The following is a 922,746-nucleotide window of genomic DNA, read 5'->3' on the forward strand; positions in this document are numbered from 1 at the left end:
TCAGTATGTGCAGAAAGAGCATCCATGTCAAAGGATACTTGACCACCTGTCATGGCAAGATAAACATCAGCTAAAATTTCAGCGTCGAGTAAGGCACCATGGAAAGTACGATCTCGTTGCGGAATTTCATAACGGCGAACTAGAGCATCCAAAGAGTTCTTTTGCCCAGGATGTTTGCTTTTCGCCATCGCCAAGGTATCAGTCACTTCACATACTTCTGAGAGTGCCTGTAGGCCACTGCGCTTAAACTCCATATCTAAGAAGTTCATATCGAAGCTTGCATTATGCGCAATAATTTCGCTGCCTTTTAAGTAGTCAAATAAAACTTGGGCAATTTCATTGTATTTTGGCTTATCTTTTAAAAATTCATCTGTAATACCATGGATGGCTTCTGAATCGCCAACTGGTTTCTCTGGATTAATATAAATATGAATCGAACTGCCGGTCAGTTTTCGATTGACCATTTCAATAGCGCCAACTTCAACAATTCGGTCACTGTCCTGATAATAGAAACCTGTGGTCTCCGTATCCAAAATAAACTGTTTAGGGCCATGTAACTTGACAGTAGCAGGTGTAATCACAATTTGTGGATGAATATCTCGCATTGCGGGTTGGCTCATTGCTGGCTCATCATTTTCATTGATATCTTGGGTTGATGGTTGTTCCATCACAATTTTATGCGCTGGCATGACATCCTGCTGAGGGCTAATTTCCGATTCTATCATTTCGTCTGATTCAATCAGGTCAAATCCAAAGGGATCGTCAAGCAGCCAGTCTTTTTCATCTTTTTTTTTATCATCAGCCACTGTCATAGGTTGAGTCAGTTTGGTTGGCGCAGTGTTGTTTTTTTTTGCGTCGAGTATTTGCTGTGTACCTAAATTCGCCAATTGGTCTGCCATCTCATTGCCTGCATGTCCGGCGTGACCTTTAATCCAGTTCCATTCAATTTTGCGACCTTGGCAGGTTTGATCAAGCTTTTTCCAAAGATCTGGATTTTTTACATCTTTCCAGTTTTTCTTTTTCCAACCCTCAATCCATTCGGTAATGCCACGTTTTACATAGTTTGAATCGGTCCAAAGCACTAATTTTGCTTCGATTGGGCAAAATGCGATCCCTTCGATGGCTGCGGTAAGCTCCATGCGGTTATTGGTTGTATCAAGTTCACCACCACACAACTTATGTTCTTCTGTTTCAGTGATGATATAAGCGCCCCAGCCACCAGGACCTGGGTTGCCTTTACAAGCACCGTCGACATAAAGTGTGATTGTTTGTGACATAGTAATAACCAATGAAAGTGAATTAAGAGTTGAACATCGCGGTTTAAGAATTTATTGTATACGCAAATCGGCGTTTTCTACGCATGAACTGAGATTTTTTTAATTTCTTGTAACATTTGTATGCAATTCGCATTCAAAATTTGCCTTGTAAGCGCGTTTAGCTCTACTAAAATGGCAATGATAAAATAATTTACTAAATGTTGTTCGGAACTCTTATGTTTAAACCTACCACAATGGTGTGGCAACCTACTGCGACTGTTTTCTTTAAATTATCATTATTAACATCTGCATTCGCAGCATTAGGGTTGACTGCAGGGTGTTCTTCAACGTCGACAACATCAAAAGTTCAAACATCAAAGTCAGCAGGTATGTTGGATGCCAGCAGTTTGGACTCTCTAGAAGATTTACTTTCTGCAACAGATATTCGTGCAGTAGAGGGCGATCGCCTGCTGATTTTAAAACACGGTGACGTATGGAAGCGGATGTCAGTCGGTTTTAAAATGGATGAAAATCATTGGGATCCTCGTATTGATGCGCAAAGGAGCTGGTTTGTTTCCCGCCAACCCTATATTGACCGTTTAAGCGCACGCGCATCACGCTATCTTTATCATACGGTGAAAGAGGCTGAACGTCGTGGTTTACCTACTGAATTAGCATTGTTACCGATTATTGAAAGTTCTTATGATCCAGCAGCAACCAGTAGTGCAGCAGCAGCAGGGATGTGGCAATTTATCCCAAGCACAGGAAAAATCTACGGTCTAAGACAAACCAGTTTATATGACGGGCGCCGTGATGTAGTTGAATCAACACGTGCTGCTTATGAGTTTTTAGGTAGTTTATACAATCAATTTGGCTCTTGGGAATTGGCTTTGGCCGCATATAACGCAGGTCCAGGGCGGATCCAGCAAGCAATTAACCGTAACCAAGCTGCGGGTTTACCAACAGATTATTGGTCATTGAGATTACCACAAGAAACCATGAACTATGTACCACGCTTTTTAGCAGTGGCGCAGATTATTAAAAGCCCATCTAAATATGGGGTGAGCTTACCACCGATTGCCAATCGTCCGCACTTTAGAGAAGTTGCGGTGCCACCAGGCGTACAACTCAATCAAATTGCTTCAATTACCAATTTAAGTCGTGCTGAATTATACGCGTTAAACCCTGGTCATCGTGGTGAAGTGGTTGACCCATCAAGTACCTTGCGTATTTTGATTCCTGCGGATCTTAGTCCGACGATTGATGCAAAATTAAGAGGGTTAAAACCGGGTTCTGATAGTGGGTTATGGGCAAGTAATACTGCTCCAACCACAGCTACACGAACTTTAACGCCTACAGCGGTAACCTCGACAGTCACTCAATCGATTACTCCAAGTAAAGCAACGCCACCTGCTTTAACAACAGCAAAAACCACAACCACAGGCTCATTGAGCACACTCAAAAATACACCACAAGGCTCGAATGCATTAGCGCAATTTGCTGCCAATGCTGATATTCCTAGTGCGCCACGTATTCCTGTTGCTGTGACAAATGCAGCCAATGTTAAACCTGTTGCAGCGGAACCTCCAATTTCTGCACATGAAAAAGCACAAATCCTTGCCGCAGTAAAAGCTGAAGGTGAAAAAGAAACGGTCAAGCAAGTTTTAGAACCTCAAGCCACTCAAGCTGAAAAAGAAGAAGTGGTCAAAGAGATTAAGGCGATTGCTCCACAAGGGACAGAAGTACTTGATCCATATGATGGTAAAATTAAACTGACTGCAATTCAAACCAGTCAATCTGTTGCAGAGGTTCAAGGTAAAGAAAATACGGTTGGATTCTCATATCCTAAAGGTTTAGCAGATACCACACCTGCAAACTCGGAAGAAGCCAAACTGAATCAGGATAAGAACTTTAAGAAAACTGAAACTGAAGTTGTGGTTGAACCACCAAGAGGTAAACGCAGTACTTATACCGTTTTGGCAGGGGATACTTTAGCAACGATTGCTTTAAAGAATGGCGTAAATTGGCGCGATATTGCCAAATGGAACCAAGTTGATCCAAATGGAACTTTATTTGTTGGGGCGACTTTGTATTTATATGATGCCAAACCACAAATTGATACCCCTGTGGTTTCTCGCAAAACCACGGATTCCGCTCCTACCAATTACGTGGTTAAACCAAATGACAGTTTAACCAGTGTGGCAAATCAGTTTGATTTATCTGTCTCACAATTGGCAAATTATAATAATCTGAATAGTAACAGTAATTTATTTGTCGGTCAGAAATTAAAGCTTAAAGATGCTTCAGATGATAAATTATCTGAAATCAATAAAGCAGTTGTTCGTGCGGATACCTCTAAGCCTGTTGCAAAAATCAAAACCAAGGCTTATGCAGTTAAACGTGGCGAATATCTTAAAGTGATTGCCGATCGTTATGCTTTATCCGTACATGAACTCGCTGATTTGACTCCAGGTCTAGATACCTCAAGTAGCTTATTTGTGGGGCAAAAGATCAATGTGCCACTCAGTGAAGTCAATGAGCCAGAAGCTAAACTTGACTCTAAAGTGATTGATCAAAGTAAGTTTAAGAATGTAAAAGCTGAAACAACCTATAAAACTGAGAATTATAAAGTTCAAAGTGGCGATAGCTTATCCAGTATTGCGGTTCAGTCTAAATTAAGCTTGGCAGAATTAGCTGAATTAAACAAAATTTCGACATCTAAAAACTTGCTTGTGGGTCAAATCATTAAGATCCCTGTTGGAACAACAACACCAGAAACCTATACAGTGCAATCTGGTGATAGCCTGATAGCGCTGGCAAATAAATATAATTTGCAAGTTAACCAAATTGCCGATTTAAATGGTTTAAAGAGTACATCTGGTTTATTTGTTGGGCAGAAATTGAAGTTGACTGGCACGCCTGAAAGCAGCAGTAAAGACAAAACACAAGCGAGAAATGAATCGAAATCAGAAGGCGCTAGTAAAGATATCCATGTGGTCAAATCAGGTGAAACACTGGCAAGCGTTGCAAAAAAATATAAACTGCAGTTGTCTTATTTAAGTGAATTAAATGGTTTGTCGCGTAATCAGGCTTTGGATATTGGACAACGCTTAAAGCTTGATGGGGAATTACCCAGTAAATCCACACTATCTAAAGAAAAAGAAGACCTAAAGGCGACTGCGAAAGCAACAGCTAAAGCTTCGAGTAAGAATACTGAAAGCTATGCGGTGAAGTCTGGTGAGTCGTTAAATGCGATTGCAAACCGTGTTGGTATGTCAGTTCAAGAACTGGCTGAATTGAATGATCTGAGCCCACGTGCGGGTTTACAACGTGGTCAATCTATTCGTATTCCTAAAACAGTGACTGAATACAAAGTGAAAAGTGGTGATTCATTGATTCGTTTAGCCAGCAAGTTTGGGATTGATACCAGTGCACTTGCTGAGATGAATGAAATAAAACCAAACGCGTCATTACGCATTGGCAGCATAATTAAAGTTCCGAATCTTTAAGCGCCATTTTATTGGAGCAACGTTTAAAGCATAACATTTCAAAAAATTTTTTGAATAAAGGAAAATAGGGGAATGCGCCTAAGTTTTGCATGTGTCAGCCCGATCGGGCTGGCATTGGGATTATATGTTGCAAGCTTAAATGTTGATGCTGCTCTACAGACAACAGCATATATTGCTGTACATAATGCTCCACAGTATGACAAAGCTCAGGCGATGCCTTATGCCAATAGCAATGCACCCAAAGGTGGCTATATCAGTACAGCGAGTATAGGCACCTTTGATAATCTCAACAGTATGAATGGCAAAGGCAGTTCAACTGAAGGGATTAATTATCTATTTGATAGCTTAATGGATAGCTCACTGGATGAGCCGGGTGTGTTATATCCGCTTCTCGCTGAAAAAGTCACTTATGATCCTGTTAAAACCAAATTTGTTATTTTCCATTTAAATCCTAAAGCCCGCTTTAGTGATGGTTCACCTGTCACGGCTGAGGATGTTAAATTTAGTTTTGATACCATTCAAAGTAAAGCCAATCTAGGCTTTCAAATGTATTTGTCTGATTTAGCCAAGACTGAGGTATTGTCTAAATACCAAGTGAAAATGACATTTAAATCAGACCACAATGCAGACATGCCCTTTATTTTGGCAAAAATTGCGATTTATTCAAAAGCAGATTGGAAAAATAAAGACTATAGCAAAGTGACCTTGCAACCGATTTTAGGATCGGGGCCTTATCTGATTGAACATATTGATTCTGGGCGCAGTATTAGCTATAAGCGCAATCCAAATTATTGGGCAAAGGACTTAGCCATCAATCGTGGTCGTTATAACTTTGATCGCATGAAATATGTTTATTATCGAAGCCCTGAAATCGCTTTTGAAGGGTTTAAATCTGGACAATATCGCTTTTATCAAGAAAAAAATGCCCGTAACTGGGTCACTGAATATAATTTTCCTGCGGTAAAACAAGGTTTGGTGAAAAAATATATTTCTAAGATTGAAACACCAGCGCTCACGCAAAGTTTGGTTTTTAATACCCGAAAGGCGCCATTCAATGATCTCAATTTTCGCCAAGCATTAACCTATGCTTATGATTTTGAATGGATCAACAAAGCATTGTTATATGGTCAAAATATTCGCTTGCAAAGCCACTTTCAAAACAGTGAGCTCGCTGCGACTGGAAAACCAAGCGCGAAAGAACTTGCAATTTTAACGCCTTATTTAAAGCAATTGCCCGCATTACAACGGCAAGGTGTATTGGCAGATTGGAAATACCCAGTTTCAGATGCCAGTGGTTTTAACCGACAGAATTTATTGATTGCACGTTCGATGCTATTAAAGGCGGGTTATCGTTTTCACAATGGACTATTGGTGGATAGACAAGGTCGCCCCATTCAAATTGAATTTCTGATTCATCAAGATGGTGCACTACGGACTTTGTTGCCTTATATTCGTAATTTAAAAAAACTTGGGATTCAGGCAAATATTCGTCAAGTCGATTTACCACAATATACAGAGCGTATGCGCCGTTTAGATTTTCAGATGACCGCTATCGATATGCCGCAATCATTAACACCGGGTGCTGAACAGGCACAGATGTGGGGCATTAAAGCTGCCGATGAAGTGGGCAATTACAATTATGCGGGGGTCAAAAGCCCAGTGGTCGATCAGCTGATTCAACAGATTATTTATGCACCAAACCGTGAACAATTGGTACTTCGTACCCGAGCACTGGATCGGGTATTACGTGCAGGCTATTATCAAATTCTGACTTATGGCAATGATAAAAACTGGTATGCTTATTGGAATATGTATCAGCAACCCAAAGTTAAACCAAAATTATCCCTCGGTTTAGAGTATTGGTGGGTAGATGCAGATCAAGCGAAAAAAGTAGAGCAATATTTAAAAAATCGAGCATTTAAAAAAGCATAATTTTAAATCTTCATGGTTAAAACATCAGTGGCTCAACGTGAGTGATGTTTAAATTGACATATCTACCCTCATGAGGTCATAAGGAACATCGTTTCAATGGGCACATATATACTCAAAAGGCTGTTACTGATCATCCCGACATTGTTCTTTGTTCTCTTGATCAATTTTGTTGTGGTTCAAATTGCACCTGGTGGGCCTGTTGAACAAGCGATTCAACAAGCAGAAAACTTCCAAGGGGTCAATATGACTGCTGGAGGTCTATCATCTTCGGTAAATAACCATGAGTATCGTGGTGCACAGGGCTTAAGCGAAGATATGGTCGATAAAATCAAACAGCAATATGGCTTTGATCGACCTGCACATGAACGATTCTGGTTGATGTTAAAAAACTATTTAGCTTTAGATTTTGGCACGAGTTTTTTTAAAGATAAACCGGTGACTGAACTGTTATGGGAAAAAATGCCAGTCACCATTTCCTTGGGTGCGTGGAGTACTTTTTTAATTTATTTAATCTCAATTCCTTTAGGGATTAAAAAAGCCAAACAACATGGCTTATTTTTTGATAAATCAACTTCATTACTTTTGGCTGTGGGCTATGCCGTTCCCGCTTTTGTATTTGCAATATTGTTGATCGTTTTTTTTGCTGGTGGTTCTTATTTACAATGGTTTCCTTTACAAGGTTTTGTTTCGGACAACTTTAACAGCCTCAATCTATTTGAAAAAATAGCAGATTATTTTTGGCACATGGCTTTACCTTTGTTGGCCATGGTGCTGGGTGGATTTGCGAGTTTAACCTATCTGACAAAATATTCATTTATGGAAGAGCTCAATAAGCAGTATGTGCTTGCAGCACGAGCAAAAGGCTTAACTGAAAATGACGTGTTATATAAACATGTGTTTCGCAATGCATTGTTGGTGATTGTTGCCGGTTTGCCTGAAGTATTGGTTGGGGTGTTTTTTGTTGGAAATCTACTGATTGAAATTATTTTTAACTTGGATGGCTTAGGCTTGCTGGGTTTTGAAGCCGTGCAACAACGTGATTATCCTGTGATTTTTGGTGCTTTGTTCTTTCTAACCTTATTTGGGCTGATTTTACGTTTAATCTGTGATGTGGTTTATCGTGTGATTGATCCGCGAATTGATTTTGAATCGAGAGGTGCAAAATAATGTCACTGGTCATGCAAGCACGAATACAGAAATTTAAGAATAATCGCTTGGGTTTTGTCTGTTTCATTGTATTTATCGTTTTATTTATCCTTTCAATTTCTGCCGAATTTATTGCCAATGATAAGCCCTTATTGGTCAAATACGATCAGCATTATTACATGCCAGTTTTAAAGGCTTATCCTGAAACACATTTTGGAGGGGTCTTTGAAACAGAAGCCGATTATCGTGATCCGGTGGTTCAGCAGTTGATTGAGGAAAAAGGCTGGTCGATTTGGCCACTGGTTCGTTATTCCTTCCAAACTCCCAATTTGGATTTAGCCGTTCCTGTTCCATCACCACCCAGCGCACAAAACTGGTTAGGTACAGATGATCAAGGGCGTGATGTATTTACCCGTATTCTTTATGGTCTACGCATATCACTGTTGTTTGGTTTGGCATTGACACTATTTGCTGCATTTATTGGAATTATTGTTGGCGCGATACAGGGCTATTATGGCGGATGGGTAGATTTAATTGGGCAACGTCTGCTTGAAGTTTGGGGTGGTTTGCCGACTTTATTTATGGTGATCATCTTGGTCAGTATATTTACCCCGAGTGTCTATTGGCTATTTCTGATTATGTTGATTTTTGGCTGGACAGAGTTGGTCGGTATAGTGCGCGCTGAGTTTCTTCGTGCCCGTCATTTAGATTATGTTCAAGCAGCACGTGCATTAGGGGTGAGTGATTTGATGATTATGTTCCGACATATCTTGCCCAATGTGATCAGTTCAAGTTTATCTCAACTTCCATTTATGCTGACTGCAAATATCACCGCACTTACTGCATTGGATTTTTTAGGTTATGGGCTTCCACCAGATGCAGCCTCCCTCGGTGAATTATTACTACAAGGTAAAAATAATTTAAATGCGCCGTGGCTGGCTTTATCCGGATTTTTTACTTTGGCCTTGGTGCTATCTTTATTGATTTATATTGGGGAGGCGACACGCGATGCATTCGATCCAAGACGTCAAAAATGATCAATCTTTGTTGTTGTCTGTCCAACATCTGCATATTGAAAATGAGCGTAAAGAGGTGCTGGTCAATAATCTTAACTTTGACCTACATGTTGGGGAAACTGTTGCGATTGTCGGGGAGAGTGGTTCAGGCAAATCAATTAGTGGTTTGGCGTTACTTGGCTTGCTTCCTGAAAATTTAACTGTGACTGGGCAAGCGTTATATGATGAGCAAAATCTATTGTCTCTTAATCAAAATGCGCAGTTGGCGATCCGTGGTAAAAAAATTGCCATGATTTTTCAAGAACCGATGACTGCACTCAACCCACTACATAAAGTTGAGCGGATTATTGGTGAGACTTTACTTTTAGATGGGATGTCCAAGGAAAAAGTCAGAAAGCGTGTCTATGATTTATTATGTGATGTCGGGATGGAAGAACCTGAGGATAAGTTGAATCGTTATCCACATGAGTTATCAGGTGGTCAAAGACAGCGTGTTTTGATTGCATCAGTTTTGGCCCAAAAGCCTGAAATTATTATAGCGGATGAACCCACAACAGCCTTAGATGTTACATTGCAATCGCAAGTTTTAAACTTATTACAACTGCTTATTCTAAACCATAAAATGGCGATGATTTTAGTCAGCCATGACTTGAATTTGGTGCGTAAATATTCCAATCAAGTGATTGTGATGAATCAGGGACAGGTTGAAGAAAAAGGCACAGTTCGAAATATTTTTCAAAACCCTAAAACCAGCTATACCCAATATTTATTGGATCATGATTTTGGTGAAGCCAATGCTTTACCACATAAACGTAACTTAGTTTTATCTCTGCATCGTGTTGGGGTTAAATTTCCAATAAGAAAGGGGATATTTAATCGAGTTAAAGATTATTTTGTTGCCGTTGAACCGATCAATTTACGTTTAGATCGAGCTGAGTCCATTGGCATTGTTGGAGAAAGTGGTTCTGGTAAAACCTCTTTGGCGTTGGCAATCGCACGACTTAAACAATGCTCGGGTAATGTTTTCCTACTCAATCAAGACTTGAACAGGTTGAGCCAGCGTAAATTACGTCCACTTCGATCCAATTTTCAGATTGTATTCCAAGATCCGTTAAGCAGCTTAAATCCACGTATGACTGTTGACCAGATTATTCGAGAGGGCTTAACACTACAACGTCTAAAAGAAGCTGAAATGCTGATTCGTATCAATGAAATTTTAGATAAAGTAGATCTCCCGATAACAGTTAAACAGCGTTATCCACATGAGTTGTCTGGCGGTCAACGGCAACGTGTGGCTTTAGCGCGTGCTGTGGTATTACGCCCTAAATTATTGATTCTCGATGAACCAACCTCAGCACTTGACCGGACCACGCAGCGTGCGATTGTAAAATTACTGCGTCAGTTACAACAGGATTATCAGATGAGTTATTTATTTATTAGTCATGATTTACAGGTTGTAAAAGCACTTTGTCAGAAAGTTCTGGTATTAAAAGATGCTAAAGTTATCGAATTTCATGACACTCAAGCCTTATTTGATAAACCTTTAAATGACTATACCAAGCGATTAATTGCCGCGAGTCAGTATTAACGCTGTATAGATGGTCTAGTTTAAAAAATATTCACATTAACAAAGTTGACAAAATGCATTGTCAGATTTACGCTTGAACTATTATAAATTTAAATTAGAGTAAAAGCTCTAATCACTAAAGAGATTTGACCATGAGCCATCTTGCACAAGCATTAGAAATAAAAAACACACCATTTAAAAACCGAATTATTAAAGGTGCGATGAGTGAAGCATTGGCCAACCATGCAGGGCAACCGAACCAATTGCATTTAGGTTTATATGATGCTTGGGGGAAAGGCGGCTTGGGTTGTGCCATTACGGGGAATGTGATGGTTGATTTCCGTGCTAAGAATGAGCCGGGTGTTGTTGTAGTTGAAACTGAACGTGATCTTGCCAAACTGACTGAATGGGCAAATGTGGGTAAAAAGCACGGGATGGTACAACTGATTCAGTTATCACATCCAGGTCGTCAGTGTCCAAAAGGGCTCAATAAAGAAACTGTTGCGCCTTCAGCAGTGCCTTTTAGTCCAATGTTGGCGACGACATTTGGTACACCACGTGCACTTAATGAAGCAGAAATTTTGGATATCATTCAACGATTTGCTGAAGCTGCGCGGATCTGTGAAAAAGCAGGATTTGAAGGTGTACAATTACATGGTGCACATGGTTATTTGATCAGTCAATTTCTTTCACCATTGACCAATAAACGTCAAGATCAATGGGGTGGTTCGATTGAAAACCGTATGCGTTTCTTATTAGAAATTTATGCTGCAGTGCGTGCTAAAACCTCAGAAAACTTTATTATTTCAGTCAAACTGAACTCTGCAGATTTCCAGCGTGGCGGAATCACAGAAGAAGAAGTGGTTCAAGTATTTAAAGCCATTGATACAGCAGGGATCGATCTGATTGAGATTTCTGGTGGTACCTATGAAGCACCGGCAATGGCAGGCGCAAAAGCGGATAAACGTAAGCAAAGTACGATTGCACGTGAAGCATATTTCTTGGATTTTGCAGAAAAAATTCGTAAAGAAGTCAAATGTCATCTTATGGTGACAGGTGGTTTCCGTACAGCGCAAGGAATGAATGCGGCTTTAGACAGTGGTGCGTGTGAATTTATTGGGATTGCACGTCCTCTTGCGGTAGAACCTGAAGTCAGCAACAACTTGATTGCTGGTCAGGATGTTCGATATGCAGTAGAACAAATCAAAACTGGTATCCCTTTTGTTGATAAAATGGCAATCATGGAAATTCTGTGGTATGCCGCTCAGTTTAAAGCAATTGGTGAAGGGAAGAAGCCAAATCCTAAGCTTTCTCCACTCAAGGTTTTCTTTAATTATGCAAAAAATAATATCAAAGCAGTGATTCAAGGACGAGTAAACTCGCGAAAATCAGCCTAATAAAGATTGGGAGAAGCGTAGTCGCGACTTAAAAAATTGATTTTAAGGTTGCTATTGGTCTGCTTTAGATCAATACGATTTAAATGTGTCAGCAGACCATTGTCCTTTCACTAAAGCCGTTTGAAAGGCGGGTCTGCTTTCTATTTGCAGAAGATAGCGCTGAATTTCAGTGAACTTTTGATATCTTGGGTGAGGTTCAAAACAGGCTTTGTTTCAACAAGGTCTAAATTAAAAAATGTTGAACTGCTTATTATTACAAAACAAAGCCCTAAAAGCAGCTAGGGCTTTGACAGAAAGCAATTAATCTAGCTATTGGACAATGGGTTAATGCGCACAAAAAGCCATATTAAAATATTCAAATAATTCAGGCGTATTTAACCACAGCATACTTGACAGCCCGAACAGAATAACAATAACCAACCAGATACTGAGCTTGAGCCACGAGAATGAATTAGTCATTAACCACAGCCTCTTCATTGACAAAGAAATGCACAATAACGCCGACTACACACAAGGCAATTGAGCATCCCCAAATGATGTTGTAGTTACCCGTTATATCATGATTTAAACCGCCTAGCCATCCACCAAAAAATGAACCGATTTGGTGAGTGAAAAACACTAGGCCGCTTAGCATGGTTAAGTATTTCACACCAAACATATTGGCCACAATGCCATTGGTTAGGGGTACAGTCGAAAGCCATAAAATCCCCATAACGATACCAAAGGCGTAAACAGTCCAAATACTCAATGGCAGCATCAGAAACGCAACAATCGCAACGCCACGTAAACCATATAAACCCATAAGCAGATGCGGTTTGGAATACTTACCACCAAGCCAACCTGCGGTATAGGTTCCGATAATATTAAATAGACCAACCAATGCAAGAAAGATCGTTCCAGTGGATGCATCAAAACCATGATCAATCAAATAACCGGGTAGGTGAATGCCTAAAAAAACCACTTGGAATCCACACACCGAGAAACCAAAGGCTAACCATAAAAAAGGTTTATGCTGAAAGGCAATTTTAAGAATCTGTTTAAAGCTTAAATTGGGTTTTATCGCTTGTTTAATTGCATTTGGCGGTACATACATAGGCGCTTTAAGCATCCATGCCAATGGGACAATCAGCACGATGAGTATTGCTGTAATGACTAGCGCAGATGACCAACCAAAGTTCTTAATGAGAAGTAGAGTGGTGGGCAACATAATGAATTGCCCAAATGAACCTGCCGCACTGGCTATACCCATTGCCATACTACGCTTGCTTGGATGCGCTGCTCGTCCTACGGCTGAAAGTAATACCGAGAATGATGTTGCAGAGAGGGCTAAGCCGATAATTAAGCCGACACTGATATCTAGTAACAGCACATTTGAACTGATAGACATTAACAATAGACCAATGGTGTAGAGCACCCCGCCTATTGCAACAATCTTTTTACTGCCATATCTGTCTGCAAGCGCACCAGTAAAAGGTTGTACTGCACCCCAGAATAGATTTTGTATGGCAATGGCTAAACTAAAAACCTGATGACTCCAACCAAACTCATGGCTCATGGGTACAAGATAAAGCCCAAAACCGTGACGTACACCTAAAGAGAGTGCCAAGATAAAAGCACTACCGATGAGCATATAAATGAGTGGTTTAGAGAAACGTGTGTCGTCGTATAGTGCTGACATAAGCTATCCATTGAATCATCATGCGAGAATTGTAGATGATTCAATGGGACTTCGCGATAGAATAAAAATTTATCAATCGATAAATTTCAGTGATCAGTCAGCATATGTTAACGAAAATAAATTTAATTTTTAGAAGCGATAACCCACACCGACATAAGTAATCAGAGGATCAATATCAATTTTGGTTTTGGCTGTAACAAGTTGTTTGTTGGTATTTGAGTCTGAAATGGTAATGGTCGCATCACTACTCATTGGTGCATAAGTGACAGAGCCTACTCCAAACCAGCGATCATTAAAATCATAGGTTGCACCCAGTGTGGCCATAGGTGCCCAAGCATCATCTGCTTCTACTTTAACTACAGGATTTGCAGATGATTTTTTGCCATCTAATGCTGCTCCAGCCTGTCCATCTAATACGTTCTGGATCATGTGACCTGCTGCAATCAGATCGTCTTTTGCGCCATTATCGACTTTTAGGTGAGTAAAATGTGCATACATGACACCTACACCCACATAAGGCCGAAGTTTATTCACACCAGATTTACCAAATTGATAATGTAGTTCTGCCGCTGGCAACCATGCAGTTGCAGATGCTGCTTTTGAATGTTTTGTTAAATCAGTAATCGCAATATCTTTTTTTAAGTCAATACTGCCAAGTGGTGTAGAATCTTTACCGGTCAATGGTGCATAGATTTGACCTTCGCCTTCAATCTCAACTTTAGGTGGAACACCTGCTTTAAACTCTAATGAAAGATTATCAGTGAAGTAGTAGTTTCCCATCAGGCCAAAAGTATCCACATCTTTTGCTGTTAGACCAGTACCTTCAGAGGTCCAACTGGATAGACCATTGACTGTGGCTGTGCCCGTTAAAGCGCCAGGAATTGTGTCACCCAAAAGGCCGATTGCACCATAAAGAAAAGGATTGGATTCTTTAACTGCTGCGTCTAAAACTGCCTTTTTAGAAATATCACCTACTTTAGATTGTGTTCCTTCTGCAACGGCAGTATTCACTTTGATCGGATTAGCGTTACCCTGTGGCATTGCATGTAGCCAACCTGCTGAAACAGAAAAGCGTTTAAACCCATCACCATCTTTAAGACTAAAATAAGGTGAATCTGCATGCGCCATCATCGGTAAAGTCATGCATGAGGTCATGATGCAAAGTAATGGTTTTTTCATAGGTTTGGACTCCATGTCCGTAATTGATACTAATTTTTATGCGTTTTTATTATTAGAAGTTTTTGCTGTTAATTAATGTAGTCTTTACAAAGGCTTTTTTTAAGTGAATGTTCTTTTTTTAATGTTTTATTTATCATAAGTTTATATATGTAATATAACTGTAATCATATTGTCATGATATTACATGCTAAAAATAAGTCACGATCTCGGTTAAAAACAATGATAAAACATTGACTTGGCAGAAAAGGAAAAATTCAAGTTATAACAAAAGGTCATATGAACATGACCTTTTGTTAAGCAGTATAAGTCATTTTAGTCAATGACTTTCATTATTTTTGAAAACGAGATAGATCTTCTTCAGGGCGCGCGGTTAAAACTTCTACACCGTCTTTGGTCACCAGCAGGGTATGTTCGTATTGAGCTGAAAGACTATGGTCTTTGGTCACCACCGTCCATTTATCACCCATTAAACGTGTTTGCCAAACACCCGCATTTACCATTGGCTCAATGGTAAAGGTCATACCTTCTTCTAAAACCATGCCTGAATTAGGTTGACCATAGTGAAGGACTTGTGGTTCATCATGGAATACGGTACCAATACCGTGACCACAATATTCACGCACTACACTAAAGCGTTCTGATTCAACATATTTTTGAATCGCCGCACCAATATCACCAATGGTTGAACCCGGTTTCACGGTTTCCATACCACGGTACATTGCTTCTTGAGCAACTTTACACAAACGTTCAGCAATAATCGATGTTTCACCACCAACCACATACATCATATTGGTATCACCGTGATAACCATCCTTAATCACAGTGACATCAATATTGAGAATATCGCCTTTCTTTAAAATTTTATTTGCAGATGGAATACCGTGACATACCACATGATTTACAGAGGTACAAATCACATGTTGGAATGCAGGGCGACCAGGCGCAGCGCCATAACCTAAACATGCAGGTATAGCGTCTTGTTTGTTGACAATATAGTCATGACAAATCGTATCCAATTCAAGTGTACTGACACCTGGTTTGATATGCGGTTTGATCATATCCAAAACTTCTGCAGCCAATCGACCTGCAACACGCATTTTTTCAATTTCATCTGCGGTTTTGATTAATCGACGTGGCGCTTCGTAAGTACTGTTCATGATCTTTAAAAACTTTTGGAAATTTGTATGTGACTATGGTATAAATAGCCGCCCAATTTATCAAATGCTTTCTGTGACTTTCTTTGTGAATGGTTTATGGAAATATTGATAAGGGTAATTTAAAAATCCGCACATATGTCGTCACATTACTCTGGGTGCCTGAAAGGGTGGAGAATGCGGACATATGGAGGCCTAACCCAAACTTTTAAGGTAAAGAAAATGGCAGATTACAACGTAAGCATGCGCGACCTTCTTCAAGCTGGCGCGCACTTTGGTCACCAAACTCGCTTCTGGAACCCAAAAATGCGTCAATACATTTTTGGTGCGCGTAACCGTATTCACATCATCAACCTTGAACATACTGTTCCTGCGTTAAATGATGCTTTGAATTTTGTTAACAATCTAGCAAGCAAAAAGAACAAAGTATTGTTCGTTGGTACAAAACGTGCTGCTTCTAACATCATTCGTGAACAAGCTCAACGCGCTGGTCAGCCTTATGTTGATCACCGTTGGTTGGGTGGTATGTTGACTAACTGGAAAACTCTTCGTCAGTCAATCAACCGTTTGAAAGATCTTCAAACTCAATCACAAGATGGTACTTTTGCTAAACTGACTAAACGTGAAGCATTAGAACGCGCTCGTGAAATGGAAAAACTTGAACGCTCTTTAGGCGGTGTTAAGAACATGGGTGGTTTACCTGACGCATTGTTCATCATCGACGTTGATCACGAAGCAATCGCGATTAAAGAAGCTAAAAACCTTGGTATTCCAGTAATCGGTATCGTTGATACAAACTCTAACCCAGATAACGTAGATTTCGTTATTCCTGGTAATGACGATGCGATCCGTGCTGTTACACTTTATGCTTCTGCAATGGCTGATGCAATTCTTGCTGGTAAAGAATACGCTCAAACTCAAGCGAATGCTCAAGCTAAAGGCGAAGAAGCTGCGAAAGAAGCTCCTGAGGCTTAATGCGTTTTGACGCAAGCTTGTCATTTTTGTGATTTAAAATGATGACAAATTGAGCGTCGAGAAAGCAAAGCGGCCCAGAGGAACCTTTGGGCCGTTTTTGTTGAACAGATTCATATTCTACCGTATTTAGGAGAACAACATGACTGCAGTTACTGCGAGCATGGTAAAAGAATTACGTGACCGTACTGGTCTTGCAATGATGGAATGCAAAAAAGCATTAACAGAAGCAGACGGTGACATCGAATTAGCGATTGATAATCTTCGTAAATCAGGTCAAGCAAAAGCAGCTAAAAAAGCTGGTAACATTGCTGCTGATGGCGCGATCACAATTGCTCAAGAAGGTAATAAAGCAATTCTTTTAGAAGTAAACTGTCAAACTGACTTCGTTGCGAAAGACGAAAACTTTGCTGGTTTCTCTGCGAAAGTTGCTGCTGCTGCACTTGCTGCTGGTGTAACTGATGCTGCTCAAATTGCTGAATTGAAACTTGAAGATGGTTCAACTGTTGAAGAAGCTCGTATTGCGCTTGTTCAAAAAATCGGTGAAAACATCCAAGTTCGTCGTGCTGCAATTGTTGAAGGTGAAAACCTTGCAGTTTACAAACACGGTTTAAAAATCGGTGTTGTTGTTTCTTACACAGGTTCTGCTGAAACTGGTAAAGGTATTGCAATGCACGTTGCTGCGTTCAACCCAGTTGCTGTAACTGCTGAAGATGTTTCTGCTGATCTTATCGCGAAAGAGAAAGAAATTGCTGAAGCTAAAGCGATTGAATCTGGTAAGCCAGCGAACATCGTTGAAAAAATGGTGACTGGTTCAGTTGAAAAATACTTGAACGAAGTTGTTCTTGAGCGTCAACAATACGTAATCGACAACGACAAAAAAGTTGCTGAAGTATTGAAAGCGACTGCAACAACTGTAGCTCAATTCGTTCGCTTCGAAGTAGGTGAAGGTATTGAGAAGAAAGCTGAAATGAGCTTTGCAGAAGAAGTTGCTGCTGCTCAAGCGGCTGCTAAATAATTTTTACTCACTGAGTATAATTATTGAAAACCCCTCCTTAGAGGGGTTTTTTTTGTCTGTAATTTAATTGAAGTAGATTCAGAAGAATTAATTCATACATATCTAAAAGATTATTCTTTTATAATTCCACAATGAACATTGATTAGACTCAAACTTTATGGCAAATAAAACTCAACTTGGTATTGGTGCTGTAATCGCAGTGATCGTCGCAGCTTATCTAGGCGTTGATCTTAATCAACAAAAAAATCAAGCAACTGAATCCTCTAAAGTTGAATCGATCGATCAGCAAAACAATCATTCACAAGACAATACACAGCATGTGAATGAGCAAAGTAAAGATAACCAATTTAAAGATAAGCCGTCTGCCAATAGTCAAAATCAAAATGGTCTTGAGGTTATTCGAAAAGCCTACGATGCAAAACTCAGTAATGTTCAAGTACAATCGATTGGTCGAGTAAAAGCCGTCTTGCGTGATGATAATGAAGGTTCACGTCATCAAAAATTTATTCTTGCACTGGATAATGGCTTAACTGTACTGGTTGCGCATAATATTGATTTAGCACCCCGTATCGATAATTTACGCAAAGGTGATACTGTCGAATTTTTTGGCGAATATGAATATAGTAATCAAGGTGGTGTAATGCATTGGACACACCATGATCCAAAACGTCGTCATCAAGATGGTTGGCTAAAACATAATGGAAAAACCTATCAGTAATCTATTGGTTATTCTCTTATGTGCACAAAAGATCTTTGTATTTTCCATGTCTAATCGTATAGATAGCAATTTTGTTCTATACGCTTTTTATAAACCTGCTATTTTTAAAATATTATCTAAAGTCTGAATAGAAAAAATGCAGGAGTGGGCAAGCTATTTTCACCTAAAAGAATTGGGTGGATTAGAGTTGTTAAAAGCACAGTATCACCATAAGCAATTTTCAAAGCATGCGCATGAAGGTTATTGTATTGGTGTGATTGAAGATGGTGCACAGAGTTTTTATCGGACTGGGCAGTTACATACAGCACCGAAGGGCGACATTATTTTAGTCAATGCTGATGAAATTCATACAGGTTCATCTGCTGTCGAGTCAGGCTGGAAATATCGTGCAATTTATCCAACGCCAGAAATGTTGTTAGATGCAGGGCAAGATTTTTTTAGTGTTAAAAATAGCGTACCGTGGTTCCCACAAGCAGTTGTGCAAGATGTTGGATTGGCACAGCAACTCTGTTTACTTTTTGATTTATTAGAACAAAAAGAAAATACTTTACTGAAAGAGAGTATGTATTTATCCACTTTAGCCCGCTTAATCAGTCGTTATGGTCGTGCCAAATTAACACCTGCTGAATTACCAGAAGCACAACGGAAAGTTGAAATAGTCAAAGATTTATTAAGCAGTTTTCCTGAGCATGATTATTCGCTCACTGATTTGGCGACATATGTAGGATTAAGCCCTTGGCATTTTTTACGTGAATTTAAAAAATATACGGGCTTACCGCCGCATAGCTGGTTGGTTCAAGTCCGTTTACAGAAAGCGCGCCAATTATTAAAACAAGGGCAGAGTATCGCAATGACTGCTCAAAATAGTGGTTTTTCAGATCAAAGTCATTTTAATCGTCATTTTAAAAAAGCAGTCGGGGTTACACCTTCTCAATATTTAAGCACATTAAATATTTAATAAATGTATTTGGGAATAGTCATTTAAACGTTCTACAGTCCCTCACCAAATAGCAATTTCATCCAAGCGATCACTGATCATTTATAAGATACTGCTTAAATTCTTAGATTTGGATTTTGCAAATGAGTGATCAATTTGAATCTTATACTGCCGACATTGAGCCGAAGTCTATGCAAAATAAAAAGGCTTTTTTCCAAGGTGTGGTGGATATTTTACCTTTATCTATTGCCGTACTGCCTTGGGGTATTCTGGCTGGATCAATGGCAATCAATGCTGGATTAAGCTTTGCACAAGCGTTCTCAATGTCCGCTGTTGTATTTGCAGGTGCAGCACAGTTGGTAAGTTTAGGTTTAGTCATGTCACATGCATCTGCCTTGACGATTATGATTACGGTATTTTTCTTAACAAGTCAGCATTTAATTTATGCGCTTAATTTTCGTCAAGATGTCAGTCGTTTTCCGTTTAAGCAACGCATATTAATTGGCTTCTTGCTGACAGATGAACTGTTTGCTGTCGGTATTGGCAAAGATAAACAACGCAACTTTGCTTATCTGTTTGGTGCTGGGCTATGTTTTTATTTGGCTTGGTGTCTATTTAGTGTATTGGGAATTGTACTGGCTAAATCAATTCCAAATTTAGAAAGCTTACATTTAGATTTTTCAATTGTTGCGGTATTTATTTTGATTATTGTGCCTATGGTGAAAAGTAGCGCAACTTTAGTGGGCGTCATATTTACCTTAGTATCTGCCTGTATTTTTAAATATTTTCAATTTGAAGCGGGCATTGTGCTATCTGGGATTTTGGGAATGTTTAGTGCGATGTGTACGGCAAAAATCGTCGGAGTAACAAACATAGGAGCACCAAAATGACATGGACTTTATTGTTAACTTTGGCAGGCATTGTATTGATTAACCGTTACTTTTTTTTAGAACCTAAAATCGCCCTGAAATTACCTCGTGTGATTGGAAATATGTTGCAGTATTCAGCGCCATGTTTGCTGACCGCTATTTGTGCCCCAATTGTATTTTTTAATGGAGATCAATTGCGTGCATTGCCTTTGGATGCCTATTTTTTAACAGCAATGATCTGTGTTGTTTTAGCACTTATTTCTAAGAAAATTCTAGTCAATTTAGCTTTAAGTTTATTGTGCTTTTACGGGTTATTTTATCTGTTAAATTGAAGAAAATGGAGGGAAAAGCCGAATTGAATTTTCCCTCTGGTTTATTTGCGCTAAAAAGCCAGTTTCTGGCGTGTTTTCCATTTGGGTAGTACTTTACCAAGATAGGCATCCATGCACCATACGGGGCCAATGAGGAGGAATTGAAGGTCTTTAAAGAAAGAAGGCTTTTTACCTTCGACTTTGTGACCATAAAATTGACCAATCCAAGCCAGAATAAATACCCCAATATAGAAACCAACACCGACTGGGAGTAAGTAAATGATCCATGCCATGACTGCAATTAATGCGGTCATTGCTACAGCAAGAACAATATCTAAACGGGCATAGAAAACGAGGGTTAGAACTAGAAGTAGTGCCGTAAGCAAAGCACTAAAATGTGCAAGAATCCCAATGATGGCAAATAAAATCGCGGGAACACAAGCCCAATGGATGGCTTTATTGGTTTTGTTTTGATGACTTTCGCTATATTCATCGAACCATTCGGTGATTGATTTTCTTAACATTCTTCATATCTCCATATAATCAATAACTTGGTATTTTTTACTTAAAATTCATATTCTTGTTAAAATTTTTCAATATTCATTAATACGCATTAACATGTATTAATAACTATTAATATGTATCTATTTACGCCATAATTTTACACCTTAAAGAAAAAACTTTAAAAGGCGTAAATGTGGGCACTATTTCTCAAAGAAAATTGACAGATGGCACTATTCGCTATCGAGCTGAAATTCGTATAAATAAACAAGGTGTAATTTATAAAGAATCCAAAACATTTGCAACAATGCGAACAGCTTCAAATTGGCTCAAAAAAAGAGAGGCTGAAATACAAGATAATCCTGAAATCATAAAAGGTAAAGTTGAAGCAAGTAAATTTACAATTGGGGATTTAATCAACAAGTATCTGATTGAGGTGGGGGATCAGTACTCGATAACCACAATAAGATCATTGCGTGTTTTATTAAAGCTTCCGATTAGTAAAATTAGTTCTGATAAATTTGGTGCAATGAATATCACTGAACATGTTAAAGCTAGAAAAATAGGATATCCAAAATTAGGCTTAAACCCCGTTTCCCCATCAACCATATTAAATGAATTACAGCATTTAAAGTCAGTACTTAATCATGCGAGATTATTGTGGGGTGCTGATATTAAATATACTGAAGTAATTGACGGTATGTTGCAGTTAAGAAAAACAAGACAAATCAATAGAGGTAATACGAGAGATAGATTGTATGAGAGAGCAGAATTAGAAAAACTTTTAAAATTCTTTACATCAACATGGAACCGTGGAAGATCTGTATACCCAATGCATCTACTTATGATATTTGCAATATTTTCATGTAGAAGACAGGCTGAAATCACTAGACTTGAGGTTTCAGATTACAACAGAGAACATAGGGTTTTTCTAGTTAGGGATCTTAAAAACCCAAATGGATCTAAAGGTAATCACAAAGAATTCATTGTTTCTGTTGAGCTGGAAAAACTAATTGATCTTGCATTAAGCCCGAAATATAGAAACAGAATGATTCTGTCTGAGTGTGAATCTAAGTATTTGTTCCCTTTGCGTGCTGGGTCTATTTCTACTGAATTTAATGAGACTTGCGCATTATTGGGAATTGAAGATTTACGCTTTCATGACCTGCGTCATGAGGGCGCAACCCGATTAGCTGAAAAGGGTATGACTATTCCTCAAATACAACAGTATACCCTTCATACCACATGGTCCAGTTTGCAGCGATATGTATCATTAAAAATTAGAAGAAATGTTATGACGTTTGAGGAGATGCTACATCTCATCGGTGAAATGTAGCATAGTCTTTGGCTGCTGTTTGATGCTCTTTATCAAGAGCATCAGCCAAATCTTTGAGATTTACAAAATATGGTGCTGTACGGCTTTTTTGATCAATCTTAAAAACAGGGAATGGAAATTCATTATCATTTGCCATTTTGTTAATTGTGGCTCTTTTCAATGCCGGGTAGTACTCTTCAGCCACATCCATGAGCTTTATGACTATTGATCTATGTTTCAAGAACAAATAATCATAAGTAGAAAATTCTAGAGCACCCATTCAACCTTCCTCCTTCACTTCAGAACGAATCACATCCTTGCCAAACTTAAAATCGGCAGTTATGTTTTTCTTCCCATCATCTGTCCAGTTAAAAAATTCCATCTGCCCATTTTCCAGTCCCATGAGCTCATGATTTGCTTTTAAGAATTCCAAACTAACAGCAAACTCTTTTAAACAATCTCCAATTCGATCGGTTGGGACTTTTAAGAAATCTGAAAGAGTTTTGATTTCATAAGTTTTAGTCATCAACCTTCCTCCTTTTCTTCTGTCGGCGGTTCGGGAATATACATCCAGTGAGTAATGAAAGTTCCATCATCACAATCATTAATCCAGTGTCGAGTCCCATCAACAGATAGTTCAAATGTGCCATAATGAGTGTTTTTGCTGTCATCTACCATCAATATATCTTCATGAGGATTAGGTATTTGAGTTTTGATATTTATCCAATTCACGCCACTTCTCCCAAACTCTTAACCACTTCACTAGGTAAACCATTCACTTCATTGATTACGATGAAATTCACAACAATGTGGTATAAATCATCAACTTGCTTTTTGCTTAATTTCAAAGTTGTTTCATCACCACTAATTACAAAGGGTGCTAACTGATCAGTGATTTCATGAGCTGTTTCAAGGATTTCTTCAGTTTGAATTGTCATGCTCAGGCTCCTTATGCTCAGTCACAATACCCACACCACAGAAAGGGCAAAAATTCAAAGCAACTCGATTTTTCTTAAATCGACCTGCGACAATTTCAAGACGAGAGGATTTTCGATCACTTGTTGTCATGACGTTCGCTTCAATATCACCGTAATGATGGGTAGTTACTTCTTTTAAAGATTCACACATATTTAACCAGTTGCCATTGTTCACGCATTTCTTAGTCATGACTTTGCTCCTGTGCTTCGAATTTCGTGCTTTCTGGATCTACTCCTAATTTTTCACAAATTCTATGGGCTACAGTGGAACCTACATTAAGCATTCGCACTACATGCACCCAATTTGTATTTGTTTTTAAAACCTTGGATGAGTTAAGTGATCTAGTTAAAAGGTCTATTAACTCGTATTGAACAAAACGACCTTTTTCTAGCTCCAAAACAAACCCTTCAGGGGGGGCTTTGGCTGCCTTCCAACCCAAAAAACGATCATTAATTTTTATGGCGTTGTCACAGATTTTCTTTTCTCTTACAAGTGGTACATATTTAAATTGCCACTGGACCCACATAACATTTTCAAACATCGATTTTGTACAGATTCCACTTGCTTCGAAATTTCTTCTTTCTAGATCAAGATCAATACTCATTCTATTTTCCATCTCATCACCTATGTGCAAAACCTTGCGCAAAATCCTATTTGTTTGATGATAATGCGCAGATTTTTGCTTGAATTTGTTGTTAAGCTACTTCTTCAATAGCGTCTTTTAATTGCTGTTTTTGCACTGGAAGCAAGGTTATTTGACCTTGAGTCAAATCCTCTACAAGCTTTGTGAAATAACCAATTGCATTACCAAGAGTGGTTTCGTCAGCTTGTGCTGGACGACGAATTAGAGTTTCTACAGCCTCAAGCAGAATTCGTTTTTCGTGTATTTCCATCACGCCACCTTCATATCTTTAAAATGCTTACAGACATTTTGGATGATTTTAAAAAGCCATTTTTCTTCACGTTGAGTTGTATGTCTTGAAGTGGCAGTAAAGACTTGAACCAAATGCTCAAGACACCCGCGCTCAATCCAAAGATCAACAAAATAATCTTCAATGCGATCAAAACCACAACTGCCACGGTACCCTGTCCATGCACAATCCCAACAACGTATCGTTACTTGAAATGCCTGCTTCCCATACCAAACTATGAATACATCAATTGGGTCTACACCATTGCTAGCAGGGATGTGGTGAGTACGAACTTCTTGAATTTCCATCACAACCACCACGCCATTGTTGAGTAAAGTTTTAGGAGGGTCATGCTGCGAGCTCCCACTTAAATCCGCGCTTATCTAGCAACTCGCAAAGCATGTCTTGAGCAACACGTGTTTTATTAAGAAGTTGCTTTTCACGCTTAGCATCACGTTCGCGGAATAACGTTGTGATTCGAAGTTCAGGAGCGATATGGCCAACAATGTGCCAGTCTTCAGGTTCATGCTTTTTGATTAAATGACTTGGAGTGTCCACCAAGCCAAAAACTAAACCTGAATTACCAATATCCCAAAGGTGCATGTATGTATCTAATTGCCATTCATACAGTTTTTTCTGACCTTCTTTTATCGTTAAAGGAAAGGTATCCTTTGAGTAAGAAGACTTAACATCCAAAATTAAATCTTCTTCAATTTCACAAATATCACACTCACCAGTGAGCAAATCAGAGGTTTTACGAACCTTGTTTTTGACATAAAAATTGCCAGAAACTTGATTGTAAAGCGCAATTGTTTGGTCTTCTACAACTCGACCTTTTTCAATTTCAAAGGTATTGAGGTTTGGTTTCCATCCAAGCATGATTTGTTTTTCAAGCTCATAGATGTGAGTTAAAGCACCATCAGCCAATGTATCTTTTTCAGGGTAAGTCATAAGCTTACCCACACTTGAAGCTCTAAACTGAATCATGATCAAGCACCTCAGTTTGAGCGCGAACATAGTGTTCTTGCTCGTCTGTGATTTTGTAGTGAGCTTTTAATGCTTCAAGATCACCTTGACCAGCTTTGATTTTGGTAATAGCTTTTTCAATTTGTGCGTCAGTTAGAGAAGGGCGAGAATCAGTCACTTTGGTTTCTTGAGCAACATCATTGCCAACAGTTATGATTTTTCCTTCCATTTCTTCCTTGGTATACTCGTCACCAATTTCTTCAGGAAAAGCTTTACGAAGTGCACCAGCTTCAGCGCATTTTGACAATTGACCACGCTTGCGCTTTGTCCACATGGAATTCAGGCCACCACCTTTTACTGTCGCGCATGCTTCTTCAAAATATTCTGTGTGAGAGAATGCGACCTTTTCGCCATGGATCATGCGATAAACAGTAACAGTACAGAACTCAGGAACAGTATGAGAAATCCCACCGAAATTAATATCAACCATTGGCCCAAACACTGGAGCTTCAATTCCTGCGTAACTGTTTGATCGAGAAGCAGTAATACGGTGTTCTGCAATTGATGGCATGATAATGTCACGCCATTCAGTGTTTCCTGTTTTAGAATCCTTCACATTCATTGGTACGATGTGACAAGGCTTTTTCATAATGTCGAGATTACGCGCTTTCGCATATTCAACTGCCATGACGATTGATTCAGGTTTCGCACCTGGAAAGATTGATGAGGTTAGGGCAGACCACATAGCCTGATCAACATCGTAATCTTTAAGCGAAACACCTAATTGATTTTCAACTTGAGCAACTGCATTCATCTTCTAATCCTTAAAACTTGATTGATACGTGTGGCACTTCACCTTTGTGAATCGCCTGTAAAATTTGTTTGCCCAATTCTTCTGAAACACCAATGCTCACAAGACCTTGAAGTGCCTCATTACAAATTTTCTTTTTGTGAGCTTTGCTGGCTTCTCGTGCTTGCTGTTCTTTAAGTTCAGCATCTGCCTTTGCTTTAACTTCCTGCTCAATACGCAAACGCTCTGCTTCAACTGCTTTTTGGCGATCAATTTCAGCTTGCTTTTCACGCTCTATAGCTTGTTGCTTTAATTGCTGTTCGCGCAATTCAGCTTGTTCTTTTTCAAGTTTTAGGCGCGCTTCTCGTTGTTCGGCTTCAAGCTTTTCTTGCTCGGCTCTTTTACGGTCTGCAAGTGCCTTTGCTTCAGCTTCAACACGAGCCTTGTCTGCAGCTTCACGTGCAATTTTTTCGTCACGTTCTTTCTGCTGGCGCTCGATTTCAGCTTGACGTAGACGTTCTAATTCAGCACGTTCAGCCTCAAGAGATTGGGTTTCAGAAAGGGCATTTCGCAAAGTTTCTAATGTTTCGAGCCTTGCTAATTTCGCTTGCTCTTCATATTCTTCGAATGATGAATCAATTACTTGATCATTAAGTGTTGCGATAGCGCCCTCAATCATTGAAGAATTTGCTGTGATTAAGGAATTGTTATTTGCAAAATGTTTAATTTCCTGAATAGCCGACTCATGCTTTGCCACACGATCTTTTTCCGCATTTTCCCAATCTGTTAATGGCTGGCGAATGCGGTCACGCTCAGTATCCAATTCATCACGCGCAAATTTTCGATCAGCATCAATTTTGTTGGTAACAACCGTGTATTGCTCTTTGAGTTTTTTGCCCTCAGCATCGATTGCAGATTTTGATTGAGCAACCTTATAAGCCAGTGAAGCAATTTCCTTGCGGCCTTTTGGAGTTGTCACATCAGGAACAATACTGCTTACTTGAGCTTTAATTTGATCAATGATTGCTTGAATGCCATTCGCATTGTTGAATGCAGAAACAATCACATTTTGTTCTAATACTTGTAGTTCCATTATGCTGCAACCCCTTTTAATTCATTAACTTTTTCTTCTTCAAAATGCGCTTTAAGCATTTCATTAAGTGTATAAACTTGGCTATTTGTCAGTGCAAATTGAAGTCCTTGAGCAGCAAAAATATCGTCATAATCTTCAACAATAGGACGGTGCCAAGTCGCTACTTCAAGCAAGTCATAATCAACATCAACATCGTTTTGCGGATCGCTTGTATTGTTCCAAGCTAATGAACTTGTAGTTTGGTTTGCTTCAACTACAGCAGACACGTAACAAGCGCTGTAATTCGGTACAATCAGCGAGAAGTGGACTGTTGATCCTTTAATATCAGGCTCATCAGCTACCACAAGATTTTGAAATGTAGGCGCTTCAGGAGCGTAATTAGAAAGCATATTCATTGTTGTGGCTCCTTACTCTTTAAAGCATTCTTTGCACGTTCAGCTTCAGCATATTCAGAACCAAGTATTTCTACACCAACCTTTAGATTGATACTGGTCTCAATATAGAAAGCACCTTGATATTCAAAACATTTGAATGAGCTAAAAAAGAAGCTAGAACCATCCAAGCCAAGTGTTGAATAAAATGAGTTTTTATCTACACGTTTCACTTGTGAAAAATACTTAGAATGAAGCTCATCCCATTTTGTTTTTTCAGCATCGAATTCACTTTGTAGGCTTTTCTTTAAAGGCTTTGTGCGAATCCAAGAATGACCATATTGACGTTCAGGTTTGGTCCAAACTTCACGATTAACCTTAGAGTTATCTTTAAATTTAATCCCACACAACCAAATACGATCAGAGTCTTGAAGAATCACAGGATCAGCTTCATATTCATCTGCAAATAGTTGAGCGTTTTTACGAAGCTCTAAACGATCTGATTCAAGTTTGTTGTAGGCATCTAGCGCTACTTGGTTGATGACTTTGTAAAACATCACTCACCCCCTTACCAAAGCGATATAGAACATCGCACCGATCAAAAAGATGATGATTGAGCCAAGGAGTAAGCTTTGAGCCTTATCCCATAAGCGACGATTCGAAATCTGTTCAATCGTCAGTAGACGTTGTGGTTTTTTGTGTGACATAATTACCTCGTACTGAGTACAAGCCCACTTGTGATTTGCCGTCTAAGTGGGCTTTTGTTTGTGTATGAGATAAATATAAGAAAACTTAGTTTTATTGTCAAGAATTATTCTAAGAAAACTTATATTTTTTTAGAAACTTATTTTATTTATGCTTTAATAGACAAAAGAAAACCCACGCTGGGTGGGTTGAGAGGAGTTTTTAATATTTAAAATCTTCTATCGTTTTGTTAGAATCTGAATCGCTTATAGTGTGACTGCTAGAGTGTGGAGGGTGTGATGATTAACAGTGAAAAAACTTTAGGTCCAGTAGATATACGCATTGCTTTGAGATGCTGGATAGAAAATCGATTTAAGATTAGTCAAAACGATTTACTGATTGATGAGTTAGGTTTTTCAAATAAAGATCCTAATTCCTCAGTGGATTCGACTTTTAGAGCTGATCTAGCTCTAGCTAATGGTCGTTTAGTTGGTTTTGAGATTAAGTCCGAGAAAGATAGCCTCAAAAGATGGACTTCACAAATGAAAGCATATTTAAATGTATTTGATGAGGTTTGGTTATGCGTACATGGTAAGCACTTAGAGTCTGCGCTAACTATTACACCAAAAAAAATAGGTATAATTGTTGTTGATAATTTCGAATCTTTAGCCCTTGTTAGAATGGCTAATAATCATGCGACAAATAATACCTACGACTTATCTGGATTGCTCTGGAAAGATGAACTTATCGATTTAGCGAAACAATATGAAATTAAGATTAAATCACGCACTACAAAAAATGAAATGCGTGAATTATTAGCAGATAGTCTAGATATTAACCTTGTTAGAGCCTTTGTTTTAAAACAATTAAAACTCAGAAAAAATTACCAGTCCTCTTCTTCTTCGCTTGCAACCTCTTGATTTGTTTTTGAGTGTAAAATCGCACAAATATGTTGGTGAATTTTATATTCATTCCATTGCTGTTGACCACCATAACCCTTTTTTGTTAGATCGGTAATATTGCTGATACGTCTAATTTCGGTATTAGACCAGCAAAATTCATCTCCATGATACCCATCTAGACTCAAGATGTTTTTAGCAATATCAACAAACTTTGTATACTCTTGAACCTTCCCTTGACTTTCAATGTACCAAGATAAACTATCCAACAGGTATGTTGCTGCTGGTCGCGGTCTCATATACTTACTAACTTGAACTACATCTGTTGGAGAGGTTGCAGCATAATCTCCATAGATAAAATTATGAGTGTCGACTTTTTCTTTTAATATTTCTTGCCATAGAAGGTCATAACATTCTTGGTAAATAGCACCAACTGGTTTAGCAGGATAAGAAGTGCTTGTTGTGACAATATTTTTTGGTGAAAGGTTATTTTGAATATATTTCAAAAAGGAAACTACGTGATCTTTTTCTATTTGGCTAGAATTATCAATTTTACCTAAATCCAAAAATATTGTTAAATTCTCCATTTCGCTAGATTCAAATGATAATAGAACTTTGTCCAATAGGTTCAAGATATCATTGTGATTTTCATGGTTTAAAGCAACTCTTAAACCAACACTATTAAAGTTTGCCTTAAATTTTTTAACTAATTGAATTAATTCTCTAGGTTTATTTACTGAATTCAAAGTAAGAACTGGTGATATATTTTCATTTAATGTTTTTAATTCACAGTATTTTTCAAATTTAAACAAGTAGTTATTAGAGCTGTCGTTTAATTGGTTATTAATAATTCCCTCTTCATCTAATTTAAAGGATGATGAATCAATCCATAATGGGTATTCATAAGCACTTATAAAGCTAGATACTTTCTCCCAATCATTACCCATTAAAAAAATTAATGGAGTGATCAGTGCTTTGCTTTCATTTGGTAAAGTTATTAATGCATTTATTTCAGATGCACCAGAGCGCAAACAAGGTACATATATTTTCCCATTTAACATTTTATTCTCCACCCGATCAAAAGACTGCGTCGGATTCGCAGTTTAAAAAACGATTGAAACCCAACAGAGGGCAACTGCAATAAGAATTATCCCTAGTTTCATGTAGTCAAATTTATTCATCTTAGATTCTTCTTATAAAAATTGCTTTTGGCTTATTAAGCTTCTGAATACTTTTCCAAAAACTCATCAATCCATCCTTGTGCTACTTCAAGATTGGTTATGTCAGTCAGCTTTAGATTTGTTTCTTCTGCCTCGTTAAAACCCTCAATAATGGCTTCAAAGATATTAGCTTCATTAATGACTTCTTGTGCAATTTCAGCAGGATCATAGCTTTGCTTTGCCTTTTTAAGTGATGCTATTTGTTTATCAATACCTGCGCCGATTTTAGCTAATGCTAGCTTGAAGTCTTGACGATTAATTGTTAGTGCAGTTTTTGATTTATTTAGTGTTGCGATCATAATATTCTCTTTTATATAAGAAATTTAATTTAATGAACTCACGCAAAGGCAGCCTTATTAACTCTTGCGCATCTTATTTCTGCGCTTTGATCTAAATACATATCTAATCGAGTCAACCACCTCTCCAACAAAAACACACTCTTCATCCAGCGGGATGATATTTGGTTTAAATTCAGGGTTTAGAGCCTGTAAATATCTTGAGTTATCAGTTTCGATAACCAGCCGTTTAAAAGTGGCCTCATCATGCTTTCTTACAACGATCACATCCCCTGACTGCATTTCATCATATTGCACTGTTGGATCAACAAGAATGTAATCCCCCTCATGAAATGTAGGGTAGTTACTTAATCCTTGAACTTTTAGATAAAAACATTCGTCACAATCATCAGGTAAAGGAAGCCATTCCTCGACCTGTGACATATCAACCGACTCTACGTTGGTAAACACGCCAGCCTGCACCCAAGAGAGAACTGGGGCCATTTTAGGTGAAACAGGCGCAACATTCCTTTCGCTTTTAAATTCACCACCCTTTCCAGTAAGAATATATTCAGTAGTAACGCCAAACTCATTCGCCATAGCTTCAAGTGATGCAGCCTTAGGTAAATAACTATCTTTTTCCCATTCAGTAACAGCAGGCGAGCTCACTCCGGCAACCTTAGCTAATTGCACTTGAGTTAATTTTTTCGAACGTCTAAGCGCACGTATGCGCTGACCAGCAGATTGTTTTTCCATATAAGTTATCTTACATATTGCTTTTATAAGTTTTCTTTGATTAAATACTAAGAAATCTTATTTTAAGGTGTTAGTGATGACCAAACATGAAGCATTGAAGTTGCTTGGGGTTAATGGTGTTGAGCTGGCTAAGCTTTTAGGTGTTGAACCATCAGCAGTTTATCAATGGCCAGAAAACAAAATCCCATTAGCTCGCGAATACCAAATCCGTGACTTAGCAAATGGAAAAGAACCAATTACACGCCACCAAGTGGCATAGGAAAAACCATGAGCCTTGAAAAAAAATCTACGCATGTGCGCTTATCTCCTGAGAATCACGAACGAGCAAAGGTTTTAGCTGAAATTAAAGGTAAAGACCTTGCTCAATATATGGCCTACCTGCTTGAAAAAGAAATTGCAGGTGAGTGGCATGTACTTAATTTACAAGCAAAATCGTTCGAGCGCTTGGGAGTATCAGCTTTGTTAAGGGATTTAAGTACAGAGGTCGAATTTCGAGAGGGATCCGAAGGGATTCACGGGGATTTAGACATTAAAAAAGCCTGATTTGCGAGATCAGGCTTCGTGTAATTCACCGCGTATTCAATAACCCCCTAAAGAATCATGGAGTATCGAATGAAAACAAATTTAGCACATGAACCACCAGAGCCGCAAGCAACCTATCGAGAAAGAATGATTGAGCAAAAAATCAGACTTCTTGAAGGTGCGCTCAAAGCAAATATGGAAAAGCCATGCTTAGACAATGCCATGGGTGTTGCCAAAGCTCGTTATGACCTTTTTGATTTTCTGCGAGGTGCTGTGTGAATACATCAATCTCAATGATTAAGCTGATTGAGGCTATGAACGATCAACCAATTGCGTTTAACAAACACTATGTTTTTATCGGGTGTGGAATTAATGGCGCACTAATGCTGTCGCAATTGGTGTACTGGACCGCACGTACTAAAAATTCTGATGGGTGGATCTATAAAACCCAACATGACTGGACTATGGAAACTGGTCTAACTCGCAAAGAACAGGAAAATGCCCGTAAAAAACTGAAAGACCTAAGTTTTTTAAAGGAAATGAAAAGGGGTGTACCTTGCAAGGTTTACTTCAAAGTTGAGCGTGAAAATCTATACAAAGCATTAATAGAATACTCTGAAAGCCTTGATTCATCACAGTATGCACCAAACGGGCAATCTAGTCTGAACGAAACGGGCGAACTAGTTGGCACCAAACGTACCAACAGTGTTGCACCAAACGGGCAATCTATTACAGAGAATACAACAGAGAATACTACAGATATTAATTTAGGCGCATCCGCACCTAAAGCACAAAAATTCTCTGCTAAAAAATTCTTATCTCAAAATGGAGTTTCAGAAGAAACAGCTCAAGAGTTTATTGATCTGAAAAACAAGAAACGTAAAACCATCACTGAGCGTGCTTTGAAAATCATTTTCAATCAAGCAAGCGAAGCACAACTTTCAAATGAACGTGTATTTCAGATCATTGTTTTACGTGGCTGGGAATCTTTCAAAGCAACTTGGGCATGGCATGAGACCAATAGTCAATTAGAGCAATTGGAAAATCCAAGAACTGCACATCCACAATCCAATCAACAAGAATCTCTAGAAGATTCATTTGTGGAGTTCTGATCATGTCAAACCTTCACAAGATGGAATTCGAACAAGCTGTACTAGCAACCTTGATGACTGTTGACAACAGCTACAACAGCCTTGAAGTAAAGCCGAGTGTTGAGGACTTTTACGCTACTCGTCACCAAGAAATTTTAAAGGCCATTGAAAACCTAAATATCCAAGGCAAGCCGTATGACGTGGTGATGGTTAAGGATTTACTTCAAGCCAACAACCAATTACATATCCTTGGTGGCGAGCAGTACTTGATGCAAATGATGCAAGAGGCACCAGCATCGTTTTACAACATTCCAAGCTACATCTTGAAGTTAAAGAAGCTTACCGAGTGCCGAAAAATTGAATCAGCTGGTAAGAAAATCATTGAGCTGGCTCAAAACACATTGACTGAAGACATGCCAATGAAAGCCCAAGAAATTGTGGCTGGTGTTGAGTCAGTGATTGCCACCGATACTCGTTACAACCTACAGGATTCAAGCGTTATGGCGTTTGAAGTACTGAACGAGAAGATCCAGCACAAGACCAACAAAACTGGTTTGGCTTATGGCGTAAATACAGGTTTACGTGACCTTGATGCAATGCTTGGAGATATAGAGCCAAGTCATTACATGGTAGTCGCTGGCGCACCAGGTGGCGGTAAAACAACAATGGCTCAGATGGTTTCACTCAATGCAGTTAAGCGGAACAACGCACCTACATTGTTTTTCTCAGGTGAAATGGCTCATTACGAAGTCACCAATCGAATTGTAAGTGCTTTGGGCAAGATCCCATTTGATCACATCAACAAGGGAAATATGACAAGTGATGATTATTCATCATGGGTTCATTTGACTGTCGATGTTTTCCCTCAATACAAGCTTGATATCGTTGATAAAACAGGTATCACAATTCAAGAAATCCGTGGAGAAATTAAGAAATCAATTGCAAAGCATGGACGAATCGGCTGTGTGATTGTTGATTACATCCAGTTGATGAGCGATCCATATTTCAAAGAACAATACGATGTTATTACCGCAGTTTCAAAAGGTTTGAAAAAGATTGCTAAGGATTTCAAGGTTCCAGTAATCGCTTTATCTCAACTCACAAAAGATGCCATTGGCAAAAAAATCACAATGTCTGATTTACGCGGATCAGGGCAAATCGCTCAGGATGCCGACAAAATTGTGATGCTCTATCCATGTCCAAATGCACAAGGCGTGATCGTTGCTGATGTTGTTAAAAACCGACAAGGCAAAAAAGGAGAGGTTCGTTTGAGTGATCGATTTGAGTATTGCCAGTTCGGAAATGTAGGCAGTGTTTTAGATGGTATTGAGAGCGGGTCAATGCAAGGGGAGCTGGTATGAATGCGGTTGAGTTTGTGAAAAAACACGGTTGGGAAGAAGCCAAGAAATTCTTGAATTTACCAAGTTACACGATAGACCAATTATTAATGCTCCAGTCTGGTCTGCGTTGCAATGAATTGCAAAAACTAGTCGATAGTTGGGAGTTAGTGGAGTCATGGGGAGGATTAGAAGATGCAAAACTATATGATTTATCTCCTTGTGAAAAAAAGCCTGAATCCGCAGGTTATAAGTTGAAAAAAGCCATTACTGACGTGGAAAGCGTAGGGGGTGGGGTGTGAGCGAATCTAAAACAACATTCGAAGATCATTTAAGTGTAGTGCTTTTTGCGTGCTATGCAACACAACCTTTTACGATCAAGGATATTCAAGAAGCAGTGCTAGATATTCATAGAGCTAATGTCTATCACTTGCTTCAAATGTTTGTGAAGCAAAGATATTTAGAGCGAGTTACGGACACGCATTACAAAGCAACACAGTACGCAAAAGACATCTTAAATGTTGAGCGCAATGAGGTGGCACTATGACAACTATAAACAACCTGACTATTGAGCAGATGAGAGAGATTGTGGATGGGGCGCCTGAACATGCGGAGCGATGGCTAAATGGGATGTATCTAAAACAAGGTGAGTGGACATGGTGGTGGTCTGGTTATGTAAGCAAATGGCTTCAATTTGAAAAGCATATTTACAGCAATAGCAAATTTGAAATAGCTATAGATTTAAACGACCTCCGCTCCGCCATTGCAGAGCATGACACTGCATGGATGGAGAAGAGATTCGGGATTAAGAAATGGTATCCAATTCCTGAACATCACATGTGCTCTGACAAGCGAACAGACGACACCACAGACCACGTCACAGACATTCGCAATCACGTTAGTCCGAGTACGGTTGTCAAGGACTTGGAGGCAGAACGTCATGGATAAGTGCAGAGAAGCGTTTGAGCGACAACAAGCTGATTTGACTGGTACAGATTATGAAGAGTTAAAAGCGCATTTTGATAACAATGAACAGTACTTTGGCTCACGTTATAACAAAGGCAGTATGTATGAGCGAGATTGGGGTATTTGGGAAGCATGTTGGCAATCCCGACAGGCCGAGCTAGACCAACAAAAGCTGTTAACTCGTGATTCAGAGCTTCATCTTGATGCTGCGAAAGAAGAGATTGAGCGATTAAAGGGTGTGGTTGATGAGAGGCACAAGCTGATTGAAGCGGCTTTGTCTGTTCTTAAAGGGCTTAAAGCTGAAAATGATTTGTGGGGATGTGATCAAGTAGAAGTGCAAATTGAGATTTTAGAAAAAGCCCTGCGAGGTGAGCATGAGTGATTATCTAAACATGACCCTCCAAGAGCTTCAGCAAGAGCATGCGGAACTTCTTTTATTCAATGAAGAGTTAGACCGTCGTTGTAAACATCACGAAGCACAGGCGAAGAAATATCAATTTAAATGCTGGTCAATTTCAAGTTTGTTCATTGTCCCAAAGGATGATCACGAAATGACAATCAAGGCCATCAAGACAATTTTGGAAAGGGTTGGTGAATAACAATGCAAATTCCTAAAGCTCGACCTCGCCAATCAAAATACAAGAACAAGACTATCGAATGTGATGGTCTAAAGTTCGATTCACTCAAAGAAGCTAGACGTTATCGAGAATTGAAGATTCTTGAGCGTGCAGGGGAAATCAGAGATCTACAGACGCAATATGCGTTTGTACTCGCTGAGTCGGTCAGATTTAGCAATGAGCCACGTAAGAAGCCAGCGCTTCGTTATATAGCAGATTTTGTCTATCTCAAAGATGGGTGCCAGATAGTTGAAGATGTCAAAAGCAAGATTTCAAGAAGTCTTGTTGAGTATCGAATCAAAAAGCATTTGATGATGTCAGTGCATGGGATTGAGATTTTAGAGGTTTAAGGGGCAATTATGAACGCAGTAGCAGAGAAGTTTGAACAATTCGAGTGGTTGACTCATGGCATCACTGCGAAGTCACCACAATTCAATGATGAGACAAAAGGCACAGGAGAGAAACCTTTGGACTATCAAGATCGCTTGGGTGCTATTGCGTCATTAGATACACCACTTGAAAAGGCAATCACTTCAATTGTAATTTTTGGAGAGAATGCAAAAGGGGATTATGATTTTCTGTTAAACCACTTAGCAGGGATTATGGTTAAAGAGGCAGCACAGGACGGCAAGAAAGATCCTGATAAGATGACCTTGAAGCACTTGGCTTCACTTATTGCTCGTATGGTCCTAGATTTTGCTATCAATCCAGCAATGGAAGATAACTTTACAGCTAAAGGGCGTTTGTACTATGCAGGGATTGGCGAGAATAAAATGAATTATGAAGCGTATAGAAAATCATGGAAGCAGTACGAAACTATGATGATCCTATCAATTGAAGGCGCAATCAAATGTGCATCTGAAGGTGTGGAAAAGTACAGAAAACAGACATATAAAGATGTGAAAAATTAAGCTTCCCAAAATAATGGGAATAGGATATATTAATTCATATTCTGGTCGTATTACGGTTCATCCGAGACCAAGACAGTTTTGATTTCCATGCCCACTGGTCCTATCAAGTGGGTATTTTTTTTGCTTAAAAACAAGTTGGGAATAAGTAATTATGTTAAATGTTGTTTCTCGTGTATAATATGTAAACAATTATTAAATAAGGTAGTAAAGTTATGTACTACTCTTTAAATGCAATGTTTTTTTTCGCTATATTTCTTATTCTTACATTATTAATGTATCTATTTGGTGGTCTAAATTCAGGTTTAGTATTTTATAGATAGCGTTTGTAACCTTACTTAAAGCTCACTTTCCAGTGGGCTTTTTGCATTTCTGCTATACCAAAACTGCATATCAGGTTTAAACTCCCACCGATAAATAGGAAAACACATGAATATTTGCATCGGTGGCGATCTTAGCGGTCAAGTTGTAGAGAAAAGCCCGAACGATTACTTCCAGCAGTCAATTGTAATTGGTGAAAAGACATATAAGTTTTGGTTTTCAGATAAAGTAAGTTTTCATGATGCTTTTGTTGAAGCTGAGAAGCTGGCAAGGCAAATCAAATAAGGGATTATCCCGTATTTAAAATTAAAGGCGCTTAGGCGTCTTTTTTTACGTCTAAATTTTATAAAGGTGCTTGTGACGTGCACAAGTGATCTATTGAGGATCGACTCATGAAAAATTGTTAGCTTTAGTAGCAACTTGGATTTGTGACGTTTGCCATAATAATGGTGAACTATAAGCGCAAACGGTGGGATGCAGAAACCAGCCGTATAAATCGGTTTGAATCCAATGTGATTTCGTCACACATTGAGTTAGCCTCAGAGCCTTAAAGCGTGGGTGACTCCCCGACCAATTGAATTGAAAGACACAGAGCAGATCAATAGCTAACTTTGAGATGTTTGTCGTGTTGAGTAGCGGTAGATCAGTTGCCGAGTTGATCAATATCGTAATCTAAGGCAAGGATGTGGCAGATCACCACGTCCTTTTTAATTCCAAGGAGAACAACATGCTCCGAATTAAACAAATTTTCTGCCGCCACGTTTGGGAATATTCAGATTTCTTTACGGTGAGAGAGTGTCGGAAGTGTGGGAAGGTTAGGCCTATTTAGATTTTAAAGAGAAGTGATTTATGCTGTATAGCGGATCAGGCAATTCTAATCGGTCACTTCATCTTTAAAATTGAACTATTCGGGAATTCCGAATAGCTGATAAGCGCAAAACGTGTAGCAGGGTAAATGTATGTTTAAGGGGGATGACATCAAATGTCACCCTTAATTAGGTGTAATCACACCATTTTAAACCTTTCGAATTCGAAACCTTTAACCACCTCAACGGTGGTTTTTTAATGCCTAGAGGAAAGTGGGATGAAATCTTTATTAATCACACTATGGTGCATGGTTCGTAAGCATTTTGGTATTTGCACACATCCAGTTCATGCAGAATTATCAGTAATGATAAAAGGTATAGAAATAAGAAGATGTCGCAAGTGCCAAGAATGCATTCAGCAACATGGTAAATACTGGGTACAGTCGGAGCGCTTATGGACAAAACCGAAGCACTAAGCAATCTCAAGCGATATGAATCTGAGATCAATAAATATCAAAGCTTATCTCGTGGCCTTATGACTCGTGATGAAATGATTGTCATTGATCGAAAGATTAGTCAGCTAAAAGAATGGTCTAAAACAATTAGAAGTATGTTGAGTGATTGATCTTACTTGGATAATTTGATAATTTATTGTTTCTAAATTAATTATAGAGATAATAATGAAATCAAAACAATATATCTTAGTAAATATTTGTGGAGATAAATTTGGATTCTCAGATATAAGTAATAGCGGGAATCTAGAACTTTATCTATCTGGTCAAGAATATGATAAGTCGTCTTTTGAATTTGAATCTGCAAGTATTATTCTTATATTTGAAGCCAACTTAGAAGATGACATAAAAGAGATGATCCATAAATCCTTTCGTAAGCAGTTAGTTGGTTAACAACTAAACCTCCTTCGGGAGGTTTTTTATTGGAGATTCCTTTATGGAAGATATAGAGCTTCCGAAAGGGAGTGAGCCACTTGAAGATGACCGTCGTGAGCGGTTAGCGCAAGAATATTTAAAATGCTTGAACATTGCCAAAGCTGGTGAATTGGCAGGGTATGCGGATAAGAGCACTTCTTGGAGGGCATTCGAACGTGATGAAGTTCAAGAGCGAGTTGCATATTTAAGCGCTCAAAGATTGGAGCGCACCCAAGTAGATGCGGATTATGTTTTAAGACGTTTGGTTGAGATAGATCAGATGGACGTTTTAGACATTATGGATGACTCTTATAACTTCAAACCAATTGGTGAGTGGCCTTTAATTTGGCGTCAATATGTTTCCAATATAGAAAATATTGAGCAATTTGAGGGCTTCGGAGAAGATCGTGAGCAATCAGGTTGGCTTAAAAAAATCAAATGGCCTGACAAAGTCAAGAACCTTGAGCTGATTGGTAAGCATGTAAGTGTTGGGGCTTTCAAAGACAAAGTTGAGCTTACAGGTTCTGTAACAGTTCAAACAATTTCAGATGTTATGGATGAGATAGGGGATGAAGATCTTTAAGGAGGTAATATGCTCTCAAATAAACAAAGAGAACTCCTTAAAAATCGGTTCTGGCGCTTAAATAATCTTTATTTTGTAGAAGATAAAAACGGAAAATGTGTCAGATTTAAAATGACACCTGAGCAGTTAGAATACTTTGATGGTATGCATGACCGTAATGTCATTCTTAAAGCTCGTCAGCTTGGTTTCACTACAGAAGTTTGCATTATTCAGCTAGATCTAGCGTTATTTCATCATAAGCATTGTGCTTTGATTGCACATACTTTACCAGATGCTGAACGCCTATTTCGCAATAAGACCAAATATGCTTATGACCGCTTAACTGATGATGTGAAGCAGGCGAATAAAGTTACCAAAGAAACAACCAGTGAAATTGTATTCAAGAAAGGTGGATCCGTTACTGTTTCAACTTCATTCCGTGGTGGAACGCTATACAGCTTGCATGTTTCAGAATTTGGGAAGATTTGTGCAAAGCATCCTGATAAAGCAAAAGAGATTGTTACTGGTGCATTTGAAGCTGTTCCACTTGGTGGTCGGATTACTCTTGAAAGTACTGCAGAAGGACGCAGTGGTTATTTCTATCAATATTGCCAAGACGCTGAAAAGTTAAAACTTCAAGGTAAAACTTTAAACCCATTAGAGTGGAAATTCTTTTTCTTCTCATGGTGGAAGAACTCTGAATATCAAATCCCAGCAACAGAGATATCGGAACGATTAAAGGAATACTTCTCAGATTTAAAAGTTAAGCACAATATTCACACCACACCTGAACAACAGTCATGGTATGCATCCAAAGAAAAGACTTTGGGTGATGACATCAAGCGAGAATATCCAAGCATTCCATCTGAGGCATTTCAGCAATCAGTTGAAGGCGCATATTACAAGAAGCAATTTAAATTCTTATATGCAAATGGTCGAGTTGGTGAGTTACCAAGTAATGATCATTTGCCAGTAATGACCTTTTGGGATTTAGGCGTTTCAGACTCAATGGCAATTTGGTTTATCAGGAAAATTTCTGATGAATGTTATCAAGTCATTGATTACTACGAGAACTCGGGTGAAGGCTTAAGACATTACTTTAAAGTGTTGAAAGATAGAGGCTACACATATTCAAAACACTACGCACCACACGACATCAAAAACCGTTCTTTAACAGGTGATGCTAAATCTCGTCTAGATATCGCTAAAGAAGGTTATGAAATCGATGGTGAAATCTATTCCGTTCGATTTGAAGTGGTTGAAAGCATAGGTGTGATGGATGGTATAGAACAGACTCGTGAGATCCTTAAATACTGTGAGTTTGATGAAACCAAGTGTGAAGAAGGTATTTCTCATTTAGAAAACTATCGTAAAGAGTGGGATGACAAAAAAGGGTGTTGGAAAGATAAACCTCTGCATGATCATACCTCTCATGGTGCTGATGCATTCCGCATGTTTGGTGTAGCGATGAATAAGCGAGAAAGAAAAGTCAAAACTCGAAGAATTCGAGGGATGGCTTAAATAGTATGCACCTTCGGGTGCTTTTTTTATTGGTATTAATATGGCAGTGACAGATCAACATCCGCAGTACGCAGCGGTCAAAAAGAGTTGGCAACTGATGCGAGATTCAAGCTCTGTTGCTGGCGAAGAAACCATAAAAGAAGCTACAACCAAGTATCTACCAAAATCAGCAGGTCAAATCGAAGCTGAAAAACAAAGTCCATTAGGTAAAGAGATTTACGCTGGATATTTGCAACGTGCTCAATATCCATTATGGGTCCAAGATTCATTGCGAACTATGATTGGTTTAGTTTCTAAACTTACTCCTGAAATTCAAATCAAAAGCAATTTGATGAAGCATTTAGAAGAAAATGCAACAAATGATGGATTCGGATTAAAGCAGTTATTCATTCGAATAGTTGAGCAGATTATTGAATTTGGCCGTTGTGGGCTTTACATCGATGTAGATGGTGATGGAAAACCTTATTTTGCTCTGTATGACGCACTGTCTATCATCAACTGGAAGGAAAACAGTGTTGGTGGTCGAAAGGACACCACTTTGGTTGTTTTAGAAGAACAACATAATGTGGGCGAGGATAAATACAGTCATACAACCAAGACTGTACAGCGCTCATTAGAATTGAATGATGGTACTTTTGAAGTGTTCCTGCACGACGGTGGGAAAACTGAAGAAAAGACTCCGAAAATTGGAGATAAAAATCTAGGTTTTATTACTTTTGTATTTATCGGTGCAACGAATAATTCGCCAAATGTTGGATCAATTCCATTGTTATCCATGGCAAAGGCTGCGATCAAGTATTACCAGTTATCAGCGGATTATTTTCAATCACTGCATCATACGGCTCATCCTCAACCATGGATTAGTGGCTTGTCCGATGATGACGAAATCAGTGTTACTGGTGTAATGGCTGTTTGGGATTTACCTCAGGATGCTGAATGCGGATATTTGGAGATTCAAGGCGTAGGAATTGATAAAACCAAAGCTGAAATGGATTCTCAAAAGAATGCTGCATTAGAAGCTGGTGCAAAGGTTATTGACACCAATACTCAAGAATCAGGTGAAGCACGTCGAGCAAGACAAGATGATCAGCACGCAAGTTTACACAGTATTGTGACTTGTGCTGCTGAAGGTATTGAGCAGGCATTAAAATATGCAGCGCAATGGCTTGGGCTAAATCCTAATGATTATGTGTTCACGGTAAAAGCTGAATTCTCAAATCAATCTTATGATATCAATTTGGCTAGGCAACTTTATGAAGGCGCATTGGCGGGAAAAAATTCATTCTCAACTTACTGGGATTACATTGCTACTGGCAAACTTCCTGAAGGTGGGTACCAAGAAGAATTGCTTAAGGTTGAACAAGAAACTGAAGGCACATTAAATATGGGTTAGACCATGAATAACTCGATTCAAGAGCAAGCGTTTCTAAATGCATTTATACAGCATCAAACTTATTTGCACCGGGCATCGAGTCAAACTGTTAATGAGATGTGGCAGGTTTTTAGCAATCAAACTAATGAAATGGTTGTGAAACTTCGTGATTTGCTGGATGAATTAAGCGATCAAGAGAAAGTAGCCTTATCTGGTGCACAATACACAACACCAAAGCTCAAAGAAGTGCGCAGCCTTATTGATGAATGGTTCCTAAGCTTGAGTGTCGCACTGCCTGAAACTTTTGCAGTAACAGCAACGGCTTTTGCTGTTTACGAGTCTATGTGGTTATCCAAGGCACTAAACAATTCAATTAAAGAGCCTGATAGCAAAAAACTGTATACAAAGATCAGGCACAAACCTTTAACTGGTGGTGCTTTGGTAGATAGTTTGCTTGAGAATATTGCCACTATAGCGCGCCAAAAAGTTGAATATACGATTCGAGATGGAATTAATTCTGGTCAAACTAATTATGAAATCATTAAACGAATTCGAGGTTATGACAAAACGATTGATGGAAAGAAAGTTCATTTTGATGGTTTGATCGATCAATCGTTTAAAGATGTGGATCGGGTGGTTAGGACCGCGCGAAGTCATGTGTCAAATCAATCTTATTTGTCTACTTGGGATGCTTTGGGATTTGATTTCTACAAGTTCTTTAGTGTGCTTGATGGTAGAACTTCATTACTGTGCGCGTCTTTAGATCAAACAACATGGCAAAAGGGTGATCCAAATATCAGGCATCCACCATTGCATCCCCATTGTAGATCAACTTTGCTTGGCGTAGATGCCGATGGGAAGGTTGCTGGATTAAGACCATTTGTGGCAGATAATCGAGCGATTAAGGATATTCCTAAAGATCAGCGTGATGGCAAGATAGGTCAAGTTGATGCTAATACTTCATATAAAGATTGGTTTCCAAATCAGAGCAAAGAATATCAAATTGAATGGCTTGGTAAGACTCGATATGAATTATGGAAAACTGGAAAATATCCAATTCAGCGATTTATTGACCCTTTGACTGATCGGAAATATACGTTGAAGCAGTTGAAAGAAATGGATCAAAAGACTTTCGAAGAACTTTTTATTTAGTGTAGTATATTTTTCAAGAATTGGAAAATTTTTGGAGCTTATATGAAATTCTCATACATTAATAAGGATGAAAAGAATGTTTCTGGTGAATGCGAAACATTTCACAATATAAATCTTGGGCATGGTAGTTCGTTGAAGGCTGCCAATATTGAAACAGATGTAATGGAAGCTATACTTGATGAAATGAATTTTTATCAGAAAACTAAAGGTATTGATTTTATTCCTGCTTTAAGATTTGCTGTTGATAATGAGGGTAATGTCTTTAATGCTGATGATTTGCCTGATTTAACTCCACTTGGATCAAAGTGGAAAATTATAGATTAATTTTTTAAGCCTAAAAGCACCCATCTGGGTGCTTTTTTATTGCCTGCGCAAAGCTCAGGTTCACAAATCCGCAAGGCGGTTATTCGAGGAATAGACAATGTCAGATGACAATAAAGTTGATTTAAACAACCCTGAAATTCAAGAAGCAATCAAAAATGCCGTAGATGAACAGGTCAAAGGCTTGAAGGCAAAAAATGATGAACTTCTTGGTAAGAACAAAGACTTAAACACTGAACTTTCAGGCATTAAAAAGCAGTTGGAAGGGGTGGATTTAACAGCAGTTAAAGACCTTCTTTCAAAAGCCAATATGGATGAAGAATCAAAACTGATTGCCGAGGGCAAGATTGATGAAGTCATTCAAAAGCGTACAGAAAAAATGAAGCAGGACCATGACAAACAACTACAGGCTGAAACTGAGCGGGCAAATAAAGCGGAAGCATATGCAAACCAGTTTAAACAGTCAGTAGTGAAAGGTCAGATCGCTCAAGCGTTCAGTGGTGTTGGTGGTTTATCAGAAGCGACAGACGATGTTACGGCTTTAGCTTTATCACAATTTGCTTTAGATGAAAAAGGCAATGCTGTGATGATCGATGCCAATGGCGAAACAATCATTGGGAAAGATGGCACAACACCATTGAGCCCTAAAGAATGGGTCGAAAGTCTGCGTGAAACCAAGTCTTATTTCTTCCCTAAAGCACAAGGCTCTGGTGCACCAGGTTCAGGAACATCAACTAAAAAATGGTCTGACTATACAGAATCAGAACGAGCAGCAATTGCTCGTGAAAATCCAAACGCATTTCAACAGTTATTAAAAACTAAGGAAAACTAATTTATGCCAGCTACTCGTATTGCGGATATTTTTGTTGGGGATTACTACCAAACATTAGATCCAGTGAACTCACCTGAAAAAACGGCAGTTTATCAGTCAGGAATCGTTACTAAAAACCCAGCTTTGAGTGATATTGCAAATAATGGTCAAGGCACTTCAACGATTTCTTACTGGCAGGATCTTGATGCCAGTGAAGAAGCAAACGTCTCTACAGACGATCCAGATCAAAAAGGTAAAGTGGGTAAAGCGTCGCAAGGCAAGATGCAAGCGCGTACTCTTTATTTGAACAAACCTTATGGCGTGTCAGATTTAACGACTGAGCTTGCCAACAGCGAACCAATGCAACACATTCGCAACCGTTATGGGAAGTATTGGGAGCGTCAATGGCAGCGTTATTTGTTAGGTGCTGCACGTGGTGTGATTGCATCTAACCTTGCCAATAATTCAGGCGATATGGTTATTGATGCTGGCGCAGCGATGACCGCGACAGCAATGCAAGATGCAGCATTTACCGCTGGTGATGCTGCTGATCAGTTTGCTGCAATTGGCGTGCATTCTGTTGTAATGAAGCAGATGGTGCAAAAAGACCTGATCGAGTATGTGAAAGACTCTCAAGGCAACATCATCTTAACTACTTACCTTGGTAAGCCAATCTTTATGGATGATGGTCTTACTTATGGTACTAAACAGTATCTTTCAATGTTCTTTGGTACGGGTGCCTTCGGTTATGGTGAAGGTACACCAACAAATCCAGTCGAAGTACAGCGTGATGCCTTAGGTGGTAATGGTGGTGGTTCTGAAATCATCGTAGAGCGTAAGACTTACATCTTACAGCCTGCTGGGTTCTCATGGAAAGGTGAGGAAGATCCAAATAAAACTCCAACAATTGCTCAGTATGCAAATGCTGCGAATTGGGAGCGTGTATTTGATCGTAAACTTGTGCCTTTTGCTGCGGTAATCTCAGGTACACCTTAATAAACTTGGCGGCTTCGGTCGCCTTTGCTTAGGAGAATAAAGTGAAAGTTATTTATACAAATACAATTCCTGAAAATCAGCAACCAAATATTTGCTACCGAACTTCATTTCTAGGTGTTATCTCTGCCGCAACTTCAGTTGAAGTCGATGATGAATTCCCAAATGCTGAGGCAGTAAAACAAGCCTATGCGTTCTTAAATGCTCAGGCTCTATCAGTTCAAGTTAATGTAGGCATCACGCCTGAATTACAAGCAGTTGTTGATGAAGCAAAAGCCGAGTGTGAAAAGGTGGTTGCAGAACGTGATGAAGCTTTAGACCAGCTTAAAACATCAAAAGGGGAATTTATTGCATTCCAAAATGATATTGAAGCAATGAAAGCCCGAATCACCGAATTGGAAGCAAACGCCGATAAAACGGATGATGAAAAACCGAAAACAACCAAAGCAAAGTAGGTGAGTCATGAGTTTTGTCACTGAATCAGAAGTTGAGCAAGCGCTTGGGGATACTTGGACCAGCCAAAGTGAAAGTGACAAGGCTCAACTTCTTAAGAAAAGTCGAGCATATTTAATCGCTCGCAATGTTAAAGATTATGAAAATGTTGATGATGTGCCACAAGATTTAAAAGATGCATCTTTTGAAATCATTAAAGGCATCATTGATAAAAAACTCTATATCGATAAAGACCAAGATCTTAAATCCAAACGAGTCAAAGCTGACAGTGTTGAAAGTGAAAAGGTATACCAAGATGGCTCCAAATCAATAAATGCAACTGAGCAATACATTTGGGATTTGATTAAGCCTTATACCAAAAAGTCTCGAGTTCAAATGGTAAGGAAATTGTGATGAATAACAACTACGTTCCAGAATGGCATATTTCACCTTTTGATCATTCAAAATACACACTTGTTCGCAATCAAGATCAGTTCGATCTACTGTTTGACGATGTAACTGATACACAAGAATTTATGCATTTGGGTGCTGGTGCTCAGGTTGATTATTACGACAAAGGTAAGCATTGCATTGTTCAATTGGGCGATTGCAGCGAAAGAACACTGATTGAAGTTCATGGGCTTTTACTACATGAAGCGGTTCATATTTGGCAGCGAATCAGAAAGCTAATGGGTGAGAAAAAGCCAAGCACTGAGTTTGAGGCATATTCAATTCAGCGTATCGCTCAAGATTTGTTTGCTATGTTTGAGGAAAGCGAGAGTTTGAATGGGATTGAGAGATGAACTACAAGCCGACATTGGAGAGGCATTTGATACTGATTTAGCTGATGCAATTACCACTTTCACTTGCTCCAAAGAAATCCAATCAGGTGATTTCGACTTTGAAACACAGACTTATCCCGTAGTGACTGTTGAGCAATATTCAGGACGTGGTGTTTTTGGCTCATATAAGCGTGATTTGGTAAAGCCTATTGATTACCAAATTGAAGATGTAAAAGCTACTGTGCTTCAAAATGAAGTAACGGGTGTGCCTCAGATTGATGATGTTTGGGTGGCAGGTGGTCAATTCAAAATTTTGAATGTAGGTAAAGATCCAAGCGGAAGTATATGGGTTTGCCAGTTGAGGAAAGTTTAGTAATTAGACAGTCTTTTATTTATCTGATAATTTTAATGTAATTCAAAAATGGGCATTCAACTTTGAACAAAAAAATCTTCATTTATTTCATCGTCGGATTAGTGCTTTCCTTTCAAGCTAATGCAGAGGTAAATAATACCTGTAATTGGATATCTGAATTAGCACAAAAGGTAATGAATAATAGAGTCAATGGAGTTCCCAAAAGTAAAATGATGGAAGAAATCCAAAAGCTAAGACTTGCTAGCGAAAATAGCTCTGATGAAAACAAGAAAAGATACTTGGCTGATCAAAGTGGCTTAACTGCAATGTTTACATCTGAGGTTTATGATATTGATGTACCTGAAGATAAAAAACTCAAAAAGCAAGCCGTAAAAAATTATCATGATAGTGTTTTTAAAGAATGTATTGCTGCTAATGAATAATTTATACCCACTTAGGTGGGTTTTTTAATGGGTGAAATATGTGGAAAGTGATCGAAATACATGACTCGATTCATGTAATCCCTGAAAATGACAAAAAACCTCATGACCAAAATCCTGACTGTAAATGTGATCCTATCTATGAAGATGGTGTTTATATTCATAATTCATATGACGAACGGGAGCTTACTGAAAATCTTTCGAGGTGTTAAATGGGCTGGAACGGATTACGACCATCACAATTCACACTCCAAGTATTGCGTGATGGCTCAGAACTACAAAGAAAAATAACCGCTGCAATGCTTCAAGGTGTTGTGCTTAAAAGTCCAGTCGATACAGGGGCTTTCAGAGGTAATCATCGAGTTTCAATTGGTAGTGTCGATTACACCAAAGATTTTCAGAAAATAGATAAATCAGGTACCACAACCATTGCTGATGGAATGGCTAAAGTACTGAGCGTCCAATTAGGTATGCGAGTTTTTATTAGCAATAATTTACCTTACGCAATTGCTCTCGAAAATGGACATTCAGGCCAAGCGCCTTTAGGAATTTATTCAATCACATTTCAGTCAGTTACGAGTAGATATAAATGATGACACTTACCGAGGCTGAAACAGTAATTCATAAGGAGTTACTAAGGATTGCAGTAAAAGAAGATTTAATAGTTGAAATGCCTAACAAACCACAAATCAATGGAAAGCCTTTTCAAGCACCAACCAAAAAAGCATGGAGTAAGGCATATATTCAATATGCGCACAGCAATATTGTTGGAATTGGAAATGAACCATGTGTACGTGACTTTGGGGCTATTTCCATTCAATGTTTCGCCCCTAAAGGAACAGGTCTGGTGGTGTTGTCTACGCTTTGTGATAAATGGAGACGGTATTTACAATCATTTAGAGTGGACGGTCTGGAGGTTTATTTAGTCCATGCACCACAAGATATGGATGATGATAATTTTTACGCAAAGATAGTTAGAGCTGAGTTTCGAGTGAACTAGTTTAATCACACAGCAAACCGGAATTACTTTTAAACGAACCTGTCCTTAGTGACAGGTTTTTTAATGCCTGAAATATGGCATCCAAGCCAACTAGGGTAGCTCCTGAAAGGAAGATGGTCGTTTCGACTACTCATTGCATCTTCTTGTTGGCTTTTTTCTTTATGAGTAGTCGGAGCATACCAATGAATGCAATTGTAAAAATTAAGTATGAAGATTATGACCAATCCTTTGATAACAATGGATGGTTTAATGCAACAGAAGCCGCGAAACAATTCAAAAAGCGTGCGAATGACTGGATCAACCTTGCTGAAACGAAATCATACATTCAAGCACTTTGTGAATACATGGGAATAAGTGAGCCAAAATCACTAATTAAAACTAAACGAGGTGGAAGTACCGTTACCAGTCAAAATGGTAACGCTCAAGGTACTTGGTTACATCCTAAATTGGCAGTCCCTTTTGCTCGTTGGCTTGATTCTCGTTTTGGGGTTTGGTGTGATCTGCAAATTGACAATCTAATTCGAACCAATCAAGCGCCACCTTCTGTACAAGATATGATTCGCCTGATGTTGTTGCCGACTGCAACTACATGGGAAAAACGTTTTCCTGATTCATATTACAAAGCCTTGGCAAAGATCACAGGAACAAAATTCAACAACCATATAGGTGGAAGTCCTGCAATTTTTGGGGACATCACAAATAAATGGATTTATCGAATCATTATGCCTAAAGAGGTTGTTACAGAACTTCGAGCAAATAAACGTGATGGTGAGAAAATGCATCAATGGCTTACAAATGGTGGTGAGCATATGCTTTCAAAGCAAATCAATGCAGTAGAAGTCATTGCAAACAGTTCCATTGATTACCAAGACTTTACAGCTCGGTGTTATCAAGCTTTCCCACAAGCGAAAGGTCAATTGAGATTAGTGATGCAGGAGTGCATGGCGTGAATGTGATTACGGGTAATGCCTATTTGATATTCGCATGTAGAAAAGCTTTTGAAAATGATACTGAAGTGGATTTTTTAATTGACGATGAAAAATATGTGATTCATGCAGCATCCAAAGCTAATCTATTTGATCTGAATGAAAAGCAAACTGAATTAGAGGCAAAATTCCCAAAGAGTAAAGTGATTATTACTCATAGACCATTATTCAATCTTATAGAAACTCTTGATCAGTTAGAGCAACTTGAATCTGCAATAGTTTCAGATGGCGGTCTAATTGATAGCAAACCTACAGGTCGAATAGTTGATGCATTCAACTGGGATCATAAGCACGATATTACAAAGCAATCTGGTCATTGTTGAGCAGACTTAAATCAATCCACCTCCTTAAAGGAGGTTTTTTTATGCCTAAATTAAGGAGAACTTAATGAGTTCTGGAGCTAAACAATTAACCCGAGTTGGTTTTGAAGCATCACCCGGTGTGATTGCAACCACTTGGAATACATTTGCATTTACCACAAATGGTTTAGATGCATCAGCACAAACTACAGAATCACAAACGATTAAAGATTCTCGTATTGCAGCTGGCACGTTGGTAACTGGTGTTGAAGTGCAAGGCGATATTGAGTCTGAATGGGCCTATGGCATTCAAGATGGAGTCTTAGAGCTAATTGCCTTCAATGCTTGGAATAGCAACGTTTTAACATTTGGTGGCACAACTCGAAAAACGCTTTCGATTATTCGTGGCTTTAGTGATATTGATAACTTCCAAGTTTTCACCGGTTGCCACATTAACCAATGGACTTTATCAATTCCTGATGGTGGCATTGTGACTTCTAAATTCGCAATTATGGGAATGAAGCGCACAGCTTATGAGGTTGCACCGACTGGTACCGTAACACCTGCAGTGGATGCAGTACCATTAACCAGTCTATCCACTGGTGACATCCTTATTGATGGTGAAAAGAAACCAGGAATGTGCATTACTCAGATTGAGCTAACCATTGATAATACAATGCAGATTCAGAAGTGCTTAGACTATGAAAATAACATTGCCGCAATCTTAGAAACCATTATGAAAGGCAGTGGTAACTTTACAATTGCATGGTCCAAAAACACTGCAGAGCTTTATGAAAAACAATTCTTAAATGAGCCGATCGGCCTTGAATATTCATTGAAAGATACTGCTGGTAATAAATACACGCTCAAACTACCTAAAGTTCAAGTATCTGCGCCTTTGCCAAGTGGTGGTGCTGGCGATGTATTAACTACCCAATTCTCGTTCACAGTCGCGGATGTTGCACCGACTCTTACACGTATTCCTGTAGTTGTGGGGCATTAATCATGTTAATTGAAATTGAAGAACAGAAGTCCATTGAATACGTTCAAGAATGGTTTGATTTTAAAGATGGCGTGAAACTACTCATTGCGAGTATTGATAAGCCATCATTTCAGCGCTCACTTGAACTCAATGGGATTCAAGCTGAGCAGGAACTTGCTGGTATTAAGGCGGTAACAGATGAAGGAGCGGTTAAGGCTAAATTAGGTTTTAACCGAGCTGTTTCACATTTGTTGCTAGGGTGGGTTGGGCTAGTCGGTAAGGATAAGAAGCCAATCGAATACAGCGCGCAAAATGCAGAGCTGATTTGTACAAGCTCAAAGCAATCACTTGAAATTATTGTCTTCATCATGGAAAAGGCTAAAGTGATCCATGACTCTAAGACTGAAGAGATTGCTGATGAAGTGGGAAAGTCATCAAGCACTACGAACAAAGAAACATCAAATGGTGCGAAGAAAAAACCGCAGAAGTCTACCAAAAGCTCGGCATAAAGCCACCTGAGCGATTAGAACCAAGCTTCACAGCAGATCACATGATTAAAGCCTTTAATTTAATTTCAAAGGCTCGACGGTTTATTGCTTTTCCGCAGGGTGGTGGGTTTTATGACTCACTCACTCTTGCTGATATCAAAAGCTATTTTGATGTGTACGGTTGTGACTTAAATCGAGGGCTTTTTGTTGAGTGTATTTTTGCGCTGGATGGGAAGTACTTGAGTGAAGTGAATAAAAAATGATGGTTCATTTGTAAAAAAGCTTAATACAAAACCAATCAAGTGATTTAGAAAAGCAAAAAGCCCATGATTCGCAGTCATTGGGCTTTTTTGTTTCCATCTCAACCGACAAGAGCAGAGAGAAAATAAATCTATGTCAGAGAAGAATACCAAATTTTTAGTGAAGTTTCTAGGAGCAACTATGGAAGCTATGAACTTAAAACCCGAAAGTTTTGTAAAAATTTTTTGGAATATCGCATTTATTGTAGTGTTAATAATGGTTGTGAATTTTATTTTGAAAGCCTCAGCCCACTATATTGGCATGTAATTTGGAGACATAGATGGGTGCCAAGATAAGCATAACTGGTGAAATGAGTCAAAAAGCTGCTGATAAAGTAAAAACCATCAACTCTCTTGCAAATTTGATACTTAAATTAGGAATAGCTAGTTCGGTTCTAATAGTTTCATTTGCATATTTTTACTCTCAAGTTCTGAAATAAACCGATCTTTTAAATGGTCGGTTTTTTATTGTCCGCAATGCGCCCTTAGGCGCTTTTTTTACGCCTAAAGGAAAAACCATGGCTGAACAACGCAGCACACTCATTATTGAAATTAGCTCAGAACAAGCAGCACGTAATGCACGTGCTTTAGATCGAGAGCTACAAAGTATCGAACGCACTGGTAATTACGCAACTACTTCAATGAACTCTATGTCAGTGGCAGCACGTCAATTGGCAGGGTATTTGGCAGGAGTTGTGACTGTTGGTACTGCGATTGCTAAGATGGATACTTATACTGGTTTAAATAACAAACTTAAATTAGTCACTAAGAGCCAATCTGAACTCAATAATGCAATGAACGATACCTTCAAAATCGCTCAAAACACTGCACAAGCATGGGATTCGGTTGCACAGATCTATCAACGTTTTTCCGACAATGCACAGCGTTTAAACATTACTCAAGCGAAAACTGCAGAATTAACTGACACAGTTGCTAAAGCAATCGCAATTAGTGGTGGTTCAGCTGCTTCGGCAGAAGCTGCATTAGTTCAATTTTCACAAGCTTTGGCTTCCAATGTTCTAAGAGGTGAAGAGCTTAACTCTGTTATGGAGCAAGCGCCTGGACTTGCAAAGGCAATTGCTCAAGGTATGGGAATCACAGTAGGTCAATTACGTTCAGTTGCTGCAGAAGGAAAGATTACAGGTGATGTACTTGTTGATGCTTTAACAAAGGCACGTGGCTCAGTAAATGAACTATTTGGCAAAACAGATTTCACTATTGCTCAGTCATTCACGCAATTATCCAATGAAGTCACTAAGTTTGTGGGCGAGGCTGGTAAAGGGAGTGGGGCTGCAAATGCAATTTCAGGATCTCTAACTTTACTCGCAGAAAACCTTAACAACGTAACCAACATTGCTATGATCGGTGGTGCTTATTGGGTCGGTACTTATATTCCAGCACTTTATAAAAGTGTAGTTGCAGGATATGGAAAAGCTACCCAATTAGTTGAACAAACAGCTATCCAATGGGCAGCGATTGAAGCTGAAAAAGTAGCCGCAGCACAAGAATTGGCTGGTGCAGAAGCTAAATTAGTAAATCTTCAAGCAACACGAGCTCAACTTGTAGAAGAGTTGAAACTTGAGTTAGCACGAAAGAAAAAACAAATTTCAGATCAAGGTGCAATTAATTCTGACATTAGAATGGGGCTTTTACGTCAACAACAAGCTGCTATTAATACTGAATTAACTGCCACTGAAAATGCTTTAGCAGCAGCTAGAACAAGATCAGCTGTAGCAAATAATGCAACAATGGGGGCTGGGCGTGGTTTACTCGGATTACTTGGTGGAGCTGGAGGATTAGTAGGTATTGTGGCAGCCGTTGGCGCATCAATGCTTTTAATGAGAGACAATACAGACTCAGCTACAAACTCCCTTAATATTCAAAAGCAATCGGTTAGAGAGATTGCAGCTGAATATAGTAAGTTATCAGCAGCTAAACTTATCTCAGAAATGGATGAAATTGATAAAAGAATCAAAAAATCACAATCTGATGCTTCAAAAGCTAGAGATAGCTTATTGGGAATGGTAACAGGTAATTCTGAGTCAATAAGTAATGAAGAAATTAAACGTCAAAACCTAATGCTTGATCAACTTAAAAAGATCAAGGAAGAAGGTTTAAGTACAGCTGCTGCACTTCAGAATCTGAGTAAATCAAAATTATTTACAGATGGGGAGATTAAAAGTGCGCAGCGTTATTTTGCTCAATTAGATGAGGGTATAAGTTCAGCACGTGAATTTGGTTATCAGAAAGAATTAGCAAACAGCTATATGGCTAAAGCTTCAGGTCTTTATGAGGAAAATGCAGACAAAATTTCAAAGCTCACAAACGAGTCTGAGCGTTTAAATGAGTCATATTCAAACTCTAAAGAGTCAATTGTTAAATCAGCTGAATCCTTTCTTCAAATCAGTGAAAATTCTGGTGCCTCAGCAAAACAATTAATTATTGCTAAAAATGCTCTAGATAGTTATAACAAAGGAACAATTTCAGCAACGCAATTATCGCGGATATTTTTGGAAAATCTTCCAATTCCTCAAAAAACAATTGATTCATTTATTGCTCAATCAAAGCAAGCTGATGGCTACAAGAATTCAGTAGCTGGTGTGAACGTTGAGCTTAAGAAGCAAATTGATTTTAGAAATACTTATTTAAGTCAGCATCAAGGTGTTTTAGCTGCTGAAAAAGAGGTAACCGAAGAGAAACGGAAGCAATTGGCCAATGAGCAGAGACTAAGTGAACTCCGAAAATCTGCCAACAAATCAATGCTTGACGATAATTATTGGATTAATACTTATAATCGAGAATTGAAAAATATTGGTGGTGATAAACAGAAAGCTTCAACTTTTGCTGATTTTGCACTTAATTGGCGAAAAGAGAACAAAATCGAAAGAGATGTTCAGTTAACCACCGAGCAAGCTAAAATTTTAAATGATCTGTGGGTCTTAGATCAGAAGCGTAAAACACTATCGGATGAAGCAAGTAAATCCGAAAAAGATCGAACCAAAGAAATGGAGGCTCAACAAAAACTGCAAGCCAAACAAGCTGTATTACTTGCGGGGAATAATGAACAGACTCGTAATATGCTTCGAGTTTATCAATCCTTTCGTAATGCAGGTTTAGGTGATAAACAAGCCCGCGTAATGACAGCTCAAGTTGGCCGTGAAAATGATTTTCGTAACAGTGATATGTTTGGAAGTCACAAGGATGCGAATAACGGCTATACAAATACTGGCTTTATCTCTTGGCAGAAAGGTCGTTCAACTCAACTCATGCAGTTTTTACAAGGGCAAGGTGTTCTTGATAAGAACGGTAAGATTCAACAATCTCAAGATGCTTTAGATGCAATGGCTAAATTCTTGATGCAGGAAATTGCAACTGGAAAAAGTTATGGGAAAACTAAGAACGCCTTAAACGATGACAATCTTAGTTATCGAGAGCTAGAAAAAATTGTTGGTCAAAACTTTATTGGATGGGACTACAACGGCAAAAAGTTAGGTAAAGATAAAGCTTCACAACATCTTTCTAAACAAGATAATTATTTTAATCAAATTAGTAAAATTTTAGGTGCAAATCCTGAAAATGTAATGAGTTCGATTAAAGATTTATCTAAGTTTGAAGATGAAGCTTTTAAAGCTCGCGCCAAAACAGAAGATGAAATTAAGCAACTTCAAGCTAAGTATGATACTGAAGCAATTACACGCTCCAAAGCGAGAGAAGAAGCAATTAATGAAGCGACTGTGTTGGGGCAGCTAGATTTACTCCCAAAAATCAAAGAACGCTACGATGCCCAAGATAAGTTGGCTAAACTCCAACAAGATTATGAGCTCAATGGCTATAAATATACCGAGGATCAAAAGCTAATCTATCAGCGTGATTCAGCTAAATTTAGTTTAGATTCAGAGGGCAAGTATAGCGACGATGTAAAAGCACTTCGTAAAAAGGCTTATGATGATCTTTATGATTATGAGCTTGAAAAGTCAAAACTTGCTAAAGAGCAGCAATTACTCCAAACAAAAGCATTTTATATGTCTGAGTTACAAATGGCTCAGGCAAAATATGATATTGAAAGGAGGCTTTTAGATCAGAGCAATGAAGATCCAAAAGAGCAAGCATTTAAATCACAAATGCTTGCTCTTCAACATCAAGCTGATTTAAGTACACGTTTAAGAGATGCCTCAACAGGTTGGGAATCTGTACAAGCCCAAATGAATGGATCTACAGGGCGATACCAGGTTAGCCAAGATAGACTGAGCCGAATGGGGGTTTCACAGAATTTACTTGAAACACAGAGTGCTGATGTTGAAAGACAGGAACAAGAGCCAGGCGCTGATTTACAAAAATTAGCTGAGGTTCGGGAACAAATTTGGGCTGATCACAATAAGCGAATGATTGATATTGAAAATCAGTATCAAACGGATTCATTGAATTTGCAATTAACCCAAGCTCAACAATTAACTGGTTCATTTGCAAATATGTTTAAAGGTATTCTTGGTGAAAGCTCAGGTGCATATAAAACAATGTTTGCAATGCAACAGGGCTTTGCGCTTACTCAAGCTGGTATGAATTTATGGTCGTCTGTTTCAGATGCTTATGCTAAAGAGCCAGGTACTGTATGGCAGAAAGTTGCCGCAGGTGCTAAGGCGGCTTTGGATCAAGGAACATTCTTAGCAATGATCCAAGCAATTACCCCTCAAGGTTTTGCAACTGGTGGACACATCACAGGTAAGGGCACTGGAACTAGTGATGATATTCCAATCATGGCATCCAATGGCGAGTTTATGATGCGTCAGTATGCTGCCTCTAAAATTGGTCTAGTTGCTTTAAATTATATGAATCAGACTGGAGAGATCCCATTTCAAAGTGAATATCTTGGTATGAAATCTCAGTACTTAGGTTCTGCTCAACCAGATTTAAATGTTCAAAAATTTAAAGATGGAGGGTTGGTTGGCGTTTCTCGTTTAAATAATGCTGATACAGAAAGAAGTCAGTTTAATTCGGTTCAGCAGACTAATATTGGATTATCTCAGCCAAAAGTCACAATTATTAATCAAACCTCGCAACCTGTAGAAGCTACAACTCAGTGGGATGGCAGTGAGTTACAAGTGGTTTTAAAGGAGATGCAAAAGCAAAATGAGGCACAAACCAAGTCTTTAATTTCTCAGTCTTGGCGAGATGCTGAACGTCAAGGTGGTGCTTTGGATAGAATAAAAAAAGGTAGATAGCCACCTCGGTGGCTTTTATTTTAATTTATTGATATTTTATAAGCACTTTAAGGAGTGCTTTAGAATGAGAAAATTATTACTGATTGGTGTTTTGGGTTTTAGCTCAATTTCCAGCAATGCTATTGCAAGCCAATTTTGCGACATGATTGAAAGAATTTCGTATCAAACCATGCTATCAAGACAGCAAGGCGCTCCATTATCTAAAGAAATGGGAATAATTAATGAAATAGCTAAGACAGAGAGTCAAGGCTCGAAAGCAACACAGATTTTAAAGAAAATTGTCATTTCTGCTTATGAAGAACCAAAATACGAAACTAAAGAAAATCAAGAAAGAGAAGCTCAAGAGTTTTCTAATGATTGGACTTTGGCATGCTACAAACTTGAAGATAATTATAAATAAAACCCACTTAGCTGGGTTTCTAGTTTTAGTTTACTAAATCTTCACTTTATCTTTACTCTTTGTTACATTGGTAGCACTTTATAACAATGGTTATTTAAATGAAAAAGTTGGTTTTAGCAGCATTAGTTGGTCTTGGTGTAGTTTTAAGCGGGTGTTCAACCACCATGCCTATTAATTATGTGGCATCCCCAACCATTAAAGGACAGGGGGATATTGGAGTGGGTGTATTCAAGTATATTCCAGCGGACAAGGGTTTGGTAAAGGCTAATGAGTTTCAAAAGCCCGCAGCTGCACTAGGAACAATGTATATGTCAGACAAGGCTGATGCATTGTTGAAATCCTCACTTACAAAAGAGCTAATTGCTGCGGGATTTAATCCAGAACAAAATGCAGAAATACAAATATCAGGTAATATTCAAAAATTTGAATATGACTGGATAGGCTTTATTGAGGTTGATTTTTACTTAGATGTTGATTATTTGGTAACTAAAAGTGGTCAAACTGTTTATACAAATACTATAAAAACTCATGTAGCTTCACCAAAAGCAATGGGTGGTACTGATTCAGAAGCTGTGAGATCTGCAATTTCATCAAATATTGGTGATTTATTTCAAGATTTGAGATCCAAGAAAATTCTATAAGGATTTACAAGATTTAAAAAACCCACCTAAGTGGGTTTTCTTTAATTCAATGAAAATAAAGTTTATCTTCTTTGGTGATATGTGATTCCATTCTTGCCCAAGGAAATGATCGATTAGTATTTGCCCTCAAGTGCATCAAGCCTAATTATTGAGTCATATTCAAATCCCTCAAGCCTTTCAACAATTTCTTCAAGTTTTTCAACACGAGCAAGAAGATCCTTAACCTGATCATCATTCTCAAACGTCATTTCAAGTCGTAGAATTAATTCGGCAGTCAAGGTTCTACCATTATCTTTAGCAGCATTATCTAGTTTATCTTTAAGCTCAGCTGGTATTCTGAAGTTAACTTGAGGGTCTGTCCGCGCCATTGTTTAATTGACCATTATGTTCATTTGAACAAACTATAGTGTGCTATAAAAAAATAGTCAAAAATTATTGACGCATTATAAAGCACGTGATTTAATGTGATTGTGATGTATATTTACATCACTTGCTATAAGGAGATGATAATGGCAAGACAAGATCCGCAGGTTAATGTGCGTATACCTGAAAAAACTTTGGAGCGATTTAAAGAGGAAACTCAAAAAGATCGAAGAACTATTACAGCTCAAGTGAACTTGATCATTGAAGAATGGTTAGAAGCTAGAGCAAAGAAAGAAGTGCAATTATGCAATCAATAGACATTAAAAAACCCCTAACTATCTTGGCGGATGAAGGGGCTTTTAAGGTCAACATAAAGGAAATTATTATGACTTCAAACAATTTACCACAAGTTGTTAAATTCAACAACCAAGATGTACCAGTGTTCTTTCACGAAAATAAGCCTTATGTTGCAATGAAACCGATTTGTGAAAATATAGGACTTGATTGGGTATCTCAGCATAAACGTATTCAACGAAATCATGTGCTTAATTCAACTATGGTCATAATGACCATAGTTGCTCAAGATGGTAAAAACCGTGAAATGGTTACTTTGCCAATTGGTTTTTTAAACGGCTGGTTGGCAGGTGTTGACATTAATAAGGTCAAACCTGAAATTAAAGACACACTCATTAAATACCAACTTGAATGCTATGATGTTTTGTATAAGCACTTCATGTCTAAAGTTGCTGAAATACACCCTAATACAATCACGGCAGAACAACAGCAAGCAATCAAAGACGCTGTGCTTCGTAAAGCGCAAAGAGATAAGCGAACTTATCAATCTATTTATCATGAGTTCTACAATGTATTTGATATTCCACGTTATCAAGAATTGCCATTAAGTCGATTTGATGAGGCGTTAAAGTGGCTGGGAGATGGCTGGTATCAGCACAAAGCACCAACGCAAAATGTAAGCAATGAACCATATGAATTGGTTCGTAAATTAACTGAAGCAATTCTTGCTCAGAATGGCGCTATGAACAATGTTTGGAAAGCGTTAGAGTTAGTAGCTCCAAATGATTTCATTTATTTTCATCAGTACATCATGGAATCCAATGTATTAGCTCGAAAGGTTAGTATTGGATTCGATTTCAAAACCAAGTGTGGCACACCATTGGTTGATCAATATTGTAGAACGATCAATTTTTCAACTGGTGCAAGAATGGGTGTGAATCCTAAATGGTTTAATGCGCCAGCGTGGTAATTTAACAAACCTCCCTCGGGAGGTTTTTTAATACCTATTTATTTGGATTGGTCGGAGGCAAAATGTTCTCTGCAATCTTATGACCTATATCTACCAATGATGGCATTCGATCTGTTTTAACCAGCCAGAACAAAAAAAGAATTCCGCAAATTATTAATATTGTCTTTCTCATCAGTACACCAAGAGATAATTGTTATGAAAATTGAAAGTATCGTATTAGTCGAAAATCGTCTACATGAAAATTCGACACAAATTTATTTTGAGAACTTATGTTTTGATGGAGATGAATTCTTTGTACCAGTTGGGAATTACACCCAACCGATTGGATTTTTGAAGTTTAAACAAATTGCTAAGAAAGGCTGCTTTGAATTATCCGAACTAGTGTGCCTAGATTATCCCAACCCAAATCCACAATTTTCGTTGTCAGGTGTTTTATACTCTCGGCAGGAAGCGATTCGAGCGCAGAAACTATTTGATTCTTTTGGTCGGGTGGTAGATTTGACTCATTAATGCGAGCTAAAAGTAACTGCCTAAACTGCTCAGTATCAATTTTTATAGTGACTGTGCTTAGAATGGCAGACAATCCACCATCATTTGCTAAAAAATCTAAACCATTTTGATTGATTGTAGGCATTCCAAATTGAAGCCTTTTAAGACCATCCATTGATTTTGAGCTCATTGTACTTCGCTCTTCAACAAGATTGTGTTGCTGCAAATAGTAGAGGTTAGAGATAGCTTTCTTATATTCCAAACTTCCTGATTGATAGTCTTCTGTGAAATCATAAAATTCAGGATATGCTGAACTCATTTTTTCCAATAATTCAAGTTGTGGTTGTCGGTCTAAAATCATCTAAACATCCTTGTTGAAAAAACTTTAATTTCATATAGTGGAAATTATATTGAAGTTATTTTGTTTTTTTTAAAGCTTCGATGCTTACTTGGAGACCACCAAAACGGAATGAAAGTTCTTCCATTAACTCTTCAGTAGGAATATCTCGAATACTTTGAGATTCATTTTTATAGCTAGCTTCTAGTCTTGCAATAACTTCTTGATTTATCGAGCGTGTGTTCTCTTTAGCTGAGAGTGCAATCTTTTCTTTAAGTTCATCCGACCAGCGCAAATTGTATTGGGTGGTAAGATTGCCGCCATTTTTACTCATTTAACAACCTACTAATGAATAGAGTTATAACGGTATAGATATTAAAGGTATTAAGCAGGTATTAGCAAATGTTTTAAAAACATTAGGTTTAAGTTTTAGCTAAACATTCCTTAAACCCATTGAGCGGATTTATATTAAACATTTTTAAAACATTAATAGAATAAATAATATGTATGAAATTTAATATTAATCAGGTATTGACAAAGTACCTGATTGGTGTGAATATCCTTATACCTGATTAATATTGATAGGAGTGAGCAGGTGTTGACCAAACAGCAAAAAAAAATTCAGTACAATCTAAGAATTGATCCTGAGCTACACAAGTGGTTGAAGGAAATTGCAAAAGATAATGAAAGGCCTGTGAATTATGTAATTAATCAAGCCATCAAAGGTTTTCGTAAAACAATCGAGAGTGCGAAAGCATGAAATCAACAGGCACAAAAAAACCTTGCCTTCCGCCAAGATTAAACAAGGTTATTTGAGCTAATACAGGAATATCAACTATGACAAGTTTAGCATTAAGTTTTAACGATGTAAATTTTTCACCAGTGGAGCAGAATGGTCAAATTTGGCTAACTGCAAGCGAGTTGGCTAAAGCCCTTGGTTATGCAAAATCGGATGCAGTGACTCAGGTTTATGAGCGTAATCAGGATGAGTTTAATTCATCAATGACAACGACCCTCAATTTAAGTATCAATGATTCTGTCGAGACCCTCAATTTGAGTGTCTCGAAGAAAAGCAAAAATTTAACTAAAACGATCCGCATCTTTTCACTTCGTGGCTGCCACTTAATCGCAATGTTTTCCAAAACAGATATTGCCAAGCAATTCCGCAAATGGGTACTCGACATTCTTGATAAAGAAGTTGGAAATCCAATTGCTAAAACTCACAAAGAAGAACGAGAACCCCTAACCAGTGCTGTAAATCTTCTCGTGGCTAAGACTAAACACTTAAACTACAGTGATGCATACAAGCTCGTTCATCAACGTTTCAACGTAAAACACATTGATGAGATTCCTTACGATGAAATACCAGTCGCTGTGGAATATGTTCACCACTTGATTGCTTTGTATAGTCAGACGGAAAAACAGGGCTCGTTGTTTGATAAAGATGATTATGAGTTGATACGCCAAATGACAGAGGCAATTCTTGCTCAGAATGGCGCTATGGACAATGTTTGGAAGGCTTTAGAGCTAATAGATCCATTGTTTATCAACAATTATGCCAGCTACATCTTAAAATCTAATTCATTGGCTAGAAAAGTTAGCGCTGACTTTGATTTTCGGAATAAACGCGGTCAGCCATTGGTTGATTCATTCTGTAGAACAATTAATTTATCATCAGGTCATCGAATAGGTGTGAATCCTAAATGGTTTAATGCGCCAGCGTGGTAATTTAACAAACCTCCCTCGGGAGGTTTTTTACTACTATTTAGTCTAATTAATGTTCACACCATCTTTACCATTTGTTACATTAGTAGCACTTTATAATAATTGGTATCGATATGAAAAAGATCGCATTGGGGTTGGTTTTAGCATTAGGTTTTGCTTCATTCTCTGATGCTGGGCGAGGTCGTCAACCTTGTTCGGGTAGTAAGGGTGGGGTAAAGCATTGTCAGGCAGGTAAATTTGTTTGCAATGATGGTTCAATTAGTGGATCTAAGAAAATTTGCGGAAAATAAGCAATGGGATTTAATTTTAGAAAAAGCATTAAAATTATGCCTGGTGTTCGTGTGAATCTCACTAAAAAGGGAGTTTCAAGCGTATCTGTTGGGAAAAATGGTGCAAGAGTTAATGTAGGTAAAAAGGGCACAAGAACTACAGTTGGATTGCCAGGAACAGGGTTATCCTATTCGTCTTATTCACCTAGAAATAAACAAAGTAAGGTGAAGACACCACTTTCATCAAATCAAGACTCTAGAGATGCTGGATCATTTAAGGGAGTGTTTAAATTCTTATTAATTTTAGCTGTCATCGTATTCTTTCTTTACTTGATTTTTTAATGCTAGAGCCTTTTAGAAAGCACCGTAGGGTGCTTTTTTAACGATTGCGATATTGCTTAAGAAGATGCTTTATGTCTGCTGTTAGTGCTTCAGCTTCTTGTATCGGAATTATTTTAGCAATGGCTATATTAATGTTTTTACAAAAGCCAATTGGTCATGAAAGTGCTGATGGCTCTAAGATTAATGAAGAGGAATCAACTTAGTATTTCTAAGTCCTATTATTACCAAACCCACTCATCTGAGTGGGTTTTTTATTGGACGCAATTTATGAGCAATGAAAAATTTACATTTCCATGTGATCTAGATGGAAACTCAGGCAAACAAAACTTCAATATTTTGACTTCTAAATTTGGAGATGGCTACGAACAGAATATCTCAGTAGGCATCAACAATAAAAAGGGGGAGTGGCCTTACAAATTCACATCTACCAAGGAAGAGATTCTTCAAATCAAAGCTTTTTTTGATCGACATAAAGGGGCTGATTCATTTCTATGGATTTCTCCATTGGATGGTGAGGTGAGAGTTAAAACAGATACAAGCTATACACCTAGTCAAGTAGGTGGAATGATTTGGACTATCTCCACCACTTTCACCCAAGTTTTTTACCCTTAAATTTAATCAACTTCACGCCCCACTAGCTGGGGCTTTTTAGTGAGAAAAATATGACTATTCAAACAATTAATTTAGGAACAGCACCAAGTGGTGCAGGTGGTGACACTTTTCGCTCTACTGGTGCAAAAGTAAATGAAAACTTCACCAATAACACGCACGCTGCGAGTCGATTAGTTGGAACTGCAGCTGGTAATTTAATGGAGGTCGGGGCGTTTGGTTTGGGTAAAAAGATTATTGGTGATTTGTCAATGTCTGATGTTTCTCCAAAAACCCCAACAGAACTTTATAACTTTTTAACAGGTAAAGGTGGTGGGTATGATTGCTATTACAATGTAAATAATGGGCAAGGTAGCGGAACTCCAGAGGGTTATGGCGCAATTCGTGGCTACCATATTACAAATAACAATTATTCATATAGCTGGCAAATATTTTCAGGTGTTGATGGAAAAAACCATTACATTCGCTCAGCATCTAGCGCAACAACATGGGGTGCTTGGTTCAAGTTTTTAACAAGTTCAAATACATCTACTGATTCAAATGGCTTTATTAAAGCAGCTTCACCCATTGTTAAGCTTTTTGCGGAAAAAATAGAACCCAATGATGAGGCATTAGAACAAGAACCTGTATTTGAAAAAGTAGATATTGGTCATTACCTGTTAAAAAATACAGAAGGTTTCTCTGTTAATGGCTGGTATATCGAGATGCCAAAAGATGCCAATGGAAATGTTTTGGTAGCCGTGCAATATCAGCAACTTGAAGATAAAACCATTGAAGTTAAAACCTTTGCTAAAAAGTTTGATGAAGAAACTGGCGATATTGTTCCAAATCTTGAAAAGCCTCGAGATATTCCTGCTGATCGCTGGATCGACATTCGTTTAAAAGAATTGCAAAAACCTGAAATTGAAATCTCAAATACACCACTTGAATTTCAACCAACTAATTTGGCACAAGCTGTAGCGGAGGCATTGAAAGATGACTCTGAACAGTGATTTTCAAAAGCTGTATGTAGATGGGTTAATCACATTATTCGAATTAGATGCCAGTGCTTTAGGTGCTGGCGTTTTACGTTTCCATGGTCATATTTCATATGAAGACTGGGAAAAGATTTATAGCTCAATCGGTTCAAATGGCTTGATTGGTTCAGATACTGGCTCAATTGGTAAACTTTATGATGTTGGTGATGAAAAGGTTTGGCACCGCAACATTATATTTAATGGCCAGACTTTTGAGCCAATGGCTTTACAAGTCGATGGTTTGGAAATGCGAAGTGATGGTAAAGCCTCGGCCCCGACACTCAGCATGGCAAATAACATCAAGGGTATCCAGGGCGCGGTAACTGCATACTGCTTACAGTTTGGTGATTTTGCAGGCGCAAAGCTCAAAGTCATTACCACATTAGCCAAGTATCTCGATGCTGAAAACTTTAGTACTGGTAATACCAGTGCGAATCCAAGTGAGAAGCGCGAGCAGATTTGGTTCATTGAACAAAAGACTTCTGAAAATGCTCAGCAAGTGACTTTTGAACTTTCTAATCCAGTGGATTTTGAAGGATTAAAAATACCTACAAGGCAAATCTCAAACTACTGCAATTGGGAATATCGAAGTGAAGAGTGCGGCTATATCGGGTCCGCAATGTTTACTGAAAAAGATGAGCCTACAGACAATCCAGCTTTAGATCGATGTAACTACCGAACATCAGGCTGTCGTTGCCGAGAGAATGAGCTTCATTTTGGTGGATTCCCTGCTTCTTCAATGGTGTAGTTATGATGAAATACTGTTTATGCGGTGGAACATACAAGCCAACAGGAATTGTATTAACTTCACTCCCGCCACAAATCCAATGTAAATGTGATAAATGTGGAAAGGTTAAAGGTTTTTATGAAACTCATACAGAAAGTAAAGGCTGATATTTTATCTCACGCTGAACAATGTTTCCCCGCAGAGTGTTGCGGGGTTATTGTTTCTAGTCGTTATATCGCGTGTCGCAATGTTGCTGAACATGGTCAGTTTCAAATTCATCATGAAGATTTGGCGAATGCTGAAGATCAAGGTGAGATTCAAGCCTATGTCCATTCACATCCAAATGCGACAGCACGCGCATCTGATTTGGACTTATTGCAAATTGAACTTCATGAAAAACCATGGGTGATATGTGCATTGCCAGAAGTGGATTTCCAAGTTTTTGAACCATGTGGTTATAAAGCCCCACTCATTGGTCGTGTTTACCATCATGGATATCAAGATTGCTATTCAATTGTTCGTGATTTTTATCATCGTGAGCTGGGTATTAAGTTGATAAATGTTGAACGTAAAGATGATTGGTGGAGAGATAAAAATCACAAATCCCTTTATCTAGAAAACCTAGACGCAGCTGGATTTTATGAGGTCAGTGAACCTCAGTATGGTGACATGTTGGTGTGTAATGTTGGCCGCACAGAACACCCGAATCATGCTGTGATCTGGCTTGGTAATCAGTGGCAACTCAAGTCAGAAGAAAGCACGAGTTGTTTTGGTGGACCATTAATCCTACATCATCCTTATGGTCGAAAGTCAGTGCGTGAAATCTTTGGGCAACAATGGCAAGAGCGTGTTGTCAAAATTGTGAGGCATAAGAATGCTTAAAACGATCAAATTATATGGCATACTCGGAAAGAAGTTTGGTAATGAATTTAAGCTTGCTGTTGAAAGTACCCGAGAAGCTGTAAGAGCGCTATCAGTCCAAGTACCCGGCTTTGAACAATTCATGCTAACCGCTCATGAACACGGACTTAGCTTTGCTGTTTTTCAAGATGATGAAAATATCTCTGAGGATCAGATTGATTTTGATACTGGCGCGACAATTATAAAGATTGTTCCGAAAGTTATGGGAGCTGGTGGTGATAGTGGAGTCTTTCAACTTGTGCTTGGAGCGATTCTGATTGCTGCATCATTTATACCTGGTATAGGTCAGGCTGCTCAAGTTGCATTGATTGGTGCGGGTGCTGGAATGGCTGTTGGTGGTGTTGTTCAAATGCTTACCCCAAAAGCGAATGAACAAGACCAAAACCAAGATGGAAATAAATCTAACTTTGGATTTGGTGGGGCAGTCACCACAATCGCACAAGGTAATCCAGTTCCGATTCTTTATGGTCAGCGTGAAGTCGGTGGATTCATTGTAAATGCTGGTCAATTTGCAGTAGATACCTTTAGTTCTGCTGATGCTGGTTATACAGGCGGTGGCAGCAGTGGTGGTAAGAAATAATCTCAAGAAGAATATAAGCGCATTAAGCGCTTTTTTATTGCGTGGGAAAAAGTATGCTTAAAACAGTAAAAGGCGCTAAAGGTGGCAGTCAAAGCCAAAGACAACCCAAAGTTGCAAATGATACCACTGCTTCAAAAACCTATGCACGTTTACAATATGGCATGAGTGAAGGAGAAGTCGAGGGCTTAGCAAATGGCTTTAAGTCAATCTTCCTTGATGACACACCAGTTGAAAACGATAGTGGTGCAAGAAACTTTCAAGATGTCACTCTAGATTTTCGTTCAGGTACCAATGATCAGGCATACATGGAAGGTTTTGAAAGTATTGCATCTGAAACTGCTGTAGGTGTTGAACTTAAAAGTGATACGCCTTGGGTGAAAGGTGTGACCAACCTTACACTTGATGCTGTGATTGTACGTGTTAGATTTGGTGCTTTAAAACAACAAGATCCAAGCAACGGTGATGTTTCAGGTATTGTTATTGATTACTCGATTGAAGTGCAGACTGATGGGGGATCATGGGAGTTAATGCTTGATACTCAAATGTCAGGAAAAACTTCAGCAAATTATGAACGTACCCATCGTATCGGCTTACCAAAAGCCAATAATAATTGGTTGATTCGAGTCACACGTAAAACACCGAATTCAAGCTCTGAATATGTCAGCGATAAGATGTATATTCAAGCCATTACTGAAGTTGTCGATCTTAAACTTGCCTACCCAAATACTGCCTTGATTGGCGTGCAATATGATGCTGAAACATTCTCGAATATTGCCAAAATTGCAGTAGATCTAAAGGGTGTAAAGATCAAAGTACCAAGCAACTATGATCCGGTAAGCCGAACTTACATCGGGATATGGGATGGCCTGTTTAAGCGTGCTTATAGCAATAATCCAGCTTGGATTTACTACGATTTATGCACCAATAAGCGATATGCACTTGGTAACCGCTTAACAGAGCCAATGATAGATAAATGGTCATTGTATCGTTTGGCTCAATATTGTGATCAGTTGGTGCCAGACGGCAAAGGTGAGCAAGAACCACGGTTCACTTGTAATGTGTATATTCAAAGTGCCGAATCTGCTTTTGATATTTTAAGCAAACTTGCAGGTTTATTTCGTGCAATCAGTTATTGGGATGGTAATTCAATCGTATGTGAAGCTGATTTGCCACAAGATACGATGTTTACTTACACATCAGCAAATATCATTGATGGTGCTCAAGGAATCAATTATTCAGGTACACGTGCACGTGATCGTCACAATGCAATCAAAGTGGCTTGGGATAATCCGCAAAATCGCTATAAGACTGAATATGTGTTCGTACGGGATGAAGTAGCGATTGCACGTGATCGAGGCGCAGTCAAATTACTTGAGCTTGAAGCATGGGGCTGTACATCAGAAGGACAAGCACAACGCACAGGTCAGTGGGCGCTAAAAACAGAACAACTTGAAACTCGAACTGTCACATTTAAAGTTGGATTGGATGGCTATATTCCATTACCAGGTAAAGTAATTGAACTTGCTGATGAGTTGTTAGCTGGTCGTGCAAATGGTGGGCGTATTTCTTCAGTCAGTGCTAATTTAAAACAAATCACCTTAGATCGTGATGATGTTGTATGCCGAGCTGGTGACCGTTTAGTTGTTAATGGTGAGAATGGAAAGGCACAAGCACGAGTTGTATCAAGTATTGCTGGTCGAGTTGTTACTGTGGTTTCAGCATTTGATAGTGTTGCTCCACAAAATGTATGGGTGATTGATGCACAAGATTTAGCGACGATGAAATTTCGTGTAGTTTCGATTTCACAAGATGAGCCACACCGATTTACCATCACTGCACTACAACATGCTGATTCTAAATTTGATGCGATTGATCATGGTGCATTTATTGATGATCGCCCGATCTCAATCATTAATCCTACAACTCAAGATCCTGTTGAATCAGTCAGCATTTCCAGTGAGCAAATGGTTCAGCAAGGAATGTCAGTTGAAACGATGGTGATCAGTTGGCCACAAGCCAAAGATGCAACCAAGTATCAAGTTGAATGGCGTAAAGATAACGGCACATGGTTAAAACTACCATTAACTGGAAGCAACTCAGCTGAGGTGGCTGGGATTTACGCAGGGCAATATGAAGCACGCGTATTTGCAATCAGTGCTTTTGATATTTCGTCCTTACCAACATATTCGGTTTTGACAGAGCTGAAAGGCAAGCAAGGCAAGCCACCAAAACTCGCCAATATACATGCTGAAGGTATTTTATTTGGCATGAAATTAACTTGGTTGTTTCCTGCTGTTGGCGCACTTGATACAGCATATACGGAGATTGAAGTTTCACCAGATAGCACATCAAATATTGCTCAACTGGGTTTGTTTGCTTATCCGACAACGGTGCACACAATTCAAGGCATGCAACCAAACTTACGCCAGTATTACCGAGGTCGTTTAATTGATCGTATTGGCAATGTAGGCGATTGGTCCGATTGGGTCAGTGGTGTGACTTCCGCAGATGCATCAGATGTACTTGATCTGCTTAATGATCAAATCTCTGAGAGTCAGTTAAATCAGGATTTGAAAACCAAGATTGATCACATTGAAAATATTGATACTGATATTTCAGGGCTTAAAACATCTGTACAACAAGCGAAAGAGTCAGCTCAAAAAGCAAATGATGATTTAGCGATTGAACGGACTGAGCGTATTGACTCAATCAATTCAACTACTTCAAAGATCAATACTGAAATACAGGATCGAAAAACTGCGATTAGTACTTTGGAAGATGGATTAACAAAGCAAATTAAAGCAGGTGATGATGCTGTTTTAGAAGTAGTGGATACAGTCAAAAAATCAAGTGACCAAGGTTTAGCGGCAGCACAATCAAGTATCAAGGTTGTTGCTGATGATTTGAAATTGACTGCAGAGAAGACTGATGGTGTTTACGCGCAACTAAATCCAAAATTGATTGGATCTTCATCTGATCTGATCGGCAATGATCAAGGTTTTGCCGGGACTTGGTCACTCCAATCTGCAATGATTGAAGGTGATCTAGCTCTTAGTAAACGAGTTGATACAACAGTTGCACAGATCAACGATGTACAAGCATTAGCACAGCAAGAAGTTCAGGCTCGTGTTGATGGAGATAAAGTGAATACCCTTGCTTTAAATAACTATATTTCTAGCAATAATTCAGCATTATCTTCAGTACAACAAAAAGCTGAAACCGCTGTAACACAATCAACAGCAAACAGTAGTTCTATTGAGGCATTAGATAGTCGCGTTGATGTTGCTGAATCTGATGCATCGACTGCAAAAACTAATGCAGCCAGTGCATTAAGCAAAGCAAATACTGCTGTTACTGATTCAAGTGCAGCAGCATCAATGGCGCAACAAGCCAACGCAACTGCAACTTCGGCAAAAAGTACAGCTGATAATGCATTAACTAATTCTGCAACTGCTTTATCAAAAGCTGATGTGGCTGTGACGAATGCAAGTTCTGCTGTATCGAAAGTGGATGCGGTAGAGGCAAAGCTAGGCAATTATGCGACAACGGGTGCATTGAGTACTGTTGATTCAAAAGTTGCTGATGTTGACAATAAATTGACAGCAACAACGACTAAGGTTGATGGTGTGTATGCTCAAATCAATCCACCATTGATTGGTTCAGAAACTGATCTGATTGGTAATTCTGGTGGTTATGCTGGTGTTTGGTCTGAACAATCAGCACGTATAGAAGGAGATTTAGCTCAGTCTATTCGCACTGACCAAGTTACTGCCCAAATGAATCAGAACGATGCTTTATATCAGCAACAGATTAAAGCAACGGCCGATGCAGTATCAGCCAATGTAAAATTGACTGAAACGCTTCAAACAAAAGTTGGAGACAATGCGGCTTCGATTCAAGAAGTTACTGAATCAACCAATGGTTTGTACGCGCAAAAATTTACTAAAATTGATGTGAATGGCAAAGTTATCGGGTGGGGAGGTGCTAATGATGGTGTAGAGGGACAGTATATCTTTGATGTTGACTCATTGGCTATTGGACGCGGTGATAGTGTCGGGTACTACCCATTTATATTTCGAACCACATCCTTTACCGATCCAGTCACAGGTACAGTATTTCCTGTTGCCGCATACTTGAAATCAGTGTTTATGGATTACCAATCTGTTAAGACTTCACATATAGAAGATTTGGCTGTCAAAACAGCAAAGATTGAAGATTTAGCCGTAACAGCAGGAAAAATCAAAGATTTAGCAGTTGGTACTTTAAAGATACAAGATGAAGCAGTCACTGTTCCAACATCAATCAAGTCAACAAGTGAAATCGTCGTTTCAGGAGCCTATAGTCCGCAATATAGCGATTATAATTCTCAACTTGCAGAGTGGGAGGCTAAATTCGGTAATTTATTAACAGCCACAATCAACCGTTCAGGAGGGAAATGCCGAATAGATGCATCTTGTATTGCTTTTAAGAATGAATACTTGACTGCGTATGCAGTGGATGGTGGATCGCTTTCATATTTTGAAAGGTTAAACCTTAGGGCAGTTGTTTCCATCTATAGAAATGGAACTTTAGTCGCCCGGCAGGAAACACCTCCGACTGATGTGATGAGCTCTGGTGGATTTTATTTCACTGGAACTTTTGCGGTGAATGCTGGTATAGAAGACATTTTTAGTGGGCCAGCTACGTACGTTCTCAAATTGGGTTTTGCAAATCGCAATACTCGCGCGATACGTATTACTTTAAACAGCACTACAGGTATTTTTAGCATTCAAAGTCCACAAATGATTCTGACGGAAATGAAGAAATGACAGCTATTATTTCAAAAAGAGGTGAGCTGCTACAGTTGATTTATGCAAATAAAGAAACCATTGCACTAAATAAACCGCTTGGTTGTTTGGCTGTTTCAGATCCTCCATCCTCAAATATGTATTACCGTGGGTGGTGGGCACATATACCCAAACAACCATCAACTCATCACGTATTCGATTATGATTTGAAACAGTGGATTGATCCTCGGTCATTAGATCAAGCTAAAGAGCAGAAATGGTCGGAGATCAAAATTCAAAGAGAAACCGCCGAATATGGCGGTTTTTCTTTTTTAAACTTTACTTTTGATTCGGATGTTTCTTCACAGGCCCGAATAATTGTGGCAAGTGAACTTGGCGCGGATGTGGAATGGACTTTAAAGGACAACTCAATCGTTTCGCTAAATGCAGAACAATTGAAAGGTTTTAGAATTGCGCTAGCTCAGCATGTTTCAAACTGTCATTCAAGAAGCCGAATAGCTCGGCAACTTATTTATGACTCAGAAAGTATTGAGCAAATAGAATCAATTCAGTTTTAGCACCTCTGGGTGCTTTTTTATTGCCAAAAATAGGGGGTTGTGTGGATAAAGAAACATTAAAAGAGATCGTTACAGGTCTCATTACATACGGTTGGATGATTGCTTTGGCAATGCTTGGAGGCTTGGTTGCTTTCATTCGCAGACTAAATCAGTCAAAAGAACCCAAGCCGTTGAAGGAGATATTTATGCGACTTTTCGGTGAGTTAATTATCTCTGCATTCGCAGGGATTATCACAGTTCTATTGTGTATTTATTGGGATATGCCGTTGGTACTTATTGGCGTACTTGCAGGCATGGCAGGTCATTTAGGTGGTAAAGCGATCGATACATTTGTGTTGATTTGGAAAGCAGTAGTTTCGGGAGGTAAGTTGCCATGAAAACAAGTAACTCAGGAATCAATCTAATCAAAGGCTTTGAAGGTAAACGTTTGAAAGCCTATGACGATGGTGTGGGCGTTTGGACCATTGGATTTGGAACAATTAAATATCCTAATGGAGTGCGTGTCAAAAAAGGCGATATATGCACTGAGTCTCAAGCAGAAGAATATCTTCGCAATGTCTTGGTCGCATTTGAAAATGCTATCAATCGCTTGGTGAAAGTACCACTTAATCAAAACCAATTCGATGCTTTGGCCTCATTCACTTATAACTTAGGCGAAGGCAATCTTAGCAAATCTACTTTGCTTAAAAAGCTCAATGCAAAGGACTATAAAGGTGCTGCAGCTGAATTTCCAAAGTGGAACAAAGCTGGTGGTCGAGTTTTGAATGGTCTTGTAAAACGCAGAAAAATTGAAATGGAGTTATTTTTAAAATGACATTATTCCTAATCATCTCAAAATGGCGAGAAATCTTAATCGGACTTCTCGCTTTTTTATTGATTGTTTGCCTTGCCTTGTTGAACCTGAAAGCAGGGCAGATCGATAAATTCAAGCAGACTGAAATTATTCTGCAAGCTGAAAATGCAAAGGCCAAAGCAGACTCAGCAATCAAAGAAAAACTATGGTCTGAACAACAGTTAAAAGCGGAGCAAAACTATAATGCTAAAATTAAACAAATTAAGTCTGATGCTGATCTTGCTCAGTCCAGCGCTGACAGCTTGTCAAAGCAGCTCAAGATTGCAAACAGTCGCTTGCCCAGCTCTACCAAAGAAACCATCATTGAGTACACAAATACCAACAGTGACATACTCGAAAACTGCATTACTGAATATCGAACAGTGGCAGAAAAAGCTGATGGACACGCAGCTGATGCGGAAAGATTGATTGAGGCTTGGCCTGATAATTAATGTAATAAATACACTATTTTGTAAAATGAATTTGTTTTAAATTTTACTAAATTTCTAGAAAATAAAACCAACCCAAGCTAACTTAGGTTGGTTAAAAAATTATTTATTTTTAGTGATGTAGATCTTGAACGGCTTAACTTTAGCTACAATACGACGACCATTTTTAGTGATTGCCCATCGTAAAATAAACGTGCCTTTTTTCATCTGAGTACATAGTGCACCTCATAAAAATAAGGGTGGCTATCACTTCAGAGAGTGTGGACAACATAATCCAACTTACTATAGAATTAACTTGTTAAGAGTAAGATTCTATTTAGTTGATCATATGTGAATAGCGGATAGAGGACTATTCAATATAAAGTATTGGTAGTACTTTATATTCCTAATGGTTTGGTTTAGTTGGTAGCTAATCCAAACCATTTTCATATAGAAGTCTTATTCTCAGTATCAGCTGATATGGGATTAGTCGCGTTCTTTCTTTCCTCAACGTCTTCCTCAAAATCTAAAGGTATATTGATTGGCTCTTCTGTTGAATTAATACTGTTCCAGTGGTCAGCATCTAAAGATAACTGCAAAGCATCACCAATAATCCCATCTCTTCGTTTTATAAGAGATTTTTGCATTAATGGTCTAGGTGCTTCATCAATATCAATCCACAAAGATTGTTGTGAGCCAAGTTTAGGCACAGCATGATTTGCACGATAAGGACGTCCAGTTGCTTTGTCAGTCCTAGTTTCTTCTCTAGCTGCTACTGCAATTTTCTTTGCTAATAAGTCGAACGGATCAACTGGTTCTGGAAGCTTTATCCCTAAATTAGTAACTGCAAATTTTGCTACTTCTTTTAGGTCTACTTCAGTTACTCCTGTTTTCTTCTTATAAAGCCGTATGGCTTCTTGGAAGGCTTGATTTTGATTCACTTAGTTTTTACCTCTCTAGTTTTCAAGTGGATATACATCACCCCAACCATCTTTAGTTGCGTAAGGGAGAATGATTGAGCGAATAGGAACCAGATGCTTTCTGAATAAATTGAATTTTTGAGTATGATGTTGTAGTTTTCCTGCGATGATACCTGGATGTACTTTAACTGTATTAGCTAAACCCATGATATCTAGTTCGCTAAAAAATGGATGTTTTCTAGCGATAAAACTTTTCATCTTTTGTTCAGATATCGCGAAATACGCTGCTGCTTCATTAGCAATTTTTTCTTCAATGTCTGCATCTGGATCATCTTTTAAATCAACATCAATCTTAGGAGAATCTTTACCATGACCTTGCAACACGTGTTCAAGTTCATGACGCAATACAAACCAAAAGTTATCAATGCGATCAAATCTCAAAGACATACCAATAACAGGGGATAAACCATCATTAATCCAAAAACAAACACCATCCATTTTCGAACCTTTTAATGATTCAACAATGACTAATCGAATACCGTGTTCAGCAAGAATACCTGGTACTTTTCTTATTTCTTCTGGTGAGTAAAGTAACGTTTTAAGTTTTTCAACTGCAGCCTCACCTTTTTTCTGAGTATAAGTAGGCACAATCATTTCTAAAGCAATACGTTGGACATGATTAATCCATGCTGATTGAATGGGTGTGGTCTGATCATATTCAGAAGATTTTTTTGCACTATGGGTTACAGGCTTTAGGATTTCTTCTAGAGATGAAGCTTTGAAAAGTTTTAATAATTCAGCTTCAATTTTAGTGAAGTCTTTTTTGTTTTCCACATCCAACCATGATCTATTGATCATTTCTGCAATTGGAAGGCTACCAAATAGCTTAGCTCTATATTCTCGTTGAGGGTCAGGGACTTGTTTAATACGCGCTTTTGCAATTTCATATTTGGATTGTAATATTAAAAACTCCTCAGCGGGAACTTTAAAAATATCTTCAAGCGTAAGAGCTAAATCAGGCGAAATCGCTTTTTTATCCTGTAATAAGCGATTAACACCAGATTCATCAATCTGTAAAATTCCAGATAAAACCCTTCCATTCCACCCCTTTTCATTCAAAAGTGCAGAAATAGCTTGTCCAGGCGTACGATAAGTATCAATGAGTGTATTCATAATATGCAAAATACATCAGTTTGCACAATTTCGCAAGTTACGAAATACTTTTATTAGGTTTATTTTATCTTTGTATTAACTGATCCCTTGCCCTAAACTCTTAAAACTTGAGTCAGGGCAGGGTAAAGAAATCACACTATGGATCATCGACACGGTTTCTAAATACAATGAGTGTAGCGCTTTGAATGATGTGAAGAATAAAGCCCTTAGTTGAGGGCTTTAATTACACCTAATTTACACCAAAAAAATAATAGCAATTGTAAGATATTGAAATTAAAAATAAATATTTAAAAGTAAAACCATTCGGTGATTGTTTTCATTTGGCGCTCCATGCATGTGGTTGGCTATATTTATTTTTTGCTGAAAACAATATAAATCAGAATAATGTTTTGGTCAAAATAGCGGCTTTAATTAACGTGAGTATGACTTAACTATATCTTTAACTTATTGAAAAGCAATGATCTCGACGGAGTCTTGCTGAGCTTACATTCAATTTCAGGATCAGCCTGCGGCTCGCCCTACTTTTCTTTCGGGATGAGGAGCGAAGCTCCGCAAGGGTAACCATCTTGCGCAGCTACATCGCTGCTCACCGCAAAACTCGTCGACCACCAGTAACGCATTCAATGAATCGCAGAAATAACACTTTTTTGAATGAAGTCCTGCCTCAGACAGTTGCGGATGACGTTTCCACGTATCATATTTCATCAAAAATTTTATATCGAAATCAGGTTAATTAAAAATAAGTGCTGGTCAGGGGATTTCAATGTGTTGCCTGATAGAAATTTAAAATATCACGTGCCCATGTTTGGTGTTCTGGTTTAAGTGTGACTTTGATTTCCTGAAAATTGGTGACATCGTTGCCATCGCTTTCATCGGCATAATAGGCGATTCCATGTGTTTTATTGGGATAGTTGGGAATTTGATAGCTAAAATATACTTTATTTTTATTGGCTTTGACGATGTTTAACAGGTGATTTTTATCTTCAATGGCACCAAATTCATTGTCTAAACTGAGCTTTTTGATATTGGGGAAATACAAACTTGCGCTATGCATGGCACAGCCAGCACACGCGGATGAATTATAAATGGTGATGGCTTCATCTTTTTTACGGCTTGCCAGCACAGCATACGCAATGCCAGAAGGTCCCATATCCGTACTGATCACTTGCCATGAAAGGGGGACAAGTACAGGACCAATACCCGGCAGTAAGATGATTTTAAAGTTTTTTGCTTGAGTCGCAGATAATGTATAACTGAACTGACATTTCACTTGTTGGGTATTGTTGATCTTACAGATGGAATCATCTTTGTAGAATCCTGTATCGTTAAAAGGATTGGGAATTGCTGCAATATAGGTATCCACTGTTACATTATTGCTGAGAGTAGCTGCGGGAAGTTGTTCAAGTTGGTGTTGTGGCTGAGGTGCTTGGTTGGTTTTTAGATCAGGAAAAGTGGCTTTGAAAATAGCGATATCTCCATAAGCAAAACCACTTAGGCCCAATAGTATGATTAAAAATTTCGAATTGAGCATGTCCTATCTCGACTATCCCTTACTGATCCTTATTGGGGACTTTGATAAATCAATTGACCTTCTTTATAGGTTGCCAATATTTTGATGTCTTTAATCTTTTGAGTGGGCACTTTTAATGGGTCTTGATCTATCACCACAAGATCCGCTAATTTGCCTTTTTCTAAGGTACCTTTGTCTTTTTCTTCAAAGTATTGGTATGCGGCCCAATCTGTGACGGATTTTAATGCAATATAAGGACTGACTTTTTGATTCTCACCTAATACATCTCCAGAACGGGTGGTACGATTGACGGTTGCATCAATCACCATCATATTTTTAGGAGGGATGACTGGAGCATCATGGTGCTCAGTAAAAATCATATTTTTTCTTAATGCAGAACCTGTAGGGGAAATTCGGTTGGCACGTTCTGCGCCGAGCGTTTCATGTTTATGCCAATCGCCCCAGTAGTAAGTATGTAATGAGAAGAACGAAGGAATAAGCCCTAATTTCTTGGCTTGATCTAATTGATCCTCACGCATGGTTTGCGCATGAATAATCACATTGCGGCGATCTGCTTGGCCATATTGTGCATTGGCTGTCTCAATAGTTGCGAGATATTGGTCAATTGCAGCATCACCATTGGCATGTGCAAGAATTTGCCAATGGTTTTTATAAGCCAGATTAATTGCATCTTGAACCATTTTTGTATCTGGGTAGGCTGGATAACCACGATAGTCTTTAGTTTTTCCTTCTGGTGGGATGAAGTAAGGCTGCGTTAGCCATGCGGTTTTGCCTTGCGGGGAGCCATCTAGACTGATTTTAACCCCACCAATTCTAAAATGATTTTGATAATTGAGGCTACTGTCATTTTTCAGCATGTAATCTTTTTCATTGATGATATCTGGATAAACCACGACATCAATATTCAATTGATTGATGGCCGCAAAACTTCGCCATAATTCAGCTGTACCATGATCTGCACGACCTTCTTGTACAGTGGTATAGCCATTTTTGATATAGGTATTCAGTGCTGTTTTTGCCATATTTTGCATGATTTCAGGTGGAACTTTGCTAAACGCAGTTGCCATTGCTGAAAAAACAGCAGCTTCTTCAAGTACACCATTGGGTTCTTGAGAATTTGCTTTACGACGAATAATCCCGCCAGTTGGATTTGGGGTATTTTTATTGATGTTTAAAAGTTCAAGAGCCTTATGATTGACAGAGGCTAAGTGTCCTGACTGATGTAAAACAATAATCGGGTGATTGGTGGAAACCAAGTCTAAATCATCTGCTGTAGGATGTCGTTTTTCTTTAATTTGGGCGTCATCATAACCATTTCCAATAATCCAGCCTGAGGTTGCTTTGATAAAGTCAGGATTGTTTTGTTGCCACAATGAAAGTTCATGAATTAATGATGCAATATCTGAAACGTTACCATCTGGCGTAGGGTAGAGATTTGCCACAGTTTGCTGTAGACCGACACTATTTAAATGACTATGTGCATCAATAAAACCAGGCAGCAGGGTATGACTGTTTAAGTTAACCTCTTGGGTATTTTTTTGTTTTAACTTTTGCGCTTGTTTTAAATCACCTGCAAAGACAATTCTTCCATCCTTGACCAGGAGCGCTTCGACATAATGGGGTGACATGCCTTGCATGGTTAAAATTGAGCCACCGTAAAATAGCGTGTTTGTTTGCGTCAATGTTGCAAGATCCGCGGGTGTATTCGTGTTTGTTGGAGATATTGTGGTACATGCGCTAAGCGAGCCAAGGCCAATTACGCAGATGATGGGTGCAATTGCATGGACAAGTTTTGATGGAACGCTGATTTGTAACATGAATAATCCCCCAATTTTGTTTTATTAAATATTGCTGAAAACAGATGAATTGAATTGTTTATTTTATTCAAACTAGCAAAGATTGTGATCTGCGTATAGATTTGATATGTGTATAAAAATAATGACTGTTTTTAAATTTTAGCAATGATCTTGATTCATCCTAAACGATTTTTTATTTATATACAGCCTAAATAAATCTTTTTCTAAAATAAATCACACACAACAGCGCCAGTGCTAAACCAATAAATGAGGGGCCATAACCGATAGGAGTAGCAAGTAAGCCAACAATTACTGCTCCTGCTACAGCCCCACCATAATTAAAAATATTCACCCGTGCGATAATTTCATCGCGTCGATTTTCATCTATACGACCTGCTGCTGAAAATGTCAGCGGGACTAATGCGCCTACAGCAACACCAGCCAGTGCAAAACCAGCAATGACAATCGCCAATGAATGCCCTAAGCCAGCGATTGCACAGCCCGTTGCACCAATCAGCGTTGTGATGAAGGCAACCCATGCAGCGCTTTTAAATTTTAAAAGATAATCCAGACTTAAACGTGTGAGTAAAATACCCATTTGGTAAGCAGCATAACCCAATGGGGCGACTGTGGCTGAGCTTGCTAAAATATCTTTAAGATAAATTGAACTCCACGTGCTGATTGCTGAATCAACAGTAAAGGCGATGAGAATGATCACACCAAAAATAAGCAATTGTTTATGCGGAATTGGCGAACGTTGTTGAGGATGTAGGGCAGCATTTTCTTTTTGTTGAAATAACCAACGTTTTGACACTTGCGATGTAATCAAACACATCACGACAGCAATGCACAATGCTGCTGTTGCCCCAAGTGTGGTTGAGACTGTCGCAGACATGATTAACGCGCCAAGGAAAGCAGCAGCGGTATAACAGGCAAAGAAACCGCCCAAGGCGCTTTTTCCAAGTTTTTGCTCCATCATGACAGCTTGCATATTCAATGCCGCATCTAAACATCCGAGTCCAAGCCCATAAAGTAAAAAACTAGCGACCATGATCATGACACTAGGACTAAATGCTGCAATTGCAATACCGATGCCTTCAAATAGCAAGCCGATAACAATAGCCAGCCTTGAACCTAGTTTCACAGCGAGTCGATCTGCCAAAATAGAACCCAACGCTGCTGCAATACAGACGCCAAGGATAATAATCGACAGTTGATCATCTGAAAGTCTGAATCGGTTTTTGATTGTAGGAAGCGCGGTCATGACGCTGGCATAACCCAAGCCTTGCGTGGCAAAACCAAGTGCGATTACTTTTTGGGTTTTGCTGAGGGATGTATGCGCGAAGTTTGGCGTTTTGCTGTTCACGTCCATGCATGGCTCACTTTTTTACTTTTAGAATTTAAACTTCGGTTTTCGTTTTGCTGTTTAGTGATACATCCTGTATCGACTCGCATTTTATTTTATCTGGAATGCATTTAAAGAAAAGGGGCATAACTGGAAAATTAAGGGGGCAATTCGGACATCTGTATTTTTATTTTTTGCAATAAAAAAGCCACTGGAAAGTGGCTTTTGTTAAATGCATGCAGTGATTTACGAGTTTGGACCATCTACGCGTTCAATATTAACGCGTGCTGTTCCTGAATTTGTAATACCTAAACGCTTAGCAGCGCCGTAAGAGAGGTCAAGTACACGGTTACCATGGAAAGGACCACGATCGTTGACTTTAACCACTACGCTTTTACCATTGTCTTTATTGGTTACACGAATAAAGCAGTTTAATGGCAAGCTACGGTGTGCAGCAGTCAAATCATTCATATCGAATGTGTCACCGCTTGCGGTTTTACGGCCGTGGAACTGACGACCGTACCAAGATGCAACACCAGTTTGGCTAAATTTGCGAACTGTGTTTGAAGCAACTTCATTAAGTTTATCAATTACTGAAGGCTCATCTTCAGGAACTTGAATCTTTGCTGCAATAGTTTGACGACGGACTTGATCGCCAGAACGTTCAGTAATTGACAAACTGTTTAGGTTTGAAAAATGAGAGTTGAAATTTGTTGAATCTTTGCTAATCACACGAGAAGCTAGACTCGAACTATCCGAATCATTGTTTAAGTATGATGACTGAACCATTTCTGAGTTGACCTGCGTCATACTCAGACCCATGGTCAGGGCCATCATATATTTTAGTGAAGCATGCATCGTTTAACTCCTTGGAACCTCAATTTTAACTTTCTAAGTCGCTGAAAATTAACCATAGAGGTCTGTAAATTCACTTGTGCAACTGCATTTAACGGAAAGGATAATATTCAAGCTGGAATAAATGTGTCTAGCATTATTTAAGAAACAGTTACAAAAAGGACAAATTCTTACAGGTTTTGATTAAAAAATAAACAATATTGTAACAAGATGTGCAAAAAGTATTAAATGTGATCAAATTAACATAAAAAAATATTGACTTATTTATTATTTAGGAAATTGCAAGTCTTAACGACTTACAATTTCGGTGCCTAAAAGCCATAAAGCGGTGGCATACATACGGCTTCTATTATATGTCGTAATCACTTGAAAATTAGGATAAGTAATATAATAAATAGGGCCATTGCTGTCCTGTAATTGAATCACATTAACCAAATCTAAGTCATCAATTTTGACGATTGGATTTAATGGAGAAATCCCTAAATTTTTAAGTGATCCATAGGGAACAGGCTGAGTTAAATCTTTTGCAATAACTGCTTCAGGATTGTTCCCTGTATAACGCGCTAAAAACGCAATAGGGCGATCACGCTGCCAGCCATGTTGAGCCAGATAGTTGGCAATTGAACCAATCGCATCGACCGCAGAGTTACGTAAGTCAACATGACCATTTCCATCGTAATCCACGCCAAATTTAGACACATTACTTGGCATAAATTGCGGATAACCTACTGCACCTGCATAAGAGCCAACAATCGAATTGGTTGGAACGCCATCTTTATATGACCATGCAATTAAAGCACCCAACTCATCTTGGAAATATTGCGCACGGCGAGGATAACCAAAACCGAGGGTTGCAAGTGCATCACGGGTGATAAAGGAGCCCTTATTTGAGCCATAACCTGTTTCGACCCCTAGAATGCCTAGGATGATTGCTTGAGGCACCCCAAACTGCTGTTCTGCGCGATTTAGCGTATCTGCATATTGTTGTTTAAAACGCACACCACGTTGGATGGTGCCTTCAGCTAAGAAATTAGTTTTGTACTGATACCAAGGCTTACTTTCACCTGGTCGTTCCATAATGCTGATGATATTGGGTAAATTGCGTGAGCCATTCATTGCCCAATCAATTTGTTCGCTACTTAAACCATAGGTTTGCATGGTTTTGGCTTTAAAATTATTGTATTCAGGGTTGCTAGCAAAATCATTGGCTTGGCAGAAACTGGTCAGTGAAAATGCAGCTGCACAAAAAGTGATGTTTTTAACCTTCTGTAAAAGCCCAAAAGTAAACATAGGTTATATTTCCTAATTATTTATGATAAAAAATTAACGATGTGTATGTATAGACATCACAATGCCAAAAGTGGCCATTAAAGTAATAATTGCAGTACCACCATAACTCATAAAAGGTAATGGCACACCGACTACAGGTAAAATACCACTGACCATGCCTGCATTTACAAATACATAAACAAAAAATGACAAAGCAAAAGTACCTGCGACAAGACGGCCAAAATTATGGAAGCATTGTAGACTCATTTGAAAGGTTCTAAAGATAATACAAAAGTAAATGATGATCAGAAGTAGGATACCAATCAGACCGAATTCTTCGGAAAATGCTGCAATAATAAAGTCAGTATGACCTTCAGGTAAAAAGTGTAAGTGTGACTGAGTACCTTCTAAATAGCCTTTGCCCATAAAGCCACCCGAACCTATCGCTGTTTTAGACTGTATAATGTTCCAACCTGTGCCTAAGGCATCAGCTTCCGGATTAAATAAAGTTAAAACCCGTTGTCTTTGATAATCATGGAGTAGAAACTCCCAAGCTATTGGAATAATCACTGCAACAGCACTCACTGCGCCTACAATCATTTTCCAAGAAAGACCACTCAGAAATAATACAAAAATTCCACTGGCTAAGATGAGTAGTGACGTCCCTAAATCGGGTTGTTCTGCAATTAGTATAAAAGGAATACCAATCATAATCAGTGATAAAAACACATTTTTAAAACTAGGCGGTAGAGGATTGCGAGATAAAAACCATGCAATCATCAATGGCATACCAATTTTTAAAAACTCACTGGGTTGAACGCTGCCAAAACCTGGAATCCCAATCCAGCGTTGAGCACCCATGCGAACCTCACCAAATACTTTGACCGCAACTAAGCAGAGCAGTCCAAACAGATAAAAGTAGGGTGCAAATGCTTGATAAACTTTAGGGGGAATTTGGGCTAAACCACACATGACGAGAAAACCGATACCAAAGCTCATGGCTTGTTTGTAAACCAGCCCCATATCTTGTGCAGAAGCACTATAAAGGACGGTTAAACCAAGCATCGCGTTTAAAATTAGAAATAAGCTCAACCAAGGGTCAATATGGAGTTTTTGCCAGCGTGAGGGGATCATGGCAGTACTCAGACCATCACGAGGAGATTGACGTAAAAATTTATATTGAGAGCTTGGTGCCATTGGTCTATTTTGTGCGGGAAATGTGTTTTGCGAATGCTATCACAATCCCCCTTGAAGGCAATGAATATCAATACTTTGCAACAAAATTATGACCTGAATTTTGTGATTATTTTGAGGTTGAAATATTTAAATTAGAAAATAGTAGGTTAAAGAGATTGAATTAAATGGTTTTGACTTTGAAAAGGTCTTATATGGATCTAGGGATAGTATTTTATAATGATTTTAAGTTTATGAATTTAATGGTTAATTACTATCCTTAAAAGCATAGCTCAGTAACTTTATAAAAAATGCCCTTACAAAGAAGGGCATTTTTATATTTAAAAATCCAATTGAATTTTAACGATCAATTAAAAAATAAAGTATCGTAATATTCTGCAACAGCTGTGATCTCATCTTTATTTAAATTTGGAATCAATTTGTCAATTGCCATGTGGACTGCCTTACCTACAGCGGAAGCCCCTATATCTGCAGCTTTACGTTTGATCATACCCAAATCGAGCGTTTTATTGAAATCGCGCATAAAATGGTTAATCGTCGCATCTGAGAATTGTTTGAATTGTTCAGACAAAACTGCACGATTTACATCACCATTTGCTTTGACTTCAGCAAAGCTATTTTTAAGATTGATGACTAAACTTGAGTCTAAATTCACTCCCACACGGAATTGACCTTGTGGATCTTTAAATAGGCTACGTTCGGAAAAATCTACAGACTGACGAACCACATCATTGTCTGCCTTACTTAACAATTGTTTAAGTAAAACAGCAACAGTTGATTTGACATAGCCTGCTAATTTTTCAGCAGTATCTCGTTTGTCGCTTGCAGGGAAGCGACGAACAAGTTCAATCAAAAGCGTATCAATAATTTCTTCATTAATGAGTAAGGCAGTTTGATCACGTAAAGGATAAAGTGGTTCGTTAGAGTTTTTTTTCTCAATACCAGTCTGAATGTTCTTTAATAGTTCTTCAGATGGTACAAAACCAAAAAAAGGCATGTTTTCAACCTCAATGTTTATTGTCGCGCCAATCGAATTGGGCTTGGCATCCATGATTCATCAGATACACGGCAGGGGTTAATATCTAAACCGCCACGACGTGTATACGTTGCATACACCATCAGCTTTTCAGGTTTTAAATTTTGCCAAATATCGGCAAAGATTTGTTCCACGCATTGTTCGTGAAAACCGTTATGCTGACGATACGAGATAATATAAGCTAAAATACTACGATAACAAGGTTTTTCGCCTTGGTATCGGATAAAAACAGTTCCCCAATCTGGTTGTCCCGTCACAGGGCAATTACTTCTCAATAAGTGTGAATACAGTTGAATTTCAACGTTTTCTCCGTCTTGTGTATTTTCTTGATCAAAGGTCAAAAGGCTTGCATCTGGATGATTGACCAGCTGGTCAGGTTCTTGATCATCAATACAAATACCCATTGGTTTGGTAATCTCTAAATCATCAACTTGAAATAAAGTTAGAGTCACTGCTGCTTGTGCAGCAGTAGATAAGTCTTTTTCAACAGTATTGATAAAAGCTTGATGAGAATCAAACTGGGTAAAGTTCATGCTATTAAAGTAGAGCTTTAACGACTTCGATTCAATCAAATTTGGTGATGTTGCAGGAAGCGCAATACGCCCAATGGCAACTTGCGGGATCCCTTTGGTATTTAGCCAAGAAATTTCGAATACATGCCACCAATCTTGACCTTTATATATACCCGCTATATCCGCATATTGCTCACGTGCTTGTGCACGTGCGATCGGGAAAAGAATTTCGGGTTGATAGGTAGTTGGGTAATCGGTTTCTTTACCCAATAAAGATTTTTCAACAGACATTATTCACGCATTCCTGAACCACGAGAAAGTAAATAGTAAGCAATACCATAAAGTACGCCACAGAAAAGAGTCACTATCAGTAAAGACAGAGAAACATTGACATCACTATGACCTAGAATTCCGAAACGGAAAGCATTGACCATATATACAATTGGGTTAATTAAAGAGAGATTTTGCCAAAATGGGCTTAAAGCACTGATTGAGTAAAATACACCACCTAAGTAGGTCAGCGGTGTTAATACAAAGGTTGGGATAATGGAAATATCATCAAAAGATTTTGCATATACAGCATTGATAAAACCCCCTAAAGAGAATAAGAGTGAGGTAATAATAACGGTATATATTGTAACGAAAATATTGTGTATATAAAGGTCAGTAAAAAACAAACTCATTGCTGTGACAATTGCCCCAACAAGAACACCACGAGCAACACCGCCAATCACATAACCACACAAGACCATATGTAATGGAACTGGACTCATGATCAATTCTTCGATGCTTTTTTGGAATTTAGCACTAAAGAAGCTTGAAGACACATTGGCATAACTGTTTGTAATCACCGCCATCATGATAAGGCCTGGCACGATGAATTGCATATAGCTAAATCCACCCATTTGCCCAATACGAGAACCGACCAAATTTCCAAAAATCACAAAGTACAAGCTCATGGTAATCGCAGGCGGTAATAAAGTCTGCGGCCAAATTCTCATAAATCTGCGAATTTCTTTTTGAACTAAAGTATAGAGTGCAATACGTAGTTGAGTAAAATTCATTCTGCAACTCCTTCAAGATTTTTCTCAACCAGTTTTACAAATAACTCTTCAAGACGATTTGATTTATTGCGCATACTGCGAACACGAATGCCCTGAGCTTCTAAAAGTTGGAATAAATCATTTAAAGAATGTGCTTTATCCATCGTGACTTCTAAGGTCATTGGGTCAATCAGGTTGAATTTCACACCAATAATATCGATTGTAATGGGTTCAATTGGATTTTCTAAATCGAAAATAAAAGACTCTTCGCTCAATTGATTTAAGAATGCTTTCATTGAGGTATCTTCTTTGATGACACCACGATCAATAATCGCAATTTGACGACACAGCATTTCTGCTTCTTCTAAATAATGCGTGGTTAAGATGATCGAGGTTCCTTTTTCATTCATCTCTGTAAGGAAATCCCACATTGAACGACGTAATTCGATGTCCACACCAGCAGTAGGTTCATCTAAAATCAAAAGCTTAGGCTCATGCATCATAGCACGCGCAATCATTAAACGGCGCTTCATACCACCAGACAACATGCGCCCTTGAGTATTACGCTTATCCCATAAACCTAATTTTTCTAAATATTCTTCAGCACGTTGTTGTGCAATTTTAGGCGGAATTCCGTAATAACCTGCTTGAGTAACTAAGATGTCGAAGATTTTTTCAAACTGACCGAAGTTAAATTCTTGGGGAACGACACCTAGGCATTGTTTTGCTTGTGAAGGATGCGTATCTAAATCATGACCAAAAATTTCCACAGTACCCGAGGTTTTCCGTGCCAAGGAACTGATAATACTGATTGTTGTCGATTTACCAGCGCCATTTGGTCCTAAAAGTGCATAAAACTCTCCTTCTGGAACTGTCAAATTGATTCCTTTGAGTGCTTGGAATCCATTTCTATAGGTTTTAGATAAATCTCTTAACGTCAGAGCATCAGTCATGAAATTCTCACTTGGTTTATGGAGTGTGTATTGTGAGCGATCTTTTTAAATAAACCAAGTAAGTTAGGAGGAATTCTGCATTGCAAATATGCGACATTGTTTAAAGCATGAGCATCAAGCAAAAGAGTTGTTTTATAAATGCTTTACCTAGCGGTTTTTTTTGTTATGATGTGCCATCTCAATTTAAGCGCCCATAGCTTAACTGGATAGAGTACAGGTTTCCGAAGCCTGTGGAGTGGGTTCGAGTCCCGCTGGGCGTACCATCTTTGTTTCAATTTGTCTCAAAACCCTTTATATTAAAAGCATCTAGACAATCCCTTTGTCGCATGATGTACCGCGATTTCTCAAGTTTTTAACGGTATACCGCAAAACCCAATAAAAATGTATCGTAAAAAATGGCAAAACTCGTTTTAAGTCTTACAGACTCAAAGATAAAAGCTGAAATCTCAGCTCAAAAAATCGCCTGATAAAGTTAAAAAGTTATCGAATGAAAACGGCTTAAACTTATATAGATAAAAAGTGAGGAACTTGCTGGCGCGTTTACTATGTTCGTTCAATCTCTAAGAAACGTGCAACATTTACTAATAAATAATGATGGATATAACAAGCATGGACCCATCATCACTTGTTATATTTTACAAATACTTTATCAAGGTTTGCTCGCTCTGATGAATTAAAAATGGGAAGATGTGGATCTTGAAAATTCTAAATGGTCCTATACACCATCTCAAACCGAAAATGCTTTAGGCACTCAAAATTGGTTGTACCTTTTTATTAAAGCAAGTCTTGTCTCTTTTTAAAGAACTGAAAGTAATTACAAGGCATAGTGAATATTGTTTAGCTAACCACGGGGGCAAAACAAGAATTCTTAGTGATCTCAATAAATAAGGCCTTTAAAAATCTAGGCTTCAATAATGGTGAGACTACAGACGATGAGTTTCGCGCACCTGTGCGTACTTTATTAAATGAAGTTAAAGGTGGTACGAAAAAGAGGTTAAATTAAATAGCATAATATTTTTTTATGACATAATTCTTTATATGAGATCAACTTTTAAGAAATCAGTATGGCAAGACTTCAAATGGAAAACAAAAAAAATGTTCAATTTACCGACGAGGCGCAAGAGCTGATATGTTTTGCAAAAATTTGTGATATCCAATCTTGGAAAGAAGTTCAGAATCAGTATATAGAACTAAAAAAGAAAATTGCTCCTAAAAAAGTTTTATTGCTTTTAGAGGATATCGGACAATGTAACTATACTTCGATGCATGCCTCTATGAGTGATGGGCTTTACTTTGATTTATCTGAATACCTTGACGAGGGTGAAAGCGAAAATATTAGCTACGAAAATGCTTTACCTCTTGAAGTTCAGTATCATATTAAACAACTCTTAAAGCCTGAGAATCAAGTAAGTGTTCGTGATTTGTATGGAAAATTCAGTTATAGCGATCAAGATTTATCTATTCTAATACAGATAAATATGCATCCTGAGAAAATTTTGGATAAATGTATTGAGGTAAAAGTATTAAGAAATACAACTGAAACTCAAAAATTTGCAGCCCAGCCTAATGGCTATTTTAGTTGTGATTTTAACCCATTTGAGTCTTTTAGTTTAATTCAATTTTTAGATAAAAATTTTGGCTTAGAGTATATTGGTCTAGGGGCAAGTTTATTATTTTTTTCTAAAACACCAATGTTTACATTAAGTAAATTAGATGACTTATTTAAAGAATTGGAAAAAATTTATAATTTTAATCAAACAATGAGTACACAGTTGAAGGAGCATTTAACGAACTATGATTATATCATTTTACCATATGTAGAATCGTTGGAAGTATTTGTTTTAGATTAAAAAAGTTACTAGAAGAGTTTGCTCAGTACAATATAAGCGGTTTGAAAAATATTAATAAGATTTTAACTAAACCTCCCTCGGGAGGTTTTTTAATATTTAATTCAACCAGCTTGAAAGCATATAGATCACAATTGCGAGTAAGAATAATCCTATTAAAATCAAAATATATATAGGTATTCTGCGATTTTCTTTAGCTTTCTCTGACCTTTCTTGAGAGCGTGTTTGGCTTTTATTAATTAGCATATTAACCTCTAAAAGTTTATAAAGCTGCTAATTGTATGTTGTGCTTATATTTGCATTACATTGTGAATATATGTAGTGCGATGGTTTGGTGTGCCCTCGAATTGGAGGGCTAGAAGTATTAACTAAAAATTTTCAAAATAGATTGGATGACCACAACGTTAACTAGATCAATAAAAAATGCGCCAACAAGCGGAACAATCAAAAAAGCTTTGTGTGATGGACCATACATATTAGTAATCGCCTGCATATTTGCAATTGCGTTAGGGGTTGCACCCATTCCAAAACCACATAGACCCGAAGCTAAAACTGCTGAGTCATAGTTTTTTCCCATAACACGAAAAGATATATATACTGCAAATAACCACATCGTAATAGACTGAGCAATCAATAGTATAATCATTGGAACAGCTAAATCTGCTAATTGCCAAAGCTTCAATGAGACTAAAGCCATCGCTAAAAATAGGGCAAGCGCAGTGTTGCCAAACACGTCAATTGAACGATCAAATATCGGTTGCTTAAAGCCAGTTTCAATCACGTTACGAAGTAAAATGCCACCACCTAAAGCCCATACAAAAGTAGGTAATTCAAACGCAGTACCAAGAGTTAAGTTCTTCATAATCTCTGCAAAAGCCAAAGCAAAAGCAAACATTCCCAAAGTTATAATAGCGTTATCTGCTGTAATGAGACGAACCTTTTGCGGGGCTTCAAATGCATATTCACTATCTGTCAATGGTGCACTTTTATTGTCTTGACGTACTTCTGTATTTAAAGGCGAAGCCAATTGATGCTTGCGGATTAAATATCGTGCTAACGGTCCACCCATTAGACCGCCAACTACCATACCAAATGTGGCACTTGCGATTCCCATAGGTAATGCACCTTCAACGGCATATTTTGATTCGAAAATCGGTCCCCAGGCACCTGCTGTCCCCAAACCACCGATTAAAGCAATTGAACCCGCAATTACGCCCATAAGAGGATCTAAACCAACCATCTTAGCGACAGCCATACCTACACCATTTTGCACTAAAACAAAGATAGATATTGCGATCAGGAAAATAACTAAAGGTTTTCCACCTTCTTTTAGCTTTACGAAATTAGCACTTAATCCAATTGATGCAAAAAACATCAACATGAATGTATCTTGCATCGGCTTATTTATTGAGATTGTGTATCCCATAAATTGATGAATTATATAAAAAATAATTGCGCCAACCAATCCGCCTGCCACGGGTTCTGGAATATTGTATTTTGTTAAAAAGGGAATATATTTGTTTAAAATACGTCCTGTATATAGAACCAACACAGCTAGCATGAGCGTATACGTTGGATTAAGTATTAAATCCATTAAATATCCTTAATTATTAGTTTGTTGTGCTCTATAGCATTGTGATTTAATTTAACAGATTAAGATGAAAACTATTAATATAAACTACAGAATAAATGCACTGTTCAAAGATAAAGCGATGTATTTCATACTTCTAATGCATTTTTATATTTTTCTATGCATTTTTTGCATAACAATTTACATAACTATGGAAATATCTTGGAATGATCAAAGTATCCAAGTAAGGTTGCTGATCGCTTATATTTAGATCATTTTTCCAAATTAGAGACAATTCATCTTTATTGTTTTGTACAGTTGGCTTTATGTAGAAGTATGGCTATTTGTTATAATTTTCGGATTTGTTAAAATAGCAATATTAAGGAATTGAAGCCCAATCTCTTTTTTATGGTAGCTAATACACTATGATTTAAAATTAATTAAATCATATAGATATAAGATGGTTGTTGTGGCCACTCTGCATACCATTTTAATAAAAAACCTTACTTCCGTGAGGGCAGTTGAAATTTAATGTATAAAAAATAGAGAGACAGTAATATTTAATTACCAAACTAAATTTATTACTCGCTATATCTCAAATAATGCTGAAGGATCAAGACTGACTGTTCTCAGCTAAAATTTACTTTCCGTAATTTTAAAATTTATCTCAAACAAACTTTGAGAAATTTTATTGAAGAGATCCTTTACCATATTAGAACAGTTTGCCCATGAAGAGATTTACAACAAGAATTTAGCAAATCAAACTCAATATTTAAAAATATTGTCGCTAGGTGGTAGGGAGTAAGCTTATGAAAAAATTAAATTATTTTGTAGAGATTAAAACATAAAGTGTTTTAGCCTCAAAAAGTAATGATCGCTTTAAATTTGAAGAAGAAGATATACTCTGTGTGAATATGATAAATGACTGATGGATACTTTAAAAAAGTATTAAAATTAATAATTATCCTGAAACAACTTTTGTGATTTATTCAAAAGAAAGATTAGGTGATTTGATCTTATAAATTTGAAAAAAGATTGGGAAAAGTTCTGTTCAATATTCTAAATGATGCTGTGAGACTAAATCTCTCATGTCATGAAGCATAATTTTATTCAAATAACATTGAAAAATGAGATTTTAATTAAGCATAAAATAAATTTTAAATATTTTTTTGTTTGCATTGTTATTTTTAGTTCAATCCTTAGAGCTGAGGGCGCAGGGGATCCTAAAAAGCATAAATGAGTAGTCAACTATAAGTCAGCGAAATATAACATGTGTCTATAAGTTTTCTTTTAGTCGAATGATTAAGCTAAGTATTTATAGATTTTAAATTTTCGTATCAACATGCATATTGGGTGTTTTTCACCGATTAAAAGAAAGCTCTAATAGTTGTTATATATTGCCACTGACAAGTAAAATCAAACCCTAGTAAAATAGTAGGTATTCCTCCTGTTACCGAATAATCGGTTTTTGCCTGTATTCTTTCCCCAAAGATGCAGGTTTTTTTTACCTCATTGTTTAGTTTTTTCTGTATATCATTTCAAATTTTTTTGTGTTGAAAATCATAGAAATCACAAGAATTTAGAATTTTGCTCAAAGTTCATAAAGTAAGCCTGAATGCGGTAGTATAGTAATTAACGACAAGAGTAGTCATTATGATGAATGAAACATTTAAATATTTGTATACCCATGTGGGTATATTTGGTTCTTTACCTACACATAAAGTGTTTACAAGCGATAAAAGTGATAGAACAAAACTAATTTTTGCTGATAATACATTTGTTTATAGTTTAATTTCTTCTTGGGCTTTGAGTAACTCAGATTTTGATAGTGGAAAAGAGACGTGGAAAGACGAGCCAGCAGATTATTTAGAAAATGAAATAAAAAAATTAGCTATTTATAAAGCGAATCATCCCTTATTTATCACTGAATTGTAATTTTATATTGTAGCTAGAATTGACTCGCAGCTGTTTAAAGATGGATTGAATACCTAGCTAAAAGCTTTAAGATTGTCTTGCAGAAATGTGAGGCATTCCTCATCTCTTAATTTTTCTTAATTCGCCAAAAAAATGTCATAAATGGGTGTTATATTGAATAAAACAAATGAGGGGAGCTAACATGAGCATTAATCTAAAAGAACTAAACAAGCAAATTGCTGATTTTAAAGAAAATAAGGAGCCAAAAAAATTAATTATCGGCTATAAAACTTATTCTAAATTGATGAAAGAGAGTAAGTTTTTAGATAAAATTAGCAAAGACGCAAATGATCCAATGATTAGATATTATAAAGAAATAAAAATAAAAATAGTGACCGAAAAGCATTTTTTTGAGATTGAGTAACTGATCGAGCTTTATGAAATCATTTGTGCGCAATAAAGTTGTGAGTCAAGTGCCTAAGATGTCATTTTAATCCCAAAAATTGATAAAGATATTTATGTATTATTCTAGAAAGGCTGTCATCAGACTAAAATGATAATTCTTATTTAACATTTTAAAAGTAATGGCGATTTGGAAGGTCTACATTTTTTTAATTTCGGTCGCAATAAATGTTGAAAATTCCACCTTATTAATGTATAATTAATGTACAAAAATAAAATAAGGTGATTACATGATATATAAATCTATAAACATCGCTTTTTTCTTCTTTATGTTTATTGTTCTTACTTTGCTTATACATTTATTTGGTAATATCCCTTCAGGGTTATGGGTGTATAAGTAAATACAACTGGATCTAAAAGCTCATCAAAAGATGGGCTTTTATGAGTTTTTTAATACTATATATATCCAGAAAGATGTTGTGTTTATGTTGACTATTAGCTGAATTGTCTATTTAAATTATTCTTTCTAGTTATAAATTTGGAATGCAACCTCGTCTAACCACTGTTAAGTGTCAGTGTAGTGTATAGAGTTGCCTAAAAAGATTAAAATATAGTTAATCTAAAAAATGATATTCTTCTGAGAAAAATTGTAAACATATATAAAAGTATAAAAATTGTGTGAATATAGCTGTTAAATCAGTCTTTTTAGTATATATATTTAATAATAGTTGTAATCCTTATCTTTAAAGCGTATAAAGTCACTTCGTTGATGCGGGATGGAGCAGTCTGGTAGCTCGTCGGGCTCATAACCCGAAGGTCGTTGGTTCAAATCCAGCTCCCGCTACCAACGAAAAAAGATTTAAAGTTTATAGCCTAGTTCGCTTCATGCTTACTAGGTTTTTTTATGTTTAAAATTTAACAAGATCAAACTCTAAAGTTATAGAAAAAGACGGCATGAAAGTGGGATAAATTAAGCCACTAATTTATTTTTTGTATTTGAAGATAAATAAAATAATGGTATTTATTGAGTTTTCACTTGTGCTTACATTTTCTATGGTCCAATCTAATTTATACAAATTGCCTGCTAAATATTGGAAAGGAAAGATATCGATTGGATATGGTATTGGATATTTTGAGGGGGCTGTCGGTGATAATTATCCACATCGTCATCACGCACATCAATTAAGCTTTGCAAAGGAAGAGGGAGAGCGTGTTCAGGTTGTTTATGAGGATGAAGATAAATGTATAATGAGTAGTGGGGTGTATATCGCAGCAAATACATCACATCATTTGCGACCAGGAAACTACTGTTCGATTTATATTGATCAAACACATTTCCTTGCAGATGTCATACAGCATTATTTACAAGGGTACCTACAATCAGACTCGCCCATTCGGGTATTGCCTGAAAGTCTGGTGATTATACTTAGAGAATTCTTTCTAGAACAAAATCATGCTATTGAATCTTTTCAAAAACTTATTAGTTATTGTAGTCAGAATGACTTCAAATATCAGAACATCAGAGCAAGACATCTTTCAGAATATCTTATTCTCAATAATCAAAAGAATTTAACAGGTAAACAAATTGCAGCAAAGCTCAATATCTCAGAAAGCCGTTTTAGTCATTGGTTCAGTGAAAATTTTGGTATTTCTTATCGTAGTTATCGGAAGTGGATACGCTTATTGCAAACCTTACAAGCAATAGAGCAGGACGTTAATTTAACAAGCATAGCTCATCAATCACACTTTTCTGATCAACCACACTTTAGTAGAACGTGTAAACAAATGTTTGGTATTCAACCCTCATTATTAAAATTTATTCCATTCATTGAACAGATGCCGATATTAGTAGTGCCATATAAACCATATTAACAAGACATTATAGCGGTTTCGTTCAATTTTTAGGGTATTCCAATCCGCATACTACTGAAGCGTATTATGATGATTGGAGTAATAAGTGAGCGCTTTTTTTAAAATATCTCTACAATATTTATTTTATCCGCTTTGTATGATGTTTACAGTATGGATCGTGATGTTGGTCGTCTCTGGGCAAATTCCGTATTGGCCAAGTTCAATAATTTTAATCTTACTAAGCGGTTTACTGATTGCATTGGTTGAATATTATTTGCCTTATCAACCCAAATGGTTAGATACACATAAAGATTTTCTTACAGATATAGTTCATGCAGTTTTTAATTTATTTTTGATTGTTTCTGTAGCAAAAATGATAGAGTGGTTGGATGTTTTTAGATTTATTCCTCGTTTATGGCCTGACCAAATTTCGGTATTTTGGCAGATTATAATTGTTGCTTTAATCATTGATTTTGGACTTTGGTTTATGCATTACATGAGCCACAAGTATCGATTTCTATGGAAATTACATGCGATTCATCACCATTCACGTCGGTTATATTGGTTAAATGCTGAAAAGAGGCATCCGCTGAGTGCAATTGTCCTTGCTGGGCCAAGTTTAACTGTACTGGCTCTTTTCGGGGCACCTAGTTTGCTGATTGGATGCTGGCTGATGTTTATGGCTGTACATTTGTTTTTCCAGCATGCCAATGTTGATTATCGGGTGGGTCCTTTAAAATATATTTTTGCTGTTGCCGAGGTTCATCGTAGTCATCATCAACATGGTCTTGGTCGTAAAAATTTTGGAGAAGTTTTTATATTTTGGGATATTATTTTTGGAAGCTTTTTTTATGAAGATAAAAAAGTTAAACATGATCAAGTCGGAGTGCGTATCCAAATACCAAATCAATATCTGGCTCAATTGCGCTGGCCTTTTAAAAAATAATCTTAAAGATGATTTTTACTTTAATCCCTACTAGCCAAAACTAAATCACTTGTTAAAGGTGATTTAGAAAACTTAAGTTACTTGGCAAAGCTCTCGTTTGAGAGCTATTTAAGTAGATAAGTTCCTCTTTAAGCTTAAAAGAAGTTAAATATATATAAGAAAGCTTGATTATTTTTTTTTTTCCTGTAAAGTAAAGACAACTAGAAAAAAGTCATGTTTTGGTAAATCTTCTCTAAGTATCGCAGTTTTAGTCATAATCCTTCGTTTTATTCAGATTTTAAGTTCAATTCTTTATTATTTTCGACGTTATCACTAGTCATAAAATGACTTAAAATTTTTAAATTTCAGTAGGATTGATTATGTCAAACTCAAATGTTGTTAAAGGTACTGTTAAATGGTTCAACGAAACTAAAGGTTTCGGTTTCATTCAACAAGAGTCAGGTCCAGACGTTTTTGCTCATTTCAGCGAAATCGCTAACTCTGGTTTTAAAACTCTTGCTGAAGGTCAACAAGTTGAATTCAGTATCACTCAAGGTCCAAAAGGTCCTAACGCTGTAAACATTACTGCTCTATAATTAGTAGTAAGTTAAAAAAAGCACGATATCGTGCTTTTTTTAGCTGTGCATTTTTATTTAAACTAAAATTTATACATTTTAATTATTTCGATAAAATTTTCTATTCTATTAGGTATGTTCATACTGAATCACAATGTTCATATCAAAGATCAATTAGGTCTTCAATACTATATCTAAGCCACAGTTGATGGTGATTTCGGCAATACCCAATCTTACTCTAATTTATGCTTTATCATAATTAGGGTAGAAGATATTTGCCAGATTTTGAAATGATTTTTCAATGTACTTTAAGTGGAAAATTATATAAATACATTCCCTTTTTATGAACATTACATCTCTGTAATCATTCACTTATCCTTGAAAGTTTAAGCATATCTAATGATTTGATGTATGTGCCTAGACTTTTACATTCTGTGGAATGTGATGCTGTTTCACTTATCGCTCAGGAAAAAAGAAACCTGCATCATGCAGGTTAGTTTCGAGTTTCTTTATTGTCATATAGACCACTCTCTCCAATGGTCATCGCTACTATACATCTGCTCACTAATAATAAAAACGCAGTAAAATAGTCGAGATAAATTTTGATAATCGTTAGGCTCGAAATGATAATTCGATTTTCTACTTTTAATTTCAATTATTTAAAGTAAATTAGCTGTGATTGGCTTTCTGCACTGGTTGTGTCGAGTATGTTACTGTTGCTTATTATTTTTATCTTCTGGACAATATTTAGTGTACTAAGTGCTGATTAGTACCTTAATTAAGCATCATATTTATGTTCTTTTGAAATTAAACATTCGATGAAGGATCTTGAAGTAATACTTAATTTATATAAATTAAGCTTGCATCACAGTTTTTGTAGATCCAACTACTTATTGTTGGTTATTTTTTATACATTTTATAAGAAGGTTAAGGCTGATTTAACTTTAACTTTACATTGTTATTTTACTAAAAATAAATAACAAAAAAACCTTAATCAGCGCAAAATTAAGGTCAAGCCTTACAAAAATATCAGGCTTTTGTATTGAACAATAGCATCTTGAGAACATAACCGGATTTTAAGCTTATAGATTAGAAACTATAAAATTGAACCTTATTAGCCAAATTTTATTACGATGACAAGTAAAATGAATTTGTTAGATTAATTGATGGGTACCAAGGAGATGAATGTAAGGAAAAAGTTAATTTTAGCAGTGTAATTGGTTGAGGCAACTTTAGAAGGTGACCATGTCACAAGAATGTTAATCGAAATTTTAGTTGGCTTTCTGATGGAAAGTGGAACTGTGAGATGTGAGGTTTATTTTCAATTTATTCAACAAACGAAAAAATATTTGATTGAGAATTCCAACGAGACCAGTGAATCTAAAGTAAAAATAATTGAAAGTATTTTTTGATCTTCATCTTGATGATTTAAAGGAGATAAAAGGATAGATATGAAAAGCGCTGAATAACATCTAAAACGATCTTTTGGGTAAACACTTAAAATGTAAGTAAATAAAAAAAATAATAACAATTGAATGTTTTTGCAGTATATTAAATCTCGTTCGATGAACAAGCATAAATTTAATAATCATTGAATGTTTAGGTACACAGTTTTAGCTATTTTTTAATTAATTTTTAAGGTGTTTTTTATGAATAAACTCGATATAAATGTAAAGGATCAATTTGGTAAGTGTTATGCAGTAGAAGCAACATTGGATGATGTTGTGGTAGATCCAAATAAAACCCATGAACGTATAAAATATATTATTGTTGAAAATGAACTTTTACGGCCTAACTTTGAAATGCTCTTTGAAAGTACTAAGAACGGAAAAATTTATAAGATACTGGAATCTATAGTTTAAATATGACCACCTGCGGGTGGTTTTTTAATTGATAAAATTTATATTTACATGCTTGGATTTATTTAAAATTATCATGATCAGTATCGTTTGAATAATCAAGTCGACTTATGCTGTGATTAAAAAGTGTAGAAAAACTTACAAATCATAGTAATTGTATTTAAAAAACCTAATTTATTAGTTTTGTATATTGAACGAAATTGGGTTTATTGATTTTGCCAGACTTGATAGCAACTTTTGCAATAACAGCAAACATGACTTTTTATTAAAAAATAAACGAGTAGTTAAGTGAATCAGTCTGAGATTTATTGATCAATTATTTATAAAATGTTTACATTATAGATATTCAAATTTTTATTTCTTTAGGATTTTATAGTTATTATCAACTATTAATCAGATCATTTTATATATTCTCATTTTTTATTTTTATTACATAGTTTAGTTAAAATAATAAATAAAGATTGATATACTGGATTTAAATTGTTGTCTGACGCTTACGTTATTCATATTCTCCTAAACATACCCTCATTTTAGTGAGTGTATTTCTTTGATACTTTGGATGTTTTTATGATATTTTGAAGTTAAGATCATGGACCAACAATAAGTGTCTTCTGAGTGGTTCGGCTTCTCATTCATAATTCTTTTAAACATATATTGAATAAAGGTTGTATTTCTCGTCTTTAAGGCGTATAAAGGTGCTTCGTTGATGCGGGATGGAGCAGTCTGGTAGCTCGTCGGGCTCATAACCCGAAGGTCGTTGGTTCAAATCCAGCTCCCGCTACCAACGAAAAAAGATTCAAAGTTTATAGCCTAGTTTGCTTCATGCTTACTAGGTTTTTTTTATGCTTTTAAATCAGTTAGCTTCATAAATTTATAATCAAAGTGCAAATAAATGCTGTGAAAAATTTTCAATTGAAGGCGCATTTCGTAGTTGCTGTATAAGTTAAAATAAAAATAATATGTAAAGCACGCTTTACATAGTGCGCTATTTGATCTAAATTTGTGTAAAGTTTACTTTACATGAGTACCGTATGAAAAAATATAGATCTCTGATTGAGTTTAGCGCATCAATACTGCTTTATATTGTTGTGCTTATCTGTACATTGAATTATTTAAAGAATGATAATATCCGTTATTCAACACAAATTTTTGTGACATTATTGCCTATAATTCCCTGTATTTTGGTGGGCTGGAGTGTGCTCAGGCAATTAGCGCGCCTAGATGAAATGCAACAACACATCCAATTACAAGCTTTTGCGCTGGCATTTGTGGGTACCGCACTCATCACATTTAGCTATGGATTTCTTGAAAATATTGGCTTTCCACATCTTTCTATGTTTTTGGTATGGCCTTTAATGGCAACGCTGTGGGGTGTTGGTATTGCAATTGGGAGTTGGCGTTATCGATGAAAAATATCTTATCTGAATTGAGAACGCAGCAAGGTTGGTCTCAGCAACAATTAGCAGAATATTTGGGAGTTTCTCGCCAGACAATTAATGCAATTGAAAAAGAGCGCTATGATCCTAGCTTACCTTTGGCCTTTAAAATATCTAAATTATTTAATTCACCCATAGACGTAATTTTTAAAGATGAATAGAATTTTATAGATGGGTTAAGCTTGGCCTGGGCAGAAATTTTTGACCACTAAAAATAGTATATTTAAAGCATTATATTCTTAGCCGTTAATAAATTTAGCTCAAGTATTCAACACTTTTCATGGAATTTGATCTGTAAAATGGGTAAACGAAGCCTGACGTGAGAGGAAACTTAAAAAACTTCGTGCTAGACCGTAAATTGTTAATGAAAGCCCACATTGAGAGGGCTTTTGTTTGAAGTCTTTATGTAAATTAATACTTATAAAAGGCATTTATCTTTTGCTTAAAGTTAATTTATTCCTAAAAACTGGAATGGTTTTGAGCTTTTAAAATAAGAGTTTGATTTTCCAGAATAGGTTATTGCTTGGTCTTTACCTAAAGCCAGTTTTTTGGTTTGCCCATCTTTGAAGTTAATCTCTTTTAAGTCTACCCAAAAAATATTTGGTGATACAGCAGATTCAAAAAAGTAAAGATTTCTCTTATGGTCAGCGACAGTACGCCAACGCGTAGAAGAAATATTTGGTTCTTCTGCGGTATTTAATCCAAATGGAACAGAGACATTTCTGATCACACCAAACACACTTGCGATAGAATGTTCTGATGACGCTTTTTTAGGTATTGCATTGATATAAAATGAAGCTCTTGCAAAGCGATCTGAAGCACGATTGGTTCCGGGTAACATGATTGTTCCGCCAATTTGCTGCCAATAGCTATTGAGCGCTAATTGTTGATCAAAGGTTGGGGAGTTGGTCATTACTTGATATTTACGGCTATGATGAATCACTTGTTTACCGCCAATATACTCAATAATTGCACTATCACCCGTTGCATCCGATATAGAAAGATGTAGAGTCGTTAAACGTGTATCACCTGGCACAGTATCTGTAACAACTATAAAAGGTTCCTTTTCTAAAGCATGTACTGCTTCGTCTACAGTTGCATAGTTGTCTAAGACATATTGAGCCCATAGAGAAATACTCAGAGGTGGTTTGCTATTCTTCTTAGTATCTGGATAATCAGATTCTACTAACCAAAGTAAGTTAGCCACTAAACCTTTTTCATTCATGCCATCTGTTGTGGCAACATCATAACCTGTTGCAACGACGCTACCATATTTAGCCGTCCATTGAATAGAATTCGGACCAGCTAAGCCTGTACGTTTGACATTACTTGGTAAAATCCATAAATCTGTCCCTACGTCTTGTTTCCAATCCATAGAACGTGCTGTAATCACTTCATTGTCACCTAAATATACGACACGTGTACAAGCAGTGGTAACTTCTGCTGCGACGAGAATTCCCGCGGCAAGTAATATCTTTTTCAAAGCATTATTCATCATCATTTCCTCTTAAAAAACGGTAAATTAATGTCCAAGACAGGGGCTTGTTGTCGAATATCCCAATGGAAGTTATTGCATTTATAATTTTGTTCAAAATAACTGTAGTCAGTTGTTAAATTTAGATTTCGATTCAAAAATAGAAATTCGATATCCTGTATATACATAGGCAGAAATCGTTTTTCTCCCCTCAAGGTCATTTTTGAAGCTAAATTCCAAGGTGAATCAAAATTGTATTTAAAGCGAGAACCTCTAAAAAACCATTCCATACGCTACCTATGTCTGTAGATTGATTTAAAGTACTAACTTTTGCTTTGGGTTTGGTGCAATGCATTCCAATTTTAGGTTCTATAATCGGCTTTGGTAGATTTTTGAAGCTAAAGGCAGGTGATATGTGTGCTCGATAGTAAGTTCCAGAACTGACCTGATCTAATTGATTATTTATAGAGATCGGTAAGTATCTTGTTTGTTTTTCTTGAGACGGTTTTATAATTTGTTGGTTAGCATAAATCCCCCATTTTCCCTTAATTAGTTCGGCATGTGCCATAAATGAATGGTCTAGCTCTTTTACTATTTCTTTGAAACGTTGATCAATATTATATTTAATTTCCTCTTTTTTGATTGGCTCATCCACATCTGCGGCAAAGGTGTATAAGTTAAGATTTGACTTTTCATGACTATCAAAGGAGTCTATGAAGCTTTCAGCATAGACTATTTTATTTAAAATAATACCAAATATCATATATAAATAATTATTAAATATCATTTAATTTCAAAATTTTTATATCATAATGTTGATGAAATTATTTTATTTAAGATTTTCTACATTAATTTATTAAAAATATTAATTATTGTATTTGTGTTATGGTCATCTATGCATATAATGAAATATAAATTTAGTGGCTAATACTAAAAATATTAAGTTTATCTTAGAATTCAGATTTTTAAATAAGTAATGGATTCTACATCTGTTTCTAAAGTATTTATTTTAGGGGCACATTTTTAATGGACATTGTCTAAACAATATTTATGAATTTTTATTGTAAAAATAAATATAAACCAATGATATTAATTTTTAAATATACCTTGATACATGTCGCTACTATCTATTCAGTTCATAAAGGTGCATGTTAAATGTACCATTAATATGAATGGTAAAAAAGAGATATCATTATGTCAAAATTTAACAAGCAAGTGAGTAGCAATCAGGGTAAACAACCTGATGCTAATGGTCATCAATCTCAAGCGCCACAGCAACAGTCAAATAAGGATCAGAATAAGCAACCTGACGCTAATCATGCTAATTCACTTCAACTACAGCAAAAGAAAGTTGAAGAAAGATGAGTGCAAAAAAAATAGCACTAGGTGTTTCAATGCGTGAAGAATAAATTGTAAGGATGAAACTTCTTTCAATTTATTAAGGAGTTAAAGTAATGATTAAGAAAGTAACGGTACATAAAATGTATGCAGAATTTCAACAGTTTCCAGTTATACAATATATAGGTGAATATGATGAGTCATTTAATTTAGTTAGGCTATTCAATTCTTTCAATCAGGAATTAATCAGAATATTTGGAACCTATCAGTGGACTTTAATTGGCACTGATGAGGTTTTTTTTGTAGAAGAAGATCCAGCCTTTCAACAGAGAACACACTAATCATATTTCGTGATATATAGTGAATATAAATGTTAGACTTGCTATATTTGTTGAAGGGAAGTATTTTTTATAAAAAGAGAATTTTCAGTTTTATGTTCAATAGGCGGAGTATGATCAGCTGTTTAAAAACTAGCAATTATTAAGTTTTATGATGTCTAGCCCAATTTTATTTTGTCTAGGATCAATGAATATCTTTTCTTGTTTATTATCTAATAAGATAATTAAAAATAGGCTTACTGTGGCGTCACTTATTTAGAGTTGAGTGTATAAATTTTTTAATCTGGTTATATAGGTCTATTGAGGCTCTTTACAAATATGAAAAATCAAGATGTACGTCATTTTAAGACGCGATGAGATTGAATAAAAACTGAATTAGTATTGTAATGTGTTCTCATTATTTTCAGAATCAAAGACTATGGCTAAAAAGCCAATAATTATATTTGATGATTTTACGCGTGAACAATTAATCTATTCGTTGAAAAAGTATGTATTAAAGGAACTAGACTTGGATCTAGGAAATTTTCCAGCGCAGTTTTTGTTTGATTTCATCGTAGAAGAATTTGGTCATCACTTTTACAATCAAGCACTCAATGATACCCATGAATGGTTGGCAGAAAGATTTGCTCATCTCAATGAAGACCTATTTTTATTATCTAAAGAAAAGGCAATAAAGTAAAATACGTAAGGTCTTAAAAATCATACTTTGAAAGCTTAGTGTTATAAGACAGGGTAAAGTGAGTGTTTAATGACAATTCATACTGAGAATTTTTTAGAACGCTTAAAGTAGAGAATTGCTGACCAGTGAGCATGGACTAAAACGGCCACACTTTTTAAACAAGTAAGTACGTCATTGCTTACTATTACTTTAGTTCAAGCACGCTTCATTTTTTTCAAATTGAGGAGCTATAGTTGAAACTAAGCAAGATGAGAATTTCGAATATTTATCCAGTTATTTTGCTTAACTCAGTAAGATGACCACGCAGAAGACTTTTTTGAATCATACTTACTCGACTTTTACGACAGGCATTTTATATAGACGATACCTGATAAAATGTTCATTGCTTAGGGTGACTTCACCATCCAATTTAAATCCAAGTGAGTAGATCCCTTTTAAATTTTTCCGTGTTGGCGGTAATAAAATTGTGATTGATTCAAAACCCATTTCGTTAAATGCTTTATTTATTATTTTATCAAAAATTTGTTTGCCAATTCCCCAATAATTAGGATGCAAAACTAAAGCTAAGTCAGCATCTCCATGCTCATATTGTAATCCTCCCCAACCTGCAAATTTGCCATCAACAATAAATGCCCATGGGCCATAGCCGTATTGTGTCCACTGATTTTCTTTATCATTGACCCACGCAATACATTGATCTTCATTAAAAATAGTCCCTTTGGCTAAGGGCATTTGTTTGAGGACGCGATCATTTGTGTTTAATTCAATAATCTCGGTCTTACTGACATTACTTAAATGGTCAAACTTGATCTCCACTATGATCCTCCTTAAATACCAATTGTTTGGATTCCTTCGATTGATTTTATAGTTTAATGCTAGATGGGGCGTATTTTAAATAATACAAAGCATAATGCGATTAAGGGCTAATATTTTACTGATTAAAGTCAATTTTCTAAATGATTTGTGCTATGGTTTCTCTAATTTTACTTTAATTGCATGATTGATTCGTTCAAAATTCGGCTTGGTTTTAGTCTATAAGTTCTTTAAGAAAGGTTTTAACAAAACTCCACTTAAGGCTTCACTATGAATTAACCTTGTTTGATTCGTGCTTATTTGTTGTAATCTAAATTTATGTTCTACATTAAATACTCCTTTAACGACTACATTTCAACACCAGCTGACCTCTGTGTTTTCTTGTTTTTCTAACACAATCATATTGAAAGACATTTTGTTTATTGCATTATTTTGTATGCTTAGCTTGATCTTGCCAGCTTTTTGAAACGCTCCAGACACGTTTAGGATAAATGGATTCCAATTCTTATAATCTTCAAAATTTGTAAGAGTTTTCCAAAAAATATCAATGGGTGCATGGATCAAAACTTCGGTTGTTATTTCAAATTTCATGTTAGCTTTTTCAACTGGTTTGTATTTTAATCACCCTACACTTGTTTCATCTTTTTAATATCGCTAAAATCAACGCTACTCAATTGATAGCTAAAACTAGTCAGTAAAATAATAATTATTGGAATATTTTGAGTTTTTTGTATTGGATATTTAGTTCTTTCCATTCTTTTATACTTGAAAAGTATTCACCTTAAATTATCAACTCAATATTTGAATCAAGAGAAAAAATAATTTAAACAATATCTTAGTTTAAAAAATTATAAATTTAGTTCAGTCATTTGAAGAAAATTGAACAATAAAAACTATAAAATTAATGTGATTTATGTCATGGTATTTAAATTTAATTTGAAATTTTATGCATTTTTGTATAATCTGTATCTGTGTTTTACGGCTTTATACAGGTAATTGTGATGATTTTTTATGATGGGGAGCATATTTTTCCTGAGCGTGCCAATGAATTTAAAAAATTTTTAAAAAAGTATTTGATTGAACATCAAGCTGAATATTTATTAGAACAAAAAACATTTGTATATGACAGTGATTGTGATGAGTTTTTTGAGTCAGATATTCAGGAATTTTATAAAATTTGGTTAATGGCTTAATAAAAAATGAGCTAATATTCAAGGCTTAAAAGCATTCAAAAGCCTGATAGGGTTTTGGGTAAGTAAACTCTGCTGTTCTATTGATTTTCCTTTATAGCCAAAAGCATTGTCAAAAATTAATAGTTGCTTTGACCTTAATAACTTTTTAAATAAATCAACAAGCCCTCTTGTAAATAACATCCTTTCTTGTAAATTATAAAAAACTACGGTTGATAGAAAATTGTAGAGCTTTTTGTTCTTAATTATTTTTACAATTAAATACTGTGTATAGTCCATATTTTAAGAATTTTATTCTTAATGTTAGGATAATGCTCATCTTAAGGCATGTCTAATATATTGGTGAAAAATAATATAATAAATATATTGATAAGTGGTGTATATATGGAAATATATTGTCTATGGAGCATTGATTTTTTATTTTATTTAATTTTCAAATCGTTGTATTTGAAGGGTTTTATTGTTTTTAAATTATGGTGTTTTAAATTGATCTATAAATAAGTATTTTATTTATATTTCTATTCATTGTTTTTATTGAATATAAATTCATATTAATAAATTTTTGTGTTGAGTTAAATATTTCACTTGTGAAGTAATATAGAGATAATTATTTGTTTATATTAAAAAAAGTTACAAATTATTATAATAAAATAATATTTTATTATAATTTTGTGGTATTTTTTAAACATGAGGGTGCTTTAGAAGTGGCTCATATTATCTCTTTTTAATAAAAGGCACATATAAATGGCTAAAATTGACTTAACAGCTTTAACAGAAATTGACGGATTCACAGCAGCAGCGCTTGTAGATAGTACAAGTGGTTTATCTTTAGCAGCACATGGAACAGGAATTGATTTGGAACTTGCCGCTGCTGGAAATACTGAAGTTTTAAGAGCTAAAATGAAAACAGCAGAAGCTTTAAATTTACGCGACACGATTGATGATATTTTAATTACATTAGGAAAGCAGTATCACTTATTGAGACCACTTGATAGAAACAGTAGTCTATTTTTATATTTAGTATTAGATCGCCAAAAATCTAATTTAGCTATGGCGCGACATGAACTTAGAATTTTTGAAAAAGAATTAGATTTCGCTTAAAATATAGACTTGGCTATTGCTTCAATATTGTCGTGATAGCCTTGTGACGATATTTAAATTGAAAAAATTCATAATAATTAATAATAAAAGTATTGTTTAAATATTAAAGTTTTATTAAAAAATGAAAATTAATTAGTCTCAATGTTTTTTTAAGTATTTTGATGAGTTGAGAGGCTATTTTAACTCTCAAGTTTTTAGAAAATAAAAATATCATTTACAAATATAAAAAATATCTTTAACCACAAAGTTGCAGCTAGAATGAGCAGCATCATGTTCGATAAATTTTGGTCACGTATGATCAAGAACATCCTCGATTATAAGGCTTTAATCATATTTGTTATGTTTATTGCATTAGGACTTAGCATTTTAATCAGATTACTCAGAAAAGCTGAATTTCCTTTTCAAAGAATGGTCACATTGAAAGGGAAGGTTTTGGTATTCAGATAACTGAAAATTTAAAGTACACACAGTCTAGACAGTATCCCACATGTTGAAAAAGTTAATTGAATTATAGCACCAGCAGGGAAGCTTAGAAAAAGTGTGTAGATCACGTGGAGGGGGAAGTCATTATAAAAATCCTATAGCTGTTAAGTATAAGAATCCATATACGAAATCTGCTATAAATAGATGCTTTTAATGATTTATGAGAGACAATATTATCGATAAAATATCAACAGAATAGACGATTTAGTAGGTCAAATTTATAAGACCCTTTTTAACGAAATATTGTAATTTAGATTTTTCATGTTTGAACGCGCAATAGATATAATCAATCAAACTTTCCTATTATCTACTCATAAAAAAAATATTCAATTTAATAATTGCTGTCATATCGTTCAATAATGTTGCTACATCTTGCAGATCTAAATGCATCTGACTATATTAAAATTACAGTAGGTCGCTAAGACGCTACGAAGTAGTTGGACAGATCAATGACGGCTTATTGAATTTGTGACTCCAGTTCAAATAAAAAATAAGCACTAGCTTTCCAACATAAAAAGCTCGCAGAAATGCGGGCTTTTCTTTTTGAAATGTCATGAAATAATTGAATTTGGTTGTATTTACACAAAGTATTTAAAGTAATTTATTGATTTATAGATATAAAAAACTATAATGTAGCTATTTTTTAACATTGCCATAAAATCTAACAACTTCAAAATAATTATTGCGTGATGTCATGGTATAAGAAAACAGTACATAAAAAAGAGGACACAAAAATGACTGAAATGATTACAGTAAGGGTCAAGGATCAATATAGCAATGAGCTGAATGCAATGGCTTGGTTAAACAAGCTACAAGAGCATGAAGACACAGAAAATTTATCTTTGTTCCAAAAAATTGATCACATCATTGTGGATGGTGAAAAAATACTACCCAGTATTGAATTGCTTTTTGAAAGCAAGGAAAGTGACAGCATATATCGTATTATTGAACAAGTGAGTTAATTTTGACCATGAATTAAAAAACGTGTTGGCTGGAAGCTTAACACGTTTTTATTTGTCATCGTTTTTAATAGTCGGATAAAATTAATTAAGCAGTTTTAAAATGATTAAGTACCACAGCAACAAGGTGATACAAAGCCAAACGATTTTGGTTGGCATGTTGAATTGCATTTTTTTCAATTTTTAACTTATCTTTAAGCGTCCCAAGATAATAGCTTTCGACCAATATATGTTGAGAAGAAATAGGATCATTTTTGATGCGTAGATCTTTTTGATATTTAATATTGGATACAGCCGTTAAACATTGTTCAAAAGTTGGATAAAAATTTGAAAGTTCTAAAGCTGTTTGATTTGTCGATTTTGTAAGATATTGCGTCATAATTGTCTAATTATTTTAAATAATAGGTTGGCTTTTGATTCTACAGAATGCTTGTAAAACAGACAATTTGATTTTGTAAATAGATATGAATCTTTGGAAGTTGTTTAAAATCATAACAAAAAAATTTCTAGTTGAGCTGATTAGAAATAATATCCCCATGCTTACTAAACTGAGCATACTCTTTAATTTATTAAAATTTGTCATTGTCTCTAGCTTATTTTGGGTATCATTAGCGCAATATAAAAAACCAAATACCAAACTGGATAAAAGACTTAGAATGACGCTAAAAGCACTAAATTTGTCATTCTAAGGGGTAAAATTGAAATCAATATTTATGATTGCTTTAAGATGATTGTAGGTGTTGTAAGGAATAATTGATCTGTTGCATAGTTAGGTTTAATTCATGTGGCGAAATTCGACTTTCTTGAAGCGCGGTAATCCATTGCATTTGGCAAAATTTAATATCTCGAATGGATTTGGCCTGTTGTATTTGTATTACCAACTGTTTTGTCATCAGTCCACAATGAGTTTGTAGAAGGGTAGACATTTTTTGCTTGATGTCATCAAAATTTATATAAATGAGCTCAGATGTAGATTCAACATGTGTTTCTTCTTCAGATATTACTGTGTTGGTAGCATGCGTAGTGGTATGTGAATCTGCTGATTTTGTATTTTCATTCAGATTTTGAGTGATAATACTTTTTAATTTATCAACTTCTTTTGGGAAAGGTAGGGGAGTAAGGTTAGTGCATTGATTTAAATGATGTAAGTGTTCTATCTTGAATGATTCAGGCGTTATTTTTGTCTTCATTTCAGATGAATGATCAGCATGATTCTGAAAAATTAAACCTAACTCTTCAAGTTGCTGAATAAGTTCTGGTGTTGCGAGTCTTTGTTTGAGTGGACTCTTTAAAATTTTAAAATCATCAGTGCCAATCAGAAGTAGTAACTGTCTTTGGCGAGCAGTGAGTTGAAATGAGCGGTTTTTTAATGCCTGAATTCCCAAGTCAGTTTTAAAATAGTGATCCATGAGTCAAATTATTCCCCAATAAATTGACCCTAGAATAAAGAATGAAAATTACACTAATATGACTTTCTTGTTACAAATCACAAGCTTAAAGTGTGACTATGTTTGCATTCTCTAAAGCCTTGCGTAAATATGGATCAAGCTCATCTTGACGAAGTAACCATTGTACATAGTCTTTAGGTAATTCTGAAATAGCGGTACCACGGTGCTTTCCAAAGTTAATACTACGTGGGATACGTGCATCTTCTGAAGCTTCATATAATTCTTCAATTGTTTGAATTTTCAATTGATAAATAATATGCATAAGGATGTTTGCAGTTAAAATAATATCTGCATCAGCACGATGCGCACCTTTTAACATTTCACGTGCTTTTTCGCTGCCTTTACTTATCATATAGATCAGTGCTGATATATTGTGTGCTTCAGCATCAGGCCAAACAAGACGAGCAAGCGCAAGTGTACAAATGGCTTTGATATGAGCTGTATCTACGCCACATTGTTGGATTGCGCGAATATCATAGTCAATATTGTGCCCAATGATGTAAAGGGTTTGTTGAGGAAGTTCAAAACAGGAAAAATTTGGTTGATTCGTAAGATCTGATTCTAATATATGATGAACAGCCATTGAGCCGAAAGAAATCTTTTCATTTCCAATACTGTAAAGCTGATCGAACATTTGTTCACGATCTAGACTCAATTTCCCTTCTTGAATTTGAATCGGCGCATAAGCAATTTCAATGGGTAAGCCATTGAGTGTATGAGTCTCAGTATCTAAAATGATTGCTTGCATGCCTTTGTTCCTCAACCAATATATAAATGGAAAGCTTCCTTAAACTAGCTTTTTTAGGCCCTAAATACAATTTAAAGTCATATAAATTCGAGATCAACATTGGATTTTGCTTAAATCCTATTCAATTATGGTTTTTAAATACATGCAGTCGGAAAAATATTCAAATTTAATTGTCTTAAATGCATTAGGCTTCTTTGATAAAGCTTTTTTAAAACTATAAATCAATATAAAAATCCCCTCATCCTAGCTTTCTCTTAAAATGAGAAGAAATTTTCAATACCAAAAGTCTTCACCCAACATGATCATTTTTTTATCTATCAAGGGGGGCTATGGGAATAAGGTGAAAAATACAAATAATTAGGGGGAAATCAAAGTTGTATTCTATTTTATGTTTTAGTTTTTGTGTGTCATGTAACACTTCCCAACTGTAGTATTTACATTAATTGATAAGAAAGTTGTTTGGCTTTATTTAAGTGCTGAAGAGCTACAGGTCTTTATGATATTGAATCAATGTTTAAAATCGGGATTAAAAAACTTGCTTAACATATTTTTTTGACGTATTGATAAAATAATTATACGCTTAAGCTCGTATAAATTAATTTTAAAAAATTGTGTTTTAAGGATAACTCACATGAAAAAAAAATTATTAACGGTTTTAATTTTAAGTTCTGGACTGGTTTTAACAGCATGTAAGAATGGTGGTAGTGGGGGAGGTTCATATGAATCGCCGTCAAATACTGATGTAAATAACATTACAAATCCTGTTGTTGGCACACCTACAGCATATAGCAAGACTGATTTTACTGCTGTTGCTGCAGATAGTGTGGTGATGACGTATAAGATGAAGGGAGTGAAGGGCACAGAAGTACAAGCAACGTCATTGGTATTTACTCCTAAAACTGCGCCACCAGCTTCAGGTTGGCCAATTGTGGTTTGGGCGCATGGTACAACCGGTGTCGCTGATATATGTGCGCCAAGCCGTAATGAGACAAATGTTTATATTAAAGGAATGATTTCTAAATTCCTTGCGGAAGGCTATGTGGTTGTTGCACCAGACTATGAAGGTTTAGGCGAGCCGAGTGGAACTGAACTCCATCCATTCTTAAATGTAAAAAGTGAAGCTTATTCAATTACAGATGCTGTGGTTGCAACCCGTAATTGGTTAGGTAACAAAGCATCGAAACAATGGGTGACTGTTGGACACTCGCAAGGTGGTCAAGCTGCTTTGGGGGCTGCACAATACGCAGATCGTGCAAGCTTAGATTATAAAGGTACGGTTGCTGTCGCACCTGCGTCACAACTGAATTTGATCCTAAATGCTGGAGAATCTAGCGTGGCAAATGCAACGCCTGATAAACAGATTCCAGTTTATGCATCTTTAGATACGTTTACCGCTCTGATCGCGGCAGGCTTACGTAATGCAAACCCAACTTTAGACTATAGCCAAGTCTTTAAAGTGCCGACTGATGCGATTGCTAAACAAGCAGAATCTGTTTGTTCTTCTCAACTAGGCGATAAGTTCGGGGGAGCAATGGGACAGTATGTTGCAATCAATGGGTCATTGAAAAATTATCCAAGAAAAACAGATACATTTATGTCCCTACCTGTGGTTCAAACTTTCTTGAATAAAGATTCTCAACCTTTACAAGTTCAAGTCAAAACGCCTGTAATTATCTACCAAGGTGGAGCCGATACCACTGTACCTCAAGCGGCAACAGATACCTTATATGGTACAGCTAAAGCACTGGCAACACCTGTGAATTATATTACCAATCCTGCTTGGGATCATAGTACAGCTTATGCCTTAAATATCGATAATATTGTGGCTGATGTAAAAGGAATGTTTGCAGCACAATAACTATTTTAAATTGTAGGTTTTAGCAAATGGCTTATGTTTTCAACATGAGCCATTTTTATTTAAAACGGAGTAAACTTCATTCTGTTTAATTACAAACTTCATGCTACAATACGCGCAATCTTAGCACGGCTTAAAAGCCCTAATTCATAGGACCTCGCTAATGTTCGCCAATATCTCTATTTCTGAATTTGATCCAGAAATTGCTCAAGCAATCACTCAAGAAGATGCCCGTCAAGAAGCTCATATTGAGTTAATCGCATCTGAAAACTATTGCTCACCAGCTGTTATGGAAGCACAAGGGTCAAAACTCACTAACAAATATGCGGAAGGTTATCCTGGCAAGCGCTATTATGGCGGTTGTGAATATGTTGATGTGATCGAACAATTGGCGATCGATCGTGCTAAAGCATTATTTGGTGCTGACTATGCAAATGTTCAGCCACACGCAGGTTCTCAAGCAAACTCAGCAGTTTATCTTGCTTTACTCAACCCTGGTGATACTGTTTTAGGTATGAGCTTGGCACATGGTGGTCATTTGACCCATGGTGCTAAAGTCAACTTCTCTGGTAAATCATATAATGCTGTTCAATATGGTTTAAATACAGAAACTGGTGAAATTGATTACGAAGAAGTTGAACGTTTAGCAGTAGAGCATAAACCTCGTATGATTGTTGCGGGTTTCTCTGCATATAGCCAAATTGTAGATTGGCAACGTTTCCGCGAAATTGCGGATAAAGTTGGTGCATATTTATTTGTAGATATGGCTCACGTTGCTGGTCTAGTTGCAGCAGGTGTGTATCCAAGCCCAGTGCAAATTGCTGATGTAACAACGACAACTACGCATAAAACTTTGCGCGGCCCTCGTTCTGGTTTAATCCTTGCAAAAGCAAACGAAGAAATTGAGAAAAAACTTCAATCTGCTGTATTCCCTGGTAACCAAGGTGGTCCATTGGTTCATGCTATAGCAGCAAAAGCAATTTGCTTTAAAGAAGCAATGATGCCTGAATACAAAGAATATCAAAAACAAGTGGTTGTAAATGCTAAAGCAATGGCTGAAGTATTGATTTCACGTGGTTATGATGTTGTATCTGGTGGTACAGAAAACCATTTATTCTTGTTGTCTTTAATTAAGCAAGATGTGACAGGTAAAGATGCTGATGCTTGGTTAGGCGCTGCTCATATTACTGTAAACAAAAATGCTGTACCAAATGATCCACGTTCTCCATTTGTTACTTCAGGTATCCGTATCGGTACGCCAGCAGTAACAACACGTGGTTTTGGTGAAGCGGAAGTTCGCGACTTGGCGGGTTGGATTGCGGATATCCTCGATGCAAAAGGTGATGAAGCTGTGATCAATGCGGTTAAAGCAAAAGTTGAAACGGTTTGTGCAAAATTCCCCGTTTATGCTAAATAAGCATTAACTTGAGAAGGCCTCCTCTCAAGGGGGCTTTTTTTATGGTTGTTCAATAAGCTTAAACATCGAAGTAAATATCTGTTATAAAAGAAGTAGATTATGGGAGTTTATTGATACTTCGTTTCATGTTTCCGACATATAGGTTGCATGCTGTAGTTTACGGCTTGTGGCTTAATTTATTTATAAAATGTCAACAGACCCATTATAAACATCGCTGCTATACCCAAATGATGTGAAAGATCGAAGGAATTAGGCACATGGCTAGTAAACCAAATATTATTATTTCAGAACAAGATTTACATCGCTTAGAAACGATGTTGGAACATCAGTCGAAGTTGACTGTGACGATGCAACATTTAGAAGAGGAATTGGCGCGAGCAGATGTGGTTGCGCCTCAAGATATGCCTCCAAATGTAGTAACCATGAATGCAAAAGTCTTAATCACCATTGCACCATCGACGGAAGCAACCGAAATTACTTTGGTTTATCCACATGATTTTCGTGGTGAGACAGGGCAGGTCAATGTTGTTGCACCTGTAGGTACTGCAATTCTTGGATTGGCAGAAGGGCAGGAAATTGAATGGCCACAGCCAGATGGTCATTTGATGAAAGTAAAAATTGAAAAAATATTGTATCAGCCAGAAAGAGAAGGCGATTATCTCTAATAAATGTCAAAATTAATGATATTTACGTGACCAAATTAAAGCCCAGTAATCACTGGGCTAAATTTTGTATAAAAACCGAAAGTTAAAACCCTGAAGTTCTCCCTTTGCTTGGATATTTAAATTGATGTTGAATATCTAATTTATAAATCTGTTTCGGATTTAAATCAATTTGCCATTGGTTGATATTGGGTTGTCCATTCCATTGTGTTGCAGTCGGTGGAATATTATAGGTCGATTGAGTGCTGAGTTTACCGTTCTGGCTTTGTGGTTCAGGTTCAAAAATCGTAACCTGAATTGGATAGTTATGCAGGTTCTGTACTGAATATTGCTGTTTTCGTATGGTTTCAGATTGAGTACCTTTGACTGGATTTTTTTTGTCGGTTAAATCAGTGACTTTAACTTGAATTTGATCATCTGTACCAAAGCTCATTTGAAGTGCTTCATCTACGCTATTGCTCCAAGCTCTTTGCCCAATATAGTCGCCATCACGATATAGTTTTACAATTCCAGAAGGCCAATTTTGATCAAGTTTTGAAATTTCAGCATTAATTGTGGCTTGAGTACTCTGTTTTGGAATCGCCCAAACTGAAAGTTTAGCCGCATATTGTTCAGTACTTAAAGGTAAATAGATTTGTTGTTGGCTGCTTGGAATGGATGCTTTGGTTTCTGAACGAAATTCAGTACTAAAATTTAAATCAGCCGTTTGAAACTGTGGAAATTGAGGGGGCGATTTTTTTACTGCGGCAGTGGACTTTCTATCATAACTCATTTCAGCCATTGCAATAGGTGCGGGTGCTGGATAAATTGGTCGTACTGGTTCTGGTTCATAATAGTTTACCCACCATTGTTGGGGTTGAACTTGTTGAATATAGTTTTGTGGGGTTGCTGTGGATAATGCCAATTTAACATTGTTCCAGTCTTCACCAGTTTTTTGAGCAATCATTGCCATACGTGTCAGCTTGATTTGCTTGGTTTGGGTGTTTAACTCAGCTTTATAGATCGGCTGCCAGCGTGCATAAGGAACCATATAGCTAATTTTAATTTCACCCCGTTGTGGGGCATTGACATAAAATTTTAGTGTTCGCTGATTAAACTCACTATCTCCAATGGCATTTAGATCCTGTTCAAGCTCTTGTAAGCGTTGTTGTAATTTTTCTTTCTCGGCCTTGGCTTGGTCAATGGCAATAAAAGCCTCGTAAGCCTGTTTACGGACTTTTGGCGCGGAACCTTTAATGACATTTTCTAAGAACTTATTTTGTAATTCAGCAGCTTGAATAATCGAGTTTTGTTCAGAAATCTGTTTTTTTATGCTTTCAATGTGATGACGTAATTGAGCAGATTCATTTCCTGCAGGTTTATCAATTGCACTATCTGTATGAGACACAGCATTGACTTCAATATTGCTACTTTGATATTGCAATTGGTCTATATTGAAGTTTGCTGCAAGCCCATTTAGTATAATGAGTTGTTCTCCTGCTTGTACTGGAAAGCTTCGTTCGATTTTTGCCAGTGTGGGATACAGGGTGACTTGTTGAATGGGGGCGTTGGATAAGTTAAGCGCAAAACAATATGTTGAAGGAGCGCATAAAATAGTGAGTTGGAGTGCTGTTTTTATATTCATTATGAGGGGCCCTAAAATACATTCGATTAATTTTAAAGCTAAAATGTAGCAGAAAGTCATACAAATCAAAATAGTGATATAAGCATTTAAGGATGCTTGAACGTAATTGAGTATTGAGGATTAGCTAAATTTTAGACCTAAGAGAAAGCTTATTTATATTTAACTTGATGGATTTTTCAGCTAGTTTTGAATAATTGCAAGATCAAGTCAAACAAATTAAAAAAATTAAGTTACACTGAGTCATCCAAAAATTGAAGGGCTGAACATTGAAACAATCATGCACAATACGGGATAAGAAATTTCCTCCTGAATTAAAAGCATGGTTGTATGCACAAGGTTCGCTGACTCAACAATTGACTGAGGCAGCAGGTGGGCGATTTAAAGTTCAACCGATTCATGAGCATTATCAAAGAATGACCTTGTTAGATAGTCAATGGATGCTAATGTCGCATCAACACACCTCCTGGGTGCGTGAAAGTTATTTATTTGGTTGTGATGAACAACCTTGGGTCAAGGCAAAAAGTATATTTCCCATTTTAAGTATCCATGGCAAAGCACGTTTGTTTAAGCACATCCGAACGCAGCCAATCGGAAAATATTTATTTCAACGTACCAATCCGTTATGTGAACGCCGTGTTTTAAAATTAGAAGAAGGTTGGACGCGGCAAAGTTGTTATACTTGGCATGGTTGTAAATTTATTGTTCAAGAAACTTTTTTACCTGCTTTTGAGCAATTTTTACATCAACAGAATATTTCAAAATAGAGTATTTAAGGACTGTCATGTCGATAGCGCAACAAACCACTTGGCGACAACGGTTAGAAGCTTATTATTATCTATGTCGCTTTGATAAACCCGTTGGAACAGAATTGGTTTTGTGGCCCACCATGTGGGCATTATGGATTGCTGCAGATGGAATTCCAGATATTGTAACGCTGGTTGCAATGGTCTTAGGAACCATCTTTATGCGTGCTGCGGGTTGTGCAATCAATGATTTTGCTGATCGTAAAGTAGATGCCCATGTAGAGCGGACTAAACATCGTCCACTCGCAACTGGAGTCATCTCTGCTAAAGAAGCGATTTGGGTCTTTATTGGCTTGGTTGCAGCGAGTGCCTGTACATTATTCTTCTTACCGATTGCGACTTTTTATTGCGCACTTGCAGGATTAGTGCTTGCATTTATTTATCCATTTATGAAGCGTTATACCCATTTACCGCAAGTGGTGTTAGGAATGGCATTTTCTTGGGGGATTCCGATGTCATTTACTGCAATGGGAAAACCCTTAGATTGGACCTGTTGGTTGCTTTATTTTGGGAATTTAGCATGGACAGTGGCTTACGATACTCAATATGCAATTACAGACCGTGAATATGATTTAAAAATTGGGGTCAAATCAACAGCTATTCTTTTTGGAAAATATGATATTGAAATCATCTCTTTGTTGCAATTGACCAGTGTATTGTTGATTGGTTCGGCATTATATTTAGAAAACATATTGATTCCGTTTGGCTTGATTACATTATTATTGGTTGTTGCTGATTTCATTTATCAATGGTCAAAAACTAAAGATCGTGATCCACAATTATGCTTTTGGGCATTTAGGCACAATCGTTGGGTTGGTTTAATCATCTTTATTGGAATTTTTATTGCATTAATTTGATTTTTTGAATTTAAATTTAAGATTACAATCTATATTTATCTATTATTTTACTATTTAGTTAAAAGCATTCTAGCAAGATGCTTTTTTTTATGCTTAATTAGTGGTGAACAGGGAGCTGTTCAAACAATAAAAACTGAGGACTTTTTAATGAAAGTAGGATTTAAACGGACACTATTAGCTATTACTTGCGGTTCAGCATTATTATTAACTGCATGTAATGATGATGATAATAACTGGAATAATTGGGGTTCAAATAAGGATTATGTATCTGAAAATACATATAATTCTGATGTAATCAATGAGGCTACATCGGTCAAAGTCATGACTTATAATATGCCAAATGTACTTGGTGAAACCAAGAAAGCCACAGCGATGGTTTTCATCCCCAAAACAACACGACCTGCAGATGGTTGGAAAGTTGTGGTTTGGGAGCATGGCACGGTGGGCGTTGGTGATAGTTGCGCCCCAAGTAGAAATAAATTTAACCCACGATTTAAAAATATGGCGCAAAGCCTGTTAAATGAAGGTTATGTGATTATTGCTCCAGATTATGAAGGCTTGGGTACACCAGGTATGCATCCGTATTTAAATCTAAAGAGTGAGGCTAACTCAGCGATTTATGCAGTGAAAGCATATAAAGAGCGCTATGGTAATCAGATCAATGGTCAATGGATGTCTGTCGGGCAATCGCAGGGTGGGCATGGTTCTTTAGGAACTGCTGAGCTTTCCAATAGTGATGCCAATTATAGAGGTGCTGTCGCAGGCGCACCTGCCTCAAGTTTGGGTTATATTATTTCTGTCGTTGCGCCACAAGCAATTCGAGATATTCTTCAAAAGGAACAAGCTGGAACAGCTCCAGTAGGGACTGCTGTTGAAGTTTATGCAGAATTATTGGCATACGCTGCTTATACCACAGTTGGTGTGACCGCTTATGAGCCTAAGTTTAATTATCGAGAAGTTTTTAAAGATCGTTCAAAAAATATTGCAGAATTTGCGGAAGGTTCCACAGGTGAAAATGGCTTATGTCTAGATGAATTGCATAATAAATTTGCCGATGATATCCGTGATTATATTGTTAAGAATGGAGGAAAAACTGTTTTAGACTATCCTGGATTGGTCGATAATTTCCAAGAAAATCCGACAGTAAAAAAATTCTTAGCTGAGAACCAACCTGCAACCAAAAAAATTAATAGTCCTGTGATGATTATCCAGGGGACTGCTGATATGGCAGTGCCTTATCCTGTGACGGAAGGATTGCAACAACGTTTAAAAGATATGGGTACAGATGTAACGTTCTTACCTGTGAAAGATGCCAGCCATACTCAAGCGATTGTTGAAAAAAATCCTGAATTGGTTGCCTTTATTAAAAAGCATATGCCAACCACAAAATAATGGTTTTAAGAGAAGCATTCAGTCATTTGCTTTTCTTGGCGGTTAAATAGAGCGTGGTAAGTAAAAAAGCAGAGCTTTTATTAAAGCTCTGCTTTTTTTACCTCAATGTATGGCCGTTTGTACATTTTTTACCGAAGATCGAACAGGTTTTTTACCAAATGAAAGGTGATTAAAGAAAATATTGAGTAATACTGCTGCTATACACGTTGCGCTTATTCCTGAATGAAATAAAGTTTGGAATACTTTGGGAAAGGCATGAAAGAAATCAGGGCTGATTAAAGGAATTAAGCCGACACAGATTGACACAGCAACGATGATGAGATTGGATTGGGTTTGATAATCCACTTTAGATAATGTACGAATACCACTTGCTGCAACACTACCAAATAAAACAATACCTGCTCCACCTAAAACAGGCATCGGAATCGCAGCAATTAAGCGTCCAAAAATCGGTAATAAACCAAGTACAACTAAAATAGCACCACCCGTTGCTACGACAAAACGACTTTTAACCCCTGAAATGGCAACCAGTCCTACGTTTTGGACAAAAGCACATTGCATAAATGAACCAAATAATGGCGCAATCGCAGAAGATAGCATGTCAGCTCTTAAACCATCTGCCAAACGATGACTATCCATTTTTGTATCAACAATTTCACCAATCGCTAATAGGCTGGCTGTTGTTTCAGTAAGGATCACGATGGTCACGATACACATGGTTAAGATCGCGGACATTTCAAAGCTGGGTAGACCAAAAGCAAATAGATGTGGGAAAGCAAATAAATCACCATTGCCCACTTTTGAAAAGTCAGCAACACCAAGCAGGATGGTAAAAATTGTACCAACAATAATTGAAATGAGTACGCCTAGTCGCGCCATTGTGGCTGAACCAAAGCGACTCACCACAAGTAGTACACCGAGGGTAAAGGCTGCAATCCCTATATTTTCTAGTGAGCCCCATTCGGGTGCTTTAGGGTTACCGCCCATAATCCAGCGGATTGCAACAGGTAAAAGTGAAATCCCAATAATAGTGATAATTGAACCCGTCACAATCGGTGGAAAGAAACGCACTATTTTTGAGAAAAAGGGGGTAATCAATATCCCGAAAATAGAACTGACAATCACAGCACCAAAAATCGTTTGGATATTTCCCCCAGTTGTACCAATCGCGATCATGCTTGCGACAGCAGCAAATGAAGTGCCTTGTACAATTGGAAGTTTTGCACCAAACCACTTTAGTCCAAGTGTTTGTAGTAATGTTGCCAAACCACCCACAAGAATAGACGCCGTAATTAATAAGGCAATTTCAGCTGCATTTAGACCAATCGCTGTACCTACGACCAAAGGTGCTGCAATCAGCCCACCATACATGGTGAGTACATGCTGTAAACCAAATGTCAGGTTCTTTCCCGCACTTAAAACTTCATCTTCAGGTTGAATTTTTTTAATTTCAGTATTCATCTTAAAACCTTTATGACTTTGCCGTCCCTGCATTACAAAGAGCAATTTATATGCCAAATGGTCAATAACTGTGAGCAAAGTGCTTTAAGTGAAAGCTAAAACTTATGTGTTTGAGATTGATATTTAAATTATTTGTTTGTGCAAAGCCGATTATTTTATGGTGGATAAAGCTTAGCATGTTTAGATTGGCGCGATTCTAAAACGAAGCACTAGGCTTCTTTCATCTGTCCTTTTTTAAAGCATAGATTTAGATAAAGCACCATCATCCTGATCTTTTTCAAAGGGGAGGAGAAGCTTTTAATAGCAATATGATTCACGCAACATGATTATTTATTTTAGCTTTTATGCAGTTGTGTTTGATGGGTTAGAGAATAGATAAAAAATTGTGCTGTACCTACAGCGAGTACACCTGAGGCAAGTATAAATTGCTGATGATAGGAGACACCCCAATGTTGCAAGCTACTAAAACAGATTCCACCAACCAATTGAGTTACAGCAAAAGCTAATGTCGCTATGCTCCATAGTTTTTTATAGGCCACATGATAAAGGTGTAAAATGGTATATGAGGTAAGGAAAACCACAGCAGGATTAAGCAAACCAGTAAAAAAGGATGATGTATAGGTAAGGATTGGATGAGTTGAAAAAATAGCAATCAAGATCGCAAAAACATACAGACTATATAATATTTTTAATGCGGTAGAATTGCCGAATTTTCGAGCTAATAAGTAAGCACTGATTGCACCTAAGGCACTGCCTGCACCATACAAAATCCAATTAAAGTTAATCAAATATAGATTAAGATGTAGGGTATTTTTAAGATAATCAATCCAAAACAATGAGTGAGGAACATAGGCAAAAGCACTAGAAGCATAGACAACCAGCAAACTAAAATACATACCATTAACTGTCCCTGTTTGATTGTTTGTTACGTTGATATGATCCAGATGATCTTTAAACTGATTGAGTAAATAAACAATGACCAAACAAATGACAGCAGAGAATGCAAATAAAATCATCCATGCAGATTGTGTGTTGATTCTGTCAAGATAAGGCAAAAACAGGGTCGCCAATAATACTCCAATGCCAATACCACTAAAGCCAATAAAATTGATGGTTAGCCGTTCTTCAGCTTTGCTGCAATGTGCAACGATACTGGGAGCTAGGATCATCAATAAGCCACCACTGATGCCTGAAATGACTCGCCAAAAGACATACCAGCTTTCGGGAAGACCTGAAAAAGCACAACTGAGTAAACTCACCGTTCCAGAAAATGCCGCTAAAATGATATATCGAGGCATGGTAAAGTTTTGAGGCAATTTCATTGCACAAAATGCACCAATTAAATACCCCAACAAATTTGCACTGCTTAATATACTGGCAAAGCTGGAGTCCCAATGATAAGCAAGACGGGTAGAGGGCAATAATGCAGTATAGGAAAATCGGAGAATGCCAATGCCTAAACACATACACAGGCATAGGAAGATACTCAGCTGAATTTTATTCGATCCGATCTTGGTCATTATGCAGATTATCCATTTTCCGTTAATTCACCTTAAGGTGAATTTAAAAAAATGACAATAAATAATCAGTATTTAGTTTAGGAATAATCAATGCTTATTCACACAACTTAACCAGAGGGTAAAATCGGAGCTTATTGCAGGATATGTACGATTAAGATCAAGGGCTAAGTCTCTTTAGATCATTGTACAATTATGAATTGAACATGATTTAAAACAGATTGGCCTATCGACAAGCAAAAATTCGTAAGGATTAAGCTTATAGATTGGCATCTACAGGATCTCCGATCGTATAGTAATGTCCACCTGCAACATGATGTAGGCTTTTCCATTCAGCACCAACTTCATGATAATACCAGTGACCATTTCGGAATACGCGATCATCCGCATATGCAGCGACGACTTTGCCTATAAATAAATCATGGCTTTGTTGATTATGCGGTTCAGGAATCAGTTCACAAATTAACCATGCAGCGCAGCCTTCAACCGCAGGGAGATGAAATCCCTCAAACTGGAAAAGTGGCGTATGGCAGTGTGAGAGTTTTTCAGGGTCATTAAACTGACTGATTGAGCCTAATTGTTGTACCAGTTTAAGTTGTTTGAGTGTCGGTACCTGTAGGATGAAATGCCCTGACTTTTCAACTAATTCACGAGTTTTTGTACTTTTGTCTAAAACCACACTCACTTTGGCAGGCACAAGTTCTAGGGCACAAGCCCAAGCTGCTGCCATAACATTGTTTTCGTTTTCATACTGGGCTGAGACAAGCACGGTTGGACCGTGATTTAACAGGCGATAAGCCTTAGAAAGTTCAACAGTTTGGATATGTGAATTCATAAGATGGCCTATATTCTGGGTGTTAGTCTTTATTTGTATAAGCTTATACAAAAAATTCATGAGTAAGCTAAAGTAATGTTTTTATTATTAATAGTACATGTTGAGAAAACAACACTTAAATATCAAAAAATGCTAAAGACTATTGGATATTTCACAATAAGCTTATAATAAAACGATCAAAACTATTGGAACTCGAATGAACTATACGCTCATTTTGAATATTGTCATATTCATTGCCTTGATCATACTGCTGATGCAAACCAGAAAGACAGATTGGAGTCTGGCTAAAAAAGTGTTTGCCGGTTTATGTTTAGGTGTGGTATTTGGGCTAGGATTACATTGGGTTTATGGTACAAATTCTGAAATTTTAACTGAGTCTATTCAATGGTTTAATATCGTTGGAAATGGTTATGTTAAGCTTTTACAAATGGTGGTGATGCCATTAGTGCTGGTCTCGATCCTGAGTGCTGTGATTAAGTTACATAATGCATCCTCATTAGGCAAGATTAGTATTTTTAGCATTGGTACATTACTAATTACCACATTTATTGCCGCTTTGGTTGGCGTGTTTGTGGTCAATCTATTTGGATTAAGTGCGGCTGGTCTTGTACAAGGGACACAGGAAACAGCACGTCTTGAAGCAATTCAATCTGAATATATTGGTAAAGTCACAGACTTAAATGTACCTGATTTTATTTTATCTTTTTTGCCAACAAATCCATTTGCTGAACTCACTGGGGCACATCCAACCTCAATCATTAGTGTGGTGATCTTTGCTACGATGCTCGGTTTGGCAGGGCTTAACCTGATCAGAGATGATGCCGAAAAAGGCCAACGTATCGTCACTGCAATTGATACTTTGCAAGCGTGGGTGATGAAGTTAGTTCGATTGGTGATGACGCTTACACCTTATGGTGTATTTGCCTTGATTACGAAAGTCGTAGCAAGTTCTAAAGCCGCTGATATTGTTAATCTTGGTGGTTTTTTGGTTGCCTCTTATCTGGGGCTAGCCATCATGTTTGCAGTACATGCAATTGTATTGTTGCTGACAGGCGTTAACCCAATCCGCTTCTTTAAAAAGGTTTTACCTGTATTAACCTTTGCTTTTACCAGCCGTTCGAGTGCTGCAAGTATTCCATTAAATATTGAAGCACAAACTCGCCGTTTGGGTGTGCCTGAGTCTATTGCTAGCTTTTCTGCTTCATTTGGTACAACGATTGGACAAAATGGTTGTGCGGGTCTATATCCTGCGATGCTTGCGGTGATGGTTGCCCCAACAGTAGGGATTAATCCACTTGATCCGATCTGGATTTTAACTTTAGCTTGCGTAGTGACTTTAAGTTCAATTGGCGTTGCAGGTGTCGGTGGTGGTGCAACCTTTGCTGCACTGATTGTTTTACCGATTATGGGTTTACCCGTAACTTTGGTGGCTTTGCTGATTTCCATTGAACCTTTGATTGATATGGGGCGTACTGCGTTAAATGTTGATGGTTCGATGACTGCAGGTGTTGTGACCAGTCAATTGATGGGGCAGACAGATCAAAGCATTTTGCTTTCAGATGAGAGAGAAGAGTTAAAACATAGTTAACCTATTTTTCAATATTATTTAAACGCCATAAAAAACACCTAAATTACATTTAGGTGTTTTTTTTCAACTAAAGTTTATCAGTCAAACTCTGATTCATTAAATGCATATTCATTACACGCTGATTTATTAAAACAAGTCAGAGTATTCACGACTATAAATAGCAGTTTATCACGATCATATTTCTGATAAATATGATGGTCTGCTGGGGCTAAAGCGTTCTATTTTGCAGCTTGATTACACTCAGCCAATTCTTTTGAATTTTTTGTCCAAATTTTTCCAGCAGAATTTTTATAGAAGGTGATTTTTCCAATTCGAGAGACCAAACTTTGGCATGAGTCGATTGAAAGTTGATTGCCCCAAGGACCAGACATTCGACATACAGTACCATCGCATTTCCAAACCACATTAGGGCCATTCTCTATAGGTACGGTAACTGTCCCTTTATGTGTGGTTCCAGCAATCCAAATGGTATCGGCTGCAAAAGTCAGTGGAGAACATAGGATTAGGCTGCTTATAACGACGCTTTTGAGTTTTATGCTTATTTTCATCGTGCTTATTCCATCATTATTGATCTAGGAAAGATTATAAACTTCAAATGAATCTATAAAACAGGTGTATTTTGAATGGTCAATACGATCAAGCTTCAACTGTAACCATTTTAAAACTTAGACTGTATCTGTAATCATTTTTAGTATTGCTTAGAATAGATTAAAATGAGGAGTTTTGACAATGAAAATGTACCAAGTTGATGCTTTTACACAAGAATTGTTTAAGGGCAACCCTGCTGCTGTATTGGTCTTAGATGACTGGCTGGATGATGCTCTGATGCAAAATATTGCCTTAGAAAATAATTTGGCAGAAACTGCTTTTGTCAAACGCATGGATGATGAAAATTATCAAATTCGCTGGTTTACACCACAGGTTGAAGTCGATTTTTGTGGGCATGCAACCTTAGCTTCAGCATTTGTTTTATTTAAAGACTATACCCAAGCGAAGACGATTCATTTTCATGTTAAAGATTTAGGTATTTTTATCATCCAGCAAGCTGAGGATGGAAAGATCCTGATGAATTTCCCGATTCGTCAGCCACAAAAAGTGATCGATTATCCAGCGTTATTGAATCATGTCATTGATCAGCCTTTTAAAGAAGTCTACCTCAATGCGCAAGCGTATATTTTAATTTGTGAATCTGCACAAGATGTGATTGATGCAACACCAAACTTAACCAATATCCGAAAAATTGCAGAACAGTATCATGTGAGTACCGCATTAACTGCTGAGTCTGCAGGCTATGATGTGACCATTACCGCAGCTTCAAACGATTATGATTATGTTGCTCGCTATTTTGCTCCACATAAAGGAATAGATGAAGATCCTGTAACAGGTTCAATGCATACTGGTCTAGCGCCCTTATGGGCTGAAAAGCTAGGTAAAACACAACTTATTGGTTATCAGGCATCAGCGCGCGGTGGAAAATTGTTTTGTGCTATTCAGGATAGTCAACGTATAGAAATTTCAGGCTATGCACAGTTATTTATGCAAGCTGAGATTTTTATTTAAATTGATTTTAAGATCGACATGTTCAAATCATTACAAAAGCCGTTGAAATAAACGGCTCTTTTTTCAAAACTTTACTATAAATTTTGTTCAGAATTTCTTAAGATGTTTAGCTTATAAATGTTTAAAATTTAAAAAATTCTGGATTCTCCTATGCTCATGCAGTTGAAAAAACTCACCTTGTCGCTTTGTATTCTTGGTTTTAGTGCGTCTAGTTTTGCTCAAGCCATCCTGGTTAAATCTGAACATAATATCGAAGAATATAAGCTAGAGAATGGCTTTAGAGTTTTACTTGCACCGAATGACAAAGAAAGTAAAGTCTTTATGAATACGGTTTATTTGACCGGTTCATTAAATGATCCACAAGGCAAAGGTGGTCTTGCACATTTACTTGAACATTTAGCCTTTAAAGGCACACAAGATGTAAAAGGTGAAGAATTTCAACGCCGTTTAGATCAATATACGTTAATGACCAATGCCAGTACCGATTATTATTCGACTAAATATACCAATATTGTACGCCCAGACCAAAACACCCTAAATGAAGTGATTTATTTAGAGTCACAACGTATGGACAAATTGGTGCTTCAAGAACAATTCGTTCCTTCAGAAATCAATATTGTGATGCGCGAACGCGAAGTGCGTATGGATCAGCCTTTTGCTGTGCTGATGGATCAAATGTGGAAAGCAGCCTATGGCAACAAGTCATTAGGTCGTTTACCAATTGGTGATCTTGCTGAACTACAGTCAATTAAAATGAATGAATTGAACAAATTCTATAAAGACTGGTATGCACCGAATAATGCGGTAATGGTGATTGCTGGTAAATTTGATAAAGCAGAAGTTTTAAAAGCCATTGATAAAAACTTTAGTGCGATAGCTGCACGTAAGATTCCTCAACAAGCAACAGTACCTTTACTTGATTCTTCAACCATAAAAAATCGTAATTTTGTGGTGAAAAAGGGCAGTGATCTTGCCAAATTCAATATTTATATGAATGGTAAGAATGAAAAAATTCAGCCAGTATTAGCACTTGCGCCATATTTATATACCTTACAACCGAGTGGTCATCTATATTCCAGCATGGTAGAAACTGGTGTAGCGACCAATGTTCAGTCGACAACATGGTTAGATGATGATTTTAATTTGGTGTTTATGGGGGCGATTTATGCACCAAACCATGATGCTCAAAAAATTGACAGTGCGTTGATTGCCGGTGTAGAAAAAAATAAAAGCTTTGATGATGTCGAATTAAAACGGGTTAAAAATCTAATCCAGAATGCCAACGAGAGTTTATTGACCAGTGCTGCTGCTGTTGGTGGTATGTTAAGTGATTATGTGGTGTCGTCTCATGGTAATTGGGCACAATATTTTAAAGATCAACAAGCCATTCAAAAGTTAAGCGTAGCTGAAACTAATGCAACTTTAAAAGCATTTTTAACTGAACAGCACCGTTTTAATGGTGATATTCAACCGACACCTGAAGACCAGAAAAAGGCCTTAGAGCAAAAGCAAGCTGCTGAAAAACCAAAAACTTTAGATCAACAAGCTGCTGCAGTAGAACCGTTAAAAGATGTCAGTGTTTATCAAGCGGAAGTTGCCCAATATGTTGAAAAATCGAAACAATATTTAACTGCAACAGAGAAAAAGATTCAACGTGGCACTTTAAAAAATGGGATGAAGTATGCTTTATTCCCAACCTCGACACGTGATGATAAAACCTATGCAACCATTGAGGTTAATTTTGGTACAGCTGAATCTTTAATGAATAAGGCACAAATTCTCGATTTTACGGCTTATTTATTATTACGTGCTTCTGAGCAATATAGCTTACAGAATATTGCAGATAAAACTATTGAAGCAAGTGGTGCAGCAACTGCGACGGCATCGGATAACGGGATTACTATTCAAATTTCAGCGAAAAAAGAAAAATTTGAAGAGTTCTTTAAATATATCGTGTCGGTGATGAAGAGCCCTAAGTTTGAACAATCACAATTTGATTTAATTAAATTACAAAGTTTATCTAGTTTGGATCGACCATATACTGAGCCTGAAACAGTATCCTCTTTAACCATTGCGCGCCTACTTGAAACCTATCAGCCAGGTGATTTACGTTATCATTTTGAACCAGAACTGGCTAAACAACAGATTCAAGCAGCAACCAATCAACAAGTTATTGATTTGTATAAAAAATACTTTGCAATGGACCATGCCTTTATTTCTATCACTGGGCAATATGATGCAAAACCGATCAAGAAGTTACTTGAGCAACAATTTGGAAATTGGTCAGCTAAACAACCTTATCAGCGTTTATCAACAGAATTTACCCCTTATAAAGCGCAGAAAGTGCATGCCCTTTCAGAACAACGTGAGTTTGGTAGTTATCAAGCTTTGCAGACCTTACCTGTAGGTGTAGACAATAAAGATGCCGCAGCACTGATTGTCTTTAGTTATATTTTGGGTGACTCGCAATTGTCTTCACGTTTAGGACAAGAGCTTCGTGAAAAAAATGCGTTGGTTTATGGTTTTGGTAGTCAATTAAACTTGGACTCTTTTAATGAAGCAGGTGCATTGTCGATCGAAGCCAATTACACAGCAGGAAAATCTGCTGAAGTATCGCAAGTGGTGCGTAAAGTGCTGAATGACTTATTAGCGACTGGAGTAACCAGTCAGGAGTTGGAAGCGGCTAAAGCCAATATCATGAAGCAACGTGTAACGTCTTTAGAAGATGAACGTGTGATTCATCGTATGTTAAACAGCCAGCTTGAACGCAATAAGAAAATGGATAGTCGTGCTTTAAGAGATCAAGAGTTTGCTCAACTGACCAAAGCGGATGTAGATGCTGTGATTAAGAAGTATATTAAACCTGATCAATTGGTTGAAGTGATGGCTGACCAATATGGTCAAGCTCAGAAAAATCTAAATTGATGATTTAATTACTCATTGACTTAAGGAAGCCATACATTTGTATGGCTTTCTTTTTTATAAAGATACAAGATTTATAAAAAAGAGCCGTCAAACTGTACTAATTTATATTCATTAAACTCAAAAAACCGAGGTATTGGACCTCGGTTTTCAGTTTAACGATGCTTGAAAAATAAATTATTTTTCAACAAATGCGCGTTCAATCACATAGTCGCCTAAAACACCCATTTTAGGTGATTCTTTGAGGCCGTGTTGATCAAGGAGCTCGACAACATCGTCAAGGAATGCTGGGCTACCACACAGCATTGCACGGTCAGTTTCTGGATTAAAACGTGGTAAGCCAATTTTTTCAAATAATGCACCAGATTCAATCGCAGTGGTTACACGACCTTGCGTATGGAAATCTTCACGGGTCACAGTTGGGTAGTAAACCAATTTGTCTTTAATACCTAGCTCTTCAAAAAACTCATTGTTTGGAAGTTCGTTGAGGATCAGGTCTTGGTAAGCCAATTCAGAAATAAAGCGTGTACCATGTACCACGATAACTTTCTCAAAACGTTCATAGGTTTCAGGATCGCGAATCGTTGATAAGAACGGTGCTAACCCCGTACCCGATGAAAGAAGGTATAAGTTTTTACCTGGATTCAAATCATCAAGTACCAAAGTACCTGTAGGTTTTTTTGAAATTAGAATTTCATCGCCAACTTTTACTTTTTGCAAAATAGAAGTTAAAGGACCATCAGGCACTTTAATTGAGAAAAACTCTAATTCTTCTTCGTAGTTAGCGCTTGCAATAGAATATGCTCGCATTAAAGGCTTACCATTGACTTCAAGACCAATCATCACAAATTGACCATTTTTAAAACGTAATGCAGTATCACGTGTGGTCTTAAAACTGAATAGAGTGTCATTCCAGTGGTGTACGTGAGTAATCTTTTCGACGTTGAAAGCAGCCATTAAAGGTCTCAATAAATTATCAAATTAGAACAGCCTGCTATTCTAATCTAAAATCATTCTCGATAAACTGAATATATTTAATTGAACTTATCAGAAAAAATGATTATGACTGAGTTAAGTCTCCCGATTATTGGGATTATGCGTTCTCCTTATGTTGAAAAATTTGGTATTCCTCGACAACCAAATCTGGTTCAGGTGGAGTCTTTTATCGAAATGCATGCACCCTACAACGTCTTGGAAGCATTTGAGGGAATCGAAGAGTTTAGTCATTTATGGTTGATCTGGCAGTTTCATGACAATAAAAATCAACAAGATAAAGATAAATTCCGTCCTCAAGTGAGGCCACCACGGTTAGGTGGAAATAAAAAAATCGGTGTATTTGCAACACGCAGTATGTATCGTCCTGCACCGATTGGCTTATCTGTAGTACAACTTAAAGCCGTTAAAAAAGAGGGTAATGCAGTTCGTGTATATGTGACAGGCAGCGACCTTTTAGATGGTACGCCAATTGTCGATATTAAACCTTATATTCATTATTCTGATGCTGTGGATGCGGCGCAAAGTGGTTATGCCCAGCATGAGCCTGTTCGTAAACAGGTTATTTGGTCTGAGCATGCACAGCAATTAAAAAGTAAATTTCTTCAAACAGCTGACATGGACCAAAAATATATCGCTGAACTTGAGTCGGTACTGGCTTTAGATCCTCGACCAGCTTATCAGCATGATGATGCACGTATTTATGGAATGCGTTTTGGGAAATTTAATATTAAATTTAGTTGTGTAGAAGAGGGGATCCTGATACAGGGCATTGAGTCGTTCAGTTATTGAAAACGTGATTCCATATCCTGCTTAAAACTTATGCGCTTTTGTTCGCAGTGATCGGAGCATCTCGGTTTAAAGAGCAGGAGAGTATCTACAATTACTCTAAAGTGGCTGTCTTGGCAAACTGCAGCAAATCTTGTTGTGATTTCAGCAAAAGCCGTTGCCGTTCTGCGGCAACCCAGCCCAAAGCAAACCAGACTTGGGGTTCTGTTTTGACCAATTTTTTTAACACATCTTCAGCAACAATCAGGTCATTGTAGAGACCTAAACTTTCTTGAGCAGGTTTAATGGCTTTTAAATATTTTTTGACTTGGCTTTTATCCGATAATGATGCTACAAACTCAATACTATAACGCAAACGCTTTAAGTTTTTACGAGTACGGTGCCGTGCTTCGATGTCTAAATTTAAATAGTTTTTCGCATCAGTTTGAATTTTGCGATGTAATTGCCTAACTTTTTTAAATGCTGCTTTATGTACAGCTATTTGAGATTTTTCATTTGATTCTTGGGCAATAAATTGAATCAGGGATAGGACTAAATAATTAAAATTAAAAGATCTAAACAGTTTGGTTAATTTTTGCGAATCAACATCTTGAGGTTCTGGAAGTTTAAACTTAGGTGCACCAGCCGCTTCAAGCTGAGGTAATAACTCTTCTCGAATCATATCTAAATCACGAGCCGAACCAAGTTGTCTAAATAGTTCGGTTAACTGAGTTTGCCAAGTGGGATCGATATGCAAAGACCAATTCGAAAAGGTTTTTAAAGCGCTTCTTAAGCGACGTATTGCCACACGTGCCTGATGAATATGTTTGGAATTAAAGTTTCCAGATGCAATTGCTGTACTGTTGGGGAGTAGATGAGATAGACAATTATTCACAATCTTTTTTAATGCATTCTCAGGATGATCCTTTGAATCAAGAATAAGTGGCGTTTGCAACTGTACGGGATTGTCTGGAGTATTTTGTGCAAGCTGAAAACCTTGTTGCGCTTTGCTACGGGTATCAAGCCATAAGTTATAGCGTTTCATCCGAGGTAAGATAAAAGAAATTAGATCTCGAACAGTACCTTGTTTCAGTTCAAATTCTAATTCACGTAATGCGAGATGCTGTTGATGGGCGATGATATGACCATGATCATAACTGACTTCAATTTCACTATTTTGAAATTTAAATAAACTGAGTTTTCTTTCGATGTCTGTTTGAAACTGAACTTCTAATCCGTCTTTATGTTGCTCTAATAAGCGTTTAATATTTTTAGCAATATGCTTATTACTGAGATAATTTTTTAGATCTAATCCTATTTCTGAGCTTCCGATGTTTTCCTCAAATTCTGCACGTTTGAGTCTTTGTTCTGTTGGAAGTTTGAGGGTTTGTACCCATTGCTTATTTTCTTGATCATCTTCAAGGCGTTGACGAAGCGAAATGGAATGCTCAGACAAAATAAATTGTGCCGTATCATAGTATTTGGCTTGTAAGTGCTGAATATTGGTATCTTTTCTTTGAAACGCTTTAATGAGCATTTCTTGCTTTTCTTCAGGTATTTGGAATTTCAATTCAATTTCAAACATGCTTATCGTTCCATTCTTATTACTTATTCTTTCGATTTTAATCCGATAAATTGTTTTTTTTGAGTTTTTAATGAATGATTACAAATTCGCAACGTGAATACTCACGCGACTACTATTCTTCAATTTTATGCAGTATTTAAAGAGATGATTTTATTCAATAACTTTAATCAATAAAACCATCTCTTCTTGCTGCTGATTTATTTTAAAAACTTACGGCTAACCAAGAACTGTTCTGTCGCTTCAAGCAGTTTTTCCGCATAAGCTTCTTGTTTTGCGGTAAGCCAGCCTAAGGCAAACCAATCACTGGCTTCTAGGTCGGTTTGTTGTAGGTAAGATGATGATGAAGCAAGCACTTGATATTGCTCACAAGCTTGTTGAGCATCATTTAAAGATTTCGCATATTTCTGTAAGTTCTTAACATCATAGATATTGGTTAGGATCGGAAAGCTAAATTTTAATTCATTTAAATGCTGAGCCAGCGCTTCTAAACTTTCAAGGTCAGATAGATCGGCTTCATTTAAACTTTCTTGTAACTGTCGATACTGATTTTGCAATGTATTTTGCGCAAACCATTTTAAGTCATGGGTTGGCGCTTTCGCAGACTGTCCTAAACTGAACATGAGTAATTCTAAATAGTGCTGCACATTTTGAGTTGATTTGACCAAATTGATAAGTTTTTCATTGGCATACAAAATATCCCGATCTAAACTTTGCGCCGTTTTCGGATTTTGCAGTAAAGCACCTAATGTGCGTTGCATATGTTCAAAATGCTGTAAGTTTTTAAAATGACTCTCAAACGCTGAAAGTTGATGTGACCATTTATCCGTTTTGGTATCTGTCCAATCCTTAAAAAGAGAAAGACTTAAGTGTAAATGGTGTAGGGCCGTCTGTGCTTGAATAATATGTTCAGGTTGGGCAACCTGTGCAGAAATCGCGGCAATATTTGGCAATAAATGTTGTAATTGACTGGCAATAAGCACTCGTAAATTTTTATCTGCAGTGTCTTTTTTATTTAAAATGGTTTCTTTGCTGAGCTGTGCTGGACTGACTTTTTGATCCACAGTTAATAAGTGTCCAAACTCAGCTTTGCTACGTACATCAAGCCACAAATGATACTTTTTAACCCACTCAAAACTAAAAGCTAAAAGCGATTGAATTGAGCCACTTTTTAACTCAAATTCAACCTCATGAATTTCTTGTTTTGAGGTTTCGGTTCTGACTTCACCAATATCGAGGCTGATTTCAATTTCAGCATCTTCAAACTGAATCACACGGATGGTACGTTGGATGTCGGTTTCAAATTGTAATTGGAGTTCATCAAATTTATCCCCCAATGCATTTTTTAAAACAGCAAGTGCTTCGGGTTTATTCTGGTAAATATCAATATCTAAATGTGGGGCTTCAGCAAGCTCACCTAAATCAATATTGTCTTCAAAGCGTTGTAAATGGCTTTTGGTGGCGGCTTTTAATGTTTGTACCCAACGTGTTCCTTCTAAGCGTTGACGTAGTGCAGCGCCGTGTTGGGACATCTGACGATCAGGTGTGTCGTAGTATTTTGCTTGTAATTGAATAATTTGGGATTTTTTAGGATCTAATGCTTTGAGGAGTGCATTGCGGCGGGCTTCCGGAATTTGAAACTTTAATTCAACTTCAAGCATGTGAGGGTCCTAAGTGTTAATCATGGTTATTAGATAATTAAACATTATTGAATGTTTAATCGGGCATTGTAACTTAAAATGTGTCATCAGAAGACTTGTATAGCATGCCATTTGAGTATTTTTTACCGCAATATCGTTACTCATTAAATATTTAGAATGACAAAATTTCCTATTTCGTGACTTGTATGGTCTGGGCAATACTTGAAGTCGTAAATATAGATGAATTGTCAACAGACTTGATATTGAATTTGGCTGTTATTGCAGCATAAAATAAACTAAGCTGATTAAAAATAAAACAGGATGATTGATCATGAACGCGTATGTTGAGCCTAAATCGGAATTAGAGCAAAACCCGAAGTTTGAATTACCAATTAAAAACTATTCAGAATTTTATCGTTTTTATTTAACTGAACACCGTAGCATGATGAGTCGCCGTTTGCATGCAGCTGGAAGTAGTGTCGGTATTTATTTTTTTAGCAAGGCAATTCGTCAACGTAAAGCAAAATACGTGGTCTATGGACTGCTTTCAGGCTATGCATGTGCTTGGGTGGGGCATTTTGTATTTGAGAAAAATAAGCCAGCAAGTTTTAAGCAACCATTTTATAGTTTTATTTCAGACTGGCGTATGCTTTCCGATATTGTACGTGGCAATTTAAGTTTAAAAGACCGTAGTCTAGATAAAATTGAGAGCTAATCTTGTCAGTATAGTAATAAATTAAACAAAAAAGCTTAGAGATTTCTAAGCTTTTTTGTTTTTGTCACATCTTCGCTGAGAAAACTTGCTTATAATCCATTTATTTGATTGTTTGAGAATATTGAATGCGCGGTCTTTACCTGATTACCAACGACGATCCAATCCAATTATTATTAGAAAAACTCGAAGCTGCTTTAAGCACTAAGCAAGTCGCTATTCTTCAGTATCGCCGTAAAAAAGTAGCTCAATCTGACCAAGCAAATGAAGTGAAGCAGATCAAGCAACTGTGTGAAAACTATCAGACACCATTTTTGATTAATGATGATTTAGATTTAGCTGAACAATTTAGTTTAGGTGTTCATCTTGGGCAGTCTGATGGTGAAATTTCAGATGCAGTGCAACGTTTACCACACGGTGTCATCATTGGGCGGACTTGCTTAAACTCAATTGAGTTGGCTGAAAAAGCAATCGCTGAAGGGGCAAGCTATGTGGCCTTTGGCGCAATTTATGCAACATCGACCAAACCTGAAGCAGGGAATATTGGCCTAGCGACATTACAGCAGGCATCTGAAAAGTTTGATTTACCTATTTGTGCTATTGGTGGTTTAACAGTTGAAAATTCTCAAGCTGTGATTGAGGCTGGTGCTGACCTTTGCGCTGTGATTAGTGATATATTAGCTTTATCAGTTGAAAATATTCCTGCCCGTGTCGCAGCTTGGGCACAGTTATTTGCAGAAACTGCAAAATCTTAATTTGTATCGTGATTTTTTATATCATTTTGAAATTTTAGTATTCTACAGGATTGAGTCGATTTATGAGCCTATCTCCAAAACAAGAGCAATTGTTTAAACAAGCCAGTAAACATATTCCAGGTGGAGTGAATTCTCCAGTACGAGCGTTTAATGGGGTGGGTGGTACGCCAGTATTTATCGAAAAAGCCAAAGGTGCTTATTTATACGATGTCGACGGCAAGCGCTATGTGGACTATGTGGGTTCTTGGGGGCCGATGATTTTAGGTCATGCACATCCTGATATTATCCAAGCAGTTCAAGAAGCAGCGGTTGATGGTTTAAGCTTTGGTGCACCGACGGTACATGAAACCACACTGGCTGATTTGATCTGTGAAATCATGCCATCAATTGAATTGGTCCGTATGACCAACTCAGGTACTGAAGCAACCATGACGGCTATTCGTTTGGCACGTGGTTATACAGGTCGTGACATGATTGTGAAATTTGAAGGTTGCTATCATGGACATTCAGATTCTTTATTGGTTAAAGCGGGTTCAGGCATGTTGACCATGGGTGAGCCAACATCAAAGGGTGTACCTGCTGATTTTGCCAAGCATACGGTGACCTTGCCATATAATGATATTGAAGCTGTTAAAGCTTGTTTTGCGAAATATGGTCAAGAGATTGCAGGGGTAATTGTTGAACCTGTTGCTGGAAATATGAATCTGGTTAAACCAATCACAGGTTTCTTAGAAACGATTCGTGAGCAATGTGATCAATACAAATCAGTATTTATTATTGATGAAGTGATGACAGGTTTCCGTGTAGCACTCGGTGGTGCGCAAGCATATTATAATGTAAAACCTGATTTAACGACTTTGGGTAAAATCATTGGTGCTGGATTACCAGTTGGTGCATTTGGTGGAAAACGTGAAATCATGGAATGTATCGCGCCTTTAGGCGGGGTTTACCAAGCAGGAACCTTGTCGGGTAATCCTTTGGCTATGCGAGCAGGGATCAAAATGTTTGAAACCCTTCGCCAACCTAACTTCTACAGCGATTTGTCTGCAAAATTAGATCAATTATTACAAGGTCTACAAGCGGCTGCAGATGAAGCTGGAATCCCATTCTTTACTCAACAAGCGGGTGGTTTGTTTGGTCTTTACTTTACTGATCAAACCGAAATTAGCAGTTTTGACCATATTTTAAAATGCGATATTGAAGCATTCCGTAAATTCTTCCATGGGATGTTAAATCGTGGTGTAAACCTTGCTCCATCTGCATTTGAGGCAGGCTTTATTTCAGCTGCACACAGTGATGAAGATATTCAGTTTACCATTGATATGGCTAAACAAGTCTTTGCTGAAATGCAAGCTTAAGGGGATTTAAGACCACTTCGATTGCTTGAATAAATGAGCAGAATGGACAGTCTTTTTGAATCAAGTTTGATTTAGAATAAAAGCCTGTAGTCCTTAGACTACAGGCTTTTTTTGTGATTTTAGACATTATAATTCAGGAAGAAAATATGCAAACCAAACACTATTTAACCTTATCTGATGCAGAGTTTTTATTGAATAAAGCACATCAATATGCAATTGATCATGCTTTTAATGTCAGTATTGCCATCGTTGATGAAACGGGCAATTTATTGGCAATGAAGCGTATGGACGGTACTTCTGCATTGACGTCGAATTTCTGTTTGGACAAAGCCAGATGCTCTGCATTAAGTCGTAGACCGTCAGGATCATATGAGACCCTTATCAAAAATGGTCAAATGGGATTTTTAACCATGCAGAGCGGCTCAGGGATGTTGGAAGGTGGTGAGCCTATTTTGTATCAAGGTCAGTTGGTTGGTGCAGTGGGTATTTCAGGAGTGAAATCATTTGAAGATGCTGAAATTGCACGACATGCAATTCAAGCCTTTCTTGCTCAATTTAATTAAAATTCTATACTTAAAAATTATGTGTATCAGTAAATAAGTTTGAAGAGGTGTTTAAGTAAACACCTCTTTTATCTTGTAAAATTACAAACGATAGAATTGTTTGGCATTATGGTGGAAGATATTTTCCAGTGCATTTTCATCATATTGCATCACGATATCACTAAACGCATCAATGATATTCACCAGACTGGTATTGACCCGATCCATTGGGAAATTGGAAGCGAACATCACCCGATAGGTGCCAAAACTTTCCAAAGCATGTAGAATTAGTGGTGCAACAAGATCAATGATTTGTTGCTTAGAGGCCAGTTGTTTTTTCTTATAAAATTGATGACCAAGCACTGGCATAAATAGACCAGACATTTTGGTATATACATTTGGATAAGCAGATAATTCAGCAATAGCATCTTGCCATTGATAAAAAATATTTTCACGTGCTGTTTTTGATAAGCCTGTATTTTGTCCAATTTTACCAAACAGGCCTGCTGGTGTACCAAGGTAGTCTAAAACAATTGAGGTTTCGGGGAACTTTTTTGCCAGCTCAATTACATCGGGAATTTGATGAGAATACACCCAAGCATCAAAACTCAGGTTATGTTGCGCGAGTTGTTCAAAGCCTTTTAAGAACTTTTTCTCAGTATATAGGTGTGGGAGATCCGTCCAATTATGCACACCTTTATCTTCATGAAAGGAAGCCATGCGGCGTATACCGCGCAAATGTTTAGATGCTTTTTGGTGTAACTTTAAAATCTTTTTGAAATTAGGATCGCACGGGTCCGCGGTAGCCACGATGCCACCAAGTTTTACGGTATTTTCATTAAAGGGTAAGGATTCAATAAATTCTGTTTCACCTACGACACCTTTGCCTTTCTGTTTGGCCCAACTGGCTTCAATATGCACCACTTGTTCGACCGTATATGAGCCAAGATCATGTTTATAGTCTTGTGGTAAATAGGGTCGGGTAATGTGTTCCGTTAGTCCAACCGTTTCAATCAAATCTTTAGCTTTGACTAAACGAACCATTTTATCAAGTAGGAATGGATGCTTGCCCAAAAGCTTTACCGCAAATGCTGCTGCATGAGGGGTGTTGTAGGGATCCCATTGGTGAATATGCGGGTCAATGATTGGAAAATTCAAATCTTGCATATAACGTCCAAATTGTTATTTATTATCAAAATACAATACATGAATTTTATAAAAGATGAATATTGTCGCTTGGTAAAATTTATGAAGTAAAGCCATTGGAAGGAGTCAGTTGATTTATTGTTTTGGGGTGACTGCCAAAACTGTTATAAAAAATAGCCTCATTAATGAGGCTATTTTATCAATGCTTAGATCAATCTAAGATGATTTAACTTACATTAGTGTTGATGATCATGGTCATCATGATCATGTTTGTGGGTATGAAAATCTTCGTTTTTACGGAAGCGGAGATAATTTTCAAACTGTTCACAATACTCATCATAGTTGTCTTCAAGCATCATTTGGAATTGTTGCAATATATAAGACATGACTTGTTCTTTGGCATCACGCATTTCATCACCATCTTTAAAGGTGTTTGCAGCAACCCAAGTATTAAAACGTGCAGTAGCGAAGAGCATTGCTGAGCTGACTTGTCCACGAAGTTCTTCTGGCTTAGGTTGCTGTCCTTTCGCTGGGCGGCAAAACTCATTGGCTTGTTTGATGAACTCATCCGCACGCTCAAAAAAAACAGCATTTAAGGCTTCTTCTTCGGTGACATCAGTAGCATCGATTTTTTGAGACATGACTTTTCCACATAGCGTATTTCATTGGTGCGCTATTATAGGCAATCCACAGGTTAAACGAAACGCTTTACTTCCTCTGTATCTGAATTTGAAAAATAGCTGTCAAAATTTTCTTGATATTCATCAAGATGATCTTCAAGCATGAGTTTAAATTGTTCCACGTAATAGTCTAAAATGACTTGGCGATCTGTTTTAAAATCTGGCGCTTGCTGGTAGGCGCATGCTGCATGCCAAATGCTATAACGGGCATTGGCATACATAAATGACGCACTGATCTTTCCCGGGTGTGCTGTCAAGTGAGACACTTGATGATTTTGATCTGCAAATTGATTGGCAAGTGCGATAAATTCATCCGCGCGCTCATAAAAATATTCGTCAGCTTCAACTTCTTCAGATTCTTCAAAAAAATCATTATTTTCGGACATTATCATTCCTTTTCATAGACTTGTTTCATTGATATAACTATAGCATACTCAAATAGCCTAAGCTTAAAAAATACTCAAGGAGTAGATAATGCAAGATGCGATTGCCATACAAAGCTTGAAAAGTGATATTGCATTATTACGTCAAAATATTTGGCCACCTGTAAACTTGAGCAATGTTGAAGGTTTGCCTATTTATTATGGGACACAATCGGAAGTAGATACCTACTATAAACAGTGGCTTGGTTTGGTTGAAAGGGCACAAATGTTGTATCAACCTTTTATGGATGATGAGGTTTTAGATGTTGCTCAATTACCTAGCCATTTAAATTTACCTTTGTTTTTCTTTCATGTAGATCGGATTCGGATTAATAAAACCCGTGCCAAAGAATCAAAGACTTTTCGTGGAATTGCTGCATTGGTAGAGAAATGTGGGCAATTTGAACCCAGCCAAATTAAAAATATGTCACAGTGGTTAAACAGTGATGATACCGCAGCCTTGGTTGCACATCGTGAGTTCATTGATTTAAGAACCTATATTTTTCAGTTTGGACAAAGTGAATATACGAGAACACGATTTTATGTGAATGGTTTAGTGCTGAGCACTGAAAAAGATTTTGAATTGGTGGATGCCCGCGATAAGCCGCGCAAGTCAAGAAATGATAGCTATGCTGATCCTTTAGCGGATAACAATCTCTGGAAAGTATTTGGCAAATATCGTTAGACTGTTGTGAAATAGAAGGTTGTAGATTTTGTTAAACCTGCTGTGATTTTTAACTTTGTTATTTTTCTAGCTACAAATTGAAACGAGTAAATTATTTTAAACACTGACTAAAAATAAGATTTAGTCAGTGTTATATAAAAGAATATCTTTTATTTTACAGCATCAATTGCAGCACTTGCTGTTTTGTTAAATAGCGTACATTCTGACTTTAAGCCATTTAGATAAGCTTCTTGTAACTGAGCATTTATACTGTTTTTACCAAACTCAGCAACAGCGTCTTGATAATCTCGTTCATATTGCTTAATTTTGTTTGAAAGTATGTCATATTCACCTGCAGTATAATAGTTTGCTGGGTAATAGTCAGAGCCGATTTTAGCTACAGCATCAACCGATGTATTCAGTTGCATGTCTCGGGATAAATCTAAGTTGAACTTTCCTAGCACCGTTGAAATATAACCGTCTTTAAAATATTTTGATGGGTCGTAATTATTCAGACGATAGCCTGAATAAAGATCAGCGAAGCTTATATTTGTTGAAGAGGAAATAGATCGTAAACATGTTGATCCAGACGGGAATGTTTTGCCTTTAAGTTTTTGCACATAATATGAAGAATAAGTGCCAACTATTGAGCTAAGCGCAATATTTGAGCCAGCATAATGCTCAAATCCATCGATATATGGACTAATTGCTTTGCCTGTTAAGTTGACTGTTTCAAATTTTTCAGTTAATTCTAATTGGTTATAGTTACGTGATGAATAAGGTGTAAATGTCCAAACTGTCGCTGTTTGCGATTTCAGCGTTGCATATTGATAGCCAAAATCAGTTTTACTTTTAGGCGCATCATAGAGTCCATCTGTTGCTAGATAATCACTTAAAAGATCAGATGAAAGGAACTGTGTTGAACCATCAACGTTATATTCACCATTGATGTACATTTGCTTATTGTTAAAACTAAACTTTACTTTAGTAAAGAGGTTAATGTCTTGGGTTGAAGCGCCAGTTTCATATCCAAACCATTCAGACTCATTGTTTGTTGTATAATCCCCAGCATCTGAATCACCTCCACATGCGGTTAAAAATAATGAAGAAATGATGGTAAAAGACAGTAATTTAATTTTCATGAATTATTCCAAATTATAAAATATTAAAATTTATGAGTATAAAAATTCTCGCTGTCATCATATTTCAACATTTTATTTTTTCAACATTTTTTTGATGAAATTTTAAAATTCTCTTAATTTTTATAATTATATATTGATCGAAATCTTAAAATAATTTTGCTGCTTTTCAATTTCATCCTTGCAAAAAGTGCTTTAATATTGAAGAACCCAAACAAAAACTGTAATAAACATCGTCATATGCAAAATTTGAATTGGAGCAAAGATCAAGGCATAGCGGCTGCCACCACTTAAAAATGCATTTATCGATTTCGCAATGGCATGTGCTGCTAAACCTAAAACAAAGGCGAGAGATAAGATGTGATTACTCGGTTCTCCCTGAATGACAATTGTGGCCAAAGCGCCATGAATTTCAAATAATGAGGCCAAAAGCGTACCTGCAATTAAACCCGCATCACCCAATAAAAGATTTAGCCCATATACACCCGCCTGAATCAAGGTTAACGACACTGCAATAATGGCTGCTTCATTTAGACTAAACATACGACTATCTACAAGCTGGTTATTCTCAATCGGTTGTGTGTGACGCATAAACCATAAGGCAAAAATGGTTAGTATCGCGATAGCGATTAGGCAGGGCAGTACAATGAGTTTGAACCAAGTAATACTGATACCAATCACAATAATCATGAGTTGTAGTAGGGTTGCCACGCAAGACATTAATGCTGCCCCAGCATTGGCTTTGGCTTCTGCACGTCCATTTCGGACTTCTAATCCTAAGCTGGCAATGGTAGCGGTACTGGAAACAAAACCTGAAGCAAGCGAAGACAACAGCATAGCATTTTTTGATGACAATAATCGTTTGGCAATATGTGCAAGTGCTTGCACTGCCAAGATTAAGGTGAGTAATTTTAAAATAACATAGGGATTAAGCACAGCACCCCATAAAGCTTTGTTTGGTGTCAGTGGCAATGCAATTAATAACAATGCCAGTAAGAAAATTCCATCTTTAAATTCAGATTCTGTAATCCATTTCCCGGCAATGCCATGCATAGAATGTTTGGTCATCAACAAGACGGTGAGGATGACCGATAAACCTGCGGCAAAAGAAATATTCCAAACGCACATTCCACCGATAAAATAAGTGAGTATAAATGCAATTTCAGTAGTTATACCGGGATCATCAGTTTGATTCTTTAAAGAATAAATGACGATACCACCTGTAATGAATGCACCCGCAATGCCAAAATAGGGGCCAAACAAAAAACAAACAGCACCAAGTAAAGCACAAATAGCAAAAGACCTTAAACCCGCAAAACTATTTTGATTTTCACGTTGCTGACTTCGTTCACGTTCAAGACCGATAAGTAGACCACAACCCAATGCAGCCGCAATGATGGTGAGGAAATCGGTATAAGAGCCAAATGAAAATGGATATAGCGATATAAAATTCATAGTGCTCTCCAAATAAGACCATGAATTAATAGAATGATTTCAATGTATCGCAAAGTTTTAGAAAAACAAAAGTTTATTTTTTAGCGTTACGTTAAATACATTATTGAATTTAGAAAATCCAAGAAATACAACAATTAATTTTGTTATAGTAGATTGAGTTTCGGGGATATAACAATGCAATTTAATTTTGAAATTGATACAGCTTGGTGTTTAGAACAATTATTAAAAGATGGTCGTATTACAGAACGTGAAAAACTATTGGTACAAACCACCCATCGACAACGCGATCAGTTGAAGTGGCATCCTTTGCAATGGATTGCCAGCTTTAAGCTCGTCGATGCTAAAAATCCAATAAAAAGGCTGACATTGACTACGCTAACAGAATGGTTAGCTGAAAAAGCCGAACTCAATTCATTTACGATTGATCCATTAAAGGCCGATGTGACTTCACTAACCAATGTCATGTCACAAGAGTTTGCAATAAGAAATAAAATTTTAGCAGTTGAAGTCAGTGCCGATAAAATTCTGATTGGTACAGCACAGCCTTTTATAACGGATTGGGTACATAATTTAGAACGTAGTTTAAGTCCAAAAAAAATCGAAAAAGTAGTATTGAATCCTGAGTTATTACAACGTTATTTAACTGAGTACTATCAAGTCAGTAAAGCGGTCAGCAACTCACAAAAATCCAGTGCTTATGATAAAGAAAATAAGGGTGTAGAAGCACTTTTACAATTGGGTGATACCCAGAATCCAGATGCCAATGATCAGCATATTGTGAAACTTGTCGATTGGGTTTTACAGTTTGCTTTTGAGCAAGGGGCGAGTGATATTCACTTAGAACCGCGTAAGGAAAAAGGTAAAATTCGTTTTCGTATCGATGGGGTACTGCATACAATTTATAATATGCCAGCCAATACCTTAACCGCAGTTATTTCACGGATTAAAATTTTAGGCCGTATGAATGTTGCAGAAAAACGTAAACCTCAGGATGGGCGTTTAAAAACACGAACACCGAAAGGGCAAGAAACCGAGCTACGTCTTTCAACTTTGCCAACTGCTTTTGGTGAAAAGTTGGTGATGCGTATCTTCGACCCAGAAGTTTTGGTACGAAGTTTTCAACAATTAGGTTTTGATGAACATTTATTGGCACAATGGCATGCTTTAACTCAACATAGTCATGGCATTATTTTGGTGACTGGCCCCACAGGTTCAGGTAAAACTACCACGCTTTATTCTTCGTTAAAACAATTGGCAACCGAGCAAGTGAACGTCTGTACCATTGAAGATCCAATTGAGATGTTGGAGCCAAGTTTTAACCAGATGCAGGTCAATCAAGGGATTGAGCTAGGTTTCGCTGATGGTATCCGTGCTTTGATGCGTCAAGATCCAGATATTATTATGGTTGGAGAAATTCGTGACCAAGATACTGCCAACATGGCCATTCAGGCTGCATTAACAGGTCATTTAGTGCTTTCAACTCTGCATACCAATGATGCGCCATCAAGTCTGACACGTTTGCATGATTTAGGTGTGCAACCTTTTTTAACCGCTGCAACGATTTTGGGAGTATTGGCTCAGCGTTTAGTGCGTAAGCTTTGTCCGCATTGCAAACAAGAAACCTTTATCAATGAACAAGAGTGGAAACATTTGACATTTGGCTATCAGACCAAAATGCCTAATTTTGTATATAAAGCAGTTGGGTGTGAGGAATGCCGTCAAACAGGTTATAAAGGTCGTGTTGGGATTTACGAGTTTATGCCAATTAGCCTTGAGGCAAAGCAGAGAATTAGTGCAGGCGTGACTTTAGATGATTTAAAAATGCAGGCAAAAAAAGAAGGCATTGAACCATTAAGAATTGCTGGTGCACGTAAAGTATTAGAAGGCATAACCACGCTGGAAGAAGTCCTTAGAGTTGTGCCTTTAAATTAATTTTGACTTAAAATAGCAAATGAAGAAATCCTAAGATTCACCTCATGTTGGTTTGTTTTAATGCTTCTATCGAAACGATGAACCGATATGAGGACACAACAATGAACATCATTGCGAAAACAATTTTAACCACAAGCTTGATTGGTTTAACAAGTTTTGCCACTGCAAACACAGCAGTAAATCAATCAGCGCTTACACCAAGTTTAACCACAGTAAAACAAGCTTTAACATTGAAAGATGATACCAAAGTGCAGCTTCGTGGTAACGTGGTCAAAGCAATCGGTGACGAAAAATATCAATTCCGTGATAGCACAGGTAGCATTACTGTCGATATTGATGATGAATTATGGCAAGGTAAACCGATCGCGGCAAATGCTACAGTGACATTGTTTGGTGAGGTCGATATCGATTATAAACCGACAAAACGTGTAGAAATTGATGTGGATGCCGTGAATTTTTAATTATTTTATCCATTAAAACAAATCACAGCAGATTCTAGTTATATTCTCTAAGACTACATGTGTATGCATGTGGTCTTTACCTATGTTCAATAAGTATGAACAGCAACAAACAGCAGATTTTATTTTGATCAAGGCTTTGTCTGCCTAAAAGGAGAGAGGTTCTATGCGAATTTTGCTCGCTGAAGATGATAGTTCACAAGCTGAAAGTATTAAATCTTGGTTGGAAATGGATGGCTACAATATAGATTGGGTTGAACGTGGTGATCATGCAATTTTAGCCATAGAACAGCATCAATATGACTGTATCTTATTAGATCGTGGTTTGCCCAAAGCCACTGGTGATGAAATTCTCAAACTGTTAAAACGTCAATTTCCAGAAATTCCTGTGATTTTTCTTACGGCGAGAGACAGTATTCAAGATCGTGTGCAAGGTTTGGATCTCGGTGCAAATGACTATCTGGTAAAGCCTTTTAGTTTAGAAGAATTATCTGCCCGAGTACGGGCACAGCTCAGACAAACTCAAGTCACAAATTTACATGAAATAAAATATGAAAATTTAGTGTTAGATACTCAAGCGAAAACGGTATTTCAGGATCAGCAAGTTGTTCATCTCACCGCAAAAGAATTTCAAATTTTATATAAATTGATGCAAAAGCCTGAACATATTGTGACACGTGAGCAATTGGAAGAATCACTTTATGCTTGGGGAGATGAAATTGAAAGTAATGCGATTGAAGTTTATATCTATCAATTGCGTAAGAAGATTGGTGGACATTTGATCAAAACAATCCGTGGCTTGGGCTATCGTATGAATAAAGAGCAAGATTGAATATTTCATCATTACTTTTAATGATTTCAATAGGATGAATATGACACAGGCAGTATCACTACAAACCAAGCTGATTAAGACCTCCATGCTCAGTTCAATTGTGGCAGGTATTTTTGCGCTGATACTTCTGGTGAGCCTTTCGATTTATCACAATATGAAGGTACAAGATGAAATCATGGATGAAGTTGCAGATATGCTTCTGATCTCAGATTTAAGTGCGACTTCTGGTTTTCAATTGGATGAGTTAAGTGATGAATTTGATATTCAGTACCGATTGATGAATGGTGAGGTGATGTTGACCCACTCACCCGAATTTGATTTGCAACAAGGTCAAGCCAATCTCCTATCTGAACATGAAGGAAATGGATATGGATTTATTTGGTCAAAGGGTAAGTTGTTACGTAGCTACCGAGCGATTGATCAAGATTCTCAGTTAAGCGTCTATGTTGTACAGTCCTTAAGTGTCCGTTTTAAAGACTTATTACAAAGTTTTATCAGCTATTTATTGGTTTTATTAAGTCTCTGGTTGCTGCAATGGCTGATTTTACATTTCTCAGTTAAAAAACAATTTAAATCCATTCAACTGCTTTCGACGGAAATTGCTGAGAAAAATGCCAATGATCTCAGCTTAATTCAGCGACAACCTGCATTTAAAGAACTTGAGCCGATGGTTAATCAGCTTAATCAAATGCTTGTTCGACTAGATCAAGCTTTAATTGCTGAACAACGTTTTACCGCAGATGCATCACATGAATTACGTTCGCCACTTTCTGCGATACAAATGCGTTTGCAGTTATTACAACGCAAATATGCAGAGGTTCCTGAGATTTATCAGCAACTCAATAGTATTCAAAATGATGTGAATCGAGGAACGCTGGTCCTTGAAAATCTTTTGCTTTTGGCACGATTAGATCCAGCGGATGCCAGTGAATTACCGAAGACTTGGATAAGTCTGGGGCAAATGACTCAGCATGTGTTAAATAGCTTGGCCCCATTTATAGATGACAAGCAGATTCAGATTCATATTCAAAGCGAAGATGTTCAGGTCTATGTAAATGAAGAATTACTGTTTATTTGTATTCGCAATCTTGTCGATAATGCAATTCGTTATACGCCATTACAGGGCAATATTTATATTCAGATTGGACCATTAAATAATTGTAATTTCTTTGAAATCCAAAATGATGGTGAGGGTATTCCTCAAGACATCTTAGATCGTTTAGGTGAACGTTTTTACCGAGCTTTGGGGAGCAAAACACAAGGTTCAGGCTTGGGTTTGTCAATTTGTAAAAAGGTGATCGATCTGCATCATGGAGAGATTCAGTTTACTGCTTCCGAATATGGTGGTTTGAGCGTTTGTGTTTATTTACGTTAAAGCTGTGCGATTAAATGGGCATTTTTATTGAATGTTTAACATTTCATTGGTGGATTGTTTTATAGAGATAGGGTGTTGTATAAAAATCAATAGACAAGCATTAAAATTCAACTGACAAAATTAAAAAGCAGTATGCGCTGATTCATACTGCTTGTTCCCACGTTTTTTGTTTTAACTTAATGTTTTTATAGTTATTTGGTCAAAATTAGACGATTGTTACGTGTTAAACGTAAGCGATATTCTTCTCCAGCATGCATGATGCGAATTTCGCGCCCTAATGCAAATAAGTTATTTGAATGTAACATCGGAAGAGATTGGTGAGCTTCTGTGTTACGTGTGAATAGGCTAAAAGGTGCGTTCATTATTGTTACTCCGTGTGGGGTGCTGTCTAAGTGATTTAAATGATAATCATTATCGAATAGATCTGTCAACGATAATTTTTATCATTTATAAAATTTCTATAATTGCTTACAATTCATTAAAAATTCAGGTGTCGATTTTTATGTCTAAACCCAATATTCATGTGGCTATTGCTTTATTACTTCATCGTGGGAAGGTGTTGGTCGGTTGGCGCAATGCAGATCAGCATCAGGGTAATAAATATGAATTTCCTGGTGGCAAAATTGAAGTAGGGGAAACACCTGTCGAAGCATGTCGTCGAGAGATCTTTGAGGAAGTTGGAATAGGTATCGAGCAATGGCGTGCTTTTGACCTAATTCATCATGTTTATGATGATGTTGAAGTGTTTCTCCATTTTTTTCATGCTACGGTTCCTGAACAATATTTGCATGATATTCAGAAACCTTGGACATGGTATGGACGTGATCAACTATTTGCGCTTAATTTTCCTAAAGCCAATCAAGCGATCATTCAACGCTTGTACTGGTCGCATCAAATTAAAATCTCCGAAAATCTTTCAGCATTGAGCATAGAAAAAAGTCCAAATGACAACGCGCAATTTTTTTATTTTAGAACGATTGCAGATCAGGTTGCTGTAACACAAATTTCACAGTTAGCTCCAAATGCCTTATCTCGCTTGATTGTCAATATAGAGCTGTGGCAACAGTTGTCTGAGCATCTTCAAAAAAGTATAGCTGCTGTACATTATAAACAGCATCAATTGATGGATTTACACATTGGGCAGTTACCAATCGGTCTACGTTGTATAGCAGCATGTCATGATCTGGTGTCTATACAGCGAGCACAGACATTGGGTTTTGATGCTGTGATTTTAAGTCCCGTATTTGCAACCCAGACCCATCCTGAAGCCCATGCGCTTGGATGGGAAAAATTTGCTGAATATGCCAAGACCTGTGATTTACCCATCTTTGCATTGGGCGGATTAAGCCAAGCTGATTTAGCGATTGCACAACAGCATTATGCATACGGGATTGCTGGGATTCGAAATTTTTAATCGAGCAGAGATATTGGCTTAAACAGTTATAAGCGTTGTAACTGTTTTTGCGCTTCTGCGATGCTCTGTTGACTTTTTAATTGCTGAGCAGCCTGCAAAATAACATTCCAAAAGGTTTTCTTTTGGGATGGACTTTGCGCATAACTTAACCCACGTCGCGCTAGAGATTCAGCATTCGCATACTGTTTCTTCTGATTGGCAATTTGAGCCAAATAAGAGAACACTTGTGCCGATTGTGGTGCTATACGTTGTGCATGGATTGCATAACGTTCAGCTTCATCCCATTGGCCCTTTTGATATGCGGTTTGAGTTTGTTGGATGAGCTGTTTAAATGCTGGGATATTTTCCCCATCCTCAAATTTTTGCGTTTGAGGCTTGGATTGCGGAGCAATCACGACAGGAACTTTTTCACGTTTAATTTCAGGGCGTTCATAAGGGGTAATTTTTACCCCATCTGGTGTAGCAACCCCATAGTCAGGTTGTTTAGATTTTGGCTTTTCAACAGATTTGCTCGGTTTAGAATTTTGTTGGGGTGTTGTTTGACACCCAGCCAAAGTTAATAGTCCGCTTAAACTTAGAATATAAGCGATTGTGCTTACATTTCGTTTCATCACAAATTCCTATTTAAAGCCAATTTACCCGTATATTTAACAGACCCTAGTTGTTATAACTACCACTCGAGATCACATGACCTCTTGAGTCCTGATCTAAACTGTCTTCACTTTCGCGAATATAGTTTTCTATACTATCACTTGAATGTGGTTGTGAAGTGTTTTGTTGCGTATCAGGTGTGGATTGAGGATCAACTTGATAATATGGCATGCCGCACTCTGTAGCACGATTAGGGACAGTGTGGCGTAATAATGGAATATATAGCGCGCCTTCACAGCCTTGTGCTGAAAGCTCCCCAGTTCGAGAGTCAATCCATTGCCATGAAATATCATCTGTTTGACGTAAATTCACTGGTTTTTGGCGTAATTGCTTCATGACATTGATCCAGACAGGTAATGCACCTGATGAACCTGTAAGCCCAGTAATTTTATTGTTGTCTAAGCCTAACCACACCACTGCTAAATTATTGCCTGAGTATCCAGCAAACCAAGAATCACGGGTATCGTTGGTTGTACCTGATTTACCCGCAAGTTTGAGGTCAGCTGGTAATGTGTTGTAAGCCGCTTTACCTGTACCTGCGGACATGACTTGTTGTAAGCCAAAGTTTAATAAGAAGGCAGCAGAAGGGTCTATGGTCTGTTGTACATTTAAACCAAAACGTTCTAATAAACGACCATTAGAATCTACAACAGTACGGATGGCTTTGGTTGGATATTTAAATCCACCTGTTGCAAAGTTACCATAAATACTCATCACCTCCATTGGTGACATATCAACAGCCCCAAGGAAAATAGATGGGTAGTTTGGAATCTTTGAGGTCACGCCAAATTTAGACAAGTTATTGCTAAAAGTAGAGATCCCAAATTCATTACCTAAACGCACAGCAGACAAGTTATATGAGTTTGCTAAAGCTTGAGACATCGGAACATAGCCATGACCTGTTCCACTATAGTTCTTTGGCGTCCAAGTTTGATTACCACTGACAGGTAAACTAATTGGCGCATCTTCGATTTGTGATGCCCAGTTATAACGACCTGATTCCAACGCGCTTAAATAAATCACAGGTTTAAGCAAAGAACCCACTTGACGTTTAGCATCTACAGTACGGTTAAAGCCAGTAAAGTCTTGGGTTGAACCAACAGCGGCAATTAATTCGCCATTTTCAGGGCGAGTAACTAAAACAGCGCCTTGTAGGTCTTTTAATCTTGCTGGGTTCGCATTGGCTAAACGGCTCACCGTTTCTCTAAAGCTCTTTTGCACTCTAGTTTGTGCAATTGGATCAAGTGTCGTAAAAATTCTTAAACCTTGGTTGGTTAAATCTGATTCTTGGTATTCAGTTTTAAGTTGACGACGTACAATATCTAAGAAGTCTGGGAAGCTTGCTGTACCTAATGTTGGTTTACGAACCACATTAAGCGGACGTGCAATTTCTTTTTCATATTGCGCTTGGTCTAAGTATCCCATCACCAGCATATTATTTAGTACAATATCGCGACGTTTTTTTGCGCCTTCAGGATTTTTCCAAGGGTTAAATAGGGTAGGACCTTGAACTAAACCGACCAAAAATGCTTGTTGTGAAATATTTAATTCGCTGAGTGGTAAGCCGAAATAGAATTGTGAAGCTAAGCCATAACCATTGACAGAATAGTTACCACTTTGACCTAAATTCACTTCATTTAAATAGGCTTCTAGAATTTCGTCTTTGCTGTAATGAAGCTCTAATAACAGCGACATCAGGGCTTCATTCACTTTACGTTTTAAGGTCTTTTCAGGGGTTAAGAAAAAGTTCTTAACCAACTGTTGGGTGAGTGTTGAACCACCCTGACGTTTACCACCGGTCACGTTACTGAGTAATGCACGCGCTGTACCACGGAATGAAATACCATGATGGCGATAAAAGTTTCTATCCTCTGTTGCGATTAAAGCTTCAATCAAAGGCTTAGGAACTTTATTTAATTTAATGAGGACACGGTCTTCATTGTGTTGCGGGTAGATACCCCCAATTAACATTGGCTCTAAACGTGCGATCCCAGTATTGGTCGGTTTGGTGGCTTTTACATCTGTAACAGTATCACCAGCAAAGGTCACTTGTAGGACTTGTTCTGGATCTACACTGTCACCAAAGTCAAAGCCACGTGTATGAACGTAAATTGTATTCGGTTGGGTAATATAGGTTCCCGATTTGGTATAGCTATCACTGTTTTTATAACCGAGTAATTTGAGTTCTTGTTCAAACTCTATTTGGGCAATTGGCGCAGTTGCATAGATTTCTAATGGACGAGCGAATACTTTCGCAGGAATATCCCAGCGATTGCCTTCAAACTTATCTCGAATAACATTGTCGAGGCGAATTAAGTAGACGCTAAATGCGAGAAATACTGCAATAATTAATACACAAAAAATCAGTGCAATTAAGCCTATACCACGTTCGGTCTTCATATACAGATAATAATACCCAAATTTATTTTCGCTAATCATGCGAAGCTTTTCTTAATTTTGCAATAATAAATCTGTGAAATACACAAATTTAAAGGCTTTTTAAACATTCTCGTTATTTTTCGTATATGAATGATTTTATAAACATATACTGAGAGTGTTATTATATCTCAGAATTTCAGTGGAGCTACCGCGTCTGTGCAAATTTCACCAAAGACCTTTCGTAATATCGGTTTAATTGGAAGACCAGATAAATCATCTGTGGTTGATACGCTTTGTCTTATACACGATCATTTATTAAGTTTGGGTCTGCATCCAGTTTTTGATACAGCTACAGCACAACTTGTACCTTATACCAATACACAAACTGTCAGTAAGAATCTGCTCGGTGAAGTGGTTGATTTGGTTATTGTTGTGGGTGGTGATGGTTCTTTATTACATGCTGCACGTGCATTGGTAAAATACAATATTCCTGTACTTGGGGTGAACCGCGGTCGCTTAGGTTTTTTAACAGATATAAAACCCACTGAAGTGCTGTTTAAGTTAGATCAAGTTTTAAAAGGTGAGTTTCAGCTTGATCGTCGCTTCTTATTGGAAATTGAAATTCGCAGTAAAAATGAAATAATTTATGATGCAATCGCTTTGAATGATGTGGTACTTCATTCTGGTAAATCTGTTCATATGATTGATTTTGAGCTGAACATTGATGGGCAATATGTTTATCGCCAACACAGCGATGGTTTAATTGTATCGACTCCGACAGGTTCAACGGCATATGCCTTATCTGGTGGCGGACCAATTTTACATCCAAGTATGGATGCGATTGCTTTGGTTCCAATGCACCCACATACGTTGTCATCAAGACCGATTGTGGTGGGTGGGCAAAGCGAAATTAAGATATTGATACGTGAAAACCGTGTGTTGCCGATGGTCAGTGCCGATGGACAGCATAGCGTTTCATTAAATGTCGGTGATAGTTTGCATATTCGTAAACATCCCTTCAAACTAATACTTTTACATCCACCAGGTTATGACTTCTATATGGCTTGTCGTACTAAACTTGGCTGGAATCAAGATTTTGATTCTTTTCAGCGGGATTGACCATGAATATTGAACAGATGCTTTCTATTTTAGATGCTGACATTGTTGAGCGTTTAAAAACTGCGGTAGAAATTGGTAAATGGCCAAATGGTGTGGCGTTGACTGCTGAGCAACGTCAAACCTGTATGCAAGCAGTGATTGCTTGGGAACATCAGAATATACCTGAAAAAGAACGTACAGGTTATATCGATAAAGGGCATAAAGAAGAAGGTGAGGAATGTGATTCGCATGTGCCTGAGCCAGAATTTAAACCGATTCGTTTTATCTAACTGAGCAAAAGAACCCTTGAATCACAAAGTAGTTTCACTTTGTGATTCAAACACTCAATTTAAAAAACAATAATATTTAAACTGTTTCAATCATGATGCTATTAAAAAGATAAATACGTTTAAACGAGAAGTGCGTAATAAGGTGATAAAGATATTCAGAATGATAAAAATCTTAAAAAAAGATAAAGAGATTAAAATGCTCAAGCTGCTCAAAACAATAACGCGACTAAAAACAATAAAGCTTGCTCGACTCAGTTTATTTTGTATCACTGCAATTTCGACCAGTGTATTCGCTGAGCGAACAAGTGATGCAAGAAGTATTCAATGTTTATTAGATGTTACCGTAACCGCAAGTCAAAATTTCCAAACGCCTGTTACACAATATACATCAATTAAAAATGATGGTTATCCCATGCTGTTAATTGGTATAAAGATCCGTAATGCTTATACAGCCGACGCATCAAAAAAGATAAAAACGCATCATCTGTATTGTTCAAGTCTGATTGGAAAGCAAAAAGATGCTTATTTATCTGGTCCTTATCAATCCAATAATATCGATGTCAAAATAGGTGATCAGTTGCAACTCATCAATATTCATTCCTCAGGAAAAAGTTATCCCTATTGGGCTGATTTTTATTTTATCCAAAAGCGTGATCAATAACGTTCACGCTTGTGTTTAAAGATGAAATTAGAAACGCGTGTTCCAAAGATGTTTTGCTTTACTCATGGCTTCTGGATAGTTATTTACAATACCCATGGTATATAAAGCAATGCCCATTGTTTCAGTGATGGCAATTTCTCCATACTCATGTGCTTGTTGGCCTTCCCAAACCGCTTTAAAAACAGCGAGATCAAGCTGTTCTTCTGTTGGGCTGCGGTTATCGGTTAATTTAGGCAATTCATGTTCATAAAGTTCACCATCTTGAATACCACAGATGAGGGTTTTGGCATCTGGATTGCGCTCAAACTCGCCACCTTCACCTTTAATCACAGCACTATTTTTATAACCTAATTGAAAGGCAGCTTGTTGATGTGAACTACGATAAGCAGGGTGGAAAATTGCCTGTAAGGTTGCTTTGGCATTGAATGGATTAATCAAACGAGCCAGTGTGTGAATCGGTGAGCGTAAACCCATCACATTCCTAAGATTGATCAAATCTGCCAAGATTGGAGAGATTACATTTAAAGGCAAATAAGCAAAATTTTGGGTGTCTAGTTGCTGTTTGACCTGTACTTCATTTTGGCAAATTGGAAAGCCTAAGTATTCTAAGACTTGTTCAGTATACACACGGTTCATGGTATGCCCTGATGCACCATGCATCACGATCTTATAGCCATGCTTTGAGAGTGTTAAGGCTGCCAATAAAAACCACGGGTAATGTTTGCGTTTACCTGCATAAGATGACCAATCTAAATCCACAGCAAGTGGTTGAAAATTCAATTGGTCTTTGGTCGCTTGGACAAAGCCTGTCAGTTCATCTACAGACTCTTCTTTGACCCGAAGCAACATTAAAAATGCGCCAAGTTGTACGTCTAAGACTTCATTTTTCAAAATCATTGAAAAAGCTTGATAAGCTTCATCATAAGTTAATGATCGTGCACCATTTTTCCCTTTACCAACAATTCGCACAAACTGCGCAAAAGGATGTTCAAAGTCTTTATAAAGATTGCGTTTTGTATTCATGTCAAATGGATCAAGGGAGAGGAGACAGTGGAATACACTATGCCATAAATGGATCTAAATCGTATAGATATAGACGATATTAGACTAAGGTCTAAGCATAAATTGCACAGATGTTAGGCGAAATTAACATTTGCATAGAGATTGATCATCAAAAATTAATTAAAATAGCCTTGAAGAGCGTTTTATTTTTTATCTCCTGTTCTGTATTTATTCTTTTGGCCAAGGTGCCAGCGAGAATAAATCTTAAATATCGTCATTCGTTGTCATTGTTTTGGAAAACTGTCGTTTTCTGAAGGAATTTTTATTTGCTAAAAACCGACTTCCCAGAAGTTTTTATCGGGATTTTGGGCTGTGTCAGCAAATGGTAGCATTAACATTGGATATTTCTTCAAACAGAAATATAGAAAGAAGTAATTATCATGGCTAAGAAACCGCTGTATAAGTCACTCTATTTTCAAGTGATTGTTGCCATTATTTTGGGTGTGATAGTAGGGCACTACTTTCCAAGTGGTACTCAATTGATCAATGGTGTAGAGAAAAGTGTTCCTGGTTTAGGCGAACAACTCAAACCTTTAGGTGATGCTTTTATTAAGCTCATTAAAATGATTATCGCCCCTGTGATTTTCTGTACCGTGGTCAGTGGGATTGCGGGCATGGAAAGCATGAAATCAGTGGGTAAGACCGGTGGTATTGCACTTTTATACTTTGAAGTCGTATCTACCATTGCCCTGATTATTGGTTTAGTTGTTATCAATATCGCCAAACCGGGCGTTGGTATGAATGTTGATCCTGCGACTTTAGATACCACTGGTATCAGTAAGTATGTGGAATCAGGTGCATCACAATCTACCGTTGATTTCTTTTTGCATATCATTCCAAATACCGTTGTGGGTGCATTTGCAGAAGGTGAAATTCTACAAGTTCTTTTATTTGCCTTATTGTTTGGTTTTGCATTACATAAACTTGGCGATGCTGGAAAACCAGTATTAAGATTGATTGATCAAATTTCACATGTGTTCTTTAACATTGTGAATATGATTATGAAACTTGCGCCAATCGGTGCTTTTGGTGCGATGGCATTTACCATTGGAAAGTATGGGATTGGTAGCTTAGCGCAACTTGCACAGTTAATTCTTTGTTTCTATATCACGTGTTTGTTGTTTATCTTTATTATTCTAGGTTCAATCAGTCGTTTCTGCGGATTTAGCATTTTAAAAATGATTCGTATGATTCGTGAAGAATTGTTGATTGTATTGGGTACATCTTCTTCAGAATCTGTATTACCACGTATGCTGAAAAAGCTTGAAATTGCTGGCTGTGAAAAGTCTGTGGTTGGCTTGGTAATTCCAACAGGTTATTCATTTAACCTTGATGGTACCTCTATTTATTTGACTATGGCGGCGATCTTTATTGCACAAGCAACCAATACTCAACTGGATATTTGGCATGAAATTACCTTGCTTGCAGTCTTGTTGATTTCATCAAAAGGCGCAGCAGGTGTAACTGGTTCAGGCTTTATTGTAATGGCAGCAACTTTGGCTGCTGTAGGTAATATCCCAGTCGCTGGTTTGGCTTTGATTTTAGGTATTGACCGTTTCATGTCTGAAGCACGCGCATTGACTAACTTGGTGGGTAACTCTTTGGCAACGATTGTGGTTGCCAAGTGGGTTGGAAAGCTGGATGTTGAGAAGCTCAATGATGCTTTAAATAACCCAGCTGAAGTGGATCGTAAAATGCTTGAAGAATCAAATCAACCTCAATTGGATTTGCAGAAGTCTTAATTTTATTCTGTTGTAAATCAAGGAAGCTCAGGCTTCCTTTTTTAATGTCAATATTTAGATATAGCTTGTTTCATAAATGGTTTTATTTGCAAAAGACAGTAAGCTGTGCCTACTCTTATATTGCTTTTGTGGACGCAAATTATCGATTTGATTTAACAAAATTCGATCAGCAATGACATAAATCGTAATATTCTGATCACCTACAATTATTAATAAATTTTGATCAGCATATAAATTAAAAACTTGTTGAGTTTGTTCGGGTATTTCCCAATAGTTTGCTGAATAATCATCGTCCCACATTGTTTTTGCGAGTGAAAGAAGATGTATTCCTGATCGATTTTTAGGTTCAGGTTTAAGGTCAAACTCTTCTTGATCCCACAGTTCAATATTCCAAATGGCAACATGTTGATCATCAAGCCAGCACATTAAAGCATTCCAGTTTTCTCGATAACATAATGTTTGGACACTTGAGCCATCTTCACTTTCAAAAGGGTTATGTTTAAACCATTGACTAAGTGACCAAACTTTGGGAGAAGCTACAGGATGCCATATCCAACCATCATCTAAAATATAATCATTGTTTGGACTGACATATAACGCGCCATGAAAGTAATCTAAATAGTGTTTAGGAGGTTCAGTTTCATAAGCTGCAATATAGCGCTCAGTCAAAAGCTGATTTGTGGTTAAATTAAATGCTTCAAGTCGATTCCAGTCACTTCTATAAATACAAATATCTTGTGAATTGAACTGTGTAAAAGCCAATGAGAAAGACACGGTATCTTCATAATAACTTTGACTATCAATGTGTAGAACTGTCTCCAGTGTTTGAGTATTTATTACAACTCCAAATTGCCCATGATCGACATAAACTGCGATAAATTTTCCATTGGTACTACATTTAATTTGGTATTTAGGGGTACCGTAATGACGGAGTTCTCGATTATTTAGAATTGGAAGCGGAAGGGGCGTTATGGATAGCTGTTGTAATTGCTGTTGAGTTAAGTTGTAGCAATATAAATAGCCTTTTTCGGTGACGATATAAATTTTGCATGTATCTGAATCAATAGCTGTAATATCTAAAATTTCGCTATCTAAACCTTTTAAATTATAGTGTTTTTGTTTCATGTAATTCTCTTTTTAACATATTTCTACTTCTTAAAACTGCGTATAGCATTGCCTCGCTCGATCAACGCGTGTTGTAAATGTTGAGCGTGTTTCTGATGGGCTTGCTGGCTCTCCATCTGTTGTCGTAGTTTGAGTGTAATCAACTCTTTTGCCACACGCTTATTGGCATGTTGGCTCCGTTCAGACATGACCTTTACACTTATTCCAGATGCAACATGAGTTGCATGAACAGCAGAGTCAGTTGTGTTGACTTGCTGTCCACCAGCACCAGAAGCACGACAGGCCTGAAAAGTGATGGTGTCATCTGGAGGGAGTTGCAACGGTGTATCGAAAAGCGTAATGCCTACAAACCAGTTTTTACGTTTATGTTGTGGGCGAATTGGACTTTGAAACTTCCATTGAATTGTACCGAGCCAAGTATTGAGCCATATTCGGGCATTCTCATCGATACTGAGCAGCACCGAAGAATAACCATGTTGAGTCGCATTGCTTTCAATTGGTTGGAGGTGGATCTTTTTTGTTTTGGCTTCTTTGTGTATTTCTTCAAGCGTATATTTTACAGCAAGTTCACATTCTGCGGGTCCAAGCGCAGCACTGAGTTGGACAATAGACAATATGAGTGTTCCTTAAAATTAATTTGAACGATCGAAAATCAAAAAAATGCATGCAAATAAATAGAAATTGTGAAATTCATAAAATTAAGAGTGATTTAATTTTGAATTATTGATTTTCATCTAACTGATTATAGAAAAATATGTGAATAAAAAACAATCGAAATCCAATAAAAATATGCATTATCAAGCCTCTGATCAAAAATGTTTAAGAAAATTCATGCTCAGCTGAATAATACTATTCGAGAAATTTTTGAAAATATGGCAGAATATGGGGTTTTAAAGATTTTAGAGGATTGGCAACATGCGCTTTGTTGATGAAGCAGTCATTACCGTAGAGGCTGGCGACGGTGGCAATGGCGTAGCCAGTTTTCGCCGTGAAAAATTTGTACCATTTGGTGGTCCAGATGGTGGTGATGGTGGTCGTGGTGGCAGCGTATATATTCAAGCTGACAACGATACCAGTACCTTAGTAGATTATCGTTATACCCGTAAATTTCGCGCTGAACGTGGTAAAAACGGTGCTGGCGCAAACTGTGCTGGTCGTGGTGGTGAATCAGTTATTCTGAAAGTTCCAGTAGGAACAACCATTGTAGATACAGAATCTGGCGATATTATTGGTGATTTGGTTGAAGATGGCCAAAAGGTTTTAGTTGCACATGGTGGCGATGGTGGTTTGGGGAATACTCATTTCAAATCATCGACCAACCGTTCTCCGCGTAAATGTACACATGGTATTAAAGGTGAATATCGTGAAATTCGTTTAGAGCTAAAAGTTCTAGCGGATGTAGGTTTATTGGGAATGCCGAATGCAGGTAAATCTACCTTTATTCGCGCAGTATCAGCAGCTAAGCCAAAAGTTGCAGATTATCCATTTACAACAATGGTACCGAATTTAGGTGTGGTCGATGCAGATCGTCATCGTTCATTCGTTATGGCAGATATTCCTGGATTGATCGAAGGGGCGGCGGAAGGTGCTGGTTTAGGTATTCGTTTCCTTAAGCATTTAGCACGTACACGTATTCTGTTGCATATTGTTGATGTACAACCGATTGATGGTTCAGATCCTGCCTACAATGCCAAAGCGATTGTGGAAGAATTGAAAAAGTTCTCACCTACATTGGCTCAATTACCGATTGTTCTTGTTTTAAACAAACTTGATCAATTAAGTGATGATACTCAAGAAGAATGGTGTAATCATATTCTTGAAGAATTACAATGGGATGGTCCTGTATTTAAAACTTCAGGCTTGCTTGAAGAAGGTACCAAACCTGTTGTGTATTACCTCATGGATCAAATCGAGCAACAACGTGAGTTGGAAGACGAAGATCCAGAGTATGCAGCGAAAATGAAAGCATTCCGTGATCAGCTTGAAGCTGAAACACGTGAGCAAACGATTGCTGCAAAAGAAGCTTATCGTGAAATGCGTCGTCAACAACGTCTTGCTGGTATTTTGGCAGAGGAAGAAGATGATGAGGATGACGATGGCGAGGATGATGGCGAAATGGAAGTGTACTACGTACGCTAATTTCTAAGGGTATCTATCATTTCCAAAGATACCCATTTAGAAAAGAAAGACCGAGGACAAGATGATAGAAGTGGTAGATGGGCAACGTCAGCTCAAGGCTTTAAAACGTATCGTTGTTAAAATCGGATCATCTTTACTCACAGCAAATGGGCAAGGTTTAGATTTGGATGCAATTTCGCATTGGGCGAAACAAATTGCAGATCTACACAATGCAGGACACGAGATTATTCTTGTGTCTTCAGGTGCTGTGGCTGAAGGGATGGTTCGTATGAAGCTAGAGAATCGACCCACCGATTTACCCAGTCTACAAGCTTGTGCTGCCATTGGTCAGATGGGGTTAATTCATACATGGTCAAGTGTGTTGGAAAAGCATTCTATCCAAACAGCACAAGTCTTGTTAACTCATGATGATCTTGCCGATCGCCGTCGTTATCTTAACTCATGTGATGCCTTGCAAAATTTAATAGATTGGAAAGTAATTCCTGTAATCAATGAAAATGACACAGTGTCTACTGATGAAATTCGCTTTGGTGATAATGATACGCTTGCAGCAATGGTTGCAGGGCAAGTTCATGCAGACTTACTGATTATTTTGACTGATCAGCAAGGGATGTTTGATTCAGACCCGCGTTCTAATCCAAATGCAAAATTATTCCATACTGTTCGTGCAATGGATGAAACCTTGTTTGATATGGCAGGCGGCGGTGGTAAGTTTGGTCGTGGTGGTATGTTGACCAAAGTTCGCGCTGCTCGTCTGGCTGCTAAGTCAGGTTGCCCAACGCTGATTGCCAGTGGTGAAAGTGACAATGTATTGGCTCGTTTAATGACGGGTGAATTATTGGGTACTTTATTCATTACCGATGATGATCGTGTTACAGCACATCAACAGTGGTTAGCTGCACACCTTCAAACTGCAGGGCGTTTGGTTTTAGATGATGGTGCTGTCAAAGCCATCAAGGAAAACCATCGTAGTTTGTTGCCTGTAGGGGTGAAAGCTGTTGAAGGGCATTTTGATCGTGGTGATGTTGTGGAATGTGTTGATCAGTATGGTCATCGAGTCGCGGTTGGACGAGTGAACTTTAGTTCGCGTTCTGCTGAAACTGTCAAAGGTTTGGCTTCGGATAAAGTGTATCAGGTGCTAGGTGAAGCACGTTCTTTAGAAATGATTCATCGTAATCACATGTCAATTTATTGATTGGTTTTAAGATTTCTAAGAAATATAACCTCGCTTTGGCGGGGTTTTTATTTGGGTGTGATTAATGGTGATTTTTCGTTGTATAAATCGGATTTAAAAACTTTATGGCCGACCCATGACTTTAAGTAAAAGTGTTGGTCATGGAAGCGAGAGCCTCCTTGTACGCCTTTGCCAAAATTTTCATCGTTATTTAATTTACGTTTGATCGCATTAAAAAAGCTTTTAATATTTTTATCGGGTGTTTTTGAGATGATTCTTAAACTTATTTTTTCTAACGTATCCTCTGTTTCTCGACCACCTTTACCTGCAATGGCATATATACAGTATTCATCTTTGTAGATTTTATCTTTACTGATGTATTGAGCTTGATCGAGAAAATAGAAGCCAAGATTTTGATGATCATATTGGCTAAGTTGTTCTTGTAAATTATCAGGAGTGGCAATTTTCATTTGAATTTTATGATCTGAATCAAAATATTCAATTGCCATTTCAATTTGATATTTCTCTAACTCATGTTGAATATAGGGATAGAATTCAGCGAGTGGCATGATGATATTGATATAGGACATTGAAAAATCTCAGTGCTGAATTAGGCAAATTTTTTTTCGTCTTCTAAATAGGGTAAAACCTGATCCTTGCCAACCATATATTGATAGTCGGCCAAATGAAGCATATCCAAATCTTCTTCACTGTTGCCATAGGCAAATATTTTGTCGTATTGGTCTAAATCATATTTTTCTAAGATGCGTACTCGTTTTTGTTCACAACTACAATCTGGCGTGGAATAGTGACCAGTAAACTTTCCATCTATAACTTCAGTACCCGTACAGATTAGATCTATATCCAATATTTGACAAATGATTTTGAGGTAAATATCTACTGATGCTGAAACTAATACAACATCATCACCATTATCTTGATGTTTTAATAATTGCTCATAAAGGTTTTGATCCAGTTCCCTGACCAAACGTTGGGCATATTCATTTGCAATATCTTGAATTTCATTGGCATCGGCTTGTTTAAACATTGCATTAAATAATTTGATACGCATGGAGTTGGCAGGGTAGATGTTTAAATAATAGGCCTGAATCCACGGTAAAATTTTGATGCCTTGCTTTACGATGTGTCTTTTTGATAAAGCATAGAAAATAAACCCTGTGAAACTGTCTTTTTTACACAAGGTACCGTCAAAATCAAATAATGCTAAATTTTTAAACGTTTTGCTCTGTGCATACATGTTTCATATCTTCCGTTTACGCGGCTTGCGTACCAGTTAGTATTATAATCACGACTCAATTTAGGCCCAGAAATGACAACTTCAGGCATTATGGCATACATTGGATCTTTGCCCGTTTTATTCTTATAAAGTTTAGATACTGCGATATAAGTTTGAGTTTTTTCAAAATCTTGCTGCTTTTCGTCCTTTAAATCACTACGTAACTGTCGAGGGGTAACTAAAATATTATTTTTTGAAAATAAAGCAGTAAGCGCCTTCTCTGTATCAGTAATCGCTGGACGTGGATCCCCATTTTTGTCATAAGAGAGCAAATCACCATCAAGTGCAAGATCAGCTTCAGTCAGCTTATCGATCATTTTTTGAAAAGCGGCATTTCGACTCGAATACATCCCTGAGTTATAGTCGGCAAAACGATAAATCGGTTTATCATAGTCTGCCGGATACATCATTAAACGATGAATTCCATAGTATAAACCACCAAATTCGGTATACAGGTCATCACGTAATTCATTGATGTTCATACTGCTACGTTTATGCTCTTTGGCATAATTGATATGAACCTGCATGGAACCTAATGTGGTGATTGGGTTCATTTTTTCAGCAATATCTTGACCAACAAATTTGGCCGCACCCGTCAGCGCACTCACATGATAATGCTTTGCCATATAGTCAAAGATTTCACGATAAAGTACGTCTAAATCTTTTTCAGTGCGGACACGGCTCATTTGTTTTAAATAGTTATCATTTGGCGAGGGCTGGTTTTTTAAAACATTCTCAAAATATGAAGCAACAGTACCACCAATTGTGGTTCCAAGTTTATCTTCAAATTTTTCATTTAAACGTGTGGTGACTTCTTTTACTGCTTTATCCCCCAAACCTGGTACAACAGGATTGGCAACAAAGTTAGATTCCTGATCAACCACCGCAATGATGGTGCAGATATTTTCTTTGTTGGTTGGAATTTTTAATTCATTGGAAATATCGTAGATGTCTTTTGCCCAAGAGTCACGTTGATTGACACGATTGGGAATCAGTTTTCTGATTTGCTCTTGTTTTAATTGTTCATCATCTTCATTGGCAAACCATGAACCTTTACCACAAGCAACTAGGCTTAAAGAAAGAGCTAACACGCTGAAAGATTTAAGAAATGCGTGATGTCGAACTAATTTTTTCATATCGAAGAAAACATACTCAGAAAATGATGAGCCACTATGGCAGATGCAGTATACTATGAAGGTCTAAAAATGTATGAATATATATGTATATTGGTCCTTATCAACTGTCAAATAATTTAATCGTTGCACCTATGGCTGGAGTTACAGACCGTCCGTTTAGGACACTGTGCAAATACTTTGGCGCTGGGCATGCGGTAAGTGAAATGATGACCTCTGATCAGACCTTACGTATGACCAAAAAGAGTTTATATCGGGCAAATTTTGATGGTGAATTAGCACCGATTTCAGCGCAAATTGCAGGGTCTGAACCAGATCAGTTGGCTGAGGCAGCACGTTATCAAGTTGCAAATGGTGCGCAAATTGTCGATATCAATATGGGATGCCCAGCAAAAAAAGTTTGTAATAAACTGGCAGGTTCAGCATTGCTGAAAGATGAAGATTTGGTTGCCCGAATTTTAGATGCAGTGGTTAAAGCGGTGGATGTGCCTGTGACGTTAAAAACGCGGTTAGGTTTTTTAAATGGTCATGAGAATATTATCCGTGTGGCGAAACGAGCAGAAGAAGCAGGAATTGCAGCCTTAGCCTTACATGGTCGTACCCGTGAGGATATGTATTTAAATACGGCACGTTATAGTTTGATTAAAGAAGTCAAACAGATGCTCTCTATTCCTGTGATTGCCAATGGTGATATCGACAGCCCTGAGAAAGCCAAATATGTATTGGACTATACTGGTGCTGATGCTGTTATGATTGGACGTGCAGCCCAAGGGCGTCCATGGATTTTTCGTGAAATTGCCCATTATTTAAAAACAGGTGAATATTTAGCAGCACCAGATATTCAAGAAGTAAAACAAGTTTTACTGGGCCATTTGTCTGAACTTTATCACTTCTATGGTGAATACTCAGGTTGCCGTATTGCACGCAAGCATATTGCTTGGTATACCAAAGGTTTACATTCAAGTAATGAATTTCGTCAAAATATGTATAAAGTGGAAAGTACAGTTGAACAAGCGAAAGTCGTTGAGGATTACTTTAATCACTTGCTTGAACAAGGCAATACGATGAGTGATGTACAGGTTGAATCGGTAAATTTATTGGATGTGTAATCAATAAGGTGTAATCAGTATAGGAGCGAACTCCCATACTGAACTACCCAATCACTAAATGTTTTTTAATGCATTATTTAAAGGATAAATACATTGTTTAGGCAAGAGTTTTTCAGCGTGATGATACTGTCCTAAACGTCGAAATTGCGCCATCTTATCTACAAGAGGGGTGATATCTTGGATTGAGTGAATCGCAGTGTTGTTAAACACTTGAATTAAAAAACGACTAATCCCAATTTGAATACTCCGCTGTTCAAGCTTAGTTCCTTTTAAATTCCGTTCAGGATCCCACTGAATATGTACCCTTGCATTTTCAAAAGCTTCAAACCATTGCTCACCATTTTTATGCCCAGAGAGTGTCGGGTCGGTATGTACACTTTGTTCTAATAAATATTCCCAAAAATCACGTTTGATACGGATTGCTAAGATATGATTTTGGTTGGATTTTGTCGCCCAATGACTGCGTCCCATTAGCCATAAAAATGAAGGTTTTATCCATGTCATTCTTTGAAAGGAAAAAGGTGAAACAAATTTTTGTTGTTGGACTGCTAAATGGGCAATATGTTGATTATAGGCTTGATAAACCGTAATCGTGTCACGGTCATATAGCGCACGTATTTGATGATAGGCAGACATGATAAATCTCACTTTTAATTTGAATAAGTTGTTGAAAATTTATAACTTAATCAAATAAGTGAAAAATGTTTCACAGATTGGCAAAAAATTTGATTTAACATGAGCATCAAGCTAGCTTTATTGATTTTATCGCTATACGAGTCAAAATGGCATTTTTATCAAGCTGATTATATTTTATACACCCATAATAATGGTTTATTTAAGTCATGAATAAAGATTCTTTGAGAATACTGGCACAATACAATATATGGGCAACCCAGCGTCTTTGTGAAAGTTTAAAAGCTGTGTCCGATGATGATTTTAACAAAAATGTTGGTCTTTATTTTAAAAGCATTGCTGGCACTTTGAATCATTTGCTATTGGGGGAACATTATCTTTGGTATTCACGCTTTAAGCAGGGTGTATCACCTGCAATTGCATTAGATACTATCATCCAAACTGAAAAAACCCTATTACTGGACGAATTACAAGAGAAGTCGAATAACTGGATTGAGTTTCTAGAGCAGTTAGATGAAAAAACCTTAAATGCAGATTTAACCTATAAACGAGTTTCTGGACAAGAACTGACTTTGCCTTATGCTGCTACTCTTATGCATGTATTTAATCATGGCACACATCATCGTGGGCAAATTACTGCTGCAATGACAGGATTGGGGTATGTATGCCCCGAATTAGATTTGGTGTATATGTTAGTTGAACAAAGCCAAGCATAATAAGTATAAATAGAAGCTGTCGCAGTTCAGCTTCTATTGACAGCTTAGTTAAGCATTAAGAATGGTTCATTTCTGCAACCAGTTGATTAACTAGATCTCGAGCTTCTAATTCACGGATCAGTCCAACATTACTTCCAGCCCAGAATGCACCAAAGCCAGTATCACCATGTTGAACAGCTAAGGATTTGGTGAAAATGAATTTGATTTAATTATGAATCATCAAATAAAACAAAGAATATTTAAAGGGTTAAGCGTGCTAGGACTAAACTTTAATTATAAAAATGATACTGGAGCAAACAACATGTAAAATAGAACTATTATTTCTTATAGTGTTAATTTTTAAAGTAATAATTAAGAAGAATGTTATTTATATCCCATTGTTATAATTTAAATAACTTTCGCTGTTCCCTTACTATCTTTATAAGATAGATTTAAATGAATGCTTAGTAAGACGGCTATTTTTTTCATTCTAAGAAGTATGTGGAGAATATTTAATTATTGAAAGAATTTAACCCTAGGTGATAAGCAGCCGCTTTCTATCAGTTGTTGATCCCATTCTGGAACAAGATCTAGTTTTTCCACTAGAAAATCGATTATGCAACGGATTTTGGTTAAATTTCTAGAGTTCGAAGGAAATACGGCTCTTAACCCATAATTAGGTAAAGGATAGTCAGTAAGTACTGGAATTAGTTTCTTTTTATAAAGGCTCTCACATGCGACGATTGTTGGTAGGCAAACAATACCGCCCCCTGTTAAAGCAAAATCATGTAATAAATGAATTGAGCTTGATGAGACTCTCGCATGAATAGAGAACTCTTGGAACTTATTATTGATCATAAATTTGATTTTGTTTCTTTCGGGATATCCAGAATAATAACCTAATTCAAACTGCTGAAGTTGGTGTGGGTTTTTGGGTTGGCCATGTTTTTCAATAAATTCTGGTGAAGCACACATCACACGGTTTACATTGAAAATTTTCCTCTCAATTAGGCTTTCTCCTTTAGGAGGAAACATTTGAAAAACAATGTCAAATCCAGAAGAAATAGGATCAATGACTTTATCGTATACAACAATATCTAATTCAATATCTTTATACTGTGCTGTGAACTGATATAAACGTTTACTGAAATAACTTAAAGCAAAACCAGGGGCCATATAAATACGTAATAGGCCATGTAACTCATTTTTTGCATGTGACATTTCATCAGCGAGTTGCTCGAAACGGCTAATAAGCTCGACACATTCGGGATAGTATTTTTCACCAATAGCCGATAACCTTACTGATCGGGTACTACGATGAAATAAAGGCGCATTGACAAACTTTTCCAGTTGTTGAATACGTGTACTGATCACTGAACGAGTAACACCAATTGATTCAGCTGCTTGAATAAAACTTCCACTTTGTGCGACTCTCACAAATGCTTCCATACATTGTAATTTATCCATAAGTTAATCCATCAACTATGAAAATAAGATATTGATTTTATATCCCACGAAATTTAAAGGATAAACTAAATTATCTAAAAATAATTGATTGTATATTAAGCAAAGTAAAAGCACCCACTATGTATTAATGTTGATTAGTTAAGAATTTATCCAATAATTTGGCTTAACTTACAGTCATTACTCACTATGAATGCTTTTTTATTAGATCAACATTATAACTTTTGAGTGGGTTCAATTTCATATACTTCAATAGACTGTACTTTACGAGGAGCAGTTTCTTTAATAAAAAAACTCATGCATATACCAATAATTGTACCTACTAAGCTTAAGTAAAAAATATTCTGGATACCATAGTTCTCAGCAATTATTCCAGAAATTACAGGTGCAATACCGCCACCAAAAATTTCACCTGCACCTACTACGAGCCCAATTGAAGATGCAACTAATCCTGCTGGTGCAGATTCTGCAGCTAAGGGGCCTGATAGTAAGGCGATTAATCCTAAACTAAAGAAGGAAAGCACAAAGAGTAATCCAAATAATATTGGGATAGATGCAGAAGCATTAGCAAATAAATAAATAAAAATAGTTGCTCCAATAAATCCTAGAATAGAAGCAAGGCGTCGACCAATCCAATCCGATGCGGCAGGAACAAGAAATTGCCCTAAAAAACCACCAAAACCGATAGCAGAAACAATTAATCCCATCTCTTGAGAGCTAAGTTTTAAGAAATTTTCTAAATACAAAGGAACCATTGCACTAATAACAAAAACACATGACATCGTACAAAAGAGGCCAATCATACTTAGTAAAATATTCCGTGTTTTGAGTAAATCAATCCAATTCACTTTTACTTGTGTTTCAACCTGTTTTTCGGTAATTAGTAATTGACCTCCTTGAGTATCTTGTGGCTCTTTTAGAATAAAAAATAAAAACACGGCTATAATAAAACCAGGAATTGCAACAACCCAGAATACCTCACGCCATGAGGGTACGATTAAAAGGAGTTGTGTAGCGATAATTGGCCCTAAGCCCAGACCAAATAAAGCAAAGCCACTTTGCTGTAATCCTTGCAAGGCACCACGACGCGAGGGTTTTGCTGCAACTGCAGTCGCAGCAAAACTTGTTGGACAGAATGCACCTTCTGAAATACCCATTATAGAACGAATTAGAATTAGACTGGTCAAACCCATTGCAGCTCCAGAGAAACCTGAAGCTAACGAAAAAACGACAAGAGATATTAGTAAAATCTTACGATGACCAATTTTATCTGATAACCTTCCTGCATATATTGCGAAGATTCCCCAAGTTATTCCCAAGGCACCAAAAATTAGACCAACATCTTGGTAATTTAAAGATAAATCTTTCATGATTGAAGGTAATAAGGGGGCAATAATCCAACGATCTAATCCCACAAGGCCAAAACTAAGTGTGAGAAGGAGTACAATCTTCCATTCGTAAGAAGTATCCCATTTTTGTATATTCATATTTATATCCTTTTCAATGAATTTAAAAAAAGAAAGTTAGGTCAAGTGAGTAAGACAGTTGATCATCTTCAGTGCCATTGACCAAAGGAGGTAATGCGTTGTCTTTAGCTGCAAATGGTTTGTAATTACCACTGTACCTGTCGTAACGAATTTCTGGGCGGATACGTAAGTATGGTTTCGGATTCCAAGTGACGTTGGCGGTTACGGCTTTGTAGATGCCTTCATATGGCACTAATACATGTACACCATCTGTATTAAAGTATTCGGCACGTAGGGCTGAACTGAGTTGCGAGTTAATCATATGGTTGTAGCTGACGTTGAGCCCGTACCAAGAAGCATCTTTACCGCCTTGTTTCGGAATACCGTAAGGTTCCTGATTAAAAATATCTGTCAATAATGCTTTTTCTTGATAGCCATAGGACGCTTCGGCGGTCACGATGTTTTTCGGGTCTAAAAATTTGGTGATGGTGAGATAACTTTGATAGCGGGTTAGGTAATCATCTTTTGCCAAGGCAGAGCTGGCAGGAATTGGTGAGCCGCAACCACATTTGCTAAAGGAGTCATCGGCGCCGTTGCCATAGATATTTTCAAAGTCGACCCACAGTGAAAAATCCTTGCTGCGCCAGCGCAAGTTGGCAATGGCATCCCAGTCATCATTGGGGTCTTGTAGGTTGTTGTAACCACGTACTGCACCAACTTCATAAGACAATTTTGCACTGTCTGGATTATTGAAAATATGGCTGCTCCATAGAGTACCCACATGTTTTGCTGGACCATGGATAAAGCTGTAAGGGTGGGTGTAAAAGGTAGTTGGTGCAGGTGCAGGCAAGGCAAAACCAATTTCATTGGCCAAAGGTGTATGAAATAAGCCGAGCATCAAATTACTACCACCTAAAACAGGGAAGTAAAATTCGGCATAGGCTTGGGTTAAGGAAGCATAAATATCCGATGAGTCAAAATTTCCCACCTTGTTGCTGCCCCAATCATCATCTAGGCCATAGGTTCGGAAGAAAAAGTTGTCGGCACCATACATGCCAGTGATGTTAAAACCCCAGTCAAAAGCTTTTGGCATGTCCCTTGGAAATGGTCCAACCCGACTGGCAATATTACTTTTGATCTTTTTTTCAATGGTGATGGCGGCTTGATCCAGCGTAATGCCTTCATCACGTCTTAAGATAGTGGCAGGTGTCATTTGCCCGCCATGATTACTGCCGGCAACACTGGCCTGAGCCAACCCCGAAACTTGAATGTCCAGCGGATTGTCATTGATAGATTGAAGTAGCCACCCCTGTGGTTGTGTTATATCTTCAGATGCGTTTGCTGACGCATGAGCAAGTGCAATAGCGAACATTGCACCCCCGAGAACTTTTAATCTGTCCATAGTACGTCTCAATAAATTTAAGAAAACTACCTTGTTTCCATGGTTGTTATAATTTTGTCCTTCATCCGAACGTTTTTTATTCAAGTGCAAAGTGTACTGAGCTGTCAATGTGACTAAACAGAGGTTTATTGTAGAAAATAATTGTAATATTTTGTTTTTTATATTTATTTTTCCATTGTTCGCAGATTGCAAACATTCATGTTGCTGCTTTCTTCATTGTCTTAATCGAGGGATTGGCGTAATTTCAAACTGTCGAGGAAAGACCATACACGAAGAATTTCAGTAAGGAATATGGAAATGAGTGCTTATACAACAAAGCTCGGTAGTTTGGAAAACTACGAAAAAGGTTCAATCCAGATTATTCAGGGTAAAGCTACTAATTATGCCTTTTCAAATATTTTTGAAGTGGCAGCAATGAGCAAACCTTATGAAAAAACAGTTGTTGGGATGAACCTCAAATTTGTCATTGAGTCTGTTCTGGCAGAAGGGCAATCTGCTTGGTATACGGCATCACATGATGAATTTGTGATCGTAATGGATGGTGAAGTTCGTGTCGATTATTTGAAATTAAAAGGCCCGATAGTCCCCCAGGATCAAGAGGGTACTCATCTTGCTGGAAAGAGACCAGATGGGGTACCAATGGGGTATGTTGTCTTGAAAAAAGGCCACCAAGCTATTTTACCAGTCGGATCAGCATATCGTTTTGAGGCGTCAAAGAAATCAGTGATGTTAATACAAACAATTAAAGGTCCCCTTTCTGTCGAAAAATGGAATGACATTTGTATTAAGTAATCAAGGAGAGATAAAAATGAATGCTATGCAAAATAAATTTGTTGAAGATGACGGGGTAACGATTACTGGATATGATGAAATTTCAGGTTATTCAACTTTCCAGTTAGGTAATTTTAAGTTCAGTCGTGATGAATACTTTGCCAAAGTAACATGGGAAGCAAAAGGTCAGGAGCATTCTCATTTAATATCTGTTGATGCATTTTTACGGGCTTTAATGAGAGATGTTGCTTGGGGGTTTTTCTATGGTTGGGTTAACTTCGATCATGTTATTGGTACTCAAAACCACTATGGTAATGTCGACTTATACGCTGGCACTTTTAATGGCGTATTAAAAGCAGCAGGCGTAGATTATGTTGAGAACTTTGAAACTCCACTAATCATGGCGACTTTTAAAGCTATTTTACATGATTGGGTAAGTAAAGGATTTGATCCATTTGCTGCCCCAGAAGAAACAGGTTCTGCTTTTGGTCGTAAGCATGGTGATAATTCAGAAGCGATTGACCGCTATCGGATTGCCACGAAGCGTATGCCAAGTTTACCTGATGATTCACCTTTACGTGATGATTTACCGGTTAACCGTCAGTTTGAAGATGTGGTTCAAGATGATCCAATTATATATTGTGAACCTGGTTTTGAAGGTCAACTTAGTGGTTTTAACTTATTTAAATATCTGTCGCGTTCAGACGTGACTTGGAACCCCTCTGTAACTTCTGTTTGTAAACAAAGTTTATTCTGTCCTACTACAGAAGAATATATTTTACCAATTTTTCATGGCAATGATCGCGTAGAGTGGTTCTTACAATTATCTGATGAAATCACTTGGGATATTGGCGATAAAGTAGATGGTAGTCCTATTGCCCGCGTCATTATGAAAGCAGGGGATATTGCTGCAATGCCAGCCAATATTCGTCATCAAGGATACTCAACTAAACGTTCAATGTTACTTGTTTGGGAAAATGCAACCCCAAATCTACCTGAACTTTATGAATCAGGTGAACTATCTCCTTATCCAATCCAATTCTAAGCATTCAGCTAGAGGCTGTTAAGTTCCTACATTTAACAGCCTCTGATACTCATTAGGTGAAATTATGAATAATCAATTATTTATTGATGGCCAATTCGTGCCTGCAAAAAATGGTGGCACCATTGATGTAGTTAACCCATCTAATGGCGAGTTAATTACTAAAATTGCAGCAGCTGAAGCAGAGGATATAGATATTGCAGTTGCTGTTGCTAAACGAGCTTTCCCATCTTGGGCAGCAACCCCCGCGACAGAGCGAGGCCGATTACTCCTTAAACTCGCTGATTTAATTGAAGAACACACAGAGGAATTAGCACAACTTGAATCTTTAGATACAGGGCATCCTATTCGTGACTCACGCCGTTTAGATGTACCGCGTACTGCTGCCTGTTTCCGTTATTTTGGTGGAATTGCCGATAAAATTGAAGGCTCAGTTATTCCAGTTGAACAAGGTTTTTTAAACTATGTTGTTCGTGAGCCAATTGGTGTAGTAGGACAGATTGTACCCTGGAATTTCCCATTAATGTTTACGAGTTGGAAACTTGGACCTGCATTAGCTGCTGGTAATACTGTGGTAATGAAACCATCTGAACTCACTCCTTTATCTACGTTGAAAATTGCTGAATTAATTAAAAAAGCTGGTTTTCCGGATGGCGTTGTCAATATCGTGGCTGGCTATGGACATACGGCGGGGCAACGACTGGCAGAGCATGAGGACGTTGGTAAAATTGCTTTCACCGGATCAACTTTAACTGGTCAAAATATTGTTCGTTCATCAATAGGTAATCTGAAACGTGTTCAACTTGAGCTCGGAGGCAAAGGTGCTAATATTATTTTTGAAGATGCCAATATTGATGCAGCTGTTAATGGTGCAGCATGGGCAATTTTTCACAACCAAGGGCAAGCATGTATTGCAGGTTCACGTTTAGTTTTACATGAAGCAATTGCAGATGAGTTTTTGGAAAAATTTATCAGGCTAGCTGAATCAATTCGATTAGGTGATCCTCTAGATCCCGATACTGAAATGGGACCACTCACTTCAGAAGCTCACCGCAATAAAGTGTTGTCATATGTCGAGGTTGCTAAAGAACAAGGTGGTCGTGTGTTAACTGGTGGTAAAGCACCAGAAGATATTAACTTGCAAAATGGATATTACGTTTTACCAACCGTGGTTGAAGCCAAACCAATGGATCGTGTTGCTCAAGAAGAAGTATTTGGTCCCTTTGTAACCGTATTGCGCTTTAAAACGGAACAAGAGGCTTTGGAAATAGCGAATTGCACTGAATATGGTTTAGGTAGTGGCTTATGGACACAGAATTTACAACGTGCTCATCAGTTTGCTAAAAACATCAAAGCTGGTATGTGCTGGATTAATAGTTATAAACGTGTAAATCCAGGTAGTCCATTTGGTGGTGTAGGTAAATCCGGTTATGGTCGAGAAATGGGTTTTGAAGCTATTCATGACTATACGGATGCTAAATCTATTTGGGTTAATGTGGATGCCAATATTCCACCTCATTTTCTGCGAGGATGAGTTGTATGAACGCATTTCATTATAAAGCTTTACCTTTGGATGTTTATTTTGATAATGGTAAGTCAAAAGAAACAAAAGAAATTTTAAATCAGCATGGTTATCAAAAAGTTTTAGTGTTAACTACACCAGAACAGGAAGATGCTGGTCAAGAATTAGTGCAACAATTGGGTGATATTGCAATGGGGGTTTATCCTCATGCCGTGATGCATGTACCTGTTGAAGTTGCAATTAAAGCCATTGATTTTGTTAAAGAGAATAATATTGATTGTTGTCTAGCATTAGGTGGTGGCTCGACTATTGGGTTGGCCAAGGCTATTGCCTTAAAAACTCATACCCCAATTGTGGCAATACCCACTACTTATGCTGGTAGTGAAATGACCACAGTATATGGTCTAACTGAAAACAACCTAAAAACGACTGGTAAAGACATTCATGTCTTACCCAAAGTGGTCATTTATGATCCTGAACTGAGTTTGACTTTACCAGCAGAAATTTCGGCTTGTTCAGGTATGAATGCTATGGCGCATGCGGTAGAAGCATTGTATGCGCAAGACAAAAACCCGATTATAAGTCTTATGGCAACTGATTCAATTCGGGCACTCAAAGCCGCATTACCTGCAATTGTCAAAGATACACATGACGTTGAAGCCCGCCAAAAAGCTACATATGGTGCGTGGTTGGCAGGTATCTGTTTAGGGTCAGTTGGGATGGCGATTCACCATAAAATCTGCCATACCTTGGGTGGTACCTTTAACTTGCCGCATGCGCAAGCACATGCCATCACTTTGGCGTACTCGGTACATTACAACCGTAATGCCGATGTCGAAGCCATGGAACGATTGGCGGGAGCATTAGGTGTAGCAAGTCGTGAAAATGTTGGTATGGCAATTTATCAATTAAACCAGTCTTTAAATATTCCATTGGCACTAAAAGATATTGGTTTACCAGAACAAGGGCCTGCTGAAGTAGCAAGAATTATTTGTGATAGCCCGTATTATAACCCCCGCGGTTATGACTACGAGGAGTTAGTTGATCTGCTCACCAAAGCTTATCTGGGGTTAGCACCGATATAAAATAAATCGAATTTCACCATAAATATCGGCTTAACCGCAGCATTATTTGCTGCGGAAAGGTGAGTTGTGCTGCCAAAAAGGAATTTATTATGAGTGTAACAACACAAGCTATTCAAAGCTTTCAAAACATTGATAATGCACGTCATCGTACTTTAATTACTGCCTTAGTTGAGAAATTGCATGACTATATTAATGAAGTGCAATTAACAGAAGATGAGTGGCTTCATGCAATTCAATTCTTAACTATAACTGGACAACTTTGTCATGAACAGCGTCAGGAATATATTTTACTTTCGGACGTACTTGGTATTTCTATGCTGGTTGATCAGATCAATCACCAGAAGAATGAAATACAAACTCCTTCAACAGTTTTTGGCCCCTTTTTTATTGAGAATATGCCAGTTCGTCAATTTGCTGATAGCATCGTGGTTGAGGGTGAAGAGCAAACTATTCCTTTGTTAATTACTGGTCAGATCAGAAATGAGTATGGCAAAGCTATTTCTAATGCTTATATAGATGTTTGGCAAACCGCGGATAATGGGATGTATTCGGGGCAAGATGCTATGCAACAGATTGACAATTTACGGGGTATATTTATTAGTCAATTAAATGGCTCTTATGCCATTAAGTCTATTTTGCCTGTAAGTTATCAAATCCCGTCAGATGGTACAGTAGGGCAACTTCTGAATTATGCTAAGCGTACTTTTTGGAGACCTGCGCATATCCATTTTAAAATTGTTGCAGATGGATATCAGTCACTTATAACTCATCTTTTTTTAGCAAATGATGACTATTTAAATAATGATGCCGTATTTGGTGTAAAAGATCGTTTAATTGTCAGTTATCAATTCACAAAGTTGGATGAGGAAAGCAAAGTTTTATATGGCCTTGATAGAGACTACTACCTGATCACATATGACTTTGTTCTTTCAGCAGAGTAATTATGAAAAATTTAATTAAACTCTGTGAAAATTCTGATTTTTTTCAAGAAATTTGTCTAAGAGTGGCGCATCCTGACGATCTTAAAAAAAGTATTATTGTGATTAAAGGTGGAGATAAATTTTATGCTTATGAAAATATATGTCCTCATTTTTCTGTTCAGTTAGATTATAAAACAGGTGTATTCAGTACTTATAAAAATAAATTAATTATGTGTGCGCATCACTCAGCGATGTTTGATATAACTACTGGATTGTGTGTTGATGGTCCCTGCAAAGGTCACTCTTTGACGTTGGTAAAAGTTGAAGTAAAAGATGGGGCAGTTTTTCTAAAACGTTAGCCTCTGCTTGAGACTAACGTTTTATTATTGAATTAGGAACTAAAAGGTGTTGCCTGATACATCATTAATTTTAGTTCTTTATGTTCTTTTTTCCATACTGATAATGCTCGGTTCTGTAATTTTCTAGGTTGTTGATTAATTAAAAGCTTTGCATAAAAATTAGCAGTAACAATTACGCAGTCCTGCATCTCTACAACAGTATCAATATCATATTCAATATGTTGATAATCATAATAACCGGCTTTGAGCTTTGTTATAAAAGTTGCTAAATCATCAACTGTACCGCTGGTATGTACATATCGAAGATTTGTATCGCACATATTCGCAAATTTTTCATAGTGTTTATCAATTAAGCTATCAAAGCGCTTTTTCTCTATTTGTCTAATTTGCATTTCCATAAATTCTTCATCCCTTAAAATTATTAGTCCCCTCATGATATTAAGTTTAAGGGTGTTCAATTGTTCTAAATTACAGAACATTGTATTTGCAGTTTTATAAGCTATCTTTTTATTTGAATAATCTACAATAAAGCATAATAATTTTAGAATAATGGATTGGCTATGATAAATAAAAGTGAGGCTTCACTTACCGAGGTTTTATCGCAGATTAAAGATGGCACAACCATCCTGATTGGTGGGTTTGGTACCGCAGGACAACCCGCTGAACTCATTGACGGACTAATTGAACTGGGTATTAAAGACCTGACTATTGTGAGTAATAACGCCGGTAATGGTGATTATGGCTTGGCTAAACTGCTTAAAGCCGGTTCAGTTAAAAAAGTAATCTGTTCTTTCCCACGTCAGTCAGACTCTTATGTGTTTGATGAACTGTACCGTGCTGGAAAGGTCGAGCTTGAAGTAGTACCGCAAGGCAATCTGGCGTGTCGTATTCAAGCCGCTGGAATGGGTTTAGGTGCAGTCTTTACCCCAACAGGCTTTGGCACATTATTGGCAGATGGCAAAGAAACACGTCATATCGATGGCAAAGACTACGTACTTGAATATCCGATTAAAGCAGACTTTGCACTGATTAAAGCACATCAAGGCGACTGTTGGGGCAACTTGGTTTATAACAAATCAGCACGTAACTTTGGTCCAATCATGGCGATGGCAGCAGACGTCACCATTGCACAAGTTTCAGAAGTGGTTGAGCTAGGTGGATTAGATCCCGAGCACATCATCACCCCAGGTATCTTTGTACAGCACGTTGTACAAGTACAGCCCGCACAATAAGCAATAAGGAGAAATAACATGAGCTACCAAAAACTAAGCCGTGACCAAATTGCTGAACGTGTTGCCCAAGATATTCCCGATGGTGCATATGTCAATTTAGGTATTGGTTTACCGACCAAGATTTCAAAATACTTGCCAACAGACAAAGATGTATTCCTGCATTCTGAAAATGGTTTATTGGCTTTTGGTCCTCCACCCGCCAAAGGTGAAGAAGATCCTGAGCTGATTAACGCAGGCAAAGAATATGTCACCATGCTAACGGGTGGCTCGTTTTTCCATCACGGTGATTCTTTTGCCATGATGCGTGGTGGACATTTGGATATTGCCGTATTGGGTGCATTCCAAGTGGCGGCCAATGGCGACCTTGCCAATTGGCATACCGGTGCGCCAGATGCGATTCCTGCGGTGGGTGGTGCAATGGATTTGGCTGTAGGGGCCAAGAAAGTCTTTATCACCACTGATCATGTGACCAAGCAAGGTGAACCTAAGATTGTTGAAGAACTGAGCTATCCAGTAACAGGTAAGCATTGTGTTGATCGTATCTATACTGACTTATGTGTGATTGACGTGACCCCAGAGGGTTTAAAAGTGCTTGAAAAAGTTGCAAGTCTGAGCTTTGAAGAATTACAGGCTTTGACGGGTGCTCCATTGATTGACGCGATACCGGATTAAGGATATAGACAACATGAAAAACGCTTACATCATAGATGCCATCCGTACTCCATTTGGTCGTTATGCCGGTGGTCTTGCGCCAGTACGTGCAGATGACCTCGGTACTATTCCAATTCAAGTATTGATACAACGTAATCCAACGGTAGATTGGCAACAAGTCGATAATGTGATTTATGGCTATGCCAATCAGGCCAGTGAAGACAACCGTAATGTCGGGCATGTCAGCATTATGAATGGTTCATTTCTACAACCAGTTGATTAACTAGATCTCGAGCTTCTAATTCACGGATCAGTCCAACATTACTTCCAGCCCAGAATGCACCAAAGCCAGTATCACCATGTTGAACAGCTAAAGCATTCAGTTGTTTAGCTAAATCATAGGCATAAGGGTAGGCGGCTACATGTGGACGGTCGGGCTGATCAATCCTCGCTTGCCAATGATTGATGATGCCACGTGCTGGGCGACCTGAAATGCTTGAAGTAATTTGAGTGAGTGGGTGATCAAATAAAGCCTTGCGGTATGCTGCATTGGCATTTGAAGATTTACATTGTACAAAAGCAGTTCCCAATTGAACGGCATCAGCACCAAGGTTTAACATGGTTTTAGCTTGTTGCCCATTCATAATACCACCTGCTGCAATGACAGGAAGTGAACTATATTTTTTGATGAGTTGGACTAAATCAGCGGTTTTAATTGCGCCATCAATTTGAGCATTAAAAATACCGCGATGTCCACCTGCTTCGATACCTTGAGCTACAATAATATCAATCCCTGCTTCTTCGATAGTGAGCGCTTCAGTTAGATTGGTTGCAGAAACAATTGTGATGATACCGGCTTGTTTTAATTTTTGAATTTGATATTCATGCGGGATGCCAAAGTGGAAACTTACTGCTTTGGGTTGAGTGTCTAAACAAAGGTTTAAAAAATCATCATTGTCTTTAAAGCTAGGGTAAATACATTTTAATTCTGTAGGTGGGCTTGCACCAAATTTTTCAAATTCAGTTGCTAAATGTTGACTCCATAACAGATTAGATTCAGTGTTTAATGCTGCTGATTCATGACAGAAAAAGTTTAATTGAAAAGGATGTGGTGTTAGTGCTTGAGTTTCATGAATTTGTTTTAATGCAGAATCTAGTGTATTTGCACCGAGTCCTAAAGCACCCAAAGCCCCTTGATTTGATACTTCTGCAGCCAATAGTGGGGTAGAAACTCCAGCCATTGGTGCAAGTAATATGGGATGTTTTATCCCTAATTGTTCTAATAAAGACATACTTAAGCTCCTTGTGTTTTAAGTTACTTTGCCGAAGCGGCTGCAAATTAGCAAATTATGTTCGGTATTTATTATAAAAATATAATTTAAATACATCTTTAAGTTGCGACTTATTTTATCAAGACATAAATTAAATTGGAGTGACTTGGAACAGTGAACCAATCCAGCTTGAGAACGCCATTGCGATAATTCCCCACACAGCCACACGGAAACTACCTTTGAGTATTGATGTACCAGCAAAATAGCTGGATAACGCACCCAGTATGACTAGAGATAAGATACCGACAACTAAAACAATTTTCTCTAAATATGCTTCCGGGCTAAACACAATTGATAATGTCGGAAATAATGCACCAATAGAAAAAGATAATGCAGAAGAACCAGCAGCCTGTAATGGTCTTGCAGCAGTTGCTTCATTGATCCCAATTTCATCACGTGCATGTGCTTCCAAAGCATTTTTTTCTGTGAGTTGAACAGCAACTTGATGCGCCAATTCAGGATCTAAACCACGTTGAATATAAATGTGGGTAAGTTCTTTAAGCTCTAAGTGCGGATTCTTTTCTAATTCTAGAGCTTCTACTTTTAGATCTGCTGCTTCAATATCTGACTGTGATTTAACGGAAATATATTCACCGGCAGCCATTGAGGTTGCACCAGAAATTAATCCTGCAATACAGGTAATCAGCAGGGTGTGGCTTGAGGCACCGCTTGCTGCCATTCCCATCACTAAACTAGTCACAGAAATAATGCCATCATTTGCACCTAAGACGGCTGCTCTTAACCAGCCTGTACGTTGTATAAAATGCTGTTCTAGGTGGTGAGAATGAGACATAAACAAAACTCCATGTGACTGAAAGTCGGTTAATTTATAATGTAAATATATGACAAATGAAAAAAAGCTCCTATATTTAGGAGCTTTTTTTCATATTAAAACTATTGGCTCGCTTTTTCTTTAACGTCAGCAGCACCTTTTTCAACAGCACCCGCAGCAGTTGCAGTGGCATCTTTAGCAGCATCAACAGTTGCATCTGCAGCATGGGCAGTTGCATCAGCTGCATGATCTACAGCAGTCGCAGTTGCATTTGCTGCATTATCCGCAGCTTTAGCAGTCGCATCCGCTGCATTTTGAGCCGCGTGTTCTGCATCATGTTTTGCTTGTTCTACGGCATTTGCAGCATGTTCACCTGTAGTCGCACCCGTTTCAGGTGCTTTGTCTTTATTACAACCAACAAGTGCAATCGTTGCAATCAGACCAAGAGAAAGTAGAAGTTTATTCATTGTCTTGTACCTTTTTTAAATTAATTTTTGGCATCCAGCAGTTGGATAAAATAAGGGCTCGTTAATATTTCATAAGTAGCTTGCGTTGTAGGCTAAAATTGAGCAAAGCTTGTATAAGTCACTAAGGATGAAACAAAAAGAATAACGGATCTCTTTTAAGTTTCATAACGCCAACAGAGCTAATTTTAGTTGCAACCAGAGTAAGAACAAAGCACTGCTTTATTGGCAGCACAAGGCGAAGCTCAGGGACTAGTGTATTTTTTACTGTTACCTTGTTACGAACTACTCATTTAGAAAGACTAAATTTCATATTTCGTGCCTAGTATCATCTAAAACACACACTGTCGCAAACATAGAGGAATGATCAACAAATCCAAATATAAACACAAAAAATAACCAAATCAAAAAATAAAATGTAAATTTTTTATAAGATCAATTTATCTTATATTGAATAATAACTGATCAACATAATTTTAATAAAAGTTTAATATAATATGAATACACTCGCTTTATATCTAAAACTCAAGTATCAATAAAATACTTAATGAAAAAATAAAAAAGTTGTTTCTATGTTTTATCGTTAAAATTAAATCAAGACATAGTTTAAGATCTAAACAATTTATGATATTAATCGATTAAAAGTGACGAGTAGTACTAGATCTGACAATTTTGAACTTTGGAGACAAAATCAGTGCTGTAAAAATAAATTAAAATTGAAAAAAAATATTTACAAGCCAATAAAAACAGATAGAATTGAGCTAAAATGTGAAGTATATCAAATAATTCTGTCACTAGAAAAAGTCTAGAAAACATGTTTTTCGGCTTTTAAAAATGCTTAATTTACAAATTAATTTATGGGGTTTTCTTGAATATGCTTGATCTAAACACATCTCGAAAAGTACCCGATGATTTTGTCATATATGCTGAAAAACAAATCAGACAACTTTTGAACTCGGTCAGTGGTGTAGAGTTCATCATGTTGTGTACTTCTGATGGTTTTGAAATTGCTTTAGCCAACAAGAAAAATATTAACAATTCTGGAAAAATTGCTGCAGTGAGTAGTTCGATTTTGGCCTTAGTGACAGCATTTGTTTCAGAAATCAATCTTGTTGGATGTCAAACAATTACCTTAGATGCAGAGAATGGAAAAGCGCTATTAACCGCAATTCCTCATCCAAAGCATCCGTTGGTTTTAGTGGCGATGACCAACAAAGATATTTTATTGGGGCAGATCCTATATGAGCTCAAATCTACTTCTGAATTACTCACGAGAAACATATAGGGAAGTTATTTTAAAATATGTGATGAGGTTCACATTTTTTTAAAAAATGAGATCTATACTGATTTTTTTTCGAAGCTGTTATTTTTTGGAATTTTTTGAAAGCTTTAAATAGTCAAATTAGTTATTTATTTTTTAAATTTCTATTGAATAATTAATATTTTTTATGCTATTTAAATGAGTGTGGAAATAATTAATTAAAATTGATTATCAAATAAAATTAAATGGGTATTCAAAAAGAATACTAATTTATCCATGTTAGTTAGAAATGAAAATTTTTAGCTATATAGTAAAGTGTTTTAGTAAAGCAAAATAAAAATTGAATTGCTAAAACGAACAACAATGTTGAAAGCAACGGGGATGCTCATGGCTCGTATCACACTAGATCAATTAACTGATATCGATGGTTTCGTTTGTGCTGCATTAGTAGATAGCGAAAGTGGTTTATCTTTAGCGACTGCGGGTGCAGGTTTAGACTTAGAATTAGCAGCAGCAGGTAATACTGAAGTTGTTCGTGCTAAGCGTAAAGTTGCAAAAGCACTAAAATTAGATGATGTAATTGAAGATATTTTAATTACATTAGGTAAGCAGTATCACTTGATTCGTCCACTTGATTCAAATGAAAATTTATTTCTTTATCTGGTTTTAGATCGTTCTAAATCAAACTTAGCAATGGCTCGTCACGAGTTAAAAGCATTTGAAAAAGGCTTAGATTTTTCTTAATTTAAAAACTGAAAAGCTTAAAAAACTCGTCCTCGGACGAGTTTTTTCTTTTACTATCCTGTATAACATAAGTATCGTATTTATTGTGTTGAGCATTCATGTTAAAAGCTGGAATTTATAAACATTATAAAGGTAATTTATACCAAGTCTTTCATGTCGCAACGCATAGTGAAACCCGTGAAAAAGTTGTGGTTTACCAATGTTTATATGAGGATTATTCAATCTGGGTTCGACCTTATGAAATGTTTTGTGAGCAAGTCACATTAGAAGATGGTCAAGTCCAAGCGAGATTTGAATTTTTACATGCTGTTTAATCCATATGCGTTAGACTTTATAGGTTGATTAAGTCATGTAATAAACCGTAACGATGTAACTTGTCAAAAGCTATGTATTGTCATAGCAATGACGTAAATGATTGAAATAATAACAATGATAGTGAAAAGGAAGATCTAAACATGAGTTTAAGTAACCCATTTTTGCAACGATTGAATGAACTATATCAATCCTTTATTAAGTTTGATGCCACACAGTGTGATCGTATTAAACGCTATCGAAATATCGAACCTGAATCAGCATTGTTTTTAGCCATGCAAGTGCGAATTCAGCAGTCTAAGAAAATTTTAGAGATCGGAACATCAACAGGTTATTCTACATTGTGGCTTGCGGATGCAGCCAAAGTGACAGGTGCGAAGGTGACAACGCTTGAGATCGATGAAAAAAGAACTCAGCAAGCACAACTGCATGCTCAAGAGTTAAAAGTTGATGACGTGATCGATTTTTGGGTGGGGGATGCGCAAAAATACTTAGAACAGTGTCAGGAACAATATGACTTTATTCTACTTGATGCTGAACGCAATGCTTATTTAAATTACTGGGTATATCTACAGAAGATGCTTGTAGAGCATGGCGGAGTTTTGATTGTTGATAACGTAATATCACATGCGGCTGAAGTTAAAAGCTTTATCAAAGAAGTTAAACAAGATGAAAGGTTTATGACAACAACCTTGTCGATCGGGTCAGGTCTGTTTATGGTGACATTAAAAAACTAACACAGTTTTTATATCAGGGAGAAATCTCCCTGACTTTACTTTAAAAGCGCCGCTCTAAAATTATAAAATTGAAAGCCTTTTAAAATGTAAATCATATTCTAGGTATTTATGCACGAATGCTGTTTTATCACTACATCGTAGTAAATTATTGTATATAAATTCTGGTACGGGATGGTAAAGTTCACCAGAACCATTGTTATAAAAAATTTTTAAATACCGTGAAGAAGCATTATACTTCCAAGAAGTCACGGTAATCATAGATCCCATAAGCAACCCCTTAAACTTTTGATTGTTTTACAGAAAAAATATTCTGTATCTTTTGAAATTAGTCTATTCACTTAAAGAAATGTATAGTGGTTTTGTAAAAATCCTAATGATTGTTTTGATAAGGTTATTCATATTTTGACATTGCGTATTTTTGCAAGATAAACGCTTAAAAATCATAATTAAACGAGATAACGAGTTTTTTAATAATTTAGGGATAGATTATGATTCTTGCAATAGATGTTGCCTATACAGAAAACGCTGCACAAGTTGCTGGCATTGTATTTGAGTCTTGGACGAGTTCTAGTATATCGAACCATTACCTTATCACCATCAAGCCAATTGCTGACTATGAGTCAGGTCAATTTTATAAACGTGAATTGCCGTGTATTTTAAAATTATTGGATTTGGTGAAAGAAACCATTGATATGATTGTGATTGATGGCTATGTTTATTTAGGTGTTGAACAAACAGTTGGTTTAGGACAGCATTTATATACTGCCTTAGCTGATAAAACTCCTGTAATTGGAGTGGCTAAAAATGAATTTAGGGGAACGCCAAAGGAATTTGAAATTCTACGTGGACAAAGTGTTAAGCCCTTATATGTCTCTGCCATCGGAATAGAATTAGCGAAAGCGAAACACAATGTGCAGTCCATGTATGGGAAATACCGTATTCCTGAGCTACTTAAGCAAGTTGATCGTTTGAGCAAAACAACGCAAAAATAATTACGCTATTCTAAATCCAGTGGTTTAAATGCATTTTTTATATGCTAATGCTTTGTTTTTTTATTAAAAAAATATTTTATAAATTTATGGTGAAACAGATATGGATCAGTCAGCGTCTCGTCAAAAAACTTCAATAAACTATATTGAATTTAAGGTGAAAGACATCCTCCAAAGCAAAAAGTTTTATCAAAACTTAGGCTGGACTTTTACTGACTTTGGTCCTGCATATTGTGAGTTTGATTCAGGGGAGATAAAAGGTGGCTTTACCCAATCTGACAATGTGCAAAGTTCTGGTGGGGCATTAATTGTCTTATATAGTATCCAGTTAGAACAAAGCTTAGCGTGTGTGAAAGAGGCAGGAGCAACTATCGTACAAGAGATCTTTAGTTTTCCTGGTGGGCGTCGTTTTCATTTTAAAGATTTAGACGGATATGAAATTGCAATTTGGTCTCATTAAATAAAAACCTATAAACGCAAAAACCTGCACATAAAATCCAATGTAAAAAAACCACGCTAAAAAGCGTGGTTTTTTTATGGGTTTAATCTAATTCAAGAATTAGATTTTACCGACTAAGTCGATTGAAGGTGCAAGAGTTGCATCACCTTCTTTCCATTTAGCTGGGCAAACTTCGCCAGGATGACCGTGAACGTATTGAGCTGCTTTAACTTTACGAAGAAGTTCAGAAGCATCACGACCAATACCACCAGCATTGATTTCGATGATTTGGATTTTACCTTCAGGATCGATAACGAAAGTACCACGATCAGCAAGACCAGCAGATTCAATTAAAACTTCGAAGTTTTTAGCAAGAACCCAAGTTGGGTCACCAACCATTACATATTCAATTTTTTTGATTTCTTCAGAAGAATCGTGCCAAGCTTTGTGCGTGAAGTGTGTATCTGTAGAAACAGAGTAGATTTCAACGCCTAATTTTTTGAATTCAGCATAGTTGTCTGCAAGATCACCAAGTTCTGTTGGGCAAACAAAAGTGAAGTCTGCTGGATAGAAGAAAACTACAGACCATTTACCTTTAAGATCGGCTTCTGTAACTTCAATGAATTGGCCGTTTTGGAAAGCTTGTGCTTTAAATGGTTTAACTTCAGTATTAATTAAGCTCATCATTATCTCCATGATTGAGGTGTTTATCTAATATTTAACTAGAATAATGAATTTCAGGTTATTGGGGAAATAGTATTTTTTTATCGCTAAGATCGGAAAATCAAATTAACGTGCTCCAGATACATTTCACCAAAAACCGTTGTTTTGTCAGAGTTTCATCAACTAAAGCAAATCAAGATGATGTTTGAATGACAAAGCATCCTTTTTTAATCTGTTACAAACATGATGCTTCTGGGGCTATATTTCAAGGGTGATTTCTAAAAAAGATATAAAATTTATTTCAATGTATAGAATTTGTTCATATAAGATAAATTGAACTTTAACTACATCACATTTCAATGTTGTGCATCGAGCAAATGATACAGGGACTGCTGTTTTGTGCTTGGGCATCACTTCAAGCTAGCTAGTTTTGTAGATCATATAGCAACAGATCTACGTCTATATGAATATTTGCAACCACAGCCAGTTGCGTAGTTGAGTAAACTTTAGCACCTTTTAAATATTATTTTTATAATACATGTATAACACAATGGTGAATTCACTTTGATTGGACTATCTCTCCTGTGCTTTACAGCGTAAAATATTCCGTTCAATTTTAAGTATTAGGATAATGCATCTGTGCCAAATCAGTTAAATGTCGATCAATGGGTTATGGTACGAGATCGCCATCGTTTAAATCGACTGAAAAAAGGAAAAGATGCTCATCCTGAAAAATTCCAAGAATTGTTTGAGAAATCAAATCATCAAGTCAAAAAAAGATTAGCCAGTCTACCGACAATCAAACTCAATCAGGATCTACCGGTTACCCAGTATGCAGATAAACTGATTGAAGCGATTCAGAAGCATCAGATTATTATTGTTGCAGGGGAAACGGGTTCTGGTAAAACTACGCAATTACCACAGATTGCAATGCTTGCAGGTCGTGGTTTAACTGGGATGATTGGTCATACTCAGCCTCGTCGTCTGGCAGCACGGAGCGTATCGCAACGAATTGCTGAAGAAGTTGGTGAAAAGCTGGGTGAAAGCATCAGTTTTAAAGTGCGTTTTAATGAGCAAGGATCAAATGATTCGATCGTTCGCTTAATGACGGATGGTATTCTACTTGCTGAACTTTCTAATGATCGTTATTTAAATAAATATGACACGATTATTATTGATGAAGCACATGAGCGTTCATTAAATATTGATTTCATCATGGGTTACCTGAAGCAACTGGTCAAAAAGCGCCCTGATTTAAAAATCATTATTACTTCAGCGACATTAGATGTGAATCGCTTTAGCGAATATTTTAATGGTGCACCAATTTTTGAAGTGGAAGGACGTAGCTTTCCAGTAGAACTGCGTTATCGTCCGATTTCAGAGATGACGATCGGCGGTAGTGATGATGATGACTTTGATGAGTTTGAAGAAAATTTACCACGCGCAGTGGTACAAGCTGTAGAAGAATGTTTTAAGGATGCTGAGTCTAAGGGACATCCTGAACATGCGGATATTCTTATTTTCTCAAGTACTGAACAAGAAATTCGAGAACTACAAGAGACCTTACAAAAATTTGGTCCTAAACACACGCAAATTTTACCTTTATATGCTCGTTTAGCTTTGGCAGAACAGCAGAAAATCTTTAATCCATCTGGTGGTGGTCGACGTATTATCATCGCGACAAACGTTGCTGAAACAGCATTGACTGTACCGAATATTCGTTATGTGATCGACAGTGGTTTTGCACGTATTTCTCGCTATAACTATCGTTCACGGGTACAGCGTTTACCGATTGAAGCTATTTCTCAAGCTGCTGCAAATCAGCGTAAAGGGCGATGTGGTCGTATTGCACCAGGTGTTTGCATTCGCTTATACAGTGAAGATGATTTTCAAAGTCGTCCAGATTTTACTGAACCAGAAATTAAACGGACCAATTTAGCATCGGTTATTTTACAGATGCAAAGTCTCGGTTTAGGTGCTGTAGAAGATTTTGATTTTATTGAGCCACCAGACTATCGTTTGGTCAACGATGGGCGTAAGTTGCTGATTGAATTAGGTGCTATCCATGACACGCAAAATTCAAATAATCTTCCTCAAGCAATGGCACAAAATGAAATTGCGGTTTCCAAGCAGGGAGCTGTAGGTGATGCTAAAGCAAAAAACCTTGCTCAACCTGCTACTAAAAAAGCCGAACTTCAAAATAACAGTTTAACCAAAATCGGTCTACAAATGGCAAAAATGCCAATAGACCCACGCCTTGCACGTATGATTCTTGGTGGCGCTCATTTTGGGGTACTGAATGAAGTTTTGATTATTGTTGCTGCGCTTGCAGTACAAGACCCACGCGAGCGTCCTGCTGATAAGCAAATGCAGGCGGATCAAAAACATGCATTATTTAAAGAAGCAGATTCAGATTTTCTATTTTATATTAAACTGTGGAATACACTGACTGAAAATCGTGAAACTTTGAGTGAAAGCAAAAGACGTAATTTTGCCAAACAGCATTTTCTTAGCTGGTTGCGCTTACGTGAGTGGAAGAAAACTCATGAACAATTACTGGATTTAGCACAAGGTTTAAAACTTTCATTCAATGAAAAGCAGGCCAGTTATGAAAATTTACACCGTGCCTTATTGACAGGACTATTGTCCTTTATTGCCAATAAAACTGACGAACGTAATATTTTCATGGCAGTTCGTCAGCAAAAAGCCCGAATTTTTCCTGCATCAACCTTACATAAAACCAATACCCCATGGGTAATGGCATTTGAAATGGTCGAAACCTCACAGGTGTATTTACGCACACTGGCAAAAATTGAGCCTGAGTGGATTCTTTTGGCTGCACCGAACTTATTAAAACATCATTATTTTGAGCCACATTGGGCGAAAAAACCGGGTGTGGTCAATGCTTATGATCAGATTTCATTATTTGGACTGATCATTGAACCGAAACGTGCCACCAATTATGAAAAAGTGGACCAGTTGGCTGCACATGAAATTTTCTTAAGAGATGCGCTAACTACAGGAAACTTGGGAACAACGCCACCATTCTTAAAACACAACCTATTAAAGCTTGAAGAAGTGGAGCGGGTAGAAGACAAACTGCGTCGTCGTGATTTAGTCGTCGATGAAGAAACCATTTATCAGTTTTATGCCGCTAAAGTGCCTACGGAAATTGCCAGCCGTCGTAGCTTTGAAGATTGGCGAGCAACAGTAGAACCGCAGAATCCTCGTTATCTTTTTGTTGATGATGATGATTTATGGATGAATGATCGTCCAACCACACAGCAATTTCCAGATTATTTACATAATGGACAATTGCGTTTAGCTGCCAGCTATCGTTTTGATCCAAGTCATGATGAAGATGGCGCAACTGTAAAAATTCCTGTACAGGCCTTAGCTCAAGTTGATGAAAATATTTGGTCTTGGGGGATTCCGGGTTGGCGTTTGGATTTAATCGAAGCTTTATTAAAAGCCTTACCAAAAGATAAACGTCGTAACTTGGTGCCGATTCCAGATACAGCCAATAAATTGATCAAAGCAGTCGATGCGCAACATTTGCGTCAGCATATTTTTGAGTTTTTGGCATTTCAATTACGTGGTGAACAAATTACCAATAAAGATTTTTCTTTTGAACGTATTGATCAATTCTTAATTCCATTTATCAAAGTAATTGATGAAAAAGGTCGCGTGATTGAAAAAGGCCGTGATCTTGCAGAACTTAAAGCACGTTGTCGAACTGAAACACACAGTCCTGTCAAACAGTTAAAAGGTGAGTTTACTACTTTTCCTGAAAGCTTTGTATTTGAAGCATCTCAGAAAGTAACTGGGGTTGTGGTTAAACAATATCAGGCACTGGTTCCAAGCAAAGACTTTGCTAAGTTAGAGTTGAAAGATGATTCTGGTATTGTGATTCAGACCTTTAATGATCAAAGTGAAGCGATTAAACAGCATCGTGAAGGCGTAATTCGTTTGATTCATATGCAATTGGGGGATTTGATTCGTCAATTGAAAAAGCAAATTTCCAAGCCACTGGCATTGGCATATTCTCCTTTGGGCGATAAAGCACAACTTGAGCAAATGTTGGTGTACGCAACATTACAAATGGCAATTCAAGATTTACCAATTAATGCTGAAGAATTTGCGATAGTCATGGCAGATGTGAAAAAGTCATTTTTAAGTTATGGTCAGGAAGCATTAAAGTTGATCAGTGAAATTTATATTCAATGGCAGGAAATACGCCAGCAATTGTTGATGCTGGATCAAGATGTATTTGCTAAAAATATGAATGATATTGAGGATCAACTCGATTTAATGAACTTATCCAATTTTGTTTATTCAAAATCTTCAGATATTTGGCAGGAATATCCTCGTTATTTAAAAGCATTGTTATTGCGTTTAGATCGATTGCCGAATAATCTAAATCGTGATGATGCTGCAATTAAAGAAGTAGATCCTTGGATGGATAAACTGTTTAAGTTTAAGTCGGATGTCCGTGTTAAAGAAGTCTACTTCATGGTTGAGGAACTACGTATTTCATTATTTTCTCAACCAATGAAAACCAAGATGCCGATTTCGTCAACCAGAATACAAAAAGTATGGGAAAAGCTTGGAATCGGTTAGAATAGAAATAATTTGAAATATTTGTGAATTTAAAAAGGAGTTTTACATGGGCATCCGTATTACAGGTACAGGTTTGTACCATCCTGAAGAAGTGATTACCAATGAAGAATTGGTGGATTGTTTAAATGCTTATGTGGAACAATTTAACAGTGAAAATGCTGAAAAAATTGAAGCGGGTGAAGTTGTTGCCCGTCGTGGTTCAAGTGCAGAATTTATTGAAAAAGCATCAGGTGTAAAGCGTCGTTATGTGATTGAAAAATCAGGTGTCCTAGACATTAATCGTTTACGTCCTCGTTTAGAAGAACGTTCAGATGAAGAGCTTTCAATCCAAGCTGAGTGGGGCGTGATTGCGGCAAAACAAGCGATGGAAAATGCAGGCGTAACTGCAGAAGACATTGATGTGGTGATTTTAGCTTGTTCAAATTTACAACGTGCTTATCCTGCTGTTGCAATTGAAATTCAAACTGCATTGGGGATTCAGGGCTATGCCTACGACATGAATGTGGCGTGTTCAGCTGCTACATTTGGTTTGAAACAAGCCTACGATGCTGTAAAAACGGGTGCACGTCGTGTGTTATTGGTCAATGTGGAAATTACCTCAGGCCATACTGACTATCGTTCACGTGACTGCCATTTTATTTTTGGCGATGTTGCAACAGCTTCAATTATTGAAGAAACGGATAGCAAAACAGGGTTTGAAATCGTAGATACCCATTTGTTTACCCAATTCTCCAATAACATCCGAAATAATTTTGGTTTCTTAAATGGTTCAGAATTAACTTCTCGTGATGATAAGCAATTTCGTCAAGATGGTCGCAAAGTATTTAAAGAAGTGTGTCCATTGGTTGCGAAAATTATTTCCACACAATTGGAAAAGAACAGTATTCAACCTGAAAATGTAAAACGTTTTTGGCTACATCAAGCCAATGCCAATATGAATGAATTAATTTTAAAACTCATTGTCGGCAAAGAAGTTGCAGAAGCAGATCCTGATTTGGTACCAATCATTTTAGATGAGTTTGCCAATACGTCTTCAGCAGGTGTGATCATTGCATTACATCGTAGTGCGGATCAGGTGAATGATGGTGAATATGGTGTGCTATGTTCATTTGGTGCAGGTTATTCTGTGGGTTCAATTCTTGTACAAAAGCACGTTGCTTAAATCATAATTTTATAAAATCTCCCCCCCTTGCGTCGCTAAAAGCATAGTTCAGCTACTTTGAAAAGAAGGGGGGATTATCCAAAATTTAACTTATTTTATTTGTTCAAAGCTCTTCCCTGAAAAAGGAGCAGTCATACACTTAATGGTAAGATCAAAAAATGTTGAAAAGTATTTTGTAGAGATACAACATGACTGAAAAAACCTTGAAAATACGCCACAACGCTAAACTAATTCGATTAATAAGCAGCTTACAGCGCTTTTACTTTCGTCCAACATTTTTAGGTACTGAAAATTTAGTACCGAATAAACCAGCCATGTATGTCGGTAATCACACCATCTATGGTGTTTTAGATTCTCCGATTCTGATTGATTATTTATTTACAGAGCATAAAATCGCTGTGGTTAGTTTAGCTGATCATATCCATTTTCATATTCCGATTTGGAAAGAGGTAGTTAAACGTGTCGGTGGGGTTGATGGCGTACAAGAATATGCCAAAGAAGCGATGCGACAAGGCTATTCGATTTTGGTTTTTCCAGGAGGTGGTCGAGAAGTTATTAAACGCAAAGGTGAAGCTTATCAATTGATCTGGAAGCAACGCTTTGGTTTCTTAAAGTTGGCTCAGGAATTTGGTTATGAAATAGCTCCTTTTGTGGCTTTAGGTGGTGATGAAGTTTTTGATTTGGCTTTCGATGTAAATATTCTGCTCAAACAAAAATGGTTTAATAAAATATTATCAAATCCCAAAATAGGTTCATTGCTTAGACAGGGTGAGGTTATTCCTTCGATTCCAAAGCATATTATTCCAAAGCGGATTCCTTTCTATTTCAAATTTATGCCACGGTTATCTATTGAACAGATTGGGAGCATGGATGATATGATTGTATTTCGTGATCAATTGCAAGCGAGTATTTATACTGAAATTGAGGCCTTAAAGTCCTATCGAGCAGATGATCTAGAACAAAAAACTTAGAACAAAAAACAATCTTTGAGAGCGCAATAATGTTTGAACTGCAAACCAATTTTAAACAGATACTTCAGCTATTAAATCCGCGAACTCAACCCATTCAAAGTACTGTGACTTTTCTTTCAGATCCTCATTATCTTGAATTTTTACAACAGTGTGGCGATACTGAAATTACCCCTGATATTGATTTATTTGGCTATGAAACTGCGATAAAGGAAAACCAGTATTTCGCAGAGCATGTGGAAAAATTATCCCAACAACTATGGAAAATTGGTCGTACAGGGCAAGGTGATGAATGGTTTTTAGATCGCAATAGTTTTGATATTTTATTCTATAATCATGATTTAGGCATGGATTTAGATGAGAGTTTAAAGCATGATCAGTTCCAGTCAATGCAAGTCAACTTTTTCCAATTTTTACAATTTGCTTTACTTCTGCAAGCAATGGATCAGCACTTGGATAAAAAACCATTGTCTACGATTGGATTGGAGCAATTTCAAGATACTGTAAATCGTATCCATCCTGAACTTTTTTCACATTATCCATTTGATTATTTATAAGTTATAAGTGTTAAAATTGCTCGATAAAATGTGTTTACTCACAATATAAAGGAATAAAAATGTATACAGCTTCTTGTCTTTGTGGTGGTATTCAACTGAAAATTCATAGTGAAATCCCTCAAATATTTGTTTGTCATTGTCAGCAATGCCAAAAAGCTCAAGGCACTGCATTTGTGGCGATTGCTCCTATTCAGACTCAAGATTTAGAGATTGTTCAAGGACAGGCACTATTTCAAGAATATTATGCCACTGAAAATAAAAAACGAACGTTCTGTAAAAGATGTGCATCCCCATTATTTAGTGCGCGTCTAGACTTACCAGAAGTAGTTAGATTACGTGTAGGTATTGTAAATGAGCCTGTTCAAGGCAAGATTGTTTCACATGCATTTACCGATAACAAAGCTGCTTGGTTTGAAATTTTGGATACTGCACCACAATTTGTCCAAGCGATTTGCTAAATAGTGAAGTTATATTTCAAAAGTAAGAATGCTGGATATTTATTGTTTAAATAAGATTTTGTGCGCTATCTTACTTTTTTAAGTATCTGAATTTTATATTTTTATAAATAATTCAGAAATTAGTTTAAGTCGTTTGTATATATAAATACCTTCTGTATAATTTTCAAAAAATACATTTTAAATCAATAGAAGGTATAAATGACAAGAATAGTCGTCGCTGCAAAACAAGACAAAATATTACTACAGGATTCTCAAGCAAAAACAGTCAGTTTAAATCAACCTGCTATTATTCAAATTGGTGTCACACAACAAGATGTGAAAACACTAGAGCGATTAGGTGATAAGCTGATTATTAGTTTAAATAATGGTGAGCAAATTGTTTTAGAGGGATTTTTTCAAACCAATGCAACTACAACCCATTCTTTAACTTTCCCTAAAGCGGATGGAAGTTTCTCACTTGCTCACTTTGATGATAATGGAAACTTTACAGACTATAGCGGTTTGCAAAAACTTGAGACTTTACTCTATGAAGGTGCCAATACTGCGGGTGTTCAACAAATCTCTGCTTATGAAGATTCAACACCTGAGTTTTCATTTTCAAATTTATTTTCTTCAAGCGCAGTGAAAGCAGGTGTCGGTCTTGCTTCTGCAATTGGTTTAGGTTTGGCATTGATTGATGATGGTAGAAGTAATCAATCAAAGGGGGTTACTGATATTATTGCACCGAAAACGCCGACTGCAACATTAAATTCAGAAGGTACTGAAATTAAGGGTACGGCTGAAGCGGGTGCGACTATTTATGTAATTGATAAAAACCAGAAAGTGATTGCTACAGCAGTGGTAGATAAAGATGGAAATTATTCATTGACACTGCCGGAGGCTTTGCTGAACAATAATACTTATTATATCAATGCAAAAGACAAAGCTGGAAATGCTTCAACCTATACCTCTGTTGTGGGTACTAAAGATACTATTGCACCCAATGAGCCTCAGGGGCAGTTAAATGAGCAAGGAAATATTGTTACTGGTAAAGCAGAAGCGAATGCCATAATTAATGTGTATGATCCAGCGGGTCAACTGATTGGTACTGCAAAAGCCAATGCACAGGGACAATTTTCTGTTGCTATTTCTCCTGCTTTAACCACAGGCCAGATTGGTACAGTCGAAGCGATTGATGCATCTGGTAATAAATCAGAAAAACATAATATTGAAGTCGGTAAAGATACTATAGCACCTGATCAACCTAAGTTTGATGTATTTAAAGATGGAACTTCAATACATGGAACCGCAGAAGTAAATGCTAAAGTGATCATTCAAGATTCAACAGGTACGGTGATTGCAACAGGTGTTGTAGACGCCAATGGCAAATTCAATATCACCATTTCTCCTGCTTTAGATGCAAGCAAGACTGGCAAAATTATAATTGAAGATGCTGCAGGAAATAAGTCGAGTGCTGTAGAAATTAAAGCTGGACAAGATGTTTTAGCACCAGATAAACCCGTGGCCAATTTAAATGCTGAAGGAACTGTGATCACGGGTACCGCTGAAGCAAATTCCAAAATTTCAGTTTATGACAGTGCAAATAAATTATTAGGCACAGCAACAACAGATGCAAACGGAAATTATTCTGTCACACTTTCAACAGCGTTGACTGAAGCAAAAGTCGGCAGTGTATATGCAACAGATGCAGCTGGAAATCAGTCAGCGCTTAGCTCTGTAACAGGTACCAAAGATGTAACCGCGCCTGCTAGTCCGAAAATCACAGATGTGGTTGATGATGTTGGGACAACTGTAGGTTCTGTTGCTGCAAATGGGACTACAGATGACAAGCGGCCTGTGATTTCAGGAACAGGAGAAGTTGGAGCAACTTTAATTATTTATGACAATAATCAGGCGGTAGGAAAGGTCACAGTTGGTGCAGATAGTAAATGGTCATTTAGTTTTGCTTATGATTTAACTCTGGGAAGTCACAGTATTACCACTGTACAAACGGATAAAGCAGGGAATACCAGTTTAGTAAGTGATGCACGAACATTTACTGTAATAGAAATCGCCACAAAAATGGCAGTTTTTGATGAAACGTCAGCTTTTCATGCTGATTTAGCTGATTCGAATATTGATTCAGTTAAAAGTGCTGATGCGATTGGGTCAGGTGTTTTAAATTCTGAGCCAGAAAGTAGCGCTCAAGTATTAGGGCAATCGACACCAATAGAAAATCAATTTTCGCAGCTCCATTCAAATGTTTCAGATTTAGATCATACTGCTATAGCTGGCAGTTCAGCTATTCTCAGTACAAGCATAGCGACTGTACTGCAAGATGCGCTTGAGAATAACAAAGTTGAAGATATCAAGGTTGACAATACCAATTCTCATGACAGCACGGCCATGTCAGTCGATGAATTGTTGGTAAATACTTCTGTCAATGATTTAACTACAAATCAAATTGATGACGTGCTTGCTCGAACAATTGATCAAAGCACTACAGCCATTGTCGATGATGCTAAAAGTACTGCATTGGTTGCTTTCAATAAAGTCGAAAATCTATCAGCGCAAGATATAGCGGTAATGCAATCTGATATGATCAAAGACTTGTTTGACCCACAATTACTAACCTTTTGATTGAAAATAAGCAGATCAGCACCTACGGGTGCTTTTTTATTGAAATGAATTTGGTATAAAGTAAAAAGATTGTATTCAAAATCAAAAAAAATTCTAGGATTAAAATTTTTATGTCAGATGCTGTTGAACAAAATCAATTCCAAATCTCTATCGATGCTAGCGCAAGTTTAAATTTTGTCTTTCAGCAGAATGCTATCCCTTTAATTCGCAGTATTTCTTTAACTAGTAGTAAGTTACTTCCTATGAGTAAGCTTATTATTCAAGCGAATCCTGAGTTTATTCAAAGTACAGAAATCCATATCGGGATGTTGGATGAACAACAAAGTACCCAAATCAATAATCCTAAACTGAATTTTGATATTCATTTTTTATTAAATTTATCTGAAAATATAAAAGTAAGTATAAGCTTTAAGTGGTTGAGTTTAGAAGATAATTTATTGGCAGAGCATCAACAAGAAATTCAAGTTCTAACTGTCGATACTTGGGGTGGAGAAAAACAACCGCTTGAACTATTGGCATGTTTTTCACAACCTAATGCTGCTTCGTTAGTACCTATTTTAAAACGTGCCAGTGAAGTACTGTTTGAAAAGAATCTTGGCAGTTTAAATGGTTATTCAGATAAAAATCCTGAACATGTTTTACAGCAAGTCAATGCGATTTGGCAGGCATTAAATGAACAGGATTTACGCTATATTGTAAATCCTGCAAGTTATATTCAACAAGGGCAACGGATTCGCTTTGCCAAACAAATTTTAGAAGAAAAAATGGCATGTTGCCTAGACAGTACGATGTTGCTCAGTTCATTGCTGGAACAAATCGGACTTGATCCGATTGTTATGTTGATTCAGGGGCACAGCTTTTTGGGAATTTGGCTACATGAAACACCACTCGTCGACATTTTGATTGATGATCTGCAAACATTACGTAAATGTATGGAACTCGGTGCAATTACGTTTATTGAAACCACACTGCTGACCTCAAAAAATAGTTTAAAGCAAGCGATAGAATCTGCTCAGGGCTTTTTACAAGTACCTGAAAAAACTGAACAGTTTTATGTTGCAATTGATATTCGACAAAGTCGTTTACGTGGAGTACGTCCGATTTCTTTGCAGTTGGATGTCAGAAAAAATCTTGATGATAATGAGATTACTTGGACACAAGCCTCATTGCCTGAGTATGCTAGTTATGATGAAAGTGAAAATGTTGCAACCCGCGTACAGCGTTGGCTAAGGCGTTTATTGGATTTAAGTTTAAGAAATAAATTATTAAACTTTAAAGATAATCGCCTAAGTATTCCCTTGCAATATTCTGAGAAAACCTTAGCCTCTTTGGAAGATGCTTTAGCAGAAAATAAAGGGTTTTTCTTCCATAGTATTGAGCATATTTCTTTAAAAAATATGACACGTGAGAATGAAGCTGATCATGTACAACACTATATTGATGAAAATTTGCATCGACAGCTATTATTTAGTGGTCTAGATAGTGAAACCTTAAATAAACGCTTGGTTGAAGTTTATCGGGCTTCACGGACGGCATTAGAGGAAGGTGGAGCAAATACATTATTTTTAGCCATTGGATTTTTGCAATGGAAAGAGTCAGAGAAAGCTCAAAGAAGCTTTAAAGCACCATTATTATTGATTCCTGTAAGAATGACGCGCGAATCTGCTAAGTCTGGTTATCGGTTATGGATGTATGATGATGAGCCACGCTTTAATTCAACTTTATTGCAGTTATTAAGACAAGACTTTGAAATGGAAATGAATGGCTTAGATCCATTGCCAACAGATGAATCTGGTGTGGATGTGAATGCTGTATTACAAATTGTACGCCGTGCGGTGGTCAATATGCGAGGATGGGAAGTCACTGCTGAAGCAGCAATTGGTCAGTTCTCATTTTCAAAATATTTGATGTGGCGTGATCTATCTTTACGTATGCAACAGCTGAAAGAACATGCTGTGGTCAATCATCTGATTGAAACACCACGGGAACCATTTAAAAAACAAGAGGCTTTTCCACATCCAGTCGAACTCGATAAAAACTATCAACCTCAGCAATTATTCACGCCCTTGTCGTCTGACTCCTCGCAACTTGCTGCGGTAATGTCAGCTGCATTGGGACGAACATTTGTACTTTCTGGACCGCCAGGTACGGGTAAATCTCAAACGATTACCAATATGGTGGCGCAATGTTTAGCAGATGGAAAATCAGTATTATTTGTTTCAGAAAAAATGGCGGCCTTAGATGTGGTTTACCGTCGTTTAAACCAGATTGGATTAGGCGATTTATGTCTACAATTACATTCTGCAAAAGCGCAAAAAATAGAAGTTTTAGATCAACTTCGTGAACGTGCCGAAAATAACAATAATCCTTATGTTGTTCAGCAAAAGCAAACCCAGCAAGCGTGGCAATTGCTTTCTCAGCAACTGGTGGAAAGCCGCGATGAGTTAAATCAGCATGTGCATATTTTACATCAACAGCATCCGATTGGTTGGAGTTTATTTGATGCCATGAGTGATGAGCTGCTACATCGGGATATAGACAACTTACGATTTGAACTTAACATTCAGCAGTTAACTGAACAATCTCGCAACCAGTTAAAAGCGCTCAGTACAAAAGCATTTTTACAATATCAACAAATTTCCCCATCCTCTTTTGAGATACTTAAGGGATTTGCAGAGGGAAGCCCACAGAATATTTGGAATTTGTTATGGCAAGATCAGTACCAACAACAACAACAACGTTTAGCTGAACTGGTTCCACAGTTGCATTTTTCAGTACAAGCTTGGCAAGAGTGTTGCCAATTTCCCCGTGCGGAAAATCTACAGCAACTACAAAAAGATCTCGATATTTATCAGACATTGCTTAATTTTGCTCAGCAGCATGATTTGAAATTATTAAAAATTGTTGATGCGATAGATATACGACAAATTTCTGAAGCAAAAGCGATTTGCACAGAAATACAGCAAAACCGTACACGCTTAATTTTTAATTATGATGCGTCTATTTACCAAGCTGAATTAAAACAAATCGAATTTAAATGGCGTGAAGCTGTTGCCAAATTTTGGCCTTGGTCTTGGTTTGGAAAATACCAGCTGAGAAATTTAATTCGGAGTTATCAGACGGAGAAACAACGTCCATCAACGATGGTGGTTGAAAATGACTTGCCAATCCTGATCAATATTCAAAATTATCAGCAGCAATTCCAGAGCATTGAAAATCAGCTGAAAGACCGTTTGGAATCTTATTGGCAAGCTGAAAAGACAGATTGGGTACAGTTTGAAAATATTTCGATCGCATGGACGCAACTGAAACAACAACTCTCAGAACGTATGAGTCAAATTTCAGTGATTCAGCAGGCAGTGAGTTTTGCAAGTCAGCACGATTTGGGGAAAATCACCCAATATGTAGATGAATTAAAAAAAATATATAGCCAGTTTTTAAGCGATCAACAGCTTCAAACTGAACACTTAGAAGGCTATTCAATGATCACTTTTGCTGAACTTATTGCACGTCAACGGCAATTACAAACTGTGATAAGTGAGTGGCGCCATTGGCTAAATTGGCAAGGTTTAAAAACTGAACTTAAACAACAGGGTTTAGCAAGTTTCAGCGAGTTTTTACAACATCAGCCATCCGAAGCAAACGTGCAATATGCTGCTCAAAAGTTAAGACAAGAATATGTGATATTGTTAATTGATATTAATCTTGCTCGGCAATGGATTATTCAGCAGTTTAGTCAACATCCTGAGCTCAACCAGTTTAATGGTGAATTGCAGCAGCAAAAAATTCAGAAATTTTCGCAGCAGGATCGGGAACATCAACAGTTTGCCAGTGAGGAAATTACCCGTCGTTGGTATAAAATCTTTGAAAACCCTAAAATGTTTAAAAAACAATGGGCTTTACTCAATAAAGAGTTGGGCAAAAAGCGTCGGCATATACCCGTACGTGAATTAATTAAGCAAATTCCCGATGTGATTACAGGTTTAAAACCGTGTATGTTAATGAGTCCACTTTCAGTCGCTCAATATCTAGATCCTGAGTCTAAGTTTGATGTGGTGATCTTCGATGAGGCATCACAGATTCCTGTTTGGGATGCGATAGGTGCTTTGGCTCGGGGCAAACAATCGATTGTTGTGGGTGATAATAAACAAATGCCACCAACCAGTTTCTTTGGAAAAGGCGATTCTGAAGCGATCGATGAGGATGTTACCGAAGATTTGGAAAGTATTCTGGATGAATGCTTGGCTGCACAATTGCCAGAATTGGTGCTCAATTGGCATTATCGTAGTCGTTATGAAAGCTTAATTCAGTTTAGTAATCAAAAATATTATAAGGGTGAATTATTGACGTTCCCGGCACCTGTGGCTCGGGATAGTGCAATTCAATTACACCCAGTTCAAGGGGTTTATGATAAAGGTGATACCCGTACCAATAAGGCAGAGGCACAAGCGATTGTGCAATTTATTATCCAGCATTTAACGACTCAACTCACGGCAGAGGTTAAACAAACAGTTGGTGTGGTGACATTTAATATTACCCAGCAAAAACTGATTGAAGATTTGTTAGACAATGAATTGGCAAATTATCCCGAGTTAGAGCAATTAAGCCGAGAGGGTTTCGAGCCATTATTTGTGAAGAACTTGGAAAATGTACAAGGTGATGAAAGAGATCTGATTATATTCTCAATCACTTATGCTGCAGATCAAAACGGTAAATTGTTGATGAATTTTGGTGCTTTAAATCGTCAAGGTGGACAGCGCCGTTTAAATGTTGCGATTACTCGTGCACGTCAGGGTTTGCATGTTTTTTCTACACTTCGTCCAGAACAGATTGATCTCTCGCGAACCAGTAGTGAAGGTGTACGGGATTTAAAAGATTTCCTTAGCTTTGCACAAACTGGGCAGATGGCTTATTACGCACAGTCTGTTGGAAAAGAAAAATCTAAAGATGAGCTGATGTTGTATTTGCAAACTCAATTAGAGCAGTTAGGTTGGAAAGTAGACTTAGCTGTGGGGAGTGGAGAAGGTCGGATTGATCTTGCAATTCAAGATCCTAAAATTGTAGGGCAGTATTTAACGGGCATCCTTGTAGATGGTGATGATTATGCCAAGGCTGCAACCGCACGAGATCGTGATCAACTGCGCCCAACAGTTTTAAAAGGTTTAGGTTGGCATATATTACAATTATGGACTGTAGAGTGGTGGCTTGATCCAAGAGGAAATCTTGAAAAGTTACATCGTCAATTAGAATCTTTGGTCAATAAAATGTCTTAATTGTTTTTAGTAGGTGTTTGTGAAATCGGATTTTATAGTGCTTGTTTGGCTTAAATTTGATGCATAGTGCTTTCCAATAAACGCTGAATAATTTCATTCAGCGTTTTTATTTTTATCTAAAACGTGAACTTATACATATAAAATACCCAATTTCAGGTATATCTCTATATTCCCCCATTTGATCTAATGATTGATATTTGATCAAAATGTGGATTTGGGGATTATCATGAACAAAATTTATAAAGTTATTTGGAATTCACAACTTAGGTGCTGGCAAGCAGTTTCAGAATTGGCAAAAAATCATAATACTTCACAAAGTACTGTAGACCATAAAAACGCACTGAAGGGCGGTGTTCATAAAGCATCAGGGATAAATTTAATCCGATTGGCTTTTTTGGGGCTGGCTTTATTGCCGTTATCGATTTATGCCGCAATTTCTAATACTGAACTGCCTACAGGCGCCAATATCACTCAAGGTTCAGCCAACATTTCCCAAAATGGCAACGTTTTAAATATTCATCAAAATAGTCAAAACCTTTCGACCAACTGGAATACTTTTAATATTGGTAAAGATGCAACGGTTAATTTTAATCAACAAAACCAGTCATCTATAGCCATTAATCGGGTTTTGGATAGCAATACATCGCAGATTATGGGGCGTTTAAATGCCAATGGGCAGGTGTTTTTACTCAATCCAAATGGTGTGGTTTTTTCTAAGACAGCTCAAGTGAATGTTGGTGGTTTGGTTGCTTCAACTTTAAGTTTGAACGATGCGGATATTCAAAATGGAAAATATACTTTAAAAGCCAATGCCAATAGCACAGCAACGATAGAAAATAACGGTAGTATTCAAACTTTATCAGGTGGAACTGTTGCGCTGATTGCGCCCAATGTTAAAAATACCGGCTCTATTGTGACACCGAATGGCGTTACTCATCTCACTGCTGCCAGTCAAGTCACTCTTGCTTTACAGGATGGTTCACTGACCCAGTACCAAGTTGATCAAGGGGTATTAAAAGGCTTGGTGGACAATGGTGGTGCAATTCTTGCCGACAATGGCGCTGTATATTTAACTGCAAAAGCCAAAGACAGTTTAAGTAAAGCCGTGGTCAATCATAGTGGGATTATTGAAGCGAATCGCTTAAGCCAAAATGCCAAAGGTGAAATCATTTTGTTAGGTGATATGCAAAATGGTGAAACAAATGTCAGTGGCCTGCTTAAAGCTGAAGGGAAAAATGGTCAAGATGGTGGGTTTATTGAAACTTCAGCAGCCAAAGTAAAGATTAATAATAATACGATAGTGTCCTCTCATTCTGAGGGCGGGAAAATCGGAAACTGGTTGATCGACCCTACCGATTTCAGTATTAATTCAGGTAATGCATCGGCAAGTAGTAGCGGCATAGGCGCAACCACTTTAGCAAGCAGTCTTGCAACCAGTAATGTCATATTGCTAACTAGCTCTACGGGTAACCAAAAGGGTGATATCAATGTGAATGCTGATGTGACTTGGGGGAGTGCGACCAGCCTGACTTTAAATGCACAAAATGACATCAACATTAATGCCAACATCACAGCGACCAATAACAGTGGCAAACTTAATTTGATATATGGACAAAATACAGCCAATACCAATGCTAATTACTATATTAACACTGGCGCAAAAATAAACTTAAAGGCTGGGCAGAATTTTAGTACCCAAAAAGGAACGGCTGCTACCATTAACTATCAAGTCATTACGGCTTTGGGCGCACAGGGTTCGACTACAAGTCAAGATTTACAAGGGATCAACGGTAACCTGAGTGGTAATTATGTGTTGGGTGCAGACATAGATGCCAGTAGTACATGGCAGTGGAATGGCTATACCGGATTCGACCCAATTGGCTTTTATAATGCAACTTTAAGTCCAATGGATCTATCACAACAAGCTTTTCGTGGACGGTTTGATGGATTAGGTCATGCGATTAGTGGATTAAGTATTGACTCTATGTATCAGGGCATTGGACTGTTTGCGATTACGCATCAGAATGCACTTATACAAAATCTTGGACTGAATAATATAAGTTATTCAGGTTATGGAAAAACAGGTGGGATCGTGGGGCTTAATCTTGGCACGATTAATAATGTTTATGTCAATGCTGGCTTAGTCACAGGTAATACCGAGCAGTATGGCGGATTGGTGGGTTGGAACTATAATTCAGGAAATATCTTAAATTCTTATGCCAATGTGACTGTAAAAGGAAAATATTCTAATAATAATTATATTGGTGGTTTGGTTGGTTATAGTGACGGAGTTGTAAGTTCTTCTTTTGCAACAGGTGCAGTGACAGGAAATAATTATATTGGTGGTTTAGTTGGTGGAATATCAGGGCAAATCAATAACTCTTATGCAACAGGTACTGTCATCGGAAATCAATATGTTGGAGGACTGGTGGGTTTCAATGGCGGAAGTGTTGACAAAAATTATTCTTCTGGAAGTGTAACTGGGAATACTTTTGTTGGTGGTCTCGTTGGTGGTGGTAATGGTACAACCACAAATAGTTTCTGGAACACCAGTACTTCTGGAAGAACAAGCAGTGCGGGTGGTATAGGAAAAACCACAACAGAACTTCAGCAAATTTCTACTTTTGCAGGTTGGGATATTGATGATGCAGGTGGTACAGGAAAAGTCTGGCGTATTTATGAAGGAAGATCTGCACCGTTACTACGTCATTTCCTTAAACCCTTGGTTACAGAAATTGTCGCTAATTTTTCTGACAAAATTTATGATGGATCGATAGCTTCTGGAACGCTGGCTTCAGGGCTGAATTATAAAACAACTGGTAAAAATGCAGGGATTTATAGTTTAAATGATGGCTCAATCCTGATTAGTGGTGTTCCAATCGCGGCAAATATAACACAGTTTGGCGATGATGTAATTTATAAAGAAAATGGTGGATCAGGTTCATTAACAATCGCGAAAAGAGATTTAAATATTAATGGCTTGAGCGTTGCTGACAAAGTCTATGATACATCAAAAGTAGCAACATTATCGGGTACTGCTGGAGTGACAGTGCTGTCAGGTGATTCAGTGACACTTTCGGGTATTGGATTTGGATCATTTACTGATAAAAATGTGGGCAATAATAAAAATGTGATTGTGTCGGGTTATACGCTGACTGGAACAGATGCTTTAAATTACAACTTGCTGCAGCCGACAAATCTTAAAGCCAGTATAACGCCTGCAGTTTTAACCATTAATGGAATAAGTGTTGCAGATAAAACGTATGATGGCTTGTTCAATGCGACCTTAAATGGTACTGCTTCAATCAATCCATTTGCTGGAGATTTTGTTGGATTGACTGGTAGTGGTATAGGTACATTTACAGATAAGAATGCAGGAATCCGATCTGTGATCGTAACAGGCTATAACTTAACAGGTGCGGATGCAGGAAATTATACTTTTAGTCAGCCTATAGGTTCAAGTGCCACAATTCACAAAGCACAAGCCATTGTAAAGGCCAATAGTTTAAATACGGTTTATAACGGTAAAGATCAAACGGCTGCTGGCTTTAGTGCAACAGGCTTGGTCAATGGCGAAACTACAACTGTATTGTCAGGCGTAACTGCAACAGTGACTGCTAAAGATGCAGGCAAATACACCAACACAGTAACAGGTGCAGACAAGAACTATGATCTGACACTTATTGATGGCTCATTAGATATTGCGAAAGCGAAAGCCACCGTAACAGCCAATAGCGTATCAACCACCTATAACGGTAAAGATCAAACGGCTGTTGGCTTTAGTGCAACAGGCTTGGTCAATGGCGAAACTACAACTGTATTGTCAGGTGTTTCGGCAACTGTCACAGGTAAAGATGCCGGTAATTATGCCAATACAGCCACAGGTACAGATAAGAACTATGAGCTAAGTTTTGTTAATGGCTCTTTGGATATCGCCAAAGCTAAGGCGACAGTAACAGCCAATAGTGTAACAACGACCTATAACGGTAAAGATCAAACGGCTGCTGGTTTTAGTGCGACAGGCTTAGTCAATGGTGAAACTGAATCGGTATTGTCAGGTGTTTCAGCCACGGTGACTGCTAAAGATGCAGGTCAATATACCAATACCGCAACAGGTATAGATAAAAACTATGAGCTCAGTTTTGTTAATGGCTCATTAGATATTGCTAAAGCTAAAGCTACTGTCACCGCCAATAGCGTATCAACCGTTTATAACGGTAAAGACCAAACGGCTACTGGCTTTAGTGCGAAAGGCTTAGTCAATGGTGAAACAGAGTCAGTATTATCAGGCGTAAGCGCAACGGTGATTGCTAAAGATGCAGGCAAATACAACAACACAGTAACAGGTGTAGACAAGAACTATGATCTGACGCTTATTGATGGCTCTTTGGATATTGCTAAGGCCAAAGCCACCGTAACCGCCAATAGTTTAAATACGGTTTATAACGGTAAAGATCAAACAGCTGCTGGTTTTAGTGCAACAGGCTTGGTCAATGGTGAAACTACAAGTGTATTGTCAGGTGTTTCAGCAACGGTGACTGCCAAAGATGCAGGCAAATACAACAACACAGTAATAGGTGTAGACAAGAACTATGATCTGACGCTTATTGATGGCTTATTAGATATTGCTAAAGCTAAAGCGACAGTAACAGCCAATAGCGTATCAACCACCTATAATGGTAAAGATCAAACGGCTATTGGCTTTAGTGCAACAGGCTTAGTCAATGGTGAAACTACAAGTGTATTGTCAGGTGTTTCAGCAACGGTGACTGCCAAAGATGCAGGCAAATACAACAACACAGTAATAGGTGTAGACAAGAACTATGATCTGATGCTTATTGATGGCTCATTAGATATTGCCAAAGCCAAAGCCACAGTAACTGCCAATAGCGTATCTACCACCTATAATGGTAAAGATCAAACTGCTGCTGGTTTTACTGCGATAGGCTTGGTCAATGGGGAAACCGAATCGGTATTGTCAGGTGTTTCAGCCACGGTGACTGCTAAAGATGCTGGCAAATACACTAATAGCGCAACAGGTCTAGACAAGAACTACGAGCTAAGCTTTGTTGATGGCTCATTGGATATCGCTAAGGCTAAAGCCTCTGTTACGGCTAATAGCGTATCAACTACCTATAACGGTAAAGATCAAACAGCTGCTGGCTTTAGTGCAACAGGCTTGGTCAATGGTGAAACTACAACTGTATTGTCAAGTGTTTCGGCAACTGTCACAGGCAAAGATGTAGGCAAATACACCAACACAGTAACAGGTGTAGATAAGAACTATGATCTGACGCTTATTGATGGCTCATTAGATATTGCTAAAGCTAAAGCCACTGTTACTGCCAATAGCGTATCAACCACCTATAATGGTAAAGATCAAACGGCTACTGGTTTTAGTGCAACAGGTTTGGTCAATGGTGAAACTGAATCAGTTTTATCAGGTGTTTCAGCCACGGTGACTGCTAAAGATGCTGGCAAATACACTAATAGCGCAACAGGTCTAGACAAGAACTACGAGCTAAGCTTTGTTGATGGCTCATTAGATATTGCCAAAGCGAAAGCCAATGTCACCGCCAATAGCGTATCAACCACCTATAATGGTAAAGATCAAACTGCTACTGGTTTTACTGCAACAGGTTTGGTCAATGGTGAAACTGAATCAGTTTTATCAGGTGTTTCAGCCACGGTGACTGCTAAAGATGCAGGTCAATATACCAATACTGCAACAGGTCTAGATAAGAACTATGAGCTAAGCTTTGTTGATGGCTCATTAGATATTGCCAAAGCGAAAGCTACAGTAACTGCCAATAGCGTATCGACTACCTATAATGGTAAAGATCAAACAGCTGTTGGCTTTAGTGCAACAGGCTTGGTCAACGGTGAAACTGAATCAGTACTCTCAGGTGTTTCAGCAACGGTGACTGCTAAAGATGCTGGCAAATATACCAATACTGCAACAGGTCTAGACAAGAACTATGAGTTAAGTTTTATTGATGGTTCTTTGGATATCGCCAAAGCTAAAGCCACTGTCACCGCCAATAGTTTAAATACGGTTTATAACGGTAAAGAGCAAACAGCTGTTGGTTTTAGTGCGACAGGCTTAGTCAATGGTGAAACTGAATCGGTATTGTCAGGTGTTTCAGCAACGGTGACTGCTAAAGATGCAGGTCAATATACCAATACTGCAACAGGTCTAGATAAGAACTATGAGCTAAGCTTTGTTGATGGCTCATTAGATATTGCGAAAGCCAAAGCCACCGTAACTGCCAATAGCGTATCGACTACCTATAACGGTAAAGATCAAACGGCTGCTGGCTTTAGCGCTTCTGGTTTAGTCAATGGTGAAACTGAATCAATTTTATCAGGTGTTTCAGCCACGGTGACTGCTAAAGATGCTGGCAAATACACTAATAGCGCAACAGGTCTAGACAAGAACTACGAGCTAAGCTTTGTTGATGGCTCATTAGATATTGCCAAAGCGAAAGCTACAGTAACTGCCAATAGCGTATCGACTACCTATAATGGTAAAGATCAAACAGCTGTTGGCTTTAGTGCGACAGGTTTGGTCAATGGTGAAACTGAATCAGTCTTATCAGGTGTTTCAGCAACAGTGACTGCCAAAGATGCAGGTCAATACACCAATAGCGCAACGGGTCTAGATAAAAACTACGAGTTAAGTTTTGTTGATGGCTCATTAGACATTGCCAAAGCTAAAGCCACTGTCACCGCCAATAGTTTAAATACGGTTTATAACGGTAAAGATCAAACAGCTGTTGGCTTTACTGCAACAGGCTTGGTCAATGGGGAAGATACATCGGTACTCTCAGGTGTTTCAGCAACGGTGACTGCTAAAGATGCAGGTCAATACACCAATAGCGCAACGGGTCTAGACAAGAACTACGAGTTAAGTTTTGTTGATGGCTCATTAGACATTGCCAAAGGTAAAGCCACTGTCACCGCCAATAGTTTAAATACGGTTTATAACGGTAAAGATCAAACAGCTGTTGGCTTTACTGCAACAGGCTTGGTCAATGGGGAAGATACATCGGTACTCTCAGGTGTTTCAGCAACGGTGACTGCTAAAGATGCAGGTCAATACACCAATAGCGCAACGGGTCTAGACAAGAACTACGAGTTAAGTTTTGTTGATGGTTCATTGGATATCACCAAAGCCAAAGCTACTGTCACCGCCAATAGTTTAAATACGGTTTATAACGGCAAAGATCAAACAGCTGCTGGCTTTAGTGCAACAGGTTTGGTCAACGGTGAAACTGAATCGGTATTATCAGGTGTTTCAGCAACTGTCACAGGTAAAGATGCAGGTAGTTATGCCAATACAGCCACAGGTCTAGATAAGAACTATGATCTTAGTTTTATTGATGGCTCATTAGATATTGCTAAGGCTAAAGCCACTGTGATCGCCAATAGTGTATCAACTACTTATAATGGTAAAGATCAAACAGCTACTGGCTTTACTGCAACAGGCTTGGTCAATGGTGAAACTGAATCAGTACTCTCAGGTGTTTCAGCTACTGTGACTGCTAAAGATGCAGGTCAATATACCAATAGTGCAACGGGTCTAGACAAAAACTATGAACTAAGCTTTGTTGATGGCTCTTTGGATATCACCAAAGCTAAAGCCACTGTCACCGCCAATAGTTTAAATACGGTTTATAGCGGTAAAGATCAAACAGCTGCTGGTTTTAGTGCGACAGGTTTGGTCAATGGTGAAACAGAATCGGTATTGTCAGGTGTAACTGCAACGGTTACCGGCAAAGATGCTGGCCAATACACCAATAGTGCAACGGGTCTAGACAAGAACTACGAGTTAAGTTTTGTTGATGGTTCATTAGATATCGCCAAAGCCAAAGCTACTGTGACCGCCAATAGCTTAAATACAGTCTATAACGGTAAAGACCAAACGGCTATTGGTTTTAGTGCAACAGGTTTGGTCAATGGTGAAACTGAATCGGTCTTATCAGGTGTTTCAGCAACGGTGACTGCTAAAGATGCTGGCAAATACACCAATACTGCAACAGGTCTCGACAAGAACTATGATCTTAGTTTTATTGATGGCTCATTAGATATTGCTAAAGCTAAAGCCACTGTGACCGCCAATAGTGTATCAACCACCTATAACGGTAAAGATCAAACTGCTGCTGGTTTTAGTGCTTCTGGTTTAGTCAATGGAGAGACAGAATCTGTATTATCTGGTGTAAGCGCAACGGTTACCGGCAAAGATGCTGGCAAATACGCCAATACTGCAACGGGTGCAGACAAAAACTATGAGCTAACTTTTGTTAATGGTGCATTGGATATTGCGAAAGCTAAAATTAACCAAGTGACAGACATTAGCGCCAATAATCGTATTTATGATGCAACCACCAACGCAACATTAAATACTGGATCAGCACAATTCACTGGTATGGTTGCAGGCGATGAATTGAAAGTTGCAACAGCAACTGGACAATTCGGTGATAAAAATGTGGGTATAGCAAAACAAGTCTCGATTCAGGGTGTCAGTTTAAGTGGTGCAGATGCACACAACTACGAGTTGGTGAATAACACTGCACAAACTACGGCAGATATTCGCCAAGCCAATATTCAAAACATTGCTGGAATTACGGCCAACAATCGTACTTATAATGGATTAACTGCCGCTGAACTTAATCTCAGCAACGCACAATTCAACGGGATCTACGCTGGGGATAATTTAAACGTTGCAACAGCAATAGGACAATTTGACAGTGCAACCTCAGGGCAAGCAAAAAATGTATCGATTACAGCTTTAAGTCTAGGTGGCTTAGATGCTCAAAACTACAAACTTGTGGATACCACCGCTGTGACCACAGCTGATATTTATCTGTTAACCCCTGCAGCGTATTTACAAGCCATACAATTCAAACGACCGCGTTATTTGCCTGAAACCAATAACGTCTTAAATACAGTTGATTTAGATGTACGCCAAGGTGGAGTTAACACTGCAGGTATTCAAATTTTGGCAGGGGAGCACTAATTGATGAAACAACAACACAATATTTTGGCAACATCTGTGGCTGCTTGTCTGATGCTTTTGACCAGCAGTAACCATGCAGCGCCAGCACCTAATGCGGGTCAACTGCTACAACAACAGCAACAAGGACAAAGCCTTGAACCACAGGCTGCTGTTCAGATAGAAAGTTCAGCAAGCAATAACGTACCTAACTCACCTGATATCCAAATTCCTGTACGCAAAATTGAAATCACTGGAAATAGTCGTTTTAGCACAGCGCAATTGCATCACTTAGTGGCGGATGCCGAAGGTAAACAATTGAGTCTTCAGCAACTTTGGCAAGTAGCCCAAAAGATTACCACTTACTACCAGCAACAGGGCTATGCCTATAGTCGGGCTTATCTGCCTCAGCAGAATCTAAGTCAGGGTGTAGTACGTATCAATGTACTCGAAGCGTATTATGATCAAACCCAGATTGATAATCAAAGTCGAACGCAAAACTGGCTAATTGAACAAACCGTTGCACCACTTAAACAAGGTGAGCGGATCAACAGTGACCAGATGCAACAACAACTCAAACTGCTCAATCGTTTAAATGGGGTCAATACCCGAAATGTTTTGACCCCTGGTGCAACAGTCGGAAGTAGCCAACTCAATGTTGAAGTACAAAATGCAGGCATGTTGAATGGTTATATTGGCGCAGATAACTTTGGTAATCGTTATACCAGTCAAGTGCGTGGAACCGCTGGAATTTCTGCCAACAACCTTGCAGGCTTAGGCGATGAACTGAGTTTAGATGTAATGACTGCAGGCAAACGCATGAACTACGGGCGCGTGGGTTATGCATTTACCTTTACAGGAATGGGTACTCGGGCAGGCGCAAGTTATTCTTATCTAGATTATGAACTTGGAAAAGAGCTAAAAAACATTGGCGCAGAAGGGAGTGCTGCACAAAGTAGCGTATTCATTAGCCAACCTGCCTTACTGACCAATAATGCAGAAGTCCTTCTCAGCTTACAATATGATCATAAACAACTGAAAGATGATATTCAGCTCAATCAATATTACAAACATCGAAATATTGACGTGGTGACTGCCCGACTGGATGGCTCGCAGTTCGATCAATTCTTGGGTGGAGGCTTAACCCAATATGGTGCCTCAACCAGTTATGGTCGTGTGAAATTTAAAAACGATGATGCCGCTGCTTTAGATGCGCAAACAGCGAAGACAGCTGGAGACTACTATACAGCTACATTGAATCTGTCACGCTTACAAAACCTAAGCAATAAGGGCACGCAAGGCTATTTGGGAGTTTATGGACAATACAGTCCTTATAATCTAGACAGTGCAGAGCAATATCTAGGTGGTGGTCCATTTAATGTTCGTGGTTATGAATCGAGTCAATTTGCAGGCTCTACAGGTTATTTGGCCACGGCAGAACTGAGACAAAGTTTATTTGCCGATGCAAAGCATCAGCTAACAGGGAAAGTATTTATCGATACAGCAGAAGTCACGTTAAATGCTAAGCGTTGGGCAGGTGTGACAGGCGATAATCAAGTTCAAATCAGTAGTGCAGGTTTAGGTTTGAACTGGACGAGTGCGTGGAATATTCAAGCCAATGCAGAAGTTGCCTTTCCAATTGGAAATACGCCAGAGCAGTTGCAAGACCGTGATAATCACCAGTACTGGTTGAGTTTAAGAAAGACTTTCTAATTTGATTGAATAAATAAGGAGGCTTTTGTCTTCTTATTTATGTCGCCACGCGATAGCAACACGCTGTATGGTTAAACTCAATTTATTTGAGTAACGAAAAACTCCCTCCTTCAAAAAAGGTGAGAAGTATTCACTTCGCAAGGGGGAGGATTCAAACAATCTGAGTAAAAACTTAGCAAAAGGGATTTAAAAATCTAGCTGATGAGATTAAAACTTACACAGCCACACTTTACATTTAAAGTTTAAATTCTTTTGCGTAGACGAAGTCAAACCTTGCGCTGCAAACAAAGCCGATTAATATTCGTTGGGTGACCGCTACACCATCTATGATTAAATGATGTAAAAGCAAAATGATTAAATGGATATAAGTTGGAATGCCATTGATGAGTAATGGATATTTTTATCATGATTATTTGTATAGGCTTGTATATACAAATAACATCGACTCAAGATACAATGAGTTAGAATATTTTGTATGAGTTTTAGCCAATGTCAAGAGCGTCAAAGCACAATGATCTAGACTTATCTCTAGAAGAAGATAGTCCTGTTCCTTTGTATTTGCGCGTGAAGCAAATGATTTCACAAAAAATTTATGAAGGAACATGGACTGTAAATAAAAAAATTCCTTCAGAAAGTGAGTTGGTGAATTTACTGGGTTGTAGTCGTATGACGGTCAATCGGGCATTGCGCGAACTGACCAGTGAAGGTTTATTGGTGCGTATACAAGGTGTTGGCTCTTTTGTCGCTGAAGGGCAAGGTCGTACAGCATTATTTCATGTGAATAATATTGCAGAAGAAATTATTGCGAGAAATCATAAACATCATGCTGAAGTATTGGTACTTGAACAAATTCAAGCCAATGAAGAACAAAGTCGATTAATGCAAATTCGAGAAGGACAACGACTATTTCACTCGATCATTGTGCATTATGAAAATGATGTGCCTGTGCAGATCGAAGATCGTTTAGTTGATCCCGTACTGATTCCAGATTATTTGGCACAAGATTTTAAAACTATCACGCCTAATGCCTATTTAATGTCAAAAGCACCTGTTACTGAAGGTGAGCATGTGGTTACTGCTATTCTTGCTTCAGCACAAGAATGTAAATGGCTAAAAATCAATAAAACAGAGCCTTGTTTATTGATCCGCCGTAGAACATGGTCCAATAAACAACTGATCTCCAGTGCAAGACTGATTTATCCTGGCAGTCGCTATTATTTGGAAGGTAAATTTACCCAATGATTGAGCTTTTAAAAGCCAGCCATTACAAAAAAATGCGATGGAAAAATGGGAAAGGCTATACGCTTGAAATCGCCCGTAGTGTCGGTGAAAGCTTAGTTGAGTTTGATTGGCGGATTTCGATGGCCGATGTGAAAACATCGAGTGATTTTTCCAAGTTTAATGGGATGAATCGCTTTTTGACGGTATTGGAAGGTCAAGGTCTTTCACTGCGTATAGATGATGATTTTAAGTATTTAAAAACATTGCAGTCCGTCGAGTTTCGTGGAGACAGCGTGGTCAGTTGTGAATTGCTGGCAGGGTACATTCGCGATTTTAATTTGATTTTTAATCCAAAAAAGTTTGATGCGCAGTATCAGTGGATTTTCTCTCCAGAAGCCTTAGAAATACCCATATTATCTGACGTGATGTTTGTTTTTAATCAGAGTGTTGAGGTGTTAGTTATCGAAATTGGTCAACAGATTTTTCATTTGGAACATCAGGACAGTCTTAAACTCGAAGATGAAAAATCATTAAAGACAATCATTTTAAATCAGCAATTTTTAAAGCAAACTTGTCTAATACAACTCACAAAAATCTAAATTTTATTGATTCTACTTAAACGCATACAACCTTAAGTTGTCTGCGTTTTTTGTTTTTATGAAAAATAAATCTATTTATTTTATATGTTTATAAATTTTTTTAAAAATAATTTAAAAAGCATCTTTTCAATATTAAAGATTTGTGTAGTATATAGATGTATATACAAGTTAGTACATTGCTATACAGTGAATGCAGTTTAATTTGCTGGTTTAAACTCAAAGGAAGGAGTCCTATTGTGACAACAACGACAACAAAATTTCGTGATGTAGAAATTCGCGCACCTCGTGGTACTAAGCTCAATGCAAAAAGTTGGTTGACTGAAGCTCCACTGCGTATGTTGATGAATAATCTTGATCCTGATGTCGCAGAGAATCCAAAAGAGCTTGTTGTTTACGGTGGTATTGGTCGTGCTGCACGTAATTGGGAATGTTATGACAAGATTGTTGAAACACTTAAAACTTTAGAAAATGACGAAACTTTATTGGTTCAATCAGGTAAACCCGTCGGCGTATTCAAAACACATAAAGATGCACCACGTGTTCTTATTGCCAATTCAAACTTAGTTCCACATTGGGCAAATTGGCAACATTTCAACGAGCTAGATGCCAAAGGCTTGGCAATGTATGGTCAAATGACCGCAGGTTCTTGGATCTATATCGGCAGCCAAGGCATTGTACAAGGCACCTATGAAACTTTTGTTGAAGCTGGTCGCCAGCACTACAACGGGGACTTAAAAGGTCGTTGGGTGGTGACTGCTGGTTTAGGTGGAATGGGAGGGGCTCAGCCTTTAGCTGCGACATTGGCAGGCGCATGCTCGCTTAATATCGAATGCCAGCAAGCCAGTATTGATTTCCGTTTACGTACACGTTATGTCGATGAACAAGCAACAGATTTAGATGATGCTTTGGCGCGTATCGACCGTTATACCAAAGAAGGCAAGGTGATTTCGATTGCGCTACATGGCAATGCAGCTGAAATTTTACCTGAATTAGTTCGCCGTGGCGTTCATCCGGACATGGTGACGGATCAAACCAGTGCACATGATCCACTCAATGGCTATTTACCCATTGGTTGGACATGGGAAGAATATCGTCAACGTGCCAAAACTGAGCCAGAAGCAGTGGTAAAAGCTGCAAAACAATCTATGGCGAAGCATGTACAAGCGATGTTGGATTTCCAAAAAATGGGTGTTCCAACCTTTGACTATGGCAATAATATCCGTCAAATGGCGCAGGAAGAAGGCGTAGAAAACGCATTTGATTTCCCTGGTTTTGTACCTGCTTATATCCGTCCATTATTCTGTCGTGGTATTGGACCATTCCGTTGGGTTGCACTTTCAGGTGACCCTGAAGATATCTATAAAACAGATGCAAAAGTTAAAGAATTGATTCCAGATGATGAACATTTACATCGTTGGTTAGACATGGCAAGAGAACGGATTAGCTTCCAAGGCTTACCAGCACGTATTTGCTGGGTTGGTTTAGGCTTGCGTGCAAAATTAGGTCTGGCATTTAATGAAATGGTACGTAGTGGTGAGCTTTCAGCACCAATCGTCATAGGTCGCGATCATTTAGACTCAGGTTCGGTTTCCAGTCCAAATCGTGAAACTGAAGCAATGCAAGATGGTTCCGATGCTGTATCTGATTGGCCATTATTGAATGCTTTACTTAATACAGCAGGTGGCGCGACTTGGGTTTCATTACATCACGGCGGTGGTGTCGGGATGGGCTTCTCTCAACACTCAGGTGTCGTGATTGTTTGTGATGGTACCGATGAAGCAGCAGCACGTATTGCTCGGGTATTGACCAATGACCCAGCAACAGGCGTGATGCGTCATGCAGATGCTGGTTATGATATTGCCGTCGAATGTGCCAAAGCGCAAGGTTTGAACTTGCCGATGATCACCAAATAAAAGACATGGACATTACGATGCTTTTTGCAATTGTGTAAGTAGCATCGTAAGAGAACAATATAGCGTAAAACAGGACGTCAAAATGGAACTCTTAATTCAACCAGGCAAGCTCACTCTCGCAGATCTTCGCCAAGCGTATTTAAATCCAATCAAAGTTAAACTTGATGACAGTGCTTATGCTGGCATCAATGCCAGTGTTGCATGTGTCGAAAAGATTGTGAATGAAGGACGCACAGCTTACGGTATCAATACTGGTTTTGGCTTACTCGCTTCAAGTAAAATTGCTCCTGAAGACTTAGAACAGTTACAACGTTCATTGGTACTTTCTCATGCTGCTGGTGTGGGAGTACCTTTAGATGATGCGATGGTTCGCTTAATTATGTTGTTAAAGGCCAATAGTTTGGCACGTGGTTTTTCTGGTATCCGTCCTAAAGTGATTGATGCAATCCTTGCCTTGATCAATGCAGAAGTTTATCCACATATTCCATTAAAAGGTTCAGTCGGCGCTTCAGGTGACTTGGCACCCCTTGCACATATGTCTCTGGTTTTACTCGGTGAAAGTAAAGCACGCTATAAAGGGGAATGGTTCCCAGCAGTTGAAGCACTTAAAATCGCAGGTTTAGAACCCATTACTTTAGCAGCCAAAGAAGGTTTGGCACTTTTAAATGGTACACAGGTTTCAACAGCATACGCATTACGTGGTCTATTTGAAGCTGAAGATTTATTTGCTGCTGCGACCGTTTGTGGTGGGTTAAGCGTTGAAGCTATGCTCGGTTCACGTGCGCCGTTTGATGCACGTGTCCATGAAGTTCGTGGTCAGCGTGGTCAAATTGATGTTGCCGCTGCATATCGTGACTTATTGACTGAATCAAGTGAAATTGCACATTCACATGAAGATTGTAGCAAGGTTCAAGACCCGTATTCACTGCGTTGTCAACCTCAAGTGATGGGGGCTTGTTTAACGCAAATTCGCCAAGCAGCAGAAGTATTAGCGATTGAGTCGAATGCAGTTTCAGATAACCCATTGGTGTTTGCGGCAGAAGGTGACGTAATCTCAGCGGGTAACTTCCATGCTGAACCTGTGGCAATGGCTGCTGATAATTTAGCCTTAGCGATTGCAGAGATTGGTTCACTGTCTGAACGTCGTGTTTCGATGATGATGGATCGCCATATGTCACAGCTTCCTCCATTTTTGGTTGCCAATGGTGGGGTGAATTCGGGCTTTATGATTGCTCAAGTAACAGCTGCTGCGTTAGCGAGTGACAATAAAGCACTTGCACATCCTGCCAGTGTTGATAGTTTACCGACCTCTGCAAATCAGGAAGACCATGTTTCCATGGCGCCTAATGCAGGAAAACGCTTGTGGTATATGGCTGATAACGTTCGCGGCATTCTTGCAGTTGAGTGGTTAGGTGCATGTCAAGGACTTGATTTCCGTGAAGGATTGAAAAGCTCTCCTAAACTTGAGCGTGCCCGAAAAATTCTGCGTGATCAAGTGGCGTATTACAGTGAAGATCGTTTCTTCGCGCCAGATATCGAACAAGCAAGTGAATTGCTCGCAAGTGGTTGTCTGAACGAATTGCTCATTGCAAAGCTACTACCGAGCTTGTCCGAAGTGTGATCAATAAAACGGTCACATGGAGTGACCGAATCTAACTAAATTTCCTCAAGGATTGGAGATTATAATGTCACAACACTCCACATTACAGCGGGGGTTAAACACCCGTCATATCCGCTTTTTGGCATTGGGTTCAGCGATTGGCACGGGGCTTTTCTATGGATCAGCAACGGCAATTAAAATGGCTGGTCCGTCTGTTTTAATTGCTTATATGGTTGCAGGGATTGCAATTTATATTGTGATGCGAGCATTAGGGGAAATGGCTGTTCATAACCCTGTATCAGGTTCTTTTAGTGAATATGCCTCAAATTATATTGGTCCTTTAGCTGGTTTTACCACAGGTTGGACCTACGTTTTTGAAATGATCATTGTCGCCTTGGCTGACGTGACTGCTTTCGGTATCTATATGGGGTTTTGGTACCCCGATGTGCCACGATGGATCTGGATTTTATCGCTGATTATGTTCTTAGGGGCAATTAACCTGATCCACGTTAAAGTCTTTGGTGAGGTGGAGTTCTGGTTATCCATCGTCAAGGTCAGTGCTATTGTTGCCATGATTTTGGGTGGTTTTGGTCTGATGTTCTATGGCTTCAATGCCGATCACACTGGTTTTGTACCAGGTATTCAAAACCTATGGATTCATGAAGGTTTTATGCCAAATGGGATTATGGGTTTAGTTGCCTGTTTATCTGTTGTGGTATTTGCATTCGGTGGCATCGAAATCATTGGGATTACAGCGGGTGAGTCACAAGATCCGAAAACGTCGATTCCTCGTGCGATTAATGCGGTTCCTGTGCGTATCTTACTTTTTTATATTCTGACGATTTTTGTATTGATGTCGATTTTCCCATGGAATCAAATTGGTAGCCAAGGCAGTCCATTTGTACAAATTTTTGAAAATTTAGGCATCAAATCTGCAGCAACTGTTTTAAATATTGTGGTCATTACAGCTGCAATTTCCGCGATCAATAGTGATGTATTTGGTGCAGGGCGTATGCTCTATGGTATGTCTAAGCATAAACAAGCACCTCAAGTGTTCCAGAAACTCTCACGTAATGGTGTTCCATGGATGACTGTAGTGGTGATGGCGGGGGTGTTACTTATTGGGGTAGTGCTTAACTATCTGATTCCTGAAAATGTATTTATTATCATCGCATCAATTGCAACATTTGCAACGGTTTGGGTATGGTTAATGATTTTACTTTCTCAAGTGGGCATGCGCCGTAAACTGTCTAAATCAGAAATTAAAGCATTAGATTTTCCTGTGATTGGCTGGCCTTATGCACCTGCATTTGCCATTGTATTTATGCTGTTTATTTTAGCCATGATGGGATATTTCCCAGACTCAAGACCTGCACTTTATGTCGGTATAACATGGTTGGTTTTACTCTGGATTGCTTACACGATATGGGTGAAGCCCAAGCAAAATTCAGTAAAAGAAAAACCAGATCTCCAACAAAACATCGAAATGGAAAGCTGATACTGAAGCTGCTCAAGCGTGCTTAAAGCATGAGCAGCAAGAGGAAATGTCAATGAAAAAACTTTGGACAAATTGTCATATTGCAACCATGCAAGATGGGCAATATTCCAGTATTGAATCTGCTGCAATCGTCACTTTAGCACAACATATTCACTGGATTGGCGCAGAAAAAGATGTTCCTGTAGATGACTATACTGAGATCATTGACCTCAATGGCGCATGGGTGACTCCCGGTTTAATTGATTGTCATACGCATAGTGTATTTGGCGGAAATCGCAGTGTTGAGTTTGAAAAACGTTTGCAAGGTGTCAGTTATGCGGAAATCGCAGCGAGTGGCGGTGGTATTGCAAGCACTGTAAGAGCAACACGAGAAGCAAGCGAAGAGCAGCTCCTTGCTTCGGCACTCAAACGTATTCGTTGTATGCTTAAAGATGGTGTAACCACCATTGAAATTAAGTCGGGATATGGTCTGGACTATAGCAATGAACGTAAAATGCTCCGTGTGATTCGTCAAGTCGCTCAAACTTTACCGATGACTGTAAAAAGTACGTGTTTGGCAGCGCATGCTTTGCCACCTGAGTATCAAGATCAAAGTGATGCTTATATTGAACATATCTGTACCGAGATGTTACCCAAACTGCATCAAGAAGGTTTAGTCGATGCAGTCGATGCTTTCTGTGAGCATTTGGCATTTTCACCTGCACAAGTTGAACGTGTTTTTAAAGCAGCTCAGGCATTAAACCTACCTGTTAAATTACATGCAGAACAACTTTCGTCCCTCGGTGGTTCAACGCTTGCTGCACATTACCATGCTTTATCCGCAGATCATTTGGAATACATGACTGAAGCTGATGCCAAAGCCATGGCTGCTTCAGGCACAGTTGCTGTGTTATTGCCGGGAGCATTCTATTTTCTGAGAGAAACCAAGTATCCACCTTTAGATAGTTTGCAGCAACATGGTGTACGTATCGCATTATCCAGTGATTTAAATCCAGGAACATCGCCAGCCTTGTCATTACGTTTAATGCTGAATATGGGTAGTACATTATTCCGTTTAACACCAGAACAAGCACTCGCAGGTGTCACAACGCATGCTGCTTATGCACTCGGCTTACAAGATACGCATGGCACATTAGAACAGGGTAAAGTGGCGGATTTTATTGCTTGGGATATTGAGCATCCATCTGAGATTGTGTATTGGCTTGGCGGTGATTTATCAAAACGAATCATCCAACATGGAAATGAAATCTTGATCTCAGCTTGAGATTGATTTTTATAAAGTGATATTAATAATGAATCATTCATTTAAGTGGCAAGGACGACAAGATGGGGAAGGTGATGCACATCTACGTCTCCATCAAGTGATCAATACCAGTCCTCAAGCATCTTTTGCTTTTATTGGTTTTAGTTCAGATGAAGGTGTTAAACGCAACCATGGACGTTTAGGTGCAGCGGATGCACCAGATATGATTCGTGCTCAATTGGCAAATTTACCTGTGCATCAACCTGTGACCATTATCGATTTAGGCACCGTGCTTTGTGATCATGCTGAACTTGAAATAGCGCAGGCGGAATTAGCGCATCAAGTTGAACGTAGTTTAAATTCCAACATGAAGCCCATTGTGTTAGGTGGTGGACATGAAGTTGCCTTTGGGAGTTTTTCTGGTTTATTTCAATACATTCAAAATAATCATCTGAATAAGAAAATCGGCATTATTAACTTCGATGCACACTTTGATTTGCGTGAAGCTGAACAGGTCACTTCAGGCACACCTTTTTTAAATGCAGCTAAACTATCAGAACAGTTTCATCAAGAATTTAACTACATGTGTATCGGTGTTGCCAAGCATTCAAATACTAAAATTTTGTTTGACACAGCAGAGCGTTTAAACTGTAATTATATTTACGATTATGAATTAAAACTGCAAAATGTTGAAAATTTAATCTTAAGAATAAATAATTTTATTAAAAAAGTAGACTATTTGTATATTACGGTTGACCTTGATGTATTTAACGCTAGCATTGCGCCGGGTGTCAGCGCACCTGCGGTGAAAGGAATCGATTTATCTATTTTTGACCCATTATTAGAAGCCATTAAAAAAACTGACAAGATCAAAGTTTTTGATGTGGCTGAATGTAATCCGCGGTTTGATTTGGACAACAGAACTGCCAAATTAGCCGCTTATATTATTTTTAACTACATATTTGATTGATGATTCAAGTGACTTCATCAAAAGGATAAGCAAAGTATGTCTAATTTATCTTATATCTCTCAAAATAACGGTCCATGGTCTACCTACCTCGAACAGATTGAGCGAGTTACACCGTATTTAGAACATCTGAAAGATTATGTCGACACCTTAAAGCGACCAAAACGTGCTTTGATTGTCGATGTACCGATTGTAATGGATGATGGCACAATCCGTCATTTCGAAGGCTATCGCGTTCAACATAACTTATCGCGTGGTCCAGGTAAGGGCGGTATCCGTTACCATCCAGATGTAGATCTCAATGAAGTGATGGCACTTTCTGCATGGATGACCATTAAAACTGCGGTTTTAAACCTACCTTTTGGCGGTGCAAAAGGTGGTGTTCGTGTTGATCCTCGTCAGCTTTCTCCACGTGAGTTAGAGCGCTTAACACGTCGTTATACCAGTGAAATTAGCCATATCATTGGCCCACAAAAAGATATTCCAGCGCCGGATGTTGGCACCAATCCTAACGTTATGGGCTGGATTATGGATACATATTCTTCGGGTCAAGGCCATACCGTAACAGGTGTTGTTACAGGTAAGCCGATTCATTTAGGTGGTTCTTTAGGACGTATTAAAGCAACGGGTCGTGGTGTATTTATTACCGGTCAACAAGTTGCCGCAAAAATTAAACTTCCTTTAGAGGGTGCACGAGTTGCTGTCCAAGGTTTTGGTAACGTTGGTAGTGAAGCTGCATATCTATTTGCCGATTCGAAATCTATTATTGTAACGATTCAAGACCATACAGGGACGATTTATAATCCTCAAGGTATTGATTTAGCTACTTTAAAAACTTATCTAGAAAGTAATCAAGGTGTGGGGGGCTTTGCTGGTGCTCAAGCGATTAGCGATGAAGATTTCTGGGATGTTGAAATGGATATCTTGATTCCTGCCGCATTGGAAGGTCAAATCACGGTTGAACGCGCACAGAAATTAACAGCGAAATTGGTACTCGAAGGGGCAAACGGTCCAACTTATCCAGAAGCAGATGATATCTTAATCCAACGTGGTATCACGGTTGTACCAGATGTGATTTGTAATGCGGGTGGTGTAACGGTCAGTTATTTTGAATGGGTTCAAGATATGTCGAGCTACTTCTGGTCGGAAGAAGAAATTAACCAAAGACTCGATAAATTAATGGTTCAAGCGATTAATGATGTATGGCAGACCTCAAATGACAAAGTATGTAGTTTAAGAACGGCTGCCTTTATTTTAGGTTGTGAGCGTATCTTGAAAGCACGTATGGAACGCGGTATTTTCCCAGGCTAATTTATTTGTTGTAAACGTGACCTTAGCGTATCTTCGCTAAGGTCATTTTTTTATCTATTTAAAATGTACTTTAATGGTCTATTTAAATAGTGAATTTTACAGAATCTATTGAATAATAATTATCTTATATAGCGTCTTGTATTGCACAGTAATAACATTTCAAAAATCTGAGTTCATCTTAGCATCAACTTTGTACTGCCTTATTTTGTATATAGATTTGTGCAGTTAATTTAGATAGTAGCAACACGCTGATCTCACGCGACACCTGATACTACAAGCCAAGCAGTGCTCAGTATGCAATGTGATAAAAAACTCATAGGCTTAAGGCCGAATTGTATGGATAAGACTAAATATAGTCTGAATAAAATGTCTTAAATTTTGTATAGTATTTGCCTTTTTGTGGTTTTAATTTCACATGAATTAAACTATAAAGTATATCTAGTATGTGAATAAATTATAGACACTTCTGCAATAAACCTTTTTAGAAAGTGGTTAAGAATATGAATAAAATATACTCAAAATACATCTATATTTTGAGCATTGGTAGTGTATGTAGCTTTGCGACTTTGTTATCAGCTGCACCGACATTGCAATACTCAAAAACCTACCAAAGCTGTATAAATACAGCAAAAACCACAGGGAACAAGCAACTGTGTATCAGTGCAGAGCATTTAGGTCAGAATGAAAGATTAAACTTGGCCGTAAAAAAACTAACACCCAAGCTCTCAGCATATCAACAAAGCAGATTAGCTGATGCTCAAGTAGAGTGGCAATCTTTGCAAAATTTTAAAGATGATCAATGTGATCAAGCTGTATTTGATGATGAAAATGCAGTTAAACCTTCGGGTAAAAACTTGACCGCATTGGATTGTGACCGACAGTCGCTTGAACGTGTGGCTGAACGCGCTTATGAATTGGAACAAGGCAATGTGCGGGCTGAATATTATCTTGATCCATAATTTATGATTGCTCATGATGTCTAAAGCATCGAAGTGTTTTATAAAAAATTTTATTGGTTTTAGTGTAGATAAATCATCAGCGTAAGCAAAAGGAAACTTTCTTATGATCAGTAAACAACAATTGACAATCAGTACAAGCAATAACCGACAACGCCAGAGTAAGGGAGATAAACATAGAGTCGCAGGTATTTTGGCTGTATTCACATTAGGCTTGTTACTCACTGGTTGTGTTTCAACACCTAATCCTGTGCAACAGGCTGCTGATAAATTGGTTGGGCAACATGTAAATAAAGCGATTGGTATCTTTGGATCACCCACTTATCGCGTTCCTGCAAGTAATAATGGTGGCTCTGCAATGTGGGAAAATTCGGTTGTTTCCCAACATGTTGTACAACAGTTTGTGCAAACAGGAACTGAATATGCAGGGCAGCGTGTTGTTGGACAAACTGGTGGGCAAGGTGTTGTTGGTGCTATTTATGAAAATCAATATCGCCCGACTGGATATTATCAAAATGCGGTACAAGAGCGTGCTCAGTATCTGTGTAATATCACGGCATTGACAGGTCCAGGTGATATTATAACGAGTATTTTAGTGATTGGATGTAAGCAGAGCAAAGATGGTTTGTGATCATCAAAACCAAACTACAGATTTAATCTGACAGATTGTCCATAAGTGGATATCTGTCAGATAGCGTTAATAAGAAGACACACTTACAGAAAATCACCTAGATCAAAATATTTTATCCAAACTCTCTAGCTTCAATTTAGCAAAATATTTTTTGCCAATTTCACTTTCCTATTTTAATTTTACCCCTTCGCTATCGCTATACCAAGTAAGTTAAAATAAGGAAGGTTCAGTGAGTAATTCACAGTGCTTAGAGGATTCTAGCCATTTTAATTATTCAACCAAATCGAAATTAAAATTGCAGTAACATGCTAAAAATGAAGCCTAACTCCGATCAATTTTTATTGGTCTTATCATATGAGTAGTATCTATCTCAAAGCATATATCTATGCAAAATAAAGTAATTGCAGTATTTTTCCTGTTATTTTTAGCTAATTTCCTTTATTTTTATTAATTAATATATTATTCATTTGCTTTCGTTTTCATCATTGATAGGCACCTTTGAAGTGGCTAAACTCCATTCACCAAAGCTAGATATTCTCTATGAATTTGGTATAAAGTATATTATGGGAAATCATTTAAAAATCATGAAAATAAATTAAACAATCATAAAAATATTGTAGTAATACTTAGAGAAAAAGAATAAAATTCAATCAAATGCTGTTTGCACATGACCTCATGAAACTGAAAAAACTCATATTTTGTCTAAAGTTAAATCTGAGAAAACTTATTCTATTTTTAGCAATATTCAGCATCGCTATTTTATTTATTGCTTCGCTTTTTGTGAATTATTCTATCCAAAAAAAAGAACTATTAGATACTTCGCTTTCGTTCAATATGGAATATGCCACAAAAATAGCCCAAAAAACTGATTCTCAAATTCAGACTGTGCTAAAACAGTTAAATTATAGTGCGTCTTTACTGGGTAATTCATTTAGTGATGAGCAATTTAAACAATCAGAAGTTGATCGACTTAAATTTCAATCTAATTACTTTGATAGTGTAATCATTTCAGATAAATATGGGCATGTGCTCAATTTCTCACCTTCAAAAATTGCCATTAATAAAAATGTAGTGAATTCCACACTGGGATTTAAACAATCCCTTAAAACTCAAAAGACCGTAATCACAAGCCCATATTATTCAATTAAAAATAATTTAATTGTTTTTATTTCTCAGCCTATTTTTGATAAAAACAAAAATTATCTGGGCTTTATTGGTGGTGCAATTTATTTAAAAGAAAAAAATATTATTAATGAGTTACTAACCCTAAGCTTTAACTATAAAGATAGTTATATGTATGTATTAGATAGTAATAGAAAAATCATTTTTCATCCTGATGCAAGTCGAATAGGCTCTCTTGCAACAGATAATACGGGTCTCAATTATATGACAAGTCATATGATCGGAAAAATAAGGCTCGTCAATAGCAAAGGGGTCGATAATTTAGCAGGCTTTGCAAGAGTAAGTCATACCAATTGGATCATCGTTTCCCAACAACCGACTCATAAGCTTTTAGAAAAAGTTCCTTATCTAATTTATAAAATTATTGCTTATATGCTTGTTTTTTATATTTTAATCTTTCTGATCATCTGGAAAATATCCTATTATATCTCAGCACCATTAAATCGCTTAGCAACAATGGCGAGTCATCTCAATAACCCAGAGACTGCAACTCAAATTAAAAATGTGGATGCTTTATATTATGAGGTAAGAAATTTTAAACGCTCACTGTTACAGAGCTCTTCAAATTTTAAGAAAAAAATATCTACACTCAATCACTATGTAAATACAGATCCATTAACAGGACTTTATAATCGCAGAGGAATGGAATTACATATTGAACGCCTAATGAAAAATGAAGCAGCGTTTGCAATTATCGCCGTTGATATCGATTATTTTAAAAAAATTAATGACCAATATGGGCATGAAAAAGGAGATTTAGTCCTGACAAAAACTGCACAAAATATTAAGGATTGTGTCAGGAGTATTGATGTTTGTTGTCGGATTGGAGGAGAAGAGTTTGTGATTCTGAGTCCTATCGATAGTCAAAATTTAAGTATTAATATTGCAGAGAGGGTTCGACAGGCATTAGAAGTAACGCCAATCGGAGAAATACCCGCGATTACCGTGTCGATAGGGATAGCGCATTGGCCTGAAATTTCTACAGACATCCATAAGGTGTTTAAAGCAGCTGATGAATATTTATATTTGGCAAAGAAGGATGGACGTAATTGTATTCGTTATAAAAAATAGTTTTAAAAACGACAATTTATCTTCAATATAAATGCATTTTTTGAGTTAATTTACGTACTATTTCAATCTTAGGATGAAATGTAACAGTGTGTTGGGACTAGATCTGCGTCTAAGGGTGACTTTCAGGTCTCTACAAGATAACAATAATCCCTAGGCTTGTATGAGAAAAAAGAAAGACAGTTTAATTTAAGGTATGCTTAACCTAAATATATTTTTAACTTATTGAAAAACAATGATGTTGGTGGAGTGTTGCTGAAATTATATTCAATTTCAGAATATTGCTTGACTTACTTTTTTTCGTAATGAGGAGCTAAGCTTCTAAAGAATAATCTTCTTGTGTAGCTAGGCTCACCGCAAAACTCTCGACCGTCAGCAAGCCATGTAATGAGTCGTAGAAATAGCCTCAGACAGTTGTGGATGACATTTCCGAATACCCTATTTTTTCAAGAATTTTATATTGTACTCATGTTAATTTATACTCAGTTTATTATGTTGATTGGCATAAATCAGGTTGATGCTTTAGTAACTCCAGTTACGATTAATTCAATAATTGAATCGCCATATTTTTTTAAACCCTTGATATCTTCAGGATTGGCTAAAAAACGTAGAGCCCCATTGGTAATCATCCCAATGATATTATGTCCAGTATTTTCACAATCTAAATTCTCACGAAAAAAACCAGAATCTACCCCATGCTTTAAATAGTTAGCAGTAAAAATACCCGCCATTTGCATCAAGTTTTGAATAAATCTGGTCATTTCAGCATCTATCGAAGTTGCTTCAAGTAATAATAATTTTAGAGTTAGAGGATTCTCTTGTGCAAAAAGACGCAAACGTTCAGAAATTCGCTGACACTGTTCACGGTATTCTTCAATATTATTCACCGCCTGAGGGGCATTTTCACCAGTAAGCAATGCCATGATTTTTTGCATAGTATCCGAAATAACATGCTGCAAAATATTGCGTTTATTTTCAAAATGGCGATAGAAAGTACCATGACCAATGCCTAAGCGTTTGGCAATATCTGAAATGGCTGTTTGATGGTACCCACGCTCAGAAAATTCTAAAAACGCAGCTTCTAAAATATCGGCTTGTAATTGGATACGTTGACGTTCTGCACGACGTAAAGTTGTTGGTTCATTCATAGGCAAAGAATACCAAATAAATATTCAAAATTGTTAAACAATGGAAATTGACAAGTCATTCCGTTTTTGACATTGTGTTCCTAGTGTTTATATTCTAAGCGATTTTCAACATGGAAAAAATGAAAAAAAATACAAAGGATGAAAACTTTTACAAAGTGATTATCGTGGGTGGCGGTTTTGCTGGTCTTGGTGCTGCGATCAGATTAAAACAAGCAGGGATTGAAGATTTCATATTGCTGGAAAAGGCTGCTGAAATGGGCGGGGTCTGGCGTGAAAATACTTATCCAGGCTGCGCTTGTGATGTACCATCCGCACTTTATTCATACTCATTTGAACAAAACCATGCATGGTCACGGGTATTTGCACAGCAAAAAGAAATTAAACAATATTTATTTGATGTGGTAGATAAGTACAAGGTCATGCCACATGTGCATTTGAATCGTGAAGCTTTAAAAGCACAGTGGTCAGATGTAGAAAAGTGCTGGAATATCCAAACCGAACAGGGTGAGTTGCGCTCTGAATTTGCAATTCTTGCTTGTGGTCCTATGCATGAACCTGTATTGCCTGATGTTAAAGGTATTGAAACCTTTAAAGGGGAAATTTTTCATTCTTCACAATGGCGGCATGATTTAGACTTAACCGCTCAACGAGTTGCGGTGATTGGAACAGGTGCTTCGGCCATCCAGTTTGTACCGCAGATTCAACCACAAGTTAAACAACTGACGATCTTTCAACGTACTGCACAATGGATTTTGCCCAAGTCAGACATGCCATTACTTGCGCCCGTTCGTACCATGTTTAAGCTGTTACCGCTGACTCAACAGCTGATGCGAGGTTCAGTGTATGGAATTTTTGAAACGATAAATGGTGGAATTCAAAGTCCTGCGGCAATGAATCAATTCCAAAAATTAGCCAAATGGCATTTAAATTACCATATTAAAAATCCACAACTACGAGAAAAATTAACCCCAAATTTTATTATGGGTTGTAAACGTATTTTGCAATCTAACAATTGGTATCCTGCTTTAGCAAAAAATAATGTAGAGGTGATTGCCAGCGGTTTATCTGAAATAAATGGTAATACTTTAATTGCAAGTAATGGTGAACGTTGTGAAGCAGACATAATTATTCTTGGTACGGGGTTTGAAATTGCAGAACCGCCAATCGCCAATCGTGTCTATAACCGTTTTGGACAGCGGATGTCAGATGTTTGGCAGGGGAGCCCTGAGGGCTATATGGGAACAATGATAGAAAATTGTCCAAACGGCTTTCTGATGTTTGGTCCAAATGTCGCTGTGAGTTCCTCAGCATTTATTATCATTGAAGCTCAGCTTGATTATATTATTGATGCTTTGAAACAGGCAATTCAATTCGGCATCAAGACTATTGAACCAAATCCAAAAATTACAAAAGTCTTTAATGAAAAAGTCCAAGCAGCTTTGCAAACTACGGTATGGAACAAGGGGGGATGTCAAAGCTATTTTATTGATCGCAATGGGCGCAACAGTACAGTTTGGCCGTGGTCAACCTATAAACTCCGAGCAAAGATGAAACATTTTAATTTAGCTGAGTATTTGATTAATCATCAACCTGAACCAAGCCCAGTGTTAAAGCAAGAAGATATTGTATGAAAAAGGGATTTTAATCTTCATCCTATTCAAGCCTATAAAAGAGGATAGATGTGAAATGTACCAAGATTTTAAATAAAGGATAAAGCAATGTTTAAAAAACAAAAATTAAAAGGCAAAGTGATTGCGATTACTGGTGCCGCACGTGGCATTGGTTTAGCAACCGCGGAAGCCTTAATTGCACAAGGTGCAAAAGTCAGTATTGGTGATCTTGATTTAGCACTTGCTGAAAAAGAAGCACAGCGTATTGGTGCAAAAGCTTTTAAAGTGGATGTGCGTGATCGTAAATCATTTGCCCAATTTATTCAAAACACCATTCAACATTATGGCAGTTTTTATGGTTTAGTGAATAATGCTGGGATTATGCCGATGGGGGCTTTTCTGGATGAAGATCCCGCTTTAGCAGATGCACAAATTGATATTAACTTTCGTGGTGTCATCATTGGCATGCAATTGGCACTTCCCGAATTGCTCAAATATAAACAAGGGCATATTGTGAATATCGCTTCACTTGCAGGCCGTTTTGCTTTGCCAGGTTCAGCGGTTTATTCTGGAACTAAATTTGCTGTGATTGGTCTCACTGAAGCAGTTGCAGGTGAGTTTCGTGATTCAGCTATTCAGTTCACTGCAATTTTACCCAGTAAAGTGCTGACAGAGCTCACCGCTGGAACTGAAAATGCTGCAAAAACGATTCCAGCTGTGACATCACAAGATGTTGCCAATGCAGTTTTGAGTGCTTTGATTAAGCCTCGATTATTTATTGCAGTACCTGATTACTTACAAACAGTACATAGTGCTTATGCCTTATTGCCGCAATGGGCGCAAACAGGCGCACGTCGCATCTTGGGGGATAATGGTATCTTGACTAAACTTGATCATTCTGCCCATTCAAGTTATGCCAAGCGAATTCATAAGTTGGCAGAATAATTGCTTATTAAAAAGAAACTTTTTAAATCAGTTCATTTGGCTCAAAGTAAATACTCCACTTTGAGCCATTTTTTATGGGTGTGGCTAAAATGGATATCATTACATCTATATTCAATCTGTCAAAAAACTCAGCCACAAGAGTAGAATTGATTTAATCAATATTATTAATTAAATTAACTATATGGAAGAAAATTTTTTGTTTATAAAAAAATTGCAATGCCACACCTTACATTGAAAGTTTAAATACCTTTGCGTAGGCGATGCATCACTTTTCGTAGGGGATGTCAAACTTTGCGCTGCAAACAAAGCTGTGCTTTGTTTTTACTCATGTGCGAGGGGTACGTGCTGTACCCCCCGCCCAACGGCGACATCCATGTTAGGATCACTATCTAGGATTCAAAAGTACAAAAACGAATGAATAGCCAACAGTTTCAAAAAGTTTATACGTAACTATAAGCGTCATTTATGATCAATGACTTGATAGAGGTTATTTGTATGAATAATTAGGTAGGTTGACTATACCTGAATGCGTATTACTGTAAAGCTGCTACTACCATATCTTACTGAGAACGTTTAAGTTTCTATTAGATTGATTTGTATTATTTTTTGGAGCTCAGCATGATTTGTGTTGCTAAGCCAAAAAATACTGTACCCATAAACCATTTTTGCATTTTTAACCAAAGCGCATGACGATTTAAAAGTTGGGTAAAAGAACTGGCAGAAAAAATAAACAACATGTTGATGAACAGACTAATCACAATTTGGACAAAACCCAAACTAAGCGTTTGCACTAAAACATCGCCTTGATGTGGTTTGATAAATTGTGGCAGCAAAGCTAAGTACATCATCGCAATTTTAGGATTCAGTAGATTAGTCAAAAAGCCCATCAAAAATAGTTTTGAATTTGAATAAGATTGGTTGCTGGTAATCTCAAAAGGCGAGTGAGGTGATTGAATGGTTTTCCAGCCAAGATAAATCAGGTAGAACGCGCCAGCAATTTTTAAAATATCGTATGCAACTGGAATCGTCATTAATAAAGCAGTAATTCCAAAAGCAGCACATAGCATATAAAATACAAAACCGAGTGCTGTGCCTCCCAATGAAACCATCCCCGCAGTTTTGCCCTGACACAAGGACCTTGAGACCAGATAAATCATATTTGGACCAGGGGTGAGAGCCATACCTAGGGCAATCAAGGCAAAAGCAAATAAAGTAGAATCCATATGTTCAATATCAATTATTCTGTAGGGTGATGTTTTGTTGGATACATTCTGCGAGTTTGACTTTATCTTGAGGATGCAAGGTAATGAAGTAGGCACCTACACGATATTGCTCGTTTTCAGCAGGTTCAGAGTACGCAATTTGTGCCGTTGCTGCAATATGGAAGAAATTTTCAGGATGGCTCAGGGTGACATGAATAAAGCTACCTTGTTTCAGGTATTGTTGGCTGGTAAAACTAAAGCCACTTTCAGAAAAATTGACTTTTTGTGGCGTTGGTAACATGGTTTGTACAATAGAATCGTAAAGAGAACCAGTAATAAGGTTTAACTTTTGGTTGAATAAGGATAAGATTCGAGCAATTTGTTGATCTTTTTCATTTAATTGTTCTAATTCGTAGTGAAGTGCATGATCAAATTGATCTAATTCTGCAAGTAGTAGAAAATAGCGCGGTAATACAAAATTAGCATCATATGGATCGTTCAGCGCAACTTCTTCAGAAATGATTTGATAGTTGATCCTTAACGCAGCATCGATTCGTGACATGACACGACGTTCATTTGCTTCATTTTGATGCTGTAACGCTTCCATAAAACACCTCGGACTAGAATGGTATGTTTAAACCAATCTCGCTGTATATAGGGTTGAGATACACTCGCGCACGGCGTAGTAATCACTTTATTTCTTTTATCGCTTTGGTTTCCATGATCGGTCTAACCTTAGGGGTTGCTGTACTGATTACAGTTTTATCTGTTATGAATGGTTTTGACCGAGAGTTAAAGAACCGTGTTTTAGGTATGATACCTCAAGCCACTGTTTCTTCAACACAAATTCTAACAGACTGGCCTGTACTTGCAAAGAAAATTGAACAACATAAGCATGTGACTGGTGTTGCTCCATTTACCCAACTACAAGGTATGCTTACTGCACAAGGACAGGTCGCCGGCATCATGGTGACTGGTATTGAACCTCAATATGAAAAGAAGGTTTCAATTATCCAAAATCATATGGTGGAAGGTAGCATAGATCAACTAAAAAAAGGTGAATATGGCATTGTTCTAGGCAAACAAATGACTGATGCGTTAGGCCTTGGTCTAAATGACAATGTCACCTTGGTTTTACCTGAAGCAACCCCTTCGCCAGCAGGGGTTGTGCCACGTTTTAAACGTTTTAAAATTGTGGGTATTTTTAGTATAGGTGCGGAAGTTGATTCGAGTTTAGGTTACATCGCACTCAATGACGCATCTACGCTATTACGTCTACCTGACGGTGCGCAGGGTGTGCGTATGAAACTGGATGATATTTTCCAAGCGCCACAGGTTGCCAATGAAATTGTTCGTGAGTTACCAAACGGATTCTATGCCTCAGATTGGACCTATACGCATGGTAATTTATTCAGCGCAATCCAAATGGAAAAGGCAATGGTCAGTCTATTGTTATTCCTAATCGTACTTGTTGCTGCATTTAATATTGTCTCTTCATTGGTCATGGTTGTGACGGATAAAAAATCAGACATCGCAATTTTGAGAACATTAGGCGCATCACCTGCAACAATTACCCGCATTTTTATGGTGCAAGGTACTGTGATTGGTGTGGTTGGAACTGTCGCTGGTGCAATCTTGGGGATTATCTCTGCCTTAGGAATTAGTAACTTTATTGGCTGGTTGAATACTGCATTTGGATTACATTTATTCGATGCTTATTTTATCAACTACTTACCTTCTTATTTAAGATGGCAAGATGTCGTGGTGATTGTGAGCTTGTCCTTGGGTCTCAGCTTTATTGCAACCATTTACCCAGCATTGCGAGCAGCTAAAATTCAGCCTGCGGAGGCGCTTCGTTATGAATAGTGCTACACAAAGTCCAGTGGTTTTAGAGGCACAAAATATCTATAAATCGTTTACTGATGGTAAGTCACATGTAGACGTGATTACAGGCTTATCCTTACAAGTAGCGCAAGGTGAGTTTGTCTCCATTGTGGGTTCAAGTGGGTCAGGTAAAAGTACGCTATTACATATTTTGGGAGGGCTAGATCGCCCTACCCAAGGTCTGGTAAATTTAAATGGCAGACGTTTTGATAACTTGGGTGAAGCTGAACGCGGTTTTTTACGTAATGAACATTTAGGCTTTGTCTATCAGTTTCATCATTTATTGCCTGAATTTACTGCACTTGAAAATGTCGCAATGCCGTTGATGTTAAGAAAAGATGCGGAGTATAAAAAGGTTAAAGAACGTGCTGAATATTTACTTGAACGTGTTGGATTATCGCATCGTTTAACGCATCAACCTGGTGAGTTATCAGGTGGTGAACGTCAACGTGTAGCTTTAGCACGTGCTTTGGTGACACAACCGAAGTTAATGTTAGCCGATGAACCGACAGGGAATCTAGATCGCAAAACAGCAAAATCTATTTTTGAATTACTGCGTGATTTACGTGAGGAGTTCAATATGGCAATGTTGATTGTGACGCACGATGAGCAACTGGCAAAATCAGCAGATAAAATCCTACATATGCAAGATGGTGTCTGGATTGATGGCTAATTTTAGCACTCATTTGATGATATCATTCTAAAGTGAGGTATATTTTTTAAACTTAAGCCCAATAACTGATTGGGCTTAATCAATAAAACACTGAAAACAATAAATAGAAAAACTATGTACATATATATTGCTTTAATTGGATGGATATTGGGTATCTCTTTTATGGGATACCATTCACCAGCTTCTTTAACTCTCTTGGTATGGATTAGCTTAGCCTTAAGTCTTTTGCTATTTAAATTTTATCGGTCGAAGTATAGATTGATTAATTCCTTGGTATTTAAACTGATCTATTTAAGCTTAGTCGGTATATCATGTGGTCTAATCGGTTGGCATTATGCAGATTCAGCACTCGAAAAAAGATTAAGCTTACGTGATACATCAGCTCATCAAATTGAAAAAATTATTTATATTTCTAGCATAAATACGATTAAGCAAACCAACTCATCCTTTAGTTCCCAACTCCCCCGTACTCAACAGCGTATTCAACAAAAAGTATTGTTACTCGGACTAAAACAAGCCACACAAATGTTAATGTATCTGGATGATTCACAGTCTGAAATGATCCAACTAGGCCAATATTATCGAGTAAGAGGGCAAATCAAACCAATTCACGGTTATGCTGTCGCTGGTGCTTTTGATAAAGAAAAATGGTTTCTACAACAAAACATTCTCGGTGTATTCAAGGCTCACTCATTTGAACACATCGATGAAATTCAAGTGAAACAGTTGGGTTATACACCCTTTATTCGTCAACAGAATACCTTACTATATAGAGCTCAACTCAGTATCGAAAAGTTACGTCTAAAATTTCGCCATTGGATTGCAGTTTCATCATTACATAATAAGGGATTGCTCTTGGCCTTATTAACCGGTGATGAAAGCTTATTGGCGAATGAAACACATGAGTTATTTAAAAAATTGGGCATCTCTCATTTACTTGCAATCTCTGGACCGCACGTATTAATTTTTGCAAGTTTGTTTTGTTTTTTGTTTAATTCAATCATTAAAAAAGCTTATCCACAGATTTTTTTGAGAATTCCACAACCTTATTTATTGATCTTTCCTTTTTTAGCCTGTGTGGTGTTTTATAGCGCTTTTGTTGGTTTTGAAATTCCCGCGTTAAGAACCATGCTGACAGTCACAATTTTGATTTTTATTATTTTATTCAAGCAAAAAATTCAACCTCTTAAGCATCTATTATTGACAGCCAGTATTTTATTAGTAATTGATCCTTTTAGTATTCTATCTTCTGCTTTTTGGTTATCCTTTGGTTCATGTTTTATTTTGATTCGTGTCTATCAGACTGTTCAGCAACATTCGAATCAAACTGTAGAGACATGGAAAACTAAGACTAAACTATTTATACGAGTATTAATTGATTCGCAATGGAAAATATTTATTGCATTATTACCAGTGGTGCTGTGGATATTTCAACAATTTTCATGGATCACACCCTTGAGCAATTTGATCGCAATTCCAATGATTGGTGCAATAATTGTTCCTATTGAAGTCATGGCGGCATGCATGAGTATACTTTTTGATCCTTTAGGTGGAGTACTCTTTAAAGTTTCTGATATTTTTTTGTCTATATTGTTGTATTTACTGGAAAAGTTGGATCAGTTTCTCAATTTTAAATTGAATTGGTGGGCATTCAATTCTTTGCAAATTATTTGCATTGCTTTGACTGTGTTTATTATCTTTCTGCCCAAAGGTGTGCTTCCCAAATTTTGGGCAATACTCTGCTTAGCACCGTTAGTAATATCACATAAAAATTCTTCAAGATTCCAACTTGATGTCATAGATGTTGGGCAAGGACAGGCAATTTTTTTAAATTTGCCTGAACATAAAATGCTGATTGATACAGGTGGCACATTTGATGAAGAGCAATTCAGTATTGGTAAAAAAGTCATTATTCCATATCTTATGCGACAAGGCATTGCTCAATTGGATCAAGTGATTCTGACCCATTTAGATCAAGACCATAGTGGTGCATTTGCAGAAATAGAGAAGGTCGTCAAAATTGACAAAGTTTATTCAAATGAAATAGATGAGCTTCTTAATCAGCATAAATTTGAGTATTGTCATCAAGGGCAATATTGGCAATATGAAGATGTTCGGATTTCTGTTTTGGCGCCTGCTAAAAATAGCCTAAGCAAAGCTCGGTATGACAGAAATGGACTCTCATGCATCATTTATATTCAAGTTCCTCAGTCGAAATCACATCAAAATTTTTTATTGATGGGGGATGCTGGGTGGGAAACGGAATATAATCTATTAGCACAATATCCAGATTTAAAAGTAGATGTCTTAGTGCTAGGTCATCATGGTAGCAAAAATAGTTCTTCATACGACTTTTTAAAGCAATTACAACCTAAACTTGCGATTGTATCGGCTGGATATGCCAATCGCTATGGTCATCCACATCCGATTGTATTGAAACGGCTAGAGGCTTTGAATATTCCAGTCAAAACCACTATTGAACAAGGTTCTATTCAATTTAAGCTAAATTCGCAAGGGCAGATGGAGTTGATAGGTTATCGGCAAAACTTAAAGTGGCTCGCTTCCCATGATCGTCTCATTGCGGATTGAATTGATCATTTCCATCGCTTCTTTATTGGGAACATTATAAATCTGTTTTAGTTTTGGGTGAGCTTTAAAACGTTTATAACTCCAGTGATAATGTTCTGGGTATTGGCAGATTAATTTTTCGAGCGCAGTGTAAATAATATGTGTGCCCTGATTTGCATCGACCTGATAGATATTTTCATCAATAGGTTGAACGACCATATCAAAACCCTGATTTTCGTTTCTAATAGCATATAGCAAGAGTGCTTTGGATTTGGTCTTTTGGATCAGCTTTGCACTTAAATTACTTGAAAAGAGTGGAATCCCAAAATACTCAATAAGTTCTCCCCCTTGATGTGGCGAATGGTCAGGCAAAATAACGGTGGTACCTCCTTGTTTTAAAGCTCTAAATATTTGCCGGACGCCAGATTCATCTGTTGGAACCAGTGTGGCATTTTCGCGACCTCGCGCAGCACGTACGAAACGATCTGCACTTTCATCTTTAATTGGTTCATACATAATGGTCATTTGTGTATATTGGGCAAACCATGCGTTCATAATTTCCCAAGTACCGAAATGAGGCACGACCAGTACAAGGCCTTTTTTTTCCGCAATTGCTTCATGGAAATGGTGCTCACCTTCAATATGGTGAATACGGTCGATATTTACTTGATTTGAACTTCCCCAAACCGTAAAAAACTCCATATAAGACTGTAATTCATTGCGAATTGCATGCTCTGTAATTCTTTCGCGTTTGGATTTATCTAGGTCTGGAAAGCAAATTTCAATATTTAAACGAATGGTTTCAGAGGTTTTGGTGATACGTAATAAGTTGACAAGTCCAGCCAAAATGCGCGCGATAAAACGTGCGATTGGGATCGGCAGTCGACTGAAAAAATTGAGAAGTCGCGAAGTTGAGGTTTTATCAGTCATCCGGATCTAAAATTAAAGCGCAGGTTAAGTAATAGTGAGATTTAGCAAATTATTATAAGTTAAATCGTAATGATTAAATAGATTATACGGATTCCGTGTATATAATGAAGCATGAATAATTAATTTGGATGGTATAAATGTCAGATTGGCCGCCGAAACCTCAAAATGACAATACAAATTTGAATTCCTCTGCGGGTCAACAGCCTACAGGACAGGAATGGAAGATCTTAGAGAAAGCTGTTCTTGCTTCAGTTGAAGAGCAACGCCGTACTCGTCGCTGGGGGATCTTTTTTAAAATACTCACTTTTCTTTATATTCTCTTTGTCTTAGTTGCACTGGGTAAGAGTTGTTCATTATCAGGGTCAGATGATGGAACAATAACTTCAGAGAATCATTTAGGGGTTGTCAATATCGTTGGTACAATTGATTCAAGTAGTCAAGGTGTAAATAGTACCGATACGATTAAATCATTAAAGAAAGCATTTGAAGCAAAGTCTGCTCAAGCTGTAGTATTGAATGTGAATTCCCCAGGTGGATCACCAGTTCAGTCTGATGATATTTGGCAAGAGATTCAGTACCTCAAAAAACAAAATCCAGAGAAAAAAGTATATGCTGTGATTGGTGATATGGGAGCTTCAGGTGCTTATTATATTGCATCAGCAGCAGACGAAATTTGGGTAAATCCATCGAGTTTGGTGGGATCAATTGGTGTGATTATGCCGAACTATGGGGTAAATGGTTTAGCGCAAAAATTAGGTGTTGAAGACCGAACGATGACTTCGGGAAGTAATAAAGACATACTGAGTATGACGAAACCGATTAATCCAGAACAACGCGCGCATATTCAAGCTTTATTGGACAATGTACATGATCACTTTATCGATGCTGTGAAAAAAGGCCGTGGTGAAAAGCTGAAATCGCAAGATCCAGCGATCTTCTCTGGTTTATTCTGGACGGGTGACCAAGCAATTAAATTGGGTATCGCAGATAAAGCAGGGAATATGGAAACATTAAAACGCGAATTAAAAGTGAAAAAGACAGTTAATTATACGGTTGAACGTAGCCCATTTGACTCAGTTCTAGGCCGTTTAGGTTCAGAAATGGGTCATGGTTTAGGTACAGCCGTGAGCCAGAAACTTGGTATGAATCAAGATGTGAAAATGCAATAGTTCAAGTCTGTTAGATCAGTAAAGAACAATATATTGTATTCTTGTTCTTTACTGAGCCATACAGGATAAAAAACAAAAATATGAAAAAAGAAGATGAAAAAAGAAGATGAAAAAATAAGTCCAACACGATTCTAAAGCTCTATTTTCTTCTTACTTTATGCCATTTTAGCTGGTTTAAACCTGTTTAAGTCATTTGAATGACATCGCTTATTGTAAAACAATAGCAGTGAGTTCACTTAAAATATTTAACTGAATCCAATTTATCAGCTACAGTATTTGCAATTCGTCATATTCAGAGTGTAACACAAGACATGGTTAGTCTATCTCACATGAAACCTGTTATTCATTTTGCCCATGCCAATGGTGTGCCATCTAAAGTCTATATGAAACTATTTGATTTATTGAAAGATCAATATGATGTGATTTATGTTTCTTTATTAGGCACAGATCAACGTTATCCTATTGATAACAATTGGTCGAATTTTGCAGATCAAGTGATTGATAGTATTGTGCAACAATCTAATGGACGTAAAGTCATAGGCTTAGGTCATTCATTAGGCGCTGTTGCAACTTTTTTAGCGTCGTTTAAACGTCCAGATTTATTTGAACAAGCAATTTTATTGGATCCTCCATTGATTATGGGAACCGCATCCTTTGTCTTTAATCTTGCAAAGAAATTTTATCCTCAAAAAATCGATGCGATGACACCAGCTCACCTCAGCTTACGCCGTCGAGATCATTGGGAATCGCGTCAACAAGCCGCAGAGTTGTTACGTCCAAAGGGGTTTTATCAGCATTTTGACGCAGATTGTTTTAAGGCTTATATCGATTATGCACTAACAGAAGATCATGTTCGTGGTGGCGTGACCTTGACCATTCCTAAGGATGTTGAAGTTGCAATTTTTAGAACTGGTCCTTCTTATTGGTGGTTACCTCATCCACAACCACAAGTTCCAGTAGATTTAGTTATTGGTTCTGAGAGCCCTTTTCTAAAACGTAAATTTCCACAAATTACCAAAAAGAAATTTAATATTCCTTTTACTCTGACGGCTGGAGGACATATGTTTCCTTTAGAACATCCAGTTGAAACTGTTAACTTAATTAAAAAGTTGATTCAACAAAATTTATCTAATACCCATTAATCAGTGTTGAATGGGTTACAGATTGTACCTCTCTCTATAGTCAACCTGTCAAAAAACTCGGACACAAGAATATAATAGATTTAATTAATATTTTTAATTAAATCTATTATATGGAAAGATAAATTATTTGATTGTAAAAAATTTGCAATACAAAATCTTACATTCAAAGTTTAAATATCTTTGCGTAGGCGCTGCCTCATTTTTGCACGACAAAAACCAGTGCTTTGTTCTTGCTCAGATGAAAAGATACCGTCTTAACTGTCAAGCAAATTATTTAAGGATTCATGCCTTATAATTTGCCTGATAAGGTTGTTGGTTTTTAAGAACACCATAGCAAAGATGAATTAACTTTCGCATAGCAGCAGCAATCGCTACCATTTTAGTTTTCCCTTTCGCTAAGAGCCGTTCGCTCAACTCTTTAATGTGAGGATTGTACCGAGTTGCAACAATGGCAGCCATATATAAACCCGATCGAATTTTAGGTGAACCGGCTTTAGATAAGCGACTTTTTCCAAGCACAGAACTACCAGATTGTCTATGAATGGGAACTAAACCCACAAATGCAGCAGCTTGGCTAGCTTTTTCAAAAGAATGAGCACGTAAAAAAACAAGCATTAATAAACTGGTACGCTCAGCAATTGCTGGAATGCTTTCAAGAAGCTTTTGATCACGTTTAAGCTCATGGTCTTGATCTTGATCAATATGGTTTTGAATTTGTGTATCTAGATTCTGAATTTGCCGAGTTAATGATTTAATATTAGTCTTAATAGACTTTAAAATTGGTACAACTATTAGAGTGGAGTTTGCTTTTTCCAAACGATTTTGTTCACGTTTTAAGTCGTTCGCAAGACTTGACCTTCTATCTAATAAAGCATTGAGCAATCGGATATTATCAGGAGTGGGTTGCCATAAATGTAAATCTACAGTCATTGCAAATCGCGCCAATACTTCACTATCGATTTTGTCAGTTTTATTAAGCTTAGAGATACTTTGAGCAAAATATCGAGTACGGGCTGGGTTAGCCACACAAACTTGAAATTTTAAATCAAATAAAAATTGAGCTAACATTTCATGATAGACGGATGTTGCTTCCATTAAGGCTCTAGTTTCTTCAGCAACAAGACCAAAACGATTTAACCATGATAACAATTGATGAAATCCTTTATTGCTATTGGAAAAGCATTTAGTTTTTATTTTTCCACTAGAGTCATCAAGAAATAAACAACAATCGAATTTAGCTTTAGAAACATCAATGCCAAGATAAAACATAGCTTCACCTAATTATTGATTGAATTAATATTAAAAAACCACAGTCTTTTCTTGTGAATGCAGCATCAAAGTGCTTAGTTACCGTCCAGATTTATGTCAGTGGTTAGGTGTAAATTGTAGGTTTAATCTTTTCAGGAAACTCGAAGTTTTGATGACAAACCAAACTCTACAATTTACGTGTAGTGATAGCTAATCACTACAAAGAACAAGATACAAGATGACAAAAATCTTCAGTTGGACGAGGGGTATGTCCTGTACCCCACATTCCTACATACATTGGGCGACATCCCTGTCTTCCTGCGATAGGACAACCATCTAGGATTGAAAAGTACAAAAAATGGTTTGATAACCAATAGTTTCTATAAGTTCAAACAAAAATATAGGCTACATTTATGATCAATAAATTGATGGAAATCACTTGTATGAATAATTAGGGGATTTGATTATAAGTAAAGGTTTTTGTTACGGCCTATCGTTAAAAAGTCCGCTGTTTTTCCCATAAATTGATTTCAATCTTTTTATGTAAAATGTAGCAGTTCAAGCGACTTTGCTATAAACCTATTGTTATCTAAGGTCACTAAACGGGCGAATTTTATATTAGATATAAAAAATGCATCCTTAGATGCATTTTTTGACAGTATTTTAAATCAAGCAAATCTTAAAGTTGGCAAAATTGAATTGGCTGTTTAAGTGCTTGTCCCTTATATAAAACCTGACCATTTTCCAAGTGTTGAATGGTGCCATTACAGATCCATTCAACCGCTTGAGGATAAATTAAATGCTCAAGTACATGGACTCGTGCTGCAAGCGATTGCACAGTATCATGCAAAGTAACTTTTAAAATACCCTGAGTCAAAGCTTGACCAGCGTCTAATTCAGCAGTAACAAAATGCACAGTACAGCCATGCAAAACATCACCTGTATTTAAAACACGTTGATGAGTATGCATGCCTTTGTAATTTGGCAATAGAGAAGGGTGGATATTCACCATTTTTCCTTCCCATGCTTGCACAAACTTTGCACTGAGAATTCGCATAAAACCAGCAAGAATGACTAAGTCAACATTCCAATCCTGTAATTGTTGATGCATAACATCATCAAAAGCTTCACGATTAGGGTAGTGTTTATGCTCAATCACAGTCGTTGCAATGCCTGCTTTTGTAGCACGCTCTATGGCAAATGCTTCAGGTTTGTTGGAAATAACCCCCACGATTTGCCCTGAAAGATTGGCATCAATCAAGGCTTGAAGGTTGCTTCCATTGCCTGAAACGAGTACAGCAATTTTAATCATGTGGGGAGCTTATGCAAAAATCACACGAATTTTTTCGTCTGCGCCTTCAATTGAAGCAGCATTTTCTTGGATATGACCAATGGTCCATGCTTTTTCACCTTGAGCAGTTAAAACTTCAATGGTTTTTTCAGCATCAGCAACGTCAACTGCAATGACCATACCCACACCACAGTTAAATGTACGGTACATTTCAAATTGTTCTACAGCACCTTCACGTTGTAAAAGTTTGAACAATTCAGGCCATTCCCACGATGATTGATTAATCACAGCTTGAGCACCATTTGGAAGTACGCGAGGTAGATTGCCTGGTAAACCACCACCTGTGATATGTGCCATTGCATGAACATCAACTTGTTTGCATAGCTCAAGTACTGGTTTTACATAAATACGTGTTGGTTCCATTGCAACATCTGCAAGCGGACGACCATCTACTATCTGAGTTAAATCAACGTTTTTCACGTCTAAGATTTTACGAAGTAAAGAGTAACCGTTTGAGTGTGCACCAGAAGATGCTAAACCGATGAGAACATCACCTGCTTTTACTTTAGAACCATCAATGATTTTACTTGCTTCAACCACACCCACAGAAAAACCTGCTAAGTCATAGTCTTCACCTTCATACATCCCTGGCATTTCAGCAGTTTCACCACCGACCAATGCGCAGCCTGCAAGTTCACAACCTTTACCTATCCCAGTCACAACATTTGCAGCAACATCAACATTTAAATGTCCAGTTGCATAATAATCGAGGAAGAATAGAGGTTCAGCACCACATACAAGAAGATCGTTTACACACATTGCAACCAAATCTTGACCAATTGTGTCATGACGGTTTAAGTTCAATGCTAAACGTAATTTTGTACCGACACCATCTGTACCAGATACAAGAACAGGTTCTTCATAACCTTTAGGGATTCTGCAAAGTGCACCGAAGCCGCCTAAACCACCCATCACTTCAGGGCGTGTGGTACGTTTAGCGACAGATTTGATTCGATCGACAAGTGCGTCGCCCGCTTCAATATCGACACCAGCGTCTTTATAGCTTAAACCAGTGTTTGGGGTAGAAGTTGAGTTGCTCATAATTGAAGTCTCCGCATTCGCGCGGGGATTATACCCGAATATACGAAACTCTTATGTTATTTCTGCACTAAAATGCTATCTTTATTAAAATATTTTCCCCTCTATAACGAATAAATTTGAAATAGGCGTGATTCAATGCACGATCGGACTTTAAAACGAATTTTTATCCTTGCTGGAATTGCTTTAGTTTTATGGATTTTATATTTATTAAAACCCGTAGTGATTCCTTTTGTCGCAGCTTTTCTCGTTGCCTATTTATTTAGTCCAGTGGTAGATAAGCTGTCTAAATTTTTGCCAAGGTGGTTATCTATTTCAGTGGTATTTATTGGAATAGGTGTATTACTGACTTGGGCGACTTGGTTTGTTGTACCCTTGGTTTGGAAACAATTAATCTATGCGCGTGACAGTATTCCCGCGGGAATCCATTGGGTGAATTCTACTTTTTTACCGTGGTTATCCAACAATTTCAATGTTGAACATATGGAGTTGGATACAGATCAAATATCTAAAGTAGTGATGGAGTATGTTCAGACCAACTATAGTGCGGATAGTATCCAATCGATGGCATTAAAAATTGCCCAATCTGGACTGAGTTTTATTTCGATCGGTGGAACAATTGTTTTAATTCCAATTATTGCGTTCTATTTCTTACTTGATTGGAATCGGATGTTGGAGCATTTAAAAAGTTTTATCCCACGCCAATATGAAAGTAATGTGCTTAAAATTGTTGGTGAATGCCATAGTGTTTTAGGTGCTTTTGTCAAAGGGCAATTCCTTGTGATGATTTTATTGGGAATTGTCTATGCTGTGGGCTTGCAATTGGTTGGTCTAGAAGTTGGATTAATTATTGGTATGATCGCAGGATTGTGCAGTATTATTCCTTATCTTGGCTTTGGTGTTGGTATTATAGCTGCTGTCATTGCCTGTTTTTTCCAGTTTGGTCTAGATCCAAAGCATTTATTGATGGTTTTAGCTGTATTTGGTGTAGGGCAACTCATAGAGGGATATATCCTTCAACCTTTCTTATTGGGTGATAAAATTGGTTTATCTCCTGTAGCCGTAGTATTCGCAGTACTTGCAGGTGCGCAGTTGGGGGGATTTGTTGGAATGTTGATTGCACTTCCAGTTGCAGCTGTTATCGTGGTTTTACTCAAGCATCTCAAAGAGTTATATCAAGAAAGTCAGTTTTTTAAGGCCAATGATACTTTGGTGACTGTACAAAATCATGGTACCACTGAAACAATTTCAGTCGAAAGCGACCAAGTTGATCTTGATATTGAAGTTAAAAACACGCAAGATACTGATCAATCGATTAAAAATGATCAAAATCCACTTTAGGAATGATTTGAATATATGCGTCAATTGCAGTTGGATATAGAACCACAACTGGATGCCAGAATTAGTGATTTTTCTGGACCAGGTTGGGGACCTGTAATTGATGCTGTGCGTCAGCTTCATGCAGGCCTGATGAATCGTTTCTATATCTATGGTAGCGCTGGAACTGGTAAAAGCCATTTACTCACTGCGATTTGTGATTCTTATTTAGAAATTGGTAAATCTGCGATAAAAGTATCTTTATTGGAATTGTTAGATGCGCCTATAGAAGCGATCACATCCTTAGAAAGCTATGACTTAGTTGCCTTAGATGATATTGAAGCAATTAGTGGCGTACCGCATTGGCAAAAAGCGGTATTCCATCTTATTAATAATAATAATGAAGATGGCGGGCAGTTGGTATTTTCATCACGATTTGCGCCTATTGAATTAAAATTAGAACTCCCTGACCTACAATCTCGACTTACACAGGCTGTCAGTGTAAAAGTACCCAGTGGGCACTCCTATGCTGATCGGCATGCTTTATTGCATTCAGTCTTAGAACGTCGGGGTGTACATTTTGACCCACAAATAACGGAATATTTGCTATTACATGGCCCACATCAAACGAGTACACTACTTCAATCTGTTGAACAGCTAGAAAAGTTATTGAAGGGTGAGAAAACTAAATTATCTCACGCAACTTTAAGACAGATCTATGCATTGATTGATGAATATAGACAATAGTTTTTTTTACTGTTGTTGAGTGCGCGTAACACAAATAGATGAAGTTAATCGATTCATCGATAAAAATTCTTGAGAATTTTTATCGCGTGTGACAAAGTACGCAAAAAGGACTGATAGCAAAGCGTAATGCTGGCTAATAAGAAATAATTAAAAGAAATCAAGGAGACTATAATGCTCAAACGGGGCATAGGCTTAGGATTATTATGTATTACCGGTCAAGCATTTAGTGCAAATATTACTGTGACAACGACAGATGATATTGTAAAAGCTGATGATCAGTGTTCATTAAGAGAAGCAGTCGAATATGTCAATCAGGGAATGCCTGAGGCTGGCTATAATGGTTGTGGTGGTGGTAAAGAGGTTACTGCAAATATCATATTACAAGGGAATAAAGAGTATTCACTGAATAGCCAAATCAGGATACTCAAAGATGTGACGTTTGGTTCGACTTATGAAAGCAACGTAAATAATACACAAACGCTTATAGGTAAAAACAATGCCATTATTAAAATGGTTGGAAAAGAACGTTTATTTCAGATTGAAAAAATCATAGATTCGGCAGTAGAGACACCACCTGCAATGCTCAAAGTTTCATTTAATGAAATTACCTTAAAAGGGTGTAATGAAGCGGTATGTGCTGATCAAGGTGGTTTAATCTATAACAAAGAGTCTTTAGGTATAAGTAATAGCCAGCTTTTAAATGGTCATGCAAGACAAGGTGGCGCAATTTACAATGCGGGTGTGTATGTTGCGAATACTTCATTAAGTTCTGTTTCTATAAACAAGACCTTAATGAAAGGTAATACAGCAGTAGAAGGAGGTGTTGTTTATACCGAACTACCAACATTTGTTATTACACAGTCATTAATTCGAGATAATGAAGTTACAAATTCAGCAAGTTCAAATTTTGAAACAAAAAATCAATTTTCAGAAGAGGCTTTAAAAACAATTGGCTCCTCAATTCCTTTTGGAATTATGAATAGTACGATCTTTAGCAATAAAGGCTATGTAGTCAAGATTTACGATGCCATGCAAATCAACAATGTCACCATGATTCTCAATACTATGGGACTTATTGTAAACGCGCCCCAAAAGAAAGGTTATGTTGCAAATAGTATTATTGCTAAAAATGGTACACAAGATTGTACGATTGTGGCTGGCGGAGAAGCGGAACAGATCAGTAATAACCTCTATTCATCAGGCTGTAGTGGTTTTAAATCTACAGCATTAGGCAATGTACAACTAATTGCTGGGAATACCACGGAAGGCAAGTGTGACTATAGTACCGATGGAATTTTATGTCCATTTACAGAGGCACCTACTGTAGCTTTAGGTTATTTTTTACCAAGAATTTTAGCAAGTTATAATTCAGCTGAAGATTCACTGATTATTAACCATGGTCCAGAAGTACAAGATAAAATATTGGCATGTTCATCAGTTGATCAGCGTGGTAAAAATCGAGATGTTAATTCACAATTATGTGATCGTGGTGCGATTGAATTGGTGATTAACACCACAGATGTTACAACTGTGGGGCAAGATATTTTATATGGTGAAACAGCTAAGTTTTCAATCGCAGATCAATTACAAGATGGTGAGTTGGTTAGTGTTGAAAAGTGTAAGCAGATTTTTAATCGAGAGTTGGATGACAATGGTAAGCCTTGGCAAATTGGCTGTTTAAAAGTCATCCAAACAAATACCCCATCTAAAGGAACAATGTCGATAAACCAGGCTGGTGATATTGTGTATACCCCAAATAGTCGTTGGCAAGGTTCAGATGAATTTAAAATCAATGTGGTGACCTCAACCACAAGTTTTAATAAATCAGATAATCCTTATATTACGATCCCCGCACGAATTGTACAAAGAAAGCCAGATGATTTTAAGAACTCTAAAGTAAAGACTTCAGGTGGAAGTTTAGGGTTTCTTTCAATCATTGGACTGGTCGGTTTAGCAGGCTATCGACGGATAAAATATAAGTAAAGGATCGGATATGAAAAATTATAAAAAGGGATTTCTAACACTTGTTATTTTGTCGACCATGTCTCTGATGGCGGCAGAAGATAAAACAATTTATGTGACTACCTTTGAAGATGAGGATGGAACAAATCCTGACAAGTGTTCAATCAGAGAAGCCTTACGAGCTGCTGCTACACATAAAGCTTATGGTGGTTGCAGTGCAGGACAAGTTTATTCGACAGTGCCCAATGTGATTCAATTAGAAGCGGGTGAATATAAGCTGACGAAAGAGTTAAGACCTAATTCAGATATTTCCATTGTTGGTAAAGAACCTGGTGATTATAGTCGGCCAGATGTATTAACTAATAATTTCCCTGCTTCAACGCCATTAAAAACTACAATTTCAGGCCAAGGGACCTCGCGTATTTTCAATACCATTTATGAAAATAAGCCAAGTTTAACGCTGAAAGATGTGATTTTAAAAGATGGCTCTAGCTTGAATGACACCAATAGCAGCGTGGGCGGAGCGATTTATGCAGGCGGTGCAACAACCTTAACCAATGTAACAATTATCAATTCAAATGCGAAAACTGGTGGTGCAATTTATCTAAATGATGCTTCAAGTTCACTTACAGTCAACTATGGCGTGTTTGACGCAAATAAAGCTGATCAAGGTAGTGTACTTGGAATGACATGCTCTGATAATTTGGTTTTTACAACACGAAGTATCGCAGTGAATGGCACAACTTTCATTAATAATGGATCTGCAAATAGCTTAAGTATGTTTAGTTTTTGTGGACAGCCTTCTGTGACATTTACTGCAAATACATTGACAAAGAATACTGCAAGTATGAGTCAAGGGAGCATCATTCAATTTAGCCAATTAACACCACAAGGAAAGGTTAATTTTAGTGATAGTTCTTCTTTATCACTGCTCAGCAATACTATTGTAAAGAATGATGCTTGGGCAACACTACTATATGGATACAATGGTTTAAAAACTTTAAGCAATAATATACTGGCTTATAATAATGGGAAATCTTGTCGTTATGCAGATGGTGATGTCAGTAAAGTTGAAGGCTCAGGTGTAGTGCTGGGCTATAATGCTTTAAAGCTTACTGCTGGTAATGATCAGTGTGAAGTTGCAGAGGCAGTGACTAAAGAGGGTAAAGACCATTCATTTGATGTAAGTAATATTGAGTTCTCATCTATTTTAAATGACTTAGAGCAACCGAGTGAATCCACTGGTTTTATGCCGATGTATTTCCCTAAAAACTTAGGCACAGATAAAGATTTAGTTGATATTGGTTATACTGGGTGTAGTGGATCTGATCAGCGAGGTGTCACCCGAGTGGTTGCGGAAAACTCTAATGGTCAAAATGATGTAGCGAACTCATGTGATATCGGTTCTACAGAGGTTTTACGTCTTACAGCAAATAACTTAAGCTCGACCAATGCATCAGTGGTTGCTGCACTTAGCAATTATCAGAACATATTGGATAATTATAATAAGTTGATTGCTGACCCAGCAACCAACCAAGACTTTATTCCTTTTTATAAATTTCAATCAGAGTTATATAGTAATCTAATAAAATACACCAAATCAGATCAGAAATATCGCACCATCTTTGTTGACCCTTTTGCTGCCAATCTGCCAGCAGAAATCATTACTAAAGGGCAGGATGGCAAAGATATTAGGGTTGTAAAACATCTAAGCGTTGACAATTATGATGTGATTGTTAAGCCACTTGGTGTGGGTTTATTGAATAGCGATAAGGTCTTTGCGGGTAAGGAAGATCCAAACTTTAAGTGTGAATGGAATGCCAACTTAAAAAGAATTATGTTATGGCGTATAGACGACAGCATAACCCCATCAGGTGATAATGAATTCTGTAGTTATCAACTACAGTTAAAATCTGAACCAAATATTACATCTTCAGCTTATGTGATTGGAACCTTTGCTAACATTGCACCCATCGTAGAGGATAGTAGTTTTAAAGTTGAATATGGTTCAACTAAAGCAATTGATGTGGATTTACTCCAATATGCCAATGATGATGGTGATGGTAATGCAGCAGCTTTAACTGCAAAACCCAATAAACCAAAATTTTATATCAATGCAGATGGTGTTGAATTACCTATCCGAATAGGTACAAATATTGACCCAATAGTTATTACTGCAGATCGTAGTGGTCCTTGCCCAGGTGTTGATAGTAAATATACCTGCTATGGTGGCAAAATTCATATCCAACTCAGAAACACATTGGACCCATTTAGCTACAAATTTACCTACTATGTGTATGATGCAGATGGTGTAATTTCCAATACTGCGACGGTAAAATTAGAAAACTCAGGTACAGCGCCCGGAAGTACGCGTACAAGTGGTGGTGGTGCATTGGGTTGGCTCAGTCTTCTTGGACTGTTAGGGTTGACAGGATATCGCCGCTATCAAACAAATAGACAACCAAAGCAATAATAGGCAAATAAATAAACTGGCAAATTAATGAATTTTACAACTTAGTGTATACAAAAAAACCAGTTTTTAGAAACTGGTTTTTTTGTATCTGTATGTTTTTTGCTATTTATATAGGCTTTCTTCATAATTTGTATTATAAGTTTTAAGTAGGAAGGGTTTGTTAATTGATTTCCCTTAAATCATTGAAAAGTTATTCATTTTGAACTGATATGAAACAATTTACTGTACTTACACCCCTTGAAAAGATCCCATGTAGTTCTGATGAATTACTTTCGATTAAAAGAAATGATTTGGTTCCATTACTCGACAATCAAACACGACTGAATTTATATGCTGATCAGTTAATTCAAGCACAATCGGTTCTGTTAAAAGCTATTGATCCAAGTTTAACGCAAAAACTGAGTCAAATTATTGCACAAATCATTTATCAATTATCTACATCCAAAAAAAAACTCAATCAACGTAAATTTAATGCTATACAAAAATGGTTAGGTTTAGATTTAGAGTTTAGCGTTGGACAAGTCAAATATTTACATGAATTAGAAAGTTTAATTGATGAAGCAAAGCATTTGAGTCAAAGATTACAAGTGGAAATTCAAAAGTCGGAAGCAAGATTTCAACAAGCCAATGGCTTAAGAGAGCAAATGGCGAAATATATTCGCGCCGCTCAGGAATTTTTACATGAATATCCTGATTTTATACACCATCGCCATCCTTTAGATAATTTTTCTGATCGGCTGTCTAAAAAAGTCAACACGTTACAAACGCTACAATCCAGTAATGATATTGCGTTAGCACAAATGCAGTTAACACAACAGCTTTCCTTGAGCTTACTTGATCGATTTAATGAAGCCCAAAATGTTCTGATTCCTGCATGGCAGTATCATGTAAAACAGAGCAGTACCCAGAATTCTTTTACAATGACGGAAGAACTTGATAAAAGTCGTGATAAATTAATTCAATCATTAAAGAAATCATTAGAAAATAAATAGGATACATGTATGAGCGATTCGAATTATCAAGCATTAAGCGCACAATTCAATACGCCATTGGAATTACAAAAGTTTGAACAATTGAATTTGAAAGAAATAGGTTTAAATACTGAAGATTTTAATGAGGTTGTAAATGCGCATAAAGACTTGGCCAATATTAATCATGCTTCCGTTGCTGAATACGGTAAAAATATTGCGACCAAAACATCTTCATATACTGATGAATTACTCAACTTAGTCAAAAATAAAGACTTAGATGTCACTGGGCAAAAATTAAATGAAGTCGTTCAAGTTGCTCAGCAATTAAATACATCGAGTATTTTAAATCAATCAAAAAATTCAGGATTTATTGGAAGCATACTCAGTAAGTTTAAAGGTGCTAAACAAAGTTTCGATCAACATTTTAATACCACCAAAGAGCAAATAGATTCATTGGTCAAAGAAATTGAAACATCACAAACAGGTTTAAAAGCACGGGTAGAAACATTAGATCGTATGTTTAATGGTGTTCAAGAGGAATATCGACAGCTGGGTGTTTATATTGCCGCAGGTCGAATTAAGCAAGTAGAAGTGCAGCAAGAAATTGCGACTTTATCTCAGCAAGAGCAAGATCCTAAAATCAATCAGCGTGTTTATGACCTTAACCATTTAGCCAACAATCTAGAAAAGCGGGTGAGTGATTTACAAGTCTTGCAACAATCTGCAATGCAAACCTTACCGATGATTCGTATTATTCAATCCAATAATATGATGTTGGTCGATAAATTTTATGCCATAAAAAATATTACTTTACCTGCATGGAAAAACCAGATCAGCTTAGCGATTTCTTTAAATGAACAACGAAATAGTGTGCAGCTTGCCAACACGATTGATGATGCAACCAATGAGCTATTAAAACGCAATGCAGATTTACTTCATCAAAATTCTGTGGATACTGCCAAAGCCAATCAACGTTCAGTGATTGATATTGAAACGCTTGAACATGTTCAAAATACCCTGATTAAAACTGTAAATGATGTTATTCAAATTCAGAAAGAGGGTATGCAAAAACGTGAAGAGGCTTCGACTCGGATTAAAGCGCTTCAATCGAATTTGCAACAGTTGGTATTAGATACCAGTACGCATCAATCCTAAGCCAAATTTTAAATCTTGGCACAATCTCATCTAAAGGTGTAAAGGTTGACTGAAAAAACGCAATATCCTGTAGATATTCAACAGATCGAACACGGACTAAAAATACTTCAGCATCGAAAACGGAATTTGATGGTTTCTGCTGTGGTTTTATCCTCTGTCGGTATCGCAAGTTTTGTTTCTGTTTTTTTTCAACAGGAATTGGTTTTTAACTTGTTCGGTGTGGCACAACAGGTTCATCAGTTACATTTGCCATATATTCTAGATCAGCAATTAAGAGAATATATCCATCAACCAGACTATCTTATGAATGCATTGTCATGGTTTGGTTGGCTGATCTTAAAATTAATTGTATCTTTTATTGGTGCATTTATTATTGTTGGTATATTAAGAAAAATTCGCTTTTTTAAGGTGCGCTTGCAATCTTTTATCCTTAAATTTGTTGCATGGCTTTTATCCTTGATTGTGCTATGGTCTGGTTTGACTTATGTGCAATATGATCTAAAAGATGATGAAGATAAAGAGTTAAAATCATTTATAAAGTATGATCAAAACATTCAGCAAAGCGACATTTATCAATATCTGCAAAGATCGGATGCGCCTGATACAGTACAAAGCTATTTATTGGCACAAACCGCCTTGATGCATAAACCTATTGATAAGGTTGTGGCTACGGTTTACGCAGAAAAATTAATTAAAGCTGAGCAATTTGATTCCCGCTTTTTAGAATACGGCTTTAAACCGGAGCAATTATGGACAATTCAATATCAGGTATTTAATCGAGCGCTTTCCCCGATTGCGCAAGGTGTTGAAGCGCAAGTGAATCGTGCAAGCTTCTGGTCGAACATTGTTGAAAAGGTTTTATGGGGAATTTCAGCACTCAGTTTATTTTTTAGCTTGATGATTTATTGGGTGGCAAGTCGAATTGCGAAACGTTTACATCGAATTGGCCATCGCATCGGTTAATGTAAGCCACAAAGCTTATGCTTTGTAAAAATCTTGATAAAAAGCACTTTTGCTGATCACAAAAGTGCTTTTTATTGTTCGAAAATTAAATCTCGTTGTACTAAGCGACATCTTTCGCTCTGTTGGTAATCAGGTCTTTCAGTTCTAAGGTGTCAAAGGTTTTATCCCAGATTTCACCATCTACAATATAGTAGGGAGTAGGATGTTTACCGAAACCTTGTACATACTGGGTGATCTCAGTTTGTTTGTCTGCGATTTCCTTATGTTGAATAGAACGTAGAACTTTCGTGCCATCCAAGCCCATACCTTCAATGATTTGTTTCAGAACTTCAGGGTTGGCAATGTCTTTACCATGGGCGAATATGGCGTGGAATAAAGCCTGCGTTAATGCGAATTGGTCAAAGATATTGTCTAAAGCCAATATCGCCTGATGGGCTAAACGGCTATTGGGCATACGCTTCATATGCTCAATATCCACGGTTAAATCTTGACTATAAGCAGCAAATTTTGCCATATCAAGTTTACGATTGGCTTCTTTGGTTCCATATCTTTCAGTCAGGTATTGATAAACATCTAAGCCTTGTTCTGGAATTTCGGGTAAAACTTGCACAGGTAATAATTCGATTTTTTTCGCCATCGGTTGATTCCAATGTTGTTTGAGTTTTTCAAACGCCACATAACTCATTGGATAGACGATATCGAATACGAACTCTATTTTCATTGTTTTACCTCTTCACTTATTTATACAGGAATTGTGAATAAGTACACCTTGTTGTACTTAATTGGAGAAACCACAACATAAATTTAGCTTAAAACTTTGTGGCTTAGCTGCGCATGATTTTTTGTAGAGAGATGGTCGAAGAAAATATTATTTTTGTTGAAAATTAATCTAATTTTAAGTTTCGAGGAAGTCGGTGATGTCTATTGATTTTCTTGCCAATGCCCATATATACCAGCATTAGAGAATTTAAATTTGAAAATAGGGGGATATGCTGATGAGAAGGTGGCTGATTTTTGTTAAACTAAAAAACCGATTGATTTAATAAAAACAAACTGTTTTATCTATTTTTTAAATAGACGTAATATACATTCAACGAAAGAAATTTACTCCCTTGGAGATTGTTAGCATGTTAGATACAAATACTTCTGCTCAATTAAAAACCTTGTTAGAGCGCCTTGAAAGCCCAATTGAAATTGTTGCTTCTTTAAATGGTTCTGATAAGTCAGATAAAATTAAAGAATTGGTGACCGAAATTGCTGCACTGTCAGATCAAGTGACTGCCCGTTACGATGGTCAGAATGATCGTAAACCGAGCTTTGGTATTGCAAAAGTAGGTGAACAACCTCGTGTATTCTTTGCTGGTTTACCGATGGGGCATGAGTTTACCTCATTAATTTTAGCTTTATTACAAGTATCAGGTTATGCGCCAAAAGTTTCTGATGAAATCTTGGCTCAAGTCAAAGGTTTAAATTTGACTGCGAATTTTGATGTATTCGTTTCTTTAAGTTGCCATAACTGTCCAGATGTTGTTCAAGCACTTAACTTGATTGCAATTAATAATCCTGGTACTACGGCAACCATGATTGATGGTGCATTCTTCCAAGATGAAGTTGAAGAGCGCAAAATCTTGGCTGTACCTATGGTTTTCCAAAATGGTGAACATATTGGTCAAGGTCGTATGACTTTGGAAGAAATCGTTGCGAAATTGGACAGTGGTGCTGCGGCTAAAGATGCTGAAAAGCTGAATGCTAAAGAAGCGTTTGATGTATTGGTGATTGGTGGTGGACCTGCTGGTGCAACATCTGCGGTATATGCTGCACGTAAAGGGATTCGGACAGGTATTGTTTCTGAGCGTTTCGGTGGTCAGGTCATGGACACCATGGATATTGAAAACTTTATCTCAGTACAAAAAACACAAGGCCCTAAGTTTGGTTCAGATATGGAAGCACATGTTCGTGAGTACGGTGTGGACATTATGAATTTACAAAAAGTGAAAAACATTGTTGGTGCTGATCAAACAACTAATGGTTTAGTTGAAGTTGAATTGGAAAATGGTGCAAAACTTGAATCAAAAACGGTCATCTTATCTACAGGTGCACGTTGGAGAGAGATGAATGTACCTGGTGAGAAAGAGTACAAAACACGTGGTGTTGCGTATTGCCCACACTGTGATGGTCCATTATTTAAAGGCAAGAAGGTTGCCGTGATTGGTGGGGGTAACTCAGGTGTAGAGGCCGCAATTGATCTTGCTGGTATTGTTGAACATGTCACATTGATCGAGTTTGATACTCAACTTCGGGCTGACCAAGTGCTTCAAGATAAATTGAATAGTTTGCCAAATACCACTGTGATTTTGAATGCACTATCTACAGAAGTGATTGGTGATGGTTCGATTGTGACAGGGTTGAAGTATAAAGACCGTGCAACAGACGAATTACATACCATTGAACTTGCGGGAATCTTTGTACAAATTGGTTTATTGCCAAACACAGATTTCTTAAAAGCAACTGCTGTAGAGCTTTCAAACCGGAATGAAATTGTGGTAAATGATCGTAATGAAACCAATGTAAAAGGCGTATTTGCTGCGGGTGACTGTACAACAGTACCTTATAAACAAATCATAATTGCAGCTGGTGAGGGTGCAAAAGCGTCTTTATCTGCATTCGATTACATCATTCGTTCAGGTCAATAATCTTTCAATGATTACACGTTGAAAAGCAAGCCAAAGTGCCGTAATGACAACTTTGGCTTGCCTTAACATTTATCCCATATTTTACCCTTAATAGGAATTGAGTTGCTAACAGCTCAATTCCTTTTTTTGTGTTGAAGGTTGAATACTATTGAATAGAGCTTGCAAAAATAAGCTTTGTTAATGTTGTAAATCTTGAACAAGCGCAATGGTTTTTCGTTCTGCGGCTTGGATCGATTGCGCTAACAACTCGCCACCAAATTCCTGATACTCAATTGCGATTTCATGAAATTTTTCGATACCTATAAAATTGAATGCTGTTTTTATTGCAGGTTCAGCATGATTGGGAAATGGCGCATCAGCTGAATCAAAGTCATGCCCACCACGGGCAGAAAGGATAATCATAGTTTTTTGATGATCCAAAAGCCCTGAGTACGGTTGCTCTTTGCTAAGATCAAATGAGTAGGTTTTATTCATTCTCACGATGTGATCAATATAGGCTTTTAGATGAGCAGGTGTCCCAAAGTTATACATCGGTACGCCAAGCACAATAATATCTGCCCAATATAATTCTTCGATAAACTCATTACTCAGTTGTAGGCGTTGTTGTGCCTTTTCTTCAGATTCTGCATAGCCAAATTCAGAAATGATCCACTCTTCATCAATATAAGGGGGTGGATTTCGACCTAAATCACGATGTTTAACTTGTACAGATGAATCAATTTCATTCCATTGATCAATAAATAATTCGGTTAAGCGTCGGCTTAAAGAACCATGTGGGTGCGTACCTGAGATACCTGTTCTTAAACTAGTATCTATTTTTAGTATATTTGCCATGATTGTTACTCAATTTGTTGTTTGTTCAAATTGATTTTTATCGAATATGAAAAAAACAACAAACGATAAAAATACATGTTATAACTGAATCCAATTCATTTATATTTTGCGCGGTGATCTTCTGTGATTTTGCATAATTCCTTGGAGCAATTGTTGGCTTTTCAGCATGTCGCTGAACAACTCAGCTTTAAAAAAGCAGCAGACCAATTGTTTTTAACACCTACCGCCTTAAGTCATCGTATTAAGAAGCTGGAACAGCAATTGAATATTCAATTATTCGAACGACGTACACGCTCGATCAGCCTAACGCCAGAAGGAGAGTATTTACTTAAGCATGTGCAATCAGGTTTTGGGCAGATTCAAACGGCTTTGTTTCAACTTGAGCAAAATAAACAAAGATTATTGACCATTACCACAACACCATCCTTTGCAAGTGAGTGGATTATTCCTTATTTGCCAGAGTTACAAAGTCGCTTTCCCAATATTATGTTTCGGGTACATGCAAGTTATGACCTCGTTAATATGACTTCAGGTCTCTATGATTTGGCGATTCGGTATGGTTCAGGGGGCTATCAAGATGTTGATGCGGAATTATTAGCAGTTGATGAATATGTTGCAGTCGGGCATCCTTCTTTGGATATTGCAACTATGAACTGGACGACTGTGCCATTGATTCACTTTACCTGGGGAGACGAATACTGTCCAAATCGAGTCAATTGGCAGAAATGGTTTGAAAAACAAGGCTTACATATTCAAGCAGGGCAAGCGCAGGTATTTTATACACAAGAAAGTCATGCAATTCAGGCTGTATTGTCTGGACAGGGTATTGCATTATTAAGCCGCATTTCAATTGCCAATGATTTACAACAAGGGCGGCTGAAAATTGTATCTCCATGTGTTGAAACTGCATGGAATTACTATTTTTTAACTTTGCCAGATGCTGATTTTATTGTAAATGAAGTCAAACAGTGGTGTAAGGAGAAGTTTTCGCAAAATTTTGCCCATGAATGAAGATCTATGAGTTTTTTCGTCGCTTAGCTTTTTGCTTATATTACCTATCTTGAAATTAAAATTTAAATCAAACATGATTTTTTCAATAAGAAAAAAGCCAAAGTGTTCCCCAAATACACCTTGGCTTTTCCCTAATATTGTTGTTTTCCCCTTTTTATGAGCTGTGTTGCCATACAGCTCAGCTCCATTTTCTTTATTGTTATTGTTATTTGGACCAATGCGTTAACTAAGCAAAATACGTTCCAAGATTAGAATTGGTGTCGGATTTTGTCTTAGCCAAACAAACTTAGATAATGAAAGCGATTTAATAATTGCGCTTTGCTTTCTATATGTTGTGGATTTTGAACAATACATTCAATCGGACAGACATCCACACAGGTTTGATGTTCATAAAACCCGACACATTCAGTACAACGCTGTGTATCAATTTCATAGAACTTTTCTCCCTCAAAAATTGCCTGATTGGGGCATTCTGGTACACACATATCACAATTGATGCACTGGTCTGTAATCATTAAAGCCATTTCGATATCCTAAACTGCTTGGTAAGCCAATGATGATGCTGAAATATCAGTAGTCGAATTTGGTAAGTTTCTAATTAATAAGGCATATTTCATATCAATATCAGCCGGAATTGGAATTTCTACAATATATCCTGAGCCTTTTGCCTCTATGATCGGTTGTCTGTTTTTATCTAAAATTTCATAAAGAATAAATGTGATGTTGCCAGATGTGGTCATGAGTTCCATAGAGTCACCCACAACAAAACGATTCTTTACCTCAATTTTGATGTAATCATCATTGCGTTCAAGTACTTCACCAACAAATTGTTGATGGTCAAACTGAGAAGAGCCAGTTGCATAGTTTTGATATTCGGTATGGACATGGCGACGTAAGAAACCTTCGGTATAACCTCGATTGGCTAAACCTTCGAGTTGTGACATTAACGCCCGATCAAAAGGTTTTCCCTGTAGAGCATCATCAATCGCTTTGCGATAAATTTGTGCTGTTCTAGCGCAATAAAAGTAAGATTTGGTGCGTCCTTCGATTTTTAAGGAATGAATGCCCATCTTGGTTAAACGATCTACGTGCTGAACTGCACGTAAGTCTTTAGAGTTCATAAAGTAAGTGCCATGTTGGTCTTCTTCAGCAGCAAACATGTCTTCTTTATGACGTTGTAATAAAACCGGTTCGCCAAATTGATGTTGTTGTATGGCGTGTTGCTCGTCGGCATCTTTATTGTTGCAACAGTCTGATGCTGTCTCCAGTTGTTGGACTGGAATGACATCCCCAAATGCATCTTCTGTTGCTTCGTGAATATTGTATTCCCAGCGACATGCATTGGTGCAAGCGCCTTGATTTGCATCACGTTTATTCATATAGCCTGAAAGTAAGCAACGACCGGAATAAGCCATACAGAGTGCACCGTGTACGAAAACTTCGATTTCCATATCGGATACATTCTGTTTAATTTCTTCAATTTCCTCGATAGATAACTCACGTGACAAAATGACACGAGTGAGTCCCATATTTTTCCAAAATTTTACGGTTGCCCAATTGACCGCATTTGCCTGTACAGAGAGATGGATGGATATTTGTGGGAAGTTTTCTCGAACCAGCATGATCAAGCCAGGATCTGACATGATCAGTGCATCAGGTTGCATGGCGACCACAGGTTCAAGATCGCGAATAAAATTTTTTAATTTAGCATTATGCGGTTGAATATTCACCACTACATAAAATTTTTTGCCTAAGGCATGCGCTTCAGCAATACCCACTTTTAAATGATCATGATCAAACTCATTATTACGAACTCGTAAGCTATAGCGAGGTTGACCTGCATACACCGCATCGGCACCGTAAGCAAATGCATAACGCATATTCTTCAATGATCCTGCTGGTGATAAGAGTTCAGTAATATGTGAGATGCTCATATAAATTTAAAAGGCATACTAAAAATATGGTTTTATTGTAAGGGTTTAAAAATAAGATTCAACCTAGTAAAACACTCAGGATTAATCGGGTTAATTTGTATTAAAATATATATTATTCAATATCTTATGTTTAATTAATTGGGTTTTTTGAAAAACCCTAAAAAATTATTTAAGCCTTTTTAATTGCTGATCGATAATAATTTCACCATCTTCTTTACTAAAAGCAGCACGCTGTGGCACAGATAAGAGATCTAAAACCAATTCAGAGGGTCGACATAAACGAACACCCAATTCAGTCACGACAAAGGGGCGATTGATTAAAATCGGGTATTGCAACATGAAATTAAGCAGTTGATCGTCAGTCCACTCTGTTTGATCTAGTTTTAAGGTTTTATAAACATCAACATTTTTACGCAGTGCATCTCGTACCGACAAAGCAGATTGCTGAATTAAATCGATGAGCTGAGTTTTGTTAGGTGGATACAGTAAATATTCGATCACTTCAGGTTCGATACCTGCATTTCGAATGAGTGCAAGGGTATTGCGTGAAGTCCCACAGGCAGGATTATGATAAATCTTAATTTGAGATGACATCGATCGACTCTCTGTTAAAAAGCAATATTGCATTTATATATGGATATGCGTATATTCGCAATAGTGAATATACTAAACCATAAAATTGAGTAATTGTGATGGATCAACCCGATTTCTTTAAGTGTTTATCAGATCCAACTCGTTTGGATATTTTAAAAATTGTCTTGGCACAGGGGAATGTTTGTGTTTGTGAAATCACTGAAGCGTTAAATTTAAGTCAGCCAAAGATTTCTAGACACTTGGCCTTGTTGAGAAATTTGTCCATTTTAATTGATCAACGCAAAGGCCAATGGGTGTATTACCGTTTAAATCCTGAATTACCAGAATGGGCCAATGCAGTATTAAACATAATTGCTGCGCAAACTGCGAATTCAGTTGTGGGTCGTTCAGACTTGATCCAAATCAACAGTTGTTGTGAGTAAGCTGTTATGAACTCAAATCAGCCAACTTCGCGGCTTTCTTTCTTAGATCGGAATTTAACTTTGTGGATCTTTATTGCGATGGGATTGGGGATCTGCATCAGCGTATATTTCCCGCAGGCTTCGGTGGCTTTAAATCGTTTAAGCCTAGATTCAGTCAATATACCCATTGCGATAGGTTTAATTTTGATGATGTATCCGCCACTTGCCAAAGTGGATTATGCGACCTTAGCGCAAGTCTTCAAAGATAAACGAACGCTGACTTTATCTTTGCTACAAAACTGGTTAATCGCGCCGTGCCTGATGTTTGCCTTAGCGATTGTGTTTTTACATGCTTATCCTGAATATATGACGGGTTTAATTCTTATTGGTTTAGCACGTTGTATTGCGATGGTCTTGGTATGGAATAATTTAGCATGTGGTGATAACCAATATGTCGCAGCTTTGGTTGCTTTTAATAGTATTTTCCAAATTGTCTTTTTTAGTACTTATGCTTGGTTGTTTTTAACAGTTCTACCACCGTATTTTGGTGTAGCAGGAAAAGTTATTGATGTTAGCTTCTGGACGATTACACATGCGGTTTTAATCTATCTAGGTATCCCATTTTTATTGGGCTTTCTAAGCCGGATCATTTTAGTTAAACGTAAAGGATTAGATTGGTATCAACATACGTTTATCGCTAAAGTCAGTCCGCTGAGTTTATTGGCATTGTTATTTACCATTGTGGCGATGTTTAGTTTAAAAGGGGCGGATGTAGTTAGCTTACCATTCGATGTACTGCGAATTGCCATCCCATTAACACTGTATTTTGTGGTGATGTTTTTCCTGAGCTTTTTTATGAGCAAATGGATGGGCAATGATTATCCTAAAACCACAGCGATTTCTTTTACTGCAGCAGGAAATAACTTTGAATTGGCGCTTGCTGTCGCGATTGCAACATTTGGATTGGCTTCACCTGTCGCATTTACCACGATTATTGGTCCTTTGGTTGAAGTTCCCATATTGATTGCCTTGGTCAGTGTATCGCTATGGCTGCGTAAAACTGTTTTTAGATAAATGTATTGGCACAATCAGTAACAGAAATAGTCGAAAGACTTATTTAACACAATGTAAAGTCAAACTGTCAAAAAATTAGGTACAAGAATATTATTTTTATTAATAAATATTTTTAGTTAAATCAATTGTATGGGGGGGTTTAGGTTTTAAAGCTTGCAATGCCGCACCATTTATTCAAAATTTAAATAACTTTGCGAAGACAATGTCTCCCTTTTCTTAGGGGATGACAAACCTTGCGCTGCAAACAAAACCTTGCTTTGTGTTTGCTCATGCTGAGCGAGAGGGACATCCTATATCCCCCCACTCAATGTCGATATCCATGTCGTCATGTGATAGCTGCACCTTGTATGATTTAAAAGGAAAAATGAGTTAATAACTAATGGTTTTTAAAAGTTCATTTAAAAATATACGCTTTATTGATGATCCATGATTTGATTTAAATCACTTATATGAATAATTGGTTGATTTAACTATAAATTATTCCGATGCTTCAAGTTTTTTGACAATCTGACAATGATCAATGGTGGTGTTCGAAGAGCAGGATTGACGTAATTCATGCAGTTGCGATTTAAAATGCTGTAATTCATATATTCGAGTTTCTACATGTCGAATATGTTCTTCAATCAATTGGTCAATGATTTTACAACCTTGTTCAGGATGTTGTAGATGCTCTAAAAGTTGAGTAATTTCATGTAAGGTCATATCTAATGCGCGGCAACGTTTAATAAAAATAAGCCGCTTTAATGTTTCATCATCATAATATTTATAATTATTATCTGCACGGTAACTGGATCTGATCAAATTTTTTTTTTCATAAAAACGCACAGTATCCGTCGACAGCTGAGTTTTTTTAGCGAGGTCACTAATTAAGTATTGCTGCATGGCTTATTTTCCTGAATCAACTTGACCTTGGACTAACTCCATAGTTTTAAATAGCAGTATAGCTGATTTTTTCATCATTTTTGACGCATGTGCTGATTTTCTTTAAAACGCCAACATGACTGAAAAATAAGCAGATAAGTCCATTTATATTGAATCAAGGAGAAGTGTCATGGTGTGTACGTGTAGTCATGAACCTGCACCACAGAAACCGAATAGCAAGTTTAGAACGGCTTTGTGGATTGCACTGTTTATTAACCTTGCCATGTTTTTTGTTGAATTAATTGGTGGGGCGTATGCACATTCTTCTGCACTTTGGGCGGATTCTCTGGATTTTTTTGGTGACTCGGTCAATTATGCCGTCTCTTTAGCCGTGTTAGGCGCAAGTCTGTACTGGCGTGCGACCGTTGCCTTATTTAAAGGGGCAATCATGGCAATTTTTGGTTTTGTCGTGATTGGCAAAACGATTTATGCCTATACGAAAGGGATCCCTCCAGAAGCGATTACCATGGGAGCGATTGGTGTATTGGCTTTAATCGCCAATGTGATTTCAGCCCTTGTGCTTTACGCTTTTAGAGATGGGGATTCCAATATGCAGTCTGTTTGGCTGTGTAGTCGTAATGATGCGATTGGAAATGTCGCAGTAATCTTTGCAGCAATTGGGGTGTTTGGTACAGGAAGCATGTTGCCAGATATTATTGTGGCTGTGATTATGGCGACTTTAGGCTTAACAGGCGGTTATCAGGTGATGAAGAAAGCATTACAAGAACGTAAACAAAATATGCCGACTCAACAAGTACTACAATGACGCTCATCTAAACCACAATAAGGTATTTTTGATCTCAGCAATGGGATCAAAAAATCATCATGAAGCAAGTACTTAAATTTCAACTATACGTGTTGCCATTTTGCTCCAAAAATTATTCCAGAGTTCTAAATACTCAGACTGGACTTGGTCCAAATACTGTTGGTTGTTTTGATCATAGCATTGTATCAGTAGGGTCCAAATGTCATCTTGGTGGTTGTCATCATTGGCAAGGGTCGCGTCATTCTGATCAGCCAGCCCATGACAAGCATAATAACCTTCAATAAATTTACTTTTGTAAATGGACATGTTGTTGCGGAGTGCTTCACTAAACTTTATGACTTGCAATTCTGTACAAGCCAAAATGAGCAATAATTCTGTATAAGAATTGATATGTTGGTGAATAAATTGAGCCAATGCGAAAGCTTCTATTTCAGTCTGTTGCTGATCTAATGGATCTAATTCCAACTGCTGCATCAATTTTAAAAAATAAACCAGATGTGATTTGGATGCAGCGCTTTTTTCGAGTTGGTGTGTATTGAAACCCAGTTCATCAATTAAGTTTAGCGACAGTAAGTAGCGTGCATATATTTTAGCTGCAATCCTATTTTCTGGATGAATATTATTGTTTTTCTCAAGACTGACGGCTTGATAAATCACCATGCTTAGTGCATCTGTAAAATTTTTAACAATGGCGGTAAAATAATTAATATGAATAAATTTAAGCTGTTCAAGCGTCAGTTGACTTTGATTCAACTGTACTAGTATTGGATGCTTGAATAGGACATGACAGTGTGTTTGTCGCTTTAAGTTTGCGATAGCTTGAGTATTTTGCTGCCATAATTCAGGTTGTAAGGAATTTTGAATGAAATGCAGCAACTCGAAACGAGTATGTTCAGATTGCGTGAAAGATAATATGCTCATATGCTGCATTAAAATTTTAATTTTGCCGTTTTTATAATAGTAAAAAACAATATGTTTTGCTAGTATTTATGCAGGTTTAATATTTTATATTTCATATACTTGCCTTTGTAGTTTTGATGTTTTTCTATAAAAACTCAGTATTCATATGAATTTAAGATATAATTCTTAGCATACACTTGAAGTAATTCGTATTTATGTGCTGTTCTTATAAGCTAATGCTTTAATTTTAATCTTAAATTTTTGTACATCAGGTAAAAACAAATGTCAAAAAAAGAGGACATCATTAATACAGCGTTGAATCTCTTTAATACATATAGTTATAATTCTATCGGTATAGACCGAATTATTAGTGAGTCTGGCGTTGCAAAAATGACTTTTTATAAATATTTTCCATCTAAAGCTAAATTGATTGAAGAATGTTTGATTACGAGAAATCTCAATTTGCAAGAATCGTTAGATGCTGCAATCGCTAAATGTGATCCACAAGATTATTTATCTCATATAAAAGCCATCTTCACTTGGTATAATGCATGGTTTCATACAGAAGACTTTAATGGTTGTATGTTCCAAAAGGCCGTAGAAGAGATTTCAAAAGTTTACCCATCATCACTCCAACCTGCAACTGATTATAAAGAGTGGTTAAAAGGGCATTTGAGTAATGCGTTGCGCCATTTAGGTGTCAAGCAAGATATTCAACTTGCTTCTTTCTTGTCAAGTCTTCTTGACGGAATGACGATTCAGGCGCAAATAGATCCTAAGCAAGTGTGTTTGGATGATTACTGGAGACGGGTAGAAACCCTGATTCAGATGGAATTGGCTTTAGACCAACCGAGTTCAGTTTAGAGTTTAAGTTTGTTGAGTAATCGCAGATTGCAAGCGTAAGCAATATTGATTTGCGTTTGCTGATCTGTTTAATTCACCACTTAAACTTGAAAATAAAAAAGCGCGATCACGTGAAGTGAATCGCGCTTTGCTGATAAGTTTTTTATATACCTGATCATTTATTGTTATAACGATAAATCATCAGGTAAAGAGATGCTTCAAGCATCTTCTTATATTTATTCTTATACCCTCTGAATGCACATGTCATTCGTTTTTCTCAGCAAATTATACAGACTTGTCTGTTTAGTTGGATTATAAAGATTTTGTTGTTTTTTACAACAGAATCTTTGTGAATTTGTTTGTTTTTTTATCAATCGACTTAAAGGTTAAAAAAAATATCTAATTTTTGGTACTTTGCGTTTAATTTTATCGGCAATGATCTAGTTTAAAAATCAGTTATGGACCTTGTTGGTTAGGCTAGCAGACTCCTATTTATCTTTAAATGGCAGTGAGTTGTTATACACGAAGCGTGTGGTCAAGAATTTGAAAATTGAAATGAATAATTGTAAATAAATATTAGAGATAAAAATAAAAGACCTTGAAAAATGCCTATACTGTTGGGAATATCAATATTTAAGCATTAGTGATTCATTCTTCGGGGTAAAATTCTAGGATCATTGCTATTGAGGATTTGTTCAATTTTGCCATTAGGGCGCTGAAGAATCGTTTGATCATGCGTATAGACTTTGCCATTGCGAGCAACCGCATTTTGATCATTGGGCGGGGTAAATAACCAAGTTTCATTTTGTGTTAAAGGATGAACCAATAAATTGAATTCAGTATTTGCTGGATATTGAATATCGCCTAAGGTTAATTTTTCTGTCAGTGTGCCATTTTCAATTCCGATGAGTTGTTTATTTTGATCCAAATAGACATTTGCCCATTGTAGGGAAACAGCTTTGTATTGGGTGAGAGGATTGTGAATCCGCCAGTAATCTGTAGAAACAAAGTTGTCTGGATATTTTTGATATTTAGAACGTTCAATATCTGCCTGTGCCACAAGTATAATATTTTCTAGCTGCGTATCTTGAGCAAGATTACAGTGCTCTAAACCAATGATGTTGCCAGCATCATCTAAATAGACTTGAATATAGCTCATCAGCTGACAATTCCAACCTTCGATCGTATCCTTACCTGTACCCATTAATGTGGTTGAACGATCATCAAAAAGTTCCAAATCAATACCACGAGGAATTTTCATGCTGTTAATTTGCAGCTTTCCAAATAATACGGGTTGGGGAAATTTGGCTTGTCTCAATGAGGTCAATTGATCGGGTGCAAATAATTCAAGTTCAGTCCCTTGTGGCATTTGAATGCCTAAAATTTTCTCAGGCGAACTTAATGTTTTATGTATGGAATGATGCTCTTTTTCAATCTCATTTTTTGTAAATAGAACAAGGAAATAAAGTATCAAGCTCAAAAAAACGCAGAGTACACTACAGACAAATAGAGACTGAATAAAAATATTGCCATGCCTAAGGGTATTTCTGAATTTTGAGCTAGATATTAATCCAATCGCAAATAGACTAAAAATAATGGTCCCAAAGCCAGCGACAAAGAAAATCTAAAGATAGTTAAAAGAAAGTGGAATCATGCGATTGAGAGTCGTATTTTTATATTTGCTAAGATTCAGGATATTATATGCATTATCCTGAATCTTTTGAATCAATCAAAAATTTTATGAAGCGCTTGGAATGGTAAAGTCACCACATCAAAAGCGACTGCAAATGGAAATAACACTAATTTATCTGCAGTTTTACTGCCTGCCTTTGAGTAATCTTTTACCTCTTGGGTGCTATAGATACTGACTTGATAGGGTTTGCTTAGTGCTTTTAGGGATGAAATATTAGAAGCAGAAGGATAAATTAGACCAGATAGGGCAATGTTAAAACAGAAGCGTTGTGCTTTTAGACGGTGATCACTTGAGGTGGTACATTCTTCTGCGCCATTTTCAATAAAGAATGCACGATCTTGTTTAGTGACATCCTCAGAAAGTTTGACATATTTGAGTGGCAGGGTTCCTGAAAAATGACCATCATTTTTTTCTGAATTGAAGGTAAGCGCTTTATCAATTTGAATAAATTTTGGATCTAGTCCTGTAATCACTTTAGCAAATCGAGTACCACCATTGGTAATGACATAACTATTTTTTTGTCCAGCAATTACAATGCTGTCTGAAGGTAGTGCAGAAATAGCCTGTGAGGGTTTGCCAAATGCTAAAACAGAATCATTGACCAATACAGTTTGAACGTTACGGGTGCGAACGCCATTGTCTTTATTTAAAAGGGTTGAAGTGGCACAGCCTGTCATGGAAAATGCTGAAATAATACAAATGGACAATGTAGATTTATAATTTAATTTATTCATATTCTGCTCATTTAACCTTAAGGTATTGTTTATACCATTAAAAAAATAAGCTGTTAAGTTTCTAGGCTACCAAAAAACTGACAAAAATTTATTCTTTCAATGAATTAATCCTATTTCCTCACAATTGATTGGCAAAATGTATCTATAGGTTTTGATTACTTTGTAAAATGCCAATGAATTTAAACCGATTGTACGATTTATTATTCTTTATTTAGAATAATCGAATAAATCAGATAATTTTGATTGTAATTTCATTCCAAGATTCTTAGAATTGCCTGCTTGTTTGCGTGATCATTGGAACTGAACCTTGAGTAATTTTCTAACCGAACACCTGATCCATCGTGATGATGATTTTATGGTGATCCATAAGCCAGCAGGCATACTCACAGTTCCAGGAAAAACAGCAGACTTACAAGATTGTGTAATCAATAGATTATTAAAAATCGAACCGAATACTTTACTCATTCATCGTTTAGATCGTGATACCTCTGGCATTTTGGTATTTGGCTTGAGTAAATGGGGACAAAAAAGTATTTCTAGACAGTTTCAAGAACGTCAAACCTCTAAAACCTACCAAGCTGTTGTTGTTGGAACTTTACAGGGTGAAGGTACAGTAGATGTGCCTGTGATTTATGATCCAGAACATCCTCCATTACATATTGCAGCTCCAGAACATAACAAGCCTGCATTAACGCATTGGAAAGCAATTCAACATTTTCAAATTCTAGGACAGGCGGTGACTCGTGTTGAGTTAACACCAGTTACTGGGCGGTCACATCAGTTACGTGTGCATATGCAATATTTAGGTCATCCAATTATTGGTGATACTTTATATGCCACTGTAGAGCAACAGCAACTTATGCCAAGACTTTGTTTACATGCACAACAATTGAGTTTTCATCATCCTAAAAAAGAGGAGCTTGTACAATTTGATTGTCCAGTTCCGTTTTAGTTTAGATTTTTAAGTTGAAATTAAGTGGCTCAAAATTTAATGAGCTTTATGTCAAAAAGTATTGCGTAATGGGTATAAACTTTGTTCAAATATTCTCCTGATTTGAGCAACCATGTTTTAGCCCTAACATGAGATAAAGGTGGAAAAATTGCAACAATTTGCTATAGGTCAACGTTGGTTATCGGACACAGAAACTGAGTTAGGTTTAGGTGTACTGATTGATGTCGATGAACGTTCAATCAGTATTCTTTTTCCAAAAAGTGACGAAACTCGTGTCTATGCACGTAATAATGCACCATTATCTCGTATTGTTTTTAATATCAATGATGAAGTTCAAGACCAAGAAGGCATCAAGTGGATTGTTGAGTCTTTAGATGATCGCAGTGGAGTAATTCGTTACAATGTTATTCGTACATTGGACAGTGGCGAACAAGAGAAAAAAGCGCTAAACGAAACGCGTATTGGCGCACAAATCCAATTATCAAAGCCTTTAGAGCGTTTATTGGCAAGTCAAATTGACTATAAAGAATGGTATGACTTACGTATTGAAGCGATGCAAATGCAAGCCAATATGCAAACGTCACCATTACGTGGTTTGGTCGGTGCGCGTGTAGGATTGATTCCACACCAGTTGTATATTGCACATGAAGTGGGTAAACGATTTGCACCTCGTGTATTACTTGCTGATGAAGTTGGCTTAGGTAAAACAATCGAAGCGGGACTCATCATCCATCAACAACTTAAAACGGGTCGTTCTGAGCGAATTCTGATTCTTGTACCAGATTCATTACAATATCAATGGATGATTGAAATGCGTCGCCGTTTCAATTTGAATTTCTCATTGTTTGATCTTACTCGTACAGCTTCAATCAAAGAGCATGATCCTGAACTCAATCCATTCCTGACTGAACAATGTATCATTGCTTCAGTAGATTTGATGATTGACCATGATGATTTGCGTGAGCAAGCCATTGAAGCTGGTTTTGATCTGCTGGTGGTCGATGAAGCGCATCATTTGATGTGGAGTGAAGAGGAAGGCGGTAATGACCGTTATGATCTGGTTGAAGAGCTTGCTGAAAAAACTGAAGGTGTGCTGCTTTTAACTGCAACACCTGAACAGCTAGGTGTAGAAAGCCATTTCGCCCGTTTACGTTTACTTGATCCACAACGTTTTAGTTCGCTTGATCGTTTCCTTGATGAAGAAGAACAATATCATCATACCGCTAAAATTGCTGAAGTGTTGATGTCAGATTTGCCACTCGAAGCGGAACATTTAGCAGCAGTTGAAAAATTATTAGGTCATCCGATTGAAGATCAGCCTGAACATCGTTTCCGTGCAATTCATGAGCTTTTAGACCGTCATGGTACAGGTCGTATCTTGTTCCGTAATACCCGTGAAGCAATTCAAGGTTTCCCTGGACGTGATTGCCAACCAGCACCATTACCAGCACCAGAAAATTGGTCTAAAGATGGAAAATTACGCGAACAAATGTGGCCAGAAGAGCTGCAACTTGATGGCGCATGGATGGAAACAGACCCACGTGTTATGTGGTTGATGGAACGATTACGTTCTGATTTAAAACATAAAAAAGTATTGCTGATTGCACGTAGTGGTCCAGTTGTTGAAGCACTTGAAAATGCTTTACGCATCCACGCGGGTATCCGCACCGCAATGTTCCATGAAGGCATGAGCTTATTGGAACGTGACCAAGCAGCGGCTTATTTTGCTGAAGATTCTTATGGTGCACAGATTTTACTGTGTTCTGAAATTGGTTCAGAAGGGCGTAATTTCCAGTTTGCTTCTGACCTTGTGTTGTTTGATTTGCCTGCAAATCCAGATGTACTTGAACAGCGTATTGGTCGTTTAGACCGTATTGGTCAGGAAAATCGTATTCAGATTCATGTGCCTTATCTTGTAGGTACAGCGCAAGAGCGTATGTTCCGTTGGTATAATGAAGCGCTAAATATTTTCAGTAATATTTCGCCTACAGCACAAACCTTACAAGAAAACTTTATTGTCGATTTAAAAGATTGCTTATTGGATGATAAAGGGCAAGTTTTTGAAGAGCTTCTTGAAGCGGTCAATGTACAGCGTCAAGCACTTGAAGTTGAATTGCAAGATGGTCGTGACCGTTTATTGGAATACAACTCATGTCGTCCGATCGTGGCACAAGAAATTGTTACAGCGCTTGAAGACTATGATGACAATACTTTGTTGCCAATGTTTATGAAGCGGTTTATGGCATCAACCAACATTGACTTTGATGAGCAAAGTAATGGTACGGTGATTATTAAACCAACCGATCAAATGCAAGTGCAAGGCTTGGATATTGACGAAGAGGGTATGACTGCAACCTTCTATCGTGATCAGGCACAGATCCGTGAAGACGCGCAATATTTAACACTTGAACATCCGTTTACTGAAAGTGTGATGGAAATTATCCGTACCCAATCTTTTGGTAGTACCAATGTTGCGATTCTAAAAACCAATGCACTTAAACAAGGCACGATTTTGTTGGAAGTTTGGTTTAAAGTGGATGTGGTTGCGCCTAAAGCATTAAATTTACCTTCTAGCTTACCAACACAATTGATTCGAGTGTTATTGACTGAAACGGGCCAAGATATTACTGCCAAGCTTAATCCAGAAATTATTAAGCCGTATTTACATCATTTAGATAGCAATAGCTGTCGTCAAGTGGTGAAAGCACGACGTGAAGTGATTGAAGAACGCTATGCACAAGCTTTAGATATTGCTAAAGGTGTTTTACCGCAGTTAAAAGAGCAAGCTAAAGAAATTTACGGTAGCAAATGGCAATATGAAATTGATCGTTTAAGCTACTTAAAGCAATTTAATCCAAGTATTCGTGCAGATGAAATTGAACGTTTACAGAAATTCCAGAAAGAAGGTTTAAGTCTATTGGAAGGTATTTCTGTGACGCCAGAAGCGATTCAGGTATTGGTTGTGGTTAAACCTTAATTTAGTGTAATTTTATCTAGATTCTAAAAGCTCCTTTGGGAGCTTTTTTGATGTATATGTTATGCATATTTAAATAATCAATTATTGGGTTATTTTTATTTTTTGATTTTAAATGTAAAAGTTATAACCATTTATAAAAACTAATTCCTATTATTGCACCATTTATATGGTCATATCTTGTATGAAGGGCTATAGACCATGCATCAATGTCACCACGCGATAGAAACGCCATGTATCATTGGATGAGATCTACTTTACAACAATAATCAATGAAGGATTTACAGGGAGTTTGTTGTATACATCGCAACCGTTTTTATGCTATTAAAATAGTGTACTTTGATCTCGATTTGTTCCTTAGAGATAAAGTTTACTCACCCATGTAATTTGATCATTTAGTATTGTGTATCCAAATAGACAAGTTCGAAAGCAACCGTCTATAGCCAAGATAAAAACTTAAAATAATGGAAGAAATGATATGGAAAACAAGGATTTTGTTGAGTTTCATGATACCCATGTGCACTATCTACTTCATTGGGAAAAGCAATTACCGCAAAAAGATGTGTTTGTACAACCATTGGCCAATGGCAATGTGGTGCATTACACATGGTCGGAAGTTGCACAACAAGTTCGCAGTATGGCGAGTTATTTACAGTCTTTAAACTTGCCTGAAAAGAGTGCGATCGCAATTTATGGTAAAAATAGTGCGCATTGGCTTATGGCAGATTTAGCGATCTGGATGTCAGGTCATATCTCAGTCCCACTCTATCCAACACTCAATGCGGAAGGTTCAGCTTATGTACTCAACCACAGTGAAGCAAAACTCTTATTTATTGGAAAATTGGACGGTAAAGCGGATAGCTGGAATGAGGTAAAAACAATCATTCCACAAGATTTAGCTTGTGTGCGTTTGGCATTATCACCTGAATTCGACGCACCGCAATGGAATGATATTGTGCAATCTGTTGCGCCACTAGAAAACCCAGTATTACCCAATAAAAATGATTTAGCGACCATCGTTTATACGTCTGGCAGTACTGGTGTACCTAAAGGGGTTATGCAAAGTTTTGCGACGCTTTTATCTGGCGCTCGTGAACTCAGATTGACTTATCAAGTGACAACATCTGATCGGGCCTTATCTTATTTACCACTTGCACATGTTGCTGAGCGTATTTTTATTCAATCTTCACTGATGGTTTGCGGTTTTACCGTGTATTTTGCAAACTCAATTGAAACCTTTGTCGAAGATTTGAATCGTGCCAAACCCACACTATTCTTTTCGGTACCACGCTTATGGACCAAGTTCTATTTGGGCGTTAATGAAAAAATACCGCTCCATATACAAAAGATTTTATTCAAAATACCTGTGTTGGGTAAATTGGTTAAAAAGAAATTACTCACCAAGCTCGGGCTAAATCATGTCCGTTATGCATTTACTGCTGCTGCACCATTACCTACAGATATTATTTTATGGTATCGAAATTTAGGTTTAGAGTTACTTGAAGTCTATGGTATGACTGAAAATTGTGGTTATTCGCATGTGACACGTGTGGGGCAGTTTGCCAGTGGTTATGTGGGGCATGCCCAACCTAAAGTGGAGTGTAAAATTGATGAAAATGGTGAAATTCTGGTAAAAAGCCCAGGAACTATGTTGGGCTATTATAAAAATCCTGAAAAAACTGCAGAAGATATGACCGAAGATGGATTTTTACGTACTGGGGATTTGGGCGAGATCGATGCAGAAGGGCGGTTAAAAATTACTGGTCGAATTAAAGATATTTTTAAAACAAGCAAAGGCAAATACATCATGCCAGTTCCGACTGAGCAAAAAATCGGCAATCAGGCATTAATTGAATCTGTATGTATTGGTGGTTCAAGCCAACCACAACCAGTTGCCTTTATTATGTTGGCTGAAGATATTCGTAACAGTCTGAAGCAGAACCCGAAGCGAGATGAAATTGAAAACACCTTAAAAGCATTAAGAGTGAAGATCAATGAAGAACTTGAGCCCCATGCAAAAATCAGCTTCTTTGTCGTAGTCAATGAACCATGGACCATGGAAAATGATTTACTTACCCCAACGATGAAAATTAAACGTAATAAAATTGAAAGTCGTTATGAGCCATTTTTAGATGCTTGGGCACAACAGAAACGAGAAGTGGTCTGGGAATAAAAGTTTTTAACTGCATTCGTATTATTAGGAAAAAAGCCTGAATTGTAACGTTGATCAGTTCAGGCTTTTTAATTCTCTTCTTTTACAAATTAATACTGCACACCTTTAAAAGAAGGGGTTCTTGATGACACAAGTGAATTGCGCTTTAAATCATTTCGGCTTGTTTAAGTTCTAACTTGATATAGGCATAGAAAATGGGTGCAACAATTAAACCCGCTAAGCCAAAGAACGACTCAAAGACTAACATTGCCAATAAGACTTCCCATGATGCTGCATGGATTTTTGTGCCAATAATTTTGGCATTAATAAAGTATTCTAGTTTATGGATAAAAATTAGATAAAGTAATGCGATACCTGCGGTAGATACTGAAATGGTTAAACCTGCCATAACAATAATAGTATTGGAGAGTAAGTTTCCGACAATTGGAATTAATCCAAAAATAAAAGTCAGGATCACTAAGGTATTGGCAAAAGGTAAATGTATATCAAAAACAGGGAGGATCAGGTGAGAGAAAATCAAAAATAAAAATGTATTGATTAAAGAAATTTTAAACTGAGCAAACACCACATTTTTAAAAGATGACGAAAGATTTTCAATACGTGTGATCATGGCACGTTTAAATTCTGGCTGATCCGGCTGTGGGCGCAGTTGGTTTAATGAGACAAGGATCCCCACAATCATACCAATCAACATGGTGGCTAAATTATGTAAAAAGCCTGTTCCGGTACTTTTTAAGGTTGATAAATTATCTTTGATTAAGTCAAAAGTTTGATCTTTTAATTCAGTGAGTGAATAAGGAATAAATCCGGGAATATATTGTGCCACTTCAAGTTGTAGCTTTTGTAAGGTTTTATCGACTTGGTCACTGATGGCATTGATTCCCGCACCTTGCAAATCATGTTGAACAAAGCTGATTAAGCCTGTGATGCTGAGCACAATCAAAGAAATAATAAAGATGGCTAGAATAATACTGATGGTCAAGCGAGCTCTTTGACCATCAATATATCTCTCCGTAATGCTACCTAAACTATTGATAATTTCAAAAACAACAAAACCTGCAAAAAATGACGCTAAAAGATGCAAGGGAATCAGTAAAGACAAAAAGATCAGCATGAGTAAGTAACTTGCAATAATACTTTGACGATCATTTAACAGTTTCATGTGAATAGAGCTCAATTATACAATTGATGTATAGGGGAATATAAAAATACCAAGTTAGATTTATATCACTCTAACTCGCGGCGAGATAGCTATTTTTAAATACAAAGCTTAATTCAATGTGAAAATATTTGGCCTGAATACTGTGTGAAAAGTCTTTAAAAACGTTATAAAGATAAAAGATCACTATCGTGAGATTGATCAGAAAAATTTCAATGCTGCGTACATTGAGCAGTATATTGAATAGTACATAGAACGCTATTAAAGTGAGTGGTTCAAATGAATCACGTCATGCATGTTATATAAGCCAGCGGGTTGAGAAATACACCACATTGCGGCTCGAATTGCACCAGTCGCAAAGTTCATCCGATTGCTTGCAATATGTTTGATTTCGACCTGTTCCCCATGACCATAAAATATCGTGTTATGTTCACCAACAATGTCACCACCACGTATAGCTTGTAAACCGATCTGTTGGGGTACTCGCTCAGCTACCACAGCATGGCGTTGATAGACCACTAAATTACTGAGCAATTGCGCTCTGACTTGAGCAATCGCTTCTGCATACATCAATGCAGTGCCTGATGGCGCATCTACTTTTTGTCGATGGTGTGCTTCGATGATTTCAGCTTCAAATCCTGCACCTAATAATTGGGCAGCAACTCGAACCAGATCAACACTGAGATTGACGCCAATGGAATAATTGCCTGAATGAACGATAGCAATATCTTGCGCGGCTTGAGCAATGTGTTGATTTAATTGCTCAGATAAACCAGTGATACCAATAATCATCGGTTTTTTAGCGTGCTGGCAAATTTTTAAATGTTGCGATAATGCCTTTGCTGTAGTGAAATCAATCACCACATCACAATGCTGAATGATGTCTTCCAAACGACCTGAAATAAGCACATTTAATGGTGCTAGATTGAGATACTGACCTAGTTCATGACCAATCGCTGCACTTGCAACTCTTGCTGTAGCAACAGTAATGTTTAGTCCTGCATTGAGACAGGCCTGAACCAGCATTTGTCCCATGCGACCAGTCACACCAAGTATGCCTACACGAATGTTTTGTTGATTGTGATTGATCATAGGGTACTGATACTTGTATTTAATAGGCTATGAAAGAATAGGTATTATTTAATTTGCGCTTCGTCTAAATGACGTGAGCCTTCGAGTAACATACGAATCATCACCATGGTTTGTTCAGCGACTTCTTTACGTTCAGCAATCGGCAAATCAATCACCTTGGCACCCATATTAAATACCAACTGAGTAATAGCTTTGGCGACTAAATCAGGATGGGTTAATTTACTGTGATTGATGCGTTCTATTCGAATCAAATCTTCTTGGAGTTCTTGTTGGAAATAATTAAGTTGTTTGTCTACAGCAAGTTTATATTGTTTTGATCCTGTATAACCTTCACGCAGGAGTAAGCTCAAATTACCTTCATCGGCATCGAGTTGTTCAATAAATACTTCAACTGAACTACGAATAATACTGCTTTGTCTGATTGCCTTAATTCGAGCTTCATGCAAAATTTGACGGAGCACCACACCTGAACGATCAATCAGTTCAATCGCCAACTCATCAATATCTTTAAAGTGACGATAAAAACTATTTGGCGCAATCCCAGCTTCACGGGCAACTTCTCTTAAACTTAAAGAGGAAATACTTTTTTGCGGTCCAATCAGATTTAAGGCAGCTTGGAATAATTCTTCTTTAGTAATAGTCGCTTTGCGTCCAACAGTACGTACAGAAACTTTTTCAAGCTCATGAATTTGATCTTGAAGGGTAGCTGGGTTCTGAGGTAATACGGACGTTGGATTCATAAAGTATCAAATAGTTAAAATATTTTTTTCATTATAGCCTTTGTCATTACATAAATGAAATGTCTAGATACAATACACACGTATATACAAATATATATACATGTGTATAATAATTAAAAATCACTCAGATGGTGAGCCTAGTATGCACGCTATTGAAAAGCAAAAATCTCCCGTAAACACTATATTTGATATGGTGTTAGGTAATAATGCGACTAATTTTTGGCTACAGAAAATTAATCCATTATGGTCAGTTCAACAAGCTTTGGGGAAAATTGTTGAAAAAGAACAATCCGCTGCAGATACGATCAGCTTAACCATCAAAATTAACCGCTTGTTTGAAATGGGGTTAGCAGGGCAACATCATCCGATCACTGTCGAAATCAATGGTCGTCGTTATGAACGTACCTATAGTCTGACTCAATTAGATACGCAACATGTATTACTCACGGCAAAAAAAGTAGAAAAAGGCGTTGTGAGTAACTGGTTATTTGAACATGCCCAAGTGGGTGAGGTGATTGAATTTGGCCGACCTTATGGTGATATGTTATTGCCTCAAGTTGTCAGTCCATTGATTCTGGTCGCTGCGGGCAGCGGTATTACACCGATGTATAGTTTGATTCAGGCATTGGCAGCGAACCAGCAGCTTGATCGTCAACCAGTACATTTAATGTATTGGGTTAAAAAAAATGCAGACGTTGCCTTTAAACAACAGTTTGAGCAATTAGCCCAACAACATCCCGATTTTAAATTTGATGTATTTTATACCCAAGAAGTACCTGCGGATGCACGTTTAAATAATGAATATTTACATATTATTAAAAATTTTGAGCAAAGCACAGTGTATGTATGTGGCCCTTCAGGTTTTGTGGCAACAGCTGAACAATTGTTTCAACAGGCCAAAGTACTTAAAAGCGAAGCATTTAGTCTAAGTCCAGCGATTTCTGATGACACAGGCTTTATCAATGTCACTTTAACCAAATCCAATAAAGTGGTTGTAATCCCTAAAGGTCAAGCCATTTTAGTTGGCTTAGAACAACAAAATATCAAACCAGAACATGGTTGCAGAATGGGGATTTGCAATAAATGCGCGTGTAATAAAGCACAGGGTGCCACAAAAAACTTAGTCAATGGTCAAGAAAATTTTGAACCGAATAATTTACTGAGAATTTGTGTGAATACTGCCAAAACTGATTTAGTTATTGATCTTTAAGCGAGTTTTATCATGAATATGCCAGTTAAAATTCAATATTTTAAAAACACCAAAAACCGTGAACTGACCCAGACTGAGCTGGATGCTTTAGCGCGTGAGTTGGATGCAATTAAGCAAGAAGTGTTAGATGATATTGGCGAAAAAGATGCCAAATATATCAAAAAAGTATATGCCGCGATTCGTTATAGCAGTATTTTAGGCCGAGCATGCTTATTTGCGGGTTGGTTTCCACCTGCATGGTTACTTGGTACAGGCTTACTGAGCTTTGCCAAGATCATGGAAAACATGGAACTCGGTCATAATGTTATGCATGGGCAATATGATTGGATGAATGATCCACGCTTTAAAGGTACAACTTACGAATGGGACATTGTTGGAACCTCTGACAACTGGCGCCAGACCCATAATTATAAGCATCATACCTATACCAATATCAAAGGGATGGATGATGATATCGGCTATGGTTTATTGCGTTTATTCCCAGAACAACGCTGGAAACCGGGTTTTTTATTGCAGCCTTTATATGCAATTCCGTTCTGTCTATTGTTCCAATGGGGCGTTGCGATTCAAAATCTTGAAATTGGTAAATTGGTTTATAAACGCAAAACTTGGGCGCAGTTTAAAGAAGAGTGGAAGCCGACCCAGAAGAAAATTGGTAGACAATTTTTTAAAGATTATCTGTTCTTCCCTCTGATTGCTGGCCCCGCAGCTTTACCTGTATTTACAGGTAATTTAGTCGCCAACGGTATCCGTAATATTTGGACATTTAGTATCATTTTCTGTGGTCACTTTACCAAAGATGTTGAAGTATTCCCTAAAACTGTTTTACAGGATGAAAGTCGTGGACATTGGTATATGCGCCAAATTCGCGGTTCTTCGAATTTAACCGGTTCAGAAGCATTTCATATTTTGACGGGACATTTGAGTCATCAAATCGAGCATCATTTATTCCCTGAAGTACCTGCTCGTCGCTATCGTAAAATGGCGCCCAAAGTTGAAGCGGTATGTAAAAAGTATGGCTTAAACTACAACAATGCAAGTTTGTTTAAGCAGTATGGTCAAGTCCTTGGACGTATTGTGAAATATGCATTTCCATTTAAAAAGTAGTTGATTTACTAAAGCCAAAGCCACTTTTAAGTGGCTTTTTTATTGTTAATGATTGGGTTTTTCAGTAAAGTTTATTTGACTGTTACTAGGGTTAATGAGAAGAACATGATTCAAAAACAATTAGAAAATATACAAAATTGGTTAGTGCAACATGCGGCAAAGATTGCAAATCAATCACTTAATCCCGCGGCAAGTATTGCTGATATAGAACAATTTGAACAAAGGCTTTCTAAACACTTACCTGATGATTTTAAACAGTTGTACTGTTGGCATAATGGGATGAATGAAGAGGAAAATTTAGGCAGTTTATTTTATGGCATGGAATTTTTATCACTCACTAATATTGAAACTAAACGCGACGATCTTGCAGATCTCGTTGATGAGTTGTTTGTACTTCAACATGCTGACCCACAAATCAATCCAACCAATGCCCACCATCGAGATTGGGTTCAGTTTGCGCACGATGGTGGGCGAACAGGTTTGTATGTGGATTTAGTACCCACCGCCGTAGGTCAAATTGGACAAGTGATCTTTATTGATCATGAATATGATGTTGGGATTTTGGTCGCTAACTCAATTACCAATTTTCTTCAACAATTTTCAGATGATTTAGACAATGACTTATATCAGTTGAATAAAGATGCTTTAGAAGATGAAAATGAGTTTTTAGAAAGTGATGCAGCTATTGATCTGGTCAATTGGCATATGAGTGAACGCTGGGCGCGTCCTGATTTTACTTAGCTTTTTTTAGAAAAATCATTTTATAAAATTATGTTTGAAAGCTTTACTAGTAAAAAGTATATCAATGGCGATTATTGCTACACACTCAATTTTGAACGCATTACATTTCTAATCGAATCAATTTTACAAAATCAAGTAAGCTCTAATTTTTAAACGAGCAAAATGATGAATCATAAAATAACGGTTGATGAGGTTGTAGCACGTTCAGTAAAAATCAGAGAACGTTATCATGAGCTAGAGCGAATAAATCATCATGCTGAATGGACAGTGCAAGAGGATGCGTTGGCATTTTTATCTGATGCTGGATTGGTTGGGAGATTAGTGATGGCGCAGACGGGGAAGTGGTTCCACAAAGGCGATGCTCAGCAAGAGTTGCAGCATAAGTTAGGTGAATGTGTCTGGTGGTTAGCCATTATTGCCAATGAATTAGATATGGATTTAACTGAAGCCACACAATACTTTTTAGATAAAGCTGAAAAGATTTAAATTTTTGGAAAAATGTTTATTGAACATTTTTTATGACCAAGCATTTGATCATTAATTATATAGTCAACCTGTCAAAAACTCAGACACAAGAATATAATTCTTCTTAATTAATATTTTAAATTAAATCAATTGCATGGAAAAATAAATTGTTTGATTATAAAAAGCTTGCAATGCCACACCTTAAATTCAAAGTTTAAATACCTTTGTGTAGGCGATGCCTCACTTTTCAGAGATGAAAAGATGACAAAAATCTTTCGTTTAACAGGGCTCTTGCGCTGCAAACAAAGCAGTGCTTTATTTTTGCTCATATACCCCCGCCCAACGGTGACATCCATGTCGCCCCAAGGTAGGATCACCATCTATGATTGAAAAGCACAACAACGAATTAATAATCAACAGTTTCTCAATGTTCATACAAAAACATAAGCTTTATTTATGCTCAATGAATTGATTAAAATTAATTCTATGAATAATTAGGTGGTTTAACTATAGAATTTTGGCGGGCTTCTTTCAATTTGTATATTTAGTATGAATGACTAATTGATAAATAAGTCATAGCCCATGCGACTAATTAAAAATACCAGTAGAATTAAAAAGAAAATACGAATAAAACCACTTCCATATTTAAATGCTAAAGCAGTACCCGCAAGAGAGCCTAAAACATTGCAAACTGCTAAAATGATGCCTGCCATCCATAAAATATGACCAGAAGGAATAAAGAAGAACATGGCAGAAATATTAGTGGCGACATTGACCAATTTTGCAGATGCAGAAGCATTTAAAAAATCAAAAGCAAATACTTTCACAAACAGAAAGAGCAAAAAACTGCCGGTCCCTGGGCCAAAAATACCATCATAAAATCCAATTAAGGCGCCAAAAAATAAACCTAACGCAATTTCTTTCTTACCCGTCTGTAAAACAGTATGGATTTTACCTAAGTCTTTTTTGGCAAAGGTGTAGATTGCAATCAAGATCAGTAAAAAGAATACGATATAACGCATCAACTCTTTAGGAATCAACGAAACGGACATTGCACCTAAAAAAGAAAATATAAATGCTGCCAACATTGTCGGTAGTATAAGTTTCCAATTGATCGTAACTTTCTTAAAGTAAGCAAATGCAGAAGATACAGTACCTGCCATGGCAATGATTTTATTGGTTCCAAAAACTGTGGCGAGACTTTGATTGGGAAAGGCATGCATTAGCGCTGGGAGTAGAACTAATCCACCTCCACCCACCGCAGCATCAATTAAACCAGCACAAAAAGCGAAGAAGCCTAAACTCAGAAGTATTGTCTCGTATTCCATTACAGATTGTTCTAACTGTTATTTAAGAGAATAATCATAGAATATATTCAAATAAAAGTAATTAAAAAGCGCTAATCTCAATCTATGAGATTAGCGCTTTCGTTTTAAATGCTTTGTAAATTTACACGTTTTTCAAAAATTAGAAATCAACAGACGTTTGTAGATAGAAAGTACGCGGCTGTCCTACATATTTACCACCTGTAGAGTCAGAGGAACGAGTAAAATATTCTTGATCAAATAGGTTTTTAATCCCGCCTGCCACTTTTAAACCGTAAAAATCTTGACCAAAATCATAAGCTGTACGTACCGCAAAAGTTGAATAACCAGGGATATCACCATTACGGCCATCTGCTGTTTCAACAGTTTGGTAAACATTGCCTGATCCCGGCGCATGTTGTTTAGATTGAGCAAACATATCAGCATTGACAGACCATTTGTCAAAGCTATAACCAAGGCCTAAATTTCCAACATGTCTTGAATAATAAGGTAAGTCCTTACCATCAAATTTACCTGCCTCAGACACTGCTTTGGTAAATGTATAGTTACTGTAGACTTTTAAGCCTTGCAGCGAGTCGTAGAGATTACCAAAGTCATAACTGAGACCAAGCTCTACTCCTTTATGACTGGTTGCACCTAGATTGGTCCATATGCCCGTACCAATATTATCAGGGCGTTCAAGTAATAATTCTTTATCAAAGTCTAAATAGAACACTGTAAATTCTGCATTTAAACCATTGCCTAGGTATTTGGTACCGATTTCATAGTTGTTGGATTTTTCAGGATGGAGACCATCTAAAGTGGTTATAGCTTTGTTGCTTTCGACTTTAGCCAACTGGTTATATTGCTGAGGGCCAAAAGAAACCGCTGCATTAGCAAAGACATTCCATTGTTCATTGAAATTGTATTGCACTGCAAGGCTTGGTAAAAACTCATCAGAATTAATTTTTGGATGCACCGTATTTATGAATTTACCATTTTGGTACGCGGTATAATCATTATGGGTTTTAATTGACTCAAAACGAACACCTGGAGTAAGGGTCAATGCACCGAGACCAAAACGGTTATCAATATACACAGCATGGGCTTTAGTTCCACCTTCACTGCTCGTGTTGGCAAGGCGTTCACCCGGTGTGCCTGTAACAGTGTTATATTGTGCTGTACGACCAGAAAACTCTGAACTGTCTTCTTGCAAGTAGCGATAACCTACCGTGACTTCATTATTCATATTGCCCAAAGTGTAGGCACGTGAATAACGCGGTTCAATGCCAAAATATTTATAATCACGTGGAGAGTTACTAATTCGACTATTTGCAGTACCTTCTACAGCAGACTCCAGATCACTGGTACGAAATGAATCGACATAATAACCAAGGATTTCAAAGTTATTTAATTCATCTTTATGGCTATATTTAACAGAAACATCTGAACGACGACCTGCAAAATAGTTACGGTATTGGTTCGACTGGTATGGGTTTTTGGCATAATCTGCAGTTGTTAAGCCTTCGGGCATTTCGCCACGGCCTTCATAGTGATGCAGATTAAGTGCAATCGAATCCGCATCTGTAAATTGATATGACGACTTTAACATCACGTCATCGATATCTATGTCGTTATTGGCTTCGCGATAGCCATTTCCTTTGGTTCCTGAATAAAGTAGCGCAAGGCCTAAACCATTATCCATAGTACCGCCGATAAAGAGGTTTGGACTGTACTTGAGTTGATCGGTACCTGTGGCGAATTCTGTAGTTAAACCAACAGAGCCTGATAGTTTTTCAGGGATTGCACGGGTATTAAAGTTGATAATCCCACCCACGTTTTGAGGCCCAAAGCGGACTGAACCTGCGCCACGAACAACGTCTACAGATTCAATATTGCCCATTGAAACAGGTGCCATAGACAATTGTGGTTGACCATAAGGTGCGAAGGATAGAGGGACACCGTCCATCAATACTGTAGAACGAGGTGATAGGCGAGAGGTTAAGCCACGGACACCTAGATTGAGAGAAACATCACTACCCCCTGTGCCATTGCTGTCTTGAACCTGAACACCTGGCACTTGTTTTAACGCATCACGTATAGAGGTTACCGCAGATTCGTCCATTTTTTTGCGATCGATAATGGTACGTGCACCTGCATGCTTGTGAACTTTTTCAGCATTGGCAGCTTCAAGCCAGTTTCCTTCAGCTTGTACGGTGATTGTTTTAAGTGTTTGTGTTGACGTTTCTTGATTGTCTTCGGCAAAGGCAGCATTGGATATAAAGCTAAGTGAAACAGCAATTGCAAGGCTGAGATGTGAGGGTTTAAACAGAGTGAAGTCAGGTGTTCTTTGGCTTGAAATTTTCATAAAAAAAATAGGCATTTGGAATTGTGCGTATCTTAATCTCTTCAAACATATTTTTAAATCAGGATGATTATCATTTAAAACTATTGTTTAATTCAAATTAATAGATTTTTTAATCAAATATTCACTTTTTTATTTTGCAATGGCAAATTTATAAAGCGCAATAGCAATAAACCGTGCATAAGCACGGTCTTTATATTAGGGTCTGTTGACAATTCGTCTACAACGCAAGCCATTTATGAAATGTCTACAGACCCTGATCAAAAACTTATTTAAACTGGATCGAACCATTAGCATTGACTGTGATTTTTGATTCGCCAGCGGCCATATTCTGACCACCAACGGCATCGGCAGCTTCAAACTTAGCCATAGATGCACGCGCTGCATAAACAGGTTGTGGATAAGAGTTGCTAGTATTGATGTTGATATTGACCAAGTTATAAGATGATTTATTCCACGCTTGCGTTAAAATTTGCGCACGTTGTTGGAAATTCTTTGAAGCCTCAACCATCAATTCATTTTCAACTTTTTTACGTTGTTCATCAGACACTGTGAAATTAATTGATTGTGTTTGAAAGCTGTTTTGCAACTCATTGATTAACTGGCTTGCTGCTTTAAAATCTTTACTTTCAATTTGAATTTCTGCACGACCACGCCATTCTTTCAGTTTTTGATTGTCATTGTCGTAAACTGGGTAAGTAGTTTGTGAGCCTGTTTCGACTTTAACTTGTGGATACTTTTTTGAAATGCTAATGGCTTGATTCATTAATTGGGTTATTTGAGAAGATAACTCAGCAGGTTGCTTGTTGTTTTTCTCAATAAAAAGTACTGCATGCATTTCATCATTAGACACTTGACGTGTCGCATCTGCTTGAACATTGACAATATTGTAATTTAACGGGTCATTTTCTGCTGCCATCGCCATTGTGCTCAGTGTAGTTCCCAAGAGTAAAGTAGTTAACGCTAAATAACGCATAATGAATCCTTAAAATTGTTTGACTAAAATTTATGACCTAAAGATATATTGTTTAAATTGAATCTGTTTTTAATCATAAATCTGGTTTGCGGAAAACTATGGCAGATTTTGTGGTGCATTTGTAATAATTTGCATATAAATTGCAATTTTATTTTGTTTAAAATTTTTTAAAAATTAAAAGCTTATCGAGTTTCGTTGTAAGGGAAATTTGTGGAATTGAGCTAGATTTAGAAATTCATTTTAATTATCGGCTTTTCTTTGCTTTGTCACATAGTATGATGATAATAACTAATTAGATTTAGCTAAATGTTTTTTTCGATAAATGGAGTGTGGATAAGTACATAAAAGATATTTATTTTCTTGTAAAAAACTGTATTATCGCGCTCCTAGTTATGAAGATTAAAAGCACTCTAACTAGATTTCTATAAAGCACCGAGTCAAAGGACCACAAGTCACCCGACTTATTTCTTTCAACCCATATCAGAGATGGTAATTCGATATGAGCGTTACTTCTGTAAATCCTGCTGCCACTTCCACAAACGAATACTACTTGACTCGCCAAAGTCAGATGGAATCGAATGTTCGTAGTTATCCACGTAAATTACCGTTAGCGATAGCGGAAGCACATGGTTGTTGGGTTACCGATGTTGAAGGTACAAAGTACCTCGATTGTTTAGCTGGGGCAGGAACATTGGCATTAGGCCATAACCATCCTGCGGTGATTAAAAGTATTCAAGACACTTTAGCGAGTGGTCTCCCTTTACATACTTTAGATTTAACAACGCCTTTAAAAGATGCTTTCACTGAAGCACTGCTTGCACAACTTCCGGGTGGGCAAGAAGAGTATTGCTTACAGTTCTGTGGCCCATCTGGTGCAGATGGTACAGAAGCAGCGATTAAATTGGCGAAAACCTATACAGGTCGCAATACAGTTATCAGTTTCTCTGGCGGTTACCACGGGATGACTCATGGCGCGTTAGCGATGACAGGTAATTTATCTGCTAAAAATGCGGTAAATGGCTTAATGCCAGGCGTACAATTTATGCCATACCCGCATGAATACCGTTGCCCATTGGGTGTTGGCGGTGAAGCAGGTGTTGATGCCTTAACTTATTATTTCGAAAACTTCATTGAAGATGTCGAAAGCGGAGTAACTAAACCTGCAGCTGTGATTCTTGAAGCAATTCAAGGTGAAGGCGGTGTGGTTACTGCACCAGCGAAATGGTTGCAAAAAATCCGTGAAGTGACTGAGCGTCATAACATTGTTTTGATTTTGGATGAAGTTCAAGCGGGCTTTGCACGTTCAGGCAAAATGTTTGCTTTTGAACATGCTGGTATTGAACCTGATGTTGTGGTGATGTCAAAAGCAGTGGGTGGTAGCTTACCATTGGCTGTTTTGGGTATTAAACGGAAGTTTGATGCTTGGCAACCTGCAGGTCACACAGGGACTTTCCGTGGTAACCAACTTGCAATGGGTACTGGTCTTGCAACGATCAATACCATTAAAGAGCAAAACCTTGCACAAAATGCGCAACAACGTGGTGATTTCTTACAAGCTGAATTGAAAAAATTAGCGCAAGAATTCCCATGTATTGGTAATGTTCGTGGTCGCGGTTTAATGATCGGTATCGAAATTGTGGATGAACGTAAGCAAGTGGATCATATGGGTTCTCTTCCTGCGGATTCACAATTGGCTGCTGCAATTCAAACAGCATGTTTTAACAATAAATTATTGTTAGAAAAGGGCGGCCGTAGCGGTACAGTGATTCGTTTACTTTGCCCATTGATCATTACCCAAGAAGAATGTGAAGAAGCTATTGCGCGCTTTAAGAAAGCAGTTGCAGAGGCTCTTATTGCAGTTCGAGGCGCTTAATTCATGGTAGATTTTGCAGAACATCGTAAAGCGTTACTCTGCAATGATGCTCAATCTATTGCTGACTATGAGTCAGCGATGGGTGAGGCGACTAAAGCGGTCGCAGCATGGTTGCAAAATGACAAAATGTACACAGGTGGGAGCATTAAAGAACTTCGTGAAGCGATTTCTTTTGCACCATCTAAACAAGGTCTAGGTTTACACCAATCGCTTGAGCGTATGGTTGAGCTTTTCCTGAACAAAAGTCTAAAAGTACATCATCCGCACTCTTTGGCACATTTGCATTGCCCAACTATGGTGACAAGTCAAATTGCTGAAGTATTGATCAATGCGACTAACCAATCAATGGACTCATGGGATCAAAGCCCAGCAGGTTCTTTGATGGAAGTTCAATTGATCGACTGGCTGCGTCAAAAAGTAGGTTATGGTGCAGGTCAGGCAGGTGTATTCACTTCTGGCGGTACCCAATCTAACTTGATGGGTGTATTGTTAGCACGTGACTGGTGTATTGCCAAGAACTGGAAAGACGAAAATGGTCTGCCTTGGTCTGTGCAACGTGATGGTGTTCCAAGTGACGCCATGCGTAATGTCAAAGTGATCTGTTCTGAAAATGCACATTTTTCTGTACAAAAGAACATGGCGATGATGGGCATGGGCTTCCAGTCAGTTGTGACTGTTCCAGTCAATGAAAATGCACAGATGGATGTTGATGCGCTAGAAAAAACCATGGCGCATTTACAGGCTGAAGGCAAAATTGTTGCTTGTGTTGTTGCGACTGCTGGGACAACCGACGCTGGTGCGATTGATCCATTGAAGAAAGTGCGTGAAATCACCAATAAATACGGCGCGTGGATGCATATCGATGCAGCATGGGGTGGTGCACTGATCTTATCGAATGACTACCGTTCAATGCTTGATGGTATTGAATTGTCTGATTCGATTACATTGGATTTCCATAAGCATTATTTCCAAAGTATTTCATGTGGTGCTTTCTTGTTGAAAGATGAAGCGAACTATCGTTTCATGCATTATGAAGCTGAATATTTAAATTCTGCTTATGATGAAGAACATGGTGTACCGAATCTAGTGTCTAAATCTCTACAAACTACACGTCGTTTTGATGCGTTGAAATTGTGGATGACGATTGAAAATCTAGGTGAAGAGCTTTATGGTTCAATGATTGACCATGGCGTTAAGCTAACTCGTGAAGTAGCAGATTACATTAATGCTACTGCTGGCTTGGAAATGCTGGTTGATCCACAATTTGCATCGGTATTATTCCGTGTAATACCTGATAATTATCCAGTTGAATTGCTTGATACTTTGAACCAAAACGTTGCAGATGAATTATTTGCGCGCGGTGAAGCCAATATCGGTGTAACTAAAGTTGGACAGCTTCAATCTTTGAAAATGACGACTTTAAGTCCAGTTGCAACTTTAGAAAACGTTAAGAATCTTCTTGCCTTGGTGTTAGAAGAAGCTGACCGAATTAAAGATGCGATTGCTGATGGTACTTATACGCCTGCAATTGACTAGATTGATATCCAGTTGATTTTGATGCTTGAAATTGATTGATTTTATTTAAAAAAACGCCCAATGTATTTCATTGGGCGTTTTTTATTTAAGGGTGTTTTGATCTAAAATATAGTCAATCTGTCAAAAACTTAGAAGCAAGAATATAATCTCTTTTAATTAAATCAATTGCCTGTAAGAATAAATTATTTGCTTATAAATAAGCTTGCAATGCTACATCTTACATTCAAAGTTTAAATACCTTTGCGTAGGCGATGCCTCACTTTTCAGAGATGAAAAGATACCGTCTTAACTGTCAAGCAAATTATTTAAGGATTCATGCCTTATAATTTGCCTGATAAGGTTGTTGGTTTTTAAGAACACCATAGCAAAGATGAATTAACTTTCGCATAGCAGCAGCAATCGCTACCATTTTAGTTTTCCCTTTCGCTAAGAGCCGTTCGCTCAACTCTTTAATGTGAGGATTGTACCGAGTTGCAACAATGGCAGCCATATATAAACCCGATCGAATTTTAGGTGAACCGGCTTTAGATAAGCGACTTTTTCCAAGCACAGAACTACCAGATTGTCTATGAATGGGAACTAAACCCACAAATGCAGCAGCTTGGCTAGCTTTTTCAAAAGAATGAGCACGTAAAAAAACAAGCATTAATAAACTGGTACGCTCAGCAATTGCTGGAATGCTTTCAAGAAGCTTTTGATCACGTTTAAGCTCATGGTCTTGATCTTGATCAATATGGTTTTGAATTTGTGTATCTAGATTCTGAATTTGCCGAGTTAATGATTTAATATTAGTCTTAATAGACTTTAAAATTGGTACAACTATTAGAGTGGAGTTTGCTTTTTCCAAACGATTTTGTTCACGTTTTAAGTCGTTCGCAAGACTTGACCTTCTATCTAATAAAGCATTGAGCAATCGGATATTATCAGGAGTGGGTTGCCATAAATGTAAATCTACAGTCATTGCAAATCGCGCCAATACTTCACTATCGATTTTGTCAGTTTTATTAAGCTTAGAGATACTTTGAGCAAAATATCGAGTACGGGCTGGGTTAGCCACACAAACTTGAAATTTTAAATCAAATAAAAATTGAGCTAACATTTCATGATAGACGGATGTTGCTTCCATTAAGGCTCTAGTTTCTTCAGCAACAAGACCAAAACGATTTAACCATGATAACAATTGATGAAATCCTTTATTGCTATTGGAAAAGCATTTAGTTTTTATTTTTCCACTAGAGTCATCAAGAAATAAACAACAATCGAATTTAGCTTTAGAAACATCAATGCCAAGATAAAACATAGCTTCACCTAATTATTGATTGAATTAATATTAAAAAACCACAGTCTTTTCTTGTGAATGCAGCATCAAAGTGCTTAGTTACCGTCCAGATTTATGTCAGTGGTTAGGTGTAAATTGTAGGTTTAATCTTTTCAGGAAACTCGAAGTTTTGATGACAAACCAAACTCTACAATTTACGTGTAGTGATAGCTAATCACTACAAAGAACAAGATACAAGATGACAAAAATCTTTTGTTGGGTGAGAGGTACATCCTGTACCTCCACCCAACGGCGACATCCATGTCGCCCCACGGTAGGATAACCATCTAGAATCCAAAAGAACAAAAAACGAATTGATAACCTAGTTTTTAAAGTTCATACAGAAACATAAGCTTTATTTATGATCAAATGCTTGTTCATAAAAAAGAGATCTCATCGATCTCTTTTATTGAGTATGGGGCGTTAAAAATTACACATTGAGCTATTACGGGTAAGATCAGGTCCCCAAGTACGATAACCTTGAGTATCAATATGGATTTGTCCTGAAGCATATAAGCCTAAGCCCATGTTTAAACTTTGGCCATACTGCGACCAGAACTGACATAATTTGAATTTTGTATGTTCAATATACGCATAATCTTGAGGTTGCGGATTTTCCGGCCCAATACGGAAATCAATGGCTGAATTGAATAAGTGACGTGAAGATCCAGCACCACCCGCACATTGGTTTAAAGGTAAGTCTCGATATACCGAGGTTACGGTAAAATCAGTCAGAACTTTAGATGCAACCAAGTATTTAAATACTTTTAATGTCGGTAATTGATTACTCCAAAGCTCACGGCTTGGAATCATATATTCAGACTTACCACACTTGTCCCAATCACGCGCAGTTTTAAATAACTCGAAACTAGGAATAATATTTCCAGCATTATTTTGTTCAAGGAAACGTTCATAATCACGTGCACGTGACTGATTGTCTCCATAGATCAACCATTGGCGATAAGATGAAGGCATCGTTTTAGGAGGAATTGGTCGCTCAATCGTAATTTTTTCTTCGGGAATGTAAATACGCTGACCATGCGACGTGCTAATTGTTGGATTCTTTTGAGGGGAAGATGTACATCCAGCCAGAATCATTGTAGTAACACCGACAGCAAGTAAACCTTTCAAAATAAATTTCATTCTCAATATTAGCTAAAAGCAAGTAACGGGTTATTTTAGTCTAGTTTGGTGCGTGTAATATGGATAAATTGCAAATAAATGTACAATTTACATATTAAAATGCAAAAAGATCAGCCTAAGCTGATCTTTTTTATACAATACTTATTTTTCTAAGTATTGTAATTTATCGGCTTTACCATTCCACTCTTCACGATCCTCAGGTTGATCACCGATTTGAGTAATGTTTGGCCATTTTTGAGCAAGTTCAGCATTTAATTCAATAAATACTTCTTGACCTTCAGGGAGTTCATCTTCAGAGAAAATTGCATTTGCAGGACACTCAGGTTCACATAGCGCACAGTCAATACATTCGTCTGGACTAATGACTAGGAAATTTGGACCTTCATAAAAACAGTCTACTGGACATACTTCTACGCAGTCTTGATATTTACACTTAATACAATTTTCAGTGACAACAAAGGTCATGGCGTCAGCTACCTAAAAATATGGTTCTAATTAATAATGCTGTATTTTAGGGAAAACGTCGCAAACTAACAATTGCTTTTATTGATATTTAATATAGAAGAACCTGCTAAATCAATTTTTTTTATAGAAAATTCTTCTAACTTGTGATGAATTATACATTTTTAAAAATAGGCGCTATTATTTTGATGTCGCCATAGGTGAAAAAATGCTAAACATATTCAAAAAAGAACATAAATATGAGACTAAATCACATAAGTGAAATGGGGTAATTACTTTTATGTGTTGTTTTTTTAGTCAGCTATCATTTTTAGAATTATTTGGAACTGTATTTTCAGGATCAGTAATGTCATCACAACGTATAGATAAGATGAATATCTTCAGGTTCTAATTCCAATAACTGCTGATCAGGTTTTTCTAAGACAAGCGCACCTTGTTTAAGATAAAAGTCGACAGTGCGCTGGGTTGGTGTTGCTGAAATATATAATTGTTTTGCACCAAGTTGATCGGCTGATTTTATCGCTGAATGCATCAGCTGTGTACCAAGACCAAGGCCTTGATGATTTGCATCAACATAAAAATACTGTAATAGCTTTGCTTCTGGATAATCTGCGATGACTTGATTAGATACCAGTTGGACACCAATTAATCTATTCAATTGATTGAATGCACCCACACATAGCCCACCTTGAATAAGATGTTGCTTTAATACAGGGGGATCATTTGCTAAATGATATTCATCCCAACTTTGCACATCATAAAAACAATCGACTAAATGTAATTTTTGCTTTTGTTGTAGATACATTTGAGTGATTAATTCACGACGATCAATGTGCTTCCAAATGAAGTCTATGTCAGAAAGCTGCAGGGGCTTGAGTGAAATATTGATATTATTCTCCTAAAACTTAGCACTCAATCACCTAGTATGAAGTGCTTTTAATTATCGTCTAGATTGGTATTTAAAGATCAATAGACTCAAGTTATTTCCAGTCTAAGTAAAGGAATTTTAAACCTGCTTAGACTGGGTAGTTGTTATTGCTTATGCATTTAGTGCCGCTTTTAATGCATAGAGGTGATCAAGTGCTTGGCGAGGCGTTAAATCATCGACATCAATATTTGCTAAAGCATCGAGTATAGGGGATGACTTTTCAACTTCGACGACTTTTTCAATTTCAATGATTTGTTCAAACTTTTCAGGTTCAACGGTTTCAACTTCAGCAAATAAGTCATTTTGCACAACGGATTGCAACTGTTGCTGTTGTTGTTTCTCTAAAATCTTTAACCGCTTTTGGGCTTCTTTAATCACTCCTGCAGGAATTCCTGCAAGTTTAGCAACTTGTAAGCCATGACTTTGACTGGCAGGACCTTGTTGCACTTTATGCAATAGAATCAAATTACCATTTAACTCTTTGGCCGTCACATGGTAGTTATCAATAGCCACTTCTTTTGAAAGCTCAGTTAATTCAAAATAGTGCGTGGCAAAGAGGCATAGACATTTGATTCGTTTGGTCAGATCAAGCACACATGCCCAAGCTAGAGATAGCCCATCATAAGTACTTGTACCACGACCAACTTCATCCATAAGTACCAAAGATTGATTGGTTGCATGATGTAAAATTTGAGAAGTTTCTGTCATTTCCACCATAAAGGTAGATTTACCTGTAGATAAATCATCAGCAGAGCCAATTCGAGTAAATATACGGTCAATCGGTCCTAACTTAGCCGTTTTAGCAGGAATGAAACTGCCACAATAGGCTAGTAAACTAATGAGTGCAGTTTGACGCATAAAGGTTGATTTTCCGCCCATATTTGGCCCGGTAATGATCGCCATTCGATGATTGAAATCGAGTAGGGTATCATTGGGGGTAAATGGCGTTTTACTGAGTGATTCGACTACAGGATGACGACCTGCTGTAATTTTAATCCCGATTTCTGGGCTATACTCTGGCCGATTCCAATTATTCAAACGGGCTTGATAAGCAAAGTTTGCCAATAAGTCGATATGGGCAATTGATGCGCTCATCATTTGTAAATTGCCAATATCAGCTCTTAACTCGTCTAACAACATTTCAAAGAGTAGTTTTTCTCGAGCAAGCGCACGCGATTCACTTGAAAGAACTTTATCTTCAAAGGATTTTAACTCAGGCGTGATATAACGTTCGGCATTTTTCAGCGTCTGACGGCGGATGTAATGATCAGGTGCTTGTTCAGCTTGAGCACGGGTAAGTTCGATATAGTACCCACTGACACGGTTATAACCAATCTTCAGGGTATTGATGCCCGTGTTTTCTCGTTCTTGGATTTCTAAATCAATCAGGAATTGACCTGCGTGATCACGGATTTTACGCAATTCATCAAGCTCAGCGTCAAAGCCTTCTGCAATTACATTGCCGTCGCGTAATAATACAGGCGGGTGTTCAACAATTGCGGACAGCAATCGTTGATGTAACCCATTAAAATCGCCTAATTCTTCATTTAATTGAATGATCAATTTAGATTGTTGCGTCTCAAGAATAGGTCGAATAGCATGTCTTAGGAACGGGATTTGTGCACAAGCTTGACGAAGCTGTACCAAATCACGAGGACGCGCACTGCCAAGCGCAATGCGACTCAAAACACGTTCAATATCCCCAATTTCTTTTAAAACTAAGCGAACAGGACTTTCATGATAGCCTTTGAGTAAAGTATCTGTCGCATCTAAACGTGAATCTAAAATTTGAGTATCACGGATCGGTTGCATCAATGTACGTGCTAGCAATCGTCCACCCATTGCAGTCTGGCAGTCATTGATCAAGCTAAACAGTGACGTACCATGCTCAAACAAAGGATCAATAATTTCTAAATTGCGGCGTGTAACTGGGTCAAGTGCAATAAAATCCGAGCTTTGTTCTAATTTAATTGAGCGGATATGCGGTAATGCCGTTTTTTGAGTTTCTTTGGCATAATGAATCAATGCAGCAGCAGCTGCCTTAGCCAGTGGTAAGTGGTCAATACCAAAACCAGAAAGTGTAGAAACTGAGAATTGGTCACATAAGGTTTTTTGTGCATTATTTAAATTAAAATCGACATTTGGCCGTTTGGTAATTGGACATTCAATTTGTCTTTTAATGTCTTCAATAATATTGGGGTCAACAATATCTTCATCCACCAATATTTCACTTGGCATTAAACGTGCCAATTCAATTGCCAAGCTCTCAGACTTGAAATCTTGCTGTTGAACTTTAAAAATACCCGCACTTAAATCCAGCAGTGCCATCCCAATTTGATTTTGTTGAAAGCATATTGCAACAAGATTAGATGCTTGGGTTGCGGTTAAGAGGGCATCATCGGTCAATGTTCCAGGGGTAATGATTCGTACCACACCGCGTTCGACAGGACCCTTACCAGTCACTTCACCAATCTGCTCACAGATAACGACAGCTTCGCCTTTTTTAACCAAACGAGCTAAGTAACCTTCCGCCGCATGGTATGGAACACCCGCCATTGGAATAGGTTCACCATTGGCTTTACCACGATGAGTGAGGGTAATCCCCAAAAGTTTTGCGGCTTTTTTTGCATCGTCAAAAAATAGTTCGTAAAAATCGCCCATGCGATAGAACATTAAAGAGTGTGGATGCTGCATTTTGACTTTTAGATATTGCTGCATCATTGGAGTGTGGGAGGATAAGTCAGCCATTGTTTCCATGCTATTCATGTATATTAAATCTCTAAATTTAAATAATAAATAAGTTTATTTTGAAAGTTTGGCTATCTAACCAATTCTAACAACTTCTGTGCAAATCTGACCTAAGTAAAGGAAAAAGCATAGCTTTAGTTTACTTTTATTAGTGCCAAAATTGAGTCAACAATGTGTGAGGAAACAAATTGATTTCTCTCGATCGCCATCTTAACAAATTGAGGCTGATTCACAAAAAGGAATCAGAAGATGAGTGCGGAAATTAGCAACAAAAAGAAAGTGGCATTATCTGCTCGTACTATTGATAAAATGAAGAGGAGAATGCCGTAAAGAGTGATATTGGTGAATATTATGATTTGATAGTGATTTGCGGAAAGACTAGATTGAAAAGTTTCGTCTACCGCGATAGGAGCCCAATAGATAATTCATTGAAAAAAATTACACTGGATAACTATCCTATCATTTGTTGGGGCACGAAAACTCAAAGAACAAATTGAAACAAGACGTACTTTATATGCTGATGTAGTTACGGTTTTAGGTCATAAACAAGCTGACCGTGTAATGAGAAAGGACATTGTCGATTTTATTAAAAAACTATTGATCGTGGAGCTCAGGTACAAGCAGGGTGTCGGTTATCAGAGTTAATCATTGCCTATGATTATGCAATCGGTTTAGGTTGTTTTTCTGAGAGTTTTGCTAATCCAGCTTTGCTAGCCAAATCTAGTTTAAAGCAAACGGGAATAAAACTTACCTCTAGTAAACGCACAAGAGTATTATCTGATTTCGAACTTAAACAGGTGCTTGCTTGGTTACCTATATTTGGGTTTTCTAAACATCATAAAAGTATATGACATATAGCTCTTTAGACTGGTGCAAGTAGAGGTGAGATTTGTTCAACTGAATGGAAGGATGCAGTGAGCAGTCCAAGATCTGAAAGTTCTGTATTGACTGCAGTTTCAATCATGAATTTTTTAAAAGCTGCTGTTATTTGGTTTAAGTCTTTTGGAGTTTTTAGACCTTTAGCCAATTCAGCAGCCATACCTTTGATTGTTGTTTCAGCCATGTGAAGTACCTTATGTAATTATCCTCTGAAGGATAAATGAAAATTAAGCACTTACACAAAATTTAGAATAGTTTCAGTTCTAATATTTACCAAGATGACTCTAATTGAATACCAAAATTAGAACCATTGCTGAGATTATTAAAACTGCTATCAACATAAAGTGAATCTCATTGACCTGACTTTGAAAATGTCTTGCAGTCAGTTTGTCCCCTAATAATTTGACGCAATGCATCTTGGTTTCAACCAAACTTCGGCGATGATAGCCAGACCAGTTTTTCCATATAGTCCTACCCAAATGTTTAACTGTTCGAAGCAGTTCATTGCGTTCTAACGAGCTAATTTTTGTATCTTTCCAAGGTTTAGCATTTTTTCTGGATGGGATTACTGCATGAGCTTGCCGATCGGAAATCACTTCTCGACATTGTTTCGTATCATAAGCTCCATCAGTATAAACGGAATCAATTGGTTCAGCTGGTGGAATCTGATTAAGTAAATCACCGAGTACCTGGGAATCACTGACGTTGTTTGTAGTGAGCTGAACTGCACGTATTTGCAGGGTTTCAGCATCGATACCAATATGTAATTTACGCCATTGTCGACGATATTCAGGCTGATGTTTCTTACGTTTCCACTCACCTTCACCTAAAAATTTCAAACCTGTAGAGTCAATGAATAGATGGAGTCCACCACTACTTCTTTGATAGCAAATCGAAATATCAATATGCTTTTGTCTTCTACAAAGGGTGGAGTAATCTGGTGCTGCCCAATCCAAGCCAAAAAGTTGAATGAGACTTTGAACAAAGCCAGTGACCATACGTAAAGACAGACGGAATAATGATTTAATCATTAAACAACATTGGATTGCTGTATCTGAATAGGTTTGATTTCGACCTTGTTTGCCATGCGGTTGTTCATACCACTGAGTATTTGGATCAAACCAAATGGCAATATTTCCACGATTAATGAGAGCTCGGTTGTATGAAGACCAATTAAGAGTACGGTAAACTTTAGGGCGAGGCTTATTCATTTGAAAATTATAGTGTGGAATCAGCCTTTAGAGATAGGTTTGTGCAACAAAGCCCCTTGAAATTAAAAATAAAAAATTATGTGGCTAAAATTATTAAAAAAATCCTTGAAAAATAAATACTTAAATAAGCACTTTATTCTGAATAAATAGGTTGAATTAAAATACTTTTATAAAAAATAAAATAAATGGGCTGTTTCAAACTTCGAAATTAAGTCATGAGTATTGAGTCTATTTTTGATGTTTTTATATTAACTTAAAGTTAATGAACTCTTATTGAGGTTGATTGATCAAAATCTAAGAAAAAGCTTTTATAGATTCAAAGCAAAATACAACATCAGGATAAGTCACATGGAAGGATCAGTTCAAAACAAAGAACGTGTCTGGAATACACGTCGACACGCAAAACAACTCAAAGTTGATATGGCACGTAAATATACCGATGGGGTGGTTATACCTACACAGGACATTATCAAGGTCTTGGAAACTTTGATTACGCCAGGCGATCGTGTCGTTCTTGAAGGGAACAATCAAAAACAAGCTGATTTTTTATCACGTTCACTGGCACAAACCAATGCTTCGGTTTTGTATGACTTACATATGATCATGCCCAGTGTTGGGCGTCCAGAGCATCTAGATTTATTTGAAAAAAGGATTGCCCGAAAACTGGATTTTTCATTTGCTGGGACACAGAGTTTACGCATCAGCCAGTTAATCGAAGATGGTTTATTAGAAGTCGGCGCCATTCATACTTATATCGAACTCTATTCGCGGTTATTGGTTGATTTAATTCCCAATGTTGTATTGTCAGCAGGCTTTATGGCTGATCGCCATGGCAATATTTATACAGGCCCAAGTACTGAGGATTCACCTGCTTTAATCGAACCTGCTGCATTTAGTGATGGCATTGTTATTGTTCAAGTCAATGAATTGGTTGATGACGTACAGGATTTACCACGGGTAGATATTCCAGCATCGTGGGTTGACTTTGTCGTGGTTGCGGATAAGCCATTTTATATTGAACCCTTGTTTACACGTGATCCCAAACATATTAAGCCTGTGCATATATTAATGGCAATGATGGCGATTCGGGGAATTTACGAACGCCACAATGTGCAATCACTCAATCATGGTATCGGGTTTAACACGGCTGCGATTGAATTGATTCTACCAACTTATGGTGAGTCATTGGGACTAAAAGGCAAAATCTGTCGAAATTGGACACTCAATCCGCATCCTACACTCATTCCTGCTATCGAAACAGGTTGGGTGGAAAGTGTGCATTGCTTTGGTACTGAGTTAGGGATGGAAAAATATGTTGCTGCTCGTCCAGATATATTTTTTACAGGTCGTGATGGCTCATTAAGGTCCAACAGGATGATGTGCCAGCTTGCGGGACAATATGCAGTAGATTTATTTATTGGTGCAACTTTACAAGTTGATGGTTCTGGACATTCTTCTACAGTTACCAAAGGACGCTTAGCTGGTTTTGGTGGTGCACCGAATATGGGACATGATCCGCGGGGTCGTCGACATGCCACACCCGCATGGATGGATATGCGTCCTACTCAGGTAAATGAGACTGATACCTTTTTGGCACGTGGTAAAAAGTTGGTGGTACAAATGGTGGAAACCTTTCAAGAAGGTGGCAAACCTACTTTTGTAAATACGCTTGATGCTGTGGATGTTGCGAAAAAAGCAGGAATGCCACTCGCTCCAATTATGATTTATGGAGATGACGTTACCCATTTGTTGACTGAAGATGGTATTGCGTACCTATACAAAGCCAGCAGTTTACAAGAACGTCAAGACATGATTGCCGCCGTTGCAGGAGTGACTGATATTGGCCTCAATCATAATCCAAAAACTACGGAACGCTTAAGACGAGAAGGACTGGTTGCATTTCCAGAAGATTTAGGTATTCGTCGTACTGATGCCACACGTGAGTTATTGGCCGCTAAAAATATTGCTGATTTAGTCACTTGGTCAGATGGTTTATATCAACCGCCTGCAAAATTCAGGAGTTGGTAATGAATGCCTATGTTCAATCATACTCACAACAACAATGTGCATTGTTGGCAGATTTAGCTGTAAATGCATTGATTGCCGAAGTTAATTTAACGCCGAAGCCTGCGTTGGTTGATCGACGTGGTAGCGGAGCACATGATGACTTAAGCCTAGTGTTGATGGAGCAATCTGCGTATAGCTTAAGACCTATGTTTTTACAAATGGCACAAGCTGCATTTCTACATGCTGACTGTTTGCAGACTTTACGAGAAGTGATTGGTGCAATAGGACGCGCTGGTGAAGTAGCAATGCTCGAAACCACACACGGTGTAAATACGCATCGTGGTGCAATTTGGGCTTTGGGGCTTTTGGTCACGGCGACAGCGCTAGCAATACATAATCAGTATTCTCTTTATGCTTATGATTTATGTCAGGTTGCTGGAAAAATTGCAAAATTAGAAGATAGGTTGATTCCTCTACAACAGTCAAGCCATGGGCAACAGGTACAGCAAAAACTCGGTATAAAAGGAGCTAAAGCTCAAGCACAAGAGGGTTTTCCTGCGATTGTCGAGCATGCATTACCTCAACTTCACTGCAGTCGAAAGATTTCTGGTAACGAGCTTGCTGCTCGAGTTGATGCCTTATTGGCTTTGATGAGCATTTTGGACGATACCTGTGTACTGTACCGTGCAGGGCGAATTGGGCTAAACCGTATGCAAAAAGGTGCACGTTATGTACTTCGTTGTGGCGGATATGCAACTGTTGCAGGGCAATCTGCGCTGAATTTTTTAGAAATGGATTTAATGCGACTTCGTGCTTCGCCAGGTGGAGCAGCAGATTTACTTGCAGCAACCTTATTTTTGGATTGGGTTGAGCATAATCTTAATGAGGAAGGAACGTAATGGAAATACTCAAATTTGAATTTGTTGCTGGCTCAGCACCAGATAAGCAGGTATTGGTGGGCTGTGTGGGTTCAGGAGACCTTGAAATTTTAATGGAACCTAATCTGGCAGGAAAACTTTCAATCGCAGTGACAACTTCAGTCGATGGCAGTGAACAACGCTGGAAAAATGTATTTGAACGTATGTTTACAGAGCAAACTCCGCCAGCAGTACATATTGAGATCCATGATTTTGGCGCAACACCAGGGGTTGTACGTTTACGTTTAGAGCAAGCTTTTGAGGAGGTGAACTGTGGCTAATTTAGAAATCTTACTGAACAAGCAAAGCTTTATCGAACTAGGTGCACGAGAACGTGCTAAAGCTTTACTTGATCAGGGAACCTTTCGAGAGTTACTTGATCCCTTTTCAAGAGTGATGTCACCGTGGCTGATCCAACAAAATATTGTACCGCAAGCAGATGATGGTGTAGTGGTTGCGAAAGGCTATTTAGAAAATCGTCCTGTGGTTGTTGTGGCAATTGAAGGTGGTTTTCAGGGGGGAAGCTTAGGTGAAGTCGGTGGAGCAAAAATTGCGAGTGCGCTTGAACTTGCTGTTGAAGACAATCAAAAGGGTATTCCAACTGCAGCTATTTTGTTATTGGAAACAGGTGGTGTTCGTTTGCAAGAAGCCAATCTTGGGCTTGCTGCAATCGCCGAAATTCAAGCCGCTATTGTTGCGTTAAGACAGTATCAACCTGTTGTTGCCATCATAGCTGGGAGTGTTGGATGCTTTGGCGGAATGTCAATTGCCGCTGCATTGTGTAGTTATTTGATCATGACTCAAGAAGGTCGCTTGGGATTGAATGGTCCACAAGTCATTGAGCAAGAAGCTGGTGTGAACGAGTACGATTCAAAAGATCGCCCATTTATTTGGAGTATTACTGGTGGCGAACAGCGAGTAGAAACAGGTTTAGCTGATGCTTTCCTCGAAGATGATCGTGAGCAGATTAAGCAACACATTATCGACTATTTGGAACAAGGCATTCCGCAACTTCATCGTAGTTCGAACTATGCGTTCTATTTGCCAAAACTTCAGCAGCTTGCAACGGAACAACAAGCAACCCCACAAAATGTACTGGATACATATCGAGGAGAACAGGTATGAATATGGATGTTCGTTCAGTGAAAGCCTCTCTTCGAGGTGAACACTGGTTTATTGCACTGAGTGAAGGTTTTCAGCAACAAACACAATATAGCAAATCTGTTTGGGTGGCTGATGGTCTATTGGGTGATCAGCCTACTCGTTTGATTGTAGTAGTTGCAAATACGGAGAACCAATTCCCTCGCGCACGTGCAGGCGAAGTCGGTTTATTGGAAGGTTGGACTTTGGCAAAAGCGGTAGATGAGGTGATACAAGTAGATCAGCATACCACTCAGAAACGCGCGATTGTTGCAATTGTTGATGTACCAAGTCAGGCCTATGGACGACGTGAAGAGTTATTCGGCATACATCAAGCCCTTGCCGGTGCAGTAGATAGTTATGCGCGTGCTCGGCTAGCACGACATCCTGTGATCAGCTTGTTAGTGGGCAAATCCATGTCAGGGGCATTTTTAGCTCATGGTTATCAAGCCAATCGTATTTTTGCACTCCATGATGATGGTGTCATGGTTCATGCCATGGGTAAAGAGTCGGCAGCTCGTGTCACACTTCGGACTGTAGAAGAGTTAGAAAAATTGGCAGCCAGTATTCCACCAATGGCGTATGACATTCAAAGCTATGCCACGCTAGGATTGTTGACAGCATGTCTTGATGTTGAAAATGCGGATCAGCCTACAGCAAATGATCTGACCCATGTAAAACAGGTGATCACACAAGCAATCACTGACATTCAACAGCAAAACTCGACTGGGCTAGAGCAACGTTTGAATGGTGAAAATAGACAAATGTCAAAGCGTGTACGTGAGTTAATGCGTGCACTGTGGTCGATCTAATGCAGCCACAGGCACATGATCTCCTCTGGGGGCTGACAGAGCAATATCTTCCTTTGGATGTGCCAGATTGGGTGAGTCATGTGATTCAAAGTGGCGATCCTGTAGTAGTTCGTCGTGCAGTTTGTGTATCAGGGATGATTCCTGTTGGGGTTCGGGGGCGGCAAAAATCCCAACGTTATGCTTTGATGATGCCTGAGCAGCAAATTGAAAAATGCATAAAGCCTGAACAACTTTGTAAGTTGGGAGTTTCGCAATTTCCGCATTGGGCAATGCAAATTCTGCACTTACAAATGCAGATGAACGTGCTTTTGTTGCCATGGGGCTACACGGGCAGTATGGGGTTCGAGTTAGCCACGGGGCGTAAAACTGTGACTGCACAGAGCGATCTCGATGTACTGATTCGTACGCCTAAAGATTTGACTAAAGCGCGAGCTTTGAAAATATGGCAACAATTGCAACTGACGGGTTTGCCCTTGGATGTTCAGTTACAAACGCCTTTGGGTGGTGTGGCATTAAAAGATTGGGTGAGAGCAACAGGGAAGGTCCTACTCAAACGCAACCAAGGTGCTGTTTTAGTCAATAACCCTTGGCAAGGATAAGGCAAGTCAATGAGTTCGATTTGGGTGTTTCCGGGGCAAGGTGCGCAAAAGCCTAACATGTTACATGACCTACCTCAGATAAAGTCGGTGCATCAATATCTTGAGCGTGCATCAGATATTTTGGGTCAGGATGTGTTGCTTCTAGATCAGCAAGCAGCTTTACAGTCGACTTATGCAGTACAACTTTGTCTTTATATCGCGGGTGTGGTCAGTGGACATTTATTGTCTGAACAGCAACTCAAACCTGATTATGTTGCTGGACTCTCAATTGGTGCATGGGCCGCAGCTACAGTTGCGGAAGTACTCAGTTTTGAAGATGGTCTAAAGCTGGTTGCTCGCCGGGCAACCCTAATGCAAGACGCATATCCGACAGGATATGGAATGATGGCATTGATTGGGGCGGATAAAGCCAGTGTAAGCGAGTGGGTAAAGGAGGTGCAGCAAGATCAACAAGATGTATTTGTTGCCAATATCAACTCTGTAAACCAGATCGTGATTTCAGGAGTAGACATTGCGATGCAACATGTCGCTGACATCGCACGCCAAAAGGGTGTGTTGAGCAAAAAGCTGAGCGTAGCAGTCCCATCGCATTGTGAGCTATTAAAGAACCAAGCTGAAGCTCTTGATGCTGAGGTTAAAAAAATCAGCACAGGTTCACCAAAAATTCGTTATTTAAGTGGGACGACTGCACGGCTACTGGTGCATCAGGACCAAATTATCGATGACATCACATTTAACATGAGCAGAATGATTGATTGGGAAAGTACCGTTCAATCTGCATGGGAAAGAGGAGTACGCTTACAAATCGAAGCATGGCCAGGAACTGTGCTGACAGGTTTGGCAAAAAAAATATTTACAGATGGAACCGTCATGTCTTTTCAAGGAACACGTTTAGATACGTTAATCGTTGAAATGCAAAAGGAACGCGCTCACACGTTTTAGTCAAAATTTAAAGCAGTGAACGGACAAAAATGTCAAAGGAAACAAGGAATTTATCATGATTATATATGGAGTTGGTTTGCTTGCACTCTGTACACTGGTTGGTGTCGTTGTAGGTGATATGTTGGGCGTATTATTTGGCGTAAAATCTAATGTTGGTGGTGTTGGTATTGCCATGATTTTACTTATTTTTATTCGTATATGGATGGATAAGCGTGGTCTAATGACCATAGAAACTGAAAAAGGGGTGGTATTTTGGGGAACCATGTATATCCCGATTGTGGTTGCAATGGCAGCACAACAAAATGTGATTTCAGCAGTTTCAAGTGGGCATATGGCAATTTTTGCTGCCGTCGCCACTGTTATCGTTTGCACCCTCACAATTGCAGGTCTGAGTCATTATAAAAAAGGTGAGCCTCTTCCAAAAGAAGAAGAGTTTAATTTGGCAGAGTTAGGAGGCAAAGCTCATGGCTGAAACGATTTTAAGCGGTTTAACTCATCTTGGATTAGTCACTGCATTTGCTCTAGTCGCATTGATTATGTGGCTCTCTACAAAGCTTTCTAAATATTTGACCAAAGGGCGAGTACATGCATCTGCAATCGCAATTGTGATTGGTTTAATTCTGGCTTATGTCGGTGGTAGTGTCACAGGCGGTCAAAAGGGTATCACCGATATTGCATTATTTGCAGGTGTTGGTTTGATGGGGGGGGCAATGCTGCGTGATTTTGCAATTGTTGCGACTGCATTTGAAGTGCAAGCATCAGAAGCAAAGAAAGCAGGCTTTATTGGTGTCCTCGCACTATTTTTAGGCACGATTTTACCATTTATCGTAGGGTGTATTTTTGCATGGTTATTTGGTTATCGTGATGCAGTCAGTATCACTACCATTGGTGCAGGTGCAGTGACTTATATTGTTGGTCCTGTTACGGGGGCTGCAATTGGTGCAAGTTCAGAAGTGATGGCTTTATCTATTGCGACAGGCTTGGTTAAAGCAATTTGTGTGATGGTGTCTACTCCAATGACTGCCAAATTTATGGGCTTAGATAATCCTCGTTCTGCTATGATTTTTGGTGGCCTTGCAGGAACTGTGAGTGGTGTATCCGCAGGTTTGGCAGCAACAGATCGCCGTTTAGTTCCATATGGTGCATTAACTGCAACTTTTCATACAGGATTAGGTTGTTTGATGGGACCTACAATTCTATACTTATGTGTCAAACTACTGGTCGGCTAAAATCCACCGTGTAAAATTAAAAAAGGCAATTCTCCTGACAAGGTGAACTGCCTTTATTTTTTAGTGTCGCAGCTTTTTGGTAAACATTCGGCATTCAGCGATCAGAGCCAGTAAATTTGGATCACGTTCTTTACTTTTTAAAAATACCAAGCCAATCTCTTGCTTAATTTTATAAGAAGTGTGTAGTGGGATAAGTTTGACGGAACTTTCATAAATGGTAGAAATACGTCCTGGCAATAAAGCAAACCCAACCCCCGAGCTGACCATACTAATCAAGGTGAATATATCACTGACTTCTAAGAAAACTTTTGGGTCAATTCCTGCTTTCTCAAAAATAACATCACTATCACTGCGAGTAGCAAACCCTTTTGCTAAGGTCAAAAAAGTTTCATTTTTAAGAAGACTTAAATCAATTTCTGGATATTGGGCATAAGTTGAATTTTTATTGACTGCTAAAAAAATTTCATCTTCAAACATAGATAAATGTTCAAAAACTTGATCTTGCGTCGTCTCATTGAGTGCAACAATAATCGCATCCAGTTCGGTCGCCTTAAGTTTTTTAACCAAGTCACGATTAGAACTTAATAACAGTTGAATATCCAGTTCACCGCGACGTAGTTTTAAACCACTGATCACACTTGGTAAAGTATTGACTGTTAACGAGTAGAGCGAGCCTAGATTGAGTACTTTAGCAGCAAAGCCTGCTGCTTCACGAGTTTTATTTACTGTGATGACAATATCTTGCACAATTTTTTGTGCGTGTTCTTGTAAAACATAGGCACTTTTTAATGGAATAAGTAGACGCCCTTCATTTTTAAACAGAGGGCAATGCAATGCACTTTCTAAGGAATGTAGGGCTTTGTGTACACTGACATTACTGAGGTCCATTTCAGCAGCGGTCTTAGATAAACTACCACAACGCATAAAAGCGAGAAATATCTGGATTTTTTTTAAGGTTAACTCTTCATCAATTTTCATTTCACAAATCCATTTTTTATTGAATATTATAGATAAAATTGATTGTCAATGATGTGTTTGGTTATGACAAAAATACAAAAATTTATATGCTGATGGAACCACAACACTGAATACCCACTGATTTTTTAGACACCTTTTAGTTGTATATGTCTAGAATTTTGGAGTCTATTCAAAGGGTACTTTTACGTGAAAATTACATACCCAAATAGTATATAAGTTCTCAATTAAATTTGTTATAAAGAATGATACAAAATTGATTTTGTACATTGTTTATAAATGGATACTACTCAATATTTTAAATAAAAGAGATTGGCGCATAATTTGCTAATTAAAACAAATATTGAGTGTTAGCTAGGTGAAAAGAATATGTTATCACTAAGCCAAGAGATGGATCTAAATCACTATTCCCGTCAGGCAGAATTTGCACACAGTTTAATGTCCTCAATATGTGGGGAGCACCATTTAGATACATGTGGTCGAAATGTCTTAGATTTTCATTATGAAGGGATTCGATTACCCCACAAGCGTATGGCAATCGGTAAGGTCAGTTATGGCGCAAATGTACTCATTAACACGTCTAATTTAAGAGCATATAGTATTAGTTTACCGATCCAAGGTAAGCAGACTTTAGCCATAAATGGTACCAATTATATTTCTAGTACTGATAAAGGGCTAATTTTATCTAATGCAGATTTACAAGATTTAGCGATTGATAAAGATTGTAAAAAATATCAAGTGGTTATTCCTGAGAAAAGTATGCAGAAGGTGTTAGGCGAATTACTACGACAGTCTGTTGAAGAGCCCGTGGTTTTTAATCCTGAAATGAGTTTGAATATTGATCAGGGGATCGGGATGTGGTGGCAAAATATTGATCATTTTTTGTTGCTTCGATCTCAATACAAAAGTATGCAGGGCTTACAACTTTGGTCAGAGGATTATGAAAATTTCCTGATTAAAGCTTTATTACTCTCGCAAGAAAATAATTATTCGAGCTTGTTAAGATCCTTATCTGATCAACAAGCGCCAGAATACTTACGTAAGGTGTGCGACTATATTCAGAAGTATGCCCATGAAGAGATTCGTGCAGAAGATCTGCTAAGATTAGCTGGCGTATCAAAGTCTAAATTATATGCTGAATTTCAACAGTATTATGGAACAAGTCCTTTGACTTTTTTACGTAGATATCGTTTACAACAAGTTTATAAGACTTTAAGTACCTCTATGGATAAACATATCTCCATTTCAAAATTAGCTTTTGATTGGGGATTTAATCACTTGGGCCGTTTTTCGCATGAATATCGTGAAGAATTTGGAGAGAATCCAAGTGAAACTAAGAATCGAGTAAAAATATAATTTGTTAATATATTCGTGCTTTTAAACTGATTTTATCCAAAATTTAAAAGCGCTATTAAACTACTTTAATCTCTTACTTAAAGTACGAGTCGTTGATTATTTTAAAATGGAATTAATCAGCATTCTTTACAAACTGGTGCTTTAATCATTCTTTTTAAACTTGTCATATCGAGAAGCAATTTTTCTCTATAGATCAGATGCTGATCTAACAAATTAACAACAACCTATACTCGCCATCCTTTTCAATGGGCGCTCGATGAACGCAAGGTAAAACCTGTTGTGTTGGATGATCTACTGCTAAGCGCCAAAGATGTCCTGATCCTAAGTTTACAGGTTCTGAGTCGGGTTTTGGCTGGTAATGCAGATCAAAAAAATACTCTTGCAGAAAGGTTTCAAATTCTGCTTCAGGACCGTCATGTAATGCTTTAAGCTTTTCCCTGATTTCTGGAATTAAAATCTTTTGTTCTACTTGATCATTGGAGATGATGTCACTGGCAGTGCCATGATAGGTACATAAAAAAGTATCTGTTTCAATGGGCGAACGATCAACATGAAACGAATACACATCTGTAGAAATGAAATCCAGATCTTGGTCCTGTTCATAATGTTTAAGTAAATTCAGTGAAGGCGATGCGCCGAAATCAGTTAGAAGCTGTATATCCCTTAAGATGATATCTCTTGCTAGAATGCCTTTTTCTGAAAGTTGTAATGCTAAAAGATCTTCAGTAGAAACTTCGGTAATATTTTCTTTTAATTCAAGTTTAGACACAATTTCTTTAAAATTACCCAGCAAATCTCTGTTCCAACAAATAGCATTTATCTCGCCTTGAAATGTCGTATTTATAAGTTCTGAAAAAGTCGTTACTACACGAACTTGATTGTTGTCAGAAAATGCAGGCTGCATATTAGAATTTAATAAATCAGAAACCATGTCTAATATATTCACTCAGCTTGGTAGAATCAGCTTTATAGAAGTTGGGACGAATCACACAGAAGCGTGCATTACATGTAGCGTTAGACATAGCTTACTGAACAACAGGGTATTGTTGCAATGTATTGCTAAGTGAGATGGTTTTAATAAGGAGTTCTATTGAGAAGTTTTGCAAAATTGCAGATTTATTTATTTAACTATGGCTTTCTGATCTGGTGAGCAAAATCTTGTTTAAGATAATGTTGTTCAGAATAGTAGATGACAAGATATTTATAAAAAGTGACAATCAGCTTCTATCATAAGTCCTTATTAAAACCATAATTCAACATAAAAGCCCTCTCATCCTCGTCTCAGCCCAAAGGTAATTTCAATATCAAAACGATTCGCTCAATATGCTCATTTTTTGATTTATGAAAAAGATCTAATGATTTCTAAAATAAATTTTATGCAATGAATTTGCATCTTTCATAGTATTCCGCACTGATTGGATAATCCTCGCAGATTTTGGACAGACGTTAAATACCTTTCACAGACATGATAACGCTAACGGTTAGGTCTGGAATGGATGAAATGTCAGGTCAATATATTGAAGTAAAAACACAAACAGGGAAGTCATTTGCTGGGTATTTGGCAAGTGCAGAAGGCGGAAAAGGGCCTGGAATTGTACTGTGTCAGGAAATTTTTGGTGTGAATGCAGCAATGCGTATCAAGGCTGATTTTTTGGCTGAGGAAGGCTATACCGTATTGGTTCCAGATTTATTCTGGCGTACTGCACCCCGCATTGAACTGGGTTATACCGAGCAAGATTTTCAAAAAGCCTTCGAGCTTTATCAACACTATGATGAAGATCAAGGTGTCGAAGATATTCAAGATAGCTTGAATTTTCTCAAAACTTTAGAGAGTTGCGATGCCAGTGCAGGCTTAGGTGTCGTGGGATATTGTCTGGGTGGAAAACTGGCGTATCTGGCAGGTTGTCGTATTCCTGAAGTGGCCTGTGCTGTGGGTTATTACGGGGTAGGAATCGAGAAGACACTCGATGAACTTGAAAATGCCAAAGGGCGAGTAGTTTTACATATTGCTGCATTAGACAAGTTTACACCGCCAGAGGCACGCCAAAAGATTCTGGATGCTACCACCCAATATAGCAATGTTCAGGCTTATGTCTATGAGGGTGTAGATCATGCCTTTGCCCGACCAAATAGCGAACATTATCACAAACCCTCCGCACGTTTTGCTCATGAACGCAGTATTACCGCACTGCATCAAAGTATCGGACCAGTTTATGATTTGGTTGCACTTTGGGAAGCGCATATCCGTTATGAATTTGATACACGCGATGTACCTGCCACTATGGCAACCATGGTGGCGCAACCCTATGTCAATCATATTCCAACATTGACAGGTGGTGTGGGATATAGCCAACTTGCCCGCTTCTATCAATATCACTTCGTTCATCAAAATCCTAAAGATATGAAGATCACGTCGATCTCACGCACTGTTGGTTCAACACAGGTGGTGGATGAATTCATTATGAGTTTTACCCATGACAGTGAAATTGACTGGTTACTGCCGGGTGTCGCGCCAACAGAAAAGTATGTTGAGATTCCTATGCTGGGTGTGATCCAGTTCCGTGGCCCAAAACTATGCCATGAACATATCTACTGGGATCAGGCATCCGTTCTGGTTCAAATTGGATTACTCAATCCTAAAGGGCTACCTGTTGCTGGTGTAGAAACTGCTCAAAAACTACTGGATGAAGATTTGCCATCCAATACCCTCATGCCATCTTGGTCAAGCAGCGAAGGCAAATCGTTTTAACTATCTAGGAGTGGAATATGGATATTCAATTGAATCAGAAAATCGCTGTGGTCAGTGGTGGCGCCACCCTGATTGGTCAGGCCGTGGTTCAAGCATTGGTCGATGCAGGCGCAAAAGTCATTATTCTGGATATTGACCAACAAGGGCAGCAAGTGGCGGATGCCATGCATGGGCAGGCGCAATTTATTCAAACTGATTTAAGCAGTGATGTGGCGATTGTAAACGCAGTAAAAACAATTCACGACAGCTTTGGCAAAGTTGATTATTTGGTCAATCTGGCCTGTACCTATCTGGATGATGGCTTTAAATCCTCACGTGAAGACTGGCTACAAGCATTGAATATTAATCTGCTTTCAGCAGTCGAACTGACCCGTGCGTTTTATCAAGATTTAAAAACCAAGCATGGTGCGATTGTCAATTTCACCTCGATCTCCGCCAAATTTGCGCAAACAGGGCGCTGGCTTTATCCCGTTTCAAAAGCAGCGATGCGACAACTTACCCAGTCCATGGCGATGGATTTTGCAGCAGATGGGGTTCGGGTTAATTCGGTATCACCTGGTTGGACATGGTCACGGGTGATTGTTGAAGTCAGTGGCAATAACCGAAGCAAAGCTGATGCCGTAGCAGCTGACTACCACTTGCTGGGACGTCTAGGTCATCCCGAAGAAGTGGCCAATGTGGTGCTGTTTTTACTCTCGCCAGCCGCAAGTTTTGTGACAGGCGCAGATTATTCCGTCGATGGTGGTTACTCCGTTATGGGGCCTGAAGGGAATCAACCTGCTATTCCACGTTTAGCCGATGACGCGTGATAGCAAATCAAACATTTAAAACACTCAATGAATTAAAAAATATGGGAGAACCATGATGCGTCGTATCGCTATAGTAGGAGCTGGTCAATCTGGATTGCAGCTCGGTTTAGGATTATTAGACACTGGTTATGAGGTGACGATTGTCACCAACCGTACTGGTGATGAAATTCGTCAGGGCAAAGTCATGTCAAGTCAGTGTATGTTTCACACAGCCTTGCAAACAGAGCGTGATTTTCGACTTAATTTTTGGGAAGAGCAATGTCCAGCGGTGGAAGGGATTGGATTTACACTGGTCAACCCAGAAACAAAACAGCCTGCCTTTGCATGGAGTGCGCGATTGGAGCGTTATGCACAATCGGTAGATCAGCGCGTCAAGATGCCGTACTGGATGGAAATGTTTGAGCATCGTGGTGGTCAGTTGATTATTCAAGATGTTGGGATAGAGGAACTGGAACAGCTCACTGCTGAATATGAGCTGGTCTTACTGGCCGCAGGTAAGGGGGAAGTAGTTAAACAGTTCGAGCGTGATGAAGCGCGTAGTTGTTTTGATAAGCCACAACGCGCGCTTGCCTTGACCTATGTGACAGGTATGAAGCAAATGTCGCCGTATTCACGTGTGACTTTTAACGTAATTCCAGAAGTGGGTGAATATTTCTGTTTTCCTGCGCTTACAGTTACAGGTGCTTGTGAAATTATGGTGTTTGAAGGCATTCCCGGTGGGCCGATGGATTGCTGGCAAGATGCAAAAACACCAGAACAGCATTTGCAAATGAGTAAAGATATTTTAAACAAATATGTGCCTTGGGAAGCAGCACGTTGTGAAAATATTGAATTAACCGACGCTGGTGGCTATCTGTCTGGACGTTTTCCACCGGGAGTGCGTAAACCGATATTAACCCTGCCATCTGGTCGTAAAGTTTTTGGTATGGCCGATGCGTTAGTGGTGAACGACCCAATCACTGGGCAAGGTTCAAACAATGCCGCCAAGTGTAGCAAAATTTATTTCGATGCCATTTTAGCGCATGACAATCAAACATTTACAGATGAATGGATGCAACAGACATTTGAACGTTATTGGGCATATGCCGAAAAAGTCGTGGCTTGGACCAACAGTTTATTGTTGCCACCACAACCGCACATGATTGAGCTTTTGGCGGCGGCTGAGCAGAACCATGCCATTGCTTCGAGTATTGCCAATAATTTTGATAATCCACGCAATTTTGCCCCATGGTGGTTTGATCCAGAACAGGCGCAGCGTTTTATCGAATCGAAAAGCTGTCAAAAAGTGGCTTAACAGGGAAGCAAAGTCAAAGGTGAATGTTATGAATATCAACACATCGCATGAACTGGATTTAAAACCGATTGATACGGAAAATCCAAGAGAAATTCGCAACCTGTTAGGGCAGTTCGCTACAGGGGTTACGGTGATTACAACCCGTGGACGAGATGGACGAAAGATTGGGATGACAGCCAACTCATTTTCTTCACTATCACTCGATCCTCCGCTGATTTTATGGAGTTTGTCAAAGACTGCACCAAGTTTATTAGATTTTACTGAGGCCGAATATTTTGCAATTCATATGCTGGCACAAGAACATCACTCACTTTCAGGGCATTTTTCCCGTGGTTCAGAGGATAAGTTTGCCAACATTGCACATCGTGAGTGTGAGCGCGGTTTACCGTTACTAGAAGATGTATTGGCAACATTGGTATGTAAAAACGTAAATCAATATGAAGGGGGGGATCATCTGATTTTTATTGGTCAGATTGAATATTATCAACATCGTATTGGTGAGCCTTTGGTGTTTCATGCGGGCAAGTATCGTATTGCTGCAGCGCATCCAGAACTGAGTATTTAACAGCAACAATCACGATCAATTTTGATCGTGATTTTTTTCGGGGATCGAAAATGAAAAATAATGTGATCAAAAGAGGTTTTCTTGCTGGAACAGTGGTCTTAACAGCGGTTGCAGCACAGGCATATGACTTGCCGACGGTGAATCTGGGCATGACCAGTTTTCTGGATGGTGGACTGCCTGCTGGGCCGGGATGGTATTCTCAAACTTATCTGCAAAATTATGATTCGAACAAGTTAAAAGACAATCAAGCTCATCGGTTAGCTTTACCCAAGACCGACTTAAATTATCAAGTCATTGTTGAACAAGTTAGTTATCTGTCCGATGTGCGTGTAGGTGAACACGCATCGTTAGGATTGAATGTGCTGATTCCATTTGTCAGCAAAATGGATATGGAGGATGGTTTAAATAATGCTGCGATTAAAGCCCAAGGGGGTTTTGGTGATCTGATGATTGGGCCATTTATCCAGTTTGACCCAGTCATGGGCAAAGATGGTCCTAAATTTGTACAACGTTTTGAATTTCAGGTCAATTTACCGACAGGGAAATATGATCAGAATAAAAATATTAATCCGGGCAATAATGCTGTCTCATTTGATCCATACTGGGCAGCAACTTATTGGTTTAATCCAAAGTGGACGGTTTCTACACGTCTGCACTATTTGTACAATTTTAAAAATGATGATCCAAATTATAGCTTCGGTCTTGCAGATGATATTCAGGCAGGGCAAGCGATCCATGCCAATTTTGCAACAGACTATGCGCTTACACCACAATTACGCTTAGGGATCAATGGTTACTGGCTCAAGCAAATTACTGACACGGAAGTAGAGGGTGAAAAATTAACAGGCACACGTGAACAAGTGTGGGCGATTGGACCGGGGGCGATGTATAGCTTTTCTAAACATGATCATATCGTGACAAATGCCTATTTTGAACAGGATGCAAAAAATCGTCCTGAAGGAACTCGTTTGCAATTACGTTATATTCATCACTTCTGATGTGAAACGCTATGGCAATATCCTGACAGATATACTTGACCTATTTAGATACGTCTAAATAGGTTTTTAACTTTTTATATTCAATAAAATCTCTTTAACTAAATCTCATCGGTTGCTTAAGAATATGGCCTAAACCTGAGATCTTGCTGTTCAAGGGTGCTACGGCGTGTACAAGAGGGTAATTCACCATAACGACGTTTATATTCCTGAGAAAAACGCCCAAGATGACTAAAGCCCCATTTAAACGCGACATCTGTGACTGAGACATGCTCATTTTGTAGGAGTTCCATATGCGCTTGTTCAAAACGCAATTCTTTTAAGTATGACATTGGAGTGGTGTTTAAAAAGCTTTTAAATCCTGCAAATAATGTACGTACGCTTACGCCTGCCTGTTCAGCCAATTGTTCAATGGTTAAATTTGCGTGTAGATTTTCACGCATATAGGCTTCAGTACGTTTGACAAAATAAGGTGAAATGGCTTTTTCTCTGTACTGATCGATTTGATGCAATAAGCTGTTGGGTTGGCCGTAAATCAGGGCATTGAATAGACTGGATTCAAACTGCTTAAATGCCATTGGGTGATGTAAGGGATGTTGTTCACAAGCAAGTGCATCCATCAATGTACGCATCAATTGGAAAAAATAGGCACCGCCTTGGGTAGAAAGATCAAGCTTGGGTTCAAAAATAGGAGGGTGCTGCTGTGCGTCTGGAAGATGCTGGCGGCAGTGCTGTAAAAGGTCATCTTTATCAATTTTGAGAATCAGCTGTGGGGAGTTGGCATGCCAGCGCATTTTTAGCGATTGTTCGGGTGAAATTAGAGAGGCAACTTGCGGATAAGAAATAAATTTTTGTTGATTCATTTCAATTTCTGCATATCCCTGTGTTGGGATTTGAATCAGATAAAATTTTTCTAAATGGTCAGGTTCAATATAGACATCGGCACTGTATTCAAGACGACTGATGGATAATCGTCCTGCTTTAAGATGGTGCATGGATGAGTGAAAATCATGTTGCTGTTGTACGATTTTTAATAGATGTGGTTTGAAGATTTGCCCAACACTTTTGCAGGTTTCGCCCAAGTCTTGATGGTGAAAGACTAAGTTTTGTGATGAAAAAATGGGGCATTGCTGTAAATGACGTCCATTGAATTCCATAGTAGGATCGACCTGACTCATAAATATTCCTTTTGGCTGGCTTGTTTATTACAGCTAATCTTTATGTCACATGATGACCTGATTAAAAATGCACTAAACAATACTTAAAACTTTAAGTGGCTGGCAGTGATATAAAGAGTTAAGCAAAAAATAGACCAAGTAAAATACCTCGATACAACATATTTTTAGTCTAGTTTGGCGTGATCAAATCAATAAAAACGTCATGGTATTTTTAAAAAAATAAAGGATAGCATTGATCATGCTTTGTACTCTTTATATGATCCTATTCCTTAAGATCTATCTCTATGTATAGCAAATCTGACTAAAATGATCAATTTGTTTTTGGTTGTTTTTATTGGATTAACTCATTGAATAATATAATTATATTAAAAATCCTCATATTATTGAAAATATCAGGATATCACCAAACTGAAATATTCAGGCCACGTAGAAAAAATATCCAAATTCCATCAATAAATCATTCTATGATCTCGCTATTTAATAAGTTTTTTTGCCCAATTAAGATTAGAATTATCTTGAGCTTAACCCTGCTGTGAGTTGGTGTCATATCTTAAGATATGACACGCATTTTGTTGTTAAAACTAAGTTCTAACAGTATTGCTCTGTAAGAATTTCTCACTGTAAATCGAACAATCTTCGATAGATTGCTCATCTAGCCAAGATTTAACGGCTTCGATCATCGGTGGCGGGCCACATAAGTACATGTCGAAGCGTTGTTGTTGAAGTTGTTGTTTATCCAGATGTTGATGGATATAGCCTGATTTTCCTTGCCATCGTTCTGAGGCGCTTGAAATGATCGGATGATAACTAAAGTCTTTGATCTTTTCTGCATAGGCGATCAAACGCTTTTGTTCACATAGATCGGCTTCTGCATTGACGCCATAATAGAGTTGCACTGAGGGTTGATTTGGTTGATCGGCAATACTATCGAGCATACCTAAAAAAGCCGATAAGCCTGTACCACCTGCAATAAAGATCAGAGGGCGTTCAGCTTCACGTAGGTAAAAACTACCTAAAGGTGCTTCCATCATCAGACTTTGTCCGATCTGACAACGTTCTCTGAGATAATTACTCATTACACCATCTGGCAGCAGACGAATTAAAAACTGAAGTTGATTGTTGGCATTGGGACGATTGGCAAATGAATAAGAACGCCAATCGTCAGTCTCTGGAATTTGTAAACGTGCGTATTGACCCGGTAAGAAATTCAGTTCTTTGTCAAAACTACTGGCATCCAGATGCAAGATCGCGGTGGTTTCTGAAACCAATTCAACAGCAGTAACCACCGTGGTAATTTTTAAAGTTTCACCCGCATTACAGATTTCAGAACTATGATCGAAATAAAAAGCGGCATTAGACTTAACCCGTGTTTGGCAAGCTAGCATTTTACGTTCAGCCAAATCACGTTCGCTTAATGCATCCTCATCGACATATTCTTGTTCATAAATACCCGTTTCACATTTTCCCTGACAGGTTCCACAAACACCTTCGCGGCAGTCGAGCGGGAGGTGGATTCCTTGACGAACCGCTGCATCCAACAGTAATTCGTCTTCCTGTACCGCGATAAAAAATGTTCTACCATCGGCAAAGTTGAGTGCAACAGAATGACTCATTGTATTTCTCCTTAGACGTGATAGAAATCGAGAACCGAATCTATCTTGTCATTAAGCAATACGCTATGTTGACGACGAATACGGAAGCTATCTTCAGTTGGACGGAGCAAATAAGTGGCATGACCATAAAAGCATGCTTCAAGGCCCTGACGATTATAAAGCGTGCGCCAGCTTACCTTTGCCTCAACCAAACCATCTTCTTGAGTCTTTACTTGTACATTGTGAATATTATGTTGAGTGCGCGGTAAAGGCATTGCAGAAGCTGCTTTTCCAGTGCGGATACGGAACACACGATCTTCAAGTCCTGAACGATCGGGGTAGTAAATATAGGACAAGCCTTGATTGGGATCTTGAACGTAGTGATGGTCATCAATCCATTGTGGGATATGATATTCGCTGTCTTCATCATAGAGTTCGAGGTAAGCATCCCAATCATAGCGATCACACAGTTCTGCCTTTTTATACAGGAATTGAGACACTGCAAAATGAAGTTCTAGAGACATGGTTACACCTCATCCATAACAGATTGATTTAAAAAAGTGACTTCTTGCATCTTAAGTGCTTTTTTATTGAGCCCATTGAGGAGCAGGCGTTGCCAGTGACCATGCTGGTTGACATATAGCCCTTCATGAGTAAATTCACGCCCTGTGATCACGGGTTCAATACCAAGATCTTGTGAATTTTGTGATGGGCCATAATTCCATTGGTGATAACCGCGTGAGATATCACTCCAGCGTTCTAAACGACCCTGAAAGCCTTTTTGTTGTTCGCGGAATTCCACTAGATCATCTGGCGTACCCAGTCCTGATACATTGAAAAAGTCTTCAAACTGACGAATACGGTTTCGACGTGCCTCCGCTGATTCACCTTTGACACCAATACATTGGCTAATGACTTCGGTTTTATTCCACGCCACAGGACGGACAATACGCAGTTGTGAACTGATCTGATCCATAAAGAACAGGCTTGGATAAAGGTTGAGGTTACGTAAACGATGCATGGCCCATTTAGCGCGTTTTTCCCCAAACCTTTCCAGCAGATAAGGCATCACCATATCATAACCAGGACGTACCGCTGGATTTGGCATATCACTAAACAGCACACTATGTCCATTTTTAAAGCTAAACCAGCCATCATCTGTTTCGGCATCACCCGCACCTAATTTACTATAATCAAGTGTGTCAAGTTCACTGCCATTGGCTGCGTTAACTTGCTGGCGATGTTGAACGGTGGAAACATAGTTATAATGCACGGTACTAACGTGATAGCCATCCAGACCATTTTCATTTTGTAGTTTCCAGTTGCCTGCAAAAGTATAAGCAGATTTACCTTGTAATACTTCAAGCTCACCGGTTGGTGATTGATCAACCATCAAGTCAAGGAACACCTTAGTATCACCTAAAAAGTCTTCCAGTGAATCTGTGGCCTGAGTATCCAGACTGACAAAAACAAATCCACGATAGCTGGCAATACGGCCTTGTTTTAAACCACGGCTGGATTTATCAAAATCTTCACAATATTCGTTTGGCGCTTTGACCTTAACCAAACGCCCATCAGACTTATAACACCAAGCATGAAACGGGCAGGTGAATACAGACTGATTGCCTTTGGCCACACGGGTCAAGGTTGCACCACGATGCTCACAGGCATTGACCATAGCATGTAGTTCGCCTTTACCATCACGGCTGATAATGATCGGCTGACGGCCAATTTGTACTGTAATGAAATCATTATTATTGGCAATTTCACTTTCATGGCAAGCATAAATCCAGACCTTTTCAAAAATGAGTTCCATTTCGAGATCAAATAGTTCTGGTTCGGTAAACATATCGCGAGCTATTCGATAAACACCATCATTTGGTCGAAAATCGATACAGCTGTGTACAAAATTTTGCCATTCGGCGAGGTTACGTGTACTCATGGGCTCTTCCTCTATTCAATCAGTCCTTTGTTTGATTGAACCGCGATTTAAAGAAGGGCTCTATCCAGATTTTCCATGTGTTTATCCACTTTATGCAGATTAAATGTTTGGATACATTTTTGTGGAGGAGATTGCGACAGGATTTTTCAATCTGTTTTATACATAACAAGATGCATACTTTTGAAATAAATAGGATCTGTTGACAATTCGTCTATGTTTGCGACTATTTTGAATTGGACTTCACCGTAATTTTGTTTTTAAGTAAAATTTTTAATGATGGGGATGAAAACAGACAAAGTATTTGCTAAAAGCAGTGTCTAAGCTTTAAGTCGCAACTCGATCATTTATATTCTAAATTGATATCTTATTGAACTTAAAGCGTTGCATTGAAAAATGAAGTTATTATGACTGACAATTATTTAAGGTAAAAAAGTTTCCTGTAAATAGCTCCACTGCATTTTTCCTTGAATTTCTTCAATAAGCGCACATGAACGTCGAACTAGAACTCCTGATTCCTTGGTATGTTTTTCAGTATAGGTGAGAACAATGCTTTGTTCAGTTTGCATCAAAATTTGTTCATCATAAATTTCGATCTGTAGATCTGGCATCTTGCCCTGATTATTGCTAAACAGACCTTTGACATCGGCTAAGGACAAGCGCTTTCCAGCTGCACCGACCATCTCAAAATGATCGGAAAAATATTCAATAAGTAGGGGAAGATCTTGTTCTGTATGTTTCCCGTTAAAAATACGTTCAATCAGTACGTGCATGCTATGTATACTTTCAATTGCATCTTGTTTTGACAGCGGCATATCCATTTCCTATGAGAGGTGTATTTTCTATATTATGTAAAAATAAATGTAAAATTCAATATTATTTTAAAATTAAATTTTTAACGTATGTTTCAAGAACCTTCCAAAAAATAATTTCCAATTTGTAAAATATATTATCTTATTGATATATAATAATTTAAATAAAATAAATTTGTTCAAGTTGAGCATTGTGAAGTAAAAGGTATAACTATATACTTAAAATAACATGGAAAATTCCATGTAAAAATAACTATAGTGGGTTAAGCTTTTATCAAGAAGGTGGATAGGAAATGGATATTTCCTTAAATACGCGACATCTTCTTAAAGATACCAATCATAAAAATGCATGGACAAGGAAGAAAAATGGATACTCATTCACCAGAGTCAACGGGCTCTCATTCAAATACATATGCATGGTATGTTGTTTCACTTTGCATGTTGGCTTATATATTTTCATTTATAGATCGGCAAATACTGGCATTGATGATTGAACCAATTAAGGCTGATCTAGGATTGTCAGACACCCAGTTTAGTCTATTGCATGGTCTCGCCTTTTCACTGTTTTACGCCTTTATGGGGTTGCCACTGGCCTATTTGGCAGACCGATTTTCTCGACCAAAAATTATTGCAGTCGGGGTAGTGTTTTGGAGCATTGCAACTGCATTTTGTGGCTTAAGTAAAAACTTTATTCAACTGTTTTTAAGCCGTATGGGGGTTGGAGTGGGCGAAGCTGCTTTATCTCCAGCAGCGTATTCAATGTTTAGTGATATGTTCAGTAAAGACAAATTAGGCCGTGCTGTTGCAGTCTATTCAATTGGTTCATTTGTCGGTGGAGGGATTGCTTTTCTGGTCGGTGGTTATGTGATTGGCTTGCTTAAAAATATGGACACCATTCAGGTTCCTTTATTTGGTGCATTAAGAGCATGGCAGGCGGCATTTATTATCGTAGGCTTACCTGGGGTGTTTATTGGCTTACTGGTGTTGCTTACGGTGAGAGAACCGCAACGCAAAGGTCAGCGTTTAAATGCACAAGGTCAAGTTGAAAAGACCAATATGAAAGATGCGTTTAAGTTTATCAAAAAACATAGTCGTACTTTTACTTGCCATTATTTAGGTTTTACTTTCTATGCAATGGCGCTGTATTGCTTGATTAGTTGGTCACCAGCATTTTACATGCGTAAGTTTGGCCTTACACCGACAGAAGCAGGCTATATGCTAGGCACGGTGTTATTGGTGGCAAATATTCTTGGCGTATTCTGTGCAGGCTGGCTCAATGACTGGTTTATTCAAAAAGGACGTAAGGACGCACCAATGATTACCGGTGTGATTGGAATTGTGGGATTAATTTTACCAATTATGGTCTTTACCCAAGTCAATGAGCTGTGGCTTTCTGTGGTATTTCTTGTCCCTGCCATGTTTTTTGCCTCTTTCCCAATGCCAATTTCAACCACAGCAATGCAAATGCTGGCACCGAATCAGTTGCGCGCACAAATCTCAGCTGTATTTTTGCTGATCAGTAATTTGGTTGCAGTTGGAATTGGTACCACGTTGGTGGCATTGATTACAGATAAAATTTTTGAAAATCCACTGATGGTGGGGATGTCTTTGTCTATCGTGGGTACGATTTCATGTGTGTTGGCATTTATCTTATTGAAAAAGGGCTGTAAGGCATTTAGTGCCAGTATGCAGCAGGAACATGCCTCTTAATTCAATGGTGTTCTCAATCAGTCACAACGCCCATTCTTTGTAATGGGCTTCGTGACTTGTTTGGTCAATCCATAATCAGGAAGTGAAAGAATGGAACAGTTTTTCAAATTGGATTATCTGGATGAACTGCTATTGTTTAAATCGGATGATTATCAAACCATTAAAGATCAGGTCAGTTATTATTTAAGCCCTCATCGTTTTGAGGTGGAAGTGCGTGAACCGCTAAATACCCGTTTAAATGGTTTTCGCTTTGGAAATTGTGCCTTGTACGATCTTAAATACAGTGCTCCTGTGATAATCACCATTGATGAGGTTTCTGATTTTTATTTATTTCGATTGACACTGGAAGGCCAATGTAAAGTCGGTATAGAAGACCAACAGGTGCTACAGTCAGTCGGGATTATGTCAATTACGCATCCACATACTCAACAGCAAATCCAGACCAATCAGCATTGCCGAAATATTATTTTAAAACTTGCTCAACATGATGTAGAAACCCAATTGTTTAAAATGTTGGGGCATACCAGTCATGAACCGGTTATCTTTGATATGAGTCTGTCCTGTACCGAGGAAGGCATAGACTCGATTATTGAAACCCTCAATTATTTGTGCCATGCCTATTATCATATTCAAAATTGGAGCTTTATCTCAGCAAGTTTTACCCAGTATTTAATTGAACTGATTTTATTAAAGATTCCAAATAACTATAGTGACCAGCTTAATTTGCAAAGACAGCATATTTTGCCCGGCTATCTAAAAAAAGCACAAAAATATATTCAGAATCATTTAGAACAACCGATTTCATTAGCGGATTTAAGCCAGTGTTGTGAGGTGTCGATCCGCACATTGCAAAAAGGCTTTAGTCAGTATTTACAACAAACCCCAGTCGAGTATATCCGTGATCAGCGACTTGAACGGGTACATTTGGCTTTACAACATGCACAAACCAATGAAACAGTGACGGATATTGTGCTGCGTCATGGCTTCCAAAGTTTAGGGCATTTTTCTACGCTGTATAAAAAACGCTATGGGTGTTTGCCCTCTAAAACTTTAAAAATGAGTCCTGTTCAAATGAGTACAATGCTTTCGTAACCCGAACACGTGTTGCGTGTTTGGATAAGCCAGCAGGTTATTGCGCTTCTATGATGAATTGAAATAAATCAGGAAGAGCAATGATGAAAATTACAGTTTTAGGTGGCGGCCATGGATGTTATGCAGCTGCGGCAGAAATGGCTGAAAAAGGGCATGAGGTGCTGTTATGGCGCCGTGATTCAGATGCTTTACAACAACTTGCTGCCACTGGGCAATTAAAGATTAAGGATTATCAGGGCGATCGTACTGTGACGGTGGGTTTTGAAAAGAGTCAGATTAATTTGTCTGATGATTTGCAAAGCGCCATTGAACATGCCGAGTTGATTATTATTCCATTACCTGCGACCACACATGATGATTTAGCCCATCAAGCAGCGCCATTTTTTAAAGCAGGGCAAGTGGTGTACTTACCACCAGCGACATTTGGTAGTTTTATCTTTGCCAAGGCGATGCAACACGCAGGCAACACTGCGCAAGTGGCATTTGCAGAAACGGGAACTTTGCCTTATCTGGTGCGTAAACATGGGGTGAATCAAATTGTGATTAGTGGTTATGCGACCCGGTTACCCACAGGCGTGTTTCCAAGCGTATTGTCACAACATGCATTTCAAGTGCTTAAGCAGGCATATCCTAGCGTTGAACCCGTTGAAGACAGCTTAAGTGGTGCATTGATGAATGCTGGACCGATTATTCATCCACCTCTGATTTTGATGAATGCAGGTCCACTTGAACATTTTGAAGCGTGGGATATTCATAACGAAGGTACTCAACCCTCAATTCGTCGTGTCACCAATCAACTCGATGCGGAACGAATGCAACTGCGTGAAGCATTGGGATATACAGCACCACATTTTCCTTTGGCGGATCATTATAATCATGAAGGTGAGGGTGATGAATGGATGTATGGAAGTGGGGCACATGGAAAATTAACCGACAGCGGTGACTGGCGTGAGGATATCGATTTAGATTCACATCGCTATATGTTAGAAGACACTCGTTTAGGATTATCTTTTTTAGTTTCTGTGGGACGTTGGGCAGGTGTTGCAACCCCTGTTGCTGAAGGATTGTTGAATATCGCGTCAGCGGTCACGGGTAAGGATTTATATCAACAAGGGCGTACTTTTGAGCGTTTAGGTCTTGCGGATAAAAGCCCAGCAGAACTGCAAGCGATTTTGCAACAAGGTGTCTAAAATGCAGATGATCGAAAAAATTGCGGTGCTTGGCGCTGGACGTATGGGCAAAGCCATTGCGATTGCATTTGCCTATGCAGGACTAAACGTTGATTTGATTGATGCAAAACAACGTAGTGAAGCTGAATTTGAACAATATCAAACTCAAATTCGTGCTGATTTACAGCAAGAGTTACAGTTGCTTGAGAAAATTCAGTTTATTCAAGCGGAGCAGCAAGTTTTTGTTTTGGATAAGATTGCGATTTTATCTAAACAAGCTGCTACAGGCATATTGCCAAGCTGTGCGTTGATCATTGAGGCTGTACCAGAAGTAAAACAAGCCAAACAAGAAATTTTTGCTTGGCTGGATCAATATCTTTCACAGCAGTGTATTGTGGCTTCGACCACCTCCACATTTTTAGTGACGGATATTGCGCAAATGATTTCGCATCCTGAGCGAGTAGTCAATGCACATTGGCTAAATCCTGCTTATCTCATGCCTATGGTGGAGTTAAGCCGTTCTGACCAGACCTCAAATGAGGTGTTGACTCAGCTTAAGCAATTTCTACAGGCGATTGGTAAGGTACCTGTGGTTTGTAATGCCAAGGCGGGCTATATCGTGCCAAGGATTCAGGCCTTGGCAATGAATGAAGCGGCACGTATGGTTGAAGATGGAGTCGCTTCGGCAGAAGATATTGATATTGCTATTCGTACTGGTTTTGGTTTGCGTTTTTCTGTTTTAGGCTTATTGGAGTTTATTGATTGGGGCGGTGGCGATATTTTATATTATGCCTCGCAATATTTGCAAAAAGAGCTGGGTGAGCGTTTTTGTACACCTGAAATTATTGCGGAAAATATGCGGCAGCAGCGTAATGGCCTTCGTGAAAAGCAGGGCTTTTATAATTATGCGGATGTGGATATTCATCAATATAAACAAGATGTCTTACGCACCTTTTCAGATCGAATTGAAAAAAGTAATTTAAAACCATCGTTCAATATTTTACAGTCCGCAACGTGATGAACCGAACAATTCGCCCATTGCATTCAGCTAATGGGCGTTTATTTACAGCTTTTAGCTTGATGGCATCAAATTGAATAGCTTTTTCAACTGTGCATTTAACTGATGCAATTCTTCATCTTCAAAGGCATTTAAAATCCCAGATAAAGTCACTTGGCTGATTTGATTGATCTGCTCTACCAGTTCTTTGCCTTTTTCTGTGAGCTTGACCATCGAAATACGTTCATCAGACTCTGACGAAAAAACCTGCACAATATCATCTTCAACCAAGCGATAAATGGCTTTAGTTGCTGTGGTCAATTTAAGGGTAGAGAGGTTGGCAATTTCGGTAATACTGGCTTGTTGCAAAGCATTGGTACTTAAAATGATTTTACGACGTGTATTGTCGATACCTAATTTTTTTATTGATTTTTCAATAAGTTGTGTATATTTACCATTCACTTGAGAAATCCAAAAGAAAGGATAGCTTTGTAAGCTGCTAGGTTCATTATTAGGTAGAAATTGTTCTAAATGAGTAAGCATAGCAAAGTGATAACTTTATAAAGATGAATATTCATCATTATACAAAAATTAAAGAAAAAATCTTTGCTCTTTCTGATAAAAATATCTTGACAATTACATTACTTTTTCCGATATTGGTATTAAGTACAAAAATACATGGAAAAGTGAATGAATATTGTTGTACAAGACGTACAAATAGGACACGGTGCTTTAAAAGTCATGGTGAAAGATTCTATTGATATTCAAGGTCTTAAAACCATGATCGGGAGCAAAGCCTTGATGGATAAGCCTTCTGCAACAAAAAATGCAGAAGTGGTAGATCGTATTTTGGCAGAGGATTGCCAAATTACTGCAAAAACCAATCTGCATGAGCTGGCTTTTGGAATTACCGGGATCAATCCTGTTTTTGGCACTGCAATCAATCCTCAATATCCTGATCTAATTCCAGGTGGTTCATCGAGTGGGTCTGCTGCTGCCGTAGCCGCAGGTCTGGCTGATTTTACTTTAGGTACCGATACTGGTGGTTCAATTCGTATGCCAGCGGCATGTTGTGGAGTGTATGGTTTTAAGCCGACATTCAATCGCGTCAGTCGTCAAGGGATACATCCAGCCATGAGTTCGCTGGATTGCGTGGGACCATTTGCCGCTTCGGTTGCAATGATTGAAACCGCGATGCAGATAATTGATCCAAGCTTTCATACTTTGGAAAAATTAGTGCATATGCCGAAACTGGCTTGGCTTGAGGTAAATGCGAACCCAACGGTATTGAACTGTATTCAGCATTTTCTTGCTCAGGCGAATTTGTCAGCTACACCAGTGAAATCTGAATGGTTTGAACCTGCTTATGATGCAGGGATGCAGATCATTAATTATGAAAATTGGCAGGCGTATGGTGAGTTAACCAAAACTGGTTTGCTGGGTGACGATATCCATGCTCGCTTGCTCAAATCTGCGCAAACCACGGCGCAACAAGTAAAAGAGGCGGAAGCGGTCAAAGTACAATTTATCAATGAAATTGACGGCTTATTGGAAAAATATGATGCCGTGTTACTGCCAACCCTTCCGCAAATCCCACCCAAATTAATCGATGCAGAACATATGGTTGCACTGTTGAACTTAACTTCATTGGTGCGTCCATTCAATTTATCTGGACATCCGGCAATTTCAATACCGCTCAAAACCAGCGAAGGACAACCAGTGGGTTTACAAATCGTGGCGAAACGAAATTCGGATGAGCTGCTGTGTGCAATTGCGAAATATATCGTGGATGCCGCGCAATAAATGACAAGGAGTTGGGTAATGAATAATTTATCGACAAAGGAATTTGTAATGGACACAACAATAACGGAATTAGAAGCACTCTGTCAGGAGATTCGAGAACGTGCTTGTACAGGCGAGTTCGATAACCAAGCGTATGTGAGTCAAGACATCATCGATAAGTTGAAACAGATTGGTGTTTATCGTGCATTGGTACCAAAACGTTTTGGTGGCAATGAATGGTCACCTCAACAATTTTGTGAATTGATTGAGCGTCTGTCTAAAGCGGATGGGTCTGTGGGATGGGTTGCGAGTTTTGGGATGAGCCCTGCTTATTTGGGTAGCCTGCCTGAAGCAACACTTGAAGAATTATATAAAGAGAGCCCAGATATTGTATTTGCAGCAGGTATTTTTCCACCGCAACCCGCAGATTTAAGAGCTGATGGTGTGGTGGTAAAAGGTCGATGGAAATTTTCAAGTGGTTGTATGGGGGCAGATATTATTGGGGTGGGGATTAGTCCACAGGTCAACAACACCACACAAGGTCTCCCACGCTTAGCAATTATCCCTGCAAAACAAGCGAAAATCGAAATGACTTGGGATACGGTCGGCTTAAAGGGAACAGGAAGTCATGATCTACTTGTGGATAATGTTTTTGTTAACAATGACTGGACCTTTATCCGTGGTGAACCGTCTAAACTTTCGGAACCATTTTTTAAATATCCATCACTGTCATTGGCAACACAGGTGTTAACTGTGGTCGGGATCGGTGTTGCAGCAGCAGCGTTGGAAGAATTCCAAAAGTTAGCACCTGGCAAATCATCCATTACAGGTGGTGCTGAAATTGCCAGTCGTCCAGTCACCCAATATGAATTTGCCCAAGTCGAAGCTGAGTTTAAAGCAGCACGTGTTTGGTTCTACGACACTATGCAAATCGTTTGGAATGAAATTATTGCAGGTGAGACTCCAACACCAGAACAGATCAGTAATATGCGCTTGTCTTGTACCCATGTTGCTCGAGTTTGCGCACGCGTAACGCGCAAAATTCAAATGCTGGCGGGCATGACTGCAATTTATACCCATAACCCATTTAGCCGTTTTGTGAATGATACCAATGTGGTGACTCAGCATGCCTTTATGGGCGATGCCACTTTACAAAATGCCGCTTTGGTGAGCTTTGGTATGCAGCCAGCACCCGGTTATTTATAAGCCGAATTTAAATAATCACGAGATGTCCAAGGATGATATGACATGAATAGCCAAATGGATTTGACCCTTATCTTACAACGCTTAGAGCAGCTCGAAGCGCAAAATGCGATTCGTAATTGTATTCATCGTTATATGGAAATTTGTGATGGATTAAATGCCAAAACTGACCTCAATGAATTAATGGATTTATTTGATCAGGACAGTATTTGGGAAGGGATTGGTGAGAAATATGCGCAATCTTTTGGTCGTTATGCTTCATGGCAAGCCATTTTTGACATGTTTAAAAGTTATACCCAAACCGAATCACATTTTGTGATGAATGCACATTTTGTCAGTTCAGAACAAATTTATATTGCAGGCGATCAGGCCAATGCAAGCTGGTTGATGTTGCAAACCTCGACCTTTCTCAATGGAGATAGCCATTTAAATGCCGCAAAACTCAGTGTGAAATTTAAACAGCAAACCGATGGTCTATGGAAGATCAAACATTTTCAGACTGAAAATATTTTTAGTCGCCCTGTGTCTCACTGGAACAGTACAGCGATATTGCCAGTACCGTCTCAGCAATAAGTTATGGATAAATTGAAAAGGATAATGGATATGAACAGTATTATTCCAATGCAGAATATTAATATTGATTACAGCGAGTTAGTTCAAAGTGATCGTGCGCATACCTCTTTATATAAAGATGCACGTGTCTTTGATGATGAAATGGAAAAGATTTATTACAGCACTTGGGTTTGGGTGGCACATGCCAGCGAAATTCCAGATGGTGGTAGCTATAAAACTATTAATATTGGTAAGCAACCTGTGGTCGTTGTACGTGACCGTAAGAAAAAAGTCCATGTATTGCTCAATCGTTGCCGCCATCGTGCAGCAACGGTATGTGAACATAAAAAAGGCAAAACCAACAGTTTTGTTTGCCCATATCACGGATGGAGCTATGCACTGGATGGTTCATTACGTGGTGTACCTTCACCTGAAAGTTATGGTGAATGTCTAGATAAATCAGAGTTTCCATTGATTAGCCTACGTGTTGAAGAATACAACGGTATGATTTTCGCCACCTTTAAAGATGATATTGAACCTTTAGCGGATTTCTTAGGTGCAGCGAAAAAATGGATTGATTTGTTTATGAAACAAGGCGCAGGTTATCCAATTAAAGTATTGGGTGAACATCGTTTCCGTTTCCCAGGCAACTGGAAAATTCAACTGGAAAACACCACCGATGCCTATCATTTTCCGTTGGTACATAAGTCATTCTTAAGTTCAGTCGATGAGAAGACTGAAGAATTATTTAATTTTGAAAATCAACCTGGCTATGTTGAAGATTTAGGCAATGGGCACAGTGTCATGGTGATGATTCCTGAACTGGTTGATTTAGATGAAGAATTGATGGAACGCCCAATTCAGGAACGTTTTGAAGAGCTCGCGCAAGCGTTACGAGATGAAGGACATGAAGAACTTGAAGTACGCCGTATTGTACGTGCTGTGGGCGGTTCTGGTTTTAACTTAAACCTGTTCCCAAACATTGCCTGTTCAATGGCTTTCTTCCGTGTCATGCAACCGATTTCAGTCAATGAAACTGAAATTCATCATTCTGTGATTACGATGGATGGTGGGCCACAGATTGCCAATCAATATCGCTTACGTCTACATGAACATTTCCAAGGTCCATTTGGTTTTGGTACACCAGATGACTCGGAAGCATGGGAGCGTGTGCAACATGGTGCCAATGCTGGTCAGGATTTATGGATCATGTTGAACCGTGGTTTACCTGGTGAAGTAAAAACTGAAGATGGCTTAAAAAGCGATGTCAGTGCAGAAACTGGAATGCGCGCTGCTTATCAGCAGTGGAAAAAGATGATGATGGCTTAAGGAGAGTAGCATGAACGTGAATTTGCAATTATTAAATGAAGTGACTGCTTTTGTTTGGGCTGAAGCTGACATGTTAGACCATAGTGAATACCGTGAATGGCTCAATCTATGGAATGAAAAAGGCGTGTATATCATTCCGATTGATCCGACACTCAAGGATTATGAAAATAATTTGAACTATGCCTATGACAACAATCATATGCGTACATTACGGGTAGAACGTTTGGAAAATGGTGAAGCGATTTCGACTGCACCCAAAGCCAATACCGTCCGTAGCGTGTCACGTATCCGTGTCGTAAAAGATGAGGATGGTGAAATCATTTTACGCTGTGCACAAAACCTCCGTGAATTCCGTAAGGAAAGCTTAAAACATTACACCGCAGATGTGATTTTTCATTTGGTTCGTAATCCAGAACAAGGCTTTAAGATCAATCGTAAAATTATCAACTTAGTCAACTCGACCGATACTTTGGCGGGTATCAGTTACATCCTCTAGGAGCGCAAAAATGAAACAGGTTGTTTTAGTCACGGGCGCAGCATCTGGTTTAGGGAATGTGATCGCCGAATATTTTGCAGCACAGGGGCATCAAGTGATTGTCTCTGCCAGCAGCTTAGAAAAGGCTGAAAATGCCAAAGCACGTAGTCCTAATGCGGAGAATATGTTTGCGTTAAAACTGGATATTTCAGTTGAGCAAGATTTTCATGCCGCAGTGCAGTGGATTCAACAAAAATTCAGTAAATTGGATGTGTTGATTAATAATGCGACGGTCACTAAGGCAACTCCTGTTTTAGAGATTACTGCAGCTGACTTTGATTGGATCACCCAAGTGAATCAGCGAGGAACCTTTCAAGCGTGTCAAATTATTGGCAAGTATATGGCGGATCAAGGCTATGGTCGTATCGTCAATATGGCTTCATTGGCAGGGCAAAATGGAGGTACTGCGACAGGAGCACACTATGCTGCAACTAAAGGTGCAATTGTGACTTTGACCAAAATCTTTGCCAAAGAGTTTGCTGCTAAAGGCGTGACTGTAAACGCCATAGCACCTGGGCCAATGGAATCACCGATTGTACACAGTGTGGTATCTGACGAAAAAATGGCGCAATTTATTCAAAATATCCCAGTCAAAGCATTAGGTAGTATGGGATTTATTGCTGAAACCTGTGCCTTGTTGGCAAGCCCAAGCGCTGCATTTGTCACTGGGGCGACGTGGGATATTAACGGTGGATTATTTATGCGTTAAGCCTTGAGCGAGATGCATAAAAGGGAGATAAATCATGGCTACACTCTATAACGTGGTTGTCAGAAACCGTCATGTAGAAGGTGGGAATGTTGCAGTCATGGAGTTTGAATCTGCAAATTCTGCCACATTACCAAAAATTGAAGCAGGTGCGCATATTGATGTGCACTTACCCAATGGTATGGTGCGTCAGTACTCACTATGCCAAAACCCAAAGGATGTTGGCATATTCAGACTGGGGATTTTACGTGATCCTGAATCGCGTGGTGGTTCAGTATCGGCTTTTGATGATTTAAAAGATGGTATGCAAATACAGGTCAGTGAACCCAAAAACCTGTTTCCATTAGTCAAAGCCAAACATGCTGTACTGGTGGGTGGGGGGATTGGAATTACCCCTTTGATCACCATGGCCTATCAATTGGTACAAGAAAACGCATCTTTTGAACTGCATTATTGCGGGGCAAGCCCAGAGCAATGTGCCTTTGTTGATGAAATTAGAAATAGTGTATTGGCGCCATTTACCACCTTTCATTTTAAATCGGAAGGGGCCAGCCATCGTGAGTTTTTTCAATCTGCCATTCAGGACATAGACAAAGCAAGCCATATCTATACCTGTGGTCCCAATGGATTTATGGATTGGGTGATTAATTTGGCTTTGACACAAAATTTTCCTGAGCAACAGATTCATAAGGAATATTTTCAGGTTGAGGTTGAAACCAACGGTGATGCATTTGAAGTTGTTGCTGAGCGTAGTGGCAAGATCATCATGGTCAATGCCGAAGAAACCATTCTGCAAGCACTGGCACGTGAAGGGATTGAGATTGAAATGTCTTGCGAACAGGGCGTCTGCGGAACCTGTATGTGCGATGTGATCGAAGGTGAGCCTGATCATCGCGATGTGTATTTTACTGATGAAGAAAAAGCCAGTAATGAACAAATACTGGTGTGCTGTTCCCGTGCAAAGTCAGCACGATTGGTACTGGATATTTAATTGCTTTTAACAGGACTAAGCAATTTCAGATACCGAGCTAAATAGGATAAAAGATTCAGGAGAGAATAATGAATTCATTAAAATCAATGGATGAAATCAAAATAGATCCAATGCAATTTAGACGGGCATTGGGTAATTTTGCTACAGGTGTGACCATTGTGACGGCACAAAATGAGCAAGGTGAGAAGGTTGGAGTCACTGCAAATAGTTTTAATTCAGTGTCTTTAGACCCACCACTCATTTTATGGAGTATCGATAAAAAATCATCGAGTTTTTCTGTATTTGAGCAAGCTACGCATTTTGCGGTAAATATTTTATCGGGTTCTCAAATTGAGTTATCCAATAAATTTTCCCGTCGCAATATCGATAAGTATGAAGGTACAAGTTATCAGGTTGGTGCAGGTCAATCACCAGTTCTAGACCATTGTTCAGCAGTGTTTGAATGTGAACGACATGAAATTATTGAAGGTGGTGATCACTGGATTATTATTGGCAAAGTCGTTAAGTTTCATGATCAAGGGCGTAGTCCGTTGGTGTATCACCAAGGAGCGTATTCAGGTGTGATTCCTCATCCATTATTACAGCTTAAAGATACTGTAGAAGCAGAAGACTTAGGCGAATTACACCAAGGGCATTTATATAGTAATGTCTGTTATTTAATGAGTCGGGCGTTTAAATTTTATCAGACCGATTATATTCCGAAGCAGTTAATCACTGGATTTCGCACCAGTGAAGCAAGATTATTATTGGTGTTAGGCAGTGGTACCGCATCCAATAAAGCAGATTTACCACGTGATATTGCCATGCCGATGCGTGAGATCGAACAAGCTGCGCTTATCTTAAAAAAAGATGGTTTATTGATTGAAACGGAAGGTTTTTTTAAGTTAACGGAAAAGGGCAAGAAAACCGCACATTATCTGTTTGATATTGCTGATAGCCATCAAAATGAAGTTTTTGAAAAATATCCTGAAAATGAAAAGGAAATTTTTATTAAAATTTTAAAAGATATTGCGGGGATTGTATAATCATCAACTGACCGACAAACATCTAGATGAATTTGTCGGTTATTTGGATTGATTGAGATAGAATTTTTAATGGTGTTGGAAAAGACAAAGCAAAGCTATTCAAGTTATTGAATCGATCTGTCCAAGAGGAATGGATATGAATCAAGCTAAAGAAAATGAAATTGTACAGTGGAAGCAATCTATTCAAAAGGTTTGTGGTAACTTTGAGACGACCTTTGATAAACAGAATAATTTATTTATTGGTGAAGTAAAGTTCTTTTTACTGGGAGAGACAGAGGTTGCTTTTATAAAAAGTAATGCCAGTCATATTTGCAGAAAAAGTGGTATGCCTGATCGAGTGAAAGATCGTTTCTGCTTTTTGGTGATTCAGTACACAGGCAAGATGCGGATTGTTTATAAAGATCAAAATATTGATTTAAATGAAGGTGAGATTACCTTACTTGATCCTGATGAAACGATTGATATGTATCCACAAGGTTTATTTAGTCATGTTTCAGTGCATTTATCGCGCGAGAAATTATTCAGGCAAGGCATTACGGTTGATCATTTTGGCAAATTAAATACTTCTAATATGAGTGGGCATTTGCTGAAAGGTATGTTGCAAAACCTATCACCTGAAAATATTGAACTTTGGTATGCAAAAGAGGATGGTAATGCTTTTGAAGATGCCTTGATTGCTTTAATCAAACCGACAATTAATTATAAAAATATTGAAATTTCCAGTCATCTCAAAATAAAAGCAGAGCGATTTATTTTTGAGCATCTCAATCAGCAAAGTTTAAATGCACAAATGATCGCAAATCACTTAGGGATTTCACTTCGGCATTTACACCGATTATTTGAACATCAACAGCAATCTGTACACAAGTTTATTCAAATGCATCGTATCGAAAAAATTCAGTATGAATTAAAAGATGGCAAAAATAAAAGTCTGTCGATTACTGAAATTGCTTTGAAGTGGGGATTTGGTGACAGTGCTCATTTCTCAAAATTGTTCCGTAAGATGATCGGGCTTTCACCGAAACAATATCGCTTAAAAGTGTAGTCGATGAATTTTTAGATCTGCTGTCAATGTCACAATTTTGCATAAAGTGAGTCACGTTTAAACAAGAACATCCGCTGTAATCATGGTGAAATCTTATTCAAGGAATTGGATGAGTAGGCAAGCATGATGCAAGCAGAATATGACTATATTATTATTGGGGCAGGGTCGGCAGGCTGTGTGGTCGCAGCACGATTATTACAAGCAAACGCAGGACGAGTGCTGGTTTTAGAGGCGGGGACGAAGGACAATAGTATGTTCCATACGATCCCAGCAACAGTGATCAAAGTATTTCAACAAAAATCATGGCCGTATATGACGGTTCCACAAAAACATTGTAATCATCGTGAAATGATTCTTGCACAAGGAAAAGTCCTTGGCGGAGGGAGCTCTGTCAATGGCATGGTGTACTGTCGTGGACAACGTCAGGATTATGATCTATGGGCATCTGAATGGGGCTGCAACAAGTGGTCTTATCAAAATGTGCTTCCATTTTTTAAAAAAGCTGAAAAAAATGAAAGCCTTGCGGATGAGTATCACGGACAAGAGGGTATTTTGCCTGTCAGTGAAAATCGTTATCGTCATCCTTTAACACTTGCCTGTATTCAAGCAGGTCAGCAAATGGGGATGAAATATGTCAATGATCTCAATGGATGGGATCAAGCGGGTGTCGGCTTTTATCAAACAACAACCCTGCATGGTGAAAGAGCCAGCACTGCAAAGACCTATTTAAAAGCGGTTGAACATCTTGCAGATATTACTGTGGTGACCGATGCACTGGTTCATAAAATCGAAACACATGCTGGTCGGGCGACAGGTGTAACCTATAGCATTGCTGGAAAACCCACTGTTACTGTGCACGCAAGCAAAGAAATTATTGTCAGTGCTGGTGCAATTGGTAGTCCAAAAGTTTTATTACTCTCAGGTATTGGTCCAAAACAGCATTTAAATGAACTGGGCATTGAATGTATTCAAGACTTACCTGTGGGTGAGAATTTTCATGATCATTTACATATGTCAGTGAATGCAACTGTTAAAACCAAGAATAGCTTGCTTGGGGAAGATCAAGGTTTAAAAGCACTACGGCACTTTTTACAATGGCGCTTTACCCGTTCTGGTTTATTAACGTCTAATATTTTAGAAGGCGGTGGCTTTATTGATACCAATAACCATGGCCGACCTGATGTACAGTTCCATTTCTTGCCAGTACTGGATAATTTTGATAATACGCCAGGTGAAAAAGCAGTGGCACAAGAACATGGTCTCACCATTAAGGTTGGACATGTACAACCCAAAGCACGAGGCAGTTTACGTTTAAGCAGTAAAGACCCAAATGCTTTGCCGATCATTGATCCAAACTATTTAGGTCATAAAGAAGATATTGATGCCAATATTCGCGCGGTTCAGACAGGGCTGCGTTTACTACAACAGCCTGCATTAAAATCTATAGTCAAAGATATTATTGAACCAGCAAATATCGATCCCGATGACATTGCTGCGATTGATCTGTGGATGCGTCAAAATATTAAAACGGTCTACCATCCAGCAGGCAGCTGTAAAATGGGCAATTCTTCACAAGACTCCGTTACTGACCAAACCCTTAAAGTATATGGTTTTCAAAATTTACGCGTGATTGACTGTTCCATTTGCCCACAAGTACCAAGTGGAAATACCAACGCCATTGCCATCATGATTGGTGAGCGCGGTGCTGACTTTATTCTAAATGCATAATTGAATCTCATAGAGATTGCTGAACCTAAATTGCCAAGATTTCTATATAGAACACAGGATAACAAGATGAACCAAGTACAAATTTTAGCGAGTGTCCAAACTTTTTTGCAACGTCAACACGGTCATTTTATTCATGGACAACATATTGAAGTCGATGATACGCGTACTCGAATTGAGCTGGTTAACCCAGCAACGGAACAGCCTGTTTCAAGTATTGCGATTGGGACTAAACTAGATGTTGAGGCCGCTGTAAACAGTGCGCAAGATGCTTTTCTACATGCTTGGGCCAATACATCACCTTATGAGCGTGGGCAAAAGCTGAATAAGCTTGCTGATCTGGTTGAACAGCATGCGGAGGAATTAGCACAACTAGAAACTTTGACTACAGGCAAGTTGATTAATCTTTCTCGACACTTAGAAGTTGCTCAGACTGTCGTGTTTTTAAGATATTTTGCTGGTTGGGCCACCAAGATTCATGGTCAAACCATGCAACCTTCTATTCCCTCAGCCAATGGTGAAAAATATACAGCTTATACAGTGCGTCAACCTGTTGGGGTTGTGGCAGGAATAGTGCCGTGGAATTTTTCCTTGATGATCGGATGTTGGAAGATTGGTTCGGCATTGACAACGGGTTGTACAATCGTGCTTAAACCTAGTGAGTTCACAACACTTTCATTATTACGTTTAGCCGAGCTTGCAATAGAAGCAGGCATCCCCGCAGGTGTGATTAATATTGTCACAGGCACAGGAGAAACTGGCCAATATTTAATTGACTCTAAAAAGATTAAAAAAGTCTCGTTTACAGGTTCTGTACCCACAGGAATTGCGATTGGTAAACAAGCGATGCATAACGATTTAACCCGTGTCAGCTTAGAACTAGGCGGAAAAAATGCAGCTGCGATTTTAGCGGATACTCAAATCGATGAAATTTTACCAACACTGTTACAAGCCAGTTTTGTCCATCAAGGTCAAGTGTGTGCAGCACCAGAACGTTTTTTTGTGCATTGCTCTAAATATGAAGAGTTTATTCAAAAAGCAGCCGGAGCTCTTCAACAATTTAAAATAGGTTCACCACTGGATGAATCCTCTATGTTTGGTCCACTTTCAAATAAGCCACATTTTGAGAAGGTTAAACATTATCTGGATCTTGCTTATCAAAATAATCAAATCATTTGTGGTGGTAAAGTCATTGCAGGAACAGGCTATTTTGTAGAGCCAACTTTATTAACAGTGCGGGGTATTGACGATCCATTATTTATTGAGGAAACATTTGGACCTGTGGTGGATGTGATTGCTTTTGAAAGTGATGAAGAGTTAATTTCAATGATGAATCATTCTCGTTTTGGTTTAACTGCAAGTATATGGACCAATGATTTGGCGAAAGCTTTGCGACTCATTCCGCAAATTGAAGCAGGCTCAGTCTGGGTGAATATGCACACATTCCTTGATCCTGCCGTTCCTTTTGGTGGTGTCAAAGCGTCTGGTCTGGGTCGTGAATTTTCAGACGCATTTATTGAGGATTACACTGAATTAAAGTCAGTGATGATCCGTTATTAAAAATGCACAATATTATTTAAACTGGCAAATCCAGTTAGAAAAAGGTAGCAGCATCAATTGCTACCTGTAGGAGGATTTTGCCTCAACAATAAGGATATTGAAGATGAATAAGAAAATACTGGGTCTGATTTTTATTACGCATACAAGTTTTGCCAGTGATCTGCCAACTGTGAATTTAGGTCTATCGAGTTTTGTAGACGGTGCAGTTCCAGCAGGTAGTGGTTGGTATGCACAAACCTATTTTCAGAATTATCGCGCGGATAGTATTCGCGATACACATGGCAACAAAATCGCACTCCCTCAGTCAGAGATTGATTATCAATCGATTGTTCAGCAAATCAGTTATATGTCAGATATCAAATTGGGCAGTGGTAATCTTGGCTTAAATATGGTGATTCCTGTGCTGGCACATGTAGATGTGGATGATGGCCTCAATAATCAAGCTATTAAAGCAAATAGGGGACTGGGCGACATTATTATCGGCCCTTTTATCCAATTTGATCCAGTGATGGGGCAAGACGGGCCTAAGTTTTCCCATCGTTTTGAATTTCAAATTAATTTACCTACAGGTGAATATGATCATAATAAGGATATAAACCCTAGTGCCAATGCAGTGTCACTTGATCCATACTGGGCTGCAACCTATTGGCTGAATCCCAAATGGACACTTTCGACACGCTTACACTATCTTTATAACTTTAAGAATAATGATCCAAATTATAGTTTTGGGAATGCTGAAGACATAAAGGCTGGGCAAGCGTTACATGCCAACTTTGAAAGTAGTTATGCAGTCACACCACAGCTTCGGTTAGGAATAAATGGATATTGGCTCAATCAAATCACAGATACACAGGTGGATGGTGAAAATGTCAAAGGACGACGTGAACAGGTATGGGCGATCGGTCCAGGGGCGATGTATAGTTTTTCTCCCCATGACCATCTTGTTGCAAATGCTTATTTTGAACAAGATGCAGAAAATCGACCACAAGGGACCAGTATGATTTTTCGGTATGTACATCATTTTCAAAAATGATGGATTTGATAAGCTTTAAAATCGAAACAGCCCAATATATCTATATATTGGGCTGTTTCGATTAAAAATTAATAGGTTAAAGTCATACTTTGTTGTGTTGCTTGATCAATTTGCTTTTGGCTTACCGCATCATCCTTACATTGATAGTTTTCAAATAATGGGAGCTGATCGGCAAAGTGTGCATCGGTCTTTCCATTGCGATGAATAAATCCACTTTGACCTGGTGCAAGAATTGAACACATGCTGACGTGATTGGGATTGAGTACCACTCTAAAGGTTGCACTCCCTGTATTCCCATAGGTGCTCAGCTGTTGTTGATGCGCCTGATCAGCCCATGGAATACCCACTGAGTTTTTGTTGGAGAATCCCATTGTGGCAACAGGAATTTTCCAATCATTGGGTTGATCTGAATGATATTGTGTTGAAAGCTGAATTAAGGTGTTTTCCAAGGCAGTTAACACCACATCATCTGCTGATTGTCCTTTTAAGAAATCAACGGTTTGAGCAACACTGGCTTGTTTGCCTTGCAGCGCATTCCAGATCAGTTTAGATGCATTCGCAGGTTGTGTACTCCGTGGGTCATTATTTACTGGGTAAAGGGTATCTGTGTAACGCGCATAAATATTTTCAGATAAATTTGGTTTAAGCACCAATTCAATCATTTGATTGAGCCATGTACGCATAATGACAGGTGCTACGCCTTGATAGAATTTAGCCTCACTGTCAGGACGAAGTTTGAAGTCCCAACTCGCCAATATCGGTGCGATTTTCTTTGCTAAAGGTGATGCGTTCGGGCTTTGCGCAGCTTTGACCATATAGGGAATAAAATAACGCGCATTCAGATCCGACCAAGCGCCCATTTTATTGATATCCCAAATGTCTTGTTGGCTTAATTTTGCTTTACTTTCTAGGGGTTCAATCAGTTCATTGACACGGTCAACATGAGAGAAGTTGGAGGAATCGGAACGTAAATCCGCATAAGCTTTATTGTTCCAACTGCTAATATAGCCTTTTTCAGGGTTATAGGCTTTGGGATTATGTGAGAAATCATAGAAACCCTGCCATTCCATTGAGCCATCACCTTGAGCAGGCAGTTGAATATGCTGGTTTTCAGGGCGGATCGGTAAACGACCCAATGCAGCGACACCAATATTATTTTGGGTATCGGCATAAAACCACGTAATCGAAGCCGCGACACGTTTGGCTTGATCTAGGAATTCTTGCCAGTTGCTCGCTTTTGCTGCATTGGCCCAGCCCAGTAATGTTTCAATCTCTACACCTTCCCAGCTACGTTTTTGTGCATAGGCGGTATGATTTTTTTCATCCCATGTGCTGACAAAGCCTTGTTTACTTTGATACACATCTAAAACATGGTCTGGTTGATTACGGACTTTAATTTTGATCTGTTGATGTTCAAAGGGAATATAACTGCCTTGATAGCGGTACTGTTTTGAATTACTCGGATTTAAGCTGAGTTGATAGACGTCATTGGTATCAAGCGAACCGACAGTTGAACCCCAAGCAATTTTTCCATTGGTTCCAAATAGAATTGCAGGTAGACCGACAGGGGTAATCCCTGTGAGATTATAGCCCGCACCATGTAACCCAACCGCATAAGTAATGGCAGGCGTGTACCAGCCTTGTTGAGGGCCATTATATAAAACCGTTTGGCCTTCTACCGTTTTATCTCCTTTGACCACCCAAGCATTACTGGCTGTAGGGACGCCATCAACCACACTTTTACCCAATGCAATACGCGCTTGAGCTAAATAGTTTTTGGCTGCTTGGTCTGAGATAGGGGCTATACCTTTTAACATGTGTTGTTGACGTGCTAAAACTTGTGGTTTTGCTTTAGATTGAATAATTGTAGGAGCACTCGGATCATCTAACCAACGTAATTGCTGATAAACTTTTAATCCTGTTTCTGGACCTTTTTCTTTTTGTAGTTGAGTCAGTAAATCTAAATTTGAGACTTCTGAACTGGCTGAAAAAAAGCGATTGAGAATTAAGCCCACCCAGACCATTGCGATATCTTCTTGCTGCCATGTCGATGGTTTAAAGTCATAATCAATAAATTCTTTAGGCAACAGCTCCGGATTGGCTAAGACCTCTTGGACACGCTTATTAAAACCAGCGGCATAGCCATCGAAAATGGCACGATCTTCAGGAGAAAGTCGGGCAATTTGTTGTTTAATCTGTTCAGGATTAAAACGACTATGGGTTGCAATATCATATTGTAGATAATCAGGGCCGAGAACTTCAGCAACAGTGCCTAAACCTGTACGTTTTGACATTTCCATTTGAAATAAACGATCAGTTGCGACTGCATAAGCATAGCCATAAAAAAGACCATAAGTATCCTTGGCATAGACATGCGGTGTGCCAAAATTGTCACGTTGAATCGTGACCTGTTTTTGCACTGGGTTTGATTCTAAACGAGAGGATGAACTACATCCTGCAAGCAATAAACAACTTAAAACACCTAATTTGATTAAGTGGTGTTTATCGCTCAGTTGATTATTTGAGGGGCTTTTTTTCAATTGAAATATCCTTTTCATTATTGTTGAGAAATAGAGTGTTGGGAAATAAATGCTTTTAGATGTTTTCTAAAAACAGTAGATTTATCGATATACAGGTCCTGAATAAATAAAATGATTGTTATTTTTATATGTAATTTTCTATTACTTTGTGGGTATATATTTATACTTTTAAATAAATAGACTTAATTTTATCTCATCATTTTATTTTAAATATTCTTTCTCAAGTCTTGATGAAATGCCAAAAAATAAAGGGATATGTTCTATCCCTTTATGCTGCGTCAAAAATTAAGTGTCAAAGCTCAGTCGTAAGAATTTCAGAGAGAAATTTTTCAAGTGCAGCATTGAATGCTTCAGGACATTCAATATTTGAAATATGCGATGCTTGAATTTCCACAAGTTGGGATTGCGGAATGTGCTGTTGTATAAATTGCCCATCTGCAACAGTAGTTACAGGGTCTTGCGTTCCTGCAATGACCAAAACTGGAATTGTGATGTCTTTGAGTTGATTGCGGACATCCGCTTTAGCCAAAGCCTCACAACAATTGGCATAACCTATTGTGCTGCCAGCACTTAAGTCGTTACACAGATTATTGACAATTGCAGGATGACTTTGGATAAAGGGATCTGTAAACCAACGTGATGCAGCGGTTGCTGCGATGCTGGTTAAACCTTGTTCTCGGACAAGTTGGGCACGATCTAGCCATGCTTGTTCTTGTCCGATTTTTGCTGCGGTATTACTGATAACAACAGCATTAAATCGTTGTGGATAATGGATGGCTAACCATTGACCTGTTAATCCCCCCATAGAAATGCCACAGAAACTGGCTTTTTCAATATTTAAATGATCCAGTAATCGAATCACATCTTCAGCCAATTGGGGCAAGGTATAAGGACCTTGTGGCGCAGATGAAGAACCATGTCCACGGGTGTCATAGCAAATGACAAAAAAACGTTCTTTAAAATAATTGAACTGCTTTTGCCACATGCCATAGTTGGTCCCTAAGGAATTTGAAAAGACCAGTGCAGGGGAATTAGGGTTTCCAAAACTTTGATAATTAATCTGTGCATCCGCTGATTGAAAAGTTGGCATTGCTCGTTCCTTAATTTTGATCAACACGTTGAATAATGAGTGCAATCCCTTGCCCGACACCGATACACATTGAACATAGGGCATATTCACCCTTGATCTGTTCAAGCTGATTTAGGGCAGTGGTCACCAGTCTGGCACCTGATGCGCCCAAAGGATGACCTAAGGCAATCGCCCCACCATTAGGATTGACACGTGCATCATCATCGGCCAAACCTAAATCACGGGTGACAGCCAAAGCTTGGGCAGCAAAGGCTTCATTTAGCTCAATCACATCCATTTGCGCTAAACTAAGATCGGCTTGTTTAAGTAGTTTCTTAATCGCAGGCGCGGGTGCAAAGCCCATAATTCTTGGTTCAACCCCCACAGTGGTTGCTGCAATAATTTTCCCACGTGGTTTTAATTGGTATTTTTCTACAGCTTCATCTGAAGCAATCAATAAGGCCGCTGCACCATCATTAATTCCCGATGCATTACCCGCCGTGACCGTGCCATCAGCTTTTACCACACCTTTAAGTTTTGTCAGTGCGGCTAAAGTCGTTGATGCACGTGGATGTTCATCTGTATCCACAAGCACAGCATCACCTTTACGCTGGGGAATAGTGACGGGCACAATCTCATTTTTGAAAAAACCTTGAGCTTGTGCTGCCGCAGTACGTTGTTGGCTGTTTAGCGCAAACTGATCTTGATCCGCACGGTTAATATTGAATTGCTCTGCCACGTTTTCAGCGGTTTGTGGCATGCTGTCCACACCATACATTTCTTTGAGCTTTGGATTGATAAAACGCCAGCCCATAGTGGTGTCTTCAATCTTTTGACTACGTCCAAAAGCACTGTCCGATTTACCCATCACATAGGGCGCACGGCTCATGCTTTCAACACCACCAGCAATGATTAAATCAGCTTCATTGGCTTTAATGGCGCGAGCTGCCATGGCAATCGCATCCAGTGATGATCCACATAAACGGTTCACTGTAGTGGCTGGCACTTGATAAGGTAAGCCTGCCAATAATGCTGACATACGCCCGACATTACGGTTGTCTTCACCGGCCTGATTGGCACAGCCATAAATCACATCATCGACTTGTTGCCAATCTACTGTTGGATTACGTTGTATCAATGCTTGAATTGGAATAGCACCGAGATCATCTGCACGTATTGGCGCAAGACCACCGGCATAACGACCAAATGGGGTACGGATGGCATCTATGATGTAAGCGTTTTTCATGTTGTTTATATCCTTAAATAATCTCCCTTGCGCTGCTACTACCGCAGCTCACCTCTTTGTAAAAGAAGAAGTTCCCCCTCTTTCATAAAGAGGGGTTAGGGGAGATTTAATCATTCCGCAAGGGAGGGATTTATTATCCCTATGTCGCATCAATCAATTGAGCACCCGTCAAAGCCTGTAATTCTTCAAAGCTCAGACCTGCAACTTTTTCAAGCACTTTTAAACCCTCTGGGGTCACGTCAATCACGCATAAGTCAGTATAGATACGATCAACACAATGCTTACCTGTCACAGGATAGCTCAGTTCTTCAACAATCTTAGGTTCACCTTGCTTGGTTACATGGTCTGTGGTGATAAAGACTTTCTTGGCCCCTACAGCCAAATCCATTGCACCACCCACCGCAGGAATCGCATCCGCCGCACCGGTATGCCAATTGGCAAGGTCGCCATTGGCCGCCACTTGGAATGCACCCAATACAGCAATATCCAAATGTCCACCACGCATCATGGCAAAAGAATCACCGTGATGGAAAAACGAGCCACCCGTTAGCATGGTGACATATTCTTTGCCTGCGTTAATCAGCTCAGGATCTTCTTCACCTTTGGCGGGTGGAGGACCAAAAGCCAATAAACCATTTTCAGAATGCAGGAATACATCTTTGTCTGTTGGCAAGTATTTTGAAATCTTGGTCGGTAAACCAATACCTAAATTGACATATGCACCATCGGGAATATCTTGGGCAACACGTTCAGCAATTTGGTCACGGCTTAGTTTTTGGTAGCTCATTGTTATTCTCCATTACCATTGGCTGCATCAACTGCAACCACATGCTGAACAAAAATTCCTGGGGTAATAATATGCTCAGGATCGAGCTGACCCAGTTCAACCACCTCTGAAACCTGTGCAATGGTGACATCTGCAGCCATCGCCATGATTGGACCAAAGTTACGTGCTGATTTGTTATAAACCAAGTTGCCCCAACGGTCGCCTTGATGTGCTTTAATCAATGCAAAGTCTGCTTTAATCGGATATTCAAGTACGTAGTCTTTGCCATCGATATGACGTGTTTCCTTGCCATCTGCCAATAAAGTACCAAAGCCTGTTGGGGTAAAGACTGCACCTAAACCCATCCCCGCGGCTTGAATACGACAGGCGAGATTACCTTGAGGAACCAGTTCCAGTTCGATCTTTCCCGCATGATAGAGTTCATCGAATACCCAAGAGTCAGACTGACGGGGGAAAGAACAGATGATTTTACGGACTGCACCTGATTTAAGTAGTTTCGCCAGACCGTAATCGCCATTGCCTGCGTTGTTATTGACAATCACCAGATCTTTAACGCCAAGTTCAATCAGCCCATCGATCAGCTCTGCGGGCTGTCCTGCTGTTCCAAAGCCACCAATCATAATGGTTGCACCATCTTTGATTTGAGATAGAACCTCAGACAACGAGAGCTTACTTTTATCAATCATAAGACGAACCTTTTATCCATGTTTTTAAATTTCTATACATGCCGTATTAGCAAAGATAGACATGTATAGAAACTTAAAAAACTGTGAGAAAGAACTTATCTCACAGTTATTTGGTCAATGAATTTACACCCGCTGCTTAATGGTCATCTTCTCGAATTGAAGACGGATGACGGTTTAAAGCAGTCACTTCGATATTCATATAAGGATATAAAGGCAATCCCTGTAAAATATTGTGGAGTTCTTCATTACTCTCTACATCAAAAATACTGGTGTTTGAGTATTGGCCTGTAATACGCCAGATATGACGCCATTTCCCTTGACGTTGTAAATCTTGTGAATAAGCCTTTTCAATTGCTTTAATTTCATTGGCTTTTTCGACGGGCATATCGAGGGGGATGTGTACATCCATTCGTACTTGGAAAAGCATGTCAGCTCCTTGAATTATTGACGACGCAGGTTGTCGATTTTGTCTTCATCTAGTTCAATGCCGAGGCCCGGACCAGTTGGAATTTTGAGCTCAAAATTGCCATATTGAAGCGGTGTTTTTAAAATTTCTTCAGTCAGTAGCAGTGGGCCAAATAATTCAGTTCCCGCTGCGAGATTGCTAAATGTAGCGAAGGCATGTGCTGAGGCAATTGTTCCAACAGGACCTTCAAGCATAGTGCCACCATAAAGATCAATACCTGCCAGATTGGCGATTTTACCGACTTCGCATGCTTCAATCAGACCACCAGATTGCGCAACTTTTACCGCAAAAACAGAGGCTGCATTGGTTTTTGCCAAGTTATAAGCACTTTGTGGACCAGTTAACGACTCATCTGCCATGATCGCGATATCAAACTTACGGCTAAGACGTTGCATAGCATCAATATTTTGAATTGCGCAAGGCTGTTCAATCAGGTCAACACCACCATCTTGAAGCATTTGAATCCCTTTAATTGCATTCAGTTCAGACCAAGCACGGTTAACGTCTACACGAATTGAGATGTCTGCACCCAAGGCTTTTTTGATTGCCAATACATGCTCAACATCTTGTTCAACAGGACGTGAACCGATTTTTAACTTAAAGACATTGTGGCGTTTTAACGCAATCATTTTTTCTGCTTCGGCAATGTCTTTTTCGGTATTGCCCGACGCCAAAACCCAAAGCACAGGAATACTGTCACGTAAGCGACCGCCTAGAATCTCACTCAGAGGTTGACCTAAACGTTGCGCTTGAATATCTAATAATGCAGTTTGAACAGCACATTTCGCAAAACGATTACCGTTGATATTACGATGGATCACTTGCATTGTTTGGGCAATATTGGCACCAGACAGTGTTTTTAACAATGGCGCAAAATAGGTTTCAATATTGGTTTTTACACTTTCAGGGCTTTCTTCACCATAACCTAAACCGCCAATTGTGGTCGCTTCACCCCAGCCAATTAAACCATCTTCAGTCGTGATTTTAATCAGGACCAAGGTTTGGGTTTGCATTGTCGCAACGGCCATCTTGTGAGGGCGTATCGTTGGAATTTCGATTAACAGCGTTTCTATGGACTTGTACATCGTGGTTATTTCTTAAGTATCAATCTATTTATATACCCTAATTTAATGTAATATCTTTAACTAGGCCGATTTTGGTATTTTTAGATACTTAAAAGGTATATAAAAGGGATTTAGAGAGATGGAATTAAGATATCTTCGTTATTTCGTTACAGTGGTCGAAGAGCAGAGTATTACCAAAGCTGCAGAAAAATTATGTATTGCTCAACCGCCATTGAGTCGTCAGATTCAAAAGTTAGAAGAAGAACTCGGTATTCTTTTATTTGAGCGTGGCACACGTCCAGTAAGAACAACTGAAGCAGGACAATTCTTTTACCAACATGCGGTACAAATTTTGACCCATACTGCACAAGCCACCTCTATGGCGAAGCGTATTAGTTCAATGAATACAATTGTCCGTATTGGTTATGTCAGTTCATTGCTGTATGCGTTATTGCCTCAGGTAATTTATTTATTTCGTCAAAATAACCCTGATATTCAGGTTGAGCTGATTGAACACAGTACCAAGGATCAAATCGAAGCACTCAAACTCGGTAAAATAGATTTAGGCTTTGGTCGTTTAAGAATTAGTGATCCATCGATTAAGCGCATTTTATTGTACAAAGAGAAATTAAAATTAGCCGCGCATAAAAATCATCATTTAACCAGTTATATCGATAAAGGTATTTATTTATCGCAAATTATCAATGAACCTATTTTTTCTTATCCAGCCACACAAAAGCCTAATTTTTCAACCTTGATTCAATCCATTTTTACCGAATTAGGCTTGGTACCGAAAGATATGGTTGAAGTTCGAGAAATCCATATGGCTTTGGGCTTGGTTTCATCTGGGGAGGGGATATGCATTATTCCTGAAAGCGCCAGTGAAATAGGCATGAAAAATCTGGTCTATATTCCGATTTTGGATATAGAGGCCTATAGTCCTATTTCATTAGCTGTGAGAAATATGGATCAAAGTCCTTATTTACCCAAGATTTTAGAGTGTATTCGACAGGTCTTTGAAGAAGAAGGGATTCCACTTCAACTGGATGGGGATTAATCGAGTATATGTTTGAGCTGAGATCAATATAAAATCCCTTCATCCTCGCCTTCTCCCAACGGGAGAAGGGACTTTCAATATCAATATGATTCACTCAACATGATCATTTTTTTGATTTATGAATGAGATCTATTGAGTTAATGATTTTAAAATGACATTTTCGGTGTTTATCCTTGCATTCTTAATGAATTCGCAATGTATTGCAGTTCCTGTTCGTCATTGATTAAGCCTTGCTGGATGGTGGCAATTTGCTCTTGAAGATTGCTTAGCAGTTCTTGGCATTGTGCGATAACTTCATCGCTATATAGATCAAGCTTTTGCCACAAACTATGTGAGATCTCGCTATATAAACGGTCATGGCCAATGGCTAAGATCTCGGTTGCATCATCGGCATAAATCACTTCATAAGCCAGATGCTCAGCAAACTGTAACGGACTGAGAGGGGGATATTGCAGTTGATAATCCGATAAAGTATTAGCAATATGTTGTGATAGAAGCTGTTGAGCCTGTTGGGTCAGTTCACTATACAATTCATCCAATGCTTGCTGTTCGGAATGTTGCTCTAATAAGCTTGGCAGGGATGCAATCATACTGCGCCATGTTTGCGTAATGATTTGTTGTTTATGTTGTGCTAAAGCGCTCACGACATTGCTTAGCTGCTGTTGTAATTGATGTAGTTGTGGCACAACCTCAAGTTGTAAGGGGGCTAGAATTTGCTCTTGTAAATGATGTAACAAGGCTTCCGCTGGTTTACGCTGTTTATAAGCCAGAGCAGGTTGGATTAAATGTAGAAGTGCGTCAAATAAACGATTAAAACCTGCATTTTGCATGGCCTGATCATTGAAATCCGCATTTTTCAACATCTGAGAGGAGGTTGAAATTGGTGATTGTAACAGTACAGGATCAACTTGCATTGCGATCAGTTGGTCAAGAGCACGAGTATAAACATCGGTTTCTTGCAGATAACGTTGGTCAGACGTTTTATTGCATAGAATTTGGCAAATATTACCATCGACTTCATCTTCTTCAAAATAATCACTGCGTGTAAGCACTGGCAATAACGGTTTATGTCTACGTAATTCCTGCCCCAAAGCCGCTAACTCTTTGACCTGACCGGGTGAGGAGGAACTACTGAGCCAAAGGACACCATCTGCACTATCCATAAAGCGTTGAGTTAATGCGGCATTTTCAGGCGTAACTGAATGGAGTCCTGGAGTATCCAGCAAAATGAGATTGTCCGCTAAGCAAACACCTTGTAAGCGTGTGGTGGTTTCTGTGGCACCTTCTTTAAAACGCTCCTGACTTTTAATAATTTCACCTGAGTCGAGATAAAAATATTCAATGCTTTCCTGACGCCTATGAAAACACTCTGCCAATACGTTACAGAATGAACTTTTACCAGCATTGAATTTTCCGAAAATCAGCAAAATAATCTTGTCGTCAAAATGATCTGCGATGGATTGGGCGGCATGTAGTGTCTCTAATTGTGTTTCCCAATGGCTGAGATAACTTTCAAGCTGCGAATTGAGTGTTGCAATGTCTTGGGCAATCTGACTATGTGATGTCAGTCCAATCGGATTGATACGTTGTTTATTGAGATTGATTGCCAGTTGCTGATGCCAAGTGTGCATCTTATTTAAATGTAGCATGATGTCGGATTCCTGCTGATCAAAAGCTTGGGTGCTCGCAATCAGTGTCTGAATCGAATCATGGGAATCATGGACGGTCATTATACCAGCTCCAAAGTGGTTGATGCCTGCTGGGCTTGTATGATGAGCTGCTGTTGCTGCTGAAAGTTAAGTAATTGTTGTTGCAACTCCATTCGATCAGAAGACAATTCAAAATAATGGGCAAATTCACTACGTAAACGTTCACGACCTGATTCTTCGACAAAAATAAGATTGAGATCTTTACGCAGTTTGACCGAGACCCCCATCACCGCAACCATGACCGTATCTAGACTACGGACATTACTTTTTTGCGTATCTGGTAAACCAATCACACCATAGCGCACCAAATGGCTATTGATCTCGATACAGGCACGAGAATAAGCCACTTGAATACGGTTACGATCACGTTTGCCTGCGGTCACTTTATACATATTGGCAAAAGAATCTGGTTCTAGCGAATTATCCTGCCCAGAGATCTGTAAGACCGGCTGTAAATCTTGACGCACTTTATCTAATATTTGATTGAGATCACGCTCAAAATTTTGGCGTTGTTGCTGTAAGCTTGCTGTCAGTTGCTGAATGTTACTTTGAATGTTTTCTAGCTGCTGGGATAAGCGCATTTTTAGATCAACAATGATCTGCTTTTTTTCAAATTGACGTATTGCGGGGACTTGCTCAAGCATCTGATGAAGTATGTGTTGTAGTTCGGGGATACCACTGCGTTGTACCAGTATAGGTTTGGAATTTTCGATCCCTTGACGGTGCCGTGTAGCTGATACAGGTAGTACAGTTGCAGTTGGTGCTTGATTTTGAATGCTATCGATAATCTGCGCTAAAACGGCTTGATCTGGAATTTGGTCAATTTGGGTAAGCAGCAGTAAGCTTTGACGTTGAGTTTGCTTTGCATCTTGCTCGAATTGCTGGAATAAATGTAATTCATAAGGATCAAACTCACCCTCACGTACTGAATGGACCATTAGGCGAATATCGGCTTTATTCCACATTGCATCTTGAGCAAGTTGATCATCGATTGTAGCCACATCAGCATCTAAACCTGGTGCATCTAACCAACGGATATGATGTTGCAGATGTTCGGAGAGAGCTACCGTTTCTCGTTTATCCGCTACTGAGAAAATATCTTGACCAATAAGCTCATTTAACAGTCGGCTTTTACCATGATTATATTTACCAATCACTGTCACTGTCGGAAATTGGCCTGCCTGTAGAATGGCTCGTAGCCGAGCCAATGGTATCGTGTATTCAGGAAGTGCGGCTAAAACATGATAAGTCGCTGCATCAAAAGTATGAATATCCATTTAAATATCTTTTCCATAAAGTAAAACAGGCTAAACCGTTACAGCTAGCCTGATTTCAAGATTCACAATATGACTTTTAGCTGTATTAAGCTTGTAGGCGAGGGCGGTCAACCACATTGTTATCAATACCATCTACGAGGTGACTGAGTTTGAGGTCAAATACCATTTCAGCAAATGGGCCTTCAACACCGTTGGCTTGAATCGTTGCTGCATCAGTATGTTCGATTGCGTCAATCACAAGACCTTCACGTGTTGCATAGGCGAAGTCATCATAAGTGTATGGGTCACCAGCTACGTTAATTTGCGTAGTTAATTTGCGATGGCCTTCTGCTGTTACAAAGAAATGAATATGTGCAGGGCGATTACCATGGCGGCCTAACTGATTCAATAATTGTTGAGTTGGGCCATCTGGTGGACAGCCATAACCTGCAGGCAGAATGGTTTGTACACGATATTGACCTTGAGCATCTGTCATAATGGTGCGACGCATGTTAAAAGGCTGTTGTTCGCCAGTTGGATCAAAGTGGGAATAGAAACCTTTGGTATTGGCATGCCAGATCTCTACTTGTGCATTTGGCAGTGGTTGGCCATCTGCCGCGTAAATCGTACCGTGTAAAATCAGGGTATGACCATTTGGATCACTGCCATCATCCATACGGGCAAAACCTTGGGCAACAGGGGCACCTGCGACATAAAGTGGGCCTTCAATGGTACGCGGGGTTGGGTTCTCAATACCCAAAGCAGCATCAATTGCATCCATACGCATATCAAGGAAGTGGTCAAAGCCTAAACCAGGAGAAAGTAAGCCTGCTTCATGGCTGGTGCCTAATTGGTTTAAATATGCAACTGCAGCCCAATATTCATCAGAAGAAATTTCTAAATCTTCAATGGTCTTAAATAAGTCAGAAACCACCCGATGAACGATTTGCTTAGTGCGAGGATTTCCACCTTCTTGCTCAAGTCCGCTGAGTAGATTAATGAAATTCTGTACTTCTTCCGTCTCGAAAATTCTAATATTATTGGCTGTCATGGCTATCTCCTTAATCTTGCCATAATGCTGGATCACGTTATCACTTTTAAGAGATGTTATGAGTTGAGCCAGCATCACTCCTGATATTGCTTCGTTGATGAATCCTTCTATATACCTTAATTGAATGTTATAGCCTTATCTAGACTGAATTCGGTATCTTTAAATACTTAAAAGGTATATTTATCTCAGCAAAGGGGAAAATTGTTATGATGAAATTACCTGTTGATAATGGTAATCTCAATACGCAGTTGATTAATTAATAAATTATTATAATTCAATTTCTTAATAGATGTTTACTACGTGGAAATCATTAATCTATTTTAAAATATCATTGCTATGATGTAAAAGGTATAAATATATACCGCTTTGTACATGGAAAATTACATTAATAATTCCGATAATTGATCGTGGTGATGAATTCCCTTAACCATATTGGTTTGAATTTATTTGTATTTTAAGGGAGTACAAAAGTCTTTGTCTTGAGGATAAGACAAAGATCACCTTAGAACTTACACAACAAGAATTTCAAATATTCAGGAAAGGATTTCCCATGTTAAAGCCAGATTTGCTTTATAGAACTCAACGAGTTGCACTTTATACATTGTTTGGATGTTTGAGTATAGATACTGCTTATGCTGAGTTTTTAGAAGAGAGTAAAACCAGTATTTATTTACGTAATTTCTATATTGAGCGCGACTTCGAAGATACCACGAATGATCTGGGGAGTTGGTCGCAGGCTGCATCTGGACGTTTTGAGTCGGGTTATAGCGACACACCCTTGCAAGTGGGTTTAGATTTTGGTTTCCAATATGCATTACGTTTAAATGACCGTTATGATCAGCGCTTAGATACCGTTTTTAAATATGATCAAGACGAAGCTCAACAAGCACGAGATTATTTAAAATTAGGTGCAACCTTAAAAGTTAAATACCAAAATACAGAACTTAAAGTCGGTGAGCTTTTCCCAAAAACACCGGTTTTATTTATTGATGATTCTCGGCAATTGGTGACGACTTATGCAGGAGCAATGTTAGAAAGTCAAGACATTCAAAATTTAAAACTTTCCGCAGGCCGTTTTACCCATGTGAATGCCCGAGATGATGATGAATATAGAAAGTTCACTTTAGGTAACTCAACAGATCCCAATAAAAGAAGTGATGGTTTAAATTTTATAGGCTTAGACTATAAGCTTACCCCTAACTTCACAGGTTCATACTGGTTTGGTCAGTTGGAAGATATTTATCAACAACACTATTTCAATGCGGTTTATACAGAAAAAGTCAATGAGACCAAGCTAAAAGTAGATGCGCGCTATTTTAATTATAAAGAGGATGGCGATGCTTATTTTGGAAACATCGATGTTCAATCTCTAGGGTTACAAGCGAGTGTGCAAAATGGCCCAAATACCTTTTTAGCGGGCGTGCAAAAGCATTTCGGTGAGGACAATATTCCACTTTTAAATGGTTATGTTCCGCAAGGATATTTACAGACTTGGTCTGCAATTGCTTTTTATAAAGCGAAAGAGTTTACTTGGCATGCCTTATATAGTTATGACTTTAAAGATCATGGCGTACCGGGATTGAAACTGACCTTGCGTTATTTAAATGGTAGTGACATTTATCGGGCTGGTTTTAAGGATAATAAAGAAACCGAGAAAAATTTGATTGTAAACTATACTGTTCCAGAAGGATGGTTAAAAGGTCTTGGGGTAGAGTGGCGCTATATTGATGCTGATATTAAATATGGTGTTGGAAATATGCCAGGCAAGGATTTTGTGGAAAATCGTTTTATCACAACCTATACCTTTAAATTCTAATTTTTGCTTAATCCGATAAATCGAGTGATGCCCCTATTAAAAATAAGGGGCATCATCTTTAGCAGTCAGGATATTTAAGAGTCCAAGTATAGTTAACCTGTAAAAACTGAGACACAAGAATATAATTTCTCTTAATTAATATTTTTAATTAAATCAATTATATGGAGAAAATAAGTTGTTTGATTCTAAAAAGCTTGCAATGCCACACCTTATATTCAAAGTTTAAATCCCTTTGCGTAGGCGATGCCTCACTTTTCAGAGATGAAAAGATACCGTCTTAACTGTCAAGCAAATTATTTAAGGATTCATGCCTTATAATTTGCCTGATAAGGTTGTTGGTTTTTAAGAACACCATAGCAAAGATGAATTAACTTTCGCATAGCAGCAGCAATCGCTACCATTTTAGTTTTCCCTTTCGCTAAGAGCCGTTCGCTCAACTCTTTAATGTGAGGATTGTACCGAGTTGCAACAATGGCAGCCATATATAAACCCGATCGAATTTTAGGTGAACCGGCTTTAGATAAGCGACTTTTTCCAAGCACAGAACTACCAGATTGTCTATGAATGGGAACTAAACCCACAAATGCAGCAGCTTGGCTAGCTTTTTCAAAAGAATGAGCACGTAAAAAAACAAGCATTAATAAACTGGTACGCTCAGCAATTGCTGGAATGCTTTCAAGAAGCTTTTGATCACGTTTAAGCTCATGGTCTTGATCTTGATCAATATGGTTTTGAATTTGTGTATCTAGATTCTGAATTTGCCGAGTTAATGATTTAATATTAGTCTTAATAGACTTTAAAATTGGTACAACTATTAGAGTGGAGTTTGCTTTTTCCAAACGATTTTGTTCACGTTTTAAGTCGTTCGCAAGACTTGACCTTCTATCTAATAAAGCATTGAGCAATCGGATATTATCAGGAGTGGGTTGCCATAAATGTAAATCTACAGTCATTGCAAATCGCGCCAATACTTCACTATCGATTTTGTCAGTTTTATTAAGCTTAGAGATACTTTGAGCAAAATATCGAGTACGGGCTGGGTTAGCCACACAAACTTGAAATTTTAAATCAAATAAAAATTGAGCTAACATTTCATGATAGACGGATGTTGCTTCCATTAAGGCTCTAGTTTCTTCAGCAACAAGACCAAAACGATTTAACCATGATAACAATTGATGAAATCCTTTATTGCTATTGGAAAAGCATTTAGTTTTTATTTTTCCACTAGAGTCATCAAGAAATAAACAACAATCGAATTTAGCTTTAGAAACATCAATGCCAAGATAAAACATAGCTTCACCTAATTATTGATTGAATTAATATTAAAAAACCACAGTCTTTTCTTGTGAATGCAGCATCAAAGTGCTTAGTTACCGTCCAGATTTATGTCAGTGGTTAGGTGTAAATTGTAGGTTTAATCTTTTCAGGAAACTCGAAGTTTTGATGACAAACCAAACTCTACAATTTACGTGTAGTGATAGCTAATCACTACAAAGAACAAGATACAAGATGATAAAAATCTTCCGTTTAACAGGGCTCTTGCGCTGCAAACAAAGCAGTGCTTTATTTTTGCTCATATACCCCCGCCCAACGGCGACATCCATGTCGCCGCACGGTAGGATCACCATCTAGGGTTCAAAAATACAAAAAATAAATTGATAATCAATAGTTTCTAAAAGTTCATAAAAAAACATAAGCTTCATTTATAATCAAAGATTTGAGGGGAGTCACTTGTATGAATAATTAGGTGGTTTGACTATAATTCAAAAATAAGCAACAAGGTTCAGTCTGAAATTGTTGCTTGGGATGCTTTGAAATGTTGATTCAATTTTGGAGCGGGAAGGTCAATGATCCTGTTTCCCTTGGCTAAACTTTTGAAGACTAAATTCTCCAGATGAGAATTCTGGAGAATCAATGAAGATCACTTTTGTAAAATCCGATTAAGGCAAATCTAATTCTTTACGCATCTTTAAAGATCGCAGTAATGCCTGATCACGAAGTAATTGAAGATTCTTATCGCCTAGTTTTTTAACAAACTGTTGAGTTTCTTCATTCAGCATCTCAATTTTTTCTTCAGACAAGGTATAAGAGTGCATATCAGCCCACCATTCAGACATCGGTTCACCTAAATGATGCATAGCGGCTTTAAATCCATGTTGATTGGCCAACTGCATATTTAAATAAGGACCAAATATTGCCCAACGTAATCCGGGGCCATTGGTGATGGCGATATCAATATCTTCTGCGCTACATACACCTTCAGAAACCAGATAAAATGCTTCTCTCCAAATTGCAGACTGTAAACGATTGGCGACATGCCCTTTAACTTCTTTCTGAATTAAAATCGGTTTTTTTCCCAATAATGTATAAAACTCAAAAGCATCATGAATATAGTTCGCTTGGGTTTTTTCTCCACCAATAATCTCAACCAAAGGTAATAAGTGTGGCGGGTTAAAAGGATGACCCAGTACGATTCTTTCAGGATAAAGGCAATCATGTTGAATATCTGAGATTTTTAATCCAGATGAACTTGAGGCAATAATGCTATCTTTGGGGCAGTTTTGAGTCAGCTGTGCATATAAGTCTTTTTTTAGATCAATCCGCTCTGGACCATTTTCTTGAATAAAATCGGCATCTTTTACCGCATCTGTTAGATTTTGATAAAAAGTGAGATTTTTTAAAGTGTCTGAAACATAACAGTCAGAAGAGGTGGTTTGCTCTTCAGCCAACTCGAACAGATCCAGTAAATAGGTCTGAACTCTATTTTTTAAATTTAATTCTGCATCAACTGCAGGATCAAAAGCATTCACCTGAAATCCTTTACTTAAATAGAATGCTGCCCAACTTGCACCAATAACACCAGTACCGATAATGGCAACTTTATTTATGGGTTTCATATATTCATTTTCCTTGAATAACTTGAGAACGTTGGATTGTCTAGCTATGACACATGACAAAGTGAGCCTTTCACTTTGATAAAAACTAAAGATAGAAAAACTAAAAAACAGTAGGGGAGGATTTCCCCCTACAAATGAATATGTATTACATCTGGTTAGATGATTTACATAGAGACAAATTCATGCTCATTGCAATCATCAACTGTATTACTGAGCGGTATAACCACCATCCATAACCACTGCTTGACCTGTCACCCCCGCCGCTTTTTCACTCGCCAAGAAAACGGCATAATCTGCAATTTCTTCAACATTGAGTAAGCGTTTTTGTGGCACCATGGCTAAAATGACATCTTCAAGTGCACTTGTTTCGCTGACATTACGGGTTTTGGCTAAATCTTTAATTTGACCACGTACCAAAGGTGTGTCGACATAACCTGGGCATAATGCATTGACCGTGATTCCATCACGAGCAGATTCTAACGCTGCAACTTTAGTTAAACCAATCACCCCATGTTTGGCACTGTTATAACCCGCTTTTCCAGCAAAACCGATTAAACCATTGATCGAAGCCATATTGATAATACGGCCATAGTTTTGTGCCTTCATGATTGGAAATGCATGTTTGATTCCAATAAAAGAACCCACCAGCATGACATTCAGTAGTTTTTGATAAATGGCAGTTGGAAACTCTTCGATGGTAGCAACATGCTGAAAACCAGCATTATTGATCAAAATATCCAAACGACCAAAGCTGCTATGTGCTAGACCAATAGCCGCGGCATAAGCATCTTCATCTGAAACATCACAAGGTGCAGATAAGGCTTCAAATCCATCAGTTGTTAAGGCTAAAACTGCTTCATTACACTTGTCCGCATTCATATCTGAAATCACTACTTTTGCACCTTCAAGGGCAAATTTTTTGGCAATTTCAAGTCCAATACCACTTGCTGAACCTGTGATAAATGCAACTTTATCTTTGAGAAGTTGACTCATTATTGACTCCCTGTGTTCATTTTGAAGATAAACTTAGACGATACCAAACCATGTAAATGCAGCAATTGCGACAAATACTGCAACTGTTTTAATGATGGTAATGGCAAAAATGTCTTTATAAGATTGTTTATGTGTAAGTCCAGTGACTGCAAGTAGGGTAATTACTGCACCGTTATGCGGTAAGGTGTCCATACCGCCAGATGCCATTGCAACAATACGATGCATCACTTCAGCAGGAATGCCCATTGCAGCAATAGCCGTATTGTATTGGTCAGCCATGGCACTGAGGGCAATACTCATACCGCCTGATGCTGAACCTGTAATCCCTGCCAAAACGGTTGTGGTGACTGCACCATTGACTAGTGGGTTGGTAAATGTATGACCTAAAGCATGGCTGATCACGGCAAAACCCGGTAAAGCAGCAATGATTGCACCAAAACCATACTCAGATGCAGTGTTCATCACAGCGAGTAGAGAACCACCTATACTTGCATTTACACCTTCTTTAAAGCTGGTTGAAACACGACGATAATCGAACATAATCGCAGTGATAATCCCAACGATTAAAGCCAAACCAACTGCCCAAATCGCTGACGTTTTTGCGACATCGACAGTGTAGTTTGCCAGTCCAAGCGCATTAAAATCAAAGCCATTTGGATACCATGTTTTAATTGCTGTAGATAAATATTTATTCATCACTGCAACTAAAATTAAGGGAACAAATGCCATAAATTGACGTAGACCAGAACCATTATCTTGTTGCTGAGATTGATTTTCGAATTGTTGAAGTTCGGCTTCTGTTAAAGTAATACCAGATGCAAACCCATCTCCATTGCGAGCAGCAACACGACGACGCCATTCCAGATAAGTTAATCCGACACCTAGAACAAAGATTGCACCGATAATCCCTAAAAATGGCGCTGCATAAATATTGGTTCCAAAAAAGGTAGTTGGAATAACGTTTTGAATCTGAGGCGTACCCGGTAAGGCATCCATGGTAAAGGAGAAAGCACCCAGTGCAATCGTGCCAGGAATCAGACGCTTAGGGATATTTGCTTGTCTAAATAATTGGTTTGCAAAGGGATAGACTGCAAAAACCACGACAAATAAACTGACGCCGCTATAGGTTAAAATTGCCCCTAGCAGAACAACGGTAAGCATTGCATTTTTAGAGCCAATTAATTTAACAATCGTTTTGGCAATGGATTCAGCAATACCAGACATTTCAACAACTTTACCAAAAATCGCACCCAGCAAAAACACCAAGAAATAATCTTTAATAAAGCCCACCATTTTTGGCATAAACACACCAGAATAAAATGGTAAAACGTTGGCAGGGTTAATCAGCAAGACGGCCAATAAGGCACAAATCGGTGCCATGAGAATTACAGAAAATCCTCTGTAGGCTGTGTACATCAACAAGCCAAGAGAAAGTAAAATTATACCCAGTTCCCACATATTTTTACTCCGTCCTTAAAGAATATATGTCAAAACCCACCTTGTTTTTGATTTCAAATCACGACAAGGCTATCTCAATCATAAAAATGCATTAGTGAGTGAAACCAATAAAAATGGATATCTAGAGAAATTAATATTGATCAATAAATTTAGCTTTTATAAATCGTCCAGACTTATAAATTGGAATATCCATTTCCAAATGATGGATAAAACTATAATCCAAATTATTCGAGGCATTGTTTGAAAATATTTATGAGTCAATATGGAAAACTAATGAATAGAAACAAGTTTCATGAGGTTTTTGCGCAATAGGTCATAGATAAGCAAAAGAAAAAAGCCAAATTGGAAGTGCAGATGAATGAGTGTGTGTTGAGCGTTTTAATTTTTATTTACAGCAGTGGCTTTATTGACAAGTATGTTGCTTGAAATACGTCTTATATCGATTTTGCCTTGATTTAAATGCATAGACATATTTTTACAGATCACACAAATTAAAAACTTTCATTAAGACCTCAATCTGAGCAAAAACGAGATCAGCTAGCATGGATTGATATCTTATTCTATAAGCAAATCGATAGCTCAAATGACTCATTTTAGGATCAAAACTCGCTTGGTTTAGCGTATTATAGAGCTATAAATCAGTTAGGTTGCCGTATGACACTCAAACAGTTAAAAGCTTTTTTAGTTCTTGCTCGGACATTGAATTATGCCAATGCTGCCAATGAACTTTGCCTAAGTCAATCTGCTTTAAGCTTAAGTATCAAAAGTTTAGAGGATGAGTTGGGTGGCAAGCTGTTTAAGCGCAATACCCGCCGTGTGGATCTTACTGCTGAGGGAAATTCGTTGATTCCATTTGCTAAAAAACTTTTGGCAAATTGGGAAGACATGGAAAGAGATGTTAAACAGCGTTTTAAATTACATCGTGGCACATTGAATATTGCCTCGATGCCTTTCGCGACACATGCTGTTTTACCTGCTGTACTGCATGAATTTAATAAGAATCATCCCAATATCAATTTTTCAATCCATGATATTCCCAATGAAAAAATTATTGAAAAAGTCCAAGAGGGCATTTTTGAAATTGGGATTTGTTTTGAACCGCAACACAATGATCAATTAATTTTTAAGCCATTTTTCAATGAAGATTTTTTAGCACTACTTCCCAAGGATCATCAGTTGGCGCAGCGTAAAAGTGTGACATGGCGTGAGCTTTATGCCTATCCTTTTATCACTTTACAGAAACCTTCGATCATTCGACACGTGGTGGAAGAGAAATGTTCACAAAATAATATGATCTTAGATTTAAAACTTGAGTGTCATCAAATTAGTTCATTGTCGCATTTTGTGGCTTTTGGTATGGGGGTCAGTGCGATCCCACGTCATTTTCAAAATTATATCGATAAAGAAAATAATGTCTTGGTCGAAATTGAAGAGGGCAATGTCAATCTTTCGGTTGGGATTATTTATAAAAAAGATTTTGAACTTTCTAATATTTCTTCGCAATTTATTGAAACGATATTGGCACATCAGTTTTAAGAGACTGTCACCTCATCATAAAGCCCACTGTTTCAGGATGAAATCAGATTAATGAGTTTTACTCATTAGACATTTGAAAGAATCAATTTCTAAAATAATTTGCTCGATGTTAATAATAATAATTCTAAAGGACATAGAGTTAAAACGATGAACAAAGTTGTCGCGAATGCACATGAAGCTTTGGCTGATGTGGTTGCAAACAACCAGACTTTTGCAGTGGGTGGTTTTGGATTATGTGGTATTCCAGAAGCATTGATTGATGCCTTAAAAGAAATTGGCGTAACGGGTCTAACCTGTATTTCTAACAATGCAGGTGTGGATGATTTTGGTCTAGGCAAGCTTTTACAAACCAAACAAATTAAAAAAATGATTTCATCCTATGTCGGTGAAAACAAAGAATTTGAACGTCAATATTTAAATGGTGAGCTTGAAGTTGAGTTGACACCGCAAGGCACCTTGGCTGAAAAGTTACGTGCAGGTGGTGCAGGTATTCCAGCGTTCTTTACCCAAACAGGTGTTGGGACATTGATTGCCGAAGGCAAAGAAGTTCGCGAATTTGATGGTAAAGATTACATACTCGAACAAGCATTGGTTGCAGATATTGCTTTGGTAAAAGCCTATAAGGCTGATAAAGCTGGTAACTTAATTTTTCGTAAGACTGCACGAAACTTTAACCCTGAGTGTGCAATGGCTGGCAAATTGACCATTGTCGAAGTTGAAGAAATTGTTGAAATTGGTGAGTTAGATCCAGATTCAATTCATTTACCGGGCATTTATGTAAGTCGTATTGTTTTAAATGCGCAGCCTGAAAAACGAATTGAACAATTGACATTGAAGACGGAGATTTAATCATGGCTTGGACGCGTAATGAAATGGCTGAACGTGCAGCGCAAGAGCTTGAAGATGGCTTTTATGTCAATCTAGGTATTGGCTTACCCACCTTGGTTGCCAACTATATTCCTGAGAATATTAATGTCTGGCTTCAATCTGAAAATGGCTTATTGGGAATTGATGAATTTCCAACACAAGCTACTGTCGATGCAGATTTAATTAATGCGGGTAAACAAACCGTAACTGCACGTAAGGGTGCTGCGTTTTTCTCTAGTGCTGAATCTTTTGCCATGATTCGTGGTGGTAAGGTCAATATTGCTATTTTAGGATCAATGGAAGTTTCCGAAAAAGGAGATTTAGCCAACTGGATGATCCCAGGGAAAAAAGTAAAAGGCATGGGCGGTGCAATGGATTTGGTTGCTGGGGTACAAAAAGTCGTGGTGTTGATGGAACACTGTGCTAAAGATGGTAGTCCTAAAATCGTCGCTGAATGTTCATTACCGCTTACGGGTAGACTGGTCGTAAACCGTATAATTACGGATCTAGGGGTGATGGATATCACTCCTCAAGGTGTAGAGTTGATTGAATTGGCCAAAGATGTAAGCCTAGAACAGATTCAGGCGGCAACTGGGGTAGAACTGATCACCTCAAATCTCGCTGTGGCTTGATTGTGACAAAGCAAGGCTAAAATTCTAATGTAAGCAGCCAAGTTTAAATGCTAAGTCGCTTTGGCGGCTTAGACATGTTATCAATGGATATGCTATTTTCAAAAATACCCGCTTCAAAAGTATGCGCATTTAAAATACAAGGTGAATTCGAATGGAAAAGATTGTCATCGTCGCAGCTAGTCGTACTGCAATGGGAAGTTTTCAAGGCAGTTTTGCAAGTTTATCTGCACCGGATTTGGGTGCAGTCGTCATTGAAAAAGTTGTTGAACAAGCCAATGTGCCTGTTGCTGATATTGATGAAGTAATTATGGGCTGTGTATTACCTGCGGGTTTAAAACAAGGTCCAGCACGTCAAGCGATGCGAAAAGCGGGTTTACCGGATCATGTTGGCGCAACCACAATCAATAAAGTCTGTGGTTCTGGGATGAAAGCTGCGATGCAAGCCAGCGATGCCATTAAAGCAGGAAGTGCCAAAATTATTGTGGTCGGTGGGATGGAATCTATGACCAATGCACCGTATTTATTACCTAAAGCACGTTCAGGTTATCGGATGGGGCATGGTCAAGTGATTGATCATATGTTCCTTGATGGTTTGGAAGACGCGGGTACAGGGCGTGCAATGGGAAGTTTTGCACAAGAAATGGCGGATAAAAAGGGCTATAGCCGTGAGCAAATGGATGAGTTTGCAATTCGCTCACTGACACGTGCAAAAAAAGCGATTGCAGAAGGTTATTTTAAAGACGAAATCACACCTGTTAAAGTGGCGCTACGTCAGGGGGAGATCACTGTAGATGTGGACGAAAATCCTGAAAATGCCAAGATTGATAAAATCCCAAGCTTAAAACCTGCATTTGCCAAAGACGGTACGATTACTGCTGCAAACTCTAGTTCAATCAGTGATGGTGCATCTGCACTACTGATCACGTCGGCGTCAGAAGCGAAAAAGCGTGGTTTGACTGTGTTGGCTGAAATCAAAGGCTATACAACCAATTCCCAGCATCCTGAAGAGTTTACCATTGCACCTGTGGGAGCAATTGAAAAATTACTGAAAAATGTAGGTTGGTCCGTAGACGATGTTGACCTGTGGGAAATTAACGAAGCTTTTGCCATGGTCACTATGGCTGCAATTGATGCATTTAAACTTGATCCTGAAAAAGTCAATATTAATGGCGGTGCTTGTGCACTCGGGCATCCACTGGGTTCATCAGGTTCACGAATCATTGTGACCTTGATCCATGCTTTAAAACGCTTAGGTAAAACCAAAGGGATCGCAACACTTTGTATTGGTGGTGGTGAAGCAACAGCACTTGCAGTTGAATTAAGCGCGTAATTTATTGTTTATCGTGATAAATAGTTAAATAGTTTGTGATTCAAAATTAAAAAAGCCGGTCGTTTCAATACTGCCGGCTTTTTGCTGTTCTTTGTCATGTGAGTTTATGTATAGTCAACTTGTCAAAAAATCAAACCCAAGAAATGAATATTTTTAATTAAATCAATTATATGGCGAGATAAATTGTTTGATTATAAAAAGTTTGCAATGCTCCACCTTACATTCAAAGTTTCAATACCTTTGTGTAGGCGATGCCTCACTTTTCGTAGTGGATGCCAAACCTTGCGCTGCAAACAAAGCAGTGCTTTGTTTTTGCTTATGTTGGGCGGGGGGACGTCCTGTACCCCCGTATTCCCACACACAAGGGGCGACATCCATGTCACCCCACGGTAGGACAACCATTTATGATTCAAAAGCACAAGGCTTTATCATTAAATCTTACCATTTATGACTATAAGTCACTTTCAATGTTGCACCTGACGCCAGCAGATGGCTGGTGTTATTACTGGTACGGAGAAGTTGGCTGTATAAAGGATAGTATTTACGGTTAAACATATTTTCTAAGCCAATCGTAACGGTATCTTTTTTGTTGAGGGCAAAACTACTGATTAAATCTGCAGTGGTATATGACTTCACATCATAACGTCCAAAACTGTTGAGACCGTTTAAGCGATAATCTTCTGAACCAAAATATGTCGCTTGTAAACGATTTGTCCATGTGTCTGTTGGGCTATAAGAAATGTATCCTGTTACTTTTAAAGGTGGAATACGGTAACCCGTCATGTCTTGTTCTGTATTGGTGTTCTGTGGGGTTTCACGGCCTTTCATCCATGTAACACTTCCTCCAGTTCCCCATACTTTTGCATCATCAAGATAATCAAGAGTCGCTTCTACACCAGTCACTTTTTCTTTGGTACGCGTCAGTATCAAGCCATTGTTAAAGGATTGAACACCACCCAGATCGGAAGTTGACTGGAACACCGCTAAGCTCGAACTAAAATTATTAAAATGACCGTTCCAACCGAGCTCGTAATTATCCACCTTAACCGGTTCAAGGAATGATGATGCTAAGTTAAATCCTGCTGTTGCATTACGGATCACCACCCCTACATCGGGCAATTGAAAACCTTGATTAAAAGATGCGTAAATCGAGTGCTGATCTGTTGGCTTAAAGGTGACATTGGCATTATATAACCATGCATCGGCCGTCACTTTACCCCCCTTAACAGTATAGGGATTTGGTTTGCCTAATTGTGATAATGGAACAAAGCTATCAATTTTTGCATAACTGTCTTCATAACGCGTACCCACTTCAGCAGACCATTGCTCATTGAAATTATGCTTTAATTGCGCAAAACCGCCGATACTTTGGGTGGTTAATTCAGGTAAATAGATTAGTTTTCCATTTTTAACAAATTCTAAGCCACCAGATTGGTCATAAATTGTAGGATCAAACGTATCTAGAGGCATTTCGCTTTTTTCACGGCTAAAATCGCCACCCCAAACAATCGACGTATCACCTAAAAATTCTAGTGGGGTGTTTACGGTTAGGCGACTGCCAAGAACATTATTGTTTTGATAAACCTGATCGACTTTTCCACCACGGGTACTGACTTTACGGGCATCAAATGGCGAGAAGCGAGTAAAAAAGTCTCGGTAATAGATTTGCGCGTCAACTTTGCTGCCAAATAAATCTTTATTGTTATAGGTTAAATTGTAGATTTGATTTTCATTTTTATTCTGGTCTTTTAATTTAAGCCCTTTGACTGCTTTCGCAGGTACGCTGCCTGCAGGAAGTTTTGCTACACTTGGGTCAGAGGCATAGTCAGAATCTTGTTCAGCGTTATAGTAATTTGCTGCAAATTGTAGATATTGGTTGTCGTCAATGTGATAGCCAAGTTTACCGCCTACGCTATATGCATCCGCATCAAATAAATCACCTTGACTTGGTTCTGGTGCAACACGATCGCCTCGGGCATCGTATGGACTACCAATACGTTGATAGCCAAAATCAAATGCATAGTCAAAGTTATTTAAGCTTCCAGAAAAATATTGATGAATATCTCCACTTAGAGCATCTGTACGAAAGTTGGTCAAAGCACTTTGTAGCCCAATCACAGTTTTTGCAGTCGGTTCACCGCCTGCAGCTTTGGTGGTGATTGAAATCGTTCCGCCAGCAGCACCACTTCCATAAATCGCATTACTGCCACGAATGACTTCTATCCCCGTAATACTTTGCGGGTCGATTGATGAAAGACCTCTTGATGTATCACGTGTCAAATTCATAGGTACGCCGTCAACCAAGATCAAGGCATTACGTCCGCGTAAAGTTTGCCCATAATCGGTAATTGTACGACTTGAGTCTGATAAACCAGGCACAACTTTGGCTAAAACTGTGGCAATATTTCCAGAAGACGCATTTTTTAGAAATTCAATTTGTTTTTCATCTAATTTGGTCACTTGTTTTGCAGAAGAGGAGAATTCATCTGAGCGTGATGCGCTGACAGTAATGGTTGGAAGCACCGCAGCTTTGTTTTCTGTATCTGTAGCCTCTGTGGGTGAAATAGCAAAAGAGGATTGTGATAAAAAGATGAACCCACCAATTGATATAAGTGGAATGATTTTTTTTACATCAGACTTCTTATTAAAAATTTTGTTGCTTTTCATCTTGTTTCCTTTTATCTCACCCTGAGATTGCTTTAAATTGACGAAAGTATAATTGAGAATGATTGTAATTCACAGTAACAAATAAACAATAAAACATTTATATTCAGCTTAAATTTTTATTGAGTGGAATAGCTGATACACCACTCAAGGTTTAGAGACCTATACAATTTCTTTATATGAATCAATATGAAGCTGATGTGCTCGACGGGTAATACTGCGATCATCACCGAGCACAAAAAGTTTTACAGACTGGTGTTTCCACAACGCAATATCTTCAGGCTGGCGCGGAATTGCGCAGAAATATTTACCCTGTTGTTGAGTTTTGCTATATATCTCTTGGATCTTTGCTTGAACTTGCGGATGGCGCGTTTCCCAAGGAACGCCCATAGACTGAGAAAGATCTGCCGAACCTTCAAGAATAATATCGATCCCATCAATAGCTAAAATTTCATCGATATTTGCTACACCAGCTAAACTTTCAATCATTGCGACGACAACTGTTTCTTGGTGTGCGTGTTGCACAAAATCCGTTAAGCTCTGCATGCCATAGCGATTTAACCGAGTTGAATTTAAGCCCCTTTGTCCTAGGGGCATGTAGTGGCAATAATTCACAGCTTCTTGGGCTTGTTGTGCATTTTCTATACGTGGTAATACAATTCCAGTTACGCCAGCATCGAGTAAAGGTAAGATCAAGTGATTGGCGGTTAAGGGGACTCGAACCAATACATCAAGCTGTATGGCTCTAGCAGCTAAAATCATGCTTTCAACTTGGGACGTACTAAATAAAGTATGTTCCAAGTCAATAATAATAAAGTCATAACCAGCCAGTCCCAATTGCTCCACATGAATTGGTGAGGCAATAGAACAGAATATGCCATAAAGCGACTCACCATTTTTCATGCGTTTTTTAAAGGAAATTGAAGTTTTATTCATATTCAATTTCCTTAATTAAACTCAACGGGTTTGGGGTGGTTTGTACTCTTAATCGGATTTCTGGTAGGAAGCGACGACTTGCAAGTTGTTCAATATCGATGGTGTCATCTGTAAAGTTAAACAATTCATATCTTTGTGCAAATTCTGGATGCTTTTCTTTATGTTGATTGATGATTGATCTTAACATTGTCCAAAATTTGATTTCATCAAACTCATAATGTGTGTTTAGAAATATGGCCAATTCCGCTAGATTGACAAACCAAAGTGCGTCTTGGGTGAAATCTCTTAACTCATTTGCTGCGTGCGTTTCTAAAAAAGAATTTGGGTTAATTTTGGCATGTTCTTTAGGCGCGTCTTGTAAATCGGGTAATAGCTCTGGATTTCTTAGCAAATGACGACTAAAGCGAATACCATCATGGAAATCTTTTAAAGCCGCTTTAACAGGTAGACCATCTTTGTGAATTAACACCATGTTTTGTGCATGTGATTCCAATGCTAAGCCGTGACACCATAAAATATGCATAATTGGCAGATAGGCATTTTTTAATAACTTCTCTAACCAAAACTCGATCCCGTATTGTTTGATCCAGTGGTCTATCAGCGGTTTTTGGTCAGTATCAAGTTGCATTAGACCTGTAACTGGTGTTGCTGATTCGCCTTCATTGAGATAATGATAAATACTTTCACGCCAAATACAGGCCAGTGCGCCATATTGAACAGCTAAGGCGATCGGCTGATTGATAGAAAGTCCAGCAATTTCTCTTAAAATAACGGGTTTACGTTGTTTTTCTAAAATATGGTCTTGCTCAACGATTTTATACAGCCAGTCACTCATTTTTGCAGCATTTTGCACAGTATGTGGTGCTAAAACACGAGAGGTCGACGTGTTAACTAAATTCATCGCTAATTTTAGTGATAACGCTGAAATATCCGTGATGTTTGATAATGTTCGGATTGATTGTTGCGGTAAATAAGTAGGTCCAGCGATTTTCAATGGAATGATCAGTTGATTGCTGATTGCATCTTGATAATACAATTCAATAATTTTATCCCATTGCCAAGGATGAATGGGGCTAAGAATATAATCATTGAAATCAACTTGATACGCTGTCAATTCCTCACGGATTGCGTGAAGGTCTTTGTCTGAAAAATGCTGTTTATACAGTTGATTTAAGTTGATCGTTTCACTCAAAACCAATTTGCATAAGCTTTTATGAGTAGCAGTCCATTGAACAGAGAATCCTTGGGATAATTCAGGTGAGTATTTTTGATTTTCCTTAAGATCAAAGCCTATTCTAGATTTAAAACTTGGATGATAGAGATGTGCATTGTTTATACGGGCTTCTTGCTCAATATATGACAGTGTTCTTAATGGTTGGTTGGGTGATAGACCCAGTGTTTGTGCATGTTTGACATAGCTAAGATTGAGCTCATCATTAAAGCTTTGCCATTTGATTGGATCAGCATCAATAATATGTTTTAAATCAGCTAATAATGCTTTTAAATTTGGACTGCTTGATGACTTTTGAACAGCATCATAACGGACTAAACTCGATGGATTTAATTTAATTCGGTTAAAACTAAAATGTTGTTTAGCGTCGCAGCTATAAAAAAGATCATCTGAAATAAAGAATTTAATTTGCCCATTTGATTTTTCGTAGTTAAAGGCATTTTCAAAGATTAAGGCTTCTAATAATTGCCCGATGACACGTCTTTCCGCTTGGACTTTATAATCAATTTGTTGCGTAGCTTGAAGAGGGGTCAGTGCTTGAGCGCCTCTGTATTTATAAATCGGATTTTCAATATCAATCCAAATCGGGTTACCGCCACTGTGATATAAGGTGTTCATCATATTTGCCTTAATAGGTAAAGTGAGAGAGTTAAGCAAAAGGTTGCAGTAGTGCTGTGCTTTATCTGAGAAGTTTTCATCGATCAGGGTTTTTCTGGTGGTTTGCCAAAGTTCACTTTCTTCAATAATGCTTACTCTTGATATCGCACTAATTAGATGCGCAATATGATTGATGACTAAATAATATTGCAGAAAAATCCATGCATCCTTTTGAGAAAACCAAACAGTGCTATCTTCAGAGACTGAGGAATGATCATTGAGCATCTCAGAAACCACACTAATCCCTTCCATATCACGAATAATCAGTCGAGCAGGGAAGCCTTGTTTAAATTCCATTAAACTATTTTGCATATGGGCTTCAACACTAATCCCTTTATTTGCAAACAATTCAATCAGTGGAACCAAGGAAACTTGAATATATTGTTTCCACCAATCAGCAAGAAAGGCTTTTGAGTGACTATTTGGAAGTCCTTGGGCTTGTGCGGCCTGATCAATAAACGCCATTAAGGGGATCTGATGATGCTCATTTTCTTCGACCAAACCACCTAGCATTCGAGTATTTTCAAGCGTTTCCGTAGCTAATCCTGCGCGATATATAATGCCAAAAGAACTTTCTAACTCAGGGATTTTGACAGTTTTGGCTGTAAGCTCTGGAAGAATGAGCATATTTTTATAGTGTTGGTTGATCTGATGCTTAAGAATGATTTTACTGGCATCAATCGCTCTTTCCATTTCATCCATAGGGTTGTTACGAATAAAACTAGTAATACGCACATCAATGGAGAGTTTTAAAAAAATATTAGATTGCGATAACCAAACGGTTCGTACTGAAGATGTAGGCCAAACGGTTTGTCCTAAAGCACCTAAATATCGAACCTCATGATTTTCTAAATAGCGTTTTAAGGAAGGGTGTAGGAGTAAAAAGTTTGCCTGCCACGGATGTGTAGGCAAAAGTTCATAATTTTTGAAGTCATCTTTGAGGCGGTGTTGTGCATGCTTCAAAACGTCTTCTTCAATCAGTTGATCAATATTATTATCGCTGACAAGTTTTTGGATTAAGGATGAATGCACTGCGAAGTAGTGTAACTGAAACGTCGCACCTAGCTCTGGGCTATACTTTTTCATATCCTCTTTAGAAAAGCCTAGATTGGCTTTTGAGGTCACATGAAATGGATGTCCATATAACATGCCTTGTTCAGCAGATTGAAAACTAGAGGCCAGTTTAGGCTTTATTTGATCTACGCTGTTTTCTAAAAAGAATTTGGTATTTTCGATACTGTTTGCGATTTCCGTATAGAGATTCTGATTTTGCTTTTTATCTTTAAATTGGCTATTTAACTTTAACTCATCGGTTATCATTTTAACCAACACTTTAGGATCAGTGAGACTTTTGACAGTCTTATCCTCAGTATTGAATACACAAAAAGAGCGCTGGTAACGATGATAACCTGTGCTTGAGAAATGCTGTATCGCACCATAGATGATTGAGTTAGATGCAGTAAATGGGTATGAAAAACAGGGTGAATTATTTGCGTCATGTATTGCTAAAGGTGAATCCTGTTCTGAGAGAATATGCTGTTCGAGTTGAACTTGAAGTTCACGAAAAAAAGTATTCAAGTATTGTTCAAAAAGCTTGTAAGACCATGCATCGGTGGTAATGATCGGGTTCATTCTTGTACCTCTTCTAAAATTGTATTGGTTAAAAATTTGTTTAAAGTCACGATTAATCCAGCACCAATAAAAAATAATGCAGTGCAAATTAACGCGGCAGTGATATTGAAAAATGAGTATGTGAGGGTGACCGCAATCGGTCCAAACAGTTGACCAAGAACAAAGGCACTATTTGAAATACCAATCACTTTTCCTTGATTTCTTGCATCAGTTTTTAAAGAAATCGTATGAAAAATAGAGGGAATAAGTGCAGCGAAACAGAAACCTTGTATGAGTCTTAAGAGCAGTACTAACCAAATATTAGTGGTCCATGTCAAAGCCAGAACCGTGATTCCACAGATCAGTGTTGCACTGACAAAATTATGAAATGAATCGCCTCTCGCATCGTTGCGTTTCCCCCAATAGGTTGCAGCAAAAAATGCAGCACCCCATGAAAGTGCGTGGATTGTTCCTGTTAAACTCGCAATAGATAAGGGTATAGCTATATTTCGACTGATTTCACTGATATATAAGATAAAACAGGACACTAAACCGAACCCGCCAGCTTGGACAAAGGTTCCCGCACTGAGCCACGAAAAAATTGTTCGATCAAAAGATTGTAGTGTTGATGGTTTTTTATCGGGTCCCGTGACAGATGTCTGCACAGTTTGGCTCAATAAAATAGCAGCAACTAAGATTAAAACGATGACAATATATGCTGTGGCACTGAGTAAGGTTTCAACTTTCCAATGATCCATAAATATGCCACCGAGTACCGGACCACATAGACAGGCCAATGCGACACTGCTTTGGAGCTGTCCAAAGGCAAGACCTCTTTGTCGCTCGCTAGACAAATAAGAGGTATAGGCATAAAGAATCACGGATAGACCGCAAAATCCTAATAAAATACGGGCAAAAATAAACACAAATAGATGCTGTGCTCCCGCCATTAACAGTATAGAAATGCAGAAACCAGCCAAGGAAAGTAACAGTGCTTTTTTATGCCCAAATGTATCTGATAGATGACCAATAAGGGGGGCTGTAAATAGACTCCCTAGAGCTGGTGCTGACAGCGCTATACCTGCCCAAATGGCGGGTGCTGCCATTTGCGCCGTCAATTTTTCCATATATAGCGGCATGATCGGTATTAAGACCATCAAGCCAAAAGTCGAAAAAAATTGACACAGTAAAATAATCAAATGATCTAGGCGAGAGGAACGCATGATTTAGATATCCATGGTCTCATAGCAAGATTGGAATAAAGCATGGTAGGGATTTGACGTCATACCAATTTTACTTGGCATCCCTGTTGAATCACCTTGTTGGGCTAATAAAGGGGTGAGTAATTGTTTGAATGGCCAGTGGCTACTTTCAAAAACATATTTTTGAATACAGTTTTTCGATTGTTCAGAAAGCGCGACAGTTTCTATAAAGTTGACAATAATTTCTTGGATCATTTCCCAGAAATCAATTTCAGTATGATCGGTATATTTCAATGTTGCTAATGCGATAGGGTATAGGTTGATTTGTATCCCGAGGGTTATAAAATAATTAAATAAATCCTCATTTTTATTAAAAATAAGATTGTTTGGCGTACTGGTATCAATTTTATAGACTGGCGGAACAAAACCACTGTCCTGAATCGCAGGGGTGCATATTCTTAAGGTGTCATGGTCACGCAGAATAAAGCATTTAAATTGATTGTCTTGGTAACATACAAGGGTGTTTTGACCATGACACTCAGGCATAACACCAAAAGACCACAGTGTGAGAAAAGTATGAATAAAATGGGTACTCAAATCTTTAAGTAAGTTCCATTTGTCACCTGTTATACCTAAAGCTTCCCATGGATCAATATAAGGGCAACTTAAAGCAGACATGCTAATGGGTGCTATATTTTTTTCTTGGCAAAAATGAGGTAAATGCCTCACTTGACAGCCGATAACACCTAAATTTTGTACCAGCGGTTCTTGTTTTCCTAAGACCCACCAATGGGTTTCATTGCTTAAAAAGAGCTGATGTTTTAATGATGGTGTTTTGTCGATGACATCATTGAGAAAATCATATGCCGCATGACCGTTGGCTAAATATCGAGCAGGCATAGAGCGAATAGCACCCAAAGTTTTGGCATTGGTCGAGAGCTTTAAGTGCTGATTTGAATTTAAGTGATTGATTAAAGTTCGTAGCGAGGATGTTGGGCAACCAATTGCAGTGGCGAGGCCGAGGTCAATCCCTAGATATTTGTTTTCTTGAAATGTTAAATAGTCATGCTGTGTTTTAAGTACAGGTATTGCAAGGTATTCATTTGAGAGAGCCTGCATTTTTTCAATAATAAGATTTTTTTCCTCAGCAGGGAGAGCCAGTTCATCATGTGGAATGGATTCCATATTATTTCTGACATCTGTTTTTTTAAATGCCCACCAATACACTTCAATTTCTTTTTGAGTAATGAGTGGACTGAGATCACCTTTCGCATGTGCAAATGGATGAAATGCACGGTCAGCGACAAGCGAAAGTTGTTCACTCATTATGAGTGGCGAAGAAAAAGAAAGGGCGGATTGTAAGATTTGAGGAATTTTTTCAGCAGTCACCAAATTATCATGCCAATACGTAATGGCCTTTTGGTGGTTGATTGATGGCCACCATGAGGATTGAGTTAAATAATTGAAAACGTCAGCAATCGCGATCTCAGTGGTCTGTTGACTCAACGTGTTATGAAGTAAAACTTCTGCTTTTGTGATATAGAAAGGATTTACACTATTTACTTTTAAGCAGTTGAAATGTAGTTCCAACTCACTACTCAGATGTATTACAAGATAAGGCTTTTTATAGACAATATGGTTTCTGAACTCACCATAATTTTCCATATAGAGCGCATCTATAGTTTTCTGAAGTTGTGTTGTGTAAATCCGATCTAACATGTGCATTGTTCCTATAATTATAAAAGTGGCAAAACTGTGCCAATATTTTGTTTTTGTGCAGCATTGAAAAACCATTTCGCACAAACAATATCGTCGATCGCCATACCCATTGGATTGAGTAAAATGATTTCATCATCATTTTCACGGCCATTTTTATGCCCAATAATGATGTCACCTAGTTCAGCATGTAGTTTTTCACGGCTAAATAAACCTTCTTCAACCAGTACATTGATGACTTTCTTTTCTCTATTGGATTGATCCCAGTCATCCACAATCACTTTGTCAACTTTGAGGAAAACTTCTGGTTCAATATCCATGATTGATATATTTGAAACGAAGCAACCTTTTTTAAGCCATTCAAACGGGATATAGGGTTTGTCAGATACTGTGCAAGTGATTAATACATCTGCCTGTTGGATCGCCGACTTGGCAGTTTCATGAATTTCGATTTGAAGATTTGGATATTCGGCAATAAATAAAGCTTTAAGTTTTTCTGCAGCTTCTGGGTTTAGATCAAATAAATGTATTTTTTTAACTTGTGGGTATTGTTCTAAGACCGTTTTGATTTGCATTTGGGCAATCGGACCACAACCAATCACACTGATATCTGAGAAGTCTTTTTTGGCGAGATATTGAATTGATACACCAGTAATTGCCGCTGTTCTCATCGCACTAATTAAACTGCCTTCCATGATTGCCACGGGGTAATTTGTTTCAGCGTCATTTAAAACAATTAAGGCACTGGCACGAGGAATATTAAATTTCTTAGGATTGTGTTGGCGAGAGCCAATCCATTTGATCCCTGCAATAGGATCATTTCCAGCCAAATAACATGGCATGGCAATAATTCGGTCGGCAATATGGTCCGCACCTTGCCAACGTAAATAGGGTTTTAAGGGTTGTACAAACTGTTTATTTGCGTGAAGTGTGAGGCCTTCAGTAATTGCTTCGATAAACGAATTACTGTGATTTGCACCAAGATGAAGTAAATCTGATTGACTAAGGTAACGAAGGCTAGCCAAATTACTCATAAATATTTCCTAAAAAGTGGAGTTAAACAACGGATTGCAAAGTAAAATTTTCTTGATTGAGATGATTTTTATTGAAATGTCTTCTCTTGATCATTTCGAACCATTCTTCGTCATAAACTAAATCTAAATAACGATCGCCTCTATCTGCCAAAAGGGTTAAAACGCATGATCCAGAAGGGATGGTCGGGATAAGTTTTTTTATTGCTGAAATAGATGAGCCGCTAGATCCACCCGCAAAAATGCCTTCATGTTCGAGGAGTTCTCGGCAACCTAAAGCTGACTCATAATCATCCACATAGATGACATCATCTATTTCATCTGGGGAGAGTAGGGCTGGAACGGTACTTGCACCGATACCCGGAATTTCACGTGGGCCTGAGTGACCACCAAAGAGAACAGAACCGACGATATCGACTGCAATAACTTTTAAATGCGGGAATTTTTCTTTTAAGCGGCGAGATACGCCCATGATTGTTCCAGAAGTACTTGCACCAACAACCAAGTAATCAATACTGCGATCGATTTGATTTATGATTTCTTCTGCTTCACCATAATAGTGGCTTTTCCAATTGTTGGGATTTGCATATTGGTTGATCCAAACAGCATTGGGCAACTGGCGGCAAAGTCGTTGTACTGTATCGATTCTTGTTTTTAAATAACCGCCGTTTTGATCTTTTTCAGAGACCATTTCGATATTGGCTTTATAGAGCTTCAACATTTGTAAATTGGCTGAAGCAATTTTGGGGTCAATCACAGCAGTGAATTTTAGGCCGTAAATTTTGCATGCCATTGCAAGTGCAATTGCTAAATTGCCCGATGAACTTTCAACAATATGGCTATCTTTATGAATGAGGCCAGATTTAAGCCCTTCTTGTAACATATACAATGCAGGTCGATCTTTGATACTTCCACCTGGATTGAGTAACTCCATTTTTGCGACAACGGTGACGGATTGATCAGTAAACATCCTTGAGAGTCTGATTAAAGGAGTTTTACCTATGCAATCGAGAATATTGTTATGGATCATCGTTAGAATTCTCTGGTTTTATCTATTGCAAATGATAATTATTATTGGTTTTGTTATTATTAAAATTTACGATGGATTTGTTGTGTTTTGTAATTTTATTGAAGAATAAACTGTGGGCGTGAGTAATGATTTTGTTTATAAGTTTTTGATAAATATGGATTATATATAATTATTGACTTAAATTATAGTGAAATTAGATGACCATTTGATTAAAATTGTTAATCAATCACTAGAAAAAATTATAAAGCAGATCGCTATCACATTTATTTTTATTAAAGAGAATCACCCTAAGAAAATCTTAGAAACTCAAAATTAATCAGAACTGAAATTATAAAAAGACAAATTAAATTAATAATTTTTGTGCTGTTTTTTCCTTGGGTTGTTGGAATAGGCCATTAAAAGATTGTGTTTTACATCAAGAATGTTAATGATTATTATTAGCACTAAAATTCAGGCCTACAACTGAGGAAACAGGATGCGCCTTTCCCAATTCAGCTTATGTGTTTTATCTATTGCCATCAGTAGTCAGTTATATGCACAGGATGAAACCTCGAATAATCAGACACCAGTGAGCAATGCTCAACAACAGGAATCTGTCCAGAAATTGCCACAGATCGTTATTACAGCAACACGATCAGAAAAAAGCATTGCAGATATTGCAGGGACTGTACAGAACATCAGCGGAGCAGAAGTACAAAAACAGGCTGGGGCAGGACGAAAAGTAGCAGATGTTCTTGCGCAACTGGTTCCTTCACTGGCGCCGTCTAGTGGTACTGGAAGTAATTATGGTCAGACCATGCGAGGCAGAACTGTACTGGTGATGATTGATGGCGTATCTCAGACTGGATCGCGTGATCCTGCGCGCCAATTGAACAGTATCAGTCCGGGTATGATTGAACGGATTGAGGTCATTTCTGGAGCAACCAGTATTTATGGTTCTGGTGCAACGGGTGGGATTATTAATATCATTACCAAACGTGCTGACAAATCGAAACCACTGAGTTTTGAGACGAAATTAGGGATAACCTCTGCTGATAATTTCAGAGGAGATGGTCTGGCTTATGAAGCAGGTCAGAGCGTTTCTTTCAGTAATGATAAAATGGATGGTTTTTTGGGTGCGAACTATACCAGCCGAGGATCATTGTTCGATGCGAATGGGGATCGGATTGCAACTGAACCCAATCAAACCAGCCGTAATGATACAGATACGTTAGACATAAATGGGCGCCTGAATTTTAATTTGACTGACACACAAAGCTTAAGTTTTGGTGGGCAGTATTATAAGGATAAGCAGGATACTCGTTATCTACCTGATTATGGACCGAACTATACCATTGCTAAAGGGCCACAGTCTGAACGAGCCATCAAGGGACTGGAATTAAGTAATCAGCCATTTACGGATCGTTATGCCTTGAATACCCAATATCAAAATCAGGATGTATTGGGGCAGACGGTAAATTTGGAAGCCTATTATAGAAATGAAAAAGGGCGTTTTTTCCCAGTTTATTCAGGTGGCGCTACGGTCAATCAATCAGAATATACGGTTGATGTGGCAGGAATGCGGTCTACAGTGCAGTCAGATTTTAAGCTTGCAGCGCGAGATCTTAATCTGACCTATGGTCTGGATTATGACCGAGAAAAAGATACTCAGCATTATGACGTTTTGTCTGTCAGCAATAACGGTATGGTTTACAAGGATACTGGTAGAAGGTTAGATGCTGGTCCAGATACTGTCATTCAGAATATCGGGGCTTTTTTACAGGCAGATTATCAATTAACGGATCGCTTTAATCTTCAAGCGGGAACGCGCTATCAATATATCAAGGCAGATACAGACGCTTATACACCTTCTAGACAAACACAAAGCGTTGCGAGTGATTCAACAAATGCTGACAAGTTTTTGTTTAATTTAGGCGCAGTTTATAAACTTACTGATAATCAACAATTATTTGCCAATTTCTCTCAAGGATTTAGTTATCCAGATATATTACGGATGTTACGTGATGTCTCAATTCTGACCGTTTCAACTGCGAATATAGAACCACTAACGGTCAATAGTTATGAACTGGGTTGGCGTCTGCAAGATGATCAAAAACTTGATTTAGGAATTACTGGTTTTTATAACACATCTGATAAAGTCATTCAGTTCAATGCGGATCGTTCAGTCAATATTGCGGAAACTGATCAGCGTGTTTACGGTGCCGAAATGACTGCGGCATATCCAATTCTGGATGATTTTAAAATTGGTGGCACGTTGGCTTACACCCGTGGACAATATAAGGATGCGGCGGGTAATTGGCGTGAGTTAAATGCTTATCAGGTGTCTCCAACTAAGGGAACTATTTTTGGTGAGTGGAATAGTGATGATGGTTATGGATTCCGTGTACAGGTGCTTGCTGTAAAAGGAACTGACAAAGCATTTGAAGACGATAAGGTTGCAGTGAACAATGATAAAGTGGTTCCAAACCGGGCTGCAAAAATAAAGGGTTATGCGATTATGGATACCCTCGTGAATTTCCCGGCTTATAAGGGGCGGGTGGATTTTGGAATTTATAACGTGTGGAATAAAGACTATCGCACCGTTTATAGTCAGCAGTCAGAAATTACCTTTTCACCTGTGTCTAGTATGCGGGCACAAGGCCGGACTTTTGGTTTGAGTTATACTTTTAATTATTAATTGATGTTAGCTAAAAGCTAGTGCTGAGTGTTTGATTGTCACTTATCACTAGTTTTTTTATTTTAATATAAATCAGTTTTTTAACTGAATATAAGTGTGAATTATCATTAAAAAATTAAAATATAGCACAATAGAATTCATGAGCTATTCAGAGCTTTTGAAAAAACTAGTTAGGATGAATAGAGTCCTTGTATTTGAACTATTGTTACACAATTAAAAATTGATAAAAATACGATGAGTACATGCTGTAGCACCATAAGATCGGTTCGAAGTTGTTTTGTTTACTCTTACTGTTTAAAACCCATTATTGCCAATAGCTAAATCGAAAAGGAGATATTCATACATCCGCCTAGTGTGATAATCTTATTGTAAATTTTGAATTATTTTTGAATAAATATTTTATAAAACAATGAGAAAATTTTACTTATTATTCATTAAAAAATAAAAATATTTACATTTTTGCTTAAATGTTGAGCGCAATATAGACAGGTCTGTATAGACAAGCCCTTAAGTTTTTTAGTATAATCGATCACAATTTAGAATTTAATAATAAGCATGTCTAACAATATTTACGCTGCTTTGGAGCAGCTTGGCTTATCAGCACAAAAACGTGCGATCCACGTACAATTTTCTAATTCGGCATTGAGCCAACAAGTATTCCTACAACGTATCGATGGAACACATCAAATCAATGAGGGTGTTCGACTTCAGCTCATCTGTCTTGCAACGTCAGCAAGCATTCCTTTAAAAAGCTTTATTGGAACTCAAGCTGCAATCGATATTGTCACAGATAAATCTGAATTAACCCGTATTTCAGGAATTGTGACCCAAGCCGATATTGGCGCATCTGATGGTTCTCTTACCATCTATCGTTTGACTGTAGAAGACCCAACAGCACTTTGGAAACACCGTAGAAACTCTAGAGTATTTATGAATAAGTCGGTTGTGGATGTGATCCAGACCGTGTTCCAAGAATGGGTACAACGCAGCCCACTATTTGCTTCAAGTCTGACATTAGATAAGAGTGGACTGAGCAAAGACTATGATGTGCGCCCATTCATTATGCAAGCATCTGAAAGTGATTTTGACTTCCTGACCCGTTTGATGAGAAGTGAAGGGATTAACTGGTTGATCGATGAAGCTCAGCTTAAAGTATCGAGCTCAACAGAACAAATTCAAGCACAGAAGCTTCGTTTAATCGATGACAATTCACAATTTAGTGCCTTAGAACGCCGCAATATTCGCTTCCATAGAAGCAGCGCCGTAGAAAAAACTGATTCAATTACCAATTTTATTGGTCAGCGTTCCATTCAACCGACTTCAGTGTATATCCAACGTTGGCAAGCTGATGTATTGGATATTGATGAAGGTGCTGGCAGTGTCCAAAGTAAACACAGTCATAGTGAAAATTATGACAATGCCAGTCTAGTTTTAGAACAAGCCTGGCACTTTAGTCCTGCATGGATTCAAGACCTTAATGGCGAAGATGGTGCCACGCCATCGGGCAATAGTCAGATTGAAAAGTTTAATCAAAACCTCAGTAACTACTACGATTCACAAGCCAAACAATTTACAGCAACGTCAACAGTGCGCGATGCACATGTTGGTTATTGGTTTGAACTGAATGAACATCCAGAGATAGATCAACACTCAGGTGCAGACAAAGAATTTTTAATCACGGCTAAAAGCTTTTATAACCAAAATAACTTACCTAAAGATCTCACCGATCAAGTCACCGCTTTAGTCCAACAAAGCAATTGGCAAACAAGTCAAATCACCAGCAACACGAGTGATGAACGTCAAGCCAGTAATTTAACCATTCAACGTCGTAATATCAGCACGGTTCCAGCCTATAACCCATTACAACACCGACCGATTGCATCACCACAACGGGCCAAAGTGGTGGGGCCAAGCGGAGAAGAAATTCATGTTGATGAATGGGGGCGTATCAAAGTTCGCTTCCTGTTTAGCCGTAATGAAGACAATACCCATGATGGCGGTGCGGGTTCTAATGACAATGACACAGATTCAGCTTGGGTCGATGTCCTGACCCCATGGGCAGGCGAAGGCTATGGTGCGCGGTTCTTACCGAGAATCGGTGAGATTGTTGTAATTGACTTCTTTGATGGCAACATTGACCGTCCCTTTGTGGTTGGGCGCATCCATGAAGCACAACGTCATCCAAGCAAGTTTGATGACAAAGGCAAACTGCCTGATACCAAGAAACTGGCAGGAATCAAAAGTCGAGAGTATCAAGGTAGTGGCTACAATCAACTGAGGTTTGACGATACTACTGGCCAAATCAGCAGCCAGTTACAGAGTAGTCATGGCGCCAGCCAACTCAACTTGGGCAAACTGAGTCATCCAAAAGACAAAGCAGAAAGTGATGATCGTGGAGAAGGTTTTGAGCTGAGAACTGACCAATGGGGAGCACTACGTGCAGGGCAAGGTTTACTGCTTTCGACCTACAAACAAGACCAAGCCAAAGGTGATCACCTTGATTCAGAGTTTGCCAAAAAGCAACTTGAGGGTAGTCAGACCAACAGTAAAGCTTTAAGTGATATTGCCAAAAACCAAAAGACGGATGAAATAGAATCGATTGAGCAACTCAAAGCTTTTGCCGAAGACATTGAAAAAGATGTTGCTAAGTATAAAAAAGCCATCATGTTACTCAGTTCTGTTGATGGGATTGCCTTAAGTACCCCTGAAGATATCCATCTTTCAGCCACAGGCATCATTAACCATACTGCGGGCGATAGTATTAACCTCAGTACCCAAAAGAATCTTTTGGGGCAAGCTTTAGGCAAAGTGAGTCTATTTGCTGCACAAGGTGGCATTAAAGCCATTGCCGCGCAAAGTAAAGTTGAAATTCAAGCGCAGTCAGACGCTTTAGATGTATTTGCTAAACTGGGGATTACCATCTCATCTACAGAAGATCGGATAGAAATCAGTAGCCCAAAAGAAGTGTTGATTACTGGTGGCTCATCGCAGATTGCCCTAAATGGCTCAGGGATTTTCCCAAAAACAGGCGGTAAGTTTGAGGTCAATGCAGGGCAGCACACATTTAAGCCGGGTGCCAGTGTCAGTAAATCAGCACAACTGCCGCCATCGAATCCGCTCAAAGGCGCACTCGACTTATTAAAAAGCTATGGTGGGCAAGACTTCTTTAAACAAACCGGCTTTAAAGTGATTGACTCATTTGGCAAGCAAGTGTCTGGCAAGCTGGATGCAAATGGCTTTGCCCAAGTGACAGGTATTGCACCTGGCCCTGCCAAAGTTGAATTTGAGACTGATCCACGGAGTGCATGGGATAAAGCAAGTCATTTTAACCGTGATTATACTTGGTCCGAAGAAGTGGTCGGTGGTGCCACAAGTTTTGCACAAAATGCTTTAAATTCAGTGGGACAAAATATGATGTCCCAACTCAAAAACAATTTATTCTCTTTGAATGCTGACTCATTGAAAGATATGGGCAAAAATGCTTTAAAAGACTTAGGCACACAAAGCTTGGGACAATTTAAAGAACAATTTACTCAAAGTGCATTAGGTTCCGTCTCTTCGGCATTGAATTTAAATTTATCTCCGTCACAGATGATGAATGTGGGACAGATGATTGCTAATCCAAGTCAATCCCTACACAACATTAAAGATCAAGGGATCGATTTCTTTAAAGACCAAGCCTCTGCATTGTTTGCTCAACAGACCAATGGTTTGGTTTCTAATTTAACTGCTGGAACAGGATTTGGGTCGTCACTGGGTCAAGGTTTTGTTGCAGAGTCATTTGGCGCTGCTCAAAATGGGTTAGATGCCCCAGTGAAAGTGGTGGATGATTTTATTAAAAAAGATGAATATTTCTCTCGCTTCTTAACCTATAGCATTACCACTCGAAAAGGCGATGCATCAGTACCCACGATCCCACAAAATATTCCTCAACAAATCAGTCAGCCTGCGCCAATTTTGACTCAGCAGACTCCACAAGCGACAGCACCAGTCGACGTGAAAAAACCCCAGTCGATTTATGATATGGATAAGGATGTGGTACGGATGGATATGGAAGAGTCCCGTTATGTCACCAAACAAGTGACTGTGCGAAAAACGGCTGCTGAACAACCAGATGTATATAACGCGCGAAATAAATAATTGAACATTTTTTTGAATTTTAATTGATTGAAATTAAATTAAAAATTAGAACGTATTAAGGTTAAGCTTATGGCATTTATAGACAGTAAAAATCAGACCGCAGGGTCAAATACACAGCAACAACCAGCCGCTAAAGAGACCAAGCCCGCGGTAGAGTTGGCAGTATTTAATTTGGCCAGCCTGACGCATACAGAAGACCATAAGTTTATCGCCCATCAAATCCAAAACTATTTACAGGCTTGTGGAAACACCAGCCTAGAACAGATCAAAGCAAGCGCCAATGTACCAACAGTCGCCAATATCTTTGCATTATCCGGCAGTGTATTAGACCTTATTTTATTTGCCACTGAACCCAAGCAAGCCGAGGCAGGGGTACAACAATCGGCATTGTTAAGCATGAACTTAATCGGTTTATTTTTACAACCGAATACAGAAGCACATGTGCGTATGGCTTTACGTCCAATGCTGGGTTTAATGGCAGAATGTTTATATCCAGCCAATGGCAAAATCAAAGAAGCTGACTTACGTCGGATGCAGCTACACTTAAATGCGCAGATGGCTGGCGATTTAGAAAAATTCCTACAAGAAACACAAGATAAATTATCAGGTTTATTGTCGAGTGCTACGACACTAGGGACTTCAATTCTCCAAGCCTTTAGCAGCAGTGCTGTAGCTGGATTACCCAGTGTTGCTTCAGCGGGAGCAACAGCTGAAAAACGTGATCCCAGCAAGCAGTTTAGCAATTGGGCACAGCCATTGATTGATTTGTTGGGTACACCTGCACAAGCTGATATGACCGCAAAGATGATCCCGAATATCGCAACACGATTAACAGAAGAAGTGCTTAAGGCGACACCACAACTTGCTACAGTGATTCAACAACAAAGCAATGCAGGAACTCAATATAGCCTTGCTTGGTTGATTCAAGAAACCCTAAAAGCCATCCAAACTCAAGGTAAAAAAGCCACAGCCAGTGTGCCGTTAAACCAAACAGGCGAACATGAGCAGCATATCAATGGTGATATTTTAGAGTTTGTCACCTTACAACCTGATGCCTTAAATGATCCGATTTGCGCAACATTGGCTGACGATCAAAGTTCTAAAACGGATAAAAGTATTAGCTATGCGATTGGTGCGGAGCGGGTTAATCATTCAGACTTTTACTTGCCTAAAGTTGGTTTTGCCTTTAGTCGTCAATATAACTCTCAAATGAATGAGTTTGATCACAGTATGATCGGCGCACGTTGGATGATGCCATTTTCCAATGTGATCATACAAAATCAAAATGGGTATTTATTTATTGACAGCAATGGACGCAAACACCAACTGCCTGCTTCGATCGTCTATGAAAAATATCAGGTACCCTTTGAAGGCTTTAGTGTCGCACCACATGACGATGGGGATTTATTGCTGAATTTTGGTTCAGACTGGAATTTCCATTTTCATAGTTTTAATGCTGGAAAACATTATCACCTCGTTCAACAATTTAATGATCAGACTGATGAAAAAGTAGTACTGACCTATTTATTGTTTGAACAATTTGCCTATTTACAGGCGATTGATTTTCAATTGAAGCGTGCTAAACATTTAGTCAAATTTGCTTTTAATGAACAAGCCAAAGTCATTGCCGCATTTGTCGATGATCAAGTGGAAGCATTGGCACGTTATGAATATGATCAACAAGGCAATCTGATCAAAGCCATTGATCAAAATGGACATACACGCAGTTATGAGTATAACCATGCCCATCAATTGACCCGTTATACAGATCGTACTGGACGTGGGCAAAATATTCGATATGAATCTACTGCACCCAAGGCCAAAGCGATTGAGGAGTGGGCAGATGATGGCAGTTTTAAAACCCGTTTAGAATGGCATCCACGTTTGCGTCAAGTGGCAGTCTATGACGCTTATGATGTTCCGACCTATTATTATTTTGATTTAGATGGCTTTACCTATCGTACTCGTTTAGCCGATGGTCGTGAAAAGTGGATATCTCGAGATAGTCAAAAACGGATTACGCGTCAAATTGATTTTGCAGGCTTAGAAACTGAACAAGCTTATAATGAACTAGGTCAATTGGTGAAAATTGTACAGCCAAATGGTGGCATTATCCTGTTTGCCTATGATGAAAATGGTAATCTGACTGAAACTAAGGACCCAGAAGGCAATATCTGGAAAAAACAATATGATGCTGATGGCAATGTCAGCAAAGACATTAATCCTTTAGGGCATATCACCCAGTATAAATATAATAATGACAACCAATTGGTTGAAGTAGTTGATGCCAAAGGCGGCTCAAAGAAAATTCAATATAATGATCTTGGGCAGATGGTGTCGTATACCGATTGTTCAGGGAAAAGTAGTGCTTGGGAATATGATGAAGACGGTACACTGACCGCACAAGCTGCTGCGGATGCACAACAGGTCCAGTATCTCTACAGTACTCAAGGTAAAGACCGAGGGCAGTTACAAGCAATCATTTATCCTGATGGATTAAAAGAACAATTTGAACATGATGAAGAAGGGCGTTTACTTAAGCATACTGATAGTAAAGGCTTAATCACCCAATATAAATACAATCAAGTCGGGCTATTAGCGCAACGGGTCGATGCCAATAGACACCAAATCGGCTACCAGTGGGATAAACAAGGTCGAATTCAAAAACTAAGCAATCAAAACCATGCCGAATATCTATTTGACTATAATCGTTTTGGGCAATTGGTGCGTGAACAAGCCTTTGATGGTGAAGAAAAGCATTTTACATATCATGACAATGGATTTTTATTTCAAATCCGCCAACCCAATATTCTGACTCAATTCGGCTATCATATGGATGGTTCGATCGCGTCAAAGACTTATACCCATTTGCAGACTCGGCATAGCCAAGTTGAAGAATTTGAATACAACTTAAATAACCAACTCAGCAAAGCGACCAATACAGAAAGCCAAATTGATTTTTATCGCAATCAACTTGGACAGTTGGTACGTGAGCATCAACACTATAAAGTACCGAATCTAACGCCACTCACAGCAGTATTACGTTATGAGTACGATGAATTGGGGAATTTGACTCAAACCATTCGTCCTGATGGACAAGTACAAGCCAATCTAAGTTATGGATCAGGGCATATTTATGGTATTGCTTTTAACAAACAAGATATGGTGGCATTCCAACGTGATGATTTACATCGTGAAACCACGCGACTGCTGGCCAATGGTTTAGTGCAAACCAAGAATTATAATGATGTGGGCTTACTCAGCTCACAAGTCATTCGCCCAGAACAAGAAACAACGGACAGGGTACAATTTCAAGCAGAACGTCATTATCACTATGATAACAACTATTTGCTGACTCAAGTTGATGATAGTCGTTTAGGTAAGTTAAATTACCAATATGATCCAATCGGGCGTTTAATCAAAAGCCAAAACCCATATAAATCTGAAAGCTTTAGTTTTGATCCTGCGGGGAACTTGATTGATCCGATTGCCACACAAGCTGCGCAAGTGAAAAATAACTTGATTAGCCAGTATCAAGGCAAACATTATAAATATGATGCGCAGGGCAATGTGATTGAAACCACTCAAGCAGGTCAGCCCTTAAAGTTAACTTGGGATAACTTAAACCGCCTGATTCAAAGTGACAACAATGGTCAAATCACAGATTATGGTTATGATGTATTTGGTCGCCGATTATTTAAGAATAATCATCAAGACCAGAGTTTAACCTTATTTGGTTGGGATGGTGATCAGATGGTTTGGGAATCAGTGAAATCATCAAAAGTGCAAACTGATTATACCAAACACTATGTCTATGAACCGAATAGCTTTGTACCGTTATTACAGACTGGTTATACAGGCTTTATCAAACTAATTGAAACACCTGACTATCGCCAATTCCAAAACGTACCTTATTCGATTTATAAAGATCCAGTATGGAAAACTGAAACCAGAAAGAACAAAGCTGAATTAGAACGTGTTGCCTTTTACCACTGTGACCAAGTCGGTACTCCACAAACTTTAAGTAATGAGCTAGGGGAATGTGTCTGGGAAATTAAACAGGATACATGGGGCACAGCTTTAGAAATAAATACAAGTGATAATCTGCTTGAGCAAACCAACTTAAGATTTCAGGGACAATATTACGATAAAGAAACAGGGCTACACTATAATCGTTATCGTTATTACGAACCGTATAGTGCAAGGTATGTGAGTAAAGACCCAATTGGGTTATTTGGTGGTTTACATAGCACTAAGTATGTTAGTGATCCTAATAAATGGATAGACCCTTTAGGTTTAGTTGGTTTTTCAGGAAAAGAAGTTACTTGGACATTAGGGCCAGTAATTTATGGTAATTACAACTTAACATCACAATGTATTGATAAATATCAAGTTAATTTGGAAATTGATGCAGTGGCAATGGGCGTTGGGGGAGCTAGTGTCGTGCCAGCAGGTAGAACATCAGGAGGAATAACATTCTTTGATAACAATTCAACAATTTATCCTAATAATTTAAATGGTGCTTGGGGGGGAGCTGCTGTAGAAGGATCCGTAGTAGGTAAGGGGGTATCTTGGGGAGGAAAAGCTTTAGGAGTAGCGACAACAGATATACAAAGTGATAATGGTGATGCAACAACAAATGCAGCTATAGGAACATTTTTAGGTAAAGTTGTAAGAGTCAAAGAAAAATGGAGTTTTTGTGGAGTTTCTGAAAAACCTGCTTGCGGACCTGGTGGTTGTTTTGATAAAAAAAGGGCAATTGCTGCACCTGGATTTAGCCCAGCGCAATTAAATCGGCCAACGGTTAAAGAAGTAGCGCCAGAAGCATTAAAACAGCAACCCCCTATTAATATTAATATTAACGGATTATAGGTTTATTAGTTATGAAAATTTTGGTTATTTTGAGTATTTTATTTATTTGTAGTGCATGTGCTAATAGCGCCTCATATGAAAAAAGTTATGAATTAGAATTAGCTAGATCAGGGAATATTGATGCACAATACAATGTCGCAATGAATTTTTTAAATGGTGATAGTGGATTCCCTAAAGATGCAAATGTAGCTAAGGAATGGTTAGAAAAAGCAGCAAAAAAGGGAGATGCCCCTTCCCAAAATGGTTTAGGTATTATGTATTTGAGAGGAATTGGTGGAGAGAAAAACTTAAATAAATCTGAATATTATTATAGATTAGCCGCTAATCAAGATCATGAGAATGCACAGCTTCAATTAGCTTTAATATTATTAAATAAAGATAAAAATAAGAATTTAAAAGAAGCTATATTTTGGTTAAAAAAAGCTGAGAAACAGGGGAATACAGAAGCTCAAGATAAATTAAAGGAATTAGGTGTAGTTAAGTAAAAACTATATTTTAAAATTATATCGGAATGATAGGCAAACAAAGGTTTTTTTAATTAGGATTTTACGCATAATTGATCCAATTGCTACACAAGCTGCGCAAGTGAAAAATAACTTGATTAGCCAGTATCAAGGCAAACATTATAAATATGATGCACAGGGCAATGTGATTGAAACCACTCAAGCAGATCAGACCTTAAAACTCACTTGGGATAACTTAAATCGTCTGATTCAAAGTGACAACAATGGTCAAATTACAGACTTTGGTTATGATGTGTTTGGTCGCCGATTATTTAAGAATAATGCGAATGAAAATAGTCTGACATTATTTGGTTGGGATGGTGATTTAATGATATGGGAGTCATATCAAGCAAACCAAAATCAATCAAAACAGCAAGACTATACCAAACACTATGTTTATGAACCGAATAGCTTTGTACCGTTATTACAGACTGGTTATACAGGCTTTATTCAGCTGATTGAAACACCTGACTATCGTCAATTCCAAAATGTACCTTATTCGATTTATAAAGATCCTGTATGGAAAACAGAAACCAGAAAAAACAAAGCTGAATTAGAACGTGTTGCGTTTTATCACTGCGACCAAGTCGGTACACCACAAACCTTGAGTAATGAGTTAGGGGAGTGTGTTTGGGAAATCAAACAGGATACATGGGGCACAGCTTTAGAAATTAATACAACAAACCAAGACAATCCATTGGAACAAAGTAATATCCGTTTTCAGGGTGCATGAGCAAAGATCGAGCACTGCTCGGTCTGAAGCGCAAGGATAAGGAAACAGGCTTACACTATAACCGTTATCGTTATTACGAACCGTATAGTGCAAGATATATGAGTAAAGACCCTATAGATTTATACGCAGGATTGAATCACTACAGTTATGTAATTAATCCAACTTTGTGGGTAGATGCTTTGGGATTGCAAGTAACCTATGGTGGAGAATTTATCGGTTTAAGTCGTCAAGCTTCAGCAAATTTAGAATACGAAGGTTATCGAAATTATGACTGTTGGATGAAGACAGGTGATATTTGTCGGTTGCAAGGTCCTCCGTTATTCGATTATGTTTATTGTTCGGGAGGGGTAGGCCCCTTTGCTTATGCAGAGATTACTAACCTACATAATGGTAAGGTATTTCAAGTAGGTGCATCATCTAGGCCAGATGTAAAAGGTGCTAAAGCGATAGGTAAGAATGCTGTGATGGTGCTTGATGGAAGTAAAAAACTAGGTGCTTCTGATCTTACAAAATTAAAAGGTAAGTTTTCGGCTAGTTGTATGGCAGGCTATATTTTTAATAAACCAGTAGCTAGGGGGGAAGATCAAAGTACAGATAGTTTCCTTTCAGGGCTAGCAGGAAGTGCGAGTGGTGGTATATGGGGAGTACGTGCAGGTTTAGTATTACCTATTGATACAAGTTCTACATCGGTTAGTGAAAAAGTTAAAGCTTATTTTACCTCTAAAACGATGAAAGGTTTTGAAATTGGGGTTGGTACACCAGGAGCTGATTTTAATGTTGGATATGGTGTTGAAGCTCAAGGTCGTTCACTTACAGAGAAAATTAGGGATTAAATATGAAATTTAGCAGTTTAAGTTTTTTAATATGTTCTATGATCGCTTTAATGGGATGCAATAGTAATAAGATTTATGATGAACCATCAGATAAATACCCGTTTGATGAAAAAATGAAAACTGTTTTAGGTGAAAAATTAGAAGTTGTTAATTCATTGAATAGAGCAGAAGTTCAGTTAGCGTATGTCGAGTTACCTGCAAACTCTATAAAAACTAAGAAAATAATAGACTTATTGGAAAAAGATGGCTGGAAACTTAAAGGGCGAGGAATAAGTGTCGATACATATTGTTTAGGTTCAAAAAATAGCATCAATATAGCTAGTCCAATATCATTTAATGCGACAGATTTTAAAGGAAATAAGGTTAGAGTTACAAAAACGGATGTGGACATAATTTCTTATAGCTATAACAAGTGGGGAGAAGAACTTTGTGAATAATTAATAATTAATAATTAATGATTATGGTTATGATGTTTTTGGCAGGCGATTATTTAAGAATAATCATCAAGACCACAGCCTAACCTTATTTGGTTGGGATGGTGATTTAATGATATGGGAGTCATATCAAGCAAACCAAACTCAATCAAAACAGCAAAATTATACCAAACACTATGTCTATGAACCGAATAGCTTTGTACCGTTATTACAGACTGGTTATAGAGGTTTTATTCAACTGATAGAAACACCTGACTATCGCCAATTCCAAAACGTACCTTATTCGATTTATAAAGACCCTGTATGAAAAACTGAAACCAGAAAGAACAAAGCTGAATTAGAACGTGTTGCTTTTTACCACTGTGACCAAGTCGGTACACCACAAACTTTAAGTAATGAGTTAGGGGAATGTGTTTGGGAAATTAAACAGGATACATGGGGCACTGCTTTAGAAATTAATACAACAAACCAAGACAATCCATTGCAACAAAGTAATATTCGTTTTCAGGGTGCATGAGCAAAGATCGAGCACTGCTCGGTCTGAAGCGCAAGGATAAGGAAACAGACTTATACTATAACCGTTATCGTTATTATGAACCGTATAGTGCAAGATACATGAGTAAAGATCCTATTGGATTGGAAGGAGGTTTTAATAATTTAGCTTATGTAAGTGATCCGAATCAGTGGGTTGATCCGATTTCAGGGTGCATGAGCAAAGATCGAGCACTACTCGGTCTGAAGCGCAAGGATAAGGAAACAGGGTTACACTATAACCGCTATCGTTATTATGAACCGTATAGTGCAAGGTATGTGAGTAAAGATCCAATTGGATTAAAAGGTGGTTTAAACAATTCTACTTATGTAAGTGATCCAAATCAATGGATTGATCCGATGGGGTTAAATGAATCACTCGGAAGTGCGATGAAAGAGGCTTTTGTAGATAGAATACCTGGTTCACAAGTACCAAGTAGATTAAAAAATAAACCGGCTGCAGTTCAAATGACAGATCGAGTTTTAACTGGTATGAATGCAAATGTCACTGCTGCTGCTTTAGTTGGAGTTAGTGCTTCTGCATCATATGATGGAAATGGAAAATATAGTGTGAAAGGTGGGAATACATATGGGATAGCGTTGGAAGCAACAACCACTAGAGAAGTATTAAATGCTGGTAATTTAAAAGATGGGAAATATTATGAAGCGTGTGCAAGTGCAGGCGCAGGATTGGCAGTGAGTGTATGTGGAGGTTACTCAATGAATGGTGGTTTTTATGGAAATATTGCCTTGGGTGTTGGGTTAGGAGCATCTTTAAGTGGAGTTAGCGGAGAAAAAAGATCATATGACCCTTTAGCCCCGAAAACAGTAATCGATCATGAGCAATTAAAAAGAAATCAACAAATGCTTCCACGGGCTCCCTTAAATTTTGGGGGATTAAGATAAATGTCAGATGGATTTATTTTATTTTTATTTTTATCGTCACTGCTTCTGTATGTTATTTTATTTTGTATAGTTCGATTTTATTTGTTTCAATATTTTATTAGTAAAAATATTGCAAAAGATTATTTGGGTTTCAACTTGAAAAGTTTTCAACATACTAAATATCTTTATAAAATAGTTTTTAAAAATTTTGATAATCATAATTTTTATGCAAAAAGACTAAAATTTTTATATTTTATACAGATTTGTTTTTTATTAATTTTTGTTTTTTTTATTTTTTTAATGCTGAGTTGATTTATGAGATTATATGTTATTTTGTTTTTTTAACTTGGTCTGATATTTTATATGCTAAATGTATTAAAGTTGATGATTTTAATGAAAAGGAAATAATGATAATGAGTTTATACTCTTTGCAGGGAAATCAAAATAAAATTGATGAAGATATTAAAAAAATGAAAGGTAGTTATTATGTGGATTATTATGATGGATATTCATATTTGATTGGAAAAGATAGATTGAAAAATTATGAGCTTGCTGAGTTTTATTTAAATAAATCCGCTAATTATTGTTTTTCACCAGCCCACTATTCACTAGGTTATTTGTATTATTTACAAGGAAATTTAATAAGTGCTAAAAATGGTTTACTTCGGCGTAGGTAAGAATGCTGTGATGGTGCTTGATGGAAGTAAAAAACTAGGTGCTTCTGATCTTACAAAATTAAAAGGTAAGTTTTCGGCTAGTTGTGGCAGGTTATATTTTTAATAAACCAGTAAAGGATTGTGAAGTAAATAATACAGATGCATTTTTAACTGGTTTAGCAGGAAGTGCAAGTGGTGGTATATGGGGAGTACGTGCAGGTTTAGTATTACCTATTGATACAAGTTCTACATCGGTTAGTGAAAAAGTTAAAGCTTATTTTGCCTCTAAAACGATGAAAGGTTTTGAAATTGGGGTTGGTACTCCAGGTGCTGATTTTAATGTTGGATATGGTGTTGAAGGTCAAGGCCGCTCTCTTACAGAAAAAATTAGGGATTAAATATGAAATTTTGCAGTTTAAGTTTTTTAATATGTTCTATGATCACTTTAATAGGATGCAGTAGTAATAAAATTTATAATGAACCTTCAGATAAATACCATTTTGATGAAAAAATGAAAACTGTTTTAGGTGAAAATTTGGACGTTATTGATTCATTACGAAGAGCAGAAGTACAAGTTTCATATTTTGATCTAAAGGGTTCTAATAATAGTCAGAAAATATTAGAAATAACAAATTTATTAGAAAAAGATGGATGGATGCTTAAAGGAAAAGGAGTAGGCGTTAATACATATTGTTTAGGTTTGAATAATCGTATCAATGTAGTAATTGTTGGGAATGGGGAACTTTATGATTTTAAAGGTGGAAAATTACCAAAAAATAATGTCGATGGTGTTTTGTATTCTTACAATAAATGGGGTGATGATCTTTGTAAATAATTACTGATTATGGTTATGATGTGTTTGGTCGCCGATTATTTTAGAATTACCAATCAGCCTACAGTCTAAACTTGTTTGGTCGGGATGGTGATCTGATTGTATGGGAATCAGTGAAATCATCGAAAGTTCAAACTGATTATACTAAGCTCTATGTTTATGAACCAAATAGCTTTGCACCGCAATAGTTATAAGTGTCGGAACAGGTGGTATTGGATTAATCGTTATAGAGATGCTGCATTGTTGCTGTTTGAATAGGGGGAGGTAAGGTTGGTTAAATTATGGGAAATGGCGTAGATAAAAATATAGAAAGAGTGATTAATTAGAATGTTAGAAAAGTATTTGGAAATAATTTTTGCAGTAGTTGGGTCTCTTTGGATCTCTTGTGCATTGATTTCTAGTTTCAAAAGTTATGTATATGTTAAAAAAAATCTTAGTGCTATATCTAAATTACTTTTCGAAAATCCTAAATATTTTAAAAGTTAGCTTTAACTAATTTTTTTTTGATCGAGACAACAATAGGAATTATTGCGGCAGCTAGATTCAGAGAACTAAAAGTATTAAAAAGAGATACAGTTTTTTCTAAAGGGTTATTACCATTAGCACCTAGCCTCAATGATAAAAACCTTAATCTATTATTACAGAATCATGGAGATTGGTATAAGTCTGTTGTACAAAATATAATTTTTTCGTCTATTTGCTTATCAATATTAACGATATTACTCTTCGTGCCAAAATAATATTGAAAATTAACTTATATCAAAAACCAAGACTTCAACTTTGTCGTAGCCCATTTATAGAGATGATATTGAGCTAGTCGTTATTGGTGCTTACGCTGTTACTGGAGGAATAGCCGGAGATTGGCTAGGTGAAATGGTTGGATCTGGTGCTGATCGAAGTATAGAATGGATGACTAAATAAAATGCTGGAAAATACTTTAAAAATAATACTAACTATCACAACCTTACTTTTGTTTGTTAGCTATCCAATTGCTGTATTTAAAAGCTATAAATATGTTAAAAAAAATCTTCATTCTCTCTCTAATCTATTTTTTGGAGATCCCAAATATTATAAAAAATTAGATTGGGCGAATCACTTACAAATAGAAATGGCTGTAGGAGCTATTGCTGCTTTAAGATTTAGGGAGTTAAAAATACTTAAAAGAAACTCAGTTTTTTCTAAAGGATACTTGCCTTTATCTCCTAATCTCAATGATAAAAACCTTAATTTATTATTCAGAGATCATGGTAAATGGTATAAGTCTGTTACAAGAAATATCCCTATTTCATCATTTTGTTTGCTAATTTCAACAATCATTTTTTTATTTTAAAACAAAATTAAAATATCTCAATTTAAACCCATGACTATACTTTATAAGCTCAAGAAAATTTAAACAGCATGTAGCCTCTAAATTACTTTATAAAGTAACAAATTCTATGAGCCAATCAATGAACCTGAACTTATAATAAAGTTATAAACACTAGGACAACCATAATGCTAAAGAAAACGTTCTTTATATTGTTAAGTAGTACAATTTTTACAGTATATGCAACTCCTGATTTTTTAAGCTATAAAAATTGTAGTCCGCTAAATTTAAGTGATGAAAATTTTAGTCTTTCATTGAAAGATGTCTTTCCTGAATATTCATACATCACTAAAAAATATAACTTTTTGACCTTACCGATTTCAGATCATGATCAACGCTACTGTTTAATTATCAATAATAAAAATAAAGTGATTGTGGATGCTATTCCAACAATGTTAAGCGGTATGTGTGCTGGAAAGTGGGATAAGCAAAAGGATCTACCTATTTGGGAGGCTGATGTAGGTGGGGGAAGAGGCACAGTTGTTTATATGAATTATTCAACAAGCCAAAATTTAAAGAAATTGAAAAAGTCTGAGAAATTAGAAATAGATGAAATAATTAAAAGTATAAATTGTCAATTGCCTGTATATAGCAAAAATGATATTCAAGAGCTCAATGATTCTGCATTTTATTTATATAAATTAGGTTATTATAATGAATCTTTAAGCATTTTAAACCATGTTATAAAGCTAGATCCAAGTAGAGCAGTAGCTTACTTAAATATAGCCGATATTTATGTCGCACAAAAAAATGAACCGATCGCTAGAAAAAACTACGCTCTATATTATGCAGAGATGAAAAAATTAGGTCTTTTAAGCAAAGTGCCAAATAGAATTAAAAAATACCTATAGTTAGGTTTTTTAGAGAAGATTTTTCTCTAATTATTTTATATCCATTAGGAAAATTCGCAAAGACTCCGGCAGGTATTCCATTAAGCTATGATGACATTAATGTCTGGCAGATTTCTGTTTATAAAAGTACATTAAAGTTAGCTGCATGTAATCAAAATTAAAACGATTTTATTGATTTTAAGACGCTTTGATTTGAATCGTTGTCATAAGTTTGGTTTTTCAATAAAACCTAAAAATCACAGATTTTTTACTCCCTTACTATCATTTAATCAATCCGCATTAAACACAGTCTGTAAATTCCGACTTTATAGTTTGCCCATTGTTTGTTGTACATAAACTCTTCATTTTTATATGAGGTTAAACAAGGATGTACAACAATGAAGAAGTTATTTCTATTTATAGGTTCAATGGGACTTTTGGTCAGCATGCCCAGTTTTGCAGCAGATTTAAGTATAGGTGACCCTAAAACAGAATCAGGTGAACTTAAACTTTCTGGCGCAATCCGTACCCGATATATGTACAAAGATTATATCGTTGAGGCAAATGAAGGTTCTAAAAACAAGGATTGGCAGCTTGCAGATATTAAAACAGTATTGAGTTATGAAAATCCAAATTGGATTGCCTCATTAGATCTACGCTGTTACCAATACAGCCGTTTATGTGATGGATTATTTTTAAAAGATGCTTGGGCTGGATATAAAATTTCAGACCAACAACGCTTTACCGTGGGTTTTCAATCAGTTGATTTTGGATTTGGTCGACTGTGGGTTAACAGTTATTATGAAACCTTGTTAAATACGGTTGGTTTAGAAGATATTCAAAATCTAGGTGCGAAGTATCAGTTTAAAAATGATCAATACAATTTTATTTTAGGTTTTTACCCAACAGATGGTGGTAACTATACAGGGACATCCAAAGACGCAAGTCGCTATAGTGGCAACTTTGTTCAAGCCGATGATTTAAGCCAAGGCACAGATATCGATGAAAAAAATATGTGGGTGACTCGCTTATCTAAAAAATTTGAGTTGGACCCAGCGCAAAAGTTTTCAACTGAGATTGGTGGTTCATTCTGGTACTCAGATCTGGAAAATAATCGCACGCAGCAAGACGGTCATCGAAGTACATGGAGTGTATTTAGTACAACCAATTATCAAGCATGGCAATGGCTTTTCCTTGCAGGTGAACAGAACATTAAAAATGCCGATAATCTACTGCCAAATAGCTCAACCATCGGGGCATTTGATTATCCCTACCAAGTGGCCAATAAAGGTAAATTTATGGCCAATGAAATTAATTACACCTTGGCACAGCCTTTTTATCAGTTAGAAAATATTAAACCTTATCTGTCCTATAGCCGTTTCTTTAAAGATCAGAAGAGCTATCAAGATTCAGATCGTTTAATTGCGGGGGTGTATTTTAATTACAAGGCCGTAGGAATTCAGGGTGAATATATTTGGAGTCGTAATGATCCAATGACAGGCGGGAGTGCCAATGGTCTAGCACAAGGCGACAGTAATCAGTGGAATAAATTATTTTACTTATCACTTGGTTATTACTTCTAAAATTAACATTGAAGATCAACCAGTCTATTTAAAAAGGCTGGTTCTTTCGGTTCTGCCTACGCCAGCTACTCTTAGGAATAGTTGGTACTTAGGAATAAACGGCTTTTAGTATTAGGCAACTCTTAGGACCAATGCCCCGATTAAAATAATACATGACGAGATAATACGTATCGTATTAACTTGCTCTTTGAGAATAAAGATCGAAATTAGCGTAGCAAATAAAATTGAGGTTTCACGCAGTGCGGCAACAATCGCAACTGGTGCAAGTGTCATCGCCCACAATGCGAGTCCATAAGAGAAAAATGAGCCAATCCCACCGATTAAACCGAAATGCCAATTATGACGAAAATAATCACCCATCTGGCGATACTGCATTTTCAAGGCAAATATAAAAAAGATCAGACCTGAGAGCACAAAGCTCCATAAGATATAAGAAATGGGTGATCCTGAGAGACGAATCCCATGACCATCCACCAAGGTATAGCCAGCAATCAAGACCGCATTGAGTAAGGCTAAACCAATCCCTTTTCGTCCCGTTTGAGAGCTTGCTAAGATCATGGATAAAATGCCAATCGAAATGGTAATGATCCCAACCCACGCATTGAATTCCAGTGTTTCATGTAGCAAAAATGTCCCCAAAACTGCCACAATAAGCGGAGCAGTACCGCGCATCAGTGGATAGCTTAGTCCCATGTCAGCGACACGATAGATTTTGGCAACCATGCCAAAATAGAGAATTTGTATTCCCGTTGAGGCTAAAATATAAGGCCAGCTAGCGCGATGTGGTAGCTGGAAAAAGGGCAGTAGTAGCGCTGCTAAAACTGCTGCTGATGTAGTCACCAATACAGTGGTTAAAAATTTATTTGAGCCTGCTTTTACAATAGCATTCCAAGTGGCGTGAAATGCCGCTGCGATTAAAATAAGGCCAAATATTGCCGTACTCATATGCTACCTGCTTTTTCATGATCGGGTTAATGTGCATGATGTTGATGGAAAAAGAAAGCAGGCAGCTTATCGTAATTATAGAAATACTTTTTCTGTATTCGGTTGAGTCAGTTCAACCGCTTGAACCTGTTGTCCACGCGATAGGTTCTGAACATGCTGCAATCGATGGAGCAGTTCATTTTGTATAAACAGGATACAAGTCTGTAATTTAGACGAGCTTTTTAGCCGTGAAGGATAGACTGCCCATACATCGGCATCTTGCCAGTACTCAGGCAAAATATGCTGTAACTGACCACTAATCAGCTCATCAGCAACATCCCAAATTGAACGTAAGATAATGCCATGACCTTCAACTGCCAATTGATGAATAATTTCACCATTATTGGAAATAAAGCGAGGAGTAACATGTACGGACATATCTTCCGAAGCATGTCGTAATTTCCATAACACCGAGGATTGATCACGCTCACTGATGGTTAAGCAATCATGATTGCGCAAATCATCTAAGCTTTTAGGCATACCATTTTTGACTAAATAGCTTGGTGCAGCACAAAAAATTCGGAAGTTTGAAACCATTTTTTTGGCAATCATATTGGGTGCAATTTCATTACCAATCCGAATATCTAGATCAATACTGTGTTGAATTAAATCTTTCGTATTATCAATCGTATCAAACTGAATTTCTAATTTTGGATACATGGTCATTAGCTTCGATAGGATCGGTGCGACGTGTTTGCGTCCAAAACCAAAGCTACTGACAATATCCAGATGTCCAGTAGGGGTACTCAATGGGTTATTGACTAACTCACTGATTTCATCGAACTCATTCAAAATATGAACAACTCTCTCCAAAATCAGTTTGCCATCTTCAGTCAAACTGACATGACGGGTACTGCGATGAAACAATTTACAGTTTAAATTGTTTTCTAAAATATTGATGCGCTTACTAATAAATGCAGGTGAAACACCCAGTTCTTCCGCAGATGCAACAAAACTTTTGCGTTTCGTTACTGTGCAAAAAACCTTTAAATCCGATAGGTTAGGTAGATTGTTCACGATCCGTGTCCATTGGGGTGATAGTTTTATTATTGATCATTTTTGCTGAAAATAGCATGTTTACTTCTAAGGATATTAACCAAAGGTGTAAGGGAGCGTTATGGCAAAAAAGTATAAAGTTGCGACGATTGCAGGCGATGGAATCGGGTTAGAAGTTCTACCAGAAGGGATTAAGGTTGTAAAGGCTGCTGCAGACAAATATGGCATAGCGCTACAGTTCGATGCATTTGAGTGGGCAAGTTGTGATTATTATCTTGAACACGGCAAAATGATGCCAGACAACTGGTTTGAAATTTTACAGCAATACGATGCAATTTTCTTTGGTGCTGTGGGCTGGCCAGAAAAAGTACCAGATCATATTTCTCTTTGGGGGTCTTTGCTACAGTTCCGTCGTCGTTTTGACCAATATGTGAATTTACGTCCAGTACGTTTAATGCCTGGGGTGAAATGCCCACTTGCAGGTAAAAAACCAGGAGATATTGATTTCTACGTGGTCCGTGAAAATAGCGAAGGTGAATACTCTGCGATTGGTGGTAAGGCTTTTGAAGGTACTGAGCGTGAGTTTGTTTTACAAGAAGCTGTGTTTACCCGTCATGGTGTAGATCGCATTTTGAAATATGCTTTTGAGTTTGCCAATCAACGCGATGCTAAAAAAGTTACCGCTGCAACCAAATCAAATGGTATTGCAGTCAGTATGCCGTACTGGGATGAACGTGTTGATGCGATGGCAAAACAGTATCCGCAAATCAAGGCAGACAAACAGCATGTCGATATTTTGGCCGCTCGTTTTGTATTACAGCCTGAACGTTTTGATGTGGTGGTTGCTTCAAACTTATTTGGTGATATTTTGTCGGATTTGGGACCTGCATGTACAGGAACGATTGGTTTAGCCGCTTCTGCAAACTTAAATCCAGAACGTAATTTCCCATCGTTATTTGAACCTGTACATGGTTCTGCACCCGATATTTATGGTCAAAAAATTGCCAATCCAATTGCTGCAATCTGGTCTGGTGCAATGATGTTGGATTTCTTGGCAGATGGCGACGAACAGGTGGTTCAAGCAGGCCAAGAGATTATGCAGGCGATTGAACATGTATTGTTACATGGCCCGAAAACACCAGATGTGGGTGGAACAGCCAAAACGTGCGAAGTTGGAGATGCGATTGCAGCATTTGTAACACATCAAAAAATGAACTTATTCGCGATGGAGTAATCGCCCTTAGGGAATAAACAATCAGGATCCAAGATGGATTGAATGGATATGGATAATCAAAATACAAAACTTTATACAGATAAGACACTTGCAATAACCAGTCTTGCCGTAGTGTTTATTTCGGTGGCTGGTTTGGCAATTTACTCAACTGAATCTATACAGCTTGCTGCTCAATGGATGAAGTGGACAACATCTGTTTTTACCACACCAGTGCTGTTATTTACATTTTTGTCAATTATTTTTACCTTTGCTTTGGCGTTTAGTAAATATGGAAAAATCAAGTTAGGTGAAGGTAAGCCGCAATACACTACCATGTCATGGATTTTCATGTTCATTTTATCGGGTATTGGTTCTTCGACCTTATATTGGGGCTTCTTAGACTGGGCTTATTATTATCAAACACCGGGTTTAAATTTAACCCCTGAATCAGCGGAAGCATTGAAATATAGCGTTGCTTACTCATTCTTTCATTCGGGATTGAGTGCTTGGTCGATCTATGCGCTAGCTTCAATTTCACTGTGTTATAGCTACCATGTCAGAAAGAATAAAGGCTTGAGTTTGGCTTCAATGATTGAAGCGGTCACTGGCTTTAAGGCAACCGGACCTGTTGGGCGTCTTGTCGATCTGATGTTCTTGTTGTGTATGTTCGGTGCTTTAACGATTTCTTTGGTGCTGACTGCGGTGACCTTTACCAATATTTTGTCGCAGTTGACAGGTATTCCCAATACTTTTATGACCAAAGTGGTGATTATTTTTGCAGTATCGATTTTATTCGCCCTAAGTTCTTATGTGGGAATGGATAAGGGCATGCAACGTCTCAGCCATATGGTGTGTTTAGGTGTGGTGTTGTTTGCGATTTATGTGCTGTGCTTTGGGCCGACCCAATTCATTATGAATAACTCGCTGATGAGCTTTGGCTTAATGGCAACCAATTTTGTCGATATGAGTTTATTTACCGACCCAATGGGCGATGGAAAGTTCACCCGTGAATGGACCGTATTTTATTGGTTATGGTGGATTTCTTATGCACCGGGTGTGGCGTTATTTGTAACGCGTGTTTCAAAGGGACGTACCATCAAAGAAGTGATTCTTGCCATGGTCATCGGCGGTAGCGTTGGTTTATGGTTCATCTTTGGGGTGTTTGAAAACTACAGTGTCTATAACTTTATTCACGGTATGGTCAATGTGCCACAAGTTTTAAGCCAACAAGGCGGTGAAGTTGCGATTAGCCAACTGCTTGGTTTATTGCCTGCTGGCAAACTGATGATGTGGATCTTCCTTGGAATTATGGTGATTTTTCTTGCAGCACATATGGATGCTGTGGGTTATGCGGTGTCAGCAACGTGTACCCGCGGTTTACGTGAGGGGCAAGACCCATCACCAAATGCGCGGTTGTTCTGGTGTGTGATGCTAACCCTTGTTCCGATTGCGATGATTTTCTCTAAAGCGCCTTTGGACACCATGAAAACTGCGACCATTGTGACTGCCTTGCCATTCATTGTGATTATTTTGATACAGACCTATGGCTTGGTGAAATGGTTGATTGAGGATTATTCAAAGGTTCCATCCCATCTGATTGAGCAAATGAGTTTTAGCGAGTTGGAATCTTTAGATCAAACAGATGCAAATAAACATATGCACATTGATGTTGCAATTGAACCCACTGCGGATAAAACCAGTCAAAAGGAATTGTCATGACACAACAACCGAGCATGCGCTATAGATTGAGTGAAGAAATGCAAAGTCTGGTGTACTGGAGCAGCATTTATTCGCCTGCGGATGATGATATCGATTCTATTCGGGCTGCGTATGATGCGATGTGCTTACATTACACCTTACCGCGTGATGGTACGGTCAATATTGAAGATAAAACTGTGCCGCAGCTCAATCATCCAGTGAATGTTCGGTTGTATTCACCACTGGGTGAAGCACCAGCAACAGGTTGGCCATGTATTTTATATCTTCATGGTGGTGGTTGGATGGTGGGGAATCTTGATTCACATGAGTTTATCACTCGCTATTTATGTCGTGATTTAAATGTTGCTGTGTTGAGTGTGGATTATCGCTTAACACCAGAACATCATTTTCCAGCTGCATATGAAGACTGTGAAACAGTATATCACTGGCTCTATCAACATGGTCTGCAATGGAAGATAAACCCAAATAAAATTGTTTTGATGGGGGACAGTGCGGGCGGTAATTTAGCGGCTGCACTTGCAGTGCAATTACAACATACAGGGGCTCAAGCCTGTGGTCTTGCAATGGTTTATCCATGTTTGAGTAGTCGTTTTGATACGGCATCCTGTCAGCAGAAAGCGGATGCACCGTTACTGTCAGTAACAGATATGCATGATTACTTGAAAGCCTATGCGCCAAATGCAAGCGATTGGCAGGACTTACGTTTATCACCACTGTTGGCACAGGATTTTTCCGATATGCCCCGTAGTTTTATTGCCGTCGCTGAGTATGACCCTCTCAGTGATGATGGGCGTATTTTTGCTGACAAGTTAAAACAGGCCAATATTGCAACCGAATTTTATCTCGGTAAAGGATTACTACATGGCAGTTTGCGTTTAGTACGTGACTGTCCTGTGGTGCAAGATTTATATCAGCGCATGCTGAGTTCGTTAAAGCCAATGTTTAATTGATTTGAACATCAGCCAATTTTAATCAAAAGGTCGTTAGGACAAAAAAGAGTTTAATGGAGTAAAAGACATGAATGCAGTTGAAAAATTACCAGAAGATTTCTGTTCAAACCCGGACGTAGCTTGGACCTTTCCAAAAGTCTTCTATACATCTTCTCAGGTTTTTGAGCGTGAAAAAGAAGCAATTTTTGCAAAAAGCTGGATTTGCGTTGCACACGGCAGTGAGGTGGCGCAAGCCAATGACTATATTACTCGTAAGGTGATTGGTGAAAACATTATCGTGATTCGAGGTAAAGATAGTGTATTACGGGCTTTTTATAATGTCTGTCCACATCGTGGTCATGAATTGTTAAGCGGAAGTGGTAAAGCGAAGAACGTAATTACCTGTCCTTATCATGCATGGACATTCAAGCTAGACGGGAGTTTGGCGTTGGCACGTAACTGTGATCATGTTGAATCATTTGATAAACAAAACTCAACGATGGTACCGGTAAAAGTTGAAGAATACGCAGGTTTTATTTTTATTAACATGGATGAAAATGCCACTTGTGTTGAAGATCAATTGCCTGAATTTGCCCAAAAACTTAATGAAACTTGTGCTGTCATCAAAGATTTAAAACTTGCAGCACGCTTTGTGACAGAGACACCTGCAAATTGGAAAGTGATTGTAGATAACTATATGGAGTGTTATCACTGTGGACCTGCACATCCAGGCTTTGCAGATTCTGTTCAAGTGGATAAATATTGGCATACCACACATCAAAACTGGACTTTGCAGTACGGTTATGCACGCTCTTCGGAAAAATCGTTCAAGCTTGATCCATCTGTGAAAGATCCAACCTTTAGTGGCTTTTGGACATGGCCTTGCACCATGTTTAATGTACCACCAGGCGGTAACTTCATGACTGTGATCTATGAATTTCCTGTAGATGCTGAAACGACATTACAACATTATGATATTTACTTTACCAATGAAGAACTGACTCAAGACCAAAAAGATTTGATTGAATGGTATCGTAATGTCTTCCGCCCAGAAGATTTAAATCTGGTTGAAAGTGTGCAACGTGGCTTAAAGTCACGTGGTTATCGCGGTCAAGGGCGAATCATGACGGATAAGCAACGTTCGGGGATTAGTGAACACGGTATTGCTTATTTCCAAAACCTCGTTGCGCAATATCACAAGTAATCATTTAAAGGAGCCTCTCAAAACATCACTGAGGCGAACAGCTCAATCATGTGATTTTTAGAGAAGCTCTCAAGTTAAAGGTACGGCAAATGAAGCCGTACCTTGCTTTCAAACCATAGGATCATGACATGTCAAGTTTGCAAGGTAGTCCGCTATTTCAACAACGCGGATGGGTAGATGGTCAATGGATCAATGCACAATCCAATGCCACTGTACCCGTCACCAACCCAGCAACAGGTGAAGAGATTGGGCGTATTCCCAATATGGGGGCAGCAGAAGCAAGCCTCGCGGTTGATGCTGCATATCAAGCCTTAGCAACGTGGAAAGCCTTAACTGCACAAAAACGCGCAGATTTATTATTGGCTTGGTATCAGTTGGTATTGGCACATGCTGACGAACTGGCTCGTATCATGACCATTGAACAGGGCAAGCCTTTGGCTGAAGCCTTAGGTGAAGTGAAATATGCTGCTTCATTTATTCAATGGTTCGCAGAAGAGGGCAAGCGAGTTTATGGTGATGTGATTCCTACCACCAATAATCAACAGCGTTTTATCATTACCAAGGAACCTGTAGGTGTGGTTGCAGCGATCACGCCTTGGAATTTCCCAATCGCTATGATTACCCGTAAAGCTGCGCCAGCTTTAGCTGCGGGTTGTACGATTGTGATTAAACCTGCCAATGAAACGCCTTATTGCGCCTTGGCCATTGCCAAACTTGCAGAAATGGCAGGGATTCCTGCTGGGGTGATCAATGTTGTAACAGGTCAGTCACAAGAAATCGGTGCGGTATTTACCAGTCATGAAAAAGTCAAAAAACTAACTTTTACTGGTTCAACGCCTGTTGGTCGTTTATTGATGCAGCAATGTTCAGACACGATTAAAAAACTTGCGCTCGAACTCGGTGGAAATGCGCCATTGATTATTTTTGATGATGCAGATTTAGATAAAGCAGTACAAGGTGCAATTTTTGCCAAATTCCGTAATGCAGGGCAAACCTGTGTTTGTGCCAACCGTATTTATGTACATGACAAGGTTTATCAGGCATTTACTGAGAAATTTGTGCAAGAAGTTGAAAAATTTAAGATTGGCAATGGTCTTGAAGAAAATGTACAGATAGGGCCTTTAATCAATGAAAAAGCCGTCCTTAAAGCACAACAGTTAATCGATGATGCACGTAAAAAAGGTGCACAAGTGGCTTGTGGTGGTAAACAGCATGCACTTGGACAGACCTTTTTTGAACCAACCGTGCTTACTGATGTGGATCAAAGCATGGAAATTGTCAAAGAAGAAATCTTTGGGCCAGTGGCACCACTGATTCGATTTAGTGATGAAGCAGATGTGGTTGCCCAAGCCAATGACACCATCTTTGGTTTGGCAGCTTATGTGTATAGTGAAAGCATTTCACGAATCTGGCGTGTCGCAGAACAACTTGAATATGGCATGGTGGGGATGAACTCAACTGCAATTTCAAATGAAGTGGTCCCGTTTGGCGGTGTGAAGCAATCAGGGGTAGGCCGTGAAGGTTCTAAGTATGGCTTAGAAGAATTCATGACCATTAAATATATGTGTTTAGGGCTATAGGATAAAGGCGTGTTGGACATTCATTGATGATCATCCAACACGCTGCCCTCCAATGAGAAAGCGCTTGAATAAGTACTTAAAAAAGCAACATGTGGTAAAGAGGATTTAGACATGGCAAGTCATTATGAAATGTTTGCATCAGTGGTCACAGGGGTAGAGCAACTTACACCATTGATCAAACGGTTTACATTTAAACGTCAGGATGGACAAAATTTTCCTCAGTTTAATGGGGGCAGTCATATCATTGTTAAAATGAATGATCAGCTTTCCAATGCCTATTCACTGATGAGCTGTGCTCAGGATCTTAGCACTTACCAAGTATGCGTACGCAAAGATGTAGAAGGTAAAGGTGGCTCGGTCTATATGCATGAGCAATGCAATGAAGGCTATGAAATTCTGATTTCAGAACCTAAAAATTTATTTCCGCTGGCTGAAAATGGCGCAAAACATATTTTAATTGCGGGTGGGATTGGGATTACGCCTTTTGTGCCGCAAATGGATGAGTTGGCTGCACGAGGAGCAGATTACGAATTGCATTATGCCTATCGTTCGCCAGAGCATGCTGCACTGCTGCAAGAGCTCAAACAAAAACATGCTGAACATATTTTTAGTTATGTCGATTCAGATGGGAAATGCCTTGACCTCGATCAATTAATTTCCGCACAGCCAAAGGGCACACACGTTTATGTCTGTGGGCCAAAGCCAATGATTGATGCGGTGATTGATCGTTGTAATTTTCATCGTTATCGAGATGAATATATTCATTGGGAACAATTTGCTTCAACCGTACCTGAAGATGGTGAAGCGTTTACTGTGGTTTTGGCGAAATCCAATCAGCAAGTCGAAGTTCAAGGCAACCAGACTATTTTACAGGCGATTGAAGCATTGAATATCGATGTTGAGTGTTTGTGTCGTGAAGGGGTGTGTGGTACCTGTGAAACTGCAATTCTAGATGGTGAAGCAGAGCACTTTGATCAGTATTTGAGTGATGATGAAAAGGCATCACAGCAATCGATGATGATCTGTGTATCTCGTGCTAAAGGCAAAAGATTGGTATTAGATTTATAAATAATCCTTGGCGTAAACCGAAGTGATTTATGTTGATATATTGCAGCTTTACTTTAACCTGAATTGACGGTTTCTAAATTAACGCCGAATGAATTTCATTCGGCGTTAATGACTGATTATGAGTATGATTTAACAACTACATTTGAGCATCTGCGCAAAAAACCAAATATTGCTAAGTGCAAAGCATAGCCACTAAAAAGCCCAAACAAATTTTAATACACTCGTATGGCCTTCAGGGCGATTCTCAATATGTGTTTCTTTTAAATACTTTGCTTCAATTGACCAGTTTTTATCTTGATATTGTATTGCAGGACCAATTGCCAAAACTTGTCCACGCATCGCAATATTTTCACCCTGTTGCTTATCTGACTTGGTTTGCTTAAAAGCGTAGCCTTCAACAGCCACTTTAACCTGATCAGTAAGTTTATATCCAAGACTATAATCACCAGCAAAATATTCCCCAGATTTGTATTGGGTATCATCATTTTCAGTGTTAAAGCTATAAGAAATTTTAGTTGAAATATCTAAACCATTTTTTGGCGCATAGCTGTAAGCAAAAATCGGTCGAACAGTATTATAGTTTTTGCCAATATTGGCGACCAAAGGCTGTTGTGCTGTGGCCTTATCATATTGACCTGTGGCGAGTACTGTTTCTATCGCAGCAATCCAGTGGTGATCTCCTTGATGCCAACCTAACATTGACCCCAACATTAAATCACCTAAGGCAGTGTTATGGTCTGACATCCCCGCTGCAGATAATCTGAGATCAACCATAGGCTGTATGGCATATAAACCCAGTTGACCACCGAGATAGTTTTGTTCTGTCATCCAAACCAAACGGGGGATAAAGGCATTTACATCTAAATGAAAATTCGCTGGGCCATTATCAAAACTTCCGGCATGGTAATTTTGATAATAGCTTAATAGATACACGCCAGCAGGTGGTAGTGCGCCCGCCATCATACCTTCGGCACCGAGGGCAAATGAGTCAGCCCCATTTTCTGTGGCACAGGCAATGCTACTGGTTAAACCGAGCATTAGTGGAATTGAAAGTTTGAACATCAATTGTTTCATAGAAAATCCTTTTCAATGATATTTTTATTGCAGGTAGCTGTAGTTAAACGGATTAAGCATCACTACATTGTTGACTAAGCGGCTACTCGACGACGATCAACCTCTGTAGAGGGGCCTTGATCAGCGTCTTGGACCAATTGGAAATTAAATTTGATGTGTTTAAAGGCTTTATTTAAATTGTATTGTTTAATTTTTGCGAGATCCGTTACATCCAGCGCAGTAGCAATCAGTCCATCACGAGTAGCAAAGGCAAAGTCATCCCAAAGGTATTTGTCACCTTCAATATTAAATTGAGTGGTCAGTTTGCGATAACCCGGCGCAGAGACAAAGTAGTGAACATGAGAAGGACGGTTACCATGTCGACCCAACAAATTGAGTAAAGCTTGTGTTGTACCTTCAGGTGGACAGCCATAACCGACAGGCATGGTGGTTTGAGCAATATATTGACCTTGTGTATCGGTGAAAATACTGCGGCGTAAATTAAATGCAGACTGAGATTTATCAAAGAATGAATAGTTGCCTAAACTGTTGGCGTGCCAGATTTCTACTTTTGCATTGGGAATAATCTGTCCAGCAGTGTCAGTGACAATGCCTTCAATGATTAAGGCATCGACGTGCGCAGATTCAGAGCCATCATCCATACGAGCAAAGCCAACGGACTCAGGCGCACCTGCAACATAAAGCGGTCCTTCAATTGTTCGTGGTGTTCCACCTGTAATACCGGCTTTAGTATCTGCTTCATCTGCACGTAAATCTAAGTAATGTTCTAGCCCTAGACCTGCTGCCAAAAGTCCCAGTTCATTGGCTTGACCTGCATCTGTCAAATATTCTAAGCCTTTCCAAAGCTCGGTTTGAGACATATCTAAGTCTTCAATGGCTTGGAATAAATCACCAAGTAAACGAACAACGATTTGCTGAACACGCAGATTGACTTCACCTGTTGCTGTCGCGACATTCATTTGCTGAACGAGGCTATCGATTTGTTGTCTATTCATCATCATCTTCCTTTGATTGATATGAGTATTTGGCATGAGTATCTTGAGAGCGATCTGGAATCGGTGCAGATCACTCACGCTGGTGTTGCTATATTGGATAATTTAAGGGTTCAACCACTCAACTTTAGATGTGTCTAAAAAGTGCCGAACGTGATTGCCCATTTGCACCATCTGCCGCACTTAAAAAGCGTTCAGTATGGATGTCTTTTTCAAATAAACGGCTTTGCATCAAGGTGGAGATGGCGGCATCAATCATCGGTGGCGGGCCACATAAATATGCCTTGTGCCCACTGCATTTATTTTCAAAATAATTGGCAACCGCTTCATGTACATAACCTGTAAACCCTGTCCATTGGTCTTCTGGCTTAGGCGCATTTAAGGCAGGGATGTATCTGAAATTTGGATATTCTTTGACAAGCTGTTCGAATTTTTCACGGTTATATAATTCAGCAACATCCCGTGCACCTTGGAACAAATAAATGATACGGGTGTCAGCTTGTTCTAAAAGATCCAGAATCATCGATTGAGGGCTTGAAAGACCTGAACCACCTGCAATGAAAATGACATTTTGCTGATCAGACTTACGCACAAAAAATTGTCCATAAGGTCCTGAAAGCGCCATTTCTTCACCAACACTCAGTTCATCATGCACATAGCGTGTTGCAGCACCCCCTTGCACTTTACGAATATGTAATTCGATCAGATTTGCTTCGCTCGGTGTATTGGCGATTGAAAATGCCCGGGTTCCTTCAATATTAGGGAGTTGGATATTGATGTATTGGCCTGCTTGAAACTGCATTGGTCGATCAAGTTGAAGTCGGACACCTTTAATCGTTGGCGATAAATCCGTTATTTCAATAACCTTAGCTTGGTAGTCTTGGACTAAATAGCCTAAGAAATCCTCGTCTTCATCCACGTCCGCTTCGATGACCATGTCAGATTCGGGCTTGCAACAACAAGCCAACACTTTATTTTCTTCACGTTCAATGTCCATAAGTGCAAAAGGCGAGGCTTCACCTACATCATAAAAACCGTCTGTGACTTGAACTTTACATGTACCACAAGTGCCATGTCCGCAAGCAAAGGGCAACCAAACACCTTGACGCAATGCTGCATCTAAAATGGTTTGATCCTCTTCAACTTGAATGATGGTTCCTGCTGGTTCAATCGTGACTTGATAGCTCATCTGTGTTCTCCTTAAACATGTGTGCCTTGATAACCCGCTAAATCAGGTGTTACAAAGCGCAGGAGAGATTTATGATCAAAACCCAAATCTTCTAGGGACTTAGAAAAATCAGGATGTAAAAGATTGCGGTTTAAACGGAATTTGACTTTAGACCAATCAATATTTTTAAAATCAGGATGTTGCTCAAAACCTGCTTGAATTTGCCCATCAATCAAGGCTTGTAAACTTTGTTTTGGTGAAACCACAAAAGCATGTGCCGAACAAAATAGGGTGTGATGATCCCAACCAATAAACAACAGCATGTTTTCGCCGTAATTTTGTTGTAGGTCTAGTGGTTCAAATTGATATTTTTCAACAATCGCTTGTACAGTCATGGTGTATTTCCTTAAACTTTTGAGTAAATCCTTGAACCGATGCTGTCGAGTTAGACAACATCGATTGCTTATTTTTTAATTTTTGGACAATGGTTTAAGCTGCGTTGCCTTTCCACTTTTTCCAGCGCTGTTGGTCAGGAGAACCTTCAATATCGAGATTGTCTGCACCGACATTAAAGTTGTAATAATCCCTTAAAATACTTTCTAAATCTGGACCGCCACAGTTGCCCTGCAAAATTTGATGTACAGGCAGCCAAGCCTGAATATATTTCTCAGGTTCGCGTTCAAAAATGTCATGACAACCATCAGAGCAAGTGTGGTAACGCTCATCTTTGTAAATTGAATCGCGATAGCTAAATAGCGTTGGGTCACCATCCATTTCAGTAAAGGTCATTGGAATTTGGCACACTTGGCACAATTGAGGTAAACCCGCGCTATAGAAGCGTTTTCCTTCAGCTTCCATTTTTCGAGCAAGTTCCCAACGTGGACGATAGTATTTATCAAAAGTGTCGGGGTATTTTTCTGAGAGCCAATCCATTTCCTCATCTGTTGGGATCCACGTATGGAAGCCTGCTGCATGACCGAAGTTATAGAAAATCCACCATGCTTGATGCGAAACATGTTCTTTCTCTTTGCTAATCACTTCACTATATTTCGGCATACGAATCCCGTAGCGACTTAAGTCTTTAAATAAAGCGCCACCCGCTTCTTCAAAATAAGTTTCCCAAGCTTCTTTCCATGACATGACTTTATTTGGCAGCATGTAATCCATCATCATACCGACAATGGACAGCAGGCGAGTTCCTCGCCAGAACCATTTATCAATCCATTCTTGTACGATTGGCACATTATCTTCGTGCTGTTCCAGTAAGAATTTTACGATTTCCAGTCCTAACGTCATGTGGCGTGCTTCGTCTGATTGTGCACTAAAGCCAAATGTTACGGTCGCCATATCACCGTTGTAAGCTGCTCCCGACATGAATGGAACGAACAATAAGTTAGTGAGGACATATTCAAAGGCAAAGCTGATTGCCAATAAAAACTCAAAAGGTCCCGCTGAACGTGCATCTTCAAAGAATGATTTAGGTACAGACAAGTACCAGACACGGTCATGCATATGCGCCCAGTCTTGGAAGCCATCAAAGAACTTGTTGTAATGGCTCATGGCATGAATCTGGGTTTGTACATGACGTAATTCATCAATCGATTGCATTTGCGAGGCGATACGTGCACCGATGCCACTGAACTGACGCCCAACATGGGCATAGCCTTGGTACGCTTGATACTCAAGCGGGGTTACCGCGGTTAAAAACAGTTTAATCGCGTTGACATAACGTTCATTTGAAACATTCATTTGTCCATTGTTTTGTGCAAAAGCATCAAAAATGGCATATAGCTTCTTTTCTTTTTCTGCTTGGTATTTCCAATAGTTATCCATGGTTAAACGGAAAGGATCTTCCCATTTCGACCAGTCGGTAATTTTGATGCCTTCAAACTCTTCATACGGAAAGGCATCTTTACGATCTGCATAGGAAAAGTCCCAATCTAGATCACGGGTGAGTATCCGATATCGTTCTTTGGCATTGAGTTTTTTATTGTTTACTTTGGCTTGGCTATTCATTTTGATCATCCTTTAACTTACATGCAGCTGCCTGCTATTTATGCTTTAAATCTAGGGGAAGTGCAGCTTAGTTCCACTTCAAGGTAAAGCTGTCATCATCTTCATCAACATTGCCACCCAAGGTAATCATGTTGAGTTGTAGTTCTTGGATATCCCAGTTTTGCCCAAGTTTTTCTGATACTGTTTCTGCACGTACCACCAGTTCGCCAGTGCTTTCTACCCGAATCATGGCGGGAAGATATTGAATTGTTGCTTCAGGATTGTCCTGTTCAATCGCTTCAATGATGTAGCGTGAGGTGTCATTGTCTTGCAATGCTAAATAAACTTTAGAGGTCATGATGGCAAATCCTTATGCTGCTAAATCGAGTAAAATGTTGCCGGCTTTTTTGCTACGTTCAGAGATCTTATTTAGACCGGAATCAATCCCAGAATCTGTGAGTGCGGTTTGTGCCCAAGCACTAAAGGCTTGTTTAACTTGGGGTAGTAATTCCGTGATCCATGATTGAATCAGGGTTTTATTGTCTTCAGATTCTAAAATCGCAGTTTTTAAAACACTGTCTGACCACTTCGCTAAATCAGTTAAACAGTCCTTCATAAATTCAGTAAGAATGGCAATATCACGCCCACCATTTTCAACCAGCCACTCATCCAGCTGTCCAAAAACCAGCTCTTGTAACATGCTGTCAATCAACAGATTTTGCAGAATATAAAGTTTGAACCAGTCTTGTTCGGTTAGACTTTGTTCACAAAGTTTACGTAAGGGTTGCCAAGTTTCATTATTTAGCCAAGCGTGTTTGGCTTGCAGTAAGGATTCACCTGTATTGCCATCGAGGATTAAGCCAATACGTGAAATATATTGCGCCATACCGAGGCGATCCATTGCTGCAAAAATACATGCCTGGGTGATGACTGTGCCATAACCATAGGCACTGCCTGACATCATATATAAGTTGGCCGTTTGTTCGACATAGCGAAAAGGTAGTAAACACTGGATGATTTTTTGTTTTACTTCATCACTGAGATTATTGACCAACTGACGTTTTTCAAAAAAAGCATAATGACTTTCAGCTGTATCTTGCAGACGTGCACGATGTTGTACATAAGCGCCGTAATAAAACTGGCGAGGGTCTTTAAATGCATACCAATCTTGCATTTGCAAAGCCGTATGGGTTTTATCATTTAAGGTTTTGTCTGGCTTCCATAATGGGCGATAGTGAAAGTTTGTTGAAGCTTGAATATCAAAGCTGACTTCTTGATAGCGTGTTGCGGGCTTGGCTCCAAATCGGCGTTCGATATACGCATAAGTCTGACGAATCGGTTCCAAATTGGATGTTTTAATTTCTAAAGTCATTAGCTTCTCCTTGTAGAATTAAGCCTGATCTTCTTGATCAGAATGTTGGCGAACATGATTTAAAACAGTCGGTTCAATGCCATAACGCCATTTATCTTCCTGCGCATCGTTCCAAGCTTGTTGTTCTGCGGTCATTTCAATGACGTGATTAATTTCACAAAAATGCTGGAAAGCCTGTTGGGGGAGAATTAGTTCCACAAAAAGCGTCGGGTCTTGAATGGCAAAATCGAACTCTACAAATTTGGCATTCCGCTCACCTGTAATACGGATATATTTAACCAATGCGGTAGGTTGTTTAGCGTCAATCATGTGCTTATCCTTTTATCAACATCAAAAAGATTTCGATGTAGAGCTTCATGCTCATGTGCTAGGTTTGCTCTAGATATTTCAAAAGTCGTGCCAATATTAAAATTTAATTAAAATTCAAATGCTTAATATTTATTGATGATAATTTTATGAACAATGGCAGCATTATTTTCATCAAATAATGAACATAAAGAGATGCTGATTTCATCAAAAGATGAAACAGTGATTTTGATGGGTAAGGTCGAGTTAATGCTTATAAAAAACCAATAAATACTTGATATCGATTAAAATTAAAACAATATACCTTAAAGGTATGAAAATATAAGAATAGGTAGTGAAGCTTTTGGATCAAAATTAGGTAATATCAAGATCGTATTTACAACGACATATAGCCAAGGATGGATATATCATGCCCTCAGCCAAAGATGTGAAGGTATATAAAAAAATACTGGAACAGAACAAAGATATTCAAGATTTACTTGATAAAATCGTTTTTGATGCTCAACACGGACAAATCTGGTTTGATGAAAATCGGATGTTGTTGATGCATACCAGTATTCTGGGCTTTTTAAGAAAAGATCTTTATCAGATGTTGGGGCTTGAACGCACCAAACGCTTTTTTATTCGTTGTGGTTATCAAGCTGGCATGCGCGATGCAGAAGTAACCTCAAAACTACGACCAAATTTAAATGAAGCAGAAGCTTTTATGGCTGGACCGCAAATGCATGGCATCCGTGGCATGGTGCAGGTTGAAGTCAATGAACTGCATTTGAGCCATGATTTAAAACAATTTTATGCTGATTTTAATTGGCTTAATTCATTTGAAGCAGAAGTGCATTTAAGTGAATTTGGTGCTTCGGATCAACCTGCTTGCTGGATGTTATTAGGCTATGCCTGTGGCTATAGCAGCTTTGTCATGGGGCAGACCATTATCTATCAGGAAACACATTGCGTTGCTCAAGGTGATGAACATTGTCGAATCATTGGAAAGCCGTTGAGTGAATGGGAAAATGCCGATGAGTTGATTCGCTTTATGTCACCCGATGCTGTCTCGGACGAAATCATTGCCTTACAGGCGGAACTCAATCAATTAAAGAAAAATATTTATACCGATGCTGAAAGTGATTACACCATGTTTAATGCGGTAGGCGAGTCGGTTGCCTATCGCAAAGTCTGTGATCTACTTAAAAAAGCAGCAGGGAGTAAAGTCGCAGTTTTATTACAGGGTGAAACAGGCGTTGGCAAAGAAGCATTTGCACGTGGTATTCATAATGGCAGTCAGCGCCAAGCGCAGCCATTTGTGGCAGTGAATTGTGCCTGTATTCCTCCAGATCTGATTGAGTCAGAACTGTTTGGAGTGGAAAAAGGCGCATTTACTGGTGCGGTGCAATCCCGAATGGGAAAATTTGAACGTGCCGATGGCGGAACAATTTTTCTAGATGAAGTGGTCGAGCTTTCACCACGTGCGCAAGCTGCGTTATTACGTATGCTGCAAGAAGGTGAATTTGAACGGGTAGGAGATAGTCGCACCCGCCAAGTCGATGTCAGACTGGTTGCTGCGACCAACGAGGATTTAGAGCAAGCCGTTAAAGATGGTAAATTCCGTGCAGATTTATATTATCGCTTAAATATTTTTCCTGTGATTATTCCGCCTTTACGTCAGCGAAGAGAAGATATTCCCTTGCTGATTAATCATTTTTTAGCACGCTTTGAAAATATGTATAGCAAAACCCTAAAAGGGCTCAGTGATAAAGCGAAAAATTTTATGATGAAATATGATTGGCCTGGCAATATTCGTGAGCTGGAAAACTTGTTGGAAAGAGCCACATTACTGACCGATCATCAACAGGAAATTAAATTGGAAAGTTTGTTTCCACAACATAAAGATTTAGAAGCAGTGGGTGAAACTGCACAATCGGCGATCAATGTAGAGGATTTATTTAGCGAGAATTTCTCTTTAGATCAACTTGAACAAAATATTATTCGTAGTGCAATGGATAAAAGCCAGCAGAATGTATCAGAAGCTGCACGTATGCTTGGAATTAGTCGGGCAACATTGGATTACCGTTTAAAGAAAATTACGCTAGGCTAAAATCGAATTTGCTCCCAATAACTATAGACCAATAGCCATAGAAATATGCTTAGATTGGTTTTTGATCAGCATTTGGCCACTATGTGATCTGTCTATAATTGTCAATTTAAAATAGATTAGCTGAATGTTTGTTTAAATGAAGTCGATTTTATACTTGGATGTTGATCTCATATTTTATTTAAATCGTCGGGCTTAAATAAAATACTAAAACAACTTCCCCCTAAAGCTTGTGACTTGGAATATTCAATGCGACCTTCATGCGCGATCATAATTGCATTGACAACAGATAGACCTAAACCACTACCACCATTCTTTTTGCCTCTGGATTCTTCAAGTCGATAAAATGCATCAAAAATAAAGGGAATATGCTGATCTGCGATACCGGGTCCTTGATCTTCAATGGTTAAAACCAATCCTTCTGATTTTTTTTGGGTGCTAATCCGTAAAATCCCTGCCTGTGCATAACGAATTTCATTTTCAAATAATGCAATTAAGATCTGTTCAAGCCGTTGTCGGTCAAAAAAGCAGGCTTGATCCGATAAATTGGTTTCAATGATTAATTTTGCTTGATCAAAACGGTCTTGAAGTAAGTTCACAGATTGTGTAATGACGTCAGATAGACAAACTGATTCTAGGTTAAGTCGAAGTTGTTGATTATCCGCCAGACTTAGGGTTCTTAGATCTTCGATTAAAAATGACAACTGCTCAACTTGATTGAGCAAATTTTTTAATAAGGCCTTATCTGGGGTAAATATATCGTCAAGCACGCCTTGTAAGCGACCTTGTAAGATAGTCACAGGAGTTCTTAATTCATGTGCAATTGCGGCATTCCAAATAGATGCATTGTTGACTGAGATTTCCAGTTTTTCCGCCATACGATTAAAATCATTGATCATCTTTGTGATTTCAGCGACAGAAGAGGGATTGTCCAATTGCGCTCTTACAGAAAGATTACCCAAACTAATTTCTCTTGCTGCAATGGCTAAAGAATTTAGCGGGGCGATAAAGCGTTGCGCTAATTTTAATCCTAAATAAACAGAGGTTAATGAACCGCATAAAGTCACCAGTAAAATCCAGATCAGATCAATCAAATTAAATGACCAATCTTCAGAATTTAACTGTTCTAGCGAGACCAATTTAAACTCGATGGCAACAAAATAAGTCAAATAGCCAAAAATCAAGGAAAAACATGTGGTCAATAAGCTCACTTTGGCCATGGTGATAATCAGCTGGCGGCTAATTCCAATGTTATGTTTCATCATTTTGCCTTAAACGATAGCCAACACCACGGACATTGATCAATAAGTCGGTTTGATGATGATCTTCCAGTTTTTTACGTAATTTACTGATATGACTGTCTACAGTACGCTCTAAGGCATCACCATCAGGCAAGCAATGGTTCATTAATTCTGATCGGGTAAAAACTTTGTAGGGTGCTTGCGACATCAACGCAAGGATTTTAAATTCCGTTAAGGTAAGGTTTAACAGTGCTTTCGAATGTTCGTTGATAATGTATACACAAAGTGTTTCTGTATTAATTTCAATTGATTTAAAGCTAATGATTTGGGCTTTCGTCTGAGATGACATCGCACTTCTTCTCAATACTGCTTCAACTCTGGCAATAATTTCATTTGGATTGAATGGTTTTACCACAAAGTCATCTGCGCCGATTCTAAGTGCTGTGACTTTATCCACTTCTTGATCTAATGCGGTCAGCATAATCACAGGGGTTTGTTTGGATTGACGAATATGATTTAAAACTTCCCAACCATTTAAGATTGGCAATTTCACGTCAAGAATCACCAGATCAATCTGCTGCTGCGCATGTATTTCGATGGCTTGCTGTCCATTAAGCGCTCTAAGCACATTAAAGCCGTTTTTTTTCAGATAATGCTCCACAATATCACCGATATCATAATCATCTTCAACGACTAAAATTTGTTTACTGGCTGGATCAGACGCAAAAGAAATATTGCCCATTGCTGGATACTTTAAAATGGATATAGAACCATCATAATTTATTTTTAGTGGCTATATCCACACAATCTCCACACTTTAGTGACGCTAAGTACACAAATATTGCCAATAATCGTCATATCTAGAACTCTGGGTGCAGATGATGCCTAAGCCTTATTTTTTTATTATTTTATTGTTTTTTTTAAGTGGGAGTGCGTTAACTGGATGTAATCGCTCAGGAAATACTGAAGCAGAACAAGCACAGCAGGTAGCGCCAGCCAAAGTCAGTATTTATACCGTTCAACAGCAAAATATTCATTTGATTGAAAATTTACCTGCACGTGTACAAGCCTTTCGAATTTCAGAAATTCGCCCACAAGTTGGTGGAATTATTGAAAAGGTGTTGTTTACCCAAGGCAGTGAAGTTAAGGCTGGACAACCCTTATTTAAAATCAATTCGGAAATTCTTCAAGCAGATGTCAATAGTAATCAGGCTTTATTGGCAAAAGCACAGGCCGAAGTGGTGCGTCTAAAAACGCAACAAGAGCGATATCGACAACTGCTTCCTTCCAACGCAATTAGTAAACAGGAATTTAATAATACGGAAGCTGCTTATCAACAGGCTTTGGCCGAAGTTGCTCAAACCAAGGCGGCATTGGCACGACAAAATTTAAACTTACGCTATGCGACTGTACGCGCCCCGATTTCAGGTCAAATTGGTAAGTTGCTGGTAACCGAAGGTGCATTGGTCAGCAGCAGCGATACCAATCCAATGGCTTTGGTGCATCAGTTAGATAAAGTCTATGTTGATGTTAAACAATCAATCTCTGAATATGAGCAATTGCAAGATCGTTTGAGTGATGGTTCGTTGTTACAACGTGGCGGTGCTGAGGTCAGCATATCCAATAGTCAGGGTAAATTATATCCAGTGACTGGAAAGATTTTATTCTCAGATACCAGCGTAGATCCTAATACGGGTGATGTCACCATCCGTGTTGAAGTAAATAACCCTCAACGGAAATTATTGCCAGGGATGTATGTCAGAGTTGGTTTAAACAGAGCATCACAACCCAATGCCTTACTTGTCCCAGAACAAGCCGTGCAAAGAGATATTTCAGGTCAAGCACAACTGATGATTGTAAAAGTAAATCAGACTGCAGAAACACGTCCAGTAAGTTTAGGACAGTTATACAAAGGTTTCTATGTGGTGAATAGTGGAATTAAAGCAGGTGAAAAAGTCATTGTTGAGGGACATGATCGAATTCAACAGCCAGAACAGCCTTTAAAAATAACCCAGTGGAAGTCGCAATACACAACCGATGTTGGGACTTTACAAACGCAAAATAAGGGCAGTGATCAAAGCACGGCAGGTCAGTCTTCTCCGAATACAGGAGAAAAATTATGATATCGCAGTTCTTTATTAAACGGCCAATCTTTGCTTGGGTGATTGCACTTTTTATTATTCTGTTTGGTGTCTTAAGTATTCCAAAGTTGCCGATTTCACGTTTTCCTTCAGTTGCACCACCTTCGATTAGCATCTATGCAACTTATCCGGGAGCAACACCAGAAACCTTGAATGATAGTGTTGTCACCTTGATTGAGAGAGAGTTATCGGGAGTAAAGAATTTACTTTATTACAGCGCCACCTCTGATGCCAGTGGTCAAGCGAGTATCACTGCCACATTTAAACCGGGGACTGATCCAGAGTTGGCTCAGGTGGATGTGCAAAATAAATTAAAGTCTATCGAACCGAGATTGCCACAATCTGTTAGACAGCAAGGCCTAATTGTTGAAGCGGCATCCTCTGGATTTCTGATGATGGTCGGAATCAACTCACCAAATGATCAATTTAAAGAAATTGATTTAAGTGATTATTTGGTTCGAAATGTGGTTGAAGAATTAAAACGAGTTGAAGGAGTCGGTCGTATCCAATCCTTTGGATCTGAAAAAGCCATGCGTATTTGGATAGATCCAAACAAACTGGTGTCTTATCAGTTGTCGATTAAAGATGTCACAAATGCCATTCAAGCACAAAATACGCCGATATCTCCGGGAAGTGTCGGGAGTTTGCCTGCGGTCCAAGGACAGATGATTACACTGCCATTAACGGCTGAAGGGCAGTTAAGTACAGTTGCAGAATTTCAAAATATTACTTTGCGTGCCAACCAGAGTGGCGCACAAGTCACACTTAAAGATGTTGCACGGGTGGAGCTTGGGGCGCAAACCTATAGTTTTTCTATTTTAGAAAATGGAAAGCCAGCAACCGCTTTGGCGATTCAAATGAGCCCAGGTGGTAATGCAGTCAAGACCTCTGAAGCGGTCAAAGCAAAAGTTGAGGAGCTGAGCAAGGTTTTACCAAAGGGAATGCAATATTCAATTCCTTATGATACTGCACCGTTTGTTAAGATTTCGATTGAAAAAGTAATCATGACTTTGCTAGAAGCAATGGTGTTGGTTTTCCTTGTTATGTATTTATTTTTACATAACATTCGTTACACCTTGATTCCTTCAATTGTTGCACCGATTGCACTTTTAGGTACATTTGCGGTGATGCTGATCAGTGGTTTCTCGGTCAATGTTTTAACCATGTTTGGTATGGTTTTAGCTATCGGTATTATTGTCGATGATGCGATTGTGGTGATTGAAAATGTGGAACGCATCATGGCAACGGAAGGCTTATCTCCTGTTGATGCTACCTCTAAAGCAATGCAAGAAATAACCAGTCCAATCATCGGGATAACCTTGGTACTGGTGGCGGTATTTTTACCGATGGCCTTTGCCAGTGGTTCGGTCGGGATTATCTATAGACAATTTACAGTGACGATGGCGGTATCCATTGCTTTCTCAGCATTTTTAGCACTGACTTTAACCCCTGCACTTTGTGCAACCTTGTTAAAACCGATTGAAGTAAATCATCAGAAAAAGGGCTTCTTTGCGTGGTTTGATCGCTTTTTTGACCGCGTCAATAAAAAGTATGAAGCAATTTTAGTGAAATTGTTGAAACACATTTTTACTGTGATGATTGTATTTTTTGTCCTGACAGGTTTCTTATTATTTGCATTTAAATCGATCCCAACCGCTTTTTTACCTGAAGAAGACCAAGGCTCATTTATTACCTCATTTCAATTGCCTGCAGATGCCAGTCAAGAGCGTACATTGACCATTGTAAAATCGTTTGAGGAACATTTAAAAAGCAGAGAAAGTATTAAAGAAAATGTCTCTGTACTCGGGTTTGGCTTTAGTGGTTCTGGCAATAACACTGCCATAGCCTTTACAAATTTAAAAGATTTCAAATACAGAAATACCTCCGCTGCAGATGAGGTTAACGCTGTAAATGCGGCCATGGCAGAAAGTGCAGAAGGTACGATTATGTCTGTTTTACCGCCTGCAATTGAAGAAATGGGAACAACTTCGGGCTTTACTTTACGTTTACAAGATCGCGGTAACCTTGGAATGCAAGCTTTGAATGAGGCACAAGCGCAGTTGATCAGTCTTGCAGCAACCAGTAAAAAACTGGCTTATGTTTATCCAGAGGGTTTACCACCAGGTAGTAATGTCGATTTAAAAATTGATCGCAATAAGGCAGAAGCTTTAGGTGTGAATTTTGCTGATGTGACAGATACCATTTCATCTTCAATGGGCTCAATGTATGTCAATGATTTTCCAAATCAAGGACGAATGCAGCAAGTGATTGTTCAAGTTGATGCCGATTCACGGATGAAAGTCACTGATATTTTAAATTTGAATGTGGTTAACAAGACTGGAGCACTGGTTAAACTGTCTGAGATTGTAACACCTGTGTGGACACAGTCTCCGCAGCAATACAATCGCTATAATGGACGACCATCATTGAGTATTGCAGGGGCAGGCGCAGAAGGGATTTCTTCAGGGGAAGTGATGAAGGAAATGGAGCGACTGATTGAGCAATTACCACAAGGCATTGGTTATGAGTGGACCGGGCAATCCTTGGAGGAAAAACAGTCAGAAGCGCAAACCAATTTCTTATTGGCATTGTCAATGTTAGTGGTCTTCCTAGTCCTTGCTGCACTCTATGAAAGCTGGTCGATTCCACTGTCGGTGATGCTGGTTGTACCTTTAGGTATGATTGGTGCAGTGGTTGCAGTATGGATTCGAGGGATTCCCAATGATATTTTCTTTAAAGTGGGTTTAATTACCATCATTGGATTATCTGCAAAAAATGCCATTTTGATTGTTGAATTTGCCAAAATGCTCAAAGAAGAGGGAATGACTTTGATCGAAGCCACTGTCGCAGCTGCTAAACTTCGTTTAAGACCGATCTTGATGACATCCTTGGCTTTTACCGCTGGCGTGATTCCATTGGTGATTGCTACAGGTGCAAGTTCTGAAACTCAGCATGCGATTGGTACAGGGGTTTTTGGTGGTATGGTCAGTGCGACGATACTTGCAATCTTTTTTGTCCCAGTATTTTTTGTGTTTATTCTCAGCGCAGTTGAGAAATTACGTGGTAAAGCTTTATCTGTAGGAAAACTGCCTTAAGCGCTCTGCGTTAAGCTTGTAGTTTTGTGTTTTGTAGAGGATGAAGTATTTGTCCTCTACAATATTTCTAAGCCATCCATTGCATTTATGATATGCATTTATTTAGATGACCTAATTTTTCTTCCTATTATTTTTATCTCTTATAGTTTTTTTTAGATATACGGGTCAGTTGTTTTAACTGCATTATTTATATAAGTTTATTTTTTTCATTTAAATAAATACGTTCAGTGGCCCACTGTTTTATCGTCAAATTGCCTCTTCTAAACCATTCTTATTTACATTTAATTACATTTCTCATTAGGCATTTTTGCCTTCTCATTCGTCTATATAGATAAAGGCAGTGTTTTTTAATTCACAGCAATTGATCTGATAGACGAAGCAGGAAGGACTCATGAACAGTACAACGCAATACAATAGATTGAGCAGACAAGAAAAGCATAGGGTCTTATTCAGCACTCAGCAAATGCGCTACATTTATTTGCGCTGTATCTAAGCCTATGTCTGCTGTAATTCTCGCTTCAAATGATAAGCAAAAATACTCTACGCTTTGTGGGGTAGTGATCAGTCATATATTGTTGTTATGGTCTTTGTCTTATTTAAAAACAGATGTTCGTATTGAATCACATTCAGTTGAAAATGCGATTCAAATTCGTTTTATCAGCTTGAACAAAACCGATGTTGTACAACAGAGCAGTACCAAGCTGCAGAAGGCATCAGAGCAAGCTGCAACGCAATCAAAAGCACAGCCTCAATCTACAGTAGCAACAGCGGTACAACATCAACAACAGGTAAAAGTGATACACAGTACTGAGTCAAAAAAGTTGAAGATGGATCAAACAACACAACAGACAACAAAAGCACAAGAAAAAAAACCAACCGATCAACAGACGGAAAGTAAATCTGAATCAAATCGTCAGTCAACACAAACATTTACGGAAACGAAATCATCTACGAATAGTGAACAGACTGTTACAGGTCAGTCAAATGAGATAGCCAAACGTGCAGGCGGTGAAGCAGGCAAAGACAATAAAAAAGAACAAAACGCTGCCTCTACTTCTCAACCACAGCAACCGCTTCCCGTGAGTCGGGTCGATGTACTCAGCTTTGGCAAGCTTAATTACGATGATCGCGAATTGCAAAACCAGCAGCGCTTGTTGGTTCTCACCATCAAAATCAATCCACAAGGGCAGCCGATAGATGTCAGAGTAAAGCAAAGCTCAGGCATGAGTAGTTTGGACGAAAGAGCTATACAAGCTGCACAAAAAGCAAAATTTAAACCACATATTGTCAATGGTGAAGCATTGGCAATCGTGGTGGATTTTCCCATTCAGCTTAAGCTTGGTCGTAATCGCTGATTGGATCATTAAACAATGAAAAGGTTTATTTAGGAGTTTTTATGAACGCATCAACAGAAAAAGTGATCAGCAGTAGTTTAATGCAACGCTTGAAACAAGAAACACTGGCAGAGCATGAACGTATGGAAATCTTGATGCAGCAATCAGGCGCGTTTGAGAGTAAAGAAAATTATGCGCAATTCACCCTGTCGCAATATTATTTTCAGAAAGATGTTGAACATCTTTATCAAGATTCACAGGTTGAACAATTGATTCCCGATTTAGATGTGCGTGGGCGTTCCGATGCAGCTTTACAAGACTTGGCTGATTTAGGTTTAACGCCTCAGCAGCAGGGTATTGCAACCGATGAAATTAGTTTTCCACAATCTTTGGGCTGGATTTATGTTTCAGAAGGTTCAACCTTAGGCGCAGCATTTTTACTCAAAGAGGCTCAGGCTAGATTTGGCTTTAATGCTGATTTTGCTGCACGTAACTTAGCAGCATATCCAGAGGGGCGTGGTTTAGTGTGGAAGCGTTTCAAGCAAACCCTAGATGATGCAAATTTTAGTTTAGAGGAACAGCAATTGATTATTGAGGGGGCTATGCAAGGCTTTCATCGTTTTGGTGAACTTTTAGCACAATTAAAAACACTGAAATAAATAATTGATGATGGATAAAGGAAATCAAGCAATGAAGCAAACGGGGTCAGAGACCAATCTAAATACCAGTATTTCTATGTCGGAGCCGAGACTTGCGAAGTCATGGTTGGTTCGCTGGATCTGTATTGCACTGGCGGGGTTATGTCTGGTCTTAGGGACGATCGGTTTGGTGGTTCCTGGTTTGCCTACGTTTGATTTTTATTTTTTGGCAACGTTGTTTGCTGCAAAGGGTTCGCAACGAATGCATCAGTGGATTGTTAATAATAAAGTCATTGCTCCGATTTTACAGCAATGGCAACTCAAACGAACTTTGCCCGTAAAAGTAAAACTATTTTCTTTGGCCAGTATGAGTGTGGCTGCTGGCATTTTAATTTGGACTGTGCCTCATCCATGGGCAGTAGGGACCATTGTTTTGATGATGGTTTGTGTGCAATTGTGGATGTGGTTAAAAGCATAAATGAGGATAATCTCAGGATGGAAATCTTTGAATATTATAAAAATACTGAAGAACTTAAACGCTTGCTGTTGCAAGCAAATTTAAAAGTAACCACAACACGATTAACTGTACTGAATATTTTAAGAAATGCACAACGAGAGCTGACAGCAGCCGAAATTTTGTATAGTCCAGATTTAAAAGTGAAAAAATTATCTTTTGCTGGTGTCTATCAAACCCTGAAACAGCTTGTTAAAGCAGGATTGTTGGTTAAATTTAAGCTGGGCAGTGAACAAGCATTATATTCATTCAAGGGAAGTCAAACCAATATGAGAATATATTGTAAAAAGTGTAGTCAGTTGCAACAAATTAATGATGAGGCTTTAGAGCAGCAAATTCGAGGACTTATTTTAGAACATGGTGCAAGTTCATATCATCTGGTTATAGAAAAACCCTCTTGTCCTTATTGTAGTCATTAAAACAACATGTCAAAGGGGAAGATTATTTTATGATAAAAATATCCATAAAATTAAATAATAAATCGGAATTTACACTGAATGATAACCAAGATATTGAGGTTCAATGTGTATTAACGATTGATAATTTAGCTTTATTTTTAAGTACATTAAATGATCAAATAGAAAATAAGGATGTACATAAACTAAAAAATAATCATATATACGGGGATTTTCTCTCAGGGTGTCTTGACATTTAAATGATAATTATTATCATTTAAAAGACCATCAAAGAGTTGATCCTATTGTGAACAAAAATCCTGCATTTGTAGATCAATTGTACCGTAATCACCAATCTTGGTTGCATCAATGGCTTAGAAAAAAAGTAGGCAATAGTGAGCAAGCCGCAGATTTGGTACAAGATACGTTTATTAAAATTCTGCAAACGCGTGATGAACTTTTTGGAGTAAAAGAACCTCGTGCATATCTGGTGACTATTGCCAGAAATTTAATGATTGATCAGGTACGCCGTAAGCGCATAGAGCAAGCCTATCTGAATGAATTAAGCCAGATGGAATATATGCTGGATACAATTCCTTCACCAGAAGATCAGCTTCAAGTTGTTCAAGCGATTGACCAGATTTGTCAGGCTTTGATACGCGTCTCTGAAAAAGCACAACAAGCTTTTGTGCTCCATTATTTTGAAGGTTTAACCCATAAAGAAATTGCAGAAATCATTGGTGTTTCAACCAAGATGATTCAAAAATATCTAGCAACTTGCCTTGTGCAATGCTACGCACTGAAACAAGAGAAGGATTTGTTTGAGTAAATGATTGAAGAAGAGAAGAGTAAGCAAAAATTAATCGAAGAAGCAGCGGAATGGATTGTGCTGCTGAGTAGCGATGATGATTTACTCAAAAGAACAGCGCAATCAGATTTTGATGCTTGGAAAAGCAAGAGTCCACAACGCCAAAAAATTGCTCAAGATATCGAGCAATATATTACTTCGATTCAAAAATTGGTACAGAATCCACAACAACAGAAAATGACCCAATCTGTCTTAAAAACAGGTTTACATAGTGCCCGTAAGCAAAAAAATATGCGCTATGGTGGAATTTTAACGGTGATATTGTGTTGTGTAGGGGGTATTTATAGTTATTTTATTTATCATCCAGTGTCATATCTAACCGCTAATATTAAAAATCATGCGGGAGAATGGGCAACCCAAACTTTAGCAGATGGTTCACAACTTAAACTCAGTGGTCAGAGTGCGGTTAATCTAGACTTCTCAGCAAATCAGCGTGTTGTGGAGTTGGTTCAAGGGGAAATATTTGTAGATGTGGCCAAAGACAAAACCCGTCCTTTTATTGTCAAAACCCAACATGGTCAAATTGAAGCATTGGGAACTGCATTTAGTGTTCAATATCAGCCAGACGCGACTGGGCTTAAAATGCTACATTCCAAAGTGAAAGTGCAGTCCTCGAAACAAGACGAAGATCAAACCAAAGCATCTTCTGTGATTGTGACAGCAGGGCAAGAAGTCATACTTGATCGAAATGGTATACAACCTATACATACTTTTAATTTATACAATGAACAGCAGAAATGGAATCAACGGCATTTGATTGTTGAAAATATGTCTTTGTCAAAAGTGCTAAATGAGTTGAATCGAAATAGTAAAGAAAAAATTATATTTAACGCTACCAAGTTAGAGCAAATTAAGGTCAATGCTGTATTGCCTTTAGATCATACCGAAAGCGCCTTGCAACTATTAAGCAGTGTGTTCCCTCAGTTAAATGTCTATCAAATCACCCCATATTTCACAGTTGTGACTTTGCAATAAACAGCATGATTTAAGCACTTGGTTTGAATCATGCTGTTTAGCTTTAAATTAGACCTAAAATTTTAGGATAAAATTCATATCGTTTTTAAAAATGATTGATAAATATGACAAATAATAATTTTGTGAAAATAAAAGATAGATAATTTAAATTTATTTTGAATAAACGGTTCCACTTTTTCAATTCTTGTACGTCATAGTAAGTAGAAGCAAATATTAGGAATACATTTAATTTAATATATTGAATGATTCTTATTTACATTTACTGAGGCGTAAAATGAGTGAAGCTGTTTGCGGTCAAAAGCATCCAAAATATTCTTTCAAAGTGACATCATTGGCATTGGCGATTCATGTCGTTTGTGTTGGTGTGGCAACAACATTCGCGACACAAAGCACTTATGCGCTCAGTACAGAAACGCAGTCATATCATATTCCAGCGGGTTCACTTGCCAGTGTTTTAAATACCTTTGCTGAGCAAGCGGGTACCTCGATTGCAATTGATGCAAATCAGCTCAAAGGTAAAAGTAGTTTAGGTTTAAGCGGACAATTTAATCTAGAAAACGGCTTTCAACATATTTTAGCAGCAACCGAGTTTACTGTGGTGAAAGTTGGAAATGGCTATATATTGAAGCATGTGGATAAAGCTGAAATTAGCCCCATACCAGTACAATCTCAGCCTATGATATCAGATCAAGAAAATGTCGTACAACTTAGCCCAATGACTGTTTTTGGCACCGTCAGTCGCGATACAAAAGGGCAGAATGATGTTTATGATCAAGATATTTCTAGCGTCTATGCCAGCAAAGAGCAAATAGAACGATATAAAGGTGCTCAGCCAGCAGACTTATTCAAGGGAATGGTCGGAGTATACAGTGGTGATGCCCGAAACAGTGGTGCTTTAGATCCAAGTATCCGTGGTGTTCAAGGACCAGGACGAGTTCCAGTGCTTATTGATGGGACAGAGCAGGCACTGACAGTATGGCGTGGTTATAACGGTGCAAATAACCGTAGTTATATTGACCCTAATTTAATCGGTGGGCTACAAGTCATCAAAGGACCTTCCATCACCCGTAATGTAAATACAGGTGTGGGTGGTGCAGTGGTTATTCATACTTTGGCTGTAGATGATGTTTTAAAAGAGGACAAAAATTTTGGTGGAGAAATAAAAGTAGAAACCAGTAGTAATGCGGTGAAACCTCGAGAACCTCAATTACTCACAGGTCAAAGCATTTATGATAATCCAAATTATCCAGCGATAGGAAAGGATTGGCAAGGCAATCCAATGTTCGAACCTTATTATGATCCATCCTTATTTAAAGTAGCACGGCAAAATAAAGAGAACAATATTTATTCAGGCGATGATGTCGCTACACGTATCGCTTTGGCGGGACGTAGTGATAATTTTGAAGTTTTGGCTGCGTATGCTTACCGTAATAAGGGCAATCATTTTGCTGGAAAAAATGGCAGTGATTTTTATGATAAACCTGCTACGGGACGATTTAATTACGTTCCATATCTTGCCAAAGTTTATCCAGGAGGCACAGAAGTTCCCAATACATCCCTGGAAACTGAATCTTATTTGTTGAAAGCGACATGGAAACCAACAGATGAACAGCGTTTAGAGTTTGGTTATCGAGATAGTTCAATTACCAATGGAGAAATTCTGCCTTCGCGAATTGCTTGGGGTGAGCTGGTAAAAAATAAAGCAGGGGTACCGCAATGGCCTTTAAGTCATATCGACTCTAAAGCCTATAATATGGAATACAAATATCAACCTAAAAACAACAATTTAGTCGATTTTTACGGCAATATTTGGCGAACAGATACCAAGAGTCATACCTATAGTTCAGGTGGATTTCCCAATGATACCAATACAAACTTAGGTGTTTTTGTGAACAGTGCTACTGCAAACTCAGACAACACCCGCCAAGGAATGACCTTGAGTAATAAGTTTAAATTGCTGTCTAATCTGGGCTTAACAGTAGGGGGAAGTTTTCAAAAAGAAAAACTCAGTTCAGATGATATTTATAAAGATCCGAATATTAACGGAACAAATTTGGGCTATAGGATGCTACCGCGAGCAGGCGAACGAGAAGAGAAAGAGTTTAATTTTAACGTTGACTACCAACCTATCTCATGGCTGAATTTAAGTGCAGGTGCAAGATATCAAAATTATTGGGCATTTGATGATTTTCTCAATGAACGAGTCAATGCGGGTGATCCTCAATTCAGCCTGATTAAAAAAGCCACAGCATTAAACATGACTTATTATACAAAAAGAGCAAATATGACCCCTGCACGAGAACAACAATTAAGAGAAATGTTTGATGCAGAAGCTTTGGCTCAGGGGTGGACGGAAGAATATAAGCAACAGGAATTAAAAAGAAGTCTATACGCTAAACAGAATACGATCGAATATAAAAAGGATAGTCGTGGAAAATTAACCATTGCCAATAATCCATTTTTAAATGGTACTTTGGTGGAGGGTAGGGATTATGGATATTATACGGATGGCACTCCAAGCGGTTATGAAGATATTGATTTAACCAAAACAGGTGTGCAAAAAAGCAAAGATCATGGTTGGACACCGACAGCTTCAGCAACGGTAAACTTTAGCCCAAATAGTCGAATGTATTTGCGCTATAGCGAAGCGTATAGAATGCCAAGTATGTTTGAAAGTACGCTCGGGTTTTCTGGAACCTTAAGTGGTTATAAGTTAGAACCAGAGCATGCATCGAATTATGAACTTGCCTACGTTCATAATTTATCAGAGTTATTTAAAAACAGCAGCTATGCAGATATTAAATTGGCTTATTACTATAACAAAACTAAGAATGCGATTGAGCGTAGTCCAACTTTAGCATTTAGTAATATCGATAGTCTTACTACAGAAGGCTTGGAACTGCAAAGTCGTTTTGACAATGGGCGTTTCTTTACTGACTTAAGTGCCAATTATCGTTTTAAGAATAAAGTGTGTGATGAAAATTCAGCAATGCTTTTAGGAGCGAATCACCAGTTTTCATTAAATCGTTGTGTAGATGATGGATTTGTAGGGGGATATTTGGTCAGTATGGCAACCCCAAAATATTCAGTAAATTTGACACTCGGTGGGCGATTCTTTGATCAAAAACTCGAAGTCGGAACGCGTGCAAGTTATCACCATAAGTATGAAAATCCTGAAACGAAAAACTATAACGATTTAGAGATGAGTTATTACGCGAATACGCCTTTGGCATGGAATTCAATGACCATTTTAGATGCTTATATTAATTATCGGTTGAAACAAGACACCTTATTTGAATTGGTGGGGACTAATCTCACTAATGAATTCTATATTGATCCATTAACTCGTTCGGCAATTGCAGCACCAGGTCGAACATTTAAGCTAAGCATTAGCCATAAGTTTTAAAGGAATTTATAGGTAATGAACTGAATTTATTGTCACTTAGTGGGCAATAAATGTGTGGTAAGAATAAGACTTGTACTCCTTGATTTTACACTTGAATTGAAAAATTAAAATCAGTGCAGCACATGTTTTATTTTAAATGATAATCATTAAGTTTTTTATTTTTATTCTTAATGATAAACCTTAAACTCATATCGAGGAACTTAAAATGAAACTTCAATCTATCTCATTGGCTGTTTTACTATCTGTTGGTTTAGTCGGTGTTGCACAAGCGGCCGTAGTCGGTGAGACGAGTGATGGCACTAAAGTTTTGGTTGGTTCGACTGGTTCACTTGGGCCAAATCATCCAAACTCAGGTGTTGGTTTTGGTGTTAAAACCCTTTATAACGGTGCAATAGTTGCATTTTCAGGGTTTAACGGCTATGCAGATGGCAATGGTGTGGTACGTCTAAGTCCGTACTTACCAGGGCTTCCAGCGTCTCATGCTGGAATTGGTTATGCCAACTATAAACAAGTGCCTACACAAGACGTTTGGTTTGGTGAGTGGAATGCAGAAGCCAAAGATGCCAGCGGTAAGCGTCTAGGTACAGCTGATCCAGCGACACATACTGTTTATTACAACGGTAAAGATGCGGATACCAGCGTACCATCTACAGGTACTGCAAATTATAGCGTTCAAGGTGTCAATAATTATAATGGCTCTAATTTATTGTCAGGTACGTTTACTGCTAACTTTGCAACTAAACAGTTAACGGGTTCATTGAGCGATAGTTCACGTACCTTTAATTTAGGTACTGCAACCATTAATAATGATGCAACGATTAGTGGTTCAAATGCATCTTGGACAGGTGGTCCTTCTGGTGGTGATGTTTCAGGTCAGTTCTATAATAGTCAAACCAGCTTAGCAGGTATTGCAACATTTGCTGGTAATAGAACATATGATGTAGCTTTTGGTGGTAAGAAATAATGATTTGAATGAGAAAGGCTTACTTCGGTAAGTCTTTCTTTTTTATTCTATTTGGTGAGTTTATAGATGAAAAAAATAGTATTGCTTGGTGCCGTATTGCAGTGTGGACAATGCGTTTATGCAGCGGATGATACCAGTATCAGGTTAAATCAGGAAATTAGCCAACAGCAATATCAAAATGATAAGAAACTACTCAAATCAGAAGACCCTAAAAACACACAAGCATTGCCGAATCTAATCATACAAGGTCAGGAATATATGGTGAAGGATGAACCCGCAGAAGTTGCTTATGCGCTTTACTTGGCAGTGATGCAAAAACAATGGCAAGTCGCTTTACGTTATCTTGAAAAATATAAAAATTTTCCAAATTATGATCAGGCATTGACGGAATTTGCTGAGGGTGTCATGGCACGCACGCAGGGAAATTTAAGTTTAGCTGAAAGTAAACTAAAACACAGTTTAGAGATTCAATCTAATAATTTAATGACTCAACTTGAACTGGCTCGTGTTTACACGGAACAACAAAAAAATCAGCAAGGTCAACAGTTATTTCAGCAGATTCAATCTCAATTGGATCTGTCTACAGATCCCGCTGCCCAAGGTGTTCGTCAAACCGTAGAGATGTATATCAAAGGGCTTAAACAACGAGATGAATGGCATGGTTCATTGGCTTTTGGTTCACGTTATGCCAGTAATGTTAATAATGCTTCCGATAAATACGACATCATTACATATTATGGCATTGACCCTGAGACTAAGAAGGTCGTTCCTATTGAACAAGTAAAGCGTGGCACACCTGACGCGATCAGTGCGCAAGGTTTGGATTATGAAGCCACCTTAACTAAACGATGGTCGCTTTCTGGACAACATGGCATTGCATTGCGTGGATTATTCTATGGTCAAGTTTATCCAGAGCAGACTGATTATAATGAATTAACTTTTAACTTAAATGCGGGTTATAGTTATTACAATGAACGTAATCAAGTCTTGATTGCCCCCGTATTTGAACATAAATACTATGCCCACGACTCGCTGTATAGTGCCTATGGGCTAAGGGGTGAGTGGATGCGTTTTATCTCTAACGACAAAGCTGTCAAGTTAGAAGCCGAAATGAAAGATATAAATTATTCCCAGTATAAAGGCCAAGATGGCATGGAATATTCAGTCTATTCAACCTTTTGGAAAATTTTACCAAAAAACTGGACGCTATTTGGCGGACTGGATTTTGTTGACCATAATACCCAAGAACAATATTTTACGGCTTATCAACAACAAGGTGTACGTTTAGGGCTTTCCAAGAACTTTGAGTCAGGTTTTAACGCAAATTTATTTAGTTCTTTTCGTTGGCGTCAATTTGATAAATTTACTCCAGTGTTGGAGGCTAGACGACATGATTTTGAACAAAATTATACTTTAATTCTAAGTGCACCACGCTGGGTTTTTTATGGTTTAACACCTAATCTCACTTATCAATATAATCAAAATAACAGCAATGTAGAGTGGCTATATTCTTATGATAAACATAATGTTAGTTTAAAGCTGGAGCATCGGTTTTAAAATATTGTAGAGGTTTTATTTCTATTTGAGGAATTGAAAGCATATCAAAGAGGTCTTCTTACTGAATTCTAATTTAGACATTTATATAGTTAACTTGTCAAAAAATTCATACACAAGAAATTAATATTTATAATTAAATCAATTTCATGGAAAAATAAATTGTTTGATTATAAAAAAGCTTGCAATGCCACACTTTATGTTCAAAGTTTAAATAGCTTTGCCTAGGTGATGCCTCACTTTTCAGAGATGAAAAGATACCGTCTTAACTGTCAAGCAAATTATTTAAGGATTCATGCCTGATAAGGTTGTTGGTTTTTAAGAACACCATAGCAAAGATGAATTAACTTTCGCATAGCAGCAGCAATCGCTACCATTTTAGTTTTCCCTTTCGCTAAGAGCCGTTCGCTCAACTCTTTAATGTGAGGATTGTACCGAGTTGCAACAATGGCAGCCATATATAAACCCGATCGAATTTTAGGTGAACCGGCTTTAGATAAGCGACTTTTTCCAAGCACAGAACTACCAGATTGTCTATGAATGGGAACTAAACCCACAAATGCAGCAGCTTGGCTAGCTTTTTCAAAAGAATGAGCACGTAAAAAAACAAGCATTAATAAACTGGTACGCTCAGCAATTGCTGGAATGCTTTCAAGAAGCTTTTGATCACGTTTAAGCTCATGGTCTTGATCTTGATCAATATGGTTTTGAATTTGTGTATCTAGATTCTGAATTTGCCGAGTTAATGATTTAATATTAGTCTTAATAGACTTTAAAATTGGTACAACTATTAGAGTGGAGTTTGCTTTTTCCAAACGATTTTGTTCACGTTTTAAGTCGTTCGCAAGACTTGACCTTCTATCTAATAAAGCATTGAGCAATCGGATATTATCAGGAGTGGGTTGCCATAAATGTAAATCTACAGTCATTGCAAATCGCGCCAATACTTCACTATCGATTTTGTCAGTTTTATTAAGCTTAGAGATACTTTGAGCAAAATATCGAGTACGGGCTGGGTTAGCCACACAAACTTGAAATTTTAAATCAAATAAAAATTGAGCTAACATTTCATGATAGACGGATGTTGCTTCCATTAAGGCTCTAGTTTCTTCAGCAACAAGACCAAAACGATTTAACCATGATAACAATTGATGAAATCCTTTATTGCTATTGGAAAAGCATTTAGTTTTTATTTTTCCACTAGAGTCATCAAGAAATAAACAACAATCGAATTTAGCTTTAGAAACATCAATGCCAAGATAAAACATAGCTTCACCTAATTATTGATTGAATTAATATTAAAAAACCACAGTCTTTTCTTGTGAATGCAGCATCAAAGTGCTTAGTTACCGTCCAGATTTATGTCAGTGGTTAGGTGTAAATTGTAGGTTTAATCTTTTCAGGAAACTCGAAGTTTTGATGACAAACCAAACTCTACAATTTACGTGTAGTGATAGCTAATCACTACAAAGAACAAGATACAAGATGACAAAAATCTTTCGTTTAACAGGGCTCTTGCGCTGCAAACAAAGCAGTACTTTATTTTTGCTCATATACCCCCGCCCAACGGCGACATTCATGTCGCCCCACGGTAGGACAACCATCTATTATTCAAAAATACGAAAAACGAATTGATAATCAATAGTTTCTAAAAGTTCATACAAAAACATAAGCTTCATTTATGATCAATGACTTGATGCAAATCACTTGTATGTATGATTAGGTGGTTTGACTATAGCCAAATTGAATTTCAATAAATCTAAGTTTTAAATGGGTCTAAGATATAGAGGAAATCACTTGATTCCCTCTGTTCATTCATCATTTATTGAGCAAGAAAGCTGAGAGCTTCTTCAATCAAGTCTGAAATTTCTTTTGGATGTGATGCCAAAGAAGCATGGCTTGCATCTAACGAAATCACTTTTTTTGCATTTAGGCGTGCAGACATGACTTTTTGATTTTCAGGGTGGATCATTCGGTCTTGAGTCGAGATTTGATACCAAGATGGTTTCGTTTTCCAGGCTGGCGTGGAAATCGTATCGCCAAAAGTGCTTGCTACTGGCGCTTTTTGGGTGACACCCATTGCAAACCCTTCATCTTTACTTAAATCCTGACAGAAACTTTCATGGAATTTATCTGCTTTAAGCCAGAGATAACCATCACTGTCTGGTTCTAAGTTTGGTGCAGCCTCAGGTAAATGTTGTTGAGTAATGCCACCTGGGCTTTCGTTTGAGTCAGGTGCAAAAGCAGCAATATAAACCAGGCCTACGACATTCGCTTGATTGCCAACTTCAGTAATTACAGCGCCACCATATGAGTGACCAACCAGAAGGACATCTCCTTTAACTTGCGCAATCATTTTTCTTGTTCGTTCAACATCTTCAGCCAGTGAGCTAAGCGGGAGTTCTACTGCACGTAATGATCCATAACCTCGGTGAGACAGCTCAGTTACGACTTTACTCCAATGAGCAGCGCCTCCCCAAAATCCGTGTACGAATATAATTGTCGGTTTATTACTCATGTATCTCTCCTAGCTAAATGCTATTGTATTTGTTGAGCTAAATGGTTGAAGAATTTTTGTATAAAGATTGGATATATACAGAATGTAATTTTTATACTCAAAAAAGCTTCTATAAACGATTATTCATGTTTAAATTCAATTTAACAATAACAGAAACACCAATGTTTTTGCAGAAACACTTTTTAGGAATTGTGACAAAAAATGAGAGATGAATATGCAGAAAAAAGTGCTTTAACGGATATATTCTTTGATATTTATCAATTTGCAAAAATATCAGGTGAGATCTATGACTTCGCGCGATTTACAGATCAACAACAGTTAAGCTTTAAACAGGATTATGCATATATCCATATCGTTCAGCAGGCGACATGCAGACTTAAAGTTGCATGCACTAACCTAGATCTCGTTTTAAAAGCAGGGGATATTATTGTTCTACCTTCAGTAGGAGAACACACGATTGAATTGTTGGATGCCGAAAACCAAGCAGCCGCTGTGATTAGCTGTATTTTTAAACTTAGTGGGATTTATGGCGAAGCCATAATCGAAGGGTTGCCTCGCTATATCCATGTCCCATCGCACAATGATACGGATAAAATTGCAGAATGGGTGCCAATGACTGTTGCTGCGATAAAGCTTGAACTTGAACATCCTAGCCTTGGTAGTCAAGTGATGCTTTCAAGGATTATCGATCTTTTATTGGTGTGGTCAATACGGTTTTGGTTGGCAAAGGCAACCATTGAACATAAAAGCTGGATTGTTGCTTTACGTGACCCCACGATTAGTAAAGCATTATTTTTGCTGCATGATCGTCCTGCTTATCCATGGGATGTAGAAAATTTGGCTCAATCCACCCATCAATCACGTTCAAGTTTTGCTAAAAAATTTGTTGAACAGGTCGGTGTTTCTCCAATTCAATATTTAAAAAATTGGCGGATGAGACTGGCAAGTCAGTTTTTAAAAGAGACAGACAAAAATATTTTTCAAATTGCTGAATTAGTAGGATATAGCTCACAAGCAGCATTCACTCGTGCCTTTACACAAACATATGGGTGCGCACCGAAAGTATTTAGAGCGTCAATGATGCAGAGTCATCAATAAATACAGATAATCAACTGTAGCTTTTTATGCTTTAAATGCTTTTTAACACTGAATCGTACTTAGCCAAACTGATCCAGAACAGCAATAAAACTTAAAGATTTAGGTTAGATTTCAGATTTTATTGAAGATGAACAAAGATTGGTTAATGTCATAAATGTAATTCCCATGACCGTGAATTGTATAGTTTCGACCTCTAGAATGAAATGATATCTCAATGGGAAGAATGACATGAAAACTTTAATCAGATTAACTGTTATTGGTCTTTGTAGTGTTTCAAGTTTAAGTTTTGCATCACATCAAAATACGCAAGAAATACGCATTGATCACTTTGGTACAGGTAGCGATGGAGATAATACGTCAGGTCTTTTATTGAAAGAGCCAATAAAACTTGTGCCTTATTTAAAGCTTGATCAAAATAAGGAGCCGAGAATTGAACATTATGGCACAGGCAATGATGGAGACAATACCGCAGGGTTATTATTAGTCGATCATGAAAAGTACTATGCGGCAAACACATCTACTGTGCAAGTTGATACTGGACGTATAGATCATTACGGTACTGGAAATGATGGAGACAATACCACGGGCTTGCTCCTCAAAGATTAATTTACAAAAAATATAGAAGCTTGTTGATAAAAATAGTGACATGTTGATAAGTAATATAAATAAAGATAAAAAAATGGGTGTAATCAATACACCCATTTTTCATTTAAACCAATCTCGTGTTATTGCGCTGCTTTTTCAGCTGCGATTGAAGCAATTGCTGCATCAACACCGTCAATAGAATCTGCAGCTTTTTTAATACGAGCAAGTGCATCAACTAGTACTTCATCAGCAGTCGCATAAGAAATACGCATATAGCCGCCTAAACCAAAAGCATCACCAGGAACTACAGCAACACCAGTTTCTTCCAACAACCATTCTGAGAATTCTGTGCAAGATTTTAAACCTTTTGCACGAATTAAAGGACGAATATTGGCATAAGCATAGAATGCGCCATCAGCAGGTAAGCAGCTAATCCCTTGAATTTCATTCAAACCATTCACAACTAAATCATGACGGCGTTTGAATGCTTCAATCATCGGTTGAAGTACATCTTGAGGACCATTTAACGCAGCTTCAGCAGCAACTTGTGAAATCGAAGTTGGGTTTGAAGTTGATTGTGATTGGATTTTTTTCATTGCACCAATCAATTTTGCAGGTCCTGCTGCATAACCGATACGCCATCCAGTCATTGCATATGCTTTAGATACACCGTTAAGTACGATAACGCGCTCATAAAGGTCAGGAGCTACAGTCGCAATGTTGTAGAACTCATCATCCCAACGGATCGGCTCATACATATCATCAGAAGCAACATAAACTTGAGGATATTTACGGAGCACTTCTGCTAAAGCTTCAAGTTCAGCTTTGCTGTAGATCATGCCTGTTGGGTTAGAAGGACTATTTAAAACCACCAAACGTGTTTTGTCTGTAATCGCAGCTTCTAGTTGAGCAGGTGTAATCTTGAAACGTTGTTCTTCACCACATTTCACGATGACAGGAACACCTTCAGCAATGATCACCATATCTGGATAGCTTACCCAATATGGCGCTGGAATAATGACTTCATCACCTTTGTTTAACAAAGCAAGTGCTAAGTTAAAGAAAGACTGTTTACCACCGCAAGAGACTAAAATCTGATTTGCAGCATAGTCAAGATTGTTATCACGTTTTAGCTTCGCAATAATTGCTTTTTTAAGGCCTGGTGTACCATCAACAGCGGTATATTTGGTAAAACCGTTGTTAATCGCTGTAATCGCAGCATCTTTGATGTGTTGTGGGGTGTCAAAATCTGGTTCGCCAGCGCCCAATCCGATTACATTTTTACCCGCAGCTTTTAATTCAGCAGCTTTGTTGGTAACAGCAAGCGTTGGAGACGGTTTGATGGCATTTACACGATCAGAGAGACGTACGTCCACGGCATTATTCCTTCTTATAGGGATTAAAAAAATAAAAAGCACATTATCATAGCCTAATTTTTCATGTTTGGTCGTCTAATATCTATTCAAATTCAATAAATATTCACGAAAAGCAAAAATTAATGTATCAAGAGAATACAAATAAAAGTGAAAGTTTAAGAGCACTCGCATCAAAGCCGAAATTTACGTACAATATAGTCAGTTAAAATTGAGTGAATCACATGAGCACCCAAAATACTCCCAAAAAGAAGCCATTGGTGAATTTACCATTTCCAATGCCATCATCTTTAGAAAATGATGATGATGTTGCCCATAACAACGTTCGCCCTAAACCTGAGCAATACGCAGACCGTACTTGGATGCCACCTCGTGGTACACGTCGTTCGATGGGAAAACGTTAAGTGTGTAAAATATAAAAATAGGTGCTTGATGCACCTATTTTTATATTAAGTGTTCAAAAGAATATTTTTTCAAGCTTATTGTTTATCTTTGTTGATGGTTAAGCACCGTCATTTAGCATTTCCGTGACATATTCATAATATTTTTTTTTCTTTTGATACATCAGTAAATCTGCTCGTTTTAGCATATTATCTATACTTTCATTTGCACCTGTTGTTGCGTAACCAATTGCAACGCTGATAGGTTGTGACGAGTAGTACTGGTTATCTATATTGAGTAATTCTTCAATAGTCATGATCATTGATTCGACGGTTTGCTCATTTGCCGCAGGCATGAGAATTACAAACTCATCTCCACCAATACGAGAAGCAGTATAACTTGTATTGGTAATGGTACGAGTCAGAATATTGCCCATACGTCGAAGTAATTCATCCCCAACATCATGACCTAACTGATCGTTGATGGCTTTTAAACCATTCATATCAATAAAAATGGCTGAAGTCGGGCGTAGTACGCCACGCTCTAAACGATTGATTTCTTCTGTATAAAATGAACGATTAAATAATTTTGTGAGAACATCATGTTTTCCTAGATATTCCAAATACGTTTCTGCTTTTTTTCGTGCAGTAATATCAGTCAATGCGACTTGAACAAGACTCCAATCATGTTCATAACCTGGGAAAACAGTGAATTGGAGTAATACATTTCGTACTGAACCATCTAATGCATAATTTACAGCTTCACGTTGATGATGAATTTTACCATTCCATAGCTCAATCAGTTGCTCACGGAAAGTCTGGTACATCTCTTTTGCAAATACTTTATTTAAGTTTTTAAATAAGGTCTCTTTATCTTTGGCTTTAAATAAATCCAGTGTTGCTTGGTTGACGTCTAATAAGATGATGTCTTCTATACACTGGTTTACAAAGTCAGTATGAACATCTAAGAAGGTACGAAAATCTTCGATACCAATTTCACGGAGTTGATCTATACGTAGTCTTACACGACTAAAATCTTCCACCCACAATGAAGTTGGCGAATAAATAAAGCGAGATTCTGCCAGTTGGCGATTTTTTTCTTCTAAACGGCGCGCATTTTGATAGTCAGTAATATCTTCAGTGGTGACTAAAACTCGGTCTAAACTGACTTCTGAACCCGGCAAAATGATACCGCGTAATTTGATATCTAACTTTTTACCTGAAATCGTGTAATTGACAGTAGTATTTGAAAATTCAGCTTCTCCATTCCAAAGTGCAACCAATTCTTTAATATGTGAATGCAGCATTTCTTTCTGAAAAATAATATCTAAGCTCTGATAGAGGTGTTGTTGAGTTCTTGCTTCAAATAAATTTAAGGTTTTTTTATTGACCTGAAGAATCTTAATTTTATGCGCACAAGCTGTGATCTGGTCTGGATTTTCTTCTAAAAAGCTTTGTAGATCTGTGATTCCTTGACTTTTCCATTGGTTAAATTGTTCTTTTACTTCGCTATAGTCTTCTAACCACATTGGGGTAGGGGATATATCAAAAATAGAAGAATCAGAAAATTCCATTATAAGATTCTCGTTCGATGTGAGGTGCTTTAGAATATTTGAAATATATCCTAAAAAAGGAGGATATAAAATAATAAAATTCATGATATTTATTACTAATCGTATTTTATGATAACTGGTTATCGTTTAATTGGATTTGCACAACTGTTACTTAATTCAAATTATATTTTTAATCCGTCAAACTATTAATCGGTCTTCAATAAATAATATGCTTGCTTATCTTGATACATAATTTTATCTGCTTTTTTTAATAACTCATCGATATTTTTATAATGGTGAGTTGTTGCATAACCAATCGCCACATGAAGTGGATGTTGCGGATTGTTAATTTGATCAAGTTCTATTTCTTGCTTAATTATTTTAAGCAGTAGCTCTATATGCTGATAATTTGATTCAGGCATAAGAATCACAAACTCATCACCACCAATACGGGAAACAGAATATGGGGTGGTTATGGTGGATTTTTTTAAAAGATTTGCAAAACGTTGAATCAGCAAATCACCAATATGATGGCCCTGTAAATCATTAATCCTTTTTAAACCATTGATATCTAAGTATATACATGAAAGTGAACTGAATGGGGTAGTTTGTAAGCGTTGAATTTCACCTACAAAAAAAGTTCGATTATATAATTGAGTTAATTGATCATGCTTGCTTGCATATAGCAGATGATCTTCTAATTTCTTACGCTCTGTTAAATCGGTAAAGGCAATTTGCACGGTATCCCAGTTATGTTTTGAATCTGGAAAAATAACAAACTGTTCGAGGACATGTAGCAAATCTCCGTTGATTGACCGATACTCACATTCTCGCTTAAGCTGATGATGGCCATCCCATAAATGTAATAATTGTTTATAAAAATTTTGTTGATAATTCTCTCTGAAAATATGATTTAAATGCTGATAAAAATGTTGTTCATTGTTGGCATTAAATAAATCCAGTAAAGCTTGATTTACACCAACTGATCGAATATTTTCAAAACAAAGAAATAGAAAATCAGGGTTTTGCTGAATATATTGATCTAAGTCAGTGACATTATTCGCTAGCAATTGATTAAATAATGATTTTATTTGGCTATAGTCTTTGACCCAGAGGGCAGTGGGTGAATGCAAAAATAGGGATTCTGCAATCCGACGTGCATTTTGACACTGAGAGATATCTTCCGTGGTTAATAAAACTCGATCCCAACTTTCTTTCGCATCCGTTAAAATATTGGCTCTAAGTTGGATATCAATTTTTTTACCTTTGCAGCTAAGGTTGACCACTTGAATCGAGCAATCTTTTTCTTTATTCCAAAGTGCTGAAAAAAATTGGATATGTAATAGTTCAGTATTTTCTGTATGCATTTCCGGAAATTTTTCTAAAATCTCCGCTAAATCATCAGCTTCATATAAAATCAGAGTGCTTTGATTGATATGAATGGTACGGATCGCTGCCAAACAGGGTTTTAAACGGCTAGTATCCTCCAATAGATGTTGTTTAATATCGGGAATACCTTGCGCCGTCCACTGATCAAATATTTTTTTTATACCACTAAAATCTTGTAACCACATTGCAATTGGAGACAAATCAAATATTGTTAAATCCATTTGCTCCATACGCTTTCCAATATCACTCTTATTAGTTTAGGGGTGTTGACATTTTATAAATGACTTGCCTTGTATCGTCTAAAAATGACTTATAGGCTCAAACAGAATCGGGCTGTCATCAGACCTTGTTCCGAGCGATATGACTTAAGTAAAAATTAAACATAGATTGGTTCAATCAAAAATAACCACACACTGAAGTATATTACTTTTTAGCCCGATGTTCTGCTTTTGGTGCAGCAATGGTACGCTGGCCAGTCCATACTGAAATAAAGTCTGTTTCATTTAAATTATAGAGTTCTAGAAGCGCTAAAATAGCTCCCCCAAAAATCATTGAACCCTCTGAATCAGACTGAAATTCAAATACTTTTCCATTTAGATTGTGAAGAATATCTTGTATTTCAAAAATACGATCTCGACCATTACTATCATTTGGATACATGGGTGTATTGAGAATAATTGTAGCGAGACTTTTTTCAGCTTCAGTTAAATCTAAGCTTTGAATTTTTTGTTCTATATCTGAACTAAAAATGACCTCATCTGATATAAAGCTATGCAGCAATTTTTGTGTGAGCTTAGGCAAAGTTTTTTCTACAAATGGGCGGAATGAAGCAGGGAAGATCACATTGCGTGAAATACCTTTAAACATGGGGGCAATTTCTTCAACTTTATAGCCAGCAACACCACAACCCACAGAAGTAATAAAATATTTTATCTTCGGGTGATTTTTTGTATAAATTTTAAAATCATCAATATAGTGTTGAATTTGCGAAAGTGGCATTTGCTGTAAATGTTCATTCATGGTGGGTATAGCAAAACTTTGTCCCGCCCAGCCACGTCCAACACCTTTAGTTGCGCCAAAATGTAAATGTGCTGTTTTTGCAGCACCGCCTTGATGAGTACCCGCCATATTACTACCAAAAACAAACACAGTATCTTCTGGCAAAGTTTTGATTATGCTTTCATCATGATAGTGATATGTCATGTTTTTCAATCTTTTAATTGGCTTGTTTCCATGTTGCTATTGAAATAAAAAAGGGTCAAGGTATTTGTTGAATATTGTGTAAAAAGCCCCATCTAGAATAGGTGTCAATGTATGGGTTTAATTGGTTTCTGTTAAACTATTATGGCTTCTTCCCGATTGGTTAAAGAGTGAATTATTGTGAGTGAACATCAACCTTTTGAACTTGTTACAAATTATCAACCTGCTGGAGATCAACCACAGGCAATAGCAAAATTAGTCGAAGGCATAAATAAAGGTTTTCACGATCAACTTCTACTCGGTGTAACGGGTTCAGGGAAAACCTACACCATGGCAAATGTGATTGCGCAAACGCAACGTCCAACTATTGTCATGGCACATAACAAAACTCTTGCTGCACAATTATATGGTGAATTTAAATCCTTTTTCCCAAACAATGCAGTTGAATACTTCGTTAGTTATTATGACTACTATCAACCCGAAGCTTATGTTCCATCTTCGGATACCTTTATTGAAAAAGATTCAGCGATCAATGATCACATTGACCAGATGCGTCTCTCTGCTACGCGTGCTTTATTAGAACGCCGTGATGCTATTATTGTCGCATCAGTATCCGCAATCTATGGTTTGGGTGATCCGAATGCTTATATGAGTATGTTATTGCATATTGTACAAGGGGACAGAATTAGTCGTGATGATATTATTCGCAGACTTGTTGAAATGCAATATACGCGAAATGAGTTGGAATTTTTACGTGGTACTTATCGTATTCGTGGCGAAATTATCGATATTTTCCCTGCTGAATCAGACCAACACGCAGTTCGTGTTGAGTTGTTTGATGATGAAGTCGATTCAATTCGATGGTTTGATCCAATTACAGGGAAAATGGTACGTAAAGCACCACGTGTGACAATCTATCCGAAAAGTCACTATGTCACTCCAAAAGATAATCTACAACGTGCAATTGGAACGATTCGGGATGAACTGGCTGATCGATTAGTTTTTTTTAAAGACCATGAAAAATTACTCGAAGCACAGCGGATCGAACAGCGCACACGTTATGATTTAGAAATGATGCAACAGTTAGGCTATACCAACGGTATTGAAAACTATTCACGTCATTTATCTGGTCGTCCAGCGGGTGAGGCGCCACCTACATTATTTGATTATATCCCAGATGATGCTTTATTAATTATTGATGAGTCGCATGTGACTGTACCCCAAATTGGTGCAATGTATAAAGGCGATCGTTCACGTAAAGAAAACTTGGTCAATTATGGTTTCCGTTTACCAAGTGCATTGGATAATCGTCCAATGAAGTTTGAAGAATGGGAACGTATCGTCCCAACCACCATTTATGTTAGTGCAACACCGGCTAAATATGAACTTGAAAAATCTGAACAAGTTGCCGAACAAGTGGTGCGACCAACAGGATTGGTCGATCCAGAAATCGAAATACGTCCTGTTTTAACGCAAGTGGATGATGTTCTTTCAGAAATTAATATCCGTAAAGAACTTGATGAGCGTGTTTTAGTCACTACTTTAACCAAGCGTATGGCAGAAGACTTAACCTCATATTTAAAAGAATATGGGGTGAAGGTGGCTTATCTGCACTCAGATATTGACACAGTTGAGCGAGTCAAAATTATTCATGATCTTCGTACAGGCGTACATGATGTTCTGGTCGGGATTAACTTATTGCGTGAAGGTTTGGATATGCCGGAAGTTTCTTTGGTTGCCATTCTTGACGCAGATAAAGAAGGTTTTCTTCGTTCTGAACGATCGTTAATCCAAACTATTGGTCGTGCTGCACGACATTTAAAAGGTAAAGCGATTTTATATGCTGACCGTATAACCGATTCGATGCAGAAAGCTATAGATGAAACCGATCGTCGTCGGGCTAAACAAATCCAATTTAATGAAGAGCATGGTATTATTCCACGTAGTGCTGTACGCCAAGCAATTAAAGAAATTGATACGGGTGAGGTTATTAGTGATGATCAAATTGAAGTAAACATAAATGATCAGCATCAAGCTTTAACTGCTGATGAACGTCACATTTTGTCTGATCCAAAACTGTTTACTAAGCATATTACGAGACTCGAAAAAGAAATGCTGAAAGCATCTAAAGAATTACAATTTGAACAAGCTGCGCGTTTACGAGACGAAATTGTGCGTTTAAAAAATAGAATGTTAAAATAATTGCTTTATTGACGTGATTTCACTTTTGCACTTGCTGTAGCTTTAGGCCAAACAAGGATACATAAAGCTACAGTCTAAGTTTAAATTTATGATTATTTTATAATAAATAGTAAAAAGTAATGCTGAGGGTATAAAGTGCAATCATTTAAAATATTACCCAAATTATATGACTTCAAAAAATTAATAATCGTGTTGGGGGTGGTTTTTTCGAGCTTTTTATATCCAAAAGCCTATGCTGAAAATTCGACTTTAGCAGCGATTCCAAAATTGGAATTGGGTCAATATTTAGGATTATGGTATGAAATTGCCCGTAAACCAATGTATTTTCAAAAAGACTGTAAGTCAGATGTCACTGCACGTTATACCGTAAATGAATATGGTAATGTTGCAGTAGATAATCGATGCGTCGATCAAAATGGACAAGAATTGCGTTCACTGGGTGAAGCATTTATCAGTAATGAGCCTTTTAATTCAAAATTTAAAGTGAGTTTTATTCCAGAAGCGGTTCGTTGGATGCCTGTGGGCCGTGGTGATTATTGGATTTTAAAAATTGATTCACACTATCAAATGGCTTTGGTCGGAGAACCTAAACGAAAATATTTGTGGTTACTGTCTAGAGATCCTCATCCAGATGAAGCAAAGGTGATTGAATTTCTCCGCTATGCGCAGACGGTAGGTTTTAACTTAAAAGATCTGATTCGAACCAAACAGAATACGCAAGAATAAGATAGAAAATTTAAGTTGATATATTTTAAAAATTAAAGTAGTTGTAAATCCTTAATTTTGAAAATAATTGAGAATTCAAATTAATTTTGGGTGAAGGTGTTTATAATGCCTAAGAGTTTATTTGAAAATCATGGTGAGGCCACAGATGTTTAAGGGCGTCGTATTGTCTGTATTGGCATCTGTAACGTTTGGGGTCTTATATTTTTATACCAAATTGTTGGGCGATCTAGATAGTCAGCAAACCTTTGGTTGGCGGATTATTGCGACTTTGCCGTTCCTTACTTTATTCATGCTATGGAGTGGTGATTTTGTTCATGTTAAAGCGATTTATTATCGAATCCTCAAACAACCTGCTTTATTACTTTTATTAATCATTACATCTATTTTGACCTGTTTCCAATTATGGCTTTTCTTGTGGGGCCCAATGAATGGGCGGGGATTACAAGTTTCACTTGGGTATTTTTTATTACCCTTGGTCCTTGTACTCGCAGGTAGTTTATTTTATAAAGAGAAATTATCAAAATTCCAAATGGTTGCCGTTGCTTTTGCTGTGCTTGGTGTAGGGCATGAATTATGGCGTTTGGGTAGTATTGCATGGGAAACACTAAGTGTTGCATTAGGTTACTCTCTTTATTTCTTGATTCGAAAAACCATCAAAACCGATAATTTAGGTGGCTTTTGGTGGGATATTTTAATTTGTATTCCTATTGCAATTTATTTCACCCAAACTGGATTAGAAGCATATAGTCAATTTGCTAACTCACCCGTTTTAATTCTTGTGGTTGCAGGGCTTGGAGTTTTGAGTGCAATTGGTCTAGGTAGCTATATTTTAGCCAGTCGTTATTTGCCGATGGTTTTGTTTGGGTTATTAAGTTATTTAGAACCTGTTTTGTTGGCGCTAGCCTCGTTGGCGTTGGGAGAGTCTATTTCTGCAGATGAATGGTTTACCTATATTCCAATTTGGTGTGCTGTGAGTATTTTGGTATTAGAGGGGATTTGGCATATCTATCAACAAAACAATAAACGGAAAAATTTAGTATTGAATATTGAAAAATTGGACAAAAGAATCCGTTAGTTAAAACAAAGATCGATAATAGTTGGATTGTCATTTAGAATCGTGACTTTAACAAGATCTAACTCATTAGATGTGTGAGAGCTTTACTATTAACAGCAGGTTAAGTGTAGCAATTTGGAATTTAAAGATCTAACATGATCTTTATTTTTCTTCTTACTCTAATAAAGTCAATATCACGACTAAAATCCACATAGAACTGAAATATTATTTAAAGATCAAGGCATAATTTAAAATAAAATACCCAGTATGACAAAATTCTATAAAAATGTATCACGATTTGATTTCAACTAAATGAGAATTACATTACAATTGTGGGGTTTAAAAATCCATGTCTAGATATACATAAATAGAGGACGTATCTGTGAGCAAAGACACTATCATCGCCCTACATGCAGAGCACCAAGGTCGCTGGAAAAACCGTGAAGAAATTGCGGAACGTATGATTGCATTAATCGGTCAATTATACCGTGAAAAAAACATTGTGACTTCTGTGTACGGTCGTTCTTTAGTGAACCGTTCAGTAATTCAAATCCTTAAAGCACACCGTCGTACACGTATGATGGATGTTGAGCTTTCTGTTGTACATACTTTCCCTATTTTAGAAGCTTTAGCGAAATTAGATAATATCGGTTCTGCTGAAGTTGATTTAGGTAAACTTGCAGTTGAATATAAAGAAAAGGGCGGCGATATTGATGCATTTGTTGCTCAAGCTGTTCAATCTTTAGAAGGTCGTCCCGCACAAGTTGAGCCTAAAGATGTTGTTCTTTATGGTTTTGGTCGTATTGGTCGTATTTTAGCGCGTCTGATCATTAGCCAATCAGGTCTTGGTCGTGGTTTAAGCCTTAAAGCGATCGTTGTACGTAAATCATCTGATGGTGATTTAGAAAAACGTGCTTCATTGTTACGTCGTGATTCAATTCATGGTCCATTTGCAGGAACGATTTCTGTGGATGAAGAAAATGAAGCAATCATTGCAAATGGTAACTTTATCAAAGTGATCTATGCATCTAGTCCTGCTGAAGTTGATTACACAGCTTATGGTATCGACAATGCATTAGTGATTGATAATACTGGTAAATGGCGTGATATCGATGGTTTATCTCAGCATCTTAAATGCCCTGGCGTAAGTCGTGTTGTACTTACAGCACCTGGTAAAGGTGATATGAAGAATGTGGTGTTTGGTGTTAACCAAGCGGACATCATTGATTCAGACAAAATCATTTCTGCTGCAAGCTGTACTACTAACGCAATCACACCAGTTTTAAAAGTGTTAGAAGACAAATACAAAGTGATCAATGGTCATGTGGAAACTGTTCACTCATTTACTAATGACCAGAACTTGATTGACAACTATCACAAAGCAGATCGCCGTGGCCGTGCTGCAACACTGAATATGGTTATTACAGAAACAGGTGCTGCAAAAGCTGTTGCGAAAGCATTACCTCAGTTACAAGGTAAATTAACAGGTAATTCAGTACGTGTTCCAACACCAAACGTTTCACTTGCTATTCTTAACTTAACACTTGAGAAAGAAGTAGATCGTGAAGAAGTGAACGAATATATTCGTCAAATCTCGATCAACTCTAACCTTCAAGGTCAAATTGGCTATACCAACTCTACAGAAGTTGTATCGTCTGACTTTATTGGTTCGCGTACAGCGGGTGTATTTGATGCACAAGCAACAATTACTTCTGGTAACCGTTTAACAGCTTACGTTTGGTACGATAACGAAGTTGGTTATAGCTGCCAAGTATTGCGTATTGCTGAACAAGTATGTGGCGTAAGCTATCCAAAAGTACCAGCTGAAACAAATGCATAATTTCTAAGAGTCGTCGAAAAGGAGCTTCAAATGGAGCTCCTTTTTTTATATTATAAAGTTATGGTTCTATTTAAGTTTTAATTTATGATTCTAATTAAAACTTAGAGAATATTAAAAATAAAGAAAAAATTATCAATTTTTGCTTTAAGTTTGCTGAATTTATCAACAATGATTCACGCAACTCCGCATACAAGTCTTGATTTAACTCCTATATTGCAGGATCGTTTTGAACAAAATTGTGCGATTGGTCAACAATTCGATTTTTATATTCATGATGAGATGCAGGTAATTTTAATGAATCAGGTAGTTAAGGATGAAGTAGAAGAGCAAGCGGCTTACGTCAGCAAAAATTTTAGTTTAAAAATACGACTTACAGGGGATTAGTCGTAAATAAAATTGAATTTTGATGGGGGCGGTTTGACTTTGAGTGAGACGTTGTACTTTGATCTTCCAATGGCTTCAGCCAAACAGCAATTTAATAAGATTAAAAGCAATATACAGCAACCAACTAAAGCTGCAAATTTTGTGATGGCTGGAAAGGGCAAGAGTGATGCAATTGCTATCTATTTATGGTCTGATAAAAATGGACTTCAATAGTGTTATTGTGAATTAAGTTTTGGGATGATTTCTAAAAGTGATGAAACTTTTTACTATCACATAGAAATAGGTGTATGAAAAGCAAGTTTGCAATGCCACATTTAAAGTTTAAATTGCTTTGCTTAGGTGATGCCTTACGATAGAAAGACCATCTATGGTTTCATCATTATTTAAAACGATACAAGTATTAAATGCTCATTTTTGACTAACGCAAGAAGTCTAATAAAAGCTATTTTATATAAAGTAATTTGCAACAAAGGAAAATCACATGAAGAAAAAGATATTACTGAGCATGATGTTACTGCTAACGGGAGCTACACATGCCAAATCCTTAGAACTACGTCCTTTATTAAAAGATCGCTTCGAACAAAACTGTGCAATTCGGCAGCAATACGATTTTCATAATGAAAATTCAGAACTGATTGCACCACTTGAACACTATACGATTGATGTAAAATATGTGGATAAACAGGTTTATGACTCAACCACGTATAAATTAAAAAATGTCACTTATGCTGGCATTCCTATTCGCAAAATAGAATTTAGTTTTGGTCGTCCCGCGCAACAATACAATCAATATTTATATTTTGATCTGAGTGCTACAACAGCAAAGCAGCGATTTAAAACTCTAAAATTCAATCAAAATCATGAAAAAGGCGATGTGAGTGTTGAGTATAAAAATAATACAGCAATTGTGCAGTGCTATTGGTTAGCTGATTTTTCGAAATAATCCGTAGATTAGATATCAATTGTTTAATAATTAAACAAAATTCTTCGACTTTTATACATAAAAACGCATATTAATTCACATAAGTATTTAAAATAAAAAATAATTAAGGATAAAAATTAAGGACAGGATTTTGCAGTTGAAGCAAGTTATGGCGGGAGTTGCCTTTATTCTTATTGCTACGGTGTGTGGTGTATTGATTGCAATCTGGGTATTTAAACATTTTAATATTTATATTCCACTTGAAAATCAAGCTGTACGTATCGATTTAAAAGAACCTTTACAAGCCAAAGTACAAATTCATGACGCATTAGATGTGGATGTCAAAGGAAAAGTGAAAGCTGAAATTCCTATTCATGAAAAGCTAAACTTACCGATTACACAAACCTTAACCCCACATGTGTATTTTGATAATGAAGTCCCTATTCAAACCACAATTCCTGTGAATGAAGTGATCAAAATCAATCAGGATATGCCGATTGATACCAAGGTTAAAGTCACTGTGTTAGGTAAAGATATTACTTTACCATTAAAAGGGAACATCCCGATTCATATGGATGTGCCGATTAATTTACAAGTGCCACTCAACCAAAATATTCATTTAAAGTTTGATGCCCCAGTAAAGGTGTTACTTAAAGAAAATTTACATGTGCCACTTGATGCGACATTAAAAACCAATATTCCAATTCAGGGCCATCTCAATGTTCCAATTAAATCAGCACTTCAAGCAACAGTAGATGTTCAAAATACATTACCGGTAAAAATTGAAAAAGGGCAACTTAAAATTCCGCTCAATAGTTTAAGGCTATCACGCCGCGATCATCCGCCAGTAAAACCACAACAACCACAGTCCGAAGCTTTAAAATAGGGTGGTATGGAAATGTGGATCTTTAAATCTATACGAAATTTGTTGTTCACTTTTATGAGCGTCGTATTGCTCATTGCGCTGTGCGTTTGGTTGTATTTGAATATTCATGCCTCAATGCAGGTTTCTGCGCAAAGGGCACAAATTCAATTGTCGGAATCTTTACCGACAAAAATCCATGTGGGGAATTATTTACAAACACATGCACAAGGTGCTTTAGATACTGAGTTGACGATTGACCGTGAGTTGGCTTTACCTTTAAAAGGCAAATATTTGGCTAATTTAAGTTTTGTTGTAACAACGCCGATTGAGGTTGAGCTTGATTATGAGACTGATATTCAGATTGAAACGCTAATGCCATTAGAAACAACCACGGATTTGGTTTATCAAAATAAACTACTGCCTCAATTTCCTTTAAAAGTGGATATTCCGATTAAACTTTCGGTGCCATTTAAGTTAAAACGACGTTATCAAGTTCCAATCAAAATTATGTTTGATGGACCTGTTTATTTAGATTTTGATGAAGTGATTCATTTGTATGTGAAGCATAAACTTAAGCCAATACTGAATATTAATGATCCAATGACGATGAGAAAAATTGCGGTGTTCCGTGCAACCATGTACAACACAGAAAGACAGTCCCTAGCAGATCTGGAGATGAATATCGATTTTCCTATCAAAAATATTCATCCTTAATTGCTCAGTATAGCATGGGCTTAAATTTTGTATTAAGCCCATGCTTATCTTTAAAAATGCCTAAAATAAAGCTCTAACCTGATCCTGAATATGCGTTGTTTTACGACCAATTAAATATTCCAAGTCTTTACTTTCACTATACATTGCACCATTTACAGTCTGTACATCTGCGTCAACAATAACCGCTACTAGTGCATGGGGTAACCCTGCCGTAAGAAGTGACTGAGTATAATCTTCCGAGCTGATATCTTGATACTGTACAGTTTGACCTGATGCCAAAGTGATATAAGAGGCTAAATCTGCAAGGGTAAAATGATTTGAACCTGCAAGCTCATAAGTTTTATTTTCATGATCTGAGGAAGTAAGGACTTTAGCAGCAGCTTCGGCATAATCTAAACGAGAAGCTGAACTGATTTTTCCATTTTGAGCGCTGCCGTAAAGTGTTCCTGTTTCCGCAGTATGCTTAACGTTACCAAGATAATTTTCGCTATACCAATTGTTGCGTAAAAATGTATATTTCAAACCACTTTGCAGAATGAGAGCTTCTGTTTCACGATGTTCTTGCGCTAAACCTAGTGGATTATCTGTTGCATTGAGTAAGCTGGTATAGGCAATGTATTCAACTTTGGCTGCGACAGCTGCCTCTATAACTGCTTTATGTTGTGGGGTACGACGACCAATTTCATTGGCTGAAATTAAAAGTAATTTATCTACATTGTGTAAAGCAGATATTAATGTTTCAGGTTGATCATAGTTAAATAGGCGAAGTTCAATCCCTTGTTGTTTGAGCGACTGTGCTTTATCTATATTTCGAACCAGCGCCACAATATTTTCAGCAGCAGTATGTTGAAGTAAGGCTTGGATCACCAATTGTCCAAGTTGACCCGTTGCGCCTGTAATTGCGATTTTCATAAATTCACCTTTAAATATGATTTAAATTGGATGTTTTTTAAACTTGATGTTATTATCATAATCATTAAACTTACTATATGTAAGTACGTACCTAAAAGTAAGCTAATTACTGTGTAGAGAGAATTTATGAGCATCTATGCTTCAAGTGATTTAATTGGTCAAGTTTTATCCAGTCAGTGCCCATCTAGAGAAATATTGGAGCATTTAACCAGCAAATGGTCTGTATTGGTTTTACGTTGTTTAAATGATGGTGTGCAACGTTTTAGTGAACTGCGCAATCGAATTGAGGGGATCAGCGAAAAAATGCTGGCACAGACATTAAAAGTGCTTGAGCAAGATGGCTTTATATTGAGAACGGTTTACCCTGAAGTACCACCGAAAGTAGAGTACCAATTGACGATTTTAGGTGCACAAGCGGCTGAAAAATTAAACTATTTGATTGGTTGGATTGAGCGCAGTTTGCCCGATATCTTAGAGAATAAACAAAGATTGCAAAAGTAAAATTCAGTTGATTTTATACTCACCAAGAAGTTGATCGCTAAGTGAGTATATTGGAAGGGAGAAAAGCCTTATTATTGAGGATGATTCACTTTTGCCGCAGCTTTTAAAGCGACTAATCCTGTCATGATTGCACCTATGGTGGCTAAGAACATATCCTTATGCGCATCCCATATATCACCTTGTTGTCCATTATAGTTTTCAGCTTCTTCTGGAGATAGGCCAATGGCAATCCACCATTCAATCCATTCATAAAATAAACTGGTTGCCATAACAAATTGAATGACTAATAAAAATAAGGTTTTAGGCTTTAAGTTTGGTAACCACACTTGGAAAATTCGGTAGAAAAATGGGTAAAGAAATAAGCCATAGAATAAGTGTACAAAGCGGTCAAACATGTTACGTGTCCACCCTATTGCTTGATTGAGATCAAAGTTTAAGTATTTGATTGACCAATCATTATAAGGCACATAAGAATAAAGATAATGTGCAGCAATGACATGAATCACCAAGAAGAGGATGTACAATAAAAATGATGAAAATGTCAGCCCTATTTTCTTTAGACAGAAAAATAGAACAATCAGCATGAGTAAGGTGCCAATCTGATGCAGCATGTAAGATGGGTATTCTAAGGGATTGATACTGGCAAGAATGATTGCGATTGCAAGCAAAGCAAGAACAAGCCAATGTTTTTTTGTTAAGGCATGATAAATCATTATGGTATTTTCTAAAAATTATTACTGCGCATTGTAATCAAAATGCAAAAAAATGCGAAGCATCGGCTTCGCATTTTTTAGGTCTTTTAGATGATTAAAAGCTTAGATTTTAGCAATCAAATCTTTAATTTTTTTGGCTTGATCCGCAGCATTACCTGTGTAAGTAGCAGGAGTCATTTCAGCCAAACGTGCACGATCAGCAGCAGGTACAGCTTCAAGCTCAGTACCATTGACAAAATCAACCATCATGTCACGTGTCATCGCTTGACCACGAGTCAATGCTTTTAATTTTTCATATGGTTTTTCAACTGCATAACGACGCATTACAGTTTGAATTGGTTCAGCCAATACTTCTTGTGCATGATCAAGGTCTTCAAGAATACGTGTCGCATTAAGTTCAAGTTTTCCAATACCTTTTGAACATGCTTCAAAAGCAATTAAACTTTGTGCCAAGCCAACACCCATGTTACGTAATACGGTAGAGTCCGTGAGGTCACGTTGCCAACGGGAAATTGGCAATTTTTCACCTAAGTGCGCTAATACTGCATTTGCAATGCCCAAGTTACCTTCTGAGTTTTCAAAATCAATAGGATTGACTTTGTGTGGCATTGTCGAAGAACCGACTTCACCTTCTTTTAGACGTTGTTTAAAGAAGCCTAAAGAGATATAGCCCCAAACATCACGGTTAAAGTCGATTAAAATTGTATTAAAACGACGTAGAGCATCGAACAATTCAGCGATGTAATCGTGTGGTTCGATCTGAGTTGTATAAGGGTTGAAGGTTAAACCGAGTGATTCAACAAATGCTTGCGAGTGAGCAGGCCAGTTGATTTCAGGATAAGCAGAGTAGTGTGCGTTGTAGTTACCCACTGCACCATTAATTTTGCCCAATAATTCAACTTGTTTAAACTGTTTGATTTGACGTGCTAAACGATATGCAACATTGGCCATTTCTTTACCCAAAGTCGTTGGGCTAGCAGTTTGGCCATGGGTACGTGATAGCATCGGTTGTTCAGCATGTGTTTCAGATAAAGCCACAATAGAATCAACAATTTGTTGCATAGCAACAACTAATACTTCACGACCACTTTTCAACATTAAAGCGTGAGAAAGGTTGTTGATGTCTTCTGAAGTGCATGCGAAGTGAATAAATTCACCTGCATTTTTAAGCTCATCAATATGTGCAATTTTTTCTTTTAAGAAATATTCAACCGCTTTTACATCATGGTTAGTGGTACGCTCAATCTCTTTAATACGGTTAGCATCATCTTCAGAAAATTGAGTAACAATCGCATCTAAAGCAGTATTGGTTGCAACAGAAAAAGCGGGCACTTCTGTAATTTCAGGACGATTTGCAAGCGCTTGTAACCAACGCACTTCAACAGTCACACGAGCATGGATGAGACCAAACTCAGAGAGGTAAGGGCGTAATGCATCGCATTTGCTTGCATAGCGTCCGTCTAGTGGAGAAAGGGCGGTTAAAGCGTTCATAAAGATTCCTTAAATTTTGGAATTAGAGCGAATGGCGTAACCCGAACAGTATCAAATTAAACAACCTGATATTGTAATCGAGCCAGATCTTGAATATCTTGAAGAAGTTTGCGTTTGCTAAAGATCATATTCCATGAACTACCACCTAATTGACGCCATAGGTGTGCCATTTGTAAGCCTGTGAATAAACTGGCGCGGATACGATTGGTATGGGCAGAATCTTTAAAGGCCTCTGCATTGCCGCGAACTAGAATTCGAGGATTAATTTGACCAGCAGTGTCGACATAGGTTTGTGCTAAATTGGCAATGATACTTGGATGTAAATAGTTATTATCAAAAAAAGACAGCTGTTTTAATATTTTTTGTTGAGATTGTTCAATAATTTCAACAAATTTTGAATTGCTATAGACTTTTTTTTCCAAGGCCAATAACGACATTGCATAAGTCATTGGTAGTTTTGCATTGGCAATTTTAGGAATTCTAGATTTCGGTGATGTCGAGAAAGGTTGTGTAATACTACTTTCTAAAGCTTTTAAACCTAAAGAAATGTCTGCCAATTGATTGAAAAAATCTAAAGTTTGACCGGATAGATTGGCAGAAGGACGAATATTGAGGCTAGCTTTGATGAGCTGTTCAAAATAGAAATTACCACTTTCACCAATACTTTGACGTCCTGACATTGCAGTCATATGCGTCAGCTGTGTTGCTTGAAACACAGCTGCTAACGCCAAAGCTCGATTTTGGCGTTGATTCAAAGTCTGAGGCTGTTGAAAGGGCAACTCAACCATGCCTAAATTCCTTTAAATAATTTTTAATCATTACTCAATAAAATCTGGTTTTGGTGCGTTGGTATGATGAATCACACCACCACCTAAACATACTTCATCGACATAGAAAACAACACTTTGTCCCGGAGTAACGGCACGCTGTGCTTCATCAAATTCGACACGAACACCATTCGGAGTGTTTGTATCTTTATAAATTGTACATGCTTGATCAGGCTGACGGTAACGAGTTTTTGCCGTGCATCGGAAACCAGTGTCTGAAATTGCTTGTTCACCCGCAACCCAGTCAATAGTTTCAGACCATAAAATGGTACTCTGCATCAGTGGATGTTCATGACCTTGCCCAACTACAAGACGATTAGATTCAATGTCTTTATGTAGAACAAACCAAGCACCTTCTTCAGCACCTTTGAGACCGCCTAAACCAATACCACCACGCTGACCGAGCGTATAGTACATTAAGCCGTGATGATCACCAACCTCTTTTCCAGTATCTAAGACAATTTTTCCAGGTTGTGCCGGTAAATATTGTTTTAAGAAGTCATTAAAACGGCGCTCACCAATAAAGCAGATTCCTGTTGAATCTTTTTTCTTGGCAGTGGCTAAACCCAATTCTTCCGCAATTTTACGTACTTGTGGTTTTTCGATTTCACCAATAGGGAACAAGGTCTTATTGATTTCACGACCATGGACTGCGTGAAGAAAATAGGTTTGGTCTTTGTTATTGTCTACACCACGCAATAAAGGCGCATATTGATCACCTTTTGAGTTTGTGGTTGTTTCACCACGACGACAATAATGTCCAGTTGCAATAAAATCAGCGCCTAAATTGACAGCATGATCTAAGAATGCACGGAATTTAATTTCTTTATTACACAGAATATCTGGGTTTGGTGTACGCCCAGCGGCATATTCTGCTAAGAAATGTTCAAATACGCGATCCCAATATTCCATTGCAAAATTTGCAGTATGGAGTTTGATCCCAATTTTGTCACACACCGCTTGTGCGTCAGCAAGGTCATCCATTGCGGTACAATATTCCGTGCCATCATCTTCTTCCCAGTTTTTCATGAAAAGCCCTTCAACTTGATATCCTTGTTGAAGTAAAAGTGCAGCAGAAACAGATGAATCTACACCACCCGACATACCGACGATGACACGTTGTTGCATAGGATTAGGCATCCAAATTTGAAATTAAAGGAGAGTTTTGGTGCTCATAGATGAGCGAAAGTGGGTATTTTTGCCCAGAAAGTGCATCTTGTACAGCTTTAATGACCAAAGGACTTCTTGCGCGAGCAGATTCAAGCAGTTCTTCAAGCGTCATCCATTGTGGTCCAATGATATCTGTATCCAGCTGTGCGTCTGGAAAGTATTCAGTGACGTGTGCTAAAAAGCAAAATCTAAAATAAGTGCGGTCTGGAAACATGGGTGGGGTATAGGTATAGATCCCCAGTAATGAATTGATTTCTACTGCATATCCTGTCTCTTCCATGGTTTCACGTAACGCAGCTTGAATAATAGTTTCGCCATATTCAACATGCCCAGCGGGTTGATTGAACACAGTATGGCTTACACCTTCGGTATATTCTTCTACAAAAAGAAATTTTCCATCTTTTTCTACAACTGTCGCAACAGTAACGTGGGGTGTCCAAGCGGTCATGACCAGCACCAAGGGAGATAAAGCATTATTCTACAAAATTTAGCACGTGGTGGCTATGTTCGTGCGGATTTTCTTTGATCATCCTAAGCGGACATGTATCCACAATATGCTTAAAATACTTCTGGGCAAGTTTGCTTATCTTGCATTTGGAGCTGAAATCTCAGCGCTTTAACTGATTAATCTATTATTTTATACCAGCTTGTTGTAGGTCAGAATGTTTCACATAAAAATTACTATATAAACTGATGTATTTGGCTCTATCGATCCAGCTCAATAGACCGCTGGAATATTCATGTGTAGATGTGTTAAGTGTAATACGCAATATGTCTGTAAGATTATTCGACTTAATACCGAACACAGAATTAAATACATTCGCTATTTACGGGTGTACCCCACTAAAACATAAAAGACTTTATTTGTTTGAATCTACTGTATCGTCGAATGTTTTTTGGATAGAATTATAAGACATTGACTATAAAAGATAGTCAAATCAAAAAAGCTTGAATTGGGGCTTGATCAAGCAACGTTTTATACAGGTAAAGCCAGTTCTTGTTTTAAGATCGCTTAGCCATTCCAATTCTTGGGCATACAATAGGATTTAAAAAGTATGATAAAGAAATTATTATGTATACCTTTAGGTGTATTACTGATCACTGGGTGTGCTTCAAATCCTAATGATGCCACTTCAAATGTAGGTACACAGGGATTATTAATTTGCCAGCCAAGTGAACTTTGTCCAATCGTCACTGTGGTGTGGAATGAGACACATAAAGACTTTTTAAAGGTGAAACTCAGCTTAAATAGCGCCTATACCAAATATAATATTGAAAAAGTTGTATTTAGTGATGGTGCAAAAAGTCACTCATTTAATGTGATTGGGCCAACTGAAATTGATTTTGCATTTAAAGCAAATCGTTCTCGTAACAGTGTGCTTATTCCAGTCAACCTAATGGGGGACTTCAAAAGCTCGCAAAATATCTTTATGGAAATACATACAGATCAAGGTGTGATTACCCGCTATATCTTAAAAGACAATGTCAAAGCCCCCGTATTTGAAGAATTAACCAAATACTACAAAGTCTCTGAGTAGCGGTTTGATCCAAAATGTAATGCCTAATTCCACTGTAGTTTAGTGGAATTAGATTTACTTGAGCAACATGTATTCAAATAAAAAATACGCTTTTAAGCATGCTTAGATATTTGCTTTAATCCTATGATTAATCGTGTGTCTCTAAATGATGATTCGCCACTTTGACATAATGTCTTGCTGAATAAGGTAGAAATTCTTTTTCTTTATCGGTTAAAGGGCGAACTTTTTGTACAGGGCTTCCTACATAGAGGTAACCACTTTCCAAGCGCTTTCTTGGTGGAACTAGAGAGCCTGCACCAATCATGACATCATCTTCAATTATCACATCATCAAGAACAATGGTATTAATTCCAACTAAAACACGGTTGCCAATGGTACAACCATGTAAAGTGACATGGTGCCCGATCGTCACATCTTCCCCAATTACTAAAGGTGAACCATTGGGTTTAGCATCATTTTTATGACTAACATGTAACATGCAATGGTCTTGTACATTAGAATAACGCCCAATTTTAATGTGATTGACATCAGCACGAATCACCGCAAAAGGCCAAACAGATACATTTTCCGCCAAAGTTACTTCACCGATTACAACCGAGAGATCATCGATATAACAGGTTGAATCAATTTTAGGATGATGGTCTAAATACGAACGAATATTTTTTTTCATGTTGGCTTCCATGTCAAAAGCAAAATTTAACCAATGTGTTTTTACCGAGTATAAATTAAAAAGGCATCCAAATCTGTGATCAGGATGCCTGTGCTTTAGTCTAATAAACTCAATATTAGGTTTAAGCGAATAATTTAGAACAAGTTGCTAAAGAACATTTTGATATGATCGATCAAGCGAGAGAAGAAGCCTGCTTCTTCTACAGCTTTTAACGCCACTAATGGTTTTTCAGCAATGACTTTACCGTCTAAAGTTGCAGTAAGTTTACCTACAACCTGACCTTGTTTTAATGGTGCATTTAAGTTGGGTTGAACAGTAACTTGAGTTTTAATGGCATTAGCCTGACCTTTAGGCATCGTCACATTGAAGTTTTCAGCTAAACCAATTTGTACGTCACTTTCTTTACCAAAATAAACCTTTGCTTTAGCAAGAACTTGATTTGCAGGTTGCACACTGACAGTTTCAAAGTTTGAGTAACCCCATGCTAATAATGAACGTGTTTGACTCGCACGTTCATTCATAGACGGCGCACCAAAAATCACAGAAATCAAACGCATTGGACCACGTTTTGAGGAGGTAGTTAAGCAATAACCCGCTTCATCTGTATGACCTGTTTTTAAGCCATCAACACTTGGGTCAGTATAAAGTAAGGCATTACGATTACCTTGTTTGATGCCGTTAAAAGTAAATTCTTTTTCCGAATAAATAGGATAATATTTTGAACTGTCATGAATGATATGTTTAGCAAGTACCGCCATATCTTTTGCGGTTGAGTAATGACCTTCAGCAGGCATACCTGTTGCATTGATAAAATGCGTATTGACCATGCCCACACGTTTGGCTTCTTGGTTCATCGCATAAGCAAATGAACCCTCATTACCGGAAATATGTTCAGCCATAGCTTTAGATGCATCATTACCTGACTGGATAATAATGCCTCGTAACATTTCTAAAACTGTTGCAGTACCATTTAAAGGTACGTACATACAAGATTCAGTACTGCTACCACGGCACCATGCAGACTCATTCATGCGAACTTTTTCACTTTCGGTCAGTTCACCTTTAAGAAGTTTTTGCTCAATGATGTAACTCGTCATCATTTTAGTCATCGAAGCAGGTGCTAATTTTTCATTTTCATTCTTCGATGCAAGAATTTGACCTGTCTCATAGTCCATTAAGACATACGATTTATTATTTAATTCTGGCGGAGTTGTTAAGACGGTTGCTGCATAAGAAAATGAAGGTAAAAGTAATAATGCAGCAATGGCGCTTTTTCGAGTCATTCTAGGTCGTTCCAATCGTTATATGAGCACAAACAGGCTAGCATTTTAGGGCAAAGCAAAGCCGACTTCTACAAGGAAAGTCGGCTTATTTCTTACTTATTGTAACTAATTCAATATTTGTTGAATATATTGTACAAATCGTTATGACTGATAGTGACTAATGTCATTACAAATCGCTGTATTTTCAGCATCACCTGCTTTTTTTGCATCACTTTTTGCTTCTTTTAACGCTCTTTGGAAATCCTTTTGCTTGGTAAGTGATTTTAAGGTTGCTTTAGGATCTTTGTCATTTGGCATATAGTCTTTAAGCAGATGATCAAAACCTTTGTTAAACGCAGCATCTGTTTTAATTAGACTCGGGCAGATATCCGACAATACATAAATTGCAGCCAATTCTTCTTTAGATACTTGTTGCTGAGTAACTTCGATTTTGTCAGATGCGGCAAAAGCATGTGTCATAAATAAACTACTTGCTGATACAAGGCTTAATGTCAGCATTTTTAACGTCATACGCATAAATAACCTAATCAATTTTTAATTTGAGAATTTGCATAGATTAAACGTAAAAACTGTGAAAAATATAGAGAAAGTGTATCGATGTTGTAGATTTATTTGAAATTTTCGCAAACTTAACAATGCAAAAGATGTCAAAAAAGTATTTTTTAACATCGCATTGGTCGTGAGGTTCTTATGCTGTTCTAGTGTGAAAGTTCAAGTACATCAGCACATACTGCTTTGTGTTCAGCTTGATCCACTTCTTTGGCACTTATTTGTGCTTCTTTCAGTACAGTTTGGTATTCTGGATCTTGTTGAAGCTGCACTAATGTTGTAGTTTTCGAGAGACCCTTTAATAAGATTTGGGTTAAATTCTCAATTTTAGTTTGAAATGCAGGATTGTTACCGATTAACACTGGGCAAACTTCGGCAAGCACTTGGGTTGCTGCAATATCTTCTTTCGCAATTCGATCAGACTCTTGTGAAGTTAATGTTTCTGAAAATGCAGATTGTGCACAAAGTGTGATGAGAGCCATAGAAATAGTATGAGTAAGAGAACGTGTAATCATCTTTATAGTCACAAATTAGATTTAAAATTGAGTAAGTAACTATATATAATTGTTAAATAAATTTGAATTAAATAACTCAGTAGTCATTTAATAAATTTTAATCAGAGAACCCGTTAGTGAATATTTTAATTGCAAATGATGATGGTGTTTTTGCACCAGGTATTCAAGCTTTAGCAAAAGCGTTGCGACCATTAGGTCGAGTTGTTATTGTTGCGCCAGAAAGTGAGCGCAGTGGTTTTTCAAGTGCATTAACCCTAGATCGACCAGTTCGACCAATTCAAATTGCAACAGATATGTGGGCAGTAAACGGTACACCTGCAGATTGTGTCTATTTGTCCATGAATGGTTTGTTCGATTTTGAATTTGATTTAGTTGTGAGCGGAATCAATAGTGGGGCAAATTTAGGAGACGATGTACTTTATTCTGGAACAGTAGGGGCGGCATTTGAAGGGCGTTTGATGAAACAACCTGCCATCGCAGTTTCATTAGCGGGCAGTAATGTGCGTTCATATGACAATCCTGAAGATTATGCGCAAGCCGCAAATTGGGTTTATACGTTTATTGCCAAAGGCTTACCTGAACTGCCTCCACGACATATTCTAAATATCAATATTCCTGATGTAGAAGATATTTTAGGTGCTCAAATTACTTATCAGGGTCGTCGAATACAATCAAAACCGATTACCAGTCAGGTCGATCCTCGTGGTCGTCAAGTCTATTGGATTGGTTTGGCGGGTGAAGCAGTGACAGACCCCAAAAAGAATTCAAAAAATCTGCAATCTGACTTTTTTGCAATTGCCAATGGGTATGTCAGTATTACACCAATTCAAATGGACGCGACTAATTATACGATTCTTGAAACACTACAATCACAACTCTCACATAGTCATTTTGATGTTTGAGTGTTATAACTTTGTGAAAAAGCACTGTTAAACAGTGAAATGCGTGTGTTTTTTGCTAATCTTAAGCAAATATTTTTAAATTTTAAGATTGTAGAGAGGGAAATCAATGCTTTTGGCTCGATCAACACTTCCAATTCAAATGCCTAAACGATGGATAAAAATCATTTTGTCCACAATAGCAATCACCTCTACAATATTGGTGACTGGGTGTGCATCGAAGCCTCAAATAAATAATCCTACACGCTATGCTGTTGCACCTGACTATTACACAGTTCGTTCTGGTGATACCTTAAGTGCAATCTCAATGCGTTATGGTTTGAGTTATCTCAGTGTTGCTGAAATGAATGATATCGCTGCGCCTTATCGAATTTATGTGGGGCAGTCATTACGTTTGAAAAAGGGTAGTGGCAATGTCACTCGATCTACGACGAAAGCGTTAACTAACAATGAACCGCAAATTCAACGTCAAACGATTAAGTTACCAACACAGCAGCCAACACCACCAACTGGGACAATAACTGCTCAGCCAGCAACGCCGCCTGTGCAAACGACGACGACAGTACAATCAACACAATTGAGATGGGTAAAACCATCAAATGGGCCTGTTATTGCAAATTATAATGTTGCGAATAATATAAAAGGAATACGTTTCGGAGGGAATCAAGGTGATCCAATTTTTGCCGCAGCGGATGGTCAAGTGGTTTATGCTGCAGATGGATTAAAAGAATATGGTAATCTTGTCTTAGTAAAACATATTGATGGTTACATTACTGCATATGCTCATAACAGCAAAATGTTGGTGAAAAGTGGTCAAACGGTGACAGCAGGACAGAAGATTGCAGAGATGGGATCTTCAGGCGCCACCAGTACTATGCTGGAGTTTCAGGTACGTTTAGATGGAAAACCAATTAACCCAGCAAATATTTTACCAATAAATTAAATATTTTAATGCAAAGTGTAATTTTCTTCGTATAATACAATGAGTTGTTTTGAACAAAAAAGTGTGAAACAGCTCATAATTTCAGAGGGAAATTTATGTTAGATCAACTTCGGGCAATGGGTGTATTTGCTTGTGTTGTTGAAAAAAGTTCTTTTAGTGGTGCCGCGCGTGACCTTGGCATTACGACTAGTGCGGTTAGTCAGCAAATTAGATCTTTAGAACATGAAATGGAAGTTACGCTTCTACATCGTTCTACACGAAAGCTGAGTTTAACTGAGGCTGGTCAAGCTTTTTTCCACAGTTGTCAAGAAATGCTCGCTGCCGCAGAGCGTGGAAAAATCCGCATTAATGAGTTGCGCGATGATTTAGTTGGGGATTTGCGTATTGCGACAACCCCAGAAATAGGAGCAACACATGTTGTGCCTGCTTTATCGCATTGGATGTCTGCACATCGAGGTTTGATGGTTCATTTTGAAGCAGATAACCAATATATCGACTTGATCCAAGAGCGTATAGATATTGCTATTCGTATGTCTTCAAAAATCGAAGATGTGAATAACTTGAGTTGTACGCCTCTTGCAAGAGTAGATCAAATCTTAGTTGCATCGCCAAGTTATTTAAATCAAACAGTGCCTATTTCGCGACCTGAAGATTTACAGAATCATGATTTGATTCCGATAAATATCATGAAAAATTCTCAACATTTTTCATTTCAGCATGGTGCAACAGGTGAAGTCGTTAATTTAGAAATGAAGCATCGTCTTCAGACAAATAATGTATTTGTTGCAAAATCATTGTGCCAACATGGACATGGTATTGCTCGGATTCTTTATTTAGATGTGCAAAAAGAATTGATGAATGGAACGTTGGTTGAAGTATTACCAGAGTGGAAGTTACCAACTTTCACTTTAAGTGCTGTGACCTTAAAGCGTGAACAGCAACCGATGAAAATTCATCGTTGTCTAGACGCTTTGAAACAATATTTTAGCCAGTTACCTGGTGGTAGAATTTTCCAAGAAGCCTCATAAAGCCAAAGTTCTAACTCTAATAAGTTCTAATAAAAAAGCCGCTTTAAAGCGGCTTTTCTATATTTTTAACTTTATAAGCAATGACGATAAAACTAAAAGAGATTAACAGGTTGAGCTCTTAAAGTGTTGGTTAATGTTTAAGCAAGAAATGCTTTAATTGCAGGCACTAAACGTTTCAATAAGTCATCTGCCTGCTCATGATTCATATTTAACGCAGGAAGTAAGCGGATCACATTACCTGAAGTAACATTAATGATTAAGTGATACTTATCACGTGCTATGTTCACCAATTCAGCACAGTCTTTTGATAGTTCGATACCAATCATCATACCGAAACCACGCACAACCACATCCTGATCTGCAAGTTGAGCACGGAACTGATCGACTAAATAGGTTCCAATTTCTGCAGCATTTGCGACAATATTTTCTTTTTGGATCAAATCAATCACAGTGTAGACGACACGTGAGCCTAAATGTGTGCCGCTATAAGTAGACCCATGATTCCCAGCAGCAAGAACACCAACACCACGACCCTGTGTCATCACAGCACCAATTGGAAAACCATTTCCCAAACCTTTTGCTGTGGTTAAAACATCTGGAATAATATTGGTATGTTGATAGGCAAAGTATTTACCAGTACGGCCATTACCTGTTTGGACCTCATCCAGCATCATCAACCAATTATGTTGATTACAAATGCGACGAATATCTTCAAGATAGCTAAAGCCTTGAGGAGCCGTATTGACACCACCTTCACCTTGGATTGGTTCAACCAAAATTGCCACAATGTCAGGATGCTGAATAGCGGCTTCTTCAATGGCTTCTATATCGCCAAAAGGTACACGAATAAAGCCATCAACCAAAGGTGCAAAGCCTTCCTGAACTTTTTTATTGCCAGTAGCAGAAAGTGTTGCAAGCGTACGACCATGGAATGATTGGTCTGCAACAATGATTTTAGGGGTGGAAACACCTTGTAAATGACCAAATTTACGTGCAATTTTAATTGCACCTTCATTCGATTCTGCACCACTGTTTGAGAAAAAGATTTCTTCCATTCCTGAAACTTCAGCCAGCTTTTGTGCTGCTGCAGTTTGCCAAGCGACTTCGTAAATATTACTCGTATGAATTAACGTAGCTGCTTGTTCTGCAATGGCTTCAGCCAACACAGGATGAGCATGCCCTAAGCCACAAACGGCTATACCCGTCAATGCATCTAAATACTCAGTGCCATTTTCTGTATAAAGATAAGAACCTCGTCCTCGTATAAAGCTGATCGGTTGACGGCTGAATACAGGCATCAAATGTGAAGGTTGATCAGTTTGTACCGGAGCGAGGGTGATGTTATTCATAACTAACTCTTATCTGTTAGGAGTGGAAAGGGTGAAAGATTATCTAACCAAAATATGCGGAAGATTTAAAGCTTTAATATAAATAAAATTGGAAATAATCGTCTAGACATATTCTTTATTGTGGATTTAGGTATAATGCAGGCAGATGAGTTGAGGATTTAATCAATGACTGAACAAGCGCGTGATACAGAAGCGTTAATTCGCGATCAAATAGCTAAACATGCAGTACTTCTTTATATGAAAGGTACTCCGCAATTTCCACAATGTGGTTTCTCTGCGCGTGCAGTTGAAGCACTTAGCCAAATTGGTCGTCCATTTGCTTATGTAAATATCTTGGAAAATCCTGATATTCGTGCAACTTTGCCACAAATTGCAAATTGGCCTACATTCCCTCAATTGTGGATTAATGGTGAATTGATCGGCGGTAGCGACATTATTCTAGAAATGTTCCAAAATGGTGAATTAAAACCATTGATTGAGCAGTATAGCCCAGCGCCAGATGCTTAATGAGTAGATGATGTAGAAAAAGCACCGGAAGGTGCTTTTTTATTTGGCTAAGATTTATTTTGTTCTAGGATGGGAAAATTGATCAACAGCCTAGACAAGACTTTGCGATAACTGGTGAAGAGTTTAAGTGTTTAGATATTTAAAAAAAACAGGAAGTTTAACTCATTTATGATCATGAAAAATAAGACAAAGCCTTGAATATTCAAAGCTTTGTCTATGTGAGGCTGTAAATTAACAATCAACTTAAGATGAATTTCGTTTATTCTGCTTTGCCACAACTTCAAGCTGGTTTTCTTCAGTGAAGACAGTTGGTGCTTCAGCTTCAGCCTTTTTCAGTTTTTTTCCCTTCTTCTTTTTTTTCTTTTTCTTTGGTTTCTGTTCTATTTCAACACCATCTTCCAATGCCTGCCAATATTCAAGCTGTGCCATCACTGCTGCATAGATTGAACCTTTGGTATAGCGGTCTTTCTTGTCTAAGGTACCAACAGGGCGCGCCATTAGGATTTCTAAAGCTTGGTCAATAGTGTCAATTGCGTGGATGTGAAATTGACCTTCATTGACAGCCTCAATCACATCATGACGAAGCATCAAATGCTGCATATTCTGACGAGGAATAATCACACCTTGTTTGCTGGTTAATCCTTGTAGCTTACATGCGTCGAAGAATCCTTCAATTTTTGCATTAACTCCACCAATAGGCTGAACTTGACCCAATTGGTTCATTGAGCCTGTGATTGCCCAAGATTGATCGATAGGCAATTGGCAGATCGCAGAAATTAACGCAGAGAGTTCTGCAACTGTGGCACTGTCACCATCTACTTGACCATAACTTTGTTCAAAGGCGAGGGCAGCAGAAAAATGCAAAATCTGTTCACGACCAAAATGTGCTTTTAAGAAGCTCGACATGAGCAAGACGCCTTTGGCGTGTAATGAACCACCCAGTTCCACACTACGTTCAATATCTAGAATGTCACCACCACCTTGGTATACAGAAGCGGTTAAGCGTGAAGGTAAACCAAACTCAACGTCGGCATATTGGATCACAGATAAAGCATTAATTTGACCTAAGCGATGGCCACGAGTTTCGATTAACTGAGTGCCACGTGACAAGTCTTGCCAATAGAGCTCTCTTAAATAGCCTAAGCGGTATTGACGATGTTTCAGGGCTGTATTGATATGATGAGACGTAACTAACTTTTCGTCCGACTGCGCTGCATGATGATGTGACTCACGAATTAAATCACCAAGCGTTAAAGCATGTAAAGACAATGAGCTTTGGTCTTCAGCTTGGCGACTTGAATCTGTTAATAACGCTGCCAATGCAGAGCGATCAAATGGCAGTAATTTATCTTGTTGAACATAGTCTGCAATCAGTTGCATATAGGCTTGCTCATTATCATCATTACGTTGCAGAGTGTCGGTAAAATCAGCACGAATTTTAAAAACACTGCCTAATTCTGGCTCTAATTCTAAAATTTCATAATAAATTTCAGGTTCTGCCAATAAAACCACTTTTAAGTTAAGTGGCACAGATGCCGGTTCAATTGAAATACTGCCTGTTAAAGTCAGCATGTGCTCAAGAGAAGATAACTTTAATTGTCCTGATTTTAATGCGCGTTTTAGACCTTGCCATGCATAAGGCTGTTCTAACAGTTGTTCCGCTTCTAAAATTAAAAAACCACCATTGGCTTGATGCAATGAGCCTGGACGAATCAGAGTAAAGTCAGTGGTAATCGTACCATTTTGTGTCAACTGTTCAACATGTCCAAGTAAATTGTAATGTGTTGGGAAGTCTTCAAAAATAACCGGTGCACCAGAATTCGGTTTATTGCTCACTACGACATTGGCTTGGTAACGTGAAGGAACACGATTAAATAAAGCAGGAGAGAACTCTTCACCTTCTTGATCTAGAATCGTTTCAACATTTTCAATGATATCAGCAGCAAAATGTTTTAAATATTGATCTAGTCCATTTACGGTTTTAAATTTACTTAAAATTAAATCAATACGAGGAATTACCACTTGTTTGGCAATATCACGATTCAGTTCAGAAACTTGATCACGTGCATCATCTTCTAAATCACCTAACTGAAGACCAAGCCGTTCAAGTTTCTTATCCATATAACGCATATTGGAATTAATTTCTGCACGCTGTTTACTGTCAAGCGCATTTAAATCTTCCTGTGACATTTCCAATATTTTGTCATCTTTGACATGGATCGGCACAAAAATATGTTCATCGTTACGATTAATTAGTTTTAGGTCTAGGTCTTCGCCTTCTTTGGTCAGTTCAACTAAAGCGAGTTGTTGCTCATTTCCCGTAATCTGACGAATGCGTTCAATACGATTGTGATACGTTTCTGCACTAAAGCGACGTTCAAGTTGTTTAAGAATGGTTTGCCAAGCTTGGTGGATTAAAGCTTGAAACTTACTGCCTTGACCTGCTTGAAAACGCAGGGCAATCGGTTGTCGCGCATTTTTAAAATTATAAACATAGACCCAATCATCAGGCGTTTGCATAGTTTTGGCATGTTGTTGCAACAAGCGCTTGATCATGGTCCTTTTTCCAAGCCCTGCCGTGCCCACAGCAAAAATGTTGTAACCTGAATAAGGTAAAGCAATCCCTGCTTCTACAGAGGCTCTGGCACGATCTTGCCCTAAGAAATTATTTAAAGGCTTGATTCTCTTGGTTGACGTAGGAACCTTGCTCAGATTGGGGATATGCGTCAGTTGTTCTGATTTTAGTGCGGTTTGTGTCAACGTGTTTTGAATTTCCGTTTGATCAAAAGCAGATGGAAAAATCGTTTCAGTTTTTTGTATTGGGGTTGCAGTCGTCGTAATTGAAACAGTAGTAGAGCTTAATTGATCGTGTCTTTGGGTCACAGGTGAAATCCAAAACTTATATGGGTTGAAAAGTTAAAGGTATACAGGATTGGGGGTAAAGATCAAGCGCCAAAAGCGGAAATATCTGTAAAAGCGCTCATCAGTTGCATAAAAGTGATTGAAACTCTAAGCATTAAGCGGTTGAATAGCACTATTTCATTTTTCAGAAAATAACAACGCAATGACAACGCAATTATCTCAGCAATCAGCTGAGCAGAATTCCACAGCAAAAAAAGGATGGAAATCTGCTTTTGCCGCTTTTATCGATCGGCGTGCTGCAATTATGCTCTTTCTTGGGTTTTCGGCAGGTATTCCCATTCTGCTAATTTTCTCAAGTTTATCTTTATGGCTAGGTGAGGCCGGAATTGAAAAAAGTGCAGTGACTTTTTTTAGTTGGGCTGCGCTAGGCTATTCTTTTAAATTTGTATGGGCGCCACTGATTGATGAATTACCCGTCCCGATACTCACCAAAAGACTGGGGCGGCGACGCGCATGGTTGTTGATTGCACAAGTACTAATTATCTGTGCGATTTGTATTATGGCGTTTTCTGATCCCGCTTTGGGCCAAAGTTATATTTACCAAATGGCTGTGGGGGCTGTATTACTGGGGTTTTCCGCAGCAACACAGGATATTGTGATTGATGCCTATCGAATTGAGCTGGCTGAAACTGAGATGCAAACGGTGTTGGCATCGACCTATAACGCAGGCTACCGTTTAGGGATGATTCTTGCTGGTGCGGGCGCTTTATTCCTTGCTGCTTCTTTGGGAACTGCAAAAGGGAACTATATTTATGAAGCATGGAAATATACTTATTTAACGATGGCACTGGTGATGCTGGTGGGCATTATCACAACCTTAGTGATTCGAGAACCCTTGGTTAATCGAGTTGATAAACACTATAAAAATATTGATTACTATCGTTTGGTTTTGGTTTTTATCTTGGCTGTGGCGAGTTTTGTTTGTTTATATATTTACTCTGATGACATGGTTCAATATTTACAAGCGACTTGGAAAGTCGAAGACAACTTGCTTAAGTTTTTAATGGAAGCTGTGCGCTTTTTAGGCTCAGGTCTCGGTGCAATTCTTGTTGCTACATCGTTGATACGTTTTGGTGTCGTTAATAAAAAGATGGCCTATGAGACTTGGGTTAACCCGATTGCTGATTTTTTTAAGCGTTATGGGGTAAAACTGGCATTGGTTTTACTGTTATTGATTGGTTTTTATCGAATTTCAGACATTATTGCTGGTGTTATTTCGAATGTTTTCTATCAAGATTTAAACTTTACCAAAGAACAAATTGCAGAAGCTGTTAAAATTTACGGGGTGATTTTTAGTCTATTGGGTGGTTTTTTAGGGGGGTTACTTGCACAACGTATGAACATTATGAAATTGATGTTTGTGGGTGCAGTTTTAGCAAGCTCAACTAATTTAATATTTATTGGATTGGTGAAATCTGGTGCACCGATGCAAGCAGTATCTGTACAGATTGGCGATAAGAAATTTCAAGCTCAACCTGATGAAGTAGGTTATTGGAAGGTTTCTGTGCCTGGTCAGGACTTGATAGGGGAAAATACCATTCATATTAAAGCAGCATTGGTTAATCAGGCTGTTGCAAATGAATATACGGTGCCCTATCTAAAAGAAGAAGCCAAGGCTCAAATTCAATTATTGCCTATCACTAGTGATAATCAATTATCTGCAACAGAAGCGAAGCAAAGTATTGTGGTTAAGGGGCAGATTGCGGGAATACCTGTATCTGAGCTTAATCCAGATCAGCCGATTACACTTAAACTCGATGACAAAACATACCCAGCAAAATTAGATAGAGATGGTTTATTTAGCGGTGCGATTGATGGTAAAGCTTTATATGCTTCTGGCACAAAAAACGTGATAGCTGTGGTAAACTATCAACAAACAAAAGCAGCATTGAGTACTCAACAAAGCTATCAATTAACAGCGATAAAAAGTGATATCGATGTAGATATTCAACCACTTCCAGTGATCAAAGCAGATTCATCTGCAGCCGTTGAGATTAAGGGTAAAGTGATTGAAAAATATAGTTCTGGTTGGCTGTATTTTGCTATCGTTGTTGATAATTTAGCTTCGGGTTTAGCGGGTGCAGCATTTATAGCGTTCTTGTCTAGTTTGACCAGTGTGTCATTTACAGCAGTTCAATATGCGATCTTTAGTTCATTGATGACGCTTACACCTAAGATTTTAGGTGGCTATTCTGGAACAATTGTTACCCACATTGGTTATCCTAAATTCTTTTTAATGACCACCTTAATTGGTATTCCAATCCTATTGCTTGTGTTATGGGTTGGAAAATTGTTGCGACAACATCAAGCGCAAAAGATGAATCAATCCATCGAGTAAGCGACTGAATTACTCAAGATAGATTTATGAGGATAACAAGAAGCCTATTTTATCTTATAGATAAAATAGGCTTCTTTAACAGGATGAGAGTTTGAACCATTGGATTGCTAACACATTCAAATAGTTTATTCTAAAGATAAAGTTGTAGTGTTCTTCTAAAATAAGCTGTTATTGCTTAAAAATAATCCAGAAGATTGTCTCATTGATCTGACAAAATATAGATAATTTGAAATATTGAATTGTATTGCCTATATTGGCAGATAATATCTGACTAAACAGGAAAATAAATCATGCGCATGTTGCATACCATGTTACGAGTAGGCAATTTAGAACAATCTTTAGCGTTCTATACTGAAGTTCTCGGTATGACATTACTTCGTAAACGTGATTATGAAGAAGGGCGGTTTACTTTAGCATTTGTGGGTTATGGTGATGAAGAGCATCATACTGTATTAGAACTTACCCATAACTGGGATACTGCAAGTTATCAATTAGGCAATGCCTATGGACATATTGCTATTGGTGTCGATGATGCCTATAAAGCCTGTGAAGAGATCAAAGCACGTGGTGGTAATGTGGTACGTGAAGCGGGTCCTATGAAGGGTGGTGTCACAGTCATTGCTTTTGTTGAGGATCCAGATGGCTATAAAATTGAATTGATCCAACAAGATCAAGATGCTCGAAATAATTAGGGGCCGTTGACAATTTGTCTACGTTTGCGACTAGGTGTGTTTTTTAGGCGATACTAGGCGCGAGATACGAAATTTAGCCATTCTAAATGATGAAAAACATCGTTTGGCAAGGTAACAATGTACCGGTAAAAACATGCTAGTCCCCGCTGTGCCTTGCGTTGCAAACAAAGCCGTGCTTTGTTCTTGCTCAGGGTTGTGGCTAAAATTATCTCAGCCTATGTTATGGAACTCGAAAATAGTCTCGCTATTCTCTTCATGCTTTACGACGTATACGTCTCATGCTCAATTTTAACCTACAACGCAAGCCATTTATGAAATGTCTACAGCCCCCATCATTAAAAAAATGATGAGGGTCTATTGCTTATTTAGCAAAGAAATATCAATAGGCCTTAAATTAACTTGAGATGTGTCGTAAATAAATAGTGAATATTTAGCCAAATGAATAGCTTTATTTATTTCGCTCAGTAAGATTGAATTTTACCTGGTAGTAAAATTTAACTACTGGGCTTTTTCATGTTTAGAATACAGGACGTTGCTTATGAAAATGTTGAAATTATTAGCATTAGATCGCTTTACGATACTTTTAATCGCAATGGTGGTTTTAGCTTCTATTTTTCCGATTTCAGGACAGGCAGCGCTTATCTTTGGAAAAATCACTACAATTGCAATTGCGATTTTATTTTTCCTACATGGCGCAAAATTATCACGTGAAGCCGTGATTGAGGGGGTTTTGCATTGGAAATTGCACGCACTGGTTTTTGCTTTTACCTTCTTAGTTTTCCCACTATTGGGCCTAATGGCAAAACCTGTGCTTGAACCTTTGCTTGGACAACAATTGTATTGGGGTTTTCTGTTCATGTGCTTTTTGCCATCGACAGTACAATCATCCATTGCCTTTACCTCTGTTGCAAAAGGCAATGTGGCAGCGGCAGTGTGTAGTGCCTCCTTCTCCAACCTGATTGGTATGTTTATTACTCCGATTTTAGTGAGCTTATTCATTTTTGGTCAATCTAAACATAATTATGACCCAACATCTTCTATTATAGAAATTACCTTATTGCTGTTGGTTCCATTTGTATTAGGACAAGTATTACGCCCGTATGTATTCCCACTCATGCAAAAAATGCCAAAGATCGTCAAGGTTTTCGATCAAGGCTCTATTTTGATGGTGGTCTATGGTGCATTTAGTGGGGCAGTAGTTGCTGGTTTATGGCATCAGGTCAGCTTATCTACATTGATCTATCTAACCTTAGCATGTTCAATTCTACTCACAGTGATTATGTTGTTGGCTTTGTATGTTCCAAAATGGCTTGGTTTTAGTAAAGCAGATCAGATTTCGATATTCTTCTGTGGCTCGAAGAAAACTCTTGCCAGTGGTGTACCTATGGCGCAGATTCTATTTATTGGACAGCCCTTAGGCATGATAGTTTTACCGATAATGATTTTCCATCAAATCCAGTTAATGGTTTGTGGAGTGATTGCTAACTATTGGTCTAAGCAAAACCATACTGATGAGTAAATTATATTGATTTTTAATCAAGTGGCTCGCAATTTATATATTTTTCAAGTATAATCTTGCCCACTTGTTGTGCTTAGCTCTGACGCTTATAGTCTCGGTGGGCCAAAAGAAATGGTCTGTTATGGTGTTAATCTGCTGATTTAGAATTTAAATCTGCTTTCCTCAAAGTTTTATTAGATTTTGAGAGTGGTTAATTGCGATGACAGCTAAACCTTTCTTAACTTAGGAGAATCGACCATGCGTGCCGATATTCACCCAAAATATGAAAAATTAGTTGCTACTTGTTCATGTGGTAACGTTATCGAAACTCGTTCAGCTTTAGGTAAAGAGACACTTTATTTAGACGTATGTTCAGCTTGTCACCCATTCTATACTGGTAAACAGAAGAATGTTGATACTGGTGGCCGTATCGATAAATTCAAACAACGTTTTGCTGGTATGTCACGTTCTGTTAAACGTTAATACGACAAAACATAAAAAACGGGCTAAAGCCCGTTTTTTTGTTGCTGAATTTTATCCAGTTTTAATCTATTTATGCTATTAATTTAAAAGGTTGAGTTTTTTAGGCGCTCAACCTTTTTTAATATTATACTTTATTGATCTTGGACGTCAGTTAAATGATCCAATTTTTTCTGGAAATATTCACCCTGTAAGTATCTTACATCTACATTCCATGCATTTGCAAAAGAGTTCATATCATTTAAATTTTTCAGCAAAAATTCAATTGGTTTAATAGTGTGATATTTTTCCAGGGTATGTTGGAATTGAGTCATGCTGGCCTCACAATTCATCTGCTGCGTAAACTTCTCATCCAGTGTTAACAAACTTACATCCAATTGTTTTAAGATAGCTTCACTTGAAATACTAGAACCAAAACGTCGAATTGAAATTTCGGCACCATGATCACGTAAAACACCAATTTGCTTGTGAGATTCAATGATATTTTTTGCTATATCCTCTTCATCAAATTGTAAAATCAGAGGATGGGATTGACGGCTTCCAACAATCGTTAAGAGTTTAGAAATAAGCTCAGGGAACTGCTTGTCGTGAAATAGGACATGGCGATTTAAATTAACGATTAATTTTGCTTCTGGATACTGGGTGATAAAGTTATGTAATTGCTTACATGCTTCAACTAATATCCAGCGATCTAATTTAATTGAAAGTTCAATATCATCATCTAAATCAATTAAATTACTTACTTTTTTCCACTGATTTTCAAAAATAAAACCACTACTAACTTCATAAGTATTTAAATTACTATCTTGTTTGTCATAAAGTTGTTGGTATTTTAGCTGAATCTCACTTTTTTCAAGAGATTGTGCAATTTGACCAAGAATAGCGGAGGCTTTAAAGATATGAGCCGCTGGAGTTTCTTTAATTTGTTCTTGTTTCTCTACCAATGTATTTTCAAGCTGAGATTTTGCTGTAGGTTCAATCGGGTCACTTTGTAGCTGCAATGGTTCAGCATCTAACTTTTGTTCAACCAATGACAATTCAATTTTAGTGTCTTGTAAAGTTGCGGTTAATTGTTGGTCTGATACAGACTCTTTTTTTGCTAAACGATGATCATAGGCTTGTTCTAAAACATCCTCAAAATTTGCTTCTGTAAAGTTGTTTTGCTGTATATTTGAATATCCAATCTTAATATTCAGTGGATAAGTATGACTATCAATCTCAAGTAATTGTGGCTTTTCTAAAGCATGAAGTCCATGGATGCGTGACTCTAAAATCGTCTCTGATTCTGCTTGTAAAATAACAGCATACAATAACATATCAATTTGATATACTGTGCTATTGGTTTGTTCTTGAATAAAATTTTTAAAGCCTTCTAAGTACTGAATAGCTGTTTTCCAAGGCGAAGTTAAAATATTCTCAGGACAAGCGGCGAAGCTAAAAAGGACTAAAGCATTAGATTTAGCGGGTTGATTAATTAAAGCATACTGAATTTTTTGGTAACTACTAGCGACACTACTCATTCCTTTTTTAGCAGAGTCGAATGAGTGAGCTTGAGAGGCTTGACTTGTAGAATTGTTCTCAATGGTGATTTGAATACAGTCTTCTTCATCTGAAGGAAGAAACTCAATTTTCAAAGGATTTTCTGATTTAGCATCGCTATTCAGGGTATCTATTTCAAAACGTGCTAAATCAAAATTACCTTGAGAAATCTTTTTAAAACGTTGTTTAAAATCATGGATATTCTTAGGCTTTAAAATATCTAATAAAGGCAATCCAATAATTTCTGCTTCATCTTTTAGACCAAACAATTTCAGATATTCAGTATTGGCTTGGGTATGAATACCTTCCTGAATTAAGGCAATTGCTTTGTGCTGTTCTTCAACCAAGGCTTGAGCTTGGTTCTTGGCATTTTCAAGATCATTTAAAAGGTGTTTTTTCGCTTGTAAGGTGCGACTGTAAGACAGTGCACGAATTAAGCTAATATAAAAACGATCGGTATATTTTAAGTCAACTACATCATAGATGCCTTTTTGAATATAGGATTGATATTGGTTGGTTTGATAATCTTCAGGTTTTAAGAACAAAACAGGTAGATCAATATCAGCAGAGGCTTGAATCAATGTAATAGCTTGCTCAATTTTGATGTCATAAGCACGACCAAAAATAATCAAGTCCCATGAAGTATTGAGCTGTTTTTCAAAACTTTTTAAATCATCAAGTAATATCGCTTGTACTTGATGATTCTTACTTTGAAAAAGATCAATAATTTGATTATAACGAATTTGGTTATCATCAATAATGAGTAATCTAGTTTCAGACAGTTTTAATTTTTTCGATAATAATAGATTTCTCACTTTAAAGCTTCCCATACATCTTGATTATTCAAATTGGCTGATTGGTGTTGAATGAACTGATCTATACGATTATTTTCTTCATCATTGATCAATTCAAATTCGAACTGAATAAAGCTCTGGGTAATTAACAGTGTTTTTGTTAAATACACTTTAATTTCTTCAGTGTCTAAACGTAAATAAATGGCTTGCTGTTCTTTGAAGAACGGTAAATTTGGCAAAATAATAGAAATATTTGATTCATTCAAATTTTGTACTTGAACCATAAGACAAGGGTGGTAGTTAATGGTTGAGCGATCTGCTGGAACTTTTACTGCACATGGGTAAATATCTTGGGCTAAAACCTCTAGACCAACTTCATAGGTTTTTTTAACAGACTGTTTGATCCAACGAATGATTGCACCTTTCCATTTGTCATTGAGGCTTTCATTGACCAAGATAAATTCCCCTGTTCTTAAGTTTCGTGGGGTTTCATCTGACCATCGAATACGATAACCACTGACGCTAATGTCTAGTACTTGAGTTTGATAGATTTGTTTTGCTTCACGGTCTAAACTTTTAATTTGTCCTAAGTTTGATGCGGTGCTTGAGCCTGTTGAAATAGATGAATGGATATTGGATTCAGACTGAAATGCATAATTGTTATTTAAATTGAGTGTTTCATAGAAATTCTTAGCTTTGGATAAATAGAAATGCGCTGTTTGTAAGCTAAAGCAAATTTGAAGTTGTGCAGAGTATTCATAGCGCTCATGTTGACGTTCAGTTGTCGTACCCAAGACATTTTGCACATGAAACTTTAATGCAGCGGATAAATAGATCTGTTCATTTTTAGACAGATATTCATCTTTATGAATCGTTGAATTAATATGTTCCAGCAGATTCTGTGTAGAAATATACAAAGAAGTCCGAAAGTTAGCATGTTGTTTGCGATTGTAAATGGGCGGAACGTCTTTTGAGCCATCAATCACATAACGCGATAAACTGGTTTCTCTTGGTAATATTTGAATAAGTTTAACCCAATCAAATGTACATTGATAAAGCGCTTGTGTTTCTGTTGGACGAATCTGATGCGTATTAAAAATATCCAAAAGTAGTACTTGTGCATAGGCTTGCTGGATATTTTGAATGGTAAAATGTGTGCCTTGTAATTGATTGATATTAATATTAAATTCTTGATTCTTAACAGCGAGCTCATAAAGAAGGTGGGTGGTTAACCATTGATGGGTCAATGGACCACTGTAGAGCATTTGTTGCTGAACTAATAATAAACCAAGCTGTTCTAAAGCATAAAAGGTTGCAAGTGTACGTGCTGTCTGTAAATTTCGTTTTTCTTTGAAATTAAAAAATGAGAATTTATTTGAAACTAGTGTTTGATGACTTCTTCGCACAATATTGATGTACACGTTGGCAAAATAGGTGCGAATTCTAGAAGAAAGATCAATAATATGTTCAATACGCGCATTTTGAGAAAGACCTTGATTTAATATATTTTTTTCAAGGCTAGATAAAATACTTTCTGTAATTGGATGTAAAACTTGAATTAAGTCAAAGCGTAGCATTTCGCTACAATCTAATTCACTGATTTCACTTATGGCTTTTAAGACAGACTCTGAGGTGTCACCAAGTTGCATAATAGAAAGTGTGGCCACCCATGCATTGACAGACGCCACAGAGTTTTCTGCAAAACTTAGACTTTCTCGTTGTAGAACCGTGATATTTTGAAAAATTTCTGAAATTTCTTTATTTATCATGAGTATTTCAACTCTTAAAAGGTTGTGACTCCAAAAAGCGGTGTTTTATTATTCTCTCCCGCGACTTCTCGAACCAGTTTAGGAACTAGATAACCCGGTAAACTGGCCAATACATCCTTATAGATCTGATCAATTTTTTCCGCCCCTAAATCGAAATGATGTGCACCTTTTACCTTATCTAAAACATGAAGATAGTAGGGTAAAACTTGTGCTTCAAAAAGTCGTTGACTCAAATTAACAAGAGTTTGTGCAGAATCATTCACACCTTTAAGTAAGACTGCTTGATTCAACACAAGAATATTTTGTTTTGCTAAATGAGATAACTTTGAACAGGTCAAATTATCTAATTCTGCTGGATGATTTGAGTGTACCACTAGAATTACACGTAGCCTACTGTTTTTCAATAAAGAAACTAGCTCTTCATCGATTCTTTCTGGAATTACAATTGGAACTCGTGAATGAATTCGCAAGATTTTAATCTGACTGAGAGATTCTAGACGTTCTATCCAGATGGCTAATTTTCGATTAGATAGCGTCAACGGATCGCCACCACTCAAAATCACTTCATTAATTTCCGGATGATCTTCTAAATAGCCTTTAATGTTCAACCAATCTTCATTTTTAGGTAAATTGTCTTGATAAGGAAAATGACGACGAAAGCAATATCTGCAATGTACGGCACAAGCACCGGTAAGGGTAAGTAAAAAACGTGACTTATATTTGTGTAATAATCCAGGAATCTGATTGGCTTGTTCTTCATCAAGAGGATCTATGACAAAGCCTTCATGTTCTTCCATTTCAAGATGATGTGGTAAAACTTGTAGTAAAAGCGGATCTAGGGGGTTTCCAACCTCCATCTTTTTTACAAATGCGCGCGGTATACGTAGTTTAAATTGTCCAGACGCGAGGATAGCGCCAGACAGTAACTGGGCTTTAGAAAGTTCAAGTGTTTCTAACAGCTCTATTGGGTCAGTAATTAAATCACTGAGTTGAGATTGCCAATTTTGCTCTTGATATAAGTAATTTAACATGCCACGTGCGATAAATAGTTGGAGATAGGGAAAGCGGATTGTATTGCTTGTTCAGATTGAATTTGTCAGGTCCAATTTGAAATATTTCAATGGAAAAATGCTTTCAGTACAGTTGATTTGTATTGAACAGCAGTGAATCACCAATGAATCGAAGATTTTACCCTCAATCTGACCGAACATGGGTAATTTTTCATTGCTTCACGATGTATTGCTCATTTAGAATACGAAAAATGTAAAATACATTCTTTGCTGTTTGGAATGATCACTATCACAAATCGGGTGATTTGCTGATAGCATCGCAGTAGAGATTTAAATTAGTAAGTTCGGAGTGTGCCTTTCATGGCCTATTATTCTACAAATGATTTCAAAGCTGGCCTAAAGGTTATGCTTGATGGTAACCCATGTTCAATCATGGAAAACGAATATGTAAAACCAGGTAAAGGTCAAGCGTTTAACCGTGTAAAACTACGTAACCTAAGATCTGGCAAAGTATTAGAAAAAACTTTTAAATCAGGTGAATCTCTAGAAGCAGCTGATATTGTAGAAGTAGAAATGGATTATCTCTACAACGATGGCGAATTGTGGAACTTCATGGATCCCGTATCTTTTGAACAAATTGCTGCTGATAAAGTTGCAATGGGTGATGCTGCGAAATGGTTGAAAGACGATTCAAACGAAAAATGCACAATTATGCTATTTAATGGTATTCCATTAAACGTAAGTGCGCCAAATTTCGTTGTATTGAAAATCGTTGAAACTGATCCTGGTGTACGTGGTGATACTTCAGGTGGTGGTGGTAAACCAGCTAAACTTGAAACAGGTGCAGTTGTACGTGTTCCATTATTTGTACAGCAAGAAGAAAGCGTTCGTGTAGACACTCGTACTGGTGATTACTTAGAGCGTGCTTAAGCATTTTTTGAAAAATGAAGAAGCTGAGGGATGATGAAAATCATCCCTTTTTTATTGTATTTAGATTAGAGTTTGTATAAGCCTTTCTAAGGGTAAAAGCTTTTATAAAATAGAGAATAACGGCTAAATTTTCGACTAAAGTCGTAGAATGATAGCCCATAATTAATAGTAGAGTCAGATAGTCGAATTATTATATGAATGATAAAAATAACAAAGTCACGATTTAAGTCATTGTGATGTCATGCTAATAGTACATATTCAGATCAGTTTTAATGCCAAAGTCTTAGATGAAAACAAAAAAATGAGGAGTAGAGTCACCAAGGAATGAGTCACGGAAATGCATTACGCTTTATAAAAACAATGGAACTGCTTTTTGTAATCAAGATGTGAGGTTTTAATGGAAAATATTCAAACAAAATCATCACCCTTATCAAAATTGATCTGGGTGATTGTCGCCATAATTGGTGCAGTATCTTTTGGAATACTTGCGGTGAGCAAGGGTGAGCATGTCAATGCGGTTTGGCTAGTACTTGCAGCGGTATGTGTCTATAGCATTGCATATCGTTTTTATAGTTTATTTATTGCCAATAAAGTTTTTGAACTAAATTCTCGGCGATTAACTCCAGCACATCGTTTAGCAGATGGCTTGGATTATGTTCCGACCAATAAATATGTACTTTTTGGCCACCACTTTGCTGCTATTGCAGGAGCGGGGCCATTGGTTGGACCTATTCTTGCTGCCCAAATGGGTTATTTACCCGGAACAATTTGGCTTTTAGTCGGGGTTGTTCTTGCAGGTGCGGTTCAGGATTTTTTGGTTTTATTTATCTCTACACGTCGAGATGGCCGCTCACTTGGGGAAATGGCAAAGCAAGAGCTTGGTTCATTTGCTGGTGTTGTGGTCATGCTTGGTGCATTAGGCGTGATGATTATCATCCTTGCAGTATTGGCATTGGTAGTGGTAAAAGCACTTGCACATAGCCCATGGGGTGTGTTTAGTATTGCAGCGACGATACCAATTGCCTTATTTATGGGCATTTACATGCGTTATATCCGCCCAGGTAAGATTGCTGAAGTATCTATCATTGGTTTTGTTCTGATGATGGCTGCAATTGTTTATGGTGGAAATGTTGCCGCTGATCCTTATTGGGGACCATTCTTCACATTAACAGGAACACAACTCACTTGGGCTTTGATCATTTATGGATTCGTCGCTTCAGTATTACCTGTTTGGCTGTTATTAGCACCGCGTGATTATTTATCAACTTTCTTAAAAATTGGTGTAATTGCAGGTTTAGCAGTGGGTATTATGGTTGCAATGCCAATGTTAAAAATGCCGGCTGTTACGCATTTTATCGATGGTACAGGTCCTGTCTTTGCTGGATCCATGTTCCCATTCTTATTTATTACCATTGCTTGCGGTGCGATTTCTGGTTTCCATGCCTTAGTTTCGTCTGGAACTACACCTAAACTGATTGATAACGAAGTCAATATTCGTGTCATTGGTTATGGCGGTATGTTAATGGAATCATTTGTTGCAATCATGGCAATGATTTGTGCAACAGTGCTTGAACCGGGTGTTTATTTTGCGATTAATGCGCCAGCGGCAGTATTGGGTACTACAGTAGAAAGCGCGGCAGAAGCAGTACGTACACTTGGTTTTGTGGTTACACCTGAAACATTGAGCTTGCTGGCAAAAGAAGTCGGTGAAAGTACGATTCTTTCGCGTACTGGTGGTGCACCAACATTTGCAATTGGTATGGCTCATATCATCACGGATATTTTCAATAATCGTTCAATGATGGCGTTCTGGTATCATTTTGCGATCTTATTTGAAGCGCTGTTTATCTTAACTGCAGTCGATGCTGGAACTCGCGCATGTCGTTTTATGGTACAGGATACGGTGGGTATCGTTGTTCCAGCACTTAAAAACTCACACAACTTCGTGGGGAATATGATCGGTACAGCGGTTGCTGTTGCGGGATGGGGCTTCTTTGTTTATCAAGGTGTAGTCGACCCACTTGGTGGTATTAACAGCTTATGGCCTTTGTTTGGTATTGGTAACCAAATGCTTGCGGCAATGGCTTTGATCTTAGGTACAGTGATTTTATTTAAAATGAAGAAAGAGAAATATGTATGGGTTACCATTATCCCAACAATTTTCTTATTCATTACCTGTATGACTGCGGGTTGGCAAAAAATCTTCCATACTAATCCTAAGATTGGATTCTTGGCTCAGGCGGATAAATTCTCAACAGCAATTGCCAATGGTGAAATTTTAAAACCAGCCAAAACACTTGAAGAAATGCAAACCATTGTATTGTCCAATCAAATCAATGCTGCACTATGTGCATTCTTTATGATTGTTGCGATTGTGATGCTGTTTGCCGCTATTGGCGCAATTCGTCGTGCATTGGCGAGTCCTACACCAACAGTAAATGAAGCTCCAGCGGTATATGCAGATCCTGAAGAAGTGTCTGTTTCTAAATCACACTAAGTTGATATTGCAGATAGAGTGAGAGGTGAGTGATGAAGCTTAAATTTGCTCAAGGTGGTAAAACGGTGATTTATAAAATCATCAAGATGACCATCATGTCGCAAAAGGAACTAATTTTTAATCCTAAAAATTGGTCTAGAATTGCAACATTATGGACACGCTTACAACAAAGTTTCCGTTTGATGGTGGGTGTTCCAGATTATCAAAATTATCTGGAACATATGAAAAAGCATCATCCCGATATGGATGCAATGGATGAAAAGACTTTTCATCGCTATTGTGTAGATGCCCGCTATCCAACAGCTGGTGGAACAATGAAGAAATGCCCATGTTGATGGAATGTATAAGTTGATTTAAAGCTTAAATAGAAACGGCACTTGGGTGCCGTTTTTTATTGAAGATGAGCGAAGTGATTTATCGGTTTAACGCAATAACAGCACACTTCATGATTAGACTTGTCGTATAACTGACAGTTGGCAAATTCTAACTCCGCTAAAATCATGTAATACATATAAATGAAAAGGAGACTGCTATGAAAATCTATATTTATGGTGCTGGTAGTATTGGATGTTATATTGGCGGTCGATTAGCAACGGTAGGTGCTGATGTGAGCTTTATTACACGTTCTCGTGTATATGAAGAATTAAGCACGTCTGGTTTAAAACTGACAGATTACACTGGTAAAACGATAAAAATCGCGGCAAATGATTTACAGCTCAGTGTTGATCCTAAAATAGTCACAGATGCTGATATTATTTTTGTATGTGTAAAGTCGGCTGCGACTGAGCAAGTTGCCAAGGAACTTTATGACAACTTGGGCGCACACAGACCCTATATTGTGAGTTTTCAAAACGGGTTGAGTAATGTTCCGATTTTAAAGCGGATTTTAAAACATCATTCGATTTTAGAAGGTATGGTGCCTTTTAATGTTGCAGTTCAAGCAGTTGGGCATTTTCATCAAGGGACATCTGGTGCGTTGCATGTGAAAGCGTATGCACAGCAACAGGATTTAGCCAAGCTTTTTAAACAAGCTGAATTAGAAATTGTTTTTGATCAGGATATGCTTGCAGTGCAATGGGCAAAAATTTTGCTGAATTTAAATAATTCAATCAATGCTTTATCAAAGTTACCGTTAAAACAACAATTGTCTAATCATCAATATCGACAATGCCTTGCTATGGCGCAACAAGAAACGTTATATCTCTTAGATTTAGCACAAATTAAGCCAGCCAAACTCACAGCAATTTCGGCACATCTATTGCCTAAAATAATCAGTTTGCCCGATTTCATTTTTAAAATATTAAGCCGTAAAATGTTGGCAATTGATCCCTTGGCGCGATCATCTATGCAAGATGATCTGATGGCAGGGCGAACCACAGAAGTGGACTGGATTAATGGCGAAGTCGTTCAGCTCGCCCAGCAGTTAGGTAAACAAGCGCCTATCAATAAAACCTTAATCGAATTGATTAAACAGGCTGAAATTTCAGGAAGTGAATTTTCAATTGGTGCAGATGATTTAAAAATAAAGTTAAAACATGCTGCAAAGTTAAAATTTTAGTTGATGGGGGCTATAAATTTTGAAGTATATCTAATATTCAGCAAATGAAAATAAGGAATTATAGCAGTCAAGATTGAGTATTCCTTAAAACCGTGTATGTTAAAGAAGTTACAATAATTTTATTGGGGAAATATAAGGTGATTTGGGGAACAACACAAGTAAAGGCATCAGAACAACATAGTCCTGTAACAAATTTAGACCTCGTTCAGTTTTACCCCAAAATTGATGACTTTTTAAGTCAAATTAACCAAATTATTTTAGATAAAAGTCATCAGACTAAACTGGCGTTATGTAGTCTATTAGCTGGTGGACATTTACTTTTTGAAGATCTACCCGGACTTGGAAAAACCACCTTAGCCAGCAGTTTGTCACGTCTAGCAGGTCTCGATTTTCAACGAATTCAGTTTACCAATGATATGCTGGCAAGTGATGTGATTGGGATCAATATGTTTAATCAAAAAGAGCATCGATTTGAGTTTAAACACGGTCCAATCTTTACCCAAATTCTGCTTGCAGATGAAATTAACCGCTGTAGCCCTAAAACCCAAAGTGCTTTGCTTGAAGCAATGGAAGAGGGCAATGTCACTATAGATGGTACACGTTACTCTTTACCTCATCCATTTTGGGTGATTGCAACGCAGAACCCACTTTTTCAAAGTGGAACCTATAGTTTACCAGAGTCACAACTTGATCGTTTCTTAATGCGACTGTCTTTGGGGTATCCATCACGCGCAGCAGAAAAACTATTACTACAACAAAACTCACGACATGATTTGATTGAAAAGTTGCAAGTAATTTTTCAACATCAGGAAATTTTGCAATTACAATGTATGGTAAATCAAATTACATTGAGCGATGTGGTTTTTGAATATATGCTTGATTTAGCAGAAGAAACACGTAAAGGTCGTCATGGCTTATCTCCACGTGGATTATTGGCGTTAAAAAAATCAGCACAAGCCTATGCTTTGATTGAAAAAAGACAATTTGTAATTGCAGATGATGTACAAGCCGTATTTGTTGCTGTGGTGTCTCATCGTATAGGATTAGGTGAGTCTGAGACACGAGCGCTTATGCAAAAAGTTCCTGTAAAGGGCTAATTGGAAACGCTTATGTTAGGTCAACGATTTGTTAAATGGCTGCATCTTCGGTTTCGCTATACAGGAACTCGTACACTGAAACAAAACCAAGTGTTGGTTTTTATATACCAGCAGGGTTTTTTATATCTAGTCCTCATTCTGATTACTTTTATTGCTGGTATTAATTATGCCAATAATTTAATTCTTGGCTTTTGTTTTTTAATGAGTGCGATTTTATGTATTAGTTTCTATCTCAGTTTTAAACAATTACATGCGATTACATTAGACGTAATTGTCGATGAGGTGGGTAAGGTTAATGAAGTTTTTAAAGTGAAAGTAAACCTACAACAGGACCGTGCTACGCCTAAATTTTTAAACTTTAAATTTGATGAACAATTACAATCTTTTCTATTTGAAGAAAAACAACAAAGTTTTGAATTGAATTTTATCCCACAACAACGTGGCGAATTTTCAGTCCCCCCAATTCAAATTTACTCCACATATCCACTCGGTTTGGTGCGGGCATGGACCTATATTTATTTAACTGAAAGTTATTGGATTGCTCCTGAAGCGAAGCCTTTAACGCATCAATCACAGAATTATTCTAATACGGGCGAACCTGATTTAGATGAATTTAAAGAGTTAAGGACTTTTAAATCAGGTGATTCATTGCAAAGCATTTCTTGGAAACAGGCTGCGCGTGGACAAGGATTATTTGTCAAACAATTCGATGATTTGGTCGATACCCATGCGATGCAAATTGAATATAGCAAAATGCCAAGTGCAGACCATGAAGAGAAGCTGAGTTTTATGATGGAGTTGGTCGATCGATGTCATCAGACTGAAACGCCGTACAGCATTATTTTACCGCATGCACAAACTGAAAATGGGATTGGAGAACAGCACTATATTCATATCAAAACCTTATTGGCGCAAGCGTGAGGATGAACAATGAATAAATCGATACAAATTTCAATTTTAGTTGTGCTGAGTTTAATTTGGTTGGCACAACTGGCTTATATGCCTATTGCATTGTCTATTTTATTCCTCATTAATATAATGACTTTGGCGCTGTATTATGACAAAACTAATAAACATCAAGTCTATAATCTGCCTCGATTATTTACACAAATCCCAAAATTAGTTTTTGCACTTTTAGCTTTGCTCATCATTTATTTTGATTCACGCACATTTTTAGGCGTAGAAGCAGGGACAGCCGTTCTTTCCACTTTTTTATTTGCTAAAGCGCTTGAAACCAAATCAAAACGAGACTTCATTATTCTGTTTAACTTCGCTTTATTCGTCAGTGCCAGTTTGTTTTTACACAGCCAAGCCTTTTGGATGGCACTGTTAGTTTTGTGCTGTTTAATCAGTAGCTTGGTTGGGCTATATCGTGTACAAATCGTTAATTTTGAAATAGATCAACCGATTTTTCAGTCATTTAAAACTGATTCAATACATATTGTTAAATTTATTGCATTAGCTTTGCCATTCTTTGTTTTACTGTTTATGTTTTTCCCGCGGTTGCCACCACTTTGGCAAATCCCCATTCCCAATAATAAAGCGGTAACGGGATTGAGTGATCGTATGTCACCTGGTGATATCGCTGAGCTTTCACAGTCTAGTTCATTAGCATTCCGAATTATTGGCAATATGAAGCAATTACCAAACCGTAATGAACTATATTGGCGTGCGATGGTGCTTGATCGCTATGATGGCACAACATGGACAAGTGAATTTCCCAATAAACAGGTAAAAGCCTATTCCAAGATAACAGGGCAGATTGATGGATTTCATTATCAGTATCTTGCCAGTGATCCAAGTCAGCAATGGATTACCGGTTTGGAAAAGTCCATTCCAATAGAACAACATTTTGAGTTACACCAAGATTGGTCGATTACACCTAAACGACTGGTACAGCGAACCCAGCTAATTGAATTACAGTGGTTGGGAGGTCAGGTTAGAGATAGTCAGGATTCACATTTTGAACAGATGATGCTGAAAAATAACCTCAGTTATCCTAAAAAGAGTGATCTACAAGCTCAGAAGTTTGCTTTAAATCTGTATCAGCAGAGTCAGTCTAATCCTGAAGCTTATATTCAGAATGTATTGAACTGGTACAAGAAAGAAAATTTTGTTTATACACTTGCCCCTGGAAAGTTAGGGAATCACCGTGTTGATGAGTTCTTGTTTCAATCACGGCAGGGGTTTTGTGAACATTATGCCTCAAGCTTTGTCTTGCTGATGCGTTATGTTGGGATTCCAGCGCGTGTGGTCACAGGCTACCAAGGGGGGGAGTTGTCTCCTGATGGTCAGAGTTGGGAAGTACGCCAGTTAGATGCACATGCTTGGGCTGAGGTTTATCAACATGGGCAATGGCAACGCATTGATCCAACAGCTATCATTGCACCAACACGTATTGATCGTGGTATGCAAAATGTGATGAATGATGATCGTTCGATTTTTGGTGATGCGGGTTATTCAAATTTGCGTTTTCAGCATTCATCGCTGCTTAGAACATTGCGTGTTTGGAGTGACTATGCTGGTTTTCAATGGCAGAGTAAGGTTGTCGGTTACGATGCAGAGAAGCAAAGCGGCTGGATGAAGAAACTTGGCTTAACATCGGCCTATAGTTATGGTTTGGTTTTAATTTTTGGAATTCTCGGATTACTGTTGATCTATTGGGGTGTGACGCAATTTTGGCGCATTCGTCAAATGTCAGGACTTGAGCGAATCATTGCTCAATTTAATCATCAATTATCTGTGGTTGATCAAAAAGCAGAAGCAGAAACGTTTCAACAATGGATGCAGCGTTTAACCTTGCGGGCTGAACAAAAACATCTGTTTGAGCAAGTGAATCAGATTTTTCAAAAAATTGTCTATTTAGGTAATGAAAATCAACAGGATATTAAAAATATCAAGAAATTGCTTAAAGAGTGTGCGAATGCATTAAAAGTGAAGAAATAAGGCTTGTCATCTTATTAAAAAATGAATAATATTCTCAGCACTTCAGGTGTATAGCTCAGTTGGTTAGAGCGCTACGTTGACATCGTAGAGGTCTCCAGTTCGAGTCTGGATATACCTACCAAGATATTAAAGTCATATAAACTCAAATAGCTTTGTATGATTTAAAAAATCCCTAAATTATAATGATTTAGGGATTTTTTATTGCTTTATATAAACTAACATAAACACATACAGCAGATCGATCCTTGTATCATCGTGTGTATGTGTATGATGGTTGAATAACTTAACTCATGATACAGTCTGCTTCTTTAAATTGCACCCAAAGCCTTTGAGCTTTTATTAGTTGCTGCTTATAGTCAGGTTCAAGAGTTTTTATTTACTCTGATATATTAAAAGCAGTTTCTTTGCTGCCGAGTTTAATTTCTTAGAATAGCATATCTCTAATATTTGTAGAGGATACCAATTCAAGGCAATCTTTAGCAATTACTGAACAGCTTATAAGGCTTATTAAGCTAAAAAAGATAATATGTTTCATGAAAAATATTCCCCCGAGTTTCTAGTCATCTATAAATTAACTGCATCTTGTTCTTTTCAGTAAAAAATCTATCATAGAGTGAATAAAAAAGGGATCCATAAATGAAAAAACTAATTTTAATTGCTTGTTGTATGTTTAGTGTTGGGGCATGGGCAAGTTGTGAAGATTTGAACAGAATAGCTGATAAAAAAGGCATACATTATGGAACTGAATACAGCTTTGTTGTTAAAGGACCAAAGGGACATAGAGCATACTTTCATTCTGCACCGGCGAATAAATGTAAATATGCTAAGACTTACTTAATTCCTAATGATTCAGTGGTTGGTTATCAAAAGTTTACTAATGATAACCACAATTGGATCTATGTGATGTATGGCTCTAAAGATAGAGTTTATACTTCAGGATGGATTAAAGAAAATGACTTAAAAATATCTGATCGTATCAGTCCTATTAATTAATCAAGTAAGCACACTTTTAGAGATGAAAATAAATGAAAAAACTAATAATTCTTACCCTTTTATTAAGCGGCGGGGCTTGGGCTAAGACATGTGATTACCTATCGAAGATAGCAGATGATAATGGCATGCATTACGGAACAAAGTATTCCTATACAGTTCAAGGTACAAAGGGATTTAGATCATATTTTCATTCAGCACCATCAAGCGAATGTAAGTTGAAAGGTGTATTTATTATTCAGAATGATTCAGTTATAGCTTATCAGGAATTTAAGAACGAAAATCAAACTTGGCTTTATGTAATGTATATAGATAAAAACGGCAATGATACTTCAGGTTGGGTTAAAGCTAAAGATTTTAAATTATTTGGTCGCCTTAGTCCTATCAATTAATCAAGTAAACACAATTTTAGAGAAGCAAACAAATGAAAAAACTATTCCTTTTAACTCTTTTAATTAGTGGTGGGGCTTGGGCTAATGCTCCATACAAAGCTACAACCGAATGCCAATTTGATTATGATGATTTCGACTTTTGCTCAAAAGTAAACGTGGCTAAATACAAAAATGCTCTAAAAACACAAAAACCTAATTTTAACCAAAAGTACATTCTTCTCAACCTAAGCTCATCACCTCAAATATTTAGATTTATTGCTTTAGATACAAAAAATGGCTTAGCTTTACCTTTAAGAGATGGAATTCTAGGTTTTAAAGATAAAAAAGGAGATTTAACAGGAAAACCTCCCGTAATCCAATACTCAGTTAATAATTCACTCTTATGCACTCAAGGAAGTATTTTTGCTTATCGAGATGATTATGATAATGTAAAAACATGTTATTCAATTCAAGATAATGAATACTCTGAATATGGCAAAGAGTTCAAAAGATCAGATACACCAGTGAGTATTAATTAACTAAACCTTCACTCCCTTAGAATTTCTAGTGATTTGCAGATTAATCGCGTCTTGTTCATTACGAACATTTCGAGTTGCCAACATCGGATCAGAAATACCGCTAACGTGAATATCTGTTTTCTGATTGATATTCACAATACGATTAGATGACTGAGTATTATAGAAATTAGGAAAGACAGGTTTAATATTGTCTGGAATTTCTGCATTTTGAGCAAATTTAGAAAGTATCTCCTTGTTAATCTGGGTTTTAGGCTTTGATGGGTTATCTGATTGAGATACATTGTTAAGACTAAGGTGCTGACTAACATCTTTGACCATGGTTAAATTTTTAGATACATAGTTTTATAGGAAGCATAAACTGAATTTTTAAGAACTGAAAAAACATTTCAGGAGTTTTTGCACCTTTAGCTGTTTTATATCGTCCTGCTTTTGCTATTGTTTTTATATAGTCATCTGCAAATTGTTCAGGGCTGTCATAAACTCTGTAAGGGTCGTAGGACTTTTCTATTTTATCCCATGCTCTCACCGTTTTTCCTTTCCAAGAAGAACCTGCCATAATATTTCCCAGATTAAATTTTGCCCCTGGATTTATATGTTCTCCCCACCCAGTTTCACCTGAAAATTGAGCTAATATATACTCTGGTTTAACATCAAATGTTTTTCGATTCTAACTACCATGCCCCAATAAGTTTTTAAAAAATCTATTTGCTTTTTACCTTTAGCCCCTTCTTTAATCGCTGCTTTATCCGAATATTCGTTATTCGACTGAGTTCTCGCATTAACATCACCAGCTACAACATTCGCCATTCCAACAATTGCATTCACTCCAGCTAAAGCCGTTTTTTGAAGCATTTGGATTGTTTGTTATTTAGTATTATCTGTACTGGATTTTTCAGCATCAAGTGTTGCTTGAGCTTCTTTATTACCAATAAAGCTAGACCCTTTGCGACAGTGCGACTGATTCAATCTAATCCATTTAACTTGTTTAAGAAACCTACTAAGCCACAATCTTATTAATCAAGCTCAGATCGATAGAGTCTTATTGGGAATTGAAGTTTAAGAACATGATTTGAAATGTTACAATGATTTTTGATAAAATTATCCTATGTATATTTTTGATATTATTAAATTTTTTATTTAAATGTGCTATTATTAATGATAATAATTTATCTATAAAAGTTCTAAAAAATTTAATTTTTTGAGAAAGAAATCTCATAATAGTAGAATCTTTTAAATTTTAACAGTTGATTGTTTTACTAAACCTGAATTATTATATCTATAAAATACGATATAGTGAATCGTAGCTCAAGCGCCATAGCTTCTCTGACTGATCAAACTTTTAATTAAAAAGGATTTTTGGTTGGAATTGCGAGATTCTTTATCTGATTATGGAAAGAAGGAATATGCATAGATTTTCAAAAATTGTGTTGATAACAAATAACTTAACTAAAAAGATTGAGCATGATCTAGAATTAAGAATGAGTTGTGATGGTGCATATACACATACTATAAATAGAGAAGATGAAAATTATAAAATTGAAGTTATGATTGATCCACCAAGTGATGTTTTAAATACTTTTAAAAATATAGCGCATGACATTAAAGATTATTTGGATGAAATTGATTATAAAGGGAAATTTGAATTTAAGTTCATTGTTTAGTGTCTGACTGGCTACATGCAAGATTTCCTATTATTATTGTAGTGAACCTATTCTATTTTTCTATCATTTTGTATGATTTACATACCCACATGACCCTCTCTTTATGAATATTTATTTGTGTTATCTTTAAAATAAATGCCAATGAGCATTATGGTCATCAGTGAGTATTGAATATTTCAAAATCGCTTTTTTTTAATAGTGTTTAAAATAACCAAAAAAAATCAAGTTCTATTATTTTAAATAAAATAGTATATATATCAGTATTTTATTTAGTTTTTATATGCGTAATATGAGATAAATTTAGAATAGAAAATGTGAGGGTTGTGAATCTATAAAGATTGATGATTTAGCTTTTTTGGCACAAAATCTTTGATTTTTCTAGTTTAAATAATGAGGCTGTTACATAAAGTTGACGATACATATATGAAGATTTACCAAAAGGTAAAATATTTTATTTGAATGTTAATATGAATTGTGTAAAATTTAATCAGTGAAGAAGGTTGTGCTTTTCACTTTGACTTGCTATCTAAGTCTTTAATCAACCCACCTTTTTTAGGTGGGTTGATTAATTTTATGTTAGACAATAAACAATCGGTTTCTGACTTCTACTTAAAAATATGAAATAAGATGAATTGTTCTATTTATTTCAAAAATATTGTGTGTTTAATGTGATTTTTATCACGTTATTTTTGGAGGGAGTCAATATTAGGAATTGCTATCGTAAATTGTTGAGCTGGTTTTTTAGCTTTAGCTGATAAAGTATTAAATAATGCACCATAGGGACGAATTATGAGAGTAAGTTTTTGATTAAAATTTATACCAAGGTATAGATTGTTTATTCCAGGATTTAAATGTACATTCAAGACCACATTTTTTAATTCAAACATTATGAATATTTGTATAGGTGGACCTTGGCACGGAAGTAAGCTGCTAGGACATGATAATAAAAAGTCTTTTAAAGTAAAAGCTAACCAGTCAGACTCAGTAACAAACTATTCGAAAAGAAAGATTAAGTTTAAAAACGAGTTTTATATTTTTTGGGTAGCTGATGAGTTGATGATATTAGATGAGAATGAAATTATTAAAACTTATTTACTAAAAAACTAAATATTATTGTTTAAATATACTTTAGATATAAAAAAGGCGCAAATGTGCCTTTTTTATATCAGTCAGCTTTGCCTTGGAATATTTGGTTTAAAGTCAGATATCTATAATTTAGGATAATCTATGAATTCTCTTATTTTTATTATTTGGTAGTTAATTTTGGCTTAGTTGCACAAAGCTATCTCTAAAGGCTCATTCAGCAATATAACTCTTAGATGAATAAGTCTGCATCCAAAATATATCGTATAACGAATTGGTCTCCTTACATGAGCAGTATACTGCGAAGATTTAAATTAATTGTGGCAATATCACTATTTGGTTTGATTCCAATTACTCAGCGCTATGCACAATCAATACACAAACAAGGACGAAATCAAACCTACTCAGATAAAGCGATTCAGTACTGTTTAATAATTAAATCTCTCTTTCGTTTAACTTTACGAATAACCACAGGATTTGTTCAAAGTCTCGTTCGTCTTTGCAGATTAGACTGGACTGCACCAAATTATTCAACCCTTTTTGGAAGACAAAAGTATACTGATATTGCAATTAGCTTAGAACAAAGCAGAGATGGACTTCACCTATGAGTTGACTCTACAGGTATGAAATTTTTAGTTGAAGGAGAATGGAAGCGTAAAAAACCTTAGCCTGAATATTGTCGACAATGGTGTAAACTCCACATTGGTATTGATACTAAAACATTGTAAATACGTGCTGTTCAGCTCACTACAAATATCGTGGGAGATTCAAAAGTATTCAGGGATTTACTTGATTAAATTCCAAAAATAAACATATAGATTCCAACTATGCGGATGGAGCTTATGACAAAAAATACTGTTGATAGGTGATTTCAGATAGACATACACGTTCTATCGTTCTGTCGAGAAAAAATGCAAAGCCTTGGAAAGATACAAAAGCTCATACATTAAAGAGAAAACAACAACTAAGAACGATTAAGTATTTGGGGAGGACAATGTGGGAAAATTGGTCAGGCTATCATCTTCGAAGTTTGGTTGAAACCAAGATGCACTGAATTAGGTTATTAGGAGATAAATTATCAGCAAAGTACTTTTTAAGTCAGGTCAATGAAGTGCATACGAGAATTGCAGTTTCGAATAAATTCACTGAAATAGGTAGACCTTATACCCCAGTTGTATCTTAAATTTGAGTTGATTAGGCTAGTTTTAGCTTTGCAATCTTTTTGCAATCGAAAGGTTAATTTTAACAAATGGTAAAAAATAAATTATAAGTTATTTAAATTATTTGATATTTTAAATGATTTATTGTATAAAAAAGAAACAACAATAAAGTGGAGGTGAAATCATGATACACAAATCAATAAGCATTGCATTTTTCTTTTTCATGTTTGTAGCTTTAACATTACTCGTACACTTATTGGGAAATGTTCCAACTGGAATATGGCTTCCATAATAAAATTGCTGGCTGGGAAAGCTCATCTTGAGGTGAGCTTTTACCCTATGGAGGAGTTGATTTTGATTCAATTCATAAAATGTATTTTTGGCTTTCATCGCGTAATTGAAACACATTATTGTAAAGATGGTGAGTTGGAAGTTTGTCATCATTGCTTAAAAGTTGTTAAAAAATAATCGTATAGATTGATTTCAACCGAATACATGATATTTCAATATTTATACTCAATTCAAAGTTAAGTTGATCATAATATTTTTGACATTCTTTAATATGAGTTTTTTTAATGCCAAAACCTAAAATGAGTGACAATAAAATAGATTCAAATCACATGCTGTATTTTTCAATTGATCAGCTTAAAAGTTTTTTGAAGACCCAAATTCGGTTAAAAGCGGATCAAGGAGAGCTGTTTATAAGTGAATATATCACTAAAGATTTCACTCATCATGAAATAATTAATTTGGGTGAGGAATTTAAGAAAGCAGGGTATAAAGTTAAGATTAGAAATACAGGCGAAGAAAAAATATTTTCTGTTTTTTGGAATTAAATAACTGCGAGTTTTTATACTTCCAAAAATAAGAATAATTTTATTTCAACATTTTGACGATTTATATTTTATTTTTTGATAGGATTTGATTTTTAAACAGGATAGGCTTAATTAGAAAATTATTTAAATAGTTAGCTTAGTTTTATTATATCGCTTAAATACTAGTCAAAAGTAAATATACAAGATCAAACTTCAACTTAACATATCTTTGATAAAGACAGTTAATAAATGCTAGCGATTGGTGTTATGAGTGAGTTGGGCATATTTCACCTGTATTGAATCACGTGCTGGAAATCTATGAGATAACCCGATAGGATTTATGATTTTTATGAGAGAAGAAAGTGAGTAATCTAGAAAATGAAAATTTAGAACAGCAATCTCAACAAGAGCAAAAAGATTCTAGCGTAATGAATGATATCGTGAATTCGATCAATCCATTGGATGCTGTTGATCTGATTGTGGAAGCAGGTCAGTTGATTGTGAATACGAGTAAAGATATTGTTTCTGACATTGCCAATAACATCGATATTGATATAAATCTTTAAAATTACTGAGCGAGTGCACCCATCTAAAGTTGGGGCTTTAATTTATGAGATTAAACTTCTTTGCATATGACATTTAAATCAATGATGAAAAAATTTCTCTTGGCTTTTCTTATATTGAATTCGAAGTTTAGCTTTGCTGATCCAATAAAACCAACTTTTCTTGAAGAAAAATTAGATATTAAAAAGTTTAAAAAAGAGCTAGATGATAAGCATACATCTAAAATTAAAAAATCCCTTTTTCTTGTAAAAAGAGAGCCAGAATTGGACCAATTTAAATATAAAGCAGTTATGTTGAGAATTGCTAAGGATAGGCAGGGTAATTCTTTTAAATATATGAAAATGATCACTTATCTAGACTGTGATGAAAATAAAACCTATACATATTTGTCATTTTATGATGAAAATGGTATTACGCATGGTATTGGTTCGTCTAATGGCGATCTTCCTGAAGACAGTCCATTAAGAAAACAAGTCTGTATCAATGAATGACGGTGAATAGCTGTAAAACATGCTTATTTTATGTTTTAAATTGACACATTTCACGTTATTTAGTAAAACTGTGATTGTTAATTCATTATAGTGGATAAACATACAATAATCCTTAATCAGCGCAAAAATTAAGGGGAAAGCCTCACAGTGATGTGGGGCTTTTTTATTTGAATGATTTATTCCAAGCGGCGTTTGCAATCATCAGTGAGTATATGTCTGTGATTTTGTTTAAATCTAATAGAGATGATGTTCTGCTTTAAAACGTTCTAGATTCCGAAGCGCATCTTGGTAACGTGAGCGTACTTGACTGCTATTGCTTCGGAGGTCAGATAATTTCTTTTTATAGTCATCACGATCTTTGTTAGACAGGTCTTTACTGTCTAATTTTCCAAGATAGTAATCTATATTATTCTGTGAAGTATTAAATTCTGTATTCGCATAGTAAAAGTTACTGGCGACTTGAAAATAATGACGTAAGGATTCGCGTTTCTCTGCCGGGCAAACTCGAAAATTACCGCGCCCCTCTAAAGCTTCGTAAAAGATATTTTCAGGTTGGCAGTAAGCCCCTAAACCTTTTAGATAACCCATTTCATAAAGATTTTGACTAGGAATAATATTGGCTTTTTTACAAGAAGAATAGTATTTATCTATATGGGATTTATTTCCAGCAGCGCCATCTTTTTCACCAACGTTAAACCAATTCGCAGTTTTACATTGTTCAACACTCATTGCAGCACAACCAGAAAGTAAAACCATAAAAGTAGATAAAATTACTATAAGTTTCATGAAAAATTCTTCCAAACGATTTTTGAATTACTTTTTAAAAAATGATTTTATCATGACAAGATCAATAATTTCCTGATCATTAATGTGGTACTACATGAAAAGTGCATTTAAATTCTTAAAAATACAAAAGAGTTTTTATCTTGATTCTGCAGTTATTGCCGATATCGTATTCTAACTTTGGCGTATCTTCAGCTTGCGCATAATATTTGTATCGCAGTTGATCGATATAAACTTAGGGATTCCATCTCCAAAAGAGTAGATCTGCCAAATTCATAACTTAATTTAAAAATAGTTGATGGATAGTTAAATTTAATTAGTTGATAATTTGTTCAGATTTCTTTTAAAAAACAGGACCTTTTATCTAAAAATTACGGGGATTAAAGCAAGACTACAATTCGAGAACATAGACAGCCGTTGAGCTAAGTACAGTCAAGATTACACAGAAATTTATCGTTACTTTTTTAATTTCATAAAACTTATATACTATGATTTTATAGTTAAATTTACATTGATCTTTAAAGTGGCTTAATTCTAATGTTTGGGAAGATCGTTTTTACTGTATCGGTAGTCTTATCCATAGTTTTTTTTGTTCTAGGTTTAATCGAAGCTATTGTTGAGTTTATCGTTATTGGATGCCTCGGTTTTATAGCATCTGGCTTGGTTTTTAAACAAATGAAAATATCATTCAAGCAGAGTGACGACTAATTTTGTGGTTTTAAACAATAGCGCTTCTGGCTATTTTATTTTCACAATGATATGGCGGCGTTGAGTGAATGTTAAAGATCCAAAGTAAATTTTTGAATTGAAGTCTTTTTCAGATTTCTCTTCTACTATTTGTCAATCAAAAGAGAGCAGATAAAATTATAAACTTAGCTAAAGGTTTAGATATGATTCGATCAAGTGGAATATTGTGATCTGAAATAGAGTGTAAGCGTTGGTAAAGCGCTAAGCTAACGAAATTTAAAAATTTGATAAAACCCTCATAAGAGGGTTTTTTGTATGTAAAGGTGCTGAAAAACAGTAAAAAAATTACATATTATTATAATAATATAATATTTTATTATCATTTTATGATATTTTTATGTTGTTATAGAGCGTTATAAATCTATATAAATCATCTTATATTAAATAAAGGGGTTAAAAATAATGGCTAAAATTGACTTAAATCCATTAGCGGAAATTGATGGATTCACAGCAGCAGCACTTGTAGACTATACCAGTGGATTATCACTTGCCGCTCAAGGAACGGGGATCGATTTAGAACTTGCTGCTGCGGGAAATACGGAAGTTTTGAGAGCAAAAATTAAAACAGCAAAAGCATTAAATTTGCAAGATACGATTGATGATGTTTTGATCACACTTGGGAAGCAATACCATTTATTACGACCACTTGAAAAGAATAGCGATTTATTTTTATATCTGGTATTAGATCGCCAAAAATCGAACTTAGCGATGGCAAGACATGAGCTTCGTATTTTTGAAAAAGAGTTAGATTTTTCTTAAAACATTGATTGGCTATTATATTTGATACGATGTAATAGCCATTTTAAGTCATCAATACTAAGAAATTAGAAAATATATTTAACATATAAATACAGCCCGAATATAGGTTATCTAAAGACGTTGAAACTTGAGTGAAATAGTCGACTTAAGTCTATGAATGTAAAGTTATAAATATGAATACTATAAAATAAAAAAATATCATTGAAAATCTCATAAATGTTATTAGAATTCTATTTCTAAATAAATTAAGAGATTGGGGATATGGAAAATAAAACAGCAAGATTAACTATTTTGATAGACCCGAACAAAAAGGAAGCTTTTGAAGAATTGTGCAATCGTCAAGATCTAAAGCCTTCACAAGTGGTTCGCCAACTAATTCGTGAGTATTTAGAAAAGCATGGTGTAGATTACGCAACGAAACCTAATTTACCCAAAAAGTAAGAATTTTAGTTTATCTATTTTATCAATAAATAGGACTATGCTTTTTTGGGGAAAAGTGTGTCTTATTAATATTGAATTAGAAGAAATTGAGTAAAATTGATCAAAAACGTTGCACTAATTATTGAAGATTCTGATATTTATAAATTTTTAATGTATTTGATTCTTTAAATCTGACCAATTTGAGCTTGATGATATTCAGTAAATAAGTAAAAGAGAGCTTACAAGCATTTTATGGCTTGTAAGCTTTCTTTTTTGTAGAAAAAGAAAGCTATAAAAAGGACATTTAAAAAGAAATTTTTGAATTCAATTTTACAAAACTACTTCTTGAATTTGGTCTTTAAAAAAATACTTTTCATGTATTTTAGATTAAGAGTATTTGCATAAATTTACCTCAAGTTAAAAATATATAAATGATAATTATTATTATTAGTAATTGCATTTGAAGTTTTGCTCAAATACAATACGCAACAATTCTTTCACAATTCCTCCGTATTTAAGTTGCGTATTAACATGAATAAACAATTAAGATTCCAGACACTGTCAATTTCAATACTCACCGCAATGTCAATTTCCGCATATGCAAAAGATACTTCTGAAGATGCGACAAAATTAAAAACAATTGTGGTGACTGCGAGTAGTCAAGCTGTAGATGTTAAAGAAGCACCAGCAAGTATTAGTGTTATTACAAGCGAAGATATCGAAAAACAACCAGTGGGGAGTCTTGGAGAATTATTAAGTAAAGTCCCGGGGGTAACGGGTGGAATTAGTCCCTCAGGCGAAGGTTCTAAGATTAAATTACGTGGTTTACCAGATAATTACACGCTGATTTTAGTTGATGGCAAACGCATCGGGTCTTCAAGAGATACAAATTATCGTCCAGATTTAGGTCGACAGGATTTAAATTGGATTACTCCTGATATGATTGAAAGAATTGAAGTTGTCCGCGGTCCAATGTCTTCTTTGTATGGTTCAGATGCAATGGGGGGAGTAATTAATATTATTACCAAGAAAATTCCTAGTGTTTGGGGTGGTAATGTTACGTTAAATTATACTCAGCCAACGACCTCTTCTGATTTAGGTACATCTTTACAAACAGGCATCATGGCTGCTGGCCCATTAACGGATACCTTAGGTCTGCGCTTGACAGCAGGGATGACTGAGCGAGAGGCAGATAAAAAATATAAAGCAGGAAATGGGACCACAGGTTCTCAAGATCAAAACTACAATGCGATGTTGCATTATCAGCCAACAGATAAACACTCACTCAGTTTTGAAGCGGGGCATAGTATTCAAAAGAATGAAAAGGGTTCTCAAATTAACGCCACAACAGGTGCTGAGCAGGAGACCAGTTGGGGCGCAAATAAATTAGAACATAACTCATATAGCATATCGCATGATGGCGAGTGGGCAATTGGTAAATCTAAATTAAGTGCATATTACAATGACTATGATTCAAGTGTGCTTGGTTCTAAAACTAAATCAAATGAAATGATTGTTGAAGGTAGTTTAACCATGCCATTTGAGGCAATGTTTAAGCAAGTCTTAACTGTTGGCGGTCAATGGAAAAAACAAGAATTAACCAATACTGACACGATTGGCACTCTACCAGGAGGGAGTTGGGATGGGAAAAGTTATACCGATCCTACAGTGAATAATAAGAATTGGGCATTATTTTTTGAAGACAATATTTCATTGTTGGATAATTTGACATTAACCGTAGGGAATCGTTTAGATCATGATGATAAATACGGTGCACATCATAGTCCACGAGGTTATTTAGTTTATAGTCTAACAGATGATCTGGTAATTAAAGGTGGGGTCGCAAAAGGCTTTAGAGCACCAACAGTGAAAGAATCATCTCCTGGTGGAGCTACTCAGTCTGGCGGGAATGGCTGTAATGGTTTAAAAGGTAAAACTTGGTATGACAGTAAGCAAAAACCAGATACCTATACAGGCGGTGGTTGCTATATGACAGGTAATCCCAACTTAAAACCTGAAGAAAGCACAAACTATGAAATTGGTGTGAATTATACTGGTTCTGGTGCGGACTTAGGTTTGACACTTTTCCATACAGATTTTAAAAATAAAATCGCTTATTCACCATTAGGTCACGAAGGTGGTATTTGGTTTACCCGTAATGAAAATATTCAAAAAGCGGTAACACGTGGTATCGAAATGGTTGTAAATTTCCCAGTTTTAGATAATCTAAAATGGAATAATAATGCTACCTATTTCTTAAAAGCAAAAAATGAAGATACTGGTGCAACTTTACTGACTACTTCAAAATTAACAGTGAATTCCGCATTAAATTGGCAGCCAACAGATCCACTCAATTTAGAGTTGTCCGCACAATATTTGGGTAAACAATATTTGACCGATAAAGGCGCTACCCCTACGATGCAAAAACCACATACGATCGTAAATCTAGCAAGTAATTATCAAGTCAATGATAAGCTTATTGTACGTGGCGGTTTTACTAATTTACTTGATAAAAAGTTGTCAAATGGTAGAGATGCATACTTCGTTGAACGTCAAAAAGTATTTGTAGGTGCAACCTTTAAATTTTAATCAATTATATTGAAGTGAAGACAGACTTCACTTCAATAATAGATCATGTGTTAAAAAACCATCTGCGGATGGTTTTTTTGCTATGTTTTTTATTCATATCAAAAATTTACCCTAATTTTTTTTTACACTCTTATAGTTTAATAAAATCAAGTGGTTATATATATTGTAAAAAACTTTGGTATTTTATGATTTTTATAATTAACTTGCTGTTATCAGAGTGTTTTTTGATTTAAAATTATTGTTCACTGCCATATAGGCAGCTTAGAAAACGATACGATTTGCTGTACCGCTTGAGCCAAAGTTCACTGCCATATAGGCAGCTTAGAAAAAAATATATAAAATGTATTACCAAAACTATATGTTCACTGCCATATAGGCAGCTTAGAAAATCAAGCCTCACTTCTTTAACCATATACAGCGGTTCACTGCCATATAGGCAGCTTAGAAAAACGACCCTAACAACGATCCCAATAATTCAAAGTTCACTGCCATATAGGCAGCTTAGAAAAAGACCAGTCATCAGGTAAAACAATTGAGTTTGTTCACTGCCATATAGGCAGCTTAGAAAATTGAACAACCACGGCCTGAAAGCATGATCAAGTTCACTGCCATATAGGCAGCTTAGAAAATTTACGATTCTCATTAAACTGATACTCTTGTGTTCACTGCCATATAGGTAGATTAAAAATCAATAGATGAGCAATAGATGATGTTGACTGCTAGTTAATTGAGAATTTTATTTTGTATATTTTAAGCAGTGATAATTTTATCAGTAGAGAAAGCCACCTTAGCGATAACTTTCTCTGATTAAACCTATTAATTTATTTTAATTTAAATCAATATTTAGCCAATTATAAATAGGTTTTAGTATTACCACTCGTATTTTAAGCCCACTCTAAAATTAGTCGGTGCACCATAATAGCTATTGGTTGTCGCTAAATGATATTTTTCATTAAACAGGTTGTTGATATTCAGATTCAGCAATAAATTTTCATTGATTTTATAACGTGCCATTAAATCAACTAAAGTATAACTGTTCTGGGTAAAACGAGTCTTTACAGGGAGGGTTATATCTGAATAAATATCACTTTGCCAACGTAGACCGCCACCTATTGTCAGAGCCTTATCAAAGTAAGGCAGAGTATAGGTGGTAAATAATTTAGCAGTATTATTTGGAATGTTGGTGTTTATACTATTACCTTGACTGTTTTTCGACAAATTTCGAGTAAAACTTCCTGAAACTTGCCATAACTCATTGAGTTTTCCTGTGGCTTCTACTTCAAGACCGCGGCTCTTTGTTCCCGATTCTGCTGTATATGCTTGAGATCCATCAGGAGCTATGTGAGAGTTATCTGCTTGTTCAGGGACAGCGACTGCAAAATTATCTTCTTTAGTTTGATAAACAGCAGCACCTATATTCAATTGATTATCGAAAAATTCACCTTTAATGCCTACTTCTGTACTGTTGCCGACAAGTGGGTCTAAATAATCTCCCTTAACTGTCTTTTTATCCTGAGGAGAAAAAATATTGGTATAACTGGCATATGTTGTCCAATTGTCAGTTAAATCATAGCTAAGCCCTACATACGGGATGACTTCACCAGTCTCTTTATGAGTTTTGATATCTGTTGTATTTTTAGCATTATCATGATTTACAGCAACACGTTTCCAGTCTTCAACGCGCGTACCTAAAATAATCGCTGCCTTGTCTGATGGCTTTAAACGAACTGCACCAAATATAGAACGACTACTATCATTTCCACTATACCAGCCGTCAATTATCGTTTCAGGTCGACTTGGTGTATGACCATCCCAAGTGAAAATATTGTCTAATTTTCCATTCCAAGACATTCCATTATTCCAACCCGAGTAGGTAGGACGTTGATTTTCACTTTTGGTATAGGTTGTACCTAAAACAACTTCATGGGTTTGATTGAATAGATTAAAAGAACCATTCAGCGTTAAATTAAATAAGTTTTGTGTTGGTTCATAATCCCAGCGTGTCGCATAAATTAAAGCACCTTTTCCAGTTTGTTTATCTATTCCTGAACTATTATATGCATAACCGACCACTTCGTCAGACGACGTCTCAGTTCGAGATAACGTCCCTTTGATTTTCCAGTTATCGTTAAATTTATGTTCAATATCTGCAAAATAACCAGTCGTTGATCGGTCTGAATACGTCCAACCTGCAGCTGCTGAATCAGAGCGTGACCATTCAATCAGTGAACCATCCGTATAATATGAAGGTAAACCTCCACGAGCAATGCCTGAAATATCAATTTTTTGATAGCTAATTCCAAGACTTGCTTTGGTTCGATCTGTTAAATCAGCTTCAAGTACGCCATATGCAACTTTACGTTCTTCCGCATAACGATCTATATAAGAGTCGCCATCTTGATAAGCTAGTACGGCACGACCACGGATATTCCCAGACTGATTCAGTGGTGATGAAACATCGATATCTGTTCTATAGGTATCCCACGATCCAGCACTAGAGCTTATAGAAGCTTTAAAGTCTTGTAATGGTTTTTTTCGAACCATATTAATACTAGCACTGGCTGAACCAGCACCAGTCATCAAACCATTAGCACCCCGAACAATCTCAATTCTGTCAAAAAGTGCAGTATCTTGACTTTGAAAAATGCTGGAATATGAATTCAGTAATTTCACACCATCTAATAAATAGTTGTCTACAGTTTGACCTCGTGCATAAATTGGTGAGTTATCTGAGCCAATATTTCCACCTTGATTGATTGTTAATCCAGCAGCTTGCGTTACGACATCTGTTAATTGTGTTAAGTTTTGATCCTCCATTTGCTGGCGTGAGATTACACTGACCAATTGAGGTGTTTCTTTTAGGCTGAGTGCTAAGCCTGTTGATGCTGTGGTGGCTTTTGCGGTATATAAACCTGAGTCTTCAGTTGTCAGGCTATTTGTATTATTGACAGATACAGTGATGGTAGGGAGCTGAGTAGAATTTTGTTCTTGACCATCAGATGTACTTATTGCTGAGAATACAGATCCATTTACTAGAAAAATAGATCCGCCCCAGAGTGCTGTACGAATTGCAATCGCTAAAGCATCTTTAGTTTGATGTTCCTTCATTAGATTCTCGTATGAGTAATATTCATGTACTTAGTCGTTTTTGTCTTAAAAAAAGCTCATTTTTTTATTATTTAAATACTGGATATGTATTTAGTTGCAACAACAGTAGATAACAGGAGTGAATAAGATAGAGAGTATTAAAAGAGCAAATATTTTTTAACTCTTTGTTTTATCAATAGAGGGATTTCAAAAGTTTGGGGTAAGTATTGCAATATACTTTATTGAATTTATAGATTTAATTTTACTTTACTAAATTGTTTTATACGTAAAAATGATGATTAATTAAATGTTGTACTATAGATACTAGAGCAGGCGTGAAAAGCTTGTTTAATATCTCTTTTAACGGTGGCTTCAGAAATATTAAGTTTTTCGCCAATAGATCGGTAAGTCATATCTTCCATCTGTGATAATAAAAAAACCTGTGCAACCCGGTCGGGGAGCATTTCTAGCGTTTGATGAACTTGGTATAAACTTTCCTGAATACATATTGTATGTTCTACAGATGGGTGACTATCCTGAGGTGTATGTATTAGTGCATCTAAATATAAGCGCTCAATTTGCTGATGGCGCCAATGATCAATAATCACGTGTTTGGCAATCCCCAATAACCATGCTTTGGGTTCTTTAATATTTTCAAAACTATAGTTACTTTTTAATGCACGATAAAAAACTTCCTGACTTAGATCTTCAGAGTGGTGATGGTTGTGAAGTTTATGTTTGAACCACAGAAGTAAAGTATTTTGATGGTCTTGATAAATATGATCAAACCACTGTTGCTTTTGTACGTTCAAATTCATTAGATTTGCCTGTTTAATAAGCGAACAACACACAGTTATGCTAAGGTGGGGAAAGTGTTGAAAATAATGATAGTGATAATGATTATTAAATGCAATAATAAAACTTACAAAATGCAACATGAATAATTGAGTTGTTTTGAACCTTCTTTCACCTTAATTATTAATGAGATGAATAATTAATAAATGTGAGATTTCACTTTATTTGGTTCGTAATTGTAAATTTTGATCGTTCTACGAATGTATGAATAAGAGTTCTTATGAGTAAGCCATCTGTAAATGTAAACCTCAAAAAAAGTTTTATTGGCCGCAAATTTAAATATTTAATTGGATTTATGCTGCTGATTATTTTCGGACTAGCAGGCTTCTATTGGAAAAAAACCTCATCCAAACCCGCAGAGGAATATAGCCAATGGAGTAAACCTGTACCCGTGCGAACTGTGCCAGTACAACGACAAGATTTACAGGTTGAAATTAAAGCAATTGGTACAGTCATTCCTACACATATTGTGAATGTACAAAGTCAGGTTTCTGGGGTTTTACAGCAGATTTATTTTAAAGAAGGGCAAACCGTAAAAAAGGGTCAGCTCCTTGCACAAATTGATCCCGCACCATTCCAAGTCGTGCTTGCACAGGCTGAAGGAACACGACAACAGAACTTAGCACAATTGCAAAATGCTGAAACAGAGTTGAAGCGTTATCAATTATTGTTTAAACAAGATTCAATTGCGAAACAACAAGTAGAACAACAACTCGCTCTGGTCAATCAACTCCAAGGACAGATACAAGCGAACAAGGCGCAAGTGGATGCCGCAAAACTACAGCTGTCTTATACTAAAATTTATTCACCTATTGATGGGCGGGTTGGATTTAGACAGAAAGATGCTGGTAACCTGATTCAAGCCAATGAAAGTGGTGGTTTAGTCAGTATTACTCAAGTTCATCCAATTTTTGTGCAATTTGCAGTGGCAGAAAACTACTTAGCAAACCTGCGTCAATCCTTAAAAAAGGGAGACAAGGTGCTGGTAAGTGCTTGGGATAAAACAGAACAAAAACAACTTGCGCTGGGCCATGTACAAGCAATAGATAATCAGATTGATATCAGTACTGGGACTTTAAAAATAAAAGCAATTTTTGATAATTATGATGATGTTTTATTTCCAAATCAGTTTGTCAATGTGCATTTAAATACTCAAACCATTCAAAATGCACTCAGCATCCCTAATGATGCTGTACAACATGGCGCAAAAGGCAGCTATGTTTATATCATCAATCCGCAAAACAAAGCCGAAATTCGGATGCTAAAACTGGGCATGACCTCGAATGGCCAAATTGAAGTTTTAGACGGATTAAAGGGTAGCGAAAAAGTCGTACTTGAAGGAATTGATCGTCTTTCGGAAGGCAAAGAAGTTCAAATTGTTGTAGAGAATCAACAGCCAATTTCTACGGCTAAGCCAACTGCTGGATAAATCATGAATATTTCACGGTTCTTTATTTTACGTCCAGTCGCAACCACATTATTGATGTTAGCACTATTGTTAAGTGGCTTCTTGGTTTGGCGATTGTTACCTGTTTCTGCTTTGCCACAGGTCGATTATCCAATTATTCAAGTCTATACTTTTCAACCTGGCGCCAATCCCGATACAGTACAACGTACAATCACCGCACCACTCGAACGAGAAATGGGCAAAATTGCGGGTTTAAAACAAATGTCTTCCAGTAGTTCAGTGGGGGCATCCGTCATTACCTTGCAGTTTGAACTGAGCGCAGAGCTTGGTGTCGTTGAACAAGAAGTACAGTCAGCACTCAGTACCGCCAGCAGTAAATTACCCAATGATCTACCAGCACCACCGGTTTACCGTAAAGTAAATCCTGCTGATGTTCCTGTGATTACCCTTGCCATCAGCTCAGAAACTTTACCTTTAACCACTGTCTACGACATGGTGGATACCCGAGTTGCACAAAAGCTTTCTCAGCTTTCAGGTGTAGGGATGGTGAGCCTTGCAGGGGGGCAACGTCCAGCAATACGCGTGCAAATGAATGCTATGGCACTTGCTGCTTATAAAATGAGTGCTGAGGATGTACGCTCCGCAATTAATTCTGCCAATGCGAATCAACCCAAAGGAAGCTTTGATGGTCCATATCGCACCACAATGTTGGATGCCAATGATCAGATTCGTTCGATTGCAGATTATGAAAATTTAATCTTACGCTGGAACAATGGTGCTCCGATACGTCTGAAAGATGTGGCAAAAGTCATCGAAGGTAGTGAAGACCGCTATATGGCTGCATGGGCAGATAGTCAATCTGCAATCTTAGTCAATGTGCAGCGTCAACCAAATGCCAATGTGATTCAAGTTGCAGATCAGATTAAACAGATATTGCCTGAACTACAAAAGAATCTGCCTGAAAATGTCGAAATTCGGGTGTTAACAGATCGAACAGAGAGTATTCGTAGTTCCATTGATGATGTGCAAAAAGAATTGGTTTTTGCCGTATGTTTGGTGGTGATGGTCACTTTTCTCTTTTTAAGAAATTTATCTGCAACCGTAATTCCAAGTATTGCAGTGCCACTGTCGATTGTTGGTACCTTTGTTGTGATGTATTTTTTAGGCTTCTCGGTCAACAATTTGACCTTAATGGCGCTCACCATTGCGACAGGATTTGTAGTCGATGACGCAATTGTGATGTTGGAAAATATTGCACGACATCGTGAGGCAGGAGAAAGTTTATTACAAGCAGCACTCAAAGGGTCTAAGGAAATAGCTTTTACTTTGATTTCCCTGACGATTTCTCTAATTGCTGTATTAATCCCATTACTGTTTATGGGCGATGTTGTTGGAAGACTGTTCCACGAATTTGCTGTCACTTTAGCAGCTGCAATCGCAATTTCATTGGTGGTGTCACTCACATTGACCCCGATGATGTGTGCATATTTATTAAAAAGTACCAAACATTCAAGTTCACACAGTCGCTGGAGTCTAGATCGCATTATTCAGCATTATGGTAAAGCTTTACAGTGGGTTTTTCGGCATCAAGTGCTGACACTTTCGGTGATGTTGAGTACCGTCATTTTAGCTGGGCTGTTGTATTGGATGATTCCAAAAGGTTTTTTCCCTGTACAGGACAGCGGTGTCATACAAGTGGTCACTCAAGCACCCGATGATATTTCATTCCACGCTATGAGTGAGCGTCAACAAGCACTTGCAGGTCAGATCCTAAAAGATCCTGCTGTGGAAAGTTTGTCTTCATTTATCGGTATAGATACCAATAACCCAAAACTAAGTAATGGGCGTATTTTAATTAACTTGAAGCCGCATGCTGAAAGAGACCGTGTAGATCAGATCATGGCACGTCTACGAGAACAGTTCGCTCAAGTTAAAGGGATTCAAGGTTGGATGCAACCCGTACAAGAGCTGAGCATTGAAGATAAAATCAGTCGAACTCAATATCAACTCAGTATAAGCGCTGCTAAAACGACAGATTTAGCACAATGGACTCCTGTATTTGTTGATGCTTTACGGCAACAACCTGAATTTGCAGAGGTGACCAGTGAAGACGGTGGGCAAGGCTTACAGGCATTTATTGATGTCAATCGAGATGCCGCAGCACGTTTAGGTTTAAACATTGAAGATATCAGTTTAGCTTTACAAAATTTATTTGCGCAGCGCCAGATTGCGACTTTATACACGCAATCCAATCAATATCGTATTGTTTTGGAACTTGACCCAACATTCACTCAAGGTATAGATGCTCTAGGGCAAACCTATATTCATAATAAAAGTGGAGAGCCGATATTACTCAGTTCTGTTGCCAATATTGTGCAAAAACGCGTGCCTATTATTCTGCAACAGCAATCACAATTTCCAGCCAGTGGGGTATCTTTTAATCTTGCATCAGGGGTCGCGCTCGGAGATGCGATCAAAGCGATTGATCGCATACAACAGCGTCTAAATTTACCAACAGAAGTAAAGGTGACACTACAAGGTGCAGCCGCTGCTTATGAGAACTCACAACAACATACTTTCTGGTTGGTGATTGCAGCAATAGTGACCATGTACATTGTGTTAGGCATTCTGTACGAAAGTTTTATTCATCCGATAACTATTCTTTCTACTTTGCCTTCTGCTGCAATTGGTGCTTTGTTGGCATTGTTTTTGGTCAATCGGCCATTGGACATGATTGCCTTGATTGGGATCATTTTATTGATTGGTCTGGTCAAGAAAAATGGCATCATGATGGTGGATTTTGCTTTGGCTGCACAACGTCATGACGGATTGTCACCACAGCAAGCGATTTATCAAGCCGCACTGATGCGTTTTCGCCCAATTTTAATGACTACGCTTGCGGCACTGGTTGGGGCAATTCCGTTGATGCTTGCATCGGGTTCAGGGGCAGAATTACGTCAGCCTCTCGGGGTTGTCATGGTGGGTGGTCTGATTTTAAGTCAAGTCCTCACGTTATTTACCACACCAGTAGTTTATTTGTTTTTTGATCATCTGCAATATTCATTACAACACACCAATTCAGATTTAACTGTAGATGATTTCCCCCCAGATCATGATACAACAAGGAGAGAGTTTTGACCTTTCTCTCGACCTTTATTCATCGACCTGTTGCCAGTATTTTACTTGGGATCGCAATTGTATTATTGGGTATATTGGCCTATTTTCGCTTACCTGTAGCCGCTTTACCACAGGCAGATATTCCAACGATTGTGGTGCGAGCAAGTTTACCGGGTGCAAGTCCTGAAAGCATGTCTGCCACTGTGGCGACGCCGTTAGAGCGTGCCATGATGGGTGTTTCAGGGGTAAAAGCGATTAATTCTTCAAGTAATCAAAGCGCAACACAAGTGGTTTTGCATTTTGATTTAAAGACTGACATCAATGAAGCCGCTAGAGAGGTCCAAGCTGCAATCAATGCTGCGATGTCACAGTTGCCTTCTGGAATGCCAAGCCCTCCTGAATATTTCAAGATCAATCCAAGCCAGAGTTCAATTTTTTATTTGGCATTGAGTTCGGAACATCTTTCTGCGGGCAAACTCTATGATATTGCCAGCAATCAGCTCCAGCCAAATCTTGCGCAAATTAATGGGGTTGGTGAAGTTGTCATTGACGGGGCATCTATGCCAGCTGTGCGAATTCAACTCAATCCAAATGCCTTGATTTCACAAGGGGTGTCTTTGGAGCAAGTTCGTGAAGCGATTGTAAAAAGTAATACAGTACAAGCCTTAGGGGTAATTGAGACTGAACAGTTACGTTGGCAAGTTGAGCTTCCAAATCATTTAAAAAAAGCGGATGATTTTGCCAATTTGATCGTGCATCAAAATGGTCAGACAGTTGTTCGTTTAAAAGATGTGGCTGAGGTACAGGATTCTGTCGAAAACCGATATGTAAGTGGTTTCCACAATGGCAAACCAGCGGTGATTATTAAAATCAGCCGTCAGCCCAATGCAAACACCGTTGCCACAATCGAAAAGATCAAAGAAAAACTACCTGAGTTAAGCACATTAATTCCAGCAGATTCACAACTGACCACAGTGATGGATGGATCGGAAATTATTCGGGCAGGCTTAAATGAGGCAAGAGATACTTTATTATTTTCCATGCTTTTGGTGATTATTGTGGTCGCTCTGATGTTAGGTCGTCTGCAAAGTGCTCTTGTTCCAAGTATTGCCTTGATTGTGACTTTGATTGGCGCATGCAGTTTGGTTTATCTCGCGGGATTTTCACTGAATAACTTGTCAATTATGGCAGTCATTGTTGCGATTGGACTTGTAGTTGATGATGCAATTGTGGTTTTGGAAAATATTGAACGCCATATAGAACAGGGTGAACAACCTGTACAAGCTGCCTTAAAGGGTATTCAAGAAGTCGGTTTGACCTTGTTAGCAATGAATTTAGCTTTGGTAGTGATCTTTATTTCCGTGCTATTTATGGGTGGTGTAATCGAGAGACTGTTTAGAGAATTTTCTTTAACCTTGATTTTTATCATTATTCTATCTGTATTTGTCTCTCTGGTCCTTACGCCAAGTTTATCCGCACGCTGTTTAAAACCATTGGAGCGTTATCAACATCAGGCTTTGTATCGCTATAGCCATCGCTGTATGCAAGGTTTGAGTCGGCTCTATTTGTATTCACTAAAATGGATGATTAAACACGGTTATTTGGTCATTTTGCTATGGGGCGGTGCAATTGCTGCCTCTGTATATGTGTATCAAACATTACCCAAACGTGTATTACCTGAGCAAGATACCGGACGGGTTGAAGCTTTTATTCGAGGGGATGATGGCTTCTCCTTTCAAATTATGCAACCCAAAATCGCCACCTTTAGTGAAAATGTATTAAAGGATCCCGCAGTCAAAGATGTGATTGGTACGTCTGGTGGTGCTGGTGGAATCACCAATTCATTTTTAATGGTGAGTTTAAAACCTAAAGCAGAGCGAGATGGCAAATCTTCACATGAAATTGTAGACAGAATTAAAAAAAATGCCCCATGGTTGGCAGGTGCGATTTTCTCTGCACAAGTCAAACAGGAACTAGAATTAGATGATCCATTTTCAAGTGGAAGTGGGCAAGATTATTTGTTGTTACTGCAATCTGATAATGTTGCGTTATTACGTCAGTGGGTGCCTAAAGTCGCTCAGGCAATGCAGAAACTTCCAGAGTTAGAAGAAGTTGAAACCATGGGCGATGAAGGTGCTCAGTATGTGACTTTAGACATTGACCGTGAAGCTGCACGTCGTTTGGGGGTGGATATAGACAATATTTCAAGCGTACTCAATAACTCATTTTCGCAGCGCCAAATTTCGACTATTTATGATCAAACCCAACAGTTTTATGTGGTGATGGAAGTTGATAAACACTTTACTGAACACCCTGAAGCGCTGGCAAATGTACGTATTCCAAATCAACAAGGTATTGCAGTGCCTTTGAGTAATTTTGCCACATGGTCTTATGGCATCACCAATGATCGGGTTTATCGACGCAACCAATATGTCGCAATGGGGATTGGTTATGTGGTTAAACAAGGCTATAGCTATGAACAAGCGGATGTAGCTATTCGGAGTGTTTTACCCGAAGTCATGTTACCCAATGAAATTTTTATCATGACAGATAAAGATGTAGAGGCAGAAAGTTTGCAGACTGGTTTATCGACCCCTTTACTTGTCTGTGTGGTGATCTTACTTATTTATATTGTTCTCGGGGTTACCTATGAAAGTCTGGTTCATCCATTGACGATTTTATCGACAGTACCCGCTGTGGCTTTGGGGGCTTTGCTAACCTTATGGTTATTTAATTTCCAATTTACCTTAATTGCACTCTTGGGCATGTTTTTATTGATTGGAATTGTTGTAAAAAATGCCATTCTTTTAATTGATTTTACTTTATTGGAAAGAAGAGCAGGCAAGACTGCATATCAGGCTATTTTGTCTGCCGCAGCACTTCGTTTTCGTCCAATTCTGATGACTAATACCGCAGCGTTGCTGGGTGCAATTCCACTGGCACTTAGCTGGGGAGAAGGGGCAGAGCTACGTCAGCCTCTAGGTGTTGTCATTGTGGGTGGTTTAGCTTTGGGTCAATTATTGACGTTGTATACAACGCCAGTCTTGTATTTGGTGTTGGAAAAATGTGCTGAATCTTGTTTGAAATTTAAAAGTAAATACGCACTTCATTAAGGTAAATAGGAAAATATAATGCAGAGTTTAATCGTTAAAAATGTCATGTGCCTTAGTGTTCTATTGATGTTAACTGCATGCAATTCTACTGTTGTGTTGCATCCGCCTGAATATAAAGTGCCTATCCTTCAAACGGATGATCATTATAAATATGCTGTTTTAAATTGGAAAAAAACCTCAAACATAGAAGTCAATGCCAACACTTGGTGGGAAATCTTTCAAGATCCTATTCTCAGTCAATTGATGCAACAATTGAATCAAGAAAATTTGAGTCTGAAACAGGCAGAAGCACGATATCAACAAGCCAATGCCTTACTTGAGCAGCAACACGCAAACCGTTTGCCAAGTTTAAAGTTAAATGGTTCTGCACAACGTAGTGGAACAAAGGGTAGTACACCAAGCAACCGATTTACGGCGGGTGTTCAAGTCAGTTGGATTCCTGATTTATGGGGCAGAGTCGCCAAAGCGATTGAAGGGCAACAAGCAAATTTAGATGCTTCACAGGCTGACTTAGCCGCAGTTAAACTTAATCAGCAATTATTGGGCACAGAAACCTATTGGAATATCCGAGTACTGGATGCGCAGTTGGATGTTTTACAACAAACTCAACACAGCTATCAACGTTCCGTCAAAATTTTAAATAACCAATATGTTGCCGGGATGAGCGCGCGAGCGGATGTGATACAGGCTGAAACACAACTCAAGCAAGTGCAAATCCAGCAGATAGAAACCCAACGAGAACGTGATTTACAAGAAAATATTTTAGCTGTGGTACAAGGTAAAACGGTTGCTCAATTTCAATTGCCCAAACAAAAACAGTACTTTCAAGTTCCAATATTACCAAGTCAGCTACCAAGTCGGATGCTTATCCAGCGTCCTGATGTGATTCGTGCTGAACGTGAATTGGCTGCAACACATGCCCAATTGGGCTTGGCTCAAACGGCATGGTTACCCGATCTCAGTATTGGCCTAACGGGTGAATTAAATAGTCTCGTATTGAGTCAACTGTTTCAAGCACCACAGTACTTGTGGTCGACTGGATTACAAACAACGGCATTGATATTTGATGGTGGAAAACGTAAGGCTGAGATTGCACAAGCACAAGCGAGTTATACTGAAAAAGCAGCGGCTTATAGACAGGCTGTTTTAACGGGTTGGAAAGAGGTAGAGGACGCACTTATTCAGTCATCCAGTTTTAAACAACAACAATCTGAACAATTTAAATTGTTTAAGATTGCTTTGGAAAATGAACAAGTCGTGACTCGACGTTATAATGCAGGCTTAGTCAGCTATTTAGAAGTCATCACTGCACAGAATTTAAGATTACAGGTAGAACAGGCAACTTTACAACTTAAGCAATTACAGTTAAAAAACACAGCTCAACTGATTGCCGCCTTAGGTGGTAATATAAGTTAAGGCTCTAAAAGCAATTAAATCACTGGATTTATAACTTAAATTTAATTAATTCAATATATTATATGATTTTTAAGGTGTGTAATCTAAAGTGTGAAAACCCTTATTGGTGACTATTTTATGCTTTCAAAGATTATTATTGAATTCGATTTAAACAATGAGAATGATCATTTTATAAAAAGGTTGCTGTGCTTCATGTGAGAACAATGCGTATTTTGCTAAAACAATATTTTAGCTAGCGAGTGCACCGAATAGGGCTATTGTGTTTTTTCATATTGTTATTTAATTCGATGTTTTAAATCACAATTTTGATAATTAGCAGTACTTTATATGTATGACTCAATTCAACGTTTTATATGCACTATGAAAGTGCAAGTTTAGATTAGTGATTAATTAAACAATTTTATTGTTAAAATATTATTTATGTCACAATTTTGTGTATAATTGTGGGAATTTATACCTCGATCTGATTTTGAAATGGTAAAGCTTGTAACTTTTTTCGTCTTAAGTAGTGTGATATTTCTAGGCTATTTCTCTTATGTGGATTCTCAACAAAGAAAATATGAAGAAATGCAAAATATTATTAAAGATGCGAATTTAACCATTCGGAAAATTGAGTCTAATCCTAATAATCACAATCATCTAAAAGTAAGTAATACCGTGATTTGATTTAAGTGCTGTATATCCTTAAAGCACTAAACTTCTGAGTTCACATGAATTGGATGACTAAAAGAGTCAGATTGATAAAATTATTTAAACTGTATGTTATAATTTGTAATATGTAATCGATAACGACCGTTAAACCTTCTAGAAAACGAAAGCTGCTAATCTGCAGCTTTTTTAATTCAAGTTTTTTATCGGAAATGTCATTTTGGTATGTTTATTGAATGCTGAATTATGGCCTAAATTGAAGGCATTTAGCATTTTTTTTAAATGAACTCGATTTTATCAACGAATAGCTCAAACTTAACAGGGGCTCAACAATGACGAATCCAAATCCTTCAGCGGGTTTGCTCGAACGCTTATTTAAACTAAGCGAAAATAAAACAACGTTTAGAACCGAAATACTGGCAGGTTTAACGACATTTTTAACGATGTGTTACATCATTATTGTTAACCCATTGATTCTTTCAGAAACAGGTATGGATCATGGCGCCGTATTTGTGGCAACGTGTTTGGCCGCTGCGATTGGTTGTTTGGTCATGGGGGTGGTTGCAAACTATCCGATTGCACTTGCACCGGGTATGGGGCTGAATGCTTATTTTACTTATTCCGTTTGTTTAGGTATGGGCGTTGAATGGCAAACCGCTTTGGCTGCTGTATTTGTTTCCGGACTCGTTTTCATCGCAATTAGCATGTTTAAAATCCGTGAAGCCATTGTCAATGCAATTCCAATGTCATTGAAATTTGCAATCGGTGGTGGTATTGGATTATTCCTTGCACTGGTTGCATTGAAAAATTCAGGCATTATTGTTGCAAATCAAGCAACTTTGGTGGGTTTGGGTGATTTAAAGCAACCTACAGTTTTACTGACTTTATTGGGTTTTTTCCTGATTGTGATTATGCACCACTATAAAATTCGTGGCGCAATTATTATCAGTATTTTAGCGATCACTGGTATTGCAACAGCTTTAGGTTTGAACGAATTTAAAGGAGTTGTTGGTTCGATTCCTTCTATTGCACCGACTTTCATGCAAATGAATTTTGAAAACTTATTTACAGTAAGTTTGGTAGGCGTGATTTTCGTATTCTTCTTGGTTGATTTATTTGACTCAACTGGAACATTGGTCGGGGTTTCACATCGTGCGGGTTTATTGAAAGACGGTAAATTACCACGTTTGAAAAAAGCGCTGTTTGCTGATTCAACTGCAATTGTTGCTGGTGCTGCTTTGGGTACATCATCAACAACACCTTATATTGAGTCATCTGCGGGTGTTGCTGCAGGCGGTCGTACAGGTTTAACTGCAGTTGTTGTTGGTATTTTATTTTTAGCGTGTTTATTTTTAGCGCCACTGGCTCAATCTGTTCCTGGATTTGCGACCGCTCCAGCATTATTATTTGTTGGAGTGTTGATGATTCAAGGCATCATCAATATTGAATGGGATGATATTACCGAAGCAGTTCCAGCATTTTTAACCATTGTATTTATGCCATTTGCTTATTCAATTGCAGACGGTATTGCAATGGGCTTTATCAGTTATGCATTGGTTAAATTATTTACAGGTAAAGCCAAAACTGTTCCATATATGGTTTGGATCATTGCTGTGCTCTGGGTGATTAAATTCGTTGCATTTGGTGGTTAATAAATTTAAATAAGGAAAGGGTGTAAACTCAAGTTTGCACCCTTTTTTGTTTTAATCAGATTGAAATGAATCCAAGCGATTTGGATGATTGAAATTTAATTTAATAAGTTTGAGGAAAAACGTGAATAGATTAGAACTTATTCGTGCCTTACCTAAGGCAGAACTCCATGTACATATCGAAGGCACGTTTGAGCCTGAGCTGATGTTTGCGATAGCTCAACGTAATCAAATTGATATCCCATATAAATCTGTAGAAGAAGTCAAACAAGCATATAACTTTCATAACCTACAGTCTTTCCTTGATATTTATTATGCAGGTGCAAATGTACTGATCAATGAACAAGACTTTTATGATTTAGCTTGGGCATATTTTGAAAAATGTGCTGAAGATAAAGTTGTACATACTGAAATGTTTTTTGATCCGCAAACACATACCGACCGTGGTGTAGCATTTGAAACCGTAATCAATGGTTTACAGCGCGCGTGTGATGATGCCCAAACAAAGTTGGGTATAAGCTCTCATTTAATCATGTGTTTCCTACGTCACTTAAGTGAAGAAGCAGCATTTGAAACGTTAAAGCAAGCCTTGCCTTATAAAGATCAAATTATTGCTGTAGGCTTAGATTCAAGCGAAGTTGGACATCCACCAGCTAAGTTTGAACGAGTTTTTGCTCAAGCACGTAAAGAGGGTTTTTTGGTGGTTGCGCATGCGGGAGAAGAAGGTCCTGCTGAATATGTATGGGAAGCTTTAGATTTATTAAAAGTAAACCGTATTGATCACGGGGTACGTTCAGAAGAAGACCCAGCCCTGATGCAACGTTTAATTGCAGAAAAGATGCCTTTGACTGTTTGCCCACTGAGCAATTTAAAATTGTGTGTGGTGGATAATATGGCACAACATAATATTCATCGTTTATTGCAAAAAGGAGTGCATGTGACTGTTAATTCAGATGACCCATCTTATTTCGGTGGCTATATGAATGATAATTTTATTTCGATTGCTGAAGCACTAGATCTTTCCAATACAGAGTTAAAGCAATTGGCAAAAAATTCATTTGAAGCGTCATTTATTTCAAATGAAGAAAAGCAAAAATGGAACAATCAAATTGATCAATTGGCTTAAATCAAGCTATATTCTTTAAGCCTATAAAAGCAGTGTGTGAACACTGCTTTTTTTCATAAGGAAAATAGAATGAAATTTTTAACAACAAGTTTAACCTTATTCATTATTTTACCTGTGACTGTTGCATGTGCAGACTCAAGTACAGAAACGATTACGCATAAAATGTTAAAACCATTAATCGAACAGCAGTGCGCCAGTGAATTGAAAGCTTCAAAAATTTGGCAAGCATCTTCATTTTTATGGACTGCTACACAGCAGCAACATGCACAGCAAAAAGTTTGTGGCTGTGTCAGTGAGAATGCTTTGAATGATATCCCTGCTAAACAGCTGGTTATGGCAACTTTTAATGAAGCTACAAAAAATAAGTTGATTCAACAGGCGGTGATAAATAGTTTAAAAGGTTGTGCAAAAGAAGCATTAAAGTAAAGATCTAGAATTTAAAACATAATAAAAATATAAAAAAGCACACCGTTTGATGTGCTTTTAATTTGTATTTGACTAGCCTTGTCGTGTCATACTTTTCAACACATTATCTTTATCAATAAAGTGATGTTTGAGCGCAGCGAGAACATGTCCGACAAGAAGTAGGCCAGCAGCCCATGAAATATAAATATGTAAAGGTTTCACAATCGCTGTTAAATCGGGATTATCTTGTACAAGTCTTGGAATCTCAAATAAGTACAGTACAGGCACGGGATGACCAGCACTCCAGCTAAATAAACATCCAGTGATTGGCAATGCCAATAACATGAAATATAAACCTAAATGTCCTAAATGAGCCAAAGTTTTCATTAATGGTGACATTGTTTCAGGTAGTTCAGGCACAGGGTGGGTATATCGCCAAAAGATACGGATAATGACTAAAAAGATAATTACCGATGCAATATTTTTATGTAAGGTGATGACATCACCTTTAAACGGCCCATCGACATCATAGCTTAAAAAATTGCCACTATAAAAACCAATGACCCAAGCGGTAATAAAGATGATTGCCATAATCCAATGCAACCATTGTGCTGTCCTTGTATAGTATTGTGATTTTTGTTGCATGACACAGATTCCAGTTTAATTTAGTGCTTATGATATGGATTTTATTTAAAGAAATCATTTCTAAAAACTCAACGTATTGTTTTAAATTTGCAACGCTTAAAGCAATAATTGTGAAATATTTATCCATTTAGCATCTAATGAGTTGATTATTGAAATAATTAGTTTAATACAAGTATAAGTTTAGGCAAAATACCCTAGCTTTATCTCATAAAAAGGAAAAAATTGTGAAAAATCGTGTTGTCTTGCTTGCTTTAATCGCTTTAGGTCTAACGGCTTGCGCGACCAATGACCCAACAGGTGCTGTAGCAGCGTCAACAACTCAGCAGTTAGGGGGTGTTGCGCTTAAAATCGCGATAAATGCGAAATGTACAACTGAACTGAATAATTTACCTGCTTGGAAGACTGCAACAAAAGTCATGACTACAGATCAGAAAAACAATGTACAAAGTGAAATTTGTGGTTGTGTCAGTGAAAAAGCACCACAAAGTGTCAGTACTGTAGATTTGGCAACGGCTGCTTTAGACCCTCAAGCACGTGCAACGATTGTTTCAAACGTTGTGACAAAAACAATCAATGCATGTGTTGCTGAAGCAACGAAATAATTGCATTAAAACCAAAGATATATGAATTTATTGATATAGATTTTTGTATTTTAATAAATTCATGGTCTTAGGGTTGATGCTCTTTTCTTAAAATTAAGTCATTCACTCTAAGCAAAGTATTTTAAATTTTGCTCAGTCCATTGAATTTATGTAGAAAGAAAAAGGTCTAAAATCTGTCATCATCTCAAGGTGATGATGTAAGAACTCAGATAAAATCTATTGAGCTTCTTTTATGATAGGAAAGAAAATGTTAGTTGCTGGTGTAGATGAAGCAGGACGAGGTCCTTTGGTTGGCTCTGTGGTTGCAGCTGCTGTTATTTTAGATCCAAACAATCCAATTCAAGGGTTAAATGACTCTAAAAAATTAACTGAAAAAAAACGTGAAAAGTTGTTTGTTGAAATTCAAGAAAAAGCGATTGCTTGGGCAATTGCTGAAGCAACACATCAAGAAATTGATGAGCTGAATATCTTGCAAGCTTCATTATTGGCAATGAGACGTGCAGTAGAGACCCTTAAAACCATACCTGAACATGTGCTTGTGGATGGAAATAAAGTTCCTAAAGGCTTAAGCATGAGCTGTGATGCGGTCGTAGGAGGGGATGCTCTACATGCTGAGATCAGTGCGGCAAGTATTTTAGCCAAAGTAACACGTGATCATGAAATGGTTGAGTTAGACAAGCAATATCCACAATTTGGTTTTGCAAAACATAAAGGCTATCCAACCAAAGCACACTTTGAAGCCATTGCTGAGCATGGGGTGATTGATCAGCATCGCCGTAGCTATTCGCCAGTCAAAAAAGCACTGGGTCTTGAATAAAACGGATGATGTTTTTTACTGATCAATAAAAATTTAAAGCGGCTTAAAAGCCGCTTTAGTTTCCAAAACCACTATAATCTTAACGATTATAGGTGTTTTGCGAATTATCATCTTCAAAAGAAGGTTGATAATCTTGATCAATATGTTGCAAATGCTCGTGCATAGCACGCTCATGTTGAATACGTTGATAAATTTCTTCGCGATGTACAGAAACTTCTTTTGGGGCATTTACACCAATACGAACTTGGTTGCCTTTAACACCAAGCACAGTAACACTGACTTGATCCCCAATCATCAAAGTTTCTCCGACACGGCGGGTCAGAATCAGCATGTTTATCTCCTTGCTTAAACGCTAAACCTGCGATGAATTTCTAAAAAATAGAAAACACAACTTTAAATAGCACCGATAATTTTAACAGAATAATGTGACAAGTTTTTCATTTTCACATAGCTCTATTGAAATTTCTCTAAAACCTCAAAACTAATATAACAGAGCCACTATAGAAAACACTATAGTGGCTCTGATTTTTTCTTGGTCAAAACAGCGAATAACTTGCTATATTTGATCAAAAATTACGCACGCGCACTCGATTCGCCATGTTCACGATCTAAACCGAAAGCTGTGTGTAGTGAACGAACAGCAAGTTCTAAGTAATTTTCTTCAATAATCACAGAAATTTTAATTTCCGAAGTTGAGATCATTAAGATATTGATACCTTCATCTGCAAGTGCAGTAAACATTTTACTTGCAACACCTGCATGAGAACGCATACCTACACCGACAATCGAAACTTTGACAATATCATCACGTGTAGCAACTTCACGTGCACCAATCGCTGTAGCAGTTTCTTCTAAGATTGCTTTGGCTTTTTTAAGCTCACTACGATTCACTGTAAAGGTAAAGTCAGTAGTACCATCTTCTTCAACGTTTTGGATGATCATATCCACTTCAACGTTTGCAGAACCAATAGGTGATAAGATTTTAGACGCAATACCTGGTTCATCAGGTACACCTAAAATTGTTAATTTAGCTTCGTCACGGTTAAATGCGATACCAGAAATAATTGGCTGTTCCATATTGTCTTCCGCTTCAGTAGTGATTAGTGTTCCGACATTGTTTTTGAAATCTTCGTCGAATGCGCCATCATTGTCATTATCAAAACTTGATAATACGCGTAAAGGCACTTGGTATTTTCCTGCAAATTCAACAGAACGAATCTGCAATACTTTAGAACCGAGAGATGCCATTTCAAGCATTTCTTCAAATGAAATACGATCAACTTTTTTTGCTTTAGGTGCAACACGAGGATCAGTGGTATAAACCCCATCCACATCTGTGTAAATCTGACATTCATCAGCTTTTAATGCCGCAGCAAGTGCAACACCAGAAGTATCAGAACCGCCACGGCCTAAAGTTGTTGTATTACCATCAATGTCGAAACCTTGGAAGCCTGCAACAACAATGACACGACCTGCATCCAAATGATTTGTCATCACATCTGTATCAATAGATTCGATACGGGCTTTGGTAAACGCGCTGTCAGTTTTGATACCAACTTGGCGACCTGTGAGTGACTTAGCTTCAACACCAATTGAATTGAGCGCCATTGCTAACATTGAAATCGTTACCTGTTCACCCGTAGACACCATTTGGTCTAGTTCACGAGGATCAGGGGTTTCGGTAATGGCTTTCGCTAAAGCCAATAAGCGGTTTGTTTCACCACTCATTGCGGATACAACCACTACGACCTTGTGGCCGTGGTCATGCCAACGCTTTACACGACGAGCAACATTTAAAATGCGCTCGGGAGTACCCATAGAAGTACCGCCATATTTTTGAACGATTAATGCCATAACGCCTAAACCCTTGAATTGATACAGGTAAAGTTTATTCCTGCTTACCGTGACTTTTATTATGTACACATATATGTACATAAATGAAAATACTGAATTTTTTAGCAAGCCGTAAAATTCGGGACAGTATATAGCAACGTAAATACGCTAACAATCATTGAAATAGACTAAAAGTACTAAGTTTTGCTAATTTTAACTTTTATACTATTTATATAGCCTTCTTAAAGGGTTCAGAAACTTGGCACTTTTCTTCCCAAGCGATTACATCAGTTGTTAGGTAACGTTTCATAGTTCCACCATCTGATCCAAATGCAGGGGCAGGGAACGGAACACCCCATGGTGTTTTTTCTTGCCATCTATTTAATGTGCGTTTTGAAATATGGAACATTTCGCACACGCTATTTGAAGTTAGATATTTTTCCATACTACACCTCAACAAACTTTTCTTTTATCTTGAGCGATGTCATTAGCCATTTTTTGCGTTAATTCGATCATTATTTTTTCTGCTCGTTTAACATTGGTATGGCCACCTAAATAACTAGCTATTGCATTCCCTGAAATGCAGTAGCCAAAACGTTTTGCTAGAACTGGATCTGTTTTCTTTAGTTCGTCATAAATCGGGTAAATCAACTTTTTAAAAACTTGCTCTGCAATTTCTTCTGTTGTGCCTTCGAGTTCAAATTCAGGAATTTTCATGATTTTGCTCCTGAGCTTCAACAAAGAACAATGATAAAATTTCGGTGCCTATCTCATAATTTGTTTCACCTCTATCAATATCGTCTTGAGTAACTACATGATCGACATAGTGCTCGGCACTTCCTATTACAAGACCATAACTAAGTTCACTAAACTCGCCCATGTCGTTTACATGTTTTCCATCTGCTACCTGATCACGATACCAATCAAGATTAGCTTCAGATTCTTGTTTAGCTGCTTCTAATGTATCGTGATACTTAAATCCATCACCATTAAAGTCATGACTAAAATACTTATGACTTTCAGAAGTGCAATTTTTACTTAATATTTCCTTTAAATTGGAAACAAAGCTAACTACATCTAAATGAGTTCCACACTGTTCAAAACGTTCAATTTCATTGAGTATTTCTTTTTTAATATCCATTACAACCACCATAAATCTAAATTAATAATTACGAGCCCATTTAATAAAATCATCACTTCAAGCAACATTAGTAATCCTTCCATGTTTAGCCCTCAAAGTTATATCTGGTGAAGATAAATGCTCCTCAAATTCTTTTCCCAATTCGAAAGCTGCAGAGTTCCCATTTAAAGAATCAGTTACCAATACATAGTGATGTTTCTTTTTGATTCCACGATCGCTAATGCGCGCCGTGAAACCTTTTAACTTAAGTTTTTTAACTTCATATCCAAGCTTTTCTAACCAAATTTGAAAAGCTCTTAAGTTTTTGGTTTTAACTACTGTTTTCAATTTTTAGCTTCCCAAGGTATGTCAGTTTCCGCCATGAGATCTGATCGCCGTTGACTTACATAGCTTGTTAAACGTTCCTGAATTAATGGATCACATTCACTTATTTCATCTTCAAGTTTTGTAAGTTCAATCAAAGTTTTTGCTTCTTGAATCCTTACCATTAATGATGATTGCGATTTTTCTGGTGGGTTGAATTCAGCTAAACGTTTGTGAATAGCATCCATAGCTGGTTTGCGCTCTTCTTCAGTCCAGTGCAAGGTGTATTTATAAAGGGCGTTAGCTTCTTTAGGAGTTTTGACTATCTTTAAACGCTCTAATAACTCATCGAGAACAGATTGATAGGGATGCAATACAGGCGAACTAACATCTGTAATTAATGAGTCTTCTGAGGTGGTCAAATTTTCCTGAGAAACGATTGTGATAGGTTGGCTAAATTCTGCTAATTTGCTTTCCTTAGACATCGTAATTTCGAGTAGTTGTTCTGCTGAAAACCCTTGAGTATCAAGATCCCTTAAAGTGATTTCAATTTCTTGCTCAGAGTCACAAGAGTTAATTCCATCTATATAAATTTGATGGTCCAAGCTTGTTAATTTTGGCGCATATTGTTCAGGATCAAGCTCTATCAACTTATCCTCTGTTAGCTTACATAGATGTTGAGTATGTTCACGCTCTAGATGACCATTGGCAAAAAACACTGGGCGTAACAAAAGAACAGCTTCTGTCGTAGTACAGTTTGCTATTTGCGCTGCAAATTTATCAATTATTAAGGTAGGATTTGTTTCAATTTCTGAAACTTCTTGAATAGTGAATCCTTTACGACTCCCAGTCGTTGGCTCTTTAACAACGTCTTGAGCTATTTCACTAGTTGACTCGGCTTTTTTACGTGTAGTTTTTTTTTGTTTAGCTTCAGGTTTCATGAATTCTTGAAAATTCACAACTTTTAAAACTAAATCATTATTTATACCAAGTAAGCTTTGCATTGCTTTAGCTTGATTTTGGGCACTTTCAAAGTCACGCTGAACCGAACCATTTTTTACTGCTAATACCAGTTCTTCATATTCTGGAATAAATTGTCCTTTAACAATACTTCCAGTATTACCCAGTAAAAACACATCTTGTCCTTCTGAAAGTTCTTCCAGAGAATACGGTTTTAAGAATGTGTATCCATTAATTGTGATTTCATCAATCTTGATACAAAACTCATAATTCTGCATAGCAAAAACAGTAGCAGGGAATTGATCAAGATCGTCAAATTCCATCAACTCGCCTACAGCACGACACATGATATTTTTACCAGCAATTAATGCTGCGAAAGCTTCATTTCCATTTAAAATGTTCATTTTTTATTTTCCTCAATGCTGCATTTGATTTTGTTGTTGAACTTGGTTTATCGGTGGCGCTTCATTCCATCCCATTTGATCTGCTCGAGCACGGCAGGCTTTTGATATACCTGACTCGTATTGAGTGCCTTTGAACGTATTAATCGCTTTATCAAGGGTTTGAGGATTTTTCGCATCTTTTATAGCTAGAAGTGCATCGTTATAACGCTGAGCTAATGGCTTTTGTTGCTGAACTAAATTCTGGTTGTTTTGATTTTGTGTTGGCTGTTGTTTTTGCTCATTGTAATGTGCTGCAGCCATTTCTTGATATTTCCAGTCATCCCAAATACCTGAGAAAATATCACCAGCAAAACCAATAAAACTAAGTGCCTTAACCATTGCATCTGTTACTGATTTTTTAGGGGCATCTTCGTCATAAATCATTTTGCCTGCATTGGTTTTATACATGGCCATTGTTCCGCCCATATGTTCCACTGAACACTTTTTACCGTCTTGCATATACCAAACACGGACTGTTGCATAATGCATCATTGTTTCGGCATTACATTGTTGAAAACCTTGTTGAACTATTTCAATTCCCCAACCTTGGCCACAAGGGCCAAAAGTTTCGGTAGCACGTTGAACTAACCAATAAGGTTGAGGTGATGAGCCTTTATAAGACTTACCAGTAATGGGTTTTACTTTGCTTGGATCGGTAATGCTTAAAGAATTCCAAAGATCCATGTTTGTATTATTTGAATTTGTCATAATTATGCTCCAGTCCATCCCATACGTTTTTTATACGCACGACGTTCGTAAGAGGGGATATTTGAATTTTGAAGCCCAATAGCCAATGCTTTGCGCTTCTGAAACTTGCGCTCACGTTCAAAATTAAGGCTAATCCAAGGTTTCTCTAGGTGCTCTGCGAATTCGATAAGGTACAAATAGCCTGATTTACTAACTCGGTAAATTTCACCATTTTTCTGAATGTATTCAGATGAATAAATACGCATACGGAATTCGCCGTTTTCATCACTAATAAATTCTGATTTTTTTTGATTAGATGTATTCATTAGACAGCCTCCACCATTCGGTTACGTTCGATGTAGTTAACTATCACTTGATTGATATTTCTGTGATCGTTGTAATCTGTGAAGTCGTTATATTCTTTGCCGTTGATGTCTTGGATCTCGTCAATTGCTAAGTTGGTGATATCAACTGCAGTAAATTCAGAACCTGGTACACCGTAATTGTCTTTATGAGCTTCTAAGTCAAAACTGACTTGTACAAAGAAGCTATCAAGCTTGATTACTGCAATACCTGATTTATCTGAAGTCAATTTTAATGCTTGGATTCCATACTCAGAGGGAGTCACGTTTGGAACATTTACTGGTGGTTTGTATTCAGTGGCTTTTTGATCAATTACTAAAGCAATTGCGCCAGTAGTTAATAGACCGCTTATTAAAGCGACTTTGAAAAAGCCCATAGGCTGTACACGATGTGTAACGATGGGATTGATTGAATGCGGTTTTGTGTTCATAATTCACCTGTAGTAAGGAAAAGCGCATTGGATTTCGAGGTCGATGCGCTTTTTTGTTATCTGGTGAAATAATTATGCATATATGCATTAAATAATGCAATATGGAATTATGCATAATTGCATTATTTTTTTAATTCTTATGTTACAGCCAAAAAAAAGCTCACTTTAAGTGAGCTAAATAGATACTTGTAGATTAATTGATTTTTTTAATACTGATTAATTGGCATTCGGATGTTCATGTTTATGCTGGCTAGGTGGAACAATATCTGTAATAGCTGTGATGCTTTCAACATCATCCATATCAAAAGTAAGTCGTTCACCACCATTCACTGCCAATAAATTAAGCACATTGTTATGAATCCCAATAAATTCTTTGATCGTACAACGACCATCTTTTAAACATACTTGAACAAATTCGGATGGAGTAAGCACAGCATCTGGATCACAGACAACATACCATCCATTACGTATAGCTGGATACATAGAATCTCCTGTACCCTTTATACCATAAGCTTTATCACCTGCAGAATGTGTTGGAATATAACCATCTCCACCATTACCTTCATAACCCATATCAGTAAAAAAACCGTCCATACCCATCTTGCTATAAGCTTTTACAGGTACCCATCTTTTCGAAAGTATGACTGGTTTTTCTATTACTCTAGAAAACAATACAGCATCTTCACTGTCAGGAATATTGTATTGTTTTTTGAAAGCTTCTATATCAAATTTCTTAAATCCAACGGCATCGTCTTCAGACTTACTTAAATCTTTATCAAATAAGTCACTTACTGCAACTCCAGCCCATTCAGCAAAGGGCTCAAGAGTAGACCTTCTAGGATCTTTAGTAACGCCGCTTTGAATACGAAAAATAGTCGATTGTTTGATTCTTGGGTTCTGTTGCTCAAGATCATTAGGATTTGTTTTATGTTTTTTTAGAAGAAATTCAATATTCGATATTAAGTAGCTCATAACATTACAACCTTTGTTTTAAACACATTCTATGCGAAAAAGCATAAATAAAAAGAAATAACCCACATATGCATTGACAATTATGCAAACACGCATAAAATATAAAAATCATAGTGCGAGGAAATTTAAAAATGACCCTTAAAGAGAAAATTCAACTTTTACATTCAAAAGGGTACACCCAACAAAAAATCAGTCTTGAAACAGGAATTACACAAAGCTCTGTTTCTCGAATTTTGAAAGAAACCCAACAAAGCGTTCAGTATGAAAAAGGTCGAGCACTTGATTTGCTTGTAGCGAAAATATGTTCGCCATCTTTAACTTCTTTGGACCAGTTATGAATTTCGAAAAGAAGACCTTCACACTAAGCACGATCCTTAAGTTAAGGACTAATTTCGATCTTCTTAAATAAATAGGTGAATTTTATGACAACGGTTGTAATCGAGCAGCCAAAATTAGATGTTTTGGCGTCAACACGACTTCCTTCTAATTGGAATGAAGCAATTGAAAACAATAGTGTGAATCGAAGTGACTGGATTAGAGAAGCAATTAAACAAAGACTCATAGCTGAAAACCTAATTGTTTTAAATGAGTCTAATTTTTCACATAAAACTGAATGTAAACAAACGTATACATTGAATACATCGTACACACATAAGAATTCAAATGTATTAAAGAATGTATTCAGAGTTTTTGTAAAACAACTGGCACAAAAAAAGCCTGAGATTGCAGCTCAAGCTTTTTCTGCTCATTCATCACAAGGATAAACAATGAAGATCTTTAATTTAGCACAGTGGACAATTTCAGGCAAATTTTGGTGGGGGTTTTATGACAAATAGAGCATTTCAGAAAGCACCTGAATATAAGCAAGTCCAGTGGACTCAATCATGGTTTGAGCCTGCATTAAATTCGCTTGAAAGCATTTTAAATGTACGCCGTGCAAATTTACGCAAGATTAAGCGTGATGAGTCTAATGCTGCAGTAACACGGGATGAATTCATAGAAATTTTAACCTGTGATCATCGTTTAACCATTTATCAAGCTAGTGAGATTATTTCTAGTTTAAATCGTGCGGGTGAAATTTTGATGTTTGGTCGGTTCATTCAAGTAAATGATAAGGCTGGTGATGTATGAGTAAATTTGTGCCCAATTCATTCATGGTCGCCAACGCATTTGTAGACCATGCAATGAATAAAATTGGTGATGCGTCAGTCAAGATTTATCTTGTGATAGTGAGAAAAACTCGTGGATGGACCAAGGAGTGCGACGCACTTTCTTTGACTCAACTAGAAGAACTAACAGGCAAAAGCCGCCCGACTGTTGTTAAATGTTGCAATGAATTGGTTAAAGTTGGCCTTGTTAAAAAACATGATCAGTCAAAATATGGCAACGTTTATTCATTGCTCGATAACTATGATATTGGTGAATTATTTAGGTTCCCTAGTAAAAAATATTTACTAGTTAAAGAATTTGTATTATTCAAAAATGAGCTAGTTAATAATTTTAACTACCCATTAAAAAGGATAGAATCTGATCAATTAATAGGCGAAATTTACATGAATTTCCCTAGTAAAAAATCTTTACTAGTAAAAAGTTTTAACCAGAGTAGTAAAAATATTTTACCTCTACTAGTAAAAATTTTTAACACACAAAATACAACTATCAAAAGACACTATCAAAATAATAAAAACCATTGGCTTGATTTTAAAATTTTGAAATCTCAAATTACTTCGATCAATACGAACGTAAATGCTGAGAACATAATCAATGCTTCTTGGTTAAATCTTGAAATTTTAGCGTATGAGGATTACAACAAGGATCGCAATCATTCAGATCAAATGAAATTATTTTTCTTAGGTCAGTGGTTAATTCGTGCGTATTACAAATATGAAAAATTAAATAAACCTCTTCATCAATCTAAATCTTCAACTGTTCAACTAGATTCGAACGAGGTCAAATTTGCCTCAATCAATCAGCTCTACATGTTTGCTAGCAAACTTGCTCATTTACCTGAAGTGAGTAGCAAGTACAGCTCACCTGGTGAAACATATGAAAAATTAGCAGGGCGTATTGCTGCAAAACTTTCAGATCCTAAAGAGCGCCAAAGTTTTAAACCTTACCTTGATCAACTTGGGTTCAAGTCTAAAGTTAAAGGGGTAGAGGCATGAATTTTAATTTATTACCCCATGAATTAATCGTTGATAACTTTGCAGGTGGTGGGGGCACTTCAACAGGGCTTGAGCAGGCATTTGGTAGACCTGTTGATATAGCGATTAATCACGATGCTAAGGCATTGGCAATGCATCGAGCCAATCATCCTGAAACAAAACATTATTGTGAGTCTGTATGGGATATAGATCCAATTCAGGTTACTGGTAATCAACCTGTTGGATTAGTTTGGTTAAGTCCTGATTGTAAACATTTTTCTAAAGCTAAAGGCGGTAAACCTGTTGAGAAGAAAATTAGAGGATTAGCTTGGGTGGCATTACGTTGGGCAGCTAAAACTCGTCCACGTGTAATCATGTTGGAAAATGTAGAAGAATTTAAAACGTGGGGGAGGTTGGCAGAAGATGGTAAGCCATGTCCTAAGCGTAAAGGCGAAACCTTTCGATGTTTTGTGAACGCATTACGTCATCAAGGATATGAGGTCCAATGGCGTGAGTTAAGAGCATGTGATTATGGAGCGCCTACAATTCGAAAAAGGTTTTTCATGGTAGCTCGTCGAGATGGTTTACCAATTATTTGGCCTAAACCAACACACGCAGATCCAAGCTCAGTTGCTGTTAAAAGTGGAAAATTAAAACCTTGGCGTTCTGCAGCTGAATGCATAGATTGGTCAATTCCTTGTCCAAGTATTTTTGATCGAAAAAAAGCATTAGCAGACGCCACATGCCGCCGTGTAGCGACTGGCCTTGTACGTCATATTATTAATAATACAGATCCGTTTGTAATTAATAATGAAAAAATTACAGCGCCATTAATGACTGAAATTGCAAATACATCATCACCAAGATGTATGCCAGCAAATGAACCATTAAGAACTATTTGTGCTCAAGTGAAAGGTGGTCATCATGCATTGGTAACTGCATTTCTAGCAAAGCATTTTACTGGTGTCGTCGGGAATAAGATTACAGATCCTGTAAGTACCATTACTGGCAAAGATCACAACAGCCTTGTTACAGGAACATTGGTCAAGCTAAGGAAAGGGTGTATAGGACAAGATGCAAAAGATCCATTGCATACGATTACTTCTAGTGCAGGCCATTTTGCAGCTGTTCAAGCATTTTTAACTGCGTTTTACGGCAACGAAAAAGATGGGAATAGTCTAAGTGATCCATTAAGAACAATAACGGCAAAAGAACGTTTTGGCTTGGTTATGGTTAAAGGGGTATTACACCAAATCATAGATATTGGCTTACGCATGTTACAGCCAGTTGAATTGTTTAAAGCCCAAGGATTTCCACTTACTTACATTTTTAGTTATGGCATTGATGAGTTAGGCCAAACCGTAAAATTAACCAAAACTGAGCAAAACAGAATGGTAGGAAATTCAGTATCTCCATATCTAGCTAAAGCTTTGGTTATCTCAAACTTTACGCATGAAAATATTCTAAGAGGTGCTGCATAAGTGGAAAGCATCTCAATTGCTGAATATAAAAAGAAATACGCGCCTAAGGTAAAAAGAAAATCAAAGCGCTGTAATTCATTAAAAAAAGACCGTGTTGTAAGTGATGGTGAAGCAACATTAATTCAGCATTTGAGAGCTTACGGAATCGAATTTAAACAAGAGTATCAGTTCAATGAAAATCGAAAATGGAGAGCTGATTTTCATATTGCTGGTACCAAGATTTTAATTGAAGTTGAAGGAGGTATTTGGAGCAATGGCAGACATACAAGGGGTAAAGGTTACATAGCAGATATGGAGAAATATAACTCAGCTCAAGAACTGGGTTATTTAGTGTTTAGGTATAGCACTGAACAGGTGAAAAGTGGCAAGGCGATTGAAGAAATTAGACGGTTGAAAGGGTGATTATATGAATGCAGCAATTACAATTATGCAGGCAACAGATTGGAAAAAGTACAGCTTTGAGGAGTGGTGTCGCCAGTTAGGGGCTTGGATAAAAGGGGATAATGAAACAATGGTCCGTATTGTAAAAACAATGCCAATAAAACGTATTACCCAAAAGCAAAGAGAAAAACTGCTTGCAATGTACATGAAAGATGAAAATTTTATTGATCGTTTGTGTGTAAAGCGCAAGGGTATTTGCTGTGAATTAAATAGCAATGAAGCAAGAGCAATACAAAAATTATTAATTGATCTACAAACTATAGATGATGAGGTTGTTCAGGACTGGATCGGTTCAATTTGGTGGCATTACGTAATGGGTGAGTCATTGCGAGATATAGCTAAAAGCAATGATACTTATATAGCTCAAATTCAGCAGGATATTAAATGTGGTTTAGCTTTCATAAAATCACGATATCCACACTTTTTAATTGAAAAATTTATAAAAGTTGAAAAACAAATTAAGGATATTGAATCCACTTGACTGTATATACAGGGTATGGCATATTTGTGATATCTTGGCGAATTTGTATAACACCGCCGTCTAAAACCTCGCAATGCGAGGTTTTTTAATGTCTGAATTTTATAAAGGTGCTTGTGACACGCACAAGTGACTCACAAAGGAAAATAACATGAATAAGTGAATGCTTCAGGTTAATCAGCTTTGATTAGCAACGTTGAGACTCCACGAAAGAGAGTACAACCCATGCAGTTCATCGCGCATGAATAGGATATGCAGGAAATCGACAATCATAATTGGGAGTGATGACCCGCCTTAAAAGATTAATATCGAAATCGAAAATTGATTAGTACCGTGCCTATAAGGTGGCAATCAAAGTAGAGAGTAGCGTAATGCCTCACGTAAGAAAGCCGTAAGGATAGGGCAAAAAAAACTCGGATCTCAAAAAGATACCGAGTTTTTGTCGTTTAGAACTGGGAACGACACACTGCGCTAACAGTGTGCCGATCTCTTGACAGATGTGACCTGCCAAAAGCCAAGCCCAGCCATCGTGATCACGACTGGCAAAGGCTATCAAAAATTTATGCTTTTGCACAGGAAATAATTAATGCAATTAATCAATTGTCGGTCATGTGGACGTTTATTAGGTAAGGGAATTTATACAACCTTAGAAATTAAATGTCCTCGATGTAAAACAATTAATTTTTTGAGCATCTCGAATGCCCCACTAGATTGCCCTGAGCGACCTTATAAAGTGGAAAAACATGGAGATTAAACCAAAAAACAAACCAATTATCCCTTGGCAAGGTGGAAAATCTCGGCTTGCTAAGGAATTATTACCAAAATTCCCAGACCATTCTTGTTACGTAGAACTTTTTTGCGGTGGCGCAGCATTATTTTTTATGCGAGATCAGCCAGCTAAAACAGAAGTTATTAACGACTTAAATGGCGAACTTATTAATTTGTACCGGGTAGTCCAGAATCATTTAGATGAATTTGTACGCCAGATTGAATGGGCTTTAAGTAGCCGTCAGATCTTTGAATGGGAAAAATCGAAAGTCATCGATACTTTGACTGATATTCAACGTGCTGCAAGATTCTTTTATCTCCAACAGCATGCATTTGGTGGAAAGGTAACAGGGCAGAATTTTGGGTATACAACAACTGGACGGTCCATTAATAGATCAAATATTGAAAAGAATCTAAGGCTGGCGAATCAGCGATTAGACGGTGTCTATGTTGAAAACCTTCCTTGGGATAACTGTTTTGATCGTTATGATCGTGAACATACATTCTTTTATGCTGATCCCCCGTATTTAGACACGGCAGGTTACGGTGTAGATTTTCCTATTGAGCAGTATGAATTTTTAGCTGAAAAAATGAAAACCGCAAGAGGCAAGGTGATGCTTTCAATCAATGATCACCCGAAGATTCGAGAAATCTTCGCCGGGTTTAAGATGGATTCAACATCAATTGTTTATTCGATTGGTTCTGACGTACAGAGCAAGAGTAATAGAAGCAACGAATTAATAATTACAAATTATTAATTTATTCAACACTCACTCAGCCAAATAACTGAGTGAGATTTTAGCCGAACGGATTACGGCACAAAGAACCCTGCTCAATTCTAGATATTGGCGGGGTTTTTATTTTTTTAGGTGGGAAGATGAATAAACTTGAAGCTATAGCTAATCTCAAGCGTTATCAATCCGAAATTAATAAATATAAGTGTTTGTCTCGTGCATTAATGAGTCGGGATGAAATGATTATGGTTGATAGTAAAATTATCCAATTAAAAGAATGGATTGCAAATATAAGAATTCAATTACATGGAAATTAATCAATACACTAGCCTAACTAAAAAGCAGTTAGTTAAAACAAAACCAAGAACAAGACCTTTGCCTAAGGCAAAAGAAGCATACCTAGAAGCATTTGAAGACTTTGAGCAATCGTTGAATGTATTCCAAATTAAGTATGAGAAATTATTCCAATTTGAATCTACAAAACATTGGCGTTTTGATTTTCATCTTATTGAACACAGAATTTTAGTTGAGATTTCAGGTGGGCCGTGGTCGGGTGGTCGTAAAGGTAAGCTGAAAGATAAAGCTTGGAGTATGGATCGTTATGATGTTGCTACTGACATGGGTTACACCGTTGTAAGGATGGAATCAGCGAATAGATATAAGATTGATGAATTTGGTCCAATGCAAATTGAATCTAACCAAGCTTCCCAGTGGCTTAAGAATTTGAAGAGGCATATTTTCAATGGAACAGATCAGACCATTTCCACCGACAGAACTGATTGATCAAGCTGAAGAAGAAGAAGCTATTCGCTTGGCACCCGCCGTGGATCTAAAAGAATGGGTGATGACTAACTTTTTAACTCTTGGCGGTGCACTTCATAATCCTGACCACGATCACATAGCAGAGCTATTGCATGACGATGAAACCTTTTTAGCATTCGCTTGGGCTTCATCTGCCGCCGTAGCTAAAAAACGGATGGTGTTAGGCCAGTGTGAAAAAGTAATGTTTAACCAGGGTGGATGGCGTAAAGCTCGACAAGAACAACAAATGCGCGACTGGTTTGGGTTTGTACCTATATATCTCATTACTGTTGATGCAAGCTTTTGTGAAAGTGCGAACGATCGTGAATTTTGTGCTTTGATTGAGCATGAGCTATATCACATTGGTGTTGAGCGTGACGAGGATGGGGAGATCCTCTATAGCGATCATACAGGCTTACCAAAACATTATTTAGCTGGCCATGATGTAGAAGAATTTATCGGGGTGGTTAAACGGTGGGGAGCAAGCGAGAATGTCAAGCGAATGGTAGAAGTCGCTCAAAACCCGCCGTTTGTATCAGATTTAAATATTTCCAAGTGCTGCGGTACATGTCTAATTAATTGAGCCTTGAGGCTCTTTTTTTTGGCTATCTTGCTTTACGTAGCTTTACAAAGGGGCATTTATGGCAACATTAAGGGAGCCTATAAAAATCTTTATAGTTCAATCTCTTGCTTGCTTTGAAACCCCTCAACAGGTAGTAGAGTCTGTAAAGCAAGAATTTAATATTGAAATATTGCGACAACAGGTAGCGCTGTATGATCCAACAAAAGCAACAGGTAAGAATCTCAGTAAAAAGTTAAAAGATCTTTTTACTCGAACTAGAAAAGAGTTTCAGACCAATATTCATGATATTCCTTTGGCAAATAAGGCTGTTCGTCTGACTGAACTACAGAAAATGTATGACAGCCTTACTGGCAATCGTGTAATGAAAACCAAACTATTAAAGCAAATCAAAGATGAGATGCAGGGGTACGAAATTCAATTATTAGATGCTCAATTGAAGCAACTTGAAATTGACAAAATTAAAAATGGTGATGGTGAAGGGGCTGACGATCCTACTCCAGTTAAGGTGACCATTCAGGTCGTAGACGCGAGTAAAGAAAATGCCGAACATCAATCCGACGCTGAATGTACCTCAGGCTAATTTTCTACAACTCAAAAATAAGTTTCGAGCATTTGTCGCAGGATTTGGATCTGGTAAAACTTGGGTGGGATGTTCGAGTCTTTGTGATAAGTCTTGGGAATTTCCGAAAGTACCTTTGGGCTACTTTGCACCAACTTATCCGCAGATTCGGGATATCTTTTTTCCAACTATTGATGAGGTGGCATTTGATTGGGGATTGAAAACCAAGATTTATGAATCAAATAAAGAAGTAGATATCTACTATGGCCGCCAGTATCGAAGCACAATTATTTGTCGATCTATGGAAAAGCCTCAAACGATTGTAGGTTTTAAGATTGGACATGCGCTTATAGATGAACTTGATGTAATGCCAACGGTCAAGGCGCAACAAGCGTGGCGAAAAATCATTGCTCGTATGCGTGTAAAGCACCCCGGTCTAATCAACGGTATTGATGTTGCCACTACTCCCGAGGGCTTTAAGTTCACCCATCAACAGTTTGTAAAAGAGGCAAATTTAACACCTAGAAAGCGCGCACTATATGGAATGATTCAGGCTTCAACTTATGACAATGAAGCAAACTTGCCAGATGATTATATTTCATCACTATTTGAGTCATACCCACCACAGTTAATTTCAGCATATCTAAAAGGGCAATTTGTCAACTTGACTAGTGGTGCTGTTTATCCCGATTTTGATCGAGAGCTCAACAATACTGATGCAGAGATACAGCCAAATGAGCCACTAATCATAGGCATGGACTTTAACGTATTAAAAATGGCAGCGGTTGTTTATGTGATTCGTGAAGGCAGACCTATGGCATTGGATGAGATGGTAGGAGTGAGAGATACCCCTACCATGGCAACACTGCTCAATGAAAGATTCCCATTTCATGACATTACTGTGATTCCTGATGCTTCGGGACAATCCACATCATCAAAAAGCGCCAGCGAATCAGATCATGCGATATTAAGAAAGGCGGGATTTCGAGTGGAAGCTGATGGCGTAAACCCTGCAATTAAAGATCGAATAAACGCGGTTAATGCGCTGATTTTAAATGCAGATGGTGAGAGAACACTGCTAGTAAATATAAACAAGTGTCCACGATTCACAGAAACGCTTGAGCAACAAGTTTACGATGATTTTGGACTGCCTGATAAGAAATCAGGTCTTGATCATGTGGGGGATGCTGGGGGTTATCCGCTTGCTAAAAGATTCCCAATTATTAAACCAGTCAGTCGCATAGACATCCCAATATTTGGACGAAGAAGATGACAATTAACACGACGCACCCGGACTACAGTGCAAATCTTGATTTATGGACAAAAGTAGATGATGTTTGTAAAGGGCAGAAAACTGTAAAAGGTAAAGGAAAAACCTATCTACCAGTACCTGAAACCTTTGGCGATGGGGATAATGCACGTTATCAGGATTACTTGGGGCGTGCAGTGTTCTACGGCGTGACAGGGCGCACATTGAATAGTTATGTCGGTTCAGCATTCAATAAATTGCCTGAATTTAAGCGACCAGATGAACTTGAATACTTAGAGCGTAACGCCGATGGCTCTGGTCGCTCAATATTTCAATGCTCGCAGCGGATGTTACGCTTGATCATGAAGCATTACCGTTGCGCCGTGTATGTTGATTATCCGAATGTACAACCAAGCCGTAACAGAGATGAAGATAAGGGTAAGAATGCATTTCCGATGATTCATACGCTGAATGCACGTTCTGTAGTGGACTGGGATTACATTATCGTTGGCAATCAAAAGAAATTGAGCTTTGTCAAAATCATTGAGGTTGTGTCATCTCGTGGTAAAGATGGATTTACTCGCTGTTTTCAAGAGCAATACAGAGTCCTAAGACTTGAAGAGATTGGTGGGCGTTATGTGTATTCAGTTCAAGTTTATACCTGTGATAAGGATAAGAAATGGATTGATGGGGAGAAATACACACCTACAGATTACAAGGGCGAAACATGGGATTACATTCCATTTTCATTTTGTGGTGCTGTAGATAACTCAGATGAAATCGACAATGCGCCGTTGCTTGAACTTGCTGATTTAAACCTTGCTCATTATCGCAATTCTGCCGATGTAGAAGAATCGGGATTTATTGTGGGCCAACCTACTATCTGCTTGCCAAATGTGACTGAGCAACAGTATGAAATCATTAAACGTGATGATCTTGCAATCGGCTCTCGAAGTGGATTCCCAACCAAAGTTGAAATTGTTCAAGCTGAAAGTAATAACTTGGCTAAACAATTGATGACAGACAAATGGGGGCAGATGAAAGAAATGGGTGCTCGTTTGATCGAGGTTGGTTCTGCAAATAAAACAGCAACTCAGGCAGATAACGAGGATTCTATTCAGCATTCAGTTGTATCGCTTGCCGTATCCAATATTAGTGAAGCCTTAACCATGGCCTTGCGCTGGTGTGCCAAGTTTGCAATGCAAAATTATGATTTAAGTTCTGAAGAACTCAGCTATGTGGTTTCCCAAGACTTTAATAAGCCGAAATTCAGTGAGGATCGCGCAAAACGCCTTTATGAAGCATGCGTCGGTAGTAATTTGCCGTGGTCAGTTTGGTACAAATATGAACAGACTGGCATGTTTACTGAAGAAAAGTGGGATGAAATCGAAAAGCAGATCGAAACACAGCGCTTAAATACGCCGTTGAATGGATATGTGCCTAATTCGGGTGGTGATGATGAATGATGAAATTCAACAAGCTTTACTCGATGCGCTGACTCAACATAACGCTTACTTGCAACGACTATCATCGAATGCTGTCAATCAAATCCTACGGAGGTTCGATAATCTCACCAGTGATGCATTAAATGATTTGCTGATTCAATTAAATGACCTGACTGAGACTGAATTGAATCTTCTAATGAGTGGGCGTAATACAACGGCTTCACTCAAAAATGTTCAAGGTGTTATCACAGGTCTACAGCAGTCACTAGCTACGGTGTTGCCAGAGTTATTTGCGATATCTGGCGTGGCTTTGGCATCGTATGAAGCATCGTATATTTACAAACTTGCGGATAAAAAATCACCTGTCATAAGTGGCGAAAGTCTTTTAAAGAAAGCAGGGAAGGCTCCTTATGCTGGTGGGCAGTTGCTCGATAATATCTTTCCTAGTATCGCTCAAAATCTACGTAATAAGATTGAATATACCATTCGTGATGGTGTTTCAAATGGGCAGACAAATCAGCAGATCTTTCAACGCATCAAAGGCACTAAAAAACTAAATTATGCCGATGGTCTACTAAATCAATCTCGGAATGTGATTGACTCAGAAGTAAGAACAGCAAGGGCACATATCACTTCAAGAGTATATACCGATACATGGAAAGCCCTTGGGTTTGATTACGTTCGCGATGTGGCAACCCTAGATGGGCGTACCAGTTTATATTGTGCATCAATAGATGGGCGAGTTCAAAAAGCAGATGGCACTCAGAAAAAGCCACCTTATCATCATCGCTGCCGTACTGTACCGGTTGGTTGTGATAAGGATGGGAAGCTTGATGGTATTCGACCCTTTGTTGCTGATAATCGTCCTGTGAAAGAAATTCCTAAAGATCAGCGTGACGGTAAAATTGGGCAGGTTGATGTTAATCAGACGTATAAACAATGGTTTGCAAGGCAAGACGATACATTTCAGCGTAATCTTCTCGGTAAAACAAGGTTTGAATTATATAAATCGGGTGAGTTTTCAATTGATAAATTTGTTGATCCACTAAGTGGTAAGAAATTCACTATTGCTGAATTAAGGCAAATGGATGAACAAACGTTTAAGGAGTTGGGATTGTGAGTAAATCTAAGCCAAAAGAAACTGGATTAAAGCGTACAGTATGGTTATTTGAACGGGAAGTATTGGAAAAGCTTGAAAAAACGAACCTGCAAGACCATCACAAGGTCCTTAAGTTCAATATTTTCGCTATGCAATATGAGTTAAGACCTAAATTTAATAATGGTCAAGCAGATGCCATTGTAATGCGCGATACAGCAAATCATTGGTTGAAGATGTGGTTAATTGCATTCCAAACATGCACTGGCGAACATCTAAAAGCCAAAGCTTAAAGCACACAAATTATTTAGCACCTTTCGAGGTGCTTTTTTATTGCCTAACGTTCGGATGAACATGGCTCAACGGGCGGATGCTCAACTAAATAAAGGGTCGGATGACTTATGAAACTTAAAACTGTAGTTGTAGAGGGAAAAACTTACGCTGAAACCAATGAACAAGGTCTGCCGATCTATGTTCATGATGACGGAAAAGAAGTTGCACACGATGCACCTCAAACGGTAGCAACGATTGCACGTCTAAATGGAGAAGCTAAAACCAACCGTGAACGCTACGAAAAAGCTGAATCAGCTTTAAAAACATTTGAAGGGATTGAAGATCCAGTTGCGGCTAAAAAAGCCATTGAAACTTTAAAAAACTTTGATGATAAAAAACTTGTGGATGCAGGTGAAGTTGAAAAGGTCAAAGCCGAAGCGATTAAAGCGGTTGAAGAAAAGTATGCGCCAATTGTCCAAGAGCGTGATGCTTTCCAAAATCAATTACACAATGAGCTTATCGGTGGTGGTTTTGCTCGTTCTAAGTTTATTCAAGACAAGGTGTCCGTACCATCTGACATGATCCAAGCCCAATTCGGTAAGAATTTCAAAATCGAAGAAGGCAAAGTAGTTGCATACGGCGCAGATGGTCAAAAAATTTATTCACGCTCACGTCCGGGTGAAGTTGCTGACTTTGATGAAGCTTTAGAAACAATGATTGGCGGATACCAACATAAAGATTCAATTCTCAAAGGTTCACAAGCGGGTGGCGGTGGATTCCTAGGTAATGGCGGTCAAGGTGGTGGCGTCAAGAAATCTCTCGCTGACTGCAAAACAGAAGATGAAAAAATTGCCTACTTAAAAGAAGCAGGCGCTCAATAATTTTTAGGAGTTAACTCTTATGCCTTTTGATTTACAGGTATTTAACAAACAAACCTATATTGCAATGACCGAAACGGTTGCTCAGGACGTTGCAAAGTTTAACGAAGCATCCCAGGGCGCAATCACACTGATTAATGAACCGTTTAATGGTGACTTCAATATGAAGGCATCATTTAAAGCGATTCAGGGCATCGTACGCCGTCGGAATGCGTATGGAAATGGAACTGTTCAGGCAAAACGTTTGGAGCAGTTACTTGATGTTGCGGTAAAGATTGCAGCAGGTACACCGCCAATCGAATATGAAAAACAACAGTATATGTGGGTGCTACAAAATCCTGAACTTGCTGCACTTACCATTGGAGAGCAGTTAGGTAAAGCGCAATTAGCGGATATGTTGAATGCGGGTATCTCTGCGGGTGTGGCTGCTATTGGTAGTCAGTCCGCTTTGGTTGAGGGTGATGGTACAGCAGATGCTTCATTCCGATTATTAAATAAAGGTGCTGCACGAATGGGCGACCGCTCAGGTGCGTTACGTGCTTGGGTGCTTCATTCAACCACAATGCATAATCTTTTTGACAATGCCTTGGCAAACAGTGAACGCTTATTCATGTATGACGGCGTGAACGTTGTGCGTGACCCATTTGGTCGCTTGTTTGTCGTGACTGACTCTCCATCACTGTCTAGCACATCCGGTGAGCCAGCATCTACCACTTACAATACCTTAGGGCTTGTTGAAGGTGCGATTGCGATTAACAATAACCAAGACTTTAATGCTGAATTGGTGCCAACCACAGGTGGTGATAACCTGAAATACACCTATCAGGCAGAATGGTCTTATGGGGCTGGTGTTAAAGGTTTTGCATGGGATACAGCTAACGGTGGTAAATCTCCAAATGATGCGGCGATTGCCACACCAACAAACTGGGACTTGGTTGCATCAAGCCTTAAAGATACGGCAGGCGTATTAATCAAAACTAAATAAGAAATTGCCCCGTAAGGGGCTTTCTTTTTGGAGTGGAAATGAAAAACAAGATTAAAAAACTGTGGTTCACCGATGATTTCTCTTATGAAAATGTTGAAAAAATACAGGCTGGCGGTTGGACGATTCGTAAAGCATCTGCGGTAAAAGATAGTGATTTTGTTGAGCAGGCTGATGAATATGGTGGTGATGTACCAGCATCTTATCAAGTTAAAAACACGCAGTTGACGGTAAGCATTGGTATCACACCAGAGCTACAGCAAACGCTTGATAATGCAAAAGCTGAATGTGAAAAGGTGGTTTCTGAAAACGATGGACTGAAACAAGAAGTGGAAAGTTTAAAGGCTCAAATTGTTTATATTCAATCCAAGCCTGCCGACACAACTGGTTTTGTGCCTCTTGAGCAGTTTGATGCAGTTGCTGAAGATTTAGCAATTACGAAAGCCCTGCTTGAATCAACTCAAAATGAACTTACGACATGTCAAAACAGTGCGGGTGCAATGAAAGCTCGAATTGCAGAACTCGAACAAGTAAATAACCCAGCCGAAGCGGAACAGGCTACTGATTCAGCACTTGCTGAAGAAAAAACCAAAGCAACCAAAGCCAAATAATAGGTGCACAATGAGCTTTATTACCATTCCTGATGCCGAACGGATCCTAGGAGCAAGCTTTGCACCGGATGGTGATAAAGCTCGGCTTGTCCAGTTGGCGAATACATGGATGAAGAATGAAATCCGTTTCATTCCCAATCAAATAGATCCACTATTGCAAGATGCCACATGCGAAATCATCAAAGGTATTCAAGCGAAAGTGATATATGTAGGTATTGAACGCCAAACCACGAATGAGCGTGTAAAAGCTGACACAGTAGAGGTTGAGGAATCCTTTGTTGAGGGTAGTCGTAACATCTCTCAATATGAACAGATTGCGCGGGCATATATTGATTCACTCAACTTAAAAGGACGTGGCTTTGCGTTTGGGGTGTACCGCGGATGATTGATAATAGTTACATACCAGAATGGTATACATCACCATTTCAGCATATTAAATACACGCTTGCTCGAAATCAAATTCATATGGATTTGTTATTTGAGAATATGAATGATGTTGATGAATTCATGTCAAAAGGGTGTGATGCTCAAGTAAATTTTTACAACGATGATTCTCTTGCAATTGTTCAGATTAAAGAAAGTGATCGATCTTTAATTGAAACATATGGATTATTACTACATGAGGCTGTACATATTTGGCAGCGAATTAGGCGTCTTATGGGAGAGTTTGAGCCTAGTAAGGAATTTGAGGCTTACTCAATTCAAGCAATAGCTCAAGATCTATTTTCAATGTATGAAGAGAGCCAAAGCCATGATTAGAGATAAGATCAAATCCAAAGTGGCAAAGGCATTCAATACCAAACTTGTTGACGCCGTTACAGCATTTACTTGCTCTAAAGAAATTCAATCAGGCGATTTCGACTTTGAAACGCAGACTTATCCCACTGTGATTGTTGAACAGTACTCTGGACGTGGCGTATTTGGCTCATATAAGCGCGATTTAGTAAAACCTATCGATTACCAAGTTGAGGATGTAAAAGCCACAGTGCTTCAAAATGAAGTAACTGGCGTGCCTCAGATTGATGATGTTTGGGTGGCAGGTGGTGAGTTTAAAGTTTTGAGCGTAGCTAAAGATCCAAGTGGTAGTATTTGGGTTTGCCAGTTGAGAAAAGTTTAGTAATATTTCTCTAAAATTAGGGGGTATTATGGAAAATAGTGAATTAAAGCAAAAGTTAAAAAAAGTTGGAAGATTTATTTTTATATTCTTTTTAGTTTACTTAATTATTGGTTTTTTCTTAAATAGTAATTATCCAATTATGCAGTTCCCATTTGATTTTAGTAAAGCGTACGAGGTGCTTAGGGATGGTCTAACCTTATCTGCCTACTTTCTTGCTCCAGCTGCAGCAGTTGTTCTTTTTAATGATTGGCGAGCTGAACATAGGATAAAAAGTACAATTCAGCTCTTGGATGAGTTAGAAAGATTATCATTTGGTATTAAAAATGGATTGGGTTTTTATAATGCTAAAATTATCAATGAAAAAGGTTTACCTGTAAAAGAATTTAGAAATAGGGAAGATCGTCAGACTTTACTATGGGAATTAAAAGCTTTAAATAGAACCAAGAGAAAACTTTTAATTAAGAATAAAGAATTAGATAATTTAAAAATTTTGCTTATGTCTTTTTATGAATTGGCTAATAAGGGTTTAAATGATTTGCATCATATCGAATTAATTTCATTCAATTCATTATGTGATGAAAATTTAGGTTGCAACAAGGACAATCATAAAGAATATTTAAGATACAGGGAGTTATTTGATGAGAAATTTAATGAGGTAGAAGAACTATCTGATAAAATTGATTTGCAAGTGATTAAAGCGCAAGATTCTATTTTGCAAAGTTAAATTTATACCAACCCACCTCGGTGGGTTTTTTAATGGGTGAAACTTATGGGCTGGAACGGATTGCGACCATCACAATTCACACTCCAAGTATTACGTGATGGCTCAGAATTACAAAGAAAAATCACTGCTGCAATGCTTCAAGGTGTTGTACTTAAAAGTCCAGTCGATACAGGGGCTTTTAGAGGTAATCATCGTGTTTCCATTGGTAGTGTCGATTACACCAAAGACTTTCAGAAAATAGATAAATCAGGTACCACAACCATTGCTGATGGAATGGCTAAAGTACTGAGCATTCAATTAGGGATGAGAGTATTCATTAGCAATAATTTACCTTACGCAATTGCTCTAGAGAATGGACATTCTGGGCAAGCACCATTAGGAATTTATTCAATCACTTTCCAGTCAGTTACGAGTAAATATAAATGATGACATTATCAGAGGCTGAATTGGCGATATACAAGCGAATAGGTCAATTTAATGGTGTGGAAAAAACAAATCTTCGTATTGAAAATCAGAAAACTCCAGATGGTAAACCTTTTGAACCACCATCAAATAAACTTTGGTGCAAAGTCTATATTCAATATGGAGACAGCCAAATAGCTGGAATTGGAAATGAGCTATGTATACGTGATATAGGAACAATTTCAATCCAATGCTTTGCACCAAAGAATACAGGCACGATTGAAATGACAAATCTATGTGTTAAATGGCGTGACTTCTTACAATCCTTTGGTGTTTCCTATCTTGAAGTTTATAAAGTCCATGCACCACAAGATATGAATGATGATAATTTTTACGCTAAGATAGTTAGAGCAGAATTTAGGGTGAATTGAGATGGATGCAGATTACTTGCGCTTTAAAAATGAGCGCCAAGAGTTAATAAATAATATAAAACTGGCTTCAGGATCACCACCTGATTTAGAAAGTAAGTCAATCTCAGAATTAATGCGCATTTATTTTGCAACAATTGATAGTCAGTGTTCAAAATGTGGAGGGCATATTACAAAGTTATCATTCACATCTATTTACCCAAATAATAAATCTTGAGTATTTCAAGAATAAATTAATACCAGATTGAAACCTAGCCAATGAGTAAATTATCACCTACCTCCCAAAAGGAGGTTTTTTTATGTCTAGATTAAGGAGAACTTAATGAGTTCTGGAGCTAAACAATTAACCCGAGTTGGTTTTGAAGCATCACCTGGTGTGATTGCAACAACTTGGAATACATTTGCATTTACCACGAATGGTTTAGATGCATCAGCACAAACCACCGAATCACAAACGATCAAAGATTCACGAATTGCAGCTGGTACTTTAGTGACTGGTGTTGAAGTGCAAGGCGATATTGAATCTGAATGGGCTTATGGCATTCAAGATGGAGTCTTAGAGCTAATTGCCTTCAATACTTGGAGTAGCAACGTTTTAACATTTGGTGGCACTACTCGAAGAACACTTTCGATTATTCGCGGCTTTAGTGATATCGATAACTTCCAAGTTTTCACTGGTTGCCACATTAACCAGTGGACTTTATCGATTCCAGATAGTGGCATTGTGACTTCTAAATTCGCAATTATGGGAATGAAGCGCACCGCTTATGAGGTTGCACCGACTGGTACCGTAACACCAGCAGTGGATGCTGTTCCATTAACAAGCCTATCCACTGGTGACATCCTCATTGATGGTGAAAAGAAACCTGGAATGTGCATCACTCAGATTGAATTAACCATTGATAATACAATGCAAATTCAAAAGTGCTTGGACTATGAAAATAATATTGCTGCAATCTTAGAAACCATTATGAAAGGCAGTGGTAACTTTACAATTGCATGGTCCAAAAACACTGCAGAACTTTACGAAAAACAATTCTTAAATGAGCCGATCGGCCTTGAATATTCATTGAAAGATACTGCAGGTAATAAATACACACTCAAACTACCTAAGGTTCAAGTATCTGCGCCTTTGCCAAGTGGTGGTGCTGGTGATGTATTAACTACCCAATTCTCGTTCACAGTCGCGGACGTTGCACCGACTCTTACACGTATTCCTGTAGTTGCGGGGCCTTAATCATGTTAATTGAAATCGAAGAACAGAAATCCATTGAATACGTTCAAGAATGGTTTGATTTTAAAGATGGCGTGAAATTACTCATTGCGAGTATTGATAAGCCATCATTCCAGCGCTCACTTGAACTTAATGGGATTCAAGCCGAGCAAGAGCTTGCAGGCATTAAGGCAGTAACAGATGAAGGAGCGGTTAAGGCCAAATTAGGTTTTAACCGTGCTGTATCACATCTCTTGCTAGGATGGGTTGGACTAGTCGGTAAGGATAAGAAGCCAATCGAATACAGTGCGCAAAATGCTGAACTGATTTGCACAAGCTCGAAGCAATCTCTAGAAATTATTGTCTTCATCATGGAAAAAGCTAAGGTGATCCATGACTCTAAGACTGAAGAGATTGTTGATGAAGTGGGAAAGTCCTCAAGCACTACGAGCAAAGAAACATCAAATGGTGCGAAGAAAAAACAGCAGAAGTCTATCAAAAGCTTGGCATAAAACCACCTGAGCGTTTAGAGCCAAGTTACACCGCAAACCATATCATCAAAGCCTTTAATTTAATTTCAAAGGCTCGACGTTTTATTGCCTTTCCGCAGGGTGGTGGGTTTTATGACTCTCTTACTCTTGCAGATATTAAAAGCTACTTTGATGTGTATGGTTGTGACTTGGACCAAGGGCTTTTTGTTGAGTGTATTTTCGCGCTGGATGGGAAGTACTTGAGTGAAGTGAATAAAAAATGATTGATTTTTAGAGGCTTAAAATAAGATTATAAATTATTGAATATTCTATAAAAAATGTATTTTCAATTACATGATGTTACATCTAACCTTTAGAAGTAACATGTATAAGAGAGAACTATATTCATATGGTTTTCTTGATTCCAAAACAAACCCCCGGAAGTTGGCGCTTTCGGGGGTTTCTGTATCCACTTCACCACAAAGAAAAGAGGAGATATATCTGTATGACTGAATATACCAGTTTCTCAATCCAGATGCTAGGAGTAGTAATGGAAGCTATTAACTTATACCCATCAAGTTTTATTTATTTCTTTGAACATATGGCCTTAATTTACGGTGGGATTAAATTTTTACATCTGATAATTAAAATCACAGAGAGTAAATTTAATCTCAACTAAAGCCGATCTTTTAAAAGGTCGGTTTTTTATTGCCCGCAATGCGCCCTTAGGCGCTTTTTTTACGCTTAAGGAAATGCCATGGCTGAACAACGTAGTACACTCATTATTGAAATTAGCTCAGAACAAGCAGTACGTAATGCACGTGCTTTAGATCGAGAGCTACAAAGTATCGAACGCACTGGTAATTACGCAACTACTTCAATGAACTCTATGTCAGTGGCAGCACGTCAGTTGGCAGGGTATTTGGCAGGGGTTGTGACTGTTGGTACTGCGATCGCTAAGATGGATACTTATACTGGTTTAAATAACAAACTTAAATTAGTCACTAAAAGCCAATCTGAACTCAATACTGCAATGAACGATACATTCAAAATCGCTCAAAATACTGCACAAGCTTGGGATTCAGTTGCACAGATCTATCAACGTTTTTCTGACAATGCACAGCGTTTAAATATTACTCAATCGAAAACCGCAGAATTAACTGATACCGTTGCTAAAGCTATCGCAATTAGCGGTGGTTCCGCTGCTTCGGCAGAAGCTGCATTAGTTCAATTTTCACAAGCTTTGGCTTCCAATGTTCTACGCGGTGAAGAGCTTAACTCTGTAATGGAGCAAGCGCCTGGACTCGCAAAGGCAATTGCTCAAGGTATGGGAATCACTGTAGGTCAATTACGTTCAGTTGCTGCAGAAGGAAAGATTACAGGTGATGTTCTTGTTGATGCTTTAACAAAGGCACGTGGCTCAGTAAATGAACTATTTGACAAAACAGATTTCACTATTGCTCAGTCATTCACGCAATTATCCAATGAAGTCACTAAGTTTGTGGGTGAGGCAGGTAAAGGGAGTGGGGCTGCAAATGCAATTTCAGGATCTCTAACTTTACTTGCAGAAAACCTTAACAATGTAACCAATATTGCCATGATCGGTGGTGCTTATTGGATTGGTACCTATATTCCAGCACTTTATAAAAGTGTAGTTGCAGGATATGGAAAAGCTACACAGCTAGTTGAACAAACGGCTATCCAATGGGCAGCGATTGAAGCTGAAAAAGTAGCCGCAGCACAAGAATTAGCAGGCGCGGAGGCTAAATTAGTTAATCTTCAAGCTACTCGTGCGCAACTTATCGAAGAGTTAAAATTAGAATTAGCTCGTAAGAAAAAACAAATTTCAGATCAAGGCGCAATAAATTCTGATATTAGAATGGGGCTTTTACGTCAACAACAAGCCGCTATCAATACTGAATTAACAGCCACTGAAAATGCTTTAGCAGCAGCTAGAACAAGATCAGCTGTAGCAAATAATGCAACAATGGGTGCTGGACGTGGTTTGCTCGGATTGCTTGGTGGGGCTGGGGGATTGGTAGGTATTGTGGCGGCTGTTGGCGCATCAATGCTTTTAATGAGAGACAATACTGACTCAGCTACAAATTCGCTTGAAAGTCAAAAAAAGACAGTTTCTGATTTAACTGCCGAATATGGGAAATTATCAGCAGCTAAACTTGTTTCTGAAATGGATGAAATTGATAAAAGAGTAAGTGCAGCTGAATCTAAAATTGCAAAATCCAAAAATGGGCTTTTGGGGATGGTTGCAGGAAGCTCTGATTCCATAAGCAATGAGGAAATTAAACGTCAAAATCTATTACTTGATCAACTTAAAAAGATTGAAAAAGAAGGTCTAAGCACAGCATCGGCATTGCAGGAAATCAACGCTTCTAAGCTATTTACTGAAGGTGAGGTAAATCAGGCACAAAAATTCTTTGCAAAAATGGAAGAAGGTAATAATGAGCTTGTACGAGGTGTAGCTGAACGTCAACTGGCAGATAGTGCTCTAAAAAAATCTTCAGGTATTTATGAGAATCTTGCAAAAGAAAGTAGCAATTTAACACTTGAGCATGAAAGATTAACTTCTAGCCTTGAATCAGCTAAAAGCAGTTTTAGCTTCGTGTCTAATTCATTACTGCAAAGTGCTGCGAATGCAGGTGTTTCTAGTCAGGGTATTGAAAGCCTTAGAAATTCAATCAATGATTATAGCAGCGGTGCTTTATCAGCAACGGCTTTACTTAAGGAATTTCAGAAATACATCCCAATCAAAGATTCAGACATCAAGTCTTATCTTCAGGTTGCAAATAATGTCGAAGCACAGCAAAAAGCCTTAACTCTTAATGAAATTCAACTAAAGAAAAACAAGTCGGCTCAAGATGGATTAAATAAATCTCTTAGTGATTCAAATGTTACTGGGACGAATTTCAATAAGGTTTTAGAAGATGGGACCAAAAAAGCTGTTGCTACTTCTGAGAGTGTCAAAGGATTAAGTGCTGAGATTCAGAAATTCATCAACCAGTCTTTAAGTGATATCTCCACTAATAATGAAATATTAGCTTTAAGAGCAAAAGGTATATCAAAAGAAGTTGCTGAGAATTATGTCAAATTAAAAGAGGCTCAAGGTTTACTAGGTAAAAATCAGCCTGTTGATACAGGCGCCTTTAGTTTAATGATGGCAGACTTGGCGCTTAAAAAGCAAATTCAAGATTTGGATGATAAGGAAACCAAAGCCAAGCAAGATCAAACAAAAGAAGCTGAAAAGAAATTTAAGTACACTCAGTCTGAGTTACTTATGCTTCAGAAGATAGCAAATCTCTCTGCTAAAGCCGATTTAGATGGTATTAGTGCGAAATATGGTATCCCTAAAAATTATCTTGCAGGCCTTATGGCTCAAGAGTCCAAAGGGAATCCTAATGCTGTTAGTCCTACTGGTGCTATTGGTTATTTCCAAACAACCAGCGATTATCGCAAAGATAACGGTATCAGTGTTGCTGATTCAAAAAACCTTCCTGTAATTGCTAATGTTGTGGCTAGAAATCTTGCTAAAGCTTATAAGGAGTTAGGAAGTTGGGAATCTGCTATTCGATCCCATAACGCTGGTGTTGGTGGATCTAGACAATTTGACAAAAATGGCAGAGTTGATGACAGTAATGAGCGCAATAAAGAGGTTGCTAACTTTGTACCTTCAGTCAATAAGTGGATTGTAGGCCTAGGCGGTACTGGACTAAAGGCGAAAGGCACCTCTGATACCATGGGTGATCTTAAGGATTATCTTGATTTTGTAAAACAGCAGGCAGAATCTAGAAAGTCACTTGAACTTAATGTTGCAAATGAAGTCACTAAGATTCGTGAATCTTTGAAAGACAAGTTGATTGAAATTGATAAGGCGGGATTTACACCAGAACGTACTGCAGAAATCAAAGCGGAGTACCAATCAAGAGCAGACAATGAAATTGCAATTGCTGAATATACGTTAAAGACTAAACTTGAAGAATATTCAGCTTTCAAGAAAACTGATGAGCAACTATTGAAAGATAGTTTTGATCAAAAGAAGTTCTATGCATCTAGAGATATTGAATTATCTAAGGAGCAACGCACCCAAGCTGTTGCACTGATCGACGAGCAATATAAGTACGAGGTTGAAAAATCTAAACTTGCAAAAGAGCAGCGATTACTCCAATCGAAAGAATTCTATATGTCTGAGTTGCAAATGGCTAAGGCAAAATATGATATCGAAAGGAGGCTTTTAGATCAGAGCAACGAAGATCCAAAAGAGAAAGCATTTAAATCACAGATGCTTGCACTTCAAAATCAAGTTGATATGAATCGTCGTTTAAAAGATGCTTCAACAGGGTGGGATACGATTCAAGCACAAATGAATGGATCTACTGGTCGATACCAAGTCAACCAAGATAAATTCAGCAGAATGGGAGCATCACAAAATCTATTTGATACACAGATGGCTGATGTTGAAAACCAAGAGCAAGAACCAGGGGCTGATTTACAAAAATTAGCTGAGGTTCGTGAACAAATTTGGGCAGCGCATAATCAGCGAATGATCGATATTGAAAATCAGTATCAAACGGATTCCTTGAATTTGCAGTTAACCCAAGCTCAGCAATTAACTGGTTCATTTGCAAATATGTTTAAAGGTATTCTTGGTGAAAGCTCAGGTGCATATAAAACAATGTTTGCAATGCAACAGGGCTTTGCGCTTACTCAAGCTGGTATGAATTTATGGTCATCTGTTTCTGATGCTTATGCTAAAGAACCTGGTACTGTATGGCAGAAAGTTGCCGCAGGTGCTAAGGCAGCTTTGGACCAAGGAACATTCTTAGCAATGATCCAAGCAATTACCCCTCAAGGTTTTGCAACTGGTGGACACATCACAGGCAAAGGTACTGGAACGAGTGATGATATTCCAATCATGGCATCCAATGGCGAGTTTATGATGAAGGCTTCGGCTGTTTCGAAACTTGGTTTATCAGCTTTAAATTACATGAATAAGACGGGTGAAATACCATTTCAGGGTGAATATCTTGCTATGAAATCGCAGTTTTTAGGATCTACTTTACCAGATTCCAGTACTCAAAAATTTAAAGATGGTGGTTTAGTTGGTGTCAGTCGAATGAGTAATGAGAATACTGATAGAAGGCGATTCAATTCTATTCCAAAGAACTCATCTCAGGGTGAAGGCAGTAGAGATATTAAAATTGAAGTCAACATCACTGACTCAGGCGTTAATACTTCAGGTGGTAATACTCAGGATCAGAGACAGTTCGCTCAAATTGTTGGTAATGCTGTGAGAGCTGTAATTATTCAAGAGAAGCGTCAAGGCGGTTTGTTGTCAAAATAAGAAAAGCCACTTCGGTGGCTTTTTTCTGTTTTAATTGATATTTTATGAGCACTTTGAGGAGTGCTTTAGAATGAAAAAATTATTATTGATATGCTTTTTTTTGACGGTATCAGGTCTATCTTTTGCTGGGAAACAAATTGATCTTGCTAACTTTCAAAAAACAATAACTAAAAATCCAAAAATTAATATCAATTGCCAAATAGATAATTTTTCCCTTATGAGTACAGATCGAGACTTTAGCTCAAAACTACAATCAACATTAAACACGTTTGGTTCAATGCGAATACAAGATTTCGATAAGGGCGATTGCGTTCAATTATCTAATTTTCAGGATAATATATTTACTACTTATATTTGGCAGAATCAAAATAGTATATTTGATACTAAAGTTGACTTATTTATAGCTTACAACCTAAAAAGTAAGGATTTACTAGGTGTAATTATCGATCAAAATAAAAATGCTTATGTATTGGGAGACAATAAGGGTGAGCTGAAACAAGCAATAAAATCCAATCCAATATATAAGAATAACCTATATGGCGTTAATTTAGACTCATCACTGAACTTTTCGAATTTCTCTCAGATTAATAGTGAAGATAGACTAAAAAGAATGTCAAGCACTGAATCATTTGTTTATAATGTACAAAATGCTGCAATAGATGATAAAGAATGCAATATAGATAATTTTAAATTACTAGAGACAGATAGTAAATTCAAAGCAAAAATGTCAATGCACTTAAGCGAATTTGGAGGATTAAGGATAAATGATTTTGATATGGGAGAGTGTTTAAATTCCAAATCTGTCACAAATAGTTTATTAATTACAAAGTTTTGGCAAAAAAATAAAGATTTTTATAATAACAATTTATCCTTATATGTCGCCTATAATGTATACGAAAATTTAGCCCTATTGGTCATTGTTGATGATGATGAAAATTCATATTTATTAGGTGATAATATTCAAACATTAAAAAATAGTTTATCTAATAATGAAAACTTAAAAGATGACTATAAATTATCTTACGAGTATTCAAAATTAAATTTTAATGATTTTAAGAAAAAAATTGATTCTCAAAAGATCAGAGATAAAGAGGTTGAGAAGATACTCAATCCTGATTGGGTGTATAGTTGTAAAAAAGATAGATTTACCAATGATAAAAGTTGCTATCTATTTAAGAAAGATTTGTCATTGATTTACTTGAATGGTGTGTTTGGCGTGGTGGTGGGAGGGAACCACTTTCCAAGTTCTACTGGTAGCTTGAAAATTGATAAAAATGCAACTTTAAACTCAAAAGAGGGTAAATTCTTTTCAAATACATTAAGTATTATTAATCAATTAAAGAATGGAAAAGTTGCTTACACTAGGTATAAAAAATGGCCTTATGAATACAATGTTGATAATGAAGTGGAACTCGAAGGCTTTAAGAAAAGCTTTGATGAAATGATAGCTGCTTACAAGAAACTTTAAGAACCTAGAAATTAAAAAAACCCACCTAAGTGGGTTTTTTATTGGACGCAATTTATGAGCAATGAAAAATTTACATATCCATGTGATCTAGATGGAAACTCAGGCAAACAAAACTTCAATATTTTGACTTCAAAATTTGGTGATGGCTACGAACAGAATATCTCAGTAGGCATCAACAATAAAAAGGGGGAGTGGCCATACAAATTCACATCTACCAAGGAAGAGATTCTTCAAATCAAAGCTTTCTTTGATCGCCATAAAGGGGCTGATTCATTTCTATGGAATTCTCCATTGGATGGTGAGGTGAGAGTTAAAACAGATACAAGCTATACACCTAGTCAAGTGGGTGGAATGATCTGGACTATTTCCACAACTTTTACCCAAGTTTTTTATCCATAAATCTAATTAACTTCACGCCCCACTCGTTGGGGCTTTTTACTTGAAGGAACATGAAAAATGTCAAAGCAATTTACACAAATTGAAGCAAGTTTTACTGCAGCACTCATAGTCAAAATTGAAGCATCAGCCTATGAATTTGGATCAAAAATAGATTATCTGTCGATTGATTATAACAAGGCCACAGATGATGTATTAATCGGTTTAAAAAAGGATAAAGAGCCTGATGCGAGCCGAGTCTCATTAAAAGAAGCACAATTTATAAGTTGGTTGATCCCCCATATTATTTCTTTGCAGAACCGGTCGGGAGTTTCAATCCAATCGATTCAAGCCATTTATGGTGTGGAAGGCTTGGATCTTGATATTGTGGTGAATGACAATGTTAAACAGTGATTTTCAAAAGCTGTATGTAGATGGATTAATTACACTATTTGAATTAGACGCCAGCGCATTAGGAGCTGGCGTTTTACGTTTCCACGGACATATTTCTTATGAAGACTGGGAAAAGATTTATAGCTCAATCGGTTCAAATGGCTTGATTGGTTCAGATACTGGCTCAATTGGTAAACTTTATGATGTTGGTGATGAAAAGGTTTGGCACCGCAACATTATATTTAATGGTCAGACATTTGAACCCATGGCATTACAAGTCGATGGTTTGGAAATGCGCAGTGATGGTAAGGCTTCAGCACCCACACTCAGCATGGCAAATAACATCAACGGCATACAGGGTGCAGTCACTGCATATTGTTTACAGTTTGGAGATTTTGCCGGTGCAAAGATCAAAGTCATCACCACCTTAGCCAAATATCTAGATGCTGAAAATTTTAGTACTGGCAATACAAGTGCCAACTCAAGTGAGAAACGTGAGCAGATTTGGTTTATAGAACAAAAGACTTCTGAAAATGCTCAGCAAGTGACTTTTGAACTTTCTAATCCAGTGGATTTTGAAGGATTAAAAATCCCTACACGGCAAATCTCAAACTACTGCAATTGGGAATATCGAAGTGAAGAGTGCGGATATATCGGCTCTGCAATGTTTACTGAAAAAGATGAATCGACAGACAATCCAGCTTTAGATCGATGTAACTACCGAACATCAGGCTGTCGTTGCCGAGAGAATGAGCTTCATTTTGGTGGATTCCCTGCTTCTTCAATGGTGTAGTTATGGTGAAATACTGTTTATGCGGTGGAACATACAAGCCAACAGGAATTGTATTAACTTCACTCCCGCCACAAATCCAATGTAAATGTGATAAATGTGGAAAGGTTAAAGGTTTTTATGAAACTCATACAGAAAGTAAAGGCTGATATTTTATCTCACGCTGAACAATGTTTCCCCGCAGAGTGTTGCGGGGTTATTGTTTCTAGTCGTTATATCGCGTGTCGCAATGTTGCTGAACATGGTCAGTTTCAAATTCATCATGAAGATTTGGCGAATGCTGAAGATCAAGGTGTGATTCAAGCCTATGTCCATTCACATCCAAATGCCACAGCACGCGCATCTGATTTGGACTTATTGCAAATTGAACTTCATGAAAAACCATGGGTGATATGTGCATGGCCAGAAGTGGATTTCCAAGTTTTTGAACCATGTGGCTATAAAGCCCCACTCATAGGTCGTGATTACCATCATGGATATCAAGATTGCTATTCAATTGTTAGGGATTTTTATAATCGTGAACTTGGTATCAAACTCATTGATTTTGAGCGTTTAGATAATTGGTGGAGTGATAAAAATCACAAATCCCTTTATCTAGAAAACTTAGACGCAGCTGGATTTTATGAAGTCAGAGAACCTCAGTATGGCGATATGTTAGTGTGCAATGTTGGCCGTACAGAACACCCGAATCATGCTGTGATTTGGTTGGGCGATCAGTGGCAACTCAAGTCAGAAGAAAGCACAAGTTGTTTTGGCGGTCCTTTGATTCTACATCATCCTTATGGACGAAAGTCCGTGCGTGAAATCTTTGGGCAACAATGGCAAGAACGTGTTGTCAAAATTGTGAGACATAAAGAGGTAGATAATTATGAGCTTTAAAGAGCTACAGGATAAGATTCAAAAAAAGCAAAAAGAACTTAACGATTTGCTGAACGATTTAAATGAGCAACTTTCTTTAGAACTAGGGAATTACAGCGAATTATCTATACCACAAGGCGCAACACATTACAGAATTCTCAACTGTAAAGTGGAATATATTATGAAGTCAAGTTATGGCGATCATTGGAGCATATGGTGGGATTGTAGAAAAGACTGGATGACTACTCTTTGGAAGCGAGTAGAGGTTGGGAAAGACGTAAAACTGTTAGCTAAATAATAAAGTTTTATTACTTGAAGGAAAGCCACTTATGCTTAAAACGATCAAATTATATGGTGTATTGGGAAAGAAGTTTGGTAAGGAATTTAAGCTTGCTGTTGAAAGCACCCGTGAAGCTGTAAGAGCACTATCAGTCCAAGTACCTGGCTTTGAACAATTCATGCTAACCGCTCATGAACACGGACTTAGCTTTGCTGTTTTTCAAGATGATGAAAATATCAGTGAGGATCAGATTGATTTTGAGACTGGTGCCAAGGTTATCAAGATTGTGCCTAAAGTTATTGGGGCTGGCGGTGACGGTGGTGTTATAAACTTAATTTTAGGTGCAGTAATGGTTGTTGTAGGGGCATGGACAGGGCAGGCGTGGCTAGTTGGGATGGGGATCGGTATGGTTGCTGGCGGGGTTGCTCAAATGCTTGCCCCTAAGGTCGATGCACAAGATCAAAACCAAGATGGTAATAAGTCTAACTTTGGATTTGGTGGAGCAGTCACCACAATCGCACAAGGCAATCCAGTTCCGATTCTTTATGGTCAGCGCGAAGTTGGTGGATTCATTGTAAATGCTGGTCAATTTGCAGTAGATACTTTTAGTTCTGCAGATGCTGGTTTTACAGGCGGTGGCAGCAGCGGTGGAAAGAAATAATTTAAGAATATAAGCGCATTAAGCGCTTTTTTATTGTGTGGGAAAAAGTATGCTTAAAACAGTAAAAGGCGCAAAAGGCGGTAGCAAAAACCAAAGACAACCAAAAGTTGCAAATGATACAACCGCTTCAAAAACCTATGCACGTTTACAGTATGGCATGAGTGAGGGCGAAGTTGAGGGCTTAGCAAATGGCTTTAAATCAATCTTCCTTGATGACACACCAGTTGAAAACGATAGTGGTGCAAGAAACTTTCAAGATGTCACTCTAGATTTTCGCTCAGGTACCAATGATCAGGCATACATGGAAGGTTTTGAAAGCATTGCTTCTGAAACTGCTGTGGGTGTTGAACTTAAAAGTGATACGCCTTGGGTTAAAGGGATTACCAATCTTAATCTCGATGCCGTGATTGTAAGAGTGCGCTTTGGGGCTTTAAAACAGCAAGACCCAAGTAATGGCGATGTCTCAGGTATTGTTATTGATTACTCGATTGAAGTGCAGACTGATGGGGGATCATGGGAGTTAATGCTTGATACTCAAATGTCAGGAAAAACTTCAGCAAATTATGAACGTACCCATCGTATCGGCTTACCAAAAGCCAATAATAATTGGTTGATTCGAGTCACACGTAAAACACCGAATTCAAGCTCTGAATATGTCAGCGATAAGATGTATATTCAAGCCATTACTGAAGTTGTCGATCTTAAGCTTGCATACCCGAATACTGCATTGATTGGCGTGCAATATGATGCTGAAACATTCTCGAATATTGCCAAAATTGCTGTTGATCTAAAGGGTGTAAAGATCAAAGTGCCAAACAACTATGATCCAGTAAGCCGAAGCTACATCGGGATATGGGATGGTCTATTTAAGCGTGCTTATAGCAATAATCCAGCTTGGATTTACTACGATTTATGTACCAATAAGCGATATGCACTTGGCAATCGTTTAACCGAGCAAATGATTGATAAATGGTCTTTATATCGTTTAGCCCAATATTGTGATCAGCTGGTACCGAATGGCAAAGGCGGTCAAGAGCCACGGTTCACTTGTAATGTGTATATTCAAAGTGCCGAATCTGCTTTCGATATTTTAAGCAAACTTGCAGGTTTATTTCGTGCAATCAGTTATTGGGATGGTGCATCGATCGTATGTGAGGCTGATGTACCTCAAGATGCTATTTTTACATACACATCTGCCAATATTATTGATGGTGTTCTTGGTATCAATTACACCGGTACGCGTGCACGTGATCGGCATAATGCAGTTAAAGTTGCTTGGGATAATCCGCAAAATCGCTATAAGACTGAATATGTTTTTGTACGTGATGAAAAATCAATTGCAGAGGCTAAAGCGGTACGTTTATTAGAATTAGAGGCATGGGGCTGTACATCAGAAGGACAAGCACAACGTACTGGCCAATGGGCTTTAAAAACAGAACAACTTGAAACTCGAACTGTCACATTTAAAGTTGGATTGGATGGCTATATTCCCTTACCTGGTAAAGTGATTGAACTTGCTGATGAGTTGTTAGCTGGTCGTGCAAATGGTGGGCGTATTTCTTCAGTCAGTGCTGATTTAAAACAAATCACCTTAGATCGTGATGATGTTGTATGCCGAGCTGGGGACCGTCTAGTTGTTAATAGCGAGAATGGAAAGGCACAAGCACGAGTTGTATCAAGTATTGCTGGTCGAGTTGTTACTGTTGTATCAGCATTTGATAGTGTTGCCCCACAAAATGTATGGGTGATTGATGCACAAGATTTAGCGACGATGAAATTTCGTGTAGTTTCGATCTCACAAGATGAGCCACACCAATTTACCATTACTGCATTACAACATGCTGATTCTAAATTTAATGCCATTGATCATGGTGCATTTATTGATGATCGCCCGATCTCAATCATTAATCCTACAACTCAAGATCCTGTTGAATCAGTCAGCATTTCCAGTGAGCAAATGGTTCAGCAAGGAATGTCTGTTGAAACCATGGTGATCAGTTGGCCACAAGCCAAAGGTGCAACCAAGTATCAAGTTGAATGGCGTAAAGATAATGGTACCTGGTTAAAGCTACCAATAACTGGAAATAATTCGGCAGAGATAGCTGGTATCTACGCAGGTAAATATGAAGCGCGAGTTGTTGCGATGAGTGCTTTTGATATTTCATCTTTACCAACCTATTCAGTTTTGACTGAATTAAAAGGAAAGCAGGGTAAACCACCTAAAGTGGCGATAATCCAAGCAACTGGTATTTTATTTGGTATGAAACTGGATTGGAGTTATCCAGCAAATGCTTTGGATACGGCTTATGTAGAGATTCAAGTCTCACCAGATGGTAAATCTAACATTGCTACATTAGGTTCTTTTGCTTATCCAACCACAACCACAGTTATTCAAGGATTACAGCCAAATCTAACTCAATTCTATCAAGCACGTTTGATCGATAGAATCGGGAATGTTGGTGACTGGTCTGAATGGGTCAGTGGTGTGACTTCAGCAGATGCCTCTGATGTGCTTGAGCTTTTAAATGAGAAAATCACAGATAGCCAGCTACATCAAGATTTGATTAGTCGTATTGAAGTGGGCTCAGAGGCAAAAGACTTAGTTGTAGAAGTAAATAAAATTGCAACTGCTACTTCTTTACAAGTCGATAAGTTAACGAACGAGCTTACAGCAGAAACAGCACAACGGAGAGATGATACCAAAGCATTGAATGATGCTTTAACTCAGGAAACAGTACAGCGTAGAGAGGGTATCAAAGCGCTGAATGATGGTTTAACTCAGGAAATTACACGAAGTAAAGATGCTGATAAGTCACAGGTTGAAACGCTGGACAACTACAAAGCTTCAATAGATGGTTCACTATCTAATGTCCAAACTAGTATCAGTACGATTGCAACGGCAACTGAAGCTAACACTTCCAAGCTGACTGCATTAGATTCAGCGATTGATGGTAAAGCTGATGCGTCGGTAGTACAAAATCTAAAAAATGATGTAGTGACTATAGGAGATCAAGTTAATACTCAAAGTAGTATTATCACTGGATTACAAAATACTGTAGTGAATAAGGCTGATGCATCAATAGTACAAAATCTAAAAAATGATGTAGTGACTATAGGAGATCAGGTTAATTCACAAAGTAATATCCTCACTGGTTTACAAAATACTCTAGCAGGTAAAGCCGATGCTTCTGCTTTAACAGCGCTTGACTCTAAAGTAGCAACCATTGATGGCAAAGTTACATCACAAGGGCAAGCGATTACCGCTCTTGAAAACTCAATTGCTGGCAAGGCTGATGCTTCTGCTGTCAATCAGTTGAAGACTACTGTTGAGCAACAGGGCAATACTATTTCATCACAAGGTCTAGCAATCACAAAGGTTGAGGCTAAAGTTGAAAATATCGCTGTAGGCTCTGAGAATTTGATTACTGATGCTGGTGTTTGGAGTGTAAGTATTGCACATGACCCGACAATTACAGCTAGTTTAAGTGATGAGAATACTGTTCTCAATGTTGAAGCTAATGGCACAGGTAACTATGTTACAGGTATGCTTAATCCTTACAGCAAACTAACCAAAGTTGACCTTAACTGCAATGAGGGTGACGATGTGATCTTCTCTGTTGAAGTGATGATTTCAAATGGGAGTTCGACAGTTGCACCTGACGTATATTGGAAATCGGGGATGAATTATCTACGATTAGACTTAGCTAAAGGACAAGAGCAAAGATATGGTGTTTGGCAAAGGTATTATCATACAAGAAAGTATGTCAAAGGCGTTAACGAGATACACTTTGGTTTTGGCAGTCGTACTGGAAGCTACAAATTAAGAAGACCTATTATTGAGCGTGGAAATATTCCAACAGCTTGGAACACTTCATTTGACGAATATGCTACAGCATCGGCTGTTCAAGCTTTAGATGCAAAGGTCACAACTGTTGAGGGCAAGACTGATGCCAATGCTCAAGCTATCACAGACCTTAGAACTTCTGTTAGCAATAAGGCCGAATCATCGGCACTTGAGTCATTGAAATCAACTGTCACTGAGCAAGGGAATACACTTACTTCTCAAGGTCAGGCTATAACCTCTGTTTCAGCCCAAGCTGGTGAGACAGCAAATAAGGTTGGTCTTACACGAAACTGGTCATTGTTCACTTTCAGGAATGGCAGTAGCCAACATGAAAAACGTGGATTGTACAACGCTCTAGGGCAGTGGACAGAGGGTATCAATCGTGGACTTAACATGTATGAGTTTAACAGACTTGGTGATTTGGTTAAGTATTCAAGCTTTGACACTTACGACAATCTATACAATGCTAGTGATGCAATGGTTACAGCCATTGGGAATATTCCTTATGGTAATTTCTTTGCCATTGCTGGGTGTGATAACGTAGGTAATATTGGTTGGGATGAAACTGCCTCAGTGATAGGTTTGAGAAACACGCTTATTGGTTGTGGTTTCAGGCTAGAAGACCTGAGAAACTGGACAAGTAATAGAATGCCAATTGCCATCACAAGAAGAAGTGCAACTGTTGGAAGTCCTGTCTATGTGTTGTTTGATTCACCACATAATATGGATTGGTTCTCGCACAGTTTCACTCTTGTTGATGGTACACCTGTTGGCTTTGGTACGAACACACAAGATCGTCAAAACACTTTTGCAAATGCTACAGCTATTTCTAAGTTAGATGCTACTGTGGTTCAACATGGTCAGGACATCTCTGCACAAGCACAATCCATTGCAGGACTTCAAAGTTCTATTGCTGGTAAGGCTGATGCGAATGCCTTGAATCAGTTGGAGACAAAGGTAAATCAGCAAGGGGATACGATCACTGCTCAGGGTACTGCATTAACGCAAGTTGAAGCAAAATCTGAAATGGCTTTAAATGGTAAAAAGACTATTGTTGATTTATCAGGACTTGATCCAAATCTTTACTACCCTGTCTTTATGAATATCAACGCTGTTGGTATCGCAGAGATGGAGATCGTGATGAACCTTGGTACAGAAAAAGCACCTTGGTCAAGTCATGATAGTGGTTCATTTGCTATGAGTTTGAGGTGGACAGCCAAAGGAAGTGGTTGGGGCGCTCAGGATGTTGATAGGCAAATCATTAATGCTAACTGGTTGTGGACTCAAAGTGGGCAATCTCCATTTATCTATATTGATCAACATAATGACCAATCTAGGGAGTATGTTCATCTGAGAGGTGGTACAAAATACCACTTCACATGTAATCAGTATGTAAATGGCTCACCAGCTTATGACCCAGCATATTCTGGAGTTGGGTATGACCCATCTGGTGTACCGCAGTCTATAGCAAACAGGCTTGGGGTAACTGCTACAGCCACTCAGACATTGGATGCCAAGGTTACTAACATTGATGGAAGACTTGAGTCTCAAGCTGGGATCATAAGTCAGGTTCAAACAACTGCTGGTAATGCTGTTGGGAATATATTGATTAATTCCAACACATCTTCCGAAAAACCAGTTGGCTCTAATCCATACCCATTTGGCGGTTGTCCTATGTCGAAGAGGTTGGTATTAGGTAAGTGGTATACACTTGTTTATGAAGCAGAGTTCCAAACTGGTGGTGCTAACAGTTACTTTGCACCTTACATCCATGGAAATGTGCAATTCGAAACGACAAACCAATCTTTTGGGCGACAAGTTAGAGTTCAAAGGATTAGGAATGACTTTTTCGCTACTGGTACAGATAGAGCAATCAACTTCTACGTTATTGGTGGACAACCTGACCAGAACAATGCTTATGCTAAAGTTTATTGGGCTTGTCTATATGAAGATGATGTTGCTAAACCTGTACTACAATGGCAACCAAACAACTTTGAAACTACTGCAATGGTCCAACAATCGTTGCAGTCTATTAACGGTATCAATGCTCAATATACATTGAAATTACAGTCGGGTAATTTGATCAGCGGTATTGGAATGATGAATGATGGAAAAACTTCAGACATCATTTTTAATTCAAGTTCTGTGGCTTTTGGTTCTGATAATTCTGGTGTGGTGACCTATCCTATTGTGTTTCGAAATACTGCCTTTACTGATCCAGTCACAGGTACGGTATTTCCTATTGGTGCTTATATAAAGTCAGGTTTTTTTGATTATCAATCTGTTAAGACTTCACATATTGAAGATTTGGCTGTTAAAACAGCAAAGATTGAAGATTTAGCCGTGACAGCAGGAAAAATCAAAGATTTAGCAGTAGGTACTTTAAAGATACAAGATGAAGCAGTCACTGTTCCAACATCAATCAAGTCAACAAGTGAAATTGTCGTTTCAGGAGCTTATAGTCCGCAATATAGCGATTATGATTCTCAACTTGCAGAGTGGGAGGCTAAATTCGGGAATTTATTAACTGCTACAATCAATCGATCAGGAGAAAAATGCCGAATTGATGCTTCTTGTATTGCTTTTAGGAATGAATACTTGACTGCTTATGCAGTTGATGGTCGCTCGCTTTCATATTTTGAAAGGTTAAACCTCAGGGCAGTTGTTTCAATCTACAGAAATGGAACTTTAGTCGCTCGGCAGGAAACACCTCCGACTGATGTAATGAGTTCTGGTGGATTTTATTTCACTGGAACTTTTGCGGTGAATGCGGGTATAGAAGACATTTTTAGTGGGCCAGCTACGTACGTTCTCAAATTAGGTTTTGCAAATCGCAATACTCGGGCGATACGTATTACTTTAAACAGTACTACAGGTATTTTTAGCATTCAAAGTCCACAAATGATTCTGACGGAAATGAAGAAATGACAGCTATTATTTCAAAAAGAGGTGAGCTGCTACAGTTGATTTATGCAAATAAAGAAACAATTGCACTAAATAAACCGCTTGGTTGTTTGGCTGTTTCAGACCCTCCATCCTCAAATATGTATTACCGTGGGTGGTGGGCACACATACCCAAACAACCATCTACTCATCATATATTTGATTATAATTTGAAACAGTGGATTGATCCTCGGTCATTAGATCAAGCTAAAGACCAGAAATGGTCGGAGATCAAAATTCAAAGAGAAACCGCCGAATATGGCGGTTTTTCTTTTTTAAACTTTACTTTTGAGTCAGATGTTACTTCACAGGCCCGAATAATAGTGGCAAGTGATTTAGGTGTCTCAGTAGATTGGACATTGAAAGACAATTCAATTGTTTCGCTAGAAGCAGAGCAATTGAGAGGTTTGAGAATTGCGCTAGCTCAGCATGTTTCAAACTGTCATTCAAGAAGTCGAATAGCTCGGCAACTTATTTATGACTCAGAAAGTATTGATCAAATAGAATCAATTCAGTTTTAGCACCCGACCGGGTGCTTTTTTATTGCCAAAAATATAGGGGGTTACATGTCTGAAAACGAGTCCTACGGGATTAGATTTGAAAAGAAAATTGATTCAATTCAGAGCGATATTCGTATGTTGTCGGATCACGTTACACGACTGACATTCATTAATGAAGCGCACAAAGAAACTAGCGAACAAAACAAAAAGGATATCGATACATTGGATATCAAGGTCGCCAATTTAGAAAATCGGACAGCTTCTCAAGATGGTGGACTTTCTGTATTACGAGTATTGCTTGGGATTTTTGCTGGTGTTGTGTTTTCGCTATGCGCTTGGGTTGGATCTTCAATTATTCAGATGAGCCAAGATCAATCCTTGATTAAAGAGAAGGTGTCTCGGCTAGAGGAAGCAGGACGATGAATAACGACAATACCAGAGCTTATCTAGCTTTCTCATTGGTTGCATTGATGTTTGTTCTGATTATTGCGTTATTTTTCGTTGATATGCCAAGGGAAAATAGCAACCTGATTAACACAGCATTAGGTTTTATCGCTGGTGCAATGACAACAGCATGTGGATTTTATTTTGGTAGTTCTGAACAAGAAAAGAAAGGTGATAGCAATGAAAACAAGTAATTCAGGTATCGACTTAATCAAAGGTTTTGAAGATCTTCGATTAAAAGCCTATGACGATGGTGTGGGTGTTTGGACCATAGGTTATGGAACCACAGTAATTAATGGTGTCAAAGTTAAGAAAGGTGATACTTGTACTATTGAACAAGCTAAGTCTTACATGACACAAGATTTAAAGAAATTTGAATCAGCTGTAGATACTTCGGTTAAAGTTCCATTAAATCAGAATCAATTTGATGCTTTGGTATCACTGACTTACAACATTGGTATTGGGGCATTTAAAGATTCAACTCTACTTAAGAAGTTAAATGCAAAAGATTATAAAGGAGCTGCAGAGCAATTCCCGCGCTGGAACCGTGGAGGTGGTCGAGTTTTGAATGGGCTTATAAAGCGCAGAAAAATTGAAATGGAGTTATTTTTAAAATGACACTATTCCTAATCATCTCAAAATGGCGAGAAATCTTAATCGGACTTCTCGCTTTTTTATTGTTTATTTGCCTTGCATTGTTGAACCACAAAACAGGGCAGATCGATAAATACAAACATGCTGAAATTGTTTTACAAGCTGAAAATGCGAAGGCCAAAGCAAACTCAGCACTTAAAGAGAAACAATGGGCTGAACAACAGTTAAAAGCGGAGCAAAACTATAATGCTAAAATTAAACAAATTGAGTCTGATAGTCGTCTTGCTATTACCAGCGCTGACAGCTTGTCAAAGCAACTCAAAGTTGCAAACAGCCGTTTGTCCAGTGCTTCCAAACAAACCATCATTGAGTACACCAATACCAATAGTGACATACTCGAAAAGTGCATCACAGAATATCAAGAAGTGGCAAAAGCCGCTGATGGACACGCGGCTGATGCAGAAAGATTGATGGAGGCGTGGCCTTCAGATTGATAGCTAATTGGGATTTAATGATTCTTTTAAAATTTTATTCAAATTTAGAAGAGCTTCTTTCCCAGCTTGTTCCTGTCTCAAGCTGTTTTCTAAATCATTAATATTTTTTTGGGTTGCATTATTTTTTAGTACTTCTTGAACCTTAGGATCGTTTAAAAATGGAGACAGATAATTTCTTGACCCTGTTAAAACATCTTGCTTTAAAATTATTTCTTTTAATAATTTTAAAGCCTTGGGATTATCTGTGTAATATAAGCATTTGAATATATTCCATTGTAATCCTTCTTTTTTTTCTGGGTATTCATTTTCAATTTCTTTTAGTACAGCCAAAGCTTTCATATAATTTTTATCATTAAAATAAATTCTAAACTTTATGAAAAGAAAATCATAATTTTTTGATTTAAATGTAGTTATTACATGTTCAAGTCTATGTACTAAATTATACAGGTTGAAAAAGAAACGACTATAGCCACTTAAGCTTGGGTCTAAAGGACGAAAAAATTGATTACCTATTTTTGTTCCGAAACTATCTTCACTTTTGTTAAAAAAGTCATACTCATTAATACCTTGATAAATATCCTCTAAGATCAAAATTTCATTTACGGATAACTGTTCGTTAAAGAAAAAAATTCTTTCAATTCCATATTTTATCTTTGACGTTCTTTTGTATATCAAATCTCCTATAACAATATTGCCAGAAAAATGATCGACAAGATGTTGTCTATTTATTGCTTTATTAAACAATGCTAATTGAATCAGTTCTTCTGATAGTTCTCCGCTATGAATTTCATTATGAAATAGGGATACTGGATTTTGATTATGTAAAAAAGCTAAATCTATTAGATGATAAATTGTAGATCTGATATCGAGTAAGTCTTTTTCAATTTTTGGACGCAACTTCTTCTTTCTTGAATTGCTAGGTAAGACTTGAAAAAAAATCCAAAATATTAGACCTGCTATAATTGATAAAAGGATTGGTAGCCCAATTTCCTTGTATAAATTTATTGGTTTATTATTTAATTCATTTAATAATTTTAATTGATCCTCTTTAATCTCATTAATGTCTTTAGTTATGGTATTTATTGAATTTTTAGGTTCAAATAACTTATTGTTTTCAATATTATTAATATTTTCAGCATGAGCTATACTTGAAAATATTTTTAAGAATATTATAAAAGTTAATAGGTTTTTAAAAGTTTTGATTTTCATAGTATCTTAATTTAAATGTATCCATGTAAATAATGCAAAATTAATCACTTACAGTCAACAGCCCATCCCACGAAAAATAATTCTGTGTCAATTTCCCTCGACTCATGCTCCAAGTTCTATTCTTTAGCAAACATGGGCCAATTGCCAACTTCTTGCTAAATTTTTCATTTACTTGCTCAAGTGCTGTTTGAAGATTGTCATTCTTTTGGGTGGCTTCATAGTCCGCAAGTAGATCAGGCACATATCTAGACTTAGATTCAATACAAGTCAGAATCACACCACACTTTTTAAAATCTACACCTTCTTTATAAACCTTATCTATTTGTTTAAGGATGTGCTTAATGATCACCGCTGCTGAATCCGTTGGCTCTGGAAATGAAACACTCACACTAGCCTTATAAAATGGCTTCTTTGTGTCGAAAGGGTTCGAGTGAGCAAAAGCAATAACGCACCCAGTTAATCCATTCTGCCGTCTCAATTTTTTAACTGCAGCTTGAATATAACAACTCATTGCTTCAGATAGGGCATCTTTATCTGAGACACGTTGCCCAAAAGATCTTGAGCTAACAATTTGCTTCTTATCTGGCGCTACTTCTTCTAATTCAATACATGCTGTGCCTTGCAACTCTAATACTGTACGCTTTATAACAACTGAAAACTGACTTTGAATAAACGCTGGATCTGCAATAGCTAAATCAAATACTGTTTTAATATTCAGTGAATGAAGTTTTTTACAGTGTTTGCGACCGACTCCCCAAATCTCGCCTACGTCTATGTTTTGAAATAACGTTTCTTTAGAACAAGGATCCATTTCAACCAGATTGCAGATTCCCTGAAAGTGTTTATTCTTCTTAGCAATATGATTTGCCATCTTTGCTTCTGTCTTGGATCTGCCAATCCCAATACACACTGGAAGCCCTAACCACATCAAAAGGGCATCTTTGATTTTTCCTACAAGTACATTTAAGTCTTGATTTGCATAGCTTGTAAGCTCAACAAACGTTTCATCAATAGAATAAACTTCAACATCTTTTTCACTGACAAATGATTTTATTGTCGCAGTGAATCTATGTGACATTTCTTCATAGACAGCATAGTTGCTTGATAGAACGACTACATTGTGTTTCTCAACAATGTCTTTGATCTGAAATAAGGGGACACCCATTTTAATCCCTAAGTCTTTTGCTTCCTGACTTCTAGCCACTGCACAGCCGTCATTATTACTGAGCACAATGACGGGTTTGCCATTTAACTTTGGCTGAAACAGGCGCTCACACGACACATAACAGTTATTAATGTCGATGAGCGCAATAATCCTTTCTTTCATGACTTGATATCGTTACAAAATCAAAATCATGATAGTTTTCTTGCAATTTAAATTCAAATTTAAAAACTGTGGATAATCAGTGGGGCGTCAAAATCAGTCGTTTTATTTTTATTTATCCCGTGGAAAAGTTACAAATTCCTCACGCATTTCTAAAAAATATTCATGGGCATGCTCATGGTCTACATTTAGCCAATCACTCCTATATTCTTCTGGTATGACGATGATTGAGCGTTTTTCATCTGTAGGTGCGTGAAATTGCTTCATAAAAGGGTGGTTGTCAGAATTGATCGTAAGCATTGAAAATGATCTAACTTTAGAGTCTTTTATAACTGCGTCATCGTAAATGGCTGCAACGGTGAAAGGCTGGCCATCTTCGCGTTTGATTGTGTACCAGTGGCTTTTACCATCAATGTACTTGGGTTCGTAAAACTCTTGAACAGGTACTAGACAAAATTTACTGTACTTCCATGCGTGTCTAAAACTCGGTTTTTCTGCGACGGTTTCAGTTCTTGCATTATAAGTATAATTACTAAACTTAAAATCCTTGGCCCAAGCAGGCAAAAGCCCAAACTTTCCGAAATCCAAATCAAAACCTTTCATGATTATAGGCGCGTGGTAACCCGGATAGATGTGCGGCTTCAGATCAAGTTCTAACTGATCAACTTCGATATCTAGAAGTGATAAAGCTTCTCTTGTTGGAATTTCATAATTTGAGCACATAGAAACATCCTTGTTTTATTTTAGACAATTAAGTGTGTATAACATTTAAATATTTTTCTAATAAAAAGTTAAGCCCTCATCCTTTTTTTTATTATCTTATTTATTTCCTTATAATAATCATCCATTAAATTATAAAGTTCTCTGTAATTTGAAAACTTAGAAATATATTGACCAGTTGTTTTATCCAGCTCTTCAAGCACACCAGCATTATTATAAAAATTAATTAACACGCCATAATAATTTCTAACTGAATTTTCTTTTTGATCATCTTTAGATTGGCAAGAGATCATTAGGGTTGAATCAGTCCAACTGACACTAGTGATAGTTTTTAATTCATTATAGATTGGCTGGTAAACATGATTCGTAAAATCTTTATTAAGATTTAAGAACTCATAACCCAAAATACCATATTCATTTAGTAGAGACTTAAGCCTTATCTCATGCTTATTATAGTCAAGGTATCTTTGTAGATGAATAATAAAATCTTCTAGGTATTTATTTTCAGTATCTAAAGGTTTTCTATATAAAGAATGAGCAATATAGAATTCTTTATTTTTATGATATACATCATGTATGTTAATAATTTTATTGCAAATTCTATCTATATCATTTTTAAAACGACAAAGATTTTCATCGCATTGCTTCAAGAGTTCTGCATCTGTATCAAAGTTTTTTTGATCTTTCCAAGCATCATATGCATAAATTACAACAAAGCTAGCATATAACGTTGCGACGACTCCTAGCATTGAAAGGTAAATAGACATATAGTCTTTAATAATGTTGTTATCATTAGCAACATCTAAAAAAACATCTCCCCCCCAAAATATATTAATAATTATTGTACCAATTAATATAAGTAAACCTAAAAAACCAAATGCAAATATTAAAAGGTGATTCTTTGCAAAATCTTTAAATTTACTTTTAAATGAATCTTTAATAGACAAGACTTTTTTTAAGTAGGACCAATCTTTCATATGTTAATTCTCATTCATTCAGAGAGTGATTTAAGTTTTTCAATCCATTTATTATATGCCTCTGTTTGTTGAGGAATATATTCATAATAATCATAAGTACCTTGCTCACCTGGCATTACATGACCAATCATCAGTTCAGCAACATCACGTGAAGTATAGGCACTAAAGTTTGTACGTGCTGTTCGGCGTAGATCATGCAATGTCCAATGTTTCATGTGATAATCATGATGTCTGCGTAATCTCTCCATAATATTGGCTGGCAAGGCAATTGATGCACCATTTCCCATTGGTGTATCTGCATTATCATTAGTTATAAAAAACTCACTATTATTATGTTCCATTGCCTCTATGATTAAATCTTCCATTTCGGGGAGAATCGGTCGGACTATTTCACGCCCTGTTTTTTTACCTACTTTATTATTTGCTACTGGAACGATCCAAACTTTACGTTTTAAATCAAAATCACTTTTCTTAGCCTTTCTTAACTCACCATTACGGCAACCAAACATCAAGCATAGCTTAAGGAATATTTTATTTTTAGGAAGGATCTTCGACTCTTCAATGGCCATTAGAACCATAGATATTTCTTCATCGGTTAGAATCCGATTGACTCTATTTTTTTCTATTCCTAAATCTTCTTTTGCATAAATATCTGATAGGGCATTCACATCAAGCAATTCACGCTTCTTAGCCCATTTTAAAACTTGTTTGGCATTGGTGAGCACTCTTTCCGCAATCGAGGGTTTTTCTTCTGCTAATTCCTCTAAAATCGCAAGCCATTGTTGTAATGTAATTCGGTCAATAGGAAGATCGCCGATTTCAGGAAATACATGTAACTCGAACGAGGTCTTAATATCTGCAGCTGAAGTTTTCTTTTTAAGGCAATAACTTTCATACCAATCTGTAAACACTTCTTTTAAAGTTGTTGCATCAATATATTTTTGCTGTTGCACACGTATTTCAATTTTTGGATTTTGACCTTTATCAAGTAGTGAACGCATTTCACTAGATTTGAATCGAGCATCTTTTAGTGATAGGTGAGGGTAGGTCCCTAGATCTAACCTTTCGGCTTTACCAGCAAATCTATAGCGCAATTGAAATACTATTTTGCCTTTAGCAGAAACTCTAACACTCATAGAATCTCTATCTGCTACTTCTTCGACTTTATCTCGTGCCTTACCATTATTGGCTTTAAGCCATGCCTCAGTTAAAGCCATAGACCACCTGTGTACATAATTTTAAAAGACTAATAAAATTCATGATTATGTACACGCATGTGTACATAATTATAGAGACTCATTGTGTCCTAATATGTCCTAGTGTGTCTATATGAAATTTGAGGGATATATTGAAGAATAAGGGCTTTATTATAATTTTTGTCTTAGTATGTCTTGGTGTGGCTGAATGGCACTAATCCTTTTGAACGATTAATGCCATAGTTGTTCCATATAAGCCATGACCCTAATCGGCATTAGGGTCAGTTACACAAAAGGTGAAGTATTATTTTTGAGCAAGCCAAGCAGTTAAATCTGCCATTACTTGTTCAAACTTCTCGTTTAGTGGCGCGCCACCTTGTGCTAAGTCAGGTTTACCACCACCTTTACCACCCAACTCAGTAGCTAAGTGTTTGATGATGTCACCCGCTTTTAGATTTGCAGTAAAATCTTTAGCTACAGAAGCGATAAGGCTAACTTTTTCACCCTCTACAGCTGCAAGCACAATCACTGCATTATCTAATTTTGATTTGACACTGTCATGAAGATGACGAACAGACTTCGCATCTTGTCCTTGAACTGTGGCAATAAGTGTTTGGCGACCTGAAATCTCTGTCACTTGATTGATTAAATCAGAGGCTTGGAAGTTCGCCAATTTTTGATTCAATTGCTCGATATGTTTTTGCAATTGATGTGCTGTTTCTAGAGTTGATTGAACTTTTTCAACTGTTTGATCTTTCTGTGCTTTTAATAAGTCATTGATATGCAAAATGTCTGCATCAAATTTTTGAACAATTTCAAGCGCTTTGGTACCTGTGACAGCTTCAATACGACGAACACCTGCTGCAACACCACTTTCAGAGGTGATTTTAAACAGACCAATATCGCCAGTGCGTTTAACATGGATACCACCACAAAGTTCGATAGAGAAATTTTTCTCATCTTTGATTGAGCCCATAGAAAGTACACGAACTTCATCACCATATTTTTCACCGAACAACATCATTGCGCCTTTTTCTTTAGCGGCATCGATGTCTAAAAGTTCAGTAGAAACGGCGGTGTTTGCAATCACTTCACGGTTTACAATACGTTCAACCTGTTGAATTTGTTCAAATGTCACAGGTTGGTCATTGGCAAAATCAAAACGTAAAATGTCAGAAGCGACCAACGAACCTTTTTGTTGTACGTGCTCGCCCAATACTTGACGTAAAGCGGCATGTAAAAGGTGAGTTGCAGAGTGGTTGCGTGCAGTAGCTTCACGAAGATCGGCTTTTACAATTGCTTCAACATTTTGAGTCGCTTTTAAGCTTCCCATTGTCACGATGCCTTGGTGGACAAACGCGCCGCCAGATTTTTTAGTATCTTGAACTTCAAAAATACCCGTATCGTTTTTGAACACACCTGTATCACCAATTTGACCACCGCTTTCTGCATAGAATGGTGTTTGGTTCAATACGATCAGTGCTTCGTCGCCTTCAGCAATTTCATCAACTTGTACGCCATCTTTGTAGATCGCAATAATTTGACCTTGACCTTGAGTTGCTTCATAGCCATCAAATTGAGTATCGCTATCTACTTTCACAATACTATTATAGTCAACAGCAAACTTGCCTGCATCACGTGCACGTTGGCGTTGTGCTGCCATTTCAACTTCAAAACCCGCTTCGTCAATTTCCAGTTCGCGTTCACGTGCGATATCTGCAGTTAAATCAGCAGGGAAGCCATAAGTGTCGTAAAGTTTAAAGACTGTTTCGCCTGGAATGGTTTTACCCTTAAGATTGGCTAATTCACCTTCAAGCAGTTTTAATCCTTGTTCAAGCGTTTTCGCAAATAATTCCTCTTCACGAACCAAAGCAGCTTCAATCACATTACGACGTTGTTCAAGCTCAGGATAAGCAGTGCCCATGGCATCGATTAATGGTTGTAACATTTTGTAGAAGAATGTACCCGTTGCGCCCATTTTATTACCGTGACGTACTGCACGACGGATAATACGACGCAATACATAACCACGACCTTCATTTGAAGGATTAACGCCATCTGCGATCAGGAAGCAACATGAACGGGCATGGTCTGCAACTACTTTAAGTGAAGCAGGGTATTCAATTGGTTTATTGTTTGCTTGTGCAGTTGCAACCGCTTCAGATGTATCAACACCAATAATTTCAGCAGCAGATTTTAATAAATTTTGGAACAGGTCAATTTCATAGTTTGAATTGACATGCTGTAAAACAGCAGAAATACGTTCCAAGCCCATGCCTGTATCTACAGATGGTGCAGGAAGATTATGCAGTACGCCATCAGCAGTACGGTTAAACTGCATGAAAACGTTGTTCCAGATTTCAATGAAACGGTCACCATCTTCCTCAGGTGTACCCGGTAAGCCACCCCAAATATGATCGCCATGGTCAAAGAAAATTTCAGAACAAGGACCACACGGACCAGTATCACCCATTGCCCAAAAGTTATCAGAAGCGTATTTTTCGCCTTTATTGTCACCAATACGGATAATACGATCTGCAGCTAAGCCAATTTCCTTGTTCCAAATGTCAAAAGCTTCATCATCTGTATGATAAACAGTGGCATATAATTTATCTTTAGGTAGTGCCAACCATTCTTCACCCGTAAGGAAATCCCAAGCGAAACGAATCGCGTCACGCTTAAAGTAATCACCAAAAGAGAAGTTACCTAACATTTCAAAGAATGTATGGTGACGTGCTGTATAACCGACATTATCTAAGTCGTTGTGCTTACCGCCTGCACGGACACATTTTTGCGACGTCGTTGCGCGAACATAGTCACGTTTTTCTAATCCAAGGAAACAGTCCTTAAACTGGTTCATCCCTGCGTTGGTAAAAAGCAGAGTAGGGTCATTGGCAGGTACAAGTGAACTTGACGCGACACGTGTATGTCCTTGCGATTCAAAGTAGCGCAAAAATGCTTCACGTATTTCAGCAGTTGTCATAAAACGAGTACTCACAACCAAGTCACTCCTTAATTTTCGTATTGGCTAAAAGTGCGTTGCTGAGTCTGATTTTTGCGCTCAGTCACCACACGGGCTTATTTTTAAAAACGCCAAAGTATAACGGAAAATGTAATGTCCACCAATGATTTTAAGGTGAATTATTGGTATTTCTATACATTTTCAACTTTCGTCTGGAGTAAATTTTGGTTGTATAAATTTAAAACTTAGCCACTTTACCATTATCGTATTTAAGCTTGCTTAAAAAGGGTCAATTTCCAGTAGATCATTATGCTGTAATTTATATTCTTGACCATTAAATTTAATGGTCTGTTGTTGTTTATATTGTTTTTTTACAGATTTGCATGTCTGATAGTTGGTTTTCGTTTGGTCTTTGATTTCTTTTAATACAATATCTTGTAAACCATGTGTGGTTTTGTTGGAAAGCACTAAAATACGTCTTACATCTGAACTGGTATTATTTCCTATACAATTTCCAATTCTTTCATAGCCACTATCATTTGTTCCAATACCCGCAAAAACTTGTTTAATTGGTTGGCGAGGATTAACTTTAAATAAAGCAAGATTATTATGGCTATAGGTAAAACCACCTTCATGTGAGGATGAGGTCTCTAAGCCGATCACATCTGTATTGGGCAAGGTTGAAAATCTTGTGTTGTGGAGTTTTGCTCCATCATAATGATCTGCATCTGAATAAAAAGTTTCTGGGGCTTTATACTTTTGCAGAATTTTATGCTGAGAAGAGTCAATTAAATATAAATTTAGATCATGCTCCATATCATCATAAGATTTATAATTAATCGGTTGGCTAATGGCAACCAATTGAATTCTTTGTGTACTGTCCAAATTGATACAGCTTTTATATGTTTTAGCTTCAGTCTTTGCAAAACTTGGGTTGGTTAGTTTAAATTTTTGAATTAAAGAATCTTGTAATTGTTCTGAACAAGCTTGATAAGGTGCTGCAAAACTATTTCCAGTAATCAAAAGCAGTGCAGCGTTCAATACAATTTGTAATGTTTTCATGCGCTCATCTCTAAAAAGTTCAAAATACAATTAAATTCCAAAGTCTAAAAAATTAAGATGTTCAAAATGATATTTTTTCCCATCAAATTTCATGATATGGCGTTGCTTTTTGACAATACGCTGGGTACTACAGTTTTTTTCGTTAAGTGTTATACGCTCTGTTTTTTCCGTTAATTGAATATCTGCTAAACCATGACTGTTCTGTTTTAAGGGGTGAAGTAAAATTTGAGTCTCAGTTTGTGCATTATTTTCACATAGAGACGGTCTTTCGCCAGCTGAGTAATTCGTCATAAATTTATCTAAAACCAATTGCATTTGTTGATTGCTGATTTTGAATAACTTTATTTCACTTATTGTATAGTCAATTCTACCTAAATGCCCATAGGTTAAGGCCAATCCAATAACATGAGTATGGGGAGTTTTAGAGTAAGGATTGATATCAAATTTTAAATTTTCAAACTGATGGTTATCTGAAGAAATCTTCATGGGATAATGATAGTGATTTAGAATTTTTTCAGATGCGTTGTCAATCAAATAAAGATTTAAGTCGTAATCTGCATACCCAGACGGCATATGAAGTGGTTGACTAATTGCGATCAATTGCCGATTTTGATTCAGCTTTATACAGCGCTCAAATGTTGGATAGCGTGTATCTCTCTGTTCAGGGGAAATCAATTTAAGTTTATCAATCAATTGCAGAGTCTGTGTTTCGCTGCATCGTGAATAATTATTTTGAATATTCTTCTGTTGGGCATAACTGAAAGGAAGAAATATAAAAATACATATCGCAATACAGCAAAAATAAAATAGGCGCCGCATAAATGTCATTGTGAGCAAAGATGAATACATTTTTTTATCCAATGATGTTTTAAATTCTATTGTTTTCGAATTTTTTCTTGCTAAAGTCAGCTATATATTAACAGTAGTGATCATAAATCTTATACCATATAACTGATTATGGTAATTTGGCTGTAAAAGGACAACTGATGCAACGTGTGGCAATAAACGGATTCGGGCGAATTGGACGGAATGTATTACGCGCTTGGTTTGAAAATCCGAAAAACTTCCATTTTGAAATTGTTGCCATTAACGATATTGCAGATGTTGAAACGCTGGTTCATTTATTTAAATATGATACTACACATGGTCGCTTTGACGGTGCGGTGAATATCGTTCAAGAAAATGGACAGCTTTATATGTTGATTGACGCATGGCAAATTAAACAGAAAGTTCAAATTTTAAGACAAGCCAATCCTGAATTATTGCCTTGGGAAGCGCTTAACATTGATGTTGTTTTAGAATGTACAGGGCTGTTTCGTTCAAGAGCCGCTGCAACACAACATATAACAGCTGGTGCAAAACGCGTCATTATCGGTGCTGCACCTTTTGATACTGTTGATGCTGCCATTGTTTATGGGGTAAATCATCATGATGTTAAAGCTAGTGATCAAATTATTTCGGGTGTGTCATGTACCACACAAGCTTTAGTCCCTTTGGTCAAAATTATTGATGATGCATTTGGAATTGACAGCGCATTAATGACTGAAATTCATGCGGTCACAGCAGATCAATCTGTACTGGATCATGCACATCGAGATTTACGCCGCGCACGTGCCTCAGGACAAAATATTATTCCAACTACATCTTCTGCTTTGGGTGCATTAAAACAAGTCATGCCCAAAATGGAAAACCGTATTGATGGTTTTTCAATCCGTGTACCAACAATTAATGTTGCCGCCATTGATTTAACATTTATTGCTAAAGCGCCTGTAACAGCTCATTTAATTAACCAAACCTTAATTCAAGCAGCAAAATATGATTATGCTGAGATTATGTCTGTTACAGATGAGCAATTGGTTTCAAGTGACTTTAATCATTCACCTTATTCACTGATTGTTGATCTGACTCAAACTATGGTCGTGGGTCAACAGGCGAAAGTGTTTGCTTGGTATGATAACGAATGGGGCTATGCAAATCGCTTGTTAGATTTGTGTGAATCATTTTATTAATCTAATATTTATCACTTAAAAATAACTTTAATGACTTGAGTTTAATCAAGACGAAGATTGACATGTTTTGTTGGGGGGGAATGATGTTTTTCATATATTTGGTTATTGTGATTCTTTATCTGGCCATGATGTTTGTGATTTGGCAAATGGGAAAGTTAAAGAAAGAAAACCTTGAATGGCTTAAGCATGTGCAGAATCATGAGCAACAGATCCATGCACAAGAGCAACATCTCAAACAGACCTTACAAATTATGCAAGATTTGGCTAAAAAAATGCATGTACAGCAGGAAGTTTTAGACAATACCTCAACACGTTTGACTCAAGTTGAGTTTCAAAACACTGAATTAATTAAAATATTACAGCAAAATTCAAAACCTTAATTGAGGTTTTGAATTGCATCAAGTCAAGAGTGAAAGGCTATTGAGAACGTTTAAAGCATAAAGTATCTCAAGATCCCTGTTGCAATGATACTGATCAGTACAGTGGGTAATAATGAAAAATAACAAGCTGCGAACAGTGTGAGGATAATTGCAATCAAGTTGGCTGGTTGATCCGTAACAAAGTAGGGTGCAATCACTGATATCAAAACGCAGCCGGGGATCACCTGTAAAATTCGCGTGGTTCTTTTGCTGAGGTGTTTATTTTTTAACAGCAAATAACCTAAGATTCGAGTTAAATAGGTTGTTAATCCCACACAAACAATGGCGATGAATGTCGTCATATGAATCATTCTTCATCTCCAATCAGTAAAAAAGCAGCGATAATTCCTGAAATAGAACCAATCAATACATACCAGCCTTTGGGTAGATAATAATAGGCCAGTGCGGCCGCGATCAGACTAATCAACCAAGGCAGAGCGGGTTTAAAACCTTTCCACATTCCGCGTAAAAGCACTAGAAAAACTGCGGGGAATGCCATGTCAAAACCAAACTTTGTGACATCACCAAGGAAAGAACCAATGCCGATTCCCATAGTAGTAAAAGCCACCCACATGACATATAACGCAAAACAAAGGCCGATATAAAAAAACACACTAAATCCTGCATAGGGATTGCGAGGGTTTTGTTTGTGTGAATCCGTAATGCTAAGGGCCCAACTCTCATCACACATAAAAAATAATAATGGAAGGGCTTTGCGATTGGGCAAATGTCGAATATAGGGTGCTAAACTTGCACCCATTAAAATATGGCGGCTGTTGACCAGAAAAGTGATCAGAATTAAAAACAACAATTGAGGTGGCTGCGTCCAGACTTCAATAATGGCGAACTCAGAACCACCAGCAAAATTGAGTCCTGTTAACAATGGAACTTCTAAGGCAGAAAATCCTTTTTGCGCTGCTTGCGTTCCTAAAACCAGTGCAAAAGGGATAATACCCAGTAGCATTGGAATAGAGGTTTTAAGCCCACGTACAAACTCTCTAAATTCAATTGAATAGGTCAGTTCATTCGTAGCGTTCTTAAAACTTAACATGAGTCGCTCAATGGTCGGTAAAACAAGATGATTTTTATTTTATGCCAATTGATTCGCTATATTTCGCTAAAATTGCTGCCTGTAAAATAATTTTTGCAATATTATTGCTGGAATATGTTATTTTTTGGTTTTATCTACTAGAAATAATTTTATGAAATTGGATCAGATAGATCGGCGTATTCTGTGTGCATTACAACGTAATGGAAAACTACAAAATAATGAATTGGCAGAACAGATAGGTTTATCCGCTTCACCTTGTTTAAGACGAGTAAAGCAACTGGAGGATGAGGGGATCATTGACCAATATGTTGCATTGGTCAATCCACACAAAGTAGATCTTAGTTTGACAGTCTTTGCACGAATTTGGTTAAAGAGTCAGGATGAACAAGCGGTCAATCGATTTATCGAAAGCATTATGAATATTTCTGAAATTGTTGAATGTCAACTTATGGCAGGAGATTGTGATTTTTTCTTACGTATTGTGGTTTCTGATTTAGAGGCATATCGTAAATTTCAAATTAATCATTTAAATAAAATTCCAGGGATCCAGAATGTCAAAACTGAAATCCCTTTACAGAAGATTAAACAGACCACAGCCTTACCGCTGGATTAGTTTTTTTGATTCGCTTTCGAATAACTTTAAATATTTTATCGGCACTTGTTCAGTCAACCAAACCCCATTTTCAGCACAATAAAATTGGAAACCATCTTGATGCATCTGTTTGGTGTCTAGGATGAAAATGATGACTTTGCCATGTCGTTGTCCCACTTTCTGGGCTGTGACTAAATCAGCAGATAAATGTACGTGATGACGTTCACCTGAAATTAAGCCTTTTTCTAAAATACTGTCGACAAAGCGAGTTGCTGTTCCATGAAAAAGTGTATCGGGTGGCGTAATAGCAACATACTCACGTTGAACCTGAGCACTAGAGTGACCTTGTACTGCGCGGATTTTGTTTTGATCAGGTGAAAGTTGGAAGCGTTTTTTATCACTGCTTTCAACGACCTCAATCAACTCTACGAGTTTAAGTGGTCTTCTGTGTTTGATCATTTGCTGTAAAAGGATGTGTACATCCGTCCAGCCTTCAGAATCGAGTTGGATTGCAATGGTTTCTGGTTGATGTCGAAGTACTAAACTTAGAAATTTACTATGTTCGCGTAATGTTTTTTCTGAAGATTTCATTTGTTATTCTTACATGATATGGGTTTGGATATAAAATTAAGGCTGAGTTTCAATTGCTCTTACGACACTATCTACTGAATATTGTCCCCATTCAGAGAGTTGCTCGATAAATAGATTGATTGCATGACTATCAAAATGCGCAACCAGCATATAGCAAGCGGAACCACAGACTTTATAGCAACTTTCAATTGACTCAAATTGAGCGATAAATGCTTCAAACTGTTCAAATTCATTAGTCTGCATCATCACACGTATAAATTGTGTTGATTGGTTCTGTAGCGTAATCGTATATTTCTGAATTGTGCCTTCATCTTGCATTCGCGCAATGCGACTTCCTACAGCTTGGCCTGTACGGTGTACTAATTTTCCGATCTCTTTATTGCTTAACCGAGAATCAGTTTTTAGTATTTTTAAAATTTTGAGGTCAATTGGGTCATTTGGCAACATAGTGAATTGAACAAATTTTCAGTTTGAAAGTTTCTAATCGATTATTCTTTCATGAGTGACTGCAAATCGCCAGTTGTTTTGATTAATCTTATAAAAACATCAACACAAGGGTTAGGGAAACACCATGAGTCAAACAGCATTATTAGTGATAGATGTACAAAACGATTATTTTCCTCAAGGGAAGATGGAGTTGTTCTGTGCGGAACAGGCTTTAAAACATATCAATCGATTGGAAGATCTATTTATAAAGCGTGAGCAGCCGATTATTTATATTCAGCATATTGCCAATCAACCCAATGCTACATTTTTTGAAGCAGGAACGCAGGGTGTAGCACTACATTCGGGTTTACGTGTTAAGATCGATTCAATTGTGATTGAAAAACATTATCCCAATAGCTTTTTTCAAACCACTTTAAAAGCAGAATTAGAGCGACTGAATGTTGATAAATTGGTGATTAGTGGCATGATGACGCATATGTGTGTTGATGCGACGTCACGTGCAGCGGCAGAATTTGCTTATCAACCGACGATCATTGCAGACGCTACAGCGACGCGTCAATTGAGCTATTCAGGCAGAACAGTTGAAGCAGAAGATGTACAAACAGCCTGTTTGTCAGCCTTTCAAATGTTTTCACAAGTAGTCAGTATCGAGGACTATTTAAAATAGCTGAAAGAGTCAAAATAACAGGGAAGTACAGCGATTCGATTTTGTACTTCCCTTTAAATCTGAATAAAAATTTATTCTTGGTTTAAGAAACCTTCTTTGATTTTTTCAGGTAAACCTGTATGCCACCATGTATAAATGGAAGATTTTATTTCGTCATCTTGTTCAGGATCATTGAAAGGTTCATCATCTTCACGAATCAACTCATCGCCTTCAAATTTAAACCAGAATTCCCACGGGTCATCATCCCCAGAACCCCAAGCCAGAGTGTGAATTTCAGGGAGTAATGCTTTTAAGAAAAGTAGGATTGCTTCGATAAACTCATCACCCGAAGAACCATGCACAAAATGGGCAACTGAATAGCCTGCAATAGTGTGTAATGATTCAGGACCCAAATCAAACTCAATATTGTCAACTGTATTTAAAAGATCTTCTGCAAGTTCTTGCCCCAATTGTGAATTGAGCTCAACTGCAACAGCAATAAATTTGTCTTGTTCACCGCGATGCTCTTGAAATAAACGGCCTAGCTTTTGCATGATTTCCGTATTTGGATGCGTGTAATATAAGTTGCTATGTAGTTCCATACTTCCCCAGTTTTTAGTATTTCAGTTGCTTTAAATAGATGCTGTTTTTCTAAACGAATAAATTATATTTTCAACAACGCAAATAGCAATCAACACTTGTGTGAAAAGTTAAATAAATACAAAGAATTGAAGTGGGGTAATGTGTAATAGATAGTTTTTTGCCTAAATTATGCATAAGTGGTCAAATTATCTAGGCATCAAAAGTTATTTTATTAATGCATGGCGCAGATGATCGTGCTAAAATAAGAGAAATCGGGTGTGTTCCCGATTTTTTTATGCGGATTACTTCCGCGCTGACAGGATTTAGGTTTACAACATGCCCATTTCAGAGACATGGTTATTACCTGATGGTGTAGCTGATGTATTACCAGAGCAAGCGCAAGTAATTGAAAAATTGCGCCGTGAAGCTTTAGATTTCCTCGCATCACGAGGTTATCAGCTGGTGTATACGCCATTCATCGAATACATCGAATCTCTTTCTTCTCTCTCCGAATCGAATCAAGATTTAGACTTAGCCACTTTTAAAGTCATCGACCAACTTTCAGGTCGTTTACTTGGTGTGCGTGCCGATATGACACCACAAGTGGCTCGTATTGATGCCCATGTACATCAAGTACAAGGTGTGGCGCGTTACTGCTATGCAGGAACTGTACTTCATACTAAACCACAAGGTTTTAATACCACGCGTGCACCACTTCAGTTAGGCGCAGAGTTATTTGGTTCAGACAGTATTGACGCAGACGTTGAAATGATCGATGTGATGCTCAATCTGCTTAATACCGCGGGTTTAGCTGATGGTATCCATCTTGATTTAGGGCATGTAGGACTGTTTAGAAGTCTGGTAAAACATGTGGGTTTAAACAAATCAACAGAAAGCCATTTATCTGATTTGTATCAGCGCAAAGCACTACCAGAACTTGCTGAATTCACTCAAGATTTAGAATTTGGTTCTGATTTTTATGCTTTAGGTCGTTATGCAAGTGATCTGGATGCATTGCAAGCGAATATTAGCGCAGAGATTTTTGCTGATGAAGCATTTAAAAATGCTTTTGAGGTACTTAAAACAACATATACAGAAATTCAAGCACGTTGGCCAAAACTCAATATTGGTATCGATGTTGTAGAGCTTCGTTCGTACCATTACCACACTGGGTTAATGTATGCCGTGTATGCACCAAACCGTGCTGCACCGTTGGCACAAGGTGGTCGTTATGATGGTATTGGTGAACACTTTGGACGTGCGCGTCCTGCAACAGGCTTTTCTTGTGACTTGTATTCCTTAAGTGCGGGTCAACGTCAACAGATTGAAAAAGTAGTTGCACCGAAAGGTACCGAATCCACTTTGCTGGATGCGATTGCCGTAGCACGTCAACAAGGTTTAAGTGTAATTCAGTTATTGGGTAATGACGATTTAAACTCAGTTCCAAATGCAACCCACCAGATGGTGAATGTTGCCGGTGAGTGGAAAATCGAAACAATTTAAGTATCAGATTGAATGTTCATGTCATTCGATTTGGTTTTCTATTTTAACAGCATGATGTAATGAGGCTATTATGGGCAAAAGTGTTGTGGTACTCGGTACCCAATGGGGCGACGAAGGTAAAGGTAAAATCGTTGACCTGCTCACAGATCAAGCAGCTGCGGTAGTACGTTATCAAGGCGGACATAACGCAGGGCATACGCTCGTCGTTGGTGGTAAGAAAACAGTTCTTCACCTCATTCCATCAGGTATTTTACGTGAAAACGTACTTTGCTTAATTGGCAATGGTGTTGTACTTTCACCTGAAGCATTGATCAAAGAGATGGATATTCTTGAGAAAGAAGGCGTACCCGTTCGTGAACGTCTGCGTATTTCTCCAAACTGTCCGTTGATTCTTCCTCACCATATTGCACTTGATCAAGCGCGTGAGAAGAAACGTGGTAATGCCAAAATCGGTACAACGGGTCGTGGTATTGGTCCTGCTTATGAAGATAAAGTAGCCCGTCGTGCGATCCGTGTTGCGGATTTAGTTCGTGGTGGCGAACATCTTAAAGCACAGCTTGAAGAGCTTCTTGAATATCATAACTTCCAATTGACTCAATTCTTCGGTGTTGAAGCAGTTAAAGTTGAAGATGTATTGGCACTTTGTGATCAATGGCGCGAAGTGGTTAAGCCATTAGTTTTAGATGTGATTACAACATTGCATGACTATCGTAAAGATGGTGCAAACATCATGTTTGAAGGTGCGCAAGGCTCACTTCTTGATGTCGATCATGGTACATACCCATATGTAACTTCATCGAATACTACCGCTGGTGGGGTAAGTTCAGGTTCAGGTCTTGGTCCATTGCATCTTGACTATGTTTTGGGAATTACCAAAGCCTATACAACTCGTGTAGGTGCAGGTCCATTCCCAACTGAGCTTGTTTATGATGCTGCCAATGATGTTGGTGATGCAGTTGGTAAACATTTGGGTACTGTGGGTTCAGAATTCGGTGCGTCGACTGGTCGTCAGCGTCGTTGTGGTTGGTTTGATGCTGAAATCTTACGTCGTTCTGTAGATGTAAACTCATTATCAGGTATTTGCTTAACTAAACTTGATGTTTTAGATGGTTTGGAAGAAGTGAAAATCTGTATCGGTTATGAAGCTGCAGATTCAGGTTGTGTGGGTTCTACAGATGCGCTTGCATTTGAAACATTAAAACCAATTTATGAAACTATGCCTGGTTGGTCTGAGTCTACGTTTGGTGCCAAATCATTGGATCAATTGCCACAAAACGCAATTAATTATGTAAAACGTATTGAACAGTTGATTGAATGTCCTATCGACATCATTTCAACGGGTCCAGATCGTGATGAAACAATTGTGATGCGTCATCCATTTGATGCTTAATTGATTCAATCTTTAAAAAGCTCCTACGGGAGCTTTTTTTATTGTTATTGTTTTTAGGTGTTTTAAATAAAGTGTGATTATATTTTGATTTTTTTTGTAAAATACAACATAATTCAGCCGCTAAGAGCTGAGCTTCGTTTTGAAGCTTGCAATAAGATCTATGAAATTTGGTGAAAATAATGATTAACAAGAAACTATTACTTGGATTAGGGTTGGCTATAGGCTTAACAGGTTGTACAACTGTTGCTGAATTAACGGGTAATGATTCTGCGACGCTAAACCTCAATGCAGCAGCAGATTATAAACTTCTTGTAGATGATGCAAGGGCACAAAAAGCACTTGATACAACATCTGCAACATATAAACGAGTCAATGCTGTTTTCTTAAAGATGAAACCTTTTGCTGATCAAGCAAATCAAACTGGTCAAAAATTTGACTGGCAATTGAGTGTACTTAAATCAAATGAACTCAATGCATTTGTAATGCCTGGCGGTAAGGTTGTATTCTTTACAGGTATTGTCAATCAATTGAAACTGACTGATGCTGAAATTGCTGCCATTATGGGACATGAAATGACCCATGCCTTAGAGGAGCATTCTAAACGTGGTGCTGGTGCAACGGCAATTACTGACTTTGCTGTGAAAATGGGCAAAACCTATGCAGGCGATAAATTGGGTTCAGTCGGCACTCAAGCTTTAGACATCGGGAGTAAATATGGTGTAGGTCTGCCATATTCACGTAGTTTAGAATCATCTGCTGACCGTGGTGGATTAATGCTTATGGCGAAAGCTGGCTATAATCCTGAAGCGGCAATCAGTGTTTGGCAAAAAATGAACAAGATTGATGGCGGCAGTAATAATGGTGTACAGAAGTTCACTTCAACACATCCATCAAATAACGACCGTATATCAGATTTAAACAAAAACATGGTTGAAGCAAAGCAAATCTATCAATCTGTTGTTAAAAAGTAATTTGATCGCAGAGTGTTCAGCCCGATGTAAATCGGGCTTTTTATTTAAAGCTAAAAAAGACTAAAGTCGATATCAATCAGGCTAGGTTTTCAAGCTTAGCTTGTTAAAATGTCCTTTTATATAACACATTGAGTTTGTAGGATGCAAAAGAATATATCGAGCACAATATTTTACTCTCTGATTTTCGCAATGGGCGGTGCTCCAACGATTGCAATGCTGATTATTCAGGCTCAAACCACTGATCTGAATATTATCAATAATGCATTGTTAGGTCTGAGTGTAATGGTTGCATGTGTGCTGGTTCCTGTTATTTTGATCCAAAATGCATTTTTATTTATCAAAAGAAACGACCAATTGTTAGAGACAAAAATTATTCCATTGAAAAACATATATTTGATGCTTAATGTGATTTGTCTCATCTATTGGTTGGCGATTCAATTTTTGTAAAATTTCACTTACATAATTAATATGAATTAATGGATCTTATTGATTTAACCTTATGTAACATTTGCATATAATCCACAGTGCTTTTCATTGTTCTCCATGGAGTTGATTATAATGAACAATAAATTAATGCTTAGTCTTTGTGCGGCGACTGCCATTTCAATTTCAGGGTGCTCAACTATTGCGGATATGGCAGGTGCTGATTCTGCAACGCTTAATTTAAACGCAACACAAGGCTTTAATAAAACGGTGCAAGAAGCACGTTTGAATAAGACTCTAGATACAACTTCTGCAACTTATAAAAAAGTGAACGCAGCATTTATCCGATTAAAACCTTTTGCAGATCAAATGAACCAAACGGGTCAAAGATTTGATTGGCAGTTGGCTGTTCTTAAGTCAGACGAAATCAATGCTTATGTCGCACCCGGTGGTAAAGTAGTTTTTTACACAGGGATTGTAAATCGACTCAATCTATCTGAAGCTGAAGTTGCTGCAGTAATGGGACATGAAATGACCCATGCTTTAGAAGAACATTCTAAACAAAAATTAGGTGCGCAAGCGTTGACCAATCTTGCAGTAGGAATTGGTAAATCGTATGCAGGTAGCCAAATTGGTGAATTAGGTAATGCTGCTCTCGATTTGGGAAGCCAAGTTGGAGTGGGTTTACCATACTCACGTAGTTTAGAGAGCCGTGCAGATGAGGGCGGCTTAATGATGATGGCAAAAGCTGGCTATAATCCTCAAGCAGCAATTAGCTTGTGGGAAAAAATGGCGAAACAGGGTGGAGGAAAAGGTTCTGCATTACTGTCAACACATCCATCTGATGTTAATCGTATCAATGCAATGAAAAAGAATTTACCTGCTGCAATGGCAGTTTATACTGCGCGAGGCGGAAGATAAGTTTTTTGATAAAACCTATCGAATAAAAAAGGATGCTTATGCATCCTTTTTTATTGAAAACAACGTAGAACAATGAGCGTTTCAAAAATTGTGCTTAAGGTGCAGGGTTTGGCTGCTGCTGATGAATCGCATCTATTTCCAATAAGATTTCTTCAGACAATTGGGTATCAAAGGCCTGAATATTCTCTTTTAGTTGCTCGAGCGTAGTCGCACCAATAATGGTACTACTCACAAAAAATTGTTGTTTAATAAATGCTAAAGCCAATTGGGTAAGGCTTAAACCATGTTTTTCTGCAAGCTGTGCATATTGTTCTGTCGCCCAATCGCTCTGTGGATTGCTATAGCGGCTAAAGCGAGAAAATAGTGTAATACGTCCTTTTTCAGGGCGTGCGCCGTGGCGATACTTGCCAGTTAAGTAACCAAAGGCTAAGGGTGAGTAAGCGAGTAAGCCAACGCCCTCGTGTTGTGCGATCTCAGACATCCCAATTTCATAAGTACGATTGAGCAAACTATAAGGGTTTTGTACACTCACAATTTTTTCTAAGCCCAATTGTTCAGCTAAATGTAAAAACTTTAAGGTACCCCAAGGTGTCTCATTGGATAAGCCAATATGACGAATACGCCCTTTTTTAACTTCTTTCGAGAGTGCTTCTAAGGTTTCAGCAAGCGGGGTGATGTCTTGTGTACGTGCCGCAAGCTGATTGCTGTAACCCAGCGTGCCAAAGAAGTTAACAGGGCGTTGTGGCCAGTGCAGTTGATAAAGATCTATATAGTCTGTTTGTAAGCGCTTGAGCGAGCTATCAATAGCACTACTGATCTCTGCTTCTATAAACTTGGTATGCCCATCACGAATTTGACTGCCACCTTGTTGGGGGCCTGCAATTTTTGTGGCAATGATAAGTTTGTCACGCTGACCGTTTTGAGCAATCCAATTCCCTATGATGCTTTCAGTCGATCCCTGTGTCTCTGGTTTAGGGAGTACCGGATACATTTCAGCAGTATCCCAGAAATGGATATTTTGATCGATTGCATAAGCAAGTTGTTCAAATGCTTCATTCTGATTATTTTGTTCACCAAAGGTCATGGTACCTAAACAAATTTCAGGGACCACAAGATCAGAATGCCCTAAACGATTTGACTTCATTTTATGTCCTTCAAAACTAATATTCAGTATCTTGTGAGAATAATAGCGTAATTTAAATTTGATAACTAAGTGAAAAAATGTTTCTAATTATCAAAATAAGATAAAGTTATCTGATTCTTTTATAAAATGCTCATTTTAGCTTGGTCTAGTTTTATAGCATGGTCATGAGACCAGCTCACAGCCATTCACTGTGTAGTTCTAGCAACATGAAAAAAGCAAACTCGGGAGTTTGCTTTTAAACTATATTTCAACTTTTTGACAATATTTGATATTTACCCCATTCAACATAATTCTTTAAGGAAATAAATTCTCAAATTTGTTCTCAAGTTTTATTCATCATCTGTGCTTAGTTCGTCTTCAGAAAAATTAGATTCTTCTAAAGATACATCAAATATAAGGATGGCTTTACCGTCGGTTTCGATCATGCCTTGTTCTTCAAGTGTTTTTAGAACACGACCAACCATTTCACGGGAACAGCCCACAATACGACCAATTTCTTGGCGAGTAATGCGGATTTGGCGGCCGTTTGGCAAGATCATCGCTTCAGGCTGTGCTGAAAGATCAATTAAACAACGTGCAATACGACCAGATACATCAATAAATGCAAGGTCAGTTACTTTGCGTGTTGTATTTTTTAAACGACGAACAAGTTGTGCAAATACGGCATAACTTAAGTCAGGATATTGTTTACTAATTTCGTGGAAATTGTCATATGAAATTTCAGCAATTTCACATACGTCACGGGTTCTTACTTCCGCAGTACGTTGTGGATTCTGCTCAAATAATCCCATTTCCCCAAAAAAGTCCCCAGGGTTCAAATATGCAACAACAATTTCACGTTCATCATCTTCACGTAAAATAATTGAAACTGAACCTTTTAAAATTAAATACAGTGATTTTGACTCTGAACCTGCATCAATAATCGTTGAGCGTTTTGGAAAACGATTGATGTGGGCTCTTTTGAGCAAAGCTTTGACTGACTCAGGTAGTTGACCAGGAGACAAAGCATCTGTACTAAGTTGTGCAAAATTAGAAGACATGCTTAAAAATTCCGAATTGGATAATAACTAGATCTGTTGATCTAAATTGAACTCGTCACGTAGAAGCAGTAGAGATGAAATTCCTTATCAACTCATTTTATGCTAGTGTACAGGTACCCCGTAAATTTATAGCTTTTTTTAGGTAGTTGCAATGCAAACTAGCGTTCATTGGTTAGAGAATGTTGCTTTCGAAGCAAAATCAGAAAGTGGTCATCAAATTGTGATGGATGGTTCTGCTGAATATGGTGGTGAAAACCGTGGCCCACGTCCTATGGAACTCATATTAATGGGACTTGGTGGGTGTGCTTCATTCGATATTGTGACCATTTTAAAGAAATCTAGGCAAAATGTAACAAATGTTGTTTGTCAGCTCAAAGCGGATCGAGCAGACACGATTCCAGCTGTATTTACGAAGATACATTTACATTTTGTGGTAACAGGGCATGATGTAAAAGAGAAGCAAGTAGCGAAAGCTGTTGAATTATCAGCCGAAAAGTATTGCTCAGCAAGTAAAATGCTATCCGATGGTGGTGTTGAAATCACCCATGATTTTGAAATAATTTTAGCTGAATAATTAAATTATTATTCTAAAAAGCCAATCCTTAGATTGGCTTTTTTTTATGTGCTCTAACTTTTTAAATTCATGACTCATGCTAACAATTTTTTAAAAAATAAATTATTACAAAATGTGTATTTCTTTAAAAGGACCATTTTTGAAACAAATGTTCAAAGTTTTCTTTGCATTTTGCTTGCAAAATTAAAGTGATAAAAATAATTGTGGATCAACTCGGGCATTATTTAAGCTCATTCCCCAGTGTAGATGTGGACCTGTTACTCGTCCTGTTTTACCCACCAATCCCAATAATTCACCTTGTTTCAAGATTTGCCCTTTTTCTACATTGATTTTACTGAGGTGGCAAAACATGCTGATCAGACCTTGTCCGTGATCAATCATAACGGTATTTCCATTAAAGAAATAATTGCCTGTGGCAACCACTGTTCCTGCGGCAGGCGCAACCACTTTTTGTCCGATGGGGGCAGGGATATCTAAACCAGAATGTGGAGCACGTTCTTCACCATTAAAAAAGCGTTTACGACCAAATGAATTACTAAATTTTCCTGCTGTAGGACGGATAAATGTTGGAAAGTCTTTCCATTGTGCAGGGCTAAAAGAGCTATAAACACTGTTTTGTTCTTTCGCTTCTTGGCTATAACGATCAAGTTGTTCTTGATTCGGATTGACGTAGTCCTGATTTTTTACATTGAGGCGCTGCTCAGCGTATTTAAATGGCTTCACTTCAATATTAATTGGGCCTTTAGAGCTTTGTAATTGCAGTGTACCCAGTGGCGCTGAAAGCGGAATACCAAAAACAATATGGTTTACTGCATTTTCACCATCCACGATCAAGACAGGTTTGTCTTGATAAGTGACATTTAACACGGTTTTAGCAACAGGAATAACCGCTATGCCACCTGCACGACGTGAGTCTTGAGGTAAGGCAAAAGCTTGTGTTGCTATAATTAAGCTAGATAGTAGGAAAAGTTTTTTGATTGAAGGCATAAATAACATACAAGGTTTAATTTTTTGTAGTATCTCGCTTTTTTATTCAGATGCTCAAGCATGTGATTGTTAAATTGTAAGTAGAGTGTTCTTGATGACTATTCAAAATACTGTAGGGCAATGAATATTACCCAATTATTTGAATATCTGATTTGTTAAGAAAGATTCAAGAGATCTAATTGAGAACATTGGTCAATAGGCTTGATAAGCGAGTTGATTGAAATATGAATAGTGTAAAGATATTGATCAATTTAAATTATTAAAATTATTTAATAATTCTATTAAATTTGTCTTAATGGTTGGTTTTATGTTTCAATTGCTATGTTCTTCATTCAATAACAATAATTGGCCTCAGTATGACGAAACCTAAATTTTTACATGAATTACCAATTGAGCAGTTAAAGCAGATGTCTCAAGAAGACATAAAGCAAACAATAAAAGCAGAGCAGCTTTATTTTCGACGCAGACCCAAAAAGATCTATTACCTTGCGGTAAATGGGGCTAAAACCAAAAATGGTGGGTTAGTTAAAGCGACTGCATTGCAAAGCCGAATAGGTGGATTGCCTATTGCTTTAGTTGGTGACGATGCTATTTACGCAGATGGGACAATTTCTAAAATCATTTCAGGTGCTGGCAAGGGTTGTCTTATAAATGGTCAGTCCGCTGCATTGGTAGGAAGCCACTTAGAGAATGGTGATGAGATTGTCGATAGCCCTAATAACTCTGTAGCTATAAATATCTTTATCGGTGATAAGGCCCCTGAAGGCTTTTTGTGCCAAGATGGTTTTAATCATGACTAAAGGTTTTGCAATTCATAACTCTATGACAAATCATGGAGGCATCATTCAAGCAACACAACAACGAACATCTCAAATGGGAAATCTATTTCTACGTGCTGGAGATGGTCACTTTTGCCCTAAGTGCAAATGTTGGTCTGAAATTGTTAAAAGCCATGATCATATTATTATGGATGGCAAAGCTGTTGCTTATGTTGATGACTTATTGACTTGTGGAGCTAAAATTTTACCTAAACAAGATCATGTTGTTGGAACAAGCCAAGGTGAGAATTATAGAAGTTCTTCAAGCTCAAAAGAGCCTTTACAAAATAGCTTTATAGATAAAGTAATCTCAACAAATTTTGGTTTGCAACACCAATTGTTAGATAAAGCTACTCAGAAACCGTTAGTTGATTTTCCATACCAATTGAAACGTGCAAACGGTGAAGTTATTGAGGGGAAAACTGATGAAGATGGAAATACAGTTCATATTGATTCAGGTGATCAAGAGGAACAGGTAGAGCTAATAATTTATGACCTTTCTAAACCAATGCCTCCACTAGATGATGACTTAGGGTAAAAAATTATGGCTGACGTTATTGTAACTGATAAGGGTATGTTTCCTAGGGATGTTGAAGTTTGTAACTATCCCTCTGTAACGTGTAATCCAGCGTTTAAAGTTGGTAATTACTACATTGCTGCGCCTTACAATTTTTTCTTTGACGAAGATCATTGGCAAAGGCTGGAACGCACAAATAAAGTAGAGTTTCTACTGGCTTTACGTTTTGGTATGGAATATGACATAAACAAAATTGGTGATGGAATGATTAATAAGCTTTCCTTCAACACTATGATGTATGTAAAGTTTCAACAGTATGTACGGAAACACTCAATGCATGAAGCCAGTAAATTAGTTGCTCAATTTCAAAAACAAACCTTTTCAATCAGACTTAAAACAGGATTTAGTTTTTTTGATGTATTGGCAGTAATAGGAATTGCAAAAAATATTACTGTTCCAGAAACCATAGTACATCTTCGGCAATTGGCTGAAAATAATCATTGTCCTCTATATGTAAACAGATCCACATTTAAAAATATATTTAATGAAGATTATCATTCGGGAATGTTAAAACAGTTAACAGGAGATGGAACGTATAAGGGGGAAGGTTCTGTTGTAGACTTGAAGCAGTTTGACAATAAAGGAAGTGGGTAATTATGAAATTTAAATTTTTAACTCTAATATTAATACCACTGGTATCGATAGGATGTTCTGCTAATGAAATAACAAAAAAAGACATTCAAAAATACGTAGAAACAAGTGATGTATTTATCAATATTGATACACCTATTTATAGATTAGCTGACACGACTAAGAAAAATGCGATGGCTGACGCAATTTATAAATCATCATTAGCCAAGCTTTATTTTTTAAAAAGTTATGAGAAAGAGCTATTCCCTATTTACAATCTCGAAGACAAGATGATGTCTGAAAACTTCTTTGGCTATTGTTGGATGGGAAAATTCATCAATGATTATAAATCCTTTGCACCCAAGCCTTCTTTAGTAGATGTTGAAACATTGCAATGGCTGGATAAAAAGCGCGCTATATGGGCTCAGCATATTAGTAAAAAATTTGGGAATGATACGTCCGTTAAAAATTACTGTCCTTACTAACAGGTACAGCCGATATATTTACTTTTAAAGTTATGAGTAATATAGTCTTAAAAATGTTGCAAAAATAGGTTGATAAAAATAATGGTAAATCAACCTGATTTAAACTAAATAGCGGCTTAATTTTTTTGTTGTAGTGTATCGTTTTATCGAATTGAGGGGATATTTTCACTAATTGGATGAATTACGCATCCCCATTCAAAAATAGATCATACAATCGTCACCTCGAAAAATCACATGCCTAATTAATTAAGCATGTGATTATGATCGATCAATAAAGTCTTTGAAAACTAAAACTTAAAAACTAAGCTTTAAAAGCTAAAGTTTAAAATTAGGATTTATAAGGTTTAGCACGGCGGAGTTGATGCAATACTGAAACCAATAAATCAATTTCCTCAGTGGTATTATAAAACGCAAGAGAAGGGCGTACAGTACGTTCAACACCGAAACGGCGTAAGATCGGTTGGGCACAATGATGCCCAGTACGCACGGCGATACCATATTGATTGAGTACTTTCCCGACCTCTTCCGTTTCATAGCCTGCCAGTGTAAAAGACATCACACTGGCTTTATTTAATGCAGTACCAATCAGGCGTAGTCCAGAAACGCTTTGTAGTGCATGTTGACCATATTCAAGCAAGTCATGTTCATAACGTGCAATGTTATGGATTCCAATACTTTCTACGTATTCTAAAGCAGCACCTAAGCCAACAGCATCTGCAATATTCCCCGTACCTGCTTCAAATTTATTTGGTGCAGGTTGATAGACCACATTCTCAAACGTCACATCCTGAATCATATTTCCGCCGCCTTCCCATACAGGCATGCTATCAAGTAATTCAGACTTGGCATAAACAGCGCCAATACCCGTTGGGCCAAAAACTTTATGCCCAGAAAACACAAAGAAATCGGCATCTAAGGCAGTAACATTGGTGGGCATGTGCGAAACAGACTGAGCACCATCAATCAAAACTCGAACACCTGCTGCATGCGCCAATGCAATAATTTCTTGAGTAGGCGTTACAGTACCCAAGGCATTAGAAACCTGTGTAATCGAAACCAGTTTGGTTCTAGGATTGAGCAATTTTACAAATTCCTCAATCTGAATCTGACCAGTATCATCTACAGGAATTACACGGAGTTTTGCACCAGTTTCTTTACTGAGTTGGTACCAAGGCACAATATTGGCATGATGCTCAAGATGGGACACAATAATTTCGTCTCCCGCTTGAATATTCTGCTTACCCCACGATTTTGCGATTAAGTTGATGCCTTCTGTTGTACCTCGAACAAAGACGATATTTTTTGCTGAAGCGGCCCCAATAAAGCGAGCAACAACATCACGTGCATGCTCATAAGCATCACTGGCACGTGCTGCAAGTTCATGTGCTGCACGGTGAATATTCGAATTTTCATGTTGATAGAAATATGAAATTCGATCGATGACCGCCTGAGGTTTATGGGTGGTGGCTGCATTATCCAACCAAACCAATTGCTTACCATTTACACGCTCTTGTAGGATGGGAAAATCCCGACGGATTTGCAAAATATCAATGGGTTGATAGTTCTGAGCATTCGCTGGTATTTGCACATCTGAATGCGGACGAACAGCTTCAATGGTAGGTGATTGAAGAAAATAATAACCAGACGCTGCTGTTGTAGGTTTGTCATTACGATCTTGTAATACACTTTTTAATTGCTGGTCATCTGTCACATGATAATGATCAAACGCATATGGATTTTTAAGCACATCAGTTTGAGCCGTATTGGTATTGACTGTTTGGGCGCTAGCAACTTCAGGGTGAGGCAGATCCAAAAAGTAATAACTCGATTGAGCTTGATGTGGCGCAGTCGTTGTTAGGTTTGATGGTGCAGTCTGTTGTGTGATTTGTGTAGGATTCAAAGACAAATCTAGCTTTTGTCCGACAGCAAATGGATCAGGAGTATTTGCACCACCAACAATGGGCGAAGAAGATAGAATTCTACGCTCGGGATGGTCGGCGGTCGGTTCTACATAGTGATGTGTAGAATCCGGGTTTAAATTTGCCTGTTGTACAATGGCAGGTATGCGCCCAGACAATGCAGTAATCGGGTCTTTAGGCTGTGGTTGGTGACTAATACCTTGAGATCGTTGATCGGGTATATCAAAGTTAAAACCTTGTGGGTTTTGCTTGGGTAAAGCCGAAAAAAATTCAGCAGCCAATTGTGCAATGACAGATTCACTGATGGGCGCATCAGCAATATGATCAGAAGAAATATCTGGAGTAGGTTGATTACTTGTAAGTTGTTGGATAGTCATGGTACTTGTCTACCTCCACATCTTCGAGCACAGCGAGTGCATCATCTGTTAACACAGCAAGAGAACAATATAAGGAGATTAAGTAAGAGGCGATTGCATTACGATTGATGCCCATAAAGCGTACAGATAGGCCAGGTGCCTGTTCACCAGCAAGACCTGGTTGGAATAAGCCAACAACACCTTGACGCTTTTCACCAACGCGTAACAAGATGATTTTGGTTTTGCCATCTTCAACTGGAATTTTATTTGAAGGAATCAGTGGAATACCACGCCAAGTGATGAACTGTGAACCAAATAGGCTTACGGTGGGTGGTGGAACACCACGACGGGTACATTCACGTCCAAAAGCTGCAATCGCATCGGGATGTGCTAAGAAGAAGCCTGGCTCTTTCCAAACTTTACGTAGTAAATCATCAAAATCATCTGGTGTGGGTGCACCTGTCAAAGTGGAAATACGTTGCTCATCTGCAACACTTGCCAATAAGCCGTATTCAGGATTATTGATTAATTCACTTTCTTGACGTTCTTTAATGGTTTCGATGGTTAAGCGTAACTGTTCTTTGATTTGATCGTGAGGACTACTATATAAGTCAGAAACACGAGTATGAATATCCAGAACTGTGGAAACACCATTTAAAAAGTATTCACGTGGATTAACTTCATAGTCGACAAAAGTTTGTGGAAGTGTTGCTTCATCACGTTGTGTACAAGCCACCTGAATATCATCGGTATTGCTGACTTTATTGACCCGATAGATACCTGCTTCAACAGGGGTCCATTGCAATAAATGTGTTAGCCAACGTGGCGTAATGGTGGAGAGTTGCGGTACTGTTTTTGTCGCATTGGCAAGTTGACGGGCTGCTTGATCATTTAGCGCTTGGCGTGTGACTTCTTGGTTCTTAGCCATGTTTTAATCCTTGGTGGTATTGGAAATTAATTTATTGATTACTCATCTGATTTAAAAATGCTGTTTTTATCATCTCCAATAAAGTAAGAATTTTGCTATTGGTGTTTAATTGTGACCGGTATTTATTGCATTAATTTGATTCTAATTAAGAGCGTTTTTAATCATTATCAACTGCTTATAAAAATTCATAAGAGGAATAAAGCAAGAGCCTTATTCCTGACGCCAAGGTAAGTTGTGGAAACGCCATCCATTGAAAGAACCACGATGATCATTTTCGTCAAGGTCACCTTCAAAGCCTTGTTCGATATTGTAAATATTTTCAAAACCCGCATTAAAAGCCACATTTGCAGCAGCTGCGGAACGTTTGCCACTACGACAAAGCAGTAGAATGATCTTGTCTTTTCCAATTTTAGTTTCAAGTTCTTTGGCAAAGCGTGGATTGCGGTTCAGCGCAGTTCCTGTCGCCCAAGGAATATGAATAGTATCTTCTACATAGCCGACAAATTTACGTTCTTCGTTGGTGCGTACGTCGACAATCACCACATGACCCGCTTTAAACAATGCCCATGCTTCATGAGGTAAAATTGTTCCCGTAAATTCTAAATAATGATCTTCAACACGTTGTTTTGCTTGTTCAAAGATATTTTCAATTTGAGCCGTTGTTAATTCGGTAAAGTGTTGTTGATTTAAACTCGTCATTTCAGTTGCCTTTCTTCAAACTTAGAATTACATCTAAGTCTTGATGTATCAGATGTATTGATAACAACTATAATGATTTTATATATTCAATAAATTAATAAAAATTGAATTGCTTATTCTTATTTTGAAATAAGATTTAAATGATTTTTAAAGATATCTTTATACGAAGAATGTTTATCTACAAGATTGCTAATAAAATAGTATTTACATATTCAAAGTGAATAATAAAATTTCATGTTAAGCGCATGGATTGTGAAAAGTCATTTCAGTAGGTAAATATATGACCCAATGGAATATCCCCAATATTGTGGATGAGCTACAACAAGCTCGTAATGAATGGCGTACTCAACGTAAAAGCTTAAAAGACTTTGGCGGTAGGGAATTACCTTCAAAAGATGAAATTAAGAAAATCATGAATGATCTGTGTGGTATCTTGTTCCCTATGCGACTAGGGCCACCTGATCTACGCCAACAAAGTGAAAATTTTTATATTGCACATGCACTTGAGAAAACTTTGCACTCATTATTGGAGCAAGTCAAACTTAATCTAACTTATGATTATAAATATAAAAAGCACAACGAAAATGCCGACGTAATTGAGGTATTGGCACAAAGTATCGTCAGTGAATTTGCACAAAAATTACCAGATCTACGCCGAATTTTAGATACAGATGTGATTGCAGCCTATGATGGTGATCCAGCTGCACGAAGTGTCGATGAAGTTTTATTGTGTTATCCGGGTATTTTGGCAATTATTTACCACCGAATTGCACATGAGTTTTATAAAAAAGACTTGTCACTGTTGGCACGTTTAATTGCTGAGATTGCACATTCAAAAACTGGCATTGATATACATCCAGGTGCACAAGTCGATCAAGGTTTCTTTATTGATCATGGTACAGGTGTGGTGATTGGTGAAACCTGTATTATTGGTAAAAATGTGCGAATTTACCAAGCCGTAACGCTTGGCGCTAAACGTTTTGAAATCGATGATTCTGGGCGTTTACAGAAAGAATATGCACGTCACCCAATCGTAGAAGACAATGTGGTGATCTATGCAGGTGCAACTATTCTTGGGCGTATTACCATTGGTCAGGGTGCTGTAATCGGTGGAAATGTATGGATTACCCAAAATGTCGCAGCGAATAGCGCAGTTTCTCAAAGTTCTGCAACCAAGTCGGAAGTGTAAGTGCATTAAAAGCTTAATAGGTTGTGTAGCTTAAAATTTTATGAGGTTAAAATGCTTCATTAAGAAAGTGGAATGATGTAGTAAGTTTGATCAACCGAGATGATCAGTTTATTTCTAATTTGATATATCCAAGCAGTGTCAATGGGCAGCTTAAATTGTTTATTTTGCCCATGTTGTTTGATTTCAAATACGTCATAGCCAATAGGTGTAAACCAGAATATATAATGATTTCCTGAACCTTGAACATCATCAATACTTTGATATTTTAGATATTTGGCATTTACAGTGGGTAACTCTACTGGCTTTTTGCATTCAGGCAGTCTTATCTCATCTTTCAACTGTGGCAGAAATTTGGAAAAATCGCGACTATAGAGATAACTTTGAGGTGTTTTTAAGAGCCGTGTTTCGTGATCAAGAATTAAATAACATTCTGCTTGGTGCTGTTGTAGATAGAGCCTTAATTGTTGAATGAGTTTTAAATTAAAAGGTTCGGCAGGTTGAGCAGGATAATCATCTGGTGAAAAATCACGTTTTGGTTGTTCAGGCTTGTCTCTAAAAATATCTTTGAAATTTTTGATTACAGATTGCTGCTGTTGTTTATGTTCTTTTTGAGCTTCTGCGGCTGCTTTGGCCGAAATATATTGAGGATCAAAATAAACTGTTGTGTCATATTCTAAGACTTTCTTTTGATATGTTTTCTCTTGCACCATTTGCTCTAAAATTGTCTGAGAAAATGCAGCATAGGAAAACGAAGTCATGGCCGTTAAATTTTGTGTCTGTGCATTGAATAAATAAGCTTGCATTGGATTATTCACACCAGATTGAAAGGTTTTTATAGTGATGAGAAAGTGATTGTGATTTAAGGCGACAATTTGATCGATCAATTGATTTGTTTGTGCAGCAATGAAATGAGGCTGAATCTGTTGATCATGATTTAGATCGTAAGTACATAATTTAAAATTCTTTACAGGATTTTGTTTTATATGACTTTCAGGGCAATTGTAAACAATAAAATTTTCATTGAGGGCTTTTCTATTCATGTCATCAGGCGTTTTAAACCATGTGAATTCTATGCCTGATATATTCGGTGTTAATTGCTGGATATGTTTGTGGGGAAATTCTTCACTATTTGGCAATTTGTAGCCACAGGCATACAGTGCAGATACTGCAATTAATACAGATAATGATTTACCGAAAGTCAACATTGTTATTATACTAAAATCTCTCAATACTCCTTACTCTAAAGCATATCGTTGAAAATACAAACGTTTAAAAAACTAATTCTCTATATTTTTCCATAAGCTTACTTGAAAAATAACGTTTCAGCACAGATATTAATACTGAAATCCATTCTAAGTATTTTGGTAAGTTTTTGAAAAATATATAAATTAATTCATTATTGCTATTGAAATCGAAAAAAACGTTCCCATTTATTATTCAAGTACAAAATTTGTTGTGAGGAATAACAAGAATGCGATTTGAAAAATTTACGAACCGCCTGCAGCAAGCCTTATCTGATGCACAATCTCAGGCAATGGGTAATGATAATACCGCAATTGAGGGTATTCATATTCTTTCCGCTTTATTGGAAGAACCATCTAATCTTAGTCTTTTGCAACAGTCAGGCGCCAATCTACCTGAGTTAAAAACAAAATTGCAAAAAGCCTTAACAGATGCGCCCAAAATTGGAACACCAACTGGAGATATTAATTTAAATCCAGAAGCTGTACGTGCGCTTAATTTGGCAGATAGCTTTGCTCAAAAAGCAGGAGATGAATTTTTATCTACTGATTGGGTAATCTTGGCACTTGCTGAAACAGGTGCTACCAAAACATTGTTAACAAGCGTAGGTGTCACGACTGACAAACTACGCAAAGCAATTGAAAATATTCGAGGTGGCGAACAAGTTATGGCAAATAACCATGAAGATCAACGAGATTCACTTAATAAATATACCATAGATTTAACAGCACGTGCTGCGGAAGGTAAACTCGATCCTGTGATTGGCCGTGATGAAGAAATTCGTCGGACTATTCAAGTGTTGTCGCGTCGTACTAAAAATAATCCTGTATTGATTGGTGAACCTGGGGTAGGTAAAACGGCGATTGTTGAAGGTCTGGCACAACGTATTATCAATGGTGAAGTGCCTGAAGGCTTAAAAGGTAAGCGTGTTTTATCGCTAGACTTAGGTTCGTTGCTGGCTGGTGCAAAATACCGTGGTGAGTTTGAAGAACGTTTAAAAGCAGTACTCAAGGATCTAGCGAAGTTTGATGGTGAAATCATTCTCTTTATTGATGAGCTACATACGCTTGTTGGTGCAGGTAAGGGTGATGGTGCGATGGATGCAGGTAATATGTTAAAACCTGCATTGGCACGTGGTGAATTACGTTGTGTGGGTGCAACGACACTGGATGAGTATCGTCAATTCATTGAAAAAGATGCAGCTTTGGAACGCCGTTTCCAAAAAGTTTTGGTAGATGAGCCAAGTGTTGAAGATACCATTGCAATTTTGCGTGGTCTCAAAGACAAATATGCAACACATCATGGTGTGCAAATTCTCGACTCTGCAATTATTGCAGCGGCGAAAATGTCACATCGCTATATTACAGATCGCCAATTGCCAGATAAGGCGATTGATTTGATTGATGAAGCAGCATCACGTATTAAAATGGAGATTGACTCTAAACCTGAGCCACTTGACCGTTTAGACCGCCGTTTAATCCAGTTAAAAATGCAATTGGAGGCGGTAAAAAAAGATGCAGATTCAGTCAGCAAAGCTGAAGTTGAGCATTTGGAAAAACAAATTGCAGATGTCGAAAAAGAATATAGTGATTTGGAAGAAATTTGGATTGCTGAAAAGCGTTTAGTGGATGGTACAAATCAGGCGCAAATCGAACTTGATAAAGCCCGTACTGCATTTGAAAAAGCGCAACGTGAGGGTGATTTGGCTGAAGCAAGTCGTTTGCAATATGGGGTGATTCCAGAATTGCAAAAACGCTTGAGTGAGGAAGAGGTAGCGGAAGTCAATGAAGAACCGAAACTGATTCGTACCAAAGTGACTGAAAATGAAATTGCAGAAGTAGTCAGTGCTGCAACTGGTATTCCTGTATCAAAAATGCTACAAGGCGAGCGTGAAAAATTACTCCATATGGAAGATTTTTTACACAACCGTGTGGTAGGACAGGATGAAGCTGTGGTTGCTGTCTCAAATGCAGTTCGTCGTTCACGTGCGGGCTTATCTGATCCAAATCGCCCAAGTGGTTCGTTCTTATTCCTTGGACCAACAGGGGTGGGTAAAACTGAGTTAACCAAGGCTTTAGGTAATTTCTTATTTGACAGTGATGATGCAATTATTCGTATCGATATGTCAGAGTTTATGGAAAAGCATTCGGTTAGTCGATTGGTGGGTGCACCTCCGGGTTATGTTGGTTACGAAGAAGGTGGTGTTTTAACTGAAGCAGTACGCCGTAAACCATATAGTGTGGTGTTATTTGATGAAGTTGAAAAAGCCCATCCAGATGTATTCAACATTTTATTACAAGTGTTGGATGATGGACGATTAACTGATTCACAAGGCCGTCTGATTGATTTTAAAAACACCGTGATTGTGATGACATCGAATTTAGGTTCAAGTGATGTACGTGAGCTCGGTGAAGGTGCTAGTGATGAGGATGTTCGTATAACGGTGATGAATGCCGTATCACAACATTTCCGTCCTGAGTTTATTAACCGTATCGATGAGTTGGTGGTATTCCACTCGTTGAAAAAATCACAAATTCGTGGCATAGCAGATATTCAATTGAATCGCTTACGTTCACGTTTATCTGAACGAGATATTGGGTTGAAAGTCGATGATCAGGCCTTTGATATTCTGATTGATGCTGGTTTTGATCCTGTATATGGTGCACGTCCACTCAAACGTGCGATTCAACAACAGGTTGAAAATCCATTGGCTCAGCAAATTCTTGCTGGTCAATTTACAGCAGGTGATACCATTTTAATCAGTGCTGAACATGGTCAACTTAATTTTGGTAAATTAAAATTAAGTTAATTTATCTAGCTGTATAACCAAAGCCAACTACCGCAAGGTAGTTGGCTTTTTTAGTAGAGAAGTATTTATATTTTTACGTGTTATATAGTCAAACCAGCTAGTTACTCATACAAGTGGTTTCCATCAAGTCATTGATCATAAATGAAGCTTATGTTTCTAAATGAACTTTTAGAAATTATTGGTTAACAATTCATTTTTTGTACTTTTGAATCATAGATGGTTGTTTTAATCATGGGGCGACATGGATGTCACAGTTGGGCGGGGGTATAGGACGTACCCCCGTCCATGAGCAAAAACAAAGCACTGCTTTGTTTACAGTGTAAGGTTTGGCAACCCTTACGAAAAGTGAGACATAGCCTACGCAAAGGTATTTAAACTTTGAATATAAGGTATGGTATTGCAAGCTTTAGGACTTTTTAGCGTTCTACATAAGTGTAAGCATTGGATCAAAAGGTAAGTAATCTTAATGGATAGCACTTGTGAAGGGGAGATGAGGTTGATTGAGCAGTAGAATGCCACATTAAGACTTTCCGCATAATAGGGAAAACACTACACATCGTAGAATTGATGCAAAGGTTTAAAGCCTGTTTAATCCCCCAATCAAGCATCCAGAGCTATAGGAATGCATAGATTTATAAACCATCCTAAACCACTAATCGGCATAGCCTAGTCTTTTCATCATATTATTTTAATCATCAAATATTTATGTGTATTGATTTAGGTTTTACCTATTATCGGGTTTTTCATGAATTTATTGAAAAAACGGTCAAAAATTGATAGTTTTTTCAGTGAGGAATAATAAGAAAGGAAACGTTGATCATGAGGATCAAAGATAAGGATAAATCTGATTATTTAAAAATATTCGGTTTTCTCTTGATGGCATTCAGTTCGGTAGAGGTATTGGCAGATAAATTAGATGATCAAGATCTTGCAGAGCAATCTGTAGGTGTGGTTAAACTGTCACCTATTATTATTAAAGCTGTAAAGGAAAATGCACAACAACCTGTAGAAGAGCAAAATAATTTGCATAAACAAGTTGCTCAGGAAAGGTCAGATGATGCTAAAAAAGATGAAATTTATTCTACAGTTTTAACTGATTTCGAGTGGCAGAAAAAAGACCCAGATCCAAATCAACCTGGGGATAAATATTTAAAACCACTTGAAAAATATAGAATAAGCGAAGTTGGTTATAATCCATATCAACGCCATGATGTCCGAATTACAACCCAAGATCGCGTTACACTTTATATAGGACATGAAATTGACCCCGTGACTTATAAATAAGTCCGAGGTCTAACATAATTAAACAGGAAAGTGTTTAATTTTCCAGGCTCTATGAATTTTTTGATTACGTTTGAAATCTAAGCCAATCGTTTCATTGGTGATCTCCTGTACATCGAACATTGCATCGATTTCTTCATCCATCTCAAAACCACGGTAGTTATTTGAGAAATACAAAGTTCCCTCTGTAGTTAGACGGTTCATTGCACGTTTAAGTAAAGAAATATGGTCACGTTGCACGTCAAAAGTACCGTAGAATTTCTTTGAGTTTGAGAAGGTTGGTGGATCAATAAAAATCATGTCATATTGTTCATGACCTTCTTTTAACCATTCAAAACAATCGCTTGAGAAAAATTGATGCTGTTCATCAGGATGATCAACCGTTAAGCCATTCAAGACAAAGTTTTCTTTAGACCAGTTTAAATAAGTATTGGATAAGTCAACACTTGTGGTACTTGCAGCACCGCCTAAAGCAGCGTGTAGGCTTGCTGTAGAGGTATAACTATATAGGTTAAGGAAATGTTTTCCTTTAGCTTCAGCTGCAATGCGCAGACGCATTTGACGGTGATCTAGGAACAATCCAGTATCCAAATAATCAGTCAAATTGATTAAAATCTTGGCTTTACCTTCTTGAACAATAAAACGTTTAGATGCTGTACTTTGTTTTGCATATTGGGTTTTACCTTCTTGACGGGCACGGGTTTTAATAAAGATCGCATCACGACCTAAACCTGTTACAGCACGTATTGAAGCCAAAGCAAGGTTAAAACGTTTTTTGGCTTTTTCTGGGTCAATGGTTTTTGGTGGTGCATATTCTTGAACATGTAAACGATCACCATACAAATCTACAGCGACATTGAAGTCTGGTAAATCTGCATCATAGAGACGTAAACAGTAAATATTTTCTTTTACAGCCCATTTCTTTAAAGCTTGCATATTTTTTTGCAAGCGATTGGTAAAGTCTTCTGCACCTTCAATTTTTTCAAATTGTTGAGGTTGCCAATCTGCAAGGAAAGGTTTAACCACTGCAGCAGGCTTAATATCACCAAAACGAATGTAAATTGGTAATTTACCATTCATTAAACGTAAAATTTGTGGATTGTTAAACGCCAATACATCTGCTTGTTCAACAGCAGCTGCGATAACCGCAGCATGCTGATTGGGGAAATTCTTTTGTAGAAGCGCGGATAGGCCCAGATACAAAGCTCGGTTAGAAGCCTTTTCCCCTAAACGCTCACCATATGGTGGGTTGGTGACAATAAATGAAGTTTTTCCTTCTGCTTGGAAATCAGGCCAATCGGCTAAAGTTCGCTCTTCAATTTGAATTTGATCCAGTTGTTGCTCAAATCCAGCAGCAATAATATTTTGTTTGGTTGCTTTTACTGCTTCCCAATCTGCGTCATAGGCATAGAATTTAGGCAAAGGTTGTTCTAAGGCAACTTTATGACGTTCAGCTGCTTCAGCTTTAATCGACATCCATAACTCATGGTCATGTCCATTCCAGCCATTAAAGCCAAAACGGCGTACTAAACCAGGTGCACGATCAGTCAGGATCATCAATGATTCAATAATAAAGGTTCCTGAACCACACATTGGGTCGAGAATAATTTCTGGATTACGTTGTTTAAGCTGTGCTTTTTGTAAGATAGCAGCTGCTAGGTTTTCTTTTATTGGGGCATCTGTCATAAAACGACGATAGCCACGCTTATGTAAAGAATCCCCAGATAAATCTAAACAATATGTGTGTTCAGTTTTTCCAGCAAGTACATATAGTGTAATTTCAGGCTGTTTAATGTCGATACTTGGACGTTTACCTACAGCTTCCATGAAGGAATCAACCACACCATCTTTGACACGTAAAGTCGCAAACTGTGTATTGACTTTAATATCACGTTCTACATGAAGACGAATCGCGAAAGTACTTTGTGGTGCAAAAATAAGTGACCAATCAAAATTGATCGCACCTTCATAAAGTTCTTCTGCAACGTCACGTGCATCATGGGTAAACTCAAGCTCATGAACATGAATCGGTGTCAGTACACGAGAAGCCAAACGTGACCACATACAAACACGGTATGCATCTTCGAGTTTGCCTTTAAAAATTAAACGCCCAGGAAATTTTTCAATATCTTGAATCCCTAAACCTTGAATTTCTTCTTGCAGTAAGGTTTCTAGTCCATCTGCACAGGTAACCCAATATGTAGAAAGACGTGGTTTCGAATTCATGAATATTTCCAAAGACATTAAAAAAGCAATCGCGTATTTTAGCGTATTTTAATGACGAAAACTTATAGAATGGTCTTTTAAGTCCGAAATTTTATAAAAAGTACTAAATTCAGTTAAAAATTTGGTTTTTTTGCTTGAAATATATTCAAATATCAATATGTAGATAAGATCGAATAAAGAATTTAAAAAATGCTTAGTCTTATTGTTTCAATGTTTATTTTTTCGCTGTCTATGTCGATTTCACCAGGACCTGTGAATTTAACTATTTTAACCAGCAGTATGAATTATGGTGTAAAAGCAACTTTTGCATTTATCTCAGGGGCGACCATTGGTTTTACCTTGTTATTGGCATCGGTCTGTTTTGGTTTATATCAAATGATTGTGGTTTATCCTGTACTTCTTGATGTGATCACGATTTTAGGTACAGTTTTATTGTTGTGGATTGGACTGAATATTCTACGTGCAAAAGGGACATTTATCTCTAGTCAATCCCAAGATGAAGCAAAAATACCGACCTTTATACAAGGTGCGTTAATGCAATGGCTAAATCCCAAAGCATGGATTGCCGCAGTGGCGGGTACAGGGCTATTTTCAACGGGGCATATTCATGCTGTTTTATTGGTTTTTGTAGTGATTTATTTTGTCGTCTGTTATCTATCTTTATTGCTATGGGGGATTGCTGGTGAAAAGTTAGCAAGCTTTTTAAATATAGGAAATCGAGCACGTCTTTTTAATATCGTGATGGGATTGTTATTGATTTTGATTTCATTGGAAATGTGTTGGCGCTATTTTTATCATTAAAATTTGATTTAAAATTCTTTTATTACTGAAATCATTTAAGAACAAGAAAAATTTGCATGCAGTATTACAATTTATATAGATGAATCATCTATGAATAAAGCACACGTGTATTCTTTATTTATGATGATGAGAGCAAATTTCATAACGGAGTAATTTCTAGATCTATCTGACGCTCCGCAATGTGTAGGGCGAGTTCTAGTCGGTAAACTTTTAAATAGAGAATAATGTGTATGCATTATTAATTCATTTTATGGCGTGATTTTGGTACACAATTTGCTTAATTATCCATCGTATTGGCTCAGAAATTTAATTGAATTTTTAATGAATTAATAAATACGGGGATTTCTATGCAAGATCTTAACAACAGCAGATTTATTGCACATGCAGATGCGTTTTCCATTGGGGCATTAATCTTAACGCGATTAAGACGTGTGACAGGGCGCGTTATTGATGTAATGTATTTAGTGGATAATAAAAGCTATGCACAGTATGTGATTGATATGTCATTGGCGACTCAAGATCCAGAATTAAATCGGCATGCCTTGCGCTTACAGCATTTATTAGAACAGGAACAACCAGTTTCTTCTGTGAATACGCTAACCACAACGCAAGTTGAACAAAGCGAGGAAGCATATGTTTCTGGTGCAACAGAAGAAGAAATTTATCAAGCACAAGTTTCACATCACTATATTGGTGCATTGAGATAAGTCGGGCATTAAGCTCTAACTATTGGGTTAGAGCTTGATTGATACAGTGTGATTAAAAATTAAAACTCATATATAGTATTTTTTAAGCTGAGGATAAGCTGTGAGACAATCTCTTGAGTTATACGAAATTAAATGCAGAAATTAGCAAATATTTAAAAAACAACCAAATGATTTACGTGGGTACCGCTGATGAGTCGGAACAACAAACTGAACTGCGATTAAGACACTATGATCAAGCAAAGGCTGCTGTGTTTAACCTGTGGATTGAACAGAAAAAATATAAAGAATTGATCTCTTGTGCGCATGGGCGTTGGTATCCTTATGAGGATTTTACTCTGCCATTGGCACAATATTTTGCTGCTCAACAGGATTTGCCACATTTAAAATTTCTTTGTGAACATGAGATCCGCTTTCGTTTAGAAGATACCTTAAGGTGCTTAAAACGTGTAAAAGAATATGATGTGACATTAAGCAATATAAAAATATTGGAATATCAATTGCATGATTTTGATCCACAAATTTACCATCCAATAGCAGAATTACTTAAATGGCGTAATCAATCCTTGCTGAGAATAGATGCTTATATCAAGCTTTTAAAAGATCAATCAGATATTGATTACATCAATATAATTCAGCAACTTCGAGAAAAATTAATGAACTTAACGCTCAAACTGGCAGACTTAAAGCAGATCAAATTTAAAATTTGATCGCTGACTTTTATGACTATTTGTCCAAAACTTCAACTGCCAAAGAAAAAGAAAATCTGTATAATACGTTAACTTAACCTCTAAGGAATCTCTCATGCACTTGGCGGCATTGCATACACCGAGTCAGATTCAACTCAATAATGACGGAAACTTAAAGCATTTCCTCACCATCGAAGGTCTTTCTAAAGCAACCCTCACCAAAATTCTAGATACAGCCCATTCCTTTATAAATGATCAAAATCAACTGATAACGACACCACTTTTAGAAGGTCGTACAGTGATGAACTTATTCTTTGAAAATTCGACACGTACACGAACTACTTTTGAAGCGGCTGCAAAACGGTTATCTGCAAATGTATTGAACATTGATATTGCACGATCAAGTACTTCAAAAGGGGAAACATTGCGCGATACGCTATGGAACCTCGAAGCGATGGCAGCAGATATTTTTGTTGTACGCCACTCTTCATCAGGCGCAGCGCATTTTATTGCTGAAACAGTTTGTCCGCATGTTGCAATCATCAATGCTGGAGATGGGCGTCATGCTCATCCAACTCAAGCAATGTTAGATATGTTAACCATTCGCCGTGAAACGAAAAAGAATTTTGAAGACATTAGTCTGGCGATTATTGGTGATATTAAGCATTCGCGTGTTGCACGTTCAGATATCGCAGCTTTGCAGACTTTAGGTTGCAAAGATATCCGTGTAATTGCACCAAATACTTTGCTTCCGTGTGGTTTTGACGAATATGGTGAAGGTGTTCGCTTGTTCAATAAAATGGATGAAGGCATTAAAGACTGTGATGTGATCATTACTTTACGTATTCAAAATGAACGTATTGATTCACCAGCTTTGTCGTCACAAGCTGAATTTTACAAAATGTATGGTTTAAATAAAGATCGTCTTGCCATGGCTAAACCCGATTGTATTGTTATGCATCCGGGACCGATGAACCGCGGTGTAGAGATTGATTCTAGTATTGCTGATGGTGCACAGTCGGTAATTTTGCATCAAGTGACCAATGGTATTGCAGTGCGAATGGCTGTTTTGGCTTTGGCAATGCAAGGTCAGTTGCAAGAGAAAGGTTTGTTAGAAGCAATTGCGGTTTAAGGTGAAGGATAAAGTCATGAGTAGTGTAAAAATTGAAAATGTACGTGTCTTAGACCCAATAAAAAAAACTGACACTGTACAAACGGTTTATGTTGAACATGGAAAAATAGTCGAATCATCTGCCAATGTTGTAGATACAATTGACGGACAAGGCAAATGGTTGATACCCACCATGGTGGATTTGTGTGCACGGTTACGCGAGCCAGGTCAGCAACAGCATGGTACCTTGAAGTCAGAAGGTAAAGCCGCACGTGAAAATGGTATTTTGCATGTATTTACCCCACCTGATTCAAAGCCGATCGTGCAAGATAATGGTGCTTTGATTCATGGACTGGTAGAAAAGGCCATGTTAGATGGTGGTATTCATTTACAAGTGATTGGTGCACAAACCCAAGGTTTAAATGGTAAACAACCCGCAAATATGGCAGGTTTAAAAAAGGGGGGGTGTACTGCTGTTTCAAATGCCTATGCTACTTTTAAAGACGATGATGTGGTTCTGCGTACCTTGGAATATGCGGCTGGTTTAGACATGACTGTAGTGTTTTATCCAGAAGAGCACCAGATCGCAAAAGATGGTTGTGTACATGAGGGGTTTATTGCCTCACGTCAGGGATTACCAATGATTCCAGCACTGGCTGAAACAGTTGCTATTGCGAAATACCTATTGATGATTGAAGCGACAAGCGTCAAAGCGCACTTTGGTTTGCTTTCAAGTGGTGCATCTGTAGAGTTGATTAAAATTGCAAAAAACAAAGGTTTGCCAGTGACAGCAGATGTTGCAATGCATCAATTGCATTTAACAGAACACTTAATTGATGGTTTTAACTCTTTGGCACATGTGCGCCCACCATTACGTGCTGAAAAAGATAAAGAATTACTGCGCCAAGGCGTCAAAGACGGTGTGATTGATGCGATTTGTACGCATCATGAACCTTTGAGTGGTTCTGCGAAATTAGCGCCTTTTGCCGAGACTTTACCCGGTATTAGCGCATTTGATACTTATGTCTCTTTTGGGGTTCAATTGGTCCGTGAAGGTTTGTTTGAGCCTTTAGAATGGGTTGAAAAAGTCACGCTCGCTCCTGCAAAAGTGGCCAATATGACGGATCGTTGGGTAAAAGAATCGGGTTGGGCTTTGGTTGATCCAGATTTGGAATGGGTTGTTAACAATGACAGTATTTTATCTCATGGAAAAAATACGCCATTAATCGATCAAAAAATGATTGGTAAAGTGCTCCATACTTTTATTGGCTAAGATGTAAATTTTACATAAGCCTAAAAAAGTAAACAAAAAGCCAGCATAAGCTGGCTTTTCAAATAGATATTGAACACATTGCGCTACAAAAAGCTATTATAACTATTAGAATTTAATCACTAGAATAAAAAACGATCAATAAAATGATTATTAAAGTGACAAATACAACAATGAAATCGGAGTGTCCAAAATTATGAATATTATTGAGCTTTTAAAAGAACGGGTGACCACAAAAGTTTTACAGGGTGATCTTCAGTTTCAAGACGAAAAAATCGGTGCTTTAAGTGCCTTTTACCCCATTCTCCTTTCTGTTTTAAAATCAAAACCTGAACTCATTGACACACTGCAGCAAAATCTAAATCCTCGCTTAAGCGATATTTTCAGTCATCAACCAGAAACGGTCGCGCATTTTTTAGGCTTGGTTGCGGGCAATGCACCAACTCAAGACATTGAAACCACATTAAACCATTCTATTGCTCCAACTTTATCATTGCTTGCAGATCAAGCAGGCTCAGATAGTAAACATGAAATTTTTGATTTTATCAAAGCACAATGGAACAATATTCAGGATGCTTTGCCCGCTTGGGCAACAGGATTATTTGCAACATTAGGCTTAAGTGTAGGTGGTCTTGGTTTCGCAGGCACTACTCAAGCTGCTCCCGTGGCTGAGGCTGTTATCCCCCCTGTAGAGCCTGTGGCACCCACACCTATACAAAGTGTATCTCCAACACCAGTACCCCTTGATACGTCTACAATCACAACAAATTCGATCCAAGATGAACCTAAAAAATCCAATTGGTTATTGCCAATTATTGCTTTGTTGGTGATTGCAGGATTGGCCGCATTGTTATTTAAACAATGCAGTAGCAAACCGCCTGCTGGGGGAGATCCAGTAAGCAGTGGAGCTTCACAAGCTGTTGCTGATTTGCAAGCTGCTGAACTGCAAATTTCTACAGATGTTGAAGGTAAATTAGCAAGTTGTCAGGCACAATCGAGTAGTCAATCTTTATTAGACAGCTTAAAAACCAGTATTGCCTCAGTGTTTGGTCAAACCGATCATTGTCAAGTTACAGCCAGCAGTGCTTATGCCGCTGATTTGCCAGATCAAAATGCTGTAGATCAGGTGTTGGCTAAAATTAAAGGTATTCCAAATATTTCACTGGCTTGGATCGGTGATCAACTTACCATTCAAACACCAAATTTAGCGCAAGCACAAAAATTGGCAGATGAGTTAAAAGCTATTGCTCCTAATCTACATATTTCTGTAGAGCAAACAGCCGATGCAAATGCAGCTGCAACAAGCAGTGCTGCAAATGTAGATACAAGTAATTCACAAGCAGACCAAGCACTTTCAAGCATTCAGGCAGATAAAGCCAATGTAAATGATATTGCCGCTGCATTGAATTTACAGGTGATTAATTTTGCGACAGGTTCTTCTGGTATTCCAGAAGCCAATAAAGCGATTTTGGATAAAGCAGCGAATTTGTTAAAACAACTACCAGATGCAAAACTCGTGGTTAAAGGCTATACCGATAATGTTGGGAATGCGGATTCAAACAAAAAATTATCTGAAAAACGTGCAAAATCGGTTGTGGCATATTTGGTTGAAAAGGGCGTACATACCTCACAGTTAACTGCTGAAGGACATGGTCAAGACAATCCAATTGCAGATAATTCAACCAAAGAAGGGCAATTTAAAAACCGTCGTATTGAGTTTGAAGTACTTGGTGCAACGACACCATAATCTTTTAAAGTGGTATGTTCGGTGCTAAAACAGGCTTAAATTGTATAAAAAGCTTCTGAATATCCAGAAGCTTTTTATTTTTTACTCGAAAATTCTTCAATTATTTGGTTAAATGATCCACATAAAAATATGATCGGATAAACAATGAATAAATCATTAAACCCATTATTTATGATTGCTGCGATTTCTAGTACCTTGATGCTGTCAGGCTGTGATTACTTCAAAAAGAAAAAAGATGAAGGTAATGCTGAACTTGCAGAGTGGAGCTGTACCAATCAAGATAATATCAATCAAATTCAAAAATATTTGAAAGATGAGTATTTGCGTGAAGTCGCAGACAATATTAAAAATTCTGGTTATGAAGCTGACCAAGCACTACTTCAGAAAATTAACAATGCTTTAAAGTTTGAAGTGAAGAATGTTCGTACGATCACTGAAGACTCTTCTAAAACCAACCAGTTGGAATGTGAAAGTCAGTTAGTGGTTCAATTCCCGAAAGGCTTACAACAGCGTGCTGAAAATTCATATGCAGAATTTGGGCAAGATTGTGAGGATGAATGTGAAGGTGATGGGTATCGCAGCATACGTGAATATATCGAAGCTGGTGAATCTAAATTGGTACTAGCCAATGATCAGTTGAAAGGCAAGTTTAATTATAATGTTGTGAAAACAGACAAAGATGGCTTAACCCTTGATGTGCTTAATCAGGATGCAGTTATTCAAGGGGTAACTTTTGTTACGGTAAAAGCAGTGCAATACGCAGCCTATATGAAAGAAAATAAAGATATGCGTGAACGCGAGCAGGTCAACCAAATTGAAAATGCAGAGCAAACAGCGCTTGCACAAAAAGCCATGGATATCCGTAAAAAAGAGCTAGATGAAGAAAAACTCAAACAAGTCGATCGTTTAAACCAGACTTGGGATAGTTTGAGTGATGAACAAAAAGAACAGTTTAAGCAAGATCAAGCAGAATGGTTTGAAAAACGTGATGTTGATTGTAAAGTCATTTCACAGAAAAGTTTTGGCGATATTCCAGATAGCGAAATTGAAACCTATCAGCAACAACGTCAATATTGGGATGATGCGATGTCTCAGCAAAACAAAGAGATGCAATATACCAAGTGTTTTAATAAACGTACCGCTGAGCGAATTATTTATTTAAACAATGCATTAAATTGATGTAGTTATCAAAATGATCTGAGAGGGATGAATTGATTCATCCCTTTTTTATTGGCATGCTGTAACTATATTTAAAGTTTTAGATGTTGATATGCGTATTAGTATTGTTGGTTCAGGTCGTGTTGCTACACATTTTGCAAAAGCATTGTCAAAACAACATCATATTGTTCAGATTTATAGTCGTGATTTAAACAATGCACAACGCTTAGCCCAGCTGGTGAATGCTCAGGCAATTGATGTTGTGCATTGTATAGAACCTAAAATTGATTTATTAATTATTGCGGTGAGTGACCAAGCCATTGCTCAAGTCATTCAAACGATTCATTCGCAACTTTCGGATGTTTTGATTGTTCATACTTCTGGCAGTACCAATCTCAATATATTGACTGAACACCATGTAAAATCTGGGGTTTTTTATCCCTTACAGACTTTTAGCTTTGAACGTGAAGTGGATTGGCAGAATACCCCTTTGTTTATTGAAACGGTTTTGCAAGAAGATTTGTCTATTTTAACGACGTTAGCAAATAGTCTAAGTAATCAGGTTTATCCCTATAATTCAGCGCAGCGGCTGAGCTTACATCTGGCAGGGGTATTTGCTTGTAATTTTACAAATTATTGTTATGACATGGCTAAACAAGTGGTCGATGCACAGCAGGTCGATTTTAATTTACTGTATCCATTAATTTTGGAAACAGCAAAAAAAGCCACTCAAAATGATCCTCAAACAATGCAGACGGGTCCTGCAAGGCGTGGAGATGTGAATATTTTAAATATGCATCAGCGCATGTTACAGGATATGGGACGGGAAGATCTTAAAGATGCCTATACACTTTTAAGCCAACAGATACAGAAAAAACACTCACTTGATTAAGTGAGTGTTTTATCAATCATATCTTTTGAAATCAATTGAGATTTAGTTTAAAGCAGCGTGATCTGCACCGATTGTGACAATAACACCAATACAAAACAGGCTACAGTAGATAAAAAACCAGATGATCATGCGTTTAAAGGCTTTGTCTGAAATCGAGCTATCAGCATATTGTGGTTTTTTAGGGCTTTTGTCATCATTCATCGCAAAATCTCTTTCTGCTTAATATAGATTCATTATGGATAGAAACGAATTCACACTGTAGATACAAAAAATTAGAAAAAAACTATAACAGATAAGTAAGCAATGATGAATCTGTTATAAAAATTCAGCTTATGTTGCGACTGATTTACCAATAATATGAATCAATTCATTTAATGCATTTTGAATCTTTTCATTCATTTCAAATGAACAATTCATCCGAATAAAGTGATTTTGTTGATTGCTAATATTAAATAAGCTGCTCGGTGCGACACTGACACCGTGTTCTAACATGTGTTGATAGATGTCATTACTATCGACCTGTTCAGGCAATTCAATCCATAAAAAGTACCCGGAAGGATAATAATTGACATGGCATTGCTCAGGTAAATGGGTTTTTAAATAATTAAAATATTGTTTTTTATAGCGTTGTAAGGTGGAACGTAAAGTTTTTAAATGTTTTTCATAATGACGATGAGAGAGATATTCAACCAAGGCATTTTGGATAAATGAGTTGACTGAAAGGGTACTCATAAGTTGAGTGTGCTGAATATGTTCAGAGAATTTCCCTGCATAGACCCAACCGATACGAAAACCTGCACCTAATGTTTTTGAAAAAGAAGAACAATGTAGCACCCAATTTTGTTGATCAAAGTACTTCATCGAGAGGGGTTTTTTTTGATCATAGTAAAGTTCTTCATAGACATCATCTTCAATCAAATAAATCTGATATTGGTTGAGTAACTTAGCCAATTTTAATTTAATTTCATCACTCACAGTAAAGCCAATTGGATTCTGACCATTTAACATCATCAAACACACTTTAATTGGATATTTTAAAATTGCGTGTTCGAATGCATCTAAATCAATGCCATGTTCAGGGTGCTCTGGAATAGTAATTACTTTTAATCCAAGTCGTTCAGCCGCTTGCCATGCACCATAAAAAATCGTCTGTTGTAATAAAATATAGTCCCCAGCTTGCGTAAGTGCTTGCAATGAAAGATTTAATGCATCCAAACCTCCAGAGGTAATCACAATATCAGATGGATCAGTGGGGATGCCTTGCATCGCATATTTCTGTGCAATAATTTTTCTAAGTTGATAATTTCCGGGCGGGAGACTTGGAGTTTGTTCATAGCTACGCCGTTGTCGAGCAAGTTGTCCAAGCGTTTGTATCAGTTTAGCGGAGTAGAGCAACTGGCTATTGGGAAAGGCAGAACCTAAAGGGATAATGTGTTCAGACTGTGTAGATTTCAAATATTTGAAAACAATTGAGTTAATTTCAACTGTTTCATTAATCACATGTAATGTGGTGGGATGATCTGAACTTTGTTCTACCACAAAATACCCTGACTTTTCTTTTGAATAAATCAGGCCTTGCGCTTCGAGCTCTTGATAAGCATTCATCACCGTAATTAGACTTAACCCTGATTGTTGAACCTGTTGGCGTAGTGAGGGTAATTTTTCATGTGCTTTCCACGTCCCATTTTCAATCAATAATTTTAGGCTATGGGCCAGTTGTTCAGATTTATACATAGGTCAATGCAAGTGAGTATTTAAAATAACTATAACAGACGCAATCAGTACAGCTCTATCTGTTATATATTTTTTCTAAAATTTTGTGGCTATATTTCTTTTTGATTTCTTTTCAAAATAGTCGCACGCGATGCTGTATAGAATGAGGCAGGGATATGTTTGTTACGACTCAGTTGAATGTGCTCACACAAGTTTTATTTGAGCATGGTTGCTCTGAAAAGGTGATAGAACAACTCAATCAAAGATTTGTAAACTTAGAAGCAACATTGTTGCGTGCCAAAGTCTTACGTGAATTTTCAAAAAAGAAAAGTACAGCGATTATCCAATCTGCAATTGCTTCAAATGATTTAAGTCTGGCTTATTTGTTTTCACCGTTTATTTTGGCGAATTTAAATCAAACAGTGCTTTACTCAACACTTTTTACGGCACAGGTTCAAGATATTTTAAAACCTTATTATCAGGTTGAAAAAACCATGAACTTGACCAAGGATGATGTCGTTCTAGAAAGTTTAAATCTCTTTTTAGATCTACAAGATCAAACATGGGATGCACAGGAATTTGTTTATTTTCAGTTGTTCAAAGCACTGACTCAGGCAGAAGTTTATCGTATCTTTTTAATTACAGATCAACCGATCAATCCAGATTATTTGTTTGAAATAGAATGTTTTTTTAAGGTTCGAATTTTCTTGGTAAATCCCGAAAATGAGCAAGATGGTCTAAATCTGCAATTAGATCATCATGATAATAAATTAAATATGCAGAAGCTTTTGTTTAAATATAAAGATGATTTTAATGTAGCTTTATGTCGTAAATTTTCAGAAATGAATGCTAAAATTTTAAATTTATCAGGTCTTTATGATCTAGTACAAGCGCAAAACCTAGTCGAAGATATGTTTTATTCTGAGCATATTTATGAAAAACTATCGGTTTATGCTGAATATATGCAGACCCGATTACAGAACAATGTGTTTAGTCCAAAATTCAAATCTGTGTCAAGTTTGCAAGCTTAGATGCTGAGTATTTGCATACACAACGCTTTATTGAAGTGCTTTATGTATTGTATAAAGATACAACATGAGCCGTGAATACTTAGTTCTTAGGTAAAAGTCTGGTCCAAAGCTTTATATTTTAGCGATCAGATAAGTGTTTTTTGAGATGATCTAAAAAGAGCTTCACTTTTTTTGGAATCTTTTGTTGAGATGGCGTAATTGCATAAAAATAAAGTTGCTTTGAATGATAGTCTTCTAAACAACGAACAATTTTTCCAGCATCTTGATCTTTTTTTGCTAAAAAATCGGGTAAAAATATAATGCCTTGATCTTGTTTACAAAAATCTAAAAGGAAATCGCCACTATTGCATGTCAATTTCGGCGTACAGTAAATAGTTTCTTCTTTTTTATTCTTATTCAGCACAATTTTAGTACTTGAATCGGTTTGTGAATACAACAATAGACTGTGCTGTTTTAACTCATCGATTGTATTGGGTACGCCAAATTTTGCAAAATAAGCTGTAGTTGCATAAAAATGTCGATGATAGGTACTAAACAGGTGGGCATTACGCTGATCAATATCTTGACTGATTCTGAGAACAATATCATATTGATCTTCACTGATATTTAAAAACTTATCTGAAAGAAACAAGTCTATTTTGATGTTGGGATACTGTGTCATAAATTTAGAAATGATCTCGGTAAGATGCGCATGTCTAAATGAATGAGGTGCATTGATTCTGAGTTTACCCTCGGGATATTTCTGGTCGTGGGTAAAGTCACTGGTTGCCCATTCAAACTCACTCATAATGACTTTAGAGTGTTGATAAAATTTTTCACCTGAATGAGTTAAATCCATTTTGCGGGTATTGCGGATGAACAGGACCGTATTAAAAATAGTTTCCAAATGGCAAATTCTTTTCGCAACTTGATCTCTAGTAATGTTTAAGTGACGTGATGCACTGCTGAAATTTCCATATTCAACGACACTAATAAAAGTATTGATACAGTCTAATTTATCCATTTAATTTTAAAGTACTCTTCACTTGAATGATTAAAGTAACGCATCATCCTATGCTGATCAATCATTGTATCTTTTTAGGATACAGTTTGTATTTAAAATAGTGTCTAGTGGTTTACGTGTATTTTTGCTTTTATATAAATTCCTTTATAAATGTGTTGCGAATCAAAATGAATAAAGCATTTTTAGAACAACTTACACCTCAAAACTGTCAAATCATCTTTATTGATCAACAACCACAAATGGCTTTTGGCGTACAGTCAATTGATCGTCAAACTTTAAAAAATAATGTGGTGGGATTGGCTAAAGCCGCTCAGGTTTTTAATATTCCAACCACCATTACAACAGTAGAAACAGAAAGTTTTTCAGGGCACACTTTTCCAGAATTATTAAATGTGTTCCCTGAAGCCCCTTTACTCGAAAGAACCTCTATGAACTCATGGGATGACCAAAAGGTTCGTGATGCATTGGCAGCCAATCATCGTAAAAAAATTATCGTATCGGGTTTATGGACTGAAGTTTGCAATATTACATTCGCTTTTGGTGCAATGCTGGAAGGTGATTATGAAATTTATATGGTTGCCGATGCTTCAGGTGGAACTTCAAAAGAAGCACATGATTATGCGATGCAACGGATGATTCAAGCAGGCGTGGTTCCTGTAACCTGGCAACAAGTTTTACTTGAGTGGCAACGTGATTGGGCACATCGTGAAACTTATGATGCAGTGATGGACATTGTGCGTGAACATTCGGGTGCATACGGTATGGGCGTAGATTATGCATATACTATGGTACATAAAGCGCCAGAAAGAACCACAACGCAACATGAAGTTATTGCACCTGTGTCAGCAAAATAAACCTTATGGATATAAATATTCATCTACATGGAGATGATCATGACAGATGTACAGTTAATTCTTAAGAACGGCAAAATTACCACGCTTGACCCGAAACAGCCTGAAGTGGATGCAATTGCGATTGCTGACGGAAAAATGTTTGCCACAGGTGATGAAAATAGCATCATGAAGTTGGCCAACGACTCGACAAAAGTGATTGATTTAAATGGTCGTCGCGTTATTCCCGGTTTAAATGACAGCCATCTCCATATTATCCGTGGCGGGCTTAACTATAATATGGAGTTGCGTTGGGAAGGGGTTCCGACTGTTAAAGATGCTTTAAGCTTACTCAAAGAGCAGGCAGAAAATACGCCAGCACCACAGTGGGTACGTGTTGTCGGTGGGTGGACTGAATTCCAATTCGCAGAAAAGCGTTTACCAACTTTAGCTGAAATCAATAAAGCTGCACCTGATACCCCAGTTTTTATTCTGCATTTATATGCAAGTGCAATGCTGAACAGAGCAGCATTAGATGTCTTAGGTTTTAATAAAGATACTCCTGATCCACCCGGGGGCAGAATAGAACGCAACGAAAAAGGCGAGCCAACAGGTTTATTATTGGCAACGCCTTCTGCTGCAATTTTGTATTCAACACTGGGCAAGGCACCCAAATTACCCGTCGAAGATCAAGTGAATTCTACCCGACATTTTATGCGTGAGTTAAATCGGCTCGGTGTCACTTCTGCGATAGATGCCGGAGGGGGTGGGCAAAACTATCCAGATGATTATGCAGTGATCAATCAATTGCATGAAAAAGATCAAATGACCGTTCGTATTGCTTATAACCTCTTTGCACAAAAAGCTGGTGAAGAGTTAGAAGATTATCAACGATGGACAGAAATGACGTTTCCTGGCGATGGTGATGCATTATTGATGATGAATGGTGCGGGTGAAAACCTGACTTGGTCAGCTGGTGATTTTGAGGATTTTTATGATCCTCGCCCAGATCTTCCAGAAAAAATGGAAACTGAATTAGAAGCTATTGTTGAACATTTGTCTGAGAAGAAATGGCCGTTTCGAATTCACGCCACCTATGATGAAAGCATTAGTCGATTGCTCAATGTTTTTGAACGTGTCAATGGTAAAAAGCCATTTGAAACCCGTTTTATTATTGACCATGCAGAGACGGTTTCAGAAAAAAACATAGAACGGATTGGTGCCCTCGGTGGAGGAATTGCCATTCAACACCGTATGGCGTATCAAGGCGAAATCTTTGTTCAGCGTTATGGTGCCGATGCAGCCAAAGACACGCCTCCGGTAAAAAAAATGCTTGAGTTGGGTGTACCAGTGGGCGCTGGAACAGATGCGACGCGTGTTGCATCATACAATCCTTGGGTCTGTTTGGCATGGTTAACCACAGGTAAAACCGTGGGTGGTTTTACTTTATATGATGAGAAAGACTTACTTGATCGTCAAACAGCGTTAAGACTATGGACCAAAGGATCTGCTTGGTTTTCAGGCGAGCAAAACCATAAAGGCGCTTTAGTCGCAGGGGAACATGCGGACCTAGTTGTACTCTCAGATGACTATCTCACTGTTGAGGGCGATGAAATTCAATTTATTGAATCAGTCATGACGGTGATGGACGGTAAAGTGGTCTATGCGGGTGCCGAATTTAAGCAACAAGATCCACCGATTCCACCCGCATCGCCTGATTGGTCACCAGTCAAGCGATTTGGCGGGCAGTGGCGCCACTCTGAAAATCGTAATGCGCCTTCCTTACAACCCTTACAAAAAGATTCAGCAGTGTGTGCATGTTCTAGCAGCTGTGGCATGCATGGACATTCGCATGCATGGATGCTTGATGTTCCTATCAATGATCAGGATAAAAAATCATTTTGGGGCGCATTAGGCTGTTCTTGTTTTGCTTTTTAAAACCAACCTAAAAAATTCCATCTGGAACTAGGTGGAATTTTATTGGGGGAGAAATTTATGAAAATCTATCTGATCTCTTTGGCCGTTGGGTTGTTGGTTGGCGTGTTGTATTACCTATTAAATGTGAAATCTCCAGCCCCTCCTTTTGTGGCCCTATGCGGTTTATTGGGGATGGTTATTGGCGAACAACTCATGCCAATGATTAAAAACTTATTATCCTAACGATAGGGTGATGCAATAACAGGAGAAAGGGGCAAATGATGCAATTCAGACTAAGTAAGTTATTGAGCTTCAATGCAGGCTATGTCGATACTGCAAGCTTTCTCGCATTGCATGGCTTATTTTCTGCCCACGTGACAGGTAATTTTGTAACATTAGGCGCGGCTTTAGTCTCCGAGAGTCAAACAGGTGCTTGGGCTAAATTGGCAGCACTACCGATGTTCTGTATTACAGTTTTATCGGTCAAATTGTTGGATCAAAAGTTTATCCGACATCAAAACAGTTCATATGCGTTTTTTCTAAAACTGATGTTTTTGCTTTTTAGTATAGTCGCCGTATGTTCCTACTTTTATTTGCCTTTTCCGAAATACGATACCATCATGAGTTTCACTGTAGGCATGTTGTTGGTGGCGGCTATGGCGATTCAAAACGCGATGCACCGTATCCATTGGACGAAAGAATCACCAACAACCGTGATGACGGGTGCTACAACACAATTGATGTTAAATATTGCTGAGCTTTTTTCCAAACCTTCTCAGGAAAAAAGACTGCAAATTCGACAGAGTATTGTTGCAATTTTTCCAACCATGTTGAGTTTTGCACTGGGATGCGCAGTTGCCGCAATCGTATATAAATTTGCACTACTGTGGTTATTTTTGCTTCCCCCAGTTTTATTGCTGATGATTTACATCAATCGGGATAACTATAAAAAAGCTTAGGTTTTGACAGGTCCTAATTCTAATTAATTATTGAATGACGAGTAGAACATGGAAAATATACAAACGACGCCGCCGAGTGGGTTTTGGAAAACATGTCGAGATCCTTTGTTATTGACAATTGTGGGTGGCGCAATTGATACCATTGGCTTTATCGCACTGTTTGGTTTTTTTACTGCGCATGTCACAGGAAACTTAGTCTTAGCTGGTGCTGCTTGGGTCAAAGGTGGGCCTGGGATTTGGATTAAGCTTGGGGCAATTCCCTTATTTATTCTGACTGTTGCCATCACCAAATATTGGATTGATCGTAGTGTACAAAAACATACCACCTTAAGTTATTTATTTTTGGGGGAAGCAATTTTTTTAATTGGGTTTATGCTTGCGGGTTTATATTTTGAACCGTTTAAAGATGCCAATAGTGTCACTGTCGCAATTACAGGTGGTTTAGGGCTGATCGCCTTAGCTATTCGTAACACTTCAAGTAAAACCTTAATTAAACATATTAGTCCGAGCACCATGATGACGGGAAATACAACACAGTTAGGTATAGATATTTCTAATTATTTAAGAGATCGGAACCATAGCAATATGCAAAAATTACAGCACAGTTTCAGCATTGTGGTGGGTTTTGTGATTGGCGCATTTTTAGGTGCTTTTTTATATGTGTATCTAGATTTCTGGAGTGTCGCTTTCTTTGTGGCACCCGTGTTGTATCTGTCTTATCTCGCAGCCCAGCAAAGATTTGTCCAACCAAGCCAGTGACTCAATGATGAATAAACGTCAATGAGTAATCATGCTTGATGGAGTTTTGTCATAATTATTGTGACCACGTAGGTGCTTAAAAATTCCCTAAAATATTTATTGGAACAATCGTCTTTTAGTTAAATCAAGCCTTGATTGATTTAACTCGCATTCATCATTCACATTTTTGAGAAATCCAAAAATTAAACCATGTTTTGTCGAATAGCAAAACCAGCATCTGTCATTTATTTAAATTATGGACTTTGCAAAATTAAGGTAAACCTATGTCAAATTTGATTAAATTTACAATTTCTCTTGTTTCATTGCTCAGTATACAGTTACATGCTGCTCAATACAGCTTAGACAAAAATAGCCCTTATTTGTTTGGTGATTGGCAGGGGATGCTGACTGAACTTTTAAAGCAAGGCATTAAATTAGATGCAAACTTGATTGTAGACAGCGCTTATTTAGTTGATGGTGGCTACAATCCGGGGAGTGATCCTAAATATGCCAGTCAATTTTTAATTGGTTCAACTTTAGATTTAGAAAAGCTGGCAAATTGGGAAGGGATGACATTAAGAGCAACAATCACAGCAAGACAAGGACAAAGTTTATCTTCAGAAGATATTTCTGATCCATCCGCACCACAGCTTGCCAATGTTCAAGCAAATTATGGTCGTGGCAACAGTAAAAGTCGATTGACCGAGTTTTCTTTGGAGAAAAACTTTAAAGAACAGGGGCTCAGTATTAAATTAGGGCGTTTGGGAATGGGTACAGATTTCAATGTGATGTCTTGTGAATTTCAAAATAATTCATTTTGTGCTGCGCAAATGGGAAAATGGCAAAGCGGAATTTGGTATAACTCTCCAATTTCTCAATGGGGTGTTCGTTTAAAATATCAATTTCACCCAGAACTCGCCTTACAAATCGGTGTTTATGAATATAACCCTCAAAATGCTTTAGAACGGCATGGCTGGAATCTGAGTACCCATCAAGCTGATGGTATCACTATTCCCATAGAGATGATCTGGCGACCGAAATCATTGATCAATGCATTAGCAGGAACTTATCGTGTAGGGGCTATGTATAACACTGCAGATGAAACTAAAAATCAAAAGGATATACGGACGGGGCAGCAACAAAATCATACCTATGGCGCTTGGTTTAATTTTGACCAGCAACTTACTTCAGTTGGTGTAGGAAAGCAGGGCTTACACAGTTTTGCAAATTTTACATTCCATAGCCGTACCACCAACAAGGTGGATCAGTCTCAACAGATCGGTCTAAAGTATTATGGGGTGATAACCAGCCGAGCTGAGGATAATTTGGGTTTTGCGCTTAATCGTATTCATATCAATAATCGTTTTGCAGATGATAAGAAACAATTTAATGCTGATGCCGAATATAATATTGAATTAAATTATAGTTATTATCCAACAAAATGGCTGATGTTACGTCCAAGCCTGCAATATATTGTTCATCCTAGTGCAACACATGATATCAACAATGCTTGGGTCTTGGCATTGGGGACAAAGCTTAACTTTTAGAATCAAGAATAGTTAATTAAATTTTATCAATGCATACTGATGTTACGAACACTAGGTATTTATCTATATTGATTATAGATGGGTTTATATACTGCTTGATCCATGCTTATGCCATATAATATAAGGCAATAAAAAGCCGAAAATAATTCAAAGTATTCTCTTAAATAGAAAATGAAGACTGATTTATTTTTAGTAAAACCACCTTACACAAGCATCTGCTAAAAGTTGCGTAGTATCGAAGCTTACATTTAAAATTGGAGATTGAATGGCGTGTAAGCCCAAGGGAATTTCTGTACAGGCTAAAATAATTGAACCTGCACCTACATCTATAAGCCGTTGACTGAGTTCTTGAAAAATGATACCTGCTTTTTCTGATTCATTCCGTTTTACAGCATAAACTGCAGGCATAAATTTTTTTTCAATTTCTTCTTCAGAATTCATTACATAAGGGATGTTATATTTACTTAATTCACGTTGATATAACTCGGTAGAAAGGGCGCCTTTGGTTGCTAAAATTCCAACTTTATCACCATATTTATAATGATCCAAAATCTGTTGTACAGTAATTTCAATCATATTTAAGATTTCAATATTGGTCTGTTGTTGTAAGTCAGCATGCCAAAAATGTGCGGTGTTACATGGAATTGCCACTTTAGCAACACCACTACGTTCTAAAATTTTTAAACCATGTAACATGGCTTTGAAAGGACTTTCACCTAAGTTTTTAAGTGCAAGTTGTCGGTCAGGAATTCCACCATGATTCCAAACAATAGTTGGAATATGTTCCTGATCTTTAGTTGCAGGGCTTGCATCGAGCAGGCGCTGTTGAAAATCAACTGCAGCACCTGGCCCCATGCCACCTAGGATTCCGAGCGTAGGAAATTCTGAAAAATCAATCATTTTACAAGCGGTATGCGTCTTTGTGAGAGAATGCTTTACGGTACCCAAATAAGCCTACAGCACCACCAGTATGCAGAAAGATCACTTTATCGTTTTTAGTGAAATAACCTTGGCGAATTAGGCCTACTAAACCTGCAAAACCTTTACCTGAGTAAACTGGGTCAAGCAAAATACCTTCAGTTCTGGCAAGGAGTTCAACAGCTTCAACCATGCTGTCTGTTGGGATACCGTAACCATCGCCAACATAGTCACTATTTGCCACAACTTTTTCACGTGCGATAAGATCAGCACTCAAACCAAGATGTTCTAAAGTTGAGCGAGTAAGTTTATAGACGTTTTCTTCTTGTTTAGATTTTTCAGCACGAACGCTGATACCTAACACAGGTAAGTTAGAATTTGTTGCAACAATACCCGCTAAAAGACCTGCTTGAGTTCCAGTACTCCCTGTTGCATGTACAAGATGAGTTGGGGCAAGTTGGATCTGGTTGAGTTGGTTAATTAATTCAATTGCAGTAGATACATAACCTAAAGCACCAATAGCGTTTGAGCCTCCACCTGGAATAATATAAGGGCGTTCACCTTGTGCTTCTAATTCTTTTGCTTTTGCTTCTAAAGCAGCAGCCATGTCTGTACCGCTAGGAACAACTTCAATTGATATGGCACCTAAAATTTCGTCCAGCAATAAGTTCCCATTGTTGTAATATTCATCTGCAGCATCACTGACGCGTTGTTCAAGTAAAACAGATGCTTTTAAGCCGAATTTATTTGCTGCAGCAATGGTTTGACGAACATGGTTAGATTGAGTTGCACCTTGAGTAATCACATGTGTTGCGCCTTTTGCAATTGCATCGCCTATTAGAAATTCTAATTTACGGGTTTTATTTCCACCAGTAGCAAGACCTGTTGCATCATCGCGTTTGATATAAATTTCAGGACCGTTTAATGCTTTGGTTAAGTTAGGTAAAAACTCAAGAGGAGTAGGTGCATGAACAAGTTTAACGCGGGGTAAATGACTTAATAACATAAAAGTGTCCTGTAGATTTAGTGTATGTAATCAATCATGCGGTTAACTTCTTTGCGCATAATTTCTAAAATATGTTTTTTGGCTTCAATGAATTCTGGCTGTGGAGCAATATTTTCAATCGTACGTGTATGGGGTAAATTGACTTGAATATCTTCTGCAATACGCCCAGGATGTCCTGCCATTAAGATAATGCGATCTGCTAAAAGTAAAGATTCGTCTATATCATGAGTGACAAATAAAACGGTCGTTTTGTTATCTTGCCAAAGCTTAGTTAATGTTTCCTGCATCAAAATACGTGTTTGAGCATCCAAAGCACCAAAGGGTTCATCCATGAGTAAAATTTTTGGTTTCATGACCCAAGCACGGGCAAGTGCAACACGTTGTTTCATCCCCCCTGAAATTTGCCAAACGCGATGATTTTCAAATTTTTTTAAACCTGTTTTTTCTAAGTAATATTCAGTTTGTTCGGTAATGTATTTAGGCTCTCCCTTTAATTGCTTAAGGGGAAAATAAATATTTTCTTTCACTGTAAGCCAAGGGAATAATTGTGCTTGTTGGAATACAACAGCTCGATCAATGCCTGGTGCTGAAATAGGTTGACCATCTACATAAATGTTACCAGAGCTAGGTTTTTCAAAACCTGCAAGTAAGTTCAAAATAGTTGATTTACCGCAGCCAGATGGACCAAGTAAACAAACGAACTGACCCTCAGAAATTTCTAAGTTAATGTCTTTTAGAACCGTATTTTCAGATTTGTTTTGCTTGAATGTTTTTTGAAGATTATTTAGCTGAATAAATGTTTGAGTCATTATACTTTTCCTGTCCAAGGTGCCCATTTTTGCTGTGCTTTTACAATGAGCCAATCTAAAATAAAGCCAATTGTTCCAAGTAAAATAATACCGACAATCACAACATCAGTACGTAAGTATGAGCCCGCGTTAATGATCATCCATCCTAAACCTGACGTTGCAGCAACCATCTCAGCCGCAATTAATGAGGTCCAACCAATACCAATCGATAAGCGAATCGTGGTGAAAATTTCAGGAAGTGAAGAGGGTAAAATGACACGAAATAAGATTGATGCTTTTCCTAGTCCCATTGTTTGTGCAGCTTGAATTAAACCCTGTGGAACGTTTTGGCTTGCTGCAGTTGCGCCAACAATTACACTAAGTAAAGTAGCAATAAAGATTAGGAAAAATTTTGATGCCTCACCAATCCCCAACCACACAACAACTAATGGGATTAAAGCAATTTTAGGAATAGGGCGTAAAAATTGTACGAATGGATCTAAAATGGCATTGAGTACAGGACTACGGCCCATTAATAACCCCAAAGGAACACCAATAATAATGGCAATGAAAAATGCAAAAAATGCACGTGCCGTACTCACTAAAATGTGTTGATAAAATGGAGCATCTCGATAACCGTTTTGAAATAAATCTAAAACTGTATCTACTATTTGTAAGGGGGATGGCAATAAAATGGGTGACACAAGTTTAAAGGTACACACAAGCTGCCAAATAACAACAAAAGTGATTAGTGATAATGCACTAATTACTTTTGCTTTAAACGGGTTCAACTGACTCATTCTATAACCTTATTTAGTTGCTTCGATAAGGTATTTACTGTCGATATTGGGCGCATAACTTTTTGGAACATCAGACTGTTTTAGCTCGCCGATACCGACTAAAAATTTAGCAATATCTTGAGTTGCTTTTGCCAAGCCTGAGTTTTCATCGTTTGATGTTGTACCTAGGTACTTTTCAGATGCTTGATCTTTCAAAGGAATGTAATCAATACCTGCCAATGTAGTTTCAACTTGCTCGTATGGAAGGTTTAAGTATTTAGAAATTTTTTCAGAAGCTAATTTCGGATCTTTTTTATATTCATCAACTTGTTCTTGGTATGCTTTTAAAAACTTAATCACAAGATCGGGGTGTTTTTCTGCAAACTCTTTGCGGACAGCGAAGTTGTTATAAACCAAAATGCCTTGTTCATTTAGTGTCGTTGTACGATAAATCTCTTTGCCACCTTGTTTTTCTAATTGTTGTGTAAATGGGCCCCAAACATAGGCAGCATCAATATCGCCACGAGTCCATGCAGAAACAATTTCAGCAGGTTTAAGTGGTAATAATTTGATTTTTGATTTATCAATTTTATTTAATGTAAGTGCTTGTTCTAATGCATATTGTGCAGTTGAGTTTGCAGGGAAAGCAACTTTTTTACCCACTAAGTCTTGTAGAGTTTTAATTTCAGGTCGAACAATCAAACGCTCTGCACTTGAAATTAGACCCTCTAAGCCAATGACTTCAATGGGTAATCCGCGAGTGATCCCTGCAACAGCAGGACTTGAACCAAAACGGGCGATATCAATTTCATTGGCAGCAAAGTAATTAATCACATCTGCTCCCGATGCAAATTCAACCCACTTAATTTTGGTGCCTAAAGCTTTTTCAAAATCTCCGTCGGCTTTACCTAGGACCCAGACACGGGGACCACCACCCCAAGCAAAACGGACCTCTTGTGGTTGTTCTGCTGTTTGTGACGCTTCAGCTTTGGGTTCATTGTTTTGTGGCGATTTATTTCCACAACCAACTAAAAGTGTAAAACTGAGAATACCGAGGGACAAAGCCAAATTTTTAAAATGAAAACCTGTTGTATTCAACATTTTTCTTTCCAGTGTTTTTGAAATTTCTCCGATCTTAATGAGAATTTTAAATTAATAAAAATATGAAAAAATGGAATAGTTATATATAAAATAGATGTTATCTTTATGAATAAAAAAGAAATATTTATAGTTTTTAAAAGTAAAGATTATACCTTGTAGTCAAATTTTTAAGATGATGTGCTTTTAAAGCATAGGTAGAAATTTGATTATAAAATCATTTATTTAAATAATTGATGATCACATTCTGATTACTTCAAGTAAAAAATATCAAAAATACACATGCTGGTTTTCGTATTGATAAGTACTTTCGGACCAAGCCTATAAGTTTAATTAAAAAGGGTGATTAAAATGAGAATGATCAATTAACAAACAAACTAAAATTTGGTTTGATTAACATTCATTTAACTTATCTAACTAGGTATATGAATTTTAAACCATTATTAGATTAGGAGGTAATGAACATGTGCTTGATCAAAATTGTGGAATATTAAAGCCAATCAGTTACGCACAAAAAATGTATAAGTAATTAGCCTCTCCATTAAAAATATATTATTGAATATATCTTTAGTGATGGCTTTATAAAATGAAGTCAGGTGACTTTAGCTTAAATTCTTCTTTAATGATGATAATTTTAATATAATAGGCAAAATTTTTGTTAGGTTTCATTTGTGACAGCACAAAAAATTCAAAGTATTGCATTGCAGCGATTCGCAAAACAAGGCTTTACTGCAACATCAATGAATGAAATAGCCGAAGACGTTGGCATTAAAAAACCCTCTATTTATGCACATTTCAAAAATAAAGATGATTTATATTTGAGTCTAATTCCGATTATGATTAATCATGAACTGACTTATGCAAAAAATACATTAACTGGTGGAGAAAATTTTCATCAACAACTTTGTGCGTATTTCTGCAGCATAGGTGAACGATTTGATGCTTCATATGATGTACAATTTTGGATGAATGCGCTCATTAACCCACCACAGCATATTTATGATCAAGTGATTGATCCGATGCATATATTTATGGATGATTTGGAGAATATCTTTAAAAACGTATTCCCTGAAAATATAGAAAACAAGAAGTTTGATTCAACAACTTTGGCTCGACTGTGCATGTGTTTTGTAGATGCTTTGCAAAGTGAGCTCATTTATGGTGGTAAAGATAAATATAAAAAAAGATTAGATGCGATCTTAAAAGCACTTGAGGTGTTAATCGGTTAAAAGGTGCTAAATATCTAATATTAGATATTTAGCACTATCTATTTTTAAGCATTTTTATGAGCAATTGTATTTAATATAATCATACAAAAAGCACATATAAGTAAAGTTACAGGAAGGACGAGGATATTTTCTGTTGCAAGACTGGCAATAAAACCAATAACTGCTCCGAAACTATATTGAAGTAAGCCAATTAAAGCTGAAGCGATTCCTGCTAAGTGATGTTGTACCTGTTGCATGGTCAGTGCTGTAAGATTACCAAATAAAAGCCCTGTAGAACTAATAACCACAGTCAGTAATAGGGTGTAAGCCCATAAACTTGGTGTATACAGTAACGTTACTAGGCTAAGCATAAGTGTAAAAAACATTAAAATAATAGAGCCTAGCTTTAAAACTTGGTAAGCAGACCATCCTCTATTCAATAACCAAATTGAAAGCTGACCAAAGATGATGAAACACAGTGCATTGAGTGCAAAGAGATAACTATAATGTTCAGGGCTGACTGAGTAATGTTGAATAAAAATATAGGGTGAATTGCTAATGTAGAAGAAGAACCCACCGAGTAGAAAGCCTCCAGCAAGGGTAAAACTGAAATAGCTTTTATTTCTACATAGAAGATAGTAATTTTTGAAAATATTTTTTAGATTTAAGGGTTGTCTATTCGAAAGAGCTAATGTTTCTGGAACAGATATACTACTCCACACCAATAACATAAAAGATAGTAAGGCTAATGTATAAAAAATAATATGCCATGTGCCGTAGTTCAAAAGTTGACTTCCAACCAAAGGGGCAATGATTGGAATGACCATCATGACTTGCATTAACACAGAAAAATGGCGAGCTGCATCTTGCTCATTACAAATATCGCTAATAATTGCTCTAGGTGTGACCAGACCAGATGCAGCACCAATGGCTTGAAGAAAGCGTGCGAACAATAATAGTTCAAGTGAAGTTGCGACTGCTGCGAGCAGAGAACCCAAAATAAAAATAATTAAACCAATTAATAATGGAATTCTTCGACCAAAACGATCAAGAAATGGTCCATATAAGCCTTGGCCAACAGCTAAACCTACTAAAAAAATTGATAATGTTTGTTGGATTTGACTGGTAGATACCTGTAATGAGGTCGCTATCACTGGAAATGCGGGCACATAAATATCAATTGCTAAGGCATCTAAAGCAGTTAATAGTGAGAGTAATATGATAAATGAAGTACTCATTTTGTGAGTCTGTAAGTGACCTTGCATAAATTTCACCCAAGTTTGTATAATTAAAACTACCTAACGGTAGGTAGTTTATTTTTGTTTGTTTTTAAAATCAACCAAAATACGATTTTTAATGGAGTTAAAGAGCAGGGCGCCAAAGGTAGCTTTATATGTATAAAAAGAATCCTTACTGAATAATCTTTTAAAATGAACCAACTATCGTCATTAAATTACAACATATAAAATAATAGTCACGCTGAGTGAATGCTGAAAGTATTAGTCAAAGAGCTTGATGTAAAATTACATGCAAGTAGAGAATGTTGTTTTAGAACCGGTTTCAATTTGTAGTCGTTCAGACTTTGATCTGACAATTATCAATATTTGTTTGAATATCAAAAAATGACCATTATTTAATTGACCTTTAGCCCTGATTTGTTCTCTTGATTCTTATCCGGCTGAATTTTGCGCTGAGTAGATACTATGGCTCGTATGAGGTCTTATATTTATGTTTTGATTGTTTGAATTAATTATTTTTAGAACAAGAATTAACTCGAATAATTACCTAAATTTAGATGTAAAAATAGGGTTAAATAATTAATATTTAACCCTATAATATTTAATTGTAGACTCAGTCTAGTTTTCTTAGATCATTAATTTATTTTCTTAAAAATAAAGTCATTAATCTTATGGCCTGCCTCAATACCACGACGTTCAAACTTGGTTTGTGGACGCCAGTCCGGACGAGGATAGCTATTGCCTTTGCCTGCTAAGTTTTCTAAACGAGGGCGATTGTCTAAAACATCAAGCATCCATTCAGCGTACGGTTCCCAGTCTGTTGCAGCATGGAATGTACCACCGATTTCAAGTTTTTCTTCAACCAATGGCATACGATCATGAGAAACAAAACGGCGTTTAAAATGTCGTTTTTTCTGCCAAGGATCAGGGAAATAAAGTTGAACCGTATTGATACTATTGTCAGGCATTTCTCGTAAAACTTGAATTGCATCTGCATCTAAAACACGTAGGTTTTTAACTTCCGCCATTCCTGCTTCATAAACACATTGCGCAATACCAGGTACATGCACTTCGATTCCAACAAAATTACGTTCAGGATTGGCTTTTGCCATCAGGACCAATGAGCGGCCCATACCAAAACCAATTTCTACCGTAAGTGGGCGTTCAGGATGTTCAAAGTGTTGACGTAAATCGCCGACAGGGTATTCCAAAATTAAATCACGATGTTGTTCAAGCGCAGTACGTTGTGAAGTATTGAGCGGTGACGATCTACGCATAAATGTCACAATTTCACGGTGTTCTTGCAAATTGTCTAATTCTACAATTTGTGCTTCAATTTGATCGTTTGACATGATTTAGGTAATACTAGAAATCTAAAAGGCGTATTGTAAGTGCTGAGCTTCGCAAGTCAAATTTTTTATAGAATTTCATTCAATTCTAATAAATTCACAATGAAAACTGGATAAAATAAAATCACTATCGAGCGCTGAGTCAGAGAGTATTGCTGTTACTCAAAGAGTCGTTATGTTCATTTAGACTTTGTCTAATTAACTCGATTAATTCGCGCGATGCTTTAGGTAGTGCTTTATCTTTTAACCAAATCAGATAAATCGGAACAGAAAGTTGATTGTAGGTATTTTTAAAATCAATTTGGATTAAACGCCCAGCATCAATATGTGACTTAACCAATGAATATGGAAAATTTCCCCATCCTAAGCCGATCTCAACCATATCAATCGCCGTTTGTAGATCATTGGTTCGCCAGTAAGATGCAGCAATTACCGATCTCAAATCTGCAATATCAAGCGCACTACTCGCGACAACAATTTGCCGAACATTAACCAAATCCTCGATATAAATAGGATGAACTGCTTGATTCATCAAGGCATGATTTGCAGATATCGTTGCAACAACAACCTCCATGCTGACCAACTGCAAATGTTCTTGCATTTTGATATGTTGCCCTGAACCCGCTAAACAAATTGTGATTTGTTCTGAATACAGTAAATGCAAAATATCATCTTGTGGTGCAGTAATAATTTCGATATTGAGCAGCGGATATTTTAATGCAAGTTTATCAATAGATTGTAAAAGTTTCTGATTGTTTACATCCGATACAACACCTATTTTTAAAGTACTCTCCAAACCTAAGGACAGTTCATAAGCATGCTTACTCAATTGTTTTAATTGTTCTGAGATGATTCTTGCTTGTGGGGCTAAGGCAAGTGCTGAAGCTGTTGGAATCACTTTGCGGGGTGTTCTTTCAAACAGCTGTAAGCCTAATTCTGCTTCGATATTTGCGATGCCCATACTGACGGCTGATGGTACTCGATTTAAGGCACGAGCCGCAGCAGAAAAAGAGCCTGTATCCAGTACTTTTACAAATAATTCTATATTTTCGCTGGTGAAATTCATAATTGGTATCAGTCAAACTGAAAGCTATTGTCTTTATCTATTATTATAACTGAAATTAAAATAGCTTTTTTGAAAATCTGTTTGGGTAAGTTTATGCAAGGTCTTAAACGTAGAGTAATTTATGTAAGTACCTATGAAATCATTGGATTAGGTATTTCTTCTTTAGGGCTGGCACTACTTTCGGGTACACAATTAACCCATACGGGGCCTTTGGCTTTCCTGATTACCACGATTGCTGTGAGCTGGAACTTTATTTATAACTTAATTTTTGAAGCATGGGAAAAACGCCAAACTTTACGTCAACGTACAGTAAAACGCCGTGTAGCTCATGCGATTGGATTTCAATTAACCTTAGTGGTTTTTCTTATTCCATTGATTGCATGGTGGATGAATATTAGTTTTCTAGATGCATTTTTATTAGATGCGGCTTTAATTGTTATCATTCCAATTTATACCTTTATTTTTAATTGGTCTTTTGATCGATTATTTGGTGTTCCACTTTCAGCTCAAGCTTAAAAATGTAGTTGTTTCTGCTTAAGTTATTTGGCCATTCAATTGAATGGGCAAATAACTCAGGTTTTTTCTAGCCCAATAATTTCTATTTAACGCTTTAAATTTATACGACAGCTGGTGTCGCAACAATAAAGAAATAGCCATTGCTGAACGCTCATAATTTATATAATCACTAGAGTTCATTCGGAAAATTAGGTGTGAGTGATGACAGAGCGTATTAGAGAAAAACTGCAAATTTTAGCAGATGCTGCGAAGTATGATGTGTCATGTTCATCCAGTGGCAGTAACCGTAAAAACAAAGACAGTGGGCTAGGCAATACGGGAGCTGGAATTTGCCATAGTTATACCGAAGATGGTCGATGTGTGTCGCTGCTTAAAATCTTATTTTCCAATGTGTGTATTTTTGATTGCTCATATTGTGTTTCTCGCCGTTCTAACGATGTCAAACGAGCTGCTTTTACGGTACAAGAAGTTGTTGATTTAACCATTAATTTTTATAGAAGAAATTATATCGAAGGGCTGTTTCTCAGCTCAGGAATTTTTAAGTCAGCAGACTATACCATGGAGCGCATGCTACAAGTCGTTAAAAAGCTACGATTAGAAGAAAACTTTAATGGCTATATTCATTTGAAAACAATTCCAGGTGCTTCACAGGAGATTATCCATGAGGCTGGGCTTTATGTAGATCGGATGAGTATCAATTTAGAAATGCCTACTGCTGAAGGTCTTAAAAAGTTTGCCCCTGAAAAAACCCATGATGAAGTGCAAAAAGATTTGGGTATTATTCGCGATCGCTTGATTCAATTTAAAGATGAAAGAAAGATTATAAAAACTGTGCCGAAGTTTGTCCCAGCAGGGCAAACAACTCAAATGGTGGTGGGCGCACATAATGAAACGGATCAGGATATTATCTTAATGGCTGATCGTCACTACAAAGAATTTAAACTAAAACGGGTATATTTTTCGGGCTATATTCCGATTAATGATGAAGAAAAAGCATTGCCTTCGGTGGGTTCAGCACCGCCATTGCTGCGTGAAAATAGATTGTATCAATCTGATTGGTTAATGCGATTTTATGGCTTTGAAGCGACTGAAATTGTTAATGCACAGCATCCAAATTTAGACTTAGATATCGACCCCAAACTAAGTTGGGCGCTACGTCATCCTGAACAATTTCCTATCGATATCAATCAAGCTGATTATCGAATGATCTTAAGAGTCCCAGGAATTGGGGTGCGTTCAGCTAAAAAAATTGTTCAAGCACGTCGCTTTGGTAAAATTCATATTGATCAAATCAAAAAATTGGGTATTGCTTATAATAGGGCAATGCATTTTATTCGTTGTGCAGATACCCCGCCATTTTTAAAAGATCAATTACCCAGCCAAATTCGCCAGAAAATATTACAAACAGGGCATTCAAAATATACTCAACAACTTTCACCCCAGTTGGATTTATTATTCTAAATGGCTAAATATATTTTTGATGGGACCATGACCGGGATTTTGTGTTGTGTATTTCGTGCATTTCAATTCAAAGAGTTTGATGTCTTTGTCTCAAGTGAAAACAACACTCAATCGGCTTTATTTGATGAAACGATTTTTGTTGAATCTAATGACGACCAAGCCAATAGAGTTTGGCAAGGCCTAAAGTTAAAAGTTTCAGCAAGTGGTTTACGTAATTTTTACTATACTTTTTTATCTGAACAGGAAGATGCTTTTCAACATCTGTTTAATTTTAGTGTTTATGCATTCTTCGCTCAAAAAGCGATTGACCGTGATTATGGTCATCCAGATGTTTTGGCACTGTCAAAGTGGGCCAAACAAGTGGGAAGAGAAAAGCACCGTATGGAAGCTTTTGTTCGCTTTAAAAAATGTAAAGATGAATTATTTTTAAGCTTGGTTAAGCCAGATTTCAATGTTTTGCCTTTGATCGAAAAGCATTTTAAATCCAGATATCAAGACCAGCGCTGGCTTATTTATGATGAAAAACGAAATTTTGGTATCTACTATGATTTAAAACAGGTTCACCATGTCAATATGAATGTCTTAGACATTGATCAAAATATTCGTCAAGGCTCTAGTCAGGAGTTTAGTGTTGAATTAGATCATCAAGAGGTTCTATATGATCAGCTTTGGAAAGATTATTTTAACAGTGTAAATATTTCAGCGCGGAAAAACATTAAACTGCATATTCAATATGTACCAAAGCGATATTGGCGTTATATGAATGAGAAAACGATTTAAATGTTTTTAAATCAACAATATGAACTGTATTGTGGCCTAGATAATACGAGTTTGGTCTCGATGTTTTACTGGCTTTCTCCATTACATTCATGAAGGAATTTGAAATTTCTTTAGTTTTTAGAGACATGACCAGATTCTCTAATTATTCTATATTTCAAAGACTCGTGTTCTTTTCAATTGAGTTTTTTCGGAATTAAAAACCTTATAAATACTAGTTTATAAGGTTTTAGAAGTTTTACCTGAAATAATACCAATTATATATTGAGATTGATCATTTATTCACTTTGAGCTTAATCATCTATCACTTTAGACTGTCGCTCATTATCTGCTTTCCCAATCTGCCAATAAGAACAAGCATAACAATCTTCTTTGCCCCAATCACTTTGCTTTCTTAAGATGTTACGACATGCGCGAACAGCTTGTAGTTCAGCGGTAATATGTGCAAAACGGCTTGCTGGTAGATTAATAAATTCAGGATGGCGTAGCAACTCGTCAGCCAATAAACTTTGCTGAAGCGGCTGCGGATTGAACAGCCATATTTGCTCTAAATTAGCTTGTGTATGCAGTTCGATTTGATCTTCTACAGTTGCCACTTCGGCAATGACATATACTTTGGCATCAACTGTTAATTTCTCTAAGATCGCTTGAGTGACTGCAAGCCCAGTCCCATCAGTAATAATGAGATAATGATTCAGTCCTGTAGGGATTGAATTTTTAGCGGCAGTAGACATGGTTATACCAATTTGATCCCCTGGTTGGGCACGATCTGCCCAGTGACAAGCCACCGTATCTGTACCATGCATTGCAAACTCGATGGTTAGGGTTTTATTGACTAAATCAATATCGCGATGGGTATAAGTCCGAATTTCTGGCATCATCTCAGGATTATTGACGATCCATTTACGCTGATCAAAATCAAAATCGGGAATTTCTATTGTGGTTTGATCATGCCTTGGAATAAAAATTTTATTGTTATCACCAATACAGGTGTGTTTGAATTTCTCTACATCTGCACAGTCAAAAATAATACGGATATAGTTTGGACCTAGATATATTTTCTCTTTCACTTGAATAAAAGTGCGATGTGCATTCAGCGCCATGATTTATTCCATATAAATAACAATAATTCTCATTATCGTATCGGCTTTTACTTGAAAATGCCACCATTACCGCGAGAGTTGACTATAAAACTGCAAAGATGCTCGGCATCCTGCATCAATAAATCATAAACAATTCAAGCTATCCATTGGTATTATTGAGTATGAGGAGGAATAGCATAACTTAAAGAATCATATTTAGGTTTCTTTTTATACTCAGAAATAATCCCACCTAAAGATTCCGCGATATGGCGACTGGCATAATTTTCGACAGCTACAGGATAAATAAAATTTTTAAAACTCAAGTTAACAGAAGCCCAATGAACCATGCTTGTTACCGCATCTTTACCAAATCCTGACTTATGTCGATCTTCTCGAATCCAAATGCCTAATTCAGGTGTTTCCGTTTGTATTTGATGCAGTCCTGCCAGGCCAAGAAACTCATGATTAACAATGTGTCTGACAACGAAAATTAACTCATTCCCATCTTTAATATTCTCTAGCCATTTATGCCAGATCTCATCAAACTCTTGACGGCTTTGCGGTGGATCCCAAGTCATATATCGTGTCAAGGTGGGAGTAATATACTGAAATACCTCATCAGCATCTAAAGGTGTAAATGGTTTTAAAACAACTTGAGAAAAATGAATCTCTATATTATTCCAGTTCAATAGAACCTCGAAAATTGTGAATTAGGGTTAATTTATCGCATAGAAGACAAAAGGTACATGGTTAAAATCAGGATAGGTTTAAGCTAAAAACGATCTTAAATTGAAGTCATCAATAGGGATATCGATCCTAGTTTTCTGACTTTATTCTGAATATCGAGTTTCAATTTAATCCTTGTACGCATGGCAATCAGAATTTTTATTGATTTACTTTAATCACTAATCCTCGGAGTAAAAGGTTTAGTGCAGCTCTTCCAGACTTGAGTCCTTTATTATGGTTTTCACCATCAGCCCAAATAATGCGAATGATTCATTTCCTTATGTTTTCTGGAATGGTCTTTGATTGAGGACTTTAATTTAAGGAAATGCATGATTCATCATAAGCCATTTCAGTGACTCAATGCTGAAATGGCTTATGATGAAATATGTGTGCTTAAGATAGCGTTAAAGGATTTTATCTAAAGCGTATTGTGTTGCTAATAGTGCGTTGGTTATGTAGTGCATTGGTTTTGCTACAGAATAAAACTCTAATTTTTCCCCACTATGTGTTAATTGCGTTTTAATTTCCCAATTCATTTTTTGCCCAGTTCGGATCATCTAACATTTGATGTACACGTTTCTTATCAACATCATTTTCCCATACACCAATCACTAAAGTTGCGACACAATTACCAATCAAGTTGCTTACTGCTCTTAAAATACCAATCAGCCAATCCACTGAAAGGATCAATACCAAGCCAATCGCCGGGATAACAGGAAAGCTGGATAAAGTCGCAGCAAGTACAACGATCGCTGATGCAGGAATGCCATGTGCTCCTTTTGAGGTAAATAAGGTGATTAAAAGAATCATGATGAGGTCTGAAATTGTGAGGTGAACCCCTGTCGCTTGCGCGATAAATACAACAGCAAGGGTGAGATAAATTGAAAAGCCATCTAAGTTAAAAGAGTAACCCGACGGAATGACTAGGCTTACAGTGGAGTCTTTTATCCCTAATTTTTTTAGTTTATACATCACTTGCGGTAATACCGAATCAGAAGATGATGTGCCACATACAATGGTGATTTCCTCTCTAAAATAGCGAATGAGCTTAAAAATATTGAAACCTAAGAGTCTTAATACCAGACCAAGTATGACGATCACAAAGAAAATCACAGTTGCATAATAAATTAAGACCAAATAGCCCAAATTAAGTAAAGTTTCTATTCCAAATTTTGCCACGGTAAAAGAAATTGCACCAAAAACGCCTATAGGGGCCAGTTTGATGATGATGGACATGATTTTAAAAATAACTTGAGATATTTTGTCAATAAAAGAGGCGACAGGATCACTGACATCTTTAGACAGCATAGATAATGCAACGCCAAATAAAATTGAAAAGACAACCACTTGCAGAATATCATTCCCTGTGAATGCACCTACCGCAGTCTGAGGAATCATATTTAAAAAGAAATCAGATACACCTGTAACTGCATGGATATTTTCATTGTACTTGGTCATTTGGGACGCATCTAAAGTCGAAATATCCACGTGCATTCCATGTCCAGGTTTAAATATGTAGGCTGCGGCTAATCCTAAAATTAAAGCGATAGTGGTCATGATTTCAAAATAAATCAGCGTTTTTATTCCCACTTTCCCAGCTTTTTTTAAGTCTCCTGCACCATAAATTCCTAAAACAATGACGCAGAATATAAGCGGTGCAATCAGCATTTTGACAAGTTTGACAAAGCCATTACCAAGCACTTGAAAATTGATCGCAATATCAGGCAAAAAGTAACCAAATAAACAACCAATCACCAATGCAATCATTACTTGTAAAAATAAAGAGCGTTTAATAAGCTTCATTGAGGAGATTCATAAATAAAAGGTCACTTGAAAAAGCAATAGTTATGCCATTTTTGAATGAATAATTTTTGGTTTTTGCTGTGGTTTTTGTTATTGCGATATTTGATCTTTTGATACATAGACTGCTTAATGCGGTTTTCGATTATTTATAGATTAAAAAAAATAAAAAGGATATATAACAAGCCTTAAAACAATATCCTAAAACATTTAACAATAAGAAGCTAAAACTTGTACATGTACAATCGCATTTTTTGTTAGCTTGAAATATACCGTATTGTTGGAGTAAGAAAATGACTAAAAAAGTACTATTCATCACTTCCAATTCTGGCGTTGAGCATGATGAGCTTAAAAAACCTTTGGACTTTTTGACGAGCAAAGGCATAGAAAGCATACACGCTGCAATTGAATTAAACGATGTACGAACCGTTGTTCATGATGATGAAAAATCGGTGTCATATAGTCCGCATGCGATTTTGGAAAAAGTAGATCCAAGTGATTATGATTTGCTGGTTATTCCAGGGGGAACGGTCAATGCCGATCAATTGAGAATTGATGAGAATGCTAAGAAAATCATTCAATCCTTTACTGACCATAAGAAACCGATTGCTGCCATATGTCATGGACCATGGGCTTTAATCAATGCAGAAAGAATTAAAGAGAAAAATTTGACTTCATATAAAAGTATTCGTATCGATCTAGAGAATGCAGGTGCAAACTGGATAGATGAAGAAGTTCATCGTTGTAATACTGGTGGATGGGTACTCATTACATCGCGTAGTCCAGATGATATTCCTGCCTTTAATGAGGCGATATTAAAAGAGTTGGAATAAGTGAATAGAGCAGGCTAAGCAAAGTTTAAACTTTTGAGATAGCCCTTTAATCGAGGGTTATTTCATATAATCTTTGAATATTTTGGGTTTTAATTCCCCACACAGAACCTGATATTCTACGTTGATGTTTTTCAAAACTTTGTCGATTCTCAAAAACTTCATGAACATCCCAAATTAAGGGATTTGGAGTTTGTTTGACCTCAAAAGAAACGCAACCTTCTTCTTGTCTGGTTAATTTGATATGTTCTGGAAGAAACTTAATTATAATATTTAATTCTTGTTCAGAAACACAGATCAACTGACCACTTAGCTTAACCATCACATTCTCATTGATAAAATCTAACAAATTGTTTTATGTAGTAGTAAGGTTAGTTTATATATTAAAAAACCACTTAGGATTAATGCACCTAAGTGGTTGTCTTATTTGGTGGGCCCGCCCAGACTTGAACTGGGGACCAACGGATTATGAGTCCGCTGCTCTAACCAACTGAGCTACAGGCCCTTTATCAAGTGAATTGATTAATTATCAACTACTTGGAACGTCAGCAATACTATCTAAGATTTTAGAGTTTATCAAGTTTTTTTTACAATTAGACTGTAGAGAATAGCTTGATATAGTATTTAGCATTGCGACAGCTAGTGATTCTATATAGGTCAACACCAAGAGTAAAGCTGACAAAGACATTTATTGATCAATCGGAGCCTAGTTATACGATTTATCGAGTCAATGAGTTGATTGGCTTTGTTGTAGGTGTGAATACCAACTATAAAACTTATAAATATCGAGAGGAAAAGTCTACAGTTGCTACAGCAAACGAAGCTTTTATAAATTACTCCAATTTAAAGTTTCTTAAATCAAAATCAATCATGGGTTATACATTCAAAAATAGAACGTTTTAAAAAGTGTGGTATTGAAATTGTGATTAGCATCTTAATTAAAGATTTTTTATTTTAATAGTATTTCAATTAATTCACTATTAGAAAAGCAAGGAAACACCTTGCTTTTCTTAGTTTAATTTAAGCACTTCTAAAATGCTAAGCTTATAAAAATAGCTAAAAATTACGCTAACTTAGCCTTGCCAACTCGCAAGCATATAGATCGCAATCGCAAGCAAAAATAGACCCACCAAGAGTAAAATATATTTAGGGATCCTACGCTTTTCTTGTGCTTTTTCTGACCTTTCTTGAGCGGTTGATGGGTTGTTATCATGTTGCATATTAACCTCTAAGATTTATCAAGTGATTAATTTATATGGTGGACTAATCTCAGTACTACTGTGTGAATAAATGTTGTTAAAAAGTGAGCAGTGTGGATTGAATGAAATTTTAAGTATTGAATGAAATGATACTTTAAAATAAGGGCTAGTTATTTTAAAAATAAAAAACATAGTGTTAATTGATATTCTATATTGATTAAAAATAAATAAGCACGACTTAAATTCACAAGTACTTACAACACTAAACAGCGAATAAAATAATCCATGCTATAAAAACTATGTTTATATCTATTATTTATCGTTATATGGAGAAGTGATTATGCCTGTAGGAGATAAATCTGCATATACTGCAAAGCAGAAAAGACAAGCCCAACATATTTATGAAAGTGAGAAAAAACAAGGTCGTTCGGATGAAGATGCGGAACGTATTGCTTGGGCGACCGTAAATAAGCAGGATGGAGGTGGGAGAAAATCCCGCCACTCTTAACTGCTTAAATCCACTTCGGTGGATTTTTTTATTTGTTAGATAAACTGCTAACTTTGAAAAATTAAATAATAGAGTTATAAAGATGTTTTTTAAAACTTATATAGGATTATTTATGGGTATTTTTTTAAATATTAAGCCGTTAGTCATTATCAATTGCTACTCATAATTTCTAGAATGGAAAATATATCAAAATGTAAACAGGGCAAATATTAAGTATAATTGACTTAGACAGATGTAAAAGTAAATACTTAGACCTGCATGCGGATCTAAATACAATGATTGAAGAAGATTCTAAGTCAGAAATATAGCTGCTTGTTATTAGTTTAAAATTAATACGGATCACTTGAAAATTAGTTTCTATCTCCTATAACAAGCTAAAAAATGATAATGATATGTATTCTTGATTATGTTTAAAGGAAAAAGCTTCGATAATTTTTTAAAATTTAGCTTCTTTATGTTTATGGTTTTAACCTTTTGTGCGCTCGGCATGGCGATCTATCAGAAATTCACAGGTCAAGTAGATAAAATTGTTTTAGGTTCAGCTCTAAACTTTATGTTTTTTGCATTTTTGCAAAATATCAATAGGAAATTCAATACTTGGAGAACCGGTTTGACCTTATCAATGAAGATGAAAGACAGCGCCAATTGAGATTGGATGAGGACACGAAAGTCTTAAAAATAAGGTTTAATCAAATATAAAACGCTCGATGAAATTCATTGAGCGTTTTATATCAAATAAGTGTCAATCTACTGTACAATGAAACACATATAAAATTGAATATAACTCAGTTGTAATCGGCCAAATCTATACTTCTAGCCAAGCGTCTTTAACCTCTTGAGAATCTTTAGTTAAGATAACTTTTTCGCCTTTTATCTCACCAACCCAAGATGTTGGTATAAGATGATGATGTCCATCTCCATGTTTGGTTAGCTTGATTTGCTCTGCACCAACAAGGTGATCTACCTCACCAACTTTGGTTCCACAAGACGCAATAACATCGGCATGATTCTTAATACTTTCAACATTGATAGAAGTCATTTGATACTTTCCTATTGAAATATGATTTGAATATTTACCTTATATGAAATATTTGGGTGAGTCTTGGTCTGAAATGAAAAGGCTACAAGACAGTCAAAATAATTACTTAATGAATTAAATTTTATACATGGTAATTTTTGAAATTAATTATAAATGAAGCCATTACAGTATTTTAAGTTGCTGTAATGGCTTCAAGTTCTAACAGATAGGCTTAGAAACGATAACCTACACCAAGGTAAGTGATCAGTGGATCGATCTCAATTTTAGTTTTAGCCTGAATAAGCTTGGCATTGTTATTGGTATTAAGGACAGTAATGGTTGCCGTATTGTCTAACTTCGCATAAGAAATAGAGGCAGTTGCAAACCAGTTTTGTTTAAAGTCATAGGTAAAACCAGCTGTAACAATGGGCGCAATGGTATCAGTAGCATCTACTTTAACTTTCATATTGCCGCTCGATGGTTTTCCCTCCAAAGAAGCCCCAGCTTTACCATCATGAATATTTTGAATCATATGTCCAGCACGTATCAAATCATTTTCAATTCCTGAATTGATTTCGATATCGTTGAAGTAGGCATACATTAAACCAGCACCTACAAATGGTCTGAACTTATTGATACCAGATTTACCAAAATAGTACTGTGCTTGTATTGCAGGCGTCCAAGCTCTAGCAGATGCGGCAGTGTCATAACTATCCAAATCTGTAATTAAAAGATTGTTTTTTAAATATAAATCGCCCACTAGGCCCTGAAGTGGTTGTGAAGTCGCTGAAAAAGGTGCATAGACAGTTCCTTTACCTTTTAAGTCAACTTTTGGGGGAATCCCAGCAATCAATTGAACGGCAACATTGTCTGTGACATTATAAGTAAACATCATACCTAGCGTGTCTACATCTTCAACTTCCAAACCAGCATCTGCTGACCAGTGGGCAATTCCATCGATTTCAGCAATTCCTGTTAATTGGTCTATTAAGGTTGGATCTTCTGCCATGATTACATCTAGCAGGTCATCAAATAAATAGCGTCCTTCTTCATTACTGGGTGCATTGAGTAAGCTAATTAGGTTGGGGTCCATCGCATCAATGCGAGATTGATCAACATTATCTAAAATGGTTTTCCCTGAAATTACACCTACGGAAGCTTTAGTACCATCACCTACAGAAGTATTGATTCTAAAAGGTTGTGCTTTCCCCATTGATGACATATGCAACCAACCTGAAGAAACCGAGAAGCGTTTAAAATCTTCAGCTTGGCTGATTCCCGCAATACAAAATAGTGAGGTTGTAACTATGACTTTTTGAAAGATCTTTTTTGTTTTCACTTGAATTCATCCTTTTTAAATACAATCACTGTCTTCTTGACAAATGAGACTATTAAAATTACATAAAACAACCAATAAGTAGAGTAAAAACTCTAATTTAGAAATAGCATTAAGACTTAAAAGCTAATAAATAATGGTTGAAAAGTATTATAAAAAACATAAAATCATAGAGTTGTTTAAAAACAATGTATTTGTAGGTATATTTTTTATATAAATAAAGTATTACAAAATAGTGACATAGTTTTACTTTTTGATAAATTTACTTTACTCTTAATTATATTAAAAAAATTACAGGATAAATTAGAAAATCTAAATTTAATTATTATTCATGAAATCTTTTTAATTAATTGTCGATATAAATTTTATTATTTTTCAAGATCTAAAATACAACTTAAACTAAAATAGAAAATGATAAATAAATGCCTATTGATTTGCATTTATTTAAAATCCAATACATCTCATCACGATTTTAATTGCCAAAAGAATGAGGCAGATTATTCCAACAGCATAAGAAATACTGCGCCATGGTTGAATTGCACTGAGATAGGTGACTGTATGTGTGAATCTTGCAATCGTAAAAATACAAAATACCCAGACAATAAAATCACTGTTTAGGTTTAATGCAATACAAAGCGCTCCAAGCACCCAAAACACGGGAATATTTTCTAAATCATTTGCCCAAGCTTGACTCGCTCTAACTACCAGCGGCAAGTCTTCTGGCCTAACTTTTACACTGACAAAATTAGCGTCTTCGGTATTTTTAAACGCTTTATTCTTAATACGGTGAAATCCTTGATAACAAGAGATTGCAAGCATTTTAAGAAAAAGTAAGATTACACAAAATGCATAGATATGCAGTAAATTATTCATAGGTACTCATTTATTGGTATGCTTAAGATGTATTTAAATAAGTATATCTATTTAAGGTGACTTGTAATTCTTTTAGAGTAAAATATTTTTACGTGGTTTAAGATTCCCATCTTCATCAATATTGCTTAGATGATTGCGGTATAAGATGATACATTTAAATTTGTGAATATCGAGCATGATTAATAAGGAATTATTTTTATCGCTTTTCTAAATAAATTTAAATGCTTTTCACCTGTAAATCAAAATAAAAAATAAGGCAATTATGCGAAAAAGGAGCATAAAAATTTTGCAATTATTTTACCTGAAAACTCTTCCGTCTGGGGGTGTAATTAGGATTAGAGGAGTTGAAATGATTTAATCAAGATAGAAAAAATCAATTAAATTTTTATACAAATTAAATTTATTTATTTTTTATTGTTAATTTAGAATTTGAATTGAGTTAAATGTACTGTAAGGCGTTTAACAATTTTACATTTTTAACTGACTATTTTTGTGTGCAAAACAAGTGTTTAAAATGACAAAAATAAATATATAAATGTAAAAAATAAGCACAATAGAGATTGTCTTTTTAAGCTTTTACTTGGACAATTCGCAAATTCTGATTTTATTATGTTAGGTAGTTATGAAAAAGTTGTTGGGAGAACTTACTTTTAAGCTCTCAGGTTGGTCCTATGAAGTTAATCAAAGTGTATTAGAAAAAAAACAAGTGATCATCGGTTTTGAACATACCTCCATGATGGATGCAGTATTGTCATTGGCAATTTTTCAAATTCATGACCTTAAAATCCATACTTTAATTAAAAAAGAATTATTTAAAGGTCCATTGAAACCATTTTTAGAAAAAATTGGTGGCATTCCTGTAGATCGTAAGTCAAACAAAGACGTCGTTTCACAAATGGTTGATCTATTTCAGAGTAATGACGAATTTAATTTGGTGATTGCGCCAGAAGCGACTCGTGCAGAACGTGGGCAAGCTCGTAAACCGATTCGGACTGGTTTTTGGCATATCGCAAAAGCAGCTGGTGTTCCTATTGTTTTGATGTATGCAAACTCAAAAACAAAACAAGGTGGAATCTTTGGAAAGATTTACCCAACAGATCTAGATCAAGACTTAGCAGAAATTAAACGTCTATATAAAGAACATACAGGACTCGATATTATGATTCCTGAGGCAAAAAATTCTTAATTTGCATTAAATCTAAAAAATAAGCACTTTCTCATAAAAAAGTGCTTATGGTAGAATTGTCGCAATTTGATATGGCATAAAGCCAATCTACAGGAGCATATTTCGCATGGCGGGTCATTCCAAGTGGGCCAATATTAAGCATCGCAAAGCAAAACAAGATGCAAGTCGTGGTAAAGTTTTTACCAAATATATTCGTGAATTAACCACAGCAGCAAGACTTGGCGGTCCTGATGTGGGAAGTAACCCTCGTCTACGTGCTGTTGTCGAAAAAGCACTTTCAGTGAATATGACACGCGACACGATCAACCGTGCTATTCAACGTGGTGCTGGTGGTGAAGACAACGATGACTTAAAAGAAGTCACTTATGAAGGTTATGGTGTTGGTGGTGTTGCGGTGATTGTAGAAACCATGACAGATAACCTTAATCGTACTGTGCCTGATGTTCGTCATTGTTTTTCTAAAACCAATGGTAACTTAGGTACAGCAGGCTCAGTGGCATATTTGTTTACCAAACGTGGTGAGATTACTTTTGAAGATGTTTCTTTAGAAGACAAAATCATGGATGTGGCTTTGGAAGCTGGAGCTGAAGATATCGAAGTGAACGAAGATGAAATCTTAGTAATCACTACACCTGAAAGTTTTGGTGATGTACAAGATGCATTAACTGCTGCTGGGTTAAAATCAGATAATGCAGAAGTGGTTATGAGTCCATCTACAAAAGCATTGATCGCTGATGTGGATCAAGCAAAACTCATTGTTAAAATGATTGATATGTTTGAAGATCTTGATGATGTTCAAAACGTATATACCAACGTTGAATTCACAGATGAAGTATTGGCTGAATTAGACAGTTAAGTCTGATTTAAGTAGATAAAACGCACCTTGGGGTGCGTTTTTATTGAGAGAAAATTTATTGCTGATTTAAAACAGAGGAAATAAATTTATTTTTTTCAATCCGGTAATCGATCATATCTAAATTTTCACAACGCTTTTTTAGATCATTGTAAGTTTGCACCAGTTTAGAGGACTGCCTGAGTGTATCTCTAAATTTAATAAATGACTCAAATTCAGAACCATTAACAACAAGTTGAAAGGCGACATCATCACCATTGAGCGATTCCAACATACACAATTGATCTGTTCTCAGTGTTTCTAATTTCTCTTGAAAATTTAATCGATAAAGTTTTTGAATTGCATCATTAAATTCAGATTGATCCACTGCAATATAAATGTCTAAATCTCCTTTAGAGATTGCATTGGGAATCGAAGAGGCACCAATGTGCTCAATTTTTGCATTGATTAAAAGTGCATTGATTTGAGTTTTATAATACGCAAACCGTGCATTACATTGGGGTTGATATTCTTCAGCTAAATAAAATCTCATAAAAAGATCCATTCAAATACAATGTGATATCTTTGATTCTAAATTCTACCTTTCTAAAACATCATAAAATAAATGTTTAAGACCAATGAGAGTAGCTTTACTTTATTGGTTTTAATTTGGTTGGATGCACCATGCAAAAGCTAAACTGGTTCAATACAAAATTTAAATTCGATTGAGTAGGCCAGTACAATTAAACACATGTTTATATTCTTTAATCACGAAGCTTGAATGTAGTGCAACCACATGCTCAATTTTACCAATTCGCTTGAGTAAAATTTCACTGTAATTCTCCATATCTTTTGCGATCACTTCGACAAGGAAATCGGCGGTTTGCCCAGTCACTAAAAAGGCGTTAATCACTTCAGGGATGTTTTCGAGTTCTTCTAAAAATTTAGCAAAGGTATCTGTGTCATGTTTACTTAGGGAAATTTGTAAAATGACATGTAATTTAAAGCCTAACTTTTCAAAATTAATATCACGCTTTAGATTGGTCATGATATCGGTTTCGATCAAGTGTTTGATACGACGATGAACAGAACTTACAGATAGGTTAATACGTTCTGACAATTCATTTAGATTGATGTCTTCATGAGTTAAAATTTCTAAAATTTGTTTGTCGTAACGATCCAATTCCATATTTTTATCCAGCTTGAAAAAATTTTCTGTATTAATGTAGATTGATTTTTATATTTTTTCAATATTTGAATGAATTTTGAGAATAAATATCATAAAAATATAATTTATAGAAAATGAATCAGTTTAATTCTGAAAGTATTCTGGGTTGGTCCATATCCTAATGCACTTGCGAATGGGCTGTTGAAAACATTGAGCTAATTGATAAAGCTTAATCACAAGGATTGAAGCTTATTTTTAGTTATTTCTCATCTATAAAGTTTTTACTTTATACTGTTTAAAATTGAAAAGTTTATCCACCAATGCTTGAACATGATCTAGAACTTACCGAATCTGAAATGCATCTCTATTCTCGTCAAATTTTACTTGATGGTTGGGATATTGAGGCACAGGAAAAATTAAAACTCGCCAATGTACTGATTGTTGGTTGCGGTGGAATAGGGTGTACCACTGCCGAATTGTTGGCACGTGCAGGTATTGGGAAAATTAGTCTGATTGATGCTGATACAATTGAAATGAGTAATTTACAAAGACAAATTGCTTATGTTGAGCAAGATGTAGGATTTTATAAAGCAGAGATATTGGCCAAGAGATTGCAAACAATTAATTCTTTTATCCAAGTAGAAAGTTATATCAGTAAATTGGATGAAAATAATGCGCAAGCTTTGATTGCTCAGCAGGATTTAGTTTTAGATGGTTGTGATAACTTTACCACCCGTTATCTGGTGAACCACATTTGTACCCAGCTGCATGTTCCATTGATTAGCGCTTCTGCGATTGGTTTTCAAGGTCAGCTCTTTATGATTGATGGTGATTCAGCTTGTTATGAATGCTTATTTCCCAAAGCGCAACAGCATAATGAAAGTCTTCGCTGTGCTGACTCAGGTGTATTAGCCACCACACCCAATGTCATGGCAAGTTTACAGGCACATCATGCTCTTCTATTTTTAGGTTTAGCGAAAACCCCATTGAAGCAAAAACTGTTGCTATGGGATGGGTTAACAATGAAACAACGAATTTTAGCCTTTGAAAAAGATAGAGATTGTACAAACTGTCAGGCAAGCCATACTGCAAATGCTGATTAATTTGCTACACTTATACAAATTCAATTTAATGTTGACATTATGAAAAATAATATCTTTTTAGATGGTCTACGTTCAGTTGCCCGAGTTGGGGAAACTGCTGTTATCGCGGCCAAAGCAGGTATTAAATATGCCACTGAAAAACCAAGTAATGCCAAACTGATGCGTGAAACCTTTGAATCATTAGGCTCAACTTATATTAAATTGGGTCAATTTATTGCCAGTACGCCATCTTTATTTCCTCGTGAATATGTTGAAGAGTTTCAAGGCTGTTTAGACCAAACGCCTTATTTACCTTTTAGCTATGTTCAGGGCGTGTTGGAACAAGAATTTGCTGGGCGTAATTTAAGTGAAATCTTTGCATCTATCGATGAAAAGCCTCTTGCTTCAGCATCTATTGCCCAGGTTCATGCTGCCAAATTGGTGACTGGTGAAGATGTTGTAATTAAAGTGCAAAAACCTGGTGTAGAAACTATTCTTTATACCGATTTAAATGTATTGCACTGGGCAACCAAGGTTTTGGAAAAAGCGATTCCAAAAGTAAAATTTGCTTCATTGGCAGATATTGTTGATGAAATTAAAACACGTATGGTGCGTGAAGTTGATTTCATTGAAGAAGCACAAAATTTGGATGATTTTGTGAATTATCTCAATGTATCTCAAAACACGGCAGCAACAGCTCCAAAGGTCTATCATCAATTTTCAACACGCCGTGTACTCACCATGCAACGCTTGTATGGTGTGCCACTGACTGATTTTGATGTAGTCAGAAAAGTCGCGAAAGATCCATCTCAAGTGCTGATTACCGCCATGAATACTTGGTTTGGTAGTTTAATGTTATGCCAGTCTTTCCATGCCGATTTGCATGCGGGTAATCTGATGTTACTTGAAGATGGCCGTATTGGTTTTATTGATTTTGGTATCGTAGGACAGTTAAAACCTGAAGTTTGGCAAGCATGTATGGCATTTATGGATGCTTTACAAAAGACAGATTACACGTTGATGGCTGAAAATATGTTGGGTATGGGTATGACCAGTACTCAAGTCGATACTCAGGTTTTGGCAGAAGATTTAGAGCGTCTATTTAGTGGGGTACTACTTGCAGATCCACAAAAAATTATGACGTCTAATCCATCAGATTTAAATGACATCATGATGGATATGGTGGGTGTAGGCGAGCGTCATGGTATTCGTTTCCCACGAGACTTCGCGTTATTATTTAAGCAAATGCTATATTTTGATCGTTTTATGCGTGTACTTGCGCCATATACCGATATTTATGCTGATCAACGTTTACAGATGGTGCAAAATATTGATCCTGTGTCACTGTTAAAACATTGATATAGATGTTTTCTCCTTGTGGAAAAGTGGCTAGGTCTGATTGTATAATCTTGCTTGGCCCTTTTTTAAAAGGGCATTTTTTATTTAAATTGAGAATTTATAAACGTCATGGATGCAATTATCATTGAAGGGTTAAAAGTTGAGACTGTGATTGGCTGCTTCAATTGGGAACGGCAAATTATCCAACCTTTAATGTTGGATCTCCACATTCAAACCAGTTTAGAACAAGCGTCTAACTCAGATGAATTAGTCGATACATTGAACTATGCTGAAATTTGTGAAATTTCTGCCAAAGTGATTCAGGATGCTGCACCAAAATTGATCGAACATGCGGCCAAATTAGTATTAAATACGCTTTTCTCTACCTTTAAATCTATTGAATCGATTATGATTACAGTCCGTAAGCCTGCCATTATCCCGCAAGCAAATTCTGTAGGAATTCGTCTTGAACGACACCGAAATGATATTCGCCCTAGCTCTAGCGAGTAATCGCGATCCACAACAAAATTTTCGAAAAGCATTTGCTCAGATTGCACATTTGGGAATGGTGTCATTTTCTTCCATCTATTTGATTCCATGTCGTGATGGAATTGGTGCAGATTATTGGAATGCTGCATGTTTGGTTCAAAGTCAGCTGTCTGTAGATGAAATGCTATCTTTATTAAAAAAGATGGAAGCAGACTCAGGTCGTGTACGCCCATCACATCAAATATCCTTGGATATCGATCTCATTGCATGGGGAACTCATTTAACTGCAATGCAATTTAATCCAAAGAAATTACCATTGGCGTTAGATGTTAAAGTACCGATGTCTGAACTTTGGGAAGATGCATTATTCACACATTCCGCAGATCAATTTCCAGTTATCATTTTATAGTCTTTAAAATAACTAGGTTAAAAACAATGTATTTTAAGCCCTTGGCATTATTCAGTTGTGTGATTTTATTCAGCGCATGTCGCCATTTACCTGAACAATCTATTATACCGGCAAAAGTTGTAAGTGAATCGCAAACCTTACAACGTCGGGATAACAACCTGAAGCAAAAAGTACATGCCTTTACACAAGATCAAACTTTATTTGATGTGGCTTTTGATGATCTCAATCAAGATGGGCAAGATGAAGCCATCGTGCTTTTAAAAGGGTTAGATTGGTGTGGGTCTGGTGGTTGTACAATGCTGATCTTTCAAGGCAAACCTAATCAGCAGTTTGAATTTTTAAATAAAACAACCTTGGTGAATACGCCAGTTTACTCTACAACATATATACATAATGGATGGAAGCAATTACTGGTCTATAGCCGAAAGCATGGGCAAGTAATGTTGAAGTTTGATGGAACTCAATATCCGTTAAATCCATCTTTATTGCCAGTCGCTACAGTAAAGTTAGCACCCAATACAGCTAAATTTCTTTTGGGTGTTGCTGACTAATTTTTTATGTGTAACCCACATCTTTATATCAAAATGTGGGTTACACGGAATCCTTGCATTAAAATTATTTTGACTTGTTTGCTGTAAAAGTGATGCGAATAAAAATGCTAAAAAAGCCCAGAAACTGGACTTTTAAATCAGTTAAATCATGTTGTTAGATAAAATAACTGGTCTTGGTCATCAGTTTGGAAATTGCAGTCATGGTGATCTTCACTGGAATAGGCAGCTCGACACCACCAGCAGTTAATGCTGTATCACGATGATGCAGTTCATCTTCATTCATCTGCACCAATATTTTACGTGAGCGCTCGTCTTGAGCTGGAAGCTGACTGATATGGTGTTGTAAATGTAAACTGACTTGGCGTTCAGTTTCAGCCACAAATCCTAAACTATATTTATCACCTGCAATGCCCGCAAGTGCACCCATACCAAAAGAAAGACCATACCATACAGGGTTAAGCAAACTGGTATGACTGTCGAGTTCTTTTAGGCGATCTTCACACCAAGCCAAATGATCTTGTTCTTCAATCGCTGCAAATTCCATTTCACGACGTACATTTGGAAGTTTGGCTGTTAATGCTTGCCCATGATAAAGTGCTTGTGCACAAACTTCACCACTATGGTTAACGCGCATTAAACCTGCAACATGACGTGCTTCGCTGACAGCTAGTTTGGTTTCGACTGCATTGGATGGATTGCTTCTTTGTGCTGAAGTTGCACCAGGTACTAAACTTCTTAAAGCTTGGTCAAAAGAATTGATCAATTTATCGATGCCAGTAAATTGACGCATAATTAGTCCTCCAAAGAAACCTGAGTTGTCGCTATTAATGGTTTTAAACGAATTAATAACCAAGTACTAAAAATAGCACTCAGCACAGCTGTGATACAGAATAATATTTTAATGTCTATTTTCAAAATACTTAAGATGAGAATAGAAAAAATTGCCGATGAAACCATAAATATTGCATTAAAGATATTATTTGCCGCAACCACACGTGCACGGTGTGATTTAGGGGCATAGGCTTGCATCATCGCATAAAGTGGAACGATATAAAAACCTCCACTTATACCCAATAAAGTGACTGCAAACATCACATGATAATAAATTGCCCCTGAGTTAAACATATCAGAAATCGCAATCAGATCACCAGTTCGTTCTGGAACAAAGGCCAAACTACCTGCCAAATAAAGCGCAAATACCGTTAAGCCAATTGCACCAAGCGGTACCATTTTGATATTTACTTCTGCACCACCAATTTTACGACACAACAATGAACCTACACCAATTCCGACAGAAAAAAATGTAAGCAATAAACTGACGACATTTTCATTGGCATGCAGATTTTGCTGTGTTAACTGAGGAATTTGTGTGAGGTATGTTGCACCATAAAACCAGTACCAAGAATTACCTAAAAGTACGATAAAAATTAACGGTAAACTTTTAGCATAACGAATGGTTTGGAAACTGGTTCGAAAGAAATTCCAATCGATTTCAAAGTCTTCATTTGACATAGATTGTGTAAGGATAAAACGACTGGATAAATAACCCACCACTGCAATAGATACGATGGTTAAGCAAATCCAGATCATATTGCCTTGTGATAGCGAAATGACTGCACCTCCTAAAATCATCCCAATTAGAATCGCAATGGATGTGCCTGACTGAAACAAGGCATTACCAGACATCAGTTCATTCGGTTTTAAGATTTCAGGCAAAATCGCATATTTGATTGGCCCAAAAAAAGTACTATGCGTACCCATTAAAAATAAAGCGAAGAGTAAAATCCAAAGATTGCCCAATAAAAAACCCGCTGAGGCAATCAGCATGATAATGATTTCTAAAATTTTAATACTTCGGACTAAAAATGAGCGTTCGTATTTATCTGCAATTTGACCTGCGGTCGCAGAGAAGATGAAATAGGGTAGAATAAACAGTAATGCAGCGAGATTGTTGAGTGTGCTGATATTGGCAGACTGATGATGAATCCAACCATAGGTGATGACGAGTAATAATGATTGTTTATAAACATTATCATTCAGGGCGCCAAAAAACTGGGTAAGGAACATCGGTAAAAAACGTCGTGTCCCTAAAATATGCTCATTTTTTTCCATTGTAGACGACTTCATTTAGTTATATATAAGAAATGTGTTGAAATGGTAACTATCTCTCAAAATCATGTATCATGTTTTTAACTTAAATCATGTGTAAAACCAATTGGTTTGGGTATTTGAAAGATTTTTAATAATTGATCTTTCTACAAATAAATTTAGGTCATTCGAGCTTGGTATGCCAGCAAAAATTAATTTTAAAAAATCTGTGCTTTCACATAGTGTACATTTACACTTTGACCGTTATCATATCAATAAACTGATATGTTCAAGTGTTTTTTTAAGTGTTTTTGCAATCCCTGTCAGTTATGCCGATCAAATACAAAGCAATCAGAATTTGACATCAAGTTCTGAAACTATCAGCACAAATTCTGAAAAAATCAGCAATACTCAAGAACAATTAGAATCGGCGGCCATTCAGCAAGGTGTATCAAACGAAAAGATCGACCAGTTAGATCAAAAAATTCAACAAGCTCAACAAACTGATCAAGTTGATAGTGTTAAAATGCTTGAACAACAAGAAAAAAATATGGGGGTGCAAGAGGATTTTAAGCCGATCCAATTTGAAGATCTTGAAGAGCTACCTGCTGTCGCTGTGGATCAATCGTTGGCAAATGAAATTTATAAAGTTGCAGAAGAAGCGAAAACAGATGCACAGAATTTTCGTAATGGTGTGATCAAAGAACCTCAAATTGAAGTGGCTAATGCGACCCAACAAGAATTGAATGAAATTACGCAAGCGCCGGTCAATGTTGATGAACTTATACAAACTATTCGTGCAGACAACAAAATTTCTGTAGAAGAAAATCAATCGGGTAAAACTTTGGTTGATAATACACAGAGTAATACTGATGAAGAAAAGGCTAAACCTGGCTTCTTTAAAAGTTTAGTCAATAAAATTCGTGGACCACAAGACAACGGTGTACCAATTCCAAAAATCGGTGTCTCAGTGACGGGTGCGCCTGCGGTTCTTGCAACTAATTTAAAAGCAAAGTTAGGCACCTTTACCCAAGAAGCATATTCTGATTTTAACGGTTCAGTACCACAGTTGAGAACACTCGCTGTACAGGCTGCCCAAGCGGTGGGCTATTACAATGCGGAATTCAAATTTAGCAAAATTGATGATACTCATTTAGGTGTTAAAGTCACGCCACATGATCCAGTCAAAGTGGCTGAACAAAATATTGAGTTTACTGGGGCAGGTTCTAAACTGGCACAGTTCCAAGTTATTGGCGTACTTCCTGATTTAGAAGAAGGTGATATTCTCAATCACGGCGCCTATGAATCCACAAAAAGCCGAATTGTGGATGCAGCCTCAAATAACGGATTTTTTGATGGTTATTGGCGTTTACATGATGTCAAAGTTGAGCAACCGCAAAACAAAGCCAAAATTGATTTAAAATACGAAACGGGTGATCGTTATAAATTGCAAGATGTGGAGTTTAGAATGAGTGATCCTTCTAAGCCACTCCCGATTGATTTAAAAATACTAAAAACCTTAGCACCATGGGAAGATGGAGCGGATTATACCGCATGGCGTGTCAATGGTTTGGCCAACAACTTAACCAACTCGCGCTATTTTAACTATACCTTGGTTGATGCGGTTAAGCCGGATGCAATTGTAAAACCACTTGAACTTCCCGCAGACCTGCAAGCCTTAGTGGACCAGCAGAAAATTACTGAAACTACATTGTCTGCTCAAACCAATGCAGATAAAGCACATTTGTCAGATAAAGAAGTGACTCAAAATGTGGTCAATGAAAATCAGTTTGCGGGGACGCAAGGGGAAGAAGTCAATCCAAACTTAAAGCAGCTTCAAGCGCAACAGAAAGAAAAAGAATCAGATGAAGATCTACTCAAAGATCAGGCTCGTGAGAATAAAAAGATCCCAGTGATCGTGACCTTAAATGCGGACCGCTTAAACAGCTTAGAAACGGGTATTGGTTATGGGACGGATACGGGCGTCCGTTTACGTGGTCAATATAGACGTGCGATTGTCAATCATCTGGGACATTCTTTTGATGCCAATATGGAATTGTCAGAAATCCGCCAAGCCATTGATGCTCGTTATAACATTCCTTATAAACATCCACTAAATGATTACTTTAGTCTAGTTGCAGGTTATGAACGCGAAACTCGTGATGGTATTGGTAATGACATGGACTTGGTCATCGAGTCTGCTGTTGCTGGGGTTGACCGTATTATTAAAGGTTCAAGAAAAGAGTGGCAACATATTCTAGGTGTGCGTTACCGTTTAGACCGTGTCACTCAAAATGGCCCTGTAGATATTGCCAATATTCCTGACGCTTTTTTAATTCCTGGCTCTAATCAAGAACAACAGTCATTGTTATTGGGTTATGAAGCAACCAAAACAACCAGTGATAATCGTATCAATCCAACACGAGGATATAAACAAAGTTATAAAATTCAGCTTGGAAGTCAATCCTTACTTTCAGATACTGATATGGCAATTACGAGCGCGGATTGGAAAGGCTTATATTCGTTCGGTGAAAATGATAATCATCAGTTTGTAGGTGGCTTAAATGTTGGTTATATTTTTGCTAAGGATTTTGAAAAAGTTCCTTATAATTTAAGATACTTTGCTGGTGGCGATCAAAGTTTACGAGGTTTTGACTATAAGAGCCTCTCCCCAACAGAATATGGCTATAAAGTGGGTGGTCAAGGTTTGGCTGTTGGGTCATTGGAATACAATTACCAATTTAAAGAGGGTTGGCGTGGAGCTATATTCAGCGATTTTGGTAATGCTTACGATAAATCATTTAGTAACGATACCCAATATAGCTTAGGCTTAGGAATACGTTGGAAGTCACCAATTGGTCCGATTCGTATTGATGTTGCATCAGGTGTTTCAGATCCTGCACATCCAATTCGACTGCACTTCTTTATTGGTTCACAACTTTAATTAACTAAAAATATAAGAGAAATACTGGAAATATTATGGCTGATGAAGAACATCAAGATGTTCAAAATGAACAGCAAAATGATCAACTAAAGCAAGAGCAAGCTCCGAAGAAGCGTAATATATTACGTAATATTCTGATGTCATTGCTTTTGGTCATTATTTTATTGATTGCTGCATTGGCTGTGATGTTTAGTACCGATAAAGGCAGTAAGTTTTTATTGGATCGGGTAGCTTCAAGTCAGAAAATTATTGATTATCAATATGAAAGTGGAAATCTACTTCAAGGGATTATTCTAAAAAATGTTTTGGTTACCTTGAGTTCGGTTGATGTCAAAATTGATCGTGCAGATATTTCATTAGGTTGGAGAGCAATATTAGACAAAGAAATTCATCTCAGCCATGCCGATGTCAATAATTTAAGAATTATCAGTAAAACCCCTCCAAGTGATGAGCCATTTAAATTTAGCGAAATCAAACTACCTTTTGTTTTACGTTTAGATGAGGCAAATGTAGATCACATGCAGTTTCAAACATCATCTACAAAAATTGATTTTAAGGATATTCATTTAGAAAACGCATTGTGGTCTGGTACAGAGCTTAAATTTGAAAACTCTAAAATGGACATGGGCTATCTATCTGTAAAAGACGCAACAGGTAATATGGACTTTAAACAAGGAGATTATCCGCTTAATGCTAAAGCTATTTTAAAAATCCCAAGTTTAAAAAGTTTAAATGTTGAAGATATTTATGTACATGCGCGCGGCTCACTCGACACTATTAAAGCTGGCGTTGCAACCAAAACTCCCGATCTTTTAACAGGTTGGGCAGTAATTCACCCAATGCGTCACGATGTTCCAATGAATGGTGCTTTGGTGTTTAAAGATTATCACTGGCCGCTGTTACAGGAACAAGAATTACTTTCTAAAAATGGTTTGGCAAAATTCCATGGTGATGTTAAAGGTCTAAACCTAGATATCAATACTGATATCAGTGGTAAAAATATTCCGCAAGGTCAATATACTGCTTTAGCGCATACCGATTTAACCAATCAGTTGAATATTAACAACTTAAATGGTCAATTGATGGGTGGTGCTTTAAATCTTGCTGGCTTGGTGAGTTGGCAAGATCATGTACATTGGGATGTACAAGGTCGTTTAGATCGAATTAATCCAAAAGATAAAATTATTCCACAAGTGATTCAAGACTTTTTACCTGTTTCACTTGATGCCAAAATTGGATCAGTAGGTGCACTTAAACAAGGTATGCATTTAACCGCCAATGTGGATTTTGACAAATATGAAGCTTGGAACGTTAAATTAGATCAAGCTGAACAAAAGGGTAAAAAGCCTGAACCTATGTTATTGGGTGTGAACTGGAAAAATATTGACCGAGCAGTGCCTTATGTTGGTTGGTTGAGTAGTGAACAAGGTCAGGTTGAAGTTGCACTGGTTGATGATCAGCAAAACATTCATGTGGCAACCGTTGTGCGTCAGCATGAAAAAGGCAGTTTGCCTGAGGGTAAATACACAGCTCAGCTGGACTTAAAAGGTAATGATTTACATGTCCCTGCATTTGAATATGTGGCTGCTAAAGGCAGTTTATCTGGGAATGCAGTTGTGGAATTACCAACTGAAAAACGTCAGTTAAAATGGAATGCTTTGTTAAATGCAAAAGATTTCAATCCACAAAGTATCATTGCAACTGCACCAGTAGATTTAATCAATGGACAAATAAAAGCCAATGGATTTGCAAAACCAAATCAACAACTGATTAACTTTGATGCGATTAATTTAACAGGTAGACTCGCAAATCAAGCCAATCCTGAAACAATCCAATTGACTGGTAAAAGTACTGCAGCAGTTATTTTCAATGACGCCAATGCCGGTGGTGCTTTTAAAGGCTTTGCAGTGAATTATGATGGTGCATTAAATGCATCACAGATGAAACAAGGTAGTGGTTTGTTGAAGATTAGAGTTTCGGGTACACCTGAGCTAATCAAAATATCTGAGCTACAACATGATGGTATTGCAGGAAAAATTTTAGCCAATGGTTTGGTTCATATCAGTAATGGTATCGGTTGGGACATCAATGCATCTTTGGTGCGTTTTAAACCGCAGTATTTTGTCTCTTCTGTACGTGGTGAAATCTCTGGTAATGTGAAGACTCAGGGGAATTGGTCAGATCGTATGAAGAAAATCAATATTCAACAATTGAATATTGCAGGCATGATCAATAATAAGCCATTGAGAGGGCGTGGTAACCTTGCAGTCGTTTTGAATTCTGATTTAAAGGGTCTCATGCCACAGCAATTTGAGGCAAATAATTTATTTTTGTCTTATGCTAACAATCAAGTACAGGCTACAGGAAATGCACAGAATCTAAGATTAAAAGTCAATGCACCTGCATTATATGAGCTTTATCCAGGATTACGTGGTACAGCTTATGGTTATTTAAATTTACAAGCCCAGCCGCGTTTGAGTGCAACTGCCAACCTCACTGTCGATAATTTTAGTTTTAATGACAGTTTAAGCATTAAAAAATTAAGCTTGAAAGGTGAACTGCCAACCTCAGAAACTGTAGCTTCTAAAATGGTTGCGCAAATGGATACTTTGCGTAGTGGGAATCGTGAAATCCAGCATGCAGGGATTACACTTTCAGGAACTCGTAAAGCACATTTATTGCAGATTCAGGCGTGGAATTATTATTCTAAGTTCTATGTGCAACTTGCAGGCGGATTTAATGCCCAAAACGATTGGTTAGGTCAGATTCAGAAAGGCGAATTTGACTCTGTAAGAGCGCATTTATTGCAACAGCAAAATGCACCGGTCATTTTTAATGCCTCAAAATCGGAGCTATATGTAGGTCAACATTGTTGGTCAAGCCAGCAAAGCCAATTGTGTTTTGATCAACCCATACGTGCAAGTCAGCAAAATGGTAATGTTTCGTTCCTCACCAAGAATCTGGATCTGAATGATTTTGCAGCATTTATGCCAGAAGGTTTAGCATTAACTGGCAAATTAAATGGTTATGCAAAAGCATCATGGGCTAAAGGTGCACAACCTAAACTGGATGCTAAACTTGTTACCCGTAATGGGCAAATTGGTATTGCTGCTGAAGATCCTAATGACCCTTCGACTTCAATGAACTATGACGAAGCCAGTGTAATTGCGAAAAGCATAAAAGATGGATTGTTATTACGTGTTGATTTGAAAGCTCCTAATGTGGGGACGGGATATGCCAGCGTTATTGTGAACCCATATGTGGCGTCTAAGCCGATGCGTGGAGAGGTAGCATTTAACGAAGTTCAGTTGAAAATATTAAAACCGTTTATAGCCGATGTTCGTAAACTCGATGGAACGTTATCACTTGCAGGCAAAATTAACGGGACACTCACACAGCCATTGTTTGATGGCGAAATGCGATTGAAAAATGGTGAAATTAGTATGATTTCACTGCCTGTGAACTTAAATAATGTTCAGATTTACACTTCAATTCGTCAAGATGTTGCAACAATTAATGGTGCTTTTAATAGTGGTCGTGGTGTAGGTAAAATTAGCGGTAGTATCGATTGGAAAAATGACCCTCATGTACAATTACGTTTAAATGGCGATAAATTGCTGATTCGTCAAGCACCACTCATTACTGCAATTGTTGATACAGATATCGAATTGGATGCATTACCTTTAAGTAAAAAAATTACAGTGAAAGGTAAGGTTGATGTTCCTAGTGCATTAATTTCAATGCCTGAATCAAGTGCAACAGTAGTCAATGTATCACCTGATGTTCGTATTGTGAAAGAAGGTCAAAATCAGTTGGCTGTGCTTAAAGCAGCACAACCGTGGTCTATACGTGCAGATGTCTCGGTAAACTTAGGTGATAAGGTGATTTTCCAAGGGTTTAACAGTCGTATTCCATTGGTTGGACGTCTATACCTGTCTCAACGCGGTTTAGAAACTGCGATGCGTGCCAATGGCGCAATTGGTGTTAGTCAGAAAGTAACCGTTGAGGCTTATGGTCAACGCTTGGATTTGAATCGTGCGATTGCTCGTTTTAATGGACCATTGTCCAATCCTACATTAGATGTCGATACCAATAAGAGTATTTCTGGAAGCACAGTAGGACTTCGTATTACAGGTACTGCTTCAAGTCCAAATATCCAAGTTTATAACGATGCTGGACTGTCAGATCAGGAAGCAATGAATGCTTTAATCACAGGACGTATTAATGAAGGTTCGAGTGGTTTAAGTAATGCTGAAGGCTTTAAATCGGATGTAAACAATACTATTGCGGCAGCAGGGATTAGTCTGGGTCTAGGTGGAACGCGAGCATTTACCAATCAAATTGGACGTACTTTTGGTTTAAGTGGTTTATCTTTTGATGCGCAGGGTACAGGTGATGATACTCAGGTCAGTTTGACTGGATATATTACGCCAGACTTGTATATTCGTTATGGTGTGGGGGTATTTACACCAGTGAATAAACTGACTTTACGTTATCAAATGAATAAACGTTTGTATTTGGAAGCAAGTCAGTCCTTAGAAAAAGCCATTGATGTGTTCTATCATTGGCGGTTCTAGACATTGATAAAACATTTTAGATGCGATTGGCATTGAAATGTAGTTGAACAATATTGAAAAACTCGGATTTCGATCCGAGTTTTTTATGCTTATATAAAATGAGATGAGTCATTGAGGTAAACCGCGCAGATCGTTAAATGGTTTGAATGTGCGTAGCGCAAAATATTGTACATACGATTGAAAAGCCAAAAAATGTATATGTTAGGAGTATTTATCTTGTATTTATTTTGCTTATTTAAGCTAGTTGTTCAAAGTGAATCATTGGTTTAAATATCTAGTTTTTTTTTGTGAAATAGAAAAAGCCCAATGGCACATTGGGCTTTTCAATTCGATATGATTCGCTAGTAATTCTTTAAAGCTTATTCAAAGGATTTATTCCGTTAATAACACATCACTATATTGTTCACGTAAATCACGCTTTAACATCTTGCCAGTACCTGTTAAAGGAATGGAATCTACAAAAATGACTTTGTCTGGGATTTGCCATTTTGCAATTTTATCTGCATAGTAATCCAGTAAATCTTGTTCAGTAATGTGAGTACCTTGTTGTTTAATCGCAATTACCACAGGGCGTTCATCCCATTTCGGGTGGTTTGCTGCAATTACAGCAGCCATAGCAATTTCAGGATGATTCATAGCAATGTTTTCAAGCTCAACAGAAGAAATCCACTCGCCACCTGATTTAATTAAATCTTTGGCACGATCGCTTAGCAGTAGATAGCCATCCTCATTAATCGTAGCGATATCACCAGTATCAAACCAACCATCAGCACTTAACGCTTTTTCAGATTTTCCATAATAAGATTCAATAATCCAATGACCTTTTACTTGCAAATTCCCAGTGCTATGTCCATCACGAGCAACTTCATGTGTGCCATTTTCTTCATCGGTAATACGTAAATCTACGCCAAAAGGTGGGCGACCTTGCGATAAGCGAACTTTGAATTGTTCTTCTTCACTTAAATTTAGGTGTTTGGCTTTGAGTTGGTTACCTGTGCCCAATGGGCTCATTTCAGTCATGCCCCATGCATGAATAGTTTCGCAATGATAAATGTCTTTAAATGCTTTCATCATCGCAGGTGGGCAGGCTGAACCGCCAACGACATTGCGTTTAAGGCTTTCAAGAGTACTACCAGATTGTTTTGCTGCTGCAAGCAAGCCTTGCCAAATGGTTGGTACACCAAGCGCAATGCTGACTTTATATTCATCAATCATTTGTACTAAGCTGCCGCCATCTAAACCTGGCCCTGGGAGTATCAATGTACAACCAACCATAGCTGCGGCATAAGGTGTACCCCAAGCATTGACATGGAACATTGGAACAACAGGTAACATAATATCTTTTGCAGATAAATTTAGAGAGTCGGGTAGTGCGATCGCATAGGTATGTAAAATGGTTGAGCGATGACTATATAATGCGCCTTTGGGGTTACCTGTTGTCCCTGAGGTATAGCATAGTGAGCTTGCGGTATTTTCCTCAAAATTTGGCCACTGGTACTGTACTGAATGTTCTGCAATCAGCACATCATAGAATTTAACCTCTGGGAGGGCATCAGCAATATCTTGGTCAAAAGCACCCAGATAGACGAAATGCTCTACATTAGGGGTAAGGGCTTTCACAGCTTTGATTAGTGGTAAAAATGTTTTATCAAATAAAACTACTTTATCTTGAGCATCATTGATAATAAAGATTAATTGTTCAGGAAAGAGTCTAGGGTTAATGGTATGGCAGACCAAACCACTTCCGGAAATTGCATACCAAGATTCAAGATGACGATGATTATTCCATGCAATCGTTGCAACTCGGTCGCCTAAACCTAAACCCAGTCCAGCAAGCGCATTGGCAAAGCGTTTCGCGTTTTCACTTACATGTGTCCAATCTGTTTTTGTAATCGTACCATCAGTATTTTTTGAAATAATCGCAGTATCACCATGATAACGAGTAGCATGCTCAATGAGGCTACTGATTAATAATGGTTGCTGCATCATACGTCCTTGCATATAAAATTCCTTTATAATCTTGTTGATAGGCTTAAATTGTTTTTTTCTCTGAAGCTCTCTAAGTGAAAAAAATTGTTAAATAAAAAAAGCTATCATTTCATCCTATATAAAAGTCAGATTAAATCAAGCTTAAAAACAATATATTTTTGCAATATTTTTATAGTTTTAACCAAGAAAAAACAATAACTTAGTTGGATTATCACGATTTGAAAATTTGATGATGAAATTTGCGGTATCAGACTAAAGAACTAGGAAAAAGTATTACTCAGATATATGTAGATATGCTAAACATATCACATGTCTTGTTAAGGCATTGATGTTTTAGGATGAAACTATATTGGTGTAAGATATTAAAAGGAGTTTTAAAATGTTTCAAAAAATCAGAAAATTATTGTGTATCCACAGTTTTGAATATGAAATTGGACATAATAGTGTGGTGAAAGAGTGTCGTAAGTGTGGTGCTCATCATTAATTTTCTAGAAGCGATTGCAAAATATCACTATATTATGATCATACGAGAAAATATGGTGATATTTAGAAAGCGTTACCTCTCTAAATGAAAATAATAAAAATCTAGTTTTTAAGATTATCTATTCATCCTTATGTTCATCGGCGTACTCGGTTGATTGCTTATGTCTTGTATATGTTTAATGCTTAAGCCTGTTTTTTTTAAGGTGTTGCTAAATTTGCGTTAGAATAACGCTATTCTTCTTTTATTGTCTTTGAATCATAATGTCTAAAGATTTTTTAGCTGAAAATTATATTGTCGATGAACATCTTGCTGATACTTTAAATTGGTTATGCCAACATCAAGATTGTTATGATGCTTTTCAATTTGATGTGTTGACTCAAGAACTCAAAGTTGATCATGCCAATGGTACAGATATCATTCGTCAGGGGATGTATCTTACGGCAAAGTACGGAATTTTAATCACATCTTTATAGTGAGTTGGTGCTCAATGATTGTCGCTAAAATCAGCATGTAACATCTTCTTGCGCTTAAATTTAATTTATCGTGTTTTTTTACTTTGATTAGTGCGACAAAAAAGTCAAAACACAGCTAAAATATAGCTTGAATAGTGTGTATTGAATCCATAATGAATATGAATGTATCAGAACATCAGCGTAGCATTTTGGCTACGATGGGAATAGAGCTTTGGATCCCCAAGGTTGATGTTCAAACACGTCATTATGAAAATGCGCTATACCGTGATATTGCTCAAGTTGAACAGAATATTGCTGTTGTGCCTGAGTTGAACATGCATTCAACTCATTCTAATGCAAAACTAGAAAATCAAAATGTACATCCGTCACAGATTGAAAAAGCACATCAGCCTGAAGTTTCTCTATTAAAACGAAATCCTGAAACAAAGCAAACTGAAGAAGTTTCAGCACCTGAGCAAATTCAGCAACAGACAAACTTTACTGTTGAGCCTGCATTACAAATTGCGCCATTTGAAATCCAAGCCTATTGCATTGAAAGCTGTGTCATCTTTGTTGATTGTACTCAAGTCAGCACTGACCAATTCACGCTATGGAGCAATATACAGCAAGCCTTTGTAGGGCACTTTTATGATTTGAAATGGCCTTTTCCAATGGTGCAGCTTCAAGATGGAAGAGGGGCTGCGATATATATTCAAGGGTTTGTTGATGCCTTAAGACAAGAGCGCAAAGTCATCAGTCTTGGTCAATTGCCTTATTTAAATAATACTGAAATGTTCGAATTGGCAAGTTTACAAGAGATGATTGAGCAACCTTTATTAAAACGCCGTCTATGGCAATTTATGCAAAATAAAGTGAATTAGCTTTAAAAATCTGTACTGAGAGGTTTTCTGGGATATGAATAAAAAAGTGGTTGTATTTAGTCAAATCGACTCAGAAGTTCAAGCAAAATTAGCAGAAAAATATCAGTTGGTTGTATTGAATCCTAAGCAAGGAGATATCAATGTACAAATTCGTCAAGCAGTTGTTGATGCGGATGCAATGATTGGTGCGGGTCGTTTGCTTAATGAAAGCAATATCGCAACTGCAGAAAAATTAAAAATTATTTCCTCTGTTAGTGTGGGCTATGATAATTACGATGTTGATTATTTAAATCAAAAGAAAATCTGGCTGTCGAATACACCACATGTATTAACAGAAACGACCGCGGATTTAGCCTTTACTTTGTTAATGAGTGCTGCACGTAAAGTGCCAAGTCTAGATCACTGGACCAAACAAGGTGAGTGGCAGCGTACAGTCAATGCGACACAATTTGGTCAAGAAATTTTCGGTAAAACTTTAGGAATAATCGGTTTAGGTCATATCGGTGCAGCTATTGCACGACGTGGATTTTATGGCTTTAATATGAATATTTTGTATCATAATCGTCGTGAAAAAATCGAAGTGGCACAACAGTTTAATGCACAATACAAAAGTCTTGAAGCACTGCTAAAACAAGCCGATTTTGTTGTGGTCGCGGTAGATTTAAATAGCCAATCTAAAGCCTTAATTGGGACTCAAGAATTTGCTTTGATGCAAAAGCATGCTGTTTTTGTCAATATTGCTCGTGGTTCAGTAGTGGATGAATATGCATTAACAGAGGCTTTACGGAACTGTCAAATTTTTGCTGCGGGTCTAGATGTATACCAAAAAGAACCGTTGCAACAATCGCCATTGTTTGAGTTGGACAATGTCGTGACTTTACCGCATATCGGTTCAGCGACCGCCGAGACGCGTAAGAAAATGGCGGAACTGGCTTTTCAAAATTTAGTCGATGCTTTGGAACAACGCACACCAAGATATTTAGTCAATGAAAACTTTTAGTTGATATTGAAAGTTTGCTGACAATGCAAATTACATATGAAATGTTTACAGCCCCCTAACACTTCATTGCGAATTTGTACTAAATTCAATGTTATATTTAGAATATTAAAATAATTGGGATGATCAATTGAACAAGACCTTCCTCAGCCTTTGTCTCTGCTTAAGCACTTCAATGAGCTCAGCTGATGATTTTTTGCCAACTCAGAATAGTACTCAATTTGAAGTACCTGAGATTGGCAGTGGAGTAGGGTTTATTGATCAACAAAAAGAAAAAACCATTGGTGAAAAAGTTTATCGTCAAGTTCAACATCAAATGCCAGTTCTTCAAGATCCTTGGCTGGAAGACCAGTTTATGCTGGTTTTTTCAAAAATTCTCAGTCAGACCCAGCTTTCACAGCCAGTAGGCTTGGTGGTGATCAAAGATGCTCAGATCAATGCATTTGCAGTACCTGGCGGTATGTTTGCCCTAAATAGTGGAATGATTACAGCTTCAAGTAATATGGATGAAGTTGCCAGTGTGATGGGACATGAAATTGCCCATGTCACACAACGTCATTACAGCCGTTCACAAGAAGCATTTAAAGGGCAAGGTTTGTTGGCACTTGCTGGAATTATTGTCGGTGCTGCATTGGCGTCCAAAGCGGATGGTGATATTGGTGGGGCGGTGATGATGGGTACACAAGCTGCATTAATGGACAAGCAGCTCAGTTATAGCCGAAATCAAGAACGTGAAGCTGATCGGATTGGCATGCAGTTTATGTATGGTGCAGGATATGACCCAGAAAGTATGGCTGATTTCTTTGAAACCATGCATCGGTCTACCAGTCGTTTGAGTTTTTTACCTGATTTTTGGTTAACTCATCCTTTAACAACTGAGCGTATGAGTGAAGCAAGATTAAGAGCAAATCAATTTCCAAAAGTTCCTTTTCGTGCTCAACAATCTGATTTTAATATTATTAAATGGTATACCGCAGTGATTTCGGGACAAGCGACTGATCGTCAGTTGCTGGCTTTAGCACAATCCAATAATTTAGCGGGTTTATTGGCTTTAAGTGAATTTTATTTACTGCAGGGTGATTATGACAATGCGCAAACCCAGCTGAATTTAGCTAAGAAGGTTAACGCTGAGCATACGTTGGTTACATTGATTCAAACTGATATTTATTTAGGGCGAAATAAGCTAGACGATGCCTATCAAACTATCATCAGTAAGCAAATCATAACCCCAGAAAATCGTGCATTAAGTTATAAATTAGCTGAAGTTTATATTCGACAACAAAAGTCCAAAGAAGCTGAGCAACTGGTTAATCGCTTTGTGAATAAAAATAATAAGGACATTATTGGCTGGCAATTGTTACAACAAGCGGCAAATTTAGATAAAAAGAATCCAATGCGTACAGTCAATGTGCTAAGAAATCGGGCGGAAGTTCAATATTGGTCTGGTGATGAAGAAAATGCAATTAAATCACTTTTACATGCCAAGCGTTTGGCTAAAGAAAATAATGCGATGAGTGCCCGTATCGATACACGTTTAAAAGTGATGCAAGATGAACGGAAGCTAAAAATTTAAAAGCCTGATTAAAACTCTAAAAGCTTAGATTAAAAAACTAAAAATAATGAGTGATTTTAAATGAGCCATTAAAGAAAATTTACTTTCTATTCTTGCTTGAACAGGTTAAGCTAAAATCACTTAAAGTTATAATAAAGTATTTGATTCACATGAAGAAAATTTTAATCGCATTCAGTATTTTTTTCTATGCTCACTCAACATTTGCAGCAGTACCAGAAAGCTATGTTCGAGAAGTTGAGCGTATTTCGGCGCAATACAGTGCAGATATGAAATTTTTTTTACGTAGCTTAGATCCGAAATTGAGCCAGTTTAACCCACAACAAGAGTCACAATTTTGTGGCATTGTTAAAAAATATGTCGATGATATGTATAAAACGACAGATGAAAATCGTCAATCCCTCCCACCATCAGCGCAATCTATGACCAAACAAAATGTGATTGATAAAGTGATGTTGTCACCTGAAATGCAGCTACTTAAAAAATATAATATTCAGTGTGATTTGAAATAGGGTTATCTTTAACATCTTACATCTGAGCCAGATTATTTATGGATTTTAGCCAATTTCAAATTGAGAATGAGCAAATTGTTCTCAACATCATTCAAGTATCTGATGCTGAAGATTTATATAGCGCAATAAAAAATAGCTTAACTGAGCTTAGAAAGTTTCCTGCAAGTTTATTATGGGCATTGGAAGAACCTAATTTGCATGCTTCAATGGCATTTTGCCAATCTCGTTTGGTGGCGTTGTTAAATAAAGAGAACTTTGTATTTATTATCCGTTTAAAAGAAATTGATGATTTTTTAGGGGTTGTCGATATCCATGAAATTAATTGGTTGGAAAATACTGCATCTATTGGGTTTTGGGGAAACTCAAAATTTAAGCAAAAAGGCTACATGTCACAAGCACTAATACTATTTGTAAGTAATTTATTTTCGAAATGGAATTTTGTCGGTTTAAATGCTTATGTCGATGCAGAAAATATATTGGCACGAAAATTATGTGAAAAAGCAGGGTTTTTACTTAAAAATATTCAATATCAATCTGTATGGAATCCAGTCGATGGTGGCTTTAGAGATATTTGCCATTATCAGATAGAAAATAAATTAAGTGATATTGTAGATTGAAGATTTTGGGCTATTTAACAAGAAACTATTTCATTGCAAAATAATTTTTATTTAAGTTGTTAAATAGACCAAATCAAACAGAAATTCAGATTTAAGAACGTTGGGTTTAGCCAAGTTTTGCTTTAATTTTTGCAGAAACTTGTGCTGGATCGGCACGTCCGGCTATGATCGGACGTAGAGAATTCATCACCTTACCCATATCTTTCATGCTAGTTGCACCTTGCGCAGTAATAGTTTGCGCAATGAGAGAATCAAGCTCGTCCTCTGACATAGCTTCAGGTAGAAACTGAGATAACACCTCAATTTCGGCTTGTTCTTTACTAGCTAAATCTTCACGGCCTGCACCTTCAAAGGCTTTGACCGATTCTTTACGTTGTTTGATTTGCTTTTCAATGACCGCAAGAACCTGAGTATCGTCAAGCTCTATGCGCTCATCGACTTCGATTTGCTTGATTGCTGCCTGTAGACCACGAATTACCGTTAACTTACCCATTTCTTTAGCACGCATTGTTGCTTTTAAAACATCAGTTATTTGGTTTTTTAAAGTAGTCATTTATCTGTCCAGGTGAGTCAATCAATCACAAATTAATCTTAGTAAAGGCGAGTAGTACGTACTGATTCACGCGCCAATTTCTTTTGGTAGCGTTTAACAGCAGCAGCTTTTTTACGTTTACGTTCTTGAGTAGGTTTCTCGTAGAATTCACGTTTACGAACATCAGCTAAAACACCAGCTTTTTCGCATGAACGTTTGAAACGACGGATAGCTACGTCTACTGGTTCGCCTTCTTTCAATTTAACTTGTGGCATGAAGAATCCTCATTAAGTTATGGATAAGATCAGGGTCGAATTACCCTAGATCACAAGTGAAGGTCAGTATTTTACTCATTTACATCTCATACCACAAGTCTATAATAGCTTTAGCAATATTTTGAAATGGGTAAAAGGCAATTTAATGATCGTTCTGGGCTTAGAAACTTCATGTGATGAAACAGGATTAGCGCTCTATGATAATGAAGTCGGCTTAAGAGGACAGGTGTTATATAGTCAAATTAAATTGCATGCAGAGTATGGTGGTGTGGTCCCTGAGTTGGCCTCTCGAGATCATGTTCGGAAGTTAATTCCATTGATTAATCAGTTGCTTGAGCAAAGCGATGTAAAAAAATCAGAGATCGATGCAGTGGCGTATACGCGCGGCCCTGGCTTAATGGGTGCACTCATGACAGGGGCATTATTTGGTCGCACCTTGGCTTTTGCGCTGAATAAACCCGCAATTGGTGTGCATCATATGGAAGGTCATATGCTTGCTCCATTATTATCCGAAAATCCACCTGAATTTCCGTTTGTCGCATTATTAGTGTCAGGTGGACACACGCAATTGATGGCAGCACACGCAATTGGTGAGTACGAAATTCTAGGTGAGTCGATTGACGATGCCGCTGGTGAAGCTTTTGATAAAGTCGCAAAAATGTTGAAATTACCTTATCCAGGTGGTCCAAATATTTCAAAATTGGCGGAACAAGGTGACAAAAATGCTTTTGAATTTCCCCGTCCAATGTTGCATCAAGGGTTAGATTTTTCATTTAGTGGTCTAAAAACTGCTGTTTCAGTGCAGTTAAAAAAATTAGGTGAAGAACAACGTGATGCAGATATTGCGGCTTCATTCCAAGAAGCTTTAGTGGATACTTTGGTTAAAAAGTCGATTAAAGCCTTAAAACAGTCGGGTTTAAGGCGTTTGGTAATTGCGGGCGGTGTCAGTGCCAATAAACGGTTAAGAGAGCGTTTGGAAGTAGACTTAGCCAAAATTAAAGCAACGGTTTATTATGCAGAACCTGCTTTATGTACAGATAATGGCGCAATGATTGCGTTTGCAGGCTATCAGCGTTTAAAAGCTGGACAAAAAGATGGTTTATCGGTGACGACAACACCACGTTGGCCAATGACTGAATTGACTAAACCTGAATCAGTTTAAGTCTCATATTTAAAGGATTGTTAAATTCAGCAAAGAGGCGAAAGCCTCTTTTTTGTGGATCTAAAATTTAACGCGGATAAGGCTTCCACGTTTTGCTTTTATTGTCATATTCATATTGAACTTGGTCAGCGTAATTTGATTCAAAGTTTGTATGGCCATATTGATGACTGATGCTAAAACAATTTTTGATATTGCTATAGGTTTCATGTGTTCCAGGATGATCACCATCGAATTGTGAGCCCATCAAGCATAATTTGGAGTCATTCAATGAAAATGAATAAGCAGGCTTCTTTTTTACATTGCCTTCATTATCCTCCCAACCCGTGAACTGATAATTGAGTGGATAGGCAATACCCGTTTGGGTATCTAAAGCAACCATTTCTAAAGAGTCTGAATTTCCCGTATTGAGTAAAATATATTTTTTATCAAAATTGGGCGGCATTGATTTAAGCGCATTTTTGTATTTGGCAAGGTTGGCTTTAGAACAATAATCGCCATTAAAATAATCACTCTGACACTCAGAAACTTTTTTAAACGTCGTCCCAGCATTTGCCAATTGTAGGGATGTAGAACAAACAATCAGCGATAGGGCAAAAAATCTTTTCATTTATACTGACTTTGAATGTGTATATATACAGTTTATCGCATTTCTTTTACTGTGGTTTATCTGATTTCATGATAGAAAATAAACAGAATATTAAAAAATGAGATTGGCATATGGACTTATTGTCTTCTGAACAGCATATCAACCTAAGCAATATTGACAAAGATCTTCAGCTTTATAAAAAATTTAGTCAAGGTGTGCGTTTACCTTATGAGGTTTTAAACATTCATAATATATCTGACGGTGCAAAACCTGGTCATTTTATTGAAGTTCGTTGTGGTGGGTTTGGTTCAGAAATTTCAGCACACCCTATAGAAAAGCATCAATTTTATGCACTTACAGATCGTGGACCGAATACCACGTATAACGTCAATCAGGATCATGGGAAAATCTTTTTAGCTCCTGACTATACCCCTAAAATTGGATTATTTGAGCTAAAAAATGATGGAACTATTCAGAAAATAAAAGAAATTTTATTAAAAGATCCAACAGGCAGAAATATTACTGGTTTGCCTAATCAGCATTTTGGTGCAAGTAAAGAAATCGCCTATGACCAAGATGGAAAGAAATTAGCCATAGGGACAGATGAATTTGGATTGGATGCTGAAGGTTTGGTTGCACTCAAAGATGGTACTTTTTGGGTCAGCGATGAATATGGTCCTCATATTGTGCATTTTAATGCTGATGGGCTAGAAATTGATCGTATCAATGCCTATGTATTAGATGAGCGAAGAACATCGGGTTATTTATTGCCTCAAGAATATGCCAATAGACGCCAGAATCGAGGAATGGAAGGTTTAACCATTACACCTGATCAAAAAAAGCTGGTGGGCATCATGCAATCCACTATGAGCAATCCCGATGCTTCGGTAAGTAAATCAGATCTTGTACGTATTGTGATGATTGATTTAGAAAGCAAAGTCGTTTCTCAGTATCTGTATCAACAAGAAGGAGGTCCTAAGGCTTATTCAAATACGGCTATTACCGCATTGAGTTCCTCACAATTTCTAGTCGCAGAGCGTGATGATGATTTCTATAAAGATAATCCTCAAGCATTTAAACGGATTTATAAAATAAATCTGCAACATGCCACTGATTTGGAAAAGCTAAAGCCAACTTCAGCGATTCGGCAAGATGAACAACTCGGGTTGTTAATAGCTGAAAAAACCTTAGAACAATATGTGTTAACAGCAGGCTGGACTGGTCTGGCTCAACAGGGTATCTACCCAGTAGAAAAAACTTTAGTGGTGGATTTGGTTGCGCGTTTACAGTATCCGCACGATAAAATTGAAGGTCTATGGGTGATTGATGATCAGCATTTAGGGGTTCTCAATGATGATGATTATGCTTTTTCTGAAACGGATGGGGTATTGGAACAAAAGTATTTGGATCACGATAAAAATATCATTGATGGCAATACACTCTATATCCTTGATCAATTGGATTTAACAGCAGATTAGCGTGTTTTTTGCCGCTACGCGTTACCTTGCGAAACGATATTTTTCATCATTTAGAGTAAATAAATATCGTAACTCGCGTCTAATATCTATTAAAACACACACATAGTCGCAAACGTAGAGGAATCGTCAACAGACCCTAACTCATTATCCATTCAATCTAAAATCAAACCGCCGAATTAATTTGACGGTTTAATGCATTCTTTTACAATTAACTTTGTGCTGGTCTTAAGCTTAATTTAAATATTAAGCTTAGTATTCCCAGAACATCCGTTGAATTTCTTTTGCATCTTTGGTTTTAGTGAGTGCCAAAGCTGCTAAGAGTTTTGCTTTTTGCGGATTTAAATCGTGAGCAACAACCCAACCATATTTATCATCAGGCTGTTCAGCATTACGTAACACAAAACCTTGTGGAACACGTGAAGAACGAATGATTTGTACACCTTGTTGCTGAAGTTGGTTTAATGTCGGAACAATATAGTTCGCAACGGAACCATTACCTGTACCTGCATGGATAATGGCTTTAGCACCCGCTTTTGCATAGGCCACATAGGCATCGGGAAGCATATTGCCTGAACCATAAACGATTTGAACGATTGGTAACGCATCACCTTGAATATTTTCAATATTAAACTCGGAGCTATTGTTAAAACGTTTTGCAACGTTTCTAAACCAATAAGGCTTACCTTCAACCAGTGTACCTAAAGCGCCCCATTGGCTGACAAAAGCATCGGTATGAATATTGATGGTCTTTGACACATCACGTGCTGCAAAAATATCATCATTCATTAACACAAAAACGCCTTTGCCTTTGGCACTGTCTGCGGCAGCAAGCGCAACAGCACTATAAAGGTTCAAAGGGCCATCAGCTGAAAGCGCTGAAGGTGGACGCATAGAACCAACAACGACAATTGGTTTATCTGTATGAACTGTAAGGCTTAGAAAATAAGCAGTTTCTTCTAAAGTATCTGTACCATGGGTAATCACCACGCCATTTACATCAGGCTTTTTAACCAACTCATTCACTTTGCGTGCAATGGTTAAAAGCTCTTTGTCAGTGATGCTTTCTGAAGCAACCTGTAAAGCCTGTACCCCTGTAACATTGGCAAGATTTTGAATTTGCGGAACTGCATTCAACAAATCATCTACAGGAACTTTCGCAGCAGTGTATGTTGCGCTATTTGTAGAACTTGCTCCAGCACCAGCGATCGTACCGCCAGTTGCGACGACAACGACATTATTTTTTGCATAACTCGTAAAGGGTAAAAGCATGCCAATTGCAAGTGTAAGTGCAGTAACCGTCTTTTTCATAAACTATCCTTTTCAATCATTGTTCTGGTCATAAGCATTTTTTGTACCAGTTTTTAAATCTATATAAATACTGAGCTGTTGCCCATACTTATTTAAAAATGTAATTTTTCAAATAATCACTCAAATTTATAGTTACATACTATTAAAACTGGATAAAGTGTTTGCCAGTGTGTTTTTTCAGCATTCAATAAAGATGTTGCACAATATAACGTCAATGAATAAGTTTTTAGTTGTACAGATGCTTGAGCAATAAAAAAGGCATTCAATTTTGAATGCCTTTTATAGCTTATGTTTACTTTATAAAGATTAACGCATTTTTGCCAAGAAACGACTTAAACGGTTCATTGCTTCACGTAATTCATTTTCTGCGGGGAGAAATACCACACGGAAATGATCAGGTGTAGGCCAGTTAAAACCTGTTCCTTGAACCAGTAAAACTTTTTCAGCTTTGAGGAAATCTAACATGAATTTTTCATCATCTTCAATTGGATAGATTTCAGGATCCAGTCTAGGGAAACAATACATTGCACCTTCTGGTTTTACACACGATACACCAGGAATATCGTTAAGCATTTCCCAAGCAATATTGCGCTGTTCATATAAACGACCACCTGGGCGGATCAAATCATTAATTGATTGATAGCCTCCTAAAGCGGTTTGAATCGCATATTGAGCTTGATGGTTGGCACATAAACGCATAGAGGCAAGCATGTCCAAGCCTTCAATGTAATCCATTGCACGTGATTTATCACCCGTAATCGCCATCCAACCAGAACGGTAGCCAGCAATACGATAGGCTTTAGATAAACCATTAAAAGAAACACATAAATGGTTTCCAGCTAATGCTGCAATAGAGACATGTTCGATACCGTCATAAACAATTTTGTCGTAAATTTCATCTGCAAATAAAATCAGATCATGTTTTTTTGCCAACGCGACAATCTGTTCTAAAACATGGCGCGGATAGACTGAACCCGTTGGATTGTTTGGGTTAATCACCACAATACCACGTGTATTCGGGGTGATTTTACTTTCCATATCCGCCATATCAGGATACCAGTAGTTTTGGTCATCACATTTATAGTGAATCGCTGTACCACCTGATAGATTTACGGCTGCCGTCCATAATGGGTAATCCGGCATTGGAACCAGCATTTCATCGCCATCATCCAATAAACCTTGCATCGCCATAACGATCAGTTCAGATACCCCATTGCCGATATACACATCTTTAACATGTAAATCTAAGATACCTTTTTGCTGATAATATTGACAAATGGCTTTACGTGCAGGAAAGATCCCTTTTGAATCTGTATAACCCACAGCATTAGGCAAATTTAAAGCCACATCATTGATAATTTCTTGCGGGGCTTCAAAGCCGAACGGGGCGGGGTTACCGATATTTAATTTAATAATTTTATGACCGGCTTCTTCCATCTCATTGGCCGCTCGTAACACTGGTCCACGAATGTCGTAGCAAACATGCTCTAGCTTTGACGATTTCTTGATTTCACGTGGGGTTGTGTTACCTAAAACGGACATAATTTTATCCAATTATTTTGAGTTAAAAAAATAGATTACTGAAATATCACAATCTATGTTGAAATTTAGCTAGAAATTTTCCAAGCTCTAGCGTAAATATGGAAGTACTGAAGCATGACATTGAATGTCAAAGATTTAAAGGAGTTTAATGATGGGAAAACTCAATAAAACAGACCGAGAATGGCAAAGAGAGTTATCACCAGAGGAATTTAAAATCACTCGACAAAAGGGTACTGAACCTGCCTTTACTGGAAAGTATTGGAATTCCAAGCAGCATGGAACCTATGTATGTCGATGTTGTGGGGAAGAATTATTCTCTTCAGAAACCAAATATGACAGTGGTTGTGGTTGGCCAAGCTTTTTTAAACCAATCAATAATACTGTTATAGAAGAACAAGATGATCATTCACATGGTATGGAACGTGTAGAAATTATATGCCATCATTGCGACGCTCATTTGGGGCATGTATTTGAAGATGGACCACAACCAACGGGCTTACGCTACTGCGTAAATTCCGCTTCTTTAGAATTAAAATCACAAGAAAAAGGCGACGAGGAAACGTATCCATGACCAACATTTATCAGTTTGAGGCTGAGCTGTTAGAGGGTGAAAATAAATCTTTTTCTGATTATGAAGGAAAAGTTTTATTGATTGTAAATACTGCAAGTAAATGTGGCTTTACTCCACAATTTGCAGGATTAGAAAAGGTTTACGAGAAATATAAAGACCAAGGTCTTGAAGTTTTAGGATTTCCTTGTAACCAGTTCGGTGGACAAGACCCTGGTACAAATGAGCAAATCGGCACTTATTGCCAACGCAATTATGGCGTTTCTTTTCCCATGTTCGCTAAAGTGAATGTAAAAGGGCCTGAAGCACATGTGATATTCCGTTATTTAACCAATAACAGCAAAGGCATACTTGGCAATGGTATTAAATGGAACTTCACCAAATTCTTAATTAATAAGAAAGGCGAAGTGATTAACCGCTATGCACCAACCACGAAGCCTGAGGATATAGAACAGGATATTGAAAAAGCTTTAGCAGAATAACCTGTTGTAAAGACCAAAATAAGACTGAGGATATGATGCAATTAGACACTACAGTTGAATTTTGGACTGATCCGCAAATGCCCTATGTCGAAACACGTAGGGCATGTCAAAGCCGTATTTGCTATAAACCACATAGCCACCCGACATTCTCGATTGGTGCTGTGGATTGTGGAATAAGCCGTTTTAGTAGCTATTTTGCCAGAGAGGAGCACATTCAAACAGGAAGCGTAGTAATCATTCCTGCGGAGGTAGAACACGCATGTAATCCATTAGAAAATCAAGCATGGAGCTATCAGATGATGCATCTAGATGCACATTGGATTGCTCAACTCGTTTCAGAATTAGTCAAAGATATCGAGCAGCTTTATCCTCATCATATTCCACTGCTAAAACCACAAATTTTAACAAACCCACATATATACCAAGCATTTACGCAATTAAATCAGTTGTTATTTGATCCTGCCATTTCGATTTTATTCAAACAACAACAATTAATTGAAGTTCTGAGTGAAATTTTATTGCCGAATTTTGAATTTACGTTATTAAAGCAGTCTGATTACTTTCAAAAGCATTTGGGTGCAATAATTGATGATATGGATCACAATAAACAGATGCTTTCTTTAGAAGATCTCAGTCAAAGCCTCGGGATTAGTCGTTATGCAATTATCCGCTTGTTTAAAAATAATTTTGGTTTAACACCACATGCATATCAATTAAATCAAAAAATAAATATAGCCAGAAAGCGTTTGAAATATGGAGAAGCAATTATTCAAGTTGCTCATGATTTAGGGTTTACAGACCAAAGTCATTTTCATCATGTGTTTAAATCGCATACTGGAATCACACCGAAGCAGTTTCAAGCTCAGTTTGTCATGCTCTAACTGCGCAATTATCTACAAGATAACACGTTCTAAAAATATTTAAGCTCATCTAAATATTTTTTGGATCGAGTAATGCAACTGTTCATTATTGTGATGGTCACCCATTTCATTGCTTTACTTTCACCCGGCCCTGATTTTTTTCTTATTTTAACCTCATTGTTTCGAAATGGACCACGCGCGGCGAGAGCTGTTTGCTTAGGAATCGTCTTGGGAAATGTTGCCGTGATTGGTCTTGTTTTGAGCTCATTATTTTTTCTTGGCAAATTTGATGATGAAATTTTAAAGTTGGTAAAATGGGGCTGTATTACCTATTTAAGTTATTTGTCTTATCGGTGTTTCATATTTGCGCAACAAGCTAAGCTAACAGTGGATTACCATCTGGAGCACCAAAATAAATCAACCTTTGCATGGATGAAATATCTCTTGTTGGGGATACAGTCGAGCTTATTAAATCCTAAAAACATTCTGTTTTATAGCAGTATTATTATGGCAATTTATCAACGCTATAATGTTATTCAACTGACTTTAATCTGTCTGTGGATGGTGAGTGTGGTATTGATCTGGAACTTGTTTTTGGTGCGATTAATGGCTCATAACCAAGCTATGCATTGGTTTAAATCCAAAATCAAATATATTTATTATCTTTCATCTTTATGCTTTGGCTTATTTGCTGTGGCTTTATTGCTGAATTAACCTAAATAAAATTAGACCCAATAAAAATGCCTATCTAATAAAGATCTAGATAGGCATTTTCTTTTACATTATGTTGTCATCTTATCCATTGGGTCTAACAATTAGTTCTGGTTGAGCATCTGATTCAATTTAAAAAATCAAGAATGAGATACGCTTGCTTCGTTCGATTTATTGGCTTTATTACGTTTAAATAACATGTTGTGAATATCATCAATAAAAGTATACACAACAGGAATAACTAATAATGATAAAAAGGTACTGGTAATCAGTCCACCAATTACAGAAATTGCCATCGGTGCTCTAAAACTTGGATCTGTACCTATTCCTAAGGCAATTGGAAACATCCCCGCACCCATCGCTAAAGTGGTCATAATAATGGGGCGTGCACGCTTATGGCAGGCATCTAATAGGGCATTCATACGTGAATACTGCCGTTGATTGCGGGCTATAATTGCATAATCGACCAAAAGAATAGAGTTTTTACTGGCAATTCCCATCAGCATGATTAAGCCAATCAAACTTGGCATCGAAAAACTACTTTTTGCTAAAAGCAGTAGCACAAACGCACCACCCAGCGCCAAAGGTAATGCCACTAAAATGGTGATCGGTTGTAGGAAATCTTTAAACAGTAGCACTAAGACGACATAGATACACAATACGCCTGTCAGCATAGCTAAACCAAAGCTTGCAAAGAGCTGTTCCATCACATCGGCATCACCCAGATTGGTACGTTTTACTGTCGGTGGTAAGTTTTTGATGGTTGGAAGTTTATCTACAGCCGCCGCAACATCGCCTAAAGGCTGATCATTGAGCTCAATATTAAAGTTGATGTTACGTAAACGGTTAAAACGGTCAATTTGTGAAGGACCACTTTCAATATTGACTTGTGCAATGGTGCCTAACATCACTGGACCTTTACTACCTGTAATCATCAAGCGTTTAATTAGATCTTGGTCTTGACGTGCAGACAATGGCAGTTTGATGACAATCGGAATTTGTCGTTGCGAAAGATTTAATTTTGCCAAGTTCTGATCAAAATCTCCCGCCGTGGCAATACGCACAGTTTCAGCGATATTTTGCGTGGTAATGCCTAAATCCGCAGCTTTTGCAAAGTCAGGGCGAATCACCAATTCAGGGCGAATCAATGCTGCGCTTGAGGTAATACTGCCAATATTTGGAATAGTACGAATTTCTCGTTCTACTTGACGTGCTGTCGTGATTAATACATCTGGGTCATCTCCTGACAGCGCAATTTGATACTGGCTGTTATTGCCTGCAATACCGACTTGAATCCGTGCGCCAGGCAGTGGGGCTAAACGTTGTCGCAAGTCATTTTCAATTTTTTGTAGACTCGCAGCGCGGTCAGAACGTGCTGTGATTTGAATGGTTAATGTTGCTTTTCTTGGTTCACTCGATGCACCCCCCGCAAATGGATCTGTACCTGCTGAACCACCTCCAATGGTGGTATAGATACTTTTAATCTCAGGATGATCCTTTATTAAACTACGGGCGTATTCTGCTGCTTTTAAGGTATCTGGAAATTGTGAACCTGGTGGAAGCTCTACACGCACTTGGGTTTGCCCAGTGTCAGGTGGTGGAACAAAGCCTGTAGGGAGTAATGGGATGAGCATCAGTGAAGCAATAAAGAATATGATCGCACTGCTTAAGGTAATCCAACGATGATTTAAACACCACGTAACCATCCGCATATATGCGCGCATCATCCGACCATCTTTGGCACGGTCATGTTGAAGTTCAAGATCACCATGATCTTTGATTGTTTGGCTTTGATCATCTAATACTTGATTATCATGATGACTTTCAACTTTACCAACCCATGGTTTAAGAATATAGGCTGACATCATAGGCGTCAGTAAGCGTGCCACCAAGAGCGAGGCAAAAATAGCCAAAGCCGCTGTCCAGCCAAATTGCACAAAGAATTTACCCGCAATTCCACTCATAAAGGCAGTGGGCAAGAACACTGCGATCAAGGTAAAGGTTGTGGCAATCACGGCTAAACCAATTTCATCGGCTGCCTCCATCGCAGCTTCATAAGGTGTTTTCCCCATTCGAAGATGCCTGATGATATTTTCAATTTCTACAATGGCATCATCAACCAGTATCCCAACAACCAGAGACATGGCTAATAGTGTGACAATATTTAAAGTAAAACCTAAGTAATACATCCCAATTAAGGCAGGTAAAATTGACAAAGGTAGAGCAGTTGCAGCAATGATCGTGGCACGCCAATCACGTAGAAATAGCCAAACCACCAAGATTGCAAGAAGCGCACCTTCATAGAGTAAAGACATCGAACCTTTATAGTTATCAACCACGGGGTTTACGAAGTTAAATGCTTCTGTGATTTTAATATCGGGATGAGATGCTTTTAATGTTTCAAGCGCCTCTTTTACACCGATTTCAACATCAACCTCACTCGCACCTTTACTGCGAGTAATTTCAAAGCCAATCACAGGGTGACCATTTAACAGTGCAGCAGAGCGTCGTTCAGCAATGCCATCGCGAATACTGGCAACTTGATCCAGCCGAATATGGCGACCATCACTCAAGGAAATATCCATTGCTGCAATTTCAGCAGCAGTTTTTACTGTGGCAATAGTACGAATAGACTGTTCACTGCCACCTATTTTGGTTTGTCCGCCAGAAGCATCTTGTTGAACAAGGCGTAATTGTCGGGTGATGTCTGTTGCTGTGGCATTTAATGCCAAGAGTTTTTCAGGGTCAACCTCAACTTCAACTTGGCGAGTGACACCGCCTACACGAGAAACCGCACCAACCCCTTTGACTTTTAACATAGCACGCGCAACGTCATAATCCACAAACCAAGACAATGCTTCCTCATCCATACGGGGGGATTGGATGGTATAGGTGAGAATTGGTGAACCTGAAAGGTTAATTTTACTGACAATTGGATCACGAAGATCCGCGGGTAAATCTGAACGTACTTGTGAAACGGCGTTACGTACATCATCAACAGCTTCTTGTAGTGGTTTTTCCAGTTGAAACTCTGCGGTTACGGTGACTACACCATCTTGGATATTGGTATATTGATTTTTAAGCCCCTGTAAGGTTGCAATCGAGTTCTCAATTTTACGTGCAACTTCAGTTTCCAGTTGGGGAGGTGCTGCACCTGGTAATGCCGCTGTGACCGTGACCATTGGTAATTCAATATCGGGAAATTGTTGTATTTTCATCCAATGAAAACACATCAAACCCGCTAAACCAAGCATGATAAAAAGCAAAATACCGGGAATCGGATTCTTAATCGACCAAGCGGAGAAATTCATGTTATTTCTCCTGCGTGCTAACGAGTTGTTTGGTCAATGGTGTATCTGGAATGGCTTGCCCACGTTTGATTAAATCACCATCTGACAAGAATCCTGTTCCAGAGGCAACCAGTTGAGTGTTTGCTGCTAAATCAACAATTTCAACACGATCATTTAAACGTCGACCAAGTGTGACTTTCTGTTGAGTTACTCGATTATCTTTATTGACAATAAACACATAAGAGAAACCATCACGTAAAAGTACTGCGGTTTGAGGCACTGTTAGTGCTGGCTTTTGGCCTAGATCAAACTCACCTTTGACAAACATACCCATACGAACAGCATCAGTGGTAGGTATATCCACATAGACCAAGCCATAACGTGTTTGCGGGTCAATGACTGGTGCAATCATCCGAACGCTACCTGAAACGGCAGAACGGCTAGGATCAGGTGAGGTGATATGCGCTGTCATGCCTTTTTTAAGTTTATATAAGTCTGTCGAGGTTACTTCGGCACGCCATTCCAAACGGTTATCACGGATCAAGCGGAACAGTTCTTGTCCCGTTTGTGCCAATGAGCCAACTGTTGCTGTACGTGCTGAAATAACTCCATGATCGGGTGCAATCACATGGGTTTGTGTTAAACGAAGCTGATTACTGTCAATTTGGGCTTTGGCAGCATCTAAACGGGCTTGTGCTGTACTTTGAGAAGTCAGGTATTTTGTCGCTTCTTGTTGTGAAATTGCACCGGTATTTTTGAGTTGTTGAATACGTTGATTATTGATACTGGCATCAGCTAGCACAGCTTTCGCTTCTGCATAATTGGCTTTTGCTGTCGCCAATTCTGCACGAATACTTTCGCTGTTAATTTCAGCCAAAACTTGCCCACGTTGTACGCTATCTCCAACGTTGACATTGACTTTGGTAATTCGTTGCCCCGAAAGTTCACTGCCAATGACCACTTCTTGCCATGCAGCAATATTGCCATTGGCTGTAAAGTTTTGCTTCCAGTTTTGTAGCTCGGGTTGTATCACCGTTACAGTTAGTGCTGGTTTTGCGTTAGAAGCGGATGTTGCTGCATTTTCTGAAGAAGTCTGTTTTTTATTTGAAGATTTCCATCCAATAAAAGCGACGATTAGCACAATAAAAATAATTGCAATAATGATCCCGAGTTTTGAGTTTATGCGCTTTTTTTTCATTGGGTCATGCGATTTCATTTTAGTTTTTTAAATGAGTAGAGATAAGTTGAGTATCTCTAAAGGCTCTATGTTTGGTCAAGTTGCAATACAGCGCTTAATGTGATTTTTTGAAAGTTAAGTAGTTAAATTTTGCTATAGAGGGGGCATTCAAGTTAGCGACATTTGTTGTTTTAATGCATTGATTATTAGATAGGTTGAGCGGATAAAATTATTTATATGTTTTTAATATGAAAACTTTAGTGATTAGTATAATTTTTTATAAAAACTACAAGGCTATTCTCAATTTGTAATTTTTTTTAATAAATAAATACCATGAGATATTGCTTTTTTATTTAAAAAATCACGCTTACAAAATGAGAAAGTAAGTTTAAGTAAGAGTGATTATCATTTAATATGGCGGCTTAATTTAGATGACTGTTTTAGAGCCTCCTATGCGAAAAATTAAACCCTTAATTGTGATGATGGCAGTGGCGACGAGTGCTGCAATTGCGCATGCTGAACAACAAGATGCTTCATTGTCTCAGTCGAATAATGGCAATGCAAAACAACTGAGTACGATTACAGTAGTCGCAAGTGCAGATGCATCAGCAGAGGGCTTAATGCCAGCATTTGCTGGAGGACAGGTGGCTTCTGGTGGTAAAGTTGGGATATTTGGCAATCAGAAAAATATAGATACACCGTTTAATCTAACCAGTTATACCAATCAATATATTCAAGAGCGACAAGCAAAAAGTGTTGGGGATATTTTAAGAGCGGATCCAAGTGTTCGTGTCGGACGTGGTTTTGGTAATTTCCAAGAAAATTATTATATTCGTGGCTTTAACTTGGGCTCAGATGACACAGCCTATAATGGCTTATATTCAATTTTACCACGTCAGTATATTCCTGCAGAGCTGTTTGAACGTGTTGAAGTGTTAAAAGGGGCATCCTCATTTTTAAATGGAGCAATGCCAAGTAATGGTGGGATTGGTGGTGCAATTAACCTATTGCCGAAACGTGCAAGTAACGAACCACTTAATCGTGTCACAGTAGGTACGGACTTTAATGGCGGTTATATTGCCAATGATATTTCTCGCCGTTTTGGTGAAGATCAACAATTCGGCGTACGAGTAAACACAGCATATCATGGGGGTGATACTGCTGTTGATAATGAAAAAGCATCTTTAGGCTTAGCTTCTATAGGTTTGGATTACCGTGGTGATCGTTTACGTGTTTCTGGAGATATGGGTTATGTGAATAATCGTTTAAAATCGACTCGTCCAAACGTGACTTTAGGCGCGGGTATTACCGAGATTCCGAAAGCAATTGATGGCTCAGATAACTTTGCACAAAAATGGACGTATTCAAATGAAGAGGATGTCTTCGGAAGTTATCGTGCTGAATATGATTTAGCAGATAATTTAACAGCTTATGCTGCTTATGGTTTTCGACATGGCGAAGAGCAAAACAGTTTAGCAAATATGACATTGACCAATCAGAAAACAGGCGCGGGAACCATTTATCGATTTGACAATACGCGTGTAGATATGGTCAATACTGGTGAAGTTGGTGTGCGTAGTAAAGTAAACACAGGTTCAATTGAACATAATTTAGTGCTATCTGCATCGGCATTTCAACAGAACACTCGCAATGCTTATGTGATGGACTATAAAAATATATTAGCCAACAATATCTATAATCCAATCCAGTATGATCAACCTGCTTATTCACAAAATGCGTTGTTTGGGAATAACTTAGATACACCTAAATTAACGACTAGGACGCGTTTAAGAAGTATTGCCATTGGCGATAACCTCAAAGCTTTAGATGATAAATTAACAGTCATGCTCGGTGGACGTTATCAAACCATCATGCAAGAAAACTATAATTATGGAACTTCAACTAAATCAGGTGAGTATGATGAAAGTAAGTTTACCCCTGCTTTGGGTCTAAGTTATAAAATTCTGCCTGAAGTTTCAGTTTATGCAAATTATATTGAATCTTTAGCTAAAGGTTTGAGTAATACCAATTCAACGACGAAAGAAACCACAACACTCAAACCATTCGTTGCTAAACAAAAAGAAATTGGTGCCAAATATGAAAATGATCAGTTTGGTGCAAGCCTAAGTTTTTTTGATATCGATAAGCAGCGCGCAGTACTTGAAAACAGTATTTTTAGTGATGCGGGTAAATATGTACATCGTGGTGTTGAACTCAATACTTTTGGTCAATTGACTGATTCTTTAAAAGTGTTAGGTGGTGCAACTTGGATTGATGCAAAGCAAAAAAATACAGGAAATGTTAACTACGATAATAAAAAGGAGGTGGGTGTTGCAGAATTTCAAGCAAATGTTGGTGCTGATTGGAAATTGCCAACAGTTAACGATGTGTCTTTAAATGCTCAAGTCACTTATACAGGTTCGACTTATGCGAGTTTAGACAACAAATTGAAAGTAGGTGATTGGACAACTTTAGATCTTGGTGCGACATATAAAACTCAGTTGGGGCAAACGCCGACAACTTTTAATTTCCGTGTAAATAATGTCTTCGATAAAAACTATTGGTCATCAGTTGGTCTATTCGATAACATCAACAGTACTTCTAACACCAATAACGGTTACTTGGTTGCTGGGCAACCTCGTACATTCATGCTAAGTGCTGCATTTGATTTTTAAACACCACAAAAAATGCCCCAAATTTGGGGCATTTTTTATAACAACATTTTTTATAAAATGGTTTTCAGACGCTGAATCACTTGCTCACATTGAGCAATATCTGCGACCAATGCCATACGAACATGACCTTCACCAGGATTGCCTTGTTCAGTATCACGAGACAAATAACGCCCCGGTAAAACTTTAATGTTGGCTTTTTCCATTAACATTTTGGCAAAGTTTTCATCATGATCGACTTTTAACCAATAATAGAAACCTGCATCAGGCTTTTGTAATGGTAAAAGATGACCGAGTTCATTTTGGAACAAATCAAACTTAGCACGATACAGTCTACGATTTTCTTCAACATGTGTTTCATCGTTCCAAGCAACAATTGAAGCCAATTGATGCTGGACTGGCATTGCAGCGCCGTGATAAGTACGGAATTTTAAATAAGGTTTAAGTAAGTTTGCATCACCAGCAACAAAACCTGAGCGCATACCCGGTAAGTTTGAACGCTTAGACAGTGAATGGAACACGATACAATTTTTATAATCGTCACGACCTAATTCAGCACAGACTTCCAATAAGCCGATAGGTGCTTCATCAAACCATAATTCTGAGTAACATTCATCAGACGCAATCACAAAATCATATTGGTCAGAAAGTGCTATTAGCTTTTTAAATTGTGCTTTTGAAAGTACCGCACCAGTAGGATTTCCCGGCGTACAAACAAACAAAAGTGCGGTTTTTTCCCAAACTTCAGCAGGTACAGCATCAAAATCACCAAGGTAATTGTTGTCGTCGGTACAGTTGACAAAGTATGGCTTGGCACCAGCTAAAAGAGTCGCACCTTCATAAATTTGATAGAACGGATTAGGCATTACCACATAAGGTGCGTCATCACGATTAATCAAGGCTTGTACAAAAGAGAAAATTCCCTCACGTGTACCTGTTACCGGAAGAACATGATCTTCCGCACTGATCGCATTCAGCTTAAAACGACGGGTTAGCCACTGAGCAATACTTTCACGAAGTTCGGGTAAACCTTTACTGTTTGGATAAGTTGAAAGGTGCTGAAAATTATCAATGATCGCTTGCTTCACAAACTCAGGAGCAGGATGCTTTGGTTCTCCAATTGAAAGTGGGATCAAAGGTAAATCTGCAGGTTTTACATCCTGAAAAAGCTGGCTTAACTTTTCAAATGGATAAGGATGTAATAAAGACAAACTAGAGTTCATGAAACAATTACCACGATAGAAAGTAAGATTAATGTTGCCCACAGATTTGATTTGATGCTTCGTCTAATGCCGCTTTTAATTTTGCGGTAAAGACTTCAGCCTCAGCTTCAGTGAGGGGGGTGCCATCTTTTTTGGTGACAAAGAAAATATCTTCTGCTTTTTCACCCAGCGTGGCGATTCTAGCAGAATGTATGTCTAAACCTTGCATCATAAATAAACCACCAACGCGTGCGAGTAAGCCCGGTTGGTCGAGAGTAGAGATTTCTACCATATTTTGCTGCAAAGCTTCGTTCAGTGTTACATCCACGGTATTTTCAATATCGAAGTGGCGAAGTTGACGTGGAATACGACGTTGCATCAAACCCGGATATTTATCTGATTCGCTTAAGGCTTTAATTAACGCCTGTTTGACTGTTTCTTCACGTTCAGGATCGGTTAATAAGGTACCGAAACGATCCAAGACCACATAAGTATCTAAACTAAAGGCTTTGGTTGCAGTGATAATCCGTGCATCTTGGACATCTAAATTCATACGATCCAAAATTGCCACTGTGGTAGCAAACAGATTGGGTTGGTCTTGAGTATAAATAAAGATCTGTACAGCATCTTGTGCGGCTTTACGGTGCGCCCGCATGAGCACCAATGGTGCAGGGTTGTCGCCGTGTTGCAAAATGGCGCGAGTATGCCATGCAATTTCATCTGCGGATTCTTTAAGGAAGTATTCGTCCCCAAGCTCTTGCCAAACCTTTTCAACTTGATCGAGTGGAAACTCATCCACCAAGACTTCGCTTGCAGAGAATTTGGTATCTTCAATCAGCATTTGATAATCAACAGGTCGACCCAAACCAGAACGAATTACATCACGCGCATGGGTATAGAGTTGACGCATCAAAGAAGAGCGCCATGTATTCCAAAGTTTTGGATTGGTGGCATTGATATCGGCAACTGTCAGTGTATAGAGATAATCTAAATGCTCCATATCACCAAGCTTTTCAGCAAACTCTTTCACCACATCTGGATCAGAAATATCTTTTTTCTGTGCGGTCATCGACATCAGTAAATGGTTTTGGATGAGCCAAGCAACCAGATTACATTCGCGCTCAGTAAACCCATGCGCAAGACAGAATTCAATTGCATCTTCAGCGCCAAGTTCACTGTGATCTCCACCACGGCCTTTGGCAATATCATGGAATAATGCAGCAAGGAATACGATGTCACGGCGGACTAAGCGTTGAAATACAGAACTGACAACAGGATAGTCTTTGGCAAAGCCGGGTTCTTTAAAACGATTTAAATTACGAATTAACAGTAAGGTATGTGCATCGACGGTATAAATATGGAACAAGTCATATTGCATCAGTCCCATGATTTGCCCAAAAGCAGGAATATAATTTCCTAATACACCATAACGCTTCATTGCCACCATGGTTTCGTATAAACGATATGGAGAGCGAATGATCGCCATGAATAGTGCTTGATGGGTTGGATTATCACGAAATGCTTGATCAATTCTTTTTGCAGCTAAGGTCAAAAGACGCAGTGTACGTGCACGAATACCCTCAATTTCAGGGCGATTCGCTAAGATATAGAAAATTTCTAAAATCGCACTTGGATTTTCGGAAAAAATTTTATGTTGTTGAACTGCGAGCTTGCCATCAACCAGTTTAAAATGTTCGTTAATATTTTCGATTTTACGTTCATAGTCGGGTAAACGTGGAGTAATCACCGACTCATTGAAATAAGCCAATAACATTTCATTTAAGGTCGAAACCTGCTGCGCGGTACGATAATAACGCTTCATGAACTGTTCAATTGGATAATTTGGATGATGATCATCTTCTCGCGTATAGCCAAATTTAGCAGCAATATCACGTTGATAATCAAACAATAGACGATTTTCATCACGTTTAGTTAAACGATGTAAATGATGGCGGATTTCCCAAAGAAAGTTTTCAGCTTCCTCTAGAACGCCCAATTCAAATTCAGAAATAAAACCCAAATGAACCAAGTCGTAAATACGATTGACTCGAAAATGCCGTTTGGCAATCCAGCCAATTTGGTTAATGTCCCGAATACCGCCGGGTGCATTTTTAATGTCGGGTTCTAAATTACTTTCAGTATTGTTATGTTGCGCATAACGTTGCGCTTGTTCATCCATCTTGGCATCAAAGAAAGTCTTATCTGTCCAAGTTTGTGAAACGACACGACGAGGCCATCTTGCCAGATGTTGATTACCAATAATCAATCGTGCTTCAATCAGTGAGGTTGCAACAGTGAGATCATTGGTGGCTTGTTCAAAACAACTTCGGATAGTACGTACACTGATACCGGGTTTAAAATTCCCCACATCCCAAAGTGTAGAAATAAATTGCGTCACCGTTTGTTCTTGTTCAGGAGAAAGATCTTCTTCTGAAAGAATCATGATGTCGACATCGGAATAGGGCAACATTTCGCGCCGTCCATAGCCGCCAACAGCAAATAAACCGAGATCTGTTTGATCTAGCCCGGAATGTTTCCATAGAAACATAAGGGCTTCATCTACCACATTTGAGCGGGTACGGACAATTTCGCGTATTGTTGTACCATGATCATAAGCCTCATTTAACTGTTGTTCGACATCGCTACGCCATTGATTAATCGCTTTAATGTCATGTATATCAGTTACATATTCCAACAGAGGAGAGGTGTTGATCATGGATGTCTTGTCCGCAAATATATTGGCTAGTTGTTTAAATGAACTGTGACTTTTGCAGCCGTTTCTTGTGCAAGTTCACGTGCTTGGTCTGTTGTTTCAGCACGTGCTGTTGCCACGCCCATACGGCGACGTTTAAATCCTTCAGGTTTACCGAACAGGCGTAAGTCTGTCGCAGGATTTTGCAAAGCAAGATTTAAGCCAGAGTATGAAAGATTCTTTGCATCCATACCTGCATAGATTACAGCACTTGCAGCAATACTATGTCGTTCAGTATTGACAGGTAAACCCAAAATCGCACGTGCATGTAATTCAAATTCGCTTTGGAATTGTGATGCAAGTGTGACTAAGCCTGTATCGTGTGGACGCGGTGATACTTCACTAAACCATACTTTATCACCTTTTACAAACAGTTCTACCCCAAAAATCCCACATCCACCAAGTGCTACAGTGACTTTATTGGCAATGCGTTTGGCTTCATTTAAAGCTGCTTCTGTCATTGCTTGGGGCTGCCAACTTTCTACATAGTCGCCTGAGTCTTGACGGTGTCCAATCGGATCACAATAAGCGGTTTCAATTCCACCTGTTTCTGGATTTTTCGAACGTACAGTGAGTAAGGTGATTTCAAAATCAAAGTCAATTTGTGACTCAACGATGACTGTACCTTGATTTACCCGACCACCAGTTTGAGCATATTCCCAAGCCGCATCTACTTCAGCATATTCTTTGACACGAGATTGCCCCTTACCAGAGGAAGACATTACAGGTTTAACAAAGTTCGGATAACCAATGTCATCACATGCAGAACGGAAGCTTTCTAAGGTATTGGCAAAACGATAAGCGGAAGTGGGTAAACCAAGTTCTTCCGCCGCTAATCGACGAATCCCTTCACGGTTCATCGTTAAATTCACTGCCTTTGCTGAAGGGATCACTGTTGCAATATTTTGTTGTTCGATTTCGACTAATACTTGAGTAGCAATCGCTTCAATTTCTGGGACAATAAGATTAGGTTTTACTTTTTCAATTAAAGCTTTTAATTCTGTTGCGTCCGCCATGTTTAAGCTATAAGAGAAATGAGCAACTTGCATGGCAGGTGCATTTTCGTAGCGATCTGCCGCGTGAACTTCAACACCAAGTCGTTGTAATGAAATCACCACTTCTTTACCAAGCTCTCCTGAACCTAACAGTAAAACTTTAAAGGCAGATGATTGAAGTGGAGTACCAATAGTAACGCTCATGCTATTCTTCCATGCTTGTCTTATGGACTGTTAGCATAGCAGAACTCAGGCGTGTGTTAAGGGCTGATTGACATAAAATAATGATATTGTCTAACAGATTTTTTTATAAAGTCTTTAGCTTCTAGATTGTTTGTCACTGCAAATGAAGTAGCTTTGAATTTTCGCAAGAAAGTTGATCAATAATTTTTTGATCAATTCTTTTTACCAACCAACATAATCAATGCAATAAGGCAGATCAGTAGTTCTATAAAAAACGACCAATGCAGAATAAAGTTTAACCACCACGGCTGATAACGTGAGCTTACTTCAAAAAACACATAGGGTTGATCAATAAACGGTGCAAAAAGCCAAACATCACCTACAAAAGTATCCAACCCGATATGTAGCAGGGCAGCACCCGAAAAAAGACTGATCATTAGGGCAGGATTAGCCGTATATTTTGAATGGATGAAATAAAATAAAGCAATTAGAAAGATTGGAATCCAAAATGAAAACCAATGTAAAAAATACTTATGGTGGTGTACCGATCTATGATCGAATAAATAGAAATAGAATAAATCAATATCAGGAAAAACTGCACCAAGCATAATCAGCGTAAAAAAAGCTTTATTGGTGATTTTTGTCTGTTTAAATTTCTGGAGTAAAAGTTTAGCAAGTATATAGCCAGAAGGTAAGTGTGCGATAAACATATCAAGTTGCGTATTTTAAATATTATATTGGAAAGAAATCATACACAACCAATTAATTCACATGGTTTTTTATTGTAAATTGATTAGATGGAAGCATTTTAAATCCTAGAGACTTTAATTTTAAACGCTGATTTGCTGATGCATTAAAATGAACTACAATCAACAAAACTACAAATAGGTATAGACCAAACCATAGGCTAATGCTGCTGTGAGAGTCGCCAAGACAATTCTTTTAAATTTAAAATACAATCCTGTGAGTACAATAAAGCCCACCAACATCGCAAAACTTTTATTTGGGGTTTCGATCAATGGCGGAAGAGTGGCAACAATTAACATTGAACTGATTGCTGCAATGCCGATACTGCCTAATGCAATTTTTAACCATGTTGCGCCACGAGATTGTGTGTGTTGTTGGCTTTTTTGCAGCAGATAGAATGGACCAAAGCGTGAAGCAAAGTTTGCAATACCGACCAATATCCCCACCAAAATAATCTGTAAATCCACTTTAAATACTCACTTCATCAGTTTGCTTTAAAACATAATGTTTAAATAATCCCGCTAAAATTCCAGAGGCAATCCCAATAAAAATTGCTGCAGACATGTTGATAAAATAACAGGCCAATGCGGAAACCACTAAAGATACGGCAACCACAAAAGTATGTTTTTTCTCAAAGGCTGCCAGTAAGAAGCTTAAGAACAATGCAGGTAACAAGAAGTCTAAAGCGGCTTGTAAAAATTGCGGTAAGTCGCTGACTTGATCTGCAAATAAACCGCCTAAAAATGAACCTAAGGCCCATGACATCCAGCTAAACAAGCTGAGTCCTAGCATCCAAGACTCTGACCATTCTTGACGACGTTGGGAAAGTTTAATCATTCCAGCCGCAAAAACTTCGTCGGTTAAACCCCATGCCCATACTGCAGTCTTTTTTAGGTTTAAACGGTCCTGAATCAGGTTTTGTAAGGCTGGCCCGTAAAGTACGTGGCGAATATCCAGTGCAATGACTGTAAGTGCTGTCATCCAAATAGATGTACCACTGCCCAATAATGCAACCACAAGAAATTGGCTAGCCCCAGCGTACATAGAGCAAGATAGAAATAAGGCTTCCCATGCACTAAAACCAAATTGGGTCGCTGATACACCAAAGGCAAAAGATACAGGTAGATAAGTAAAGATGATGGCTTGACTGTCTTTAGCGCCTTGCCAAAAGCCAGCAGTTTGGACTGAGGGATTGTGCTCTGACACAGGACACCTAAAACGAGAGTAAAACAAAAGGTAAAATCAAGATTGTGTATTCTACCCGAATTTACTAGCATAGTAGCGAAATGTTTATTTAGGCGTAACTTTATGTTCGCAAATCAGTCGAAATTATTATTGAGTATGACCTTGATGTTAGGTGTTTTAGGTTTACAAGCATGTGGTAATTCATCTTCTGAACCTAAAGAAAAAGTTGAAATTAAAGCTGCGCCAAAACTAACCAATGATGCGACAACCTATGCCAACGAAGCATGGAAATTGATTAATCAGGTTGAACCCTTTGTCTACCGTAAGCAATTAAATTTGATTGAAGATAATGTACGTAAACCTTTAAGAAAGTTAAGTACAGACTGGCGTATCAACGTCAAAATGACCGATTCAGTGACAGAAGGTAAATACGCTTTGTGTCGTAAAGCCATGACCAGTTTAGATACTTGGGCAAGATCGACATTGGAAAAAGATGGTGAGATGCAAAAAAATCAATCGCAATATGAACGTGATAAAGCACAATGTAAAGATGCAATTGAAAATCCAAGTTTAGGCAATACCAAAGCAAATAATAATATTTTTTAAATGGTCTTAGAAAAAATGGCGCAAATATGCGCCATTTTTTTAATTCATATGAACGTTCGTTAAGTAAGCTTTTCGTTGCTTAAGGTTTTAACGGATTGGTCGATGCTGTTTTCACGGCCTTGTCTTTAGCAGCAGTTGACTTTGTAGCGGCGTCATTTTTTACAGCTTTGGTTGTTGCTTCCGCTTTTGCTTTGCTTGCGGCAGTCTCTGTTTTTAGCTTTGTCGCTGCTTCTTTCGGTTTCGCTTCAACAGCTTTGGTTGCAGCTATGCTTTTGTCTTTGGCTTGAGTCACATCTGCTTTGGCTTTTGTGCTTGCAGTGGTCGCTTTTTGAGTCGCTTGAGCTGCAGGATTTGCAGCGACGCATTTGCCACCTTTATGGTTTGGGCCTGTACCACCAACCAATGTTGTACCTTTAGGACAAGCAAAAGCAGAAGCGCTAAGTACAGTGAATAATCCCGCTGTGAGCAATGTTGTGATTTTTTTCATTTATTTCAACTTTTATTGAGATGGCATTAGCGCCTCGCTAAAATATAATTGTATTTTTCACAAAGTAGAATAGATTATTTGTATATTTTATTTATGAAATGATTATATATTCCAGCCGTTTAAGGTGAATTTAATATTTATCTAAAAGTAGAAAAGTGATGTGTTAAATTAGAGTTGGCCTAGTGAGTGAGCAATAGAATGTAATTGCTTGATATCTAAAATTTCTATTTTTTTGAAGGCAATTTTTAAAACCCCTTGTTGTTCGAGTAAATGTAATTCTTGGTTAATGGTCTGACGTGAGCATTTGAGCAGCAATGCCAATTGTTCTTGTGATAAATGAATGATGTTATTTTCAATACGGATATGATTGCCATAGCCGTTTAAGATAAACATCAAACGCTGAGCTAATCGTTGTCGTATATGTTGGGTTTGAATTGAAATGAGTTCTAAAAAAGCATAGCGAAGTTTTTGACTGGTCAATTGCGCGATATGGAACCAATATTGCGGATAGTCATTTAAAATTTTCTGAATCGCTTGGCTGGGGAGATGTAAAATTAAACATTTTCCAACAGCAATTGCATCATGAGAACGTGGTTGCTGATCCACCAAAGAAATTTCTCCAAACCACATAATTGGTTCTGCAATAGCAGCAACGGATTCATTTCCTTCAATATCAATATAGCCTAAGCGTACCCGACCATCTAAGACGGCATAGATGCCATTAAATAGATCGCCTGATCTGAAAATCGCTTGATCACGCTCAAATTTTTGATAATGGGCTCGTTGTTGAATCAATTGTTGAAAAGGAATAGGCAGTTGTGAATACCATAAATTCTTTGATAATAATTCAAGATCCGTTGAATTCAGCACAATATGTCCTTTTATATATCATGGTTAATCTTTGCTTTGATTTTAAAATATATCTAACAGCAGTTAGTAGGGTAGAAATTACCTTAGATAAAATCAGTAACGATAAGCGCTGAGTAGAACCATTTACAATCCTCCTTCAAGAGCAATAATTTAGCGGAAATATGACACAATCACAGGCCATAATGTATCAATAAGTTTATTGTGAAAGCTGTTGTTATCTACTTCTTTGAAAATTTAAATGAAAAATCAATTCAAGTTGTCAGGTAGACGACAACTTTTATCTTAGCGCTTTTATATAGTGAAATGAAGAGATTAACAAGGACGCTGAAAATGAATAGATTAGAGCAACTTCTTAGCCAATACGCAGCTTATCATTTAGACCATAAAAATGTATTTACGCATTTTATTGGTATTCCGATGATCGTATTTTCAATCATGTGTTTAACGGCTAGAGCAGGGGTGATGCTTTCAAGTTTTGAAATCACTTTGGCATTGATTCTATTGGTTTTAAGTGTGATTTATTATTTGAGTCTGGATAAATCATTGGGCTTTTTAATGTTGGTTATTTATGCAGTAACCTATCCATTTGCCTATAAAATTGCGCAATTGGGCATGGGAACTTGGTTAAGTATTAGTATTGGTACTTTTGTTGTAGGATGGGTATTCCAATTTGTAGGGCATTTTTATGAAAAGAAAAAACCCGCATTTGTTGACGATTTAGTCGGTTTAGCAATTGGTCCATTATTTGTTTTAGCTGAATTTGTATTCTTGCTGGGTTTTCGTAAAGATCTACAAGAAAAAATGCTAACAGAAGCGAGAAAGCAACGAACTGCCATGGATGAAAAATCATTAGACGCTTTACACGCGAAATAATTAGAAAGATAAAGAATCTAGTTCATGATAAAACCCTTTAAGTCAGTAATTTAAACTGACTTAAAGGGTATCGACTTCTATATTTTTGTTTGTCTTAGAATAAGAATTCTTTGATAAAAATCACTAAACCAAAGAAAAAAATGGCGCAACCAATATAAAATTTTATTTTTTTAATCAGTGAAGAATTGAAGATTGGCATCGTCATATGGTCTGTATAGTATTTCATTGGATTGCTTCTAAATAACGGCGATTCACTTCTTCCCAATTCACAACATTATAAAATGCCGCAATATATTCGGGACGACGATTTTGGTATTTTAAATAATAAGCATGTTCCCAGACATCTAAAGCCAGAATCGGGATATTTCCATTCATCAGTGGTGAATCTTGATTGGCACTGCTTTCTACGATGACTTTCTTTTCAGGGGTAACGCTCAACCATGCCCAGCCACTGCCAAATCGTGTCAGTGCTGCTTTGGTAAAATCTTCTTTGAAGTTTTCAAAACCGCCAATATCTCTGTCAATTGCTTCAGCGATTTGTTTAATTGGCTCTCCACCACCTTGAGGACTCATTACTGTCCAGAATAAAGAGTGGTTAGCATGTCCACCACCATTATTAATCACGCTATTTTTAAGATCAGCAGGAACTTCATTCACTTTTGAAACCAGTTCTTCAATCGACAACTTTTCCCATGGCGTACCTTCAACTGTAGCATTGATATTATTGATATAGGTTTGATGGTGCTTGGTATGGTGGATTTCCATTGTTTTTGTATCAATATTAGGTTCAAGTGCATCGTATGCATAAGGCAGTTGTGGAAGCGAGTAAGCCATGAATCAATCCTGTTATGTTAAGTATAGTGATAATGCTAATAATTATCATTATTATATATGAGCATCAAAAGTGCAACCAACTTAAATTTATTATTGTGTAGCTGATTTCAAAATAGAGATGATCAATTGAGGCAGGGGCTTAGCGATAGACGCTTGGCGCGTTTTAAGATGTAAATAAATATCGCGTATATTTACTGGAATATTATAATTTTAAATGTTGATATTTTTTTATAAAAACCTGAATACGTGTTTCATTAAAAAGCAGAGTTAAAATTAGATCGATAAGGGGAATGGTCAAAGTGATCCGCAAATCAATCAACAGATCGTTGAATCTAGATTTAAAAAACAAGTTTTAAGTATTCGTCAGACATTTATAAACCAAACTAAAACCAGCGAAAGATTCTATGATGAAAAAAAACAGGTTGAAGAAGTCTTCAACCTGTCTCATCAAAGAATGAGATCTGCTTATACGTTAAAACGGAAGTGCAAGACATCACCATCTTGAACGATGTAAGTTTTACCTTCTAAACGCCATTTTCCTGCTTCTTTAGCGCCGTTTTCACCGTTGTATTGGATGAAATCATCATAAGCGATACATTCTGCACGAATAAAGCCTTTCTCAAAGTCAGTGTGGATTACACCCGCAGCTTGAGGTGCAGTTGCACCCACTTTTACAGTCCAAGCACGTACTTCTTGAACACCTGCTGTAAAGTAAGTTTGTAAGCCAAGTAAGCTATAACCTGCACGAATCACCACATTTAGACCTGGTTCTTCCATACCTAATGCTTCAAGGAATTCAGTACGATCTTCATCATCCAACAATGAAATTTCAGCTTCGATTTGGTTGCAAAGCGGAACAACGATTGCATTTTCCTCAGCAGCTAACTTTTTCACAGCTTCAAGGTGTGGGTTGTTTTCAAAACCATCTTCTGCAACGTTTGCAATATACATGGTTGGTTTTAATGTCATTAAACCAAAACCACGCACAAGTTTACGTTCATCATCATCTAAATCAGCTGCACGAGCAGGCTTGCCTTCATCAAGTAAAGGTAGAATTTTTTCTAAAACAGATTTTGTTGCAAGCGCTTCTTTATCACCGCTTTTAGCTGATTTTGCCAAACGTGTAACTGCTTTCGTTACGGTTTCTAAGTCAGCAAGTGCAAGTTCAGTATTAATCGTTGCAATATCATCTAATGGATCAATTTTACCATTTACATGAATTACGTTTTCATCTTCAAAACAGCGTACAACGTGTGCAATTGCATCAGTTTCACGGATATTTGCAAGGAATTGGTTACCCAAACCTTCGCCTTTAGATGCACCTGCAACTAAACCTGCAATATCGACAAATTCCATCGTAGTTGGAATAACACGTTGTGGTTTAACAATGGCTGTTAATTTGTCTAAACGTGGATCAGGTACAGGTACGATGCCTGTATTTGGTTCAATGGTACAGAATGGGAAGTTTTCCGCAGCAATAGCAGCTTTAGTCAATGCATTGAAAAGTGTAGATTTACCAACGTTCGGCAAGCCGACAATACCGCAATTAAAACCCATGAAATAACTCACAAAGTGTTATATAAAAATTGCGGATGATTTTACATGAAAGCCATGACAAAGTCAGGTCTGCGACCTATAAGTTTTTAAACAGATCATGACTATATTATATCCTGTGCTAAATATTTGAGTGTAAATAGAGTTTTATTGAGCAAAAATAATAGTGCAGTTAGAGAAATTGTGAAGGCATATAAATTCTATTGACTAGGATATTCCCAACCCTAGTATGCTTATATCTATACAATATTTACCTGATTTCAGGGATATGTTGATCAATGTTTATTGGTTATTTTTTAACTTCCTTATTGAATAGCAGTACTTAAAATGACTAAACATTATTCAAATGTAAACCTTGTCAATAAGACAAATAAGACTATATCAGAAATCAAGTTTTTACATCGTTATGATTCAGATGTATATAATTATGGCGATAAGGACATTTTAGAGAAAGAAAAACCTTATTTGATTTGTGTCGCAGAATATTGGACAGGTTTTCTAAGAGTCGGTGTAGATTATTGGTGGATCCAATTTAAACTCGAAAATAAAACATATACTTGCAAGGCTAATTTCTTTTGTACGTTAATGTCAGAAGATGGTGGTAAAGATGTGACTGTCGAAGTGCATACTGACAAAATGTATATTAAACCAGCCAAGTCCAGTAGTTGCTATGTTGGTTTATATGAGCCTTCACTTCTTGCTGAACAATTTGAACAAGAGTTGATATTGTCTGGTATAGCGACTGAACCTCAACCGGCTTCAGCATTTAAAAAATGTAATTGCGATTAATGCAAATGTTATAATTTTAGAATAATCGTTATTTAAAAGGAACTAAATCTTCCTTTTAAATAACGTCATAGGGTTCGTATTTTAAAAAAGGATCAATCCGTTCAAATCTTCCGCTTATCCAACTGGCTTGCCAAACTGTCACCAAATGCCTGAACGATCATGACCAAAGCCACCAAGACTACAATCACAGCAAACATCATTTGCATATCAAAGCGTTGATAACCATAACGGTAGGCAATATCACCTAAGCCACCAGCACCAATTGCACCCGCAATTGCAGAGGAGTTAATCATGGTGACAATTGTGACTGTAAAACCTGCCACAATACCGGGAAGGGCTTCAGGTAAAAGCACATGCCAAACAATTTGCTTACGGTTACAGCCCATTGCTTGTGCAGCTTCGATTAGACCTTGATCGACTTCACGCAAGCTAACTTCTGCAATACGGGCAAAAAAAGGTGTCGCGGCTAACGTTAATGGAACAACAGCTGCCCAGACTCCGTAACTGGTTCCGACAATCCAACGGGTTAAAGGAATCAGTGCCACCATTAAAATCAAAAAGGGAACAGATCGGGTAATATTAATCACCGTGCCTAATGCATGGTTAATCTTTTTAGATGGATAAATCCCTTGCTCAGATGTATTGACCAAAATCACGGCCAAAGGTAAACCGATCAAAAAGGCAACAATGGCAGATACACCAACCATCAGTAAGGTATCTATGGTTCCGGTCAGCAATAAATCAATGAGTTGCTCTTGCATAGCCAAGTACCTCTATTTGCGCAATTTGATGTTTTAACCTTTCTTGTAAATTATGCAGGTCTAAATGGGTTTGTTCAGTACCGACAATCAGTGTTCCAATCAAATGGTTTTGGATATTGTCGATGTGACTTTGATATAAATGTACCGATTTTTCAAAAACTTTAAAAAGTTCCACTAAATCAGGTGAGTTTTTCGGATCGGTTTCATAACGTAGTTTTAAAATGCTATGGGTGGAATCTTGTTGCAGCTCTGTATGCACTGGAAAGGGCAAATCGAGCTGTTCTAGGTTTAACAATTCTTGTGTGATTTTCTGCTGAGGCTGTGAAAACACGGACCAGACTTGTCCTGACTCAACAATTTCACCATGTTCAATCACCACCACTTGATCGCAAATTTCACGAATTACTTGCATTTCATGGGTAATTAAAACAATGGTAATCCCCAATTCTCGATTGATTTTTTTCAACAAGGATAAAACCACTGAGGTACTTTCAGGATCAAGTGCAGACGTTGCTTCATCACACAATAATATTTCTGGATGATGCACCAGCGCACGAGCAATACCAACACGTTGCTTTTGACCACCAGACAGCTGTGAAGGGTAGTTATGTGCTTTATTTCCCAATCCGACCAGATCTAAAACATCGTTGACACGTGTTTCAATTTCAGCTTTATCGACATGGGCAATTTTTAAAGGCAATGCCACATTGTCCCAAACGGTTTTGGCAGACATTAAATTAAAATGCTGAAAAATCATCCCGATTCTTTGCCGTGTTTGAATCAATTCAGCATGACTGAGTTCAGCCAAATTCTGTTGATGAATATGAATACTGCCTTCAGAAATACCTTCTAAACCATTTAAGGTTCGGATTAAGGAAGATTTACCTGCACCACTTTTACCGATGATGCCGAAAATCTTGCCTTGAGGAATATCTAAGTTGATATTTTTTAATGCATGGATCTGTTGATCTTGCCCATCATAGTATTTATTCAGATCACGAATTTTGATATGAGGGACTGAAAAATCAACATGCGAACCGAAACTCACCATTTCTATTCTCCTTATTTCCAGCCTGCAAACCACATATCTTTGCCGAAATCTTTATCTAAAATATCTCGAACTTGCTGTGAGTTTTGGAAAGCTTGAATAAATTTCTCTAACTTTTGATTTTTGTCTTGATAATCGGTACGTGTCACAAAAAGAATGGCGTACTTTTTATCAACGGGATCTAAAAACAGCGCACTATGCGGATCGGCTTTTTTTGCCATATTTAAGTAATGCGGAAAACCAAAAATCAGATCTGCATCATCATAAGCTAAAGCTGTTTGTGGACCTTCAACTTCCAAAAACTTCAAGTGTTTTGGGTTTGTAACAATATCTTGAAGTGTTGAAAGTTCATTGTTGATGTCTTTGATTTGAATTAACCCAGCGCGGTGTAGCAAGATCAAAGCACGCGCAGAGTTAACGGGGTCACTGGGGATGACAACACGAGCATTTTGAGGTAAAGCTGCTAAGGATTTATATTGTTTTGAATATAAACCGACATGGCTGCCGCTACCTGTACCAAAAGCATGCAAATCGTAATTGGTTTGTTTAATGGCATTTTTTAAAAATACACTTTGTTGGAAAAAGTTGGCGTCAATGTCACGGTTTTGCACCGCAACATTGGGCGCTTGCCAATCTGAAAATTCGACCAGTTTGACATGGATACCATCTTTCTCTACCTCTTTGGCAACTGTTTGTAGTAATTCTGCATAAGGTGGGCTAATGCCAATCGTGAGTACATTATCCTTTTGTTGATTTTGTACATAACGATAGGTAAACAGCCCCAATAATACGATGACAACAGCAAGACCAATCAGCAGGTTCTTGTTTTTGAGTTTGGAAACTTGGGACATGAGTTATTCCTTATTTCCAACCAGGGAACCATAAATTTTCACCAATATCATCATTCAAAGCCTGTTTGACCTTGTCCGAAGTCTGGTAAATTTTTACAAACTCTTTTAACTGTTTGGCTTTTTCTGGGTGCTTTTGCTCATAGTCATCTTTTACGACAAACAAGATCGCATAACGGGTATTGGTATTATCATCGAGTAATAATGCTTTGTTTGGATCAATGGTTTTTGCAAGACGTAAATAAAGCGGGTAGCTAAATACTAAATCAGCATCATCTACAGCACGCGCAGTTTGAGGTCCTTCAACTTCAATAAATTTAAAGTTTTTAGGATTTGAGATAATGTCTTGTAAGTTCGATAAATGGTTATTCGGATTTTTTAAGGTGATGAGTTTTGCCTGTTGCAAAAGCAACAGTGCGCGACCTTGGTTGACTGGGTCATTTGGAATTACTACTCGTGCATTTTCAGGGACAGCCGCTAAGGAATCATATTTTTTAGAATATAAGCCCACATGAGTTGCCACACCTGTGGCAATCGGTTTCAGTTTAAAATCAGTTTCTTTTAATGCATTGGTTAAAAATGGTTGGTGTTGGAAATAGTTTGCATCAATATCACCATGATTTAGTGTGATATTCGGTGTGTTCCAATCTGAAAATTCTACCAGTTTAATATGAATCCCTTGTTTCTTGGCTTCCTCTGCTGCAACTTGTAAAGGCTTGGCAAAGGGTGGGCTAATACCAATGGTGATTTCTTCTGAACCGGCTTTTTTATGTTGGTTCCAATAAAAAAGTCCTGCAATCACGGCAATAATGATCACACCAAACAGAATAAATTTATTCTTGGAGCCTGATTTTTTGGATGGATTACCATTTGCAGGTGAGTTTATTTGAGTCATGTGACACCCCTTAAAGTGAAATTATTCAATTCATCATGTTTGCTGATTAGGTTATTTAGGCAGTTTGCTTTTGCCGATCTGCCGTTTCGATGCTGTTGTTATGATTTGAGTTTTGACATCGAAAATCAGCAGCAGGGTGTTGTTGAGTTAAATGATCACCCTGTTTAAAGATTTTGTTACGTAAAGAACCATTTTCATATTTGGTTTTAAATCTGCCACGTTGTTGAAGTTCAGGAATAACAAAACGAATAAAGTCATGATGTGATTCAGGCGCAACAGTACGAGTTAAGTTAAAGCCATCAATACCTGTTTCATCAATCAACTGAATTAATTTTTCAGCAATTGTTTCACCACTTCCAACAATCAGTGGATAACGACCACCGAGTTGATGCTGTGCTTTAAGATCGTTAGGCGTGATCTGGTTTTCCTTAAATTTATTATTGACTGAAGCAATACTATTGGTTTGTTGATATGGGATTGCCTCATCATCAGCATATTTGGATAGGTCTATACCGACTGAACTTGAGAAATGTGCTAAACCTGCTTCTGGACTTGCATAGCGGGCATATTCAACTAATTTTTCTTGAGCTAATTCATCTGTTTCTGCTGTAACCACTGTGATTCCCACAAAGATTTTAATATCTTCGGGATTACGGCCTTGTTGCACAGTCAATTCTCGAATCTTGTCCACTTGTTGTTTGATTTTTGCAGGTTGATCACCCCCAATAAAGACACATTCCGCATGACGTGTGGAGAATGCTAAACCGCGTGGTGAAGCACCTGCTTGAAAGAGCACAGGGGTACGCTGTGGTGAAGGTGAGACTTGGAAAACACCTTGGCTTTGATAAAAACGCCCTTGATGGTTAATTTGATGAACTTTTTTAGGGTCAGTAAAAATACGCTTTTGCTTATCTTTTTGTATTGCATCATTTTCCCAAGAACCTTCCCAAAACTTATAGCAAAGCTCTAAAAATTCTTCAGCTTGTTCATAACGTAAGTCATGATCTTTTAAACCTTTTTGCCCAATTAAGCGTTCAGCACTGTCCAAATACCCCGTCACAATATTCCAGCCAATCCGACCTTGTGTCAGATGATCTAAACTCGCGAAGCGCCGTGCGAATTGGTACGGAGTTTCGTAACTTAAGTTTACGGTCACGCCAAAACCTAGATTTTGGGTTACAGCTGCCATTGCGGAAATCAGGGTAGATGGGTCATGACTCGGCAGTTGGATGGACTCTTTTAAGGTTAAATCTATACCATTCTGGTAGACATCATAAACACCGGTAATGTCTGCGATAAACAACCCATCAAATAAACCTTGCTCCAAGGTCTTAGCGAGATCAGTCCAGTAATTGAGCTCATTAAAACGATGAGATTCATCACGCGGATGGGTCCATAAGCCGTGATTGATATGGCCGACACTGTTCATGTCAAAAGCATTGAGTAAAATTTGTTTTTTAGGTGCTGTATGTTGAGATGTATGTGTCATTACAATGTCCCTCTGCGTGGTGGAAGGATGTTGTTTAATACATAGTTTCCAATAAAATAATATTTCCAGCGTGATGCATCATGCAGTGTATGTACCCGTACATTGCGCCAATGTCGATCTAAGCCATCGGCACGTTGACTACCGCGACTTCCGGCCAACTCGATCAATTTTGAAGACGCTTTTAATGCTGTTTCTGTACTGTGTGCACGGACTTTAGCTACATCTAGTGAGGCTTTGGCAATATTTTCAACTGTAGGTTGTGGTTTTGCTGCATCAATAGATTGAGCAGCTTGTTTTAATAAAACCTCACTTGCTCTTACATCAGCAGCAACACGACCTAATTCATAAATGGTCAGTGGATCTTGGTCTGCACGTTCTACATTGGCATCAATCCATGCGCGTGCTTGTTTAACCCGTTCTATTGTTTCCTCAAATGCTGCACGCGCAATGCCTGTTTCAATCGCAGCATGCATAATTTGTGCAAATGGCCCAACAAGGGTGGGTTCAGAAAATGCAGTGTCAAAACGAATGACATATTCAGATTCAACAAAAACTTGATTGAATTTAACGGTACCACTGCCTGTGGTTTTTTGTCCAAAGCCTGACCAATCATTGATACGTTGTAAGCCTTGTGCATCTGCGGAAATAAAAGCCAAATATTCACGTTCTTCAGCATCACGAACTAATGTTGGAATACGATGGGCAAATAGACTGCCCGTGCAATAGAACTTTTCCCCATTGACCACATAACCATGTTCAGTTTGACTAATCTGGGTATGCTTTTGTGCAGCAGTCTTGGTCTTAAATTCAGCGAGAGCATTGCCAAAACGTGCGCCTTGAAGTACTTCGCTATAGATTTTTTTCTTTTGCTGCTCGGTGCCTGTATTACGCAATACTTCTAGTGCATAAAAATGGTTTTGAGGGATTTGACCAATAGAGCCATCTACGCCACTGAATAATGCAATTATTTTAGCAACAGTATGACTAGAGACCTCTGCACCACCATATTGCCGTGGTACTGTGATCGCCCATAACCCTGATTGACTAAAAGCTTCAACCTCATCAAATGGTAAAATTCTTTCAGCATCACGGAGTACCGCATTCTCTTTAAATTGCTGACTCAACTGTTGCGCGATTTCTAATGCTTCTTGATCATTTTGAATAATATGTGCTTGCGCAAAGGGATGATTGTGTACATCCAATGTTTTATTGATATCTTGATAAGTTGTCATATATATTTCCCTGATGAGTAACGAAGTTATTTAACTTTAAATCCACGCATGGCGTTGATTTTGCGTACCATTTAAGTAATAGTTTCCAATGGCATGAAGTTTCCAACGCACAGGGTCATGTAAGGTATGCACACGAGCATTACGCCAGTGTTGATCGAGATTATGAGTTTCTAGGCTTGAACGACTACCGCCCAATTCAAGTAATTTTTCAGAAATAAGTAGTGCTGCATCATTGGCATACACTTTTGCCTCAGCAACGATAATGGAGGCTTTACTGGCTTGTTCAGGACTGACGATATCTTGTGAATCTAATTGATCTAAATATTCTGCGGCTTCATCCAGTAATAAAATGGATGCATCGAGTAAGATATTGAGCTTACCGACTTCTTGTAGGGTATACGCTTCAAAACTGGCTTTATCCATATTGGCATCAATGATTGGACGCGCTTTATGGATTGCAGATAAAGTATCTGCAAACGCAGCTTCTGCAATGCCCACATCAATCGCAACCTGAATCAGTTGTGAGTACGCACCACGATATTTTGAAGCATCGGCAAGTGGTTTTTCATCCATAATAAGATCTGGGTGAACCACAACATTCTTTAAACGCACTGTTCCACTTGCCGTTGTACGTTGTCCAAAGCCATCCCAATCATCAACAATTTCAACACCGTCAGCTTTTGCATCAATAACAGTTAAAACAATATGACCATCTGGGTGAATTGCGCGTATCGCCAACCAATCGGCAAAATGTGAACCCGTTGAATAAAACTTCTCACCATTTAAAAGGTATTGACCATTGATCTGTTCTAAACGTGTTTCAATGGTGCGGGTATCTTTGGTATTACGTTCTGGACCACCGTTAGAAAGACGTTTACCATTTAAAATTTCAGTATAAATAAACTGTTTTTGCTGTTCATTGGCAATGTGCTCAATGGCATTTAACAAACCAAATTGATTCTGAGGAATCTGGCCAACACTGGCATCTGCCTTAGATAAAATACGGAAAACATGCGCAAGGGTTTTATTTGAAACTTGAGCGCCACCATATTTTTTGGCAATACGAATTCCGCCTAATCCTTTAAGGCTTAATTCTTGTATGACATCAACAGGTAAAATTCGTTGTTGATCACGTATATTTCGTTCTACCAAAGCAAAATCAGCAACTTGGTAAGCCGCATTTATGGCTTGTTGATCGTTTTGGATCACAAAGGCTGAGGTAGAAGAATTCAAACTAGACATATTGGCACCTTTCAATAGATACCAAAACGCTAAGCAATATTACGGTAAAAATTAAACGAACTATTGTGCTTAACTTATCTAAAAATATTGTTAGGATAAAAATCGCAAAGTTTTTTAATATTAAATATAAGCTAAATAATTGAAATTTATTATTTATTTTTGTTTTATCAGGTCTAGCTCTTAGTCGGAGTTAGCTTTGTTATTCCTATCGCGAATAAAGAATAAAGAAACTGATATAACCATAGAATAAGCATTGGGTCATATGACGAGCGATTGAAGTAAAAAGTACATTGTAATTCAGGTGATGAATGTCTAAAGTACATAAGATTACTCAGGATTAATCTTAACTTTTAGATTTATCTAAGCTTTTAATTAAAAAAATAATTTGGAGACTACATGCGTACGTTGTACCAATTCCCACTCTCGCATTACTGTGAAAAAGCCCGTTGGTTGCTTGATCATAAAGAATTGGATTTTGTTGCGCAGAATTTAATCCCAGGTGTCCATCGTGCATTTGCACAACTTAAAACAGGGCAAAACAAGCTGCCTATTTTAAAAGATGGAGAACGTTTTATTGCGGGGTCGACTCAAATCGCATTGTATCTAGATGATGTTTATCCTGAACATCGACTGCTTCGTACCGATCACACGCTTCGTGAAAAAACCTTAGAAATTGATCTGATTGCCAATGAGTTAGGTATTCATGTACGTCGTTGGGGATTGGCACATGCTTTAGCAGAAGGCGATGAACCGCTAGAAATTATGATTGGTGAAAAAGGCTATTTACGTCAATTTGAAAAAATTTCAAAGCCTATTCTAAAAACTATGGTTTCAAAAAGTTATCAATTGGACAAAGAGAAAGTCGAAGAATCTAAATACAATTTAGAGCTGACTATCGACAGTTTAAATAAGATCTTGATTGATAACGGTTGCCGCTATTTTGTGGGTGATCGCCTTGGTTTGGCAGATATTTCAGTATGTTCAATTCTTGCGCCTTTATTAGAATTACCTGCGACACCGTGGGAAAAGGAATATGCAGAAAATATTTCTCAAGAGTTTACTGAATTTAGCCAACATTTGTTAGAACTGCCTTTAGGGCAATACGTGAAAAGAATTTACGCAACTGAGCGCAATGCACGTGTAGATTGGCGAGGAATGTAAAATTTCAAAGCAAGAAACTCTCCAATTTACTGAAAAATTAAGTATCATAGTGTGGAATTGGAGATTTTTAAATGCAGAAGTTCGTAATTTTAGGTGCGATAAGCACTGTTTTATTGATGGTGGGTTGTACTGAGAAAAAGCCTGCAACTCCTGAAGAAATTTGGAAAGGTTACTGTACCAGTATTGGTAATGCTGCACGCTCTATTACTCTAGATCGTCAAAATGGGATTACCAAGAAAGAAGCAATTGAGTATGCAAATAAAGTCACTGATCCAACGACTAAAGGCTTTGTACTTGAGTATTTAGAAAAAGTCTATGCATTATCAGATGCAGAGCTAAAAGCGGATAAAGATGCAGTTCAAGCAAAGTTTAAGAACGAAGCATTTGAACAGTGTTTAAATACACCGCATGATCCGAAAAAAATGCCAGATTATAAACCGTTCTAAGGAGCGGTTTTTTTATGGCTTAAAGTACCAAAATAGGCAATATGCTTGGTTAGCAGACAATGAAAGAATAGAATTTGTGTAAATTAGAAATGCGAATCGTGAATGGTCAATACATTCACACTTTTGAGTGTCCATCCCTTTAAATCATTTATATGTGTTTTTTGCATAAAGATTACCATGTCGTGTTTTTTATGTTGGGTTATCGAGAATCTCTAAGTAATCGACAAGCCTCGTCACAAAAAATGATTAGCATATAAATTGAAAAGCATATATACAATATAGAAATAGAAAACAAAAAGTAGCATAGGAGTGAGACAATGGAAGTAGTTGCTTATTTACATAATGCAGATTTGCTCTTAGAAGATGACAATGGTGTCGCTGTGATTAGCGGAAGTCATTATGTGCTGAGTTTAGGTGATCAAGTTTTTTTCCAAGACGTCATTGACGAACGAGCGAAGTTATACCAAGTAAAAATTTCATTTGCGTGTACTGAACATTCAATGTTTCATGAAGATGAAGTGCAAATGAAATTTGAAGGTTGTCGTACAGAATTTCAAAAGTATGTAGACAGTACAACAGTCCACTAAGGTGGAATGTACTTTGCTCTAAAAAAAAGGCAACATATGTTGCTTTTTTTATGGCTAAAACAGTCTAAAAGCCATGTAGGCATAACTTCTTTCGGATTAAAGAGAAGTTCATGTTTTACAAAGATAAGGGTCTGCTGGCATTTCATAAATGGTTTGAGTTGTAGGCTAAAATTGAGCAGGCAAGGTATGAAACGAAGAGAATAGCGAGATTATTTTTGAGTTTCATAACGCAGACTGAGATAATTTTAGCCACAACCCTGAGCAAGAACAAAGTACTGCTTTGTTTGCAGCGCAAGGCGCAGCGGGGGGACTAGAGTGTTTTTTGCTGCTACATTGTTACGAACTATTCATTTAGAATGACTAAATTTCATATTTCATGCCTTGTATCATCTAAAAAACACCCGTAGTCGCAAACATAGACGAATTGTCAACAGACCCTGTATTTTTAGGGATTTTTCGATTTAATTTGAGAAATAATTTACATAAACGTCTGATGAAAGCGTACTGTGTAGAACTGTAGTTAAATGAAGCGAAAAGTGATGAGTATTTATTTATAAAATAATGGTCATCACGAATTAATACGCTCATTGCATTAACTTTTGGCTTGATTTTTAGTAAAATTTGACAGTCCATATTGCCTGTGAAGCTTTAATAAGCAGGAATTCACAGGTAAATTTTTAAAAAGAGGAATTACACCGTGCTAGAAGCTTACCGCCAACACGTTGCAGAACGTGCCGCACTCGGAGTCCCACCGAAGCCACTTGACGATGCTCAAACTGCTGACTTGGTTGAATTACTAAAAAATCCACCAGCGGGTGAAGAAGCATTTTTAGTAGATTTGCTTGAAAACCGTGTTCCAGCAGGTGTTGACCAAGCTGCATATGTAAAAGCTGCTTTCTTGACTGCTGTTGCTAAAGGTGAAGCGACTTCTCCATTGGTTTCTAAAGAGCGTGCGGTTTACTTATTAGGTACTATGCTTGGTGGTTATAACGTAGCACCTTTGGTTGAATTACTTGATGATGCTGCACTTTCAAGCTTAGCTGCTGAAGCATTGAAAAAAACGCTTCTTGTATTTGATGCGTTCCATGACGTTGCTGAAAAAGCCAAAGCGGGTAATGCAAATGCACAAGCTGTTATGCAATCTTGGGCTGATGCTGAATGGTTTACTAGCCGTAAAGACGTTCCAGAAGAAATCAAACTTACTGTTTTCAAAGTAACTGGCGAAACAAATACTGATGATTTGTCTCCTGCACAAGATGCTTGGAGCCGTCCAGATATCCCATTGCATGCAAACGCAATGCTTAAAAACGTACGTGATGGTATCAACCCAGAAGTTCCTGGTGAAGTTGGTCCATTAAACCAAATCAAAGAACTCATCGCAAAAGGCAACCAAGTTGCTTATGTTGGTGACGTTGTTGGTACCGGTTCTTCTCGTAAATCTGCGACTAACTCAGTGCTTTGGTTCTTTGGTGATGACATTGCTCACATCCCGAACAAAAAAGACGGTGGTTACTGCTTAGGTTCTAAAATCGCTCCAATTTTCTTCAACACAATGGAAGATGCTGGTGCGTTACCTGTTGAAATTGATGTTGCTAACATGAACATGGGCGATGAAATCGTTCTTAAAATTGATCATGCTGCAGCAAAAGTAACTGCATTTAAATCAGGCGAGCAAATCGCTGAATCTGAGTTGAAGACGCCTGTTCTTCTTGACGAAGTTCGTGCGGGTGGTCGTATCAACTTAATCGTTGGTCGTGGTTTGACAACTAAAGCGCGTGAAGCTTTAGGTCTGCCAGCATCTACTTTATTCCGTGTTCCAGTTCAACCTGAAAACACTGGTAAAGGCTTTACTCAAGCTCAAAAAATGGTTGGCCGTGCTTGTGGTCTTCCAGAAGGTCAAGGCGTTCGTCCAGGTACTTACTGTGAACCGAAAATGACGACTGTTGGTTCGCAAGATACGACTGGTCCGATGACACGTGATGAATTGAAAGACTTAGCTTGCTTAGGTTTCTCTGCTGATCTTGTGATGCAATCTTTCTGTCACACAGCTGCATATCCAAAACCAGTTGACGTTCAAATGCAACATACGCTTCCTGATTTCATCATGAACCGTGGTGGTGTTTCATTACGTCCAGGTGACGGTATTATTCACTCTTGGTTAAACCGTATGCTTCTTCCAGATACAGTTGGTACTGGTGGTGACTCACATACACGTTTCCCAATCGGTATTTCATTCCCAGCGGGTTCTGGTCTAGTCGCGTTTGCTGCTGCAACTGGTGTTATGCCATTAGATATGCCTGAGTCTGTACTTGTTAAGTTCAAAGGTAAAATGCAACCTGGTATCACGCTACGTGACCTTGTACATGCAATTCCTTACTACGCGATTCAAGCGGGTGACTTAACTGTAGAGAAAAAAGGTAAGAAAAACATTTTCTCTGGTCGTATCTTAGAAATCGACTTAACAGAAATGGAAACTGACCTAACTGTAGAGCAAGCATTCGAACTTTCTGATGCTTCTGCTGAACGTTCTGCTGCTGGTTGTTCAATCACACTTTCTGAAACGAAAGTTGCTGAATACCTGAACTCTAACATCACCATGTTGAAGTGGATGATTTCTCAAGGTTATGGCGATGCACGTACTATGGCTCGCCGTGTTGAGAACATGGAAAAATGGTTAGCGAATCCATCACTTCTTCAAGCTGATGCTGATGCTGAATACACTAAAGTGTATGAAATTGATCTTGCTGACATTAAAGAACCAGTTCTTTGCTGCCCGAACGATCCAGATGACGCTAAACTTCTTTCTGATGTTCAAGGCGTTAAGATTGATGAAGTATTCGTTGGTTCTTGTATGACGAACATTGGTCACTTCCGTGCAGCTGGTAAATTACTTGATAAAGTACCAGGTGGTTCATTGTCTACTCGATTATGGTTGGCTCCACCAACACGTATGGACGAGCATCAATTGATGGAAGAAGGTTTCTATAATATTTATGGTAAAGCTGGCGCGCGTACTGAAATGCCAGGTTGTTCATTATGTATGGGTAACCAAGCACGTGTAGCTCCGAACACTACTTGTGTATCGACTTCTACGCGTAACTTCCCGAACCGTTTAGGTCAAGGCGCAAATGTATACTTAGCTTCTGCTGAGCTTGCATCTGTTGCTGCGGTACTTGGCAAATTACCTTCTCCTGAAGAGTATCAACAATATGCTGCTCAAATTGACAGCATGTCTGCTGACATCTATCAATACTTGAACTTCGACAAGATGGGCGAGTATACAGATGCTGCTAAAGGTATCGATACTAAGAAAATTGCTGCTGCTCAATTAAGCTAATCTATTGAAAAATATATTAAATTGAGTTAAAACTAAGGGCTGATTATTCAGCCCTTAGTTTTATGTATAAAAATGCTTATATGTGCTATTTACTTAAATATAATGGTTAAAATGATATTCGAATGGTTTATACAATAGAGTAAAGGAATTACATCAATTTTATATAAACTGGTGAGAAATGGCTCAAGTACACGATTTTGTTGTCCTAGATAAAGAAACATATGCATATGAAGATCATATGCAACTGGTTAATCAAGTACCTTATGATGTTTCAATTCATGATGATCTTATTCTGTATTTTTATGATTTTTTACAATGGATACCTGCTTATAATCCCTCGATGGAAATAAGACATATGGGATTAAATCTTTATGGTGTAACTATTATTGACATTGATGGGGCTCAACAAGCATATGATTTATTTGTACATATCGTGGATATTCTTAAACTTTCACCAGAAACTTTAAAACTAAATGGTGGTTATTCTTATCAACTCGCAGATGATGAAGATCCGTTTAGTGAAAGTAAGGAATGTCGAATTGTCAGAAATAGTTTAAAACAAGAAAAATTAACCTATCAACGAGATGATATTATCGATCAATTTAAAAAAATAGCTGAATGTTTTAAAAAAGTCATTGATTCAAATGGACAATTATATGTTTTACATTTTGGAGTATAAAATTTTTTTAAAATATTAAGTGTAAAATGTATCTTATTATAATTAATCTATAACTATTTGAGATATCAAATATTCTATTTCAAATATGAAATGATCAGTTTCATCGATTCGAATGAAAATCGTTAACTATACTTTTTTATAATATTCATCATCATCTTTTTAAAATTCAAAATAACAATAATCGAATTAATATTTAGTGGGTCAAAATCAGTATTGATAGAGTCAAAAAATGCCAATAGCATAGGATAGATTTTTTGATCATCTATAAATGAGTTTGTATTTGGATTAAAATATTGAGAATAATAATCAATCTGAATATCTGAATATCTGAATATCTGAATATCTGAATATCTGAATATCTGAATATCTGAATATCTGAATATTCTGGATTTTCAAATTGAAATAATACAAATTTTTTATTTATATTACTGATGCTATTTGAGCAAATGGTAAATAATAATGCTATACAAAAATAGTCAAGCTATTGTTTATTCAATACTTTTATATTTAAATCAATTAAATAATTTTTAAGTGCTGTTTGAATGATAATAATAACATCTGCTAAGTCTGTAGAAATATTTTTAACAATATTTGAATGCTTCATCATTTTTCTAAATTTTAGTGAATGAGTGGGTATTGTATTGCAAAACTATTGTTTTTTTAAAACAATAGTTTTGATGCACAATATATTGCATTGCAATACGCTTAGGATACTTTGTTAAGCTAATATCAAGGAATGGATATAAGTCATGCAATACGTTATTTGCGAAAACGGAAGGGCTGGACTCAACAGCAATTAGCCGATTTTTTCCAATATTTCAAAAAGTAATATTTCCAATCTTGAGAATGGTAATCAAGCGTACAGTCCTGCAATACTCCGATACCTTGCGGAAGCTTTTAATTGTTCTGTCGCACAGCTATTCTTATTGGCTGAGAGTTTAGATGAGCAAGAGAATGTCTCAGAAAATTGGGATAAGATGCCTATCGATGCTTTATTTATACAATTACCCAAAGATATTCAAGATAACTTAAAACAACTGATATATAGTTTGATTCAAAATAAATCCTCGTAATCTATTTTTATAAGTAAATTATTACATTCAAATTTTTATTATTCTAAAATTTTAATGATCTGTTTTAAATCAATTAGATTCAGTGAAAATAAATAAATTTTTTGATCATTTTTTATAAATTAATCAATTGGGTAAAGCTTAATTTTCTTTAATAACCATTTGCTTAATCAGAAAGTTTTTGAGTAGGCATTAAAAAGCCCCTTATTCAGGGGCTAGTCGTATAGATCACTCTATACTTATATAAGGCTCATCTCATACTGAGTCTATTAAAACACAAAATGAGATATTCAGCCATAAAAAAGATGAGCTGTAGCTCATCTTTTTTACACAAGAAAATTAATGTGCATTTGCTACAGCAGGTGCAGCAGCGGCTGTCGCATCATTTGCAGCTTTACGAGTAGGTGTATAGTTTAAACCTAAAGTCGAGCTGGTATATGTACGCACTTGATCAAGCAGAGCAGGGTTGGTATTTAAATCCTGTTGATAAGACTTCACAATCTCATGCAATTTTGGATTCCATTTACCTTTCACTTGCTCTGGGAACGCTTTTTCCATCAAGCTCAACATAATGTATGGAGAGGTTGATGCACCTGGTGAAGCACCAAGAAGGCCCGTGATTGAACCATCTTTAGAGGTGAAAATCTCAGTACCGAATTGAAGTGTTGCTGGTTTACCCGGTGCTTTTTTGATGATTTGAACACGTTGGCCAGCTTGGCTTAAAGTCCAGTCTTCAATTTTTGCATCTGGATAATACTTTTTCAATTCATTGAACTGATCTTGCTTAGACATCGCCACTTGGCTGACTAAATATTTCACCAAGTCCAGATTTTCTATTCCAATGGTTGCCATCGGAATCACATTGTTTTTGTTGGTCGCATCAATTAAATCAAACTGAGAGCCATTTTTTAGGAACTTGTTTGAATAGGTTGCGAATGGGCCAAATAATACATACTTTTTACCATCAACGTAACGAGTATCAATGTGTGGTACAGACATCGGAGGTGCACCTAATTCAGGCTTACCATAGACTTTTGCAGTATGTTGTGATGTAACAGCTGGATTGTCTGTCATCAAGAAAATACCACCGATCGGGAAGCCAGCATATTGCTTAGTTTCTTCCAGACCTGTCATTTGTAATAATCTAATTGCAGCACCGCCCGCACCAATAAACACATGGCGAGTTTTAACATGACTGGTTGTGTTGGTTTTTAGATTTTTAAACGATACAGTCCAAGTTTTGTCTGCATTTTGACTAATACCTGTTACTTCAGATGAAGTTTCAAGTTTGAATTTAGGCTGTTTTTTCAAATGATCAATTAATTGAGTCGTAATTGAACCATAATTTACATCAGAACCTACGTCCATACGTGTTGCAGCAACTTTTTGGTTTGCATCACGGCCCTGCATAACTAAAGGCGCCCATTGCTTAATTTCAGCAGGATTTTCAGTATATTTTAATCCTTCGAACATTGGGCTTTGGCTCATCGCTTCATAACGTTTTTTCATGTAGTTCACGCTATCGCCCCAAACAAAGGCAATATGTGGTACAGGATTAATAAAGCTGTTTGGTTGACCCAGCACGCCATTTTTGACTTGATAAGCCCAGAATTGTTTACTTACTTCAAACTGTGAAGCAGTATCAATGGCTTTTTTAATATCAACTTTACCGTCTTTCTCAGGGGTATAGTTCATTTCCATAAAGCCAGAGTGTCCCGTTCCTGCGTTGTTGAATCCCGCAGAACTTTCTTGACCTACTTGATCCAAACGCTCATACATATTGATGGTCCAGTCTGGTTCAACTTCATTGAGGTAAGTCCCCAAGGTTGCACTCATAATACCGCCACCAACAAGTACCACATCTACAACTGGTTCATCTGCTGTTGTGTTGACTTTTTTAGAAGCAATTGGTCTAAATAAAAAGATCAATCCAATAACAAATATAACCCCGATGACAATCAGTAGGTATTTAAAAAATCTCTTCATATATTTCCTGTTTCATCAAGTTTTAATAATATTGTAATGTAGAAAAGTTACATAAATCTTAGTTTGTGTAATGATTTTTTTCGTAAATGATTTAAATATATGAAATAATTTGTTTTTAAATTTGTAAAGATGTGTACGAAAAACAACCAGATTAAAATTTGATTAGTATATTTGTGTAATAAATATTCAAAAAAGTCTTAGACTAAAGTACTATTTTTTGTAGGTGTTAAGCTTTTTGTATCTTTAAATTGGCTGAAAAATATGCTAAAAACAAGAGTTTTCAGTCTAAATATGAAAACTCTTCTCAGTTTTTTTGCTCATTCAATCATCATTAGGTCTGATTTATTTTCAAGCTTTAAAGGACGTAAAGCAAAAATAGAGCGGGTATGACGAATACCTTTCATTGAATATAAGTTTTTACGTAAAAAGCGTTCATAATGTTCAGCATTTTTCACCGCAACTTTGACCAAATAATCATAATCACCTGTTACCAAATGCGCTTCTATAACTTCAGGCATTTGACTAAGCGCATCACTAAATTGTTCTAAGATCTCGTCGTCATGACGTTCTAAAGTGATCTCAATAAAAAATAGCTCATTAATCCCGATGGCTTTGGCATTAATGGTTGCAGTATAGCCTTCAATGATATTTAAAGATTCTAGACGTTTAACGCGTGTCCAACATGGTGAAGAGGAGAGTCCAACCAGATCAGAAAGCTGGGCGACTGTTAAACGTCCATCTTTTCGAAGTTCCGATAAAATTTTGCGATCAATCCTATCTAAACTGTACTGACTTTCATTCATGAGCTTTACCACAGAAAATATTTTCGATAATAATGGAATATGTGAAAAATCATTCCAAAAATACTGGAGATTTATATTAAATACGGGAAACATTCTATTCAGTAGAACGTTAGAATAAACTTATCAAATCAAAGACATTTGGGAGACTGGCTTTGATTTAGCGGATAGTATCTTTAGAGGAAAGGGTGCCTTTAACGATACTGTCCGCGACCTTATTCTACGCTTTAAAAAATTTATAAAAATAGCTTTAAAACGATAAAATTCAACCGCGCCTTCACAAAATGCATATGATTCAATAAGACATTGTAATCTTATTTATTCTATAACAAAAAATTATGCAATGAATAAGATATATTTATACTTTGAGTTCGAGGCTTTAACATTCAAAATAGTCAACAAAATTGTAATCTCAAGTAGCTGAAGATGTGCAATTAAATCGAGAAGTATTAAGATGCTTTATCTTTAAAATAAAGAATAATGCATGCGATTCACAGCTTGGTACACACTTCGAAAATTTGTATATGACAATTTGCATAATGAAGATTATGAAACATGGTTTAGTCGTGCGATCAATTTTTCTTTGATTTTTCTAATTATTGGTAATGTTGTTGCGGTACTTTTAGAATCAATCAATGATGTCTATAAAGCCTATCAACTTTATTTCGATGCTTTTGAAGATTTTTCAATCATTGTATTTACAGCTGAATATATTTTACGTTTTTGGAGTGTTGTAGAAAAAGAACCGTTTGATTCTGAGTGGAGAGTACGCTGGAAATATGTGACCAGTGGTGCTGCGATTATCGATTTACTGGCGATTTTACCTGCATATGTCAACTTCTTTGTACATATTGATTTGAGATTTTTGCGGATTTTACGCTTATTACGTTTATTGAAACTTACCCGATATTTCATTTCACTACAGATTTTACTGCGTGTTATAGAACGTGAAAAAGGTTCATTTCAAGCAGTAATTTTTATTTTGGTCATTATGATCGTAATGGCAGCAGCAGGTATCTATGTCGTGGAAGGTCGAGCGCAACCTGATGTCTTTAGCTCAATCCCTGCATCTATGTGGTGGGCCGTGGTGACATTAACCACTGTTGGTTATGGTGATGTAACACCGATTACACCCCTTGGACGTTTTCTTGGTGCATTGATTACCATACTTGGCGTCGGATTAGCCGCTTTACCTGCAGGTATTTTGGCAAATGGTTTAGCCAATGAATTAGAGTTAAGAAAACAACAACTGGAGTTGAAGTTTCGAGATCTGTTAGAAAGTTGCGAAATTGATATTATTCATGATGAAGACAAAATTGATGAGATTCGTAGAGATGTTGGCTTATCTGCTGAGCAGACGCGAGATATTGTTTTACAACTGATTCGTGAACGTAAAGAGCAGGAATTGGAAAGAGAAAAAAACAAGTATTGTTTCTGTCCAAATTGCGGATATAAGTTACCTGAGTGAGTATGATTAAAAAGGGATTTATACAATAAAAAATAAATGAAAAATTGAAGTGTAACGATTAAAAATAACTTTTTCTAAAGTTACACTTCAGATACAATGTAAAAGATTAGGCAATTACAACTGAACAAAAGAATGGATTGTCGACACAACGCATTGGATTGTAATTAAGTATGAAAATTAAAAGTTTATCAAAAATTGTTTTATTTGCTGTAATTTCTCTAAATACAGGCTGCGCTGCTGTCATGGCAACAAAGCAACCAACAAAAAAAGATTTATCAATATTTAATAAAGGCGTAGATCGTAGTTTAATTATTGCTGAAATTGGGGCACCTATTACATCTGAATTTAAAAATGGTAAACGTTATGAAATTTACACATTTATGCAGGGATATTCAAAGGCTAATAAAATAAGCCGTGCGGTTTGGCACGGTGCGGCAGATGTCTTCACTTTAGGACTTTGGGAAATTATTGGCACACCAACAGAATCAGCTTTTAATGGGAAAAAAACTTCTTATGAAATGGTTTTTGATGCTGATGATCGTTTAGAAAGCTCTAAATTATTGACAATGTCAGAGTATAAAAATGATTCAAATTCTACAGCTGAAATAGAAGTTAAAAAATAGATGAATACTTTATGAGAATAGAAACAAGGAAGCACATCGCTTCCCTGTTTTATTTTAATGTACCTTTATCAATGTTTAATTAGGTCATCATCTGTATAGCTCTATCGATTCTTACATTGGCTGAGACGAATCAATCCGTGCTTTAAAAGCTTCACAATAAAAGTGATAATTTCAATCTGTTTAGTGATGAAAATTCTTCTGAATATTTTGACCAACGAATAGACTAATAATAGTTTTACATATTTTTTAATGAATTATTGAGTAAATTTAAGTATTAATAACGCCATAAAAGTTTTGAATGGTTAACAATGAACATTAATGTTGATATTTTTGGCACGATTGCAATTGCTGTAGCCGTTCTTTTTATTGGTTATTTTCTTGTAAATAAGATCAGTATATTGAAGCGATATAATATTCCTGAACCTGTCGTAGGTGGGTTAATTGCTGCTGCTGTAACATTTGTACTGTTTAAGCAATTTAATTTAACCGTAAATTTTAATGCCAATATTCAACAAAGTTTTATGTTGATGTTTTTTACTTCTGTTGGACTGAGTGCAAGTCTGGTTAAATTAAAAGAAGGAGGGAAATCGCTGCTTCTTTTTATGGTTTGCGTGGTGATTTATGTGTTATTGCAAAATGCTGTTGGTATAAGTTTGGCAACTGTATTGGATTTAAATCCTTTGATTGGCTTGATTGCAGGATCCGTCACTTTAACTGGTGGACATGGTACAGCTGGAGCATGGGGCAGTATTTTTGAAGAAAATTATGGTATCAAAGGTGCGGTTGTCTTAGGAATGGCGAGTGCGACATTTGGTCTGGTCATTGGTGGAATGATGGGTGGTCCAGTTGCAAAGTTTCTGATTCGTCGCTATCAATTGGCTGAAGAAATTGCGCCATCAGCAACGCGTATGCAAGCTCCCCCATCGGCTGAAACAGCGCCATTTGAATATCCAGAAAAAACCCGTTTAATCACCGCTGATGATGCAGTTAAAACCATAGGAATGTTTGCACTGTGTATTGTATTTGCTAACTTTATGACAGGTTTTGCCAAAGGGCAATGGTTTGAGCTACCGACCTTTGTATGGGCATTGGGATGTGGAGTATTTTTACGTAATACGTTGGAATATGTATTTAAAATTGAACTGTTTGACCGTTGTATTGATGTGTTTGGTAATGCGTCGCTGGCATTATTTTTAGCTATTGCCTTGATGTCTTTACAATTATGGCTACTTGCTGATTTAGCAGGTCCTTTGGTGATTATTCTGATTGTTCAGACTATTTTTCTTGCTTTATATCTGTTTTTTGTTACTTTCCGTGTTATGGGTAAAAACTATGATGCGGCAGTATTGTGTGCAGGTCAGTGTGGGGTGAATTTAGGCGCAACACCAACTGCCATTGCCAATATTCAAGCAGTGACGAATACTTATGGGCCATCGCATAAAGCTTTTTTAATTATCCCTCTAACAGGTGCATTTTTTGTTGATATTGTGAATGCTATAGTCATTCAAACCATCACAAAGTTTTTTTAAATGTTCTTTTACAAAAAGTGATGCGATCACTTAAGGATTTGAAAACAGCCATAAAAGTGGCTGTTTTTCGTATTTAAATTAGTTTTATCATTACTCATTACTCATTACTCATTACTCATTACTCATTACTCATTACTCATTACTCATTACTCATTACTCATTTGAATATGAAACAGTTTTATAAGATCTATATTGGGGTGGTAAATCTTGATTTAGACTAAGATTTTCTATTTAAGACTTTAAACTTTCAAAAATGATTAGATGAGTGATTGAATGTTTGAGTTAAATTAAAGCTTAAAAGATGTAATGGATTGAATTTTTACTCAAAAATTTAATGAACACAGTAATATACTTTAAATATGAATCATCATAATATGTATGTCATAAACTCTGTGCTTGATAATAATTTACTTATTCAGGCTTTGAAATGAAGCTAGCGCTAGTAGGCACTAATACTTATTTCATCAATGTAGAGTTTGACCTTATATACTTAAATTGGATCACCCTCGTCTAGGATGATGTATGTCTAAAACGAAACAACCAACCTCAAAACAATTACTGTCAGTGATTCAGACGCAGACAGCAATTGCAAAATTAGGCTTAGATATCAATGCTGTCATGACTTTAGTGGCAGAGCAAGTTCAATTGATTACCCATGCAAAAGGTGCAATTGTAGAGCTCGCTGAAGAAGGTGATATGGTTTATCGTGCCGTTTCAAATGGCGCTAATCAATTTCTAGGCCTACGATTAAAGATGGGCTCTAGCCTTTCAGGGCTCTGTATCGCGCAGAATACGACTTTGTATTGTAAAGATAGTGAAACTGATGCGCGTGTAGATCGTGAAGCATGTAGACGGGTTGGGCTGCGTTCTATGGCTGTTGTACCACTAATTCATTGTGATGAACCGATTGGTGTATTAAAAATTTATTCAGAACGCGTAAATGCTTTTAAAGAAAGTGATATAAATTTACTTACTCTCATGTCTGAACTGATTGCTGCTGCAATGTATCATGCTAGTAAGTTTGGTGCCCAAGAACTCTATAAACTTGCCACACAGGATCAGTTAACAGGACTTGCCAATCGTGCTTTGTTTCTTGATTGTCTAAGACAAGGTGTTGAAAAAGCGAAACGTACACAAAAACTACTTGGGATTTTGATCATTGATATGGATGGCTTGAAACCAATCAATGATCAATATGGACACCGTTTAGGTGATGAGGCATTAAAGGAAATTGGTAAACGTATTGTCAATACTACGCGACACGATGATTTGGTTGCACGTTTGGGGGGCGATGAGTTTGCAGTGATTTTAAGCAGTCTTGGCGATCAACAGTTGGCAAAAAAAGTCATGAATCGTATTGTTGAAGCATGTGGATTACCATTTGTATTTGAAAACGTCAAATTGACTATGGGTGCAAGTGTAGGTCTGGCTTTATTTCCTGAAGATGGCATTGAACTCAATAAGTTGATTGAATTTGCAGACCTTAAAATGTATGAACATAAACGTTCTAGAAAAATCATCAACCTAAACACTTGAGTTTTAAAATCTTTAATTTGAAATAAATTTTAGTATAGTTTAGGTTTGTTCAATATCATTTATGTGGATCATATGCATTGAGAGTATCTGCCAATCGTTATGTATAAGCATTTATCAATTTTATGAGTTGAATGTAGCTCTACTTAACCTGATAGTTTTAAGCAAATCTCGAAACTATCAGATCAGGGTTAAGAGAGTATATTTTAAAATACTTTAAGTTTTTCCAATCAGTAAAGATAGAATTCCTGCAGCAATCAAGGGACCCACAGGTACACCTCTGAGCAGAGCAACTCCAGCGACAGTTCCAATCAATAAACCTGCAACGACATTGGGTTGGCTGGTCATTAAGGAAACTCCACGGCCACCTAACCATGCAACTAATAAACCAATCGCAATAGCTGTTAATGATTTCCAGTGCATAAATGATTTTAAAATGACATCACCAGGGATTTTGCCACTGGCAATTGGAGTAAGCACACCAATAGTTAAAATAATAACGCCTACTTCTAAACCGTGGGTCTGTAATAATGGGAAAAATTCACTTAACGGTGTGATTCTAAAGACAATCAAAATCCCAGCTGCAATGGTGACCGCAGTATTGTGACTGAAAATGCCGCAGACCAATAAAACAAGAAGCACAATTAAATTTAGGTCTAGACTAGAAAAACTCATCAATATTCATCATTAAAAATTAATATATCGCCCCATTATACTGAAAAGCAGCATGTGAATTTGTCTTGTCAGGCGATGAGTTACATTTAAATTCAGCTGAATGCGGATTTAATGGACAATAAATTTTTGAGTTTCAGCACCCAATAAATTCCATTCATACTCAAAGTCTTGTGCTAGTTTAGACAGATTTGTTGATTTAAGCTGTTGTATTAAAATGTTTTGTGCCTCTTGCATGGCTTGGTTTAAAGCCTTATTTACCACCAATTCAACCAGACAGTTGGGTGTTTCTTGTTCATTGCCAATCGCAAAAATAGTAGGTTCTCCAACAGCCTGATAAATATCAAATAATGATATTTGTTCTAAGGTTTGCACTAAAGTCCAGCCACCACCAGGGCCTTTGTCTGCATGAACAAAGCCTGCTTTTTTTAAACCAGACATGGTACGACGCACTACGACAGGATTGGTGTCTAACATGATTGAAATTTGTTCAGAGGTGAACGGTTTTTTTTCACGTGCCATATGTAATAGCACATGCAACATTCGAGAAAGCTTACTGTCTTTACGCATAGTTTTTAAGTCAACGCTCTTTTTTTAATTGTAACATTAAAAGTTGCAATTATAAAAATAACTGAATATAGTAACTTTAAAAGTTACCTATTGGTGTGGGAAATGAACTATGACGTCGTAATTATTGGTGGGAGTTATGCAGGTTTATCAGCAGCATTACCATTGCTTCGTGCTAGAAAAAAAGTGTTAATGATTGATGCAGGCATGCATCGTAATCGTTTTGCTGAACATTCGCATAATTTCTTAACCCAAGATGGCAATACGCCAGCAGCAATTATTCGTGATGCAAAATTACAGTTAGACAAATACCAAACTTTGTCATGTATTAACGCATCAGTCACCGATGTGAGAGCTGTCGGGCAGCAATATGAGATTCAAATAGACCAAGCCGATGACACGGGTACAACCATTCAAGTCAAAAAAATAATTATTGCTACAGGCGTTAACGATGATTTACCTAAAATCGATGGTTTAGCAGAACGGTGGGGGAAAAGTATTTTTCATTGTCCATACTGTGATGGCTATGAGTTAAATCTGGGGACACTTGGAGTGTTATGTTCAGGTTTACATTCGATCCATATGGCACTGATGTTACCCGACTGGGGCAATACCACTTTATTTTTAAATGATGCAATTTCACAAGCTGAATTAGATCCCGTCATACTTAAACAGCTTAAACAAAGAAATGTGAAATTGGATACCCGCAAAATTCTTAAAATACACAATCATTGTGATTTAGTCTTGGAAGATGGTGAGCAGGTTCAATTAGATGGATTATTCATTTCCACTTTTATGCGCATGAATGCCCCTTGGATCAAAAAACTGGGTGTAGCGCTTGATGTAAATGAATATAGCGAAGCCATTCAAACCACAGCCATGAAAGAAACCAATCTTAAAGGGATATATGCTTGTGGTGATATCACCCGTTCAGGTGGTTCAGTTGCTTTCTCAGTTGCAGATGGAGCACTGGCGGGTGTTGCTGTACATAAGTCATTTATCTTTAATACTTGATAAAAGCATATATTGATTAATCAATAAGGCTAAAAAAGCCTGAATGTTGTTTGGGTTTCAATTCACGATACTTTAAAATGTATCGTGAATTTTTAAGGTATTGATTTATGTTCTTGGAAAAAATGTTGCAATCACAAGGCTTTGGTTCACGTAAGCATTGCCAACAACTCATCAAAAATGGTGCAATTCAAATCCAAAACGAGGTCGTTACAGACCCTAAATTTAAGCTTGATACCCAAAATCTAGTATTTTCAGTCTATACCGAAACATTTAAATACCGTGAAAAAGTCTATATTGCCTTAAATAAACCACAGGATTACGAATGTTCCCATCAATCAACACACCATTTTAGTGTTTTTGATTTATTCGATGATGTACTTATGAACCGTGGTTTACAAACTGTTGGTCGTTTAGATCAGGACACGACGGGTCTATTGCTACTCACGGATGATGGGCAGTTTTTGCAAGCATTGACTCATCCTAAAAAGCACGTGGCTAAAGTTTATCAAATACAAACAGCAGATCCAATTACAGATGATCAGATTCAACAACTTGAACAGGGTGTAGAATTACGCAATGAAAAAGGTACATTTGCAGCAACAGATGTACAGCGCTTGGCTGAATATGCATTACAAATGACTGTACACCAAGGGGTTTATCATCAAGTCAAACGGATGTTAGCTGCAGTGGGTAATAGGGTTGAAAGCTTGCATCGTGCACAAGTCGGACAATTAGCACTTAAAGAATTGGTTGAAGGCGAGTGGGTTTATTTGACAGAAGATCAGGTGAATGCTGCTAGAAATAGTCAAAATGAACAAATAGTGATTTGATCATGGCTTTAAAGCTCTTTATTGCTGTTTTAGATAAAATGCCAGACTTTATGGTTCCAACTCTTGTTGCGCATGCAGTTTTGGCTGCGCATTTACACTTTGTTCAAGATGCTGATGCCGAAAGTTATAAAAATTGGTTAGAACATTCTTTTCGTAAAGTTGTGGTTAAAGTGAATCAAAAAGAATTTGATAAAATTGCTCAAATTAAAGTGTTATTTAGGACATGAAAGTACAGTATTGGATAGTAAAAAATCCTGTGCTGTGGTCTTTCCTATTTCACAGGACACGATACCCAATGTACTTAAATTCGCAAAGATGTTGAAACCTGTATTGAATTGATTAAAAATTGTATAGTACAAATTACTTAAGAAAACAATGAAATGTCTGGAATTCATTGTCTTTAACAAAACCCATTTGCTCATAGAGCTGATGTGAATGGTAATTGTTTTTCTGGGTTTCTAAACTGATTCGTTGCGCATCTTCATGACGTGCAAAAAGAATTGCAGTATCAATCAGTTGCTTGGCAGAACCTTGTCGACGAAAAACAGGTGTTACATAAACATCATCTAAAATATAGTACTTTGAACAAGAAACAGATGAAAAGCCTTGGTATAACAACACAAAGCCTGTAAAAACATCATCTTTGACATGGATGAAGATTACACTTTCTTTATTTTCAAAACGTTGTTTTAAAAAATTAAAGGACTGTTGGATATTGGAAGATGCGCCGTAAAATTGGCGATATTCATCAAATAAAGTAGCAAGTTGATTTAAATCTTCTTTGGTCGCTCGTCTAACGATCATTTATTACTCCTTGCAATGATTTTTATCTTTGCAAAAGAGCATAACCAAAAAATAGAAAAGTAAACTTAATTATTTGTTTAAAAATGCGACAGTGTTATTTTTTGTCACTTTCACCCAAGATGGCATTTAACTCTGCAAATAGATCTTCATCGTCATCATTTAAATCAACAGATGAATTGAGTTGCCCGTTTTGTTGGTCTTGCTTAAGTTTTCTCAGCTTGAGTAACTGATCCATATTGATATTTTGATTTTCTATAGCGAAAGGGATGGATTTTGTGATGACAACTTGTTTAAAAAACAGTCGAACTGCTTGTGCAGGCGTAATCCCCAATTGTTTAAAAACAGCAAATGCTAGTTTTTTTTCTTGTGAATCAAGACGTACTTGATAGACTTCGGTTTTTCTCATGAATAGTGACCAAACAAAATTAGAGTTTGAATGCTTATTTTAATCAAAGCTTTCGGAATTTCAATGCTTAATCGCCAAAAAGTGATATATTTGTCATTACGTCAAAATTACAGTGTCAATTCATAGTTAGAACAGAAGCAATATTCTACTTGTCTAATCGGGTCAAGAAACTGAATTTTTTTGGCTAAAAGCTGCAAAGGTTGTGAAAAATCAGCAGCATCTTTATGTTGAACCCGCGGATAAAAGGGGTCATTTTTAATTGGAATATTTAACCAATTTAAATGTACCCGTAATTGATGCTGTTTACCCGTTGATGGCTTAAGTAAGTATTTTGCCCAAATTTGATTATGTTCAATGAGATCAATTTCGGTATATGAGTTTGATTTTCCATCAACAACTTTCATGGTGTAAAAAAGTTCGCCCTTTTCCATTCTTAAATCTACAGAACGTGGAAAGCTTAACTCAGAATCAAATTTTGCAATTGCTTGATAGGTTTTATTGACTTGCCGTTGTGCAAACATTTGTTGATATAGACCACGTGTTTGTGGGCATTTAGAAAACAATACAATGCCAGCAGTTTCACGATCTAAACGATGGATGGGGGTTAAGTCAGGATTATTTATCGTTTTTTTTAAACGGACTAATAATGTTTCTTGAATATATTGGCCTGAGGGACTGATGGTCAAAAAATGAGGTTTATCTACGGCAATGAAGTCCTCATTTTCAAATAATATACTTTCTTGAAAAGGCACATAAATCTCATGCGTTAGAAATCGATAATAGTAAAGATGAGTATTCGCTAGATAGGGATGATCTATTGTTAATACTTGACCATGCATATCCAAGATGAGTTGATCTTCAAAACGTTGTTGCCATTCATTGGTTGAAATATGCGGAAAATGGTTACATAAATAACTGAATAAATTTGTAGGCAAATTTTCTAATTTAGGGAGATAAACTTTTGAAGCTGTTACACCATCTCTCATTGGCGGTTGATATTCTGAAACAAGGGTGACGGGTTTCATAAGCGTATTTTTTATGCAGATAAGTTTAAAGTGAGTTGTCTAAGCGTGTTGGAAAGTATCAAAACATGATTTCTAAACAATGCAACATAGGTTTTAAAGTCACGCAATGCTATCATATTGTCTAGTTTGAATCATATCGTGAGCGTTATGCAATATTCATATAAATTAACTCTGAGCAATGAACAAGACACCCAAATGTTGGCACAAAAGCTCGCTCAACATATTGCAAAAGGCGTAATTTATTTAATCGGTGACTTAGGTGCGGGAAAAACCACACTCACACGTTATTGGTTACAAAGTTTAGGGCATCAAGGTGCGGTGAAAAGTCCCACATATACATTGGTAGAACCTTACAAGATCAATGTGAAAGATGTCTTTCATTTTGACTTATACCGTTTAAATGATCCTTATGAGCTTGAATTGATGGGTATTCGTGATTATTTAGAGGTCGAGAATGCTTTATTCTTATTTGAATGGCCTTCTAAGGGCGGTGATGAGATCCCACAAGCAGATCATGTGATTACTATTTTAAAAACAGAAGATGAAGCTGCTCGTGAAGTGGTAATTGAAAGTATTTCTGCTGAATTGATTGAAGCGTTGACTTGATCAATGTTTTCAGCATTTTAAGCCCATCATATATTTTAATTTATTTAAATTTTTAGGTTAATTGAATGCAACGCGAAGATATCAGTTTAAGACGTATCCAAAGTTTAGATCCAGCCCTTGCCAACCAAATTGCTGCAGGTGAGGTGATTGAACGCCCATCATCTGTAGTGAAAGAGTTACTTGAAAATTCGATAGATGCAGATGCGACAGAGCTGATTATACGCGTAGCAAATGGTGGAAGTACCCTGATTGAAATTATTGACAATGGTCGAGGTATTCATGCTGAAGATTTAGCGCTATCAGTTACTCGACATGCAACCAGTAAAATTCAATCTGCTGAAGATTTACAAGCAATTATGAGTTTGGGCTTTCGTGGTGAGGCGCTTGCATCTATTGCCGCTGTTTCGCGTTTAACATTAACCAGTAGTCAGGATGATTCAGGTGTCGGTTATCAACTGGAAGTCAATGGTACAGCATTCGATCATCAAGATATTCAGGCTGTAGCTACCCAACAGGGTACACATATTCGTATTCAGGATTTATTTTTTAATGTGCCGGCACGGCGTAAATTCTTAAAGAAACCAGGTACTGAGTTTGGTCATATTGAAGAGATCGTGCGTCGAATGGCTCTCACGCATTTCGATATACGTTTTGTTTTAGAACATAATGATAATATTCGTCTCAATTTGCCGATTGCCGACAGTGGTGAATTGAGATTTCAACGAGTACAGCAATTATTAGGTCGTCAATTCACTGAAAATGCGTATTGGATTGATGCAGATAGTATTAGTATGCGTTTATCAGGGTGGTTAGGTCATCCTTCAGATGCGCGCGCACAAGCAGATTTACAGTATGTGTATGTAAATGGTCGTATCGTCAAAGATAAAACCATTTCGCATGCTTTACGGATGGCTTATGATGGTATTTTGCATGGGCATCAACATGCTGCCTATTTGCTATTTTTAGAAGTAGATCCTGAAAATATTGATGTGAATGTGCATCCAACCAAGCATGAAATTCGCTTCCTTAATCAACGTGAAGTGCATGAGTTTGTACGACATTTTGCTAAAGACACCTTATCTCAATTTCAAACTGCAACTGCGGATTTATCTTCTGCAATGAAGCAGGATGGATCAATAGCAGATCAATTATTACCAGCTCAGCCACGTTATCAAGAACAGTTTTATTTACATCGAAATGCAACCGCTGAGCAACATGTGGTTGATCAAAATAACCGAAGCAATTCAGATGGGTCTATACAGCATAGTGGTCTAACAGATTTTAGTGATGGACATGCCCAAACAGTCAATTATTCCCACTATGAACCACAACAGCAGTATCGTGGCACTCAACAACTCAATAACGCCTTGAAAAGCTATTTAGCCCCTTTACGTGAGTCTGGGGATGCTGATCAAGAATTAACAGATCAAGCGTCCTATGAGCGATCTGTACAAGAAATCCAAAATAAACAGGTCCATCAGGTTGATGAATATCCGTTGGGAATTGCAATAGCGCAATTACATGGAATTTATATTCTTGCACAGAATACGGAAGGACTGATTATTGTCGATATGCATGCAGCGCATGAACGTATTTTGTTACAACAAATGAAATCTGCATGGGATAAACCAGAATTTTGGACCTCACAGCAGTTGCTTATTCCTAAAATTATTTCAATTACACGTATGCAGGCAACCCGTGTTGATGATTTAAAACCACAGTTGGAACGCTTAGGTCTAGAAATTGATCAATATGGTGATGATCAAGTGATTGTACGTGGTGTGCCTGCGATTTTACATAAAGCAGATTTTGAATCCTTGGTACCTGAATTACTCAATGATTTAGATCCAAATGATGAAGCTCAAGCACTACAACAGAAGCGTGATCAAATTTTAGCAGGAATGGCATGCCATGGCGCAGTGCGCGCACATCGAATGCTAAGTCTTTCAGAAATGAATGCTTTGCTGCGACAAATGGAACATACAGAATTTGCAAGTCAGTGTAATCATGGTCGACCAACTTGGCGTGCATTTCCATTACCCCAATTAGATAAATTATTTGCTCGAGGAGAGTAGTTGTACATGTCAAATCAATTGCCCGTCATCAATTTAATGGGACCAACCGCAAGCGGTAAAACTGCTTTGGCATGTGAACTGTATGATCATGGGAATTATGAGCTTATTTCTGTAGATTCTGCCTTGGTCTATAAAGATATGGATATTGGTACTGCAAAGCCAACCAAAGCGGAGCAGGAGTGTTATCCGCATCATTTGATTGATATTATTACGCCTCTTGAGGTTTATTCTGCTGCTGAATTTGTCGAGGATGCTTGTCGACTGATTGATGGTATCCATGCAAGCGGTAAAACACCTATTTTAGTTGGCGGTACAATGCTATATTTTAAAGCGTTGCTTGAGGGGCTCTCTACAAATTTACCGAGTGCTGATTATGCGATTCGTGCTGCGATTGAGTTAAAAGGTGAAACGGAAGGCTGGCAATCGGTGTATGATGAATTAAAATCTGTTGATGTGTTGGCAGGTGAAAAATTTAAAGTCAGTGATAAGCAACGAATCATTCGTGCTTTAGAAGTGTATAAAATTACTGGTCGTCCTATTACTCAACTACAGGCAGAACAACCGAAGAATCAACCTTACCGTTATCATTTTCATAATTATGCTTTATTGCCTGATCGTCTTGAGCTGCACAAGCGAATTGAGTTACGCTTGGAAAAAATGTGGGAAATCGGATTTTTAAATGAGGTTGAAAATCTTATGAAAAAATACGATCTTGAAGAAAATTTACCTTCTTCACGCTCAGTTGGATATAGACAAGCGATAGATTTTTTAAAAAACAGTGATTTGAGTCAAGAAAGTGAGCGCCAAATGAAGGATAAAGCACTTTTTGCAACACGACAATTAGCAAAACGTCAATACACTTGGTTACGATCTTTGCAAGAAACACACTCTTTTCAAACTTTTTTTACGATAAACCAAGCACAAGAAGACTTGCGAAACTTATACGGATAAAGCAAAATTTAACAACTACCTTTTTTATAAATTTTAATTGAAAAATAAAGGTAGTTTTTGCGCTGATTTTAATTTTTTTTGGAGTATAAAATGTCTAAAGGTCAAACTTTACAAGATCCGTTCTTAAATTCTCTCCGTAAAGAACGTATTCCTGTTTCTATTTTTCTTGTAAACGGTATTAAATTACAAGGTCATATTGAATCTTTTGACCAGTATGTTGTTTTGTTGAAAAACACAGTAAGCCAAATGGTTTATAAGCATGCTATTTCAACTGTTGTACCTGCACGTAATCCACGTCCTGCTGGTGCTCCTGCTGGTGCTCAAGGCGCTGCTGGTGGCTTTGGTGGTCAAGCTGGTGGCTTCGGCGGTCAAGCTGGTGGCTTTGGTGGTCAAGGTGGCTTTGGTGGTCAACAAGGCGGCTTTGGTGGTCAACAAGGCGGTTTCGGTGGTCAAGGTGGTTTCGGTAGCCAAGGTGGCTTCGGTGGTCAAGGTGGCTTCGGTGGTCAAGGTGGCTTCGGTGGTCAAGGTGGCTTCGGCGGTCAAGGTACTGACTTTGGCGGCGAAACAAAATTTGAAGATTCACAAGAAGATGAAAACAATCGTTAATTTCTTGATTTAACAAGAACGATTGTAAAAGAGATGCCAAATTGGCGTCTCTTTTTTATTGGCTTCTCTTAATATGAGACTATGTTGAAATTTATCTATGTTTGCACCTACACCGTTTTTAGATGATACGAAATTTAGTCATTCTGAATGATGTAAACGTCATTTCGCTGAGTATAGACGTAATGGTAAAAACGTTGGTCCTTGCGCTGCAAACAAAGCCACGCATTGTTCTTGCTTGGGGTTGTGTTTAAAATTTTCTTGGGTTTACGTTATGAAACCTGAAGATAGCCTCGCTATTCTCTTTGCTTCATGCTTCATCTGCTCAATTTTAACCTACAATGCAAGCCATTTATGAAATAATAAGATAAACCAAGATTTTTAAATTAAAAAGCCAGTGTAGAACACTGGCTTTTTAATTTAAAGACTAAGCGCAGGCTTAACTTTCACTTTTCTTTGGATCTAAGCTGGGATCTTTGATTTCAATGTAAGTATTTGCACGTAACTCTCGTAGCCAGCCGTCATATTCTGATTCGAATTGACGTTCGCCTAAAATTTGGCGTGCCATACGCTTTTGGTATTCTGAAGTCATATCTTGTTGACGTGTACCTGTGACTTGAAGAATATGCCAGCCAAATTGAGTTTGAAATGGTTTGCTAATTTCATTGACTGGCGAGCTCTGCATGAGTTTATCAAATTCAGGAACCATCATGCCAGGGCTTACCCAGCCAAGACTTCCGCCATCACGAGCAGAACCTGGATCATTTGAATAAGTTGAAGCAAGCGTAGCAAAATCATCACCCGCTTTTAAGCGATTATAAATACTGTCAATGGTTTGCTTTGCATTTTCAGGGCTAACAACTTCTGATGTTTTAATCAGAATATGACGAGTATTAAACTGTGAAACCAATGCTTTTTGTTCATTCGATTTTTTTTCTAATAATTTTAAAACATGAACCCCGTCTTTTGCTGGAATTAAGTCAGTGGTTTGACCTGGTTCAAGGGTAGTCACACGTGCAGCAAGATCTGTTGGAATGTCTGAAAGCGGACGAAAGCCCATATCAGCGCCATCGACTTTGATTTGTGCTGTAGTAAATTTCTTTTCTAAGCTTTTTACGTCATTGCTATCTTTTAAGTCAGTACGGACTGCTTTTGCAATACTTTCTAACTCGCTTGCTGGCGCTTCTCCTGAAATACGCATATGTAGTACATGAACTTGACTACCAACAGCAGCTTGACCTTCAGGTGATTTTAAGAAGTTTTCAACATCAAGGTCAGTGATCTTGATACGAGACATTACTTGTTGTTGACTCAATCGTTGAATGAGTAAATCTTCCGCAACACGGTTACGCAGTAATTCATAAGTACCAGGCGCAACAGCATCTAATTTTTTTTGAAAAGCTTCTAAAGAATTTGCACCAGATTGTTGGGCAACTTTCAATACGGCTTCATTTAAGCTTTTTTCATCTGCTTTTAAGCCATACTTCTTCACTTGTTCAAGCTGTGCATCATGGGTGATGAGCTGACTCAGTACTTGCTGTTGCAGAATGTTTTGTGGTGGGATTTCTTTCTTTTGTGCCTGAAGTCGATGTGTCGCTTCAGCAACACCTTGGTCTAAATCACTTTTTAAAATTGCTGTAGAACCAACAATTGCTATGATTTGGTCCTGCGGAGCAGCATAAACTGATACCGCGGTGGAGATGAGTAAAGCTAAGGTTGATGCTTTAAATAATTTTTTAAATTTTTGCGTCTTCATTAATGTGTCCAAGATTGATTAGCTTTATCAAAACCTAAAATACGATTTTCAAGTAATGAACTTAACTTGTTGTTCAAACCACCAAGTCCTTTTAGTGTGATCTCAGCCATCACTGCGCGTTTTGGCTTTGTATCAGGAAGAGAAACATCATCTAGATCATTAAAATACGAGCGACCATAGACGGAAATTCCCCAACAACAAGATTCATAATTCACACCCAATAAATATTCGCGTGCGACATGGTTGTCAAGGTCATATTGAACATGTCCCATAATACGCCAGTTGTCTTTTACAGGCTGTATAAATGATGCAACTGCTTGATCATATGCACGTTGACGGTCAGGGAGGTTATTACGATAAAAATAACCAACATTATAAAGGTTTCCGCGTTGCCCTGTATAATACAATTGGAAGTCATGTTGAGCGCTATCACCATTTGACATCCATGCTGAATTGGTACTCAGTGTGAAGTTTTGTGAAAGTTGGCTAGAAAGGCTCAGCACAGGACCAGTATGTTTTTCTCTGTCTAAATCATCTGTATTGTTGAGTAAGGTAACTTTTCGATCATCAAAATAATAACTTTGACCGATACTTGCTCTTAAACGCTCTAAGCCCACTGTATCAAACAAGCTATAGCTTAAACCAAGCGATAAAAAGTTATTGTCTTCTAAGCGGTCGTGTCCATAGAAACGGTACGGGCTAAACAATTGATCGTAGCTAATAGAAGCTGTTGTTGAATCAAAGTTTGGATAACCTGTTTGATTTTTATATGGTGCATAGGCGTAGAAAGCGCGAGGTGTAATGGTCTGGAGGAATTTTCCGTCCTTTTCGAAAGTTAAACCTGTATCCAAGGTAAATTGAGGAACAACAACAGATTTATTTTTGCTATCTTGGCTTTGGTTATTTAAGTTAAGTTGATCTACAGTAGTTTGATCATAAAAGGTATTTAAACTACGTACAGAAACTTCTGGAATTACAAAAGACCATGGATTACGGAAATTATAACGTGTTGCAAATTGGTTATATAAACGTGTACCACTTGGCTGGTTATTATAATCGGCATCATTGATGTCTTTTTGGAAATAAGCAGTGTCGTTATTAAACTCGTATTCCAAACCTTGTGGATTTCCAGCTACATAATTGAGCAAAAACTGCGGTAGGCGGGCATATGGCTTATCAACATCTTTGATGGTTTTATCGAGTGTTTGGAAGTCTTCAACTTTAAGCTGAGCTTTTAACCCTGGAATACCGTGATTGTAATTGAGTTCCCAAGCACGGCGTTGGTTAAGTTCTGTTCGTGTGTTTGGATTGTTATCTAGATCCGAGAAAAAATCTTTATCAGAAACATAATTGTATTCTAAATTGGTTGACCATTGTTTGGTGATATCCCACTTGTGTAGGAAATGTAGGTCTTTACGATCTTCATCATTATAATCACGGTCAGAAGGTAAATAACTTCCCCAAACGCTACCAGCACCAAAGTTCTCAGTTAAATAACGAAACTCACCTTGAGCCATAAGACCACGATCAGTTATCAGCCGTGGTGTAATGGTGGCATCATAGTTGGGCGCCAAATTTAAATAAACGGGAACTGCGAGTTCAAAGCCACCATCATTAGTAAAACCGAAACTAGGATTTAAAATCCCTGTAGTACGGCGGTCATCGATTGGGAAGTTGAAATATGGAACTGCGAGTACAGGCACATCCTTAACATAGAGTTTGGTGCCACGCGTTACACCACGCCCCGTATCTTGATCCAATTCAATTTTATTGGCCTGAATTTTCCAAGTGGGTTTTTCATCGGGTGGGCAGGTGGTGTAGGTGGCATTTTCAAGAACGATATTGGTTGGTGAAGTTCTTTCTATTTTTTCTGCATGACCATGTGCGTGGGTCAATTCTGCAATATAGAAACTATTATTTAACTGACCAGTTTCATCTTTCAGATTGTAATCGATTTGATCACTTTGCGCGATGATACCGCCTTGTGCCATTTGTACATTGCCTTTCGCTTTGGCGAAAGTTTGTGTTTTATCAATGGTCACTTCATCAGCACGGATCATACGTCCAGATTGGTCAATGACCACATCACCAGACAGGAAAGAGTCACCATTGGGATTGTAATAACCATTGTCTGCGGTAATCACAGATGATGCTTCTTCTGGGTTTGTCGATTTAGCTTGGGTGCTAAAAGGAGTAACCCAAACACCTTCACAATAACGCGTGCTTGGATTTTTTAAATCACGTACCTGTGCTTCAGGCGAGTTTTTGTCCACATAATATTGTTCAAAGAAATTTTGCCCTGCAAAGCTTTCTTTGATGGCTGCATTCAGTTGCTTATTATTAACTTCAGAAACAGTGTCTGTCGATTCAGCATAGCTGGATACTGAACTTCCACAAAGAAGTGTCAAAATAGCAGTCGCTAAAGGATTAAATTTAAACTGATGCTTCATTTGTCTCATTAACCAAATATGCTAATCGCAATTAATTATTGTCGCATCATAGAGAAAAAGTCGATAAGTAGCTACACTTAGCACTTCAAAAATTCAGCCTGAATTAGATTAAATTGCAAATGAATACACAACGTGAACAATTGATACAAACATGGTTAACATCTGTACTCAGTTCAGATCAATTTGAAATCAATTTTTTAGCAGGCGATGCGAGTTTCCGTCGTTATGCACGAATTACCTTGAATAATAAAACATTTATGCTTATGGATGCACCTCCTGAGAAGGAAGATTGTCGTCCTTTTGTTGCGATTGATGAGTTCTTTGACACAAATGGGGTGCGTGTACCTCATATTGTTGCCAAGGATTTAGATCAAGGTTTATTGTTGCTTGAAGATTTTGGCGATATCTTGCTATCTACACAATTGAATGATCAAACGGTAGATGCACATTATGCACAAAGTTTTAAACAGTTGGTGCAGTTGCAATCTATTTTTGCTGATTCATCACACTTGCCCGCATATGCCTATGAAAAGCTGATCTCAGAAATGGAATTGTTAACAGATTGGTTGTTACCATCATTAGCAATCCAAGTAACAGATGATGAGCTTGGATTAATTAAACGAACTTTTGCTATTCTTGCCAATGCTGCTTTGGCACAACCTCAAGTAATCGTACATCGTGATTTCCATAGTCGTAATCTGATGATTCTTGAAGCTGAGAAAGATCAAGGTGTGATTGATTTTCAAGACGCAGTGATTGGTGCTGACACTTATGACTTGATTTCGATTACCCGTGATGCCTACGTACAGTGGAGTCCTGAGCGTGTGTATGAGTGGTTTAAAGTATTTTATGACTTATTGCCAGAATCTGCGAAGCAAGATCGTGATTTTGATCAATTCAAACAAGATGCTGACTTCATGGCAATTCAGCGCCATATCAAAATTTTAGGTATTTTTGTTCGTTTGTTTGAGCGTGACGGTAAATCTGGTTATCTCAAGGACTTGCCTCGTGTCATGTGGTATTTATTGGAAGAGTCAAAATCTTACCCAGAATTACAACCGTTCATGAGTTTTATTCGTGCACGGGTTTTGCCAAAATTTGAAGAAAAATATGGCGCATATGAGGTGGTTGCAGCATGAAAGCGATGATTTTAGCAGCTGGTCTAGGCAATAGAATGCGACCTTTGACCCTCTATAAGCCAAAGCCTTTATTGGAAGTGGGCGGCAAAGCACTAATTGTATGGCATATTGAAAAATTAAAAAAAATGGGTGTAACTGAAATCGTGATTAACTCTGCATGGTTGGCAGATATTCTGATCGGTGCGTTAGGTGATGGCTCACAATTTGGTGTAACTATACGCTGGACACGTGAAGATGAGGGCTTGGAAACCGCAGGTGGGATTATCAATGCCTTAGCACTTCTCGGTGATCAGCCTTTTATTCTGGTCAATGGCGATGTATGGACCACTTTTGATTTTACATCATTATTGAATATGGATCTTGCTGATGATCTTGCGCATTTGGTTTTTGTCAATAATCCTGAACAACATCCACAAGGTGATTTTACCTTGGCAAATGGTCGTGCTTATACCTTTGATCAAAATCAGCAAGGAGAAAATTTAACTTACAGTGGTATCGCTGTGATCAATCCAAAAATGTTTGATGGGCTGGAGCATGGCAAAAGACCACTTGCACCTTTGCTTAAACAAGGCATGCTAGACGGTAAAATTTCGGCTGAGAAAATGCAAGCGGCGTGGGTTGATGTTGGTACACCTGAGCGTTTAACAGCCTTAGATTTGCAAATAAGACAGGGTGAGTATACTTAAGTGCGAATAAATAGGCCTAAGTGCGTATTAACTCATCGTTAACTACTGTTCCACGGGCGAGAAATAGGTATACTTTCAGCTAATTTTTTAAAGATGTTATTTGATCATGCATCCATTTTTTCAAGAGTTAAAGCAAGGCAGTCTAAAGCTTGGCTTAAAACTTAGTGATGAAGCATTAGGATTATTGTTGCAATATCAAGATGCACTCGTCCTGTGGAACAAAGCTTATAACTTAACAGCGATTCGCGATCCAAAAGAAATGTTGGTTAAGCATTTATTGGATAGCTTAAGTATTTTAAATGATATACCCGCTGGTCGTTTACTCGATATCGGTACTGGCGGGGGCATGCCAGGGATGATCATTGCACTGTGTCAACCTGAACGCCAATGTGTTTTGTTGGATTCAAATGGTAAGAAAATTCGTTTTCTGAAACAATTTATTGCAGATTTAAAACTAAAAAATGTTGTCGCAGTTCAGACACGTGTAGAAAACGAAGATAGTATCCATGATCTAGGGCAATTTGATGTGATCACCAGTCGTGCATTTGCTTCATTGACAGATTTTGTGACAGCTTCAAAACCTTATATGCATGAAGGCAGTATCATTGCGTCAATGAAAGGTTTGATTCCCATTGAAGAAGTTGATGCTTTAAAAGATAAGTGGAGTTGTGACATTATTGAATTGCATGTACCTCGGTTGGACGAACAACGTCATTTACTTTTATTAAAACAGATTTAAAACAGACTAAGGGTTGGGGTTACCATGGCTCAAATTATTGCTATCGCAAACCAGAAAGGTGGCGTAGGTAAAACCACGACAGCCGTGAATTTGGCTGCCTCTTTGGCAGTGTTGAAAAAGCGTGTTTTATTGGTGGATATGGACTCTCAGGGTAATGCTACAATGGGGTCGGGTATTCAAAAAAATGATTTGTTGTATTCTGTCACCGATGTACTTCTGGGTGAAGTACCGATTGAAACTGCAATTAGTAAAGCCGAAGTTGGTTATAAAGTGCTTGGTTCAAATCGTGATTTGGCAGGTGTTGAGTTAGCAATTGCAGAGCAAGATGGACGTGAGTTTATTTTGCGTAACGCTTTACAGCAAATTGAAAAAGACTTTGATTATATTATTGTTGATTGTGCGCCAAGTTTGAGTTTAATTACGGTCAATGCTTTAGCAGCAGTGGATGCAGTGATTATTCCAATGCAATGTGAGTACTATGCATTAGAAGGATTGGCAGATCTGACGCAGACTATTGATAAAATTCAACAAGCTTTAAACCCTGAGTTGGAAATTATTGGGGTACTTCGCACGATGTATGATGCGCGTAATGCTCTCACCCGTGATGTTTCTGCCGAATTAGAACAGTATTTTGGTAAGAAACTTTATGATACAGTGATTCCGCGTAATGTGAGGTTGGCCGAAGCGCCAGCACATGGATTGCCGATTATTTATTTTGAGAAAAGCTCTAAAGGTGCAATTGCATATTTAAATTTAGCAGCTGAAATGTTGAAAAAGAGTAAAGTGAAAAAAGGAAATAAAGCATGACCGTGAAAAAAAGAGGGTTGGCAAAGGGTCGTGGCTTAGATGCGTTATTAGGTTCAATCCAAAAAGAAAAATTACAACTTGAAGTTCAAGCATTGGATCATGGCCAATTAAAACAGATGGATGTAACCCAATTAAAACGTGGCGCTTATCAACCCCGTCGTTTTATTGGTGAGCAAGATTTGCAAGAACTTGCAGCATCAATTAAAAAACATGGTGTAATGCAGCCGATTGTAATTCGTCCTATTGAAAATGACGAAACTCCATATGAAATTATAGCTGGTGAACGTCGTTGGCGTGCGGCACAATTGGCGGGTTTGACAGAAATTCCTGCAATTGTACGTGATTTGACCGATCAAGTTGCGATTGCCCTGGCATTGATTGAGAATATTCAACGCCAAGATTTAAACCCTGTTGATCAAGCACTGGCATTACAACGCTTTCATGAAGAATTCGGTTTGAGTCATCAAGAAATTGCAGATACTGTAGGTAAAGCACGGACTACCGTGAGTAATTTATTGCGTTTATTAAGCCTAGAAGATGAAATCAAAGATTTAATGCAACAAGGTTTATTAGACATGGGGCACGCTCGTGCGATATTGACCCTAAAAGCTAAAGATCAATTGCAAATTGCAAAAATTGTGATTGATAAGAGTTTGTCTGTACGTCAAACCGAACAGTTGGTGCGTGATTGGAATACGCCAAAGCAGGAAAAATCTAAAGATCCACTTGCGCCTGATGTACAGCAACTGACCCAAAAATTGTCAGAACGTTTTAGTGCAAGTGTAAAATTAGACTATAACAAACAGGGTAAAGGCAAGCTGGTCATCAGTTATAACTCGCTTGATGAGTTAGATGGAATTTTAAATATCTGTTTACCAGAACAATAATGTTTAAGCGATTTAATTAATTTGGGGAACTAAAGATGTGGGAACTTGTTAAAGCCGGCGGTTGGTTAATGCTGCCATTGGTTTTATGTTCAATTTTTACTGTTGCGATTTCAATCGAGAGATTTATACGGCTGAAACGATCTTTAGTTCTACCTAAGTCTCTTATAATGCAAAAAGGTCGCAATGTTGACGATGTTTTAGATGAAATGGAACAAGATCAAACTGTTTGCCAAACAGCATTAGGCTATATTTTTAAAGATGGTATAGATGCTTATACTCAAGGTGAAGCGTTTGCGCGTGCTCAAATGGAAGCTACAGCTTCCCGCGAAATTGGATATCTAGAAAAAAATATAAATTTTTTAGGTACATTGAGCGCTGTTGCACCTTTATTGGGTTTGTTGGGTACAGTGATAGGGATTATCGAGTCCTTTCTGGTCATTGATTTGGGTTCCAATGCCAATCCAACCATGATGATTCCAGGGATATCTAAAGCATTAATTACCACAGCTGCTGGTATGGTTATCGCCATTCCTGCACTATTTGCTTATCGTTATTATCAGCGTTTAGTTCAGGAATATGTGGCTGAACTAGAGCAGCAGTCGACTTTATTTCATGCAGCCTTATTTTTTCAGACGCACCTTGAAAGTGAAAAAAAGAAAGCTGGTTAAATCCGTTTTAGGGGTGTTTCATGAAATTTAGACGCAAAACAGTTGAAGATATTCATATCAATCTTACTCCACTGATTGATTGCTTATTATTTATATTGGTGATTTTGTTACTGACCACCACGTTTAATCAGCAAAGTCGAATCAATCTTTCTTTGCCTGATGCACATGGTGTTCCGCCAAAAGAATACAAAAATAAAATTGAAGTCATGGTAGACTCCGCAGGACATTATGCAGTAAATGGGCAGGCGCTTTCGAGTAAAGAGTCTGCTGATTTAAGTACTGCAATTAAGCAAGCAGCAAATGATAATCGTGATCTGATGTTTGTGATTGCTGCAGATGCTAAAGCAACCCATCAAGATGTTATTCGAGTGATGGATGTTGCAGGACAGCTAGGTTTCGTTAACATCAATATCAGTACCAAAGTTCCATCTCGAGGTTATTAATTAGTGAATCAGGATTTTAAGGTCTATGTCCGTCTTTTGGCGTATTTAAAGCCGTATTGGGGGGCAGCCTTACTCGTTATTGTTGGATTTGGCATAAATGCAGCAACTGAAGTCTCCGTAGCGAAGTTACTTAAATATATAATTGATGCAATTCAGGGTGGCAATCGTGGTGATCTTGATTGGTTTCCTGCACTGATTATCCTGTTGATCTTTTTCCGTGGCTTAGGGTTGTTTATGGGAGGCTACTTTACCGCAGTCATCTCAAGAAGTTTGGTATTTAGTATTCGTCAAGAGGTTTATGCCAAACTTTTAAAACTACCAGCACAGTATTATTTGGATAATTCATCAGGTCATATCACTGCAAAAATTATGTATAACGTAGAGCAGTTAACCGCAGCGTCATCTGAATCATTAAAAATATTACTTCGTGATGGTGCAATTGCTTTAGGTTTATTGGGTTATCTGCTTTACACCAATTGGCGTTTGACCTTATGTATTTTTATTTTTATGCCAATTATTGGCTTGTTGGTGCGTAAAGCTTCAAAACGTATGCGTAAACTCTCCATTCAAGTGCAAAACACTATGGGGGATGTGAATCATATTGTTCAAGAAACAATAAGCGGTAATGCTGTTGTAAAGAGCTTTGCTGGCGAAGAAAGTGAACAAAAACGTTTTTATAAGTCTTCAGAAGAAAACTTAAAACGTGGTTTGAAAATGGTCGTCGTACAAAACTTAAATAGTCCATTGGTACAATTGGTCATGGCCTTTGCTCTGAGTATCATTATTTGGCTGGCATTACGTCCACAAATTCTAGGTGATACTTCTGCAGGAGAGTTTGTTGCTTATATTACAGCAGCTGGGTTGCTGGCTAAACCTATTAAAAACCTCACTGATATTAATGAAAAATTACAACGTGGTATTGCGGCAGCATATTCTGTATTTGAGGTTCTAGACTTACCACAAGAAGAGAATACGGGAAATTTAACACCTAAATTATTGGGTGATATCAAGTTTGATCATGTGTCTTTGATATATAAAAATAAAGTGAAAGCAATTGATGATTTTTCATTAGAGATCCAGGCTGGACAAACGATTGCTCTGGTTGGGCGTTCAGGTGCGGGTAAGTCTTCATTGGTGAATATGTTGGTGCGCTTTCAGGAGATTAGTGCAGGGCAAATTTATTTAGACCAGTTGCCTATAAAAGACATTGAACTGAGTTGTTTACGTACTCAAGTTGCGATGGTTAACCAGCAAGTTGTTTTATTTGATCGAACGGTGCGTGAAAATATTGCATATGGTCAGTTAGAAAAAGCATCTGAAGAAGCCATTATTGCAGCAGCTAAAGCAGCTTATGCACATGACTTTATTATGGAATTACCTAAAGGTTATGACACGCCTTTAGGTGCGCAAGGCTTAAGTCTTTCTGGTGGTCAACGTCAACGTATTGCCATTGCGCGTGCAATCCTTAAAAATGCACCGATTCTGATTCTTGATGAAGCCACTAGTGCTTTGGACAATGAGTCTGAACACTTTATTCAAAAAGCTTTTGATGAAGCGATGCTTGATCAAAACAGAACTACGATTGTGATCGCTCACCGTCTATCCACGATTGAGAAAGCGGATAAGATTGTGGTTATGGATAAAGGGCGTATCATAGAGCAAGGTACTCATACTGAGTTATTGGCGAAGCATGGCGCTTACTATCAATTGTATGAACGTAACTTTGAGGAATAACCCAACATGTCTATTGCGCAAATCATTCAAGATGCTTGGAATAAACAGTCCAAGTGGTTGATTGCATTGCGGCCATTATCATGGTTATATCAGTTCGGTTTTACGGTAAATAAGCAGCTGTATCAAACAGGTATAAAAAAAACCTATAAAGCACCTGTCCCAGTAATGATTATTGGAAATATTACTGTGGGTGGGAGTGGCAAGACACCACTGTTGATTCAGTTGGTGAAGCATTTGAAACATAACCATGTGCGTGTTGGCGTGATTAGTCGTGGTTATGGTGGTCAAGGACCTTTTCCAGCACTGGTTACATTAGATTCTGTGCCTGATCAAGTAGGCGATGAACCTTGTTTAATTGTTCAGTCTACAGAAGTTCCCATGGTGGTGGGTGCGAATCGCCAAAGAAATATTGAATTACTCCTTCAATATTATGAACTTGATTTAATCATTAGTGATGATGGTTTACAGCATTGGGCTTTAGAGCGTCAAATCGAATGGATTGTGCTGGATAATAATCGTGGGCTGGGAAATCAGAAGCTGCTTCCTGAAGGTTATTTACGCGAGCCTGTGAGTCGTTTAAAACACGGTACCGTGATTGAGCATGCCCATCAGCCACATTCATCTCTGAATATGCATTTAGAGGTGACTGAACCTTATCTATTAAATCCAAGTTTTGACCAATCTGAGCAGTTTGATCCTACACTCGATTATTATGCAGTCGTTGGAATTGGTTTTCCTCGACGCTTTTATAACACCTTGGAAAGTATAGGTGTAACTCAATTTCAATGTCATGAGTTTCCAGACCATTATGATTATGAAATTGATGATTTACAGTTTGAGGATAATAATCCGATTATCACCACTGAAAAAGATGCGGTAAAGCTTTTACCCTTATTGAAAAATCATTCTACATTTAGTCGTGAGATTTGGGTAGTTCCAGTTGGAGCGGTCTTGTCTGATGAATGTTATCTATTACTCAACCAACAACTTACTCAACTTGGTATTGATCTAATACAAGGTTAATTTGATGAAACATATTGTTATTCCTGCGCGTTTTGCGAGTTCACGCCTTCCAGGTAAACCTCTTTTAGAAATTCATGGGCGAGCCATGATTTTACGTGTGGTCGACCAAGCAAAAAAAGTACAGGGTTTTGATGATCTTTGTGTAGCGACAGATGATCCACGTATTGCAGCGCTTTGTCGATCAGAAGGTGTGGATGTTGTGATGACAGATCCGAATCATCCTTCGGGCACAGACCGTTTAAGTGAAGTTGCTCGAATCAAAGGTTGGGATGCTGAGGATATTATTGTGAATGTTCAGGGTGATGAGCCGTTGTTGCCTGCACAATTGGTGATTCAAGTTGCTGAGCTATTGGCGCAGAAAGCGGATTGTTCAATGTCGACCTTATGTGAGCCTATACATCAGCTTGATGAGTTTCAGCGTGACAACATTGTAAAAGTAGTGATGTCAAAGTTTAAAGAAGCGCTTTATTTCAGTCGTGCGCAAATTCCTTATGATCGAGAGGGTGCTAAACAGGCTGAGCAAAAGCTACATCAACATGCTTATCGTCATTTGGGCTTATATGCTTATCGTGTCAAGCTTTTACAAGAATATGTCAGTTGGGATATGGGTGTTTTGGAGCAATTGGAAAGCTTAGAGCAATTACGTGTTTTAGAAAATGGACATCGTATTGCGATTGATATCGCACAATTAAATTTACCACCAGGTGTCGATACTCAAGAAGATTTAGATCGCTTAAACATTTTAGATGCAGCGGTTTTTGAATAGTTTGAATTTGCGTCACTTGTTTTTACCTCACTTGTATTTAGGTTTTTGATTCATGGATGCTTCTAATTCTCAGGTTTATCCTTGGCAGCAACAGACATGGGAAACCTTAACAGGTCGCTTTCCAAAATTAGGGCATGGTTTATTGTTCTATGGTAAAAACGGTTGTGGTAAACATGCATTTACCCAACATTTTTTGTCATGGGTTTTGTGTTTAAATAAAACACCTCAAGGTGCTTGTGGCGAGTGTACAAGTTGTCAGTGGCTCAAATCAGATACCCACCCTAACTATGTTAATATCACGACCGATGAAGAGAATAAGAAGCAAAACGCGAAAATTAAGATCGAGAAGATCCGTGATCTACTACCATTTGTGCAGCAAACAGTAGATGGTTGGCGTGTTATTGTGATTGAACCTGCAGAAGCTTTAAACATTGCTTCTGCAAATGCATTATTAAAAACGCTAGAAGAGCCAGGTGACCGGGTACAGATTATTTTACTTGCGGAACATTATCTAAAGCTCCCAGCAACAATTCGTAGTCGATTACAGCATTTTGCCATGGATCGTATTAGCCCCACGCTTTCAGAACAATATTTGCAACAGCATTTACCAACTGAAATGCATTCTAAAATTAACTTGTTGATGAATTTATCTAATAATATGCCACTGCAAGCATTGGCGCTTGCTGAGCTAGATTGGTTAAACCGACGTGGGGAGTTTTTACAGGATTGGCAAAAACTGGTCAGTCAGAAAAGTATGCCTTTACAGTTTGCTTCAAAATGGAATAAAGAACTGAGCTTTTATGATTTTTTACAAATGTTTGAATACTTGTTGTCAGATATAATTTGTGTCAAGCTGAATCAAGTTGTAAAGAATTCAGATTTGGAATTAGATGAGCTTGCAGCGCAGTATCAATTGCAAACTTTATTCTCAATTTATCAAGACTTACAACAATCGAAGCTAAAAGTTGATCAAAATGTACAAACAAATCTAATTATTGATCAATTGTCGATTCAGTTAATGAATGTGACATAAAATTTGAATATTCAGGGGGAATAATCATGCAACCACGTATGGGCGGTTTGATTCAAGTTAACATCAATGATCGTGCAACCTTACAAGCCAGTTATATGCCTTATATTTTAGGTGGTGGTTTATTTGTACCGTCAAAGAATCCTGTAAAAATGGGAGATGAAGTGTTTGTATTGGCAGGTTTGCCGGATCAATCGCAGAAAATTCCTTTAACAGGGAAAGTGATTTGGATTTCGCAAAAGCAAAATGGAATTAAGCCACAAGGTTTTGCGATTCAACTCACTGGTGAAAAAGGCATCTATTACAAAATGGAAGCTGAAAAATTACTCGCAGGCAGTATGTCTTTAGACCGTCCTAGCTTTACAATGTAAGCCAATTTTCAATTTTTAGGAATTTCTGTGTTTGTTGATACGCATTGCCATTTAACCATGTTAAATCTTGAACCTTATGCTGGGGATCTCGATGCCGCATTACAACAAGCAAGAGATGCTGGTGTGTCCAAATTTATGGGGATTTCTGTAGATTTGGATGACCATATCGCACTTGCAGAAATTGCCGCAAGACATTCAGATGTAGGCTATAGTGTCGGTGTGCATCCATGTGAAGATCCTGCTGTGATGCAACGAGCAAGTGTTGAAAAACTGGTTGATCTGGCGCAAGCTGAAAAAGTTTGGGCCTTGGGTGAAACAGGCTTGGATTATTTTCATAGCACAGAATTTATTACTGAACAAAAAGCCTGTTTTGCACGACATATTCACGCATCGCAACAGGTTAAAAAACCTGTAGTTGTCCATACCCGTTCAGCAAAACATGAAACTGTAGATATTATTCGAGCTGAAAAATCAACACATGGTATTTTGCATTGTTTTACAGAGGATTGGGAGACTGCAAAGGCCGTTTTAGATTGTGGCTATTATATTTCCTTCTCTGGAATTGTTTCATTTAAAAACGCACAAGATCTAAGAGATGTAGCAAAGCAAGTGCCTTTAGATCGCTTGTTGATTGAAACGGATAGTCCTTATTTGGCACCTATGCCTTATCGAGGAAAGCCGAATGAACCAAAATATGTTCCTTATGTAGCCAAAGCGCTGAGTGATGTATATGATAAAACGCTTGAAGAGATCGCTTTCATTACGACACAAAATTTTGAAAACCTGCTTCGACAAAAGTGATTGAAAAGTACTGATTTTTAAAAAGCAATCAATAGAAGTGCCTCAATTTATTAACGGATAGAATTAACAAGAGAGTTTATCGGGTGAAGATGGATCGACAGGCTCAGTTTAGAGCAAGAGAAGCATTGATTTTTCAGGTTGCTGAACAACTGCTTTTAGAAAATGGTGAAGCGGGGATGACATTGGATGCCCTTGCTGCAGAACTAGATCTAGCCAAGGGAACACTTTATAAGCATTTTCAGAGTAAGGATGAGTTGTATATATTGCTCATCATTCGTAATGAACGTATGTTACTTGAAATGGTTCGTGATACTGAAAAAGCATTTCCTGAGCATTTGGCTTTTTTTATGTTGCACCATTTACACCATCCTGAACGTGCAGTGTTATTCCATCAGATCGAAGAGCGATTATCCACCACTGGGCAAGGCATCCATCATTTATTTAGTGAACTTTATCAAGTGCGTAAACAACGTTTACGTATCATTATTCGAATGACTGAAAGTTATCTAGAGTCAATTCAAAGTTTGATGTCTGTACGTGATTATTTGGCTTCAATTTGGTCAATTACTCATGGTGGAGCCGCGATACTGAATTCAAGCTTCTATCAGCGTTATTTAGGTTGTCGAGATACCTTGCGTGTCGCATTGATTGATCAGGCATTGGCTGTGCCAAAACATCCACAAGCCTCAGAACAGGTTGCTTAGTTGCAATGAAAAATCTACGATCATCTCAAAAATTGCGAGGTTTTACCTTAATTGAGGTGATGGTGGTGATCGTCATCATCAGTATTATAGCCTCATTGATCATTTTAAATATTGATGGTGTAGATCAGCGTAAAGCTATGCAAGCGCGTGAGATGTTGTTGCTGGATTTAAAGCAGATTAATCGTGAAGCCAATGATCAAGCGCGTATTTATGCACTCGATTTACACAATGCTACAGATGTTGCGGATGCACAATATGGCGTTATTGAATATATTCAAGTAAATGAAGATGCCGAACAACCTACCCGAGTGGTTGACAATAAACCATGGAAAGAAGTGACAGACTTTCCTAAAAGAGCGTTACCAGAATACGTTTCATTTTCTATTGAAACGGAAGATCATCAATTCCAAAATGCAAATAACTCAGAACTTTTGGGCAATAATGCACCTAAATTGATTTGGTTTGGAAATGGTGAAGTCAAACCTGTCACAATTCAAATGTATTATCAGCAAAAGCCAGTGGGTGAGGTAATTCGAGTTGATTATTTGGGTAAGGTAGATGAAGAAAAATAAAGGCTTTACTTTAATTGAGGTGGTCGTGGCTTTGGCGATTTTTGCAGTCGCAGCAATGGCATTGACCAAAGTAGCTATGCAATATACACAGTCGACAGCCAATGCGATTTTACGAACCAAGGCTCAGTTTGTTGCACAGAACGAAATTTCGATGATGATGATTAATCGTGAATGGCTGTCAGGAACGTCATCCAAACAAATCACCACACAAGGTGAAACTTGGCAGGTAGATAAAAAAGCAGAAACTACACTGAGCCCAAATGTACAAAAAATAGATGTGCAAGTGAGCCTTTTTGATCCTGATACGGGTAAAGTAGAAGCAGGGATTACCAATATGGTGTTCTTTAATTATCCGATCAAAGAAAAATAATGATGAATCTAATCAAGCATAAAAAAAATCAAACTGTGTATTCACAGAAAAGCACAGGCTTTACCTTAATTGAACTTTTGGTGGCCATCGCAATCTTTGCTGTTTTGTCAGCATTGGGGTGGAAAATATTTGACTATTTGATAAAAGTTAAAGATCGCAATGTTATGCATGAGGAAAATTTAGGCCAATTACAAGGCGCGTATCAACAGATTCAACGTGATACTTTGCAAATTGTTCCCATTTCTGCAAGAAATGGTGAGGAAATTGAACCCGCTTTACGCTTAGATAACCAAAAACTATCTTTCAGTAAAACTGGTGTAACCGATCCGCTTAAACAAGGGTTGTCACCCTATGAACGAATTGAATATGTTTACAATCCACAAGAGAAAAAACTTTACCGTCTGAAATATTCAAATTTAAATCGAAATAATTCAGAACAACCTTTGTCGAGTGTGTTATTGGCAGATGTGGATCAGTATCGTATTGATGCTTTAAATCCAACTGAATTAGATCGCTGGCCAAACGATATGATTAAAAATGAAGGGCAATTACCACGTGGGATTAAAATCAAAGTCACGATTCGTGATATAGAATATGAATGGATTTTTAGTTTGCTCAATTCTGACTATTTGATCAATAACAGCCCAGCTATTTAAAATCATTATTGTGGTAGATGCGGATCACTAAATTTAGGTAAATCATTCATGCAATTGAAGCAGCAAAAGGGTATCGCATTAATTACGATTTTAGTAATGGTTGCTTTAGCAACCATCATTGCCGCGACGATTGCTAAACGTCAAAATTATACCAATGAAAGTACAGGGTTTTTAAAACGTCAAAGCCAAGCCCTTTTTTATGCAAAGAGTGCAGAAGCGTTTTACTCTGAAATATTGGTGCAAGACAGTGAAAACAGTAAAGAGGCAGATTATTTACAGGAAACTTGGGCAAAACCAATGCCAGCATTTCCGGTTGAAGATGGATATGTTGCAGGTGTGTTAGAAGATGAGTCAGGTAAATTCAATTTAAACAGTTTATTAACCAATGAAGGTAAGCCCAACGATGCTGCACAGAAATATTTTTCTAAACTGTTGGTTCGTGTCGGTTTACCCCCTGATGCTGTTCAAGCAGTGATTGATTGGCAAGATCCAGATAATGAAACGATAGGTTCCTTAGGCGCTGAAACAAGTTATTACCAAGGTTTGCCTAAACCTTATTTGGCTGCAAATCGAAAATTTGCCAGTGTTGAAGAACTTAAACAAGTACGTGGTTTTGAAGAAAAGAAGTATGATTTAATCGCACCATATATATCGGCACTGCCTGATATTGCCACACGAATTAATGTCAATACAGCACCTGCAATGGTTTTGGCAGCCATAGATGAAAAATTAGACGTAAATAGTATACAAACAGCTTTAAAAGCGCGACAAGAAAAACTGGAGTACTTTGCCAATGTGGGAGAGTTGATGAAAGTCGCACCATTTGACACCTTGGAGGCTACAAGCAAAACCGAAGCAGACAAGATTTTCGGTGTAACATCCAATTATTTTAAAGCTAAGATAGAAGTATCTTTAAGCAATCGAAAGCGCCAATTTACCACGCGCTTTATGCGTAATGATAAATCGCAAGTTTATGTTTATTCACGTAGCCTTGCGCCATTTTGAAAATTTTGCTAAATATTTTTTTAACTATATGATTTTAAATAACTATAAAAGGTAGTTAAAAGGTTGGTTGATTGCGTAAATATGATTCGATAAGCTAAATAGGCCTAAAAAATGAGATTATCTTTTTTGCTAATTGCAATCAACGTGAAAATTAATGCTCAGGGTTCGAGTTTTGCTTTATAATCGAGATTCTTTACCGATTTGTTTATAAAATTTGGCTCATGTTAATTCGTAAGTTATTTAAGTTTGAAAATGCACATATTGTGCGGAATTGCACGTCAGATCGTTGCAAACGGTCTATACACGGGCACAGCTATAAAGTTGAATTACTACTTAAAGCTTCAAAACTTGATCATGGTCAAATGGTATATGACTTTGGATTGCTTAAAGGTGTAATCAAAGAAATTTTCGACAGTTTTGACCATGCGATCTGTTTTTGGCAAGAAGATAATCCTGAATATATTCAGGCTTGTAAAACTTTTAGTGCACGTTGGGTGGCTTTGCCTGTTTCTCCATCAGCTGAACAGTTTTCACGGATATTCTTTTTCCTTGCTCAACAGATTTTAAAATCAACCATTACCCAAAATGGGGAAGGGGATGTTGAAGTCTATTCTGTGATTGTGCATGAAACCGATACAGGTTATGCGCAAAGTTTTCAAGAAGATATTGAAAATGCTCAGATGGGGCTGTTGAGTCTGGATAAAATTATTTTTTCTGAGCAAGTTAAATCTGAATGGTCTGACCCAGACATGTATGAAAAATTGAAACAAGGTATTCTGTTTCAAAACCCTGAAGTGGATTTACAGGTTAAAATTTAAATGATGATTTTTGAGTGAAATCTATCTTAGGACAAATAAATTTTTAGGAAAATGAAATTTAGGATGAAAGTTGATGCAATTATCTGAACTCGAACAAACAAAATTAAATCAAGTTCGGTTAGATCAAAGTTGGAAAGAAGGTTTAGCTGAGTTCCTTTTGAGTCAGCAAATGGATGATTTGCGTTCTTTTTTAGTTACTGAAAAAAATGCAAATAAAACTATTTACCCACCCAGCTCACTTATTTTCAATGCATTAGACACAACGCCATTGAATCATGTAAAAGTGGTCATTTTAGGACAAGATCCTTATCACGGTCCTGATCAAGCGCATGGGTTAAGTTTTTCCGTACAGAGAGGCGTTGCATTGCCTCCGTCTTTACGTAATATCTTTCATGAGTTAAATACAGATTTAGCTGTGCCTGTATCCCGACATGGTGATCTCACCAAATGGGCTCAACAGGGTGTATTGCTTTTAAATAGCGTGTTGACAGTGGAAGCGGGGCAACCAACATCACATCAAAAACGCGGTTGGGAAAATTTTACAGATCATGTGATTGATGTGTTGAATGAGCATAGAGAGCACATTGTATTTATACTTTGGGGCGCATATGCTCAGAAAAAAGGGCAACGTATAGACCAAACGAAGCATCTGGTATTAAAAGCTGCACACCCATCTCCATTGGCGGCAAATCGTGGTGGCTTTTTTGGTTGTAAGGTTTTTTCAAAAACAAATAATTATCTGAAACAATATGGCATTGAGCCAATCGACTGGCAGCTGGACGCATGACAAACTCTCCCGAAATAAATAATTATCACCCAGATCTGATTATCGAAGAAGCAAAAAAGGGATGGCGAATTATTCGCTTAAATCGTCCTAAGTCGCTTCATGCACTTGATGAATCCATCGTTACGGCATTATTGAAGCTGTTTGAGGATTTTCATCATGATGACTCGGTTAAGGCAATTTGGTTAGACTCAACCACGCCAAAAGCTTTTTGTGCAGGTGGTGATGTTCGTAAACTTCGCCAATTGGTGATCAACAATGAAGTTGAAACAGCCAATAAGTTTTTTGAAACGGAATATGCTTTAGATTTACTGTTGCATAATTATGCTAAGCCTATAGTAGTTTGGGGTGAAGGTTATGTTATGGGGGGGGGCTTAGGCTTATTTATGGCGGCCCCATTCCGTTTGGTTACGCCATATTCGCGTCTTGCTATGCCTGAAGTGAATATCGGTCTATATCCAGATGTGGGAGCTACACGTTTCTTGGCAGATCGTGGTCCAATAGGTTTATTCACGGGGTTAACAGGTTCGATCATGACTGCAGCGGGTGGTTATGGGATTGGCTGGGCAACTCATATTTGTGATGCCCAACGTGATGTGGTTTTACAGAAACTGATTGATATCGATTGGGAGCATTATCCTGCTGGTGATTTCCGTGCTTTAGATGACACCTTAAATAGTTTACATCGTCCTGTTTCACCAGGCCCGTTGCAAAACTCTTTGGATGTGATTCATAGTGTTTGTCGTGGTGTAAACTTTGAACATGATTATGAAGCGATTATTGGTCTAAGCGATGCGCGTAGTGATTGGTTGCGTCAAGCCAGCGAGAATCTACAAAAGGGCTCACCAAGTACTGCTGCGATTACGTGGTTATTATGGCAGTGGGGACGTCAAGTTCATCCTTGGTCTGAGGTTTTTGAATTAGAAAAACAAATTTCTGATTGGAAAATTCGTCATCCTGATTTTGTTGAGGGTGTACGTGCACGTTTGGTTGATAAAGATTTATCCCCAGAGTGGGAAGAGGTTGAGTCTCGAACATTGCGTGGAATACTTGCCAAAAATCCACCTGTCACAACGATTGACAGTTGGAATGCGCTTCTAAGTCAGTATGGTATTATTTAAGGTCGTATGACTGAAGAAGCTCAACAATACATAGATCAACAATGGATGCAGCTGGCTTTAGAGCAAGCTGCATTTGCTGCATCTATCGGTGAAATTCCAGTAGGAGCTGTGATTGTAAGTCAGGGGCAAGTTATCGGTGAAGGTTATAATCAACCGATTGCTCAGCATGATCCAACAGCCCATGCGGAAATTCAGGCACTGCGCAATGCGTGTCAAAAGATTGAAAATTATCGCCTACCTGAAGACGCAACTTTATATGTCACACTTGAACCTTGTACTATGTGTGTCGGTGCATTAATCCATGCAAGAATCAAACGTGTGGTTTTTGGTACGGTCGAACCTAAAGCAGGTTCACTCATCAGTAGTCGTCAACTGTTAGAGATTGGCTATTACAATCATATATTTCAGTTTGAAGGGGGCTGTTTACAATCACAGTGTTCAACCCAACTGTCTGATTTTTTTAAAAAGCGTCGTGAGCAAAAAAAACAATTAAAGTTACAACAAAGGACCTTAAATGACATATTAAAATGATCTAGAATACACAAGATTTTAGTGACAATTAAAATTGTCAACTTAAAGGTTTAAAAATATAGTTAAAGTTTAAAAGGATATAACAATGAATTCTATTCAAGTAAAACAAGAGTTTGATGCACCAATCGATCAAGTCTTTGACTTGTTAGCAAAACATTCAACTTATAATGTGGCTTTTGCTCCCATCCAAGTTATACGAGTGAAAGATGCTACTGATCCTGAACGCCCAGATGGATTGGGGTCTATCCGTCGTATGGGGTTTGGTCCGATCAAACCGATTCAAGAGCAAATTACTCATCTGGATGTCAATAAACGTATTGAATATAAGTTAATTAAGAATCCATTGATTAAACATCATATTGGAATTATTGAGTTTACAGCGCTTGATGCGAACAAAACCCGTGTTGACTATACGATTGAATTACAAGCACGTGCACCATTTGTGAGTAAATTAATACTTGCACAGCTTAAACTAGCGATTACACTTGGATTTAAGAAACTTGCTAAGTCTGTAGCTTAATTGGAAATTCAATGACAATTCAAATTATCACAATCGATGGGCCAAGTGGTTCTGGTAAAGGAACACTTGCAGCAAAACTTGCGAATCACTATCAATTCCATTTATTAGACTCTGGTGCGCTATATCGTTTGCTTGGATTGTCATTGCATCAAAAAGAATTGTTGGACTCATTAGATACTGAATCTGTATTGCAACAAAGTGTGACGATTGCAACAAATTTAGATATCGTATTTAAGAGTACTGACAACGGAATCGTGATTTTGTTGGATGGTGAAGATGTCTCACAAACGATTCGAACTGAACGCGTTGGTGAATTTGCTTCAAAAGTCGCAGCAATTCCAGTGCTTAGAGCGGCATTGGTAGATCGACAACATGCTTTTGCTCAGTTGCCTGGCTTAGTTGCAGATGGGCGTGATATGGGCACTTCTATTTTTCCGCAAGCGCAAGCAAAAATTTATCTCACTGCCTCAGCAGAGTCCCGAGCAGAGCGTCGTGTAAAACAGTTGCAGGGAATGGGGCTGGATGTTAAAATAAGCGACATTTTAGCAAATATACAAGCTCGAGATAAAAGAGATATGGAACGCACAGTCGCTCCACTCAAGCCAGCAGAAGACGCTTATATCATTGATAGCTCAGAAATGAATATCGATGAAGTGTTTAAACTGATGACTGATTATGTTGAGTTAAATTTAGCTAAATAAAGAATATTTAATCAAATATTAGCCAAAGCATAGCTTGATCAGTTTTATACGGACTATGTGGATGGCTTAACTAAACCGGCCTTGTCTGATCCAAGACCGTTGACTTTACTAGGTATATCATGACCGAATCTTTTGCAGCCCTCTTTGAAGAAAGCGAATCAACTCTCAATATCGACAAAGGTGCCGTTATTAAAGGTATCGTTGTTAGCATCGACTCTGACTGGGTTACTGTTGACACTGGCCTTAAATCTGAAGGTGTTGTCGCACGTTCAGAATTCTTAAACGAACAACGTGAACTTGAAGTTCAAGTTGGCGATGAAGTTGATGTTGTTGTTGAAGCGCTTGACAACGGTATGGGTCAAACAGTTTTATCACGTGAAAAAGCGAAACGTGCTGAAACTTGGACTAAACTTGAAAAAATCTTTGAAGACGGCGAAATCGTTACTGGTGTTATTTCTGGTAAGGTTAAAGGCGGTTTCACTGTTGACATCGGTCCAGTTCGTGCATTCTTACCAGGTTCATTGGTAGATACTCGCCCTATTCGTGATACAACTCACCTTGAAGGCAAAGAGTTAGAATTCAAAGTAATCAAACTTGATGCTAAACGTAACAACGTTGTTGTATCTCGTCGTGCTGTAATGGAAGCTGAATCTTCAGCTGACCGTGAAGCGCTTCTTTCTCAATTGGAAGAAGGTCAAACAGTTACTGGTACGATCAAAAATCTTACTGATTACGGTGCATTTGTTGACCTTGGCGGTATTGATGGTCTTCTACATATCACAGATATGGCTTGGAAACGTATCAAACACCCTTCAGAAGTTGTTGAAGTGGGTCAAGAAGTTACTGTTAAAGTACTTAAATTTGACAAAGAACGTAATCGTGTATCTTTAGGTCTTAAGCAATTAGGCGAAGATCCATGGTTAGCGATCATGAACCGTTATCCTAAAGGTTCTATCGTTAAAGCACGTGTTACAAACTTAACTGACTACGGTTGTTTCGCTGAAATCGCTGAAGGCGTTGAAGGCTTAGTACACGTTTCAGAAATGGATCACACAAACAAAAACATCCACCCATCTAAAGTTGTTCAGATTGGTGATGAAGTTGATGTTATGGTTCTTGAAGTTGATGAAGAGCGTCGTCGTATTTCATTGGGTATCAAGCAAACTCGTGCGAACCCATGGGAAGAGTTCTCTAAGTCACACGACAAAGGTGAAAAAGTTTCTGGTACGATCAAGTCTATTACTGACTTCGGTATCTTCATCGGTTTACCTGGCGGTATCGATGGTCTAGTTCACTTGTCTGATATTTCTTGGAATGAGCAAGGCGAAGACGCTATTCGTCGTTACAAGAAAGGTGATACAGTTGAAGCAGTTATCTTGTCTGTAGATGCTGAAGGCAATCGTATCAGTCTTGGTATCAAGCAAATGAACAGCGATCCGTTCAATGACTTCTTAGCGACTAACGAACGCGGTGCGTTGGTTAAAGGTACAGTAACTGCTGTTGATGCTAAAGGCGCAACAATTAAGTTAGCTGACGAAGTTGAAGCTTCTTTGAAAGCATCTGAAATCAACCGCGATCGCGTTGAAGATGCAACTAAATTCTTAGAAGTTGGTCAAGAAGTTGAAGCTAAAATCATCAATGTAGATCGTAAATCACGTTCTATTAACTTGTCGATTAAAGCTAAAGACGAAGCTGAAGAAAAAGAAGCTGTAGCAAACTTGAAAACTACAACTGCGCCTACTGGTCAAGACAATGGTCCTAAGACTATTGGTGATTTAATCAAAGCGCAGATGAACCACTAAGTGATTGTTAAGAAGTATTATTTAATGTAATTAATTAATATTTTTTATTCAAATAGTGTAAAAGGTAGCGTAGTATATGATGACTGCGCTACCTTTTTGTATTTAAAAAGGATATTATCTGGTGTATATCAATTAGCATTAAAATTAATGAGGTCTTAAATGACAACTGAAGCACTTAATAAGTCTGACTTAATAGAAAGAATTGCTCTCAAAAATCCGCATTTAGCAGAGCCATTAGTCGAAGAAGCAGTTAAGATTATGATCGATCAAATGATTGCATCATTATCTTCAGATGACCGTATTGAAATTCGTGGGTTTGGTAGTTTTGCTTTACATCACCGTGAGCCACGCGTGGGTCGTAATCCAAAAACAGGTAAATCAGTGGAAGTTGCAGCAAAAGCTGTACCTCACTTTAAACCTGGTAAAGCACTCCGTGATGCAGTAAACGAATCTGCTAATTAATAAAAAAATTCGAATGAGGTGAGTATGCGCTATTTCTTAATTGCATTACTACTGGTAGTCTTTGGTTACGCTTTAGCATTAGTCTTGCAGAATCCAGCGGAACTACCTGTAGATTTATTGTTTACTCAAGTACCAGCAATGCGTTTAGGGTTATTGCTACTCTTAACTTTGGTGCTCGGGATTGTTCTTGGATTGTTGCTTGGCGTACAGGTATTTCGTGTATTCCAAAACGCATGGGAAGTTAAGCGTCTTCGTAAAGATATTGATCATCTTCGAAAAGAACAAATACAGACAGCACAATTGGCCGCTGCTGAAGCTGCCGCAAGTGCTCGTCATGAAAAGACGGTATTAGATATTCAACCAGAAAATAAGAATGTCAATCCGCTTTAATCATTATGATAGAAAAGCGCTTTACCACCACTGGAAAGCGCTTTTTTATTTTTACTGATTTCTGAGTCTGTTAATTATTTAACATCAAAAACCTTGTTTAATATCATCAAATAAAACAAAAGAATATAATTTCACTATTTTTTAATCATATACGATATTTAAATAAGCTTGAGATCTCACCAAACCTGGTGTTACGGTATTTGCTGTTCTTACGTAATTGGCTTTAATTACATGCTGAATCAATTGTGATGTATTTAAATTACCAAAGGTCCATTTATTGGTACTTCTTGATTGGTTTGGGTCTAGACTAATTATCGCATTATTTTTATCACGTAAACGAATCCCCACACCTGTAGCATATCCAGCCCCGATTTGATTCTCTAATATATTTGTTGCATTGGATTGATTCAATGCATCGGTGGTATAAGCTTTTATTTCACGACCTGCACCATCATTTAAATTTGCACAATTTATACTGAGGGTTGCTGTATTGCTTGAGCTCAATGCGGTTTCATTTCCGACTAAACCCAAGTTTCGTACACTAACATCAGGTAGCGCAATGGTATAGCTGCTTTGACTCAGTGAGCATGTGGATTCAGAGATATTGACTGTTGCATTTAAATACACTGGAATTTGTGTATTTGCAGGAATAAGAACATTATCACTAACGCGTTTTAAACTGATGGTTGCTATTCGTAGATTCGAAACATTGATCGTGGTTGGGTATGAGGTCATTGTTGATGTTCTGGGTAAAACATATAATGTCACCCTCATTTTTACACCATGCGTATCACCACTATAACTATAAATTGCTAATTCAGTAGTATTTAGTGTTTTTAATGTACCACTCGTCGGTGCATCGCCCATTTCAACTTTAATCCCTAAAGCTGGGTAAGCATTTAAGCGCGAAATATTGGCATCATAGGTCGTCACATTGGTGGCAAAAACATTACCAAAAATGGTTCTATTTACCCCAACAGTACATCCAGTATAGACACGGAAAATATCAAAATTTGCTGAAGCAACTTCGCGGGAATATACATTGGACTGTACTGATGTTCCTTCATATTTATTGATATTCATGGTACTGGCATTCATCGTTGGCATGCTATAACCGCTGGTGAAATTGCTACCGACACTGCAATCTGCAAATACTGCAAAACTTGCAGGGAGTGTAGATAACATAAATAACAATTTATATTTCAGCATAAAATTACTCCGTGTTTATTTGCAGTTTAAGTTAAAGCTTGCAAAAGGGATTTGAGTTTTACTTTGCTCCAATATTTCTTTGGAAATATCGAATTGACAAGAATCAGTATTACTCCAATAAACGCTATAGCGTCTAGGATTTATATTTTGCATAAAAATTTGCTGACCTTGTCCTACTGTAGTCACTGCATTACCCAAAGCATCTTTCACTTGAGCACCCATTGGAATGAGTACCTCATTTGCGTGTTTAAGTTCAATTAAGGCTTTTGTGCTTTTTAATGCTTTAAAATCCACCAAAATACTGGCGTTTAATTTAGGTACAACTTGTAATTGGGTAGCATCAACATCGGTATTGAGTGGAATTGTATTGGGGTTTAAGTTGATACTATTGTATTGGTAAGGATTTAGATAGGGAATAATCGCATTGCCCCAGCGATCAATTTTAATATTATTTCCATTGGAGAGGCTGGTTCCCTCTAAGCCTTTGGCATGAATAATTGCAAAAGTATTATTTAAATCATTGGCTAAAGTAATGCCGTGTTGATGTGCAACAATAGCGCCTTGTGCTTGTAAAGAGTATTGATGCTGTTGGTCAAAGTCGGTTGCATAAGTTGATGCTAAATAAACCGGATTAGTTCGATAACTCAAAGAACTGCTGAAGAGATCTTTATCTTTACTATTTGAATAATTGAAGTTATAGCCGAACTGCTGATTTTCACCTAAATTTCCAAATATGCCGACTTGATTGGTATTGAGTGCATTATTATCTGGATAGACTTCACTACTTAGACGTAAATTACTATTTTTCTTTTTAAACGACAGAGGAATATTCACATTCACAAAGTATTGAGTGTCTTTATCTAATTTGTATTGATCATTTTGAGTATGTTGCATACCCACATAGTAACTGATGCCTTTAAAACTATTGCTATAGCTAATTTGATAAAATTTTTGTGTATTGATTTGATGCCAGAATTCATACTGTGAAAAACTGGCTGAAACAGCACCAAACTGATGACCTAGGTTCTGGCTCAGTTGAATATAGTTTGATGACTTGGGCCGACCATTAAGTACCAATGCAGCACTGTTTTTTTGAATATAACGATTCTGCATGGCTTCATCAAAGGAATAATACTGATCATTTCCATAAATAGTACTGTTTAAACTGATATTTGTTTTCGCACTGTTTAGTGCAATATTATAGCGTAGCGTAACCAAAGAACTGTCTAAATTTTGGTTGGACTGGTTTATATCTGCTTTAACATAATTACTTTCTAAAGCAATACCACCGAGTTTAGTATTGAATGCGGTTCCTAGAATATAGGATTGATAATGATCACTGACCAGTGCTGAACTGCTTACTGAGATAAAATCATTTAATCCATAATCAAAAGATGCATTGATTAATTTCTCATCATAGGATTTGCTATTTTGACGAAAAGTACCTGCTGCAATTTGATAACGATACTGTTGTGCGCGGATAGATTGAATAAAATTATTATAAGGTAAATCAAAACTGCGGATTTCACCATTTGCTTCAATAATATCTACATTTAATGTACCACCCGTCCCAGGTGTTTGGAGATCTGTAATATTAAATGCACCAGCAGGAACAGTGCGTTCCATAATAATTTGTTGATTTTGGCGAACGCGTATTAAAGCATTACTTTTTGCATAACCTGAAATTGTAGGTGCGTAACTTTGCAATGAAATCGGAAGCATTCTGTCATCACTAGCAAGCTGTACACCACGAATGGCAATACTCGAATTACTGTTGATGGTTTTTGTATTGGTATAGAAATCACCAAGAGTAAGCTGGGTTTTTAAACTAGGCAGTACTCGCATAAGTTTGTTTTCATAGCTGGTATATTGGCCTGAATGACTGCTATCTCCCATACTGGTGCTACCAGAATGACGGAATTGCCAATTATCAATATTGATACCAGAATTAATATTGAGAAAACTAGAATCTTGTTTGTTGTCCTGACCATAATCTGAATTATAGTAATTGTAGTAATATTTGAGAAAAGCACTATTTCCACCAGTTTCCCAAAGTGATGGATCTATATAGCCAAATGGTCGCTCATTTAACATCGATTGAGGGCTTGAAACATCCACACGTTGTTCTGCTATATTCAGTTTCCAGAATACGACATGATTCATTAAGCGTGTATCGATACAGTTTCCGCTCACTTTATCTAAATCGATAAGTTTATGATTGAAATCAAGCTGCTTAACAGTACTGCGTGGAATACAATAGCGTTGCTTTTCAGGTGATTCAGGATCATCTGAAATATGCACAATAGAGCGAGTGATATAACGACCATTTAGGTAAATATCAAGGATGTAATCATTTGGCGCGACTTTATCGCTTGAAATAAATTTTTCAAGATCAATTGTTTTAGAATTTTGGCCGTATAAAAAGCTATTATCGAATTGTGGTGCTTGCGCTATAACATTTTGATTGCATAGATATAGACTTAGCGCCAAAGCACTATACCTAAGTGTGAAATGTTTCAAGCACAATTCTCCCAATAATTTAGATTAAAACTGTTTCTCTATTGTCGATAAACTGCCGTAGTCATTGATTAAATAAAGCTGTACGGACTTAGCGTCTGATAAATTTTCGACCTCAATTTGTTGTTTTGAAAATGGTTCTATAAAACTTAGATTTTTAATTTCGTCTGGCGTACCATTTTTTAAAACAAGATTCGATTTACCAAAATTTAGGTAGTAAGGTGTCGGATTATTGATTTGTAATTGGTTATTTACACGCTGTACTTCAACTTTTTGAAACGCTTGTTGCTGTTCCATTTTGATGCCAGTTGGTCGGTAAAAAAGTTTTAAGCGGTTACGAATCGCAAATTGTAAGTAATTTGCTTCAGCTGTTGGCTTGGCTGGGATATCAAGTACGTTGAGCCAAAACAATGTTTCTCGATCAGTAGCAAGTTTTTGTTTTTGATTGAAAATGACACGTAAAGATTGACCTTTAGCAGCTTCAATCGTGGTTATTGGAGGGGTAACAATAAATGGGGCTTGGGTTGTGGTTGGATCTGCAATAATGTCTTTACTGTCCACCCATGATTGTACTAATGCAATTTGATCACCTACATTGGTTAATTGCACAGATACAAATTCTTTATCACTTGGGTAAATTACACGGGTACCTGTAATCACAATACCAGCATGAGCGGATGTAATCAAAGTACTGAGCATTAACAAGCTAGAAATAAAAAATAGTTTTTTCATTGAAAGACCCTTGGGAAGATGCAAGTCTGGTTAAGATATAAAAATTAACCAGACCTGTTTAAAAAACTTACAGACCCAAATGTTTAATTATTGATATACAACATAGTAAGTTGCAGTTGTGCTTACATCACCAGCTGTTGTTGCACCTGTTGCATAGTAACGTGCATAAAAATCAAGATTTGCAGAACCATTTGCAGTTGCCACATTTGAAGTCACAATGTTTTGACCTGTACGATCTTTAGTTAGGTCAATCACTGCTTTTGCAGAGTTTAATAATTGAATATTTACGTTTGTTGCACCGCCAGTGGTTACGGTATTGTTTAAACGACCTGCAGTATTAATATTTGCATTGGTGTTGTCATAATAAACACCTACATTACCTACAGGGCATGCTGTTAAATTAATAGTAAATTTAGTGTCGCCATTTGTTGTCGCCGCTGTCGCTAAAGTTGATTTACCTACAGTCGGTAAAACAACAGTGTAGTTACCAGCAGTACCACCAACTGTACAGGTTTGATCAACGATTTTTCCTGTAACTGTTACTGTACCATCAGCAGCCGCAAAAACTGTTGAAGATGCTAAACCTAAGCCAATGATCGCTAAACCCAATTGAATATTTTTCATAGAATTTCTCTCAATACTGCGTTGATTTGCCCTTTACTGGTACTTTCCTAATAAAGGGGAAGTGTTTAGGAGCTAAACAATAAGGGCTACTATAAATTTTTCCTAAATAAAAACAATGAAAAAAAGAGACAAATATCACATTATTTTTATGTTACAAATACAATATAACGTTATTTGTTTTGGATTTATTTTTTATTATTTAAATACAAGAGGATATTTATAATTAATATGTTTATTTATTTTAACAAGAATTTGTTTCTGTTTACTAAAAAGTGACAAAAAATGTCACTTTTTGTGAATAGCGTCATATTATAGCAAATTATTTTGATCTGCTTATATTAAGCGAGAATGAGTTTTTAAGATTTTCTAAAATAATTTATTATCATGATTAATTAAATTTTGGATTTTTTTTAATACGCTGCATTGTACTAGATCATTTTCATTAAAAAAATTATTAACTTGAATTTAAATGATTTTTTAGTATTTTATTTAGTTTCTCTGTAAACTATTTTTAAATGCTTAAATCAACATAAAATCGCGTTCATTCTAGATTGCTTTTAAAAACAGAAGGTTTTTTTAATGCGACTTTGCTTCACTTAATATGATTACTTTTTTTATTTATCAAGGAGATTAATTGTTTAGTTATGATGTATTGTTTGTTTAGTTATAAAGAATATATTTGGAAATAGCACAGATAGATAAATTAAAAATAAAAAATTTAGTGTAAACATGGATGCAATGAATAAGAAAAATATAATTTTAATTTAATATTATTTTAAGTTTGTATAGGTTTTTAAATATATGAAAAAGAATTTATCTGTTGTAAGGATTAAAATCTAGAAAAGGCAGTGTTTTGAAAATTTTTATTTGGTGGAGTAAGTGAGGTGCTTCACAATGATCAAATATAAAATGAATTTTAAGCGCTTTAAGATTGATTGATTAAGTATCCATAAAAAATAAGCATAGAGATTAAAACAGTATATTCAATCAATAATTAAGCATGCGTAATCATTTGCATTATGCTGTTAAAAAAAGCGCTTTGATTGTTGTAAAACACTTTTTTAAGCTTTAATAGTTTTATTGGGCTAGCCAGAAAAACTCTGCAAAGCGAAATATTGTGGTGGTCAGCATTGCGATCACAATCGTCGTGACAAGGGAGTGATTTTTCCAAATCAGAAATAAACCCACCAATACCCCCATGATTTTGCCTAAGTCTGCCCAATCCGCACCTTCAAAAAAAGTACTAAGTATCGCAATAGAAAACAGTAAAGTTGTTGCGGCATCATTAAAGAGTTGCTCTTGTTGTTGAGTGATTGTGAAATATTGGCTGAGGGAAAGTCCCGCATATCGAATCAGATAAGTACCCATCGCCAGCAGCATGATCCCGATCAAAATAATAAATTGTTGATGCATGTTATTTTCTTCCTACAAGCAAGCCAAATAATGACATAAGTATCGGAATCCCTAAGGGTAGAAATGGAAAAGTAGCGAGGCTTATGACTGCACCAGTCATTGCCGATTTTCGAGCAGATTTTCTTTTTAGTGTTTTAAAGGTAAGAGCAAACAATACGACAGGAAAAATCGTATCGATACCCAGTAATTTTGCATAAGCTAAATGGCTTCCCAATACATAACCGCTTAAAACGCCTATGGGCCAAGCAAATAAAATTCCGACTCCGCACAGCCAATAAGCACTCAGTTTTAGCTCATTTGAAGATTGGCTTAAACCAAATAAAACACTTTCATCATTCATAATATGTGTAGCAAAATATTTTAATTTATTTTTTTCTATAAAATGGGTAATCGCTAAACCAAAAGGCAGATGTCGTAAATTAATCAGCAATCCTACAATCGCAGCTGTAATCGGACTGCTTCCAGTAGCAATCATGCCAATGAAAGTAAACTCGGCAGCACCAGCCAAAACACAGATTGAAAGTAGTAAAGGTATCCAGATCGGCAGTTGATAATTGACTGCAAGCGTACCTAATGAAATCCCGATCAGTGCGGTTGCGATGCAGAGAATCACGATTGATTTTATCAGGGCCTTGGGTAAATTTTTTATTTCTTTATACTTCATTTAGATGAGCCTTGCTTGGGTTAATAAGATCGTTCGATAAAATGAACGATCATTTGTTATAATAGTTTGATTGTTATTGTTCGTCAAACAGAACGATCGTATTTTTTGGAAGAGTAATGTCTATACCAATTGAAATCATTGCAAATAATCTGCAAAAAGAAAGAAAAAGTGCTGCATTATCTTTGGGAGAAGTTGCTCGACGTGCAGGCATTGCGAAATCCACGCTTTCGCAACTTGAATCTGGGCAGGGTAATCCGAGTCTAGAAACTTTATGGGCACTTTGTGTGGCTTTAAATATTCCTTTTGCCAAACTTATGGAAGCACAAGCCCAAACCACACAAGTGATTCGTTATGGCGAAGGTGCTTCAGTTGTTTCTGAAATATCAAATTATCAGGCTGTTTTGTTGGCGACATGCCCACCCAATGCACGACGAGACGTGTATATGCTTACAACCCAACCGGGTGAGCCACGTTGCAGTAAACCGCATCCTATTGGTAGTGTTGAACATATTATTATCATGCAGGGCTCTGCCAAAGTCGGTTTATTAGACAGTGCTGAGTTGCTTCAAGCAGGGGACTATATTTCTTATCCCGCAGATCAAGCGCATATTTTTGAAGCACTAGAGCAAGATACACGTGCAATTTTGATTTCAGAGCAGAGATAAATCATTCTTAATATTTAAGAAAAGTTGATTGATTTGTGATGAAGTCGATTTTCTGACTTTGTACATTGCGTGAATCGCTTTATAATGAGCGAAAATTTATGTGATGGAACTGAGATTCGTGAGTATTATTGTTGCCTTAGATGCAAAAAGCCAATATGACGCCCTAGCAATTGCTGATCAGCTTGACCCATCACTATGTCGTTTAAAAGTCGGTAAAGAACTATTTACTCATGAAGGCCCTCTTGTTGTGAAGGCACTACATGATAAGGGCTTTGAAGTATTCCTCGATTTAAAATTTCATGATATTCCAAACACAACCGCACAGGCGGTTTGTGCTGCGGCTGATTTGGGCGTATGGATGGTCAATGTCCATGCCTCTGGTGGGCGTAAAATGATGGAAACTTGTGTAGAACGGTTAAAAGCAGGTAACTATAAAACACAATTGATAGCGGTTACTGTTCTTACTTCAATGGAACGTGAAGACTTGCGTGATATTGGTTTAGATATTGAGCCATTTGAACAAGTGAAACGTCTGGCTAAATTGACTCAACAAAGTGGTCTGGATGGCGTGGTATGTTCGGCCCAGGAAGCCAAGATGTTACGTCAGGACTTAGGTGCCGAATTTGCTTTAGTAACACCTGGAATTCGTCCAGCTGGTGCAAATGCAGATGATCAAAAGCGTATTGTAACACCTAAGCAAGCCATGCTTGATGGTTCTACTCATTTAGTGATTGGTCGTCCAATTACTCAATCTGAACATCCAAGTAAAACCTTACAAGATATTTTAGCGACTCTATAAAAATAAACCCCTCTTTGTCATTGGATTAAGAGGGTGATTTTTTGATTTATATAATAAAAATTGCTGTGTATACACTGTAGTGTATCTGCGTTACTAGGTCTTTTTTCAGAAGTTTAAAAAACTTTTTATTCCAGTGATTCTATTGATCAGTATTGCTATCTCGTCAGATAAAGTACGATGGATGCCACATTCAGCACTTAATTTTAAAGTGCAGCTAAAACACTTACCGCAATTGGTGCCAATACCGACAGAACAAAACCACTGACCATTGCATGTGGAATATAATCATTGCCGCAAGCTTGTTTCACCATAGGTAAGGTGACATCCATTGCGGTTGCACCAGCAGAAGAAATTGCTGAACGTGGATAACGCCATCCAATCATATACATAAATAAAATGGCAAAAATCTCCCTAAATAAATCGTTCATTAACGCAATACTTCCCAGATGGGCATTCTTTAATTCAGTCACCACAATCCCTGTCATAGAATAGAAGCCGTAACCTTGCGAGAGCATGATTAAATCTTTCATACTGATGTCTTGAATCAAGAAAAATGCCGCAACAGCACCCAATAGTGAGCCAATCACGCAGGCAATCGGTACCAGCATAATTTTCCAGTTTAACCAAGAACGATCCAGTGGCGAGTAAGCCAGATCCAAGCCGATCAGTAACATGTAAACTAAAAGTAAATTCCATGTGCTGACATGTAGTGGAACATGGAAAAGGTGGGCCAGCTCTGCTAAGCCATACCCTACAGCTAGTGCAATAAATGCATAGCTGATGTTGAGTAATGAACCCATCAATAATTCAGCAGAAACTTTACCTTGTGATGGTTTGTAGCCAATTGCTGTAAATACTAGATAACAACAAAAAAATGCACCCAATGATGTGCTGAATGCAATTGTGATGGAACTGGTGAGAATCTGTGCAGGGCTGGCAATATTATGAATTGTTTGAGAAAACTCCATTGCAATCGCAATTAAAAGAATATAGGTAAAATAAGGCAGTATTTTAAAAGCTATTTTTTCAATGGATTGTGGAATTCTGCGTGCTAAAATAAACCCTAAGCATAAACAAAATAAAAGTTGGAAAATAAGCCAAAGTGATTGCATGAAAAATAGATAGGCAATGGATACCTATCTATTATAGTCGAAGCACAGAAAAGCGGTTGAAAATTTATAGAAGAATATTAACCAAGTTTATGCAGCTTTTGATTTTTGCTTTGCGCTTTGCTCACGGCCTAATAAGCGGAAATCTGCTGGGTTTACTTTGCGAGTGCTGAGCCAAAATTTCCAGGTATAGGTTGGCCATAATGCAAAGTTTTTACCACCATCTTGTTGGTACCAACTGACACAGCCTGATTGCCATACCGTACCTTCAAGCTGTTTCTGTACATTTTCATTAAATTGATCTTGTACTTCAGCTTTTACCGTCACTGCTTGAGTCTGTGTTTTTGCAACCATTTGAATCAACTGCAAAATATAATTCACTTGAGATTCAATCATGAAAATTACAGAGTTATGCCCCAGTACGGTATTTGGACCAAGCAATTGAAATAGATTTGGAAAGCCTTTGGTGCTGATCCCATAAAAACTTTCTGCACCATCTTTCCATGCCGTTTTTAATTCAACGCCGTGTTCACCATAGCAATCAAATGATTTTAAATAGATGCGTGGATCTGTAATAAAACCAGTACCATAAATTAAACAATCAATTTGACGTTCTTTGCCATCCTTGGTGATGATGCTATTTTCAGTAATTTCCTGAATTCCATCGGTAATTAATTCAACATTTTTACGGTTGAATGTTGGAAAGTATTTGTTGGAAATCAGAATACGCTTACAGCCCATAATATAGTCAGGGGTCAGTTTTCTGGCGATTTCTTTGTCTTTAACTTGGAATTTTATATAAGCTTCAGCAAGTTTCTGACCATATTTCATGATTTGTGGTTTTACAATGGGGACGACACGTGATTCATTTGACCAGTACAAGCGTGCACGGTGTAATTTCCTAAACCATTCAAAGCGACTAAATAGTTTTTTATCAAGTGCATTATAGGCACGTTCATCACGAGGAATTACCCAAGCAGGGGTTCTTTGAAATACATAAAGATTTTGCACCTTTGCAGCAATTTCAGGAATATATTGAATTGCACTACCACCAGTACCAATGGATGCTACATTTTTTTGATTTAAATTATAGTCATGCTTCCAATGTGATGAATGGAAAACTTCGCCTTTGAATTTTTCAAGCCCTTTAATTTTAGGAATCTGTGGTACATGCAATGGCCCTGATGCAAAAATAACAAATTGAGCCTCAATTTTTTGTCCACTTTTTAGTGTTAAATGCCAATTGAAATTATGCTCATCATAATGTGTAGAAACCACTTCTTGATTAAATTGGATGTATTTCTTTAAATTGAATTGCTGAATTAAATCTTGAATATAGTCAAAAATCTCAGGTGCTTCGGCATAACGTTTTGATCAATCCGTTTTGGGTGCAAAAGAAAGCGAGTACATATGTGATTGAACATCACACGCCGCACCCGGATACTGGTTCTCACGCCATGTACCGCCCACATCATCTGCTTTTTCTAAAATAATAAAATCATCAATATTGGCTTGCAATAGGCGGATCGCCATGGCTAAACCACCAAATCCCGATCCGATAATTGCAACTTGCGTTGATTGGGTTTTTGTTTCAGTCGTAGGGGCTGTACTCATTTTTGTTCGCTCTGACTTTTCCAGTTTTGCATAGAATATCGGAAATGCAGCGCTTGAAATATGATTGCACTGACACAAAAATTGATATATTCGGCAATTTGCAAAAAACCATCTTTGTAGTACAAAGTTTGGGTAGAAATCAAATGATGATCTAATGAAACGCTCGATTCTCGGTTTAATGTATTTAATTCATGGTATGCGTAATGCTGGAATCGATGTAGATTCACGACTTTCTAGCATTGGGATCAAAGCAGATGCACTCGATCCCAGCTCAATCATTCACCCCAGTTTAGAGTGGGATATACAAAAAGTGATTGGGCAGGGTGTGCAGCCAGAAACGGGGTTGTTTATTGGTCAGCATTATTCTTTGGCGGGCTATGGTCCATTGCTTATGCTCTTGGTGACCTGTGGTAATGTTGGTGATGCGATTCAAAATGGTGTTCATTATCAAGGTCTAACCTATTTATACGGTGTCTTAGGACTTGAGAAAGGTGATCATCAAATTGCATTAACTTACAAACCAGTAGATTTAGAAACAGAAATGGGCTTGTTGAGAGCACAATGCGAAATCTCTGGCACTTATAAATTTCTGGATGATATTTATAAAATGATGGGACTTACAGCGCCCAGCGTGAGAATCGAATTACCTTTTCAGCAGCCTCAGGATTTAAATGTATTAAAGCAATATCATGATTATTACGGTTCGGATTTACATTTTAATTGTGAAAAAGCTGCTTTTTGGATCAATGAAGATGTGATGCAACTGCCGATTCCCTCCGCAGATCCGATCACACATCGGGTTTACGAAGCCAAGTGCATTGCTGAAATTGAGCGATTAAATGCTGAAGAACAGAAAATTGCGCCATTGATTCAACGGGTAAATGATTATTTGGAATTACAGCAAGGGATTATTCCCTCGATGGCCGAAGTAGCTCAGGCGTTGAATGTGCCTGAAAGAACCTTACGCCATCAGTTGCAGCAATTAAATACCAGCTATAAACAAATTCGAGAACAGCTGATTAAGCACAAAGCATTGCGATTAATTGAATATAAGGAATATTCAATTGAGGTGATTGCTGAATTACTTGGCTACTCAGAACCCGCTGCATTTAATCATGCTTTTAAACGTTGGTTTGGGCAAAGCCCGCGTCAATATGGTAAATAAACAGGTAGTGCTGATATGAGATATAGAGTTAGAATTATCCCAAAGTTTTATTTATCAAAAATGAATATTCGATATACTTCCTTTAGCCTTTAAAAGTAACAAAATGATATGTTAGATCAGAATACAACTTCAACAGCATTTACTCCCGTATCACCCGCTGAGCGTTATGCAAAAGCATTGTCATCTGGACAGTTTTTACCAGATGATGCTCAGGCTCAAGCAGTACATGAGTTGGAGCGGGTATGGCAAGAATTGATCAATCGTTATAAAGCATCGAAGAAAGCTTTTCGTCGTTTCCGTCGTCAAACTGCACCGAGAGGTGTATATATGTGGGGCGGTGTCGGGCGTGGAAAAACATGGCTCATGGATCAATTTTACGATTCGATTCCTTTTCGCCGTAAAACCCGTATGCATTTTCATCACTTTATGCAGTTTGTGCATAAGGAGTTAAACAAGCTTTCTGGGCAGCGTAATCCGTTAGATATCGTTGCAGATCAAATTTATAAAGAAGCTGTAGTAATTTGTTTTGACGAGTTCTTTGTGTCGAATGTAACGGATGCAATGATTCTCAGTGATTTATTTCAAAAATTATTTACCCGTGGCATTACCTTGATTGCCACATCAAATATTGCCCCAGATGGTTTATATAAAAATGGAATCCATCGTGATCGTTTTATTCCAACGATTGAAATGGTGAAAAAACACTGTGTGGTATTGAATGTTGATGCGGGTGTTGACTATCGTTTACGGGTATTAAAACAAGCGCAATTGTTTAAATCACCACTGACAGATGATAATAAAGTCTGGATGGCAAAGCGTTTTAATGCATTAACCACATCGCAAACAGTGTCAGAAGAACCAATTACGATTAATAACCGTGTTGTTGAAACTTTAGGCCATACCGAAGATGTATTGTGGTGTGAGTTTAGAGAACTCTGTATGAAACCGCGTAGCCCATCGGATTTTATTGAAATTGCCAATATTTATAATACCGTTTTGGTGAGTAATGTTCCGCACTTAACTGATTTGCTGTCAGAAGGTACACGTCGTTTTATTTATCTGGTAGATGAGTTTTATGATCGTGGAGTAAAGCTATTACTGACCTCTCAAGACTCGATTATTGAAATTTATGATGGAGAGAAGCTGGCTTTTGAAATTGAACGTACACGTTCTCGTTTACTCGAAATGCAATCAGATGAATATTTGCAGTCAGAGCATCGTTTGATTAAAGGCAATAGTGAGTTAGAAGTAGAATAATCATCCTTAGAAAGATGTAAAAAAGCGATCCAATCATTGATAAGATCGCTTTTTTATGGGGGATACTGTCATCAGTATACATTTTGCAAGGATTGTCTGAGCAATCTATTTAAGGAGTCTCAGCCTATTTTAGATATACGTGATAAGATTAAAATGATCCTACAAAGCAGTTTCAGTTGTATTCACTTGATGATTAAAACAATTAACCCACCTGAATTTCAGTATTTGGATGGCGAACACGACTTTTATTCGGTGTCGCAATCAAATACGCAAGTGTTAGTGGTCCTAAGCGTCCAGCAAACATTAGACAAATTAAAGCGATTTGGCTTCCTGCATGCAAATTTTCTGTGATCCCTCGAGATAGGCCGACAGTACAAGCCGCAGAAACGGCTTCAAATAGTAAGTCTAAAAACTTTTTATCAGGTTCTAGAATCAGTAGGGTAAAAAAGCCAATCAAGATCAGTAACGATGTAATCGAAATGACTGCAAGAGCTTTAAACGTGGCTTGATGAGAAACAGAATGTCCAAAAACAGTAATTTCATCTGAACGCTTTAAAAAGGTAATGACACTTAAAATCATAATAATGAATGTGCCGACTTTAATTCCACCCGCAGTACTTAATGAGCCGCCACCAATAAACATCAATACCATGGTAATTAAGGTTGATGCATTGGTCATGCTGCTGACTTCCAAGCTGTTAAAACCTGATGAACGAGGTACAGTGGCATGGAACCATGCATTTAAAGCTTGATCACCAATAGACATGGGGGCAAGTGTTAAGGGGTTAGAAGCTTCGATTGCCCAAATAACAATAAAAGCAAAGAGGTTTAAGCCAGCAATCGTAGACAGAATTAACTTACTATTGGTAGAAAGCTTTTTCCAACGCTTGGCTCTTTTTATATCCATCAAGACAACAAAACCAATTCCACCGATGATATACAGCATACTGATGGTAAATGTCACCATATACTGGTCAGAGAAGCTCATTAAGCTATTGGGGAATAAAGAAAACCCACCATTATTAAAAGCAGAAATACTATAAAAAAGCGCATAAAAAAATGCATGTTCAAGGTCATAGTGATGTGACCAAGCCATGGTTAGAATCCCTGTACCAATCGCTTCAAAGAACAATGAATAAAGAAAAACCCCTTTTACTGTAAAGGTCGCTTTGGCCAAACTGGTTTGACCAATAGTTTCCTGTGCCATGACTTGCTGCCGAATACCAACTTTTGAGGAAAGACTCAAAGCAGCTAAGATTGCAAAAGTCATAAAACCTAAGCCGCCGCATTGGATCAGTATCATCACCACAACTTGACCAAAAGTGGTTAAGGAGTCACCAATATTGACGACAGATAGCCCAGTGATAGTCACAGCAGAGGTTGCAGTAAACAGGGCCTCTAGCCATGTCAAATTGCCTTGATTAGCAAAGGGAAGTTTAAGGAATAGTGTTCCGATGATAATGAAGCTTAAAAAACCTAAAGCAAGTAAGCTCGGTGGGCTGAGATTAATACTATTGTGTTTTTTGTTGATTAGTTCTTTTTTAGATAAACGCATAGTTATAACTATAAGAAACGAATCGAAAATTGTCTTAACATTTCTACAGGCCCTTCAAGGATTAAAATATCCTTTTCCTGTAAAATCGTCCCCGGTGCAATATCATACAGTACATGTGAACCGCGTTGTAATAACAAGGTTGTAAGTTCGGGGGTATTTTCCATGACCGTTTGAAATTGCGCGCCTTGTAAATTTGCACCTATTTCAATTTTGACGATATAGCGATCATTATTTAACGCCATATAACGTCTCACCATTGGATAACTAAGTGATTGTGCAACACGAATCCCCATATCTTCTTCAGGGTGAATGATTTTTGTAATGCCTAAATGAGACAAAATCATATGATGTGATTTAGATTTGGCTTTTACAAAGATTTTTTCGATACCCAAATTTTTTAAATGCAGTACGCATAGAATACTGGCTTCAATATCTTCACCAATGGCAACCACCACGGCATCACAATTTTTGATATTCAGTTCATCTAACACATGTTCATCGGTAGCATCTGCAATAACTGCATGACTGATTTTATCGGCAATGTTTTCTACATTTTTCTTTAATGTATCAATACCTATTACATCGTGATTTAAGTTGGTGAGTTCTAGTGCAACTGCTTCACCAAAACTGCCTAAACCGATGACAGCGAATTGCGCCATTCTACAAAGTCCTTATCCCGACACTGATTTTGTGTTGGTATGATCATATTCAATTTTTATATATTTTATCTTTAAAGTATTGCAACGCCAATCTACAAACTGAGAATAAAAAGCGATAAATGTAAATAAAACCAGATTTATGTCATAAAAACTTAAAATTGATCCGATATCATTGCTTTGAAATTTAAAAATGCAAAGCCAAGATTGGGCTTTTGATCCAAGAATAAAAAATGGATGATAAAAAAATGGACGATAAGAAAATTTTTAAAATTCTCCAACATTGGTTCCCAGCATTGGAGCAAAGAGATATTCCCAAAAAGAAATATCGTAAACGTTTTGTCGAGTTTCTCAGTTGGATCGAAGCTGAAAAGTTTGGTGGGCGATTTCGTGGATATTTAATGAAAATTGATCGTATGCAATTTCATGAAAATGAGATTGAGCGTTGTGCTGTTTTTCATGAATATGCAGTAGATAGCTTAGGAATTCAAACTCAAATTCGTGAAAGAGCGAAGCCTTTATTTGATCATTATGAAGTACACAAAGATGTTATTGGACGCTATTACAATGTTCAAGATCAAGTTTATGATGTTGTTTTTGAAGAAATATTAAAGCAGGCCAGACAACATGATCATGAACTGTTGCTGATTTATGCTGAAGACTATTATTGGTTGATTGTACCGAATCATGAATATAAAATTGAAAAGTTCTGCAAGTGTTTTAATAAGCAATTTCATGATGAAGATGTCAGTATAGAACACTATGCATTATTTGACTGTTCAAGATCGACTTAGTTTTTTGCTATTAATTCAACTTATTGATAATAAAATAGAGAGATATCCATGTCACAGAAAATATATTCATTACTTCAACATTTAATTCCCGAGCTAAATGCACAAAAAATTCCTCAAAATACTGAATTTTATAGTTTTAGTGAATGGATAAATCAACAGCATGATTTCCTGCATTATATTGAATTAAAAGAATATTATGACAATGGAATTGAAAATGATTTCTACTTTAACCAGTACAATATTGATACTGAGCAATTGCAAAATGAAATCGAAGTTGCAATAGCAGAAGTATTTGATCAGTACGATGAGGAAGATGATGACGTCTCATTTGATAATCAAATCGATGCGATGGAACAAACCGAAGAAATTATTTTTGATAAAATTAAAGTGACTGCCAATCTACATCAGCTTTCTTTATTGGTGGTCTATCGAGAGAATCCATATTGGATGCTTGTGCCGACACAAGATGAGCAACAGTTAAATCAAATTGTGGATGCTTTTAATGACGCATTTAATGATGATGGTGATTTAAATATGGCGATTTATTAAGTTAACTTTTTCGAATTGTTCTGATTTTATAAAAAATAGCCCATAAAAAATTTATAGGCTATTTCTATTTTGAAGCTCTTTCTATTTTAAGAAACGTTGATAACCTAAGTTATTGGTAATTTCTTGATATGGGTAATTGATATTTTCCAAAGTCTCAATCAGTCCATCTGGATTCTGTACCGCATCTTCTGCATCCAAGCCAACCAAAACACGACCTTCTGCTGCACCGTGATTACGATAATGGAATAGGCTAATGTTATGGGTTGGACCAAGACGCTCTAAGAATGTTAATAAAGCACCTGGGCGTTCTGGAAACTCAACACGGAACAAACGTTCATTGGCAATATCAGCATGACCACCAATCAAATAACGGATATGCAATTTTGCAACTTCATCATCCGATAAATCATCGACATCATAATGTAATTTCATTGCTTCATAGATGTCATGACGTTCTTTTTCACCAGCCTTTAAGCTAATACCGACAAAGACTTGAGCGGCAGATGCATCACTGGCACGATAGTTAAACTCAGTGATATTACGTCCTTGCAAAGCACGACAGAAATTCAGGAAAGAACCTTTTTCTTCTGGAATGGTCACTGCAAAAATAGCTTCTTTACGTTCACCGAGTTCGGTACGTTCAGCAATATAACGTAAACGGTCAAAGTTCATATTGGCACCACAAACAATTGACACCATATTTTTGCCTTCAAGACCATGCTCAGCGACGTACTTTTTGATACCTGCAAGTGCCATCGCACCTGATGGTTCTACAATACTACGACATTCATCATAGGTATCTTTGATTGCTGTACAGATTTCATCTGTGTTGACCAAGACGACATCACGTTCAACAATTGGACCTGAGTTATCAGATTTTTGTAGTTGAATCACTTCAAATGGCTTTTCACCAATTTGAGCAACAGCTGTACCATCTGCAAATAATCCTACAGAAGGGAGTACCACACGTTGATTCGCTTCAAATGCTGCTTTTAAACATGCAGATTCATCATATTCGACAGGAATAATTTTGACATGCGGAGCAACATCACCAAGATATGCTGCTACACCTGCAATTAAACCACCACCGCCCACAGCAACAAATACGTATTCAACATCACGCCATTGACGCAATATTTCATTGGCAATTGTACCTTGGCCGGCCATGACCAGTTCATCATCATAAGGCGGAATAAAGGTTAAACCTTCGTCGTTTGCACGTTGAATCGCATATTTGTTAGCAACATCAAATGAGTCGCCGTGAAGCACAACATCACCACCCAAACGCTTTACTGCTTGAACTTTAATGTCAGGGGTGGTTTTTGGCATCACAATAATGGCGCGAATACCTAACTTTTGACCAGATAAAGCCACGCCCTGAGCATGGTTACCTGCTGAAGCAGTAATAACGCCACGTTCCAACTGAGATTTCGGTAATTGACTAATACGGTTATACGCACCGCGTAGTTTGAAGGAAAAGACAGGTTGTAAATCTTCGCGTTTAAAGCGAATGTTATTGTTTAGTTTTTCACTAATTCGTGGCGCTGCTTCGAGTGGGGTTTCGATTGCAACGTCATACACCGTTGCCTGTAATATTTGTCGAACCAAACGAGACAGCATGTTAATTTTCCATCTAACAGTTTAAAATGAGCGCTCATTGTAACAAACCGTTGTACCTTTGCGTTTTAAAATTATGCAAAATGTGCAGGAAATTGAAATTTTATTGAGAGATGTCATGAGCCTTTATGCAACCCAGGACGAGAAAAAACAAGCTGCAGCCCAAGCCGCTTTAAAACACTTACCAAGAGGGGGCATTTTGGGAGTTGGTACTGGTAGTACAGTGAACTTCTTAATTGAATTATTACCTCAGTTACAACTCGAAGCAGCAGTTGCCAGTTCAGAAGCAACGGCTCAACGTCTTAAGAAATTAGGTATTGAGGTGGTTGATATGAACCATGTCAGTGGTTTAGATGCTTATGTGGATGGTGCTGATGAAATTGACCGTCATTTACATATGATTAAAGGCGGGGGGGCTGCACTCACGCGTGAAAAAATCGTGGCATCTATTGCGAAAAAGTTTGTATGTATTGTTGATGACTCGAAATGGGTCGATCAGTTAGGCCGTGAATTTCCTTTGCCTATTGAAGTGATTCCTATGGCACGTTCAGCAGTAGCACGTAAAATTGTATCACTAGGCGGTGACCCAGTTTATCGTGAAGGTGTGGTAACGGATAACGGTAATGTCATTCTAGATGTGTATAACTTAAATATTTTGAATGCATTAGAGGTCGAAAAAACCATTAACGATATTCCTGGAGTGGTGTGTAACGGTATTTTTGCGATCAATAAAGCTGATGTTGCTGTAGTTGCGACCAATAACGGTATTGAAGAGCGTACCGCAGGATAAAAAAATTTCCCCTAACTTCTGCTCGAGTAAAGATGAGGCTTCCTCCTTGCCTTTAAAGAACGGTTGGGGGAGATTCTAAAAATAAGCGTATTATGACTGCAAATCTTCCTGAAATTAAAATCACTCATCATGCACGGGCAACACGCTTGCGTTTACGTGTTGAACCAACACAGATTCGCTTAACTGTGCCTAAGTATTGTAGCCAACGTCAGATTCAGCATTTTTTACACGAGTCTAAACAATGGATGATTGAGACCTGGCATAAACAGCAGGAAAAAATACAGCAAGTTGATCAGATATTACCGACAAGCTTGCAACTGTTTAATTTAAAACACCCCATAGAAATTATTTATAAAACTCAAAAAAATAGCTATATTTTAGATGAGCAAAAGCCTCAATTATTTGTCAGCGACCGTCAGCCTGAAAACTATTTAAAAGCTTTTGTAATTGCTTATGCAAAGCATTATTTACCAATCTATTTAAAGCAAGTCAGTGATGAAACTCGTTTAAAGTTTGGACAGTGTACTGTTCGACACCCAAAAACACGTTGGGGAAGTTGTACAGCCCGTCATGATATTATGCTCAATAGTGCTTTGGTTTTATTTGATCAACAAATTACCCGTTATGTCTGTGTACATGAATTGGCACATACCAAACATTTTGATCATAGCGCTGCTTTTTGGTTTGAAGTTGAAAAGCATGATCAACACTATCAGCAGCATCGTAAAGTTTTAAAAGGTAGCGTAATGCCTTGGTGGTGGGCGTAATAAAATAAGTAAATTTCTAGATTGAATTAAAACAAAAAATAAGGAAAAGCGTATGAGTGTAAAAAGAATCATAGGTAATATTAAAGCTTTAGATTTAGCCAGTGCGCAAGCTTTTTATGGTGATTTTTTAGCGATGGACTTGGTGATGGATCATGGCTGGATCAAAACATTTGCCAGTCAGGAAATGATGCATCCACAAATCAGTATTGCTTCCGAAGGGGGAAATAATACAGATGTACCCGATTTTTCAATCGAGGTCGACAATGTGGATGAACTTTATGAAAAAGCCAAAAAATTAGATTTAGACATCCTCTATCCCTTAACTAACGAGGATTGGGTCGTTAGGCGATTCTATGTCAAAGATCCATTTGGAAAGGTTGTAAATATTTTACAACATATTGAATATTAAAAAATTAATGAATTAAGTAGGATTTTTAAATGCAGTGGAATAAATTGGTTCCAGAACTGATCGTCACCGATTTGGATAAAAGTTATCATTTTTGGGTGGAAATATTGGGTTTTTCTGTAATGTATCAACGGACTGAAGAAAAATTTATCTATGTGGAACTTGATGGTGTTCAGTTTATGTTGGAGCAACAACAACAAGGGCAATGGTTAACAGGAGTATTGGCCTACCCATTGGGAAGAGGGATTAACTTTCAGTTCGAAGTAGACCAACTCGACAGTATTTTAAATCGTTTGGATGTCGCACAATGGCCGCTGTTTGAAGCATTAGAAGAACGTTGGTACCGTGCAGAAACTATAGAGCATGGACAAAAGCAATTTTTAGTTCAAGATCCAGATGGTTATTTATTACGAATTGTTGAGGTGATTGGAGAAAGGGCGATAACGTTAGATTAAATCAAGGCTGGCTTAAATAAGGTCAGGTTATAGGGACTTTAATTGAGGTACAGCGATGCACATCAGATCTTTTCAGTATTATGACCGAGCACCATTGAGTGAACTTTTTTTAAATACCAGAAAATTAAGTTGGCCGTGGTTGAATTCTTCAAAATGGGAGCTGAGTGATTTTGAAAAATACACCCAAAATGAAATGATTTTAGTAGCTGAAAAAGACCAAGAATATTTGGGATTTGCATCTATTTTTCTGCAAGAGAACTTTTTACATCATCTATTTATTGCCCCAAATGCTCAAAATCAGGGTGTAGGGACAGCATTGCTACACGCAGCAGAACAACTGTTTACGGGTACAGGCTATCTCAAATGTTTATCTGAAAATAAAAAAGCTTTGTCTTTTTATTTAGGTCATGGCTGGGAAGCAATCAGCACTGGAGAAAGTGAAGAAGGTGGATATATATTGATGTCAAAAGCAAAACTTATTCAGTAAAACTATTGACCCATTCTATAATTATTTCGACGACTTCATCAGGCTGTTTAATCCATGCACTATGTTGATTGCCTTTGGTTTTATGGGTTAAATCCAGCGTGTTTATTTGTGGGTTTTTAAAATAACCACTTAGGCCAAGCATTGAAGACATTGGTGCAAAATCATCGCCATTTAAATAGACAAATAAGGCAGCGTTATTCACCACGTTTTCTTGCCCAATAATATGTGCATAATTTCCTGTAAAGATAACTTTAGACCAATCACGCATTAAGGATTTTGTCTCTTTATTCCCAAAAGCAATTTTATAGCCTGCAAAATAACCATCTTTTAAAATCATGGCGTTGATCGCTGTGACTGCTTTTAAAATATTTATTTTACCTTTTAAGTCCCAATTTTTTAAACCGATATTGCCAGTGGCAACACCAATGACTTTATTTGCATGATTTTGTGCATAAAGTGTTGCTAAATGTCCGCCTAAGCTATGTCCAAATAAGATTGGGGCTTGCTGGTTCAATTCTAAGGCCAGCTTTTCCAGTTGAGGAATAAATTCATTGAGTAAATCAGCATAACCATAATCAACCTTTGCTGAAACAGGTGGAGTATTGCGTCCGCAATGAGGATAATCAGCCACAATAACATTCAAGCCACTTTGGCTTAAAGCTGTAATGAGTACCTCGTATTTACTGATTGCTATACCTAGCGCAGCCAGCAAAATAACACTCTGGCTATTTTCAGTGTTTGAATAAATATCGACTAGAATTGGATATGGCCCAAAATCAATCTTCTTTTGGGTAAAAGAGGTGTTTTTCATGATTTAGTCCTTAAAAATATTCATTTGAATCATGCTTGAAAGTCCGAGTTTGTGCATTAAAGCAGTCCGTGATTGAGGGTTTCTTTTTGCTTCAATTGAGATAAGTTTACGCATTTCTGAATTAAAATGTACCCGCGGATATTGGGTTAAAATTTTGTTTTTAAAACTGTTTGAAAATAAGCTGAGATCAGTTCCAATCACATCACATGAAGTGGCTTTTTGTAATAATAGAACTTCTTTAGTAAGGCTTGGATCATTCTCATCTAAATTCCCATTCATATGTAAACAAATCGCATCTGAAATATTATCTATTTTGACTTTGGGATAATGGTGTTTGGTACAGAGTGCTTCAGCTCTTAAGGCGCTTTCAAAGCTAAAACATTGACATGCATATTGATCCAAATGATCAACTAGACCTAAATCATGCATCAAACATGAGACAAAAAGGCTCTCTTGATCAAATTGCCATTGTTTGGTGTGGGCAATAGCAACAGCCCAAAAATAGCTCCGCCAAGAATGATTGATGATCGCTTGTGAAGCCGTTTGTTCTAATTCGTTCATCGCTTCTTTGGCAATTGCTGTGTCAGGAATATGAAAATTATCCAGTGTAAATAAAGTTGAATCATGAGGTGCTTTGAGAAATGTCTTGCCATAGCTCAATGTGACAGGGATTAGAACTTGTTTTATTAACTGAGTTTTTTCTTTAAAGCTAAGTTTTCCATTGCTTGTATTCATCCACGCTCGTGATCCAATCATGATCAATGGGTCCTTTTGTTGAATTTAGAGTAATTACTCTAAATTATTATGCATAAATCATTTAGCAAGACAAGACCGTTTTCTTTGAATTTTTTTGAATAGTCTTTTATGCCAAAAATGAGAATTAAAATTGTTTGTCCTTTTACTATTTTTTTTGAAATAGCCAATCTGTCAAAAAACTCAGACATAAGAATATAATTTTCTCAATTAATATTTTTATTTAAATCAATTATATAGAAAAATAAACGAGATGGTTATAAAAATACTTGCAATGCCACATCTTACATTTAAGGTTTAATTACCTTTGCGTAGGGGATGCCAAACCTTGCGCTGCAAACAAAGCAGTGCTTTGTTTTTGCTCATGGGCGAAGGGTACGTCCTGTACCCCCGTCCAACGGCGACATCCATGTCGCCCCGTGGTAGAATAACCATCCATGATTTAAAAACACAAAAACGAATTAATAATTAGGTAGGTTGACTATTTTTGGATTGATAGATTTATAGACAATGTCATTGAATAGTCTGCGTGTGTATATTGATCATCATAAATTTTAAGTAAGAGTATAATGCCTTAAAAGTATTTCTTAATAAAAACTGTTAAATTACAAAATAGTCTGATTATTTTAAGCATAAGTTGGGAGTGAATAAAAAAATACTCTAAACTTGGCGAATTGCCAATATTTCCTATTTCTTATCATAAAGATATCAGACGTGAATTTTGCAGATACTCATTACTTTATTTTGATTGTACCGTTCTGCCTGATATTAATGGGCAGTTTACTTTTGATCTGCCATTATTTTTTTAAGGCACCTACATATTTATTTTGGTTGGGTCTCGGATATATCGTGCCATCATTTTCTTTAGCTGCACAAAGCTTTATGTCTAACCAACAATTAACATTTTCTGCTCCACTTTTAGGTGGTTTATACCTATTTGGCGCGTGGGCCAGTGCATATACTATGGCATTAAGAAAGAACGCCAGTTCACATACTTTAGCCGCTTTTATCTTGATCTTCATCACAATATGCTTGTTGGTCTATTATTCTTTTGTTGATGAACAGCTATGGATGCGGATGCTGATTTTAAACCTTAGCATTGCCGTAGTTGAATCATTGGTTTTGGCTTCAATTTTTAAAAATGATAAGCAAAGTGATTGGTTAAATAAGCTGGTCGATTATTCTTACCTTTTTATTGTTTTATATACTTTTTTTCGCGTCATTATTATTTTCTTTTTTTTGAAAAATATTCAAGCCAATATGCTTGTAAATTCAGTATGGTGGTTAATGATGCTTGCTGCCAGTATTATCCTGAGCATGTGGTTTGCGATCGTACTTATAGGAACATTAGTTCGAGACATTATTTTGAAATTAAATGATGAACGTTGTAGAGATCCATTAACGCATCTACTCAATCGCCGTGGATTTTATGATGCAGCTAAAATAAATTTAATTGATTTATCAGATAGACAATATTTTTTGTTAATGTGTGATGTTGATCATTTTAAAAAAATTAATGATACCTATGGACATCTGGTCGGTGATCAGATTTTGCAAAGTGTAGGTCGTCTTGTCAGTCAGCATGTCGGTGAAAAGGGCTTAGTTGGACGTTTTGGTGGTGAAGAGTTTATTGTTTTATTACAAGTTGAAGATCTCAGTGAGGCTTATAAAATTGCTGAGCGTATGCGGATTGCTATTGAAACTGAGCAATTTTTAACTCAATCCATCTTATTGACAGCCAGCTTTGGCTTAACACAAGTGAGACATCGTAATTTAGCGAGTGGTATAGAAGCTGCTGACAAACTTTTGTATGTGGCCAAACGTAGAGGACGAAACTGTATTGCCCAAGATGCATGAATTAAATTTATGGGAATTTAACTTTGTCATAATGCTAAAACATTATAAAAACCCAGTAAAATAGTTTAGAAAGCATCAACTTCCTGTCATACTACAGCACTACAAAATGGATACTTTTAAATCGAGGTAAAAAACGTGATTTCAGTGGGTATTGTCGGTGGAACAGGTTATACAGGCGTTGAATTGTTGCGTCTTTTACTACGACATCCAAATGTTCAAGTGAATGTACTGACATCACGTACCGAAGATGGTCGCCGTGTGGATGATATATTTCCAAGCTTACGTGGGCACACAGAGCTTAAGTATTCAGATTTAAACATTGATGAATTAAAAAAATGTGATGTTGTGTTTTTTGCGACCCCGCATGGTGTGGCAATGCAGCATGCACAACAACTTTTGGCAGCAAATACCAAAGTTATCGATTTAGCCGCTGATTTTCGCTTGCAGAATTTAGCACAGTTTGAAAAATGGTATGGGATGCAGCATGCCTGCCCAGAGATACTGAAAGACTCTGTTTATGGTTTATCGGAACTTAATCGTGAACAAATTAAAAATGCCAATGTTGTCGGTAACCCGGGTTGTTACCCAACCACTGTTCAGTTGGGATTAGCGCCACTTTTTAAGCAAGCTGAAACATTGGTTAAACCAGAAAGTATTATCATTGATGCGAAATCTGGTGTATCAGGTGCAGGGCGTAAAGCTAGTCTAGGCATGATTTATTCTGAAAATGCAGATAATTTTAAAGCCTATGGCGTTGCTGGACATCGTCATCATCCTGAGATTGTAGAAGCATTAGAAAATATTTCGGGTCAAAAAAATGTATTTGATCAGATTCTTTTTGTACCACATTTGGTTCCGATGATTCGTGGTATGTTCAGTACAATCTATGTTGATTTGACAGAGCAAGGCGCAGCAGCAGATTTACAAAGTCTTTATGAAAAATTTTATGCAAATGAAATATTTGTAGATGTAATGCCTGCAAATAGTTCACCAGAAACACGTTCTGTACGTGGTGCAAACCAACTCAGAATTGCACTGTATAAACCGCATCCGAACAAGTTAATTGTTTTGTCTGTTCAAGATAATTTAGTCAAAGGTGCGGCAGGACAGGCTGTACAAAATATGAACTTAATGTTTGGTTTTACTGAAGATGCTGGTCTACAAGGTATCGGATTATTACCATAAAAAACGCTTTATTGCTTCACACACATATAACTTTGCGGTTAAATGTGTGTTTTGATTCTATCAATAATACTTAGAGATGATGATGCAGAACACAGAAACAAATACCGCGTCACAACCAGCTCAAGCACCGAAAAAGCCTTTTTTAAAAGGGAATATGCCTTTGGTGATCGGTGGGGTTGTATTATGTGCTGGCAGTGTGATTTTAGGTTATACAGTTGGACATCGCCAAGGGCTAACGGTAGTCGGTTTTGATGCAGATGCAGAACAGTTGGTAGAAGTTGTGAAGCAACAAAAAACAACGCTGGCTAATTTAAACAAAAGCTTAAATGCTGCTGTGCAGGAACGAGACGTGGCTGTTTCGAATTCTAACGATTTGTTAGAGTCATTGAACAAAGCCAATGCTGAAAAATCACAAGTAGATGTGATGAGTGCAATTTATCGTGAAGTGTTAAAACAACGTGGTGGTTTGAGTTTAACAATTCAAAATTTGGCCGTTAAGCCATTACCTGAAAACGCTTATGAATATCAGCTTGATCTTATTCAAGTCAGTCCAAGACGTGCGACCGGTTCCGTTGAAATTCGTTTGATTAGTGGTACTGAGGTGTTAACAGTGCCAATGGCAGATGCGAATTATAACTTTACTGATTATGAGCGTTTAACGGGACGTTGGACTATGCCTAAGGGTTTTAATCCACAATTTATCGAAATCCGTCTAAATGGTGCCACACCAGTGGTTAAACGTTTTAGTTGGTCACGTGGGCAAGCTGTAGACAGTGCAGCAGCGTTCGCTGCAGAGGTTCCTCAAGCTGCGGCTAATTCTCAATAAATCATAAGTATTTTGAAAAATATGCGAACTAATAAACGTCAAATGAGTTTAAATGAAGTGAAATCATCATTCCGTGATTCAGGATTTATAGATTGGCACTTGAGTATTCGTATAAGTAATTCAGAAGATCCAAACCATCCAGACCATGATCAAGCGGATGTTGCAGTACAAACTGCACCACCTGAAGTGAAGCGACCACCGATGTATTCTGTCGTTTTATTGAACGATGATTACACTCCGATGGACTTTGTTATTGAAATTTTACAACAATACTTTGCTTTGAATCTTGACCAAGCCACTCAAGTAATGTTAACAGTACATTATGAAGGAAAAGGTGAAGCTGGTGTTTATCCAAGAGACATTGCGGAGACTAAAGCCAACCAAGTTAATAACTACGCTCGATCTCAAGGTCATCCATTGCTTTGTCAGATTGAGCCAAAAGAATAAGGGGGTTTCATGCTCAGTCGTCAATTAGAAGTTTCACTCCGTTTGGCTGTTAGCATGGCTCGTCAAAAGAGACATGAGTTTCTTACGGTTGAACATTTATTATTGGCTTTACTTGATAACGATTCAGCGGTAAATGCACTAAAAGCATGTGGTGCTGAGATTATCAGTTTGCGCAAAGAGTTAGAGGAGTATGTAGAACAACATACGCCTAAACTAGGAGAAAACAACGACCAAGCCCCTCATCCAACTGAAAGTTTTGACCGTATCTTACAACGTGCAATTTTCCACGTTCAGTCAAGTGGTGGTGACCGCACAGTAGAGGGTGCAGATGTACTGGTTGCGATGTACTCTGAACGAGATTCTTTTGCCGTTTATTTACTAAAACGACATCAAATCAATCGTTTGACTTTAACCCAATATTTGTCACACGGTGCGCGTAAAGAAGAAATTCAAGTTGAAGAAGAATCTGATGATTTAGAAGGTGAATCAAGTGCTTCAGCAAATGCTGGACCTCTTGAACTTTATACCTTGAATTTAAATATTGAAGCGCAAAAAGGCAAAACTGATCCTTTAATTGGGCGTGAAAAAGAAATTGAACGAACTGCTCAAATTCTTTGCCGTCGCCGTAAAAACAACCCATTGCTTGTGGGTGATCCTGGTGTGGGTAAAACATCGATTGCTGAAGGTCTGGCATGGTTGATTGTGAATGGTAAAGCGCCTAAGCCACTTGCGACTGCTGAAGTGTTTAGTTTAGACATCGGTGCATTGGTTGCGGGTACAAAATACCGTGGTGACTTTGAAAAACGCTTGAAACAGCTTCTCAATGCTTTGAAAAAGAAACCAGAAGCAATTTTATTTATTGATGAAATTCATATGATCATTGGTGCTGGCTCAAGTATGGGCAGTACCATGGACGCATCGAATTTAATCAAACCTGCGTTGGCAAATGGTAGTTTACGTTGTATTGGTTCAACCACATTCCAAGAATATCGCCAAGTATTTGAAAAAGATCATGCACTATCACGCCGTTTCCAAAAGATCGATGTGAATGAGCCTTCTATTTCGGAGACAATTGATATTTTGCGTGGTTTGAAAAGCAAGTTTGAAGATTTCCATCATGTTAAATATGAAGATACTGCGCTAGTTTCAGCGGTTGAGTTGTCTGCTAAATTTATTAATGATCGTTTCTTGCCAGACAAGGCGATTGATGTGATTGATGAAGCTGGTGCACAGCGTCGTTTAAAAGCTGAACAAGATGATACCTTGATTACAGTTGAAAATATCGAAGATATTATTTCGAAGATTGCACGTATCCCGCCAAAAACAGTATCTAAAGATGATAAATCGGTACTTGAATATCTAGAGCGTGATCTTAAACGTGTGGTATTTGGTCAAGATGAAGCGATTACAGCTTTGGCTTCTGCGATTAAACTGTCACGTGCAGGTTTGAAAGCACCAGATAAACCAGTAGGTAGTTTTGTTTTTGCTGGTCCTACAGGTGTTGGTAAAACAGAAGTGACCAAGCAGTTGGCAAAACAGTTGGGTGTAGAGCTTGTTCGTTTCGATATGTCTGAATATATGGAACGTCATGCGGTTTCTCGTTTGATTGGTGCGCCTCCAGGTTATGTTGGTTATGATCAAGGTGGTTTACTGACTGACGCCATTCATAAGAATCCACACTGTGTCCTGTTATTAGATGAAATTGAAAAAGCACATCCAGATGTTTTTAACTTGCTATTGCAAGTCATGGATCATGGAGCTTTAACTGACAATAATGGACGTAAGTCTGATTTCCGTAATGTGATTATTGTATTGACTACGAATATTGGTGCTGAAAGTATTTCTCGTAACAGTATCGGCTTTACTGAACAAGACAACAGTCATGACAATCAGGAAGCGATGAAACGTGCATTTGCACCAGAATTCCGTAATCGTTTAGATGGCGTAATTCAGTTTAAAGCATTGCCTACCACAGTGATTGAGTCTGTTGTTGATAAGTTCTTAACTGAACTTCAAGCGCAGTTAGATGATAAAAAAGTGGTACTTGAAGTCGATCAATCTGCTCGAGATTGGATGGCTGAGAATGGCTATGATCGTTTAATGGGTGCTCGCCCAATGCAACGTTTGATTCAAGAACATTTGAAGAAACCACTTGCTGAGATGATTCTATTTGGTGAGCTTGCAGATCATGGTGGTAACGTTGCTGTCTCTGTGAAGAAAGAAAATGGTAAGGCTGTAGGGCTGACATTAGAAGTCTTTGAAGATCAGACTGCTGAACCAGCATAGTTGTGAATGAGCTTTAAAATAACCCGCATTGATTGCGGGTTATTTTTTGAATTATGCGCTTATAAAATATCAATTTTCTTTAACCAAGTTAAGAATAATGTCGGCCATTGTGTTGTTTCAGTATTGGCTTTGCCTAAGCCCCAGCCATGTCCACCATTTTTGAAAAGATGTAATTCATAAGCGATCTTGTGTTGCTGCAAAGCGGTTTGCATATTGAGGCTATTCTGAACAGGTGAAATCGGATCATCGATGGCGTGTGCTAAAAAGGTTGGAGGTGTATTCTGTTTGACTTGTAAATCTACTGAAAACAAGATTTGTTTGGCTAAATCATGTTTTGATCCAAATAAGCTTTTATAAGCATGGGTATGATCTAGCGGCGCTTGCATACTAATGATTGGATAGAGTAGCGCCACAAAATTAGGCTGAGCGGAAATTTGATCAATCGGATCATTTAAACTCGAAAATTGTTGTTGCCATTGTGTCGCAATGATGCCAGCTAAATGCCCACCTGCGGAGAAACCCAGTACACCAATTTTGTCTGGATCAATGTTGAATTGATTTGCATGATAACGAATGATACGCAGGGCTCTTTGGCCATCTTCAAAGGGCACAAGCAGATTATTACCATCCTGATTAGGTAAGCGGTAAATTAATTCAAATACGGTAAATCCCTGTTTTTGTAAAAACTGTGCAGTTGGCGTGCTTTCTTTGGCCAATTCCTCTCTGGCATAACCCCCACCACTAATGACTAAAATAGCGATGTGATTGCTCTGTTTGGGGCAATATACCCACAGTTGAGGAGAGTTGATATGCTCAATAGCACCATGCTTATTTATCGTAAATTGTTCATTGGATGGTGCCAGTGTCGCGCTATTGGGCCATAGTGGAAGACTCAGTGTTGCTGCATCTACATTTTGGCTAAGCCATAGGAAAATGAAGAAATTAAACACGAAATGATTTATTTTCATCCATAAAAAGCCAAAAATTGTAGATGCTGATATTTTATCCTGTTTTAAACAGGGCAAACTCATCAATATATTTTAAAAATGTATGCTTTTGTGGATGAGGCAAACAATAAGTACAATTTATAGATAAAAGCTTAGCCGTTTTAGTATGCTCAAAATTTTATTGCTTAGCTCGCGTGAAAATCACATATACTCTAACTTCATGATTATTCTTTGAGTATCAATGGACATTGCATTTACTAAAATTTTAACTACGATTTTATTATTTCTTGTCACAGCTGTTGCAGAAATTTTAGGTTGTTATTTTCCTTATTTGATTCTGAATCAAAATAAAAGTCATTGGTTATGGATACCTACCGTTTTAAGTTTGGCGGTATTTGTCTGGCTATTGACCTTGCATCCTGCTGCTTCAGGGCGTATTTATGCCGCATATGGCGGTATCTATATCTTTAGTGCACTGATGTGGCTGAAATTTGTCGATCAAGTCAGTTTAACTCGCTGGGATTTGTTTGGTGGGTGTATTGTAATCATTGGGGCTTTGGTGATTATTCTGCAACCGCAAGGTTTGATTCGTTAAGTCTTCAACAGCATCATTTTACAGTATCTTGTGTTGCTTCAAGTTGATTGATCTTACATACTTTGGGAATTGCTTTACGATATGCAGCATAATCCTGTTTATATTGTTTAAACCATTTCTGATATTCAGGATTCAGCCTTAAATTGGCAAGATTCGGTTCATTTTCAAAAGAGGATGGTTCTGTATTGTTCTCATCAGAAAATTCCAATTGTTTTAAGTAGGAGAGTGCTCTATCCGTTTGACTAAGCAGCGCATAGAATTCAGCGAGGAATTCCTTTTCTCGTTGAGTTTGCTTACGGTTCTTATTCACCACAGCTTCAATTTTAACCTGATTATCACGCAACCATTTTTCAGCAAGCTTCGGGTCTTCATGATTGAGATATTTAAAATACTGTTGCGCTAAAATAATAAAATTTCCTGCATCGAAAGCTTGATTGGGATCAGATAAATAGTGAAATAAAGGCTTTTTAAGTATATTAATGAGGCGTTTTTGCTCATTCTCCTCAAGATGATATTTCTGTAACAGCATCAGTTTGTCACTGAGTACAGCATAATAATTTTTCTCATACTCCTCATTGTCTGGTTGCAACTTCATTAAGGTCTCAAATAATTGTTCAGCCTTTAGCAAATAGTTTAGACGTAGCGTTGGGTCTATGTTTTTCCGATAATACACCGACATTTGTGCATAGAATAAACCTAAGTTATTGATTGCGATTGTATCTTTAGGATCACGTTTTTTTAACGCAAAATACGCCTGCTCAGTAAGTTCTTGAAAAGGCTGAGAGAGCGTGGTGCAGTGTTGTTCAAGCAAATATTCAGCGTATCCAGAAGTCAGAATCGCATAGTTGTGTAAATAGATGGAATCGTTATATTCAATGTCTTTGGCTTTTAACAGTTTTTGCACATTGGGTTGGGCCTTCTGGATTTGAGCCTTAATCTGTGGTTCAATTTTGGCCAGATTTTTGGTTGCTAATACTTGATCGCTTAAATCTTCTATGGCTTGAATTTCATCATCGTTGATATCTGCATAGCTAATTGAAGCGTTGAGTGATAATAAAAAAATAAGAATTTTAATTTTCATTGTTGATTCTGCGTTTATCTATTCTTTGAAATAATTGTATACAAGCCAAGAAGAAACATCAAAAATTGTTCTATTGGAATTAAAAAAGCATCCAGTAAACTGAATGCTTTTTTTCTTAGCGGTCATCCATGACTATTGGATAGGTGGATGCTGTAATTGGTTTAACTCTTTTTTACTGAAACCTCTAGAGACAAGTACCTTCTTAATCCCAGTAATCACATCCTGATCTGTCGCTTTCATCAAAGCTGATAAAAGTTGATCATTGGATTTACAAGAGCAATCATTTTCAACACATGCAATTTGATTTTTATGTTCATTTTGCAATGTATCTTCAGCCGTAAACAGCTTTTGCCAAAAACTCATAGAGCCTTCATACACAACCTAACATAGTTCGAAATATAGCCGTTTTTTAATAAAATACAAGATCTGAGAGAAATAGATGATCGAGTTATAGGCTGATTTTTTCGATGATTTGAGATGTTTTAAACGGTTTGTTAAAAGACCATGATTTAAATGAATTATAACTTAATGATATATCAATAAATAATTTAAACAAATAGCTGCCATGTCAATTTACATGGCAGCCAAATCTTGTAATAAATTGTTTAAATTTTTTCGAGAAGAACTCCAGATTCTACATGATGGGTGTAAGGGAATTGATCAAACATCGCAAATTTCACAATCTTATGGGTTTTAAGCAAGGTTTTTAAATTGTCGTGTAATGTATCTGGATTGCATGAAATATAAAGAATACGTTGAAAACCTTGCAAAAGCATTAACGTATCGTCATCAATCCCTGCACGCGGTGGATCGACAAAAACTGTATCAAACTCATAACCCTGAATGTCTATTTCTGCTTCTTGTAAACGACGGAATTCACGTTCTCCGTTATAGGCCTGAGTAAACTCTTCTGCTGAAAGACGTGCAACTTGAATATTGTCGATCTGATTTTGTTGAATATTCCACTGTGCCGCGTAGACCGAAGATTTTGCTAATTCAGTTGCCAAAACATGGTTAAAGCTCAAGGATAAGGGTAGGGTAAAGTTACCATTACCACAGTATAACTCGAGTAAGTCTTTATTTTTGCCCTCTACTGACTGACAAGCCCATTGCAACATTTTTTGGCAAACTTGTGCATTGGGTTGAGTAAAGCTACTTTCAATTTGCTTATATTGAAATTTACGCTCAAAGACTTTTAATTCTTCAACAACAAATTCATCGGTTAAGATAACTTTTTGTCCGCGACTGCGGCCAATGATTTTAACATTCAACTTATCAGCCAATTGTTTTGCTAAAACTTCCCATTCTTCACTGAGTGGTGCACGATAAATCAATGAAACCAGCATTTCGCCCTTGAGCGTTGCTAAAAAATGCACTTCAAAAAGACGTTTTGATAAGACTAAATCGGCTTTTAGCTCAGCCAATAAAACTGGCATGAGCTGATTTATACTTCGATCTGCAATCGGAAATTCATCAATGCGAGCAACGGTTTTTTGTTGATTTTCATCTCGTTCAAACATGGCATAGAACATATCATCTTCGGTATGCCAAATTCTGAATTCTGCACGCATACGAAAGTTTTGTTCAGGTGAAGCAAATACTTCTAATGATGGTGGATTAAATTCTGCGAATTGAGTTTGGATTCGTTCAATTTTGGCATCAAGCTGTTGTTGATAAGATGAAGTCATATAAATCAGAAAAACATTGGAATTAAGCAGTAGCGATGGTATCAAAAATAGGAACAGATGGACACAATATTGCAGTCCATCTTTGTCAATTTATTGAGAATGGCTTGTGTATTTAATAATCCTAAGTTTTCTTTAGCAAAACGATAATGTGGAGCAACCGTTTAACACTTGCTTAAGTGCTTAACCAAATAATCAATAAAAACTCTTACTGCAGGAAGTAAGCCACGGCGCGAAGGATAAACAGCATGAAAGATCCCATGCGGTGCTTTCCAGTTAGGTAAGACACGGACCAATTCGCCTGTTGTGACAAAATCATTGGCAATGGTGTCTGGAAGTAAGGCAATACCACAATTTTGACTGGCTAATTTTGCCAACATCATTAAATCGGAACCCATGAGTATAGGGTTAACTTTAATTTTTTTCTGCTGGTTTTCACTGTCATGTAACACCATTTGTTGGTCTAAATGTTCATCAACCATACTTAAAATACGGTGTTCAGACAAGTCTTCAGGTTTTTTCAGCATGCCAAATTCATTTAAATATGCTTGACTTGCAAGGAGATGCTGTTCAATTTGTCCAAATTTTCTCAGCACTAAGCTCGGGTCATCATCTAGATTTGCGCGAACACGCAAGGCAACATCAAAACCTTCATTGATAATATCTACTCGGCGATTACTCACTAGAAGTTGTACTCTGATTTCAGGGTAAGCTTTTAAAAAATCGGGAAGAATTTTGGATAATTCACTTTGTGCAACAGTTACAGGGACACTTACTTTAATAACACCACGAGGTTGTTCGCTAAGATGATCGACCAAATCATGCGCTGATTGTGCAGCATTCATCATCACTTGGGCATGGCGGTAAATATTCATACCAATGTCAGTAACAGCAAAATGACGAGAACTCCGCTGAATTAAACGAACTCCTAATTTTTCTTCTAAATTATATACACGGCGACTGAGCTTGGATTTAGGGATATCCGTTGCACGTTCAGCCGCACTGAATCCCCCATGCTCTACAACCAAACCAAAGCAGTAAAAGTCATCCAAATCAGTGAGCATAAATACATTCCATAATTGCAACAATGATGCACTATTAAACTTAACTGTTGCATCAAGTCAACTTATTAATTGTGAAAATTTTCTAAGATTAGGCATTGCCTGTCATGAGAATATTCTGAACTTGCTTATATTCTTCTAATCTCAAAAGGTCTTTAGTCGTCGGGTGTGGAATACGGGTGATATCCATGTTATCAGCAACATCTGCCAGTTTTACCACACGTGCAATTGGATTCTTTACTGCACGGTAGGCAGCTTCGATTCTAGATTCGCCTTCTTTTTTGGTTAAGGCAACAACTGCATCGACAATTTCTTGACTAAAGCCAAGTGAGATTAAATCGACCACAGTGGTATCGGTATCTTCCAAGATGTCGTGTAATACAGCAACAATCTGTTGATTGGGTGTTTTAACTTTGAACATCAACCTCAGAGGGTGAAAAATATAAGGCTGTTGTGCTTTATCTTTTTGGCCTGCGTGTTTACGAGCTGCTAAAGCAATCGCTTTTTCAATCGTTGACATAATATCCTTAGCTTTGTTTCGTGTATTTATTAAATATTAAAAGCAGTTTTAGATTTATCTAAAACGAGTGTTAAATTTCTCTAACTCGTTTAAAATACAATTTTATTCTGTTCCAAAGCGTATGCCATTTCAACTGATCACTTTAGAAAATTCTCAAGAAAATGTTACATGCCCACATTGCCGACATGCGGTCATTGATTGGAATGAAGAACAATATCTACAACCATGTATGCATACCTTGTTTATTGCGATGGATTTGGGCTTTGAATATATTTCAGATGCATTTGAAGCGACCATGCAGCGTAGCGTCGATGAAATCCATGCTCATGATGATCAGGGATTGAATATTTTCAATGAATTATCTGAGAGTAGTTATCCTCATTATCTGATTTATAAAATAAGCTTAGGTGTTGTAGGGGATCAAGATTTTTATCGTTATATTGGATTTGGCGCTTAAATTTTAAGATCGGTAGTCATTCGGTTTAAATACTGCGCAATTGAATATCGTGTTTCTTTTAGCCTACTCTTATTAAAATTCCAAATAGTAATTAAAAATAGCGGAGTAGGCTTATATTTTCTGTTGTAGGCGCTGTTGATTTCACCTCCTACAACTTGAGTTTTATCATTACAATATAGAAATTAAGCTACATTCTATAAATCTTGAATAAGCTATTGTTTAACTCGAAATCGCGTTATTTTAAAAAAGCACTTTTTGAACGCTCAACTTCAGTCAATAACCATTCAACAAATTTAGCAATGAGAGGCGTTTGCTGTTGTTCTGCATAGACAAAATAATAGGCACGTGAACCTTTTAGTTTTATTTCTGATGCGATAATTAAATCACCTGAGCGCAGTTCTTTTTCCAGGAGTTTTTGTGGAATAAGTGCAACCCCCATATGATGTATTGCTGCCACCGCAAGCATCGAAAATAATTCATGACGTTGTCCTTCTAATGTAAAAGGATGCTCATAACCAGAAACTTCAAACCACTCTTTCCAAATATAGGGGCGTGTGGTTTGTTGAAGTAAGGGCAGCGTGGCAATCTCTTCCGCCGATAAGCTGCGACGTAAATCTCCAGAAGGTTCTCTTAGCTCTGGAAAATGCTTAAAAATTAACTCAGCAGAACACACAGGAACAACATCTTCATTCATTAGATAGTGGACTTTTGCACCTGGCCAATTTTCAATTTGTGCAGGCGTACCTGTATATATTGCAGCGTCAAAAATATGCTCACTGAACAAAAAAGGTTTGGTACTGGTTTCTAAATGAATGGTAATTTCAGGGTATATTTCATTGAATTTATACAGTCGGGGTAAGAGCCAGCGTGTTGCAAATGTCGGTACAACCCCCAATTTTAGAGTACCACCTAAACCCTTATGACTCATTAAATCGAGTGTGCTTTGCTCAATACCCAATAAATGAGTTTTGATGTTTTTATAATAATGCTCACCTGCCTGGGTTAATTCAACGCCATGCCGTGTTCTGTTAAATAAATTGAGTCCTAAAAAATCTTCGAGTTGTTGTACTTGGCGAGATATGGCACTTTGAGTAAGATGCAGCTCCTGAGCTGCAAAGGTATAACTTAGGTGCTTGGCAGCCGCTTCAAAACATATCAGTGATTGTAATGAAGGAATCATTCTACGCATATTCATTCCTTGAATATCAAAGTTAAATAATGGCTAAATTTAATCTATTTATATCTAGCAAAAAGAGCTTAAACCAAAGTAGATGTTTGCAATGAAACTTTCATCAAACCACTTGGTTTTATCTAAAATAAAAATTTATAAGAGGACGTAAAGGTGATAAAAGTTCGCTAAAAAGCCTCGTTTAATACCAACATAATTGAACAGTAGTCATTGAGCGAGCCATGTTATAAAAACACAAGATATGCGTAAATGGAATATCTGAGTGAGTATTAATCGTTTGAAAGTATGAATTTTCACACCTAACATCAGTACTAAGACAACAAGATATGTTCAGCAAAGGATGCTATGAATCAAATGGTTAATTCTACAAAAACGGCACGAGTTCAATTTAACTGGCAAGATCCATTTTTATTGGAACAGCAACTTACTTCTGAAGAACGCATGATTCGTGATGCTGCTTATGCCTATTCTCAAGACAAACTGATGCCAAGAGTTTTGGAACAATTCCGCCATGAAAAAACAGATGCTTCTATTTTTCGTGAAATGGGTGAATTGGGTTTGTTGGGACCGACAATCCCTGAAGAATATGGGGGCGCAGGTTTAAACTATGTCAGCTACGGTCTCATTGCCCGTGAAATTGAACGTGTAGATTCGGGTTATCGTTCAATGGCAAGTGTACAAAGCTCATTAGTGATGGTGCCTATCAATGAATTTGGTAATGAAGAGCAAAAACAAAAGTACTTACCAAAATTAGCTTCTGGCGAGTTTATTGGATGTTTCGGTTTAACAGAACCTGATCATGGTTCAGATCCAGGCAGTATGATTACCCGTGCCAAAAAGGTCGAAGGTGGTTATCGTTTGACTGGTGCAAAAATGTGGATCACCAATAGTCCAATCGCTGATGTATTTGTGGTCTGGGCTAAAGAAGTTTCTGCTGAAGGCAATGTTGGTGAGATTCGTGGTTTTATTCTAGAAAAGGGTTGGGAAGGACTTTCTGCACCTGCGATTCACGGCAAGGTCGGTTTGCGTGCATCGATTACCGGTGAAATTGTAATGGACAATGTTTTTGTTCCTGAAGAAAATGCATTTCCCGAAATTCGTGGTTTGCGTGGACCATTTACTTGTTTAAATAGTGCACGTTACGGTATTGCATGGGGCGCGATGGGGGCGGCAGAGTTTTGCTGGCATACAGCACATCAATATACGATGGATCGTAAACAATTTGGACGTCCACTGGCCGCAAATCAATTGGTGCAAAAGAAACTTGCAGATATGCAAACTGAAATTGCTTTAGGACTGCAGATCGCATTACGCTTTGGACGTATGAAAGATGAAGGCATCGCTTCTGTAGAAGGAACTTCACTGATTAAGCGAAACAATTGTGGTAAAGCCTTAGATATCGCACGTGTTGCTCGTGACATGATGGGTGGCAATGGCATCAGTGATGAATTTGGTGTTGCTCGCCATCTGGTCAATCTTGAAGTCGTCAACACTTATGAAGGTACACATGATGTACATGCCTTAATTCTCGGGCGTGCACAAACAGGTATTGCTGCCTTTAGTAACTAAAAATCAACTGTTTTAAAACAGGGATGCTTAAAGTTAGCATCCCTTATAGGATTTTTTGCCTTAAATTTTATAAAAACTAAGGTAAAAATAAATCAATGATAAAAGGATTCATCGTGAAAAATATCTGATTATTCTTTTAACTCTCATACTTAACTCTAGATTCATGCAATAAAAATAACAAAGAAATAAGTAGAGAGAAAGATAAAAAGTGACCGATGACTCATTTGGGAAAATGAGGTAGAGGAAAATGAACAATGATGTTCGATCAGTTACAACTTCAACAAAATTATCCATGCCATCCAATATTGGAACTTTTGAAAAAATAGGCCCAAATACTTGGAAATGGGCACTTTTATTCGCTTATTTCGCTATGGTCGTCGATGGCGTAGATATCATGTTGTTATCCTATAGCTTAACCAGTTTAAAAGGTGAGTTTGCATTATCTACTTTTCAGGCAGGGGCTTTAGGCAGTGCATCTCTAGCAGGCATGGGGATTGGTGGGATTTTAGGTGGATGGGCATGTGATAAGTTTGGCCGAGTACGTACCATTGCCAATTCTGTATCGTTTTTTTCAGTTGCAACATTTTTGTTAGGCTTTACCCAAAGTTTTGAACAATTTATGGCATTACGATTTATTGGCGCATTAGGTATTGGGGCCCTTTATATGGCATGCAATACCCTTATGGCTGAATACGTTCCTACAACGTATCGAACTACGGTATTGGGTACATTACAAACAGGGCAAACCGTTGGATATATTGTTGCCACATTATTAGCTGGTGCAATTATTCCTGAGCATGGTTGGCGAGTTTTGTTTTTTATCACGGTTATTCCAGCTTTTATCAATATTTTCTTGCAACGCTTTGTACCTGAACCAAAGTCTTGGCAGCTCAACAAAATCAATCAGCTTCAAGGCAAAAAACCAGTTGAAGCCACAGTACCAGAGAAACCGAAAAGTGGCAGTATTTATAAACAAATTTTTGCCAACTTTAAGCATCGTAAAATGTTTTTATTGTGGATGACTACGGCATTCTTCTTACAATTTGGTTACTACGGAATCAACAATTGGATGCCAAGTTATCTAGAAACAGAAGTGCATATGAACTTTAAGAATATGACCAGTTATATGGTGGGTTCATACACAGCAATGATTTTAGGTAAGATCTTAGCGGGATATCTGGCTGATAAATTTAATCGTCGTGCAGTATTTGTGTTCGGTACTATAGCCAGCGCTGTCTTCTTACCTGTGATTATTATCTTTAATACACCAGACAATATTTTGTACTTATTGATCACTTTTGGTTTCTTATATGGCATTCCTTATGGCGTAAATGCGACCTATATGGCGGAATCATTTTCTACTGATGTGCGAGGTACAGCAATTGGTGGTGCATATAACATTGGGCGAGTGGGTGCAGCTATTGCCCCAGCAACCATTGGTTTCCTTGCTTCGGGCGGAACATTTATGACGGCATTTATCGTGATGGGCGCAGCTTACTTTGTTGCAGGGGTACTGCCTGGCTTATTTATCAAAGATCGTCAATATGACCCACAACAACAATAGTCAACGCTTGTTTAAACAGATTTAATAAATCGCAAAATTGAGGAGTATTCACTTACTCCTTACATAGAGGTAGAACATATGGGTGCATTACAAGGAGTTCGAGTTTTAGATTTGAGTCGAGTACTGGCAGGTCCGTGGTGTGGACAAGTTCTTGCAGATCTAGGCGCCGAAGTGATTAAGATTGAACGCCCTAAAGTGGGTGATGATACCCGTATGTGGGGTCCGCCTTGGATGCGTGATCAACAGGGTAAAGCGACACGAGAATCTGGGTATTACCAATCTGCGAATCGCAATAAATCCTCAGTGGCAATTGATATGGCAACGCAAGATGGACAGCGATTATTACAACAAATGGTGAAAACCGCAGATATTTTGATTGAAAACTTTAAAGCAGGATCCTTGAAAAAATATGGATTGGATTATGAAACCCTCAAGCACATTAATCCAAAATTGATCTATTGCTCTATCACTGGTTTTGGTCAAGATGGACCGCGTGCAGAAGAACCGGGTTATGACTTTATCATTCAAGGTATGTCTGGCTTGATGAGTATTACTGGCGAAAAAGAAGGTGAGGTTGGGGCAAGCGCACAAAAAGTTGGTGTAGCAGTGGTCGATATCCAAACAGGGCTATATGCAACAATTGCGATTCAGGCAGCACTGATTTCTCGTCAGCAAACTGGTGTGGGGCAATATATTGATATGTCTTTGCTGGATGTACAGGTTGCTGGACTCGCCAACCAAGGTATGAACTATTTAAGTTCAGGTGTCGCTCCCCAAAGAATGGGTAATCATCATCCCAATATTGTGCCTTATCAGACTTTTAAAGCGCAAGATAAGGAATTTATTCTAGCTTGTGGTAATGATAAACAATTTAAAGACTTATGTATTGCTATTGGAAAACCTGAATTGTTAGATCAACCCAATTATCTCCGTAATCAAGATCGAGTGAAGTATCGTCAAGAATTGGTCGGTTTGTTGTCCGAATATTTTTTATCAAATACCGCAAAGCATTGGGTCGATGTAATTCATGCGGTAAAAGTACCTGTTGGCGTGATTAATTCAGTTGCTGATGCTTTAGATGAACCTCAAATTCAATATCGTAAAATGGTGGTCAATATTCCACATTCAGATAATCCTAATTTTAATGTGATTGGTTCACCGATTAAAATGACAGGAACACCTGTTGAATATCGCAATGCGCCACCACGCTTAGGAGAACATACCAAAGTGATTTTAGAAGAATTTTGTTCAGATGATGAATTATTACAATTAAAGCAACAAGGGGTTATTGAGGGTATTGGCTTATAATCGGCTGATTTTAAGAAATATTGAAATCAAAGCATATGATCAATCAAAGTTATGTCTTAATTGGAGTTCTTCAATGCCGCATTAATCATTCAAACCCTCCTTTTTTAAGGAGGGCATCCTGAATCATTTAAAATAACAATATGAAAGAATTACGCTGTAGTGGGAATAATCCGTTGTTGCATCAACACCTGTTGTGCAATATAAGGTTTTTCGTTATCTTTGGGTTGAATTGCATGCCATTGATCATTGGCATTGAGTTCCCAAGCACGAATGTTGTCCTTTAAATAACTGAGTAGCCCATATTCAATAATCTGTTTTTTAAGCTTTTTATCTTCAATCGGGAAGCAAGTTTCGACCCGAGAAAATAAGTTGCGACCCATCCAGTCAGCACTTGCGCAGTATAAGTCCTCATTCGCATCATTATAAAAATAATAAACACGAGTATGTTCTAGGAAGCGCCCAACAATCGAACGAACTTTAATATTTTCAGAAAGCCCTTCAATTTGTGGTCTTAAACAACAGATTGAACGGATAATCAGCTCTATTTTAACCCCAGCTTGAGATGCTTTATACAAAGCTGTAATGAGTTTAGGTTCAGTCAATGCATTGACTTTAATGATGATACGGGCTTTTTTACCTGCTTTTGCATGTGCCGTTTCTTGCTCAATCAAATGTAACAGCTGAGAGTGTAAGGTGAAGGGAGCATGAAAGAGTTTTTTTAACTTTAACAATTTACCCATACCAGTCAGCTCTTGGAAGATCTTATGTACATCTTCACAAATTTCATCATTTGTGGTGAGTAAACCATAGTCGGTATACATTCGTGCATTTCCCGCATGATAGTTGCCTGTACCAAGATGTACATAACGTTTAAGTTTATCGATTTCTCGTCGCACAATTAAAATCATTTTGGCATGGGTTTTATAACCGACAATACCATACACCACAACTGCGCCAGCTTCTTGCAGAAGATTTGCGACGATAATATTGGATTCTTCATCAAAACGCGCACGTAACTCGATAATCGCTGTAACTTCTTTCCCATTGCGAGCAGCTTCTGCCAGCACTTGTACAATTTCCGAGTCTGGGCCACTACGATATAAGGTTTGTTTAATTGCTAAAACATTGGGGTCTTTTGCCGCTTCTTTGAGTAGATTGATAACGGGCTGGAAAGAATCAAATGGATGGTGTAAGAGTAAATCTTGCTTGCTTAATATTTCAAATATTTTATTTGAATTTCTTAGGGCTTTTGGAATAACAGCTTGATAAGGCTTAAATCTTAATTCTGGAATATCAAAATCGGTAATCAGTCGCGTTAAATTGACAGGACCATTTACTTGATAAAGATGTTGTGGATCTAAATCAAATTGTTCTAATAAATAATCATTAATTGAGTTTGGGCAATTATCTGCGATTTCTAAACGAACTGCGCGACCAAAACGACGTGAAGATAATTCATCTTTCAATGCCACTGCCAAATCATCGACATCTTCTGCCAAGGTTAAATCAGCATTACGGGTGACACGGAATTGGTAGCATCCTGTTGCTGTCATACCGGGAAATAAATCACTGATATGTTGTTGGATAATGGCTGACAATAAAATGTAATGTTCTGCACCGTCTGTGAGCTCGTTCGGTAAGCGCACTACACGCGGTAAAGAACGCGGAGCGGGTACAATGGCCAATTCTATTTGACGACCAAAAGCATCTTTTCCTTCTAAGGTGACAATAAAGTTTAAACTTTTATTGACCAAACGCGGGAAAGGGTGAGCAGGATCTAAGCTAATTGGTGTTACAACAGGTTGTACTTGCTTAAAAAAGTAATTTTTAATCCATTCCGCGTGTTTTTCTAAAATGTCATTATATTGGATGAATTTGACGCCATAGTTTTCTAATGCAGGCAATAACACATGATTTAAAGTGTCGTATTGCTCTTGAATCGCAAGATGTGCGTTATGCGAAATTTGCTCAAGAATCACTTCGTTTGGAATACCATCCGGTGCCGTGGTAAGGGTTTTGAAATCCAGTTGTTTCATTAATCCAGCGACACGAATTTCAAAAAACTCATCTAAATTACGTGAAAAAATAATGAGAAAATTCAACCGTTCAAGCAAAGGATGAGCTTCATCTTTTGCTTGGGCTAACACACGTTTATGAAATTCTAGTAAGGAAATTTCACGATTAATATAGCTGCTTGAGCTATGTTGAAATTCAGGCGTGGTTAAACTTTTTGAAGCGGGCATGATCTGCGTCATTTGAAACTGTCTTAACGACCTTGAAGGGCATAGTAAGTATTCTACATGACAAATTTGTTACAGATAGCTAAAATGTTGAAAATTGTCTTAAACTTAAACGATTAAAAAATATTAATTTTTTAATCGTTTAATCATGTAGAAAAAAATAAAATCTGTTTAGACAAAATGCCAATTGATACGATGTACCAAGACAATATTATTACAAATTAAAATTTGCATTGCTCATTTTTGAGTTTGAGCTCATATGTTTTCTGTTCAGACATCAGTTTTATTTTTACATAATAGGGATTTTGGCGTTGGAACTCATTTTCAAAAAGTAAATGACAATTTTCAAGCATACCTTCCATTAAAAGTTGCAGGGTCTTTTCTTTACCCACGCTGTTTGAAAATTGGTTAAAATCTGCTGATGTAATTAAGCCTTGCAAATCAACATGATCATGATACATATGAATTTTCTCAATCACCGTGTTTTGATCAATTTGTACAGGAAGTACGCGAGAGTCTTCTTCACTTAACGCAGTTAAAACATCATCTAAATTTTGTTGATCTATAATTTTATAATGCTGCCCAATCAACTTCTTTTGAATCAAATAATCATCTAATTCAGTTGCATAACTATTCTGAGAAATGAGTAAGTATACTGACATTGCGAATAAAGGAATTATTTTAAATTTCATTTGAATTATACACATATTAAAAGTATGGATTTTATTATACTGAAACAAAAAATAAGCACCATAGTCGGTGCTTATTTTTATTGAAAGAATATAGTTTAGTCTTTGTTTAAATTTTCATTGATTAAAAATTCAACCAAGGCTTTTTGTGCATGTAAGCGGTTTTCTGCTTCATCCCAAACCACCGCATTTTTGTGATCCAGCATATTTTCTGAAACTTCTTCACCACGATGGGCAGGTAGACAATGCATAAATAGACAATCTGGATGTGCTAAATCCATTAGTTTTTCATTGACTTGGTAAGCGGAAAAGGCTTTTTCACGAATTTTTTGTTCTTCTTCTTGGCCCATACTTGCCCAAACATCAGTCACGATCAAATCTGCATTCACTGCTGCGTCTTCTGCCGATTCAAAAAGTTCAACGCAATGTGCAAATTCAGAAAGAAATTCAGGTTTTGGTTCATAGCCTTTCGGTGAAGCAATTTTTAACTTGAAGCCCCACATGTGCGCAGCTTCAATATATGAATTACACATGTTATTGCCATCACCAATCCATGCTACCGTTTTGCCATTGATCGAACCACGATGTTCAACAAATGTTTGTACATCTGCAAGTAGCTGGCAAGGGTGGTGGTCATCAGTTAACGCATTGATAACAGGGACTGTTGAGTATTCAGCAAAACGTTCAACAATATCATGACCAAATGTACGAATCATCACGATATCAAGCATGCTGGATATTACTCGTGCAGAATCTTCAATTGGCTCACCACGACCCAATTGAGTGTCGCGTGATGAAAGGAAAATTGCACTGCCTCCAAATTGGCTCATACCAGCTTCGAAAGATACACGAGTACGGGTACTCGACTTTTCAAAAATCATCCCCATGACTTTTCCAACAAAGGGTTGAAATACTTCGTTGTTGTGTTGTTTTCGCTTTAACTCTTGAGCACGTTCAATGATACGGTTAAGTTCAGCAGTGGATAAATCACGTAAAGTAAGAAAATGTCGTAGAGCCATGGTTACTCCACAATAATTGTTTAGTCAAAACCAATAGGGAAATTGACCAACAATTCATTGTTGGTGGTTGATGAAAATAAAAAGGAGAATCAGCTAATATACTATATGAATATGAAAACGCAAAAAAATTAGACCTTTTGATGTCCCTCTAAGAAGCGATCTACACAATAACTTACGCAGTTGAGTATTTCTTGATCAGAATCTTTGATTTCAATCCCCATTAAAATCCGCCATTCTAAATTTCTGAGAATTCCAAAATAAAATTGTGCTGAAAATAAGGGGTTTGGGCAAGTGAGTATTTGATTTTCTACACAACGCTCTAAGGCGCATGCAATAGAAAGTTGTACTTGCTTTGGTCCCTTCTCATGAATATAGACAGCTAATTGTGGATCCTTTTGGGAGCGCTCTAAAACCAAGCGTATGAAAGCAATATTTTCAGGAATGATCATATGCTTATAAAAGTTAATTAAGGTATTGATCAAATATGCTCTGAGCTCATTCAACGCGGGGTTAAATGGAATACAGATATCCTTAAAAAATAAATCACGACGATAGTCACAGATCGCTGTAAATAGACCTTCTTTACTGCCAAAATATTTGTAAATCGAGGCTTTTGATCCGCCTGCATGATTCACGATGTCATCTAAAGATACTGCATCATAACCGTTCTCTAAAAAAAGATCGTTTGCACTAATCAGTAATGCCAAGCGACGTTCATGCCCACGTTTAGTTTGTGGAAAATCACATCCTGTAGCTTCAACTTGTGCTAAATCTTCGTTCATAAATTACTGATGAAAAATGGGTTGTAACTATTATATCAAAGATGTCAATAAATTTCTTAGCAAACATGCTATTGGAAAAAATGATTAAAAAAAGTGTATAAAAATGAAAAAATGAATCAAAATTCATTTTTCTTTGACTAAAGTTTTAGAGTAATATACCTAAATGGTCATATGCGAAATATAAATTATGACTATACTCAAAACTCAATAAACAAGTGACCACTGTGGAAGGGAATATGACACAACAGACGTCTGCAGGCTTAAGATTTAGACAAGCTCTAGAAGTGGAAAAACCATTACAAATTATTGGTACAGTCAACGCTTATGCAGCGATGATGGCGAAACAGGTGGGTTATAAGGCCATCTATCTTTCTGGTGCTGGTGTGGCAAACTATTCTTATGGTTTACCTGATTTAGGTATGACCAGCTTAGACAACGTATTGGAAGATGTTCGTCGTATTACAGAACGTGTAGATACACCCTTACTTGTTGATATTGATACAGGTTGGGGTGGTGCATTTAATATTGCACGTACAATTAAACAAATGATTGGTGCTGGTGCGGCAGCTGTCCATATTGAGGACCAAGTTGCACAAAAGCGTTGTGGTCATCGTCCAAATAAAGAAATTGTTTCTCAACAAGAAATGGTTGACCGCATTAAAGCAGCAGTTGATGCAAAAACAGATTCTAACTTTGTCGTGATGGCACGTACAGATGCATTGCAAAAAGAAGGGTTGCAAGCCGTGATTGATCGTGCTTGTGCATGTGTCGAGGCTGGCGCAGATGCGATCTTTGCTGAAGCAATGACGGACATTACCATGTATAAAACAGTCTGTGATGCAGTAGGTGTTCCTGTTCTTGCAAATATTACAGAGTTTGGTGATACACCTTATTACACCACTCAAGAGTTAGCTGAACAGGGCATTAGCATGGTGTTGTATCCACTGTCTGCAACACGTGCAATGCAAAAGGCTGCCCTAGAAGTCTTCCGTTCAATTCGTGAAAATGGTACACAAGTCAATGTACTGGATAGCATGCAACAACGAAAAGAACTTTACGAATTCCTTGATTATCACACTTTCGAAAACACTCTAGATAAACTGTTCACCCAGGAGAAATAATAAAATGGCTGAAGGAAAAGTACTTACAGGCGCAGGATTGCGCGGTCAAGTTGCAGGTAAAACAGCACTTTCTACAGTAGGTAAGAGTGGCGCAGGCTTAACTTATCGTGGTTATGATGTGCAAGACCTTGCGGAAAATTGCCAATTTGAAGAAGTTGCATATCTTATTTTCTTTGGTGAATTGCCTACAGCAGAACAGTTGGCGACATATAAAGCCAAATTAAAATCACTTCGCCAGTTACCACTAGCTTTAAAAGAAGTGTTGGAGCGTATACCTGCTGATTCACACCCAATGGATGTGATGCGTACAGGTGTTTCAATGTTAGGTAATCTGGAAACTGAAAAATCATTTGATCAACAGCAAGATGTGGCAGATCGTATTCTTGCAACTTTGCCAGCGATCATTTGTTATTGGTACCGTTTTAGTCATGATGGTGTACGTATTGAAGAAAATACTGATGACGATTCAATCGGTGCACAATTCTTGCATTTACTGCGTGGTGAAAAGCCAAATGAATTACATGAACAAGTGATGAATGTTTCGTTAATTCTTTATGCTGAGCATGAGTTTAACGCTTCAACATTTACTGCGCGTGTTTGTGCTTCAACATTGTCTGATATGCATTCGTGTATTACTGGCGCAATTGGTTCATTGCGTGGACCATTGCATGGTGGTGCAAATGAAGCTGCAATGGAAATGATTGAAAATTGGACATCTCCAGAACAAGCTGAACGTGAAATGTTGGGTAAACTTGAGCGTAAAGAAAAGATCATGGGCTTTGGTCATGCGATTTATAAAGACAATGACCCGCGTAATGGCATTATTAAAATTTGGGCTGAGCGTTTAGCAAATGATGTTGGTGATACAGTGCTTTACCCAGTTTCAGTACGCTGTGAAGAAGTGATGTGGCGTGAGAAGAAGTTGTTCTGTAATGCGGATTTCTTCCACGCATCTGCATATCATTTCATGGATATTGTAACAAAACTATTCACACCAATTTTTGTGATGTCTCGTGTTACAGGATGGGCTGCGCATGTAATGGAACAACGTGCTGACAATCGTATTATTCGTCCAAGCGCGGATTATACTGGTCCTGAACTCCGCAAAGTTGTACCGATCACTGAGCGTTCTGCGGCGTAATAAGTTGATCAAGATTGATAAAAGCAGTAAAAAAAGCCTCCTAAGAGGCTTTTTTTATTTGGGAGGCTGACCCGCAGGAAATAAAACCACAGCTTCTTCACGGCTATATCCTTCATCAAAAGGTAAGCTGAGTGATTCAAAGGTAATCAGCACCCCTTTGTTTTTTGGCAGTTCAAAAGCCTGTTTAAGTTTAATCTCTGGACTGTAACTGGTTAAATTCTGTTGAAGACTTTGATATTGCGGAGTGGATATTGTAAATATCGAGCCATAAATTGTTTTAAATGGGGCAGAGCTTTGAGTATCAGAAGATCTTTGTTCGAGTAGATTAACATTAACGTCTTGAAGCACGATATTTTTAAGTGGTTTAAGCTGAGTCTTTATGTTTAAAAGTTTTTGCTGGAAGGCTTGTTGATCTGTAATACCTGTAAAATTTTCATCGTATTTGAGAAGATCATAGCGTTTTTCACTCAGTGAATAGCGATAAACTCTTGGAATCTCATAGCTTGCTGAATTTTCAAGAATTAAAACCGCTTTTTTATTTGAATCATAGCCGAGGACTTCAAGTGAAATATTGCTATAACTTATTGCAAAAGCGAGAGAGCTAAAACTGAATAAGAGCGTCGATGTGATTATTTTTAACACGATTTATCCTCATTATTTTATTGGTAAGAGCAAAACAGCATCTTCAATATCATAACCCGTTTCCTCAGGGATTCCGAAGTATTTGACAATAACTAACATCTTATTCTGATGTGGCACGACGTAATTCTGAGTGATTTTTATTGTTTTAGCATATTGCACAGCTTGTTCATTTTTACTTTTTAAAGAAGCTGTTGTAACTTTGTATATGGTTTTATATTGAGGAACCTTTTGGGATGGATCATGCCAAGCAGGAATGTAATGAGTTTGATTTTTCACCATTTGAATTTTTGCTTTATTGGCATTTCCTACGAGTAAAGGTATTAAACGCTTTTTAATTTTGTTTAGATCTTTTTCAAACTGGATACCATCTTGATCATAGTCAATTTTATGCGTTTTGGGATTGATATATAAGGATCGCACTTCGATCAGATGATCTGGTATTTTGCTGTTGAGCTGATAATAATATAACTGCGGCAAGCGTCCACGCCCATCTTCATAATGTCGTAACAGATAAAGTTTTTGTTGTTTTACTTCATAACCTAATACTTCTATTGTTTGTCCACCACCGACAGTTGCATAACAATGTAATGACGTTGTAAGGATAGTGGTGGTGATTATATGTTGTAGAAATTTCATCCGCAAATATTCTTAATATGTTTTAATGTATCTTGCTTAAATATTGTTTAGATTAAAATGGTGTTTGAGTAAAAATAAATGACAATACAAACTTAAATAAAATACTGAAGAATAAAAAAGCACATGATTAGGCTTCTTTTAATTCCATAAATACTAGATATAACAAAAGGAGATCGTATTGATCTCCTTAATTAAACTTCGCTTACGAATAATTAAAAATGTTCAGCAGTTGCTAAATTCCACATTCTAAAATAGAAGTTTTCTTCATCTTTATTTTCACAACTGAGCAATTCGCCGTCTTTCATCCAAAAGTGCAATTGAGCATAGTTCTTGATTTCACGGTCATTGACTCGTTGTGCTAAATGATGTGCTTTAATCTCAGCAGGATGTTGTAAACCAGCTGCAGCAATCATTTCCGCGAGCGCTTTTAAGGTATTTTTTTGGAAACTAAACACTCGGTCTGCTTTAGATGGCACATCAAGTGCTTTTTGACGTTCTTTGTTCTGCGTTGCAACGCCAACAGGACATTGGTTGGTATGACAACTTTGTGCTTGGATACAACCCACTGCAAACATAAAGCCACGTGCGGAATTGACCCAGTCGGCACCCATAGCCATAGTACTGGCAATATCAAAGGCACTAATAATCTTACCACTTGCACCAATCTTGATTTGAGAACGTAGACCTGCGCCAATCAAGGTATTGTTTACAAAAAGCAAGCCTTCACGTAAAGGCGTACCCATATGATCTATCAGTTCAATAGGGGCAGCACCTGTACCGCCTTCGGAACCATCAACCACGATAAAATCTGGAATGATTTTAGTCAGTAGCATAGCTTTTACAATACTCATAAATTGCCAAGGCTGCCCAATACACAATTTAAAACCAACTGGTTTGCCGTTGGATAGCTCACGTAATTGCTGAATAAAGTGCATCATTTCAATAGGATTGCTAAAAGCAGAATGTGTCGCTGGAGAAATACAATCCACGTCCATAGAAACACCGCGTATTTCGGCAATTTCTTTGGTGATTTTATCTTTGGGAAGGATACCACCGTGCCCTGGTTTTGCTCCTTGTGACAGTTTGATTTCGATCATTTTGATCTGTGGCAGAGCTGCTTGTTGTTTAAATTTTTCAGGATCAAACTTACCATCTAGAGTACGGCATCCAAAATAGCCACTAGCAATTTCCCAAACAATATCACCACCTGGTTCCAGATGATAAGGGCTTAAGCTCCCTTCACCTGTATCATGATAAAAGTTACCTTTTTTTGCACCAGTATTTAAAGCAAGAATAGCATTTGCACTCAAACTACCAAAACTCATCGCTGAGATATTCATAATCGAAGCACTATAAGGCTGTGAGCATTGATCATTACCAATACTAATTCTAAATGTATTAAAATCAGCAGGTGTTTTGGGTGTCATCGAATGGGTTAAAAAACGATAGTCATCTTGATAGACATCAATAATTGAACCAAAAGGCTTATCTGCATTTTCATTTTTAGCACGTTGGTAAACTAAACTTCTTTGTGCACGTGAAAAAGGTAAGGCATCATCATCAGATTCAATGAAATATTGACGAATTTCAGGACGTATATCTTCAAAGAAAAATCGAAAATGTCCCATTAAAGGGTAATTTCTTAAAATAGAATGTTGTGTTTGGATGATATCGGCAAAGCCAATTGCGGCCAGTATGGATGAAATAATCCAAGCTAAATTCAGTACAGTATCTGAAAAAAAGTAATAAATATAATGACCTTCGTTAAAGAAAATAATCCAAGTCAAATATAAAGATACAAATATACAAAGGAACCAAACAGAATAACGGGAGAAAAAAGTATTGAGAAGTTGATGTCGAATTGCTTGAGCAGGACTTGCCATGAAGTGAATATCTCATTCTTTATATAGCGCTAAATTGCCCAAATTGATGAAAAAGCTCAAGTAATGATTTGTTAGACTTGAGAATGGTTCTAGATTAATAATTGAAATATTTATTTTCTAAACAATATGAGTTAATTTAACTGAAATATTTATTCAATATGCGATGAAAACAAAAAGGAATCGAAAATGTTTGAAGAGTTTCTGACAAAATTGTTAAACCCTAGTATCAGTTTTTTAGCCATTTATGTTTCTGTGATCGTTATCATTGCGTATATCGGGCTGTTCTTCCAGTTTTTTAAAATTAAAAATCTAAAGCAGGAAAATGAGACGCTAAAACATCAGCTAAGTTCTCAAGCTCACTCAAATATCAGCCTGAGCAAGGGTGAAGGAATTATTTCTTAAAATTATGCTGAAAGTAAATTGATACAAATAAAGCCTGAATTTTCAGGCTTTATTGGATAAGTTTTAATTATTTAGCTTTGAAATTTTGACAGTAATTATATGATCAACCTTACTTCTGATGTAGAACAGGAATTATTAACAGCAATGGACAACTATAAAGCCATTGCTGAAGTGCTTATTGATAAATTAATTACAGAAACAGACCAACCTAAAAAAGTAAAAATTAACGCGGGACACTATTACGAAATACAAGATGCTGATTTTTTAAATGGACAAAAAACGCTATCGGGAGATTGGTCTTTTTTTGTGCATGGAGAGCATTGTATGTTTGAGAATTTAATAACAGGGCAAATTCTTGAAGTTTCGCTTGGAAACAAAGAAAGTATTGGTAATCTTGATCCATATTTTTTTTATAATTTTCTTAAGACAACAGTTGAATTCAATCACTTAACAAAATACTTCGTTAATCCCTTTAGTAGTACTTTAGACTTTTTTGAAAAACTTGAACGACAAAAAATATTGATAATAGATTTCGGAGTTTATCGAAAACTATGAGTATAAAACAGTCTGATAAAAGGACAATAAAGTCACAGCAAAGTCTTCATCTCTAGTGGGATGAAGTGTTTACTTTTCTAATGCCTATGAAAATTTATACTTTAGCAGAACTGAAGTGACTTAAACTCAATACTTCGGTTAAGTCCTCAAGCTCATTCAAATATCAGCTTGAGCAAGGATGAATGAATTATTTCTTAAAATTATGCTGAAAATAAATTGATAGAAATAAAGCCTGAATTTTCAGGCTTTATTTGAGTGTTATTCTGTTAGATTGCGAATTTTATTCGTCAGTGGGAACAAGCATCAAGATAGATTCATTCAACAATCCAGCAATGTCTTCTAATATTTCATCATCAGACAATTCATGATTGAGTTTGACACTTTGTCCATCTGCAATCTGCTTTAAATGTAGTGCAAATTGTTCAGAAATACAGATCGATTCACCATTTGCCCAGAATAATAATTCACGATCCTGTTCAAGATAAATTAAGCGAGAGGCTGGCTCAATTTGTAGTAAATAGCCTTGTTCAAGAACTTCTGCTATATCGCCAGTGCCAATCGCTTCAGCATCTGGAATATTTTCAGGGTACTTTGCTTCAGCCATTAAACTCATAATGGCATCTTCTAACACTTTAGAATTATTTAATTTCGCCAACAATTCAGCTTTTAAATAATCGAGTTCAGCTTGTGTTACTTGCCCAATCGGGGTTTGTTTATTTCGCAATATGTCGAGAAGCGGATTGCGTAGTTGTTGATCTTCGATAAATTTATCGCTGACACGATCCATCATGTCGGCAATATTTGGCATACGGAAACCAAAAGAGTAGGTTAGGCAATCGTCTTCTGCTACTCCGTAATGCGACAATCCTGGTGGAACATAAAGTAAATCGCCTGGCGCTAAAACTTCATCAAAATGGATCTCCATTTCTGGAAGTAGCTTTAACGGCTGTCCTTCGACAAACTCAGATTCAGCATCACACATTTGTCCAAGTTGCCAACGACGATGTCCATATCCTTGTACAAGAAATACATCATAAAAGTCAAAATGCTGACCTACAGAGCCACCTTTAGCAGCATAAGAGACCATAATGTCATCACGACGCCACTGTGGAATAAAAGGAAATTTCTTCCAAAGTTCAGCTAAATCAAATGAATAATGATCTACAGCTTGAATCAATAAAGTCCAAAGCTTTGGCATTTTCTGAAAATCACCTTTGATGAGTGGTGATGATTTTACTGACCATTGATTTGGATCTTTGTCTTTTTGCTTAATTAGGCGTGCTGTGATGTTTTCATCCAGAGCAAGCTCCATGACATCGTCTGGAACAAGGATATTGGCAATTTCAGGTAAAGCGTTACGAACCAATAATGGTTTTTTTTGCCAGTATTCTGAGAGGAATTGTTCAGCAGTAATTCCGCCAAGAACATCTAAAGGTAGGGACATGAAAATAGCCTAAGCAAATTTGAATCTATAATACGGCTATTGTCTTATGAGATGACAGGTGGTGCAAGTATTTGTAAATTTATTCAAAATATATTTATATAAAAACAGCCCTGCTTTTTGAAAAATTAAAGGAGTTGTAAATTCATGATTTTATAAAATATCTCATAATATATCCGAGATTTGCCTAATTTAAAAGAAAGCATTTTCAATTGGGTTGAGGAATATAGATTTTTTCCTATTTCGTATTATTCTGATCCAAAAAAAGAAATTGCAGACAAAACACTTTTAGTATTGCGTTCGTATCGATAATTGATTATCTAGGGCAAAAATATTTCTATTCCAACTTGGGTGGTGAATGAAGCGCAAGTGAATGATTTTAGTGAGGCGCAATTAAATCAAATTGGGTTAGAGTATTTAAACAAGATGATTCTTGCTTTTGAGTTGGTCTTGATTGGGGACTGCTAAACAGAATTTAAGGCTAAGATTAAAGAAGGGTTGATGTTATTTGCAACGCATTATCAGGATTTATGGGATTAACTCAAAAAGTCTTCTTCCTTTTTAATGCATGAGCAAATAACACAAATCCCATGTAATTATGGAAATTTATAATAAGATCGAGCTTATTATACAGTGTGGAAATTAAGGTAGCGGGATTCCCAACTTCCTTAAAATTCCACATAACTGAATCATTGGCATACCCATCAAAGTGGTTTGGTCTTGCCCAATCATTTGCTCAAATAAACCAATACCAAGACTTTCACACTTAAAGCTACCCGCACAATGCAGAGGTTGATCAATTTCGATATAACGCTCAATTTCAGCCAAAGTTAAGTCACGAAATTTAACATGATAATGCTCGACCAAGGTTTGTTCAAAACCAGAAGCTAAATGTTGCACACTTAAGGCAGTACTAAAAAAGACATTTTTTCCTGAATTGGCTTGTAGCTGTTGAATGGCTTTTTCTACAGATAAAGGTTTACCAATAAAATCTTGTGGTGCATGTTCACGCCAAGCCACCTGATCTGACCCAATCACAATGGCATTTGGATGGTCTTGTACAATGACTTGAGCTTTTTCAAAAGCCAAGCGTTTAGCCAAATCATCGGCATGAGATTCACCCCGTGGTGATTCATCGATTTCAGGTGAAATACAATGATAGTCTAAGCGTAAACGATTCATTAAATCTTTACGGGTTTGGCTCGATGAAGCCAAAATAATTTCATGGTGATTCATCTTTGAATAATTCATGCCTAGTTATACTGCATATTCCATCAAGAGATCTAAGGGAACATACGCCAAAACTGCTTGATGACAGGCTTGTAGTTTTACACGAGGTGCCATGTCATTTTGATAGGCCTCAACCCAACGCGTCACACATAAACACCAAAAATCACCAGGTTGTAGTCCCGGAAAGCCGTGTTCTGGCAGTGGTGTAATTAAGTCATTTCCTACTTTTTGTGAAAAATTTAAAAATTCTGAAGTCATTTCAGCGCATACAGTGTGCTGACCAAGGTCGGTTGTTGCTGTATGACAGAAACCGTTACGAAAATAACCTGTGATTGGAGAAAAACAACAACTTGCTAAAGGTTCACCTAAGACATTTAAACCATTGATTTTAGGATCGGGATGAAAAGACATAAGCGTATAGAATTTAAAAGTTCGCCCTATAATAATCAAATCTCAACTTTTCTACAGCTTTTCTACAAAAGTATCTAACCTTTTTTTGTGTAATCATTTAGAATCTACGCGATTTTTAATATCTATAAGAGAGCTATACATGAATTTTCAGCGTATGACTGACCTCGATTTAGCAGGCAAGCGTGTACTTATTCGTGAAGACTTAAACGTACCTGTTAAAAATGGTGTGATTACAAGTGATGCACGTTTACGTGCTGCATTACCGACAATTAAATTGGCACTTGAGAAGGGTGCTGCGGTCATGGTGTATTCTCATCTTGGTCGTCCCGTTGAAGGTGAACCAAAAGCGGAACAATCATTAGCTCCTGTTGCTGCTTATTTAACTGAGGCACTTGGTCAAGACGTTAAATTATTCACAGATTATTTAGATGGGGTTGAAGTTGCAGCAGGCCAAGTTGTATTACTTGAAAACTGTCGTTTCAATGTGGGTGAAAAGAAAAATAATGCTGAACTTTCAGCAAAATATGCAGCACTTTGTGATGTTTTTGTGATGGATGCATTTGGTACAGCGCATCGTGCAGAAGCATCAACTGAAGGCGTAGCACGTTTAGCAAAAGTCGCAGCAGCGGGCCCTTTGCTTGCAGCTGAATTAGATGCTTTAGGTCGTGCGCTGCAAACACCAGAAAAACCAATGGTCGCAATTGTTGCTGGTTCTAAAGTTTCTACTAAGCTTGATGTTTTAACTTCACTTTCTGATATTTGTGATCAATTGATCGTTGGTGGTGGTATCGCCAATACATTCTTAGCCGCAGCTGGTTTCAATGTCGGTAAATCCTTGTGTGAAAATGATTTGATTGATACAGCTAAAGCGATTGCAGCAAAAGTATCTGTTCCACTTCCAACAGATGTTGTTGTAGCAGATGCTTCTGCAATCGATTTTGCAGATTTCTTAGGTTCATTGGCAAATGCTAAAGCAACAGTAAAAAAAGTTGAAGATGTTGCAGACAATGACATGATTTTGGATGTCGGTCCTGAAACGGCGAAAGCTTTTGCTGAAATCTTAAAAACGTCTAAAACGATCCTTTGGAATGGTCCAGTTGGTGTGTTTGAAGTGGATCAATTTGGCGAAGGTACAAAAACACTTTCTTTAGCGATTGCTGAATCTGAAGGATTCTCTATTGCTGGTGGTGGTGATACTTTGGCTGCAATTGATAAATACCATGTTGCAGACAAAATTGGTTATATTTCAACTGGTGGTGGTGCATTCCTTGAATTTGTTGAAGGCAAGACACTTCCAGCTGTAGCGGTATTGCTTGAACGTGCTTAATTGAAAAATTATTTTAATTATGACGTTTATATGAAAGGCTGACCTCGTGTCAGCCTTTTTTATCTGAGAGATTCATTTTAAAGTAATAAAAATGAAATATAACTGCAATAAACTAGATCAAATCCAATCACCAACACTGGGAAATGTGATGAAATTTAAATTTACACTTGCAGCACTTCTTATTGCTCCTTTGGCATTTACTGCATGTTCTAAACAAGAAAAAGCACCAGCCTCAGAACAAACATCTTCTTCTGAAGCTGCTTCAGCAGAATCAGCAAATACATCTGCAGAACAACAAGCTGTGATTGATGCGCTTGATCAGCCTGTTTTGGATGAAAAAAATACAGATGTAGCTGCTGAAAAAGCAAATGCTCCAGCAGATGCAGCTACACCAGCGACTGAAGAAGAAGCACCTAAAGCTCAATAATCTTTCTAAATGTTGTTATTTGTTAAAAGTCCCCGCAAACGCGGGGATTTTTTATGAAATAGTCAATATTGTTGCTGAATTGAAATAAAGCAACATGTAGAATATGGGGCATTACTTGGGAGGATATTATGGCTCTTATCTCATTGCGCCAACTCTTGGATCATGCCGGTGAACATAGTTACGGCGTTCCAGCGTTTAATGTGAACAACTTAGAACAAATGCGCGCAATTATGTTAGCCGCTGACGCAACAAATTCACCTGTAATTGTGCAAGCTTCTGCTGGTGCACGAAAATATGCAGGTGCTCCATTTTTACGTCATTTAATTTTAGCTGCAATTGAAGAATGGCCACATATTCCAGTGGTAATGCATCAAGACCACGGTACAAGCCCAGATGTTTGTCAACGTTCGATCCAGCTTGGATTTTCATCTGTAATGATGGATGGTTCTTTAGGTGCAGACGGTAAAACACCAACGTCTTATGAGTATAACGTTGATGTAACACGTCGTACTGTTGAAATGGCACATGCATGTGGTGTTTCTGTAGAAGGCGAAATTGGCTGTTTGGGTAGTCTTGAAACAGGTTTGGCTGGTGAAGAAGATGGTGTTGGTGCAGAAGGTGTACTTGATCATTCTCAACTTCTCACTTCTGTTGAAGAAGCTCGTCAATTCGTTGCAGATACCAATGTAGATGCTTTAGCAATTGCAGTCGGTACTTCTCATGGTGCGTACAAGTTTACTCGTCCACCTACAGGCGATATTTTGGCAATTGACCGTATTAAAGAAATTCATGCGGCGCTTCCAAATACTCACCTTGTTATGCATGGTTCAAGCTCAGTACCACAAGAATGGTTAGCGATCATTAACCAATATGGTGGTAACATCAAAGAGACTTATGGTGTTCCAGTTGAACAGTTGGTTGAAGCAATTAAGCATGGTGTACGTAAAATCAATATTGATACAGATTTACGTTTAGCATCTACAGGTGCAATGCGCCGTATGATGGCTGAAAAACCAAGTGAATTCGACCCACGTAAATTCTTCGGTGAAACGGTTGAAGCAATGAAACAAATCTGTGTAGATCGTTATACAGCATTTGGTACTGCGGGTAATGCAGACAAGATTCGCCCAATTTCTTTAGAAAAAATGGTTGATCGTTATAAATAATCTTTGATGGTTGTTGATCACCTAAAAGCCCACTCATGCTAGTGGGCTTTTTCTTGAATCATAGGAACTCGGTTTCGCATAAATTTTGCAATGATTGGTGAGATAAGAAGTAAATTATGGAACTCATATTTTTAGCAGCACTTTGTAGTGTGCTGGTTTCAATGCTTTTAAAATGGGCCAAACAAAAAGGTTTTGATGCATTGCAAATGATTGCTTGGAATTATGCAATCGCCAGTGTATTGAGCTATATTTGGTTTAAGCCTGATTTGGCTCATATTTCAATCTCAAATACACCGTGGTGGTTGATTCTTGGTTTAGGTGTTGTATTACCCAGTATTTTTTTATGCTTAGCAAAATCATTACATAGTGCAGGAATTTTAAAAACTGAAATTGCACAGCGATTATCTGTGGTTTTATCATTATTGGCTGCATATTTTTTATTCCAAGAACAATTTAACCAATTAAAAATGCTTGGTATCGGTTTGGGTATCGTGGCAGTTTTATGTATTGTACTTTCTCAGTCGAGTCCATCAAATTCATTACTCAATCAGAAAGGTATCCTTTCTTTACTCAGTGTTTGGGTGGGTTATGCTTTGGTTGATGTTTTATTAAAATATACAACCAGCCTTGGTTTACAGTTTCCTGTTACATTAACCTTGATGTTTATCTGTTCATTCCTATTATCTGTAGGTTATTTACTGATTCGAAAAACTCAGTGGAAGCTTCAGAACTTTTTTGCTGGTTTGGCGTTGGGGATTTTAAATTTTGCCAATATTGCTTTATATGTCAAAGCGCATATTTTATTAAAAGATTCTCCAGCGATTGTTTTTGCAGGGATGAATATCCTTGTGGTGTTATTTGGAGTAATTGCAGGGCTGTTAATTTTTAAAGAAAAGCTTAAAGTGATTACAGCTCTAGGACTGGTTTTAGGTTTGGCTGGAGTGGTATGTTTAGCCTTGGCAATATAATGATTTAAGAGAATGAAAGATTAAAATGATAAGAATACTATTCATAATACTGGGTACATTTATCATGATAGATGTTTTTGCAGCTAATTTAACATTGGTGAAGACTGAACAAGAAAAAGGAGATCGCGATAATCCTTCCATGACGACTTATACCTATAAAGCAATATCTCCTTTAGTTGTTGAGTATTTATATGGATATGATGCAGATTATGGTGAGAATAATTTAAAAATTCAATTTTTAGATCAAGATACTCAAGGAACATATTTAGGTCATACACGTTTTTTAGTTGATGATGAGTCAAAAAAATACGTTAAATTATTAAAATTACCCAGTGTTCCGTTAAAACATGGATGCTTTTATCAAGCTCAGGCAGAGATTTTTCTTGATGATGTTTTCGTTTCTAGAAATGATTTAAGCAGTTCATCATCTGGGAGTGCTTTTATTAAGAATATAAAACCATTATCAGATGTAAAATTAAAGTGTGATATATATTGATGTTGATCACTTTACAATAAAATTAAACGGTAACTTTATTGATTAAATTGGTGGATATGAGATGGATGCATTTGAACAATTATTTATTCATTTAGATTTACAACTAAATAATATTCGCTTAGTACCATTATCTCTTGAACATGAGCAAGGACTTGCTGAAGCGTGTCGTGATGGTGAATTGTGGAATCTACGAATTACCTCAACACCACATTACACAGAAGTTAAAAATTATATTGAAAAAGCATTAATACAAAAAGCACAAGGTAGTCGTTATCCCTTTGTTGTCATAGAGCAAAGCTCAGGGAAAGTCTTGGGAACGACTAGTTATCACGATATTTTATTAAACGTAAAACGTTTTGAAATCGGCTATACATGGTATGCACAATCTGTACAGCGGACTCATGTCAATACAACTTGTAAACTATTACTATTAGGTTTCGCTTTTGAACAACTTCAAGCCAATACCGTGGCGTTGCGGACTGACCAATTTAATTTTAAAAGCCAAAAAGCCATTGAACGTTTAGGTGCTAAAAAAGATGGCATTATTCGGGGCGATCAAATGCGTAAAGATGGCACGATTCGAGATACAGTGTTGTACAGTATTGCTCAAGGTGAGTGGAACAATGTAAAAGCACATTTACAAGACATGTTGGCACACTATAAAAAATAACTATTTTATTGAATTTTATTCGATTCAAGGGCATGCAAATGCCCTTGAAATCATTTGAAAGATCGTCATGGTGATTTCATATTTTGATCATAAAACTTTCAAACATAGCGGACAATGGAGGAGCATTCTTTACAATGGTGTAATTGCTATGAATCAAGATATCTTTTCAACGCATACATCATTACAAACCCATCAAGTGCAGCTTTCACCACTACAAATAGAACATGAAAATGCTTTAATTGAGGTATGTAAAGATGGCCGATTGTGGGAATTAGAATATACATTAGTTCCACATTATTCTCAGATCAAGGATTATATTGCCAAGGCACTTGAACAAAAATCCTTGGGAATACACGTACCTTTTGTTGTTTTAAATCAGCGGAATGGTCGTACTGTAAGAACCACCAGTTTTCGCGATTTGATTTGGGAGGTGCGCCGTGGTCAGATTGGCTATATATGGTATGCAGAATCAGCACAGTGCAGTCATATCAATACCCGTTGTAAGTTGTTATTACTTTAGTAAGCATTTGAAAAACTACCAGCCAACTCGGTTGTATTAAGGACGGATATTCGCAATGTTAAAAGTCAAGGCGCCATTGAGCGTCTAGGTGCGCATTATGATGATGTGCAACATCAAGATGAGCTACGAAAAGATGGAACTGTTCGAGATACTGTTATATACAGCATAATCAAAGATAAATGGCAGGGCATTAAACAGCATTTAAGCCAGTTACTTAGCCAAAGCTATAAGCTTTAACTTATAAGGTTTAATTATGTATTTAACTACAATCTATATGTAAGCGATGTTGTTGGCAATGAATGAATGCATTGAAACAGATAGCCTGTTAAATCACCGTCGATACTGAGGTGATCTTGGATAAGCTCTACTGGATAACCATTTTCTTCGATATCGGCTTTAACCTCATCCCAAATTGGTTTAAGCCTTTCACTATCCGCATAAGCGATGAACTGACATGGTTCATTGCAATGCACGAGCCAAACTTCTTGTTGCCAACTATGATAACTTGGCGTTTTGAAGCAGATTTCATCTAAAAATTCAGGGTTGATTTTTTCGGATGGAACATTTGGGTTTGAAGAAATACCTTCAATGCCACAATAGTCATTGTATTCTCCATCGTATTTTTGCGCTGCTGCACCATTGGCAATACACCACGGACAGATATACTCGGGTTCATCTACACTATAAAAAGAACTTACGTACTTTAAATCACGTTGTTGATTGCAAATCGAACAAATACCGTCTTCTTTTTTAAACAGATCAAGTGTGTATGCGTTGGGATGATATTTAAACTGAGGATAATCCATATTTTTGATTCTTCTAGGTAAAGATTTTTAAGTATTGAATGCTAACAATAAAATTCTACACGAAAACTTTCAATCAGTTCAGGTGGAACGCGTGTTGTTTGTCCATTGGTACGCATAAATAATTCGCCTTTGTAATACAACGGACGGTCCGATTTATTACATTTAAAGACCAATATGGTTTTTCCTTGAATCTGTATTTCTTCTAGTGTGGTATAAATATTTGAAATTTTGTTACTTTCGTGTGCCAGTTTATCAATCAAACTCCGCTTCATTAAGTCGAGTGAATTATTAAAGTGTTCCGCAAGTTCATTTTCAATCCCTACAATGGTTAAATCATCAGCAATACCTATAAAGACATAGCCATTGCGGGTATTCATAAATGCAAAGCACGCTTTGACCCATTTATCTGATTTGCGGTTGGTTAATAGGTCTGTGGTACGTTCTTTAAATTCAATCCGTTGATTTTCACCCAGTTGAATTAAATTAAAATAGTACTCTGAACAGGAATTTTGCCGATAATGATTGAGTGTGGTTTTAATTTTTTCTAATGATTTATATGCGGCAACAGTTTCTAAATTATGAATATCTTGCCATTGGTAAATTAATTTAATCTTTAGATCGTTTGTTAAGTTTGGATCAGCAAGGTATTCAAAGCTCAAATTGAGATATTGTAAAATTTCTGTGTAAATAGCATGACTGGCAATTGGAATGGAAATTTTATTAAAAGTATTTCTAATTTTTTCTAAATTTTTGTGAAATTCAAAAGCTTCTTGGTAAAAGCTTAAATATTTAAACTCATTTAAAATATGTTCATAAGGGCGATGAAATGATTTAGGAAACAGTTGCTTGGGCGGTATATGGATATATTTTTCAATCTGTTGGAAATAATATCTTAAGGTTGGATACTTTAAGGCCTGATCAATATTGATTTCAAATTTCTCAGAAAGTGGCTTAGTGGTATAGGCTTGAAAAAACAGCAGGGTTTGGATTTCTTTGTATTTATTGGGGTAGTCATGCCAATGCGTTTCTAGAAACTCATTAAAATTCTTAAATTTATTGGTGAGATACATGTTCAAATCCATAGCAACACCTTTGATCCTCTATTGTTTGGTGTTCGGTATTTACAACAAATATGTCATCAGACTATTTATATATAGTTATTTATAAGTTAATTAAGTCAGGAAATAAAGCGTAAAACTTTAAATCGGATCGTGAAAGTTGTTAGAAAATATAACAAATATTTCAATTTGGTGAATAGCGCATTTGACTGCTTCATTTCGTCATTAATCGATAATTTGCGGAATCGCTAAACTTGGATTTTGGATAAATGATGCTAATCGTTCTTTTAATGAGGTGGCTCGTTCAGGAACAGCATCAATTGCAATCTCAGCGAGCCTCTTGACCAATTGTAAATCACCAGCTGCAGCAGCCACATAGCAGAGGGTACACATGTGTGCGGGATGTAAGGGATTTATACAGGCCTGATGCGCTTTCTTGAGAAAATCTTCAGGCCAATGTGCTAATTGATTAAAGAAATTTTGGCTTTGACGATTCCACTCAGATATTAGAAATTGCACCATTTCGTTGGCATCTTGTTCATTTGAGGTATATGACCAGTCGTTGTCATGATCATTGATCAAATAAGGCAGGATCGAACTACGCCATGCACAATCGAAATCACGCATTTTTTCAATATCTAAAGCGTTACCTGTACATCGCATAACATATTCACCTAATGTGATGAGGTGAATACCGAGATTAACTTGAAAACAATGTCTTTTAATGGAGTGTTGTATATCGACGATTCGAATAACTTCCCCCTCAACCTGTCTAAATACATCGCCTTTTTTTATAAAGCCCTGTGCTTTTAAAATGGGATAAAACTGGCTTTGTAATAGTTTGGAAATGACTTTTTTATCCATTCGATATATCCATGGTAGAGGCTAGCATTGCCATAGAAATTTAGCAGTTTTACCCTGAGGGCAATCAAATAGGTAGGCGGAACCTCCTCCACCAAAATTCATCTCAGTTCTATGATCAGGTCCGGTCTCTAGTTGAGCAACAAAGCGCATAGGCTTTTGGCAGCAATCACATTCAGGTGTTTCATCATTTTGCAGCCACTCAGCTGAGCCAGAAAGCTGACCTAAAATTTCTCTCTTGGGTCCTTGCCAAAGTTCACGTGATTGTGAATATTCTTCTTGCGAATCTTGGAAAATCTTGGCGCCATATTCCGTTTCACGTAAGGTATTTTCAGGTTCTAACGGTTGGAATTTTTCAAGAGCATGAATCTCTGTAATGACAATCACTTTATTACCACCACCATCTGCATCCCAGTCATCACACATCCCCGGATCTTGGCTACACATAAAGATCAATTCTAAACCGAGATCAGTTTTTACTTTGCCAAGGTATTGCATTGCACCATCACAATTTGTGCAGCAAGGCCATTCAACCTGTAAGCCAATCGTTTTAACAGGAAGACCACCAAAAGAGGTTTGATCAAGGTGTTGTGAGACTTGGTCTAAAATTAACAGTTGAGTCATTGTTATTCCCTATTTTATTTATATTTTAATTAAGCTAGTTAGATCTTAACTGTGTACAACATATCCAAAGATTCCAACCAAATTGCTATTCTGGGTTAAGCCCAATGCAAGTCGAGGCAAGACACAACCTGTAATGATTGTTCCTTTCGGGTAATCATCAGAATCGATTTGTTCTAAAAGTGCTGAGTCTCCAATCCGAACAAATGCACAGTCGATAAAATCGTGTTGTGCTGCAAACCAATTTATCATCTTGTGCCAAGGTTGAAAATATTCTGCTGGAGATTCTTCACCATCTTGTTCAACTTCTTTCCACCACTGTGTATTTGTTGTAAGCGGTTCAGTCGTAATGTTCGCCAAAGGAAAAATAGTATTGGCAAAGTATTGTTGAATCAGCTGAGGCGTAATTTTTTGGCTAGCTGAGTTTTGTGAATGCATGATATAAAAATCTTGAAAATAATCACCCGAGTTTGAACCCATACCAACTTCAACATTTGTCATGATAATGGCGATTTCAGCGCTTAGTTTTTGACAAAGTTTTAATTCATCGGGATCAATTTCATGCTGCAATGGGATATTGTGCTTTGAGATAGAACCATCATTATAAACGCTAGTAAAGCGCGAAATAATATTGTTAGGCCATTCATCTGTATCAGCACCCACATCATAATTCTGCATACATTCAGATAATATTTTTAATCTTTCTTCACTTAACGCTAGTTTTGTACTCATGGTTTTGCCAAATTTAATTATAAATCTTAATCATATAAACGGTAAATCCCAGTAAAGCGCTCACAGCCTTTTTGTGTTGTTGTCACAGACAAAATTGCTTTTTGGAAATTAAGCACATATTTACAGTCATGTTCATTGTCCAAAATTTGATTCTTTTTTTCAGGCGTGGTGTAAGCCAACAATGAGACGATTTGACTATCTTTACGGTTATTGGGATTTCGATAGGCGATGCCTTCAACTTTAATCCGATCTTTAGTCAGTTGATGGATTTGTAAATGGGCGGGTTGCTTCGAAATTTTACCATGTTCATATTTGATGAAATGTTGGGTTAAACTTTGATTCATTGAGGTGTAAAAATTTAAGTCTTCTAGGCGAATATCGAACTGTTGTTTAAAACAATCGTTGCTTTTACATTGGCTTAAACGGTTGAGCCACAAACGATGCGTATCATTGATTAAGCGTATTGGTGCGTCTGTGACCAGATATGCAGTGAGATAGCTCTCATTCAATTGAGCGCGTAGTTCACTATACTGTGAACCACATAACTTTTTTAAAAGTGATGAATCTTGATGCTTACAGTCAAGAGGCAGGGCATAAACAGCTGATGTACTGATACAGCTCAAAATGAGACCAGACAAGAGTGTTTTAATTTGATTAAATTCTGTATTCAACAGCATGATCGCTTATACTTTCACAATGTTTGCATACGTACTATAGCGAAAGAGAAAGTACGAATACAAGATTTTTAAATTTTAAAAACTGCAAAAGGAGCTAAGAATGATCATACCGATTCGTATTGGGCAGGGAATGGATGTACATGCTTTTGAAGAAGGTGATTTTGTAACTTTGGCAGGCGTTCAAATTCCACATACGCATGGTTTAAAAGCACATTCTGATGGTGATGTTGTGTTACACGCATTATGTGATGCTTTATTGGGTGCATTGGCTTTAGGGGATATTGGACAGCATTTCCCAGACACAGATGCTGAATTTAAAGGTGCGGATAGCCGTAAACTTTTAAAACATGTTTATCAATTAATTTTAGACCGTGGTTATAAATTAAATAATGCCGATATTACTGTGGCATGTGAACGGCCTAAATTAGCCAAACACAATTTGGAAATGCGTCAAAGTATTGCAGATGTGTTAGATGTTGATGTGACTCAAATTAGCGTTAAAGCAACAACCACAGAGAAATTGGGTTTTACTGGTCGTCAGGAAGGTATTTTATCCACTGCAACAGTCTTAATTTCACATTTAGCAAAGTAATTATTTTTACAGTTTAGAACTCTTACTTATCTATCTGCTGAGAAATAATGATGAAGTGGTAGATAAGTTTTGATGTTTTCTAATTTTAAAGCGTTATAGTCAAATTTTACATACAAAAAAAGCCCTTTAAAGGGCTCTTTTTACATGCAAAAATTAGTTAGCTAACGCTTTAACTTGTGCATTCAAGCGGCTCTTGTGACGAGCAGCTTTGTTTTTATGGATGATACCTTTATCCGCCATACGGTCAATAACTGGAACTGCAGCTTTATAAGCTTCAGTTGCGGCAGCATATTCACCAGTAGCGATAGCAGCGATTGTGCGTTTGATATAAGTACGTACCATTGAACGCAAGCTTGCGTTGTGTTTACGTGCTTTAACGTTTTGACGAGCACGTTTTTTTGCTTGAGCAGAGTTTGCCACTCGTGCACTCCTTGAATTAGATGGGTCTGGGCGGGCTGAAACCACATCTGAAAACCACATCAGAGGATTATCACCAGCCCGTAAACAAGTGCCATATTGTGATTAAAGAGGCCAGTAAAGTCAAGTGTTGACATGCTTTGACAACATTTTTGTTGAAGAAAAATTTGAAATAAAACGTTAGATTAGTAATAAATCTAGGAGATTGTTTAAAAAATGACTAATTCGATAAAAAATGCGATTGTGATTGGAGCAACAGGTTTAGTGGGACAGCGTCTCATTGAGCAGCTCAATTTATTGGCTGATTGTGAAAAAATTACAGTTGTTGTGCGACGAGAAAATCCAGACTTTTCAAAATTTAAAAAAGTTGAACAATTTGTATTGGATGACTTACTTCTACTCAATGATCAAGATGTCAGCGGTTACACTCATGCATTCAGTTGTTTGGGAACGACCATTAAAAAGGCAGGTTCTAAAGAAGCTTTCTATAATATTGATTTTGAGATCAATGCACATTTTGCAGATTTATTTGAAATGACTGAAACTCATTTACTTTTAGTCAGTGCGATGGGGGCAAAAGCCAGCTCGCCAATTTTTTATAATCAAGTCAAAGGTGAACTTGAGGACTATATACAAAAGTTGAACTTATATCGTTTTTCTATTATTCGCCCATCATTACTCCTTGGTGATCGGAATGAAAAGCGATTCTTGGAAGATGTAGCGCAAAAGTTATATGGTAAATTTTCGCATTTGGTACCCAATTCTTTTAAATATAAGCCAGTGACAGCACAACAAGTGGCTCATACTATGATCGAGGCTGCTCAAACACAAACTCAAAAAATTGAAATTTATGATAATTTACGTATACAAAATAGCAAATAATGGAGTGATAACGTGACTAAAGTACCTTTTGTAACTTGTGATTTATTAGATGATCACCCAGACCAAGACATCCAAACCCTGATTCCATCTCTCGATGGCAAATTTTTTAAAAGTTATGGAGCTCGTAAAACCTTTGGTGGTCAAATCGTGACAGTCAAGTGTTTTGAAGATAACTCACGAGTGAAAGAGTTACTTGCTACAGATGGAACAGGCAAGGTTTTGGTTGTCGATGGTGGAGCATCCATGCGTTGTGCCTTGATGGGTGACATGATTGCTGAATCAGCGGTTAAGCATCACTGGAATGGTGTAGTGATTTATGGCTGTGTACGTGATGTAGATGCACTAGTTGAACTTGATCTAGGCGTTCATGCATTGGCTACAATTCCACAAAAAAGCAATCGTAAAGGCATAGGTGAGGTCGATATTCCTGTGTATTTTGGTAGTGTCACTTTCAATTCTGGTGAATATATCTATGTAGATAACAATGGAATTGTGGTTTCAAAAGAAAAATTAGTGGATTTATAAAAAGCTTTATTTAAGCGAAAACAATCATCTAGGGGGTATAAAATGGTACATCATCAAATTAAAGTTGTACAAGCTTTGGCTTCATCGCTGACTGAGGGAGGCCGTGGTGTAACTGGAACACCATTTCCAAACCAGCCAGAAAAGGCCTTAAAGTTATATGAGTTTGAAGGTTCACCATTTTGCCGCCGTGTACGAGAAGTAATGACCTTGCTCAATTTGGATTATGAAGTCTATCCATGCCCTAAAGGTGGGACTAAATATCGTCAGGTTGTAAAAGAAAAAGGGGGGAAATTGCGTTTTCCGTATTTCGTTGATGAAAACACGGGAACAGCAATGTATGAATCAAAAAAGATTGTTGATTACTTATTTAAGCACTATGGTAAAACCGGCAAAACGCCAAAGAAATATTCTCATTATCCTAAATATCCAACGGTCGCCATGGTGGGAACTATTATTAATGGTGCGCGAGGGGTTTGGGTAAATAAAAAAATTGTTGATCGTATAAGCCCAGCGCAATTATTGGAGTTATGGGGGTTTGAAGCAAGTCCCTATACACGTGTTGTGCGTGCTGAGTTAACTGAATTAGAAATTCCATTTATCTTTCATAATGTGGCTAAAGAGTGTTGGCAAGATCTAGGACCAGCAGTTTTACGTTTAAAACCTGGTAAATATGTTGCTTTGGTGGGCGGTAAACGTGAAAAAATTATTCCTGTTATGGGGCGTGCAAAGCAAGATATTCAAGTGCCTTACTTAGAAGATCCAAATACAGGTGAAAAACTCTTTGAGTCAGCAGTAATCGTACGTTATTTACAGAAACAATATGGTTAACTCTATGTGTTAAAAGCATCTAAACAGGTGCTTTTAATTGAAGGATAAATGTGGGTTTACAAGAAAATTATCTTGAATATCGAAATCATATAAATGCTTTAAAGACTGAACAAGCCTATTTAAAGTATATTTTGAAAATTCAACAGGTCGTGCATCAACGGCAGTTGGTATCTTGTATGAGTGATTCAAAATGGCTCAAACTTCTACATGCAATGAAAGACTTGGATTTTCCACCTGCATTTATTGTCAAATTGGTGACTGAAAATAAAGATCAACAAGCTGAAGATAAATTTGTGAAGAAAATTCCGTGGTATATAGGTGATTGGCATCCTTTCTATCACGATGCTATGCCTGTATTTATTGGAATTGAATATTTAATTGTAAAGCCTATGCTGAGCAAGTCGAGGGGGAGATTGATCAGTGATTTGATTTTAGATCAAACAGATCAATTTCGTACTTTGTTGCAGCATTTGAATATCGTGTTTGATCAGAAAGACTGTTATTTTAAAATTTATGCTTATCACCTAAAGTAGTTTTAAAAATACTTACAATCGATGTGCCTAAACAAAATAAGTCAAAACTTATTGCTTTAATTATTTTCCATAACATTTATATCGATATAAATATTGTGAATTAGTGGATTGTTAACGATAAAAACTTAAGCTTTAAAACAGCCTATGTTAGATTGTAACCAATAGAATATTTTGAGATATATTATGACTTCAACTCGAATTCAACCTGTTATGAATCGTCCAGGGGAAAACGCCTTATTTATTGTTTTAGGATTAAGGCTTGGGGCTGAAGTAATTGATACAGTAATTGATTTTGCGGCAAATTTTTCTGCATTGACGCGTAGTTTAACCAACCGTTATCCAGATGCACAATTTAGTGCGGTCATGGGATTTGGGTCAAATGCGTGGGAGCGTTTATTTCCTGATCAGGCTAAACCACAAGAATTAGAACAGTTTAAAGAAATTAAAGGGCCAAAATATACGGCTGTTTCAACGGAAGGTGATTTGTTTTTCCATATTCGCGCTGATCGCCAAGCGTTGTGTTTTGAAATGGCAGATATGATCAATACTGAATTAAAAGCTGTAAGTTATCCAGTAGATGAAGTGAATGGTTTTCGATATTTTGACGGTAGAGCGATTATTGGCTTTGTCGATGGGACCGAAAACCCAGAGCCTGAAATTGCGGCTGAATATGCACTAGTGGGTGATGAAGATCCAGACTTTAAAGGTGGCAGTTATGCATTTATTCAAAAATATATGCATGATATGGACAAGTGGCGCGCGCTAAGTGATGAAGAACAAGAAAAAGTCATCGGACGAAAAAAGTTTAATGATCTTGAGTTGAGTGATGATGTAAAACCTAAAACAGCACACAATGTAGTAAGTAAGGCACATGATGCGGATGGTAATGAAATTAAAATCATGCGTGCAAATATGCCGTTTTCAAATCCATCTAAAAATGAGTATGGTACTTTCTTTATTGGTTATGCACGCAAATTTAGTGTGACTCGACAAATGTTAGAGCACATGTTTCAAGGTGATGAAGAGGGTAATTTAGATCGTTTATTAGATTTTAGTACAGCAGTGACAGGAACTTTATTCTTTGTGCCTACTGTCGATTTCTTAGATGATTTGGGTGACGAATAACGCTGATGGTTTATGTTTAGGTAAATGGTCGCTTTAAAGTGGCCTTTTACTGCGAACTTGAGTCATGTTTGTTATGGTGAATCATTGATTTAATTGGGTTTTAATGATGTTTGATAAAATTGCAACCTTATTTAAGGGTAGTAAAAACGGTCCTGAGCAAGTTTTTCTACAAGAAAATAATATTCAAATTGATGCTGAGCACGGTTTTATTGTAGATGGTATTGTTTTAAATCGTGAGTTATCTGAAAGGCTGGAATACTTTTCTAACCGAAAACTCAATAATTTTGATGATTTAAAGGCCTTGTTTTATAAAACAATTTTGATCAATGAAAAGATTGATTTAGAAATCGCAACAAACAACTATGTGCAAAGGCTTGGCAATACAGAAGAAAATTTAAAACAATTCAAAAAAATTATACAAAAACTCAATGATTATTATAAACAATTTAAACGAGAAAAATAAATCAACTTAAGGCATGGATAACATTTGATGGAATCAGAATATTTCATCAAAGAATCATATGTGATGTTGCTTAGATTTTTAATTGTTATTAAATGGTTATTCGCAACTCATTTGGCAAGAGCTTCCACAGGTTCGTGATCCTGCTAGTTTGTCTTATAGTAAGCGTGGATTATGTTCTGATGGGAAAAATACTGTAGTTGAGTCATTACTTAGACAAATAGAATAAATAAAATCACTCAACTGAATAAAGTCATCATGTTAAACTATTGCTCATGTCTTTTAGACCCTATGCGATTATGTTTAAACAAGAAATCTCTGACCTCAATTTAAAACAACTGAAAGCAGGCGAAAAACGCTGGATCGGCACAATGCTCGGTTCATCTGCTGCCTTATTGTTTAAGGAGATTGCAGAGAAATCGGATCAGCTCTTTGTTTTGGTTGCGAAAAATAATCAGCACTTAGGGCAGTTGGAAAGTGAATTAGAATTCTATGGGGTAAAACCAACAATATTTCCAGATTGGGAGATATTGCCATACGATCGTTTATCTCCACACCAAGATATTGTCTCTGAAAGACTGTCGATACTTTCCAATATGCCACAAAAAGGTATTTTATTGGTATCAGCAACTACTTTGGCACAACGTGTTGCCCCTACATCATGGGTATTGGGTGAGCATTTTGATATCCGTGTTGGTCAGAAATTTGCTTTAGAACAACAAAAATTAAAATTAGTTCAAGCGGGTTATCATTTGGTTGATACTGTTTATGACCATGGTGAGTTTGCGGTACGTGGTAGTATTATGGATATTTATGCCTCTGGGCAGAATGCACCCATTCGTATTGACTTATTTGATGATGAAATAGACAGTTTAAAATTTTTTGATCCTGAAACGCAAAGAACAACGACAAAGTTAGAACGTTTTACTGTACTTCCTGCAAAAGAATTTCCGTTGAAAGAAGCGCGTTCAACATTTCGTGATCGCTATGCCGAAAGTTTTCCAACAGCAAATCCTAAAAAAAATCCAATTTATCAAGATGTGTTAGAAGGTATTGCTTCTCCGGGATTAGATTTCTACTTCCCATTATTCTTCTCAAAGCAAGCCATGCAAACACAAAGTTGTTTGGTTTCGTACTTCCCAAGTAATTCTATTGTCATTACAGATAAGCACATTGATGAAGGATTGTTGAGTTTTTGGACAGATGTAATTCGTCGTTACGAAGACCGACGCCATAATGCTGATCAGCCGTTATTACCACCTGAAGAAATTTTTATACAACCGAATCAACTATTCGAATATTTAAATCAATTTTCAAGAATTATTGCCTCAACAGAAGCCATTGAATTAAAAGCAGGTTGTATCAATTTGTCGGTTGAATTACCGCCAAGATTGCCTGTAGACCCTAAACAAGAGCAGCCATTTAAAGCCGTTAAACAGTACGTGGATGAGGCCAATCATCCAGTGTTGTTGGTGGCTGAAAGTGCTGGACGTCGTGAAACATTAAAAGATGCTTTACGTGCAAGTTTAGGTGAAATTCCAGTTGTCGAAAGTTTTGCTGTATTTCAACAATCTAATTTCTCTGTGGCGATCACCAATGCACCTTTGGATCGTGGGTTGGTCATCAGCAATGATCTATCGGTTATTTCTGAAAACCAACTATATGAACACCGTGTAGTACAGCGCCGTAGAAAACGTCAACAAGAGGTTTCAGAAGAGTTTCTTATTCGAAGTCTGACGGAACTTAATATTGGTGCGCCAGTGGTGCATATTGATCATGGTGTTGGGCGTTATGCAGGTTTAGTTACCTTAAATATTGATGAACAAGACTATGAGTTTCTGCAATTAAACTATGCAGATGATGCAAAAGTGTATGTTCCTGTGACCAATTTACACCTGATTAGCCGTTTTAGTGGAGGTGATCCTGATTTAGCGCCTTTACATAAATTGGGTACAGATGCATGGAATAAAGCAAAACGTAAAGCACTTGAACAGATTCATGATGTGGCAGCTGAATTGTTGCATATCCAAGCACGTCGTCAGTCTAAACCTGGGATTAGTTTCGAGTTGGATCAAAGTGCATATATGCAATTTTCCAGTGGTTTTGCTTATGAGGAAACACTGGATCAGGCCAATGCCATCGAAGCGACCTTATATGATATGCAACAAGCCAAACCAATGGATCGACTGGTTTGTGGTGATGTTGGCTTTGGTAAAACGGAAGTGGCGATGCGGGCGGCATTTGTTGCTGTTCAAAATAATAGGCAAGTGGCTGTCTTGGTACCTACCACCTTATTGGCGCAACAACATTTTGAATCATTTAAAGATCGCTTTGCCGATTGGCCAATTCGTATAGAGGTACTTTCTCGTTTTGGAACTAATAAAAGTCATACCAAAATCATTGATGACTTAATCGATGGTAAAGTCGATATTGTTATCGGTACGCATAAAATTCTTCAGGAAAATGTGCAGTTTAAAAACTTAGGTTTAATGATTGTTGATGAAGAACATCGTTTTGGGGTACGTGATAAAGAGCGTATTAAAGCCATGCGCGCAGATGTTGATATGTTAACGTTAACTGCAACACCAATTCCTCGTACATTGAATATGGCTTTTGGTGGGATGCGTGATCTCTCGATTATTGCTACACCACCAGCACGTCGTTTAGCCGTTAAAACTTTTGTCAATGAACAAACCAATGAAACCATGAAAGAGGCAATTCTAAGGGAATTGTTACGTGGTGGGCAGGTTTATATATTGCACAATGAAGTGGATACCATAGAGCGTGCTGCGGAAAATATTCGTCAACTTGTACCAGAGGCTCGTGTCGCTGTTGCACATGGTCAAATGCGTGAACGTGAACTTGAGCAAATCATGCAACAGTTCTATCACAAAGAATTTAACGTGCTGGTCTGTTCAACGATTATTGAAACGGGGATTGATGTTCCTAATGCCAATACGATTATTATTGAACGTGCAGACAAACTTGGCCTAGCTCAATTACATCAATTGCGTGGTCGTGTTGGACGTTCACATCATCAAGCCTATGCATATTTGATGGTGCCATCGATTAAAGGCCTTAAAGGTGATGCAGAAAAACGTTTAGATGCCATTCAGAGAGCTTCAAATCTTGGCGCTGGCTTTATGCTGGCTACGGAAGACTTGGAGATTCGTGGTGCTGGTGAGCTACTCGGTGAACAACAAAGTGGTTCAATGAATGCAATTGGTTATAGCTTATATATGGAAATGTTGGCCAAAGCGACCAAAGCAATTCAACAGGGTAAGACCCCTAATTTTGATACACCACTTTCACTCACTTCAGAAATTACACTACATATGCCTGCTTTGATCCCAGATGAATATTTGGGAGATGTACATCAGCGTCTTATGTTCTATAAACGTATTAGTAATACCGATACTCAAGATAAACTTGACAATATACGTATGGAGTTGATTGACCGGTTTGGTGTACCGCCATTGCCAGTAAAACAGCTGTTTAGTGTCCATCAAATTCGGATTAAGGCTGAGGCGTTGGAAATTACTAAAATTGATATAGGAGCTAATGGTGGAGTGATCGAATTTTCACCTGATACTCCGGTGCAAGCGATCAGTATTATTCAACTCATGCAAAAGCATCCAACTTGGTTTCGTATGGACGGTGGGCAACGCTTAAAAGTGATGGTGATGCTTGAAGAGAATGACAAAAGAATTCAGTTTATTCAGGATTTGTTAAACAATTTACTGACAGAATTAAAGCGTTAATTTATCTGGAATTTGAGCTTAAATAATGCTCAGTATGAGATTGAAAGTGCTTATGAATTTTTTCTGGTAAATCACTTGAAAAAATTCTGTGATTCTTTAAAGTGTAATTGTGATCAGGTTCAAAACAAACTGTGTTTATTTGTACCAAAACACAAGATAACCAATATTCACACGAAAACCGATGTGTTAGTATTAGCCATCCTTTTAATTTTGCGTCATTTATAAAGATATGTTTAGTTTGCATCCACAACTTGCTCAAGATACTTTTTTTGTAGGCGATTTTCCGCTTTCAACATGTCGTTTAATGAATGATATGCAATTTCCGTGGCTAATTCTTATTCCACGTGTTCCTGGTATCACTGAGTTATATGAACTAAGTCAAGCTGACCAAGAGCAGTTTTTACGAGAATCTAGCTGGTTATCTAGCCAGTTGTCTCGTGTTTTTCGTGCAGATAAAATGAATGTCGCAGCACTTGGAAATATGGTGCCACAATTACATTTTCATCATGTAGTTCGTTATCAGAATGATGTAGCTTGGCCTAAGCCTGTATTTGGTCTGCAAGCAGTTCCTTATAGCAATGAAGTGTTAGCACATATGCGTCAAACGTTAATGTTGGCGTTACGTGGCCAAGGTGATATGCCATTCGATTGGCGTATGGATTAAGTGTAAACAGCACAAGGAAGTGTTTAATAAAATGACATTCGAGGTAAAATATTTTGCCATTTGAACGTATGTTAGATAAAGAACCAAAGCAATTTGAAATATTCCAGCGATTTATGGGGTACTTAATCATTGCTTTGTTGGTTATGGTTTATTATTTCACTTCCCCAATTGCAAGTTATCAATTTTACGTGCCTTTTTTCATTGGCTTTATTTTTATTATCAGTCCTAAGTTATCACGCTGGCTGGAATATTCATATGGTTCTAAAATTCGAAAAAATGTCTATTTTTTAATTGATATCATTGTTGTTTCTACAGCATTGGCTGCTGTTCATTTAAGTCTGGTGGTGACTTTTGTATTGTTATTTGCCCTGATTTATACTGCGATTAATAATAAAATTTCTTTTATGATGGGCTCTCTGGCAATTTTAATTGCCTTTGTTGTGTTTTATACCAATATTATTTTTATCTTTGGTTTTTATGATTATTTTCAGCAAACTAGCCCTGAACTATCCGTTCTTTCTTTTATTAGTATCATCTTGTTTGTAAATATTGGAAATTATTATCAAAATCGTCGTATCAAAAGTGTAGAAACAAAGAAAAACACCTATTTTAATGAAATGAATCGCTATATTGAGTTGTCAAATCAACTCAGTCGTTATGCGCCATTACAGCTTTGGCAAGCGATTATGCGCGGCGATACTGAAGCAAAAATTGAATATAAACGTAAAAAAATTACAGTTTTCTTTTCTGATATTCAAGGATTTACTGAGCTATCAGAAACTTTGATTCCAGATGATTTGGCCTTTGTATTAAATGATTATTTAAGTCATATGACTGAAATTGCCAAGCAATATGGTGCAACCATTGATAAGTTTATGGGGGATGCAATCCTGATTTTCTTTGGCGATCCTGATTCACAAGGGGTAGAGCAGGATGCGAAAAACTGTATTGATATGGCAATTGCAATGCGTCAGCAGATGAAATTTCTTCGTGAACGTTGGGTGAAAATGGGCTATGCAGCTTTACATATTCGAATGGGGGTAAGTACAGGTTATTGTCACGTCGGAAACTATGGTGCTGTACATCGCATGGCCTATACCATTGTTGGTCGAGATGCTAATTTAGCAGCGCGTTTGCAATATGCTGCGGATATAGATGAAATTTTGGTTTCAGACGAAACCTATAAGCTGATTAAAAATGATTATCTTTGTGCACCAAAAACTCCGATTGAGCTGAAAGGGATTCAAGGTAAGGTGCGTACTTGGCAAGTGATGGAAAAATACTCTGCAACCAAGAATGAAAATCAGCAATGGTTTGATTATGAGTATAAAGGCTTCCACCTAGTGCTGAATTTAGAAGAAGTACAAAACTTTGAATATCCTGAGCTGGTTGAAGTATTAGAAAAAATGGTAGAACGGATTAAGGTTCAGCAAAAACTTACCAACTCTCAAGGCGTTGCAAAGCTTAATATTGAAGATGAAGTGAACTCAAATTATTTGTAAAATTATTAAATATTAAATGAAATGCCTAAGCCATTAAAAATTGCTTAGACATAAAAAACCACTCATAAAGAGTGGTTTTTTATGTCTATATGAAAAGCAACTTAGTGGTTTTCAGAAGCATGGTTAATCGTATACTTTGGAATTTCAACTTCCATATCTTCATCAGTAATTTTAACTTGGCAAGACAGACGCGAATCGGGTTCTAAGCCCCAAGCGCGATCGAGTAAATCGGCTTCAATATCATCCATTTCTTCAAGCTCATCAAAGCCTTTGCGTACGATTACATGGCAAGTGGTACATGCTTTAGACATGTCACAGGCATGTTCGATTTTAATACCATTATCAAGCAGGCTTTGACATAGATTGGCATTTGGTTTAACTTCAAACTCAGCACCGTTTGGACAAATCGTTGCATGAGGTAGTACTTTAATACGTGGCATAGTCGTTACCTTAAATTAGTTTGAGTTAGACCAATCATCAAGTTTGGTGCCTTTGAGTGCATGATCAATGTGTTGATTCATACGTTCTGCTGCAAAGGCATCGCTATAAGTTTTTAACTGTTCAACAGCATGTTCAATTAATTTGATATCGTTCGTTTCAAGCTCAGTTTTTAAGGCTTCAGCCGCTTGAGTGAGCGCAGTCAGTTGTTCAGTGCTGAGAAGTTTAGAATCCACCTTTAACGCTTGTGTTAAAGCTTCAAGTTCACGTTGAGCTTCAACTTTGGTTTCATTGAGATGGCGAAGATTTTTATCTTCTTCAGCAAATTTATAACCGTCTAAAAGTAAACGTTCAGTATCTGTCTCAGATAAACCATAAGAAGGTTTAATGTCGATTTGAGCATTGACCCCTGATGTGGTTTCTTTGGCCGAAACAGTAAGTAAACCATCAGCATCGACTTGAAAAGTAACTTCAATACGTGCCTGACCCGCAGTCATTGGTGGAATACCATGCAATACAAAACGGCCTAAGCTTCGGCAATGTTCAACTAAGTCACGTTCACCTTGCAAGACATGGATTAACATCGCAGTTTGACCATCTTGATATGTGGTGAATTCTTGACGACGTGCAACAGGAATTGCTGTATTACGTGAAATTAAACGTTCAATCAAACCACCCATGGTTTCTAAACCTAATGACAGCGGAGTAACATCTAAAAGTAATGAGCCATCTTTAGAGTTCCCAATGAGCTGATTTGCAGTGATGGCAGCGCCAATCGCTACAACTTCATCAGGATTAATAGTACAAAGTGGCTCTTGCTTAAATACTTCACGCACGACTTTCTGTACAGCATAAGAGCGGGTTGATCCACCAACAAGAACTACATTTTGAATATCATCGAGTTCAAGTTTTGCATCACGCATGACACGTTTACATACATTGATCGTTTTATCTAATGCCACTTGAATGATTTCTTCAAATGTTGTGCGATCTAAAGTGAGGTGATGTGTCAGAACTTTAATATCAACCGATGTTGCATCACTTAATGCTTCTTTGGCTTTGCGTGCAGAAACAATAAAGTGCGCATATTCTGCATCATCTAAAACTTCAATATTGAGTTGTTTTTTTGCCCACTTAACAATAAGACGATCTAAGTCATCGCCGCCCAGTGCTGTATGACCGCCTGTAGCTAAAACTTCAAACACACCTTGAGAAAAGCGTAAAATAGACACATCAAATGTACCGCCACCTAAATCATAAATGACATAGTTACGATCTGTTGTTAGGTTACTCTCTTGATCCAAGCCATATGCAACAGCCGCAGCTGTTGGTTCATTGAGTAGGCGTAATATATTTAAACCAGCAAGCTCAGCTGCATCTCGTGTAGCTTGACGTTGTGCTTCATCAAAGTAAGCAGGAACAGTAATAACAGCCCCATTTACAGGGTTGCTTAAGCTTTGTTCAGCGCGGTCTTTAAGTTGTTTTAAAATTTCTGCGGAGATTTCTACTGGTGTTTTACGCCCCTGAGCTGTTTCAAAAGCTGGCATTTCATTTTCAGCACCAACAAGTGTGTATGGATGTTGAAATTTAACATCCGCTTTGGAACGGCCCATAAAGCGCTTAACAGAAACAATGGTATTTTTAGGGTCAGCAGTGATGAATGGTTTTGCTGCATCGCCGTATTCGGTTGAATTTTTAGAATAATGTACAATAGAAGGAAGTAACACACGACCTTGCTCATCGTTCAGCACTTTGGCTTTGCCTGATAATACCGTAGCAACTAGAGAATGGGTTGTCCCTAAGTCGATACCAATTGCAATACGGTGTTCGTGTGGCGCACTTGATTGTCCTGGTTCAGCAATTTGCAAGAGTGCCATTTGTCACATCCTTAAAATAAATACTAAAAACAAATTCGGTTAAAACATATATTCAAAGCTAAAATTTAGAAATCATCATCTAAATTAAAATCTTCATCATCTAAAAGCTGATCTTCAGCTTTATCGATATCATTCATGACTTTTTGAAAAAAGCGTAACTTTCGCACAGTGTCACGCGCTTCAGCCCAATCTTCATCCTCAAAATCAATTTTGAATTCACGAACTAAGCCATCAATCCATTGTCGCACTTCTTTTTTTAAAGAATGCAACTGTTCGGTATTAGTTGCTTCATCAAGCTGCTCACGAATTTCTAAAGCAGACTGAAGGAACTCAAAATCACTAATCGATTGATCTAAGTGGTGATCTTGCTTTTTGAGTGAAAGTAGATAAGCAGCACGACTGTCTACATTGGATAAAGTTTTATATGCCTGATTAATTTCACTTGATTTAATCAAAGCTTTGTCTTTATTTTCAGCTTTATCAGGATGATATTGCTGTTGTAGTTTTAGGAAATTAGCTTTTAATATCGCTAAATCAATATCGAGTGCTTCTGGGAGATCGAACAACTCAAAATGACTCATGGGGGATACTCATCCACGATGTTTTACAGGAAAACGGTGTAATTAAATGTGATTAAAACAGTGCAAGACACTGTTTTAACATGAGAAAAAGCAGGGCGGATTATACAGTGAAAGATTCACCACAGCCACATTCACCTTTTTTATTTGGGTTGTTAAACTCGAAGCCTTCATTTAGACCATTTTTAACATAGTCCATTTCCATACCATCGAGATAAACCAAACTTTTTGGATCTACAAAAACTTTTACACCAAACTGTTCGAACATTTGATCATGCGTATCGATATCATCAACAAACTCAAGTACATAAGCTAAGCCAGAACAGCCTGAAGTTTTCACACCAAGACGAATACCTTCACCCTTACCGCGATTCTTTAAGTAATTGCTGATATGAGTTGCAGCATTTTCAGTTAGATTGATCATGAAAACTCCGTTAAAAAATCATCTGCTAAATTTGACGAACAGATACTAGGCTTTAGTTTTCTTGCTACGGTAATCTTCAACAGCAGCTTTAATTGCGTCTTCTGCAAGCACAGAACAGTGTACTTTTACAGGAGGAAGTGCAAGTTCAGTTGCGATATCGATGTTCTTAATCGCCTGTGCTTCGTCAAGCGTTTTACCTTTTAACCATTCAGTTACGAGTGAACTAGACGCAATTGCTGAGCCACAGCCATAAGTTTTAAAGCGAGCTTCTTCAATTACACCACTGTCATTCACTTGGATTTGTAAACGCATTACATCACCACATGCAGGTGCACCCACCATGCCTGTACCAACATTTTCTGCATTTTTATCCAAAACACCTACATTACGAGGATTTTCGTAATGATCTATTACTTTTTCGCTATAAGCCATGTTGCTTCTCCAAACCTCGGGGTCAGCGTTGATAATATGTATTTCTACAATCTAATTTGGTGGCATTTTACTGATTTTCAATAAAATGCCGCGTTTTGATTTCAAGGAACTTAATGTTCAGCCCATTCAACTGAACTTAAGTCGATCCCTTCTTTGTACATATCCCAAAGCGGAGAAAGCTCACGCAATTTCTCAACAGCAGCTTTAGTAATCTTAATTACATGATCAATGTCTTCTTCAGTCGTATAGTGACCAAAGCTAAAACGAATTGAACTATGTGCTAACTCGTCAGAAAGGCCGAGGGCACGAAGTACGTAAGAAGGTTCAAGTGTTGCGGATGTACATGCTGAACCAGAAGATACAGCAGCATCTTTTAACGCCATCATCAATGATTCACCTTCAACAAAGTTGAAACTAACATTTAAGTAGTTTGCAACATTGTATACAGGGTGGCCATTTAAGAAGACTTGTTCTAAATCCTGTAAACCGTTCCAAAGTTTGTCACGCAGTACACGTAAACGTGTTTGTTCAGCTTGTAAAGATTTTCCAGCAAGTTCAAATGCTTCACCCATACCGACGATTTGATGGGTTGCAAGTGTACCTGAGCGCATACCGCGTTCATGGCCACCACCATGAATTTGTGCTTTGATACGAACACGTGGGCTACGGCGTACAAATAAAGCACCAATACCTTTAGGTCCATAAACCTTATGACCTGAGAAGCTCATCAAATCAACTTTCATGGTAGAAAGATCGATTTCAACTTTACCCGCAGCTTGTGCTGCATCTACATGGAAATAAGTTTTATTGGCACGTGTTAACTCACCAATTGCAGCAACATCTGTCACAGTACCAATTTCATTGTTCACCATCATCAATGAAACAAGTAGCGTATCTGGACGAAGTTCAGCTTGAACCATTTCTGGTGTAATTAAACCGGTTTTAGGTTCAGGTTCAAGATAAGTAATCTCAAAACCTTCTTCTTCTAATTCACGACAAGTATCTAAAATTGCTTTATGTTCAATTTTACTTGTGATGATGTGTTTGCGTTTAGAACCATAAAACTGAGCAACACCTTTAAGGGCAAGGTTATCAGATTCAGTAGCACCTGAAGTCCATACAATTTCGCGTGGATCAGCTTTTACTAAATTTGCGACTTGTTCACGTGCATATTCAACTTTTTCTTCAGCTTGCCATCCATAAGCATGTGAGCGAGAAGCAGGATTACCGAATGTACCATCAAAGGTTAAACACTCCATCATGCGTTCTGCTACTTGAGGATCAACAGGCGTAGTTGCTGCATAGTCAAGATAAATCGGACGTTTCATGTCAAATACCTGTAACCGATAAAAGGGCTGAATCAAGAGGTGCTGAATTTTGACGGACCGCAACGGTTTGTACATTGTCACGAGCGACTAAATCCGCAAGGGTGATTTTAGCTAAATAATCGGCAATATGGAGAGAGAGTTCTTGCCATAAATCGTGAGTTAAACACATTGCACCATTTTGGCAATTGCCTTTGTGGTCACAACGTGTCGCATCGACAGTTTCATTTACAGCTTCAATAATTTCTAAGACAGTAATTTCTTCAGCATGGCGCGCTAAGTGATAACCGCCATTTGCTCCACGAACACTTGAAACTAAGCCGTGACGCTTAAGCTTAGCGAACAATTGTTCAAGATAAGCGACAGATATCGTTTGGCGGTTTGCAATTTCTGCAAGCGTAATCGTTTGTTCAGGTGGCTGCAGTGCTAAGTCAAGTAGTGCAGTCACTGCATAGCGACCGCGAGTAGTTAGGCGCATGATTCGATACACATGTTTTAGACTAGATGTATGAATTTTATGAATCCTGACTAAAATAGTCAAGTATTTTTAATTTTAATTCTGACTAATTTAGTCAGAATTTATTACTTGAACAAAAAATGCGGGTAAATTTCAATTTTTGTTCAAGTTTTATGAAAATATTTGCCAAAGATTATACACGACTAATGCTATAAGTAGAAAGCCCAATACGCCTAAAGCCGTATATAAACGTTGTTGGTTGAGCTGCAAGCGTTTAACACGATTTTGATATTGTTTTACTTCAACTTGAAGTGTATTGATCTTAGAACGTTGCTGATCAATCTTTTCAAGCAAAGGAGCAATGCGTTTTTTTGATGCTTTTGTCTGGCTATCATCATCTGGATTGGTTAGCCATTGCTTCCAGTCTGAAAGCAATTTAGGTGCAGTTAAGTGTACAACGAGATCACGAAACTGTTCCTTGAGGAGGTTATCGCCATCCAGGCGCATTTTTTTCATGCTACGACGATTAGCAAAGACAAATATTTGGATGAAATCGATAAGTGTACTACTCACAGAAAGGTCAATGGCTTTTTCTGGAGGCTGTAAATCAAAAAGAATACCACGATCTGTAAATTGAACATAAAAGTCAAAATAAGGAATATAGCTATTCATTTTAATTGTAATCTGCTGTTCGACGAATTTTTTTGCCTGTAAGCGAACAACACGATCATGCTTTAATACAAAAGAATAAATGGTTTCCAATATAATCATGACAATGTTTAGCAACAAACGAGAATGACCTTGCTTTTGTTGCGATTCATTCATAAAAAATTCCTATAGCAAAAACAGAGAGTCCGATCTCTAAAAAATAAAACAATCTCATCCATGACATGAAACACAATATTTCAACAATGATATAAAAATTATCTTAATAAGCATTGTCGAATTGCCAAGTGTTCCTTAACATTAAAAACAATTACTTTGCTTTGTAGAACAGTTTAGCAAAAGGTTCAATAGTTTTATTTGATAATATAGCAATATTTTCTACCTAATTTGGTCATATGGGTCATTACACGCTGGAGTTTGGGGTAAATGGAGCAAGATATGAAAAAGAGTAACAAGGAACAACCTGATCTTTACCAAGATCAAAATGAATTTAATGAATCTCAAATAAAGCCTAGAAATCATAAAAAGTCAGCATTAGATTTCAGAAAATATACAAAACAAATCTGGTTGGCTGGATTGGGAGCGTTCTCAAGAGCGGAAGAAGAGGGCAACAAACTATTCGATTCCTTAGTCAAAGTGGGGGAGGAGCTGGAGTCCAAGACAGTTGAAGTCACTGATCAAACAGTCAATAAAGTAACTGAAAAAACCAAAGAATCTGTTGCAGAAACCAAAGATAAGGTTGAAAAGCTTTTAGATCAGAGTGTAAATCATTCATTAAATAGAATCGGTTTGGTAACTGCGAAAGATCTTCAGCATTTGGAAAGTTTGATACTGGAACTCCACAATAAGGTTGATGCGCTAGCAGAAGATAACCAAAACTTACGTGAACAATTGCTAAAAAAAATGAAATAATTACCTTTAATCCAAAAAAATCGTAAATTTTAGTCGTAATTTTTGTGAAAAGCGGGTTTGGAGTCTTGCGTTTCCCCCCAAAGCATTGCTATAAAGTCGTCATGGCCTTTGATCTACAGCCTTGGAACTTAAACAAACGATATAAGAGGACGTAATCTTCATGAATAAATCAGAATTAATCGATGCGATTGCAGAAAAAGGGGGATTGTCAAAATCCGATGCTGGTAAAGCATTAGATGCGACTATTGCTTCAATTGGTGAAGCGCTTAAAAAAGGCGATACAGTGACTTTAGTCGGCTTTGGCACATTCAGTGTTAAAGACCGTGCTGCTCGTACTGGCCGTAACCCTAAAACTGGTGAAGAGCTTCAGATTAAAGCAAGCAAAGTACCTAGCTTTAAAGCTGGTAAAGGCTTAAAAGACTCAGTAGCTTAATCTGAGCTTATTGAAAGCGCGCCTTCGTGGCGCGTTTTTTATGAAATATATTAAATTATCAGTGATTGCTCGTTCATTCATTTCACAATTTCAGTTAGAATCCTTACGAAATATAATATTGGAATACTCATGGAATCGTTTCGCACTCTCATAAGGGGCTGGTTTGGTAAAGTTCTCCTTGTGTTATTTTTAGCGCCATTTGCTGTGGTTGGTATTGAAGGCTATTTCAGCGGTGGGCAAAAAGCAGACGTAGCTAAAACTGTTAATGGTCAAGATATTTCTAAAAAAGAGTTAGAAACGGTTACAAAAGGCTATACAGATCAATTATTGGCAAATCCTGCTGTTCATGGGGATGAATCATTATTGAATAAAGAATTTATTGCAAATAAAGCACTTGATTATCTGATTAGCCAAAGTCTTTTAAGACAGCAAGCTGATAAATTGGGTGTGACTTTGAGCGATGCTCAAATTGAACAGAAAATTGCGCAAATTCCTGCCTTTCAGGAAAATGGTAAGTTTTCCAATACATTGTATGCAAACTATTTACGTTCACAGGGTTTAACAAGCCAAGCATTTATCCAAAATATTCGCCAAGATTTTGCTTTAAGCATTCTAAGTTCTACAATTTCAGATAATGCATTGATTAGTAAATTAGATATCCAGCAAATTGCCAATCTGCAATCTGAACAACGTGAATTATTTTTATCAAGCGTTAAACTTGATGACTATAAAACCAACGTTAATGTGACCAATCAGGAAATTACTGATTATTACAACAAGCATCAAAATAAGTTCAAACAAGTTGCTTCAGTGGATGTGGATTATGTGGTGTTAAGCCCTGCGGCATTGACACAGCCAAATGCTGCAGTGACTGATGCTGAATTACAACAGGCATATTCACAGTTTACAGAAAAATATAAGCAAGGTTTGAAACGAGATGTTAAACATATCCTGATTACAACTGATTCTCGTACGCCTGAGCAAGCTGCGACACTTGCAAATGAAGTGTATGCAAAAATTCAGGCAGGTATGTCATTTGCTCAAGCTGCTGCGCAATATTCAGAAGATCCTGATTCTAAGGCGAAAGGTGGTGCACTTGCTGCCTATGCGCCAGGTGCCTTTGGTGATGATTTTGATAAAGCTGTGAATTCAACAAGCAATGGTCAAGTCTCTAAGCCTGTTAAAACTCAATTCGGTTATCACTTGATTGAAGTGAATACACCCGTAGATTCAGTACCATCGTTTGATTCAAAAAAAGCTGAATTGACTGCTGAGGTTTTAAAGAATAAATCTGCTAACTATTTCTCTGACACTGTAAATAGTTTAAATGAGCAAGTGGTTAACAGTGATGCATTGGATGTAGTTTCACAAGCAGTTAAGACAGTTCAAATTCAATCTGCGAATAATGTGAATTTAACGACAACCAATCCAGTTCTTGCTGATCCTGCTGTTAAATCTAAATTATTTAATGAAGATGTGAAAAGCGGAAATACGACGGCTTCAAGTAACATCCAAACTGCCAACGGCGATGTGGTATGGGTTAAAGTTCGTAAGTATCACCCAGCAGGTATACAACCTCTAGCGCAAGCAACTGCACGTGTAAAAGCACAATTGATTGAACAAAAAGCGTTCGATGCTGCCCATGCAAAATTAAATGCCATGATTGCGGATTTCAAAAAATTACCAGCTCAAGAAGTTACTGCGAAATACCAATCTAATTTTGTCCATGCGGGAACATTTACGCGTTCACAAGGCCTTAAGCGTGAGATCGAGCGTGTTGCCTTTAGCCAGCCAGTACCTAAAGCAGGCATGTGGTCTGTCAGCACTGCCAAGCTACCAAATGAGTTAGTTGTTGTGGCTGTAGCGAATGTGAAAAAAGTAGACACTGCTCAGATGGATCCAGCTGAAATTCAACAACTTACGCAAATGTATCAGAAGTTCCGTGGTGAACAATTATTAGATGATTATTCGCGTTATTTAAAATCACAAGCAAAAATTAAATAATTGATCTTCTTGGATAAAAAAAGCGCCTCGGCGCTTTTTTTATGTGAAATTAAATATAAAATTAGTACAGGAGCTATATCAGTCAGATCTGATTAGCGTATGTCTTTAATCTTTTTTTAGATCTGATTGCGATATTGGCTTGGGCTAAGTTCAAATTGTTTCTTAAACGCCTGGCTAAATGCAGTTTCAGATGAATATCCCACTTGGTGGGCAATCTGTTGAATAGGCAGTTGTCCTTGTTTGATCAACTGACTGGCAAGACGTAAGCGATGCTGTTGCAAATAAGCTAAAGGTGTTTCACCAATAATTTGATTAAATAAGCTGGCAAATTTAGAACGTGACATACAACAAGTTTCAGCTAAGCTTTCTACGGTCCAACTCTGTTCTGGGCGACTGTGGATGGCTGCTAGTGCATTTGAAAGTTCTGGATGTACGAGGGCATTTAACCAGTTATTGTGATCTTGCATTTGCTCAATATAGTCACGCACACACTCAATCATCAAAATACTGACGACATGATCCATAATTTTATTTTTTCCCGCTATAGTTCTACGCGTTTCAGCAGAAACAAAATATAATCCAATTTTAAGCCATTCAGGCGCCTCATCACTCAAGGCATTTTGAATATGCAAATATGGTGGGAGTGCATTGATCAATGGGCGAGCCATGATTGCATTCATATGGCAACGTACAGAGAGGATTAATGTCTTCTCAGAACTTCCTTGACCAAATTCAATTGCGTCTTGTCTTAATCCATCAAAGAGTGATTCTATATTTAGGCTTTTAACCAACTGCGTGTCTAAGTGATTTTTTACAGTATGTGGTAAACCTGCTGGAATTAAAAACATATCACCGGTTTGTAGTGCAACATTCATTTTGGGTGGAAATTCTAAATAAGCATTTCCATACAGAACAATATGCGCGATCACGGCATCTTGTTTTGGGCTCTGAAATGACCAATCACCTTGAGCTTGAAGGTAAATATATTCTGAATGGTTGAGATGAATATCATCAAAAATTTTACTTAAAGCATCCATAGATTCAGTTCAAATTTCCTGTTCTCAAATAATAAAAATGTTTCATGCTATTAAAACATGTGCGCAAAGGACAAACTCTATGTTGAAGATGCCAAAGACTTTTTCATAGGTTTTATGGACGCTTACAACTGTCTTTAAGTTGAGTTTTACATAAATATATAACTAAGTAGAAAGATAGGGAAGATATAGCCATGAATGCACCAGTTCAACTGACAGAGCAGCAATTGCAAGAATTAAAACCAAAGTCAGGTTTGGCACTTGATAAAAAGCGTTATCTTTGGATGATTAGCCCATCACTTCCCGTGATTGGGTTAGGAATTTTAGCGGGATATCATGTTGCACCTAAGCCACTGAAAAAAGTTTTTGCATTGGGTGGGCCACTTGTACTGCATGTGATTATTCCAGCCATAGATTCATTGATTGGTAAGGATAAAAACAATCCGACCAGTGAAGATGTAAAATTACTTGAGCAAGATCCGTATTATTCACGTTTGGTCAAATCCTTTATTCCGATCCAATATGTCGCCAATGTTTATGCATGTTATTTGGTTGGACGTAAACAAACATCTCTTTTAGATAAGATTTTGCTTGGTGTCTCAATGGGTGCAATTAATGGTATTGCTATTAACACAGCACATGAGTTAAGCCATAAGCATGACCGTATGGATCATATTTTATCGCATTTAGCATTGGTTCCATCAGGTTATAACCATTTCCGTATCGAACATCCTTATGGACACCATAAACGCGCTGCTACACCTGAAGATCCAGCTTCATCGCAAATGGGTGAAACGCTTTATGAGTTTTTACCACGTACCGTCATTGGTTCATTTAAATCAGCGATTGAAATTGAAACCAATCGTCTTAAACGTAAGGGCCTTGGATTTTGGTCTAAAGATAATGAGTTATTGCAAGGCTGGACAATGACCGCAGCATTCCATTCATCTATGGTTGGGTTATTCGGTAAAGGTATTTTGCCTTATTTGGTAACTCAATCAGCTTATAGTATTACGTTGTTTGAGATCATTAATTATATTGAGCATTATGGTTTGTTGCGCCAAAAAGATGAAAATGGCAAATATGAACGCACAATGCCTGAGCATAGTTGGAACAATAACAACATCGTAACGAATTTATTCTTGTATCAGTTACAACGTCATTCAGACCATCATGCCTTTCCGACACGCCCATTCCAAGCGTTACGTCACTTTGATGAAGCACCTGAATTGCCAAGCGGTTATGCAAGTATGCTGTTGCCAGCGATGATCCCGTCGTGGTGGTTTAAAATCATGGATAAGCGGGTATTTGATCATTACAAGGGTGATTTAAATAAGGCCAGTATTTATCCAAAACGCCGAGCAAACATTTTCAAAAAATTTGGGGTCGTGGACAAATTGTTGAATAAATAAAATTTAATTTTAAGATAAAAGCCCAGAATTGGGCTTTTATTGTTTTTGAGCATTAAAAAATATCCCAGCATTTTAAATGTTGACTAACGCTACTTTTAGTTGTGAGTCATCCTTGTTAAAGCATAAGCACTTGTAACTCAATTTCAATGAATGTAAAAAAAATCCCTGAAATACTATCTTTCTTTTTCTGTTTATTTCATAGTATTCATTAATGGTATTTTAAATTTACAAATGTAATTTGGAACTTCGTATGAAATGGGAAGAAATAGGCAATCAACCGTGTTCAATTGCGCGTACATTATCTGTATTGGGTGATCGATGGACCATGCTTATTTTACGTAATGCTTTTATGGGTTTACGTCGTTTTGATGATTTTCAAGAAAATTTAGGTGTGACAAGACATGTATTGTCTGAACGCCTAAAACGTTTGGTTGAGCATGAAATATTGGTTAAAGTGGCTTATGTAGATCGACAAGAGCGTTATGAATATCGCTTAACTGATAAGGGTTTAGATCTATATCCTATTTTATTAACCATGGTGGCATGGGCGGATAAATGGATGGATGAGGGGCTGGGTGCGCCTATGGTGTATCAACATAGCGTCTGTGGACATGAGTTTACTCCGATATTGGTATGTTCAGAATGTCAGCAGGCTGTGAATGCGAGACAGGTGAAGCCAATCGTTACGTCTGCGTTTTTCCAATACTTAGCGCAGAAAAAATTAGCTTGATTGCTATTCCTTAGATGATTTTTAATATTTATCATGAATTAATTTTAGATTAAGTTGTTGGTAAATATCATAAAAATCTAAAAGCAGGTGCACTCATTATCTTAAGTGTTTGTGAGAATGTTTAGATGAAGCTTTGCAAGTAATTTGAACTTTTAATTACTTATATTGTTTTTTGATTTTTGTTAACAAGATATAAAATATGTGATTGTTCAATTTAAAAAATATATAATTTAAATTAATAAGTAAAAGTATGAAAAACAGTAACTGTAATCTTAGTTTAGAAAATAAGGATTATTGCTTGATAAAGAATAGAGCGATTTTTTAAACAGATAATTTTGATCAAGTCATTCACTTTTATATACTTATTTAACTGATGCAAAATTTTAATAATTTATAAAATATTTAATATGGAGTAATCGAATGGGAATTGGTTCAAGCCCAACAGTCGGAAGTACTTGTGATACGTGCCTACAGAAGTTTACGATTCATTTTCGAAGATGTGAAGATAACATATATGATGGAAGTTATGGTTTTGATTGGTACAGACCTGAATACTTTAAAAAATTAACCAACTATAGACCGAATGCAGCAACAAAATTTGGAAACAAAGTTGCTTTAGTCAGTGGTTCGATACAATCATTAAAAGCGACATATACTCAAGACCAAATTACCAAAATTAGCCCATTTGGCACAGAATATATCCCTGCATGGTTAGCAATGTACCCAAGCTCACAGGAGGATAACAATAGTTCTAACCCTGTCAATCAAGGGGTTAGGCTTAATTTAGAGTTGAGACTATTAGATTCAGAAAATAATTTTTCATTAAAAAATGATGGAACAAAGATTAAGTTTGAAGTTTCAAATCCGAATATTATTATTGAACCAGCAGAGTTCAGTGTCGAAGATTTTATTTACGCCAAAAAAATGACGCGAGATTTAGGCGAAGATACTAAAAGAGAAGAAGAGATTTATTATTTAGCTTCAGAAATAGTGAATATTAAGTGCACAGGTGCTTTGCAAAAACATGAAGAAATCATTGTAACAGCAATAAAAGGAGAGACCCAAGAGAAAGTTGGGAAGCTAATGCTTTATCATAATGCTGTGATTCCTACTATATCAGTTATCTTTGTAGACGTTATAACTGATGGAAAAAAACCAAGCCGTTCACATGATTATGAAAATTTTTTAAAGCATAACTCATTTAACCAAGCTTTAATTAATGTAGAAATAAAAAATGCCCCAACATTTGATTTAAACAAATATCGTAGCAAAGACGATGATGTTAATATATCTTTGAATAAATTAAATATAAATGACACGGGTTATTTTTTAAGTGACTTAACTAAGTTTTATAAAAAATATCAAGATAAAAACTTAGCGACTAAAAATTATGTTTTCGTCACAACTGTAGAAATAAAGAATGCAGTTGGTGCTGGTGGTGACAGCGTTACTTTATTTAACTGTCCTCAAAATATATTTAATCAAGTCGTGGTACATGAATTAGGGCATCGTTTTGGATTAGATCATTTGTTTGAATCACAGAAAATTACAGCCAAAGGATCGAGCTTTCAATTTATACAGGGTACTACAGCTAATTTTTTAGATTATGATCATTCGGATGGCGTAAATTTAAAAAATAAAACTGCAGTCAATCCAAATCAAACACTAAAATATTTTTTCAAATACCAATGGGATTTGCTCAGGAAGAAAGTGAAATAATTTATGCTATCGCCAGTTTAGATATTTACTCGCTATATTGATGGGTTTGATCTCATATTGAATTAAACGAATCAATTTTTATGGAGTGATCACAAACAATTTGCAGGTTTAGGGATACCTGCCAAACGGCTTAAATGGCGGGCAACCAGTCCTGTATTAAACTTGTCTTGTAGAACAGCATTATCAATTGCTGGATTGATCGTTTTCATTAAAAATTTAATCAGTGGACGAGTCGCAGGAGAGTGGCCAAACTGGGTATAAAATTGACGTACTGCATGCAACACTTCAAAATGCCATGAGGTCAGTTGTAGATCTAAACTTTGTGCCAACTCTTGGGCAACCTGTTCATTCCAAATGGTGTAGTCTACTAAATGACCATCTTGGTCTAACTCAAAGCTCATAAAACAACCTAAACAAAAATAATCTAAACAATCTAACTTTTGATCGACAAAACATAAAAGATTGATTTTTAAAAAATCGAAGATAATTGACAACCTAGCCCACTATTTTAAACTGATACAACGGCTAAAGTCTAAAACTAGCTGTGCAAATTGTGGGTAAGAAATTGATTTAAAATTTTCAGGAATGGATTCAGATAAAATCTCAGCATCATTTTCAAGAAGATAAAGATTCTGTTTGTTTGTTAAGCGCTGATCTGCTGCAAACAGTACCGCATCACCCATTAAAACAACGTGATCATGAGAACCATACAGTTGATCTAACTGATTCAATATATGGTCTGTATGTATAAAAGAAGATTGAATTAAATAAAGCGTTTTATCTGACATTTAAACTTTCCATCCATAGCTTACCAATACAACACATGATCAAAAGACTGAATAAATTCAGCATTCAGTTCTACAAATTCCAACTCTTGTTGTGATTGAGTAACAAAAGTCGAAGATTTATTCATATTTTCTACTAAAACTGGTGTTAAATCATAGAATTCAAAGCTATCGACCAGATTTGAAGCAAGCTTAAATACGTGATTTAATTGGTCAAAAGCCATTTCTGATTTAAGTAGGCTTAATCCAGCGTCTTTAAGTAACACTTTGACTTTACAGCCAAAAGTTGCAAGCACCATGGTTGCTGACAAGCTTTCATGTATCTGCAATGTATTTAAATTTGCTTGAGTTATCACAACGAGCACAGTATTCACACAAATTACCTTTTAAATGCAACACGCTAATGGGATGATCAACTTAGAATTGAATGATACGATCTGTAGATTGAACAGCATCTGCAAGTTCGCCTAAACCCACAAGCTCAAAGCCTTTTGCAAGATTATCGGCTGGAATTTCGTGACGTTTGGCATTCTCTTGATCTGTTATCCCCCGCGCTAATGCAGCACTCACACAGACAGGAAGTCGAATTGAGAGTTTTTGCCATTCTACAGATAAATTACGTTGATCGTCAGGAACCCATTGCAAGTTGTTCGCAACTTGTACACCATCTTGATAAAAGAAAACACGAAATTCTTGATCTTCAGCTTGCAGTGCCTGCGCTAAACCCAATGCATGCCATGCATGAATTGAAGTCGGTGCTGCGGTGATTAGTAATAAAGTACTCATTTGATGGCGATTCACTTGGAGAATGGACAGTTTGCAACATTCAAACTTGATAATGATAGGTAGTATACAATGATTTTAGTGACTGGTGGTTTAGGCTTTATAGGCTCGCATGTGGTTTTAAGTTTGCTAGCTCAAGGGCAAGCGGTCGTCATTGTGGATAATCTAGCCAATGCCAATCTGCAATGCTTAGAGCGCTTAGAATTTATTACAGGAATGTATATTCCCTTTGTCAAAATTGATATTCGTAATACTCCCGCTTTAAATAAAGTATTTGAACAATATTCAATAGATACCGTTGTGCATTGTGCGGGATTTAAGTCCATTGAAGAGTCAAATCTAAAACCACTTGAATATTATAATGACAATCTCAGTTGTATTATGAGTTTATTACGCGCGATGCAGCGTACCGGTGTCAGAAATTTGGTACATCTTTCTAGCCTTATGGTTTATGCGCAATCAAGTTTAGAGCTGAATGAACAAACCGCATTTAATTATAGTTACCCTAATCCTTATATAAAATCTCAGCAAATGATTGAAGAAATCATTAAAGACACATTTAAAACTGACGAAGAATGGAAAATTGCCATTTTAAGGGTTTCAAATGTTGTCGGTGCATTTGAGCATGGTGTCTTGGGGGAGTTTGTTGTACCACTTCCTAAAAATGTTGTCCCTTTGGCTCTACAAGTTGCGGCTCAGCAACGTGATCTGATTGAAGTACAACGTAATTCAGATACTCAGGATAAAACGACTGAGCGTAGCTTTGTACATGTTCTTGACCTATGTGAAGCAATTAGATCCACTATTCTTTGGCTACATGAGCAGGGCAATGTTTACCAAAGTTTTGATATTTCAGGTCCTGTCAGTTCGATACAGAACTTGATTCACTTGATCGAAGAGGTTACGTCAAGTCAAATTCATCAAATTGATGCAGTTTATAAATTAGATGAACTGGATCAGGTTGCATCTACCAGCAAAAAAGCATTCGAGGTTTTAAAATGGAAAGCTCAGCGCTCACTTAAACAAATGATCGAAGATGAATGGCGTTTTTATCAAAATACTTTAAATAATCGGTAAAAATCCAGAATAGATGATTATTGCAAATAATTATCATTTACATGTTTAATTGATTTGTTTAGCATAATCGCTTCGCTGAAGCTGGTGTTTTTACGCAGATGTTGTCAAAACAAGCTTTAACTTGAAAATAAGATATGGACGAAGAAGAGGTTGAAAATGCAAACACGTATTGAACATGACACAATGGGCGATGTTGAAGTCCCAAGCGAAGCAATGTGGGGTGCACAAACTCAGCGAAGCGTAGAAAACTTTAAAATTGGTACAGAACATATGCCACGGCCGATGATTCGAGCGATGGGTCTGGTCAAAAAGGCAGCAGCAATAACCAATGCCAGCTTAAATCAAATTCCGCATGATCTGTCACAGTATATTGTCGATGCTGCAGATGAGGTGATTTTAGGGAAATGGGATTCACAATTTCCGTTGGTGGTTTGGCAAACAGGTTCCGGTACGCAAAGTAACATGAACTGTAATGAAGTCATTGCCAATATTGCCAATCAAAAGTTGGGTAATCCATTAGGTTCACAAAAGCCTGTGCATCCGAATGATCATGTCAATCGCGCACAATCTACGAATGATTCATTTCCAACAGCGATTCATGTGGCTGCTGCAGTTCAAATCAATGAGTTGCTTATTCCAGCAGTAAAACGCTTACGAGATACTTTAAATCGCAAATCAGAAGAGTTTGACGATATTGTTAAGATTGGTCGTACTCATTTACAGGATGCAACACCACTTACATTAGGACAGGAATTCAGTGGTTATGTATCACAACTGGATCATGGACTAAAACGTTTACAACAGGCTTTGGTGTGGCTCTATGAGTTACCACTTGGTGGCACAGCTGTTGGTACAGGTTTAAATGCGCATCCTGAATATGCAGACAAAGCAGCGGAAGAATTAGCCAAACTGACGGGGTTACCATTTATAAGTAATCCCAATAAGTTTGAAGCTCTTGCTGGTCGTGATGCTGCTGTATTTGCTTCTGGCTCATTGAAAACCTTAGCTGCAAGTTTAAATAAGATTGCCAATGATATACGCTGGTTAGCAAGTGGACCACGTTGTGGTTTGGGTGAGTTACGTATTCCTGAGAATGAACCAGGTTCAAGCATCATGCCTGGTAAAGTCAACCCAACCCAATGTGAAGCAATGACAATGGTGGTTGCGCAAGTCATGGGGAATGATACAACGATTAATTTTGCTGGTGCAGCGGGGAATTTTGAACTGAATGTTTATATGCCTGTGATTGCATATAATCTTGTTCAGTCGATTCAATTGCTTGGTGATGCGTGTAATAGTTTTGATGAACACTGCGCCGTAGGTATTGAACCAAATCGTGAAAAAATTGATTATTTCTTACATAATTCATTAATGTTGGTAACAGCATTGAATCCTGTGATTGGTTATGAAAATGCGGCTAAAGTTGCCAAAACGGCTTATAAAGAAGATAAGACTTTAAAAGAAGTTGCGATAGAACTTGGTTTTGTTACAGCTGAACAGTTTGATGAAGTGGTACAACCTGAAAAAATGGTACGTCCAAACACGAAATAAGGAGCTGTAAACGACTATACTTTTGATGATTCATTTAGAAAGCATCAGTCGTCTAAAAAAGCACCTTAAGGTGCTTTTTTAGACTTTGGAGGGGGTATAAGACTTACATTAACCATGTTTCTCGCTAACTTTATGGTCGCTCTATTTTGTTATGAGCCTCTAATTGAGCGCCGTTTTCTCAAAATATTGAACAGCAGGTGAACGTGACATATAAGCTAAAGCCTGCTCAGTATCACCTTCATGAATTGGGTTAAACTTTGGAGATGTCCAACGTAGAGTGGCTTTCCATAAATATTTAATGGTTGGTAGGTGATCTGTTTTCGTTGCGGTTTTTTCAAACTCTCGAATAAAAGAAAAGAATCCACGGCGCATTAATTTTTGAATGTGTTGATGTTCAGTATCTTGTTGTCCAAGACTGCGAGCAAAATCAACAAGGAAATAAATAAAGAGTGGAAAAATTCCCATCATGATGAGTTGTCTGGAAACATAAAAACCTAATTTTTGTTGTAATAAATGCTCAAACAAATCATAAGCGACACAACGATGTTCTACTTCTTCAGCGAGATGCCAGCGGAATAAATCAGCCATGGCTGGATCTGCTTTATCCCAAGATTTGCTATCCAGCGTCCATTGCCCAATCGTACCTGTAAAATGCTCGATCGCTGCAATGACACCTACACGAAAGATTAACCAATATTCGTCAAATTTCTTTACTTTTAAAAATGGAATTCCTAATGGTTTGTCACCTAATAAAATGTTGAAAACAAGATGGGCACGATTTAATGGTTCTTGTATGTCATAGCCATTTTCTCTTAAAAAATCTTGTACTTTTTCATGTGCGCGTGCATGTGCAGCTTCTTGACGGACAAAGCCAATAACCTCTTGTTTTAATTTTTTATCTGTAATATGTGGAAGGGTTTTATTAAATACTCTACAGAACCAAAATTCACCGGCAGGCAAAAGCATATTAATACCATTGGCGATATGTGAACATAATGGATCATCTGGCATCCAACATACAGAAGACTCAGAAAAATCGAAATATACTTTTCTTGCTTTAATTTGATGACTTTCCGTGATCATTGTGGTTATCCAACATGAAACTGTTAAACGATTAAAAGTTTTTACCATTTAGAATAATTTGCGACCATATCCTTTAGGGACACTTTTTTTATGATTTTTATTCTTTTGAGTAGGAAATATTAATTTAAGGGTTTAATTTTATATTTTAAATCATTGATATTATTATTTTTTAAATTGTAAATCTAGAAAGTTAAGATGTGATAATTAATGTGGATGAAATGATATAAAATAATTTTAATGGGGTGAATCAGCTATAAAAATATCAAATTTCTATCTTTTAACACTGAGATTTAAACACATTGATTATTCAATAAAAAGAATGATAGTTCACGAATTATTGATTGATTTATATTGATGATTTTACTAAATTTTATTTTTAAATCACTGCATTTTTTTGGATGTTATTTTTAATTTTTTTTATATATCAAATATTTGAAATTTTATAGCGCTTGGGGTTGTTATTGGTTTTATTGGTTTTATAGATTTTATTAACAATTTTTAATTTTATTTTTCAATAAAAATTAATTTATAGTGTCAGCTCAACTTTATAATATTGACTCAGGTATAACATGAATAAAAGAAAAGTTATTACAGTCTTCATTACAAGTGGCATGGTCACTTTTGCCATAGCCGCAACCACACTATCACCAAACCAGAATAACCAGAGTGGAATCATCCCAACAGGCTATGATGATCTGATATTTAGTGTATCTAATGGCAATTGGGTGAAGAATATTGCCTTACCGAATGTAGCAAAAGAAGGTGCCTTAATTACAATTCAATCAACTGCGGGTTATGACAGTGATATTGATTTAAGTAATGTAAATATTGAAAAAAAAGGCGTTCTCACGCTAAAGTCTGGAAACAGTTATCGTTTTAAATTTAGTAATGGAAAATGGGAGTTTTATGCGCCTGAAACTGCCAATTTTACGCCTGAAAAAAATGGCAATACTATTCCAGTATTTCAACAATCACAGGCTCAATATGTTGTAAGTGATGCTGCTTGGACTGATATAATTCATTTACCGCAAACAGGTCAGAATGGCCAGATTCTTGTGGTTAAGTCCAATGCGCTTAAATCCTCAAAAATTAATTCACAAAATGCTTTATTTCCGAGTACATTGGTTGTCAATAAAAATGATGCATATATCTTTCAATATAATCAAGAACTGAGTAAATGGGTTCCACTGTCTGTTCCGACACGTATTATCAACGTGATCAATGGTAATACTGCGGCATTAAATACCGCTTTGCAAAATTTAACTGCACCTAAAACAGAAATTCGTTTTGCTGATGGGGCGTGGGTGTCTTCATTAAAATTACCGCAAACAGCAAACGACCGAGATCGTATCATTGTTAGCTCAACTGCAAGCTGGCAATCAGTGATTGAAAATGAAAATACCAATACCACCGCAACCCTAAAAATCAACAAGGGCAATCGTTATGAGTTCATTTATATTGCAGATAAATCGTATTGGGTGTTGGCTTCGTCTCCTAAAACTGTATTCACTGCAAACACCGCTGCACAAGGTTTTACATTTAAAACCCCTGTTGTTGAAATAACCGCTGATAATGCACAATGGGCACCTGTTGTAAATTTGCCAGCGGCTCAGTCGGGTGACAAGGTCATCGTATCTAATTCTGCGGATACAGTGTTTACAGTTTCAGGTAGCAACATTAGTGCAAGTTTGAAAAAAGGCGATAAAATCCGTTTGATATTCAACAATGGGGTTTGGAACACCGATAGCTATCAGATTGATCTATTGCTTGTGAATAGCCCGGTAGTCAATGACAAACTCGGTGCAACTGCTGCAAAAATTCAAGCCCGTGAAGCACTTAGATTAACCAATGAAGCGCTTGAAAACTCGCAAGCAAAAGCCTACTACAAAGAAGTCGGATACTTGGATTATCGAATCCCTGGAACGACACTCGGTGATGCGATTAATTTAGGACGTTCAGATGCCACCGTACAAGCGGAAAGAACCAGAACAGGTGCTGATGCGATATATACCATTACAGATCATTCTGGTTGCGGTCTCGCCTATGTAAATAGCACACCTAGCAAGTACAACATGATCGGATCACATAACTATGGTTGTGGTATCACTGCAATGCGGCATGAGTTAGGGCATAACATGGGGCTAGGACATAGTTTTGATCGAACCACAGGTTATAACTGGGGATTTGGTCATCCTTTAGGCAGTACCATTATGGGTGGAAATCAAATTGGCTTATATTCAAGCCCAGATATCTATAGTCCTGAATATGGCGTGCGTTTAGGTGAAACTGACAAATTTGATGGCTTAAGAAAAATTAATGAGAATGTTGAAGCTATTTCAAAATTTTTAGTTGCGGTTAATCCATAATGAATAAACGGATATATCTCATTATTTCCGTTGTTTTAACTGTTTTGGTGGTTTCTTTGTTGGTTTGGTTCATCTCAGGTCAACAGGAGACAGCTGATACAGCTAAAGCGATTGCGTCTAAACAAAATGAACAAATCGATCAAGTGAATTCACCGAAACTAAATGCAAATCTTACTGAAACACAAGTATTGCAACGTATAAAAGACAGCCATGCTCGCCGTAAACTTGTAACGCTGGATGAGGACAAATTACGTGCAGGGATTTTCAATCAACAGATGTTCAATTTGAGTACTGTCGATACGGTGTCTATGCATAATCCCGTTCCTTTGACAGATGCACAAAAAAAAGATGGGCGAATATTTCTGAGGAATGATCTATATACCTTAGAGGCGAAGAATGTCGGCGATCAAATCGTGTTTAATGTGTCAGGCTATGGTTTAAACAGACGGGCTGTTATAGAACGAATAGAAGTAGATCCAGGTGAAGATATTGTTAGTTGGTCAGGCTCTCTAGAAGGAGGAGATCAAAATAATGAGAAGTTTCATATTACTCAAACCATTAAAGACAATTTTACCATGGGCACGATTACAGCAGATGGTAAAACCTATACCATTTTGATGAAAAATGGCTATGGATGGGTCAATGACGTTGCCAATGAATCTGCCGCACTTGAGGCAGCGGAAAAGGAGACGGATCATGTACATTAATTTTTTTAATCTAAAGACATGATTTATTCTCTAAACCTGAAGTAGCAATAAAATGAAAATAGTAATTACAGCGTCATAACAAAGATTTAGACACCTCGAAAGGTGTCTAAAATCATCATTTATTTAAAATTATTTACGTACTGAATCAAGTACTTCTTTGTTTGTCACAACTTCTTGTGCTTTTGAATAACTTTCAATCAGTAATTGATAAGCAGGGAAGATTTGAGTGTACACTTGAGCCCATTCAGCAGCATCTTCACGGTTCCAAGTTTGTTGAATTTCTGAAGCAACCGCCGCTGTATCCATCGGTACCGCACCTGCTTGAACCACACGCGCTAAGGTAATTTCTTGTGCCATTTTGCTATACGTACCTGATGCATCAACCACAACAAAAACTTTATAGCCATCAGCAATTGCACTAATCGCTGGAAATGCCATACATACACTGGTAATCGTACCCGCAATAATCAGGGTCTTTTTACCTGTTGCTTTAACCGCTTCAACGAACTCTTGATTATGCCAAGCATTAATTTCACCTTTACGTGCGACATATTTTGCATGGGGCGCATTTGCGTGTATTTCAGGAATAAGTGGGCCATTGGGGCCTTGAGGAACTGAGGCCGTGGTAATGACAGGAATGTTTGATAATGATGCTATTTTCGCTAAGGCTGCTGCGCGTTGGCGTAGTTCTGTCATTGGCATATCAGCAACGGTTTGAAATAAACCACTTTGATGATCAATTAACAGCATAACGGAATCATTTACATCAATCACTGGGGCTTGGCCATTAAAATTAGCTGGAGTAGACATTTTATATATCCTTAGTTAAGCAATCATTTGCTGTTTTTAATACTAACAGTAGGACAAACATTGAATTATGCTATTTATATGACATATTGTCTTATGTAGAGAACAGTTGCGATATTTAAGGGGATATGATGAAAGACTTAAATGACCTGTATTATTTTACCAAAGTGATTGAATATGGCGGCTTTTCAGCTGCAAGTAATGCGTTGGGCGTGACCAAATCATTGTTAAGTCGAAGAGTTGCGGAATTGGAAAACCGTTTAGGAGTAAAACTACTCAATCGAACCACCAAAAGAATTTCGATTACAGATGTCGGGAACATATATTTACAACACTGTAAAGCAATGCTTGTGGAAGCTGAATCAGCTGATGAGGCAATCGCACTGTTAAGCGCAGAGCCGACTGGAATTGTAAAAATTTCTTGTCCTACAAATTTATTGCATATTAATGTCAGTAAAATGTTGAATAAATTTTTAGCACGTTATCCGAAAGTTAAATTGCATGTGGAAGCGACAAATAGAAAGGTAGACTTGTTTAATGAACGTTATGACGTTGCAATTCGAATCAGACCCTTACCTTTAAAAGATAGTGATTTGATTGTACGTAGCCTATCCATTTCAAAACAATTTATTGTCGCAAGCCCTGATTTGTTGAATCAAAATTTCTTGATTAAAACACCAGGAGAATTAACAAGATTGCCTATTTTAATGATGGAGTCTTTGTCCTTTGAATATCATTGGGATCTTTATAATTCTAATAATGAATTATATGTGGTTAAGGATGAGCCGAGGCTAACCACTACTGATTTAAGTGCATTGCATTTAGCGACCTTAGATGGCTTGGGAATTGCAAAACTACCGGAATTAATTATTGCTGAAGACTTAAAAGCGGGCAGGCTAGTTAAAGTGATTCCTGAGTGGGAACCGATGCCAGAGCTTATTCATTTGGCCTATACTTCTAGAAGAGGTCTATTACCATCGGTAAAAGCTTTAATCGAGTTTTTGGTCACTGAGTTTGACCAGGTTTAGTTCTTTACAAGAATCAGCTTTATTCGCCCACCAGAATCTTTGATCGACAACAGGTGAATACTGCAATTGGCATTGAATAAACTGTCATAATTGTTAAAATGCATTTCTTTCGCTGTTTTCATGTTGTTTTTATTTTGTATTTAGGCTGCAAGATGATCAATAACGTTATAATAAACAGTATTTTAATTAAGGATTTTTTAATGTTATCAATTTATTTAACAGATGTTCAGGAAAATGTGCAGTTTAAAGATTACCCTGGTGAGCACCCTGTTAAATTTATTTTAAATTTCAAAAAGATTTTTCCAAGTGTAATGGAAATTTTACTCCCAGTACTTCCTGATGATGAAGACTTGGATAAAATGACTTGGGAATCCACAACTGAAGATTTTGAGATTTTTAAGAAACTCCTTACAGGTTGGGGCGTGATTGAGTTACGTTTACAAGCGATTAGCCAATATAAAAATAAAAATTTTGCAGATCAATTGCTTAAACAAGCTCAAGCCAAACGTAAAGAATTTGCAAAAAAGCAGCAACAATTGTCTACGGTTGAACTGGACTACTTATTTATGCATGAAACACATGCATTGATTGACGCTGAATTGGTTGAGTTAGGTGAAAAATTCTATTTACCTACTTTGCGAGATATTTGGAAAAACACTGTACCCGCCAAAGTGCTGAATGCTAATTTCTAGTCAAAAATTAGCAATAGATTGAAATGCTCAAATTCATGCATAAAAGGCAGTTTAAAACTGCCTTTTATTTTTTATTCTCTGTTTAAGTTCTTTAAATTGTAGGCCCAAGCGTATAAAACATAAAAAATAGAATAAATATTGAACTGATGATACTTAATATATTTAAAACTTTCATTTTTTAACCAATTGCGATATCTAAATTTTGAGTGGAAACATTTTTAATGCTTGGATTTTATTCGGCAGTTGTTTAAGCATGATGACAATGATTTAAATGAGGTCATTCATTTAGCAAGTCTTTATGATTTGATTTTAAATGTTGGTACTTCTTATTCAATCTTCTTTATTACGCGTTTGTACGATAAAACTTCTGATTGTGGCTAAAATTATCTCAGTCTTCGTTATGAAAGTCGAAAATAGATTCGCTATTATCCTTCATGCTTTACGATGTATACATCTCATGCTCAATTTTAACCTACAACGCAAGCCAGTTATGAAATGTCAACAGCCCCTTATATTTCTCCTAATTCACTTTTGCTTAGAAACATATGACAAAAGTAGATATTTCTAGCAAGTTTTTTTATGTTGTAATACTTTTGATTTTAATCAATTCATACTTGTTATGATTTTTTAAAATATCTTGATAATCTTTTTTAAAGTATAGGATTTCCCCGGGGATATATCCAAGGATATTCAGCAATGTCGAATAATTTTTTAGATTTAATTCATAAACGCCGTACAATTTATGCGATTGGACGTAAGGTCAAGCAATCTCCTGAGCATCTTACTGATTTGATTCAGCAAGCGATCAAGCAAAGTCCATCTTCTTTTAATTCGCAATCATCTCGTGCAGTGATCTTGTTTAATGCTGAACATGAGAAGTTCTGGAACTTTGTAAAAGTTCAACTGAAAGCTTATGCCAAAGATGAAGCGAGTGCCTTAAAAACAGAGACTAAAATGGACAGCTTTATCGCAGGCTTTGGTACCGTTCTTTTCTTTGAAGATTTAGAGGTGATCCAAAACTTACAAGAAAAATTTCCAGCTTATGCAGAAAACTTTCCGATTTGGGCTGAACACTCTACAGCAATCGCACAATTTTCAACGTGGACAGCCTTAAATAGTGACGGTATTGGTGCATCCTTACAGCACTATAATCCAATTGTCGATGAACAAGTTCATGCGGAATGGGATATACCTAAAACTTGGAAACTTCGTGCACAGTTGGTATTTGGTTCAATTGAAGCGGCGGCGGCTGAAAAGGCCTATATCGATGATGCTGTGCGTTTTAAAGTGTTTAAATAATTGTTTTATTTTCTCTAGCTTCTTGGCTTGCTCAGCCAAGAAGCTTTGGTATTGAAAAGGCTAATCAATCTATTGATCTAATTATACAAAGTGTCGGTTATCTGGACCCAATTTCAATTCGCAGATTGTTTAGAAAGAAAATCGGCTTAACACCCTTAGAATATCGTTGTAGATTCAGTCGTCGGGTATAAGCTTTTCAATTGAATTTAGCTTGAAAGTTGAGCTGGTGCTATTTACTCACTAAAAGCTGAGGCGACGATGGATGCTTTTTTAAGTTTTATTGATCATTGCTATATAACAAACAAATCATTAAAAAAGAAAACGATTTCCAAAAAAGTGCTAAAGAGGCTTTGATTTAAAATTTAAATGTACTATAGTAAAGCTAGAAAAGTTGAGTAATATGCTTGGTTTTTATGCAGTTGATTCTTTATTTCAAGTTAAAGATCTACAGTTAAAAGCAAACTTATACTTTTTTCTATCTCTCTCAATATGAGCAATCAATTGTGTTAAGAAGCAGTGGTCTGTTGCTGGCATTTGCGACAGTATTTTTACAGCTTGCGGTTTTTTTACAGCCGTTATTACCTGAGCAGTATCAAATTGCTCCGGTCTGTGAAGACATCACTCAAGCTTTATTGCGACCAACACATGCACATCTTCATCATGAGCAAGAATCTAGTTTTATTCATCACTATTTGCATTTAGATCAAGCCCAGCAAGCAAGCAGTTCAAGTCATGATCATCATGATATTAACCATCAATGTCAGTATTGTGTGGTATATGGCAATTTAGTGATGCCACCAGAAATTGGCGTAAAAGAAATCCTAGTGCGTATTCAAGTACGTTTAATGGCTTATGTTGAAAACTTTCAGCATGTCTATTTTCAATTACAACGCTTGTTTCTGATTCCTCAAGGGCGAGCCCCACCTGTAGTCTTTGCATAACACATTCACCGATCCAAAGCTTTAGCTTCTTTAAATGAAAGCTTTAAAGCCATGCGGTCGTATTTCGAATTTATTGTGTAGAGAATGATCATGATTTTTCAAAATTTCCTCGATTTACAGGAAAGCAGCCTTTGCATGCTATTTTTAGCATTGTTTAAAAATACAGCAAAAAGAAAACAACAGATTGTACTGAATGTTCAGGCGTATGCTGAGTTTGTAAAACAAAAAATGTTTATCAATGTATTCAAAATTCAATCTTTACCAACTTTACCAATGAATAAGGTGATGTCATGGATCTAGGATTAACTGCTTTAGAATTGGCGCGTATTCAGTTTGCTTTTACTGTTTCTTTTCATATTATTTTTCCTTCAATTTCTATCGGACTTGCAAGCTTTTTAGCTGTGCTTGAATGGCGCTGGCTAAAAACTCAAAACCCTGTTTACCAAGATTTATTTAAATTTTGGGTGAAAATTTTTGCTGTCGCTTTTGGTATGGGCGTGGTTTCTGGTGTGGTGATGAGTTATCAGTTTGGAACAAACTGGAGTGAATTTTCACGTGTTGCAGGCTCTGTGACAGGCCCATTATTGGCTTATGAGGTATTGAGTGCATTTTTCTTAGAAGCTGGTTTCCTAGGCATTATGCTGTTTGGTTGGGGGCGGGTAGGTCCTCGAGCGCATTTCTTTGCAACTGCTATGGTGGCAATTGGTACTTGTATTTCAATGTTCTGGATTTTATCTTCAAACAGTTGGATGCAAACACCACAAGGCTTTAGCATCGAAAATGGAATTATCGTACCGCAAGATTGGTTTGCAATTGTGTTTAACCCCTCATTTCCTTATCGTTTAGCCCATATGGCTGCTGCAGCATTCCTTGTTTCAGCCTTGCTGGTGGCTGCAACTGCTGCGTGGCATTTATTGAAAGGACGCCGTGACGCGCTAATCAAAAAATCGTTCTCAATGGCATTGTGGATGATTCTGGTCCTTGCACCATTACAGGTTCTCATCGGCGATAATCACGGTTTAAATACCTTAAAACATCAGCCTGCTAAACTTGCAGCGATTGAAGGGCATTGGGAAACCAACAAAGGTGAGGGCATGCCGCTATATCTGTTTGGTATTCCAGATATGCAAGCAGAAGAAACCAAATATGCTATTGGTATTCCAAATCTTGGTAGCTTAATCATGACCCATACGCTGGATGGTGAGGTAAAAGGCTTAAAAGAGTTTGCCCCTGAAGATCGTCCTAATTCTACCGTGGTGTTCTGGAGTTTTAGAATCATGGTTGGAATGGGCATGTTGATGATTCTCCTCGCCTTGATGGCATTGTTTCTACGCAAAGGTGGCAAGCTTTATGAAAATAAATGGTTACATCGTTTTGCTTTTGCTATGGGACCATCAGGATTTATTGCCTTGCTTGCAGGTTGGTTTACCACAGAGGTTGGTCGTCAACCGTGGGTGGTATATGGAGTGATGCGAACCAAAGATGCTTTATCTCCTGTTTCTGCGGAACAAGTCGGCCTCACTTTAATTATTTTCGTTGTGGTGTATTGCATCGTATTTGGCATCGGCATTTACTATATGTTGAAATTGATGCACAAAGGTCCACAATTTATCTACGCCACACCAGAAAGTGTAGCGCATAGTGAAGAAGCGGTTATTTTGGCCTCTAAACGCCCATTGACGAGTGTTGAAGATAGCGTTGATTCCAATGAACAGGAGCGTAAATAATGATTGATTTATCTCTGATTTGGATTGTCATTATCGCCATTGGTGTATTCATCTATGTAGTACTAGATGGTTTTGATTTAGGTATTGGGATTTTATTTCCCTTTGTTAAAGATCAACACGAACGTGATGTGATGATGAACACTGTTGCACCTGTTTGGGATGGTAATGAAACCTGGATGGTACTCGGTGGTGCAGCGTTATATGCGGCATTTCCAATGGTCTATGCGACTGTATTATCCGCGTTATATATGCCAGTTATCCTTATGGTGATTGCTTTAATTTTCCGTGGTGTGGCTTTTGAGTTTCGTTTTAAAGCCAATCGAACCAAGCATTTATGGGACAAAGCATTTATTGGTGGATCAATTCTTGCCAGCTTTTTCCAAGGGATGATTCTTGGCGCATATATCCAAGGGATCAAAGTAGAAAACCATATGTATGCAGGTGGTGGTTTAGACTGGTTATCGCCGTTTACTGTGTTTACAGGTATTGGTGTTGTTGTACTTTACGCAGCACTCGGTTGTGGATGGTTAATTTTTAAAACTGAACTTGATTTACAAGATCGTATGTATCAGTTGATGCCTAAATTAATCGTTGCTTTGTTTGTCATCTTTGGCGCAGTCAGTATTTATACCCCGATGGCACATCCTGAAATTGCAGCACGCTGGTTTAGCCAACCACAATTGATGTATTTTAGTCCTGTACCAATATTGGTGGTGCTGTTTACTTTCCTAGTACTTCGCGCATGTAAAAAGCGTTATGAACTGAGTCCATTCCTTTATACCTTGGCTTTGGTTTTCCTTGCTTATACTGGGTTTATCATCAGTTTGTGGCCTTATGTGATTCCGCCATCAGTGACTATCTGGGAAGCTGCCGCGCCACAGAGCAGTCAATTGTTTGCTTTAATTGGTGCATTGATTTTAATTCCAATTATTTTGATTTATACCGGGCTTTCGTATTGGGTGTTTCGAGACAAAGTTCGAATTGGTGATGAAGGGTATCACTAAGGTTAAACGTAGCATGTTTAGTCTTTTGGCTTGAGTGAAAAATAGCCTAAGCAAGATTAAACATGCAACATGGTAAAAATTTAAAGGTTTAAATGAGGTAAGCAAGTATGAAACTATCTCAAACGCAATGGTTTGTCGTGTTATGGCTAGGTGGATTTCTAACATTGGCGCTTATTGCTGGTTTTTTTAGAATGTTAATTCAATTAGCCTACTAAGGTTTTACTGAATAAAAAATGAGGAACTATGTTCCTCATTTTTTGTTTTTCATTAACTATTGAGATAATAGACTGAAATAAAAATATAAACCGCAGTAAAGGCAACAGTGACAATAATCGTAAAATAATAAAATAGCCTAAGCACAATTATAGGAATGCAATCTGATATTATCTTTTATAATGACATAAAAAGTACTTTATCTAATTTAAACTGGATTTTATGTCATGTTTGGATTATTTTCTGGCAAAGATTGATGACTAAACTCCGGCACACCCTAGCCAATGATTTTCATGATGCATAGTATAAATGGCTGGCATTGTTGAACTTTAGTTTTTGAGGATATCTAGATAGAAATAGGATTCTAATTGGCGAATTTCTGTAGGCTTAAGACCCGCATCTAACAGGTATTTTCCTCTATTTTCGAGAACATCACGGACATCCTTAATACATTCTCTAGCTTGATCCAGGTTTAGTCCAAAGGCATTGCTACGACTGATAAGATTGTCATAGCTTCCAAACCGTCCATCATTGCCTAAAACCAGAGCATGTTCATTTGGAAATGAGCTTGGCATACCATGAGGTAAAACATCAAAAAGCGGGCTTAAAGCATAATGTTGCTTTTTCATGTCATACATTAAAAAACCATGATTTTTTAAATGATCGTCAGTATTGCTAATCATGACATTCAGCACCATACGCTTATAGAGTTCTTTTTGATTGCTGATAGCGTCAAAACAAATCTGACTACAGACTTTGGCAATACTCATATAGGACATTTTAGGATCTCCTATACGAATTTTCTGAATATTGAGCAAACTATTGGCACTTATATAGTGTTTTTTACGTTCAGGGCAGTTTCGATCAAAGCGTTCAACTAAGAGAATAGGGCGGCCCGCACATTCTGTTAGTTCGGCATTACATGTATTGAGCCCCATGTCTCGTGCCATATTCAGTGAAGCATATTCAACTTTACAGGTATCAAACAAATCATCACTTTTATTAAATTTAGCAATCCATTCTTTATTTTTATACATCACAAGGGTTTTGGGTCTGGCTCCGCCCATTGAAGCCCCGTTATATAACAGCTTATTTAATTCGAGTTGCTCAAGTTTCATCTCAAACGGATCTCGTTTTTTTTCGATAAGTTCAGTAATTTGTATGAAGGTTTCTAATTCTGCATATTGGATGATATTTGAATTGTTTTTTATATGCGATTTAGACAAGCTTCCAACAATACAGCCGACTGAATTTCCTTGTGAAGCGAGTAACCATTCCAATTGATTTAATGGTGTTCTACGGTGTAAGGCATTGGTTAAGCGTTTACCCCAATTGTCTGGTGTTGCATCTGCAAGTACACCAAAACCATCTTTAGAAATAGTTTCATATGGTTTGTTATCAGACTGAAAGCTTAGATTAAGTGGATCTAAAGGGAAGGCATCTACACGTTGTAAGTATGATTGACCATAAAGAAAGCGATAAATCGGCTTTTCATAAGAAAAGTGCGCAGCAATTGTTGGCTGGGAGCCTGTATCTATGAAAACATAACATCCTTTAACTTCATCCATGTTCATTTACCTATCAGAAATCATCACTAATCACAGACTGTTTTTTTAATCTTGCACGTACTGAACTATTACGATTTTCGAGTGCTAAGCCAACTTCATCCAACTCAGGATTCGCAAGTGAGCCTAGGGTATGTTCAAGGCCAAAGATTACTAAAACTGAAATCACATTTTTTAGGCTGATACTTGGATCACCTTTTTCCATACGTGAGATTGTTCGGTTATCTACATGAATGCGATTGGCCAAATCATGAATGGTCATATTACGTCGAAGTCGGGCTTTTTTGATATTCGTCCCAATTTGAGTCAACATGTCTTCCACACCATCAAGCATAAAATTATGCGCCGAAGTTCTCATAGCAACATCATCCAAAACATGACATAAAATGTATATTATCATGGTTAAGGTGGATTTTATGTCTTATTTTTATAATTTGAATTCAATGTATGAAATGTCGAATGGAATAGATAAGTGGCTTAATTTCACCTACTAGAATGAAGAAAATCATTAGAAATAGGGATGATTGTACGTGTGCGGCTTAACCGCATGCTAAATCCAATCGTTTATAAAATAGCCTAAGCAAAAATTTTAGAAATTTCTTCTCTTAAATAAATATGCCTAGAATTTTCATTTAGCGCACCGTGCCAATAAATTCCCATATTTAATACAGGTAGATCAATAGGATGCTCAAAAATATTGATACTTTGATCAACTTGTAAATGTGCCAGTATCTGCTTTGGGATGGTTAACATCGCATCAGGGTATTGTGCTAAAACTTGCAGGGCAGTTGAATAATGCTGACAACGCATAAAAATCTGACGACGAAATTGCGCTTGATTTAAATATATGTCCTCTAAAAGCAAACCAGTACGGCGTGAAGAAACACCGATATGAGGTGATGCAAAATACAGTTCAGAATTGATATTTGTATGCTGAGAACAAATCACAAAATGATCTTGAACCAAATTTTGATAATTAATTTTATCACCATAATTTTGTTCTAGATCAATGACAAAATCGACTTGTTGAGCAGCTAAATCAGCAATTACATTCTTGCGGTCAAGCTTGGTACTTAGAAACTGAATGGTTAAATTCAATTTTTGGAAATGGTGAATCAATTTGGGAAAAATAATCGGTTCAATTTCATCATGTATTGCAATGCGTAAGGTTTGTACTGAACTGGGATCAAACTGTTGTTTTTGTTTGGAGATATTTTGAAAAGCAAATAAAGCATTTTGTACAGATGGATAAATCTGTTCAGCAAAAGGTGTCGGCAGCATTTTACTCCCAGCGCGAACAAATAAATCATCTTGCAAATGCTGCCTAAGTCTTTGTAAAGCATGACTCGCAGCAGACTGAGTAATGCATAAAATCTTTGCCGCTTTTGAAATATTTCTTTGCTCATAAATGGTGATAAAAAGTGGGTATAAATTAATATCAATATGATTGAAAATCGACATATCAAGATTGGTTTTATTATGAATCATATTCATAGTGAGGTATTGAATTAAATCATTTGGTTCATAATAGGTTTTCAGCTAAGGTAAAGTAAAGAGACACTATTCAAATATTTATCCATATATTTACAGGAAGATAAGCATGTTTGAACTTTCAGCACGTGCGCAAGAATTTGTAGAACGTACCAAAGCCTTTATTAAAAATGAAATTGAACCTGTAGAAGCTGATTTTTGGAATGAAGTCCATCATCTTAATCAAGGTGGTGATTGGACAAAATGGCAATGGCCAGCACAACTTGAAGTCCTGAAAAATAAAGCAAAAGCTGCTGGACTTTGGAACATGTTTCTACCAGATCCAGTATGGGGTGCAGGTTTATCTGTACAGGAATATGCCCATATTGCAGAACTGTCAGGCCGTAGTTTAATCGCACCCACAGTATTTAATTGTAATGCTCCAGATAGTGGCAATATGGAAGTGCTATGGCGTTATGGTTCAGATCAACAAAAACAACAATGGCTTAAGCCGTTATTAGAAGGAAAAATCCGTTCAGTATTTTGTATGACTGAACCAGCAGTTGCTTCATCGGACGCAACCAATATGCAGGCAACTGCAGTGGTAGATGGTGATGAAATTGTATTGAATGGTCGTAAATGGTGGTCTTCAGGTTTGGGAGATCCAAATGCGAAAATTATTATCTTTATGGCGCATACACCTGATGAAAGCAAAGATCGTCATCATCAACATTCCATGGTTTTAGTGCCTGTGGATATTCAAGGTGTGACCATTGAACGTATGTTACCCGTGTTTGGTGATTATGATGCGCCACATGGGCACGGCGAAATTAGTTTTAATCAAGTTCGTGTACCTGTAAGTAATTTTATTGGTGGTGCTGGACAAGGGTTTGAAATTGCACAAGGGCGTCTAGGTCCGGGTCGTATTCATCATTGTATGCGATGCATTGGTGCTGCTGAAAAAGCATTAGAATTAATGATTGATCGAGGAATGAGTCGAACTGCTTTTGGTAAAGAAGTGCTTAAATTAGGTGGAAATTTAGAACGTGTGGCAGATGCTCGTGTTGCGATTGATCAAGCACGACTGTTAACCCTGTATGCGGCGTATAAAATGGATACTCAAGGGACTATGGCTGCGCTTACCGAGATTTCAGCCATTAAAGTTGTTGCACCTTCAGTTCTTGAAAAAGTAGTTGATATGGCCATTCAAATTCATGGTGGCATGGGCGTATCACGAGATACACCTTTAACAGGATTCTTTGCTCAAGCCCGCAGTTTACGTTTAGCGGATGGCCCAGATGAAGTGCATAAAGGGATGATTGCAAAATTAGAATTAAAAAAACGAGGTTATGGCTCGCGTAAAAAATAACAATTTGCTGATAAAAAATAACTGCTTTATGTTAGAGGTGTTATATATAAAGTAGTGAGCAAATGAAGTTTTTAGTTAAAAGTATCATTCTTTATAGATGTATGGTTTAAAACATAAGATTCAGGGAAATAATATGTCAGTCATTGATATTGGTGGAAGTATACGTGAAGGAGAGGAGCTGGACATTCGTGCTGTCGGAAATTGGCTCATTGAAAATGGATCTGAAATTTCAGGCAATGTAGAAGTAACTCAATATTCTGGCGGAGCTTCAAACTGGACCTATCGTTTAAAATATGACAATGCTGATTTAATTTTACGTCGTCCACCCAAAGGGACAAAGGCGAAATCTGCACATGATATGGCGCGTGAATATCATGTACAAAAATGGCTTGCACCATACTACCCAGTTCTTCCTGAAATGGTCGCGCTGTGTCAGGATGAATCCGTAATCGGTTGTGACTTCTATGTGATGAAACGCATTGAAGGGATTATTCCACGTGCCAAACTGCCCCCTGAACTGAATTTTACTCAACAGCAAGTGCATGAATTGTGTATTAATGTCTTGGACAAGCTGATTGAATTACATCAAGTTCCATATCAAGGCACCGAACTAGAAAAACTTGGAAAAGGTGATGGGTATTGCCGTCGTCAGGTTGAAGGTTGGGATGCACGTTATGAAAAGGCGCACACCATCAATGTGCCGAGTTTTAAATTTGTACGTAAATGGCTTAATGAAAATATTCCTGCTGACTCAAACACGTGTTTGATTCACAATGATTGGCGTTTTGATAATGTCATTCTTGACCCTAAAAACCCAACCCAAGTGATTGGTGTATTGGATTGGGAAATGGCAACCATTGGTGATCCTCTCATGGATTTAGGTTCTGCTTTGGCCTATTGGGTGGAAGATACAGACAATCAAATTTTTAAATCAACCCGTCGCCAGCCTACACATTTAAAAGGGATGCTTACCCGTAAAGAAGTGGTTGAATATTATTTAGAAAAAACCGGATTAAAACCCGATAATTGGGCATTCTACGAAGTATTTGGTATTTTCCGTTTAGCTGTAATCGCACAGCAAATTTATTATCGTTACTATCATAAACAAACAGATAATCCTGCTTTTAAAGATTTTTGGATTGTGATTCATGCCTTACATATTCGTGCCTTAAAGCTCATCGGTTTACAAAAAATTGAAGCCAATGAAGTTGCACGGAAATATCTTGAAAAATTTAAGGAAATTTTAGGAAAATGACCACAATCTACCTCGTTCGTCATGGACAAGCATCATTTGGTGCAGAGAGTTATGACAAGCTTTCACCCAATGGCGAGTTACAAGCCAAACTATTGGGGCAATATCTCGATAAAATTTTGAAAGAAGAGCCTTGTGTGGTTGCAGGTTCAATGTTACGCCATCAGCAAACAGCAAGTTTTGCTTTGGCTGAAAGTTTTTCTGATGCTCAAATTGTGACGGACCATCATTGGAATGAATTTAACCATCAACAAGTTTTTGCTCAATATGATCCGCGTTTTAATCAACCGCATCTACTTAAACAGGATGTTGCCAAAGAAAAAAGTCCACGTGCCTATTTGGCAAAAATTTTTGAAGGGGCAATTGACCGTTGGACTGGTGGTGAATATCACCATGAGTATGACGAATCTTGGCCAGATTTTAAAAACCGTGTAGAAACGGCCTTACAGAATTTATGTGATGAGCTGGTAAAAACCAACCCTCGCTATGCAATTGTATTTACTTCTGGCGGTGTTATTTCAGTTGTTGCAGGAAAACTCTTGGAGTTAAGCGCCAATAAAACCTTTGCATTGAATTGGGCAATTGCCAATACCAGTTTAACCACATTACGACTGGTGGGAAATGAACCGCAATTATTGAGCTTGAATGAACATCATTTTATTAAGGCTGAAGATCCGCAACTATTGACGTGGATTTAAAGTCGCACTTTAAGAAATATAAAAACAGTTTAAGGAATTTGTCATGGTAAAAACAATTTTAATCACAGGCGCAAGTTCTGGAATCGGTGCAGGAATGGCACGAGAATTTGCGCAAAAAGGTTATAACTTAGCCGTCTGTGCGCGTCGTTTAGAGCGTTTAGAAAGCTTAAAACAAGAGTTGGAGTCTAAATATGGTATCAAAGTGATTGCCAAAACTTTAGATGTGACTAACTATGAGCAAGTTTTTCAAGTCTTTCGAGCATTTAAGCAGGACTTTGGTAAGCTTGATCGTATTATCGTCAATGCAGGTGTTGGTGATGGTCGTCGTATTGGCAATGGTAAATTTGAGATTAACCGTGCAACTGTAGAAACCAATTTTATTTCTGCATTGGCACAGTGTGAAGCTGCTGTTGAAATATTCCGTGAGCAAAAGTTTGGTCATCTGGTTGTGATTTCTTCTATGAGTGCACTTCGTGGTATGCCTAAACACTTGACCGCGTATGGCGCAAGTAAAGCGGGTGTAGCTGCTTTAGCGGAGGGGATACGTGCTGAGTTAATTGACACGAAAATTAAAGTTTCTACGATTTTCCCTGGTTATATTCGTACTGAAATTAATGAAGGGGCAAAAAAACTGCCATTTGAGGTCGATGTTGAAACAGGTTCTTATTTATTGGTTAAAGCAATTGAAAAACAACCTGTTAAAGCTTATGTACCACAATGGCCTTGGTTACCGATAGGACTAGCCATGAAAATATTGCCATTAAAAATTGTGAATAAACTCGGTTGAGCTTTATTTAGTTTTAAAAGACCCAGTAAGGGTCTTTTTTATTGCAATGCATAGATAAAGCTTTAAAATCTAACTGGATAAAAAATAATGAGAATTTTAACATGTTTATCGTCGTGGGTTTTTTCCTAACCAGCTTTTTAGTTTTTCTTGCGCGTATCTTGTATCTCTTCTTTTTTGAAAAGCACTGTGAAATTCAACAATGCCTGATGCAAATCGATGATATTCAAAAGTTAATGTATCTTGGTATTATTTTAATCGGGACCTATAATGCCTATTTGATGAGCAAAAGCAGAAAGTATGCGGTTTTAGTTTTTGAATTTATTGGTACATTCATATTTGCTTTTGCCTTAAATTTTGTTGATTTAGCCCAATAGCGACTTGACCATACAATTAAGTAAAATCGACATTGAACTTTATGATTTTAATATTGCGACAAGCTATATTCGACTCTGACTGATTTTGAGATAGCTTTGTTGGATTGGTATTCAAATATGCTTTTAAAAATTTCTACCATTGTTCTCGTTCCCGCATTAATCCTTCAAGGTTATCGCGTCAAGAAAAATACACCCCGATTAGCTGAACCTCAAGGATTGCGAAAAGGTGTTATAGGACAAGGAAAAGCACTATCTATTTTAATTTTGGGTGACTCTGCTGCCGCAGGTGTGGGGGTTGAAGATCAACGTGAAGCCTTATTGGGGTGTTTACTCGATGAATTAACCTCTAATTTTGAAGTCACTTATCAATTAGAAGCAAAAACAGGGGATAGCACCTTAGAAATTTTGCAAAGAACCAAGCAATTAGACAATCAGCAGTTTGATGTTGTGATTACATCGGTTGGAGTAAACGATATCACAAAACTTATTTCACCACAAAAATGGATTCAGCAACAAAGGGGGCTTTATACAGAAATTGAAGCTAAGTTTTTACCAAAGATGATTTTAGTCACGGGTGTTCCCCCAATGAATCTGTTTCCAGCATTACCAAATCCACTGGGATGGCTGTTTGGACAGTATTCGAGTGCAATGAATCAGAAGTTAGCCCAATTCATCGAAAATAAAATCAATTATCAATTGATTCGTTTTGATTTAGCCCATTTTAAAACTTTAAATTTACAAATGGCACGTGATGGTTTTCATCCGAGTCAGGAAATTTATCAAATTTGGGCAAAACAAATTTCACAGTGTATTTTTAGCAAATTCATGTGATAAAATTAATCAAATTCAAAAAGAACATAAAATATGAATTATTACGCGAAAACTCTCTATTAGGTTTTAACTACCTAATGAGAGAAATATGGATAAGCTTAAACACCTTAAACAACAATATGTAAGCGTTGTTAAAAAAGGTTTAACTGGCGATTATGATGATGAAATTTTTCCAAATCGCCAAGATATTTGGTATCGCCACTACAGTGTTAAACAAGAAAAAAGTAGTTTTTTCTTGCACGAGATTGAGTATAAATCCTATCCTCTTAAACTAAGACGCAGACGTGGTAGGGCATTAATGTGCTCTTGGACGAATGAACATCCACCTTTTTTTTGCTATGGTGGAAAAAACTGGAAACATCATTCAAAAAGAAAACATCAATACTACCGTGAAAAGAACTAAAAATAGGGAGCTTTTAAGCTCCCTATTTTTTATTAGATACCAAACACTTAAACTATTTATATAAAACAAACATTTAATCTAAATTTTTTAAAAAATTGTAAGCGCTAAAACTTGATAAATGACCATCACTATTTTGTATCTTTACACTGAATATTTTCTTTTTCTTTGTAATAGTTTAAAGCAATATCTAAGTCTGAAAGTAATTTAGCTTCAGTATAGTTCTCTGGATTTAATTTAAGTAAATTTGGCATGTAATTCGATTTGTATTCTTTAGGATAATCTTGACATACGATTCTGGTCTTATCATCCAATGTTGTATTTGGATCATCAAGTTGATCAAGATATTTACTAATCATTTCATCTGATTGTTCAAATTGTGCAGTGAGGGTTGGTCGATCTGTTTGCGCAGTTGTATGCTGCTTAGGCTCTTTATTGCAAGCAGACAGGGCAATGATCAAGAATAATGCTGTAAAAAGTTTAATGTTCATAACGAATTGATTTTTAATGTTAAGAAAAAGTTTTCGGTTGTATAAAATCAGTTAATATTTAGATAAATCTTAAAGAACCTTAACTATCAAATATATTACCGAGATATGCAATGATTTTTATTACCATATCTTGAAATTGTTACAAATTCAAGATATTTAATGATTTTATTTGAAATTTCCGATTAAAAACAGCACATCGCCACGTTTTGTATTTTTTATATGGGGTGGAATTGACGCAACGACTTTTATTAGCGCTAAGAATATTGATTAAAGCTCTGTTATATATGAAATTTCTAGTAATTTTTTAAAATCAGTAATCACAGCAGCAATAAAGAATTGACCCTTCATAAAGAGATTTGATGCAAAATAGTTTTGTCGGAATGTTGTTAAAATTTATTTAAAAATAATAGCTTAGTGGTCAAGTTGAAAAAATCAGCTAATGTGTTGTGTTAAATAAATTTTTTGTAAGGTTTATTTCTGATCTCAACCTGAGTATCTTATCCCCAAAATATTAAGAGGGTATTTCATGAAAAAATTATTCATTATTGCTTTAACAACCTTAGCATCAAGTTTCTCCTTTGCAGAGAACTTACAGTGTGAAAAAAGCTATGAAATTTTTAATAAGCAAGGGGACAAGGAAATAGAAATACTAAAAAATGGTTCACTTGATGATGTGATCAGTTATTATGACCAGATTGAATATGATCGAAAACTTAAACCTAAGCATCAAGGACAGACTTTTTCTTCAGGCGAATGGATCAGCGATGCTGAGTACAGAAAAGACATTCAATTACAGCAAGATTTAGCCAAAGATGGATCTTATAAAAATATAGATTCTACATTTTTAAAACCAAAATTAAATTATATTTCAAGTGTAGGCGAAGTTTGTGTTGTGCCTATACAATCACAAGATGAACTATTCAAAAAAAGTATGCAGACTGAAGCTGACATAATTTTTATACGCGATATTCAAACTAATGAATGGAGAAGATTTATCTATTTTGGAATTGAAGATAAAAAAGACTTTAATGAGTTTTTCCCTGATTTTCCTAAAAATGTAAAGCTTGCTCAAATGTTAATAGATAACAAAAATTTTGCAGAGAGCACTTCAGAATTTGGTTTGTTAATGCTTGAAGAGATGGGTGTTGAGATCACAGCTGAGATGAAGGAAATGATGAGAAATCAAACAGAGCCTTTTAGAGTTAAGTTAAGCGCGAATGGCTACTGATTTTTATTGTGTAAGTTGTATTTAAACCACCTGCGGGTGGTTTTATTGAATAAGCACAACAATCGATTAAGTTGGTTAATTAAAAGAAAATGGATAAATTTACGATTTAAAATCTTTAATATAAAATTAGAAACAACTACCCATGCTTAGCAAGTAAAAATGTTAAGATAACAGTATAATTCTTAGATTATTTCTTATTTATAAATGACTGATATCGAAATAGAAACCCACCCACTTAAACCATTTCTTCCTTCAAATGCTAAGCTGTTGATGCTTGGTAGCTTTCCACCGCCTCAAAACAGATGGAAGATGGATTTTTATTATCCGAATTATCAAAATGATATGTGGCGGATTTTTGGGCTTATTTTCTTTGAAAATAAAGACCACTTTTTAGATTTACCCAATAAAAATTTTAAAGAACAACGCATTCGCGAATTCTTAATCGAAAAAGGTATCGCAATTTTTGATACGGCGTATCAAGTTATTCGCTTAAAAGGGAATGCCTCAGATAAATTCCTACAGATTAAAACCCCCACAGACCTATCACAGCTTTTAGCGCAAATTCCTGAATGTAACAGCATCATGACCACTGGAGATAAGGCAACAGATACCCTGATGTTATCTATGCCTGAAGAAACTGAAAAGCCACAGATAGGGCAATCCTCACAAGCTATATTTGCTGAACGAGAGATATGTTTATATCGGATGCCTTCTTCATCAAGAGCGTATCCATTAGCACTGGATAAGAAGGCAGAGGCATATAAGAACTTATTTAAAGAAATAGGCTTACTTTAAGTAAGTTTAAAACTCATAATTTGGCATCATGGTTGGGTATTGAACCCATTTAAAACCAGTTACGTTAAAATCTCGAACATGGGTAAAACTAGACCAAATCAAAATTGGCTCCCTTTAGTCCATGAGAGTGGTTTGATACGCTGTTCAATCATTGCTAATTCTTCAGCAGTGGCGATATCTAGTTCACCAATTTCGATAATTAAACGAACAACAGGGAAATCTGAAAATTTACCTAGAATCATAGATTTTAACCAAAAAAACGATTGCTATTCACAGTTTATAATTACGCTTTGCTATGGTTAGAAATGTTTTCTTTAAATGATTCACTATAAGTATCGAAAAATAATTCAGTTTGAATTTTTTCAGAATATGGCTCGTATAGTCGTTATATTGAGTTGCCCCAATTGATCGACAGTTGTAATCGAACCATGCATTGAGGCAGGTTGAACAGTTGAAGTGGTTTTTATTATTTTTTGGTAAAGCTGGTAATCCAGCATGTTTTTTCCTTCTTAAAGCGTCCACATTTTGAATAAAATTAGCAAAATAAACCATATTAGTAACTGACTGTTTTTGTTCAAGCTTAGGCATTTATTCCCTTATATTTAATTAAATCGATATACACATATAGTTAATAAATGCTTAAACCTTATCATTTTCTATGCAAATCGTTTTGCCAACGTAACACAGATCACAACTGCAAAACAAACAACAATCATCGCAAAACTTACGTGTTCACCCAATAGAACCGCTGAAAGCATTAAACCAATAAATGGTTGTACTAATTGAATTTGTCCAACTTTGGCAATTCCGCCCAACGCTAAGCCTTTGTACCAAAAAATAAAACCAATCAACATACTAAACAGTGACACATAGATTAAACCAATGGTTTCTGGCCAATGGATATTTGCAAAGGTTGTAGGTAAGTAATATAGACTTGAGATGAGCATCAAGGGTAATGCAACTACTAAAGCCCAACAAATCACTTGCCATCCACCCAATTCTCTTGAAAGCTTTCCACCTTCGGCATAACCCAGTCCACAAACGACAATTGATGCAAGCATGTAGAGATCACCCACACTAAAACTTAAATTACGGTTTTCATAAAACATGAATCCAACCACAATCGCACTGCCAATTAAAGCAAATAACCAAAATTGTGTAGCAGGTTTTTCCCCCCCGCGTAAAACTGCAAAAATTGCAGTCGATAAAGGCAATAGACCAACAAAGACAATGGCATGTGCAGAAGAAACTGTTTGTAAAGCTAAGGCCGTAAATAATGGAAAACCAATCACCACACCTAAAGCGACAATAACCAATGATTTAAATTGGACAAAAGAGGGTTTTGATTGCTGTAAAATAAACAGGCAGATTAAAGCAATACTTCCTGCAATGGCTGCTCGAGCTGTGGTTAAAAATTCTGGACTAAATCCCATGACAGCTATACGTGTTGCTGGCAAAGAGCCAGCAAAAATTGCTACACCAATAAAACCATTCAGCCAGCCAATATTTGTTTTATCCATCATCAATTACTCAGTAAATTTATGATTATTTAAGCGCTATTTACTGGAAATATATATGTACACTGCAGTACAATTTTAAAGAACTGTTATGCTATTTTTACCAGTACAATTCTATTCAATCTAACAAATTTTCTCGTATTTCTTATTTTTTAAATATATGGTTTATAAATGGCAAAAACTAAAATTGAGCAAACAGTGCTGATGATTAAAAATCAAATTTCCAATAAAAGTTTAATTGCAGGTTCACGCTTACCTTCAGTTCGTCAGTTTGCTATACAAACAAACTGTTCTGTTTCCACGATCGTTGAAGCCTATGCCAGATTAGTTGCGGAAGGTGTTTTAGAATCTCGTCTTGGTTCTGGTTATTATGTGTTAGGTAAAGCAGAACCAATGCAAATGATTGACACTGAAATACAGTATCAACGTGAAATAGATCCATTGTGGATTTCAAGGCAGTCGTTAGAGGCGAAGATTGATGTGCTAAAACCGGGTTGTGGTTGGTTACCCACCACTTGGATGCCTGAACAATCGATCCGTAAAGCGTTAAAACAAGCTGCCAAGTCTGAAATCAGCATGCTCACTGATTATGCAACACCGCATGGACATTTGGAGTTGCGTAAATTTATTGCCAGAAAAAAAGAATTGTATGATTTAAAATTTAAACTGAATCAAATTCTTATTACTGACTCAGCAACGCAATCCATTGATTTAATTTTCAGACATTTACTTAGAGCCGGCGATGTGATTTTGATCGATGATCCGTGCTATTTTAATTTCCGCGCCTTGATTAAGGCACATCATTTAAAAGCCGTTCCAATTCCGTTTACAGAACTGGGACCAGACGTAGAAAAATTTGAACAAGCACTGAATTTAAAGCCAAAAATCTATTTAACCAATTCAGGGATTCATAACCCAACAGGGACCACGATTTCGCTACAAACGGTTTATCAAATTTCTAAGCTGGTTGAGAAAACTGATTTATTGATTATTGAAGATGAGATTTTTGCTGATTTTGAATATACACCAGCACCACGCTATGCTTCATTAGCTGGTTTTAAACATGTCATTCAGATTGGCAGTTTTACCAAAACTCTTTCAGCAGCGATTCGTTGCGGTTATATCATTGCAGAATCTGAGCTGATTGATCAATTGATCGATTTAAGAATTGCGACCAACTTTAGCAATAGTCACTTAAATTCAGAAATTATTTATCAGGCTTTAATGGACAGCAGTTATCCTAAACATATAGATTGGTTAAAGAAACATTTGCTGAAAGTCAGCAATGAAATGATGCAAAAGTTGGGGCAACTCGGTATAAAACCGTGGATTGTTCCAACAGCGGGGATTTTTTTATGGTGCAAATTACCAGATGGTATACAAGCTGCAGAATTATCAAAGTTATGTCTCAAACAGGGCGTAATTCTAGCACCAGGTAATTCATTTAGCCAAGCTGAAAATGCAGGACAGTTTATGCGCTTTAATGTTGCACAATGTGTAGATAAAAAAGTTTTTGATATCTTAGCAATTTCTATTCAGCAGTTAAAAATAAATAACTTACAAAGTTAGCGAAAATCCTTTTCCCTATTGCTTTAAAATATGGGTAAATAGTAAGCAAATTTATATTGATTTCAGTGGAATAATTATAATGAGTGTTCAGGATGTACCGAGTCCAATTGATTTGAAAAACCCGCAAGATGCTTTGCAATGGGCAAATGATGCCAATGAAAAACGACCTTGGCGTTATGATTTTTTTGATTATTATGTGAATTTAATTCAAAAAGCAGCCAGAGAGAAACAGCATCAAACTGATCAAAACGTACAGTTCAATATTTTAGAAATAGGTTCAGGTCCTGGTTTTCTAGCAAAACATTTACTCAGTCATTGCCTTGAGATTAAATATACGGCGCTAGATTTCTCTGATGCAATGAATGAGCTTTCCAAAAGTAAGCTACTTTCTTCTGAGCTAGACCGGGCGCAATATCTGATTGCTGACTTTAAAAATGAAGATTGGCGTGATCAGCTTGGACAGTATGATGCAATCATTATTCATCAAGCTTTACATGAGTTACGCCATAAAAGCTATGCAAATCAATTTCATCAACAAGTGAAAACGCTATTAAAAAGTGATGCGATGTACTTGGTCTGTGACCATGTTTTTGCGTCGGACGCAATGAGCGATAGTGACTTATTTATGTCGAAACATGAACATTTCCAAAGCTTAAAATATGCGGGCTTTACTGACATAGAATTGGTTAAAGAGATCAAAGGCCTCTGTTTATTCGAATGTTATTTATAATAATGATGTTTTAGCGAATTTGTATGCTATTTGTCATTACACTAAACTTACATCATCCATTCAAGTGGTAAATATGACACACTGTACATAATAAATCGTTGGAATCGCGTAGTTTCAGGATCAACTTTATATTCGATCACATTACCATCAACACGATGATCTAACCAGATTAGCTCACCTTGTGAATTAAGTTTTAACTCATAAGCAACCCTCAATAGGGTTTGATCCAATAGATTTGAAATTTGTTCTTGTAAAGGATCTGACTGAACGATCAGTCCAACTTCAGTATTGATATTGAATGATCTTGGATCTAGGTTAAATGAACCAATAAAGACTCTGTCATCAATATTGATAAATTTTGCATGCAAACTCGATTTATTTTTGCCTTTTTTTGGAATGATATTTCCTGTGAGGACCTCATACCAAGTACGGCGGTTACGTTCTATATAAGGTTTAAATTCATAAAGCTTAGCTCCGCCTTTAAGCAGGTCAACTCGATACTTTTGATAAAACGCATGGACAAGCGCAACATCATTTGCCATAAAAGAGTTGGTTAGAATTCTCACTTTGACATTTTGTTTAGGGAATTGGTTAATAAAATTCGTTCCATTTTTTGTAGGAACGAAATAAGCAGCAATCAAATCCATTTCTTGTTCAGGATCACCCAAATGCTGGTGAATTTGATGTGAAATTAATTCATTGTCGCGCGCTTGTCCTAAACTTTTCTTTGGAGAATCTGCTAAAAAATCGGCATAAGCCCAATTGATTTTATTTTGATTAAGCTCATTGGCAAGTTCTTTCTGCTCAAGATTTACCTTTTCATCTGCTGTATGTTCAGCTTGTTCAAGTCGTTCAAAGCTTTTTCGTAAAGTTAATAAATCTTGTTCAGAACCTTTATGAATAAATTGATCAATGGGATAGGTGAGTTGAAAATTCCAAAAGTCGGTAAAAACTTCATTTGCACGATTAACCGCTTTACCAAAAAATAAAATATCCATATCGGTAAATTGGAAAGATTCACTAGCATCAAAATATTCACTGCTAATATTTCGTCCGCCTGTCACAGCAATTGCGCCATCAGCAATAATTAATTTATTGTGCATTCGATGGTTTATTCTGTTCATTCTAAAAATATAATCCATTACACGAAAGTGCCGAAATTTATAAGGATTGTATAATTTGATCGAAATGTTTGGATGTGTCAGCAATGCACTTAATTGTCGATCTATTTTTGTTCCATTTTGATCATCAATCAATAGTCGGACTTTTACACCGCGATCAGCAGCTTTTAACAACTCGTGTAGCATTAAATTGCCAATAAAATCATCCGCCCAAATATAATATTGTAAATCAAGAGTATATTTGGCTTTTCGAATCAGATGGATACGTGACGCGATACTTTGGAAAGCATCATTCATGGCTAAATATGCAGTTAGCCCTTGAGTAAGCATTTTTTTTGCTTGAGGCTCATTGATCCAATGATCTGCATATACTTTAACTTGTTGTTCTTGTTCTGGTTGATTCATAGGTAAACTGCATCCAGTGATTGAAAAAGCCAAAATAACCAAGGCAAGTGAAGTCTTTGAATGATTCATTCTTTCAATGAGTACTTTAAATTTTACTAAATCATATCATTAAGTTAATGGTTGAATCTGTAAATAGAAAAAGGTTACTGTAGTCCAACTGTTAAAACACAAACCTATTAGGATATTTAGCTATGAAATCACGTGCTGCTGTTGCATTTGGTCCAGGAAAACCTTTAGAAATTGTGGAAATTGATGTTTCTCCTCCACAAAAAGGCGAAGTCCTTGTTAAAATTACCCATACAGGGGTTTGTCATACAGATGCATTTACTTTATCAGGTGATGATCCAGAAGGTGTATTTCCAGCAATTTTAGGCCATGAAGGGGCTGGTATTGTTGTTGAAGTTGGTGAAGGTGTAACTTCAGTGAAACCGGGGGATCATGTGATTCCTCTATATACGGCAGAATGTGGTGAATGCTTATTCTGTAAATCAGGCAAAACTAACCTATGTACAGCCGTTCGTGCTACACAAGGTAAAGGGGTTATGCCTGATGGAACGACACGTTTTTCTTATAATGGTGAACCGATTTATCACTATATGGGTTGTTCAACTTTTAGTGAATATACGGTTGTTGCTGAAGTTTCATTGGCTAAAATTAACCCAGAAGCAAATCCTGAACATGTTTGTTTACTGGGTTGTGGTGTAACGACAGGGATTGGTGCAGTCCATAACACGGCAAAAGTACAAGAAGGCGATTCAGTTGCTGTATTTGGTTTAGGTGGTATTGGTTTGGCTGTTGTACAAGGTGCGCGCCAAGCGAAAGCAGGCCGTATCATTGTTGTTGATACCAATCCGGAAAAATTTAAATTGGCAGAAGAGTTTGGTGCGACTGATTTTGTCAATCCAAAAGACTATGACAAACCTGTTCAAGAAGTGATTGTTGAAATGACAGGCTGGGGTGTAGACCATTCATTTGAATGTATCGGTAATGTCAATGTGATGCGTTCAGCGCTTGAATGTGCTCATCGTGGTTGGGGACAATCAGTCATCATTGGTGTAGCAGGTGCAGGTCAAGAAATTTCAACCCGTCCGTTCCAGCTTGTGACTGGTCGTACATGGAAAGGAACTGCATTTGGTGGGGTAAAAGGCCGTACACAATTGCCGGGTATGGTTGAAGATGCGATGAAAGGTGATATTCAACTTGCACCATTTGTTACCCATACAATGGGCTTAGATAAAATTAATGAAGCATTTGATTTAATGCATGAAGGTAAATCAATCCGTACGGTGATTAATTTTTAAGCTTAAATATTTAGAACTACCAAAAACCAGTGATAAATCATGAATCACTGGTTTTTATTTGCATGATAAATGTATGAGTTTTATATATTAATTTTCTAAGCTTATCTTTTTTTGTTATGTTATGGCTTTAAAGCAAAAAATCAAAATAGGTCGTCTTATGAAAAATGTTGCAATTTTAGGTCTTGGTATCATGGCTTTAACTGTATCAGCATGCTCTTCGCTTCAAACCAATTCAACGGAAGATCAAACAGCGCAAAACACTCAAACCACATGTGTTGCTGAACGTGCGACTCAGTTGATTGGACAAAATGATATGTCTGAAGCGAAAATTAAGCAGCTTACACAGGCATCAATCGTACGTAAAGTTGCGCCAAATCAAGGTGTAACCATGGATTATCGTATTGAACGTGTGACGGTAACAGTAGATCCTGCGACCAAAAAAATTACCCAAGCGGCTTGTGGTTAATGACACAAATTTAAGTATTAAATGATTGAATAAATACTGATTTATTCAATCATTACCATTTAACTCAGTAAATATTTCTCATCTATTCCACTTTGAACAACAAAACAATCATCATGAGAAACCAGAATGACAGCACCTTTAAATTGCTGAATGGCTTGTGCAAGTAATTCTCGTGACTCGATGTCTAAGTGATTTTCAGGTTCATCCAATAGCAATAAATCTATATTTTGATGATTGTGACTTATTCCCAGTAATGCAACTTTGAGTTTTTCACCGCCACTGAGTTGGCCCAATTTTAAGAGTGCTTTTTCACGGCGGATCCGCAGTTGACCTAATAAATTTCGCCATTCAACCTCTGGCAGATCTGGATTAAATTCAGCTAAATTCTCGATCACAGAAAGATCATCATTGAGCAAACTAAAATTTTGATCCAAATATAAGCTTTGTCCTATAAAGAAAATTTCAGTACATTGTGATTGATCAATTATTTTTAATAGGGTGGATTTACCCACGCCATTTGCACCTTTAAGCTGGATTTTTTCACCGGCTTGGAGTGACAAATTTATTTTCTGTGTTGTAGCATAAGGCAATTGTAAATCGTGAATTCTTAATATTTCACCTTGCTTAAATGATTGAAATTGAAAGTCAAATCGTTGTGGTTTAATTTTTTCTAAAGCTGTTTGTTTCTCCTGTAAATTGCTTTGTGTTTCATCAGCTTGGCGAATTTGCTGTGCACGTAATTTCCCAAAACTTTGCCCAGCTTGCTCTTTTTTAAAATCCAGAAGAATCTTGGCTTGAGAGTTCGAGTCACGCAATTGAGCACCTTTACGTTGACGTTTTTGTGCTTTCATTAAACTCTCGTTCTGTTGTTGCTTTAACTGTTTAAATTCACGTTTTTCTTGTTGAATAGACTGAGTTAATGCATGGACTTGTTGTTGGTGCTGTTTAAAATAATCTGCATAATTGCCCTTAACATGCTGTAAACCATTTGCGGTTAAAGCATAAATATGCTGAACTTGATTTAGCAATTGAAGATCATGACTAATAATACAAACCCCCGCTTTATGTGACTGAATCGATTCAATTAGCCATTTTCTTGCCATGGCATCTAAATGATTACTTGGCTCATCTAAAAGTAGATAATGATCTTGTTTTAGAAATAAGCGACACAAAGCCAGCTTAGTTTTTTGACCTTCACTTAAGGATTTAACGGGAAAATTTAAATCAAGCGGCAGTTGTGCATTGCTTAAAATTTGTTGCCATTTTTGTGGTAAATCCCAACAGTTTTCAACCAAATCATAATCTTCAAAACTGGCACTACTATTTTCAATACGCTCAAAAGCATTGTGTAGATGAGTAATATCTAAAGCTTCAGCTATGGTTTTGGCATTTAATCGTTGTAATTGTGCTAAATAATCATGTTGGATATGCCACGCAATTTGACCTGAATAGGCTAAATCTGAATGCTGTTGTAAGTGTAATAATTTAAAAAGTAATGATTTTCCCAAACCATTACGGCCAATCACAGCAGAAGTTTGCCCTGGAAAAAGCACAAAATTCAGTTGAGTAAACATTGTTTGAGTGGGAAATGCCAAACTCAAATTTGAAATGATACATGCTTGTTGCATTAAATGATCCTCATATAGAGGATGCACAAAATAGTATGTAATAAAAGCTTTAAATAACAGTAGATTATTTAATTTATTGTAAAGAAAGTATCAGAACCAAAAGATAAGTGTAGCCTTGAGTAGAATCTATTTTGCACATCAAAAATTAAATAAATAATGATGAGAAAATGACTTACTTCATTGGCGTTGCTCTTTTAAGAAAGGGGGATAAGAATACTTATTGTATAAAAATAAATCTGTATGTCAATGTTAAGCTTTTAAAATGCTCATTTAAAAAAGAATTATCTCAAAAACTTAACTCCCTTATGAAAGGGAGCTAAGTGGCAGTGGATTGAACCAATCAACGCTTATCAATTTATTTAAGCAGTTGCTTTAATCACTTCTACAACAGATGTTGCCACATAATCAATATTTTTTAAATTTAAGCCCGCTGCACACATACGGCCGCTACGTAGCAAATAAATGGCATATTGATCTTTCAATATATCCACTTGTTCAGCAGTTAAACCAGTATAGCTAAACATGCCTTGTTGTTCTGTAAGGTAATCAAAATTACGACCAGGTAAAGCAGCAGTTAATTTTGCCTTTAATAGTTCGCGCATTTGGATGATACGCTCACGCATTTCTTTAAGTTCTGCATGCCATTTTTCAGTTAATGTTGCATCATTCAATACATTATCAACCACTAAGGCACCCGTTGTAGGTGGGCTTGAGTAGATACGGCGTACAGTTGCTTTAAGCTGACCTAAAACTTTTTGTGCAGTTGCTTGGTCATCACAAATAAAGCTTAAACCACCAACACGCTCACCATATAGTGAGAAAATTTTAGAGAAAGAATTGCTAACAATGAAATTCAATCCCGACTTATCTAAAGTACGAATTGCATAAGCATCTTCTTCTAAGCCTTGACCAAAACCTTGGTAAGCAATATCGAGGAATGGAATTAAATCACGTGCTTTCAGTACTTCAATCACACGATCCCATTCAGCAGGTGTTAAATCTGCGCCTGTTGGGTTATGGCAACAAGGGTGAAGGAGAACAATGCCTTTTGCAGGGATTTGCTGTAAATCCTCTAACATGCCTTCAATATTGATATCATTGGTTGCTGCATCAAAATAGCGGTAGAAATGTGAATTGATTCCCGCACCATTAAAAATCGCAATATGGTTTTCCCATGTCGGTTGGCTCACCCAAACATCAGATTCAGGAAAGTATTTTTTTAGAAAATCTGCACCAACTTTAAGTGCACCAGAACCGCCTAGGGTTTGAATGGTCACTGCACGGCCATCTTTACGTGCTTGGCTATCTGCACCTAAAACTAATTTCTGGGTTGCTTCGTTATATGACTTTGAACCATCCATCGGTAAATAAAGCTTTACCTTGTCATTGCTTGGTTCAATATTTTTCAAAGCCGCTTTTACAGCGTCTAACTGAGGAACAATTGTGTCCTCATTATAATAAAGACCAATACTTAAATTTACTTTGTGTGTCCGTTCATCCTTACCAAAGGCTTCCATTAGAGAAAGAATTGGATCACCTGCATAAGGATCTACATGTTGAAACATGGTCTAAAGTCCTAAATCAATCGAAAAAATCAAGTCTGATAATATAGGTAATTCAAACCCCGACTCAACAGTAGATTGAGGTTTATTTTTTATTATTTATTCAACTTTAAATTAAGGCCACCGCTCATTTGTCTATATTTATAGCCAAATATGCATTTACTACAAAATAGAGGATAAATAAGATAAAACTTAAACAATGTATCAAGTGCGGTATTGGAAGAGAGATAGTTAAGATATTGATTGTTTTTAAGTCGCAGTATTGTTAATGAATGATAAAACTATTGTTCTACATTTCGCTTCTTGTCATCATAGCGCAAACGCAATATTTAAATTCTGGATGGTTTTTAATGTTACTGAATTATCAATACGATCAAGCTCAAGATAGCCATGGAACTCAAAAAGCCACACTGGTATTGATTCACGGGTTATTTGGAAGTTTAAGTAATTTGGGCATTATTGCACGTGAATTTCAAGGCAAATTCAACTTATTGCAAATTGATGTTCGAAATCATGGTCATTCTGCACATTCAGATGAAATGAATTATCAATTGATGGCTCAGGATGTTTTGCAAACACTTGATCATTTAAATATTGAAAAATTTATCGCGATTGGACATTCTATGGGTGGAAAAATTGCAATGAAACTTGCAGATTTAGCGCAAGATCGTATGCAAAAAATGATTGTTTTGGATATGACACCCTTTGCATATCAGGAAAATCACCATGATCAAATTTTTAAAGCCTTATTTGCGGTTGAAAATGCACAAATTGAATCTCGTAAAGAAGCAACAGAGATTATGCGTCAGTATTTAAATGAAGAAATGGTGATTCAATTTTTATTAAAATCATTCAGTAAGGGAAAATTGCTGTTTAATGTCCAAGCTTTATTTAATCATTATGCCGATATTTTAAGTTGGGAAAATCAGCAGGTGAATCCTATTCCAGCATTGTTTGTTAAAGGTGGAAACTCACCCTATATCTCAAAAGTTGAACATTTTTCTGCAATCGAAACCCAGTTTAGTCATAGCCAAGTTAAAGTCATTGAACAAGTCGGGCATTGGTTACATGCTGAAAAACCAGCTGTAGTCAATCAAATGATCTCTGGGTTTATAGAATGAGGTTTTAGGCTCTGAATAAATTAAAACAGCATATTTAAAGGTAATATGCTGTTTATAAATGATTATTTTATGAACACTATCAGTTCTTTAGTCCTGTAGGGTCAAGAAAGTGTCTTGGTTTTGAATTTTCCATTGAGTACAAGATATGAAATTAGACCTAAAACCAAACCCCAAAATGCACCCCCAACACCAAACAAAGTGATGTTGGCTGTCGTTGAGAGAAAGGTAATAAGTGAGGCTTCTCGGCAATCGATATCACTCATCGCATTTGCAAGACTTCCAGCAATTGTACCTAATAATGCAAGTCCTGCTAGAGTGCTTATAAAAGCGACTGGAAACGCTGCAAAGACAGCTGCTAACGTTACACCAAAAATTCCAACAAGAATATAAAACACACCTGCGGCAATCCCTGAAATCCAGCGTTTTGATGGATCTTCGTGGGATTCCTTTCCAGTGCAAATTGCAGCAGTGATTGCAGCAAGATTAAACGCATGTGAACCAAACGGAGCCATGAGGAACGAGCCTAAGCCTGTCACGATAAGAATCGGTTTAGCATTGGTGTGAAAACCATCATTTTTAAGAACCAGTAAACCTGGCATATATTGTCCTGTTAAGGTAATTAAAAATAAAGGTAAGGCAAGACTCAGTATCGAGTTTATAGAAAAAGTTGGTGTGGTAAAAATAGGCGAGGCTAATTTTAGTTCAAATCCAGAGAAATCAATCCGTGATTGTAAAAGTAAGAAAATAAAGCCAAAAATCAAGACACTAATAATGGAAAATCTTGCAGAAAAACGCTTGGTGATGAGGTAAATCAAAAATAATGAAATCGCCAAAAAAGGATCAATTGTCATATTGGTAAAGGCTGCAATCCCAAATTGCAATAAAATACCTGCCAAGAGACCAGATGCAATACCCGCTGGAATTAGACGAATCAATTTTTCAAAATAGCCCGTAATTCCCAAGATCACAAATCCCAGTGCAGAAAGTAAATATGCTCCAATTGCTTCGGAATATGGCACAGTTACAAGCGTCGTAATTAAAAATGCAGCGGCAGGCGTAGACCATGCAGTGATAATGGGTTCTCGGGTATACCAACTTAATAATATTCCTGTGATACCAACCCCAATAGAAATAGACCACACCCATGAGGCAGTGAGTTCAGGGCTAAGACCAGCCATCTGTGCAGCTTGGAAGATTAAAATAAAGGTACCACCATAATTAACGATGACCGAAATTAAACCGGCCATAATGGGGGGAAGAAAATCATTAGAATGATGTTGAAAAGACATAAACTCTACCCCTAAGATTTAAAAAAGAAGTAGTAGAGTGTATTTTTAATGTGGTATTGCTATAAGATACACTTTAAATATTTTTTTAGGTACCAGTTTGCTAATATGACTTTATCTTCTGCCTTTTTACTTAACTCTGGTAAAGGTGAAGGCGTTAAGAATGGTTTTTATTATGTTTTATCTACTATGATTTGATTTTAAGAAGTAGTTTTTGCTGGAACAAAATAGTTATTAAATTGAGTAAGCCTACTTTGTGCTTGATGGTTTGATTGTTAGTATAAAACATAAGAAAGTTACCTTTGTTTGATTAAGATTCGACACCTTTATCAAAATGGGTAACTTTCTCTTTTTCAAGATCAATGTCTGATCAGAACTGAACGAATACATTTAATGTGCATGTGAATGAAGTCCTGCAGGTACAACAGATCCAAATGGTCTTGTTTTACAATCTTTATCATTCGGATCACAAATACGGACATTTTGCATCATGCCTTGATCTTCATGATCTAAGATATGACAGTGTAATACAAAGTCTCCTTTGAATTTTTCATACTTGGTTCTGACCACAATCTCATAACCCGTTGGAACAAAAAGAGTATCCTTCCATACGCCATTTAAACTATTAAATAAAGGATTAGTATTTTTCTCTAAAGTTATATCTCCACCTATACGATTGTTTGAACCATCAACCTTATATACGGATTTAATTTGAAAAGGATTCACATGAATATGGAAAGGATGTCCTGCAAGAGTAGATGTTAAGGTCCATTCATCAATCCCATTTAAAGTTAAATAGCGGTTTAAATTATCGCCATAAGGAAGTGCTAAATCAGCGTTAAATTTTTCATTACTTATACCAAAGACTTTACTAATATTAAAATTAAGCTGTTGTTGACCTATTTTGATGTCGCTATTACTACTTTCAATTTTTTGTAAAGAATCTAATGGGGTAAAAGCCATGATTAAATTATTATCCAAATCAGATTTAATTTGTTTTTGTGTAATACCATCAAGCTGTTGACCATTACTTTTTTTATCTGTAGAGGATGTTCAGAAAAAGAACTTTAAGAGAAAAAGGAAGTTAAGTTTAATAAGGAAGTTAAGTTTAATATTGTTTTTTATCGGCTATATGTTTTTTTGGACACTTATTGGTATTTTACTCTCAATTTTGACACATTATTTAAATGAATTATTACATAACCAAATAATATTGGCATGCTTTATTATTGTTGTTTTAGTTCTATGGCAGATAACTCCATATAAAAAAATCAGTCTAAATCGCTGTCATCTTCCTGCAAAAATTAATCCTTTTGGGCTTCAGTCTGGTATTGATAATTTTAAATTTGGAATTAAAAAAGCCTGGTACTGCGTAGGAGCTTGTTGGCCATTTATGTGGTTATGTATAGCGTGGATGGAGCCAATGATGTATATAATGCCTTTATTTACTTTATTTTTACTAGTGGAACAAATTCAACCCAAGCGAAGAGAAATTTGGGGGTGCCAATATTTTTGAAATTGTTATTTTGATTTTTTAATCACTAAATATAGACTTAGAGAGCATAATTTATTCTTATTAATTTACAGATTATACTTTTTGTTTAAGATTTAATTTACTGTATTATTTGAATATCGATCATAACAAACTAATCTAAATATAATTTGATAGCTTCCTATACTTATAAGGTAAAACAATGATTTGCAATATAATAAGTCTAAATTTCTTTTTCCGAGTTATTGGCTGTTAAATATATATGCAGCATATCCATGATCTTTTTTTACAATAACCAACCCAAATGTAGGTCTAGTAATATCGAGATTAACAGCTCAATCTTTGACAATTATCAAGGTGTTAGGTGTTTTGCGTTAAATTTAGTGCCTCGTGAGTCTGTTACGAATCTAGTAATTTTACCAAATAAGCAAAATATATTTTTATTAAAAGACATTAAATATATAACAGAGTATTATGGGTTTTTGAAAAAATAATATTTTTTAGCAGTATACAGTTGAACTACGGATGAGTGCTTTTGAGTACAAACTTATACAACGCTTTATTCTTCTAACTGTTTGAAAATCCAAGTGAATGCAACGATATGCAAGCCATGCCAATCCAATACAGACTGAGTGGATTCTACTTTTGGTATTATTCAATAGTTGGAACTTTTTTACCGTATTGGAGCTTATATCTTCAAGATCAAGGATTTAATTATCAAGAAATAGGATTACTGTCCTCTATAGCCATTTTAACCCGTATATTTGCACCCTTTATTTGGGGATTTATCGCAGACAAAACGGGCAAACGAATGTTATGGGTACGTGTGGCAACCTGGATGGAAGCTACAATCTGGTTTTTGATTTTTATTATTCCCAACAATATGCAATCAATTGCATTTCTGATGTTGATTTTTAGCTTCTTTCAAAATGCCATACTTGCGCAATTTGAAGGTGTAACGCTGTTTTGGTTGGGTAATCAACATACAGCATTGTATGGAAAAATTAGAAAATGGGGCTCTATTGGATTTATTATTGGCGTATTTAGTATCGGTGCGATTTTAGAATTTATTGCAATTCAATATTTACCGATGATGTTGTTATGTATTGCATTTACAGCTTTTATTTGGTCCTTTTCGATTAAGGAACCTAGCGCAGCACCAAGTGCACAAAAAATATTAGAGCCATTGCTTCCCATCCTAAAAAGACCTGTGGTTTTTTCATTTTTTATCATTGAATTTATTATGCTTTTTGCACAAGCACCATTTTATAGTTTTTATAGTAATTATTTAAAGCTTGCTGGTTACAGTACAACTCAGATTGGCTTTTTATGGTCAGTTGGTGTGATTGCTGAAATTATCATGTTTAACTATGCAAATTTCTTCCTAAATCGTTTTTCATGGCGAAGCTTAGTCGCGCTTTGTTTAATCGTGACCAGTATTCGATTTATTTTGGCAGGTTTATTTTCAGAAAGTTTCATTATTCAATTTATTTCTCAAACGTTTCATGCATTTAGTTTTGGTTTATTTCATATTATTGCAATGCGGGTCATTTTGCAGAACTTTGCAGCCAAACAACAGGGCAGAGGGCAAGCACTATACAGTACCATGTGGGGACTTGGCGTTGCATCTGGCAGCATCTTAGCTGGGCAATATTGGGAAAAATTATCAGGAGAATATATTTTTATCCTTGCTGGACTTTCAGCATTGCTTGGTTTGCTATTGATTAATTTTTTACCTAAAACATTACAAACAATTCAAAGATGAATGAATCTCTTTGCAGAAAAGAGATTCGGAATGTTCAAATCGATACTGTACGGATTAATTTAGTAAATAGACAATGAGATGTACAATAAAAGGTCCAACCAATACCATAAAAATACCAGCTAAAACCATGGTTAAACTAGCAATAACACCTTCATCTTTATCACGCATATAAGCTTTACTTGTACCAAAACCATGTGCTGCATTACCCAAAGACGCACCTTGCGCAAAGCTTGATTTCAGTCTTAATCCACCCAATATCAAATCACCAATTAACATACCAGTCACCCCAGTAATCATGGTGAATAAAATCACCAGTTCAACAGAACCGCCGATATGGGTTGTTAGTTCCATTGCAAATGGTGTAGAGATTGAACGAGCCATTAGACTATAGGTTGTTGTTTGGTCAAAATGAAATAACTTGGCAAGGTAGAATGCACTGATCATTCCAGCAAGCATACCAATGACTACACCCATTGAAATTGAAATGAGATGTTCTTTAATGATTTGGCGATATTCAAAAATTGGGATTGCAAAGGCAACAGTTGCAGGCCCTAACATCCATATAATCCACTGACTATCAAGCATATAAGCATCATAAGAAACATGTGCTGACAGTAAAATGATGATTAAAACAATCGGAACCAAAATTGCTGGAGATAAAATTAAATATGGAAATTTACGATAAAGTTTTTTGACCAACACATACGTAACTAATGTGATCACTAGGCAAAATATTGAAATGGCAGACATTATTTATCTCCCTGTAATACATGTACGGTTTTATGAACATGACGTTGTTTCAACTTCCGCTCTAGTTTAAAACCTATATGCACACTATAAGCAGTAAATACCATCACACAAATTGTACCCAGTACAACCACCACAATCAGTTGCCAACCCTCAGTCATAAATAGGTTTTTATATTTCATTAACCCGATAAAACAAGGAATAAAAAATAGTACCAATTCACCTAGAATGAAATCTGAGCCTGATTTAATCCAATTTAACTTAAAAATACCTGTCATGAGCCCAATCAAAACCATAAATAAGCCAATCACAGCTGCCGAAATAGGTAAATTAAATTGTTTTTGAATGATTGAACCAATCCACCAAATCAAAATTAAAAGCCCAATTTGCAATGTGACTTTATAGATTGATGAAATTTGATGGCTTTGAGTACTCGTAGACATTTTATTGCAGATATTTTAAAAAGATGAGTTATTTTAGTTGCAAACATCACATCATATTATGAATAATTAAATCATAATTATGCGTTTTTGGAATAATTAATGGACATTAAAAATCTTAAAATTTTTGTAGAAATTGTCAATTGTGAAAGTTTTACTTTGGCTGCTGATCGTTTGTTTATGTCACAGCCTACAATCAGTAAATCAATTAAACATTTAGAAGAAGAACTTGGTATAGCTTTGTTTAAAAAAGGTGAAGCTGGAAGAAAAAGGGAAGTTGTGCTTACTTATATTGGTGAATTAATTTATCAACATGCTTTAAATATCTTAAATGAACAAAAGCAAATATTTGATAATATAAATCAAGTACAGCAGTTAAAAAAAGGTAAATTAACCATAGGCTTACCACCACTAGGTTCGGTATTACTTAGTCCTTTAATTGCTTTATTTCACCAAAATCATCCCGATATTCAATTGAAATTCTTAGAAGTCGGTGCCAATGGTATTGAGGAAGCAATTGCTGATAAAAGTATTGATGTTGGAATTTTACTCGGTAATTTAAGGCCAAGTTTTGCGGCAATTCCTGTGATAGATTCACCAATGTGTTTATTAGCAAAGAAAAATTCACACTGGAATCAACGAGATTCAGTAAATTTGCATGAACTTAAAGAAGAAACTTTTTTACTTTACGCTGATTCTTTTACATTAAATAAGATGATTATACAGGCTGCAAATTCTGTAGGTTTTGAACCAAAAGTCGTATGTAAAAGTAGCCAGTGGGACTTTATCACCAAAATGGTGGAGTTTAATATGGGGATTGCTATATTACCCAAAATTTATTGTGATCAGCTAGATCAGGGGAAGTTTTGTTCAGCAATCCTTAATGAGCCTAAATTACATTGGACATTGAGTATGGCTTGGAATACGACTGTAGCAATGAGTCCAGCAACCAAAGCTTGGTTAATGATTGTAGAAATGCATCGAGATAAAATTCATTTTTAGATTAATTGATAGCTTTCAAGTCTTAATAAATTGAGCCTAATGTGACTAAGGCTTATTTTTTAAGTATTAAAATTATGTATATCAATTTATTAGTTTGTTTGATTTCGCATAATGTATATTATGTTAAATAAGATATCTAAGACTGTGGCTACACAACGCTATTGTTGCCACAGATCGTCAACGTGAATCATGATAATTTTAATTCACGTTGACGACTATCCTAAGTAACATAATATTCGTTATGCAAAATCCTGCGCTATCTCAGTCTATCTATGTGATGATCTAGTTTTATAAATAATAATTTGAGTTGATCTATCTCATCATAATTGTCTATGTCTAATTCCCTGATCTGGTCTAAATATCTCTCCAGTGAATCACGCATGAATATGTAATCTGACTTTTGTAATACCCCAATGTTTCGATTGTAAAACGTGGTTTTCCAAACATGCTTATTCATTTACATTTTAGAAAGTTCGAAGTATTCAATATTTGAACCATCATTAACTTGAAACATATCATCATTTAACCTAGTACATTCATAAGACTTATCAAATTCAATTGGAACTTGTATGAGTTTTTTATGCTGAACAACCACAATACAGTTTTCTGTATTCTTAATACTTGTAGAAAACCATTTGCGATCAAGACCACAATAATCAGACTCGATAATAGTAAAATCTGGATATTCAGTTTTTAAATGTTTGGCAAAAATTGACTTTCCTGCACGTGGACGACCTGTAACTAAAATTTTCATAAATAACCCCTTTTTAGATCATATTTTGTGCATCGTTACCCGCATATTATAAATGGGGGTAGAAACAAGACTGTTTTCAAGTGATTTTAGAGGGCTTTCCACCGTGTTTTTACGGGTTTTGATGCTTTTTTGAGCAGTTTTGTTTTGTGTTGGCTGTTCTGATGAAATCATTATCATCCGACCATGTTCATCGAGATTCATCTTAGGAGTTGTTTTCATTGTTAAGCACCTCCAACAGACAAATATGTCCAGAGAACAAAAAAAAGAAAAATTGAAATAATAGTTACAAGTAAAAAAGACTTAATGATCAGCGAGATTGTTTGCATCTTTAACAATCCCCCATTTCTTCTTTTAATTCTTGATTGGCAATTTTGTATGTCTGACCGTAGGCATCAATCACCGAATAGTCATAAGCCCATTCACTAGCAACTAAAGCCAAATGCTCTAAACATTGTTCAGTAGAAAATGCAGGGACAAATGCTTCAAGGCATGGTTGACCATGTTCAGAAACAATTCGAGCAACTTCATTAAAAGCTGTTTGGAGAAATTCTTGTTTTGTACTGAAAGAAAGATTATTCATGGTCATTGTTCACATGCATGCATATACACAGTAAAAGAAATTTACCACATACATGCACGCATGCACAATACATGCATGCAAAAATACATGTATCATTTTCCACATCGGAAATATGAGCATTAAACATGGTACAAAGCGTTAGATTAAATGATGCAGAGCAAGAGAAGCTCAGAAGAAAGGCTGTTGAATTAAACAAAGCATTAATTCAAAAAGGACAACAACCAGTAAGAGATAGCGAGCTAGTGCATATCTTAATTGAAGAAGCAATTGAATTAATTGAAATTAATAATAGTGGTAAATTAACAATACCAAAGTAATACAGTAATAAAGGGCGAAAATATCGCCCATTCAGGAAAGACAATGGAAATATTAATTTTAATACTTGTTATTATAGTTATTGGTTTTTTGATATTTAAAAATAAGAAATCAAGCGAAAAAAACTTAAAAGAATTAGTTAAAAAAACCTTTCCAAAACATACAATTATTGAAAAATTTGGCACAGTGATGATTTGTGAAATTAATCATAGAAATGAACCTGATGAATTAGTTTTTATAAGAATAAACCCAAGCAAAAAGAAAAACATAAATAAAACTGGTAGAAGATTAAATGCTGAATACCCTGCTGTACCCACTGCTAGAGAACTAAAAATAGATTTTGGAAATCATCTAAGATAAAGCTTGGAAGTCGCATAACGAAACTATTATGTTAAATAAGATATCTAAGACTGTGGCTACACAACGCTATTGTTGCCACAGATCGTCAACGTGAATCATGATAATTTTAATTCACGTTGACGACTATCCTAAGTAACATAATATTCGTTATGCAAAATCCTGCGCTATCTCAGTCTATCTATGTGATGATCTAGTTTTATAAATAATAATTTGAGTTGATCTATCTCATCATAATTGTCTATGTCTAATTCCCTGATCTGGTCTAAATATCTCTCCAGTGAATCACGCATGAATATGTAATCTGACTTTTGTAATACCCCAATGTTTCGATTGTAAAACGTGGTTTTCCAAACATGCTTATTCATTTACATTTTAGAAAGTTCGAAGTATTCAATATTTGAACCATCATTAACTTGAAACATATCATCATTTAACCTAGTACATTCATAAGACTTATCAAATTCAATTGGAACTTGTATGAGTTTTTTATGCTGAACAACCACAATACAGTTTTCTGTATTCTTAATACTTGTAGAAAACCATTTGCGATCAAGACCACAATAATCAGACTCGATAATAGTAAAATCTGGATATTCAGTTTTTAAATGTTTGGCAAAAATTGACTTTCCTGCACGTGGACGACCTGTAACTAAAATTTTCATAAATAACCCCTTTTTAGATCATATTTTGTGCATCGTTACCCGCATATTATAAATGGGGGTAGAAACAAGACTGTTTTCAAGTGATTTTAGAGGGCTTTCCACCGTGTTTTTACGGGTTTTGATGCTTTTTTGAGCAGTTTTGTTTTGTGTTGGCTGTTCTGATGAAATCATTATCATCCGACCATGTTCATCGAGATTCATCTTAGGAGTTGTTTTCATTGTTAAGCACCTCCAACAGACAAATATGTCCAGAGAACAAAAAAAAGAAAAATTGAAATAATAGTTACAAGTAAAAAAGACTTAATGATCAGCGAGATTGTTTGCATCTTTAACAATCCCCCATTTCTTCTTTTAATTCTTGATTGGCAATTTTGTATGTCTGACCGTAGGCATCAATCACCGAATAGTCATAAGCCCATTCACTAGCAACTAAAGCCAAATGCTCTAAACATTGTTCAGTAGAAAATGCAGGGACAAATGCTTCAAGGCATGGTTGACCATGTTCAGAAACAATTCGAGCAACTTCATTAAAAGCTGTTTGGAGAAATTCTTGTTTTGTACTGAAAGAAAGATTATTCATGGTCATTGTTCACATGCATGCATATACACAGTAAAAGAAATTTACCACATACATGCACGCATGCACAATACATGCATGCAAAAATACATGTATCATTTTCCACATCGGAAATATGAGCATTAAACATGGTACAAAGCGTTAGATTAAATGATGCAGAGCAAGAGAAGCTCAGAAGAAAGGCTGTTGAATTAAACAAAGCATTAATTCAAAAAGGACAACAACCAGTAAGAGATAGCGAGCTAGTGCATATCTTAATTGAAGAAGCAATTGAATTAATTGAAATTAATAATAGTGGTAAATTAACAATACCAAAGTAATACAGTAATAAAGGGCGAAAATATCGCCCATTCAGGAAAGACAATGGAAATATTAATTTTAATACTTGTTATTATAGTTATTGGTTTTTTGATATTTAAAAATAAGAAATCAAGCGAAAAAAACTTAAAAGAATTAGTTAAAAAAACCTTTCCAAAACATACAATTATTGAAAAATTTGGCACAGTGATGATTTGTGAAATTAATCATAGAAATGAACCTGATGAATTAGTTTTTATAAGAATAAACCCAAGCAAAAAGAAAAACATAAATAAAACTGGTAGAAGATTAAATGCTGAATACCCTGCTGTACCCACTGCTAGAGAACTAAAAATAGATTTTGGAAATCATCTAAGATAAAGCTTGGAAGTCGCATAACGAAACTATTATGTTAAATAAGATATCTAAGACTGTGGCTACACAACGCTATTGTTGCCACAGATCGTCAACGTGAATCATGATAATTTTAATTCACGTTGACGACTATCCTAAGTAACATAATATTCGTTATGCAAAATCCTGCGCTATCTCAGTCTATCTATGTGATGATCTAGTTTTATAAATAATAATTTGAGTTGATCTATCTCATCATAATTGTCTATGTCTAATTCCCTGATCTGGTCTAAATATCTCTCCAGTGAATCACGCATGAATATGTAATCTGACTTTTGTAATACCCCAATGTTTCGATTGTAAAACGTGGTTTTCCAAACATGCTTATTCATTTACATTTTAGAAAGTTCGAAGTATTCAATATTTGAACCATCATTAACTTGAAACATATCATCATTTAACCTAGTACATTCATAAGACTTATCAAATTCAATTGGAACTTGTATGAGTTTTTTATGCTGAACAACCACAATACAGTTTTCTGTATTCTTAATACTTGTAGAAAACCATTTGCGATCAAGACCACAATAATCAGACTCGATAATAGTAAAATCTGGATATTCAGTTTTTAAATGTTTGGCAAAAATTGACTTTCCTGCACGTGGACGACCTGTAACTAAAATTTTCATAAATAACCCCTTTTTAGATCATATTTTGTGCATCGTTACCCGCATATTATAAATGGGGGTAGAAACAAGACTGTTTTCAAGTGATTTTAGAGGGCTTTCCACCGTGTTTTTACGGGTTTTGATGCTTTTTTGAGCAGTTTTGTTTTGTGTTGGCTGTTCTGATGAAATCATTATCATCCGACCATGTTCATCGAGATTCATCTTAGGAGTTGTTTTCATTGTTAAGCACCTCCAACAGACAAATATGTCCAGAGAACAAAAAAAAGAAAAATTGAAATAATAGTTACAAGTAAAAAAGACTTAATGATCAGCGAGATTGTTTGCATCTTTAACAATCCCCCATTTCTTCTTTTAATTCTTGATTGGCAATTTTGTATGTCTGACCGTAGGCATCAATCACCGAATAGTCATAAGCCCATTCACTAGCAACTAAAGCCAAATGCTCTAAACATTGTTCAGTAGAAAATGCAGGGACAAATGCTTCAAGGCATGGTTGACCATGTTCAGAAACAATTCGAGCAACTTCATTAAAAGCTGTTTGGAGAAATTCTTGTTTTGTACTGAAAGAAAGATTATTCATGGTCATTGTTCACATGCATGCATATACACAGTAAAAGAAATTTACCACATACATGCACGCATGCACAATACATGCATGCAAAAATACATGTATCATTTTCCACATCGGAAATATGAGCATTAAACATGGTACAAAGCGTTAGATTAAATGATGCAGAGCAAGAGAAGCTCAGAAGAAAGGCTGTTGAATTAAACAAAGCATTAATTCAAAAAGGACAACAACCAGTAAGAGATAGCGAGCTAGTGCATATCTTAATTGAAGAAGCAATTGAATTAATTGAAATTAATAATAGTGGTAAATTAACAATACCAAAGTAATACAGTAATAAAGGGCGAAAATATCGCCCATTCAGGAAAGACAATGGAAATATTAATTTTAATACTTGTTATTATAGTTATTGGTTTTTTGATATTTAAAAATAAGAAATCAAGCGAAAAAAACTTAAAAGAATTAGTTAAAAAAACCTTTCCAAAACATACAATTATTGAAAAATTTGGCACAGTGATGATTTGTGAAATTAATCATAGAAATGAACCTGATGAATTAGTTTTTATAAGAATAAACCCAAGCAAAAAGAAAAACATAAATAAAACTGGTAGAAGATTAAATGCTGAATACCCTGCTGTACCCACTGCTAGAGAACTAAAAATAGATTTTGGAAATCATCTAAGATAAAGCTTGGAAGTCGCATAACGAAACTATTATGTTAAATAAGATATCCAAGACTGTGACCTACACAACGCTATTGTTGCCACAGCTCAGCATCTCTTGGACTGGTATTCCACCGGTATACACCAAGAATCTTTTCATATCTGGTTGGTATCGAGAGCCTTCCTCATTAGTAAAAGTAGCAACAACGATTGGACGTAATGAAAGAGCTCCAGCTTCACGGTAAGCCCTTTTGACTACTAATTCTATATTTAGAACAAGTTCCTTTATCCACTTAACAATTAAGTCTCGGCCTTTCTTTTCATTATTGGTTAATAAAATACGTATCCGTCCCGCAACGTCCGAATCAACACCTATTTCACTTAATTCATTATTTTTTTAATAAGAAGCTCACCATCAATTGAAAGTTTCTTTTGCAATGACTTAACATCATCCATTTTAATATATCCATAATATTTGCCGACAAATGATATAATATTTCTTTAACTTGATTTTTTTTGATTAAATGAGTACTCATACAAAATTTTATTGCGTATTCATTCGAATTAGTAGAGTAAATTATGCCACAAGTTCAACTTGATCAATTTGATCTAAAAATCCTTAAGATTATTCAGGAAGATGCCCGAATTGCTCAAAAAGATTTAGGTGAACGCGTAAATTTATCTACAGCCGCAGTAAATAGACGCTTAAAAAAATTAAGTGATGATGGAGTAATTAAATCCTATACAGCCAATATTGAGCCAGTTTTTATAGGTCTACCCATTACTATTATTACTATGGTTGAAATTTTAAGTGAACAGCTTGAACATTTGGATATTACAAGAAAGTTATTTTCAAACTGTGAATACATTCAACAGTCTTATTATGTCGCTGGCGAATGGGATTTTGTTTTAATTTTTCAAGTCAAAGACATGGATCAATATACTGATATTTCTGAAAAACTATTTATAAAAAATAATAATGTAAAACGTTTTAAAACACTGGTAGCTATGAAAAAAGATAAAGCTTCACTTTCAATTCCTATTTAAATAAAAAGGCAAAGCAGTGATTTGCTTTGCCCTTTTACTCATTAGACTAAACTATAAAAAATTGCAGAAACTGTAATTATCCCAATCAATGTAACAAAAACATTACTAGCTTTATTACGATATGCTACGAGTGAAGGAATCTTATGTATAGCATACATAGGTAGTAATAAAACTAAGATTGCTCCGGTAGGCCCACTAATACTCACAATAATATCGAGAATACTTGGATTTTTATAAGCAATAAACCAACAGGTCAAAATCATAAATATAAAAATAATTTTATCGACAGTTCCTTTGGTTAGCTTAATTTCTTTCGTTTGACATTGATCAGAAATGATATCTGTTAATGTCTCATGTGCACCAATGTAATGTCCTAAAAAAGATTTCATAATGGCAATGAAAGCAATTAGAGGAGCAGCCCATGCGATTACAGGAGTGTCAAAATGGTTAGCAAGATACGAAAGAATCGAAATATTTTGTTCTTTTGCAGATGCTAGGTCTTGAGGAGATAAACTTAATATACAGCTATAGACAAAAAACATGACAACACACACCATCAAGATATAACCATATCTTTGAATTTGTGCACATTTTTTATCAGCTTCTATCTCACCATATGTTTTACGTTGCTTGACTACAAAAGGTGAAATAATCGGATAATGATTAAATGAAAGGACTAAAACCGGAAATGTCATCCATAACGTCATCCAGATATTATTATGATTATTTGAAGTTAACGTAAAATTTTCAAAGATGGCAGTATTCCATTGAGGAATTAACCAAATAGCCATAAAAATTAATGATATAATAAATGGATATACCAAAATACTCATTACCTTTATTGTAATATCTTGACCAAAACGGACAATAAATAACAAAATGAAAATTAATATAAATGACAATAAAGCACGTGGCGGTGCAACCAAATGCAATTGGTGAGTTATGAAAGACTCAACTGTATTTGTCACTGCTACTGCATATACTAATAAAATCGTATAAATTGCCCAAAAATAAATTAAATTAAAAATACGACTAGCAGTAGTTCCCCAATACTCTAAAATTACTCCAGTAATACCACTCTCTGGTTTACTCGATGATAAAATGAATCGAGCAAATGCACGATGGGCAAAAAAGTAATTGGATATGCTAACAGTGTAGTAATTAACAATGGAATTAGACCGCCAATTCCTGCATTAATGGGTAAGAATAAAACACCAGCTCCGATTGCTGTTCCAAACAACCCTAACATCCATGTAGTATCTTGCGAATTCCATTTATTACTATCCAGATATCCTTTCGTCTGATTTAAAATGTTTGACATAATTCTTGCCTCTGAAACTTATTTAGGTTTTCGAGGAATGGAAATGCCTTAGAATGCAGAACAGTGAAATATCTCATTATAAAAATTGAATATAGTTACCCATGGAGTAAATTTCAAAAATTTACTCCTCATTTATAATTCAATTTGTTTAACGTTATTCTGCATTAAATGGACATAACAGTTCCTTCTGTTAAATCATTAGAAATACGTTTTGTATTTCTTCCTTTTATTAAGGCAAACGGGTTCTGATAATTTCAGCAAAATATTGGGCACCAACGCTTAATATATCGTCGTTAATGTCATAGTTAGAGTTATGAAGAGGAATAAATCCCTTTCCATCTTCTTCAACACCATTTCCGATAAAAGCGAAACAACCTGGTACTTTTTCTATAAATGCTCCAAAGTCTTCTGAAGCCATCATAGCTTGAACATTTGCATCTACTTTTGATTCACCCACAATATTCATTGCTGCGTTAACGGCAGTATTAACGCAAGTCGCATGATTGACGGTTGGGGAAAATTCATGTGTATATTCAAATTCACATTCGGCGTCATGCATTTTGCAAATGCTTTCACAAATGGTACGCATTCTATTTTCTAACATTGCCTGTACATCTGGGGAGTAACTACGCGTATCTCCTGTAATAACAACATTGCTAGGAATTGCATTACGAATACCATCAGTATGAATTTCTGTACAAGAAATCACGGCAGGAACGCTTGGATCAAGGTTGCGTGAAATAATAGTCTGGAGAGCTAAGATAATCTCGGCTGCAATCACTAAAGGGTCTTTGCCCATATGAGGTCGAGCTGCATGTGTTCCTTTGCCTTTAATTTTAATTGTGAAATTATCTTCACTTGCCATAATTCCACCCACGCGCGTGCAAATGCTACCCGCTGGTAAGCCTGGCCAATTATGCACACCATAAAACTCATCGATTGGAAAGCGTTCTAACAACCCCTCACTCATCATGGCTTTTGCACCGCGGCCATGTTCTTCTGCGGGCTGAAAAACAAATCTAACCGTTCCATTAAAATCACGATTATCAGTTAATAATTTAGCGGCACCTAACAGCATGCTCATATGACCATCATGACCGCAAGCATGCATTTTTCCATGATTTTTAGAGCAATAAGATTTACCGGTCGTTTCAGTGATATTCAACGCATCCATATCAGCACGTAGGCCAATAACAGTAGGATTATTCCCAACGGTTAAGTTCGCGACTATACCTGTTCCACCAATTCCGGTATGAACATCTAAACCCATGTTCTTTAGTTGTTGAGCAATATATTCCGCTGTAGTAATTTCTTCAAAACCCGTTTCGGGATTAGAATGAAGTTCGTGTCTCCAACGGTGTAACTGTTCTTCAAAACTTATTAAGCTCATACTAATTCCTTGTCTATCTAAACGATCTATATTTGATTAAATAACACTATGGTTAGTAAGGATAACTTCCTTCCCACACCACTTTTCTATATAGATCGGTATTTGTGTCACCTTCCGTACTAAAAATCAGTACAACTGATTCATCATTTAAACCTAAACTTTCTTTTAGACATGCCTGTTCTGGGTTGTTACTAAGTGCATAAAGTAATCCTAGATTAATTGCACCAGAAGGGCCACTCGTTATGGGTTCATCACCCTTTAATGGATTACCTAAAATTCTCATTCCAGTCGCAGCAATAGAATCTTCGACTTTTGCAAAAGCAAACGTACAATCTTTTAAGATCGGCCATGTAATTGGATTGACCTCACCACAAGCCAAACCAGCCATAATTGAATTTAAGTCGCCATCGACTGCAATAAGCTGTCCAGATTTATCTTGTGCAGATTGATAAACACAATCGGCTGTAACAGGTTCTGAAACAATGGCTTTAAAATTTTGGATACCAAGTGCATCAACCAAATACCCTAGAATTCCACCAGCCATCGCCCCTACACCTGCTTGAAGCATAATATGGGTAGGTACTAAATCTTTAAATTCATTGAGTTGTTCTACGGCTTCATCAGCCATAGTCATATAACCTTGAGAAATCCATGTCGGGATCGTCTCATAACCATCCCATGCCGTGTCCTGCACAAGAAGCCATCCATTTTCATGGGCTGTCTTGTTAGCTAAACGAACGGTATCATCATAATTCACATCTGTGACGATACAATCTGCACCTAACGCTTTGATTCTTTCTACACTTGTATTTGCAGCACCTTTAGGCATAAACACAACTGCTTTTTGCCCCATTTCTCTCGCAGCCCAAGCAACGCCTGTCCCATGATTTCCGGCTGTAGCAGTGGTAAATACAACGGGTTCTTTCAGCAAAGTTTTAATATTTTTTAAATCAAACTGATTCATATCAATATTTAACTTTTCAGCAAGTAATTTAGCTAGCGCATATGAACCACCAAGAACTTTAAATGCATTTAAACCAAAGCGTCGTGATTCATCTTTAACTAAAATGTTTTTTAAACCTAACTTTTTAGCTAAATATTCCAATGAGATTAAAGGAGTGGGTTGATAACCTTCTATTTTACGATGCAAATTACGGACTTTGCAGGCGATCTCCTTATTAAAAAGTGGGCTACTCTTTCCTGAATACAATTCGTTATTACTAATACTAAACATGCTCTATCTTGCTCTTTAAATCATGTGAAAAAATGGTCCTTAACTCTATTCAGGTTTAAAAGCGATAGCTTCAATTTCAACAAGTGCATCTTTAGGTAAACGAGCAGCTTCGACACATGAGCGTGCAGGTGGATTATTTGTTCCGAAAAACTCTAGATATATTTCGTTGAATTCTGAAAAATCAGCCATATTTGCTAAAAAGCATGTTGTTTTGATCACGTATTCAAGCGAAGAACCTTGAGCCTCTAAAATACTTTTAACATTGAGTAATGATTGATGTGTTTGCTCACGAATACCACCTTCAGGAAATTGCATTGTTTCCGGAATCAAAGGTAATTGCCCTGAGGTAAAGATTAAATTTTGAAATCCAATACCTTGTGAATATGGACCAATTGCTTCTGGTGCATTTGTAGAACAGATAATTTCTTTCATTTTCATCCTCTTTGCACTCTCTTCATAATTTGAAGTAAATCCAAATTTATAAGAGGGATATTCCATAATATTTCTGAGATAAAACTGTCGATTATCATGCTTATGTTTGTTCAATAACTACTACAAAAGATATTTTCTCAACATCTTCTAGTCCTGAGCCTATAAGCATTTCATCGCTTAGTGAAAGTAGAATGAGCTGCGAAATATCCAAAGTCAAAGACAATGAACTGATAAGATTAAAAAACATTTTTTTTATATATTTGAGTACTTTTAGGTCAATAAAATTTACTTTTGAAGGGGGGTAATGAAAAAAAATTTCAACCTTAAGTTCTCTTGTATTTTTTTAATTAGGAAAGATTTAGTCACTTTTGTGACATAAATCTGGTTTTGGCTAAAAAATTAATTTTTTTATCTATTTCGAGAACCTATAATGTAACTTTCACTCGTTCAAGTACAACAGTTGTCTTGAACCACTCAAGTGGAAGTCTCCTGTAATTTCAGCACACATCAATAGTAAGATAAGCTGTAGTTTTCTATGTTAATTACGCTTAAATTCCAACCCTCTCATTTTTCAAGTAGCTCAGGTTATAATGGTGGTCTCCCAAAATATGGTTGATCTATTATGAACGCCTCCAATGACCCTCTACACGGCAAAAAACTTGCTGACATTTTGGATGAATTATTGGATTACTACGATGGCTTTGAAGGCTTAAGTCGTAAAATTGAAATTAGATGTTTTTGCATAGATCCAAGTGTTAAGTCATCATTGCGATTCTTACGTACTACACCATGGGCACGTGAAAAAGTAGAAAGCTTATATTTGTATGTCTTACGCCAAAAAGCCAAACAGAAATCGTAGCTTTCAAAACCCTAGCTTCATTATTTTAATTAGTTGTGAATAGCCACCAAAATTTTATACACACAAAACCATATTTTTATGGGCCTTTTCATAATTTAATGAAGAACGTTGACCATTGGAGTCGTGTCTGCGTTTTGAATTATAAAACATCTCAATATATTCAATGATAACGGTTCTAGCCTCAGATCTATTTAAATAAATCTTCTTCTTGATAGGTTCTCTCTTTAACAACGAAAAGAAGCTTTCAGCAACAACATTCTCATGACCTGAGCAGTATACTGCGCAAGTCGTCTGCTCCTAATGCTTTCAAGATTATGATGCTTAAGAAATGTCTGCCATTCATGGCTGGTGAACGTGCTATCTTGGTCAGAATTGATCAGCGTTCTTTGGGTTCCTTCGCCACAAATCCATCAGTAAATCTAATACCATATCTGTTGTGAATCTCGACCTCATAGACGAGCCAACAACAAGACGTGAAAATAGGTAGTCACAACTGCTAGATATAGCCATCTTTCATGAGTACGGATACCTTACGAAGCAGTGCTTCTCATGTCAGTAACCCACAGCTGATTAGGATGAGTTGGGTTAAATTTGTCGGTCTAACATTTTTGCGGCAATGACAGCTAGAGTACAAGTGTAAGCTCTAGGTTTACGATAGCCATAGACTCCGTCAGATTCCAGCTAGAACTATTTAATCAATCATGAAAGCTGTTGCTGTTTTCTCGCAGTTTTACTGGTGGGTTGCTTTAAGCATGCATAATAACTACTGTGATGAACATAAACGACGAACAGGCCATATATGCTGGTTGTCCCGAATAAAGAGGTGCCTCATTTGGACTGGTTTGCGAAGTACACCACGGCCTCTTTTAATATGGCTCTTTATTAAGTGACTCTTTAGTGATTTTTCTTGAACTTTACTTCACACACTAAATACTCTTGTATTTTCACATAAAATTCACTATCTAAGAACTATTTTTAAATGGAAAGTAATAGTTTAATTTTTAAAATACAGGGGTATAGTTAAATGGCTATAGAATTTATTTCTAAATCAAAGTTACCTACTGCTTTTGGCGATTTTGAAATTATAGCGTTTCAAGATCAAAGTACTGGTGAAGAACATATTGCTCTTGTCAAAGGAATTAATACTATTTCTCAACCTGTACTAGTCCGAATTCATTCAGAATGCTTAACAGGTGATGCTTTTGCTTCACTAAAATGTGATTGTGGCCCACAATTACATTCAACTATGAAAATGATCAATGAAGCAGGCCAAGGTATCATTTTATACTTACGCCAAGAAGGCCGTGGCATAGGTCTAACCAATAAAATTCGAGCTTATGCACTTCAAGATCAAGGTCATGATACTCTTGATGCAAATTTATTATTAAATTTACCTGCAGATGCTCGTAAATATGACATGTGTGCCATTATGTTAGGTTATTTAAAAATACAAAATGTAAAATTAATCACAAATAACCCATTTAAAATTAAATCTTTAACTGATTTTGGAATCAACGTTGTTGAACGTATTCCTTTAAAAGTTGGCTTAAATATTTTTAACAAAGATTATTTAGAAACAAAGCAAAAACGTATGTCACATATGTATGATAATAGTGACTTTTAAAATATTTAATAATAGAAAAACTGTTTGAATAGTCATAAAAATTCTATTATATGAATTACATTTAACTTTCATCTTCACATTCTATTCACCTTAACTCACCTAAAGTATAAAAATAAACTGTGAAGATGGACAGTGAACATGAATCAAGTCAAAACGTTAATGGCAATTGCCTTATCCTTACCAGTGCTTTTCCTGTCAGGATGTAAAAGTGTTCCTCGTTACTCCTCTGATTATGCAAATGCCAGAGCGAGTATTCAGGGAATACCCTTAGATGATGCAAAAGCACTAGAAATCGGTACCCGCTTCACTTCGGCATTTAATACCTTGGGCACACCTAAATTCGTTGAAAATGCTGGAGCACTGTATGCAGATCAGCTTTTTATTAACGATACTCTGTCGCAATTTTCATCGCGTAAAAAACTGCTTGAACATTTTCACGGTATGAACCAGCGAGTGAGTAATGTAACTGTCAGTCTATTAAATACTTCATATAATCAAGACTCTGCCTATGTACATTGGCATATGGTTTATGATTTTAAAATGTTAGGGAAGACACGAACAATGGATTCATTTGGCATCAGTGAAATAAAGGTCAACCAAAACCATCAGATTATTTTCCAACAAGATTTTTGGGATCCGGCCAATGGTCTGTATCGTTCTTTGCCATATGTAGGAGGAACCTATTCATGGGTACTGCCTTTCAAAAAGTAGCCATAACCACTGTACTGATGCTCGGGAGTTTTGGTTCCTGGGCGCATGCGAAGAACTTAAATAAATGTGGTAATGGCCCACTAATGGTGGGACAAAAACAGGTCGGTGTGGCCAGTTACTTTGCGCAAAACTGTAATCAGCCTTGGCAAGGACAAAACATGCAGATGGATTTTACCTATACGCAGAATATTCCAGAATGGGCATTCAAACGTGCAGCCAGACATCTACTCCAACGTAATATCAAAGATCAAAAGATTCAGGCTGTTTTCAATCCAATCACCGATCTGTATCGTCCAGTGAACTCAGGAGATCTATACCAACTAAAATATAGCCATGCCACACACACATTAAGCCTATACTTAAACCAGAAAGTGCAGGGACAACTCCAGAACCCATTAGCCCAGCAATATTTTAATATATGGCTAGGTCCTCAGCCATTTAGTGCTAAATTAAAACAGCAATTAATAAAGTAGTCTCTACAGTTATGTCTAAACATTTTATTTTGATGGTTGAAGATCATTACGAACTGGCATCTACCCTATGCGAGTTTCTAGAAGAGCATGGTTTTGTGGTCGATCATGCTCGAAACCTAAATGCTGCGCGCCAATTGCTCAAGCAGCAACGCTATCATATTTTACTTTTAGATATTAACTTACCTGATGGTTCGGGTTATGAACTATGTGAATGGCTACGAAATAAAGAAGGTATGGACCTCCCTGTGCTGATGCTCACCGCACGTGATACGTTGAATGACAAACTCAAAGGTTTCAATTCAGGCACGGATGATTATCTAGTCAAGCCATTTGACTTTAATGAGCTGGTGGTTCGAGTCAAAGCTCTGATCAAGCGTTCACAGGGTGAAGTCTCCTCTAGCCGTCTTCAAATTCATGATCTTATTCTGGACCCTGCAACACAGCAACTGACTCGTGGAGGACAAACCATTGAACTGCCCCCCATTCAATTCAAACTGCTCAAACTACTGATGCGTCATTCGCCTAAAGTTCTGACTAAACAGGAAATTATGATAGAGCTTTGGGGGGATCAAGAGCCTGAAAGCGATGCCCTGCGTAGTCATATTTATAATTTGCGTAAAATGGTCGATAAGCCTTTTGAGCAAAAACTAATTCACACCATATCTGGTGTAGGGTTAAAGATCACTTTAGAAGCTTAAGCTCTAGAAGCCCAGCCTTAATTTAAATACACGACGACAATCAGTCCAGTCGTCATCGCCAGATCAACATCCTGATGGGTATTGAGATAATACTGCCGATCAAACAATTCCACTCGCCAGCCAAGCTGCTTGCACAACTTCTGTACCAATTGCAGTCCAATGCCATGACCTTTGATCTCTAATTGCAATTGCTGCCCCGACAGTTCTTGTACCTTTGAATTATTCGGTAAAGGAATGCCGACACCATTATCTGCAATCAATACTGTATTTTTTTGCAAAATGACATCAATTTCTGTGCCTTGTGAATAATTCAGTGCATTCCTCAAAATATTGCCAAATACCATTTTGGTCATCGACGGGTAAAGTTTACGTGGCTGTTCGTTTAGATCTTTTTGAAAATTTATCCGCATGCCTTTGTTATGGCTAACACTATCCAGATCCTGAACTACATTTTCCAGACATTCAGAAAGCATAGTCGATTCAGCGGTTAAAGTATTGGTGGTATTGCGGGCGATAGCCAGTAGTGTGTCAACTAATAGTTGCATGTCTTCAATGGTGTTGTTCAAGCGAGTAAATGATTTATTGTCCCCATAGCGTGCCTGACACAACTGCACATTGCCTTTTAAGATGGTAAGTGGTGTGCGAAGCTCATGACTGACATCACCAGTAAATTCACGTTCACGCTGAATAAACTCGCTTAATACCTGATGATATTTTTCTAGCGCTTGCTTCAGATATTCCGCTTCCAGATTTGAATCAGTCCGGATGTCATGAAACGGTGAAGCCTGATTTTTATAATCTTCCCAATCAATATGTTCCAGTGCGTTGGCAAGCCTGGTAATGGGAGAAAAATAACGCCGGGCACGACGGTTCCACCACCATAACATACTATAAAGTACAAACAAGCTGACCATCAGTGGTGCCAGACCAAACAGCCAGACCAGTTTATTGACATTGCTTTCGCCAAAGACTAACAGGACATGCTGCCCATCTTTTTCGCCATAAACGGTCATGCGTTCCTTACCATCGACAAAATGCCGATTCACCCCTTGCTCAAGTGACATATTCTTAAATTGGGAGGGAGACACAGTATTCCAGCGGTAACCATACAGGTTTTTGGTATCGGGCAATTCTGCGGCAGGATTACGTTCTAATCGCTGCCAGTAGTGTGACATTTCCTGTTCTAGCGCCGTTCTGAGCAAAGAACCTTTAATCACCCAGGCACTGAGGCCAATCCCAATCACCACAGACAAGGCAATGAATCCGATTTGCAGCCAGTAGTAGCGGTTAAACACCTCACCCAGAGGATGATCACGTTTGTCCCTAAACAGCTTTAACATTGATGCATTCCCCGCTGGCCAATCCCATTGTTCAATTATACGGCTTTCTTCTTTAACAGAAAGTGGCCAATGACCCACTCGCGTCCATGGTCATAACCAAATAGCTCGGCACAGGCCATAAAGAAAATCCGCCAGCGCTGCCACCAGATTGCGGCATCCGCGCCATAAGTTTTTTCAAATAAGGGCTTTAGCTCGGCCTGTTTACTATCCATATTTTCTAGCCAAGCATTTGCGGTACGTTCATACTGCGTACCCGCCCATTGCCAGTGCTGTTCTAGCTGTAAATGCTGCTGAAAATGTAGGAAAGTTGAGGCTGCTGGCATCAAACCACCACTAAAGAAATATTGCGACATCCAGTCAAACTCATTTTTGACTTCAAACGGGTAATGCAAGAAACGATGACAGAAAATATGACACCACAATAAGCCATCTGGTTTGAGCCAAATACTAATATTTTCAAACAGTTTTTGATAGTTGCGTACATGCTCAAACATCTCCACCGATACCACACGGTCAAATGACGCAGATTCAAGTTGCAACACATTGACATCACAAGTGATCACATTAAGGTTATCCAGTTTTTTTAAACGGGCTTGTTCCTGAATATACTCACGCTGCGTTGAAGAATTTGACACGACTGTAATATGGGCCGTTGGATAATGCTCGGCCATATATAGACTGAAAGAACCCCAACCGCAGCCAATTTCCAAAATATCCTGCCCGTCTTTCAGTTGTGCTCGCTGGCAATAGCAGGCAAGGGCAGCTTCTTCGGCTTGGTCTAGCGTCATATCGGCATGTTCAAATAGACTCGCGCTATATTTCAAACGCTTACCGAGTACTGCCTGAAAAAATGCGGTCGGCAGTTCATAATGCTGCTCATTGGCTTTGTCTGTCTCAATGGCAATTTCGCTGTTTTTCAGCATGGTCAGCACATCCATATAGCGCTGCGCTGCCAATGCGGGGTCAAACCGACCTTCTTGTGCCAAACGTTTTTTGCTCAAGATTTTAATACCAGCACGAATCACTGGGTCTGGCACCTTGCCATTTTCGATCAGTTCTAAGGTTTTTTGAATCATAAAGTCCATGTATTTACCTACTCTTTGGGTGGCCACGGAATAAACATTGAAGTTCGTCGTTGATAGTCTTTATAGTTGTCACCACGGTGGGCGAGCGCCTGTTTTTCACTAAAAGGAATCCCCGTAAAGTAGTACAGGAATAGCCACATCAGCAGTGGATAAATCCATAATCCATAGCATCCTGCTGCCAGACCGAGCACTGGATAGGCAAACCAATGCAGCCATTCAAAAAAATAATTCGGATGGCGCGAATATTTCCACAAGCCCTGATCCATGGTTTTACCTTGATTCTGTGGATCTAGCTTAAAACGGTAAAGTTGCTGATCTGCAGTGCTTTCACCTATCAAAGCCGAGAGCATGATCATGCCCGCCACAATCACAGTGACCAAAGTCCAGTCATTCCATTGCTCGGTCGAGATACTTAACAACTTCAGTATTGGGTAAGAAAACAGTAGAGCCAAACCTGCCTGGAATATAAAAAACACCAGAAAACCAAGATGCTGATAATCCCCCATCGCTCGGCGCATGTTGGCATAACGCGTGTCTTCTTGGGTTTCATTGGCATAGCGCCGTAACAGATGCCAAGTCAGCCGTGAAAACCAGATCCCACTCGCCAGTCCCAGAAATAACCGAACCAACATCGGCGCACTGTCAATCACCCAAGCGGCAATAATCACATTAAGGGCAATACTGAAACTCCAAGCGACATCGACTAGCCCTGCTCTGCGGTTATAGGTCACCAACACCCAGCTACAGAGCATGATGAAGACATTGAGCAAAAATAAATCTAGCAGCATGTCGCCCTCCTGTTTTATTTCTGCTTAGTAAGCACTGGCTTCAAACAGCAAATGAACATCACTGATCACACCCTCCCTAAAACCACCTTCGCAATAACACAGATAAAAATCCCACATGCGGATAAAACGCTCATCAAAATCAAGTTGCAGTACTTGATCACGCTGCTCCAGAAAACGCTGGCGTCAACACTTCAGGGTTTGTGCATAGCTTTGACCAATATCTTCCAGATGTTTGAGACGAAGTTTTTGCTCAGAAGCCGTTTGCGTCATCACACTGATACATGGAATAAAACTACCGGGGAAAATATAACGCTTAATGTAATCTACCGTATTTAAAGCTTTAACATAGCGTGCATCTTCAATCGTAATCGCCTGTATCAAGGCTAGACCATTCGGCTTGAGGAGCTCGCAGCATTTTCGGAAATAAGTTGGTAAATATTGCTCACCAACTGCTTCAATCATTTCAATGGACACCAATTTGTCGTATTTACCCTCGAGTAAACGGTAGTCCTGAAGCTGTACAGACACCCGATGAGACAGCCCTGCTTCAGCAACTCGGGCGAGTGCTTCATCGTACTGAGCTTTGGAAATGGTAATGGTGGTCACCTTACAGCCATAATGCTGAGCCGCATAAATGGCAAAGCCTCCCCAGCCGCTGCCAATTTCAACCAAATGGTCCATCGGTTGCAATTGAAGTTTTTGGCAGATCAGTTCTTTTTTATAATCTGAAGCTTGTTCCAAGCTCATACAGGGTTCTTTAAACACCGCACTGGAATACATCATGCTGGAATCTAAGAACAATTTAAAAAAATCATTGCTCAAGTCATAATGCTCAGCAATATTCTGACGACTACCATCAATCGAATTCTTGCGGGATTTATACCAAGCCTTGAGTACCAACTGGCTGGCTTTTGCCACTACATTTTGATTCATCCGATCAAGCACATCACGATTACGTGCTAGAATACGAATTACGTTGACCAGATCTTCACTGCTCCAGTAACCACGAATAAAGCCTTCTGCTGCCCCCAGTACACCATTACGGAACAGCAAATCGATAAGGCGTTGGTCGTGAACTTGAATTACTGCATGCAAGTCACTGTAATTTTCCCCGACCAGACCATTCCAGATACCTTTAAATATTAGCTGACCATGACGCAATTTCAGCATATGGCGTAGGACTATCGGCAGTTCGGTATGCTCTCCCATTAACAGTGTTTTCATAGTCATGTCTTTCCTTTTTCTTTTTTAGGATGCCGATAAAACGGAATTTTCTTTTTCCATAAGCGCAAAGCATGTAGATAAATCCCGCTCACCATCCTAAAGGGCTCAAGAACTTTTAATACAGCATATCGATGTTGCTGTGAAGGAAGTGTGATGGCTTGCAGCTTAAATTTCATCGTGGCATCAAATTGCAATATTTCTTGTTCAAACAGCTGCATGTGAATCACATTTTGCTGTTCTGAAAAGCTAAAACGCCAACGATAATCCAGTGACATCGGCATGAATGGTGACACATGAAAGGCCTTTTTAAAGTCAAACTGGTGGCTCTGGTAAGGCGTATGTTTAGTTACATTGTGCCGACAATCGTGAATGTACACCTGACGTTCATTCCACGGTGTATTGGTGATTTCACTCAGTATAAAAATCAGTTGATCGGTCGTATCAAAGATCAAATAAAACACCACAGAATTAAAACGAAAACCCAGTGTGCGTGGTAAAGCCAGTACACGAATAGATGCAGCATGTGGTAAATGATAGTTTTCGTGCTTGATCAGTAACCGTGCAACTTTCTGCCGAATCGAGCCATATTCCATGTTCAGAAAGTCACGTTCATCCAAGGTCAATAAATTCCAGCAACTAGAAGACCAGAACCAAGATTTTTGGGTAAAATTTGCCAGTTGATCCGGATCAAAGCATAAATAGCTAAGCTTCACCTCAAAAGCATGCGATTTGGGCAAATAGCGACGATGGCGAATTTCGGTAGAAGCGATAGCCAGTGGATACATTTGCATTTTGTACTCCTAAGCCGCTTGCTCAGTGTGTTGCAGCAACTGATTTACAACCCATGAAGCACTACGCGCTCCATCTTCATGAAAGCCCCAGCCCCAGTAGGCACCACAGTATGACGTCCGGTTCTGACCATTAACCTCAGCCCAACGTTGTTGTGCCTCAATCGCGGCAGCATCAAATACTGGATGACGATAATATCGTTCTACCCATATTTTTTTCGGATCAAGGTTAAAGTTAGGATTGAGTGTGGCAAAGATTTGGGTTTTACAATTCAGGTTTTGCAACTGGTTCATCCAGTAACTGAAACCATAATGCATGCTACTATGCTGGAATGGAGTTGATTCGGTTACACGACTAGGTGTCACATGTACATGCCAGCTGGCCCATTGGCGTCTGGATTTGGGCATGATATGAGTATCGGAATGCACCACCATATGGTTATCCTGATAACGAAACTTGCCAAGTACTTCCCGCTCTTGCGCTGACGGGTCTGTAAGTAAATTCAAGCTATCATCAGCATGGCTGGCAAAAATGACCCAGTCAAAACGTTCACTGCCCTGTCCAGTTTCAATCACTACATCATTGGCACTACGGGATACATGAAGCACACCTGTCTTGCGGAAAGTCATATTCGATTGGGCCTGAATGGCACGAACATAACGAGCTGATCCACCCTTGACCGTAAGCCACGAAGGTCGCTCTTTCAGCTGCAACATACGATGGTGCTGAAAAAAGCTCACCACAAATTTATACGGAATCTGTCCAGCTTGCTCTACTGGACAGGACCATAGCGCCCCGCACATAGGATAGAGATGTTCCTGACGAAAGGCTTCGGAATAGTCATGTCGATTGAGATATGCATCAATACTGAGCTGTGCATCGACCTGTTCAATATCAATATCTTTATTCGCCGCATAGAAACGGAACAGATCCGACAACATCACGCGAAAATCAGCGTTAAAGAAGTTTTGCGGTCGGAACAACAGCGAGAATTTTTTTGAAGGATTGTACTGCAAGCCAGTGACTTGATTGTTGACCGAAAAGCCCATGTCACTGCTTTGCGATTGAATCCCGAGTTCTTTGAGCATTGCACAGAACAGTGGATAGTTATGCTCATTAAATACAATAAAGCCACTGTCCACTGCGACCTGTTCGCCATCTATATTCAACTGATGGGTATCGGTATGGCCGCCAAAGTAATTATTTTTTTCAAAGACCGTGACCTCATGTGCTTTGCTTAATTTCCAGGCCGCATACAAACCGGAAATACCTGAACCAATAATCGCGATTTTCATTGTAATTCCTTCGATTGAATCGTGTGAGCGCCCGTCGTGGTGAGTTTTTTCTGTTTTCTAAGTTGAGCAATTTTACTGACGTCATAGACCCGTTTTGGAATTGGCTTTAAGCCCCAGACTATCCCGAGCCAAGACATAATTTTTAGGAGGTAATAGGTCACATCAATCTGCCACCAGTAAAAGCCCTGTCGGGTACTGCCTGCATAATAATGGTGATTGTTGTGCCAGCCTTCGCCCAAAGTAATGATAGACAAGAATAAATTGTTGCGGCTTTGATCATCAGTGTCAAAATCACGGCTACCGTAATGATGCGCCAGTGAATTGATACATAAGGTCGCATGGATCAGCAACACGGTGGACACCACAAATCCCCAGACTAGTAATTGCAAGCCGGAAGTCCCCAGTTGCGGCCAAGCTATTGCTAGCCATTCTCCTAGCACATAAATCCCACCCGCGGTCAACAGCACCACAATTAGACTAAACCGGTCCAGCCAGATTAATTCCGGATATTTCAGCCAGTCTTTGATGACTTCTTTACGCGTGGCAAAGTTATATTCATTCAGAAACCAACCCACATGGCTATACCAAAAACCGTGGGTAGATGAATGCGGGTCTTGTGAAGAATCTGTATAGCGGTGGTGATAACGATGATGGGCTGCCCACCATAAGGGGCCACGCTGTGCACTCATGGTGCCTAGTAATACAAATAGGAACTGCACTGGACGCGAGGTCTGAAAGGTTTTATGCGATAAATAGCGATGAAAAAAAGCCGTAATGGAAAACATACGAATCAGGTAGAACAGCAGCATAAAGCCCACTGCAAACCACGACACTCCCACCCAGAACACTGCTAGACAAGCCAGATGCAACAGAATAAAGGGTAAAATCCGCTGCCACTGAATCTTGCTGTTTTCAGCCGTCAGTGTTTCGGGCGCTGTGGGTGTGGACCAACTGTCTATCCATCGCATCAGAGTTTTCAACATGGACTCATCCTACTTTCGAGCGATTGTATTTATTCTATTTGATGAGTGTAATCAGTCAGGTATGAATTTTATGTGAAGTAAATAAAAAAACCGAACTGTTGAGAGATTTATCAGTTCGGCAAAAGGTTAGCAGATTAATGAGGCAATTTGATAAGTTTTGTCACGTCATAGCCATAATCTTTCGCAGTGTTTATATATGACTGATAAGTTGCTTCATCTAGTTGCGGTTCACGTGACAAAATCCATAGGTATTTATTACTTGGGCCACCCACCAGTGCCACTTTATATTCCGGGTCTACTCGTAATACCCAGTAATGACCTTTAGTAAAGGGTATCCATCTTAAACCTTTAGGCAAAAAGCTGACCTTTAATTTGCTATTCCCCCTATTTTGCGGATATGCAACTCCTTCAGAACTTATCATCTCACCATTGGCAGTTCGACAACTATTCAATACATTCACTGTCTGATCCTCATTAACACTATATTCTGCGTTGATATTAGCTATACATTTACGCTGAAAATACATCGGTAAATGAGAAATTTCATACCATTTTCCAGCGTATTGTTGAATATCAACTTCATCTACAGCCTGAGGTGTAACAGTTTCTGCTTGAGCAGTCATAGACAAACTGATTATAGCCAGCGTCGCAGCTGTAAAAAATGACTTGAATAGAGTATTCATTTTTAAGCCTTATTTTTGATTTCATCATTAAGATAAACCAAGTAGATGTGAACAAAGCGTGAATATTAGATATCGAAATTTATTAATGTATGCTTCAGAAAATATAATTTTTTAACTTTAGGTGCTCCATTCATCACATGGCTTGAAATTTTTATAGATAAATAGGGCTTTATTCTAATCATGATGGTTTCTGTACAATCGTTGATCCGTATCTGACAAGATAGCTTTTTGGGAATCTGTATTTTCACAAAAATTGAACTGTCTAGATTTACACTGCTCTCTCTTTCATCGGGTCTGGAATGGCTATGCGTTATCAGCTTGCTACGCTTAAAGCACTGGACCGTACCCGCGATGTGATCCTGATGGCCGAAGTTGTTGAGTAAGCCACTTATCTAGCCCATCATCCTCAAAAATTGCCCTGATTTTACCGCCATACGCCCTTTTACTTGGCTCAAGAAATGGTACCGCTGCTGGGAGGAAGTACGATATCGTTCTGAACGATGTTAACGTGAGTCAAGACGGTAGTCAAAATCAAATACTTAGAAACGCTTGTATTGCCGTGAACAATAGGCCCGTATCACATCGGGTGAACGCAGCTGCAGATGCTTGGTTTTTCGGCCGGTCACGCGTTCACGCCACATTTTAAAACTAGATGCTTTCAAGTTTTTTCGCATGAAACGAATCACAGTTGCTTCATTTAAACCATACTCACGTTGAATAGCTTCAAAAGGAGTTCGATCTTCCCAAGCCATTTCGATAATTCTGGATATGTCTTCTTCAGAAAATTGATTCATACCATTCTCGTTTTTAATCATCATGAAGCGTCAATAAGCTTTATCAACTCTAATCTGACTAAAATCATAACAATACAATCATGAATTTTTTGTGATTTTTCTCTAATTTAAGGACTAAACACAAATAAAAGGGCTAGTTAGACTAGCCCTTTTAAATCTTAGTTGCCTCTATAAGTCGAATATCCATAAGGGCTTAAAAGTAGAGGAATATGATAATGGCTGACACTTCCATCCACTTTAAAAATGACAGGGATTTCAGGAAAGAAAGTATTTTGATTGTTCTTTTTAAACCAGTTTTCTGTTTTAAATGTGACTTTATAAGTGCCTGCTTCGAACTTCTGATTTTCAGGAAAAAGTGCAGTAATACGGCCATTGGAACCCGTATATTGCTGATTTAACTTTACCCATTTATTCCCAGTACTTTTTTCGAGTACCACCTCGACTTGAGCCGAAGGCAGCCCATTTTCCAGATTCAACACATGCACACTTAAGGGGTTAGTTTGTGCAAAAGTCATTGAGGTCAATAATAGCGTTGAGAGTGGCAATAATTTTTTAAACATGATGGATTCCTTAAGGATTGAAAATAGACTGAACAGCTGTTTCAGCGCAGTAATGGTCATTTTTTGCGCCCCCTGCTCCCGCAACGCCGATGGCACCGACCACTTTGTTTTCATAGCGCACAGGGAAACCGCCGCCTAACAACAGTAAATTTGATAAGGTCGTTAAATTTTTTGTATCCTTGTTTTCATGAGCATTTTGGCTCAATAACAAGGTAGTTGTTTTAGTCGATAAAGCGGTAAAAGCCTTTTTCTCGGCAGCCCCCAAATTATGTGGTCCGACATTTTCATTCCTGCTCGCGAGCAAGGTATTTCCGCCTTGATCAACCACCACTACAGCAATGTTATGTTGTATTTTTTGACACGCAGTCATCGCAGCATCAACAAGAGTTTGTGCTGCTTTAAAATCAAGTGAGTAAACTTGATTCAATTGAATCGTTTGTGCAAAAGTACTGCTACTCATCAGCATTACTGTTGCAATAAGCCCTTTGAGTTTGTTCATCATGATTGCCCTGAATTAATTTTTAAAAAATCTTATACAACCTGAATGATTTGAAGCATGACAATTACATTACAAAGTTGTCATCTTCAAAATGAGTCTGAATAAAATGTGTATTCTTATTATCGAAGATGAAGTGAAGATCGCCTCATATCTGGTTAAGGGTTTAAGTGAATCTGGCTATGCAGCTGAATGTGTTCATTCAGGACTAGAAGGCTTGGAAAAATTAAAAATGCATTCATATAGTTTGGTCATATTAGATGTAATGCTGCCCGATATCGATGGCTGGGCGGTATTGAAAATATTGCGACAATTTTCCAATATTCCCGTGATTTTTTTAACTGCATAAGACCAGATTATCGATAGGGTTAAAGGTCTAGAATTGGGTGCTGATGACTACTTAGCCAAACCTTTTTCTTATATTGAATTACTGGCTCGAATTAAAAGTTTGCTTAGGCGGCAACTGTATTTGCAGGAAAATGAGTTAGAGATTGGTAACTTAAGAATGGACCCGATTCATCACAAAGTTTGGCGTAATGATCAGCTGATAGAACTTAGCAAAAAAGAATTTAATCTTTTGCGCTTTCTACTCCTTCATCAAAATGAAATTATTACGCGCAGGCAAATAGCTTCTGAAGTTTGGCATATTAATTTTGATACCGATACGAACTTTATAGATGTAGCGGTGCGGCGCTTACGCAGTAAAATTGATGAAGGGCATGAAATAAAATTAATTCATACTGTTCGTGGTCTCGGTTATAGAGTTTCGGTAGAAAAATAATGTTGAAACCAATTCCCTCGCTAGAACTACGATTAACGCTATTGGTCACAAGTTGCGCTGCAATAGTCTTGTGTACTGTAGCATTTATGACCTATCTAGGCATCAACCAGATTTTAATTACCCAACAAGATCGGGCTTTGGTTGAGCGAATTGAGCGCTTGGAAATTTTGCTTCAAGATAGTAGCAATATCGAACAGATTATCGCTCGCCCGAAGCTGTATCAAAATATGTTGGGAAATAAGGATAATTTGTTTCTATTGATTCGGGGCGATCATATTCTCATTAATATCAATCCGCTTTCTATTCCGCTGCCTCAATTCACTCATGAACCCCAAATTCAATTTCGTGATTTATCTGCTCATGCCTACCCAACCCGTATTGCTTGGAAAACCATCAAAATCAATCAACAACCTTATGTTTTAATTGCTGGAAAACAGTGGTCTGAAAGGCTAGCGATTCTTTCGCCATTTCAAAAAAAACTTTTCATTTATGTTTTTACAGGTCTGTTAGCTATATTTATTCTCTGTGCGATTGCAAGTCGTGTGGGATTAAACTCTTTAACATCTCTACGAAAGCAGACTCATGCGATTAATATTCACAAACTTGAGCAAAGATTAAATGTGACAAGTCCTCCACAAGAAATTGAACAGCTTGCATCAGATATCAATGCCATGCTCGAGCGAATTGAAATGGGGTATGAACAAATAAATCGTTTCTCTGAAGACATTGCACATGAATTTAGAACCCCATTGAACAATTTAATCGGTCAAACCGAAATTTTAATTATGAGTGAACGCAGTCCCGCACAGTATCAAGAACTCTTGATTTCAAACTTAGAAGACTATCAACGTTTAAAAAGAATGGTTGATAGTATGTTATTTTTAGCCCGCGCAGATACTCATAACGTTCTCATACACAAGCAACAGATTCAAGTTCAATCATTACTAGAAAATGTTTGCAATATTTTGCAATATCAAGCAGAAGAACAATCATGTAAATTTGTTTTCAGGCTAGAGGCATCTGAGTTGTGGGCTGATCTAGAACTAGTGCAACAAGCACTTTATAATCTTATTTCAAATGCACTGATTCATGGAGGCAACCACAAAACTATTTATATCAACAGCAATAAAAAACTAATCAACAACACCATTATGCTCGTATTATCAGTTACCACTAGTCAATTAGAAATTCCCTCTGAGTATTTGGATCATCTTTTTGAAAGATTTTATCAGTGTAATACCAGTAGAAATACTTATCATAGAACTGGTGGATTAGGTCTATCTATTGTAGCTTCAATCATGACTCTTCATCAGGGAACATATCATGCATTCAATAGCTCCGAAGGTATATGCTTTGAATTGTGTTTTCCTAAAGCTCTATAATTTAGTTTTTATCTTTTAATAATTATTTATCTCACCACTATGAATATAGTGTAAATTTTTGATTGTTATATAGATAACACTTGCAATTTAGTTCATTAATACTGATATGGTGGGTTTTATTCCTTTTTATATCAAGTTTTACATAATAAAATTTATGAGAACTTATAAAGCAAAAACAGAAGTTATTGATGAATAACTTTTCTTTAAAAAGTAAAGCATAGTTGAATAAGTCAGAGTATGTTACTATTGTTTTAGTAGTAACTTTCAAATTTATTAATTCTTATGAGTAAAAATACCAATCTTGAAGTCTGTCCAATCGCAAGAAGTCTTTCAGTTCTTGGCGATGCTTGGAGCATGTTAATTTTGCGTGATGCACATGCTGGTTTTACTCGATTTGATCAATTTCGTAAAAGCTTAGGTATTGCGCCTACAATGCTAACTAAACGCTTATCCGTTTTGGTTGATGAAGGATTGCTTGAAAAAAGACAATATTCAGAACATCCTCCACGTGAAGAATATGTACTCACTCAAGCAGGCCAAGATTTTCTACCAGTCCTATTTGTAATTGGAGCATGGGGACGTAAACACAAACCTTATGAGCATCCTGAAGAAATGGTTAAGTTTCTTGATGCTGAAAATGGTACTGAAATTGAACCAATCGTAATTGATCAGGTAACTGGTGCGGAAATTGGTACACGACTTATTCGCCAACAAGGTGAATAATGCTAACAAGCACCCTTTCTGGGTGCTTTTTTATAGGTTCAACGAGTGGTTTATGATTTTATCCGGGTCCGTTGTGTCGCATACGTTCCCCAACCACTACGTAAAACAGATTTAATAAATGCCCATAAACCGCTTTCTTTAGGTTTTGGTGCTTTACCTTGAGCAATACGGCTAAGTTGTTGGGTATACCACAGCACTTCCATAATCCCAAGACTATCGATTTTTTTAATGCCAGTCTTAATCGGTTGAACCGCTTGTTTGCTATTGGTTCCTGCTAACAAATATTTGGGAGCATCAGGGTCTATCGCCATGAGTCTTGCAATTCCAACAACATCAAATGCATTAGATTCTAACGCTTGACTCATCCCCTCCGCACTTCTAAAACCTCCTGTCACCATCAAGGGAGTTTTTACATGTGCTCTAACCTTTTCTGCAAAATCAATAAAAAATGCTTCACGTATAATCGTTGAAGATTTTTGTGGTGCTTTAGCTACACCAGACTCATAGGTGCCACCTGAAATTTCAATCAGATCAATCCCTGCGGCTGCTAATGCCTTAATAACCTCTAAAGAATCCTCTTCAGTAAATCCACCCTTTTGGAAATCAGCTGAATTAAGTTTTATGGCTATAGGAAAATCTGCACCGACCTGTTTTCGTATTTCTGTATAAACGTCCATTAGAAACTTACGACGTTTTTCAGGTGTACCACCCCACTCGTCAGTTCTTAAATTGTGTAATGGAGATAAAAACTGATTAATCAAATAGCCATGTGCAGCATGGATTTCAACACCACTAAATCCAGCATTTTTGCATATCACAGCACTACGACCAAAGCGTTGAATGATCTCTATGATCTCGTCATGAGTTGCTTCATCTGGGGTAGCAAATAAAGACTGCATTTCAGTACCAAATGGCACTGCTGATGCAGAAATATTACGAGCATTTAATCCTTTTGGTGATTGTTTCCCCGGATGATTCAATTGTGCCCACAATTGTGAACCTTGCTCTGTAACAGTTTTCGCCCACTTCTTCAAAATTTCGAAATCACGCTCATCTTCAATCACAACGTTCCCTGGTTCACCTAAGGCACGTCGATCAATCATAATATTACCCGTGATAATCATGCCAATCCCTGAAGACGCCCAGCGTTGATATAAACGTATATGCTTTTCAGTTGGATTATTGGAATAGGTGGCTAAGGTTTCACTGGTTGCTGCTTTAGCCAAACGATTTGGAATCACCACACCATTCGGTAAAGTTAAAGGCTGATTTAGGAGATTCGTTTTTAATGGCAAATGAGTCATAGCTTCGCTCACACAGTTGAAGATAATTTAGAATGAGGTTGAATAAAGTCCACTAGACTTTGAAACCACATCACATCTACAAAGTTTCCAGTAATCACAAGATCCTGTGTTCTAAGCGCTGTTAAAAATGTATTCACACTATCTTTAGCTGACAACACTGTAAAACCCTTACTACCTGTTTTAAAGGTAAAAGTAAAACTTGGAGATTTAGTTTGTCCAGCATAAGACTTTATCTTGCCATTTTTGACTTCAAAATAACGCCCTTCACCACTTGTCGTTTGGATTTGGAATGTGACATTTTTATCTTTCACGTATGCAGCACATCTTGGATTGGTTTTCACAGCTCGTTGTAATAGCTTAGTCAACATCCACAGTAATAATTTAAATTTCATCACTTTATTTCTCAGTTCATCAATATATAAAAACTCTAAGGAAATTCTGATCGATTACTCATCTAAAAACTGTATGGCATGCTTAACGAATCGTTCTGGATACTGAAACTGTGCGCCATGCCCAGCATCTGGGTAAATGAATAGCTGTGCATTTGGAATATTTAGTGCCATCTGATAGGCATTAATCGTCGGAATCATTACATCATCCACACCATTCAGAATAAAAGTCGGCTGTTTAATCTCACGCAAATGCGCAAATGGATCTTGTTCATCAAGCTTCGGTAAAAAGTGCATATTGGCTTCAATCTGAGCCTGCATCACATCGACTGAACTTGCGGGATCCTGATCTTTACGCAGATGGCGACGTTGCCAAAAATCACGACCTGCTTGAATTGCTTTTGGCGATCGACCAAAAAATAAAAATAGAAAGTCTTCTTCAGAAGGTACAGCACTGGTTGCATGCTTCAAGACCAACGCTGGTACATCTGGATCATCACCACGTGGTTTTCCTCCTCTTGGGCCTGTACCCAAAAGCATTAATTTTCTAACCAGTGCAGGGTGACGACGTACCAAATCCTGTGCCTGAAATCCTCCTAGTGAAAAACCGAGTAGATCGACTTGATTTAAATTCAATGCACGAATCACTGCGGCAGCATCATCAGCCATATCCTCAATGCGGTTACGTGGCTGACCAGTGGATGAAGCAACACCACGACCATTGAATAAAATGATTTCTCGCCCTGCTGCTAACCCATCAGTAATTAACGGATCCCAATTGTCCAAACCACCACGGAAATGTTGCAGAAAAAATAAAGGTGGTTGTTGAGTATCTGGATTCCCCCAGCGACGATATGCAAAAGTTGCTCCATCGACTTCAATGAATTGAGTCTCGGCTGTTTGGTGTGTAATCGTAGTCATCGTCTTTATCCTTTTTTATACATGGTTAAGTTGGAATCTATTTCGCTAAGAAAGTGAGCGATTGCTTGACGAAATCTTGATGAAACTGAAAGATTCCACCATGTCCTGCATCTGGATAAATGATGAGCGAGCTATTTGGAAGGCGTTTTGCCAAGTCATAGGTATTCACCGTTGGAACCATCCGATCATGATCACCATTCGCCACTAAGACGGGTTGTTGAATAACTGAAAGGTCAGCAGGTTTTTTACTTCCCCATTTTTTTAAGGCTTTAAGCTGGGCACGATAGGCAGAAAGCATTATTTCTTTATCACGATTTTCAGTACGTTCATTTATACGTTGCACAAATGCTTTTGCAGCAGCTTTACCATTTTCTGTCCGAGTAAAAAATAAATAGACTTTAGGGTCTTGGCGAGTCGCCATACCACGAACTAAATCCCAATTAGAAACTCGCCCGACTGTACTG

887 protein-coding genes, 5 tRNA genes, 14 pseudogenes and 1 CRISPR repeat array (2 of these 907 only partly in view) are annotated in these 922,746 nt (G+C 37.5%); of the genes and pseudogenes, 542 read left to right on the forward strand and 364 right to left on the reverse strand.

All coding sequences use genetic code 11. The annotated features are described in order from the left end of the window. Positions 1-1,277, reverse strand: the 5' portion of a protein-coding gene (gene dnaQ / locus AC4CUY_RS05360; RefSeq protein WP_483770136.1) for a DNA polymerase III subunit epsilon. It extends 145 nt beyond the left edge of the window; 1,277 of the gene's 1,422 nt are visible here — the first part of the coding sequence; its start codon is at positions 1,275-1,277; its stop codon lies off the left edge, out of view. A 215-nt stretch (positions 1,278-1,492) separates the two neighbouring features. On the opposite strand from dnaQ, the gene AC4CUY_RS05365 reads away from it, so the two are divergent. The 6 genes from AC4CUY_RS05365 to AC4CUY_RS05390 all read left to right on the forward strand — a co-directional run bounded on the left by AC4CUY_RS05365 (position 1,493) and on the right by AC4CUY_RS05390 (position 11,823). Continuing rightward, positions 1,493-4,765 (forward strand): LysM peptidoglycan-binding domain-containing protein, encoded by a 3,273-nt coding sequence (locus AC4CUY_RS05365; RefSeq protein WP_490773769.1) that lies wholly within the window; start codon positions 1,493-1,495, stop codon positions 4,763-4,765. A gap of 72 nt (positions 4,766-4,837) precedes the next feature. Next, positions 4,838-6,697 (forward strand): extracellular solute-binding protein, encoded by a 1,860-nt coding sequence (locus AC4CUY_RS05370; RefSeq protein ID WP_490773770.1) that lies wholly within the window; start codon positions 4,838-4,840, stop codon positions 6,695-6,697. A gap of 96 nt (positions 6,698-6,793) precedes the next feature. Beyond that, positions 6,794-7,864 (forward strand): microcin C ABC transporter permease YejB, encoded by a 1,071-nt coding sequence (locus AC4CUY_RS05375; RefSeq protein WP_490773771.1) that lies wholly within the window; start codon positions 6,794-6,796, stop codon positions 7,862-7,864. Further along, positions 7,864-8,880, forward strand: a complete 1,017-nt coding sequence (locus tag AC4CUY_RS05380; protein WP_336953905.1) for an ABC transporter permease — start codon at positions 7,864-7,866, stop codon at positions 8,878-8,880. Before AC4CUY_RS05375 ends, AC4CUY_RS05380 begins: the two co-directional genes overlap by 1 nt. After that, a complete protein-coding gene (locus AC4CUY_RS05385; protein WP_483770132.1) occupies positions 8,852-10,447 on the forward strand; it encodes a dipeptide ABC transporter ATP-binding protein in 1,596 nt (531 codons plus the stop codon). The genes AC4CUY_RS05380 and AC4CUY_RS05385 overlap by 29 nt, the downstream gene beginning before the upstream one ends. A 131-nt stretch (positions 10,448-10,578) precedes the next feature. Continuing rightward, positions 10,579-11,823 (forward strand): NADH:flavin oxidoreductase/NADH oxidase family protein, encoded by a 1,245-nt coding sequence (locus tag AC4CUY_RS05390; protein ID WP_336953903.1) that lies wholly within the window; start codon positions 10,579-10,581, stop codon positions 11,821-11,823. Between the two features lie 69 nt (positions 11,824-11,892). Here the strand turns inward: AC4CUY_RS05390 and AC4CUY_RS05395 are convergent. The 4 genes and pseudogenes from AC4CUY_RS05395 to map all read right to left on the reverse strand — a co-directional run. Beyond that, positions 11,893-12,006: pseudogene (locus tag AC4CUY_RS05395) on the reverse strand (glutathione S-transferase); the annotation flags it as partial. Between the two features lie 268 nt (positions 12,007-12,274). Next, complete coding sequence (locus AC4CUY_RS05400; RefSeq protein ID WP_336953902.1) at positions 12,275-13,501, reverse strand: MFS transporter; 1,227 nt, start codon at positions 13,499-13,501, stop codon at positions 12,275-12,277. Positions 13,502-13,630: 129 nt separating this feature from the next. After that, the gene (locus AC4CUY_RS05405) at positions 13,631-14,680 is read right to left on the reverse strand and encodes an OmpW/AlkL family protein (protein ID WP_490773772.1); all 1,050 of its coding nucleotides are present in this window, start codon (positions 14,678-14,680) and stop codon (positions 13,631-13,633) included. A gap of 329 nt (positions 14,681-15,009) precedes the next feature. Beyond that, positions 15,010-15,837 carry a type I methionyl aminopeptidase gene (gene map, locus AC4CUY_RS05410; protein WP_336953900.1) on the reverse strand — a complete coding sequence of 276 codons (828 nt, stop codon included), beginning with the start codon at positions 15,835-15,837 and terminating at the stop codon, positions 15,010-15,012. Positions 15,838-16,056: 219 nt separating this feature from the next. Here map and rpsB point away from each other — a divergent pair, with 219 nt between their 5' ends. The 6 genes from rpsB (at position 16,057) to AC4CUY_RS05440 (ending at position 20,680) form a co-directional block, all read left to right on the forward strand. After that, complete coding sequence (gene rpsB / locus AC4CUY_RS05415) at positions 16,057-16,809, forward strand: 30S ribosomal protein S2 (protein WP_004722027.1); 753 nt, start codon at positions 16,057-16,059, stop codon at positions 16,807-16,809. A gap of 139 nt (positions 16,810-16,948) precedes the next feature. Beyond that, entirely contained in the window at positions 16,949-17,824 is an 876-nt protein-coding gene (gene tsf / locus AC4CUY_RS05420; RefSeq protein ID WP_004722025.1) for a translation elongation factor Ts, read from the forward strand. 157 nt (positions 17,825-17,981) lie between these two features. Further along, a complete protein-coding gene (locus AC4CUY_RS05425; RefSeq protein WP_419328157.1) occupies positions 17,982-18,542 on the forward strand; it encodes a DUF3465 domain-containing protein in 561 nt (186 codons plus the stop codon). A gap of 136 nt (positions 18,543-18,678) precedes the next feature. Then, a complete protein-coding gene (locus AC4CUY_RS05430; protein ID WP_490773773.1) occupies positions 18,679-19,500 on the forward strand; it encodes an AraC family transcriptional regulator in 822 nt (273 codons plus the stop codon). Positions 19,501-19,622: 122 nt separating this feature from the next. Next, positions 19,623-20,369 carry an AzlC family ABC transporter permease gene (locus tag AC4CUY_RS05435; protein ID WP_336953898.1) on the forward strand — a complete coding sequence of 249 codons (747 nt, stop codon included), beginning with the start codon at positions 19,623-19,625 and terminating at the stop codon, positions 20,367-20,369. Further along, complete coding sequence (locus tag AC4CUY_RS05440; RefSeq protein ID WP_004820009.1) at positions 20,366-20,680, forward strand: AzlD domain-containing protein; 315 nt, start codon at positions 20,366-20,368, stop codon at positions 20,678-20,680. The genes AC4CUY_RS05435 and AC4CUY_RS05440 overlap by 4 nt, the downstream gene beginning before the upstream one ends. Before the next feature lie 50 nt (positions 20,681-20,730). On the opposite strand, the gene AC4CUY_RS05445 is transcribed toward AC4CUY_RS05440, so the two are convergent. Next, a complete protein-coding gene (locus tag AC4CUY_RS05445) occupies positions 20,731-21,183 on the reverse strand; it encodes an Mpo1 family 2-hydroxy fatty acid dioxygenase (RefSeq protein WP_244015433.1) in 453 nt (150 codons plus the stop codon). A gap of 173 nt (positions 21,184-21,356) precedes the next feature. On the opposite strand from AC4CUY_RS05445, the gene AC4CUY_RS05450 reads away from it, so the two are divergent. After that, positions 21,357-22,496, forward strand: a complete 1,140-nt coding sequence (locus AC4CUY_RS05450; RefSeq protein WP_490773774.1) for a tyrosine-type recombinase/integrase — start codon at positions 21,357-21,359, stop codon at positions 22,494-22,496. On the opposite strand, the gene AC4CUY_RS05455 is transcribed toward AC4CUY_RS05450, so the two are convergent. From AC4CUY_RS05455 to AC4CUY_RS05520, 14 genes are all read right to left on the reverse strand, one after another. Then, on the reverse strand, positions 22,480-22,755 hold the full coding sequence (locus tag AC4CUY_RS05455) for a pyocin activator PrtN family protein (protein ID WP_244015435.1): 276 nt from the start codon (positions 22,753-22,755) through the stop codon (positions 22,480-22,482). The two genes, AC4CUY_RS05450 and AC4CUY_RS05455, sit on opposite strands and share 17 nt — an antisense overlap. Then, positions 22,756-23,001, reverse strand: a complete 246-nt coding sequence (locus tag AC4CUY_RS05460; RefSeq protein ID WP_490773775.1) for a hypothetical protein — start codon at positions 22,999-23,001, stop codon at positions 22,756-22,758. After that, a complete protein-coding gene (locus AC4CUY_RS05465) occupies positions 23,001-23,207 on the reverse strand; it encodes a DUF551 domain-containing protein (RefSeq protein WP_490773776.1) in 207 nt (68 codons plus the stop codon). The genes AC4CUY_RS05460 and AC4CUY_RS05465 overlap by 1 nt, the downstream gene beginning before the upstream one ends. Then, positions 23,204-23,413: a hypothetical protein gene (locus AC4CUY_RS05470; RefSeq protein WP_490773777.1), complete on the reverse strand. Its 210-nt coding sequence runs from the start codon at positions 23,411-23,413 to the stop codon at positions 23,204-23,206. Before AC4CUY_RS05470 ends, AC4CUY_RS05465 begins: the two co-directional genes overlap by 4 nt. After that, positions 23,397-23,642, reverse strand: a complete 246-nt coding sequence (locus AC4CUY_RS05475) for a hypothetical protein (protein WP_490773778.1) — start codon at positions 23,640-23,642, stop codon at positions 23,397-23,399. Before AC4CUY_RS05475 ends, AC4CUY_RS05470 begins: the two co-directional genes overlap by 17 nt. After that, complete coding sequence (locus AC4CUY_RS05480; RefSeq protein ID WP_490773779.1) at positions 23,635-24,057, reverse strand: hypothetical protein; 423 nt, start codon at positions 24,055-24,057, stop codon at positions 23,635-23,637. Before AC4CUY_RS05480 ends, AC4CUY_RS05475 begins: the two co-directional genes overlap by 8 nt. A 91-nt stretch (positions 24,058-24,148) precedes the next feature. Continuing rightward, the gene (locus AC4CUY_RS05485) at positions 24,149-24,346 is read right to left on the reverse strand and encodes a hypothetical protein (RefSeq protein ID WP_314339393.1); all 198 of its coding nucleotides are present in this window, start codon (positions 24,344-24,346) and stop codon (positions 24,149-24,151) included. Beyond that, positions 24,346-24,672: a phiTE_072 family protein gene (locus tag AC4CUY_RS05490; protein WP_314339358.1), complete on the reverse strand. Its 327-nt coding sequence runs from the start codon at positions 24,670-24,672 to the stop codon at positions 24,346-24,348. Before AC4CUY_RS05490 ends, AC4CUY_RS05485 begins: the two co-directional genes overlap by 1 nt. Before the next feature lie 40 nt (positions 24,673-24,712). After that, complete coding sequence (locus AC4CUY_RS05495; RefSeq protein WP_490773780.1) at positions 24,713-25,351, reverse strand: hypothetical protein; 639 nt, start codon at positions 25,349-25,351, stop codon at positions 24,713-24,715. After that, positions 25,338-26,144: a phage recombination protein Bet gene (bet, locus tag AC4CUY_RS05500; RefSeq protein ID WP_096734600.1), complete on the reverse strand. Its 807-nt coding sequence runs from the start codon at positions 26,142-26,144 to the stop codon at positions 25,338-25,340. Before bet ends, AC4CUY_RS05495 begins: the two co-directional genes overlap by 14 nt. 10 nt (positions 26,145-26,154) lie before the next feature. Beyond that, positions 26,155-27,213, reverse strand: coding sequence for a hypothetical protein (locus tag AC4CUY_RS05505; protein WP_490773781.1), 1,059 nt, complete (start codon positions 27,211-27,213; stop codon positions 26,155-26,157). Then, positions 27,213-27,608, reverse strand: a complete 396-nt coding sequence (locus tag AC4CUY_RS05510; RefSeq protein WP_419339019.1) for a hypothetical protein — start codon at positions 27,606-27,608, stop codon at positions 27,213-27,215. The genes AC4CUY_RS05505 and AC4CUY_RS05510 overlap by 1 nt, the downstream gene beginning before the upstream one ends. Further along, positions 27,605-28,141 carry a hypothetical protein gene (locus tag AC4CUY_RS05515; protein WP_490773782.1) on the reverse strand — a complete coding sequence of 179 codons (537 nt, stop codon included), beginning with the start codon at positions 28,139-28,141 and terminating at the stop codon, positions 27,605-27,607. The genes AC4CUY_RS05510 and AC4CUY_RS05515 overlap by 4 nt, the downstream gene beginning before the upstream one ends. Positions 28,142-28,144: 3 nt before the next feature. Beyond that, positions 28,145-28,291 carry a hypothetical protein gene (locus AC4CUY_RS05520; RefSeq protein ID WP_004725032.1) on the reverse strand — a complete coding sequence of 49 codons (147 nt, stop codon included), beginning with the start codon at positions 28,289-28,291 and terminating at the stop codon, positions 28,145-28,147. Between the two features lie 276 nt (positions 28,292-28,567). Between AC4CUY_RS05520 and AC4CUY_RS05525 the strand changes: the two genes are divergently transcribed. After that, positions 28,568-29,188 (forward strand): sce7726 family protein, encoded by a 621-nt coding sequence (locus AC4CUY_RS05525; protein WP_490773783.1) that lies wholly within the window; start codon positions 28,568-28,570, stop codon positions 29,186-29,188. Here AC4CUY_RS05525 and AC4CUY_RS05530 read toward each other — a convergent pair. The 3 genes from AC4CUY_RS05530 to AC4CUY_RS05540 form a co-directional block, all read right to left on the reverse strand. Then, entirely contained in the window at positions 29,152-30,228 is a 1,077-nt protein-coding gene (locus AC4CUY_RS05530) for a beta family protein (RefSeq protein ID WP_490773784.1), read from the reverse strand. The two genes, AC4CUY_RS05525 and AC4CUY_RS05530, sit on opposite strands and share 37 nt — an antisense overlap. A gap of 155 nt (positions 30,229-30,383) precedes the next feature. Continuing rightward, positions 30,384-30,686, reverse strand: coding sequence for a hypothetical protein (locus AC4CUY_RS05535; protein ID WP_411171280.1), 303 nt, complete (start codon positions 30,684-30,686; stop codon positions 30,384-30,386). A 57-nt stretch (positions 30,687-30,743) separates the two neighbouring features. Then, the gene (locus tag AC4CUY_RS05540) at positions 30,744-31,418 is read right to left on the reverse strand and encodes a LexA family protein (RefSeq protein ID WP_239046288.1); all 675 of its coding nucleotides are present in this window, start codon (positions 31,416-31,418) and stop codon (positions 30,744-30,746) included. A 76-nt stretch (positions 31,419-31,494) separates the two neighbouring features. Here AC4CUY_RS05540 and AC4CUY_RS05545 point away from each other — a divergent pair, with 76 nt between their 5' ends. The 38 genes from AC4CUY_RS05545 to AC4CUY_RS05730 all read left to right on the forward strand — a co-directional run bounded on the left by AC4CUY_RS05545 (position 31,495) and on the right by AC4CUY_RS05730 (position 57,964). After that, positions 31,495-31,677, forward strand: a complete 183-nt coding sequence (locus AC4CUY_RS05545; protein WP_004817487.1) for a Cro/CI family transcriptional regulator — start codon at positions 31,495-31,497, stop codon at positions 31,675-31,677. 8 nt (positions 31,678-31,685) lie between these two features. Next, positions 31,686-31,961, forward strand: a complete 276-nt coding sequence (locus AC4CUY_RS05550) for a hypothetical protein (RefSeq protein WP_004817486.1) — start codon at positions 31,686-31,688, stop codon at positions 31,959-31,961. A 69-nt stretch (positions 31,962-32,030) separates the two neighbouring features. Further along, a complete protein-coding gene (locus AC4CUY_RS05555; RefSeq protein ID WP_056517833.1) occupies positions 32,031-32,219 on the forward strand; it encodes a hypothetical protein in 189 nt (62 codons plus the stop codon). Beyond that, the gene (locus AC4CUY_RS05560; protein WP_239046287.1) at positions 32,216-33,052 is read left to right on the forward strand and encodes a DNA-binding protein; all 837 of its coding nucleotides are present in this window, start codon (positions 32,216-32,218) and stop codon (positions 33,050-33,052) included. Before AC4CUY_RS05555 ends, AC4CUY_RS05560 begins: the two co-directional genes overlap by 4 nt. Before the next feature lie 2 nt (positions 33,053-33,054). Then, positions 33,055-34,392: a replicative DNA helicase gene (locus tag AC4CUY_RS05565; RefSeq protein ID WP_239046286.1), complete on the forward strand. Its 1,338-nt coding sequence runs from the start codon at positions 33,055-33,057 to the stop codon at positions 34,390-34,392. Continuing rightward, a complete protein-coding gene (locus tag AC4CUY_RS05570; protein ID WP_490773785.1) occupies positions 34,389-34,670 on the forward strand; it encodes a hypothetical protein in 282 nt (93 codons plus the stop codon). The genes AC4CUY_RS05565 and AC4CUY_RS05570 overlap by 4 nt, the downstream gene beginning before the upstream one ends. Continuing rightward, positions 34,667-34,915 (forward strand): hypothetical protein, encoded by a 249-nt coding sequence (locus AC4CUY_RS05575; RefSeq protein WP_239046285.1) that lies wholly within the window; start codon positions 34,667-34,669, stop codon positions 34,913-34,915. Before AC4CUY_RS05570 ends, AC4CUY_RS05575 begins: the two co-directional genes overlap by 4 nt. Beyond that, entirely contained in the window at positions 34,912-35,316 is a 405-nt protein-coding gene (locus AC4CUY_RS05580) for a hypothetical protein (protein ID WP_490773786.1), read from the forward strand. Before AC4CUY_RS05575 ends, AC4CUY_RS05580 begins: the two co-directional genes overlap by 4 nt. Continuing rightward, the gene (locus AC4CUY_RS05585) at positions 35,309-35,716 is read left to right on the forward strand and encodes a hypothetical protein (RefSeq protein ID WP_490773787.1); all 408 of its coding nucleotides are present in this window, start codon (positions 35,309-35,311) and stop codon (positions 35,714-35,716) included. Before AC4CUY_RS05580 ends, AC4CUY_RS05585 begins: the two co-directional genes overlap by 8 nt. Continuing rightward, positions 35,709-35,933: a hypothetical protein gene (locus tag AC4CUY_RS05590; protein WP_490773788.1), complete on the forward strand. Its 225-nt coding sequence runs from the start codon at positions 35,709-35,711 to the stop codon at positions 35,931-35,933. Before AC4CUY_RS05585 ends, AC4CUY_RS05590 begins: the two co-directional genes overlap by 8 nt. Positions 35,934-35,935: 2 nt before the next feature. Continuing rightward, on the forward strand, positions 35,936-36,301 hold the full coding sequence (locus tag AC4CUY_RS05595) for a DUF1064 domain-containing protein (RefSeq protein WP_490773789.1): 366 nt from the start codon (positions 35,936-35,938) through the stop codon (positions 36,299-36,301). Between the two features lie 9 nt (positions 36,302-36,310). Next, entirely contained in the window at positions 36,311-36,862 is a 552-nt protein-coding gene (locus AC4CUY_RS05600; RefSeq protein ID WP_275059614.1) for a hypothetical protein, read from the forward strand. Positions 36,863-37,288: 426 nt separating this feature from the next. Beyond that, positions 37,289-37,465: a hypothetical protein gene (locus AC4CUY_RS05605; protein WP_490773790.1), complete on the forward strand. Its 177-nt coding sequence runs from the start codon at positions 37,289-37,291 to the stop codon at positions 37,463-37,465. 975 nt (positions 37,466-38,440) lie between these two features. Further along, positions 38,441-38,611: a hypothetical protein gene (locus AC4CUY_RS05610; protein WP_419315948.1), complete on the forward strand. Its 171-nt coding sequence runs from the start codon at positions 38,441-38,443 to the stop codon at positions 38,609-38,611. 55 nt (positions 38,612-38,666) lie between these two features. Beyond that, a complete protein-coding gene (locus AC4CUY_RS05615; protein WP_004725001.1) occupies positions 38,667-38,891 on the forward strand; it encodes a hypothetical protein in 225 nt (74 codons plus the stop codon). A gap of 43 nt (positions 38,892-38,934) precedes the next feature. Beyond that, positions 38,935-39,495 carry a terminase small subunit gene (locus AC4CUY_RS05620; RefSeq protein WP_419278248.1) on the forward strand — a complete coding sequence of 187 codons (561 nt, stop codon included), beginning with the start codon at positions 38,935-38,937 and terminating at the stop codon, positions 39,493-39,495. Positions 39,496-39,504: 9 nt separating this feature from the next. After that, on the forward strand, positions 39,505-40,995 hold the full coding sequence (locus AC4CUY_RS05625) for a terminase large subunit (protein WP_419278247.1): 1,491 nt from the start codon (positions 39,505-39,507) through the stop codon (positions 40,993-40,995). A gap of 40 nt (positions 40,996-41,035) precedes the next feature. Continuing rightward, entirely contained in the window at positions 41,036-42,388 is a 1,353-nt protein-coding gene (locus tag AC4CUY_RS05630; protein WP_419278246.1) for a DUF4055 domain-containing protein, read from the forward strand. Positions 42,389-42,391: 3 nt separating this feature from the next. Beyond that, a complete protein-coding gene (locus AC4CUY_RS05635) occupies positions 42,392-43,519 on the forward strand; it encodes a minor capsid protein (RefSeq protein ID WP_004724997.1) in 1,128 nt (375 codons plus the stop codon). A 42-nt stretch (positions 43,520-43,561) separates the two neighbouring features. Continuing rightward, positions 43,562-43,843: a hypothetical protein gene (locus AC4CUY_RS05640; protein WP_004724996.1), complete on the forward strand. Its 282-nt coding sequence runs from the start codon at positions 43,562-43,564 to the stop codon at positions 43,841-43,843. A 97-nt stretch (positions 43,844-43,940) separates the two neighbouring features. Continuing rightward, entirely contained in the window at positions 43,941-44,672 is a 732-nt protein-coding gene (locus tag AC4CUY_RS05645; RefSeq protein WP_004724995.1) for a hypothetical protein, read from the forward strand. Positions 44,673-44,675: 3 nt separating this feature from the next. Beyond that, complete coding sequence (locus AC4CUY_RS05650) at positions 44,676-45,647, forward strand: major capsid protein (RefSeq protein WP_004724994.1); 972 nt, start codon at positions 44,676-44,678, stop codon at positions 45,645-45,647. Between the two features lie 41 nt (positions 45,648-45,688). Further along, positions 45,689-46,099 (forward strand): hypothetical protein, encoded by a 411-nt coding sequence (locus tag AC4CUY_RS05655; protein ID WP_004724993.1) that lies wholly within the window; start codon positions 45,689-45,691, stop codon positions 46,097-46,099. Between the two features lie 7 nt (positions 46,100-46,106). Then, positions 46,107-46,490: a hypothetical protein gene (locus AC4CUY_RS05660; protein ID WP_419278242.1), complete on the forward strand. Its 384-nt coding sequence runs from the start codon at positions 46,107-46,109 to the stop codon at positions 46,488-46,490. Beyond that, entirely contained in the window at positions 46,490-46,879 is a 390-nt protein-coding gene (locus tag AC4CUY_RS05665) for a hypothetical protein (protein ID WP_004724989.1), read from the forward strand. Before AC4CUY_RS05660 ends, AC4CUY_RS05665 begins: the two co-directional genes overlap by 1 nt. Further along, a complete protein-coding gene (locus AC4CUY_RS05670) occupies positions 46,863-47,231 on the forward strand; it encodes a hypothetical protein (RefSeq protein ID WP_004724987.1) in 369 nt (122 codons plus the stop codon). The genes AC4CUY_RS05665 and AC4CUY_RS05670 overlap by 17 nt, the downstream gene beginning before the upstream one ends. Before the next feature lie 62 nt (positions 47,232-47,293). Beyond that, positions 47,294-47,653 carry a hypothetical protein gene (locus AC4CUY_RS05675; protein WP_035372415.1) on the forward strand — a complete coding sequence of 120 codons (360 nt, stop codon included), beginning with the start codon at positions 47,294-47,296 and terminating at the stop codon, positions 47,651-47,653. Positions 47,654-47,862: 209 nt separating this feature from the next. After that, positions 47,863-48,243 carry a hypothetical protein gene (locus tag AC4CUY_RS05680; RefSeq protein ID WP_419278240.1) on the forward strand — a complete coding sequence of 127 codons (381 nt, stop codon included), beginning with the start codon at positions 47,863-47,865 and terminating at the stop codon, positions 48,241-48,243. Then, complete coding sequence (locus AC4CUY_RS05685) at positions 48,240-48,650, forward strand: hypothetical protein (RefSeq protein ID WP_419278239.1); 411 nt, start codon at positions 48,240-48,242, stop codon at positions 48,648-48,650. Before AC4CUY_RS05680 ends, AC4CUY_RS05685 begins: the two co-directional genes overlap by 4 nt. 182 nt (positions 48,651-48,832) lie before the next feature. Then, positions 48,833-49,600, forward strand: a complete 768-nt coding sequence (locus tag AC4CUY_RS05690; protein WP_419278238.1) for a KilA-N domain-containing protein — start codon at positions 48,833-48,835, stop codon at positions 49,598-49,600. Continuing rightward, complete coding sequence (locus tag AC4CUY_RS05695; RefSeq protein WP_490773791.1) at positions 49,597-49,959, forward strand: hypothetical protein; 363 nt, start codon at positions 49,597-49,599, stop codon at positions 49,957-49,959. Before AC4CUY_RS05690 ends, AC4CUY_RS05695 begins: the two co-directional genes overlap by 4 nt. A gap of 64 nt (positions 49,960-50,023) precedes the next feature. After that, complete coding sequence (locus AC4CUY_RS05700; protein ID WP_490773792.1) at positions 50,024-50,938, forward strand: phage tail tube protein; 915 nt, start codon at positions 50,024-50,026, stop codon at positions 50,936-50,938. 2 nt (positions 50,939-50,940) lie between these two features. Further along, entirely contained in the window at positions 50,941-51,426 is a 486-nt protein-coding gene (locus AC4CUY_RS05705; protein ID WP_154129854.1) for a phage-derived protein YdaY family protein, read from the forward strand. 41 nt (positions 51,427-51,467) lie between these two features. After that, positions 51,468-51,668 carry a hypothetical protein gene (locus AC4CUY_RS05710; RefSeq protein WP_419278234.1) on the forward strand — a complete coding sequence of 67 codons (201 nt, stop codon included), beginning with the start codon at positions 51,468-51,470 and terminating at the stop codon, positions 51,666-51,668. Between the two features lie 317 nt (positions 51,669-51,985). Further along, positions 51,986-52,144 carry a hypothetical protein gene (locus AC4CUY_RS05715; RefSeq protein WP_004724970.1) on the forward strand — a complete coding sequence of 53 codons (159 nt, stop codon included), beginning with the start codon at positions 51,986-51,988 and terminating at the stop codon, positions 52,142-52,144. Between the two features lie 78 nt (positions 52,145-52,222). Beyond that, the gene (locus AC4CUY_RS05720) at positions 52,223-56,923 is read left to right on the forward strand and encodes a tape measure protein (RefSeq protein ID WP_490773793.1); all 4,701 of its coding nucleotides are present in this window, start codon (positions 52,223-52,225) and stop codon (positions 56,921-56,923) included. A 64-nt stretch (positions 56,924-56,987) separates the two neighbouring features. Then, entirely contained in the window at positions 56,988-57,323 is a 336-nt protein-coding gene (locus AC4CUY_RS05725; protein WP_239046260.1) for a hypothetical protein, read from the forward strand. 98 nt (positions 57,324-57,421) lie between these two features. Further along, positions 57,422-57,964 carry a YajG family lipoprotein gene (locus AC4CUY_RS05730; RefSeq protein ID WP_239046259.1) on the forward strand — a complete coding sequence of 181 codons (543 nt, stop codon included), beginning with the start codon at positions 57,422-57,424 and terminating at the stop codon, positions 57,962-57,964. A 113-nt stretch (positions 57,965-58,077) separates the two neighbouring features. Here the strand turns inward: AC4CUY_RS05730 and AC4CUY_RS05735 are convergent, their stop codons facing one another. Beyond that, positions 58,078-58,332 carry an Arc family DNA-binding protein gene (locus tag AC4CUY_RS05735; protein WP_490773794.1) on the reverse strand — a complete coding sequence of 85 codons (255 nt, stop codon included), beginning with the start codon at positions 58,330-58,332 and terminating at the stop codon, positions 58,078-58,080. Positions 58,333-58,473: 141 nt separating this feature from the next. Here AC4CUY_RS05735 and AC4CUY_RS05740 point away from each other — a divergent pair, with 141 nt between their 5' ends. Then, entirely contained in the window at positions 58,474-58,644 is a 171-nt protein-coding gene (locus AC4CUY_RS05740) for an Arc family DNA-binding protein (RefSeq protein WP_490773795.1), read from the forward strand. Between the two features lie 68 nt (positions 58,645-58,712). After that, positions 58,713-59,591, forward strand: a complete 879-nt coding sequence (locus tag AC4CUY_RS05745) for a phage antirepressor N-terminal domain-containing protein (RefSeq protein WP_490773796.1) — start codon at positions 58,713-58,715, stop codon at positions 59,589-59,591. Positions 59,592-59,940: 349 nt separating this feature from the next. Here the strand turns inward: AC4CUY_RS05745 and AC4CUY_RS05750 are convergent, their stop codons facing one another. Continuing rightward, positions 59,941-60,441, reverse strand: a complete 501-nt coding sequence (locus tag AC4CUY_RS05750; protein WP_490773797.1) for a hypothetical protein — start codon at positions 60,439-60,441, stop codon at positions 59,941-59,943. A 55-nt stretch (positions 60,442-60,496) separates the two neighbouring features. Continuing rightward, positions 60,497-60,751 carry an Arc family DNA-binding protein gene (locus tag AC4CUY_RS05755; RefSeq protein ID WP_490773798.1) on the reverse strand — a complete coding sequence of 85 codons (255 nt, stop codon included), beginning with the start codon at positions 60,749-60,751 and terminating at the stop codon, positions 60,497-60,499. A 261-nt stretch (positions 60,752-61,012) separates the two neighbouring features. Between AC4CUY_RS05755 and AC4CUY_RS05760 the strand changes: the two genes are divergently transcribed. The 15 genes from AC4CUY_RS05760 (at position 61,013) to AC4CUY_RS05830 (ending at position 73,234) form a co-directional block, all read left to right on the forward strand. Continuing rightward, positions 61,013-61,177: a toxin-antitoxin system HicB family antitoxin gene (locus AC4CUY_RS05760; RefSeq protein WP_490773799.1), complete on the forward strand. Its 165-nt coding sequence runs from the start codon at positions 61,013-61,015 to the stop codon at positions 61,175-61,177. Between the two features lie 77 nt (positions 61,178-61,254). Beyond that, a complete protein-coding gene (locus AC4CUY_RS05765; protein ID WP_490773800.1) occupies positions 61,255-62,145 on the forward strand; it encodes a BRO-N domain-containing protein in 891 nt (296 codons plus the stop codon). A gap of 110 nt (positions 62,146-62,255) precedes the next feature. Then, positions 62,256-62,432 carry a YdcA family protein gene (locus tag AC4CUY_RS05770; RefSeq protein WP_004724938.1) on the forward strand — a complete coding sequence of 59 codons (177 nt, stop codon included), beginning with the start codon at positions 62,256-62,258 and terminating at the stop codon, positions 62,430-62,432. A 3-nt stretch (positions 62,433-62,435) separates the two neighbouring features. Beyond that, the gene (locus AC4CUY_RS05775; protein WP_004724935.1) at positions 62,436-62,753 is read left to right on the forward strand and encodes a DUF4236 domain-containing protein; all 318 of its coding nucleotides are present in this window, start codon (positions 62,436-62,438) and stop codon (positions 62,751-62,753) included. A 71-nt stretch (positions 62,754-62,824) separates the two neighbouring features. Next, entirely contained in the window at positions 62,825-62,956 is a 132-nt protein-coding gene (locus AC4CUY_RS05780; protein ID WP_004724933.1) for a hypothetical protein, read from the forward strand. 64 nt (positions 62,957-63,020) lie between these two features. Then, a complete protein-coding gene (locus tag AC4CUY_RS05785) occupies positions 63,021-63,365 on the forward strand; it encodes a phage tail protein (RefSeq protein WP_419361748.1) in 345 nt (114 codons plus the stop codon). Between the two features lie 50 nt (positions 63,366-63,415). Then, on the forward strand, positions 63,416-64,354 hold the full coding sequence (locus AC4CUY_RS05790) for a pyocin knob domain-containing protein (RefSeq protein ID WP_490773801.1): 939 nt from the start codon (positions 63,416-63,418) through the stop codon (positions 64,352-64,354). Then, on the forward strand, positions 64,338-65,126 hold the full coding sequence (locus AC4CUY_RS05795; protein ID WP_490773802.1) for a phage minor tail protein L: 789 nt from the start codon (positions 64,338-64,340) through the stop codon (positions 65,124-65,126). Before AC4CUY_RS05790 ends, AC4CUY_RS05795 begins: the two co-directional genes overlap by 17 nt. 117 nt (positions 65,127-65,243) lie before the next feature. Next, positions 65,244-65,987 carry a C40 family peptidase gene (locus AC4CUY_RS05800; RefSeq protein WP_490773803.1) on the forward strand — a complete coding sequence of 248 codons (744 nt, stop codon included), beginning with the start codon at positions 65,244-65,246 and terminating at the stop codon, positions 65,985-65,987. Beyond that, entirely contained in the window at positions 65,980-66,606 is a 627-nt protein-coding gene (locus tag AC4CUY_RS05805) for a tail assembly protein (RefSeq protein WP_419361700.1), read from the forward strand. The genes AC4CUY_RS05800 and AC4CUY_RS05805 overlap by 8 nt, the downstream gene beginning before the upstream one ends. 53 nt (positions 66,607-66,659) lie before the next feature. Beyond that, positions 66,660-71,414, forward strand: coding sequence for a TipJ family phage tail tip protein (locus AC4CUY_RS05810; protein ID WP_490773804.1), 4,755 nt, complete (start codon positions 66,660-66,662; stop codon positions 71,412-71,414). Then, positions 71,411-71,950, forward strand: coding sequence for a DUF4376 domain-containing protein (locus AC4CUY_RS05815; protein WP_490773805.1), 540 nt, complete (start codon positions 71,411-71,413; stop codon positions 71,948-71,950). Before AC4CUY_RS05810 ends, AC4CUY_RS05815 begins: the two co-directional genes overlap by 4 nt. Positions 71,951-71,991: 41 nt before the next feature. Beyond that, a complete protein-coding gene (locus AC4CUY_RS05820; protein WP_034708947.1) occupies positions 71,992-72,327 on the forward strand; it encodes a phage holin family protein in 336 nt (111 codons plus the stop codon). Beyond that, on the forward strand, positions 72,324-72,764 hold the full coding sequence (locus AC4CUY_RS05825; protein WP_490773806.1) for a lysozyme: 441 nt from the start codon (positions 72,324-72,326) through the stop codon (positions 72,762-72,764). The genes AC4CUY_RS05820 and AC4CUY_RS05825 overlap by 4 nt, the downstream gene beginning before the upstream one ends. Continuing rightward, on the forward strand, positions 72,761-73,234 hold the full coding sequence (locus tag AC4CUY_RS05830; RefSeq protein ID WP_490773807.1) for a hypothetical protein: 474 nt from the start codon (positions 72,761-72,763) through the stop codon (positions 73,232-73,234). Before AC4CUY_RS05825 ends, AC4CUY_RS05830 begins: the two co-directional genes overlap by 4 nt. A 422-nt stretch (positions 73,235-73,656) precedes the next feature. On the opposite strand, the gene AC4CUY_RS05835 is transcribed toward AC4CUY_RS05830, so the two are convergent. The 12 genes from AC4CUY_RS05835 to AC4CUY_RS05890 all read right to left on the reverse strand — a co-directional run bounded on the left by AC4CUY_RS05835 (position 73,657) and on the right by AC4CUY_RS05890 (position 86,837). Continuing rightward, positions 73,657-74,151 carry a hypothetical protein gene (locus AC4CUY_RS05835; RefSeq protein ID WP_314340922.1) on the reverse strand — a complete coding sequence of 165 codons (495 nt, stop codon included), beginning with the start codon at positions 74,149-74,151 and terminating at the stop codon, positions 73,657-73,659. A gap of 15 nt (positions 74,152-74,166) precedes the next feature. Next, positions 74,167-75,303 carry an ImmA/IrrE family metallo-endopeptidase gene (locus AC4CUY_RS05840; protein ID WP_314340924.1) on the reverse strand — a complete coding sequence of 379 codons (1,137 nt, stop codon included), beginning with the start codon at positions 75,301-75,303 and terminating at the stop codon, positions 74,167-74,169. A 760-nt stretch (positions 75,304-76,063) separates the two neighbouring features. Continuing rightward, entirely contained in the window at positions 76,064-76,834 is a 771-nt protein-coding gene (locus AC4CUY_RS05845; protein WP_336953896.1) for a DUF4850 domain-containing protein, read from the reverse strand. Positions 76,835-76,863: 29 nt separating this feature from the next. Further along, positions 76,864-78,651 (reverse strand): amidohydrolase, encoded by a 1,788-nt coding sequence (locus AC4CUY_RS05850; RefSeq protein WP_490773808.1) that lies wholly within the window; start codon positions 78,649-78,651, stop codon positions 76,864-76,866. A gap of 187 nt (positions 78,652-78,838) precedes the next feature. After that, a complete protein-coding gene (locus tag AC4CUY_RS05855) occupies positions 78,839-80,002 on the reverse strand; it encodes an MFS transporter (RefSeq protein ID WP_419361296.1) in 1,164 nt (387 codons plus the stop codon). Between the two features lie 219 nt (positions 80,003-80,221). Beyond that, complete coding sequence (locus AC4CUY_RS05860; protein WP_004722011.1) at positions 80,222-80,833, reverse strand: septal ring lytic transglycosylase RlpA family protein; 612 nt, start codon at positions 80,831-80,833, stop codon at positions 80,222-80,224. A 285-nt stretch (positions 80,834-81,118) separates the two neighbouring features. Beyond that, a complete protein-coding gene (mltB, locus tag AC4CUY_RS05865; protein WP_004820018.1) occupies positions 81,119-82,120 on the reverse strand; it encodes a lytic murein transglycosylase B in 1,002 nt (333 codons plus the stop codon). Between the two features lie 33 nt (positions 82,121-82,153). Continuing rightward, entirely contained in the window at positions 82,154-83,296 is a 1,143-nt protein-coding gene (gene rodA / locus AC4CUY_RS05870) for a rod shape-determining protein RodA (protein WP_419361299.1), read from the reverse strand. A 343-nt stretch (positions 83,297-83,639) separates the two neighbouring features. After that, positions 83,640-84,290, reverse strand: a complete 651-nt coding sequence (locus AC4CUY_RS05875) for a hypothetical protein (RefSeq protein WP_336953892.1) — start codon at positions 84,288-84,290, stop codon at positions 83,640-83,642. A gap of 17 nt (positions 84,291-84,307) precedes the next feature. Then, positions 84,308-85,132: an NADPH-dependent 7-cyano-7-deazaguanine reductase QueF gene (gene queF / locus AC4CUY_RS05880; protein WP_336953891.1), complete on the reverse strand. Its 825-nt coding sequence runs from the start codon at positions 85,130-85,132 to the stop codon at positions 84,308-84,310. Then, positions 85,132-85,905: an ABC transporter permease gene (locus AC4CUY_RS05885; protein ID WP_336953890.1), complete on the reverse strand. Its 774-nt coding sequence runs from the start codon at positions 85,903-85,905 to the stop codon at positions 85,132-85,134. The genes queF and AC4CUY_RS05885 overlap by 1 nt, the downstream gene beginning before the upstream one ends. Further along, on the reverse strand, positions 85,902-86,837 hold the full coding sequence (locus AC4CUY_RS05890; RefSeq protein WP_336953889.1) for an ABC transporter ATP-binding protein: 936 nt from the start codon (positions 86,835-86,837) through the stop codon (positions 85,902-85,904). Before AC4CUY_RS05890 ends, AC4CUY_RS05885 begins: the two co-directional genes overlap by 4 nt. Positions 86,838-87,024: 187 nt before the next feature. Between AC4CUY_RS05890 and AC4CUY_RS05895 the strand changes: the two genes are divergently transcribed. After that, positions 87,025-87,100: transfer RNA gene (locus tag AC4CUY_RS05895), tRNA-Arg, on the forward strand. Between the two features lie 801 nt (positions 87,101-87,901). Further along, positions 87,902-88,687 carry a hypothetical protein gene (locus tag AC4CUY_RS05900; RefSeq protein ID WP_490773809.1) on the forward strand — a complete coding sequence of 262 codons (786 nt, stop codon included), beginning with the start codon at positions 87,902-87,904 and terminating at the stop codon, positions 88,685-88,687. Between the two features lie 361 nt (positions 88,688-89,048). Here AC4CUY_RS05900 and gltS (AC4CUY_RS05905) read toward each other — a convergent pair whose 3' ends face one another. Further along, positions 89,049-90,278 carry a sodium/glutamate symporter gene (gltS, locus tag AC4CUY_RS05905; RefSeq protein WP_336953887.1) on the reverse strand — a complete coding sequence of 410 codons (1,230 nt, stop codon included), beginning with the start codon at positions 90,276-90,278 and terminating at the stop codon, positions 89,049-89,051. A gap of 588 nt (positions 90,279-90,866) precedes the next feature. Between gltS (AC4CUY_RS05905) and AC4CUY_RS05910 the strand changes: the two are divergent. The 11 genes and pseudogenes from AC4CUY_RS05910 to AC4CUY_RS05960 all read left to right on the forward strand — a co-directional run. Next, a pseudogene (locus AC4CUY_RS05910) lies at positions 90,867-91,049 on the forward strand (IS5/IS1182 family transposase); the annotation flags it as partial. 858 nt (positions 91,050-91,907) lie between these two features. Further along, a complete protein-coding gene (locus tag AC4CUY_RS05915) occupies positions 91,908-92,189 on the forward strand; it encodes a hypothetical protein (protein WP_490773810.1) in 282 nt (93 codons plus the stop codon). 181 nt (positions 92,190-92,370) lie between these two features. Further along, positions 92,371-92,592 (forward strand): hypothetical protein, encoded by a 222-nt coding sequence (locus tag AC4CUY_RS05920; RefSeq protein WP_490773811.1) that lies wholly within the window; start codon positions 92,371-92,373, stop codon positions 92,590-92,592. A gap of 748 nt (positions 92,593-93,340) precedes the next feature. Then, positions 93,341-93,417 (forward strand) — tRNA-Met (locus AC4CUY_RS05925). A gap of 206 nt (positions 93,418-93,623) precedes the next feature. Then, a complete protein-coding gene (locus AC4CUY_RS05930; protein WP_490774657.1) occupies positions 93,624-94,442 on the forward strand; it encodes a helix-turn-helix domain-containing protein in 819 nt (272 codons plus the stop codon). Positions 94,443-94,527: 85 nt separating this feature from the next. Beyond that, entirely contained in the window at positions 94,528-95,367 is an 840-nt protein-coding gene (locus tag AC4CUY_RS05935; RefSeq protein WP_419328627.1) for a sterol desaturase family protein, read from the forward strand. A gap of 359 nt (positions 95,368-95,726) precedes the next feature. Continuing rightward, the gene (locus AC4CUY_RS05940) at positions 95,727-95,942 is read left to right on the forward strand and encodes a cold-shock protein (RefSeq protein WP_336953883.1); all 216 of its coding nucleotides are present in this window, start codon (positions 95,727-95,729) and stop codon (positions 95,940-95,942) included. A gap of 1,628 nt (positions 95,943-97,570) precedes the next feature. Next, a complete protein-coding gene (locus AC4CUY_RS05945) occupies positions 97,571-97,783 on the forward strand; it encodes a hypothetical protein (RefSeq protein ID WP_419328628.1) in 213 nt (70 codons plus the stop codon). 704 nt (positions 97,784-98,487) lie between these two features. Next, positions 98,488-98,564, forward strand: a tRNA-Met gene (locus AC4CUY_RS05950). A gap of 247 nt (positions 98,565-98,811) precedes the next feature. After that, a complete protein-coding gene (locus AC4CUY_RS05955; protein WP_336953881.1) occupies positions 98,812-99,189 on the forward strand; it encodes a hypothetical protein in 378 nt (125 codons plus the stop codon). Further along, positions 99,186-99,377 carry a helix-turn-helix transcriptional regulator gene (locus tag AC4CUY_RS05960; protein WP_336953880.1) on the forward strand — a complete coding sequence of 64 codons (192 nt, stop codon included), beginning with the start codon at positions 99,186-99,188 and terminating at the stop codon, positions 99,375-99,377. Before AC4CUY_RS05955 ends, AC4CUY_RS05960 begins: the two co-directional genes overlap by 4 nt. Positions 99,378-99,664: 287 nt before the next feature. Here AC4CUY_RS05960 and AC4CUY_RS05965 read toward each other — a convergent pair whose 3' ends face one another. Further along, positions 99,665-100,711: a linear amide C-N hydrolase gene (locus AC4CUY_RS05965; RefSeq protein WP_336953879.1), complete on the reverse strand. Its 1,047-nt coding sequence runs from the start codon at positions 100,709-100,711 to the stop codon at positions 99,665-99,667. Between the two features lie 208 nt (positions 100,712-100,919). Beyond that, positions 100,920-101,477: a hypothetical protein gene (locus tag AC4CUY_RS05970; protein ID WP_419328629.1), complete on the reverse strand. Its 558-nt coding sequence runs from the start codon at positions 101,475-101,477 to the stop codon at positions 100,920-100,922. Between the two features lie 407 nt (positions 101,478-101,884). On the opposite strand from AC4CUY_RS05970, the gene AC4CUY_RS05975 reads away from it, so the two are divergent. The 3 genes from AC4CUY_RS05975 (at position 101,885) to AC4CUY_RS05985 (ending at position 103,045) form a co-directional block, all read left to right on the forward strand. Beyond that, positions 101,885-102,055, forward strand: a complete 171-nt coding sequence (locus tag AC4CUY_RS05975; protein ID WP_336953877.1) for a hypothetical protein — start codon at positions 101,885-101,887, stop codon at positions 102,053-102,055. A gap of 89 nt (positions 102,056-102,144) precedes the next feature. Next, on the forward strand, positions 102,145-102,369 hold the full coding sequence (locus tag AC4CUY_RS05980; RefSeq protein WP_490773812.1) for a hypothetical protein: 225 nt from the start codon (positions 102,145-102,147) through the stop codon (positions 102,367-102,369). 415 nt (positions 102,370-102,784) lie between these two features. Next, positions 102,785-103,045: a DUF2164 domain-containing protein gene (locus tag AC4CUY_RS05985; RefSeq protein ID WP_490773813.1), complete on the forward strand. Its 261-nt coding sequence runs from the start codon at positions 102,785-102,787 to the stop codon at positions 103,043-103,045. Between the two features lie 327 nt (positions 103,046-103,372). Here the strand turns inward: AC4CUY_RS05985 and AC4CUY_RS05990 are convergent, their stop codons facing one another. Further along, a complete protein-coding gene (locus AC4CUY_RS05990; RefSeq protein ID WP_419328632.1) occupies positions 103,373-103,861 on the reverse strand; it encodes a GNAT family N-acetyltransferase in 489 nt (162 codons plus the stop codon). A 351-nt stretch (positions 103,862-104,212) separates the two neighbouring features. Next, complete coding sequence (locus AC4CUY_RS05995; protein ID WP_336953873.1) at positions 104,213-104,449, reverse strand: hypothetical protein; 237 nt, start codon at positions 104,447-104,449, stop codon at positions 104,213-104,215. Between the two features lie 410 nt (positions 104,450-104,859). On the opposite strand from AC4CUY_RS05995, the gene AC4CUY_RS06000 reads away from it, so the two are divergent. From AC4CUY_RS06000 to AC4CUY_RS06010, 3 genes are all read left to right on the forward strand, one after another. Then, complete coding sequence (locus tag AC4CUY_RS06000; RefSeq protein WP_483770126.1) at positions 104,860-105,051, forward strand: hypothetical protein; 192 nt, start codon at positions 104,860-104,862, stop codon at positions 105,049-105,051. A gap of 741 nt (positions 105,052-105,792) precedes the next feature. Then, positions 105,793-106,149, forward strand: coding sequence for a roadblock/LC7 domain-containing protein (locus AC4CUY_RS06005; protein WP_336953871.1), 357 nt, complete (start codon positions 105,793-105,795; stop codon positions 106,147-106,149). A 1,217-nt stretch (positions 106,150-107,366) separates the two neighbouring features. Beyond that, on the forward strand, positions 107,367-107,594 hold the full coding sequence (locus AC4CUY_RS06010; protein WP_336953870.1) for a hypothetical protein: 228 nt from the start codon (positions 107,367-107,369) through the stop codon (positions 107,592-107,594). A gap of 85 nt (positions 107,595-107,679) precedes the next feature. Here the strand turns inward: AC4CUY_RS06010 and AC4CUY_RS06015 are convergent, their stop codons facing one another. The 3 genes from AC4CUY_RS06015 to AC4CUY_RS06025 all read right to left on the reverse strand — a co-directional run bounded on the left by AC4CUY_RS06015 (position 107,680) and on the right by AC4CUY_RS06025 (position 109,787). Next, entirely contained in the window at positions 107,680-107,970 is a 291-nt protein-coding gene (locus AC4CUY_RS06015) for a hypothetical protein (RefSeq protein WP_336953869.1), read from the reverse strand. A 343-nt stretch (positions 107,971-108,313) separates the two neighbouring features. After that, positions 108,314-109,000: a hypothetical protein gene (locus AC4CUY_RS06020; RefSeq protein ID WP_336953868.1), complete on the reverse strand. Its 687-nt coding sequence runs from the start codon at positions 108,998-109,000 to the stop codon at positions 108,314-108,316. A gap of 85 nt (positions 109,001-109,085) precedes the next feature. After that, entirely contained in the window at positions 109,086-109,787 is a 702-nt protein-coding gene (locus AC4CUY_RS06025) for a 3'-5' exonuclease (protein WP_336953867.1), read from the reverse strand. A gap of 631 nt (positions 109,788-110,418) precedes the next feature. Here AC4CUY_RS06025 and AC4CUY_RS06030 point away from each other — a divergent pair. The 3 genes from AC4CUY_RS06030 (at position 110,419) to rnk (ending at position 113,724) form a co-directional block, all read left to right on the forward strand. Then, on the forward strand, positions 110,419-111,645 hold the full coding sequence (locus AC4CUY_RS06030) for an alpha/beta hydrolase family protein (protein WP_419328635.1): 1,227 nt from the start codon (positions 110,419-110,421) through the stop codon (positions 111,643-111,645). A 160-nt stretch (positions 111,646-111,805) separates the two neighbouring features. Further along, on the forward strand, positions 111,806-113,059 hold the full coding sequence (gene glyA, locus AC4CUY_RS06035; RefSeq protein WP_262085493.1) for a serine hydroxymethyltransferase: 1,254 nt from the start codon (positions 111,806-111,808) through the stop codon (positions 113,057-113,059). 257 nt (positions 113,060-113,316) lie between these two features. Next, positions 113,317-113,724: a nucleoside diphosphate kinase regulator gene (gene rnk, locus AC4CUY_RS06040; RefSeq protein WP_234622805.1), complete on the forward strand. Its 408-nt coding sequence runs from the start codon at positions 113,317-113,319 to the stop codon at positions 113,722-113,724. Between the two features lie 82 nt (positions 113,725-113,806). On the opposite strand, the gene AC4CUY_RS06045 is transcribed toward rnk, so the two are convergent. After that, on the reverse strand, positions 113,807-115,345 hold the full coding sequence (locus AC4CUY_RS06045; protein ID WP_490773814.1) for a DUF4139 domain-containing protein: 1,539 nt from the start codon (positions 115,343-115,345) through the stop codon (positions 113,807-113,809). Positions 115,346-115,611: 266 nt separating this feature from the next. Between AC4CUY_RS06045 and AC4CUY_RS06050 the strand changes: the two genes are divergently transcribed. From AC4CUY_RS06050 to AC4CUY_RS06060, 3 genes are all read left to right on the forward strand, one after another. Continuing rightward, on the forward strand, positions 115,612-116,109 hold the full coding sequence (locus tag AC4CUY_RS06050) for a chorismate--pyruvate lyase family protein (protein WP_336953864.1): 498 nt from the start codon (positions 115,612-115,614) through the stop codon (positions 116,107-116,109). A 17-nt stretch (positions 116,110-116,126) separates the two neighbouring features. Then, positions 116,127-117,005, forward strand: coding sequence for a 4-hydroxybenzoate octaprenyltransferase (gene ubiA / locus AC4CUY_RS06055; RefSeq protein ID WP_419361313.1), 879 nt, complete (start codon positions 116,127-116,129; stop codon positions 117,003-117,005). Between the two features lie 147 nt (positions 117,006-117,152). Next, positions 117,153-118,397, forward strand: coding sequence for an alpha/beta hydrolase family protein (locus tag AC4CUY_RS06060; RefSeq protein WP_336953862.1), 1,245 nt, complete (start codon positions 117,153-117,155; stop codon positions 118,395-118,397). 102 nt (positions 118,398-118,499) lie between these two features. On the opposite strand, the gene AC4CUY_RS06065 is transcribed toward AC4CUY_RS06060, so the two are convergent. The 3 genes from AC4CUY_RS06065 to AC4CUY_RS06075 form a co-directional block, all read right to left on the reverse strand. Further along, the gene (locus AC4CUY_RS06065) at positions 118,500-119,858 is read right to left on the reverse strand and encodes a nucleobase:cation symporter-2 family protein (protein WP_419820677.1); all 1,359 of its coding nucleotides are present in this window, start codon (positions 119,856-119,858) and stop codon (positions 118,500-118,502) included. A 335-nt stretch (positions 119,859-120,193) separates the two neighbouring features. Then, positions 120,194-121,378, reverse strand: coding sequence for a YbfB/YjiJ family MFS transporter (locus AC4CUY_RS06070; RefSeq protein WP_490773815.1), 1,185 nt, complete (start codon positions 121,376-121,378; stop codon positions 120,194-120,196). Positions 121,379-121,634: 256 nt separating this feature from the next. Next, entirely contained in the window at positions 121,635-122,210 is a 576-nt protein-coding gene (locus AC4CUY_RS06075) for a flavin reductase family protein (RefSeq protein ID WP_490773816.1), read from the reverse strand. Positions 122,211-122,406: 196 nt separating this feature from the next. Between AC4CUY_RS06075 and AC4CUY_RS06080 the strand changes: the two genes are divergently transcribed. Next, positions 122,407-123,798 (forward strand): L-cystine transporter, encoded by a 1,392-nt coding sequence (locus tag AC4CUY_RS06080; RefSeq protein WP_034612245.1) that lies wholly within the window; start codon positions 122,407-122,409, stop codon positions 123,796-123,798. 218 nt (positions 123,799-124,016) lie between these two features. Here the strand turns inward: AC4CUY_RS06080 and AC4CUY_RS06085 are convergent, their stop codons facing one another. Further along, positions 124,017-124,346: a DUF8200 family protein gene (locus tag AC4CUY_RS06085; protein ID WP_419360368.1), complete on the reverse strand. Its 330-nt coding sequence runs from the start codon at positions 124,344-124,346 to the stop codon at positions 124,017-124,019. A gap of 181 nt (positions 124,347-124,527) precedes the next feature. Between AC4CUY_RS06085 and AC4CUY_RS06090 the strand changes: the two genes are divergently transcribed. Together AC4CUY_RS06090 and AC4CUY_RS06095 are read left to right on the forward strand one after the other, a co-directional pair. Then, positions 124,528-125,358 carry a PhzF family phenazine biosynthesis protein gene (locus AC4CUY_RS06090; protein ID WP_483770119.1) on the forward strand — a complete coding sequence of 277 codons (831 nt, stop codon included), beginning with the start codon at positions 124,528-124,530 and terminating at the stop codon, positions 125,356-125,358. A gap of 150 nt (positions 125,359-125,508) precedes the next feature. Further along, positions 125,509-128,283 (forward strand): M16 family metallopeptidase, encoded by a 2,775-nt coding sequence (locus tag AC4CUY_RS06095; protein ID WP_419360364.1) that lies wholly within the window; start codon positions 125,509-125,511, stop codon positions 128,281-128,283. A gap of 174 nt (positions 128,284-128,457) precedes the next feature. Here AC4CUY_RS06095 and AC4CUY_RS06100 read toward each other — a convergent pair whose 3' ends face one another. Then, positions 128,458-129,237 carry a ferredoxin--NADP reductase gene (locus AC4CUY_RS06100; protein ID WP_004721908.1) on the reverse strand — a complete coding sequence of 260 codons (780 nt, stop codon included), beginning with the start codon at positions 129,235-129,237 and terminating at the stop codon, positions 128,458-128,460. Between the two features lie 99 nt (positions 129,238-129,336). On the opposite strand from AC4CUY_RS06100, the gene tsaA reads away from it, so the two are divergent. Next, positions 129,337-130,065 (forward strand): tRNA (N6-threonylcarbamoyladenosine(37)-N6)-methyltransferase TrmO, encoded by a 729-nt coding sequence (gene tsaA, locus AC4CUY_RS06105; protein WP_336954490.1) that lies wholly within the window; start codon positions 129,337-129,339, stop codon positions 130,063-130,065. A 91-nt stretch (positions 130,066-130,156) separates the two neighbouring features. On the opposite strand, the gene AC4CUY_RS06110 is transcribed toward tsaA, so the two are convergent. Further along, positions 130,157-131,626: a CYTH and CHAD domain-containing protein gene (locus tag AC4CUY_RS06110; protein WP_490773817.1), complete on the reverse strand. Its 1,470-nt coding sequence runs from the start codon at positions 131,624-131,626 to the stop codon at positions 130,157-130,159. A 197-nt stretch (positions 131,627-131,823) separates the two neighbouring features. After that, positions 131,824-133,284 carry a CYTH domain-containing protein gene (locus tag AC4CUY_RS06115; protein WP_336954492.1) on the reverse strand — a complete coding sequence of 487 codons (1,461 nt, stop codon included), beginning with the start codon at positions 133,282-133,284 and terminating at the stop codon, positions 131,824-131,826. 310 nt (positions 133,285-133,594) lie between these two features. Between AC4CUY_RS06115 and AC4CUY_RS06120 the strand changes: the two genes are divergently transcribed. The 4 genes from AC4CUY_RS06120 (at position 133,595) to AC4CUY_RS06135 (ending at position 136,651) form a co-directional block, all read left to right on the forward strand. Continuing rightward, a complete protein-coding gene (locus AC4CUY_RS06120; protein ID WP_151957026.1) occupies positions 133,595-133,978 on the forward strand; it encodes an Mpo1-like protein in 384 nt (127 codons plus the stop codon). Positions 133,979-134,103: 125 nt separating this feature from the next. Next, the gene (thiE, locus tag AC4CUY_RS06125; RefSeq protein ID WP_336954493.1) at positions 134,104-134,730 is read left to right on the forward strand and encodes a thiamine phosphate synthase; all 627 of its coding nucleotides are present in this window, start codon (positions 134,104-134,106) and stop codon (positions 134,728-134,730) included. 62 nt (positions 134,731-134,792) lie between these two features. After that, positions 134,793-136,088 (forward strand): glutamate-1-semialdehyde 2,1-aminomutase, encoded by a 1,296-nt coding sequence (gene hemL, locus AC4CUY_RS06130; protein ID WP_336954494.1) that lies wholly within the window; start codon positions 134,793-134,795, stop codon positions 136,086-136,088. 146 nt (positions 136,089-136,234) lie between these two features. Then, positions 136,235-136,651, forward strand: coding sequence for a GlcG/HbpS family heme-binding protein (locus AC4CUY_RS06135; protein WP_336954495.1), 417 nt, complete (start codon positions 136,235-136,237; stop codon positions 136,649-136,651). 81 nt (positions 136,652-136,732) lie between these two features. Here AC4CUY_RS06135 and AC4CUY_RS06140 read toward each other — a convergent pair whose 3' ends face one another. From AC4CUY_RS06140 to AC4CUY_RS06150, 3 genes are all read right to left on the reverse strand, one after another. Next, a complete protein-coding gene (locus AC4CUY_RS06140) occupies positions 136,733-137,797 on the reverse strand; it encodes an amidohydrolase family protein (RefSeq protein ID WP_490773818.1) in 1,065 nt (354 codons plus the stop codon). 215 nt (positions 137,798-138,012) lie between these two features. Continuing rightward, positions 138,013-138,417 carry a DUF3144 domain-containing protein gene (locus tag AC4CUY_RS06145; RefSeq protein WP_336954497.1) on the reverse strand — a complete coding sequence of 135 codons (405 nt, stop codon included), beginning with the start codon at positions 138,415-138,417 and terminating at the stop codon, positions 138,013-138,015. A 53-nt stretch (positions 138,418-138,470) separates the two neighbouring features. After that, positions 138,471-138,842 (reverse strand): DUF3144 domain-containing protein, encoded by a 372-nt coding sequence (locus AC4CUY_RS06150; RefSeq protein ID WP_336954498.1) that lies wholly within the window; start codon positions 138,840-138,842, stop codon positions 138,471-138,473. Between the two features lie 88 nt (positions 138,843-138,930). Between AC4CUY_RS06150 and AC4CUY_RS06155 the strand changes: the two genes are divergently transcribed. Then, the gene (locus AC4CUY_RS06155; protein WP_336954499.1) at positions 138,931-139,563 is read left to right on the forward strand and encodes a hypothetical protein; all 633 of its coding nucleotides are present in this window, start codon (positions 138,931-138,933) and stop codon (positions 139,561-139,563) included. A 149-nt stretch (positions 139,564-139,712) separates the two neighbouring features. Here the strand turns inward: AC4CUY_RS06155 and AC4CUY_RS06160 are convergent, their stop codons facing one another. Then, positions 139,713-140,684, reverse strand: a complete 972-nt coding sequence (locus AC4CUY_RS06160; RefSeq protein WP_419360358.1) for a hypothetical protein — start codon at positions 140,682-140,684, stop codon at positions 139,713-139,715. Between the two features lie 192 nt (positions 140,685-140,876). Next, complete coding sequence (locus AC4CUY_RS06165; protein WP_419328661.1) at positions 140,877-142,136, reverse strand: MgtC/SapB family protein; 1,260 nt, start codon at positions 142,134-142,136, stop codon at positions 140,877-140,879. Between the two features lie 174 nt (positions 142,137-142,310). Between AC4CUY_RS06165 and tfpB the strand changes: the two genes are divergently transcribed. From tfpB to AC4CUY_RS06185, 4 genes are all read left to right on the forward strand, one after another. Continuing rightward, entirely contained in the window at positions 142,311-144,068 is a 1,758-nt protein-coding gene (gene tfpB, locus AC4CUY_RS06170) for a type IV pilus assembly ATPase TfpB (RefSeq protein WP_336954502.1), read from the forward strand. A gap of 101 nt (positions 144,069-144,169) precedes the next feature. Further along, on the forward strand, positions 144,170-144,529 hold the full coding sequence (locus AC4CUY_RS06175) for a NirD/YgiW/YdeI family stress tolerance protein (RefSeq protein ID WP_096733628.1): 360 nt from the start codon (positions 144,170-144,172) through the stop codon (positions 144,527-144,529). 163 nt (positions 144,530-144,692) lie between these two features. Further along, the gene (locus AC4CUY_RS06180) at positions 144,693-145,358 is read left to right on the forward strand and encodes a response regulator transcription factor (RefSeq protein WP_004721888.1); all 666 of its coding nucleotides are present in this window, start codon (positions 144,693-144,695) and stop codon (positions 145,356-145,358) included. A 40-nt stretch (positions 145,359-145,398) separates the two neighbouring features. After that, positions 145,399-146,733: a sensor histidine kinase gene (locus AC4CUY_RS06185; protein WP_490773819.1), complete on the forward strand. Its 1,335-nt coding sequence runs from the start codon at positions 145,399-145,401 to the stop codon at positions 146,731-146,733. Positions 146,734-146,924: 191 nt separating this feature from the next. Here the strand turns inward: AC4CUY_RS06185 and hemP are convergent, their stop codons facing one another. Continuing rightward, complete coding sequence (hemP, locus tag AC4CUY_RS06190) at positions 146,925-147,095, reverse strand: hemin uptake protein HemP (protein WP_004721884.1); 171 nt, start codon at positions 147,093-147,095, stop codon at positions 146,925-146,927. A 140-nt stretch (positions 147,096-147,235) separates the two neighbouring features. Between hemP and AC4CUY_RS06195 the strand changes: the two genes are divergently transcribed. Further along, entirely contained in the window at positions 147,236-148,147 is a 912-nt protein-coding gene (locus AC4CUY_RS06195) for an NUDIX domain-containing protein (RefSeq protein WP_490773820.1), read from the forward strand. Positions 148,148-148,173: 26 nt separating this feature from the next. Here AC4CUY_RS06195 and AC4CUY_RS06200 read toward each other — a convergent pair whose 3' ends face one another. Together AC4CUY_RS06200 and mrcB are read right to left on the reverse strand one after the other, a co-directional pair. Further along, positions 148,174-148,758, reverse strand: coding sequence for a tetratricopeptide repeat protein (locus tag AC4CUY_RS06200; protein ID WP_336954506.1), 585 nt, complete (start codon positions 148,756-148,758; stop codon positions 148,174-148,176). Between the two features lie 46 nt (positions 148,759-148,804). Beyond that, complete coding sequence (mrcB, locus tag AC4CUY_RS06205; protein WP_035371136.1) at positions 148,805-151,198, reverse strand: penicillin-binding protein 1B; 2,394 nt, start codon at positions 151,196-151,198, stop codon at positions 148,805-148,807. Positions 151,199-151,393: 195 nt separating this feature from the next. Between mrcB and AC4CUY_RS06210 the strand changes: the two genes are divergently transcribed. From AC4CUY_RS06210 to AC4CUY_RS06220, 3 genes are all read left to right on the forward strand, one after another. Next, positions 151,394-152,296: an NAD(+) kinase gene (locus AC4CUY_RS06210; RefSeq protein ID WP_004721877.1), complete on the forward strand. Its 903-nt coding sequence runs from the start codon at positions 151,394-151,396 to the stop codon at positions 152,294-152,296. Between the two features lie 2 nt (positions 152,297-152,298). Further along, positions 152,299-152,565: a YeaC family protein gene (locus tag AC4CUY_RS06215; protein WP_004721875.1), complete on the forward strand. Its 267-nt coding sequence runs from the start codon at positions 152,299-152,301 to the stop codon at positions 152,563-152,565. Between the two features lie 196 nt (positions 152,566-152,761). After that, positions 152,762-153,226: a hypothetical protein gene (locus tag AC4CUY_RS06220; protein ID WP_336954507.1), complete on the forward strand. Its 465-nt coding sequence runs from the start codon at positions 152,762-152,764 to the stop codon at positions 153,224-153,226. Between the two features lie 27 nt (positions 153,227-153,253). On the opposite strand, the gene AC4CUY_RS06225 is transcribed toward AC4CUY_RS06220, so the two are convergent. Next, on the reverse strand, positions 153,254-154,249 hold the full coding sequence (locus AC4CUY_RS06225; protein WP_419328666.1) for a glycosyl transferase family protein: 996 nt from the start codon (positions 154,247-154,249) through the stop codon (positions 153,254-153,256). Positions 154,250-154,668: 419 nt separating this feature from the next. Between AC4CUY_RS06225 and AC4CUY_RS06230 the strand changes: the two genes are divergently transcribed. Then, on the forward strand, positions 154,669-156,030 hold the full coding sequence (locus AC4CUY_RS06230; RefSeq protein WP_004721869.1) for a dicarboxylate/amino acid:cation symporter: 1,362 nt from the start codon (positions 154,669-154,671) through the stop codon (positions 156,028-156,030). 54 nt (positions 156,031-156,084) lie between these two features. On the opposite strand, the gene AC4CUY_RS06235 is transcribed toward AC4CUY_RS06230, so the two are convergent. Together AC4CUY_RS06235 and prfH are read right to left on the reverse strand one after the other, a co-directional pair. Beyond that, the gene (locus tag AC4CUY_RS06235) at positions 156,085-157,155 is read right to left on the reverse strand and encodes a hypothetical protein (RefSeq protein ID WP_336954509.1); all 1,071 of its coding nucleotides are present in this window, start codon (positions 157,153-157,155) and stop codon (positions 156,085-156,087) included. Positions 157,156-157,178: 23 nt separating this feature from the next. Continuing rightward, a complete protein-coding gene (gene prfH, locus AC4CUY_RS06240; RefSeq protein ID WP_490773821.1) occupies positions 157,179-157,769 on the reverse strand; it encodes a peptide chain release factor H in 591 nt (196 codons plus the stop codon). A 301-nt stretch (positions 157,770-158,070) separates the two neighbouring features. Between prfH and cgtA the strand changes: the two genes are divergently transcribed. Both cgtA and proB read left to right on the forward strand, forming a co-directional pair. Next, entirely contained in the window at positions 158,071-159,294 is a 1,224-nt protein-coding gene (gene cgtA / locus AC4CUY_RS06245) for an Obg family GTPase CgtA (protein WP_336954511.1), read from the forward strand. A gap of 61 nt (positions 159,295-159,355) precedes the next feature. Then, positions 159,356-160,489, forward strand: a complete 1,134-nt coding sequence (gene proB / locus AC4CUY_RS06250) for a glutamate 5-kinase (protein WP_151802530.1) — start codon at positions 159,356-159,358, stop codon at positions 160,487-160,489. A 47-nt stretch (positions 160,490-160,536) separates the two neighbouring features. Here the strand turns inward: proB and AC4CUY_RS06255 are convergent, their stop codons facing one another. Genes AC4CUY_RS06255 through AC4CUY_RS06265 form a run of 3 tightly spaced genes read right to left on the reverse strand, consistent with a single transcriptional unit; the run spans position 160,537 to position 162,901 of the window. Next, on the reverse strand, positions 160,537-161,058 hold the full coding sequence (locus AC4CUY_RS06255) for a hypothetical protein (protein WP_490773822.1): 522 nt from the start codon (positions 161,056-161,058) through the stop codon (positions 160,537-160,539). Positions 161,059-161,078: 20 nt separating this feature from the next. Continuing rightward, positions 161,079-161,726, reverse strand: coding sequence for an HAD-IB family hydrolase (locus AC4CUY_RS06260; protein WP_490773823.1), 648 nt, complete (start codon positions 161,724-161,726; stop codon positions 161,079-161,081). After that, a complete protein-coding gene (locus tag AC4CUY_RS06265; protein ID WP_336954516.1) occupies positions 161,693-162,901 on the reverse strand; it encodes a DUF1615 domain-containing protein in 1,209 nt (402 codons plus the stop codon). The genes AC4CUY_RS06260 and AC4CUY_RS06265 overlap by 34 nt, the downstream gene beginning before the upstream one ends. Before the next feature lie 83 nt (positions 162,902-162,984). On the opposite strand from AC4CUY_RS06265, the gene dusB reads away from it, so the two are divergent. After that, positions 162,985-164,007, forward strand: a complete 1,023-nt coding sequence (gene dusB, locus AC4CUY_RS06270; RefSeq protein WP_490773824.1) for a tRNA dihydrouridine synthase DusB — start codon at positions 162,985-162,987, stop codon at positions 164,005-164,007. Positions 164,008-164,061: 54 nt separating this feature from the next. On the opposite strand, the gene AC4CUY_RS06275 is transcribed toward dusB, so the two are convergent. Next, a complete protein-coding gene (locus tag AC4CUY_RS06275) occupies positions 164,062-164,643 on the reverse strand; it encodes a DUF4291 domain-containing protein (protein WP_490773825.1) in 582 nt (193 codons plus the stop codon). Positions 164,644-164,849: 206 nt separating this feature from the next. Here AC4CUY_RS06275 and AC4CUY_RS06280 point away from each other — a divergent pair, with 206 nt between their 5' ends. Then, entirely contained in the window at positions 164,850-165,356 is a 507-nt protein-coding gene (locus AC4CUY_RS06280) for a DinB family protein (RefSeq protein ID WP_490773826.1), read from the forward strand. Between the two features lie 55 nt (positions 165,357-165,411). Here the strand turns inward: AC4CUY_RS06280 and AC4CUY_RS06285 are convergent. The 4 genes and pseudogenes from AC4CUY_RS06285 to AC4CUY_RS06300 all read right to left on the reverse strand — a co-directional run. Further along, positions 165,412-165,519, reverse strand: a pseudogene (locus AC4CUY_RS06285) (nitronate monooxygenase); the annotation flags it as partial. Positions 165,520-165,851: 332 nt separating this feature from the next. Beyond that, positions 165,852-166,802 carry a LysR family transcriptional regulator gene (locus AC4CUY_RS06290; protein WP_419328678.1) on the reverse strand — a complete coding sequence of 317 codons (951 nt, stop codon included), beginning with the start codon at positions 166,800-166,802 and terminating at the stop codon, positions 165,852-165,854. A gap of 212 nt (positions 166,803-167,014) precedes the next feature. Then, the gene (locus tag AC4CUY_RS06295) at positions 167,015-168,286 is read right to left on the reverse strand and encodes an MFS transporter (protein ID WP_490773827.1); all 1,272 of its coding nucleotides are present in this window, start codon (positions 168,284-168,286) and stop codon (positions 167,015-167,017) included. A gap of 22 nt (positions 168,287-168,308) precedes the next feature. Further along, positions 168,309-169,667, reverse strand: a complete 1,359-nt coding sequence (locus AC4CUY_RS06300; protein WP_490773828.1) for an outer membrane beta-barrel protein — start codon at positions 169,665-169,667, stop codon at positions 168,309-168,311. A gap of 297 nt (positions 169,668-169,964) precedes the next feature. Between AC4CUY_RS06300 and AC4CUY_RS06305 the strand changes: the two genes are divergently transcribed. The 6 genes from AC4CUY_RS06305 to AC4CUY_RS06330 all read left to right on the forward strand — a co-directional run bounded on the left by AC4CUY_RS06305 (position 169,965) and on the right by AC4CUY_RS06330 (position 175,366). Next, positions 169,965-170,459, forward strand: a complete 495-nt coding sequence (locus tag AC4CUY_RS06305) for a cupin domain-containing protein (RefSeq protein WP_419820663.1) — start codon at positions 169,965-169,967, stop codon at positions 170,457-170,459. Positions 170,460-170,475: 16 nt separating this feature from the next. After that, on the forward strand, positions 170,476-171,483 hold the full coding sequence (locus tag AC4CUY_RS06310) for a hydroxyquinol 1,2-dioxygenase (RefSeq protein ID WP_419820662.1): 1,008 nt from the start codon (positions 170,476-170,478) through the stop codon (positions 171,481-171,483). 64 nt (positions 171,484-171,547) lie between these two features. After that, positions 171,548-173,014 carry an aldehyde dehydrogenase family protein gene (locus tag AC4CUY_RS06315; protein ID WP_419328686.1) on the forward strand — a complete coding sequence of 489 codons (1,467 nt, stop codon included), beginning with the start codon at positions 171,548-171,550 and terminating at the stop codon, positions 173,012-173,014. A 5-nt stretch (positions 173,015-173,019) separates the two neighbouring features. Continuing rightward, positions 173,020-174,087, forward strand: a complete 1,068-nt coding sequence (locus AC4CUY_RS06320; RefSeq protein WP_419328688.1) for a maleylacetate reductase — start codon at positions 173,020-173,022, stop codon at positions 174,085-174,087. Between the two features lie 89 nt (positions 174,088-174,176). After that, positions 174,177-175,028: a dioxygenase family protein gene (locus AC4CUY_RS06325; protein WP_419328690.1), complete on the forward strand. Its 852-nt coding sequence runs from the start codon at positions 174,177-174,179 to the stop codon at positions 175,026-175,028. 2 nt (positions 175,029-175,030) lie between these two features. After that, complete coding sequence (locus tag AC4CUY_RS06330) at positions 175,031-175,366, forward strand: Rieske (2Fe-2S) protein (RefSeq protein ID WP_419328691.1); 336 nt, start codon at positions 175,031-175,033, stop codon at positions 175,364-175,366. A gap of 32 nt (positions 175,367-175,398) precedes the next feature. On the opposite strand, the gene AC4CUY_RS06335 is transcribed toward AC4CUY_RS06330, so the two are convergent. Then, positions 175,399-175,764: a nuclear transport factor 2 family protein gene (locus tag AC4CUY_RS06335; protein WP_419328693.1), complete on the reverse strand. Its 366-nt coding sequence runs from the start codon at positions 175,762-175,764 to the stop codon at positions 175,399-175,401. 162 nt (positions 175,765-175,926) lie between these two features. Here AC4CUY_RS06335 and AC4CUY_RS06340 point away from each other — a divergent pair, with 162 nt between their 5' ends. The 3 genes and pseudogenes from AC4CUY_RS06340 to AC4CUY_RS06350 all read left to right on the forward strand — a co-directional run. After that, the gene (locus AC4CUY_RS06340) at positions 175,927-176,598 is read left to right on the forward strand and encodes a 3-oxoacid CoA-transferase subunit A (RefSeq protein ID WP_419820659.1); all 672 of its coding nucleotides are present in this window, start codon (positions 175,927-175,929) and stop codon (positions 176,596-176,598) included. Positions 176,599-176,616: 18 nt separating this feature from the next. Next, positions 176,617-177,270: a 3-oxoacid CoA-transferase subunit B gene (locus AC4CUY_RS06345; RefSeq protein ID WP_490773829.1), complete on the forward strand. Its 654-nt coding sequence runs from the start codon at positions 176,617-176,619 to the stop codon at positions 177,268-177,270. A 13-nt stretch (positions 177,271-177,283) separates the two neighbouring features. Further along, positions 177,284-177,502: pseudogene (locus AC4CUY_RS06350) on the forward strand (thiolase family protein); the annotation flags it as partial. Here AC4CUY_RS06350 and AC4CUY_RS06355 read toward each other — a convergent pair. The 3 genes from AC4CUY_RS06355 to AC4CUY_RS06365 all read right to left on the reverse strand — a co-directional run bounded on the left by AC4CUY_RS06355 (position 177,498) and on the right by AC4CUY_RS06365 (position 179,819). Then, positions 177,498-178,541, reverse strand: a complete 1,044-nt coding sequence (locus tag AC4CUY_RS06355) for an NAD(P)H-dependent flavin oxidoreductase (protein WP_336954521.1) — start codon at positions 178,539-178,541, stop codon at positions 177,498-177,500. The pseudogene AC4CUY_RS06350 and the gene AC4CUY_RS06355 overlap by 5 nt on opposite strands. Before the next feature lie 130 nt (positions 178,542-178,671). Further along, positions 178,672-179,373, reverse strand: a complete 702-nt coding sequence (locus AC4CUY_RS06360) for a VIT1/CCC1 transporter family protein (protein ID WP_419328834.1) — start codon at positions 179,371-179,373, stop codon at positions 178,672-178,674. 101 nt (positions 179,374-179,474) lie between these two features. Further along, positions 179,475-179,819: a hypothetical protein gene (locus AC4CUY_RS06365; protein ID WP_151803479.1), complete on the reverse strand. Its 345-nt coding sequence runs from the start codon at positions 179,817-179,819 to the stop codon at positions 179,475-179,477. Positions 179,820-180,690: 871 nt separating this feature from the next. Between AC4CUY_RS06365 and AC4CUY_RS06370 the strand changes: the two genes are divergently transcribed. The 4 genes from AC4CUY_RS06370 to AC4CUY_RS06385 all read left to right on the forward strand — a co-directional run bounded on the left by AC4CUY_RS06370 (position 180,691) and on the right by AC4CUY_RS06385 (position 182,870). Beyond that, positions 180,691-181,101 carry a roadblock/LC7 domain-containing protein gene (locus AC4CUY_RS06370; RefSeq protein WP_336954524.1) on the forward strand — a complete coding sequence of 137 codons (411 nt, stop codon included), beginning with the start codon at positions 180,691-180,693 and terminating at the stop codon, positions 181,099-181,101. A gap of 363 nt (positions 181,102-181,464) precedes the next feature. Beyond that, positions 181,465-181,821: a hypothetical protein gene (locus AC4CUY_RS06375; RefSeq protein WP_004721834.1), complete on the forward strand. Its 357-nt coding sequence runs from the start codon at positions 181,465-181,467 to the stop codon at positions 181,819-181,821. 98 nt (positions 181,822-181,919) lie between these two features. Then, positions 181,920-182,135, forward strand: a complete 216-nt coding sequence (locus AC4CUY_RS06380) for a DUF1653 domain-containing protein (protein WP_336954526.1) — start codon at positions 181,920-181,922, stop codon at positions 182,133-182,135. A 141-nt stretch (positions 182,136-182,276) separates the two neighbouring features. Next, positions 182,277-182,870, forward strand: coding sequence for an O-methyltransferase (locus AC4CUY_RS06385; RefSeq protein WP_336954528.1), 594 nt, complete (start codon positions 182,277-182,279; stop codon positions 182,868-182,870). 60 nt (positions 182,871-182,930) lie between these two features. On the opposite strand, the gene AC4CUY_RS06390 is transcribed toward AC4CUY_RS06385, so the two are convergent. Then, positions 182,931-183,137, reverse strand: a complete 207-nt coding sequence (locus AC4CUY_RS06390; protein ID WP_004721830.1) for a KTSC domain-containing protein — start codon at positions 183,135-183,137, stop codon at positions 182,931-182,933. Between the two features lie 221 nt (positions 183,138-183,358). Between AC4CUY_RS06390 and AC4CUY_RS06395 the strand changes: the two genes are divergently transcribed. Together AC4CUY_RS06395 and AC4CUY_RS06400 are read left to right on the forward strand one after the other, a co-directional pair. Then, entirely contained in the window at positions 183,359-183,862 is a 504-nt protein-coding gene (locus AC4CUY_RS06395) for an endonuclease V (protein ID WP_336954529.1), read from the forward strand. A gap of 100 nt (positions 183,863-183,962) precedes the next feature. Next, positions 183,963-184,319 carry a VOC family protein gene (locus AC4CUY_RS06400; RefSeq protein ID WP_336954530.1) on the forward strand — a complete coding sequence of 119 codons (357 nt, stop codon included), beginning with the start codon at positions 183,963-183,965 and terminating at the stop codon, positions 184,317-184,319. Between the two features lie 99 nt (positions 184,320-184,418). On the opposite strand, the gene ahpC is transcribed toward AC4CUY_RS06400, so the two are convergent. After that, complete coding sequence (gene ahpC / locus AC4CUY_RS06405; protein WP_004721823.1) at positions 184,419-184,982, reverse strand: alkyl hydroperoxide reductase subunit C; 564 nt, start codon at positions 184,980-184,982, stop codon at positions 184,419-184,421. Between the two features lie 618 nt (positions 184,983-185,600). On the opposite strand from ahpC, the gene AC4CUY_RS06410 reads away from it, so the two are divergent. The 20 genes from AC4CUY_RS06410 (at position 185,601) to AC4CUY_RS06505 (ending at position 225,518) form a co-directional block, all read left to right on the forward strand. Then, on the forward strand, positions 185,601-189,581 hold the full coding sequence (locus tag AC4CUY_RS06410; protein WP_490773830.1) for a DUF3418 domain-containing protein: 3,981 nt from the start codon (positions 185,601-185,603) through the stop codon (positions 189,579-189,581). A 46-nt stretch (positions 189,582-189,627) separates the two neighbouring features. Beyond that, entirely contained in the window at positions 189,628-190,743 is a 1,116-nt protein-coding gene (locus AC4CUY_RS06415) for a beta-ketoacyl-ACP synthase III (RefSeq protein WP_004721819.1), read from the forward strand. Between the two features lie 188 nt (positions 190,744-190,931). Continuing rightward, entirely contained in the window at positions 190,932-191,714 is a 783-nt protein-coding gene (locus tag AC4CUY_RS06420) for a lysophospholipid acyltransferase family protein (RefSeq protein ID WP_336954532.1), read from the forward strand. 29 nt (positions 191,715-191,743) lie between these two features. Then, positions 191,744-192,268 carry a hypothetical protein gene (locus AC4CUY_RS06425; protein ID WP_419328839.1) on the forward strand — a complete coding sequence of 175 codons (525 nt, stop codon included), beginning with the start codon at positions 191,744-191,746 and terminating at the stop codon, positions 192,266-192,268. A 59-nt stretch (positions 192,269-192,327) separates the two neighbouring features. Then, positions 192,328-192,726: a GFA family protein gene (locus tag AC4CUY_RS06430; RefSeq protein ID WP_419328840.1), complete on the forward strand. Its 399-nt coding sequence runs from the start codon at positions 192,328-192,330 to the stop codon at positions 192,724-192,726. Between the two features lie 198 nt (positions 192,727-192,924). Beyond that, positions 192,925-195,345 (forward strand): Ig-like repeat protein Blp2, encoded by a 2,421-nt coding sequence (gene blp2 / locus AC4CUY_RS06435; RefSeq protein ID WP_490773831.1) that lies wholly within the window; start codon positions 192,925-192,927, stop codon positions 195,343-195,345. Between the two features lie 110 nt (positions 195,346-195,455). Next, entirely contained in the window at positions 195,456-200,618 is a 5,163-nt protein-coding gene (gene proA, locus AC4CUY_RS06440) for an anti-phage protein ProA (protein WP_490773832.1), read from the forward strand. Between the two features lie 226 nt (positions 200,619-200,844). After that, the gene (locus AC4CUY_RS06445; protein WP_490773833.1) at positions 200,845-209,637 is read left to right on the forward strand and encodes an MBG domain-containing protein; all 8,793 of its coding nucleotides are present in this window, start codon (positions 200,845-200,847) and stop codon (positions 209,635-209,637) included. A 3-nt stretch (positions 209,638-209,640) separates the two neighbouring features. Next, positions 209,641-211,326 (forward strand): ShlB/FhaC/HecB family hemolysin secretion/activation protein, encoded by a 1,686-nt coding sequence (locus tag AC4CUY_RS06450; protein WP_419360328.1) that lies wholly within the window; start codon positions 209,641-209,643, stop codon positions 211,324-211,326. A 489-nt stretch (positions 211,327-211,815) separates the two neighbouring features. Beyond that, on the forward strand, positions 211,816-212,568 hold the full coding sequence (gene hutC, locus AC4CUY_RS06455) for a histidine utilization transcriptional repressor HutC (protein ID WP_004721807.1): 753 nt from the start codon (positions 211,816-211,818) through the stop codon (positions 212,566-212,568). Continuing rightward, positions 212,565-213,146, forward strand: coding sequence for a HutD/Ves family protein (locus AC4CUY_RS06460; protein ID WP_419328846.1), 582 nt, complete (start codon positions 212,565-212,567; stop codon positions 213,144-213,146). Before hutC ends, AC4CUY_RS06460 begins: the two co-directional genes overlap by 4 nt. A gap of 236 nt (positions 213,147-213,382) precedes the next feature. Continuing rightward, complete coding sequence (gene hutU, locus AC4CUY_RS06465) at positions 213,383-215,059, forward strand: urocanate hydratase (RefSeq protein WP_490773834.1); 1,677 nt, start codon at positions 213,383-213,385, stop codon at positions 215,057-215,059. A gap of 82 nt (positions 215,060-215,141) precedes the next feature. After that, a complete protein-coding gene (gene hutH / locus AC4CUY_RS06470) occupies positions 215,142-216,680 on the forward strand; it encodes a histidine ammonia-lyase (protein ID WP_336954745.1) in 1,539 nt (512 codons plus the stop codon). 64 nt (positions 216,681-216,744) lie between these two features. Beyond that, positions 216,745-218,157, forward strand: coding sequence for an amino acid permease (locus AC4CUY_RS06475; protein WP_490773835.1), 1,413 nt, complete (start codon positions 216,745-216,747; stop codon positions 218,155-218,157). A gap of 52 nt (positions 218,158-218,209) precedes the next feature. Continuing rightward, the gene (gene hutI, locus AC4CUY_RS06480) at positions 218,210-219,421 is read left to right on the forward strand and encodes an imidazolonepropionase (RefSeq protein WP_490773836.1); all 1,212 of its coding nucleotides are present in this window, start codon (positions 218,210-218,212) and stop codon (positions 219,419-219,421) included. A 28-nt stretch (positions 219,422-219,449) separates the two neighbouring features. Beyond that, positions 219,450-220,370, forward strand: a complete 921-nt coding sequence (gene hutG / locus AC4CUY_RS06485) for a formimidoylglutamase (RefSeq protein WP_490773837.1) — start codon at positions 219,450-219,452, stop codon at positions 220,368-220,370. Between the two features lie 36 nt (positions 220,371-220,406). Further along, positions 220,407-221,678, forward strand: coding sequence for a Glu/Leu/Phe/Val family dehydrogenase (locus AC4CUY_RS06490; protein WP_056515924.1), 1,272 nt, complete (start codon positions 220,407-220,409; stop codon positions 221,676-221,678). A 500-nt stretch (positions 221,679-222,178) separates the two neighbouring features. After that, positions 222,179-222,637 (forward strand): lysozyme inhibitor LprI family protein, encoded by a 459-nt coding sequence (locus tag AC4CUY_RS06495; protein WP_419820650.1) that lies wholly within the window; start codon positions 222,179-222,181, stop codon positions 222,635-222,637. 103 nt (positions 222,638-222,740) lie between these two features. Next, positions 222,741-223,265 carry a hypothetical protein gene (locus tag AC4CUY_RS06500; protein ID WP_419820649.1) on the forward strand — a complete coding sequence of 175 codons (525 nt, stop codon included), beginning with the start codon at positions 222,741-222,743 and terminating at the stop codon, positions 223,263-223,265. A 675-nt stretch (positions 223,266-223,940) separates the two neighbouring features. Further along, positions 223,941-225,518 (forward strand): sensor domain-containing diguanylate cyclase, encoded by a 1,578-nt coding sequence (locus AC4CUY_RS06505; RefSeq protein WP_336954752.1) that lies wholly within the window; start codon positions 223,941-223,943, stop codon positions 225,516-225,518. Between the two features lie 506 nt (positions 225,519-226,024). Here AC4CUY_RS06505 and AC4CUY_RS06510 read toward each other — a convergent pair. Further along, on the reverse strand, positions 226,025-226,663 hold the full coding sequence (locus AC4CUY_RS06510) for a TetR/AcrR family transcriptional regulator (protein ID WP_419820648.1): 639 nt from the start codon (positions 226,661-226,663) through the stop codon (positions 226,025-226,027). Between the two features lie 110 nt (positions 226,664-226,773). Between AC4CUY_RS06510 and AC4CUY_RS06515 the strand changes: the two genes are divergently transcribed. Continuing rightward, positions 226,774-228,294, forward strand: a complete 1,521-nt coding sequence (locus tag AC4CUY_RS06515) for a flavin-containing monooxygenase (protein ID WP_490773838.1) — start codon at positions 226,774-226,776, stop codon at positions 228,292-228,294. A gap of 87 nt (positions 228,295-228,381) precedes the next feature. Then, complete coding sequence (locus AC4CUY_RS06520) at positions 228,382-229,218, forward strand: SDR family oxidoreductase (RefSeq protein ID WP_419820646.1); 837 nt, start codon at positions 228,382-228,384, stop codon at positions 229,216-229,218. 599 nt (positions 229,219-229,817) lie between these two features. Here the strand turns inward: AC4CUY_RS06520 and AC4CUY_RS06525 are convergent. Beyond that, on the reverse strand, positions 229,818-230,441 hold the full coding sequence (locus tag AC4CUY_RS06525; RefSeq protein ID WP_490773839.1) for a LysE family translocator: 624 nt from the start codon (positions 230,439-230,441) through the stop codon (positions 229,818-229,820). Positions 230,442-230,451: 10 nt separating this feature from the next. Beyond that, complete coding sequence (locus tag AC4CUY_RS06530) at positions 230,452-231,027, reverse strand: PilZ domain-containing protein (RefSeq protein WP_004721776.1); 576 nt, start codon at positions 231,025-231,027, stop codon at positions 230,452-230,454. A 23-nt stretch (positions 231,028-231,050) separates the two neighbouring features. On the opposite strand from AC4CUY_RS06530, the gene AC4CUY_RS06535 reads away from it, so the two are divergent. From AC4CUY_RS06535 to AC4CUY_RS06545, 3 genes are all read left to right on the forward strand, one after another. Further along, complete coding sequence (locus tag AC4CUY_RS06535; RefSeq protein ID WP_336954758.1) at positions 231,051-232,286, forward strand: lipoprotein-releasing ABC transporter permease subunit; 1,236 nt, start codon at positions 231,051-231,053, stop codon at positions 232,284-232,286. Next, positions 232,279-232,977, forward strand: coding sequence for a lipoprotein-releasing ABC transporter ATP-binding protein LolD (lolD, locus tag AC4CUY_RS06540; protein WP_336954759.1), 699 nt, complete (start codon positions 232,279-232,281; stop codon positions 232,975-232,977). Before AC4CUY_RS06535 ends, lolD begins: the two co-directional genes overlap by 8 nt. A gap of 162 nt (positions 232,978-233,139) precedes the next feature. Continuing rightward, complete coding sequence (locus AC4CUY_RS06545) at positions 233,140-235,566, forward strand: DNA internalization-related competence protein ComEC/Rec2 (RefSeq protein ID WP_490773840.1); 2,427 nt, start codon at positions 233,140-233,142, stop codon at positions 235,564-235,566. Here AC4CUY_RS06545 and AC4CUY_RS06550 read toward each other — a convergent pair. Beyond that, complete coding sequence (locus tag AC4CUY_RS06550; protein WP_336954760.1) at positions 235,525-236,475, reverse strand: lysophospholipid acyltransferase family protein; 951 nt, start codon at positions 236,473-236,475, stop codon at positions 235,525-235,527. The two genes, AC4CUY_RS06545 and AC4CUY_RS06550, sit on opposite strands and share 42 nt — an antisense overlap. 137 nt (positions 236,476-236,612) lie before the next feature. On the opposite strand from AC4CUY_RS06550, the gene sppA reads away from it, so the two are divergent. Further along, positions 236,613-237,644, forward strand: a complete 1,032-nt coding sequence (sppA, locus tag AC4CUY_RS06555; protein WP_419820642.1) for a signal peptide peptidase SppA — start codon at positions 236,613-236,615, stop codon at positions 237,642-237,644. Positions 237,645-237,973: 329 nt separating this feature from the next. Continuing rightward, entirely contained in the window at positions 237,974-238,786 is an 813-nt protein-coding gene (locus tag AC4CUY_RS06560; RefSeq protein WP_419360312.1) for an alpha/beta fold hydrolase, read from the forward strand. Between the two features lie 282 nt (positions 238,787-239,068). Here the strand turns inward: AC4CUY_RS06560 and AC4CUY_RS06565 are convergent, their stop codons facing one another. The 3 genes from AC4CUY_RS06565 to purM all read right to left on the reverse strand — a co-directional run bounded on the left by AC4CUY_RS06565 (position 239,069) and on the right by purM (position 242,426). Beyond that, positions 239,069-240,055, reverse strand: coding sequence for an IS110 family RNA-guided transposase (locus tag AC4CUY_RS06565; RefSeq protein WP_490773548.1), 987 nt, complete (start codon positions 240,053-240,055; stop codon positions 239,069-239,071). A gap of 658 nt (positions 240,056-240,713) precedes the next feature. Continuing rightward, positions 240,714-241,346: a phosphoribosylglycinamide formyltransferase gene (gene purN / locus AC4CUY_RS06570; protein WP_336954724.1), complete on the reverse strand. Its 633-nt coding sequence runs from the start codon at positions 241,344-241,346 to the stop codon at positions 240,714-240,716. Positions 241,347-241,355: 9 nt separating this feature from the next. Further along, positions 241,356-242,426: a phosphoribosylformylglycinamidine cyclo-ligase gene (purM, locus tag AC4CUY_RS06575; protein WP_490773841.1), complete on the reverse strand. Its 1,071-nt coding sequence runs from the start codon at positions 242,424-242,426 to the stop codon at positions 241,356-241,358. A gap of 135 nt (positions 242,427-242,561) precedes the next feature. Here purM and cxpE point away from each other — a divergent pair, with 135 nt between their 5' ends. The 7 genes from cxpE (at position 242,562) to AC4CUY_RS06610 (ending at position 252,011) form a co-directional block, all read left to right on the forward strand. Further along, complete coding sequence (cxpE, locus tag AC4CUY_RS06580; RefSeq protein WP_336954722.1) at positions 242,562-243,764, forward strand: chloramphenicol efflux transporter CxpE; 1,203 nt, start codon at positions 242,562-242,564, stop codon at positions 243,762-243,764. Positions 243,765-243,779: 15 nt separating this feature from the next. After that, positions 243,780-244,487: a DnaA regulatory inactivator Hda gene (hda, locus tag AC4CUY_RS06585; RefSeq protein ID WP_336954720.1), complete on the forward strand. Its 708-nt coding sequence runs from the start codon at positions 243,780-243,782 to the stop codon at positions 244,485-244,487. Between the two features lie 171 nt (positions 244,488-244,658). After that, positions 244,659-246,470, forward strand: coding sequence for a rhombotarget A (gene rbtA / locus AC4CUY_RS06590; protein WP_419328926.1), 1,812 nt, complete (start codon positions 244,659-244,661; stop codon positions 246,468-246,470). Between the two features lie 10 nt (positions 246,471-246,480). After that, the gene (locus tag AC4CUY_RS06595) at positions 246,481-248,922 is read left to right on the forward strand and encodes a CSLREA domain-containing protein (protein WP_419820639.1); all 2,442 of its coding nucleotides are present in this window, start codon (positions 246,481-246,483) and stop codon (positions 248,920-248,922) included. A gap of 209 nt (positions 248,923-249,131) precedes the next feature. Then, on the forward strand, positions 249,132-249,914 hold the full coding sequence (locus AC4CUY_RS06600) for a tellurium resistance protein (protein ID WP_490773842.1): 783 nt from the start codon (positions 249,132-249,134) through the stop codon (positions 249,912-249,914). 9 nt (positions 249,915-249,923) lie between these two features. Further along, the gene (locus AC4CUY_RS06605) at positions 249,924-251,048 is read left to right on the forward strand and encodes a toxic anion resistance protein (protein ID WP_490773843.1); all 1,125 of its coding nucleotides are present in this window, start codon (positions 249,924-249,926) and stop codon (positions 251,046-251,048) included. Between the two features lie 45 nt (positions 251,049-251,093). Continuing rightward, positions 251,094-252,011: a hypothetical protein gene (locus AC4CUY_RS06610; protein WP_336954715.1), complete on the forward strand. Its 918-nt coding sequence runs from the start codon at positions 251,094-251,096 to the stop codon at positions 252,009-252,011. A 100-nt stretch (positions 252,012-252,111) separates the two neighbouring features. Here the strand turns inward: AC4CUY_RS06610 and AC4CUY_RS06615 are convergent, their stop codons facing one another. Continuing rightward, positions 252,112-252,732, reverse strand: coding sequence for a DsbA family oxidoreductase (locus AC4CUY_RS06615; protein WP_336954714.1), 621 nt, complete (start codon positions 252,730-252,732; stop codon positions 252,112-252,114). 406 nt (positions 252,733-253,138) lie between these two features. On the opposite strand from AC4CUY_RS06615, the gene ahpF reads away from it, so the two are divergent. Next, positions 253,139-254,704, forward strand: coding sequence for an alkyl hydroperoxide reductase subunit F (gene ahpF, locus AC4CUY_RS06620; protein ID WP_419328931.1), 1,566 nt, complete (start codon positions 253,139-253,141; stop codon positions 254,702-254,704). A gap of 177 nt (positions 254,705-254,881) precedes the next feature. Here ahpF and AC4CUY_RS06625 read toward each other — a convergent pair whose 3' ends face one another. Beyond that, entirely contained in the window at positions 254,882-255,538 is a 657-nt protein-coding gene (locus tag AC4CUY_RS06625) for an FMN-dependent NADH-azoreductase (RefSeq protein WP_336954710.1), read from the reverse strand. Between the two features lie 153 nt (positions 255,539-255,691). On the opposite strand from AC4CUY_RS06625, the gene AC4CUY_RS06630 reads away from it, so the two are divergent. Further along, positions 255,692-256,549 carry a LysR substrate-binding domain-containing protein gene (locus tag AC4CUY_RS06630; protein ID WP_419328935.1) on the forward strand — a complete coding sequence of 286 codons (858 nt, stop codon included), beginning with the start codon at positions 255,692-255,694 and terminating at the stop codon, positions 256,547-256,549. Positions 256,550-256,821: 272 nt separating this feature from the next. On the opposite strand, the gene AC4CUY_RS06635 is transcribed toward AC4CUY_RS06630, so the two are convergent. From AC4CUY_RS06635 to arsC, 3 genes are all read right to left on the reverse strand, one after another. Next, the gene (locus tag AC4CUY_RS06635) at positions 256,822-257,073 is read right to left on the reverse strand and encodes a YfhL family 4Fe-4S dicluster ferredoxin (protein ID WP_004721738.1); all 252 of its coding nucleotides are present in this window, start codon (positions 257,071-257,073) and stop codon (positions 256,822-256,824) included. Between the two features lie 9 nt (positions 257,074-257,082). Continuing rightward, positions 257,083-258,483: a prephenate-dependent tRNA uridine(34) hydroxylase TrhP gene (trhP, locus tag AC4CUY_RS06640; RefSeq protein WP_490773844.1), complete on the reverse strand. Its 1,401-nt coding sequence runs from the start codon at positions 258,481-258,483 to the stop codon at positions 257,083-257,085. 165 nt (positions 258,484-258,648) lie between these two features. Further along, complete coding sequence (gene arsC, locus AC4CUY_RS06645) at positions 258,649-259,077, reverse strand: arsenate reductase (glutaredoxin) (RefSeq protein ID WP_483770091.1); 429 nt, start codon at positions 259,075-259,077, stop codon at positions 258,649-258,651. 98 nt (positions 259,078-259,175) lie between these two features. On the opposite strand from arsC, the gene AC4CUY_RS06650 reads away from it, so the two are divergent. Next, entirely contained in the window at positions 259,176-259,499 is a 324-nt protein-coding gene (locus AC4CUY_RS06650) for an ArsR/SmtB family transcription factor (RefSeq protein ID WP_483770090.1), read from the forward strand. Positions 259,500-259,505: 6 nt separating this feature from the next. Beyond that, positions 259,506-260,552 (forward strand): ACR3 family arsenite efflux transporter, encoded by a 1,047-nt coding sequence (gene arsB, locus AC4CUY_RS06655; protein WP_419328941.1) that lies wholly within the window; start codon positions 259,506-259,508, stop codon positions 260,550-260,552. A gap of 477 nt (positions 260,553-261,029) precedes the next feature. Here arsB and AC4CUY_RS06660 read toward each other — a convergent pair whose 3' ends face one another. Then, positions 261,030-261,434, reverse strand: coding sequence for a Cd(II)/Pb(II)-responsive transcriptional regulator (locus AC4CUY_RS06660; protein ID WP_004721728.1), 405 nt, complete (start codon positions 261,432-261,434; stop codon positions 261,030-261,032). Between the two features lie 169 nt (positions 261,435-261,603). Between AC4CUY_RS06660 and AC4CUY_RS06665 the strand changes: the two genes are divergently transcribed. After that, positions 261,604-262,239 carry a cation efflux transmembrane domain-containing protein gene (locus AC4CUY_RS06665; protein WP_483770089.1) on the forward strand — a complete coding sequence of 212 codons (636 nt, stop codon included), beginning with the start codon at positions 261,604-261,606 and terminating at the stop codon, positions 262,237-262,239. A gap of 72 nt (positions 262,240-262,311) precedes the next feature. Here the strand turns inward: AC4CUY_RS06665 and AC4CUY_RS06670 are convergent, their stop codons facing one another. Continuing rightward, positions 262,312-263,160 (reverse strand): hypothetical protein, encoded by an 849-nt coding sequence (locus AC4CUY_RS06670; protein WP_490773845.1) that lies wholly within the window; start codon positions 263,158-263,160, stop codon positions 262,312-262,314. 261 nt (positions 263,161-263,421) lie between these two features. Here AC4CUY_RS06670 and AC4CUY_RS06675 point away from each other — a divergent pair, with 261 nt between their 5' ends. After that, positions 263,422-264,003 (forward strand): TetR/AcrR family transcriptional regulator, encoded by a 582-nt coding sequence (locus AC4CUY_RS06675; RefSeq protein WP_490773846.1) that lies wholly within the window; start codon positions 263,422-263,424, stop codon positions 264,001-264,003. Between the two features lie 619 nt (positions 264,004-264,622). Here the strand turns inward: AC4CUY_RS06675 and AC4CUY_RS06680 are convergent. Further along, complete coding sequence (locus AC4CUY_RS06680) at positions 264,623-265,351, reverse strand: hypothetical protein (RefSeq protein ID WP_336954698.1); 729 nt, start codon at positions 265,349-265,351, stop codon at positions 264,623-264,625. Positions 265,352-265,707: 356 nt separating this feature from the next. Next, positions 265,708-266,409, reverse strand: a complete 702-nt coding sequence (locus AC4CUY_RS06685) for a YidX family protein (protein WP_419328949.1) — start codon at positions 266,407-266,409, stop codon at positions 265,708-265,710. Positions 266,410-266,716: 307 nt separating this feature from the next. Here AC4CUY_RS06685 and AC4CUY_RS06690 point away from each other — a divergent pair, with 307 nt between their 5' ends. From AC4CUY_RS06690 to AC4CUY_RS06700, 3 genes are all read left to right on the forward strand, one after another. Beyond that, a complete protein-coding gene (locus tag AC4CUY_RS06690) occupies positions 266,717-267,361 on the forward strand; it encodes an RluA family pseudouridine synthase (protein WP_483770086.1) in 645 nt (214 codons plus the stop codon). Between the two features lie 139 nt (positions 267,362-267,500). Beyond that, positions 267,501-270,338, forward strand: a complete 2,838-nt coding sequence (gene rapA / locus AC4CUY_RS06695; protein WP_336954695.1) for an RNA polymerase-associated protein RapA — start codon at positions 267,501-267,503, stop codon at positions 270,336-270,338. Positions 270,339-270,813: 475 nt separating this feature from the next. Beyond that, entirely contained in the window at positions 270,814-272,508 is a 1,695-nt protein-coding gene (locus tag AC4CUY_RS06700) for an AMP-binding protein (protein ID WP_336954694.1), read from the forward strand. A 145-nt stretch (positions 272,509-272,653) separates the two neighbouring features. Here AC4CUY_RS06700 and AC4CUY_RS06705 read toward each other — a convergent pair whose 3' ends face one another. The 3 genes from AC4CUY_RS06705 to fabR all read right to left on the reverse strand — a co-directional run bounded on the left by AC4CUY_RS06705 (position 272,654) and on the right by fabR (position 275,499). Beyond that, positions 272,654-273,670, reverse strand: a complete 1,017-nt coding sequence (locus tag AC4CUY_RS06705) for an AI-2E family transporter (RefSeq protein ID WP_096733677.1) — start codon at positions 273,668-273,670, stop codon at positions 272,654-272,656. 258 nt (positions 273,671-273,928) lie between these two features. Next, positions 273,929-274,759: a 4-hydroxy-tetrahydrodipicolinate reductase gene (dapB, locus tag AC4CUY_RS06710; RefSeq protein WP_483770085.1), complete on the reverse strand. Its 831-nt coding sequence runs from the start codon at positions 274,757-274,759 to the stop codon at positions 273,929-273,931. Between the two features lie 44 nt (positions 274,760-274,803). Beyond that, the gene (fabR, locus tag AC4CUY_RS06715) at positions 274,804-275,499 is read right to left on the reverse strand and encodes an HTH-type transcriptional repressor FabR (protein WP_004721706.1); all 696 of its coding nucleotides are present in this window, start codon (positions 275,497-275,499) and stop codon (positions 274,804-274,806) included. A 142-nt stretch (positions 275,500-275,641) separates the two neighbouring features. Between fabR and AC4CUY_RS06720 the strand changes: the two genes are divergently transcribed. The 4 genes from AC4CUY_RS06720 (at position 275,642) to AC4CUY_RS06735 (ending at position 279,043) form a co-directional block, all read left to right on the forward strand. Further along, on the forward strand, positions 275,642-276,709 hold the full coding sequence (locus AC4CUY_RS06720; RefSeq protein ID WP_490773847.1) for a ferredoxin reductase: 1,068 nt from the start codon (positions 275,642-275,644) through the stop codon (positions 276,707-276,709). 12 nt (positions 276,710-276,721) lie between these two features. Beyond that, complete coding sequence (locus AC4CUY_RS06725) at positions 276,722-277,816, forward strand: fatty acid desaturase family protein (RefSeq protein ID WP_336954690.1); 1,095 nt, start codon at positions 276,722-276,724, stop codon at positions 277,814-277,816. Between the two features lie 105 nt (positions 277,817-277,921). Further along, positions 277,922-278,557 (forward strand): SMI1/KNR4 family protein, encoded by a 636-nt coding sequence (locus tag AC4CUY_RS06730; RefSeq protein WP_336954689.1) that lies wholly within the window; start codon positions 277,922-277,924, stop codon positions 278,555-278,557. Between the two features lie 162 nt (positions 278,558-278,719). Next, a complete protein-coding gene (locus tag AC4CUY_RS06735) occupies positions 278,720-279,043 on the forward strand; it encodes a nucleoside triphosphate pyrophosphohydrolase family protein (RefSeq protein ID WP_419379245.1) in 324 nt (107 codons plus the stop codon). A gap of 536 nt (positions 279,044-279,579) precedes the next feature. Here AC4CUY_RS06735 and AC4CUY_RS06740 read toward each other — a convergent pair. The 3 genes from AC4CUY_RS06740 to AC4CUY_RS06750 form a co-directional block, all read right to left on the reverse strand. Continuing rightward, positions 279,580-280,350 carry a sulfite exporter TauE/SafE family protein gene (locus tag AC4CUY_RS06740; protein WP_336954166.1) on the reverse strand — a complete coding sequence of 257 codons (771 nt, stop codon included), beginning with the start codon at positions 280,348-280,350 and terminating at the stop codon, positions 279,580-279,582. A 139-nt stretch (positions 280,351-280,489) separates the two neighbouring features. Continuing rightward, positions 280,490-282,694, reverse strand: a complete 2,205-nt coding sequence (locus AC4CUY_RS06745) for a TonB-dependent receptor family protein (protein WP_419328961.1) — start codon at positions 282,692-282,694, stop codon at positions 280,490-280,492. Positions 282,695-282,959: 265 nt separating this feature from the next. Continuing rightward, the gene (locus AC4CUY_RS06750) at positions 282,960-283,667 is read right to left on the reverse strand and encodes an SIMPL domain-containing protein (RefSeq protein ID WP_419328963.1); all 708 of its coding nucleotides are present in this window, start codon (positions 283,665-283,667) and stop codon (positions 282,960-282,962) included. 499 nt (positions 283,668-284,166) lie between these two features. Here AC4CUY_RS06750 and AC4CUY_RS06755 point away from each other — a divergent pair, with 499 nt between their 5' ends. Both AC4CUY_RS06755 and AC4CUY_RS06760 read left to right on the forward strand, forming a co-directional pair. After that, the gene (locus AC4CUY_RS06755) at positions 284,167-285,540 is read left to right on the forward strand and encodes a diaminobutyrate--2-oxoglutarate transaminase (RefSeq protein ID WP_490773848.1); all 1,374 of its coding nucleotides are present in this window, start codon (positions 284,167-284,169) and stop codon (positions 285,538-285,540) included. A 3-nt stretch (positions 285,541-285,543) separates the two neighbouring features. Next, a complete protein-coding gene (locus AC4CUY_RS06760) occupies positions 285,544-287,076 on the forward strand; it encodes a pyridoxal phosphate-dependent decarboxylase family protein (protein ID WP_419328965.1) in 1,533 nt (510 codons plus the stop codon). 313 nt (positions 287,077-287,389) lie between these two features. On the opposite strand, the gene AC4CUY_RS06765 is transcribed toward AC4CUY_RS06760, so the two are convergent. From AC4CUY_RS06765 to AC4CUY_RS06795, 7 genes and pseudogenes are all read right to left on the reverse strand, one after another. After that, positions 287,390-288,376 carry an IS110 family RNA-guided transposase gene (locus AC4CUY_RS06765; protein ID WP_490773548.1) on the reverse strand — a complete coding sequence of 329 codons (987 nt, stop codon included), beginning with the start codon at positions 288,374-288,376 and terminating at the stop codon, positions 287,390-287,392. A 441-nt stretch (positions 288,377-288,817) separates the two neighbouring features. After that, positions 288,818-289,537, reverse strand: a complete 720-nt coding sequence (locus tag AC4CUY_RS06770) for a D-Ala-D-Ala carboxypeptidase family metallohydrolase (protein WP_004721687.1) — start codon at positions 289,535-289,537, stop codon at positions 288,818-288,820. Between the two features lie 141 nt (positions 289,538-289,678). Continuing rightward, complete coding sequence (fdxA, locus tag AC4CUY_RS06775; RefSeq protein ID WP_004721686.1) at positions 289,679-290,002, reverse strand: ferredoxin FdxA; 324 nt, start codon at positions 290,000-290,002, stop codon at positions 289,679-289,681. A 349-nt stretch (positions 290,003-290,351) separates the two neighbouring features. Next, positions 290,352-290,882 (reverse strand): GNAT family N-acetyltransferase, encoded by a 531-nt coding sequence (locus AC4CUY_RS06780; RefSeq protein WP_419328971.1) that lies wholly within the window; start codon positions 290,880-290,882, stop codon positions 290,352-290,354. Between the two features lie 156 nt (positions 290,883-291,038). Continuing rightward, positions 291,039-293,693: a DNA mismatch repair protein MutS gene (mutS, locus tag AC4CUY_RS06785; protein WP_490773849.1), complete on the reverse strand. Its 2,655-nt coding sequence runs from the start codon at positions 293,691-293,693 to the stop codon at positions 291,039-291,041. A 910-nt stretch (positions 293,694-294,603) separates the two neighbouring features. Further along, positions 294,604-294,738, reverse strand: a pseudogene (locus AC4CUY_RS06790) (IS256 family transposase); the annotation flags it as partial. A gap of 100 nt (positions 294,739-294,838) precedes the next feature. After that, positions 294,839-295,765, reverse strand: coding sequence for an IS5 family transposase (locus AC4CUY_RS06795; protein WP_483770081.1), 927 nt, complete (start codon positions 295,763-295,765; stop codon positions 294,839-294,841). Between the two features lie 348 nt (positions 295,766-296,113). On the opposite strand from AC4CUY_RS06795, the gene mdcA reads away from it, so the two are divergent. From mdcA to madM, 9 genes are read left to right on the forward strand one after another with little or no spacing between them, the layout of a single operon-like run. Next, positions 296,114-297,793 (forward strand): malonate decarboxylase subunit alpha, encoded by a 1,680-nt coding sequence (gene mdcA, locus AC4CUY_RS06800; protein ID WP_336954130.1) that lies wholly within the window; start codon positions 296,114-296,116, stop codon positions 297,791-297,793. Beyond that, positions 297,793-298,671 (forward strand): triphosphoribosyl-dephospho-CoA synthase, encoded by an 879-nt coding sequence (locus AC4CUY_RS06805; RefSeq protein WP_490773850.1) that lies wholly within the window; start codon positions 297,793-297,795, stop codon positions 298,669-298,671. Before mdcA ends, AC4CUY_RS06805 begins: the two co-directional genes overlap by 1 nt. Continuing rightward, positions 298,671-298,970, forward strand: a complete 300-nt coding sequence (locus AC4CUY_RS06810) for a malonate decarboxylase subunit delta (RefSeq protein ID WP_419328785.1) — start codon at positions 298,671-298,673, stop codon at positions 298,968-298,970. The genes AC4CUY_RS06805 and AC4CUY_RS06810 overlap by 1 nt, the downstream gene beginning before the upstream one ends. Next, positions 298,963-299,814, forward strand: a complete 852-nt coding sequence (locus AC4CUY_RS06815; RefSeq protein WP_336954127.1) for a biotin-independent malonate decarboxylase subunit beta — start codon at positions 298,963-298,965, stop codon at positions 299,812-299,814. The genes AC4CUY_RS06810 and AC4CUY_RS06815 overlap by 8 nt, the downstream gene beginning before the upstream one ends. Continuing rightward, on the forward strand, positions 299,811-300,641 hold the full coding sequence (mdcE, locus tag AC4CUY_RS06820) for a biotin-independent malonate decarboxylase subunit gamma (RefSeq protein WP_490773851.1): 831 nt from the start codon (positions 299,811-299,813) through the stop codon (positions 300,639-300,641). The genes AC4CUY_RS06815 and mdcE overlap by 4 nt, the downstream gene beginning before the upstream one ends. Then, positions 300,641-301,240, forward strand: a complete 600-nt coding sequence (locus tag AC4CUY_RS06825) for a malonate decarboxylase holo-ACP synthase (RefSeq protein ID WP_336954124.1) — start codon at positions 300,641-300,643, stop codon at positions 301,238-301,240. The genes mdcE and AC4CUY_RS06825 overlap by 1 nt, the downstream gene beginning before the upstream one ends. Before the next feature lie 9 nt (positions 301,241-301,249). Further along, positions 301,250-302,182 (forward strand): malonate decarboxylase subunit epsilon, encoded by a 933-nt coding sequence (gene mdcH, locus AC4CUY_RS06830; RefSeq protein WP_419360159.1) that lies wholly within the window; start codon positions 301,250-301,252, stop codon positions 302,180-302,182. A 55-nt stretch (positions 302,183-302,237) separates the two neighbouring features. Then, on the forward strand, positions 302,238-302,654 hold the full coding sequence (madL, locus tag AC4CUY_RS06835; protein WP_336954121.1) for a malonate transporter subunit MadL: 417 nt from the start codon (positions 302,238-302,240) through the stop codon (positions 302,652-302,654). Further along, the gene (madM, locus tag AC4CUY_RS06840; RefSeq protein WP_336954119.1) at positions 302,647-303,411 is read left to right on the forward strand and encodes a malonate transporter subunit MadM; all 765 of its coding nucleotides are present in this window, start codon (positions 302,647-302,649) and stop codon (positions 303,409-303,411) included. The genes madL and madM overlap by 8 nt, the downstream gene beginning before the upstream one ends. Positions 303,412-303,471: 60 nt before the next feature. Here madM and AC4CUY_RS06845 read toward each other — a convergent pair whose 3' ends face one another. Next, complete coding sequence (locus tag AC4CUY_RS06845) at positions 303,472-304,389, reverse strand: LysR family transcriptional regulator (protein ID WP_336954118.1); 918 nt, start codon at positions 304,387-304,389, stop codon at positions 303,472-303,474. A 366-nt stretch (positions 304,390-304,755) separates the two neighbouring features. Here AC4CUY_RS06845 and AC4CUY_RS06850 point away from each other — a divergent pair, with 366 nt between their 5' ends. Beyond that, positions 304,756-305,742, forward strand: a complete 987-nt coding sequence (locus AC4CUY_RS06850) for an AraC family transcriptional regulator (RefSeq protein ID WP_490773852.1) — start codon at positions 304,756-304,758, stop codon at positions 305,740-305,742. A gap of 205 nt (positions 305,743-305,947) precedes the next feature. Here AC4CUY_RS06850 and AC4CUY_RS06855 read toward each other — a convergent pair whose 3' ends face one another. Further along, positions 305,948-306,646, reverse strand: a complete 699-nt coding sequence (locus tag AC4CUY_RS06855) for a DUF1826 domain-containing protein (protein WP_336954173.1) — start codon at positions 306,644-306,646, stop codon at positions 305,948-305,950. A gap of 597 nt (positions 306,647-307,243) precedes the next feature. Here AC4CUY_RS06855 and AC4CUY_RS06860 point away from each other — a divergent pair. Genes AC4CUY_RS06860 through AC4CUY_RS06880 form a run of 5 tightly spaced genes read left to right on the forward strand, consistent with a single transcriptional unit; the run spans position 307,244 to position 312,157 of the window. Beyond that, the gene (locus tag AC4CUY_RS06860; RefSeq protein WP_490773853.1) at positions 307,244-308,491 is read left to right on the forward strand and encodes a dienelactone hydrolase family protein; all 1,248 of its coding nucleotides are present in this window, start codon (positions 307,244-307,246) and stop codon (positions 308,489-308,491) included. 17 nt (positions 308,492-308,508) lie between these two features. Next, the gene (locus AC4CUY_RS06865) at positions 308,509-309,300 is read left to right on the forward strand and encodes an SDR family oxidoreductase (protein WP_490773854.1); all 792 of its coding nucleotides are present in this window, start codon (positions 308,509-308,511) and stop codon (positions 309,298-309,300) included. Between the two features lie 55 nt (positions 309,301-309,355). Then, complete coding sequence (locus tag AC4CUY_RS06870; protein WP_490774658.1) at positions 309,356-310,594, forward strand: styrene monooxygenase/indole monooxygenase family protein; 1,239 nt, start codon at positions 309,356-309,358, stop codon at positions 310,592-310,594. Between the two features lie 28 nt (positions 310,595-310,622). Beyond that, positions 310,623-311,159, forward strand: coding sequence for a flavin reductase family protein (locus AC4CUY_RS06875; RefSeq protein WP_419820622.1), 537 nt, complete (start codon positions 310,623-310,625; stop codon positions 311,157-311,159). Between the two features lie 50 nt (positions 311,160-311,209). Beyond that, complete coding sequence (locus AC4CUY_RS06880; protein ID WP_490773855.1) at positions 311,210-312,157, forward strand: SphA family protein; 948 nt, start codon at positions 311,210-311,212, stop codon at positions 312,155-312,157. 116 nt (positions 312,158-312,273) lie between these two features. Here AC4CUY_RS06880 and AC4CUY_RS06885 read toward each other — a convergent pair whose 3' ends face one another. The 5 genes from AC4CUY_RS06885 to AC4CUY_RS06905 form a co-directional block, all read right to left on the reverse strand. Beyond that, complete coding sequence (locus AC4CUY_RS06885) at positions 312,274-313,332, reverse strand: AraC family transcriptional regulator (protein ID WP_490773856.1); 1,059 nt, start codon at positions 313,330-313,332, stop codon at positions 312,274-312,276. A gap of 581 nt (positions 313,333-313,913) precedes the next feature. Next, positions 313,914-314,945, reverse strand: coding sequence for an anthranilate 1,2-dioxygenase electron transfer component AntC (gene antC, locus AC4CUY_RS06890; protein WP_490773857.1), 1,032 nt, complete (start codon positions 314,943-314,945; stop codon positions 313,914-313,916). Positions 314,946-314,956: 11 nt separating this feature from the next. Further along, positions 314,957-315,448 carry an anthranilate 1,2-dioxygenase small subunit gene (gene antB / locus AC4CUY_RS06895; protein ID WP_490773858.1) on the reverse strand — a complete coding sequence of 164 codons (492 nt, stop codon included), beginning with the start codon at positions 315,446-315,448 and terminating at the stop codon, positions 314,957-314,959. 2 nt (positions 315,449-315,450) lie between these two features. Next, on the reverse strand, positions 315,451-316,866 hold the full coding sequence (antA, locus tag AC4CUY_RS06900) for an anthranilate 1,2-dioxygenase large subunit (protein WP_490773859.1): 1,416 nt from the start codon (positions 316,864-316,866) through the stop codon (positions 315,451-315,453). Between the two features lie 419 nt (positions 316,867-317,285). Next, positions 317,286-317,678, reverse strand: coding sequence for a DUF4440 domain-containing protein (locus AC4CUY_RS06905; protein ID WP_419360167.1), 393 nt, complete (start codon positions 317,676-317,678; stop codon positions 317,286-317,288). Positions 317,679-318,041: 363 nt separating this feature from the next. Between AC4CUY_RS06905 and AC4CUY_RS06910 the strand changes: the two genes are divergently transcribed. The 4 genes from AC4CUY_RS06910 (at position 318,042) to AC4CUY_RS06925 (ending at position 322,664) form a co-directional block, all read left to right on the forward strand. Further along, positions 318,042-319,385 (forward strand): spinster family MFS transporter, encoded by a 1,344-nt coding sequence (locus AC4CUY_RS06910; protein WP_004721612.1) that lies wholly within the window; start codon positions 318,042-318,044, stop codon positions 319,383-319,385. 90 nt (positions 319,386-319,475) lie between these two features. Then, complete coding sequence (locus AC4CUY_RS06915; protein ID WP_419820619.1) at positions 319,476-320,477, forward strand: AraC family transcriptional regulator; 1,002 nt, start codon at positions 319,476-319,478, stop codon at positions 320,475-320,477. 83 nt (positions 320,478-320,560) lie between these two features. After that, on the forward strand, positions 320,561-321,667 hold the full coding sequence (locus tag AC4CUY_RS06920) for an NAD/NADP octopine/nopaline dehydrogenase family protein (protein ID WP_490774659.1): 1,107 nt from the start codon (positions 320,561-320,563) through the stop codon (positions 321,665-321,667). Position 321,668: 1 nt separating this feature from the next. After that, positions 321,669-322,664, forward strand: a complete 996-nt coding sequence (locus AC4CUY_RS06925) for a 3-hydroxybutyryl-CoA dehydrogenase (protein WP_490773860.1) — start codon at positions 321,669-321,671, stop codon at positions 322,662-322,664. Positions 322,665-322,718: 54 nt separating this feature from the next. On the opposite strand, the gene AC4CUY_RS06930 is transcribed toward AC4CUY_RS06925, so the two are convergent. Then, positions 322,719-323,186, reverse strand: a complete 468-nt coding sequence (locus AC4CUY_RS06930) for a MarR family winged helix-turn-helix transcriptional regulator (protein WP_419328761.1) — start codon at positions 323,184-323,186, stop codon at positions 322,719-322,721. 147 nt (positions 323,187-323,333) lie between these two features. Between AC4CUY_RS06930 and AC4CUY_RS06935 the strand changes: the two genes are divergently transcribed. The 12 genes from AC4CUY_RS06935 (at position 323,334) to AC4CUY_RS06990 (ending at position 336,129) form a co-directional block, all read left to right on the forward strand. Continuing rightward, on the forward strand, positions 323,334-324,446 hold the full coding sequence (locus AC4CUY_RS06935; RefSeq protein WP_490773861.1) for an amidase: 1,113 nt from the start codon (positions 323,334-323,336) through the stop codon (positions 324,444-324,446). Positions 324,447-324,464: 18 nt separating this feature from the next. Next, positions 324,465-325,631, forward strand: a complete 1,167-nt coding sequence (locus AC4CUY_RS06940) for an acyl-CoA dehydrogenase family protein (RefSeq protein WP_490773862.1) — start codon at positions 324,465-324,467, stop codon at positions 325,629-325,631. Positions 325,632-325,673: 42 nt separating this feature from the next. Continuing rightward, positions 325,674-326,201, forward strand: a complete 528-nt coding sequence (locus AC4CUY_RS06945; RefSeq protein ID WP_490773863.1) for a nuclear transport factor 2 family protein — start codon at positions 325,674-325,676, stop codon at positions 326,199-326,201. Between the two features lie 30 nt (positions 326,202-326,231). Beyond that, complete coding sequence (locus AC4CUY_RS06950) at positions 326,232-327,509, forward strand: aromatic ring-hydroxylating oxygenase subunit alpha (RefSeq protein WP_490773864.1); 1,278 nt, start codon at positions 326,232-326,234, stop codon at positions 327,507-327,509. Between the two features lie 10 nt (positions 327,510-327,519). Then, entirely contained in the window at positions 327,520-328,005 is a 486-nt protein-coding gene (locus tag AC4CUY_RS06955) for an aromatic-ring-hydroxylating dioxygenase subunit beta (RefSeq protein ID WP_490773865.1), read from the forward strand. A 10-nt stretch (positions 328,006-328,015) separates the two neighbouring features. Then, a complete protein-coding gene (locus AC4CUY_RS06960; protein WP_419360181.1) occupies positions 328,016-328,753 on the forward strand; it encodes an SDR family NAD(P)-dependent oxidoreductase in 738 nt (245 codons plus the stop codon). Positions 328,754-328,787: 34 nt separating this feature from the next. Next, the gene (locus AC4CUY_RS06965) at positions 328,788-329,741 is read left to right on the forward strand and encodes a PDR/VanB family oxidoreductase (protein WP_004721592.1); all 954 of its coding nucleotides are present in this window, start codon (positions 328,788-328,790) and stop codon (positions 329,739-329,741) included. A 65-nt stretch (positions 329,742-329,806) separates the two neighbouring features. Continuing rightward, positions 329,807-330,766, forward strand: coding sequence for a p-hydroxyphenylacetate 3-hydroxylase reductase component (locus tag AC4CUY_RS06970; RefSeq protein ID WP_390883196.1), 960 nt, complete (start codon positions 329,807-329,809; stop codon positions 330,764-330,766). Positions 330,767-330,902: 136 nt separating this feature from the next. Further along, positions 330,903-331,811 carry a transcriptional regulator FeaR gene (gene feaR, locus AC4CUY_RS06975; protein WP_336954099.1) on the forward strand — a complete coding sequence of 303 codons (909 nt, stop codon included), beginning with the start codon at positions 330,903-330,905 and terminating at the stop codon, positions 331,809-331,811. A 126-nt stretch (positions 331,812-331,937) separates the two neighbouring features. Continuing rightward, complete coding sequence (locus AC4CUY_RS06980) at positions 331,938-333,539, forward strand: GMC family oxidoreductase (RefSeq protein ID WP_490774660.1); 1,602 nt, start codon at positions 331,938-331,940, stop codon at positions 333,537-333,539. A gap of 66 nt (positions 333,540-333,605) precedes the next feature. Beyond that, positions 333,606-335,096, forward strand: a complete 1,491-nt coding sequence (locus AC4CUY_RS06985; RefSeq protein WP_224965224.1) for an aldehyde dehydrogenase family protein — start codon at positions 333,606-333,608, stop codon at positions 335,094-335,096. Between the two features lie 103 nt (positions 335,097-335,199). Next, positions 335,200-336,129: a SphA family protein gene (locus AC4CUY_RS06990; RefSeq protein WP_490773866.1), complete on the forward strand. Its 930-nt coding sequence runs from the start codon at positions 335,200-335,202 to the stop codon at positions 336,127-336,129. Between the two features lie 68 nt (positions 336,130-336,197). Here the strand turns inward: AC4CUY_RS06990 and AC4CUY_RS06995 are convergent, their stop codons facing one another. The 7 genes from AC4CUY_RS06995 to AC4CUY_RS07025 all read right to left on the reverse strand — a co-directional run bounded on the left by AC4CUY_RS06995 (position 336,198) and on the right by AC4CUY_RS07025 (position 344,008). Further along, complete coding sequence (locus AC4CUY_RS06995; RefSeq protein WP_419820613.1) at positions 336,198-338,687, reverse strand: penicillin acylase family protein; 2,490 nt, start codon at positions 338,685-338,687, stop codon at positions 336,198-336,200. A gap of 274 nt (positions 338,688-338,961) precedes the next feature. Continuing rightward, entirely contained in the window at positions 338,962-339,759 is a 798-nt protein-coding gene (gene pcaD / locus AC4CUY_RS07000) for a 3-oxoadipate enol-lactonase (RefSeq protein ID WP_490773867.1), read from the reverse strand. A 10-nt stretch (positions 339,760-339,769) separates the two neighbouring features. Continuing rightward, entirely contained in the window at positions 339,770-340,984 is a 1,215-nt protein-coding gene (gene pcaF, locus AC4CUY_RS07005) for a 3-oxoadipyl-CoA thiolase (protein WP_490773868.1), read from the reverse strand. 139 nt (positions 340,985-341,123) lie between these two features. Beyond that, positions 341,124-341,771, reverse strand: coding sequence for a 3-oxoacid CoA-transferase subunit B (locus AC4CUY_RS07010; RefSeq protein WP_336954095.1), 648 nt, complete (start codon positions 341,769-341,771; stop codon positions 341,124-341,126). Between the two features lie 2 nt (positions 341,772-341,773). Then, positions 341,774-342,457 carry a 3-oxoacid CoA-transferase subunit A gene (locus tag AC4CUY_RS07015; RefSeq protein ID WP_327858467.1) on the reverse strand — a complete coding sequence of 228 codons (684 nt, stop codon included), beginning with the start codon at positions 342,455-342,457 and terminating at the stop codon, positions 341,774-341,776. Positions 342,458-342,593: 136 nt separating this feature from the next. After that, positions 342,594-342,884: a muconolactone Delta-isomerase gene (gene catC, locus AC4CUY_RS07020; RefSeq protein WP_004820442.1), complete on the reverse strand. Its 291-nt coding sequence runs from the start codon at positions 342,882-342,884 to the stop codon at positions 342,594-342,596. A gap of 14 nt (positions 342,885-342,898) precedes the next feature. Next, on the reverse strand, positions 342,899-344,008 hold the full coding sequence (locus AC4CUY_RS07025) for a muconate/chloromuconate family cycloisomerase (RefSeq protein WP_490773869.1): 1,110 nt from the start codon (positions 344,006-344,008) through the stop codon (positions 342,899-342,901). Positions 344,009-344,126: 118 nt separating this feature from the next. Here AC4CUY_RS07025 and catM point away from each other — a divergent pair, with 118 nt between their 5' ends. Then, entirely contained in the window at positions 344,127-345,044 is a 918-nt protein-coding gene (gene catM / locus AC4CUY_RS07030; RefSeq protein ID WP_004721564.1) for a cis,cis-muconate-binding transcription regulator CatM, read from the forward strand. A 167-nt stretch (positions 345,045-345,211) separates the two neighbouring features. Here the strand turns inward: catM and AC4CUY_RS07035 are convergent, their stop codons facing one another. From AC4CUY_RS07035 to catA (AC4CUY_RS07045), 3 genes are all read right to left on the reverse strand, one after another. Continuing rightward, complete coding sequence (locus AC4CUY_RS07035) at positions 345,212-346,774, reverse strand: dynamin family protein (protein WP_490773870.1); 1,563 nt, start codon at positions 346,772-346,774, stop codon at positions 345,212-345,214. After that, positions 346,774-348,030 (reverse strand): GTPase, encoded by a 1,257-nt coding sequence (locus AC4CUY_RS07040; RefSeq protein WP_490773871.1) that lies wholly within the window; start codon positions 348,028-348,030, stop codon positions 346,774-346,776. The genes AC4CUY_RS07035 and AC4CUY_RS07040 overlap by 1 nt, the downstream gene beginning before the upstream one ends. Before the next feature lie 85 nt (positions 348,031-348,115). Further along, positions 348,116-349,060, reverse strand: coding sequence for a catechol 1,2-dioxygenase (catA, locus tag AC4CUY_RS07045; RefSeq protein WP_419820607.1), 945 nt, complete (start codon positions 349,058-349,060; stop codon positions 348,116-348,118). Between the two features lie 550 nt (positions 349,061-349,610). On the opposite strand from catA (AC4CUY_RS07045), the gene AC4CUY_RS07050 reads away from it, so the two are divergent. Beyond that, positions 349,611-350,876 carry an OprD family outer membrane porin gene (locus tag AC4CUY_RS07050; RefSeq protein ID WP_490773872.1) on the forward strand — a complete coding sequence of 422 codons (1,266 nt, stop codon included), beginning with the start codon at positions 349,611-349,613 and terminating at the stop codon, positions 350,874-350,876. 305 nt (positions 350,877-351,181) lie between these two features. Here the strand turns inward: AC4CUY_RS07050 and AC4CUY_RS07055 are convergent, their stop codons facing one another. From AC4CUY_RS07055 to AC4CUY_RS07070, 4 genes are all read right to left on the reverse strand, one after another. Next, positions 351,182-352,168, reverse strand: coding sequence for an IS110 family RNA-guided transposase (locus AC4CUY_RS07055; protein WP_490773548.1), 987 nt, complete (start codon positions 352,166-352,168; stop codon positions 351,182-351,184). Between the two features lie 648 nt (positions 352,169-352,816). Beyond that, on the reverse strand, positions 352,817-353,773 hold the full coding sequence (locus AC4CUY_RS07060; RefSeq protein WP_490773873.1) for a 3-hydroxyacyl-CoA dehydrogenase NAD-binding domain-containing protein: 957 nt from the start codon (positions 353,771-353,773) through the stop codon (positions 352,817-352,819). Positions 353,774-353,980: 207 nt separating this feature from the next. Next, positions 353,981-354,766, reverse strand: a complete 786-nt coding sequence (locus tag AC4CUY_RS07065; RefSeq protein WP_419329238.1) for a 3-hydroxybutyrate dehydrogenase — start codon at positions 354,764-354,766, stop codon at positions 353,981-353,983. 33 nt (positions 354,767-354,799) lie between these two features. Next, positions 354,800-356,224 carry a GntP family permease gene (locus AC4CUY_RS07070; RefSeq protein WP_004721436.1) on the reverse strand — a complete coding sequence of 475 codons (1,425 nt, stop codon included), beginning with the start codon at positions 356,222-356,224 and terminating at the stop codon, positions 354,800-354,802. 654 nt (positions 356,225-356,878) lie between these two features. Between AC4CUY_RS07070 and AC4CUY_RS07075 the strand changes: the two genes are divergently transcribed. The 4 genes from AC4CUY_RS07075 to AC4CUY_RS07090 all read left to right on the forward strand — a co-directional run bounded on the left by AC4CUY_RS07075 (position 356,879) and on the right by AC4CUY_RS07090 (position 360,589). Beyond that, positions 356,879-357,760, forward strand: coding sequence for a LysR family transcriptional regulator (locus tag AC4CUY_RS07075; protein ID WP_004820562.1), 882 nt, complete (start codon positions 356,879-356,881; stop codon positions 357,758-357,760). A gap of 147 nt (positions 357,761-357,907) precedes the next feature. Further along, positions 357,908-358,609, forward strand: coding sequence for a CoA transferase subunit A (locus tag AC4CUY_RS07080; RefSeq protein ID WP_004721433.1), 702 nt, complete (start codon positions 357,908-357,910; stop codon positions 358,607-358,609). 2 nt (positions 358,610-358,611) lie between these two features. After that, entirely contained in the window at positions 358,612-359,259 is a 648-nt protein-coding gene (locus tag AC4CUY_RS07085) for a 3-oxoacid CoA-transferase subunit B (RefSeq protein ID WP_239045931.1), read from the forward strand. Between the two features lie 151 nt (positions 359,260-359,410). Next, entirely contained in the window at positions 359,411-360,589 is a 1,179-nt protein-coding gene (locus AC4CUY_RS07090; RefSeq protein WP_419329241.1) for a thiolase family protein, read from the forward strand. 438 nt (positions 360,590-361,027) lie between these two features. On the opposite strand, the gene AC4CUY_RS07095 is transcribed toward AC4CUY_RS07090, so the two are convergent. The 7 genes from AC4CUY_RS07095 to sbnA all read right to left on the reverse strand — a co-directional run bounded on the left by AC4CUY_RS07095 (position 361,028) and on the right by sbnA (position 372,667). Further along, on the reverse strand, positions 361,028-363,256 hold the full coding sequence (locus AC4CUY_RS07095) for a TonB-dependent receptor (protein ID WP_490773874.1): 2,229 nt from the start codon (positions 363,254-363,256) through the stop codon (positions 361,028-361,030). A gap of 159 nt (positions 363,257-363,415) precedes the next feature. Continuing rightward, entirely contained in the window at positions 363,416-364,189 is a 774-nt protein-coding gene (locus tag AC4CUY_RS07100; protein ID WP_419329245.1) for an HpcH/HpaI aldolase family protein, read from the reverse strand. Next, positions 364,182-367,709 carry an IucA/IucC family protein gene (locus AC4CUY_RS07105; RefSeq protein WP_490773875.1) on the reverse strand — a complete coding sequence of 1,176 codons (3,528 nt, stop codon included), beginning with the start codon at positions 367,707-367,709 and terminating at the stop codon, positions 364,182-364,184. Before AC4CUY_RS07105 ends, AC4CUY_RS07100 begins: the two co-directional genes overlap by 8 nt. After that, positions 367,706-368,911 (reverse strand): MFS transporter, encoded by a 1,206-nt coding sequence (locus AC4CUY_RS07110; RefSeq protein ID WP_336954734.1) that lies wholly within the window; start codon positions 368,909-368,911, stop codon positions 367,706-367,708. The genes AC4CUY_RS07105 and AC4CUY_RS07110 overlap by 4 nt, the downstream gene beginning before the upstream one ends. A 3-nt stretch (positions 368,912-368,914) precedes the next feature. Next, a complete protein-coding gene (locus AC4CUY_RS07115; RefSeq protein ID WP_490773876.1) occupies positions 368,915-370,609 on the reverse strand; it encodes an IucA/IucC family protein in 1,695 nt (564 codons plus the stop codon). A 17-nt stretch (positions 370,610-370,626) separates the two neighbouring features. Further along, positions 370,627-371,640 carry a 2,3-diaminopropionate biosynthesis protein SbnB gene (gene sbnB, locus AC4CUY_RS07120; RefSeq protein ID WP_209826392.1) on the reverse strand — a complete coding sequence of 338 codons (1,014 nt, stop codon included), beginning with the start codon at positions 371,638-371,640 and terminating at the stop codon, positions 370,627-370,629. Positions 371,641-371,662: 22 nt separating this feature from the next. Continuing rightward, positions 371,663-372,667, reverse strand: a complete 1,005-nt coding sequence (gene sbnA / locus AC4CUY_RS07125; RefSeq protein WP_336954736.1) for a 2,3-diaminopropionate biosynthesis protein SbnA — start codon at positions 372,665-372,667, stop codon at positions 371,663-371,665. Positions 372,668-373,142: 475 nt separating this feature from the next. Here sbnA and AC4CUY_RS07130 point away from each other — a divergent pair, with 475 nt between their 5' ends. From AC4CUY_RS07130 to AC4CUY_RS07195, 14 genes and pseudogenes are all read left to right on the forward strand, one after another. Next, positions 373,143-375,344, forward strand: a complete 2,202-nt coding sequence (locus tag AC4CUY_RS07130) for a TonB-dependent receptor (protein ID WP_490773877.1) — start codon at positions 373,143-373,145, stop codon at positions 375,342-375,344. Positions 375,345-375,899: 555 nt separating this feature from the next. Continuing rightward, positions 375,900-379,484, forward strand: a complete 3,585-nt coding sequence (locus tag AC4CUY_RS07135; protein WP_490773878.1) for a type VI secretion system Vgr family protein — start codon at positions 375,900-375,902, stop codon at positions 379,482-379,484. 69 nt (positions 379,485-379,553) lie between these two features. Beyond that, on the forward strand, positions 379,554-384,356 hold the full coding sequence (locus AC4CUY_RS07140) for an RHS repeat-associated core domain-containing protein (protein ID WP_490773879.1): 4,803 nt from the start codon (positions 379,554-379,556) through the stop codon (positions 384,354-384,356). Between the two features lie 11 nt (positions 384,357-384,367). Next, positions 384,368-384,841 carry a tetratricopeptide repeat protein gene (locus AC4CUY_RS07145; RefSeq protein ID WP_056512575.1) on the forward strand — a complete coding sequence of 158 codons (474 nt, stop codon included), beginning with the start codon at positions 384,368-384,370 and terminating at the stop codon, positions 384,839-384,841. A gap of 67 nt (positions 384,842-384,908) precedes the next feature. Continuing rightward, a pseudogene (locus AC4CUY_RS07150) lies at positions 384,909-386,425 on the forward strand (RHS repeat-associated core domain-containing protein); the annotation flags it as partial. 2 nt (positions 386,426-386,427) lie between these two features. Beyond that, on the forward strand, positions 386,428-386,862 hold the full coding sequence (locus tag AC4CUY_RS07155) for a hypothetical protein (RefSeq protein WP_419361273.1): 435 nt from the start codon (positions 386,428-386,430) through the stop codon (positions 386,860-386,862). A gap of 10 nt (positions 386,863-386,872) precedes the next feature. Further along, positions 386,873-387,759: pseudogene (locus AC4CUY_RS07160) on the forward strand (RHS repeat-associated core domain-containing protein); the annotation flags it as partial. 929 nt (positions 387,760-388,688) lie between these two features. Further along, on the forward strand, positions 388,689-388,952 hold the full coding sequence (locus tag AC4CUY_RS07165) for a hypothetical protein (RefSeq protein WP_419361271.1): 264 nt from the start codon (positions 388,689-388,691) through the stop codon (positions 388,950-388,952). A gap of 83 nt (positions 388,953-389,035) precedes the next feature. After that, complete coding sequence (locus tag AC4CUY_RS07170; RefSeq protein ID WP_419328251.1) at positions 389,036-389,329, forward strand: hypothetical protein; 294 nt, start codon at positions 389,036-389,038, stop codon at positions 389,327-389,329. 2 nt (positions 389,330-389,331) lie between these two features. Then, positions 389,332-389,766: a hypothetical protein gene (locus AC4CUY_RS07175; RefSeq protein ID WP_419361268.1), complete on the forward strand. Its 435-nt coding sequence runs from the start codon at positions 389,332-389,334 to the stop codon at positions 389,764-389,766. Next, positions 389,763-389,951, forward strand: a pseudogene (locus AC4CUY_RS07180) (hypothetical protein); the annotation flags it as partial. The gene AC4CUY_RS07175 and the pseudogene AC4CUY_RS07180, both read left to right, overlap by 4 nt. Positions 389,952-390,685: 734 nt before the next feature. Next, positions 390,686-391,093: a hypothetical protein gene (locus AC4CUY_RS07185; protein WP_490773880.1), complete on the forward strand. Its 408-nt coding sequence runs from the start codon at positions 390,686-390,688 to the stop codon at positions 391,091-391,093. 164 nt (positions 391,094-391,257) lie between these two features. After that, positions 391,258-391,980 carry a tetratricopeptide repeat protein gene (locus AC4CUY_RS07190; protein ID WP_419361262.1) on the forward strand — a complete coding sequence of 241 codons (723 nt, stop codon included), beginning with the start codon at positions 391,258-391,260 and terminating at the stop codon, positions 391,978-391,980. A gap of 377 nt (positions 391,981-392,357) precedes the next feature. Next, positions 392,358-393,542, forward strand: a complete 1,185-nt coding sequence (locus AC4CUY_RS07195; RefSeq protein ID WP_490773881.1) for a hypothetical protein — start codon at positions 392,358-392,360, stop codon at positions 393,540-393,542. 111 nt (positions 393,543-393,653) lie between these two features. Here AC4CUY_RS07195 and AC4CUY_RS07200 read toward each other — a convergent pair whose 3' ends face one another. Continuing rightward, positions 393,654-394,487, reverse strand: coding sequence for a DMT family transporter (locus tag AC4CUY_RS07200; protein ID WP_490773882.1), 834 nt, complete (start codon positions 394,485-394,487; stop codon positions 393,654-393,656). 75 nt (positions 394,488-394,562) lie between these two features. Continuing rightward, positions 394,563-395,543, reverse strand: coding sequence for a LysR family transcriptional regulator (locus tag AC4CUY_RS07205; RefSeq protein WP_419361258.1), 981 nt, complete (start codon positions 395,541-395,543; stop codon positions 394,563-394,565). A gap of 100 nt (positions 395,544-395,643) precedes the next feature. On the opposite strand from AC4CUY_RS07205, the gene AC4CUY_RS07210 reads away from it, so the two are divergent. The 6 genes from AC4CUY_RS07210 to cntB all read left to right on the forward strand — a co-directional run bounded on the left by AC4CUY_RS07210 (position 395,644) and on the right by cntB (position 403,235). Continuing rightward, the gene (locus AC4CUY_RS07210; RefSeq protein WP_490773883.1) at positions 395,644-396,756 is read left to right on the forward strand and encodes a tartrate dehydrogenase; all 1,113 of its coding nucleotides are present in this window, start codon (positions 395,644-395,646) and stop codon (positions 396,754-396,756) included. A 42-nt stretch (positions 396,757-396,798) separates the two neighbouring features. After that, positions 396,799-398,454 carry a BCCT family transporter gene (locus AC4CUY_RS07215; protein ID WP_419361253.1) on the forward strand — a complete coding sequence of 552 codons (1,656 nt, stop codon included), beginning with the start codon at positions 396,799-396,801 and terminating at the stop codon, positions 398,452-398,454. Beyond that, positions 398,451-399,404, forward strand: a complete 954-nt coding sequence (locus AC4CUY_RS07220) for an alpha/beta hydrolase (RefSeq protein ID WP_419361250.1) — start codon at positions 398,451-398,453, stop codon at positions 399,402-399,404. The genes AC4CUY_RS07215 and AC4CUY_RS07220 overlap by 4 nt, the downstream gene beginning before the upstream one ends. Positions 399,405-399,471: 67 nt before the next feature. Continuing rightward, on the forward strand, positions 399,472-400,587 hold the full coding sequence (gene cntA, locus AC4CUY_RS07225; protein ID WP_336954777.1) for a carnitine monooxygenase subunit alpha: 1,116 nt from the start codon (positions 399,472-399,474) through the stop codon (positions 400,585-400,587). Positions 400,588-400,715: 128 nt separating this feature from the next. After that, positions 400,716-402,167 (forward strand): NAD-dependent succinate-semialdehyde dehydrogenase, encoded by a 1,452-nt coding sequence (locus AC4CUY_RS07230; protein WP_419361247.1) that lies wholly within the window; start codon positions 400,716-400,718, stop codon positions 402,165-402,167. A 111-nt stretch (positions 402,168-402,278) separates the two neighbouring features. Beyond that, on the forward strand, positions 402,279-403,235 hold the full coding sequence (cntB, locus tag AC4CUY_RS07235) for a carnitine monooxygenase, reductase subunit CntB (RefSeq protein WP_105712964.1): 957 nt from the start codon (positions 402,279-402,281) through the stop codon (positions 403,233-403,235). A gap of 192 nt (positions 403,236-403,427) precedes the next feature. Here cntB and AC4CUY_RS07240 read toward each other — a convergent pair whose 3' ends face one another. The 8 genes from AC4CUY_RS07240 to AC4CUY_RS07275 all read right to left on the reverse strand — a co-directional run bounded on the left by AC4CUY_RS07240 (position 403,428) and on the right by AC4CUY_RS07275 (position 410,145). After that, positions 403,428-404,309, reverse strand: a complete 882-nt coding sequence (locus AC4CUY_RS07240; RefSeq protein ID WP_490773884.1) for a SphA family protein — start codon at positions 404,307-404,309, stop codon at positions 403,428-403,430. 74 nt (positions 404,310-404,383) lie between these two features. Continuing rightward, positions 404,384-405,304: a catechol 1,2-dioxygenase gene (gene catA / locus AC4CUY_RS07245; RefSeq protein ID WP_490773885.1), complete on the reverse strand. Its 921-nt coding sequence runs from the start codon at positions 405,302-405,304 to the stop codon at positions 404,384-404,386. Positions 405,305-405,428: 124 nt separating this feature from the next. Next, positions 405,429-406,490, reverse strand: a complete 1,062-nt coding sequence (locus AC4CUY_RS07250; RefSeq protein WP_490773886.1) for an NADH:ubiquinone reductase (Na(+)-transporting) subunit F — start codon at positions 406,488-406,490, stop codon at positions 405,429-405,431. An 11-nt stretch (positions 406,491-406,501) separates the two neighbouring features. Beyond that, a complete protein-coding gene (locus AC4CUY_RS07255) occupies positions 406,502-406,864 on the reverse strand; it encodes a phenol hydroxylase subunit P4 (RefSeq protein WP_483770029.1) in 363 nt (120 codons plus the stop codon). Between the two features lie 94 nt (positions 406,865-406,958). Then, complete coding sequence (locus AC4CUY_RS07260) at positions 406,959-408,485, reverse strand: aromatic/alkene/methane monooxygenase hydroxylase/oxygenase subunit alpha (protein ID WP_004820631.1); 1,527 nt, start codon at positions 408,483-408,485, stop codon at positions 406,959-406,961. 67 nt (positions 408,486-408,552) lie between these two features. Then, on the reverse strand, positions 408,553-408,822 hold the full coding sequence (locus AC4CUY_RS07265) for an MmoB/DmpM family protein (RefSeq protein WP_004721361.1): 270 nt from the start codon (positions 408,820-408,822) through the stop codon (positions 408,553-408,555). A gap of 12 nt (positions 408,823-408,834) precedes the next feature. Further along, positions 408,835-409,836: an aromatic/alkene monooxygenase hydroxylase subunit beta gene (locus AC4CUY_RS07270; protein WP_490773887.1), complete on the reverse strand. Its 1,002-nt coding sequence runs from the start codon at positions 409,834-409,836 to the stop codon at positions 408,835-408,837. Positions 409,837-409,854: 18 nt separating this feature from the next. Beyond that, positions 409,855-410,145 carry a phenol hydroxylase subunit gene (locus AC4CUY_RS07275; protein WP_336954770.1) on the reverse strand — a complete coding sequence of 97 codons (291 nt, stop codon included), beginning with the start codon at positions 410,143-410,145 and terminating at the stop codon, positions 409,855-409,857. Positions 410,146-410,551: 406 nt separating this feature from the next. On the opposite strand from AC4CUY_RS07275, the gene mobR reads away from it, so the two are divergent. Continuing rightward, on the forward strand, positions 410,552-412,234 hold the full coding sequence (mobR, locus tag AC4CUY_RS07280) for a phenol degradation transcriptional regulator MobR (RefSeq protein ID WP_490773888.1): 1,683 nt from the start codon (positions 410,552-410,554) through the stop codon (positions 412,232-412,234). 167 nt (positions 412,235-412,401) lie between these two features. On the opposite strand, the gene adeS is transcribed toward mobR, so the two are convergent. Beyond that, positions 412,402-413,493 carry a two-component sensor histidine kinase AdeS gene (gene adeS / locus AC4CUY_RS07285; RefSeq protein ID WP_336954768.1) on the reverse strand — a complete coding sequence of 364 codons (1,092 nt, stop codon included), beginning with the start codon at positions 413,491-413,493 and terminating at the stop codon, positions 412,402-412,404. Beyond that, positions 413,483-414,214, reverse strand: coding sequence for an efflux system response regulator transcription factor AdeR (gene adeR / locus AC4CUY_RS07290; protein ID WP_419328268.1), 732 nt, complete (start codon positions 414,212-414,214; stop codon positions 413,483-413,485). The genes adeS and adeR overlap by 11 nt, the downstream gene beginning before the upstream one ends. A gap of 136 nt (positions 414,215-414,350) precedes the next feature. On the opposite strand from adeR, the gene AC4CUY_RS07295 reads away from it, so the two are divergent. The 11 genes from AC4CUY_RS07295 (at position 414,351) to AC4CUY_RS07345 (ending at position 429,359) form a co-directional block, all read left to right on the forward strand. Next, entirely contained in the window at positions 414,351-415,595 is a 1,245-nt protein-coding gene (locus tag AC4CUY_RS07295) for an efflux RND transporter periplasmic adaptor subunit (RefSeq protein ID WP_490773889.1), read from the forward strand. Continuing rightward, a complete protein-coding gene (locus tag AC4CUY_RS07300) occupies positions 415,592-418,708 on the forward strand; it encodes a multidrug efflux RND transporter permease subunit (RefSeq protein WP_490773890.1) in 3,117 nt (1,038 codons plus the stop codon). The genes AC4CUY_RS07295 and AC4CUY_RS07300 overlap by 4 nt, the downstream gene beginning before the upstream one ends. Positions 418,709-419,205: 497 nt before the next feature. Next, on the forward strand, positions 419,206-420,063 hold the full coding sequence (locus AC4CUY_RS07305; RefSeq protein ID WP_419820556.1) for an energy transducer TonB: 858 nt from the start codon (positions 419,206-419,208) through the stop codon (positions 420,061-420,063). A 41-nt stretch (positions 420,064-420,104) separates the two neighbouring features. Then, entirely contained in the window at positions 420,105-420,701 is a 597-nt protein-coding gene (locus tag AC4CUY_RS07310) for a biliverdin-producing heme oxygenase (RefSeq protein WP_004721344.1), read from the forward strand. A gap of 31 nt (positions 420,702-420,732) precedes the next feature. Continuing rightward, positions 420,733-421,158: a YbaN family protein gene (locus AC4CUY_RS07315; RefSeq protein WP_004721341.1), complete on the forward strand. Its 426-nt coding sequence runs from the start codon at positions 420,733-420,735 to the stop codon at positions 421,156-421,158. Further along, entirely contained in the window at positions 421,137-421,613 is a 477-nt protein-coding gene (locus AC4CUY_RS07320) for a Fur family transcriptional regulator (RefSeq protein ID WP_228135129.1), read from the forward strand. Before AC4CUY_RS07315 ends, AC4CUY_RS07320 begins: the two co-directional genes overlap by 22 nt. 283 nt (positions 421,614-421,896) lie before the next feature. After that, entirely contained in the window at positions 421,897-422,418 is a 522-nt protein-coding gene (locus tag AC4CUY_RS07325; RefSeq protein WP_004721334.1) for a sigma-70 family RNA polymerase sigma factor, read from the forward strand. Beyond that, the gene (locus AC4CUY_RS07330) at positions 422,419-423,432 is read left to right on the forward strand and encodes a FecR family protein (protein WP_490773891.1); all 1,014 of its coding nucleotides are present in this window, start codon (positions 422,419-422,421) and stop codon (positions 423,430-423,432) included. A gap of 274 nt (positions 423,433-423,706) precedes the next feature. Further along, positions 423,707-426,838, forward strand: a complete 3,132-nt coding sequence (locus tag AC4CUY_RS07335) for a TonB-dependent receptor domain-containing protein (RefSeq protein WP_490773892.1) — start codon at positions 423,707-423,709, stop codon at positions 426,836-426,838. Between the two features lie 205 nt (positions 426,839-427,043). Beyond that, positions 427,044-427,802 (forward strand): Slam-dependent surface lipoprotein, encoded by a 759-nt coding sequence (locus AC4CUY_RS07340; protein WP_336953251.1) that lies wholly within the window; start codon positions 427,044-427,046, stop codon positions 427,800-427,802. 66 nt (positions 427,803-427,868) lie between these two features. Further along, positions 427,869-429,359, forward strand: coding sequence for a surface lipoprotein assembly modifier (locus AC4CUY_RS07345; RefSeq protein WP_490773893.1), 1,491 nt, complete (start codon positions 427,869-427,871; stop codon positions 429,357-429,359). A 290-nt stretch (positions 429,360-429,649) separates the two neighbouring features. On the opposite strand, the gene AC4CUY_RS07350 is transcribed toward AC4CUY_RS07345, so the two are convergent. Continuing rightward, positions 429,650-430,624: an IS110 family RNA-guided transposase gene (locus AC4CUY_RS07350; protein WP_490773894.1), complete on the reverse strand. Its 975-nt coding sequence runs from the start codon at positions 430,622-430,624 to the stop codon at positions 429,650-429,652. Positions 430,625-431,178: 554 nt separating this feature from the next. Then, positions 431,179-431,874, reverse strand: coding sequence for an alpha/beta hydrolase (locus AC4CUY_RS07355; protein ID WP_490773895.1), 696 nt, complete (start codon positions 431,872-431,874; stop codon positions 431,179-431,181). Between the two features lie 201 nt (positions 431,875-432,075). Here AC4CUY_RS07355 and AC4CUY_RS07360 point away from each other — a divergent pair, with 201 nt between their 5' ends. After that, complete coding sequence (locus tag AC4CUY_RS07360) at positions 432,076-432,972, forward strand: AraC family transcriptional regulator (protein WP_490773896.1); 897 nt, start codon at positions 432,076-432,078, stop codon at positions 432,970-432,972. 228 nt (positions 432,973-433,200) lie between these two features. Further along, positions 433,201-433,578 (forward strand): hypothetical protein, encoded by a 378-nt coding sequence (locus AC4CUY_RS07365; RefSeq protein ID WP_490773897.1) that lies wholly within the window; start codon positions 433,201-433,203, stop codon positions 433,576-433,578. A gap of 119 nt (positions 433,579-433,697) precedes the next feature. On the opposite strand, the gene AC4CUY_RS07370 is transcribed toward AC4CUY_RS07365, so the two are convergent. Next, a complete protein-coding gene (locus AC4CUY_RS07370; protein WP_004721317.1) occupies positions 433,698-434,933 on the reverse strand; it encodes a pyridoxal phosphate-dependent aminotransferase in 1,236 nt (411 codons plus the stop codon). A 221-nt stretch (positions 434,934-435,154) separates the two neighbouring features. Here AC4CUY_RS07370 and AC4CUY_RS07375 point away from each other — a divergent pair, with 221 nt between their 5' ends. Beyond that, on the forward strand, positions 435,155-435,334 hold the full coding sequence (locus AC4CUY_RS07375) for a hypothetical protein (RefSeq protein WP_004721316.1): 180 nt from the start codon (positions 435,155-435,157) through the stop codon (positions 435,332-435,334). 98 nt (positions 435,335-435,432) lie between these two features. Here the strand turns inward: AC4CUY_RS07375 and AC4CUY_RS07380 are convergent, their stop codons facing one another. The 3 genes from AC4CUY_RS07380 to AC4CUY_RS07390 all read right to left on the reverse strand — a co-directional run bounded on the left by AC4CUY_RS07380 (position 435,433) and on the right by AC4CUY_RS07390 (position 439,455). Beyond that, positions 435,433-436,884, reverse strand: a complete 1,452-nt coding sequence (locus AC4CUY_RS07380) for a sensor domain-containing diguanylate cyclase (protein ID WP_336953244.1) — start codon at positions 436,882-436,884, stop codon at positions 435,433-435,435. Between the two features lie 185 nt (positions 436,885-437,069). After that, positions 437,070-438,473 carry a sensor domain-containing diguanylate cyclase gene (locus tag AC4CUY_RS07385; RefSeq protein WP_419328277.1) on the reverse strand — a complete coding sequence of 468 codons (1,404 nt, stop codon included), beginning with the start codon at positions 438,471-438,473 and terminating at the stop codon, positions 437,070-437,072. Between the two features lie 202 nt (positions 438,474-438,675). After that, entirely contained in the window at positions 438,676-439,455 is a 780-nt protein-coding gene (locus tag AC4CUY_RS07390) for an A1S_2505 family phage non-structural protein (protein WP_336953242.1), read from the reverse strand. Between the two features lie 177 nt (positions 439,456-439,632). Between AC4CUY_RS07390 and uvrB the strand changes: the two genes are divergently transcribed. The 9 genes from uvrB to AC4CUY_RS07435 all read left to right on the forward strand — a co-directional run bounded on the left by uvrB (position 439,633) and on the right by AC4CUY_RS07435 (position 448,159). Continuing rightward, entirely contained in the window at positions 439,633-441,654 is a 2,022-nt protein-coding gene (gene uvrB / locus AC4CUY_RS07395; protein ID WP_336953241.1) for an excinuclease ABC subunit UvrB, read from the forward strand. A gap of 135 nt (positions 441,655-441,789) precedes the next feature. Further along, a complete protein-coding gene (locus tag AC4CUY_RS07400; RefSeq protein ID WP_336953240.1) occupies positions 441,790-442,380 on the forward strand; it encodes a lipocalin family protein in 591 nt (196 codons plus the stop codon). 145 nt (positions 442,381-442,525) lie between these two features. Next, positions 442,526-443,455 carry an EamA family transporter RarD gene (gene rarD / locus AC4CUY_RS07405; RefSeq protein ID WP_490773898.1) on the forward strand — a complete coding sequence of 310 codons (930 nt, stop codon included), beginning with the start codon at positions 442,526-442,528 and terminating at the stop codon, positions 443,453-443,455. Between the two features lie 361 nt (positions 443,456-443,816). Next, entirely contained in the window at positions 443,817-445,274 is a 1,458-nt protein-coding gene (locus AC4CUY_RS07410) for a glyceraldehyde-3-phosphate dehydrogenase (protein WP_336953237.1), read from the forward strand. A 168-nt stretch (positions 445,275-445,442) separates the two neighbouring features. Further along, positions 445,443-445,658, forward strand: a complete 216-nt coding sequence (locus tag AC4CUY_RS07415; RefSeq protein WP_419328279.1) for a hypothetical protein — start codon at positions 445,443-445,445, stop codon at positions 445,656-445,658. Between the two features lie 33 nt (positions 445,659-445,691). Then, entirely contained in the window at positions 445,692-445,871 is a 180-nt protein-coding gene (locus AC4CUY_RS07420; protein WP_490773899.1) for a hypothetical protein, read from the forward strand. 268 nt (positions 445,872-446,139) lie between these two features. Further along, positions 446,140-446,601, forward strand: coding sequence for a hypothetical protein (locus AC4CUY_RS07425; RefSeq protein WP_336953233.1), 462 nt, complete (start codon positions 446,140-446,142; stop codon positions 446,599-446,601). Between the two features lie 130 nt (positions 446,602-446,731). After that, entirely contained in the window at positions 446,732-447,466 is a 735-nt protein-coding gene (locus AC4CUY_RS07430; RefSeq protein ID WP_336953232.1) for an MFS transporter, read from the forward strand. A gap of 12 nt (positions 447,467-447,478) precedes the next feature. Continuing rightward, on the forward strand, positions 447,479-448,159 hold the full coding sequence (locus AC4CUY_RS07435) for a hypothetical protein (RefSeq protein ID WP_336953231.1): 681 nt from the start codon (positions 447,479-447,481) through the stop codon (positions 448,157-448,159). A gap of 60 nt (positions 448,160-448,219) precedes the next feature. Here AC4CUY_RS07435 and AC4CUY_RS07440 read toward each other — a convergent pair whose 3' ends face one another. Then, on the reverse strand, positions 448,220-449,071 hold the full coding sequence (locus AC4CUY_RS07440; protein ID WP_336953229.1) for an SDR family oxidoreductase: 852 nt from the start codon (positions 449,069-449,071) through the stop codon (positions 448,220-448,222). Between the two features lie 126 nt (positions 449,072-449,197). Between AC4CUY_RS07440 and AC4CUY_RS07445 the strand changes: the two genes are divergently transcribed. Continuing rightward, positions 449,198-449,572, forward strand: coding sequence for a winged helix-turn-helix transcriptional regulator (locus AC4CUY_RS07445; RefSeq protein WP_004721299.1), 375 nt, complete (start codon positions 449,198-449,200; stop codon positions 449,570-449,572). 71 nt (positions 449,573-449,643) lie between these two features. Here AC4CUY_RS07445 and AC4CUY_RS07450 read toward each other — a convergent pair whose 3' ends face one another. From AC4CUY_RS07450 to AC4CUY_RS07470, 5 genes are all read right to left on the reverse strand, one after another. Next, on the reverse strand, positions 449,644-450,285 hold the full coding sequence (locus AC4CUY_RS07450) for a DUF2238 domain-containing protein (RefSeq protein ID WP_490773900.1): 642 nt from the start codon (positions 450,283-450,285) through the stop codon (positions 449,644-449,646). 102 nt (positions 450,286-450,387) lie between these two features. After that, on the reverse strand, positions 450,388-451,776 hold the full coding sequence (gene purB, locus AC4CUY_RS07455; RefSeq protein WP_336953225.1) for an adenylosuccinate lyase: 1,389 nt from the start codon (positions 451,774-451,776) through the stop codon (positions 450,388-450,390). Between the two features lie 56 nt (positions 451,777-451,832). After that, a complete protein-coding gene (hflD, locus tag AC4CUY_RS07460; protein WP_336953223.1) occupies positions 451,833-452,564 on the reverse strand; it encodes a high frequency lysogenization protein HflD in 732 nt (243 codons plus the stop codon). Between the two features lie 30 nt (positions 452,565-452,594). Next, positions 452,595-453,731 carry a tRNA 2-thiouridine(34) synthase MnmA gene (gene mnmA / locus AC4CUY_RS07465; protein ID WP_490773901.1) on the reverse strand — a complete coding sequence of 379 codons (1,137 nt, stop codon included), beginning with the start codon at positions 453,729-453,731 and terminating at the stop codon, positions 452,595-452,597. A gap of 4 nt (positions 453,732-453,735) precedes the next feature. Next, positions 453,736-454,221, reverse strand: a complete 486-nt coding sequence (locus tag AC4CUY_RS07470; protein ID WP_419328284.1) for an NUDIX hydrolase — start codon at positions 454,219-454,221, stop codon at positions 453,736-453,738. Positions 454,222-454,828: 607 nt separating this feature from the next. Here AC4CUY_RS07470 and AC4CUY_RS07475 point away from each other — a divergent pair. Then, on the forward strand, positions 454,829-455,311 hold the full coding sequence (locus AC4CUY_RS07475; protein ID WP_336953217.1) for a hypothetical protein: 483 nt from the start codon (positions 454,829-454,831) through the stop codon (positions 455,309-455,311). A gap of 127 nt (positions 455,312-455,438) precedes the next feature. Here AC4CUY_RS07475 and AC4CUY_RS07480 read toward each other — a convergent pair whose 3' ends face one another. From AC4CUY_RS07480 to AC4CUY_RS07495, 4 genes are all read right to left on the reverse strand, one after another. Next, on the reverse strand, positions 455,439-455,981 hold the full coding sequence (locus AC4CUY_RS07480; RefSeq protein ID WP_336953215.1) for a gamma carbonic anhydrase family protein: 543 nt from the start codon (positions 455,979-455,981) through the stop codon (positions 455,439-455,441). 134 nt (positions 455,982-456,115) lie between these two features. Beyond that, positions 456,116-457,264: a D-alanyl-D-alanine carboxypeptidase PBP5/6 gene (gene dacC, locus AC4CUY_RS07485; protein ID WP_336953213.1), complete on the reverse strand. Its 1,149-nt coding sequence runs from the start codon at positions 457,262-457,264 to the stop codon at positions 456,116-456,118. 141 nt (positions 457,265-457,405) lie between these two features. Continuing rightward, complete coding sequence (locus AC4CUY_RS07490) at positions 457,406-457,780, reverse strand: MCR_0457 family protein (protein WP_336953211.1); 375 nt, start codon at positions 457,778-457,780, stop codon at positions 457,406-457,408. 182 nt (positions 457,781-457,962) lie between these two features. Next, a complete protein-coding gene (locus AC4CUY_RS07495) occupies positions 457,963-458,328 on the reverse strand; it encodes an MCR_0457 family protein (protein ID WP_336953209.1) in 366 nt (121 codons plus the stop codon). 116 nt (positions 458,329-458,444) lie between these two features. Between AC4CUY_RS07495 and surE the strand changes: the two genes are divergently transcribed. From surE to AC4CUY_RS07510, 3 genes are all read left to right on the forward strand, one after another. After that, on the forward strand, positions 458,445-459,230 hold the full coding sequence (surE, locus tag AC4CUY_RS07500) for a 5'/3'-nucleotidase SurE (protein WP_336953208.1): 786 nt from the start codon (positions 458,445-458,447) through the stop codon (positions 459,228-459,230). Positions 459,231-459,336: 106 nt separating this feature from the next. Then, the gene (locus AC4CUY_RS07505; protein ID WP_336953206.1) at positions 459,337-460,170 is read left to right on the forward strand and encodes a peptidoglycan DD-metalloendopeptidase family protein; all 834 of its coding nucleotides are present in this window, start codon (positions 459,337-459,339) and stop codon (positions 460,168-460,170) included. A 95-nt stretch (positions 460,171-460,265) separates the two neighbouring features. Beyond that, on the forward strand, positions 460,266-461,198 hold the full coding sequence (locus AC4CUY_RS07510) for a LysR family transcriptional regulator (RefSeq protein WP_336953204.1): 933 nt from the start codon (positions 460,266-460,268) through the stop codon (positions 461,196-461,198). Between the two features lie 137 nt (positions 461,199-461,335). Here the strand turns inward: AC4CUY_RS07510 and AC4CUY_RS07515 are convergent, their stop codons facing one another. Continuing rightward, entirely contained in the window at positions 461,336-462,547 is a 1,212-nt protein-coding gene (locus AC4CUY_RS07515) for an aspartate aminotransferase family protein (RefSeq protein WP_336953202.1), read from the reverse strand. 165 nt (positions 462,548-462,712) lie between these two features. Between AC4CUY_RS07515 and grxD the strand changes: the two genes are divergently transcribed. After that, positions 462,713-463,054, forward strand: a complete 342-nt coding sequence (gene grxD / locus AC4CUY_RS07520) for a Grx4 family monothiol glutaredoxin (protein WP_336953200.1) — start codon at positions 462,713-462,715, stop codon at positions 463,052-463,054. A gap of 243 nt (positions 463,055-463,297) precedes the next feature. Here the strand turns inward: grxD and AC4CUY_RS07525 are convergent, their stop codons facing one another. Beyond that, positions 463,298-465,937, reverse strand: a complete 2,640-nt coding sequence (locus tag AC4CUY_RS07525; protein ID WP_490773902.1) for a Lon protease family protein — start codon at positions 465,935-465,937, stop codon at positions 463,298-463,300. Positions 465,938-466,118: 181 nt separating this feature from the next. Here AC4CUY_RS07525 and AC4CUY_RS07530 point away from each other — a divergent pair, with 181 nt between their 5' ends. From AC4CUY_RS07530 to rpmE, 4 genes are all read left to right on the forward strand, one after another. Continuing rightward, entirely contained in the window at positions 466,119-468,314 is a 2,196-nt protein-coding gene (locus AC4CUY_RS07530) for an AmpG family muropeptide MFS transporter (RefSeq protein WP_336953195.1), read from the forward strand. Between the two features lie 290 nt (positions 468,315-468,604). Further along, a complete protein-coding gene (gene gloA / locus AC4CUY_RS07535; protein ID WP_336953193.1) occupies positions 468,605-469,006 on the forward strand; it encodes a lactoylglutathione lyase in 402 nt (133 codons plus the stop codon). A gap of 538 nt (positions 469,007-469,544) precedes the next feature. Then, positions 469,545-470,525 (forward strand): bile acid:sodium symporter family protein, encoded by a 981-nt coding sequence (locus tag AC4CUY_RS07540; RefSeq protein WP_336953192.1) that lies wholly within the window; start codon positions 469,545-469,547, stop codon positions 470,523-470,525. Between the two features lie 237 nt (positions 470,526-470,762). Continuing rightward, a complete protein-coding gene (gene rpmE / locus AC4CUY_RS07545; protein ID WP_004721254.1) occupies positions 470,763-470,987 on the forward strand; it encodes a 50S ribosomal protein L31 in 225 nt (74 codons plus the stop codon). Positions 470,988-471,118: 131 nt separating this feature from the next. Here the strand turns inward: rpmE and AC4CUY_RS07550 are convergent, their stop codons facing one another. From AC4CUY_RS07550 to epmB, 3 genes are read right to left on the reverse strand one after another with little or no spacing between them, the layout of a single operon-like run. After that, complete coding sequence (locus AC4CUY_RS07550) at positions 471,119-473,353, reverse strand: EAL domain-containing protein (protein WP_490773903.1); 2,235 nt, start codon at positions 473,351-473,353, stop codon at positions 471,119-471,121. Further along, positions 473,335-475,086, reverse strand: a complete 1,752-nt coding sequence (locus AC4CUY_RS07555; protein ID WP_336953190.1) for a cyclic-di-GMP receptor FimW-related protein — start codon at positions 475,084-475,086, stop codon at positions 473,335-473,337. The genes AC4CUY_RS07550 and AC4CUY_RS07555 overlap by 19 nt, the downstream gene beginning before the upstream one ends. A 14-nt stretch (positions 475,087-475,100) precedes the next feature. Next, a complete protein-coding gene (gene epmB, locus AC4CUY_RS07560; RefSeq protein WP_336953188.1) occupies positions 475,101-476,117 on the reverse strand; it encodes an EF-P beta-lysylation protein EpmB in 1,017 nt (338 codons plus the stop codon). A 339-nt stretch (positions 476,118-476,456) separates the two neighbouring features. On the opposite strand from epmB, the gene efp reads away from it, so the two are divergent. From efp to AC4CUY_RS07600, 8 genes are all read left to right on the forward strand, one after another. Beyond that, positions 476,457-477,026 (forward strand): elongation factor P, encoded by a 570-nt coding sequence (efp, locus tag AC4CUY_RS07565; protein WP_004721246.1) that lies wholly within the window; start codon positions 476,457-476,459, stop codon positions 477,024-477,026. A 397-nt stretch (positions 477,027-477,423) separates the two neighbouring features. Beyond that, positions 477,424-479,523, forward strand: a complete 2,100-nt coding sequence (locus AC4CUY_RS07570; protein ID WP_336953186.1) for a carbon starvation CstA family protein — start codon at positions 477,424-477,426, stop codon at positions 479,521-479,523. Positions 479,524-479,555: 32 nt separating this feature from the next. Beyond that, a complete protein-coding gene (locus AC4CUY_RS07575) occupies positions 479,556-479,858 on the forward strand; it encodes a YbdD/YjiX family protein (protein ID WP_004721243.1) in 303 nt (100 codons plus the stop codon). Positions 479,859-480,055: 197 nt separating this feature from the next. Continuing rightward, complete coding sequence (locus AC4CUY_RS07580; protein WP_419328296.1) at positions 480,056-481,081, forward strand: 2-dehydropantoate 2-reductase; 1,026 nt, start codon at positions 480,056-480,058, stop codon at positions 481,079-481,081. 137 nt (positions 481,082-481,218) lie between these two features. Continuing rightward, positions 481,219-482,178: an AAA family ATPase gene (locus AC4CUY_RS07585; RefSeq protein ID WP_336953182.1), complete on the forward strand. Its 960-nt coding sequence runs from the start codon at positions 481,219-481,221 to the stop codon at positions 482,176-482,178. Positions 482,179-482,190: 12 nt separating this feature from the next. Beyond that, positions 482,191-483,099 (forward strand): DUF58 domain-containing protein, encoded by a 909-nt coding sequence (locus AC4CUY_RS07590; protein ID WP_483770014.1) that lies wholly within the window; start codon positions 482,191-482,193, stop codon positions 483,097-483,099. A 9-nt stretch (positions 483,100-483,108) separates the two neighbouring features. Next, positions 483,109-485,124: a transglutaminase TgpA family protein gene (locus AC4CUY_RS07595; RefSeq protein WP_490773904.1), complete on the forward strand. Its 2,016-nt coding sequence runs from the start codon at positions 483,109-483,111 to the stop codon at positions 485,122-485,124. Between the two features lie 44 nt (positions 485,125-485,168). Beyond that, a tRNA-Val gene (locus AC4CUY_RS07600) sits at positions 485,169-485,245 on the forward strand. A gap of 162 nt (positions 485,246-485,407) precedes the next feature. On the opposite strand, the gene AC4CUY_RS07605 is transcribed toward AC4CUY_RS07600, so the two are convergent. Next, positions 485,408-485,500, reverse strand: a complete 93-nt coding sequence (locus tag AC4CUY_RS07605; RefSeq protein WP_419327541.1) for a lysozyme inhibitor LprI family protein — start codon at positions 485,498-485,500, stop codon at positions 485,408-485,410. Positions 485,501-485,760: 260 nt separating this feature from the next. Here AC4CUY_RS07605 and AC4CUY_RS07610 point away from each other — a divergent pair, with 260 nt between their 5' ends. Genes AC4CUY_RS07610 through AC4CUY_RS07620 form a run of 3 tightly spaced genes read left to right on the forward strand, consistent with a single transcriptional unit; the run spans position 485,761 to position 487,024 of the window. Further along, the gene (locus AC4CUY_RS07610) at positions 485,761-486,117 is read left to right on the forward strand and encodes a hypothetical protein (protein WP_336953176.1); all 357 of its coding nucleotides are present in this window, start codon (positions 485,761-485,763) and stop codon (positions 486,115-486,117) included. Positions 486,118-486,149: 32 nt separating this feature from the next. Further along, positions 486,150-486,506, forward strand: a complete 357-nt coding sequence (locus AC4CUY_RS07615) for a hypothetical protein (protein ID WP_336953174.1) — start codon at positions 486,150-486,152, stop codon at positions 486,504-486,506. 32 nt (positions 486,507-486,538) lie between these two features. Beyond that, complete coding sequence (locus tag AC4CUY_RS07620) at positions 486,539-487,024, forward strand: hypothetical protein (protein ID WP_483770012.1); 486 nt, start codon at positions 486,539-486,541, stop codon at positions 487,022-487,024. Here the strand turns inward: AC4CUY_RS07620 and AC4CUY_RS07625 are convergent, their stop codons facing one another. From AC4CUY_RS07625 to AC4CUY_RS07635, 3 genes are read right to left on the reverse strand one after another with little or no spacing between them, the layout of a single operon-like run. Then, positions 487,025-487,342 (reverse strand): hypothetical protein, encoded by a 318-nt coding sequence (locus AC4CUY_RS07625; protein ID WP_483770011.1) that lies wholly within the window; start codon positions 487,340-487,342, stop codon positions 487,025-487,027. Positions 487,343-487,352: 10 nt separating this feature from the next. Then, positions 487,353-487,658: a glucosaminidase domain-containing protein gene (locus AC4CUY_RS07630; protein ID WP_419820721.1), complete on the reverse strand. Its 306-nt coding sequence runs from the start codon at positions 487,656-487,658 to the stop codon at positions 487,353-487,355. Continuing rightward, positions 487,652-487,876, reverse strand: a complete 225-nt coding sequence (locus AC4CUY_RS07635) for a hypothetical protein (RefSeq protein ID WP_483770010.1) — start codon at positions 487,874-487,876, stop codon at positions 487,652-487,654. The genes AC4CUY_RS07630 and AC4CUY_RS07635 overlap by 7 nt, the downstream gene beginning before the upstream one ends. A gap of 551 nt (positions 487,877-488,427) precedes the next feature. Between AC4CUY_RS07635 and AC4CUY_RS07640 the strand changes: the two genes are divergently transcribed. The 5 genes and pseudogenes from AC4CUY_RS07640 (at position 488,428) to AC4CUY_RS07660 (ending at position 492,798) form a co-directional block, all read left to right on the forward strand. Beyond that, positions 488,428-488,685 (forward strand): hypothetical protein, encoded by a 258-nt coding sequence (locus AC4CUY_RS07640; RefSeq protein ID WP_336953168.1) that lies wholly within the window; start codon positions 488,428-488,430, stop codon positions 488,683-488,685. A 1,319-nt stretch (positions 488,686-490,004) separates the two neighbouring features. Further along, positions 490,005-490,951 (forward strand): annotated as a pseudogene (locus AC4CUY_RS07645) (IS5 family transposase). Positions 490,952-491,503: 552 nt separating this feature from the next. Next, a complete protein-coding gene (locus tag AC4CUY_RS07650; RefSeq protein WP_336953166.1) occupies positions 491,504-491,764 on the forward strand; it encodes a hypothetical protein in 261 nt (86 codons plus the stop codon). Between the two features lie 341 nt (positions 491,765-492,105). Continuing rightward, a complete protein-coding gene (locus AC4CUY_RS07655) occupies positions 492,106-492,309 on the forward strand; it encodes a hypothetical protein (RefSeq protein ID WP_483770009.1) in 204 nt (67 codons plus the stop codon). 81 nt (positions 492,310-492,390) lie between these two features. Then, entirely contained in the window at positions 492,391-492,798 is a 408-nt protein-coding gene (locus AC4CUY_RS07660) for a hypothetical protein (RefSeq protein ID WP_483770008.1), read from the forward strand. Between the two features lie 234 nt (positions 492,799-493,032). On the opposite strand, the gene AC4CUY_RS07665 is transcribed toward AC4CUY_RS07660, so the two are convergent. Continuing rightward, positions 493,033-493,584 (reverse strand): DUF2799 domain-containing protein, encoded by a 552-nt coding sequence (locus tag AC4CUY_RS07665; protein WP_336953161.1) that lies wholly within the window; start codon positions 493,582-493,584, stop codon positions 493,033-493,035. Between the two features lie 1,146 nt (positions 493,585-494,730). On the opposite strand from AC4CUY_RS07665, the gene AC4CUY_RS07670 reads away from it, so the two are divergent. The 3 genes from AC4CUY_RS07670 to AC4CUY_RS07680 all read left to right on the forward strand — a co-directional run bounded on the left by AC4CUY_RS07670 (position 494,731) and on the right by AC4CUY_RS07680 (position 498,096). Next, positions 494,731-495,087, forward strand: a complete 357-nt coding sequence (locus AC4CUY_RS07670) for a roadblock/LC7 domain-containing protein (protein WP_336953159.1) — start codon at positions 494,731-494,733, stop codon at positions 495,085-495,087. Positions 495,088-495,348: 261 nt separating this feature from the next. Next, a complete protein-coding gene (locus AC4CUY_RS07675) occupies positions 495,349-495,528 on the forward strand; it encodes a ribbon-helix-helix protein, CopG family (protein WP_336953158.1) in 180 nt (59 codons plus the stop codon). A gap of 510 nt (positions 495,529-496,038) precedes the next feature. Further along, positions 496,039-498,096 (forward strand): TonB-dependent receptor domain-containing protein, encoded by a 2,058-nt coding sequence (locus AC4CUY_RS07680; RefSeq protein ID WP_419820535.1) that lies wholly within the window; start codon positions 496,039-496,041, stop codon positions 498,094-498,096. A gap of 240 nt (positions 498,097-498,336) precedes the next feature. Further along, positions 498,337-498,785: a CRISPR direct-repeat array (repeat unit 29 nt; unit sequence GTTCACTGCCATATAGGCAGCTTAGAAAA). 181 nt (positions 498,786-498,966) lie between these two features. Here AC4CUY_RS07680 and AC4CUY_RS07685 read toward each other — a convergent pair. Continuing rightward, on the reverse strand, positions 498,967-501,204 hold the full coding sequence (locus tag AC4CUY_RS07685; protein ID WP_419820534.1) for a TonB-dependent siderophore receptor: 2,238 nt from the start codon (positions 501,202-501,204) through the stop codon (positions 498,967-498,969). Between the two features lie 278 nt (positions 501,205-501,482). Next, complete coding sequence (locus AC4CUY_RS07690; RefSeq protein WP_419820533.1) at positions 501,483-502,001, reverse strand: RNA polymerase sigma factor; 519 nt, start codon at positions 501,999-502,001, stop codon at positions 501,483-501,485. Between the two features lie 257 nt (positions 502,002-502,258). On the opposite strand from AC4CUY_RS07690, the gene AC4CUY_RS07695 reads away from it, so the two are divergent. The 7 genes from AC4CUY_RS07695 to AC4CUY_RS07725 all read left to right on the forward strand — a co-directional run bounded on the left by AC4CUY_RS07695 (position 502,259) and on the right by AC4CUY_RS07725 (position 514,941). Continuing rightward, positions 502,259-503,467: an efflux RND transporter periplasmic adaptor subunit gene (locus tag AC4CUY_RS07695; RefSeq protein WP_336953152.1), complete on the forward strand. Its 1,209-nt coding sequence runs from the start codon at positions 502,259-502,261 to the stop codon at positions 503,465-503,467. 3 nt (positions 503,468-503,470) lie between these two features. Further along, entirely contained in the window at positions 503,471-506,584 is a 3,114-nt protein-coding gene (locus AC4CUY_RS07700) for a multidrug efflux RND transporter permease subunit (protein WP_419820532.1), read from the forward strand. Beyond that, positions 506,581-509,676, forward strand: coding sequence for an efflux RND transporter permease subunit (locus tag AC4CUY_RS07705; protein ID WP_490773905.1), 3,096 nt, complete (start codon positions 506,581-506,583; stop codon positions 509,674-509,676). Before AC4CUY_RS07700 ends, AC4CUY_RS07705 begins: the two co-directional genes overlap by 4 nt. An 18-nt stretch (positions 509,677-509,694) precedes the next feature. After that, positions 509,695-511,092: an efflux transporter outer membrane subunit gene (locus AC4CUY_RS07710; protein WP_490773906.1), complete on the forward strand. Its 1,398-nt coding sequence runs from the start codon at positions 509,695-509,697 to the stop codon at positions 511,090-511,092. 980 nt (positions 511,093-512,072) lie between these two features. After that, entirely contained in the window at positions 512,073-513,392 is a 1,320-nt protein-coding gene (locus AC4CUY_RS07715; protein WP_004721188.1) for an NCS2 family permease, read from the forward strand. A 121-nt stretch (positions 513,393-513,513) separates the two neighbouring features. Then, positions 513,514-514,515, forward strand: coding sequence for an adenosine deaminase (locus AC4CUY_RS07720; protein WP_336953147.1), 1,002 nt, complete (start codon positions 513,514-513,516; stop codon positions 514,513-514,515). Between the two features lie 69 nt (positions 514,516-514,584). Next, a complete protein-coding gene (locus AC4CUY_RS07725; protein WP_419327378.1) occupies positions 514,585-514,941 on the forward strand; it encodes a hypothetical protein in 357 nt (118 codons plus the stop codon). Between the two features lie 72 nt (positions 514,942-515,013). Here the strand turns inward: AC4CUY_RS07725 and AC4CUY_RS07730 are convergent, their stop codons facing one another. Continuing rightward, positions 515,014-515,565 (reverse strand): cytochrome b, encoded by a 552-nt coding sequence (locus AC4CUY_RS07730; protein WP_419330206.1) that lies wholly within the window; start codon positions 515,563-515,565, stop codon positions 515,014-515,016. A 224-nt stretch (positions 515,566-515,789) separates the two neighbouring features. On the opposite strand from AC4CUY_RS07730, the gene AC4CUY_RS07735 reads away from it, so the two are divergent. Further along, positions 515,790-516,167 carry a hypothetical protein gene (locus AC4CUY_RS07735; protein WP_419820529.1) on the forward strand — a complete coding sequence of 126 codons (378 nt, stop codon included), beginning with the start codon at positions 515,790-515,792 and terminating at the stop codon, positions 516,165-516,167. A 247-nt stretch (positions 516,168-516,414) separates the two neighbouring features. Further along, positions 516,415-516,984 carry a ribonuclease HII gene (rnhB, locus tag AC4CUY_RS07740; RefSeq protein ID WP_419327381.1) on the forward strand — a complete coding sequence of 190 codons (570 nt, stop codon included), beginning with the start codon at positions 516,415-516,417 and terminating at the stop codon, positions 516,982-516,984. A gap of 79 nt (positions 516,985-517,063) precedes the next feature. On the opposite strand, the gene csrA is transcribed toward rnhB, so the two are convergent. The 11 genes from csrA to AC4CUY_RS07795 all read right to left on the reverse strand — a co-directional run bounded on the left by csrA (position 517,064) and on the right by AC4CUY_RS07795 (position 524,116). Then, the gene (csrA, locus tag AC4CUY_RS07745; protein ID WP_004721174.1) at positions 517,064-517,315 is read right to left on the reverse strand and encodes a carbon storage regulator CsrA; all 252 of its coding nucleotides are present in this window, start codon (positions 517,313-517,315) and stop codon (positions 517,064-517,066) included. 242 nt (positions 517,316-517,557) lie between these two features. Further along, positions 517,558-518,838 carry an aspartate kinase gene (locus AC4CUY_RS07750; RefSeq protein ID WP_336953142.1) on the reverse strand — a complete coding sequence of 427 codons (1,281 nt, stop codon included), beginning with the start codon at positions 518,836-518,838 and terminating at the stop codon, positions 517,558-517,560. A gap of 208 nt (positions 518,839-519,046) precedes the next feature. Continuing rightward, positions 519,047-519,262, reverse strand: a complete 216-nt coding sequence (locus AC4CUY_RS07755) for a hypothetical protein (RefSeq protein ID WP_490773907.1) — start codon at positions 519,260-519,262, stop codon at positions 519,047-519,049. 8 nt (positions 519,263-519,270) lie between these two features. Continuing rightward, positions 519,271-519,534, reverse strand: coding sequence for a hypothetical protein (locus tag AC4CUY_RS07760; protein ID WP_490773908.1), 264 nt, complete (start codon positions 519,532-519,534; stop codon positions 519,271-519,273). Further along, positions 519,521-519,958: a hypothetical protein gene (locus AC4CUY_RS07765; protein WP_490773909.1), complete on the reverse strand. Its 438-nt coding sequence runs from the start codon at positions 519,956-519,958 to the stop codon at positions 519,521-519,523. The genes AC4CUY_RS07760 and AC4CUY_RS07765 overlap by 14 nt, the downstream gene beginning before the upstream one ends. 57 nt (positions 519,959-520,015) lie before the next feature. Further along, positions 520,016-520,285: a response regulator gene (locus AC4CUY_RS07770; RefSeq protein ID WP_490773910.1), complete on the reverse strand. Its 270-nt coding sequence runs from the start codon at positions 520,283-520,285 to the stop codon at positions 520,016-520,018. Next, on the reverse strand, positions 520,282-521,625 hold the full coding sequence (locus AC4CUY_RS07775) for a hypothetical protein (protein WP_490773911.1): 1,344 nt from the start codon (positions 521,623-521,625) through the stop codon (positions 520,282-520,284). Before AC4CUY_RS07775 ends, AC4CUY_RS07770 begins: the two co-directional genes overlap by 4 nt. Positions 521,626-521,637: 12 nt before the next feature. Beyond that, complete coding sequence (locus AC4CUY_RS07780) at positions 521,638-522,372, reverse strand: hypothetical protein (RefSeq protein ID WP_490773912.1); 735 nt, start codon at positions 522,370-522,372, stop codon at positions 521,638-521,640. A 2-nt stretch (positions 522,373-522,374) separates the two neighbouring features. Next, on the reverse strand, positions 522,375-522,677 hold the full coding sequence (locus AC4CUY_RS07785; protein ID WP_490773913.1) for a hypothetical protein: 303 nt from the start codon (positions 522,675-522,677) through the stop codon (positions 522,375-522,377). Beyond that, positions 522,677-523,144, reverse strand: coding sequence for a hypothetical protein (locus AC4CUY_RS07790; RefSeq protein ID WP_490773914.1), 468 nt, complete (start codon positions 523,142-523,144; stop codon positions 522,677-522,679). The genes AC4CUY_RS07785 and AC4CUY_RS07790 overlap by 1 nt, the downstream gene beginning before the upstream one ends. Positions 523,145-523,360: 216 nt before the next feature. Then, complete coding sequence (locus AC4CUY_RS07795) at positions 523,361-524,116, reverse strand: S24 family peptidase (protein WP_490773915.1); 756 nt, start codon at positions 524,114-524,116, stop codon at positions 523,361-523,363. Positions 524,117-524,247: 131 nt separating this feature from the next. On the opposite strand from AC4CUY_RS07795, the gene AC4CUY_RS07800 reads away from it, so the two are divergent. From AC4CUY_RS07800 to AC4CUY_RS08010, 43 genes are all read left to right on the forward strand, one after another. Further along, a complete protein-coding gene (locus tag AC4CUY_RS07800) occupies positions 524,248-524,454 on the forward strand; it encodes a helix-turn-helix domain-containing protein (RefSeq protein WP_490773916.1) in 207 nt (68 codons plus the stop codon). A gap of 84 nt (positions 524,455-524,538) precedes the next feature. Next, positions 524,539-524,880 carry a hypothetical protein gene (locus AC4CUY_RS07805; protein WP_490773917.1) on the forward strand — a complete coding sequence of 114 codons (342 nt, stop codon included), beginning with the start codon at positions 524,539-524,541 and terminating at the stop codon, positions 524,878-524,880. A gap of 61 nt (positions 524,881-524,941) precedes the next feature. After that, complete coding sequence (locus AC4CUY_RS07810; RefSeq protein WP_490773918.1) at positions 524,942-525,247, forward strand: hypothetical protein; 306 nt, start codon at positions 524,942-524,944, stop codon at positions 525,245-525,247. Continuing rightward, entirely contained in the window at positions 525,244-526,281 is a 1,038-nt protein-coding gene (locus AC4CUY_RS07815; protein WP_490773919.1) for a replication protein, read from the forward strand. Before AC4CUY_RS07810 ends, AC4CUY_RS07815 begins: the two co-directional genes overlap by 4 nt. Next, the gene (locus tag AC4CUY_RS07820) at positions 526,278-527,741 is read left to right on the forward strand and encodes a DNA cytosine methyltransferase (protein WP_490773920.1); all 1,464 of its coding nucleotides are present in this window, start codon (positions 526,278-526,280) and stop codon (positions 527,739-527,741) included. Before AC4CUY_RS07815 ends, AC4CUY_RS07820 begins: the two co-directional genes overlap by 4 nt. Further along, positions 527,742-528,143 (forward strand): DUF559 domain-containing protein, encoded by a 402-nt coding sequence (locus tag AC4CUY_RS07825; RefSeq protein ID WP_490773921.1) that lies wholly within the window; start codon positions 527,742-527,744, stop codon positions 528,141-528,143. Between the two features lie 4 nt (positions 528,144-528,147). Continuing rightward, positions 528,148-528,663, forward strand: coding sequence for a hypothetical protein (locus AC4CUY_RS07830; protein ID WP_490773922.1), 516 nt, complete (start codon positions 528,148-528,150; stop codon positions 528,661-528,663). Positions 528,664-529,246: 583 nt separating this feature from the next. Then, positions 529,247-529,414: a Com family DNA-binding transcriptional regulator gene (locus AC4CUY_RS07835; protein ID WP_081407365.1), complete on the forward strand. Its 168-nt coding sequence runs from the start codon at positions 529,247-529,249 to the stop codon at positions 529,412-529,414. Next, positions 529,404-530,186, forward strand: a complete 783-nt coding sequence (locus AC4CUY_RS07840; protein WP_490773923.1) for a DNA adenine methylase — start codon at positions 529,404-529,406, stop codon at positions 530,184-530,186. The genes AC4CUY_RS07835 and AC4CUY_RS07840 overlap by 11 nt, the downstream gene beginning before the upstream one ends. A gap of 119 nt (positions 530,187-530,305) precedes the next feature. Next, entirely contained in the window at positions 530,306-530,479 is a 174-nt protein-coding gene (locus AC4CUY_RS07845) for a hypothetical protein (RefSeq protein ID WP_490773924.1), read from the forward strand. Continuing rightward, a complete protein-coding gene (locus AC4CUY_RS07850) occupies positions 530,469-530,945 on the forward strand; it encodes a hypothetical protein (RefSeq protein ID WP_490773925.1) in 477 nt (158 codons plus the stop codon). The genes AC4CUY_RS07845 and AC4CUY_RS07850 overlap by 11 nt, the downstream gene beginning before the upstream one ends. Then, the gene (locus AC4CUY_RS07855) at positions 530,905-531,546 is read left to right on the forward strand and encodes a putative metallopeptidase (protein ID WP_490773926.1); all 642 of its coding nucleotides are present in this window, start codon (positions 530,905-530,907) and stop codon (positions 531,544-531,546) included. The genes AC4CUY_RS07850 and AC4CUY_RS07855 overlap by 41 nt, the downstream gene beginning before the upstream one ends. Before the next feature lie 58 nt (positions 531,547-531,604). Then, the gene (locus AC4CUY_RS07860; protein WP_490773927.1) at positions 531,605-532,126 is read left to right on the forward strand and encodes a DUF2280 domain-containing protein; all 522 of its coding nucleotides are present in this window, start codon (positions 531,605-531,607) and stop codon (positions 532,124-532,126) included. Continuing rightward, entirely contained in the window at positions 532,086-533,378 is a 1,293-nt protein-coding gene (locus tag AC4CUY_RS07865; protein ID WP_490773928.1) for a terminase large subunit domain-containing protein, read from the forward strand. The genes AC4CUY_RS07860 and AC4CUY_RS07865 overlap by 41 nt, the downstream gene beginning before the upstream one ends. Beyond that, positions 533,375-534,820 carry a DUF4055 domain-containing protein gene (locus AC4CUY_RS07870; protein WP_490773929.1) on the forward strand — a complete coding sequence of 482 codons (1,446 nt, stop codon included), beginning with the start codon at positions 533,375-533,377 and terminating at the stop codon, positions 534,818-534,820. The genes AC4CUY_RS07865 and AC4CUY_RS07870 overlap by 4 nt, the downstream gene beginning before the upstream one ends. After that, positions 534,810-535,919, forward strand: coding sequence for a phage head morphogenesis protein (locus AC4CUY_RS07875; protein WP_490773930.1), 1,110 nt, complete (start codon positions 534,810-534,812; stop codon positions 535,917-535,919). Before AC4CUY_RS07870 ends, AC4CUY_RS07875 begins: the two co-directional genes overlap by 11 nt. Further along, positions 535,916-536,188, forward strand: coding sequence for a hypothetical protein (locus tag AC4CUY_RS07880; RefSeq protein WP_490773931.1), 273 nt, complete (start codon positions 535,916-535,918; stop codon positions 536,186-536,188). The genes AC4CUY_RS07875 and AC4CUY_RS07880 overlap by 4 nt, the downstream gene beginning before the upstream one ends. A gap of 108 nt (positions 536,189-536,296) precedes the next feature. Continuing rightward, positions 536,297-537,049, forward strand: a complete 753-nt coding sequence (locus tag AC4CUY_RS07885; protein WP_490773932.1) for a DUF6651 domain-containing protein — start codon at positions 536,297-536,299, stop codon at positions 537,047-537,049. A 19-nt stretch (positions 537,050-537,068) separates the two neighbouring features. Continuing rightward, the gene (locus AC4CUY_RS07890) at positions 537,069-538,031 is read left to right on the forward strand and encodes a major capsid protein (protein WP_490773933.1); all 963 of its coding nucleotides are present in this window, start codon (positions 537,069-537,071) and stop codon (positions 538,029-538,031) included. A 38-nt stretch (positions 538,032-538,069) separates the two neighbouring features. Next, positions 538,070-538,639, forward strand: a complete 570-nt coding sequence (locus AC4CUY_RS07895; RefSeq protein ID WP_490773934.1) for an Ish1 domain-containing protein — start codon at positions 538,070-538,072, stop codon at positions 538,637-538,639. A 10-nt stretch (positions 538,640-538,649) separates the two neighbouring features. Continuing rightward, entirely contained in the window at positions 538,650-539,024 is a 375-nt protein-coding gene (locus AC4CUY_RS07900; RefSeq protein WP_490773935.1) for a hypothetical protein, read from the forward strand. Further along, the gene (locus AC4CUY_RS07905; RefSeq protein ID WP_490773936.1) at positions 539,021-539,398 is read left to right on the forward strand and encodes a hypothetical protein; all 378 of its coding nucleotides are present in this window, start codon (positions 539,021-539,023) and stop codon (positions 539,396-539,398) included. Before AC4CUY_RS07900 ends, AC4CUY_RS07905 begins: the two co-directional genes overlap by 4 nt. After that, entirely contained in the window at positions 539,394-539,756 is a 363-nt protein-coding gene (locus tag AC4CUY_RS07910; RefSeq protein WP_490774661.1) for a glutamate 5-kinase, read from the forward strand. Before AC4CUY_RS07905 ends, AC4CUY_RS07910 begins: the two co-directional genes overlap by 5 nt. Positions 539,757-539,784: 28 nt before the next feature. After that, entirely contained in the window at positions 539,785-540,480 is a 696-nt protein-coding gene (locus AC4CUY_RS07915; protein ID WP_490773937.1) for a hypothetical protein, read from the forward strand. Between the two features lie 45 nt (positions 540,481-540,525). Further along, positions 540,526-540,906 carry a hypothetical protein gene (locus tag AC4CUY_RS07920; protein WP_490773938.1) on the forward strand — a complete coding sequence of 127 codons (381 nt, stop codon included), beginning with the start codon at positions 540,526-540,528 and terminating at the stop codon, positions 540,904-540,906. Continuing rightward, positions 540,903-541,313: a hypothetical protein gene (locus AC4CUY_RS07925; RefSeq protein WP_490773939.1), complete on the forward strand. Its 411-nt coding sequence runs from the start codon at positions 540,903-540,905 to the stop codon at positions 541,311-541,313. The genes AC4CUY_RS07920 and AC4CUY_RS07925 overlap by 4 nt, the downstream gene beginning before the upstream one ends. Position 541,314: 1 nt before the next feature. After that, positions 541,315-541,527, forward strand: a complete 213-nt coding sequence (locus AC4CUY_RS07930) for a hypothetical protein (RefSeq protein ID WP_490773940.1) — start codon at positions 541,315-541,317, stop codon at positions 541,525-541,527. A 105-nt stretch (positions 541,528-541,632) separates the two neighbouring features. Further along, positions 541,633-542,547: a phage tail tube protein gene (locus AC4CUY_RS07935; RefSeq protein ID WP_490773941.1), complete on the forward strand. Its 915-nt coding sequence runs from the start codon at positions 541,633-541,635 to the stop codon at positions 542,545-542,547. 2 nt (positions 542,548-542,549) lie between these two features. Continuing rightward, the gene (locus AC4CUY_RS07940; protein WP_490773942.1) at positions 542,550-543,035 is read left to right on the forward strand and encodes a phage-derived protein YdaY family protein; all 486 of its coding nucleotides are present in this window, start codon (positions 542,550-542,552) and stop codon (positions 543,033-543,035) included. 715 nt (positions 543,036-543,750) lie between these two features. Next, positions 543,751-548,349, forward strand: a complete 4,599-nt coding sequence (locus tag AC4CUY_RS07945; RefSeq protein ID WP_490773943.1) for a tape measure protein — start codon at positions 543,751-543,753, stop codon at positions 548,347-548,349. Positions 548,350-548,419: 70 nt separating this feature from the next. Further along, positions 548,420-549,817 (forward strand): hypothetical protein, encoded by a 1,398-nt coding sequence (locus AC4CUY_RS07950; protein WP_490773944.1) that lies wholly within the window; start codon positions 548,420-548,422, stop codon positions 549,815-549,817. Positions 549,818-549,871: 54 nt separating this feature from the next. Next, the gene (locus tag AC4CUY_RS07955) at positions 549,872-550,216 is read left to right on the forward strand and encodes a phage tail protein (RefSeq protein ID WP_287839110.1); all 345 of its coding nucleotides are present in this window, start codon (positions 549,872-549,874) and stop codon (positions 550,214-550,216) included. A gap of 57 nt (positions 550,217-550,273) precedes the next feature. Continuing rightward, on the forward strand, positions 550,274-550,606 hold the full coding sequence (locus AC4CUY_RS07960; RefSeq protein WP_419263020.1) for a hypothetical protein: 333 nt from the start codon (positions 550,274-550,276) through the stop codon (positions 550,604-550,606). Further along, positions 550,593-551,378 carry a phage minor tail protein L gene (locus tag AC4CUY_RS07965; protein ID WP_490773945.1) on the forward strand — a complete coding sequence of 262 codons (786 nt, stop codon included), beginning with the start codon at positions 550,593-550,595 and terminating at the stop codon, positions 551,376-551,378. Before AC4CUY_RS07960 ends, AC4CUY_RS07965 begins: the two co-directional genes overlap by 14 nt. 117 nt (positions 551,379-551,495) lie before the next feature. Then, complete coding sequence (locus tag AC4CUY_RS07970) at positions 551,496-552,254, forward strand: C40 family peptidase (protein ID WP_490773946.1); 759 nt, start codon at positions 551,496-551,498, stop codon at positions 552,252-552,254. After that, complete coding sequence (locus tag AC4CUY_RS07975) at positions 552,244-552,531, forward strand: hypothetical protein (protein ID WP_490773947.1); 288 nt, start codon at positions 552,244-552,246, stop codon at positions 552,529-552,531. The genes AC4CUY_RS07970 and AC4CUY_RS07975 overlap by 11 nt, the downstream gene beginning before the upstream one ends. Positions 552,532-552,562: 31 nt before the next feature. Then, on the forward strand, positions 552,563-553,174 hold the full coding sequence (locus AC4CUY_RS07980; protein WP_419278407.1) for a tail assembly protein: 612 nt from the start codon (positions 552,563-552,565) through the stop codon (positions 553,172-553,174). A 49-nt stretch (positions 553,175-553,223) separates the two neighbouring features. Then, positions 553,224-559,946, forward strand: coding sequence for a TipJ family phage tail tip protein (gpJ, locus tag AC4CUY_RS07985; protein WP_490773948.1), 6,723 nt, complete (start codon positions 553,224-553,226; stop codon positions 559,944-559,946). Continuing rightward, on the forward strand, positions 559,943-560,482 hold the full coding sequence (locus tag AC4CUY_RS07990; RefSeq protein ID WP_490773949.1) for a DUF4376 domain-containing protein: 540 nt from the start codon (positions 559,943-559,945) through the stop codon (positions 560,480-560,482). The genes gpJ and AC4CUY_RS07990 overlap by 4 nt, the downstream gene beginning before the upstream one ends. Positions 560,483-560,527: 45 nt before the next feature. Further along, positions 560,528-560,884 carry a hypothetical protein gene (locus AC4CUY_RS07995; RefSeq protein WP_034698412.1) on the forward strand — a complete coding sequence of 119 codons (357 nt, stop codon included), beginning with the start codon at positions 560,528-560,530 and terminating at the stop codon, positions 560,882-560,884. After that, complete coding sequence (locus tag AC4CUY_RS08000) at positions 560,881-561,099, forward strand: hypothetical protein (protein ID WP_004724917.1); 219 nt, start codon at positions 560,881-560,883, stop codon at positions 561,097-561,099. The genes AC4CUY_RS07995 and AC4CUY_RS08000 overlap by 4 nt, the downstream gene beginning before the upstream one ends. Next, positions 561,086-561,523 carry a lysozyme gene (locus tag AC4CUY_RS08005; protein ID WP_490773950.1) on the forward strand — a complete coding sequence of 146 codons (438 nt, stop codon included), beginning with the start codon at positions 561,086-561,088 and terminating at the stop codon, positions 561,521-561,523. The genes AC4CUY_RS08000 and AC4CUY_RS08005 overlap by 14 nt, the downstream gene beginning before the upstream one ends. Continuing rightward, a complete protein-coding gene (locus tag AC4CUY_RS08010; RefSeq protein ID WP_490773951.1) occupies positions 561,520-561,993 on the forward strand; it encodes a hypothetical protein in 474 nt (157 codons plus the stop codon). The genes AC4CUY_RS08005 and AC4CUY_RS08010 overlap by 4 nt, the downstream gene beginning before the upstream one ends. A gap of 3 nt (positions 561,994-561,996) precedes the next feature. Here AC4CUY_RS08010 and AC4CUY_RS08015 read toward each other — a convergent pair whose 3' ends face one another. The 8 genes from AC4CUY_RS08015 to AC4CUY_RS08050 form a co-directional block, all read right to left on the reverse strand. Beyond that, a complete protein-coding gene (locus AC4CUY_RS08015; protein ID WP_490773952.1) occupies positions 561,997-563,202 on the reverse strand; it encodes a hypothetical protein in 1,206 nt (401 codons plus the stop codon). A gap of 40 nt (positions 563,203-563,242) precedes the next feature. Then, entirely contained in the window at positions 563,243-564,529 is a 1,287-nt protein-coding gene (locus tag AC4CUY_RS08020) for a Y-family DNA polymerase (protein ID WP_490773953.1), read from the reverse strand. Between the two features lie 108 nt (positions 564,530-564,637). Then, positions 564,638-565,249: an SOS response-associated peptidase gene (locus AC4CUY_RS08025; protein WP_490773954.1), complete on the reverse strand. Its 612-nt coding sequence runs from the start codon at positions 565,247-565,249 to the stop codon at positions 564,638-564,640. Positions 565,250-565,317: 68 nt separating this feature from the next. Then, complete coding sequence (locus tag AC4CUY_RS08030; protein WP_490773955.1) at positions 565,318-566,223, reverse strand: hypothetical protein; 906 nt, start codon at positions 566,221-566,223, stop codon at positions 565,318-565,320. A gap of 14 nt (positions 566,224-566,237) precedes the next feature. Continuing rightward, positions 566,238-567,440 carry a tyrosine-type recombinase/integrase gene (locus AC4CUY_RS08035; RefSeq protein ID WP_490773956.1) on the reverse strand — a complete coding sequence of 401 codons (1,203 nt, stop codon included), beginning with the start codon at positions 567,438-567,440 and terminating at the stop codon, positions 566,238-566,240. A gap of 283 nt (positions 567,441-567,723) precedes the next feature. After that, positions 567,724-570,417, reverse strand: a complete 2,694-nt coding sequence (gene alaS, locus AC4CUY_RS08040) for an alanine--tRNA ligase (RefSeq protein ID WP_336953141.1) — start codon at positions 570,415-570,417, stop codon at positions 567,724-567,726. 243 nt (positions 570,418-570,660) lie between these two features. Further along, positions 570,661-571,443 (reverse strand): PA3715 family protein, encoded by a 783-nt coding sequence (locus tag AC4CUY_RS08045; protein WP_490773957.1) that lies wholly within the window; start codon positions 571,441-571,443, stop codon positions 570,661-570,663. A gap of 30 nt (positions 571,444-571,473) precedes the next feature. Then, positions 571,474-572,292 (reverse strand): PA3715 family protein, encoded by an 819-nt coding sequence (locus tag AC4CUY_RS08050; RefSeq protein ID WP_490773958.1) that lies wholly within the window; start codon positions 572,290-572,292, stop codon positions 571,474-571,476. Positions 572,293-572,429: 137 nt separating this feature from the next. On the opposite strand from AC4CUY_RS08050, the gene AC4CUY_RS08055 reads away from it, so the two are divergent. Together AC4CUY_RS08055 and AC4CUY_RS08060 are read left to right on the forward strand one after the other, a co-directional pair. Beyond that, the gene (locus AC4CUY_RS08055; RefSeq protein WP_490773959.1) at positions 572,430-573,452 is read left to right on the forward strand and encodes a type I glyceraldehyde-3-phosphate dehydrogenase; all 1,023 of its coding nucleotides are present in this window, start codon (positions 572,430-572,432) and stop codon (positions 573,450-573,452) included. An 83-nt stretch (positions 573,453-573,535) separates the two neighbouring features. Continuing rightward, positions 573,536-573,832 carry a hypothetical protein gene (locus tag AC4CUY_RS08060; protein WP_419820720.1) on the forward strand — a complete coding sequence of 99 codons (297 nt, stop codon included), beginning with the start codon at positions 573,536-573,538 and terminating at the stop codon, positions 573,830-573,832. Positions 573,833-573,882: 50 nt separating this feature from the next. Here AC4CUY_RS08060 and AC4CUY_RS08065 read toward each other — a convergent pair whose 3' ends face one another. Next, complete coding sequence (locus AC4CUY_RS08065) at positions 573,883-574,182, reverse strand: AzlD family protein (protein ID WP_419820527.1); 300 nt, start codon at positions 574,180-574,182, stop codon at positions 573,883-573,885. Further along, complete coding sequence (locus AC4CUY_RS08070) at positions 574,179-574,922, reverse strand: AzlC family ABC transporter permease (protein WP_490773960.1); 744 nt, start codon at positions 574,920-574,922, stop codon at positions 574,179-574,181. The genes AC4CUY_RS08065 and AC4CUY_RS08070 overlap by 4 nt, the downstream gene beginning before the upstream one ends. Positions 574,923-575,079: 157 nt before the next feature. Here AC4CUY_RS08070 and AC4CUY_RS08075 point away from each other — a divergent pair, with 157 nt between their 5' ends. After that, a complete protein-coding gene (locus AC4CUY_RS08075; protein WP_034614550.1) occupies positions 575,080-575,535 on the forward strand; it encodes an Lrp/AsnC family transcriptional regulator in 456 nt (151 codons plus the stop codon). Here the strand turns inward: AC4CUY_RS08075 and AC4CUY_RS08080 are convergent. After that, the gene (locus AC4CUY_RS08080; protein WP_105712858.1) at positions 575,521-576,105 is read right to left on the reverse strand and encodes an RNA 2'-phosphotransferase; all 585 of its coding nucleotides are present in this window, start codon (positions 576,103-576,105) and stop codon (positions 575,521-575,523) included. The two genes, AC4CUY_RS08075 and AC4CUY_RS08080, sit on opposite strands and share 15 nt — an antisense overlap. A 36-nt stretch (positions 576,106-576,141) precedes the next feature. Continuing rightward, complete coding sequence (locus AC4CUY_RS08085; RefSeq protein ID WP_234623015.1) at positions 576,142-576,552, reverse strand: Lrp/AsnC family transcriptional regulator; 411 nt, start codon at positions 576,550-576,552, stop codon at positions 576,142-576,144. 124 nt (positions 576,553-576,676) lie between these two features. Here AC4CUY_RS08085 and AC4CUY_RS08090 point away from each other — a divergent pair, with 124 nt between their 5' ends. Then, positions 576,677-577,219 (forward strand): cysteine hydrolase family protein, encoded by a 543-nt coding sequence (locus tag AC4CUY_RS08090; protein ID WP_336953131.1) that lies wholly within the window; start codon positions 576,677-576,679, stop codon positions 577,217-577,219. A 71-nt stretch (positions 577,220-577,290) separates the two neighbouring features. Here the strand turns inward: AC4CUY_RS08090 and AC4CUY_RS08095 are convergent, their stop codons facing one another. Then, on the reverse strand, positions 577,291-577,800 hold the full coding sequence (locus tag AC4CUY_RS08095) for a hypothetical protein (RefSeq protein ID WP_490773961.1): 510 nt from the start codon (positions 577,798-577,800) through the stop codon (positions 577,291-577,293). Between the two features lie 316 nt (positions 577,801-578,116). Between AC4CUY_RS08095 and AC4CUY_RS08100 the strand changes: the two genes are divergently transcribed. From AC4CUY_RS08100 to AC4CUY_RS08120, 5 genes are all read left to right on the forward strand, one after another. Continuing rightward, a complete protein-coding gene (locus AC4CUY_RS08100) occupies positions 578,117-579,283 on the forward strand; it encodes an ATP phosphoribosyltransferase regulatory subunit (RefSeq protein WP_004820956.1) in 1,167 nt (388 codons plus the stop codon). Between the two features lie 70 nt (positions 579,284-579,353). After that, a complete protein-coding gene (locus AC4CUY_RS08105) occupies positions 579,354-580,673 on the forward strand; it encodes an adenylosuccinate synthase (protein WP_004721148.1) in 1,320 nt (439 codons plus the stop codon). 179 nt (positions 580,674-580,852) lie between these two features. Then, positions 580,853-581,644 (forward strand): M48 family metallopeptidase, encoded by a 792-nt coding sequence (locus AC4CUY_RS08110; protein WP_336953126.1) that lies wholly within the window; start codon positions 580,853-580,855, stop codon positions 581,642-581,644. Between the two features lie 141 nt (positions 581,645-581,785). Next, complete coding sequence (locus tag AC4CUY_RS08115; protein ID WP_336953124.1) at positions 581,786-582,091, forward strand: hypothetical protein; 306 nt, start codon at positions 581,786-581,788, stop codon at positions 582,089-582,091. Between the two features lie 111 nt (positions 582,092-582,202). After that, entirely contained in the window at positions 582,203-582,988 is a 786-nt protein-coding gene (locus AC4CUY_RS08120; RefSeq protein WP_336953123.1) for a M48 family metallopeptidase, read from the forward strand. A gap of 94 nt (positions 582,989-583,082) precedes the next feature. Here the strand turns inward: AC4CUY_RS08120 and AC4CUY_RS08125 are convergent, their stop codons facing one another. Together AC4CUY_RS08125 and crp are read right to left on the reverse strand one after the other, a co-directional pair. Then, on the reverse strand, positions 583,083-584,132 hold the full coding sequence (locus AC4CUY_RS08125) for an NADP(H)-dependent aldo-keto reductase (RefSeq protein WP_490773962.1): 1,050 nt from the start codon (positions 584,130-584,132) through the stop codon (positions 583,083-583,085). A gap of 329 nt (positions 584,133-584,461) precedes the next feature. After that, the gene (crp, locus tag AC4CUY_RS08130; RefSeq protein WP_004721139.1) at positions 584,462-585,172 is read right to left on the reverse strand and encodes a cAMP-activated global transcriptional regulator CRP; all 711 of its coding nucleotides are present in this window, start codon (positions 585,170-585,172) and stop codon (positions 584,462-584,464) included. A gap of 151 nt (positions 585,173-585,323) precedes the next feature. Here crp and AC4CUY_RS08135 point away from each other — a divergent pair, with 151 nt between their 5' ends. Beyond that, positions 585,324-585,746, forward strand: coding sequence for an OsmC family protein (locus tag AC4CUY_RS08135; RefSeq protein ID WP_336953120.1), 423 nt, complete (start codon positions 585,324-585,326; stop codon positions 585,744-585,746). A 183-nt stretch (positions 585,747-585,929) separates the two neighbouring features. On the opposite strand, the gene AC4CUY_RS08140 is transcribed toward AC4CUY_RS08135, so the two are convergent. After that, a complete protein-coding gene (locus AC4CUY_RS08140) occupies positions 585,930-586,733 on the reverse strand; it encodes a peptidoglycan DD-metalloendopeptidase family protein (protein WP_419327387.1) in 804 nt (267 codons plus the stop codon). A gap of 356 nt (positions 586,734-587,089) precedes the next feature. Between AC4CUY_RS08140 and AC4CUY_RS08145 the strand changes: the two genes are divergently transcribed. From AC4CUY_RS08145 to AC4CUY_RS08160, 4 genes are read left to right on the forward strand one after another with little or no spacing between them, the layout of a single operon-like run. Continuing rightward, the gene (locus AC4CUY_RS08145; RefSeq protein ID WP_419820523.1) at positions 587,090-587,533 is read left to right on the forward strand and encodes a PAAR domain-containing protein; all 444 of its coding nucleotides are present in this window, start codon (positions 587,090-587,092) and stop codon (positions 587,531-587,533) included. Further along, on the forward strand, positions 587,526-588,089 hold the full coding sequence (locus tag AC4CUY_RS08150) for a PAAR domain-containing protein (protein ID WP_335954937.1): 564 nt from the start codon (positions 587,526-587,528) through the stop codon (positions 588,087-588,089). Before AC4CUY_RS08145 ends, AC4CUY_RS08150 begins: the two co-directional genes overlap by 8 nt. A 6-nt stretch (positions 588,090-588,095) precedes the next feature. After that, positions 588,096-588,722: a hypothetical protein gene (locus AC4CUY_RS08155; RefSeq protein ID WP_490773963.1), complete on the forward strand. Its 627-nt coding sequence runs from the start codon at positions 588,096-588,098 to the stop codon at positions 588,720-588,722. Positions 588,723-588,724: 2 nt separating this feature from the next. Beyond that, positions 588,725-589,183 carry a hypothetical protein gene (locus tag AC4CUY_RS08160; RefSeq protein ID WP_333667274.1) on the forward strand — a complete coding sequence of 153 codons (459 nt, stop codon included), beginning with the start codon at positions 588,725-588,727 and terminating at the stop codon, positions 589,181-589,183. A 328-nt stretch (positions 589,184-589,511) separates the two neighbouring features. Here AC4CUY_RS08160 and AC4CUY_RS08165 read toward each other — a convergent pair whose 3' ends face one another. The 3 genes from AC4CUY_RS08165 to AC4CUY_RS08175 all read right to left on the reverse strand — a co-directional run bounded on the left by AC4CUY_RS08165 (position 589,512) and on the right by AC4CUY_RS08175 (position 593,085). After that, positions 589,512-591,479: a family 2A encapsulin nanocompartment cargo protein cysteine desulfurase gene (locus AC4CUY_RS08165; protein ID WP_490773964.1), complete on the reverse strand. Its 1,968-nt coding sequence runs from the start codon at positions 591,477-591,479 to the stop codon at positions 589,512-589,514. Further along, positions 591,454-592,386, reverse strand: a complete 933-nt coding sequence (locus AC4CUY_RS08170; RefSeq protein WP_004721119.1) for a family 2A encapsulin nanocompartment shell protein — start codon at positions 592,384-592,386, stop codon at positions 591,454-591,456. Before AC4CUY_RS08170 ends, AC4CUY_RS08165 begins: the two co-directional genes overlap by 26 nt. Positions 592,387-592,596: 210 nt before the next feature. Continuing rightward, positions 592,597-593,085: a rhodanese-like domain-containing protein gene (locus AC4CUY_RS08175; protein ID WP_004721117.1), complete on the reverse strand. Its 489-nt coding sequence runs from the start codon at positions 593,083-593,085 to the stop codon at positions 592,597-592,599. Between the two features lie 280 nt (positions 593,086-593,365). Between AC4CUY_RS08175 and epsC the strand changes: the two genes are divergently transcribed. Then, positions 593,366-594,274 (forward strand): serine O-acetyltransferase EpsC, encoded by a 909-nt coding sequence (gene epsC / locus AC4CUY_RS08180; protein WP_419327389.1) that lies wholly within the window; start codon positions 593,366-593,368, stop codon positions 594,272-594,274. A 59-nt stretch (positions 594,275-594,333) separates the two neighbouring features. On the opposite strand, the gene AC4CUY_RS08185 is transcribed toward epsC, so the two are convergent. After that, a complete protein-coding gene (locus AC4CUY_RS08185; RefSeq protein ID WP_490773965.1) occupies positions 594,334-595,479 on the reverse strand; it encodes a hypothetical protein in 1,146 nt (381 codons plus the stop codon). A 266-nt stretch (positions 595,480-595,745) separates the two neighbouring features. Between AC4CUY_RS08185 and clpB the strand changes: the two genes are divergently transcribed. Both clpB and AC4CUY_RS08195 read left to right on the forward strand, forming a co-directional pair. Then, positions 595,746-598,325: an ATP-dependent chaperone ClpB gene (gene clpB / locus AC4CUY_RS08190; RefSeq protein WP_336953109.1), complete on the forward strand. Its 2,580-nt coding sequence runs from the start codon at positions 595,746-595,748 to the stop codon at positions 598,323-598,325. An 819-nt stretch (positions 598,326-599,144) separates the two neighbouring features. Further along, positions 599,145-599,609, forward strand: a complete 465-nt coding sequence (locus AC4CUY_RS08195) for a hypothetical protein (protein ID WP_336953107.1) — start codon at positions 599,145-599,147, stop codon at positions 599,607-599,609. Between the two features lie 18 nt (positions 599,610-599,627). Here the strand turns inward: AC4CUY_RS08195 and rlmKL are convergent, their stop codons facing one another. Further along, positions 599,628-601,832, reverse strand: coding sequence for a bifunctional 23S rRNA (guanine(2069)-N(7))-methyltransferase RlmK/23S rRNA (guanine(2445)-N(2))-methyltransferase RlmL (gene rlmKL, locus AC4CUY_RS08200; RefSeq protein WP_336953105.1), 2,205 nt, complete (start codon positions 601,830-601,832; stop codon positions 599,628-599,630). A gap of 189 nt (positions 601,833-602,021) precedes the next feature. Here rlmKL and AC4CUY_RS08205 point away from each other — a divergent pair, with 189 nt between their 5' ends. From AC4CUY_RS08205 to AC4CUY_RS08240, 8 genes are all read left to right on the forward strand, one after another. Next, on the forward strand, positions 602,022-602,633 hold the full coding sequence (locus AC4CUY_RS08205) for a LysE family translocator (RefSeq protein WP_419820519.1): 612 nt from the start codon (positions 602,022-602,024) through the stop codon (positions 602,631-602,633). 347 nt (positions 602,634-602,980) lie between these two features. Further along, complete coding sequence (locus AC4CUY_RS08210; RefSeq protein WP_419327392.1) at positions 602,981-603,340, forward strand: hypothetical protein; 360 nt, start codon at positions 602,981-602,983, stop codon at positions 603,338-603,340. 113 nt (positions 603,341-603,453) lie between these two features. After that, a complete protein-coding gene (locus AC4CUY_RS08215) occupies positions 603,454-604,047 on the forward strand; it encodes a hypothetical protein (RefSeq protein ID WP_419327393.1) in 594 nt (197 codons plus the stop codon). Between the two features lie 94 nt (positions 604,048-604,141). After that, positions 604,142-605,158: an aspartate carbamoyltransferase catalytic subunit gene (locus AC4CUY_RS08220; RefSeq protein WP_004721095.1), complete on the forward strand. Its 1,017-nt coding sequence runs from the start codon at positions 604,142-604,144 to the stop codon at positions 605,156-605,158. Between the two features lie 16 nt (positions 605,159-605,174). Continuing rightward, a complete protein-coding gene (locus AC4CUY_RS08225) occupies positions 605,175-606,410 on the forward strand; it encodes a dihydroorotase (RefSeq protein ID WP_336953099.1) in 1,236 nt (411 codons plus the stop codon). 193 nt (positions 606,411-606,603) lie between these two features. Continuing rightward, a complete protein-coding gene (locus AC4CUY_RS08230; protein ID WP_336953098.1) occupies positions 606,604-608,154 on the forward strand; it encodes an OmpA family protein in 1,551 nt (516 codons plus the stop codon). Between the two features lie 144 nt (positions 608,155-608,298). Further along, entirely contained in the window at positions 608,299-609,333 is a 1,035-nt protein-coding gene (locus AC4CUY_RS08235; RefSeq protein WP_419820518.1) for a DUF1311 domain-containing protein, read from the forward strand. 91 nt (positions 609,334-609,424) lie between these two features. Further along, positions 609,425-610,204: a Rossmann-like and DUF2520 domain-containing protein gene (locus AC4CUY_RS08240; RefSeq protein WP_490773966.1), complete on the forward strand. Its 780-nt coding sequence runs from the start codon at positions 609,425-609,427 to the stop codon at positions 610,202-610,204. A gap of 42 nt (positions 610,205-610,246) precedes the next feature. On the opposite strand, the gene AC4CUY_RS08245 is transcribed toward AC4CUY_RS08240, so the two are convergent. Next, entirely contained in the window at positions 610,247-610,405 is a 159-nt protein-coding gene (locus AC4CUY_RS08245; protein ID WP_004721086.1) for a hypothetical protein, read from the reverse strand. Positions 610,406-610,534: 129 nt separating this feature from the next. Further along, positions 610,535-611,938 (reverse strand): aminotransferase-like domain-containing protein, encoded by a 1,404-nt coding sequence (locus AC4CUY_RS08250; protein WP_490773967.1) that lies wholly within the window; start codon positions 611,936-611,938, stop codon positions 610,535-610,537. A gap of 155 nt (positions 611,939-612,093) precedes the next feature. Here AC4CUY_RS08250 and AC4CUY_RS08255 point away from each other — a divergent pair, with 155 nt between their 5' ends. After that, positions 612,094-612,948 carry a hypothetical protein gene (locus AC4CUY_RS08255; RefSeq protein ID WP_483769993.1) on the forward strand — a complete coding sequence of 285 codons (855 nt, stop codon included), beginning with the start codon at positions 612,094-612,096 and terminating at the stop codon, positions 612,946-612,948. Between the two features lie 118 nt (positions 612,949-613,066). Here the strand turns inward: AC4CUY_RS08255 and AC4CUY_RS08260 are convergent, their stop codons facing one another. Continuing rightward, positions 613,067-613,951, reverse strand: a complete 885-nt coding sequence (locus tag AC4CUY_RS08260) for a LysR family transcriptional regulator (protein WP_336953092.1) — start codon at positions 613,949-613,951, stop codon at positions 613,067-613,069. Positions 613,952-614,118: 167 nt separating this feature from the next. Between AC4CUY_RS08260 and AC4CUY_RS08265 the strand changes: the two genes are divergently transcribed. The 6 genes from AC4CUY_RS08265 to AC4CUY_RS08290 all read left to right on the forward strand — a co-directional run bounded on the left by AC4CUY_RS08265 (position 614,119) and on the right by AC4CUY_RS08290 (position 619,942). Then, positions 614,119-614,805: a hydrolase gene (locus AC4CUY_RS08265; protein WP_004821006.1), complete on the forward strand. Its 687-nt coding sequence runs from the start codon at positions 614,119-614,121 to the stop codon at positions 614,803-614,805. 39 nt (positions 614,806-614,844) lie between these two features. After that, the gene (locus AC4CUY_RS08270; protein WP_419359303.1) at positions 614,845-616,719 is read left to right on the forward strand and encodes an amidohydrolase; all 1,875 of its coding nucleotides are present in this window, start codon (positions 614,845-614,847) and stop codon (positions 616,717-616,719) included. A gap of 57 nt (positions 616,720-616,776) precedes the next feature. Continuing rightward, positions 616,777-616,941: a DUF1427 family protein gene (locus AC4CUY_RS08275; protein ID WP_004721074.1), complete on the forward strand. Its 165-nt coding sequence runs from the start codon at positions 616,777-616,779 to the stop codon at positions 616,939-616,941. Positions 616,942-616,976: 35 nt separating this feature from the next. Then, entirely contained in the window at positions 616,977-617,657 is a 681-nt protein-coding gene (locus AC4CUY_RS08280) for a YoaK family protein (protein ID WP_004721072.1), read from the forward strand. Between the two features lie 48 nt (positions 617,658-617,705). Beyond that, positions 617,706-618,416: a YoaK family protein gene (locus tag AC4CUY_RS08285; RefSeq protein WP_333665027.1), complete on the forward strand. Its 711-nt coding sequence runs from the start codon at positions 617,706-617,708 to the stop codon at positions 618,414-618,416. A 263-nt stretch (positions 618,417-618,679) separates the two neighbouring features. Next, entirely contained in the window at positions 618,680-619,942 is a 1,263-nt protein-coding gene (locus tag AC4CUY_RS08290; RefSeq protein WP_490773968.1) for a carbohydrate porin, read from the forward strand. A gap of 189 nt (positions 619,943-620,131) precedes the next feature. Here the strand turns inward: AC4CUY_RS08290 and cuyB are convergent, their stop codons facing one another. The 5 genes from cuyB to AC4CUY_RS08315 are packed head-to-tail and all read right to left on the reverse strand — an operon-like array spanning position 620,132 to position 624,534. Next, positions 620,132-620,842, reverse strand: a complete 711-nt coding sequence (gene cuyB / locus AC4CUY_RS08295; RefSeq protein WP_004721068.1) for a cysteate racemase — start codon at positions 620,840-620,842, stop codon at positions 620,132-620,134. A 1-nt stretch (position 620,843) separates the two neighbouring features. Further along, positions 620,844-621,866: a D-cysteate sulfo-lyase gene (gene cuyA, locus AC4CUY_RS08300; RefSeq protein WP_490773969.1), complete on the reverse strand. Its 1,023-nt coding sequence runs from the start codon at positions 621,864-621,866 to the stop codon at positions 620,844-620,846. A 17-nt stretch (positions 621,867-621,883) separates the two neighbouring features. Continuing rightward, positions 621,884-622,675 (reverse strand): ABC transporter ATP-binding protein, encoded by a 792-nt coding sequence (locus AC4CUY_RS08305; RefSeq protein WP_336953085.1) that lies wholly within the window; start codon positions 622,673-622,675, stop codon positions 621,884-621,886. Then, a complete protein-coding gene (locus tag AC4CUY_RS08310) occupies positions 622,675-623,454 on the reverse strand; it encodes an ABC transporter permease (RefSeq protein ID WP_056510591.1) in 780 nt (259 codons plus the stop codon). The genes AC4CUY_RS08305 and AC4CUY_RS08310 overlap by 1 nt, the downstream gene beginning before the upstream one ends. Before the next feature lie 9 nt (positions 623,455-623,463). Further along, positions 623,464-624,534, reverse strand: coding sequence for a taurine ABC transporter substrate-binding protein (locus tag AC4CUY_RS08315; protein ID WP_056510594.1), 1,071 nt, complete (start codon positions 624,532-624,534; stop codon positions 623,464-623,466). Between the two features lie 668 nt (positions 624,535-625,202). On the opposite strand from AC4CUY_RS08315, the gene AC4CUY_RS08320 reads away from it, so the two are divergent. Then, entirely contained in the window at positions 625,203-625,760 is a 558-nt protein-coding gene (locus tag AC4CUY_RS08320) for a TetR/AcrR family transcriptional regulator (protein WP_056510597.1), read from the forward strand. Between the two features lie 44 nt (positions 625,761-625,804). Here the strand turns inward: AC4CUY_RS08320 and AC4CUY_RS08325 are convergent, their stop codons facing one another. The 3 genes from AC4CUY_RS08325 to AC4CUY_RS08335 all read right to left on the reverse strand — a co-directional run bounded on the left by AC4CUY_RS08325 (position 625,805) and on the right by AC4CUY_RS08335 (position 629,392). Further along, entirely contained in the window at positions 625,805-627,004 is a 1,200-nt protein-coding gene (locus tag AC4CUY_RS08325) for a multidrug effflux MFS transporter (RefSeq protein WP_224965358.1), read from the reverse strand. A gap of 608 nt (positions 627,005-627,612) precedes the next feature. Further along, positions 627,613-628,329, reverse strand: coding sequence for a tRNA (guanosine(46)-N7)-methyltransferase TrmB (gene trmB / locus AC4CUY_RS08330; protein WP_105712828.1), 717 nt, complete (start codon positions 628,327-628,329; stop codon positions 627,613-627,615). 139 nt (positions 628,330-628,468) lie between these two features. Continuing rightward, positions 628,469-629,392, reverse strand: coding sequence for a LysR family transcriptional regulator (locus AC4CUY_RS08335; protein ID WP_333665014.1), 924 nt, complete (start codon positions 629,390-629,392; stop codon positions 628,469-628,471). 93 nt (positions 629,393-629,485) lie between these two features. On the opposite strand from AC4CUY_RS08335, the gene AC4CUY_RS08340 reads away from it, so the two are divergent. The 3 genes from AC4CUY_RS08340 to AC4CUY_RS08350 all read left to right on the forward strand — a co-directional run bounded on the left by AC4CUY_RS08340 (position 629,486) and on the right by AC4CUY_RS08350 (position 632,149). Further along, positions 629,486-629,908, forward strand: coding sequence for a PACE efflux transporter (locus tag AC4CUY_RS08340; protein WP_234623905.1), 423 nt, complete (start codon positions 629,486-629,488; stop codon positions 629,906-629,908). Positions 629,909-630,109: 201 nt separating this feature from the next. Next, positions 630,110-631,369, forward strand: coding sequence for a putative DNA modification/repair radical SAM protein (locus AC4CUY_RS08345; RefSeq protein WP_336953081.1), 1,260 nt, complete (start codon positions 630,110-630,112; stop codon positions 631,367-631,369). Next, positions 631,370-632,149 carry a TIGR03915 family putative DNA repair protein gene (locus AC4CUY_RS08350; RefSeq protein ID WP_336953080.1) on the forward strand — a complete coding sequence of 260 codons (780 nt, stop codon included), beginning with the start codon at positions 631,370-631,372 and terminating at the stop codon, positions 632,147-632,149. Between the two features lie 290 nt (positions 632,150-632,439). Here the strand turns inward: AC4CUY_RS08350 and AC4CUY_RS08355 are convergent, their stop codons facing one another. The 3 genes from AC4CUY_RS08355 to dctA all read right to left on the reverse strand — a co-directional run bounded on the left by AC4CUY_RS08355 (position 632,440) and on the right by dctA (position 635,757). Beyond that, positions 632,440-633,249 carry a siderophore-interacting protein gene (locus tag AC4CUY_RS08355; protein WP_483769992.1) on the reverse strand — a complete coding sequence of 270 codons (810 nt, stop codon included), beginning with the start codon at positions 633,247-633,249 and terminating at the stop codon, positions 632,440-632,442. Positions 633,250-633,401: 152 nt separating this feature from the next. Continuing rightward, a complete protein-coding gene (locus AC4CUY_RS08360) occupies positions 633,402-633,917 on the reverse strand; it encodes a GNAT family N-acetyltransferase (RefSeq protein ID WP_490773970.1) in 516 nt (171 codons plus the stop codon). A 556-nt stretch (positions 633,918-634,473) separates the two neighbouring features. Further along, positions 634,474-635,757, reverse strand: coding sequence for a C4-dicarboxylate transporter DctA (dctA, locus tag AC4CUY_RS08365; RefSeq protein ID WP_336953076.1), 1,284 nt, complete (start codon positions 635,755-635,757; stop codon positions 634,474-634,476). Positions 635,758-636,047: 290 nt separating this feature from the next. Between dctA and AC4CUY_RS08370 the strand changes: the two genes are divergently transcribed. Then, positions 636,048-636,587 carry a type 1 glutamine amidotransferase domain-containing protein gene (locus tag AC4CUY_RS08370; protein WP_336953074.1) on the forward strand — a complete coding sequence of 180 codons (540 nt, stop codon included), beginning with the start codon at positions 636,048-636,050 and terminating at the stop codon, positions 636,585-636,587. Between the two features lie 46 nt (positions 636,588-636,633). On the opposite strand, the gene AC4CUY_RS08375 is transcribed toward AC4CUY_RS08370, so the two are convergent. The 3 genes from AC4CUY_RS08375 to AC4CUY_RS08385 form a co-directional block, all read right to left on the reverse strand. Beyond that, positions 636,634-636,906, reverse strand: coding sequence for a putative quinol monooxygenase (locus AC4CUY_RS08375; protein WP_419327403.1), 273 nt, complete (start codon positions 636,904-636,906; stop codon positions 636,634-636,636). Positions 636,907-637,012: 106 nt separating this feature from the next. Continuing rightward, positions 637,013-637,089 (reverse strand) — tRNA-Ile (locus tag AC4CUY_RS08380). A gap of 568 nt (positions 637,090-637,657) precedes the next feature. After that, a complete protein-coding gene (locus AC4CUY_RS08385) occupies positions 637,658-637,804 on the reverse strand; it encodes a hypothetical protein (RefSeq protein WP_336953072.1) in 147 nt (48 codons plus the stop codon). Between the two features lie 319 nt (positions 637,805-638,123). On the opposite strand from AC4CUY_RS08385, the gene AC4CUY_RS08390 reads away from it, so the two are divergent. After that, positions 638,124-638,291 carry a hypothetical protein gene (locus AC4CUY_RS08390; RefSeq protein ID WP_336953070.1) on the forward strand — a complete coding sequence of 56 codons (168 nt, stop codon included), beginning with the start codon at positions 638,124-638,126 and terminating at the stop codon, positions 638,289-638,291. 805 nt (positions 638,292-639,096) lie between these two features. On the opposite strand, the gene AC4CUY_RS08395 is transcribed toward AC4CUY_RS08390, so the two are convergent. From AC4CUY_RS08395 to AC4CUY_RS08405, 3 genes are all read right to left on the reverse strand, one after another. After that, positions 639,097-639,330, reverse strand: coding sequence for a DUF2171 domain-containing protein (locus tag AC4CUY_RS08395; RefSeq protein ID WP_419820511.1), 234 nt, complete (start codon positions 639,328-639,330; stop codon positions 639,097-639,099). 211 nt (positions 639,331-639,541) lie between these two features. Further along, the gene (locus AC4CUY_RS08400; protein ID WP_419820510.1) at positions 639,542-640,648 is read right to left on the reverse strand and encodes an OmpW/AlkL family protein; all 1,107 of its coding nucleotides are present in this window, start codon (positions 640,646-640,648) and stop codon (positions 639,542-639,544) included. Between the two features lie 441 nt (positions 640,649-641,089). Beyond that, complete coding sequence (locus AC4CUY_RS08405; RefSeq protein ID WP_419359284.1) at positions 641,090-641,518, reverse strand: MAPEG family protein; 429 nt, start codon at positions 641,516-641,518, stop codon at positions 641,090-641,092. 622 nt (positions 641,519-642,140) lie between these two features. On the opposite strand from AC4CUY_RS08405, the gene AC4CUY_RS08410 reads away from it, so the two are divergent. Together AC4CUY_RS08410 and AC4CUY_RS08415 are read left to right on the forward strand one after the other, a co-directional pair. After that, positions 642,141-642,704 (forward strand): 1-acyl-sn-glycerol-3-phosphate acyltransferase, encoded by a 564-nt coding sequence (locus AC4CUY_RS08410; RefSeq protein ID WP_336953062.1) that lies wholly within the window; start codon positions 642,141-642,143, stop codon positions 642,702-642,704. A gap of 106 nt (positions 642,705-642,810) precedes the next feature. Continuing rightward, positions 642,811-643,560 carry a YebC/PmpR family DNA-binding transcriptional regulator gene (locus tag AC4CUY_RS08415; protein ID WP_004821088.1) on the forward strand — a complete coding sequence of 250 codons (750 nt, stop codon included), beginning with the start codon at positions 642,811-642,813 and terminating at the stop codon, positions 643,558-643,560. A gap of 55 nt (positions 643,561-643,615) precedes the next feature. Here the strand turns inward: AC4CUY_RS08415 and AC4CUY_RS08420 are convergent, their stop codons facing one another. After that, positions 643,616-644,089 (reverse strand): GrpB family protein, encoded by a 474-nt coding sequence (locus tag AC4CUY_RS08420; RefSeq protein ID WP_336953060.1) that lies wholly within the window; start codon positions 644,087-644,089, stop codon positions 643,616-643,618. Positions 644,090-644,251: 162 nt separating this feature from the next. Then, positions 644,252-644,725, reverse strand: coding sequence for an Lrp/AsnC family transcriptional regulator (locus AC4CUY_RS08425; RefSeq protein WP_336953058.1), 474 nt, complete (start codon positions 644,723-644,725; stop codon positions 644,252-644,254). Positions 644,726-645,024: 299 nt separating this feature from the next. On the opposite strand from AC4CUY_RS08425, the gene AC4CUY_RS08430 reads away from it, so the two are divergent. From AC4CUY_RS08430 to AC4CUY_RS08450, 5 genes are all read left to right on the forward strand, one after another. Beyond that, entirely contained in the window at positions 645,025-645,807 is a 783-nt protein-coding gene (locus AC4CUY_RS08430; RefSeq protein ID WP_490773971.1) for a HesA/MoeB/ThiF family protein, read from the forward strand. Between the two features lie 39 nt (positions 645,808-645,846). Next, entirely contained in the window at positions 645,847-647,145 is a 1,299-nt protein-coding gene (locus AC4CUY_RS08435; RefSeq protein ID WP_336953054.1) for an ABC1 kinase family protein, read from the forward strand. 108 nt (positions 647,146-647,253) lie between these two features. Continuing rightward, positions 647,254-647,634, forward strand: coding sequence for a dihydroneopterin aldolase (gene folB, locus AC4CUY_RS08440; RefSeq protein WP_419327409.1), 381 nt, complete (start codon positions 647,254-647,256; stop codon positions 647,632-647,634). After that, positions 647,591-648,022, forward strand: coding sequence for a 2-amino-4-hydroxy-6-hydroxymethyldihydropteridine diphosphokinase (locus tag AC4CUY_RS08445; RefSeq protein ID WP_490773972.1), 432 nt, complete (start codon positions 647,591-647,593; stop codon positions 648,020-648,022). Before folB ends, AC4CUY_RS08445 begins: the two co-directional genes overlap by 44 nt. A 26-nt stretch (positions 648,023-648,048) precedes the next feature. Further along, positions 648,049-648,573, forward strand: a complete 525-nt coding sequence (locus tag AC4CUY_RS08450) for a COG3650 family protein (protein ID WP_490773973.1) — start codon at positions 648,049-648,051, stop codon at positions 648,571-648,573. A 154-nt stretch (positions 648,574-648,727) separates the two neighbouring features. On the opposite strand, the gene coq7 is transcribed toward AC4CUY_RS08450, so the two are convergent. Together coq7 and AC4CUY_RS08460 are read right to left on the reverse strand one after the other, a co-directional pair. Beyond that, positions 648,728-649,363 carry a 2-polyprenyl-3-methyl-6-methoxy-1,4-benzoquinone monooxygenase gene (gene coq7, locus AC4CUY_RS08455; RefSeq protein WP_419820507.1) on the reverse strand — a complete coding sequence of 212 codons (636 nt, stop codon included), beginning with the start codon at positions 649,361-649,363 and terminating at the stop codon, positions 648,728-648,730. Between the two features lie 2 nt (positions 649,364-649,365). Further along, positions 649,366-650,685 (reverse strand): MFS transporter, encoded by a 1,320-nt coding sequence (locus AC4CUY_RS08460; protein WP_483769988.1) that lies wholly within the window; start codon positions 650,683-650,685, stop codon positions 649,366-649,368. Between the two features lie 175 nt (positions 650,686-650,860). Between AC4CUY_RS08460 and AC4CUY_RS08465 the strand changes: the two genes are divergently transcribed. Together AC4CUY_RS08465 and AC4CUY_RS08470 are read left to right on the forward strand one after the other, a co-directional pair. Further along, positions 650,861-653,605, forward strand: a complete 2,745-nt coding sequence (locus tag AC4CUY_RS08465) for an autotransporter assembly complex protein TamA (RefSeq protein WP_336953046.1) — start codon at positions 650,861-650,863, stop codon at positions 653,603-653,605. A gap of 35 nt (positions 653,606-653,640) precedes the next feature. Beyond that, positions 653,641-658,182, forward strand: a complete 4,542-nt coding sequence (locus AC4CUY_RS08470) for a translocation/assembly module TamB domain-containing protein (protein WP_490773974.1) — start codon at positions 653,641-653,643, stop codon at positions 658,180-658,182. Positions 658,183-658,554: 372 nt separating this feature from the next. On the opposite strand, the gene AC4CUY_RS08475 is transcribed toward AC4CUY_RS08470, so the two are convergent. Further along, positions 658,555-660,183: a long-chain-fatty-acid--CoA ligase gene (locus AC4CUY_RS08475; RefSeq protein ID WP_336953043.1), complete on the reverse strand. Its 1,629-nt coding sequence runs from the start codon at positions 660,181-660,183 to the stop codon at positions 658,555-658,557. A gap of 732 nt (positions 660,184-660,915) precedes the next feature. Here AC4CUY_RS08475 and AC4CUY_RS08480 point away from each other — a divergent pair. The 6 genes from AC4CUY_RS08480 (at position 660,916) to AC4CUY_RS08505 (ending at position 665,684) form a co-directional block, all read left to right on the forward strand. Next, on the forward strand, positions 660,916-661,128 hold the full coding sequence (locus AC4CUY_RS08480) for a hypothetical protein (RefSeq protein ID WP_419327414.1): 213 nt from the start codon (positions 660,916-660,918) through the stop codon (positions 661,126-661,128). 152 nt (positions 661,129-661,280) lie between these two features. Beyond that, complete coding sequence (locus tag AC4CUY_RS08485; protein WP_490773975.1) at positions 661,281-661,988, forward strand: hypothetical protein; 708 nt, start codon at positions 661,281-661,283, stop codon at positions 661,986-661,988. A 34-nt stretch (positions 661,989-662,022) separates the two neighbouring features. Then, positions 662,023-662,988 (forward strand): 2-hydroxyacid dehydrogenase, encoded by a 966-nt coding sequence (locus AC4CUY_RS08490; protein ID WP_490773976.1) that lies wholly within the window; start codon positions 662,023-662,025, stop codon positions 662,986-662,988. A gap of 172 nt (positions 662,989-663,160) precedes the next feature. Beyond that, positions 663,161-664,558 carry a M48 family metalloprotease gene (locus AC4CUY_RS08495; protein ID WP_419330590.1) on the forward strand — a complete coding sequence of 466 codons (1,398 nt, stop codon included), beginning with the start codon at positions 663,161-663,163 and terminating at the stop codon, positions 664,556-664,558. Positions 664,559-664,707: 149 nt separating this feature from the next. Then, positions 664,708-665,067, forward strand: a complete 360-nt coding sequence (locus AC4CUY_RS08500) for a hypothetical protein (RefSeq protein ID WP_419327418.1) — start codon at positions 664,708-664,710, stop codon at positions 665,065-665,067. Positions 665,068-665,105: 38 nt separating this feature from the next. After that, entirely contained in the window at positions 665,106-665,684 is a 579-nt protein-coding gene (locus AC4CUY_RS08505) for a GNAT family N-acetyltransferase (RefSeq protein ID WP_419327419.1), read from the forward strand. A 106-nt stretch (positions 665,685-665,790) separates the two neighbouring features. On the opposite strand, the gene AC4CUY_RS08510 is transcribed toward AC4CUY_RS08505, so the two are convergent. After that, positions 665,791-666,237, reverse strand: coding sequence for a GatB/YqeY domain-containing protein (locus tag AC4CUY_RS08510; protein ID WP_004720970.1), 447 nt, complete (start codon positions 666,235-666,237; stop codon positions 665,791-665,793). A gap of 38 nt (positions 666,238-666,275) precedes the next feature. Continuing rightward, positions 666,276-666,491, reverse strand: coding sequence for a 30S ribosomal protein S21 (gene rpsU / locus AC4CUY_RS08515; protein ID WP_001136722.1), 216 nt, complete (start codon positions 666,489-666,491; stop codon positions 666,276-666,278). 145 nt (positions 666,492-666,636) lie between these two features. On the opposite strand from rpsU, the gene tsaD reads away from it, so the two are divergent. Further along, entirely contained in the window at positions 666,637-667,653 is a 1,017-nt protein-coding gene (gene tsaD / locus AC4CUY_RS08520; RefSeq protein WP_336953035.1) for a tRNA (adenosine(37)-N6)-threonylcarbamoyltransferase complex transferase subunit TsaD, read from the forward strand. Between the two features lie 67 nt (positions 667,654-667,720). Here tsaD and AC4CUY_RS08525 read toward each other — a convergent pair whose 3' ends face one another. Continuing rightward, positions 667,721-668,260 carry a hypothetical protein gene (locus AC4CUY_RS08525; RefSeq protein ID WP_419359267.1) on the reverse strand — a complete coding sequence of 180 codons (540 nt, stop codon included), beginning with the start codon at positions 668,258-668,260 and terminating at the stop codon, positions 667,721-667,723. A gap of 110 nt (positions 668,261-668,370) precedes the next feature. On the opposite strand from AC4CUY_RS08525, the gene AC4CUY_RS08530 reads away from it, so the two are divergent. Next, a complete protein-coding gene (locus tag AC4CUY_RS08530) occupies positions 668,371-669,717 on the forward strand; it encodes an esterase-like activity of phytase family protein (protein WP_419820500.1) in 1,347 nt (448 codons plus the stop codon). Between the two features lie 249 nt (positions 669,718-669,966). Here AC4CUY_RS08530 and AC4CUY_RS08535 read toward each other — a convergent pair whose 3' ends face one another. After that, on the reverse strand, positions 669,967-671,025 hold the full coding sequence (locus AC4CUY_RS08535) for a type II asparaginase (RefSeq protein ID WP_004720964.1): 1,059 nt from the start codon (positions 671,023-671,025) through the stop codon (positions 669,967-669,969). A 306-nt stretch (positions 671,026-671,331) separates the two neighbouring features. Beyond that, positions 671,332-672,567: a pyridoxal phosphate-dependent aminotransferase gene (locus tag AC4CUY_RS08540; protein WP_336953032.1), complete on the reverse strand. Its 1,236-nt coding sequence runs from the start codon at positions 672,565-672,567 to the stop codon at positions 671,332-671,334. Positions 672,568-672,718: 151 nt separating this feature from the next. On the opposite strand from AC4CUY_RS08540, the gene msrB reads away from it, so the two are divergent. The 4 genes from msrB (at position 672,719) to AC4CUY_RS08560 (ending at position 675,191) form a co-directional block, all read left to right on the forward strand. Further along, on the forward strand, positions 672,719-673,138 hold the full coding sequence (gene msrB / locus AC4CUY_RS08545; protein ID WP_004720961.1) for a peptide-methionine (R)-S-oxide reductase MsrB: 420 nt from the start codon (positions 672,719-672,721) through the stop codon (positions 673,136-673,138). Beyond that, complete coding sequence (locus AC4CUY_RS08550) at positions 673,135-673,617, forward strand: glutathione peroxidase (protein WP_336953031.1); 483 nt, start codon at positions 673,135-673,137, stop codon at positions 673,615-673,617. Before msrB ends, AC4CUY_RS08550 begins: the two co-directional genes overlap by 4 nt. Before the next feature lie 35 nt (positions 673,618-673,652). Continuing rightward, positions 673,653-674,498 (forward strand): AraC family transcriptional regulator, encoded by an 846-nt coding sequence (locus tag AC4CUY_RS08555; RefSeq protein WP_336953263.1) that lies wholly within the window; start codon positions 673,653-673,655, stop codon positions 674,496-674,498. A gap of 72 nt (positions 674,499-674,570) precedes the next feature. After that, positions 674,571-675,191, forward strand: a complete 621-nt coding sequence (locus tag AC4CUY_RS08560) for a LysE family translocator (RefSeq protein WP_490773977.1) — start codon at positions 674,571-674,573, stop codon at positions 675,189-675,191. Between the two features lie 137 nt (positions 675,192-675,328). Here the strand turns inward: AC4CUY_RS08560 and AC4CUY_RS08565 are convergent, their stop codons facing one another. Both AC4CUY_RS08565 and AC4CUY_RS08570 read right to left on the reverse strand, forming a co-directional pair. Then, on the reverse strand, positions 675,329-678,499 hold the full coding sequence (locus tag AC4CUY_RS08565; RefSeq protein ID WP_419359259.1) for an efflux RND transporter permease subunit: 3,171 nt from the start codon (positions 678,497-678,499) through the stop codon (positions 675,329-675,331). Between the two features lies 1 nt (position 678,500). Beyond that, positions 678,501-679,676 (reverse strand): efflux RND transporter periplasmic adaptor subunit, encoded by a 1,176-nt coding sequence (locus AC4CUY_RS08570; RefSeq protein WP_490773978.1) that lies wholly within the window; start codon positions 679,674-679,676, stop codon positions 678,501-678,503. A gap of 431 nt (positions 679,677-680,107) precedes the next feature. Between AC4CUY_RS08570 and AC4CUY_RS08575 the strand changes: the two genes are divergently transcribed. Beyond that, positions 680,108-682,330, forward strand: coding sequence for a TonB-dependent receptor (locus AC4CUY_RS08575; protein WP_336953027.1), 2,223 nt, complete (start codon positions 680,108-680,110; stop codon positions 682,328-682,330). 50 nt (positions 682,331-682,380) lie between these two features. Here the strand turns inward: AC4CUY_RS08575 and dapC are convergent, their stop codons facing one another. The 6 genes from dapC to AC4CUY_RS08605 form a co-directional block, all read right to left on the reverse strand. Continuing rightward, the gene (dapC, locus tag AC4CUY_RS08580) at positions 682,381-683,550 is read right to left on the reverse strand and encodes a succinyldiaminopimelate transaminase (protein WP_490773979.1); all 1,170 of its coding nucleotides are present in this window, start codon (positions 683,548-683,550) and stop codon (positions 682,381-682,383) included. A 28-nt stretch (positions 683,551-683,578) separates the two neighbouring features. After that, positions 683,579-686,245 (reverse strand): [protein-PII] uridylyltransferase, encoded by a 2,667-nt coding sequence (glnD, locus tag AC4CUY_RS08585; RefSeq protein WP_336953023.1) that lies wholly within the window; start codon positions 686,243-686,245, stop codon positions 683,579-683,581. Positions 686,246-686,271: 26 nt separating this feature from the next. Further along, complete coding sequence (gene purT / locus AC4CUY_RS08590) at positions 686,272-687,480, reverse strand: formate-dependent phosphoribosylglycinamide formyltransferase (RefSeq protein WP_336953022.1); 1,209 nt, start codon at positions 687,478-687,480, stop codon at positions 686,272-686,274. Positions 687,481-687,671: 191 nt separating this feature from the next. After that, entirely contained in the window at positions 687,672-688,169 is a 498-nt protein-coding gene (locus tag AC4CUY_RS08595) for a metal-dependent hydrolase (RefSeq protein WP_490773980.1), read from the reverse strand. A 168-nt stretch (positions 688,170-688,337) separates the two neighbouring features. Next, positions 688,338-688,673: an L-valine transporter subunit YgaH gene (gene ygaH, locus AC4CUY_RS08600; RefSeq protein ID WP_004821146.1), complete on the reverse strand. Its 336-nt coding sequence runs from the start codon at positions 688,671-688,673 to the stop codon at positions 688,338-688,340. 1 nt (position 688,674) lies between these two features. Beyond that, complete coding sequence (locus AC4CUY_RS08605; RefSeq protein ID WP_004720941.1) at positions 688,675-689,412, reverse strand: AzlC family ABC transporter permease; 738 nt, start codon at positions 689,410-689,412, stop codon at positions 688,675-688,677. A gap of 102 nt (positions 689,413-689,514) precedes the next feature. Between AC4CUY_RS08605 and AC4CUY_RS08610 the strand changes: the two genes are divergently transcribed. Further along, positions 689,515-689,997, forward strand: a complete 483-nt coding sequence (locus AC4CUY_RS08610) for a hypothetical protein (RefSeq protein WP_419327423.1) — start codon at positions 689,515-689,517, stop codon at positions 689,995-689,997. A gap of 79 nt (positions 689,998-690,076) precedes the next feature. On the opposite strand, the gene AC4CUY_RS08615 is transcribed toward AC4CUY_RS08610, so the two are convergent. Beyond that, positions 690,077-690,484: a hypothetical protein gene (locus tag AC4CUY_RS08615; protein WP_419359254.1), complete on the reverse strand. Its 408-nt coding sequence runs from the start codon at positions 690,482-690,484 to the stop codon at positions 690,077-690,079. Positions 690,485-690,652: 168 nt separating this feature from the next. Next, positions 690,653-691,354, reverse strand: coding sequence for a Crp/Fnr family transcriptional regulator (locus AC4CUY_RS08620; RefSeq protein ID WP_336953018.1), 702 nt, complete (start codon positions 691,352-691,354; stop codon positions 690,653-690,655). 330 nt (positions 691,355-691,684) lie between these two features. On the opposite strand from AC4CUY_RS08620, the gene AC4CUY_RS08625 reads away from it, so the two are divergent. Next, a complete protein-coding gene (locus AC4CUY_RS08625) occupies positions 691,685-692,227 on the forward strand; it encodes an Mpo1 family 2-hydroxy fatty acid dioxygenase (protein ID WP_483769974.1) in 543 nt (180 codons plus the stop codon). 222 nt (positions 692,228-692,449) lie between these two features. Here AC4CUY_RS08625 and AC4CUY_RS08630 read toward each other — a convergent pair whose 3' ends face one another. Both AC4CUY_RS08630 and ychF read right to left on the reverse strand, forming a co-directional pair. Continuing rightward, a complete protein-coding gene (locus AC4CUY_RS08630) occupies positions 692,450-693,061 on the reverse strand; it encodes a superoxide dismutase (RefSeq protein WP_490773981.1) in 612 nt (203 codons plus the stop codon). Positions 693,062-693,526: 465 nt separating this feature from the next. Continuing rightward, positions 693,527-694,618 carry a redox-regulated ATPase YchF gene (gene ychF, locus AC4CUY_RS08635; protein WP_490773982.1) on the reverse strand — a complete coding sequence of 364 codons (1,092 nt, stop codon included), beginning with the start codon at positions 694,616-694,618 and terminating at the stop codon, positions 693,527-693,529. A 324-nt stretch (positions 694,619-694,942) separates the two neighbouring features. On the opposite strand from ychF, the gene AC4CUY_RS08640 reads away from it, so the two are divergent. Continuing rightward, positions 694,943-695,404 (forward strand): hypothetical protein, encoded by a 462-nt coding sequence (locus AC4CUY_RS08640; protein WP_336953012.1) that lies wholly within the window; start codon positions 694,943-694,945, stop codon positions 695,402-695,404. Between the two features lie 101 nt (positions 695,405-695,505). Here the strand turns inward: AC4CUY_RS08640 and AC4CUY_RS08645 are convergent, their stop codons facing one another. The 7 genes from AC4CUY_RS08645 to AC4CUY_RS08675 are packed head-to-tail and all read right to left on the reverse strand — an operon-like array spanning position 695,506 to position 702,919. After that, positions 695,506-696,165, reverse strand: coding sequence for a methionine ABC transporter permease (locus AC4CUY_RS08645; protein ID WP_336953011.1), 660 nt, complete (start codon positions 696,163-696,165; stop codon positions 695,506-695,508). After that, positions 696,146-697,216: a methionine ABC transporter ATP-binding protein gene (locus AC4CUY_RS08650; protein WP_336953010.1), complete on the reverse strand. Its 1,071-nt coding sequence runs from the start codon at positions 697,214-697,216 to the stop codon at positions 696,146-696,148. The genes AC4CUY_RS08645 and AC4CUY_RS08650 overlap by 20 nt, the downstream gene beginning before the upstream one ends. An 11-nt stretch (positions 697,217-697,227) precedes the next feature. Next, entirely contained in the window at positions 697,228-698,064 is an 837-nt protein-coding gene (locus AC4CUY_RS08655) for a MetQ/NlpA family ABC transporter substrate-binding protein (protein WP_419327427.1), read from the reverse strand. Positions 698,065-698,074: 10 nt separating this feature from the next. Then, a complete protein-coding gene (locus AC4CUY_RS08660; protein ID WP_490773983.1) occupies positions 698,075-698,956 on the reverse strand; it encodes a MetQ/NlpA family ABC transporter substrate-binding protein in 882 nt (293 codons plus the stop codon). Between the two features lie 55 nt (positions 698,957-699,011). Beyond that, a complete protein-coding gene (locus AC4CUY_RS08665) occupies positions 699,012-700,445 on the reverse strand; it encodes an LLM class flavin-dependent oxidoreductase (RefSeq protein WP_490773984.1) in 1,434 nt (477 codons plus the stop codon). Continuing rightward, positions 700,445-701,677 (reverse strand): SfnB family sulfur acquisition oxidoreductase, encoded by a 1,233-nt coding sequence (locus AC4CUY_RS08670; protein ID WP_490773985.1) that lies wholly within the window; start codon positions 701,675-701,677, stop codon positions 700,445-700,447. The genes AC4CUY_RS08665 and AC4CUY_RS08670 overlap by 1 nt, the downstream gene beginning before the upstream one ends. Before the next feature lie 36 nt (positions 701,678-701,713). Continuing rightward, entirely contained in the window at positions 701,714-702,919 is a 1,206-nt protein-coding gene (locus AC4CUY_RS08675) for an SfnB family sulfur acquisition oxidoreductase (RefSeq protein ID WP_490773986.1), read from the reverse strand. Between the two features lie 396 nt (positions 702,920-703,315). On the opposite strand from AC4CUY_RS08675, the gene AC4CUY_RS08680 reads away from it, so the two are divergent. From AC4CUY_RS08680 to AC4CUY_RS08700, 5 genes are all read left to right on the forward strand, one after another. Then, positions 703,316-704,080 (forward strand): glutathione S-transferase family protein, encoded by a 765-nt coding sequence (locus AC4CUY_RS08680; RefSeq protein WP_004821170.1) that lies wholly within the window; start codon positions 703,316-703,318, stop codon positions 704,078-704,080. Positions 704,081-704,151: 71 nt separating this feature from the next. After that, positions 704,152-704,526 carry a hypothetical protein gene (locus AC4CUY_RS08685; RefSeq protein ID WP_336953003.1) on the forward strand — a complete coding sequence of 125 codons (375 nt, stop codon included), beginning with the start codon at positions 704,152-704,154 and terminating at the stop codon, positions 704,524-704,526. Between the two features lie 317 nt (positions 704,527-704,843). Next, positions 704,844-705,113, forward strand: coding sequence for a hypothetical protein (locus AC4CUY_RS08690; RefSeq protein ID WP_419327432.1), 270 nt, complete (start codon positions 704,844-704,846; stop codon positions 705,111-705,113). Positions 705,114-705,810: 697 nt separating this feature from the next. After that, positions 705,811-708,450, forward strand: coding sequence for a bifunctional aconitate hydratase 2/2-methylisocitrate dehydratase (locus AC4CUY_RS08695; protein WP_490773987.1), 2,640 nt, complete (start codon positions 705,811-705,813; stop codon positions 708,448-708,450). A 178-nt stretch (positions 708,451-708,628) separates the two neighbouring features. Next, positions 708,629-709,129: a hypothetical protein gene (locus AC4CUY_RS08700; protein ID WP_419327433.1), complete on the forward strand. Its 501-nt coding sequence runs from the start codon at positions 708,629-708,631 to the stop codon at positions 709,127-709,129. A gap of 1,409 nt (positions 709,130-710,538) precedes the next feature. Here the strand turns inward: AC4CUY_RS08700 and mqo are convergent. Both mqo and AC4CUY_RS08710 read right to left on the reverse strand, forming a co-directional pair. Next, positions 710,539-712,185: a malate dehydrogenase (quinone) gene (gene mqo / locus AC4CUY_RS08705; protein ID WP_419820488.1), complete on the reverse strand. Its 1,647-nt coding sequence runs from the start codon at positions 712,183-712,185 to the stop codon at positions 710,539-710,541. 317 nt (positions 712,186-712,502) lie between these two features. Then, the gene (locus tag AC4CUY_RS08710; RefSeq protein WP_490773988.1) at positions 712,503-712,988 is read right to left on the reverse strand and encodes an Lrp/AsnC family transcriptional regulator; all 486 of its coding nucleotides are present in this window, start codon (positions 712,986-712,988) and stop codon (positions 712,503-712,505) included. Positions 712,989-713,469: 481 nt separating this feature from the next. On the opposite strand from AC4CUY_RS08710, the gene AC4CUY_RS08715 reads away from it, so the two are divergent. The 4 genes from AC4CUY_RS08715 (at position 713,470) to AC4CUY_RS08730 (ending at position 718,141) form a co-directional block, all read left to right on the forward strand. After that, complete coding sequence (locus tag AC4CUY_RS08715; RefSeq protein ID WP_490773989.1) at positions 713,470-714,453, forward strand: ion transporter; 984 nt, start codon at positions 713,470-713,472, stop codon at positions 714,451-714,453. A 170-nt stretch (positions 714,454-714,623) separates the two neighbouring features. Next, entirely contained in the window at positions 714,624-715,076 is a 453-nt protein-coding gene (locus AC4CUY_RS08720; RefSeq protein WP_419327436.1) for a hypothetical protein, read from the forward strand. A gap of 308 nt (positions 715,077-715,384) precedes the next feature. Continuing rightward, a complete protein-coding gene (gltS, locus tag AC4CUY_RS08725) occupies positions 715,385-716,605 on the forward strand; it encodes a sodium/glutamate symporter (RefSeq protein WP_336952995.1) in 1,221 nt (406 codons plus the stop codon). A 522-nt stretch (positions 716,606-717,127) separates the two neighbouring features. Then, positions 717,128-718,141 (forward strand): diguanylate cyclase domain-containing protein, encoded by a 1,014-nt coding sequence (locus tag AC4CUY_RS08730; RefSeq protein WP_336951459.1) that lies wholly within the window; start codon positions 717,128-717,130, stop codon positions 718,139-718,141. 213 nt (positions 718,142-718,354) lie between these two features. On the opposite strand, the gene AC4CUY_RS08735 is transcribed toward AC4CUY_RS08730, so the two are convergent. Together AC4CUY_RS08735 and AC4CUY_RS08740 are read right to left on the reverse strand one after the other, a co-directional pair. Next, positions 718,355-718,813: a DUF441 domain-containing protein gene (locus AC4CUY_RS08735; RefSeq protein ID WP_336951457.1), complete on the reverse strand. Its 459-nt coding sequence runs from the start codon at positions 718,811-718,813 to the stop codon at positions 718,355-718,357. 108 nt (positions 718,814-718,921) lie between these two features. Next, positions 718,922-719,380, reverse strand: a complete 459-nt coding sequence (locus tag AC4CUY_RS08740; RefSeq protein WP_336951455.1) for an RrF2 family transcriptional regulator — start codon at positions 719,378-719,380, stop codon at positions 718,922-718,924. 102 nt (positions 719,381-719,482) lie between these two features. On the opposite strand from AC4CUY_RS08740, the gene AC4CUY_RS08745 reads away from it, so the two are divergent. From AC4CUY_RS08745 to AC4CUY_RS08755, 3 genes are all read left to right on the forward strand, one after another. After that, a complete protein-coding gene (locus AC4CUY_RS08745) occupies positions 719,483-720,391 on the forward strand; it encodes an NAD(P)/FAD-dependent oxidoreductase (protein WP_483769966.1) in 909 nt (302 codons plus the stop codon). 107 nt (positions 720,392-720,498) lie between these two features. Further along, positions 720,499-721,221, forward strand: a complete 723-nt coding sequence (locus AC4CUY_RS08750; RefSeq protein ID WP_419327439.1) for a pseudouridine synthase — start codon at positions 720,499-720,501, stop codon at positions 721,219-721,221. Positions 721,222-721,223: 2 nt separating this feature from the next. After that, the gene (locus AC4CUY_RS08755) at positions 721,224-721,448 is read left to right on the forward strand and encodes a peptidyl-tRNA hydrolase (RefSeq protein ID WP_483769965.1); all 225 of its coding nucleotides are present in this window, start codon (positions 721,224-721,226) and stop codon (positions 721,446-721,448) included. A 133-nt stretch (positions 721,449-721,581) separates the two neighbouring features. On the opposite strand, the gene AC4CUY_RS08760 is transcribed toward AC4CUY_RS08755, so the two are convergent. The 3 genes from AC4CUY_RS08760 to AC4CUY_RS08770 all read right to left on the reverse strand — a co-directional run bounded on the left by AC4CUY_RS08760 (position 721,582) and on the right by AC4CUY_RS08770 (position 723,456). Beyond that, positions 721,582-722,025: a GNAT family N-acetyltransferase gene (locus AC4CUY_RS08760; protein ID WP_004821200.1), complete on the reverse strand. Its 444-nt coding sequence runs from the start codon at positions 722,023-722,025 to the stop codon at positions 721,582-721,584. Between the two features lie 94 nt (positions 722,026-722,119). Next, positions 722,120-722,431, reverse strand: coding sequence for a type II toxin-antitoxin system RelB/DinJ family antitoxin (locus AC4CUY_RS08765; RefSeq protein WP_419327440.1), 312 nt, complete (start codon positions 722,429-722,431; stop codon positions 722,120-722,122). Positions 722,432-722,538: 107 nt separating this feature from the next. Next, entirely contained in the window at positions 722,539-723,456 is a 918-nt protein-coding gene (locus tag AC4CUY_RS08770) for a pseudouridine synthase (RefSeq protein ID WP_490773990.1), read from the reverse strand. Between the two features lie 147 nt (positions 723,457-723,603). On the opposite strand from AC4CUY_RS08770, the gene tsaE reads away from it, so the two are divergent. The 4 genes from tsaE to hfq all read left to right on the forward strand — a co-directional run bounded on the left by tsaE (position 723,604) and on the right by hfq (position 727,694). Continuing rightward, positions 723,604-724,062 carry a tRNA (adenosine(37)-N6)-threonylcarbamoyltransferase complex ATPase subunit type 1 TsaE gene (gene tsaE, locus AC4CUY_RS08775; RefSeq protein ID WP_336951448.1) on the forward strand — a complete coding sequence of 153 codons (459 nt, stop codon included), beginning with the start codon at positions 723,604-723,606 and terminating at the stop codon, positions 724,060-724,062. A gap of 65 nt (positions 724,063-724,127) precedes the next feature. Next, positions 724,128-726,137, forward strand: a complete 2,010-nt coding sequence (gene mutL, locus AC4CUY_RS08780) for a DNA mismatch repair endonuclease MutL (protein WP_490773991.1) — start codon at positions 724,128-724,130, stop codon at positions 726,135-726,137. Between the two features lie 6 nt (positions 726,138-726,143). Then, positions 726,144-727,088 (forward strand): tRNA (adenosine(37)-N6)-dimethylallyltransferase MiaA, encoded by a 945-nt coding sequence (gene miaA / locus AC4CUY_RS08785; RefSeq protein ID WP_336951446.1) that lies wholly within the window; start codon positions 726,144-726,146, stop codon positions 727,086-727,088. A gap of 90 nt (positions 727,089-727,178) precedes the next feature. Continuing rightward, on the forward strand, positions 727,179-727,694 hold the full coding sequence (gene hfq / locus AC4CUY_RS08790) for an RNA chaperone Hfq (protein ID WP_004720864.1): 516 nt from the start codon (positions 727,179-727,181) through the stop codon (positions 727,692-727,694). 436 nt (positions 727,695-728,130) lie between these two features. On the opposite strand, the gene AC4CUY_RS08795 is transcribed toward hfq, so the two are convergent. Both AC4CUY_RS08795 and AC4CUY_RS08800 read right to left on the reverse strand, forming a co-directional pair. Beyond that, complete coding sequence (locus AC4CUY_RS08795; RefSeq protein ID WP_419359224.1) at positions 728,131-729,447, reverse strand: peptidylprolyl isomerase; 1,317 nt, start codon at positions 729,445-729,447, stop codon at positions 728,131-728,133. Beyond that, positions 729,447-731,897, reverse strand: a complete 2,451-nt coding sequence (locus AC4CUY_RS08800; protein WP_096734006.1) for an LPS-assembly protein LptD — start codon at positions 731,895-731,897, stop codon at positions 729,447-729,449. Before AC4CUY_RS08800 ends, AC4CUY_RS08795 begins: the two co-directional genes overlap by 1 nt. Positions 731,898-732,016: 119 nt before the next feature. Here AC4CUY_RS08800 and AC4CUY_RS08805 point away from each other — a divergent pair, with 119 nt between their 5' ends. The 27 genes from AC4CUY_RS08805 (at position 732,017) to AC4CUY_RS08935 (ending at position 753,427) form a co-directional block, all read left to right on the forward strand. Continuing rightward, the gene (locus AC4CUY_RS08805) at positions 732,017-733,036 is read left to right on the forward strand and encodes an aminoglycoside phosphotransferase family protein (protein ID WP_336951444.1); all 1,020 of its coding nucleotides are present in this window, start codon (positions 732,017-732,019) and stop codon (positions 733,034-733,036) included. After that, complete coding sequence (gene murU / locus AC4CUY_RS08810) at positions 733,033-733,722, forward strand: N-acetylmuramate alpha-1-phosphate uridylyltransferase MurU (RefSeq protein ID WP_336951443.1); 690 nt, start codon at positions 733,033-733,035, stop codon at positions 733,720-733,722. Before AC4CUY_RS08805 ends, murU begins: the two co-directional genes overlap by 4 nt. Positions 733,723-733,828: 106 nt before the next feature. Then, positions 733,829-734,461 carry a 16S rRNA (guanine(527)-N(7))-methyltransferase RsmG gene (rsmG, locus tag AC4CUY_RS08815; RefSeq protein ID WP_490773992.1) on the forward strand — a complete coding sequence of 211 codons (633 nt, stop codon included), beginning with the start codon at positions 733,829-733,831 and terminating at the stop codon, positions 734,459-734,461. Positions 734,462-734,485: 24 nt separating this feature from the next. Beyond that, a complete protein-coding gene (locus tag AC4CUY_RS08820) occupies positions 734,486-735,268 on the forward strand; it encodes a ParA family protein (RefSeq protein ID WP_004720853.1) in 783 nt (260 codons plus the stop codon). Then, positions 735,265-736,155: a ParB/RepB/Spo0J family partition protein gene (locus tag AC4CUY_RS08825; protein WP_004720851.1), complete on the forward strand. Its 891-nt coding sequence runs from the start codon at positions 735,265-735,267 to the stop codon at positions 736,153-736,155. The genes AC4CUY_RS08820 and AC4CUY_RS08825 overlap by 4 nt, the downstream gene beginning before the upstream one ends. Positions 736,156-736,190: 35 nt before the next feature. After that, entirely contained in the window at positions 736,191-736,823 is a 633-nt protein-coding gene (locus AC4CUY_RS08830) for a MotA/TolQ/ExbB proton channel family protein (RefSeq protein WP_336951441.1), read from the forward strand. Positions 736,824-736,843: 20 nt separating this feature from the next. Beyond that, positions 736,844-737,266, forward strand: a complete 423-nt coding sequence (locus AC4CUY_RS08835) for an ExbD/TolR family protein (protein ID WP_336951440.1) — start codon at positions 736,844-736,846, stop codon at positions 737,264-737,266. 3 nt (positions 737,267-737,269) lie between these two features. Next, positions 737,270-739,000 (forward strand): lipid A export permease/ATP-binding protein MsbA, encoded by a 1,731-nt coding sequence (msbA, locus tag AC4CUY_RS08840; RefSeq protein ID WP_336951439.1) that lies wholly within the window; start codon positions 737,270-737,272, stop codon positions 738,998-739,000. A 6-nt stretch (positions 739,001-739,006) separates the two neighbouring features. Next, complete coding sequence (gene lpxK, locus AC4CUY_RS08845; protein ID WP_336951437.1) at positions 739,007-740,023, forward strand: tetraacyldisaccharide 4'-kinase; 1,017 nt, start codon at positions 739,007-739,009, stop codon at positions 740,021-740,023. Positions 740,024-740,027: 4 nt separating this feature from the next. Then, positions 740,028-740,789 (forward strand): 3-deoxy-manno-octulosonate cytidylyltransferase, encoded by a 762-nt coding sequence (kdsB, locus tag AC4CUY_RS08850; RefSeq protein ID WP_490773993.1) that lies wholly within the window; start codon positions 740,028-740,030, stop codon positions 740,787-740,789. A 52-nt stretch (positions 740,790-740,841) separates the two neighbouring features. Beyond that, positions 740,842-741,822, forward strand: a complete 981-nt coding sequence (locus AC4CUY_RS08855) for a DNA polymerase III delta subunit-related protein (protein WP_336951435.1) — start codon at positions 740,842-740,844, stop codon at positions 741,820-741,822. 26 nt (positions 741,823-741,848) lie between these two features. Further along, a complete protein-coding gene (locus tag AC4CUY_RS08860; RefSeq protein ID WP_336951434.1) occupies positions 741,849-742,190 on the forward strand; it encodes a PilZ domain-containing protein in 342 nt (113 codons plus the stop codon). 27 nt (positions 742,191-742,217) lie between these two features. Continuing rightward, on the forward strand, positions 742,218-742,991 hold the full coding sequence (locus AC4CUY_RS08865; RefSeq protein WP_419327449.1) for a TatD family hydrolase: 774 nt from the start codon (positions 742,218-742,220) through the stop codon (positions 742,989-742,991). Between the two features lie 89 nt (positions 742,992-743,080). Continuing rightward, positions 743,081-743,695, forward strand: a complete 615-nt coding sequence (locus AC4CUY_RS08870) for a TetR/AcrR family transcriptional regulator (protein WP_004821232.1) — start codon at positions 743,081-743,083, stop codon at positions 743,693-743,695. Positions 743,696-743,700: 5 nt separating this feature from the next. Further along, positions 743,701-744,267, forward strand: coding sequence for a prepilin-type N-terminal cleavage/methylation domain-containing protein (locus AC4CUY_RS08875; RefSeq protein ID WP_419327450.1), 567 nt, complete (start codon positions 743,701-743,703; stop codon positions 744,265-744,267). Next, positions 744,254-744,637: a type II secretion system minor pseudopilin GspI gene (gene gspI / locus AC4CUY_RS08880; protein ID WP_336951430.1), complete on the forward strand. Its 384-nt coding sequence runs from the start codon at positions 744,254-744,256 to the stop codon at positions 744,635-744,637. The genes AC4CUY_RS08875 and gspI overlap by 14 nt, the downstream gene beginning before the upstream one ends. Further along, positions 744,637-745,293, forward strand: a complete 657-nt coding sequence (gene gspJ, locus AC4CUY_RS08885) for a type II secretion system minor pseudopilin GspJ (RefSeq protein WP_336951429.1) — start codon at positions 744,637-744,639, stop codon at positions 745,291-745,293. The genes gspI and gspJ overlap by 1 nt, the downstream gene beginning before the upstream one ends. Before the next feature lie 48 nt (positions 745,294-745,341). Beyond that, positions 745,342-746,298, forward strand: a complete 957-nt coding sequence (gspK, locus tag AC4CUY_RS08890) for a type II secretion system minor pseudopilin GspK (protein WP_490773994.1) — start codon at positions 745,342-745,344, stop codon at positions 746,296-746,298. Positions 746,299-746,519: 221 nt separating this feature from the next. Then, positions 746,520-747,116: a 6-pyruvoyl trahydropterin synthase family protein gene (locus AC4CUY_RS08895; RefSeq protein ID WP_336951426.1), complete on the forward strand. Its 597-nt coding sequence runs from the start codon at positions 746,520-746,522 to the stop codon at positions 747,114-747,116. A 73-nt stretch (positions 747,117-747,189) separates the two neighbouring features. Continuing rightward, on the forward strand, positions 747,190-747,903 hold the full coding sequence (gene ung / locus AC4CUY_RS08900) for a uracil-DNA glycosylase (protein WP_419327453.1): 714 nt from the start codon (positions 747,190-747,192) through the stop codon (positions 747,901-747,903). After that, positions 747,900-749,021, forward strand: coding sequence for an enoyl-CoA hydratase/isomerase family protein (locus tag AC4CUY_RS08905; RefSeq protein WP_490773995.1), 1,122 nt, complete (start codon positions 747,900-747,902; stop codon positions 749,019-749,021). Before ung ends, AC4CUY_RS08905 begins: the two co-directional genes overlap by 4 nt. Before the next feature lie 6 nt (positions 749,022-749,027). After that, positions 749,028-749,552 carry a tRNA adenosine(34) deaminase TadA gene (gene tadA / locus AC4CUY_RS08910; RefSeq protein ID WP_490773996.1) on the forward strand — a complete coding sequence of 175 codons (525 nt, stop codon included), beginning with the start codon at positions 749,028-749,030 and terminating at the stop codon, positions 749,550-749,552. 85 nt (positions 749,553-749,637) lie between these two features. After that, positions 749,638-750,072 carry an SRPBCC family protein gene (locus AC4CUY_RS08915; protein ID WP_490773997.1) on the forward strand — a complete coding sequence of 145 codons (435 nt, stop codon included), beginning with the start codon at positions 749,638-749,640 and terminating at the stop codon, positions 750,070-750,072. 11 nt (positions 750,073-750,083) lie between these two features. After that, complete coding sequence (gene cmk / locus AC4CUY_RS08920; RefSeq protein WP_490773998.1) at positions 750,084-750,773, forward strand: (d)CMP kinase; 690 nt, start codon at positions 750,084-750,086, stop codon at positions 750,771-750,773. 119 nt (positions 750,774-750,892) lie between these two features. After that, the gene (rpsA, locus tag AC4CUY_RS08925) at positions 750,893-752,575 is read left to right on the forward strand and encodes a 30S ribosomal protein S1 (RefSeq protein ID WP_336951421.1); all 1,683 of its coding nucleotides are present in this window, start codon (positions 750,893-750,895) and stop codon (positions 752,573-752,575) included. A gap of 159 nt (positions 752,576-752,734) precedes the next feature. Further along, complete coding sequence (locus AC4CUY_RS08930) at positions 752,735-753,037, forward strand: integration host factor subunit beta (RefSeq protein ID WP_004720793.1); 303 nt, start codon at positions 752,735-752,737, stop codon at positions 753,035-753,037. A gap of 24 nt (positions 753,038-753,061) precedes the next feature. Then, positions 753,062-753,427, forward strand: coding sequence for a lipopolysaccharide assembly protein LapA domain-containing protein (locus AC4CUY_RS08935; RefSeq protein WP_336951420.1), 366 nt, complete (start codon positions 753,062-753,064; stop codon positions 753,425-753,427). Positions 753,428-753,568: 141 nt separating this feature from the next. On the opposite strand, the gene AC4CUY_RS08940 is transcribed toward AC4CUY_RS08935, so the two are convergent. The 6 genes from AC4CUY_RS08940 to AC4CUY_RS08965 all read right to left on the reverse strand — a co-directional run bounded on the left by AC4CUY_RS08940 (position 753,569) and on the right by AC4CUY_RS08965 (position 760,586). Beyond that, positions 753,569-754,636 carry a fimbrial protein gene (locus AC4CUY_RS08940; protein WP_336951419.1) on the reverse strand — a complete coding sequence of 356 codons (1,068 nt, stop codon included), beginning with the start codon at positions 754,634-754,636 and terminating at the stop codon, positions 753,569-753,571. A 15-nt stretch (positions 754,637-754,651) separates the two neighbouring features. Next, positions 754,652-757,156, reverse strand: a complete 2,505-nt coding sequence (locus AC4CUY_RS08945; RefSeq protein WP_490773999.1) for a fimbria/pilus outer membrane usher protein — start codon at positions 757,154-757,156, stop codon at positions 754,652-754,654. Between the two features lie 24 nt (positions 757,157-757,180). Next, positions 757,181-757,885, reverse strand: coding sequence for a fimbrial biogenesis chaperone (locus tag AC4CUY_RS08950; protein ID WP_419327461.1), 705 nt, complete (start codon positions 757,883-757,885; stop codon positions 757,181-757,183). Positions 757,886-757,972: 87 nt separating this feature from the next. Then, positions 757,973-758,509 carry a fimbrial protein gene (locus AC4CUY_RS08955; RefSeq protein ID WP_004821263.1) on the reverse strand — a complete coding sequence of 179 codons (537 nt, stop codon included), beginning with the start codon at positions 758,507-758,509 and terminating at the stop codon, positions 757,973-757,975. Positions 758,510-759,586: 1,077 nt separating this feature from the next. Then, entirely contained in the window at positions 759,587-759,922 is a 336-nt protein-coding gene (locus tag AC4CUY_RS08960; protein WP_490774000.1) for an AzlD domain-containing protein, read from the reverse strand. Between the two features lies 1 nt (position 759,923). Next, a complete protein-coding gene (locus tag AC4CUY_RS08965; RefSeq protein WP_336951414.1) occupies positions 759,924-760,586 on the reverse strand; it encodes an AzlC family ABC transporter permease in 663 nt (220 codons plus the stop codon). 116 nt (positions 760,587-760,702) lie between these two features. On the opposite strand from AC4CUY_RS08965, the gene AC4CUY_RS08970 reads away from it, so the two are divergent. Together AC4CUY_RS08970 and pyrF are read left to right on the forward strand one after the other, a co-directional pair. After that, positions 760,703-761,251: a helix-turn-helix domain-containing protein gene (locus tag AC4CUY_RS08970; protein WP_419360377.1), complete on the forward strand. Its 549-nt coding sequence runs from the start codon at positions 760,703-760,705 to the stop codon at positions 761,249-761,251. 103 nt (positions 761,252-761,354) lie between these two features. Beyond that, positions 761,355-762,050, forward strand: a complete 696-nt coding sequence (gene pyrF / locus AC4CUY_RS08975) for an orotidine-5'-phosphate decarboxylase (RefSeq protein ID WP_419327466.1) — start codon at positions 761,355-761,357, stop codon at positions 762,048-762,050. Between the two features lie 203 nt (positions 762,051-762,253). Here the strand turns inward: pyrF and AC4CUY_RS08980 are convergent, their stop codons facing one another. Both AC4CUY_RS08980 and AC4CUY_RS08985 read right to left on the reverse strand, forming a co-directional pair. Next, positions 762,254-763,162 carry a LysO family transporter gene (locus AC4CUY_RS08980; protein WP_336951411.1) on the reverse strand — a complete coding sequence of 303 codons (909 nt, stop codon included), beginning with the start codon at positions 763,160-763,162 and terminating at the stop codon, positions 762,254-762,256. An 87-nt stretch (positions 763,163-763,249) separates the two neighbouring features. Then, positions 763,250-764,773, reverse strand: a pseudogene (locus AC4CUY_RS08985) (flavin-containing monooxygenase). 154 nt (positions 764,774-764,927) lie between these two features. Here AC4CUY_RS08985 and AC4CUY_RS08990 point away from each other — a divergent pair. Then, positions 764,928-765,938 carry an AraC family transcriptional regulator gene (locus AC4CUY_RS08990; RefSeq protein WP_336951409.1) on the forward strand — a complete coding sequence of 337 codons (1,011 nt, stop codon included), beginning with the start codon at positions 764,928-764,930 and terminating at the stop codon, positions 765,936-765,938. Between the two features lie 108 nt (positions 765,939-766,046). After that, positions 766,047-767,195 (forward strand): cell division protein ZapE, encoded by a 1,149-nt coding sequence (gene zapE, locus AC4CUY_RS08995; RefSeq protein ID WP_004720770.1) that lies wholly within the window; start codon positions 766,047-766,049, stop codon positions 767,193-767,195. Positions 767,196-767,397: 202 nt separating this feature from the next. Here the strand turns inward: zapE and AC4CUY_RS09000 are convergent, their stop codons facing one another. Both AC4CUY_RS09000 and AC4CUY_RS09005 read right to left on the reverse strand, forming a co-directional pair. Then, positions 767,398-768,750: a TrkH family potassium uptake protein gene (locus AC4CUY_RS09000; RefSeq protein WP_336951408.1), complete on the reverse strand. Its 1,353-nt coding sequence runs from the start codon at positions 768,748-768,750 to the stop codon at positions 767,398-767,400. Positions 768,751-768,758: 8 nt separating this feature from the next. After that, positions 768,759-769,409 (reverse strand): potassium channel family protein, encoded by a 651-nt coding sequence (locus tag AC4CUY_RS09005; protein WP_004720766.1) that lies wholly within the window; start codon positions 769,407-769,409, stop codon positions 768,759-768,761. A 245-nt stretch (positions 769,410-769,654) separates the two neighbouring features. On the opposite strand from AC4CUY_RS09005, the gene AC4CUY_RS09010 reads away from it, so the two are divergent. After that, positions 769,655-770,200 (forward strand): hypothetical protein, encoded by a 546-nt coding sequence (locus tag AC4CUY_RS09010; protein ID WP_336951480.1) that lies wholly within the window; start codon positions 769,655-769,657, stop codon positions 770,198-770,200. A 48-nt stretch (positions 770,201-770,248) separates the two neighbouring features. Then, a complete protein-coding gene (locus AC4CUY_RS09015) occupies positions 770,249-770,749 on the forward strand; it encodes a hypothetical protein (RefSeq protein WP_336951407.1) in 501 nt (166 codons plus the stop codon). An 81-nt stretch (positions 770,750-770,830) separates the two neighbouring features. On the opposite strand, the gene ilvA is transcribed toward AC4CUY_RS09015, so the two are convergent. After that, positions 770,831-772,369, reverse strand: a complete 1,539-nt coding sequence (ilvA, locus tag AC4CUY_RS09020) for a threonine ammonia-lyase, biosynthetic (RefSeq protein WP_336951405.1) — start codon at positions 772,367-772,369, stop codon at positions 770,831-770,833. Positions 772,370-772,484: 115 nt separating this feature from the next. Here ilvA and rpiA point away from each other — a divergent pair, with 115 nt between their 5' ends. The 5 genes from rpiA (at position 772,485) to AC4CUY_RS09045 (ending at position 775,271) form a co-directional block, all read left to right on the forward strand. Beyond that, on the forward strand, positions 772,485-773,156 hold the full coding sequence (gene rpiA, locus AC4CUY_RS09025) for a ribose-5-phosphate isomerase RpiA (protein WP_336951404.1): 672 nt from the start codon (positions 772,485-772,487) through the stop codon (positions 773,154-773,156). A 92-nt stretch (positions 773,157-773,248) separates the two neighbouring features. After that, a complete protein-coding gene (locus AC4CUY_RS09030) occupies positions 773,249-773,923 on the forward strand; it encodes a M48 family metallopeptidase (RefSeq protein WP_490774001.1) in 675 nt (224 codons plus the stop codon). Between the two features lie 52 nt (positions 773,924-773,975). Beyond that, the gene (locus AC4CUY_RS09035; RefSeq protein WP_490774002.1) at positions 773,976-774,332 is read left to right on the forward strand and encodes a VOC family protein; all 357 of its coding nucleotides are present in this window, start codon (positions 773,976-773,978) and stop codon (positions 774,330-774,332) included. Between the two features lie 29 nt (positions 774,333-774,361). Continuing rightward, complete coding sequence (locus tag AC4CUY_RS09040; protein ID WP_336951401.1) at positions 774,362-774,784, forward strand: bleomycin resistance protein; 423 nt, start codon at positions 774,362-774,364, stop codon at positions 774,782-774,784. A gap of 55 nt (positions 774,785-774,839) precedes the next feature. Further along, positions 774,840-775,271: a GNAT family N-acetyltransferase gene (locus AC4CUY_RS09045; RefSeq protein ID WP_336951399.1), complete on the forward strand. Its 432-nt coding sequence runs from the start codon at positions 774,840-774,842 to the stop codon at positions 775,269-775,271. Here AC4CUY_RS09045 and AC4CUY_RS09050 read toward each other — a convergent pair. From AC4CUY_RS09050 to AC4CUY_RS09060, 3 genes are all read right to left on the reverse strand, one after another. Continuing rightward, on the reverse strand, positions 775,261-776,082 hold the full coding sequence (locus tag AC4CUY_RS09050; protein ID WP_336951398.1) for an alpha/beta fold hydrolase: 822 nt from the start codon (positions 776,080-776,082) through the stop codon (positions 775,261-775,263). The genes AC4CUY_RS09045 and AC4CUY_RS09050 overlap by 11 nt on opposite strands. 3 nt (positions 776,083-776,085) lie before the next feature. Then, positions 776,086-776,838, reverse strand: a complete 753-nt coding sequence (locus tag AC4CUY_RS09055; RefSeq protein WP_336951396.1) for an HD domain-containing protein — start codon at positions 776,836-776,838, stop codon at positions 776,086-776,088. 298 nt (positions 776,839-777,136) lie between these two features. Then, complete coding sequence (locus AC4CUY_RS09060; protein ID WP_336951395.1) at positions 777,137-777,274, reverse strand: hypothetical protein; 138 nt, start codon at positions 777,272-777,274, stop codon at positions 777,137-777,139. A 332-nt stretch (positions 777,275-777,606) separates the two neighbouring features. On the opposite strand from AC4CUY_RS09060, the gene AC4CUY_RS09065 reads away from it, so the two are divergent. The 5 genes from AC4CUY_RS09065 to clpA all read left to right on the forward strand — a co-directional run bounded on the left by AC4CUY_RS09065 (position 777,607) and on the right by clpA (position 783,436). Continuing rightward, positions 777,607-778,692 carry a GGDEF domain-containing protein gene (locus AC4CUY_RS09065; protein WP_336951478.1) on the forward strand — a complete coding sequence of 362 codons (1,086 nt, stop codon included), beginning with the start codon at positions 777,607-777,609 and terminating at the stop codon, positions 778,690-778,692. Between the two features lie 135 nt (positions 778,693-778,827). Beyond that, positions 778,828-779,877 carry an N-acetyl-gamma-glutamyl-phosphate reductase gene (argC, locus tag AC4CUY_RS09070; protein ID WP_483769953.1) on the forward strand — a complete coding sequence of 350 codons (1,050 nt, stop codon included), beginning with the start codon at positions 778,828-778,830 and terminating at the stop codon, positions 779,875-779,877. Between the two features lie 82 nt (positions 779,878-779,959). After that, a complete protein-coding gene (locus AC4CUY_RS09075; RefSeq protein ID WP_336951393.1) occupies positions 779,960-780,703 on the forward strand; it encodes a DUF6776 family protein in 744 nt (247 codons plus the stop codon). Between the two features lie 21 nt (positions 780,704-780,724). Then, positions 780,725-781,150 carry an ATP-dependent Clp protease adapter ClpS gene (gene clpS, locus AC4CUY_RS09080; protein ID WP_004720737.1) on the forward strand — a complete coding sequence of 142 codons (426 nt, stop codon included), beginning with the start codon at positions 780,725-780,727 and terminating at the stop codon, positions 781,148-781,150. A 9-nt stretch (positions 781,151-781,159) separates the two neighbouring features. Beyond that, the gene (gene clpA, locus AC4CUY_RS09085; RefSeq protein WP_336951392.1) at positions 781,160-783,436 is read left to right on the forward strand and encodes an ATP-dependent Clp protease ATP-binding subunit ClpA; all 2,277 of its coding nucleotides are present in this window, start codon (positions 781,160-781,162) and stop codon (positions 783,434-783,436) included. 59 nt (positions 783,437-783,495) lie between these two features. On the opposite strand, the gene AC4CUY_RS09090 is transcribed toward clpA, so the two are convergent. Then, a complete protein-coding gene (locus tag AC4CUY_RS09090) occupies positions 783,496-784,404 on the reverse strand; it encodes an alpha/beta hydrolase (protein WP_419327478.1) in 909 nt (302 codons plus the stop codon). Between the two features lie 220 nt (positions 784,405-784,624). Here AC4CUY_RS09090 and AC4CUY_RS09095 point away from each other — a divergent pair, with 220 nt between their 5' ends. Further along, positions 784,625-784,978, forward strand: a complete 354-nt coding sequence (locus tag AC4CUY_RS09095; protein ID WP_004720731.1) for a YnfA family protein — start codon at positions 784,625-784,627, stop codon at positions 784,976-784,978. A gap of 13 nt (positions 784,979-784,991) precedes the next feature. On the opposite strand, the gene AC4CUY_RS09100 is transcribed toward AC4CUY_RS09095, so the two are convergent. From AC4CUY_RS09100 to AC4CUY_RS09120, 5 genes are all read right to left on the reverse strand, one after another. After that, positions 784,992-786,059: a hypothetical protein gene (locus AC4CUY_RS09100; RefSeq protein WP_490774003.1), complete on the reverse strand. Its 1,068-nt coding sequence runs from the start codon at positions 786,057-786,059 to the stop codon at positions 784,992-784,994. A gap of 132 nt (positions 786,060-786,191) precedes the next feature. Beyond that, positions 786,192-786,422, reverse strand: coding sequence for a hypothetical protein (locus AC4CUY_RS09105; RefSeq protein WP_336951389.1), 231 nt, complete (start codon positions 786,420-786,422; stop codon positions 786,192-786,194). A gap of 242 nt (positions 786,423-786,664) precedes the next feature. Then, on the reverse strand, positions 786,665-787,747 hold the full coding sequence (gene trmA, locus AC4CUY_RS09110; protein WP_419360390.1) for a tRNA (uridine(54)-C5)-methyltransferase TrmA: 1,083 nt from the start codon (positions 787,745-787,747) through the stop codon (positions 786,665-786,667). 161 nt (positions 787,748-787,908) lie between these two features. Continuing rightward, positions 787,909-788,808, reverse strand: a complete 900-nt coding sequence (locus tag AC4CUY_RS09115) for a LysR family transcriptional regulator (protein WP_490774004.1) — start codon at positions 788,806-788,808, stop codon at positions 787,909-787,911. 88 nt (positions 788,809-788,896) lie between these two features. Next, positions 788,897-789,325 (reverse strand): HD domain-containing protein, encoded by a 429-nt coding sequence (locus AC4CUY_RS09120; RefSeq protein ID WP_004720720.1) that lies wholly within the window; start codon positions 789,323-789,325, stop codon positions 788,897-788,899. Positions 789,326-789,446: 121 nt separating this feature from the next. On the opposite strand from AC4CUY_RS09120, the gene AC4CUY_RS09125 reads away from it, so the two are divergent. Next, on the forward strand, positions 789,447-789,782 hold the full coding sequence (locus tag AC4CUY_RS09125) for a hypothetical protein (RefSeq protein WP_336951385.1): 336 nt from the start codon (positions 789,447-789,449) through the stop codon (positions 789,780-789,782). A gap of 235 nt (positions 789,783-790,017) precedes the next feature. Here the strand turns inward: AC4CUY_RS09125 and AC4CUY_RS09130 are convergent, their stop codons facing one another. Next, positions 790,018-790,971, reverse strand: a complete 954-nt coding sequence (locus tag AC4CUY_RS09130) for a LysR substrate-binding domain-containing protein (protein WP_336951383.1) — start codon at positions 790,969-790,971, stop codon at positions 790,018-790,020. Positions 790,972-791,316: 345 nt separating this feature from the next. Between AC4CUY_RS09130 and AC4CUY_RS09135 the strand changes: the two genes are divergently transcribed. The 3 genes from AC4CUY_RS09135 (at position 791,317) to AC4CUY_RS09145 (ending at position 795,412) form a co-directional block, all read left to right on the forward strand. Then, entirely contained in the window at positions 791,317-792,540 is a 1,224-nt protein-coding gene (locus AC4CUY_RS09135) for an acyl-CoA dehydrogenase (RefSeq protein WP_336951382.1), read from the forward strand. Between the two features lie 247 nt (positions 792,541-792,787). After that, positions 792,788-794,104, forward strand: a complete 1,317-nt coding sequence (locus tag AC4CUY_RS09140) for an MFS transporter (protein WP_490774005.1) — start codon at positions 792,788-792,790, stop codon at positions 794,102-794,104. A 78-nt stretch (positions 794,105-794,182) separates the two neighbouring features. Next, positions 794,183-795,412, forward strand: a complete 1,230-nt coding sequence (locus AC4CUY_RS09145; RefSeq protein ID WP_336951379.1) for a CaiB/BaiF CoA transferase family protein — start codon at positions 794,183-794,185, stop codon at positions 795,410-795,412. A 149-nt stretch (positions 795,413-795,561) separates the two neighbouring features. Here the strand turns inward: AC4CUY_RS09145 and ppk1 are convergent, their stop codons facing one another. From ppk1 to AC4CUY_RS09165, 4 genes are all read right to left on the reverse strand, one after another. After that, a complete protein-coding gene (ppk1, locus tag AC4CUY_RS09150) occupies positions 795,562-797,667 on the reverse strand; it encodes a polyphosphate kinase 1 (protein ID WP_336951378.1) in 2,106 nt (701 codons plus the stop codon). Between the two features lie 206 nt (positions 797,668-797,873). Then, on the reverse strand, positions 797,874-798,344 hold the full coding sequence (locus tag AC4CUY_RS09155; protein WP_336951377.1) for a hypothetical protein: 471 nt from the start codon (positions 798,342-798,344) through the stop codon (positions 797,874-797,876). A 95-nt stretch (positions 798,345-798,439) separates the two neighbouring features. Then, entirely contained in the window at positions 798,440-799,360 is a 921-nt protein-coding gene (gene argF / locus AC4CUY_RS09160) for an ornithine carbamoyltransferase (RefSeq protein WP_336951376.1), read from the reverse strand. Positions 799,361-799,488: 128 nt separating this feature from the next. Next, positions 799,489-800,142 carry a TetR/AcrR family transcriptional regulator gene (locus AC4CUY_RS09165; RefSeq protein WP_336951375.1) on the reverse strand — a complete coding sequence of 218 codons (654 nt, stop codon included), beginning with the start codon at positions 800,140-800,142 and terminating at the stop codon, positions 799,489-799,491. 236 nt (positions 800,143-800,378) lie between these two features. Between AC4CUY_RS09165 and prpB the strand changes: the two genes are divergently transcribed. After that, a complete protein-coding gene (gene prpB, locus AC4CUY_RS09170; RefSeq protein WP_419820463.1) occupies positions 800,379-801,263 on the forward strand; it encodes a methylisocitrate lyase in 885 nt (294 codons plus the stop codon). A gap of 4 nt (positions 801,264-801,267) precedes the next feature. Then, positions 801,268-802,404, forward strand: coding sequence for a bifunctional 2-methylcitrate synthase/citrate synthase (gene prpC, locus AC4CUY_RS09175; RefSeq protein ID WP_490774006.1), 1,137 nt, complete (start codon positions 801,268-801,270; stop codon positions 802,402-802,404). Positions 802,405-802,458: 54 nt separating this feature from the next. Here prpC and AC4CUY_RS09180 read toward each other — a convergent pair whose 3' ends face one another. From AC4CUY_RS09180 to AC4CUY_RS09190, 3 genes are all read right to left on the reverse strand, one after another. Further along, positions 802,459-803,046 carry a hypothetical protein gene (locus AC4CUY_RS09180; RefSeq protein ID WP_490774007.1) on the reverse strand — a complete coding sequence of 196 codons (588 nt, stop codon included), beginning with the start codon at positions 803,044-803,046 and terminating at the stop codon, positions 802,459-802,461. A 12-nt stretch (positions 803,047-803,058) separates the two neighbouring features. Further along, the gene (locus tag AC4CUY_RS09185) at positions 803,059-803,682 is read right to left on the reverse strand and encodes a hypothetical protein (protein ID WP_336951369.1); all 624 of its coding nucleotides are present in this window, start codon (positions 803,680-803,682) and stop codon (positions 803,059-803,061) included. Between the two features lie 212 nt (positions 803,683-803,894). Then, on the reverse strand, positions 803,895-805,565 hold the full coding sequence (locus tag AC4CUY_RS09190; RefSeq protein WP_336951367.1) for an FMN-binding glutamate synthase family protein: 1,671 nt from the start codon (positions 805,563-805,565) through the stop codon (positions 803,895-803,897). A 186-nt stretch (positions 805,566-805,751) separates the two neighbouring features. Here AC4CUY_RS09190 and AC4CUY_RS09195 point away from each other — a divergent pair, with 186 nt between their 5' ends. Together AC4CUY_RS09195 and AC4CUY_RS09200 are read left to right on the forward strand one after the other, a co-directional pair. Further along, complete coding sequence (locus AC4CUY_RS09195; protein ID WP_336951366.1) at positions 805,752-805,967, forward strand: hypothetical protein; 216 nt, start codon at positions 805,752-805,754, stop codon at positions 805,965-805,967. Between the two features lie 99 nt (positions 805,968-806,066). Continuing rightward, positions 806,067-806,522 carry a DUF6896 domain-containing protein gene (locus AC4CUY_RS09200; RefSeq protein WP_336951364.1) on the forward strand — a complete coding sequence of 152 codons (456 nt, stop codon included), beginning with the start codon at positions 806,067-806,069 and terminating at the stop codon, positions 806,520-806,522. A 280-nt stretch (positions 806,523-806,802) separates the two neighbouring features. On the opposite strand, the gene AC4CUY_RS09205 is transcribed toward AC4CUY_RS09200, so the two are convergent. The 3 genes from AC4CUY_RS09205 to AC4CUY_RS09215 form a co-directional block, all read right to left on the reverse strand. Then, positions 806,803-807,966, reverse strand: coding sequence for a ribosomal protein uL16 3-hydroxylase (locus AC4CUY_RS09205; protein ID WP_490774008.1), 1,164 nt, complete (start codon positions 807,964-807,966; stop codon positions 806,803-806,805). 639 nt (positions 807,967-808,605) lie between these two features. Further along, entirely contained in the window at positions 808,606-809,199 is a 594-nt protein-coding gene (locus tag AC4CUY_RS09210; protein ID WP_419327545.1) for a Maf family protein, read from the reverse strand. A 21-nt stretch (positions 809,200-809,220) separates the two neighbouring features. Next, positions 809,221-809,604, reverse strand: a complete 384-nt coding sequence (locus AC4CUY_RS09215) for a DUF2237 family protein (RefSeq protein ID WP_004720680.1) — start codon at positions 809,602-809,604, stop codon at positions 809,221-809,223. 139 nt (positions 809,605-809,743) lie between these two features. On the opposite strand from AC4CUY_RS09215, the gene AC4CUY_RS09220 reads away from it, so the two are divergent. The 7 genes from AC4CUY_RS09220 to AC4CUY_RS09250 all read left to right on the forward strand — a co-directional run bounded on the left by AC4CUY_RS09220 (position 809,744) and on the right by AC4CUY_RS09250 (position 815,178). Continuing rightward, complete coding sequence (locus AC4CUY_RS09220; RefSeq protein ID WP_336951360.1) at positions 809,744-810,931, forward strand: phosphoglycerate kinase; 1,188 nt, start codon at positions 809,744-809,746, stop codon at positions 810,929-810,931. A gap of 148 nt (positions 810,932-811,079) precedes the next feature. Further along, the gene (locus tag AC4CUY_RS09225; protein WP_004821354.1) at positions 811,080-811,358 is read left to right on the forward strand and encodes a hypothetical protein; all 279 of its coding nucleotides are present in this window, start codon (positions 811,080-811,082) and stop codon (positions 811,356-811,358) included. A 128-nt stretch (positions 811,359-811,486) separates the two neighbouring features. Beyond that, on the forward strand, positions 811,487-812,524 hold the full coding sequence (gene fba, locus AC4CUY_RS09230) for a class II fructose-bisphosphate aldolase (RefSeq protein WP_490774009.1): 1,038 nt from the start codon (positions 811,487-811,489) through the stop codon (positions 812,522-812,524). Positions 812,525-812,640: 116 nt separating this feature from the next. Then, positions 812,641-813,492 carry an EamA family transporter gene (locus tag AC4CUY_RS09235; protein ID WP_336951357.1) on the forward strand — a complete coding sequence of 284 codons (852 nt, stop codon included), beginning with the start codon at positions 812,641-812,643 and terminating at the stop codon, positions 813,490-813,492. A 64-nt stretch (positions 813,493-813,556) separates the two neighbouring features. Next, positions 813,557-813,988: a hypothetical protein gene (locus AC4CUY_RS09240; RefSeq protein WP_336951355.1), complete on the forward strand. Its 432-nt coding sequence runs from the start codon at positions 813,557-813,559 to the stop codon at positions 813,986-813,988. Between the two features lie 61 nt (positions 813,989-814,049). Next, the gene (locus AC4CUY_RS09245) at positions 814,050-814,658 is read left to right on the forward strand and encodes a GNAT family N-acetyltransferase (RefSeq protein ID WP_336951353.1); all 609 of its coding nucleotides are present in this window, start codon (positions 814,050-814,052) and stop codon (positions 814,656-814,658) included. 148 nt (positions 814,659-814,806) lie between these two features. Continuing rightward, positions 814,807-815,178, forward strand: a complete 372-nt coding sequence (locus tag AC4CUY_RS09250; RefSeq protein ID WP_490774010.1) for a GNAT family N-acetyltransferase — start codon at positions 814,807-814,809, stop codon at positions 815,176-815,178. Positions 815,179-815,441: 263 nt separating this feature from the next. Here AC4CUY_RS09250 and AC4CUY_RS09255 read toward each other — a convergent pair whose 3' ends face one another. The 6 genes from AC4CUY_RS09255 to AC4CUY_RS09280 all read right to left on the reverse strand — a co-directional run bounded on the left by AC4CUY_RS09255 (position 815,442) and on the right by AC4CUY_RS09280 (position 819,933). After that, positions 815,442-815,984: a CbrC family protein gene (locus AC4CUY_RS09255; RefSeq protein WP_490774011.1), complete on the reverse strand. Its 543-nt coding sequence runs from the start codon at positions 815,982-815,984 to the stop codon at positions 815,442-815,444. A 41-nt stretch (positions 815,985-816,025) separates the two neighbouring features. Further along, complete coding sequence (locus AC4CUY_RS09260) at positions 816,026-817,066, reverse strand: AlbA family DNA-binding domain-containing protein (protein WP_490774012.1); 1,041 nt, start codon at positions 817,064-817,066, stop codon at positions 816,026-816,028. A gap of 201 nt (positions 817,067-817,267) precedes the next feature. Further along, the gene (locus tag AC4CUY_RS09265) at positions 817,268-817,906 is read right to left on the reverse strand and encodes a DUF4304 domain-containing protein (RefSeq protein WP_419327496.1); all 639 of its coding nucleotides are present in this window, start codon (positions 817,904-817,906) and stop codon (positions 817,268-817,270) included. A gap of 21 nt (positions 817,907-817,927) precedes the next feature. Beyond that, positions 817,928-818,527 carry a hypothetical protein gene (locus AC4CUY_RS09270; protein ID WP_224965442.1) on the reverse strand — a complete coding sequence of 200 codons (600 nt, stop codon included), beginning with the start codon at positions 818,525-818,527 and terminating at the stop codon, positions 817,928-817,930. Positions 818,528-818,572: 45 nt separating this feature from the next. Next, positions 818,573-819,256 (reverse strand): hypothetical protein, encoded by a 684-nt coding sequence (locus AC4CUY_RS09275; RefSeq protein ID WP_336951345.1) that lies wholly within the window; start codon positions 819,254-819,256, stop codon positions 818,573-818,575. 26 nt (positions 819,257-819,282) lie between these two features. Then, positions 819,283-819,933, reverse strand: coding sequence for an A1S_1983 family putative colistin resistance protein (locus tag AC4CUY_RS09280; protein ID WP_004720662.1), 651 nt, complete (start codon positions 819,931-819,933; stop codon positions 819,283-819,285). Positions 819,934-820,033: 100 nt separating this feature from the next. Here AC4CUY_RS09280 and ispF point away from each other — a divergent pair, with 100 nt between their 5' ends. Further along, a complete protein-coding gene (ispF, locus tag AC4CUY_RS09285) occupies positions 820,034-820,525 on the forward strand; it encodes a 2-C-methyl-D-erythritol 2,4-cyclodiphosphate synthase (RefSeq protein WP_004720660.1) in 492 nt (163 codons plus the stop codon). Between the two features lie 153 nt (positions 820,526-820,678). On the opposite strand, the gene rpsT is transcribed toward ispF, so the two are convergent. Further along, positions 820,679-820,945, reverse strand: coding sequence for a 30S ribosomal protein S20 (gene rpsT, locus AC4CUY_RS09290; RefSeq protein ID WP_004720657.1), 267 nt, complete (start codon positions 820,943-820,945; stop codon positions 820,679-820,681). 213 nt (positions 820,946-821,158) lie between these two features. Here rpsT and AC4CUY_RS09295 point away from each other — a divergent pair, with 213 nt between their 5' ends. From AC4CUY_RS09295 to AC4CUY_RS09335, 9 genes are all read left to right on the forward strand, one after another. Next, a complete protein-coding gene (locus AC4CUY_RS09295; RefSeq protein WP_419327500.1) occupies positions 821,159-821,824 on the forward strand; it encodes a Rossmann-fold NAD(P)-binding domain-containing protein in 666 nt (221 codons plus the stop codon). Positions 821,825-821,836: 12 nt separating this feature from the next. Further along, the gene (gene rraA, locus AC4CUY_RS09300) at positions 821,837-822,349 is read left to right on the forward strand and encodes a ribonuclease E activity regulator RraA (protein ID WP_336951337.1); all 513 of its coding nucleotides are present in this window, start codon (positions 821,837-821,839) and stop codon (positions 822,347-822,349) included. A 42-nt stretch (positions 822,350-822,391) separates the two neighbouring features. Continuing rightward, positions 822,392-823,177 carry a glutathione S-transferase N-terminal domain-containing protein gene (locus AC4CUY_RS09305; protein ID WP_419327502.1) on the forward strand — a complete coding sequence of 262 codons (786 nt, stop codon included), beginning with the start codon at positions 822,392-822,394 and terminating at the stop codon, positions 823,175-823,177. A gap of 50 nt (positions 823,178-823,227) precedes the next feature. Beyond that, complete coding sequence (locus tag AC4CUY_RS09310; RefSeq protein WP_419327504.1) at positions 823,228-823,710, forward strand: DUF6678 family protein; 483 nt, start codon at positions 823,228-823,230, stop codon at positions 823,708-823,710. A gap of 183 nt (positions 823,711-823,893) precedes the next feature. Beyond that, entirely contained in the window at positions 823,894-824,835 is a 942-nt protein-coding gene (locus tag AC4CUY_RS09315) for a Dyp-type peroxidase (RefSeq protein WP_490774013.1), read from the forward strand. Between the two features lie 106 nt (positions 824,836-824,941). Continuing rightward, on the forward strand, positions 824,942-825,298 hold the full coding sequence (locus AC4CUY_RS09320; protein WP_336951332.1) for a hypothetical protein: 357 nt from the start codon (positions 824,942-824,944) through the stop codon (positions 825,296-825,298). A gap of 296 nt (positions 825,299-825,594) precedes the next feature. Continuing rightward, entirely contained in the window at positions 825,595-829,056 is a 3,462-nt protein-coding gene (gene mfd / locus AC4CUY_RS09325; RefSeq protein ID WP_336951475.1) for a transcription-repair coupling factor, read from the forward strand. Between the two features lie 229 nt (positions 829,057-829,285). Further along, a complete protein-coding gene (locus AC4CUY_RS09330; RefSeq protein WP_336951330.1) occupies positions 829,286-829,720 on the forward strand; it encodes an HIT domain-containing protein in 435 nt (144 codons plus the stop codon). A gap of 53 nt (positions 829,721-829,773) precedes the next feature. Then, positions 829,774-831,222, forward strand: coding sequence for an adenylate/guanylate cyclase domain-containing protein (locus AC4CUY_RS09335; protein WP_336951328.1), 1,449 nt, complete (start codon positions 829,774-829,776; stop codon positions 831,220-831,222). Positions 831,223-831,323: 101 nt separating this feature from the next. Here the strand turns inward: AC4CUY_RS09335 and fdx are convergent, their stop codons facing one another. The 8 genes from fdx to AC4CUY_RS09375 form a co-directional block, all read right to left on the reverse strand. After that, complete coding sequence (gene fdx / locus AC4CUY_RS09340; RefSeq protein WP_336951326.1) at positions 831,324-831,662, reverse strand: ISC system 2Fe-2S type ferredoxin; 339 nt, start codon at positions 831,660-831,662, stop codon at positions 831,324-831,326. Between the two features lie 15 nt (positions 831,663-831,677). Beyond that, on the reverse strand, positions 831,678-833,537 hold the full coding sequence (gene hscA, locus AC4CUY_RS09345; RefSeq protein ID WP_419327508.1) for a Fe-S protein assembly chaperone HscA: 1,860 nt from the start codon (positions 833,535-833,537) through the stop codon (positions 831,678-831,680). Between the two features lie 65 nt (positions 833,538-833,602). Next, positions 833,603-834,118, reverse strand: coding sequence for a Fe-S protein assembly co-chaperone HscB (hscB, locus tag AC4CUY_RS09350; protein WP_336951322.1), 516 nt, complete (start codon positions 834,116-834,118; stop codon positions 833,603-833,605). A gap of 100 nt (positions 834,119-834,218) precedes the next feature. After that, entirely contained in the window at positions 834,219-834,539 is a 321-nt protein-coding gene (iscA, locus tag AC4CUY_RS09355) for an iron-sulfur cluster assembly protein IscA (protein WP_034610390.1), read from the reverse strand. 45 nt (positions 834,540-834,584) lie between these two features. Further along, positions 834,585-834,971, reverse strand: coding sequence for a Fe-S cluster assembly scaffold IscU (gene iscU, locus AC4CUY_RS09360; protein ID WP_004720629.1), 387 nt, complete (start codon positions 834,969-834,971; stop codon positions 834,585-834,587). A 110-nt stretch (positions 834,972-835,081) separates the two neighbouring features. Beyond that, positions 835,082-836,299 carry an IscS subfamily cysteine desulfurase gene (locus tag AC4CUY_RS09365; protein WP_336951319.1) on the reverse strand — a complete coding sequence of 406 codons (1,218 nt, stop codon included), beginning with the start codon at positions 836,297-836,299 and terminating at the stop codon, positions 835,082-835,084. Between the two features lies 1 nt (position 836,300). Then, positions 836,301-836,774, reverse strand: a complete 474-nt coding sequence (locus AC4CUY_RS09370; protein WP_336951317.1) for an Rrf2 family transcriptional regulator — start codon at positions 836,772-836,774, stop codon at positions 836,301-836,303. A 150-nt stretch (positions 836,775-836,924) separates the two neighbouring features. Continuing rightward, positions 836,925-837,578, reverse strand: a complete 654-nt coding sequence (locus AC4CUY_RS09375) for a hypothetical protein (RefSeq protein ID WP_490774014.1) — start codon at positions 837,576-837,578, stop codon at positions 836,925-836,927. 267 nt (positions 837,579-837,845) lie between these two features. Between AC4CUY_RS09375 and AC4CUY_RS09380 the strand changes: the two genes are divergently transcribed. From AC4CUY_RS09380 to AC4CUY_RS09390, 3 genes are all read left to right on the forward strand, one after another. Next, positions 837,846-838,331, forward strand: a complete 486-nt coding sequence (locus AC4CUY_RS09380) for a phasin family protein (protein WP_419327510.1) — start codon at positions 837,846-837,848, stop codon at positions 838,329-838,331. Between the two features lie 160 nt (positions 838,332-838,491). Continuing rightward, on the forward strand, positions 838,492-838,764 hold the full coding sequence (locus AC4CUY_RS09385; RefSeq protein ID WP_004720620.1) for an HU family DNA-binding protein: 273 nt from the start codon (positions 838,492-838,494) through the stop codon (positions 838,762-838,764). Between the two features lie 129 nt (positions 838,765-838,893). Beyond that, positions 838,894-840,768 (forward strand): SurA N-terminal domain-containing protein, encoded by a 1,875-nt coding sequence (locus AC4CUY_RS09390; RefSeq protein ID WP_419327512.1) that lies wholly within the window; start codon positions 838,894-838,896, stop codon positions 840,766-840,768. A 116-nt stretch (positions 840,769-840,884) separates the two neighbouring features. On the opposite strand, the gene AC4CUY_RS09395 is transcribed toward AC4CUY_RS09390, so the two are convergent. Continuing rightward, positions 840,885-841,805, reverse strand: a complete 921-nt coding sequence (locus AC4CUY_RS09395) for a cupin domain-containing protein (RefSeq protein ID WP_490774015.1) — start codon at positions 841,803-841,805, stop codon at positions 840,885-840,887. Between the two features lie 191 nt (positions 841,806-841,996). On the opposite strand from AC4CUY_RS09395, the gene AC4CUY_RS09400 reads away from it, so the two are divergent. The 3 genes from AC4CUY_RS09400 (at position 841,997) to AC4CUY_RS09410 (ending at position 845,663) form a co-directional block, all read left to right on the forward strand. Beyond that, entirely contained in the window at positions 841,997-843,214 is a 1,218-nt protein-coding gene (locus tag AC4CUY_RS09400) for an alkane 1-monooxygenase (protein ID WP_336951307.1), read from the forward strand. 250 nt (positions 843,215-843,464) lie between these two features. Continuing rightward, positions 843,465-843,944 carry a winged helix-turn-helix transcriptional regulator gene (locus AC4CUY_RS09405; protein WP_336951305.1) on the forward strand — a complete coding sequence of 160 codons (480 nt, stop codon included), beginning with the start codon at positions 843,465-843,467 and terminating at the stop codon, positions 843,942-843,944. 420 nt (positions 843,945-844,364) lie between these two features. After that, a complete protein-coding gene (locus tag AC4CUY_RS09410; RefSeq protein WP_490774016.1) occupies positions 844,365-845,663 on the forward strand; it encodes a hypothetical protein in 1,299 nt (432 codons plus the stop codon). Positions 845,664-845,752: 89 nt separating this feature from the next. Here AC4CUY_RS09410 and AC4CUY_RS09415 read toward each other — a convergent pair whose 3' ends face one another. The 4 genes from AC4CUY_RS09415 to tusD all read right to left on the reverse strand — a co-directional run bounded on the left by AC4CUY_RS09415 (position 845,753) and on the right by tusD (position 847,234). Then, entirely contained in the window at positions 845,753-846,064 is a 312-nt protein-coding gene (locus AC4CUY_RS09415; RefSeq protein ID WP_004720607.1) for a TusE/DsrC/DsvC family sulfur relay protein, read from the reverse strand. 102 nt (positions 846,065-846,166) lie between these two features. Next, positions 846,167-846,451, reverse strand: a complete 285-nt coding sequence (locus AC4CUY_RS09420; protein ID WP_154129734.1) for a DsrH/TusB family sulfur metabolism protein — start codon at positions 846,449-846,451, stop codon at positions 846,167-846,169. A 20-nt stretch (positions 846,452-846,471) separates the two neighbouring features. Then, positions 846,472-846,822 (reverse strand): hypothetical protein, encoded by a 351-nt coding sequence (locus AC4CUY_RS09425; protein WP_354666840.1) that lies wholly within the window; start codon positions 846,820-846,822, stop codon positions 846,472-846,474. 43 nt (positions 846,823-846,865) lie between these two features. Then, entirely contained in the window at positions 846,866-847,234 is a 369-nt protein-coding gene (gene tusD / locus AC4CUY_RS09430) for a sulfurtransferase complex subunit TusD (protein ID WP_490774017.1), read from the reverse strand. 69 nt (positions 847,235-847,303) lie between these two features. On the opposite strand from tusD, the gene AC4CUY_RS09435 reads away from it, so the two are divergent. Next, entirely contained in the window at positions 847,304-848,308 is a 1,005-nt protein-coding gene (locus tag AC4CUY_RS09435) for an SDR family NAD(P)-dependent oxidoreductase (RefSeq protein ID WP_490774018.1), read from the forward strand. 156 nt (positions 848,309-848,464) lie between these two features. Then, positions 848,465-849,859 (forward strand): class II fumarate hydratase, encoded by a 1,395-nt coding sequence (gene fumC, locus AC4CUY_RS09440; protein ID WP_419329119.1) that lies wholly within the window; start codon positions 848,465-848,467, stop codon positions 849,857-849,859. Positions 849,860-850,018: 159 nt separating this feature from the next. On the opposite strand, the gene AC4CUY_RS09445 is transcribed toward fumC, so the two are convergent. Beyond that, positions 850,019-850,942 (reverse strand): metal-dependent hydrolase, encoded by a 924-nt coding sequence (locus AC4CUY_RS09445; protein WP_483769939.1) that lies wholly within the window; start codon positions 850,940-850,942, stop codon positions 850,019-850,021. A gap of 569 nt (positions 850,943-851,511) precedes the next feature. On the opposite strand from AC4CUY_RS09445, the gene cpaA reads away from it, so the two are divergent. Next, a complete protein-coding gene (gene cpaA / locus AC4CUY_RS09450; RefSeq protein WP_490774019.1) occupies positions 851,512-853,308 on the forward strand; it encodes a metalloendopeptidase CpaA in 1,797 nt (598 codons plus the stop codon). Further along, positions 853,308-854,015 carry a metalloprotease secretion chaperone CpaB gene (cpaB, locus tag AC4CUY_RS09455; RefSeq protein ID WP_490774020.1) on the forward strand — a complete coding sequence of 236 codons (708 nt, stop codon included), beginning with the start codon at positions 853,308-853,310 and terminating at the stop codon, positions 854,013-854,015. The genes cpaA and cpaB overlap by 1 nt, the downstream gene beginning before the upstream one ends. A gap of 129 nt (positions 854,016-854,144) precedes the next feature. On the opposite strand, the gene AC4CUY_RS09460 is transcribed toward cpaB, so the two are convergent. Continuing rightward, a complete protein-coding gene (locus tag AC4CUY_RS09460; protein ID WP_056511050.1) occupies positions 854,145-854,825 on the reverse strand; it encodes a hydrolase in 681 nt (226 codons plus the stop codon). 128 nt (positions 854,826-854,953) lie between these two features. On the opposite strand from AC4CUY_RS09460, the gene AC4CUY_RS09465 reads away from it, so the two are divergent. The 9 genes and pseudogenes from AC4CUY_RS09465 (at position 854,954) to AC4CUY_RS09505 (ending at position 861,728) form a co-directional block, all read left to right on the forward strand. Beyond that, positions 854,954-855,850 (forward strand): LysR substrate-binding domain-containing protein, encoded by an 897-nt coding sequence (locus AC4CUY_RS09465; RefSeq protein ID WP_056511052.1) that lies wholly within the window; start codon positions 854,954-854,956, stop codon positions 855,848-855,850. A 200-nt stretch (positions 855,851-856,050) separates the two neighbouring features. Then, positions 856,051-856,542: a hypothetical protein gene (locus AC4CUY_RS09470; protein WP_004821426.1), complete on the forward strand. Its 492-nt coding sequence runs from the start codon at positions 856,051-856,053 to the stop codon at positions 856,540-856,542. Between the two features lie 696 nt (positions 856,543-857,238). After that, positions 857,239-857,841 carry a nitroreductase family protein gene (locus AC4CUY_RS09475; protein WP_490774021.1) on the forward strand — a complete coding sequence of 201 codons (603 nt, stop codon included), beginning with the start codon at positions 857,239-857,241 and terminating at the stop codon, positions 857,839-857,841. Positions 857,842-857,912: 71 nt separating this feature from the next. After that, positions 857,913-858,032, forward strand: a pseudogene (locus AC4CUY_RS09480) (GlxA family transcriptional regulator); the annotation flags it as partial. Between the two features lie 312 nt (positions 858,033-858,344). Continuing rightward, a complete protein-coding gene (locus AC4CUY_RS09485; protein WP_004720578.1) occupies positions 858,345-858,782 on the forward strand; it encodes a DUF2946 domain-containing protein in 438 nt (145 codons plus the stop codon). Between the two features lie 90 nt (positions 858,783-858,872). Then, positions 858,873-859,082, forward strand: a complete 210-nt coding sequence (locus AC4CUY_RS09490) for a hypothetical protein (protein ID WP_336951280.1) — start codon at positions 858,873-858,875, stop codon at positions 859,080-859,082. Further along, complete coding sequence (locus AC4CUY_RS09495; RefSeq protein ID WP_419329125.1) at positions 859,073-860,509, forward strand: cytochrome ubiquinol oxidase subunit I; 1,437 nt, start codon at positions 859,073-859,075, stop codon at positions 860,507-860,509. Before AC4CUY_RS09490 ends, AC4CUY_RS09495 begins: the two co-directional genes overlap by 10 nt. After that, positions 860,509-861,513, forward strand: coding sequence for a cytochrome d ubiquinol oxidase subunit II (cydB, locus tag AC4CUY_RS09500; RefSeq protein ID WP_004821432.1), 1,005 nt, complete (start codon positions 860,509-860,511; stop codon positions 861,511-861,513). The genes AC4CUY_RS09495 and cydB overlap by 1 nt, the downstream gene beginning before the upstream one ends. Positions 861,514-861,620: 107 nt before the next feature. After that, the gene (locus AC4CUY_RS09505; protein ID WP_004720571.1) at positions 861,621-861,728 is read left to right on the forward strand and encodes a hypothetical protein; all 108 of its coding nucleotides are present in this window, start codon (positions 861,621-861,623) and stop codon (positions 861,726-861,728) included. 327 nt (positions 861,729-862,055) lie between these two features. On the opposite strand, the gene AC4CUY_RS09510 is transcribed toward AC4CUY_RS09505, so the two are convergent. From AC4CUY_RS09510 to AC4CUY_RS09520, 3 genes are all read right to left on the reverse strand, one after another. Beyond that, positions 862,056-863,294: a type II toxin-antitoxin system HipA family toxin gene (locus AC4CUY_RS09510; RefSeq protein WP_419329126.1), complete on the reverse strand. Its 1,239-nt coding sequence runs from the start codon at positions 863,292-863,294 to the stop codon at positions 862,056-862,058. A 13-nt stretch (positions 863,295-863,307) separates the two neighbouring features. Then, positions 863,308-863,649 carry a helix-turn-helix transcriptional regulator gene (locus tag AC4CUY_RS09515; RefSeq protein WP_419329127.1) on the reverse strand — a complete coding sequence of 114 codons (342 nt, stop codon included), beginning with the start codon at positions 863,647-863,649 and terminating at the stop codon, positions 863,308-863,310. Between the two features lie 218 nt (positions 863,650-863,867). Next, a complete protein-coding gene (locus AC4CUY_RS09520) occupies positions 863,868-864,785 on the reverse strand; it encodes a LysR family transcriptional regulator (protein ID WP_105712666.1) in 918 nt (305 codons plus the stop codon). 106 nt (positions 864,786-864,891) lie between these two features. Between AC4CUY_RS09520 and AC4CUY_RS09525 the strand changes: the two genes are divergently transcribed. The 7 genes from AC4CUY_RS09525 to AC4CUY_RS09555 all read left to right on the forward strand — a co-directional run bounded on the left by AC4CUY_RS09525 (position 864,892) and on the right by AC4CUY_RS09555 (position 870,475). Then, positions 864,892-866,130, forward strand: a complete 1,239-nt coding sequence (locus AC4CUY_RS09525; protein ID WP_483769934.1) for an acyl-CoA dehydrogenase family protein — start codon at positions 864,892-864,894, stop codon at positions 866,128-866,130. A 133-nt stretch (positions 866,131-866,263) separates the two neighbouring features. Next, positions 866,264-867,385, forward strand: a complete 1,122-nt coding sequence (locus AC4CUY_RS09530; protein ID WP_483769933.1) for a phosphotransferase family protein — start codon at positions 866,264-866,266, stop codon at positions 867,383-867,385. Continuing rightward, on the forward strand, positions 867,382-868,080 hold the full coding sequence (locus AC4CUY_RS09535) for a histidine phosphatase family protein (protein ID WP_483769932.1): 699 nt from the start codon (positions 867,382-867,384) through the stop codon (positions 868,078-868,080). The genes AC4CUY_RS09530 and AC4CUY_RS09535 overlap by 4 nt, the downstream gene beginning before the upstream one ends. A 43-nt stretch (positions 868,081-868,123) precedes the next feature. Then, positions 868,124-868,867 carry an SDR family oxidoreductase gene (locus AC4CUY_RS09540; RefSeq protein WP_483769931.1) on the forward strand — a complete coding sequence of 248 codons (744 nt, stop codon included), beginning with the start codon at positions 868,124-868,126 and terminating at the stop codon, positions 868,865-868,867. A gap of 101 nt (positions 868,868-868,968) precedes the next feature. Further along, positions 868,969-869,241 (forward strand): hypothetical protein, encoded by a 273-nt coding sequence (locus tag AC4CUY_RS09545; protein WP_336951264.1) that lies wholly within the window; start codon positions 868,969-868,971, stop codon positions 869,239-869,241. Between the two features lie 117 nt (positions 869,242-869,358). Then, on the forward strand, positions 869,359-870,072 hold the full coding sequence (locus AC4CUY_RS09550; RefSeq protein ID WP_490774022.1) for an SGNH/GDSL hydrolase family protein: 714 nt from the start codon (positions 869,359-869,361) through the stop codon (positions 870,070-870,072). An 88-nt stretch (positions 870,073-870,160) separates the two neighbouring features. Further along, positions 870,161-870,475, forward strand: coding sequence for a hypothetical protein (locus AC4CUY_RS09555; protein WP_419820444.1), 315 nt, complete (start codon positions 870,161-870,163; stop codon positions 870,473-870,475). 128 nt (positions 870,476-870,603) lie between these two features. Here AC4CUY_RS09555 and AC4CUY_RS09560 read toward each other — a convergent pair whose 3' ends face one another. Then, positions 870,604-870,963: a hypothetical protein gene (locus tag AC4CUY_RS09560; RefSeq protein WP_483769930.1), complete on the reverse strand. Its 360-nt coding sequence runs from the start codon at positions 870,961-870,963 to the stop codon at positions 870,604-870,606. 526 nt (positions 870,964-871,489) lie between these two features. Between AC4CUY_RS09560 and AC4CUY_RS09565 the strand changes: the two genes are divergently transcribed. Continuing rightward, on the forward strand, positions 871,490-872,191 hold the full coding sequence (locus AC4CUY_RS09565) for a hypothetical protein (RefSeq protein WP_419328880.1): 702 nt from the start codon (positions 871,490-871,492) through the stop codon (positions 872,189-872,191). Positions 872,192-872,395: 204 nt separating this feature from the next. After that, positions 872,396-872,986, forward strand: a complete 591-nt coding sequence (locus tag AC4CUY_RS09570) for a uracil-DNA glycosylase family protein (RefSeq protein ID WP_483769929.1) — start codon at positions 872,396-872,398, stop codon at positions 872,984-872,986. 98 nt (positions 872,987-873,084) lie between these two features. On the opposite strand, the gene AC4CUY_RS09575 is transcribed toward AC4CUY_RS09570, so the two are convergent. Both AC4CUY_RS09575 and AC4CUY_RS09580 read right to left on the reverse strand, forming a co-directional pair. Beyond that, positions 873,085-873,228, reverse strand: a complete 144-nt coding sequence (locus AC4CUY_RS09575) for a hypothetical protein (RefSeq protein WP_483769928.1) — start codon at positions 873,226-873,228, stop codon at positions 873,085-873,087. A gap of 414 nt (positions 873,229-873,642) precedes the next feature. Beyond that, positions 873,643-874,506, reverse strand: a complete 864-nt coding sequence (locus AC4CUY_RS09580; RefSeq protein ID WP_419328920.1) for a DMT family transporter — start codon at positions 874,504-874,506, stop codon at positions 873,643-873,645. A 168-nt stretch (positions 874,507-874,674) separates the two neighbouring features. On the opposite strand from AC4CUY_RS09580, the gene AC4CUY_RS09585 reads away from it, so the two are divergent. Beyond that, positions 874,675-876,072, forward strand: a complete 1,398-nt coding sequence (locus tag AC4CUY_RS09585; protein WP_490774023.1) for an aminotransferase-like domain-containing protein — start codon at positions 874,675-874,677, stop codon at positions 876,070-876,072. 79 nt (positions 876,073-876,151) lie between these two features. After that, positions 876,152-876,802, forward strand: a complete 651-nt coding sequence (locus tag AC4CUY_RS09590; RefSeq protein ID WP_419328884.1) for a class I SAM-dependent methyltransferase — start codon at positions 876,152-876,154, stop codon at positions 876,800-876,802. Between the two features lie 47 nt (positions 876,803-876,849). Here AC4CUY_RS09590 and AC4CUY_RS09595 read toward each other — a convergent pair whose 3' ends face one another. After that, entirely contained in the window at positions 876,850-878,328 is a 1,479-nt protein-coding gene (locus tag AC4CUY_RS09595; protein ID WP_490774024.1) for a phospholipase D family protein, read from the reverse strand. A gap of 191 nt (positions 878,329-878,519) precedes the next feature. Between AC4CUY_RS09595 and AC4CUY_RS09600 the strand changes: the two genes are divergently transcribed. Together AC4CUY_RS09600 and AC4CUY_RS09605 are read left to right on the forward strand one after the other, a co-directional pair. After that, the gene (locus tag AC4CUY_RS09600) at positions 878,520-879,629 is read left to right on the forward strand and encodes an S-(hydroxymethyl)glutathione dehydrogenase/class III alcohol dehydrogenase (protein ID WP_490774025.1); all 1,110 of its coding nucleotides are present in this window, start codon (positions 878,520-878,522) and stop codon (positions 879,627-879,629) included. Positions 879,630-879,786: 157 nt separating this feature from the next. Next, positions 879,787-880,095, forward strand: a complete 309-nt coding sequence (locus AC4CUY_RS09605) for an I78 family peptidase inhibitor (RefSeq protein WP_336951249.1) — start codon at positions 879,787-879,789, stop codon at positions 880,093-880,095. Between the two features lie 59 nt (positions 880,096-880,154). Here AC4CUY_RS09605 and AC4CUY_RS09610 read toward each other — a convergent pair whose 3' ends face one another. Beyond that, on the reverse strand, positions 880,155-881,723 hold the full coding sequence (locus AC4CUY_RS09610) for an ATP-binding cassette domain-containing protein (RefSeq protein WP_490774026.1): 1,569 nt from the start codon (positions 881,721-881,723) through the stop codon (positions 880,155-880,157). A gap of 359 nt (positions 881,724-882,082) precedes the next feature. Further along, positions 882,083-883,288 (reverse strand): amino acid aminotransferase, encoded by a 1,206-nt coding sequence (locus AC4CUY_RS09615; protein WP_490774027.1) that lies wholly within the window; start codon positions 883,286-883,288, stop codon positions 882,083-882,085. Between the two features lie 347 nt (positions 883,289-883,635). Between AC4CUY_RS09615 and AC4CUY_RS09620 the strand changes: the two genes are divergently transcribed. Then, a complete protein-coding gene (locus AC4CUY_RS09620) occupies positions 883,636-884,406 on the forward strand; it encodes an alpha/beta fold hydrolase (protein ID WP_490774028.1) in 771 nt (256 codons plus the stop codon). 101 nt (positions 884,407-884,507) lie between these two features. Here the strand turns inward: AC4CUY_RS09620 and AC4CUY_RS09625 are convergent, their stop codons facing one another. Together AC4CUY_RS09625 and AC4CUY_RS09630 are read right to left on the reverse strand one after the other, a co-directional pair. Further along, positions 884,508-885,695: a benzoate/H(+) symporter BenE family transporter gene (locus AC4CUY_RS09625; protein ID WP_336951241.1), complete on the reverse strand. Its 1,188-nt coding sequence runs from the start codon at positions 885,693-885,695 to the stop codon at positions 884,508-884,510. Between the two features lie 387 nt (positions 885,696-886,082). Further along, the gene (locus AC4CUY_RS09630) at positions 886,083-886,655 is read right to left on the reverse strand and encodes a multicopper oxidase domain-containing protein (RefSeq protein ID WP_490774029.1); all 573 of its coding nucleotides are present in this window, start codon (positions 886,653-886,655) and stop codon (positions 886,083-886,085) included. Positions 886,656-886,785: 130 nt separating this feature from the next. Between AC4CUY_RS09630 and AC4CUY_RS09635 the strand changes: the two genes are divergently transcribed. Next, positions 886,786-887,208: a copper chaperone gene (locus AC4CUY_RS09635; protein ID WP_490774662.1), complete on the forward strand. Its 423-nt coding sequence runs from the start codon at positions 886,786-886,788 to the stop codon at positions 887,206-887,208. 577 nt (positions 887,209-887,785) lie between these two features. Beyond that, positions 887,786-888,949: an MFS transporter gene (locus AC4CUY_RS09640; protein WP_490774030.1), complete on the forward strand. Its 1,164-nt coding sequence runs from the start codon at positions 887,786-887,788 to the stop codon at positions 888,947-888,949. A 54-nt stretch (positions 888,950-889,003) separates the two neighbouring features. On the opposite strand, the gene AC4CUY_RS09645 is transcribed toward AC4CUY_RS09640, so the two are convergent. After that, positions 889,004-889,699, reverse strand: coding sequence for an LrgB family protein (locus AC4CUY_RS09645; protein ID WP_490774031.1), 696 nt, complete (start codon positions 889,697-889,699; stop codon positions 889,004-889,006). Next, complete coding sequence (locus AC4CUY_RS09650; RefSeq protein ID WP_419328894.1) at positions 889,699-890,139, reverse strand: CidA/LrgA family protein; 441 nt, start codon at positions 890,137-890,139, stop codon at positions 889,699-889,701. The genes AC4CUY_RS09645 and AC4CUY_RS09650 overlap by 1 nt, the downstream gene beginning before the upstream one ends. 99 nt (positions 890,140-890,238) lie before the next feature. Here AC4CUY_RS09650 and AC4CUY_RS09655 point away from each other — a divergent pair, with 99 nt between their 5' ends. After that, positions 890,239-891,138 carry a LysR family transcriptional regulator gene (locus tag AC4CUY_RS09655; protein ID WP_336951132.1) on the forward strand — a complete coding sequence of 300 codons (900 nt, stop codon included), beginning with the start codon at positions 890,239-890,241 and terminating at the stop codon, positions 891,136-891,138. Between the two features lie 457 nt (positions 891,139-891,595). Here AC4CUY_RS09655 and AC4CUY_RS09660 read toward each other — a convergent pair whose 3' ends face one another. The 3 genes from AC4CUY_RS09660 to AC4CUY_RS09670 all read right to left on the reverse strand — a co-directional run bounded on the left by AC4CUY_RS09660 (position 891,596) and on the right by AC4CUY_RS09670 (position 892,472). After that, positions 891,596-891,892, reverse strand: coding sequence for a hypothetical protein (locus AC4CUY_RS09660; protein WP_490774032.1), 297 nt, complete (start codon positions 891,890-891,892; stop codon positions 891,596-891,598). A gap of 18 nt (positions 891,893-891,910) precedes the next feature. Continuing rightward, positions 891,911-892,111, reverse strand: a complete 201-nt coding sequence (locus AC4CUY_RS09665; RefSeq protein ID WP_490774033.1) for a hypothetical protein — start codon at positions 892,109-892,111, stop codon at positions 891,911-891,913. A gap of 109 nt (positions 892,112-892,220) precedes the next feature. Continuing rightward, on the reverse strand, positions 892,221-892,472 hold the full coding sequence (locus AC4CUY_RS09670; protein ID WP_490774034.1) for a hypothetical protein: 252 nt from the start codon (positions 892,470-892,472) through the stop codon (positions 892,221-892,223). Between the two features lie 125 nt (positions 892,473-892,597). On the opposite strand from AC4CUY_RS09670, the gene AC4CUY_RS09675 reads away from it, so the two are divergent. After that, positions 892,598-892,789, forward strand: a complete 192-nt coding sequence (locus AC4CUY_RS09675) for a hypothetical protein (RefSeq protein WP_042090110.1) — start codon at positions 892,598-892,600, stop codon at positions 892,787-892,789. A 43-nt stretch (positions 892,790-892,832) separates the two neighbouring features. After that, entirely contained in the window at positions 892,833-893,147 is a 315-nt protein-coding gene (locus AC4CUY_RS09680) for a hypothetical protein (RefSeq protein ID WP_490774035.1), read from the forward strand. 365 nt (positions 893,148-893,512) lie between these two features. Here AC4CUY_RS09680 and AC4CUY_RS09685 read toward each other — a convergent pair whose 3' ends face one another. The 3 genes from AC4CUY_RS09685 to AC4CUY_RS09695 form a co-directional block, all read right to left on the reverse strand. Beyond that, on the reverse strand, positions 893,513-893,809 hold the full coding sequence (locus AC4CUY_RS09685; RefSeq protein ID WP_490774032.1) for a hypothetical protein: 297 nt from the start codon (positions 893,807-893,809) through the stop codon (positions 893,513-893,515). Between the two features lie 18 nt (positions 893,810-893,827). After that, positions 893,828-894,028 (reverse strand): hypothetical protein, encoded by a 201-nt coding sequence (locus AC4CUY_RS09690; RefSeq protein ID WP_490774033.1) that lies wholly within the window; start codon positions 894,026-894,028, stop codon positions 893,828-893,830. 109 nt (positions 894,029-894,137) lie between these two features. Further along, positions 894,138-894,389 (reverse strand): hypothetical protein, encoded by a 252-nt coding sequence (locus AC4CUY_RS09695; protein ID WP_490774034.1) that lies wholly within the window; start codon positions 894,387-894,389, stop codon positions 894,138-894,140. 125 nt (positions 894,390-894,514) lie between these two features. Here AC4CUY_RS09695 and AC4CUY_RS09700 point away from each other — a divergent pair, with 125 nt between their 5' ends. Then, entirely contained in the window at positions 894,515-894,706 is a 192-nt protein-coding gene (locus tag AC4CUY_RS09700; protein ID WP_042090110.1) for a hypothetical protein, read from the forward strand. Between the two features lie 43 nt (positions 894,707-894,749). Then, positions 894,750-895,064, forward strand: a complete 315-nt coding sequence (locus tag AC4CUY_RS09705; protein WP_490774035.1) for a hypothetical protein — start codon at positions 894,750-894,752, stop codon at positions 895,062-895,064. 365 nt (positions 895,065-895,429) lie between these two features. Here the strand turns inward: AC4CUY_RS09705 and AC4CUY_RS09710 are convergent, their stop codons facing one another. The 3 genes from AC4CUY_RS09710 to AC4CUY_RS09720 form a co-directional block, all read right to left on the reverse strand. Beyond that, positions 895,430-895,726, reverse strand: coding sequence for a hypothetical protein (locus AC4CUY_RS09710; RefSeq protein ID WP_490774032.1), 297 nt, complete (start codon positions 895,724-895,726; stop codon positions 895,430-895,432). 18 nt (positions 895,727-895,744) lie between these two features. Continuing rightward, on the reverse strand, positions 895,745-895,945 hold the full coding sequence (locus AC4CUY_RS09715) for a hypothetical protein (RefSeq protein ID WP_490774033.1): 201 nt from the start codon (positions 895,943-895,945) through the stop codon (positions 895,745-895,747). Positions 895,946-896,054: 109 nt separating this feature from the next. Continuing rightward, a complete protein-coding gene (locus AC4CUY_RS09720) occupies positions 896,055-896,306 on the reverse strand; it encodes a hypothetical protein (protein WP_490774034.1) in 252 nt (83 codons plus the stop codon). A 125-nt stretch (positions 896,307-896,431) separates the two neighbouring features. Between AC4CUY_RS09720 and AC4CUY_RS09725 the strand changes: the two genes are divergently transcribed. The 3 genes from AC4CUY_RS09725 (at position 896,432) to AC4CUY_RS09735 (ending at position 898,003) form a co-directional block, all read left to right on the forward strand. Beyond that, positions 896,432-896,623 carry a hypothetical protein gene (locus AC4CUY_RS09725; RefSeq protein ID WP_042090110.1) on the forward strand — a complete coding sequence of 64 codons (192 nt, stop codon included), beginning with the start codon at positions 896,432-896,434 and terminating at the stop codon, positions 896,621-896,623. A 43-nt stretch (positions 896,624-896,666) separates the two neighbouring features. Further along, positions 896,667-896,981: a hypothetical protein gene (locus tag AC4CUY_RS09730; protein ID WP_490774035.1), complete on the forward strand. Its 315-nt coding sequence runs from the start codon at positions 896,667-896,669 to the stop codon at positions 896,979-896,981. A 554-nt stretch (positions 896,982-897,535) separates the two neighbouring features. Then, on the forward strand, positions 897,536-898,003 hold the full coding sequence (locus AC4CUY_RS09735) for an Lrp/AsnC family transcriptional regulator (protein ID WP_002065492.1): 468 nt from the start codon (positions 897,536-897,538) through the stop codon (positions 898,001-898,003). A 41-nt stretch (positions 898,004-898,044) separates the two neighbouring features. Here AC4CUY_RS09735 and AC4CUY_RS09740 read toward each other — a convergent pair whose 3' ends face one another. The 5 genes from AC4CUY_RS09740 to AC4CUY_RS09760 all read right to left on the reverse strand — a co-directional run bounded on the left by AC4CUY_RS09740 (position 898,045) and on the right by AC4CUY_RS09760 (position 902,380). Beyond that, positions 898,045-898,971 (reverse strand): SLC5/6 family protein, encoded by a 927-nt coding sequence (locus AC4CUY_RS09740; RefSeq protein WP_490774036.1) that lies wholly within the window; start codon positions 898,969-898,971, stop codon positions 898,045-898,047. 92 nt (positions 898,972-899,063) lie between these two features. Further along, positions 899,064-899,324: a hypothetical protein gene (locus AC4CUY_RS09745; RefSeq protein WP_490774037.1), complete on the reverse strand. Its 261-nt coding sequence runs from the start codon at positions 899,322-899,324 to the stop codon at positions 899,064-899,066. 229 nt (positions 899,325-899,553) lie between these two features. Next, a complete protein-coding gene (locus tag AC4CUY_RS09750; protein WP_483771041.1) occupies positions 899,554-900,714 on the reverse strand; it encodes a M20 aminoacylase family protein in 1,161 nt (386 codons plus the stop codon). Between the two features lie 52 nt (positions 900,715-900,766). After that, positions 900,767-901,948 (reverse strand): diaminopropionate ammonia-lyase, encoded by a 1,182-nt coding sequence (gene dpaL, locus AC4CUY_RS09755; RefSeq protein WP_483771040.1) that lies wholly within the window; start codon positions 901,946-901,948, stop codon positions 900,767-900,769. A gap of 45 nt (positions 901,949-901,993) precedes the next feature. Further along, a complete protein-coding gene (locus AC4CUY_RS09760) occupies positions 901,994-902,380 on the reverse strand; it encodes a RidA family protein (RefSeq protein WP_336951128.1) in 387 nt (128 codons plus the stop codon). Between the two features lie 622 nt (positions 902,381-903,002). Here AC4CUY_RS09760 and AC4CUY_RS09765 point away from each other — a divergent pair. Next, on the forward strand, positions 903,003-903,239 hold the full coding sequence (locus tag AC4CUY_RS09765; protein ID WP_004720475.1) for a VF530 family protein: 237 nt from the start codon (positions 903,003-903,005) through the stop codon (positions 903,237-903,239). 54 nt (positions 903,240-903,293) lie between these two features. On the opposite strand, the pseudogene AC4CUY_RS09770 reads toward AC4CUY_RS09765, so the two are convergent. After that, a pseudogene (locus tag AC4CUY_RS09770) lies at positions 903,294-904,110 on the reverse strand (IS3 family transposase); the annotation flags it as partial. Between the two features lie 153 nt (positions 904,111-904,263). On the opposite strand from AC4CUY_RS09770, the gene ribA reads away from it, so the two are divergent. The 4 genes from ribA (at position 904,264) to AC4CUY_RS09790 (ending at position 906,745) form a co-directional block, all read left to right on the forward strand. Further along, positions 904,264-904,863, forward strand: coding sequence for a GTP cyclohydrolase II (gene ribA / locus AC4CUY_RS09775; protein WP_483771039.1), 600 nt, complete (start codon positions 904,264-904,266; stop codon positions 904,861-904,863). Positions 904,864-905,001: 138 nt separating this feature from the next. Then, a complete protein-coding gene (locus AC4CUY_RS09780) occupies positions 905,002-905,574 on the forward strand; it encodes a nuclear transport factor 2-like protein (RefSeq protein WP_483771038.1) in 573 nt (190 codons plus the stop codon). Further along, positions 905,550-906,047, forward strand: a complete 498-nt coding sequence (locus tag AC4CUY_RS09785; RefSeq protein ID WP_483771037.1) for a chalcone isomerase family protein — start codon at positions 905,550-905,552, stop codon at positions 906,045-906,047. The genes AC4CUY_RS09780 and AC4CUY_RS09785 overlap by 25 nt, the downstream gene beginning before the upstream one ends. An 11-nt stretch (positions 906,048-906,058) precedes the next feature. Further along, entirely contained in the window at positions 906,059-906,745 is a 687-nt protein-coding gene (locus tag AC4CUY_RS09790) for a response regulator transcription factor (RefSeq protein WP_004981566.1), read from the forward strand. Positions 906,746-906,762: 17 nt separating this feature from the next. Here the strand turns inward: AC4CUY_RS09790 and AC4CUY_RS09795 are convergent, their stop codons facing one another. From AC4CUY_RS09795 to AC4CUY_RS09830, 8 genes and pseudogenes are all read right to left on the reverse strand, one after another. After that, positions 906,763-908,085: a sensor histidine kinase gene (locus tag AC4CUY_RS09795; protein WP_483771072.1), complete on the reverse strand. Its 1,323-nt coding sequence runs from the start codon at positions 908,083-908,085 to the stop codon at positions 906,763-906,765. Positions 908,086-908,120: 35 nt separating this feature from the next. Beyond that, positions 908,121-909,170, reverse strand: coding sequence for an SAM-dependent methyltransferase (locus AC4CUY_RS09800; protein ID WP_483771036.1), 1,050 nt, complete (start codon positions 909,168-909,170; stop codon positions 908,121-908,123). A gap of 8 nt (positions 909,171-909,178) precedes the next feature. After that, the gene (locus AC4CUY_RS09805) at positions 909,179-909,958 is read right to left on the reverse strand and encodes a DUF1295 domain-containing protein (protein ID WP_346312868.1); all 780 of its coding nucleotides are present in this window, start codon (positions 909,956-909,958) and stop codon (positions 909,179-909,181) included. Positions 909,959-909,982: 24 nt separating this feature from the next. Further along, positions 909,983-911,188: pseudogene (locus AC4CUY_RS09810) on the reverse strand (class I SAM-dependent methyltransferase). After that, complete coding sequence (locus tag AC4CUY_RS09815) at positions 911,185-911,973, reverse strand: DUF1365 domain-containing protein (RefSeq protein WP_490774038.1); 789 nt, start codon at positions 911,971-911,973, stop codon at positions 911,185-911,187. Before AC4CUY_RS09815 ends, AC4CUY_RS09810 begins: the two are co-directional and overlap by 4 nt. 9 nt (positions 911,974-911,982) lie before the next feature. Beyond that, on the reverse strand, positions 911,983-913,266 hold the full coding sequence (locus tag AC4CUY_RS09820; protein WP_483771034.1) for an NAD(P)/FAD-dependent oxidoreductase: 1,284 nt from the start codon (positions 913,264-913,266) through the stop codon (positions 911,983-911,985). Next, positions 913,263-914,249 (reverse strand): acyl-CoA desaturase, encoded by a 987-nt coding sequence (locus tag AC4CUY_RS09825; RefSeq protein ID WP_483771033.1) that lies wholly within the window; start codon positions 914,247-914,249, stop codon positions 913,263-913,265. The genes AC4CUY_RS09820 and AC4CUY_RS09825 overlap by 4 nt, the downstream gene beginning before the upstream one ends. Positions 914,250-914,383: 134 nt before the next feature. Beyond that, entirely contained in the window at positions 914,384-914,932 is a 549-nt protein-coding gene (locus AC4CUY_RS09830; protein WP_087012923.1) for a lipocalin family protein, read from the reverse strand. 432 nt (positions 914,933-915,364) lie between these two features. Here AC4CUY_RS09830 and AC4CUY_RS09835 point away from each other — a divergent pair, with 432 nt between their 5' ends. Further along, positions 915,365-915,439, forward strand: a complete 75-nt coding sequence (locus tag AC4CUY_RS09835; RefSeq protein ID WP_228148482.1) for a DUF2256 domain-containing protein — start codon at positions 915,365-915,367, stop codon at positions 915,437-915,439. Between the two features lie 32 nt (positions 915,440-915,471). Here AC4CUY_RS09835 and AC4CUY_RS09840 read toward each other — a convergent pair whose 3' ends face one another. The 3 genes from AC4CUY_RS09840 to AC4CUY_RS09850 form a co-directional block, all read right to left on the reverse strand. Continuing rightward, positions 915,472-915,726 carry a TIGR03643 family protein gene (locus AC4CUY_RS09840; protein WP_087013149.1) on the reverse strand — a complete coding sequence of 85 codons (255 nt, stop codon included), beginning with the start codon at positions 915,724-915,726 and terminating at the stop codon, positions 915,472-915,474. A 158-nt stretch (positions 915,727-915,884) separates the two neighbouring features. Beyond that, positions 915,885-916,286 (reverse strand): hydroxyisourate hydrolase, encoded by a 402-nt coding sequence (uraH, locus tag AC4CUY_RS09845; protein WP_087012925.1) that lies wholly within the window; start codon positions 916,284-916,286, stop codon positions 915,885-915,887. A gap of 10 nt (positions 916,287-916,296) precedes the next feature. Beyond that, a complete protein-coding gene (locus AC4CUY_RS09850) occupies positions 916,297-916,785 on the reverse strand; it encodes a GlcG/HbpS family heme-binding protein (RefSeq protein WP_171304210.1) in 489 nt (162 codons plus the stop codon). 106 nt (positions 916,786-916,891) lie between these two features. Here AC4CUY_RS09850 and AC4CUY_RS09855 point away from each other — a divergent pair. From AC4CUY_RS09855 to AC4CUY_RS09865, 3 genes and pseudogenes are all read left to right on the forward strand, one after another. Further along, positions 916,892-917,563, forward strand: a pseudogene (locus tag AC4CUY_RS09855) (heavy metal response regulator transcription factor). Beyond that, complete coding sequence (locus AC4CUY_RS09860; protein WP_483771071.1) at positions 917,560-918,945, forward strand: heavy metal sensor histidine kinase; 1,386 nt, start codon at positions 917,560-917,562, stop codon at positions 918,943-918,945. The pseudogene AC4CUY_RS09855 and the gene AC4CUY_RS09860 overlap by 4 nt, the downstream one beginning before the upstream one ends. A 282-nt stretch (positions 918,946-919,227) precedes the next feature. Next, the gene (locus AC4CUY_RS09865; RefSeq protein ID WP_346312865.1) at positions 919,228-919,668 is read left to right on the forward strand and encodes a winged helix-turn-helix transcriptional regulator; all 441 of its coding nucleotides are present in this window, start codon (positions 919,228-919,230) and stop codon (positions 919,666-919,668) included. A gap of 50 nt (positions 919,669-919,718) precedes the next feature. Here AC4CUY_RS09865 and AC4CUY_RS09870 read toward each other — a convergent pair whose 3' ends face one another. The 4 genes in view from AC4CUY_RS09870 to AC4CUY_RS09885 are tightly spaced (at most 51 nt apart) and all read right to left on the reverse strand, a layout consistent with a single transcriptional unit that may run on beyond the window. Then, positions 919,719-920,972 carry an NADH:flavin oxidoreductase/NADH oxidase family protein gene (locus AC4CUY_RS09870; RefSeq protein WP_483771032.1) on the reverse strand — a complete coding sequence of 418 codons (1,254 nt, stop codon included), beginning with the start codon at positions 920,970-920,972 and terminating at the stop codon, positions 919,719-919,721. 8 nt (positions 920,973-920,980) lie between these two features. Continuing rightward, complete coding sequence (locus tag AC4CUY_RS09875; protein ID WP_136143775.1) at positions 920,981-921,367, reverse strand: helicase; 387 nt, start codon at positions 921,365-921,367, stop codon at positions 920,981-920,983. A 51-nt stretch (positions 921,368-921,418) separates the two neighbouring features. Continuing rightward, entirely contained in the window at positions 921,419-922,282 is an 864-nt protein-coding gene (locus AC4CUY_RS09880) for an alpha/beta fold hydrolase (protein ID WP_136143774.1), read from the reverse strand. Positions 922,283-922,319: 37 nt separating this feature from the next. Continuing rightward, positions 922,320-922,746 carry the 3' portion of an alpha/beta fold hydrolase gene (locus AC4CUY_RS09885; RefSeq protein WP_490774039.1) on the reverse strand. It continues 587 nt past the right edge of the window, so only the last 427 of its 1,014 coding nucleotides appear in the window; the start codon falls outside the window, past its right edge — the gene reads right to left on this strand; it ends in the stop codon at positions 922,320-922,322.

This window comes from Acinetobacter sp. 778_lipA, from assembly GCF_058242985.1.

What these genes read in the sequence shown, in the direction of transcription:
- AC4CUY_RS08110 (WP_336953126.1), top strand. Translation starts at nt 580,853, where the DNA reads ATGATTAACAAGAAACTATTACTTGGATTAGGGTTGGCTATAGGCTTA.
- AC4CUY_RS07090 (WP_419329241.1), top strand. Translation starts at nt 359,411, where the DNA reads ATGGAAAAGATTGTCATCGTCGCAGCTAGTCGTACTGCAATGGGAAGT.
- AC4CUY_RS07130 (WP_490773877.1), top strand. Translation starts at nt 373,143, where the DNA reads ATGCGCCTTTCCCAATTCAGCTTATGTGTTTTATCTATTGCCATCAGT.
- AC4CUY_RS09805 (WP_346312868.1), bottom strand. Translation starts at nt 909,958, where the DNA reads ATGCTGCTAGATTTATTTTTGCTCAATGTCTTCATCATGCTCTGTAGC.
- AC4CUY_RS06525 (WP_490773839.1), bottom strand. Translation starts at nt 230,441, where the DNA reads ATGGATTCTACTTTATTTGCTTTTGCCTTGATTGCCCTAGGTATGGCT.
- AC4CUY_RS06565 (WP_490773548.1), bottom strand. Translation starts at nt 240,055, where the DNA reads ATGTTTTATCTTGGCATTGATGTTTCTAAAGCTAAATTCGATTGTTGT.
- AC4CUY_RS08205 (WP_419820519.1), top strand. Translation starts at nt 602,022, where the DNA reads ATGCTTAGTCTTATTGTTTCAATGTTTATTTTTTCGCTGTCTATGTCG.
- AC4CUY_RS08825 (WP_004720851.1), top strand. Translation starts at nt 735,265, where the DNA reads ATGACCGTGAAAAAAAGAGGGTTGGCAAAGGGTCGTGGCTTAGATGCG.
- AC4CUY_RS06530 (WP_004721776.1), bottom strand. Translation starts at nt 231,027, where the DNA reads ATGGAAGCGTTACAGCATCAAAATGAAGCAAATGAACGTCGTGTCATG.
- AC4CUY_RS07615 (WP_336953174.1), top strand. Translation starts at nt 486,150, where the DNA reads ATGAAAAAACTAATAATTCTTACCCTTTTATTAAGCGGCGGGGCTTGG.
- AC4CUY_RS08560 (WP_490773977.1), top strand. Translation starts at nt 674,571, where the DNA reads ATGCAACTGTTCATTATTGTGATGGTCACCCATTTCATTGCTTTACTT.
- AC4CUY_RS05505 (WP_490773781.1), bottom strand. Translation starts at nt 27,213, where the DNA reads ATGGAACTACAAGTATTAGAACAAAATGTGATTGTTTCTGCATTCAAC.
- AC4CUY_RS05425 (WP_419328157.1), top strand. Translation starts at nt 17,982, where the DNA reads ATGGCAAATAAAACTCAACTTGGTATTGGTGCTGTAATCGCAGTGATC.
- AC4CUY_RS07575 (WP_004721243.1), top strand. Translation starts at nt 479,556, where the DNA reads ATGAAGCTTAAATTTGCTCAAGGTGGTAAAACGGTGATTTATAAAATC.
- AC4CUY_RS06625 (WP_336954710.1), bottom strand. Translation starts at nt 255,538, where the DNA reads ATGGCAAATATACTAAAAATAGATACTAGTTTAAGAACAGGTATCTCA.
- AC4CUY_RS07530 (WP_336953195.1), top strand. Translation starts at nt 466,119, where the DNA reads ATGACAACGCAATTATCTCAGCAATCAGCTGAGCAGAATTCCACAGCA.
- AC4CUY_RS07660 (WP_483770008.1), top strand. Translation starts at nt 492,391, where the DNA reads ATGATGAAAAAATTTCTCTTGGCTTTTCTTATATTGAATTCGAAGTTT.
- AC4CUY_RS08645 (WP_336953011.1), bottom strand. Translation starts at nt 696,165, where the DNA reads ATGCAAGAGCAACTCATTGATTTATTGCTGACCGGAACCATAGATACC.
- argF (WP_336951376.1), bottom strand. Translation starts at nt 799,360, where the DNA reads ATGGCTCTACGACATTTTCTTACTTTACGTGATTTATCCACTGCTGAA.
- AC4CUY_RS06280 (WP_490773826.1), top strand. Translation starts at nt 164,850, where the DNA reads ATGAATAAAGATTCTTTGAGAATACTGGCACAATACAATATATGGGCA.
- mrcB (WP_035371136.1), bottom strand. Translation starts at nt 151,198, where the DNA reads ATGAAGACCGAACGTGGTATAGGCTTAATTGCACTGATTTTTTGTGTA.
- AC4CUY_RS05635 (WP_004724997.1), top strand. Translation starts at nt 42,392, where the DNA reads ATGAATAACTCGATTCAAGAGCAAGCGTTTCTAAATGCATTTATACAG.
- AC4CUY_RS05855 (WP_419361296.1), bottom strand. Translation starts at nt 80,002, where the DNA reads ATGGACGTGAACAGCAAAACGCCAAACTTCGCGCATACATCCCTCAGC.
- AC4CUY_RS06945 (WP_490773863.1), top strand. Translation starts at nt 325,674, where the DNA reads ATGAATAGCCAAATGGATTTGACCCTTATCTTACAACGCTTAGAGCAG.
- rpsA (WP_336951421.1), top strand. Translation starts at nt 750,893, where the DNA reads ATGACCGAATCTTTTGCAGCCCTCTTTGAAGAAAGCGAATCAACTCTC.
- AC4CUY_RS08485 (WP_490773975.1), top strand. Translation starts at nt 661,281, where the DNA reads ATGAATATGAATGTATCAGAACATCAGCGTAGCATTTTGGCTACGATG.
- AC4CUY_RS08570 (WP_490773978.1), bottom strand. Translation starts at nt 679,676, where the DNA reads ATGAAAAAAAAGCGCATAAACTCAAAACTCGGGATCATTATTGCAATT.
- ahpC (WP_004721823.1), bottom strand. Translation starts at nt 184,982, where the DNA reads ATGAGCTTAATTAATACTGAAGTTAAACCATTTAAAGCACAAGCTTTC.
- ahpF (WP_419328931.1), top strand. Translation starts at nt 253,139, where the DNA reads ATGTTAGATACAAATACTTCTGCTCAATTAAAAACCTTGTTAGAGCGC.
- AC4CUY_RS05630 (WP_419278246.1), top strand. Translation starts at nt 41,036, where the DNA reads ATGGCAGTGACAGATCAACATCCGCAGTACGCAGCGGTCAAAAAGAGT.
- AC4CUY_RS07920 (WP_490773938.1), top strand. Translation starts at nt 540,526, where the DNA reads ATGGGCTGGAACGGATTGCGACCATCACAATTCACACTCCAAGTATTA.
- AC4CUY_RS08770 (WP_490773990.1), bottom strand. Translation starts at nt 723,456, where the DNA reads ATGAAACCCGTCACCCTTGTTTCAGAATATCAACCGCCAATGAGAGAT.
- AC4CUY_RS05735 (WP_490773794.1), bottom strand. Translation starts at nt 58,332, where the DNA reads ATGGCGCGGACAGACCCTCAAGTTAACTTCAGAATACCAGCTGAGCTT.
- murU (WP_336951443.1), top strand. Translation starts at nt 733,033, where the DNA reads ATGAAAGCGATGATTTTAGCAGCTGGTCTAGGCAATAGAATGCGACCT.
- AC4CUY_RS06745 (WP_419328961.1), bottom strand. Translation starts at nt 282,694, where the DNA reads ATGAAAATTTCAAGCCAAAGAACACCTGACTTCACTCTGTTTAAACCC.
- AC4CUY_RS06110 (WP_490773817.1), bottom strand. Translation starts at nt 131,626, where the DNA reads ATGTTTGAAATTGAATTGAAATTCCAAATACCTGAAGAAAAGCAAGAA.
- AC4CUY_RS08715 (WP_490773989.1), top strand. Translation starts at nt 713,470, where the DNA reads ATGCGATTCACAGCTTGGTACACACTTCGAAAATTTGTATATGACAAT.
- AC4CUY_RS07135 (WP_490773878.1), top strand. Translation starts at nt 375,900, where the DNA reads ATGTCTAACAATATTTACGCTGCTTTGGAGCAGCTTGGCTTATCAGCA.
- AC4CUY_RS06075 (WP_490773816.1), bottom strand. Translation starts at nt 122,210, where the DNA reads ATGAATTCACATATCCAAACTGTTGAACTTTCTAAGGCTTATCGCCTG.
- AC4CUY_RS08010 (WP_490773951.1), top strand. Translation starts at nt 561,520, where the DNA reads ATGACACTATTCCTAATCATCTCAAAATGGCGAGAAATCTTAATCGGA.
- AC4CUY_RS05405 (WP_490773772.1), bottom strand. Translation starts at nt 14,680, where the DNA reads ATGAAAAAACCATTACTTTGCATCATGACCTCATGCATGACTTTACCG.
- AC4CUY_RS08510 (WP_004720970.1), bottom strand. Translation starts at nt 666,237, where the DNA reads ATGACTACTTTAAAAAACCAAATAACTGATGTTTTAAAAGCAACAATG.
- AC4CUY_RS08255 (WP_483769993.1), top strand. Translation starts at nt 612,094, where the DNA reads ATGTTTGTTACGACTCAGTTGAATGTGCTCACACAAGTTTTATTTGAG.
- AC4CUY_RS09130 (WP_336951383.1), bottom strand. Translation starts at nt 790,971, where the DNA reads ATGCGTAGAATGATTCCTTCATTACAATCACTGATATGTTTTGAAGCG.
- AC4CUY_RS09330 (WP_336951330.1), top strand. Translation starts at nt 829,286, where the DNA reads ATGTTTAGTTTGCATCCACAACTTGCTCAAGATACTTTTTTTGTAGGC.
- AC4CUY_RS07895 (WP_490773934.1), top strand. Translation starts at nt 538,070, where the DNA reads ATGAAAAACAAGATTAAAAAACTGTGGTTCACCGATGATTTCTCTTAT.
- AC4CUY_RS08045 (WP_490773957.1), bottom strand. Translation starts at nt 571,443, where the DNA reads ATGAAAACATTACAAATTGTATTGAACGCTGCACTGCTTTTGATTACT.
- AC4CUY_RS08690 (WP_419327432.1), top strand. Translation starts at nt 704,844, where the DNA reads ATGGAAGTAGTTGCTTATTTACATAATGCAGATTTGCTCTTAGAAGAT.
- AC4CUY_RS08835 (WP_336951440.1), top strand. Translation starts at nt 736,844, where the DNA reads ATGAAATTTAGACGCAAAACAGTTGAAGATATTCATATCAATCTTACT.
- AC4CUY_RS05970 (WP_419328629.1), bottom strand. Translation starts at nt 101,477, where the DNA reads ATGATATTTAATAATTATTTATATATGATATTTGGTATTATTTTAAAT.
- AC4CUY_RS06605 (WP_490773843.1), top strand. Translation starts at nt 249,924, where the DNA reads ATGAGCGATTCGAATTATCAAGCATTAAGCGCACAATTCAATACGCCA.
- rnhB (WP_419327381.1), top strand. Translation starts at nt 516,415, where the DNA reads ATGTTAGTTGCTGGTGTAGATGAAGCAGGACGAGGTCCTTTGGTTGGC.
- AC4CUY_RS07095 (WP_490773874.1), bottom strand. Translation starts at nt 363,256, where the DNA reads ATGAAAAGCAACAAAATTTTTAATAAGAAGTCTGATGTAAAAAAAATC.
- AC4CUY_RS06175 (WP_096733628.1), top strand. Translation starts at nt 144,170, where the DNA reads ATGAACATCATTGCGAAAACAATTTTAACCACAAGCTTGATTGGTTTA.
- AC4CUY_RS09190 (WP_336951367.1), bottom strand. Translation starts at nt 805,565, where the DNA reads ATGGCAAGTCCTGCTCAAGCAATTCGACATCAACTTCTCAATACTTTT.
- AC4CUY_RS08210 (WP_419327392.1), top strand. Translation starts at nt 602,981, where the DNA reads ATGCAAGATCTTAACAACAGCAGATTTATTGCACATGCAGATGCGTTT.
- AC4CUY_RS06020 (WP_336953868.1), bottom strand. Translation starts at nt 109,000, where the DNA reads ATGGATCACTATTTTAAAACTGACTTGGGAATTCAGGCATTAAAAAAC.
- AC4CUY_RS05620 (WP_419278248.1), top strand. Translation starts at nt 38,935, where the DNA reads ATGGAAGATATAGAGCTTCCGAAAGGGAGTGAGCCACTTGAAGATGAC.
- AC4CUY_RS06535 (WP_336954758.1), top strand. Translation starts at nt 231,051, where the DNA reads ATGTTTAAACCAATCTCGCTGTATATAGGGTTGAGATACACTCGCGCA.
- AC4CUY_RS07620 (WP_483770012.1), top strand. Translation starts at nt 486,539, where the DNA reads ATGAAAAAACTATTCCTTTTAACTCTTTTAATTAGTGGTGGGGCTTGG.
- glnD (WP_336953023.1), bottom strand. Translation starts at nt 686,245, where the DNA reads ATGATCAACACCTCTCCTCTGTTGGAATATGTAACTGATATACATGAC.
- AC4CUY_RS09535 (WP_483769932.1), top strand. Translation starts at nt 867,382, where the DNA reads ATGACCACAATCTACCTCGTTCGTCATGGACAAGCATCATTTGGTGCA.
- AC4CUY_RS07195 (WP_490773881.1), top strand. Translation starts at nt 392,358, where the DNA reads ATGAAGAAGTTATTTCTATTTATAGGTTCAATGGGACTTTTGGTCAGC.
- AC4CUY_RS06360 (WP_419328834.1), bottom strand. Translation starts at nt 179,373, where the DNA reads ATGTCTCATTCTCACCACCTAGAACAGCATTTTATACAACGTACAGGC.
- AC4CUY_RS07385 (WP_419328277.1), bottom strand. Translation starts at nt 438,473, where the DNA reads ATGGATTTAACAATATTTGATTTGTCTCCAATTGCAATGTGGTTACAA.
- fabR (WP_004721706.1), bottom strand. Translation starts at nt 275,499, where the DNA reads ATGAATCCAACGTCCGTATTACCTCAGAACCCAGCTACCCTTCAAGAT.
- gltS (WP_336952995.1), top strand. Translation starts at nt 715,385, where the DNA reads ATGAACATTAATGTTGATATTTTTGGCACGATTGCAATTGCTGTAGCC.
- gspK (WP_490773994.1), top strand. Translation starts at nt 745,342, where the DNA reads ATGCAATTGAAGCAGCAAAAGGGTATCGCATTAATTACGATTTTAGTA.
- mfd (WP_336951475.1), top strand. Translation starts at nt 825,595, where the DNA reads ATGTTTAAACAAGAAATCTCTGACCTCAATTTAAAACAACTGAAAGCA.
- AC4CUY_RS09260 (WP_490774012.1), bottom strand. Translation starts at nt 817,066, where the DNA reads ATGGATTTGAACATGTATCTCACCAATAAATTTAAGAATTTTAATGAG.
- AC4CUY_RS06510 (WP_419820648.1), bottom strand. Translation starts at nt 226,663, where the DNA reads ATGAATGAACCAACAACTTTACGTCGTGCAGAACGTCAACGTATCCAA.
- AC4CUY_RS08505 (WP_419327419.1), top strand. Translation starts at nt 665,106, where the DNA reads ATGGATTTTAGCCAATTTCAAATTGAGAATGAGCAAATTGTTCTCAAC.
- AC4CUY_RS08540 (WP_336953032.1), bottom strand. Translation starts at nt 672,567, where the DNA reads ATGTCCGTTTTAGGTAACACAACCCCACGTGAAATCAAGAAATCGTCA.
- AC4CUY_RS09000 (WP_336951408.1), bottom strand. Translation starts at nt 768,750, where the DNA reads ATGCGTTTATCTAAAAAAGAACTAATCAACAAAAAACACAATAGTATT.
- AC4CUY_RS09140 (WP_490774005.1), top strand. Translation starts at nt 792,788, where the DNA reads ATGAACAATGATGTTCGATCAGTTACAACTTCAACAAAATTATCCATG.
- AC4CUY_RS07360 (WP_490773896.1), top strand. Translation starts at nt 432,076, where the DNA reads ATGAGAGATGAATATGCAGAAAAAAGTGCTTTAACGGATATATTCTTT.
- AC4CUY_RS06675 (WP_490773846.1), top strand. Translation starts at nt 263,422, where the DNA reads ATGTCAAAAAAAGAGGACATCATTAATACAGCGTTGAATCTCTTTAAT.
- AC4CUY_RS08030 (WP_490773955.1), bottom strand. Translation starts at nt 566,223, where the DNA reads ATGAAAGATTGGTCCTACTTAAAAAAAGTCTTGTCTATTAAAGATTCA.
- hemP (WP_004721884.1), bottom strand. Translation starts at nt 147,095, where the DNA reads ATGAACGCACCTTTTAGCCTATTCACACGTAACACAGAAGCTCACCAA.
- AC4CUY_RS06765 (WP_490773548.1), bottom strand. Translation starts at nt 288,376, where the DNA reads ATGTTTTATCTTGGCATTGATGTTTCTAAAGCTAAATTCGATTGTTGT.
- AC4CUY_RS08740 (WP_336951455.1), bottom strand. Translation starts at nt 719,380, where the DNA reads ATGCGTAAAGACAGTAAGCTTTCTCGAATGTTGCATGTGCTATTACAT.
- AC4CUY_RS09830 (WP_087012923.1), bottom strand. Translation starts at nt 914,932, where the DNA reads ATGAATACTCTATTCAAGTCATTTTTTACAGCTGCGACGCTGGCTATA.
- AC4CUY_RS07050 (WP_490773872.1), top strand. Translation starts at nt 349,611, where the DNA reads ATGTTAAAGCCAGATTTGCTTTATAGAACTCAACGAGTTGCACTTTAT.
- AC4CUY_RS09610 (WP_490774026.1), bottom strand. Translation starts at nt 881,723, where the DNA reads ATGCAACAAGCATGTATCATTTCAAATTTGAGTTTGGCATTTCCCACT.
- AC4CUY_RS09515 (WP_419329127.1), bottom strand. Translation starts at nt 863,649, where the DNA reads ATGAGAACTTCGGCGCATAATTTTATGCTTGATGGTGTGGAAGACATG.
- AC4CUY_RS08595 (WP_490773980.1), bottom strand. Translation starts at nt 688,169, where the DNA reads ATGTTTATCGCACACTTACCTTCTGGCTATATACTTGCTAAACTTTTA.
- AC4CUY_RS07390 (WP_336953242.1), bottom strand. Translation starts at nt 439,455, where the DNA reads ATGACATATCACTATCATGATGAAAGCATAATCAAAACTTTGCCAGAA.
- AC4CUY_RS07510 (WP_336953204.1), top strand. Translation starts at nt 460,266, where the DNA reads ATGTTAGATCAACTTCGGGCAATGGGTGTATTTGCTTGTGTTGTTGAA.
- mdcA (WP_336954130.1), top strand. Translation starts at nt 296,114, where the DNA reads ATGGAAGGATCAGTTCAAAACAAAGAACGTGTCTGGAATACACGTCGA.
- AC4CUY_RS07625 (WP_483770011.1), bottom strand. Translation starts at nt 487,342, where the DNA reads ATGGTCAAAGATGTTAGTCAGCACCTTAGTCTTAACAATGTATCTCAA.
- AC4CUY_RS08335 (WP_333665014.1), bottom strand. Translation starts at nt 629,392, where the DNA reads ATGAATTTCACCAGCGAAAATATAGAATTATTTGTAAAAGTACTGGAT.
- csrA (WP_004721174.1), bottom strand. Translation starts at nt 517,315, where the DNA reads ATGCTGATTCTGACCCGCCGTGTCGGAGAAACTTTGATGATTGGGGAT.
- AC4CUY_RS09505 (WP_004720571.1), top strand. Translation starts at nt 861,621, where the DNA reads ATGAAACTATCTCAAACGCAATGGTTTGTCGTGTTATGGCTAGGTGGA.
- AC4CUY_RS08640 (WP_336953012.1), top strand. Translation starts at nt 694,943, where the DNA reads ATGACTAAACATTATTCAAATGTAAACCTTGTCAATAAGACAAATAAG.
- hflD (WP_336953223.1), bottom strand. Translation starts at nt 452,564, where the DNA reads ATGGTTGAGTTGCCCTTTCAACAGCCTCAGACTTTGAATCAACGCCAA.
- AC4CUY_RS06340 (WP_419820659.1), top strand. Translation starts at nt 175,927, where the DNA reads ATGATAAATAAAAGTGAGGCTTCACTTACCGAGGTTTTATCGCAGATT.
- AC4CUY_RS05430 (WP_490773773.1), top strand. Translation starts at nt 18,679, where the DNA reads ATGCAGGAGTGGGCAAGCTATTTTCACCTAAAAGAATTGGGTGGATTA.
- ribA (WP_483771039.1), top strand. Translation starts at nt 904,264, where the DNA reads ATGGCTATAGAATTTATTTCTAAATCAAAGTTACCTACTGCTTTTGGC.
- AC4CUY_RS08745 (WP_483769966.1), top strand. Translation starts at nt 719,483, where the DNA reads ATGAACTATGACGTCGTAATTATTGGTGGGAGTTATGCAGGTTTATCA.
- fumC (WP_419329119.1), top strand. Translation starts at nt 848,465, where the DNA reads ATGCAAACACGTATTGAACATGACACAATGGGCGATGTTGAAGTCCCA.
- AC4CUY_RS07060 (WP_490773873.1), bottom strand. Translation starts at nt 353,773, where the DNA reads ATGAAACCCATAAATAAAGTTGCCATTATCGGTACTGGTGTTATTGGT.
- AC4CUY_RS08370 (WP_336953074.1), top strand. Translation starts at nt 636,048, where the DNA reads ATGACTAAAAAAGTACTATTCATCACTTCCAATTCTGGCGTTGAGCAT.
- AC4CUY_RS09305 (WP_419327502.1), top strand. Translation starts at nt 822,392, where the DNA reads ATGGTACATCATCAAATTAAAGTTGTACAAGCTTTGGCTTCATCGCTG.
- dpaL (WP_483771040.1), bottom strand. Translation starts at nt 901,948, where the DNA reads ATGTTTAGTATTAGTAATAACGAATTGTATTCAGGAAAGAGTAGCCCA.
- AC4CUY_RS06755 (WP_490773848.1), top strand. Translation starts at nt 284,167, where the DNA reads ATGAGCGTTACTTCTGTAAATCCTGCTGCCACTTCCACAAACGAATAC.
- AC4CUY_RS08610 (WP_419327423.1), top strand. Translation starts at nt 689,515, where the DNA reads ATGTTCGCAAATCAGTCGAAATTATTATTGAGTATGACCTTGATGTTA.
- AC4CUY_RS09120 (WP_004720720.1), bottom strand. Translation starts at nt 789,325, where the DNA reads ATGTCAACGATTGAAAAAGCGATTGCTTTAGCAGCTCGTAAACACGCA.
- AC4CUY_RS08470 (WP_490773974.1), top strand. Translation starts at nt 653,641, where the DNA reads ATGGCTGATGAAGAACATCAAGATGTTCAAAATGAACAGCAAAATGAT.
- AC4CUY_RS08525 (WP_419359267.1), bottom strand. Translation starts at nt 668,260, where the DNA reads ATGAAAAGATTTTTTGCCCTATCGCTGATTGTTTGTTCTACATCCCTA.
- AC4CUY_RS05995 (WP_336953873.1), bottom strand. Translation starts at nt 104,449, where the DNA reads ATGAAATTTGAAATAACAACCGAAGTTTTGATCCATGCACCCATTGAT.
- AC4CUY_RS09380 (WP_419327510.1), top strand. Translation starts at nt 837,846, where the DNA reads ATGGAGCAAGATATGAAAAAGAGTAACAAGGAACAACCTGATCTTTAC.
- AC4CUY_RS05585 (WP_490773787.1), top strand. Translation starts at nt 35,309, where the DNA reads ATGGATAAGTGCAGAGAAGCGTTTGAGCGACAACAAGCTGATTTGACT.
- ispF (WP_004720660.1), top strand. Translation starts at nt 820,034, where the DNA reads ATGATCATACCGATTCGTATTGGGCAGGGAATGGATGTACATGCTTTT.
- ychF (WP_490773982.1), bottom strand. Translation starts at nt 694,618, where the DNA reads ATGGGTTTTAATTGCGGTATTGTCGGCTTGCCGAACGTTGGTAAATCT.
- AC4CUY_RS07065 (WP_419329238.1), bottom strand. Translation starts at nt 354,766, where the DNA reads ATGAGTCAACTTCTCAAAGATAAAGTTGCATTTATCACAGGTTCAGCA.
- fdxA (WP_004721686.1), bottom strand. Translation starts at nt 290,002, where the DNA reads ATGACCTTTGTTGTCACTGAAAATTGTATTAAGTGTAAATATCAAGAC.
- AC4CUY_RS06315 (WP_419328686.1), top strand. Translation starts at nt 171,548, where the DNA reads ATGAATAATCAATTATTTATTGATGGCCAATTCGTGCCTGCAAAAAAT.
- AC4CUY_RS08430 (WP_490773971.1), top strand. Translation starts at nt 645,025, where the DNA reads ATGCTTGAACATGATCTAGAACTTACCGAATCTGAAATGCATCTCTAT.
- AC4CUY_RS09095 (WP_004720731.1), top strand. Translation starts at nt 784,625, where the DNA reads ATGGACATTGCATTTACTAAAATTTTAACTACGATTTTATTATTTCTT.
- AC4CUY_RS08760 (WP_004821200.1), bottom strand. Translation starts at nt 722,025, where the DNA reads ATGATCGTTAGACGAGCGACCAAAGAAGATTTAAATCAACTTGCTACT.
- AC4CUY_RS09520 (WP_105712666.1), bottom strand. Translation starts at nt 864,785, where the DNA reads ATGAATATGATTCATAATAAAACCAATCTTGATATGTCGATTTTCAAT.
- AC4CUY_RS06430 (WP_419328840.1), top strand. Translation starts at nt 192,328, where the DNA reads ATGTATACAGCTTCTTGTCTTTGTGGTGGTATTCAACTGAAAATTCAT.
- AC4CUY_RS05390 (WP_336953903.1), top strand. Translation starts at nt 10,579, where the DNA reads ATGAGCCATCTTGCACAAGCATTAGAAATAAAAAACACACCATTTAAA.
- AC4CUY_RS08170 (WP_004721119.1), bottom strand. Translation starts at nt 592,386, where the DNA reads ATGGCTAAGAACCAAGAAGTCACACGCCAAGCGCTAAATGATCAAGCA.
- AC4CUY_RS06770 (WP_004721687.1), bottom strand. Translation starts at nt 289,537, where the DNA reads ATGAAATTTATTTTGAAAGGTTTACTTGCTGTCGGTGTTACTACAATG.
- AC4CUY_RS05805 (WP_419361700.1), top strand. Translation starts at nt 65,980, where the DNA reads ATGCTTAAAACGATCAAATTATATGGCATACTCGGAAAGAAGTTTGGT.
- AC4CUY_RS08475 (WP_336953043.1), bottom strand. Translation starts at nt 660,183, where the DNA reads ATGCAAGGACGTATGATGCAGCAACCATTATTAATCAGTAGCCTCATT.
- AC4CUY_RS07175 (WP_419361268.1), top strand. Translation starts at nt 389,332, where the DNA reads ATGAAATTTTGCAGTTTAAGTTTTTTAATATGTTCTATGATCACTTTA.
- AC4CUY_RS08405 (WP_419359284.1), bottom strand. Translation starts at nt 641,518, where the DNA reads ATGAATAATTTACTGCATATCTATGCATTTTGTGTAATCTTACTTTTT.
- map (WP_336953900.1), bottom strand. Translation starts at nt 15,837, where the DNA reads ATGAACAGTACTTACGAAGCGCCACGTCGATTAATCAAAACCGCAGAT.
- AC4CUY_RS07715 (WP_004721188.1), top strand. Translation starts at nt 512,073, where the DNA reads ATGACGAATCCAAATCCTTCAGCGGGTTTGCTCGAACGCTTATTTAAA.
- AC4CUY_RS07975 (WP_490773947.1), top strand. Translation starts at nt 552,244, where the DNA reads ATGAGCTTTAAAGAGCTACAGGATAAGATTCAAAAAAAGCAAAAAGAA.
- AC4CUY_RS06300 (WP_490773828.1), bottom strand. Translation starts at nt 169,667, where the DNA reads ATGGACAGATTAAAAGTTCTCGGGGGTGCAATGTTCGCTATTGCACTT.
- AC4CUY_RS09375 (WP_490774014.1), bottom strand. Translation starts at nt 837,578, where the DNA reads ATGAATGAATCGCAACAAAAGCAAGGTCATTCTCGTTTGTTGCTAAAC.
- AC4CUY_RS07230 (WP_419361247.1), top strand. Translation starts at nt 400,716, where the DNA reads ATGTCAAGTTTGCAAGGTAGTCCGCTATTTCAACAACGCGGATGGGTA.
- AC4CUY_RS07680 (WP_419820535.1), top strand. Translation starts at nt 496,039, where the DNA reads ATGAATAAACAATTAAGATTCCAGACACTGTCAATTTCAATACTCACC.
- feaR (WP_336954099.1), top strand. Translation starts at nt 330,903, where the DNA reads ATGAATCAAGCTAAAGAAAATGAAATTGTACAGTGGAAGCAATCTATT.
- AC4CUY_RS09395 (WP_490774015.1), bottom strand. Translation starts at nt 841,805, where the DNA reads ATGGATGCTTTAAGTAAAATTTTTGATGATATTCATCTCAACCATTCA.
- AC4CUY_RS06425 (WP_419328839.1), top strand. Translation starts at nt 191,744, where the DNA reads ATGTTTGAACTGCAAACCAATTTTAAACAGATACTTCAGCTATTAAAT.
- purT (WP_336953022.1), bottom strand. Translation starts at nt 687,480, where the DNA reads ATGAGCGTTACTATTGGTACTCCACTTCAATCATCTGCCTTTAAAGTT.
- AC4CUY_RS09745 (WP_490774037.1), bottom strand. Translation starts at nt 899,324, where the DNA reads ATGTCAAACATTTTAAATCAGACGAAAGGATATCTGGATAGTAATAAA.
- AC4CUY_RS05625 (WP_419278247.1), top strand. Translation starts at nt 39,505, where the DNA reads ATGCTCTCAAATAAACAAAGAGAACTCCTTAAAAATCGGTTCTGGCGC.
- AC4CUY_RS09760 (WP_336951128.1), bottom strand. Translation starts at nt 902,380, where the DNA reads ATGAAAGAAATTATCTGTTCTACAAATGCACCAGAAGCAATTGGTCCA.
- AC4CUY_RS05755 (WP_490773798.1), bottom strand. Translation starts at nt 60,751, where the DNA reads ATGAGTAAAAATGGCGGCAATCTTACCACCCAATACAATTTGCGCTGG.
- AC4CUY_RS09460 (WP_056511050.1), bottom strand. Translation starts at nt 854,825, where the DNA reads ATGTCTACTCCAGCTAATTTTAATGGCCAAGCCCCAGTGATTGATGTA.
- AC4CUY_RS08420 (WP_336953060.1), bottom strand. Translation starts at nt 644,089, where the DNA reads ATGAGATTTTATTTAGCTGAAGAATATCAACCCCAATGTAATGCACGG.
- AC4CUY_RS08115 (WP_336953124.1), top strand. Translation starts at nt 581,786, where the DNA reads ATGCAAAAGAATATATCGAGCACAATATTTTACTCTCTGATTTTCGCA.
- AC4CUY_RS09215 (WP_004720680.1), bottom strand. Translation starts at nt 809,604, where the DNA reads ATGTCTTTTCATCCCGATCCTAAAATCAATGGTTTAAATGTCTTAGGT.
- AC4CUY_RS06560 (WP_419360312.1), top strand. Translation starts at nt 237,974, where the DNA reads ATGAAACCTGTTATTCATTTTGCCCATGCCAATGGTGTGCCATCTAAA.
- AC4CUY_RS05570 (WP_490773785.1), top strand. Translation starts at nt 34,389, where the DNA reads ATGAATGCGGTTGAGTTTGTGAAAAAACACGGTTGGGAAGAAGCCAAG.
- AC4CUY_RS07775 (WP_490773911.1), bottom strand. Translation starts at nt 521,625, where the DNA reads ATGAACATTTTAAATGGAAATGAAGCTTTCGCAGCATTAATTGCTGGT.
- AC4CUY_RS08000 (WP_004724917.1), top strand. Translation starts at nt 560,881, where the DNA reads ATGAATAACGACAATACCAGAGCTTATCTAGCTTTCTCATTGGTTGCA.
- AC4CUY_RS07255 (WP_483770029.1), bottom strand. Translation starts at nt 406,864, where the DNA reads ATGACTGTACAAGCGATTGTTGAAAAATATCAATTTGAACCACTAGAC.
- AC4CUY_RS05830 (WP_490773807.1), top strand. Translation starts at nt 72,761, where the DNA reads ATGACATTATTCCTAATCATCTCAAAATGGCGAGAAATCTTAATCGGA.
- AC4CUY_RS06855 (WP_336954173.1), bottom strand. Translation starts at nt 306,646, where the DNA reads ATGCAGCCTGCATTTTCTGACAACAATCAAGTTCGTGTAGTAACGACT.
- AC4CUY_RS07470 (WP_419328284.1), bottom strand. Translation starts at nt 454,221, where the DNA reads ATGACCGCTTGGACACCCCACGTTACTGTTGCGACAGTTGTAGAAAAA.
- AC4CUY_RS08285 (WP_333665027.1), top strand. Translation starts at nt 617,706, where the DNA reads ATGGAAAATATACAAACGACGCCGCCGAGTGGGTTTTGGAAAACATGT.
- cuyA (WP_490773969.1), bottom strand. Translation starts at nt 621,866, where the DNA reads ATGTTATTAAGTCATTTACCCCGCGTTAAACTTGTTCATGCACCTACT.
- AC4CUY_RS06725 (WP_336954690.1), top strand. Translation starts at nt 276,722, where the DNA reads ATGAATATGCCAGTTAAAATTCAATATTTTAAAAACACCAAAAACCGT.
- AC4CUY_RS07295 (WP_490773889.1), top strand. Translation starts at nt 414,351, where the DNA reads ATGATGCCTAAGCCTTATTTTTTTATTATTTTATTGTTTTTTTTAAGT.
- AC4CUY_RS07830 (WP_490773922.1), top strand. Translation starts at nt 528,148, where the DNA reads ATGAATGCAGCAATTACAATTATGCAGGCAACAGATTGGAAAAAGTAC.
- zapE (WP_004720770.1), top strand. Translation starts at nt 766,047, where the DNA reads ATGTTAGATCAGAATACAACTTCAACAGCATTTACTCCCGTATCACCC.
- AC4CUY_RS06275 (WP_490773825.1), bottom strand. Translation starts at nt 164,643, where the DNA reads ATGTCTGCCTATCATCAAATACGTGCGCTATATGACCGTGACACGATT.
- sppA (WP_419820642.1), top strand. Translation starts at nt 236,613, where the DNA reads ATGTCAGATTGGCCGCCGAAACCTCAAAATGACAATACAAATTTGAAT.
- AC4CUY_RS05890 (WP_336953889.1), bottom strand. Translation starts at nt 86,837, where the DNA reads ATGACTGATGCTCTGACGTTAAGAGATTTATCTAAAACCTATAGAAAT.
- AC4CUY_RS09060 (WP_336951395.1), bottom strand. Translation starts at nt 777,274, where the DNA reads ATGGATGGTTATTCTACCACGGGGCGACATGGATGTCGCCGTTGGACG.
- AC4CUY_RS07540 (WP_336953192.1), top strand. Translation starts at nt 469,545, where the DNA reads ATGAAAATGTTGAAATTATTAGCATTAGATCGCTTTACGATACTTTTA.
- AC4CUY_RS09495 (WP_419329125.1), top strand. Translation starts at nt 859,073, where the DNA reads ATGGATCTAGGATTAACTGCTTTAGAATTGGCGCGTATTCAGTTTGCT.
- AC4CUY_RS09575 (WP_483769928.1), bottom strand. Translation starts at nt 873,228, where the DNA reads ATGATTCTAGGTAAATTTTCAGATTTCCCTGTTGTTCGTTTAATTATC.
- AC4CUY_RS06345 (WP_490773829.1), top strand. Translation starts at nt 176,617, where the DNA reads ATGAGCTACCAAAAACTAAGCCGTGACCAAATTGCTGAACGTGTTGCC.
- AC4CUY_RS08990 (WP_336951409.1), top strand. Translation starts at nt 764,928, where the DNA reads ATGAAACGCTCGATTCTCGGTTTAATGTATTTAATTCATGGTATGCGT.
- AC4CUY_RS05720 (WP_490773793.1), top strand. Translation starts at nt 52,223, where the DNA reads ATGGCTGAACAACGCAGCACACTCATTATTGAAATTAGCTCAGAACAA.
- AC4CUY_RS05775 (WP_004724935.1), top strand. Translation starts at nt 62,436, where the DNA reads ATGGGATTTAATTTTAGAAAAAGCATTAAAATTATGCCTGGTGTTCGT.
- AC4CUY_RS08085 (WP_234623015.1), bottom strand. Translation starts at nt 576,552, where the DNA reads ATGTTGCCAAATGACCCAATTGACCTCAAAATTTTAAAAATACTAAAA.
- AC4CUY_RS09620 (WP_490774028.1), top strand. Translation starts at nt 883,636, where the DNA reads ATGTTACTGAATTATCAATACGATCAAGCTCAAGATAGCCATGGAACT.
- AC4CUY_RS06165 (WP_419328661.1), bottom strand. Translation starts at nt 142,136, where the DNA reads ATGAATTTTATATCGCTATATCCATTTTCATTTGGCTCTTATACCGAT.
- AC4CUY_RS05440 (WP_004820009.1), top strand. Translation starts at nt 20,366, where the DNA reads ATGACATGGACTTTATTGTTAACTTTGGCAGGCATTGTATTGATTAAC.
- pcaF (WP_490773868.1), bottom strand. Translation starts at nt 340,984, where the DNA reads ATGAAAAACGCTTACATCATAGATGCCATCCGTACCCCATTTGGTCGT.
- rpmE (WP_004721254.1), top strand. Translation starts at nt 470,763, where the DNA reads ATGCGTGCCGATATTCACCCAAAATATGAAAAATTAGTTGCTACTTGT.
- AC4CUY_RS07350 (WP_490773894.1), bottom strand. Translation starts at nt 430,624, where the DNA reads ATGTTTTATCTTGGCATTGATGTTTCTAAAGCTAAATTCGATTGTTGT.
- AC4CUY_RS06305 (WP_419820663.1), top strand. Translation starts at nt 169,965, where the DNA reads ATGAGTGCTTATACAACAAAGCTCGGTAGTTTGGAAAACTACGAAAAA.
- AC4CUY_RS08140 (WP_419327387.1), bottom strand. Translation starts at nt 586,733, where the DNA reads ATGCCTTCAATCAAAAAACTTTTCCTACTATCTAGCTTAATTATAGCA.
- AC4CUY_RS09650 (WP_419328894.1), bottom strand. Translation starts at nt 890,139, where the DNA reads ATGTCTACGAGTACTCAAAGCCATCAAATTTCATCAATCTATAAAGTC.
- AC4CUY_RS07240 (WP_490773884.1), bottom strand. Translation starts at nt 404,309, where the DNA reads ATGAAACAATTGATGTTCAAACTTTCAATTCCACTAATGCTCGGTTTA.
- AC4CUY_RS06255 (WP_490773822.1), bottom strand. Translation starts at nt 161,058, where the DNA reads ATGTCCTATATCAATATCATCATGCCACTCGCTGAATTCTATCCCTAT.
- AC4CUY_RS05785 (WP_419361748.1), top strand. Translation starts at nt 63,021, where the DNA reads ATGAGCAATGAAAAATTTACATTTCCATGTGATCTAGATGGAAACTCA.
- AC4CUY_RS08240 (WP_490773966.1), top strand. Translation starts at nt 609,425, where the DNA reads ATGCGTATTAGTATTGTTGGTTCAGGTCGTGTTGCTACACATTTTGCA.
- AC4CUY_RS09275 (WP_336951345.1), bottom strand. Translation starts at nt 819,256, where the DNA reads ATGAGTACAAAACTAGCGTTAAGTGAAGAAAGATTAAAAATATTATCT.
- AC4CUY_RS08915 (WP_490773997.1), top strand. Translation starts at nt 749,638, where the DNA reads ATGAATTCTATTCAAGTAAAACAAGAGTTTGATGCACCAATCGATCAA.
- AC4CUY_RS06615 (WP_336954714.1), bottom strand. Translation starts at nt 252,732, where the DNA reads ATGAAAATAGAGTTCGTATTCGATATCGTCTATCCAATGAGTTATGTG.
- AC4CUY_RS07760 (WP_490773908.1), bottom strand. Translation starts at nt 519,534, where the DNA reads ATGAAAATTCCTGAATTTGAACTCGAAGGCACAACAGAAGAAATTGCA.
- AC4CUY_RS06155 (WP_336954499.1), top strand. Translation starts at nt 138,931, where the DNA reads ATGCAAGATGCGATTGCCATACAAAGCTTGAAAAGTGATATTGCATTA.
- AC4CUY_RS06915 (WP_419820619.1), top strand. Translation starts at nt 319,476, where the DNA reads ATGGAACAGTTTTTCAAATTGGATTATCTGGATGAACTGCTATTGTTT.
- AC4CUY_RS08385 (WP_336953072.1), bottom strand. Translation starts at nt 637,804, where the DNA reads ATGCAACATGATAACAACCCATCAACCGCTCAAGAAAGGTCAGAAAAA.
- AC4CUY_RS07925 (WP_490773939.1), top strand. Translation starts at nt 540,903, where the DNA reads ATGATGACATTATCAGAGGCTGAATTGGCGATATACAAGCGAATAGGT.
- AC4CUY_RS07260 (WP_004820631.1), bottom strand. Translation starts at nt 408,485, where the DNA reads ATGAATAGCCAAGCCAAAGTAAACAATAAAAAACTCAATGCCAAAGAA.
- AC4CUY_RS05495 (WP_490773780.1), bottom strand. Translation starts at nt 25,351, where the DNA reads ATGATTCAGTTTAGAGCTTCAAGTGTGGGTAAGCTTATGACTTACCCT.
- AC4CUY_RS09530 (WP_483769933.1), top strand. Translation starts at nt 866,264, where the DNA reads ATGTCAGTCATTGATATTGGTGGAAGTATACGTGAAGGAGAGGAGCTG.
- AC4CUY_RS09545 (WP_336951264.1), top strand. Translation starts at nt 868,969, where the DNA reads ATGTTTATCGTCGTGGGTTTTTTCCTAACCAGCTTTTTAGTTTTTCTT.
- AC4CUY_RS05710 (WP_419278234.1), top strand. Translation starts at nt 51,468, where the DNA reads ATGATTAAAGCCTTTAATTTAATTTCAAAGGCTCGACGGTTTATTGCT.
- AC4CUY_RS06320 (WP_419328688.1), top strand. Translation starts at nt 173,020, where the DNA reads ATGAACGCATTTCATTATAAAGCTTTACCTTTGGATGTTTATTTTGAT.
- antB (WP_490773858.1), bottom strand. Translation starts at nt 315,448, where the DNA reads ATGTCTCTAGAACTTCATTTTGCAGTGTCTCAATTCCTGTATAAAAAG.
- AC4CUY_RS05545 (WP_004817487.1), top strand. Translation starts at nt 31,495, where the DNA reads ATGACCAAACATGAAGCATTGAAGTTGCTTGGGGTTAATGGTGTTGAG.
- rarD (WP_490773898.1), top strand. Translation starts at nt 442,526, where the DNA reads ATGTTTAAGGGCGTCGTATTGTCTGTATTGGCATCTGTAACGTTTGGG.
- AC4CUY_RS05565 (WP_239046286.1), top strand. Translation starts at nt 33,055, where the DNA reads ATGTCAAACCTTCACAAGATGGAATTCGAACAAGCTGTACTAGCAACC.
- AC4CUY_RS05810 (WP_490773804.1), top strand. Translation starts at nt 66,660, where the DNA reads ATGCTTAAAACAGTAAAAGGCGCTAAAGGTGGCAGTCAAAGCCAAAGA.
- AC4CUY_RS08035 (WP_490773956.1), bottom strand. Translation starts at nt 567,440, where the DNA reads ATGGCTTTAACTGAGGCATGGCTTAAAGCCAATAATGGTAAGGCACGA.
- AC4CUY_RS08310 (WP_056510591.1), bottom strand. Translation starts at nt 623,454, where the DNA reads ATGAGTCAGTTGAACCCGTTTAAAGCAAAAGTAATTAGTGCATTATCA.
- AC4CUY_RS05535 (WP_411171280.1), bottom strand. Translation starts at nt 30,686, where the DNA reads ATGATCGCAACACTAAATAAATCAAAAACTGCACTAACAATTAATCGT.
- AC4CUY_RS05900 (WP_490773809.1), top strand. Translation starts at nt 87,902, where the DNA reads ATGGCAAGACTTCAAATGGAAAACAAAAAAAATGTTCAATTTACCGAC.
- dacC (WP_336953213.1), bottom strand. Translation starts at nt 457,264, where the DNA reads ATGACTCGAAAAAGCGCCATTGCTGCATTATTACTTTTACCTTCATTT.
- AC4CUY_RS07940 (WP_490773942.1), top strand. Translation starts at nt 542,550, where the DNA reads ATGTTAATTGAAATCGAAGAACAGAAATCCATTGAATACGTTCAAGAA.
- AC4CUY_RS05590 (WP_490773788.1), top strand. Translation starts at nt 35,709, where the DNA reads ATGAGTGATTATCTAAACATGACCCTCCAAGAGCTTCAGCAAGAGCAT.
- AC4CUY_RS07270 (WP_490773887.1), bottom strand. Translation starts at nt 409,836, where the DNA reads ATGACTTTAGAAATTAAAACATCCAATTTGGAACCGATTCGTCAGACT.
- tsaA (WP_336954490.1), top strand. Translation starts at nt 129,337, where the DNA reads ATGATTATGACTGAGTTAAGTCTCCCGATTATTGGGATTATGCGTTCT.
- AC4CUY_RS06730 (WP_336954689.1), top strand. Translation starts at nt 277,922, where the DNA reads ATGATTCAAAAACAATTAGAAAATATACAAAATTGGTTAGTGCAACAT.
- AC4CUY_RS07650 (WP_336953166.1), top strand. Translation starts at nt 491,504, where the DNA reads ATGCCAAAACCTAAAATGAGTGACAATAAAATAGATTCAAATCACATG.
- AC4CUY_RS06870 (WP_490774658.1), top strand. Translation starts at nt 309,356, where the DNA reads ATGCGTCGTATCGCTATAGTAGGAGCTGGTCAATCTGGATTGCAGCTC.
- AC4CUY_RS08960 (WP_490774000.1), bottom strand. Translation starts at nt 759,922, where the DNA reads ATGCATCAACAATTTATTATTTTGATCGGGATCATGCTGCTGGCGATG.
- AC4CUY_RS07860 (WP_490773927.1), top strand. Translation starts at nt 531,605, where the DNA reads ATGGCAACATTAAGGGAGCCTATAAAAATCTTTATAGTTCAATCTCTT.
- AC4CUY_RS07965 (WP_490773945.1), top strand. Translation starts at nt 550,593, where the DNA reads ATGTTAAACAGTGATTTTCAAAAGCTGTATGTAGATGGATTAATTACA.
- AC4CUY_RS06000 (WP_483770126.1), top strand. Translation starts at nt 104,860, where the DNA reads ATGATTTTTTATGATGGGGAGCATATTTTTCCTGAGCGTGCCAATGAA.
- cmk (WP_490773998.1), top strand. Translation starts at nt 750,084, where the DNA reads ATGACAATTCAAATTATCACAATCGATGGGCCAAGTGGTTCTGGTAAA.
- AC4CUY_RS08145 (WP_419820523.1), top strand. Translation starts at nt 587,090, where the DNA reads ATGACGAAACCTAAATTTTTACATGAATTACCAATTGAGCAGTTAAAG.
- AC4CUY_RS08235 (WP_419820518.1), top strand. Translation starts at nt 608,299, where the DNA reads ATGAATAAATCATTAAACCCATTATTTATGATTGCTGCGATTTCTAGT.
- AC4CUY_RS09735 (WP_002065492.1), top strand. Translation starts at nt 897,536, where the DNA reads ATGCCACAAGTTCAACTTGATCAATTTGATCTAAAAATCCTTAAGATT.
- AC4CUY_RS05795 (WP_490773802.1), top strand. Translation starts at nt 64,338, where the DNA reads ATGACTCTGAACAGTGATTTTCAAAAGCTGTATGTAGATGGGTTAATC.
- AC4CUY_RS05605 (WP_490773790.1), top strand. Translation starts at nt 37,289, where the DNA reads ATGAATATTTGCATCGGTGGCGATCTTAGCGGTCAAGTTGTAGAGAAA.
- AC4CUY_RS07595 (WP_490773904.1), top strand. Translation starts at nt 483,109, where the DNA reads ATGAATAAATCGATACAAATTTCAATTTTAGTTGTGCTGAGTTTAATT.
- AC4CUY_RS06520 (WP_419820646.1), top strand. Translation starts at nt 228,382, where the DNA reads ATGTTTAAAAAACAAAAATTAAAAGGCAAAGTGATTGCGATTACTGGT.
- AC4CUY_RS05615 (WP_004725001.1), top strand. Translation starts at nt 38,667, where the DNA reads ATGAAATCAAAACAATATATCTTAGTAAATATTTGTGGAGATAAATTT.
- AC4CUY_RS08730 (WP_336951459.1), top strand. Translation starts at nt 717,128, where the DNA reads ATGTCTAAAACGAAACAACCAACCTCAAAACAATTACTGTCAGTGATT.
- pcaD (WP_490773867.1), bottom strand. Translation starts at nt 339,759, where the DNA reads ATGCCAACTTTTCAATCAGCGGATGCACAGATTAATTATCAAAGTTTT.
- AC4CUY_RS09690 (WP_490774033.1), bottom strand. Translation starts at nt 894,028, where the DNA reads ATGAAAACAACTCCTAAGATGAATCTCGATGAACATGGTCGGATGATA.
- mdcE (WP_490773851.1), top strand. Translation starts at nt 299,811, where the DNA reads ATGAATATGGATGTTCGTTCAGTGAAAGCCTCTCTTCGAGGTGAACAC.
- AC4CUY_RS06600 (WP_490773842.1), top strand. Translation starts at nt 249,132, where the DNA reads ATGAAACAATTTACTGTACTTACACCCCTTGAAAAGATCCCATGTAGT.
- AC4CUY_RS05980 (WP_490773812.1), top strand. Translation starts at nt 102,145, where the DNA reads ATGATTAAGAAAGTAACGGTACATAAAATGTATGCAGAATTTCAACAG.
- trmA (WP_419360390.1), bottom strand. Translation starts at nt 787,747, where the DNA reads ATGACTTCATCTTATCAACAACAGCTTGATGCCAAAATTGAACGAATC.
- AC4CUY_RS08935 (WP_336951420.1), top strand. Translation starts at nt 753,062, where the DNA reads ATGCGCTATTTCTTAATTGCATTACTACTGGTAGTCTTTGGTTACGCT.
- AC4CUY_RS08735 (WP_336951457.1), bottom strand. Translation starts at nt 718,813, where the DNA reads ATGAGTTTTTCTAGTCTAGACCTAAATTTAATTGTGCTTCTTGTTTTA.
- AC4CUY_RS06115 (WP_336954492.1), bottom strand. Translation starts at nt 133,284, where the DNA reads ATGCTTGAAGTTGAATTAAAGTTTCAAATTCCGGAAGCCCGCCGCAAT.
- AC4CUY_RS08550 (WP_336953031.1), top strand. Translation starts at nt 673,135, where the DNA reads ATGACCAACATTTATCAGTTTGAGGCTGAGCTGTTAGAGGGTGAAAAT.
- AC4CUY_RS09225 (WP_004821354.1), top strand. Translation starts at nt 811,080, where the DNA reads ATGAAATTTAAATTTACACTTGCAGCACTTCTTATTGCTCCTTTGGCA.
- cgtA (WP_336954511.1), top strand. Translation starts at nt 158,071, where the DNA reads ATGCGCTTTGTTGATGAAGCAGTCATTACCGTAGAGGCTGGCGACGGT.
- AC4CUY_RS08855 (WP_336951435.1), top strand. Translation starts at nt 740,842, where the DNA reads ATGGATGCTTCTAATTCTCAGGTTTATCCTTGGCAGCAACAGACATGG.
- AC4CUY_RS07835 (WP_081407365.1), top strand. Translation starts at nt 529,247, where the DNA reads ATGCAATTAATCAATTGTCGGTCATGTGGACGTTTATTAGGTAAGGGA.
- AC4CUY_RS06070 (WP_490773815.1), bottom strand. Translation starts at nt 121,378, where the DNA reads ATGACCAAGATCGGATCGAATAAAATTCAGCTGAGTATCTTCCTATGC.
- mutS (WP_490773849.1), bottom strand. Translation starts at nt 293,693, where the DNA reads ATGAATAGCATGGAAACAATGGCTGACTTATCCTCCCACACTCCAATG.
- AC4CUY_RS07855 (WP_490773926.1), top strand. Translation starts at nt 530,905, where the DNA reads ATGGAACAGATCAGACCATTTCCACCGACAGAACTGATTGATCAAGCT.
- AC4CUY_RS07675 (WP_336953158.1), top strand. Translation starts at nt 495,349, where the DNA reads ATGGAAAATAAAACAGCAAGATTAACTATTTTGATAGACCCGAACAAA.
- AC4CUY_RS09090 (WP_419327478.1), bottom strand. Translation starts at nt 784,404, where the DNA reads ATGAAAATAAATCATTTCGTGTTTAATTTCTTCATTTTCCTATGGCTT.
- AC4CUY_RS09710 (WP_490774032.1), bottom strand. Translation starts at nt 895,726, where the DNA reads ATGAAAATTTTAGTTACAGGTCGTCCACGTGCAGGAAAGTCAATTTTT.
- AC4CUY_RS07685 (WP_419820534.1), bottom strand. Translation starts at nt 501,204, where the DNA reads ATGAAGGAACATCAAACTAAAGATGCTTTAGCGATTGCAATTCGTACA.
- AC4CUY_RS07010 (WP_336954095.1), bottom strand. Translation starts at nt 341,771, where the DNA reads ATGAGCTACCAAAAACTAAGCCGTGACCAAATTGCTGAACGTGTTGCC.
- AC4CUY_RS09785 (WP_483771037.1), top strand. Translation starts at nt 905,550, where the DNA reads ATGGGTACTGCCTTTCAAAAAGTAGCCATAACCACTGTACTGATGCTC.
- AC4CUY_RS05685 (WP_419278239.1), top strand. Translation starts at nt 48,240, where the DNA reads ATGATGACACTTACCGAGGCTGAAACAGTAATTCATAAGGAGTTACTA.
- AC4CUY_RS06200 (WP_336954506.1), bottom strand. Translation starts at nt 148,758, where the DNA reads ATGAAACGAAATGTAAGCACAATCGCTTATATTCTAAGTTTAAGCGGA.
- cpaB (WP_490774020.1), top strand. Translation starts at nt 853,308, where the DNA reads ATGAATAAACGGATATATCTCATTATTTCCGTTGTTTTAACTGTTTTG.
- AC4CUY_RS09820 (WP_483771034.1), bottom strand. Translation starts at nt 913,266, where the DNA reads ATGAAAATCGCGATTATTGGTTCAGGTATTTCCGGTTTGTATGCGGCC.
- AC4CUY_RS05920 (WP_490773811.1), top strand. Translation starts at nt 92,371, where the DNA reads ATGAGCATTAATCTAAAAGAACTAAACAAGCAAATTGCTGATTTTAAA.
- AC4CUY_RS07165 (WP_419361271.1), top strand. Translation starts at nt 388,689, where the DNA reads ATGAGTTTATACTCTTTGCAGGGAAATCAAAATAAAATTGATGAAGAT.
- AC4CUY_RS06420 (WP_336954532.1), top strand. Translation starts at nt 190,932, where the DNA reads ATGACTGAAAAAACCTTGAAAATACGCCACAACGCTAAACTAATTCGA.
- AC4CUY_RS06990 (WP_490773866.1), top strand. Translation starts at nt 335,200, where the DNA reads ATGAATAAGAAAATACTGGGTCTGATTTTTATTACGCATACAAGTTTT.
- iscU (WP_004720629.1), bottom strand. Translation starts at nt 834,971, where the DNA reads ATGGCTTATAGCGAAAAAGTAATAGATCATTACGAAAATCCTCGTAAT.
- AC4CUY_RS08160 (WP_333667274.1), top strand. Translation starts at nt 588,725, where the DNA reads ATGAAATTTAAATTTTTAACTCTAATATTAATACCACTGGTATCGATA.
- AC4CUY_RS05375 (WP_490773771.1), top strand. Translation starts at nt 6,794, where the DNA reads ATGGGCACATATATACTCAAAAGGCTGTTACTGATCATCCCGACATTG.
- efp (WP_004721246.1), top strand. Translation starts at nt 476,457, where the DNA reads ATGGCCTATTATTCTACAAATGATTTCAAAGCTGGCCTAAAGGTTATG.
- AC4CUY_RS06955 (WP_490773865.1), top strand. Translation starts at nt 327,520, where the DNA reads ATGAACGTGAATTTGCAATTATTAAATGAAGTGACTGCTTTTGTTTGG.
- AC4CUY_RS09185 (WP_336951369.1), bottom strand. Translation starts at nt 803,682, where the DNA reads ATGAAATTTCTACAACATATAATCACCACCACTATCCTTACAACGTCA.
- AC4CUY_RS08025 (WP_490773954.1), bottom strand. Translation starts at nt 565,249, where the DNA reads ATGTGCTCAAATTATGAAATTCCAACAAGAGAAGCTTTATCACTTCTA.
- AC4CUY_RS09035 (WP_490774002.1), top strand. Translation starts at nt 773,976, where the DNA reads ATGAGTGTAAAAAGAATCATAGGTAATATTAAAGCTTTAGATTTAGCC.
- AC4CUY_RS09415 (WP_004720607.1), bottom strand. Translation starts at nt 846,064, where the DNA reads ATGAGCTTTGAGTTAGACCAAGATGGTCATTTAGTAGACTACACCATT.
- AC4CUY_RS05445 (WP_244015433.1), bottom strand. Translation starts at nt 21,183, where the DNA reads ATGTTAAGAAAATCAATCACCGAATGGTTCGATGAATATAGCGAAAGT.
- AC4CUY_RS05750 (WP_490773797.1), bottom strand. Translation starts at nt 60,441, where the DNA reads ATGATTTTAGACCGACAACCACAACTTGAATTATTGGAAAAAATGAGT.
- AC4CUY_RS05645 (WP_004724995.1), top strand. Translation starts at nt 43,941, where the DNA reads ATGTCAGATGACAATAAAGTTGATTTAAACAACCCTGAAATTCAAGAA.
- AC4CUY_RS05845 (WP_336953896.1), bottom strand. Translation starts at nt 76,834, where the DNA reads ATGCTCAATTCGAAATTTTTAATCATACTATTGGGCCTAAGTGGTTTT.
- AC4CUY_RS06100 (WP_004721908.1), bottom strand. Translation starts at nt 129,237, where the DNA reads ATGGCTGCTTTCAACGTCGAAAAGATTACTCACGTACACCACTGGAAT.
- uraH (WP_087012925.1), bottom strand. Translation starts at nt 916,286, where the DNA reads ATGTTTAAAAAATTATTGCCACTCTCAACGCTATTATTGACCTCAATG.
- AC4CUY_RS06920 (WP_490774659.1), top strand. Translation starts at nt 320,561, where the DNA reads ATGAAAATTACAGTTTTAGGTGGCGGCCATGGATGTTATGCAGCTGCG.
- AC4CUY_RS06860 (WP_490773853.1), top strand. Translation starts at nt 307,244, where the DNA reads ATGTCAGGTCAATATATTGAAGTAAAAACACAAACAGGGAAGTCATTT.
- AC4CUY_RS07900 (WP_490773935.1), top strand. Translation starts at nt 538,650, where the DNA reads ATGAGCTTTATTACCATTCCTGATGCCGAACGGATCCTAGGAGCAAGC.
- AC4CUY_RS06290 (WP_419328678.1), bottom strand. Translation starts at nt 166,802, where the DNA reads ATGGATAAATTACAATGTATGGAAGCATTTGTGAGAGTCGCACAAAGT.
- AC4CUY_RS08150 (WP_335954937.1), top strand. Translation starts at nt 587,526, where the DNA reads ATGACTAAAGGTTTTGCAATTCATAACTCTATGACAAATCATGGAGGC.
- AC4CUY_RS06875 (WP_419820622.1), top strand. Translation starts at nt 310,623, where the DNA reads ATGAATATCAACACATCGCATGAACTGGATTTAAAACCGATTGATACG.
- AC4CUY_RS08105 (WP_004721148.1), top strand. Translation starts at nt 579,354, where the DNA reads ATGGGCAAAAGTGTTGTGGTACTCGGTACCCAATGGGGCGACGAAGGT.
- AC4CUY_RS09800 (WP_483771036.1), bottom strand. Translation starts at nt 909,170, where the DNA reads ATGGACTTTATGATTCAAAAAACCTTAGAACTGATCGAAAATGGCAAG.
- AC4CUY_RS05770 (WP_004724938.1), top strand. Translation starts at nt 62,256, where the DNA reads ATGAAAAAGATCGCATTGGGGTTGGTTTTAGCATTAGGTTTTGCTTCA.
- madM (WP_336954119.1), top strand. Translation starts at nt 302,647, where the DNA reads ATGGCTGAAACGATTTTAAGCGGTTTAACTCATCTTGGATTAGTCACT.
- AC4CUY_RS06150 (WP_336954498.1), bottom strand. Translation starts at nt 138,842, where the DNA reads ATGTCCGAAAATAATGATTTTTTTGAAGAATCTGAAGAAGTTGAAGCT.
- AC4CUY_RS07015 (WP_327858467.1), bottom strand. Translation starts at nt 342,457, where the DNA reads ATGATTGATAAAAGTAAGCTCTCGTTGTCTGAGGTTCTATCTCAAATC.
- AC4CUY_RS06550 (WP_336954760.1), bottom strand. Translation starts at nt 236,475, where the DNA reads ATGACTGATAAAACCTCAACTTCGCGACTTCTCAATTTTTTCAGTCGA.
- catM (WP_004721564.1), top strand. Translation starts at nt 344,127, where the DNA reads ATGGAATTAAGATATCTTCGTTATTTCGTTACAGTGGTCGAAGAGCAG.
- AC4CUY_RS09030 (WP_490774001.1), top strand. Translation starts at nt 773,249, where the DNA reads ATGACTGCAAATCTTCCTGAAATTAAAATCACTCATCATGCACGGGCA.
- AC4CUY_RS09390 (WP_419327512.1), top strand. Translation starts at nt 838,894, where the DNA reads ATGGAATCGTTTCGCACTCTCATAAGGGGCTGGTTTGGTAAAGTTCTC.
- AC4CUY_RS07665 (WP_336953161.1), bottom strand. Translation starts at nt 493,584, where the DNA reads ATGAAACTTATAGTAATTTTATCTACTTTTATGGTTTTACTTTCTGGT.
- AC4CUY_RS08350 (WP_336953080.1), top strand. Translation starts at nt 631,370, where the DNA reads ATGGCTAAATATATTTTTGATGGGACCATGACCGGGATTTTGTGTTGT.
- arsC (WP_483770091.1), bottom strand. Translation starts at nt 259,077, where the DNA reads ATGTCATCTCAAATTAAGATTTATCATAATCCTGCCTGTGGGACTTCA.
- cntA (WP_336954777.1), top strand. Translation starts at nt 399,472, where the DNA reads ATGAATGCAGTTGAAAAATTACCAGAAGATTTCTGTTCAAACCCGGAC.
- AC4CUY_RS07070 (WP_004721436.1), bottom strand. Translation starts at nt 356,224, where the DNA reads ATGTGGGAACTGGGTATAATTTTACTTTCTCTTGGCTTGTTGATGTAC.
- AC4CUY_RS08270 (WP_419359303.1), top strand. Translation starts at nt 614,845, where the DNA reads ATGACAGATGTACAGTTAATTCTTAAGAACGGCAAAATTACCACGCTT.
- AC4CUY_RS07105 (WP_490773875.1), bottom strand. Translation starts at nt 367,709, where the DNA reads ATGAACCCGATCATTACCACCGATGCATGGTCTTACAAGCTTTTTGAA.
- AC4CUY_RS05860 (WP_004722011.1), bottom strand. Translation starts at nt 80,833, where the DNA reads ATGCATGCTTCACTAAAATATATGATGGCCCTGACCATGGGTCTGAGT.
- AC4CUY_RS06960 (WP_419360181.1), top strand. Translation starts at nt 328,016, where the DNA reads ATGAAACAGGTTGTTTTAGTCACGGGCGCAGCATCTGGTTTAGGGAAT.
- AC4CUY_RS08155 (WP_490773963.1), top strand. Translation starts at nt 588,096, where the DNA reads ATGGCTGACGTTATTGTAACTGATAAGGGTATGTTTCCTAGGGATGTT.
- AC4CUY_RS08230 (WP_336953098.1), top strand. Translation starts at nt 606,604, where the DNA reads ATGAATATTATTGAGCTTTTAAAAGAACGGGTGACCACAAAAGTTTTA.
- AC4CUY_RS05385 (WP_483770132.1), top strand. Translation starts at nt 8,852, where the DNA reads ATGCATTCGATCCAAGACGTCAAAAATGATCAATCTTTGTTGTTGTCT.
- trmB (WP_105712828.1), bottom strand. Translation starts at nt 628,329, where the DNA reads ATGTCAAACGATCAAATTGAAGCACAAATTGTAGAATTAGACAATTTG.
- antC (WP_490773857.1), bottom strand. Translation starts at nt 314,945, where the DNA reads ATGAGTCATTCTGTTGCACTCAACTTTGCCGATGGTAGAACATTTTTT.
- AC4CUY_RS08265 (WP_004821006.1), top strand. Translation starts at nt 614,119, where the DNA reads ATGAATAAAGCATTTTTAGAACAACTTACACCTCAAAACTGTCAAATC.
- AC4CUY_RS05380 (WP_336953905.1), top strand. Translation starts at nt 7,864, where the DNA reads ATGTCACTGGTCATGCAAGCACGAATACAGAAATTTAAGAATAATCGC.
- AC4CUY_RS06950 (WP_490773864.1), top strand. Translation starts at nt 326,232, where the DNA reads ATGAACAGTATTATTCCAATGCAGAATATTAATATTGATTACAGCGAG.
- AC4CUY_RS07915 (WP_490773937.1), top strand. Translation starts at nt 539,785, where the DNA reads ATGGAAAATAGTGAATTAAAGCAAAAGTTAAAAAAAGTTGGAAGATTT.
- ung (WP_419327453.1), top strand. Translation starts at nt 747,190, where the DNA reads ATGCAATTATCTGAACTCGAACAAACAAAATTAAATCAAGTTCGGTTA.
- AC4CUY_RS06905 (WP_419360167.1), bottom strand. Translation starts at nt 317,678, where the DNA reads ATGCCGCTGTCAAAACAAGATGCAATTGAAAGTATACATAGCATGCAC.
- AC4CUY_RS06825 (WP_336954124.1), top strand. Translation starts at nt 300,641, where the DNA reads ATGCAGCCACAGGCACATGATCTCCTCTGGGGGCTGACAGAGCAATAT.
- AC4CUY_RS09220 (WP_336951360.1), top strand. Translation starts at nt 809,744, where the DNA reads ATGAATTTTCAGCGTATGACTGACCTCGATTTAGCAGGCAAGCGTGTA.
- AC4CUY_RS09825 (WP_483771033.1), bottom strand. Translation starts at nt 914,249, where the DNA reads ATGTTGAAAACTCTGATGCGATGGATAGACAGTTGGTCCACACCCACA.
- AC4CUY_RS09055 (WP_336951396.1), bottom strand. Translation starts at nt 776,838, where the DNA reads ATGATTGGATCACGAGCGTGGATGAATACAAGCAATGGAAAACTTAGC.
- AC4CUY_RS08175 (WP_004721117.1), bottom strand. Translation starts at nt 593,085, where the DNA reads ATGACGAGTTTAAATCAACAACACTTTACCGAATTAACAACGGCTCAA.
- AC4CUY_RS09320 (WP_336951332.1), top strand. Translation starts at nt 824,942, where the DNA reads ATGTTTGATAAAATTGCAACCTTATTTAAGGGTAGTAAAAACGGTCCT.
- AC4CUY_RS05960 (WP_336953880.1), top strand. Translation starts at nt 99,186, where the DNA reads ATGAAAAATATCTTATCTGAATTGAGAACGCAGCAAGGTTGGTCTCAG.
- grxD (WP_336953200.1), top strand. Translation starts at nt 462,713, where the DNA reads ATGACTGAACAAGCGCGTGATACAGAAGCGTTAATTCGCGATCAAATA.
- tsaD (WP_336953035.1), top strand. Translation starts at nt 666,637, where the DNA reads ATGATCGTTCTGGGCTTAGAAACTTCATGTGATGAAACAGGATTAGCG.
- AC4CUY_RS09490 (WP_336951280.1), top strand. Translation starts at nt 858,873, where the DNA reads ATGATTTTTCAAAATTTCCTCGATTTACAGGAAAGCAGCCTTTGCATG.
- AC4CUY_RS06935 (WP_490773861.1), top strand. Translation starts at nt 323,334, where the DNA reads ATGAATATTGTTGTACAAGACGTACAAATAGGACACGGTGCTTTAAAA.
- AC4CUY_RS09865 (WP_346312865.1), top strand. Translation starts at nt 919,228, where the DNA reads ATGAGTAAAAATACCAATCTTGAAGTCTGTCCAATCGCAAGAAGTCTT.
- tsf (WP_004722025.1), top strand. Translation starts at nt 16,949, where the DNA reads ATGACTGCAGTTACTGCGAGCATGGTAAAAGAATTACGTGACCGTACT.
- AC4CUY_RS07145 (WP_056512575.1), top strand. Translation starts at nt 384,368, where the DNA reads ATGAAAATTTTGGTTATTTTGAGTATTTTATTTATTTGTAGTGCATGT.
- AC4CUY_RS06810 (WP_419328785.1), top strand. Translation starts at nt 298,671, where the DNA reads ATGGAAATACTCAAATTTGAATTTGTTGCTGGCTCAGCACCAGATAAG.
- mnmA (WP_490773901.1), bottom strand. Translation starts at nt 453,731, where the DNA reads ATGCAACAACGTGTCATCGTCGGTATGTCGGGTGGTGTAGATTCATCT.
- AC4CUY_RS05940 (WP_336953883.1), top strand. Translation starts at nt 95,727, where the DNA reads ATGTCAAACTCAAATGTTGTTAAAGGTACTGTTAAATGGTTCAACGAA.
- AC4CUY_RS09005 (WP_004720766.1), bottom strand. Translation starts at nt 769,409, where the DNA reads ATGGCGCAATTCGCTGTCATCGGTTTAGGCAGTTTTGGTGAAGCAGTT.
- AC4CUY_RS09105 (WP_336951389.1), bottom strand. Translation starts at nt 786,422, where the DNA reads ATGAGTTTTTGGCAAAAGCTGTTTACGGCTGAAGATACATTGCAAAAT.
- AC4CUY_RS05610 (WP_419315948.1), top strand. Translation starts at nt 38,441, where the DNA reads ATGGACAAAACCGAAGCACTAAGCAATCTCAAGCGATATGAATCTGAG.
- AC4CUY_RS07815 (WP_490773919.1), top strand. Translation starts at nt 525,244, where the DNA reads ATGAGTAAATTTGTGCCCAATTCATTCATGGTCGCCAACGCATTTGTA.
- AC4CUY_RS05595 (WP_490773789.1), top strand. Translation starts at nt 35,936, where the DNA reads ATGCAAATTCCTAAAGCTCGACCTCGCCAATCAAAATACAAGAACAAG.
- AC4CUY_RS08800 (WP_096734006.1), bottom strand. Translation starts at nt 731,897, where the DNA reads ATGAAGCATCAGTTTAAATTTAATCCTTTAGCGACTGCTATTTTGACA.
- AC4CUY_RS05965 (WP_336953879.1), bottom strand. Translation starts at nt 100,711, where the DNA reads ATGAATAATGCTTTGAAAAAGATATTACTTGCCGCGGGAATTCTCGTC.
- AC4CUY_RS08015 (WP_490773952.1), bottom strand. Translation starts at nt 563,202, where the DNA reads ATGAAAATCAAAACTTTTAAAAACCTATTAACTTTTATAATATTCTTA.
- AC4CUY_RS08460 (WP_483769988.1), bottom strand. Translation starts at nt 650,685, where the DNA reads ATGGAAAAAAATGAGCATATTTTAGGGACACGACGTTTTTTACCGATG.
- AC4CUY_RS09135 (WP_336951382.1), top strand. Translation starts at nt 791,317, where the DNA reads ATGAATCAAATGGTTAATTCTACAAAAACGGCACGAGTTCAATTTAAC.
- AC4CUY_RS07970 (WP_490773946.1), top strand. Translation starts at nt 551,496, where the DNA reads ATGAAACTCATACAGAAAGTAAAGGCTGATATTTTATCTCACGCTGAA.
- AC4CUY_RS08020 (WP_490773953.1), bottom strand. Translation starts at nt 564,529, where the DNA reads ATGAAAGAAAGGATTATTGCGCTCATCGACATTAATAACTGTTATGTG.
- prpB (WP_419820463.1), top strand. Translation starts at nt 800,379, where the DNA reads ATGACACAACAGACGTCTGCAGGCTTAAGATTTAGACAAGCTCTAGAA.
- AC4CUY_RS09400 (WP_336951307.1), top strand. Translation starts at nt 841,997, where the DNA reads ATGAATGCACCAGTTCAACTGACAGAGCAGCAATTGCAAGAATTAAAA.
- AC4CUY_RS09365 (WP_336951319.1), bottom strand. Translation starts at nt 836,299, where the DNA reads ATGAAACGTCCGATTTATCTTGACTATGCAGCAACTACGCCTGTTGAT.
- fdx (WP_336951326.1), bottom strand. Translation starts at nt 831,662, where the DNA reads ATGCCACGTATTAAAGTACTACCTCATGCAACGATTTGTCCAAACGGT.
- AC4CUY_RS09370 (WP_336951317.1), bottom strand. Translation starts at nt 836,774, where the DNA reads ATGCGCCTAACTACTCGCGGTCGCTATGCAGTGACTGCACTACTTGAC.
- AC4CUY_RS08005 (WP_490773950.1), top strand. Translation starts at nt 561,086, where the DNA reads ATGAAAACAAGTAATTCAGGTATCGACTTAATCAAAGGTTTTGAAGAT.
- AC4CUY_RS09385 (WP_004720620.1), top strand. Translation starts at nt 838,492, where the DNA reads ATGAATAAATCAGAATTAATCGATGCGATTGCAGAAAAAGGGGGATTG.
- AC4CUY_RS09685 (WP_490774032.1), bottom strand. Translation starts at nt 893,809, where the DNA reads ATGAAAATTTTAGTTACAGGTCGTCCACGTGCAGGAAAGTCAATTTTT.
- AC4CUY_RS09410 (WP_490774016.1), top strand. Translation starts at nt 844,365, where the DNA reads ATGGGAATTGGTTCAAGCCCAACAGTCGGAAGTACTTGTGATACGTGC.
- catA (WP_490773885.1), bottom strand. Translation starts at nt 405,304, where the DNA reads ATGAATAGACAACAAATCGATAGCCTCGTTCAGCAAATGAATGTCGCG.
- AC4CUY_RS07200 (WP_490773882.1), bottom strand. Translation starts at nt 394,487, where the DNA reads ATGAGTACGGCAATATTTGGCCTTATTTTAATCGCAGCGGCATTTCAC.
- AC4CUY_RS06490 (WP_056515924.1), top strand. Translation starts at nt 220,407, where the DNA reads ATGTCTAATTTATCTTATATCTCTCAAAATAACGGTCCATGGTCTACC.
- AC4CUY_RS09765 (WP_004720475.1), top strand. Translation starts at nt 903,003, where the DNA reads ATGAACGCCTCCAATGACCCTCTACACGGCAAAAAACTTGCTGACATT.
- AC4CUY_RS06180 (WP_004721888.1), top strand. Translation starts at nt 144,693, where the DNA reads ATGCGAATTTTGCTCGCTGAAGATGATAGTTCACAAGCTGAAAGTATT.
- AC4CUY_RS07640 (WP_336953168.1), top strand. Translation starts at nt 488,428, where the DNA reads ATGCATAGATTTTCAAAAATTGTGTTGATAACAAATAACTTAACTAAA.
- AC4CUY_RS09705 (WP_490774035.1), top strand. Translation starts at nt 894,750, where the DNA reads ATGGAAATATTAATTTTAATACTTGTTATTATAGTTATTGGTTTTTTG.
- AC4CUY_RS08895 (WP_336951426.1), top strand. Translation starts at nt 746,520, where the DNA reads ATGTTAATTCGTAAGTTATTTAAGTTTGAAAATGCACATATTGTGCGG.
- AC4CUY_RS06265 (WP_336954516.1), bottom strand. Translation starts at nt 162,901, where the DNA reads ATGAAAAAATTAGTTCGACATCACGCATTTCTTAAATCTTTCAGCGTG.
- lolD (WP_336954759.1), top strand. Translation starts at nt 232,279, where the DNA reads ATGAATAGTGCTACACAAAGTCCAGTGGTTTTAGAGGCACAAAATATC.
- AC4CUY_RS06120 (WP_151957026.1), top strand. Translation starts at nt 133,595, where the DNA reads ATGAACGCGTATGTTGAGCCTAAATCGGAATTAGAGCAAAACCCGAAG.
- AC4CUY_RS07100 (WP_419329245.1), bottom strand. Translation starts at nt 364,189, where the DNA reads ATGAATAAAACTTCAATTTCCTTTAAAAAACGCATGAAAAATGGTGAG.
- AC4CUY_RS08135 (WP_336953120.1), top strand. Translation starts at nt 585,324, where the DNA reads ATGCAAACTAGCGTTCATTGGTTAGAGAATGTTGCTTTCGAAGCAAAA.
- AC4CUY_RS06965 (WP_004721592.1), top strand. Translation starts at nt 328,788, where the DNA reads ATGGCTACACTCTATAACGTGGTTGTCAGAAACCGTCATGTAGAAGGT.
- AC4CUY_RS06235 (WP_336954509.1), bottom strand. Translation starts at nt 157,155, where the DNA reads ATGAAACAAAAACACTATAATTTAAAAGGTTTAGATAGCGAAATTTTA.
- AC4CUY_RS07870 (WP_490773929.1), top strand. Translation starts at nt 533,375, where the DNA reads ATGACAATTAACACGACGCACCCGGACTACAGTGCAAATCTTGATTTA.
- madL (WP_336954121.1), top strand. Translation starts at nt 302,238, where the DNA reads ATGATTATATATGGAGTTGGTTTGCTTGCACTCTGTACACTGGTTGGT.
- clpA (WP_336951392.1), top strand. Translation starts at nt 781,160, where the DNA reads ATGCTCAGTCGTCAATTAGAAGTTTCACTCCGTTTGGCTGTTAGCATG.
- AC4CUY_RS08765 (WP_419327440.1), bottom strand. Translation starts at nt 722,431, where the DNA reads ATGAGAAAAACCGAAGTCTATCAAGTACGTCTTGATTCACAAGAAAAA.
- AC4CUY_RS08755 (WP_483769965.1), top strand. Translation starts at nt 721,224, where the DNA reads ATGGCTTTAAAGCTCTTTATTGCTGTTTTAGATAAAATGCCAGACTTT.
- AC4CUY_RS09250 (WP_490774010.1), top strand. Translation starts at nt 814,807, where the DNA reads ATGAATCAAGATATCTTTTCAACGCATACATCATTACAAACCCATCAA.
- AC4CUY_RS07375 (WP_004721316.1), top strand. Translation starts at nt 435,155, where the DNA reads ATGAGCACCCAAAATACTCCCAAAAAGAAGCCATTGGTGAATTTACCA.
- AC4CUY_RS09565 (WP_419328880.1), top strand. Translation starts at nt 871,490, where the DNA reads ATGAAAAAATTATTCATTATTGCTTTAACAACCTTAGCATCAAGTTTC.
- AC4CUY_RS06930 (WP_419328761.1), bottom strand. Translation starts at nt 323,186, where the DNA reads ATGCTTACTCATTTAGAACAATTTCTACCTAATAATGAACCTAGCAGC.
- AC4CUY_RS08055 (WP_490773959.1), top strand. Translation starts at nt 572,430, where the DNA reads ATGCAACGTGTGGCAATAAACGGATTCGGGCGAATTGGACGGAATGTA.
- AC4CUY_RS09870 (WP_483771032.1), bottom strand. Translation starts at nt 920,972, where the DNA reads ATGACTCATTTGCCATTAAAAACGAATCTCCTAAATCAGCCTTTAACT.
- AC4CUY_RS05660 (WP_419278242.1), top strand. Translation starts at nt 46,107, where the DNA reads ATGAGTTTTGTCACTGAATCAGAAGTTGAGCAAGCGCTTGGGGATACT.
- AC4CUY_RS09210 (WP_419327545.1), bottom strand. Translation starts at nt 809,199, where the DNA reads ATGAATCACCATGAAATTATTTTGGCTTCATCGAGCCAAACCCGTAAA.
- AC4CUY_RS06220 (WP_336954507.1), top strand. Translation starts at nt 152,762, where the DNA reads ATGCTCAAGCTGCTCAAAACAATAACGCGACTAAAAACAATAAAGCTT.
- AC4CUY_RS07515 (WP_336953202.1), bottom strand. Translation starts at nt 462,547, where the DNA reads ATGAATAACATCACCCTCGCTCCGGTACAAACTGATCAACCTTCACAT.
- tsaE (WP_336951448.1), top strand. Translation starts at nt 723,604, where the DNA reads ATGCAATATTCATATAAATTAACTCTGAGCAATGAACAAGACACCCAA.
- AC4CUY_RS09880 (WP_136143774.1), bottom strand. Translation starts at nt 922,282, where the DNA reads ATGACTACGATTACACACCAAACAGCCGAGACTCAATTCATTGAAGTC.
- AC4CUY_RS06415 (WP_004721819.1), top strand. Translation starts at nt 189,628, where the DNA reads ATGGGCATCCGTATTACAGGTACAGGTTTGTACCATCCTGAAGAAGTG.
- AC4CUY_RS07250 (WP_490773886.1), bottom strand. Translation starts at nt 406,490, where the DNA reads ATGAGCTATCAAGTCACGATTGAACCAGCAGGAACCATCATTCAAGTT.
- AC4CUY_RS06230 (WP_004721869.1), top strand. Translation starts at nt 154,669, where the DNA reads ATGGCTAAGAAACCGCTGTATAAGTCACTCTATTTTCAAGTGATTGTT.
- AC4CUY_RS07110 (WP_336954734.1), bottom strand. Translation starts at nt 368,911, where the DNA reads ATGCGTTCCTCTCGCCTAGATCATTTGATTATTTTACTGTGTCAATTT.
- AC4CUY_RS08315 (WP_056510594.1), bottom strand. Translation starts at nt 624,534, where the DNA reads ATGTTGAATACAACAGGTTTTCATTTTAAAAATTTGGCTTTGTCCCTC.
- AC4CUY_RS09050 (WP_336951398.1), bottom strand. Translation starts at nt 776,082, where the DNA reads ATGAAAAACACCTCTTTTACCCAAAAGAAGATTGATTTTGGGCCATAT.
- AC4CUY_RS07475 (WP_336953217.1), top strand. Translation starts at nt 454,829, where the DNA reads ATGATAAAGAAATTATTATGTATACCTTTAGGTGTATTACTGATCACT.
- AC4CUY_RS05915 (WP_490773810.1), top strand. Translation starts at nt 91,908, where the DNA reads ATGATGAATGAAACATTTAAATATTTGTATACCCATGTGGGTATATTT.
- lpxK (WP_336951437.1), top strand. Translation starts at nt 739,007, where the DNA reads ATGTCTATTGCGCAAATCATTCAAGATGCTTGGAATAAACAGTCCAAG.
- mutL (WP_490773991.1), top strand. Translation starts at nt 724,128, where the DNA reads ATGCAACGCGAAGATATCAGTTTAAGACGTATCCAAAGTTTAGATCCA.
- AC4CUY_RS09115 (WP_490774004.1), bottom strand. Translation starts at nt 788,808, where the DNA reads ATGCTCACTGATTTGGATGACTTTTACTGCTTTGGTTTGGTTGTAGAG.
- AC4CUY_RS05745 (WP_490773796.1), top strand. Translation starts at nt 58,713, where the DNA reads ATGACTTCAAACAATTTACCACAAGTTGTTAAATTCAACAACCAAGAT.
- AC4CUY_RS07480 (WP_336953215.1), bottom strand. Translation starts at nt 455,981, where the DNA reads ATGAAAAAAAATATTCGTTCGTATTTAGACCATCATCCTAAAATTGAT.
- AC4CUY_RS07035 (WP_490773870.1), bottom strand. Translation starts at nt 346,774, where the DNA reads ATGACCGTCCATGATTCCCATGATTCGATTCAGACACTGATTGCGAGC.
- AC4CUY_RS05780 (WP_004724933.1), top strand. Translation starts at nt 62,825, where the DNA reads ATGTCTGCTGTTAGTGCTTCAGCTTCTTGTATCGGAATTATTTTAGCA.
- AC4CUY_RS08220 (WP_004721095.1), top strand. Translation starts at nt 604,142, where the DNA reads ATGCACTTGGCGGCATTGCATACACCGAGTCAGATTCAACTCAATAAT.
- AC4CUY_RS08275 (WP_004721074.1), top strand. Translation starts at nt 616,777, where the DNA reads ATGAAAATCTATCTGATCTCTTTGGCCGTTGGGTTGTTGGTTGGCGTG.
- sbnA (WP_336954736.1), bottom strand. Translation starts at nt 372,667, where the DNA reads ATGATCCATAACAATATTCTCGATTGCATAGGTAAAACTCCTTTAATC.
- AC4CUY_RS08795 (WP_419359224.1), bottom strand. Translation starts at nt 729,447, where the DNA reads ATGAAGACGCAAAAATTTAAAAAATTATTTAAAGCATCAACCTTAGCT.
- AC4CUY_RS07155 (WP_419361273.1), top strand. Translation starts at nt 386,428, where the DNA reads ATGAAATTTAGCAGTTTAAGTTTTTTAATATGTTCTATGATCGCTTTA.
- AC4CUY_RS08325 (WP_224965358.1), bottom strand. Translation starts at nt 627,004, where the DNA reads ATGCAAGGTCACTTACAGACTCACAAAATGAGTACTTCATTTATCATA.
- thiE (WP_336954493.1), top strand. Translation starts at nt 134,104, where the DNA reads ATGCGCGGTCTTTACCTGATTACCAACGACGATCCAATCCAATTATTA.
- AC4CUY_RS07845 (WP_490773924.1), top strand. Translation starts at nt 530,306, where the DNA reads ATGAATAAACTTGAAGCTATAGCTAATCTCAAGCGTTATCAATCCGAA.
- AC4CUY_RS05725 (WP_239046260.1), top strand. Translation starts at nt 56,988, where the DNA reads ATGAGAAAATTATTACTGATTGGTGTTTTGGGTTTTAGCTCAATTTCC.
- AC4CUY_RS07335 (WP_490773892.1), top strand. Translation starts at nt 423,707, where the DNA reads ATGAGTGAAGCTGTTTGCGGTCAAAAGCATCCAAAATATTCTTTCAAA.
- AC4CUY_RS06395 (WP_336954529.1), top strand. Translation starts at nt 183,359, where the DNA reads ATGATTCTTGCAATAGATGTTGCCTATACAGAAAACGCTGCACAAGTT.
- AC4CUY_RS08195 (WP_336953107.1), top strand. Translation starts at nt 599,145, where the DNA reads ATGAGGATCAAAGATAAGGATAAATCTGATTATTTAAAAATATTCGGT.
- hscA (WP_419327508.1), bottom strand. Translation starts at nt 833,537, where the DNA reads ATGGCACTCTTGCAAATTGCTGAACCAGGACAATCAAGTGCGCCACAC.
- AC4CUY_RS08390 (WP_336953070.1), top strand. Translation starts at nt 638,124, where the DNA reads ATGCCTGTAGGAGATAAATCTGCATATACTGCAAAGCAGAAAAGACAA.
- AC4CUY_RS08280 (WP_004721072.1), top strand. Translation starts at nt 616,977, where the DNA reads ATGATGCAATTCAGACTAAGTAAGTTATTGAGCTTCAATGCAGGCTAT.
- dctA (WP_336953076.1), bottom strand. Translation starts at nt 635,757, where the DNA reads ATGAAGCTTATTAAACGCTCTTTATTTTTACAAGTAATGATTGCATTG.
- sbnB (WP_209826392.1), bottom strand. Translation starts at nt 371,640, where the DNA reads ATGAGTAATTTGGCTAGCCTTCGTTACCTTAGTCAATCAGATTTACTT.
- AC4CUY_RS07885 (WP_490773932.1), top strand. Translation starts at nt 536,297, where the DNA reads ATGAAACTTAAAACTGTAGTTGTAGAGGGAAAAACTTACGCTGAAACC.
- AC4CUY_RS08345 (WP_336953081.1), top strand. Translation starts at nt 630,110, where the DNA reads ATGACAGAGCGTATTAGAGAAAAACTGCAAATTTTAGCAGATGCTGCG.
- AC4CUY_RS05790 (WP_490773801.1), top strand. Translation starts at nt 63,416, where the DNA reads ATGACTATTCAAACAATTAATTTAGGAACAGCACCAAGTGGTGCAGGT.
- AC4CUY_RS09580 (WP_419328920.1), bottom strand. Translation starts at nt 874,506, where the DNA reads ATGGATAAAACAAATATTGGCTGGCTGAATGGTTTTATTGGTGTAGCA.
- gpJ (WP_490773948.1), top strand. Translation starts at nt 553,224, where the DNA reads ATGCTTAAAACAGTAAAAGGCGCAAAAGGCGGTAGCAAAAACCAAAGA.
- AC4CUY_RS07040 (WP_490773871.1), bottom strand. Translation starts at nt 348,030, where the DNA reads ATGGATATTCATACTTTTGATGCAGCGACTTATCATGTTTTAGCCGCA.
- AC4CUY_RS06030 (WP_419328635.1), top strand. Translation starts at nt 110,419, where the DNA reads ATGAAAAAAAAATTATTAACGGTTTTAATTTTAAGTTCTGGACTGGTT.
- AC4CUY_RS06685 (WP_419328949.1), bottom strand. Translation starts at nt 266,409, where the DNA reads ATGAATAAATTAAATTATAAATCTACATTGTCCATTTGTATTATTTCA.
- AC4CUY_RS07080 (WP_004721433.1), top strand. Translation starts at nt 357,908, where the DNA reads ATGAACAAAGTTGTCGCGAATGCACATGAAGCTTTGGCTGATGTGGTT.
- hscB (WP_336951322.1), bottom strand. Translation starts at nt 834,118, where the DNA reads ATGAGTCATTTTGAGTTGTTCGATCTCCCAGAAGCACTCGATATTGAT.
- AC4CUY_RS07305 (WP_419820556.1), top strand. Translation starts at nt 419,206, where the DNA reads ATGTCTGCTGTAATTCTCGCTTCAAATGATAAGCAAAAATACTCTACG.
- fba (WP_490774009.1), top strand. Translation starts at nt 811,487, where the DNA reads ATGGCTCTTATCTCATTGCGCCAACTCTTGGATCATGCCGGTGAACAT.
- AC4CUY_RS06335 (WP_419328693.1), bottom strand. Translation starts at nt 175,764, where the DNA reads ATGGAAATGCAAATTAGACAAATAGAGAAAAAGCGCTTTGATAGCTTA.
- AC4CUY_RS06670 (WP_490773845.1), bottom strand. Translation starts at nt 263,160, where the DNA reads ATGAGCATATTATCTTTCACGCAATCTGAACATACTCGTTTCGAGTTG.
- AC4CUY_RS05945 (WP_419328628.1), top strand. Translation starts at nt 97,571, where the DNA reads ATGAATAAACTCGATATAAATGTAAAGGATCAATTTGGTAAGTGTTAT.
- AC4CUY_RS06145 (WP_336954497.1), bottom strand. Translation starts at nt 138,417, where the DNA reads ATGTCTCAAAAAATCGATGCTACTGATGTCACCGAAGAAGAAGCCTTA.
- AC4CUY_RS06505 (WP_336954752.1), top strand. Translation starts at nt 223,941, where the DNA reads ATGAAACTGAAAAAACTCATATTTTGTCTAAAGTTAAATCTGAGAAAA.
- AC4CUY_RS09600 (WP_490774025.1), top strand. Translation starts at nt 878,520, where the DNA reads ATGAAATCACGTGCTGCTGTTGCATTTGGTCCAGGAAAACCTTTAGAA.
- folB (WP_419327409.1), top strand. Translation starts at nt 647,254, where the DNA reads ATGGATGCAATTATCATTGAAGGGTTAAAAGTTGAGACTGTGATTGGC.
- AC4CUY_RS06025 (WP_336953867.1), bottom strand. Translation starts at nt 109,787, where the DNA reads ATGCAAGCAATCATTTTAGATACTGAGACTCATACACTCAATGGCTTA.
- AC4CUY_RS08905 (WP_490773995.1), top strand. Translation starts at nt 747,900, where the DNA reads ATGACAAACTCTCCCGAAATAAATAATTATCACCCAGATCTGATTATC.
- mdcH (WP_419360159.1), top strand. Translation starts at nt 301,250, where the DNA reads ATGAGTTCGATTTGGGTGTTTCCGGGGCAAGGTGCGCAAAAGCCTAAC.
- AC4CUY_RS05815 (WP_490773805.1), top strand. Translation starts at nt 71,411, where the DNA reads ATGACAGCTATTATTTCAAAAAGAGGTGAGCTGCTACAGTTGATTTAT.
- AC4CUY_RS08965 (WP_336951414.1), bottom strand. Translation starts at nt 760,586, where the DNA reads ATGAAGTATAAAGAAATAAAAAATTTACCCAAGGCCCTGATAAAATCA.
- AC4CUY_RS09145 (WP_336951379.1), top strand. Translation starts at nt 794,183, where the DNA reads ATGGGTGCATTACAAGGAGTTCGAGTTTTAGATTTGAGTCGAGTACTG.
- AC4CUY_RS05700 (WP_490773792.1), top strand. Translation starts at nt 50,024, where the DNA reads ATGAGTTCTGGAGCTAAACAATTAACCCGAGTTGGTTTTGAAGCATCA.
- AC4CUY_RS07800 (WP_490773916.1), top strand. Translation starts at nt 524,248, where the DNA reads ATGACCCTTAAAGAGAAAATTCAACTTTTACATTCAAAAGGGTACACC.
- AC4CUY_RS07905 (WP_490773936.1), top strand. Translation starts at nt 539,021, where the DNA reads ATGATTGATAATAGTTACATACCAGAATGGTATACATCACCATTTCAG.
- AC4CUY_RS06720 (WP_490773847.1), top strand. Translation starts at nt 275,642, where the DNA reads ATGCACGCTATTGAAAAGCAAAAATCTCCCGTAAACACTATATTTGAT.
- AC4CUY_RS07810 (WP_490773918.1), top strand. Translation starts at nt 524,942, where the DNA reads ATGACAAATAGAGCATTTCAGAAAGCACCTGAATATAAGCAAGTCCAG.
- AC4CUY_RS08340 (WP_234623905.1), top strand. Translation starts at nt 629,486, where the DNA reads ATGCAAGGTCTTAAACGTAGAGTAATTTATGTAAGTACCTATGAAATC.
- ilvA (WP_336951405.1), bottom strand. Translation starts at nt 772,369, where the DNA reads ATGCTGTCTCGTTTGGTTCGACAAATATTACAGGCAACGGTGTATGAC.
- AC4CUY_RS06045 (WP_490773814.1), bottom strand. Translation starts at nt 115,345, where the DNA reads ATGAATATAAAAACAGCACTCCAACTCACTATTTTATGCGCTCCTTCA.
- AC4CUY_RS05600 (WP_275059614.1), top strand. Translation starts at nt 36,311, where the DNA reads ATGAACGCAGTAGCAGAGAAGTTTGAACAATTCGAGTGGTTGACTCAT.
- AC4CUY_RS09605 (WP_336951249.1), top strand. Translation starts at nt 879,787, where the DNA reads ATGAAAAATGTTGCAATTTTAGGTCTTGGTATCATGGCTTTAACTGTA.
- mobR (WP_490773888.1), top strand. Translation starts at nt 410,552, where the DNA reads ATGCCCTCAGCCAAAGATGTGAAGGTATATAAAAAAATACTGGAACAG.
- AC4CUY_RS07610 (WP_336953176.1), top strand. Translation starts at nt 485,761, where the DNA reads ATGAAAAAACTAATTTTAATTGCTTGTTGTATGTTTAGTGTTGGGGCA.
- hutG (WP_490773837.1), top strand. Translation starts at nt 219,450, where the DNA reads ATGAATCATTCATTTAAGTGGCAAGGACGACAAGATGGGGAAGGTGAT.
- AC4CUY_RS06135 (WP_336954495.1), top strand. Translation starts at nt 136,235, where the DNA reads ATGCAAACCAAACACTATTTAACCTTATCTGATGCAGAGTTTTTATTG.
- AC4CUY_RS07140 (WP_490773879.1), top strand. Translation starts at nt 379,554, where the DNA reads ATGGCATTTATAGACAGTAAAAATCAGACCGCAGGGTCAAATACACAG.
- AC4CUY_RS06700 (WP_336954694.1), top strand. Translation starts at nt 270,814, where the DNA reads ATGGAAAACAAGGATTTTGTTGAGTTTCATGATACCCATGTGCACTAT.
- tusD (WP_490774017.1), bottom strand. Translation starts at nt 847,234, where the DNA reads ATGAGTACTTTATTACTAATCACCGCAGCACCGACTTCAATTCATGCA.
- AC4CUY_RS08565 (WP_419359259.1), bottom strand. Translation starts at nt 678,499, where the DNA reads ATGAATTTCTCCGCTTGGTCGATTAAGAATCCGATTCCCGGTATTTTG.
- AC4CUY_RS06400 (WP_336954530.1), top strand. Translation starts at nt 183,963, where the DNA reads ATGGATCAGTCAGCGTCTCGTCAAAAAACTTCAATAAACTATATTGAA.
- AC4CUY_RS09675 (WP_042090110.1), top strand. Translation starts at nt 892,598, where the DNA reads ATGGTACAAAGCGTTAGATTAAATGATGCAGAGCAAGAGAAGCTCAGA.
- AC4CUY_RS05455 (WP_244015435.1), bottom strand. Translation starts at nt 22,755, where the DNA reads ATGGGTGCTCTAGAATTTTCTACTTATGATTATTTGTTCTTGAAACAT.
- AC4CUY_RS08185 (WP_490773965.1), bottom strand. Translation starts at nt 595,479, where the DNA reads ATGTTGACTTTCGGTAAATCATTATCTGTATTAATTGCAGTATCTGCA.
- AC4CUY_RS05470 (WP_490773777.1), bottom strand. Translation starts at nt 23,413, where the DNA reads ATGACAATTCAAACTGAAGAAATCCTTGAAACAGCTCATGAAATCACT.
- AC4CUY_RS09595 (WP_490774024.1), bottom strand. Translation starts at nt 878,328, where the DNA reads ATGAATCAACCAGAACAAGAACAACAAGTTAAAGTATATGCAGATCAT.
- AC4CUY_RS09100 (WP_490774003.1), bottom strand. Translation starts at nt 786,059, where the DNA reads ATGAAAATTAAAATTCTTATTTTTTTATTATCACTCAACGCTTCAATT.
- AC4CUY_RS05840 (WP_314340924.1), bottom strand. Translation starts at nt 75,303, where the DNA reads ATGAATACACTCATTGATACTTATCGTACGCCTGGACAAGCTATTTCT.
- AC4CUY_RS08670 (WP_490773985.1), bottom strand. Translation starts at nt 701,677, where the DNA reads ATGACAACTTATCAAGATATCAATAAAACATTGGATGTACACAATCAT.
- AC4CUY_RS07960 (WP_419263020.1), top strand. Translation starts at nt 550,274, where the DNA reads ATGTCAAAGCAATTTACACAAATTGAAGCAAGTTTTACTGCAGCACTC.
- AC4CUY_RS09470 (WP_004821426.1), top strand. Translation starts at nt 856,051, where the DNA reads ATGTTATCAATTTATTTAACAGATGTTCAGGAAAATGTGCAGTTTAAA.
- AC4CUY_RS09625 (WP_336951241.1), bottom strand. Translation starts at nt 885,695, where the DNA reads ATGTCTTTTCAACATCATTCTAATGATTTTCTTCCCCCCATTATGGCC.
- AC4CUY_RS06475 (WP_490773835.1), top strand. Translation starts at nt 216,745, where the DNA reads ATGTCACAACACTCCACATTACAGCGGGGGTTAAACACCCGTCATATC.
- AC4CUY_RS07955 (WP_287839110.1), top strand. Translation starts at nt 549,872, where the DNA reads ATGAGCAATGAAAAATTTACATATCCATGTGATCTAGATGGAAACTCA.
- AC4CUY_RS09660 (WP_490774032.1), bottom strand. Translation starts at nt 891,892, where the DNA reads ATGAAAATTTTAGTTACAGGTCGTCCACGTGCAGGAAAGTCAATTTTT.
- AC4CUY_RS06925 (WP_490773860.1), top strand. Translation starts at nt 321,669, where the DNA reads ATGCAGATGATCGAAAAAATTGCGGTGCTTGGCGCTGGACGTATGGGC.
- AC4CUY_RS07890 (WP_490773933.1), top strand. Translation starts at nt 537,069, where the DNA reads ATGCCTTTTGATTTACAGGTATTTAACAAACAAACCTATATTGCAATG.
- AC4CUY_RS07115 (WP_490773876.1), bottom strand. Translation starts at nt 370,609, where the DNA reads ATGTTAGATCGGATTTACACAACACAACTTCAGAAAACTATAGATGCG.
- AC4CUY_RS09645 (WP_490774031.1), bottom strand. Translation starts at nt 889,699, where the DNA reads ATGTCTGCCATTTCAATATTTTGCCTAGTGATCACATTAGTTACGTAT.
- AC4CUY_RS09165 (WP_336951375.1), bottom strand. Translation starts at nt 800,142, where the DNA reads ATGAACGAAGATTTAGCACAAGTTGAAGCTACAGGATGTGATTTTCCA.
- AC4CUY_RS08805 (WP_336951444.1), top strand. Translation starts at nt 732,017, where the DNA reads ATGAATACACAACGTGAACAATTGATACAAACATGGTTAACATCTGTA.
- AC4CUY_RS06450 (WP_419360328.1), top strand. Translation starts at nt 209,641, where the DNA reads ATGAAACAACAACACAATATTTTGGCAACATCTGTGGCTGCTTGTCTG.
- AC4CUY_RS09015 (WP_336951407.1), top strand. Translation starts at nt 770,249, where the DNA reads ATGTCACAGAAAATATATTCATTACTTCAACATTTAATTCCCGAGCTA.
- AC4CUY_RS07055 (WP_490773548.1), bottom strand. Translation starts at nt 352,168, where the DNA reads ATGTTTTATCTTGGCATTGATGTTTCTAAAGCTAAATTCGATTGTTGT.
- AC4CUY_RS06680 (WP_336954698.1), bottom strand. Translation starts at nt 265,351, where the DNA reads ATGCCACAAGGGACTGAACTTGAATTATTTGCACCCGATCAATTGACC.
- AC4CUY_RS07490 (WP_336953211.1), bottom strand. Translation starts at nt 457,780, where the DNA reads ATGCGTATGACGTTAAAAATGCTGACATTAAGCCTTGTATCAGCAAGT.
- AC4CUY_RS08500 (WP_419327418.1), top strand. Translation starts at nt 664,708, where the DNA reads ATGAAGAAAATTTTAATCGCATTCAGTATTTTTTTCTATGCTCACTCA.
- msrB (WP_004720961.1), top strand. Translation starts at nt 672,719, where the DNA reads ATGGGAAAACTCAATAAAACAGACCGAGAATGGCAAAGAGAGTTATCA.
- AC4CUY_RS09255 (WP_490774011.1), bottom strand. Translation starts at nt 815,984, where the DNA reads ATGGATTATCCTCAGTTTAAATATCATCCCAACGCATACACACTTGAT.
- AC4CUY_RS05370 (WP_490773770.1), top strand. Translation starts at nt 4,838, where the DNA reads ATGCGCCTAAGTTTTGCATGTGTCAGCCCGATCGGGCTGGCATTGGGA.
- rodA (WP_419361299.1), bottom strand. Translation starts at nt 83,296, where the DNA reads ATGGCACCAAGCTCTCAATATAAATTTTTACGTCAATCTCCTCGTGAT.
- gspJ (WP_336951429.1), top strand. Translation starts at nt 744,637, where the DNA reads ATGATGAATCTAATCAAGCATAAAAAAAATCAAACTGTGTATTCACAG.
- AC4CUY_RS06370 (WP_336954524.1), top strand. Translation starts at nt 180,691, where the DNA reads ATGCTTGATCTAAACACATCTCGAAAAGTACCCGATGATTTTGTCATA.
- AC4CUY_RS08465 (WP_336953046.1), top strand. Translation starts at nt 650,861, where the DNA reads ATGCCAGCAAAAATTAATTTTAAAAAATCTGTGCTTTCACATAGTGTA.
- hutI (WP_490773836.1), top strand. Translation starts at nt 218,210, where the DNA reads ATGAAAAAACTTTGGACAAATTGTCATATTGCAACCATGCAAGATGGG.
- AC4CUY_RS08870 (WP_004821232.1), top strand. Translation starts at nt 743,081, where the DNA reads ATGGATCGACAGGCTCAGTTTAGAGCAAGAGAAGCATTGATTTTTCAG.
- AC4CUY_RS08655 (WP_419327427.1), bottom strand. Translation starts at nt 698,064, where the DNA reads ATGTCCCAAGTTTCCAAACTCAAAAACAAGAACCTGCTGATTGGTCTT.
- AC4CUY_RS06635 (WP_004721738.1), bottom strand. Translation starts at nt 257,073, where the DNA reads ATGGCTTTAATGATTACAGACCAGTGCATCAATTGTGATATGTGTGTA.
- AC4CUY_RS06375 (WP_004721834.1), top strand. Translation starts at nt 181,465, where the DNA reads ATGGCTCGTATCACACTAGATCAATTAACTGATATCGATGGTTTCGTT.
- cuyB (WP_004721068.1), bottom strand. Translation starts at nt 620,842, where the DNA reads ATGATTGATTTTTCAGAATTTCCTACGCTCGGAATCCTAGGTGGCATG.
- purM (WP_490773841.1), bottom strand. Translation starts at nt 242,426, where the DNA reads ATGAGCAACTCAACTTCTACCCCAAACACTGGTTTAAGCTATAAAGAC.
- AC4CUY_RS06500 (WP_419820649.1), top strand. Translation starts at nt 222,741, where the DNA reads ATGATCAGTAAACAACAATTGACAATCAGTACAAGCAATAACCGACAA.
- AC4CUY_RS09655 (WP_336951132.1), top strand. Translation starts at nt 890,239, where the DNA reads ATGGACATTAAAAATCTTAAAATTTTTGTAGAAATTGTCAATTGTGAA.
- coq7 (WP_419820507.1), bottom strand. Translation starts at nt 649,363, where the DNA reads ATGCGTCAATTTACTGGCATCGATAAATTGATCAATTCTTTTGACCAA.
- cxpE (WP_336954722.1), top strand. Translation starts at nt 242,562, where the DNA reads ATGCACGATCGGACTTTAAAACGAATTTTTATCCTTGCTGGAATTGCT.
- AC4CUY_RS05715 (WP_004724970.1), top strand. Translation starts at nt 51,986, where the DNA reads ATGGGTGCCAAGATAAGCATAACTGGTGAAATGAGTCAAAAAGCTGCT.
- hutC (WP_004721807.1), top strand. Translation starts at nt 211,816, where the DNA reads ATGTCAAGAGCGTCAAAGCACAATGATCTAGACTTATCTCTAGAAGAA.
- AC4CUY_RS06445 (WP_490773833.1), top strand. Translation starts at nt 200,845, where the DNA reads ATGAACAAAATTTATAAAGTTATTTGGAATTCACAACTTAGGTGCTGG.
- AC4CUY_RS07865 (WP_490773928.1), top strand. Translation starts at nt 532,086, where the DNA reads ATGCCGAACATCAATCCGACGCTGAATGTACCTCAGGCTAATTTTCTA.
- AC4CUY_RS05510 (WP_419339019.1), bottom strand. Translation starts at nt 27,608, where the DNA reads ATGAATATGCTTTCTAATTACGCTCCTGAAGCGCCTACATTTCAAAAT.
- AC4CUY_RS07755 (WP_490773907.1), bottom strand. Translation starts at nt 519,262, where the DNA reads ATGGAAAAATATCTAACTTCAAATAGCGTGTGCGAAATGTTCCATATT.
- AC4CUY_RS07555 (WP_336953190.1), bottom strand. Translation starts at nt 475,086, where the DNA reads ATGATAAATAAAGAAATTTCAGAAATTTTTCAAAATATCACGGTTCTA.
- rlmKL (WP_336953105.1), bottom strand. Translation starts at nt 601,832, where the DNA reads ATGAATTCGAAACCACGTCTTTCTACATATTGGGTTACCTGTGCAGAT.
- catC (WP_004820442.1), bottom strand. Translation starts at nt 342,884, where the DNA reads ATGCTTTTCCAAGTACGAATGGATGTACACATCCCCCTCGATATGCCC.
- AC4CUY_RS08165 (WP_490773964.1), bottom strand. Translation starts at nt 591,479, where the DNA reads ATGACTATCCAACAACTTACAAGTAATCAACCTACTCCAGATATTTCT.
- AC4CUY_RS08980 (WP_336951411.1), bottom strand. Translation starts at nt 763,162, where the DNA reads ATGCAATCACTTTGGCTTATTTTCCAACTTTTATTTTGTTTATGCTTA.
- mqo (WP_419820488.1), bottom strand. Translation starts at nt 712,185, where the DNA reads ATGAAGAGATTTTTTAAATACCTACTGATTGTCATCGGGGTTATATTT.
- gltS (WP_336953887.1), bottom strand. Translation starts at nt 90,278, where the DNA reads ATGGATTTAATACTTAATCCAACGTATACGCTCATGCTAGCTGTGTTG.
- AC4CUY_RS07795 (WP_490773915.1), bottom strand. Translation starts at nt 524,116, where the DNA reads ATGAGCTACTTAATATCGAATATTGAATTTCTTCTAAAAAAACATAAA.
- AC4CUY_RS06095 (WP_419360364.1), top strand. Translation starts at nt 125,509, where the DNA reads ATGCTCATGCAGTTGAAAAAACTCACCTTGTCGCTTTGTATTCTTGGT.
- AC4CUY_RS08060 (WP_419820720.1), top strand. Translation starts at nt 573,536, where the DNA reads ATGTTTTTCATATATTTGGTTATTGTGATTCTTTATCTGGCCATGATG.
- AC4CUY_RS07635 (WP_483770010.1), bottom strand. Translation starts at nt 487,876, where the DNA reads ATGCTTCAAAAAACGGCTTTAGCTGGAGTGAATGCAATTGTTGGAATG.
- AC4CUY_RS09200 (WP_336951364.1), top strand. Translation starts at nt 806,067, where the DNA reads ATGATCAACCTTACTTCTGATGTAGAACAGGAATTATTAACAGCAATG.
- AC4CUY_RS09435 (WP_490774018.1), top strand. Translation starts at nt 847,304, where the DNA reads ATGATTTTAGTGACTGGTGGTTTAGGCTTTATAGGCTCGCATGTGGTT.
- AC4CUY_RS07190 (WP_419361262.1), top strand. Translation starts at nt 391,258, where the DNA reads ATGCTAAAGAAAACGTTCTTTATATTGTTAAGTAGTACAATTTTTACA.
- AC4CUY_RS08065 (WP_419820527.1), bottom strand. Translation starts at nt 574,182, where the DNA reads ATGATTCATATGACGACATTCATCGCCATTGTTTGTGTGGGATTAACA.
- AC4CUY_RS07495 (WP_336953209.1), bottom strand. Translation starts at nt 458,328, where the DNA reads ATGATTACACGTTCTCTTACTCATACTATTTCTATGGCTCTCATCACA.
- AC4CUY_RS06160 (WP_419360358.1), bottom strand. Translation starts at nt 140,684, where the DNA reads ATGAAAATTAAATTACTGTCTTTTACCATCATTTCTTCATTATTTTTA.
- AC4CUY_RS09665 (WP_490774033.1), bottom strand. Translation starts at nt 892,111, where the DNA reads ATGAAAACAACTCCTAAGATGAATCTCGATGAACATGGTCGGATGATA.
- epsC (WP_419327389.1), top strand. Translation starts at nt 593,366, where the DNA reads ATGACCCAATGGAATATCCCCAATATTGTGGATGAGCTACAACAAGCT.
- purB (WP_336953225.1), bottom strand. Translation starts at nt 451,776, where the DNA reads ATGAACGCTTTAACCGCCCTTTCTCCACTAGACGGACGCTATGCAAGC.
- AC4CUY_RS05525 (WP_490773783.1), top strand. Translation starts at nt 28,568, where the DNA reads ATGATTAACAGTGAAAAAACTTTAGGTCCAGTAGATATACGCATTGCT.
- proB (WP_151802530.1), top strand. Translation starts at nt 159,356, where the DNA reads ATGATAGAAGTGGTAGATGGGCAACGTCAGCTCAAGGCTTTAAAACGT.
- AC4CUY_RS09550 (WP_490774022.1), top strand. Translation starts at nt 869,359, where the DNA reads ATGCTTTTAAAAATTTCTACCATTGTTCTCGTTCCCGCATTAATCCTT.
- AC4CUY_RS07025 (WP_490773869.1), bottom strand. Translation starts at nt 344,008, where the DNA reads ATGTACAAGTCCATAGAAACGCTGTTAATCGAAATTCCAACGATACGC.
- AC4CUY_RS06650 (WP_483770090.1), top strand. Translation starts at nt 259,176, where the DNA reads ATGGATCAACCCGATTTCTTTAAGTGTTTATCAGATCCAACTCGTTTG.
- AC4CUY_RS07220 (WP_419361250.1), top strand. Translation starts at nt 398,451, where the DNA reads ATGACACAACAACCGAGCATGCGCTATAGATTGAGTGAAGAAATGCAA.
- tadA (WP_490773996.1), top strand. Translation starts at nt 749,028, where the DNA reads ATGACTGAAGAAGCTCAACAATACATAGATCAACAATGGATGCAGCTG.
- AC4CUY_RS08930 (WP_004720793.1), top strand. Translation starts at nt 752,735, where the DNA reads ATGACAACTGAAGCACTTAATAAGTCTGACTTAATAGAAAGAATTGCT.
- rpsU (WP_001136722.1), bottom strand. Translation starts at nt 666,491, where the DNA reads ATGCCACAAGTTAAATTGAAAGAAGGCGAACCAGTAGACGTAGCTATC.
- AC4CUY_RS09555 (WP_419820444.1), top strand. Translation starts at nt 870,161, where the DNA reads ATGGATAAGCTTAAACACCTTAAACAACAATATGTAAGCGTTGTTAAA.
- AC4CUY_RS08490 (WP_490773976.1), top strand. Translation starts at nt 662,023, where the DNA reads ATGAATAAAAAAGTGGTTGTATTTAGTCAAATCGACTCAGAAGTTCAA.
- AC4CUY_RS08250 (WP_490773967.1), bottom strand. Translation starts at nt 611,938, where the DNA reads ATGTATAAATCTGAACAACTGGCCCATAGCCTAAAATTATTGATTGAA.
- AC4CUY_RS08630 (WP_490773981.1), bottom strand. Translation starts at nt 693,061, where the DNA reads ATGGCTTACTCGCTTCCACAACTGCCTTATGCATACGATGCACTTGAA.
- AC4CUY_RS09720 (WP_490774034.1), bottom strand. Translation starts at nt 896,306, where the DNA reads ATGAATAATCTTTCTTTCAGTACAAAACAAGAATTTCTCCAAACAGCT.
- AC4CUY_RS09010 (WP_336951480.1), top strand. Translation starts at nt 769,655, where the DNA reads ATGGACGATAAGAAAATTTTTAAAATTCTCCAACATTGGTTCCCAGCA.
- epmB (WP_336953188.1), bottom strand. Translation starts at nt 476,117, where the DNA reads ATGTTAAATTACTTATATCAAGAGCAAAATTGGCAATCTCAACTCAGT.
- AC4CUY_RS07210 (WP_490773883.1), top strand. Translation starts at nt 395,644, where the DNA reads ATGGCAAAAAAGTATAAAGTTGCGACGATTGCAGGCGATGGAATCGGG.
- AC4CUY_RS06985 (WP_224965224.1), top strand. Translation starts at nt 333,606, where the DNA reads ATGAACCAAGTACAAATTTTAGCGAGTGTCCAAACTTTTTTGCAACGT.
- AC4CUY_RS06065 (WP_419820677.1), bottom strand. Translation starts at nt 119,858, where the DNA reads ATGAATACTGAAATTAAAAAAATTCAACCTGAAGATGAAGTTTTAAGT.
- AC4CUY_RS08480 (WP_419327414.1), top strand. Translation starts at nt 660,916, where the DNA reads ATGTCTAAAGATTTTTTAGCTGAAAATTATATTGTCGATGAACATCTT.
- AC4CUY_RS07670 (WP_336953159.1), top strand. Translation starts at nt 494,731, where the DNA reads ATGGCTAAAATTGACTTAAATCCATTAGCGGAAATTGATGGATTCACA.
- AC4CUY_RS09695 (WP_490774034.1), bottom strand. Translation starts at nt 894,389, where the DNA reads ATGAATAATCTTTCTTTCAGTACAAAACAAGAATTTCTCCAAACAGCT.
- AC4CUY_RS09405 (WP_336951305.1), top strand. Translation starts at nt 843,465, where the DNA reads ATGAAATGGGAAGAAATAGGCAATCAACCGTGTTCAATTGCGCGTACA.
- AC4CUY_RS06760 (WP_419328965.1), top strand. Translation starts at nt 285,544, where the DNA reads ATGGTAGATTTTGCAGAACATCGTAAAGCGTTACTCTGCAATGATGCT.
- AC4CUY_RS08710 (WP_490773988.1), bottom strand. Translation starts at nt 712,988, where the DNA reads ATGAATGAAAGTCAGTACAGTTTAGATAGGATTGATCGCAAAATTTTA.
- AC4CUY_RS08720 (WP_419327436.1), top strand. Translation starts at nt 714,624, where the DNA reads ATGAAAATTAAAAGTTTATCAAAAATTGTTTTATTTGCTGTAATTTCT.
- AC4CUY_RS07765 (WP_490773909.1), bottom strand. Translation starts at nt 519,958, where the DNA reads ATGGATATTAAAAAAGAAATACTCAATGAAATTGAACGTTTTGAACAG.
- AC4CUY_RS08820 (WP_004720853.1), top strand. Translation starts at nt 734,486, where the DNA reads ATGGCTCAAATTATTGCTATCGCAAACCAGAAAGGTGGCGTAGGTAAA.
- AC4CUY_RS07085 (WP_239045931.1), top strand. Translation starts at nt 358,612, where the DNA reads ATGGCTTGGACGCGTAATGAAATGGCTGAACGTGCAGCGCAAGAGCTT.
- AC4CUY_RS08750 (WP_419327439.1), top strand. Translation starts at nt 720,499, where the DNA reads ATGTTCTTGGAAAAAATGTTGCAATCACAAGGCTTTGGTTCACGTAAG.
- AC4CUY_RS05475 (WP_490773778.1), bottom strand. Translation starts at nt 23,642, where the DNA reads ATGACTAAGAAATGCGTGAACAATGGCAACTGGTTAAATATGTGTGAA.
- AC4CUY_RS05520 (WP_004725032.1), bottom strand. Translation starts at nt 28,291, where the DNA reads ATGTCACACAAAAAACCACAACGTCTACTGACGATTGAACAGATTTCG.
- AC4CUY_RS06495 (WP_419820650.1), top strand. Translation starts at nt 222,179, where the DNA reads ATGAATAAAATATACTCAAAATACATCTATATTTTGAGCATTGGTAGT.
- AC4CUY_RS07805 (WP_490773917.1), top strand. Translation starts at nt 524,539, where the DNA reads ATGACAACGGTTGTAATCGAGCAGCCAAAATTAGATGTTTTGGCGTCA.
- AC4CUY_RS06665 (WP_483770089.1), top strand. Translation starts at nt 261,604, where the DNA reads ATGGTGTGTACGTGTAGTCATGAACCTGCACCACAGAAACCGAATAGC.
- AC4CUY_RS09590 (WP_419328884.1), top strand. Translation starts at nt 876,152, where the DNA reads ATGAGTGTTCAGGATGTACCGAGTCCAATTGATTTGAAAAACCCGCAA.
- AC4CUY_RS05740 (WP_490773795.1), top strand. Translation starts at nt 58,474, where the DNA reads ATGGCAAGACAAGATCCGCAGGTTAATGTGCGTATACCTGAAAAAACT.
- AC4CUY_RS07590 (WP_483770014.1), top strand. Translation starts at nt 482,191, where the DNA reads ATGTTAGGTCAACGATTTGTTAAATGGCTGCATCTTCGGTTTCGCTAT.
- AC4CUY_RS08260 (WP_336953092.1), bottom strand. Translation starts at nt 613,951, where the DNA reads ATGGATAAATTAGACTGTATCAATACTTTTATTAGTGTCGTTGAATAT.
- AC4CUY_RS09540 (WP_483769931.1), top strand. Translation starts at nt 868,124, where the DNA reads ATGGTAAAAACAATTTTAATCACAGGCGCAAGTTCTGGAATCGGTGCA.
- ubiA (WP_419361313.1), top strand. Translation starts at nt 116,127, where the DNA reads ATGTCGATAGCGCAACAAACCACTTGGCGACAACGGTTAGAAGCTTAT.
- AC4CUY_RS07300 (WP_490773890.1), top strand. Translation starts at nt 415,592, where the DNA reads ATGATATCGCAGTTCTTTATTAAACGGCCAATCTTTGCTTGGGTGATT.
- AC4CUY_RS09065 (WP_336951478.1), top strand. Translation starts at nt 777,607, where the DNA reads ATGGGCAGTTTACTTTTGATCTGCCATTATTTTTTTAAGGCACCTACA.
- AC4CUY_RS07790 (WP_490773914.1), bottom strand. Translation starts at nt 523,144, where the DNA reads ATGAACACAAAACCGCATTCAATCAATCCCATCGTTACACATCGTGTA.
- clpS (WP_004720737.1), top strand. Translation starts at nt 780,725, where the DNA reads ATGCGAACTAATAAACGTCAAATGAGTTTAAATGAAGTGAAATCATCA.
- rbtA (WP_419328926.1), top strand. Translation starts at nt 244,659, where the DNA reads ATGCTCAAACGGGGCATAGGCTTAGGATTATTATGTATTACCGGTCAA.
- AC4CUY_RS05850 (WP_490773808.1), bottom strand. Translation starts at nt 78,651, where the DNA reads ATGTTACAAATCAGCGTTCCATCAAAACTTGTCCATGCAATTGCACCC.
- AC4CUY_RS08225 (WP_336953099.1), top strand. Translation starts at nt 605,175, where the DNA reads ATGAGTAGTGTAAAAATTGAAAATGTACGTGTCTTAGACCCAATAAAA.
- AC4CUY_RS08450 (WP_490773973.1), top strand. Translation starts at nt 648,049, where the DNA reads ATGTATTTTAAGCCCTTGGCATTATTCAGTTGTGTGATTTTATTCAGC.
- AC4CUY_RS09125 (WP_336951385.1), top strand. Translation starts at nt 789,447, where the DNA reads ATGCCATTTCAACTGATCACTTTAGAAAATTCTCAAGAAAATGTTACA.
- AC4CUY_RS06910 (WP_004721612.1), top strand. Translation starts at nt 318,042, where the DNA reads ATGGATACTCATTCACCAGAGTCAACGGGCTCTCATTCAAATACATAT.
- AC4CUY_RS06195 (WP_490773820.1), top strand. Translation starts at nt 147,236, where the DNA reads ATGTCTAAACCCAATATTCATGTGGCTATTGCTTTATTACTTCATCGT.
- AC4CUY_RS06460 (WP_419328846.1), top strand. Translation starts at nt 212,565, where the DNA reads ATGATTGAGCTTTTAAAAGCCAGCCATTACAAAAAAATGCGATGGAAA.
- AC4CUY_RS07345 (WP_490773893.1), top strand. Translation starts at nt 427,869, where the DNA reads ATGAAAAAAATAGTATTGCTTGGTGCCGTATTGCAGTGTGGACAATGC.
- AC4CUY_RS09315 (WP_490774013.1), top strand. Translation starts at nt 823,894, where the DNA reads ATGACTTCAACTCGAATTCAACCTGTTATGAATCGTCCAGGGGAAAAC.
- AC4CUY_RS07440 (WP_336953229.1), bottom strand. Translation starts at nt 449,071, where the DNA reads ATGAAAATCGCAATTACAGGCGCAACGGGTCAACTTGGACAATTGGTG.
- AC4CUY_RS07730 (WP_419330206.1), bottom strand. Translation starts at nt 515,565, where the DNA reads ATGCAACAAAAATCACAATACTATACAAGGACAGCACAATGGTTGCAT.
- AC4CUY_RS09680 (WP_490774035.1), top strand. Translation starts at nt 892,833, where the DNA reads ATGGAAATATTAATTTTAATACTTGTTATTATAGTTATTGGTTTTTTG.
- AC4CUY_RS06185 (WP_490773819.1), top strand. Translation starts at nt 145,399, where the DNA reads ATGACACAGGCAGTATCACTACAAACCAAGCTGATTAAGACCTCCATG.
- AC4CUY_RS09075 (WP_336951393.1), top strand. Translation starts at nt 779,960, where the DNA reads ATGCAGAACACAGAAACAAATACCGCGTCACAACCAGCTCAAGCACCG.
- AC4CUY_RS05400 (WP_336953902.1), bottom strand. Translation starts at nt 13,501, where the DNA reads ATGTCAGCACTATACGACGACACACGTTTCTCTAAACCACTCATTTAT.
- AC4CUY_RS07710 (WP_490773906.1), top strand. Translation starts at nt 509,695, where the DNA reads ATGCAGAGTTTAATCGTTAAAAATGTCATGTGCCTTAGTGTTCTATTG.
- pyrF (WP_419327466.1), top strand. Translation starts at nt 761,355, where the DNA reads ATGGAACTGAGATTCGTGAGTATTATTGTTGCCTTAGATGCAAAAAGC.
- AC4CUY_RS06085 (WP_419360368.1), bottom strand. Translation starts at nt 124,346, where the DNA reads ATGAAAATAAGCATAAAACTCAAAAGCGTCGTTATAAGCAGCCTAATC.
- AC4CUY_RS08700 (WP_419327433.1), top strand. Translation starts at nt 708,629, where the DNA reads ATGGCTCAAGTACACGATTTTGTTGTCCTAGATAAAGAAACATATGCA.
- cntB (WP_105712964.1), top strand. Translation starts at nt 402,279, where the DNA reads ATGGCAAGTCATTATGAAATGTTTGCATCAGTGGTCACAGGGGTAGAG.
- AC4CUY_RS08395 (WP_419820511.1), bottom strand. Translation starts at nt 639,330, where the DNA reads ATGACTTCTATCAATGTTGAAAGTATTAAGAATCATGCCGATGTTATT.
- AC4CUY_RS06005 (WP_336953871.1), top strand. Translation starts at nt 105,793, where the DNA reads ATGGCTAAAATTGACTTAACAGCTTTAACAGAAATTGACGGATTCACA.
- AC4CUY_RS07185 (WP_490773880.1), top strand. Translation starts at nt 390,686, where the DNA reads ATGCTGGAAAATACTTTAAAAATAATACTAACTATCACAACCTTACTT.
- arsB (WP_419328941.1), top strand. Translation starts at nt 259,506, where the DNA reads ATGAACTCAAATCAGCCAACTTCGCGGCTTTCTTTCTTAGATCGGAAT.
- adeR (WP_419328268.1), bottom strand. Translation starts at nt 414,214, where the DNA reads ATGGGCAATATTTCTTTTGCGTCTGATCCAGCCAGTAAACAAATTTTA.
- AC4CUY_RS07570 (WP_336953186.1), top strand. Translation starts at nt 477,424, where the DNA reads ATGGAAAATATTCAAACAAAATCATCACCCTTATCAAAATTGATCTGG.
- AC4CUY_RS05680 (WP_419278240.1), top strand. Translation starts at nt 47,863, where the DNA reads ATGGGCTGGAACGGATTACGACCATCACAATTCACACTCCAAGTATTG.
- catA (WP_419820607.1), bottom strand. Translation starts at nt 349,060, where the DNA reads ATGACAGCCAATAATATTAGAATTTTCGAGACGGAAGAAGTACAGAAT.
- AC4CUY_RS08125 (WP_490773962.1), bottom strand. Translation starts at nt 584,132, where the DNA reads ATGAAGTCAAATCGTTTAGGGCATTCTGATCTTGTGGTCCCTGAAATT.
- AC4CUY_RS06215 (WP_004721875.1), top strand. Translation starts at nt 152,299, where the DNA reads ATGAATATTGAACAGATGCTTTCTATTTTAGATGCTGACATTGTTGAG.
- blp2 (WP_490773831.1), top strand. Translation starts at nt 192,925, where the DNA reads ATGACAAGAATAGTCGTCGCTGCAAAACAAGACAAAATATTACTACAG.
- AC4CUY_RS05435 (WP_336953898.1), top strand. Translation starts at nt 19,623, where the DNA reads ATGAGTGATCAATTTGAATCTTATACTGCCGACATTGAGCCGAAGTCT.
- AC4CUY_RS07750 (WP_336953142.1), bottom strand. Translation starts at nt 518,838, where the DNA reads ATGGCATTAATCGTTCAAAAATATGGCGGTACTTCTATGGGTACTCCC.
- AC4CUY_RS07215 (WP_419361253.1), top strand. Translation starts at nt 396,799, where the DNA reads ATGGATATGGATAATCAAAATACAAAACTTTATACAGATAAGACACTT.
- AC4CUY_RS07425 (WP_336953233.1), top strand. Translation starts at nt 446,140, where the DNA reads ATGAAGAAAAAGATATTACTGAGCATGATGTTACTGCTAACGGGAGCT.
- AC4CUY_RS07725 (WP_419327378.1), top strand. Translation starts at nt 514,585, where the DNA reads ATGAAATTTTTAACAACAAGTTTAACCTTATTCATTATTTTACCTGTG.
- AC4CUY_RS09840 (WP_087013149.1), bottom strand. Translation starts at nt 915,726, where the DNA reads ATGAATCAATTTTCTGAAGAAGACATATCCAGAATTATCGAAATGGCT.
- AC4CUY_RS05640 (WP_004724996.1), top strand. Translation starts at nt 43,562, where the DNA reads ATGAAATTCTCATACATTAATAAGGATGAAAAGAATGTTTCTGGTGAA.
- cydB (WP_004821432.1), top strand. Translation starts at nt 860,509, where the DNA reads ATGATTGATTTATCTCTGATTTGGATTGTCATTATCGCCATTGGTGTA.
- adeS (WP_336954768.1), bottom strand. Translation starts at nt 413,493, where the DNA reads ATGAAACATAACATTGGAATTAGCCGCCAGCTGATTATCACCATGGCC.
- AC4CUY_RS07930 (WP_490773940.1), top strand. Translation starts at nt 541,315, where the DNA reads ATGGATGCAGATTACTTGCGCTTTAAAAATGAGCGCCAAGAGTTAATA.
- AC4CUY_RS08555 (WP_336953263.1), top strand. Translation starts at nt 673,653, where the DNA reads ATGCAATTAGACACTACAGTTGAATTTTGGACTGATCCGCAAATGCCC.
- AC4CUY_RS06060 (WP_336953862.1), top strand. Translation starts at nt 117,153, where the DNA reads ATGAAAGTAGGATTTAAACGGACACTATTAGCTATTACTTGCGGTTCA.
- AC4CUY_RS09265 (WP_419327496.1), bottom strand. Translation starts at nt 817,906, where the DNA reads ATGGATAAAAAAGTCATTTCCAAACTATTACAAAGCCAGTTTTATCCC.
- AC4CUY_RS05555 (WP_056517833.1), top strand. Translation starts at nt 32,031, where the DNA reads ATGAAAACAAATTTAGCACATGAACCACCAGAGCCGCAAGCAACCTAT.
- clpB (WP_336953109.1), top strand. Translation starts at nt 595,746, where the DNA reads ATGCGATTTGAAAAATTTACGAACCGCCTGCAGCAAGCCTTATCTGAT.
- AC4CUY_RS07075 (WP_004820562.1), top strand. Translation starts at nt 356,879, where the DNA reads ATGACACTCAAACAGTTAAAAGCTTTTTTAGTTCTTGCTCGGACATTG.
- AC4CUY_RS07995 (WP_034698412.1), top strand. Translation starts at nt 560,528, where the DNA reads ATGTCTGAAAACGAGTCCTACGGGATTAGATTTGAAAAGAAAATTGAT.
- AC4CUY_RS05885 (WP_336953890.1), bottom strand. Translation starts at nt 85,905, where the DNA reads ATGAATTTTACTCAACTACGTATTGCACTCTATACTTTAGTTCAAAAA.
- AC4CUY_RS05485 (WP_314339393.1), bottom strand. Translation starts at nt 24,346, where the DNA reads ATGGAAATACACGAAAAACGAATTCTGCTTGAGGCTGTAGAAACTCTA.
- AC4CUY_RS08070 (WP_490773960.1), bottom strand. Translation starts at nt 574,922, where the DNA reads ATGTTAAGTTTTAAGAACGCTACGAATGAACTGACCTATTCAATTGAA.
- AC4CUY_RS07505 (WP_336953206.1), top strand. Translation starts at nt 459,337, where the DNA reads ATGCTTTTGGCTCGATCAACACTTCCAATTCAAATGCCTAAACGATGG.
- AC4CUY_RS07990 (WP_490773949.1), top strand. Translation starts at nt 559,943, where the DNA reads ATGACAGCTATTATTTCAAAAAGAGGTGAGCTGCTACAGTTGATTTAT.
- rnk (WP_234622805.1), top strand. Translation starts at nt 113,317, where the DNA reads ATGGCTAGTAAACCAAATATTATTATTTCAGAACAAGATTTACATCGC.
- AC4CUY_RS05530 (WP_490773784.1), bottom strand. Translation starts at nt 30,228, where the DNA reads ATGTTAAATGGGAAAATATATGTACCTTGTTTGCGCTCTGGTGCATCT.
- AC4CUY_RS09730 (WP_490774035.1), top strand. Translation starts at nt 896,667, where the DNA reads ATGGAAATATTAATTTTAATACTTGTTATTATAGTTATTGGTTTTTTG.
- AC4CUY_RS09510 (WP_419329126.1), bottom strand. Translation starts at nt 863,294, where the DNA reads ATGGATGAAGTTAAAGGATGTTATGTTTTCATAGATACAGGCTCCCAG.
- AC4CUY_RS08530 (WP_419820500.1), top strand. Translation starts at nt 668,371, where the DNA reads ATGGACTTATTGTCTTCTGAACAGCATATCAACCTAAGCAATATTGAC.
- kdsB (WP_490773993.1), top strand. Translation starts at nt 740,028, where the DNA reads ATGAAACATATTGTTATTCCTGCGCGTTTTGCGAGTTCACGCCTTCCA.
- bet (WP_096734600.1), bottom strand. Translation starts at nt 26,144, where the DNA reads ATGAATGCAGTTGCTCAAGTTGAAAATCAATTAGGTGTTTCGCTTAAA.
- AC4CUY_RS05550 (WP_004817486.1), top strand. Translation starts at nt 31,686, where the DNA reads ATGAGCCTTGAAAAAAAATCTACGCATGTGCGCTTATCTCCTGAGAAT.
- AC4CUY_RS05930 (WP_490774657.1), top strand. Translation starts at nt 93,624, where the DNA reads ATGGTCCAATCTAATTTATACAAATTGCCTGCTAAATATTGGAAAGGA.
- AC4CUY_RS05650 (WP_004724994.1), top strand. Translation starts at nt 44,676, where the DNA reads ATGCCAGCTACTCGTATTGCGGATATTTTTGTTGGGGATTACTACCAA.
- gloA (WP_336953193.1), top strand. Translation starts at nt 468,605, where the DNA reads ATGCGCATGTTGCATACCATGTTACGAGTAGGCAATTTAGAACAATCT.
- AC4CUY_RS08120 (WP_336953123.1), top strand. Translation starts at nt 582,203, where the DNA reads ATGAACAATAAATTAATGCTTAGTCTTTGTGCGGCGACTGCCATTTCA.
- AC4CUY_RS09475 (WP_490774021.1), top strand. Translation starts at nt 857,239, where the DNA reads ATGTCGAATAATTTTTTAGATTTAATTCATAAACGCCGTACAATTTAT.
- AC4CUY_RS08375 (WP_419327403.1), bottom strand. Translation starts at nt 636,906, where the DNA reads ATGGTTAAGCTAAGTGGTCAGTTGATCTGTGTTTCTGAACAAGAATTA.
- AC4CUY_RS09815 (WP_490774038.1), bottom strand. Translation starts at nt 911,973, where the DNA reads ATGCAAATGTATCCACTGGCTATCGCTTCTACCGAAATTCGCCATCGT.
- AC4CUY_RS08495 (WP_419330590.1), top strand. Translation starts at nt 663,161, where the DNA reads ATGAGCTCAGCTGATGATTTTTTGCCAACTCAGAATAGTACTCAATTT.
- AC4CUY_RS08435 (WP_336953054.1), top strand. Translation starts at nt 645,847, where the DNA reads ATGAAAAATAATATCTTTTTAGATGGTCTACGTTCAGTTGCCCGAGTT.
- AC4CUY_RS08685 (WP_336953003.1), top strand. Translation starts at nt 704,152, where the DNA reads ATGCAGAAGTTCGTAATTTTAGGTGCGATAAGCACTGTTTTATTGATG.
- AC4CUY_RS07695 (WP_336953152.1), top strand. Translation starts at nt 502,259, where the DNA reads ATGAGTAAGCCATCTGTAAATGTAAACCTCAAAAAAAGTTTTATTGGC.
- AC4CUY_RS09240 (WP_336951355.1), top strand. Translation starts at nt 813,557, where the DNA reads ATGATAGATGTTTTTGCAGCTAATTTAACATTGGTGAAGACTGAACAA.
- AC4CUY_RS05705 (WP_154129854.1), top strand. Translation starts at nt 50,941, where the DNA reads ATGTTAATTGAAATTGAAGAACAGAAGTCCATTGAATACGTTCAAGAA.
- AC4CUY_RS08575 (WP_336953027.1), top strand. Translation starts at nt 680,108, where the DNA reads ATGCGAAAAATTAAACCCTTAATTGTGATGATGGCAGTGGCGACGAGT.
- AC4CUY_RS07950 (WP_490773944.1), top strand. Translation starts at nt 548,420, where the DNA reads ATGAAAAAATTATTATTGATATGCTTTTTTTTGACGGTATCAGGTCTA.
- AC4CUY_RS09585 (WP_490774023.1), top strand. Translation starts at nt 874,675, where the DNA reads ATGGCAAAAACTAAAATTGAGCAAACAGTGCTGATGATTAAAAATCAA.
- proA (WP_490773832.1), top strand. Translation starts at nt 195,456, where the DNA reads ATGTCAGATGCTGTTGAACAAAATCAATTCCAAATCTCTATCGATGCT.
- AC4CUY_RS06295 (WP_490773827.1), bottom strand. Translation starts at nt 168,286, where the DNA reads ATGAATATACAAAAATGGGATACTTCTTACGAATGGAAGATTGTACTC.
- AC4CUY_RS06545 (WP_490773840.1), top strand. Translation starts at nt 233,140, where the DNA reads ATGGGATACCATTCACCAGCTTCTTTAACTCTCTTGGTATGGATTAGC.
- AC4CUY_RS05580 (WP_490773786.1), top strand. Translation starts at nt 34,912, where the DNA reads ATGACAACTATAAACAACCTGACTATTGAGCAGATGAGAGAGATTGTG.
- dapB (WP_483770085.1), bottom strand. Translation starts at nt 274,759, where the DNA reads ATGATCAATCACAATCAACAAAACATTCGTGTAGGCATACTTGGTGTG.
- AC4CUY_RS07780 (WP_490773912.1), bottom strand. Translation starts at nt 522,372, where the DNA reads ATGACAAATTCAAATAATACAAACATGGATCTTTGGAATTCTTTAAGC.
- AC4CUY_RS05540 (WP_239046288.1), bottom strand. Translation starts at nt 31,418, where the DNA reads ATGGAAAAACAATCTGCTGGTCAGCGCATACGTGCGCTTAGACGTTCG.
- AC4CUY_RS06355 (WP_336954521.1), bottom strand. Translation starts at nt 178,541, where the DNA reads ATGTCTTTATTAGAACAATTAGGGATAAAACATCCCATATTACTTGCA.
- AC4CUY_RS09235 (WP_336951357.1), top strand. Translation starts at nt 812,641, where the DNA reads ATGGAACTCATATTTTTAGCAGCACTTTGTAGTGTGCTGGTTTCAATG.
- crp (WP_004721139.1), bottom strand. Translation starts at nt 585,172, where the DNA reads ATGTCTTCTAATTTTGCACAACTTAGTACAGATGCTTTGTCTCCTGGT.
- AC4CUY_RS06225 (WP_419328666.1), bottom strand. Translation starts at nt 154,249, where the DNA reads ATGAATACAAAACGCAATCTTTATAAAGACTTTGAACATCCTTTTGCG.
- hutH (WP_336954745.1), top strand. Translation starts at nt 215,142, where the DNA reads ATGGAACTCTTAATTCAACCAGGCAAGCTCACTCTCGCAGATCTTCGC.
- AC4CUY_RS06330 (WP_419328691.1), top strand. Translation starts at nt 175,031, where the DNA reads ATGAAAAATTTAATTAAACTCTGTGAAAATTCTGATTTTTTTCAAGAA.
- AC4CUY_RS07265 (WP_004721361.1), bottom strand. Translation starts at nt 408,822, where the DNA reads ATGACCTCTAAAGTTTATTTAGCATTGCAAGACAATGACACCTCACGC.
- AC4CUY_RS08080 (WP_105712858.1), bottom strand. Translation starts at nt 576,105, where the DNA reads ATGAAATCTTCAGAAAAAACATTACGCGAACATAGTAAATTTCTAAGT.
- AC4CUY_RS07820 (WP_490773920.1), top strand. Translation starts at nt 526,278, where the DNA reads ATGAATTTTAATTTATTACCCCATGAATTAATCGTTGATAACTTTGCA.
- purN (WP_336954724.1), bottom strand. Translation starts at nt 241,346, where the DNA reads ATGATTAAAATTGCTGTACTCGTTTCAGGCAATGGAAGCAACCTTCAA.
- AC4CUY_RS06080 (WP_034612245.1), top strand. Translation starts at nt 122,407, where the DNA reads ATGAACTATACGCTCATTTTGAATATTGTCATATTCATTGCCTTGATC.
- AC4CUY_RS09700 (WP_042090110.1), top strand. Translation starts at nt 894,515, where the DNA reads ATGGTACAAAGCGTTAGATTAAATGATGCAGAGCAAGAGAAGCTCAGA.
- AC4CUY_RS09790 (WP_004981566.1), top strand. Translation starts at nt 906,059, where the DNA reads ATGTCTAAACATTTTATTTTGATGGTTGAAGATCATTACGAACTGGCA.
- dusB (WP_490773824.1), top strand. Translation starts at nt 162,985, where the DNA reads ATGTATATTGGTCCTTATCAACTGTCAAATAATTTAATCGTTGCACCT.
- AC4CUY_RS05665 (WP_004724989.1), top strand. Translation starts at nt 46,490, where the DNA reads ATGAATAACAACTACGTTCCAGAATGGCATATTTCACCTTTTGATCAT.
- AC4CUY_RS08425 (WP_336953058.1), bottom strand. Translation starts at nt 644,725, where the DNA reads ATGGAATTGGATCGTTACGACAAACAAATTTTAGAAATTTTAACTCAT.
- AC4CUY_RS08950 (WP_419327461.1), bottom strand. Translation starts at nt 757,885, where the DNA reads ATGAAAAAACTATTTTTTATTTCTAGCTTGTTAATGCTCAGTACTTTG.
- AC4CUY_RS09715 (WP_490774033.1), bottom strand. Translation starts at nt 895,945, where the DNA reads ATGAAAACAACTCCTAAGATGAATCTCGATGAACATGGTCGGATGATA.
- AC4CUY_RS08305 (WP_336953085.1), bottom strand. Translation starts at nt 622,675, where the DNA reads ATGACTCAAACATTTATTCAGCTAAATAATCTTCAAAAAACATTCAAG.
- glyA (WP_262085493.1), top strand. Translation starts at nt 111,806, where the DNA reads ATGTTCGCCAATATCTCTATTTCTGAATTTGATCCAGAAATTGCTCAA.
- AC4CUY_RS07275 (WP_336954770.1), bottom strand. Translation starts at nt 410,145, where the DNA reads ATGATTGACGCTAAACAACCTACCGCATTGGTTAAATATATCCGTATT.
- prpC (WP_490774006.1), top strand. Translation starts at nt 801,268, where the DNA reads ATGGCTGAAGGAAAAGTACTTACAGGCGCAGGATTGCGCGGTCAAGTT.
- AC4CUY_RS09525 (WP_483769934.1), top strand. Translation starts at nt 864,892, where the DNA reads ATGTTTGAACTTTCAGCACGTGCGCAAGAATTTGTAGAACGTACCAAA.
- miaA (WP_336951446.1), top strand. Translation starts at nt 726,144, where the DNA reads ATGTCAAATCAATTGCCCGTCATCAATTTAATGGGACCAACCGCAAGC.
- queF (WP_336953891.1), bottom strand. Translation starts at nt 85,132, where the DNA reads ATGTCTGTTGAAAAATCTTTATTGGGTAAAGAAACCGATTACCCAACT.
- AC4CUY_RS09270 (WP_224965442.1), bottom strand. Translation starts at nt 818,527, where the DNA reads ATGACTCAACTGTTAATTTTAGACCAAGTCTCACAACACCTTGATCAA.
- AC4CUY_RS07415 (WP_419328279.1), top strand. Translation starts at nt 445,443, where the DNA reads ATGATTCACGCAACTCCGCATACAAGTCTTGATTTAACTCCTATATTG.
- AC4CUY_RS07935 (WP_490773941.1), top strand. Translation starts at nt 541,633, where the DNA reads ATGAGTTCTGGAGCTAAACAATTAACCCGAGTTGGTTTTGAAGCATCA.
- AC4CUY_RS05875 (WP_336953892.1), bottom strand. Translation starts at nt 84,290, where the DNA reads ATGCCTTTTTTTGGTTTTGTACCATCTGAAGAACTATTAAAGAACATT.
- AC4CUY_RS08970 (WP_419360377.1), top strand. Translation starts at nt 760,703, where the DNA reads ATGTCTATACCAATTGAAATCATTGCAAATAATCTGCAAAAAGAAAGA.
- AC4CUY_RS09570 (WP_483769929.1), top strand. Translation starts at nt 872,396, where the DNA reads ATGACTGATATCGAAATAGAAACCCACCCACTTAAACCATTTCTTCCT.
- AC4CUY_RS06595 (WP_419820639.1), top strand. Translation starts at nt 246,481, where the DNA reads ATGAAAAATTATAAAAAGGGATTTCTAACACTTGTTATTTTGTCGACC.
- AC4CUY_RS07450 (WP_490773900.1), bottom strand. Translation starts at nt 450,285, where the DNA reads ATGATTTATCATGCCTTAACAAAAAAACATTGGCTTGTTCTTGCTTTG.
- mltB (WP_004820018.1), bottom strand. Translation starts at nt 82,120, where the DNA reads ATGTTTACTTTTGGGCTTTTACAGAAGGTTAAAAACATCACTTTTTGT.
- AC4CUY_RS09295 (WP_419327500.1), top strand. Translation starts at nt 821,159, where the DNA reads ATGACTAATTCGATAAAAAATGCGATTGTGATTGGAGCAACAGGTTTA.
- AC4CUY_RS06865 (WP_490773854.1), top strand. Translation starts at nt 308,509, where the DNA reads ATGGATATTCAATTGAATCAGAAAATCGCTGTGGTCAGTGGTGGCGCC.
- AC4CUY_RS07330 (WP_490773891.1), top strand. Translation starts at nt 422,419, where the DNA reads ATGATTGAAGAAGAGAAGAGTAAGCAAAAATTAATCGAAGAAGCAGCG.
- AC4CUY_RS09670 (WP_490774034.1), bottom strand. Translation starts at nt 892,472, where the DNA reads ATGAATAATCTTTCTTTCAGTACAAAACAAGAATTTCTCCAAACAGCT.
- AC4CUY_RS08625 (WP_483769974.1), top strand. Translation starts at nt 691,685, where the DNA reads ATGAATAGATTAGAGCAACTTCTTAGCCAATACGCAGCTTATCATTTA.
- AC4CUY_RS09615 (WP_490774027.1), bottom strand. Translation starts at nt 883,288, where the DNA reads ATGTTTCAACATGTAGATCCTTATGCAGGTGATCCAATTCTTTCTCTA.
- AC4CUY_RS08830 (WP_336951441.1), top strand. Translation starts at nt 736,191, where the DNA reads ATGTGGGAACTTGTTAAAGCCGGCGGTTGGTTAATGCTGCCATTGGTT.
- AC4CUY_RS06735 (WP_419379245.1), top strand. Translation starts at nt 278,720, where the DNA reads ATGATGAATCATAAAATAACGGTTGATGAGGTTGTAGCACGTTCAGTA.
- AC4CUY_RS05975 (WP_336953877.1), top strand. Translation starts at nt 101,885, where the DNA reads ATGTCAAAATTTAACAAGCAAGTGAGTAGCAATCAGGGTAAACAACCT.
- AC4CUY_RS08675 (WP_490773986.1), bottom strand. Translation starts at nt 702,919, where the DNA reads ATGTCTAGTTTGAATTCTTCTACCTCAGCCTTTGTGATCCAAAACGAT.
- dapC (WP_490773979.1), bottom strand. Translation starts at nt 683,550, where the DNA reads ATGAACTCTAGTTTGTCTTTATTACATCCTTATCCATTTGAAAAGTTA.
- AC4CUY_RS05765 (WP_490773800.1), top strand. Translation starts at nt 61,255, where the DNA reads ATGACAAGTTTAGCATTAAGTTTTAACGATGTAAATTTTTCACCAGTG.
- AC4CUY_RS06010 (WP_336953870.1), top strand. Translation starts at nt 107,367, where the DNA reads ATGACTGAAATGATTACAGTAAGGGTCAAGGATCAATATAGCAATGAG.
- AC4CUY_RS06750 (WP_419328963.1), bottom strand. Translation starts at nt 283,667, where the DNA reads ATGCGTTATTTAGCGTTAACTACTTTACTCTTGGGAACTACACTGAGC.
- ppk1 (WP_336951378.1), bottom strand. Translation starts at nt 797,667, where the DNA reads ATGACGCAGATCATGCCCGCTTCAAAAAGTTTAACCACGCCTGAATTT.
- AC4CUY_RS06660 (WP_004721728.1), bottom strand. Translation starts at nt 261,434, where the DNA reads ATGCAGCAATACTTAATTAGTGACCTCGCTAAAAAAACTCAGCTGTCG.
- AC4CUY_RS06385 (WP_336954528.1), top strand. Translation starts at nt 182,277, where the DNA reads ATGAGTTTAAGTAACCCATTTTTGCAACGATTGAATGAACTATATCAA.
- AC4CUY_RS08955 (WP_004821263.1), bottom strand. Translation starts at nt 758,509, where the DNA reads ATGAAAAATATTCAATTGGGTTTAGCGATCATTGGCTTAGGTTTAGCA.
- AC4CUY_RS08095 (WP_490773961.1), bottom strand. Translation starts at nt 577,800, where the DNA reads ATGGAACTACATAGCAACTTATATTACACGCATCCAAATACGGAAATC.
- cpaA (WP_490774019.1), top strand. Translation starts at nt 851,512, where the DNA reads ATGAATAAAAGAAAAGTTATTACAGTCTTCATTACAAGTGGCATGGTC.
- AC4CUY_RS06090 (WP_483770119.1), top strand. Translation starts at nt 124,528, where the DNA reads ATGAAAATGTACCAAGTTGATGCTTTTACACAAGAATTGTTTAAGGGC.
- AC4CUY_RS05480 (WP_490773779.1), bottom strand. Translation starts at nt 24,057, where the DNA reads ATGAGTATTGATCTTGATCTAGAAAGAAGAAATTTCGAAGCAAGTGGA.
- AC4CUY_RS09465 (WP_056511052.1), top strand. Translation starts at nt 854,954, where the DNA reads ATGAAAGACTTAAATGACCTGTATTATTTTACCAAAGTGATTGAATAT.
- AC4CUY_RS09750 (WP_483771041.1), bottom strand. Translation starts at nt 900,714, where the DNA reads ATGAGCTTAATAAGTTTTGAAGAACAGTTACACCGTTGGAGACACGAA.
- AC4CUY_RS09280 (WP_004720662.1), bottom strand. Translation starts at nt 819,933, where the DNA reads ATGCTGTTGAATACAGAATTTAATCAAATTAAAACACTCTTGTCTGGT.
- rpsB (WP_004722027.1), top strand. Translation starts at nt 16,057, where the DNA reads ATGGCAGATTACAACGTAAGCATGCGCGACCTTCTTCAAGCTGGCGCG.
- gspI (WP_336951430.1), top strand. Translation starts at nt 744,254, where the DNA reads ATGAAGAAAAATAAAGGCTTTACTTTAATTGAGGTGGTCGTGGCTTTG.
- AC4CUY_RS06310 (WP_419820662.1), top strand. Translation starts at nt 170,476, where the DNA reads ATGAATGCTATGCAAAATAAATTTGTTGAAGATGACGGGGTAACGATT.
- AC4CUY_RS05460 (WP_490773775.1), bottom strand. Translation starts at nt 23,001, where the DNA reads ATGACTAAAACTTATGAAATCAAAACTCTTTCAGATTTCTTAAAAGTC.
- AC4CUY_RS08100 (WP_004820956.1), top strand. Translation starts at nt 578,117, where the DNA reads ATGCCCATTTCAGAGACATGGTTATTACCTGATGGTGTAGCTGATGTA.
- hda (WP_336954720.1), top strand. Translation starts at nt 243,780, where the DNA reads ATGCGTCAATTGCAGTTGGATATAGAACCACAACTGGATGCCAGAATT.
- iscA (WP_034610390.1), bottom strand. Translation starts at nt 834,539, where the DNA reads ATGATCAATCTAACTGAAAATGCTGCAACTCATATCAGCAATTACTTA.
- AC4CUY_RS06940 (WP_490773862.1), top strand. Translation starts at nt 324,465, where the DNA reads ATGAATAATTTATCGACAAAGGAATTTGTAATGGACACAACAATAACG.
- AC4CUY_RS06380 (WP_336954526.1), top strand. Translation starts at nt 181,920, where the DNA reads ATGTTAAAAGCTGGAATTTATAAACATTATAAAGGTAATTTATACCAA.
- AC4CUY_RS06980 (WP_490774660.1), top strand. Translation starts at nt 331,938, where the DNA reads ATGCAAGCAGAATATGACTATATTATTATTGGGGCAGGGTCGGCAGGC.
- AC4CUY_RS06850 (WP_490773852.1), top strand. Translation starts at nt 304,756, where the DNA reads ATGTTATCACTAAGCCAAGAGATGGATCTAAATCACTATTCCCGTCAG.
- AC4CUY_RS07435 (WP_336953231.1), top strand. Translation starts at nt 447,479, where the DNA reads ATGTGGATCTTTAAATCTATACGAAATTTGTTGTTCACTTTTATGAGC.
- AC4CUY_RS06740 (WP_336954166.1), bottom strand. Translation starts at nt 280,350, where the DNA reads ATGGAATACGAGACAATACTTCTGAGTTTAGGCTTCTTCGCTTTTTGT.
- hfq (WP_004720864.1), top strand. Translation starts at nt 727,179, where the DNA reads ATGTCTAAAGGTCAAACTTTACAAGATCCGTTCTTAAATTCTCTCCGT.
- AC4CUY_RS07945 (WP_490773943.1), top strand. Translation starts at nt 543,751, where the DNA reads ATGGCTGAACAACGTAGTACACTCATTATTGAAATTAGCTCAGAACAA.
- AC4CUY_RS07840 (WP_490773923.1), top strand. Translation starts at nt 529,404, where the DNA reads ATGGAGATTAAACCAAAAAACAAACCAATTATCCCTTGGCAAGGTGGA.
- AC4CUY_RS07340 (WP_336953251.1), top strand. Translation starts at nt 427,044, where the DNA reads ATGAAACTTCAATCTATCTCATTGGCTGTTTTACTATCTGTTGGTTTA.
- AC4CUY_RS09195 (WP_336951366.1), top strand. Translation starts at nt 805,752, where the DNA reads ATGTTTGAAGAGTTTCTGACAAAATTGTTAAACCCTAGTATCAGTTTT.
- AC4CUY_RS07365 (WP_490773897.1), top strand. Translation starts at nt 433,201, where the DNA reads ATGAAAACTTTAATCAGATTAACTGTTATTGGTCTTTGTAGTGTTTCA.
- AC4CUY_RS08660 (WP_490773983.1), bottom strand. Translation starts at nt 698,956, where the DNA reads ATGACTCAAATAAACTCACCTGCAAATGGTAATCCATCCAAAAAATCA.
- AC4CUY_RS06885 (WP_490773856.1), bottom strand. Translation starts at nt 313,332, where the DNA reads ATGAGTCAGGTCGATCCTACTATGGAATTCAATGGACGTCATTTACAG.
- AC4CUY_RS08615 (WP_419359254.1), bottom strand. Translation starts at nt 690,484, where the DNA reads ATGAAAAAAATCACAACATTGCTCACAGCGGGATTATTCACTGTACTT.
- AC4CUY_RS09205 (WP_490774008.1), bottom strand. Translation starts at nt 807,966, where the DNA reads ATGTCCCTACCTTTAGATGTTCTTGGCGGAATTACTGCTGAACAATTC.
- AC4CUY_RS09850 (WP_171304210.1), bottom strand. Translation starts at nt 916,785, where the DNA reads ATGAACAAACTCAAAGGGCTTATTGCAACAGTAATGCTGATGAGTAGC.
- AC4CUY_RS08415 (WP_004821088.1), top strand. Translation starts at nt 642,811, where the DNA reads ATGGCGGGTCATTCCAAGTGGGCCAATATTAAGCATCGCAAAGCAAAA.
- AC4CUY_RS07315 (WP_004721341.1), top strand. Translation starts at nt 420,733, where the DNA reads ATGAAGCAAACGGGGTCAGAGACCAATCTAAATACCAGTATTTCTATG.
- AC4CUY_RS06260 (WP_490773823.1), bottom strand. Translation starts at nt 161,726, where the DNA reads ATGTATGCACAGAGCAAAACGTTTAAAAATTTAGCATTATTTGATTTT.
- AC4CUY_RS06795 (WP_483770081.1), bottom strand. Translation starts at nt 295,765, where the DNA reads ATGAATAAGCCTCGCCCTAAAGTTTACCGTACTCTTAATTGGTCTTCA.
- AC4CUY_RS07690 (WP_419820533.1), bottom strand. Translation starts at nt 502,001, where the DNA reads ATGAATTTGAACGTACAAAAGCAACAGTGGTTTGATCATATTTATCAA.
- AC4CUY_RS09040 (WP_336951401.1), top strand. Translation starts at nt 774,362, where the DNA reads ATGCAGTGGAATAAATTGGTTCCAGAACTGATCGTCACCGATTTGGAT.
- AC4CUY_RS06805 (WP_490773850.1), top strand. Translation starts at nt 297,793, where the DNA reads ATGAATGCCTATGTTCAATCATACTCACAACAACAATGTGCATTGTTG.
- AC4CUY_RS09445 (WP_483769939.1), bottom strand. Translation starts at nt 850,942, where the DNA reads ATGATCACGGAAAGTCATCAAATTAAAGCAAGAAAAGTATATTTCGAT.
- AC4CUY_RS09560 (WP_483769930.1), bottom strand. Translation starts at nt 870,963, where the DNA reads ATGAACATTAAACTTTTTACAGCATTATTCTTGATCATTGCCCTGTCT.
- AC4CUY_RS08875 (WP_419327450.1), top strand. Translation starts at nt 743,701, where the DNA reads ATGAAAAATCTACGATCATCTCAAAAATTGCGAGGTTTTACCTTAATT.
- AC4CUY_RS07980 (WP_419278407.1), top strand. Translation starts at nt 552,563, where the DNA reads ATGCTTAAAACGATCAAATTATATGGTGTATTGGGAAAGAAGTTTGGT.
- AC4CUY_RS05365 (WP_490773769.1), top strand. Translation starts at nt 1,493, where the DNA reads ATGTTTAAACCTACCACAATGGTGTGGCAACCTACTGCGACTGTTTTC.
- AC4CUY_RS06880 (WP_490773855.1), top strand. Translation starts at nt 311,210, where the DNA reads ATGAAAAATAATGTGATCAAAAGAGGTTTTCTTGCTGGAACAGTGGTC.
- AC4CUY_RS09045 (WP_336951399.1), top strand. Translation starts at nt 774,840, where the DNA reads ATGCACATCAGATCTTTTCAGTATTATGACCGAGCACCATTGAGTGAA.
- AC4CUY_RS07700 (WP_419820532.1), top strand. Translation starts at nt 503,471, where the DNA reads ATGAATATTTCACGGTTCTTTATTTTACGTCCAGTCGCAACCACATTA.
- AC4CUY_RS09640 (WP_490774030.1), top strand. Translation starts at nt 887,786, where the DNA reads ATGCAAGCCATGCCAATCCAATACAGACTGAGTGGATTCTACTTTTGG.
- AC4CUY_RS05690 (WP_419278238.1), top strand. Translation starts at nt 48,833, where the DNA reads ATGAATGCAATTGTAAAAATTAAGTATGAAGATTATGACCAATCCTTT.
- AC4CUY_RS07580 (WP_419328296.1), top strand. Translation starts at nt 480,056, where the DNA reads ATGAAAATCTATATTTATGGTGCTGGTAGTATTGGATGTTATATTGGC.
- AC4CUY_RS08860 (WP_336951434.1), top strand. Translation starts at nt 741,849, where the DNA reads ATGCAACCACGTATGGGCGGTTTGATTCAAGTTAACATCAATGATCGT.
- AC4CUY_RS07875 (WP_490773930.1), top strand. Translation starts at nt 534,810, where the DNA reads ATGATGAATGATGAAATTCAACAAGCTTTACTCGATGCGCTGACTCAA.
- AC4CUY_RS06015 (WP_336953869.1), bottom strand. Translation starts at nt 107,970, where the DNA reads ATGACGCAATATCTTACAAAATCGACAAATCAAACAGCTTTAGAACTT.
- AC4CUY_RS05825 (WP_490773806.1), top strand. Translation starts at nt 72,324, where the DNA reads ATGAAAACAAGTAACTCAGGAATCAATCTAATCAAAGGCTTTGAAGGT.
- rsmG (WP_490773992.1), top strand. Translation starts at nt 733,829, where the DNA reads ATGCATCCATTTTTTCAAGAGTTAAAGCAAGGCAGTCTAAAGCTTGGC.
- AC4CUY_RS05490 (WP_314339358.1), bottom strand. Translation starts at nt 24,672, where the DNA reads ATGGAAATTCAAGAAGTTCGTACTCACCACATCCCTGCTAGCAATGGT.
- AC4CUY_RS08665 (WP_490773984.1), bottom strand. Translation starts at nt 700,445, where the DNA reads ATGACACATACATCTCAACATACAGCACCTAAAAAACAAATTTTACTC.
- AC4CUY_RS06325 (WP_419328690.1), top strand. Translation starts at nt 174,177, where the DNA reads ATGAGTGTAACAACACAAGCTATTCAAAGCTTTCAAAACATTGATAAT.
- AC4CUY_RS07445 (WP_004721299.1), top strand. Translation starts at nt 449,198, where the DNA reads ATGAGCATCTATGCTTCAAGTGATTTAATTGGTCAAGTTTTATCCAGT.
- tfpB (WP_336954502.1), top strand. Translation starts at nt 142,311, where the DNA reads ATGCAATTTAATTTTGAAATTGATACAGCTTGGTGTTTAGAACAATTA.
- AC4CUY_RS08940 (WP_336951419.1), bottom strand. Translation starts at nt 754,636, where the DNA reads ATGCTGAAATATAAATTGTTATTTATGTTATCTACACTCCCTGCAAGT.
- hemL (WP_336954494.1), top strand. Translation starts at nt 134,793, where the DNA reads ATGAGCCTATCTCCAAAACAAGAGCAATTGTTTAAACAAGCCAGTAAA.
- AC4CUY_RS08050 (WP_490773958.1), bottom strand. Translation starts at nt 572,292, where the DNA reads ATGTATTCATCTTTGCTCACAATGACATTTATGCGGCGCCTATTTTAT.
- AC4CUY_RS05800 (WP_490773803.1), top strand. Translation starts at nt 65,244, where the DNA reads ATGAAACTCATACAGAAAGTAAAGGCTGATATTTTATCTCACGCTGAA.
- AC4CUY_RS08245 (WP_004721086.1), bottom strand. Translation starts at nt 610,405, where the DNA reads ATGAATGATGACAAAAGCCCTAAAAAACCACAATATGCTGATAGCTCG.
- AC4CUY_RS09795 (WP_483771072.1), bottom strand. Translation starts at nt 908,085, where the DNA reads ATGTTAAAGCTGTTTAGGGACAAACGTGATCATCCTCTGGGTGAGGTG.
- AC4CUY_RS05955 (WP_336953881.1), top strand. Translation starts at nt 98,812, where the DNA reads ATGAAAAAATATAGATCTCTGATTGAGTTTAGCGCATCAATACTGCTT.
- AC4CUY_RS08535 (WP_004720964.1), bottom strand. Translation starts at nt 671,025, where the DNA reads ATGAAAAAGACGGTTACTGCACTTACACTTGCAATTGGCATGCTTTTA.
- AC4CUY_RS06140 (WP_490773818.1), bottom strand. Translation starts at nt 137,797, where the DNA reads ATGCAAGATTTGAATTTTCCAATCATTGACCCGCATATTCACCAATGG.
- AC4CUY_RS09780 (WP_483771038.1), top strand. Translation starts at nt 905,002, where the DNA reads ATGAATCAAGTCAAAACGTTAATGGCAATTGCCTTATCCTTACCAGTG.
- rpiA (WP_336951404.1), top strand. Translation starts at nt 772,485, where the DNA reads ATGAGCCTTTATGCAACCCAGGACGAGAAAAAACAAGCTGCAGCCCAA.
- AC4CUY_RS07310 (WP_004721344.1), top strand. Translation starts at nt 420,105, where the DNA reads ATGAACGCATCAACAGAAAAAGTGATCAGCAGTAGTTTAATGCAACGC.
- AC4CUY_RS08090 (WP_336953131.1), top strand. Translation starts at nt 576,677, where the DNA reads ATGAGTCAAACAGCATTATTAGTGATAGATGTACAAAACGATTATTTT.
- AC4CUY_RS05730 (WP_239046259.1), top strand. Translation starts at nt 57,422, where the DNA reads ATGAAAAAGTTGGTTTTAGCAGCATTAGTTGGTCTTGGTGTAGTTTTA.
- AC4CUY_RS09630 (WP_490774029.1), bottom strand. Translation starts at nt 886,655, where the DNA reads ATGGCTTTTACCCCATTAGATTCTTTACAAAAAATTGAAAGTAGTAAT.
- trhP (WP_490773844.1), bottom strand. Translation starts at nt 258,483, where the DNA reads ATGAGCATCTCACATATTACTGAACTCTTATCACCAGCAGGATCATTG.
- AC4CUY_RS05515 (WP_490773782.1), bottom strand. Translation starts at nt 28,141, where the DNA reads ATGTTTTACAAAGTCATCAACCAAGTAGCGCTAGATGCCTACAACAAA.
- AC4CUY_RS09725 (WP_042090110.1), top strand. Translation starts at nt 896,432, where the DNA reads ATGGTACAAAGCGTTAGATTAAATGATGCAGAGCAAGAGAAGCTCAGA.
- AC4CUY_RS07785 (WP_490773913.1), bottom strand. Translation starts at nt 522,677, where the DNA reads ATGAATACATCTAATCAAAAAAAATCAGAATTTATTAGTGATGAAAAC.
- AC4CUY_RS08290 (WP_490773968.1), top strand. Translation starts at nt 618,680, where the DNA reads ATGTCAAATTTGATTAAATTTACAATTTCTCTTGTTTCATTGCTCAGT.
- AC4CUY_RS07550 (WP_490773903.1), bottom strand. Translation starts at nt 473,353, where the DNA reads ATGGGAAGCTTTAAAGTGAGAAATCTATTATTATCGAAAAAATTAAAA.
- AC4CUY_RS09245 (WP_336951353.1), top strand. Translation starts at nt 814,050, where the DNA reads ATGGATGCATTTGAACAATTATTTATTCATTTAGATTTACAACTAAAT.
- AC4CUY_RS08680 (WP_004821170.1), top strand. Translation starts at nt 703,316, where the DNA reads ATGCGTACGTTGTACCAATTCCCACTCTCGCATTACTGTGAAAAAGCC.
- antA (WP_490773859.1), bottom strand. Translation starts at nt 316,866, where the DNA reads ATGAGTACACGTAACCTCGCCGAATGGCAAAATTTTGTACACAGCTGT.
- AC4CUY_RS05985 (WP_490773813.1), top strand. Translation starts at nt 102,785, where the DNA reads ATGGCTAAAAAGCCAATAATTATATTTGATGATTTTACGCGTGAACAA.
- AC4CUY_RS07355 (WP_490773895.1), bottom strand. Translation starts at nt 431,874, where the DNA reads ATGAGTAATAAACCGACAATTATATTCGTACACGGATTTTGGGGAGGC.
- AC4CUY_RS07380 (WP_336953244.1), bottom strand. Translation starts at nt 436,884, where the DNA reads ATGGAATTTTCTGATTCTTCTATTTTTGATATATCCCCTACCCCAATG.
- AC4CUY_RS06995 (WP_419820613.1), bottom strand. Translation starts at nt 338,687, where the DNA reads ATGAAAAGGATATTTCAATTGAAAAAAAGCCCCTCAAATAATCAACTG.
- AC4CUY_RS06365 (WP_151803479.1), bottom strand. Translation starts at nt 179,819, where the DNA reads ATGAATAAACTTCTACTTTCTCTTGGTCTGATTGCAACGATTGCACTT.
- AC4CUY_RS06390 (WP_004721830.1), bottom strand. Translation starts at nt 183,137, where the DNA reads ATGGGATCTATGATTACCGTGACTTCTTGGAAGTATAATGCTTCTTCA.
- AC4CUY_RS06705 (WP_096733677.1), bottom strand. Translation starts at nt 273,670, where the DNA reads ATGAAACTGTTAAATGATCGTCAAAGTATTATTGCAAGTTACTTACTC.
- AC4CUY_RS08355 (WP_483769992.1), bottom strand. Translation starts at nt 633,249, where the DNA reads ATGGCGCTGAATGCACATCGCACTTTTATTCAAGTGAAAGAGAAAATA.
- AC4CUY_RS07850 (WP_490773925.1), top strand. Translation starts at nt 530,469, where the DNA reads ATGGAAATTAATCAATACACTAGCCTAACTAAAAAGCAGTTAGTTAAA.
- AC4CUY_RS06845 (WP_336954118.1), bottom strand. Translation starts at nt 304,389, where the DNA reads ATGAAAATTGATGAAGAGTTAACCTTAAAAAAAATCCAGATATTTCTC.
- AC4CUY_RS08650 (WP_336953010.1), bottom strand. Translation starts at nt 697,216, where the DNA reads ATGGTGAGTTTCGGTTCGCATGTTGATTTTTCAGTCCCTCATATCAAA.
- AC4CUY_RS09420 (WP_154129734.1), bottom strand. Translation starts at nt 846,451, where the DNA reads ATGTCAGATAAAACGCTTTATTTAATTCAATCTTCTTTTATACATACA.
- AC4CUY_RS05670 (WP_004724987.1), top strand. Translation starts at nt 46,863, where the DNA reads ATGGGATTGAGAGATGAACTACAAGCCGACATTGGAGAGGCATTTGAT.
- AC4CUY_RS06515 (WP_490773838.1), top strand. Translation starts at nt 226,774, where the DNA reads ATGGAAAAAATGAAAAAAAATACAAAGGATGAAAACTTTTACAAAGTG.
- AC4CUY_RS09155 (WP_336951377.1), bottom strand. Translation starts at nt 798,344, where the DNA reads ATGAAATTTAAAATAATTCCTTTATTCGCAATGTCAGTATACTTACTC.
- AC4CUY_RS08410 (WP_336953062.1), top strand. Translation starts at nt 642,141, where the DNA reads ATGAAAAAGTTGTTGGGAGAACTTACTTTTAAGCTCTCAGGTTGGTCC.